Source organism: Paraburkholderia aspalathi, assembly GCF_905220735.1.
Classification (GTDB): Bacteria; Pseudomonadota; Gammaproteobacteria; order Burkholderiales; family Burkholderiaceae; genus Paraburkholderia; species Paraburkholderia aspalathi.
On the sequence record NZ_CAJNBA010000002.1, the window covers coordinates 633,864 to 1,556,609 of the forward strand.

A 922,746-nucleotide genomic window follows, 5' to 3' on the forward strand; every position below is an offset into this window, starting at 1 on the left:
GATGGCGTGCCCTCGCTGCGCGACGCGCTAGAGATGCTGCGCGCGCAGGTTGCACGCACGCCTGCGCCGCAATGGGTGCGTGTTATCGGTGGATGGAACGAATTCCAGTTCGCGGAGAAGCGGGGCCCGACGCTTGAGGAGATCAACGCGATCGCGCCGGACACGCCCGTCTTCATCCTGCATCTCTACGACAGCGCGCTGCTGAACGCTGCCGCGCTGCGTGCGGTCGGCTATGACCGCGATACGCCGAATCCGCCGGGCGGCGAAATCCAGCACGACCGCCGCGGCAATCCGACCGGCATGCTGATCGCGCGTCCGAATGCGGGTCTGCTGTACGCGACGCTCGCAAAAGGACCGAAGCTGCCGCTCGACGACCAGTTGAATTCGTCGCGCCAGTTCATGCGCGAGCTCAACCGCCTGGGCGTGACGAGCGCGATCGACGCAGGCGGTGGCTACCAGTCTTATCCCGACGACTACGCCGTCATCATGGAACTCGCGAAGCGTAACGAGCTGACCGTGCGAATTGCGTACAACCTGTTCACGCAGAACGCGAAGCAGGAAATCGAAGATTTCGCGAGATGGGTCAAAGTCACCAAACCCGGTGACGGCGACGATTTCCTGAAGATGAATGGCGCCGGCGAAATGCTCGTGTTCTCCGGCGCGGACTTCGAAGATTTTCTGGAGCCGCGTCCGGACCTGCCGGACGTGATGGAAAGCGAACTCGAAGCCGTCGTGCGGCTGCTCGTGCAAAACCGCTGGCCGTTCCGGCTGCATGCCACTTACGACGAATCGATCGAACGCTTCCTCAACGTGTTCGAGCGTGTCAACCAGGACACGCCGTTCAACGGCCTGCGCTGGTTCTTCGACCACTGCGAAACCATTTCGGCGCGCAACATCGACCGCATTGCCGCGCTGGGCGGCGGCATTGCCGTCCAGCACCGGATGGCCTATCAGGGCGAATACTTCATTTCCCGCTACGGCGCCGAAGCCGCGGCGCATACGCCGCCTGTGCGCAAGATGCTCGCGGCCGGGTTGCCGGTCGGCGCGGGGACGGACGCAACGCGCGTCGCGAGCTTCAATCCGTTCGTGTCGCTGTACTGGCTTGTTTCGGGGCGCACGGTGGGCGGCACGCTGATGTACGCCGCGCAGGACCGGCTGGATCGCATGGAGGCGCTGCGCCGTTATACGGTGGGTAGCGCATGGTTCTCGAACGAAGAGACGAAGAAGGGCGCGCTCGTGCCTGGCCAGCTAGCCGATTTCGCGGTGTTGAGCGACGACTACTTCACGATGGAAGAAGACGGCATCAAGCATCTGAGCTCGGTGCTGACGGCGGTCAATGGGCGGATTGTCTACGCGGCCGAAGAGTTCGAAACGTTCGACCCGCCTGCGCTGCCCGTTAGCCCCACGTGGTCGCCCGTCGCGGAGTACGGCGGCTATGCGCGCTATCGTCCTGCGGTGCCGCTGGTGCAGTCGTGCAATGACGCATGCGTGAACCTGTGCGGTGTGCATCGTCACGCGCATGCGTGGGCATGGCGCAGCAACGTACCCGCAGGCGACGCGAACGCGTTCTGGGGCGCGCTCGGTTGCAGTTGTTTCGCGTTCTAGGAGCAGGCAGGCGATGAAGCGTTTTCTCACTTTCGATGTGGCGCTGCTGTTTCTGCGCGTCACCGCGAGCGTGCTCGTGCTGCTCGTGCATGGACTGCCGAAGGCAATCCACTACACGAGTCAGCTCGAGGCGATCGAAGACCCGTTTCATCTCGGCAAGACGCTGACATTAGGCTGTGCGATCTTCGCGGAGGTCGTGTGCCCGCTGCTGATGATCGCGGGCATCGCGACGCGGCTTGCCGCGCTGCCGATTATGGTGGTCTGCGTGGTCGCGCTGGGTTTCGTGCATCGCGAATGGACGTTGGGCGAGGCGCAATTCGCGTGGATGTTGCTGATCATGTTCGGAACCATCGCGATCGGCGGTGCGGGACGCTACCGGATTGCGCTGCCGCGGTTCGTGCAACGGCAAGCCTGAGCGCACGGCGCGTGAGGATCGAATCATGCCATATCTGATCTCGCTGGGAGCTGGCCTCGTGGTCGGTCTCCTGTACTACCTTGTGCGGGTGCAATCGCCCGCGCCGCCGCTCATCGCGCTTGCCGGGCTGCTCGGTATTGTGATTGGCGAGCATGCGATTCCGTTTGTGCAGGCGCGCATACGCACGCCCGATGCACAAACCCAAAGCGCGCCGCCCGTTGCCGGCACCAAACCGACACCGTTATGCAAAGAGGATCAGTAGACGCGGTGGCGTGGTTCGCTGCGCAACCCGGTCAGGTGCCCGGCGAAGACACGTGTCTTGCCTTGATAGCGGGCTATGTCGACACGCTCGGCTTCGTCGCGCTGTTCGGCCTTTTCACCGCGCACGTGACCGGCAACTTCCTTCTGATCGGCGCGGCGCTTGCGCACGGGGGGCATGGCCTGCTGATCAAGTGGCTCGCTTTTCCAGCCTTCGTCGCCGGAATCGTGTTCGCTCGCATGCTTGACAACAGGCTGCTGCATCGCGAACCGTCAGTACGCGCACACGCGTTGTACGTGTTGCAGGCGGTGCTGCTGGCGGGCTATATGACGATGGGCCTGCTGGCTATGCCTGTCACCGATGCCGATGCGCCGCTCACCATCGCCTGCGGCCTGCTCGGCGCGGCGGCGATGGGCGTGCAGAATGCGCATGGGCGGTTGACGACGCGCGCCGTGGTCGCGAACACGGTGATGACAGGCAACGTTACGCAGGCCGTGATCGACGGATTTGATCTGCTGTTTTCATCCAACGACCTGGCCGCGCGGCAGGCGGCGCGCAGCCGGTTGTTGCGCATACTGCCGCCCGTCGCCGGTTTTGCAGTGGGCGCGTGCGCGGGCGCGGCGGGCTTTCTGCTCGCGTCATTCTGGGCGCTGCTGTTGCCGCTCGCCGCGTTGTGCGTGCTCGCCGTGCTGGTGCGCAGGACGGGCACGCCACAGGTCGGAACCTGATTGTGCCGCGCAACGCTGCGGCATCCATTACCAGCCAGGAGTGTTTTCTATGAGTACCGTCAAGATGGTTCGAGTGTTGCGGGCCGCTGTCGTTTCGATTGTGTCGATAACGGCGCTCGGCATGGCGCTGGGCGCCTCGCCGGTTTTCGCCGAGGCCGATCATCAGAACGTAGGCAAGAGCCTGCCGGTCGTGTCGGTCGGTCCGCAGTACGACACGACGCACGTTTATGTGGCGACCCAGGACATCGACGCGTTCGTCGACAGTTTTGTCGCGACCTTCGGCGGCACGGCTTCGCCGCGCGCCGTGTTCACGGTTACGCCGACGCCGAGCAAAACGGCTTCGCAATACGTGCGGACGCCGGTGGGCATGCTGTCGGTCTTCGCATTCCAGACGCCAATACCGTATCCGTTCGGCAGCGAACGCACGGGCTACCTGGTTACCGATATGGACAAGGCCGTTCGTGCCGCGCGCGCCGCGGGCGCGGACGTGATCGTGGATACGTTCGACGATCCGATCGGCAAGGACGCGGTGATCCAATGGCCCGGCGGCCTGAACATGCAGTTGTACTGGCATACGAAGGCGCCTTCGTACGGTCCGCTCGAGACGGTGCCCGACAATCGCGTCTATGTGTCCGCGCAATCCGCGGATAACTTCATCAAGCGCTTTGTACGCTTTTCGCACGGCAAGGTCGTGTCCGACAACCGTCACGCGGACGGCGGCGAAATCGGCCGATCCGGCGAGACGATCCGGCGCGTGCGCATCACATCCGGCTTCGGCACCATGCTCGTGTTCGCGACCGACGGCAAGCTGCCTTATCCGTTCGGCCGCGAAGTCACCGGCTATCTGGTCGCCGATCTCGACGCGACGCTCACGAAGGCGCAGGGCGTCGGCGTGAAGGTGCTGTCGCCGGCGAACAGGACAGTTGAAGGGCGCACGGCAATGGTCGAATTTCCCGGCGGCTACGTCGCCGAGATTCACGAGCTGGCGAAATGATGCAGCTTCGCTCGCTGAAGCGCGCGACGTCGAAGGCGGCTGCCTGCGCGGCGCTCGCGGTGTGCGGATGGGCAGACGGCGTGGACGCGTTCGCCGCCGACAACGCGGCGGATGCGGTTGCCGGCGTGGCCGCTGCGCCTCAATGCACCGTGAAGCGGCCGTCGCCGCTGTCATTCAACCACTGGCAGGAAGACTGGTCGGTGCTGGCCAATCCGTGCGTGCCGCGCGAGCCGTTCGATGCGCTCAAGTACATCTCGCCCGGCAGCGATCCGTCGACCTATCTGTCGCTCGGCGCGACCCTGCGTGAACGCTTCGAACTGAACAACACGCCACTCTTCGGACTCGGCGCCGCGCGACCCGACAGCTACGTGATCGAGCGCGCCGAAGTGCATGCCGATGCACGCATCGGCCAGCATGTGCAGGCGTTTTTCCAGCTCGAGGATGCGCGGCCCTTCGGCAAGGATGCCGTTTCGCCCGTCGACAAGAATCAGCTCGACATCGAGCAGGCGTTCGTCGCGTTCGTCTATGGCGTAGGCGGAGGCACGTTCAAGGCGCGCGTCGGGCGGCAGGAGATGGCGTTCGACTTGCAGCGGTTCGTCTCGGTGCGTGACGGGCCGAACGTGCGTCAGGCGTTCGACGCGCTGTGGGCCGATTATGAAATCGACAAGTGGCGCTTCATCGGCTATATGACGCAGCCTGTGCAGAATCGCGACGTCACGGCTTTCGACGACGTGTCGAACCGGCATCTCACGTTCAGCGGCGTGCGCGTGGAACGTGCGAACACGGGGCCAGGCGATCTGTCAGCGTACTGGTCGCGCTACAACCGCGACAACGCACGCTTTCTCGATGCGGCAGGCACCGAGCATCGCGATGTATTCGACGTGCGTTACGCGGGCAAGGTCGCGTCGTTCGATTGGGATGGCGAATCGATGGTGCAGACAGGGCACGTCGGCAAGGACACCATCGGCGCGTGGGCGTTCGGCTTGCTGGGCGGCTATACGCTCGCAACGGTGGCGGGGTCGCCGCGTTTCGGTTTGCAGGTCGACGGCGCATCGGGCGACCGGCATCCGGGCGATGGACGCGTCGAAACCTTCAATCCGTTGTTTCCGAACGGCTACTACTTCACGCTGGCGGGATACACCGGCTACAGCAATCTGATTCATGTGAAGCCGTCGATCACCTTCAAGGTATCGCCAAAGCTCACGTTACTGACGGCACTCGGTTTCCAGTGGCGCGCGACGACGGGCGATGCGATCTACGGTCAGGGGATGGCCGTGGTGCCCGGCACGGCGGGAAAGGGAACCCGCTGGACGGGTATGTATGCGCAGATTCGCGCGGACTGGCTCGTCAGCCCGAATGTCGCGCTCGCGCTGGAAGCAGTGCATTTCGAAGTCGGCGATTCGATCCGCGCGTTGGGGGCGCGCAACGCGGACTACGTGGGCGTCGAAGCGAAGTTCGGATGGTGACCGATGACAGGAGGGGGCCCGCTCAACGCTTCGAGCGGATCTGAATCTTCAGAAGCCTTCTTCCAGAGAGACCGCTTCGAGGACCGTGGCCAGAATCATCGCTTCGATGTTGAGTGGTGTAGGTTGAACCCGCTTGGGTCGATACACGGCATGGCCTCTCTTGATGGCCTGGCCACTCAGGGCGCAAACTCCGGCTTTCTTCGCGACGCAACGCCGCCAATGCTGCTCGCCGTAGCAGCAGGACGTCGCGTCGCTCCACGCAACCGTTGCCGAGCTCCGTCCACGGCGCTCCAGCACCCGGATGACGCATTCGCGGAAGTCGCTTTCGCCGCCCTGCGGGCGGAGGCAACTGGACACAACCGGTGCCTGTGTTTCGCCTTCGTTCGAGAGAAGCGCCATGGTTGACTGCCACGTTCTGTCTGTTTCAATGGGAGCTTGCATGATACGGTTCCTCGATTCACGTTAGAGCTAACCCTCGACCTTGACTGGATGATAGGTAGCAGACTGGCGGGCCGCTATTACATGATTGTGGAGGGCGTCCCTCGTTCGCCCTCCAGCACCGTGCTCCGCTCAGCGACTGGTCGCTCCACTGATCTCGACATCCGGACACGCGGCGTCATCGCTCGGGACTGGCAGGACGACGCTAAAGGTCGATCCGTAGCCCTGATTATTGGCGGCAGTAAGAGAACCCTCATGCGCTTCGATAATGGAACGCGACACCGCAAGCCCGATGCCCATGCCCTTGCTCTTGGTCGTGACGAATGCGTCGAATATGCTGTCGTCGCCCACGATGCCCGAACCGTTATCGATCACCTTGAGAAGCACGGATCCGTCGTGAAGCGCCCTTGCGGTAATGAGAATCCTGGGCGTGCGCCCGGAGTTTTCCGTGGCCTCTATGCCGTTCGTGATCAGATTTAGCAGGACCTGCTGAATCTGTATCTGGTCGACGAACACCGGCGGCAGGCCATCGGGCAAATCGAGGTCGATGTCGGCGGTATGTCTGGTTTCGTCTTGCCGTAGCAGCCGCACGGATTCGAGGACCATGTCTTTCACGTTACGCTTGCACTTCTGGAATGATTGGCTCTTGAACAGTGCGCGGATGCTTTTCATCGTCTCATCGGCGGAATGGGCATCTCGAACGACGCTTTCCGCGGACGTCCTGGCCTCACTTAAATTGGGCGGGGATGCTGCGAGCCACCGATTGCAAGCCTGCGCATTGGCGATAACGGACGTGAGAGGCTGATTAAGCTCATGCGCAATAGAGGCGGAGAGTTCTGCGACGGTGGCAATCTGGGTTGCCCGTGCAAGTTCAGCCTGAGTGTGCCTGAGCCGGTCCTCTGCACGCTTGCGTTCGTCAATGTCAAGACTGAGGCCATACCATTGAACAATGTTGCCGTCGACGTCCCTCATGGCTTCGCCAATGTGCTGGTACCACCGGTAAATCCCGTCGTTTCGGCGAAGCCGCGCAGCGTGGCAGTACGCCTCGCCAGTCTCGACCGAGTGTGTCCACGCTTGAACCATGGTGTCCAGGTCGTCAGGATGGCAGGTCTTCTGATAGCCGCCGCCCGCGAGCTGCGAAAGATCCATGCCAACGAATTCGACGATTTTTCGATTGATGTAGGTGAGCCCCCCTTGTGGGTCGTTGCTCCAGAGCATGGCGGGGATAGTCTCGATCAGTTCGTGTAGCTGGTGCTCCCGCTGTTCGAGCACAGCTTCCGTTTGCTTGAGATCGTCGATGTCTGTACATACGCCGAACCAGTGCAGGATCTGTCCGCTTTTGTCGCGAAACGGTTCGCCGCGAGCGAGATACCAGCGCAGTGCGCCATCGGCGCCTGCAATCTGGTACGTGTCCTGATACGACACACCTTCGTGGACAGCTTGCCGCCAGCGCGAGCGGACACGAAGACGGTCCGCTTCCGGGATGCGGCGAAGTAACATTTCGCCGTCGAATTCTTCCTCGCTCGCGCCCATGAAGGCGAGCATTTGGCGGCTCCATCTGTCGACTTTGCCTTCCGGTGTGGCTCGCCAGATCATCGCGGGCAATACGTCGACGAGTCTTCGCAAATTGATCTCTTCCGTGCGAAGAACCTCCTGAGCTAGCTGCCGCTCGTGGATATCCGTCGAAAGTCCATACCAGTTCACGATATCGCCGTTGGCATTCCGCATGGGCGTGCCTTTGCATTGAAACCAGCGATACGTGTTGTCAGCCGCGCGGAACCGATGGACCGAGTCGTAAGGTCTCCCGCTAGCGCGGGAATCTTGCCAGGCCTCAAGGGTTGAGGCTGCGTCATCCGGGTGCACCAGGTGAAGCCAGCCGCGCGTTTTCAGATCCTCAAACCGTAGGCCGGTGTAGTCCTCAGCGCGTTTGTTCACATATTCCAGGCGGCCATGAGCGTCCGTCCGCCAGAGCAGGCTGGGAACATTCTCGATCAGCCAGTTCAGTTGCGCTTCCCGCTTGCGGATCAATTCTCTCGACTCGCTTGCCGTTAGCGCCTGTCGAACCTCGAGATCGACATCGTCATCCTTCGAGTGGGCCGTCGAGTCTGGCGGTTGGGTGTAGCGGATGTGCCGCGGGCGTCGGGAGACCAGCTCGGCACAAAGCCATGCCGCGCCGATCGCGAGGGCGCAACGGCCGATCGAGCCGGAGGACAGAGGAGGGTGACCGGCGGTCAACATCGTGCCGGCGATCCCGAGCGAGACGAAACCCGCGGCGAGACGCCCAAAGCTGCGGTCGAAAAAGTGCGCGACCAGAACAACCATGACGAGGCCGAAGCAGCCGGTGACCGGTTCGAGTAAGCCTGCCATTGCTGACGTGCCCGCGATGGCGACGCTGAGGGCGGCAAGCCGGGACGAGCGTGGTATCAACACGGTAAGCATGTCAACCTCGGAGTTCGTCGACGTATTGAATAGTGCTACTCCACATTTTCACATCAATGGCGGGATTTTCCAGCGAAAAGCTCATTAGCTCGCCAGGCGAGCGGAGAGGGTTGACGGTTACTTCATCTCGTACCGCGAGGTCTGATCGTGCGTGCTGTTGTGGCGCGAATCGATTACGAGGCAATGGTGGAGATAGGTCATACCATTGCAGATGGGTGACTTTTCGGGAACTGCCGGTCAGGCAAGCTCAGGAAAAAGATCAGGGGAAAAAAGATCAATTTAGAACTTTGCGTCGGATTGCACCATTACATATTCATGTCGCTAACTCATGTTGCCAACTTCAGCATGCAGCTAGTCTGAACCCACAAGGCCGAGGTCCCGTGCACGCGCAACGGCTTGAGCGCGCTTGTCGACGCCGAGCTTCACGAAGACGCTTTTCAGATGAGATTTGACGGTTTCGGCGCCAATTCCGAGCACATTCGCGATTTCCTTGTTCGACTGTCCGCGCGCAATCAGGTCGACGATTTCACGTTCCCTTGAACTCAGCGACCCGCGCTCGGTATCGCGTCGACGGTGGCCGCCTGGCTGATAGAGAATCCGCGCGCCGTCGAGCAGATGATCGACGTAGGCAATCAGCTCGTTCGAGTGCTCCTTCTGCTCCGCGTCTTCACGAACGGCGTCCAGCAGCAATCCGATGTTCGGCCCTACGTCGAGAATGGACTGGTACACGCCTGCGGGCGCGGCGACCTTCAGGACTTCGCGAAAGATCGCGGTCGCACGGGTGCGTTCGTTCGCGGCCAGCCAGACCAGCGCAAGCATGGTTCGCAGGCGTAGCGCCTCGAAATCCGCATGGCGTCGTTCGGCGCTCCGCAGCGCGGCACCCAGCACCGTGGTGGCCTCTTCGGTCCGCTGTTGGGCCGTAGCAACAGCGGCCGCTGCGAATGCGCGATAGTTCTCGATCTCGAGCGAGATGGAACGCGAAGGGTGGGCGTTGGGGGCCGCCATCTGATCGAGTTGCGCGACGCACGCAGCCGCTTCGACCATCCTGCCTTCCGCAAGATAAAGCCGTGTGCGTTCAACCAGGGCGGCGGCGGTCATGCGGTCCCATTGCCGTTCGCAACTCAACGCCTGGCCCCGGTCGAGCAATGCGTACGCCTGCGTCACGTCCGAACGCGCGACGGCGATCCGGATGAGGAGGCGGTAGGCAATCAACACGCTATCGAGCAGGACCGCAACGTCAATGACCGGCATTAACCCGGCAACCAGCGTTTCAGCTTTGTCCAGCCGGCCCTGTTCGTACCAGATCTGGCCGATCATCGGTGCGCATAGCGCCACCGAGATCGAATCGGGACCGGCATGCCTTTCGGCCAGTTGCATCGATTCCGTGAAATACCGTTCGGCAAGCCCGAAGTGCAACTGTTGCATCTCCGCGTGTCCCAGCAGGCATTGCCGGTAGACCGAAGAGTACAGATTGCGCTGATTTTCTTCGGCTGAATAGGACATCCACGGCGTTGCGTAAAGCGCTTCGAGATTGCCGGCTTTCCAATGGGCGAAGCGCACGACGTTGGACGCCACATTAGTGGTCCAGATATCGGTGGTCGGCCGCTCGATGCATGGTTCAGCGATAACGAGTGCGCGCTCGGGATCGTCCTGCAGACCCGCGACGACCGAGCGGATCGCCTGGCATTCGCGCCGGATGTCTTTGGCTTCGGCGCCCGTGTCGGACGCGAGACCATGTTCGACTACATCCAGCATCGCGAGCGCCTCTTCGAAATGCATGGCGAGCGCCATGCCCCAGGCGATCGCCAGCGTAACCTTCACCTGTGCACCGGCCAGACCGGCGGGAAAGCGGCGCTGCAAGTCGAGCAGCGTGAGCAGGTCGCCTTTCTTGACCAGCGCCATCGCGCACCGCTCCATCAGACGAATCGCGTTATCCGTGTTGCCCGCGGCGATCGCGTGTCTGACTGCCTCCGTCCACAACTCCTGATCGGCATACCACGCACACGCACGGCAATGCAGTTCCGCCACCTCGTCGGCGTGCAGTGCCTCGAGTTGGGCCCGCAAGTATTCGCCCATCAGAGGGTGATAACGGAACCATTGCCCATTGTCGTCGAGCGCCTGCAACAGCAACTGCGCCCCGGCGATTTCGTCCAGCATCGGCTGGCTCGTGCGCAGGCCCGTCACCGCCTCGCAGAGCGGCGCACTCAACCGGTCGAGTATCGACGTGCGCAGCATGAACCCGACCATGTCGGGGGACAGGCGCTCGAACATGTACTCGATATAGGCGGCGAACGGCCGCGACCTACCGGAAGGCGCATCACGCTCCCGAACCGTCTCGCCATCCTTGCGCGATAGCATGGACATCTGGATGCGCAGCGCCGCAGCCCAGCCCTCCGTGCCCGCAAAGAGCGTCTGGATGGTCGAAGCGTTCAGCTCTCCGGGCAACGTGCGTTCGACAAAGCGCCTCGTTTCGTCGAAGTCGAAACGCAACACCGACCCGTCGATTTCCAGCAGATCGTCTCCTGCTCTCAGCCTCGCGAGCGGCAGCGGCGGATCGGTGCGGCTGCAGAGGACCACATGCACATGAGGCGGCGCCTTTTCGATCAGGAACGACATTGCATCGTGTACGGCCGGCAGGCGGACCTGGTGATAGTCGTCAAGAAACAGGACGACCTCGTCGTCGACTTCGACAAGCTCGTTGACCAGTGTGGAAACGACGGCGTGCAACGGGACGAATGCGGCGTCGGCAGTCAGGCTGATCGCCGCGGCGCCGACCTTATCGCAGGCATGCCGCAACGCGTGCGCCAGATAGTTGAGGAAGCGCGCGGGTTCATCGTCTTCCGTGTCGAGCGACAGCCACGCCACTAATGCACCGTTCGCGCGCAACCGGTCGAGCCAACTGAGCGCCAGCGAAGTTTTGCCGAATCCGGCGGGCGCCTTGATCACGGTAAGACGTTTGTTCGCGGCGCGCTCGGCGAGGCCGGCGAGCCGCGGACGCGCGATGAGATCGACCGGCACGCGCGGCGGAACGACCTTCGTTGCGAGGAAAAGGTGCAGTCCGCTCGCGGACGTCTCTCCAGTCACACGCATGTTTCAGTCACCCATTGTTTTAAGCCAGCCAATTGTTGGGAGGCGCGCTTGCCACCCCTCATTTGTAGAAGCACTCCCCCGGGCCGGGGGAGGGTGTGACTCTCCCCAATCTGGGGGATGGCAGGTCGCGCCGCGCCAGGCGACCATACGTGCACATCCGCGCCTCGCCAGGACCGACTCATTTTTCGCCCCATGATACGCCGCGTCGAATCCCATTGCGCCGGCGCTCCTTGTCCTTCGAAATCGTGCGTCCGTTATTGATGGGTGTCTATCCGTGTTAGCCAATGTTCCAAGAATCAGCGATTACTTGCGGGAAAAAACTGTTTCGATCGCAGCTGATCTGACGCATGTCGTCGAACGCACGCTGGCGATACTGACGCAGATGGACGGATACAGGTTGCTCGCACCGGCGGCGCAGCGGGACCTTCGCGAATCGGTCGCGCTGTCGGCCAAAGTCTGGTTCGAGACGCTGTTGTCGGGTGAACTCCCCTCGGCGCAGGACATGGACGTGTTTCGGGAAATCAGCCAGCGACGTGAACATCAACGCGTGCCGCTGCAGAGCCATCTGCAGGCGTTGCGCCTCGGGTTGCGGGAAATCTGGAGCATCTACATTGCGCTCGGCGAGCTGGACGAGCGTATTGCCAAAGAACTTCTGGCCGACGTCTCGCTGTATCTGCTGGATCACTTCGATTTCGTTGCACAGACTATTGTGCGGACCTATCTGGGTGAGCAATACCGGCAACCGCGGTGGGCGGAACTGGCTGTTGCAATCGAGGAAGGTGCGCGCCGTTCCGAAAGCGTGCGGCATCATCTCGCCGCACTCCTCGAGCAATTATTGGCCGAGCCGGACTTGCTCTCGACGCTCGAAGTCGAGCAGGTCCGGGAGCACCGCGGCACCGAAGGGGCCGGCGCGCAAGTGATGAAGTTCTTCGGCCTCGACGTGGACATCGACGACGGCGCGGAATTATCGAAGGCCTTGCGCGACGCGCAGGAGAGGCTCGCGCAGGCGTCGCGGCTCGCGGCCGTGGCTGAACTCTCCGCTTCCATTGCCCACGAACTCAACCAGCCGCTCCAGGCCATCGTGGCGCATGGGCAGGCCTGCGTGCGATGGCTCGCTGCAACGCCGCCCAGGCTCGACGAAGCCCGCTACTCGGCCGAGCAGGTTGTGCGCGACGCGAATGCCGCGGCAGATGTGGTAAGCCGCATTCGCGCTCTTTTCAGGCATACGGCTCCGCAAAAGGTTGATCTCGATGTCAACAAGCTGATTCTTCAGGTATGCACGCTGATGGCCGACGACATCCAGCACAACGCGGTTTCGCTCGAGACAATTCTCGGCGAGGACGTGTCGAAGATCAGCGCGGATGCGGTTCAGATTCAACAGGTGATCGTCAACCTCGTGCGCAACGCGATCGAAGCGTTAGCGGCAACGGAGGAGCGACCGAGGCTGCTGGTGATCCGCTCACGTCGCGATGCCGGCAATGTGGTGGTCGATGTGGAGGATCACGGTGCGGGGCAGGTGAACTTCGAGAGGATCTTCGAGCCGTTTTTTACCACGAAGAAAACAGGCATGGGCATGGGCCTGGCGATCTGCAAGTCGATCGTGGAAGCACACGCGGGCCGGATTGGGGCCGTGCGCAACGTGTCCCGAGGCGTGACCTTCAGCTTTAGCCTTCCGATAGAGAGATCGAACGCAAGCTCAAGTTGACGATAGACGAGGGTATCCTCAGCAGCCTCTGGCAACGTGCTGTGTCTACACATCTTCCCAGCCTACTGCTTCATATCGGGCCGTGATATTACATATTTATGTAATGCAGAACACGGCTGCCTATTCTTCCGGACGACGATTCCGGCGGCTATAATTTTTTGTCGGCAGGACCACGTAAGAACAACATTCAACGAGATTATCGTGGACCGTCCGTGCCGACGTCACGCTGGGTTTTCACCCGGCAACGGAGAAGGCGCATGAAATCCGCAAGTGAGGTGGTGTATGTGGTCGACGACGATAGGCGGGTGCGTGAAGCACTCACCTCGCTGCTGCGTGCAAACGGAAGAGATGCCCGCGCATTCGATTCCGGCGCGGAGTTTCTGAAAACACCGCGTCAGAATACTGTTTCATGTCTGATTCTGGATTTGCGAATGCCTGGCATGGGTGGGCTGGAAGTTCAGAAGCTCGTCAGGGACTCGCAGATTCCCGTCATTTTCATTACTGGAAAGGGTGATGTGCCTTCCACGGTGCTCGCCATGAAGGGCGGCGCGGTTGATTTCCTCACCAAGCCCCTCGATGAAGATGAGTTGATGCGCGTGGTTGCTGCGGCGCTCGCAAGGGCGCACGTTCTTCGCAAGGAGGCGGACGATGCGGCGCTGCTCCATGCGCTTTATCAAACGCTGACGCCGCGTGAGCAGGAGCTCCTGCCGCTGCTCGCCAGTGGTCTGCTCAACAAGCAGGCGGCGGCAGTACTTGGGATTACCGAATACACGGTGCAGGTTCATCGCGGCCACATCATGAGAAAGATGCGAGCGGATTCGTTTGCCACGCTGGTCAGGCAGGCGGGCAAACTGCAGCTCGAGACGTCGCCCATAACCACTTTCTGCGCCTGACGCCAACGCCAATTCGGTGTTGGACTCGATGACCGGAGAAAAAAAATGTCCACGCCTCCGGTTCGAACCGTGGCCGTGATTGATGATGACCGACGCGTTCTGACGTCTCTGGCGAACCTGCTGGCCTCCGGCGGGTACGGAACACGGGCGTACGAATCCGCTCTGGATTTTTTTGCCGATGGCTACGCGGGTCTGGTATGCGTTATTACCGATCTGGGAATGCGGCCCATTGACGGCATTCAGGTGCTCGATAGAACGGTTCATTCAGGCGCCGCCACGCCGGTCATCATTATCACGGGCAAACCGAGCCAGCATACGGAAGACTACTATCTGCGCAGAGGCGCATTAGGTTTCTTCCGCAAGCCTGTTGATGGAAACGCGTTGCTGGACATGCTGGATAGCATTACCTGATAACGGCGCTCAGGCCTCCCCAACCAGCTCGCGATGCAAGGCCATGAATTCCAGAGCAAGCTTATGCCGTGGATCGAGGTGAACCATCGGCTTGGCGTGCTGATGCGATTCGCGAATCCTCACAGAAGAAGACAGTCGAGACTCCAGCACCGGCAAGCCCTCGCTCACCAGTTCCTCAACCAGCTGAAGGGGCAGGCTCGCGCGCGGCTGAAACTGGTTGATCACAATCCCCTCGACTTCCAGATCGGAATTATGGTCCTGCTGAATTTCCTTAACGTTGTCGAGCAGCGTATAGAGCGCGCGACGAGAAAAATCGTCACAGTCGAACGGGATCAGGCAGCGTTCGACCGCAATCAATGCGGAGCGGGTATAGAAATTCAGGGCCGGCGGCGTGTCGATATAAATCGCGTCGTACGCATCATCCAGTTCGTTCAGCGCGTCGCGTAGCTTGTAGATTTTGTAGCGCGATTCGAGCTTGCCGTGCAATGCGTCAAGCTCCGGATGAGAGGGCATCACGTCGAGATTCTCGAACGGCGTGGGATGGATGAAGGTCGAGACCGGTGTGGGCTTGAAGCTGAAACTCAGGGCCGTTTCGAAGAAGTCCGCCACGCTCGGTTTGAGGCCGCTCGCCTGCTCGCCGAGAAGGTATTGGCTGGAATTGCCCTGAGGATCGAGATCGATGACCAGGGTGCGCATGCCCTCGCTGGCGCTGATCGCCGCCAGGTTGCATACGATGGTCGATTTACCCACGCCACCCTTCTGATTGAAGACGACACGCCGCATCTGGTTTGCCCCTTTTTGCGAGAACTAGCGAAAACTTGCGAAAGGCACAGCTTACCCTGGCGGAACCCCCGTTAGCCCCTGCCTCAACGGCCTTACCGCGCCGCGGCCCTTGCTGCGCGGCTACTTCCTGACAGTTCCCCTGTTCGGGGGATGGCTCCCCCTTGGCAAACACCCGATGATGACTTCACTCGGGATGCCACCGTGCGCGACAAGCACCGACTGACTTGTGTCAGCCCGACCCATTTCTCGACTTGAGGAGACGTAGATGCAGGACGCCGTGCAGGGATCGATGCCATCCCCTTATGCCTACCCGCTGCTGATCAAGCAACTGCTGCATACGCCGTTCGTTCAGGCGCCGGATCAGGAGATCGTGTACCGCGGCCAGCTGCGGATGACCTATACCACGCTGAGAGAACGCATTGCGCGACTGGCCAATGGCCTTCACGAGCTCGGCGTACGGCACGGCAGCACCGTGGCCGTCATGGACTGGGACAGCCACCGCTATCTGGAATCGTATTTTGCGGTGCCGATGATGGGCGCCGTGCTTCAGACGGTCAACGTGAGGTTGTCGGAGGCGGAGATCGCCTACACGATCAACCACGCCGGCGCAGAGGTGCTGTTCGTCCACACGGATTTCCTGCCCGTGGTCGAAGCAATCAAGGATCAGCTCGAAACAGTCCGCACCTTCGTGTGGATCGACGAGCCGGGCAGTGAAGCGAGCGCGCACACCATTGCATTCGCCACCGAATACGAGGCGATGCTTGAAGCGAGCGCGACGAGCTACGACTTCCCCGACTTCGACGAGAACACCCGGGCCACCACCTTCTACACGACGGGAACCACTGGCCTGCCCAAAGGCGTGTACTTCTCGCATCGCCAACTGGTTCTGCACACCATCACCTTGATGGGGGCGCTGTCGAGCCCGGTATCGGGACAACGCTTTCATCGCGGCGACGTCTATATGCCGCTCACGCCGATGTTCCATGTGCACGCATGGGGCATGCCCTACATCGCGACGGTGATGGGCGTGAAGCAGGTCTATCCGGGCCGTTATGTGCCCGATCGTCTCGTGCAACTGATTCGCGAAGAAGGCGTCACGTTTTCGCACTGCGTCAGCACGATCCTGCACATGCTGCTCTCGTGCGATGACGCGAAGCACGCGGACTTCAGCAAATGGAAGGTCATCATCGGCGGCGGCGCGTTGCCGCACGGTCTCGCGCGCGCCGCGCTCGACCGTGGCATCGACGTCTTTACCGGCTATGGCATGTCCGAGACCGGTCCCGTGTTGAGCCTCGCGCAACTTCCGCCTAACACCGGGCCGCTCGATCTTGAAGAAGAGGTACGCCTGCGTTGCAAGACCGGTTTCCCCGTTCCGCTCGTCGACTTGCGCATCGTCAACGAGGACATGGAAGACATCGTGCACGACGGCCGGGCCTACGGCGAGATCGTCGTGCGTGCGCCGTGGCTGACGCAGGGCTATCTGAACAATCCGGATGCATCCGTGCAGCTCTGGACAGGCGGATACCTGCATACGCAGGACATCGCGAACATCGACGCGACCGGCAACATCCAGATCACGGACCGTATCAAGGACGTCATCAAATCGGGCGGCGAGTGGATCTCTTCGCTCGAAATCGAAAGCCTGATTTCGCTGCACCCGGATGTCTCGGAAGTCGCGGTGATCGGGATCAAGGACGAGAAATGGGGCGAACGGCCAGTTGCGCTTGTGGTTCTGAAGGCGGGCGCTGCAGTTACCGAAGACGACGTCAAAGCACACGTCATGGGATTCACCAAAACCGGACGGATCTCGAAGTACGCGGTGCCGCAGATCGTCAAGTTCGTCGACGCGCTGCAGAAGACGAGCGTCGGCAAGATGAACAAGAAGTGGTTGCGCGAACAGTTCGCCTGACCCGTCGCAAGGAGCAAACACGATGAGCATCAAAGGATATAGCGTCGCCACGATTGACGACTTCGTTGGCCGCGAATTGGGCGTGTCGGATTGGGTTGTCGTCGATCAGGCACGTATCGACGCCTTCGCGGCCTGCACGGGCGACAGGCAGTGGATTCACGTGGATCCTGAGCGCGCGAAACGCGAAAGCCCGTTCGGCGGCACGATCGCACACGGCTATCTGACGCTGTCGCTACTGGCGTCGCTCGCGATCGAGATCGGACTCATTCCTGAGGACGCATCGGCTGGACTGAACTACGGGCTGGACAAGGTGCGCTTCATGACACCGGTGAAAGCGGGCGGGCGAGTGCGAAACCGCGTGACGCTGATTTCGGTGGAAAAGAAGGGCGGCGGCCGGATCATCGTGAAGACGATGAACGAATTGCAGATCGAGGGCGAGGAGAAGCCGGCGCTCATTGCCGAGACATTGGCGATGCTGGTCTCGCAAGCGTAAGCAGCGCTGTCGACGAAACGGATAGAGATGTTTGAGGAGCAGCAACATGGCGGCAAATGACGACAGCAAGGCACGCAGCGAGCAGACGAACGACCTTGCGGCGTCTGCCGCGGAAGGCATGCTCGGACCGAATCCGTTCGTGGGATTGCGGCCGCAAGACATTATGGCAACCGCGCAGCAGATCGGCACCCAGGCGCTGCGGCAACCCAGCTTGCTCATGGAGCAGGAGGCGGCGCTCGTCCGCGACCTGATCGCCGTGCTTGGTGGCAGCGCGGACAGTACGCCGCCTCAGGGCGACAAGCGCTTCACCGACCCGGCGTGGCAGACCAATTCGCTTTACCGCATGACGCTGCAAGCTTACGTGGCGTGGCGCAGTGCATTGACAGGGTTTGTCGACCGCTCCGCGCTTGACGCGAAGAGCAAGGAACGCGCGCAGTTCGTGCTGTCGCTCTTCACCGACGCGCTCTCGCCGACGAACACGCTGCTCGGCAATCCGGCTGCGCTGAAGAAAATCATCGATTCGGGCGGCGCCAGCCTGCTTGGCGGCATGCGCAATCTCGTGACGGACATGGTGCAGAACCAGGGGATGCCCGCGCAAGTCGACCGGTCGGCGTTCAAGGTGGGCGGAAATCTCGCCACGTCGCCGGGCTCGGTGGTCTTTCGCAATGAGGTGCTCGAGCTGATCCAGTACGCGCCGGCCACCGACCATGTGTATGCCCGCCCGCAGCTGATCGTGCCGCCTCAGATCAACAAGTTCTACGTGTTCGACCTCTCCGAAGGCAAGAGCATCGTCGACTATCTGGTGAAGAGCGAGTTCCAGGTGTTCATGGTGAGCTGGCGCAATCCCACCGCCGCACAGAGTCACTGGGACCTCGACACCTATGTGACGGCGCTGCTCGAAGCGATCACAGCCGTGCGCGACATTACCGGCAGTGACGACGTCAACCTGCACGGCGCCTGCTCGGGTGCGATGACGATTTCGGCGCTCCTCGGCCACCTCGCAAGCCGGGGCGACACGAGCGTCAATGCCGCCACGCTGATGGTCGCGGTGCTGGACAACACGGCTGACTCGCAGCTCGGTCTCTTTGCAACGCCGGAAGCCATTGCGGCCGCGAAGCAGAACAGCACGTCGAAGGGTGTGCTCGCCGGCGAAGAAATGGGCCGCGTGTTCGCATGGATGCGGCCCAACGATCTCGTCTGGAACTACTGGGTCAATAACTATCTGCTCGGCAAAGCGCCGCCCGCTTTCGACATCCTGTATTGGAACAACGACGCGACCCGGCTGCCCGCGGCGATGCATGGGCAACTGCTCGATATCTTCACGGGCAATCTGTTCAGCAAGCCGCGCGCGCTGACGGTGCTGGGTACGCCGATCGATCTCTCGGAAGTGAGGTGCGACAAATACGTCGTCGCGGGCATGACCGATCACATCACGCCGTGGAAGGGCGTGTACAACACGGCGCGAACGTTCGGCGGCAAGACGCGCTTCGTGCTGAGTTCGAGCGGTCATATCCAGAGCCTGATCAACCCGCCAGGCAATCCGAAAGCGAAGTTCTTTCTCAACAGCGATTTGGCCGCCACTGCCGACGCATGGCTTGCCAATGCCCAGGCTGAAAAGGACTCGTGGTGGGCGGACTGGCGCACGTGGCTCGCGGATCACTCCGGCGAACGGCGTGCCGCTCCGGCGACAGTAGGCAACAAGCAGCACCCCGCGGGCGTGAAGGCGCCGGGAACGTATGTCATGGAAGCCTGAGGTACATGCCCTGGTGCACGCATTGACCGCACCGTAGTCAACATTTTCTTAACGTAGTTTCAATGGAGTATTGATGATGGATTCAACCAATTTCAACAACATTTTCGCCGAGTATAAAAAGGTCGCTGGCCAGTTCAAGCTGCCTGGCATCGACGTGGGCGCACTGCTCGAGGCGCGTCGCAAGGACGTCGAGGCGATCGTCGAAGCCAACACGACCGCGCTGGCAGGCGTGCAGTCGCTCGCCCAGAAGCAGTCGGAGATTCTCCGCACGACGCTGACCGAAGTGCAGTCGCTCGTCAGCCGCGTTGCCCAGTCGGGCGGCCAGCCGGCGGCCAACACGGGTGAAGTGGTGCAGCAGGCGTTGAACAAGGCGCTGGTGGACATGCAGGAACTCGCGGACACTGCGTACCGTGCGCAGGCCGACAGCGTCGCCGTGGTCACCAAGCGCGTCGCCGAGCACGTCGAGGAACTGAAAACGCTCCTTCAGCCGAAGAAGTAATGCCGAAGAAGTCATACGACACTGCCCATGCGGCATGCCGACGCGTCGAATGAAGCGTCCTTTCAGAAGATGATCCGGAAACAAAAAATGCACACGAACCCCGAGTCTCTTTGCAGCATGGAAATCCAGATGATCGATCTGGACGGTCAGACACTGCGTGTCGCAACCTGGCGCGGCAGCGATGCGTCGCCGCCGCTCCTTATCTTCAACGGCATCGGCGCCAATCTCGAACTGGTAGAGCCGTTTGTCACGGCGCTCGAAGACGTGAGCGTCATCATCTTCGACGTTCCCGGCGTCGGCGGTTCGCCCGCGCCGGTCGTGCCGTATCGCTTTTCGACGTTGTCCGTCTTGGCGGACAAGCTGCTGACGCGGCTCGGCTACGAGGGTGCCGTCGACGTGCTCGGCGTTTCGTGGGGCGGCGCGCTGGCGCAGCAGTTCGCGCATCTGTACCCGGAGCGCTGCCGCAGGCTCATTCTCGCGGCAACCTCACCCGGCGTCATCATGGTGCCGGGCAAACTATCGGTCTTGTCGAAGCTGATCGGGCCGCGCCGCTATACCGATCCCACCTACCTGCAACAGGTGGGCGCGGATATATACGGGGGCGCTTACCGGCGCGATCCGTCCTTGCTGAAGGCGCATAGCCGGCACATTCAGCCGCCGCGCGGCCGCGGCTACCTCTATCAGCTACTGGCGGCTACGGGCTGGAGCAGTCTGCTATGGCTCGGTGCATTGCGCCAGACGACCCTGGTCATGCACGGCAACGACGACCCGATCGTGCCGCTCACCAACGCTAAGATTCTCGCGGCCCGTATCCCCGATGCGACGCTCTATGTGATCGACGACGGTCACCTGTTTCTCATCTCGCGCGCGACTGAAGTCGCGCCGGTGGTGCGCAGGTTTCTCCGGCAGGAGGCGAGTTGAGTTTCTCTGCGCACGGTAGCGATGGCGAGCGGGCGGCCATTGCTCATGCACACGAAGACCGCAAGACAAGCGGCTTGACGCGCATGCGGCGAACGGCGACCTGCCTGCTCGTCTGCATGATTGCGTTGCTGTTCGCGTGTGTTGCCTGGCAGGCGGAGCATGCATGGCTTGCGTGGCCGCGAGCGTTTGCGGAGGCCGGCACGGTCGGCGCGATCGCGGATTGGTACGCGGTCGTCGCGCTGTTCCGTCGTCCTTTAGGGCTGCGGATTCCGCATACGGCGATCATTCCGCAAAACCAGCAGCGCATTGCTGAAAGCCTCGGCAAGTTCGTCGAGGAAAATTTTCTGACGCCGGAACTCATCGTCGACAGGCTTAGCTGCCACGATGCCGCGCAGGCGCTCGCCCGTTGGCTGGAGCAGCCGGCGAACAGCCGCGGGGTGGCCGATATCGTTGCGGATGCCGTGGCAGGATTGCTCGATGGCATTGACGAAGCGGATGCGCAGTGGTTTTTCGACCGTCTGGTGATACCGCAGTTGCGTACGTTCGATGTATCCCGAGTAGCCGGCGACGTCATCAAAGTACTGACTGAAAGCGAGCGGCATCAGCCGTGGCTGGTTCGCGGACTTGAAGTGCTGGAGAAATGGCTCACGGCGAACGTCGGCATGATCAAGGCCAAATTCAGCGAGGCCTCGAGATACACGCCCGCGCAGCTTGACACGTATATCGTCAGTAAATTTATCGAGGGCATCGTTGCGCTCCTCCGTGAAGTGGCGGCGAATCCGGATCACGAACTGCGCCACCAATTCGATGAGGCCCTGGAGGGCCTGAGCGTGCAGTTGCAAACATCGGCCGTGCATCGACGTTTCGGCAAGTCGCTGATGCGTGACTGCATCCGTTATTTCAGGCATGCAGACCACCATCGCGTGCTGCTGGAGCGTTTGCGCATGCGTGTGATCGCCGATCTCAGTCACGAGCAATCGGCTGTGCGCGACGCCATGACGAGCATGCTGGCTTCGCTCGGCAAGCGGATCAGCCGTGAACCCGCGGTTCAACACAAACTGAACGCGTGGTGGCTCGCGCTTGCGCGCGAACTCGTCGTGCGCTATGGGCGCCAGCTCTCCGTGCTGATCACCGAGGTCGTCAAAGGCTGGAATGCGGATGAAGTGAGCCGGAAGATCGAGGCGGAAATCGGCCGTGATCTACAGTACGTGCGGATCAACGGCACATTCGTGGGCGGCATGGTCGGTGTGCTGATTCATGCCGCCACACTTGTCGTCATGCGTTAAGACGTAAGTGCGCTAGCCGGTCGCGACCAGACCCAGTGCCTGCGCGCGCGCAACGGCGTGTGCGCGCTTGTCGACATCCAGTTTCACGAAGACGTTCTTGACATGAGTCTTGACGGTTTCAGGCGCAATCCCCAAGGTGCGCGCGATCTCCTTGTTCGACTGCCCTTGAGCAATCAGCTCGACGATGCTGCGCTCCCGCGCGCTCAACGGCTCGCGCTCCATGTCGCGCCTCGGCGTGACGGGCTCGTACAGCGCTCGCCAGCCGTCCAGCAGGCGATCGATGTAAGCGACGATGTCTTTCGTCTGCGGGGTGGAGCGCGTGTCGTCGCGAACCGCCTGTAGGAGCGGCCCGATTTCGGGCCCCTGGTCGAGAATCGAGCGGTAGATACCGCTATTGGCGCTCAGGACTTCGCGAAAGATTTCGACGGCGCGGGTCTGGTTGTTCGCGCGCAACCAGATCAGCGCGATCACGGTGCGCAAACGCAGCGCGAGATAGTCGCCGTGCCGGCTTTCGACGCCCTGCAAAGCGGATGTCAACGCCTCAAGGGCTTCTTCGGTCTGGTTCCTGGCCATCGCCACCCAGGCCGCCGCGATCGCGCGGTAGGTTTCAATCTCCGGCGAAACGGCATGCTCAGCGGGGCAATGGGCGTCTGCCAACTGGTCCAGTTGCACGACACAGGCCGACGCTTCCGTCACTCTGCCTTCAGCCAGATAGAGCCGTCCGCGCTCGACGAGAACGCCGGCAATCAGCCGGTCCCAGCGGCGTGCGTAACCGAGAGTTTGCGCCTGATCTAGCAGCGCATAGGCCCGCTCGGCGTCGGAACGCGCGATAGCGATCCGGACCAGCACGCGGTAAGCGATCAAGGTGCTATCGAGCAGGACCGCCAGGTCGATCACCGGCATGAGATCGACCAGTAACGCCTCCGCCTCATCGAGCCGTCCCTGCTCGTACCAGATCTGCGCAATCATGGGCGCGCACAACGCGGCCGAGATGGATTTCGGACCGGCATGGCGCTCGGCGAGCTGGATCGACTCGGTGAAATAGCGCTCGGCGAGCGTGAAGTGCATCTGCTGCATCTCCGCATGGCCGAGCAGGCATAGCCGGTAGACCGAGGCGAACACGTTGCGCTGGTCTTCCTCGAGCGAATAGGGGATCCACGGTGTTGCGTACAGCGCTTGCAGATTGCCTGCTTTCCAGTGCGCGAAGCGCACGACGTTGGAGACGACGTTGGTGGTCCAACTATCTGTCGACGACCGTTCAAGGCACGCCTGCGCGATCGCCAGCGCGCGCGGCGCGTCGTCCTGCAGCGCGGCCACCACCGAGCGGATCGCCTGGCACTCCCAGCGGATGTTGTCGGCGGCGTCGCTCGAACTGGTACCCGTGTCACGCTCGATCTCATCGAGTATCGCGAGCGCTTCGTCAAAACGCATCGCCAGCGCCATCCCCCATGCAATCGCGAGCGTGATCGTGACCTGCCCGCGCATCAGATGCGCCGGGAACTGCCGTTGCCAGCCGAGCAGCGTGAGCAGGTCGCCCTTCGTGACGAGCGCCATTGCGCAGTGAGCCATCAGGGAGACAGCGTCTTCCGTATCGCCCGCGGCGATCGCGTGCTTGACGGCGTCTGTCCAGCGCGACTCTTTGGCGTACCACTGGCACGCACGACGATGCAGGCTTACCACCTGATCGGGATTCTGGGTTTCGAGCCGCTTATGCAGGTACTCGCCCATGAGATGGTGATAGCGGAACCAGCGTCCGTCGATATCGAGCGGTTCGAGCAGCAACTGGCGTGCGGAGATCGCATCGAGCATGCCTTGTGCCGCCGCCATGCCGGTTACCGCTTCGCATAACGGTGCGGTCAGACGGTCGAGTATCGACGTGCGCTGCATGAACTCGACCATCTCGGCCGGCAAACGCTTGAGCATGTCTTCAAGGTACGCAGCGAACGGCCGGGACGCGCCGGACGGCGCGCTCACGTCCCAATCCGGTTTGCCTTCGTCACGCGATAGCACTGAGGCCGAAATGCGCAGCGCCGCCGCCCAGCCTTCCGTGCTCGCGAACAACGACTTGACGCGGGCAGCGCGCAGCTCGCCTGGGCATTCATGTTCGACAAAGCTGCGCGTTTCGTCGAAGTTGAAACGCAGTGTCGACGCGTCGATTTCCAGAAGCTCATTGCCCGCTCTCAGGTTGGCGAGCGGCAGCGGTGGATCGGTGCGCGTGCAGACCACGACATGCACGTTCGAGGGTGCATTCACGATGAAGTACGACATGGCGTCGTGAATGGCGGGCAGGCTGATCAGGTGATAGTCGTCGACGAACAGATAGACCTCGTCGTCGACGTCGACGAGTTCGTTGATCAGCGTCGATACCACTGAATGCGCCGGTACGAGTGACGCCTCGGTAGTCAGGCTGACCGCGGACATGCCGACGCTTGTACAGGCGTTGCGCAATGCCTGCGCCAGATGATGGAAGAAGCGCGCGGGTTCGTCGTCTTCCGTGTCGAGCGAGAGCCACGCGACATAGGCGCCGCTTGCATTCAGCCCGTTGAGCCAGGTAAGCGCCAGCGATGTCTTGCCAAAACCGGCGGGTGCCTTGATGACCGTGAGCCTTTTGTATTCCGCTTTCCCGGCAAGAGAGACGAGGCGTGGCCGATCTATCAATCCGGCGGGCAGGCGCGGCGGAAACACCTTGGTTGCGAGAAAGAGAGGCGGCCTGATCGGGGACGGCGCTTCTATCACGTGCATTAGTTGCTCCGGGCGTTCGGGTTGACCCTGGCTGCCATTCCCCCTCCATGCAATCGCGTTCCCCTGTACGGGGGATGTTGCATAGCGTCGCGCCGGGACACCATGGATTCCATAGAAATCATACGCCCAACCACCTCGCAGGAGGAGACATGTCAACCGCAACGAATCACATTGCAGCGCACAAACTCGGTCCGCTCGGCGCGCAGCCCGAACTCTCCGAGATGAACCAGATGGTCCAGCAGAGCGTGCATCGCTACGCAGAAGAGGTCATGCGTCCGATCGGCGTCAAGCTCGATCGCATGACACCCGAGGAGGTGATCGCCAAGGGCTCGCCCTATTGGGAGGCGCGCGAGAAGTTCGTCGGGCTCGGTTTCGGGGTTGATGGGCTGCTCGAACTCGAACCCGCCGAACGGGCGACGACGATGAGCATCCTGTTCGAAGAACTCGGCTGGGGCGATTCGGGACTCGCGATCACCTACGGTGCAGGCTTGCTGCCCGCACTGATGAGCGCCGTGTCCGGCAACCCGTTTTGCCGTGCGCTCGCACCGGACGAGAAGCTCGGCTGCTGGGCCATCACGGAACCCGATCACGGCTCCGACATGCTCGACGCCAACGGCATGATCTTTCATCCGCAGGGCTCGTACGGCCGCCCTAACTGCGTGGCGACGCTGCGCGGCGACGAGGTGATCATCAACGGGCAGAAGTCGGCGTGGGTGTCGAACGGTATCGCCGCCGACGTGTGCATTCTCTATTGCGCGGCGGACAGCGGCAACGGCGCCGACACGAAACGCGGCGCGGTGGTGATCGTGCCGCTCGACGCCAAAGGCGTCTCGCGCGGCAAGCCACTTGACAAGATCGGCCAGCGCGCGCTCAACCAGGGCGAACTGTTCTTTGAGAACGTTACGTTGTCGAAGGAGCATCTCCTCGCCGGTCCCGACCAGTACGTCGACGCGGTCTATGCGATTCACACGTTCGCCAACGCGATCATGGCCAACGTGTTTGCCGGCACTGCGCGCGCCGCGTTCGAGCTCGCACTCGCTTACGCGCATGAACGCAAGCAGGGTGGCCTGCCGATCATCCGCCATCAGTCGGTCGCGTCGCGGCTCTTTCATATGTTTCGCAAGGTCGAGGCCGCCCGTGCGCTCGCGCAGCGTGTTGTGCACTACAACTTCACCGCTGCGCAGCCTTCGCTGCACGCGGCGATGACGGCGAAGGTCACCGCGACCCAGACCGCGTTCGAAGTGGCCAACGACGCGCTGCAGATCTTCTGCGGCAATGGGCTCACCCGCGAGTATCCGATCGAAAAGATCTGGCGCGACGCACGCGCTTCGATGATCGAAGACGGCTGCAACGAAGTGCTGGCGATCAAGGGTGGCTACTACCTGATCGACCCCGAGCTGCTTTGAACGGCACGACGCGTCCACGCAATCCTATGACAACCTGAAGGAGACGACGAAATGGCAACGACATACGAAGTGGTCCTCTATGGAGCGAGTGGCTACACCGGGAAGCTCACGGCATGGAAGCTCGCTGAACGCGGCATTCCGTTCATTGCCGCCGGGCGCAGCAAGGAGCGGCTCGAAGAAGAACTCGCGAAGGTGCCCGAACTCGCGGGACACGACTATCAGTGCGTGGCGGTTCGGCACGAGACAGGCGCGCTCACCGAATTCTTCAAGGGCAAGAAGGTGGTGATCAATATCGTCGGGCCGTTCATGCAGCTCGGGCGCCCGGTGGTCGAGGCGAGTCTCGCGGCCGGTTGCAACTACTTCGACACCACCGGCGAAACCGACTGGATGTCGCTGTTGAAGCGCACGTATGGCGAGTCCTTCGCGGCCCGCGGTCTGGCGCTGTGCCCCGGCAATTCGTACATGTGGGCCGAAGGCAATCTCGCGGCGGAGATCGCCCTGGAAACTCCCGGAATCGACACGCTCGACGTGCTCTATCTCGGCGACTCGGAAGTGAGCGTCGCCTCGACGATGTCGTTTCTGCGGATGTGCACGCAGCCGCAGTACTACCTGCGCAACAAGCAACTGGTGCAGTGGCCGTGGGCCACGCCGTATCAGGTTCACGTGCCGGGTGAACACATGCTGCTGAATGCGTTGCCATGGAGCGGTGGCGGCGAGCCGGTCTGGTACCAGGATGACCCGCGCGTGCGCAACTGCCAGACGCTCGTGTCGTTCAGAAATCAGGAACGCTTTCTCGCGGTGGTCGGCCTGCTGAAGAAATTCGAGGAACAGTGCCGCCACCTCGATCCCGCCAAACAGGAAGAGGTCACCAACGAGTGGGGCAAGGCCGTGACGCAGGTCGAGCCTCCGCGCGAAAACCCGGACGTGAATCGCTGCACGTTGTCGTGCCAGGGGCGCGGCAATACGAATTCCGTCAGCGTGATTCTGCGCGGCAACTCGCCTTATGCGCAAACCGGCGTGCTCGGAGCCGAGGCAGCGCGACGCGTGCTGCGCGGGCAATTGCACGCAGTGGGTTTCGTTTCGCCGGCGCAGGCGTTCGGCGCGCGCAACCTGGTCGCGGCGCAGGCCGAGGAAGGTTACCTCGCCTATGAGGTCAAGAGCGTTTGACGACGAATCGGAATGCTCGCGCCGGCGGCTTGCGGCGCGTTCCCCCTCGCGGTGGAGATCGATATGGGTAACGAAGTGTATATCGCGGGCGTCGGCATGACGCCCTTCGGCAAGCATCTGGAAACCAGCGTGAAGCAGCTCACGCGCGCGGCAGTGGAAGACGCGCTCGCGGATGCAGGCTGTGACAAGGCGCAGTTGCAGGGCGCGTTTTTCGGCAACTCCACGCAGGGGCACATGGAAGGCCAGCACATGATTCGCGGCCAGCTTGCGCTGCGGGCGATGGGCATCGACAAGGTCGCGGTGATCAACGTCGAGAACGCCTGTGCGAGCGCGAGCACCGCGTTTCACCTCGCGGTCAACTACGTGAAAGCCGGTGCCGCCGACATCGTGCTCGCAGTGGGCGCCGAGAAGATGTTTTCCACGGACAAGGCGCGCACCTTCAGCGCCTTCGACGGTGCGTGGGATGTGCATGACACGGAGAACGGCAAGCGCCGGTTGCTCGAGATGGGCGAGGGCATCGAGCCGCCAGAGGGCAGCGTCTCGACGAAACCGTACAGCGTGTTCATGAATATCTACGCGTCGATGGGCCGGATGCACATGCGCGAATACGGCACTACCCAGCGGCAGTTTGCCGCCGTGTCGGCCAAGAACCACGGACATTCGGTTCACAACCCGCTCGCGCAGTACCGGCAGGCTTACTCGATCGACGAGATTCTCGGCGCACCGCCGATCACCTATCCGCTCACCCTGCCGATGTGTTCGCCCGTCAGCGATGGCGCGGCCGCGGCGATCGTGTGCAGCGAGGCCGGCCTCGCGCTGTTAGGTGGGCGGCGCTCGCGCGCCATTCGTGTGCTGGCGACCGTGCTCCAAACGGGCAGCGACCGGCCGGCCACGTCGCTCGACCGGCATCTGGTCCGGCAGGGCTCATTGCGCGCGTATGAGCAGGCGGGCGTCGCGCCGCAGGATGTCTCGGTCGCCGAGGTCCACGACGCGACGGCGATCGGCGAAATCATCCAGTCCGAAGTGCTCGGATTGTGCGAGCCGGGCATGGGCGGGGTGGCCGCCGAACGAGGCGAAACGACGATAGGCGGACGGATTCCGATCAATCCGTCGGGCGGCCTCGAATCGAAGGGGCATCCGATCGGCGCGACAGGACTCGGCCAGATTTACGAACTGGTGACCCAGTTACGCGGTGAGACGGGCGCTCGCCAGGTGGAGGGCGCGCGCATCGCGATCGCGGAGAACGGCGGCGGACTGTGCGGCGTGGAAGAGGCCGTTGCCAGCATCACGATTCTCGGACGCTGAGGCTGCATCGTGAGGCCGCATTGTGAAACCGCGACAGATTCCGCGCACGCGCAAGACCGAACCGCATCTGCAAGGAGAGAGGGCGCCATGAGCACCACACCCGAAACCACGTTGGCCGCGTTGCTCGCCAACCGTGTCGAGACCATGCCGGATCTCGACGTGTTGACCGTCGAAGGCGCCGGCGTGCGGCCCGACGAGGTGCGCACTTACCGGCACCTATGGGAGAACGGCCAGCGGCTCGCACAGGTGTTGATCGAGCAGGGCCTGCAACCCGGTGAGCATTTCGCGCTGCTGATGGCCAATCACGCGGAATTTATCGACGCAATGGTCGCGGCCTCGATTTCGGGCACGGTGTTCGTGCCGATCGATCCGCGCGCACGCGGCGAGAAGCTCGCCTTCATGCTCGACAGCCCGGGCTGCCGCGGCGTTATCGCCGCTGACTACGCGCTCGACAACCTGCTTGCCGTGCGCGCTTCCCTCCCCAAACTGTCCTGGGTGATCGGGCTCGAAACGGACGAGGGCGCGAAGCCGCTCGCCGATTTCCCCGGCGTGTTGTCGTACCACGCGTTGCTGCCGGAGCGGGTGCCCGAATTGCCGATCGTGGCCCGCGATCCCGACAGCGCGATGCAGTTGATTTTCACGTCCGGCACCACCGGCGATCCGAAGGGCATCGTCATGACGCATCGTCGCTACTGCGGCACCTCGGCGGCAGTGTCGGCGCTGTTTGGCTATGTGCCCGGCGACCGGCCGTATTCGGGCCTGTCGCTTACGCACGCCAACGCGCAGATCGTGACGCTGGGCGCTTCGCTCACCGCCGGCATGCGCGCCGTGCTGTCGCGCCGCTTTACGAAGTCGCGTCTGTGGGACATCACCCGTAACTACCGCTGTACGACGTTCACGCTGCTCGGTGGCATGACCACGGCGGTCTATAGCGAGCCGAACAAGCCCGATGACGCGGACAACCCCGTGCGCTTCGTGATATCCGCGGGGATGCCGGCGGCGATCTGGAAGGACTTCGAAAAACGCTTCGGTATCCAGATCGTCGAATTCTACGGCGCGGCGGAAGGCGGGATTACGGTCAGGCCGCTCGGCGTCGGCCCGGTGGGCAGTATCGGCAAGCCGGCGCCGATTCTCAGGCATCGCATTGTCGACGACGACGGCAACGACTGCGCGCCCGGTGTGCCCGGCGAACTGCTGTTCCGTCCGGCCGACGGCTCGCCGTTCAAGGTCGAATACTTCGGCAATCCGGAAGCGTCGGCGAAGAAGTGCAGGGACGGCTGGCTGTACATGGGGGACGTCGTACGCGAAGACGAGAACGGTTGGCTCTTCTTCGAATACCGCAAAGGCGGCGGCATTCGCCACAACGGCGAGTTCATCAATCCGGCGCCGATCGAGAAAGTGATCGCTGAATCCGGTCTGGTCGAAGACGTCTACGTGTACGGCGTGAAGGCCGCGTCGGGCGCGCCCGGCGAAAAGGATGTGGTCGCGGCGGTGGTGCCCAAGGACGCAGCCCGTTTCGACCCGCAGCAGATATTCCGCGCATGCCGCGCGAAGCTGGAAGCGAGTTCGGTCGTCTCCTGGTTGCAGGTGGTGCCGGAGATCCCGAAGACAGCGTCGGAAAAACCGCTTGAACGCTATCTGGTCGACATGTTCGACGGCCAGCGTAACAGCGTGTTCGCCGAGACGCCGTGACGGTGCGCGGCAAACCCTAAGCAATTTTCAAATGGAGTAGGCAATGAAAGTACTTGTTCCTGTCAAGCGCGTCGTCGACGCGAATGTGAGGGTCCGCGTCAAGGCCGACGGCAGCGCCGTCGACATCGCCAACGTGAAGCTCTCGATGAACCCCTTCGACGAAATCAGTGTTGAAGAGGCCGTGCGCCTCAAGGAAGCCGGCGTGGTGAGCGAAGTGATCGCGGTTTCGTGTGGCGTGCAGGCGTGCCAGGAAACGCTGCGCACCGCGCTGGCGACGGGCGCCGATCGCGCCATCCTCGTCGACACCGACGTGGAGTTACAGCCGCTTGCGGTCGCGAAGCTGCTGAAGGCGCTAGTGGATAAGGAGCAACCGCAACTGGTGCTGCTCGGCAAGCAGGCGATCGACGATGACTCGAACCAGGTCGGCCAGATGCTCGCGGCGCTGCTCGGCTGGCCGCAGGCGACGTTCGCTTCGAAGGTCGCGATCGAAGCGGGCAAGGCCACGGTCACGCGCGAGATCGACGGCGGCCTCGAAACGATCGAAGTCGATCTGCCGGCAGTCATTACCGCCGATCTCCGCTTGAACACGCCGCGCTACGCCACGCTGCCCAACATCATGAAGGCGAAGAAGAAGCCGCTCGATGTGGTGACGCCGGACGCGCTCGGTGTCGACGTCAAGCCGCGACTCACTACGCTCGGGCTCGCCGAGCCCGCCAAACGCGAGGCAGGCATTCGCGTCGCCGATGCAGCCGAACTGGTCGACAAGCTGCACAACGTCGCCCACGTCATCTAACACAAGGGGAGAAAAATGCCCGTACTCGTTATTGCTGAGCACGACAATCAGACGCTCAAGACAGCGACCCTGAACGCCGTTACCGCCGCCGCCCGACTCGGCGACGATATTCATGTTCTCGTGGCCGGCTCGCAAAGCGCGGCAGTCGCCGAACAGGCGGCCCGCATTGCCGGCGTCACGCGAGTTCGTTTCGCCGACGCCGCGCACTACGGCCATGCGCTGGCCGAGAATCTGGCGGCGCTCGTCGTGAAGATCGCGGCTGACTATAGCCACGTGATCGCACCCGCTACCACGACCGCGAAGAACGTGATGCCGCGTGTCGCTGCGTTGCTCGACGTGGCGCAGATCTCCGAGATCAGCGCCGTCGAATCCGCCGATACGTTCGTACGCCCCATCTACGCGGGCAACGTGCTGGCAAAGGTGCGAAGCGCCGACCCGATCAAGGTGATTACCGTTCGCACAACGGCCTTCGCGGCCGCGCCCGCCGAAGGGGGTGCCGCCGCGATCGACGCGTTGGAGCCGGCTGCCGAGGTTCCAGGCTCGCGCTTCGTGAGCCACCAGCTCACCCGCTCGGAACGCCCGGAATTGACGTCCGCGCAGCGCGTGATCTCCGGCGGCCGCGGCATGGGGTCCGGCGAAAACTTCGCGCTGATCGATGACATTGCTAACAAGCTTAACGCGGCGGTCGGCGCATCGCGCGCCGCGGTCGATGCCGGCTTCGCGCCCAACGATTATCAGGTGGGTCAGACCGGCAAGGTCATCGCCCCGCAGCTGTATATCGCGGTCGGGATTTCCGGCGCGATCCAGCATCTGGCCGGGATGAAGGACTCGAAGGTGATCGTCGCGATCAATAAGGACGAGGAGGCGCCGATTTTTCAGGTCGCCGATTACTGGATCGTGGGCGACCTCTTCAAGGTGTTGCCGGAGTTGTCCCGCGAACTGGACAAATTACAACGGGCTTAATGCGGGAGCACATGATGAGCACTTATATTGCGCCGCTGCGCGACATGCGTTTCGTGATGACGGAACTGGCGGAACTCGGCGAGTTGTCTTCGCTGCCGGGCTACGAGGAGGCGACCCCGGAACTCGCCGAGGCGGTACTCGAGGAGGCCGCAAGACTTGCGACTGAAGTGCTTGCGCCGCTCAACAAACCGGGCGACGAACAGGGCGCGCGGCTGACGCCTGACGGCGTGGTGGCCGCCGACGGTTTCTCTGCTGCCTACGGGCAGTTCGTTGCCGGCGGTTGGAGCGGCCTGAGCGGCGACCCCGAGTTCGGTGGCCAGGGCCTGCCCGAACTCCTGCAGGCGGCAACCGTGGAGATGTGGAACTCGTCGAACATGGCGTTTGCGCTGTGTCCTCTGTTGACCGCCGGCGCCACCGAAGCGTTGCGGCAACATGGTTCGGACGAGTTGAAAGCACGCTATCTGCCGAAGATGGTTAGCGGCGAGTGGACCGGCACGATGAACCTGACCGAGCCGCAAGCCGGTTCGGACCTCGCCGCCGTGCGCACCAAGGCCGTACCTGACGGCGATCACTACCGCCTCTCCGGCCAGAAGATTTTCATCACGTGGGGTGATCACGACATGACGGATAACGTGATTCACCTCGTGCTGGCGCGCACGCCCGACGCGCCCGAAGGCGTGCGCGGCATCTCGCTGTTCCTCGTGCCGAAATTCCTGCTCAACGCCGATGGATCGCCGGGTGCGCGCAACGACGTGCACTGCGTGTCTCTCGAACACAAACTCGGCATTCACGCGAGTCCGACCTGTGTGATGAGCTTCGGCGATCAGGGCGGGGCGATTGGCTATCTGGTGGGGCAGGAGAGCAAAGGCCTCGCGCATATGTTCACGATGATGAACGAGGCGCGCCAGAAGGTGGGTATCCAAGGACTCGCGATCGCGGAACGCGCTTATCAGCAGGCCCGCGAATATGCGAAGGAACGCGTTCAGGGACGTCTCGCATCGAGCAAATCGGGTGGCGCGGTGGCCATCATTCATCACCCGGATGTGCGGCGCATGTTGATGACGATGAAGTCCCAGATCGAAGCGATGCGTGCCTTCGCATACGTGATGGCGGCGGACATGGACCGCGCGCACCGTGACCCGGATGCCGCTGAGCGAGCACGTCGCCAGGTGCGTGTCGATCTTCTGATCCCCGTGTTGAAGGCATGGTGCACGGAGCTGGGCGTCGAGATCGCATCGACGGGCGTGCAGGTGCATGGCGGGATGGGTTACATCGAAGAGACGGGCGCATGCCAGTTCCTGCGTGACGCACGGATCGCGCCGATCTATGAAGGCACCACAGGCATTCAGGCGGCGGACCTTGCCGGTCGCAAGCTCGCGTCAGATCAGGGCGCAGGGATGGCTGAGCTTGTTGCGGAGATACGTGAGGCCGCGCTGGAACTCACGCGCAGCACGGATACGGAAGTGGCCTCTGTGGGCACGGCGCTCGCGGCCGGTGTGCAGGCGCTTGAAGACGCCACCGCCTGGATGCTGCAAGCCCTGGCGACTCAGCCCGATGCCGCGCTTGCCAGTTCCGTCGATTACCTGATGCTCGCCGGCTACGTGTGCGGCGGCTGGCAGATGGGGCGCGCAGCGCTCGTTGCGTCGGCGAAAAGCGCAGCGAATGAGGACCCTGACTTTCATCGCACCAAGCTCACCACCGCGCGCTTCTACGCCGACAAGATCCTGCCCAAAGCGAATGCGCTTCTGGAGACGATCCGCAGTGGGGCGTCGGGCGGGTCGAACCTCCCAATCGAGCAGTTCTGAGCGGCGCTGCAAGAGGTGCTGCGAGAGCCGGTGTCGATGAAAAACTATTGATACGCAATACGAAATAAAGTGGAGGGGATATGTTTAAAAAACTTGCATGCCTTGCGTTAATACCAGGCGCGATATGTACCAGCAACGCGATGGCGCAGAGCGCCGGCAGTCTCATCACCAGCGCGGGTGGCGTTTGGCTCGACTTTGCCCCGTCGTCCGCCACCTCGCTGCAGAGCAGTTCGGCTTTGGGCACCTTTACGTCAACGGGCACGGGTGGTCAGATACATAACACGTTCACCCTGGAGCTCTCGAACACGTATTTCGTCACGGACAACATTGCCGTTGACCTGGCAGCGGGCATACCACCCAAGCTCCAGCTCTTTGCGCAGGGCAACGCCGCACCATTCGGCGCCGGCGGGCCCAAGCTCAATCTGGGGAATCTGCAGCCGCTTGCTACCACGCGGTCGTGGTCGCCCATTCTGTTCCTGAAGTATTTCTTCTTCGACGCGCAGGCGAAGCTGCGTCCGTTCGTCGGCGTCGGCGTGAACTACACCTGGTTCTCGCATACCAATCTCAACTCGACATTCGGCGGCGCGTTGCAGCAGATTGCGGGGCCGGGGGGGCAGGTGACGGCATCGCTCAGTCCGTCGTGGAATCCCGCGTTCGTCGCGGGTGCGTCTTACAACATCAGCAAGAACTGGTACGCGACCGCGTCGGTGACCTATCTGTCTCTCAAGACAAATGCTACGGTCAATGCCGTGGCTGCCAACGGTCAGACGGTGTTGTCGAACAAGACGCGCATTACGGCGGATCCGGTGATCGTGTTTCTTGGACTGGGATACCGGTTTTAGCGGGCTTAGCGGGCAGATGTTCTGGTTGCGGCCGCCCTGCGCGGTCTTCGGGACGAGCGCGGACAGGTGCGCTTTTGCCAGAACCGGTTTGGTTCCGGTCGAGCCCGCGTCGGAGATGAATTGAAGTCACGGAAGAGGGCGCTGCGGCGCCCTTTTTTCGTGTGCCGGGCATGCTCAAAAGCCTGGGCATTTCGCTGCGTCGGGCAGTGCTTCCAGCGTCCTGAGCGATTCCACGTTGTCATCGATACTGTATGAATGTACAGTATCGTGCGTGGACGGCACAGTGAGTGCAAGTTCATTGGGCGTGAACGGGCGCGGGATGCGGGGGTGTGCTGAATCTCGCCTCGCCCCATCGAGTCGTGAAAAATTTTCCGATGCGTGAGCTAGCCCGCATCGATGCGAGGAGTTTCATCGAAATGTCTGCGTCACCCATTCAGGCGCGCCATGCCTGAGCAACTCTGGCTGCCCGGACTCGAGGCGCCGCCTGTGCCGACCGACGGCCTGTTCTTCGCCGTCTTTCCGGATATGCGCACGGCAACTGGAATCGCGAAGCTGGCACAACAGCTTTGCTCAGAGACACGCTCGAAGAGCAAACCGCTCGCGGCCAACCGCTTGCACGTCACGTTGCTACATCTCGGGAATTTCGCGGGCGGCTTGCCACCGGCACGAGTGGATGCAGCTATGAACGCGGCCGCATCGATCAGCATGGAGCCCTTTAGTGTCGAGTTCGACAGTGCGGTCAGTTTTGCAATTAAGCCGCGGCCGGGGCCGCTGGTGTTGGGTGGGGGCGAGGGCGTTATTGGACTCCACGCGCTTCACGATGCACTTGGACTGGCATTGCAGAACGCTGGATTTGGGGATCGTGCGGTCTCGCCGAATACGCCGTACACCCCGCACGTGACCCTTGCTTACGGCATGCCCCCGATCGCGACACGTCCTGTCGAAGCCGTCAGTTGGAACGTGCGTGAGTTTGCGCTGGTGCACAGCCTGCTCGGCCGTACCCGGCATGTCGTTCTGGCGCGTTGGGCATTGGCAGCCGGGTGAATGTACGGGTTCGCGTCGGCCTTCGGGATGCGTGACGATGCAGGAGCGGCTCGTTCACGATGAATCGCGGAGACGTTGCGCCGGACTAGAACCGCACGCCGGTTGCGCAGCCGCCGGCAAAGCCGCCGCCGCTTCCACCTGCGCCTCCGCAGAACACGCCGCAGCCTGATAGCGTGACCGCCATGGCAATAGCGATCATTGTCGTGCGTAGATATCGTGTGAAGGCATGCTTTCGAAGCCGCGCTGTCAATGCGCTCAGGCGCGGATCGCAGCGTGCGGCGCAAGTGGGAAGTGCTGGATCGAAGTGATGGTCGGTGATTCCGGATTGCATAACGTAAGTAGACTCCATGAACGCGGCAATGGCAGGGCCGAGTGGCCGTTTTTGCGGTGCAGGCCGAAAGATATTCGTAAGTTTTTCGGTGCGAAGCAGCGGCGCCGGCAACCCTCCACCCTAATTCACACCATGCGCCCCTCAAATACGCAGAATCTGAAAACCAGGGGGATTCGTCGGTCAGACAGTCAAAACCGTCGCGCGCTCCCTGATAGAATGCTTGGGCCGCAACGTAGTGGACTGCAGATGAAATTGCTTGATGCGTTAGTCGAACAGCGTATTGCCGCCGCAGCCGCGCGCGGTGAGTTCGATGATTTGCCGGGCGCGGGCGCGCCGCTGCCTTTCGAGGACGATGCACTGGTCCCGGAGGAAGTGCGCGTCGCCAACCGAATTTTGAAGAATGCGGGCTTCGTGCCGCCGGCTGTCGAGCAGCTGCGCGCCTTGCGCGACCTGCAGGCGGAGCTCAATGCTGTGAGTGACCAGACCACCCGCTGCCGTCTCCAGGCGCGCATGCTGGCGCTCGATATGGCGCTTGAATCGCTGCGCGGCGGCCCGCTGGTCCTGCCGCGCGAGTATTGCCGCCGCATTGCCGAGCGGCTCTCGGAGCACGTCGGCAACCTCACTATGGCCGATGCGGGTTCGCAGTGAGCGAGCCGCTTGCCCGCTGCGCCTCGCGAGATCCGGGGTCTGTCGAGTCCCGCGAATCGGCTGAGGCGGCAACACTGCCGGCTGGCCACGCCGGGGCCGTTGATTCCGATGCGCCAGCGCCCGCGGCGGCCGCCACGATGCTGATCGATACCCCCACATCTTGCGAATCACCCGCACCGTCTGTGTCGGAGCGTGATCGTCGCTTCATGGCGCTCGCCCAGGCCGCTGCCGAAGAGGCTCGCGCGGCGGGCGAAGTGCCGGTCGGCGCGGTGCTCGTGCGGGGCGACGAAGTCATCGCCAAAGGATTCAATCATCCGATCGGTGCGCACGACCCGTCGGCGCATGCGGAAATGATCGCCTTGCGCGCAGCCGCGCAAGCTGTCGAAAACTATCGTCTGCCGGGCTGCGAGCTCTATGTGACGTTGGAGCCTTGCCTGATGTGCGCCGGTGCGATCATGCACGCGCGGATCGCACGCGTTGTGTTCGGGGCGCGCGATCCGAAAACCGGCGCGTGCGGCAGTGTCGTCGACGCATTTGCGAATCCGCAGTTGAACCACCACACCACGGTGACTGGCGGCGTGCTCGAAACCGAATGCGGTGCAGCGCTGAAATCGTTCTTCGCCGAGCGGCGGCGCGCAAGCCGGGAAGCACGCGCGGCGGCACGGGGCGAAGCGCACGTCGTTGCAAGCGGCGAAGCACGCCCGGACGCGCACACCGAAACGCACACCACAGCATGCAGCGAAGCACACGCTGAAGCCCATCCAGACGCAGGCATCGACGCACGCGCCGAAGCAGGCAACGAACCGGGGCCGCCTGAGCCGCTTTAAAACAACAACGTCCAACAGGTCTTGCCAATGACCGTCCATCGCACCATTGAGTTGATCGCGCCGTCCGGATATCCGCATGATGCCGAGGTGTTGCATCGCGCGTTGCACCGACTGCATGCGCAGGGGCATCGCGTCGAAGGTGTGGAGGCGACGAAGCGCCGTTACCAGCGCTTCGCCGGCACCGACGGCGAGCGTGCCGCCGATCTGAACCGGCTGGCGGACCCCTCGCGTGCGTTGCCCGACATCGTGCTCGCCGTGCGTGGCGGCTATGGCGCAGCGCGCATCCTTCATGGACTCGACTACGAAGGGCTGCAACGGCGGCTGACCGATCAGCCGGTCGCGCTGGTGGGGCATAGCGATTTCACCGCGGTGCAGCTTGCTTTGCTGGCACGCGCCGGTTTGAAAACTTTCGGCGGCCCGATGCTGATGAGCGACTTCGGTGCGGAAGATCTGAGCGAGTTCACCATGCAGCACTTCTGGTCCGCGCTTACCCGGCCGACCATGACGGTGACGAGCAATGTGCCGCAAGCACAGACTGCCGATGTGACGGGCATGTTGTGGGGCGGCAATCTGGCGGTGGTGACATCTCTGATCGGCACACCGTACATGCCGCCGGTGCAGGGCGGCATTCTGTTCCTCGAAGACATCAACGAGCAGCCGTTCCGGCTCGAGCGGATGCTTTATCAATTGCATCTCTCGGGCATCCTCGCGCAACAGCAGGCGCTTGTGCTCGGCGATTTCTCCGGCGGCAAATCGTACGAGTACGACAATGGCTACGATCTGCACGCAATGATCGAGCAGGTGCGCTCGGTAATCGGGATTCCGGTCATTACCGGTCTGCAATTCGGCCATGTTCCCAACATGCTGACGCTGCCTGTCGGCGCGGACGCGCACCTCGTCGCCAATGCGCATGGGTTCAAACTGTCACTATCGGGCTATCCGACCCTTGCCTGAAACGGCGCGGAGTAGGGAAGCGGGCGTTTGCCCGCTTTCTTTTTGAGCCTACAACGCAACTAACGGTCAATTATTCAGGGCGACTCTCAACAGAACGGCCCCATGGAGGTCCCTCACTTTGTTGACAAAAACCGTCTCCAATAGACGACCATCCCATACATTAATTAAACTGGTAGTGAAGCTGAGTAAGGCCTGTGCGGGCTATTCGCCAGGCCACGCGATGGTCCGGGCGTCCAGATTGTCGAAATTCAAGACAAAAATTGTTGACAATCTTTATGTCCATCCTATGATGACAACCATACCGAGACGCACATCATGTCCGACACAGATTCCGCCGCCGCGAATGGTCCGAAAGCCGAAACGATCGCCGAGCGCATCCGCGCCGCGATCCTCGAGCATCGGTTAGCGCCTGGCGCCAAGCTGACAGAAGCGCAGTTATGCGAAGTATTCGGCGTGAAGCGCGGCCCGATCCGGCAGGCGCTCGCGCAACTGGCCACCGACCACCTCGTCGACCTCGAACCGAATCGAGGTGCGTTTGTTGCCAGCCCGTCGCTGCAGGAAGTGCATGAAGTGTTCGAAATGCGCCGGATCATCGAACTGGCCGTGGTTGAAAAGATTTGCGGCGGTCATGGCCTGCGCCGTTTGAAGAGCATCGGCAGCATGATCGGCCGTGAACGCAAAGCGTTCGAAACACGTGATTTTCCGGCGTGGATTCGCCTCTCGGGCGAGTTCCATACCGAATTGGCCGGGCTCACCGGCAACGCTGTGCTGTGCGACTGCCTGAACGGACTGGTGGCGCGCTCCACGCTGATTTCGGCACTGTACGAGTCGCTCGGACGCAGCCCTTGCTCGTTCGAAGATCATGAAGCGATTCTCGCCGCGCTCGACGCCGGCGATGCCAAAGAGGCGGCGGCATTGATGTCGCGCCATTTGCAAAGCGTCGAGTTGAAGATGCTGGAGCGCCCCGCACGTGGCGCGGCCGATCTGCATGAAGTGTTTGGCGCCCTTGGCGGCGCGTCGAAGGAAGCAGCTAGACCCAAGTCCGCGCCAGGCTGAGGCAAGCGGCCGGTGTGCGCCCGTTGCTGGTGCGCGCCGCACTGAATTGAACTGAACCGAATCAGGCGTTGCAAGGCGGCTTTGCGTGAGCGCTGCCGGCTTGCGCACGCGTGGCCGTCACGGGATGACAGCCTTGGAGTAGTAACGCATCGCCGGGAATTCGCGGCGACAGGCGGTGCGATAACCACAAGTACATCAAGTACGGAGACATCCGCGGCACGGTTAATCAGTTGGCTCGAAGCTCCCGTTTTCCAATCGGGGAGAAAAGGGTCGCTGGCATGGCCGATGCAACGTCCTTCGATTCGCTATCGATGGTCCCTATCCCAAGGAGGAATCATGGCTCAGTTCAGTGCAGCGCCCGGCAATCCCGCAATCCCCACTTACGCAGACGGCGGCGCACCCAGCGATCCGTCGATGCCAGCAGGCTACAGCGAGAGGCTGTACAACGAGGATCTGGCGCCGCTGCGTCATCAGACCTGGGGTGCGTACAACATCTTCGCGTTCTGGATGTCGGACGTGCACAGCGTAGGCGGCTATGTGTTCGCGGGCAGTCTGTTCGCGCTTGGGCTGACGAGCTGGCAGGTGCTGATCGCGCTGCTGGTCGGCATTACGATTGTCAACCTGCTCTGCAACCTGATTGCCAAACCGAGTCAGGCGAACGGCGTGCCTTATCCGGTGGCCTGCCGCGCAACGTTCGGCGTGCTTGGCGCGAATATTCCTGCGGTGATTCGCGGCTTGATTGCGGTGGCATGGTACGGAATCCAAACTTATTTGGCTTCGAGCGCACTGGTAATTGTGGTGCTGAAATTCGTCCCGCAACTGTTGCCGTACGCGGATCTGCATCACCATGGTTTCATGGGCCTTTCCACCTTGGGCTGGGCCGGTTTCATGTTGCTGTGGGTTCTTCAGGCACTGGTGTTCTGGCACGGCATGGAGACCATCAAGAAGTTCATCGACTTCGCAGGTCCCGCGGTCTATGTGGTGATGTTCATTCTCGCGGGCTACATGGTGTATCGCGCAGGATGGCGAAACATCGGCATCAACCTGGGCGGTGTCAAATATCATGGAATGGAAGTGGTGCCGGTGATGATCACGGCAACCTCGCTGGTGGTCTCGTACTTCTCCGGACCGATGCTGAATTTCGGCGACTTCTCCCGCTATGCCAAGAGTTTTCGCAGCGTGCGCCGCGGTAATTTCTGGGGCTTGCCGGTCAACTTCCTCGCCTTCTCGCTGGTGACGGTGGTTACAACCGCGGCGACGCTGCCGGTGTTTGGCCAACTGATCACGGACCCGGTCGAAACGGTGGGTCGTATCGACTATCCGACCGCGGTGATTCTCGGTGCATTGACCTTCACGATTGCGACCATCGGCATTAACATCGTTGCTAACTTCGTGTCGCCGGCCTTCGACTTCTCGAATGTCGCGCCGCGTTTGATCAGCTGGCGTGCGGGCGGCATGCTCGCGGCGGTGGCGTCGATTTTCATCACGCCGTGGAACCTGTTTAACAATCCGGCCGTGATTCACTATACGCTCGACGTACTGGGCAGCTTCATTGGACCGCTGTATGGTGTCCTGATCGTCGATTATTTCCTCGTGAAGCGTCAAAAGATCGTACTCGATGATCTTTACTCGGTCTCGCCGAGCGGTTCGTACTGGTACAAAAACGGTGTCAACTACCGCGCGGTGGCCGCCTTGTTGCCGGCTGCGGTCATCGCCGTGATCTGCGTGATGGTGCCGACGCTCGACGGGCTGGCCAATTTCTCGTGGTTCATCGGAGCTGGATTGGGTGCTGTGTTCTATCGCATGCTGGCTCGCTGAGTCAGTGCCGCAACAGGAGTCGCTATGCGCATCAAACTGATCAATCCGAATACGACGCAACGCATGACCGAAGCGATGGGCCGCTGCGCGCGTGATGTCGCCGCACCCGGCACCGAAGTGATTGCGGTCAATCCGACAATGGGGCCGCCATCAATCGAAGGTTACTACGACGAGGCTCTGGCGACCCCTGGTTTGCTGGCCGAGGTCATCGCCGGCGAACGTGAGGGTTGCGACGGGTATGTGATCGCCTGCTTCGGCGACCCCGGTTTATACGCGGCACGCGAGTTGGCGCGCGGTCCGGTGATCGGCATCGCCGAAGCGGCGATGCACGCCGCAAGCGTGCTGGCGCCCGGGTTTTCGGTGGTGACCACGCTGGCGCGCACGTGCGGCATGGCGTGGCATCTCGCCGAGCGCTACGGCATGAAGCGCTTTTGCCGCAACGTCCGCGCGACCGACGTCGCGGTGCTCGATCTCGACAAGCCAGGCTCGGCGGCGCGCCGCATCATCCTCGACGAGTGCCGGCGCGCGCTGGAGGAGGACGGCTCGGACGCAATCGTGCTCGGTTGCGCCGGCATGGCCGAATTGTGCGCGGAGATCGAAGATGCGCTGGGCGCGCCGGTGATCGAGGGCGTGACCGCGGCGGTCAAATGGACCGAGGCGCTGGTCGCGCTGCGGCTTTCGACAGCCAAGCGGGGCGACTATGCGCGGCCGCTGGCCAAGCGTTACGACGGCGCACTGGAAGCCTTCAGTCCGACCGATGCGGACCCAAATCCGCAGCCACCGCGCGGTTCGGCCGCAAGCGCCACGGAAAGTGCAAATTCGGGTGGTTTACTGCGGGTAAACACCACGGAACGCCCGGTGGGGCCGGCTTCGCACATACATCCAGTCTGACACGCACTATCTGCCCGGGTGTATGGGCGCACCCGGGTGTTTTCGCTACACTGGTCCCACTCGGCGCTGGTACCCGAAGGCTATTTTATTGTTGCTTCTGGTGCCGCTTTTTCAGGGTTGTTTCCGCCCGCGCCGGCCTGCTTGCGAAGCAACAACAGCAGGCAAACGCACGCAAACCCTCGTGCATGTCACGCGAGTGCCGCGCGAATTTTACGGTCCGTCTCCACGCTTTCGTCAAACCATGCCACTCGACTCGAACTATCCACGCGATCTGATCGGCTACGGCCGCCACCCGGTGCAGGCGAACTGGCCGGGTCGAGCGCGCGTCGCGGTGCAATTCGTCCTGAACTACGAAGAGGGCGGCGAAAACTGCGTGCTGCACGGCGATCCGGGCTCGGAGCAGTTTCTGTCGGAGATCGTCGGCGCGGCCTCGTATCCGTCCCGTCACATGAGCATGGAGTCGATCTACGAATACGGCTCGCGGGCAGGCGTGTGGCGCATCCTGCGCGAATTCGAAAAGCGCGGCCTGCCGCTCACGGTGTTCGGCGTCGGCATGGCGATCGAACGGCATCCTGACCTGGGCCGCGCTTTCGTCGAGCTCGGTCACGAGATCGCTTGTCACGGCTATCGCTGGATCCACTATCAGGACGTGTCGCCGGAAAAAGAGGCGGAGCACATGCGCCTCGGCATGGAAGCGATCGAGCGCATCACCGGCGAGCGGCCGCTTGGCTGGTACACCGGCCGCGACAGTCCCAACACGCGCCGGCTGGTCGCCGAATACGGCGGCTTCCTGTACGACTCGGATTACTACGGCGACGATCTGCCGTTCTGGATGGACGTCGACGTGACGGGGGGCGCCAAGACCCCGCAACTGATCGTGCCGTACACGCTCGACACCAACGACATGCGCTTTGCAAGCCCGCAAGGCTTCAACACCGCGGACCATTTCTTCACGTACCTGCGCGACGCATTCGACGTGCTGTACGAAGAAGGCGACGAAGCACCGAAGATGCTGTCGATCGGCATGCACTGCCGTCTGCTCGGCCGCCCGGGTCGCTTCCGCGCGCTGCAACGTTTCCTCGACCATATCGAACAGCATGATCGCGTGTGGGTGACGCGGCGCGTCGATATCGCGCGTCACTGGCGCGAACATCACCCTTACCAACAAAACAACCGCGGGGCAGCGGCATGAAGGCGATGCAATACACTCTGGATCAACTCAACAGCACCTCGACCGACGCGTTCGTCGCAGCGCTGTCGGGCATTTTCGAGCACTCGCCGTGGGTGGCGGAAATTGCCGCGCTCCAGCGGCCGTTTGTCAGCATCGACGAACTGCATAGCAAGATGTCGAACATCGTCGAGACGGCCGGTGAAGAGAAGCAACTGGCGTTGATCAATGCCCACCCGGAGCTCGCCGGCAAGGCTGCGGTGCGCGGCGAACTGACGGCCGAATCCACGCGTGAGCAGAGCGGCGCGGGCCTTGCCCAGTGCACGCAGGAAGAATTCGACAGGCTGCTGGCATTGAACAGCGCCTATCGCGAGAAGTTCGGCTTTCCGTTCATCCTCGCGGTGCGCGGTTACGACCGCCACGGCATCATCGCGAACTTCGAGGCGCGCGTGAACAACAGCCGCGCCGACGAATTGCGCGCGAGCCTCGATCAGATCTACCGCATCGCACGTTTCCGGCTCGACGACCTGATCGACGCGTAAGGTTTCAACTACGCGTCGCGGACCTCGAACCGAAACGTTTTTTCAGTACCAACAAACATTAAGGAAGACAAAGATGGCACTCCCGATTCTCGACCCCAACGCACCGGAATTCACGCGCCGCTATGTGAACCTGGCGGACCCGCGTCTGGGCGCGCAGGCGCTCGAGGCCAGCGACGATTTCTTCGCACCGAAGGAACGCATGCTGAATCCGGAACCGGCCGTCTTCATTCCGGGCAAGTACGACGACAACGGCAAGTGGATGGACGGCTGGGAAACGCGCCGCAAGCGCGCCAACGGTTACGACTGGTGCGTCGTGAAGCTCGCGCGTCCGGGCGTGATCAAGGGTCTCGACCTCGACACCAGCCACTTCACGGGCAACTTCCCGCCGGCGGCTTCGGTTGAGGCTGCGCGCGTCGTGGACGGCGTGCCGAACCAGTCCACGCAATGGACCGAAATCGTCCCGTCCACCACGCTGCAAGGCAACAGCCACCACTATCACGAAGTCAGCGACGCGAACGCTTATACACACCTGCGCGTGAACATCTACCCGGACGGCGGTATTGCGCGTCTGCGTGTGTATGGCCAGCCGCAAGTCGACTGGGCAGGCGCGAGCCGCACGGAGCAGTTCGATCTGGCCGCGATGGAAAACGGCGCGTATCTGGTCGCGGCGAACAACCAGCACTTCGGCGCTGCATCGACGATTCTGATGCCGGGCCGTGGCGTGAACATGGGCGACGGCTGGGAAACGCGCCGCCGCCGTGAACCGGGCAACGACTGGGCGATCGTCGCGCTGGCGCAACCGGGCGTGATCAAAAAGATCGAAGTCGATACGGCTCACTTCAAGGGCAACTATCCGGACCGTTGCTCGATCCAGGCCGCATATGTGACGGGCGGTACGGACAGCTCGCTGATTACACAAGCCATGTTCTGGCCGGTGCTGCTGGGCGAGCAGAAGCTGAAGATGGACAACCAGCACTATTTCGAAAGCGAAATCGCTGCATTGGGTCCAGTCACGCACGTGCGCTTCAACATCATTCCGGACGGCGGCGTGTCGCGTCTGCGTCTGTGGGGCACGCTCGCATCATGAAAACGCTGGCGATCGAACCGTTGACGAAGGAAGCGTTCGCCGCATTCGGCGACGTGATCGAACTCGAAGGCGCGAAGCAGATTCCGATCAACCTCGGCACCACGATCCGCTATCACGATCTCGCGAAGGTGGACGTGGCCGACGAGAACGGCCGCACGCTGGTGAACCTGTTTCGGGGTCAGCCGCGCACGTTGCCGTTCGAAGTGAAGATGCTCGAACGTCATCCGCTGGGCAGCCAGGCCTTCGTGCCGCTGAACGACAAGCCGTATCTGGTCGTCGTGGCGCCGGCTGGCGAGTTGGACCCGAAGCAGATTCGTGCGTTCGTGACGAGCGGCTGGCAGGGTGTGAACTACGCGAAGGGTGTCTGGCACCATCCATTGATCGCATTGGGCGACGTGAGCGACTTTATCGTCGTCGATCGTGGCGGAGATGGACTGAACCTGAACGAACAGGATCTGGCCGAGTCGCTCTGGCTTACCGAAGATGCGTTGAGTGCGGTGACCGTTTGAGGTCGTTGCCTTAGCGTCGTACGTTGAGTAAGTTGGTTATAAAAAAGCCCACAGCGCGCATGCTGTGGGCTTTTTTCATTTGCGGACTATCGCACTGCGGGGCGCAATCTCGTACATCGAGTCTCATGAGTCCGCGTCCGGCATGCGTTGTTCAGCCAGAATATCTTCGAGCGTTCGCCCGTGACCGTGGGCGACGAACTTGAGGTCATAGCCGGCCGCTTCGAGCAGGCGCACCAGCACCGACACGCTCATATCGTTTTTTGGCCAGCGTTTCCATACGCGCGACGGTGGTACGAGCGACGCCCGCGCGGCGCGCCAGTTCCTCTTGAGAACGATCAACAAAAAAGCGGGCTTCCCGCTCACGCGAAAAGCCCGCTTCATGTTCTGCCAAGGTTTTGCAAAGCCGGGTGCAACACCCGGCCAGCGCCTTACTTCACCGCACCGCCTTCGAACCACGCGGCGATCTTCATCCGCTCGTCGTCGGTCATGTGCGTGACGTTGCCCAGCGGCATCGCCTTCAAGGTCACGGCCTGCTGGTAGATCCGCTGCGCGTTCTGCGAGATCTCGTCCGGCGTATCCAGCAACACGCCAGCTGGGGCGCTGCCCATCATCGTCGGATGGGCGGAGTGGCATGCCACGCAGCGTTGTTGCAGCACCGGCGCGATATCGGCCACCTTGATGCTCGGCGCATTCGCAGCTTGTGCTTGCGGCACGACCGGCTTGGGCATCGTCGAGAAGAGGGCGGCGAACATCAGCACGATACCCACCAGCGGCAAGTACCACAGCACCTGGCCACGGTGACGCATCACGAAGAACTGGCGAATCAGCGCGCCGGCCAGCATGATCATCAGCAACACGATCCAGTTGTACTGATTCGTGTACGTCATCGCGTAGTGATTCGACAGCATCGCGAACACCACCGGCAGCGTGAAATACGTGTTATGCACCGAACGTTGCTTGCCGCGCTTGCCGTAGATCGGGTTCGGCGTTTCGCCCTTGAGCATCGCGGCAACCATCTTGCGCTGACCCGGGATGATCACGAAGAACACGTTCGCCGACATGATCGTTGCCAGCATCGCGCCCATGATCAGGTAAGCCGCACGGCCCGCGAAGATATGGCACGCCAGGTACGCCGCGATCACCACATAAATGCCGACGCAGATGCCGAGCACTTTGTCTTTGTTATCGAGCAGGCGGCACAGCGAGTCATACACGATCCAGCCTGCAGCGAGGAAGCCGAGTGCCGAAGCAACCGCGACCACCGGGCCCATGTCGAGCACGTTCTTGTCGATCAGGTACGTGGACGGGGAGAGCAGATACAGCACCGTGAAGAGGCTCGCGCCCGACAGCCACGTGGTGTACGACGGCCACTTGGACCAGTGCAGGTCGTCCGGCATTTCCGGCGGTGCGACGGTGTACTTCTGCATGTTGTAGAAGCCGCCGCCGTGCACGTGCCACAGCTCGCCGAACACGCCGCGCTTGCGCTGATTCGGGTCCGTAGGCGGTTTCAGGCTGTTGTCGAGCGCGACGAAATAGAACGATTCGCCGATCCACGCGATGGCGACGATGACGTGGAACCAGCGCAATGCCAGGTTCAGCCAGTCGGTGATAAAGCCTTCCATGAAACTCCTCCACTTCTGATTCGTTGTACGCGCAACGACGCTTGTGCCCTGGTTACGCCTTCGGTGACCCGGCTGACGGGTCGTCGGCATGCACGGTGTCGCTGCGCAGACTGCGGGGTGAGAGACGCGGTGCGCTCAGTTCGCACAGCGCCGTTTTTTATTGGAACTTCGGGTCGAGTCGCTCGCGTTCGATTGCGCTTCGCGGGTGTCTCCAAAGATCCGCACAGTGCAATCGGGCGCGCTCGCAAATACCGCGCGACTTCAACCTCGTCTTCCTCCAACGCCTATCGATACGCTCAGTTCAGCTCAGCTGCCCCGATAGGTGCTGTACGACCACGGCGACACCAGTAGCGGCACGTGATAGTGCGCACCGGCATCGGCCACGCCGAAGCGCAACACGACGCGATCGACAAAACGCGGCTCCGGCACCTTCGTGCCGATCGATGCAAAGTAGTCGCCGGCGCCGAACACGAGTTCGTATTCGCCCGGGACCAATGCGTCGCCTTCGAGCAGCGGCTGGTCGCAGCGGCCGTCGTCATTGGTGGTGGTGGTTTTGAGCGCGCGGCGGGTGTCGCCGGAGAGCGCGAAGAGTTCGACCTTGATGCCCGCGCCGGGACGGCCGTTCGCGGTGTCGAGCACGTGGGTAGTGAGCTTTCCCATTCGCAATTTTCCTTATGTGAATGCGAGGTTTCGGCGGCGGCCCGATCCAGAATACGTTGCGGCGGATCGAGGCTCCACGTCAGTGGCTACATACCCGTCGGCGAATTGAAGCGAGCGCCGTGGCAGCCATTGTAAAAAGGATGTTCACGTCAGCGCGCGCGAGATAGGAAAGATAATACCTGGCGCATGACAGACAGCCTGTTGAAAGCCAATTTGAGTCGATTTGTTCGACTATTGCCATGCATTTCATCCACCGGCGGATCGTACCGGCGCCAAAAAAGGCCCACTATATCGGCTGCGTGAGGTTGGGTATCGCACCGGCGTGAGTTGTCAGCATTATTTTGACCGTCGAAGGTTACACCTGTGCGCCGCAGCAAACACAAGCGAAGCGCGGCACACCCCGAAGACGGCGGAAACACGCTGGGTAACCGGGCCAACGGCGTTCGACGGGACGCGGCGGCACGGTTGGCGTGCCGTCACATCGCGTTCGAACGGCTTTGCACGGAAGCAATGACGCGGAGAAACGAATGACGATGGAGCAGGCGGCTATCAAGCCGAAGAAAACGATGTTGGTGAAGCACGCGGACGTGCTGGTCACGATGGACGGCGCCCGGCGCGAACTGCGCGACGGCGGCATGTATATCGAGGACAACCGAATCGTCGCGGTCGGACCGACGGCGGAATTGCCGCAAACGGCCGACGAAGTGCTGGACATGCGCGGCCACCTGGTGATTCCAGGGCTGGTGAACACGCACCACCATATGTATCAGAGCCTGACGCGCGCGATTCCGGCCGCGCAGAACGCCGAGCTATTCGGCTGGCTGACCAACCTTTACAAGGTGTGGGCGAACCTCAGACCGGAGATGATCGAAGTCTCGACCTTGACGGCGATGGCCGAGCTGTTGCTGTCCGGTTGCACGACCTCGAGCGATCATTTGTATATCTACCCGAACGGCAGCCGCCTCGACGACAGCATCGTCGCGGCGCAACGGATCGGCATGCGTTTTCATGCGGCACGCGGCAGCATGAGTGTGGGGCAGAAGGACGGCGGTTTGCCGCCGGATTCGGTGGTCGAGCGTGAAGCGGACATCCTGAAGGACACGCAGCGGCTGATCGAGACGTACAACGACGAGGGGCGCTACGCGATGTTGCGGGTCGTGGTCGCGCCGTGCTCGCCGTTCTCGGTGAGTCGCGATCTGATGCGCGAATCGGCGGTGATGGCGCGGCATTACGGTGTGTCGCTGCATACGCACCTGGCGGAGAACGTCAACGACATCGCGTATAGCCGCGAGAAGTTCGGCATGACGCCGGCCGAGTATGCGGAAGACCTCGGCTGGGTCGGCCACGACGTATGGCATGCGCACTGTGTGCAACTCGACGATGCGGGCATCGAGCTGTTTGCTCGTACAGGTACCGGCGTTGCACATTGCCCGTGCTCGAATATGCGGTTGGCGTCGGGAATTGCGCCGGTCAAGCGGATGCGCCTCGCCGGTGTGCCGGTGGGTCTGGGCGTCGACGGTTCGGCCTCGAACGACGGCGCGCATATGGTCGCCGAAGTGCGCCAGGCGCTGTTGTTGCAGCGAGTCGGCTTCGGACCGGACGCGATGACCGCGCGTGAAGCGTTGGAGATTGCGACGCTAGGCGGCGCGAAGGTGCTGAACCGCGACGACATCGGCGCACTGGCGCCGGGCATGGCAGCGGATTTCGTGTCCTTCGATCTGCGTCAGCCGCTGTTTGCGGGCGCGTTGCACGATCCGGTCGCAGCACTGGTGTTCTGCGCGCCGTCGCAGGTGAGCCATAGCGTGATCGGCGGCAAGGTGGTGGTGAAGAATGGTCAGTTGACGACGCTGGAACTCGGACCGGTCATCGAGCAGCACAACCGGTTGGCGAAGACGCTTTACGAAGCGGCCGCCTGATGACGGAGTAAGGGCGAAGTAGAAGAAGCAGCTCTATCGGCATCCGCAAAGATGCCGATAGAGCGCGGAAAAAAGATCAAGGCTTGTCGATCAACGTCTTGGTGGCCTCGGCAACCAGACTGCGCAGCCAGCGCACTTCGTCGGAGTAATGCACGCGTTCGTGCCACAGCTGGTAGTACTGCATCGGCGGGAAATCGAGCGGTGCGGGCACCACGGTCAGCGGCAGGAACTTGGCGTAGTAGTCGGCAAACAGGCGCGTCGTCGTGAAGATCAGATCGGACTTGATCAGCACGTAAGGCGCCAGATTGAAGTACGGCAACGTGACGACCACGTGACGCTTTAACCGCTCGCGCGCGAGATGCACGTCGATCGCGCCGCGTTGGCCCACCGAGTAAGGAGTAGGCGCAAGATGCGGCGCATTCAGGTACTGGTCGAGCGTCAAGCCGCCGCGTTTGGCGAACGGATGCGCATTGCTCATCAGGCAGACGATCTGATCGACGAACAGGTTCGACAGGTGCAATTGCTCCGGCGGTTCCGGCCAGTTGCCGACCACGATGTCGAGCTTGCCGTCCTCGAGCGCGAGTTCGTAGTCGAACGCCGGCCCGAGCGAGTGAAACTCGAGGGTCGCATTCGGCGCGGCCTGACGAAAGCGTTCCACCACCGTCGGCACGAACAGCACGTTCAGGTAGTCCGGGCAGCCGATCCGGTAGCAACGAATGGACGTGGCGGGATCGAAGTTGTGCTGCTGGAACTTGATGCGTTCGATTTCGCGCAGCGCGTTTTGCACCGGTTCGAGGAGGCGCAGGCCGTACTCGGTCGGCACCATGCCGGATTTGCCGCGCACCAGCAGCGGGTCGCCGGTGATGTCGCGCAAACGGCGCAGGGCCGCGCTGATGGCGGGTTGCGATTGATTCAGTTTGACGGCTGCGCGCGTGACGCTGCGTTCCATCAACAGGGTGTGCAAGACGCGTAATAGATACGTATCGATCGCCTCGCGTTGCTGACTCATGACTTCTCCGAAATATATGTTCTGGCTGATCGAGCGGGCGTGGGTGTATATGGCTTTTAATATGAACACAAAGCCACGTCAAGAGTGGGATACCCGCAGAGCACGCTGCGACGGGGGTTTGCGGGGAATTTTGACGGCTCGACTGAGCCGGTCGATTTAGGTATTGTCATCCGGTTGTGGTGACGGATCGTCTGCTGACAGGGCGGGCGGACGCGCTGCAACCGGCGGTCTCTGACGTACTACGGAATCACATGAGCGACTCTTCTTATAGCGACGGCGCCGCCGCGCAGCCGGCAAACAGGCCGGAACAGGCGGCGCCCCGGTTGATGCTTCAGGGCATCACCAAACAGTACCCGGCCGTACGCGCCAACGACGACGTCACGTTGATCGTCGCGCCGGGCGAAATCCATGCCGTGCTCGGCGAAAACGGCGCCGGCAAAAGCACGTTGATGAAAATCATCTACGGTGCGGTGCGGCCCGACGCCGGCGAGATCCAATGGGAAGGCCAGCCGGTCGAGATCGCGAGCCCAGCGGCGGCGCGCAAGCTCGGCATCGGCATGGTGTTCCAGCATTTTTCGCTGTTCGAGACGCTCACGGTCGGCGAAAACATCGCGCTCGCGCTCGACGAACCCTTCGATCTGAAAACGCTCTCTAAACGGATCCGCGAAGTCTCCGCCGACTACGGTCTCGACATCGACCCGCAACGTCATGTGCATAGCCTGACGGTGGGCGAGCGGCAGCGCGTCGAGATTGTGCGCTGCCTGCTGCAGAATCCGCGTCTCCTGATCATGGACGAACCGACTTCGGTGCTCACGCCGCAAGCGGTCCGCAAGCTCTTCGAGACGCTGCGGCGTCTCGCGGCGGAAGGTTGCAGCATCCTCTATATCAGCCACAAGCTCGACGAAATCCAGGAGCTGTGCGACACCGCCACGGTGATGCGCGGCGGCCGCGTGACCGGTCACGTGAAGCCGAAAGAAGAAACGCATGCGTCGCTCGCGCAGTTGATGGTCGGCCATTCGCTGCCGGATTACACGCGCCGTGAACACACGCCGGGTGCGGTGCTGCTCGACGTGAAGCAGTTGTCGGTGGAAAGCGACGATCCGTTCGGCACGTCGCTCAATAACGTGTCGTTCGGCGTGCATGCGGGTGAGATCTTCGGCATTGCGGGTGTGTCGGGCAACGGCCAGGCCGAATTGCTGTCGGCGCTCTCCGGCGAAAAGCGCGGCGTGCGCGCCGATGCGGTCACGATCTGCGGCAAGGCGGCAGGGCGCCTCGGCGCAGGCGGCCGGCGTGCGCTTGGTTTTGGTTTCGTGCCGGAAGAGCGTCTCGGCCGCGGCGCAGTGCCGGCGATGACCTTGTCGGAAAACGCGCTGCTCACGGCGCATCGTCAGCAGATGGTGAATTCTGGCTGGATCAAGGCGGGCGCGATGCGCGCCTTCGCCAAGCGTTGTATCGAAGCCTTCGACGTGCGTTGCGGCGGCTCGGAAGCGTTGGCACAAAGCCTCTCCGGCGGCAATCTGCAGAAATACATCATGGGCCGCGAGATTCTGCAGGCGCCCAAGGTGCTGGTGGTCGCACAGCCGACCTGGGGTGTCGACGTTGGCGCGGCGGCGTTCATTCGTCAGCAGTTGCTCGACTTGTCAGCCCGCGGCGTGGCGATTCTGGTGATCTCCGAAGAACTGGAGGAGTTGTTCGACATCTGCGATCGCATCGCGGTGCTGGCCGGTGGCAGACTCTCGCCGGTGCGTGCCACGGGGGCGACCAATGCCGAGGAAATCGGCCGCTGGATGGCGGGCCTGTTCGGCGACCGCGAGGGCGCGGCGCCGTCGGCGGAACAGCCGGCGCATGCCTGAACGGATCGATGCGCGATCGGATAGCTGATCGACGCTAAAGCTCCATAAGCACCAGAACCAGATACAAGCACTCACATAAGCACACGCCCCCATGATTCTTCCGTATCGACTCGAAGCACGCACGACGCCCTCGCGCACGATGCAGATCGCCGTGCCGCTGATCGCCGCGTTGCTCACGCTCGTGATCGGCTTCCTGATCTTCAGCCTGGTCGGCCGTGATCCGCTCGCAGCCATGCACGCGTTTTTCATCGAACCGCTCTCCAGCGTGAACGGCTGGTCCGAACTGCTGCTGAAGGCTTCGCCGTTGTGCCTCATCGGCCTCGGCCTCGCGATCGGTTATCGCGCCAACGTCTGGAACATCGGCGCTGAAGGGCAGATGCTGCTCGGCGGCATTGCCGCCAGCGGCGTCGCGATCTATTTCGATCAGGCCACCGGCTGGTGGATTCTGCCAACCATGATGATCGCCGGCGTGCTCGGCGGCATGGTGTGGGCCGCGATTCCCGCGCTCCTGAAAAGCCGCTTCAATACCAACGAGATTCTCGTCAGCCTGATGCTCACGTATGTGGCCACGCAGCTGCTGATCTATCTGGTGAGCGGCCCGTGGCGCGATCCGCAAGGCATGAACTTCCCGCTTTCGGAGATGTTCAGCGGCGACGCGCTGTACCCGACCTTTTCCGGCGACTGGCACTGGAAATGGCTGCGCGGCACGCGGCTGAACGCATCCGTGTTCATCACCTTGATTGCAATTCCGTGTGTGTGGCTTTTCATGCGCAAGAGTTTCGCGGGCTACCGGATGAACGTCGGCGGTCTCGCGCCGCTTGCCGCGCGCTACGCCGGGTTCTCCGACAAGAAAACCATCTGGACGTCGTTGCTGATCAGCGGCGGTCTGGCGGGCCTCGCCGGCATGGGCGAGATCGCCGGTCCGATTGGTCAGTTGCAGGCGACATGGTCGCCGGGCTACGGCTTTACCGCGATCATCGTCGTGTTCGTCGGACGGCTGCATCCGGTCGGCATCGTGCTCGCGAGCTTGCTGATGGCGCTGCTGTACCTCGGCGGCGAAGCGGTGCAGACCTCGATGCAATTGCCGCAGGCGCTCTCCGGCGTGTTCCAGGGGCTGCTGCTGTTCTGCCTGCTGGGCGCCGACCTGTTCGTGAACTACCGCGTGCGCCGGCGCTCCGCCGCCGCGCAGGCCCACTGATTTTCCCGGCGGATCTCCATGGATATTCAACAAGCCAGCGCGCTCACCTCGAGCGCCGTCACCGCCGCAATCCCGCTGATGTTCGCGGGCGCGGGCGAACTCGTCACCGAGAAATCGGGCGTTCTCAATCTCGGCGTTGAAGGCATGATGCTGATGGGCGCCGTGACCGGCTACGCGGTCACCGCCATTACCGGCAACCCGTGGCTCGGCGTGGTCGCCGCGATCGGCGCGGGTCTCGCGATGTCGCTGCTGTTCGCGTTCCTCACGCTGACCATGCTCGCCAACCAGGTCGCCACCGGCCTGTCGCTGACGATCTTCGGCATCGGCCTGTCGGCCTATGTCGGCAAGCCGTACACGTCGGCCGCGGTGCGTGCCACGATCGACACGTGGACCATTCCGGGTCTCTCGAAGATCCCGGTGCTCGGACCGGCGCTCTTCAGCCTCACGCCGCTCGATTACCTTGCATTTCTGATGTTCGCGGTGATCTGGTGGTTTCTGTACCGTACGCGTGCGGGCCTCGTGCTGCGTTCGGTCGGCGAATCGCCGCAAGTGGCGCACTCGGTCGGCTTTCCGGTGGTCGGTGTGCGTTACGGCGCGGTGGCTTTCGGCGGCGGCATGGCGGGTCTCGCCGGCGGCTATTACTCGATCGTCAACCTGCACTTGTGGCAGGAGCAGCTTACGTCGGGCCGCGGCTGGATCGCGCTCGCGCTGGTGGTGTTCGCGACATGGCGCCCGGGGCGTCTGCTGATCGGCGCGTTGCTGTTCGGCGCCGTGACGGGTCTGCAGTTTTACGCTCAGGCCATCGGCGTGCCGGTGCCCACGCAGTTTCTGGCGATGCTGCCGTACGTCGCGACCGTCGTCGTGCTTGTGCTGATTTCGCGCAACCCGAACACAATTCGTCTGAATGCGCCCGCGTCGCTTGGCAAGCCGTTTTTCTCGGCGGGATGACACGCTTGTCGCTTCAAATGACCGACCACACGTTTCAAATCAATCGACAAACACGACAGGAGAAAACATGAAGAGAAGAAATCTGCTGACCGCCTTCGCATGGGGTGCGGCTTCCCTGGCGCTTGCAGCGCCGCTCGCGCAAACCGCGCAGGCGGCCGACGCACCGGGCGTCGCGTTCGTCTACCTCGGCAATCCGGGCGATGCCGGCTGGACCTTCGCGCACGATCAGGGCTCGAAGGAAGCCGAAGCGAAATTCGGCAACAAGATCAAGATCACCCGCATCGAGAACGTGCCGGAATCGGCCGACTCGGAACGGGTGTTCCGCGATCTGGCGAACAAGGGCAACAAGATCATCATCGGTTCGAGCTTTGGCTACCAGGACTTCGAACTGAAGGTCGCAAAGGACTTCCCGGATACGGTGTTCCTGCACGCAACCGGCTACAAGAAGGCGCCGAACTTCGGCACCTATGACGTGCGCATGTACCAGGGCGCCTACCTGGCAGGCGTCGCTGCGGGTTATGTGACGAAGACCAACACGCTGGGCTTTGTCGCATCGGTGCCGATTCCTGAAGTGATCCGCAACATCAACGCGTACACGCTCGGCGCGCGTTCGGTGAATCCGAAGATCCACACCAAGGTCATCTGGATCAACAGCTGGTTCGATCCGGGCAAGGAAAAGCAGGCTGCTGAAACGCTGATCGGCCAGGGCGCCGACGTGCTGCTGCAAAACACCGATTCGAGCGCGACGCTCGCGACCGCATCGGAAAAGCACGTGCATGCGTTCGGCTGGGATTCGGACATGAAGAAGTTTGGTCCTGATGCGCACCTCGGTTCGGTGGTCGCGCACTGGGGCGTGTATTACAACGCGGCTATTCAGCAGGTGCTGGACGGCAAGTGGAAGAACGATCCGGTGTGGTGGGGCATTCCGCAGAAGGCCGTCAATCTTGAAGACCTGAATACGTCGGCGATTCCGGCTGATGGGCAGAAGCAGGTGGCGGCGAAGCGCGACGACCTGGCTGGCGGCAAGTGGGACGTCTTCACCGGTCCAATCAAGGATCAGTCCGGCGCGGTGAAGGTGCCGGCAGGCAAGACGCTGACCGATCCGGAACTGCAACGCTTGAACTGGTATGTGGAAGGCGTAGACGGTTCGCTGCCGAAGTAATCCGGCTCGCGCGATCGTCTAGAACGAATCGCGTAAGGATCGACCGGGTCGCGAATGACCGGGTAACAATTGACCAGGCGGCGGTCTCAGCAACCGCTGCTTTAAGACGCTGCGTCCAGTACGGACGCAGCTTTTTTTTTGCTTCGGATTATGTGTTGAAGATGTTTCGGGCGAAGCGCTAGTCGATGCGCAGACCGACCTTGATGGTCACCTGCCAGTAGGCGACCTTGTCGTTCTCGATCTGGCCCCGCGTTTCCGTCACTTCGAACCAGTGCAGATTGCGCAGCGTCTTCGACGCTTTTTTAATCGCGGTGCTGATTGCGTCGTCGATCGATTTGGTCGATGAGCCGGTCAGTTCGATTTGTTTGTAAACATGTTCTGACATGAACTTCCTCCTTTGACCTTCGTTGGTGTGCAAAAAAAGTATAGGCAATGGATTGCTGTCGACGTCCTCCATGTCTGCCCCTGTGCCGCACATGAGCGGGTCATTCCGCACATCGCGTGCCCGATATGCCGCGGTGAGGCGAGGCCGTTATGATGTTCGCGCAACTCAATCTGAAACCTGACGAGGCTTGAAAGTGGAAATTGGTTTTTGCGGTCCTGGTCTGATGGGCGCGCCGATGATCCGGCATCTGCTGCGCGCGGGGCATACGGTGCATGTCTGGAATCGCACACGAGCCAAGGCGGAAGCGTTGCTGGCGGACGGCGCCAAGGTGGTCGATACGCCGCGCGAACTGGCCTCGCGGTGCGAAGCGGTGCTGTTGTGCGTCGCGGATGCGGCGGCGGTTGAAGAAACGGTGTTCGGTGCCGAGGGACTGTTGAGCGCGGATGCCACCGTGCCGAGATGCGTGCGCTGGATCGTCGATCACTCGAGCATTCCGCCGGCCGCGACGCGTATGTTCGCGCAGCGCGCGGCCGCGGACGGTCCGATTGCTGCTACGGGCGAGGGTGGACAAAAGCGCAAGCCAGAGGGCACGGGCACTGCAAGCGTCGGCTGGATCGACGCGCCGGTATCCGGTGGCGTAGCGGGCGCGACGGCGGGCACGCTGGCGATCATGGCGGGCGGCGCCGCAGCGGACGTCGAGGCGGTCACGCCGTTCCTTGGCGCGTATTCATCCCGTGTCACGCACATGGGCGACGTTGGGGCGGGGCAAACCACCAAGCTGTGCAATCAGACCATCGTCACCGCGACCCTGGCAGCGATCGCCGAGGCCGTGAGCCTTGCGCAGCGCAGCGGCATCGACGCCTCAAAACTGACGGAAGGTCTCGCTGGCGGTTGGGCCGATTCAGTGCTGCTGCAGATTTTCGTGCCGCGCATGACACAAAGCGGCCTCGCGCCGATCGGCGCATTCCGTACGTTCCAGAAGGACATCGACACGGTCGCCGCGACGGCGTACGAGACCGGCACGCCGATGCCGGTTTCGTCGACGGTCCAGCAACTGCTGCGGCTCGGCGCGGCGATGGGGCTGGGCGAGGCCGATCTGTCGGCCTTCATCGACGTTTTGCAGACGCCGCGCGGCGGCTAGAAGGCAGGCGGGGAGGCGCAAATCGGGCGCAAACGGGGCGCAAACCGACCGTAAAAGCGGCGTCGAAACGCGCGAGCACGGCGCTCGCGTGGGTTGAATTCGCGATAACCTGCTAAAATATTGGGTTGTTCGCCGATATCACCTTAAAGGACGCGCCGTGCTGTCTACCGCCAATATCACCATGCAATTCGGGCCAAAGCCCCTCTTCGAGAACATCTCGGTCAAATTCGGGGAAGGGAACCGCTACGGCCTGATCGGTGCGAACGGCTGCGGCAAGTCTACCTTCATGAAGATCCTGGGTAGTGATCTGGAACCGAGCTCCGGCAACGTGATGCTCGAACCGAACGTGCGCCTCGGCAAGCTGCGCCAGGATCAGTTCGCGTACGAAGACGTGCGCGTGCTCGACGTCGTGATGATGGGCCACACGGAAATGTGGGCTGCCATGACCGAGCGCGACGCGATCTACGCAAACCCCGACGCCACCGACGACGACTACATGCACGCCGCCGAACTCGAAGCGAAGTTCGCTGAGTACGACGGTTACACCGCCGAAGCGCGCGCGGGCGAGTTGCTGCTCGGCATCGGCATCGCGATCGAAGACCACAATGGCCCGATGAGCAACGTCGCACCGGGCTGGAAACTGCGCGTGCTGCTCGCGCAGGCGCTGTTCTCGAAGCCGGACGTGCTGCTGCTGGACGAACCGACCAACAACCTGGACATCAACTCGATCCGTTGGCTGGAAGACGTGCTCAACCAGTACAACTCGACGATGATCATCATCTCGCACGATCGTCACTTTTTGAACCAGGTCTGCACGCACATGGCCGACATGGACTTCGGCACGCTGAAGGTCTATCCCGGTAACTACGACGACTACATGCTGGCCAGCACGCAGGCGCGCGAGCGTCAGCAGAACGCCAACGCCAAGGCGAAGGAACGCGTCGCCGACCTGCAGGACTTCGTGCGCCGCTTCTCGGCGAACAAGTCGAAGGCACGTCAGGCCACCAGCCGTCTGAAGATGATCGACAAGATCAAGATCGAGGAATTCAAGCCGTCGTCGCGCCAGAACCCGTTCATCCGCTTCGAGTACGAGAAGAAGCTGCACAACATCGCGGTGGTGGCGGACAAGATCTCGAAGAAGTACGAGCGTCAGATTTTCAACGACTTCAGTGTCAGCGTGCAGCCGGGCGAGCGTATCGCGATCATCGGCGAGAACGGCGCGGGTAAGACCACGCTGTTGCGTTCGCTGCTCGGCAAGCTCACGCTCGATCACGGTACCGTGAAGTGGGCGGAAAACGCGAACGTCGGCTACATGCCGCAGGATACGTATGAAGAGTTTCCGACCGACGTCACGCTGATGGACTGGATCGACGGCTACCGCCAGGAAGGCGACGACGAGCAGATGGTGCGCGGCACGCTCGGCCGTCTGCTGTTCAATGCCGACGACATCCGCAAGTCGGTCAAGGTGCTCTCTGGTGGTGAGAAGGGCCGCATGATCTGGGGCAAGTTGATGCTGGGCCGTCACAACGTGTTGCTGATGGACGAGCCGACCAACCACATGGACATGGAGTCGATCGAATCGCTGCAGATCGCGCTCGACAAGTACGAAGGCACGCTGATTTTCGTCTCGCACGACCGTGAGTTCGTGAGCGGTCTTGCGAACCGGATCATCGAAGTGCGTACCGATGGCACGCTGAACGACTTCGGTGGCAACTATGAAGACTTCCTATTGAGTCAGGGCGTGCAGTAAGCGCTTTCTGCTTTACGGTGTAGTGCAAGAAAAAGCCCGCTTCGAAAGAAGCGGGCTTTTTTCATGGCGGGCGTTCTGCACGCGGGTCCTGGTTGCTCCGTGCGCGCGAATCAATCTCACCTTGAAGTGACCAACGTCAACCAACCGGTCTCAAAATCAAACGGGCAAACAACCTCTTTGACCCAAAGCAACGCACGCCACGCCCGACGATCGATGATCACCGCTTCGATAGTCCACCCATCGGGTCGTCAATGCACACCTCTCACTCTTTCCCGCCACTTGTTATCCGCGGCCGCTCGCTGCTTCCAATCGTGCAAGGCGGCATGGGCGTCGGCATCTCGGCCCACCGCCTCGCCGGCAGCGTCGCCCGCGAAGGCGCACTCGGCACCATCGCCAGCATCGACCTGCGCCATCATCATCCCGATCTGATCGAACGCTGCCGGCAATCTCCCGACCGGGCTATGCTCGAACAGGCGAACCTCACCGCGCTGGCGCGTGAAATCCACGCCGCCAAAGCGCTCAGCGAAGGCCGCGGCATGATCGCCGTCAACGTGATGAAAGCGGTCAACGCGCAAGCGGAGTACGTGCGCGTTGCCTGCGAAAGCGGCGCCGATGCCATTGTCATGGGCGCCGGCTTACCGCTCGATTTGCCGGACATGACCCAGGGCCACGACATCGCGCTGATTCCCATTCTGTCGGATAGTCGTGGCGTCGCGCTGGTGCTGAAGAAGTGGATGAAAAAGGGTCGTCTGCCGGACGCCGTCGTGATCGAACATCCGGCCCACGCAGGCGGCCATCTCGGCGTGAGCAATCTCTCTGACATGCACGACCAACGCTTCGAATTCTTGCGTGTGCTTGAGGAACTTGATGCGGTATTCACGTCGCTTGGTTTGCGTCGGGAAGACGTGCCCTTGATCGTCGCGGGCGGCATTAATAGTCACGAAGCTGTGCGCGAGTTGCTGAGCGCCGGTGCCAGTGGCGTGCAGCTCGGCACGCCGTTCGCCGTCACCGAAGAAGGTGATGCGCATCCGAACTTCAAACGCGTACTGGCCGAAGCGACACCCGACGACATTGTCGAATTCGTCAGCGTGACGGGGTTGCCTGCGCGCGCTGTTAAAACACCATGGCTGATGCGTTATCTGCGTCACGAGACGAAGATCCGCGAGAAGATCGGCGCGCTCAAACACACCTGTCCGACCGCGCTCGAATGCCTCAGCGTTTGTGGCTGGCGCGACGGTGTCGAAAAGTTCGGCCACTTCTGTATCGACACGCGACTCGCCGCGGCATTGCGCGGTGACGTGGCTAACGGCCTGTTCTTTCGCGGCCGCGAAGCCTTGCCGTTCGGCACGGCCATCCGCAGCGTCCACGACCTGATCGAACTGCTCCTGACCGGTGCGACGCGACCCGCTGTCGCAGGTCGTTGGGCGTTCTCGCTGGGTTGATACGGGTCAACGTGAAACCTGACAAGAACTTCGACAATCCCCGCACGCAAACAACACTCGGGGAAGCACATGAAGTACTTGCTCAGGAACAGAATCAAGGCCGCTGCTGTCGCGACGTGCCTGCTAGGCGCGGGCGCGCTGGCCTTACCGGCACAGGCTGCCGGCGACGACCCGATGAGCGGCATTCACGCCGGCGACGTACTGGTGCGTCTGCGCGCAATCAGCATCATGCCGAACGTGGGGACCAGCCAGTCGCTGTCGGCGCTTAATGTAGACGTCAACAATGCCATCGTGCCGGAGCTGGATCTGACCTACATGATCCGCGACTACCTCGGCGTCGAGCTGATTCTCGGCACGTCGCGTCATCAGTTGACGTCGGGTCTCGGCAATCTCGGCGGCGTGAACGTGTTGCCGCCCACGCTGCTGCTGCAATATCACTTCAACCACGCGGGGCGCATCCGTCCGTACGTTGGGGCGGGTCTGAACTACACGTTGTTCTATAACAACGGCCTGAACGCAGGCGGTCAGCCGATTTCGATCACCAACCACAGCTTCGGCCCCGCGTTGCAGGCAGGTGTGGACGTGCAGGTGACCAGGTCGCTGTTCGTCAATGCGGACATCAAGAAGATCTGGATGCACACCGATGCAACGCTCGGCGGTCAATCGCTCGGGCGGCTGAATATCGACCCGGTGGTGGTCGGTTTGGGAGTCGGTATGCGGTTCTGATTGCCGCGCTCGAGAAGCCGCGTTCGTCACGCAAAAAACGCCGGAATGTCCGGCGTTTTTTATTGCAATTGCTATGTCAATCGGGAGACGGGTTTTCCGGCAGGAGGGCCGATGCGGTTGGCCACAGTGCTGCAAGATGCTATAGCTTGTCGTTCTTGAAACGCATGGCGGTGCCGTCCTGCTCGATGCGTACCCACACCGCGCGTTTTTCCTCGTCGCTCAGGAACACCCAGTTGGACACTTCGGTGGCGGTGCGGCCGCAGCCTTTGCAGACCTCGTCGAAAAGCGTGGAACAGACACCGATGCACGGGCTGTCGGGAAGATCGTGGAGATTCGAAGCCATCGGAAACCTTGGGGCGGAGAAGCGAAGTTCCGCTATGTTATCCGATGCGGCGGCCACGCCCCCGAAGCGGCCAGGAACCCTGCACGATTGGCAGCATCCGGCGGTGTTCTGGCTTGAATCCGGCAGCTTCAAAACCATCAACGCCTAACCCCCGACCTTCCTCAGCGCGCGATGCTGTACCCGACCCGTGCCATCCAGTGCTGCCGATTGTTGTAATCGAGCAGATCCTCGCCGTAGCCGTTGAAGTATCCGACCCAGATATACCCGCCCCACTTGCTGCCGAGCAGCTTGGCGAGAGGATAGGTGAATTGCGAATCAACACTGCCGTACCAGTGCTTGGTACCTTTGCGCAGCGTGGTTGCGAGTTGCCAGCCGTCCGGGCTGCCGTATTTGACCAACAGGTCGACGTAGCCGCGATAGTCGGCGATATCGGGGTTGTTGCTCGTGCCAAGGTAGTAATAGATTTTTGGCGAGACGGTCAGATGGTTGCCCGTCAGATCGCCGAATTCCCATGTCGGGCGGATAAAGGGCATGTTGATGCTGCGCGAGTCGGTACCCGCCTTGCCGTTCGATTCATGCGCGATACCTGCTGCAAAACCCATGCGCGTGAAAAACGGGCTGTGCCAACCGGTGTCCGGCACGTAGTAGAACAACTGCGGGGAGTAGGTCGTATCGCGGAACGGCCGTGAGTCGGCGGACAGATCCCAGATCGAGGTCTGCGTGTAGGCGAAGTACAGGTTGTCGAGGAACGCCTTCGAGCGCAGATCGTCGGGCATCAGGATGCGGTATTTGAAGCTCAGTTGCAGCCGGGCGTTCGTATCGCCATTGTGGCCGAAGGCGATGTACATCGGCTCGTAGTAGGAGACGTGCGCGAGCACGCCACGTCCGGTGGTGGAGAGCGAGTCGCCGGGCGGCGACATCGCGTCGCCTGTCGGGCCGCCCACGGCCGCGGCCGCTTCGGCCGCCTGGGCAGGCGTGCTCGCTTCGCTTTCCGCGCGTTCTGCTTGGGCGATGGCGTCCTGCTGCGGGCCACGATTGATCGCGACGAGCGCCGGCGACGCGTCGAAGCCCACTGGATCGATACGCACTTCGCCGCGTGCCGACTGCGGCCAGGGTGCCGAGAAACGCACTTTGCGGAATTGACCTGGCCGCAGATGCAGCGTGTCGGGCACGCCAGGTTCGCGCTGCAGGTCGAGCGGCTGCGGCGACTCCTCGGCACCGGTCAAGGTGACGCGGATCGTCGGCGGGACGGTGACGGTGAGGGCGCGGGAGTCGTCGGCGGAATAGAGCAGCGTGATTTGCAATGGCTCGTTGGCAGCGGCGACGCGCGCCGGCTGCAGCATCGCGACCGTCGCGCGGGCCTCGCCGCAGAAGGCGCCGATGGTGACGATGGCGAGGAGGGTGGACAGCAAGACGGTGCGTGAATTGCGCTGGACGGCGCGCTGACTTTGAAGTGACGTATCGGGGGCGAGGCGGGCAAGCGAAGCGAAAAAGCGCATGGGCTGTCGTCCAGAGAACAGGGGAGCGTGAGCGAGGCGGCAAGACGGCGGGGCGGCACCGCGGTAAGACAGCGGCATCGCAGGTCATCAGGAATTTCTAAGAGAATACTTACAAACCGGCTTCATTCGCAAACACAATGCGGGGAGTAGCCGGCCCACCACTTCATCCGCCGAATGCCAACTGCCATAGCAGCGCCATATTCAGCAGGATGATGAACGCCGCCAACAGCCAGGCCAGCCGGTCTGCCGTCCGGCAGACGCCGACGGCGGTTCGGTCGCAACGCGGACGGATTCGTGTTGATCGACACCTGGAGATTTGAGACTGCGCTCGTGCGCAAGTGATGTGCCCGCAGCGAACCCGGCACGCGACGCAGCGAGGCCAGGGAGCCAAGGCCCGGTATGTCCGCGTGGTTCCCGCCGTACCGTCTACAAGGCTCTCCGCGGTATTGTGCACCGTGGCGCGACGGGTGGCTTACGCTCGCATCGAGGTTAGCTGTAAGGCATAAGATTCGCGGGAAACGACCTCTGGCTGCCGCCTTGATGCGAACCCGATGGGGCGCGGCGGCCGTAACTTGACAACGAGATAACACCAAGGCCGTCACTGGTGTTTTTTTCGGGTAGACACGCGCCGATAACCCGCTAAAATTGCGCCCATTTTGTAGCGGCGCGGCTTACGCTGTACCGTTTGCGCGACAGCCCAGCATTTTTTTTGGTGCGCGCAATAATTAATGGTAGTTTTCGGATTTTTCAGGGGAGCCGCGTGCGGTGTGCCGCGGCGTGGTTGAAGACAGCCGGATCGGGCCGGCCAGGATCGGAGAACGGGATGAAAAGACGGGTAGTGGGACAAGTGGCGGCACTGGTTCTGTGCGCAACACCGTGGTTGACGGCTGCTGCGAAAGACACGCAGCTCAACGTGTATAACTGGTCCGATTACATCGCCAAGGACACCATTCCGAACTTCACCAAGCAGTCCGGTGTCCAGGTCAAATACGACAACTACGACAGCGACGACACGCTGCAAGCCAAGCTCCTTACCGGCAGTTCCGGTTACGACATCGTCGTGCCGACCAGCAACTACGCCGGCAAGCAAATCGCCGCGGGCATCTTCGCGCCGCTCGACAAATCGAAGCTGCCGAACCTGAAGTACCTCGATCCCTCGCTGATGGCCCTCGTGGCCGGCGCCGATCCGGGCAACAAGTACACGGTACCCTGGGCATACGGCACGACCGGCCTCGGCTACAACGTCACCAAGGCGCAGCAGATCCTCGGCAAGAACGTGCCGCTCGACAGCTGGGACGTCCTCTTCAAGCCGGAAAACATTTCGAAGCTGAAGACCTGCGGCGTGTCCGTGCTCGACGCACCGGACCAGATGTTCGCCGCTGCGCTGCACTACATCGGCAAGGATCCGATGAGCACGAACCCGGCCGACTACCGCGCCGCGCTCGAGATGATGAAGAAGATCCGTCCGTACATCACGCAGTTCAACTCGTCGGGCTACATCAATGACCTGGTCGGCGGCGACGTGTGCTTCGCGTACGGCTGGTCGGGCGACGTCGTGATCGCCAAGCATCGCGCGATCGAGGCGAAGAAAGCCTTCAAGATCGAGTACTACATTCCGAAGGGCGGCGCCCCGGTGTGGTTCGACGTGATGGCGATTCCGAAGGACGCGAAGAACAAGGAAGCCGCGCTCGAGTGGATCAACTACATCGAAACGCCACAGGTTCATGCCGCGATCACCAACGCCGTCTACTATCCGAGCGCCAACCTCGAAGCGCGCAAGTATGTGGACAAGGACGTGGCGAACGATCCGGCCGTGTACCCCTCGCCTGAAGTCATCAAGACGCTGTTCCTGCTGAAGCCGCTGCCGCCGGAAATCCAGCGTCTGCAAACGCGGCTGTGGACTGAATTCAAGTCCGGCCGCTGATTCGCCGTCAGAGTGAGCGGGTAAGTATCATCAAGAAGCCCTCGGTGTCCACCGGGGGCTTTGTTCGTCAAACGCCGGAGTAAAGCATTGTGATGAGTAGTGACCAGTCGGGCGCGATGGCAGGGACCGCCGTGCCGTCCCCGGGCCTGAACGCCGAAGCAGGCGATGCCGCAGAGAATTTCGTCCAGATCGTCGACATCGTGAAGAAGTTCGGCGAGACCGCGGCGGTCAAAGGGGTCAACCTGTCGGTGAAAAAGGGCGAACTGTTCGCGCTGCTCGGCAGTTCCGGTTGTGGCAAATCCACTTTGTTACGCATGCTGGCCGGCCTCGAATCGATCACGTCGGGCAAGATCCTGATCGATGGCGAAGACCTTGCGCAATTGCCGCCTTATCGCCGGCCGGTCAACATGATGTTCCAGTCATACGCGCTGTTTCCTCACATGACGGTCGAGGCCAACGTCGCCTTCGGCCTGAAACAGGAAGGCGTGCCGAAGTCTGAGCTGAAAGACCGCGTGCAGACCGCGCTCGATCTCGTGCAGATGGGCCGTTTTGCGAAGCGCAAGCCGCATCAGCTCTCCGGCGGTCAGCAGCAGCGTGTGGCGCTCGCGCGCTCGCTCGTCAAACGGCCGAAGCTGCTGCTGCTCGACGAACCGATGTCCGCGCTCGACAAGCAGATCCGTCAGCGCACGCAGATCGAACTGGTCAACATTCTCGACAAGGTCGGTGTGACCTGCATGATGGTGACGCACGACCAGGAAGAGGCGATGACGATGGCGGACCGTCTTGCCGTGATGAGCGAAGGCGAGATCGTCCAGCTCGGCACACCGCATGAAGTGTACGAATATCCGAATAGCCGTTTTTCAGCCGAGTTCATCGGTTCGACCAATCTGTTCGACGGCAACGTCGTCGAAGACGAACCCGATCACGTATTCATCGAAACGCCCGACTTGCCGGTCCGTCTTTACGTGAGCCATGGCATCACCGGGCCGCTCGGCATGCCGGTGACGATTTCCGTGCGGCCCGAGCGCATCGCGCTCACACGCAAACCGCCTGAGGGTGCGTACAACTGGGGCAAGGGCGTAGTCACGAATATCGCCTACATGGGCGGCTATTCGCTGTACCACGTGAAACTCGACGCCGGCAAAACGGTGATCGCCAACGTGACGAGCCTTGCCTTGACCGAGATCGATCCGCCCACCTGGGGCGACGAGGTGTATGTGCGCTGGAGCGCATCGGCTGGCGTGGTGCTGACGTCATGAAACGCTCGATCAGTTCTCTGGCGTCGTGGCCGGCGCGCCGTTTCAACCTGACTGCACGCACCGCAGTGGTGGCCGGACCGTTCATCTGGCTGCTGCTGTTTTTCCTCGTGCCGTTCCTGCTGGTCGTGAAGATCAGCTTTGCCGATTTGCAGCTTGGCATTCCGCCTTATACCGAACTCGCCAAGTACACCGACGGTGTGGTTCACGTCGCGCTGGACCTGTCGCACTATGCGTTTCTGCTGACCGACAGCCTTTATTTCGCGACCTATGTGAATTCGGTGGTGGTGGCGGCGATATCCACGTTGCTGTGTTTGCTGATCGGTTATCCGATGGCGTATTACATTGCCCGATCGAATCCGGCGAGTCGGAATCTGCTGATGATGGCGGTGATGCTGCCGTTCTGGACGTCGTTTCTGATTCGCGTGTATGCATGGATCGGGATCCTGAAGAACAACGGCCTGCTGAACAACTTCCTGATGTCGACCGGGCTGATCCATACGCCGATCGAGTTGTATCACACGAACACCGCGGTTTATATCGGCATGGTGTATTCGTACCTGCCGTTTCTCGTGATGCCGTTGTACGCGCATCTGGTGAAGATGGACATGACCTTGCTGGAAGCCGCCTACGACCTCGGTGCGAAGCCGTGGCGGGCGTTCTGGCAGATCACCTTGCCGTTGTCGAAGAACGGCATTATTGCCGGGTGTTTGCTGGTGTTCATTCCGGCGGTAGGCGAGTACGTGATTCCGGAATTGCTGGGCGGCGCGAACACGTTGATGATTGGCCGCGTAATGTGGAATGAGTTTTTTGACAATGCCGATTGGCCGATGGCGTCTGCCGTGACGTGCGCGATGGTGTTGTTGTTATTGGTGCCGATGGCGTTTTTCCAGTACGCGCAGGCGAAGGCGATGGAGGAAAGACGCTGATGAAGCCGAACCGGATTTTTCAGTTCATTGCTTTGGGGATCGGCTTTCTCTTCCTCTACGTTCCGATCGTGAGTCTGGTTGTGTATTCGTTCAACGAATCGCAACTGGTCACGGTGTGGACGCGGTTTTCGACGCGCTGGTATGCGGCGTTGTTGCAGGACGACGAGTTGATCGCGGCGGCGTGGTTGTCGTTGCGGGTGGCGTTGCTGACAGCGTTTGCTTCGGTGATTATCGGCACGTGGGCTGGGTTTGTGTTGGCCCGGATGGGGCGGTTTCGCGGTTTTACCCTTTACACCGGGATGATCAATGCGCCGCTGGTGATTCCCGAGGTGATTCAGGGGATTTCGCTGCTGCTGCTGTTCATCGAAATGGCCAAGTGGTTGGGGTGGCCTGCTGGGCGCGGTATTTTCACGATCTGGATCGGGCACGTGATGTTGTGTATTTCGTATGTGGCCATCATTGTGCAGTCGCGGGTGAAGGAGTTGAATCCTTCGCTTGAGGAAGCTGCGCTGGATCTTGGGGCTACGCCGCTGAAGGTGTTTTTCTTCATTACGTTGCCGTTGATTTCGCAGGCGCTTATTTCTGGGTGGTTGTTGTCGTTTACGTTGTCTATCGACGATCTGGTTTTGTCGGCGTTTTTGTCGGGGCCTGGGTCGACGACGCTGCCGCTGGTTGTTTTTTCTCGTGTTCGGCTTGGGTTGAATCCTGAGATGAATGCGTTGGCTACCTTGTTTATTGCTGTGGTTACTGTTGGGGTTGTTTTGGGGAATTATTTTATGCAGCGGGCGGAGAGGAAGAGGGCAGTGATGGCCGTATAGGGGTTTTTCTTGCGTAGCGCTTGTTTGGCCGTGTTCTTAGGGCTTTGGCCTTTCCTTGTTTTGTTAGTGGTCTATTAGCGTTCCCCCTGTGCGGGGGGCACCTACTTTTCTTTGCCGCCGCAAAGAAAAGTAGGCAAAAGAAAGCGGCTAGAAGCCTCTGCTAAGTGGGCACCGTGGTTTGCCTGGGGTAGTGGTGCGACTGGAATCTGTGCTCGTGCCGCTGCTTAGGCTTGTGACAAGGGCGTCATACTTCCGGCGGCGCTGCGCGCGCCGAAGAGCAGTTCATAAAACCACCCGCTGCGTTTTGGCATTCACGGACCTCAACCAAAGCCCGTGGTTTCCCCTGCAGACCCGTCCGCGACGCACGCAGTGCGGAGTGGGAGCTGATGACTCCTTTGTCACTAACGCTGAATGTGAGAGAACACGGATTCCAGTCGCACCACTACCCGCAGCAGACCACGGTGCCCGCTTAGCAGGGGCTTCTAGCCGCTTTCTTTGCTTATCTTTCTTTGCGGCGGCAAAGAAAGTAAGTGCCGCCCCGCACAGGGGCAACGCTAATAGACCACTAACAAATCAAGGAAAGGCCAAAGCCCCAGGAACACTGACAAAAGCGCCGCGCAGGCAAAAAAATCAAACCTTGTAGCCAACCCGAACCCCACCCCAATGCCGCCCGCCCACAAACACGGGCGCCGACGCATCTTTCATCAAAACAAACTGCCCACCGCCCATATCGCGCCGATACGTTTGCAGCAAAAATTTCTTAACATGCGAAGCAGCCGCAATCCCAGTCCGATCATCGAACATCCGCCGATTCCGGCAATTCGCCATATTCCAGACCACATCCTCACGCTGCGGCAAGGAAAACTTCAGATTATGCGTAGGCAGATACCCACGCACATCGACAGCAGCACAAAACGCCACGCGTGGATCCAACCCGAGTAGCGGCTCCTGAATAGCCGGCAAAACCCGATCGGTAAAAGCAGTAAACCGCGTAATGAACTGAGCCGGATTGCTCCCGGCAACAGGCACGTAGTGCTGATCGAACAGATCCTCAATCGACACTTCGCCCCGCGCGACAGCCGCTTCGAATACCTTGCTCACCTCGGCTGCAGCCCGCTGCACGGCTTCGATAAACCGCGTATCAGTCGTCTCGACCCCCGTGGCCGCGGTCAACTCGATCAACGTCTCGGACACGCTGAGCAGATTCCCCAGCCGGTCCTTCGCCTGGACGAAGTTCTCGCTCGAATCTTCGACGCCGCTCGCCATCTCCAGAACCTGCGCTTCGAGTCCGTTGCATTGCGTTTCAATCTCGCCGGTCAACGTGGCGATCTGTCCAGCCTCGTCGTTGAGCTGCGTAATCGCATCGCCCGTCGCATGTACGACGTCGCCGATCTTGCGAGTGCCTTCGCGGACTCGATGGGCGCGCGCCGTGTTCACCGAGCCCTCGCTGATCAACTGCTCGGTCTGCTGGGTGAGTTGCGCGAGCGTCGTCTCGATCTGGCCGGTCGCCTGTGCGGTCTTCGCCGAGAGGTTCTTCACCTCAGCGGCCACGACCGCGAAACTCTTGCCGGAGTCGCCGGCGCGCGCGGCCTCAATTGCGGCATTCAGCGCCAGCAAATGCGTCTGGCGGGCGATCAGCGAAATCTCCTCGGAGACGCGGCTCACATGGGCCAATGCGCTGCGCAGCGCGCCAATCTGGCTCTCGATCACCGTTACGCCCTCCACCAGCCCGTGGATATCGGCGAGCGACGCCTCGAGCGTCTGTTGCGACGCTTGTACGCCCGTTGCGGCTTCGGCCGACACGTTGCGCATTTCGCGCGCAGCGGCGGCGATGCGGTGGTTGCCCGCCAGCGTGACGGCAGCAGATTCGCGCAGCGCGCGGCATACCTGTGCCTGGCGCTGCACGCGCGCAGCCACTTCTTCAACGTGGCCCGATACGTCGCAGATTTCTATGCCCAGTTTGCCGGCATGGGCGGCAATGTCGCCGACCACGGTCTGCGAATGGGCAGCCCGGCGGAAGCTGAAGCGCGTCATGGTCGTGTTCTCCTTGATGGCGCGGTTTGCTGAGTCGATTCGCGCGCTCATCCAGCCCGGATGCCGCGTCTTCCCGAGGTATTGACGGCAAACTTTCAAACAACTTGATACGGGGTATCCCGCGGTCGTTATGATGTGGGCTCCGGCAGGGCGCTGGCACGGCCCGGTGCGCAGCACGCGGGCGACGCCCGGCCTGACCGAGGCCTGGCCCCGCAAGTGGCTGTGCCTGCCATTTCTCACAGCCCTTCCACTCACCAGCGGACCATGATCGACTCCTTCGCACGCGTCTCAGGCTGGCAGCAGCTTTACCACCTGTGGGAGCTAATCGTGATGCTCTGCAAGTTTCTTTGGGGACTGTTGCGGCTGCTCGGAGGTGGTTGAGAGCGCAACGTCGGGTTTCGGCGATGCGTCAACAGCGCGGCGATGCGCGCTGGCTGCGGATCGGTGAATGCGTGAATCGGCGGGAGCGCCAGACGATGCGGCGATACGACCGCCGCATCGTGCGGGCAGGAAGGGTCAGACCGGCGCGCTGCGCACGCCTTCAACTGCTGGAGCAGTAGCGCCGCTCGTGCCGAGAAACGCGCGCAGATCGGTCATTACGCGCTCAGGGGCTTCTTCCATCGGAATGTGGCCGAGTCCCGGGTACATCACCGATTTCGCGCCTGGAATGCGGCTTGAAAATTCGGTCGCGTGCGCAGGCGGAATCCAGCGATCCTTTGCCCCCCACAGTACCAGCGACGGCACCTTCAGCGTCTTCAGCACGTCGGTATCGACGTCCTTGAAGTCGAGCGTCGGCACCATCTTGCCGATCGCCGTGCGCGTGCCTTCGCCGTGGAAGAACTCGACGTATCGCCGCAGCGTCACCGCGTCGATCTTGTGCGGATCGCCGTACACGTTGCGCACCGCGCTTTTGATAATGACTTCCGGCAGCCACCACGGCGAACTGACCCGCACCAGCGCGCTATTGAAGAGGCCGATGTAAATCGGCAGCTTCATCGGGAAACCGGCCGAGTCGATCAGGACGAGCTTTTCGACGGCATCGCGATGGCGCACTGCGTAATCCCACGAAATCAGGCCGCCGAGCGAGTTGCCGATCAGCGTCGCGCGCGAGATGCCAAGTGCCTGCATGAACGTGTCGATAAATCGCCGGTAGGTCGGCAGGTTCATCGTTTCGATTTCGCCGGCGTTCGTGCGTAGCGGTCCGGTTACGCCGAACGGCGGCAGATCGAGACGGATCACGCGATGCTCGTGCTTGAGTTCGTCGGCGACGCGATTCCACGTGTGCAACGAAGACGCGAAGCCGTGAATCATCACGATCGTGTCGCCGCTGCCTTCGTCGACATAGTGCACGTCGGCACCCATGATCTTGACGAACTTGGAGCCGCTTTGCGTGTAGCGTCGTTGCAATTCGGTGCGCGGTACGCTGGTGATGCCGAGGCGCGCAGCGAGCGAGCGCGGGCGCAGCGGTGCGGTGGGTGCGGGCGTTGCGGATTCGATGCTTGCCATGGTGGTTGTCTCCCTTTAGTTTGAATTCGAATGCCTCCGCCTCGCCATCGTGAGCGGCCCGTCAGCTGCGCATGCCGCATCAAGCCGTATCAACGCACATCAACGCGCGAAGCGATAATCCTGCGGCCGCACGCGCCGCGTGCGTTTGCGAAAGCTGAATGTGAAGCCCGGCCACAGCGCGGTGACCTTGCCGCTTTTCGTCTGATACCAGCTATGGCAGCCGCTGACCCACACGGAGTGCTGCATCTCCTTCTGCAGACGCGCATTGAAATCGCGCTGCACGTCGGGCAGCAGCGTCATCGTGCGTGCCTTGCGTCGGCGCAATACGCGCAGGCAATCAGCGATGTACTGCACTTGCGACTCGATCATGTAGATCATCGAGTTGTGGCCGAGCCCGGTGTTCGGGCCGACGATCATGAAGAAGTTCGGGAAGTTGGCGATGCTGGTGCCGAGGTAGGCCTCCGGTCCATCGCGCAGCCACATCGCGCCGAGGTCGGCGCCCTCGAGACCGGTCACCTCGAACGGTGCGCCCACGTCGTTGACCTGGAAGCCCGTGCCGCAGATGATCGCGTCGGCCTGGTGATGCGCGCCGTCTTCAGTGACGATGCCATCGGCGACGATTTCGCGGATGCCGGTCGTCACCACGTCGACGTTGGGCTGGCTGAGCGCGGGATAGTAATCGCTCGACAGCAGCACGCGTTTGCAGCCAAGCCGGTAGTTCGGCGTCAGCTTCGCGCGCAGCGCCGGGTCCTTGACGCGCCGTTCCAGGTAGCTCAAGCCGAACTTCATCGGCAGCTTCATCAGTTTCGGATTGACGACGAACGCAATCGCGCGCGATTCGAGCTGCCAGTAGATCGCGTTGCGCACAAAGCGCTGCGTGAACGGCAGATGGCGGAACAGCCAATGCGTGCGCGGGCCGACCGGCTTGTTGGGCTTGGGCATGATCCACGGTGCGGTGCGCTGGAACAGTTCGAGTTGCGCGACACGTGGCTGGATCTGCGGCACGAACTGGATCGCGCTGGCGCCGGTGCCGATCACGGCCACGCGCTTGCCTTCGAGCGGATAGTCGTGGTCCCAGCGCGCGGAATGAAACAGCTTGCCTTCAAAGCGCTCGAGCCCGGCGATCTGCGGCATAGCCGGCCGCGATAGGGGACCGCTCGCGGCGATCACGACGTCGACCTCGATGCTTTCGCGCGTACCGTTCGAATCGATCTCGACTCGCCATGTCTGCCGCGCTTCGTCGAAGCGCGCCGAGGCCACGCGCGCATTGCAACGCACGTAACGATCGACACCGTATTTGCGCGCGCAATGTTTGAGGTAGGCGAAGATCTCCGCCTGGCTGCCGAACGCACGCGACCACGCCGGATTCGGCTCGAACGAAAACGAATACAGATGCGACGGCACATCGCAGGCCGCGCCCGGATAGGTGTTGTCGCGCCACGTGCCGCCAACATCGCCGGCCGCCTCGTAAATCGTGAATGACGTGATGCCCATCTGCTGAAGGCGGATCGCCATGCCGATGCCCGCAAACCCGCTGCCGACAATAGCGATGCGTGGCGTGGCGGGTTGGGCAACTGAAGCAGGCGTCACGGCGGGTCTCCGGAGGTGGGCAAAATTCGGATGTCTACATATGTCTACAGACGTATAACGCGCAGGGTAGACAACTGTACACTTCGCGTCAAGATCGTTTAGAGTACGACTATTAAACGCGCGAGCCGCGCCCCGACTTAAAGCTCATGAAACTCTCACCCGAAGCGGCGCTCGCCGCCGACCATGGCGCCGTTGCAGGGCAGGACCTTCCGCCCGGCAAGCGCAAACTGATCGAGGCCGCGTTGCGTCTGACCGCGGGCGGGCGCAGCTTTGCAAGCTTGGGTCTGCGCGAACTGGCGCGCGAGGCAGGGTTGAATCCCAACACGTTCTATCGTCATTTCGACACGCTCGACGACCTGGCGCGCGAGGCGGTTGAATCGGTGAGCCGCCGCTTGCGGCCGATGCTGCGGCGCGAGCGTTGGCTGGCGGCGCACGATGAACCGCAGAGCGTGCCGCGTCGCGCGTGCATGGCGTTCTTCGCGTTTGCATTGGAGAATCGCGAGGCATTTCTGAGCGCGCTGGCCGAGTATCACGGCACGTCGCGGGCGCTGCGTGAAGCGGTGCGGGCAAACCTCCACGAGGTGTCGGCGGAAATGGCGGACGACGTCGTGCAACTGGAACTGATGCCGACGCTTGCCCGCGCAACTGTCGACGAAGTCTGCACGCAGATCGTGCTGCAGCTGTTTCATCTTTCGGCGGAGTACATCGACGGGGATGCCGCCCGCCGGGACGCGCTGGTCGCGTATGCGGAGCGTTTCATCGTCCGGCTGTTCGCAGGGTCGATGCTGCTGGCGCAGCATGAGCCGGTTAGGGCGCCCGCATGAATTAAGGGAATCGACATGAAAAAACAGGCTCCGTACGGAGCCTGTTTTCATTGCAGCTTGATCGCTTGGCGTTCGACTGACTGCATCTCACGCAGCGCGGTGTTTCTCAAGTATCGCTCCAGCCGCCGGAATCGTCGTTGCTGCCCATGTCGACACCACCGCCGTTGTTGTCGTTCCAGTCGTTCGAACCCTGGCCGAAGTCGAGACCGCCGCCATTGCCACCGTCACCGCCGCGGCGACGCGTTTCGTCATCGACAATCACGTCGCGCTCCACAACGCGTTCACGCCCGGAATTCAGCGCCTCGCCAAGCAGCACGCCGGTCAGCAGACCGCCCATGCCGCCGCCGAAACCGCCGCCACCTTGTTGCACGATGACCTGCGGCTGCTGCTGATACGGTCCTTGCTGCGGGTATGGCTGCGGCGGGTTGCCGAAACGCTCGGCTTCCTGCGCATACGGCGACTGATGCGTGCCGGCGGCCGGTGCGGCATACGGATCGGGGCGCCCCTCGGCGCGAGCGCGCAGGCTGCCGATACGCTGCTCCAGTTCGTCGAGCTGATACGGCGGCACCGGATTCTTGCTGTTCGACAGCGTTTCGACGAGACCGCGCAACTGGTCTTCGGTCGATTCGACTTCCTTCTCCAGCGCCTCATGACCTTGCACGGTGGAGAGCTTCACGTCGAGCTTCAACGAGCGCACGGCGTTGAGCATTTCGGTTGCGCGCTTGAGCTGCACGCGACGATCGTCGTCGGCGCGCGAATCGTCTTGCGTGCGGGCGCGGCGCAAGGTCCAGCGCAACACCAGCGCGATCACGCCGATCAGGAGAATGATGCCGAGCCACATGCCGATGCCGGGACCATGCCGTTGCGGCGCTTGTTGCACCATCGCCGATTGCTGTTGCACGGCCGGCGAATTCTGCTGCACGAACGGGTTGGCCGCGCGGCTCGTGGTGTTGCCGCCGGCGCCGCCGGCACGTTCCGCGTCCTTGCGGATACGCGCTTCGGTTTGCGCGAAACGGGTCGGGTCGGTGAAGCGGATTTGCGGATCGAGCGTCTTGGCCTGTTGGATCTGGGCGAGGGCGTCGCCGTAACGGCCTTCGCGATCAAGCACCTGGCCGTACAGGTAGCGCGCGCGGGCATTGTTCGGATGCGCCTGCAGCACTTCGCTCAAACCGGCATCGGCCTGCTGCCAGTTGCCTTGCGACATGGCGGATTCGATCTGCTGGACCGTCGGCACGGCGAACGCCGCAGCCGACACGAACAGCAGTGAGGCGAATGCGCTTGCGAGAAATTTTTTCATTTACGGACCGGGTGCGATGCACCCGTCTCCTTCAGTCGATTCCGGCGGCGCTCGTAACGGCCGCCGGTATGCACTGCTGACGCAATTACTGAGCCGGCGTGTTGATCTGCTTCTTCAATGCTTCGAGACGATCTTCGACGGACGGGCCGCGGTTCAGGTCCGCGAGCTTGTCGTCGAGCGCCTTGCCGGTCTTTACGTCGGCCGAATTCAGGCGCGCGTCGGAACGGGCGTTCGACAACGCAACCTTGTCTTCCAGCTTCTGGAAATCCTCGGACAGATTCTTGCCGCCGATACCGCCCAACGCAGTAGCGGCAACATCTTTGGCCTGAGCGATCTGTTGCTTGGCTTGCAGAATGTTCGAGCGCGCGTTCAGGTCGTTACGACGGCCACGCATGTCGTCGATCTGACTCTTCAACTGGGCAACCGACGGCTCCAGTGTGGTCAATTCCTTGGCCAGCGCATCGCGTTCAGCTTCGGCCGTGGCTTGCGCGCCCAGGGCTTCGCGTGCGAGCGTTTCGTCGCCCGATTGCAGCGCGCGCTTCGCGCCGTCTTCGTACTTCTTCGCCTTATCGGCGGCGACATCGCGCTTGCTTTGCTGCGTGGCGACCTGTGCCTGAATCTCGATCAGCGAGTTCTCGGCTTTAGCGATGCTCTCGTCGAGTTCGCGCACGATCTGGCGCGAATCGCGCGACGGGTCCTGCACGGAATCGGCTGCGTCGTTCAGGAGACCTTTAAGCGTGCGCGAAATGCTGTCAAAAAGCGACATGAAAACCTCCAAAGAATGAAATCGGCGCTGAATAATTCCCACGCGCTTTAACTGCTTTCAAATGCTACTTTACGCCGCTGCGCGAGAAGCTGCGCAACGTTCGGACCGGAGTTCGGGGCACACTCGCCAATTGCAATAGCGGCGCCACAAATTTACGTTTTGAAAACAAATGGCCAACGGCCTCAGTGGTTAAAACGTGGGTTGGCTTATTCAGCCGTTCGCGGATATTACACCACGCATTCTCTTAAAACCGCCTTAAAGGGCGCGATGACATAATCGCTAACTTTGTGCGCTGCGAGCACCCGTTCGACGGGCATCTGCGCGGCGCGCATCGGCATGGCGAGTGTCCGCGCGGCGGGTGTCGCGGATGTGAACAGCGTCGTGTGTGGACGGCGTGCTTGCGTTTCAACACCGCTTCAACTGCGCTTCGATGCGCGTTGGGTTAGGGCGCTTGACCGTGACACTTCCGATTCAGGCGAAGCGGCCGCCTTCCGTGCTCGGATCGCTTTGCGGATCGTCTTCGTCGCGCTTCGCGTCGAGGCGCGGGCGTTTAAGCACGTTGCGCAAAGGCGTATCCACGTCGTTGGGTTTCTGCGCCGAACCGGCAATGGACGCCGCTTCGGCAGCGGCGACGCGCGCCACGGCTTCGGCTGCCGCAGCCGCTTCCAGTTCCTCGGCGGTGGCGGTGAGGGCGGCCAGTACGCCGGCCGGCAGCAACGGCGCCGGGCCCGCGCCGGCGGCTGTGCCCAACAAATCATCCGCGTTCGATGCGGCCGCGCTTTCCGCCGGCGCAGCGGATTCGTTGTCACCGTGAGTCTGCAAGACCTCGGGGAGCGCCGCCCGTGCGTTGCGCGTGCCGCGCGCGACCCGCTGCAACGCGGCGTCGAGCGCGTCCGGTGCGCGCGGCGCACGCAGCCGATCGACGATGCTGGCCGCTTTCACCTGTTCGCTGGTCGCGCCGAAGCTCAGCACCGCGCGGCGCATCAGTTCGCTGACGCTAATGCCCAGATTTTCGGCGGTGGCGGCGATCGCGCGTTTCTGCGCGGTCGTGACGAATACGACGATGCGTTCGCTGGGCTTGTTCATGGTCGGCTCGCATACTTGTTGGCATTGGCGAATCAAGGCGTGAATCTGGCGTACGCCGTCGCGCGTATCGGTTACGACTCCCGCGCCGAGTCCATCATATGACGAGTTGCACCGATGCGGAACGGGCGCGACATGAAAATCGCGTGACATCAACGGCTTGTAGCGTTTGCGGCGGGCTTGTCCACAGGCCTTTCAACATTTTCTGTTGATAACCCTGGCAGGCGGCGCGGAGCACTTGCGCGACTGCCGTGATCTACCTGTATAACGAAGCACGAAGGGAATTCTTACAAAAAAACTGTCTTGGACGGCGCTTGATTTCTTTAAAATGCGCTGTTACGTTGCGCCGGACGCTGTCACAGGCGTGCCGTGCGGTCGCCCGGGGGCATAGGGCCGCGCGGTGTTTTGCGCCTCACGCGTTCAGTTGCACGCCCACTATTCCAGTCATGCCAATCATCAAACGACCGCATTCTTCAAATTCTCCGGCTGGTGAAGACCGGGACGCCTACCACCGCACCCCAGGACGCAACGCTGCTTCGCGCGACGCCGAGCCTGGCCGCCGTTCGATTGGCGCGAGCATCACCATCTGGTTTGTCAGTCTGCTGGCAACCATCGCCGTGGTGGGTGCGCTGATCGTCGGTTACGCGCTCGTGGTGATGGGGCCACAACTGCCGTCGCTCGACGCGCTGACCGACTATCGCCCGAAAGTGCCGCTGCGCGTGTACACCGCGGATCACGTGCTGATCGGCGAGTTCGGCGAAGAGCGGCGCAGCATCGTGCGCTTCCAGGATATTCCGGACCAGATGAAGAAAGCGGTGCTCGCGATCGAAGACTATCGTTTCTACGAGCACGGCGGCGTCGACTTCGTGGGCATTCTGCGCGCGGGCATTTCCGACATCACGCACGGCGGCGCCTCGCAGGGTGCGAGCACGATCACCATGCAGGTGGCGCGCAACTTCTTCCTCTCGAGCGAGAAGACCTACACGCGCAAGATTTACGAAATGATGCTGGCGTACAAGATCGAGCGCGCGCTGACCAAGGATCAGATCCTCGAGGTCTACATGAACCAGATTTATCTGGGCGAGCGCTCGTACGGTTTTGCCGCGGCCGCGCGCGTGTACTTCGGCAAGGATCTGAAAGACATCACGCTGGCTGAAGCCGCGATGCTGGCCGGCTTGCCGAAGGCGCCTTCCGCGTATAACCCGGTGGTCAATCCGAAGCGCGCGAAGATCCGTCAGGAATACATTCTGAAGCGCATGCTCGAGCTGAAATACATCAGTCAGGATCAGTACGACCAGGCCGTCAAGGAAGAGATTCACACCAAGAATCCGGGCAACGAATACAGCGTGCACGCTGAGTACATCGCCGAAATGGTTCGTCAGATGATGTACGCGCAGTACAAGGACGAAACCTATACGCGCGGCCTGAACGTCACCACCACGATCGATTCCGCCGACCAGGACGCCGCCTATCGCGCGGTGCGCAAGGGCGTGATGGATTACGAGCGGCGCCACGGCTACCGCGGACCGGAAGGCTTCGTGCAACTGCCCGCACCGGGCGACGACCGCGATCAGACCATCGACGACGCGCTCACCGATCACCCCGACAATGGCGAAATCATCGCCGCCGTGGTGACGGACGCGAATCCGAAGCAGGTGAAGGCGCAACTGGTCGACGGCACCGAAGTGACGATCAGCGGCGACGGCCTGCGCTTTGCAGCCGGTGCGCTCTCCGCGCGCGCGGCGGCCGCCACGAAGATCAAGCCGGGTTCGATCGTGCGCCTCGTTGCCGACGACAAGGGCAACTGGCAGATCACGCAGCTTCCGCAAGTGGAAGGCGCGCTGGTCTCGCTCACGCCGCAGGACGGTGCGATTCGTGCGCTGGTGGGCGGCTTCGACTTCAACAAGAACAAGTTCAACCACGTCACGCAGGCGTGGCGTCAGCCGGGTTCGAGCTTCAAGCCGTTCATCTATTCGGCCGCGCTCGACAAGGGTCTCGGACCGGCTACGATCATTAACGACGCGCCGCTGTACTTCCCGCCGAGCACGCCGGGCGGTGACGCGTGGGAACCGAAGGACGACGACCAGCCGGACGGTCCGATGCCAATGCGCCTCGCGCTGCAGAAATCGAAGAACCTGGTGTCGATCCGTATCCTGTCGTTCATCGGCACCAAGTACGCACAAGATTTTGTCACGCAGCGTTTTGGTTTCGACGCCGACAAGACCCCGCCGTATCTGCCGATGGCGCTCGGCGCCGGCCTCGTCACACCGCTGCAATCGGCGGGCGCTTACTCGGTGTTCGCGAACGGTGGCTACCGCATCAATCCGTATCTGATCAACGAGGTGACGGACGCGCGCGGCGTGCCGCTTTCGAAGGCGCAGCCGTTGACCGCAGGGCAGGATGCGCCGCGCACGCTCGAGCCGCGTAACGCATACATCATGAACAGCCTGCTGCATTCGGTGGCCACGGCCGGCACGGGGGCGGGCACTAACGCGCTGCATCGTTCGGACCTGCAGGGCAAGACGGGTACGACCAACGACGCCAAGGACGGCTGGTTCGCCGGTTATCAGCAATCGCTGGTGGCGGTGGCGTGGATGGGTTACGACCAGCCGAAGAGTCTTGGCAGCCGCGAGTTCGGTGCGCAGCTCGCGTTGCCGATCTGGGTCGAGTACATGCAGCGCGCGCTGCGTGGCGTGCCGCAAAGCGAGCCGGCGCAGCCGGACGGCGTGACCGCGGTCGACGGCGAACTGTTCTATACGGATATGACACCGGGCAATGGTTTCGTGGCCAGCATCGGTCTGGATTCGGCGAATCCGACCGCCGGTGTGAGCGACGCGGTGGGCGGCGTAGGGCCGGCGGGTATGACGCCACCGGCGGTGCCGCCGCCGAACGTCTCGTCGAATGAGAAGAAGCAGATCATGGATTTGTTCGAGACGAACAAGCCTTGATGTCTGCCAGCGCTCCAAAGGGGACCTCCTTCGGGGTTCGCTTAGGGGCGTAGCGAGTGTGTGCGGCTAGCCTGTGGCCGCACGCGTAAGTTTTTGAAAGGGCGGGGGAAACCACGCGCTGACGCGGATTTCTATCGCGCTACGCGGGCCTCGCCGAGCAGATTTTGTGCCCGCCTTCTGCAGTGTGTTTTAATCACGCCTGCGGTGCTTTTTTATTGGGTCCTATACGGACGCTCGATTCCTAAGCGGTTTCGGCCTCCACCACTGCTGCATCTCGCCGCGAGCGAGGCGCACGTCTTCGAAAGTCCCGCCGCGCAAGACCCGTTTGACGCGCGCGCATGCCACTTCGTCTGTGGGCAACTGTCAGGTTGCCGCGGCCGGCGTGTTTGTCATACAGCATCCACCGGGTCGTTGCCTCGTGAAAAGTCGAATACTCATCTGTCTGATGACAGGTCTGCTGCGCGCGTTTGCTTTCCTGCCATACGGCGTTGTCGCGCGCATCGGCACCGGCATCGGTGCGTTGCTGTACCGGATTCCCAGCGCGCGCCGGCGCGTCGTGCATACCAATCTGAAGCTGTGCTTTCCCGACATGAGCGACGACGCACGCGAGCGTCTCGCGCGTGCGCATTTCTGTCATGTGATCCGTAGTTATGTCGAGCGCGGTCCCCAATGGTTCGGCAATGCGCAGGCGTTGGCGCGCCTGGTCGAAGTGGAGAGCGCGATCGATCTGACCGATATGGAGGGGCAGCCGACGATTTTTGTCGGCTTCCATTTTGTCGGTATCGAGGCGGGGTGCATGATGTATTCGACGCGACATCCCGTTGCGTCTTTGTACACGCCGATGTCGAATTTGTTGCTTGATGCGATGGCCAAGCGGCAGCGTGGGCGTTTTGGTACGGAGATGATTCCGCGTAGCGATAGCGTGCGGCGCGCTTTGCGGGTTCTGCGGGATGGCAAGCCTGTCATGCTGGCTGCTGATATGGATTTTGGGTTGCGGGATTCGGTGTTTGTGCCGTTTTTTGGTGTGCCTGCTTGTACGCTTACTTCCGTTTCGCGGATGGCTAAGGCTGGGAATGCTCGGGTTGTGCCGTTTGTGACTGAGGTTTTGCCCGATTATCGGGGCTATAAGTTGACTATCTTCGAAGCGTTAAAGGATTTTCCTTCGGAGGATGTTGCTGTTGATGCTCGGAGGATCACGGAGTTTCTTGAGACGCAGGTGCGTCGGATTCCTGATCAGTATTATTGGGTGCATAAGAGGTTTAAGCATCGGCCTGCTGGGGAGGCTGGGGTTTATTGATTTTTTTTGCCTTTGGCGGCGGCATTGGCCGTGTTCTTGGGGCTTTGGCTTTTCCTTGATCCGGGTTTGGTGCCTTTCCTTGTTTTGTTAGTGGTCTATTAGCGTTGCCCCTGTGCGGGGCGGCACTTACTTTCTTTGCCGCCGCAAAGAAAGATAAGCAAAGAAAGCGGCTAGAAGCCCCTGCTAAGCGGGGCCCGCAGCCCACACAGGGTAGTGGTGCATCTGGAATCTGTGTTCGTGCCCGTGCATAAGCTTGTGACAAGGGCGTCATACTTCCGGCGGCGCTGCGCGCGCCGAAGAGTAATTCCTAAAACCGCTCCCGCTGTATGGGCCGGCACCCTAAAGATCTACGTCTGATTTCGTTGCGTGCTCAAGCACTTACGCCGGATGTCCTGGTGTTATCAACATGTCTTTCAACAAAATCTGTGGATAAGGTCTCTTTCCGAAAACGGACGCCAGCGCGTGGCGCGTAGTCGATTATCCTCTGCATCAGCCTGCACCCCACGCAACAAACCGATCTGCATCAAGCACTTAAGCGCGTAGCCCCGTAGTTATCAACAGCCCTGTCAACATAAACTGGGGATAACGTTTTGGCATGGTGAGGCATCCCAACGGCTTTAACCAAAGTCAAGAGGCACGTTCAGCATCGCCTGGTTCATTCCGCACCGTGACCAAAAATCACAGCGCGTTCAACGCGTTAGCCCGCTTGTCAGATAGTTTTCAACAGCCTCTTCAACATAAACTGGGGATAAGTCCGCAGCCATAACTACGGAATCCCAGGTTTAGTTCGATGCGCCTACGTTGGCCGTGGAAACCTCCGGCATCGCCGAGGCCGCCGTGGCCGTAGATGCAGACGCAGACGTAGACTGTCTCGCCTCCAATGGCGGATTCCCCATCGCCTGGAACAGGGCCGCCGTGTCCGTTAGCCGTGCGCTGGTGTAGCGGATCTCGTCGAGCTGCGCGTTGCGGAACTGTTGCTCGCTCGAGCGCGTCGATGCGATCGGCAACGCCCCCAGTCGGTAGCGTCCCGATGTTTCGTCGAAAATTCCTTGCGCCGAGCGCGCTGCAATGTTCGCGGCGTCGAGAGCTTGTGCGTCGTGCTGGAGTGCAGCGAGCGTGTCGGCGACGTTCTGGAATGCGGTCAGTACGGTCTGCTTATATTGCGAAACCGTGGCGTCGTACGTGTCGACGGCCGCGCGGCGCTGTGCGAACAAGGCGCCGCCATGGAACAGCGGTTGTGACAAAGACGCGCCAATGCTCCATATCGCCCCCGCGCCGGATAGCGCCACCGGCCAGCTAAAGCCGCCTTGTCCCATCGATGCACTCAGCGAGAGACTCGGGAACATCTGCGCCGTCGCCACGCCGACGTCGGCCGCCGCGGCCTTCAGGGCGGCGTCCGCAGCCTGGATGTCGGGGCGGGTGCGCAGCAGCTCGGAGGGCACTACGACGGGCACCTGTTCAGGCACGTGTAGTTGCGCAAGCTCGAGGTCGTCCGGCGCGGCGTCCGGTGTGCGGCCGAGTAGGACGGCCAAGGCATGACGCGTCGTCAGCCATTGCTGCTTCAAGCTCGGCAAACTTGCTGACAGACTCGCGGCACTTTGTTGTGCGCTCAACTGGTCGGCGTGTGAGACCGCGCCCAGGGCGTAGCGCCGCTGCGTGTCGCGGGCCTGATCGTTGGCAAGCGTCACGAGGCGCTCGGTTGTGTCGATCTGCGCGCGCAATGCGGCGCTCGTGATTGCCGCCGTTACGATGTTGGCGGCTAGCGCGCGGCGTGCGGCGTCGAACTGATAGGCCTGCACGTTCACGCGGGCGGCGAGGGCGGCGTCGGCGAGACGCGCGGCGCCGAACAGGTCGAACGTGTAGTGCGCCTGTAACTGGCCAACGAAGATGTTGTACAGGAACGTGTTCGGTCCGGCTTCGGGGATCGCCAGCGCTCGGTTGCGAGTGGCCTGGCCGCCCAGGTCGATGGTCGGCAGCATCGAGCTGCCGATCTGCGCGCGCAGTTGCTCGCGCGCGGCAGCGAGGCTCTTGTCCGTCGCGGCGAGCGTCGGGCTGTTGCGCAAGCCTTCGTCGACCAGCGCGTTCAGCGCCTCCGATTGATACAGCTTCCACCATTCGGGCACGGGCTTCGCGCCGACCACGAATTGCTGGGTGACGCCTTGTGCCGGCACGGTTTGCGTCGGTTGCGCTTCGGCGCCGTAGTGAGCCGGTTGCGGCATGGCAGGCGGCTCGCCGTTCGGGCCGAACGAGCAGGCGGCCAGCGTCAGCGTGGCGCCGGCGAGAAGTGTGAGACGAAGATGTCGACGGAATGCAAGGATAGCCATGATCTCAGTTCCCCGAATGCGTCGTGGCGGACGGCGCCGGCGGCTCGCGCTCGTCGTTGCGTACTCTGAACGACATCGCGTACAGGGCCGGCAGATAGAACAGCGTGAGGATGGTCGCGCTTGTAATGCCGCCCATCAGTGCGGTTGCCATCGGGCCGAAGAAGTTGGAGCGCAACAGCGGAATCAACGCGAGGACGGCAGCGGCCGCGGTCAGTGTGATTGGCCGGAAGCGTCGCACCGTCGCGCCGACGATCGCGTCGAAGCGCTTATGCCCCGCAGCAATGTCCTGCTCAATCTGATCGACCAGAATCACCGAGTTGCGCATGATGATGCCGAACATGGCGATCACCCCCAGCATCGCGACGAAGCCGAACGGCTGGCCGAACAACAGCAGCGTCAACACCACGCCGATCAGGCCGAGCGGCGCGGTCAGCACCACCATCAGCACGCGCGCGAAACTCTGCAACTGGACCATCAGGAGCACCAGTACGGCGATGATCATGATCGGCATCTGGGCGTTGATCGACGTCTGCCCCTTGCCGCTTTCCTCGACCGAGCCGCCGATCTCGATCCGGTAGCCGACCGGCAGCGTGCTGCGAATCTGGCCGAGGGCTTTGTCGACGGCATGCGTGACATCGATCCCTTGCGCGCCGGGCGCGACATCGGACTGCACGGTGATGGTAGGTTGCCGGTCGCGTTCCCAGATCACACCGTATTCGAGGTCATTGCGCAAATGACCGAGCGTGCCGAGCGGCACCGGGCCGTTCGGCGTCGGCATAGCCAGCGTGACGAGCTTCGCGGGGTCGACGCGCTCCGCTTTGGGGGCGCGCAGATCGACGCTGATCAGCTTGTCGCGCTCGCGATACTGCGTGACGGTATAGCCGGACAGCGTCATCGCGAGGAAGCTCGAGATGTCTTCGGAGGTCACGCCGAGTTCGCGTGCCTTCTTCTGATCGACTTCAAAGCGCACCGAGCGCTCGGCGGGCTCGTCCCAGTCGAACTGGACGTTGCGGGTGCCGCCGTCGGCGCGCATGGTCGCGGCGACGCGCTCCGCGATCGAGCGCACGGTAGCGATATCGTCGCCGCTCACGCGGAACTGCACAGGGTAGCCGACCGGCGGCCCATTCTCGAGGCGCGACAGACGTGTGCGGATCGCCGGAAAGTTGTTGCGCAATTCCGGTTCGAGCCATTGCGCAAGCTTCTCGCGATCTTTCACGGATTTCGCCGTGATCACGAACTGCGCGAAATTCGGCTGCGGCAATTGCTGATCGAGCGGCAGATAGAAACGCGGCGCACCGGTGCCGACGAAGTTCACCGTATGATCGATTTCCGGACGGCCCACGAGGACTTTCTCCAGCCGCTCCGCTTGCCGTAACGTCGCTTCGAACGACGCGCCTTCGGGCAAACGCACATCCACCAGCAACTCGGGACGGTCGGAGCTCGGGAAGAACTGCTGCGGCACCAGCGTGAAGCCTGCCATGGCCAGAATGAACAGCACGACGGTGATCGCCAGCACGACGAAGCGCCGCTCGATGCACCAGCCGATCCAGCCACGCAGACGCTTGTAAAACCGCGTGTCGTAGATATCGTGTTCGTGATCTTCCGCTTCGTGTGCCTGCCGTTTGCGCTCAGGCAGCATGTGATAGCCGAGCAACGGAATCAGCACAACGGCGGCCAGCCACGACGCAATCAGCGCGATCGCCGACACTTCGAAAATCGAGCGCGTGTATTCGCCGGTGCTCGACTTGGCGAGAGCAATCGGCAGGAAGCCGGAGACGGTCACGAGCGTCCCGGTCAGCATCGGGAAAGCGGTGCTCGTGTATGCATAGGCAGCAGCGCGCGTGCGGCTCCAGCCTTGCTCCAGCTTCACCGACATCATCTCGACGGCGATGATCGCGTCGTCGACCAATAGCCCCAAAGCGAGCACCAGCGTGCCCAACGACACCTTGTGCAGGCCGATATCGAACAGATACATGCACAGAGCCGTGACGGCGAGCACGACAGGTATCGAGATTACGACCACCATGCCGGTGCGCACGCCCAGCGACAGCAGACTGACCACCAGCACGATCGCAATCGCCTCGGCGACGGCTTCGAGAAAATCATCGACCGAATGCGCCACCGCGTTCGGCATGCTCGACACTTCGACCAGGTGCAAACCGGCGGGCAGGGAGGCCCGCAGCGTGACCATCTGCTGATCGAGCGCCTTGCCCAGACGAATCACATCGCCGCCCGGCTGCATCGTTACGCCGATGCCGAGCACTTCCTTGCCGCCGGCGCGCATCTGCGTGGCGACCGGATCGTCGTAGCCGCGCTTGATGGTCGCGATGTCGCCGAGACGGAACGAGCGGTTATTGATGCGGATCAGCGTGTCGGCGAGTGCATTGACGTCCTTGAACTGGCCGGTGGGGCGTACGAACACGCGGTCGTCGGTGGTGGTCAGCGTGCCTGCCGGCGAAACGCTGTTCTGCGAATTGATGGCCTGGCCGAGTTGCTGCGGCGAGATGCCGAGGCGCGTGAGCTGCGTGTTGGCGATCTCGATATAGATGTGCTGGTCCGGATCGCCGAAATAATCGACTTTGCCGACGCCCGGTACACGCAGCAGCACCGTGCGCAACTGGTCCGCGTAATCGTGCAGTTGTGCGGCGGAAAAGCCGTCGCCTTCGAGCGTCCAGATGTTGGTGTAGACGTCGCCGAATTCGTCGTTGAAGAACGGGCCCTGAATGCCTGGCGGCAAGGTCGCCGCGATATCGCCGACCTTCTTGCGCACCTGATACCAGGTCTCCGGCACGTCCTTGACCGGCGCCGAGTCTTTCATTGAGAAGAACATCAGCGATTCGCCGGGGCGCGAGTAGCTGCGCACGAAATCGATGGCAGGCGTTTCCTGCAATTTGCGGCCGATACGGTCGGTGACCTGTTCCTGCACCTGACGCGCGGTTGCGCCGGGCCAGAAGGTGCGGATCACCATCACGCGAAACGTGAAGGGCGGGTCTTCGGATTGCGCGAGACGTGTATAGGCGAGAACGCCGAATGCGGTAGCGAGCGCGATCAGGAAAACGACCAGCGCCTGATGGCGCAGCGCCCATGCGGACAGGTTGAAGCGTCCTTCTTCATGCGTGGTGCTCATGAAGCGAAGTCCTCGGGATGCAGCGGCGGGATCACGTGGACTTTTTCGCCGGCGGTCACGGTATGCACGCCTTGCAGTACGACGCGTTCACCCTCCTTAAGCCCCTGACCGATCACGATCGTGCGCTCGTTGTAGCGCGTGACCGTTACGCGGCGCAGTTCCAATGCGTTGTCTGCGGCACGCACGACCCACACGGCCGGCTGCGTGCCGTCGTGGAACAGGGCGGTGGCGGGCACGGTGAAGGAACCGGTCTGGCTCGCCGAGGTGTTGGCAGCTGCGTTGGCCGATGCGTTGGCCGATGAGTCCGAGGGCGACGGCGCGGCGAGCGCGATATCAGCGGTCATGCCGAGGCGTACGTCCGGGCCGGGATTGTCGAGCGTGAGCTTGGCGCGGTAGGTGCGGCTTTGCGGATCGGCGGCGGGCGACAGTTCGCGCACGCGCGCCTTGAAGCTGCGGCCCGGCAGCGCGGCCAGCGTGACCTGCGCGGTCTGCCCGACCGAGAGCGCGGCGAGCGCGCTTTCCGGCACGTCGCAGACGACGTCGATATCGCCGCTCCATGCGAGGTTATAGACAGCTTGCCCGGCGGACACATTCTGGCCGGTGTCGGCCTGTTCGGCGGTGATCACGCCGGCGTGATCGGCACTGAGCGTGGTGTACTGCAACTGGTCTTTCGACAGCGCCGCCTGCTGCGCGGCCTGGTCGCGCTGCGCGGCGGCTGAGGCGTACGCGTTGGTGGTCTGTTCGAGCTGCGCGGGCGCGATCAGGTTTTCTTTCGCCTGTGCCTGGTCGCGATCGAGTTGCTGCTTCGCATACACGAGACTGTGTTGCGCGGCTTCGAGTTGAGCCTGCGCGCTGGCGGCGTTCTTTTGCGCATCCGCCGGATCGAGCCGGGCGACGATCTGCCCGTTCTTCACGACGTCGCCTAAGCGTACGCGCCGCTCGATGATCTTGCCGCCGACGCGAAACGACAGCGGAGTGGAGTAACGCGCCTGCACTTCGCCGGGCAACGATGCCGCGGCTGCCGCGCTGCCGTCCGCATGCACGGCGACGGCGACTACCGGACGCGGCGCGGGCGCAGCCGCTTCCTTCTTCGAGCACGCGGCGAGCGTGACCATACCGGCGAGCGCGAGGGCAAATGCTGCGCGGCGCAAGCGCGCGGAACGGGCATACCGATGAGATTGCTGGCGCATCGCAGACGATGCGGGAGGACCGGGACGCTTCACAATTACCCCAACTGGAGACAGCGAACGAACACGGCAAGCCGCAGCGGCTCGCCAGCGAAGACACGAGGGCCGAAACATGCAATTGGCATACGCGTCTGACTTCGAATGATTGGTCGCATTCTAATACACACCTGTATTTGAATGTTGATGTGAATTGGAATTCTTTTCGGTGCTAGACTTGCGCCCATGAAACGGCAACGACTTACTCGCGAGCAGAGCAAAGACCAGACGCGCCTGCGTCTGCTCGATGCTGCGCAAGCAATTTTTATGAAGAAAGGCTTTGTCGCGGCGAGTGTCGAAGACATCGCCGGGGCGGCGGGATATACGCGCGGCGCGTTCTATTCGAACTTCCGCAGCAAGAACGAGTTGTTTCTCGAGTTACTGCGGCGCGACCACGAGGCCATGCAAGCGGGCTTGCAGACCATCTTCGAAAACGCGGCCACGCGCGAGGAGATGGAAGAGCGCGTGCTGCGCTACTACAGCAACCTGCATCGTGAGAACAAGTGCTTCCTGCTGTGGGTGGAAGCGAAGCTGCTCGCCGTGCGAGACGGCCGCTTCCGGACACGCTTTAACGCGTTCCTGCACGAGAAGCTTGAACAGTTGAGCGCGTACATCCGCGAGTTTTCGACGCGAGTCGGCACGCCGCTGCCGCTACCGGCGGAGACGTTGGCGATGGGTTTGATGGGCTTGTGCGACGGCGTGCAGTTCTTCTACACGGTCGACCCGCAGAACGTGTCGTCGGAGATGGCTGAAACGGTGCTAGCGGGATTTTTCGCGCGCGTGGTGTTCGGGCGCGATCCGTAATACGAATGCGGGCGTGATACCCGCGCAATACGACGAATGCCGACGGATCAGCTCGCCGGCAACTGCGCGCAGGCGTCCGCCACCGGCGTGGCGCAGACGAACGAATACTGCCCGCTGTAGCGCAGGACTTCTTCACCGACGTGCAGGGCAACCTTGAGTTCCGGGCACCGCTCGTAAGCGATGAAGGCCGAACAGGCCGCGGCGGACCAGCAAACCAGTGAAAACGCGATTTTTTCGAGAAGCTGAAAACGATGTGGCATAGCGATTGATTTCCTTTCGGCCGCTATCTTACCAGCATCTAAGGGTTTATACCTATCTAATATCCGCAATAAGCCTCGCAATAGTGTCGCGAGCGCCTCAGAAACCTGACCGGATTGTCATGTTCAGGTCAGGGTTGGGACATGATCGGGTCGATACAATCGAATCGTTGGGCAAATCCGCGCGCGCCTTGTCGCGCGGGTCGACACAGGCGGCAGCGTTGCGCCGGCCCGGCTTTACCGAGGCAGGAGTCGTCCCATGAATCAATTGCAGTCGATGCGCGTATTCGTCAAGGTTGCCGACCTTGGCAGTTTCGTCCGCGCGGCCGGCGCGCTGGATCTTTCCACTGCCGTCGTCACGCGCCACGTCGCAGATCTGGAAGCGCGCCTTGGTACCCGGCTGCTCAATCGCACGACGCGCCGTCTTTCGCTGACCGAATCCGGCACCACCTATCTGGAGCGCGTGCGCCATATTCTCGACGACCTGGAGGGCGTCGAGCAGATGGTGGTGGCGCGCAATCACGAACCGGTCGGGACCCTGCGCATCGTTGCGCCAGTGGTGTTCGGGCTGCATAGCCTCGCGCCGGTGGTGCAGTCTTATGCGGAGCGTTATCCGGAAGTCATGCCTGATGTCACGCTGGCGGATCGCCACGTCGATCTGGTGGAAGAGGGGTTCGACGTCGGCATTATGGTCGCGCGGCAGATGCGCAGCGCGAGCATCGTCACGCGGCGATTGACCACCGGCTATATGACGGTGTGCGCGACGCCCGCTTATCTTGAGCAGCACGGTACTCCGACCCGTCCTGAGGATCTGTTGAAGCATCCGTGTCTGAGCCGGCCTTCGGAGCAGGGCGGCGATGAAAAGGTGTTTACCGGACCGCAGGGTGAAGTCCGTGTGAGACCCACCAACGCGATTGCCGCGAACAACACTGAGATGCTGAGGCAGTTCGCTTTGCTGGGAATGGGCGTAGCTATTTTGCCGAGCTACCTGATCGGCCGCGATCTGGCGTCCGGGCGCCTGGTCCCGTTGCTCGGCGATTACCGCCTGCCGCAGATCGAAATCACGATCGCGTATCCAAGCCGCCTTCATTTGCCGGCGAAAGTGCGCACGTTTATCGATCATCTCGTCGCGCATTTCCAGCGCACCGACGAACACGTGCGCGATCCACGGGCCAGGATGCCGCGGCGCGCCGTGGCCGGCTCGCCGGTTTATGCCGACGACCTGCCGGTGTCCGCCTTGCCGGGCGAGACGACACGGCCGACGCTCCCGGTTTCACGCGCGCGGATCGTAGCGTCGTCGTCGCTTTGACGGGTGCGAGGTAAACCTAGATCCACACGTCGTTTGCCGCGGTGCGTTCATTGCTTTCTTCGCCGGTGTTCTTCACGCCGCGTGGTTCGATCAATAGCAGCTTGACCTCGCGTTCGGCATACGGTTTGTGCTCCGTGCCTTTGGGCACCACGAACATTTCTCCCGCCGAGAGCAGCACGGAGCCATCGCGCATGTCGATGCGCAACTGTCCGTCGAGCACGATAAACGTTTCGTCCGTGTCGGCGTGTTCGTGCCAGATGAAGTCGCCTTCGATGCGTACCAGCTTGAACTGGTAGTCGTTCATTTCAGCGACCACGCGTGCTTGCCACTGGTCGCTGAAGAGCTCCAGCTTCTCAGCGAAATTGATGGCGCGGTGAGGCCGTTGAATCGTTTGATGGGTGGACATCGCGGTGCTCCCTCCTGAGGGGTAGGTGTGTCAGGCAGGAGCGTAGGGCGGGAGGCGCTAGCGGGTCTTGTACGTTTGTGCGCGGGGGCGCTGGGCTGCGGGCGATGGACGGTGGGATATCCGTCGAGCTACCGTTAACGCGCACCGCGTGTCGAAGGCCCCAGCATCTTGAGCCAATGCGCCGGCGCAACGCCCCACGCGCGCTTGAAGTGCCGCGTCATATGGCTCTGATCGGTAAAGCCGGCCGCCGCCGATGCGTCGGCGAGCGACACGCCCTGAATCGCGAGTCGGCGCACAAGATCGAGCCGGCGCATGGTCAGATAGCGATGCGGACTCGTGCCGAACAGCGCACGAAAATCCCGCGACAAACTCCAGCGGTCGCGGCCGGCGGCTGCCGCCAGTTCGTCGAGTGTCACGGCGCTATCGAGCGAACCAAGCATGTACTCGCGTGCCCGTTCAGCCGCGAGGTAATCCACCGGACGGCGCGTCGCCGCACCGCCTGCCACGGCGTCGAGCGCGATGGCCAGTTCGTAGAGCGCGTCGTCCTGTTCGAGCGAATCGATCGCGCGATCCATCGTGCGCAGCAGGCTCTCGGTTGCCGCAAACAGACGCGGGTCGCTCGAGAGTCCGCCTTCAATGAACGGCAGCGGCTTGCCGCCGAGCGCCTGCTGGAACAGCGCCGGGTCGACATAGATCATGCGGTAGTGAAAGCCGTCACGCGTGCCGGCCTGGCCGTCGTGCGGTTCGTCGGGATGCAGCACCATCGTGCCGCCAGGCAAGCTGTTACGCATGCTGCCGCGGTAGCGGAAGCTCTGCACGCCTGCCAGCGTGCGGCCGATTGCATAGGTATCGTGCCGGTGCATCGCATAGCCGGCATGATGAAAGAAGGCTTCGATTCGCTCGATGCCGCTCGTGCCGCCCGAATGCGGCGAGCGATGAATCCAGTCGGCAGCGGGCTTCGGAGCGGACGAAAGCGAACCCAGTGTCAAGACCTGCTTTCCGCTCATGCCCCCAGACCTGGCCCGTAGTTGCCGCCGACGAGGCGCGTGACCGACGCCACGTCGGCATAGTCCTGCTCCGGCAAACCGTCGAGCATCGACACGACTTCGTTGCTCGCGCCGGCTTCGCGCGCGGCGTCGACTAGCGCGTCCTTGTAGGTCGGGAAACGGACTTCGCGCAGAACGTCGGCGATCTGCAGATCAATCGATTCGCCGGGGATAGCCGATGCGGTCATGCGCGCTCCAAAGGTGCTGTTTTCAGGTCTGCAGATGCTCGTTCTGGCCGGTGAAGCTTCGCTCCAGATGCCGTGATTTGGGCAGTGCGATGTGTTGCCATTGTTGCGGACGATTGTCGTCCGTGGCAGCGACGTCCGGCGCCGCGGGAGCGACCGGTGCGGCGTTGGCGCGTTCGGCAAGGCTATTGGCGGCTGTGCTGTCTGGCGCGGTATGAACCGGCGCGGCAAAACACGAGGCTGACAGCGTCACCATGGTCAACAGTGTCGAGGTTTTCATCGCCCGACCTCCTAAGCTCATGCGGCGCTGACAGTTGAGCAAGCGTTGTGCCGTCCCCGCGTCGTAAGGACGGCGCAACCTACACGCGGCGTTGATACAGGCGGGCGACGTGCATCTACCATCTTAGATGGCAAACGGCTGCGACGCGCGCCCAAAAGAGACAAAACCTAATTGTAGATTTCACATGATGGCAGGAAAAAGGCAGCGCAGTCGCGAACGGTCGTGCTGCGTTTATGTTGCGGTGCGGTAACGGCTGATGCCCGGGTCGCGTGCGAACCTCAATCTGCCTGATAACAGTCTGGGCCAACAACGGTTCAGAGACCGCTAAGAACGGGCTTCTAGCGCAGCACGTCGAATTGTGTCCACGGCCACGACGGCCGGTCGCGCATATAGCCGTTGAGCCAGTTCCACTGCGGATGCCGCTTCATGAACGCCTGGGCGTCGAACGGCCGGCCGCACGGGTGGCCCCAGCGGGCGGTGAACGCCATCTTGCGCGCCATCTCGCTGTCGACCACCTTGCCGTCGTTGGCGCCCCACGGATTGAACGGCCCTTGATCGGAACCGCCGAAGCGCGCGTCGTCCAGTTCCAGATGCCCGCAGATGGTGCGCGAGCACGGGTTGTCGTTGCGGTCGAGATAGACGTCGTGATGGTCGGCGATCATCTCCTTCGCGAGTTCGACGTCGATCTTGCCGTGATGCATTTCTTCGAGCTGCATGAAGCGCAAGCGGCGCGCGCCGTTCTTGCGCACGTCCGTATAGTCCTCGCCTTCGCCGATGCATTCCTGGTTGCGGATCTTCAGATCGGTCGCGGTGTTGTAACCGCTATAGAAGCCGTCTTTCGTACTCTCGAAGCCGGAATAGTGCAGCCCCAGTTCGTAGCGCGCGATCTCGCCGGTCTTGGTGTCGCCGAGCAGCCAGCTGTTCGCATAGCCACCGTTGTTGGCGACCGCGAACATCTCGCACCATTCGCCGATGTTGTTGGCGTACTGCGACGCGCGCCGCGAGCGATAGAACTCCGGCGCACCCGCTGCGTTGTAGCCGACAAAGTTGGAGATGGTGGTTTCGGTGACCATCAGGCCGGCCTCGGTGACCCAGAAATCGGTGAGGCTGGAGATACAGCCCGGCAGGCCCTGCATCAGGATGCGGTTGCCGCGATCGGGCACGATGTCGAACACGACGTTGAACGCGTCGCCCGCGGCGTAGCGGTCCCACGAGTTGTGCGCCATCACGATGCGGCCGTCGCGGGTGGCGTTGCCAGTGGCGATGAACGCGCTGCAGTGATGGCCGCGGCGTCCGCGCCACGGTTTCATGCCGAGCTGCGGTTTCTGGGCCGCCGCGTGGCTCGGCCACCAGCTTTGCAGCAGATCCATGTAGCCATTCCAGGCCAGCACTTCGGCGAAAGGCAACTTCGCGCCGTCGGCGATGCCCTGGATTTCGTCGGCGAATTCAGTGTCGAGTTTGTTGGCGAACTGGGACACGGCGGCGTCGGTGAAGGTATCGAAGTCTTCGCCGGTATCCCATTTCGCGAGGTAGCGGGCGGTGCGGATCGCGTTCTGGATTTCGGTGGCGAGCAACTGGCCGTGCTGCTCGCCGCGATCGTACGGCTCGCCTTCGATATGCAGAAAAATCCAGCCGGCCTGATCACGGCGGACGGCATCGAGGGACGGTTCGCTCATCTTCGCTCCGATCGAAGGGCGGGCGTCTCGGTGCGCCCGTCTTGGCGTAACGCGCGCTGCTCGCAAGCGCGGCAGCGGTTTCCTCATTGTAGAGAATCTGCCGCGCGTTGCACGATGAGGGTGCGTTAGGCCTCAGCGCGTCGGATTCATGCGGAAGTACGCATCGAGCAGCGAAGTCTTGTACACCACCCCCGCCAGCTTCGGATCCGCGGTGCTTTCAACCACCGGCAATCGCTCTCCTTGAAACGCCATGAAGTGCTGCAACGCAACGCCGAGCGGCATATCCGGCGTGAGCACATCGAAGTGCGGCTGCAGATAATCCGCGGCGGTCTTTGCGGAGGTGTCGCGCTTGTCGAGTAGATCGGAGGTAATGTCCTTGAGCGCGACCACGCCGAGAAACGCTCCGGACTCGTTGGCGACGTACAGATACTTCACCGGATATTCGAGGAACACGCGCGTCATATCCTGCACGGTCGCGTTGGGCGGCACGACGGTTTCGGCGGGACGGATCAGCTCGCGCATCTGCGTCGCGCGCAGACGGGTGCGTTCCTGTTCCTCCTGATTGCGACGCAGCGTGATTTCGTACATCGACGTTTTGCCGATCGCGCGCGACACGAAATACGCGACCACGCAGGACAGCATCAGCGGCAACACCACCTGATAGCTGAGCGTCATTTCGAAGATCATCAGGATCGCCATCAGCGGTGCTTGTGTGGCGCCGGCCAGAAATGCACCCATGCCGACCATCGCATAAGCGAACGGCGCCGAGGTGCCGTGTGGCCACAACGCGTGCATGCCCAGACCGAACAGCGAACCGACCACCGCGCCGACGAAGAGCGTCGGCGTGAATACCCCGCCGATCGCGCCTGAACCCACAGTCGCCGATGTCGCGACGATCTTGAACACCAGCACGAGGACGAGCGCGCTCCACGTCCACGGCGAATGCAGGATGGAATTGACGACGGAGTAGCCGTTGCCCCACACCTCAGGCGTCCAGACCGACAGAATGCCGACGATCAGGCCACCCAGCGCCAGCCGGATGGGCAACGGCACGGGCAGTTTGCGAAAGTTTGCTTTCGAGAAGTCCATCAGCCGAAGAAACTGCGGCGCGGCCGCACCGCACAGCAGTCCAAGCCCAACGAACAACAGGACTTCAGCGCCCGCCACGGGCGGAAACACCGGCATTTCGTACGGCGGCTTGTAGCCGGTGAACTCACGCATCGTGATGTTGGCGACCACCGCCGAGACCACGACGGGGCCGAAGCTTTCCATCACGATCGAGCCGAGCACGATTTCAGTGACGAAAAATGCGCCGGCAATCGGCGCGCTGTACGCGGAGGTAATCCCGGCCGCCGCGCCGCAGGCGACGAGCAGACGCAGACGCGGCGGGTCCAGATGCACCCAGCGGCCGATCAACGACGCGGCCAGCGCCGCCAGTTGCACCATCGGACCTTCGCGGCCGATCGAGCCACCGCTCGAAATCGTGAATAGCGACGACACGCTGCGCCAGAAACTCAGCTTGACCGGTACCACGCCGTCTCCGATCGCCACCGCTTCCATGTAGTCGATGTGATTGCACTTGTCGACGTGTCGTTGCGCGATCAACAGAAACAAGCCTGCGATCAGGCCGCCCGCGGCGGGCAGCCACACGCGCACCGTCCACGGTAAGCTGCGCGCCATTTCGACGAAACTGCCGGATTTGCCGACCGTCGCCAGTTGCAGCAACGCGATACCTTCGCGAAAGGCAATCGTCGCGAACGCGCCCGCGACGCCGACCACCACCGACCAGACCAGCATCGTGTGGGCGTCGGAGAGACGGAACAGGGTCTGGGCGCGGGTGCGCAGCTTCAGCAGGAATGAAAGCACGTCGGCAGGAGTGGGCGTGATGGGTGGATGGGATGCGCGTACGGTAACAGCATTGCGCCCGCTGGCGGAAGCGGGCGCAATGCAGAGGGTTCGCGAAGGAGTGCGGCGTGGATCAAGTCGCCGCCTTGTCGAGTTCCGGGTAGTGCCGGAAGATGCAGGCTTCGTTATGCGCGATGCGCCGGTCGGACTGCAGATAAGCGGCGATGTTCGGCCGCTCGATCACCGCGTCGTGCAAGGCCGCGAGACGCGGATAGTGTTCGCCAAAACGCTTGAGCGCGCGCGGAAACGCGTACAGCAGGCCGTCGATCAGCTGGAACATTGACAGGTCGACGTAAGTGAGCGCGTCGCCCACCATGAACGAGTCGCCGGCCGGGTTCTGTTTCAGCACGCGCTCGAAGTACTTCATGAACTTCGGAATCCGGTGGTCGATGAAGTCGTGCGCGCGCACTTTGGCGGCGTCTTTCTGGTCTTCGTAATACAAGGCGCTGGCGAGCGGATGATGCGTATCGTGCGCTTCGGTCACCATGTCGGCGATCGTCAGTTGCAGTCCGTTGGCCACGTAGCGCAGGCTTTCGGCCGATGGCGCGAGTTTGAGCTTCGGGCCAAGGTAGAACAGGATGTTGGCGGTCTGCGCGATCACCAGATCGCCGTCCTTGAGAAACGGCGGGGCGAACGGTGGATAGGGCTCGTCCTTGCTTTTCATGATCGCCATCATCGCGTTCGTGCCGAGGCCATCGGACGATTCGCCGCGCGCCACTTCCACGTAGTCTGCGCCGGCTTCTTCCAGGGCCAGCCGCACGAATTCGCCGCGGCCTTGCAGGCCATCCCAATAGTAAAGTTCCAGGCTCATCGATCAGTCCTCATTCCAGTTGCATGAACAGGTGTGCGCGAACGGATAACGTTAGCAACCAGTATGCCGCGCATGAGTGACAGATGGTTCTCCTGAACGCACAAAACCCCGCACGCGGCGGGGTTGACGGGGAGGCGGGAGCGTCTTAGCCGAACAGGTGCTGGACGGTCCATGTGATACCCAGTCCGCCGGCAATCAACCACACGTACAGGATGAAGCCGGTGGTCAATGCGCGTGGGCCGGCCTGACGGATTTGCGCGATACGGGTTTCGATACCGAGCGCGGTCATGGCCATGGTGAGCGCGAAGGTGTCGAGCATGTTCAGCGTGCTGGTCGTGCTTTCCGGCAGGACGTGCAGCGAGTTGATCACGACGAAGGCGAGGAAACCGAGCGCGAACCAGGGAATCGCCAGCTTGCGCGGGGCGTGTTGCTTGCCGTCTTCGGCCGTTGCGGAGGCGGCCGCGTTGCGCGCCGAGCGGTTCACCCACATGCCGACGACCAGCAGCACCGGCACCAGCAGCATTACGCGGGTCATCTTGACGATGGTGGCGATGTGGGTCGCTTCCGGGCTCACGTTGCTGGCCGCGCCGACCACCTGCGCCACTTCGTGAATGGTGCCGCCGAAGAACAGGCCGGCGCCAACCGTGTCGAGATGCAGCCAACCTGCCTTGAACAGCACGGGGTAAAGGAACATCGAGAGGGTGCCGAACAGCACCACGCTGCCTACCGCCATCGCGCTCTTATGCGGCTTGGATTGCAACGTCGACTCGAACGCGAGCACAGCCGCCGCGCCGCAGATCGCGCTGCCCGCCGCCGTCAGCAGCGCGGTGTCGCGGTCGAGCTTCATGATCTTCATGCCGGCCCACGTGCCGATTACCAGCGTGCTCACGACGATCAGCACCGATTCAGCGAGACCGGGCAAGCCGACCTGGGCGATTTCCTGCAGGCTGACCCGCAGCCCGAAAAACGCCACGGCGATGCGCAAGAGTTTGCGCGCCGAGAAGTTGACGCCGGCCGCCCAGCTTTCGGGCATGCCGTCGCGCAGCGCGTTGCCGTAAATGGCGCCGGCTACGATGCCGACGATCAGCGGGCTCAGACCCAGGCCGGCGATGGCCGGGATCGACGCGATGCGGGTCACGGCCGCGGCGAACAGCGCAACGAACAGAATGCCGTTGAGTTGGCCGCGGGTCGATGACCCGGCGGGGGCGGCGGAAGCGGTGAGGTGAGCGGTGGACATGGCGTAGCGCCTTCCTATGACTGTCGTGATTCGATAGGCTCAATCCTAAATTAGATATATCGATATGAAAAATCGTGATTTAGAATGTGAAGTATCAGTTCAACGGATATTTATCCTGCCATGACCCCGGATCAACTTATAACGTTCGCCGCTGTCGCCGAGCATCGCAATATCAGCCGGGCGGCTGTGGCGTTGCATCTGTCGCAGCCGGCCGTATCGGGACAATTGCGCCAGTTGCAGGACGAATTCGGCGAGCCGCTTTATCTGCGCGACGGGCGTGGCGTGCGCCTGACGCCCGCCGGCGAGCAACTCGCCAGCTATGCGACGCGGCTGCGCGATACGTGGCGGCAGGCGCATGCGTATCGCGACGCGCTGCGCGGCCTCGAGCAGGGCACCTTGCGCATCGGCGCAAGCACCACGCCGGCGAGCTATCTGCTGCCGTACCTGATCGCCGATTTTCATCGCCACTATCCCGACGTGACGCTGCATACCGCCGACGGCAACACCACGGAGATCGTCGGCGCGCTGGGCTCAGTGGATATCGCGATGATCGAAGGTCCTGTTGGCTCGGATCTACCGCCGGACACCGCGGTGCACGCGTGGCGCGAGGATGAGATCGTCGCGATCATGCCGCGCACGCATCCACTGGCGGTGGCGCAGACGGGTGGCACGGGTACGGGTACCGCTGGCGCGGCAGGTGGAGTGGATGGGGGCGGAGCGTCGGGAGCGGTGGAAAGCGGAGCGGCTGTCAACGGCGGACGGGTGGATCTGGCGGCCTTTGGCGCGCATCCGCTAGTGCTGCGCGAAGCCGGGTCGGGCGTGCGGCAGATCGTCGAGCGGGCCTTTGCCCGGGCGGGCGTGCCGATGCGGGTGGCGCTGGAGATTGCCGGGGTCGAAGGCGTCAAGGAGGCGGTGCGGGCAGGCATGGGTATCGGTTTCGTTTCGGCGATGTCGATGCGACACGAGGACGGCGCGCTGTGTCTGTTCTCGTTGAGCCCGGAGCCGCTGACGCGGCGGCTGTCGATTCTGGTGCCACATGCGAGTGCGCCGTCGCGGGTGGTCGAGCAGTTCCTCGCGCTGTGCCTTGCTGATGGACCCTGATGGAGGTTTCCTGGGGATTTCCACTATGGTGCATGACACCTCGCCCGGCGCACTATTCGGGCATCGCAAGCGCCTCGGCGCTTTTTTTCGAAACGTGTTTGGAACCGGTTCCAAATGCCGATCGTGAGACAGATTTGAGTAATTTCGACATGACTGACGTAGTGGACGTGGTGATCGTCGCAAGCGCATTCGGGATGGACGCGGTTCGCACGCACGGTCATCTGAAGTGGGCCGACGCGAGCAAGCGAGCCGGCGCCACCGGCTTCGAAGTGCGTCGCGAACTCTTCGCCGACGAAGCAGACGCCGCGCCGCAGGCTTTACGCGCGCTCGGCAAGGAAATTGCGGCCCTCGGGTTGTGGTCGGTCTACTCGACGCCCGCGTCGCTGTACACGCCGGATGGCGGGCTCGACGCCGACGCACTGCGCGTCTCGATTGAAGAAGCGATCGCGCTGGGCGCGCGCTTCGTGAAGCTGCAACTTGGCGGGTTTGGCGCCGAGGCTAACGCCGCAGTGATTGCCGATTACATGCGCTGCGCGGACGTGCGGCTCGTCGTCGAAAACGGTCAACTGGCGGAAGGCGGTTCGCTTGGGCAATTCACGGACTTGTTCGAAGCGTTGGAGCGTGAAGGCCACGCCGGCCTGCTCGGCATGACCTTCGACATCGGCAACTGGGCCTGGCGCGATGTCGCGCCGCTCGATGCCGCCGGGTCGCTGGCTGCGCACGTCGAATACATCCATTGCAAGACGACGGTGGGCGAGGGCGCACGACGCTTTCCCGTCGCGCCGGCCGCCGGTGACACGCAGTTCGCCGCGGTGCTCGACAAGCTGCCGCGCCACGTGCCGCGCGGCATTGAATTTCCGTTCGATGCGAACCGTATCGATGCGGACGCGGCGCACTACGTCGCATGGTTGGCCGCCGCGTAAGCGGCGCGTAGGACCTGAGAGAGCGGTACCCAATAAATGCCTGGCAGAAAGCGTGTGCGGAGCAGTGCACGCGGCACGGGCGGAAGCGTGCAGAGAAGCGCAAGCAAGGCGGCGCACGTGCAGTACGCGCAAGAAAACCGGCAGCAAACAGGAACACGCAGGAGCGAAGCATGAGCAACACAAACGCAGCACTCGATGTCATCACCTACGGCGAAGCGATGGCCATGTTCGTGGCCGCCGAAACCGGCGCACTAGCCGGTGTCGGGCAATTCACCAAGCGCGTCGCGGGCGCCGATCTGAATGTGGCGATCGGCCTGTCGCGATTGGGGTTCAAGGTGGGTTGGATGAGCCGCGTCGGCAACGATTCGTTCGGCCAATACGTGCGCGACACGCTGACGAAAGAAGGCATCGACCAGCGCTGCGTGACCACCGACGAGCGCTACCCGACCGGTTTCCAGCTGAAGTCGAAGAACGACGACGGCAGCGATCCGGCCATCGAATACTTCCGCAAAGGGTCCGCGGCGAGCCATCTGTCGTTGGCTGACTATGTGGCCGATTACGTGCTGCCCGCGCGTCACTTGCATCTGACGGGCGTGGCGCCGGCCATCTCAGCCAGCTCGTGCGAACTCGCATTCCATCTGGCGCGTGAAATGCGTGCCGCAGGCAAGACGATCTCGTTCGACCCGAATCTGCGCCCGACGCTGTGGCCCTCGCGCGCCGCGATGGTCGAAGGTTTGAATGCGCTCGCCGCACTGGCTGACTGGGTGCTGCCCGGTATCGGCGAAGGCGAGATTCTGACCGGCTACACGCAGCCGGACGACATCGCCAGGTTCTATCTCGACCAGGGCGCGCGTGGCGTGATTATCAAGCTCGGCGCAGAAGGCGCGTACTTCCGCACCGCCGACGATGCCGCCGTGATCGCCGGGCAGCCGGTCGTGAACGTAGTGGATACGGTGGGTGCGGGCGACGGTTTCGCCGTCGGTGTGGTCAGTGCGCTGCTCGAAGGCAAGACACTGCCGCAAGCGGTCGCACGCGGCAACCGTATCGGCGCCCTGGCGATTCAGGTGATCGGCGATTCGGAAGGCCTGCCGAGCCGCGCCGAACTCGACGCGCTCGAACGCGCCGACGTGCCGCACATCGCAACCGCGGCTTGAGCGTCTGAGCCTCGCATAACGAGCGTTCAATCGTTCAGCACTAGCTGGCTCGATAACAGCAAGAGCGCCCGAACAGCGCCCCGTGACCGTCCATCATTGCTTCGGGAAGCCGTTAGCAACTTTCTTGCATGGGATCAGAGTAAGCGTTAAAGCGCCAACTCTGGTCGACCGCAACTGCATGGGATCAGAGTAAGCGCTAAAGCGCTAACTCTGATCGACAAAGGAGACTTCCATGACTTCATCGCTTGCGATTCGCCGCTGGTGGACGATCATGCCGATCGTATTCATCACGTACAGCCTCGCTTATCTCGACCGCGCGAACTTCGGTTTCGCATCGGCCGCCGGCATCAACCAGGATCTCGGCATCAGTAAGGGCTTGTCGTCGCTGATCGGCGCGTTGTTCTTCCTCGGTTATTTCTTCTTCCAGATTCCCGGCGCGATTTACGCGGAACGCCGTAGCGTGAAAAAGCTCGTGTTCTGGAGCCTGATCCTGTGGGGCGGGTGCGCGGCGCTGACCGGCATGGTCAGCAATATCCCCTCGCTGATGGTGATCCGCTTCGTGCTCGGCGTGGTCGAGGCCGCGGTGATGCCGGCGATGCTGATTTTCATCAGCAACTGGTTCACGAAGAGCGAGCGCTCCCGCGCCAACACCTTCCTGATTCTCGGCAATCCCGTTACGGTGCTGTGGATGTCGGTGGTCTCCGGCTATCTGGTGCATTCGTTCGGCTGGCGTCACATGTTCATCGCCGAAGGCGCGCCGGCGATTCTCTGGGCGGTGTGCTGGTGGTTCATCGTGCAGGACAAGCCGCAGCAGGTATCGTGGCTCACGCAGCAACAGAAGGACGATCTCGCCGAAACCCTGCGCGCCGAACAGGCCGCCATCAAACCGATGCGCAATTACAGCGAAGCGTTCCGCACGCCCGCCGTGATCAAGCTGTGCGCGCAATATTTCTGCTGGAGCATCGGCGTGTATGGTTTCGTGCTGTGGCTGCCGTCGATCCTGAAGAACGGTTCGACGCTCGGCATGGTCGAAACCGGCTGGCTCTCGGCGCTGCCGTATCTGGCTGCAACGATCGCCATGCTTGCGGCTTCGTGGGCATCGGATAAACTCAACCGCCGTAAAGTGTTCGTGTGGCCGTTCCTGCTGGTCGGCGCGATCGCGTTCGCCGCGTCGTACGCGCTCGGCTCCACGCACTTCTGGATCTCGTACGCGTTGCTGGTGATTGCCGGCGGCGCAATGTATGCGCCGTATGGGCCGTTCTTTGCGATCGTGCCGGAACTGCTGCCGAAAAATGTCGCGGGCGGCGCGATGGCGCTGATCAATAGCATGGGCGCGCTCGGTTCGTTCGTCGGTTCGTACGTGGTCGGCTATCTGAACGGCGCGACCGGTTCACCCGCGGCATCCTATGCGTTCATGAGCGTGGCCCTGATCGCCGCGGTGATTCTGACGTTGATCGTCAAGCCGCAGGCGCAAGCACAGCCGCAAACCAAGGGCGCCACGCTCGCTACACCGTTGCAAGGAAAATAAGCTGATGAAGAAGATCGTCGCCTGGAAGTCGCTGCCTGAGGATGTGCTCGCGTATCTGCAAGAGCATGCGGAAGTCGTGCAGGTCGACCCTGCGCAGCACGACACGTTCGTCGCCGCATTGAAGGACGCGGACGGCGGCATCGGTTCGAGCGTGAAAATCACGCCGGCGATGCTCGAAGGCGCAAGCCGGCTGAAGGCGCTGTCGACCATCTCGGTGGGCTTCGACCAGTTCGATGTTGCCGACCTCACGCGCCGCGGCATCGTGCTCGCGCACACGCCGGACGTGTTGACCGAGTCCACGGCGGATACGGTGTTCTCGCTGATCCTCGCGTCGGCGCGGCGCGTGGTCGAACTCGCGGATTGGGTGAAGGCGGGCGAGTGGAAGCAAAGCATCGGACCCGCGCATTTCGGTGTCGACGTGCAGGGCAAGACGCTTGGCATCGTTGGGCTGGGCCGGATCGGCGGCGCGGTTGCGCGGCGCGCGGCGCTCGGTTTCAACATGAAGGTGCTGTACACGAATCGCAGTGCGAACGCGCAGGCGGAACAGGCATACGGCGCGCGCCGCGTCGAGTTGGCGGAGTTGCTCGCCACCGCTGACTTCGTCTGCCTGCAAGTGCCGCTCACGCCCGAGACGAAGCACATGATCGGCGCGGCCGAATTCAAGTCGATGAAGAAGAGCGCGATTCTGATCAACGCATCGCGCGGCGCCACGGTCGATGAACAGGCGCTGATCGAAGCTCTGCAAAACGCCACGATTCACGGTGCGGGTCTGGACGTGTTCGAGACCGAGCCGCTGCCGGCTGATTCGCCGCTGCTGAAAATGGCCAACGTGGTCGCGTTGCCGCACATCGGCTCGGCGACGCACGAGACCCGCCATGCGATGGCGCTTAACGCAGCGGAAAACCTCGTCGCCGCGCTCGATGGGACACTCGCGACCAACATTGTCAACCGTGAAGTGCTGAAGAAATGAGCACGACGCCGCTTGCCGCCCCGCGCCGCGCGACGATTACGGACGTCGCGCGCGAAGCCGGCACGGGCAAGACCAGCATCTCGCGCTATCTGAATGGCGAGATGAGCGTGCTGTCGCCGGAATTGCGCTCGCGCATCGAGGCGGCTATCGAGCGTCTCAACTATCAGCCGAACCAGATGGCGCGCGGCCTCAAGCGTGGCCGCAATCGCCTGATCGGCATGCTGCTCGCCGACCTGACCAACCCGTATTCCGTCGAAGTGCTTCAAGGGGTGGAAGCCGCTTGCCATGCGCTTGGGCTGATGCCGCTGATCTGCCACGCGGCCAACGAAGTCGAAATGGAGCGGCGCTATCTGCAACTGCTGACCACGTATCGCGTGGAAGGCGTGATCGTCAACGCACTCGGCGTGCGCGAGGAAACCCTGCGGCCGGTGGGCGGCGGCGGGATTCCGGCGGTGCTGGTCGACCGTTCGGTGGATGGGCTCGTCGCCGACATGGTTGGGCTGGACAACCGGGCGGCGGCCGAGCTCGGCACGCGGCATCTGCTCGACAATGGGTTCGACGATATCTGGTTTGTCGTCCAGCCTTTCGAGCAAGTCAGTTCACGGCAACTGCGCGAGGCGGCGTTTCGCGAGGTGATAAGCGGCGTGGGCGGCGCGCGTGGGCATACGCTGGTGCTGAATCTTGCGGAGCCGGCAGCCGTCGAGCGCGCTCTTGCCGAACTGGACCGCGCAATTGACGCGGATGGCGGCCCTGGCGATGCCGTGGCCAGCGTGACAGGTAACGCGACAAGCAGCGTCACAGTTCGCACCGGTGGCAAAGCCAGCCGCATCGCCTTGTTCGCGGCCAACGCGCCCGTCGCGCTGTGCCTCGCTCTCCATTTGAAAGCGCGCTACGGCGCGGATTGGCAGGCGCGCGTCGCGCTGCTGTCGATCGACGATCCCGAATGGGCCGAATTGACGGGCATCACAGCGATCCGCCAGCCGACCTACGAGATCGGCTATCGCGCGGTCGAGTTCCTCCACGAGCGCATCGAAGGGGTTCAGGCCACCGTGCGCGACTGCCTCCTGCCAGGCGAATTGATCGTCCGCGCCTCAACTTTGCGCTGACTTCGCGCTGATCTGCGATCATTCGGGCTGCGGCGCGCAGCGGGTGCGCGCCGGTTATCGCAAGGAAACCCATGGTTGTTGCACCGCTTACCCTCTCGAGCCTCGCCGTCGCGACGCTGTTCATCGCCGCTTTACCGTTCCTGATCTACCGCCGTTTGCGTCGGCCGCTCGCGCTGAACCCCCGCGACGCGATCACCGGCATCGCCGTGTTCGCGCTGTTCGCGATGGTGATCGAGCGCGCGCTGAACGACTACGTGCTGCATCGGAACGAAGCGACCGCCACCTTCCTGTCCAATCCGGTGGCCTTCGTGGTGTATGGCGCGCTGGCGGCGGGTATCTGCGAGGAAGTGGGGCGGTTCATCGGGATGCGGCTGCTGCTCAAGCGCGCGGCAGCGAAGTCCGCTGCGGGCACGGGCGACGGCACGGCGCTGACCTATGGCCTCGGCCACGGCGGCGCTGAAGCGTGGCTGGTTGGCGTGCTGGTGCAGATTCAATGGATCCTGTTCGCCATCTTCGAAAACCGCGGCGAGCTGGACGGCTACCTGAGCAATCTGCCGACCGACTCGGTGATGCGCATCCACCTGATTCTCGCTGGCCTGACGCCGCAGACGGCCGGCATTTTCGCGCTCGAACGGGTGGCCGCGCTGGTCTTCCAGATCGGCTTGTCGGTGCTGATGTGGCGTGGGTTGCGGGCTGGCTGGCGCGGCATCCTGCCGCTCGCGATTGTGTTGCACGCGCTGGTCGACGTGCCGGCTGCGTTGTTCCAGGCGCAGCTCGTGCCGCTCGCTGCCGTGGACGGCGTGTATGCGGTGGGGGCGGTGATCGTCGCGGGCTTGTTGTTCAGAGCGTTCCGTCGCCCGACGCTTGCCGCGTGAGTCGTTTGTGAACCGCCTGTTACACCGGCCATCCGTGATTCTCTAACTTTCGGCGTACCCTTGCGGTACGCAGTTCAGGCTCATCCTCTCGGCACACTTCATGGAAGAAGCTTACCAATACGACTGCGCGAATCCCGAGTTCGAGGAATTGGCACGCGTTATCAGCGATCTGTTCCCCGAGCAGACGCAGTTCATCCAGCGTGCGGGCGAAGACGGTACGCCGACGCTGGCGATTCACTGGGTTGCCATGCGTTTCGGTTCGACCGCGCGCCGGATTGTGATGACCGTGGTGATCGCGCCGACGGCGTTGGCGCGTTATCGTGCCTTGCCGGCGCGGCTGCGAGGCAGGAGTTTCGCTGTGCTGCGGGCATATGTCGAAGCGAGTATTGGCTCGCTTGAAGAACAGTACGCGAACGGCGAGGCGGTGCCGCGCGATGTGACGGTGGATCTCGGCGACGAGTTTGCCTGAAGCGATTGGCTCGAGACGGCCGGGCCATTGGGTAGAAGGCGGCCTTTTCGCGCCCAGCCGGCCACGATTCAGCGGCAGTGAATCATAGGCTGTGACTCATAGGCTGTGACTCAGTCCGCGAGCCGATAAACCTTCGCGAAGCGGGCGGCCTGCACCACGCCGTAGTCGCCGGGGGCGTACTGCATGATCCAGTCGCCGGCCGCGCCGTGCAGCACGTCGCCGCCACTCGCCGAGCGGGCCAGTGAAAACGCTTCATTCATCTGCTTGGCCAGCACGACAGCGGGACGGTTACGGTATGCGCCCGCTTCGCCGTGAGCGAGGGCGGCGTCTTCCGGCAGGTATTTGGCATCGAAACGTTCACGTGAGACGACCCAGCGGTCGCCGGTCGATCCGGTGATCAGCGCGTCGCCGCGGGCATAGCGGTTCGGGCCTTCCAGGCTCATCAGTTCGCCTTCGGCAGCAGCGAATTCAACGCGCACGGTTTCGTTTTTGACGACGCGCTGGGCGTCGGCATCTTGACTCAGATCGAGATTTTTGAGTTCGGTCATGAAGCGAGTGGATGTGGAGAGATGAACAGCCTGGCCAAGACCTTGCGTCCCGACGCTGCGTACTCGCAATCATGCCAGATGCATTTGAAGATCGGGTTCTTTTGCCAAAGGCAATAGAACTGCGCGCAGCGCGGAAACCCGCGTCGCGCGCCATCAGCCGTGTGACGTAACTAGTCTCTTACGGCTTCAGAGTCGCGTCACTCGGCAGCGGCCGGTGCCTTCTTGGCGCCGCCCTTGCCTTGGTGACGATGGCCGCCTTCAGGACCGCCCTGATGGAACGTCACGTCGGCAAGTTTCTTCTGCTCAGGCGAGAAGCTGCTGTACAGCGGATCGAACGCATCGACCAGTTTCTTCATGCCGTCCGCATGCGCTTGCGCGATCGTGGCGTATTGCTTCATGTCGTCGATCGCCGACAGATTCGTGTTGGCCTTGCGCTGCTGGAACAACTGCCCCATCGTCTCGCCATTGCCGCGCATGACATCGGCGAACGCGTTCCATTGCGATTCCTGCGCCGACGTGATCTTCAACTGCGTGTGCAGGTAGGCGATACGGTCTTCGACATTGCGCTCGTGGCCTGCTTTGGCGGCCGGCGCCGAAGCCGGGGTGCCCGTCGGTGCCGAGGCCGGTGCGGAAGTTTGTGCGAATGCGCCGCTCATGGCGACTGCGGTGGCCAGCATTACGAGTGCTTTTTTCATCGAAACTCCTGATGTCTGTTCGAATTATGACAAGGCGAGCATGGCGAGCGGCCCAACGCGCGTTCGCATAGCGACGCAAGGCGACCGGCTGCCCACTTCGCCGTCGCCGCTATTAGTATCACGATATCCCTACAATGCGGCTGCAGTGCGACAAACGCTTACAACCGAAACGAACAGGAAATAGCGGGTGGACAAATTCGTCAGCATGGAAATCTTCGTTGCGGTGGTCGAGGCGGGCAGTCTCACGGCGGCCGCCGAGCGTTTTGACATTTCGTCGGCGATGGTGGGCAAGCACATCCGCTCGCTTGAAACGCGGCTCGCGACGCGGCTTCTGACGCGTACCACGCGCCGTCAGAGCCTGACCGAAATCGGCCGTCAATACTACGAGCAGTGCCGGCGCATTCTGGCCGACGTCAAGGCGGCGGAGTCGCTCGCCGAGGCCATGGCGGCCGCGCCGCGCGGGGTGCTGAAAGTGACGGTGCCGCTGACCTACGGCGTCGAGGTCTTTGCCCCGGCGATGACCGACTACCTGAGTGCGTGGCCGGACGTGAGCCTCGAACTGGATCTGTCGAATCGTGTGATTGACCTAGTGGAAGAGGGCTTCGATGCGTCGGTGCGCATCGGCCGCTTGCCGGATTCCAGTTTCGTCGCGCGGCCGTTGAAGCCTTACCGGATGCGCGCGTGCGCGTCGCCGGCCTATCTGGCGCGGGCCGGCACACCGCGCACGCCGGCCGATCTCGTGCAGCACGAATGCCTCGGCTTTCTGCACTGGGGCCGTGAGGGATTGTGGCGGCTCGGCGGCGAGGACGCGGACGAAAACCAGCTGCGCGCCGGACGGTTTCGGGCGAACAACGGCCAGGCGCTCAAGGTTGCGGCATTGCGTGGCTTCGGGCTGGTGTTGCAGCCGGAGGCGCTGCTCGCGAGGGAGATCGCCAGCGGCGAACTGGTGTCGGTGCTGGAGGACTATCTACCGGAGGGCGCGCCCGTCCATCTGCTTTACTCACGCGACCGCCGCGCCACGCCCAAGCTCACCAGCTTCATCGATTTCGTGATCGAGCGGTTTGGGGCGTGATCTTGCCGCTTGCCGGGTTTCGTTTCCCGTTTCGCGCTCGTTGTTAGCCGTTCATCATTGCGTCACGCATGGCTCGGGGTTCCTCTGCCTGCCGCCCGATGCCCAGGACGCGCGATAATCCTTCACAACCGACCAACTTCCTTCGCCCCCGATGAGACCTCCGCGCCTCGACCAACTCGACGATCTCGACCGCAACCTCGTTGCGCTGCTGCAAGCCAACGCCCGTGAGAGCGTCGCCAACCTCGCGCGTCAACTGGATGTGGCGCGTACCACTGTGATCGCCCGGATCGCCAGGCTCGAGCGCAGCAACGTGATTGGCGGCTATAGCGTGAGGCTCGGCCAGGACGTACTCGACTCGAGCATCCAGGCGTACGTCGGCATCATCATCGCGCCGAAGTACGGGCCGGCCGTGCAGAAACGTCTCGGCAAGATGCCCGAGGTACAACTGCTATGCGCGGTGAGCGGCGAGTTCGACTACGTCGCGTGGCTGCGCGCCGATTCGCCCGACCGCCTCAACGATCTGCTCGACGAGATCGGCGGCCTGGAAGGGGTGGAGCGAACCACCACGTCGATCATTCTTGCGCGCAAGATCGACCGCGGCATGGTGTGATCCTACGGCCAGATTTTTACGCCGTTTTGACATGTTTTCGACATATCGACTAATCACGTCGTCATAACGTCGAAATTCATGGTCATAGCGCAGCACTTTGCGCGTATGAACTGTTTTTGCTTCTCCCTAAACTGTGTCTCAAGGGTTCAGCCCGCCGGGCGCAGCGCCTTAGCGCAGCGCACTTCCCAAGCTGGAGACAGCATACACAGAACAAGGAGAAGCGCATGAAAGTAGCCATCGTTGGCGCAGGTTTGATCGGTCACACCATCGCCCATATGTTGCGTGAGACTGGCGACTACGACGTCGTCGCATTCGACCGCGATCAGCATGCGCTCGATAAGCTCGCCGCCCAGGGTATCCCGACCCGCCGCGTCGATTCCGCCGATGCCGCCGCACTGCGCGCCGCCATTCAGGGCTTCGATGCGCTCATCAACGCACTGCCGTATTACCTGGCGGTGAACGTGGCCTCGGCCGCCAAGGGCGCGGGCGTCCATTACTTCGATCTGACCGAAGACGTGCGCGCCACCAGCGCGATTCGTGCAATCGCCGACGACGCCGATCACGCCTTCATGCCGCAATGCGGTCTCGCACCGGGTTTCATCGGCATCGCCGCGCATGAACTGGCGAACCGTTTCACCGAAATCCGCGACGTGAAAATGCGCGTCGGCGCGCTCCCGGAGTTCCCGACCAACGCGCTGAAGTACAACCTGACGTGGAGCGTCGACGGTCTGATCAACGAGTACTGCCAGCCGTGCGAAGCGATTCGCGACAGCCGGACGCAGTGGGTGCAGCCGCTGGAAGGCCTCGAGCACTTCTCTCTCGACGGTACCGAATACGAAGCCTTCAATACGTCCGGCGGGCTGGGTACGCTATGCGAAACGCTGGCGGGCCGCGTCGAATCGCTGGACTACAAGTCGGTGCGTTATCCGGGCCACCGCAACCTGATGCAGTTCCTGCTGGAAGACCTGCGTCTTTCGAGCGACCGCGATACGCTCAAGACCATCATGCGCCGCTCGGTGCCCGCGACCGCGCAGGACGTCGTGCTGGTGTTCATCACGGTGAGCGGTATGCGTGACGGTCAACTGGTGCAGGAAGTCTTCACCCGCAAGATCTTCGCGAAGACGGTGTGCGGCGTGCCGATGAGCGCCATTCAGATCACCACGGCCGGCGCGATGTGCGCGGTGCTCGATCTGTTCCGTGAGCAGAAACTGCCGCAAAGCGGTTTCGTGCGTCAGGAACAGGTGTCGCTGCGCGACTTCCTCGCGAATCGCTTTGGCCAGTTGTACGAAGGGCAGTCGCTGGATGCGATGGCAACGGTGTAAGCCGCGGCTCTCGCACTGAGGTTGCAAAAGAGGCTCAATACCGAGGGCCGTGCGACGACGCGGTAGTGATTGCCGCGAGCAACGAAGCAGGTCTCGTAGAAGGCCGCTTGATGAACGCCCCGCTATGCGGGGCGTTTTTCGTTTGAAACGCCGGTGCTATGCAGGCAGTTGCACTGGTTGTGACATGGGCTGCTACACAGGCAGCGGCGGCAGCATCGCCGGCGGCGCAGGCGGCTCGCCCACGAGGCGTGCGAGCAACGCTTCGTAATCCGCGCGGGTTGGGGCGGTGTTGTCGAACATCAACAGGTCTTCGCAAAGATCGCCGCTCGGCACGAAGCGGCGCTGCCGATACTCGTCCCAATGCGCGAGTTTGTAGGCATCGTTCGGATTGCCGCGCGCGAGGATGCGCTGGTGCGCCATTTCTTCGGACACATAGACCCAGACGACCCGCAGTGTCACGTCCGCGCCGATACCAAGCCAGGCGCGATCGAAGAGGCGCCGCTCGCGCACTTCGCGCGAGAGCGGCCCGACCACCAACGCGCTGATGCCGAGTTCGAGATTGTCGCGGGCGGTATCGAGCAGGCCGCGATACTCGGGATCGCGCAGGTGTTGCAGAAAAAGCGGGCTGTCGCGGTCGTTCGGATCGCCGGTCAGCATGGCCATGGCGGCCGCGCTGTATCCGCCGAACAGCGTATCTTTGTCGAGCAGGCAGAAGGGTGTCGCGCTTGCCTGCATCAGCGGGCCGATCAGCTTCTTCGCCAGGGTGGTTTTGCCGGTGCCGGCGTGACCGCAGAAGAAAACCAGGTGGGTCACGAAGACGTGTCCTCGGGTGCCGCGGCCGGGGTGCCGGCGTGCTGCGGGTCACGCGCGAATTTGCCGCTGGCCTCCAGCCACATCACATTGATGATGCCGAAGCCCAATGCCACGCCGATGCCGAGAATCCAGGTGAAATACCACATCGCGGTCTCCTTGATCGTGTGTCCGGTGAGGCACTACGCATAGCCGGTACAGAGAAGCAAACATGCGGGCAGATAAAGGTAGCATGCGGCGGATCCGAGGGTAAATCCGCAGCGCGCGGCACCCACAGCGCAGCACTTTGCAGCGATCATGAAGAAGAACGCAGCAGCGCGCAAGAGGGCGCAAAGACAGTTGGCCGTTCGGCCAGGATCGCGCAATGCGCCTATAACAAGAGCAACACCACCAACAACACGGGAGACCCAGCATGCCGATGCGTCCGCACTTCCACTGCAAAGCCGCGCTGCTTGCGCTGGCTATCGCGTCGCTCGCCGGTTGCGCCTCGACACCTGCCGAGCCCGTCCCGTTCAAGGAGGTGCCGCAGGCGCGCATCGTCCAGCCCGGTTATACGGAGCCCGGAACCGGGCTGGTCGCCGTGGACGTGCGGCGCGAACGTTCCCGCGACGTTATCGTCCGGTTTCGCGATGCGCTGGTGTATATCGACGGCGAGCAGGTCACCGATCTGATGAACGGCGAACATGTGGTTTTCTATCTGAGCCCGGGGGTGCATCGCATCGGCGTCTCCACGCAATTCGATCCGGTCGTGGAAATGCGCTTTACGGTGACGGCGGATACACGCTATACAAACCGCGCCTCGGTCACCTTCGACGACGATCACGGCATCGCTTTGCGCCGGGTTGCGCAATAACGCAGGGCCGGGGCTGACAACGGCGGGATTGCGGCGGGGGCGTATCGACCGGCGTCGAACCGTACCCACTGCCGCACACAAGCTTTAACGATGTTTCCAGTCTGATCATTTAACAATTGGATACATGACAGTCACGCAGAGCCCTTAACATGTCGGCTGTCGTGTATTCGTTCACACAGATTCGCCACCGGGCTCACGCATAGTGCGAAGCCGGCCGGTCTGTTCCGTTTTCAAGGTAGTCCAACATGCTAATCAATTGCGCCGCCTATCAGGACGGCCGGAAGCTGGCCGATATCGATATCGATAGCATCAGCGACTATGTGGCGCGGCCCGAGTGCTTCGTCTGGGTTGCGCTGAAAGACCCGGAGCCGGAAGAACTGGCTGTGATGCAGCACGAGTTCGGTCTGCACGAACTTGCGATCGAAGATGCGCAAAACGGCCATCAGCGTCCGAAAATCGAGGAGTACGGCGAGTCGCTATTCGCCGTCATACATACGGTGGAAATGGACGAAGCGGGTGAACTGCTGATCGGCGAGGTCGACGTATTCGTGGGACACAACTATGTGCTGTCGGTGCGCCGCGGTACGCGCACCGGGTTCCAGAATGTTCGCGCCCGTTGCGAGCGCGAGCCGGAATTGCTCAAGGAGGGCTCGGCATTCGTGCTGTATGCGCTAATGGACGACATCGTCGATCGTTATTTTCCGATCCTCGAGACGATGAACAACGAGATCGAAGCACTCGAGGACCGCATTTTCGAGCGCAACAATTCGGTGGCATCACGGGCAATCATTGAGGATCTGTATTCGCTGAAACGCCGGCTCGTGATCCTGCAGCATCACATCGCGCCGCTTCAGGAGGCGGTCGGCAAATTGACGGGCGGCCGGATTCCGAGCGTCTGCGGCGGCATGCAAGCCTATTTCCGTGACGTCTACGACCATCTCGATCGGATCGTCAGGATCATCGATGGCCGGCGCGAACTGGTTGTGACCGCGGTGCAGGTCAATCTGGGGATGATCTCGCTGGTCGAAAACGAGGTGACCAAGCGGCTCGGCTCGTTTGCCGCATTGTTCGCCGTGCCGACCATGATCGCCGGTATCTACGGGATGAACTTCGAGACCATCCCGGAGTTGCATTACAAGTTCGGCTATCCAATCTGTCTTGCCGTGATGGTGATCGTGGATCTGATCCTGTACTGGCGCTTTCGCAAGTCCGGCTGGCTCTGACGCGCCGCCAGCCCATCGCCCCGCGTGGTTTCCCGCTTGCACCGTGCGCAATAAAAGTCCAGCATAGGCGGCCCGCCGGCCGCTAAGCTTGCAGCTGGCGGTGAATCCGCCATGCACAGACTGAGCGAGGAACCGTTGCCAGAACACAGCCTGCCGGTGCGCCTGTTCGCCGCACCGCGCCGACGCCATCGAGCGCATCGCATCGACGCATTTTCTGCGAGCCGACGCACCGCAACACTGCGAATCGTTGACACTGCGGAAATGGCACGCTGAGAATAGGCCTCGCAAACGTTTGCGCACTACTAAAAATACGGCTCGCCGCGAGCCCAACAAACCCTGGAGATTGGCATGAGCCATCGCATTCGCCGCCGCATGCTGGCGGCCGCTGTTCTCGTCACCGCTACCGCCGCTTTTCCGTTTTCCTCTGCTTACGCGCAATCCACGCCCGCTCATAAGCCGAAGGTCGCGCTGGTGATGAAGTCGCTCGCCAACGAGTTCTTCCTGACCATGGAAACCGGCGCGAAGGACTATCAGAAACACAATGCCTCGCAGTTCGACCTGATCACCAACGGCATCAAGGACGAAACCGACACGGCGAACCAGATCCGCATCGTCGAACAGATGATCGTCTCGAAGGTCGATGCGATCGTGCTGGCACCGGCTGATTCGAAGGCGCTGGTGCCGGTCGTCAAGAAGGCCATCGACGCGGGCATCATCGTCGTGAATATCGACAACCGGCTCGACCCGGACGTGCTCAAGTCGAAAGACCTGAACGTGCCGTTCGTCGGTCCGGATAACCGCAAGGGCGCGCAGAAGGTCGGCGACTATCTGGCCAAAAAGCTGAAGGCGGGCGATGAAGTCGGCATTATCGAAGGCGTGTCGACCACCACCAACGCGCAGCAGCGCACCGCGGGCTTCAAGGACGCCATGCAGACCGTCGGCGCAAAGGTCGTGTCGGTGCAGTCGGGCGAATGGGAAATCGACAAGGGCAACGCGGTGGCGTCGGCCATGCTCAATGAGTATCCGAACCTGAAGGCGCTTCTCGCCGGCAACGACAACATGGCGATCGGCGCGGTCTCGGCCGTGCGCGCGGCCGGCAAACAGGGCAAGGTGCTGGTGGTCGGCTACGACAACATCAACGCGATCAAGCCGATGCTCAAGGACGGTCGCGTGCTCGCCACCGCCGACCAGTACGCCGCCAAGCAGGCCGTGTTCGGTATCGACACCGCGCTGAAGGCGATCAGCGAGCACAAGAAGCAGTCGCAGCTGTCCGGCGTGGTGGAAACGCCGTGCGACCTCGTGACCAGGTAAGCGTCGGGCAGTAGGTGCCGAAATACGCACCGCAAGAAGCACCACAAGAAGCGCCGCAACACGCCGAAGCACGCCGAAGCACGCGGGTTCGCGCTTACGCCGCTGCATGCGGAATGCATGACAAAAGGCGCGCGAACCCGCGTCAATTCAATAAACGCTCAAGAAACCTCCTGCGCCGCCGTTAAATCCAGAGGTAAGCGACAAGGCCACCGGCACGCGGCTTGTCGGATCAGTGCGATTAAAGCAAGTATTCATGGGTGTGGTCTGTCTTCGAGGAAGACGTCCGGTGGGTCGCCAGATGGCGTGGCCGGCGGGAACAACAGGCAGGAGAGCAACAGGTTATGGCGACGATCAAGGATGTAGCGGCCGTGGCAGGCGTGTCGTTCACGACGGTATCGCACGTGGTGAACAACTCACGGCCGGTGTCGGCCGACGTGCGCGCGAAGGTCGAACACGCGATCCGTCAGCTTCACTATGTACCGTCGGCGGTGGCTCGCTCGCTCAAGGCGCGGGCGACGGCGACGATCGGTCTGGTGGTGCCGAACAGTACGAACCCGTATTTCGCGGAGATGGCGCGTGGTATCGAGGATGGTTGCTCGCGCAACGGTTACTGCCTGTTCTTCTGCAATTCCGACGACGATCCGGCCAAGCAGCGTAACTATCTGCGTGTTCTGCAGGAAAAGCGTATCGACGGACTGATCGTCGCCTCCGCGGGCGACGACGCGGTGCTGGCGCAGGCGCTTGCCGACGCCCGCGAGCCGCTGGTCGTCGTGGACCGCAATATCGAGGGCGTGAACGCGGACCTGGTGCAGATCGACCACGAGAAGGGCGGCTATCTTGCGACGCGTCATCTGCTCGAGCTGGGACACGTGCGGATCGGCTGCATCACCGGGCCTGTCAAGACGGCCGTGAGCGCCATGCGGGTACACGGTTTCATCCGCGCCATGACCGAACGCGGTATCGAGATTCCGGCCGGGGCCATTGTCGAAAGCGATTTTTCGGGAATGGGCGGTCATCGCGCGGCGGGACAACTGTTCGACACCGTGAAGCCGTCGGCGATTTTTGCCGGCAACGACATGATGGGCATCGGTGCGTTGCGCGCCGCGGCGGAGCGCAATATCAGCGTGCCGCGCGATTGCTCGATCATCGGATTCGACGATATCGAACTGGGACGATTCACCTATCCGGCGCTCTCGACAGTCGGGCAGTCAGTCCGCGCGCTCGGCGATATGGCCGCGCAGACGCTGATCGAACGCATTGCCGGTACCTCGTCGGGCAGTCCGCGAGCGCTGGGTCGCCGGCGTGTCGTGTCGCCGCGCCTGATCGTGCGCGAATCGACCGCAACATGGGCCGGCTTGGCGAGACGCGATATGGCGGCCTGATATCGCTTGTCGTGTTCCCGGGCGTGAGCCGGAAGGCTTCGCGGCCGGTCTTCCATGCGGCTTTTTGCGGGCTGCTGAATCGCGCGCGAGAGTTGAGCGCCGACCCGGACTTAAGCGCTTCCCACCCGTCTTCGAGCGCGCCATTGCGCGCCCAAGGTCCCGGATCGAAAGTCCCGCTTTAAACCCCGTCTGAATCCGTTTCGCCTATCCGCGTTCGGCGCTTTCGCGCCGTGTGAATGCAATTCCCCGAATGCCCAAAACGCCGTGCGAGCGCCGCACAGACACGGCCTGTCAGTGTTTTGTAATTTCTTCCAATTGTTTACAACGTCTTTCTTCATACCATATAAATCCTTCAAGTATGCCGATCAGGTGCCGTAAACAAAACTATTAGAGCGCCGCCTCAGATCAGCGCCATGTACGCAGAGCCACACGCTACCCCGCGCTGCGCACGCAGCCTCTTATTTGTTAAGTACAGGAACGAGCATGTTGAACAAAGGCATCACGATCAAGGCGCGGATTGGCCTCACGATGGCTTTCCTCGCCGCGCTGCTGGTCGCCATCGGCGTTTTCGGTTTGTTCGGCATGAGCCGTTCGAACGACGCTTACAAGGATACGTTCGCCAACGCAATGCCGAGCGCGGTCAATATCGGCAACGCCGAGTTGTTTGCCGCGCGCGAGCGGCTGGCGCTCGACCGGGCCGCGTTCATGATGGGCACGCCGGAGGTGGCCTCGACGATCGAACGTGCGCGTGCGATGCGCGCGGCGTCCGACATGTGGTGGAAAAAATATATGGACCTGCCGCGCGACACCGGTGAAGACCGTCTCGCGCAGGACGTGATCGCCAGGCGCGATGCACTGCATCAGCAATTGGAGTCGTTTTCGGCAATCATTACGGCGAACGACCAGGGCAAGGTTGTCGACGGCGCCAAGCGCCTGCAGATGGCATACAACGACCTCTCCACGGCGGACGACGCGCTGCGCAAGTTCCAGTTCGAATCGGCCAAGCAAGGTTACGACTCCGCGCAAAGCAGTTTCGAAGTGTTCCGTATGGTGAGCGTTGGCGCACTGCTCGTCGGCGTGCTCGCCGCCGTGCTGTCCTACCTGACGCTCAGCCGCGCGATTGCTCGCCCGCTCGAGGCCGCCCTCGGTCATTTCGACGCGATCTCCGCCGGCGATCTGCGCCGCCCGGTCGTGGTCACCTCGCGCGACGAAATGGGGCAACTGCTGGAAGGTATCGCCAAGATGCAGCGCAGTCTCACCGAAACGGTGCGTACGGTGCGCAGCGGCAGTGAATCGATTGCGACGGCCACGCGTGAGATCGCGGCCGGCAATATCGACCTGTCCTCGCGAACGGAAGAGCAGGCGTCGGCGTTGCAGGAAACCGCGTCGAGCATGGAAGAGCTGACCGGCACGGTCAAGCAGAACGCCGACAACGCCCGCCAGGCGAGCTCGCTGGCGGCCAATGCGTCCGAGATTGCCAACAAGGGCAGCGCGGTGGTCGGCCAGGTGGTCGGCACGATGGGCGACATCAATCAGAGCTCGGCGAAGATTGCCGACATCATCTCGATCATCGAAGGGATTGCGTTCCAGACCAACATCCTGGCCCTGAATGCGGCCGTGGAAGCGGCGCGGGCCGGCGAAGAAGGGCGCGGGTTCGCGGTGGTGGCAGGCGAAGTGCGCAGCCTCGCGCAGCGCTCGTCGGCGGCGGCGAAGGAAATCAAGGAACTGATCGACACCTCGGTGGAGCGCGTGCAGTCCGGCTCGGCGCTGGTCGACGAAGCGGGCCGCACCATGACCGAGATCATCGGTGCGGTGCAGCGCGTGACCGACATCATGGGCGAGATCGCGGCGGCCTCGGAAGAGCAAAGCGGCGGCATCGACCAGGTCGCGCGCGCGGTCACGCAGATGGACGAGGTGACGCAGCAGAACGCCGCGCTGGTCGAAGAAGCCGCTGCGGCAGCGTCTTCGCTCGAAGATCAGGCCGGCAAACTGCGTTCGGCGGTCGCGGTGTTCCAACTCGAAGAAAGCGGTTTCAAGGCGCCGGTGAGCGCGGCGCCGAAGCGCGCGGCCGCGCCGGTTCGCCCGGCGGCGGCACGTAAAGTGCCACATGCGGTGCCACATGCGGTGTCACACGCCGTGTCACATTCCGCTACACAAGCCACCCCGGCAGCGAGGACGTCTGCTGCGTCCGCAGCGACACAGGCACCGGCTGCCGCCGCGCCGACGAAGGCACCCGCCCGGGCAGTGGCGAGCGCCGGAAGCGATCAGGATTGGGAAACTTTCTGATCGTTGCAACATTCGTTCCCGATGATGCATCAGACGGAACGGCGCTTGTGCGGATCGACCGCATGACGATAAAGACCGCGATTGCGCATGCAACCGCGGTCTTTTTTCATGGTCTGCGCACTAAGTAACGTTCACATGCGTTGTCGACACCCTGGTAAGCGTCATGATCCGGTACATTGACGGGCGCGACTACCGCTTGTATCGGCAAATCGCCGCCAAAGGCAGTCAACGCGCGGACCGTGAGCCCGCTTTTCCCAACTGCTGCAACTCAGCGCGGCAACCCAACGCTCAACGCGCCAGCCATAAAGGACCGACATGACGCAATACGACCTCGCGCACCGCCTCGTCGAAGCCCGCCGGCAGCATCGCCCGATCGATGCGCCCCCACTCGACAGCCTGCCGCCTGACGCAGCAACCGCGTACGCGATCCAGCAGGCCGTGATCGTGGGCCTCGGCGACTCGACCGGTGCGTGGAAGATCGGCGCCAGAGCGCCGGGCGGGGCCGCCGCGGGTGCGCCGATTCCGGCTTCGCTGGTGCTGCCGTCGCCCGCGCGGGTGGCCCATACCGGCTTTTTCCGGGTGTTGGTGGAGCTGGAGGTCGCCTTCCGTTTCGCCGAGGCGATCGAACCGCGCGGCCGGGCTTATGCGCGCGATGAGGTGCTGTCGAAGGTCGGCATGGTGCTGCCGACCATCGAGATCGTCGATAGCCGCTTTGCCGAGTGGCCCAATGTCGCGCCGCTCGCACAACTGGCCGACGCACAGAACAACGGCGCCTTGATCACCGGTCGTCCGGTTGCCTACGCGGGTCTTGCGCGCAGCTTCGATTTCGTATCGCCGGAGCTCGAGCTGAGTTTCGACGGCAACTCGCTGGTGCCCGAAGCCACGGGTAATCCGGCCGGCGATCCGCGTGAACTGCTGGTGTGGTTCGTCAACCATTGCGCCGCCATGGGCATCACCATCGAGCCGGAATGGACGATCACCACCGGTTCGTACGTCGGTGCGCACAATGTGGACAAGCCGGGCATCGTGCGCGGCCACATCGACGGCCTTGGGGAAGTGGAGATTGAACTGACCTGAGCGAGTCATCGTGTACTTGTAACGGCGCGCGTATGAGGGTCCGCTTGTAACCGCAGATTACGAAGCATCACGCAAACGGCTGCCCGCGGGCGGCCGTTTTACATTTGCCGGCGCATCTGCACTGCGCGCTTAGCCGTATACACCTATGAAGTGGCCCGATGCGCTGCCGTGATCCAGTTATACACGCGACTAACCATGTCGCCGACGCGGTTAATACGCGAGGCATGCATGGGCAGCGAGCAGCGGCAACACACCGCCCTTCATGCGAAATAGTGCGGAACAATACAGCCGTCGCGTTGACGAACCGCTTGACGCTGCGTCGGTGAAGCGCGTCGCAGGTGATCACGGCGAACGAACATGTAACACTGCGCATGTCGCTGTAGACCAAACAGCGAAGCCGCGCGTTGATGAAAAAAGGTCCCGGGCACAGAAAACGCATGACGTCCGTGCTCGATGCACGAAAGTGTGCGCATGCAGACAGGCTGTCCGGTAGAGCAGTGGGATCGTTCGATGAACGAGACGATTCGTGTAACGGAGCATGGCGAACCGTGCTGGTCAGTGCTGGTCAGTATGACGAGCAGAGGGCGCAGGAGAGGCAGTAACGTGAGCCGGCAATCGCTGCACATTCGCTGTGATGTGAGCGGAAGATTGTAGGTGAGCGAATCTGTGTTTCCAAGTGAGGAATGTTGGGAGGCGGGTACGGCGCGATTTTCGCAACGTAGTTCGTGAAAAAAAATTTAAAAGGGTTTAGGATGAATTCGAGCGATGTCGTTTCCGAATAGCGCGCCGCGCACGACATCGGTCTAGACTTCGGCGAGGAGGTAGCATGGATATCTACAGCAGTTTCGCGACCCGCTTCGAGAAAACGCGAGAAGATGAACTCTCGCTCGAGGAGTATCTCGCGCTCTGCAAAGACAATCCCGCCGCGTACGCTACGGCTGGCGAACGCATGTTGACGGCAATCGGTGAACCAGAACAGATCGACACTCGCAACGATCCGCGCATGTCGCGTATCTTCGCGAACAAGGTCATCAAGGTATACCCCGCATTCCGTGAGTTCTACGGAATGGAAGAGGTGATCGAGCAGGTGGTCGCCTACTTCCGGCACTCGGCCCAGGGGCTCGAAGAAAAGAAACAGATTCTGTATCTGTTGGGACCGGTCGGCGGCGGTAAATCGTCGATCGCGGAACGTCTGAAGCAACTCATGGAACGCGTGCCGTTCTACTCGATCAAGGGCTCGCCCGTGAACGAGTCGCCTCTCGGTCTGTTCGATTACGACGAGGACGGTCCGATCCTCGAAGAGCAATACGGTATTCCACGCCGCTACCTGAAAAACATTCTGAGCCCGTGGGCGGTGAAACGCCTGCACGAATACAACGGCGACATCCGCAAATTCCGCGTGGTGCGACGCTACCCATCGATCCTTCGTCAGATCGGTATCGCCAAGACGGAGCCTGGTGACGAAAACAATCAGGATATTTCGTCGCTGGTCGGCAAGGTCGATATCCGCAAACTCGAACAGTACGCGCAGGACGATGCGGACGCATATAGCTACTCTGGTGGCCTGTGCCTTGCGAACCAGGGCTTGCTCGAGTTCGTCGAAATGTTCAAGGCGCCGATCAAGGTCTTGCACCCGCTGCTTACCGCGACTCAGGAAGGCAACTTCAAGGGCACGGAAGGCTTCGGTGCAATCCCGTTCGATGGCGTGATCCTCGCCCACTCGAACGAGTCGGAATGGAAGGCGTTCCGCAATAACCGCAACAACGAAGCACTGCTCGACCGGATCTTCGTCGTGAAGGTGCCGTACTGCCTGCGCTATGGCGAAGAGGTCAAGATCTACGAGAAGCTGCTGCGCAATTCGTCGCTGGCCAGTGCGATATGCGCGCCAGGTACGTTGAAGATGATGGCGCAGATGTCGGTGCTCACGCGCTTGCAGGAGCCGGAAAATTCCAGCCTGTTCTCGAAGATGCAGGTGTACGACGGCGAGAATCTCAAGGACACCGATCCGAAGGCGAAGTCGTATCAGGAGTACCGCGATTTCGCGGGCGTGGATGAAGGGATGACCGGTGTGTCGACCCGCTTCGCGTTCAAGATCCTGTCACGCGTGTTCAACTTCGATTCGACGGAAGTCGCGGCGAACCCGGTGCATCTGATGTACGTGCTCGAACAGCAGATCGAGCGCGAGCAGTTCCCACCGGAAACCGAGCAGAAGTATCTGTCGTTCATCAAGGACGTGCTGGCGTCGCGCTATGCCGAGTTTATCGGTAAGGAGATTCAGACCGCGTATCTGGAGTCGTATTCCGAGTATGGTCAGAATATTTTCGATCGCTACGTGACGTATGCGGACTTCTGGATTCAGGATCAGGAGTTCCGCGACCACGACACCGGCGAGAGTTTCGACCGCGCGGCGCTGAACGCCGAACTGGAGAAGATCGAGAAACCTGCGGGCATCAGCAACCCGAAGGACTTCCGCAACGAGATCGTGAACTTCGTGCTGCGTGCGCGGGCTGCGAATGCGGGGAAGAATCCCGCGTGGATCAGCTACGAGAAGCTGCGCGTCGTGATCGAAAAGAAGATGTTCTCGAACACGGAGGAGCTCTTGCCGGTGATCTCGTTCAACGCCAAGGGTTCGGCGGAAGAGCAGCGCAAGCACGAAGACTTCGTCAACCGCATGGTGACGAAGGGCTATACGCCGAAGCAGGTGCGCTTGCTGTGTGATTGGTATCTGCGCGTGCGCAAGTCGTCATGATACGCACTGCGTGCCGCCCGCGCGGTCTGACCGCGCGGGCACCTTGCGAGCCGCAAGTTGCATGGACATAGCGTTGCGTTTGCCGACATGCCTATTGCAACGTACGTCTCGCGCAGCGGAAATTGCGACTGCATAGGACCGGAGTAAGCGCTAAAGCGCCAACTCCGGTCGATACTGGAGACCGGGCGTGCTTCATCAAATCATCGACCGCAGGTTAGCTGGTAAGAACAAGAGCATTGCAAACCGCGAGCGTTTTTTGCGCCGCGTTAAAAACTACATTCGTCGCGCCGTCTCGGAAGCGGTTCGCGATCGCAGCATCAAGGATATTCAGAACACCCAGAGCATCACCATCCCACGCAAGGACATTGCGGAACCGTCGTTCCGGCATGGCCCCGGCGGCAAGCGGGAAATGGTGCATCCGGGCAATTCCGACTACATCCGCGGCGACAAGATCCAGCGCCCGCAAGGGGGCGGCGGCGGAGGCGGGGGCAACCAGGCGAGCAACGAGGGCGAGGGTCAGGACGACTTCGTGTTCGAGCTGAGCCGCGAAGAATTCATGCAGTATTTCTTCGACGACCTTGAACTGCCGCGTCTCGTCAAAACCCATCTGATGGCCGTGCCCACGTGGAAAAGCATCCGCGCCGGCTGGGCGGCCGAAGGCACACCCAACAATATCGACGTGGTCCGTTCGCTGCGCAGCGCGCTCGGCCGCCGGATTGCGCTTGGTGCGCCGCTCGTCAATCAGTTGCATGAGATGGAACGGCAACTCGAAGTGATGAAGGCCGATCCGGACGACCGTCGCGACGAGATCAAACTGCTCGAAGAGGAAATCCATCATTTGCGCGGGCGCATCTGGCGCATTCCGTTTATCGATCCGTTCGATCTGCGCTACGTGAACCGGGTCAAGCAGCCTACGCCGTCCAGCCAGGCGGTGATGTTCTGTCTGATGGATGTGTCCGGTTCCATGGACGAGCAGCGCAAGGATCTCGCCAAGCGCTTTTTCATCCTGCTGTATCTGTTCCTCAAGCGTAACTACGAAAAGATCGAAGTGGTGTTCATTCGCCACCACACCCGCGCCGAAGAGGTCGACGAAGACACGTTCTTTCATTCGACGGAAAGCGGCGGCACAGTGGTGTCGAGCGCGCTGGAGCTGATGCAGAAGGTGATGGACGAGCGCTATTCACCGACTGAATGGAATATTTACGGCGCTCAGGCGTCTGACGGCGACAATTGGACCGACGATTCGCCCAAGTGCCGCAAGATACTTTCGGATGACATCCTGGAGAAGGTGCGCTATTTTGCGTATATCCAGGTTACGCCGGAAGAGCAGAACTTGTGGCTCGAATATGCACAGTTGGCGCTGAGCCAGCCGCACATGGCGATGAAGAAGGTCGAGACCGCGGCTGACATTTATCCGGTGTTTCGGGAGTTGTTTGAAAAGCAGGTGGCGTCTTCATGACGGCAAAGCACCTGCCCAACGAAGCGCGCGGCGATCAGCCGGCGCGCGGGAAAGGCGTGCCGCAGCAGCAACAGTCGGGGCATGCCGAGGCGAAGGCGGACGATACGGGAGCCGCCGCAGCCGGAGCAGTCGACGCCGCTGCAGCACGGGGACACACCGGAACGCCCACTGAGGGGCAAAGGGAAGTCCGTATGAACGTAGCCGATAGACGGCCTCTGCCGTGCCCGTCCGACTGGACCTTCGAATTGATCGAAGAGTACGACTCGCATATTGCCCGTGTTGCAGAGCAATATGAACTCGACGTGTATCCGATCCAGCTCGAACTCATCAGCGCCGAACAGATGATGGACGCTTACGCGTCCGTCGGCATGCCGGTGAACTACCGTCACTGGTCGTTCGGCAAACACTTTCTCTCTACCGAAAAAAGCTACCGTCGCGGGCAGATGGGGCTCGCGTACGAGATCGTCATCAATTCGAACCCTTGTATCGCGTATCTGATGGAAGAGAACACGATGACGATGCAGGCGCTCGTCATCGCGCACGCGGCCTATGGCCACAATTCTTTCTTCAAGGGCAACTATCTGTTCAGGCTGTGGACGGATGCACACGCGATCATCGATTACCTCGTCTACGCGAAGAATTACATCGCGGAGTGCGAAGAGCGCTTCGGGCTCGACCGGGTGGAGGAGCTGCTCGACTCGTGCCATGCGTTGATGAATTACGGCGTGGACCGTTACAAACGTCCGCAGAAACTGTCGCTGGAAAAGGAGTTTGCGGCGCGTCGCGAACGTGAGGCTTATCTGCAATCGCAGGTCAACGAACTGTGGCGCACCTTGCCGACCCGGCATACGCCGTTGCCGGAGGAAATCGAGGAGCGTTATCCGCCCGAGCCGCAGGAAAACCTGCTGTATTTCGCGGAGAAGAACGCACCGCTGCTCGAGCCGTGGGAGCGGGAAGTGATCCGCATCGTGCGCAAGGTCGGCCAGTATTTCTATCCGCAGCGGCAAACCCAGGTCATGAACGAAGGCTGGGCGACGTTCTGGCACTACACCTTGCTCAATACGATGTATGCCCAGGGCAAGCTGGAAGACGGCTTCATGATGGAGTTTCTCCATTCGCACAGCAATGTGGTCTACCAGCCGCCGGTCACGAAACCGTACTACAGCGGCATCAACCCGTATGCGCTCGGCTTTTCGATGATGAGCGACATCCGCCGGATCTGCGAATCGCCAACCGAGGAGGACCGCAAATGGTTCCCCGAACTGGCCGGCAGTCCGTGGCTGCAGGCGATGCACTACGCGATGCGCAACTTCAAGGACGAGAGTTTCGTCGCGCAGTATCTGTCTCCGCATCTGATCCGCGAGATGCGTCTGTTCTCGGTGCTCGACGACGACATGCGCGATGCGCTCGAAGTGTCCGCGATTCACGACGACAGTGGCTATCAGTACGTGCGTCAGGCGTTGTCGCGGCAGTACGACATGCACCATCGGGAGCCGAATATTCAGGTTTGGGCGGTGAATACGCGTGGCGACCGGAGCCTGACGCTGCGGCATTTCATGAGCGACAACCGGCATCTGTCCGGCGATAGCGATGAAGTTCTCAAGCACATGGCGCGCTTGTGGCAGTTCGACGTCTACCTGGAAAGCGTCGATGAGAATGGCACGGTGAGGAAGCGGTATGAGTGCAAGTATGTGCCGCCGGCGATAAGGGTTTGAGTTCGCTCGGCCTTATTGCGTAGAGGCTGTTTTCTGATCTGTCCGAAGCCCCTGTTTGTCTATGACGAACAGGGGCTTTTGTCATTCGGAGTCTGGCGGGTTGGCTCACCTCCATTTTTCAGTAATTTGTGAAAAAGTACTGAAAAACCCACAATCCGTTCCGGAAGGCAGAATTCTCGCGATGCCCAAGGAGACCGATATCAACCTCGTATCGGTCTCCTCCCTGAGGCGCTCACTAAGCAGCACTCGAAGAGCTTGCAACGAGCCTCTCGGGATAGTCCCTAACAAACCCCCATCTCTCCCTTGCAATTCTGTAAAATTCGCGCACGCGCGCTATAGGTGCCAGCGCGGCACCTCGATGCGCGTGTTGTGAAAGCGGCGCCACGACCGCTACCTCCGTTTAAAGACAAGGAAAGACAACAGCATGACCGACCTGACCGACCAAACCGTGGCCACCACTTACGACGCACACGACACCCGGCGCCGCATCTTCGCGATCGTTGGCGCTTCATCGGGCAATCTAGTCGAGTGGTTCGACTTCTACGTGTACTCGTTCTGCGCGCTGTATTTCGCGCCGGCTTTCTTCCCGAGCGGCAACACCACCACGCAGTTGCTCAACACCGCCGGCGTCTTCGCCGCGGGCTTCCTGATGCGCCCGATCGGCGGCTGGTTCTTCGGCCGGCTTGCGGACAAGCACGGCCGCAAGACCGCGATGATGGTGTCGGTGTTCATGATGTGCGGCGGCTCGCTCGTCATCGCCGTGTTGCCCACGTATGCGCAGATCGGCGCCTTGGCGCCGGCGCTGCTGCTGGTCGCGCGGCTGTTCCAGGGCCTGTCGGTGGGCGGTGAGTACGGCACCAGCGCCACCTATATGAGTGAAGTCGCGCTCAAGGGCCGTCGCGGGTTCTTCGCGTCGTTCCAGTACGTCACGCTGATCGGCGGCCAGTTGTGCGCGCTGCTGGTGCTGGTGATCCTGCAACAAACCCTCTCCACCGAAGAACTGAAAGCGTGGGGCTGGCGTGTGCCGTTCGTGATCGGTGCGTTAGCGGCGTTGGTCGCGCTGTATCTGCGTAAATCGCTCGAAGAAACGACCACGGCCGAAACGCGTCAACGCAAGGAAGCCGGCACGCTGCGTGGCTTGTGGCAGCACAAGGGTGCATTCGCGACGGTGCTCGGCTTCACGGCTGGCGGTTCGCTGATTTTTTACACGTTCACGACTTACATGCAGAAGTACCTGGTCAACACGGCCGGTATGCACGCCAAGACGGCCAGCAACGTGATGACCGCGGCGCTGTTCGTCTACATGATCATGCAGCCGGCGTTCGGCGCGTTGTCGGATCGCATCGGCCGCCGTCGTTCGATGCTGTTCTTCGGCTTCTTCGCGACTATTGGCACGGTGCCGCTGCTGCATGCGTTGAAAGACGTGACGAGCCCGTATGTGGCCTTCGCCCTTGTCGTCGTGGCGCTGGCGATCGTCAGCTTCTATACGTCGATCAGCGGCCTGATCAAGGCTGAAATGTTCCCGCCGGAAGTGCGCGCGCTGGGCGTAGGGTTGTCGTATGCCGTGGCCAATGCGATCTTCGGCGGCTCGGCGGAATACGTCGCGCTGTGGCTGAAATCGGTGGGCAGCGAGACGACGTTCTACTGGTATGTGACCGCGCTGTGCGCGATTGCGGGTCTCGTGTCGCTGCGCATGCGCGATCCTTCGAAAGAAGGCTATCTGCGCAACGAGCCTTGAGCTTGAGTTCAGGCGATAAGCTCGAACAGCGCGCATGAGCGCTCTTTGAAAACGGCGGCCTGGGGCAACCCGGCCGCCGTTTTTTTATCCCGCCGGCAAGCACGGCAAGCACAGCGCGAGTTCACGCTCACGCCACCACGATCTCCGTTCCCAGCGCATGAAGCAGGTCGCGTAGCGACTCGGCTTGCGCCATCTTCGCATCGCTGCGCAGATGAATCTGCACGGCGCGCCCCGCAATCCCATCGACGGGATGCGCAAGCCACAATTCCACGGCAAGCCCCAATCCTTCCGGCTGATTGACGACGACCGGCTCGATCACACGTGGCTTGAAACAGGCACTGTCGGACATGGTGGATAACCTCCGGGCTGATGACGGTTCGAGGCCCATCCTAATCAGCCGCGCGTGCAAGCCCAAGCGACAAATACGCGTTTGCTAATGAGTGGATGCTTAGCAGAAAACGCGCTTATTACAGGAGCATTTCTTGGTTCGGAGCGCGCGGCGTCGCTGCTAATGTGACGCCCATGCGTGGCCATCGGTTGCACCTCGCGGTTGCGACGGATTGACGAAGGATATCGCCGACACGCATCCGTTTTTAGAAACATCGCACGCATATTGAACAAGCATCACGCACAAACCAAGAGATCCATAAAAATGAAATCGAAAATACTCGCTGCCTGGTTAATGACACTGGCGGGACTCTCGCTGACGGCGCCGGGGCTCGCCTATGCCGACCGTCTCGACGACATCAGGAAGGCCGGCGTACTGCGCGTCGCGACCTTCGACAGCAATCCGCCGTTCGGTTACGTCGACGCAACCAGCAACCAGATTGTCGGTCTCGACGTCGACTACGCGAAGGCGCTCGCCGACAAGCTCGGCGTGAAACTCGAACTGCAACCCACCAATCCGGCCAACCGCATTCCGTTCCTGACGTCGAAAAAAGTGGACTTGGTGCTCGCCAACTTCACGATCACCGACGAGCGCGCCAAACAGGTCGATTTCAGCATTCCGTATTTCTCGTCGGGCCAGCAGTTCCTGGCGAAGAAGGGCGTGCTGAAGTCGACGGATCAGATCAATAGCCTGCGGGTGGGCGCGGACAAGGGCACCACCAACGAGATCACGCTCCGCGAGAAATTCCCGCAAGCCACGATCGTCGCGTACGACGACACGCCGTTCGCGTTCGCGGCTTTGCGCGCGGGCAACGTGCAGGCGATCACGCAGGATGGTCCGAAGCTGGTCGGCCTGCTCGCGAACGTGCCGGACAAGCAGAACTACGAGATTCCGGCGTTCACGATTTCGAACGACTACATGGGTGTCGGCATCCCGAAGGGCGAGACGCGTCTGGTCGGCTTCGTGAACGACACGCTGAAGGAGCTGGAAGCCGACGGCTCGGCCGCGAAGATCTACAACCGCTGGTTCGGTCCGCAAACGAAGACCCCGCTCGCACGCATCTTCAAGATCGGCGACAAGACCTGATCGTCGTGTCGCTGTAGCACCCAGGCACCCGGCAATGAACGGGCACGTTGGCAACGTGCCCGTCGGCATTTTCGAAAGAAGCAGGTTTCAGGAAGCAGGTTCAAAGATGCAAGCGTGGCTCGCTCCGAAGTATCTGATGTGGCTGTGGCAAGGCTTTGGTGTCACCGTCGGTCTCGCGTTGACGGTGGCGCTCGCGGCCACGGTGTCCGGCTTCGTGCTGGCGATCGCGCGTCATGCGCGGTATGGCTGGCTGCGTCGCGCAACGGCCACGTATGTGCTGGTGTTTCGCAACACGCCGTTGCTGGTGCAACTGTTCTTCTGGTACTTCGGCGCGGCCACGCTGATGCCTGACGCGTTGATGCAATGGTTGAATACGCCGCATGGCGTGCACCTCGGCGTGTACGCGTTGCGCTGGCCATCGTTCGAGTTTGTCGCCGGATGGCTCGGGCTTACGTGCTATACGGCGGCTTTCATCGCCGAAGAGTTCCAGGCGGGCTTGCGCGGCGTGCCGGATGGTCAGCATGCCGCGGCCGCGGCGCTTGGTCTCACGCCATTGCAGGCGTTCCGCTACGTCGTTTTGCCGCAAGCGGTGCGCATTTCGCTGCCGCCGCTTTTCGGTCAATACATGAACCTCGTGAAAAATTCATCGCTGACCATGGCAATCGGTCTGGCCGAACTGTCGTACGCGTCGCGTCAGGTCGAGACAGAGAGCTTCAAGACTTTCGAGGCGTTCGGTGTAGCTACCGTGTTGTATATTGCCGCCATCGCGTTGATCGAAGCCGTCTCGCATACGGTGGCGCATGCGCGCGACCGCTCATTCGCGAGGCGCTGAACATGACATGGACACTGTTCGCCCACAACCTGCCGTATCTGCTGGTCGGCGCATTTCCACAAGGACCGCTCGGCGGCGCAGCGCTCACGCTGGTACTCGCGTTGTGTTCGGCGCTTGCATCGGCCGTGCTCGGCGTCGCGGGTGGGATTGCGCTGGCGTTGGCGGGGCGCATCGCCCGTGTGCCGTTGCTGCTCGTGATCGGCTTCTTCCGCGCGATTCCAGTGCTGATGCTGATTTTCTGGACGTATTTCCTGTTGCCGATGGTTTTCCATGTCGATGTGCCGGGACTCGCGACGGTCGTCTGCGCGCTTTCGCTGATCGGCGGCGCGTACCTCGCGCACTCGGTGCACGCGGGCATTCGTGCGGTCGGCGAGGGTCAGTGGCAAGCCGGGCTCTCGCTCGGTCTCACGCGGATGCAAACACTGCGCTACGTGTCGCTGCCGCAGGCGATGCGCATCATGGCGCCGTCGTTCGTGAATCAATGGGTATCGCTGGTGAAGGACACCTCGCTTGCGTATATCGTCGGCGTCGGCGAGTTGTCGTTCGTCGCGACGCAGGTCAGCAACCGGCTAATGGTGTATCCCGCGCAGATCTTTTTGTTCGTCGGCTTCATCTATCTGGTGTTGTGCACGGCGCTTGACCGCATCGCGACTTATGCGTTGACGCGGCGCAAGCGCATCGTGCTGCCGCGCGCACCGGCCGCTACCCAGGCATTGTCCGGCGACTGACCCGCTAGCCGCTTCCAGCTACGGCTGGGTCAGATCATTTCGGATCGATCGGTCACGAGGTCCGTGACGAGCTCTGTCACCGCGGCGGCCGGCTCGGCAATGACAGCCGGCGCTGCCGCGACCACCGCGGCCACCGCCGCGCGCTGCCGTATGCTTACGGCCGCACGTGAGAGGATGAGCAGGTGGTAATAGAGCCGCGTGCTCAAACCATAGTTGTAGGCGAAGAGATGCGTGAAGGCGATCTTCAATCCCGGCATTGCCTGGCGATTCTTCGCATGAACCGAGACGACGATCGGCGCGAGACGGCGCAACGCCAGCTTGCGTGACGGCTCCAGTTGCGCAGGCAGTTTCAGCGCCTTGACGAACGCATACGCACTCACGGTCGCGGCAACCGTCGTGCCGCGCGTGCTGTGCGAGATCGAGGTCGCGGTCTTCCGATACACCGACACGTATTCGTGCAGATAGAACACCTCGCGCGCGGCGAGACAGAGCTCGGTGCCGAACACGAAATCGCAGCACATGCCGTACTGGTCGCTATAGCCGATCCGTTTGACGAGATCCGCGTTCGCCATCCAGCCGTTGTTCGGGAACATCTGGATCAGCCCGGTTCTACCCGGCAAAGTCTGCAAGCCTTCAGCTTCCCGAGTGCGTCGAAACGCGGTATTCAGGCGTGCACTGCCTTCAAAGTCGATGGCGCCGGTGTGGTCGGCCTCATACTGATCGGCAAAGGCCACTTCGAGCTGTGGATGAAGCTTCCATAGTGACACCAGCTTTTCGACGCCGTCGGTGGTGAGCAGGTCGTCGTCGTGAATCAGCAGGATCTTGTCGCCGCGTGCGCGCGCGAACAGGCTCGCGACGTTGCGCGCCTGGCCGAGTGCCGGCTGGTTCTTCACATAGCGGATGCGCGCCTCGTTTGCGTAGCGCTGCGCGATCAACTGCTTGGTGCGTTCGTCCTTTGAATCGTCGCCGATCACAATCTCCAGATTGCCATACGTCTGCGCGAGGCACGAATCGATGCACTCGACGATCAACTCAGGCCGATTGCAGGTGGGCAGGCAAATGGAAACCTTGGGAGAGGAGCGGGATGGGCGGGACGTAGGAGTGGAGAAGGTGAACACGGGCGTCTCCGTTCTTATCTGTTAAGGGGCGGCAGCCGGTTCGCTTTGCGCACACATTGCTGCATGCAGCAAAATAGTCCATTGCAGGGAAAAAATAATCCGTAATAAATCGGAAGAAATGTCCGCGCTGTGAAAGCGGTTCGAAGGGGAGAATTTATGCGGCTTTGATGCAAAAAACGCAGCAAAGCCGCTTGGGCTAGGCGTTGGACTAGCGGTTAATAATTTAACTGACTGACGGTTCGCCCTCGCCGGGTTTTTTTCCTGGGCGGTCCGCCGGCGACTGATCGCGCCCTTCGTCGTGGCGTTCGGGCAGCTTGCTCTTTTCGTTGTCGCTATGGGTGGCGGGCTGCGGATGTTCGATGTCGGCAGGTTTGGCGCCTTTGTGTTCTTTGGTTTCGCTCATTGCATGCTCCTGGTGTGAGAACACCTACAGAACAGCAAGGCATGGACCCGATAAACATTCACACTTACAAACAACACCTTGACCGCGCCCCATATTCAGCGCACCGTGAAGAAGGAAAACACCACGGGAGCGTGAAATGTCCCTCAACTTCCCGAACCCAAGCCGCAGCTATGACGCCTTCCGTCATTGTGTCAATTTCTGGGGCTATGACAATGCGCGCGAAATCGCCTTCACTGTCAATAATTCGGTCATTTCGAATCTGAGCCCGAGCGCAGGCTCCGACGAGCCGGCAGTACTGGCAGCCTTCGACCGTCATCGCGAGCAAATCCTCACGCTCGCTCGCGGTCTGTATGTCGGCGGTCCGCAAAACCGCTACACGATTTCTTGATACAGCGAGCGCGGCGCGGTAGGTCCAACCGGACCTGCCGTGCGCCGCCTTGTTCCACAGCCGAAGCAGCGTGGCGCCCACCGGCGCCTCGTCGTGCTTTGTCGCGGGAGTTCCAGCATGGATGATGACCAGGTCAATCTAGAAGAAATTGCCGACAGCAAACGCCGGCGCGAAGCAGAGCGCCTTGCCGAAAGCGAAAAAACGGCCGCACCCACGGCAAACGAGCCTCAGCAGGCGCAGGGAATTGAAACCGCGCCGAAGCAATGGGTCAAGCACGTGACGAAGTGGCTCGGTGCGAAACGCACGCTGATGGAAACGCGCCGACCCTTGATACTCAAAAAGAAACCCATCGCTCTGTAGGCATTCGGAACGAAAATAACCGGCGTCGAGCCGGTTTTTCTATTTGTGCCGTGTGCGTTGAAGCCGTTGACGCTCACGGCCGAAGCGAAGCGGGCGCTTTACCCGATTCCGCGCGTCCTGAGCGCGGTTCATAATCGCCGTTGCAGCGGAACGCGTGCTTGCGCCGTTTCCGCAGATCAATGCGTAGCCGCGCCGCTGGCGCGTCCGGAACCCAGCAAGGAGCCACCGATGCTTAAGGGTGACCCAAAAGCGAATCAACTGTTAGCGGTGTTGCCCGAATTGGAGTGGGCGCGCATCGAGCCGCATCTGGTCGAAGTCGATTTGCCCTTAGGTGAGGTGATCTACGAATCCGGCGGTCAGCTCGAACACGTCTTTTTCCCCACTACGTCGATTATTTCGTTGCTCTATGTGATGGAAGACGGCGCCTCGGCGGAAATCGCCATCGTGGGACATGAAGGCATTGTCGGCGTGTCGCTGTTCATGGGCGGCGAGACCACGCCGAGCCGCGCGATCGTGCAAAGCGCGGGCCGCGCCTGGCGCTTGAATGCGCGCATGCTGAAAGACGAATTCAATCGCGGCGGCCCCATGCAGCGCCTTCTATTGCGCTATACGCAGGCGCTCATTACCCAGATGGCGCAGACCGCGGTATGCAACCGCCATCATTCGATCGATCAACAATTGTGCCGCTGGCTGCTGCTTAGCATCGACCGCTTGCCGTCGAACGAATTACGTATGACTCAGGAGCTCATTGCCAATATGCTCGGCGTGCGTCGCTCGGGTGTTACCGCGGCGGCGCTGAAACTGCAGAACGCCGGCTTGATCCGCTATAGCCACGGCCATATCACTGTGCTGGACCGGCCCGGTCTGGAAGTCCACGTGTGTGAATGCTACGCGGTGGTCAAGCGCGAATTCGACCGGCTGTTGCCGGCATTGCAGGCGATCTAGCGAACGCTCTCTGGCGAAGCGAGGGCGAGCACGGCTGGCTGATCCGGTTCGCCGTCCAGCGCGCTAGCGTGCCGTTGTCCTTGCTGCAGACGCTGCGTCCGGTGATGCCTTGCGCTCGATCTCTTCGAATACGTCCATTAACCTGCCGATACGTTGGGCACTGCCAGCCGGCAGACGTCCTTCAGGCGGAGACAAGGCGAGAATCCGGCGTCGCCAGTAGGGCAGGCCCAAGGGCGGAGCAGTCATGAGAAAGGGAATAATCTGTTCGAGATGAGCGAGCTCGCTCTCAAATGGGTAGTTCGACATAGTTTTTCCGTACGGGCAGTGAGTGCCTTCACATAGCCTGCGCGCATCGTGAGATTGTGTCTGCACGCTACCGTACAAGATGCGAAGTCGCGCTTTCCACGCCGATATACTCCACGCCGATAAACGCACGGATGCCGCTCGATGGCTGTCGGCGAGACGTCACGCTCGCCAGGCCGTCACTCAAGCGGCCGTTTCGCGTGTCGGGCCGCCAGTCAGCGAAACGATGAAGTCGAAGAATGCCCGCACCTTGGCCGGCGGATGATGACGCGAAGGATAGAGCGCATATAGCGGATAAACCTCGTCGCTCCAGTCGGGAAACAGTTCGACCAGTTTGCCGTTGGCGAACAATGACTCGGCGCCGAACGCGAGAATCTGCGCGACGCCCTGGCCGGCAGCGCATACGCTATGCAAGGTGCCGACGTCGTTCACGGTCAGGCGGCCTTGCGGCGTAATCGTCGTCTTCTTGCGTCCGCGATGAAACTCCCAACTGAACGGGTAACCCGTTAGCGGATCACGAAACTTGATGCATGCGTGCTTGCCGCTTTCGAGTTCGGCCGGGCTTGCCGGATGACCGTGTTTCTTCAGATACGAGGGCGCGGCGACGGTCAGAACCCGTGTGTCGAGCAGCTTGCGCGCAATGAGCGACGAAACCGGCGGGTCGCCGAAACGGATCGCAAGATCGAAACCGTCGGCCACCATATCGCCTAACTGGTCTCGTGTGATCAACTCGAGATGCAGATCGGCATGCTTGTCGACGAAGCCGCCGAGCCTCGGCCCCAGCACGAGACGCGAAAAGAACGGGTCCATGTTCACACGCAAACGTCCACGAACCGCCGTGGCGCCCTGCGCCGCGGAAGCCGCTGCTTCTTCGAGTCCGCCGAGCAGCGGCACGATCTGTTCGTAGAAACGCCGGCCTTCGTCAGTCAGCGTAACCGAGCGGGTGGTGCGGTCGAATAGCCGGATGCCGAGGCGTGCTTCGAGCCGTGCAACCGAACGGCTGACGCCGGATTGCGACATGTCGAGTGCTTCGCCTGCCGCCGCAAAACTGCCGCAGTCGACAATCGCCGTCAGCACGCCCATGCCGTTCAGCATGCGCTCGTCAAATGGCATGTGATATTCCCTTGTTACGTATTAATGCATGACATGCTATCGCGAAATAGTGTTTGAATTCACGCGACGACGCCGGGAAACGCCACCTGTCCGGGTCAATCAATGACACGGCGTCATGAGTGGAATGACAGCCGCGCTATCGCGTCAGGCACTCGTTTGGCGCTAATCTGCACGGGTTCGCCTGCCGCACGATGGAACGCGGTTCTCACCATGCGTCAGGCATAGATGACTGATCAACGGAGTACACCATCATGTCGCGAGTTTTTATCACCGGTTCCGCCGACGGTCTTGGCCAGATGGCCGCGCGTCTGCTCGTCGACGCCGGTCATCAAGTGGTTGTGCATGCACGCAATGCGGCGCGTGCCGAGGAAGCGTTGAAGGCCGTACCGGAGGCGGAAACTGCTTTAACAGGCGATCTGTCGAGCATTGCAGCGACAATCGCGCTGGCGGAGCAGGTCAACACACTCGGCCGCTTCGACGCGGTGATCCATAACGCGGCGGTCGGTTACCAGGAGCCGCGCCGGATTGCCACCGTGGACGGCCTGCCGCACGTGTTCGCGGTCAACACGCTGGCCCCCTACATCTTGACCGCGCTGATCAGGAAGCCGAAGCGGCTCGTGTATCTCAGCTCAGGCCTGCATCGAAGCGGCGACGCGAGCCTCGACGATCTGGCATGGGACCGGCGGCCATGGCGGGGCACAGCGGCCTATTCCGATTCGAAACTGCATGACGCGCTGCTGGCGTTTGCGATCGCGCGCCGCTGGCCAGCGGTATTGTCGAACGCACTGGAACCCGGTTGGGTGGCGACGAAAATGGGCGGAGCAGGCGCGCCGGACGATCTGCAAGCGGCGCCGAAAACCCAGGTGTGGCTCGCTGCCAGCGATGAACCGTCGGCCACCGTCAGCGGCGCGTACTTCTATCATAAGAAGCCGCGCGAGACGCATCCGGCGGTCCACGACGTCGCGGTGCAAGAGCGCTTGCTCGAAGCATGCGAGGGATTTTCCGGCATCCGTTTGCCGGACTGAGATTCAACGCCCCGCGCCCTGGGTCGCCTGGCGACGCACGTCGCGCGTGACGGGCGCTTCGTCGAGATGCCGAAACACCCATGCGGACACCAGCGTGATGACGCCCACGCACACGAAGCTCAGGCGGAACCCGAGCGCCGCCGATCCCCATTGTGCCGAGAAGAGATTTACCAGGCCGCCGCCGATCGAGACACCCAAGCCGATCGCCAGCATCTGCACCATCGAAAAAAGGCTGTTGCCGCTGCCGGCATCTTCATGCGAGAGGCCTTTGAGCGTGACGCTGTTCATCGCCGCGAATTGCATGGAGTTGGCGCCGCCGAACACCGCCAGAATCACGATCTCGACGATGAGCGGCGTACCCCGCGTAATCAATGCAAACGCAACGATCGCCGACCCCACGATGATCGTGTTGACGAGCAGGAACGTGTCATAGCCATAGCGGCGCACGAGCGGCGCAATCCAGCGTTTGGTGAGGGTGCCGACAAGTGCGGCAGGCAGCATCATCAGGCCGGAATGCAGCGGCGTGTAGCCGAGTTGCAATTGCAGCAGCAACGGCACGAGAAACGGTACGGCGCTCGAGCCGATGCGGCACACCAGGTTGCCGATCAGACCGACGCTGAAGTTCGGTTCGCTAAAGAGCGAGAGTTTGAAGAGCGGATTGTCGCGGCGCTTTGCGTGCGGAATGTAGGCGAGCGCGCTGACCACCGCGAGCGCGAAGAGACCCGCCGACCATGCCGCGCGATGCGTCGCGACCGGCGCCTCGACGGCGAGCGAAAACGCGATCATGCACAGGGACAGCAGCCCGCAACCGACAAAGTCGAACGGCGGCGCCTGGGTTTCGCCATGCGCCGGCAAAAACCGCTGCACTGCGTAGAGACCGATCGCGCCGATCGGCACGTTGATCAGAAAGATCCAGTGCCACGTGATGGCCTCGACGAACCAGCCGCCGAGCGTCGGACCGGCGATTGGGCCCAACTGGCCGGCAATCGAAATGAACGCGAGCGCCGATACGTATTGCTCGCTCGAGACGCTGCGCAGGACTGCGAGCCTTCCGATTGGCAGAAGCATCGAGCCGCCCAGTCCTTGCAGGACCCGCGCCATCACCAGTTGGCCGAGCGTATGCGCGCTCGCGCAGCAGATCGATCCGAGCACGAATATCAGAATCGCCACGAAATAGACGCGCCGCGTGCCGAAGCGGTCGGCGAGCCAGCCCGATGCGGGGGTGAGCATCGCCATGGTCAGCGTGTAGGCAACCACGATCGGCTGCATCGCGAGGGGCGCGACGTGCAGGCTGTTCGCAATCGACGGCAACGCGGTGTTGACGATGGTCGTGTCGAGCGACTGCATGAAAAAGCCGGCGGCGACAATCCAGAGCAGTGCGGTCTGGGCGGAATCCTTGTTCATGTTCAATTGAGCTGCGGGGGCGGCGGGGCGGATGGACCGGCGGGCCGAGCTCGGAGCGATCGTTGGGGGGATTCCGTCATGATATTGACATCCTCGTCAATCGGGAACCCCACTAGGCTTGTTGACTGTTATCGACTTTGCCGATGACCAGGGCCACAATGACGCATGCTCAATCCCATCTGGCTCAAGACCTTCGCGACAGTCGCGGCCTGCCATAGCTTTACCGAGGCGGGGCGGCAGCTCGATCTCACGCAGTCGAGCGTTAGCGAACATATCCGCCGGCTCGAACAGAGCGTCGGGCGGCGCCTGTTCGTGCGCGACACCCATTCGCTCGCGATGACCCCGGACGGCGAGGCCATGCTCGCCCATGCTACCGTGATCCTGCAGGCGCTCGCGCGGGCCGAATCGCAGTTTCGCGCGCCGCGCCTGAAAGGGCGCGTGCGGCTCGGTTCATCGGACGACGTCGCGCTCGGGCCCCTGCCCACGGTGCTGGCGGCGTTTCGCGACGCGCATCCCGACGTCGAATTGGAAATTACGATCGGTATGACGGGCAAGCTCTATGAATTGCTGGACGCCGGTTCGATCGATCTGCTGGTCGGCAAGCGGCGTCTGGGCGACCGGCGCGGCGTGCCGCTTTTCACGGGGCGGCTGGAGTGGCTGGCGCGCACCGGCACGCTGGTCGATCTCAGCCAACCGTTGCCGCTGATTCTGGTCGCCGAGCCGAGTGTGACGAGGGCGGTGGTGCTCGACGCGCTCGCCGAAGCCGGCTTTAGCTGGCAGGTGGTGTGTACGAGCAGTAGTCATTCGGGCTGCATTGCGGCCGCGCGCGGTGGGCTCGGCATCACGGTTCGTCCGCAGTATCTGGCCGCGCGAGGCCTGACGCCGCCGCTTAACGCGGCCAGTCTGCCGACGCTGCCCTCGGTGGAATTTATCGCGCTGGCCGCCAAGCGGCTAAGCCGTCCGGCGGGCACGTTGCTGCAATTGCTGCACGACAGCGATTTGCGCGGCTCGTGGATTGGTGAGTGAAACCGTGCGGGAGTGGCTAGCCTGACTTGAAGCAGTGTCCGCACTCAAGCGGGCAAGGCCGCTGCCAACGCGTCGAACTCCGCACCCCACGCCGTGCGCCATGCGTGGCGTGTCGCTTCGTCTATCCATGCGCCGTCGATGCCGTTCAGCATGAACTGCCGCAACTCGGCAATGCTGAAGCCGAAGTGGCTATACATCAATTGCCATGCTTCGCTTGGCGTCACTTTGTGCAGCGTCGGGTCGTCGGTGTTCGGGTGAATTTTCAGGCCCAGATCCGGCATGCGTCGCATTGGATGCTGTTCGGCCCAGACTTCCGGGGCGAGTGTGCGCAAATAGTAGGAGTTGGTCGGCACCACGGTGAACACGATGCCCCGTTCCGCGTATTGGGCCGCCAACTGCGGGTTATCGACGATCGTATAGCCGTGATCGATCCGGTCGCAATGCAGCAGGTCCACGGCCGTCTCGACATTGCGCCACGGCATGCCGAATTCGCCTGCATGCGCGGTGGTTTTGAAGCCGGCGTTGCGCGCATTGCGGTACGCCTTCCAGAACAACTCAGGCGGCCGGTTGTTTTCGCGGTAGTCGATACCGAGGCCCGCCACTTCGTCCGCGCGATGCGCGCACATCCAGTCGACCAGTGCGACCGCTTCGTCGGGATCGGCTTCGCGGTCGATGCTCGGGATCAGTCGTGCGCTGATGCCGAAGTCGCGCGCGGCGTCGCGAATCGCGGTGACGATGGCTGCTTGCGCATCCGCATAGGGAATCTTCGAGACCCGCACCGTGCCGGTAGGATTCCAGAAGAATTCGCTATGACGCACCTGGTGCGCGGCGGCGTCAGCGAGATATTCGTAGGCGATGCGATGCAGATCGTCCGCATGTGTGAGCAGATGCTCGTCGAGTGCGCGCAGCACACGCAGCACGCCGACGGGTTTTTCGCCGCGCGTATAGAACGCGTCGATTTCGTCGCGATCGATCGGCGCGTTGCTCTTTTCGGCGAGCGCGATAAAGGTCTCGTGACGCACCGCGCCCAGCAGGTGGCAATGCAATTCGACCTTCGGCAGGGCCGTGAAGAAGGCGCGATGGGCTTCGGTGAGCGTAATGCCAAGGCGCGATGCGGGCACGTTGCCCAATGTCTCTTTCATGTCGGTATGGTTTTCGGTAGTGCGTAAAACTCGACGCTGATTCAGTTTAGTGCGAATGCAGGATAACAATGTGCGGCAAAGTCGGGTGACCGGGGTGCTCGGGTGCAAATTTCAATGCGGCTTCACCACGGTATAGAAGTAATAACCGAGCGGTACAGCCAACACATAGAGACCCCACGGTACTTCACGGAAACGTCCGGCGAGCAGCTTGACGAGCACGTAGCAGAGCAGGCCGCCCGCAATGCCGGTGCCGAAACTGTTCGACATCAGCGTGAGCAGCACCATCGAAAGAACGGGCAGCGAGTCGCTGAAGTCGTCGAAATGCGTATGGCGAATCGTGCTGAACATCGACAGTCCGATCAGGATCAACGCGGGTGCGGTGGCTTCTTTCGGAATGGCCAGCGCGACCGGTACGAACAGCAGCATCAGCGCGAACATCGCGGCGGCCGCGAGCGAAGAAAGGCCCGTACGTCCACCCGCTTCAACACCTGCTGCGGATTCCACCAGCGCCGTGAGCGCCGGAATGCCGAACACCGGACCGAGCGTCGCCGCAATCGAATCGACGAGAAACGGGCGGTTGATGTTTGGCAGATTCGCGTTTTCGTCGAGCAGATCCGCTTTGGCGCCGACCGCGAGCGTGGTGCCGAGCGTCGAGAAAAACTCGGCCGCGAAGAACACGAACAGATACGGAATCGCGGCCACGCTCAAGGCGCTCGCAATGTCGAGCTTGAACGCAATCGGCGCGATGCTATGCGGCCACGACAGAAACGACGCAGGCATATGCGTGACGCCGAGCGGCACACCGGCGGCGGCCGCAATCAGGATCGCCCACAAGATCGCGCCGGGCACGCGGCGGCCTTGCAGCACGACAGCCGCGCCAAGGCCGATCAAGGCGACCAGGGTGCCGGGCCGCGAGAAATCGCCGAGCGCAAGCGCATTGGTTTTCGCGTTGGCGATCACCATCCCGGCATTGCGGAAACCGAGCACCGCGATGAACAAACCGATCGAGGCGCCGAGCCCCAGCTTGATTTGCGCCGGTATCAGCCGCACCACGAGACTGCGCGCGCCCACCAGCGTCAGGATCAGGAACAGCACGCCCGACACGAAGGCGATGCCCAAGCCCGTTTGCCACGCGACATGCTCGCCTGCGAGCGTAATGCCGAGAATCACCGAGCCGCCGATGCCGGGCCCCACCAGAAACGGCAGATTCGCATACAGCGCCATCAGCACCGTACTCAGCACGAACACCAGAATCGTTGCGGTCGTCGCCGCGCCACGATCCATGCCGCCCGCTGACAGCAGCGACGGAATCACTACCAGCAGATAGGCGGCCGCGAGAAACGACGTGATGCCGGCGATCGTTTCGATACGCACGCTGGTCTTGCGTTCGGCGAGCGCGAAACGCTGTTCGAGCCAGCCGCCACGCGCCGTGGTTGCCGGGTTGTTTGCTGTCGGCATTGAAGATTCGTTATTGATCAATTGATTCATCCTGTAACCAGCCATTTATACTGCTGCGCATTGCGTCGATGCATTGCTCTCCATGACCGACCGTTCGTCCCTCTTGCCCGCGCTCACGCTGCGGCAAATTCAGTACTTCGTGACGCTTGCGCATGCACGCAGTTTCACGCAGGCCGCGCAGTCGCTCGCCTTGACGCAGCCTGCGCTGACCGCGGCGATCCGGCAGATCGAGTTCCTGCTCGGCGGCCCGTTGTTCGCGCGCTCCGCGCATCGGCTGACGCTCACGCATGCGGGCGCCAGCGTGTTGCCGCTCGCGGAGCGTCTGCTCAATCAGGCGCGCGGCACCTTCGACGATATGGCGAGCACCTTCGCCGAACGCGTGCAGACGGTGCGCATCGGGCTGATTCCGTCGGCTGCGGCGCGCCTGTTGCCCGCGCTCACCTTGTTGCGCGCAAAGCAGGCGTCGCTGCGTTTTACGCTGAACGATATGCCGAACACCGCCTTGATCGATGCCGTGCGGCAAGGGGCAGTCGATTTCGGCGTGGGTGTGCACGAGCCCGATGCGGCCGCGGCGGACAACGACGGCGAAGCCGCGTTGCGCTACCAGGACCTGTTCGAGGATCAGATCGTAGTGGTGGTGCGGCGCGACGATCCGCTCGCGCAGAAAAAGACCCTTGCGTGGGCGAAGCTGGTGGGCCGCGATCTCGCGGTGTTCGTGCGCGGCAGTGTCAGCGACGCGTTGCAACGCACCGGCGGGGCCGAAGGTCTGCAACTGACGGTCGCCTACCGCGTCGAGTACACCGAGCCCTTGTACGAACTCGTGCGCAACCGTCTGGCGATTGCGGTGCTGCCCAGTCTCTACACCATGCATCTGCACGACACGGAACTGGTCGCGTTGCGCCTCGACAAGCCGCGCGTCACCCGTTCGATCGCACTGATTTCGCTGGCCGGCGACGATCGCGGCCCGCACGTGCGTGCGTGCCGCGAATGGCTCGCCGCGCATATCTGATGCAACGCAGACGGTATGCATGACCGTTGCCGAGCCTTTCACGGGTTCGCGGGCTCGCCGGATCACGGCAGCGTGGCGAGCCGTGCGCGCAAGGCGGCATAAAAACCGTCCGCGTCGACTTCGGTGATCCAGGTCGCGTTCGGCTTGCGGCCGCTATGTCCGCTCCAGTCGACCACGGTTTCACCGAGCGTCCATTCGCCGACTGTCTCGATCATCACGTTGACCTCGCGTCCCTTGAACAGGGACGGCTCGATCAGGTAGCCCGTCGCGCAGGGGTCGTACATGGGCGCTTCTTCAATGCCCCGGCGTCCCTTCTGATAAGTGACTTCCGCGGCCATGATATCGGCAGCCATCGCGCCGCAGCGATTACCGAGCGCGCGAATCGGCGCGATCCGGGCCGGCGTGATCGGCGCTTTCACGGCGACGTCGCGCGGCAGCACGACGATCGGCACACCGCTCGCAAACACGACTTGCGCGGCCTGCGGGTCGACGTAGATGTTGAACTCGGCCGCGGGCGTGATGTTGCCGCGCTCAAAGAAGGCGCCGCCCATCAGCACGATTTCGCGGATGCCGTTGCGGATCTCCGGCACTTCGGTGAACGCGGTGGCGAGGTTGGTCAACGGCCCGAGCGCGCACAGCGTCACGCTACGCGGCGGCGCCGCGCGCAAGGTGTCGATCAGAAAAGCCACCGCGTGCTGCGACGCGAGAGGCGCGAGCGGTTCATGCAGCGGCACGCCCTCGAGACCGGTCTTGCCATGCACGTTGGCGGCCGTGATCAGTTCGCGCGTGAGCGGGCGCGGGCAGCCGGCGTAGACCGGCAGCGATTGCGTGCGCTCGGCCCAGTCGCGCACGATACGAGCGTTGCGTTCGGTGAGGTTGAGCGGCACGTTGCCCGCGACTGTCGTGATCGCGCGCACGTCGAGCCGGTCGCTCGCGCCGAGCGCGAACAGGATCGCAATCGCGTCGTCCTGACCGGGATCGCAATCGATGATCACGCTGCGGCGCGCGCCGCTTTGCAAAGCGGAGGCGTTTGAAGAGGCCGTGCCACTGGCCGCGTCAGCCGCTCCGGGGCCACTTGCAGCGGCGGCCAGCATCGGCCACGCCGAGGCGCCCGCAGCCAGTCCCACGGCCGTGCGCAAAAACGCGCGACGGTTCTGCGTTGGATCGAAGGCGTTCATCATTGTCAGAACACGTGGCGCATGCCGACCGTCGTGATCATCTGACGGATGCCGGTGGATCGCGCATAGGCAAAAATCTGCGCGTGTTGCGCGTCGCCAGCAGCTTGCTGCGCGATCACCGTCAGCGCGACGTCGGTGCGTTTCGACAGGAAATAATCGGCTTGCAGATTGACCTGATGCCATTTGGGGCTCGTGTTGATCACATCGTATTTGCCGTCAGTGAAGGCATACGCTGCGCCGAGAACGAGCGCGGGCGTCACGTGGTAATTCAGGTTCAGGTTGTAGTTCTGCAAACGCAGATGCGAACCGTCGAGATAATCGTAGCGGACATCGGTGAAAAGCGCTGCAAATTGCGCGGGGCCGACCGTATAGAAGCCGCCGGTGCCGAAGATGCGCTGCTTGCTCGCGTACGCAGCCGGATGCAGCGCGCTCTTCGCGAAGATCAGCAGCGACGACGCGTAGTCGTTCGAAATCGCGCCGTCCGGATTGGTCGCGCTAAACGGGTTGTTGTACTGCGCGTAGACCACGCTCCACTTCAGCGGGCCATTCTCGTAACCGGCACCGAAGCTGTACGCATTGTTGTTGGCGAAACCGGTGGCGTTGCTGAAGCCGTATTCGGCCGTGGCCTTCAATCCACGATAGTCGGGCGTCACGTACTTCACCGCATTCTGCACGCGGATGTCGTTATAGCCGTTGTCGTTGTCGCCGATGTTCACGCCGTTGCTCGCGATGATCACCGGGCCGACGTAGTCGTGCACCGTGTCGTACTGACGGCCGAAGGTCAAGGTACCGTACTTCTTGCTGGCGAGCCCGACGAACGCCTGCCGGCCGAATTCGCGGCCGTTTTGCGACGCGGTGCCGGTCATCACGTTAAAGCCGTTTTCCAGCTGGAAGATCGCGGTCGTGCCGCCGCCCAGATCTTCGACGCCCTTCAAACCCCAGCGCGGGTTCTGGTTGGTCCCCGAGAGTGCCTGCCACGCGTTCTTGCCGCCCTGATTCGTCGCATAGCCGACGCCCGCCGAAATCAGGCCATACAGCGTCACGCTGCTTTGCGCATGGGCGGCGCTGGAGAGCGCGCCGACGATCGCGAGAGGGGCGAACTTGAGTAGTTTCATCGTGGTCCAGTAGCGGGAAAGGAGAGCGCCGAGCGGAGGGCGCATTCGAACTGGGCTCGACTATACGAAGCCGTCGGCTATAAAAATAATGTTGTTTTCTTATAGTTCTATAAATTTAATCTATTCAACGAGCCCCCCGGTGGCCGCCGGAGGGCCGATGCCTGCTGAGCCCAAGCGTCCTTATCGCCTGTAATGGCATCGTTGCCGGGCCTCGGGCGATTCTGTATGGTGGATCATCGATCTACCCCATGAGACTCCGAATGACGTCCGCAACAGACCCGCTTTTGCAACCGCTTTCGCAACCGATTCGCTCCGATGTCCTGATTGTCGGCGCCGGGCCCGTCGGCCTTTTCGCCGCTTTCGAAGCCGGTGTAATCGGCCTGTCGTGCCAGATCGTCGATGGGCTCGACAAGGTGGGCGGGCAGTGCATCGAGCTCTATCCGGACAAGCCGATCTACGACATTCCCGCGATTCCCTCGTGTACCGCGCGCGAACTGGTCGAGCGTTTGATGGCGCAATGCAAACCGTTCGATGTGCCCATCCATCTTGAGCAAAAGGTCGAGTCGGTCGAGCAGCGCGACGACGGGCGCTGGACCGTGCGCACTGACCATGGCCTCGTATTCGACGTAGCCGCAATTCTGCTTGCCGCCGGCAACGGTGCGTTCGTGCCACAAAGACTGGCGCTGGCCGAAGCCGTGCCGCTGGAATCGCGTCACGTGCACTACAGCGTGCAACGTCTCGCCGATTTCGCTGGCAAGACAGTCGTGGTGGCCGGCGGCGGCGATTCCGCGCTCGACTGGGCGCTGGCACTGCGCAAGGTCGCGCGGCGCGTGACGTTGGTGCATCGTCGCAACGGCTTCAGTGCAGCCGATTCAAGCGTCGAGTCGATGCGGCGCGCAGTCGAGGCAGGGGAGATGGACTTCATCGTCGGCGCGATTTCGGGGCTCAACGTCGAGGGCGATACGCTGAAATCGATCGCGCTGCGGCATATCGAAGGCGAAACGCAGCTCGACACCGAGCACCTCGTCGTGCTGTACGGCCTGGTTGCCGATCTCGGACCGATCGCGCAGTGGAATCTGTCGATTCACGGCGGCCGCGTCGACGTGGATACCTCGAACTACGAGAGCTCGCGGCCCGGCATCTTCGCGGTCGGCGACATCGCCAACTATCCGAACAAGCAGAAGCTGATTCTGTCCGGTTTTCACGAGGCGTCGCTGGCGCTGCGCAAGGCGTACACGTACGCTTTTCCGGAGAAGAAACGGGTGCACGTCCATTCCAGTTACGACGCGAAGCTGGCGGAAAAGGTCGGCGCGGCGGGCTGACCGGGCTACACCGTCGGGTTACCGCGGGCGGCGGTGTTCCGCGGTCCGTCCCACGAACAGCGGCCCGCGCGGCAGATTTGCCTGGACATTCCTCGTATTTGTCCGCGAATTTACAATTCTGATTTTCACAAATTCGCACTTTACAGTATCTGACTGTGCAGATATATTCCTTTTCAACCATCGAGGAACTGCACATGGAGCACTACACCCCGGAGAGTTTCGGTTTGACAAACAGCGTGGGATTCGCCATCAACAAGGCGCGCAACGTGTTGATTACGGAAATGGACGCCGCGCTCAAGGATCTGGATATCACCAGCCAGCAAATGGGCATCCTGCTGTCGTTGCGTCAGGACATTGCGGCCACGCCGTTCGAGTTGTCCAAACATCTCGGTATCGACACGGGTTTGATGACACGCATGCTCGACAAGCTCGAGACCAAAGGTCTGCTCGAGCGCTCGCGCAGCATCGAGGACCGGCGCGTCGTCAATCTGAAGTTGACGAAGGCAGGGGAGGTCGTTGCGGCGCGTCTGCCGCAGATTGCGCCGACGGTGCTGAACGCGCGTTTGAGGAAATTCACCAAAACCGAATTTGAGGAATTGCGCCGCCTGCTGAACAAGTTTCTCGAAGACTAGCAAGCACGAGGCAAACAGCGCTGCGAACGATTGCAGCCATTTTTTTACCCTAATATCTGACAGGTCAGCAAATGATATTGCAGCTAAATAGGCAGGCAGCCAGGTCACGCATCGCGAAGGCGGGCGTGACGGCAATCTTCGCGGCCACGCTGTCGGCTTGCGTGAACTATGCCGGCATCTCGAGCGACAAACAGATGGCGCAGCCGCAGACCTACGCGACGCAACAAAGCCTCCCCGCGGATCACGGCCATTGGCCCGCCGCCGATTGGGCCGATCAGTTCGGCGACGCGCAACTGAAGGCCTTGCTTGTGGAAGCGCTGAAGGGCAATCCGTCGATTGAACAGGCCCGGGCACGCGTTGCCGCGGCCGCTGCGTATAGCGACACGGCAAAGGCCAGCACGATGCCGAAAGTCGGCGCCACCTATTCGTTCACGCGCCAGCAGTATTCGGGCACGGCGCTGGTGCCGCCGCCTTATGGCGGTTCATGGCAATCGGAGAACCAGGGCCTGTTATCCGCTTCCTATGATCTCGACTTGTGGGGCAAGAATCGCGAGGCGCTCAAGGCCTCGCTGTCTCAACTGCAGGCGAGCGAGGCGGATGCCGAAGTCGTCAGATTGTCGCTGACGTCCGCAACGGCACGGGCCTATAACCAGCTCGCCCGTCTGTACGCGTTACGCGACATCGCGCAGCAGGAGGTCACGCAACGCGAGCAGATCGACCGCATCACCGCCGGCCGCATTGCAACAGGGCTCGACACCCAGGTCGAGCGCAAGACGGCGCAAGCGAACCTCGCCACGAGTCGCGCGACGTTGGCGTCGCTCGACGGCAGCATCCTCACCACCCGTTATCAACTGGCCGCCTTGCTTGGCGCCGGCCCGGACCGTGGCCTCGCGATTGCGCGCCCAACGCTCGGAATCGGTGACGAAGTAAGTCTGCCGGACAACCTGCCTGCCGACCTGGTGAGCCGTCGTCCGGATATGGTCGCCGCCAGATGGCGCGTCGACGCGCTCACGCATGACGTGAAGGAAGCCAAGGCTGAGTTCTACCCCGACATCAATCTGAGCGCTGCGATTGGTCTCGACGCCTTCGGCTTCGGACGCTTCCTGACCGCAGCGAGCCGCACGGCATCGGCGGGTCCTGCGATCCATCTGCCGATCTTCGACGGCGGTCAGTTGCGCGCGCAACTGAAGGGCCGGTATGCCGACTTCGACTATGCCGTCGCGACGTATAACCAGACGCTCGTCACCGCGCTCTCAGAAGTCGCGACGCAACTCGCGCAAATCCGTTCGACCGATGAGCAACTGGGCGACGCGCAAGCCGCCCAGGAAGCCGCCCGCGGCGCCGATCAATTGGCGCTCACGCAGTACAAGGCCGGTCTTACGAATCAGCTGACGGTACTGAATGCCGACACCACGGCGCTCGCTGCCGACCAGCAGGTCGCGAATCTGAAGATGAACCGTCGCGATCAGCAGATTGCGCTGGCTGCTGCACTGGGCGGCGGCTATACCGACAACGCCGATTCGAGTGCACAGGGCAGCGTGGCCGCGTCGGCAACCCCGGCCAGTTCGGCCACTTCGGCCACTTCGGCAGTACAAACCAACCCCGTCGTCGCCACCCGCTAAGACGCCATCGCGACGCTTTCACTTTCTGTCAGGACCCACAAAATGAGCGATACGATCACCACCAACCGCGAGACGGCGGACGCGGACCAGCCCCAGCAGGTGCGGGCGCCTGCGAAGCGCAAGCTGCTGCTTGCCTTGCTGGCCGCCACCGTCGTGTTGGCCGGCGCGGGTTACGGCGCCTACTACATCACGAACGGCCAGTACCATCAGTCGACCGACGATGCCTACGTCAACGGCAATCTTGTCCAGCTGACGCCGCAAGTGAGCGGCACCGTGGTGGCAGTGAATGCCGACGACACGCAGATCGTCAAGCAGGGCGCACCGGTTGTGACACTCGACAACGCCGATGCGAAAGTCGCGCTGTCGAACGCCGAAGCGACGCTCGGCCAGACCGTGAGACAGGTCAGCGGTCTCTACGTGAACAACGATTTCTACGCCGCGACCGTCGCGCAACGTCAGTCCGATCTCGCGCGCGCCGAAGACGACCTCAAGCGCCGCCAGGCCGTTGCCGAAACGGGCGCGGTATCCGGTGAGGACATCGCCCATGCGCGCGACGCCGTGAGCTCCGCACAAGCCGCGCTCGACGCCGCTCGTCAGCAGGCCGCAGCTAACCACGCGCTGACCGACCGCACGTCGGTCGAACTGCATCCGAACGTGCAGGCCGCCGCCTCGAAAGTGCGCGACGCGTACCTGAGTTACGCGCGCAACACGTTGCCCGCGCCGGTCACGGGCTATGTGGCGCGCCGCTCGGTGCAGGTCGGTCAACGCGTGGCGCCGGGCACGCCGTTGATGGCGATCGTGCCGCTCGGCGGTGTGTGGGTCGATGCGAACTTCAAGGAAGGCCAGTTGAAACACATGCGCATTGGCCAGCCAGTCACGCTGACCGCCGATGTATATGGGTCAAGCGTCAAGTATCACGGCCACGTGGTCGGTTTCTCGGCGGGTACGGGCGCCGCATTCGCCGTGTTGCCCGCGCAGAACGCGACCGGCAACTGGATCAAAGTCGTCCAGCGTCTCCCGGCGCGAATCCAGCTCGACCAGAACGAACTCAACGCGCATCCGCTGCGGATCGGCCTGTCGATGCAAGTGGATGTCGAAACGCGTGACGAGTCGGGCACCCAACTGGGCGCGGCAATCAACACCACGTATCGCACGGACGTGTTCGCCCAGTACGGCGCCGACGCCGACGCCGAGATCGCCAGGATCATCGCGCAGAACATGCCATCGGCACGTGCTGTAGCGGCAAGCGCGACACCAAAGAACGCAGCACGGATAGCAGGTTGAACGGGCGATCTCCTGACGCCCGTTTTTTTAACCAATTAGCTGACAAGTCAGACATTAGCCTTCTTCGATAGGTGACGAAATGAATGGATCGCCCAACGCCGCAGCGCTCCCGCCTCTGACCGGCGGCAAGCTCGTGCTGGCGACGCTTGCCGTGGCATTGGCCACGTTTATGAACGTGCTTGATTCATCGATCGCGAACGTCGCGATTCCGACCATTGCGGGCAATCTTGGTGTGTCGGTGGACGAGGGGACGTGGGTGATCACGCTGTTCGCCGCGGCCAACGCGATTGCGATTCCGTTAACGGGCTGGCTCACGCAGCGCGTCGGGCAAATCAAACTGTTCGTGTGGGCAATTCTGTTGTTCGTCCTCTCGTCATGGTTGTGCGGCATAGCGCCGACGCTGCCGGTACTGCTCGCGGCGCGGATCGTGCAGGGTGCGGTGGCGGGGCCGTTGATTCCGCTGTCGCAAGCGATTCTGCTCGGCTCGTATCCGCGGGAAAAGAGCTCGCACGCTTTGGCGTTGTGGGCCATGACGGCGACGGTCGGCCCCATCGCCGGTCCGGCGCTCGGCGGCTGGATTACCGATAGCTACTCGTGGTCATGGATCTTCTACATCAATATTCCGGTAGGCCTCTTTGCAGCAGGCGTGACCTGGGCGATCTACCGCACGCGCGAAACCCCGACCAAGCGCTTGCCGATCGACAAGATAGGGCTGCTCTCGCTGATCGCATGGGTGGGCTCGCTGCAGATCATGCTCGACAAGGGCAAGGACCTTGACTGGTTCAATTCGCCCGTGATTGTCGCGCTGACCGTATTCGCGGCGATCAGTTTTCTGTTCTTTCTGATCTGGGAGTTGACCGAAAAGAATCCGATCATCGACTTGCGATTGTTTGGAGGGCGTAATTTTCTGGGCGGCACAATTGCGATTTCGGTGGCGTACGCGGTGTTCTTCTCCAACCTTGTTCTGTTGCCGCAGTGGATGCAGGAGTATCTGAGCTACCGGTCGGTGGACGCCGGTCTGGCTACCGCGCCGCTTGGCGTTTTTGCTGTAATTCTTGCTCCGGTAATGGCGAAGATCATGCCGAAGTCGGATGCGCGCGTGTTGGCAACGTTGGCGTTTCTCGGGTTCGCCGGCGTGTTTTTCATGCGCTCGCATTACACGACGGGCGTGGATACGTGGACCTTGGTTTTACCGACTCTGCTGCAAGGTATTCCGACCGCATTGTTCTTTGTGCCGCTGACGGCGATCATTCTTTCCGGCCTCACCCCCGACAAGATTCCGGCCGCCGCGGGATTGTCGAACTTTGCGCGGGTGTTTGCGGGAGCAGCGGGAACGTCGCTTGCTACTACGGGTTGGAATGACCGCACGATCTTGCATCATGCGCAGCTGGCCGAGCAGACAAGTGTGAACAATCCGACGTTCACTTCCGCGCTGGACGCCGCGCAAGCGGCGCTGGGCGGAAGCGCTTCTCAGGCGATGGCGTTCTTCGAACAGTCGATGAACGCACAGGCTGCGATGCTCGGTCTGAACGATATTTTCTGGCTTTCCGCCGTGATTTTCGTGGTGATCATTCCGTTGATCTGGTTGACGAAGCCGGACAAGGCCAGCGCGGCAGCGGCGGCTGGCGCTGGGGGGCATTGAGGGTCGAGTTCCGCGGCGTGGTCGTCGTTTGATTCAGCCCACTAACGTTGGTCAACGACGTTGGACAATGACTGGGCTATAACCCAAACATGGAGGTGAGCCAGTGTATGCTGCGTGAACATACAAATAGACGCTTTTCACCATGAACAAGACCGACGTCCAACCCGCAGGAGACAACGGCGAGACCGCTGACGAGCCGCCCGTGCTTCGTGCGAACGCGCCGGCTGAGGTCGATTACTGGTCGCTGGTCCAATCGATCGAAGACTACGCAATCTTCCTGCTGGATCCGAAGGGATATATCGTCAGCTGGAATGCCGGCGCGCAAAAACTGAAGGGCTACGCGGCGCACGAAATCATCGGCGAACACTTCTCGCGTTTCTACCCTGCCGAAGCCGTGGCGCGCGGCTGGCCCGCTTACGAGTTGCAGCAAGCCGCGCTGACTGGCCGCTTCGAGGACGAAGGCTGGCGGGTTCGCAAAGACGGTACGACCTTCTGGTGCAACGTGGTCATTACGGCGGTGCGCAACGAGTCGGGTGTGCTGACCGGCTTCGCCAAGATTACCCGTGATCTGACCACCCAGCGCGCGTTTGTGGAGGCGTTGCGACAGAGCGAGGAGCGCTTCCGTCTGTTGGTCGACAACGTGAAAGACTACGCGATTTTCATGCTCGATCCGGACGGCTATGTGGTGAGCTGGAACGCAGGCGCCGCGCGCATCAAAGGCTATACGCGCGACGAAATCATCGGCCAGCATTTCTCGAACTTCTACACGCGCGAAGAAGCCGCGGCTGGCAAACCCGCGCGCGAACTGGCGATCGCGAGGCAACTCGGTCAGGTCGAAGACGAAGGCTGGCGCGTGCGCAAGGACGGCACGACCTTCTGGGCCAACGTCAACATCACCGCGGTGTATGACGAATCGAACCGGCTGCGTGGTTTCGCGAAAGTCACGCGCGATCTGACCGAGCGCCGTGAGCGCGAAGAACTGGCGCGCTCCAGCGAGCGCATGCGCAAGTTTCTCGCGACCCTCGCGCACGAGTTGCGCAATCCGCTTGCACCGGTGCGCAATGCGATTGGCGTGATGCAACTCGAAGCGGGCGTGAGTCCAACGCTGGCACGCTCACGCGATCTGATCGACCGGCAGGTCACGCACCTCACACGTCTCGTCGACGATCTGCTCGACGTCGGCCGCATCATGTCGGACAAGGTCGAGTTGCGCCTCGCGCGCGTCGATCTGGCCGAAGTGGTCGCGCGTGCGATCGAAGCGGCACGACCGTTTACCGACTCACGGGAGCAGAGTGTGGGGACGCATATGCCGGTCGAGCCGCTGATCGTGCACGGTGACACGACGCGGCTCGTACAGGTGCTGCAAAACCTGCTGCATAACGCATCGAAGTTTTCGCCGCCGGGCAGCCGCATCGAGATCTTCGGACGGGTCGATCATCAGATGGCTGTGCTGGAGGTGCGCGATCATGGCCGCGGCATTCCGGCACGTTCGCTCGATGCGATCTTCGAGCTGTTCGCGCAGGAAAAGGAAGGGCAAAGCCTCGGCGAAGGTGGCCTCGGCATCGGCCTCACACTGTGCAAATCGCTGATCGAATTGCATGGTGGAAGCATCATCGCGAGCAGTGAGGGCGCGGGGTGCGGCAGCTCGTTCACGCTCAGTTTGCCGTTTGCCGCAGCGCCGCCCGCAGAGCAGGCCGATCAGGCCGACATGGCGGGAAACACGGTGTCACCGTTGCGTATTCTGCTGGTGGACGACAATCGCGACTCCGCCGACAGCCTCGCCATGCTGCTCGAACTCAAAGGCCACGAGGTCCGCATTGCCTATGACGGCCCGCAGGCGATCGCTGTTGCGCCGCGCCTCGTGCCTCACCTTGCCTTGATCGACCTTGCGATGCCAAAAATGGATGGTTACGCGACGCTCGAGGCGTTGCGCGCAATGCCCGCGCTCTCCGACACGGTCTTCGCCGCCATGACCGGCTTCGGTCACGCAAGCGATCGCGAACGGACCCAATCGGCTGGATTTCACGCCCACCTCGTCAAGCCGGTGGAACTCGCGTTATTCGAGGCGGTGCTGGAGCAGGCGGAAACGCGGCGCCGGCCGCGCGGTCCCGGCTAGCCGTCAATGCGCGCTTCCCTCATACGAGTGCGCGGTGCGCTGTCCTTAGCGCGCTATAAGCCCTGAAATATTGCGGCGTGTCCCAGGTGTCAGACGCCTGCGGCACGCCGCTTGCTGTCGGTCTGCACGCGCTGCGGCTAGCAAAAGTCCGTGCGCACAGATCGAACAGATTCAGGGAGACGCGATGCTCGATACGCGTGATCGTACGGCCGGCATGAGTGCGCGGCAGCCGGAAAAAATCAGCAGAACCCGCACTCGTGATCCTCATGCGGTACTCGCCGGGGAGGACGCTGCGCGTTCTGCCGAGCCGCTCGACCATTTTCTGCATGACAGGCAATTCGATGCGAGCGACCCTGCCGCACTGGGCGATGTTTTGCGCGCATTGATCCGGCGAGGCTACGACCGTTTGCCCTTCGCACCGTTGCCAGGACACGGGCAGACTCTCATGCGCTGGCGTACCCTGGCTGCGGTTGCGACGTGCGATCTCGGTCTGGTCAAACTGTTCGAAGGGCATACCGATGCGCTGGCGATTCTCGCCGAGTTGCACGGACCCGCGCCGCTTCTGGGCAGCCGCTGGGGGGTGTGGGCCGCGGAGCCGCCTGACGCGCGCGTGAAGGCCAGCAATCGCGAGGCTCGTACAGACGACGCCGGGCAACTGTATCTGAGTGGCACAAAAGCCTGGTGTTCGGGCGCGGGTGTAGTCAGTCACGCGCTCGTCACCGTTTGGCTCGACGATGAACCCGTGCTGGCGGCCGTCGCGATGGATCACGAGTCGATTTCGATCGACACATCGAAGTGGCAGGCGATCGGCATGCAGGCAACCGCTAGCGCTGACGTCACCTTCGATCAGACACCGGCCACACGCGTGGGCGCGGCCCATGCATACGTGCGCCGGCCGGGCTTCTGGCACGGCGGCGCCGGCATTGCCGCGTGCTGGTACGGCGCCGCCACGCAGATCGGCCGGACGTTGCGCGAAGCGTCCACGCAGCGTGTCGACGCACATCGGCTCGCCCACCTCGGCGCGGTCGATGTCGCGTTGGCCGGCGCCGCAGCGGTGCTGCGCGAAACTGCCGCCCATATCGACGCGAACCCACAAGCCGACTCGCAGCGTGAGGTCATGCGCGCACGCCTCGTCGTTGAAGAAGCGGCGACAGCTGTGATGTGTCACGCCACGCGCACGCTCGGCGCGGGTCCGTTGTGCCGCGATGCGCGCTTCGCCCGCGCGCTGGCGGACCTGCCGGTGTTCCTGAGGCAGAGCCACGCCGAACGCGATCTTGCCGCGCTCGGCGAGTTGACCGCCAAGACAAAACTCGACGCCAACGCTGCAGACGGAGGTGCGCCGTGGACGCTCTGACGCGATGCATGGAGGGCCGCTGACATGACCTCTACGGTGTACTTCGACGAACTCTACAAAGGCAGCGACGACCCGTGGAAGTTGCGCCAGGGCTGGTACGAGCGCCGCAAGCGTTCGCTCACGCTAGCGCTGTTGCCGCGTCCGCGTTATCGCAACGCGTTCGAGCCGGGCTGTGCGAACGGGGAACTGACGGCCGAACTCGCGACCCGCTGTGATGGGCTGCTCGCCGCCGATCTGCACGAAACAGCGGTGCGTCTTGCACGCGAACGTGTTGCCGGTATGCGGCAGGTTCGCGTCGAACAGTGCACGGTTCCGCACGAATGGCCGACCGCAACGGCGCCGTTCGACCTGATCGTCATCAGCGAATTTGCCTATTACCTTGATGCCGCGGACCTTGAAATGCTGGCCGCGCGCATCGCTGCATCGCTCACGCCGGACGGCACGCTGCTCGCTTGCCACTGGCGCCGTCCGTTTACTGAGGCGCTGGAGAATGCCGATACCGCGCACGCGTTGTTCGATGCGCGTTGTGGTCTATCACGTCTCGCGCATCACGACGAAGCCGATCTGTTGATCGACGTCTGGTCGCGCGACGCACGTTCGGTTGCACAGCGCGAGGGGCTTCTATGATCGGCGTAATCGTTCCGGCGCATAACGAAGAGGCGTTGCTGGCGCCTTGTCTTGCCGCGTTGATCGAAGCAGCGCGACACGCGGATCTGGCTGACGAGGTCGTGCGGCTTGTCGTCGTGCTCGACGCTTGCAGTGATTTTTCGGAGGCGATCGTGCGTGCTTACGGCGTCGAGACGTTGACGCTAAAGGCGCGCAATGTCGGTATCGCGCGTGCGGCGGGCGCCGACTACCTGCTGGCGGACGGCGCTCGCTGGCTTGCCTTCACCGATGCCGACAGCCGAGTGTCGCCAGGCTGGCTGGTTGCGCAGTTGTCGCTCGGCACGGACGCGGTGTGCGGCTCGATTGCCGTCGACGACTGGACCGCTCATCCGCACAGCGTGCGCGAATATTTTCGCAAGACCTATGTGGACGCGGACGGTCACCGCCATGTGCACGGCGCCAATCTCGGCGTCTCAGCCGAGGCGTATCGACGAGCCGGTGGCTTTCCACCGCTCACGTGCCGCGAAGACGTCGCGCTCGTCGACCGGTTGATCGAGACGGGGGCCAGCATCGCATGGAGCGCCGCACCGCGCGTGATCACGAGCGCGCGCACGGTGACGCGCGCACGCGACGGTTTCGGCGACACGCTCCTCACATGGGCGACTGGGATTGGATAAACGCGAGCAGGCGTTAGCCTCGACCGCCTCGCGAGATCTCTTCACCCGCGCGATGCGGCATGCGCAGCGTGACCGGAATCGACGCGAATGAGCACAGGCCTACCACCAGAAACGCGGGCCAGAAATCCGACCACATGATGCCCGGATGTCCGTGCAGCACGCGTGAAATCTGCAGCACGATACCGCCCACCGTCACGCCCAGGCCGAGCGACATCTGCTGCACGACGCTGCCGAGACTCGTGGCGCGCCCCACGTCACGGCTGGCGATTTCCGCGTAAGTCAGCGAGTTGAGACTCGTGAATTGCAGCGCGGGGAAGAAGCCGCCCAGCAACACCACGAACCAGATGATCCAGGTCGGCGTGCCGGGGAAAAACAGTCCGCACGCCGCGATCGCAATGCCTGACAGCGCCGCGTTGACCACCAGCACCGAACGGAAGCCGAAGCGATGCAGCACGCGCGAGGCGAACGTGCGCATGAACATGCCGCCGAACGCGGACGCACAGGTAATCAGGCCGGACTCGAACGCGCTCATGCCGTGCCCTTCCTGCAGCATCAGCGGCAGTAGAAAGGGCAGCGCACCGAGGCCGATGCGAAACAGCGAGCCGCCGAGCACGCTCGCCTGGAAAGTCGGCACCTTGAAGAAGCGCAGATCGAGCAAGGGCATTTTGACGCGCTGGGCGTACGCGACGTAGACCACCAGCAGAGCCGCGCCGCTCGCACACATGCCGAACGCGTCCCGATTCGACATGAGTTCGCCGCCGACCAGCGACAGTCCAAGCAGAAGCAGCACCGCGCCGGCCGCCGACAGAAAAAAACCGATCCAATCGAGCGGTCCTGGATCCGGTTCACGCGTGTTGGCGATATACCGGTTGGTCAGATAGATGCCGAGAATGCCGATCGGCACATTGATGAAGAAGATCAGGCGCCAGTGCAGATAGGTGGTGATGAAGCCGCCGAGCAGCGGTCCAGCCGCCGGTCCGAGCAGCGCCGGGACGCTCAGATAGTTCATCGCGCGGATGAAGTCAGACTTGTGCACCACCCGAAAGATGATGATCCGCCCGACCGGCACCATCATCGCGCCGCCGACGCCTTGCACGAAACGGGCGAGGGTGAAGGTGGGCAGCGAGTTCGACGCGGCGCACAGGAGTGAGCCGGTCACGAAGATGCCGATCGCGGTGCGGAAAATCGTGCGCGCACCAAAACGGTCCGCGAGCCAGCCGCACACCGGGATAAACACGCCGAGACCGAGCACATAGCTCGTCACCGCGATTTTCAGTGTGACCGGATCGCGCCCGAAGTCGCGCGCCATGACCGGCAAGGCGGTGACGATCACATTCGCATCGACGCTTTCCATGAACATCGCACATGCGACGATAAGGGGCGCAATCAGGGCTTTCTGAACGACGGTCATGGAGGGGCGGGCGATCTGCGGCGGAAGGCCGCAGGCAAAGGCGACATTATTGCACCTGTACGGTGCGGATGGTTAATAGTGGAGCGCCTGATGCCGACCCTTTTCGAGATTGCGAGGATCGCGGATGTGACCGTCGCACAACATGCCTGCGAGATTATTGATATTTGTTGCGGTGCGGCACGAGAGGACTATAATCGGGTTATTGCCTAGGTATAAACCCTATACAGGAGTCCACCATGAACACCGCTTCCAACGCCGCTGTCCGCACTGCACCCGCCGCTAACACGTTTCTGGGCAAGCTCCGCGCACTGGCTCTGCATGCGCTGAACCTGCATTTGCAAAACTGCGCTGTGATCGCTGAAGCGCATCGCCGCCCGCAGTAAGCATCGTGACGCGCCAGTGTCAGCACGGGCGCTTGCATAGCCGGACTGCCGCCAGGTCACCGACCGTGGCAAGCAACCGGCGGTTTTGATCGTAACCGTATCGTTTAGCGGCTCGGGATCTCGAACACCAGACAGGTCGTCGTGGCATGCGCGTAGAGCGTGCCGTCGGGGCCGACGAGGCGAGCTTCCGCCGTGGCCAGTTGCCGTCCGCAATGAATCACCTTGCCTTCGGCGCGCACGCGTTGCACGCGCGGCGTGACGGCTTTCACGTAATTCACGCTCAGCTCGGCGGTGGTGTAGCCGCGGCCCGGCGCCATCATCGTATGCACCGAGCAGCCTAGCGCCGAATCGAGCAGGGTGGCGATCCAGCCGCCGTGCACGGTGCCCAGTGGATTCAGATGCTGCTCGAGCGGGGTACCCTGAAAGACCGCTTGCCCGGCACTGACTTCGACGATCGTAAAGTCGAGCGTGCGGGCAATCGCGGCGTAGGGCAGTTCCGCGTTCATCATCGCCTGCATGACTTCCAGACCGGTCTTGCCCGCCACCTGTTCGGGGCTTGCGACGCCGGGGCCCGGGCCGGCGTTAAGCGTCGCCAATACTTCCTGCTCGCGTGCGAGCCAGCGTTCCAGCTGTTGTTCGTTCGTCAATCCATGTCTCCTGTCCTGAGGGAAGCGTGCTTCGGAATCGATGCATCGTCATCGATTAGAGCACCAAACCGCTTCAGGACGCTGGAGGGCTACCTCTGGATTGCCGGCACGCGCCGAGCCCGTGCGTTACTTCCTGATACGCGACGCAACCACGCGCTGCATTCTGGTCGCTCGCGCGGACAACGCGCTCATCAGAAGCGCCATCGATACCAACCCGACCAGATACACACCGGCCATCACCCAATCCTGATCTGCCATCATCGTTCTCCTTCAGTTGCCACCATTTCCGCCGCGAAAACCAACATTGCGCCGTGCTATTGATCTCGATTACGGCACGCGACGTGAAAATCTTGATGGAGCGAATCAGCCTTTAAAACGGTGCGCGATCGAGCGATATCGACGCCGCGTCGAATCTTTGTCTCGCGATCTTCCATAAGCGTTTAAAATCCACCCCCTTGTCGAGCACAGCGGTCCTCATCAGCACGCCAAGCCAATCGGCAATATCGACCGTTTTATCGGCCATATCGCTCTGCCACGCTCCGTCATGCAGTGAAGTGCGTTCCGCCTCAATGACCGGCCCAGGTTAAAACCCGACGAATTCACTGGCATTGGCTGACACTGTCAACCTTTTCAACACTTTGCCGTTATCCATTTGTAATCGCCAAAGTAAGGCGACGCCGTGACAGACGACCCGTCGCCACGACAGCTCTCGAAGGTCCGCATTGACCATGTTCCACCGATATAACTATAAATTCGACCAGCCAGGCGCGATGTTCGACCGTATATCGAAGACGCTTGGCAAGCGGAGCATTCTCTCGCCCGTGCTCGCACTCGTTATTTGCGGGCTGCTGCTGCTCGTCTTGCAACATCTTTCACAAGCGGTCGACTATCGTTCGATCATGCGCCAGCTGCGTCACCTGACGGCAGGTGAGTGGGCCGCGGCGCTCGGCGCGACCACGCTCAGCTATATCGCGCTAATCGGGCGGGACGCAGTCGGTTTGCGCTACCTCGGTGTGGCGGTGCCGCGCGCGGCATTGTGGATTGGCGCAACCGCCGGCTCCGCGCTCGGCAATGCGACCGGTTTCGGGGCGCTGACGGGCGGCGCCGTGCGCGTGCGCGTCTACGGGGTGTCGAACGTCACGCCCGCACAGATCGGCCGCATGACCGTGTTCACGAGTGTGTCGCTGGCGCTCGCACTGGTGCTGATGACGGCGCTCGGCGTGGTGTGCCTCGCCGACTCGTTGGCGACGATGCTGCATCTGCCGCCGCTCACGCTGCGCTGGAGCGGCGCGGCGTTGCTCATCGTGCTCGGACTCGGGGCCGCGGCCTGCCGCCGCGACACGCGCCCGATCCGCACGCGCTGGCAGTGGCTGTCGTTCGATATCCCGGCGCGCCGTGATCTGCTCGCACAAGTGGCGCTCGCCGTACTCGACGTGGTGGCCGCGGGTCTCGCGCTGTGGGCGCTGCTGCCGCACGCGGACGTCAGCTTTGTGACCTTCATCACCGTCTATGCCGCCGCGATGCTGCTCGGCATGATCGGTCACACGCCTGGCGGTGTCGGCGTGTTCGAAGCCGCGATGGTGTTCACGCTGAACGGCAGCGTGCAAACGCATCAGATGGTCGCCGCGCTGCTCGCTTATCGCGCGATTTACTTCGGCGTGCCGCTGATCGTTTCGGCCGCGCTGCTCGCCGGCTTCGAAGGCCGTGCGCTGAAAAGCCGCCTGCCGCTGCGGCATGCGGCAGGTGCGTACAAACTCGCGCCGCTGTTCCTGAGCCTGGTGACTTTCGTCGTGGGCGGCATGCTGGTGATTTCCAGCGCGACCCCCGCGTTCTGGCAGCGCATCCGGATTCTGCGCGACGTGCTGCCGCTGTGGGTGCTCGAAAGCTCGCAGATGCTGTGCAGCGTGCTCGGCGTGCTGCTGTTGTTCGTCGCGCGCGGTTTGCTGCGGCGTCTGGATGCCGCGTGGTGGATGACCTTGCTGCTGGCGGTGCTGAGCCTCGCGCTCTCGCTCACCAAAGGTCTCGCGTTCGTGGAAGCGAGCGTGCTTGGCATGCTGATCGCGCTGCTGCTGTCCACGCGCCGCCGTTTCAACCGTCATTCGTCGCTGTTTGCCGAGCGCTTTACGGCGGGCTGGCTGGTGTCGGTGGCGATGGTGCTCGCGCTTGCCGTGTGGGTGATGCTGTTTGCGTTCCGCGACGTGCCGTACACGCGCGACCTGTGGTGGCAATTCGCTTTCGACGAACGTGCACCGCGTGCGTTGCGCGCGACCCTGGCCGCCAGCCTGTTCGCCGCCACTTTTTCCTTCTGGCAGTTGCTGCGCCCCGCGGCAGGCCGTTTCGTCATGCCCGCTCCGCAGGATCTGCAGGACGCGGCGCGCATCGTGCGCGCCCAGGAGCGCAGCGACGCCGGTCTCGCGCTGATGGGAGACAAGAGCTTCCTCTTTTCCGAATCGCGCGAAGCCTTCCTGATGTACGCAAAAAATGGCCGCACGTGGGCCGCGCTTCACGATCCGGTTGGACCGCGCGAGGAATGGGCCGGCCTGATCAGCAAGTTCGTCGCGCTCGCGCATGCACACGGCGGCCGCGCCGCGTTCTATCAGGTACGCGCCAATGCCTTGCCGCTCTATCTCGACGCCGGCCTCACGCTGATGAAGCTCGGCGAAGAAGCCCACGTGGTGCTCGACGATTTCGATCTGAAGGGCTCGCATCGCGCTCATCTGCGTTATGCGCTCAAGCGTGGCGAACGTGACGGCTTTACCGTCGAAGTGATCGATCAGGCCGATGTGCCGGCGTCGCTCGAGACGTTGCGCGAGATTTCCGACGGCTGGCTCGATAGCCGTGACGCGCGCGAAAAGAGTTTCTCGGTGGCGGCGTTTACCGACGAATACCTCGCCGCGCAATCCGTGATGCTGGTGCGCCAGAACGGCGAGCCGGCCGCTTTCGTGACCTTCATGACGACCGACATGAACACCGAAGCGACGGTCGGCGTGATGCGGCACGTGGAAAGCGCGTCGCCGTATGCGATGGAATATCTGTTCACCCAGCTCGCGCTGCATCTGAAGCAGGCGGGGTTCCGCTCGCTCAGTCTCGGCATTGCGCCGCTCTCCGGCATGCAGCCGACACCGCTCGCGTCGCGCTGGCATCGGCTGGCGGGCATCGTGTGGCGCTTCGGCGGCCGCTTCTATAACTTCCGCGGTCTGCGCGCTTTCAAGAGCAAGTTCCAGCCGCATTGGGAGCCGCGCTATCTCGCGGCGTCAGGTTCGGTGGGCGTGTTCTTCACGCTCGCGGACCTGTCATTGCTGGCAGGAGGCCGGCGTTCATGACATTGCATCCGTTTTTCAGGCTCGCCGTTGCGGCGGGCCTCGTTGTTGGCACCACGGCTGCTTTGGCGGCAACCACCACCGTGTCCGGCGGCCGTTATGGCGACGTGACGGTGACGCAGCCGGCCGGTCCCTTGCGTGGTTTCGTGGTGCTTTATTCCGCAGCCAGCGGCTGGAGTGCCGCCGACCAGCAAACCGCCGATGCGCTTGCCAAGGCCGGGGCGTTGACCGTCGGCGTGGATACGGCGCGCTATGCGGCCAATCTGAGCGAGAAGAAGGAAGCCTGCCATCAACTGGTAGGCGACGCCGAAGCCTTGAGCCATCAACTCGAACGGCAATCGCAATCGAGCCGCTATTTCGCGCCAATCGTCGCGGGTACGGGGCAGGGCGCGACGCTGGCGATGCATGTGCTCGAACAGGCGCCGTCGAATACGGTTGCCGGCGCGGTCTCGGTCGATGCGGAGCGCACGCTGGATTCGCGCTTCCAACCGTGCCCGCCGGACCCGACGATCATCCGCGACAAGGTGCCGGGCTTCGTCGAAAAGGCGACCCCTGGCAACGGCGATCGCACGCGGCTTGTTGCCATGGTCGCGCCGCATTTGCAGACAGCGTCGACGAACGATGACGACGTCTCCGATCTGCCGCTGATTGAATTGCCCGCTGCGCATCCGAACGGCCTCATGGCGATCGTGATTTCCGGCGACGGCGGCTGGCGCGATCTCGACAAGACCATCTCGCTCGCCTTGCAGAAAGACGGTGTGTCGGTGATCGGCATCGACAGCCTGCGTTACTTCTGGAGCGAAAAGACCCCGGCGCAGACGAGCCGCGATCTGGCGCGCGTGATGCAGACCTATGGCACGCGCTGGCATGCGGAGCATATTGCGCTCGTCGGCTATTCGTTCGGCGCTGACGTGATGCCGTTCGCCTATAACCGCCTGCCCGAAGCGTTGCGCGCGAAAGTGTCGCTGATTGCGTTGTTAGGCTTCGCGCCCGACGCCGATTTCCAGATTCGCGTGGGCGGTTGGCTCGGTATGCCGGCGAGCGACAAAGCCTTGAAGGTGCAGCCGGAATTTGCACACGTACCGCCCACGATCGTGCAGTGCTTCTACGGTGAAGACGAGAAGGACACCTTGTGTCCGGCGTTGGCCAACACCGGCGTCGAGGTGATTCGTACCTCGGGCGACCATCACTTCGGCCGCGACTACAATGCGCTGGAGCGACGCATTCTGGACGCTTTCAGGAAGCAAAGCGGCGTGCGTAATTAAGGATGCTGCGCGGCGCGGCCGCCCTCGCGCGGCCTCTAGTCCACGCTGCCCGATGTAACGAACAGGGATTGACAAAGCCCGTCAAGTCAACGAAGATCGAACGCATGAACTGCCTCGACATCCGTATTGCGCTGATTATTAGCACCATTCATCGAATGGTGGGTTAGCGCGCGTCTGATACGCAGTGACAAAAACCCGCCCCACGAGGCGGGTTTTTTTATGTCCGCTTTCTGCCTGCCTCCTGGTGATCTCTTTGATGATTTGTCCTTGCCGCACAGGAGCATGCCTTGCCGTTACACGAACTCAAACAGGTCGCCGAAGCCGCTGATAGCGTTGCCTTGCGCCACGACTACCTGAAGAAAACCCTGACCGCACGCGTCTACGACGTGGCCCGCGAGACCGAACTCGAACGCGCGCCGAATCTGTCGGCACGGCTGCGCAATCCGGTTTATCTGAAGCGTGAGGACAACCAGCCGGTGTTCTCATTCAAGGTGCGCGGCGCGTACAACAAGATGGCGCATATTCCGGCGGACGCGCTGGAGCGGGGTGTCATTACCGCGTCGGCGGGCAATCACGCGCAGGGTGTGGCGTTGTCGGCGGCCCGCATGGGCGTGAAGGCGATCATCGTGGTGCCCGTCACGACCCCGCAGGTGAAGGTCGATGCGGTACGCGCGCATGGCGGCGCGACGGTCGAAGTCGTGCAGTTTGGCGAGTCCTATAGCGATGCGTACGGACATGCCGTGAAGCTGCAGGAAGAACGCGGCCTGACGTTCGTCCACCCGTTCGACGATCCGTACGTGATCGCCGGCCAGGGCACGGTCGCGATGGAAATTCTCAGCCAGCACCAGGGTCCGATCCACGCGATCTTCGTGCCGATCGGCGGTGGTGGACTCGCCGCGGGCGTGGCCGCGTACGTGAAATCGGTGCGCCCGGAGATCAAGGTGATCGGCGTGCAGACCGACGACTCGTGCGCGATGGCCGCCTCCTTAAAAGCCGGCGAACGGGTGACGTTGAATGAAGTGGGTTTGTTCTCGGACGGTACGGCAGTGAAACTGGTAGGCGAGGAAACCTTCCGCCTGTGCCGCGAATATCTCGACGACGTGCTGCTCGTGAACACCGATGCGCTGTGCGCCGCGATCAAGGACGTGTTCCAGGACACCCGCAGCGTGCTGGAGCCGGCCGGCGCACTTGCCGTGGCCGGTGCCAAACAGTATGCCGAGCGCGAAGGCATCGAGGACCAGACGCTGATTGCGATCACGTCCGGCGCGAACATGAACTTCGACCGCATGCGTTTCGTGGCCGAGCGCGCTGAGGTGGGCGAAGCACGTGAAGCGGTGTTCGCCGTGACGATCCCGGAAGAGCGCGGCAGTTTCCGCCGCTTCTGCGAACTGGTGGGCACGCGCAGCGTCACCGAGTTCAACTACCGGATTGCGGACGCGAATTCGGCCCATATCTTCGTCGGCGTGCAGATCCGCAATCGCAGCGAATCGGCGCAGATCGCGGGTGCATTTGAAGCGCATGGTTTTGCCACCGTCGATCTGACTTTCGATGAACTGTCGAAGCAGCACATCCGCTATATGGTCGGCGGCCGCTCGCCGCTGGCGCATGACGAACGTCTGTTCCGTTTCGAGTTTCCGGAGCGTCCGGGCGCGTTGATGAAGTTTCTGTCGTCGATGGCGCCGAACTGGAATATCAGCCTGTTCCACTATCGCAACCAGGGTGCGGACTACAGTTCGATTCTGGTCGGCATTCAGGTGCCGGAGAGCGAGAACAGCGAGTTCGAACACTTTCTCACGACGCTTGGTTATCCGTACTGGGAAGAGACGCAGAACCCGGTGTACCGCTTGTTCCTCGCATAGAAAGGCGAATTGCAGCGTGGCAGGAGACGGCGCCTGGCAAAAGACAACAGGCGCCGCTGCTCCGCTTATGAGCGAGCGTGCTTACCCTGCCAGACTTTGCCGAAATGCACGGACATATACACACCTAAGACCAGCGCGCCTGCAAATACCGCGAGGCAGTTTGCATTCACACCGATCGTGACAGGCTGCCGCGTAAGCAGATAGAGGCCGGCCAGCAGATTGAAATATCCCCACAGTACGTTGACCAGTGGCGACGAATCGCCGACCCCCCGCGGTTTCGCGAAAGGTGTCGGAAACGGCTCGCCGCGCAGGCCGCTCGCGAGGTGCGGGACGCAATTGCACAGAAACGCGCCAGAGAAAAACAGGGCGAGATAGCTCATGGAATGGTTTGTCTGGTTAGCGAAAAACGTGATCGGGCGGCAAGGGCTGCGCCGCAATTATGCGAGGATATCCTCGCATAAGATAGTAGAGGATGCCCTCGCATAAGTCAAACCCGACCAGACCGGACTGCGAATGGTGAACAACGGCGCACGCGGGGTGCTGCGTCAGTAATCTTGGCCGTCGCTAGCCGCGGGGTTAACATGCACGCTGAAATTCACCTCACAATGCGAAGCGACGCTCGCAAAAAACAGCAGTTAAAACTCTCCGATATGGCAACGACACTTTCCAGCGGCGCGCAGGAGCCGAAACGACAACGGGGGCATCTGCGGGTCGCGGCAATCATGGAAGCGGGCGTCGCGGTGTTCACCGAGAAGGGCTATGACGCGGCCACCATGACTGAGATCGCCGCGCGCTCGAACACCGCGATTGGCTCGCTGTACCGGTTTTTCCCGTCCAAAGAATCGTTGGCGGATGCATTGCTTTCGCGCTATGTGGAGGACACGACGAGCAGCTTTACCGCGCTCGCCGATCAGGCGTCGGCAATGACGCCGGGCCAGCTCGCCGATGCATTCGTCGATTTCATGCTGTCGCTGCAATCGCAGCGCAGTCTGGCTGTCGCACTTGTCGATTCGCGCGGTGGCAGCGACGAGCGGCGCGCGCGTTTTCGCGAAACGACGCGCGGCAGCATCGCCACGATTTTGCGTAACGCGATTCCGCATCTGACGAAGGCGCAGTCCGAGACAAAGGCGGTGGTGCTGCTGCATGTGCTCAAGGCAGTCGCCGGGGCCAACGACGAGAAGCCCGCAGTGCGGCGAAGGTTGCTTGCCGAGATCCGGAAATTGGCCAGGGTTTACCTCGAGGCTACGCAAAGCGACGCGGACGATCAGTTATCGGCCGAGTAAGCGCAACAGCCGTCTGGGCAACGGGATGGCGCATTTGCGCGTCTCCCGCCTGCTCAAACCGGCACCTCGGTTATCTCAAAACTAGATACTGCATATCCTCCATATCGCGTTGCGCGATACAGCGCATGATCGTCAAACTGCGTGCATATCAAACGCCGCATTCAGGAGACAACTCATGCGCACCCAAGTTGGCATCATCGGTGCCGGGCCTGCAGGCCTGCTTCTTTCCCATCTTCTTCACTTGCGCGGCATCGACTCAGTCGTGCTCGAATCGCGCACTCGCGAACAGATCGAATCGACCATCCGCGCCGGCGTCCTCGAACAGGGCACGATGGACCTGCTCACCGAAGCAGGTGTCGGCGCGCGCATGAAGGCCGAAGGGGCACTGCACCACGGATTTGAACTGGCTTTCGAAGGCAAGCGGCGCCGTATTGATCTGACCGGGCTCACCGGCCGTTCGATCACGGTCTACGCGCAGCACGAAGTCATCAAGGATCTGGTCGCCGCGCGTCTGGCTGCAGACGGGGCCTTGCGTTTCGGCGTGACAGAGACGTCGCTGCATGGCATCGATACCGATCAGCCGTCGATCCGCTATCGCCACGAAGGCGAAGCGTGCGAATTGCAGTGCGACTTCGTGATCGGCTGCGACGGCTCGCAAGGTGTGTCGCGTGCATCGATTCCGCAGGCCTTGCGCAAAGATTTCGAACGCGTCTATCCGTTCGGCTGGTTCGGCATTCTGTGCGAAGGGCCGCCGTCGTCGGAAGAATTGATCTACGCGCGGCACGATCGCGGTTTTGCGTTGGTCAGCACGCGCTCGGCGAACGTGCAGCGCATGTATTTCCAATGCGATCCCAAGGATTCCGTCGACAACTGGTCCGACGATCGCATCTGGGCCGAACTGCACGCGCGCGTCGATTCGCACGACGGCCAGCACATCGTGGACGGCAAGATCTTCCAGAAGAACATTGTCGGCATGCGCAGTTTCGTGTCGGCGACGATGCAGCATGGCCGGCTCTTTCTCGCTGGCGACGCCGCGCATATCGTGCCGCCCACCGGCGCGAAGGGTATGAATCTCGCCGTTGCCGATGTGCGTGTGCTGACCCAGGCGCTGAACGCGTTCTACGTCGAAAATCGCACCGATCTGCTCGACAGTTACAGTGCAACCGCGCTCAAGCGCATCTGGCGCGCGGAGCATTTCTCGTACTGGATGACGAGCATGATGCACCGCATTGAAGGTGCATCGCCGTTCGAACAGCAGTTGCAGGTGGCCGAACTCGAATACGTGACCACGTCGCGTGCGGCGGCTACCGCGATGGCGGAGAACTACGTGGGTATCGCCGTCGTATAAGAGGGATGGAGATCTGCGCGCGCAGCTTTGTATTGCCAGCGTTTATAGAATGCGCGCTGCAAATCTTTGCTCAGACGAACCCCCGCCGAACCCCGCGCACGCCGGCAAACCCTTGATGGGCAGGCTCCCGCCATTGTCGTGTCAAAAGCAACACTGAATTCAGGAATGGAGGATTTATCCGCGCCTGATTGACCCCTAGACTCCTTCCACCGACTGCACGACATGTGACATCTGCAGTGCGTGTAAGACACTCTCTAGAGGTGGTTTCATGAAATCGCTCATCAAAGCTGTTGCTATTGCAGTTGTTCTCGGCGCCCCGATCGCTTCGTTTGCGCAATCGAATCAACCGGCCTCGCAAAACGCGCAGGGTACGCAAGCGCAGGTTTCCACGCAGCAGGGTGCTGCTCAAGCCGACACTAGCGGTTATGGTTCGGCCAGTCGCGGCACGTGGCAAGCAGGTCGCGGCGGTGAAACGACGGTAAGTTCGTATTCGCCGCCGATCTATAACGCGCGGTAAGGGCGTAACGAAAGCGCACAACGAAATACGCGGATCATTGCGACGCTGTTAGGTTCGTTCAAAATCTGCGAGTTGAAAATAAGAGGCCGGTCATTGGAACAAGTCCAATGACCGGCCTTTTTTCATGGCCGTCACACGGTTATGGCGTGCGCAACAAGGTCATCTCGTTGCGCAGCAGGGCATGAAGGTCTTCATCGGTGGGCCGCGTACCCCAGTGCCGCGCGCCGGCCACTGACGCAATCGCGATCCACGAATGAGGGGGAAACCATTCGCGGAGCACGGCGCCGTCCTGACGCAAACACAATTGGCCGGTTTGTTCGCTGTATTCGGCGGAGATGAGCGTGCCGTCGATTTGTGCGCTTACACGCCGTGGATCGCTGCGTTGCAAATCGTCGCTCCTAAAAAGGTGTGGCGCGAATGCCTGCGCGTGCCGGTGTCAGTGACGCTGCTCCGGCCCATGCATTAGTGGTCGCCCCGACCGTGGTCATCGCCATGGCCGTGCCAATCGCCATGGTCGCCGTCGTGCCCGTGCCCGTGCCAGTCGCCGTGCGGGCCGTCGCGATAGCCGCGCGCGTCATGCCACTCGCGCTCGTGATGGCGTTCTTCCCACTCTCGGCGTTCCCAGTAGCGGTGGCCGTCGTAATAGCGCTCGCCGTACCAGCCCGGACTGACTACGACCACTGGCGGAGGGGGCGCGTAGACAGGCGGAGGCGGCGCATAGACCGGCTCAGGCGCATAGGCCACGCCCGGAATGCCGATGTTGACCCCGACATCGACGTGCGCCAGCGCGACAGAAGATGCACCGATCCCCAGACCTGCAACGATCGCCATGGACAGCCAGCGGTTTCGTGAATTGCTCATGTTTTATTCTCGGGTTTTACGATTGAGAGTGGAGTGCGCCGTTCGGGCAGCGCTTAGTAATTAGTAATGGTCGTGATCGTGGTAGTGGTCATGGTCATGGTCGTGATAGCCGCCCTCCGGCACGACGATGCAACCGCCCAATGCACTCCCGAGGGTGACAGCCAACAGCACCAGCGCGAAAATTCGTTTCATGACGTTGCCTTCCTTTTACGTTTGATCGAACTCTACTGAGCGACTGGATTACCGGTGTGTTCGTGTGTAACAGGACGTGTCGATTCATTCGCGTGCCAGCCACGCATGTGACACGGTATGGGGACGCGTTGCAGCGCTGCGATTAGTCGGTCCGCCAGGAAGAAATCGGTGGGCAACCCGTTGAGCGCGCTATGAAAAACGTCGGGCCTTCATGCATCCGCGGTGCTCGGGCAGGTTGAAACACATGCATATGAACAACTGGAGCGAGCAGAGCGTGGCAGCTCTGCACACGTATGCTTGACGGATACATTCAGTTGCAGACTAGGGATGTGAGCGGATCTGATGTGTTGTGATTTGCACTTTCTCGATGGTCGCTGATGTGTTTCCGCCTCATGCGCGTGAAGGAAATGGTCAAACGCGGCATCAGCTTTTCTTAAGGTTTGATCCGTAGCATCCTGCGTCAGTGCGCCCAGAATGCGTGTATCTTCGGTGCAAATAAGCTTTTTCCATCCAATGGCTTCACTGCCACTAACACATTCTCATGACCATGCGAACGGACCCGGCTAGTTTCTCGCGCTATGCATCAGGCTATGACGGTGTAGCCAGGTTTCTTCACTGGCTGGTGGTTTTATTGATCGCCGCGCAGTTCGTGATCGGTTGGACCATGCCGGATATTCATAAGGACACGAAGCCCGATGGTCTGATCGCGTGGCATCTCGGCGTGGGTGCAACGCTGATTGCCGCCGTGGTGGTGAGAATCGTCTGGCGTCTCACACACACGCCCGCGCCTGCATCGCTGTCACCTTTCTTCCGCGTCGTTTCACACATCACGCACGGTCTTCTTTATCTTGCGCTGGTGGCTGTGCCTTTGCTGGGATGGGCCAACGCGTCTTCGCGTGGATGGTCCGTCAAGCTGCTCGGCATATTGCCGTATCCCAGCATCTCGGCGGTCGGCTCGCCAGTGGGGCATGAAATGGGCGACATTCATGGCTATCTGGCCTGGGTGTTGTTCGCGCTGATTGCACTGCATATCGTGGCGGCGCTGTTTCATCGTTTCGTGCTCAAGGATCAGACATTGCAGCGGATGCTGCCGTGATTCGTTAGTGTGCGTTAGCGGTTTGTCGTTCGCGTGTGAGCCGTGTTCCGTCCGCGGCTAGCTGGGTCCACCAATATCCTCCCCGGTGCCTGGATCGTGGCGGTTTCGACGTCATTGCATCGGCGCGCGATCGCCACTCCCGAGTGCGTGATAAGCACATAAAAAACAAGTCTTTTACGCGCGCCGCTAACACTGGTTAGATCGGAGGACCGACTGTTTGTCAGTCATTCAGGTCCAACCGCATCTCTTGCCGGTCAGCCATGAGCACACTTACCGAAGCATTCAACCCGGATTCCGCGGGGCGGCCATCCGTCGTGCGCTCGGCAGCGCCTTCTGTGCATCTTCCTCCCGCATGGCCCGCGCCGTTGTTCCCATCGCGGCGTGACGGCCGCTCGCTCGACGCGAGCGTTCGTGCTGCAATTCACGCGGCGTTCACCGCCAACCCGTGCCTGAAAAGTTGGCCCGCGCACGCAATCGACGCGTTATGCGACGCCGGCCAATTGCGCACCTGGACTAACGGCGAGTTGATCTTCGCGCGCGATGAAGCCTGCGACGACATCCAGGTCGTCCTTTCCGGCGCGATCGAGATGAGCTGGACCAACTCGGCCGGCGTGCGTGCGGTAGCGGTGTACATGTGGCCGAACGAAGTCATTAACTTCATTCCGGTGATGGACCGGCGCGGCTCGATGCACGACCAGCGCGCGCACGGCTCGACGACGTTGTTCCACATTCCCGGCAGCGCACTATTCGAACTGTTCGCTCGCGAGCCCGCGTTGTTGCGCAACGTGCTCGATCTGATCTGCCTGCGAAGCCGGGCGCTGCATAGCCGGATGGGCAAGACGGCGCTGGCCGGATTTCGCGCGCGTCTGGCGGATCAATTACTCGGGCTTGCCGAATGGCACGGCAAGAAAACCGAGCGGGGCGTGGAGCTGACGATCAAGCTCTCGCAGGAGGATCTCGCGGCGTTATTGGCGGCTTCCCGGCAAAGCATCAATAAGGAACTGCGTTGGCTGGTGCAGCAGGGCATCGTGGACGTGCGCTATAGCCGGATCACCGTGATCGATATGGACGCATTGCGGGAAGTAAGCGACGCCGCGTGAGAAAACTGATAACGATATAAAAAGCGCTTCTATCAAGTGTCCAAAGCGCGATAGATTCGCGGCGCTCACCCTGCCGATAATGGTTCATCGATTCAGCAGGCCGAGCCGCCCAGATGTTGATTCAAGCGGTGCGCTGACCTGTCTCGTCCTTAAACCCAGGAGTTGCATCGCATGTCGAATCTCAGTCTCGCGACGTCCAACGCATTGGACATTCATCCTGTCACCGGCCGCATCGGCGCGGAAATTCGCGGCGTGCGCCTGTCGGGGCAGCTCGAATCGGCAACGGTCGAAGCGATTCGCGCCGCGCTGGTACGCCACAAGGTGATCTTCTTCCGCGGCCAGACGCATCTGCAGGATGCCGATCAGGAAGCCTTCGCCAAGCTGCTTGGTGAACCGGTCTCGCATCCCACGGTGCCGGTGGTGGACGGCAGCGACTATCTGCTCGAACTCGATTCTCATCGCGGCGGCCGCGCGAACTCGTGGCATACGGATGTGACTTTCGTCGATGCATATCCGCAAGCGTCGATCCTGCGCGGTGTGACGATTCCTGAAGTGGGCGGCGACACCGTCTGGGCCAACACCGCCACCGCCTACGACGATCTGCCGCCACCGCTCAAAGCGCTCGCCGAGCAACTGTGGGCCGTGCACAGCAATGAATACGACTACGCGAGCTACGGCAACGTCGGCGAACGCGGGCGAGATGCCGAGGCGCTCAAACGCTACCGCGAAGTATTCGTGTCGACACGCTATGAGACCGAGCATCCGGTCGTGCGCGTGCATCCGGAATCCGGCGAAAAGACGCTGATTCTCGGTCATTTCGTGAAGAGCTTTGTCGGCCTCACGCCGAGCGCATCGGCGCATGTGCTGGAACTGCTGCAGGCTTACGTGACGCGTCTCGAGAACATCGTGCGCTGGCGCTGGCAGGCGGGCGATGTCGCGATCTGGGACAACCGCGCGACCCAGCACTACGCCGTCAACGATTACGGCGATGCTCATCGCGTGGTGCGTCGCGTGACGCTGAAGGGTGACGTGCCGGTGAGCGTCGATGGTCGCCGCAGTTTTACGCGTAGCGTCGAACCGAATCCGGCTGCGAAGGCTGCCTGAACGTCGCGGACCGCTTATGAATGCGCCCCGCAAAGTTTCATCGAAATTTTGCGGGGCGTCTCCGTTTTTCAGCCCAGCCCTTCAACGGGTACACGTTCCGGCGCAGTTGCTTCACGATACCCGAGCCGCGTCGAGATCGCGAGCCCCGATTCCTTGAGTAGCGCAACGTAGTGCGATTTCGTGTCGGCGCCGCAGCGCATCGTCGGAAACGAAATCGACAGGCCGGCGATCACGCGGCCAAAGCGGTCGAACACCGGCACCGCGAGACACTGCAGTCCTTCCTCCTGTTCCTCGTTGTCCTCGCCGTAGCCTTGCTCGCGCACGCGCGGCAGGATGCTCAACACGGCGTCGGCACAGGCGAGCGACTTTTGCGTCGACTTGCGAAATTCCACATGCGAGAGGACTTCGCGCGCTTCGGCCGGGTCCATCCACGCAAGCAGCACCTTGCCGATTGCCGTGCTGTGCAGGGGATTACGGCGGCCAATGCGCGACTGCATGCGCAGCCCGTAATCGGCGTCGATCTTATGGATGTAGATGATGGCGTCTTCGTCGAACGCGCCGAGGTGGACCGCCTCGCGCGTCACCTGTCCGATGCGGCGCATCTCGACGTCTGCCTCGCGCACCAGATCGACGCTTTCCAGCGCCTTCGCGCCGAGTTCGAACAGGCGGATCGTCAAGCGGTAGCGCTCGGTTTCGATTTCCTGCGTCACATAGCCGAGCGCTTTCAGCGTCTGGATCACGCGGTGCACGGTGGTCTTCGACATGCCGAGCCGCTGCGACAATTCGCTGATGCCGATCTGTCCGCTGTCGCCGATCGCGCCAAGAATCGCGAAGACCCTGCCGATCGACGAGGCCGATTCGCCTCGCTCGTTAGCCATGCCGCCCGCGCTATCCGCTTCCGGCATGTTTGCGTCGTCATCGTCTTTGCGCTGCTTGCCCATTGCTGCCATGTCCGTCATTCCCTGTTGATGCCAAACCGATCAAAGTCCGCTCACTGCCGGATGCCGATCGCCTTCAGTGCCGAGAGCATACCGCGTCGCGCGAGCCGCGTGACCTCTGCAGCCATCACGCTAGCGCGCGAGCCAGCCGCCGTCCACTGCAAGCGTATGACCGTGCACATAGTCCGACGCGGACGACGCGAGGAACACGACCGGTCCCGCAAGATCCGCCGGCGTGCCCCAGCGGCCCGCCGGAATACGTCCGACGATTTCATCGTTACGCTGCGCGTCTCCGCGTAGCGCCGCCGTGTTCGCGGTGGCCATGTAGCCAGGTGCGATCGCGTTCACGTTGATGCCCTGCGCGGCCCACTCGTTCGTGAGCAGCCGCGTGAGACCGAGCACGCCGCTTTTCGACGCCGTGTACGACGCCACGCGGATGCCGCCCTGGAACGACAGCATCGACGCGACGTTGATGATCTTGCCGCCGCTTGCCTGCTTCACGAACTGCCGCGCCACGGCCTGCGAAAGAAAGAAGACGCTCTTCAGGTTGACGTCCATGACGGCGTCCCAGTCGTCTTCGCTAAAGTCGAGCGCGTCCTCGCGGCGGATGATGCCCGCGTTGTTCACGAGCACGTCGACGCGGCCGAACGCTTCGACTGCGGCGCGCACGATGTCGTCGACCGGAGCGATCGAGGCGAGGTCGGCGCGCACATCCGCGAAGCGGCGTCCCGTTGCTGCGACGTGGGCGGCCGTATCGCTGGCGTCCGCGCGGCTCACGCCGACGATGTCGCAGCCAGCCGTGGCGAGCGCGATGGCCATGCCGGCACCGAGGCCCGCATTGCTGCCGGTGACTATGGCGACCTTACCGGTCAGATCGAAGCTGTTCACTATGCGTAGGTCCTCGGCGGCGTTGGAGTTTCTGTTGTCCAGAGTGGAAACATGCGTGCCGTCAGCGCAGATCGCGCACCGCAATGTGATCCATGTCGCTGAACACCTGGTTCTCGCCGACCATGCCCCAGATGAATGTGTAGGCGCGTGTGCCGACGCCCGAGTGAATCGACCAGCTCGGCGAGATCACGGCCTGCTCGTTATGCACGAGAATGTGCCGCGTTTGGTTCGGTTCGCCCATCATGTGGAAGACGGCTGCGTCATCGGCCACGTTGAAATAGAAGTACACCTCCATGCGACGCTCGTGCGTGTGGCACGGCATCGTGTTCCAGAGGTTGCCCGGTTCGAGCTTCGTCATGCCCATCGAGAGCTGGCAGGTGGGCAGCACCTCGGGAACGATGAACTTGTAGATGGTGCGGCGATTGCTCGTGGCGGGGTCGCCGAGCGTTTCGGGCGACGCTTGTGCGAGCGAGATCGTGCGGGTGGGATGCGACTCGTGCGCGGGCGCGCAATTCAGGTAGAACTTCGCGGGGCGCGCCGCATCGTCGCTGCCGAACGCAACGGCCTGTTTGCCCTTGCCGATGTAGATCGCCTCTTCGTTGCGCACCGTAAAGCGCGTGCCGTCCACGTCGACCCAGCCATCGCCGCCGATATTGATCGCGCCGAGCTCGCGGCGCTCCAGCAGGTAGCCGACGCCAATTGCCTTGCCGAGCGAACCAGGCACCTCGACCGCGCGCGTAGCCGGCCACACGCCGCCCACGATGATGCGATCGATATGGCTGTACGTGAGCCGCAGCGCGTCGCGTTCGAATACGTCTTCGACGAGGAACTGCTTGCGCAGCCCGGCGGTATCCAGCGTCTTCGCGTGCTCGCTGTTGATGCTCTGTCTCACTTCCATTGCTCTTGTCTCCGATCGGATGGGGTGTCTAGCCGAGCCGTTTTACGACGGCGTTCTGTTCTCGACTGTAGCGCAGAATTTTAAATATGGAACAGCGGTCCGAAAATACTGCACTGCCACATCAAGCGTGGCAAGCATTCTGAATGACACGCGGGTAAACGATGATCAGGAAGTCTATCAAAAACGGAACGTTGTTCCTATCGCGGTGCTATATTGCGCCGAAAGGGGAGACGCCCGGCGCAAGAACGGGACATGAATCGGGTAATCCACCCGGCAACTGGACGCAAAGTCCATGGAGGAGGCATGAAGCTCAAGAAGGCCATCGACCGCATTCCAGGCGGCCTGATGCTGGTGCCGCTGCTGCTCGGCGCCTGTGTCCACACGTTTGCGCCGGGCGGAGGGAAATACCTCGGGTCGTTCACCAATGGCTTGATTACCGGCACCGTGCCGATTCTGGCGGTGTGGTTCTTCTGCATGGGCGCGACGATCGACCTGCGGGCAACCGGCGTCGTGCTGCGCAAGTCGGGCACGCTGCTCGTGACCAAAATGGTGGTGGCGTGGATTGCGACGATCGTTGCTTCGCACTTCATTCCGATCGACGGCGTCAAGGCGGGCCTGTTCGCGGGCCTCTCGGTGCTCGCGATCACGACGTCGATGGACATGACCAATGGCGGTCTCTATGCAGCCGTGATGCAGCAATACGGCAGCAAGGAGGAGGCGGGCGCGTTCGTCCTGATGTCGATCGAATCGGGACCGCTCGTCAGCATGATCATTCTCGGCGCGACGGGTGTCGCGTTTTTCGAACCGAGGCTGTTCGTCGGCGCGGTGCTGCCGTTCCTGATCGGCTTCGCGTTGGGTAACCTGGACAGCGAGCTGCGCGAGTTCTTCGGCCGCTGCGTGCATCCGCTGATTCCGTTTTTCGGCTTCGCGCTCGGTAACGGTATCGACCTGAATGTGATCGTCACGAGCGGCTTGCCAGGCATCGTGCTGGGCCTCGGGGTGATCGTCGTGACGGGCATTCCGCTGATCCTCGCGGACCGCTGGATCGCGGGCGGCAATGGGGCGGCGGGGTTGGCGGCTTCGTCGACAGCGGGGGCCGCGGTGGCGAATCCGGCGATCATCGGCGAGATGATTCCGCGCTTCAAGCCGCTGGTGCCGGCGGCGACGGCGATGGTCGCGACGGCGTGTCTCGTGACCGCGATTCTGGTGCCGATTCTGACCGCACTATGGGTGCGCCGGCATCATGCACGCGATGCGCTGCGTGAGGAGTTTGCGGCAGCGACCACGCCGCCGCAGCCACTCAATGAGCGGGACGTGCACGTTTGAAGGAGTAGGGCGGGCGGCTGGTTTGCGCCCGAACGCGACGAAGTACAGCGAGTCACATGACGTGGAGGCGGGGCTTCACCGCCCCAGCTTCCTCTCCAGCATCGCCTTAACCTCCGCCCACTCTTCATCGATGATGCTAAAGCGCACCGAATTGCGCTTGCGTCCATCCGGCATGATCCGCTCGTGCCGGACAATCCCTTCCTGTTTCGCGCCGATCCGCAGAATCGCCGCTCGTGATTTTTCGTTGAGCTCGTCAGTCGTGAACTGCACGCGCACGCACTGCATTGCTTCGAACGCATGACTCAGCAGTAGGTACTTCGCCTCCGTGTTCACCGGTGAGCGCTGCACCGATTCTCCCAGCCACGTGTGGCCGATTTCCAGCTTCCGGTTCACCCGGTCGATTTTCCAGAACCGCGTGCTGCCGACAATCGCCCCGGTATCGCGCCTGACGATCACAAACGGCATCACGGTGCCGGCTGCCCGCCCGTCGAGCGCGGTTGCGATATAGCTGCCGATGGTTTCAGGTCCCGGCACCACGGTCAGCTTCATATTCCACAATTGCCCATCCGCGGCGGCGTCGAGCAGCGCCTGGGCGTGTTCCGGCAGAAGTGGCCTGAGTTCGACGGCCTGTCCGATTAGTATGGGTTGCATGACGTGAGGAATGTGAGGAACGTGAGCGAGAAGTTGCAATAAACAAAAAAGTCCGCGAACGAGCGCTCGCGGACCTGGCACAGCAATCAATCAGGCGGGCGAAGTCAGAAACCTCGCCCTGAACCGAAAACCTGACGACGGTCTTCGGCGTCTTAAGCCGCAGTCACCGAAACCGACTTGGTAACCAGATAGGCTTCCATCGCTTCCGGGCCGCCTTCAGAGCCGTAGCCCGAATCCTTCACGCCGCCAAACGGCATTTCCGGCCAGGGCGTAGCAGGCTGGTTGATCCACAGCATGCCGACTTCCATCTGTTGCGACAGCAGATGCACGTTGCGGAACGACTTCGTGAACGCATAACCGGCGAGGCCAAACGGCAGACGGTTCGCTTCGGCGATCGCTTCTTCGAGCGTGTCGAAACCGCGGATCGCGGCGATCGGGCCGAACGGCTCGTTGTTGAACACGTCCGAGTCGAGCGACACGTTGGTCAGCACGGTCGGCGCGAAGAAGTTGCCTTCCGAGCCCACGCGCTCACCGCCCGTCTCGACCTTCGCGCCGGTCTTGCGCGCGTCGTCGAGCACCTTGCTCATCGCGGTGAGACGGCGCGCATTGGCGAGCGGTCCGATGGTTGTGCCTTCCGCCAGACCGTCGCCGAGTTTGAGGCCTTCAGCATGCTTGACGAGCGCCGCGGCGAATTCTTCACGGATGCTGTTGTGCACCAGAAAGCGCGTCGGCGAGATGCAGACCTGGCCGGCATTGCGGAACTTCGCAGCGCCTGCGGCCTTGATGGCCAGCGCCACGTCGGCGTCTTCGGCCACGATGACAGGCGCATGACCGCCCAGCTCCATCGTCGCGCGCTTCATGTGGGAGCCCGCCAGCGCGGCCAGTTGTTTGCCGACCGGCGTCGAGCCGGTGAACGTGACCTTGCGGATCACCGGATGCGGGATCAGGTAGCTGGAAATCTCCGCGGGGTCGCCAAACACGAGGCCGACCGTACCGGCCGGCACACCGGCTTCAACGAACGCCTGCAGCAGTGCCGCCGGCGACGCCGGGGTTTCTTCCGGCGCCTTGACGAGGAACGAGCAGCCGCTCGCGAGCGCCGCGCTCAGCTTGCGCACGACCTGGTTGACCGGGAAATTCCACGGCGTAAAGGCCGCCACCGGGCCGATCGGTTCCTTCAGCACGGTTTGCTGCACTGCGAGATTGCGCGGCGGCACGACCCGGCCGTAGACGCGGCGGCCTTCGTCGGCGAACCATTCGATGATGTCCGCGGCGGACAGCATTTCGACGCGCGCCTCGGCAAACGGCTTGCCCTGTTCCTGCACCATCAGGCGGGCGATGTCGGAAGCACGTTCGCGCACGAGCGCCGCGGCCTTGCGCATGGTGGTGGCGCGTTCGTTGGCCGGAATCTTGCGCCAGGCTTCGAAACCGCGTTGTGCGGCGGCTAGCGCGCGATCCAGATCAGGGATGCTGGCGTGAGCCACCTTGCCGATGGGCTTGCCGGTGGCAGGGTTGATGACGTCGAGGGTTTTGCCGCTGGCTGCGTCGCACCATTCGCCATTGATCAGAAGACGGGTGTCGGTATAGCTCGAGGTGGCCATGCTGGGTTCCTGTAAGTGGGGAGAACGATAGGTCGCGCGGCCGTGATGCATTGGGCTGACGCTGCGCGGCCAAGGATGGACTGCCGATAGCAGTCATCTTATCTGATTGCGCGCAATCGCATCGGCGCAGAGCCCACGGGCGACGGGCGGCACGGGCTTTGCTACTCCGATTGCCGCGGTGGACAAACGGGTAGCTGAGGGTTACGTGAGCGGCGCCGCGCAAACAGGCGTAAAGTCAAGCAGCAGTAGCAAGAACCGGCGCAAGCTGGTGAATGCAACCCAATCAACCAAGGTGCAAACGAGGAATCGACATGCCAACCGGTACAGTGAAGTGGTTCAATGACGCAAAGGGCTTTGGCTTTATCACACCGGACGACGGTGGCGAGGATCTGTTTGCCCATTTCTCGGAAATTCGCAGCGAAGGGTTCAAATCGCTGCAGGAAAACCAGAAGGTCAGCTTTGAAATCAAGCAGGGACCGAAGGGCAAGCAGGCGGCGGACATCAAGCCGGTGTAACAGCAGTGACCGGTCCGCGCGCGCAGGCGGGCGGACCGGGAGTGGTTTTTCGCGACCAGGCGCGATTTGCTCGCGCTTCTAACGCACGACGCGAGTCGGGTTACGCGTAGGCGTTTCGCGTCTCACCCATCCCATCGAGCAATTCGTTTCGCACGCCGGCGAGCGCCGTGTCGCGCCGGTCACGCGGATGCGCTGCGGCAACGTCGATGTCGCGCACCAGCCGGGCGCCGCGCTGACCCGCCGTGTTGAGCAGCAGGACGCGATCGGACAGATACAGCGCCTCATCCAGATCATGCGTGACGATCAGCGCCGCGGTGCCGTGCGCGCGCGTCAGAGACAGCAAGAGGTCCTGCAGACGCATGCGGGTCATCGCGTCGACGGCGCTAAACGGCTCGTCGAGCAGCAACAGGTCGGGCTGGGAGAAGAGGCCGCGCGCGAGCGCCACGCGTTGCGCCATGCCGCCCGAAAGCTGCTTGGGCAACGCCGCGCCGGTGCCGGCCAGACCGACCTCATCGAGCAGTTGGTCCACACGCGGGTCCGCACCTCGCCGTGGACCGGCGGAAAAGGCGATGTTGTCGGCCACGCTCAGCCACGGCAGCAGCCGCGGCTCCTGAAAGATCACGCCGAGGCGCGGCGAAGGGCCGTGTTGCGCCAGCCCGTCGAGCAAAATCTCTCCCTCGAAGTCACGATCGAGGCCGGCCAGCACGCGCAGCAACGTGCTCTTGCCACAGCCGCTCGGGCCGACCAGGCTCACGATCTCTCCACGCCGGATACCGAACGTCACGCGTTCGAGCACCGCGCGCGCTTCGTAGCGCTTGCTCACGGCACGAACCTGGAGCAGCGGCGCCTGACTTGAAAGATCTGCCGCGTTCAACGCGCACCTCGCGAGGAAGATGGTTCGTCCGCGGTATCGCGCCATGACAGCACGCGCGCTTCGATCGTTTTAAGAATGCTGTCGCTGAGCTTGCCGAGCAGTGCGAGCAACAGAATTGCGCCAAACACGAGATCGGGCCGGCCGGTTTCGCGGCCATCGCTCAGCAGATAACCGAGGCCGCGGGTGGCGGCAATCAGTTCGGCGGCGACCATGAACATCCACGCGAGACTCAAGCCCGTGCGCAGTCCGGTGAAGATCTGCGGCAATGACGCGGGCAACAGGATGCGCGTGAATAGCGCCCGCGGACTCAACCGGTTGACTTCGCCGAGTTCGATCAGTTTTCTGTCGACGCCACGAATGCCCGCCACGACGCTCAACTGCACCGGAAAAAATGCGCCGATGGCAACGAGCGTGATTTTCGGCGCTTCGTCGATGCCCATCCACAGCAGCAGAATCGGCACCCAGGCGAGCGACGGAATCGCGCGCAGTGCCTGAAACGCAGGGTCGAGAAGGGCGTCGAGGCGGCGGCTCAAACCCATTGCGCCACCGAACAGAAGGGCGAGTGCGGAGCCGATGCCGAAACCCGCGAGTACGCGCATCGAGCTGGCGCCGATGTGGCGGGCCAGACGCTCACCGCCTAGTTGCCACAGCGTTTCAGCAATCGTGCTTGGTGCCGGCACGAGGTGCGCCGGCAACACCGACGCACGCACCAGCACTTCGATCGCGGCAAGAAAGGCGAGCGGCAGGATCAATCCGGCAATACGCCAGCGCTTGAGCGGGTCGCGCGGTCGCGGCGCGACCCGCGTCGCATCGGCGGCTTGCGGCGCGCGATGCCTCGCGTGTTCATCCGTTGTGTGCGGTCGGTGCTGAAGTCCGAGCGATTCGTCAGTAGCCATGGGAGTCGGTCGGTGGGTCCTCGAGAGCAATGGGCGCGTCGGCTCACTGGCCGCTGTTCGCGGCGATAACAGGCTGCGCCGTCTTCACGTCGATCAAGGCGTCGATGACCTGATTCAGATCTGTGCCCGGTTTCACCAGTTGCTCCTGCGTGAGAATCGGCGCGGCCGCCTTGAGCGCGGCAAGTTGCTGAGTGCCCGGCTGCGGATGACTGAAATCGTTGCGGCTCAGTTGCAGTTTGGCGACCGGCAGTGACAGCTTCGATTCTTCCGAGATGATCTTCGCAGTTTCGTCCGGATGCGCGGCAATCCACAGACGCGCTTTCTCGTACACCTTGAGCACCTGCGCGAGCGTCTCGGGATGATCGCGAATGAAATCCTCGCGGGCGTCGAGCAAGCCCCACGTATTGAAGTCGACGTTGCGATACAGCAGCTTCGCGCCGTCGTCGATTTGCGCGGCGGCCATGTGCGGATCGAGGCCGGCCCAGGCGTCCACCTGGCCGTTGGCGAGTGCGGTGCGCCCGTCCGGATGCTGAAGGTTGACGATCTCCACGTCGTCGCGCGAGAGGCCCGCGGTGTGCAGCGCGCGTAGTGTGAAGAGGAACGGGTCCGTGCCCTTGGTGGCGGCGATCTTCTTGCCCTTCAGGTCCGCGAGGGTTTTGATCGGCGAGTCCTTGCGCACCACGAGAGCGGTCCATTCCGGGCGCGAGAAAACGTACACTGCGCGAATCGGGTTGCCGTTGGCTTTGGCGAGCACGGCGGCCAGACCCGCCGTCGAACCAATGTCGATCGCACCGCTGTTCAGATACTCGAGCGCGCGATTGCTGCCGAGGCTCAGCACCCATTTGACCTCGGTGTGCTGCGGCGCGAGTTCCTGCTCGAGCCAGCCGTTGCGCTTGATGACGAGGCTTTCCGGTGAATAGTAAGCGTAGTCGAGTTTCAGTTCGGCCGGCGGCGCGGCGCGTGCGATACCCGGTGCAAGGAGGGCGAGCGTGGCCGTTGCCGCGATCAGCAACGCGCTCAGGCCGGCTTGCAGACGTCGCGCATGCCGCGGGTGTAAGGAAATCGAAGAAAGCGAAAAGCGCGCCGTGCCCCGCGGGATTTTCATTGACTGGTCCTGTGATGGTCGTTTAGTTGTGACCGATCAATGTAGTCAATGCGCATGCCGAACTGAACGAATAAAAACTCACAATCAAAGCAGGTTGGACGCTATGGCGGACGTGGCCAGGCGGGCCGGGAGTATTTTCCTTAAGGTTTCCTTCAGCTTTGCTCCGTAGTATCTCCGCGACCACCCGTATCCCCGCGGGCAATAGTTCCGATAGTTTTCCGACAGAAAACTGAAAGCGCCGATCTAAGGCTTGCTGGAGCATTCATGAAAACCCTCTTCTTGCAAGCGCCGTCGTATGACGGCTTCGATGGTGGCGCGGGATCGCGCTACCAGGCCAAGCGTGAAGTACGCTCGTTCTGGTATCCGACGTGGCTCGCGCAGCCCGCCGCGCTCGTGCCCGATAGCCGCGTACTCGATGCCCCCGCCGACGGCTTGTCCGTCGAAGCGTCGCTCGACATAGCACAGCAATATGACCTGGTGGTGATCCACACCAGCACACCGTCTTTCCCCACCGACGCACTGTTCGCCGAAGACCTGAAGAAGCGCAAGCCTTCGGTGCTGATCGGCATGGTCGGCGCGAAGGTCGCGGTCGATCCGCACAATTCGCTGACCGCGAGCGAGGCGATCGATTTCGTCTGCCGTGAAGAATTTGACTTCACCTGCCAGGAAGTTGCCGAAGGCAAGCCGTTCGCCGGCATCAAAGGTCTGAGCTATCGCGCGGCCGACGGTTCGATCGAGCACAACGAAGCGCGCCCTATCCTGGAGAACATGGACGAGTTGCCGTTCGTGGCGCCCGTCTACAAGCGCGATCTGAAGATCGACAACTATTTCATCGGCTATCTGAAGCACCCGTACGTGTCGATTTACACGGGCCGCGGCTGCCGTTCGAAATGCACGTTCTGCCTGTGGCCGCAAACGGTGGGCGGGCATCGCTACCGCACGCGTTCGACCGAGAACGTGCTCGAAGAAGTGAAGTGGATTCGCGACAACATGCCTGAAGTCAAGGAGATCATGTTCGACGACGACACCTTCACCGACTTCAAGCCGCGCGTCGAGGAGATCGCCCGCGGTCTCGGCAAACTGGGTGTGACGTGGTCGTGCAATGCGAAGGCGAACGTGCCGTACGCGACGTTGAAGATCATGAAGGAAAACGGCCTGCGCCTGCTGCTGGTGGGCTATGAATCGGGCGACGACCAGATTCTCCTGAACATCAAGAAGGGTCTGCGCACCGACATTGCGCGCCGCTTCAGCGAAGATTGCCGCAAGCTCGGCATCAAGATTCACGGCACCTTTATTCTCGGCCTGCCTGGCGAAACGCAGGACACGATCCAGAAGACCATCGAGTACGCGAAGGAAATCAATCCGCATACGATTCAGGTGTCGCTCGCGGCTCCCTATCCCGGCACGACGCTCTACAACCAGGCGGTCGAAAACGGCTGGCTGGAAGAGAACAAGGTCATCAACCTCGTCAGCAAGTCAGGGGTGCAGCTCGCCGCGATCGGCTATCCGCATCTGTCGCGTGACGAGATTTACCACCAGCTCGAAAACTTCTATAAGCGCTTCTATTTCCGTCCGTCGAAGATCTGGGAAATTCTGCGCGAGATGCTCACGAGCTGGGACATGATGAAACGGCGCCTGCGTGAAGGCGTCGAATTCTTCCGCTTCCTGCGCGCCCACGAGGCGTGAACGCCGTGCATCTGCTCGCCGTCACGCTGGCCTATGCGTGTGCGGCGGGGGCGGTTTTCGGCATCGCCTACACGGTGTTGGCGGGCGCCCTGATCGGCCGGTTCTTCGCGCGAGCGGTGTCCGAGCCGACCAGCTTTCCGCCGGTCACGATCGTCAAGCCGCTGCACGGCAACGAGTGGGCGTTACTCACCAATCTCTCGAGCTTCTGTCAGCAGGACTATCCGGGCCCGGTGCAATTCCTGTTCGGCGTGCACGATTCGGCCGACCCCGCATTGCAGGCCGTCGACGATCTGCGGCGGCTGCATCCGGAAGCAGACATCACCGTGGTCGCCGACGCACGTCTGTACGGCCCGAACCGCAAGATCAGCAACATCCTCAACATGCTGCCGCAGGCCCGGCACGACGTGCTGGTATTCGCCGACAGCGACGTGAGCGTCGGGCCGGACTATCTGCGCAATGTAGTCGGCGAATTGCAGAAGCCTGGCGTCGGTCTCGTCACCTGCGTGTATCGCGGCGCGCCGGATCCCGGGTTCTGGCCGAGATTGTCGGCCAAGGCGACCAACTATCAGTTCCTGCCCGGCGTGGTGACGGGGCTTGCGCTCGGTCTCGCGCGCCCCTGCTTTGGACAGAGCATCGCGATGCGGCGCGATACGCTGGAAAAAATTGGTGGCTTCACGCCATTCGTGCAGCACCTGGCCGAGGATCATGCGATCGGCGAGGCCGTGCGCATGATCGGCGAGAAAGTGGTGATTCCGCCGTTCACGATCTCGCATGCCTGCGTTGAAAACAGCGCGACGAAATTGATCGCGCATGAACTGCGCTGGAGCCGCACGATCCGCAGCATCGATCCGCTCGGCCACCTCGGCTCGGTGCTGATTTTCCCGCTAGCCTTTGCGCTGCTCGCCACCGCGTTCTCGGATGGCGCATGGTGGGCGTGGTCGCTGGCGCTGGTCGCCGTCTGCGTCCGACTCGTATTGAAACGGGTGTCCGATCGTGCGCTGCAGCAGGCGCATCGCGACCTGTGGCTGTTGCCGTTATGGGATATCGTATCGTTTTCGATTTTCGTGGCGAGCTTCTGGTCCTCGCGCGTGATCTGGCGCGGTTTCAGTTTCAAGGTGGATGGCGACGGCCTGCTGTCGGCGGCGCAGGACGGAATGACGGATGAACAGCAGGCTGGGTAAGCAATGATGCGCGGGTATCCGGAAGGGCGTAATGAGGACGATGCAGCGTGCCTGAAGCACGTGCAAAGGGTGGCCGCATGATGAGGCATCTCGGCCGCTTCGCCGCGCTTGCCGGCTTGCTGGTGTCGCTGTGGCTGGTCTGGCAGGACAATCCCGGCGCCGTGCTTGGCGCATTGCGCGCGGCGGGCGCCGGCCTCGTTCTCGCGGCGCTCGCGCACGTGCTGCCGATGATCGCCAATGCCTGCGACTGGCGCTCGCTGATTCGCGGCGCGAACCGGCCCAGTATTGCCAATATGCTGCATCTGGTCTGGGTGCGCGAATCCGTCAATTGCATGTTGCCGGTGGCGCGTATCGGCGGCGAGGTGGTGTCGTTCCGGATGCTCAAGCGTTGGGGCGTACGGCCGTCTACGGCGGTCGGCAGCATCATCGTCGATATGCAGCTCACGGTGATCAGCCAGTTGCTGTTCACGATGGTCGGCATCGGTTTTCTGTTCGCGCATGCGCAGTCCGACACGCTGCGGCTCGCCGGACAACTGGCGTGGGGCGTAGTGGTGCTCACGCCGCTGCTGGTGCTGTTCGCACTCGTGCAGCATGCCAGCCCGTTCGAGCGCATCACGCGCGTGCTCAATCGTATGACAAGCGGCAAGCTCGCCGCGCTCGTCGGACAATCCGCTCAGATCGACCAGGCCATCAAGCTGATCTGGCGCCGGCGCGGCGTGGTGCTGCGCTATCTGTTCTTCTGGCAGCCGCTGCAGTGCTTCCTGACCTCGCTCGAAATCTGGCTCGCGCTGTACTTTCTCGGCGTGCACGTCACGCTGGTCGAGGCGGTGGTGATCGAATCGCTGATCCAGGCGATCAGCAGTGCGGCGTTCTTTGTGCCCGGCGGTCTGGGCGTGCAGGAGGGCGGTTTCATTCTGATCGGCGGCGCGTTCGGCCTCGATCCTTCCATCTGCCTTGCGCTTGCCGGCGCGCGGCGCATTCGCGATCTGCTGATCTTCGTACCCGGACTCATTGCGTGGCAATTTGCCGAGTCGGCCAATCGCGAGCCGAAGCGGGCGGAATCCGCGGGGCGGGCGGTCGTGGGCGAAGCCAGCCAGCGTTAGTACACCACCGTCATTACTCCACGCCCGCATAAGCAGGAAACGACACTTCCACGGCGAGGCCGTGCTCGCCGACCCCTGCGCCGAGATGCAGGCTCGCACCGAAATGCTCCGCGATTCGCGCGACGATCGAGAGGCCAAGTCCGCTACCCGTGGCCTGATTGCCGGTAGCGCGGAAAAACCGGTTCGTGAGGCGTGCGAGATCGCTGGGCGCGACACCAGGGCCGTCGTCGCGCACGGTGAGCTGCACCCGGCCGGCGTCATACCGCACGGCGACTTCGATGCTGCCGCCGGTGCGTCCATACTTGATCGCGTTATCGAGCAGATTGTCGAGCAGGATGCCCATCAAGACGGGCTCCGCATTGATCTCGGCGCGCATGTCGCCGGTGAGCGTTACGCGAATGTCCTTTTGCTGCGCATTGGGCTCGTTGGCGAGCAGTGCGTCTTTCGCCACGGCCGCGGGCCTGAGTGGCGACGTGGCGAGCGTTTCGTGCGCATCCAGGCGCGCAAGCAGCAGCAACTGCTCCGCGAGCCGCGCGCTGCGATCGACGCCTTGCACCACGCGTTCCATCGCCACCCGCTGCAGCGCCGTGTCCGGTTCGGCCAGTGCGACTTGCGCCTGCACCTTGATGGCAGCAAGCGGCGTTTTCAGTTCATGCGCCGCGTCGGCGGTAAACGCGCGCTCGCGTTCGATAGAGTGCCGCAAGCGCGATAGCACCAGATTGATCGCGTCGACGAGCGGGCGCACCTCGGTCGGCGCGCGGCCAATATCGACAGGTTCCAGCCGGTTGATATCGCGCGCGCGAATGGCGCCGGAGAGGACCTTGAGCGGCACTAGGCTCCAGCCGATGCTGAACCACACCAGCAGCGCCAGCACCGGCAGCGCGATCAGCGTAGGGCGGGCGATCCGGCTCGCGACGCCGCTCACCAGATCGCTGCGGGTATTGGCCGGTTCGAACACGCGCACCGTGTGGCCGAGCGCAGTATCGCGCAAGGTGAACGTGTGCCACATCTGACCACCCAGCGTCATGTTTTGCGCGCCGCTTGCGGGCGGCACGGGCAAATCCCAGGCTTGCAGCACGCGCAGTTGCGGGCTGCCCGCCAGCACGTCGCCGTTCGCGCTGCGCACCTGAAATAGCGCGTCGCGCGGCAAGGAATCGTCGTCGTCGCTATTGTTCGCGCCGGGTTCGCCGCCTTTTTCTTCTTCGCGCACGTCGATGCGGGCATTGGCCAGCGTGGTCAGATTGCGCTCGTCGAGCAGCGCGAGGATTTGCGCGAGTTCCGCAAGACGTGCTTCTTCCCATTCGCCAACTTCGCGCGTGGCCTGACGATAGCTCGAGATCAGCGCGATGCCCCAGATCAGCACGATGCTGGTCAGCACCAGCATCATCAGACGGCGGCGTATCGATGCCGACATTACGCTTTCTCCACCACGTAGCCGATATTACGCACGGTTCTGATCAGCTTGGCGCCGAGCTTTTTGCGCAGGTTGGACACATGAACCTCGATCGCATTGCTCTCGATTTCTTCCTGCCATCCATACAAACTCTCTTCGAGGCGCGAGCGCGACTGGGGAATGCCCTGATTGGTCAGCAGCTGCATCAGGATGGCCCATTCGCGCGAGGTGAGGGGCACGCGCGTATTGCCGATTTCGACGGTTTGCGCGGTGGGATTGACCGTCAGATCCTGATAGCGGATCACCTCGACGCTGCGCCCCTGCGCGCGGCGCAGCAGGGCCCGGCAACGGGCGATCAGTTCGGTCAGGTCGAAGGGTTTGCCGAGGTAGTCGTCGGCGCCCGCTTCGAGGCCGCCGACGCGATCCACCACCGTGCCCTTGGCGGTTAGCACGAGCACGGGCACGTCCTTGCCGGCGTCGCGCAGCCGCTTCAGCAATTCCATACCCGACACCCTGGGCAAGCCGAGATCGAGCAGGACGAGCGCATAGGCGGTGGTGTCAAGGGCGAGACCGGCCTTGTGGCCGTCGCGAGCCCAGTCGACCGTGAAACCGGCTTGACGCAGTCCCGCTTCAATACCGCAGCCGATCAGGTCGTCGTCTTCTACGAGGAGTACGCGCATGGGGAGAGATTCCGTTTGATGTCTATTGCATAGCGGCGACGGTTTTTAAGCAAGCGCCGAGTCACACATCCGAAGTGTAGCGATCATGTTCGTTGGACGCTTTATACCTCTTTCTTCCTTAAGGTTTCCTTCAGCTTGAATCGCTACTATCGCCCCTCAGCAGGTTACTGTCGCGTGGCCGACATGGGCGCGCGAAACTACGTCATGTTGTCAGATCATCGCAACTTAATCGTAAGCACATCGATGGAATGTACGGTTGGCGCTTCTGTCGGCGCGTTTTACCGGTGCGTGTGCCGGCGAATCGCGCCACTGCATGATGCCGTGCGTTCCTACAGGTCACGAGACCACGCCATGAAGCCAGTCACCACCGACATGCTGCGAGCCCATCTAATGGCGGCTTCGCTCACGGCCATGGTTACCGAAGTGCTCGCCTTGCTAGCACTGCTGGTTCTGCCGATTTCGCAGCAGGTTTTCAGTTCCACGGGGTTTCAGACTCTTGCTCTGGCGCTGATCGTGAGCGGCGTCATCGTGATGCGCCAATTCGCGCAGGCCGCTTTCAATCTCGCCATTCAGGGCCATTACGCCACGCCTGCCGGCCGCCCCATGTTGATTGAAGCGGACTGCCCGCGGCGCTGGTTCGTCGTTCTTCATCTACGCTTTACCGGCAAACCATTCATGCTCGCCGGGCACTGAAGGCAACAGGCGATGGCGGCGCACGCATTGACAGCATGCCAATGGATCCTGTTATCCGGCTGCGTCTCGGCCTCGCTCTATGCGATGCTGGCCGCGGTGGCGATGCCGTTCTTCGCGGTGCGCCGCGGGGCGCGCGCGAGGGCCGCTAGCGTCCCGGCTGCCGTTCGGGCTTCGGATTCCCTACCTCCTTTCACGAATGTCGGCGTCAGCGTGCTCAAGCCGCTGTGCGGCGCCGAGCCGCGTCTCTACGAAAATCTCAGAACCTTCTGCGACCAGCGCCACGGGCATTTCCAGCTCGTACTAGGGGTCTCGTCGCCGGACGACCCCGCCATCGCCGTGGTGCGCCGTTTGCAGGCCGCCTATCCGATGCACGACATCGAGCTCGCGGTCGATACGCGCGTGCACGGCAGCAATCTCAAGGTCAGCAATCTGATCAATATGGCCGAGCGGGCGCGCCATGACGTGATTGTGATCGCGGATAGCGACATCGCTGTCGAAGCCGACTATCTCGACACCGTGGCGGCGCCGCTCGCCGATCCGCGCGTGGGCGTGGTGACCTGCCTCTACGTGGCGCAAGGTGTGGGCGGTTTCTGGCCGCGGGTCGGCGCGCTCTTCATCAACGAGTGGTTCGCGCCGTCGGTGCGGGTTGCGCATGCGGCCGGCTCGCGCCGCTTCGGTTTCGGCGCGACACTGGCCTTACGCCGCGCGACGCTCGAGCGCATTGGCGGTTTCGACGCGCTGAAGAACTGCCTCGCGGATGACTACTGGCTTGCCGAGCACGTGCGCGCGCTCGGCCTTAGCACGGTGCTTTCGCGCGTGATGGTGGCCACCGATGTTATCGAGCCGACTTTTTCCGCCTTGTGGCAGCGTGAGACGCGTTGGCTGCGCACGATCCGCTCGGTGAACCCGCTTGGCTTTGCATTTCTGTTCATCACGTTTCCGACGCCGTGGCTCCTGGCCGGCGCGTGGCTCACCGGCAGTCTCGCGAGCGGACCATCCGGCGGCGTGCATTTGTGGGCGGCGCTGGTGAGCGGCGCCGGCACGGCGGCCGGTTTTGTCGCGCGCATGCTGCTGCATTTGCGTTCCGCGCGTCACGAACGTACTTTCTGGCACGACTTGCCGCTCGTGCCGTTGCGCGATACCTTGCTGGCATTGCAATGGCTCGCGGGCGCGTTCGGCTCGCATGTGGTGTGGCGCGGCGCACGCGTTCCCGTTGAGGCCTCCGCGTCGACGACGCGCGCGAAGGCAATGGGTGTGATGGATGTCATGGAGACTTCGGATGGTGGTTGAGCCGCGCGGCCTGATCGTTACTGCCGACGATTTCGGCCTGCATTCACGGGTAAATCTGGCGGTCGAGCAGGCGCACCGGCACGGCGTGCTGACGGCCGCGAGCCTGATGATCGGCGCGCCTGCCGCGGCCGATGCGGTGGCGCGTGCCCGCGAACTCCCGGGGCTGCGGGTCGGTCTGCATCTGGTGCTGGCCGACGGCGACGCGGTCACGCCGCGCGCAGGGATTGCTGCATTGCTCGACGAGCATGGCCGCTTTGGCGACAACATGGTGCGGGACGGGGTGCGGTTTTTCTTTTTGCCGCACGTTCGCAAACAGCTGGCGCGAGAGATTCGCGCGCAGTTCGACGCTTTTGCGCGGACGGGGTTGACGCTCGATCACGTCAACACGCACAAGCATTTTCATTTGCATCCGACGGTGCTCGAGTTGATTCTGGAGATTGGCCGCGAGTACGGGATGCGGGCGATGCGTTTGCCGTTCGAGGTTGGTGCGCCGCTGTGGTTGCGGCCGTGGATTTCATGGGTGCGGGCGAGGTTGAACCGGGCCGGAATCGTGCACAACGATTATGTGGTTGGAATTGCCAATAGTGGGCGTATGGATGAGGAGGTGTGGCTTGCTGCGCTTGCCGATTTGCCTCGTGGGGTGGGGGAGATTTATTGTCATCCGGCGTTTGCGGGGGATCGGGTTTTGAGTCATGGGATGAGGGATTATCGGCACGTCGATGAGTTGCAGGCGCTTTTGTCGCCTCGGGTTGCTGAGGCGATTCGGGGGGTGGGGGTTCGGGTTGGTGGGTTTGGAGATGTGCTCAGCAGTTGATTTTTTTGTTGCCTGCGCGGCGCTTGTTTGTCAGTGTTCTTGGGGCTTTGGCGTTTCCTTGTTCTGGCTTTGGTGCCTTTCCTTGTTTTGTTAGTGGTCTATTAGCGTTGCCCCTGTGCGGGGCGGCACCTACTTCTCTTTGCTGCTGCAAAGAGAAGTAGGCAAGAGAAAGCAGCTCAAACCGCTAATGCTAAGTGGGAACCGTGGTTTGCCTGGGGTAGTGGTGCGACTGGAATCCGTGCTCTCGCGCATTCGGCGTTAGTGACAAAGGAGTCATCAGCTCCCACTCCGCACTGCGTGCGTCGCGGACGGGTCTGCATGGGAAACCAAGGGGTTTGTTTGAGTGCAGCGGGGGTCTTCGGCTTCGCCTCGGCGAGGCGTTGACGTTAAAACGTAGCGATCGGTTTTATGAGCGGCTCTTCGGCGCGCGCAGCGCCGCCGGACGTATGACGCCCTTGTCACAAGCACGTGCATGGGCACGAACACAGATTCCAGATGCACCACTACCCTGAGCGAGCTGCGGGACCCGCTTAGCAGGGGCTTCTAGCCGCTTTCTTTTGCCTACTTTTCTTTGCGGCGGCAAAGAAAAGTAGGTGCCCCCCGCACAGGGGGAACGCTAAAAGACCACTAACAATGCAAGGAAAGGCACCAAGGCCAGAGCCACGAACAACAAGCGCCGCGCAGGCAAAACCCCAGCCCATTAAATGGGCCCTTCCTTCATCAACAACTTCAACAAAACCGGCAACAAAACCAACACCAACGGCAACTGCACAATCAACCCAGAAATAATAGCAACCGCCAAAGGCTGCTGCATAGCAGCCCCTTGCCCAAGGGCAAAAGCAAGCGGCAGCAGCGCCAAAATAGCCGCAATAGTGGTCATGGCAATCGGCCGCAACCGATTCCTCCCAGCCGCGATCAGCGCCTCCTCAACCCCAATACCTTCATCCCGCACCAACCCCTGCAACTCCGATACATAAAAAATCGCCACCTCGGTCACGATACCGATAATCATCGTCATCCCCATCATCGCGGAGATGTTCAACTCGATACCGGTAATCCACAACCCGATAAACACAGCGCCCGCCGCGAGCAACGGCATCGCCATCACCGCCAGCGCAATCCGGAAACGCTCGTACAGAAACAGCAGCAATCCAAACACCAGCGCAATCGCAGCACCGAACACGCTCAACAAACCCCTGAAAGCAATCTGCTGTTGCTGGTACAAGCCGCCCAGTTCGTAATACACGCCGGTCGGCAACAAGCTCTTGTCACTCAGGGTCTTCTGCACATCCGCGATCGTCGAGCCCAGATCGCGGCCGTCGATGCGCGCCGTCACCGCCACCATCCGCTTGAGATTGTCTCGGCTGATCTCCGGTTGGCCCGTCACCGGCACCTGATCGGCAACACGGTTCAACGCGAACAGATGGCCGTCCGGTGCGCGAATCTGCAGCAGTCCCAGTTGCGTATCGGTGAGCTTCAGTGCGCCCGCCACGCGCACCCGCACGCCCACCGTCTTCGGTCCGGTCTGGAATTGCGTCGCAACGTTGCCTTCCACCATGTCGGACACGGCCTGCGCAATCGACTGCGGGTCCATGCCCTCGGCGGCCGCGGCCTCCGGGCGGATGTGCAATTCGAGCGCGTCGCCCGCCGGATTGATGCCGTCGTTCACGTCCACCACGCCCTGAATCTTGCCGATCTGCGCGGCGACCTTGCGTGCGGTGGTGTCGAGTGTGTTCTGGTCGTCGGAATAGATTTTTATCTGCACCGGCTGGGGCACCGCGGTCAGGTCGCCGATCAGGTCTTCCATCAGTTGCGCGAGTTCGATGTTCACGCCGGGCACTTGCGTTTCGATTTTGGAGCGGATTTCTTCCATCACCGTTTCGATCGGCTCGCGGCCAGTCGATTTCAACCGCACGAAGAAGTCGCCCTTGTTGGGCTCGTTCAGGTCGCCACCGAGGCCGGCGCCGGTGCGGCGCGAGTAAGTTGCAACGTTCGGATTCGCGCGGATGATGCCCTCGATCTGCTTCATCAAGCGGTCGGTTTCCGTGACGGACGTGCCCGGCTCAGTGTGATAGTCGAGCACGAAGCCGCCTTCGTCCATGCTCGGCATGAAGCCGCTGCCCACGCGTGTGAACGCGAACGCGGCCACGACGATCAGCGGCACCAGGCCGAGCAGCACGAGAACCGGGCGTGCCGTGACGCGCTCGATCACAAAGCCGTAGCGGCGGTTCATCCACGAAGCGAAGCGGGTTTCCTTGTGTTCCTCGGCATCCTTCGGCTTCAGCCAGCGGTCGCACAGTATCGGCACCGCGAGCCACGTGACGAGAAACGAAATGAACAGGGCACTTGCCATCGTCACCGAGAGCGCTTTGAAAAACGCACCCGTCACGCCCGACAAAAACGCGAGCGGCACGAATATGATCAGCGTCGCCGCCGACGAGCCGGCAAGCGGCCGCGTGAATTCAAGCGCCGCCGCCATCACGCGGCCATGGAACTTGTGCGCACCGCCTTCGCGCATGCGTCGCACGATGTGTTCGATCATCACGATGGCGTCGTCGATCACGAGGCCGACCGCAGCCGCCATGCCGCCGAGCGTCATGATGTTGAAGCCCATGCCGAACACGTCGAGCAGCAGGATCGTCGCGGCCATCACGACCGGCACCAGCGCGACCGCGATCGCGGTGATCTTCCAGTTGCGCAGAAAGGCAAACAGCGTGAAGGCGGCCAGCACCACGCCGATCATGATCGCGTCGCGCACGCTGGTCGCCGAAGCGATCACCAGTTCGCTCTGGTCGTACCAGTTCGAGAGATGCACGCCCGCCGGCATCTGATGCTGGAAGTCAGCGAGCTTCGCGCGGATCGCCTTGGCCATCGCCACGCTGTTCGCGCCAGGTTGCTGATAGACGTTGAGCAGCACGGCGTCCTGGCCGTCGGCAGTGACGCGCATCCATTGCGGCACGACGCCCTGGCGAACCGTTGCGATGTCGCCGAGGCGGATCTGGGTCGCACCGTTGGCCGACACCACCACGTTGCGCAGTTCGTCGAGTTGCGTGATCGTGGTGTTGGCAATCACGAGGTACAGCTTGTAATGATCCTCGATGCGCCCCGTGGCCATCAGCACGTTGCTCGCGCCGATCGCTTTCGATACATCCGGGAGCGAGATCTTGTAGGCGGCAAGGCGCGCCGGATCGATCGCGACTTCGAATTCGTCCTGCGCGCCACCCGTCACTTCGACGCGCGCCACGCCCTCTACTGACGACAGCAACGGGCGCATCTGGAACTGCGCGAGATCGCGCAGCGCCGACAGCGATTGCTGGTTCGATGTCAAGCTATACGCGAGCACCGGGAACACGGTCGGGTCCATGCGCCGGACCTGCATCGAGGTCCCTTGCGGCAGCGTCGCGAGGATCTCGCTGATGGCCGACTGCGCCTGTAACGTGGCCTGCGCCATGTCGGTGCCCCAGTCGAAATTGATCGAGATTTCCGCGGCGCCGCGGCTCGTGGTCGATTCGACATCGCGAACGTTCGGCACGCGTCGCAGCGCTTCTTCGACGGGCATCGTGACGAGTGTGGCCATCTGTTCAGCGGGGCGGTCGCCCGCGTCGAGCGAGACGACGGCGCGTGGAAACGCGACGTTCGGGAACAGCGAGATCGGCAGGCGGAACGCGGTGAGTGCGCCCGCGATCGCCAGCAGCGCGATCACGAACAGCAGCGAGCGCCGGTGCTTCTGCATCCATTGACCGAAATTCATCGCGGCGCGCCTCCGCCAGCCCGCACCGCCATGCCGTCCTTCAATTCATAGTTGCCGCTGACGACGAGGCCTTCAGCAGCGTCGATCGGGCCGTCCACGCCGTAGCGGTCGCCGTTCTCGACCTGCGTGACCACGGCCACGCGGCGTGCCTTGTTTTGCGGCGTGATCTGGAACACGTACGCGCCTTTGTCGTCTTTCAGCACGGCGGCACGCGGCACGACCCAATGCGTGCCGCTGCGCGTCGCGATATCGGCGCTGACACGCGTACCTGGAATGAATGCGCTCTGTCCGAGCGGGACGTTCGCGCCGACGTTGACGAGCTGGCTTTGCTGATCGATCGATGCCCCGACCAGCACAACGTGGCCGTCCGCTGCGGCCTTGGCGAGCGAGGTGGACAGGCCGTGCAGCGTGACCGTGTCGCCGGCATGGATAGCAGGGATGTCCGACGGTTCGACGCCAAGCATCACATTCGCGCGGGCATCCTTGCCGTTACCGCCTGCCAGCTGCAGGATCGCCGCGCCGGGCTGCACCTGATCGCCCTGTGCCGCCGTTATCTGCAAAACCACGCCGTCGATCGGCGCCGTGACGATCTTGTTGCCGCTCGCGACGCCCGTCTGGCTTTGCGCCGCGAGCGCCTGCTGCGCGTCCTCGGCGGCCTTGCGGGCCGTGGCGAGTTGCGATTGCGTGGCGAGCCCTTTATCGTACAGCGATTGCGTGCGCGCCAGTTCGCCTTGCGCCAGTGTCACCGCGCTCTTCGCCTGAGTGGCGGCCAGTACTGCGGCAGGGTCGGCCTGCACGACGAAAAGCGGCGTGCCGCGCGTCACGCTCTGTCCGGCTTGCACGCGCATCTGCACGATACGCGCGAGGTAAGGCAGGTTAACCGTGGTCAGATTCGACGCGGACGCGGCCACGATGCCATACGCGCGGACCGGTTGCGCGATGACGGCGCGCTGCACCCGTACGGTTTGCACGGATACGACGGCCTGGTCGGCCGCATCGTCGCCAGCGGACGCGCTAGCCGCATCGGCCGCATGCACGCCGATGCTCATCAGTGCAGCGCAGGCGAGAGAAATCGCATACGCGGCGATGCGCGGCCGCCGCGCTGCTAGTGGGCTATTTCGCATGAGTTTCGGTGAAGGTCTGAGCGGAGGTAAAGGCGTCGGGGATCGCGCTGCCGAGCAACGCCTGCAAGCCGACGCGTTGTTCGGCGAGCGATTCGCGCAGCGTGGCGACGTCGACACGTTTGGTGAGCGCGGCGCTTTCTGCATCGGTGTAGGCACCGAGCACGAGATCGTGCTGCGCGTAGGCAGCGGCCGCGTGCTGCGCGGTGAGATCGACGTCGGGCAGCGCGGCTTCGGTCTGCTGCAACTGCCGCGTGAGAATTACGCTGTCCGCGCGTAGATGGGCCACATCGGCATACGCCTGGTTCAGGCGCGACTGATACTCGTCGCGCAGGCGCTGACGCGTCGCTTTTTCGATCGCGACGTTGCCTTGATTGCGGTTGAAGATCGGCAAACTCAGATTGATCTGGAAGCCGCTGGTGTAGATGTTCGAGGTGTCGCGCGCACGCACGAAACCCACGGAAAGGCTCGGAAACTGGCTGAGAATTGCCGCGCGGTATTTCTGCTCCTGCGCTTCATAGCCTGCCTGCAGCGCGATCAGATCGGGGCGGCGTTGCGCGAGTTTGGCCAGCGCTGCGTCGAGCGTCGCGTCGGACAGTTCGGTCGCGTCTTCGCTGCTGGTGAGTGACAACTGCACCTCCGGCGAAAGGCCGAGTAGCGCGTTCAGATCGTGATGCGTCTGTTCCGCGGCGCGTTCGGCGTCTGTGTATTGCTTGCGTGCGTCGCTGTAGGCGGTGAGTGCGGCTGTCAGCGTGTCGTCGGTGAGATTGCCGTCGCGGTGTGCTTCGGCCATGCGCTCATAGCGCGTGCGCGCGAGGTCGCGCTCCTGTTGCAGCAGCGGCAACGTGTCCTGCTGGAAGCGCGTCTTGATGAACAATTGCCGCGCCTGGGCGACGATCTGCCATTCCTGCCACAGCAGCCCGAGGTCTGTTTTGGCGACCGTCGCGTCGGCGGATTGTTTGTTCGCGCTGCGTAGCACGATCGCCATCACGTCGATGCTCAAACCATAATTGAACGCGCGCGTGGCGCCGGCCGCGCCCGGGTAATCGCTCGATACGCTCAGTTGCGGGTCGGGCAGCAATCCGGCTGAATAGGCCTGCGCTCGGGCAATGCCGAGATCGTCGCGGGCCAGCTTCAGGTCGGGATTGTTCGCCACTGCGAGCATCGCGACTTCGTCGATGTCGAGCCCATCGGACGGATCGAAGCGATGCGTGGCCAGTTCAGGCAGCGGCATGGTGGACGGATCGATCTGGATGCGTTCGAGCGAACGGGCCGAGGTCGACGTATCCTGCGCTGCGAGCGGCTCGCGGTGATACCACGTGCAGCCGCCGAGCAGCATCGCGCAGATCGGCACGAGCACGCGCAACCGCGCCGCTGTAGCGGTGTTGAAAACGGGCAAAATCCGGCTCCTGAACAAAAGGTGAGACGGCCGCGAACGGCTGTCGCCAAACAGGTGCCGATTCTGCTGACGGGGTGCTTAAGGAACGCTTAACGGACATTAAGCCTCGCCTAAGCGTCCCCTAAGCGTTTCCTAAGGGACGCATAAGGAAGCGTTAAGCTAACGGGCCGGACAATGCGGGCAAACTGGAGAGAGGAGAGGCCATGCGTCTGCTACTGGTCGAAGACGACGACATGATTGCTGAGACGGTTCTGGGCGCGATGCGCCGCTCGGGCTACGCAATCGACTGGGCTGAAGACGGCCGCGCGGCGGAACTGTCGCTGGGCAACGGCGTGTATGACCTCGTGCTGCTCGATCTCGGCCTGCCGAAGAAGGACGGCATCGACGTGCTCAATGCGTACCGCAAGAACGGAGGCGCCGCGCCGGTGATCATCCTGACCGCGCGCGACGCGGTCGATGAGCGGATTCGCGGCCTCGATGCGGGCGCCGACGATTACCTGATCAAACCATTCGACCTCGACGAGCTGGCCGCGCGCGTGCGCGCGCTCTTGCGGCGGCGCACTGGCCAGAAGCAGCCCGTCTATGCGCACGGCGATCTCACACTCGATCCCGCGGCGCACGAAGTCACCAAAGGCGGCGAATTGCTGCCGCTCGTGCCGCGCGAGTTCGCCTTGCTGCAGGCATTGATCGAAGAGCCTACGCGCGTGTTCACCAAACCTGAACTGGAAGAGAAGCTCTACGGCTGGGGCGAGGAGGTGGGCAGCAACACCATCGAAGTGCACGTGCACAGCTTGCGGCGCAAGATCGGCGCGGAGCAGGTGGTGACCGTGCGCGGCGTGGGCTACCGTCTGAAGAGGTGCTGATGACGTCGATTCGCCGCTGGCTGCTGGGCTGGCTGATTTTCGGTCTGGCCGCGGCCTCGGGCGCGGCCGGCTTCGGCATTTTTCACACCGCACGCGAAGAAGCGGGCGAACTGTTCGACTACGAACTGCGTACCGTGGCGCTGTCGTTGCCGTCGAATCTGGCCGGCGCTGGCGACGGCGAACATCGCAATCCCGACCTGGGCGACCTGGCTGACGACCGCGTCGTGATCGAAATCTGGGACCGCTCCGGCAATCTCATCTATCACTCGAGGCAGGCGCCGGTATTCTCGCGTTTGCCTGCCGGTTTCAGCACGGTCGAGCGCGGCGAGAATCACTGGCGCACGTTCGGGGTGGAACAGCGCGACCGTTATGTCCAGGTTGCACAGCCGATCTCCGTGCGCGAAGACCTCGCGTTGAAACTGGCGCTGCATACGCTCTGGCCGCTCGGCGTGCTCGTGCCGGTGACGATCGTGCTGGTGTTGCTGGTGGTGGCAAGGGGGTTGGCGCCGATCGGCGGCCTGACGCGCGCACTGACGACCCGTTCGCTCGATTCGCTGGAGCCATTGCATCTGGACGGCAGCGTGCCGGTCGAAATCAAGCCGCTGGTACAAGCGCTCAACGATCTTCTGCAACGTCTGAACGTTGCATCGCAGGCGCAGCGCACGTTTATCGCCGACGCCGCACATGAGCTGCGCTCGCCGCTTGCGGCGCTGAAGCTGCAATTGCAGGCGGCTTCCCGTGACGGCTCGCTAAAGGGCGAGGGGCAAACGCTGGAGCGCGTCGAGGGACGGGTCAACCGGATCATTCACCTGGTGCAGCAGTTGTTGACGCTGGCGCGTGAGGATGCGCATCCGGTGACGTCGATGGTGCCGGTGAGTCTGCGCCGGATCGGCGAGCAGGTCGTCGGCGATTTTTCGCTGCTCGCGGAGACGAGGGAGATCGATCTCGGGCTTGAGTGTGAAGACGCGCGCGCGAACTACGATGTCTACACGGTGCTGGCTGAACCGCACGGGATGAGTGTCCTGTTGGGGAACCTGATCAACAATGCGATCCGGCATACGCCGCGGGGTGGGCGTGTCGACGTGATTCTGAAACGGTCGGGCGAGCGCGTGGGGTTCAATGTCGTGGACAGCGGGTCCGGGATCCCGGAGGCTGAGATCGAGCGGGTTTTCGACCGCTTCTATCGCGGGGAGGAAGCCCAGGGAGACGGCAGCGGACTTGGGCTGGCGATTGTGGCCCGGATCGCCGCACGGCATCAACTGCAGCTTTCCCTGCGCAACAATGCCGGCCGGCCCGGCTTGTGCGTGTCGGTTTTTGGCCTGACGGCGGTTGAGGTGACGGTGCCTGTGGCGGTCAAAAGCTAATTTTTTCCTCTGTTTTTACCTTGGCGGCAAAAAACAAGATCTTCAACTCCATCCTTCGAAAAGCGCAATGAAATACGGGCTTTATTCGCGCTCAATGAAATGCGAACGCGGCAAGCGGGGCGGAAAGTATCGAGTTTAATCGTGCCATAGCAGAAGGTTCGCCACTGCTGGCGCGCGGCGTCTCACCGCCTCTCACGAGCATGTTTCAACACGCTGCTACAATCCTGTCTTTCTCGATTGATTGTGCGCTATGGGTTTCGAACAACTTGCTGAATTAAAGAAGCAACTGGCCGCGGCACGCGCCGAAGCTGCGCCTGCGGCCAAGCCGGTCGCCAAGCCCGGTGCGAAGCCCGCGCGCAAGCCGTCGCCGCCGCGTCGTGCCGCGCCTGGTCACAAGCCAGCGACAGACGCCAAGCCGGCGGCTGACGCCAGGCCTGCGGCCGACGCGAAGCCGGTGGACCCGGTGGTGAAATCGATCGGGAGACTGCAAAAGCGCTTCCCGAATGTTTTCCCGAAGAATCCGGCGCCCAAGCTGCCGCTGAAGGTTGGCATCTTCGAGGACCTCGTGGTTCATGCGAAGGAGCTGTCGCTGAGCGAAGCCGAGTTGCGCGACGCGATCAAAACCTGGTGCCGTGGCAGCCGCTACTGGAAATGCCTGGTTGAAGGCGCCGCGCGCGTCGATCTGACGGGTGGCGAAGCAGGCAAGGTGACGGCGCAGGAAGCGGCCGGCGCGCAGCGTCTGCAGGCGCATCGTGCGGGCAGGGGCGCGGCGAAAGCAGCGGCTTCGTCGGCTGATTCGTCCGCCAATGCTTCTGCTGCGTCGGCCACTCCGCAAGCCGAGGCAGAGAGCCAGCCGCAAGTCGCTTCGACGGACACCCCCGACGCTGAATCGGCTACACCGCCGGCAGCACCGTCGGCCACCGCCGAAGCGTAAAGCGTAAAGAAAAGGCCCGCCGCCCGGTTAAAGGCGGCTGCCTTGCGCCGCCAGTCGGACCCTCACGAAGCCGACGTGCTCGCGCAGCACATAGAACGCGTCGGCGTATGCGAGCGGCATACGCAAGCGGCTCAGCGAGGCCTCGATATGATCGAGCTCCGCGAACAGCTGCTTGCGTTCCTCCTCGGTCGAATCGGCCAGTGCGCCACGTTCGATCGCAATCAGCGCCCCGTAATAGCGATAGATACGCGAGCGCACGCGCCACCGGTACAGCGCCGGGATCAGGCGCATCGCCGGAAACAACAACACCGCCATCGGCAGCAGCAGAACGAGCGTGCGATCGCCGATGCTCGCGAGCCAGAACGGCAGCGTGCGGTATAGAAAACTCTTGCCGGTCTTGTAGTAGCGCTGCGCGTCTTCGCTGATCTGATATTCATGGGCGACCGGACTCGGAAACTCCCCCGCGCGCTGCAACAGCCCCGGCATGCCGTGCACCTCCTGGGCGGCCTCGATCAATAAGTCAGAAATCGCCGGATGCAGACCGGTCCGGGCCACGAGCTCGACCGTCGGGCTGATCAGATGGATGGTGTCGGGCGGAATTCTGCGCCTGAGATCCAGCACGCCGGGCGGCAGGTCGATCTCGTCGAGGTAGGGAAAGAGACGCGTATAGGCGCTCGCTTCATCGAAATCCATCACCGAGATGCCGGGCACTTTCAGGAGCCGCAGCATCAGGCCGCGCGTCGCGGAGTCGCCGTTGAGGATCGCCGCGTCGACATCGCCGGCCACGAGTTGCGTGGCGGCCTGCATGCCGTCGCTCGGCACCAGCACCGTGTTGCCGCCTGGTTGGATGCCGTTTGCTTCCAGCAGCTTGAGCGAGAGGAGGCGCGTGCCGCTGCCTTCGCGGCCGATTGCAATCCGTTTGCCCTCCAGTTCTGAAAGCTCGCTGATACCCGAGCCGCGATAGAACACCACCACCGGAATATAGAAAACGCTGCCGAGCGACATCAGCGACGAAGTATCGAGCCCATCGGCCACACCGCCTTGCACGAGCGCGAGATCGACGTGCTGCTTCGGGTCCAGCAGACGGCTCAGATTCTGCACCGAGCCATCGGACTCCAGCACCTTCAGCGTGATGCCGTTGCGGGCGAGAATCTTCTTGTACTGATTCGCGGTGACGAGGAACGAGCTATCGTGCGGACCCGCGCTGATGGTGATGGTCTTCGGCGGCGCCGGATCGACCACCCAGACGATGAGCGTGATGATCAGCACGATCAGCGCGGCCACGATGATGTAAGGCAAGGTGTGATCGCGCCACTCGGCGTGCGACTGATCGCCGGGAAAATGCGGGGGACGCGGGCGATACGCTTTCATGGGCACTCCGTGCCGGTAGCCGGGATGAGGCATTGTCCACTGTCTGCTGCGTATCGGCCAAATGTTCGGCATAACCGGCGCCTTGGCGGCCAGGACACGCGTTAGGCCATGGCATAATCTGCGACAGCTTCTTATCGTGTCGCCGGGCGCATGTTGAGTCGTTTCCATCGGAAGATCGGCAGTTGGCTGGGATTGTTTGCGATCCTGATGGCTACGCTCGCGCCAACGATCTCCCATTCGCTCGCCGCACGCAATGGCGGTGAAGCCGGAATGGGAGGCGAGCATTGCTCGATGCCGTCGATGGCTTCCATGCCGGACACGGGCGCGATGTCGTCGATGCCCTCCATGCCCTCCATGCACGATCAGGCCTCGGACGACTCCGGCAGCAAGCACGCTCAACACGCAGCCATGTCCGACGGCGACGCCTGCGGCTATTGCAGTCTGCTCGCTCACATGCCGGCGGTGCCCAGCGTCGAGGCGCTGTTTTTCGTCACCGTCCGTGCTGTCCAGCACACCGTCGCGACCCGCTTCGAACGCGTTCGCCGCGTCGAGCCGCTCACCTTCGCGCAGCCCCGCGCCCCTCCGTTCGCATCCTGATTCGAGTCATACCGTTGCGATGCCATGAGCGCATCGCGATGCCGCCGCACGTCCGTTAGTTGACGCGCGCGCCGGCACTGTCACGACCCATGAACAGGATGAACCATGCAAACCCAGGCAACGCGCAGCGCGCTACCGCTGCGCGCGGCGTCGCTCGTTGCGGCGACCGCCAGCGTATTTCTCTTCGCTCCTTCCTTCGCCAGTGCTCACGCGATTGCGGGTAATCGCATCTTTCCGTCGACAATGGCCGTCGACGATCCCGGTGTCGGCGACGAAGCCAACCTCGAGTACGGCCATCAGCGCGTACCCGGCGACGCCGGCGATCAAAGCATCAATACCTTCGACTTCGAGTACGACAAGCTGATCACACCGCGGCTGGCGGTCTCGGTGGACGGCACCTACGCGATGCAGAACAATCCCAAAGCGCGTGGCTTCGACAACTTCGGTGTCGGTCTGAAGTACTTGCTCTACGTCAACGATGAACACGAGTTCATGACCTCGGTCGGTGTGAACGCTGAACTCGGCGGCACGGGAAGCCGAGCGATTGCGGACAACTTTTCAACGATCTCGCCGACGATATACGCCGGCAAGGGCATGGGCGATCTTCCCGCATCGCTGGCGTATTTGCGGCCGATCGCGATCACGGGTGAAGCCGGCCCGGCGCTGACAACCGGAGCGGGGCAGCCGAACGCCTTCAACTATGGCTTCACGGTGCAATACAGCTTGCCGTATCTGCAGCAGCACGTGCACGACATCGGCTTGCCGCAGCCGTTGGCGAACGTGATTCCGCTGGTGGAAGTTCCGCTCTCGAGAAGCCAGGGGCAGACAACCGGCACGGTCAATCCGGGCTTCATCTGGATCAACCGCTATGGCCAGTTCGGCGTTGAAGCGCAAATCCCGATCAACCGCGCTAGCGGCTCGCATGTGGGCATTCTGGTTCAGGCGCATATTTTCTTCGACGATGTCGCGCCCACTACTATCGGCAAGCCTCTCTTCCAGTAACAGTAACGTATGAACACCGTAACGCAGGAGCAAGCGATGAAAAACGATCGACATGACTGGCTGCGCGCCGCAGCGAAGGTGCCCTTGCTGATTGCCGGGCTCGCGTTCGCGAGTGCCGCTTTCGCCCATGTATTTCCGCAGAAGCAGGAGCCGGGTGCCGGCGCGACGGTGGCGTCGCCCGCTCAGGTCCGCGTGATATTCGACGGGCCGCTCGAGCCGTCATTCAGTTCGCTGACGGTGACCGACGCAAGCGGCAAGCAGGTCAACACGGAGAAGTCCGCAGTCGACGCCCATCAGGCGGCGGCGATCGCTGTGCCGCTACCGACGCTCGCGGCAGGTCACTACACCGTGCACTGGGTGGCCGTGGCTTCCGACGGGCATCGTACGCATGGCGACTACGCATTCGACGTGAAGTAGCACTGAAACCGTGCCGCGCTGCGTCATCGCAATGGTGGCGCGGCGTGTCCGATTTCGCCCGGGATCGGATGCGCTTGAAAAGTACTATCATCGAATGCAGGCGTTAAGCGCCTGGCTGTGCAACGCAGCCGGCCTTGGCCTCCCGGGAGAGAACCCATGGTGGAGTTTGTGAAGGCGCTCCTCGGCGAGGAAAACGGCCATCAGCGCCGCCAGATCGCATGGCTGTACGCGTTACTACTGACTTTCAATATCGCGGCTTGGGTGGCGGCCTTCGTGGCGTTCCGCGGCTATCCGCTGCTGATGGGCTCCTGCCTGCTGGCTTATTCGTTTGGTCTGAGGCATGCGGTGGATGCGGATCATATCGCGGCCATCGACAACGTCACGCGCAAACTGATGCAGTCCGGCCAGCGTCCGGTGACGGTCGGACTGATGTTCTCGCTCGGCCACGCCTCCATCGTCGTTCTCGCAACCATCGGCATTGCGGCGACCGCCATGGCGTTGCAAAGCCGTATAAGTGGCTTCAAGGAAACGGGTGCGATGATCGGCACGCTAGTGTCGACGTTCTTTCTGTTTGCCATTGCACTTCTGAATCTGATCGTGCTGCGTTCGGTGCTGCGCGCTTTTCGGCGCGTGCGCCGAGGTGAGCCTTATGTCGATGAAGATCTCGACATGCTGCTTGCGAATCGCGGCTTGCTCGCGCGTATTTTCCGGCCGTTGTTCCGTCTGATCAGCAGGAGCTGGCACATGTACCCGCTCGGCTTTCTGTTCGGGCTGGGTTTCGATACCGCAACCGAAGTCGGGCTGCTCGGCATATCCGCTGCCGGCGCCGCACAGGGCATGTCGATCTGGTCGATCCTGGTGTTTCCGGTGCTGTTCATGGCAGGCATGACGCTGATCGATACGACCGACAGCATCCTGATGCTGGGCGCCTATGGATGGGCCTTCGTGAAGCCGGTTCGCAAGCTCTACTACAACGTCACCATCACGACGATCTCGGTGCTTGTCGCGCTTCTTGTCGGCGGCATAGAAGGCCTCGGATTACTGGCGGACAAGCTGCATCTGAATGGCGGATTCTGGCAGATGGTGGGCAGTCTGAATGAGAACTTCGGCATGATCGGCTACGCGATCATTGGCGTATTTCTGGCGAGCTGGTTATTGTCGGTCGCGGTTTACAAATGGATGCGATTCGAGGAACTCGAGATCCACTCGTGAGCGTGGCGGCATATCAACGGTCGCGACTGATGACGCTTACGCGGCATTGAGCTAAACCCTTAAGGGCTATCGTCAGAGAATTACAAAAGGCACGCCTGTCGAGTCCTTAGCGGTTCAATACGTTGCGCGATGTTTAGTGAGTTAGTTACGGAAATTGGGTTATTTCGTATCGCTGAACTATACTCAAAAAAGTTTTTCGGGCTCATCACGGTGGGCACCTATCCCCAACAATACATGCAGCAAATCCGATCCTTTTAACCGCATCGCGCGGAATACTTATCGATCGATTGCTGGACACGTGACTGCCGTGCGGCACTCGCCACGTATCTTTGCCTGACCTGAAAAGAACGTGGTTCGCAGTGGAGACACTCATCATGGCAGAAGCAGACAACGTCCCCTATGGGCGCAAGACTCAGCACGCGCCGGCTCTCAAGGAAGTGCACATCATCTGGATTACCGCGGGCCTCGGCTGCGACGGTGATTCGGTATCAATTACCGCGGCGACTCAGCCGAGCATCGAGGATGTAATTCTTGGTGCTATTCCCGGTCTACCAAAGGTGCATTTGCATAACCCCGTATTGGCGTATGAAAACGGCGACGAGTTTCTCAAGCCGTTTCATCAGGCCGCGCGTGGCGAGCTTGAGAACTTCGTGCTGGTAATGGAAGGATCGATTCCAAACGAACGTATCAATCGTGAAGGATATTGGGCCGCACTGGGCACCGACCCCGATACGCAGGAACCGATCACGATTCCGCAATGGCTCGACCGGCTTGCGCCGCGTGCTCTGGCGGTGGTCGGCGCGGGCACCTGCGCGACCTACGGCGGCATTCACGCGATGGAAGGCAATCCGACCGGCTGCATGGGCCTCGCCGACTATCTCGGCTGGGACTGGAAGTCGAAAGCGGGCCTGCCGATCGTCAACGTGCCGGGTTGTCCGGTGCAGCCGGACAACTTCATGGAGACGTTGCTCTATCTGCTCTACCAACTGGCGGGTCTCGCGCCGATGATTCCGCTCGACGAAGCGCTGCGGCCGAGGTGGTTGTTTACACGCACGGTTCACGACGGTTGCGATCGCGCGGGCTCCTACGAGCAGGCGATCTTCGCCACCGAATACGGCAGCCCGAATTGCATCGTCAAGCTGGGTTGCTGGGGGCCGGTCGTGCAGTGCAACGTGCCCAAGCGCGGCTGGATGGCCGGCATTGGCGGCTGTCCGAATGTAGGGGGGATTTGCATTGGCTGCACGATGCCAGGCTTTCCCGACAAGTTCATGCCGTTCATGGATGAGCCGCCGGGAGCGGTGCTGTCGTCGAATCTCATCAAGAGTTATGGGCCGCTGATTCGCAGTCTGCGCAAGCTGACCAGGAACACGCTCAACGACGAGCCGAAATGGCGTCACAACGGTTCGAAACTCACTACCGGCTATCGTCGCTGATCTGGCGGCGTAGTTGGCGGAATTCGACTTGTCAGCAGGGAGAAGGTCATGGCCGTTAGTACCGCACCTGAAGCGACCACCAGTACCCAGGCAGCGCCGGGCAAGCTGGTCGAGATGAACTGGGATCCGATTACGCGGATCGTCGGCAGTCTGGGGATTTACACCAAAATCGATTTTGCGAACCGCCGCGTGGCGGAGTGCTACAGCACGTCGTCGATCTTTCGTGGCTACAGCATTTTCATGAAGGGCAAAGACCCGCGCGACGCACACTTCATCACGAGCCGCATCTGCGGAATCTGCGGTGACAACCACGCGACCTGTTCGGTGTACGCGCAGAACATGGCCTACGGTGTGAAGCCGCCGGCGATTGCCGAATGGATCGTCAATCTGGGCGAAGCGGCCGAATACATGTTCGACCACAACATCTTCCAGGACAACCTCGTAGGCGTGGATTTCTGCGAGAGGATGGTCAAGGAAACCAATCCCGGCGTGTGGGACAAGGCACAGAAAACACCTGCGCCGCACGCGGACAAGCACGGCTATAAAACCATCGCGGACATCATGACCGCGCTCAATCCGTTCACTGGCGAGTTCTATCGCGAGACCTTGATGGTCAGCCGCTATACACGCGAGATGTTCTGCCTGATGGAAGGACGTCACGTGCATCCGTCGACGCTTTATCCCGGTGGTGTGGGGACGGTGCCGACCATTCAGCTGTTCACGGACTACATCACGCGCTTGATGAAGTACGTCGAGTTCATGAAGAAAGTCGTGCCGTTGCATGACGATCTGTTCGACTTCTTCTATGAAGCGCTGCCGGGTTACGAAGAAGTCGGCCGCCGTCGCATTCTGCTCGGTTGCTGGGGGTCGTTCCAGGACCCGAATGTGTGCGACTACAACTACAACACGATGACGCAATGGGGCCGTGGCATGTTCGTCACCCCGGGCGTGGTGGTGGACGGCGAACTGGTGACGACCGATCTCGTCGATATCAACCTGAACATCCGCATCCTGCTGGGCAGTTCCTATTACGACGACTGGGATCACGAAGAGACCTTCGTCAAGAACGATCCGCTCGGCAATCCGGTGGACCGTAAGCATCCGTGGAATCAGACCACGCTGCCGCATCCGCAGAAGCGCAAATTCGACGGCAACTACACGTGGGTGATGTCGCCGCGCTGGCTCGACAAGCGCACCGGCGATCACCTTGCGCTCGACACCGGCGGTGGACCGATCGCGCGCTTGTGGGCCACCGCGTTGGCGGGTCTGGTCGATATCGGCTACATCAAGGCGACGGGTCACAGCGTGAAGATCTATTTGCCGAAAACCGCGCTCAAGCCCGAAGTCGAGTTCGAATGGAAGATTCCGAAGTGGAGCAATGCGATCGAACGCGATCGCGCCCGCACGTATTTCCAGGCGTATTCGGCGGCTGCGGCCTTGTACTTTGCCGAGCAGGCGCTGGCCGAATTGCACGCGGGACGCACTCGCACGTTCAGCGACTTCACGGTGCCGGAAGAGGGCATTGGCTGCGGTTTCCATGAAGCAGTGCGCGGCGTGCTCTCGCATCACCTCGTGATCCGCGACGGCAAGATCGCCAACTATCATCCGTATCCGCCCACACCGTGGAACGCCAATCCGCGCGATATCTACGGTACGCCTGGGCCCTATGAAGACGCGGTGCAGAACACGCCGATCTTCGAAGAGAACGGGCCGGACAAGTTCAAGGGCATCGACATCATGCGCGCGGTGCGCAGCTTCGACCCGTGCCTGCCGTGCGGCGTGCATATGTACGTCGGCAACGGCAAGACGATCGATACGTCGCACTCGCCGACCTTTGGCGTGATGCAGGGAGCGCACACGTGAGCAACGAGAGCGCGGTCGTCGCCCAGCAACGCCGCATCGACGAACTGATTGCGGCGCTCGAGGCGCTTGAGGATCCGCGCGCGCGTGAGCCGGCGAAAGAACTGCTGCAGGTCGTTCTCGATCTGCATACGAACGGGCTCGCACGGCTGATGGAGATCGTGTCCGAGGCGGGCGTGATGGACGACGCCATGATCGAAGCGTTCGAGCGCGACGCCGGTGTGTCCGCGTTGCTGCTGTTGCACGGCTTGCATCCGCAGGATCTGCCGACGCGCGTGTCGCGTGCAGTCGAGAAGATGCGGCCGTTGCTTGGCGTACAGGGCATCCAGATCGAGTTGCTCGACGCCGCGGAGGAGGCCGTGCGTGTGCGCGTGGCCGGCCGTCTGCAGGGCAAGCACAACTCAGTGGGCGAATTGCAGCAGGAAATCGAACGCGCGATTTTCGAAGCGGCGCCGGAAGCGATGCGTGTTGAGATTGCAGGTCTGACGGACGTCAATGTGCACGAGCTGCGCTTTGTGCCGCATCACACCGAGGCGGCGGATGACGTAGCAAAGGACGTGACAAATCAGGTAGCAAATGAGGTAGCAAGCCGGACCGAGGCCGGCGCGCAATGACGCCCGCCGCTCCGACACGCGGCTGGGTCGCGCGGCTGCGCCAATTCGTGCGCAAAGCCGACGAGATCCAGTGCGAGTTGTGCGGCCTGCCGCTACTGCCCGATCATCCGCATCTGTTCGAAACCGCCAAACGACAGCTCTTTTGCTGTTGCCGCGCGTGCGCGCTGCTGTTCGGCAGTCAGCAGAATGCGCGCTATCGTCCGGTGCCGCGCGACGCGCACTATCTCAACGGTTTTCGCATGAGCGATGCGCAATGGGACGCGCTGGCGATTCCTATCGATATCGCGTTCTTCTTTCATGACAGCGCGGCGCAACGCGTCGTGGCGCTGTATCCTGGACCCGCCGGCGGCACGCAATCGTTACTGGAACTGCGGGCGTGGGACGAACTGGTCGCGGAAAACCCGTTGCTCGCGCAACTGCAACCCGACGTCGAAGCGCTGCTGGTCAACCGCAGCGAAGGCGCGCGCGATTACTACCGTGTGCCGATTGACCAGTGCTACGCGCTAACCGGCGTGATTCGCGCGCGGTGGCGCGGACTGTCCGGCGGCAGGGAGGCGTGGGATTCGATTCATCGTTTCTTCGCCGCACTGAAGGCCCATGGCCGCGTGCCGGAGGGCCTGCTCCATGCCTGATCTCGGGTTCACTGTCGAGTCGGCGGAAGTCGTGCCGTTCGCCGCAGCGCCGCTGCTGACGTTCAGGCTGCGTATCGCCAATACCCCGGCGCTGGAAGAGATCGCCAGCATCACGTTGCAATGCCAGATCCAGATCGAAGCAACGCAGCGCCGCTACGCGCCCGCCGAGCAGTACGGACTCGAAGATCTGTTCGGCTCGCCGCCGCGTTGGGGCGAGACGCTGCGCACGCTGCTATGGGCGCATACGTCGATAGTCGCGCCACCGTTTACCGGCGAATGCACGCTCGATTTGCCGGTGCCATGCAGCTACGACTTCAATGTGGCCGCAACCAAATATTTTCACGGCCTTGAAGAAGGCGAGATTCCACTGATGCTGCAATTCAGCGGCACGGTGTTCTATCGCGAAGACGACGGCGCGTTGCAGGCCGCGCCGATTCCATGGCACAAGGAAGCGGCGTACCGGCTACCCGTCGCGCTATGGCGCGACATGATGACCCGCTACTACCCGAACGGCGCCTGGCTGTGTTTGCATCGGGACGTCTTCGATCGCCTCTCGCATTACAAAAGCAGGCGGGGTCTCACGAGCTGGGAGCAGGCGGTGTCGAGCCTGCTCGACGGCGTCGAGGAGGACATATCGTGAATGCGGTCGAGAGCGTGGTTCAGGCGGTGCTGTACGAAGGCTACATGCTGTATCCATACCGGCCGACTTCGGTAAAGAACCGGCAACGCTGGACCTTCGGCGGCGTGTATCCGCGCGCCTATGCCGAGGCGTCGGGTAGCGATCCGTGGGTGACGCAAACTGAGTGTCTGCTGCGCGGCGACGAGCACACCCGCGTGGCCGTGCGGCCCGGTTTTCTGCAGGTGATCGAGCGGATGGTGCTCGACGTGGACGAGGGGTCCGCCGCGCGGCCGGAGTCAGGCGAGCCGGCCTGGCGCACTGTGCCCGTGCTCGATGTCGACGAGCGGCGCTACACCCCATGGCAGGAAGCGGCCGAGCGGCACATCGCCATGCCGGTTCTGATGATGGGCGAATTGCTTGACGCACCGCTGCGGATCGCCTTTTCGTTCGATGCCGCCAGCGATCTCGAACCGCTCGCTGACAGGCAAGGCACGCTGCGTGGCGCTCTGCGCCGTATCCGCACTTCGCTGCAAGGCCATGTCGAATTGAGCGCCGCGAGTGTAGCCGCCGGCGTTTATCGTTTGACGGTGCGTATCGTCAACGAGACCCCGCTCGACAATGCCCACGAATTGAAGCGCGATGCGGCTTCCCTATACGCGCTGGTGTCCTGTCATACGGTACTGACCGTCGAGGGCGGCACGTGGATTTCTTCCATCGATCCGCCCACGGAGCTGGCCGCGGCGGCTGCCGCGAGCCGCAATATCGGCGTGTGGCCCGTTCTCGTGGGTGACGAACAACAACCCGACACGATGCTCGCTTCGCCGATCATTCTGTACGACTTCCCGCAGATTGCACCTGAAAGTGCCGGCGATCTATTCGACTCCACGGAGATCGACGAAATCCTCACGCTGCGCATTCTCACCATGACCGACGACGAAAAGCGCGAAATGATCGCCACAGACGAGCGTGCGCGTGCCTTGTTGGCACGTACCGAAAGTCTCGGTGCCGAGCAGATGGAAAAATTGCATGGCACGTTACGGCAGGTGCGCGTACTCGACGGGGCGAGTGTCGGCGGATTCTCACCGCTGGAAACACCCGCCATGCCGGTCTCACCATGGGCGGAACTCGACGCGCGGCCGCATCTGGCTTGCGTGCGGGTGGCGGGCGTCGAGATCCGGATCGGCGATCAGGTGCGTTTGCGTCCACGCGGTCGCGCGGACATCTTCGATATCGCACTGAGCGGCATGGTTGCCACGATCGAATCGATCGAGCGCGATTTCGACGATCACGTGCACGTTGCCGTGACGGTCGACGACGATCCCGGCAAAGACTTCGGCCTGCAGCGCATGCCCGGCCATCGCTTCTTCTTCGGCCCGGACGAGATCGAGCCCCTGGTCAGTGGCGCCGGCCCGTCCAGGCCATTCGGCTCGTTCAGTCAACCGAGTCGTAAAGGAGGGCACGCATGAGCGCGATTCTGGTGGCGGGCATCGGCAATGTGTTTCTCGGCGACGATGGTTTCGGCGTCGAAGTGGTGCGCCGACTGCGGGAGAAACTGGCGGCCGGGGAATTGCCGGCGTTCGCTGATGGCGTGAGCGTGGCGGACTTCGGCATTCGCGGCATCGATCTCTGCTATGCGCTGCTCGACGGCGTGGACAGCGCGATTCTGATCGACACGACGCAGCGCGGCGGCGCGCCGGGCACGCTGTATGTGATCGAGCCGTCCGTGGAAAATGCCGCCGGCGATGAGCCGGGCGATCCGTATGCGGCGCCGATTCTGATGTCGCCGCACGAAATGGATCCGGCCAAAGTGCTGCAAACGGTGCGGATGCTGGGCGGTGGCTGCGAGGACATTGTCGTGCTCGGGTGCGAGCCGCAAGACTTCGGGTTCGAGCACGGCGAGGAAGGCAGGATGGGGTTGAGCGGCACGGTGGCGGCGGTCGTCGAGCAGGCGGTCGAACTGGCTGTGACGCTTGTGATGGCAAGGATGGAACGGTTGCCCGCGCGAGCCGCCTGAGCGCTCGGGCTGCGGGCGGCTAAGCGGTGGGCCGTCACGGATACGGTGTGAAATAACTGAAGTGGGAGGCGTCATGAAAGGCTTTCTGAAGTACCTCTTGTTGCCGGCGTTGGTGCTGGGCGTGATGGCGAATATGAAGGACATCAAGCGCTATATCCGTATCCGCAACATGTAGGCGACAACAGTCAGGGAGGTGGCCATGAGCACGCATTCACAGCCTGCAGGACAGTCTTCACCTCCACTCCCGATGGTTCACGGACCGGTCGGTGAGGAAATCCGTGTGCGCGGACTGGTGCAAGGCGTCGGCTTTCGCCCGACCGTATGGCGGCTCGCGCATGCGTGCGGTGTGGTCGGCGACGTGCGCAACGATAGCGACGGCGTGCTGATTCATGCGTGGGGCGATGCGTGGATGCTGCAGCGTTTCATCGAAAGCCTGAGCGTGGAGTGTCCGCCGCTCGCACGCATCGACGCCATCGAGCGGCATCAACTGAGTGAAGCGGCCGAGGCCAGCGATTTCCGTATCCTGGCGAGCGAGACCGGCCATGTGCAGACCGGGATCACGCCTGACGCAGTGATCTGCGCGGACTGTGCCGCTGAGATCGCCGACCCGGCGAATCGCCGTTACCGTTATCCGTTTACGAACTGCACGCATTGCGGACCACGTCTTTCGATCGTCCAGGCCATTCCCTACGATCGCGCCAACACAACCATGGCTGCTTTCGACCTCTGTGATGCGTGCCGCGCCGAGTACGAGAATCCCGCCGACCGACGCTTTCACGCGCAACCGGTTGCGTGTCCTGTATGCGGCCCGCGTGTCTGGCTGGAAACCCGGCACGGCGCACGGGCTGATGGTGACGATCCCTGTCGTGCGGCAAGCCTGCTGTTGCGGCATGGTTCGATCGTCGCGATCAAAGGCCTGGGTGGTTTTCAGCTTGCCTGCGACGCCTGCGATGAAGCCGCGGTCGCCCGTTTGCGTCAATTGAAACGGCGCGAGCGCAAACCGTTTGCACTGATGGCGCGCGACCTGCAGGCCGTACGCCGCTATTGCAAACCCGACGAGACAGAGCTCGCGCTGCTGCAGAGCGCGGCAGGACCCATCGTCATCCTGCGCGCCGACGGCGCGGAGTGCGTCGCATCTGGCGTCGCGCCGGGTGTGGGCACGCTCGGTTTCATGCTGCCGTCCACGCCGTTGCATCGGTTGCTGATGGAGTCGATCGACACGGCACTCGTGGTGACGAGCGGCAACACGAGCGACGAACCGCCGTGTATCGACAACGTGGATGCCCGAGCGCGTCTCGGCCGTATTGCCGATGTTTTCCTGATGCACGATCGCGATATCGCACGCCGGGTCGACGATTCGGTGACCCGCGTGGTGCACGGCGAACCGCGTGTGCTGCGTCGCGCGCGTGGCTATGCGCCTGCTCCGTTGCGGTTGCCGGCGGACTTCGCCGAAACGCCGGCGGTGCTGGCAATGGGCGGCGAACTCAAGAACACCTTCTGCCTTGCGGGCAATGCGCAGGCAATCGTCTCGCATCATCTCGGCGATCTGGAAGACGCGCTGACCTATGCGGACTATCGTCGCTCGGTGGCGCAGTATCTGCGCCTGTTCGAACATGAACCGCAGGCGGTGGCGCTCGACTTTCATCCCGAGTACCTGTCGCGCAAGATCGGCTATGACCTCGCACAAACATGGCAGGTCCCGGCGGTCGAAGTGCAACACCATCACGCGCATCTCGCCGCGTGCATGGCGGAAAACGGCGTGGCGCTCGATGCGCTGCCGATGCTCGGCGTCGCGCTCGACGGTCTCGGTTATGGCGACGACGGCACGCTGTGGGGCGGAGAGTTCATGCTGACGGATTATCGCGGCTTCACGCGTCTCGGGAGATTCAAACCGGTTGCGATGCCCGGCGGCACACGTGCCGTAGACGAACCGTGGCGCAACGCTTACGCGCATCTGCTGGCGGCTTTCGATTGGCGCGGCTTCACGCGGCAATACGCGGGACTCGACATACAGCAGTTCCTCAGCAGCCGTCCGCGCGACGCGCTCGATACGATGATCGCGAAACGCGTCAATAGTCCGCTGGCAAGCTCTGTGGGGCGTCTGTTCGACGCCGTGGCGGCGACACTCGGCGTGTGCCGGGAGCGCGTGCTTTACGAAGGGCAGGCGGCTATCGAGCTCGAGGCGCTGGTCGATCTGCACGCGCTGCGAAACGACAGCGACGCCCACGCTTACCCATTTGAAATCATCAGCACCATGCCGGACGGTCTGCGGTGCATCGAGCCGCAGCCGATGTGGGAGACCTTGCTGGACGACCTGTTGCGCGGCACATCCGTGCCGGTGGTCGCAGCGCGGTTTCACAAGGGGTTGGCCATTGCGATCGTCCGAATGGTCGAATGCCTGGCCGACCTGCTGACAGGACCCGTCGATGCACGCAGTGTGGCGCTGTCCGGCGGTGTTTTCCAGAATCGCATCCTGTTCGAACAGGTAGCCGGGCGGCTCGGTGCAGCCGGTTTTCGGGTGCTGACGCACCGGCAGGTGCCGGCTAACGACGGTGGGTTGTCGCTGGGGCAGGCGGTCGTGGCGGCGGCCAAGGGGCGCGACGGGTTCTGATCGTGGCGCTGAGGCGGCGGTGTAGCGGTAGTAACGCGGAAGTAGCAGTGCAGAAGTAGCGGCGCACAAGCGGGTTAAAGGGAGAACACCATGTGTTTGGGCATCCCGGGACAGATCGTCGAAGTGACCGATGCGGCGAACGATCTCGCGCTCGTCAACGTCGGCGGTGTGCGGCGCGTGATCAACATTGCCTTCGTGATCGGCGAGGGACGGACGGCGAACTCGTGCGTCGGCGAATGGGTGCTGGTGCACGTGGGCTTCGCGATGAGCCGGCTCGATGAGCAGGAAGCGGCGCGCACGCTCGCGTTATTGCACGAACTGGGCGTCGCGCAGGGCGAGATGGACGACATGGCCAAGGTGGGCGAACTGCAGGACGAGCTGCGCGAAGAATTGCGCAGCGCGCCTTAAGCGTCCGATCGGAAGCCAACGGAGACCGGCATGCCCGAACATGAATCCCTGCAGGCGTTGTATCCGTTCCTGCACGGCGCACGCCAGGACGCGGACAAGCTCGACGCGGCGTTGCTCGAGTCAGTGCGTCTGAAGGCGCAGGACAGCGTCGACACCAAACAACGCTTCTTCGACGAAAACGGCCCGGCAGTAGTGCGGATCGCTCGCGCGATTGCGGAGATGTACCGCCGCGACGGCAGGCTCTTCACCATGGGCAACGGCGGTTCGAGCTGCGACGCCTCGCATATTGCCGTCGAATTTCTGCATCCGGTGACCACGGGTCGCCCGGCACTCACCGCCATCAACCTCGTAGCTGACACGGCCATGATGACCGCTGTCGGCAACGATGTCGGTTTCAGCCATATTTTCGTGCGGCAACTGGTGGCGCAAGGCCGGAGTGGCGACGCGCTGATCGGCGTGTCGACCAGCGGAAATTCCGAAAACCTGCTGACTGCCTTTGCGAAAGCGAAGGAGATGGGCCTGCTGACCATCGGTCTGTCAGGCCACGACGGCGGACGCATGGCTGCCAGTGCGGCGGTCGATCACTGTCTCGTGGTGAAAAGCGACAGTATTCATCGCGTGCAGGAGACTCACGTCGCGATTTATCACATTCTGTGGGACCTCGTGCATACGCTGCTCGCCGACGACCGCGGCGGCCTCGCCGGTTCGGCTGGACTGGCCAGCTCGGCGGAGGGAGGTGCGCCATGAAATATGTCGATGAGTTTCGCGACCCACACAAGGCGAAAACGCTGGAGAAGGAGATCCGCGCACTGGTGTCCCGCATTGAGCGCGCCAAACAACGGCCGCTGCAGATCATGGAAGTGTGTGGCGGCCATACCCATACGATTTTCCGCTACGGTATTCAGCAAATGCTGCCCGATGCGGTGGAGTTCGTGCATGGTCCCGGTTGCCCGGTGTGTGTGCTGCCGATGGGCCGCGTCGACGATTGCGTTGCGTTGGCCGAGCGTCCGGAAGTGATCTTTACGACCTTCGGCGATGCGATGCGTGTGCCGGGTTCGAAGAAGAGCCTGCTGAAAGCGAAAGCCGACGGCGCGGACGTGCGGATGGTCTATTCGCCGCTCGACGCTTTGAAGATCGCGCAACAAAACCCGGACCGGGAGGTGATTTTCTTCGGCCTGGGCTTCGAGACGACCATGCCCAGCACCGCGATGACGGTCCTGCAGGCTCACGCGCAAGAGGTCCACAATTTCTCGCTGTTCTGCAATCACATCACGATCATTCCGACCATCAAGGCGATTCTCGATTCGCCCGACTTGCATCTCGATGGCTTTCTTGGCCCGGGGCACGTCAGCATGGTGATCGGCACACGGCCCTATGATTTCATCGCGCGGCACTATCGCAAGCCGATTACGGTGGCGGGATTCGAACCGCTCGATATATTGCAGTCGATGTGGATGGTGTTGCGGCAGATCGAAGCAGGGCGCTGCGAGGTGGAGAACCAGTATGGCCGGATCGTGACCGAGGACGGCAATGCGCAGGCTTTGTCGGCGGTGATGCGCGTGTTCGAGACGCGCGAGTTCTTCGAATGGCGTGGACTGGGTTCGATCGATCACTCGGGCGTCAGGGTTCGTGAGACGTTTGCCCGTTTCGACGCGGAGCGCAAGTTCGACGTGCCGAACCTGAAGATCGCCGATCCGAAAGCATGTCAATGTGGAGAGGTGTTGAAGGGCGTGATCAAACCGCATCAATGCAAGGTGTTCGGCACCGCCTGCACACCGGAGTCGCCGCTCGGTTCGCTGATGGTGTCGAGCGAGGGCGCCTGCGCGGCTTACTACACCTATGGGCGTATCGATACGTCGCGGATCGAAGAGCGGCGCGTTGCGCGGCAAAGTGCAAAATCAGCCGACGCGATGGCGCCGGCATGTCTTGGCGCAAGCGGCGTAGCCGTTGTACCTGATGTGCCTGACACGCCTGCGCTGATTGACGATGCGATCGCTACGACGGCCACGCGAGGCCATTCATGAACGACCGCGTGCCCGACCCTCTACAGCCCACGGCGCCTCGCCGCGTCGCGCACATACGCGACGCCTCCGTCAATCTCGCACATGGCGGCGGTGGCCGCGCGATGCGGGATCTGATCGAAGACGTATTCGTCTCGACCTTCGACAATCCCACGCTCGCGGCGCTGGAAGATCAGGCCGTCTTCACACTCGCCGATCTTGCTACGCATGGAGACCGTCTCGCGTTTACGACCGATAGCTACGTAGTCGATCCGCTGTTCTTTCCAGGTGGCGACATCGGTACGCTGGCTGTATCGGGAACGGTCAACGATCTTGCCGTATGCGGAGCGACACCGTTATATCTCTCGTGCGCGGTGGTGATCGAAGAAGGTCTTGCCGTCGATATCTTGCGGCGTGTTGCCGCGAGCATGCAGCGAGTCGCGCTCGAAGCGGGCGTCGCGATCGTGACAGGTGACACGAAGGTGGTCGAACGTGGTTGCGCGGACAAGCTCTTTATCAACACCGCCGGCATCGGCGTGGTGCGCCACGACGTGTCGATTTCAGCCCGCAACGCGCGCCCCGGCGACGTCGTGATCGTCAACGGTTATCTCGGCGATCATGGCGCGGCGATTCTGGTCGCACGTCAGCAGCTTGCCCTGGAAGCCGATGTGGAAAGCGATTGTTGTCCCCTCAACGGCCTGATCGCCGCGATGCTTGATGCGTGCCCGCAGATTCATTGTTTGCGCGATGCGACGCGTGGCGGCGTCGCGACGGTGTTGAACGAGTTCGCACAGAGTTCGAACGTGACGATACGGCTGCGCGAAGCGGACCTGCCGTTGCGGGAGGAGGTCAAAGGCGCGTGCGAGATTCTCGGCCTCGATCCGCTGTATCTGGCTAACGAAGGCAAGCTGGTGGCCCTCGTGCCCGCCGATGCAGCCGGGCGGGTGCTTGCTGCCATGCGCGCGCATCCGGCGGGGCGTGAGGCAGCGGCAATCGGTGCGGTGGAGGTCGGAGAGACGGGCGCGGGTGGTCTTGTCGTCATGCAGACCGCGTTCGGTGGACAACGCATCGTCGACATGCTGGTGGGCGAGCAACTGCCGCGCATCTGCTGACCGCTGGAGGAGCGCGCCATGCATGAGTTGAGCATTGCCAACAGCGTCGTCGAGATTTGTGCGGAACAGGCCAACGGCGCGCGCGTGCGAAGGGTGACGCTGGAGATCGGGCGATTGTCGGCGGTGATGCCGGACGCGATCCGGTTTTGCTTCGACGTCTGCGCGAAAGATACAGCCGTGGAGGGCGCGACCCTGGAGATCATCGAAATGCCTGGGCAGGCCCGTTGCCTTGCGTGCGGCGAGACGCTCGACATCGATGTGCCGTTTGGGCAGTGCGAATGCGGGAGCGACAACCTCGAACTGATTTCGGGGCAGCAGTTGAAGATCCGGCAGATGGAGGTGGTGTGATGTGTACGACATGCGGATGCTCGAATACGCAGGGCGCGGCGGTGACGGATCTGGATGCGGAGGAGGCGGTGCAGGCGCAGGTGGACGCGCAATCGCAATCGCAAGCTACGCGAGAAGGCGCTGCAGCAGGCACGCGTGAACCGTCGTATCGACGAGTGACTGAACATGAGCAGGGGCATGCACACCTGCATCCGCAGAGCCACTCGCACGTGCGCGGCCAGCCACATTCACACGACTCGCAGTATCCGCACCATCACGAGCATGAGCATTCGCACGACGGTGTCCACGCGCATTCCCATCCCCATGAGCATTCACATGACGGCGACCACTCGCACGATCACACCCATATGTATGATCACCCGCACAACCACGGGAGCGAGCATGTCACGTCAATCACCTTGGAGCAGGACATTCTGGCGAAGAACCAGTTGCTGGCCGAACGTAATCGCGGCTGGCTGGCGGGGCGATCGATTCTCGCGCTGAATCTGATGAGTTCACCGGGCGCGGGCAAGACTACCTTGCTCGAGCGCACGATCCGCGATCTTGGCGAGACGTTGCCGCTCACGGTGATTGAAGGCGACCAGGCGACGCTTAACGACGCCGAGCGAATTCGCGCCACCGGGGCACGTGTGGTTCAGATCAACACCGGCACGGGATGTCATCTGGATGCGGAGATGGCGTCGCGGGCGCTGACGCAGCTCGATCCGCCGATGCATTCGGTTGTGGTGATCGAGAATGTCGGCAACCTGGTGTGTCCCGCGTTGTTCGATCTTGGCGAGGGGGCCAAGGTGTTGATTCTTTCCGTCACGGAAGGTGAGGATAAGCCGATCAAGTATCCGCATATGTTTCGGGCTTGTTCGTTGCTGTTGCTGAATAAGATCGATCTGTTGCCGTATTTGCGGTTTGATGTCGAGAAGTGTATTGGCTATGCGAGGAGGGTCAATCCTGGGATCGAGATTTTGCGGGTGTCGGCGCAGAGTGGTGAAGGGATGGACGCATGGTATGGGTGGGTTTGCGCGAAGCGGTAGGGGTTTGTTTGTGCCTGCGTGGCGCTTGTTTGGCCGTGTTCCTGGGGCTTTGGCCTTTCCTTGTTCTGGCTTTGGTGCCTTTCCTTGTTTTGTTAGTGGTCTATTAGCGTTCCCCCTGTGCGGGGGGGCACCTACTTTTCTTTGCCGCCGCAAAGAAAAGTAGGCAAAAGAAAGCGGCTAGAAGCCCCTGCTAAGTGGGCACCGTGGTTTGCCTGGGGTAGTGGTGCGACTGGAATCTGTGTTCGTGCCGCTGCTTGGGCTTGTGACAAGGGCGTCATACTTCCGGCGGCGCTGCGCGCGCCGAAGAGCCGTTCATAAAACCACCCGCTACGTTTTGACGCTCCCGCCTCGCCACCGGGCCGTGGCTCGTCATTGCATCGCCCCCGCAGCCGTGACCGTGACCGTGACCGTGATTGCGGGGCACCGACAAATCATTTGAAGTGGGGGTTCCCGGGCGAATGCAGAGGCGCCTCGCCGAGGCGAAGCCGACGGCCCCACAGACCTCAACCGAAGCCCGTGGTTTCCCATGCAGACCCGTCCGCGACGCACGCAGTGCGGAGTGGGAGCTGATGACTCCTTTGTCACTAACGCCGAATGTGAGAGAACACAGATTCCAGTCGCACCACTACCCGCAGCAGACCACGGTGCCCACTTAGCATTAGCGGTTTGAGCCGCTTTCTTTGCTTATCTTTCTTTGCGGCGGCAAAGAAAGTAAGTGCCGCCCCGCACAGGGGCAACACTAATAGACCACTAACAAATCAAGGAAAGGCACCAAGGCCAGAACAAGGAAAGCCCAAAGCCCCAGGAACACGGACAAACAACCGCCGCGCAGGCAAAAAGAGAAATTCAAAACTTATGCCGAAGACCAACCCTCACAACAGCCTGTTTATCATCAGCCGCCGCCGAAGGCCCATTAACAGCAGCCACGGCCTGCCTGCCAGTCGAGTCCACCCCGGAGGCCTTCTGATAAACCCCAATCAGATACACATCAGTACGTTTCGACACGAAGTAGTCGACCCCTGAAGCGACCTGCTGATAGGTCGCCCCTGTCATGCCTTTGACCGAACTCCCTTTCGTATAGTCATACGCAACCCCACACAGCAAATCAGCCGTGATCTGATACTTGAAGTTCACTTCCGCATTATTCAACGTGGCATTGCCACTCAGCCCGGCAGGATTCGGCCCCGACGACAGATCCCCAAGATCACGAAAACTCGTATTCGAATACGTCGCGCCAAACGTCGCCGCACCAAAAAGATACGACGCCCCAGCCCCAATCACGTGCAGCGATTTCGCCGACGCATACCCGGAATACACAGGCGACACCATATTGCTGCCAGGCACGCCATTCACAGTAGCCGCGGGACTACCGGTACTGCCAAAGAAGGATGTATTCGGGTTGGCGACATCGAGATAACCCACACCGAGCGCCAACGGCCCATTCACATACCCTGCCGACACTGACCAGATCCGGTTGCGCGAGAAATTGCCCGCGACGCCGCCCAGGCTAACCATACCTTCCACCGTCAAGCCACCATACGTATTGCTGGTGAACTTGATCGCATTGTTGGTGGAGTTCGTGTTGTTGATGTTGTCGAGATCGCCAGGATGCGCCGCCATATAGCCACCCCATTGATCGCCGACCTCGAAGGGCCCCAGGATATCGACGTTCGTGTCGTACTGGCGGCCGAGCGTGACCGTGCCAAATGGACCCGACAAGCCCACCCACGCTTTCTTGCCGAACAGCAGCCCGCCTTGGCCGAGTTTGCCGGTGCTGGCGTCGAAGCCGTTCTCCAGCATGAAGATCGCTTTCATGCCGCCGCCGAGATCCTCCGCGCCGCGCATGCCCCAGCGGCTTTGCTGCATCACGCCGCTCAGCAGACGAACCGCGCTATGACCCGAGACGCTGCCGTTGGCATTGGCCGTCGCTGCATTGCTCGTATAACTCAAACCTTCATCGATAATGCCCTATAGCGTGACGGCACTCTGTGCATGCACCACGGCCGGAAGGAGTGCGGCGAGGCTTACTGCCAGTAGCGTTTTTTTCATGTGGTTTGACGCTCGTTTAGAGGAAGTGCGAAAAGTGACGGACGTGTTCGCTCCCGCGAGCCACGCGTTGCTTGTCTGCAAGCAGCCGGCGGCGAAACCGGCTAATGGAAGAACCTCGGAATTAGCGGTGTCTAACGGCGCCCGCTGATCAGCGGTGGCCGTATTGTGCGGCGGGCCGCGGCGGTCTCATAGGCATGGCCGAACTGGAGCAGACTCCATTCGTCGCGAAAGCGTCCGGCGATCTGCAAGCCGATCGGCAAGCCGGACGCGCTAAAGCCGCATGGCATAGCGAGCACCGGCGATTCAGTGGAAGACAGATACCAGCAGATGCGCATCCAGTCGATGTACGAGTCGTAGTGCGTACCCATGAATTCAGTGGGCCAGCGCAGATCGGCGTCGAAGGGCAGCATCTGTGTGGCGGGCAGCACGTAGTACGCGTGGTTGTCCATGAAGCGGCGCATGCGTTCGAACAAGGCCGTCTTGCGCGCGAACATATCGCCCAAGTCCGCTGCGGATAGCGAGCGATGCAGACGGCACTCCGCTTCGATTTCCGGCTTCAATTGTGCGCGTGCCCCGGCATCGAGCCGATCAACCAGGCTGCCGATCATCCACGCGCGCTCGATGCGGAACACGTCCTCGGCGTCACCGAGATCGGGGTCGGCGAATTCGACCTCGCAACCCATCGACTCGAACACCGCCGCCTGGGCCTGTACGGCCCGCTGAATCTCGGGGTCGACAGCAAGACCGGCAAGCTGGATCGACATGGCGACGCGTGTGCCACGAAAATCGCGTTGCAACGGTTGCGCGAAGCGCGATCCTGGTTCGGTGATTTCGGTCGCGGTTTCGCCTGAGGGGCCGGAGATCGCGCTGAGCAGCAAGGCGGTATCGGCGACATCGCGCGCCATCGGCCCATCTACGCCGAGTGTCGCCCAGCCGTTCGGATCCGGCGCGCGCGGCACGCGTCCAGGCGACGGACGCAAACCCACCACCGCATTCCACGCGGCCGGATTGCGCAGCGAACCGCCCATGTCGCTGCCGCACGCTAGCGGATTCATCCCGCACGCAACGGATGCCGCCGCGCCGCCGCTGCTCCCGCCGGCGGACTTGTTCAGGTCCCACGGATTGCGCGTCACGCCAAACACGTCGTTGAACGTGTGCGAGCCGGAACCGAACTCAGGGGTGTTCGATTTGCCGATCATCAGCGCACCTGCAGCGTCACAGCGGCGAGCGATCAGTGCGCTGTGCTTGGGTACGTGATGTTCGAAGGCCTTTGAGCCGAACGTGGTGCGCACGCCGCGCGTCGCGGTCAGGTCCTTCTGCGAAACGGGCAGTCCATGCAAGGGACCTTGCCAGACGCCGCGCGCCCATTGCGCATCGATTTCGGCGGCACGGTTGCGCAAGGCAGATTCATCCGCGATCGTCACCAGTGCGTTGACTTGCGGGTTGACGGCCTCGATGCGTGAGAGGTGAGCGTTCAGAATGTCGACGGCGCTCACTTCTTTCTTGCGCTGCAGTTCGAGCAAGGTAAGGGCGGACAGGTCACAAAGATCGCTGCTCACAGCGAGCCGTGTATTGGCGTGAAGAGTATCTGACATGAGAATTTCGCGGTGTTGAAGAACGAATGATGTGTGTGACGGCCTAGATGTCCTGACGCGTGCGGTCGACCACGAACAGGAGCGCGATCAGCGAGAGCACCCCGCAAACGATCACGTACCAGGCGGGCGCGGCCGGATTTCCGGTTGCCTGAATCAGCCAGGTCACGATGAATTGCGCAAAGCCGCCGAAGATCGACACGCCCGCTGCATAGGCAAGGGAAAGTCCCGTTGCACGTGTGCTGCGCGGGAACATCTCCGGCAGCATTGAACCGGTCGCACCGGCGTTGATGGAATGCAGCGCTGCGAGTGCGCAGACCACCAGATATAAAGTGCTCACCGAAGGCGAGTGCTGGATCAGATAAAAACCCGGCAGAATGAGCACGGTCAGCAGCACGCGCGAGATGAAGGTAACGCGTTTGCGGCCGAACGTATCGGACCAGATGCCGCCCACCGGCGACATCACCAGCATGACCGCGCCGGCGAGAATCCCGCACCAGAGGGCGGTATCCATTGGCAGATGCAGCACCTTGATCGCATACGTCGACATGTAATAGATCACGATGAAATGCGCTGACGTACCGCCGACCACAAGAAAGAGAGCCACCAGCACGAGGCGCCAGTCGCGCTGCAGAACAGTCTTCAGCACGCCGGCAGAATCGGGCGCTGAGTTGGCCGGCGCATCCGCTTCGCCGCCCAGCCGTGAACGCAGATAAAGGCCGAGCGGCGCGATCAGCACGCCTGCGAGAAATGGAATACGCCATCCCCAGGTTTCGAGCGAAGCCTTGTCGAGGTAGTGCGACAGTAGAAAGCCCACCAGCGAGCCGGCCAGCGCTGCCGCGCCCTGGCTCGCAAACTGCCAGCTCGTGATGTAGCCACGCCGCGAAGAAGACGCGCGTTCCGCGAGCAGCGTGGTCGCGACGCCGACTTCGCCGCCGGCGGAAAAGCCTTGCAGCAAGCGCGCAGCGACGATCGCGAGCGGTGCGGCGATGCCGATTTGCGCGTAGGTGGGCATCACGCCGATCAGGCCTGTGCCCACCGCCATTGTCACGAGCGTGAGATTCATCGCGGCGATACGGCCGAAGCGGTCCGCCAGCACCCCGAACAGCACGCCACCGAGCGGACGCGCGATAAAGCCGATACCGAACGTGCCGACCGAGAGCAGAAGTTGCTGTTGCGACGAAGCGAGCGGGAAGAACAGCTTGCCGAGCAGCACGGCAAAGAAGCTGTAGACGGTGAGGTCGAAGAATTCAAACGCGTTGCCGATCGTCGTCGCGACGATCAGCCCACGCGTCGATGGACTATGCCTCGCGCTTTGACTGACATCGTTGAGCGATGAACTGAGTGACGGTGACTTCATGAACGGGATCCCTCTGGAGGTGAATCAAACCGTGATGCTTCGATATCGTTTCGAGCGCCTTCAATGACGGCGACAGGAAAAGTCTAGGGAGTCAAAAAAGCATTCTGGATTTGCTTTTTCTTATTGTGATAACGCTGGGTTATCGCGCCCGGCCGGGCCGGGTTCGGGCGAGGGGCAGGGCTTATGCGGGCCGCACGGCTATGGGTATTTGGGAGCATGGCCAGGGGTTTTCCTGCGGTGTACCATCGATTCAAGCCATCAGCCGCCGGTTGATGCCGAGCGTGACTCCTCTTTCTCCAACGGTTCATCCGACCGCTCTAACCCGTGAAATACAACCAGTTGCGCGCTCTAGTGGCGATTGCCCAGCACGGCAGCATTCGCGCTGCGGCCAAAACGGTGTGTCTGTCCCAGCCCGCGTTGACCAAGGCGATTCGTGAGCTTGAACAGGAGTTGGGCGTGCCGCTGGTGTCGCGCAGCGCGCGTGGCGCGCAACTCACGCAGTTCGGCCAGGCGGTGTGTGCACGCGCGAGGCTCATCCTGGCCGAGATGCAGCACGCGAAAGACGACGTGGTCCATCTATCCGGCCAGGCGGGCGGCACAGTGTCATGTGCGGTCACGCCGCTGGTGTCGCTGAAGTTTCTGTCGCGCGCCATTCACTCGTTCCGGCAGCGCATGCCGAAGACGCGGCTCTCGGTTCAGGAAGGCTTTCTGACGGCAGCATTGGCACGGCTGCGCGATGGCTCGCTCGACTTCGTGATCGCGATCGTCGACGAAAAGAAGCTCGCGCCGGAATTCATGTTCCGCTCGTTGCTCGAAGGCGAGTTGATCATTTCCGCACGCAAAGGGCACCCATTGGCTAATGCTGAATCGATTGCGGATCTGGAAGGCGCGGAATGGATGCTGAACACAACGCCCGAAAGCATCGGCCAGTCGTTACAGGATTTTTTCGTGCAGCATGGGGCGAGCGTGCCGAACGTGGTGGTGGAGTGCAGCTCGTTCAGTGCGAGTTTTTCGCTATCGGTGAATAGCAATCTGCTGTCGTGCTGTCCGAAGAGCTTTCTGGAAGCAGACTGGATTCGCGAGCGGCTCGTTTCAGTGCCGGTGCGTGAACCATTGCCGCGCGTGTCAGTAGGCATCATCTCGCGGCGTGACGCATTGAATACCTCGGCCTGCGATTATTTGATCGACTGTTTCGTTGAGGCGGTCGCGGCGGTGCCGCAGTTTCAGTTCGACACCGATAGCGCGGGCGTGGTTTAAGGGGCCACGCGTCGCTGCTGGTTTCAATTGCGCCCGTCGTGCGTCAATGCGATGCCGAGCGCTTGATGCGGTGGAAATTGCGATCGAAATAGATCAAGCCATCGCCATCCGTGCGCACGCTGATGCAGGTGGTTTTGACAAACATGACCGAGTGCGAACCCACTTCCTTCAGATCGACGATCTCGCCCTGCAGACTCGCGAGTGCGTCGCGCAAAACCGGCACGCCGTGCGTGCCGTCGTCCCAGATCGGCCAGCCAAAGCGTTCCTCCATCGGCACCTGCGTCATGCCGGCGAAGTGACGCGCGAGCAGTTCATGCTCACCGGGCAGTACGTTGATGCAAACATGCCGGTTGCGTTCGAAGGTGGCGTGCATCGCGCTCGAGCGGTTCAGGCAAACGAGCAGCGTGGGCGGCGTATCGGTCACTGAGCACACGGCGCTCGCGGTGACGCCGCAGCGTCCATGCGGACCGGCGGTCGTGATGACGTTCACGGCCGCGGACAGATGCGCCATGGCCTGACGGAATTGCTGCCGGGCTGCGAGCTCGGGGTCGGCGGCGGGAGTCGCTTGCGTTACTTGTGAGGTCGGCGTCATGTTCTGGGTTCCTGGGGGCGCGGTAGGGATCTGGATTCAAGCGTAATCAATCCTCGCGCGGAAAAAAATCAGCGCGAGCGGTGCGCGTAGAGGCCTCTTTCCCAGTCCGTCTAAAGGTTTCCCCAATGCCTGTCTGTACGGTGCAGCGTATGAGCGTCTTTTATCTCCGCTACAGGGTAATTATCGCTTTGCAGCGCTTTTTCCACTGGTTATCATGAACCCGCAAGACGCTTCGAATTGCACCCATCCCGAACCGTTCCACAGACGCCATGTCCCAGCAGCCTCAGTCCGCTCCGTCCCTCGCACCGATCGTCTATATCGTCGACGACGACAACGGCATGCGTACCTCGCTCGCCTGGCTGCTCGAGTCGGTCGGCGTGAAGTCGGCGGGCTTCGCCAACGCCAGTGAATTTTTGAGCGCGTTTGATCCGAGCGTGCCCGCGTGCCTCGTGCTCGATGTGCGCATGCCGGAGCAAAGCGGCTTCGACGTGCAAGCCGAGTTGAACCGTCGAGGTGCGACGCTGCCGATCATTTTCGTCAGCGGTCATGGCGACATTCCGATGTCGGTGCGGGCTTTGCAGAATGGCGCAATTGACTTCGTCGAGAAGCCATATAACTCGCAGCAGATGCTCGATCGCGTGCAGCGTGCGTTGAAACTCGCGTCGCAACGTCATGCTGCCGATCAGAAGCAGCGCGAGTTACGCAAGCGCCTGGCGTCGCTAACGGCCCGCGAGAAAGAAGTGCTGCGCGGCGTGATCGACGGTAAGGGCAGCAAGCGTATCGCCTCCGATCTGTCCATCAGTGTGAAGACCGTCGACGTGCATCGCGCAAGCATCAAAGACAAACTTGGCGCGGCGTCTATCGCGATGCTGGTGCGCGACGTAATGGCGGTGTGGGATCAGGAGGCGGCCGCGTCGAGCACTAACGCATGAACAGGCCGCCGTTCACATCCCAGCATGCGCCGTTTGCAAAGTAAGCGTTCTCAGCAGCCAGCATGACCGCGACATCGGCGACATAGTCCGCTGAGCCCAGACGTCCCGCCGGAATGTTGGCGATCACCGCCTTCAGTTTGTCGGCCGCGACGCTCTCGTGCACGATCGGCAGATCCATCGGCCCAGGCGAAATTGCATTGACGGTCACGCCCGCTGCGCCGAGGTCACGTGCGAACACCTTGGTCAATGTAATGACACCGCCTTTTGCTGCCGCATAGTGCGCGCCGGTGGCCGATCCGCCGTTTTGTCCCGCCAGCGAGGCGATATTGACGATGCGGCCTGCGCCGACGTCGGCGAAATGCTGGCCGAACACCTGACAGCCGAACAGCACGCTGCGCAGGTTTACGTTGATCACCTGATCGAACTGCTCGGCGGTGATCTCCATCACGGATACGACTTTGGATGCACCCGCGTTGTTGATCAATGCGTCGATGCGGCCCCAGCGTTGCAGGATCGCATCGCGTGCGGACTCGAATGCGCTCTTCGAGGTGACGTCGAGATTCAGCGCGAAGGCGCTCGAGCCGTCTGCGCTCAGATCGCGGGCAAGGGCCTGTGCGGCATCGAACGCAATGTCGCCGATGGCGACCGCATAACCCGCTGCATGAAAGCGTGTGGCAATCGCGGCGCCAAGACCACGCGCGGCGCCGGTGACGAGTACGACTCTTTTCTGCATTGCTTTTTACTCCGAGATAAGAGCGGCTTCAAATCGCGCCGCAATCGCGCACACCTGCTCATCCGCCCCTTTGCGTCCGACGATCTGCAAGCCGGCCTTGAGCGGCGAACCATCGATAGGCAAGGGCAAGCTCAGTGCCGGATGGCCACTCAGATTGAACGGCCGGATCAACGACGACATGGCGATGACGGAGGTGCCGCCGCGTGCCTCGGCGAGCGTGATCGGCAGCGCGGGAAGTGTGGGCAGAATCAACACATCGACGCTCTCAAGCGCGTGATCGACGGCGGCTGTGAATTGCCGACGCACCGACTCTGCCGCCTCGCATTGCGCCGCGGTTGTATTCGCAGCGGCGCGCAGCCGTGCGTCGAGATCGGCGCCGAGCTTGCCGCTTGCCACGAGGTGACCGAACGCATGAAAGGTTTCTACGTTGATGATCGCGAGGCCCGCTTCGAAGGCGGCGGCAAGCCCTGCGAGTTCCAGCGTGAGAGCGGTGCAATCGGCCTGGTCCGTGGCGCGCGTGACGGCTTTAAGGATTTCCGGCGCTGCGTCGACCTGCACGATACCAACGTTCCATGCGCCGCTTCGTGCCGCCTGGGCCGCATGTGTGTCGAAATCGGCGGTGATCGCCTGCATCGCGGCGACGATCATTTGCATCTCGCGCGCGAACGGCCCGACGCAATCGAGCGTCGATTCACGCGGTGCGACGCCGCGCCGCGAGACGCGTCCAAAAGTCGGCTTCAAACCGATTACGCCGCAACACGCGGCGGGGCCGCGAATCGAACCACCGGTGTCCGTGCCAAGCGCGGCATCGGCAAGCTTCAAACCAACGGCCGCCGCCGATCCACTCGACGAGCCGCCGGGAATACGCGAGGCGTCCTGGGGATTTTGCGGCGTGCCGGTGTAATCGTTGATACCCGTCATGCCGAAAGCGAGCTCGTGCATATTCGCCTTGCCGACGATGTGCCAGCCGGCATCGAGCAAGCGCTCCACGACTTCCGCGTGCTGCTGCGCGGGTGGTGCGTCGGCCAACGCACGGCTCGCCGCCGTGGTCGCATAGCCGGCGATATCGATCGTGTCCTTGATGGCGATGCTGGGGCCTGTGCCGCCTAACGACAAAGTCTGGATAAACTCATTCATGGGTTCGGTTTCCTTGCGTTGACTTGCCAGGGCGCATCGAAAAGGCGTTCGGTGCGAAAGTGCGTGATGAGCCAATCGTGGCCATTGTCGGCGGGTGCGAAATCCACGTCGAGGCGTGCCGAGATCAACTCAGCTTGCACGTCGACATAGCCGGACGCTTGCAGCATGATCCAACGGCCTTTCGCGGTTGCGCCTTGAACCTCGATAGTTTCCGACGTGAGGAAATGCACATTGACCGAGAAATGCGGTGACGGCGGTAAGTAGCGAGTGAGCATCGCGAGAATTTCCGCGTGACCGGTGAGGTGGCCGAACTTGCTCGCGTACTGCGGGCCGATGCCTTCCCAGATCGCGTTGGCAGCGAAGAGGGCCGCGAGCGTCTCGCCCTCGAGCGCACCCGAGGGCACGTCGCAGAGCGCCATATAGCGCGCCATCGTGCGGCGCACCGCCGATTCGGCTTCGAGCGCGGCAAGCCGTTCGGTCAACCTGACAAGCGTATCCGGGTTCTCGTTCATCGCATCGTGCTCCGGCGCGTTCAAGCCGCGTTGGCGTGTTGCGGCGGCACTTGCAGCGCGCGGCCAACGCGCGCTTCGATCTTGCCGTACCGCCACAGGTTGTATTCGCCGACCGGCGTGGTGCGATACAGATTGCACACCGCCACGGCGGTATCGAAGTCGCGCACGTCGGCCATGATGTAGAAGGTCCACGGCGAGTTGTCGGCGTTGCCGACGGTGAGGCGGTCGTCGTCCATGATGCCGAGCACGCTGACGCCGTCCATCGATTCGACGGCAGCCAGCATCTTGCCGTAAGCCTGCCAGACTTCGCCGATTTTCTCGCGCGGCAAGTCGAAGAAATTCTGCGTCACGCCGCAGCAGAACAGAACGCGCAAGGGCAGGTTCGGGTTATCGGACATTGTGTGGTTCTCCATGAAATCGTTTGAACGGCAAAATCAAAAAATAGCTTACAGATAGCCCGGAATCGGCGGCACGCCGACGAACACCGCACCGGCGCCGTCGAAGTTGCCCTCGCCGAGGAACGCGTGCTGGGTGACCACCATTGCGTCGCGCACCAGGCGCTGCAGCGGATGCGAGCGATAGATCGCCATCGTGCCACCGAGCCGGTAGGCGCGCTGTACGACGTCGGCGCCTTCGCGGGCGATCTGCGTCGCGGCGAGCCGCAGCAGGCTGGTCTGCTCGGGTGTAACGGGGTTGCCGGCGAGGATCGATTGCCAGACGTCGTCGGTGGTGTCGTAGAAGAATGCGCGGGCCGAACGCAATTGGGCTTCGGCTTTCGCCAGTTCGATCCGGTAGTACGCGCGGTCGGCGAGTTGTGGCGCGCCGGTTGTCGTCTTGCGGCCGCCGGCCATCTGGTTGGCAACATCGAGCGCCGCACGTGCGAGGCCGAGGTTGACCACGGCCAGCACTTGCGCCGCGTAGGCGATGGTCGGATAGCGATACAGCGGTTCGTCCACGCACGGTTCGCCGCCGCGCACGAAGGTCCAGTCGTCGGTGACGAACTGATCGGTGACGCGCAGGTCGTGACTGCCGGTGCCTTGCATGCCAACCACATCCCAGTTCTCGACGATCTCGACCTGATGCGGACGGAACACGGCGGTGCGCGGTTTGCCGGGCGTGCCCGCGCTTGGGCCGGCCGCGCCAATCCCTACGCCGAGCCAATCCGCGCCCTTGCAGCCGCTCGCGAATTTCCACGTACCGTTCACACGCCAGCCGCCATCGGCGGGCTGAGCGGCTTGTACCGGGAAGAGACCGCCTGCGAACACCTGATCGGGACCGTCGGCGTAGATCTGCGCCTGAGTGGCCAGCGGCAAGGCTGCGAGATACACGTTCGCCGAGCCGAAGCTCGCGACCCAGGCGGCTGAGCCGTCCGCTACCGCGATACGTTCGATCATGTCAAGAAACGCAGTAGGTGCGAGCGCATCGCCGCCGAAACGCTTAGGCGTTGCGGCGCGATACACACCCGCGCGTTTGAGTTTGGCGATGACATCGCGCGGCACATGCGAGAGGCGATCGAACTCTTCACGCCGTGCGGCGATTTCGACGATGACGTCGGCGAGCGGCAAACGCGCTGCATCGCGGCTGGCTTCTGCGACGGCGGCAACAGTGTCGATGGCGGTGTCTGACATGGCGGGGGCATCTCCTTGATTCGTTATCGGCTGGAACACGAGGCACGTTTCGGTCGCGGGCAAAGACGCCGACGACGGCGCGTGCAGGGTGAAGCCAGTCTAGAAATGCAAAAAGAACGCTTCAATTGGGACGCAAGACGTGTTTTTAGGTACGGCGCCGGGGGTATCTAAAGAAATCTTCAGACGCGAATCATGCCGACTGGTGTTATGTTCCTCCACGTACGCGATCGAACTTTTGTGCAGCCTCGCCCGATGAATTTCCCCGCCGAAGAAGATTTCCACCGCCTGCTCGACGCGCTGACGCTGTGCGTGCTGCTGCACGACGCCGAAACGAAGGCGATCGTGTGGGCCAATCGGGCAGCTTGCGAGGCGCTCGGTTTCACGCTTGAGGAAATGCTGCCGCTCAAGGCGAAAGACATGACCCGGCCGGTACCGAAGTATCGGCGCGAGATCGGCGTCGGGGCCATGGACCGTGCGATCACGGAAGGTCCGCAGGTCTACGAGTGGTGTTACCGTTCGCGCACGGGCGCCGACATGCTGTCCGAAGCCATTGCAACCTACGTGCCTTTGCAGGAGCGTGCGGTGGTGATGGTGCAGTTTCGCGACATCAGCGTCGAGGACACGCTCAAGCAAACGCTGCGGCGCTATGAGTCGCGGCTGCGCGAGTTCATGCAGGATCTGGGTGAGGGCGTGGCCGTACTGACGCCCGCGGGCGAAGTGGAGTTCGTCAGCGAATCCGGACGGCGTGTGCTGGGTCTGGAAGAGGGCGCGCCGATGGGCGACGTGCTCGACTATTGCAGCGAGCCGGATCGCGACCGGCTGCTCGAACAGCTCGCCACCGCACCGCGCATCCAGCCTTCGCCACCGCAGCGTTATCGCATCACGCGCCGCGACGGCACGCCGGGCTGGTTGCGCATCACCTGCCGACGAATCGAGATCGAAGACGACCTCAACGGCCGCCTCCTGCACTTTCGCGACATCACGGACGAAGTGGCTATCGAAGAGGCGCGCCGTAACGAGGCACGGCTGCTGGAATACGCGGGGCGCTACAACGCGATGGGCGAAATGGCGACCGCCATCGCGCACGAGTTGAGTCAGCCGCTCGCCGCGGTGCGCAATTTCATCGAGGGCGCGATTCTGCGGCTCGGCCAACCCGGTCCCATCGACGATGCATTGTGGGGCCTGCGCAGCGCTGATCGCCAGGCCGAGCACGCGGCGGTGATCATCAAGAGCGTGCGCGATTACATTGTCAAGCGGGAGCCGAGCGAGACCCAGGCGGACTTGCGAGACGTCGTCGCGGACGTCGCATACTTCATCGAATTGCGCGCGAGAGACGCAGGCGTTGCGGTCACGATCGAGCAGGCACCGGAAGCCTTGCCGGTGTATTGCGAGCGCGTGCTGATTGGCCAGGTGGTGCTGAATCTGGCCTTCAACGCGATCGAGGCGCTGACTGAATGCCTGAATGCCGCTGCGCGGCGCGGTGAATTGCGCCTCGTCACCAGCCTGCGCGGAAAATACGCGCTCGTACAGGTCATCGACAACGGCCCAGGCGTGCCCGCCGAAGCGCACGGCCGCCTGTTCGACGGGTTTTCTTCGTCGAAGGCGGGCGGCAACGGCATCGGTTTGTCGCTGTGCAAAAACATCGTCACGCGGCATGGCGGCGAAATCTGGGCCAAACCGGCACGGCAAGGCGGCCTTCAATGCAGCTTTACGCTGCCGATTGTGGCCGTTCCCGCCGGCTGATCGCATTTCAGTCATGCGCCGTATTGATGTTCTTCGGAATGGTCACGAGTGTGATCGCGGTGATGAGGCCGAAGCCGATCAGCATCAACGCGACTGGCCAGGGCGCATGGAACTTCGAATACAGCGCGATAGCGACGAGAGGTGCGAGTCCGCCGGAAAACACCGAGGCAATTTCATGGCCTAGCGCCATGCCCGAATAGCGGACCTCGGTGGGAAAGAGTTCACCCATCAGCGCGGGCTGTGTACCGATCATCGCGGCGTGGCAGAAGGGCAAACCTAATGCGAGCGAGAGGAACACCAGCAACGGTTCATGCGTATCGATCAGCCAGAACGCGGGAAACGCGATCACGACGAGGCCGAGCGCGCCGATCATATACACCGGCCGCCGGCCGATCACATCCGATAGCCGCCCCCACAGCACGATCGTGGCGAGTTCGAGCAACATCGCGAGCATCACGCCGCCGAGCATCACCGAGACCGGCACACCGATCGTCTTGCCGTACACCAGCACGAACGAAAGGAAGATATACGTGCCGCCGTTTTCGGCGATACGCAGCCCCATGGCCTGCAATACCTGCTTCGGGTGATTGCGCAGCACGGTCAGCACCGGCATGTGCTTCGGTTTGGCCGCGGTAAAGTCGCGGCTCTCGGGCAGGCTTCGGCGAATATAGACACCTACGCCGAAGATCAGCACGCTAGCGAGAAACGGCAGGCGCCAGCCCCACGACATGAAGCTCTCTACTGGCAGCCGCTGCACCAGATAGAACGCGGCCGCCGACAGCACGAAGCCTCCCGCCACGCCCAACTGACTGAACGATGCGTAGTAGCCACGGCGATTCGCCGGTGCGCTCTCGCTGATGAGCAGCACGCCACCGCCCCATTCGCCGCCGGATGCGATGCCTTGCACGACCCGCAAACAGATGAGCGCGATAGGCGCGAGGAAACCGATCTGCGAGAACGTCGGCAACAGGCCAATGCCGAAGGTCGCGACGCCCATCATCATCAGCGTCACGACGAGCGCGCGTTTGCGGCCATGCCGGTCGCCGATGTGCCCGAACACGATGCCGCCTAGCGGCCGCGCCAGGAAGCCGATCGCGAAGCCCGCAAACGCGGCGAGGGTGCCCATCAGCGGGTCGCCGTGCAGCGGGAAGAACAACGGCCCGAAGATCAGGGCCGCGGCCGTGCCGTACAGAAAAAAGTCATACCACTCGAGCGCGTTGCCGATCACGGAGGCGACGATGATCCGCCGCAGTGTCCGCGAGGTCGCAGGCGCCGCTGGCGTGGCGGCTGATACGGCCGAGGGAGAAAGCGTGTCGTTTGGCATCGTCGTGCTCGCTGGTTCGCTTGTGGGGGAAGGGACGCTAGCGCCCGAGTGACTTCGCGGTCTGGCCGCCGATACCGAAGTCGGTATTCGGAATGTCCTTGATCATCACGCGGGTGGCGTCGAGCGGCGAGTCGAGCACAGAAGCACTTGTCTCACTGAGCGTGGCGATCAGCGCGGTCTTTTGCGCGGGCGTGCGGCCCGCAATCAGGATCGCGACGATCACGAGCAGCGATGCGCGGCTGCCTGCACGATCCGCTGCGCTCGAGCCGCCAATGCCGAAATCGTGTGGCGGCAATTCGCTCAGCAGAACTCGCACCGATTCGGCGGGTGCGCTGATCGCGTCGACAGTGGCCTGAGTGAGACCGGCAATCAGTTGCGCTTTACGCGCTTCTGCGTGGCCGGCCGGTAGATAAACCTCTAGTGTGGGCATTGTTTTGCTTCGCTTGCGTTTCGAGAGTTCACAGCAGGAACCCGATCGCGCTGAGCGCCTCGGTCGAATCGATCAGGCGGATCACCTTCTGCACGATGCGTGGCTCGCCGCTCGCGAAACTGATGCGATGCGTGAGATCCGCCGCGAACAGGGTCGACTTGCCGCGTTTGTACGCGACGATGACCTGCGCCGAGCTCACCTCGACCTCGTCGCTCGCATCGCTCGACAGCGTGAAACGCGAGACCGTGCGCACGGTGCGGGCGGCGTCGCTCGCCGAGGCCGAATAGCCGGACGTCATGCGTTGCACGCGCTTTTCGCGCATGTCCTGATCGTCGTATGCGTAGTTCAGCGTGGCGGCGAAATCGGTGGTGTCGTGATCGATCGGCACCACGTAGAAGCCTGCCGGGTCCCACAGCGAAAGCCACGCGTGATAGTCCTTGCGGTCCAGCAGTTCGGCTTCCCGCCAGATCAGTTCGATCGCGCCGGCAAAGGTCTTCTGCGAGAACAGCGTGTTCCTGTCATCCATCATGCTTGCTCCATCATCGTGCGCCATTGCGCGTACGCTTCCCGCATCCCGGTTTCGTCGGTAGCGTGGGCGGTCTTTTCGCCGTTCGGCGCGGTGCTCTCGCGATTCAGGCCGCGGTTCACGAGGATCGGCAGATCGGGGCCGGCATGCGAGCCGCGCTGCACGCGTTCCCATGCTTCGGCGTCGTCCGGGCTGCCGAAACCGAATGGGCCCTGGAAGTGCTCGTGAATACGCAGACGCACGCGGTTCGCTTCGTCGGGGCCGCCGTCCATGGCAAGGGCGACGTGACGGATTTCCGTCTCGTTTGCGGAGATGGGCCGCAGCACGCGGAAAAACGCCATCGAGAGTGCAAGGTTCGGAAACAGATTCAGGTTGAACCCGACGCCCATCAGCGAGCGCACGATGCGGCGCACCTCGTCGGGCGTATGCTTTTCGCCAAGCGTGGCGGCGAGTTCCTGGAAGCGTTCGGGAATGGGCGCGCCGTCATCCTTGTCGAGATCGACGAGTTCCGGCACCAGCACGGCGAGGCTATGGCCGTTGCCGAGTGAGCGGCAGAAGGCTTCGTCGCTTGTCATGAAGCTCGTGATCGCCGCGGCGGTTTCGTCGTCGATCGATTTCATCCACGACTTGTGGACGACCGGGAAGTGATACAGGTCGGTGGTGTTTTCGAGCTGGATCTTCCAGTTACCGTTAAAGCGGAAGCGATGTTCGCCGTTGGCTTTGATAGGATAGCCCGCGCCTTGCTTCATGAAGAGGTCGATCCACGGCTTGGCGCCGCCGAGGAAATCTTCGAGCGGCTCGATCTCCTGATTAAAGCTCGCGAAAATCAGACCTTGATAGATCCCCACGCGCAAGCTGGCGAGCGGCAACTCGGTCTTGTCGATCACGCCTTCATAGCCGTCGCCATAGGGCAGTGCGCGCAATGCGCCGTCGAGGCCATACGTCCAGCTGTGATACGGGCACGTGAAGCCTTTCGCATTGCCCTTGTGCTGTTCGCAGACCGTCGCGCCGCGATGGCGGCAGCGGTTCTGCAGCACGTTGACGGCGCCGCTCTTGTCGCGCACCACGATCACCGGCTGACGGCCGATCGTGGTGGTGCGGAAGTCGCCCGGATTCGGCAGTTCGCTTTCGTGCGCGACCCAGATCCACGTCTTGTAGAAAATGCGCTCGAGTTCGGTTTCGAAGACCGCCGGGTCGTAGTACAGCGAGGGGGCGACGCGGTCGGACTGCGCGCGCTGATACAAGGCGCTCGCGTCGACGGTCTGATATGAGGAATCGCTCATCGTGGTGTAGGTGGGGTGGTCGATGGAGCAAAGTCTCGCTGAGCGACTGATATGCGTCAAATTGATCTAAAATAAAATATAAAATCAATCTCATGGATATCTTGATGAATTCGCTAGACCACGTCGACCTCAATCTGCTGCGCGTTTTCCAGGCGATCGTCGAGGAGCGCAGCCTCACGCGGGCCGGTCAGCGGCTTGCACTTTCACAGCCGGCGATCAGTTACTCGCTGGGGCGTTTGCGAACCCTGTTCGACGATCCGCTGTTTATTCGCACGCGAGCCGGCATGCAGCCCACGCCGATCGCGCTCGAACTGTCGGGCATCGTCGCGCGGGCGCTGGATACGGTGCGTGAAGCACTGCGCTATGCGGAGCACTTCGATCCCGCGGTGAGCACGCGCACGTTCCGCTTATCGCTGTCCGATGCGGGCGAGTTGGCGTACTTGCCGCCGATTTGCGAGGCGTTGCATCGGCAGGCGCCGCGCGTGAAGTTGCGCATCGAGCCGCTACCGGTGGAAGAAATCGAAGATGCGTTGCGCGCCAGCCGGCTCGATTTTGCAATCGGCAATCTGCCGACCTTGACCGCGCGCACGCGTCATCAGGCGCTGTTCGAAGAGACTTACGTTTGCATGACACGCAAACGGCGCGGCCTGCCACGCACGAAAGAACTGGCCATGAAGACGTTTCTGGACGCGTCGCACGTGCAGATCACGTCGGTCGAGCACAGCCACTATGCACTCGACGATGCGTTTCGTGCCCAAGGTGTGGGCCGGCATATTGCGTTGGAGCTACCGCATTTCGTGGCCTTGCCGAGCGTGCTGGCCGTGACCGATCTGTTCGCGACGCTGCCGCGGCGTCTCGCGCAGATTTTCAATCGTGATGGCGGGTTTCAGCTTTACGAGTTGCCGGTTACGTTGCCGATGGCGGCCGTCACGATGCATTGGCACGAGCATTTCGATCAGGACGAGGGCAACGTGTGGTTGCGCAATCTGATGGGCGATATCGTGCGGCGGTTTGATGAGCGGTGAGACGGAGCGCATTTGCTGCTTTTTCAGTTACTGCGGTAGCGCGGACAGGGCGATTTCGCCGGCGCTGTTCAGCTGCTCGACTTGCCAGCACGTGTCGATTAGCTTGCGTGTTCGATCCGGCGAAAGAATGCCTTCGGTCAGATCCGAGAATTTCTTCTCGAGTTGCTGATCGGTCATCGGCACTTCGGTGCTGCCGATCGCGTGCTGGATGAATTTATGCACCTTGCGCCCGTCTTTTAGCGTGATGGTCATGTCAACCTGCTCCGGTTTGACCGCCGGGTCGATGATGGTATTTACCTTCTCTCGCAGTGCCACCGTCATCGGGTCACGTACTTTCGCGTCGCTGAACTGCTTTTCACCCGCTGCTCCGTCGATCACGGCAATCGCCACTGCGTGATAGATGCTGAACTTGCCCTCGAGGCCGATCTGCGGGGTCTTCTTGCCGGTTAGTTCGATGACGAGAGGATTCACGCGCAAATCGATACGGTCGATCTGCTCAGCTTTCAGATGGTATTGATTGCGAAGCTGGATTGCTGCGTCGATCGCCGGGTGGATCACGATGCCGCACGCAAAAGGCTTGTAAGTGTTTAACGTCGACTCGTAATGGGAGCCTAAGCCCTCGGTGATTTCGCGGTAGTCCTGTTTGGTGCTGATAGTGTTCGCCCATCCCCGTTTCGCTTCGATCATGCCGTCCGAACTGGTGTAATCCTTGCCTGCCAGCAACGCGGCGAAAATACCATCGGCGGCCGCGCGCCCTGGGTTGAAGCTCTTGTTCATCGAGCCGAAAGATTCCCGCAGCCCGACCGGCTGCGACGCGGCGAGGCCTAGTGCCCAGATCATTTGTTGAACGCTCAAGCCCATGAGTTTGCCGGTCGCCGCCGCCGCACCGAATACACCGCACGTGCCCGTGATATGCCAGCCGACATCGTAGTGGTTCGGATATACGGCATTGCCAATGCGCAATTCCGTTTCCACGCCGAGCACGAGCGCATTCAGAAAGTCTTTGCCCGACACCGGACGATACTGTGAGTACGCCAGAATGGCGGATACGACTGGACCGGCCGGATGAATAATCGTCTTCAGATGGGTATCGTCGTAATCGAAAATGTGACTGCTGACGCCGTTGATAAACGCCGCGTTCATGATGTCGAAGCGCTCGGTACGGCCAAGCAGGTTTGCCTGCGGCGGCCCGGAAAACGGTGTGAGCGCCGCCACCGCGCGATCCACGGTTTCGTCATGCGAACCACCGACAGCGACTCCGACCCAATTCATCAATGTCCGCACGCCCTCCTTACGGACCTGAGCGGGCAGGTCCTGATAACCAGTCTTGACAATAAACTCAGCGAGGATACGCGTGACTTTCGGCGGGTGTGCGGCGTCGCCGTTGGTGGGCGCAGGCACGGGGGGCGCACTGGCTGCGTCTGGCGCTTGAGCGAATACCACCTTGCTGGCGGCCGCCGATGCCAAGGCGCCCACAGCACCTGTTTTCAGAAAATGACGCCGGTCGATCGTAGACATGAAAATTGTCTCCTTCAGGTTCGATATTCGATAGCCTGGACGGCAGTTTTCACCTTCAAGGCTTGTTGGATGTTGGATGAGCTCGCGCAAGGACACGTCATGTCGTGATCAACGGCCTGAGTTCGCGAATGTCCTTAAGCGTCTCCAGGTGGTTAATTCTCTCGATCAGCCTGGCGGTTTTCGCCGCGCCGAGCACGGGCGCCATCAGATCGCGCGCTTTCGCGTTGACGGCCTCGGTGGACAGCGGGTTCTCCTTCGTGCCGGGCGGAAAGCGCGTGAAGTGGTCTACGGTGCGGCCATCCGTCAGCGTGACTTCTACTTTGGCGCCGCGCGGCGCGGCGGGGTCCATCAACGACTGGTCAGGTTGCACGGTGACTTTCGCGCGCTGCGCGACGATCACTGGATCGTGCATCAACGCGACATCGTGACTGTCGCGAAACGACACCGCGCCTTTGACCAGTGCGAGCGCCACCAGGTGCTGACAGTTGACGTCGGGCATCGCACTGTCGCCGACGATGCCTTCCGCGTCCGACGGAATCCGGACGACGATGCTGCGCACGTTGTCCGGCGTCAGGCCGTACTGCTTGCGCAAGCTCAGCAACGCGTCGAGGGGCGACTGGATTGGATAACCGACCGAGTAAGTCTTGATGGCCGTTTCGGTCACGTAGAAGCGGGTGCCGAGTCCGTCGAGCATGGCTTGCGGGTTCGGCTTCGTCGATAGCGCGATGAACAGGTTGTGCGTGCCATCAAGCACATCGTAGACGCCGGTCATACCCGACCGAACCATGCCGACTGCCGTCACGCCGTTGCGCGCACCCATGCCGGCAAAATCGAAGGCCTTTTCGATGTGGTCCTTGTCCTTGACCCAGCTCCAGAGTCCCGACACCTGTTGCGCCGAGTAGGAAAGCGCATAGCGCATCTGGGTTTCGTCGAGCCTCGCCATCGATGCCGCTGCACCGAGCGAGCCGAACGTCGAAGCGGTGCCCTCGGCACTCCGATGCGAACCTCTCACGAGATCGGGCCCGAGTGCCATCAACAGCCGACAGGCGAGATCGTATCCGAGTGCGACAGCCCGGATCATTGCCTCGCCGCTTTGTGCCTGATGTTCGCCGACCGCGAGTGCCGCCGGCACCACTGAACTGCCGGGATGCGCCTTTGTCACCGGCTCGAAGTCATCGGTTTCGTCGGAGTGTGCGCACATGGCGTTGGCCAGCGCTGCGTTGACGGTTGTCGTGCGAAACGACGAGCCGATCACCGATGCCTGCGGCTTGCCGCCCAATTCGTGCACGTAGTTCGAGGCCATCATGCCGGGCCGCATCCGCGCGCCCGAAACCATTGCGCCGAACGTATCGAGGATGCGCTGCTTGCACGCGACCATCGCCGCCTCGGGCAGCGGCGTATCGCGCGCCGACACCATGTAACGCGCGAGCTGGCCGGTGATATCGGCGCCTTTCGCGCCCTCATTGCCGTCCTCGTTTGCCGCGCTGGCGACGCGCAGCGGCATGATCGATAGCGCCGCCAGCGCGCCCGCCGATCGCAGTAGCCGGCGACGTGCCGATATGAAGTCTCCGTCCATGAACATGGCGTCTCCGTGGCTTTTTATGGCATTGTGTCGAGACCTTAGTGTCGACACTTTTGGCGGTCTAGTCAAATATTACGCTGGATTTTGGCAAAACGTACGCCAACTGTGCTCACTTTGATGGAGATGAGAAAGACCTGCCGTCCTTGAGGCAGGGGGGCGAGTCGGCACCGTTTGGTAGAGTTGGTTTGGTGGCGCGGCAGCCATCCCGATCGAATGAGGAGTTGTGATGAGCCAGAATGTCGACAGAAGCAGGATCGAAGAGGGCACCGAATCGCCGCCGGTCACGGAGATCGTCGACTGGGTGGCGCGCGGAATCATCGAGGGGCGACTGTTGCCCGGCGACGATCTGAACTCTGTCGATCTCGCGAAACGGTTCAACGTCAGTCGCACACCGGTGCGCGAGGCGCTGTTCGTCTTGAGCCGCGAAGGACTGGTCGACTGGTCGCCGCGCCACCGCCCGCGCGTGTCGGCAGTCAAGCTGAAGGACGTGCGCGAGATCTATCAATTGCGTGCGATTCTTTACGCACAGGTGTCGGCCGCGATTGTCGAACACGCGACCGACGCCGACATCCAATCGCTCTGGGACGCTCATCGCCGTCTCGCCGAAGTTGCCACGCGAGGCGATGTAGACGACTATTTCTGGGCGAACGTCGCGTTTCGCGACGAGGAACTCCGGGTGTGCGGTAACGGCATTTTCAAGGAAGTGCTGGACTCGATGCGCATGCGCACCAACCGGTTGCGTCGTTTGAGTACGTCGTTGCCGGGACGTTTGCAGCGCTCATGCGCCGATCATCAGCGACTTTGCGAGGCGTATTCGGAGCGCGATGGGGTGCTTGCAGCAGCGCTGAACCGGTCGATCGTGTTGAGCGCGCTCCAGGCAATCGAGCAGGCATGGGATCACGTGCCTGAAAGCGGCAATATCGCGACTCCGTAGACCGTATTAAAGCTGTCGCCGTTACGTGCGCATCACGACAGCCGCAGCCGCCTCACGTCCTGCTGGGGAGGCGCGCCGAACAGACGGCTGTACTCGCGGCTGAACTGCGAGGCGCTTTCGTAGCCGACCTGGATCGCGGCACTACCCGCGTCGATGCCAAGGTTGAGCATCAACTGCCGCGCCTCTTGCAGGCGCAACTGCTTCTGATATTGCAGAGGACTTGTTCCGGTGATGTTGCGGAAATGCTGACGGAACGTTGAAGGACTCATGTGCGCGTGCGCGGCCAGGTCATCCACCCGGAGTCCCTTCGAGAAATTCTGCTTGAGCCATCTCACGGCCCTGGCGATCTGTTGGCTCGGCGATCCGTTGGCCGCAAGGTGCTGTAACTGCGGACTGTGCGGGCCAGCGAGAAGCCGCACGATGACTTCCTGCTGAAAGAGCGGCGCCAATTGCGGAGCCAATGCCGGTTGGTCCAGCAATTCGATTAGCCGGATCAGGACGCCGATCAGGGCATCGTCAAGGGTTTCGATCGTGATGGGCGTGAAGGCAGGCGTTCGAGGTGGAGCCGGCAACTGCATCTCCGCAGCTGTCTTCACGATGTCACGGCTGTCTAGTGTCAGCATGAGGCCCAGCATCGGTTCCTCAATACTCGCGCGCGTGACGTGCGAGATCACAGGCAGGTCGATGCTTGCCAGCATCGATTGGCCGGGACCGTAGTTCACCACTTCTTTTCCTACCAACGCCTGCTTATGGCCCTGGGCAACGACGCCCAGCCCGAGGCTAAAGATGCAGTGCAACGGCTCGGTTGGCCCCTTCCGGCGATGAAGGGAAAGGGCTGGTATGGCTGTGGTGTAGTCGCCGTCAGACTGGGCAAAGCGGGCGATGGCTCGCGCGAGGCCGTGCGTGCGTGTGGCAGTCGTACTCATTGGCTCGGAAACCCGGTATTTCATGCGTAATCTCTAATGCCAGGACGGCGGAAACACTTTACTCCGGCAGAAGACCATTCGCGTGGTTTTAAGCACGCCTCGTCAGTTTAGGCAAGAAGTTCGGCGCTTTCGGCAACCGCCCCGGTGCCAATCGCGCGACACTGGAGCCAGTTAATTCACATCCGATGCTCGAATTTTGGGGCGTCAAGAACACAGAGGAACCACTGATGAACAGCAAGAAAGTGTGGCTGATTACCGGCGCCGGCCGCGGCATGGGCGTGGATATCGCCAAGGCAGCCTTGGCGGCTGGCCACGATGTTGTGGCGACCGGCCGCGATCCTGAAAAGGTCAGGAACGCCATCGGCGATCACGACAATCTTCTGGTCGTTCAGTTGGACGTGACCAGCCCCACGGATGCCGAGGCCGCCGTCGAAACTACCGTCCAAAGCTTTGGTCGCATTGACGTGCTGGTCAACAACGCGGGCAACTTCTATGGGGGCTTCTTCGAGGAGCTTAGCCCCGCCCAGGTGCGTAGCCAGCTCGAAACGCTTCTGTTCGGCCCGATGAATGTTGCCCGGGCTGTATTGCCGGTAATGCGCAAGCAGCGCTCGGGCCTGTTAGTCACAATCTCATCGACGGCTGGCATTACTGCTGGTGTGTTTTGCAGTGCATATGCCGCTGCAAAGTTTGGCGTCGAAGGATGGATGGAGTCGCTTGCCCAGGAAATTGCTCCCTTTGGCATTCGCACCATGCTGGTAGAACCAGGTTTTTTCCGAACAGATCTTCTCAGCGCAGACTCAACGACCTACGCCGAACTCTCCATTGATGACTATGCGTCCCGCACTCAGGAGACCATGACTGCATGGAAAGGCATGAACGGCAAGCAGGGTGGCGATCCGGCCAAACTTGCCGCCGCGCTAGTGGAGTTGACGGCACAGGAAGAGCCGCCCGCTCGCTTCGCCGCTGGCGCGGATGCAGTTGAGGCTTTTGAATCCAAAGCGAACACCTTGCTCGCTCAGGCGAATGCCCACCGCGAGTTGTCTTCGTCCCTTTCATACGCCGCTGAATAAAGACGGGCGCCGCCGGACAAGTGGCGACGCCCGCAAGTCGATTTAATAGGACACTCCAAGAAGCAACGGCTGGGTTTTCTACGGAACCGCAGTCAGAATTCGCCTCGCTTTTGTCGGATATCTCTCTAGATGCAGCCTATGATCGTTGTCTCGACTGTGTTACCTCGATCGAGTCACCGACGATATTGCCTTTCATTCCCGAATAGACGGCCGTGTTGGTGGCCTTCCGTCTTTTTATCCACCAGAACCGCGAGAGTCCGAACAGCGTGCAGTCATCGCCGCATGCGCGACACTGGCGCGAGCGGCCGTTTGTTAAGCACTGGATTCAGGCGCCTCAGCACCGCGCGGCCCGCCGCCGGTGCGTCTGCCGAAATCGTGCGACGAGTGCAACAGATGGGGACCCGTCGCGACACGCTGAGGGAGCGACCATGCGCGCACTCGACATCATGACGCCGTCCGTCGTCACAGCCACACCGGACATGACAATCCACGACGCGGCACGACTGTTCGTCGATAATCGTATCAGCGGCATGCCGGTCGTCGACGCGAACGGACAGGTCGTCGGCATCGTCAGCCAGGGCGATCTGCTGCATCGCGTGGAGACTGGCACCTGCCACGGAAAGCGCTCGTGGTGGCTTGAACTCCTGTCGTCGTCGCCCCGCGGGGAGGCTGCGAGGTATGTGAAGGAGCACGGACATGTCGTCGGCGACGTGATGTGCGACCGGGTGATTTCGATTCCCGAGGACATGCCGTTCCAGCAGATCGCGGACCTCATGGAGCGCCGGCATCTCAAACGCGTGCCGGTACTGAAGGACGGCAAGCTGGTCGGAATCGTGAGCCGCTCGAACCTGATTCGCGCACTCGCGAGCGTCGCACCGGCCGTGGACTCGGCTTCGCACGACGATGCGAGCCTGCGCGAGGCAATAGTCATGGAAATGCACGGGCAGCGCTGGGGGTTGCCGAAACAAGGCGTGCTCGTCACGGACGGCGTCGCGCATCTGTGGGGCGTGATCGAGTCCGAGGAGGAAAAGCGCGCGATCCGGATCGCGGCCGAGGGCGTGCCCGGCGTCAAGCGCGTAGAGAGTCACCTGGTGTTTCCGAGCGTGATGCCGTCGCTATAGCGCAGCACCGATCAAGAGGCGCTTGGAGCCCGCTTCAAGCGTCCTTCCGCGCCTTCAACCCCGCTTGAACAACTCCCGCGCCAGCGAACAGAGCAACGTGGTTGTCGGCGACTCATCCTGCAATCGTCGGCTCATGATGATCGGCGACGAGATATTGGCCGCCGGAACCGGCCGGTACACCACGCCATGTGCGCGCAAACCTTCGACGCTTTCTGGCACGAGACACACGCCAACCTGCGCCGCAACCAGCCCCAGTGCGGTTTGCAACTCCCTTACTTCATGAACCGCTTTCGGCTCCAACGCATGGTCGTGCATTGCCGATAGCTGCTGGTCCGCATAGCTCGGCCGTGGTGTGCTCGGATAGACGATCAGCGTTTCCTCAGCAAGCGCGGCAAGCGTCAGCGCCTTCTTCTGCCGCGCGAGCGGGTGATTTTGCGGCAATGCGGCAATCATCCGTTCTTCGACGAGCACTTCACGCGCCAGTTGCGCATCGTCGAAGCGCAAGCGGCCGAAACCCACGTCGATACGGCCGCCTTTGAGGGCACCGAGTTGCTCGATCGTGAACATTTCGATCAACGACAACTCGATATGCGGCGCCGCCTCGCGAAATGCGCGGATCACCGCGGGCAGCGCGCCATAGAGCGTGGACGGCACGAAGCCGATCACGATGCGCTCGGCCAGTTGCGCGAGGCGTCGCGTGAGCGGGGCGAGTTCGTCGGCATCGTCGACCAGACGCTTGGCCTGCGCATAGAAAATGCGGCCTGCTTCGGTCAGCCGCAGCGGCCGCGAGCCGCGCTCGAATAGCGCGAGGCCGACGCTTTCCTCGATCTGCTGGATCTGGCGGCTAAGCGGCGGCTGCGTCATATGCAGGCGATTGGCAGCCCGCGTGATGTTCATTTCTTCGGCGACCGCGATGAAATAGCGGAGTTGGCGAAGTTCCATGCATACCCCTAAGGTATGGAAGTAGTCGGAATCGGTGTTGGACTGCTTCGCGGGTTGTTTCTACTATGGGGCTCTCATGAAAGCAGTTCAGGAGAGCACCGAATGATAGCAACACCCGTGAAGATCGAGAGCGTGGAGACGATTCTCGTCGACGTACCGACGATTCGTCCGCACCGGCTTTCGGTTGCAACGATGAATTGCCAGACGCTCGTGCTGGTGCGCATCCGCTGCGCCGACGGCGTGGTCGGCGTGGGCGAGGGCACGACCATTGGCGGTCTCGCATACGGCGAGGAAAGCCCGGAAAGCATCAAGGTCAACATCGATACGTACTTCGCGCCGCTGCTCAAAGGCATGGACGCAACCCGTCCGGGCGCAGCGATGGCGAAGCTGCGCACGCTGTTTCAGGGCAACCGCTTTGCGAAATCCGCGGTTGAAACCGCTTTGTTCGATGCCCAGGCGCAGCGTCTCGGCGTGCCGCTGTCGGAGCTGTTCGGCGGCCGTGTATGCGATGCGGTGGATGTGGCGTGGACCCTCGCAAGCGGCGATACCACCCGCGATATCGACGAAGCCGAGCGCGTTTTCGAAACGAAGCGGCATCGCGTGTTCAAGCTGAAGATCGGCGCGCGTGCGTTGGCCGATGACGTCGCGCACGTCGTGGCAATTCAGAAAGCACTGGAAGGCCGCGGTGAAGTGCGTGTCGATGTGAACCAGGCATGGACCGAATCCGAGGCGATCTGGGCCGGCAAGCGCTTCGCCGATGCAGGCGTTGCGCTGATCGAGCAACCGATTGCCGCGGAGAACCGTGCGGGCCTCAAACGCCTGACGGATCTCGCTCAGGTGCCGATCATGGCGGACGAGGCATTGCACGGCCCGGCGGACGCATTCGCCATCGCCAGTGTGCGTGCGGCCGACGTATTCGCTATCAAGATCGCGCAATCGGGCGGCCTGACTGGCGCCGCGCAGGTGGCGGCGATTGCGCTCGCCGCGAACATCGACCTGTACGGCGGCACGATGCTCGAAGGCGCGGTGGGCACGATCGCCTCGGCGCAACTCTTCAGCACCTTCGCCGAGCTGAAGTGGGGCACTGAACTCTTCGGGCCGCTGCTGCTGACCGAAGAGATTCTCACCGAGCCGCTGCGCTACGAAAACTTTGCGTTGCATCTTCCACAAGGACCCGGTCTCGGCATCACGCTCGACTGGGACAAGATCGACCGCCTCCGGCGCGATACGCGCAAAGGCGCAAGCGTTACCACGAACTGACGGTTCATCCGCTAACCGCCGAGAACATTAAACGAAGGAGATACCCCATGAACAAGCAAGCTATCGACGCACTGCTGCAGAAATTCAACGACAGCGCCACCAGCGAAGGCAATCCGCGCACAAAGCAGATCGTCCAACGCATCATTCAGGATCTGTTCTATACGATCGAAGATCTCGACGTGCAGCCGGCCGAGTTCTGGACCGCGCTGAATTATCTCGGCGACGCAGGCAAGAGCGGCGAGCTCGGTCTGCTGGCCGCGGGCCTCGGCTTCGAGCATTTTCTAGATCTGCGTATGGACGAAGCGGAAGCCAAGGCCGGTATTGAAGGCGGCACGCCGCGCACTATCGAAGGACCGCTGTATGTGGCGGGCGCACCGGTGTCCGACGGCCATGCACGGCTCGATGACGGCACCGATCCAGGTCAGACGCTGGTGATGCGTGGCCGCGTGTTTGCCGAAGACGGCAAGCCGCTCGCCAACGCGCTGGTTGAAGTGTGGCACGCGAATCATCTCGGCAACTACTCGTACTTCGACAAGTCGCAGCCGGCGTTCAATCTGCGCCGCTCGATTCGTACGGATGCCGAAGGCAAATATAGCTTCCGCAGTGTGGTGCCGGTCGGTTACTCGGTGCCGCCGCAAGGGCAGACGCAGTTGTTGCTCGATCAGCTGGGCCGTCATGGGCATCGTCCGGCGCATATCCACTTCTTCGTGTCGGCGCCGGGCTGCCGCAAGCTGACCACGCAGATCAACATCGACGGCGATCCGTATCTGTGGGACGACTTTGCGTTCGCCACGCGCGACGGCCTCGTGCCGGCGGTCAAGCAGGCTGAGGGCGCGGAAGGCAAGCCTTATGGCGTGGAAGGCCAGTTTGCGCTGATCGACTTCGACTTCACGCTGTTCAAGGAGCGCGACAACCTGCCAGGCGCTGAAATTGACCGGCTGCGCGCCGAAGCCTGAGGCTGCAACTGCGGCTGTGGCGCTCTAACGCGCCGATGACTGAAAACGCATACACGTACCGCATGAATCAATCGACCCTGGCTGCGCGGCCGAGTATTCCGTGTAGTCGGGGTTTTTCATTACCGATCAGAGAAGGAGAGCCAGCATGCTGTTTCACGTTGAAATGACCGTCAACCTGCCGCTCGATATGGACGCCGAGCGCGCCGCGCGCTTGAAAGCCGATGAGAAAGCCATGTCGCAGAAGCTGCAGGAAGAAGGCGTATGGCGGCACTTGTGGCGCATCGCCGGGCGCTACGCCAACATCAGCGTGTTCGATGTGGAAAGCCCCGCGCAACTGCATGACGTGCTGAGCCAGTTACCGTTGTTCCCGTATATGAATATCGAAGTGCGCGCACTGTGCCGGCATGCATCGTCGATTCGCGACGACGACCGGTAAGGGCAGAAGGAAGAAGGTGCTGCGAATGCAGCACCTGGTTTGCATCAAAGAGTCTTAAAGATCGAGCACCAGCAGCGGTGACGTGGCGCGCGAGACGCAGCAGCAGATCACTTTGCCGCTAGCCCTTTCAGCTTTGCTCAGGCAATGGTCGCGATGCTCGGGCGTGCCGCTCACCACATCGACCATGCAGGTCCCGCATACGCCTTCGCCGCATGAGGTATCGACTTCGATACCGATCGACGCCAGCGCCGCGACGATGGTCGTATTTTTATCGACATGAATCGTAGCCCCGCTGCTGGCGATCTGCACATCGAATGCATCGAGCGCGTTCGCTTCGCTGCTAGCCGCAGAAGCGGGCTCGGCGGCGAAGCGTTCAAGGTGAATCGCCTCCGAAGCCACGCGCGTTTCACCGATCGCCACCACGCGCTCCATGAAGGGGCCCGGGCCGCAGGTATAAATGTGCGAACCTTCGCCCGCGCTTGCCACGCAGTCGGCCAGCACCGCATCGAGCTGTTCTGGTTCGACGCCGAAGTGAGGCCGTACGAAATCACTGAACGGTGCGCGTGAGAGTAATGGCAAGAACGCCGCATGCTCCGCGCTGCGCGCGAAATAATGCAACACGAAGCGCTCGTTCTGCTTGAGCAGGCGATAGGCCATGCTCAGTAGCGGCGTGACGCCAATGCCTGCAGCTATCAGAATGTGCTCGCTCGCACCGGACGCAAGCTGGAACAGATTGCGTGGCGCACCGATCGTCAATTCGCAACCGACCGTCACGTCGTCATGCAGCGAGCGCGAACCGCCGCGCGACGCGTCTTCACGTTTGACGGCAAACAGGTGCGCTTCACGATGATCCGGGTCGCCGCACAGGGAATATTGCCGCGTGATGCCTGAGGGCACGGTGACGTCGATATGGGCGCCGGGTTCGTAGCGGTCGAACGGTTGTCCGTCCAGACGCGAGACACTGAACGAGCGCACGCCGTGCGCTTCGTCACGCACGCTGTCGACGCGTACGCTGAAGGTGGTTCTTTCCATGATCTTGCTGGCCAAAGGACAGAGAGGGGCAGAGCGGACGCCGCATGCAATGCGCAGCGGCCGGTTGTGCGTCAAGGATAAGAAGCCAACGACAATCAGGCAAATCGATTAAAAATCGGTTATGAAATAAGCTGTGTTGATAATATCGTGTCGGCCATGCATCCTCGTCATGCTTCGACACCCGCCAGATGCCGGACCAGCGCCTTTTCCGGCCGTTTCAGCGCATTCAGGTCGCGCATGCAGATCAGCAACTGACGGGTGGCCCAACTGTCCGTCAGTTCGATCGTGCGAATGCCCGGCGTGCCGCGATAGCGTTTCGCGGCGGTGGCCGGCACGATGGCGATGCCCGCGCCCTGTTCGACCATGCAGCAGATGCTATCGAAGGTTCGCATATGCGCGCGGACGCTGAGAGGCTGTCCGGATAGCAGGGCGCGTTCGCCGAGATAGGCGTGCAACGCGCTGCCCGTACTCAAGCCGATGAATTCACGGTCGGCCACTTCCGCAAGCATCACGCGGCGACGCGCGCCCAGCGGGTCGTCGCGGCTGGTAACCAGCACGAGTTTGTCGACGGCGAAGGGCACCGTTTGCAACGCGCCGTGTTCGACGGCATCCGAGATGATGCCGATCTCCGCCGCGCCGGTCAGCACCGCTTTCACGGTTTCGCTGCTTTGCCGTTCCTTCAGATCGATCTGCACGTTGGGGTGATCGCGCAAAAAGAGCCCAACCGGGGCAGGCAAAAACTCGGTGATCGCGGCGGTATTGGTCCACAAGCGGATGAGGGCTTTGCTGCCGGCCTGAAGTTCGCCGAGCTCGCCTTGCATCAGGTCGATCTGGCTGAGCACGAGTCGCGCATGATGCGCTAGCGTATCGCCCGTTGCGGTGGACTCCACGCCGCGTCGGCCCCGCTCCAGCAAGGGCACGCCCAACGCGTCTTCCATGCCGCGCAAACGCGCGCTGGCCGACGGCAGCGACATGTTCGCGCGCGCCGCGCCGTGCGTGATGCTGCCGGTGTCGAGAATGTTCAGGAAAAGGCGGAGATCGATCAGGTCGAAGCGCATGGGGTCGGATTTGAGTTGGTGTCTTAACCGCGGCTGCAGTTGCGGGTGCGATTTCAGCCTTAGCCCTAGCCTAAGTCACAGTACGTATCTTACGCATTGTGGAGCGCGCTGCGGCAATCGAAAATCGCGGACATGACATCCAGAACCTCATCCCCATGACCTCTTCTTTTGCGCTGCATGCAAGCGTGATTGCCGCGACCTTCGTGCTCGCCGGCTTCGTCAAGGGCGTGACCGGCATGGGTCTGCCGACCGTCGCGATGGGCGTGCTCGGCACGCTGATGCTGCCGGCGCAGGCGGCCGCGATGCTGTTGCTGCCGTCGTTCGTCACGAACGTCTGGCAGTTGTTCGCGGGGCCCAGCGTGCGGGAATTGCTCAGACGTTTGTGGCCGATGATGGTGGGCATCGTCGCGGGCACGCTCGCGGCTGCATCGTTCATTGCCGGCGGCGGTGGCGAATGGGCCGTGGCCGGCTTGGGCGCCGCGTTGACGCTCTATGCCGCGGCCGGGCTGATGGCGTGGCGCTTCTCGGTGCCGGCACGCCACGAGCGCTGGCTGTCGCCGGCGGTCGGCGTGGTCACCGGCGCGATCACCGGAGGGACCGGCGTGTTCGTCGTGCCGGCGGTGCCTTATCTTCAGGGCTTAACGTTAAAAAAAGAGGATCTGGTCCAGGCGCTCGGCCTGTCGTTCACCGTTTCCACCATCGCGCTCGCGATCGGACTGACAAGGGAGCATGCATTTGCGGTCGACGACCTCGGCACGTCGCTTTGCGCCGTAGCACCTGCCTTGCTCGGCATGTGGATCGGCCAGCGGGTGCGCGGCCACATTAGTCCGGCGACCTTCCGCCGCTGGTTTTTCATTTGTCTGCTCGGCTTGGGTATTCAGTTACTGGCGCGCGTATTCGTTTGATCAGGAAGTGGGAAGCGTGAAGCAGGAGGGCTGGATTGTGTGGTCGACTATTCTGGATACGTTAGGCGCGTTGGCTGTACTGGCAAGTGTGGCAGTGCAGATCGCGTTCATCCGCAAATGCGGAAATCGGTGAGCCGTCAGGTTCATCTTCGGTTAGCGCGGCGCAAGCCGTTCAGGTAGCGCGTAGCGTTGCATCGTGCGTTCCATGCCATCGAGAAACGCCTGCTCCGCGGCGTTCATCTTGCGTGCGCGCAGCCACAGCAGATCGATATCGACGTCGACCAGACCCTCTTCGGGTGGCAGACGCCACAAGCGTTGCTGTGCGAGATCGTCGCGCACGATGTGCTCGGGCAGACAGCCGATGCCATAGCCCGCGAAGATCAGCCGCCGCACTTCATCAAGGCTCGGCGAGGCCGCCACGATGCGCCCGGTAAAGCCGCGCTGATCGCGAAACACGGTGAGCGGCGACAAGCTGTCGCCAATCTGGTCGCTGGTGAACGATACGAAGTTTTCCGCCAGCAATTGATCGATCGACAATGCATGCCGCCCGAACAGCCGATGATGCCGTCCGCAGAAAAGCGCATACCGTTGCCGCAGAAAGCAGCGCTGTTCGAGTTTATCGACGGGCGTGCGGCACAAGCCGAGCCCGGCCGTGGCCGTTTTTTGCAGCAACGACGAGATGATGTCCGACGAGCGCATCACTTCGATCTGCAAATCCACGCGCGGATAGCTCTTGTGGAATTCCGCGAGGAATTCGTCATAGACGCCGGAGTCGATCCGGCTCACCGATAGAAGCCGGATCGACCCGGTGATGTCGTCGCTGCGGTCGTCGAGTTCGGTTTCCAGCCGCGACATATGGCCGTAAATATCGCTGGCGATGCGATACACCTCCTCGCCGGCGCGAGTCGGTTCGAAGTGCGGGCCGCGACGCTGGATCAGATTGCGCCCCAGCGTGTCTTCGAGCCGTTTAAGCGCCTGGCTAACTGCAGGTTGCGTCAGATGCAAACGGGCCGCGGCACGGCTGACGCTGCGCTCCTGCATGATCACGAGGAAGGTGCGCAACAGGTTCCAGTCGAGCCGGTCATTCAAAAAACGCGTGACGTCCGCGCGCAACTGAGTCATGGAATCACCTTCGACATTAGCCAGATTTATAGCCGGGATAATAAACCGAAATTTGACTAATATTTTATGGCTGGCGATAAAACACCTCACAAGATGGCCTGATATCAGGCATCGCGACAGAGGAGCCGCCATGAACGCTTCACCCCAAGCCACCCGTCAGCCCGTGCGAGCGGCCAGCGCCGCTTTCATCGGCACGATGATCGAGTGGTATGACTTCTACATCTACGCCACGGCCGCCGCGCTGGTGTTCGGCGAGTTGTACTTCCCCTCGCATGATCCGTTTGTCAGCACGATGGCGTCGTTCGCGACCTTCGCGGTCGGCTTCTTCGCGCGGCCGTTGGGCGGCGTGATCTTCGGTCATCTGGGCGATCGTATCGGCCGAAAAAAGGCGCTGATGACCACGCTGATGATGATGGGTGTCGCCACCGTGTGCGTCGGCTTGCTGCCGGCTTATACGAAGGTCGGCGTGCTCGCGCCTGTGCTGCTGGTGTTGCTGCGCGTGGTGCAAGGCGTGGCGGTGGGTGGCGAGTGGGGCGGCGCCGTGCTGATGGCCGGCGAACATGCGCCGAAAGGGCGGCGCACGTTCTTTGCTTCGTTCGCGCAACTGGGCAGCCCCGCCGGGCTGATTCTTTCGCTGATCGCATTTCGCGCGGTCACGTCGATGTCGCACGACGATTTCATCGCGTATGGCTGGCGTCTGCCGTTTCTGGCGAGCGCGGTGTTGCTCGTGGTCGGCATTTTCATTCGCCTCGGTGTGAACGAGTCGCCGGAATTCCAGCGCGAGAAAGAAGCGAAGCGTACGGTCGAGTTGCCGATTGCCGAAGTGTTCCGTTCTTCCGGCGCGCTGGTTGCACTGTGCATCGGCGCGAACACGATCGGCATTGCGGGCGTGTACTTCACCAACACTTTCATGATTTCGTACACCACGCAAAACATCGGCGTGTCGAAATCGTTGATTCTCGATTGCCTGTTCGCGGTCGCAATCATCCAGTTTCTGTCGCAACCGCTCGCCGCATGGCTCGCTGAAAAGATCGGTGGTGCGCGCTTCCTCAAGCTGGCCGCGTTCGCCGCGATGCTCTCGCCGTATCCGATGTTCACGCTCGTGCAGAGCGGCAGCCGGCTGTCGATGATTGTCGGCATCGCGCTTGCCGTGGTGTGCATGGCGAGTTTCTATTCGGTGATCGCGGGCTTTGTCAGCGGTGTATTCCCGGTGCGGGTGCGTTATTCGGCGATCTCGCTGTCGTACCAGGTGTGCGGTGCGATTGCAGGTGGTTTGACGCCGCTGGCGGGGACATGGCTCGCGCACAAATTCACCGGGCAATGGTGGCCGCTTGCCGTGTTTTACACGTGCCTCGCAGGCATCTCGTTGTCGTGCATCGTCGCACTGGATGCGCTGAAACACCGTCGTGCCGACGCACCCGAAGCACTGCCGGCACGCTGAATCAAATGAAATCAAAGACGTTGCCGGCGCGTGCGATGATGGCCGCACCGGCCTACGCCTGAAGCAAAGGAACTGGACTATGCAGACGTTTTTTCATCCGGCGCAGTTGAAGCATCATCCGCGCAGCTATCTGTCGCGTGGCCAGATGCGCACGCCGCAGGAAGTGCCCGAACGTGCGTTGCGACTCGTCGAGGCCGTGAAGAAGCTCGGTTTCGACGTGCAGGAACCGGCGGATTTCGGCGCCGCGCCGCTCGCCGCGGTGCATGGCATGAACTATCTGCGCTTCCTGGAAGAAGCGCACCGCGAATGGAAAAAGATTCCCGCGGAGTGGGGCGACGAAGTGATGTCGAACGTGTATATCCGCGAGAACAATCCGCTGCGCGGCGTGCTGGCGCAAGCGGCACGCTATCTCGCCGACGGCAGTTGTCCGGTTGGCGCGGATACCTACGAATCCGCTTACTGGTCGGCGCAGAGCGCGCTGGCCGGCGCGCAGGCGCTTCTCGACGGTGCGGGTGAAGCGTACGCGTTATGCCGCCCGCCGGGTCATCACGCGCGGGCCGAAGCGGCGGGCGGTTTCTGCTATCTGAACAATGCAGCGGTTGCAGCGCAGGCGCTGCGGCAAAAGTACGGGCGCGTCGCGATTCTCGATACTGACATGCACCATGGCCAGGGCATTCAGGAGATTTTCTACGGCCGTGACGACGTGTTGTACGTGTCGATCCATGGCGATCCGACGAATTTCTATCCCGTGGTAGCCGGTTTCGAAGACGAACGCGGCGCGGAGAAAGGTGAGGGCTATAACGTCAATCTGCCGATGCCACATGGTTCGTCGGAAGCTGTGTTCTTCGAGCAACTCGACGCGGCACTCCGTGTTCTCGCGCGCTTTCAACCGGATGTGCTGGTCGTTGCACTGGGCTTCGACATCTACAAGGAAGACCCGCAATCGATGGTGGCGGTGACGACCGAAGGCTTCGGCCAACTCGGTGGCCAAATCGGTGCGCTGAAACTGCCCACGTTGATCGTGCAGGAAGGCGGGTATCACATCGAAACGCTCGATGTGAACGCGCAGTCGTTCTTCGGCGGGTTTGCGTCGAAGCGATGAAGTCAGGCGGGGGGGCGCGCCGGCGCTCGCCGCGCCTTTGTTTGACCTTCCCCCACGCGTTCCGCCCCCAACGTCTTTCCGATTGTTCGGCTCATCCGACGTATCTATTCGTTTCCAGCCGCTTTATCCATGCGGCCAGTGTGCCTACATTGTGTCCAGTGACAGCGCCACTGCATGTCTCGCTTCATCGGCGTCAGCCCGCGAATCTTCGCGACAGCGACGCCGGCGCGAACTCCATCCAAAGGAAACGATCATGAGCAAACTCACAGGTAAGGTTGCGGTTGTAACGGGCGCATCGAAAGGCATCGGCGCCGGGATTGCCAAGGCACTCGCTGCGCAAGGCGCGTCGGTGGTGGTGAACTATGCGTCCAGTAAGGCCGGCGCGGACGATGTGGTTGCCGCAATCACCGCGGCGGGCGGCAAGGCAGTGGCCGTTGGCGGCGATGTGTCCAAGGCCGCGGACGCGAAAGGCATCATCGATTCGGCAGTCGAAACGTATGGCCGCCTCGACATTCTCGTCAATAATTCCGGCGTGTATGAGATGGCGCCGATCGAAGACATCACCGAAGCGCACTTCCATAGGCACTTCGACGTGAACGTGCTGGGTCTGCTCCTGGTCACGCAAGCGGCGGTGAAGCATCTGGGCGAAGGCGGCAGCATTGTGAACGTCAGCTCGGTTGTCAGCCGCATCACGCCGCCGGGCAGCTCGGTCTATACCGCCACCAAGGGCGCGGTGGACGCCATCACCGGCGTGCTCGCACGTGAACTCGGCCCGCGCAAGATTCGCGTCAACTCCGTGAATCCCGGCATGGTGGAAACGGAAGGCACGCATACCGCCGGCTTCATCGGCTCGGACTTCGAGACCTGGGCGCTCAGCACAACACCGCTTGGCCGTATTGGTCAGCCTGACGATATCGCCGACGTCACCGTGTTCCTTGCGTCCGATGACTCGCGCTGGATGACCGGCGAAAGCCTGATTGCTAGCGGCGGTATGCGGTAACAGGTTTGGCTGGCAGCGCGTTGTGATGGGTTCGTGTGGCAATGCCATGCATTGCCACGATACGCGCCCGCTGCGCCAGGACTGGATGAAAACGCCACCGGGCAATCGTTGCCCGGCGGCTTATTGTTTTATTGAGCCGTCACAGTAGCGGCGCTTGTCAGCTCCACCGCAAACAACGCGTCCAGCAGATTCGACCCCGGCCGTTCAGCCAACCGCGTGAGCGATTCGATCATCTGCACCTGGCAATCCTGAAGCGGAATCATCCTGATCCGCCGCGACTCCTTGAATTCGGCGCGCGCGATCACGCCCACCCCCATGCCTTGCGCGACCGCTTCCTCCAGCGCTTCGCGCCCATCCACGTACATCACCGGTTCAACCTGCAACGACTCGCGCACCAACTCGATTTCCAGCAACTGCTGCGTGACTGATTGCCGCTCGCGAAAAATCATCGGCTGTTGCACCAGTTCCGCGTAACTCAGCTTGCGTTTCTTCGCGACCGGATAGCTCGCCGGCACCATGGCCACCAGCGGATCGCGTCGCAGCACGCGTGACTCGAGCCGGCTATGCACTTGTGGAGCGGCGGTAATGGCGGCGTCGACCGCGCTCGACAACACGCGCTGCATGCAATCCGCGGCATTGGCGATCGAGAGCGTTACGACGATCCCCGGATGAAGCTTGCGAAACGCGCCGATCAGCGCGACGGCCAGATCGGGCGCGTCCGCCGCCAGCGAGAGCGAGCCGGACTCGAGCCCACCCGCGGATTCGAGCAGTTGCCGCGCGTCGCGCTCGCAACTGAGCATCTGCCGCGTCACGGTGAAAAGACGCAGACCGAGCTCGGTGGTTTCGACCCCGCGCGGGCCGCGCTCGAACAATTTGACACCGTAATCCTGCTCGAGCCGCTTCACGTGATCCGACACCGCCGGCTGCGTGAGCGACAGCGCCTGCGCCGCTTTGGAAAACCCGCCGTATTCCGCGACCGCATGAAAGGCCCGCAATTGCGCGTATTGCACGTCTGCCTCGCCGAGAGATAAGTTTTTGCGATACCTGCATCGATTATATCGATTTTACCGATGGACAGCCTTTCTGTACCGTGTCATGACCGCAACAGCGATATCGGAGATTCCGACCATGGAAAGCGTCATCGACAGCGCCCCGACAGTGTCCGCACTGCCTTCAACCGTGATGTGCGCCGCGCCGGCCCAGGGCGAGCCGTATCTGTTGACGCCGGGACCGCTGACCACGGCGTTCTCGACCAAGGAAGCGATGCTGCGCGACTGGGGTTCGTGGGACGGCGACTTCCGCGCAATGACCGCCCAACTGCGTCGCAGCCTGCTGGAGATTGCCGGCGACACTGCCGGCGAGTACGACTGCGTGCCGCTTCAGGGCAGCGGCAGCTATTGCGTCGAAGCCATGCTCGGCAGCCTGATTCCACGCGACGGCCATGCATTGGTGCTGGCCAACGGCGCCTACGGCAAGCGCATCGCAACCACCCTCGGTTATCTCGGGCGTGCCTGCACGATGCTCGACAAGGGCGACTACCTGCCGCCGCGCGGCGCCGAAGTCGAAAGCATGCTGGACGCCGATCCGCGCATCACGCACGTGGTCGCGGTGCATTGTGAAACGAGCTCCGGGATTCTCAACCCGATCGAAGAAATCGCCGCTGCCACCGCCAAGAAGGGCCGCAAGCTGCTGATCGATTCGATGAGTGCATTCGGCGCGGTGCCGCTCGATGTGCGTCAGATTCCGTGCGAGGCCTTTGTCTCGTCGGCGAATAAATGCATCGAGGGCGTGCCCGGCTTCGGGTTTGTGATCGCTCGCAAGAGTGCGTTGCAGGAGGCCAAGGGCCGCAGCCATTCGCTCTCGCTCGACGTGTACGACCAGTGGGATGTGATGAACCGCACGGGCCAATGGCGCTTCACGCCGCCGACGCACACCGTGGCAGCGTTTATCGAAGCCCTGCGTCTGCACAAGCTCGAGGGCGGCCAGGCCGGACGCCTCGCGCGCTACTCGAACAATCGCGACGTGCTGGTCGCGGGCATGCAGGAACTCGGCTTCGAGCCGCTGCTGAACGCGCGTTGGCGCTCGCCGATCATCGTGACGTTTTTTGCGCCGGCGCATCCGTCGTTCAAGTTCGAACACTTCTATGAATTGATGAAGAAGCAAGGTTTCATCATCTATCCGGGCAAGCTGACAGTGGTGGACAGCTTCCGCATCGGCTGCATCGGCCAGGTGGATGAGCGCGTGATGCACCGCGTGGTGCGAGCCTGCGAGCAGTCGCTGCAAGCGATGGGTGTCGCGCATGCCGCGCCGCCGCCGGCCGCGCTCGAAGAGCGCAAGACCCTGGCCGAAGCGGCTTGAGTACGGAATACAAATGCGCGGCACGTCGCGCGAGCCTTACAACCTCCAGAGAACCGAAGTAAATGAAACACGTAAAAGCAGTGATTTTCGACTGGGCCGGCACGGTGGTCGATTATGGTTCGTTGGCCCCGATGGGCGCTTTTGTCGAGACGTTCGAGCAGTTCGGCGTATCGATCACGATCGACGAAGCACGCGGCCCGATGGGCATGGCCAAGCGCCCGCATATCGCGGCGCTGATGGCGTTGCCGCGTGTGTCGCAAGCATGGGCCGACAAGTATGGGCACAAGCCGGGCGAAGCGGACATCGACGCCGTGTACGACGTCTTCGTGCCGAAGAACATCGCGGTGGCCGCGAGCTACAGTTCGGTGATTCCGGGCGTGGCGGAAGTGGCGAGCGCGCTGCGCAGCGACGACATCAGGATCGGTACGACCACCGGCTATACGCGCGAAATCATGGCCGAGATCGTGCCGGGCGCGGCGGCTCAGGGTTTTTCGCCGGACAGTATCGTGTGTACGGGTGACACGCCGGAAGGGCGTCCGTCGCCGTACATGATCTACAAGACGTTGCCGGAACTCGGCGTGTGGCGCGCGAAGGATGCGATCAAGGTCGACGACACTGAAGTTGGCATCGAGGAAGGGATCAACGGCGGCACGTGGGCGGTGGGTGTTGCCGTGAGCGGCAATGCTTTCGGCATGGCCGAGGATGATGTCAAGGCGCTGGCGCCGGATGAATTTGCATGGCGGCGCAAGGTGGCGATTCAGAAGTTGCAGGCCGCTGGTGCGCATTATGTGATCGATAGCGTGGCGGATCTGATGCCGGTGGTGCGTGACATCGATGCGCGGTTGGCGCGAGGTGAGCGGCCTTAAAAAGCGACAAACCCGGCAAGAGCCGGGTTTGTTGTATCTGGAGCAGGTATTAGTCGGTACGAAGGCCGCCGCGCTGTCTGATCTGCTTCTGCGTCATGGGCCTCCCTGCGATCGTATAGTCGTGATCGAGAGAAATGGTGATCTTGCCGTACCTGTGGTCGACGCTGAGCATGACCTGCTGCCCGGGGCGGAAGCCGATGCGTTCGAGCAACGCGTCAGTGACGAGCATCCACGGAAAGGCGACGCGCCTCGCCTGTTGCTGAGGGCTGTCTGTGGCAGGTGCCCGTTCAAGTGTTGCAGAAATGTTCGTTGGTGGTTCGGCGCGGGTGCGGCGTGGTTTAAGATTGATGTTAGCCATGGTCAACTCCCTTTTTGAGTTGGTTGTGGTCAGCGGGCCGTGAGTGTTGGTAGCACTCATGGCCCGCGCTTCGTTTACCTTCTGCGTTTGCCTCTCGGTTCGGTACATGCACCTTGTTGCTTCACGTCAGGCACGGTCGCGGCGCGGACGTTATGTCATGACTTCGTGTTCGATAGCCCGCTCGATGAGCTGGTTGAGACTGATCCCTTCGGCCGCAGCAGTTTCGACCGCGCGCGCATGAAGCTCGGGGTTGATGCGTGCATTGAAGCGGCCGGAGAAGTGGCGAAACGGATCGATGCCGTTCTCCTTGCAAACCTCAAGGAAAGCCGCCAGGGACCTGGAGCCCTCGGCCTTGAGAGTGGGGATATCGCTGGCGTAGAAGTCAGCACCGCCGTTCAGGCCGAGGAATTCGCCGCGCAGCATATCAGTGTCGGGGTCATACGTGACGACTGCGCGATGGTTGTCGATGGTAAGGATGTTCATGGTTTGACTCCGTTCGATTCGAGCCATTTGCGGATGCTGGCGACCGCGCCCTTGTCGGTGGTGGGGCGCGGGTGCGGGCGGTGATAGACCTGCACTTGGCCGAACAGCACAACAGCGATTCTGGAGCCCTCGCGCTCGGGGATCTTTGCGCCGAGCTCGAGGAAGAGCGCTTCGATGTCGGACCATCGCACATTGGCCGAAACGGGGCGTGCGAAGATCAGTTCAAGGGTTCGGGAATGGGCTCGCTTCATGAGGGAAAATGGTACCACAAATTGGTACTGTGGTGTGGCTATCTGAACCAGTTGGCCTCAGCGTTTGTGAACAGAGCATACAGATCAAACGCCTCGAAGGATTTACGACGATGGCCGGGGTCTACGCTGCTGTGTGAGAGCAGGGCAGGTGGTTAGCACGCACAGAAGATTTATTTTGTCTGCGTCCCTGCCGAAGATATGCTCGATTCGTTCTAATAGAACAATCCCCCATTCACACCGTTCGTGGAGCGCCATCCGATGACCTGCATCGCGCAGATTTCCGACATCCACGTCCGGCCGAAGGGTTCGTTGTATCAGGACCTGGTTGACTCGAACGCCATGCTCGCGCAGGCGATTACCGCGCTGAACGAGGTGAGACCGGCGCCTGATCTAGTCATCATTACGGGCGATCTTGTCGACGAAGGCAGGCCCGCTGAATACGCGATGGTGCGCGAACTGCTCGGCGCGCTGACGCTTCCTTACATCGTAATGCCCGGTAATCACGACAACCGTGATCATCTGCGCGAAGCGTTCGCGGATCATCCATGGCTGCCTCGCAGCGGTCCGCTGCATTTCACACGCGACGTCGGCACGGTGCGCTTGATCGCGCTGGATACCTCTGTGCCTGACAAGCATCACGGCGAACTGAACCGCGACGATCTGGCGTGGCTCGATGCGCAACTGGACGCTTGCCAGGACCGCACGGCCGTGATCGCCATGCATCATCCACCATTCATTACCGGCATACCGTATCTCGATCTTTATGGACTGCGCGATGCGGAACCGTTCGCCGCCATGATCGCTTCGCACCCGCACGTCGATCGTGTGATCGCGGGACATGTGCATCGGTCGATGCAGACGAGGCTCGGCCCTGTGCCGGTGCTGACCTGTCCGAGCACGACGACGCAGATTGCTTTGCGTGTGGAGGCCGATGCGCAACCGGCGTCGTATCTCGAGCCGCCTGCTTTCATGCTGCATCGCTGGGTGCAGGGCAAGCCGGCCGTTTCGCATCTGAGCTATATCGGCCGGTTCGAGGGGCCGTTGCCGTTTGCGTGAAAGCGTAGCGCGGACCGTCTGTTGGTCGTGGTCGTCAAGGAGGGTCGCTTCGGCCGCGGCGCAGAGGATCGGGATTAAGCGAGGACGGGTTGCAATCGTCTGTGGAATGAACCCGTTGCCCGCCGCTCAAGTTTCGAATTCAGATGCCGTTGACACGAGCTAGTCACTTCCGGGAACCAGCCGTGCAACTCGCTTACAGTAACGACCGTCTGTCCAGCAGGATGTTGGTTGATCCGTCCGCCGCTGGCGAACCCGAGGTGGAATCGTCAGTCATCGAGTGGCTGTTGCACGACGATCAGGTGATGCGCGAGTGCTTCACGCACGCGGCGGAAATTCTGAAGAGCGTGACCGGCGCGGCGATCACCGCGATCACGCTGCTCGACGAGGAGCATCAGCACTACCGGGCCGAAATCGGCATGGCGATGCCGCTCGTGACCCGCGCGCGCTCGCTGGCCGACTATGCAGTGCGCGACGCGGACCTGTTCGTCATCGAGGATGCCCACGACGACACCCGTTTCGGCGAATGCATGCTGGTGCAACGCCATCCCTTCGTGCGCTTTTACGCGGCGATTGCACTGCGCGCGCCGAACGGCGAGATCGTCGGCGCGCTCTGCGCGATGGACCCGGCGCCCGGCCGCCTCGATGCGTCGCAACGTGGCGTGTTTTACCACCTGCGCGCGATGATCGAAAACGATCTGAAAATGCGCACGGCCACCGCAATCGATCCGCTCACCCAGTTGTACAACCGCCGCTTCCTGCTGGAAAGCATCGCGCGCAAATGGAAAGACGCACGCGAGGGCGACGTAATGGGCTCGGTGGTGGTCGACGTCGACTGGTTCAAGCAGTACAACGACACCTACGGCCACCAGGCGGGCGACCATTGTTTGCGCAAGGTAGCTTCGGTGATGCAGGCGGCGGCCGACGGCGATCGCATCATTGCCGGCCGCATGGGTGGCGAAGAGTTCGGACTGCTGGTGCTGCGAGCGGAGCCAGTGGCGCTCGAAGACACGCTCGAAGCGCTGCGGCAGGGCGTCGAGGATCTGGCGATCGAGCATCGCGCCTCGCCGTTCGGCATGGTGACGGTAAGCGTCGGCGCCTCGCTGACGCGTATGACCGAGGGCTCGCGGCTGGCGCATCGCGAAGGCTTCGCGAGCGCGGACCGGGCGCTGTATCGCTCGAAACACGAAGGCAGGAATCTGGTGACGATGGCCTAGGACAGGCCGCCTCGCTATAGCGCTGCCGTTATCAGCTTCAACCCCGCAGGCAGCGATTCGCCGAACACCCGGCCTTCGTCGGCGTCATCGAGTTCCACGGTCTCGCCGACCATCGTGATCCACGCGCGCGGCGCATTGGCCGCTTCGAGTTTGCGCACCACGGCATGGCGCACGTCTTCCGGCAGGTCGCGCGAGCGGTCGCCGGTCATGCGGGCGATCTGCACGGCGGCGAACGCTGCGGGGTCGACCTTCTTCCAGTCGAGCGCGAGGATCGTGTTCAGCCAAAGCGCCGCGACGTCCGGCGGCACGACGCTATGCGCGCTGCCGTAGAACGGCCGCCGCGCACCGATGCGGCCGACCGCCCACCAGCTCTGATGATTTTCCGCGGGCTTCTTCAAGCGCGTGAGCACGGACTCGCCGAGCTCGATCTTGCGTTCGACCGGAATACGTTCGAGCGACGCGCTCAGCCGGACCATGTCGGTGAAGCCGGTTTTCGACACGTCGAAGGGCAACTTGTGACGCGATTGCGCGGCCGTTTGCAGATAGGCCATCGCGTCGAGCACGCGCAGTTGCGCGCTTTCATCGAGGCCTCCCGCAGCGCGGCGCCATAGCGTCCACCATTCCGACCAGACCTGGCTTTCGTTGACGTACTGGATGCCGTCGTCGAAGAGCGACCAGAGTTGCTCCACGCGCCATTCGTCGAGCGGATAGCCGAAGCCAGGCCGCACGCAATAGCCTGCGAGATTCAGCCACAGGCGTTCGTGATCCGCCGAACGCCGCCGGCGTCGCGCGCGTTCCCACAGCGCGCCGAACAGTTCGCGCAGCAGCGCGCTGTTCCACCCATCGCGCGGGCCGAGCAGCTGTTCGAGTTGCGAGCGCAGGCGTTTGATTTCTTTCGGGTCGACCTTTTGCGCGCGCGTGCCGAAGCAGCGGTCGATATGGTCGATTGCCTGGTCGAGCGCGGGGTGCCGGGCTTGTGCTGGATCCGCCGCCAGGTTCACCTGGGCATCTTCGCGGCGCAACTGGAATTCGAGCAGCCAGCGCTGCACCGGATTGTCGAGCTCGATGCAGTGCACTTCTAGCGTGCCGACTTCGGTCAGCGACGTTGCGATCTGTACGGCGGTTTCGCCGCGCGTCGTGCTCGCGCCGCGCGGTTGCACGATCGTCGCAATAGGTGGCAGCCGAACAAAATCGCCTTGCGTAAGGTCGGCCATCTCGCCAGGTTGGTAGATCGTATCCGCGCTTGAAGAGGCAAGGTGAAAACGCACAGGGTGGCCGAGGCGCAGCGCGAACGTACGGTCTTCGATCCGGATCTCGTGACCCTCTTCGGTGCCACGCGGCAGCAGACAGATGCCGCATTGTGCCGCTTCGGCATTGCGTGCGCCGTCACTCGTTTCGTCCAGCACGAGGAAATAACTGCGCGCCGAGCCGCCACCGATTTTCGGCGCCTGGCCCGCGCGGGCGAGGGCATAAGCGACCGCGCCGCGCGCCACGGCGACGTCGGGATTGTCGTTGTGCAGAACGTTGAGCGCTTCGCCGCGCCACGTGCCCAAAGTGCTGGACAGGCGTTGCGCCAGCGCTTCAGCGCGGAATACGCCGCCGTTCAGTAACAGCGTGTCGGGCACCGGCAAAGGCTCGTCCTGAGCTTCACCCGCATCGGAAGGAAGCGCGGAGGAATCAGTAGCCGAACCCAGCGCCTTACGCGACTGCGCCGCGAAGCGGTTGAGAAACGCCGCGATATGACGCGTGACCGCGGCATCGGTGGCATAGGGCAGGCCGAACTCGACGATCGCGCCGCGCGGCCTGCCGGGCCGTTCGTTCGATGCCACCGCCGGAAAGAAGCCGTCGACGATGATCTGCTCGACTTCCTCTCGTGTGACCTGCACCGTGCGTGCGCCTCCGATCAACTTCGAGCCCGCGCCGAGCAGCGTGATCGAAGCCGACTCCGGCGCGTCTGGACCGAGCAGTTGTTCCTTCGCGCCGCGGCAACGCTCGACCAGTTGTGAGAGGCTCGCCGCCGACAGACGCGTGCGCTCGTTGCCCGCTTGAGGCAAACGTGCCTCGACGCGATGCGCGAGTGCGAGATCCATGTTGTCGCCGCCGAGCATCAGATGGTTGCCCACGCCGATACGCGTGAGCTCCGGCTCGCCGTCACGCATGCGGACTTCGATCAGCGTGAGGTCGGTGGTGCCGCCGCCGACGTCGCAGATCAGGACGAGTCGCGTGTCCGACAGTTCGGTCGCAAGGCTGTCGCGATGATGAAACAGCCAGTCGTAGAACGCGGCCTGCGGTTCTTCGAGCAGCCTTAATGTCGGTAAACCCGCCATGCGCGCTGCTTCCACCGTCAGCGCTCGCGCGCCTTCGTCGAAAGAAGCGGGCACCGTCAGCACAACGTCTTGCGCTTCGAGCGGCGCGTCGGGAAAGCGTTGATTCCAGGCCGCCCGCACGTGTGCCAGATAGCTCGCGCTGGCTTCGACCGGTGAGACCTTGCGGACATCGTCCGCGGCGCCCCACGGCAGGATCGGCGCGACCCGGTCCACGGACGCGTGCGACAGCCAGCTTTTCGCACTCGCCACCAGCCGTCCTGGCACCTGGCCACCGAGTGCACGCGCGAGCCTGCCGATTACTACGGGTGGATACTGCTGACTTTCGCCAGCACGATCGACCGCGTTGTCAGGCGCGCGCCACGGCAACTGCAGATCGCCCGCACTCAGCTCGCCCGGCGCCGCGTGATACCGCACCGAAGGCAGCAGCGGCCGCGCCGCGACTTCGCCGAGACTCACCAGTTGATCGATCTCGAAGACGCGAATTTCCTGCGAGCCCACCGCGGCATACGCCAGCACCGTGTTGCTGGTGCCGAGATCGATGCCGACGCTGTAGCGCTTCTGCTTCACTTCAGTCATGCATTGGCGTTGCCGCGCACGTCGAACTCGACCTTCCAGCGTTCGTCGGTGCCGCGCGGCACGGCTTCGAGTTCGAGCGTGCCGGCTTCCGTCACGCGCGCATGCAGTTTCACTGGCACGACTTCACCAGCGGTGCGGCCGGCGGACGGCAGCGTTGCCTGGATTTCCTCCAGTTCCTGCAACTCCTCGGGACCCCAGAAGTCGAGCAGCGTGCCGACCTGATCCTGGCGACGCACCGACGAGCCGAAGAAGCGGAAGTGCACCGGCTCGCCGACGACCAGCCCGAACTCCTGCGCCGGCAATTCGGCGTCCGTGCCTTCCTCCATGCCAAACGGCGCGACGCACAGCGCCTGCACCGGCGGCTCGAGACCGGGGACGGCGGGCATCGCCGATTCGATCGCGATGTAGTACGCGCGTGCGGTGCCGCCACGAATACGCACGCCCTGGCCGCGTCGCACATAACCGTAATAAGCCGCGCCGCGCGCGACGGCGAGATCGAGATCCGCGCCTTCGAGCAGGCGTGCTTGCGGCGCACCTTCGGCACCGAGCCAGCCGTTGAGCGTGCCCATGATCCGCTCGACCAGCAGCGGCGACTTGAACACACCGCCGTTGAAGAGCACGGCAGTGGGGTGCAGGAACGTCGCGCCTTCCGTCGTGGCGATATCGCGCAAGCCTTCGAGTTCGGCCAGCGCGCCCACCTGCCTGCCAAGGAAGGCCGCCAGATGCCGCGTGATGCCCGCGTCCTGCGCATAGGGCAGACCGAGTTGCGTCAGACCGGCACGCGCGCGGCTTACCGGACGCGCAGCGCTATCCACCTGCGGGAAGAAGCCTTCGAGAATCGTCTGGGTCAACTCCGCACGCGTGAGTTCGGTGCGGATCGAACCACCGATCAACCTCGAACCGCGGCTCGGCACGACGAGCGGCACGGTATCGGTCAACGGGTCGCTGAGCAGCGTTTCCTTCGCCGAGCGGCAGGCATAGGTGAGGGCGCGCAGTTGCCACGCGTCGGCCTGAGTACCCTGCGCCGCAAGTTTGCGCGCGACCACGTGGGCAAGCGCCAGGTCCATGTTGTCGCCGCCGAGCAGAATGTGTTCGCCGACCGCGACGCGATGCAGTTCGAGATTGCCTTCGCGCTCGATCACCGCGATCAGCGAGAGGTCAGTCGTGCCGCCGCCCACGTCAACCACGAGAATGATGTCGCCGACCTTGACCTGCTTGCGCCACTGGCCGCCGCTCTTCTGAATCCAGCTATACAGCGCGGCTTGCGGTTCTTCGAGCAGTGTCATGCGTCCGTAGCCGGCGGCTTCCGCTGCTTCGGCGGTCAACTCGCGTGCTGCCGGATCGAACGACGCGGGAATCGTCACCGTAATGTCCTGCTGGCTGAACGGCGCGTCCGGATGCGCGTGGTCCCACGCTTCGCGCAGGTGCGTCAGATAGCGCACCGAGCTTTCGAGCGGCGACACGCGCGCGACTTCCGGCGGCGCGTCGTTCGGCAGAATCGCCGCACGACGATCGACGCCCGGATGGCACAACCAGCTCTTGGCGCTCGACACGAGCCGGATCGGCGTGGCCGCGCCGCGGCTGCGAGCGAACTCGCCGACCGCGAATTCGCGCTGGCCGGTCCACGGCAGGTACAGATCGCCCGAGGCGAGTTCGTCCGGATGCGGCAGGTAGAGGAACGAGGGCAGCAGATCGAGGTTGTCGATCGCGCCTGGGCCCGTGAGTTGCGCGACCGGCAGCACGCCTTGAGTGGTCTTTTCACCATCGCTCGCCGTGGTGTCCACGTAGGACAGCGCGCAGTGCGTGGTGCCCAGGTCGATACCGATTGAGAAGCGTGCGTCGCTCATAGCTCCACCTCGGCCGGTGCGATCACCTTGGCGTTGTGGCTGTCGGTCAGCTTCGGCAGACGCACTTCGTCGACACGCCAGCCGCGGTGGCTGATGCTGCCGTTGAACGGCGCCTTGCCGACCACGTTGCCGGTCAGGCGAATCGAGGTGGCGTCGAAACCTTCGGCCAGCGTCACGCGACTGCCTTCGGCTTCGTCGCGCACCGGACGGATCGTGAAATGCTCGCGCAGCGTCGTGCGGCAGCCGTCGTGCACGAGGCGGGCGGCGGCGCCGATGTCGGCGTCGCTATAGGTCTTGATGTCTTCTTCGACGAAATCGATGAAGCGCGCGTCGCGTTGCAGCAGACCGAGCAGTTGGAGTGCGGCGTCCGGGCTTGCTTCTTTCAGCGTGGGGGCCGGTTGCGGGGCGGGGGCCGGTGCCGCGGCGGGAGCGGGCGTGGGTGCGGGTGCTGCGCTCGCCGCAGCGGCGCCGCTGTTACGCAGACGCAGCACGCCGGCGGCGAATTCACCATCGCCGAGGATGCTGAAAAATGTACTGACGGCAAGTGAAATCCTGCCGAGGAAAGACGGGTTCGAATCGGTCATGAATGCTCCTGAGGGGCTCTGTTAAAGGACGAGCTGTCCTGGCTGCGCCGCACCCGACGAGCCCGACGTGCCTGATTGGCGTGCTGGGCGGCCGTCGTCATGCGTCATGGCGAGGGTCGGCGGCAAGCCTGCCGCCGAGGTCTGATTCATCCGGATTCGCGGCGCGTTTTGCGCGCGCAAAACCAGTATTTTGCCTTGTCGCGGGCCCGACGCGGGCAAAGGCGGGAATTCTAGCGGCTAATGGGTGGAGATTGGCGGGTGGTGGAGGCGCTCTTCCGGATGTGCACGGCGGCCCGTTTCACGCGGCGTGCGGCCCGAATTCGGCCACCACCTGATCGATAAACGCGCGCAGTTTCGGGGTGGCGCGGCTGGCCGGAAACACCAGATGCATAGGGCGTGCGGGCGCTTCGTAGTCGTTCAGCAGACGTACCAGCCTGCCCGCGGCAAGTTCGTCCTTCACCGCCACTTCGGGCGCGAGGATCACGCCGCCGCCATTGAGGGCCGCGGCCAGCAGCGCTTTCACGTCGTTGGCCTGAAAGCGGCCCGAGATCGGCACCACATGTTCGCCCTCGGCATCAGTGAAACGCCATGCGGTGTCAACCGGCAGGCTCGTATAGACGAAGCTCAGGCACTCGTGCTGCGCCAGCGCTTGCGGCGTCTGCGGCTCGCCGCGCTCGGCCACGTAGCCGGGCGACGCGCAGGCAACCAGCCGGTACGGCATCAACTGCCGCGCGATCAACGACGAATCCGACAGCGAGCCGAGACGGATCGCGGCTTCATAGCCTTCGTCGATCAGATCGACGAAGCGGTCGGTCAGCGCCAACTCGACCCGTACCTCGGGATTGGCCTTCAGGTAACGCGTGATCATCGGCGCGAGACAGCAGACGCCGAAAGTCACCGGCGCCGTGATGCGCAAACGCCCGCGCGGCGAGGCAGACAGCTCCTGCGCAACGGATTCAGCCGCGTCGGCATCCGCCAGCAGCGCCTTGCAACGCTCGTAGAAAATCTGGCCGATCTCCGTGAGGCTCTGGCGGCGCGTGGTCCGGTTAAGCAAACGCGCGCCCACGCGCTCCTCCAGCGTGCTGACATGCTTGCCGGCCATCTGCGCGGAGATACCGAAGGCGAGCGCGGCCGCGGCGAACGAGCCGCTGTCGGCCGTTTTCACGAACACGGCCATGCTGGTCAAACGATCCATGATTCACCACTACTGGTTTCGACAGCCATCAAACTATGCCCGTTTATCCGGTTGAAGTTTTGAATCATAGTGCTTCTCACCGCTGGGCGGGCGCTCAGCCGGGCGATCTGCGGATAAACAGGAGTGTGAAACATGAAGATAGGCATTCTCGGCGCCGGTTTTCTCGGCCGCGCGATGGCGATCGTCGCGAAGAACCATGGTCACGAAGTGATGATCAGTAATTCCCGTGATCCGCGAACCTTGATCAGCACGGCCGCAGTGCTTGGCTGTGCGCTCGGCACGGCTGAAGAGGCGGCGAAGTTCGGTGACGTGGTGGTGGTGACCGTGCCCTTCAGCAACATTGGCGCGCTGCCGGTTGCGGCACTCGACGGCAAGATTGTGATCGACACGTGCAACTACTATCCCGACCGCGACGGCCACATCGAGGCGCTCGACAGTCGCTCGACGACCACCAGTCAGATGCTGGCCGCCGCGTTGCCGGGTGCGAAAGTGGTCAAGGCCTTCAACGCGATTCTGGCGAGGGACCTCGAAACGGACGGCAAGCCTGCCGATGCGTCGAATCGCCGGGCTTTGCCGTTCGCCAGCGATGACGAGCAGGCCAAACACGTTGTGCGCGAGCTTCTCGATCAGTTCGGCTTCGATCCAGTCGATGCCGGCGCGCTCACCGACAGTTGGCGTTTCGAGCGTGCGAAGCCGGTCTATTGCATTCCACTGGATCGCGCGGGCATCGTCGAAGGATTGGCGGCGGCGCAGCGGGACGTCGAGTTGCCGCATGGATCGTGGCGGCATTGAGTAGCGCGTGGCGATGTGTTCCCAAAATTAAATCGATGTGCGACTATGCCCTCCATGGAATCCCGTAACGTACTGTTCAACTTTCACCACCATCACGGCCGCATGCTGTTGCGCCGTGGTTCGTTACGTCCATAGCAGGGAATCGGGACTTCACTGATCCCGTTCATGCACCAACGACCAAGGCGCCCAAGGGCGCCTTTTTTTATTTCTACGCACAAGAGACCAGATATGACCATGATCCGTGGAACCCGTTTTATCGTCGGAACCGAAGCCGCACAGATTCGTGCACTCGAAAATCGCTTCCGGAGCTACCTTCATTGAAGCCGGGGCAGAGGAGGCGATCGTTCCCGCGCTGTGGGGACAAGACACCTTTATCCAGAAAGCCGGTGGCAGTGAGGTCATTGGGCAGATGTGGGCTTTCCCGGACAAGAAAGGCAGACCCTGCTGTCTGATCCCGGAAGCGACCGCGCTCTTCCAGGAGCGCTGCAAGGAATTACTGGGACTGCAGACGGAGCGCATGCTGTTCTATGTCGCGCGGTGCTATCGGTATGAGCGGCCTCAGGCAGGCCGATACCGCGAATTCTCGCAACTCGGCTTCGAATATCTTTGCCCCGATCCGCAACGGGCCAACCTGCGCAGCCAGGAGATAGTCGCGGGTTTTCTGGATTCGATCGGACTGCGTTACGAAATCGACAGTTCGGCGCGGCGCGGTCTTAGCTATTACCTGAACGGCATGGGCTTCGAGATGCGCTGCACCGAACTCGGCGCGCAACAGCAGATCGTCGGTGGTGGGGCGTATCGGGAAGGCGCGGGTTTCGGCATCGGCGCAGAACGGTTGCTGCTTGCGATGGTGGCTCAAGGGCTAGCGTAGAAGGCCGTGTAGAGATTGATCAACACGAGCCGATCTGTTGACTGAAGCGCCATGCGCTTCAGTCAACCGGATGTGGCTGCGAATTTAAGCGATGCCGGCGCCAAGAGCCGGGAACACATCGGTGAACAGCAACGTGATCAGCTGTTGTCCCGCAGGGGTGGACCAGTCCTGCGCGATTTCCGCCATGAGCGTGTTGGTGGCGGTGAGCACCACGCCCGCATCGTGCATCCGTTGACGCGAAAACTCTTCGGAAAGATCGCTAGGCGATCCTGAAGCATCCATCACTGCCTGCACGCCAAAGCCTTCGAGCGCAGCGTCGATTGCGGGGAAGATCAGGCAAACGTCGGTGGTCACGCCGGCCATGATCAGGTTCTTGCGTCCCGTGGCGAGCACCGCATCGCGGAAGTCGGGATAGGCCCATGCGTTGACGACGCCGGGGCGCTTGATTCGCGCCGCGTGCGCTTCGGGCAGAATCGCGGCGATTTCCGGAAGAATCGGCCCTTGGGCACGGTCTTCCTGACTGGACGTGATCACGACCGGCAGATTGAGAATCTTCGCCATCTTGGCCAGCGCAATCGACTGTTTCGCAGCGAGTTCGCGGTCGATGTTCTTGATCAGTTGCATCGTGCCGACCTGATGATCGATCAGCAGCAAGGCGGTGTTGTCGGCAGTGAATCGTTCAACCTTCATGATGTAGCTCCTAAGTAGTGATGGGGCGCGTGCCCCAGGTTCGTGGAGGCTTGTTAGAGCCTTCCCATCTCGCCACGGTGGTAAGCGGCGGTTGCCGCGATCAGGCTCTCCTCGCTCGCAAAAGCCATAGGTCCGTTTGAAAGCACAGGCTGGTGCAGCGGTTCGCCGATGAACACGGCGACCCTCGCGCCGCCAGCAATGGCTGCTAGCTTGTGCGTCGTCGTGTCGGCCGCGGCCGGCAGGATCGGGGCACCGAGGTCGTCGAGGCCGAAGCCTTCGCCATCGAGTTCCGCGCGGCCGTGGATCGGCATGAAGAAGGCGCGCTCGCCCGCGGCCACCGGCAGCGCCAGCTCAGCGCCGGCCTCCAGCGTGATGTCCAGCAAGGTGACCTGCGTCGGCGGTGTCAGCGGGGAGCGCACGCCGTCAAAACTGCCCAATGGAACGCGGACCCGAACACCGGGGCGCTCCACCACCGGCACGTCCTCAGGGGCGAGGCTCAGCGCGAACGGCGCCGCATCCTGCTTTGCCTGCGGGAGATTGACGAAGATTTGCAGCAGGTGAGTGGTACTCCCCAGCACTGCGGGATTTTCTTCATGGACCACACCCCGTCCTGCAGCAGTCCAATGCAGGCCGCCCGGTTCGATCAGCGTGCTGTTACCGAGCGAATCGCGGTTGGCAATGCCTGTCTCCGAGTCGAGGAACAGGTAGGTCACCGCGGAGAAGCCGGCGTGCGGATGCGGCGGGAAGGTGGGCGCACTCATCCAGGCGTGGTCGATACCCATGAAGGGATCGAGTTGCGAGGGATCGGAACCATGCAGGCGGTACGCGCGGAAATGGCTTCCCCGATTGGCGCGCTGCATGCGGGCGATGGCGGTTGACATGGCCCGGTCCTCAGACGTTACCGGCCGCACTCGGCGCGAAGTGATCGACGCTTGCGCCGAACAGGGCGACGTGGGTGAAAAGCTGACGCATCTTGTGCTCCTCAGTGGTGATGTGTTCATCAGATGTGGTCATCATCCGGAAAACCGTAGGTGGGATAAAGATGGCAAAATGGAAATCATTGAGCCATTTTTGGAGCAGTGAGGTGGAGTTTCTGAACGACATGGCGCTGTTCGTCGAGGTGGTCAAGGCGAAGAGCTTTCGCCGCGCGGCCGAGGCAATCGGGGTGCCCAACTCGACGCTGTCGCGCCGGATCAGTGCACTGGAGAAGGCAATCGGATTGCGCCTTCTGCATCGGACTACGCGCAAGATCGAGCCGACCGAAGCCGGTCAGCTCTACTTCGAACGCGCGAGGCGCATCGTGGAAGAGGCGCGGCTTGCGCACGAGCAGCTCGGTGAGATGCTGGCGCAGCCAGTTGGCGTGTTACACGCGTCGTTGCCGGTCGATTTCGCGAATATTTTTCTCGCGCCTTTGCTCGCGGAATTCGCCCGGCGCTATCCGGGCATCAGCTTCGAGTTTGACCTCACGCCGCGTCGCGTCGATCTGGTCACCGAGCCCGTCGATGTCGCGATTCGCATGGGCGAGCCGCCGAGCTCGAATCTGATCGCGCGACAGCTCGCTCGTTTGCCGCGGTATCTCTATGCATCGCCGCGCTATGTCGAACTTTATGGTGAGCCAGGTGAGCCGGCCGATCTCTTGCGGCACGAGTGCTTGCGTCTCAAGCCGGCGGAAGTCGCCGGATGGAGTCTTCATCGGGGAAAGGAAACGGTCGAGATTGCAGTAGGCGGCCGGTTTTTGCTTAACAGCGTCGGCATGATCCGGCGACTGGCGACGCTCGATCTCGGCATTGCCGTGCTGCCTGAAGAAATCGCGGCCGATGATGTCGCCGCCGGGCTGTTGCATCGGGTGATGCCAGCGTGGCAAGCGCCGTCTGTTCCCGTCTACGCCATCACCGAGACGCGGTTGCTGCCCGCGAAGACACAACGTTTTATCGAGTTCTTGCGTGAGCATCTGGGGGCGTGAATCGGCCGGAGCATGGCCGGCCACATCCCCAACGTTCGCTCTAACTCATCGCATCGAGCAATCCATACCACGCAACCCCCGCGCTGATATAAAAACGCTGAAGCGCATGCAGCGGGATCCGCCGGATCGATGTCGGCGGCAACGGCAGTCCACGCGCCGCGCCTGCCAGATGCGCGGCGAGGTGCTTGCCGAGCGTCGTGGCCATCGCGATCCCGCGGCCGTTGTAGCCTAACGCGATCGTCAATCCCGCTGCGGGCAGATGAACATGCGGCAGGAAATCCCGCGTGATGGCGATGCGTCCGGCCCAGCGATACTCGTACTCGACGTCCACCAGTTGCGGGTACAACAATCTGGCGGCGCGTTCGAGGTGCGCCCAGTCCGCCGCGCCGCGTGGCTCGCGAAAAGGTCCGCGGCCGCCGATCAACAGGCGGCCTTCGCTATCGCGCCGGAAGTACAGCAGCAAGCGCCGCGAATCGGACGCCACTTCGCGGCCAGGCAGTATGCTTGCGCTGATGCTTGCGGCGAGCGGCTTCGTCGCCACGATGAAGCTGTTCGCCGCGATCACCGACTGCGCGATCCCCGGCCACAGCGAATCGCTGTATCCATTGGTTGCAAGCAGGACCTGACGCGCGTCGATGGCCGGTCCGTGAGCCGTGTGAATGCGCCATCCATCGGCGCGCTGTTCGAGACGGCTCGCGACCGTCGTGCCGTGAATCGCCACGCCACGCGCGAGGGCAGCGCGCGCAAGTCCACGCGCGTAGCTGAGCGGTTGCACGCTGCCCGCGCGGCGGTCCACCCATCCCCCGACAAACGCCTCCGTGCCGAGCCGCTGCGCAATCTGCGCGCGATCAAGTAACTCGACGCGCGCGCCGCGCGATTCCCACTGGCGCGCCCGCGCATGCAGCGTATCGAGCAGCCTGGTCGAATGTGTCGGCTGAATCCAGCCCGCGCGTGTCGCATCGCATGCGATGCCGTGGCGCTCGATCAGATCGAACACCGTGTCGGCTGCGCCGCCCGCCATCCTGACAAGCGCGTCGCCATCCTCCGGGCCAAACCGGCGCAAGAGTTCGTCGGGGTCGTACTTGAGACCCGGGATCACCTGTCCGCCATTGCGTCCCGATGCGCCCCAGCCCGGCTCGTTCGCATCGATCACGCAGACGTCCACACCGAGTTCGCTCAAATGCAGCGCCGTGGATAAGCCCGTGTAACCCGCGCCCACAATTGCCACCTGAACACGCTTCGATACATCGAGCGGCGGCGTGCGCACCGTGGCCTCAGCGGTGGTAGCCCAGAGCGACGGCGGCAACGGCTGACCGGCTTCTACTGACTTCATTGCGCGATTCCGTTCGACGTGGGCATGAGCATGCGGCGCAGAAAATCGCGCGTGCGTGGATGAGTCGGCCGCTCGAGCAGATCGGCTGCCGCGCCTTCCTCGCAAATGGTGCCGTCGTACAGAAAGCACACACGATCGGCCACTTCGCGCGCGAAGCCCATCTCATGCGTGACGACGATCATCGTCATGCCGTCGTTCGCGAGTTGCCGCATTACGCCGAGCACTTCGCCGACGAGTTCCGGATCGAGCGCGGAAGTTGGTTCGTCGAACAGAATCGCTTTCGGCTCCATCGCCAGTGCACGCGCGATGGCGACGCGCTGTTGCTGGCCACCCGAGAGTTCCGCTGGATACGCGTCCATCCGGTGCGCGAGGCCAACCTTGTCGAGCAAATGCCGCGCTTTCTCGCGCGCCGCATCACCCGCTTCCTTTTTCACATAGAGCGGCCCTTCGCAGACGTTCTCCAGCGCCGTGCGATGCGGAAACAGATTGAAGCGCTGAAACACCATGCCGACCTGCGTGCGCAACTCATGGATGTGCTTCGACCTGGCGTCGACGCGCGCGCCTTCAACGGTGATCGTGCCTGCGTCATAGGTTTCGAGACCGTTGATGCAGCGCAGGAGCGTCGACTTGCCCGAGCCCGACGGTCCAATCAGACAGACGACCTGGCCGGCCTCGACGTTGAGGCTGACGCCCTTGAGCACTTCCTGATCGTGGAAGCGTTTGTGAATGGATTGAACTTCGATCATCGCTTTCCCTTCTGACCGAGACGGCGCTCAAGGCGCCGCAAGCCGTAGACGAGCGGCAGGCTGAGTGCGAGATAGAGCAGCGCGACGAGCGTGAATACCGTCATGTTCTGGAACGTCGACGACGCAATCAGCTGGCCGGCGCGCGTCATTTCCGCGACGGTAATGGTCGAGGCCAGCGACGAGTCCTTCAGCATCATCACGAGCGTGTTGCCATACGGCGGCAGGGCGATTCGAAACGCTTGCGGCAGGATCACGCGGCGCATGATCAGCGGGCTACGCATGCCGATGGATTGCGCGGCTTCGATCTGGCCGTGGTCGATTGCCTGAATGCCGGCGCGGAAGTTTTCCGCCTGATACGCCGAGTAGGCAACGCCTAGCCCAATGAAACCCGCCTGGAACGCGCTCAACTGCACGCCGAGATCGGGCAGCACGAAGTAGATGTAGAACAGCTGCACGATGATCGGCAGGCCGCGAATCACGTTGATGAACGTGGCCGCTGCGTTCGAGAGCACCTTGTTCGACGACACGCGCATCAGCGCCAGCACGAGGCCGAGGAGCGTACTGAGAACGAACGCGCAGAAGGTAATCTCGACGGTGACGACCGCGCCTTTCAGCAGGATCGGCAGGAAGTCGAGCGCATTCTGGATGAACATGACGTGATCTCCTCAGGCAGCGAGCCGCGTCATTCCACCTGCCACTTCTTGATGATCTGCGTGAGCGTGCCGTCTGCCTTGATCTTGCGGATGCCGGCGTTCAGCTTCTCCAGCGTCGCGTTATCGCCCTTGCGCACCACGAAGCACAGTTGGCCCTTCACGCTCGGCTGATAACCGTCGACGAGCCGCAACTGCGGGTTCGGGTTCTTCTGCAACTGGTACGCGATGATCGGATGGTCGCCGAAGCCCGCCTTGATGCGGCCGAGCGCGACGTCGCGCATGATGTCGGCGACCGAGTCGTACGTGCGCACTTCCTTGAAGATGCCTTTCTTGTTCAGCGCGTCGACGAAGGCGGTGCCCACTTGCGCGCCGACCACTTCGCCCTTGAGATCGTCCATCGACGTGTACTTGCCCTTGTCGTCGGCGCGCACGATCAGACCTTCGCCATACGAATAGACCGTGTCGGAGAAGTCGACGACCTGCTCGCGGGCCGGCGTCTTCAGCATGGCGGCGGAGATCACGTCGATCTTCTTCGTGGTGAGCGACGGGATCAGCGCGGAGAAGGTGGTCTGTTCCACCTTCACGTCGAAACCGGCGGCCTTGCCGGTTGCGGTGATCGCATCGACCAGCAGACCCTGGATCGAGTTGCTTTTCACGTCGAGGAAGGTGAACGGCACGCCGGTGGCCGTCGCGCCGACCGTGTACTCAGGCTCGGCGGCCGCCATGGCCGGCGTTGCTGCGAGGACCAACAGCGCGACGGCTGCGCCGGCGATGCGCTTGACTAACTGGATCATGAGATTCTCCACGACGGTGACGGACTACGATTGAGGAATCGGTGACTGGTTTGACTTCATCATATTCGAGTCAAAAATATCGAATAACATTATTTGCGTATCGATATTCGATATGCTAACGTCAATGCATCACGATCACCATTGGGTATTTCCATGAGCGGCAAAGGAGTGGAGCAGGCAAGCGAGAGCGAAGCGCCGGGCGAAGTGCCGGACGCGCTCTTCAATCAATCGCTGGAAAAAGGCATCGCAGTGCTGCGCGCATTCAGCGCGCAACGCCGGACCATGAGCCTGCCGGAAGTGGCGGAGGCGACTTCGATCACGAAGAGTTCGGCGCAGCGGATGATTTACACGCTGGAGAAGCTCGGTTACGTGCGCAAACATCCCCGCACGAAGCGCTATCAGCTGACCCCGCGTGTCGTGCAGATTGGCTTCAACTATCTCGCGGCGGATACGCTCATCGACGTGGCCAACCCGTTCCTTTCCGAGCTCACGAACGTGACGGGCGAGACGACCAGCTTGACCGAGCCGGACGGCGCCGAGATGCTGTACGTCGCGCGTTTTGTCTGCATGAAGTTCGTGCCGATTCACATGCCGATAGGCAGCCGCATTCCGATGTACTGCACGGCATCAGGCCGCGCCTATCTGAGCGCGCTGCCGGACGACGAAGTGCGCACGCTGCTCGAGGCGAACGACCGTGTCGCGCATACGCAGTACACGGTGACGGACATCGGCGAGATCGAAGCGCTGCTCGGGGAAGCGCGCCGCAGGGGTTATACGTCGAACCGTGAGGAACTGTTCATCGGTGACATGACGATTGCGGCGCCGGTGCTGGATGGTGAAAGAAGACCCGTGGCGTCGGTGCACGTGGTCGCGCCGACCAGTCGCTGGACGCTAGCCGATGCCGAGCAGCGCCTCGCACCCGCGGTGATCGATTGCGCGCGTGGCATCAGCAATTCGATCAGGACGCTGGGTTGACCTATCCGTGCAGTTCGCCCACAAGGCGGGATAGGCGTGCAATACGATGGCGATACATCGGCGCCTGCGGGGAATTTTTCAGATGTTCGACGCGGTCGCGCCAGTAGGTCGGCGGAAAAGGTTTTTGCGGCGCGCATGCCACTACGCGTTCAAGATGAACGAGTTCGCTTTCGAAAAGATGGTGGTGCATTGTTCGATTTCCCCGTGGATGGCCAGTCTGGTCCGTTCGCGACGTCGCTAACTATCTGACACCGCTCAGGGCTTCTAAAGCAGATTCTCGTCCGCGCGGTGGACTGCGCGGTAATGCAATGCAACGCAACGCAAAAAGACCGCTTACCTGGCTATCCGGAAAAACCTGGGGGGTGGCCGGGTGCGTGAGTGCCGCAACGTGCTTCACGCAGGATCGGTCGATGTGCCGCGATTGACGCGGACAAATTAAAAGGGCGGGCCGCCGCTGCTTGTCCCCGCAAAGGGAGGCAACGACGGCCGAACCTCGGAGCGGCCCGCCTGATGCATAGCCAGGCGGATTCCACCATGTCGGTTTTACGCATTGCAACGATCTTCTCTACGGAAGTATTCGGTTGCCGCGGGCCGACACACAACAGTTACAGCTACAACAACAGCACAGCCCTCTCTCAAACTGCCGCCAGCGACTTGGTATCGTTGGCGTTGATCGCGCGTCAAACATGGTTCGGATCACTAACCGCAGGGTCGTGACGATTCACGGCGATCCCTCGATCAGCAACGTCGGCGATCCGCAAACAAACAGGACGTCGCCAGACGTCGGTGCGTCGAACACATTGCAGCGCGCGATCTTTTTTGGTCCCTCAGGCTTCCCGGCTTGTCTGGCAGGTTTATTGCACGTTCTGGGTACTACTGCAGCCTTGGTGGTCGTTTTTATCGGTCGGTGGCGGCCATCAACCGTATATAAGCAATCAATGTGCCATGCTGCGAAGCCGCATGGCAACGGGAATGTCGAAACGTTTCAGTCGCGGCATTGGACAGTCTCGTCCATGCGCACGCCTGGAAGTGGACGATTTCGTCCAATCGGCAAATCGTGGCGCATCGAAGGACTAATTCGTCCGTATGACGACGAACCCGGCGAGTCGGCAGGAAGGCGTGTGGGGGAGAGGCTGATTGAGGCGAGGACATCCGGCGCGGCGCGGCAATGGCGCGCCGCGCCGGATGGACAGACAGGCAGGGAAGGCAGTGCTGCTTACGACTGGAGGCTGACCTTGCTATAGGTCAACCGGCTGGGGCGCACCTGCATACGCACCAATGACACGAGGAAGCTGAACCCGGCCTGATTCGGATCGATCACCGGCACATAGGCGCCCAGTTCCTTGGTGAGCAACTGGGAGACGCGGCTCGCGACGTCCACGAAACCTGTACACCCGAGCAGAATGGACTGCGCGCCGTCCTTCTTGATCGCCTTCAGTGCCGCTTCGAAGGTGCGAATGACCACCACATCGACGTCGTCGAGTTGCGCGACGGGGCAATTGATCGCACGGATCGACGCGAACGAGTCCTGGATGCCATAGGTCTGCGGATGACCGCGCTGCATCGCGAGCGTGCTTTGCAGGATCGTGACGATCGAGAAGCGCTGGCTAAGCGCGAGCGCTGTGAAGGCCGTAGCGGGAAAGCCGCCGATGATCGGAATGTCGATCACCTCGCGCGCGGCTTCAACGCCGCACATATCGAAGTCGGTCAGCCAGATACCATCGAAACCGTCGTTTGCGATTGCTTGCGCAAGTTCGACCACCGGCATGCCGTTCTGCAGCCAGTTCGTGCGGTTCTCGATATCGGGGTGCCCCTGCGTGATGTTGCGGATCTCGACCTTGACGTCCGGCGGCACGACCGGAGCGATCGCCTTCAGGATGCGTTCGTTGTATTGCGACGTGGCGACGGGCACGAGCACACAGATGCGCAGAGTGGGATTCAAAGGCGTGTTCAAGACAGGTTTCCCCTGGTCGTGGAGGGGAGCGATTCCAGCGGCACATACGGCCCGAGATAGCCGAGCGAGTTCAGCAGCTGCATGAAGCTGTCGAGAATCAGACCGGGCTTGCGCAGTTCGGCTTCGGCACGCCAGGCAATCAGCGTGACGGGGCGCTTGCCGATTGCCGGGTTCAGCGAACCGTCATCCTGCACGAGGTCGCCGTTGCTGTAGATCGACTGGCCTTCGCCGCCGACGAAATAGGCGACGCTGTCCGGCGACAGCACGATCGGCTGCGGACTCGCGCTGTCCCACGCGAGCAGCGACTCGTTCTGGTACATCACCGTGTAGGTATGCTGGCCGGCCTGAATGCGAATCTTGCCGACGTCGAAGCCGCCGCTCGTGTCGACTTCGGCCGAGACCAGCTCGCCCGGCTCCGAGATAGCGCGCGCGGCGAGCCCGCAGCGTTCGTCGAGATAGCCGATCATCTGCTGGGCGCTGCCGATCTGGCCGGCCTGCACCGCGCGCCCGAGGTCCAGCGCGCGTTTCAACGTGCCGCGAATGGGCGTCGCGCGGCCGATATCGGCCGGCGTCATGACCCACATCGCGAGGCCGCCGAACTGGCCGAACTCGGGATCGGCGACGACCGGACGCATCATCTGCTCGACGATCGCCGACACGTCGCGTTGATGAGTCGGACCGCCGTGGTTGCTGTCGCGCGGCGTCACGTCGAGTTCGACGCACAGGCCGCCCTGGCTCACGAGGAACGCCGGGCGCGGATCGATTTCGGCGGCCGCGAAGGTGAGCATCGGCAGCGAGGGAACGGCGCGGCCGGCTCCGTCAGCGTCGATGACCGCGAGGCCGAGCTTTGCCGCCACGAGCGCCGCCACCGTGAAGCCCAGCGCGCCGCTTTCCGGCGGCATCACATAGGCGAGCCTGGTGGACTGCGATGCGAGCCGGGCCTGGACATTCTGCACAGCCGTCACCGGCCCGAGCGGGTAGATGGCTGAATTGATCGCTTCGGGCGCACCGAGATAGGCGACCATGACCGCCGCGCCTTCGGTGGCTTCTTCGACGGACACAACCTTGATCGTGTCGGTCGAGTAGTAATCGCCGGGGACAAAATGCGCAGCCAGATGCCGCGCGGATTCGATTGTGCCGCCGCCACCGCTGCCAAAGAACGCGGCCCCTAGCAGCAGCGGTTCCAGGTCTTCCTTGCGTAACTCATAGGCCATTTGTTATTCCTTTCGTATAGACGTCGATAGAAACTTCGCGCTGGAGTTCGGCGAGCAAACTCATGGCGCTGGTGACACGCGTGGTTGAATCAGTCGTCAGCGAACGCAAACCGCGCTCGAGGATGTCGATTGCTTCGGCGATGCGGCCGGTGGCGCGCAACAGATCAGCGAGATAACGCGCGGCGTCCACGCGCGCCGGCACCGAACCAAACGCAAGCGCGGTGGACAACGCGGTACGCAGACCCAGTTCCGCCGCGTTCACCTCGCCGAGTGCCCACTGCGCCCGCGCCCGGGTAACCAGCAATTCGCCCAGGTAGACACGTTCCTGACGCGCGAGGGTCTCGTCGATCGCGGCGGCGAGCATCGTCTCGCAGGTTTTCGCGCGGCCGGCGCGCAGCAGCAGCTCGCCGTGCTGCCATGCCATGAAGGAATAGAACAGCGCACCGCCGTTGCAAACGACGTGATTATCGTAGCCGTCGAGCATGACAGTTTCCGCTTCATCGGAATGGCCGAGCGCACTGAGGTGGCAGGCGCGAAGGACCTGCCCGACGCCCCGGTAGAACGCGAAGCCGTTCGCGATCGAGACCGACTCGAGTTCGCTCGCGAGGTGCCCCAGTCGGTCCATGTCTTCGAACAGGCAGGCGAGCCAGGAGGCGCCCTGAAGGTTGACGGCATGAGCGAACGCGTGCGCGCCTGGCTCGGAGGCGCGCAGGATCAACATTTCCATGGCGCGCCGCGCCTGTCCGAAGGCGCCGATCTGGTAGGCCGCGAGTCCTTCGAAAGTCAACGCGAGACTGGCGAGATCGATCCCTTGCGAGCCGGTACGGGTGTCGTCGCGCGCCACGCCAAGCAGGTTGCCGCGCGCGAGACAGGCGAGGGCTTCTTCGCTGTCGCCGAGCCAGAAGAGAGTGTTCGTCATTGCGACGTGAGCTTCGTCGAGCGACACCCGGTCACCGCCGTTCTGCGCGCGCTCCAGCATGTTCTGCGCGGTTGCGCGCGCCTGCTTGAGTTGCAGCGTCGTCAGCTGCGTGGTCCAGACGCCGAACTGGATCGCGGCGATTTCGGCGGGGGTACAGACGCCTTCGCCGACGGCCAGCGCGGCGGCGTAGCAAGCGGTGGCCTCCGCGTACAGCCAGCCGTGCACGCTACGCAGGCTCATGCCGAGCAAGCGGTAGGCGTCGAACTGAAGACGGCTCGCGGCCTCCTGTTCGTGCGGCGTTTGCAGCAGGTCGAGGCAGCGGCGCAACGGCGGAATGGCTTCGGCGAACTTCGATTCCTCGATCAGCGCGCTCGCATGTTCGAGACACTTGCGCGCTTCACGGTGATGTTCCTCGCGCGACTTCAGACGCCGCTCGATTGTCTTGCGGCCTACGCCCAACAGGGTGGCTGCCGCACTCTTGTTGCGCCCGGTCCGCTCGAGCGCGCGGTCGATCAAAAGGTCTTCGGCGGCGGCGAGTTTGTCGCGCCCTTCGAGTTGCAGCAGCATGTCGGCGAGGCTGGCGCGCGACACCGGTCCGCCGGTTTCGTTGGCGAGAAACGGCTCGAGCGAGTCGACGTCGATGTTCGTGTTCTCGGCGAGCACGCTCAACTGGCTGATCAGGTTGCGCAATTGCCGGATGTGGCCCGGCCATGCGTGCTGGGCAAGCCGGCGAACGGCGGCCGGCGAAAACTCCAGACGACGCGTGTGCTGCGACGCGAAGTGGGTGACAAGCGCGGGGATGTCCTCGACGCGCTGTTCGAGTCCGGGCACGGCCAGCACGAAGACCGCGAGCCGGTAGAAAAGGTCCTCGCGGAAGAGCCCTTCGCGTGCGAGTTCGCGCAGGTCGCGGTGAGTCGAGGCAACCACGCGTCCTGCGAAATGCAGACTGGTTGACGAACCAATCGGACGGAAAGTTCGCGTTTCAAGTACGCGCAGCAGTTTGGGTTGCAGCGCGAGCGGCAGTTCGCCGATTTCATCGAGCAGCAGCGTGCCCTTGCCGACCTGCTGGAAAAGTCCCTGGCGGTTTTCGCCCGCGCCGGTGAAGGCGCCTTTAACGTGGCCGAACAATTCGGCTTCGACGAGGTTCTCTGGAATCGCGCCGCAGTTGACGTCGACGAAGGGTTGATCCTGACGCAGGCTGTGTGCGTGCACACGGCGAGCGACCAGTTCCTTGCCTGAACCAGTCGGCCCAAAAATGAGCAAGGGATGATCGGTGGGGGCAACCCGATCGATCATGCGGACCAGTTGGCGAAACGCTGGCGCGCCGCCTACGAAGGCGCCGGAATCAGCCTTGTCGTGAGCGAACGGAACGTCAGGGGTGTAACTCATTACAAAATACGCTCCACTTGATCCGCGTGTTGCGCAACGCGGAAATTACCGTCGAAAAGACGGGGCGGACGGTCATGCAAATCGGTCTGGCGTCTGGCCAGTTTGTCCAATTGCGTGGTCGAATCCGTCCACCGTAATAAAGAGACAGAGTATGACGGCTTGTTGCCGATGTTGTCTTTTCGAAAATAACCCTCGCAACAACGCGATTGCGGATTGCATTGCAGTGTGCTGCGAGGGTGGGCAAGCGGATGGGTACTCTACGGCGGCAGTGGCCGTAGAAATGAAAGTATCAGCGGGGAATGTAAATATCAGCGGGGAATGAAACGTGTCCCGGGTGCCGTGCCGGGCTCATCGAATGAAAGGTGAGTGTGAAGATTGGAGGCTGCGTTTACAGCCAGCGCCAGATGCCCGCGGCCCACCCCGTGAGCGGCATATGAGCCCAGGTCGCGACGAGCCACATAACGAAACCGCCCAACAATGCATGCAAGCCGAAGCCGCCCAGCCGCGCACGGCCAGCGGCGATCGCCGCGAACGGCAGGTAGCTCGTCTTCGACTCCCACTCAGGCCAGAGATCGGGCTGAAGCTGCTCTTTCTTCCGGTCCTGCAAGGCGGCGCCGACGAGCGCGAGAACGACGATCGCCGTCGCAACGATGTTGCTCTTGGCCACCGGAAACACAGCGATGTGACACAGCCCCCACAGTACGAACGACCACATCATCGGGTGGCGAGTCACTGCGTACACGCCGAGCGCCGCTGCCGGGAATGCAGCGGGCCGGCCACCGGTGGGCAGCGCCGGGTTGCGAATCAGAGAGCCCATCAGGAGGATCGATGCTATCAGCATGACCACGGTTGCAACCGCCCAGATCCCGTCTCCTGCCTGCCATAGTGGTGCCGTCAAAGGCGCCTTCAGGTAGGCGGCGATCAACCAACCAAGCGTCGCGAACGCCACCAGCGAATAGACGCCCAGGAACCCCGTTTCGCCAATCGTGCTGACCAGCCGCCTGCGCAGCGGATGGGATAAAACAAAGTGACTCCCCACGAAGGCGACTGCCGCCGCCGCAACTGCGCTGGTGCTTCCCATTGGCCCGGCTCCTCACGTTATATCGCTGGCTGACCGTACTGCGCGTGTTCGATTTCCAGTACCGAAGATTACTCCTTTGCGCTTTCCCTTCTTGTGGCTGCATGTGGCAACATCGCGGAGATCTCTAAATCACGTCCGGCCTTACGCAGGCCCACACACTTCAGGAGAGCCCATGTTCGACCACGTCAAATTCGGAGTGAGCGACTATGCAGCGAGCAAAGCGTTCTTCCTCAAGGCACTCGAACCGATCGGCGTAGCGGTTGTCGGGGAGGGGCCGCCGACGTACGGCGTCGAGCTTAGCCCGCCGGGCAAGGCTTCTTTGTGCCTGTACCAAACTGATGAGAAGCCGGCGCATCTTCACCTGGCGTTTACGGCCGACAATCGCCAGCAAGTCGAAGCTTTCTATCGCGCGGCGCTGGAAGCGGGTGCCAAAGACAATGGTGCGCCGGGTCTGCGCCCGCATTACCACGCGAACTACTATGCAGCTTTTGTGATTGGTCCGGACGGGCACAACATCGAACTGGTTTGCCACCAGCCCGAGGCCTAAGCCTTCCATCGAGCGGACTCGCGAGGCCAGGCGCGCGTCCGCTTCGGGCCTCGCTGCGAACGGTCAGGTTGATGGCTGTTCAGATCGACTTGACCTCGCCGCCATCCATCCTCAGCGTCGAGCCTGTCATCCAGTGTGCGGCGGGCGACACGATGAACGCCATCAGCTCGGCGATCTCTTCGGGGGTGCCATACCGAGCGATTCCCGCTTCGACAGGAAAGCGCGCCGTCGCTTCTTCGACCGTCATGTTGTGGAGCGGCGCCCAATGCTCCAGGTAGGATTGCCGCCGGCCGGTCATCACCGGGCCGGGCAGCACGCTGTTGACCTGCACGCCGTCTGCAATCCCACGGTCCGAAAAAGCCTTCGCCAGCGCCACAATCGCCGCGTTGATCGTGCCGACGGCGGCGTAGGGTGCTTTGGGAAACAGCGCCGAGTTACCCGACATCAGCACAACCGATCCTGAGGTTTTCTTCAACGACGGCCATGCCGCGATCGTCAAGCGCCGCGCGCCGTGCAGCTTCAACGCGAAGCCGCGGTCCCATTGATCGTCGCTCATTTCGAAGACATCAATCTGCGGTACCGCGCCCGCGATGTTGAGTAATGCGTCGATCTGGCCGAACGCCGACAGCGTCTGATCCACCACCTTCTGTGCGGCTTCCGGATCTGACAGATCGAGGTCGATTGGAAGCGCTTTTGCGCCGGCCTTTCTGACTTCGTCAGCGGTCTGGGCGAGGTTCTCACGATTGCGCGCAACCACCACCACCGACGCAAAGTCTCGCGCCAATCTGATCGCGGCTGAACGGCCGATACCCTGGCTCGCACCTGTAACGATTGCTACTTTGTTCGACATTTCCTTTCTCCTTCATTCCTGAACTGAACTGGACCCGATGAGTCGCTAAACCAGCGACTCAATGGACAACCACCACGCTGCGTTCGTCTGTCAGCGAATCAGAAAACCGGAAATAGCCGCGGCGATCTCTGCCGCATGCGTTTCCAGCGCGAAGTGGCCGGTATCGAAAAAGCGCACCTCGGCATTCGGGATGTCGCGCTTGAACGCCTCGGCGCCGGGCGGCAGGAAAAACGGATCGTTCTTTCCCCACACAGCGAGGAACGGGGGCTGGTGGCTGCGGAAGTACTGCTGGAATGCGGGATACAACGCGACATTGTTCCGGTAGTCGCCAAACAGATCGAGCTGGATCTCGTGCGCGCCCGGGCGGCTCAGATAGAACTCATCAAGCGAGTAGCCGTCTGGCGATACGGACGCCGTGTCTTGCACGCCATGCCTGTACTGCCACATGGTCGCGTCGTGCGTCAGCATCGCGCGAAGCGCCTCGCGATTGGCTTGTGACGGATCCTGCCAGTAAGCGCGAATCGGATTCCAGCCTTCGCTCAGGCCTTCTTCATACGCGTTACCGTTCTGCGAGATGATCGCCGCGATCCGCTCGGGATGCCTGAGTGCAAGCCGGAAGCCGGTCGGCGCGCCGTAGTCGAATACGTACATGGCAAAGCGGTCGAAACCGATCTGCTCGGTGAAGCGTTCGATCACGGTGGCGATGTTGTCGAACGTGTACGTGAAGGCATCGCGGCTCGGCATGTCCGACTGGCCGAAACCAGGCAGATCGGGCGCGACGATATGGAAGTGCTCAGCCAGTAACGGGATCAGGTCCCGAAACATGTGGCTCGAGCTCGGAAAACCGTGGAGGAGGAGCAGTTTCGGCGCGGTCGGGCGACCCGCTTCGCGATAGAACACCTTGATGTGGTCGACGTCAGCGTAACGATAGGAAATGGCGGACATGAGTTGACTCCCGGTTGGGTAGAGGCGCGTTCGAAATGGCAGGCGAGAAGAACGCCTGTCGGCATGACAGGTTTGAGTAATCCCTAGCGTGCCGAGACGGCTTGAACTGCTTCGACGATCATGTCGGTGACGACGTCAGGGGCTGTGACGATAGGCGTGTGATCGACCTGGTGTGAATGCACGCGCGCCTTCATGCGCTGTGCCATGAAATGTTGCGTGTCGGGACTGATCATCCGATCCTGCTCCGCGCTCAGGAACCAGCTCGGCCGGTCGGTCCAGAGTGGGCGCCCGACCGGCTCGCCAATGCACGAGACTGAAATGGGACGTTGAACCGCACCGAGCACCGTCAATTCCTGCACCGTGGCGTTCTGCGCGAACGCTGCTACGAATGCCTCTTCGGGCAGCCAGATCAGGCCATGCTGATCCGGTGACAGTTTGGGCGCCAGCGGATGCACTTCGCCGCCGCGGTAGAACACATCGCCCACCGTTTCGCCTTCGGCTGGCGCAAGCGCGGCGACGTAGACCAACGCTTTCACGTTGTCGGCGCGCGTCGAGCCGATGACTGCGCCGGCGTACGCATGCCCGGCAAGAACAACCGGGCCTTCAATGCGCTCCAGCGTTCTGTTGAGGGCGGCCACGTCGTCATGCAAAGAGGTCAGCGGCAACGGCGCCGCAACAGCGTTGATGCCGTGTGCCTTCAGGCGTTCGACGACCTTGCTCCAGCTTGATCCATCTGCCCACGCGCCGTGCACAAGCACCGCGCTCACATTGCCAATAGACATTTCTCGCTCCTTTGAAGGAATGGGGTGCTACTTGTGATGCACGTTCATCGCGTCGAGTTGTGCGTTGTGTAACCTATAAAACGTACTTTTACAGGTTACAAACTGGGTGTGTAACTTGTCAAGTGCATTTTTAGTAGTTACACTGCATCCATCGTCACTTCATATTCGTCATGAGAAATGGACTACCGTCAGATGCCCGCGATCCTCGTGGCCGATGCGCCCGGTCTGGATTTCCTGAACTCGATCGCGACGCCGGTGGATGAGCCGGTCGACTGGATCGGCGATGGAGAAGATCTGCTCGCCTGGCTGGAGCAGACCGGGTTCGTGCCGCCCGCGGCGCTCACGGATATACGGACCCGCTCGACGCCGGCCGAACTCGACGACGTTGCGGCACGTGCGCGCGAATTGCGCGAGTGGTTCAGGGGATTTGTGCGAAAGAGGAAAGGGCGGCCGCTTGCTGCCAAAGATTTACGCGAGATCGAACCCTTGAATCGACTGCTCGAGCGCGACCAGCAGCATGGCGAAATCGTTCCGAACACCTCGGGCGGCGCGGCAGGCTTTGAGCTTCGGGCGAAGCGGCGCTGGCAGTCGGCGGAGTCGTTACTGATGCCCATCGCCGAGGCGTTGGCGAAGCTGGTGTGTGAAGAGGACTTCACGTACGTGAAAGCGTGCGAAGGCCCCAAATGCACGTTGCTGTTTGCGGATCACACGCGTGGGCACGCGCGCCGGTGGTGCAGCATGGCGATCTGCGGCAACCGGGCGAAAGTCGCGGCTCACCGCAAGCGGATCAAGGAGCAGGAGAACAGCTAGCTTTCGCGGCCAAAGCCGCATCACACAGCAACGCACGTCGGGTCAATGTCTGAGTCGACGCCGCCTCGGCCGATTCGGGTCGCGTATGAACCTTTTGATGGAACACCGCTTCGTTCTCCGCGCAAGTCAAATGAATCCGCCGGCTGCGCGCAGTCACCATGCCGGCGGCGCGACAGTCGGTGAATCAGGCGGGAGATCGGGGTGACGGCTACGTAGGCTCGCTCTCGTACCCGCAAACAGGCAATGCAGCGAAGCGTAGCAGGGAAGGTTGCCGCCAGTTGGTTTCCGGAAGAACGAATTACTCGCGTATGTGCAGTGGCCCACACTTCTCCGTGGCTTGCCGGGCGGCACGATGCTTGCTGAAATAGTCGCGGGTGTTTTTCTTTGCGCGAAGTCGGCGCTCGGTGCAAGCGAAGGAAACTGACGCAGCATCGTGGTCAATTCCGGACTCAGACAACGCCAGTTCCGGGCTTGATTGCGGCAGAATAATCAGCTCGACCCGATTAAGATTAATTATTCCATTCGCATACTCTGACGGAAAGGCCGCGCAAGTTTGCACTGTTCATGCAAAGACCCCGGTACTATATGGTTCAGCGGGAATCGGCCCGGGAGCCAGCGTGAGAGAAGCCGGCGTGTAAGCCGGTGTGAAACGCGCCGCATATTCCACGTATAAACATGAACAATTTTATTCGACCCCCTGTTTCCTATCCGGCATCCGTCGTTTTCGTGGACGACAGCGACAGCTACCTCGATGCATTGCGCCGATTCTTTCCGGATGTTTCAACCAATCTGTTTTTCACTCGGCCCCAAACTGCACTTGCTTTCATCCGCAAACATGCTCGCGAGCATTCGCTGGTGTTTGCGCCGGCGTCGGCCGGTTTGAGCGAGGTCGGTCTGGAACGGTTCGTCGAAACCTCGGCCGAGCGGGACGTCCTGGCCCGGAATGCCCGATTTTCGGAGGTGGCCGCGGTTGTTGTGGATTACGACATGCCCGGACTCAGCGGCGTCGAATTCCTTTCGTCCATATCCAATTTGCGTTGTGCGAAGGTGCTCCTGACCGGCGTTGCGGATGAGACCGTCGCGGTAAAAGCCTTCAATGCCGGCATCGTCGATCTGTATCTGAGAAAGACGGACGCGGATTCGGCTAACCGACTGGTTCATTTTTTGAAAGATGCCAGAAACCGGCATTGTTCGGAGGCAGGCTGGTTGGGGCTGGGCGAAAACGGCCTGACCTATTGCGATCCGCGAACGAGCAAGGCCATCGACGCGGTGGTTGCCGCCGAAAACATCGTCGAGTATTACTGGCGTCCGGAGCAGAATGCCATCCTGATGTTCGACCGGGCGGGCAACCCGAGTGTTTTCCTTGCCTGGGCTGAGAACGACTGGATCGCCCAGGCGGAAATTGTGGCGGATGAGAGCGGGCCGGCGGATCTGTTGCGGCGGATGGCGGTACGCGAGTCGATGCCGATTTTCTGGCCGTACCTGGCCTATCGTCCCGGTACGAACTACAAAACGGTCACGCCGCAATCCATCCCGGGTTGGGACGACGCTTTCTATTGCTGGAGCCGAATCGATTCTGCCGACGTGGGTCTGAGCACGCAGACATTTTCGCAATGGCGCAGCGGCCGGATGCAGCAGACCCACTCATGAAGGATCGGCCCCTTCGCATAGTCCGCTATGAACCTGCCGGAATAGACCGACGTTTTCCGCCCCATTGAGCCACATGTACGCCATTCCGACCGCCTTTGTCTCTGCGCTGTTCGTGGTGTTCGGACTCTATGTACTCATCACACAAGGCGTGACGCGGCTGTCCGCGCCATTCCTTCTGATGTGCGCGGCGACATTTGCATGGCAGGGCACATGGACCTTGCTGTTCCAGACGGAAGATCCCCACATTGCGAGCGTGCTGGTCCGGGTCGGTTATCTCTTCATTCTCTTTCTGCCCACCACGTTCTATCACTTCGTCACCGAGGTGGCGGCGAGGCGCCGCGAGCGGCCCATCTTGCTCGCGTCTTACGGCATGTGTGTTGTCCTCGCCGTGCTGCTGCCCGGCAACGAAGTAGTCTCCGGCTACCGGCACTTTTTCTTTGGCTACTATCCGAGCGCCGGGACGCTGCATCCTTTGCACGTCTTGCAGACCGTGTTGCTCGCCGCCCGCAGCGGACAGCTTCTGCTGGCCGCGCGCAAGCAGGCCGGCAGTGAAGCGCGCCGGCGTCTCGATCTCTGCTTTGCAAGCCTCTGCCTATACTCGTTCGCGGCAGTCGACTATGCGGTCAACTACGGTTACCCGTTCTATCCGCCGGGTGTGCTGTTCATTGCGCTCAGCCTGGGCCTTCTCGCGATCACGATCGTTCGTTATCACCTGATTCACCCCTATGCGATCGCAGCGACAATCGCGCACGAAATCGCGACGCCGCTCGCGACGATCGCCATGCACGCCGACGAAATCGCCAGCGTATGGGCGCATGTGTTCAAAGGTTACAAGCTGGCGGTCACGCATGGGCTGTACGACGATCAGGAGGGGCATTCCGGGCAGTCCGAGCGCATCAGCCACCTCGCCACGGCGATCAGAAGGGAGGTGTCGGGCACCAGCGCGATGGTCGAGATGGCGCTCGCATCGTTCACCCTGGATCGCCTGGACCGCACTCGCTTCAGTCCTCATTCCATGCAGCAATGTGTGACGTCGGCGCTGGAACGCTATCCGTTCCGTAGCGACGAACGCGTACGCGTCACCGTGGCGCCGATCGACCCGGCGCTATGCTTTTCGGGTTCGGACACGCTGGCGGTTTTTGTGCTGTTCAATCTGCTGAAAAACGCGTTGCACGCGATTCATGTGAGCGGCGAGGGCGAGATCGCAATCAGCGCGGTTCAGGAAAACGGCTTCTGCGTACTGCGATTCCGCGACACGGGGCCGGGCATCGCGCCCGACGTGCTGCCGCATATCTTCGACGCCTTCTTCTCGACCAAGCGGCATGGAAGCGGCGCGGGAATGGGGCTCGCCTTCTGCCGCCGCGCGGCGGAATTGCTGGGCGGCACGATCGAATGCATGTCGACGCGCGGTTCACACACCACCTTCACCGTGCGCTTACCGGTACCGGGGTCGCCGGCGGACCGTGCACTGAGTAAAGCGCCGGCGCGCTCCTTGCGCCGGCGTCCGCAGTGAAGATTAAGGGTGGAATTAGCGGTGAAACTTAAAGATCAAACTCAGCGGAAAAACTGAACGGCGAAAGTCCGCCGCTGAGATCAGGCGGCCAGTGCCGTCATCGGCAGCTCATATTCCTTGACCCGTTCGACGATTCCTTCCGGAAAGCGCCTGATCTTCCGGTCCCGCCCGGCGTACAGGATCTGCTGGTAACCCTGTGAAACCTGGCGCCCATCCACGCAGAAGCGAAACAGCAGGTAGGCGGAGCATTGCTTGACCTGCACCGTGTTCAGATAGCAATCCACGTGCTGGAAGGGGAAGGTCTCGTGGACGTACTCCTGGTGCGCGCGTTTGGTCACGAACATGCCGTCCGATCCCAGCAGGTCATTGTGGATGCACTCATGAAACCACCGCTCGCGGCAAACACCTTGCCACTCGAAGTAGCGTGAGAAGTACGTATTCATGAACGCGTTCGAGTCCTTTAGATAAATATCGAACGTGTGGTGGAAGGTTTTGAGCGAGCCCGTGGCGATCGGGTCTTCCGAAAGAAGGGCGGATCCTCGGTTGAGGGCGGTAGGGATATTGTCACGCATCAACATACGATTTTCCTTTCGCAGGAACGGCTGCTTGCGGCAACCACGCATGCCTCCCTGTACGGCAGGCACATCCCATTCTGTTGGGGATGTGGGTCGTGTGGCTATTGGCTGACAAACATGTGACGAAGAAAACTGACAAAAGCCCTTGCCGTCGGCGCGGACTACGCCGCAACACTCGCTTGCAACCACCTAAGAAGCGGTTTCAATTTCTCGCGATATTCATTGCGCGGCGGATGCACCAGATAATATCCAGCCCCGGTCTCCACCACGCGCTTGAACGGCGTCACCAGTGAGCCGCTGGTGAGATTCTCTCCGACCAGGTTCAGATCCCCCAGCGCCACCCCCAAGCCGCGTGCCGCGGCGCTGAATGCGAGATCCAGCGTGTCGAACACCTGCTCCCGATACGTATGCGCGGCAAGGTTGCCTTCCTGCTGCAGCCACAGAATCCAGCCGCGCCGGCCGAAGCTGGAATGCAGCAACGTGTGGTGTTTCAGATCTTCGGGTTCCACGAGCGGCGGTGTGCCGTTAGCGATCTGCGGCGAGCAGACCGGCGTCAATCTCTCGCGCATCAGACAGGTGGCTTCCAATCCTTCCCAATTGCCGGTTCCGAACAGGATCGCCGCGTCGAGCGTGCCTTCGCCGAAATTGGTCGGCAGGAACCATGCGGTGTCGATATTCAACTGCGTGCCGGGCACTTCAGCGTAGAAGTCGGTGAGGCGCGGCAGCAGCCAGCGCGCCGCCAGTGTGGGCGTGACACGCAGGGTAATGGTCTGGCCGCCTGAGTTGGTGATGTGCATCGAGCGGCGCGCGGTTGCCAGCAACTCTTCGACGATCGGCACCAAGCGTTGGCACTCCGCAGTCTGCACGACCATGCGGGTGTGCCTGACGAACAGCGCGCAACCGAAATACTCCTCAATCTGCTGGATATGCCGGCTCACCGCGCTCTGGCTGAGAAACAGCTGCTGCGATGCAGCCGTGAAGTTGCCGCAACGGGCGACCACCAGCAGGGTTTGCAGCACGTTGAAGGGAGGATAGCGTTCGATCTTCATTTATGCACAACTCGCATGGTAACCATGAGATTTTACCGTTTGTGGCCGGAAAATTGGCGTTCTTAAATCCCTTCAACAAGTCCGGATTTCCATGCCCGAAGTAGCCTCGCAGTGAGTGCCGGGGTGCCGCCGCTGAGCATCGGGTTTGCCTTACCCAGCGGGCAGAAACACCGGATCGACGCCGTGTCGAACAATGCGTTTAAGGGAGTTTTAGTTTGGTCCGATCTACCGTCACGTTGCCCCTGCAACAGGGCATGCGAGCGTCGCAAAGCCATGCAGACAGTGCAAGTGCGTCTGAGGAGTCGGGCAACGGTTCTCAAATGGGATATGTGGAGCGCCAGCTGGTTCAGACCGCACCGCGCTGGCCGGAAGGACACCGTTCCTGCGTCGCGCTCGCGTTCGATCTCGACGGCCCGACCGGCGACGCGATGCTCAACGGCTCAATCTGGACCAACCCTTCGTATTTCACCCTGGGCAGTTATGGCCCGTGGCGCGCGCTTGGCCGTCTGCTCGATGTGCTCAACGAGCGGCGCGTACCGGCAACCTTCTTCGTGCCCGCCTGGGTTGTTGAAAACTGGCCGGATCAATGTGCGGCGATCATCGCGGGCGGCCATGAGATCGCTTACCACGGCTACCGGCACGAGGCTTTCTGGACTCTGGATCGCGACGGCCAACGCGCCGTGATGGAACGCTCCGCGGAAGTCTTCACCAAGTATCTCGGCATGCAGCCGGTTGGTTTTCGCACGCCATCGGGCGACTGGGGTCCGGACACGATTCGCGTGCTGATGGAAGCCGGCGTGCGCTATTCGAGTTCGATGCGGGGCGACGATCGTCCTTATCTGCTGCATGCCGAGGGCATCGCCGAGCCGATGGTCGAAATTCCGGGCCGCTGGGAGCTCGACGATTATGCGTCGCTGGCCTATCACCGCAACCCGGATTTTCCGGCGAGCCTCGACCGCATTGCCAGCTATGACACGACGCTCGACAACTGGCGTCGCGAATTCGACGGCTCACATCGTGACGGACTTTGCCTGACCACGCTGTTTCATCCGAAGGTGTCCGGCAAACCCGGCCGGATTGCGCTGCTGGAAAGACTGATCGATCACATGCACGCACAAGGCGACGTATGGTTCGCCACATGCCGCGACGTCGCGCAATGGTGGCTCGATAACAATGCCTCGGGACACGCGCAGGAGTTCAGCGCATGAATGCACTTCACTGGCCGCACAACGCGCGCTGCGCGGTGGTCGTCACGGTCGACTTCAACGACGAACACGGCATCCTGACTCAGGAGCCGCGTATCGCCGGCCGCGAGAAATCTCTGTCGGTCTGGCGCTATGGTGCGAAACGAGGCGTGGATCGCGTGCTCGATGCGTTCGATGAGTTCGATGTCCGCTCGAGCTGGTTCTTGCCGGGACGCGTTGCCCAAACTCACACGGATTTGCTGCGCCGTATCGACACGCAGCAACACGAAATCGGCACGAGTGGATTTCGTTGCGAGAACTTCGACACCCTCACGTTCGATGAGCAACGACAGGCGTTCCTGGCAGGTCAGCAAGCGCTCGTCGACACACTCGGTCGGCGCGTGCAGGGTTTTCGTTCTTTCTACGGCAATTGGGCGCCGGGCTTCGCGGACTTTCTTCGCAGCGAAGGGGTCACGTGGTCGTCTTCATGGCGCGGCGACGATCTGCCGTATTTTCATCTGCCGGACGCAAACCTGGGGACTGTGGTGGTTGCGGACACGCCACCGCTGGTCGAACTGCCGCTTCACTATGAACTCGAAGACGAGCCGTACTTCGTCTACAACCTGTCGCCAGCAGTACCGGTCGGACAGCCACGGATTCCCTCGTATCGGGAAGTGCTGGTGAACTGGAAGCAGGATTTCGCGGCGTTCCGCCGCTTCGGTCTGTGCTTCGTGCTGAGGCTGCATCCGGAGCTCATCGGTACAGCGGGACGTATCGACGTGTTGCGCGAGTTGCTAGCGGAGATGCGTTCGCATGATGACGTGTGGTTCGCGACGGGCGCGGAAGTAGCGGCCTGGTGGCGGCAGAACGTCGATGGCAACGAGCCCGGTCATCCGGTCGAGGTTTTTGCACGGCATCGCGAGGCTGCACGATGAGCGCGCGTGATCTGTCGCTGTCGGAGCAACTGGCGGCATTCGTCGCCGGCGTACCCGACGACGCGCTGCCTGCTGCCGTCGTCCATAAGGCCAAGCGGCACATCCTCGACACACTCGGCGCGTCGCTCGCCGGTGCCGCGGCCGTGGAGTCGCGCAGCGCGCGGGCGGTCATGTCCGGCGACGGGCCAGGCGTCGCGCAGGTCTGGGGCACGCGGCAGTCGCTCGGCCCGCGCAGCGCGGCCTTCGTCAACGGTATCGCCGCGCACGCATTGGAACTCGACGACTCGGGCGGCTGCGATCATTCCGGCGCGGTCGTGCTGCCTGCCGCATTCGCGGCACTTGCGTGCTCACCGCGACCAGTCTCGGGGCGTGAATTTCTCGCTGCAGTCGTGCTCGGCTATGACGTCGGCAGGCGAGTACTCGAAGCGTGCGGCGGATATTCGCCGCACAACGCACGCGGCTGGCATTCGACGATGACCTGCGGCGTGTTCGGCGCGGCGGCGGCAAGCGCGCGCCTCCTCGGACTCGACGCCGTGCAAACCGGCGCGGCGTTCGGCCATGCGGGCAGCTTCAGCGGCGGCCTATGGGGCTTCATTCACGACGCGTCGCAAACGAAACGTATGCATACCGGCCGCGCGGCTGAAGGTGGATTGCTGGCGGCATTGCTGGCGAGGGAAAACGTCAGCGGCCCGACGCAGGTGTTCGCGGACGTATGGGGCGGCTTCTTCAACGCGTTCGCTCCCGACACGCAGAAGCCCGAAGCCTTGCTGCACGAACTGGGCGACACGTGGAAGATCATGCGTTGCTCGATCAAGCCGCACGCGTCGTGCCGCAGCACGCATGCAGCAGTCGATGCCACGCTCGATCTGCTGCGTGACATCAGATTCGATCCGAACAGGCTCTCGAACGTGCACGTCCGATTGAGCGCATTCGTCGAAGGCATGTGCGGTGGCCGCGATTTGCGCAACCTGGCCTCATCGCAGATGAGTTTGCCGTATGCGGTTGCTTCGGTGCTGGTCTATGGCCATGCGAGGATTGGCGCTTATCTCGAGGCTGCGCGAACCGATCTGCGGGTGGCCGCGATGATGGAGCGCATCACGCTCGAGGTCGATCTGACGATGTCCGATCTGGACGAGCCCGTCGTCACGCTCACGATCGCCGATGAGATGCCGCGCTCGCGGCAGGTGCTCACGCCGCTCGGCGATCCGCGCAATCCATTGTCGGATGCAGACTTGCTGTCGAAGTACCACGCCCTGGCCACGATGGCGCTCGACGACTCATCGGCGAACGCGCTTGCCGACGCCGTACTCGATCTCGACAATCTCGCCGACGCGCGAACGCTTCTAGCGTGGCTTGGCGGCGATGCCGATGCCAAACCCGCGCTGCGATAGCACGACAGGCCGCGACGGAAGCTCAATCGTTTTGATGACAAGCGTTCAATTCTTTAAAGGTATGTCCTCCATGTCCAAGCTGAACCCGCTGCGCGTTGCGTCCCGTTTGATGGCAGTCTGCCTGTCGACCTTTCTCTTCGGCGCTGCAGCCCATGCGCAAGCGTTGCCTGATTCGATCGCCAAGGCCAAGGTCATCAAGGTCGCGGTCAACTCGATCTACCCGCCGATGGAATACAAAGACCCGGAGAGCGGCGAATTGACCGGTTTCGATATCGACCTCGGCAATGCGATTGCAAAGCAACTCGGCGTCAAGCTGGACTGGCAGGAGTCAGCGTTTGAACAATTGCTGCCCTCGCTCGCTACCGGGCGTGTGGACATGGTGTTGAGCGGATTGAGCGATGTGCCGGGGCGCCGTGATACAGCGGACTTTCTCGACTATCTGAATTCAGGCGCGCAGTTCTACATCCTGACGGGCGCGCATGGCGGCGAGATCCGGCAGTCGGCGGATCTGTGCGGGAAGTCGGTCGGCACGAGCCGCAGCACGTCGTTCCCGGCGGACACCGCAGCATGGAGTACGAAGAACTGCGTCGGCAAGACGCCGATCACGGTAGTGGGTACGGAAGACACGTCATCCGCGCGTATGCAGTTGAAGCAGGGGCGAATCGTGGCAGGCGTGCAGGGCAGCGAAACCCTGCCGTACGCAATGAAGCTCGAACCGAACACCTACAGGCCCATTGGTGAACCGTTCGCGGCTTCGCCTGAAGGTATTGCCTTTGCGAAATCCAACCCGAAGCTGCGCGATGCGGTGCGGGCCGCGCTCGACAAGCTGGTCGCGAACGGCACATACAGTGCGATCGTGGCGAAGTGGGGCCTGCAATCGAGCGCGGTTCAGCAGGTGACGATGAACGGCGCGAAGGACCATTGAAGCAGATGGGTCACTCGACGTATTCGCTCAGCCACGTGGCGAATGCGGACACGAGCGGCGTATCGGACAACTCCTGCCGGGACACGAGGTAATACGCGTGTCTCGACGGCACGGTGATGTTGAACGGCCGGATCAGCGTGCCGTCCATCAGGTCGTCCCGCACCGAGAAACTGTCGCCGAGCGCCACACCCTGACCGTGAATCGCCGCTTCGATACCGATATGCGCATTGCCGATTTCCAGAATCCTGATGCCCTCGAGTTTGTCGGCCGATGCATGCGCGAGCCATCGCATCCACGACCCCGAGTGCTCGCAAAACAGCGCTTTGCCCGCGAGATCCTCGGTCTTGCGGATCGCGTTGGGACCGTTCATCAAGGCGGGACTGACCACCGGAAACAGCGCGGGATGCGTAATCAGCGTGACGTGACGATCGCGCCAGCGGCCTTCTCCGTAGCGCACGCATACGTCGACATCGGGCGAATACACCTCGCGGTCGTCGTTGGAGGGGATCACTTTCAGATTGACCGCCGGGTACTGGTCGAGAAACTCGCCGATGTGCCGGGCCATCCAGCGCGACGTGAACAGCAGCGGCGTGGACACGACGAGATCGCCCGCCATCTCTGGTGAGTCCAGCTTGACCACGGCGTTGGCGATCATGTCGAACGCGTTTTTGACGGGCTGCAGCAAAGCTTCGCCTTCGCGCGTCAGCTTCACGCGCGCCTTTGATCTGACGAACAGCGTAACGCCCAGTGATTCTTCGAGAATGCGGATCTGATGGCTGACCGCGCTGGCGGTCACGTGCAACTCCTGCGCGGCGCCGGCCACGCTCGAGCGCCGTGCCGCGGCTTCGAACGCACGGAGGGGATTGAGCGGTGGCAGACGGTTTCGCATGTGGCGGGAAGAGATGCTGAGAAAAATTTCATTTGAACGGAATTTAATTCTCGCTACAAGAAGAAAAACTGGATACGTACAGTGGAGTCAACTTAACTGAGGGCTGGCAGCGATGAATATTTCTGAACCGATCGAGCGTTTGTGGGGTGGGCGTTTCAAGTCGGGGCCGTCGGCGGCGCTCAAGGCGTTGTCGCGTTCGGACCCGAGCTTCTTCCGGCTCGCGCCTTACGATCTGGCCGGTTCTCGCGCTCATGCACAGGAGTTGCGCCGCGCGCAGATCCTGACCGAGGATGAACTGCAGCAACTGCTCGGAGAAATGGACAAGCTGCAAGCGCAGTACCTCGCAGGCGAGATCGGACCGTCGCAGGATGACGAGGACGTGCACACGTTCCTCGAACGCGAATTGACGCAGCGTTTGGGCGCCACCGGCGGCAAGCTGCGCGCGGGCCGCTCGCGCAACGACCAGGCGGCCAACGACCTGCGCCTGTTCCTGCGCGACAAGGCTCGCACGCTGACGCACGCGGTGATCGATTTGCAGAACGCACTGATCGAACAGGCCGATGCGCACACCCGCAGCGTGACGGCGGGCTTTACCCATCTGCAGCCGGCGCAGCCGGTCGTGTTCGCGCATCATTTGCTGGCGCACGCGCAGTCGATTTACCGCGACGTCGATCGTCTGGTGGACTGGGACCGGCGCAGCGCGCGCTCGCCGCTGGGCGCGGCAGCGCTGGCGGGCTCGGCGATCTGCCTCAGCCCGGAGTTGTCAGCCACTGAGCTCGGTTATGACGCGCCGTGTGAGAACTCGATCGACGCGGTCGCTTCACGCGATCACGTCGCGGAATTCGTGTTCATCGCGAGCATGCTGTCGGTGAATCTGTCGCGGCTGTCGGAAGAAGTGATCCTGTGGACGACGCGCCAGTTCGGCTGGGTCGTGCTGGACGATGGCTACGCGACGGGCAGCTCGATCATGCCGCAGAAGAAGAACTCGGATATCGCGGAGCTTACGCGCGGCAAGGCGGGGCGATTGATCGGCAATCTTGGCGGCCTGCTGGCGACGCTGAAGTCGCTGCCGCTCGCCTACAACCGCGATCTGGCGGAAGACAAGATCGCCGCGTTCGACAGCATCGACACGTTGGAGTTGGTATTGCCGGCAATGGCTGGCATGATCCGCACGATGCAGGTGAACGTGGACGAGATGCGCCGCCAGGCGCCGCTGGGTTTCACGCTCGCCACGGAGGTGGCCGACTGGCTCGCGCTGCGCGGTATTCCGTTCAGTGAGGCACACGAGATCACGGGCGCGCTGGTGCGGGCGTGTGAAGAGCAGGGCATCGAGCTGGGTGAAGTATCCGTGGCGACGTTGGCGCAGGTGGATGCGCGGCTGGAAGCGTCGGTGCTGGAGCACGTGACGCTCGAAGCGGCGGTGGCCGCGCGCAGCGGCTACGGCGGCACGGCGCCGGCTCGCGTGGAAGAGCAGATCACCCGGCTGCGTGCGGCGATCGACCGGCAGGCCGCGTGGGCAGCGGACTACAGGGGGCCATCATGGTAAGCGTTTCCAACGATCGGGCGGCACTGCCCGCGGAGGCTCAGAAGCAGATGACAGAGATGAGTGAAGACGTCACCGACATTTCGGATCTGGTCCATGTGCGGCGCCGCTACTGGGGCCGTTATGTGGCCTCTGCGGCGATCATCGCGTTGATTGGGTACGTGGTGTTAGCGTTCGCGCATGGGCAGATCGAATGGCGTTACGTCGCGCGCTTCCTGACGGCGCGTTCGATCCTGAACGGCCTCGTCAACACGATCGTGATGACGGTGCTGGCGATGGTGCTGGGCGTGGTGCTCGGCGTGATCACCGCGATCATGCGGCTGTCACCCAATCCGGTTTTGCAAGCGGTCGCGCAAGGCTATGTGTGGCTGTTTCGCGGCACGCCGGTGATCCTGCAATTGCTGCTGTGGTTCAACCTCGCGCTGGTGTTTCCGTCGATGGGGATTCCGGGCCTGTTCGAATTTCGCACGGTGGACGTCATGACGCCGTTCCTCGCGGCGTTGCTGGGTCTGGGGATCAACCAGGGGGCGTACACGTCGGAAGTGGTGCGCGCGGGGCTGCTGTCGGTGGACACGGGCCAGTATGAAGCGGCCAAGTCGATCGGCATGCCGCGGCTGCAGGCGCTGCGCCGGATCATTCTGCCGCAGGCGATGCGGGTGATTGTGCCGCCGATTGGCAACGAGCTGGTGGGGATGGTGAAGCTGACCTCGCTCGCGAGCGTGATCCAGTATGCGGAGATGCTGCACAACGCCGAGAACATCTACTACGCGAATGCACGGGTGATCGAGCTGTTGATGGTGGCCGGGGTCTGGTACCTGGTGGTGGTGACGGTGCTGTCGTTCGCGCAGTCGCGGGTGGAGCGGCACTACGCCCGCGGGGCGGGACGTGCATCGGGCCGGCAATGAAGACGCCGGCGACGACAGGACAAGGAGCCGAAATGAATTCAATCGTTCGCGCGGTCGACGTGCGCAAATCATATGGCGAGTTCAAGGCCTTGCAGGGCATCACGCTGGATGTGGCCAAAGGCGAGGTGCTGTGCGTGATCGGGCCGTCGGGCTCGGGCAAAAGCACGTTCCTGCGCTGCATCAACCAGTTGGAGAAGATCAACGAAGGGGCGCTGTGGGTGAACGGCGAACTGGCGGGCTACCGGCGCGTGGGCAACCGGCTGCACGAACTGTCGGAGCGGCAGGTGGCGCGTCAGCGTCTCTCGACCGGCATGGTGTTCCAGAAATTCCACCTGTTCCCACACAAAACGGTGCTGGAGAACGTGACCGAAGGTCCGGTGCAGGTGCTCAAACGGCGTCGCGCGGAAGCGGAAGAAGAGGCGCGTTCGTTGTTGAAGCGCGTAGGGCTCGCTCATAAGTGTGATGCGTTTCCGGTGGAACTGTCCGGCGGACAGCAGCAACGGGTGGCGATTGCACGTGCACTGGCGATGCATCCGCAACTGATGCTGTTCGACGAGCCGACCTCGGCGTTGGATCCCGAACTCGTGGGCGAAGTGCTGGCGGTGATGCGGGACCTCGCGCGAAGCGGCATGACGATGATCGTGGTGACGCATGAACTGGGCTTTGCACGCGAGGTAGCCAACCGCGTGGTCTTCATGGATCAGGGGCAGGTGGTGGAAACCGGCACACCTGATCAGGTGCTCGGGCAGCCAAAACATAAACGTACGCAGGATTTCATCTCGGCCGTGCTGTCCTGATCACAACCGCGGGTTCCAACTGGGACCCGCTTTTCAGATTCTTCTAACAAGCGAGTTTCTATGAACGCGTCCCTTCGTTTGCGTGAATGGTTCACCCTGGTTGTTGGCGTCGTGGCGCTGCATGCGCCGCTGCTTCATGCACAAACCGCTTCGTCGATTGGCAAGAGCACGCTCGTCGCGGCGATCGTGCCGAACTATCCGCCGTTCGAATACAAGGACCCCGCTACCGACAAGCTGATGGGCTTCGACGTCGATCTCGGCGAAGCGCTTGCCGCGAAGCTCGGCGTCAAGCTCGAATGGCAGGAAACCAACTTCGACCAGATGATGAGCGCGCTGACGACGAAGCGCGTCGACGTGATCCTGTCGGGCATGACCGATCTGCCCGAGCGCCGCGGGGCGGTGAACTTCCTCGACTACATCACGACCGGTCCGCAGTTCTATACGGTGAAGGCGCGTGCGGGTGAATTCGCGACGATGGATGCGTTGTGCGGGAAGACTGTCGGAACGAGCCGCCGTACATCGTTTGTGAACGATACGACGAAGTGGAGCAATGAGCATTGCGTGAAGGCAGGTAAGCCGCCCATCAAGGTGGTCGGTACGGATGGCTCGTCGGACGCGCGCATGCAGTTGCGCCAGAACCGGATCGATGTGGCAGTTCAGGGCGGTGAGACTTTGCCGTACCAGAACTCGATTGAGCAGAACGCGTACGCGCCGATCGGCCAGCCATTCCTGTCGCAGTACACCGCGATCGGCATGTCGAAGGACAACGCGGCGCTCAATACGGCGTTGACCAATGCGTTCAATCAATTGATCGCTGACGGCACCTATCAGAAGATCCTGGCGAAATGGGGTTTGCAGCAACACGCTGTGCCGAAGGCGCTTGTTAACGCTGGGACTTGATACGGTCGGCCGCTAGCCTCGCCCAGGCTGTCATCAGGCTCGACAGATGGTTGGCCCACGCCGCTGGCTTCCCGAGCCAGCGGCCCATGGTAGTGGGCTTGAGCGCTTCGAAGCCGCCGTGCGTTTTCAGCTCCGAGCCATCGCCTTGCCGACATGCTCCGCAAACGCTTTCACCTTCGCCGAATGCCGGCGCTCCAGCGGGCTCACCAGATGGATCGGGATGGGGATCGTGTCCCAGTCCGGCAACATCCGCTGCACTTCGCCACTGGCTAGCTCGTCGTCGAACAGCCATGTCGGCGAATAGCCAATCCCCATACCCGCGAGCACCGAGGCCCGCATGACCTCGCTGCTGTTGGTTTGCAGATTGCCTTCGACCCGCACGATGCGCGTGGTTCCCACCGGATCCGTCGCGCCGGGCCCCGCCGTAAAACGCCACGCGTTGCGCATCGCCAGTTCGGTGTAGACGATGCAGTTGTGCTCGACCAGGTCGTCGGGAACGCGTGGCGCTTTCGTTCCTTTGGGCAGTGAGCGCACATAGCTGCGATGCGCCATCAGCATCCGCTGTGCCGTTCCCACGCGACGCGCGATCAGGCTGCTGTCCGGCAGATCGCCGAGCCGCACCGCGACGTCGATCCCCTGTTCCACAAGGTCGACAAAACCATCGCTCAGGCGCAGGTCGATCTTCACGCCCCGATGCTCTGCCAGAAACGACTGAACCAATGGCATGAGCTTGAGGCGCCCGAAGCCGACTGACGCCGCGATTCGCAGCCAACCCGTCAGTTGCTGTTCGCCGCGCCGCAGCGCGCCTTCGGCCTCCGCGATCTCCGCGACGAGGCGCCGCGCCTGCTCGAAATAGTGTTCACCTTCTTCCGTTAGCGCGAGCGAACGCGTGGTTCGCGTCAGCAGCCGTGCGCCCAACTCGCGCTCGAGTGCCGCGACCTGTTTGCTCACTGCGCTTTGCGTCGTGTCGGCCTCGTGCGCGACCGCGGAAAAGCTGCCGGCCTCCACCACGCGCACGAACGTCTTCATTGCCTGCAGCTTATCCATTTTGCTCAATATATTCCTATGCGGAATCAGTCATATGAGCATACACCATCTATATCCCCAATCTGGAATCAGTCAAAGTGCAGTCATCGCAAACGCGATTCGATGCAACCCAATCCAAGGAGTACGGACATGAACTCACCCGTCGTTCTTATCACTGGCGCGCTGACCGGTATCGGCCGCGCTACCGCTCTTGCTTTTGCTCGCGAAGGAAACCGCGTGGTCGTCAGCGGTCGTCGCGAAGAGGCAGGTCAGGCGCTTGCCGCCGAATTGCGCGCGCTCGGTGCTGAAGCTGAATTCCTGCGCGCCGATGTGCGCTTCGAAGCCGAAGTGCGCAGCGTAGTCGAGCAAACCGTGGCGCGTTTCGGGCGCCTCGACGTGGCGGTCAACAACGCAGGCACGGAAGGTCAACTGGCGCCGATCGTCGAGCAGACAGCAACCAACTACGAAGACACGTTCTCGGTCAACGTGCTCGGCACGCTGCTGTCGCTCAAGCACGAAATGCGCGTGATGCTGGAGCAGGGCGCGGGTTCGATCATCAACCTCTCCTCGATCGCGGGCCAGGTGGGCATTGCGGGCGCGTCGGTTTACGCGGCCAGCAAACATGCGGTCGAAGGCCTCACGAAGAGCGCGGCACTCGAAGGCGCTGCCGCAGGCGTGCGCGTCAACGCCGTGGCGCCGGGGCCTGTCGCCACCGAAATGCTCGACCGTTTTGCCGGCGGCAGCGAGGAGGGCAAGGCCGGTTTCCTCGCGACGATACCGGCGCGACGCGCCGCGACTCCGGACGAGATTGCCCAGACCATCGTCTTCCTTGCGAGCGACAAGGCGCGCTACCTCACCGGACAGAACATTGCAGTCGACGGCGCCTATACCGCGCAATAACGCACAGGTTTTCCCACCCAGCTTCATTCATCTTTTTTACTCAGGAGTATCACCATGACCACCATCAACGTCCCGACACGCGACGAAGTTTCCCCGGCTAACCAGGCTATCTTCGACAAGCTCAAGAGCAGTCTCGGCACTGTGCCTAACCTGTACGCGACGCTGGCCCATTCGGAGCATGCGCTCGGCAGCTACCTCGCGTTCCAGAACGCGAAGAGCAGTATCACCGGCAAGGCGCGCGAAATCGTGAACCTCGTCGTGAGCCAGGTCAACGGCTGTGAGTACTGTCTGGCAGCACACACGATGATCGGCAAGATGAACGGCTTCACCGACGAACAGATTCTCGAAATCCGCAGTGGCAAGGCAAGTTTCGACGCGAAGTTCGACGCGCTCGCGCGCCTGGTGAAGAGCATCACGGTCAACCGCGGACACGCCGATCAGGCGCTTGTGGATGCGTTCTTCGCTGCGGGCTGGACCAAGGCCAATCTGGTCGACACGATCGTCGTGATCGGCGACAAAACCGTCACTAACTACCTGCACTCAACGACTCATGTGCCGGTGGATTTCCCTGCTGCGCCGCAACTTACTGCATGATGGTTGCAGCCGGGCAAGGCACGGTGTTCATGAGATGCCCGCATTGCCCGGCTGACTGGAGCGTTACCTGTATCTATCCAGTCAGCGGTCCCGGCAAGTCAGCCAGGTGCCTGACTACAATGAAGAGCCTTGAAAGCAATCCCGATGAACTGCAAGCGATCAATTAAGCACGGAGAAGACGATGATAGAACGACACATGGTGACGACAGCGTTTGACCTTCCGGGCCACAGGATAGAGCGCTCATTCGGCGTCACTCGCGGGATCATCGTTCGGTCCCGGTCCATCGTTGGCGCACTTGGCGCATCGCTGCAGACAATTTTCGGAGGCAACATCACGCTTTACACGTCGCTGTGTGAGCGAGCGCGGCAGGATGCATACGACCGCATGATTGCCCAGGCCGCGGACCTGGGCGCAAACGGCATCATCGGTATGCGGTACGACGCAACCGAGATAGCGAGGGGCATTACGGAGGTGCTGTGTTACGGGACGGCGGTCCGCGCGACGTTGCTGGCTTGAAGAGCCTGTGCCGATCAGCGCTGAGAACATGACCACATGGTCATGTAATGCTTTGCGAGTGAAATGGGTTTGTATGCCTGCATGAATCGTGGCACGATGGTTTTTTGACCGGGCGTGATTCTGGGCGATCCGCGCCAGTAGTGGCGAATCGCACATGTGTCGAATATAACTATGCATCGCAGGCGTTTTGTATTGGCTGCACTGAGTGCGGCAGGCGTGACGCTCCGTGCGCATGCAGCATCCGTAGACCCATTCGCTATCGTATACCCGCACTACCGCCCCGAAGATTGGGCACGTGCGATCTTCCCCCTGGCGGTGCTCGACCTCGCAATGAAAGCGGCCGGCGCCGATTACGTGGCGCGGCAGGCTGACGTCCTGATGGAACGGGGGCGTGCGCTGGCAGAACTGGCGGGCGGGAGCAACGCCATCAATCTGCTCTGGACGAGTACGGACGCCGAGGCGGAACGCGGCTTGAACGTGGTACGGATTCCTATCAATCGCGGGCTGATCGGCCACCGGATTTTTGTCATACGAAAAGATCGTCAGGCTGATTTCGACAGGGTGAGGAACCTGGACGATCTGAAGGCATTGACGGGCGGTCAGGGGCTTGGCTGGATCGATACAAAGATCATGAGAGCAGCCGGTCTGAACATAGAGACGGTTCCCTATGAGACGGTGTTCGACATGGTCCAGGGTGGCCGGCTGGACTATTTTCCGCGCGGTGCTATTGAAGCTTTCGCGGAACTGGACGAGCCGCGGCACAGAGATCGGGATCTGGTTGTCGAGAAGCACCTGCTTCTGAAATACCGGTCGGACTTTATTTTCTACGTCTCCACGAAGCACGCAAGCCTCGCCCAGACCATTAACAGGGGGCTGGAGAAGGCCTATCTCGACGGATCGTTCATGCGGCTGTTCAACTCGCATCCCTACATTCAGGACGGGCTGCTGCGTTCCAACCTCGCGAGCCGCAAGGTCTTCGTTCTCGACAATCCGTATCTTTCCGAAGAAGATCGCCGGATCCCGGGCAAGTACTGGATGAGCTAATGTCGTGCGGGCTTGGAGGCGTGCTTTGCTTCAAGCATCATCGTGTCGCCGGCCATCTTAAGAAAACTATCAACGATTGGATTGGTGTACTGCAGCTGCGGACATACGGTGAACCCCCGAAACATGACGTCCGGTGAAAACGGCCGAAACTGGATCTTCGTGGGATTGGCATCGATAGTCGCGAGCGGATTCACGATGCCGATTCCCAGCCCGCGCGACACCATCGCGCAAATCGTCGCGCCGTATGGCGTTTCGATAGTCGGCACCTGATTGACTTCCGCCTGACGCAACACGCGATCCAGCGACGACCGCGTGTCGTCCGCATACGAAGCCAGAATCAACCTTTCGTTACGCAGATCGCGTGCATGGATACGTTTGCGCGCGGTCAGCGGATGCCCGGCCGGTAGCGCACACACGCCGGGGAGCCGGTATAACTCGGCGCTCGTCACACCGAACGCCTCGGGCGTAGTCGTAGCAAAGCCAATATCGCAATAGGCCGACGACGCCCAACGCTGGATCGTGCCTTCACTGCGCATTTCCAGCGATATCGCGATGCGTGGATAGACGGCGAGAAAACGCTCGATCACCATCGGGATGAACGACAACGCAAGCACCGGCGCCGCGACAAGCCTTAGACGGCCACTGCCGAACTGGCGGATTTCACGCGCGGAATGCGCCAGTTTCTCGATACCCACAAAACTCCGGTCCACTTCGCGATAAAACGCGCTCCCCGCATCCGTGGCCTGAATCCGTCCGCCGTTGCGCGTGAACAGCGCCAATCCCGTCGAAGCTTCCAGTTCCGCAATCAACCGGCTGACGCTTGGCTGCGACGTGCCAAGCTCCTCGGCGGCGGCGGTCATCGAGCCGCGCAACATGACCAGCCTGAACGCATCGATCTGCCGCTGATTCATCGTTTTGCCTCGTCTGCCTTCGTTAATCCGGCTCCCAGCTTGCCATATCAAATTTGAATGGCGGACGTTTTTGGTCGTATTTGACCGGATGGTCGACGAAATCCTAGACTGGCTTGCATCTTCTTACCGGCCATAGACGATGCGCTCCGATGCCCTGCTGCTTCACGACGATTTTCGCGTGGCCCCGTACTGGTGGGACGCCGCGCCGCCCGAAACGGCCCGTGACGCGTTGCCGTCCGGCGTCGACGTGGTGATCGTCGGCAGCGGCTATTGCGGCTTGTCGGCGGCTGTGGAAGCGGCGCGCCTCGGCGCCAGCGTCGCCGTGCTCGACGCTGCGGAGATCGGGGCGGGCGGCAGCACGCGCAGCGGCGGCATGGTGTCGAGCGGACAGAAACTCGCGCTGACCAATGCGATTCGTGGCGTATCGGCAGAGCGGCTGGGACGGCTGATGCGCGAGTCGATGGCGAGCTTCGATTACCTGAAGCGCCTTGTCGCCGAGGAGTCGCTCGACGCCGATCTGCAGATCACCGGCCGTTTCTTCGGCGCATTCACGCCGCGCCACTTCGATCGCTTGCGGCGCCAGGGCGATCTGTTGCGCGAGAAGACCGGCGTGACGGTGCACGTCGTGCCGCGCGCGGAGCAGCACACGGTGATCGGCTCCGACTACTACTACGGCGGGATTCTCGTCGATGAATACGGCGGTCTGCATACGGCGAAATATCATCGCGCGCTGCGCGATCTCGCACGGCGTTGCGGTGCGACTTTGCATTCACATGCGGGCGTGGAACGAATCGAACGCAATGGCGCGGGTTTTCGGGTTCACGCAACGCGAGGCAAAATCGACACGAAGCATGTGCTGGTCGCGACCAACGGCTACACCGGACGGCTGCTGCCGTTCTTCGCGCGGCGAGTGCTGCCGGTCGCGAGTTACCAGATCGCCACGGAGCCGCTGCCGCCCGGACTGATGGCCGTGCTGAATCCGGGGCGGCGCATGATCAGCGATTCGAAACGCAATCTGTTCTACACGAGGCCGTCGCCCGACGGCACGCGAATGCTGTTCGGCTCGCGCCCCGCTATCCGCGAGGTGAGCGAACGTGAAGCGGCGAGGATGCTGCACGCGAAGATGATCGAGTTGTGGCCCGCATTGCGCGACGTGCGCATCACGCACGCGTGGAAGGGCTACGTCGCGATGACGGGCGACAAGCTCGCGCATATCGGTGAACAGGACGGCATTCACTACGCGCTCGGCTGCAACGGCAACGGTGTCGCGCTGATGAGCTATCTGGGCTCGCGAGTCGCGAGATCCATGCTCGGACTCGATGCACAGGCGGGCGCGTTCGGTGAGGGCACGTTTCCGGTCAGCCCGGCCGGCATGGCGAGCCGCCTGAGCGTGCCGGTCGGCACGGCGCTCTACGCGTTCGACGATTTCTGGAGCGGCCGCGCGCGCGCCGCGCTTTCTTGACAGACTTCCCATCGCAGGTCCTTTCGACGGAGCAAACATCATGCGTTTTCGCCATCTTCTCAGCCTCTTTGCGGTTGTCGTGCCTTTATCGCTCGCGTTGCACGGCAACGCCCGTGCCGACGACATCGGCACGCTGACGCCCGGCAAGCTGGTCGCCGGCGTGGATGCGAACAACAAGCCGTATTCGTATATCGACAACGGCAAGATGACGGGCTTCGACGTCGAACTGCTGCGCGCCGTCGCGGCGAAGCTCGGTCTGAGCGCCGAGTTCCGCGCGCAGGATTTCAGCGGACTGCTGCCGAGCGTCGCGAACCAGCAGATCGATCTGGCCGCCGGGTCGATTTCGATCACGAAGGAACGCCTGAAGATGGTCGATTTCTCAGAGGGCTATCTGACGGGTCTTCTGAGCGTAGCAACCTTGCCCGACAGCACGATCACGAGCGATCCGTCATCGGTGAAGGGCAAACGGATCGGCGTCGTGCAGGGCACCATTGAGGACACGTATTCGGACAGCTACCTGCCGGGTGCGCAGATCGTGCGCTTTCCGAACCTGAACGCGGGATTCCTCGCGATGCGCTCGAAATACATCGATGGCTACTTCGTGGATAAAACGCTCGTGGAGGGCTTGCAGGGCAAGTATCCGCAAATGAACATCGCGGACAAGCTCGACATCTCCGCCGTCAACCTGCCTGCCGGTTTCCCGGTGCACAAGGGCAACGCCAAGCTCGAGGCGGCGCTGAACAAGTGCATCGGCGAACTGGTCGCGGACGGAACCTGGCTGAAGCTGTATCTGCAGTTCCACCCGGGTTATTCGAAGCCCGCGAGCCTGCCGCCGTACGCGATGAAGACCGATAACTGATTGAGTTCGGCCGACTGCGGACCGGCGGCTGAACCCGCCGCCGACGCTCAACAGGGAGCGCACCATGAATGCTTTCTTGCAGAACTTTCTCGACTGGCCGTTGCTGATCTCGTCGATACCGTCGTTGCTGTGCACGGGCCTCGTCAACACACTGGTGCTATCGGTGTTTTCGACTGTGCTGGGGATTGTCGCGGGCATGATGCTCGCGTTGATGACGGTGTCGCATACGCGCTGGTTGATGCTGCCCGCACAGGTGTTTATCGACGTGTTTCGCGGGCTGCCGGCCGCGCTCGTGATCCTGCTGGTCGGCCAGGGACTCGCGCCCGTGGGGCTTGCGATCTTCGGACCCAATCCGTATCCGCTTGCGATCGTCGCACTTGGGCTGATCTCATCCGCGTATATCGCGGAGATTTTTCGTTCCGGCATTCAAAGCGTGGGGCGCGGACAACTGTCCGCGTGTCAGGCGCTCGGCATGACATACTGGAGCAGCATGCGCCACGTGATCGTGCCGCAAGGCGTGCGGCGCATCTTGCCAGCGCTTGCGAACCAGTTCATTTCGATCGTCAAGGATTCGAGTCTGGTCTATTTTCTCGGCCTGCTGACTTCGCAACGCGATCTGTTTACGATCGGCCAGAACACGTCGGTGAATACCGCGAACCTGTCGCCGCTGGTGGCCGCGGGTGCGGTGTATCTGCTTGTGACCGTGCCACTCACGCACGCGATCAATCACATCGACCGCTGGACCAACCGTCATGCGAATCCGGCGCGCGGTAGTTCCAGCACACGATTGTCACGCCGGCAGCGCAGGGCGCAGGCTTCGGCCAGTTCGACTGTGCCGGTCAGGGCCGGCATCGCCGATCAACACAACTAGTCTTCACAGGCAGGACACCAGCCACAATGGGACCCAAAGTAGAAACGGTCGCTGACGACACCACCTTGCCCGCGCAAGTCGATGTCGTCGTCATCGGCGGCGGGATTATCGGCGTGAGCACGGCCCTTTATCTGAGCGAGAAGGGCTTGCAGGTCGCGCTATGTGAGAAAGGCCATATTGCGGGCGAGCAATCGAGTCGCAACTGGGGTTGGGTGCGCGTCACGCATCGCGACATGCGCGAGTTCGCGTTGAGCATCGAAAGCCTGAAGCTGTGGCGGAAAATGGATGCGACGCTCGGCATCGACACAGGCTTCAATCAATGCGGCATCCTCTACATGACCGATGAAGACGCCGTGATGGACAGTCATCACGTATGGCTCGACAAGGCGCGCCACGTAGCAGGCGACAAGTTCGACACTCGCGTGGTGGATGGGAGTGCCGTTGCCGAACTGTTGCCCGGCGCGACGAAAGCGTTCAAAGGCGGACTCTACACATCCGGCGACGGCCGCGCCGAACCGCAAAAAGCCGCGCCGGCGATCGCGAATGCGTTGCGCAAACGCGGCGTCAAGATTCTGACGCCATGCGCCGCCCGTGGCATCGAAACAAGCGCAGGGCGCGTCAGTGCGGTCGTCACTGAGCACGGCACGATCCGTTGCAACAGTGTGGTCGTCGCGGGTGGCGCGTGGTCGCGGTTGTTCTGCGGCAATCTGGATGTCGACGTACCGCAACTGCTGGTAAAAGCCTCCGTGCTTCGCACCGAGCCGCTCGACGGTGGCCCGACCTGTAGCGCGAGTAACAAGAAATTCGCGTTTCGCAAGCGCGCCGACGGCGGCTATACGGTCGCTTTTGGCTTCCGCACCTATAGCGATCTCACGCCCGATTCCTTTCGTCTGTTCTTCAAATATGTCGAAGCGTTGAAGAGCCAGCTGGGCGCTTTGCGCATCGGCATCGGTGCTCGTTTCTTCGATGAATTGCGCCGTCCGCGTCATTGGGCGCTTGACCGTCCCACAGCGTTCGAAGCGGTCCGCACGCTCGATCCCGAACCGATCACCAAGTACACCGACGCCGGTTTGCGCGAGTTCATCAAGGTCTTCCCGCATCTGGCGCACGCGCGAATCGCGCAGCGCTGGGCGGGCTACATGGACGTGACGCCGGACGCGATTCCAGTGATCTCCGGTGTCGATACCGTGCCGGGCCTCTTTATCGGCACGGGGTTTTCGGGGCATGGATTCGGCATCGGCCCGGCGGCCGGAAAGCTGATGGCGGATCTGGTGACGAACGACACACCGCTTGTCGACCCGCATGCGTTCCGCCTCAACCGGTTCAGCGACGGAACGAAGATTGTGATCGACGCGGGCTTCTAAGGTGGTCTTTCTACGCTTTCAAAGGAGCTATCCGTGCAAAGAGTGGCGATTATTTGCCGAGCCACTTCGTGCTCATTTGCGCATACTCGCCATTCGCCTGGCTCAGATGCAGCCACTGGTCGACAAAGTGTTTGAACACGTCGTCGCCGTTCGGCAGCAGGTAGCCCATCTCGGCATATTGCAGCGGCTTGTCGGGATTGACGGCACATAACTCGGGATGCGCCTTGCTCTGCACGATTGCCTCCGCAGCTTCGGTAACGAAGACATCCGCGTGGCCCTTGATGATCTCATCGAAGATCGTGAGGTTGTCCGAGTGCATGGTCAACTGGGCGTGGCTCAGTTTGGTCCTGGCGAACTTCTCGTTGCTGCCACCCGGATTCGCGATCACGCGGACGGACGGTTGGTCGATCGCTTCGATGGACTGATATTTGGCGACGTTTTCGCAGCGTGTAAGCGGCGTTTTGCCGTTGACCATATACGGCGTGCTGAAGTACGCCTGTTTCTGCCGCTCAAGCGAAACTGAAATGCCGCCTGCCGCGATGTCGCATTTACCTGCGACGAAATCAGGAAGCAGGTTCGCCCAGGTGGTCTTGACGAATTGTGGTTTCGCGTTGAGGGCCGTGGCAAGCGATCCCATCAGATCAACGTCAAGTCCTTCGAATTCACCCGATGCGCGCTGGAAGCTGAACGGCTTGTAATCGCCCGGCGTGCACACCCGCAGAATGCCGCTCTGCGTGACACGCGCGAGCGTAGACGGCGGCGGCGTCTGTGCAAATGCAAAAGACTGCGCGAGTAGCAAAGTCAACGCGACAACGAATTTCATAGTCCAACTCCGTCAAGAATCAATTGAAAAGTTCAGAAGGATTATCACAGCCAGAATTTCCAGAAAAAATATCCGGTCATCACAAAGCTGAAGATCAGAATCAACACACGCAGCAGGTTTGCGTCGATGCGCTGGGCAACACGCGCGCCCCACAGGCCGCCGATCAGGGTTATCCCGAGGCAGAATTTATTCTTATCGGAGCGCTTCCGCTGCATCAAAAAAAGGAAATCTTTTGGATCGTCAGCATCACGAGAGTTTTTTACTTTTGACAAACGCCCAGTCGTCCAAGCCGTGGTGGCGGACAGTCGGGATGCTCTATCAACGACAATGTTCCGCATGTCTCGCCTGTGCGTGGCGCGACTTGCTTGCCATAACGTCATGTCATGGGCACCACAACAATTGCGGCGTTGTCGCCATTAAATAGACTCACTATATTGGGCTCAATGCGCATTACATTTACGATCTCTTTCGCTTAACCCTTTCGAGGACAAAGTCGTGATCAAGAAGCCCATGTTGCGCCCGCTTGCGGCGGTTCTGATTCTTGGTGTCGCGGGTCTGGTGCCTGCGTGTCTCACGCCTGCTTTTGCTGCGGGGAAGATTACCTTTGTTTCTCAAGGCGGCACGTATCAGGAAGCGCAGACCAAGGCGATCCTCGATCCTGCGGCGAAACTGCTGAACATTACCGTGAACCAGGACAGCATCCCGGACGCGTGGCCGCAGATCAAGGCGCAGGCCGCAACCGGCAAGCCGATCTGGGACGTGGTCGATACGCCGACGTCCAACTGCCTGCGCGGCGGCCACGAAGGCCTGCTGGAGAAGCTGGATTTCTCGAAGATCCCGAATGGGGCTGCGATGCCCGAGAAATATCGCACGCCGTATTCAGTCGCCTATGAGTTCTATTCGACGGTCATCGGCTACAACAAGAAGTCGTTGAAGAAAGTGCCGCAGAGCTGGGCCGATTTCTGGAATGTGAAGGGATTCCCCGGCACGCGTGCGTTGCGCAACGATCCGCAGACGGTGCTCGAAGCCGCGCTTCTGGCCGACGGCGTGCCGCGCGACAAGCTTTATCCGCTCGACGTCGATCGTGCGTTTAAAAAGCTTCAACAGATCAAGCCGGACGTGACCGTCTGGTGGACCTCAGGCGGGCAGTCGGCACAATTGCTGCACGACGGCGAAGTCGACATGACGATGATCTGGAACGGCCGCGCAAGCGCCGTGCGTAAAGACAACCCCGATATCGACTTCACGTTCAACGACGGCATTCTGCAGAACACCCAGTTATGCGTGCTGAAGAACGCGCCGAACCTGGCCGACGCGATCAAATTCGTCAACGCCGCTGTCTCGCCCGAATTGCAGGCGAATCTGCCGCTGTATATCGACTATGGCCCGGGCAATCCGGCGGCCTTCAAGACCGGCAAGATCGACGCGAAACGCGCGAGCGAGCTGCCGAGCTCACCGGACAACGCGGCGAAGCAGGCGCTCATGTCGGAGGAGTGGTGGGCCTCGGACGCCGGCATTCAGGCGAAGGCGCGCTGGCTCAAGTTCATGCAGTAAGGCGCGGGCTGACGTCGACGCGCGGGCTCAAGGCTCGCGCGCACGTTTTGCTCACCCGTTCCGCACGTTTCAACGCCCGCGTAATCATCGAATGTGATCGACTATCTGATTCTCGGTGGCGGTTCGGCGGGCTGCGTGCTCGCCGCGCGCCTGTCCGAAGACGCCGGCAAGACCGTCTGCCTCGTCGAGGCCGGCCGCAATATCTCGCAGACGGACATGCCGGCTGCCGTGCGCAGCCGGTATCCTGGTCGCGCCTATCTCGACACGGCGAACATCTGGCAGCGCCTGAAGGCGCGCATGAGCATGTCGGCAACGACACGACGCTACGAACAGGCGCGCCTGCTCGGCGGTGGTTCGGCAATCAATGCGTTGATGGCGAATCGCGGCGCGCCCGCCGATTACGACGAATGGCACGCGCTTGGCGCGCACGGGTGGAACTGGAACGCCTGCCTGCCGTACTTCCGCAAACTCGAATCCGATTGCGACTTCGACGGCGAACTGCACGGCAAGAGCGGCCCGGTTCGCATTCAGCGCACGAACTGGGCACGCATTTCGCCCTTCGTGCGCGCGGTGCTCGCCACGCTCGCAGCGCGCGGCCACGTGCGGCGTGACGATCAGAACGGCGGGTGGGAGGACGGTACGTTCATCGGATCGATCGCGGTGAGCGAGGCCGGCGAGCGGATCCCGACGTCGGTCTGTTATCTCGACGATGCCGTGCGTGCCCGTCCGAACCTCCAAATCCGAACCGGAATGCTCGTCGAGCGCGTGCTGTTCGATGGCACGCGCGCAGTCGGTGCGCGCATCGTCGGCAGCGAGGGTGGCGAGGGTGGCGAGGGTGGCGAGGGCAGGGATGGCGCCAGCGACGAATTGCGCGCCGCGTATGTAATCGTCTGCGCCGGCGCGATCCACAGTCCCGCGCTGCTGATGCGAAGCGGCATCGGCCCGGCCGCTGAACTCGCCGCGCTCGGTATCGAAGTGCGCGCGGACCGGGCTGGCGTCGGCGGCAATCTGATGGAGCATCCGTCGATCGCTGTTTCCGCAGTTTTGCCGCGGGCCGCCCGCACGCCGTTTCCCGACGAGCATCACGAGCAGGCCATCGTGCGCTTTTCGTCAGGCATGCACGGCACCGTGCCCGGCGACATGCACGGTGCGATCCTGTCGCGTTCGGGCTGGCATTCGGTGGGCCACCGGCTCGGTACGATCTTTTTCTGGGTGAACAAGTCCTACTCGCGCGGCCGGGTGACGCTCATGTCGGCGAGTCCGCATAGCGAGCCTGCTGTCGATTTCAACATGCTGTCCGATGCTCGCGATCTCGAACGTCTGAAGGGCGCGCTGCGCTTCGGCGCTGAAACGCTGGCCGATCCGCTAATGGCGAAGCATCGCTCGACGCTTCTACCTTCGAGCTATTCGCCGCGTGTCGCGAGTGTGGCCGTGCCGGGTGCGTGGAATGCGTTGCAACGCGGCACGCTGAGCGCGCTATTGGATATCGCGGGTCCGTTTCGCGCGTGGCTGGTGCGACGCGTGGTCACTCAGGGCGTGACGCTGAACGACCTGCTCGCGGACGACCGTGCCTTGACGCAATTCGTCACGCGCTCGGTTGGCTGCACCTGGCATCCGTCGGGAACCTGCCGGATTGGCGCCGTCGACGATCCGCTCGCTGTGTGCGATGCGCGTGGCGCCGTGTATGGCGTGAACGGGCTTTATGTGTGTGATGCGTCGCTGATGCCGTCAATACCGTGCGCCAACACGAATATCCCGACCATCATGATCGCGGAGCGCATCGCGGATATGCTGCGTGGCCGCGCCTAGGGACTTGCTGGGTCGAGAAAGGGAAGGTGGCCCGTCGAGCGCCGCAGCCCTCAGTCCCCATACCCCACGATGCCTTTCACCTCGAGAAACGCCTCAAGCCCCCACTCGGCGTATTCGCGCCCATTGCCTGACTGCTTGTAGCCGCCGAAAGGCGAGCCGGCATCCCACGACGGGTAGTTCAGGTACACGCTGCCCGCCCGCAACCTGAACGCTACGCGCCGCGCACGCTCGTGATCGGCGGATTGCACATAGGCTGCGAGGCCGAAGGGACTTTCGTTCGCAATCGCGATCGCATCATCTTCGTCGCGATACGGCATGATCGCGAGCACGGGCCCGAAGATCTCTTCGCGCGCGATCGTCATAGACGGACGCACGTTCGCGAACACAGTCGGTTGCACGTAATAGCCGCGTTCGAGACCGTGCGGACGACCGAGGCCACCGGTCACGACTTGCGCGCCCTCGTCGATGCCGGCCGCGATCAAGCGTTCCACGCGCTCGAACTGCACGCTGCTGACAACCGGCCCCATCGTCGTGCGCTCGTGGTCTGCGGGGCCGACGCGATGTGCTTCCGCCGCCCGCCGGGCAATCGCCACCGCCTCGTCATGGCGCGCCTCCGGCACCAGCATGCGCGTCGGTGCATTGCACGACTGGCCGCTGTTGTTGAAGCACGAGTTGACGCCCGCCGTCACGGCGGCTTCAAAGTCGACGTCGTCCAGCAGAATGTTGGCCGACTTGCCACCCAGCTCCTGATGTACGCGCTTGACGGTCGGCGCCGCGAGCTTCGCGATCTCGATGCCCGCGCGCGTCGAGCCGGTGAACGACACCATGTCGACATCGGGATGCGCTGCAAGCGCCGCACCAACGGTCGGTCCATCGCCGTTCACGAGATTGAAGACTCCCGGCGGCACGCCCGCGGCGTCAAGAATCTCCGCGAACAACAGGGCGTTAAGCGGCGTCACTTCGCTGGGTTTCAGCACCATCGTGCAGCCGGCCGCAATCGCGGGCGCAGCCTTGCAGACGATCTGATTGATCGGCCAGTTCCACGGCGTGATGAGCGCGACGACACCCACCGGTTCGTGATTGACGAGCGTGGTGCCTTTTTTGCGTTGCCACGCGAACGTTTCGCACGTGCGGATCAATTCGTCTAGATGCCGCCGTCCGATTCCCGCCTGCCATGCGTGCGCCATCGCGCGCGGGGCGCCCAGTTCGCGCGAGATCGTGTCGCCCATCTCGTCGTGACGTTCAAGAAAAACCTCGAGAATGCGGCGGATCAGCGCGAGGCGCTCGGCGGGCGTGGTCTGCGAGAACGACGTGAACGCGCGTTTTGCCGCAGCAACCGCGCGATCGATGTCGGCGGGTGTGCCCATTGCCACTTCAGCGAACGCTTCTTCGGTGCAGGGATCGACGACGGGCAGGCGTGCCGTGCCCGACGGCTCGACCCACGCGCCGTCGATATAGAACTTCAGTGCATTGATCATGTGATAGGTGTGTAGGTGGAGGTCAGGCGCGCGCCGCGCCGGAGCGCCGGCTTATCACGACGATCATCACGAGGCACAGCGTCAGCGCCGTGAGCATGGTGCTAATCGCGGCGATGGTCGGATCGATCTCGTCGCGCAGCGTGACGAACATGCGGCGCGTCAGCGTCTGGTTCGAGCCGCCCGACACGAAGAGTGCGACCACTGTTTCGTCGAGCGCCTGAATGAACACGAACACGGCGCCCGAGATCACACTCGCCTTGATCTGCGGCAGCGTCACCGTCATGAAGCTGCGAAAGCGATTCATGCCGAGGCTGCGGGCGACCATCTCCTGGGTGCGGTCGAAGGTGCGAAGATCGGCGCCGACCGAGATCAGCACATACGGCAGCCCGAGCATCGTATCCGCGAGAATCAGCCCGCCGAGCGTATTCACGTAGCCGGCCTGCGAGTAGACGAAAAACACGCCCACCGCGACGATGATGATCGGCACCATCAACGGCAGCATCAGCAGCGTGCGCAGATAGCGCATGATCCAATGGGTGCCGTTCTGGATTGCATAGGCGGCACACACGCCGAGCGGTGTGGCGAGCAGTGCGGCGCAGATCGAGGCGGTCAGGGTGGTGCGCGCGGCGTCGATCCACGCGGGGTTGTCGAAGAAGGAGTGATACCAGCGCAGCGAATAGGCGGGCGGGGGGAAGGTCATGAAGCGCGTGTCCGAGAACGACAGCGGTACGACGATCAGCACCGGCACCATGAGGAACAGGAGGATCAGCACGACCGCCGCGCCAAGGACGATCCGTCCGAACGAGAGCTTTGTCATTTCGCGCCCAGGGTCTTTTCGAGTGGCACCACGCGGCTCGCGGCGTAGAAAATCGCGAACACGCAGATTAGCAGCACGACGCTCACCGCGCTCGCCGCGCCCCAGCTGTTATAGATCTCGACGTTGCGGCTCACCACCATCGACACCATGATCGACTTGCCGCCGCCCATCAACTCGGGTGTGATGTAGAAGCCGAGGCACAGCACGAACACGAGGGTGACGCCGGCGAACACACCGCTCATTGAAAGCGGCAGGAACACGCGCATGAACACATGCAGCGGCGAGCCGCCCAGACTCGCGCCCGCCTGCGAGAGATTCGGCGGAATCTTCTGCATGGCCGAATAGAGCGGCAGCACCATGAACGGCAACAGGATATGAACCATCGCGATGATCGTGCCGAACTGGTTATAGGCGAGCTGCACCGGCCGCTCGATCAGGCCCGAGGCGATCAAGGCCTTGTTGACGAGGCCCGTGCGCTGCAGCAACACGAGCCACGCGTAAGTGCGCACGAGCACGCTCGTCCAGAACGGCAGGATGACCATGCCGAGCACAAGCGCACTCAGCTTCGGCGACACTGAAGCCGCGAAGTAGGCCACCGGATAGCCGAGCACAAGCGTGATGACGGTCACGATGATGCTCAGTTTGAATGTGAGCAGGAAGGTTTCGAGGTAGGCGCCCGAGAACATGCGCCGGTAGTTCTCAAGCGTGAAGCCGTCGTGATAGATCGACTGCCACGACAGCCAGGCGAGCGGCACGACGAGCAGCACGACGATCACAAGGAGCGCCGGTGCCATCAGAAGAAGCATCGTGCGATCTTCGCGCCGCTGGTAGCGCACGGCGGGATCGGACTCGGTGGCCTGCATTAATGAGTGTCCTTGGAGCATCCGTTTGGCGGTCGTCATCATGCACCTACGGCGTCGAGAAACTGATACCACGCGGCGACGAGCCTCACACCCGGCGCGCGCAGCGAATGAAAAGGCACGGGCCGCAAACCAGGCGCGCCGAGCAGCGAAAGCTCGGGCGTCTCGCCGAGGGCGAGCGCGGCGGCATGCTGTCCGAGCAGGCTGGCCATCGCGACACCTGCTCCGTTATACCCCAGACAGAAGGTCGTGGCATCGTCGCTGCGCCCGACATGCGGCAGCGAATTGAACGTCATGCCGACGTAGCCCGACCAGCGATACGCCACGGGTACATCCGCGAGATCGGGAAAGAGCGCGACCATCGCCCGCTGCAGCCCATCGAAGCCGGTCGTCTGGCCTTCCTTGCCGAACGCGTCGCGGCCGCCGAACAGCATGCGGCCGTCCACCTTGCGGAACCACTTCATCATGCGGCGCGTTTCCGTGTAACTGCGGCGTTCGACCATCAGGCGCGCGTCGAGATCGGCGGGCAGGCGCTCGGTGGCGATCATTGCGCTGCGGAACGGCACGAGTTCGCGTTGATACGGCGAGGTGGCCGGCGTGAGATCCGAATAGGCATTGGTCGCGACGATCACCTGCTTCGCACGCACCGTACCGCCTGGCGTGCGCAACGTCACGTGCGTATCGCCGGGCGCGCGATGCATCTGCAGTACCGGCGTCGATTCGTAAATCGGCACGCCGCGCAGCGTCATGCCGCGCGCGAGTCCGCGCAAGTATTCGAGCGGCAGGATCGTGCCGGCATCCTTGCTCAGCACGCCGCCAACAAAACCCTTCGACCCCGTCTCGCGCTCGACTTCGGCGCGCAACTGCACGCTCATCGATGTATCACCGAGCGTCGCGCGTACCCAGTCGGCTTCGGCGCAGATCGCCGCGAGCGCGCGCTCGGTGTGCGCGCAGCGCAGGCTGCCCGTGTGCTCGAAGCGGGCCTGCGTGAGCCCGAACTCGTCGACCAGCGATTCGACCACCCGCACGCCTTCATGCGCGAGCCGATGCATACGCTTCGCGGTATCGAGGCCATGCAACTGGTCGATCGTGGGAAACGACAGCCTGAATTTCGACGACACCACGCCGCCATTGCGCCCGCTCGCCCCCCAGCCGACCACGTTCGCGTCGAGTACTGCGCAACCGACGCCACGTTTTTGCAGCGCATAGGCTGCGGCGAGGCCCGAGTAGCCGGCGCCGATCACTGCGACTTCGACGTCGAGATCGCGCGCGAGCGGCGCGCCGGTGCTGACCGCCGCGCCCCCATCGGGCGATGCCGCAGCAAGCGCTTGCCAGAGCGAGTCGGGCAGGGGCGAGGGGCGTGCCTTCGGCGCGAGCATCGGCTCAGGCGGCGAGGCGCGCTTCGGCTTCGACGGCGTCCGCGAGCTCGGCGAGCGTCGGGAACGTGAACGTCGGCGTCGTGACAGCCTCAGGCACCGGCGTGGCGCCGAAGCCCTTCTTGCCCTGACGGCGCTCGATCCAGCAAGTGGCATAGCCGAGTTCCGTGGCGACGCCGATGTCGTGGTACTGGCTTTGCGCGGTGTGCAGGATTTCGCCGAACTTGTAGCCGAATGCAGCCTGACGGCCGCGGTTGTATGCGAAGAATTGCGGATCAGGTTTGGCAACGCCGGTTTCGTCACAGCAGACCGTGTCGTCGAACGGGTCGCCAAGCGTGTGTGCGTAGGCCGACAGTGCGACGCGGTCCGCATTGGTCATGGCAACCAGGCGGAAGTGTTTGCGCAGACGCTTGAGCGCGGCGACCGAATCGGCGAAGGCGGGCCATTCGAGCACGTCGCGCTGGAACGCGGCGGCCGATTGCGCGTCGTCGGGCAAACCGAGTTCCTTCGCCAGCGACAGGTAGACGTTGGCCATTTCATGGCTCGAGCGACCCGGATGGGTCGCACGGCCGCGCATGTACGGCTCGAAGATCTGGTCGTCGGTCAGGTCCTTCGCGGCCGGCCCGCCGAGGCGCCGCACGGAGGCGAGCACGCCGCGCTCGAAGTCGATGAGTGTGCCGACGACGTCGAACGTCAGGACCTTGAAATCGGTGAGCTTCATGAAATCATCCTTTTGCAGTTTGCTGTAAAAACGGGAGAGGGAGTGCCCCAAGCGCGGGCGGATAAAAAATGAGAGGAGTCAGGCGGGCACGACGATGGTGTCCTGCGGATCGAGAACGACGCTCATCGGCGCGCCCGGTTCCGGAATGCGCCGGCGCGCGTCGTGGCCGCCGGGCTGCCTGAGGCTGATGGCGGTGCCGTCGGCGAGCGTTGCGAACACGCGCAGGCTTTCGCCCTGGTACAGCACTTCGGTAACGTGGCACGACAGACGATTCACGCCGTCGCGCCGCTCGCCGTTGTCGATCACGAGTTTTTCGGTTTGCACCGCGAGCAGCAGCTTGTCGCCGCGCGGCAGCGGGTGCGCGGTGCGCAGAACCGTATCGCCGAGACGCACGGCATCGTCGCCGGCGCGCGTCACGGCGAGCAGCGTCGCCTCACCGATGAAGCTCGCCACGAACGCGTCGCACGGGCGGTCGTAGAGCCGCTCAGGCGTGTCGATCTGCACGAGCCGGCCGTTCTTCAGCACGGCCACGCGGTCGCTCATGGTGAGCGCCTCGCGCTGATCGTGCGTCACATAAACGATCGTCGCGCCGAGCTTGCGATGCAACCGCCGTAGCTCGATCTGCATGGTTTCGCGCAGTTGCTTGTCGAGCGCGGAGAGCGGCTCGTCCATCAGGATCAGTTGTGGCTCGAAGACCATCGCGCGGGCGAGCGCCACTCGCTGCCGCTGGCCGCCGGACAGTTGGCCGATGCCGCGCTTTTCGTAGCCCGAGAGTTCGACCATGGCGAGCGCATCGGCGACCTTCTTCGCCCACGTCGCTTTGGGCTGACGGCGCGCGCGCAACGGAAACGCCACGTTCTCGCCGACGCTCATGTGCGGAAAAAGCGCGTAGTTCTGAAAGACGATGCCGATGTCGCGTTTGTGCGGCGGCGCAAATGTAATGTCGCGCTCACCGACCCAGACCGCACCCGAACTCGGCTGCACGAAGCCGCCGAGAATGCCGAGCAGGGTGGTCTTGCCTGACCCCGAAGGACCGAGCAGCGAGACGAATTCGCCCGGGGCAATGTCGAGCGACACGTCGTCGAGAGCCACGACCGGGCCATAACGTTTCGCTGCCGATCGGATCGAAACACCTGTTTTCGCTCGTGCGTCCATTGCGTCCTGTCTCGCTGTAGAGAGGCCTGCGTTAGGGAAAATATAGGCCGCGTCATTATTGACGGCAATTCCCAAATTGTTGGATAAGGCATAACATCAGATCATGCCTAACCTTCGCAAAAAACTGCCGAGCGCCAATGCGCTGTTCGTGTTCGAAGCTGCCGCGCGCTGCGGCAACTTCACGCGCGCGGCGCAGGAGTTATATGTGAGTCAGCCCGCGGTGAGCCGCATGCTGGCGCGCATGGAAGACCATCTCGGCGTGCGCCTTTTCGAGCGCGTGCGGGGTGGGATCGAGCTGACCGAGAACGGCAAGATCCTCTACCGGAAGATCTCGGAAGGCTTCAATGGCATAGAAGGCGCGATACGGGAGATCGAGGCGCGTGCGACGGGCGTCGAGTCCGTCACGCTCTCGGTGTCCACCGCGTTTACTACGCACTGGCTGATGCCGCGCATGAGCCGGCTGAACCAGGCGTTTCCGAATGTCGATTTGCGGTTTCAGCTGATCTCGGGGCGTATCGGTGGGCCGCTCGTCGATGTCGATCTCGGCATGCGCTTCTTGCGTGAGGACGAAATTGGCGAGAACAGTGTGCTGGTGATGCCGGAGACGCTACTGCCGGTGTGCAACCGGCGTTATCACGAGACGGCCGCGACGCAGACGGGCCGTGAGCACGGCGACACGGTGATCGTGATGGACGACGGCGAGCGCGGCTGGCATGAGCGCTTCGCCACGTTCGCGGCACACGGGCGGCACGTGGCGAGCATGCTGAGCTTCAACGACTACGCGATCGTCGTGCAGGCGGCGCTGCTGGGGCAGGGCGTCGCGCTTGGCTGGCTCAATGTCGTGTCGCATTGGCTTCTCGAGGGCGCGCTGCTCCCGTCCGAGGAGGAATTGATCGTGACGAACCGGCGCTGCTGTCTGGTGTGGCCGGAGAATCGGCCGTTGCGGCCGGTTGCAGCGGATGTGCGCGACTGGATCATCGAGGAGACGCGTGCCGATGTGCGGGCCGTCGACCGCAATTATCCGAAGCTGGGACTGCGGCGTTTGCTGGCAGAGGCGGGGCTCGTGATCGGGCCGGGCCAGGATGATGGGCGAAGGGTTAAGGCAGCCACGCCTTGATTGCGCGGCAGGAGGTCCGCCCCTCGTTGTTCCAGCCGGCCCTGATTTCCAGGCCCGCACTCCCCGACACAATCAGGCCAGATCGCGTCCGCCGGTTTCTTCGAGCATCGTCACGGCGCAGAGCGAAATGATGACGCACGCAATCATGTACCAGGCCGGCGCCATCGTATTGCCCGTCACCTTGATAAGCCACGCGACGACGAGCTGCGCCGTGCCGCCGAACACCGACACCGCCACGGCATACGCGCTTGCCAGATAGCCTGCGCGCACATGTTTCGGGAAGTTTTCCGGCATGAGCGCATACGCGGGCGCCGAACCCATCGTGTAGAAGAACATCAGAAGGACGATCAGGCCGGTGACGACCGGCAGCGTCGGAAACTGGTTCATCAGCCAGAACGCGGGATACAGCAGCGCGATCAGCACTACGCGTCCCAGCACGGTCAGCGGCTTTCTACGGCCCATGCGGTCCGACAGCGCGCCCCAGATCGGGCACATGAGCAGCGAGACACAGGCGGCGCCAATCGAGACCAGCATCGACAGCTTGGGCGGCATCTTCAGATACTGAATCGAGTAGGTGGGGATGTAGTACATCAGCACGTAGGTCGCGACTGTCATGCCCATGATCGCGAAGACCGTCAAAAACCATTTGCGCACGAGGGCCGGTTCGAAGCGCGAGTGCTCCGTTTTGACGGGCTCATCGTCCACGATATGCCGGCGCAGATACACGCCCACGGGCATGATCAGCGTGCCGGCCAGAAACGGAACGCGCCATCCCCAATCGAGCAGCTGCGGACCGGTCAAATGATAGGTGAGCAACGCAGCCATACCCGAGCCGAGCAGGGCGGCCGCGCCCTGGCTCGCCAGCTGCCAGCTTGCGCGAAAGCCACGCCCTTTTGCAGAACCTGTTTCCAGCAGGGTCGCGGTGGCCGCGCCAAACTCGCCGCCCTGCGCAAAACCCTGCACGAGGCGCGCCACCACGATCAACGCGGGCGCAGCAATGCCGATGGTTTCGTAGGTCGGCGCGAGACCGATCGCTGCGGAGCCGACTGCCATCAGGAAGATCGTCAGCGTGAGCGCGGCCCGGCGCCCGCGCTTGTCCGCGTAATGGCCGAGCACGAAGCCGCCGACCGGCCTCGCCACGAAGCCGATCGCGAACGCCGATAACGCCAGCAACGTCGACACGACGGGATCCTGCGACGGAAAGAACAGCTTTGCGATGGTCAGCGCGAAAAAGCTGTAGACCGTGAAATCGAAGAACTCGAGCAGATTGCCGACGACGGCCGCCACGACAATGCGGGTCTGCGAAACCGCAATCGTGCCGGACGACGTCAGAGGCTGGGTTGACATGGTTTAGGTCCTCACCGTAGGTGTATTTATGATGGATCCGTCTGCGCTTTCTGATGGGCGCTTAGACTTTCGACGCAAGAAACCGCTCGACCAGCCGCGTCCAGAATGCGGCGCCGACGGTCAGGTTGTCGTCGTTGAAGTCGTACTTCGCGTTGTGCAGCATGGGCGTGTCCTTGCCGTTGCCCACGCGCAGGAAGCAGCCCGGCTTCTTTTGCAGGTAATAGGCGAAGTCCTCGCTGCCCGCGATCGGACCAAAGCCGTCGACCACGCGTTCGTCGCCCACCAGTTCGCGTGCGACCTGTAACGCGAATTCAGTCTCCTGCGTGCTGTTGACGAGCACCGGGTAGCCCGGCACATAGTCGATCTCGACGCTGGCGCCGTGCGCTTGCACATGCGCATTGGCGAGCGCGCGGATGCGTGTTTCGAGCAGCTTGCGCACTTCGGGATCGAACGAGCGCACGCTCAGTTGAAGACGCGCCGTTTCGGGGATCACATTGGGTGCGTGTCCCGCATTGAACGCACCGATCGTGACCACGGCGGGCTGCATCGGATCGATGTTGCGCGACACGACGGTTTGCAGCGCCGTCACGAGTCCTGCGCCGATCACGAGCGGATCGGTGGCGAGATGGGGGCGGGCAGCGTGACCGCCGCGGCCGTGGATCGTGATGTCGACGGTATCGCATGCGGCCATGAACGGACCGCTGCGGAACATGAACGTGCCCGCCGGTGCGCCCGGATGATTGTGCAGGCCGAAGATGGCCTCGCAGGGGAAGCGCTCGAACAGACCGTCGGCGATCATGCGTTGCGCGCCGCTATCCGAGCCGACTTCCTCAGCGGGCTGGAAGACTAAATGGACGGTTCCGTCAAAGCGGCGCGTGCGTGCCAGATGCCGCGCTGCACCAAGGACCATCGCCGTGTGACCGTCGTGACCGCATGCGTGCATTTTGCCCGGGTGAACGCTGGAATAGGGCAGGCCCGTGGCCTCAGTGATAGGCAGGGCGTCCATATCGGCACGTACCGCAACGGCCCGCGACCCCGTTCCCGACTTCAGCGACGCAACCATGCCCGTTCCGCCCAGACCGCGCGTGACTTCGTAACCCCAACTTTCGAGCGCTTCGGCGACAAGATCCGATGTCTGGAACTCCTGGTAAGCCAGTTCAGGATGCTGGTGCAAACGGTGGCGGATGCCGCGCAATTCATCGTTCAGATCGCTGGTTTCATCGAGCGTGCAAAAGTGCTGGGTATTGGGCATTTGGATTGACGTGCATATAGAAAGCGAAGCGTCAGTATTTCGCTGCAAAAACGTGCGATCAATGACGTCTTTCGGTCGATAATGTTGACTTGAATGTCAACAGTCGAGAAAGCATGTCAACCGACACCGATATCCCTCAAACAGGCGCCCTCAATCCGCGCAGCCTGCGCTATCTGCATGAAATCGCCGTGCATGGTGGCGTGCGGGCGGCGGCGGACGCGCTCGGCATCAATGCGTCGGTGATCAGCCGGCAGGTGACGCAGTTGGAGCGCGCGCACGGCGTGGCGCTGCTCGAGCGGCAGGGCCGACGCGTGACGCTCACGGAAATCGGCCTGAGTCTCGTCGATCACTTTCGTGAAAGCCGGCGCCGCGACGCAGAGATGCTGGTGCAACTGGAGGACTATCGGGGGCTGCGGCGCGGACGGATCGGCATCGGGTGCGGCGAAGGGTTTGTCGGCAATCTGATGGCGATCGTGCTCGAGCGGTTTAGCGCACAGTTTCCGGATATCGTCGTCGATCTGCATACCGGCGCGACGTCCGAAATCATCGCGATGGTTCGCAACGACGAGGTCGATCTTGGCCTATGCGCGGGCGGGGCGAGGGACCCGGCGATACGCTCGCGCACGTTTCGCGCCGCGCCGTTCTGCGCGTTCGTGAGTCCGCGGCATCCGCTGGCGGGACTGCAGCGTATCCGCTTCGAGCAGCTTGCCGATGCCCGCCTGATTTTTATGCCACCGCGTTTCGGCGTTCAGCAGTATGTCGACTCGATCATTCGCGCGGAGCGGCTCAGCCTGACGCCGGCTTACCGGTGCGATATGTTTGCCGCGGCGCAGGCGATTGCGGCAGCGGGCCTTGGGGTCGCGTTCATGTCGACTGATGCCGCGCGGCAATATCTCGATGCGGGCAAGCTCGTTGCGCTGGAGATCGATCATCCGATTGCACGCGACTTCAGCAGCCAGGTGATACGCCGGGTTGGCCGGCGTTTGTCGCCGGCGGCGGAGTTTTTGTGGAAGCAGTTGGTGGGGGCGATGCAGAGGGGGTGGGCGGCGGCTGGGAAAGATTAATGCTATGGACACACGTGTCATGGCTTCTCCACCCGAATTTTGCTTCAAGATATCCATCTGACTCGTTTGTCAGTGGATTCGTGTTTATCGGTGCGGTTGCGTTGCTCAGTGCGGAGTCTTACATTTTCGTACTGAGTAACGCCAAACTTAGCGATGGGTCGCGCAGGCCATCCAGATGCTTTCCCAATCCTTGCGTCGCTTCACTTGTAAAAACCTTCGAAGGCGATCAGATGCAACCTTCCGACTACGCACATGAAGACATAGGCAATCTGGTGCTGCTCGAGCATATCAACCTCACGATACCGGACCAGAGTCTCGCGACTGCGTTCTATGTCAGCGGACTTGGACTCACGCGAGATCCTTATCTGATGACCGGCCTGAACAATATGTGGATCAACATCGGTCGTTCACAGATTCACTTGCCGCACGGCGACGCGCAGCGACTGCGCGGACACGTGGCACTGATCGTGGGCAAGCGCGAATCGCTGGTCGCACGGCTGCGCGCAGTTCGGCCCGTACTCGATCGAACCGCGTTCGGATGGACGGAGCGGGCAGACCGTGTAGAGATCACCTGTCCGTGGGGAAACCGCTACGACTGCCTTGATCCGAATCCCGATCAGTCGAACGCTCCGTGGTCGCGCATCGATCTCGGCATTGCTTATGTGCAACTTGATGTGCCGCTCGGTTGCGCGGGGTCGATTGCCGCTTTTTACCGCGAGGTATTCAATGCGTCCGTCGAGGTCCGCGACCACAACGGTTCGCAGCAGACGGCAATTGCGGTCGGGACGCATCAGCAGCTTATCTATTCAGAAACGCCAGCTGCCAACCTGGAATACGATGGACATCATATCCAGATCTATGTCGCAAACTTCTCCGAGCCCTACGCACGACTCGCTGCGCGCGGGCTGGTTTATGACGAGGAGCCTCATCAATATCGCTTCGCCGACGTCATCGATCCCGTGAGCGGCGCGCATTGCTTCAAGCTCGAGCATGAGGTACGTAGTCTGCGTCATCCGCTCTATGCGCGACCTCTGGTGAATCGAAATCCGGATCAAAGTAACAGGAACTACCGCATGGGTGGCGACGCGCGCAGAGGCGTGTTCTAGTCGGCGCGACCAGCTTCGTCGGTGCGACCAGCGAAACGTCGCGCGACCAACGCATTAATGACAAGCGACGCATCGAGACGATCAACGTGGATGAACGAGCGTGACGTCGACCCCAAGTGGTTTAATTGGCTCTGATCCAAATAGGCTCAGCGAATCAGGTGCAGTGTTCGACCGAACAATCTGGTGATCGGTGATGAGCAAACGGAAAGGCGTGGACGAGAGTGTTCTCAGCCGTTGATAATTTTACATAATATAAATTATCAACAATTAAGTTGTAGAGGCTAAGTTGTAATGTCCGCTTTTAGCCAAGTTCAAATGTCCGCTTCGAGGCGGCATAAGCTTACCCGGCGTCGATCCTCCGGCGCCGGAGGCTGCGATGGCTGCGACGGACAGGAGTGCTCCGGAGCAAAAGTGTGAGGTTCAGCCGCGTTTACATTCCACGGTCATAGATTTGCTACGTCGATATTCCAACCACATGCATTTGCGTCGGCAATAAGTCGCACATCCCAACCGTAGGCATTTGTTCATTGTTGGGAAACCGAGTTGCCTCGTGCTTTGCTACCGCGGCCTAATTGGCCCAGTACACACAGAGCATGGTGCCGTGCACTACACTTTTCGCACCAGGCACGAGGAGCTATCCTTTATGAGCACCGACTCCATCGTTCGGCAACGAGAAATAGCTCTCGAAGTCGAGCGCATCAAATCCCAAGTCGACGGCACCCGCGAAATTTACCGTCAAGTATGCGGACTGCTGTTCTTTCGCTTTGGAATCACACCAACCGCAAATGGCCTTTACCAGCTCGTGCGAAAAGGAACGATGGGAACGCCAGGCGCGGTCCTTAAGGAGTTCTGGCAGGATATTCAGGCAAAAGCGCGTATTCGAGTCGACCGCGCCGACCTTCGCCCCGAATTGGTTGAACTCGCGGCGGACATGGTTGGTACGCTGTGGGAGCGCGCTCTCGCCGATGCAGACACTGGCCTTGATCTCGAGCGGTCGCAACTACGTACTGTCCGCGCTCGGGCCGAAGCCGACGTGATGCAGGCCCGCGAGGAGGTTCTGCGTAAGCAGGCGGAGGTCGTGCGCGTGGAGACCCAGCTTGGCGATTCGCAGGCCGAGATCCGCATGGTGGGGAGCCGGCTTGCGGCCGCGCTCGAGGGCAAAAGGAACCATGAGCAGGAAGTGGCCGAGCTACGCGAGGAGATTCGCCTGCGCAACGAAGCGCTCGATCGGGCCCGGACTGATTTCGCGACCGAGCTCGCGGCCTCGCGCGAGCAGGCTCAGCAAGCAGCCGCACGCTATGAAGAGGCTTCTCGCCGCTCGATGCTCGAGATCGACCGTGCACGCACGGCAAGCGCAGCACTGCAGTGCACTCTCGACGAGCTTCGCCAGCGCAGTGCCGAAACCGAAGCCGGGCTGCGCGAAGAGGTTGATCGTGCACTGCGGGACGTTTCGCATGAGCGCCACCGGGTTGGCGTTCTCGAGGGGAAACTCGCTCTGCGAGTGTTCAACGAGTCGAGGATGAAGCCGCTGCGGCGACGAATGAACAAGAATCAGTCCCTGCCCTCTATTCTTCCTTCCTCTCGCAAGAGCTTGAAGCGCCGCGCCCTTCGGCGCGGTATAGCACCCCGCGTTGATAGTTGCTAACGCAGCCTGTATCATTTTTTATCGGCCATCAAGTCGGAGGCCGCTGCCTCAAGACCGAGTGATCTTCAGGAAAACGTCGTCGCAAACATATGGCCATCGGTGTGCAGTCACGACGAGTCGAGCTTGGAAAATCTGCACGAGGCGAGCGCTGTCATGGTCTGCGCGGCGCATGTTTGGCTGCGATGTCCTCGCTGCATTTCTATAGATCGGAAAGATTGACAACGAGCGGTTAAAAAAGCGTATTCTTATAGGGGCGCGAATCACGCGACCCGCCAAGCTGATTTACTGCCTGAAATCATGCTCGTTCGCCCACTTGAATTACTCAGCCTTCCGGAACACCTCAACGGAAGCGTCAGTACAAACCGCATGCCACGGGAACGCGCGGACCTAGGATTGCCTCTCCCGTATGGCCACATCAGTAACGATCTTGAAGCGATAAGTCAGTGGCTCGACACCTACGCCATCAACGAATCGACGTTCAAGAATTATCGTAGGGAAGCGGAACGGCTGCTCATGTGGGCAGTGATAGAACTGCAAAAACCCGTTTCTTCTCTTGTTTCCGATGATTTGAGATGCTTCTCAGCATTTCTCCTAGATCCTCAACCTGCGAGCCGCTGGATATCGGCTGATGGAAAGCATTCCCGCACGGATCCTCGCTGGCGTCCTTTCTGCGGACCGCTCTCTGCTTCCAGCGTGCGCCTGGCGATAGTAACGTTGGGTTCGATGTTCCGGTGGCTTGTCGACATTCGTTACCTGCGCAGTGATCCAACCGATAGGTTGGCGTCGACGCTGCGAACCCCGGTACGAAATACAGTGGACTATTTTTCGCAAGATCTGTTGCAAGAACTGAGAAATTTCATTGTGCAGCTACCTCAAGATTCGCATCAACAGCGAGCTTACTATCGGCGTTGCCGATGGCTGACAACTCTGTTTTATGCACAAGGTATGCGCCTCTCAGAAGTAGCGGATGGAAATATGGGGCAGTTTTTTTGCCGTGTGGGCGAAGATGGCGTGTCACGGTGGTGGCTAAGGGTACGGACTAAAGAGGGGCGCGGCCGTGTCGTTCCTGCTATTCCGGAGCTGATCGAGGAACTCAGCTCATACCGCAAGGCCAACGGGCTGTCGTCCCTACCCACTGAATCTGACGAAACACCGTTGGTAATTCCATTCAGGGGCGTTGCGCGGCGCATGGATCGTAAAACGCTCCACAATGCGGTTAAGGGAATTTTTATTAATGCAGCCTCTTGGCTCCGGTCAAGAGGCTGCAACTTTTCTCAGTACGCCGATCAGTTGGAGCATGCCTCGGCGCGATGGCTGCGACACACGACCGGTTCACATATGATTGACAATGGCGTCTCACTCGGGGTGGTCCGCGATCATCTCGGCCATGCTTCGCTTGCAACGACCTTCTACCTCTATGTTTATCCGAAGGATCCGCACCTCGACGTCAGCGACGATTATCGTTATCACGACACCGTCACTGCCCAAAATTCAATGTGGAGAGTGCGCGAGCCTGAAAAAAAAAGGCGAAAATGATTGATTCCGTCACGTCGATTGTAAAAAAATGATTCGCAGTTAGAATGCCATATCGGTCGCAGACACGCACACCGTACAAAACGGTGATAACTTTGCATATGTAAAATTAATAAGGATTACTTTTTTATTGTAGCCGTCATGCGGTAACCAAGAGCGTTCGCGCGGATGCCCTTCAGCTCCAGAGTTCCTCGTTCCACCTAGCAGTCTCGTAGCCGTGCCGGGCCAATAGATCAAACACCGCTTCGTCTAGTCTGTCCAGCGTTGTAGGTGCAGATGCTGCTTGACTCGTGCGTTCCTTGCTGAGCCACCTTTGTTCCTGCAAGAGCGTCGCGCTTGGTCGCTCCTTCCATTTTTCGAGGGCGGTTCCGACGTCATCCCCAAGGCGCAGATAAAAGCCTGCCCCTGCGTTTTCCTGGAGGAAATTAGCGAAGCATCGTACCCGAAGTGCTCGGGTCTGCTCCAACGCAATGTCTGCGATCCGCCTGAAGCGGAGTGGATTCAACGGATGTGGAATCCGTTTTTGAAGAAACGCCGCGCCTGCATCCGAAACAATCAGCCGGTTGATGCCCTCGTCCCCAGTGTTCTTAAGCTGTTGCCTGCCGACGTCGAAAAGAGGTTCAATGCCGAGATTGTCGTAAATTCCACCATCGTAAAGATGCAAACGTTCGTGTGGCACCTCGTAGGGCTTTTCTCCATCTCTTGAATCCCAATGCTCGCGTTTCATCCATCGGAAATCCCTCGGCCGGATGGCGAGCGGCCCGATTAAACCCGGGAATGCGGCCGAAACAGCAAGTGCAGATGCGAGACTCAGGTGCGAAACGGACGCATAGCCGGATTGATAGTCTCCCATCCTGCCTCCTTTGAATCGAAACCGTACTCCTGTCTCGCCAGTAGTCCCATTGATTGACCAGACCGGGGTGCGCTTCAGCGTGCTGATTGGTGCGTCGATTTTCCAAACCGACCTGATAGCCTGCTCGATGATGTTGGCGCGCGACATCAAGTATCGCCAGTTCAACGGACTAGCCACCAGGCGGACAAGCGACGAAGTTTGCAGCGAGGTCGTCGTCAGAACCTTCCTGATTTCGCCAAACACCTGATTCCGATAGCCCTCGGAGGTCGGCCATTCGTACTCTGACCGACTCATCACAAGCCCGACGAAAAGGCTGCCGCCGGAAACCGACGATATGTGACTTACATACTCAAGCCGCCCCTGCTCCGCGAGATACCGCAATACACCAGCATGAAACGCGGCGGCCCTGACACCCCCTCCTGATAATGCAAGACCAAGCCTGGTCTGCCCTTTCGCGCCCGTAGTCAATGTTTCTCCGGTTTCGCCAAAATCGTTGCGTCAGTATCGCCTGCGATAAGCATTACGCTGGGCAATCCATCGTTTGCCATGACGGTCGCCAAATGGTCGAGCAGTTTGTAATCGTCTGTGCTCGGCCGACTGGACACGTGGTCGGGATGGGAATGCCATTCGCCCACGTAATCAACAATGTTCGCAGTTCTACGGCGACACTCCTCAAGCGCCTCCTTCAGTCCGACGGTGCCCCGCACGAAGCTGCCCCGCTCCTCGATGCTATCTAGCGGCGCCGGCAGCGCATCAACGAGGAAGCAGGTATCGACCTGCAGATCCCAGTATCCCAGCAGAATGCCACCCGTCTCGTTGGGTAGTCGCGCAGTTCGCATTTGGCGCAATTTGGCGAGCAGCCCTTCGTCCCACGCGATACGCCATCCACCGCTATCGCTGTAGAGCGGCTTTGCAACTGGAATCTCGGTTGCGGCAAGGTGACCTGTCAAATCATCGAGACTCCAGGCACACATCCGGGCATCGGTTATCCGTACGTGCAGGCGCAATCGACGAGCGAGAGTCGCCGCATGCAGTGTCACGAGTTCGTTCGAGATTACCGCCGAAATGTCCCGGCAGCCGCCTCCTACCCACAGTTGGCCATAGTGACCGGCGAGGTGCTGCGCACCCCAATCGCTCATCAGCACGGCGCGATAGTACTGCGACTCCAGCGAGGAGAGCCGTACGTTGCGTCCGCTGTCTTCTAACAGTAGAACCGACCCGAGACCTGACGGCGTCAGGAACGTTGAGGCAGAGCGCGGTGTCTCGTCATTACTGGCGAGGTCCCGTGGCGCATTGAGTGAAGTCGTAGCATCAACCAGCAGGGTTACCGACTTGATTGCAGCGTCAACGCGAACGTCTGGTGCGGTCACTTTCGCGTGTATGGCGGCCGCACCATCCACACCGGGGGAAAAATTCCTCTGCATCACGTCCGCTACTGTGGCAACTTTTGACCGTCCAACGTGCTCATACCGCCCGAGGTGCCGCACGATATTGTGCGCTCTCAGTACGTCGTCATCTACCAGTGTCCATCTACCCCAGCCAGCCCGCGACCACATGTCCGCCATTGCGCTACCCAAGGCGCCGACGCCCGCAATGAGACCGTCGAAGTCGGCGTCATCCTCCCCCACCCCCGACATGGCGCGCGCGTCTGCCTTGGTCGGCGCGATGCGAACGTCCAGCGGTCCGACAACGAGGTCACGCCATGCCTCGCCCACCGGCTCAGCTGTACCTGCCGCCGATGCGAGCCGCGCCGTTGCGTCGACGTAGGCTTTACCGTCCTTTCCGTCAATGAGTGCGCCGCAGGCGACACCCAACCGCGCGAGACTGGCCTGGACCACAACCCCTTGCAGATCAATACGCTCGGGTTCAGCATCGGCCGACGCGATTACGGGCATACGGATAACGATGACGGTACCCACTCCCCCGGTTTTCATTTCCAGACCCGAGGTGGTTGTGTGGTCCTGGATTGCGCGCCTCAGTTCGCTTATTACGCTGGAGCCGCGCGCCACCAATTGATCCTCTAGCGCTCCCAGACTGGAAGGATAGTCGTTAGTGGGCTTGTGAACGACGGGTGCGATCGCCACCGGCAAAACATCCGTGAAGGTGTTCCCAGGTTGTCCAGCGCTCTGTCTCGGCAGGAATTGCCCGATGATGACTTCGGTGTTTTCCGATCCCGATGGGATCGCATGAAGGAACAGTGCCTCATCCGGCGAAAACGACCGCTGGCAAAACTCCGGCGGTAGCACGACTTGCCAGGGACTAACGAAGTACATCCGCTCCAACGGCTGGTCGTTGCGATGCAGTGTGCCGAGTGATGTTTCCCTGAGCCACCATGCGACACGGGCGAGGTGCCGTTCGGGCGTCCACGCGCGCTCAACCGTGCTCCACGGCTCGAAGTATAGACACAAGGAGCGCGGCTCGCCAGGGCCAACATGGTTCTGATGCAGTGTGCCCGGGAAATCTGTCCGCAACGCGCGGACGTCGTACGGCATTTCCCCTCCCTTCTGATGCATCAGAAGGAGGCGCTCTCGGTTCCTGATGCCAACGGGACTGCGCGACGGAACAGTCCCGTCGCTGCAGTCGACCTCAATCCCCTCGATGATGCGCACGCTCTTTCCATTCTGCTCAGACACAAACGCACGCAGCGCGACGACGTCGAAGGCATGGCTCTTCTCACATGCGGCAAGAAGCCGCCGGGCACCTTCAGTATGAAGCTGCCCGGCGTCAGTGCCGGGAAGCAACGTGCCGAAGTCAGCGAAAGCGGTCTCCATCTAACCGGCCCGGGGTGCAGCCACAGCCGTCGCAATTGCTGCAGCGGACGCTTTTGCAACGTTACACGTAATGCCATAGGTGTCGATCCTGAATTCGATCGGCTCAGGCTTGAATCCGTTGGGTTCTTCCATGGTCACAAGGAACTTCGCCCCACCGACCTTGCGAAGGTATGTCTCGTAACACTTCTTCGCTTGGATATGCGGTGGCTGCGACTGCTCCCGCCCCTCTCGCGTGTCGTGGATCGGACAACTTGAGCTGACGATGTACGCACCCGACTTGCCTTGGAGCAACAACTCCTTTACACCCGGCCTGGGTACAGTCTCGAAGTCCCCTTTGTCACTACTTAACGCGTAGGCGCTGCAGTGGTGCGGAATATTGAAGAGGTCCCACTCGAGCCGGTCCATGTTGCAGTGAAATTTCGTAGTTGCAACGATGTCTTCGAGCACATTCCACGTCGAGTCGCCCACTGCGAGATAGTCGTACCGCTCGCCGCCCTTGACGAAACGGACATTAAAAATCAGTGACGCTTCGTTGCGCAGGTCATCACCCTCATCGACATGCTTGATGAAGGGCGAGTGGCAGAAGAACTCGACGCCGTCCAGCTCCAGGGTGTACTCCGGTACGAGTTGCCCCGCGTCCGTAATCAGATGCTTGCGAGACTCGAGCGTGAGGCCGTTTTCTTCCAGCCATCCCTTGAGCTTCTCAGGCTTCGAAAACACGCGAATACCTTTGCCTTCACGAATGCGATGTCGCGCCTCCTGCCTCCAGATGACGAATTCGGAAGATTGATTGTCGTTGGTGCCGCACTCGAGAATCATCGCTGCGGGCACCCAGAGCGTATCAATCTTGATCCGATTGCCGCCCTGGTACTTCGCAGCGTGGCGAAGTTCAAAGAACTCCGTGCTGTTTTCGAGATGGTCCTTGTCGCCGTGAGTGAGCGCGACCACGTTGAAGTAATCGCGGCCTGCCTCTTTCAGTTCATCGAGAAGGCGCTTCTTGAGGTTGATTTCAGGCCCTTCGCCGCTTTCCGTCTTCGAGAGATGACGGAAATCGAACAGCAGGCGCTTACCGTTCTCCAGAATAATCTGGCTGGCATCACCGTTCCCCACCGGATAGAACAATACACGCTGTGCCACTGGTAACTCCTGTGCATGGTTGCTGGGCTGCACCGGTACACGATCCAGTGGGTAAACCACATTTTCGAAAAGATCCTTCCGGAAGACGACGTATCCGACGATGATATGGCCCTTATAGCAACCAGACATTCGCGGAGAACTGGTCTTCGGGGTTCATCAGCCCCACTTTTACGTGGGTACTCGTGTGGATGAACCGACCATTTCCGTAAGATACATCTAACGGCAAGGGTGTGCAACTGGTGACAACGGATTCGTTCGGATGTATCTTACGGTAGATAATGACTAGAATTCCGCCAACCCAAAGCACTGTGGAGATGCTGCCATGTCCCTTGGGGCAAAATTGAATACATTACGTCTGCGAAAAGCCGAATCGTTGCAGGCAACAGCGGACGCGGTCGGGATAACAAAGACCCATATATGGGAGCTCGAAAAAGGCAAGAGCTCCAACCCGACTGCCGAGCTGCTTGGCAGGTTAGCAGCGCATTTTCAGGTAACCGTCGATTTCCTTCTCGACGCCGGCCGGGACACACCATCGGAAAAGGACGAAGCAGCCGTGTTTTTCAGGGATCTCCTGGACCTCTCGGAGCGAGACCGGGCTACAGTCAAGCAAATGATCAAGCACTTCAAAGACAACAAAGACCAACGATGACCTCGCCCGTGACGCTAGATTTGATAGAGCTCGACGGCAAAGCGACCCCCGATGCTCTCGCCGATGAAATCTTTCGGCAGAATCCAGCGGTACCATTCCCTGTACCTCTCGAAGAGTTCTCGCGACTCGCAGGCATAGAGTCAATCAGCGAGCTTGATAGCGATGGATTCGCTGGGATGCTCGTCACCAACGCGGAAAAATCCCGGGGCGCAATCTTCGTGCGGGCAGGAACCGATCCTCGCCGACGCAGATTTACGATTGGCCACGAATTGGGACATTTTCTTCTTCCCTGGCACAAGCAGGAGCGGTTCGAATGTAAGCCTGCCGACGTCACCATCTCCTCATCGGCCTTGGGGCAAAGCTCAAAGTTACCCGGCATAGAGATCGAGGCAAATACCTTCGCTTCGGAGCTGCTTATGCCTCGGCGAGAGTTCAAGCGGACGATGAATGCATACGGCGAACCCGAGCTTGAGCACGTCGCAGACTTGAGTTCAAAATTTGACGTTAGCGTCGAGGCGACCATCTGGAGATACAAATCACTGTCGGACTACCCGGTCGCGTTTGTCTTTGCACACAACAATGTGGTGCGCTACTGGACCAAGGGACCTGAATTCCCTTATTCACTTTGCGTTCGGAAAGGCCAGTCGCTTCCGCGCGAGAGCGCTGCTTCAGCCGGAGAGCTTCTGTGGGACTGCGTTCCTTCGCATCTCTGGCTCGAAGAGAAGCGACAGCTAGTCTTGCCCGAAACAATCCTCGAGCAAACCCTCCATCAGGTTGGCGGCTATAGCGTCACGCTTCTATATATCGACGAGCTCCCAGATACCGACGAATAGCGCTTCTCGTTTTCTGGATGAATCTTACGAGATAAAGCGTGCCAGTTACGGCAAGCGCCGCTGCATCCGCCCCTCCCCCAACGACCTCGAGCCATAACCTAAACGGGGAGATCGTCCGAGAAAGAATGCGTCCGATCTTCGTTCGAAATGAGCCGCTCCGAAATGTGCGAAAGCCATACCATGCGGCCATGAGAGCAAGCGGCCAGCCGGCGCGATAGAACACAATCTCGACCAGTTGCTGTTCGGTCGTAGCGTTGCTTTATCACCCACCCGTTTTTTCGGGGCCAGGCTTTCTCGCCGTAGCGGCATGTCACGGGTTTTGCGTGGAGCGCGCTTCGTCCCGTTCCGTTGGTGTGGCGATATCCACGATGTCCGTATCGGCAAGGCACGCCGTATCTAGGTACCCTTGGAGTGTGGAAACAACGGATTCGCGCGTGTCGTCGTCTGGACGGGGAAATGTTGATGCGCTATAGGCGTGCAGTATAGTGATAAACATGACAACGCATTTCGTATATTTGCTTTGCAGAGCATCAAGGTTGGTTGGCACTTTGTTGGTCTCCACATCAATACTGTGGTGATTTCTCACTGCCATAGCGCCGCAGTTGATGGACGTCGGCGACCTCCCAACGAATGTCTTCGCGTGATCGTACACATACTCGACGCATTTCTTCGCACCGAGGGTCATCGACATCAGGTTGCTCCACGCTAAACGCGGATCCAGCACCTGCGGCTCGTTATACATCATGTCCGAGTACGCGACATCGCCGAGCACGTCCACATTTGGTTTCGGGCTCACCGTTGGCTCGGTCTTGATGACTTTTAGCGGCCCGAGGGTATCGTTGATGACATAGCCGTTTTTAAACCCGTCTGACTCAAATTCTTCCGTCGTATGTTTGAAGTTCTCTATTCGAGAGGCAAGCTCCGTTTTTTCCACATTGCCGCCAAGAATTGCACCGGCGGTGTTGGCCGTTGCGACATGCTGTCGTGCTAGGTATTCGATCATCTCGCGCGCGCTTGCCGAGCGCGCCGTCTGCTCGCTTTCGAGCTTGGCCTCGCGGGCTTGAGCATCGGCGTGGAGGTTAGTCAGATAATCGCCGAGAATGCCTGTACACAAGAAACTGACGAGCACTACCATGAGCGGGTGACGCAGCCAATGGTCGATTCGCTCGGGCCAGCTGCGAGACCGGTTTCTATCTACCTGGAGATGAGAAAGCGTCGGCCTGCGGTCTCTGGCAGATGGCTTCTGCGTCGCATCTCGTCTCACTGTCATTGGAGCTCAGCTAGCAACGTGGATGAACACCGTGGGCCGTGGCGAGACACGGACCTGATTTTATTACCTCGAACGTAGCTGACGAACAGACGGACAGCGGCCACCGTGTGAGACGTCTTGTCGGGCGATCGCTCATTCAATCTAGTAACTCGCCGGTGTCCTGTCCAGAAAAAACGGTGCGCCTAGCAACCGGCGAGGTCCGACGCTTCTCGACCGAGTGTCCATTGGCCCCAAGCGCGATGTCGCCGTGCATGGGGGCAGAGGGGAGCCTGTCAACCGTGGCACCTTGAACCGCCAGCCACGGCACCGGCGCGGCAAGCCTATGCTGTCGGTTAAACTGGAACTCGGCCGGTCGATGTATTACGCATAAAATTGCCCGACGATTTCGGCCGGGTATCTTTAGAGGGCGGCCCAGTGCGTCAGGGCCAGTGCAACCGGCTTCAGACGGCCTGAACAGGAGGGTGCGCTATGTAGACACGCTTCCTTTTTACCAGATTCTGATCTTTGTAGCCGTACCTCGCGGCGGATTACGCTTCAAGAAAACCAGAGTAGACGTGCCTCTCAAGACCGGTTTGCCCTCTGCCCCAAAAGCTTTCCCGGAACAGGCCACAGAAGCGCCGCCATTTACCTGAACGTCGCATGAGATCGCTCCTCAAGGTTAGAAGTTGAGCAAGCGTGGCACTACCAACACTGGAAGGCTCGCAGCAGCGGTGTCATACACACCGTAGCCTGTCAGGCTCACCTCGCGGCCCTTCCGAAATGGTTCTCCAGCGTTCGCGAGTAGGCTTTCTTTGTCGATTCGCCCATGACGCGGTGCAGAAGATCCCTCCCTTTCTGTTCAATTCGTTCGAGATCAGCCACGCTCAGGATTGTGATGCCTTGCTTAAGCGAGTTTACGAGTCGGTCGGTGTCAACGTCCGTCTTGTTTGGCAGCTCGACCATTCCCGCGGAGATTGCTGTCATCGGCATGCGATAGACGAACTCGGGCTTATCCCGGTGCGATCCCCACAGACTGTGCGCTATCTCATTGCGCTCCCGTGCGTAAGAAAGCACTTCGTTCATTAGCGCGTCAAAATCGTCACGAATTGATGCATCGAGAACCTCCTTGCCGATTCTTCTGACTGCCTGCACCCTGCTGTTGTTGTTGTTGAACGAGTCGAGTACTGCCAGCGCAGCCCGATGGTCGCCGTGCATCATCAAACCTAGCAGGGCCGTGATGGAGCTTTCGATCAACGACCAGCTTGTGAAGATGCGGCCAAGCACTGCCGCATGGTCAGGATGCTCGACCAACGCAAGTTCGCTAAACGAGATCCCGTCGACTTCAATTCCAGCAGGCATAGAATTTATCCAAAAAACAATGGCCCTCGCAAGTTGCCGAGTGCGTGACTGGTGGGTGTTTTCCTGTTTGACCCGCGCGACCGGCGCGAGCGCTTTTCCGTTCAGTTTCGGAGCACGTCTATTGCACAGTTCAACGCTTGCCGCAGCTGATCGGTGTGACCTCCACCTGGGTAATCGACATCTTGCTTCTTGCACGCTTCTTGAACCCGGTCCAACGCCTCTTTAGGATCGTTTCTCATCAGGAGCGTCGTGGCATAGCCAAAGTACTCCCATTCATGGACTGTAGCGCGACGCCCGTATTCGTCTAGCTGATCGAACAGTTGCGTCATTAGCTCGGAAACGATTTTGCCCTGATGAAACGGTGGCAGGTCATCGAACTCGATACCGACGGCCAACCCGCTTGATGCTGCTTGATAATCCAAATACCTATGCATTGTTCTATTTCCCCGTGTTTTCCTACGGTTCCGGATCTACAAGCGTCGAGATAGCACCAAGCGCACGGTCCCCAACTACGACCGTGCAGTGCGTGTATCCCGAGTCGATGAAAGCGTAAAGTCGGTGCCGACCGTCGACGATTGAAACACGGCCTTGATTAAAGCTTAGGTAAGGTGCCTCGATCGGCTCGCCGTTTCGAATCTGAGGGAGCCAATGATGATACTTCCCTGGCTTAAACGTGCCATCCGTCCTCTCTGCGTGCTCAAAAGCCCAAACGACGTCGCCCTTCAGCGCATAGCTTAGCCAGTCAAGATTCACCCTAAGAACATGCGGCGCAACCGAAGTGTTTTCAATGAAAGTGAAATTTTCGTATATACGAGGCGGCTTACTTTCAGGGATAAAATCCTCTAGTGAAAATGTTTTCATGGTTTCCGTTTTAGATGCCCAAGCGCTTCGCGCTCTCGATGGCACGCTCCGCAACTCGGTCGGCTACCTCGTTCGCGAAGCGTTCAGCGTCAGTGTTCACTTGCTCGTTGCCGAGGAAGCTGGCGACATACCCTGCCGCCGCGCCTTCCTCGGTCTCCGATGCGATCAGCGCGATCGAGGAGCCGTGGGTCGAATGGCCGGTTTGCATGTCCCAAAATACGTCGAGCGCTTTAAGCTTATCGGCAGCTTCCCGCAGGATCGACATGGCCGGTTCGTTATCTACAATGTTCACTATGTTTTCCGCTGCGTTCAGAGCGGCTGAAACTGGCACTCGGTGTCCAGCACCACGCGACCATCGTCCAGATGGATGATGCGGCGAAACGGCTCTTCCGCGTCGTCCCGCAACACCACACCTTCTATCGCCCGCGAGGCGTCGTGATGAAAACAGACAGCTACTCGCTTGCCGGCCAGCGCTCCTTGTTTCGGGAAATCAGTTGCCGTAATGTTTGCTTTGACGCCCATTTTCGTATCTATCCCTTAGCTGCGTTCGCCGGTCCACCGGCTTTTCCGTCTTCTTTCTCGCCCACATCGCGCATGACCCTATCCGAGGCCCATGAACTGGGCTACGTTATCGCCCGACAATAGAACGCTACGCCCGTCCCCGCAGAACGGCCTCCAAGAGTTTCTTCTCGAGGCATGCAACCTGAATTCCAGGACGATCAGGACCCGATGCATCGAGGTAGTGGCAACTCGGCTGTGAGTCCACTTGCTTAAACGGACAGTTGTACCGATCCGGACAAGTGCGGCTCGGCATAGCGTTGGGTGGAAGTTTCGGCATATGTTTCCTCGTTGCTCGGCACCATTGCTCTTCCTAGTTGTTTGAATCCCAAATTCCGATCACGTGGCGGGACTGGAAAGAGACTGAAAATCCCGTGGTCATATCCGGCGTGCATAGCGGGTTGTTATAGAGCCTTCCGTGGTACTCGCCATCTTCGACTCGGTCCGTCGTTACCCACATGCGCTCAACCTTGATCTCTTCGGCTCCGAATTCGTCGACGGTACGAATGCGAAAGATCAGCTTCACCGTGTCACCCGGAACGAGAGATTCGCGTCGTTCACCTTCAGGCAACCAGAATGTCGCTGGATGCGCTTGAGCGATCAGTTCCACGTCGTCTAGCTCCCAGCCGTCCCGCGCAATTGCCGCAAGTGCCATACGATAACTCCTGTTTTCCTTCTCACGCGGCCTGGACCGCTTTTCCTAGTTTCGAGGGATGGATGCCGCCAACGCTTCCCTCACGGATCTGAGTTCGACAAGGAGACGTTCGGTCGCATCCATCATCGCTGAGTGCGACTCCGGTGTTACCTTTCGAATCGTTTCCTTTCCCGCTCGATTCACGAGGCCGACGTGAATTTCTCCCTTGACACCTTCGGGCGTTTGATCCAGCCCGTGTGCGAATGCGTTGCGGTAACCCTTAAATTCCTCGACACGCTTCAACAACCCTGGCAATTTAGCCGCAGCAAGGTGATCCCGAAATGCCGGGACAGTCGCGCGGGCAATCTCGATCTTACTTTGAAACGTAAGTCCGTCCCGCCTCAGAATTAAGCGGACAAAGTCGCTGCGCGTCGCATCGTTAGCATAGTGGTCGGCCAAGATCGTGACGATCTCATCCTCAAGCCAGATCGCGTAGTGCGTTAGCTCGCCGGTCACCACAGCATCGAAGTCTTCCCTCAAGAGCGTCTTATAGTCCATTCGCTTTTCCCTTTCGTTTATCGGACTTCAGCCCAGCTAAGTTAGCCGTGCCTCAGATGGGGTCTGGCGAAATCTTCCAACGCTTGGATCGCAGTCAGTATGTCTGTCGTCAATTTGTTATCTGCCGAGTTGCGAGTTCCGAAAACTTCCGATCTGATCTTTTTCGAGAACTCACGGTCAACTTTAAAATTCTCGCCTTCACTTACGCAGTTGTCGACATAACTTTCGATCGCCGCGTAGAGGATGGACACGCAACACGACAACCGCTGTGTCGCTTCGCGCGCATGCGTTCCCCAAATTGCTTCCACTTCAAGGCCGCGAGTATCGAACTCTTTCAAAGATGTGGCGACATGCGACCAACGATGTTTGAATACATGGTTCCACGCATTCACTTCGTCATTCGTGGACGGATTGATGCCGCCCTGCTTATATCCTGCCGGGAATTCCGCTGCGACCACGAGCGGGGCGCGACAGTTGAACAGCGCCTCACGAAGTGAATAGGACGCGCGCATCAGCGCTAGTGCAGCCTCGAATTTGGTTCTTCCGCCAAGCTCGCGAAGCCAGTTATTCAGCCCCTTTCGAGCGACGAGCGCCGTGACAACCCCCGCTACCGCGAGCGCCACATCCTTGACCATGCCCACGACTAGGCCAATCTCAGCTAGCGCCATGACAACTCATCCATGGTCTCTTCTCCGATTCAATGTGCGTACTACGCCCCCGAAAACTGGATCTCGGGCTGGTGGACGATCACAATGGTCTGGCGATCGTTCTCGATGCGGGCTTGCATCCCACCGCTTTCGCGCGCAGCCTGAAAGACATGCGCGTTAATATAGTTGTCGAACCTAAACGCCAACAGGCGCTTCTCGACGGACTCAACCGTGCAGTTCATGAACCCTTCAGCGGTCTCTGCTACGTTTGCTCGTGCTGCCAAATCATGAATGTCGGTCGACATAGAATTCGTTCCTTTTCCGTTATCGGCTCACCTGGACGTATTCACCGTGCGTAGTGAACATGTGACCGTTCGAGGCATCAACACGTATCGCGCGGTTCCCGAGTTCGTCCTGTATCTCCAATGCGCCATCCTTCAATCGGGCGGATGTTTGTTCAGTCTCCGTCGGCATGAGGAGCTTGGGCGACTTGATAACGAAGAAGTCTCCGTGACGCTCGATGACTTCCGTGTCGGGACCACGACCATGTACTTTCTTCCACGTACCGATGAACTGGCTTCCCGTGTCTTGAGCGACGGCTGCGACTGACACCATCAGCGCGAAGGCGCCTAATAACTTTGTGAGAATAGTCACTGCAAAATTCTCCCTTTTTTCTGTTCCTCGACCCAGCTACCAGCGGGGCGGCACGGCGCAGTGCTTTTCCGCCCTGTTAGCGCGTGGCCCGATATCCGGGGACTTCGCTTCGCGTAAAATCCTCTAGGGCGCGCTTAACCGTTTCTTGTCGCAGCTTATCGAACTGATCCGTTCCCAACGTTCTTCTGATGGCAGTCATCAAGCTCGCCACGGCAAGATCATCCGTAAGCTTCTCGCCGTTCCATACGCCAAGACCCGCAAGCTCGCAGAATCGGCGGTACATACGCTGAATTAATTCAGCCCTGTTAGGCACGTTTGCCGCAAATTCACTGCCCGTCTGCCACGCATCACTGCCCATTTCGAACATTGCATCTTCGAACCTCTTGAGCGCAGCGTCGGTCTCTACTGTGCTCCATAGCACCCACTCCGAGCGAAGGTTCGATAGCTTGGCCGAGTATGCCATTGCCTCTTTACACGGCCCAAGCCTGAATATTTCTACCAACGACGTGCGGTACAGTTTGGCATAGGCCTCGCAAAATTCGACATATTTGTCGAACGACAAAGTTGCCATATGCGACCCAGCAGAATCGAATGCACGCTGCAACACATCGCGTTTTCGTTCTTCCTCTCGTTGCAATGCATCTCTCTGGCGCTCTTCGGCCCGGTTTGCGCTCGAGACCAACCAAGCAGCAGATCCGGCAATGATCGCGCCCACGATTGAGCCAAGGCCGCCAAACAAGGCCGGAACGTATGTACTGATCGCCGTCGTTGCGGAGCCACACGCAACGACGGCGCTAGCTGCAACCACCGCAGACGCTGCCATTTAACCCCCGATCCAACGTTGTTAATTGCTCTCGCGATCCGGTTGCGTCAGGCTTGGAAGAAATCCCGCTGTCGCGTGGTACGCGTCGCCCGTGTTCGCCTTTCCTAGCTTTGATCAATCTTCGGTAACTCGTCGCTTCGAAGAGCGATATCGCGGCGGTGCTGATTCATCGACAAGACCCTTGCGCGCTCTCGGACGGAGTGGAAAACGCGTCCACATTCCTCATCTGTTTTGCACCCGATGAGCAGGCTTTTCGCGTTGTCCACGATGTCTTGCATCTCGATACGACCTTCCTCTCGTAAAGCTTCCTTTTCTCGGAATTTGTAGAGCGAGATAAGTCCCGTGGCGCCAGCGCTGACAAAAGAGAGGACGGCCAACACCACCTTGCCATACGTGGCAAACGTACTGTCGCTGATGAAACTTGCAAGGGCGCCTGAAACCAGCGATGCGAGGAACGCCGCGCCCGCACATACGTGCCACATCCAATAGTGAAACGTCGAAGCGGATTTGTATTCAGCAAGCTCTTCTTGTTCGAGCCTTGAAATGAGGTCCGACAAGAGTTTTTTATGCTCACCCGGCGCCGATTCATCCATCGCAGCTTTCCTTTTTTTTGCGACCGCCGCCGCTTTTCCGATCAATTAAATGGGTTCAACGAGCGGATAACTTCGCCAACCACTTCCGTGCCGAACTCCGCATACTCTTTCGGCCACTTGAGGAGGCAGCGCGCAGCAAAGTCATCGTCACGGCGAGTGTTCAGCTTGCCACGCTTGCTGTTCGCCAAGATCGGCCGCAAGCACGCTTTCGTTGCGTCATCCATCGTTGCACCTTTCGTTGGCCGCCCCGTTTTTCCGTCTTTCTCAGCTAGATTCAGCGGATTCGCTTTTGCTGGCGACAGCTTTGTCATTGGTCTCCGTCTCGCTCGCAAAACCATCTGCCCATTGGATGGCCAATGCGATTACTGCGATGAAGGACATGATCCCGATGACGACTCCAACAATGCTGAAAAACATGCCGATACTGAAGTGCTGAGCGGTCAGATAGTCGCCCGCGCACATCAGAACGACCGTTGCAACTAGCCCCCCCACCGTCACCGTGACATAGCGTCGAAATGAATTGCGCTTTTCGTGCTCGACGGGGCTGGGTGCCGTTAGCGCTCGTTGATCGCCGGGTGCTGCGGCATCAACGCTCTTAGGGCGGTCGACCTCACCCACTTTTCCGACTAAGGTTGGTAACGCAATCAAAAAGAAGGAGAAAAACAGCAGGATCAATCCCGCGCTGCCGGATTCGATTTGCCCAGACAGCAGGCTACTGGAGACGTTGATCTTGCCGGTCGCCTGGATGCCCTTCAGGAGCAACAGTACGCCGCCGACTCCAAACCCGATGCCAGCCAATTGTGCAATCAGCGCCCGCAATTCTTTTGGATTCCACACTTGTTAGATTTTCCTGTTGAGTTTTTGTTTTCCGCTGTTCAAGCGTCGGTTAGAGTCGGTAGAGGAACGTCCCCACCTGACAGTAATGGTTCCACGCCTGTCTAGCTTTCTCGTTCAATGCTCCGACGCACGATTGGAATTCGGTAATTTCCCCCGCCGAGGGCAACCTGCCCTCTTCGAGGTCCCCGTGCCATGCCGTCGTAACTTTCATCACTTCGGCCACCACCGCACGATATTCGCTCAGCGCAGTGTCCAGATCCGCCTGTGAGAAAACGCTCATCGCTTTTCCGTTGTAGCTACTGGTACTCAGGGACCGACGCGAATTCAGCCGGGGTCATGGTATCAAACTCGATGACTGCCTCCAGACGCATACCGGCCTTCGGCTCGCCATGCAGTGCAGCCAGGGCAACGGCACTTTCCCCAGCTTTCACGACAAGCGTTTCGTCGCCAACGGTCACGCGCACAATCAGGATCATTTCTGCCGGTGTTGCAAAGCGGCGTACTGCTGCTTGATGGTGCGATGCAGGCCTGCGTCACCGAGCGCTTTCCATGATTCATCAAACTGTTCAACGTTGTTCACGTATCTCTCCGTTTTCCTTTGCCCGGCTACGACGTAGGCTTGTCCTTTGCATCCGTAGGTGCCTTGAGCGCGTCCGGTCCAACCTTTTCGAGGATGACCTTGTCGGCTAGGCTCAAGCTAACTGGAACTGGGTTCGTTGCCTTCGCCTCGCCGAGAACCTTTTCTATCTGCTCCAGCGCTCTTTGGAGTACGGCATCCTTCTGCGACTTGCTAAGGTCATGGCGAGCCAGCTGAATCCGAATAATGTCCAGCCACTTGCTTGCCACATATACTGCCTGCAATGGATCCATATCGTTTCCTTGTGCCCGGCGCCAGCCGGCGTTTTCCGATCAATATCGCTGTTTTAAGACGTAGTCGGGACCGTGGCGGAATATGTCGTCTTGAAATGCCTTTGGGTTCGATGCGCATGAATTGGCCGCAAACTCACGGCGCGCCTTCAACATCGAGTAAGGTTCATCAGGAGCCCCCTTCGGTTGATAGGCAATGTATGCGCCTTCAGCGAACCCGACACAGCTTACGAGCGCTATGTCGTTGCTACTCATGCGGGATATTGGCTTCGGAGAAACAGCAGGTGTCGCCAAGCAAAATTGCGACATCGCCTTCTCTTCCTGCTTAAGTCTTTCGAGCGGGATTGGTTTCTTTGACACGAATTGTAGGGTGTCGATCAGCGCGTTGACCATACTCCGACAATAGAGATCGACAGACGTCCGCTCAGCGGCGTTTCCGGCCGTGCCGACCGTCGACAGCATGGCAAACACCAATGCCCATCGTTTCCCTGTTCTCATCGTTTTTTCCGATGGCTATCGCCCTCGCCTTCAATCGGCCTGGAGGACGTAGGCCGACTCGCTGTCCGGCCCCCAATTGATAATAAGAAGACGCCCCGTCGTTACCTCAAGGGACTTATTCCACACATCCAACAGTCCAGAAGAGTAGTGGAACGGGCTCTTGTTCTTGGTCCCGACGAGGAATGCGACAGGCATCGATCGTATGTTTCGCGGGTTGCTACAACGAATTACTTCGATGTTTGCCGGGTCCGCATCTCCGGCGAAGTTGCTTCGTAAGCGGTCGCCGGGATACGCACATACTGGGTACGCCCAGCCGTCGGGTACGGATGGCCCTGCTAGTTTCAGATAGCCGGCGGACAGTCCGCCGTTCACGTCTGCGGCGCTACGGAAGAACTTAATCTCCACTGACTCGGCCTGAAGCGATTGCTTGCGCGATTGATTGACCACTTTGTAAGTACCGCTCAAATCTCTTTCGTCAGTCTGGCTTGATGGCGCATTCGTTATGCATCCCCCCAGCAGCACTGCCGTGATAACTGAGCTGACGAATGTAAGTACTAAATTTTTCTGTCTCATTTTCATTCTTTCAGCGCTCTGAAGTGCGAGTTTCGTGTCCGCCGGCGCCGCCGGCTTTTCCTAGCTATGACAGTCGCTCCCCGTTTGCTCATCCGAAATGGCGCTTCCGATGGCAGTTTGGGCAAAGCGCAATTGCGTTTTCGACAGTATCCTCGCCGTTCTCGGCCAACGGCTGGACATGGTGAACCTCGAGATACGGAGAGCCATCCGACTTGCGCATGAAGGGTGACGGCTCCTCACAATCTTCGCAGTAGCCATTGGCGCGTTCGAGTGCAATAGCGACCACATAGGGGTTCCGCACGAACGCCGTGGACGTCACCTCGATCTGCTCCGGCCTCGGAGACCACGCCCGCATGCGCACCTCCCGATCCTCGGGCGACAGTGTCGCAGCGCGGCGAACCTGCCGCTCGAAATCCTCGTTCACTGCCGACTGGCGCGTCATTGATTTCTGATCCGAAGCCTCCCACAGCGTGCCCACCGTGTTGCCTTGCGGCGGCACCTTGCCGCCGAGAAACTGCTTGATCTCCGCGTCGATCGGCGAAAGCTCGATGAATTCTCGGACCTTGAAGATGGTCCTATCACCCTCGGAACGCCTTCCGGTGATGACCCCACCGAAAAGTTGTCGCGGATAACCATCTCGCCGCGCAGGATTGGGGAGAAGTACGAACATCGCGTCGCCCTCTAATACGCGATCAGGAGCCACGATCCACATGCCGGTTTCATTGCTCCCGACGAAGTCTCGGTTCCACTGGTCGTGGTCACGCTCCCTATTGCTGCCGGTAACCACAAATCCCCGCGGGCAGTTCGCATAGGCCTGATGGTTTCGGTAATCGTGTATCGTTCTAATCATTGCAGTCCCCCGTGTGACCGTCATAGCGTGCATTTGTGGCCGCCGCGCGCGTTTCCGCCCCACGTTAGTCTGTTCGCCTGGTTATGGGAAGTGCGTGAATCTGCATTGAACGTGGAATCCGCACATAACGATAGTTAACGGCATCCACGCATCAATCTTTATCAAGAGGCCTGTCTAATGCCGCGATAGCTTCCCATCGTTCCCGCCGAGTCACCTCCAGATACGGGGCAACGTGGTCCAGATGGGAATGCCCAAGCAGCAACTGCACCGTGTCAAGCGAGTGGCCCTGCGCAACCAGGCGGCTCGCAAACGTCCTTCGACCACTGTGACTGCTATAGCCGACCCCGAGACCAGCCGAACGGTACAGACCTGTGACATAGCTTCGTAGGCTGTCGGCCGCCAGATATTCGGCCGTCTCGCCGTCGAAGTTGACTTGGCGCTTAACGCTAAGCTCGAAAGGGCCACCTTTCTGCGTGAGAATCAGCCGCGTGCGAGGGATGAGGCCGCGATACTCGTGCCGCTCAAGAGCCGCACCGGCGCCGCGTTGGTAGCGCCATTCGACATAGCGGTCGAAAGCATCGATTGTGCGTGTGTGTGACAGGTAGATACAGCGAGGACGACAGCCCTTGGTGATCGAGCCTCGCAAGCTGACCTCCTCACGACGCACTCCCGATTTGGCAAGGACATCACCGACTTCAATACGTGCAATCTCGGTGATTCGCATCCCACAAGTGACACCCAGCAACAGGATCAACGTATCGCGCTCCGGAAACCGGCTTGTCGCCTGAGTAACTCGCGGGAGGTGGCGAAGTTTGGCGGGGGTAAGGACTTCGGCGCGTTTGGGTTCAATGTTTCCTTTCTCGGAATACGCTCGAAAATCGAGCCTGTTACGAGAGAAAACCGTTGGACGCTCCTTTCCAGTATATCGCCCGATGTGCCTCACTTCCTCGGAAAACCCGGTGGCACAGCGGCGGGCGCCGCATGGCTTCGGTCCAGCGACGTAACGGGGTGAAGTCAGGATGCTGATCGCTTCTTCGTCGCGACCTTGGGTGTAGCGCGGCGAGGCTTGCTGGTCTCGAGAGAGGATAGCGGGCGCTTCCGCGTCGCCGCCTGGTTTGCGACGGTGGTCGCGAGTTGCAATCTCAGCGCGTCGAGTTCCCTGACGTATGCCACATTCGAGCTGCGAAGCGCTTCCAGATTTCCCTCCACGACGCCTGCGCGATGACGCGCGTCGCCAAGCTGAACCTGCAGCGCCTGGATTTCCTGCCGGTGCCGGGCCTCGCCCTGCTCCGCCCTGCGCGCGGCCGCTTCAAGCTCCTTCTGGGACCGTGCGTTCATGCCCCGCTCACGCTCGATCTCAAGGAGCGCCCGCTTCTCGGCTGCCCGCAAACGCTCTTCCGCGAGCTCGGCGCTGCTCCGCAGTTTGTCGAGTTCACCCGAAAAATCGGCCCTCGCCTGCACCAGTGCCCGGTCACGCGCACCGATCTCGTCCTGCTGTCGCGCGACTTCAGTCTCACGCGCCTGACGCATCGCCTCCCCGGCGGCCTGCGCCTGTTCAAGCTCCTGAATGCGCACCTGTGCTGCCAGCAACGCGCCGGTGCGCTGCTCGAGCGCCGTTTCGGTCCGCACAAGCTCGGCCTGCAGTGATGCTACCTCGTTGCGCGCGTTGGTCTTCTCTGCCTCGGCGTCAATCCGCAGAGCCTCGAGCGCCGCCTGCGCCGATGTGGTGGACTTCGCCCACAGCGTCGCGACCAGTTCTCCTGCAGCCGCCTGCAACTCCACCGGCAGATCGGGATGCCCGATCCGCACCCTGCTCTTCTCGCGCAACTCGACCCAGAACTCGCCGAGCACCTGAGTCGGCGTGCTCATGCTGCCGCGCTTCACCAGCTGATACAGCCGGTTCGCGGTCGGCGTGATCCCGAAGCGGAAGAACAGCAGCGCGCAGACTTCACGGTACAACTCGCGAGTCTTCGGGAATGCGGCCTTCAGCCGGTCGATTTCGGCGGCAAGGCGGGCTTCATCGGGCAGGACGTCGGACATGGGTGCGGTTTCGGTTAAATTCAATAAATAATATAACGTAAACCGTCAAATATCCAATTCATATAACAGATAATTTTGACATTATGGCTATAATGTCGATATTCTGTACGCTGTTGCCGGCAGCAAACGCACGACACCCCGATCGACGTCGAAACACTCCATGACTGCCCTGCTGCTGCCTCCGCAGCCCATCGAAAGCCTGACCATCCCGCCCGAACTGGACGGCAGCGAGGGCAAAAATCGCGCAAGGAGCGGCATCGCCCAGATTGCGGCCCGCAATGATCTCGACGCGATCCGTGCGTGGCTCGCCCGCTTCGTCGATACGAAAACGACGTTCGACAACTACCGCAAGGAAGCCGAACGCCTGCTGCTGTGGTCCGTGATCCAGGCGGGCAAGCCCCTCTCCTCCCTCACGCACGAGGACCTGCTGGTCTATCAGCACTTTCTCGCCGATCCGCAACCGGCCGAGCGATGGACTGCCAACGGCGGTCGCAAGCATCCGCGCAACGACACGCGCTGGAGGCCGTTCTATGGCCCGCTTTCCGTGTCGAGCCAGCGGCAGGCCATGGTGATTCTCAATGTGATGTTTGCGTGGCTGGTGCAGGCGGGTTATCTTGCCGGCAATCCGCTCTCTCTGTCGCGGCAGCGCGCGGGACGCACCAGGCCGCGCATCACGCGCTATCTGTCACCCGAGCTATGGCTCGAGGTCACAACCTATATTCGCGGTTTGCCCAACGAGACTGACCGCGAGCGCGAACACTACACACGCGTGCGCTGGTTGTTCACCCTGTTCTATCTGGGTGGGCTACGGATTACAGAGGTCGGTGAAAACACGATGGGCCGCTTTTTCTGCCGGCGCGACGCGAACGGCGAAGATCGGTGGTGGCTGGAAGTGCTGGGCAAAGGCGGCAACGAGCGGCTGGTGCCGGCTACGGCAGAAATGATGGCGGAGCTCAGTGCGTACCGGCGTGAACGGGGACTGCCGGCGCTTCCATCTCAGGGCGAAGACACGCCCCTGGTACTACCGATCGGACAGTCGCTCAAACCGCTGACACGCGCTGCGCTGCACCGTATCGTGAAGAAGGTTTTCAGCGGTGCGGCCGACGCGCTGCGCGCTCGCGGCGAAACTCATGCGCCACAAGCCAATCAACTGGAGCAGGCGTCAGCGCATTGGCTGAGGCATAGCGCAGGGTCTCATATGGCCGACCAGCAGGTCGACTTGCGGCTTGTGCGTGACAACCTCGGACACGCGTCACTCACGACCACCAGTCAGTATCTTCACGTGGACGACGATCGTCGTCATCGCGAAACAGATGAAAAGCACCGCATTGACTGGTAGTCCAGACTGCTGAAGTCCGGCCAGAGCAGCCATTGGGACGGACTGGGTTCTAAGTCCGCAATGGGGAGGACTGGTTACGGAGACAGCCTCAAGCAGGCGGGCGGCAGCTTCCCGCATCTGTGAACTCACACTCCCAACCCACTTCGGCCGCTGGACGCCTCATCGCGTGAACGGAGGCTTTCAGCTGCCTGACAGTCGTTGGTGCCCCAGCGGATTGTGGCTCGCTCTCCGGCTTTGCAGATGGTGCGCAAACAGAGGGCAACATCAACCAAACAGTGCAGCGCAAGTTTGCTACAGACGACTGCTTCTGGTTGTGATCCTCCAGCTTTTCATTGGACTCCGCCCGGGGCCGTCGCGGCCGCGATGGCCCAATGGCCTTAAGCGGTCTGAGATGGCCGTTGGCGTGGCGCGAACGCCGCTCCCACTGCATCCCTCGTACCACTCCCGTTGGCACCGCGGCGGTTGGGGCGTATTCTTACGAATGCATGCTGCAGCCGCGATTGGTAATCGCGGACATGCCGAGTTGTCGATCGGGTCGCCAAGCGGACCTTGCCTGGATTTTGTAGACGAATGCAGGGTCCAACCTGGCGGCGGAGCGCAGGCCGAGGACAGCGTGCGGCAGATGAGGGCCTACCTATGGTTCCGGCGCCGATGGATAGCGGACTCCAGATTTTGTGTGACGATGGCGAGCGCGTCTTCTGTCGAGAGCGGCGCGCAAGCGGGGCCGGCGGCGACAGCGTCCTGCTTGCGCGGCCTGCCGCCGAACATCCACCACCTGCCAGCCTTGATCGCCTCAGTTACGAGTTTGGCCTGAGGGACGAACTCGATGGTGCCTGGGCGGTGCTGCCGCTGGAGTTGGTACGCGAACGGGGCCGTACTTTTCTGGTACTCGAGGACCCCGGCGGTGAGCCGCTTGCTCAGCTGCTCGGCGCGCCCATGGAGACGGGGGTCTTTTTGCAGCTCGCCGTGCGCATCGCCGCAGCGCTGGGCAAGCTCCACCAGAGCGGCCTCGTTCATAAGGATCTCAAACCAACCCATATCCTGGTGAACTGCGCCGACGGACTTGCGCGGCTCACCGGCTTCGGTCTCGCCTCCCGGCTGCCGCGCGAGCGACAGGCGCCCGAGCCGCCCGAGACCCTCGCCGGCACGCTTGCGTACATGGCGCCCGAGCAAACCGGCCGGATGAATCGCTCGATTGATTCGCGCAGCGACCTCTACGCGTTCGGCGTCACCCTCTATCAGATGCTGACGGGCGTGCTGCCGTTTACCGCCACCGATCCCATGGAATGGGTGCACTGCCATATCGCCAGAGGGCCGGTGCCGCCCAGCGCGCGGGTGGAGACCGTCCCCGCCGTGATCTCCGATATCGTCATGAAGCTGCTCGCCAAGACGGCCGAGGAACGTTACCAGACTGCCGCAGGTGTCGAGCGTGATCTGAGGCGGTGCCTGGCCGACTGGGAGCGTCGCCACGTCAGGACCTTCCCACTGGGCGAACACGACGCGCCTGACCACCTGCTGATTCCCGAGAAGCTGTACGGGCGGGAGCGCGAGGTCGACACCTTAGTCGCCGCATTCGACCGGATCGTCGCGAGTGGCGTGCCGGAACTGGCGCTCGTCTCCGGTTATTCGGGGATCGGAAAATCTTCGGTCGTCAATGAACTGCACAAGGTGCTGGTGCCTCCGCGGGGACTCTTCGCGTCCGGCAAATTCGATCAATACAAGCGCGATATCCCCTATGCGACACTAGTGCAGGCATTTCAAAGCTTGGTGCGGCCGCTGCTTGGCAAGCACGACTCGGAATTGGCCAGCTGGCGCAACGCGTTGCTGGAGGCGCTGGATGTCAACGCGCGGCTCATGAGCGACCTCATCCCCGAACTGAAGCTCATCATCGGTGAGCCGCCAGCGGTCCCGGAACTCGAGCCACAGCAGGCGCAACGCCGATTTATGCAGGTGTTCCGGCGCTTCATCGGCGTGTTTGCCCGCGCCGAACATCCGCTGGCGCTCTTTCTCGATGATCTGCAGTGGCTCGACGCCGCGACGCTCGACCTGCTCGAAGATCTGTTGACCCTCCCGGATCTGCGGTACCTGATGCTGGTCGGCGCGTACCGCGATAACGAGGTCGATGCCACGCACCCGCTGATGGGCAAGCTTCGGGCCGTCAGGAGCGCGGGCGCCAAGGTCAATGAGATCACACTGGCGCCCCTCTCTCGCGTGCATGTCAGGCAGTTGATCGAGGAGGCGCTTCACTGCGAACCGGAGCGCATTGAGCCGTTGGCTCAGCTGGTGCATGACAAAACCGCGGGCAATCCGTTCTTCGTTATCCAGTTTCTGCACGCGCTCGTCGAAGAAAATCTGCTCACCTTCGATCATGAAGCGGGACAGTGGCGCTGGGACCCCGAGCGCACTCACGCCAAGGGGTACACCGACAACGTCGTGGACCTGATGGTCGGCAAGCTGAGCCGCCTCCCGACTGAGACGCAGCAGGCGTTGCAGCAGCTTGCCTGTCTCGGGAACGTCGCCGGCATCGCAACCCTGTCAACGGTTCTCGGCATTCCGGAGGCGCAGGTCCACACGGCGTTGTGGGAGGCGATTCGTCAGGAGCTGGTTGAGCGGCTGGATGGCTCTTACCGGTTTGGTCACGACAGGGTTCATGAAGCCGCTTATTCACTGATCCCACAAGTCTCGCGCACCGAGGCCCATCTGCGGATCGGGCGGCTGCTCGCCGAACAGACGCCCCCGGGACAGCGCGAAGAGGCGATCTTCGAGATCGTGGGTCAGTTGAATCGCGGCGCGGCCTTGATAAATTCACGCGACGAGCGGGAGCAATTGGCCGGGTTCAACCTGCTCGCCGGCCAGCGTGCCAAGGCGTCATCAGCCTATGCTTCCGCGCTTACCTATCTCGTCGCCGGTGCGCAACTGTTAGACGACGATCGCTGGGAGCGCCGGCACGAACTGATCTTGGCGCTCGAGCTGAACCGCGCTGCGTGCGAATTTTTGACCGGCCAGTCATTGGTCGCAGATGAGCGCCTGACGTTGCTGTCAAAACGGGCCACGACAACAGTCGAAAAAGCCAGCGTCGCGTGCCTGCACACGGATGTCTGCACGACACTCGACCAGAGCGGCCGCGCCGTCGCTGTGTGTCTCGATTACCTGCTGCACGTCGGCATCGAGTGGTCATCCCACCCGAAGGACGAGGAGGTGCGAGACGAATACGAGCGAATCGGCATACTGCTTGCGGACAGGACCATCGAAGAACTCATCGATTTGCCGCTCATGGAGGATGAGGCGTCCCTCGCTACCGCCGAGGTTCTAAGCAAGCTCTTCGCACCGGCCTTGCAGACAGATGGGAACCTGGTTGCCCTGATGAGCTGCAAGTCCGTCAATTTGAGCATGGAGCGCGGTAACTGCGATGCGTCATGTTTCGCCTATGTCCTGCTTAGCAGGGTCGCGGGACCGCGTTTCGGTGACTACCAGCTCGGATTCCGCTTCGGCCAGCTCGGCTACGAACTCGTCGAACAACGCGGACTCAAGCGCTTCGAAGCGAAGACCTATGTGTGCTTCTCGATCTTTGTCGTCCGCTGGATGAAACACGTGCGGAATTGCCGCGATCTGCTGCGCCGCGCCTTTGCAGCAGCGAACCGGCTTGGGGACATCCCGTATGGCGGTTACGCGCGCAACAGCCTCAACTCGGACCTGCTCTTCGCCGGTGAGCCGCTGCCCGAGGTACAAGTCGAAGCCGAATACGGACTTGCCTACGTTGAGAAAGTACGCTTCGGTCTGGTCATTGATTTCATTGCTACGCAACTCGCGATGATCCGGATGCTGCGCGGCCTGACACCGACATTCGGCTGCTTCGACGACGGGCAGTTCAATGAGCTGAGTTTCGAGGACCGCTTGTCCAGCAATCCCGCTCTGGCGGTCCCTGCGTGTTGCTACTGGATCCGGAAATTGCAGGCACGCTATTTTGCCGGCGACTATGCGGCCGCCCTGGATGCCGTAGCGAAGGCCCAACCGCTGCTTTGGACCTCATCCTCGTTCTACGAGGAGGCCGAATATCACTTCTTCGCTGCGCTGACCCGGGCCTCCTTGTGCGACTTTGCTCTCGTCGGCGAACAGTCGCACCAGCTGCACGCCATGGCTGCACATCGCCAGCAGCTACGGATCTGGGCGGAGAACTGCCCAGAGAATTTCGCGGACCGCGTCGCGCTGGTCGGTGCCGAGATTGCCCGTCTCGAAGGCCGCGTGCTCGATGCCGAAGCGCTCTACGAAGAAGCCATCCGCCTCTCCGAGGAAAACAGCTTTGTCCACAATGAAGCGCTTGCCAACGAACTCGCGTCGCGGTTTTACGCGGCGCGCGGCTTTAAGAAGATTGCCCGCGGATATTTGCAGGACGCCCGCTACGGATACCTACGCTGGCGCGCCGACGGTAAGGTGCGACAACTCGAGGAAACGTATCCGTACCTGAGGACTCAGGAGCCCACGCCTCTACCGACCACCACGATCGCGACACCGGTCGAACATCTGGACCTCGCGACCGTGATCAAGGTGTCGCAGGCCGCTTCGGGCGACATCGTGCTGGAAAAACTGATCGATATGGTCATGCGCACGGCCATCGAACAGGCCGGCGCCGACCGGGGTCTGCTGATTCTGGCACATGGCGACGAACCCCGGATATCAGCGGAGGCAACGACCGGCGGCAATGCGACCCAGTTGCAGCTACGCGATGTTCCATTGAGCGCGGCGATGCTTCCGGAGTCGATCCTCTACCATGTCCTGCGCACCCGCGAGAGTGTCTTCCTCGACGACGCCGCGGCTGAGCCCACGTTTGCCGCGGATCCTTACATCCGTGAGCATCGCCCACGCTCGATTCTTTGCGTACCATTGATGAATCAGGGCAAGCTTACTGGCGCGCTCTACCTCGAAAACAGCCTGACTGCCCGCGTGTTCAGCCCGGGCCGGATTGCCGTATTGAAGCTGGTGGCCTCGCAAGCGGCCATCTCGCTGGAGAATGCCCGCCTGTACGGCGACCTTGCGGAACGCGAAGCGAAGATCCGACGGCTCGTCGACGCCAACATCATCGGGGTCATTGTCTGGAATGCCAGCGGTGACATTCTAGAGGCCAACGACGCGTTTCTGCGCATGGTGGGATACGAGCGCGACGATCTCGTCTCGGGGCGCGTGCGCTGGAGGGACCTGACGCCGCTCGAATGGCGTCAAAGCAGCGAGCGCGCCCTGGTCGAGGCGGTTCAGACGGGGCACGCCCAGCCCTATGAGAAGGAGTACATCAAAAAGGACGGCACCCGTGTGCCCGTTATACTCGGTCTGGCCACTTTCGAAGCAAGCCGCAAGGAGGGCGTCGCCTTCGTGCTCGATCTGACCGAGCGCAAGCAGGCGGAGGAAGAAGCCCGTCAGAGCGAGCGGCGCTTCCGCAACGTGCAGGCGGAGTTGGCACATGCAAACCGTGTCGCGACAATGGGCCAGCTCGCGGCCTCGATCGCCCATGAGGTCAACCAGCCGATCACCGCAACTGTCGCATATTGCCAAGCAGCGCTGCGATGGCTAAACACCCAGCCTCCTGATGTCGGCGAAGTCCGGCAGGCGCTAGGCCATGCCGTCAGCGACGGCATTCGAGCCAGCAACGTGATCGGCCGGATCCGTGAACTCATCAAAAAGGCGCCGCCCCGGAGGGAACGGGTGGACATCAACGCTGCGATCCGCGAGGTGATCGAGCTCACTCAAGGCGAAGTCTTGAAGAGCGGTGCCTCCGTGCAGACGCAACTCGTGGACGGTTTGCCCTTCATCGAAGGGGACCGTGTCGAACTGCAACAGGTCATCCTCAATCTGATCATCAACGCGCTCGAAGCGATGAATGACGTCAGCGACGACGCTCGAGAACTGCTTATCTGCACAGCGAGAGCCGACTCTGGCTGCGTACTCGTGAAAGTGCATGATTCGGGGCCGGGATTTGCTCCGCAGAGGGCCGAGCACATTTTCGCCCCCTTCTACACGACGAAACCCACGGGGTTGGGGATGGGTCTGTCGATCTGCCGCTCAATCATCGACGCGCATGGCGGCCGATTATGGGCGAGCGCGAACCTGCCCCGCGGCGCAGTCGTTCAATTCACCGTGCCCGTCCATCCAACCGTTTCGTTGTGACTGCCACGTTGGTATATTCAGAACGCGCTCCAGATGGTGGGCCAATACCTGAAGACTCATTTCGGTGCTCAACCGTCCGAGCGTTCGGGTCAGGAAGTGTGTGGCGCCCATCCATTGCTTGAGCGTACCGAAGATATGTTCAACGGTACTCCTACAAATGGTCATTGCATCTGGCTTCCGGTCGAGCCGACGTTGCATGGCTTCCAGTATATGTTCGTGCTCCCATCGTCGGATGCGGCGATAGTCGCTGGGCGAACAGCGTTCCTTGAAATGGAAATGCGGGCAAGCGCTGGGCCACTACACGCGCAGATTCATCTCATGCTCAACGGTCGTTCAGAACAGTCCTTTTGAAACGGCCTCTAAAGCAAGAACTTTTCGAGTCTGGAAAAAACCTGCTATGGAGTGCTAACCCGATCTTCCATCTATATTCGACCACGGTTCGGTGACAAGGTGCTTTACCTTTATGCTCGCCGAACTGCATCTTGTGTTGCAGCAGCTACACGCAAAAGTATCTCCACCAATTTCATCTAAAATGGCATGATGCCCGAAAGAGTGTATTAAGATTCGCGAATTTATCGAGGCTCTCATGGATTTGGACAAAGTAGACCGCGCAATACTTGCCGCTCTTCAGTCAGATGGTCGTGCGACAACTGCCAGCCTGGCAGCGGCGGTGAATCTAAGTGAAACGCCGTGCGCGCGCAGACTCAAGCGGCTGGAGTCGGAACACTATATCGACCACTATCGCGCAGTGCTGTGCCGGCACGCACTTGAGCTAGGTGTACTGGCGTTTGCATATATACGCTTTGGCGTCCATACCCGGGATCTCTCGGATAAGTTTGAGCGGGAAATTCAAGCCATCCCGCGCATCGTATCCTGTCATAACGTGTCAGGGACAGCCGATTACCTCCTGCAAGTCGTTGCTCGCGACATGGACGACTATGGCCTTTTCATGCGTGATGTTCTGCGTACGCTTCCGGGTGTCACATCTGTCGAGTCGATGTTTTCGATGCGTGAGGTTAAGCGCGATAGTGGGCTTCCGCTGCTGTAAGAAGTAGTCGGCATGCGGAATCCAGCGATACTGTCTAGCCGGCGGGCAATCCCATCCGGCTCCAAGTTTGCCCATGTTCCACCGGCCCCATCCGCTCGACTCCATCTCATCGACTAGCCTCCCGATGTGGCCCACCATCGCTTCTTTCGCGATGCGCTCAGGACGAGCCGTGACAATGCGCCACTTCGTAGTTCCAGGTTGGAGCACTGTCTCGAACTGGGTTGCGGGGATACCATGAGGGCGAGATATAGCCGCTTTGTCCAAGAAAGATCGCGACCGAGGGTAAGCCTTCAGTCAGAAACGGAACATGCTCATTCTCCGAAGCCAGATGAAACAGCAACGTGCCGTGCAGCGTTTCATCAACAACCAATTCAAAGACGGTATGTGTGATGGCAAAGTCGTCTGGCGTCGCCGTCACCAACGTCCCGGAAGCGCTCTCCTTGATCAGTTTGACTACCTCTTCACGCGAACTTGGCGCCAACCCTGTTCTCGTATACAGCGTGGGTTCGCTCACAATTAGTTAGCCTCGGAGACAAGCAAGTTCGGCGGCGCTTTAACGACTGCGGCGTCCTCGAAAGGTGGCGCGGGTCCGCGGTCGGCGAGCGGATGTAGTGCACCGGCGAGGGCCTTACCCTTCTACAGGCGTAATGTCGTGCCATACCTTGGCAACGATCACGAAACGTCCATCAGAATAGGCCCAGTTTAGATGGTCAATGAAGACCTTGTCGTGAATGCGCAGTCGCACTTTGGTGACGGCTGTGTCAGCCGACAGGAAGTCCGCCGAAATCAGCTCGTCGTCTCGTGCTTTCCCCACGCTCATGGGCGAAGTACGCTTCGCAATCACTTCGCGGTAGCCTGCGATAGGCACGATCGTCAACGCGCCATCATCCGTATCGAACAGACTACAGCTCGGGTGAAAGACCTTGTCAAATTTTTCCAGATTACATTCGTGCAATGCTTGAAAATACAGATCATTGGCTTCGAGGAGCGCCGGCGTTTTCTCTATAGACATCCTGGTTCACCAGTTTGGTTGAGGTGGGTTGAAAAACTCTATACTTTGAAATTGTCGACGGACGGCAGCACGTCATGTGCGTAATCTCGCGTCTTCCATTCTGGCTCCGGAGGTCGATTGTCGTGCCTGGACGAGAATTAGTCAGACTGTTTTATTATCTCCATTTTCGCGATATAACGATTACAGTTTTTATATATCGACCTGCATTCAACGCGCACGACCAGTTCTGCTCCGGTTTATCTTGCACAGCCGTAGCCATAACGGCCGCGACGAGCGCTAACGCGATCGAGGCATACCACAGCATCGTGTACCCGCCCGTTTCGTCAAAAACGATTCCTCCGGCCAACGCGCCTAGCGCACCTCCAATTGCGTGCCCTGCAGACAGCACCCCCATCGACAACCCAAGGATCCGAACCCCGGTACTTCGAGCCAGAATCGCCGCGGTGACCGGTACAGTCGAGTAGTCAAAGATTCCGAATAGCACGGCAAATAGCATCAACCGCGGATAGCTGAAGTCGACAAACATCAGCAGTAGAAAACACAGTACCCTCGCCACGTAGATACCACCGAGCAAAACGGGCCGGTTGACACGATCGGATAGCCACCCCGCGCCGATCATCCCAATGAGGTTAACGCCAGAGAGAACGCCGTACGCGGTTGCGCTCGGAACCGGTCCAAACCCGCACAATGCAGCAAACGGAAGAAAGTGAGTCTCGACGACTCCGCTTGTTGTAAATCCGCATATCAAACTCCAAAACAGGAGGTGAAACGTCTTGCTTCCTGCCATCAACCTCAGTCGGTCTGCAATGCTATCTCGATGGATCGCGGTGTCTTTCGAGCTTGCTGTATTAGAAACCACACGATGAGTTCCAGGACGTACCAGCAGCAAAACTAATGGGGATAAAACGAGACTTGTCATGCCCAGCGCCGCAAAGCCAAGCCGCCAAGAACCCGCGGCAATGGCCGCGGCCAGAAACGGGAGCAGTGCTACCTGCCCGGCAGTTGAACCCGAGGTTCCGATCCCGATGGCCAATCCCCGCGATTCAGTAAAGCGTGTCGCGATGGTGGTTGCCACCACGTGCTGGGCAATAATTCCAAAACCCAGCCCCCCGATTAGACTGAAACCAACGACGAGCAACCAGCTCTGGCTCGCATTAGAGATCAGCGCAACCAACGACATGCCCAATCCAAGTATCAGAAGCCCCGACGACAAAAGTCGCCGTGGACCATATCGATCGATCGCGTTGCCTGCAAATGGAGCAACAACGGCCATCATCAGCAGCGCCGCTGCAGCAATCGACGAAGTGAACGAACGGCTCCAGCCGAACTCGGTTTTCCAGATCGGCATCGAAATAGATAGTGCGCCTCGAGAGGAAAACGACACCGCAAGCGCAGTGAATCCAATAAGCACTACCAGCCAATTTTGCGAGAGTCGTAGTCTGAGGGCCATCGTGTGTTAGACGCTTGCGATGTGGTGAACAATGTAACGAGTTTTTCCAAGCCGTCGCCGTTAGCGGTCTACGGTACAGAGGCGCTAGACGCGGAACGTAATCCACTCCCCGCACGAACGGCTCTATTCTCCCGAAACCGCGTGAGGTGTTTCCGGCAAAATTCCGTGTCCGTATTTGAAATTTTGGGGGAAATCGCTACCGCTCGTCGTGCAGGACAACGCTCCGTCAAGTTGCTTATCCGGCCTCGTAACAGGGCGCAATTCGCGTGCGCAGCACTTCACATCTTGTCAGGGCGGTAATCTGGAGGCCGTCGTCTGACGGAGCGGGTGCGTGCGCGTCCATTCAGCCACCGAAGAGTCTTGACGCCGTCCGGACGATTTCCTCGACGAACACCTTGACCATTGGATGGTTGCGTTCACCGCGACGATAGGCGACGTAGATTTTGCGCCAGAACCTCTGGCGTTAGCTTGACCCACGCCACACCCGCTGGCGAGCGCATTACCCTGAGTCCAGGGATGATCGACACCGAACAGCCAGCCGCCACCATCGCTTCGATCATCTCGGATCCACGGCATTTGGCGTTGGTCCGAGGCTCGTATCCGGCGCGGCGGCATAAATCGGTGACCAAGGCGCCGAAGGTGCTCCATGTCGATTCGACCGCCCAAGCTTCGTGCCGGAGATCGGCTACGCTCAGCGACGGCCTTTTGCTCAGTGGATGGTCAGTCGCGACCGCCACGTACAACACATCCTCGGCCAGCGGCACAACCTCGACTTTTCCCCAATTGTCGCCCGCCACGATTAAAAGATCGTCGGCTCCAGTTCTTCAAGTGCGATCTCCAGACGCGGAAACGCCTGCCGCAGTTCCTTGACAGTATCAGAGAGTACAACCGAAGCGATCGACTCAAACGCAGCGACGCGCAACTCTCCTGCTATCTCCTGCCGTAGCTCTGCCAGTTCCGAACGAGCCTCGTCCAGCACAGCCATCACCCGTTCAGCCTACCCCACCAGCGCGTGGCCGGCGGCGGTGAGCTTAACCCTGCGGCCAATGCGTTCCGTAAGTTTTACGCCGACCTCATCTTCCAGTTGTGCGATTTGCTGTGAAATCGCCGAGGGCGTCAGGAACAGAGCTTCAGCGGCGGCCGCCATCGTGCCGGACCTCGCCAGCTCCAGCAGCGCCCGCAGTCGCCCGACTTCCAAGTGCGTGTCTCGAACCAGATCGACTGAACAAAATGACTAATTTATTACGTAAAAAACAATAAGTATACGTGACCATACTTCCTGCCTACGATTGATTGCAAAGACCGCCAGAGAACAGTCGGGAAATTGCCCTTCGCGTCCCGCCAACTGCGTCGCTTGCGATCAATTTCATGGAGATTATTATGTTTGGATTCCTTCTCGCACGGGTTCACTGCTGGTTCGAACGCGCCGAACAACGCCGCAATGATGAGTATCTCGCGGGCGCACGAGACCTCGCCGAGCTCGAACGCCGTATGCGCTCGACGGAACAATGCCGCTAGCGGAGGGCAGACTTTCGGAGTCAACCGACAGACGGCACGCCGTATCCGCCGAATATTGGACCGAGAGTGCGGCGAGCTCCCAGTCGTTGGCGCATAACGAACGAGTTGGTATCCATGTGCGAACGTCGACGGTCAATCGCGTTGAACGAAGGAGTCAATCCGATATTTTCGGTGGAACAGATATTGCAGGATACGCAACATTGACTCCAACTTTTGACATTGAGGAAATAAAGCCGTTGAGGCGAACTTGCGTCGCCGATGGATTTCCTTGCGCAGTCTGTCCTGGCTAACGCTGCCGTGACTCGCGCCCCTTGTCGGTTGGGGTTTCATAGGTGACGGCAGGTGGATACGGTTGGCGTCGTTCATCTTTTTTATACATGAGTACACCTGGATAATACGAAATGCCGTTTGTCACGATAGAAGGTCAGTCGCTGCATTACCAAGTGCGAGGCACCGGATTTCCCGTGCTGCTGGGGCATAGCTACTTGTGGGACTCGTCGATGTGGGCGCCTCAAATAAATGAGTTGTCCCGCCATTACCAGATTATCGCGCCGGACCTCTGGGGACACGGACAGTCGGGAAGGCTGCCCGCTAACACGCGTACCCTTGGCGATCTCGCTTCTCATGCGAATATGCTGCTCGATGCCCTCGGTATCGAGCAGTGCGCAGTGGTGGGTTTATCTGCAGGCGGCATGTGGGGTGCCGAACTTGCATTGCGCGAGCCCGAGCGTGTTCGCGCTCTTGTCATGATGGACACCGATCTGGGCGCTGAACCTGACGTGACTCGCGGACGCTATTTCCAGATGCTTGACACAATCGAGACGCTGGGCAAGATACCGCCTCCAATGCTCGACGCCATCGTGCCATTGTTTTTCAAGCCCGATGGGGAGCTAGACAGCGAGGTTCCAGCATTGTTTCGAAACGCGCTGGCATCCATGTCTGCTTCACAGTTGCAGCAGTCGATTATCCCGCTGGGGCGGATCATCTTTGGGCGGCCGGATTCGGTTGCGCGATTGGCAGCTATGAACGGTAGGAATACGCTCCTGATGTGCGGCGAGCTCGATTCCGTTCGTACGCCCGCGGAAATGGTCAGAATGGCAGACGTAATCGGCTGTGAACACATTCTTGTGCCCGGAGCAGGCCATATATCGAACCTCGAAAATTCGTCCTTCGTAACGGGCACTTTGCGCAGATGGCTCGGCGAGCGCGTGTTGACGCGTGCTTGATGAACGCGGCCGCCATATGGCCGACAGCTAGTTAAATCGCCGGCTAGCGTTATATTTATCACCGTATCTGACGTCCAAACCATGGTCGGAACGCTCACGTTGGCGTGCTTCCGTCTTGCGATAGGGGTACGTGCGCGGATTGAGGATGTAATCGTTGACACCAACGCCCGAGGCCCCGGTATCGGGGCGGCTCAATTGTCTCAAACCGCAGCGAGGCCACCGTCGATCAAATAGATAGCGAACGAAAAGGTGATAACGGACAGCGCAGTAGCGAAGCGAGAACCGCACCAGCGGCAGCTTCCTCTGAGAAGCCTAAAGCGAATGGCGAAGCCTACTCATACCATCGCATGATCCGGCGATACCACGGACCGATGGTGCATGCCCCGAGCAACGGTGTTAAATACAAGCGCATTACAAGTGCCGGCAATCGGCGGTCTTCCGAAAGTGTCATTCAAAGCGTCCTCGCTATCGTGATCTGGTGATCACGGTGACCCGGTGATCCCGTGCTGCAACCCGCGCGGACCTATTTCCCGGCAACGTGAGGATAACGAACATCCGAGCCGGGCAACGATTGTCACTTCGAGCACTCCGCCGGCGATGCCGCGTTTATGGATTTACCTCAACGAATGGAGATTGGCAATGAAGATCCTGTTGGTTTTGACTTCGCACAATGTGCTTGGAGATACCGGCAAGCCGACCGGCTTCTGGCTTGAAGAGTTCACCGCCCCCTACTATGCGTTCACGGATGCCGGTGCAGAGGTCACCGTGACCTCGCCCAAGGGTGGACATCCACCGATCGATCCCAGAAGCGACGATCCGGACAATCAGACCGACACGATGCTGCGCTTCAAGAAAGATCCTGCGACCCAGAAGGTGTTGGCCAATAGCGTCAAGCTCGCCGACGTCAAGGCGGCGGACTACGACACGATCTTCTATGCCGGTGGTCACGGCCCGATGTGGGATCTGACCAATGACAGGAACTCGATCGCCCTGATCGAGGATTTCTACAACTCGGGCAAACCGGTCGCCGCCGTCTGTCATGGCCCTTGTGTGCTGCTCAAGGCGACCTACGAGGGACAGCCTCTCGTCAAGGGAAAGCGCGTCACCTGCTTTACCAATGATGAAGAAGAGGCTGTCGGCCTCACGAAGGTCATGCCCTTTCTCGTCGAGGATGAGCTTAAACGTCTGGGCGGCCACTTTGAAAAGGTGGAGAACTGGGCCGTGCTCACCATTGTCGACGGGCGGTTGATCACCGGCCAGAACCCGGCCTCATCTGGTCCGACTGCCAGGGAACTGCTCAAAGTCATGCTCTTATGAGGCCGCTGCGCGAATATCACCTTGCCTGCCTCACGCGCAGGGCGACCCGCATCGGCCAAGACTTCGTTGATGCTGGGAATCGCGCGGAAGTGTGCACCGATAGCTGCGTTGTGATCATGGCAGCTATGAGCGCAAATTGATGGCCGATGCCGTGACGAAGCCGGCGTCCACGGCTCCCGTGCAGTGACCCATGAGCGTAGGGTGTTGCGAGGTAAATCCCAAATGGACAACGAGTCAGTATCGCCGGGCAGCACGTTCGTCTGCGAGCCACTAGACGACGCGCAGGAGGACGCGCAGGAGGGCGACCTGACCGACGATCCGAGTGTGCGCGACCATCCGCGTTTCCAGCAGATGTATCCGGTCCTGACCCAGGTCGAGGTCGACAGGCTGCGGCGTTTTGGTAGTCGTTGCCACTACGCCGTGGGCGAATTGCTCTATCGCGCCGGAAGCATCAGCCCGGGCGTGTTCGTCCTGCTTTCAGGTAAGGTTCGCATCGTTGGACGCGACGGACTGGGCCGCGAGCGCGTGGTGCGGACCCATACGGGGTATGGCGAGTTCACCTCCGATGTCGCACAGCTCTCACGCAAGCCCGCCTTGGTCGATGCGCACATCGTAGAGGATGTCGAAGCGCTGTTGCTGCGGCCCGACGGACTCACCGCGATGATGATGAGCGAAGCCGAACTCGGCGAAAAAATCATGCGTGCGTTGATCCTGAGGCGTGCCTTGATCATCGAGCGCGGGCAAGGCGTCGTTTTCGTCGGACCGCCCGGTAACGCGCGGCTCGTCGCCTTGCAGGATTTTCTTCTCCGCAATGGCTATCCGCAGACGACGATCGATGCGGACAGCGATGCCGAAGCCATCGCACTGCTCAAGCGGCTGACGACGCAACCCGACGATTTCCCGCTCGTGCTGTGCCCCAACGGCACGATGCTGAGAAACCCCGACGAGGGCCAACTGGCGTCATGCCTGGGACTCGTTCCCGAGTTCGATCCAACTCACGTCTACGATGTGGCGATCGTCGGCGCCGGACCGGCGGGGCTCGCGACGGCTGTCTATGCCGCATCCGAAGGACTATCGGTGGCGGCTTTCGACGGCCGGGCGCCTGGCGGTCAGGCAGGTACGAGTTCGCGCATCGAAAATTACCTGGGGTTTCCCACCGGAATCTCCGGACATGCGCTGGCGAGCCGCGCGTTCGCCCAGGCGCAAAAGTTCGGCGCGCATGTCGGTATTCCATGTGAAATCAAGAGGCTGTACTGCGACCGGCACCCACTCGTCCTGGAGCTTGCCGACGCGCGGCGCATCACCGCCCGTACCGTCGTGATCGCGAGCGGAGCGGAGTACCGGCGCCTCGGTGTCGAAGGGCTCGCGCGTTTCGAATCCCGAGGCGTCTATTCCTGGGCCTCGCCGATCGAGGCGAAGCTGTGCCGCAAAGAACCGGTGCTGCTCGTGGGCGGTGGCAACTCCGCGGGACAGGCCGTCGTGTTTCTCGCATCGCACGCGGAGCACGTCCATATGTTTATCCGCGGCTCGAGCCTCGAAAAGAGTATGTCGCGCTATCTGATCGAGCGTGTTGCCGCGCTGGAGAACGTGACGGTTCATAGGCGCACTGAACTGACAGCGCTTGAAGGAGGCGAACGCCTCGAGCGCGTGCGTTTCTGCGGTGCGGGCGGCATCGAGGGGACGATCACAGCACATCATCTGTTCGTGTTCGTGGGCGCAGAACCGAATTCAAGCTGGTTGAAGACATGCGGGGTGTCGTTGGACGACAAGGGGTTCGTCTTGACGGGCACCGACCTTCCCGAAGCGGGCCTTGCGGCGTCACCATTGCGGACGAGCGTCGAGGGCGTGTTCGCAATCGGTGACGTTCGCTCAGGATCGACCAAGCGTGTCGCGGCCGCCGTAGGTGAAGGCGCGGCTGTGGTGTATCAGATTCATAGTTACCTTGCCGCGTCGCACAGCTAGAGCCGCGCGAATGCACCTTGTTGGGACAGAGCCAAAGCTTCAGTCGGAGCTTCGCCGCAGCTGCGCTCACAAGAGGTGCGCGGTTCGCGGTGATACGTCAAGCGTCCTAAACTGGCAACGGAGGAAGTCATGAAAGCATTGGTATTCCATGGTCCGGGCCAGAAGGCGCTCGAAAACAAGCCGGAACCGACAATCGCGAAGCCGACGGATGCGATTGTGCGCATCACGAAGACGACGATCTGTGGCACAGACCTGCACATTCTGAAAGGTGACGTCCCGAAGGTCCGACCTGGCACGACGCTGGGTCATGAGGGCGTCGGCGTCATCGAAGCCGTCGGCAACGCCGTGTCCAACTTCATGGTTGGCGACTTGGTACTGATCTCATGCATCAGCTCTTGCGGAAAGTGTGAATTCTGCCGACGGCAGATGTATTCGCATTGCACGACAGGCGGGTGGCTTCTTGGGCATCTCATTGACGGTACGCAGGCCGAGAAGGTCCTCATCCCACATGCCGACTCAAGCCTTTATCACATGCCCGCCGGCGCCGATGAGGAGGCGCTCGTGATGCTCAGCGATATCCTGCCGACGGGCTTTGAATGCGGGATACTCAATGGCAAGCTCAAGCCGGGTCAGAGCGTTGCCATCGTGGGGGCGGGGCCAGTCGGTCTTGCCGCACTGATGACTGCTCAGTTCTACGCGCCCGCCCAGATCATCGTCATCGATCTCGACGACAACCGGCTGGAGGTCGCGAAGCAGTTCGGCGCGACAGACCTCGTCAACAGCGGCGCAGGAGGTTCCGTCGAACAGGTCTTGGCGCTGACAGTCAACCGCGGTGTGGATGTGTCCATCGAGGCAGTCGGTCTTCCGGCGACATTTGCCATCTGCGAGTCCATTGTCGGCGCGGGCGGAACGATAGCGAACATAGGCGTTCATGGCACCAAGGTAGACCTGCACCTGGAGCGGCTCTGGTCGCACAACATCACGCTGACAACCGGCCTGGTCAATACGTACACCACGCCCATGCTGCTTTCAACCGTGGAGTCGAAACGCCTTGAACCGAAGAAGCTGGTCACGCACCGCTTCACGCTGGACCAGATTATGGATGCCTACGCCACGTTCTCCGATGCGGCGCATTCGCGGGCCTTGAAAGTTGTCATCTCGAACCAGGGCGGGTAGATGAAAAGCGGCCCGGACAGGCAGCCCCGGCTACGCCTGCTATCGGGACTGGAGATCTTGATCGTGCAATTAAATCAGACCATATGATCAGTTTTGCGGGGCCGAGGCGTGCGCGAATAGCGACGCTGGAAAGCCGCTTCGAAGCGGCATAACAGGCTTCACGGGCCGCTCACAAAGTAAAGCAGTCGCAAGATTGTCCACGCGGTGGTGTTGTCGAGCGGCTCCTCATGGCCGAGGGTGTGTAAAAACGCGCGTGAAACGAGTCTGATCGCGTCGCCGATCCGACAGAAACCGTAACTCCGGCGAAGTTCAGGCTCCGCTCGCCGCCTGGTTGCGTGGATCGTGGGCAGAATCGTGATAATCGAGGCCGAGCGGCCCAATCGCCATGACCTGCGTGACGTACTCGCCGGATTTGGCCCAGTGAAAGTGCCACGTCTCCCCGGGTAGAACAATGACACTGCCCGGTGGATACGCCTCGACCTTGCTCCCGTCGAATTGCTCGCCGAGCCCGATATAAAACACGCCCGACATCACCGTGTAGATGCGGTCCTCCGGGTGCTTGTGGGGCATCAGCTTGACACCCCCGGGCACTTTCACGCGGATCACATATGGGCCGGCCTCCGAGGGTTCGCCGATGAGGACGGCGAGACGGGCCGAAGGTGGAAAGGCGGGAAACGACTTCCACTCAATGTCCTCAGACAGAATGGTTTTGAAGGTGGACTCGCCCGGTTGATGTGTACGAACCATTGCAATGCTCCATTGACAGTCCAGATAAACAATGAGGCTTTTACTCCGAGAATCCGCCTGACCCGCCGAAGCAACATTCCGGTTCAGGCGCTACATCCGTAAAGGCCTCTCAAAAAAACTCCTTCGACGGCAACTACAGTGCTCTTATCATCAAGCACTGTAGATTCTCGCTCCGGTTACGCAAATATCGCCCCGTAAAAAGAGTTATTCCTGACACGCCACAATTCACTCCAGACCATCAGTTTCCGGAAGTAGCGGGACGCCCCGGTGCCGAGAACTTCCAGACTCTCGTCATTTGCTCGTTCATGACGAAAGTGGTAGCTTGGTTTTACGCGAAAGCCTGCGGGTTCGTCGGCTTCGAAGTGGAGATAATCGAGCAGGCTCCAGTACGTGCGTCGCGGAAGTTGTGAGCGACAAGGCGGCTGCCTTCCCGAAACAAAATCGGCGCGAACCGTCTACTATGTCGAGGACGACATGCCAAGAAGATACGACACTGTTACGCTCGAAGACGCCAAGCGGATGCTGTTCGCCGCGGAGGCAAAGGCTGCGAGCCTAGGAATCGCCTACAACATCGCTGTGGTCGACGCTGGTGGACATCTGGTCGCTTTCTTGCGCCAGGACGGCGCGCTCATCGGCAGTATCTCCCTCGCCATCAATAAGGCAGTGACGGCAAGAATTTTTGAAAAAACCACCGCAGATCTGGCCGAGCTCGCTCAGGCGGGCATGCCGCTCTTCGGCATCCAGGAAAGTGGTGTCGGTCAGGTCGTCATCTTCGGCGGCGGCATCCCGATCGTCATCAACGGCAACATTGTCGGTGCGGTCGGAACGAGCGCAGGGACCGTCGAGCAGGACATCGCAGTTGCAGAGGCTGCGTTGGCTGCGATCGAGGGCTGAACAACAACTCCGGTGCAATGCATGCGACCTGGCACACGGCGCCCTCTCGCGGAGCCGATCACGGTTGAGATATATCGTCCACTTTCGCGAATGAAAGGAACACGGAAACTATGAGCCATTCATTAATCGCGGGGTACACGCTCGTAATACTCGACACACTACTTTGGCGATTCGGGTTTCCCGAGAACGAAAACGCCCGCCTCGCCATTCGATTGTCTACTTTCGCTCTGCTGACCTTCGTGCTCTTCAATGCGGGCCTTAGCCCCGTTGCGCAGGCACCGGATGTGCCTTCATCCGCTCAGCATGTCACGGAACAGGTTCTTGAGATAATCTGGTGGCTCAATGGGGCGCGCCTGTTGTCACTTACGCTCGACGCAGTCCTGCTACCGAAACGGTGGCGGAAACAGCGTCTCTTTCAGGACGTGTTCGGAGCGGTGGTTTTTCTCACCGCGGTTGTCGCAGCCCTCGCCTTCGTATTGGACCTACCGATACGGGGTGTGGTCGCGACTTCAGGGGCGTTGGCTATCGTTCTCGGCCTTGCAATCCAGAGCACATTGAGTGACGTCTTTGCCGGCATTGTCATTAATACGACTGAGCCATATCAGATAGGCGACTGGATCGCTATCGACGGTGACGAAGGCAAAGTACTTGAGATGAACTGGCGGGCGACACATCTTTTGACGGCACAAGGCAATGTGGTCATCGTGCCAAACGCCCTGGCCGCAAAGACAATAATCTTGAACCAAAGCCGGCCACCCTCGTCGTACGCCGTCAGTGTCCTGCTGGAGATATCGCCTGAAGAGCGCCCTAGAATTGTTCTCGCAGCACTCGACAACGCGCTGGCCGCAACGCGCTTCATTTTGCAGACACCGGCCGCTTACGCTCAGGTCAAAAAGACAGGTGTTAATTCGATTCAGTATGAAGTAATGGTCTATGTCGACGATATCGAACGGAAACGCCCGGTCTCTAACGATCTTTACGACCTTTGCCATCGGCATCTAGCCGCAGCAGGTATCGACCTGCATCCGCTAGGTGTGACGGGGTCGCCCCCTAATTCGATTGATTCCAGGGAACGGCTCCTTCGCAACGTCGACCTTTTCACCGCGCTTGAAGACAATGAAATCAAGCAACTGGCAGAGCGGCTCACACGGCGCGAGCTCGACCGTGGGCAAGCACTCATGACTCCGGATACCGTGCCAAATACATTGAGCATCGTCGACTCTGGCGTGCTTTCTGTGACAGCTGACGATACCTCCGGCCACGTCGAAGTGGCACGTCTCGGCCCCGGTGACGCCGTTGGCGAAGCCGGACTGCTCGCGGGCCTGTCGACAACAGTCCAGATTACCGCCCTCACAAGATGTGCCGCATATCAACTTCAAAAAGACGACCTTACGCCAATCCTCCAGAACAACCCCGAGGTCGCAAAACGAATGTGCCGAATGTTGTCGCGCCAGGATGCGACGTTGGGCGAACGGACTTCCGGGGTCCAGCAGATCCCTACTTCTGAACACTCCATGTTTCAATGGCTGCTCGACCAAATGCGAAAACTCCACTCGCTGACATGAGACATCTCGGTTTGCGTTGTACCGCCGCGGTGCCTAATCAGGTGTTGTACTGAAAATCACTTTCACTACATATGAAAACGCAACGTGAAAATACATCACGTGACGACACAATCCTCCGCATTGATTCCAGAACAAAAAATGGTAGCTCTTCAGCGTTGAGCAAAGGTGTTGTCAGACAGGGCGCCGAGCCCCGCGCATACGCTCGCATGGTTAGGACAATACCAAGGTGTGATGGCGCGGCCCGTCATCTGGAAGAAAATGAACAACAGTTATCGCAAGTGCCGATGACAGGAAGCCCGAGGAGGGTCTCCTCCTCGTGCTCTGAGTCCTCCTGTCCTGCAGGCCCGCGCAAGTCGATTTCCTGTCAATGCAAGAATCAAAAAGATCTGGTCTTGGTAACTACTTCCACTTCGAGCATTCGTGCCGGTGATGTCCCGTTTGGGCAAATGTGTCAATGAATGGAGATTGGCAATGAAGATCCTGTTGGTTTTGACTTCGCACAATGTGCTTGGAGATACCGGCAAGCCGACCGGCTTCTGGCTTGAAGAGTTCACCGCCCCCTACTATGCGTTCACGGATGCCGGTGCAGAGGTCACCGTGACCTCGCCCAAGGGTGGACATCCACCGATCGATCCCAGAAGCGACGATCCGGACAATCAGACCGACACGATGCTGCGCTTCAAGAAAGATCCTGCGACCCAGAAGGTGTTGGCCAATAGCGTCAAGCTCGCCGACGTCGAGGCGGCGGACTACGACACGATCTTCTATGCCGGTGGTCACGGCCCGATGTGGGATCTGACCAATGACAGGAACTCGATCGCCCTGATCGAGGATTTCTACAACTCGGGCAAACCGGTCGCCGCCGTCTGTCATGGCCCTTGTGTGCTGCTCAAGGCGACCTACGAGGGACAGCCTCTCGTCAAGGGAAAGCGCGTCACCTGCTTTACCAATGATGAAGAAGAGGCTGTCGGCCTCACGAAGGTCATGCCCTTTCTCGTCGAGGATGAGCTTAAACGTCTAGGCGGCCACTTTGAAAAGGTGGAGAACTGGGCCGTGCTCACCATTGTCGACGGGCGGTTGATCACCGGCCAGAACCCGGCCTCATCTGGTCCGACTGCCAGGGAACTGCTCAAGGTTCTCCAGGCGTAGTTCCAATCCAGCGCGGGCAATAAAGCCTGTGCACGAATTCCGGAAATAGGAGCTAACGATGAACCCGTCGACGAATCGAGTACAGATCAAAATTGTCCAAAAGTCCCCGACCTATTGGCGTGTCACGATCGACAACCCACCGATCAACGTTATGGGCCCGCCAATGGTCGGCCAGTTCCACGAACTCATCAACGCGCTCGAGGCCGACGAGCAGGTCAGGGTTGTGGTCTTCGACAGCGCGGTGGACAACTACTTTCTGAATCACGCAGACTTTGACGCCGGGCTCGAGGACCTGACCGCCATGCCGCCGGGCCCCACAGGCTTGCCGCAGTGGCCGGACTTCCTCGTGCGACTGACACGCGTGCCGGTTGTCTCCATCGCACTTATTCGCGGGCGGGCGACCGGCAATGGCAGCGAGATCACACTCGCCTGCGACATGAGTTTCGCCAGTCGGGAGAAAGCCATCATCTCGCAATGGGAGGTGGGTGTGGGGATGGTCGCCGGTGGCGGCCCGATGGCCCGGCTGCCCCAGCTCATTGGCCGTAGCCGTGCTCTGGAGGTGCTCCTGAGTTCGGAAGACATCCGTGGCGATCAGGCCGAGGCCTACGGCTACGTGAACCGCGCACTGCCCGATGCCGAGCTAGATGCATTCGTGGACGCGCTGGCAACGCGGATTGCCGGGTTTGACAAATGGGCCATAGCCAACACCAAACGCCTCGTCAACACCAGCCTGCCGCCGGACGTCGAGCTCGGCGCCGGGTGGGACGCTTGCATGGCGTCGCTCGGGCGGTCCGCTGCGCAGGAGAATATTAAAGCTCTGCTCGCGCGCGGGTTTCACAAGCCGGGGGATGTCGAAAATCGGCTCGGGTACTACATTGGCCAGCTTGCTTCTGCGGCCCCCAACCCGAAGCAGTGAGCCGAGTTTTGTAAAGCGCACGTTTATGCCTCTGCTCTGACAACCCCACCCTGGCGCCAGATTCATGCGAAGCCGCAGGAGGAGAATGAGCGATGAGCAACGAGTCAATACCGGACGGCGCCAAGCCGTCCCCGCAGCCGGCAGGAGGGGCGCGGAGCGCCGACGACGACCCGGTCCCCGGCGACCCGTTCGTGCACGACGATCCTCGCTACCCTCAGATGTCCGGTCCTCATGGAGACTGAACTCGGCAGGGTGCGACGCTACGGCAGAGGGAGCGGGCGTGGTAGCGCAGATTCAAGGTTTCCTGAAATGTGCTTATTGAATGCACTCGCCGGGTGCTACATCATCGAGAGCAATCTGCGAAGTCTCAACATCGCTTTGTTTACTCAAAGAGAAATATAAGTTGCCTGAACATGAACATTCCCGCCAGCGTTCGCACCATATACTTCCTCGATTGACCTAATGCGATGTCGGCATAGTGCCGTCAGCAACAAGCGGAGATAGCAATGCAAAGTTCTGTCGAACTCATGGAGACTTTCTGGAAGGAAGTCTGGCAAACGCCCGATAACGTCGACGCAGTCGACAAGTTTGTCGCAGACGATTTTGTTCTCACAACCGGTGGGCGAGACATCATGGGTCGCGCCGCATTCAAGCGATGGATCCGGGAATTCCAGGCGCAAATAAGCGAACTTAAGTTCGACATTGTCCATACATTCCAGTCCGCGGACGGCACGCTAGTGTCCGCACGCTTCAAGATTACCGGCCTGAACAATGGCCTGTTGGGCTTTCCCGCGGACCAACGCCCGATCGAATTCACCGGCAATGCGATCTGGCATGTCGGCCCGCAAGGACGCTTCGTACGGAACTGGGTGGAGCGCTCAGCCTTCGAGATGTTCCGCGATCTGCAAGGCGAGTCGCACATGTATGACCCGTTCTCGGTTGCGCGACAATAAGGGGGACACCATGTCATTTTTTAAAACAGCGGACGACGTATCGCTGTTCTATAACGATTGGGGTACGGGAAGACCAGTCGTATTGATACACGGCTGGCCGCTCAACGCGGATTTCTGGGAGCCGCAATCCACCTATCTCGCGGCGAACGGCTATCGTGTCATTACCTACGACCGTCGCGGATTCGGCCGCTCCGATCAACCTTGGTCCGGTTACGACTACGATACGCTCACCGACGATCTCCACGCGTTGATGACGCATCTTGACCTTCATGCTGCGACGCTGGTCGGCTTTTCAATGGGCGGCGGTGAGGTCGCGCGATACCTGTCGCGCTATGGTGCTGCGCGGGTAGCCCAGGCCGTTTTGATATCGGCTGTCACGCCTTTGCTGAAGAAGAAGGACGACTATCCGGATGGCATCGATCAGTCCGTTTTTGACGGTTTGATAAAGGGAATCGAGAACGATCGTGCTGGCTTTCTCTCAGACTTTCGTAATGGCTTTTTCAACGGCAGTTCGCCTGATCGGGAGGTGTCGCGCGGTGTACTCGACTGGTACCTGATTGTCGCCGGTCAGGCATCGTTGCGGGCGACTGTGGCCTGCGCGCGTGCCTGGTCGGATACGGACTTCCGCGCGGACATGAGCGCGATGACGGTGCCCACACTCATCATGCACGGCAGCGCCGATGTCAACGTACCGCCTAAGATCACGGCGCACGTTGCAGCAAGGATGATTCCAACGTCCCGCTACATCGAATACGCGGGGAGCGGTCACGCCATAGGAATCACGGATCGCAATGAGGTGAACCGGGATCTTCTCGCGTTCCTTCAGGAAATACAGCACTAAATGCAGGCAACCGAATAACGGTCTTCTCGTTCGATTCGCGGTGCTCACTGGGTTCCGGACCACTCGCACCGCGTTCGTGAAAACGCGCTACGTTGGGGACGTATGTCCGTCAGAGCATCGCTTTGGATGATAGTTCACCTGCCAGAAGGAAGATGCAAGCAATGTTCAATCACGTAGTGGTTGGTTCCAACAACCTCGAAAAGCAACTCGATTCTACGACGCCGTGCTGGGCACGCTCGGCGTGAGCGAAGGTCACAACAGTGATAGCGAACGTTGCCGTCGTTATGTTTATCGTACCGGCACGGGGGCCTTCTTCGTCGCCTAGTCTCTCGATGGTTAGCTTGTTTGCCCGGCAAACGGTGGCATGATTGCCTCGACGAATATCCCACCTGTGCGTGGCCAGCGGGGGTCAGCCTGACCCTGTGGCCGATGCGTTCCGTAAGCTTACGCCCGCCCCATCTTGCAGTTATGCGATCTGCTGTGAAACCACCGAGGGCGTCAGGAATAGAACCAGAGCGGCAGCCGCCACCGTGCCAGACCTCGCCAACTCCAGGAGCGCCCGCAGTCGCCCGATTTCCAAAGTACCTACCTCGCAATTGGTCAATTGAACAAAATGGCTAACATATTAGATAACAAACGATAAGTATACTTAAGCATAATTGCTGCCTAGGATTGCATCGCAGGACGGCACCGGAGAGTAGGTGGAAGACGAGTTTTACCGTCACATCCGGTCATCTGCCTCGCTTGCGAGCAACTACTTGGAGATTATTATGTTTGGCTTCCTTCTCACACGGATTCTCGGCTGGTTCGAAAACGCCGAGCAACGTCGCAATGATGCGTACCTTGCGAGCGCGCGAGACCTGGCCGAACTCGAACGCCGCATGCGCTCAATGGAAAGATCCGATTGATGGAGGCTAAGTTTTCCGGTCATACGACCCACCTTCAACACCGAAATGAGCATCCTGCATGTGTCCACCCTATTCGATCCTATCGGGTCCACGCCGGGACGGAACATATAGCAAACTTCTATGTTTATCGCGAGGGAAAGCTATGTGCGTTCACTAAACCGAAACGCCACCAATTCGAGGCGGGCGTAACAAGAGTCGCCCTGGTGGCATCCATAACTCTTGTGATAGAACGCATTTTTCTACGATAAAGATATGTCTGCGCTCCGGATGGCTCCATCGGTGTCCGAACTCGCTGCCGTTGTCGAGCTCCACGGCACGTTCCGCATCCCGAGCAATGGTGAGCGACGCGACGGGTTCGAACTTCAATCTCCGCAACTGCCACGATCCGCGATGCGGGGGGCCGCGATGATGGCGGGGGGTTACATTCAAAACCTCCAAGACGCCTTCCGGCAGATCCGTGGCCGCGATGGCATCACGTAGCAATAAGGTGCTGCCCATTACGTTCGGTGCATGCTTCAGGACATCGATTCAGCTAACCGAGGAGTCTCGATGCGGTCCGGACGATTTCGTCGACGAACACATTGACCGCTGGGTGGTTACGCTCGCCGCGGCGATAAGCGACGTAGATTTTGCGGCGAACCTCCGGCGTCAGCTTGACCCATGTCACGCCGGCCGGCGAGCGCAGTACCCTTAGGCCGGGAATGATCGACACCGAGCAGCCAGAAGCCACCATCGCTTCGATCATCTCCGCTCCACGGCATTTCGCGTTTGTCCGTGGCTCGTATCCGGCACGGTGGCATAAATCGATGATGGAAGCTCCGAAGGTACTCCACGTCGATTCGATCGCCCATGTTTCGTGCCGAAGGTCGGCCACGCTCAGCGACGACCTTTTGCTCAGCGGATGGTCAGTCGCGACTGCCACGTACAGCACATCTTCTGCCAGTGGCACGACCTCGATCTTTTCCCGATTGTCGCCGGCAACGAGTGAAAGATCGTCAATCAAGCCGATATCCGCTCGCCACGACCGCAATGCGGCAACTCCGTCAATCGGCTCCAATTCTTCAATTTTGATCTCGAGGCGCGGATACGCGTCCCGCAATTCCTTGACCGTGTCCGGGAGTACAACTGCAGCGATCGACTGAAACGCGGCCACGCGCAACTCTCCTGCTATCACACGTCGTAGCTCTGCCAGTTCCGAGCGGGCCTCGTCCAGCACAGTCATCACCCGTTCGGCGTATCTCACCAATGCATGGCCGGCGGCGGTAAGCCTGACCCTGCGGCCGATGCGCTCCGTAAGCTTAACGCCCGCCTCATCTTCCAATTGTGCGATCTGCTGTGAAACCGCCGAGGGCGTCAGAAATAGAGCCTCTGCGGCTGCCGCCATCGTGCCGCACCTCTCCAGTTCCAGCAGCGCTCGCAGTCGCCCGACGTCCAAAGTGGGTACCTCGAAATTGGTCAATTGAACAAAATGGCTAACGTATTAGATAGCAAACGATAAGCACCGTACCGCGCACGCTGCAGACCGAAAAATTCCCGGCATCGTCGAGGATTTCCGGGTCGACGCCGCACACGCAAAACGCACCGGCTTTGATGGCGTCGAGCTTCACGCAGCAAATGGCTACCCTTCGATCAGTTCTGCATGACGGACCGAACCCGCGGACCGACCATTACGGCGGTTCGATCGAGAATCGCGCGGCCTGTTCACGTATGTCACCAAGCAACTCAACGTGCGAAACATCGCTTTCATTTTTGCGCGCGAGGCGCTGGATCGCGGTGACGATCACATTGGCCGTGACGCGCGGCGCATCTTAAACGGATGCCTACATTCTCAACGAAGGCTGGCCAAAGAGAGTGCGGAACTGGCCATCGAACGTGGCGAGCCGGACGCGGCGGCGTTTGGGCGCCCTTTTATCGCCAACCCCGATCTGGCGGGACACCTTCGACGCGGTTCGTCGCTCAATGCGGTCGTTCCGGAAACGATCGACACAGATTACGAAACCGACGGCAATGACCACCGGTTGCTCGATGAAGCTGTCTAAAGCCGACGCGTACTGACAGGCGTCGCAGCGACCGGCCTACCTGCACGGTATGTTCTTCGCCACGGGCATTTGTCGATGGCTTGCGCTCTGTTCGGTCAGGTTGTCGGTAATCAGTCTTTGCGCACGATGGTCTCCGGCTAGCGAAGCGTCCGTGCGACGGGATAAGGGCACCGCCAGCGCCGCAGTCATATCGGTATGGATCCTGTACCCTCGCCCACCCAAGGACCGCCGCCGATTTGCTTTCGTCTGAGTGCTTCCGGCCGGTTAAAGACGGGTGACATCGACTACAGCATCGGCAAATGCCTTTGGCGCTTCTTGCGGTAGGTTATGTCCGATGCCGCCACCGATGTTCCGGTGCGCATACTTGCCGGCAAACTTCTTCGCATACACAGCCGGCTCAGGATGCGGCGCCCCGTTGCCGTCGCCCTCCATGGTGATCGTCGGAACAGAAATGGTCGGCGCGTTCGCGAGGCGCGCTTCGAGCTCGTCGTATTGCGGTTCGCCCTTGACCAGGCCCAAGCGCCAGCGGTAGTTGTGAATCACCACCGCAACATGATCCGGATTGTTGAACGACTCCGCCGAACGGTCGAACGTCGCGTCGTCGAAATTCCATTTCGGCGACGCGGTATGCCAGATCAGCTTGTTGAAGTCGTGACGGTTGGCTTCATACCCCGCATAGCCACGCTCCGTGGCGAAATAGAACTGATACCACCACGCCAGTTCCGCCTTCGGCAGCAACGGCGTCCTGTTCGCCTCCTGGCTGCCGATCAGATAACCGCTGACAGACACTATCGCCTTGCATCGCTCCGGCCATAGTGCCGCAATGATATCCACCGTGCGCGCACCCCAGTCGAAGCCACCAAAGACCGCCTTGTCGATTTTCAATGCGTCCATCAGCGCGATGATGTCGACGGCAATCACAGCCTGCTGACCGTTGCGAGGTGTATCCGCCGACAGGAACCGTGTCGAACCATAGCCCCGCAGATACGGCGCGATGACCCGATAACCGGCGGCCGCAAGCAACGGCATGACTTCGGCAAAGCTATAGATATCGTAGGGCCAGCCGTGCAGCAGGATCACAACCGGTCCGTTCCGCGGCCCCGCTTCTGCATAACCCATGTTGAGCGTTCCGATGTCGACCTGCCGAATGGTGTCGAACGAAACGACACGTGTTGCCGCTTTCGTATTGGGTGACGTGCCGCTCGACTGCGCCTGCGCAAATCCGCTCAACCCCAGCTCCATCAAACTGATACCAGCAACTGTCGTCTCAAGCAGACGACGACGTCGAGTATTGATCTGGTCCGGCATCGCTGATTCTCCTCAAAAATAGCCACACAAGCGCAACTGGCTACACGCGTTGCCGCGCTTTGCCCGGAGTGCTGGCGTCAGCCAAGAGTGCTGCATAGGCACGTGAGCTGTTGGGTCTGAGCCCGGTCTCAGTGCGTCAGACTGTAGGCGACCCACGACGGCATCACTCACCTCTTTGCGTTTAGCGCAGTTGTCGGAAGCTCACGCGAACTTCTTCCGTGAACTCCTGCGGCTGTTCCCAGGCCGCAAAGTGCCCGCCCTTGGGGAGGCGATTATAGTGAATCAGCTTTGGATAAGCTTTTTCCGCCCAGCTTTGCGGGGCGGCGTAAATCTCATCTGGAAAGACACTGACGGCAACCGGGATTGCCACGTGCTTGGGAGCAAAGAAGTTGAGCTTGTTTTCCCAATACAGACGTGCCGAAGAGACTGCCGTGTTCGTGAGCCAATATAACGTGACGTTGTCGAGGACGTCGTCGCGCGAAATCCCTTCGGCCTGCCCGTCAAACACCCGGGCAATCAGTGCCTGGCTGGCGGCGTCGTGGTCCAGCATCCACGCGGCGAGGCCGACAGGTGAATCTTCAATCCCGTACAGCGTCTGCGGTCGGTTCGCCATTTCCAATGCATAGCCAAGGCCGTGCTTATAGAAATAGTCGAGTTGATCGAAGGCGTGCTTCTCGTCCGGTGAGAGGCCCGCTGGCGCCGGCTCGCCCAGTTTGAGTGCCTGTGCGATGTCGTCCGGTACCGTAGCCGGCATGTTGGTGTGGATGCCCAGCAATCCCGGTGGCGCCAGCAGGGCCATCTGCTCCGTAACAGCATTCCCCCAATCGCCGCCTTGCGCGACGTATCGCGTGTATCCAAGGCGCTCCATCAGCACAACCCAAGCGCGTGCGATGCGCTGAGGATCCCAGCCGGTCGATGTCGGTTTGCCCGAGAACCCGTAGCCCGGCAGCGACGGAATCACGACGTCGAAAGCGTCCGATGCATTTCCGCCATGGGCCGCCGGATTGGTCAACGGGCCTATGATCTTCAACTGCTCGATGATCGAACCGGGCCACCCATGCGTGACGATCATCGGCAACGCATTCTCATTTTTCGAACGAACGTGGATGAAATGAATGTCGAGCCCGTCGATCTCGGTGACGAATTGCGGCAGCGCATTCAGTCGTGCTTCAACTTTGCGCCAGTTGTAACCGGTCGCCCAATAACGTGCGAGTTTCTGTACGGTCGCGAGCTGCACGCCTTGCGACGCGTCGGTTACCGTTTCCCGCTCAGGCCACCTCGTTGCCTTGATGCGCCTTTTCAAATCGATGAGTTGCGCTTCCGGCGCGTCAATGCGAAGTCGCCGAATGGCGGTCTTTTCACCGCCGCTTGATTGCGCGATTTCAGTACTGGCTTGATTCGCTTCCGCGGAAGCGGTTCGACTGAATGAAACCGCAACGGCGGTGGCCGCTGCCACACCAAGAAAACGACGGCGCGCTGCGGTTTTGGAAGGAACATCTTTAGGCATACAGATTCCTGTTATCAACGATAGGTTGGAACAATTTATGTGCGCGAAAACCTTTCGTAACTTCTCCTGCTAGCACAACACCCGTGCCGATGAAAAAATTTAAACTTTTATATACGGATTCAGAAACATATATATCGGTCTTGGCTATTCTCATACTTGACAGATTTCGCTATCCCCCTCACGTCAAGTGCTGCTCCAAGACGCCAGGCTCGTGCCGGTCACTGCGCTGCCGGGCAGGCCTTGCACCTTCTGGAAGGCGCGCCATCTATTCACGGTGCACGCTAGTTTCCGTCATTCGCGTCGCCGCGACAAAAGCGATCGCATCGCGATGATGTATTGAAAACCTATTGGACTCTAAGTACGTAATTTCGCCGCTTGGTCGACGCAGTGAAAGTTTGCCCGCTCGCGACTTCCCGAACAGAAACATTCCGGCGACGGCTACCCCGGCTTTGCCGGGTGAATTGCCTTCAAGACCTCGCTGGTGAACCTGGGGTCGCCAAGTTCGATATCACCGGACAGTCGCACGGTAATCTCCTGCAGCAGCCAACCATTGCCGTCCGGATCGCTGAACGAAGCGTACGACGCATAACTTTGTCGTAGCGGATTCAGGCCGTTAACTACGGATTTGCCGTCAGCATGATGGAATACACCACCCGTGTCATGGAATGGCTCGCTAATCTCGACGCCACGACGAACCAGATCGTTGCGGGCTGCCTCAATGTCAGAGACGATAAGGTAGAGCCCCTGGACTGAACCGGGCGCGGCCCGCGTTATGTTCTTGCCGAACATGACCGAGCACCCGGAGCCGGGCGGCGTGAACTGGATCACGCGGTAGTCGTCTCCTGGATTGAAGTCGATATCAAGCCGCCAACCCAACTCGCTATAGAAGCGCTTGGCGCGATCGACGTCCGTGACAGGGATCACGACGATCTCGAGCTTCATGTCAAACGTGCCCGCTCCCGAGGTCTCAACTGGAATGTTGCTCATGCCTGACTCCTTAGAGGCGTTGACTGTCGGTTTCCCGTCCACTGCGTCGGGGATCTCAAAGCACACAATAGGCGAAAACACGATGTGGCAATACAACGCGCGAAGACACAATCTTTCAGATTGATGCCTATATCAACACAGCAGGGTAGCCGCTATTGCACTCGTGGTTTTTTGCAAACCTTGACGTTTGCGTGACGTGATCGAGATGACGCCAACCCGGGCTGATTTCACTCCTCGCACAACAAGCGTCGATCGGCCTGGCCGGTGAGTTGAAAAGAAGTGGCTGCCGAAGAATGGCAATCGGCAAGCTCCTTCTGAACCCGTTTATAGCCAATACCAATGATCTAATACTTAATACCAACGTGTTGTCGACGGGCCAGGTAATGATGTGTAGTCTTCATGCAGAGCGTGAGCCGGATGCCGACCATTGCCTCTTGCTGAGGGGCGCCATGTCGGCCGGACGATCCTGTCGGGACCCAATTTTTCGTTCCAAATGGATTCGCAAAATCTAGATCATATTGGCTTGCTATTGACTGGGAGAACCCATCATGAAACCAGTGCGGCTAATGGCAATGCTGACGGCCTTCGGGTTCCTTGCCTGCGTCATTTCTAATGCTGCGGGCCAACCGACGGGCGCTGCCATTGGTCAAATGGTGCAATCGGGAACAAGTGCGAATCAGGAGTTCAAAATTACACGCGTTAGCCCGGAATACTGGCGCGTTACTATTGACCATCCCCCGTTTAATATCTTCGGCCCGGAATCCATCCCGATGCTCAATAGCGTCATCACGCAGATAGAGAGCGATCCCCACCTGAAGGTAGTCGTATTCGACAGTGCGGTACCCGGATTTTTTCTAACTCACTACGATTTCGCCCCGCCACTCGAAGCTACTACGAGCTTGCCCGCCGGCCCTACCGGCCTGCCGCCCCTGCCCGACATGCTTGTCCGCTTGAGCCGCTCTTCCGTAGTGACGATTGCCATGATACGCGGCCGCGCTACTGGCGTCGGCAGTGAACTCGCTCTCGCGTGCGACATGCGTTTTGCGAGCCGCGAAAAAGCGGAGCTGTCGCAGTTCGAAATTGGCGCCGGCTTTACGCCGGGTGGCGGCCCGATGTCACGACTTCCGCGCCTAATGGGCCGAGGCCGCGCCCTGGAAATTCTGCTAGGCGGCAATGACATTAACGGTGACGTTGCCGAGCGCTACGGCTATGTCAATCGCGCCCTGCCGGATGCTCTACTGGACAAGTTCGTGGACAAGTTGGCGCGCCGGATTGCTTCCTTCGACAAACAGTCCCTTGCCGATATCAAGCACTTGGTCAATGCTTCCACTCTACCTTCCGACCAGGAACTCGGTGCGGAATGGACTGCGTTCATCACCTCGGTTCAGCGTCCGGCGGCACAGCGCAATATCAAGAAATTGATGGAACTCGGGCTGCAAAAAAATCTCGACGTGGAAACGGATCTGGCCAGATACACGGGCATAGTCAATCGGTCGGATAAATAGAACGGCAGACACGGTCACCGCACGTCATTGCAAAACAGGATAAAAATCTTACTGTATTGAGCTTTGTGAGAGCACTTCATTCTATAGAATTCAGTACAGAAGCCTTCGTTTTAAAGGAATGCTCAGTACGACCGTGAGGATGATGATGGCAAAAGCTTATTGGGTAGTGTCATATCGCAAGGTGATGGAGCCGGAGAAACTTGCCGAGTATTCGAAATTGGCCACGTCGGCCATTGCAAATGGCGGCGGCCGCATTCTGGCTCGCGGCGTGGCAGCATTTGCTCACGGGGCAGGCGTGGTTGAACGCACCGTTCTGACGGAATTCGACGGTCTTCAGCAAGCAATGTCCACGTTCGAAAGCGAAGAGTATCAGGCTGCGTTGAAGGTTCTCGATAACGCCGTGGAGCGAGATTTCCGGATCGTCCAAGGCTCGGAATAGCACCGCTTTGCAACGGTGCGCTCGCATCCATCTCCGTCGTCGCGTCGCTGACTGAGTCAAAACAGCAAACCCCTCGCACTATTCGCCGTTCTTTCCGGCAGGGGCCGAATGAGGTCCAACGCTCCCCCTCCGTCATTCGCGAGACGGCGAACCCATGGATGGGTTTCGTTGAGTGCACGGCTAGGTGAGAAAAATCTGACTAGGGATCGCGCACCATCGCGAGCGCGATTCGCGCAAACTATCTTCAAACGTCGGTGACCCGAGTCGCTTTTGCAAGCTCGGAACAAATCATTTTCCACCATGTCAGTTTGCGCCGCCAATGCTCGAGATTAAAGTGACGATGCCAGGCGGCGGCCGGCCTGACACACGCAACCTGAGACGCACAAGGCTCACTCGCTTTTCCGTCATTGTTATTTTGGCAAATTCGCGGCTCTCTTGCAGCACCACACGGAGTACTCATGAAATCCTCACTTATCTCGGCATCACTCTGTATCGCCTCTGCGACGTCCGCGGTTGCACACGCACAGGAGCCGCAACCGCCCATGGCCCACTACTCGCTCCCGCTCGAGGTAGCACTCGACGCTGCCAAAGAAGCCATCCGGGTTTGTGAGGCGAAGCATTTTTGGGTGACGGCTACCGTAGTCGATATGGATGGCATACCACAGGTCGTCCTGCGCGGCGATCGGAGCACGGTGCATACTGGCGAATCCAGCTTCCGCAAAGCCTTCACGGTCGTGACACTGGGACCGGAATTTGGATTTGACAGGTCGAGCGGATTTTTCGAGCTGATGAAAACAAGCCCATTCGCACCCCAGCTTGCAACCGTACACAATGTCATGGCGCTTCCTGGTGCAGTGGCATTCAAGATAAATGGAGAAATGGTCGGTGCGCTGGGAATTGGTGGGGCACCCGGTGGGGATAAAGACGAAATCTGCGCGGAAGCCGGCGTCGCCAAAGTGTCCGAGCGTCTGCGCGTAAAATAGGCAACAGCCACTCTTGCCATCTCCCCCTGCTCAAAGTAGTGTGTGTCCAGTAGCAGCATTTTCGTGCTGCCGGACGTGATGGTTCGCGACGACACCGCGGCAAGCTGGTTAGAAATAAAATCTGGCAGAACGGCATGATCGCTCTGCCAGATTTCACCATCATTGATCACGCGATACGTAAAAGGCGCAGCACACTTTTCAAGACAGCCAACCTGGAGAGTCGCCCTACTAGTGCGCGATCGCGCATGACGGAGTTGCTTCCAGAAGAACTACAGTGTCGCCGTTGATGCTGGCTTCTGCTGTGCCCATCTGCCGAGAATGGCACAAGCAATGAGTAGCGCACCAGTTACGAAGAACACATATCGCATTCCAAAATGAACGCCGATCACACCACCGATAAGCGGACCGATGACCTGGCCCGCGTATTGAGCGGACTGCAGATAACCCAGCATTTTCCCGGATTTCTGCTCGTTCACCGTACCGCGGACAAGTTTTGCGATCGACGGCAACAAGCCCGCAAGTGTCATTCCCATCAGTCCGCGCAGCGCTGCTAACTGCCACCATTCTTTGACAAAGGCTTGCGGAATCATCACTACAGCGGTGGCGACAAGACAGCCAATAATCACATTCCATCCACCTATGCGGTCCGCTAGTGCGCCAAGGCGGGCAGCCATGATCATGCTGCCAAACGCGGAACACGCCATCACGATGCCGGCGACCGTCGCGAGCCTGTTATGCGCGACGCCCAACTGCGCGATGTAGACTGTAATGATTGGCTCAATCGACATATTCGAAAGCAGTACCATCATTGCCGTAATCAGCAGCGCCGCAAGCACTGCGTAATTGTGATTCGTATTCTGCGCGCTCGATTGCACCTGCTTCGTTTTCGTTTCGGGCCGTTTGCTAAAATCTTCCCGAACAAGGGTTATCGTCAGCACGGCGGCGAGGGCGATCATGCCACCACCGGCGAAAAAAGATCCCCGAATGCCGATCAGGTTTGGCAGCACGCCGCCAATCAGCGGCCCTACCAGGTTTCCAGCAAGCACGCCCGTGGAGAGCACACCAAGCGCCCACCCCGCACGCTCGGGTGGCACCTGAGTGCCAATCATCACGATAGCGGCCGACGCGTATCCTCCGATCAGCCCGGCCGCAAATCTCAGCGCTACGAGCTCATACACGTTATGTGCCAAACCTATAGTTGACATCACAACTGCCATACCGACTGCGGCACGAATAAGCATTGGCTTCCGTCCATACCGGTCGGCTAACTGGCCCCAGATTGGAGCAGTGACAGCGGTTCCCAGGAAAGTTACGCCGAACGCCACCCCTGACCACTGCACAACGGCAGCGGTCGAAGTTACGCCGAGCTGTTGAACATAGAGAGGAAGAAATGGAAGTAGCATGCTCAGGCTCACCAGCGTCGTGAATGACCCGAATACACAGATGGCAAGATTCCTTCGCCAATACTGCGCGTTGCGCGCGGCATATGTTGCTCTTTCCGCGCCCTGCCCTGATCCAGGGAATGCGTTGGTGCTGTTTTCCATTTCGTGCCTACCTACTTGATTTAAGTCGGAACTTATTATAGATCGCACACTTAGCGAAAATGAGGCGAGTTTATTTACACCACGGAAAATGTATCTTGACTGATGAAGCAATAAATTAATCGCCGACAGGTACCGCCTGCCAGCTGGGGGCAGCCCGAAATCGAAGAGAACGATCCGATTAATTCCATCGAAAGCGGAATCAATGATGTTTGCGACGTCGACCTCGCTCGTGCAGTGCAAGGGCGGAAAACCGTCTGATTGTCTTTTTGCCACAGCGCGATAATCTTGATGTATTGCGTATAAGTCATCCCTAACTCCTCAAGGATCGACTTGTACGGCTTTCCAAAAGCAAGATCGGCGCAGTACACGGCGAAGCACAAAAAGTTCAGACCAGTTGATGTATGCTGGGTCCGCACTGGTGCTAGTGTTCATCTGAGCCGCGGCCTGAAACCCGCGCCCAATTGAGACATCACAGCGCACACGTCTCTGACTCGACCCGACATGTCAAGGTCGAAGCCATCGGCGTACACGCCGGAGTCGAGAGCCAGATCACCTATGCGATATCGTCAGGTGTTCTAACTCGATGGGAGTCGTCCACCCCTTTTTTCTTTCGCCAGAAGTCAGAGTGCAGTGAGATCCATACCGCTACTTACAGGGTGGTCAATGACTCAAGGTCCATTGCGCTCTTCGCCGAGACTCCGCCTTCGCCGTCACTCTCTACGACGCCAAAGAGATGCTGAGCCATGAAGTCGACAAACGCTCTCACTTTAGGTGCGAGATGGCGGCTCGACGGCCATACCGCCCGGACCTCTTCAGAGTGAACCATGAAGTTATCCAGAACTTTCACCAAAGATCCGTCGGCGATCTGACGCCGAACCGCGAAGTCCGGCAAGCACGATATGCCGGCCCCGCATTCGACAAACTGGATCAGCGCCTCCAGTTTGCTTGCCACTGCTGCAACGGGCACTCCAAACTCGCCCGACCCCGCGATGAGAGGCCAGGTTTGGAGCTTACCGGTTGAGGGACATTTATAATGCATGCATACGTGATCAAGCAAATCTGCCGGTTTTTCCGGCACCCCCGCAACCGCGAAATAGGACGGCTTTCCAACTACGATGAGCCTATACGATCCCAAATACTTCGAAACCAATCTTGAGTCGGCGCCTTGCCCCGCTCGTATGACGACATCGTAACCGCCCTCGATTATGTCCACGACGCAGTCGTTGAAATCGAGGTCCAACTCGATCTCCGGAAACCGGTTCATGAAGTATTTAAGAAGGGGAACAAACGGCGTGCCTGGCAAAGACATACTTACTTTCAGCCTACCGCTCGGCTCTCGCCCTCTCTGTGCAAACTTGAGTTCGATCGACTCCAGTTCGACGACAATCTTCCGGCAGCTTTCCAGGAGAAGCTCGCCTTCCTGAGTCAAAGCGACATTGCGAGTACTGCGATGAAATAGGCGTACCGACATACGGTCCTCAAGCCGTGCGATAGCTTTTCCGATGGCAGAGGATGAGAGGCCGAGCTTACGCGCGGCAAGGGTAAAACTCCCTGTTTCCGCCGCATGCACGAAAGCACTCAATGCGCTAAGGCTGTCCACTAAAGTCTTACCCCACCATAATTCATTGATCGTTCATATTCAGGCATCGATTGTAACGCGATATCTGAGGACACTGCAGCGCCGCCGAACGCAATATGTCTGCCAATCATAAGGCGAACTACGTTCAGGAATTCTCTCTTAGGAGCTGACCATTGCTTCTCGACGAGACCTTCAGACGAGAACTTCCTGTTCGCATTTACACAAGCTTATATCTGCGGAAACTCCGACGTTCAAAGCGACGCTAGTGATGAGCGGCGGACAAGGAATACGTGCGCCCCCACCTCCGCTCACCTGAAAGGCAATCATAAATTGTGTCGACGCTGGAAAACGGTACTTTGAGAGATCAAATACCAACGTTCTAGGCATGTTCCGCCCGAAATAGCGTAGATCCAGCGTACCGAGCAGCTCGTGTTCCGAGCTGTATGCATATCCAGTTGCGGCGACCGGGTAAGGAGAATCTGCCTGCATCGTCACCGACAGAGCGAGGTCGGTTATATGACGATTTCCGTAATGCTTCGACGGAAAGAAAACAGGGCCGCCGAAATCGACATTCCAGTCCGCAAGACAAATGAGACAACTTTCGAACGCGGCCCAAAACGTTTCATTGCACTCCACAGCGTGGATAAAGGTGGGATCGCTTTCGACAAGGCGCGTCTGTATACCTCGCGATAATGATCCGTCTTGACCTTGTATTGGGAAAAAGATGGGTGGAAACCGAACGTGTTCGATGTCGCTCATAAAGACCTGGTAAGATGCTAAATGCAAATAGAATCGACCCGAATTTCCGGTTTACCGGATAGAACGCCCTCTACCAAATCGGCTCTTCTCGTTGCCTCGCACGCAAACAGCGTCCTTAAATGTTAATGATTGCCTGATCGACCGTCTGTTGAGTCTTAATTGTTTGGGCGTTGGCTTGATAGTTCCGTTGGGCGGTAATGAGATCGACGAGTTGGGTCGTCAGCTCCACATTGGACTGCTCAAGGGTGCTTCCTAACAGCGTGCCGTGATCGGTCGTGCCAGGCGCGTCAATCTGTGCCTGACCAGAATCCTGAGTCTGTTCATACAAGTTATTACCGAGATCAACAAGCCCATTCGGATTTTTGAATGAAGCCAGTGCAACCTGAGCCACCGTCTGCACAACGCCGTTCGAATAAATGCCGCTAATCTTGCCATCCGCTCCCACAGAAAATTGCTTGAGCGTTCCAGCAGCACACCCATCTGCAGTGGCATTCGTCGGCGTGTCCGGCGTTCCATACTGCGTTCCGTACTGCGTAGTTCCACCAAGGTCCACATTAATGACTTGCGGCGAAACGCTACCGTCGCTGGGCAACATATTGAACGAGAAGCTGCTGGCGCCTGTGAGAGTTCCTGATGAATTGAAATTGACCGTACCAAGCATGGTAAAGCTGCTTCCAGCCCCCGTACCGACAGGCGTTGCCGCATCGGACATGCCGATGTACGCGTCCCATTGGCCGGCTGCGGCATCCTTAACGAGGTAGATATTCGCGGTGTGTTCTTGGCCTTGGGAATCGTAAACGGTAACCCCGGTCGTGGTGTTATAGCTTAGAGGCTTTGTCGGATCGAATGGGGTCACAGTGGGAGCCGTGTCGGTCGGGCTCAGATTAAACGACACCTGAGCGTTCGCCGTGGGCTGCGGCGGCACGTTAGCAACGCCGCCAAGCGAGAGCGGAGCCGTCTTTGACGTATCGATGACACCGTTCGCATCGGCTAGATATCCCATCAACGGTTGATTCTCCGCGTTGACGATGACGTTGGTATTTGACGTATGGAACTCTCCGTCGCGAGAATAAGCTAGCGAGCCGTGATTCAAAATCTGAAAGAAACCGTTACCATCGATCGCCATGTCCAGAGGCTGGCTCGTCGCAGTGAGGCTTCCACTCGAGAAGTCCTGCTGGACCGTCGCCATCGTCACGCCAATGCCAATCTGATTGTTGGAGACACCATATATGGAATTGGCATACAGATCCGCGAACTCCGCTCGGCCCTCTTTGAATCCAACGGTATTCGAATTCGCGATGTTGTTGCCGATCACGTCGAGGTCATTTGACGCCGCCTGCAAACCACTCAACCCAGTTTGATATCCCATGTCAATCCTCGCGCTCAGTTGGCTATTCGTATAGGTCAATGAAGCAATTGTCCCGATTTTCACGGCTAATTTAGGTATGCTTTCGGAACATGTGGCGCGATTCTACAGGCGCGCGTCGTCGGCCATTTGATCTTTACTTTCCAAACACTGAGGAAGTTTTGTCGTCAAAGTGAGTCAGGACGAACGAAAGCGGAATACGAGCTATCGAACCGATTTCAACGGTCAAGCCGCATGGTTTTAGACGCATACGATCACTTAGCGGAGATGGCCATCGCGCCGTCGCCCAGCAGACGCTCGGTGAAGATCTGTTGTTTTGGGCAGTACCAAGAAGATGGTCGCGGGCGTATTGCACTGACATGTGTCGTCTCACTCACCACAGCCAGAAGAATAGTTGCAAGTGGCGCGAAGCAAGGAGTGCTACGAGGAAATAAGATCGATTCTATGCACAGTGACCTTGTCACACGGTGAATCTGGCAGAATTCGGCGCACAGCGTTAGTGCGCCGAAAACCGATGTCCACCGGCGGCCACACCGGCGACGATCACGTTAACTGCTGACCTGCAAAGCGCTGCAATTGCCGGATACTTTCATTCAACTCGCTCACCAGTTGAGAGAAAAGTTCCGCTGCCGGCAAGAACCTTGCGAGCGCCGCTACCTGACCAGCCCATTGCGCGCCGTAACCGAATTCGCCCTTCGCTTTGGCTGCGGCATGCAGGGCTTTCCCTGCATCATAGGCAATAGGATACGCGGGTGGTTGAGGCGATCGCGGGTCGTTGCCGAGGTCGGTGAAACGGTTGCTAATACTTCTCGCAAGCCGGCCGGAGATTGCCGCCGTGAGGGTCGTGTGTCGAGCAGATTCACTGAGAATTGCGCGGCGATACCCTTCGTCGATCGATGTTTCGGGGCACGCAACAAAAGCCGTTCCGAGCTGCGCGGCCTGAGCGCCGAGCGCCAGCGCCGCTGCGACGCCTGCGCCGTCCATGATCCCGCCGGCCGCGATCACCGGCAACTGGAATTCTTCAGCCAGCAGCCGGGTAAGCGCAAACGTACCTAACTGATCATCCGGCGCCCCCGGATCAAAGACGCCTCGATGACCGCCGGCCTCAATGCCTTGCGCAACAATGGCGTCGACGCCTGCCGCCGCAACCTCTGCAGCCTCCTTAAGGTTTGTCGCAGAGGCCATGAGCTTAATCCCCGCCTTTTTTAGAGCATCGATAGTGGCAGACGACGGCAACCCGAAGTGGAAACTGACCACCGCCGGTTTCTCCTCGAGTAAAACCTCGAGCATCGCCGGGTCCGCAAGGAAACTGATATAGATCTCCGATAGCAAGGCAGGCGGCAGCGTACCAAATTTTTCGAACTCCGGAGAAAGCCAGTCTAGCCAGCGCTGCTCAACCATTCGGTCAGCCGTCGCAGGGTCATGACAGAAGACGTTGATGTTAAACGGCCTAGCCGTCAATGCGCGTGTTTCCCTAATCACCTTGCGGGCGCCTTCCGAGTTCATGGCGCCGACACCCAATGAACCCAGGCCACCTGCGTTAGATACTGCTGCGGCCAGCGCAGGAGTACTCACGCCGGCCATCGGCGCGAGAATGATTGGAACCTCGATACCAATCAAGCGCAACAACGCGTGATCATCAATCCGATTAGGCATGTTTCGTCCTCTTCAAATGCAATTAACTACACATGCCGGCAGCTTCACCTGCATTGGGGCAGAGATGCCATGACAACGCTAGTCGAAGATCGGCGGTGCTAACTCGAGCCTATCTGGAAGGCAGTCGACGTCTGGCGGACTGCCTATTCACCCAACTTCTCCATCAAAAAGTCCACAAAGCTTCGCACGCGGGACGAAAGATGTCGGCCATGGGGATACAGCAAGATAAACGGTCGCGAGCATCCGCCATATGGAGTCAGCACTTCACTGAGCGTTCCGTCAGCGAGGTCCTGTTGGACAATGAACCTATAGGTCTGGAATATTCCAGCACCGTGGCGCGCCAATGTCACGCCCCCGAGCGCATCGCCTGACGATCCGTATCCGCCGCGCGTGGTGATTTCAATGGTGTCCCCGTCCTGATTAAATTGCCAGGGAATATTGCGGCCAGTGCTAGGCAGTTCGAACTGAACGCATTCGTGGTTTAACAAATCGTCAGGTGTCTCAAGCTTTCCAGCAGCTATCAGATACGCGGGTGACGCCACGACGACCAACTCCGAGTCCTCAAGTTTTCGCGCAATCAGGCCCGAATCGCGTGGAGCTCGTCCCCTGATCGCCAAGTCGAAGCCTTCATCTGCAAAGTCGATGTTGCGATTACTCAGGTGCATTTCCAATGTCACCTCGGGATATCGGGCGCGGAACTCCGATATGAGGGGCAGGACGCGATAGTGACCATACGGCGTTGGCATGCTAAGTCTGAGGACACCGGCCGGCGTAGTCTGCTGGCCGGTCGCTTCACGCTCCGCGTCGGCCAACTGACTCAGTGCTGACCGACACTGTTCGAAGTATCTCCTTCCCAGATCCGTCAAGCGGATTTGCCGGGTTGTACGGACAAACAATTGCGCACCGAGGCGCTTTTCAAGCCGCGCAACTGACCGGCTGACTGCCGCAGGAGTTACGCCAGCAGCATTGGCCGCGACAGTGAAGCTCTCCAATTCAGCCGCGAGGCAGAAAAGTTCGATACTGCCCAGAAGAAGATCCTCAAATTGACGCTGCATAGCCTCTCAAAGACATAGATTGACGGCGCGCGTGGCACGGCAATGAATCGTGGCCGCTCACAAGAATCAAGGCCAATTGCCGGCCCGGAAAAAATTTCTGCAGCTCCCTGCAGAAACGCCGGGAGGCGCGCGGCTGCAGTACTTGCTGTGACCCCGACGCGCAGCCATCCTGTCCTATTTTGCAGATTCATTGCGGAGCGCGCTTCTTCGGCAAATGACAGCAGATGTTGCGCGTACTCAGTATTCTTCGTCTGCGGGGAGTCAGCGTCATCTGCTTACCACTCCCCGAAAAGAGCTGGACCTGCAACTCCTCCTCAAGCTGCCGATCTCGCGTAGAAACGTTCGACTGTACGCGTGCCAGACTCCGCGCTGCCCGATTGACGCTTTGTTCCGTCGCAACAGCACTAAATATTTTTAGCGATGAAGAATCCATGTCGCTCCCAGTCAGATTCTCGATCAAGGATACGTCTGACAGGAACGTTCATCCTGGGCGAACGTGATGCCACCATTCCCAGATGATGCACTTAACAGCGGCGAGCCTTCTTTGTTCAGGCAGCCAAACGCGCGAGAGTCTGCTTGACCTGTGCCGCAGGCATGAAACCCGAGCCGATACGCCCAATCCTTCCGTTCGACTCAACCAACAGCGTCGGGAAGCTCGCGACACCCAAATTCCGAGTCAGCGCGAAATCGGCGCGAGTCGCCTCGATGACTTCTGACGAGGTCCAGCGTGAGAAGAAAGCCTCTGCATTGGTGTCAAACCCGGCAGAGCGCAGCGCCGCGGCACCGACTTCCGCCAATACCCTGCCATCGGTCGTGTCGAGTCCGTCAACATAGAACGCTCGCTGGAAAGCACGGAAGACACTCAACAAGTTCACCGCAGGATCCATCACGCGCGCGGTCACTACCGCGCGGCAGATCGGCTCAGTGTCGTATACGAAATTTTCCCGTGCGAGCAGTGCGTCGCGGTTAAACTCTACACCGCTCGCCTGCTCGACGCGTGCCCAGTGCGTCAGACGAAACCGCTTTCCTGCATCGTCCAGAACCTGCGTTGAGCCTGCGCCCATCCCTCCAAGCACGATCCGAACTTCGATCTCGGGCGCGCTCTCGATAACTGAGCTCATCTCCTTGCCGAAGCCGTAGCACCAAGAGCACATTGGATCACCCACAAATATCAATTTCATCGTTTTTCCAGTTCGTACAAGTCGTGTACGGACTATAAGACGTCGCCGAGACATCGCAAACGCAGCGTGCATCAATTCAGTTTTTACACCGCGTAATTAACGCTGAGCCGGTGTGGCGGCACAATCCCCCAGCCTGACCAATCTGGCGACAATGCAGGTCGTCGCGACGACCTCGCAGTGATACATCAAGTGAATCCAGTCGATTTCGATGTGGTTTCCCACCTGTCGATTTCATCGTTAAGAGCGGTCAACCTTTTCCGAACGATGGCTAACGCGTCATCACCCAGGACAAGATGAACGGGCGGATTCTCTTGGTCGACGATATTCAACAGAACCTGCGCCGCCTTCGCAGGATCGCCGGGCTGTCTTCCGTCTTTCGCCCTGCGTGCCCGGCGGATCGGATCGAACACCGAGTTGTAGTCACTGATAGAGCGCTCAGAGCGCACCATCGACCGGCCGGCCCAATCCGTTCGAAATGCGCCAGGCGCGACGGCCGTTACCTTGATCCCAAAGCCGCGGACCTCTTTCTCTAACGCTTCCGAGATGCCCTCGAGTGCGTGCTTACTGCCGCAGTAATAGGTGATACCGGGAAACGTCACCAGCCCCGCCATCGACGTGATATTGATGATGTGACCCGTGCGTCGCACCCGCATTGACGGAAGGACCGCCTTGATCATAGCCACAGCACCAAACACGTTGACATTGAACTGCCGCAGCAGATCATCAAGCGGCGACTCTTCGAGAGTTCCCTCGTAACCGTATCCCGCGTTGTTCACGAGGACGTCGACCGGTCCGACACGCTCCGTCTCTTTCCTAATGATTTCATCGATGGTCTCGAATTCCGTTACATCGAGTATTGCTCCGTGAGCATGATGCGTGTGTAAGCTCTCGAATTCCGCCTTCGCTGACTCACTTCTGACCGTACCTATCACCGTACTTCCAGCAGCTAATGCCTCCACTGCAAACGCTCGGCCGAAGCCGGAACTGACACCGGTGATCAGGAATACCCGCTCGGCGGCTTTGCTCATGGTACTGGGCTCCCGGAATAGTCGAACTGGGCGCACCCCAGCCGCGCACACTATGAACAGGCTAGGGAAGCAGGCTCGCAAGCTCACATCGACCGGTCACGCTCCAGGATAGAAGTTCATGCTCCAGCCGCGATGTTCGTACTCTACTTGCACAATGGAAAATATTGGTGCTGGACATCGGTCAACGATCTTTTTCCAGTGGGGAAAGAATCTCTACAATCCTGCGCGGCACGCCGCCGGCTAGGTCGGCAGGTAACAAGGCACACTAAGGACCATCAAACTTACTACCGGCAACGTTGCCAGAAAACAATCTGGTGTCTACATAACGGCATCGTCTCCGGTAAAGAGAGTGTTGACCCAACGCGCATTGCTCTATTTCCACTCCTATATGACTATCCCCGCTTGGACGAGTGCGCATACAGGCGAGAGAAGCTCGTTCATCGACGCAGGGCGGACGATGCAACTGGTAATTGGAGTACCAAAATGGACAAGACATTGATACAGAGCGAAAGTGCACCGATTCTGGAGACAATCGCTGGCGCACTGATCCTTGCTGTAGGAATGGGCTTCGGCCGATTTTCATTCACTGGCATGTATCCACTGATGGTGAAGGAGGCCGTTATAAGCGTTGCAGGCGGCTCTTTTGCCGCCTCTGCAAACTATGCTGGCTATCTGATTGGCGCATTGATTGCCAGTCGTGTCGACCATCGACATTCCGCACGTCTTTGTCAGTTGTCGATGCTCGGAACGCTGACGTGCCTCCTCCTGCTCTCTCTCCACCTTGGTACCGGATTTGTCGTTGCCGACAGATTTGTCGCAGGTGCGATGAGCGCTGTTTCCATGGTTGCTGCTTCCATCTGGTTATTCCATGTGGTGGGCTACCATCATGGCGCTCCTGTCCTGTATGCAGGTGTCGGACTGGGCATTGTTGTTTCGGCCGAGTTGATCGCGCTTGGTGGAACCACGGGTTTGAGCAGCACGGGGCTCTGGGTACTTCTTGCGGTCGCCGCGGCGATTCTCTGCTCGGTTGCGTGGTCGAAAGTGACTGGCAAGACGCGCATTCACGCCGAAGAACATTGCGCAAGCGCTGGATCGACTGCGACATCACGATCCACCATCGGCCCCTGGATCTTGATCCTCATTTATGGACTCGCTGGCTTCGGTTATATCGTGACCGCGACCTATCTTCCCCTTCTCGTCAGGAGCGCTCTTCCGCACACCGATCCGGTTCATGTCTGGGCAGTATTTGGCTTGGGAGCTGCCCCGTCGTGTTTCCTCTGGCATTGGCTCCATAACAAGCTGGGAACGCGCGTGGCCATGTCGATAAACCTTATCGTGCAAGCGGTCGGTGTGGTCCTTCCTGTGGTAGATCCGACCGCGCTGGCATTCCTCGGCAGCGCGGTTCTCGTGGGAGGTACCTTTATGGGAACGGTGACCATTCTGATGTCAGCGGCCAAACGAGTCGCGCATCACGTCAGATTCAATCTTATGGGTACTCTGACCACGGCCTTTGGTACCGGACAAATTCTTGGCCCGTTGGTGGCAAATCAGCTTTTTGCCCACACGCAGTCTTTCAATCAGCCTCTCATGGTCGCGGGCGCGGCGCTGGTTATCGCAGCGTTGGCATGCTTCGTCCAATCCACACAAAACGTGAATCGTGACCGCCGACGCGCATGATCAAGCCGTCGGCCCTATCGGAAAAATGACTAGAACTTTACTTCAAGTCCAGTCCGTCGGAGGCGTCATACGCGCCCGCCGTCTGGTCCTCCGTTTCCGGTACCCCTCTAATCGCTTCATCGTGGGTACTCAAGACCGCGCTCATCCATTCACGCAAGAATTCGATCCACGTCTTGATCTTGGCGTCGAGGTAATGCCTTGACGCATAGACGGCGAAGACGTTCAGCGTTTGAAGATGATATTCCGGCAAAACTCGCACAAGCGCACCTGAGCGAAACGGAGACCTGATAGCGAAGGTAGGTAACGCGCCGATTCCCATGCCTTCCTGCACGGCAGCGGCCATTGCGTCGGGCACATTCACCTTGAACCGACCTTCCGGCAGCCTGAATTCACGCCGCCCGTTTGCGCTTTCAAGCAGCCAGCGATCCGGTGGGAACACCGGAATCGCAACTTGCAAACAGGTGTGATGCGATAGATCTTCGACCGTCTCAGGCGTGCCGTGAATCTCGAGATACGCCGGCGATGCGCACAGGACACCGTACAGCTTGCCCAACTGATGCGAGATATATGCTGAATCGGGGAGCGAATCCGACACGACGCGCAACGCCACATCGTAGCCATCCTCGATCAGATCAGGGACGTTTTGAGAGAGCGTCAGGTCCACGGTGACGGCTGGATAGCGTTCCTGGTAGGCTGCGATTGCGGGGATCAAATAGGTTTGACCCAGACTCGACATGGCGTGAACCCGAAGCGTTCCCACAGGCTTCGCATGGGCATCCGACGCCTCCGCCTCCGCCTCCTCAACCTCAGCCATGATCCGGTAGCACCGTTGAAGGTAGCGCTCACCGGCCTCCGTCAGCGCGATGCGACGCGTCGTGCGGTTCAACAAACGCGTACGCAGATGAGACTCGAGTTCGGATATGGAGCGAGAAACATAGCCTGTCGTCGTATCCATCTGAAGTGCCGCCGCCGTAAAGCTGTTTGCCTCAACCACTTCGACAAAGATCTTCATATTGCGAAAGGTGTCCACGCGCGCCCCCACCGACCATATTGAAAATAGTTGAAAACGATGAGGGGCAGTGAGCCTCTGATCAGAAATCAACTCCACCAGTAAGTTGCCGGCAACGGGCACATTTCAGCTTCAAAACGTGGTGACGTGCCATAGCTGGTACCAAATGGTGCCTCATTTCAGCGAGGCACGCGTCGTCCGCCACGTTCATCCTCTTTGAATCGAGTTGATCCGGTCTGCCGGATCCCTTGGGACCGCCACGTAAAGCGAGTTTGAATTCCTCCCCTGTCCCGAGCGGCCAACAATCCGATCTCGCGCTTTCCGCCTCCGACGCACTGGCGAGCGCGCTACAAGGTGTCTCTGCAAGCCTCGCAGCGGAATTTTGATTTGTTCTCAAAGCGCAAGACTGTTTGTCCAGTGAGGGTATTCGAAACTTGGGTCAATACGCCTACATTTGCCTCTGTCGGAGCCGTCAGCCCGATTGGTGATTGAAGCCGAACAAACTAATTTTCGAGGTTAAGCATGAGCACGTCACAAAAGGTTGCTGTCGTTACCGGCGCGTCGCAGGGCATTGGCGCCGAAATCGTGAAGGCGTTTCGAAAGCTGGACTACCGCGTTGTCGCAACCGCGCGTTCGATCAAGCCATCGGACGACACGAACGTTTTGGCAGTGGCTGGCGATATCGGTGATCCGGCGACCGCCCAACGTGTTATCTCCGAAGGTGTCGCAAAGTTTGGCCGCGTTGACACGCTGGTGAACAACGCGGGCATCTTCATCGCGAAGCCCTTCACCCAATACACCGCCGAAGACTACGCCGCGGTGATGAATGTGAATATGGCGGGTTTCTATTACATCACGCAACTCGCCATCGCCGAAATGGAAAAACGCTCGAGCGGCCACGTGGTTAGCGTGACGACTAGTCTTGTCGACCATGCAATCGACGGTGTGCCTTCCGTACTGGCGTCCCTGACGAAGGGCGGCCTGAACGCCGCGACGAAGTCGCTGGCGATTGAGTACGCGAAGAAAGGCATTCGAGTGAATGCCGTGTCGCCGGGGATCATCAAGTCGCCGATGCACGCGCCGCAAACCCACACAGCGCTGGGCGGCCTCCATCCGATGGGCCACATGGGCGAGATGAGCGATATCGCCAACGCAATTCTGTTCCTGGATTCCGCACCGTTCATTACGGGTGAAATCCTGCACGTCGACGGCGGCCAGAGCGCTGGTCACTAAGCAGCAAGATTTCCCAGGTGCCGCTAGCCGGTGCCTTTTTCCATTCCTAGAAAACAGGATGACGCTATGCCTATCGTCACGATCCAGGTCACCCGCGAAGGGACCAAGCCCGGCAACGATTCAGTCACAGCCGAAGAAAAGGCTCAGATCATCAAAGGCGTGAGTGACTTGCTGCTCAACGTCCTGAATAAGCCTCTCGAGGCGACGTTTGTTGTGATCGAAGAGGTCGAGACGGAGAACTGGGGTTGGGGTGGTCTTCCGACCGATGAATATCGAAAGCTGCGCGGGTTTAAGTAGATGACGTGTTAACAAGCGGACCTGCTCCTGGCTATCGGGCAGGCCAGCATCGTATGGTGATCGGGGGCCAACTCGCCTGCCGACGCCAACCCAACGCTTCCCTGTGGCATTGCAATGGAGCAAGACGAGGCACGGACAGCAACCGGACGTGTCCGACTCTTGCCTCCATGTATCAGATGTTGTTACCGGGATTACGTTTCTTCCAGCCAGAAAACTACGTACTCTCGTGCAAAGACTCAAGGAAGTATCATGGATATGTCAACCGTCTTCGCCCATGAAAGTTCAGCCACTAGCGCCGTTCGTTTCGGTTTGCACCCAGGATACAAACGTGTGTTTCGGCAGCACGAATTGACGGTAGGTCTCATCCTGCCGCTCGAAACATATCCGGATTCTCCGCAACCGACCATGCGCGACCACATCGCGATGGCACAGCGGGCAGAAGATCTTGGGGTTGCCGCCTTGTGGGCACGCGACATTCCATTTTATGACCCTGCCTACGGCGACGTTGGCCAGATCTTCGACCCGCTCATTTATCTCACCCATCTGGCCGCAGCCACACGCCGCATCACGCTCGGCACGGCAGGCATTGTTCTACCGATGCGCGAACCTCTACTGCTGGCAAAGCAGCTCAACTCGCTAGACCATTTGACAGACGGACGGTTGGTAGTCGGCATGTCCTCCGGTGACCGCGCCTCCGAGTATCCGGTCTTCGGAATCGATTTCGAGGCTCGAGGCGATAGGTTCAGAGAGGCATTTAGTGTCTACCGGAACGTTAGCGAACGTGCATTCCCGCGCTTTACGTCGCCTCACTTCGGCCAGTCCACGGGCTTCCTGGACATGCTTCCGAAACCGCCACACGGCCGCACGCCGGCGATTGCAGTCGGGCGCTCGCAGCAGACTCTGTCATGGATCGCAGAGAACATGGACGGCTTACTCGGTTTCGTACCCGATCCTGAAGAGCTACGCGGCTTTGCCAAGGAGTGGCAAGACCTCATACAGCACGCGTTCGGTGGCGGCACATTTAAACCGCTCGGTTTCGGCGGTTTTCTTTCTCTTCATCCCACGCCCACCTACCGCTTCAAGCGGATTAAAGGCGGATTCGCGATGGGTAGTCGTGCGCTGCGCGATTTTCTTGAGCAGGCCAGAGACGCAGGAGTCAACCACGTTGCGCTGAATCTCAAGGTCACACCTCGCCCATACGCGGAAGTCCTTGAGGAGCTTGGCACTATTGTCCTGCCGACTTTTTCGGGCCAATAGCGCGAAGCGCTCGACAAAGCGAGTGTCGAAAGTTTCCGCCACGCGGCATAAAGACGGTCTCCGGGCGCCATCCCCTCAAACCACTCTATCGAATAGATGGGCATCAAACTAAATCATGAGGACATGAAATCATGAAGATTTTCAGCATAGAGTCCATTCCACTGCGAATTCCCTTTACTGCGGGTGGCCGGTCGGAAGCGGCGGCGTGGGGTGGAGCGGGTCTACAAACTGTCGACTCGCTGATCGTCAAGCTTACGACCGATACCGGCGTGGTCGGTTGGGGTGAAACGTTCGGCTTCACCGCCATTCCAGCTGTCAAATTGGTGATCGATACCATCCTCGCTCCAGAGTTGATCGGGCGGGATGTCACGCAGCTTGAAAAGCTGATGCTCGACATGCAGAAGAAGTTTCATATCTTCGGACGCAGCGGTGCCTTTATCTACGGGCTCTCCGCCATCGATATTGCGCTCTGGGACATCGCGGGCAAGGTAGCAAACAAGCCGGTCTATCAGCTCCTCGGCGGCAGTGACGCGCTCTCGCTGCCCTGCTACGCAAGTCTCATCCGTTACTCGGACCCCGCACTTGTGCGGGAAAACGTCGGCCGTGCGCTGAACAGCGGTTTCCGCCATCTCAAGCTGCACGAGATCGATATCGACTGCGTACGTGCCGCTCGCGAAGCCGCGGGCGACAACATTGAGATCACGCTGGACGTCAATTGCCCGTGGTCCGTGCGCGACGCGCTCGACATGACCAGCAAGCTGCGCCCCTTCAACCTGCGCTGGCTGGAAGAGCCCGTGTGGCCACCTGAAAACTACTCGGGGCTCGCGCGCGTCAGGCAGGAAGGCGGCATTCCCGTTGCCGCCGGCGAGAATGCATCGACCTTGATGGATTTCCAGCACCTGCTCGAAGCCCGCGCTGTTGATTTCATTCAACCGAGCCCAGCAAAGATGGGCGGCCTGACCGAGTTGAAGAAAGTATTTGCGCTGGCGAACGCCCACAACGTCACCGTCATGGTTCACACCTTCTATGACGGCCCAGGCCTGCTTGCCAGCGTACATGCGAGCGCCGCACTTGGCGGCCCCGGCGCGCTGATCGAATGGCGTTACTTCGATCTTGAGGCACAACTCTACGGCGACGCGATTATCCCCAACCAGGGTGCAATCACTGTCCCTCAGGGCCCTGGCCTGGGCCTTGAACCCGATGCGGACGTCATTCGCCGATATCGACTGGCGTAAGTAACGAGGAACTCGTGAGCGCCGTCGAGAAGCTGTACAACCGTACCAATCGACTGACAAAGCGCAAGCCTCAACCATCCGACGGGCACCTAGCTGCCCGCAAGGAGTGTCAGTGCCATGCTGGATCGAATTGTAGGGCCCATCTTGCCGGTCGCCTTTGTCATCGCGCTCGGGTTTGCTGCAGGTAAACGCGGCAAGCTCAACCATGCGGACAGTCTTCTGATCAGCCGGCTCGTTCTCAACTGGATCTTCCCCGCTCTTTTGCTGGTCGGCATGGCCAGCACGCCACGCTCTCAATTGTTCGACTTCCGCTTTGTCATCGCGACCTTCATTGGATTGATGGGGATGTACGCGCTCGCGTTCGGTATCGGATGGTTTCGCTATCACGAACTTAAGGCGGCGACCCTCAAAGGATTCGTGTGCGGCTACCCCGACGGCGCGTTTATGGGTATCCCCATTCTGCAGGCCATGTTCGGGCCCGGCAGCCTGTATTCGGTTCTGGTGCTGAACCTCATCGCGAGCCTTATTATGATTCCGACAACGACAATGCTTATCACGGTAGCGAGCGGTGAAGGCAGTGGAACCGAGGCGCTTGTTGCAAGCATTTCAACTGCCGTGCGGCGGCCGCTGATGTGGGCTCCAGCAATCGGTATCCTTTGCTCCTTGTTCGCGATCAAGCTTCCGCCCGTGCTGGCTGACTCGCTGAACCTTCTTGGCAAGGCAACACCCGGTGTTTCGCTGATGTGCCTCGGACTGATTATGTCGTCCGTGAAATTGAAGATGTCGAGCGAGGTGTGGATGAATCTTGGCCTGAAATTGCTTTTTCACCCTGCGCTGATGGTCGCCGCGACGATTGTCCTTTCCGTCAAAGGTCTCTACGCGCAACAGATGATTCTGCTTTGCGCACTCCCGTCTGCCACCATACCGGCAATGTTTGCCAACGAAGCGGGCACATATCGCAGTGAGGCGGCCACTTCAATTTTGCTTAGCACGGTGGTGTCAGTTGTCACGTTTTCGTTCGCCATCTATCTGATTAACGGTGGTCTTGCCGCAGCATGAAGTGTTTTGCTTGCCGGGTCGACGATGGTAAATGACCCAGTTGCTTCCATGCGCGCTATAAACTCAGGCGGTGGTCGACGGTTCGCTACCGTGAGGATCCATTCGGCTCGGCATGGCCTTAACTTCGTTGAAGGCGCCGCCGCCCCGTTGAGCAAAAAAAGCTCATGCAAAAATCGACAAATGTTCACATTCGTGCCGGAAGAAATTCGCGATGCGAATAGAACAGACAGATCTCGACGTTACCATCGGACGTACAGCAGTTCGGCAACACACACGTCAGATATCCGTCTGCGATGCAGAACCCGTGTCCGGATGCTGGCGTCGCGCTTGGCGATCGCCTTCGAGATCAAGCCATTGGTGACGCCCAACGATGCGGCGGCCTTGCTAAAGCGTTGATGGCGTGCAGCCGCAACGAAAGCCCGCAACATATTCGAATGGGCCTGGCGCGTTAGCCTTTGTCCTCCTGGCATACCAATCAGGACCGGCAAGCGGATTACGTTCATTCGCCGGCACAGATTAACGCGTCTGAATGTGATGGGTGCTCATGAACTGCCGAATCAACATCGCAATCTGACCGGCCTTCTCATCGAGCGCGAAGTGTCCGGCATCGAGAACGTGAACCTCCGATTTGGGAAGATCACGCCGATAGGCCTCAGCCTCGGCTACTTCAAACGAGGGGTCGTAACGCCCCCATACAACCAATGTCGGCGGCTGTGTCTGACGCAACCACGTCTGCCACTTGGGATATGACGCAACATTCGTCCGATAGTCGTAGAACAGGTCACTCTGGATTTCTCGCTCGCCCGGTCGACTCAGGAACGCATATTCGTCGGTCCACAAATCGGGGTCATATAGCTCGACATTGGGACTGGATCCGAGATGGCGCAGCTTGGCAGCATTGAACGACATCAGGTTTTCCACCAGCGCCGCTTCGTTTGCGCTGCGGTCGGCCCAGAACATGCGACGCTTTTCCCAGAGTGGCCCAAGGCCGTCTTCATGTGCGACCGCATTCTGAATCACCAGTGCCGTCACGCGCTCAGGATGGGCCATGGCCAGCCGAAACCCTACTGGACCGCCATAGTCCTGCATGAATATGACATACCGGTCAATGCCGACAGCTTGTGTAAACTTGTCGATCACCGCAGTCAGGTGATCGAATGTATAAGCGAAGTCCGTCGGCGCCGGTGCGTCGCTATGGCCAAAGCCCGGATAATCCGGCGCGATCAGATGATAACGATCCGCAAGCCTTGCAAACAGCGGTTCGAACATCCTGGATGAAGACGGAAATCCATGCAGCAAGAGCAGTGTCGGCGCATCCGGACGGCCGACCTCCCGATAGAAGATCGATATACCGTCGACCATGACCGTTCGATATCGAACACGCTGCACCGTCGCGTCGGCGGGACTACTTGAAGAAGCAAAAGAATCCGCGACCGATAACAACAATGCGAACGGGCAAAGAGTAGCAGTAAGTATCTTGAACATATACCCACTCGATTCGCATGGTGAGCCAGTTGCCAGATTGGCAGCTGCGTTCGCCGTAAGGCCTCTCTTCCTAACTATATAGGTCTTCGTCGCGACGAGCCAGTTTCGGATCGCCTTACATTCCAATCCACTGCGAGGCCTTAAACCTGCGTCGTCAGCGCAGGCAGCTTCTTGAAACGATAGTTGCCACCCGGCGCATGTCAAGGTGGTTCGAGTCTCGCTCGCGCGGCTAAAGCAATATAAAAATACGGGGCGCGAGGACAGCTACGCAGACTACTGAATCCAGACTGCGCGGGTAAAACTCTGCGTACATCATCATTTGCCGCGGGACGTGCCACGCAGTTGCCTCGTATCTTTGCTCGGCGATATACCAAAAAAACGATTGTATTCTCGACTAAACTGCGATGGGCTGTCATAGCCGACTTCAAATCCCACGGCTGCCACATCTTTCGTGCTTGCGATAATTCGGGTTCGCGCTTCATGCAAACGGACTTGCTTCTGAAACTGCAACGGGCTCATTGAAGTCATGGCCCTGAAGTGCCGATGAAAAGTGGCGATGCTCATCATGGCCACGGTCGCCAGATCCTCAACGCGAAGCGGGTCGGCATAGTGAGTCCTGATCTCCCGGATTGCGCGACTGATCTGCGAAACGCGGCTGTCGGCGGTGCCGATTTGCCGGACAATGTCGCCTTGGGCGCCGGCGAGAAGCCGCCATAGTATTTCCCGTTCGAGCATCGGACGAAGAAACTTCGCATCTTCGGGGCGATCGAGCAAGCGCAGGAGCCGCGCGATCGGGTCAAGGAGCTCGTATGGGGCCGGGCTGATTGCCGGACCTGCCTGGTGATCCATGCCGCTGCTTGCGCCATCTATGTCGAGCATTAATGCCGCAATCGACGCCGGGTCGAGCGCCCACACGAAGGCAAGGTACGGCGTTTCAATACTCGCCTCGACCACCTGACCCACTACGGGTAGTTCCACCGGGACCACGAGGTAGTCGCCAGCGCCGTACTCCAACACCTTGTTTCCTATCACCGTGCGCTTGACGCCTTGGACAACCAAGGCAAAAGCAGCCTCGTGGATGCCGCTAGTGGCTGCCGTCGGCGTGCTCTGGGCGATCAGCCGGACACTTTTGAGTGGTGAGGGCATGCCGACCGGGCCTGCATGCTGAGAGATTAAAGCTTGGATAGTAGCGAGAGGCTCCATAATTTTTCCGACTTTACAGTTTTCTTCCGGTCAACGCGCTCAATCCGATCGAAAGTGAGCGGAATGTGCAAGACATTGACCATATCAATCTACCGAACAATACGCGTTCGGTGGTCTCATGGGCAATTCCAAACAGACTGACGGATGCGAGAATGCAAAAAACATGGTTCATTACCGGCGCTGGTCGAGGGCTCGGCCTCGAGATTACACAAGCGGCCCTCCAAGCCGGTGATCGCGTGGTAGCCACCAGCCGACGCCGCGAAGCGCTAACGGCTGTCCTGGGTCAGGACAGCCAACACATGATGACAGTCGCACTGGACGTGAGCGATGCTGGTCAGGCACGAGCGGCAGTCGATCTGGCAATAACGCGATTCGGCGGAATCGATGTGTTGGTGAATAACGCCGGATATGGTCATATGGGATTTTTCGAAGAGTTGACCATCGACGATACGCGCGCCCAATTCGAAACGAATGTATTCGGCGCGTTCAATGTCACGTGGGCGACGCTGCCGGTGATGCGATCCGCGCGCAAGGGTCGGATCTTCAACGTCTCTTCACTCGGCGGACTCCTGGGTGGACAGATGGGCTCGATTTACTGCGCAAGCAAATTTGCCCTGGAGGGCTTCTCCGAGGCACTCGACAAGGAAGTGTCGCCCTTTGGCATCTCTGTGATCATCGTCGAACCCGGCCCCTTCCGTACCGACTTCCTGGCACCCGAGTCGCTGCAATTTGGGCAAAACCCGATCAGCGACTATGACGAACGACGTGCCGATCTGACGACCGGCATGGCGCAACGCAACGGCAAACAACCAGGCGATCCAGCGAGGCTTGCAAGCGCATTGATCAGCCTTGCCAGCGAAGCCGCGCCGCCGAAGCGTTTCCTTGCAGGCTCGATCGCCGTCGAGGCAGCCGACGCGAAACTCGTCGGCATGCGCGACGAGTTGGCTAGCTGGCGACATCTTTCGACAAGCACCGACGGAGATTTCTCCAGCAGCGATGTTGTCGGTTTGCTCGCTCAAATCAAGTAAAGAAACGGCACGCGGAATCCCGGGCGATTGGGACGGTTCCACTGGACCAGGGCCCCAACGTCCACCAAGCTGACGGTCATTGAGGAGCGCTCAGGCTCCCAACTCGATCCGTACACATGGAGATCGCCGTATCAGCGCTACCACCAATAAGAATTGGGTGCAGCCCCTCGCCGGAGCAATCCAGCCTGGTGCACGGCCATGGCGAGTCCAAGTCGCATCTCTTGCCGGGTGCCGGTATTTCGGTGCCGTTTTGGTCTTCACGGCTCAGGCAGCCTTCACGTTGCCGCTCGACGCATGAACTTTCGACGTCTTTCCCACCCGAGCGGCCTTTGCTTTGACCTCAATGTCCGCTGTCGTCGGACCATGCTCCAACATTAATGCGCGGATCTGATCGACAGCGACCTGCGCCTTCTTTGCAAGCGTCACTTCGGCTTGTCCCTGAATTTGTTTCGGTTTCGCCTGAATTTGTTCCAGTGTCACTATCGGCAGGTATCCACATCGTCAACTTAGTTGCCCCGACAACCACAACAGAACTCGAAAATCTCACCAATGGAAGACGGCACCCCGAGTTAGCCTGGCAATGCTGCAATGAGTTAGGACAAAGAGCCATCGCAGTGCAGCCGCGGGATATCACATTAGGTCGATCACGCGTATTTCTGTAGCAGGTTATATAACCCGGTCGCAACGGCCTGCGTTGGCAGGACACAAAAGTGCCGGCGGCGTTCGGAGACTGATAGCGTCGGCCTTTCGCGTCGTGGCCAACCCGTCGCATCGCGGCGGCGCGACAATAAATATTGCGGACAAGTGCATGTTTTTTGTTCAGATCAGCACATCACCATTGTTCAGAAGAATTGATTTACGGCGGGGCAAGCAATAGCCAAACCGGCGAGAACCGTGGAAAATAATTTTTGAATGGAATTCGTAGCGGACAAGGGAGTTCATCGTGGATCTCACCGGATATGAGTTGGAGCCGCTGCACGACGACGGCGACTTCTCTCTGTATCGTGCCCGGAGACCCTGCCATTCCGTCTCGGTGCTCGCGCTGGTCGCCACGCGTACGGCCCCCCAAAGCATTACACGCCTCGAGCACGAGTACGGCCTAGCCCCGATGCTCGACGCCAGCTGGGCTGCTCGGCCTCTTGCGCTTGACCGGCGCAGAGAGCCGCCGATGCTCGTTCTCGACGACGACGGTGGCGAGCCCCTGCATCGCGCACTCGGCCGCCCACTGGAGCTCACACGGTTTTTACGCATCGCCGTCAATCTGGCGAGAACGGTCGGCCGAGTTCATCGGTGCGGACTCGTCCACAAAGACATCAAGCCGGCGAACGTACTCGTCGACGGCAACGGCAACGTGCGGCTTACCGGCTTCGGCATCGCCTCGCAACTGCCGCACGAACATCAGCCGCCCGCGCCGCCGGAGATCGTTGCCGGGACTTTCGCGTATATGGCGCCCGAGCAGACAGGGCGCATGAACCGCTCGATTGACACGCGCAGCGATCTCTACTCCCTCGGCGTCACACTGTACGAGATGCTCACCGGCTCGCTGCCGTTCACGGCGTCGGACGCAATGGAATGGATTCATTGTCACATCGCTCGCAGGCCGACGCCGCCGCGCGAGCGCGTCGACGATATTCCGGAGGTGGTCGAGGGCATCGTTCTGAAACTGCTCGCCAAGGCCGCCGAGAACCGTTACCAGACCGCAGCTGGTGTCGAGGCCGATCTCCGGTTGTGCCTCCTGGCATGGGAGGCGCACCATCGCGTCGACCCGTTTCCGCTCGGCACGCACGATGCTTCCGACCGGCTGCTGATCCCCGAAAAGCTGTACGGACGCGAGGCCCAGATCGAAGCACTTGTTGGAGCGTTCGATCGTATCGTGGCCGGCGCCGGGGCTGAACTCGTGCTGATCGCCGGCTATGCCGGTATCGGCAAATCGTCGGTCGTCAACGAGTTGCACAGGATACTGGTGCCGCCACGAGGCCTGTTCGCGTCCGGCAAATTCGACCAGTACAAACGTGACATCCCTTATGTGCCATTTGCACAGGCCTTTCAGACGCTCGTGCGCAACCTGCTGAGCAAGAGCGACCTCGAGGTGGAGCCGTGGCGGCACGCGCTTATCGAGGCGCTCGGGCCCAACGGGCAGTTGATTGTGAACCTGATCCCCGAGCTTGCGCTCATTATTGGCGAGCAACCGCCCGCGCCGACTCTCCCGCCGCAGGACGCTCAAAACCGATTCCAGATCGTATTTCGGCGCTTTCTCGGCGTATTCGCGCGACCAGAGCATCCGCTCGCGTTGTTTATCGACGATCTGCAATGGGTCGATAAGGCGACCCTCGACCTGCTCGCGCACCTCGCCACGCATCCGGACGTGAAGCACGTTCTGCTGGTCGGTGCGTACCGGGACAACGAGGTGGACGCGTCGCACCCCTTTGCACGCACGCTCGAGTCGATCAGCCGTGCAGAAGGCAAAGTGCAGCAGATAGACCTCGCGCCACTGGTGCCGGATAGCGTTACGCAACTCGTAGCTGATTCGCTTCACTGCGATAGCGCGACGGCCCGGCCGCTCGCGCGACTGGTGCATGAAAAGACGGGCGGCAATCCGTTCTTTACGATCCAGTTTCTGACGACGCTCGCCGATGGAGACCTGCTTACATTCGACCATCGCGCTGCGACGTGGTGCTGGGATCTGCCACGCATTCACGCCAAGGGCTTTACCGAGAACGTCGCCGATCTGATGGCGGCGAAGCTGAGCCGGTTGCCTCGTCTGACGCAAGATGCGTTGGGGCAGCTAGCGTGCCTCGGCAACGTCGCCGAAGTCACCGCACTGACGTGGGTTCAGGGTGGATCTGAAGAGACGATGCACGCGAACCTGTGGGAAGCCGTGCGGACGGGCCTCGTACTTCGCGTGGCCAACACCTATGAATTCGCACACGATCGCGTGCAGGAGGCCGCTTATGCGCTGATCCCGGCCGACAAACGCGCCGCCGCTCATCTGCGGATCGGTCGGGCGCTGGTGTCGCGGACCGCGCCAGAAGCACTTGAAGAGGCCATCTTCGACATTGTCAACCATCTCAATCGTGGCGCAGCGCTCATCGCGACGGAGACGGAGCGTAAGCAGGTCGTTGCGTTGAACCTCATCGCGGGCCTGCGCGCGATGAGTTCGACGGCCTACGCGGCCGCGCGCAGTTATCTGGCGCAGGGCGTAGCGCTACTGTCGCCCGACGCGTGGACCCAGCGCTACGACAGCACGTTCGAGCTCTATCTCGCGTTCTCGGAATGCGAATATCTGGCCGGCGATTTTGCGCAAGCCGACTCGCTGGCCGATATGATGCTCGCTAAGGCTCGCTCTAATCTCGACCGTGCGCAGGTCTTCAGCCTGCGGATGGAGTTGTATCAGCTTGCCGGAAGATATGACGAGGGCTTTGCTGTCGCGCTCACTGCGCTTCGCGATTTCGGCATCATATTTCCTGATACCGATCAGGATATCCGGGCGGCCGTCGACGACGGATTGCGGGACATTCGCGTCAATCAAGCCGGGCGTCCCATTGGCGAACTTGTCGAGGCGCCGGTAGCGACGGATCCTGCGACCCACGCGATCATCAACCTTCTCATTCAGGCGATGCCCTGCGCCTTTGCCGCGCGGCCGGCATTCTACCCGCTTTTTACCCTCAAGGCGGTCAACCTCTCCTTGCAGCACGGCAATACGGATAACTCCAGTTTTGCGTATGGGAATTACGCGTTAATGCTGGTCTCCCGTATCGGCGATATCCCCACTGCGGTGCAATTTTCAGAAATGTCGCTAAAGCTGAACGAAAAGTTTGGTAATCGGCGCCTGTATGGAAAGCTGCTGCACCTGTACGGCGCCCATGTCAATTTCTGGCGGTGCCACGTTGCGACTAATCTCCCGGTTCTCGAGCGGGCGACCGCTGCCTGCCTGGAAGTGGGCGACCTCGTTTTTGCAGGCAACCTCGCATTCAACGCAGTTTGGCAGACGATCGAGACGGGGGGCGCCCTCGAGGACGTGCACACGCTATCCGAAAGGTACGCTGCACTCGCACGGGAGAGCCATAACGACGCGGTCTACGAGTTGATCCGGCTTGAGCAGCAATTCGTCGTCTGCCTCCGCGGCAAGACGACCGCAACGTTGGAGCTGAACGACGATGCGTTCGACGAAGCCGCCTGCTTCGAGGCAATCATCAAAGCAAATTTCGGCTGCGCTATCGGTGTCTATCGCATCATCAAGGTCATGCTTGCCTTCCTTGACGGCCGCTATGCCGATGCGTTGGACGCAGCCGACCTGGCAGAGCCAGTCCTCAGTTCCGTCATGGCACTGTCAATTGAACCAACCTATCACTTCTTTCACGTGCTTACCTTGACGGCACTCTATCCAGAGGCATCCGAAGAGCGGCAGCAAGCCTACGGGCGAATTCTCGTTGCGAAACTCATGAAGTTCGAAATGTGGGCCAAGCACTGCCCAGAGAACTATCAGAACCGCTACGCGCTTGTCTGCGCGGAGCTCGCGCGTCTGAAGGGCCGCGATCTCGACGCCATACACCTCTATGAACAGGCGGTTCACTCCGCTCATGAAAATGGCTTTCCACACTACGAAGGCATCGCCAACGAACTCGCCGGTCGCTTCTATATGGGCATAGGTCTTACGACGAGCGCCGATGCGTATTTGCGTAACGCGCGTCATTGCTTCGCCTATTGGGGCGCAGAGGGCAAAGTCGCGCAACTCGATGAGCAATTCCCCCGCCTCGCCAGTCAGGACGGGAACAAACCTACGTCGACACTCAGCTTCGACTGGCGGCAGTTCGACGCCGTGACGCTGCTCAAGGCGTCTCAAGCCGTTTCCAGCGAAATCGAGCTGGCCGGTCTGATCGAGCGCCTGATGACGATAGCGCTGCAGACCGCAGGCGCCGATCGGGGCCTGCTAATCGTGCCGCAGCGGCCAGACGGCTACCGGATCGAGGCAGAGGCGCGCATCAACGGCAACGGGATCGAGTTGACTCGGGAACCGGTTGCCGATTCTGCGGTGCCCGCCGCCCTTCTGCGTTACGTGATGCACACGCAAAAAAGTGTCATCATCGATGATGCCCTGGCATCCAGTCAGTTCCCTGAAGATGACTATCTGTCGCGCGGAGCGGCCCGGTCTGTGTTCTGCCTGCCTCTCGTCAGACAGGGCAAACTCGGCGGCCTGCTCTATCTCGAGAACACGGCTACTTCGCATGTTTTCACGAGCCGCCGCTCCGCGCTACTCGATTTGCTGGCGTCACAGGCGGCCATTTCGCTGGAGAACACTCGTCTCTATGCCGATCTTCAGGAGCGCGAAGCAAAGGTTCGGCGCTTAGTGGATTCCAACATCATCGGGATCCACATTTGGGACTTTGAAGGCAACGTCACCGATGCCAATGATGCCTTTCTTCGCATTGTGGACTACAGCCGGGACGATCTCCTCTCAGGGCTTATCCGGTGGTCCGATCTGACGCCACCAGAGTGGCGCAACCGCGACGAACTGGCAAAAGCCGAACTGGAGGCCACCGGAAGCGCCAAACCGTTTGAAAAAGAATACTTCCGCAAGGATGGCAGCCGGGTGCCGGTTCTGGTCGGCGCGGCCGCGTTTGGTGAACGCCAGGACGAGGGCGTAGCCTTCATACTCGACCTGACCGACCAGAAACGAGCGCAACAGGAAGTACGCGATAGCGAACGACGCTATCTCGAACTCCAGAGGGAACTTGCGCATTCAAACCGCGTCGCGACAATGGGCCAGCTCTCAGCTTCGATTGCTCACGAAGTGAAACAGCCCATCACCGCGACGGCGGCCTACGCCAGTGCGGCCTTACGCTGGCTGACGGCCCGACCGCCCAATCTCGATGAAGTGGGTCAAGCACTCAACCGGATTGTTGCGGATAGCGGCCGCGCCAATAACATTGTCGACCGAACCCGCGCCTTCTTCAAAAAGGAACCGTTGCGAAAAGACGGCCTCGAAATAAATGAAACGATTCTTGAGTTGATCGCGTTCATGCGCGGTGAAGCGAACAAGTCTGGTGTCGAGCTCACTGTACAGCTTGTCGACGGGCTGCCGCAAATACAGGGCGATCGGGTGCAACTCCAGCAAGTGCTGCTCAATTTGATGATCAACGCCATTGAAGCAATGAGCGCAATGAATGTAGGCGAGCGAACGCTTTTGATCCAAACCAGCAAGGTCGACGCCAAAGAACTCTGCGTTACCGTGCAGGATTCTGGCCCCGGCCTCGCCCCCGAGCATCTTGAAGGCGTCTTTGACGCATTTTTTACGACCAAACCCGATGGCTTGGGCATGGGGCTGCCGATCTGCCGCTCGATTGTCGAAAGTCATGGAGGCAAGTTGTGGGTGACGTCGAACTCGTCGAGGGGCGCCACCTTTCAGTTTACGCTGCCATTGCAAGATAACTCTTTGCACTCGGACAAGGGTTAAGCGGCTGCGACATACGCTGGCAAAACTCTCGTCCCGTCGTAGGCACTGCGCCGGACCGGCGTTCTAAAGAACTCGGCGCAGAAATCGACGAACGTTCTGAGCCTCGCAGGAAGTAGTTCCCGATGCGAATAAAAAAGACATATTTCAACGTTGCTGTCCGATGTCGTGCACTCCGGCAAGATGTGCACCAGATGTCCCATGTCGATATCCTCGCGAACCATTGTTTCGGGTAACGTCGCGATTCCGGTGCCCGTCAGCGCCGCCGCCCGCAGCAGGACTTCGTTACCGTCCATCGACGACACTGGGGACACGCTCACTCTGCGGCCTCTCTCAAGCAGATCGATGAATTCCGCGCTCTTCTTCCTCGACTCAGGATCGACCAACAGAAAGTGATCGGAGAGCTTCGAGGCGGTTTCGGGCGTGCCGTATTGCTCCAGATAGGCGGGGGAAGCGACGAGGATGCGCGGCGACCTGGACAGCGTCCGACGAATCACCGCGGATTGTTCAACGAGATGAGGGGGAAGAATCGCTATGTCGAAACGACCGTCATACAGATTCGCCGCGCCGTCCTGAACGGAAACAACAAGGCTCACATTAGGCGCAATGGCGTGATAACCCCGCACCAATCGGGAGAATGTTTCGCTCACGACCATGGGGTGCACGACAAGTCGGAGCCTGCCGCCCTCTACTTCATGCTCCTGCGAAATGCGACGATTTGCTTCATCGAGTTCTTCAAGTAAACGGCAGCAAATCAGATAGTACGGCTGGGCGGCTTCTGTCAAAGAAACCGACCTTGTTGTCCTAAGCAAAACCCGTGTCTGGATGCACCCTTCGAGCTTGGCGACCGCTTTCGATATCGAGCCCGTGGTTACATTCAAGGATTCCGCAGCCTTGCTGAAGCTTTGATACCGTGCAGCCGCAACAAAGGCCCGCAACATGTAAAGCTGATCCATCTCGCACCTCACTGGTAAATTCACAGAGAAAATATCCAGCCGCTCAGAACTGTTAAAGATGAAAAAATCCTAGCGCCCCGACTGCGCGTGTATCCCAAGTCGCGTATTCGCGATAGCTCGCGCGTTCTCTGAGGCGGTGCCAGAATAGCTGAGAGTTGTTTGACCTTCGGCCGACGATTGAAGGGTAAGCGGGAACGCCGCTCGATTCCATCGTCCCATATGGTGTTATGGGTTGTGCAGTCGCATGTCTGTCTAATACGTTTGGATGCTTTGCATAGTCTTCGGCCTGGTTGTCCCTTTGCCGGCCATACCCATGCCTCGAATCACTTCGGCTGTATCGCGCCAATTAGCGCGAGCAGTCGCGCGTCGTCCAATGGCTTTGAGAAGAATCCAGCGGCTCCGGCAGCACGGGACCTATCGAGAAGATCTTGCGTTGCGTACGCGGTAATGAGAATGACAGGAACTGGTCGCTCCCACTGCTTGATCGATTCAAGCAGCGCAAACCCGTCCACTCTAGGCATGTGAATGTCCGCGACAATGAGGCTTAGTTTCAATCGGCGCGTATCACTTAACAGATCGGTCGCGGACGGATAGGTGACAACCTGCCAGTTTGCCGAACGCAGCAGACAGGCCGTTGCCAACCGGACGGATTCGTCGTCGTCCACAACACCAATAACTGCAGCAGAGCGTTTTGATCTCATCTCATGTCAGCAGATCATCGAAAGGATACAGAAAGGGCTGAATCCTCCAGACAAACTACAGTGCTATGGACGACGCGGCAATAATACTTTCGAATGATTTCAGTGACAGTTCGTATGAGCTGAACTCGAACCCGGCGTTGAAGATGACGGCCATCGCGCAACGCGCTGCCCTTGCCTGGGCTTGAAAGCCGTTGCGCAATACCGTGCGGGCACTCGCATAACACAGAATAATCAAACGCTTGCCAGCGCCTTAGTGGACAGACAGCACCTGCTGCAACTTCCTGACAACATCCGGCACCGACCGGGCATTCAGCTTGTGCATGGCTTGAGCCCGATGGATCTTGACGGTCACCTCACTCAGACGAAGGTGATCAGCGATCTGCTTATTCAGGAGTCCGTCGGCCACCAACCTGATGACTTCCCGCTCCCGAGCGGTCAGGGAGTCGTATGTTTGACGGATGTCTGCAACAATCCTTTGCTGTCGCTTCGACTCGGCATCTCTTTTCAGGGCTGCTGCGATCGTATCGATCAGATCCTGATCTTTGAACGGTTTTGTCATGAAATCGAAAGCGCCCGCCTTCATTGCCTTGACGGACATCTCGATGTCACCGTGCCCGGTCAGAAATATGACCGGAAATCGAACGCTTTCTCTAAATGGCTCTTGTTGCAGAGTCAACCCGCTCGCCCCCCGCAGGCGAACATCAAGAATGAGACAACTCGGCACGTCCGGCATCTCCGCGGCGAGAAAATCGTCGGCCGATTCGAATGCCTGCACGTGAATGCCGACGGACATGAGCAGAGAAGTCAGTGCGCCTCGAACGGACTCATCGTCGTCGACTACATACACAAGTCTGTCCGGCAACGATTCACTGCCCGTCTTGACGTTGTCGTGTTTCATCGGTTGATCTTCGAGAAAGGCTCGTTGCAGAATGCTGCCGCCGGTACCTTTCGTATATTAAGCAATGCTCGCGCTTATAGCTACAAACTACGCACTACTTTTCCTATTTCCCCCATGCGCTTACTGCGTATCTTGCATAGTAGCGGCCCAAGCGCTAAAGCAAAGTCACTGTTTCTCCTGTCGAATCGAACGGGCACAAACGCGCTCCGACCGGATCAACGCACTCTATGACTGACGCAAGAATCATAGCTTTGGCGTTCACCGGCGCGGGTTTCGAATGGCGTGGAAGAAAAATGCGATCGCCCCGTTTGATGCGTGCCCCGCTCATGGCACAAACCCCTGAAACCTTTGCATTCGTGACCCGCCAGATCTGGGTGCCGTAGAAGCAGCTTGTCGCATCCCGCCATGCAATTGTGACCGTCGAGGAACTTGTCCGCTCAATCAGACTGACCACCAGATGCAGTGAGGGCCCGGTACTGAAACCCGCATCCTGGCCGAAAGGCGCGCAGCGTCTTGCTGAGAGCGGCATTTCATTGTTGGCATCCGTGCGTTGTGATACGCATGAGAGAAGTCGTATCGTCTGGACCCACGGATCGATTTGGCTAGCGAGCATAGATTTGCTCCTCACGAAAGGTAAAGTTACGCTTTCGCTGCGCCAACTCGAAGTTGGCGCGGACACCTTGAGTGCGCCGAGCTGACGCACCGCCCCGCCTGCGATCGAGGCTGGCTGTTGCTTTGTTACCCTAAGATAGCCAAACTCGGGATTCGTCACTAGTCATTCGAGTGGATGTGCTTTTCATCTCATCGTCCACCCTCGTTATACCTTGGGATAAGCAAGCCCAGAAATACTGCATGCTTTCATGGAGCAATCAGGATGGCGTATGACGCTTTGCACGGTTGAACTTTCCCGCCGGGGCTTACAGCAGGCAAACACGACTCAGGTCCACTGTCCGCCGATACACATTTTTGTTGAGCCACGGGACGAACGTGTACTCGTCATAAGCGTTACTGCCGAGAAAAATCCAGTTGTGCAATACGTAGGACATATCCACCTCCTTAAACAACCACGCCGACACCCAACCTGATCTCTGCACGATCAGAACCGGGGACGCTACCGCTGTCGCGATTGCTTCTCTCGCGAGGATGCAACGCCGAATGCGATCACACACGCGGCCTTGCTCAAGCATTCGATTGTTGAGAACACTGCAATCGCGAAAGATTGATTAAATTCCATCGGCAGTGCGGGGGCGATGGCCAATATGCTCGCGCCGCAGATAAAGGCAAAGGTCTTTCGGGCAAAGCGTGCTTTGGCGAAAGCGGCGAGGCCTGTGCCGACGACCACGAGCTTCGACAGGAGCAAGGCGAGCAGCCCGGCGCGTGCGTCGGACACGCTCAGTTCCAAAGGCGCTTCAGCTAACGACCACCCGCAGACAACAAGTACGAGTACCTTGAATACTCGTTCGGAGAGTGCATTCACTGGGTTCGCATCGGTTTTAGTCCAGCGCGGTGCTGAAAGGAGCGCATCGCCGTGCGGACTGGTCACCGAATCTGCCATTTCCCTTACATTCACGACTCGCCCTCCTCGTCGGCTGTGCGCGAAACAGTCGCACTCGCCATGAGATGAGGGTAGACGCCGCAGCCACTCAAAACCATTGTACGAACGGGTGCAATTGCCTCTGAAAAAGCGTGTGGAACTCATACGGCCGTATATGCCGTTGGAAAAAATGATCGGTATCGAGGGTGTCGATGCAAGTGGACCGTTCATGCACTCTAGGAGGGGGCATCCCGGAGTCGCCTCTTCGCCTGTACCGTGGTATAGGTCAAGCAACCGAAGCGCCGTTGCCCGGTGTCCCTTGGATGCAGGGTCTGCCGACGCGATTCGAAGTACGATTCTTTACGCCTGCTCAAACGATTTTTGACTGAAGGCCGAAACCATTCCAACTGAGCAAGGACATCTATTTCGACCGTGCACTCTGGCGATGCGTCCTTCAGGCATTCGTCTCAACAAACGGAGACTGACAATCAAGATTTTGATAACTTTGACTTCGCACAACATACCGGGAAACACCGGCATACCAACCGGCTTCTGGCTCGAAAAGTTAACGGCCCCTACTTCGCGTTCACGGACGGCGGGGCAGACGTCGCCGTGGTGTCGGTCAAGGGCGGTCAACCACCGATCGATCCCCAAAGCGACGAGCCCCGCAGCCAGACCGATTTGATGGGGCGCCTCAAACAAGACCCTACAGCCCGGGAGATCCTCGCCAATGCTGTCAAGCTCAACGCCGAAGCTTCCCAGTTCCAGGCAGAGCGCGCGCGTTTCGAGCAGCGCTGCATGGTGCGTCCAAGATGGCCCGCCGGATCCGGTTGACTGAGGGAATGCTAGTGTGACCGTGGTTTCCGTACCATGCCCCTGTCAGAAAGTCAGGCCCGTCTCGTGTGCCACCACCATAAAACGGGGGGCACGACGGCCGCCGCGGGACGCAAGCAGGGTGACACCAGGTTTTATGTCAAAAAACGCGCAACGATATTCGGTAAGGCGGCTTTAAGCTCATCAGCGTCCCAGGCGTTCGTGTCGTTGAGAACGAGCGTTTTCAAGCCCTTCAGCACTTCCACGTCCTGAATAGGGGTATGCGAAGGCTCGAGCGTGCGTAGTGTAGTGAGGCCCTTCAAGGCTTTGATGTGCCGGATCCCAGTATGGCCAAGATAAAGTGTCTCCAGTTCGTCCAAATCCTTCAGCGCATCGATGTTTTCGACGTTGGTGCTGTGGAGAACAAGTACTTGCAGTCGAAGTAGGCCCTTCAAGGCACCAATGTTGGCGACCTTGATGCGATCGAGAATGAGCACTCGTAATTGAATCAGGTCCTTCAGCGCGTCGATGCTCTCGACATTGGTTTTCTGTCTTGTCGCCGAGACGTCCGCCGCTTGCCCCCTGCCGACGTCAGTTTTAGCATAACGAAATGAAAAAACACATCCACGCAGATCCAGACAAGCAAGCGTGCGGCCGGTTCGTGGTGAGAGCACTTTCACGGAGAGCGACACTACGCTCCCCCTCCTGCTAAGCCGCGTCCGCCAGCATCGACTGACGGCAGTTGTCCGCGGCACACCTGCACGCATATTGGGCCCGAGCTTCTTCATCCGAAGGATCGTCAATGGCCAGCAAATATTCAATGAACAGTTCTTCGCCTGCGTCGATCGGCCGGAGTGTGTGAATGAAAATCCGATTGCCGTCTTCGATGGTTTCGCAGTTAGGCGCGCATGCGTGGTTGAGCCAACGTGCGCTGTTGCCGCCGCGGCTACCGTCAATGACGCGCCCGTCCGACAGGCCGAAGAAGAACGTATGTCCCGCGACACCTTCACGCCGGTGCCGGTGAACGGCAACCCGCCACGGCATGATTTCACCCTTGTACTCAAGCACGCGCTCGCCCGCCGCGAGCGCATGGATGGCGAACACGCCTTTGCCGTGAACTAACGACCGCCGAACGATCACGCGCCGCATATTCTTTCCTTTCCCGATGTCAGCGCGAGTATACGAGCACCAAATTTCCGCATCCAGTGTGATGGGATGCGCCGCGCTTGCCACGTTCGGGTATCGGCGTTGTATCGAAGCTGGAGAGACGAAATATTTGATTCGCAGGCAGCCCGGAATGACCGACCGATCGGTCCGCGAAGATATCCAGCTTCAAAATAGCTGGGCGCCCAGTTCCCGCAGGCTGCCCCACTTCACGGTGCAGACAAATGTCCTGCCCGTCGTATCGAGCGATTCGATCATCGCGCGCTGCCCACGCGCTTCCGCGATAACGCGCACGATGCGCGTCCGGTAGCGCAACAGCGCACCGATGGGTGGGCACAAGGTATTCCGCCGAATCCGCGATTGTTTCTTTTCCATAACCCTGGCGGCATAGATGCGCAGCAAGTTGCAGGGGCTCCGTGGATCGACGACATCGCCGTACCTGACGTTATCAGGCCGACAAAGGCTGTTCCAGGCCTTCGTCGGAGCGGTCCAGCCGTGGTGCGCCAACTGCTGGCGCGGCCTTCACGCAAATCGCGACCGCCGGCATGTCTGCGACTGGCGGCTGTCGCCCGCTGTCAGGCTCCGTTCACGGCATCCTTGAACGCCTTGCCCGCCGTGAACTTGACGGTCTTCGCGGCAGGAATCTGGATTTCGGCGCCGGTCGCCGGATTGCGGCCGACCCGCGCGGCGCGCGCGCCCGTCGAAAACGACCCGAAGCCGATCAGCTGGACACTATCGCCCTTCGTCACGGCGCCGGTGATCGCGGCGATCACCGCATCGATCGCCTCGCCCGTTGCCACCTTGCTTGCGCCGGTCGTCGCTGCGACCGCATCCACCAGTTCCTGTTTGTTCATTGCTAATTCCTCTTTGTGGTTGTGTTGTCGCCACCCTACCCGATCGGCACACCTTCACGCAATCACCACCAGTAGGTGAACCCATTCCGCGGCGACCGGACCAACTGCAGGTACACCGACCACACCACCCGCTAGCTGCGAAGCGGTCGGATGCGTGCGAATTCGCCTCGCAGGCTAAGAATTTACGGGGGCACATCATATTCAACCTGATGACTCCACATATCAGGATTGCGTTTAATGACAAACAGCGAGATCCACACCCGCTTGTCACGATGCTTCCGGGGTCGAAGGGTCAATTTCTATGGTGATAAGTCGTCACTCAATTGCGTTCAATGGCGAATCGGCGCGGTGATAACCCGCGTCATCGCCGCAAAGCTCTGAGAGACTCTCTCTTGCGCATGGATAGCAGCAAGGTAGCCCTTCCCACAAGCGCCGCTTGCTGGATCCCCGGCTGCCCGGTTTTCGGCCTTGCCGGACGTTCGTGTATCGCGGCAGAAATGGCCGTTTAGCGTACTCAATGGGTGCTGCCTCCGCCTCTAAAGAGGCGGTCAGCGGGCACACACGCTGACGATATTTGGGGCCCACCAAGAGAGAGGTGAGAGTTGCGATATATATTTCATCTATCGCAATTCCCACATTTGAGGCGTGCAATGTCCAAAGCACGGCGAACCGACCGCAAAGATAGGGCCGCAGCGGGCATAGCTGCCCTTGTGGCTGGATATCAGGCGATGGAAGGTATCGATAAAATCGGCCGGATCGTGATGGCACTGGACGCGACACGTGCTGCCGCGTCGGCGATTCTCAACGGACTGGAAGGCCTGGGCGGTGGCATCACGCAGCAGGCCAAGGCCGAGCTGACTCGCCAGGTGCGCCAGCGAATCAGCGAGCAGGAAGATCGTGTCCTTCAAGGGCTCGTCGATGCGTCGCCGGTCAGGCTGCTGACGTCTACGCGCGCCGAGATGGAGGCGAAGGCAGTCGCAGCGGTACTTGACGGAACCCCGTGGTTGACGGCTCAGACGGTCGGCAAACAGCAGAATCCGGATGCCACAAATCCGCATGCGGTGACGAGCCGTTGGAAGAAGGAGGGCAAGGTTTTTTCCATCGAGCGGGCTGGCCAGACCTTATACCCGATGTACATCTTTGACGAATTCGGAAACCCGATCCCAGAAGTCGCAGAGGTCCTGAAGGTTTTCCACGGCTACACGCCGTTCCGGATTGCGTCGTGGTTCGAATCGACGAACAGCATGCTCCGCGGCAAGCGTCCTCGTGAGGTCCTGGCAACGGCCCCCTCAGCAGTGTTCGAGGCGGCGCGGGATCATGCGGTAGGAGCAGTGCATGGGTAGTTCGAAATTTCTGGGGCGCCCTCCTCCCACGTCCTCATTCACTCTTTCAACCGTTTCGGCCCTGAAGTGGTATCGGGTTCGCCCGATCGACTCCATGACTGGGGATTACGCGCCGGACACCGCCGCGTGCGACGGCAGCGCAACTCATATATCAATCACGAGCCCCGGATCAAACGCTGGGTTTTCCCACTTCAGGTCGGCCGGTGCGCCGGCCATGTTCAGGTTCTTCGCGTACCCCCGCGGATTGGCGATCACTCGGGCGTCGCCAACCAGGTAATCGAACGAATCGTGCACATGACCGTGAATCCACACATCGGCCAGGTCCAGGATATGACGGAGGTCGCTGACAAAACCCGCATTGGCCGGATTGCTGCCATACCGCGAATGAACAGACGGTGGCGCCACACCATGATGGGTAACGACAACCGTGCGTCCCTCGAACGGTGTCATGAGTTGCTGCTCCAGCCAGGCGCAGGACTTTACATGTTCAGCACGCGCATGTTCAGGCGTGAAGAATCCGCCCTCGGCCGTACGGATCACGGTATGGTCGTACATGAAGCGGCGGGCATTTTCCATGCTGAGCTCGCGCGTTCGATACAGGTCGTAGTCGGTCCAAAGGCAGCAGCCGAGAAAGCGCACACAACCGATGATGACCTCGTCGCGCTCCAGATACCTGACCTGGGTTCCCGAGGCGAGATCACGTATCGCATCGGGCAATTGGTCGTAACGCTGACCGTACGCTTCGTGATTGCCGTGCACGTAGATCACCGGGACCGGCCAGTCGGCAAACAGCGGCACCACGCGATCATGCGAAGCGATATCACCGGCAAGCACCAATACATCTGCGGCCGCGCGGTGCACCGGCAGATAGGCTGGAAATCGCCGCTGCAACTTTTCGACATGCAGGTCTGACGCAATCTGGATGCGCATGGTTAGCTAGAGAGTTTCTGTTCCGGGATCAGCCCACTACTTTCAGCAGCCGCTACAGGGTCTGCGCACCGCGCCGCGCGGCGCGCTCCCGATAAATCCGCTTGCCCCGCGAGGCTTTGTCCGTCAGCGCGGATGGCACCGAAAACTGCCGACCCGCCGAGGTGATGAATTGCGTCACTTGCATCAGGTGACCCTCGGTCGGACCGGCTTCCGTCGCCCCGATCCGAATCTCCGTGACCGTCTCAAATGAGAACCGGCCAGAGGTACCGCGTGGCGCCACGTGCAGCACCGCGGCACCCCGAAGCACGTGTCCGCCCGACACGAACTGGGCGAGTGACTCTGCGCTCCATAAGAGATCTATCATCACAACCCGCGGTAGCCCACGGTCCCCAGTCTTTGAGAACTGAAGGATCAGCGCATCGCTCCCTGTCAACATTTCGGCGACGGACCACACCGTCGCGCCCTCCCCGGCAAGCGCTGACTGAAGCGGCAACCGGTTTCCTTCGCAAGTCAAAAACATAAAATCCCGATTCCTATCTCTTGCGGAGCATGCATCGTCGATTGAGAGCGCTCCCGTGGCAACACAGGGTCTGCAAGACGTGCCTCGTGCTGATCGTGAATTAGCGACCGTTCGCTGTCCATGTAGTCAAGGCGTGCAAAAATAATAGCAAATGAACACTATAGATTGTAGCCCTTTAGTGTTCAGAGTGAGTTCATCAGGTCCTTTATTGGGAGGACTTGCATGCGCTCCGACGCCACTTTCGGCAAGGCTTTGAAGCAACTCAGGACGATCACTAACGTTACACAGGAGGATTTTGGGCTTGTGTCGAGCCGTACCTACATCAGCACGGTCGAACGGGGTCTGAAATCACCGACACTGGGAAAGATCGAGCAGCTCGCGGAAGTATTGGGTGTCCATCCGCTCACCCTGCTGGCAGTCGCGTACATGGACAGATTCACGCCCAGGGAGGTCGAACGAACCACCACCCTGCTGCATGACCGACTTCTGGCAATCGTCAGCGAGAAGTAGCCGTGGCTCGCTTGAGCCCTCGCCGGACAACGCATACGACATCCATACTGGCTTCCAGGAACCCAATGCGCGCCAGTGCAGCAGCAGTCATTGGCCGCTGCACGATCCTCAAATAGACGACACCCTCTACCTTCTTCCACTCCCGGCGGCAGATGTCGCCCCCTTACGTTCATCAACACCCCTGCGCGCGGTGGCCTGACACCGGACGGGAGAACGATAGCTGTGGCTGCGGCTCGCGTATCATTTTTGCGTTTTCGCCGCTCCCCCTGGTTTGCCGCGCTAAGGACAGTTGTGCTATGAAAAACGCAAGCCCTTTACAGACCGCTGGCAGCATTTTCGAGATTTGAGCTGGATCGGCACCCCTCCCTATCTATTCTGGTAGAAGGTGCAGCCCTTTCGGCCTGGCTCACTTTTCAGGGGCGTGCCGATGCTGGAAAGCAATTTGATCCGACTGGCAGCCGTAGTCGGTGCTGCTGTGTGGCCTGTACGCCTTATGGTTTCGCGAGCGGAGCGCGGCAAGCCCAATGCTGCTGTCCAAGCGTTACGCCAACGCGTCACCGAGCACGAAGATAGTGTCCTGCAAGGACTCGTCGATGCGTTGCCAGTCAGGCTGCTGACACCTTCGCGAACAGAGATGGAGGCCAGGGCGGTCGCAGCGGCGCTTGACGGAACCACTTGGTTGGCGGCTCAGACGATCGGCAAACTGCAGAATCCGGATGCCACGAATCCGCATGCGGTGACAAGCTGGCGGAAGGAGGAAGGCAAGATTTTTTCCATCAAACGGGCCGGTCAGACTTGATATTCGAGGTACATCTTTGACGACCTCGGGAGACCGATCCCAGCAATCGCCGAGATCCTGCAGGTTTCTCAGGGCGTCAGGCCGTTCCGGATTGCTTCGTGGTTCGCGTCGACAAACAGCGAGCACCATGGCAAGCGTCTCCTCGAGGTCCTGAAACGGATCCCGCTGCGATGCTGGAGGCCAAGCTGGAGCACTGCATGGGTAGTTCGCCCTCCTCCCACGTTGCTATTCGAGCGAGGCCGGCTTGCCGGCGCAACGGCTGAATTGAACCAGTAGCAGCAAATATCTGCGTCAATCCGCCCCGATCATCGAAAGCGTCTCATTGATTCTGGATATGGTGGCGATCGACGTGGCGTTACCCGACCGCGGAAAGAACGAGTCGACCAGAATATCCGCTGGCAGGACAATGACGCCATGTTGAATTCCGTCGGACACACACCCTGCCAGCACGGCCAGATCGTCTGGCGAACAGATGAAATCCGGGCGACGCAGGTACCCATCAGCAATATACTGCGTCGACAGATCGTAGATCCCCCGAAATGCCGCCACTACAAATGCTCGACATGCGACACGCAGGCGCGAGTTTCCAATCATGGCAGGCGCAAACGCGTAATCACGAAGTACGATGCCCTGCAACGGGGCATTCCAGGAGAGAAAATATGGCTCCTCAAATGACCTGCGCAGCATGATGAGCGCCAGGCGTTCGGTTCGCCAACCGGACAAGGCGGCCATATCCTGACCGTCGAATTCAAGGTAACCGGGTGCGCCAGTTGCTGGCGCCCGCTCTGAGACGAGGCGGGTCAGTAGTCTTATGGTGGCCAGATAGGCCATTCGCACTGCACCCCACGACAATAATTCCCGTTTGATTGGAACTTCGCATCTCCGCGGACGCGCCAATCGAATATCCCATGATCGAAGCGTCACGGCCTGCCCATCGGTCAAGGCGTACATACGGGGATACGGCGTAATCAGGCGGATGGCACCGGCAAGTGTGCGAGCTTTGATCGTCGAGAAGCAGGTATGTCGACGCTTCCTGTTTGGTACATCGAGAAATAGCAGTTGCGGAGCGGCATAAAACAGCCAGTGCTGCAGCGGAGCGAATACCGCGTCCACAGCCTCGGACTGCCGAAAAAACTCTGTCTGCTCACGCAGGTTACATCGAGTGCCGGAGAAAGGCACCCCGCAATCCGCGCAGATGTAGGGGTTCGAAAATAGTCGTTTGGTGACCCGATACAAGCCGGGCACCGCGCCACAGTTCACGCAGCGATCTTGTAGCGGGCAGCCGTGCAGTGGGCATGCCGCCAATGCCGAAAGCTGGAACCAGATCGAGTGGAATCCACGGCACATACACACCGGACAGAAACGCAATTGTGCGCTCCAGATTACGGATCTAAGTCCACTCAGCGAACTCAGCAGTCGCGGCTCCGGAGAACACCATTGCCATCCAAGCTCTCCCCATGCCCCGTCGGACGGCCGATCCATGCCATAGAGGTCAAAGTCGTGGAGTGAGCCAGACGTTCTACCTAACAGTGACAAGACGTGCTTCAGCGGGAGCATGTTCCATGACGCGAGGCGCAGCAGGACCCCCAGGGTTGACTCGGATGCGAACGGTTGGCAAGCGGTGCCAACCAGCGTACCTGACTTCATGCTCGCCCCAAGCAATGTCGTGACATGACCTTTTCATCCCGCCCCCAATCTCCGGGGCTGGCGCGCTCGCCCACCGCCTCAGCAGTGATGTCGTACAGGCACGCGTAACCGGTCATCCGCAAGTATTTCGCGGCGCGCAACCGCCGTCGCGTAACGAGCGGTGCAACACGATCTCTGGACGTCGTACAGGCTCCCACGCAGCTCAAGGTTACATTTTGAACACTATAGATTGTAGCTCGATCGTGTTCATCCGATGACATTGTTCCTTTTTGAACATGAGCCGAACGTATGCTGTCACGTCATGGCCTCGCGCGGGCGCTGAGGGCCGCCCGAAGGACGCGCGGAGTGTCTCAGGAGCAACTGGATGTGACGAGCAGGACATACATGAGCCAGCTCGAGCGTGGTCGCCAAACGCCCACCCTGGAAAAACTTGACGCGATTGCTACCGCCATTGGGATTCATCCGCTCAGCCTGGTGATATACGCATACTCGTGCGGTCAGACCGACAGTGAAACTGCCGAGGTCCAGAAGCGTGTCGGGGATGAATTGGCCCGACTCCGGATGTACGACTCAGAAGTGTCATGACCAACAGGCATGTCGCCGCGGGAGAGCATCATGCTGCTCGCAGCTCTGGATCTACCCTTCAGTGATGATTTCCACGATACCGAACGTTTTATAGCGCGGATTGAATCCGAAGTCGCGTCGAAGGAATTTGACGTCCTCGTGCTGCCGGCGCAGCCATACGCACGGTCGCCCGGTATGCATCATTCACAGATGCAGCGGGAAAGTCAGACCCATGTACTCGTCAACTGGATCTGCGCAATCAGCCGTCAAAAGCGTGCGCTGGTTGTATGCGGCACCAGTGAGTGGACGAAGGAGCCCGCACTGTATAGGACAGCGCTAGCGTCCTACGACGGTCGCCTTGTTGCGCGGCACGTCATGTGGCCTGACAAGGTCGCCTTCCACCGAACGCGGTCGTTTAGCGACTTTTCTACCCCTGTTTGCACGCCCATGTGCACGGCCGCCATCCTGCTCGACGCAGATCTGGTGGGCCCGCTATCGCTCGCTGCGTTATGCCAGAACGACGTATCCATCTGCCTTGTATCCAGCCTTTGGTCAAACAGCCCGCTGGTGGACATTGCAGGGGACGTGGCGGCAAGGTTTGGGCTGTTCGTGGTGCTCGCCGGTTGCACGCCCCGCCAACCTGAGGAGCCCAACAACGGTGGCAGCGTGATCGTTTCGCCGATGGGCAACGTGATTGCAGGGAGGCCCGGTGATTGCAGGCTGCTGCTAGTGGAGGTGCCTGACGTTCACGGGTGGACGAACACCAGTGAACGCGACAGTCACAGGTTGCCCACAATAGCGCTGACCCAGGCAGACGACTGGCCTTTCATCCGGCGCAACAACCTTCGGGAAAGGGACGGTTTTTATTGCCCGTGAAGCTCGCAGCGATCTAGTTAGCGCCGGGACGTTTCTCCGCCGCCACGCGGCGCTCGACCAGCAAATCACGGTGTATCAGTTCCATGGCCCACGCCGACGGGAACCGGGACGAACAGAACCGCCCAGAAGACATCTTTTCGACGGGCTGGAAAACAACTTCGGAGGTATTTCCGAGCCGGTATGACTGCGCCATGCGGCGCCCCCAAAGTGCATCACGGCGCACCAGTTCAAAGGCATCTGACAATCGGAGCGGTGATGGATCGAACCGTTCCAGTGGCATGTTTTCGATGGGGGGAAAAGCGATCGCGCCGATGGAGGGCTCCCAAACCCGCTTGATGTGCCAACATGCCAGAGTCGGGCCATATTTCACAACGCGGTCCGCAATCGGACATCCCGATTTCACCCACCAGTAGTAAGCAGCAAAGCGACCAAGTACCATGGCCCGAACCGATTCCGCCTGTAAATTCTGGCTGTCGAATGGCTGAAACCATGATGCCTCCCGAAAAAGGTCTGGAATGCCGTCGATCGCCGCGGAGAGCCCCCATGTGCCCGCCGATTCGGCGTCGTATCGCATCAGCATGAAGGCAAGAACCTCGGGCGGCCATGCATCACTGCGGGGCACATTTCTACTATCAAAAAGCTCGGGGCGGTCGCCGGCATGCAGACACTGCGGATAACGATGCATGAGCCATTTCTTCAACCTCCAGACTGTTTCGCTGTAAATCAGATACCATTCCCGGCCCTGGAGGCGATTCCCGCGTTGAACGGGCCATACGAGCCAGGTTAGTGCTGGCTTGCCCGGTGTGTTCCTCTGATACGCAGCCTGGATGTCGGCCACGATCTGCCAACCCATGAGACCATCCGGCCACCAGAGATTGACGGATTCATACGGAAACCTGCGGCCCAGGAATTTCAAGGAATCGAGTCCTGCGTGCAGGCGCAGCAATGCCCGCTCGCTTGAAGCAAAGGTAGTACGCAAACGCCCCCCGTTCTCCCGAAACCGGATATGGTCGCCGACTGCCAGAGGCTTTCCCGACAGGCTGTTGCGGCAATGGTGGCATACGAAATTGCAGACTGCAGCGGTCGACAGGGTGTACGTCCCAAGGGGCTGGTGGCAGGTTGGACAGGCATCACGCAATGGGCCGCCATGAAGGGGGCACACAGCCATCCCCATGAACTGATGCCAGGTGCTGTGGTACATTCCACTGACGCACTCGTCGCAGGTTCGCAGTCGGCTGGAAAAGAAGAACGGACGGCTCCATCGCGGCCAGTCATCAGCGACGGTCGGCGTCGGCTCAAGGCTCCAGCCCATGTGGAAAAAAATGCGCTCGAGCATCTCGTTGTCCTGCGCCAAAATCCCTTTGCTGTAACTCGATTTAGACAACCCGGCCAAATGCTGGAACTTCGTCCCGGACATCTGATTCAGCCACACGGTCCGCGCGACCATGCTGAACGGCGATTCGTGGGGTAGCGGAGGCAGATGCCGTCCGACGTACGTGCCTGTTTGGCTCATGGCCGCCACCTCTACCCCAGACCTGCTGAACTTACGCCCGGCAGATAAGCGATCCCGATGCCCATGACGATCCTGACGGCCTCTGCCCAACTATCGGGTGGTATTTCAAATTCGGGTGAGTCAAGGGATGCCGCCATTGCAAGAACCTGCCGCACCACGTCGAACAGGTCGCGCACCGGGAACCTGCCCGTCGGGACCTGGCTCACAACCCCGGCGTGCAAGGCTGGCGCCTGAGATGTCAACCGAAACCCACCGCGGTAGGCCAGGGGCAGCAAGGCCTCGGTCCACGTAGTCGGATTAGGGTGGCCGACAAGCAGTGTGTCGATTTCGGCCAGGACAGCGGTGTAGTCCTCGATTCCCTCCAGAAAACGAAGATAATGGACAGAGCCAAAAACTGATCGGAGCTCGGTCACGTGAAGTGACCCGGCCAGTTGGGACATTCGGGTCACGAACGGATCGAGCAGTGCGCCGCTGATAGTGAAAGGTCGGATCCCGTGTAACCGCAGTCCGTCATGCAGGTCAAGCAATGTCTCGCACACGACCTCGTTTACGTACTCCGCGTTGTGGAGGATCACAACCGATAGAGGAGCACCCGAGATCAGCGCTTTCTCCTCCTGCAGGTTCAGCAGGCGCTGAAGCTGTGCTATGCGGCTGCCCCCGACTACCGAATGCCCAGCTGACACCAGCAGGCTGGACAGCACTGCGCTTGGTGTCGTCAATGCGTGTCGCGACAGGACGTGTTCAATCACGGCCAGGCGAGGAAATTCCTGGGACAGGTACCCACGCATCATCTTGAGCACCCCTCGGCGCCCCATTCCCGGGTCACCCAGCACGCAGAATCCCGCAATGCCGTCCAGCATGCGCCGCTTGCCCGCATGGTATGCCTCCACGCCCGGAGGTGTCCGTATGTTTGGCTCGCCAAACAGGGGATGGGTCAAGACCCTTTCCTCAGGGCTCCTGTCTTCAGTCCAAACGGCCGGCCCGGGTGCTTCCGGGGTTCCGGAAATCGGGTTACGTCCGGTATCCCGGACAGCGGCTCCGGGGTGATCATTCATGCTCCCCTCCCCGTCTCCCTGAAGATGTACTGCCCGAGGGAGACCACGATCCGAGCGCCGATTCCCGGGGTCCCGATCCTCGCACCACGACCAGCGCAGTCGTTTTCGGCGTGTTCCACGCGCGAAGCGCCGGTTCCTGCTCGCGGCTGGGGGACGTTGACGCAGCATCAACGGTCGGGCTAGGCATGGCCACCTGCATGGCCACACGGTCCGCGTGCAACGCGCGATCCTGATTCGCGCGCGCTTGCCCGAGCGCATCGGGATCGGGTTTCTGCTTGCGCTTGCCTTTCCTGTCCGTCCGTACCTTGGCCGCGGCGGCTTCCTGTATGATCAGGGCCCTCTGTCGGCTCCCGCTGCGACGCAGGTTGATCGCATCACGCACGCTGATGAGCATGTCCTGCTGGCGGTCCGGAACAAGTCTGCCGAGCGATTTCCCCCCGACGATGCCGGCGTCGCAAAGCCGCACGTCATAGCGTCTGATGCGGCCTTCGACTTGCACCAGTTGCCCCCTGGAACGCAGGAGCTCAGTTTCCTGTTCAAGCGCCCCACCGACATATCGACGGCGAAGCTCCTGAACATACGGACGAACGCCTTTCTTCAGATTGCCCCGCACGGGCCGGATAAAGAAGTAATCCAGCAGACGACTGTTTTCAACGGTCTCACGCGGTAACGGGGCGACAATCAGCCCGGCACCAGACTGTCGCAGTACATTGGTCAGCGCAGAGACGGGCGAAGAAAAATTTAACCGTTCGGTAGGCGACGTATTGTGATCCCGGCATGATTCGTCCAGGGCAAGCCGCAGGTTGCCCAGGCCCACGGTGGACTCGGGACTCGTGGCCTTGCCAGTCAGCCGGGCAATATTGCCAATGACACGTTCGACGACGGCGCGCGTCACCCAGGTGTAGGTTGGACCAAAGTTGACTGCCGCGCCAAACTGATAGACCGCCGCGCGAATAAAGGCATCAGACAGATTGGCCCAGGCATTGTCGACTCTCAATACGTCGATTCTTGTCCCTCGCAACGCGGGAACCAGTTCACCCGCAAAGCAGGGCCCCGGATCCATCGGACCGCCGCCGGCGAAGTCGGAACGCCGGTATTGTTCCGGATGCACAAACCGGTCGAGACACTCAAGGGCACTGTCGGTGCTGGGCGTGATCTCCAACGTCGGAAAGCCCGACAGTACGCTGGAAAACAGCTCGTCTACTAAAACAGCGTAGTACCACTTTGGTAGGGGAATTTCAAAACTGTCGCCATATCGATTCGGATAACTGATCTTTGACAACTTGTCGGTCCGCCAGTAATCGAGCTGGGCGAACGATCCGGGCCGCAGAGGCCGGATGATCCGGCGCAGTCCACGTCCGGTATGCTTCGCCCGCTTTTCTGACGATTCACCGTGATAGATTCGGGTAAATCTCAGCAGATGCTGGTCCGCCAGGCGCCGCACGTGCCGGGCAACGGCGTCCCGCCCCCGATCTGCATTCGTCAGCGGATAGTCCTCGGGACCCACTCCCAACTGGCCCAGGTACTGGATAACGCGATGGTGAATGTCGTCGATGTCCAGGTCGCGCCCTTCCTGCGGCGCGTCGCCCCCCAGCACAAAGGTGCGGATGAACGCGTCCAGTCCCTCGACCCGGGCGAGCAGCCGGGTCCACTGGTGACTGCCTGCACCGGCCGCCACCTCTTTGCTGTCGGTAGCCCTGGCTTTCGCACTTCCCAGACGTTTGCCGCGAATCAGCGCGTAGTACCCATGGATGCCGCCCGGGCACGGTGTCACGCATCGCAACACGAGGCGCCGCACTTCACCCTCCGATACCGAGTGCGCCTCGCAAATCGCTTGATAGGTCCTGCCTCGCCGGTAGTCATCGACAATAGTCTTGCACTTGTTGTACCGCGGCCGGTCTGCGTCAGGGACCTCACGGTGCTCAGGCGTCGGCCATTTGGTCCTCACATACGCGCCCGGAATCAGACGGCGCGGCGGTAGCGGTTCAAGCGCGTCCCCCTCAGGCGTATCCGGTTCGGGCAATGATCCTGGCCGCCCTCTCGCATCCGTGGTCAACGTGCCGGGCAAAGCCGGCCTGCTGGTCGTTGAGTGACCTTCACCTGTCCCGATCACCGACTGGGGTGACAACAACTGGGTTTCCAGGTCTGCGCTCAACGTGCCGTCCGCGAGCAGTAGCGCCAGCGCCGCGCGCAGTAAGGCCGGATCGTGATCCGGTATCGACTCGATTTCCTCGACAGTGGTCGTGGCCTGCACGGCAAACTTCTTCAGGAGCGCGTGGCAGGTCGCCGAGTGATCATAATCCCGCGCCGCAGTGATGGCCCCCGACAGCATCAGGGCGTTATCGAACAGGTATCGGGACTTCCCGATATCCTCGCCAGTGATCAGCCGCCCACGGGTACCCTCAGGAATCGGCGCACACCAATCCGCGGGCGGAACGTTGCGGCGGCAGTACCACAATTCCCTATGGCCATCCGCAAACCGCACGGCGACGTCGGCCGCCGATTCCGGATCATCGCTGCTGGCTGTTGCCGCCGAACCGTCGTACGAGACTACATCTGGTCGTAATTCAAGCATGACGACACTTGCGAACAGGACGTCGCTTTCAATAAGGAGGAGGCTGTTCAGTTTGTTCGAATGGAAATACCAGTAATTCGCGCTCGAATCGCGATCTTCCCGCAGCGGGCGGGCCACACTGTCGCCCGTCCGGACAAAGCCGGCGGGCAGTATGCGCAGGCGAGGCATTTCTGCTCCTGAACAGGTCTGCGCAGAGAAAACAGGTCTCTTGACTTTTCTGCAGAAAAGTCGAGAATAGTTCTGAACGCAGACGAGAGGCCACGGATGTTCAGATCCGCAAACGGCCGATGGGTTACGTTGTGCTGGCTGATGCTCTCCTTCGAGTAGCGGCCGATAAAAACCGGCTCTTTACGAGCCGGTTTTTTGTTGGCGATTTCTAAAAATAGAATGGTCGCCATCAATTTTCAACGAGCTTTTCAAAAATCCCGTGAATGCCGGGGCTTAATTCACAATACAGTGATAATGTCGCTTACGCGGTGTCGAGGGGAAACTGGTATCCACTACTCCGCTTGCTTTCTCTCTTGCTTAAAGCCCCAGCAACACTCCAACCATATATATTTGCGAGTCTGAAAGCGCCTTCATCCCAACTACATATATTTTCTCCACCGGAAAAAACGTACATCCCAACCGCATGGATTTGCACCTTTCCCCGAGTAGATCGCAGTCAGGAAGCAGAAATTGTGAGGTAGAAATCTGAACGGTTTATTTGCCCTGCTTGCCGCAAAGTCCTGACGTAGCTAGTCCAGTACGCACACACATTTGGTCCGGAGCACTACAGGATCACCATGACGATGTGTGAGCTGGACAGGTTCAAGGTCATCCAGGCGGTGGCGGACGATCTGCTCAAACCGTGGCGCGCTGCACAGCGGCTCGGCCTGACGACGCGACAGATACGACGGCTGGTCGCGCGCCTGCGTGAAGATGGCCCGGCGGGTCTGGTGTCCGGCCGATGCGCGAAGCCGAGCAACAACCGGCTCGATGCCGGCACCGCGGCTCGCGCGCTGGCGATCATTCGCGAGCGCTATGCCGATTTTGGCCCGACGCTGGCGTGCGAGAAGCTGCGTGAATGCCATGGGCTGCGGCTGGCCAAGGAAACCGTCAGGCGACTCATGACCGATGCCGGCCTGTGGATTCCGAGGCGTCAGCGGCCGCCGAAGATCCATCAGTTGCGCAGTCGTCGGGCCTGCGTGGGCGAGCTGGTGCAGATCGATGGCAGCGATCACCGGTGGTTTGAGGAACGCGCGCCGGCGTGCACGCTGCTGGTGTTCATCGACGATGTGACCAGCCGGCTGATGGTGCTGCATTTCACGGCGACCGAGTCGACCTTCAGTTACTTCGAGGCGACGCGCGGGTATCTGGAGCGCTACGGCAAGCCGGTCGCGCTGTACAGCGACAAGGCGAGCGTGTTCCGGCCGACGCACACGCAGACCGGTGAGCGCGGCGTCACGCACTTTGGCCGTGCGATGTACGAGCTGAACATTGACACGTGGTGCGCGAACAGCAGATCCGCCAAGGGGCGCGTCGAACGCGCCCACCTGACGCTGCAGGACCGGCTGGTGAAGGAACTGCGGCTGCGCGGCACCAGTACCACTGACGCCGCGAACGCATATGCGCCCGCCTTCATCGCGTCGTATAACGCGCACTTTGCGCCCCCCCCCGAAGAGCGCGTTCGACGCGCACCGGCCATTGCGTGACGATGAGGATCTGGACGCGATCCTGACCTGGCGCGAACTGCCGCGCGTGACGAAGTCGCTGACGGTACAGTACGACCGGGTGATGTACCTGCTGGAGGACACACCGGCGAACCGCAAACTCATCCACCGGTATATCGACGTCTGGGAGTATCCGGACGGCCGCATCGAGGTGAGGGCGAACGGCACTGCCCTTCCCTGCGTGCCGTACGACCGGCTCGCGGAAATCGATCAGGGCGCGGTCGTTGAACATAAGCGCCTGGATCACGCGCTGCAGGTCGCGCAGGCGATCCAGGCGCAACGCGACAACCGGCGCGCATCGGGTTCGCCGTCACGCACGAATCGTGGCGAGGCGGCTCAGCACGGCCAGCGCCCGCCGGGCACTAAGAAGCAGCGCGAGTTCACGCAGGCCGATGTTGATGGCGTGATTGTGCAGCTGGCGCAACGCAATCAGCCAAAGCAGCCGCGCAAACCTGGCCGTCGGTCTGCAGGATCCGGCTGAACGGACTGACACGCCCTGCCCGTTCACACGCTGTCCTTCAACGCTGCGTGAGATTGAAACCGTTAAAGACAGAGTCAAACCCAACGTCAAAACCCGACATTTCTACTTTGCTGCCGCTACGACACTTCAGAATGGCCTCGACATTGGCTGTATCTTTCTCTTCTTATTTGCGCCAACGGGACCGTCGGAGGCATCTCCCTTTGGTAAGGGGGGCTCAGCATATCGAGATGGATAACCACATCCACGCCGATGCGGATAATGCCATCGTTCGGCTGCCTCGTAACAAGATCGCTTTCCACGGGAGTGGCGCTGCCCTCTCCTACCTGGACAACTGGCCGCTCACGCTGCGTCCGCCAGCATCGACTGACGGCGGCCCGATGCCGCACACCGGCAGGCGTACTGGGTCCGAGCCTCTTCACTCGCAGGATCGTCAATCGCCAGCAGATATTCAATGAACAGTTCTTCCCCGGGCTCGATTGCCCGCAGCGTATCAATGAATATGCGTCCCTCGTCCTTGATGGTCTCGCAGTTGGGCGCGCAAGCGTGATTGAGCCAGCGCGCGCTATTGCCGTCACGGCTGCCGTCGATCACACGCCCATCCGACAACCCGAAAAGAAACGTATGTCCTTCGACGCCTTCACGCTGGTGACGACGCACCGCATTTCGCCATGAAGTGACTTCACCTTTGTATTCAAGCACGCGCTCGCCGGCGGTAGGCGACTAGCCTGTAACCCCTTTGGCGCTTGGCTCTCTGGCAATTGCTACGGTGGCGGGGTGGACAAATATTTTTTCGAAACAGCCGCTTCCGCACGATTGGACGACGGAGCGCATCAGGTCATCCTGGCAAGATTGCCTTGCTTCGCCATCACCTTCTTATTGCGACAGAACCGGCCGTGACGGTGTTGCCGCAGCAGTTGCGCCAGCAAACGCACCGTCTCCTGCTGGGCCTCCTGCGGCAGGTGCGTCCACTGTGGCATCTTCGGAAAAGGATGAAACAGGTCGAGTTGAGCGCCCGGTTGCGGGCTGGTCTGGCGTCGCATCAGCACCTCCTGTACGGAGCAAAGGATGGTGCTCGGCTTGAACCATATCGCTCTGCCCGGCAGCAGGCGCCTGCGCCAGTAGGTACTCCAGTTCCCTCAATGCTCGAGAGCTGACGGCGGGAGACGTTGCCAAAGTAATGCGACAGCAGGCAGCATGACTGCCCCGGACGTTCCACTTAAAAATCTCAGAAGACTGTCCGAACGGGTGAGGCCACCTCTATCCTCCTGCTCTGTTCCTCGGACGCGGCGGCGGATTCGCCAACGAGATCCGATAACTGCGCCCATTTACCCGACAAAGCCACGTCAGTGAATGCAAAGGATGCGTTGTCCACCCCAAAGCACGCTAATTCACAGCTAAGAATCAACATATATAGTTGCTCTGGTGTGCTACAGACAACCTGATAGTGGAGATTATTAAGATGATCGGAAATGCGAAGACGTTATTGAAGTACGTGGTAAAGCCTGCTTGTACCGTGTGCGCTATTATTGGATTTACTTGCGCGCAAGCGGCTACTTGCCCAGACATCGCGAAGCTTTCCACTACCACCTCCCAGGGCCACTCAATGATTTCCGGTGTCAACGCCGACGGCTTTGCTTGGATGGGGCCTGGTAGGAAAATCCCTACGGCATTTGAGGGGGCTTTTTTAGTATCAACCAAAAACGCTGCTGAAAGGGCCTTCGGGTTGTCCACTCCATATTGTGTGTATGGCACGGCGGGTGTGCAAAACAAGACGGTCCTTACACCAAAGGATAACGTTGTTGCTCTTCCCCAGGGACCACAGTGGACTTCCGGTACAGAGCCTTTAGCTCTTGCGGTAGGTACAAAATATTGTGCGTCGACGAATCCAGCCGACTGTAATGCAATTATGCAGATTTACGTTCCTATTCCTGACAACAAAACTTCACAAAGAGCCTTGGATGACGCTCGCGTCTCTCCATTTTGACGGTCAATTGGTTGTATATGAACGCGTCCCGATTGCGCTAGTGTTTTGTGTGTTTCGACATCGACAGAATGGGTTGCAGCTGTATATCGGGCCTTGTTGCAGCCGATACTGCGGCTGCGGGCCCCGATGAAATCCGCTGACTCACACCTCATTGCCAGAACGAGCTCGAAGCTCGGCAACCAGTTCAGGTTTAGTGAGTCCCGTTCCGACCTGTCTTGTCATCTCACGCGGTTGCCAACGAAACTTTTGGCGTGGGTCAAAAATAGCTGTTTTTGCGTTACACAGGCGAGCGGAATTGTTCCACTCTAAAAATGCAGGCTTCGTTAGGATTACGTGTTAATCTGGTGAAGCCAGTGAGCTCGGCGCTTTAGCCTTTATGCGGCTGAAGCGACCCGAGTCCGAGCAGAGTGAGCCAGTGATGATGTGCGTGACCGGTCAGGTTCTGTCGCATTAACGCGCCGATGTAAAATGCGGCTTTTTTGAACCATGCCGCGATATCGACGCCAAAGTTGCCATGCGTCGCAATTCGATAGTCGCCGCATGTGTTGAGGTTTCCTGCCATTAGCCGCATCCTGAAAGTTGAACGTACCCTGATCGATCGGGCTTTCGGCGTTTCTAATCCGTCGCTCAGTAGGGCGAGGACAATGCGTGCGCCAGTGCACGGGACGCTCGCCAAGCGGCGCGGTCAATGTACACATGCTCACGAATCTGCTTGCGCAGGAATACGTCGTTGTCGCCAGCCACCGCAATGATTGGCCCTGAGATCGTGCTTACCTGATTTGCCGCCCCCAATCCAAGGGCCTGCTCCGGAATGGGGCTGATATTCAACTTCTGTCCGTTTGGGCGAGGCATTGGCAACGGAATCGCACTAGCTTTGATTGCCGCTGGCAACGCCGGAAACGGATCGATGCCTGTGATGCGGCCTGCTTCCACGAATTCAAATTAAACGCGGCGAACTGGAGACGAGTGGGTCAGTTGACATGACCTGAGGGGCTGACGGAAATCCGATCGACGCGACGATCCCTGACGTGCCGTCTTGACGATTTCGAAGACTCGCCGCGCCGCCATATTTACTCGCGATCGCCTTGACGATCGACAGTCCAAGGCCGCTGCCCTCGATTTGCGTGCTCGCTCGAAAGAAGCGGTCGAACACCCGTGGCAGCAGTTCTTCCGCAATACCGGGCCCGGTGTCGGTCACCTCGATCCACACCATGTCGTCGCGCACCCGTACGCTCAGATCAACCTTGCCGCCTTCCGGCGTGTAGCGGATCGCGTTACCGACAAGATTGCGGACGGCAATGCCGACATCGGCTTCGACCGCGCGGACAAACGCGCCCGCCATTTCGTCGGCGCCGATATCGATGCCGCGCTTCATCGCGATCGGCAATACTTCGGCCACCGCGCCGACGACCACGGCGGGCACATCGACGCGCGTCAACGTCTCGGCTTGCACCGCCGCATCGGCACGCGCGAGCCTGAGCAATTGCGTGATCAGACCGCCACTTCGGGTGATGCCGCTGCGCAATTCGAGAAATCGCTGCTGGTTGCCCGCCACGATAAGCGGCTGCAGATTGTCCGCCTGCAATTGAAGCGCGGTGAGCGGCGTGCGTAGCTCGTGCGCCGCGTCGGAAATAAACTTGCGTTCCGACTCGATCGACTGTGCGAGCCGATTGATCATCCGATTGATCGAGTCGATGAAAGGACGTATTTCGATCGGCACGCCCGCCGTCGACAACTGCTGAAAATGACTGACGTCGATGCCCTGCACTTGCGCACCCAAACGATTCAACTTGCGCAACGAGCGGCGCACGACAAGCAGCACGGCAATCCACACCAGCGGCACGAGTACGATCATCGGCCAGAGCGTATTGACCGCGCTTTCTTCCGCAAGCTCGTGCCGCACCGCCGAGCGTTGCGCGACCTGAATCACCATAGACGGCTCACGCAGCGTGTAGATGCGCCACTCCTCGCCGCTAACGGCTGTCGTCATGAAACCCGCTGGCGCCTCGCGCGGCAGCGCCAGAGAAGGTTCAGTCGACCGGTAAGGCGTGGCCTGATCGTCCTTCCAGATCGTAATGACAATGTCGCGTTCCGGTTGCGAGCCGCGCGCGGGAATGGTGGGCAGCGAATCAGCGAAACCGCCGCGCATACGGCCGGCGACCTGTTCGAGCCGAAGGTCCAGCAACGCGCTCATGCCCGCTTTCGACAACTGAAACGAACTGACGCCCTGCACCACACCGACGATGCTGACCAGCACGCAAAGAGCGAAGACAAGCTGGTTTCGTAGAGACTTGATCATAGAGACGCGGAAAAGTGTTTCGTCCAACGAGCGATTCGGGGACGCCGGAACACCCAGGGCAACGCAAGAGACGGCTGAGACAGTTTTTTTGTGAAGCGATTCTGCACGCCCGACCAGGCGCTTTCTCGCGTCGAAACGACGCCGTGGACTCCACTGTAATCCACTGTATAAACGAGAATTTGCAAAGGATGAGATGCCGTCTGGACGTGATTCAGCAGGTGGCGCGTGGTCCTGCACTAGCGCCAATAGGCATATCCATACCCATAGTTCCGGTATCCCCAGTTCGGGTGTCCGTAATAACCAACCACCACGGGCGGCACATACACGGGAGGTGGCGGCGCGTAATACACGGGCGCAGGCGGCGGTGCATAGATCGGTACGGGCGCGACAGGCACCGCCGCCACTATTGGCATGATCGGCATCGCCGGCACCCCGATGCCGACACCGACGAACACATGCGCCTGAGCAACACTCACGAGGCCGACGCTTAATGCGGCGGCGACTACCACCTGGCGAATCCCTTTCATGTTTTTCTCCTTGACCTTCGGCGCAGCGAATTGGCTGCATCGGTTGACGTGCATTCTGGTCGTTGAGAGTTAGGAAAGAATGAGCGACCGTGGTTTTATGAAACAGACGCTTAATCACACCGTGGATCATTTGCAGCGTGCCGCGCACGCTCCTCATTTCCGCCTAATTCACGGCGCCTACGATCCGTTCGTCGATGCACAGGTTCAGATTCGAACCCCCAGTCAGACGCGAAAAGCGCGTTCGGCACGCATCGGACTGAAGCGACGATACGGACCGCCGGCCCGACATGCGTCGCACCACTCAAGGAGCACATCATGTTTGCCGCACTTTTCGAAAAACTGGGGGCGTTGTTCTCGCCTTCTCGCCATGACGAACGCCATGCGTATCCGACGTCGTTGTTTCCGCCTTCTCACTTCGAACAACGCGAAGCGTATCTGGCGTCATCATCCGATCTCGTGGATCTCGAGCGCCGCATGCGTCATCTCGATAGGGGCTTCTATCCGTTCAGTCTGCATTCGAGCGTTATGCCGCGCGACAACGAACTGTGAACGATCAACGGATAAGGAGAACCGACATGCGTCACTATCAATGCGACAGTCCCGAAGCCGCGGCACGTATCGTCGCGGCCTGCTTGCTTTCTGACGGACACGTAGGAGCGGACGAGATTGAAGCGCTCGATCGCCATGGCATCGAACAGCGATTGTCGTTGCGCCCGCGTCAGTTCCTGGCCATCGTGCAGACGCTGTGCGAAGACCTGACTTCCACCGCCTATCTGAATTGGGGCGACGCGTGCAGCCTCGATCCCGTCATCGTCAGCCAACTCGCGGCCGACGTGCAGGACTCGCAAATCCGGCGCGACGTCATCTGGCTATGCAAGGAAGCCATTCATGCGGACAGGCATATCTCCGAGGGAGAAGCCAGATTTCTTTACCTGTTGCGCGCTGCGTGGAATTTGCCGGAGCACGCCGATCGTGCCCGTCCACGCGATCTGATCAGACTCGCGCGCGGGCATCGAGTGCAGTGACTGAAGGGCCGGCCGTGTCACCTTCCAGGCGAATCGCCTTTACCCCGGACGGGATGACGAAAACGCGTTCCGGCCTGAAGCCGCTCCCCGCCACCCCGGCTTAGCCACCCATTCGAATCCGCCAGGCCGCGCGCTCGAAAACGCGTGGCCTCGTGGGCCTCCAGCCCTATAATCTGCACCATAGCTGCCAGGATGGCTCGACGTCAGCGTCACAACCCGCGCAATCGAACGAGGCCGGCTCAACATGGGTCACTATGTCTTTTCCGCCGTTGTGCTTGTGCTCATTCTTGCGAGTGCAGCGCTTGGATCGCATGTGCGTGCACGCCTCGCCGATCACCATTTCCAGGAAGACTCGCTTGCCGCGATGCGCATTGCCGTTGGTCTGGTGGCGACGCTTTCGGCCTTAGTGCTTAGCCTGCTGATTTCTTCCGGAAAGTCTTCGCTCGACCTGGTCAACAGCGCGCTCCAACACAATAGTGTCGCCATGATCCAACTGGATCGAACTTTGTCCCAGTTTGGCCCATCGGCCGATGGTCTACGCGCCGACATAAAAAACGACTATGCCCAATGGATCTCCTTCCTGTTTTCCAACAAAACGGGAACGACTGCAGAGGCAGAATCGCGGAAAATCCTCAGTGGTACCTATGACATCCAGGGACGCATTTTCGCCTTGCAGACCGCCGGCCTCTCGCAGGACAAACTCCGTGAACATGCGATGCAACTCTGGGACGACATATTCGCGGGTCGATGGCTCGCACTCGAACACAGAAGAGGCTCGATTCCCCCTCCCCTCATTGCAGTGCTGGTTGGCTGGCTGACCGTCATATTTGGCATATTCGGCTTCAGTGCGCCAAGAAACTGGAGCATGTGCGTCGTATTTCTTCTTTGCGCAGTATCGGCCACGACAGCTGTGTATGTTGTTCTCGATCTCGACACGCCATTTCAGGGCATGGTGAATGCGTCGAACACGCCCATGATGGATGCGCTCAAGTTCATGGGGAGATGACTTGAAGCACCTCTCTCGCCATGTCCCTCACGCTTCCGTGACGAAACTGCGGTGGCATCGATGACGCCCGTCGGCACATTTGCTCAGACCTGCCGGACGCCCCTGTTCGTACTCGGGCTCGAACTGGCGGCGTGGAAGCCTTCCAGAGCGCGCGCGACATTCGGGACCGAAGCGATGCTCTCTGTCGCGCTTGCTGTCAGAGACGTGGGTGGGCCGCGATTAGCGGCTTCGCTGTCATGCAAACGAGTTTTGCCGGCTCCGTAGAGCAAGACCGCGCACCGCAGATGGGCACGGCGATCGGTGCCGCGCTGGGCACCGTAGTGGGCCCCTGGATCGGTGACCATCCGTGGTTGTCGTGCCCGCGTTAGGGGTCGGTGGTGTCACGGTGTACCGAGCCAACGGGTCCAACGCGGCCTACGCCTGGATTCTGGGCGGCGTGACGGCGCTGATGGTGACATACGAAGCGCATAGCCTCGCGTCCATCCGGGCGACCGCATCATTTGCGGCGCTGCGGATCACCGAGGTCGCGGTTGGGACACTTGCTTGCCTGCTGGTGGCGAGCGTGTTTCATTTCGGACCGAAGTGCTACTGAAAGAACAGGGCGCCCTTACACGCTTCAAACGCTCGCGCGGCGGTTTTGACACCGCCACTGGAATCAGTGCGCCCGACCCGCATGCTGCTGGTCCTGCAGGCCGCACTGTCGAGTCCCATCCTCGGATCCCTCACTTACGTGATGCATCAGCCGGGTTTCGCGCAAGCAATGGTCACGGCGATCGCGGTGCTGATTGTGCCGCCGGGGCTCGCCGCAGACAGCACCCGGCAGCAGGTCATGGAAAAGATGGTGCAGCGCGTGGCCGGCTGCTTGCTGGCCGGTATGCTCGGTGTAGCGCTACTCCCGCTGATGCAGGGGCAAGCCATGCTCTGCATGCTCGCGTTGCCCATCGACGGGTGGACAGGATCATCATCGGTCGGCCGCCCCGTTACCCGCGCTGATGCGGCTATCCGGCATTCTCGCCGGAATCGTTGTCTTGGCGGCGGTGATGCTCGCGACCGGCAACCTGCACAGCCCTTCATAGGATGGACACCCCACCTGCTCGATGGGAAACGCTAAAGCAGTACTCAATCGTTCATCCGCCCATCGACGAAGCCGCCGCACGGCGTGTGCTCTGGCGGTCTGTGATAGAACATCCGCGAAGCCAACGTTTCTTTCGTATGGAAGGCCTGCGGACACTCTTTCTTCAACCTTTGTATGGTTCGATTGATCTCGCTCATTCCGCGGCTCGTAGCATCGATCAAATTGGCTCGCTGAAACAGGTCTAGCATCATGTACTCTCCGCAACGGTTGTGAATGGTTCGAGAGTTCAATGTACTGTCCTTGAATTAGATTTCAATTATCCTCAGCTCGACGTCAAAGGGGTACGCGAGAAAAACAGCGGCTGGCCAGCCTATGACGACGCCAAAAGCATCCGCCGCAGGCCGGCCTGCGTAGCATCAGGCTAATTCAATGCTAACTGTGCGTGTTCATGATGGCCTCATCGAATTGGAGGACACGAACATCATGAAGCTCTTAAGAATCACACGCATCGCCTTGCCCCTGGGCTTGATCACCGTTGCGCTCACCGGCTGCGCGGTCATTCCGCCGACTGGCCCGTCCGTCGTCGCATTGCCGCCAAGTGGCAAACCGATAGGCATGTTCCAGCAGGAAGACTACGCATGCAGGGACTACGCCTTCCGCTCGGACAATCGCGCCACACCGGCTCACAGTGAAATACCGAACGGCGTCGGCAGCACTGCGATCGGAACCGTGGGTGGAGCGGCAGCTGGCGCGCTGCTCGGCGCCGCGGCGGGAGATGCGGGCGTCGGCGCAGCGATCGGTGCGGGCGTGGGTCTGCTGTTTGGCGGCGCCGCCGGTGCAAACGGCGCGCAAGCCACCTCGGCCGGTCTGCAGGCGCAATACAACGCAGCCTACGCGCAATGCATGGCCTCAAAGGGCAACAGTATTTCTCAACCGGCCGTCTATACGACGGTTCCGGCCGCGTACGCACCAAGCGCCATCGTTTACGGCTACCCGTGACGCTTCGGCTGCGGGTCTTTTCGATTTCCCCAGTTCATTTTCTTCTTGCCCTGCCGCGTGATGATGCGGCTAGGGATCACGAACAGCGAAAGCCCGCTGTCGTGGCTTAGTTACCCGTCTACGAGGTACTCAGAATGTTCACGAAGATTCTCGTCGCAATCAGTGCAAGTTCCGCCGACACCGTCCTGACGTCTGCCATTGAAGCCGCGCGAAAGTACAACGCAAACATTGTCGCACTCCATGTAGTCGACCCAACGCCCTGTTATCTGGGCGCCGCCGACTGTAACTATGGCCTGATCGTGGAGGCGATAACGGAACATGGTCGCAAAGTGGCCACGCATGTCAGGAAAGTGCTGGACAATCAGACTTGCACAGCGGAAGTCCGCATGGTTACGCTGCCGGCGTCCGGAATGACAATTGGTCGCGCGATCGCTATTGTTGCCGATGAGACGGGTGCTGACCTGATTCTTCTCGGCGAACGGAGTTCGTCCCCGTGGCGCTGGTTAGGTGAAGACGTGGCATCGGAGGTCGTACGCTGTTCCGGCACCCCAATCCAGGTCGCGGCCGAGAGGAGCAACCCGAGATCGGCGCATCGTGCCGGTGCACGTTGGGCTGATGCGTTTACCGTGCGCATGTGAAAATCCCCGCGTCTTCGCAAGGGCCGGCCGCTGAGCGTCTCTTCACGGCCAACAAACAGCGAGCTGACCGCTGGTCGCGGCTCGCTTCGACCATTCTTTACTTGACCAACGCGGAATTTTTACCCACAATCTTTCCCGTGGAAACATAAGACTCATTAACTTGACCGCCCCCCTACACCATCCCGCCATGAAAAACGGACCGTCTACAGCCCGCAAGACTCCTGTGCCGCCAAAGACAAAAACCCGAAAAAATATCGCCGAGCCCGTGCAAGACAAGCCCTATCATCATGGGTCGCTTCCGCACGCGCTGCTGGAGGCGGCCGAAACCGTCTTACGCCGCGACGGTATAGGCAGCTTAACGTTGCGCGCCATTGCCCGTGAGGCGGGCGTCTCGCATACAGCGCCCCAGCACCATTTCGGCGACACTGCAGGCGTGCTCAGCGAACTTGCCGCCAGCGGCCATCGGCGGCTGGCCGCGACCATGGCAGTCAAAGCGGCGGGCATCCCATCCGGGCCGGCCAGTCGAAAGGCCATTGCACGCGGCTACGTCAGCTTCGCGGTAGATAACCCCGATCTGCTTCGCCTGATGTTTCGCAGCGAGATGCTCGACAATACGCGGGCGTCGCTCGTCGACGCAAGACAGCTATCCGCACGTGCGTTGATGGGTGCCTTCGACGAGCAGCCCAAGCCTACGCCGGGCAAATCCGCGACGTTCGGCCGGTTGGATGCCGCGCAGGCTATTGCGATGACTGCGGGCTGGGCGTATGTTCACGGCCTTGCATCGCTGCTCATCGACGGTCGACTCAAAGCGTTGGCCGCGTCCGCCGAAGGTATCAGCAATACCGAAGAACTCGTGGATGCCGCGATTGAGCACATGCAACTCATTCATGACGCCAGTCTCAAGCTTAAGGCCAGGCAAGCCGCCAGCAAGCGACCGAAACCCGAGGCAGAGACGAGCGATTCGCCCTGAAAGACCGCTATTTTGAGTTTTTAGGCGGCGGCACAACACCGGCCGGTGTTCAATGCCGCCACTGCCTGGCAACCCTCCGCCTTGCAGGGTGTCGCGCACGGCGGCACCCACTTGCCTGCTCCAGGTAGGCAAACACCGCAGAATCAGGTTGGATCGCGCATCGACCTGCGCTAATTTTCACCTCATTTCCTTCGGAGAACATAGGTGATGCGGATCGACGATTCGCATCACCTAACCGAAAGGAAGTCCATCATGTTCTCATTCTTCAACCAACCCGCACGTTCAACTGCCAACGGCGCAGGCCAGGTTTCCGTCAGTGAAATGGCGACGCAATCGACAACACTCGACGCAGGCGATGAAAAGAAGGCCGCTGACCAGCCGGCAACTTATGAAGAAATGTTTCCCTACTTGATGGTTGCGATGGTGACAGCCATCTGAGACCCGCCGTGCGGCAACAAGCGGCACTATGTACCGCCGCCTGCCGCTGAACCAAGACGCACTGCTTCGCCGCGATGGTTGACCTGACCCGCTCGTGGCGAACCCTTAATCACCACGGCCAGTTTCCTGATCGCCCCGAACAAGGCCGCCTGATGCGCCACTCAGCCGACAGCCGAATCGCAGGAGCAACGCCCGCACTGTGGCCTGGCACCGCATCACAATTGCCGAGGGGACAAAGATGAGAATTCTGTTAATCGAAGACGATCTGCAGATTGGTCAAAGCCTGCTGCGCGCGCTCAAGGATGCCGACTTCAGCGTCGACTGGGTGAGAGACGGCTTCGCCGGACGCACCGCCCTCACTGGCACGGAGTACACCGTCGTATTGCTCGATCTGGGCTTGCCCGGCATGGACGGCATCGAACTCCTGAAGACGGCGCGCGCATCGGGTAACGCCGTGCCGGTGTTAATACTGACTGCCCGAGACGATCTCGACTCGCGCGTTCAGGGCCTCGACGTCGGCGCCGACGACTACCTTATCAAGCCCTTCGACGTGCCCGAACTGCTCGCGCGCATCCGCGCGGTGATCCGCCGCAAAGCCGGTTACGCGTCCTCGCGCCTGGGCGACGAGTCCCTATGCCTCGATCTCGGCAAACGCACGCTGACCTGCAAGGGTTCGAAAACCGTGCTGTCCGCGCGCGAATTCGCACTGATGCTGGCGTTCCTCGAGCGGCCCGGCACGATCCTCTCGCGCGAGCAACTGGAAGACCGTTTATACGGCTGGGGTAAGGAAGTGGAAAGCAATGCGGTGGATGTGCTGATTCATTCGGTACGCAAGAAATTCGGCCAGACGGTGATTCGCAATGTGCGCGGGCTCGGGTGGACCGTGATGCTTCCCGATGCCCCCGCGGGACAGACGCCGTGAGACTGCGCGTATATGACGCCCCGCGACAGCGGGGCAATCGTCAGAAGCGGTGAATCACACCTGCAGCAACCGCGACCATGCTGCGTGAGGACGATGGCGTCGAGTTAAATCCGTCGCCGATGGAGGGAGTCGCTGAAATGATGGAAGCTCCATTCGGCCCCAGCGTCTGTCCGCCAGCTCGTTGATAGGCCTGTACCATATAAAGCCCCGTCCGCTTGGAGAGGCTATAGAACTCCGATAGCGAGGCTTGCTGATACTGCGCACCGTCCGTAATTCCATTGGCCTTGCTTGCACGCGTATAGCTGTAGCCGGCGGCGAAGTTCCACACCGCTGCCACTCTGACGTGAACCACCGCGCCAAACGTATTCCATACGGCAGTCGATTTGAAAGAAGAACCTGCTCCGGGGCTATATTGAACGTTTGAATACGACGCCGAAAGATCAAGATCAGGACTGAAAGCGTATCCCGCCGTCACCGCAAACCGGTTTTGTGCTGCGGCAGTCTGGTATCCGTTTGTGACAGACGAGATGCCTTGCTGGCCGTTATTTGTGGCAGTGGAGTTTGCGTTCCATGCTCCTCCTCCCGGGGTAGCATTGTTGAAGCGTTCGAAGCCTGCCCCAATTCCGAATGGACCCATCTGATACTTCGCGCCGGCGCTCCAACTTGAACCGGTATTCAGACTTCCCGGCGTACCACCAAGCGCGTAGGAAGCACTGGCCGTTAATCCATCGATCGTTGGCGTAGTATACGATACGGTGTTGTTCGTCTTGTAATCCGTATCGAAGTTATCGAGGTCACCAGGATGAGCACCGGAGAACCCGGTCAGCCAGGTCGTCGGCGAATACGACGAAGTCATCCAGTAGTACGACATATATTGGCGACCGAGCGTCAAGCTACCGTATGCTTTGTCCTGCAACCCAACCCATGCCTGCTGGGCGAACATCGCCCCCGGAAACTGCGCACTGCCATTTGCAGAATTGAAACGCGACATGAGGTTAAAAATGGCGGACAGCCCGCCGCCGAGATCCTCACTCCCTTTCATGCCGAACTTGCTGCCCTCCCAGATTCCAGGCGAGAGTTGTACGTTGTGCGCGCCGTTGCTCGTGGAACCCAGTGTCGTCTGGCTGTTTGAGTAAGCAATGCCGTTATCGATCACACCATAGAGCGTCACACTGCTTTGTGCATGAGCGATGCTCGGCAGTGCGGTGACGCAAACTGCCGACAAGCCAGCGAACAGCCTGTTCTTTATTTTCACAACGATCTCCTCAGTACTTGTTGACTCGGTCGGGTCGACGACCGAGCCGCTTTCCACAAATTCGATCTGCAATCGCCCGTCTTTACGTTAGCGCTAACAAATCAGGTTAAAATTGTTGGGCTGGCCGAATGCCGTTCTGCTGCAAGGTTGATTGCCCTTTCATTAGCACGCGCCCTTCTCGATCTCTTCCAGACTCAACCCAGCCGTTTCGCGCAAACAATAGATCGCAAACAGCGTCGCGCCAAAGCAGCAGACTGAAAAGGTCCCAAACGCGGACTCAACACCCATCTCGAGTAGAACCGGGAACGTCGACGCGACAATGAAGTTCATCACGAACATCGAAAAAGCCGCAGCCGACATCGTGCGAGCACGAATGCGCATCGGAAGCAGTTCCGGCATCATCACCCAAACCAGTGGTCCCCAGCTGAAAGAAAACGCGGCCTTGAATACCGCCAGCGCACCTACCGCCACCACGCTGCCCATTGCAGTAGCCGGTCCGCCGAAGTGGAACACGCAGCCAAGCGTCGCCATGCTCAAACCCATCACGACAGAACCGCCGATCAGAAGCGGACGCCGTCCGATGCGGTCGACCACACGTGCGGCGAAGATCGTCATGATGATCGACAGTACACCGAGGCCCACGCTGTTCAGCAATGCGGTCGATTCGCCGAATCCCGCCGCGCGCAGAATGGTCGGCGCGTAGTACACGATCGTGTTGATGCCCAGTGCCTGTTGCAGCACCGCGAGACCGAATACAGCGATGACGGTAGGACGTAAGGCCCTGGATTTCAGCACATCGACGAGACGCACTTTCGACCCCACCTTGTTGGTCCCCTCGATTTCCCGCAGAGCCTCGGCTGCATCCTCGGGCGTATTGGTGATCTCGAGCACGCGACGCGCTTCCTGCACGCGCCCCTGGCGCACGAGCCAGCGCGGCGAATCCGGCTGGAAGATCATGCCGATCGTCAGAAAGATTGAAGGCACCGCCGCGAGACCGAGCATCCAGCGCCATTGGCCGTGCGCGGACAGCAGGTAGCAGACGACATATGAAATCAGAATGCCGGTTGCAATCGCCAATTGGTTTAGGGATGACAGGCCGCCCCGAGTATGCTTCGGCGAAATCTCAGCCAGGTAAAGCGGCACCTGCACCGTAGACACACCGATCGTGATGCCGATCAGCACACGAGCCACGATCAGGCTCAGCGGATTCGGCGCAAGCGCGGACAGTATCGACGTTACGATAAACATACTGCCCGCAGCGATCAGCATCTTGCGTGGGCCGAAGCGTTCTGCGAAACGCCCCGTGCCGAAGGCCCCCACCATCGCTCCGAGCAACAGCCCACCCACCACCATCCCTTGCAACTGCGCACTCAGTACCATGTCCTTGCGGATAAAGAGCAGTGCTCCTGCAATGACACCACTGTCATAGCCGAAAAGAATGCCGCCAAGCGCGCCAAAAAGGTAGGCGATTCGCGCGCGACTGCGCGACCTGGTTGGAAAATACGTCAGCGTGTCAGTTCCCATCTGTTGTCTCATCCATGTTTTCGTTTCATTTGCGTGGCCCGGATCATATGCCGGACTCCAGCGTCAGTTTGCGATGCAGGTCGTGTCCAATCCTAACCTCCGCGATTTCCTCCTAAAAAAGCAGGCAAGCAACACGCGCGAAGCGCCCCGTTCGCCTGCGGTCCTTCATCCGACTACCGACACTTGCGCCAGGCCCGCGTCGACAATCATATTCTGGCCAGTAACGGCCGCAGCCTGGTCCGACGCAAGGAATAGCACCATATCGGCGATGTGCTTCGCCTCGACCGGAAATTTCAGGCACTGCAGTTCGATGAATTGATGCGCATCGCCGGAATCAAACCACAGCGTCTTTTGCCGGTCCGTCAGGATGGGGCCCGGCAGCACTGCATTCACGCGAATGTTGTCGCCACCCAGCTCACGCGCCAGCGTGCGGGAGATACCGCTGATCGCCGCCTTCGCGGCGGTATAGGCGATGAGGTTGGGACGGCCGCGCAGCCACGAGATCGAGCCCATGTTGATGATCGCGCCGCCGCCTTCGCGCGCCATCGCCGGCGCGACGCGCTGCGCTGCGAAGACGTGATGCGTGAGATTCGTGCGGATCATGTCTTCCCAGCGTTCGGGCGTCAGATCCTGTAATGGGCACCGATCATCCCGCCCCGCGTTGTTGACGAGCACGCGAATTGGTCCAAGCGCCGCTGCGGCCGCATCGAGTGTCGCCCGATACGCGTCGACGTCGCGAATGTCACAGCGTGCGAACCACGGACGTGACTCGGCCGGGTAACTCTCGCATAACGCATGGCCGTCGGCTTCGTTAAGATCGCAAAACGCAACGCGTGCGCGTTGTGCGACGAACGCCTCGACCAGCGTCGCGCCGATTCCCGATGCACCGCCCGACACGAACACGACGGTGTTCTCCAGCGAAGAATAGATTGCGCTCATCAGTAGGCCACCTTTAGCGGTGCGTGGTCGGCACAGCCCTTCATGCGGGCGAGTACCGCTTTCGCCTGCTGCATCATGAAAACGAGATCGGAGCCGACGGCGACGTAGTCATAACCCATCTCGACGAAACTCTTGACCATCTCGGGCGAAGGCCCGAGCGTGCCAATCGGCATACCAACCGCGCGGGCGCGTTGCGCCGCCGAGCGCATCAGCGTCTGTACGCGCTCATCCTGCAGGTTGCCCATACAACCTAGCGCCGCCGACAGATCGCCCGGACCGATGAACAGCGCATCGACGCCCTCGACTGCAGCGATCTCTTCGAGACGATCGATGGCCTCAGGTGTTTCCAGCTGCACAATGCACGTAGTCAGATCGTTCGCGAGCTTGCCGTAATCACTGAATGTACCGTAGCGGCTCGCGCGATGAACGCCCGCGAAACCGCGCTGCCCGAGCGGAGGATATTTTGCCGATGCCACGATCCGACGTGCCTGTTCGGCGCTTTGCACGTACGGAAACATCAGTGTTCGCGCGCCGAGATCGAGCGCCCGCTTCACGAGGGCAGGATCGTCACTGGTCGATACGCGCACAATCGGCGTTGCAGGCGTGCAATCGACGGCCTGAAGCATCTGCCAGGTGTCGCGAAAGTCGATTGGCCCGTGCTCCATATCGATTAGCAGCCAGTCAAATCCGCCATGCCCAAGCGCTTCCGCGTTACTCGGTGTTCCGGCCATCAGCCACGTGCCAAGCGGCGGAGCGGGCTGGTCGAGCAACGTGCGAAACGCGTTTGTGTCAGGCTGGTGCTTGCTCATCAGGAAACCTCTGCTATCAGTAGATCGGTGGCTCTACTGGCTCGTGCCAGCCCGCCAGAAAGTCGAAATCGCATCCTTCGTTCGCCTGTGTGACGTGCTCGAGAAAGAGCTTCGTGTAACCGCGCGGCGGTTTTTTCACATCCGGCTTCCATTGCGAGCGGCGCTGCTCCAACTCCTCGTCGGACAGTTGCACGTCAAGACGCCCCGCCGCCACGTCCAGGTCAATGACATCGCCCGTGCGGATCAATGCCAGCGGACCACCCGCGGCTGACTCCGGCGCCACATGCAGCACACAGGTGCCGTAATGTGTGCCGCTCATACGCGCATCCGAGATGCGCACCATGTCGCGTACGCCCTTCTCCAACAGCTTTTTCGGAATCGGCAGATTGCCCCACTCAGGCATACCCGGGCCGCCGAGCGGGCCGCCATTGCGCAAAACGAGCACCGTGTTCTCATCGACATCGAGCTCGGGATCGTTGATGCGCGCGTTCAGGTCGACCATCGAATCGAATACCAGCGCGCGGCCGCTGTGCTTGCTGAACTTCCCGCTCGCACCACTCGGCTTGATCACGGCGCCCGCCGGCGCGAGATTGCCGCGTAACACGGCAAGCGCACCGGCTTCGCTGACGGGCCGCGCAAGCGGCCGCACGACTTCGTCGTCCTCGCATTGCGCGCCTTCGAGGTTGTCACCGAGCGTGCGACCGTTCACCGTCATGCTATTGAGTGACAGACGGTCGTGGACGCGTCGCAGCAGTGCCGGAAGGCCACCGGCATAGTAGAAGTCTTCCATCAGGTTCGAACCGGACGGCAGCACATTGGCCAGCACCGGCACCCCCTTCCCCAGCCGCTGGATATCGTCGAGCGTGAGCGATACATTGCCCCGGCCGGCGATGGCGATCAGATGGATCGCCGCGTTCGTCGAGCCGCCAATTGCCATATAGGCGGCAACGCCGTTGAGCACCGACTTTTCGTTGAAGAATGAAGATGGCTTCAGGTCCTCCCACACCATCTCGACGATGCGGGCACCACTTTCGGACGCCATCCGTGTATGCGCCGAGTCCATCGCAGGAATGCTGGCGGCATTGGGCAGCGTGAGACCCATTGCCTCGGCAATCAGTGTCATTGTGCTCGCTGTACCCATCGTGTTGCAGGTTCCGGGCGTTCGCGACATGTGCGATTCGAGCACAATCCACTCCTTGCCGCTCAGATGCCCGGCCTGCTTTTCATCCCAGAACTTGCGCGTATGGGTTCCCGCGCCGACCTTCTCACCCCGGTAGCGGTCATTGAGCATCGGCCCTGCCGGCACAAAGATGCAAGGCAGGTTGGCGCTGAACGCGCCCATCAGCAGACCCGGTACCGTCTTGTCGCAGCCACCCAGCAGCACGGCACCGTCGATGGGCAGCGAACGCAGTAGCTCCTCCACTTCCATCGCGAGGAAATTTCGGTAGAGCATCGTAGTCGGTTTGACCAGCACCTCGCCAAGCGACATAGCCGGCAATTCGAACGGCATGCCACCCGCCTGCAGGATGCCGCGCTTCACTGCTTCCGCACGCTCACGCAAATGCGCGTGGCATGGCGAGAGATCGCTCCATGTGTTGACGATCGCAATGACCGGGCGCGACATGAATTCCTCGCGCCGCAAGCCCATTTGCTGCAACCGCTGCCGGTGCGCAAACGAGCGCGTGTTATCGGGTGCCAACCAACGCTGGCTGCGGAGATCTTCGAGACGCTTCTTCACTTTTGACCTGGCTTCGATTGAGAAAAGATGCAGCTAACCTGGCGGAATTTAAGAAGAGACATAGTTAGCGCTAACTTTTTCCAGTATCTGTTAGCGCTCCCATCAAGTCAAACGAAGATCATTAAGGATTTGCCCTAGTCAGGTGGCGTATCTGCGCAAACAGTTCAGGCCGTGACGGAAACATTCAGTGCGAAAGCGCATGAACCCGGTCGGAACGGCCCCAACACGCTCACACGGCCATGTCCATGTCTATCTGGATCAGGTCGCCGCGATATAGCACTTCCGCGTAATAGATAACGACGCCTTGCGCGTCGTTGATGATCCGCTGGATGCGGGCGACCGGCGCATCGACAGGGATGCGCAGCAGATGGGCGGTCGCGGCGTCGGCGGTCGCGATCTTCAGCGTCTGTCGCGCACGCGCCATCGGCCGGGGATCGAACTCCATCAAGATCGGAATCACAGTCTCGTTGCGAAAGCGCTCGGGTGCCCGCGCGAATAGCCGCTCGTCGAGATAGAGCGCGATCACGCAATAGGGCGCGTTGCCGGTCGAATGCACGCGCTTCATGTACGTGTAGGCGGCGGCGAGTTCGCCGTCTGCGGCAGTGATGGGAGGCACCCGAGTGTTCTCTTCGATGGTCAATAGCTCAGGTGTGGTCGCGCGGTACGTGTCCGCGAGTTCGTCGAGGCTGGTGACGACATGGACCGGTTTGTGCACTGCCGCCGGCGCGTTCACGAACGTACCGCGGCCTCGCATTGGGATCAGGAGGCCCTCGGTCGTCAGCGTCTGCACCGCCTGGCGCGCAGTTACACGCGCCACCCCGAATTCGTCGGCGATCTGCTCCAGGGTCGGCACAGCTTCGCCGTTGCGCCAGACACCGCGCGTGATTCGATCCCGCAGATCACCGGCGATCTGCACGTAAAGAGGAATGGGACTGGACGACGAGGCACGCATGGTTCGCATGAGACTGGTGGACAGAAGCGTTGCACGCGATGGGCGATTCGCACCATCACGCACGCATGCTGTTGAGTTTGGAATACCCGTATAGTACTATAAACCATACTTTATTACTTTACTACCCTGCATGGGGATCCGCGCACCCGCCGACGGACTGTGAGATACACGCCATGACCGATCTTGAACCCGACCATCCCCCTCTGACCCGCACCACCATCGCGCGTATCGAGACCTATGTTCTGCGCTGCCCGATCGATACCCCAGTGAGAACCTCCTTTGGCGTCATGCACGAGCGGCCCGCGCTGTTCGTTAAAGTCGTCGACCGTGACGGCGCAACGGGCTGGGGCGAGGTGTGGTGCAACTTCCCGTCATGCGGCGCCGAGCATCGTGCGGCCCTCATCGAAACCTTGTTCGCGCCGCTGCTGCAAGGCCAACATGTCACTCATCCGGGCGCGATCTTCGAGCAGCTGACGAAGGACACTGCTGTCCTCGCGCTGCAATCGGGCGAGCCGGGCCCCATTGCCCAGGCGATCGCCGGTATTGATCTTGCCCTTTGGGACCTGCAGGCACGGCGCGCCAACCTTCCTCTTTGGCAGTTGCTCGGCGGCAGTGGCGATGAGATCGCCATTTATGCGAGCGGCCTCAATCCGACGGGTGTGGCAACGCTCGTCGCCGATCGACTCGAACAAGGTTTTGAGGCCTTCAAGCTGAAAGTCGGCTTCGGGCGCGAACGCGATGCAGCAAATCTGGCGGCGCTGCGCGAAATCATCGGGCCACAGCGCCGCCTGATGGTCGACGCCAACCAGGCGTGGGATATCGACACCGCGCTCGCCATGACTGAAGTGCTCGAGCGGCACGATCCCGACTGGCTCGAAGAGCCGTTGCGTTGCGATCGCCCCATTGCTGAGTGGCAGATGTTGAGCGCGCGCAGTTCGGTGCCGATTGCCGCCGGCGAGAACATGGCGGACCAGGCCGAGTTCGTAGAGGCGATAGTCAGCGGCGCCTTCGGCGTGATCCAGCCCGATGCTGCCAAATGGGGTGGCATTTCGGGCACGTTGGCGATTGCGCAAGCCGTCCAGCAAGCGGGACTCACCTACTGTCCGCACTATCTGGGAGCCGGCGTCGGTTTGCTCGCATCGGCGCACCTGCTCGCCGCGGCGGGAAACAGCAACGGCCGCGGCATGCTCGAAGTGGACGCCAACCCGAACCCTCTGCGCTCGCTCCTTTGCGGGCCGATCGAGATGCCTGTGAACGGCCGGGTTCGTCTTGGTCATGCGCCGGGTATCGGTGTCACCCCTGACATTGAAGCGCTGGCTCGCCAGATAGCCGCACGGCCATGAGCTTGCGGGCACAGGCCACACTGCTCGACTTTCTCCTCACCTCTATTTTCAATCGATGAACGCTACCGTACCGTCCTATCCCGATACACACCTGTATATCAACCAGACCTGGCGCGCCACCGCACACACGCAGCCGGTCATCGATCCTTCCAGCGAGGTCCAGATCGGCCTGGTATCGCTCGCCTCAGAAGCCGATCTCGCTGAAGCCGTCAAGGCGGCCCAGAGCGGTTTCGAAATCTGGCGCAGGGTACCCGCCTTCGAGCGCAGCAAACTGATGCGCCGTGCTGCGCAACTGATTCGAGAACGCGCCGACGACATCGCCCGCACCATGACGATGGAGCAAGGGAAGCCGCTCGCTGAGTCGCGAATCGAAACGCTCGCCTCAGCCGAAGTCGTCGAGTGGTTTGCCGAAGAAGCGCGGCGCACCTACGGCCGCGTCATTCCTGCGCGCGTCGACGGCGTCCGGCAAATCGTCACGCGCGAACCGGTGGGACCTGTCGCGGCTTTCACACCGTGGAATTTCCCGATCAATCAGGCTGTACGCAAGATCTCCGCCGCCCTCGCAACCGGATGCTCCGTTATCCTGAAGGGTCCGGAAGAGACTCCAGCCAGTTGTGCGGCCCTCGTACGCGCATTCGCCGACGCTGGCCTGCCGGCCGGTGTGTTGAATCTCGTTTTCGGCGTGCCCGCCGAAGTGTCCGCCTTTCTGATTGCACATCCCGTCATCCGCAAGATCTCCTTTACCGGCTCGACGGCGGTGGGCAAGCTCCTTGCCGCGCAGGCCGGCAAACATATGAAGCGCATGACGATGGAGCTCGGCGGCCATGCGCCCGCCCTTGTTTTCGCGGATGCCGACGTGCCTCGGGCAGCGCGCTTACTCGCCGCCGCCAAGTTCCGCAACGCGGGGCAAGTCTGCGTTTCGCCCACGCGCTTTCTCGTGGAAGAAGCGGCATTCGATGAATTCGTCGAGCACTTTGTCAGCGAAACGCGCGACATCATGGTCGGCAATGGGCTGGGCGAGGGTGTGCGGATGGGTCCGCTCGTCAACGAGCGGCGCCTTCAGGCGATGCAGGAACTCGTGGCCGACGCCGTCGGCCACGGTGCCAAAGTCCTGACGGGCGGTACGCGCATTGGCAGCAAAGGCTACTTCTTCGCGCCCACCGTGCTCGCGAATGTCGCCTCGTCCTCTCGCATCATGCACGAAGAGCCGTTCGGCCCCATTGCGCCTGTCTCAACCTTCAGGACCTTCGACGAGGCCGTGGCCGAGGCAAACCGCCTACCGTTCGGCTTAGCCGCCTATGCCTACACGCGTTCGAGCGAGAAGCTTGCTGCGGTGGGGGAGTTGATCGAAAGCGGCATGGTATCGATCAACCATCACGGGCTTGGACTGCCCGAAGCGCCCTTCGGCGGAATCAAGGATTCCGGATACGGTTCGGAAGGAGGGACGGAGGCACTCGAGGCGTATCTGAACACAAAGTTCGTGTCCGAGCATCGCTAATCGCACAGACGCTGGATGACATGGCCCCGCAAACATGGACCGCCGCCCCTCTGCGGCGCCCCACATCTATCGTCAGGGAAGGACCCCGGTTGCCGATGTTACGAACTCACGTGCTTTCCCGTTCGACGATCTCATAGGGCAAATCGCTAAGTTGCTCGGGTTCATCAGCCGAGGTGCCGCTGCCCGCCTCCCCTAGCGCCTGGAGGATGCGCAGCGCGGCGATGCGGCCGATGTCGTAACGCGGTGGACGGACCGTCGTCAGCGAAGGCACCAGTTTGTCCGAAATAGAAAGGTCACCAAAGCCCATGATCGCGCATGTCTCGGGAATGGGTATGCGTTGATGAATACCATGCAGCAATGCGCCGGCCGCCAGATTGTCGTTGGCGAAGATGATGGCGTCAGCGGGACGACGGCCACGGGTCAAAGATTCGAAGGCAATCATCCCGGCATCGAGCGGGCTCTTGACGGTCGGACGGTATTCGAGCGGTGTGAGCCCCAGCTCTTCCATCATTGCCGTGTATCCCTCAGCACGACGATCGGCCCCAACATCATGCTGATGCGTCGGATGGACAAAAACGATTCGGCGATACCCTCGACCATGAAGGTACTGTACACAGTCGCGGCCAACGTTGACGTTGGAAAAGCCGACCGCAATCTGATTGGCCTTGGGCTTGTTGCTCCACGTATGCACGATAGGCACGCCCGCGGAGGCAAGCAGTTCACCTGTCTTGCGCGTATGCCGCTGACTGGTCAGGATGATCGCCGCGGGCGACCAGCCAAGAAATGCGCGCACGGCCGCCTCTTCCTCCTCCGCGGAATAGTCGCTTGTGGCAAGGAGCAGTTGGTAGCCGTTGGAGCGCAAGGTATCAGTCACGCCTTGAACGGTTTCCGCGTATACACCGCCCGCGATATGAGGAATGACCATCCCGATCGATTTACCGCGCGCTGAAGCAAGCGAGCCGGCAAAGACGTTACGCACGTAGCCGGTTTTCTCGATGGCTGCCGCAATGCGCTCCTGCAAGTCCGGTCCCACCATATCGCGGCTATTGAAATAACGGGAGACTGTCATGTGAGACACGCCTGCGAGTGCGGCAACGTCGTGCAACCTGACCCGACCTGCGCCGCGTCGTTTGCGGAGTGGCTGTGACATACAGAATTGTTCCTCAGAGAATGCCGGTTGGCCGATATCAATGGCTCGAGATACTAGCGTATGATAGCGCTACCAAAAAATGGCTGCGTATTCCCTCGGCGAAACATCATGAACGGCAGGGAATGCGCTCAGCGCCGGGAGCCCACGTTTATACCTGACCGGCTCGCAAACGTGCAATACGCGCGGAGGCCGAGGCCGTGCTGTGCCCCCCATGATTCCGAGGCTTTAGAAGAAAGCATGAAACGTTTCGAATGCGTTTTGGAAAGGCAGGCAGCGGTCGGTGAATGTCCACGCTGGGACGAAAGGCTTCAGCGACTTTGGTGGGTGGATATCTTCGCGCCGGCGCTGCATTGTTACGATCCTGAGAGCGGCGAAGACATGTCGATCGAGATGCCGGAACACATCGGCAGCTTTGCACTGACCGAAGATGGCGGCTTCGTAGCCGCGATGCGAAGCGATATCTGGCTACTCGATTGCGCCGGCCGGCCCCTGCGGCAACTGTGTCCCAATCCTGGCGATGCGAAGACGACCCGTTTCAACGATGGCCGTTGCGATGCTCACGGTCGATTCTGGGTTGGCACCATCGACGAAACACGAGTCAGCAACGCCGCCGCACTGTATCGACTGGACGGCGAGCAGTTGGTCCGGATAGACGACGGCTTGCTGAATTCCAACGGCCTGGCGTTCAGTCCAGACGGACGCTGGCTCTATCACTCCGATACGCCACGCTTTTCCATCTATCGCCGATCGTACGATGCGACTACCGGTATTGCTGGCGAGCGGGAGCCATGGGTCAATTTCGGTCCGTCCGAAACGGGCCAGCGTCGTCCCGATGGAGCCGCAGTCGACGCTGAAGGCTACTATTGGTCCGCGCTATACGATGCCGGTCGTGTTGTGCGGATTTCGCCTGCCGGCAAAATCGTTGCCGAGTATGAGCTTGCCGCGCGGTGCCCGACCATGTGTGCGTTCGGTGGCCCGGACCTACGTACTTTGTACGTTACGACGGCGCGACACGGGCGATCGGCAGCCGAGCTCGAAGCGCTACCGCTGTCAGGCGGCGTGTTTGCAATGAAAACGGACGTGCCTGGAATGATCGAACCGCGCTGCACCCTGCGCACGACCTGATTGTCCACACACCGCTTTTGGCCTGCTTGCCAGAATTAACCTGTCCCTACGAACCAATCTAAATCGTCAGTTCCGGTAGATCTTAATCGGCCGGTACGACGGGGACCAAGCTCTGGTCTGCAGTATCGCTATATCGCGTGGATAGAGGAAAGACGAAAGCCAGATGATCAGAAGCATCCGGCCTCCGAAGGCTATACCCGCTTTTTCAGCAAGTCGCTGAGGTCGATACCGTTCTTGGCTTCAGTCATTAAGTGATCCGGCGTCGGGCCCTTACGAGCGAGATCGACGAGAGCCTGATTCAGATCCACATACGGCCGCACACGGTGTTCGTATGCAGCAAACGCCTCCGCCGGCTCATCCCAGTGCCGAACCAGTTCGCAAGCCAGCACGAAAGCACCGACGAGCCCGAGGCTCGTACCTTGCCCCGAGAAAGGGGATGCGCAGTGTGCCGCGTCACCGGCAAGCACGACACGGCCTTTAGACCATGACGGCATGCGGATCTGCGCGAGCTCGTTGTAATAGAACTGATCGGTCGTCTTCATTGCGTCGATGAAGCGGGGAAAGTCGCCCTTCAGGTGAGCGCACTGGCCGGCCACAAGCTGCTTTTGCGCATTCGTATCGCTGCGGGACATTGCAGATCCCGGAACCGCGAAGCCAACGCCAATCCGGAGTTCGCTCTTGTCGTGGCTGGGATAGATCACGTAGCCGACGCCCTCCTCCCGGTGGCCAAGTTGCCAATCGATCAGATTGATCAGGTTCGGCGTCGAGAAAAGGGCGAGAACTACGCCCAATGGGTGAACAACCATGGATTCATCGTCGAAACACTGCTTGCGGACATTCGAGTAGATGCCGTCGGCGCCGATCAGGAGATCGAATTTCCGGTTAACGCCGCTCGCGAACGTCGCCGCCACGCCGTCGCCCTGATCGTCGATTGCGCGGATGCTGTCGCCGTAGACGAATTCCACGCGTTCGCTCATCGCGCCCATCAGAAGCTCGCACAGGTCATCGCGGAAAATTTCGATGTCATCGCTGTCGAGCCGGCCAGCACTGAAGGTGCGCTTTTCGGTACGTTGAGTCTCGCTGCCATCGGCATCGAGCATCGACATGCCCTTCAGCCGCGTTCGCAGCCCCCGGGCGTCCTCGAGCAATCCCATCTCCTCGACGACATCGAGCGCGATGCCCCGAATGTCGACGGCTTGCCCGCCCCGGCGAAATGCCGGGGCCTGCTCGATCAGCGTCGCGGCAAACCCCGCGCGATTCAGCCAGTATGCCAGTGCCAATCCCGTGACGCCTGCACCGGAAATCAATACGTTTCCATTCATCATAGGCACCGTCGTTATCTGTCATGCAGGATTAATATGAGTTGAACGCTTGTTTTGAAACTCGCGTTCGCTGGCGCTAGCATAGGCAAAATATACGCTGAATCACCTAACCGAAAGAGGCGCTTGCGTGACGGGTGGGCAGCTTTGCGGCTCGTGCGGGTCTGCCGGCAGATCCGGCCGATACATCGTCACTGCCTCTTCCCAGCGACTCACGACAGGCTAAATTGAACGAATCAACAACACGCACAAACGGCGATGCCTCATGCACGCCCTGAGCCAGTAGAAAATAGCAAAGATACGGAAAAATCTGCTCGCTCAGTATTTGACTGCACTCCACCGGCAGCATCGCGGTGATGTTATCTATCGCCATGACGTCGATGCCCTCGGGAGTTCGAAACACGGGTTGCTCAAAGTTAGTCGGCGCCGAATAAATCGGGATCGGGTTGTCTGGATGCGTCGGCTCGCAGCTCACATCGCCAATCAGGCCGATACGGGTGTCCGCGTTGATCATGTCCTTCGACAAAAATATCGGCGTATCTTGGGATAGCTTGATGCAGTTGAATACGATGTCGTACTGATGCAGCAACGCCCTTCGCTGAATCTGGTCACTAGTAATCTTCGGCGACCGATCGAATCCAAGCCCAACCTCGTCGAGCAGATGCGCGACCCCGCTGCCCGACTTTCCACGATGTCCGATGACCAGGATCCTGGGAATTGGCACATGCGCGGTGACCAGTGAACGCGCGTACGCGACCAGTTCGGCACAACTGGCGAACTGCAACGGCACGCGATACGCTCCTGTGCGTTCACATTGTCTCTGCTTCCAGATGTCCAGACAGGCCGTTGCGGCACACAATCCAGCCAGGTAGCCGGCGCCGCCTGTAACGAGCTGTGCGCCTGAGGGGTCCTTGATCTGCTCCAGATCGTAAAGAAACCCACCGCCGCTCTTGAATCGCTCGAGCAAATCGACTGAACCTGTTTGTCTCTCGTAGGCATGCGCAAAGTAGAAGTGTCGATGCCTCAGCGGAAAGGACGCCTCCGGAAGCTCCTTAAGACCTAGAATTAACGTGTCCCTACTGGCGAATCTCCAGCTACCCTTCTCGACAAGAATGCAGCCTTGCTTCCGATACGCCGAGTCGCTAAAAATTCGGTCCCGCGACGCTTCAACACACACACGATAGCCATTTTTGACCAGTATTCGCGCGTGAGCGGGGATCAATGGGGTTCGCCGTTCGTTCAGCTTGGTTTCGGCGCGTAGCCACAGGGTATGCATCATTTTCTCTCCTGGATGCAGGATGAACTGCGTCGATCAGCGTGCCTGAAGTCAAGACGTCAGTGATTCTTCACGCACAGGTTCTTCAATCAGATCTTCAAAGAAGCGCCGTTCAAACCCGCGGAACCTGGCATAGTCCCGGCAAAGCTCCTCGCGACTGTCCGCCAGGAACATGACATAGCCAGGGTGACCCAGTGAATACTGGGTTCTTTCGAGATTCCCACCCGCCTGGATTGCGAGTTTGATGCTCATCAAACTTGGGATCTCGAAGAATCCATTCAAACCGATCTCGGATCTGATCCGACCACTGACGTCGGCGGACATATAGACGAAGCGCGCAAACCTGGACGGGGCGTCTGAATAGAGTGTTGTCCTGCTGGAAAAAAGATGCGGGGCGATCAGGCTATCTGCAAGGACAGAGATCTGGCTGTATCCATGGCACTCTTCAACAATCGAGAAGTCCAGTCCGCCGGCCAACCTCGCCCCTGTCTCGATCAGACGCGGCCCATCCGCAGTGAGCATGACTTCGGAATGAGCCGGACCATTTCGTATCTGCAGCGCGTCGAGAACTTCCCCGACGTAGCTCGAAACAGTGGCGAATTCCGGCGACTGTCGGCTCACGGAATCGGAGTACTCGTCAATCAGAAAGGTATTCTCATGGTGATTCACATCCAGCCAGACATCGGTGACGAAATGTGTTCCCTCAACCGATACCGTGTTGACAACATAGTGTCGTCCCTCAAGAAATTCCTGAATCACGTATTCGTCGTTCACTTTTCCTGTGCAGTTGATCTTGTTGATATTCTTTTCGAAGACACTCACAATCTCTCGCTCGTTCTCACAGATTCCCACGCCGTCCGAATAGCCGCCAAGACTTGGCTTCATGACGACCCGCGTAAAGTCATTGCTGCGATACCAGGAGAGTAATCCGTCTATCCTGTTCGACACGAACTGTTCCGAGCTGGCGACGCCCTCATGCCTGAGCGCTTCGATCATGTGATATTTGTGTCGATGGAACCGCCAGCTACCCGCCGGATTCCTGGGAACGTCGAAACACTGGGCTATCTTGTTCGCAGCCACTACGCCCGTATCTCCTGCCGCCAGTACGGCTTTCACGCTGTACCTGTTCAACTTGGCGACGAGATCGGTGATGGCCCAGTCATCGTCGGAGGGAAGCCGGAACTCTGTTGTAAAACAGCTGGAGTTGCCGGGCTTCTTGCGCGACAAATCGCCAACATCGACGTGGATGCATTGATAGCCCCGCCCCTGCAACGTTGGGGCGATATAGTAGCCCTTGGAATCGGCGCCAACGATAACAACTGCTTGCCTTTGCTGTTTCATGTTATGTGCTCCCCAGAATCTGAATGGAATGCAGTGCGGGAAAATTGCTCATGCCGCACACTTCCGGATGACCACCACCACCTGCCCGGGTTCAGTTGCCGTCTCTGTTGGCAACGTCGCGAGGAGATGCTTGAGACGCCATCGCAGAAAGTGTGTCGTGGCTAACTGATCCATGTGAGGGCGAAAGTCTTTCAACCACTCGTTGACGTCCCATCGCGCAATGCCCAACTCGTAACTGACATCGGCAGACGCAGCCTCGAAGTCGATCAGATCCAGAATCTCGCCAGCAGAAAGACCTTCGCGGTGAAAATAACCCAAACTTTGAACCAATGCATTCGACCACTGGCAGAGCGTATAAGTCGTTCGCTGTGACGCTATGGTCTGATCGCACCAGGGCTCACAAATAACGACTCCATGGCGTGCCACGCGCGCCGCCTCTCGCATGGCTCCCTGGGGGTTTGGAACGTGATGAAGCGAATTGGCAATCAGCACCCAATCGAAATGGCAATCGTCGAATGGCAGATGTCGCATGTCGCAGACCATCGCGCCCACCCCGGCACTTTGCAGCGACACCACTGAAGGTTCGTGCGTATCGACACCATATGTGTCGACGTGATGGCTGCGCTTTAGCGCCACGAGTTTGTGCCCGTCGCCGCATCCCATTTCCAGCAAGGAGGCGGGGAACGGCTCCAATCGTGACAAGCGCTCCATCAATCGCCGGTCACCAACACTTAAGCGAGGATCACACATGCTGAACGGCCTCCTTCATCGATTCCAGGAATATGCGGCCGCGCTCGGTGAATTCGGCATGGGATCGAAGAATCGCATCACCCTGCATGAACCTTGCAGCGTAGGCCGCTTGTCGCGTGTGGAAAGAGAGCGGGAGCGCGCCAATGGGCAGATGTGCAGCTGTTTCGGCCGACCTGCCACGCTCGTGCGCGTAGCCCTCGAGTTCTGGTGCGCTTCGATACGCATAAAGCAGGCGAAAGAACACAAAATGCGCGTGCAGTACACCCTTGACCGGTCTCAATGTCTGTCGCGCTGGCGACGGTGCCAGCGCCGAACCGTTCGTCACCAGTGGATCAAACGTCATCAACAGATTCAAATAAAGATGCGACGCTTCATGAACCAGCCGGTCGAAATAGAAAAGCCGCTGATGCTGCTCGCTGGCGTGTTGTAGCGGTCGAACGAGAATCATGCCGAAGCTCGACAAGCTCGATGCCGCTTCCGCCGAAAACGACGGCGGCATCAACTGAACGACCGACACAATACTGTCAAGTTCGTCTGCAAGATCGGGATAGCGGGCCGCAATGAGCGTCTTCGTTGCGGCACAATGCCGTCCGGCCGTCTGCGCGACTGAGGGGTCAACCGCGGAGAAATCACCGCCGGTCTGTGTTCGACGCTCCACCCCGCTACTGGAGAAGTCGGCACGATTTACATCGGACTCGGCAGCGTTGTGGCGCGCGCGAGTGAAAGAGAGCGTGATGTCGTCGACACCTTGCCGGATTTCAAACTCATCGCAATATGGCGCATGGAGACAGTCACGCAATGCCTTGCAGCGTTGAACGACAGCAAGCGCGTCTGATCGAGCCATGCTCTCCAGCAGGCTGAAATACGCGAAGTACGGCTCCGGCGCATATCTTCGCGACGGATCAAGCGCCTCAACCAGGGCGCGCTCTTGCGTGAGCGGTTCTGGAATGACGCGTTCAATCTCCTGCAGCACTTTGAAAAGCGAGTCCTTCAGCCTTCTCTGCAGTTCTATCCGGAGCGCTCTGCCTGATCCAGGGCGCGGAAGCGCCAACTCTCGCCACTCGGAATGATCTTGCAACGTTTCAGAAATGGTTTTCATAAGAATGGATGGCTCCGCGACTGGAGCGCGGAGACACGTCAATTGCCTTGAAACCGACAAAACCATGACGTGCTCCGCTGTTGGACCTCAGGCCAGATACTGCAAGGTTGGAACGAGATCCGATCCGTCCGTGACGATGTCCGCAGGCACCTTGAATCCTTCCTCATGCGTGGTAATGAGGGCGTTGATACCTTGAGACGTGGATGTATCCAGCTTGTTGGTCGTAGACATGAGTCACTCCTATTTCAAACAGACAGTTGGGAATCGAAAGCAACGCATCGTTTGGTATCTAAAGCGAGCTTCCGGAATAGAGTGTCCTTCACGTTTCTGAGGTGTGAATTAGGGCAAGCCACGACCCAAACCGAGTCCGTGGATCGCTATCTCTAGCGCCTAATTTCTGGTTAACTTTCCTCGCCTATTCTTCGTTCCAATGGACCAGCAAACCGAGTCAAGGTACGTCATAGATTCGCGCGACAGTGCCGAGTATCGGGGCACTTAAGCAAGAGAGGAGAAGACGATGAGTGTGATAACCGAAGAACGCCTGAGCATCCTGAGCGAAATCGCGACCGATTGCTTCGATGTCGATACGTACGCATTAAACCCTGAGCTGCCGGACTTACGCGTTCCGGTGAGACCGGTCGATATCGTCCGCGCACTCGAAACCGCCTACGACATGGGTCTGATCGCGGGATATCATTTGATGCGCTCTGGGCGGACGCGTTACTGACATCGAGCGAAGGAGCCTCCCCATGAATACGCCGCTAAGATTCGCAGTACTCGCGATTACCTTGGCGTGTGCCACCCTATCGACCACCGCGCACGCGCGAACCGCGAGCTATCCGCATGAACCGGCGTGCATGGAGCCGCCCGCGACGTCCTCGATCTATGCAGGTCATCACGAACAGATCGCGGACACTTCACGTGGCCCACTCGCCTATTACCGATTCGGTCATGGCAGCCCGCTCCTACTCGTCACCGGCTATCGCGCGACAATGTCCGAATGGGACGCAACGTTCCTCGCCGAACTCGCGAAACATCATGACGTCATCGTCTTCGACAACCGCGGCATCGGGCGTTCGATGCCCAATGCCGCGAGTTTCACGATCGACGACATGGCAAGCGATACCGCCGCGTTGATCGACACGCTGGCCTTGAAGCACGCGACGGTGGTCGGATGGTCGATGGGCGGCTCAATCGTGCAGCAACTCGCGATCGACAAGCCTCAGGCAATCGGCAAAATGGTATTGATGAGTGCTTTGGCGCCAGGCCGAACCGGCATCCCGGTGCCTGCGGACGTCATGGCGAAACTGGCGGGCGGCCCTGGCGTCACGTTCAACGACGTCATGGCCGTTCTGTTCCCAGCATCAAGCGTGAAAGACGCCGAGCGGTGTTTCGCCAAGGATATGTTCAAGCCCTCCGGCTACCCGTCGCCCGCCATTTCCGGCGTGGTCACGGATGGTCAAACCGTCGCGCTGGAAGCGTGGGAAACGGATGATAAGGCCCCCGACGCGCTACGCTCGGTGCGTATCGATACGCTGGTGCTGTCGGGCGACGACGATGCCGTCGTCGTCAAAGAGAACGCCGCAGCGCTCACGCGCTTATTGCCCCATGCCCATCTGCTGCTGGTTAAGCAAGCAGGACACGCGATGATGTATCAATACCCGGTCGCGCTGGCGCGTGCGATCGGCTCATTTGCGCGTCACTGAAGTGCCGCAATTGAAGCCTCGAAAGGGGCGAATGAACATCGACGCGTACCCGGTCGCCATACCTCGAAATCATCTGACGAATAAATTTTCCCATTGGAAAGATGTTGACGCGACGAAGAATCCCACTTAATATTTCCGCTGGAAAGATTGCCGCTCACCTCAACGCTGCCGGCCCATTTGGCCCTTAAACAGCTGATGCCGGGTCGCGGCTCTTTTATCCGATGGAACAAGGCGATCCTGAAGAAGACTGGGCTCATACGCCTTGAATACAGCAGTCTGGTCGGCCAGGGCGAATCGCATGCCGCCACGAAGAAGCGGTGCCGGATTGCCTTGTTCTGCTCGCATGTGGAGATTTCTTTACCCGCGCAGCTTCCGTCTTCCTGATCCTCAACTGGCATGAAGACATTGCCAGCGACCCTTAAAAAGTTGGTCAAATGCACGCGTTACACGCCCTATTTCAGAGGTCGCCGGAGGTTGCGCTTTTCCTCTCGCTCGCGATCGGATATTACGTCGGTCGCATCAATTTCGGCTCTTTCCAGCTAGGCGGCGTGGGAGGAACGCTGCTCGCGGCCGTGCTCATCAGTCAAGCCGGTGTCACCATCGACAGCGGGGTCAAGGCGCTGATGCTGAGCGTATTTATCTATGCGGTTGGGTATTCATCCGGCCCGCAGTTTTTTGCGTCATTCAATCGCAAGACGCTCCGCGAATTCGCGCTGGCTGCTTTTCTTGCCGCGTCGGCACTCTTTACCGTGGTTGCCTGCGCAAAGCTATTCCACCTCAATAAAGGCCTCGCCGCGGGTCTGGCGGCGGGTGCGTTGACACAGTCAGCTATTGTCGGCACGGCCGGAGACGCAATCGCGAGGCTTGGGCTGCCCCCGACAGAAGTAAAGTTTCTGCAATCGGAAGTGGCGATCGCCTTTGCCGTGACCTACGTGCCTGGCTTGCTAAGCGCGATACTTGTCTGTGTGAATATCGTGCCGCGATTTATGCGCGAAGGTCTGCATGACGCGGCGATCAAAGTCGAGAATGCGGCTGACGGCGGCATGCGGCTGCGGCCCGGCCGGAGCGCATCAATGCCAGGACTCGTCGGCCGGGCGTACCGCGCGGGGCCAGCTGCAGGCCGAACGATCGCGGAAATCGAAGTAAGCCAAAAGGATTTGATCAATATCGAGCGTATTCGTCGGGAAGACAGACTAATCGATCCGGCGGCGGACGTGGTGCTGCAGAAGGACGACATCGTTCTGATTGTGGGCCTGCGCAAGTGGGTGGTAGTTGCCGCGGCACTGCTTGGAGAAGAGGTCGCGGAAGCCGAGGGCATATCTGTCGAGATGGAGAGTCGGCAAGCGGTTTTTGCCAGAAAAGGCATGAACCATGTGACGATTTCGAAGGCCCGCAATTCACTCGATCGGGCGCTGCGTCGTGGTGTGTTTATCCTCGGCATAACGCGGGCTGAGCGGCCACTGCCTCTCCTTTGGGAAACCGAGTTGCAGCATGGTGACGTCATTACGTTCTATGGAACGCCTGAAAACACCAAACGAGCGGTCGAGGTAGCGGGTTATGACTTGCCCTGCTCGGATAAAACCGACTTCGTTTATCTGGGACTAGGTCTGGTTTCTGGTCTGCTACTAGGGCTTGTCGTAACTTATGTCGGCGGTTTCGCGTTGACGCTCGGTGCAGGTGGGGGCTGCCTCCTGATGGGGCTGGTGTTTGGCTGGGTGCGCGGCAAATATCCGAAGTATGGGGCAATGCCTTCGGCTGCCGCACAACTGTTAAAGGATTTCGGCTTGTCCGCATTCGTTGCCGCGGTCGGTCTCAATTCCGGAATGCAGGCGCTCTTAACGATCCGGCAAAGCGGGATAACCATTTTATTACTCGGTATCTTTGTCGCGCTCTTTCCGTTGCTCCTTACCATGCTATTCGGCCGCTACGTATTGCGCTACAACAACTCAGCTTTGCTCGCCGGTGCATTGGCCGGCTCACGTGCTGCCAATCCGGCATTCGGTCAGCTGTTGGAAAAGTCTGAAAGCGCGGTGCCGACCGTGCCCTTTGCAGTCACGTATGCAATCGCGAGCGTGCTGTTGGCGTTACTTGGACCTCTGCTCATTGAGCTCGTTTGAGGGTGACTGCATTTCGACAGTCCCTGGTTGTCTTATCCGGTAGAACGAGACGATCTCGGATAGCGAAGCAATCAAACTAAAAAATCGTCTTACAAAATGAACGGGGCTATTAATCCCCATGGCGTTCGGAACTCGATAACGGGAACGCCTCGGGCACAACATCGAGAGAAAGATGAGAATATTACTGGCTGAAAGTGACCTGCATACGGGTCAAAGTCTTTTTTGCGCTTTGAGAGATGCGGAATACACCGTCGACTGGGTACGGGACGGCCGTGCCGCCAGCCTTGCAATCGCAGCAAGCTATTACGCGGTCGTGCTCCTTAATCTGAGTCTTCCGCGCATTGGCGGCATAGCGTTGTTGAAGGCATCACGTGCTGCGGGCAACAAGGTTCCCGTCCTGCTCCTTAGCGCACACGATGATCCGGAAACGCATGCACGCGGTCTAGATACCGGCGCCGACGATTGCATACTCAAACCATTCGTTATTCGTGAGTTACTTGCACGCATTCGCGCAGTTCTGCGGCGCACGACAGGCTATGCGACCTCGAGAATCGGCGACGAATTTCTTGGTCTCGATCTTGAAAGGCGCACCCTTCTCCTGAATGGTGTCGAGTCGCAGCTGTCGGCGCGTGAATTCACGTTGATGCATGCCTTGCTTGAACGTCGGGGCGCGGTACTCTCGCGTAGCCAACTTGAAGAGCGACTGTATGGTTGGGGCAGAGAGATTGAAAGCAACGCGGTCGATGTATTGATCCATGCAATCCGAAAGAAATACGGGCAATCCTTGATCCGGAACGTCCGGGGCCTTGGCTGGTCGATAACGTCGGAGAATCGGTAATCAGCGCGCGCGACACCGGTGCCTTAGCCTGCCTGTCTTCGTGCATCGTGATCTGCTGCGTCTGCTGCGTCTGCTGCGTCTGCTGCGTCTGCTGTGTCTGCTGTGTCTGCTGTGTCTGCTGTGTCTGCTGTGTCTGCTGTGTCTGCTGTGTCTGCTGTGTCTGCTGTGTCTGCTGTGTCTGCTGTGTCTGCCATTATTCGGCCAGTTCCCTGAAGTGCGCATTGCACGGTGTCAGTCCAAGACTTGCAATCGCGGCGCGGTCCACTTTCCCTTGCTCAGTAAGAGGCAGGCGATCAACAACGCAGATACGCACTGCATTGCCGATGAACACGCCGAACGTGGCTTCGAGCGCGCGCACACATTGCACGACGCCCACCCGTTTTCCGTCCCACGGCTCGACCGCGGCGATCCATCCGTGCTCGCTAGCATCAGTGTTCGCCGCGAAAGCCGCTGCATAGCGAACGTCGGAAAGCTCGCACAGAACTTCTTCAATCGGAGTGGGACCGATCGCACGTCCGTCAACCTCGGCGACATCCGTTGCGCGACCGAGAACATGCAGGTTGCCGGCTTCGTCGAGGAAGCCGATATCGCCCGTCAGGCAGTAACCGTCCTGAAACTTCTCAGCCGATTCGACTGCCTGGTTGTAATAGCCCTGCGCCACCGCGCGGGACCTTACCTCGATTTTTCCATGCTGCCCGGTCCGCGCGAGCGTTCCATTGGCGAGACGAAAGCGCACCTCGACGCCCGGCCGAACGCGGCCAGCACTGGCTAGCAGTTCAGGGGCCGTCACATAGCTGGCCGCAGGCAGCACGCTGACGAGACCCGCCTCGCTCGCTCCATACATATGGGTGAGAACAGGCCCCAGACGCGCGATCGCGCGTCGCCGCAGGATCGCGGGCGATGATCCGCCGATGTGCGCGAGGGACCGAAGTGAGGACAGGTCACGTCGGCGGACATCCGGATGATCCATGACTTCGAAAAGCTGCGGCTCGACCAGAAACATATCGGTGATACGTTCCGCTTCAATCGTCGCGAGCGTCTGCGCGGCGTCGTAGCGGCGCTCCAGCACAATCGTGCCGCCGCCGATGAGGGTCCTGTCGACCAGCACTTGGGAAAGATACGCGAGCGGGCCATTGATGAGTTGACGCCTGCCTCTCGCATCCGCCTCACCGACCATAGCGGAATAGGCCGCAAATGAACGATGACTGCCTTTAGGCACGCCCGTCGTGCCCCCTGACGAGACAATCACAGCACGATCGTCAGCCACCGCGCGGCTATGCATCGGTAGATCGGACTGCGCCTGTGCGAGCTTGTCGAGTCGGGCAGATTCAGAGCCGGTGCCGACGTAAACGACGCGCGTGTTCACCGCGTCGGGGACGAGTTGCGCGGTCGGCTCGAAGACGACCAGCAGCGTAGGCTGGATCCGCTCAAGCAGCACAGTACGGCGATCGGCGTCCGCGAGCGCAGGCAGGAACATCGTCCCTGCGCCCAGGAGGTTCGCTGCATAGCGAATCGCGAGTGCGTCAGGGCAGTTCGAGGCAAACTGCGCGACAAGCGAGTCTCGACCGATGCCGAGCGCCTCAAGCGTACGCGCATAGCGAAAGATTGCGCGACGTAGCGCATCGCCCGTTACGTTGCTCTTTTGATAGCGCAACACCCCCTGATCGGTTCGCGTCTTCAATTGATCGAGTAATGCGTCGATGTAAGACCGATAGGCTACGTGTCCGTTGTCTTCCATGACGACCTCTTGGGTAGTGGGATAGGGTTCAGAGCTGCAGGGGTAGGAGCGTCGGCTGCCCGCGAACAACGCGGCCCGACACTTGAATTACACCTGACGCATCATGCGCTCGAAAAATGAGCGAAGAATTAGCGAATCCGTAGCAGGAGTGAGCTGATCTATCTCAGCTCATGAACGCGAACCTCGCGCCGCGTCTTGATGGCGAGCGCGCGATATCCGCGCCCGCCTCAATCACCTACCCCCTCAGAACAGATGATTGACGCGCAAAATCCCTTCGTTCGAGCGATACCCGCTTCCAAACTGGCCGCCGTATTCCAGCTTGATCTCGGTGTTTTTCGAAACGCTGAGGTTCATGTCCAGCTTCACCTTCGCCAGCGCCGACGGAGCCGATGAGACAGCGGTGAAAGGCGCGACGCCCGGCGCACTGCCGACGAACTGTGCGTCTGTTGCCCAATGGTTCCGGTCGTGGAAAACCGCGCCCGCCGCGACGTCCGGACGCAGCACCATGCCATTGGAAAAGGCCCATCGTCCGCCCAGTTCGAACATCGGCGAGGCCGAAAGCGTCGTGCCGCTCGAACTGTTGACAGCGAGATCCAGCGCGCCCGCACCCTGCTCGGTGTAGCTGCCCGTATGGAAATGGACGAGATGAACGTCCAGGTACGGCTTCATGTACCAGTCATTCATCGGAATCGTATAGGCAATGCGCGAGTGCAGTCCGGCCTCGTAGGTATTGAAGTCACCTTTCGCCTGAACTGCAGAACCCGGTAACGTGACGTTGCGCGTGGAGTCGTCCCAACCATAGGCCGCATCGGCACCGCCGGAGATCGTCCAGCGGCCGATTTCCTTCTTCAGGACGATACCCAACTGCGGACCGTGTGCGTTGACGTCGCCCACGCCGTCCGAGCCGTCCAGAGTCGTCGTGCCGTATCCCACGCTGCCGCCGATGAACCAGCCATCGCCCAAGCCGTGCTGGCCGCCGAATTGCATGGCATAGGTGTTGGCGTTGTAGCCGAGGCCGTCCGAGCCATCCGCGCTCGTATGGTTATCGATGACGCGCCCCCATCCGCAGTCGTGCTCGTGCATCATCGTATCTGCGGTCCCATCAAAGGTCGGGCAGCTATACATGCGCTCGACAAACGCATGGCTTGCCACGAGACCTGCATTGCCTACGGCCTGCTGTGTTTCATTGCCCAGCCTGTTGAGCGCAGCGTTATAAGCGGCGTGGTTCTGAACGCCATTCGCCAACTGCGCGAACAGGGTGCCCAGCGCATTGGCGCCTGCACCCGAATCGAAGTTCGCCTGCAGGTGGTTCGCCACCGACTGTGCACTCGCGCTCAGACCTGCCGCGCTCCCGGCGAAGTTCGCGTGCGGCGTGACATACAGCGACTCACCCGCGTCTTGCGAATTTGGCGTGTTGCGAGCCGCCAGCGTATAGTTGACGAGATACGGATTGCTCGCCTGCAGTTGCGACGCGTCGAGTACGCCGTGTACGTCCATCACGTCGAGCGTGCTGTTGGTCAGGCGCGTCGGACGCATGACCACCTCGCCCGCGAGCGTCGCGTTACCTGTGATGGTCACGCGGTCACTCGTTCCCGCGACATGGTCGCTGTCGATCATGAGCTGCCCGCTTTGCTGCTGCACGACGTTGCCGTTGATCTGCAAGGACGAGATCGCCGAACCGCCAACTTCAAGCGTGCCGCCGTTGATCAACGTGCTATGGGATCCACCGAGGTCGAGCGACGTCGCGCTCAGCGTCGAGGAAGGCTTTCCGTTGATCGTGCTGCCATCGGCAAGCGTGGTATTGCCGTAAAAGCTGGATCCCGCCTCGTTGGTAATCGCCACAGGTGTCGCCGATGCCACGACGATTCCGTTGGTGCTCGGCGTGTTCTTGTTCGTGAGCGTGCCGTTGTCGATCGTGCCGGAGTTGTCGATCGTGTTCGTCCCCGCGCCGTCAACGAAGATGCCGCCCGCCGAGTTGGCCCACGACTCGACAGAGCTGCCACTTCCAATGTTGATCGACGTATTGTTTGAGCCGTTTCCGCGACTTTGTACATAGATGCCATACGCACCCTGGCCTGAAGTCCGAACGATGGAGCCCCCGCCCAGCGCGACGCTGACGTTCCCCGTACAGGGCTGCGAACTACTGCACTTGGCCGGGCTCGCTCCTGCGAACGCATAACCTGAGTTATTCGCGCCTGCGATAACACCACCGCCTCCGCCCACCGCTTGCGCGAGAATCGCATGGGCACCGTCCCCGGTCGTGACGATGCTGCTGTTGCTTCCGATATTGACCGAAACATTGCCACCCTGGCCGCTCTCGGCGGTCGGCGTCGCTTGCAACCCGGAAGCCAGATTGACGTTTTGCATACTGCCGATCACGCCGCCGCCGCCGCCCACGCTTTGCGCGAAAACACCGACGGCGCCCGCACCGCTTGTCGAGATCCAGGACGTGTTGTTCATGTTTACGGTGACGGCGCCACCGTCACCAGATTGCTTCGTACCGCCAAACAGCGTCGCGAGAGAGCTGCCCGGCGTCGCGCCAACGAACAAACCTCCGCCTCCACCCACGCTTTGCGCCAGAATGCCGTACGCACCGGCTCCCGTTGTCAGGACATACGAGTCGCTCGAATGCGGCGCTGCGCCGAGCGTCACGTCAACCTCACCGCCGTTGCCGCTCGCGCCATCTTTGTCGCCGATTTGAAGCGGTACGATTGTTGTCTGCTGGACGCCGCCAGTGGTCGAGTTGGTCGCGCTGGTGGTCGTGAGCGTGCCGCCGCCTCCACCAATGCTCTGTGCCACGATGCCAATCGCATCCGCGCCGCTCGTGGTGACGCTGCCGGGCGCATTCTGGCCCATGGTGACCTGCACCGTATTGCCTGCTCCGCCGGCACCGCCGCTTCCGCCGAGTGTCACACTGATTTTCGGGTTGTTTCCACTATCCGATGCACCCACGTCGCTGGACAGCACCTGGGCCGTTCCGCCGCCGCCGCCAACGCTCTGAGCGAGAATGCCGAACGATTCGTTTGCGGAGGTGGCAACCACACCATCATTGGTCACCGTGACGGTGCTGCCGTTGCCGCCCGCGCCGCCCGATCCGCCAACGGTCACGTTGAAATTCTTCAGCGCGCCGTCCTGAGAGCCGGTGACGGCGCCCTTACCGCCACCACCGCCGACGCTTTGCGCATCGATCGCATACGATGAAACACCGTTCGTCACGATAGAGCCGCTGTTGGCGACGGTGACCGAGTTACCGTCGCCGCCGCTTACGCCGTTGCCGCCAAGCGTGAGTCCCGCGCTAGTGTTGCTGCTGTCTCCGGTGTCTCCACCGTTAGCGCTGCCAGAAAAGGTCGTCGCGCCGCCCACGCCACCGCCGCCGCCAATGCTCTGTGCAAAGATGGCGTCGGACTTAACGCCGTCCGTCTCGATGGCGTTCGTATTGGCGACGCTGACGCTTCCGCCTATCCCGCCAGTGCCGCCCTTTCCGCCAATCGTCGCCTGCAGCGTGAGACTACCGGCCGAGCCGGCGTCGTCATCGTCATCACTATCACGCACCGCTTGAACACCGCTCGAATCACCGCCGGTGATCGCCGAGTTCAACTGCGAGATGTTTTTAATGCCTTTCAGCACGTCGTTACTGATCTGGTACACGCCATCCGCAACCTTGGTCGCGCCGCCCGAGCCGAAGCCCAACCCGTTGGCAAGCGCATTCGTCATGTTGTTGATCACCGTTTCGGGGTTTTGCGCGCCGCCGGTCGTGGAGGCGCCCTTGCCCGCTTTGCCGCCGCCGCCGCCGATGCTTTGCGCCATGATGGCATCGGCGTCCGCGCCCTTCGTCAGCAAGGCTGCGCTATTGTCGACCGTCACCTGCCCACCGGTCCCGCCCTTGCCGGCGTTGCCGCCCACGGTTACAGCCAGCTTCAGCGTATTGTTGCTGCCATTTGCCGCGCCCGTACCGCCGCCTGACGCGCCGCCGCCACCGCCGATGCTTTGCGCGAGGATGGCATTTGCACCGTCGCCCGCGGTAACTATGTTGGTGCCGGTACCGTTGCCGTTGTTATTGACGTTGACGGAACCTCCGCTGCCGCCCGTGCCACCGGAGCCCCCGACAGTAATCGACGTGCTGAAGCTTTGAGTCCCGCCGCTAGTGGACGCCGTCGAGTCGCCGGTGCCGCCTACGCCACCGCCGCCACCCACGCTCTGCGCAAGGACGCCGTATGCGTCAGCACCCATCGTCGCAACCAGGCCTCCGCTTCCGTTGACGGTGACCGCGCCGCCGCTGCCGCCCGCTCCGCCCTTGCCACCAACGCTCGAACTGGCCGAGATGCTGGTGCCGTCTTTTGACGCCTTCGCATACGACGATGCAGTCGAGTCGCCGCCGTTGCCACCGCCGCCGGCAATGTTCTGCGCGATGATGCCGATCGCGCCATCTCCGGCGGTCGTGACGAGGCCCGCGTTATTGACTGTGACCGGGCTTTTGGTCTGGTCTCCACCTGCGCCCGCGCCGCCGCCAATGGCGACGCTGACCGAGGTCGTCGGAAATTCAGGATCGCCACTCAAAGCGACGGCGCTTGCCAGCGCTGAACCGCCTTGACCGCCCCCGCCACCGATGCTCTGGGCCTTGATGCCGTAAGCATCGGCGCCGTATGTCGAGACCTGATCATTGTTTGTCACCGTCACCGCGCCGCCGGATTGCCCGGAGCCTGCGGAGCCGCCAAGCGCGAAAGACGTGGAGACCTGAACGCCCGCATTGAGCGCAACGGCAGTGCCGCCGTTGCCGCCGCCGCCGCCGATGCTCTGTGCCTCGATGCCGCCTGACTGCTGACCGAAGGTCGTGACAAGACCGTCGTTCTGTACGGTGACAGTCGAGCCGCTACCGCCGCCCTTGGCGTCGCCACCGATCGCAAGGGTAGGCGCGACGATGCCTGCCGCGAAAGCATTGCCGCCGTTACCACCCGCATCACCGATGCTTTGCGCGACAATGGCCGCCGCGGAGTCGCCTCGAGTGATGATGGTGTCGTTGAGAACCGCCGAGCTGGAGTCGCTGCCTGAGAGGCCCACCGTGACGGCTTGTGCGTCGCCGCCGGCACCGCCATTGCCACCGAATGCCAGGTTGCCGAGTGAGGCGGCGTTCCCGCCACTTCCGCCACCGCCGCCTACACTCTGCGCAAGAATGCCATCAGCGCCCGTACCGGTTGTGGTGATGCTGCCGCCACTGCCCGATACGTAGACCTCACCGCCCGCACCGCCATTGCTGGCTGCGCCGCCGCGCGAATAAAAGATGCCACTCGCGTCGCCACCCTTACCGCCCATGCCACCGACGCTTTGTGCCAGCACGCCATCCGCGAAACTGCCACTCGTGCTCACTGCGCCATTGATAACCGCGGTTGCGGTACTGCCTGCGCCGCCCTGACCCGCGTCACCGGCGTTGGTACCAATCGCTGCGCCTTTGCCGCCCGCCCCGCCCACCCCGCCATTCGAGCGAACCAGCACCGCTGGAGCCACCGTGGATGAAGTGGTAGGTGTATCGTCGCCTTGAGTGATGACAATGCCGTTGCTCTCGATGGTGACCGATGCCGATCCCGCCTGCCCCCCGGTATTGCCTGTGCCACCTCCCGCATAATTGCTGCCCGCCGCCCACGCACCCGCCCCCCCTGCGCCGCCATAGCTGATCGCTGAGACCCCTACCGTCGCTTGATGCGGCGCGCCGGTCACGGACGTCGCGGCACCCGCGACGCCCGTGGGCGATTGCCCGACGTCGACGATTGCATTGCCGCCGACGCCACCCAGGCCTCCATTGCCGCCCGTTGTCGTGGTGCCAGATGCATCACCGCCGGCGCCACCGTCTCCGCCGACTGAAACTGCGCTCAAAACATTTACTCCGCCAGTAACAGATCCTCCGGACTGAAGCGTCAACGTAGCGTTACCGCCTTGACCGCCGTTGCCACCGTTACCGCCGGTACCACTGTCACCTCCGTTTCCCGTATTTCCGTCGCCACCCTGGCCGCCAGCACTTCGCACCAGCGCGCCGTTGGACGGTACGACACCCAGATAGAGACGTGTCGCTGCGCTGACGTTGCCCGATATAGTCAGGGTGCTCTGCGGAGCCGACCCGCCGCCCCCGCCGGCGCCACCGCTTGCTCCCGACGAATATTGACCCAAACCGCCCTGGCCGCCGGTGCCACCTTGCGCAAGGACGTCAATGCCATCCCCGGCCGAGGACTGAATGGTGCCCGTCACGCTAGCCTCTACGGGCGAACTGGACGAGCCGCCATCGCCCCCATTGCTGCCTGCCGCCGACAGGACGCCTGCGTTATCGTCCGCGCCCTTCACGCCGGTGCCGCCGAAGGCTCCAATGATCGCACCGGTCGCGACCGTCGAGATCACTCCGCCAATCGCAACGCTCACCGGCCCGCTACCTCCAGCGTTTCCGGACTTCGACGGATAGTAGCCAAGGCTGCCGTCGTCGCCGTACAGCGTCGATCCGCCTTGAGAGAGCACGGTCAGCCCTGGTGAAGAGGCGTCCGTGGAAGAAACAGAACCGTTCATCGTCACCTGAATCTGCCCACCGCCACCTCCCGCGCCGCCCTTTCCAACCGTTCCAATCTTGGCGCCTTGCCCGCCGCCACCGGCGCCGCCCTGTGAGATGAATTGCAGAATGCCGCCCGGGTTCGCCCCGGACGCGTTGACGCTTGCCCCGACGGCGGCAGTGATACTGCTTCCCGCCGCGCCTGCGCCGCCGTCGCTGCCGTCTGTGTTGCCTGGGCCTCCCGCTCCGCCATACGTCTCCAGTTGCATTGCGCCCCACGTGGGTGTCGCAGTCAAAGTCTGTGGCGAAGTAACCGATACAACGATTGGGGAAGGTGACTGTCCGGTTTGACTATTGCCTCCGCCGCTACCGCACAGGATGACCTGGTATGGCGTGCCGCTGGCTGGGCTGCAAGCGGCCGCTGAGTTGGCAGATGCGCCTTGTGCAAAGGCGGGGACAGCGAACAGGCCAGCACTAGCGCCGGCGATGGAAAGAAGCGCGAACGACTGAAGGATTGACGCCGTACACGCCCGCATTGGAAACGGAACGATGTTGCTGCTGGAGGAAAAGAATCTGGAGCTCAACATGAGATGTCCTGTCAAATCGGAAAGAATGTGTTGGCGTACGTACAGGCGACACGATTCCGTCGAAATTCAATTCGACATCGCATCGCATTCCTAAGGTGTTGAATACCGGCGGAGCTTTCGTTAATGCCTTTGATGACTTTGTCTGGTCAGACCGCAATCTTCCTTTGACCAATCGTCATCGGCGCGACCCGCTACCTGGCGCCGTGTTGGAGCGAATCTCTTCGGAGCATCATTCCGATCCGCATGGAAAATGCGGACGGGTCCTGATCGGACCTCGATGCAATGCGGCTTGCCGAGCGCAACGATTGTTTCTACCCGCGGACCTTGCGTCCACGTCCGCTCAACGGCGTGCAGCGCGAAATAAGCTTTACAGTGGAAAGATGATGACAGCAAGCAACCGCGTCGTCAATATCTTTCCACTGTAAATTTTTGAGTGTGTCCTGAACATGCCGGATTCATGACTCAAACCACCAGCGCGCGCCGAAGCTCCAGGTAGTCGGGCAACACGGTCGAAGGCAAATCTTCGCCGGTTAACGCTGGCCTAATTCTGGAACTCTAGGATACACAGGACTGCCGGCTCAGACGCGCATTCGTCGGTCTTTCATCTCGTCAGTCGCAAGCCTCGCGACGGGCTCGACCTATTCCTTTCTTGGAGTGTTTTATGAAATCCGCCAAAATTCTCATGGTTTTGATTTGCTTAGCCGCTGCTCAAGCAGCGTGCGCACAGGAGAAAAAAGTAAGCCCCGCGAAAATGAGCTGTGCCGACTATGTTGCAGTCGACGAAGCATATCGACCGGCCCTGGTTTACTGGGTTGCCGGCGTCGACAAACTCGGCGTCAAGGAAACAGACACGCTGGTAGTCGATACTGCGCATCCTGTGGGAGAAACCGTAATGGAAGCCTGCACCGTGGACCCGCACGCTTCGTTCGTGTCGAAAGTCAGATCCTTGGTCAAAACGAAGAAACTTTCCCTGTTTGAGCATTCATAATGTGTTCCCAAGTCGGTCACAATTGACGAGATGCGTGCGAGCGTCCTGATCACCGCTTCCAGACCGACGGGGCCTCGCGCGTACAGAATTCAGTCCGCATCGAAAGCGCTGCGTCTGTATAGCGTCAGACGTCGCCCCAGTTTCGGACTGAAGACGTCATAACGGTGCGCGCCGCGATGACGCGTCAGCGTGAGTGGCTCGAAGCTTCGCAAAACGTCGACCATGTGTACCACCTGCCCGAGGATTTCATGGTCCAGGACGAACGTGAGTTGACGATTTTAATTCGCGCTAACGCGAAGTGACGACTTTACTTCGCCCGTTAGCGAAGCAATGTTGTCACTTCGATGGCTAAAGCGTTGCCCCGCGAGCACGGTCCAGTGGCAATATACTTTCGTTTTACGGTAGGAGCTCCCCTAATCGCCACTATGTCTCGGTCGAATCGGCTATCCGAGTCCGTTAGGGCCAGCAGGCGATCCTCTCAAATCCGATTTTTCATGCCCTGCAAGTTGCGAGATCGAGCCAACAGCCGTAAGGCGCCCCGCTCCACAACGCCTCGCCGAGCTTTGCCGCGATAACGGGTGTTATCGCGGCTGGCACCGGACATTTGAACCTAGCCCAAACGTCGCGCGAACGACAAATTTAACTATGTAAAATTGAATCCCCTAACCTCACCATGCTGTACTGGTCTTCAGAAACCTGTCGCTGGTAACTGCATTCGTGGGGAGCCACTCTTCAAAAACCCACGCCATCGGATTTCGCTCGCCTACAATGCGTATCCGAACAATCGTTCTATCCGACCCAACGGCACAGCCGCCGCCACTAATCTGAACCGCGTCAGCATCACGATGTCCGCTCTGCCCTCGCAGCACTTCATGCCAGACCTCGACATCACGGTCAAAAAAGCGAGTGTCGTCTGTCTGCTTGCCACGACCCCGTCGTAGCGGCCGCGAATCTCGCACGGATATGGCGGGGGCACCCGCGCAGCCGCGCTTCTTCCGTTGCCAGGCAATGTCGGCGAGTAGCTTCGCCAGTGGAGCGCGCAAACACAATTCGGAGATCGCGTTGCTCAACGATCTACGGTTTTTGGGCCTGGATTCGGCCGAGTGCCGGGCGCGAGCAGCGCTCGCGGCATAATGCGGAAGGAGGACGCGAATCAATGCCCCCGACCTCATCAAGCCGCCAGCACCTCGACGATTTTGCGCCGGAACGCGTTGCCTTCGCCGTTGAATAGATGACAGTGATCCGGTGTGGCACCAAGCTTCTGCGTCTCACCCTTGCTATGACGTTCGAGCGGCGGAATGCGTGCAATCAGCCCTTCCGGCGAGACACTCGACTCCGCATAGAGATACGCCGCATCGCCAAGAGATTCGACCGCCATGGTGCTCGCCGAAATGCCGTCCTCGGTCATGCCCACATGCAAATGCTCGGGGCGAATCCCCACCGTCACCTTGTCGCCCTGCTTCGCCGCTTCCGGTTCCACCGACACGCGCTGCGTCTCACCGGTTTCATAGCGCACCGTGACACCGTCGTGCGTAACCGACTGCACAACACCTTCCATGAAGTTCATCTTCGGCGAGCCGATAAAACCCGCCACAAAACGGTTGACCGGCGCGTGATACAGCATAGTCGGACTGCCGACCTGTTCGATGTTCCCCGCCGACAGCACCACGATCTTGTCGGCCAGCGTCATGGCCTCGACCTGATCGTGTGTCACGTAGATCATGGTGGTTTTCAGTTCGTCGTGCAGGCGGGAGAACTCGAGGCGCATCTTCACACGCAATGCGGCATCCAGATTCGACAGTGGCTCGTCAAACAGGAACACCTTCGGCTTGCGCGTGATAGCGCGGCCAATCGCCACCCGTTGCCGTTGACCGCCCGACAACTGTTTCGGCTTGCGATCCAGCAGATGGTCAATGTGTAGAATTTTCGCTGCGTTGCGCACCGCCGCGTCGATCTCTGGCTTCTTGGTGCCGGCGAGCTTCAGCCCGAAGGCCATGTTGTCGTACAGCGTCATGTGCGGGTAGAGCGCGTACGACTGAAACACCATCGCGATGCCACGCTTGGCCGGCGGAATGTCGTTCACGCGCGTACCGTCAATGTTCAGGTCGCCGCTCGTGATGTCTTCGAGGCCGGCGATCATGCGCATCAGCGTCGACTTCCCGCAACCGCTGGGACCAACGAACACGACAAACTCGCCGTCCGCGATGTCGAGATTGATGTCCCGCATCACTTCGTTATCTTCATAGGCTTTTCTGATACCGCGCAGAGTCAAGCTTGCCATGATGTGTCTCCGTGTATTGCTCGTAATACTTTGGTCCAGTTTGAAAGTGTTTGCCAGGAGTGTCTGATTTCACCTTCTCTCATTCGCGCTGCCCCGGCAGGTCGTCTCAATGCAGTCTTGACGGTGTCTTAATATGACTCCGCGCTCACGCGCTGTGTCCACTGCCCTACCAGCGCAGGTAGCTGCGTCATATCGTTAAACACCCGCGGGGCGCCGGCCGCCCACAGCGTTGCTCACCGTATCGGTCACTTAACCGCCCCGAATGTAAGGCCACGCACCAGTTGCTTCTGCGACAGCCAGCCGACGATCAGGATCGGCGCCACCGCCAGCAGCGAAGCGGCAGAAAGCTTGGCCCAGAACAAGCCTTCCGGACTTGAATACGATGCGATGAACACCGTCAGCGGCGCCGCGTTCGAACTGGACAGGTTGATGCTCCAGAACGCTTCATTCCACGACAGGATCACCAGCAGCAGTGCAGTGGACGCCAAACCCGGCAAGGACATCGGCATCAGCAGATAGATGATTTCCTGCCAGGTCGCGGCACCGTCGATGCGCCCCGCTTCCAGAATGTCGCGCGGAATTTCGGCGAAGTACGTGAAGGTCATCCACACCGCAATTGGCAAGTTGATCAGCGCGTAGATGATGATCAATCCCGACACGGAATCGAGCAGCCCGGTGTTTTTCCACAACAGATAGATCGGCACCAGCACGCCAACCGACGGCATCATCTTGGTCGACAGCATCCACAGGAGCAAACTCTGGGTGCGGCGAGTCGGAAAGAATGCCATCGCGTAAGCGCACGGCACGGCGAGCAGCAGACACACCACCGTGACACCCGCCGAGATCAGCACCGAATTCCACGCGAACGAGAAATAGTTGCTGCGGGCGAATACCTCGCGAAAACTGTCAAGCGTCGGAATGAAGAACAGCGACGACGCATAAGCCTGCTGCTCGGTCTTGAATGCGGTAATCGTCATCCAGAAGATCGGAAAAAAAAGAAGCAGTGCGATCAGCCACGCGAGCACACCGGGAATCGCTCGCTTGAAGGCGGCCCACGGCGCGTTCGTCGACGAGACACCCGACGATGCGACTGGAGAAGCGGCAACGTGGCTCATTTTTCGTACTCCCCTTTCAGGTTCTTCGCGAGCATGCGAACAAGGAAGAACGACACGATATTCGCCAGCACCACGGCGAGAATCCCGCCTGCCGAGGCCAGCCCCACGTCGAACTGTTGCAGGCCGAGTGCATAGATCAGGTAAGACAAAGTGGTGGTCGCCGTGCCGGGGCCACCGCCCGTGGTCGTGTAGATTTCCGCGAAGATCGACAACAGGAAAATTGTTTCCATCATCACCACCACCGCAATCGCCCGTCTCAAGTGGGGCAAGGTGATGTAGAAGAACATCGAGAAGGCGCCTGCGCCGTCGATCTTCGCCGCTTCCTTCTGTTCCTGATCGAGCGACTGGATTGCGGTGAACAGGATCAGGAAGGCGAACGGCAGCCACTGCCAGGAGACGATCATGATGACCGCAGTGAGCGGATAGTCGGCGAACCAGTCGATCGGCTGCATGCCGATCGCGCGCATCCCCTGCGCAATCAGACCGTAGACCGGGTGCAGGATCATGTTCTTCCAGATCAGGGCACTGACGGTCGGCATCACGAAGAACGGCGCGATCGCCAGCAGCCGCGCCACGCCCTGGCCGTAGAACTTACGGTCGAATAGCACCGACATCAGGACGCCACCCACCACCGTAATCACCAGCGTAGCGATAATCAGTTCGAGCGTATGGCCGATAGACGGTCCGAACGACGGATCGGTGGCGAGATACTTGTAGTTATCGATTCCCGCAAACCCCTTCTCGTCTGGGTTGAGCAGGTTGTAATGCGTGAACGAAAACCAGATCGTCATGGCCAGAGGGATCGCCATCCACAACACCAGTACGACGGTGGACGGTGTTACCAGCCAACGTGCGGACGACGCGCCTTTCTGGTCAAACCCACCGGCGGCCGCCACTGGCGGTTGTGCAGAAGAAGCAGCTTGCAGCATGATCGTCTCACTTTCAGGGTTAGCAGCGGCGCTGGACGTGCCAGCGCCCCCCAACTTCATAAGTGGGTGGATCTACTTCAGATATCCAGCCTGGCGTACTGCGCGCTCCGTGGCTGCTTGACCAGCCTGAAGTGCCTGATCCACGGACACCTGTCCGGCCAGTGCGCCCGCGATGCTCTGCCCGACAATTGTGCCGAACGACTGGAACTCAGGTATCGCGACGAATTGGACGCCCGTGTACGGAACGGGTTTTGCGGTCGGATGGGTGGGATCGGCAGTTTCGATCGCTTTGCGCACGAATTCAGCGAACGGCGCAGCTTTCGTGTACTCGGATATCTGATAGGTCGAAACCCGAGTACCAGGGGGCAACGAAGCCCAACCGAGATCCGATCCGACCAACTTTATATATTCCTTCGAAGTCGCCCATTCCACGAACTTCTTCGCGGCGTCCTGCGAACGCGATGTCTTGGGAACCGCGAACGCCCATGACCAAAGCCAATGCGATCCGTTGGGTGTCGCCTGCACAGGCGCCGGCGCAAAACCTACCTTGTCGGACACAGACGATTCCTTGGGGTTGTAGAGAATGCCTGCTGCAGTGGTAGCATCCACCCACATCGCGCACTTTCCGCTCGTCATCAGCGAAAGATTCTCGTTAAATCCGTTCGAACTAGCTCCGGGGGCACCGTCACGTTTGAGCAGGTTCACGTAAAACGTGATCGCATTCTTCCACTCCGGCGACGTGATTTGCGGCTGCCATTTTTCGTCGAACCAGCGGCCGCCGTATGTGTTGACGAGCGTGCCGACATAGGCCATGTTCTCGCCCCATCCCGCCTTGCCACGCAGGCAGATGCCATAGACACCGTTGGCCTTGTCGGTCAGCTTGTCGGCTAACTGTGAAATCTGCTCGTAGGTAGGCTGGGCCGGCATCGTCAGGCCTTTCGCCGCAAACAGGTCCTTGCGGTAAAACGTCATTGAACTCTCTGCGTTGAACGGCACCGCATACAGCGTCCCGTTATAAGACAAACCATCGCGGACAGTCTTGAACAGATCATTGACGTCGTAATCCGCCGGCAAATTGTTCAGTGGAACGAGCCAGCCGCGCTTCGCCCAAAGGGGCGCTTCATACAAACCAATCATGAGCACATCGAACTGGCCGCTGTTAGTCGTAATGTCCGTCGTCAATCTCTGGCGCAGTACGTTCTCCTCGAGAATCAGCCAGTTAAGCTTGATATCCGGGTTCGCCTTCTCGAACGCTGCCGAAAGCTTCTTCAGCTCGAGTTGATCGTTATTGTTGGGAACCCCAATCGTCAGCGTTGTTGCATTCGCTCCGCTTACGCCAAGCATGCCGCAGACGGCCGCTACTACGGCCAATCTTTTGCAGACCGCAGGCAGAACGCGGCGATTGATGTAAGATTTCGCATTCATTTTCGTCTCCTCAGTTTCCATCAAGCATGGACTTCGTACCGGGACTTCCATTGAACGGAGACCCGGCTGCAGGACCACAATACCCATGAAATAGAAGCCGTAAGCACACACTTCCTCATTCCATCAGGATTTTCCTTTCATAACTCCCTTCGAACTAACAGCTTATTACCCTGCGTCTTCCACGATACGGCGCTTTGCAATACCTGATTCGAGCGCCGTACGAGATCGCTGTCCGGTCCGCCACGCGCTGCTTCCTACAGCTCACGTAATGGTGTATCCACCATCAATAAGGAGATTCGCACCATTGATCATTGCCGCCTCGCCGCTCGCCAGATACAGAATGGCGGAAGCGATTTCACTCGGCTTAGCAAAGCGGCGGGTCGGGATCATCGCACGTGCACGATCACCCGTTTCCCCCGCCCACCCGGTCAACCCGAGTTCCGTTTCAACCACCGTCGGTGAAATCGCGTTGACCGTGACACCTTTCGGCGCCCATTCGAGAGCCATGCAATTTGTCAGCCCGATCACCCCGGCCTTGCTTGCGCAATAGGCAAGATGCCCGTCGATGCCAATCACGGCAGCCTGCGACGCCAGATTGATGATCCTTCCGTGCCTACGCGCAAGCATCCCCGGTGCGAACGCGCGGGCCACCAGAAATGTCCCGGTGAGGTTAACGGCAATCGTCTTGTCCCAGGTCGCTAGCGGAAAGTCTTCGGCGGACGCCAGCGGACCAATACCTGCGTTGTTGACCAGTACGTCCACCCGGCCGAATCGTGCGATAACTTCCTTTGCTACCCGCGCGACCGAATCGGCAGCGCTTACGTCGACGGTCCAGCCCTGATGCGTCGACCCCAGCGCCGATGCGACCTCGAAGACGGCCGGAGAGATATCCATTAGTGCCACGGAAGCACCAGCTTGCGCAAATAGTTCCGCCGTCGTTCGACCGATACCGGCCGCCGCGCCCGTAATGGCGACGACGGTATCAGCGAAACGGTAAGCCGTGTTCGAACTAGTAGTCACAGCATTCTCCTGAGCCTTTGGTTAAGAAATGGCTAGATAAGTAGAATCGAGCTGCGTCGTCCCGGCGCGCCTTGCCTCTAACTCATCCAGTTCCCCCCATCGACGTTGAGCGTCTGGGCGGTGATGTAATCAGCGTCTGCGGAAGCGAGAAAGACCGCCGCGCCGGTCAGCTCGTCCGGTCGGCCCATGCGACCTAGCGGGACTGACTCGCCTACCAGACGCTTCTTCTCGCCGATCGGGCGGTTCTCGTAACGCGCAAAGAGAGCATCAACGTCTTTCCACATTGGCGTGTCGATGACACCCGGCGCGATGCCATTGACATTGATACGATGCGGCGCAAGGGCGAGCGCAGCCGACTGCGTGTAGCTGATGACGGCCGCCTTGCTCGCGCAATAGTGCGACACCAGCGCTTCGCCCCGGCGTCCCGCCTGAGACGCCATGTTGATGATCTTGCCGCCGCCGCCCTGATCCACCATCTGCTGGGCGACCCGCTGCATCAGGAAGAACACCCCTTTAACGTTCACCGCGAAAATCCGGTCGAAGATTTCCCATGACTCGTCCAGCAACGGACGCATATCGAATACCGCCGCGTTATTGAAAAGAATGTCGACGCGTCCGAACTGGTCGAGCGTAGACCGTACAATGCCCTCAATGCCGTCGCGCCCTGTTACATCCGCCTGGAGCAGCAGCAGATGGCTTTTCTGAGCATGTGCGTAAGTGGCTTCCATCTCCCATTTCGGCTTGACATCAACGACAACGACCTTGGCTCCCTCATTCAGATATCGACGAACAACCGACTCGCCGATGCCCGTTGCTCCACCTGTCACGATGGCAATCTTGTCTTTCAGCTGCATCCTGCATCTCCTCAAATGGAAAACGTCCTTCTCGACGCTCGCTCGGCCATCCGATAAGGAATACTACTTAGATTGAACAGATAAAATCACATCTTCTCGACCGATTGCTAGCTCTCTTCCGTTGAGCAGGTACCTCGTTGTCCCAGTAAGACACTCGCTGAAGCAGGCCCCCAGGTTCCCGCTGCGCAAGGCTTCGGAGTTCCCCCGCTACGAACCAGGCATTCACGAGTGGGGCAACCTGCTTCCATGCTGTTCCCTGCTCACCTCGCCGCACGAAAAGCGACAACCGACCATGACAGAGCAAAAGGTTTCTGGTTTCATTACGATTTTCAGTCCGGTCTGAGCGAGGTGCGTGTCATGCTGCGCACGCAGCGGCGTACACACCAATGACTTCGCGAATCTTGCTCTGGATGAGGCTCATCGGAGACGCATCAATAAGCCCGCGCCTGAATTGCCAATATTGTTCAGGCAGGTAGCGGCTGAGCAGGTTCTCCGAAATGGTGACACCGGCCAGATTGCTGACCAGCTTCTGCGCCGCCGCGTCGACTTCCGGGTCGGCCCAGTAATATCTGACGCGGTCGCTATAGCTGTAGGTCCTCAGCAGCCGCTTTTGCTGCTCGTCGCCGTGGTAATACTTCTCCCAGTTACCGGGTTTGGAAAGCATGACCTTCTCGACTATTTCGCGTAGGTTCGACCTTGCCCCTGGGGCAACGAGTTCGGCCTCGATGTCGGAAAGTGCATAGAGTGCTTCGCGCAGGGCAAACGTGACTCCGGGCCCCACTTTCAGAATTGCAAAGCCATCCCTCACCAGCGCGGCGAGGGACTCTGGCTTCTGATAGTCAGTGGAGTGAGCTTCGAAGACGATGCCGGGTAACTGTTCTAGAACATTGGAAAGCTTCGTGGCAAGCTCGGGCTTGTAATCTATTACCTTCATATGATCGAACTCGACGCCCGGTTGAACGACGAGGGCGATCACACGTTGCCACGCAGCGTCAAGACCTCGATCGCGCCAAGCGTTGCGGTGAACCGCGATAGTATCCAGTGCGGCGTCCGGATTGGTCACTTCAACGGTATCCAGTTCTTCGGCGGCGCCACCCGGGACCGGAACCTCCGTACCAATGATGTACACCGGCTTTTCACTTTTGCCTTCGCGCGCGGCAGCTGCTTCACCAATTGCACACAGGCGGGAGGCTCTCTGCGCAACAATGTCGTCTGTGAGATGCTCCGGATCGCCAGCACAACTCATACTGGCATCCAAGTGAATTTTCGTGAACCCCGCCGCCACGTAGGCATCGATGAGAGCCTCCGCGCGTTGCATGGCTTCCTCCGCCGGCAGGCTGCGCCATGCATTGGGTCCGAGATGATCGCCTCCGAGGATCAACCTCTCGCGAGGCAGCCCAACGCGATCTGCAATAAGGTGGACAAAGCGCACGAAATCCACCGGCTTCATACCCGTGTAACCACCAAACTGATCGACCTGGTTCGACGTCGATTCGACCAGCAGGGGCGTATCGTCGTCGAGGGCCTGTTTCATTGCAGCGCCGAGCACCCATGGATGCGCCGAGCAGATCGAATAGATGCCCTTGAGCTTCTGCGCTGCCCGCTCGTCTCCCGACAGGCGCGATACAACATTAACCATGATCTTGCTCCGAAGTTTTCGCGATGAACTCGTCGAGTTGAACCAGCGTCGCCGTGCCCTCCATCGGGCCGCGGAATGTCACGGCTCGCGCGCCGGCCGCGCAAGCGTAGGTCAGCGCTTTCTCGATCCCGAAACCCTGAGCGCGACAGGCAATGTACGTTCCGCCGAAGCAGTCGCCTGCACCCGTCGGATCGACCTCCTGGACCGGCAACGCTGGGAGGTTCAGCCCGGTCGCCGTCCCGTCGTAGTAACTGCACCCGTCTTTTCCACGCTTGACCACGACTTCACGCACGCCACGCTTCAAAAGCTCTTCGATGGCGCCTTCCTCGCTGTCTGCACTGGCGAGCAGCATCACCTCGTGGCCACTCGGCAGGAAGACATCCGTGTAGTCCAGAATGAAGTCGAGCGCCTCGCGCATCTCGGGGATGCGCAGCATCTCCTTCCGGATGTTCGGGTCAAAGCTCACCGTGCCACCATGCCCCTTAACAGCTTCGATGACCTTCTTCATTGCTTCGATGATGCGGAAAGAAAACAGCGACGAACCCATCACATGAAAGTGACGGCATTCCTTGAGCAGATCGTCACGGATGTTGCCGACGGAAAGGTGTCCGGAGGCACTGTTCGAGATGTTGTAGATAAAGTCCCGATCACCGTCCTCACGGTAGGTGACAAATGCACTGCCCGTTGTTGCAGTCTTGATGACTGAGATCCCCGATACATCAACGCCGTCAGCACGGAGGCGTTCGACATTGAGTGCACCGAAGTCGTCATCGCCGATACAACCAATCATGGCGCAGCGGCTACCTGCTTTCGCGACCTGGTCAATGAAGATGGCGGGCGCACCGCTCGCGTACGGACCGATTAGCGTGCCCGGCTTGCGGAATGACTGCCCACGCTCGGTGGCCATGATTTCGACGAGGATTTCGCCCATCGTCAGGATGTAGCCAGCTTTGCCGGCCTTATGCAGTTCAGTATTAGCCATGGCGCTTCTTCGTTTGAACATCGATGCAGACGGCGACGAGAATAACGACGCCCTTTACGATCAGTTGCGAAACGTTCCTGATCGCTTCGACAGGGCCGAACGATTTGGCAATCGACCGCAACTCTATGAAAGGGGCGCCGACGTGTTCGGCGCGGCGGCGAAAGTCCTGGCAGCTGTCAGGGCAACTGCAAGGGTCGGGGGCATCAACTTCATTTGTCTCTTCCTCTGATACAGCTAAGTAGTGGATTTACGGAACTCAAGGATTCCGCTTTCCCTTCTGTGCAACTGAAGTCCTTTACGAGGCATCAGTTCCATTGTCGGCGGATCGATTCCGTCATCAATAAGTAGCGCGTCCACATCAGCAACGTTCGCGAAAACTTCACCATCGCGCTCATTTAGCTGCGGCTGGTACGCAACGACGATCGTTCTCGCAGCCGCTCGCCGCGCTGCCTCAAGCACGCGAGCCACTGCAGGATCTGCGCAAAGCAGGTTGCCGTCCCGGTCGAGTCCCGAGGCCTCCAGGAAACACAGGTCAATTGACCGTCGCGTCACCGAGGCTTCTGCGTCAGGGCCTGTCATGACCGCGGCGTTCTCTTCGAGCTGGCCACCCGTCAACAGTAGCTCGCAATGCAAAAAGCGCTGTGCCGTTTGCGCCATCCCAATGTCCTGCATGAGTAAGGCAAGATTTGACCGATCAGACAGGAACGGCAGGATTTTGTGAACAATCTCGCCGGCGCCCATCATTAGCGACTCGTGATCGTCAACGGCCTCGGCGGCAAAACGGGCGATCGTGGTTTCAGACGCCTTGCGCGCTGCTCCATCCGCCTCAGGTACCAAGACATTGTCCCCAAGCTTCTGCGCGAGATAGCGGGCCTTCCCGAACGACCGGACGAGGTAACGCTGCTGCTCAAGATAAGTCAGGTCCGTGCGTATAGTCACGCTCGACACGTCGAACGCCTGGCTGAGATCCTCGACAGAAACCTCTCCGCGCTTGCGGACCATTTCGACGATTTGCAGCCGCCGCCTCAGGGAACTCTTGTTTGACAGCATGTCTCCGATCTCGAAAGAAAACGCTTTTATTTCGAAAGAGTCTAGTTTCGAATCGAAAGAAGTTAAAGCGTTTTTTTGGATTCGGACGGTAAGTGTTTTTACCTAGTCACGCCGTGGCAACAGGCGATAGAAGTCCCCTAGCTGAGGAAGATCGAGGCCGGCCTACCCAGGGGGACCGGGACGGCCGGCCTCCAGTTCGATCACTCGTGCCGCCATCGGCATCGCCGGCGGCCATGGAAGCATGGCAGACATCCCTCAAGACGGGAGGCGCGTACGATTCGGTCCATCGGATCCGTGGGACGGACGATACGTATCGCTGGTTTCAATGCAAGGCCACCGCCACGCGGAACGAGAATCGATAAGCACCTAGGTCGCCGGATGCGTCAGGTCACGCTTGCGAATCAGGCTCACCTGACCATTGCGCTCGAGAATGGCCGACTCCACGTCTTCGAGGTCCTTGACATGCAGTTCCTGTCGCGCCGTCTCGAGAATGTCTGATCGTGTGATAAGTGCTGCGGACATCTGACGGTTGTCAAATTGGCCATCGCCATAGACTTCTCTTTCCGCCCCGACCGCCAGCGACTCTAACCAGCGAGAACGGACGCAGGCCCACGCTAGTGCGCGATGCACGAGCACGATAACCAGCGACGCAACGAACGTTGGGATCGCCGGCGACGCACCGATTACCACACGGCTCAACGTGGCCCCCAGGAGAATCGCGACCACATAGTCGAAAGGAGAGCGTTGACCGAAAGAGCGTCGACCCGATATCCGGATAAAAATCAGCGCGGCAAAGAATACGACGATAGCCCGCATCGCCGTCTGCAGTGAGTCAAGGTCCTTACCTTCACCGAACAGGGTTATTAGCACGTCCATTCCTATCTCCCATTCCGCTACCCGACCGACGGCCGAACCTTCCTGACCAGTTAGGCCGCGGGACCAAGGTAACCCGGCAGCCCTAACGCTGTCTTGCTCTTCGCCAGTTTCACGGCCTTCGTTACCAGCGACGCGAACGCCTCCTCGTCGTTCGGTCGAGGCAGACTGCAGCGAAAAAAGTCAGCCCATCGGAATTCTTCCAGAGGTACGCTCGTCTTTTCATAGCCGCCGGCGTCACGGACCGATGCCGCGAGGCTGCGAAACTCGTCGTCGGCCAGCTCCCAGATATGCCGCGGCAACTCGGAAAACGGTCTACGCCTTCCCTCAGCGTCGTACGGGTATGTCCAACGGTTGTTTTCCATAGTCAGCCAGAAGTCACCCAGCGAGAGCGAGGACAGGTCCCTAACCAGCACAACGGGGACAGACTTGACACCTGCATGCCAAAGCGCAGTGGCCACATGGTGGTGGTCAATTGCGAATGGAGTGCCGTTGGGTCCGTACACAACTGGTATCGGCTTTTCTGCAATGGCCATTTCCAGCTCGTGACCGCGCAACGCTTCGTATTGCTTGATTTTTTCACGTATTTCCCGCACACCATGCGTCATCTGCGTCGGGCGCAACTGGTCGATTTTTAGCGCATTCATGATTGTCTCCACCTCGCGTCCGAGCGGCGTCAGGCGGTCGTCGGCAATGGGACAGTCCGAACAGGTGCCCGCCTGAGAGCATGAAGCACGGAATATGCCGCGGCGTCACAAAAGCGGATAGGGTCCGGCGCTTCGCTACAGGACACCTGTCAGGTGTTTTAGGACGGACGCCTCGCAGTCAGGCGCTACACTCCGGTGGTCGTTGTACGGCAAGGCAATCGGCGGCTATCGGGCCACCGTTCCAGGCACATCACGAGTCGTCAGGGCGAAGCCTTATCGTACCGTCGCAACATGCGAATTCACCTTGAGCGGAGGCGCCTGGTCGTCGAACGGCGCCTGCGGCACAAAGCTTTCAACCACTTTCGTCCGGCAAATAAGGCAGTAGGTCGACCCGCCGTACCCCCTCCAGCGGCCGTATCGTCGTACCTGGCCATAAGATGCCCGTGTCCAAGTCCGCCGTGACCCTGCCGGCTTGAATCAGCCGTGCTATCGCACCCCGAGTCAGTGCTGGGTCGCCGGCGACCGAATTGAGGATCTGCCCGTACATCATCTGACCGTGCCCGTACAGCAATCTTTCCACTTCACAAATTTGGCTTGCACAATTCATGAGGCGGGTCGAGACCATCGCCCGTGACAGATCTAACCAGTTGTGAAACCTGATCTCCCGCGGGCTTATGTCCTTGAGGGTTCTCAGAAAAAAACTGCACCACATTTTCTGGCGGCAATTGTCAGAGCAGCCTGGTGGGTTGAAGGCTTGCTGGGACGCGTCTCAGAGACTTGCCACCACTGCTCCTCCGCGTTGCGAAAGGTAACAACGAAATCTACTTCGACTGCATCACTGTCGCTCACACCCGCGCTCCTGAGGTACTGCCTGACTTTCGCGGGATCGAATTGGTAAAACTCAACCTTCGGGTCGGCCTCGAGTTCCGCGAGAGCAAAAATCAAACGCAGATCGCAGTCGAATACCGCGCGAGTTCCAATCTTCGTCAACTGGCCGATCCATATGCTTTCCTTTTTTTTCCCTCTGGCCTTCATTGCGGCTTCGACCGAAACACGCTCACCGATCGGCCGATATAGATTCGATGCCTCAAAAAAATGTGTCATGGACATCTCCGTTCAACACGGACAGGAAAGGACGTTTCCACAAATGATTCGTCTACACAGTGTTGGCGGATTATAGATGCTCGCGGACGTCATTGCTCCACGGGGTCTTCTTCAATAAGGTGCCATGTGCTCCAGGCCTCAGCAGATTGCCCGAAGGGCCGTCCCACATCTTCGTTGACCAACCGATTTCGTTTGAACGCAGTTTTCCGTTTGCTTTTTTGCCTGTTTCCAATAAATGAAGAGTTCCAAGCTAGTCCAGATTGGGGAACGAACGACTGCGGCATCTGGAAACGGAAAAGTTATGAAAAAAAAGACGGCACCCCCGGCGGGTGGGAACGCGCATGGCTCAATTCAAGGAAGTCTTCCGTTCGGGTGTTTCAGCAAGATACAGATGTCGTGTTTTGGGGCTGATGCCATGCTCGGCGTTTCCGGTCTGATTGCGGGAGCCCGCCATGCGTGCAGCCGAACTGGTGACACTGAACATGCGCGAACTCGACCGTTTGAAGGTGATTCAGGCGATTGTGGAGCTGGGGCCTCAGCCTGGTCGCGCGGCCGAACGTCTGGGCCTGACCGTGCGTCAGGTTGAGCGCCTGGTGATCCGCTACCCAGGAATCCGGTGCGGCGGGACTGGCCTCGCACAAACGTGGCCGTTCCGGCAACCGGAAGCTGGACGAAGGACTGGCTCAGCGCGCGCTGGCGATCATCCGTGAACGCTACGCCGACTTCGGGCCGACACTCGCGTGCGAGAAGCTGCACGAATGCCACGGGATCACGCTGTCGAAGGAAACGGTGCGGCACCTGATGACCGATGCCAGGCTGTGAATTCCGCGCCGGCAGCGCCCGCCAAAGATCCATCAGTTGCGCAGTCGTCGGGCCTGCGTGCGCGAGCTGGTGCAGATCGACGGCAGCAATCACCGCTGGTTCGAGGCACGGGCGCCGCAATTACACGCTGCTGGTGTATGTCGACGATGCAACCAGCCGACTGACGGCGCTGCACTTCACGGTCACCGAATCGACCTTCAGCTACCGCGCATCTGGCGCAACGCACTCAACCAAAGCAACAGCACAAACCTGCGCCATCAGTCTGCAGGAACTCACTGAACGGCCGTAAGCGCCCTGCCCGTTCACGCGCTGTCCTTCAACGCTACATGAGATTCAAACCGTTAAAGACAGCGTCAAAACAGGAACCATTCATCGCAGCTTCAGAAGTTCTCTGCCGCTCAACCCGCGTCACGAATAACCTCCTTAATCCAGGTTGTGAAAGCATCCATCGTGACCTGGGTCCGTGTCGGCAGATGGCGGTCTCTCGGATAGAGAATCGACACTTCGGGCGCTGCCGTCTCCCACGACGTCAGGATCCGCTCCAGCTTGCCTTCGCGTAGTGCGGGTGCCGCAATGAAGGAGAGGCTCTGCACGATACCCATGCCGGCGATCGCCAGTTGCAGCCGGGCATCGGAATCCCCAATCGACGCGATACTGCGAGGAAATAGTTCCTCCCGCCTCCCTTTCCTGTCGAACTCCCACTCGAGCCGTGCGCCTGGTTGCGGTAACAGGAAGTCGATCAGATGGTGTTCTGCGAGGTCTTCCGGACACTTCGGCCTTCCCATTTTCCGCAGATACTCGGGAGACGCGACCGTGACGCGTCGTGGACGCCCCAATGGCCGCAGCACCAGATCCTGATCCTCAAGTCCGCCAATGCGTACCGCGAAATCGATCCCGTCGCGTACAAAATCGCTGCGCCGGTCATTCATCACCAGTTCGATGTGGATCTGCGGATGCTGTTCAAACCACTGAGGAAGGCGGGGTATGAGAATCGACCGGGCAATCGAGATGTTCGCGCTGACCCGGACCCGCCCCGCAAGCGCTTCTTGAGAGCAAGTCAGTGAAGCCTCGACTTCGTCCAGTTCGCCGAGCACCCGGCGACAGACCTCGTAATAGCGCGTACCGGCCTCGGTAGGGGCAACTGCACGCGTCGTGCGGGCCAATAGTCGCAAGCCAAGGATTTCCTCAAGGCGAGCCATCCGTTCCGTTGCATTCGAAGACGACATGTCCATTGATCGGGCTGCCTTACCGAAAGAGCCCGTTTCCACAATGCGAACAAAAAGGCGCATGGCCGCCAACTGATCAACACGCATCGCATTACTCGCTCAGACCGAAAAGAGTCTTCGTATCTTACGCTCTGGGCGACTTACCGTTGAATCCGTATTGTGTGACCTGTTCTCAACATAAACGGAATTTGCTGTCATGAACTACTGCACATTCGGCCGCTCCGGGCTGCGTATTTCCCGTCTCACACTTGGTGCCATGACGTTCGGCGCAGGTGACGGTATCTGGGCATCGATTGCCGGCTTGAATCGTGAGCAGGCAGCACGTCTTGTGGGTCTTGCCGTGGATCAGGGGGTGAATCTGATTGATACTGCCGATGCCTATTCGCAGGGTCAGTCCGAGGTAGTGGTCGGCCAGGTACTGGCCGATCTTGGCCTCGACGAAACGCGCATGCTCATCGCGACCAAGGTGCGTCTGCGCACAGGCCCCGGCCCCAATCAGGTGGGCCTTGGCCGCTCACATATCATCCGCACCGTCGAAACGAGCCTGAAGCGCATCGGCCGCGACCACATCGATCTGTTGCAACTGCACGATCGTGATGCACTCACACCGCTCGATGAAACATTGCGTGCGCTCGACGATCTGGTTGCACAGGGCAAGGTCCGGCACATCGGCGTATGCAACTTCAGCGCTTCTGAACTCGAACAGGCGCACTCAATCACGTCGCAGGCGCATTGGGCGCAGATAACCAGTAACCAGGTGCACTACTCGCTGGCCGCACGCGACATCGAGCACGAAATTGCGCCCGTCGCACGGCGGCACGATGCGGCATTGATGGTTTGGAGTCCACTTTCAGGCGGTTATCTGAGCGGCAAATACACCGCTCAGAACGGCCAATCTGAAAAGGGGCGACGCACCAATCTCAACTTTCCACCAATCGACCCGAAAAAGGTTGATCCCATCGTTGAAGAACTACGCGCCGTCGCAAATGCATTGAACACCACGCCAGCACAGGTCGCGCTCGCGTGGTTACTCGGGCGCGACGAAGTGGCAACCGTGATGATCGGGGCGAGTTCCGAAGAGCAGCTTGGCGCCAATCTGCAAGCAGCAGAACTCCTGCTCCCGCCAGAGTACCGTGACCGGCTCGATCACGTCTCCCAACCGGACGTACCGTATCCGCACTGGATGCAGCGCTTTCATGACAAGGACCGTATCTGATCCCACGGGAAGCCGGATTCGTGACCGGGATCTGCGCCCGGTCACGCTCGAGGAGAATCTCATGCAGATGACAAACAAGTTGCGCTGCTCAGCGCGGCTGCTCGGCATGCTCGCCGCGCTAGCCAGTCCTTTGTGCTGGAGCGATGTTTCGACCGCCCAGACGGTTGCCGCACCACAAGTCGGCTCAGCCACGGCGACACCCGATAACGCGGTGCTGCTCACGGTCTTCTTGCGACATGACCAATCCCGTCCACTGAGTGAGCTGAATGCACAGCTCGCGAAACAGGGTTTCTACAAGGCATTCCCCCCGCCTGGCGTCGAGGTGGTCAGTTGGACCGTCGTAATGGGAATCGGACAGATCGTCACGCTTCGTCTGCCGGCCTCTCGGGTCCGCGAGGTCAATCGCGTCCTTGAAGATAGCGCCTGGGGCGTATATCACACCGATTTCTATCCCACCTACGACTACAAGGCCGTCGGCCTGGCCGAACACGACAAGGCCAGGTGACGGGGCGCTGCACGCATGCGCCGACTGGCGGACAGCGTCTGCGACAAAACCGCCATTTGCGTGTTCTGGACGACAAGGAGAGTTGTCGTGCGAATAGCAGACATCGCTGGCATCAAGAAATGGAACTGTCCTTGTTACACAACGTGGGATGCGCAACGACGCTACGGTGTAGCAACTATCTCGAAGCGGGAAAAATATCAGGAGCGGTGAGTCTTGGCCGTGAACCGACCGATCGCATGCGGAGCCGCGTTGATGAAGGCGTCAATTGTTACATCGAGAACCGTTTGGCTTAGCTCGTGGTCCGTTGACGTGCCAAAGGCGCAACGCCGAATTCCATGATAGAAAATCCCACCGTGAAAGGACCATACATAGTCAAGTTCGTCTTCTGTAATGGGAATGTCGACCGCAGACGCCATCCTGTACTCGGCGCGTAATTCCTCGCACAGCGGCATCAGAATGCGCTGCTCAAGGATACGAAAGTACCTGCGATTGATTTCCACACCCGAAAGACCCGCGAAGACATAAAGTCTCATCCAATCTCGATTGAAGACCACCTTCAGGTACGAGTTATAAAATCGGACAAGCCGTTCCCGAAGTGGAAGTGAACGGTCACGGATCAGCTTGGGCCATTGGCTGTCCCAGCGTTGGGTGAACACGGCGTTGAACACGGCGTCGATCAGATCGTCTTTCGATTCGAAGTAACGAAACATGAGCGGCTGCGTGACTCCAATCTGTTTCGCCAGGTCATGGGTCGAACCAGCAAAGCCATGCTCGGAAAAGAAATTGATGCTCTCCCGGATTATCTGCGCCCTCCTCTCGTCGGGCGATTGCCGGCGCCGCTTTTCTGGCACCGCAGCGGCAACAGCGCTGGTGCGGGTCGATTTCGCTCTGCCGTTCACGTTACTTTGCGTCCTCTCGAAAGTCGGTTGCCATGTTTTGGGCTGTCTCGTGACCTGGATCTTGGGCGATGGCCATCTGCTACGTTGTCAACAAAGTAACTGGCTGCCGACGCGCTGCGATAGGCCCGGATGCGTTTTTCAAAGCCACTGGCCGTAGCCCGGATTGTGCTGCCAGTTCATGGCGAACAAGCCACTGCACTGAAACCCAAGTAGCTCCCATGTGGTGGAGCGTCGATGCCGCGTCGGAAAGTATTATATCGACAATGCGTACAGTAGGACCGGTATTGGGCGATCCCCTGTTGTACCAGGCAGTCGACGCGGCTCAGCCAGACGACCAATCCGGCTTTCCAGCCACTACGCAGTATCCGCGATGAACCCGTCGTCACTCGCCGATGACCGTTTCCAATCTCCGTCGTCGAAAAAATAGACTGCCTCCGCCTGGCCGCGCAGCCGGATCGCCTCATCAAGCCAGCGACGCGATCCTGCAGAAATCCTTCGCCACGCGCCACACATTGCGACCCAGTTAAAGTTCATCTCCGCCTCCTGCCCTGTTTGCTCCTCGGAGGGTGACTTTTCCTGACATACGCGATGCTCTGGAGAATCATCACGTTTCATTTTCTATGATAGTTATTGATTGATAATTTATACGTCATGGATGCATGAAGTCAAGACTCCCCGCTTAGGGGTTTCCCCATCAGGATATGATCTGGGTTTACTGCATCCCGAGCCACGGCATGCCGGCGATACACAGCAACGATTCAACGGAAAGCACAGATGAAGTCCGATCCGGTCAATATGGAAGTGGAGTCCGAACGGCGCCCAGCTACTGCCTATGAGGTCGCTGAACTCGCGGGCGTATCCCAGTCCGCGGTATCTCGTGTCTTTACTCCTGGTGCCAGCGTGTCGGCGACCATGCGCGCGAAAGTCCTGGATGCGGCACAGCAACTTGGCTATCGCCCCAACCTGGTTGCCCGCTCGCTAATTACCAGACGCTCGAGTCTCATTGGCGTCGCGGTACCTGGTACCGCCAACCCTTTCTACCAGGCAGCCCTTGACGCGCTTTCCACCTCTTTTGCCAGAATCGGCTACCGGGTATTGCTATTCACCTCCGATCCAATGGCCGGCTCCGACCCGATCCTTGACGAGGTGCTGCGCTACCGGGTAGATGCGCTCGTTCTCATATCGACAAGCCTTTCATCCCATTTCGCGGACGAGTGCCTGCAACTGGGTCTTCCGGTGGTCATGCTAAACCGCAAGACCGACAGCGATTCTGTTTCCAGTGTTACTGGCGATAACCGGCGAGGAGCAAAGGAGCTTGCCGCCTTCCTGCTCGCCGGCAAACATCGGCGTTTCGCGTACGTCGCCGGACTTGAACATTCATCAACCAGCCGGGACCGGGAGGCGGGATTCCTGGAAGGTCTCGCCGAACGCAAGGTCCGCCATGTTGAACGCGTGGTCGGAAACTATTCCACTGCTGGCACAGAGTCGGCCGTACGCACGCTACTGTCGTCCGCGACACCTCCAGACGCCATTTTCTGCGCGAACGATTACATGGCACTTGTGGCTATCAATCTTGCCCGGGCGGAATTCGGACTCCAGGTCGGTACCGACCTCTCCATCGTCGGGTTTGACGACATTGAGATGGCGCGATGGCCCATCTTCGGGCTGACCACCTACTCGCAACCCGTCGAGCTAATGGTCCGGCGAGTCATCCAGGTTGTGGAGCGTCAGCTTTCCACCGCGGCGGCGCCCGCCGTGCAGCACATCGTCGACGGAGAATTGATCGTGCGTGGATCCGCGCGCATACCACAGACCGGCGTCGTGCGGTCCGCAGACCATTGGATCTGGCGCTCGCGGAAGCGCTCCGATGCATCACGGTGAGCGCCATCGAGGCTCGCATCAAATCACAAATTATCGACCGATAACTTGAACTTCCACTAAGAGAGCGCTATTCTTGGAGTGCGTTTGCATTCGCATGCAAACGCTATTGCATTCGAATGCAAATTTCTGACCTAAACATGAAGGAGAGCTCCAAATGGCCCAATGGCTCAAGCGCGGCGCAGAAGCCGAAGTGATCAAGTCCGCGGCGAAAGAAGTGCGCGATACCGTGGAAGCAACACTCGCGGACATCGAGACGCGTGGGGATGAGGCGGTGCGCGAACTGTCGATCCGGTTCGACAAGCTGGATCGCGAGGACTACCGGCTGTCGCAGCGTGAAATCGACGATTGCCTTTCCCAGTTGACCAACCGCGACATCGCGGACATCGAATTCGCGCAGAGGCAGGTGGAAAATTTCGCACGACACCAACGGGAATCAATCCTCGACATCGAAGTAGAAACGCTTCCCGGCGTAATCCTCGGGCACAAGAACATTCCAATCAACGCCGCAGGATGTTATGTGCCGGGCGGTAAATACCCGCTACTGGCTTCCGCGCACATGTCGGTCATCACCGCTCGTGTCGCCGGTGTGCCACGCATCATTACCTGCGCACCGCCCTTCCACGGCAAGCCAGCCCCCGCCATCGTCGCTGCACAGCATATGGCCGGTGCGAACGAGATCTATTGCCTCGGGGGCATCCAGGCGATCGGCGCCATGGCAATCGGCACAGAGAAGATTGCACCGGTAGACATTCTGGTCGGCCCGGGTAACGCCTTCGTCGCAGAAGCCAAGCGGCAGCTTTTCGGTCGCGTTGGCATCGACCTCTTCGCAGGTCCGACAGAGACACTCGTGATCGCGGACGAATCGGTCGACGCTGAGATGTGCGCGACCGATCTGCTCGGACAGGCAGAACACGGTCCGGACTCACCCGCCGTATTACTGACAACCTCCGAAAAGCTCGCGCGTGAGACACTGACGGAAATCGAGCGGCTGCTTAAAATCCTCCCGACCGCCGACATTGCCCGCAAATCGTGGGATAAATACGGCGAAGTCATTGTTGCGGACAGCGACGAGGAGATGGTCAAGATCGCCAACGACATCGCCTCCGAACATGTTCAGGTGCTGACCCGCGACGTTGACTATTTCCTGAAAAATATGACCAACTACGGTGCGCTCTTTCTCGGCCCGCGCACGAACGTTGCGTTCGGCGACAAGGCCATCGGCACGAACCATACGCTACCCACGAAGAAGGCGGCGCGCTATACCGGTGGGCTTTGGGTGGGCAAATTCCTGAAGACCTGCACGTATCAGAAGGTAATCACCGACGAAGCGTCTGCGTTGATCGGTGAATACTGTTCCCGCCTGTGCGCGCTAGAAGGGTTCGCCGGTCATGGCGAACAGGCTAATCTGCGGGTGCGCCGTTACGGACACAAGGAGGTGCCGTACGGCGGAGCCGCGGTCTGAAAAACTTTCAGACCGCCTGGTTGTGCTACGCGTAAGGAGCCACTCGCAGGTGGCTCCTTACATCGCGTACCGAACAAGCCAGAGCGACTATTTCACCTTTGGCACTATCGGCAAGAGCACGTAGTTCTCACGTCCACCACCCAGGTGCAGTGTCGTTGTGCCACCGAACACGTCGGCAGGCCGGTCACGAGGATCATCGTGGAGAAACGGGCCACAACCGGTAAACTCATTCTTCATGTTCGACAACTTGCCACCGCTCCCGCCTGGGTAGACGTAATCCTTGCCGCGCACGCTCAGGGCGATACGCGCTCCCGGCGGCACAACGATTGACGTCGGCCACAGCTCAATATCGAGTTCGTAGATCTGGCCAGGCGTGAGTGGTTGAATCTCATCGTGAGTGTGATACGGCCGGAAAGGCAGCGATTTATCCGGGTCGAGCTTCCGGTGGGACGCGCGCAGCCACCCCTGTGCGATCGGCGTATGAGGGTCCAAGGCCCCGACGAATACCACCTCATTGAAGTCGGCAGAAAATACACGCAAGACCAGAAACAGATCCGCGTCCTTTGTCGTAGACGACACATGAAGTCGCGCTGCGATAGGCCCGGTCACCTCCACCTCCTCCTCAACCGGTGGCGTAACAAATGTGAGGCCGTCACCCAGCGCGTCGAATGGCAGTCTCGCAACCTGTTGCTGCTGCAAGGTATCCAGCACGTGACCCTCAGCGTGAAGGTGGTAACGAGTCCACTGCGTGTGCGGGATCGGCCAGTTCTCCTCAAAGCGCTCGACGAATGTCTCCCCCGGATGGCGAACCTGTAAGCGTACCTTCGGTTCCTGATCCCAGCCGTTGCTCTCGCCCTTCAGGAAGTAATCGAAAAACCGCTTCTGGATGGCGATGCCGTAGTCGGTGTAGTAGTGCGTCCAGTGCTCGATACCGTGAACCTCGAGCCACTTCTGCTTCGAGGCCGCGAGCATGTAACCCTCGAAATTGCCGCGTGGATGGAGTCCCTGCCCGCCCCAGTTAGCAGCCGACAGCACGGGCACTTCGATATCGTTCCAGTCGGGCGTGCGGCACGTGTGAAATTCGTCGATCAATGGATGCTTGATAATCTCGTCCCACATGTCGATCTTGTTGCTACCGAGTTCTTCCTCGGTCAGCGTCGCGGGGCCCGACACCCATTCGCCATTCAAGCGGCTACGATGCCCGCGCTTGCCGAGACCGTGTTGCACGGTCTTCACCTGCATGTCGTACCAGTTCTGAGCGAACGTGCAGTAGATCCCACCGTGGAAAAACATCTCCCGGTAGTAATCCTGGAAGCCTTCCCAAACACAGATCGCAGCGAGGTGCTTCGGCTTTTCCGCAGCAACCTGCCACTGATTGTTTGCATAGTACGAGATACCGCTTAATCCGACCTTTCCATTACACCAGGGTTGGACACCCGCCCAGTCGATGCAACGCGCGAAGTCCTTGATCTCCTGAGCCGACCATGTCTCAAGGTAGCCCGGCGAGCGACCCGCACCGCGGCTGTCGACGCGGACGCAGATGTAATCGTGCGGCACCCATTTCTCCGGGTCCGCCACCTCCCAGCTCTGATACGCGTTGGAGGAGCCAGCTGCCACGTCGGGATGTTCGTCCACCATCCGATCCCACGCCGTCTTGTAGCCGTCTTCGAAATGCAACAGCTTTCCATAGGGTCCATGCGACATCAGGACCGGAAAACGGCCCTCTTTGGCCGGCCGGAATATGTCCGCCCTCAGGACAGTGCCATCGTTCATTCTGATCGGCACATCCCATTCGATAATCATACCCAGCCGGGTCTCGGTCCTCAGCGCCCGTGATTCGCCAGCCGGCGCATGATCGGGCTCAAGTCTCGTTGAAGTCATTTCGTTTCTTCCTCTTTCAGGTGAATCCTGGGGTCCAGGGCGCGACAGCCCCTCTATCTCGACCGCGTTCAATGGGCGATACCGTTGACCGCTTGTCCCGGTGTATCTGATAGCGTTTCAATGCCGGTTTCGCCTCGTTCAGAGGCGTCAGCGGGAGCCAGCACGGCAAACAGAATGCCGATCAGAAGACCACAACCGGCGAGAAACAGAAACGCGGGAAGAACCGCATCTGTTGTTGCGCGCGGTGTGATGACGTTGCCCGTTCCCGCAATAACGGCGAGGCACAACGGGCCGAGAATCTTGCCAATGCCGTTGGCGGCCTGGCCTACGCCGATGGCGCGAGCTGCAAGCCGTGTGGGGAATATTTCCGCCGAATAAGGGCCGATCACGCACCAGCCACCGTCGAAAAATAGAGCACCAACCGCAACCATGGCCACAAAGAACGGAAATCCCGCGACGGTATGCTGGGCGCCCAGCCCGGCGACACCAAGCGAGAGCGCGATGCCAAAGCCGAAAAGAGCGCAAACCCTCCTACGCGTCATCCACCTGGGTAGCAAGGAAAGAAGCAGCCGGCCAGCAATTCCCGCGAGCGCTACGAAGATGAAGTATCTGGCGGCTTCTGCAGGCGATATCTTTAGCAGCAACGCGACGATCGTTGGCCCCCAGAGATAGACTCCGTAGCCAGCCGTACTCAGTGCGGCCCATGTCACGATCACCAGTAGTGTGCGACCGGGAAACAACAGTAGCTCGCTGATCCGCCCATTGGGCGCAGGCGCATTTGTAACGCTCGTCGCTGTAGTCATCGTGGGTAGGTCATCAGCATCCACGCCGAGCAGAAGCGCGAATACGTTGCGTGCCTCGCTAAACCGCCCTTTGCTGATCAGCCACTGTCCTGATTCGGGGACGAACAGCGTAGCGAACAACGTCACGAGCAGCGGTGCAAAACCCAGGGCTGCGACGCCTCGCCAACCGAATGCGTGCAGAAGGGTCGCGGCGGAAATCGACGCAATCAGCGATCCGACAGAAGCGGCGATGAACGGAAAACCTGTCAACCGCGTGCGATAGCTCGCAGGTGTGTGCTCGACGAGAAGAACTGTCTGTGTCGTCGCTGCGCCTGCAAGCCCGCAGCCGACGAGAAAGCGCAACGCGGCGAACCCCAACCACGCCCCTTCCGGTAGGAATGCAACCGCGCCTGCACCGAATCCGCAGATCGTTGTACTGATCAACAACACGCGCTTTCGGCCAAACGCATCCGCCAGAGAGCCACTGAATAGCGAACCCACGATCGCACCGGCCCCAGCGCTAAGGAGAATCAGCGACGATTCTCCATACGTCAGGTGCCATCCTGGACCGAGAACAGCGAGCAGGAAGCCGACGAGGTAAAAGTCAAAGAAGTCGAGTGTAAAGCCGAGGCAAAACACGGAGAATGCGCCGAAGTAGCGCTTTGTGGGTCGCGAACTCGCGTATAGATTCAGCAAGTCCCGCCGCTGCGTGAAGGGTTGCATGAGCTGTCTCCATCTGTAATTTAGTCTGTGTAGCGATATCGTCGCTGCTAGCGGTTACGGCATGCAGCGCGCCATCTGCTGCTTCCATCACTGCGCAGTCCAGCCTCCGTCTATCCTCAGACTTGTTCCTGTCACCATCGCAGCTGCGGGTGACGCCAGGTAACAAACGGCCGCCGCGACATCCTCCGCCGGTAACAGCCGCCCCATTGGCAATCGCTCCATGACCCAGCTATGAAACCTGGCGTCCTCGAAGAAGGACTTCGTCATCGGAGTCTCGACGAATGTTGGAGCTACCGTATTCACGCAGATGCGGTATGCGGCGAGCTCCAGCGCCATCGCCTTGGTAAGCCCCTCGATCGCATGCTTTGTCATGCAGTACACCGACCGACGGGTGGCACCCACATGCCCCATCTGCGACGACATGTTGATAATCGAGCCTCTGCCCGTACTGCTCGCAATCATCTTGCGAGCACACGACTGCGCTACCGTAAACATTGATCGCACGTTGAGCGTCAGCATGGTGTCGAGCTGCTCCAAAGTAACGTCAACGAATTCGGTCGGGAAATTCGTTCCCGCGTTGTTCACGAGGACATCCAGCCGATCCATGCGGTCGACCATCGCAGAAAACGCGTCGACATCTGTGACATCGCATACGAGTGCAGACGCCTGACCGCCGGCATCGTGGATTTTCGTCACCACCTCGTCAAGTTCGCTCGCACTGCGACTTAGTGCGTAGACTTTGGCGCCACGTTGTGCGAGCGCGCCTGCGATTTCCGCACCGAGCCCTCTTCCGGCTCCCGTCACGAGAGCCGCCAGACCATCAAGGTCTGAAGACGATTTCTGCGACCGCATCATTGTTCCCGTGGAGTTATCTTCGGCATCCCGCTCTTCCGATGTACCGTTCAAGGGACTACTTGATGGCGAGCGGATTGAGAGGCGAGCCAACTGCTTTCGTAATCGGCAATGGCGGCGCGGTGAACATGAACTCGTACACGCCATCTTTCGCACAGTCCTCCGCGAGTTCCTTCACGTAGAAAATCTCCCCCATGCTGATCCCAATCATCGGGATCACGACCCAATGCCACGGCTGCGTGCAGTCGTCTGTTTCATTCGGGCGCACTTCACATCCCCATGTGTCAGTGCAGATTGCCGCGATCTGTTTGTCGTGCACCCAGTTCGCCGTCTCAAAGGCGAGACCTGGAGCCGAACCACCTGCGTATCCGCCCCAGTCCCCCTCGTGAAGACAACGCTCCATATGGCCCGTCCGTACGATCACAAAGTCGCCTCGACGCACGGTCACACCCTGAGCTCGCTGTGTCGCCTCGAGATCCTCGATCGAGATTGCATCGCCGTCCCGCAGCGAATGGACACCCAGATAGCGCGCAACGTCGAGCAACACACCGCGGCCTACCATCTTCGCCTTCGTCTTCTCAATGCCGTTCTTCTGCGCGCCATCGCTATCCACAAGTCGTGCGTCGTAGCCGTTCCACATCTTGTCGTCGAAGAAAATGTGACTCAGGGCGTCCCACTGTGTGCCGCACTGCAATGGCAGCGACACGGCGTCATCCGCATATCTAAGACCGCCCGCGTCCTGGTTTCCGGCAACCGCGTCGGTCCCAGTGGCGAGCATGGTGTGGATCGGGTTAAAGCGATTGCCCCAATGCCCCTTCTGCGGACCGTCGCGATCGAAATTCAAACCGAGGGAGAACACCTTGCCTTTGCGGACAAGCTCCGCAGCGGCCTGGATGTCTTCTTCCGCGACGTAGTTGAGGGTTCCAATTTCGTCGTCGGGCCCCCACTTACCCCAGTTCTTGCACCGCTCGGCGGTGCTACGCACGTGGTCCAGAGTGAATTTGTTTGCGTCGTAACGATGTACCATTTTCCGTCTCCTTGTTTATTATTTGATAAATTATAAGTCGCCAAGGCAAATGTCAAGAGACTCATCTGTCGTCAGCCAATTTTTTTGCAGAACCTGGGGTACTTCCTGATCTACCGTACAGCGATGAATACAGCATCCCCTGGCGTCGCTGCGGCCGCATCATGGGGCCGCCGGGCCGGCCGAGCGATAGCGGCACACGGCACACTCAACCGGTCAGACGCCTCGTCACACCGCTTTACGTTTGGATGAGCTTGTCAGGTGTGATTGGCAGATCGCGTACACGTACGCCGATTGCGTCGAATACAGCATTCGCTACGGCCGCTGCGACGCCTGTCGCGCCGAGTTCACCGATCCCCTTGGCACCAAGCGGACCGGAGTTCGCGTCGAATTCGTCGATAAACGCCACGTCTATGTCAGGTGGGATGTCCGCGTTCACCGGGATGGGAACGCCCGCAAGATCTTTTGCAAGCCAGCGCCCGAGTGTCGGCTCGTAGTGGCTGGCCTCCATGGCGGCCATACCCCAGCCCCAGACAATGCCGCCGATCATTTGTGATCGGGACGTCATGGAGTTGATGATTCGGCCCGCGCTATAGACTCCTGTTGCCCGGCGAAGTCGCAGCAGTCCCAGCTCGGGATCAACAGCGACTTCCACAAAGACAACCCCGAAAGATCGCGTTGGGAATCCCGGAGAACCCATATCGACCGGCGCGTTGCCAGGCAAATCAAATGCGCCCTCCGATGCGAGTTCGGCCACACCCGCTTCGCCCAGAATGTCCCGGATAGTGCGCGACGTACTGCCGTAAGCGATATGTCCGCCCTCCAGCGAAACCTGGTCCGCGGGCCAACCGGCGAGCCTCGCCAGTTTGGACCGAACATCCTGTGCGGCCTTTTGTACTGCGGCACCCGTGCTTATTGTGGTGCTCGATCCGTAGGTGGGCCCGGCATACGGCAGGTTCGTGTCGCCCGATAGCGCCGTCACCTGCGCCGGGTCCAGCCCGAGCACATCGGCAACGATCTGAGGAAACACCGTGGCAGGCCCCGTGCCAATGTCGCAGAAGCTTGATTCAAGTTGAGCCGTCCCGTCCGCGCGTAGCCTCACCTTCGCGGTCGAGTGAAACCGTGCCTGCCCCTGGCTGCAATCCGCCATCCCGCATCCGATCCGCCAATGACCGTCAAGCGTTCCGCCTTTCGGGCGCTCGCGCCACCCGAAGCGTCTTGCACCTTCGTCGTAGGCTTCCCGAAGCTTTTTCGACGACCACGGCTTTCCGCTCTCGGGGTCCAGCTCCGTGTAGTTAGCCAGGCGCAGATCGAGAGGATCGACGTTTAGCGATCTCGCCAGTTCATCCATGGCCGAGCCCAGTGCCCAGGACCCCGGACCATCCCAGGGTGAACGCATGAAGGTCGGCAATACAACGTGACCACGGCGGATTCGGTGGGTAGCAGAAATGTTCTCGCAGGCGTAGAAGGACTTCGCGGGTACCGCACCAAATTCCACATAGTCGTCGGTCATACCTGTGACATTTACGGCCTCATGGCTAACACCGAGAAGCCTACCCTGCGAATCCGAACCAAGACGTACTTCATGGGTCATCTGGGGTTGATAGCCGACCATGCCGTACTGCTGCTGGCGGGTCAGCACCATCTTGACCGGCCGACCCGCGACGCGGGCAGCCATGCTGACCAGGATTTCATGAGGCCATACAAAGGCCTTGGTGCCAAAGCCTCCGCCCGTGTGCGGGGCGACAACGCGAACTTTAGAATGATCGATTCCGAATGCCGCCGCCAGTGTGTTCTGCACTGCTGGAAGATGCTGCACCGCATCGTACACAGTCAGCCTCCCGCCCTCCCAAACCGCGAGAATGGCGCACGGCTCCATCGGATTGCCATGACGAGAGGGTTGCGTATATTCGCCGCCTGCGCGGAATGCAGCACCCGCAATCGCCCCAGCGGCATCGCCCTTGTGGAATTCGAGTGCATTCGCTTTCGAATAATTACCCTTATCTGGAGCAACGTCTGCGGCAGGCGCGGTGTCAGGTACGACAAACGGGCGCCTTTCATAGCGCACGCGGACGACAGCTGCGCCCGCTTCGGCTGCCTGCAAACTCTCAGCCAACACCATGGCAACCGGCTGTCCCTCGTAGACGATGTCGTCCGATTGCATGGGCATGAATCGCGTCGCAAGCGGCGGCACACTGATTTCGTCCAGCTTCCGATGCACGCGCGGCATGTCGGACGCCTTCAACACTCTGACCACGCCGACTCGTGCCAGAGCGGCCTTCGTCTCGATCGAGACGACACGTCCTGCTGGAATCGTCGCATTGACGAACACCGCATAGAGTTGCGACGGGAGGTTCCGGTCGCCCGCATAGAGCGCGGAACCTGTGACCTTGATGGGGCCGTCATGCCGGGGGATGGATTGACCCAGATTGCTCATCATGTCCTCGCTGCCGTATCGATGGTGCGCAATACTGCGTTGCGTGCGATAACAACCTTATAGCCGTTGCGCGAGAGTGGGCGCGCATCGGCAAGACCTGCGTCGACGGCTGCATTTATGCCTGCGGAGCCCAGACGCTGACCAACCAGCCTGCGCTCAGTTTCGTCCAACCTCCATGGCCGCATCGCCACCGAACCCAGCGCGATCCGTGCGTTCGTGATGACGTCACCGTCAAGGTCGAGCGCCACGGCTGTCGACACAGTCGCGTACTCGTAGCTTTCGCGCTCGCGAATCTTCAGATAGGCGGACTTTGGCCAGGCTCTCGGCAGTTCAACCGCCGTAATCAACTCCCCGCCCACGAGTCGGTGATGCGCCGCCGGGTTCTCGCCCGGCAGCACGTGGAAGTCGCGGGCTGGAATTCGCCGGCCTCCCCCGGGACGGTCGGTTATGAATACCGCGTCGAGGGCCGCAAGCGAGACCGCTGGGTCGGATGGTTGTACGGCCACACAGTCCTCGGTCCAGCCGAAAATGGCGTGCTTCTCGTTGAAACCGTGCAGCGCAGCACAGCCCGAACCCGCAACGCGTTTATTACAGGGTGTCGGCTCGTCCGCGCGGAAATATGGGCATCGCACACGTTGCAGCGGATTTCCACCTATCGTCGCCAGATTCCGGATTTGCGCCGATGCAGCCTTCAATATCGACTGCGAGAGGACAGGATAGTCACGCATGACCTGCGGATGCAGGGCGATATCGTTCAGCTTGCTCAACGCACCGATAGTCAGCCCGCCGGACGATGTCTGACGGATCTCCGACAAGCCCTCAATTCGACCGATATCAATGATCTTCGTTGGCCGCTCGATCCCAATGCGCATCCAGTTCAACAGCTCGGTGCCACCTGCAAGGAACGCTGAGCCGCTGGAATGGGCAAGTGCGAGTGCTTCACCTGTCGATGACACCCGTTCATATTCAAACGGCTCCATGGACGCCTCCGTGCATTTCGACCGAAGCAGTCTGGACTGCCTCGGCGATTTGAGGGTAGGCCGAACATCGACAGATGTTTCCGCTCATCCATTCCCGGATTTCCGCATTGGACTTGGTGTGCCCCTCTTCAATGCAGCCGACCGCGGACATGATCTGCCCCGACGTGCAGAACCCGCACTGGAAAGCATCGCATTTTATGAAAGCACGCTGCACCGGATGCAACGAATCGCCAGCCGCGAGTCCCTCGACCGTCGTCACGCGCCGGCTCTCCAGGGTGGCCGCGAGAACGAAACAGGAGTTGACTCGTCTTCCGTCCAGCATAACCGTACAGGCGCCGCACTCCCCGCGGTTGCAACCTTTCTTGGCACCGGTGAGGTGCAACTGCTCCCGCAGTAGATCGAGCAACGTCACGTCGGAGCGCACCTCTACACGATGCGCGACGCCATTGATCGTGACCGATATTCGAACAAGATTGTTTGCACGCGGAGCGTGAGACCTGCCCTGCGCCGACGTAGGAACGGGTGCAGCCTGGACGCCATTCAGCGCCACTGACGTCGCGGCGGCGAGAGTTGACCGGAATAGACCGCGGCGAGTCATCGCCACGCCGCCCCCTCCTTGGTGTGCATCGCCGTCGGCCAGATCTGATTTTGCTTCCTGATCGTCTTTCATTTGTATTCCTCAATATCTGCATAACATCACGAACACAAAGCATGCTTCGATTTCATGGAAGACAACCACTCAAGAACCCGTCGAGACGCTTTAGACCCGAGGACCTGGTTTATTGTGCGTGCACGACACCGAAGGCTCGATAGCGTTTATGTCATTTTTTAAATGACGATTTGTCATCAATATCGACTGCGAGTTGCTTGTTCCCCGTCTAAGTGCCTCGTACAACCCCAACTCCACGCACGACCAGGGCGATCCGTTTGCTCCATCGAGCCGTCATTTAATTATTAAACGATAATTATAAGAAATGCAAGCGGCGACTGACACCTTTACCAAGGTCGAAACAGCGGTACAGTCAGACGGTTTCAGACATACGTTGGATCACCCCGCGCACGACTGTTTCCAGCGGAACGCTGCCTTTGACTGTACTCGCCGGGCGTTCGAATTCGATCCACCCTTCGTTGAAACCATCCAGCATCTGGATACGCGGCAGTGGATTTTTCATTCCTTGCGACGCGAACAGACGCTCCCACGTGTCTCGAGCCACAGGCTCCATCCGAACATCTCGACCTAGTAACCGGGAAAACACTTCAGCGACTTCGTTAGGCGTTGTCCGACGCGGTCCCTCGACTTCTATGATCCGGTGCTCAGTCCAATTTTGGCGGAGCAGGCTCGCCGCCATCCGGCCTACATCGGCGGTTGCTACCATAGGAACAGGCCTGTCCGACGGATAAAGGAAACTGGGAATTACACCGGACGCGAGCGCCGGCTCCAGGTCGAATGCCGTGTTTTCCATGAACCATCCCGCGCGGAGGCACGCGACTGGCATAGGCAGCAAGCCGAATGCTCGCTCCATCATTCCTGATTGCTGCAGCAGGTTGGGCTGCGTTGCCTGGGCACCGATCGTGGACAGACAAACTACACGCTTGGGCATTGACGCGGTCAGGGCGTCACTCAACGCGGCGATTGCGGCCTTAGACTCAGGAAACCCGGGCGCGGGATCAAAATTCGGGGGGAGCGAAATGAAGACCGCGTCGGCTCCGTCAAAAGCACGTGCCAAGGCGACTGCGTCGTTCATTTCGGCTATTGCCACCTCACATCCCTGGTTTGCCCAGCCCTCTCCTTTGACAGGATCCCGAACGACTCCACGCACGTTCAGTCCTGCCGCAAGCAGAACACGTGCAACGACCCCTCCTACTTGCCCGGTAATTCCGGTAACCGCAAACATTGGCCCCTCCTGATTCGCATCATTCAATGCGGCAATTTTGTGCGTCGACACGTCCTTTCGCGATAACATCAGTGTCATTTGATAAATGCTGCGGAGGCATTGATGGCCGGCTTCGACGAACGAATTCTGAACGGGATGAGTGTTCTGTCCGCGATAGTCGACACCGGTAGTTTCGCTGGTGCGGGTGACATGCTCGACATGTCTCAGTCCGGTGTCAGCCGCTGCATAGCACGGCTTGAAGCGCGCCTCGGGGTCCGTCTCCTGGATCGCACGACGCGCTCTGTCACGCTGACGGATGAGGGCCGTCGCCTCTGCGAACAAGTGATACCACTGCTCGCGGCGCTTGAAGAGGCCGCGACGTCCGCTACCGAAGGAGCGACCGCCGTACGCGGTCGCCTGAGGGTCAATGTCGATCCATTTTTTTCCCGCCTGCTCCTTGCTCCGAAGCTAGGGTCATTTATCGATCAGTATCCGGAGCTCCGACTGGAATTGGTCACAAGAGATCAGCTCGGCGATATGATCGCCGACGGCTTTGACCTCGCGGTCCGATTTGGTGAACCTCGACCTTCCAGTCTTGTGGCACGAAAGCTCCTCGATACGCGCATCCTGACGGTTGCAGCGCCCGCTTATCTCAAGCGCAAGGGCCGCCCCGAGCAACCCTCCGAGCTCGAAAATGATACTCATCAATGCATCAGGTTTCGGGATCCCGAAACAGGGCGCCCCTTCGACTGGGAATTTCACCGCGGACGCAAAAAAATTTCCGTTGAGGTGGCTGGGCGACTCACGGTCAACGATGTCGGCACCATGCATAGCGTCTGCGTGGCCGGGCACGCCATTGCTCAGGTGATGGAGCTCGGTGTAGAACAACTACTCGCGGATGGCCGGCTCGTGGAGCTGTTCCCCGACTGGCCTGACGATCGATTCCCTCTCTACGCACTCTATCCTTCCCGCCACCATGTTCCGGCAAAGGTGCGCATGTTTCTCGATTTCATTGTGTCGCTCAGCGCAGCGCCAGAAAAAACGCTTGATAGGCGACCCAAGGCTAGTCGTCCCTAACGACAAGATCGTTCACCATCTTTGAGCTCGAAAGCTTGTCCCGTGTGGATGAGCGGTTCACCCGTCCGGCCGTGACCCCGCGCTGACGATTTCGCATCTCCCTGCCGTTGAAAACCGGCGCATTTCCGAGGCTTTCACGAGGCCAGTCCCCTATCGCGGTAGACAGTCGCTTCCGGCTCCCAGCTGAACCGTCGTCCGCCGCGACCTCAAGACATATCGGGGACGTCATACCCCCAGCCCGTCTCCCAACGACGCGGATACCTGCCGAACATTTTGCCAGCAGCGCTGGCCGCAGAATTTAGCTGCGACGCGTTTCGGTTGCGCGATTCATTTCTTCCTGCCAGCTTCCCGGCGATTCATTTCATGACAATCCGGCATCGATGAGATGACCGCGATGCTATTTCAGTTTCATCTCCTTTTGTCCAGAATCCATTCCGAACCATACGTTCTTCTCTTAACCCAAACCGAAGGAGATTTGCCATGAACTTCCGTCAACTCACCCTGGCCGTCGCAACTGCCCTTGCCTTTCCAATCGCGAGCCATGCCCAGGAAACCGCTTCCCCCGTAACCCGTGCCCAGGTGCGCGCCGAACTCGTGCAGATCGAAAAGGCCGGCTACCTCCCGGGTAAGAACGATCCCCACTACCCGGACGACATTCAGGCTGCCGAGGCCGAGATCAGCGCACAGCGCGACACCGATGCCAACGTCGAAAGCAGTTTCGGTGGCGTACAGGACGGCTCCGTGGCATCGGGCAGCCGCACTGTCGCCAAAGGGCTCAGTTCTCTCTTTGCGCATCACTGAACGACATGCCGTCCGGCCCGCAAATCTGCACTCTGCCTCGCCGGACGGTCGCCTTCAGGCTGGACTTTCACTCGTCCGAATTACCTGTAGCCAATCGCCCGCGCGCTTTACTACGGACCCAATGCCAGCATGCGTAGCCTCGCCACTGTCACACACTCTCAAGTCTATTGAATCAAATCGTTATTTTTAATGACATTTTGTCATATGACTTCTGACGTGGCGGATATTCATTTACCAGGTCGTTCAACTTAAGCTCCAAGACGCTTCATCAGAAGGCAGCGATGCATTGAATCAGCGCTCTGCCGGGTTACTCGCCGTCAACCAATTGTCTGGATGCCAGATTGAACGGTATTCGAGCGGTTTTCGTCGTTTCCTGAAGTTCGGCGAGGTCCCCTTCCTTCGCCGCTGATCTCCGAAGGCAGGCTATGTCCGCCGCCCCGACAGTTTCAATATCGTTTAAAGGACTAAATCAAATGTACGCAATTACAGGAATTACAGGAAAAGTCGGCGGTGTCGTCGCTCAATCGCTTTTGAAGGCAGGACTACCTGTTCGTGCCGTTGTCCGCGACGTCGCGAAGGGTCAATCATGGGCAGAGCTCGGTTGCGAGATCGCTCTTGCGGAAATCGGCGACGCCGAAGCGCTTACGAAGGCTTTCGAGGGCACAGACGGCGTGTTCCTGATGACACCTCCGAATTACGATCCCCAACCAGGCTTCCCGCAAACGCAGGCTAACGCTGTTGCAGTCAAGAAAGCGCTGCTGGCTGCGCAGCCAAAACAGGTAGTGTTCCTTTCGACAGTTGGTGCGCATGTCGCGGAGCCCAACCTGCTCAATAACTCCAGGATGACCGAGGAGATGCTTCGCACGCTGGACCTCCCAGTGTGCATGCTTCGTGCGGCCTGGTTCATGGAAAACGCAGCGTGGGATGTAGACGCCGCGCGCACCGGGGCAATTCATTGCTTCCTGCAACCGCTAGACCATCCCATCCCGATGGTGGCCGCTGATGACATCGGACGCAACGCAGCAGAAATCCTTCGTGACGCATGGACCGGCGTGCGAATTGTCGAACTGGAGGGGCCTGCACGCTATAGCGCAAACGACATCGCGTCCGGATTCAGCGCCGCCCTGGGCCATCCTGTGCGCATGGTTCCGGTGCCGCGCGATACATGGGAAACACTGTTTCGGTCACAAGGCATGCAGTATCCAATGCCCCGTATCCGCATGATCGATGGCTTCAACGAGGGTTGGATTGACTTCCAGGGCGGTATTGGCATTGAGCACCGTAAAGCTCAAATTCCGCTTGATGATGTTCTGAAGACGCTGGTTGCGTAACTGGGCAAAGATACGCCGACTGAAAATCGGTTTCTGTTTCCAGCTACATACCTGCCCGAACAAATGACAAAACGGCATTGATGAGATGAGAGCAGTGGGAACAGATCTATCAATTGAGGAGTCGCCTGCTTCCTCGACTCACCACATCGGCTTTGCGATGACTGCGCTTATGGCGCTCGCATGCGGACTTATCGCAGCCAGCAGTTACCTCGCACAACCGCTTATCGTCTTCATCGCGCCCAAGGTCGGACTGCCGCTTTGGGGCGCGAGTCTGGTCATCACACTCAGCCAGGCGGGCTACTGCGTCGGACTAGTCATTCTCGCCCCCCTCGGAGATCTCGTGGAGAATCGACGACTCGTTTTGTTGACACTCACCGGACTCTGCGTCGCGTTGACTGTGATGGCAGGCGCAACCAATGCTGTTCTGCTCCTGGTCGCCGCGTTTTCTCTTGGTGTCGGCACCACCGCCGTACAGATGCTTATCCCTTTGGCGGCGCGCATGACTGACGATGCGTCCCGAGGTCGAGTAGTTGGCAAGATCACTGGCGGACTACTCGCGGGCATCATGCTTGCGCGACCTATTGCGAGCATCGCTGAAAACGTCTTGGGGTGGCGCGGTCTATATATTCTCGACGCCGTCATTCTCGTCGCGCTCACGCTTCTTCTCAGTCGCCAGCTTCCGGTTAGACAACCGGAAGCAAGGCACGGCTACAAGGCGTTGATCGGATCTTTACTTTCGCTAGCGCGGGCGCACCGATCCCTGCGGCAACTTTCAACGGCCCAGGCATGCCTATTCGCGTCATTTAGCCTCTTCTGGGGTACTGCGCCGATCATCCTCATGCACCGATTCGGGTTCAATTCGATGGCTGTGGCATTGTTCGCGCTCGTCGGGGCAGCTGGCGCACTGTCGGCACCTCTCGCTGGCTACGCAGCCGACCATGGGTTCGGGCGGATTGGTCGCATCGCTGGGATTTCGCTTGTCGTCTGCGGGTTCGCGATGGTAGGGGCACTGGACTCGGTGACAGGATGGGTCATAGGAGCACTGATGATCGACGCAGGTGTACAGGTGTCTCACGTCATTTCACAGCGAGCCATACTAGCGCTGGATCAATCAGCCAGCAGTCGCCTGAATAGTCTTTACATTGCCATCTTCTTTCTTGGCGGCGCATTGGGCTCTGCTCTGATCTCCCCCCTGCTGCTGATCGATTGGCGGTGCATCGCAGCGGCAGGCGCGCTGACTGCCTCATTAGCAGCGGTATTTTCTCCAGACAGGGAGTTATAGAGAATCCTTCAACATCGACTTCATCATTTGCTTCGATAGAGACGGGGCGATCCGCGTCTGCATCGTCGGAGTCGGAGTCGGAGTCGGAGTCGGAGTCGGCACGCGACTCATAACAGAATTGGAGTTTCAGTTGTGTATGTAGAATGACATGTGTGCTTTCCTCCGTACCGTTCGTCCATCAATACACGGAGCGGGTGCAGCGCACCCGCATCGCCGTAGCCTCGCCGCCACTTCTCGTTCAAAATACGCTGTCGTCTACGTGGATCGAACCATGCGCAGAGGAAAACTCGACTTGAATGTTCTGGAGACGTACGCGACGGTCTGCCTTTCCGGCAGCCTCAAAAGTGCGGCGGAACACCTTCATCTGACGCAGTCGGCAGTCAGCATGCAGATCAAGCGGCTCGAAGACGCTGTCCAGCAGCGGTTGCTGGAGCGGAACAATCAGAGCCTCCGCGTCACGCCGGCTGGCGAGCGAATGTTGATTCACGCGCGTGCCCTACTCCGGCTTGAGAACACGTTGGTCAATGCGTTCGCGAGCGATCCTATTGCTGGTGAGGTGAGAATAGGCGTACCGGCGGACTATGCACCTGCGCTCCTGTCTGCGGCGTTGCCGTACCTGCACGGCAATTTCCCAGCGGTAGTGCCTTCAGTTGAATGTGACCTGAGCCGGAAGCTGCGCCGAAAGATCGAGAATGATGAGCTTGACCTCGCCATTCTGACCCAGGATGTAGACATCGACTCCGGCTTGCCCCTTTGGGAGGAGCGCCTCGTCTGGGCCGAGCCCTTGCCGGTCGAGCCTATTACCGGCGGCTATACGCCGATCGGACTACTGGACGTCGATTGTGTGCTGCGAGACATGACCCTACGTCTCGCAGCTCAGCACGCTCCATTACACAGAATCGCCTTCCGTTCAGGAAATCTGGCAAGCATTGTCTCGGCCGTTGAGAACGGATTTTGCGCGTCCCTCATCCCCCAGAGCTCGCTGAGCCTGACAACCAACGTGGCGAACAGACTTAAGATCACGCCGGTCAACGATCGCCTCCGGATCCGCCTCGCAGTCTCTAGCGGAGGAAAGCCGGGAATGGAGGCGATTGCGGCCTTTCTGCAAACGCAGCTGATTATTTCGGCCCGGCGTACCGAAGGAAGCCCTTGACCGGAATTTTCAGGTGTTCGGGCATACGCGCAGGCACGTCGTTGCTTACCTCGTTCGGCAAGTGCCAGAATTACTGACTCGCGCCGACCCACGTGTTCACCCGCTCTCCGTGCGCGGCGATCCACGAAGCAGCGGCATCCTCGGGCTTAGCGCCGTTCTCCGTGGCGAGCATAATGCTGTCGAGTTCGCCGGGCTTCCACTGGAACTTCTTCAGGAATGCAACCACCGAAGGCGCTTTCGAGTCGAGGCTCGGGTTAACTACGCTATCGTAATGATCTCCGTCGCCGAAAGCACTCTTCGGATCCTGGAGGAACTTCAGCTTCCATTTCGCGAACATCCAATGCGGTATCCATCCCGTCACGACGACAGGTTTGTGTGAGTTGATGGATCGGGAGAGTTCCGCGACCATTGCCGGTCCCGAGCTGGGAAGCAATTGGTAATCCAGGTTGTAGACCTTGATCGCGTCCGCAGCCTTTTTCATGATGCCCGCACCCGCATCGATCCCGACGATGCGCCCAGAAAAGTCCGCCTTATGCGCCTGCAGGTCGGCAATGCTGTCGATGGAGACATAGTCGGGTACGACGAGCCCTATCTTTGCTCCAAGATAGTTGGCGCCAAGGTCGTGGACCTGATCCTTGTATCGTTCCCAGTAAGCGGCGTGTGAGTTGGGCAAAGCCGCCGCGAGAATGATATCGAGGTCACCTCGCGCGACGCCGCCCCACATGATGCCAGGTGCTGCGGGAATAAGCTTGACGGGATATCCGAGGCGCTTCTCGATGACTTGTGCCGCCACCGTTGCAGACGCGACGCTGTCATCCCAGCCTTGCACATAGCCAAGGTTCAGCGTCGGCTTTGAGTCCGCCATCGAGTTTCCGGTGATGAGACCGGTGAGCGCAAATGCGCCGGCCAGAACAAGCTTCTTGAGATGTTTCATTTGGTTCTCCTTTCCCTGGATATGTGGAGTGGTATTTCCGACTAGTGCGCAACATTGTGGCGGTCTCGTCTCGATCAATTTGATCCCTCATCGCCTGGAACCGATCGAAGTGAAGCTCACGAGTGAAATTCCAGAGCAACGGGACTCAGCGGTTTCTTTCCGAGTACCAGGTCGCTGGCGCGTTCGGCCAGCATGATCGTCGCGGCGTTGATATTGGCGCTTGGCACGGACGGCATGACGGAAGCGTCAATGACTCGAAGTCCGTCCACTCCCGACACCTTGAGATCAGCGTCTACGACCGTCATTGGGTCGTTTCCTGATCCCATGCGGCACGTGCCACATGGGTGGTAGGCGCTGGCGGCATCTTCGCGGATGAACTCATCAAGGCGTTCGACGTCAGTTATGTCGACTCCTGGCATGTCTTCCCGAAAGTGATAGCGTCGGAACGCTGGTTGGCTGGAAAACAGAAGCCCCAGACGTACTGCCTCACGCATGACACGCCAGTCTTCTTCAGTGGCAAGATAATTCGGGTCGATCAGAACAGGATCATCAGCCCTGCCACTTCTGAGGCGTACCTGTCCTCGACTCGTCGGACGCATCGGGCCAACGCCGATGCGATACCCATTTGTATGCCTGGTTGGCGTCCAGTCCTTGTTGAAGAACACAGGAAAAAAATGGAACTGGATGTCTGGATGCGGAATGTCCGGTGCGCTTTTCAGAAACGCACCGACGTGGCATTGATTCACCGCCGCGACGCCTGTTTTGCAACCAAACCACTGAACTCCGGCGATCAGCATTCTGTGCAGTTGAAGTTCCCGGTTCAACGATACCGGCTCACGAGTCTCGATCTGAATGTGGCACTCAAGATGGTCCTGAAGGTTTGACCCGACGCCGCGAAGATTCACGCGTGAGTCGACGCCGTGTTCGCTGAGATGCTCCCCGGGTCCAATCCCGGACAGCATCAGCAGTTGTGGGGAGCCAAAAACGCCAGCACTAAGCAAGGTTTCCTTACGTGCCACAACGTTCACGAGCTCACCATGCCGCTTCACGTTGAATCCGGTGGCTCTATTCCCGACGAAGTTGATTCTGCGCAGGGTACTGTCGGTCCAGACAGTCAACCGGTCGTCATCGGGCCGGCTATGCAGGTACCCATACGAGGCGCTATTTCGAATACCTCTGTCAACGCTCATTTCAAAACGCGACACGCCTTCCTGCTGATATCCGTTAACGTCTTCGGTCAGCGGATAGCCTGCCTGCTGTCCAGCAGCCAGGAAGGCCTGGTTCAGAGGGCTCAGGCGCTCCTGGCGCTGTGCGCGAATAAATCCCTCCGCACCGCGGTACTCGCTTTCGACCTCACTTCGCTCGATCTTGCGGAAATACGGGAGACAGTTTTCCCATCCCCAGCCTGATGCACCTTCCTTTACCCATCGCTCGTAATCCAGTGGATGACCTCGTAGCCACGTCATACCGTTGATCGATGAGGACCCCCCTAGTACGCGTCCGCGGGGCTGTGTTATCCGGCGGTCATTCAAATGATGTTGCGGCTCAGTCTGGAACCAATAGTTATACTTCGAGGTCGGCCGAAAAATCGATCGCAGCCCGGCAGGCATCCGAATGATCCAGGAGTTATCGCTCGGACCCGCTTCGATGAGCAGAACCGTGTGGCCGGCGTCAGCCAGTCTGCGAGCCAAAACGCAGCCAGCCGAGCCTGCGCCTCCGATAACATAGTCGAATATCACCGTCTGGCTCATGCGCTCACCCGCGAAGCACCGTTGCCGCTCGTGGGCACATCGGCGTGATAGCAGTATCTAGTTTCGATCTCGGCGTCGATTTTCCACGTTGCCTCGGCACCCGTGGCTATTGACACAAAATCACCCGCTTCGATATCAACAACCGTCCCATCTGGGAAAGTTAGACGTGCCCTCCCCCTCACAACGTAAAACGAAGCGCCAGGGAAATATCGATGGACATAGCTGTCGTCATTGCATACCCACGTTGACCACTCAATCGTTTTTCTTTCAATATCTTTAGTAGCACGAATGTTGTAAATCGGCGCAGTGCTGAAAAAATACTTCTTGGTGGACATGACCTGAGACCGGGATCGAGAAAAAGTGGAAATCGACGATTGCCCGCTTATCTTCAAAGATAGTCGAGCTCAAACGGACAGTCAGAAAGAGCGACTGGGCCGGTTGATGTAATCAAGGCGGGTTGTTCGAGCTTGACACCATCTGGACCTCCGACCGCGCCAATATAGCTTTCAACACAAACGGTCATTCCCTCCACGAATTCGCCAGGGTACTGCCACGCCGGAGCATCCTGTCGGAAATAGACGAGTGGGTATTCCACGCCAAAACCGATTCCGTGAACCATCTCCGCGTAACGGTTGGGGACGTAGAGATCCGGCATCTGCCACGACGCCTGGATGTATTCTTCGAAAGTTAAGCCTGGGCGCAGCAAGGACAGATTGTGTTGCAACTGCTCGTAAGCGAGAGCGTAGTTAGTCCGCTGCTCGGGTGTCGGACGACAATCTCCAATAACGAACGAGCGAGTCTGGTCAGTGAAGATACCGTTTGGACCCACCAGATCGCTGTCAAACACCAGCATTTCCCCTGCTTCAATGATCTTGGCGGACGCTTCCGTGAACCACGGATTGGTGTGATGGCCAGACGCGAGGCATCGTGTCTCCTGATGTTCACCACCATGTTCGATGTTGTACTGATTCAGCAGAGAGAGGAGATAGTTTTCCGACACTCCTGGTCTGGCATGCTGACGCATGAAGGTAATGGCATCGGTGCAAACTTGCATCGAGCCACGAATGATCTCAATCTCTTCGGTTGATTTGACAGATCTTGCGAGTTCGAGAGGACCTTTGGCGTCGACCACATGTACGCCTAGCCGGTCGAGCGCTCGCAATGGCAAGAGATCGGCCCGGTCCAGACCGAGCGTGGCATCCTGTCCGCAGACTTCCCGCAGGAGGTCAGCTATCTCGGACGCCCATAGGGTTGCGTGTTCAGCGGCCCGGCTTCCGGAGCCGAAGTAATCCCATGATTTCGCGGGTCTCGTTTCACTGATCAATGTGTTGCTGTCGGAAAGATGCATCGCGCCACCGTAATCGAACAGAACAACGGGGCCAGAGACCGGAACGAACACGTAGCGGACCATATGGTGCGAACTCCACACCTGCATGTTGCGACTGCCGGTCGCGTATCGAAGGTTCAACGGGTCAAACAGAATGGCGGCGTCGACACCTGCTTCCGCGAGCATCAAGCGCGTTCGCTCGAGCCGATAAGCGCTCACCCTGTCGTAACCGATTGCCTCCATTTCCTTCCTCATCAAGACTCAAACGTCACTGGTGAGTTTGAAGATACCCGGTCGAATTTCAGTCGGCAAACGAAAGTATCTGACGCGGTACTTCAAATTTTTTGAATCACGCGTCGGGAGCAATCTATGGGCCGTGACGGGACGCTGCGTCGCAGACGGGGATCAAATATCGGCTGAATGGCGCGTTAGGGCAGATGGTCCGGCTGGCCGATTTCCCGCTATCTGCCTTTCAAAGGCGATGTCGAAAAGTACCGCCGCTCACCCATTACGCTCACTAATGCTGAAAGCGCGGACGAATATGTCCTGCCACGTCGAACAAAGACCTGAGCGCGTGCGGACTGCAGAATCGGGTTCGAGCTCGGCAGCGCAAAAAGGCTAGCCTGGTTCAATTCAGGCTGAACCGATATCTTCGGCAAGAAGGTCACAGCGTTGTGCGTGGCGACAATCGCTTTAAGCGCACGCACCGAATTTGCCACAAAGCGCGCCTCCACCTCTATCCTTTCAAGAGTCATCCTGTTTAATGGTCGCTCCGCTAGGAGGCCAATAGCACAGCCGATGATAAGGCGAGCGCTCGTTGAGGCTCGCCGGTCACCGGATTTGGCATACACCTTCTTCCGCTTAAACCTCTACCCTTTGCGCCACGACGCCATGGCCTGAAAAACGCCATCACGCCTGACCAGCGCATGAAAGAGCGCGGCTGCGATATGAAGAACGATCAGCGCAAAGAAGCACAGCGCAAGAAATCTGTGCGCATTCCAGAGCAGCGTGTGCAGTTCGTTGCTGTGAGGCAAAAATGACGGCAGTCGAATGCCGGCCACCACGACGGGATAATCGGCTGCTGACAGCATGCCCCAGCCGAGTAGGGGAAGTGCAAACATCAACGCATAGAACGCTACATGCGAAAGATAAGCCGCAAGCTTCATCGGCTCAGGCATATCTGATGGTAGTGGCGGCGCACCTCGCACAAGTCTTACTATCAGGCGGATCAGCGCGAGCACGAGAATCAGCATGCCCAACGGTTTGTGAATCGAAACCAGCGTGAGATAGTCGGGCCGAACGGTCGACACCATGCCGACGCCGATAAACAGCATCGACAGAATGCATATCGCCATGATCCAGTGCAAAGCGCGCTGTATTGGCGTGAAGCGCTTGTGGCTCGATGTCATGGTTTGACCCCTGCGGTTGGCGTGTGCGGATAGTCTTTGTCCTCGGCGGTCCGACGGTTGAACGATACCGAGTAGGCCGCCGAGCGCGCAGCGGGGAACGGATCGTCAGAAACACGAATGCCCGAAGGAAGCACTGTCGGATCGAAGTTGAGATCACGGCACGGCCCATTGGCTTCGGGTTCGATGGCGTTGACCACCAGTGTGCCGGCCTCCACTTTGCGGCGATCATCAGGCCAGGCTTTGCTCGGATCGGCAGTCGAGTCACCCGGATTGGCGACGGTGACGATCATCGTCCAGCGTTGCGGAGCGCTACTCACCCGCTGCGTAATGTCCGAAGCAAGGAAGTCAGGGCTGCGCTGTTTAAGATCGTCCGGAGAGACAGGCTCCGGCTTCGCTTCCGGTACAAAGGACCAGCGCACGACCTGATCCTGTCCTTCAGCGTTCGTGAAGATAAAGCTGTTGAGGCTGTTATACCGCTCTTGCGCATAAGACGCCGTCCAGGGTGCGCTGGTTGCCCACGCACCGAATCTCGCAAACTCAGGGTGGGCGGCAATGAAGTTCTTCATCGCATCGGGGTCGTCTGTTCGCGCCGAAGCTTGCAACAGGGCATAGAAGCCCTGGGGCGTCGCAACGGGGAAGAAAGGTGCATCGATCATCGCCGAGCGCCATTCGTTTCCATCCTGTGTGACCACACGCAGGCTGAGGCCGCGAACGCGCACGGTAGCGTCTGTGGCTTTGGCATCCGGCGTGGCCAGATTGAACCGTCCTGTGACCGGATACGAGCCCGGCGCAAACATCTGTGCCTTTGACAGCGCTGCTGCGCCTCCATTCGACTCGAATGTGCCGGTAAAACAGATGCCTTTAGCGTGGTTACGCCGGAAACCCAAAGCGGGTCCGCCTGGAGGCGCCAGGCCATTGACGATTTTTGCGGGGGTCAGGCGATCTGGCGAAAGCCAGCCTGCGGTGTAGGCGAAGGCAAGCACTACCACGGCAACGACAAGTGCGATCAGGGCCAGCGAACGCGTAACGGAAACGTTGGAGCTCGGTCTGTCGGTCATGGGACTCTCGATCAAGAGTGCAGGTAGCGAAAATCTAGCAGCATTATGAAACTCGTGCCAGGAAGATGCGCGTTGAACCGGCACTCGTCTCGCTTCCCCCGCCACCCCGCCACCCGCCATCCCGGCAAATCAGCCGAGACGCTTCGTACATTGACTAAGGGAAATCCTTCCCATCCAGTCAATTGACAATTCCCCATTGTGGGAATATAAATTCCATCCATGCGATCCCATTCGTGACGCGAAGCACGGCTTTGCGCATGCGATCGTGTCTCACGCGCTTCGGTCTCGAAAACCGTAATCGCATCTTCGGCAAAGTTTGCCGATAGAGAAAGCGCCGGCGACCAACCGCGCACCAAGGAAACGCGAAAAGGCTGGAGGTCGCCGAACGTTAGGTGGAAATGCTTTCCAGACCGGTTCACATCAGTTAGTACTATAAAATATACATTGGAGACAGGCATGAATCGGATCACGGCGATCTCAGGCGTTCTCGTAGCTGCGCTCGCTTCAACGTGGTGCAGCGCGGCCCGCGCCCAGAGTGTCACGCTATACGGAATCATCGATACGGGCATTGAATACGTGAATCACGCGAGCCCGACGGGCGGTTCGCTCGTGCGAATGCCGAGCACCACCGGCGAGCTACCCTCGCGGTGGGGTCTGAAAGGCTCAGAGCCGCTTGGCGAAGGCTACAACGCGGTGTTCACACTCGAAAGCGGTTTTGCAACCGGCACAGGCAGCCTCAATCAGGGTGGCCGCTTGTTCGGCAGACAAGCCTTTGTCGGGATCGACGGTCCGCTCGGTGCGTTGACCTTCGGTCGGCAGTATTCAATGCTGTTCTGGTCGCTGCAGCCCGCCGATATCGTCGGCACCAACATCTATGGACTGGCCTCGCTCGATGCATGGATTGCAAATCCTCGCAGCGACAATACGGTCGTCTATCAGAAGCACGTCGGAGGCCTGACGGTCGGCGCAAGCTACTCGTTCGGTCGGGACGCGTCACCGGCAAACGGATTCAATACGCCCGGAGAGGGAACCTGCGCAGGTAATATTCCCGGCAATGCCGCGGCATGCCGGGAATGGTCGCTTCTGCTGAAATACGACGCCAGAAGCTGGGGCGCCGCCGCGAGCTACGATCGTCAGAATGGTGGTCCGGGTGCCGCGGCTAGCCTCTTCAACGGCCTGACACCCGTTGCTCTGACCAGCAGTGGCAATCGGGACGCACGTCTGGTGCTGGACGGGTATGCGAAGGTGGGCAAGTTCACCTTCGGGGCAGTATGGCTGAATCGTCATGTGAACTCGGCCTCAACGACAACACCCACCATCACGTCGAATCAATATGCGCTGGAGGCGGACTATCAGATGTCGCCGGCGCTGTTTTTCGACATGCTGCTGCAGCGGGTTATCGATCGCCAGCAAGATACGCGAGCAAGCATGGAAGTGGCCCGCGCCACCTACCTTTTGTCGCCGCGCACGGCAGTGTATGCGCAACTTGGTTTTCTGCAGAACAGCGCCAAGGCCGCTTATTCCGTAAGCGGCGGCGGAGCGTCCACGCCAGGCAAAGGGATGAGTCAGGTGGGCAGCATGCTTGGCATCCGGCACTCGTTCTAGCCGCTCCCCGATGAACGGCCGCCTGCTCGGTTGTTTCGAGGCTGGCCGTTCTGAAGCAAGCCTTCCGGCTACTCCGGAATGCTGGCCAGTTCGGGATCGATCTCGGCTAGCAGCCTCACATCTTCCTCGGGATGCTTGATCAGAAACTCCGGCAGATTCGCAACCCAATGCTGATTTGCAAACGGCGGGTTCCAGATTCTCGGTTGCCAGCGATCGTCCAGACAGTCGGTATCGGCCGAATACTCCGCCTCACCGCCTGCGGGATTGTTGATGTAAGCGTATATCGTCGAAGAAAGCCGGTGTCGCCCCAGCCCCAGGTTGCTTGTCCAGCCCGTGCGTTGCATATGATTCGCACCCGCCACAAGCTCATCCAGATTTTCGACGCCGAACGAGATATGGACAAATCGGGCGCGCGTGTCTTTTAGCCAGAACAGGTTGTGATGATCGGACCGCCCGTCGGCTCGAAGAAATATGCCGCGATCGCGTGAAACATCCGTTATGCGGAACTTAAGTCGATCCCGATAGAACCGGGCCGCCTTCTCGTATTCCGGGCAGGCAAAGACGACATGATGGATGAGCTGAGGCGCCGCGCGCTTGAACCATTTACGGTGGCGATTCCAGCGTAGCGAGCGGCCAGGCGAGTTGACCAGCTCTTCGTCCGAGATCAGCGGTTGGCGTTCGAAGAGACCAAACCCGATTGACAAGCCCGCATCGTCGACACAATAGATTCGCCCGTAAGCGTCTTTTTCGACGGCCCGATCACGACGCAGATCAGCCTCGATCGCGTCGAGGCTTGCCTGACTATCGACTCCCCAGATAACCTGCCGGACACCCGGCCCAGAGCCGAAAGACGGCGGCAGCGCGGAATCTGTACTCTGCCGCAGAACTACGTTCGAACCTTCGCGTAGTCTGTACTCTACGGCATCGGTATCTTCTCTCACCAGGCCAAAATCATCGAAGAACTGTGTGCAGCGCGCCATATCGTCGACGCCGAACACCACTGTTTGCACACCCAATATAGCCATTTGTGTCTCCATTCAAGAACGCGAAAAAAGCCGCTTATTCCAATTCTCCGAAGCGGCCACGCTGTCACAAAGACAGCTTCAAACGGAGATTTCTTCGAGAATGCGGCCCTTGGTTTCGATTGCGGCAACGGCAACCGTCAGGCCACCGATCAATCCCATCACGGCAAGGAAGAGAAACACCGCACCAACGCCGATGTGGCTAAGGAGTGCCCCAATCACCAGCGGACTCACCACCTGAGCGATACGCAGCCAGGCCATGGCCGCGCCTGCACCTAGCGCCCGCATGCGGGTCGGATAAATTTCAGTGGCATAGGTATGGATACTGCCGAGCCCAATGGCGAGCAGGTAGTTGCTCACCGTCAGCAACGACACCACTGCGAGCATCGGCACCTGCCCGGCCAACCCCAGCACGATCAGCGGCACGGCGCTGCCGAACAACGACAACATGAAAGTGCGGCGACGGCCGATGCTGTCGATCACGAGAACGCTCGTAATGGCACCAGACAGGCCCGCGATGCCCAGCACACTGCTGAGCAGGAACGTGTTGGTGAGGGTGACGTGATAAACGGTCTTGTAGATCGTCGGCAGCCAGGTGATCAGCGCATTGCCACATGCGGAAATGCAGAACATCAGGACCCAGATGCAGACGGTACGAACCGCGTAGCCGTTGCGGAACAGATCCACAAAGCGGCCATGCCGCCGCATTGGATGAAGTGTGAGTGGGCCGACCGCCGGAAGGGTTCGCGTGCCCTGCTTCGATATAGCCGTCTCGATACGCTCCGTGGCAGCGGTGGCTTCATCGATCCTGCCTCGCAACGCGAGCCATCGCGGCGATTCCGGGACCACGCCGCCAATCACAAAGACCAGCAAGCCCGGCAGCGCGCCCAGGTAAAACATCGATTTCCAGCCAAACTGCGGAATCAGCCAGACTGCAGCGAATGACGTCAGAAAAAGACCGGCGGCGAATATGCTCTGTAACGAACTGATAACGCGGCCACGAAAACGGGCCGGCGTTAGTTCGTTGACCAGGGTGGCGGCAACCGGCACTTCGCCGCCGAGCCCCAGCCCCTGGATCAGACGCAGGATAACGAAGGTCATGTAGCTGCCGGCGAACGCGGTCGCCAGGCTAAGAACAGCCATGATACCCAGCGCGAGACGCAGTACACGAAGGCGCCCGAAGCGTTCCGACAACCAGCTCAAGCCGATCGCTCCGACGATCTGCCCAAGATACCCGATGGAAAAAACCAGCCCGACCTGACCCGGGGAAAAGTGCCAGAGCTCGATCAGTACAGGCAGCACGAGCGCAATGGCCAGCGAGTCGAACGCATCGAGCAGATGCGCGATACCGACCACGGCAACCAGGCGAACATGCCAGGAAGAGAACGGCAGTCGCTCGATACGTGCGGTGATTTCCGCCGCAGCGGCCGCATGATTGGCATCGGCCGCTGTTGCCGGCGAATGGGTTGCATGCTCCTCAGTGGGAACAATTGCTTTTACCGTCAACACGTCAAGTCTCCTGATATCGTCTGCCCGTCGACGAGGGCAGTTATTATTGAACGTCGATTCCGACGGTGAATGAATCTAAGCTTGTTCCACCATGCGGCCGATGGCTGGCCAGGGATCGACGGAAATCTCTTCGAACGGCGCCCGATCCACCGCCGTCATGCTGCTGACGATTGCGCGCTCGACCGCCGGGCGTTTTCGCGTGCGCTCGTACCATGCCGCCACATGAGGATAGGAATGCAACATCGGCGCGAGGCGCAACATGTCCAGACGGATCACATAGGGTATGACCGCGATATCCGCGAGCGAGAATTCGTCGCCGGCCAGAAAGTCATGATCGAGCGTTGCACGTTCGATCCACTGCAATAGCTTGATGAAATGCCCGACTGCTTCGACACAGAATTTCGAGTCCAGTCCTTGAGCTATCACATCGCGCTTGTAGTCCGAACGCTTCTGATTCGGTGCGCCCGATAGATAGCTTTCGCGATTGACCGGATCCATTTTCTGGAAGCGTGTCCGGAATGCGATAGCAAAAGTCAGCACCGTGCAGGCGTTGTGCACGTACTCGTCGATGAACTTGTTGAACAGCCGCACGGTAACGCGACCCATCGGGTCTTTGGGCATCAACCGCACGTCAGGAAAACAGTCCTCGAGATAGTAGAGAATGACTGACGATTCGATGACAGGCTGTCCGTCATGGATCAACGTCGGCACCACACCGTTCGGATTGAGCTTGAGATAAGCCTCGTCGAACTGGTCGCCGCGTAGGGTCATCTGATGACTTTCCCAATCCAGGTCCTTTTCTGCCAGTTCGATCCTGACTTTCTGCGCGCAGACGGAGTTCACCGTGTGATAAAGCTCAAGCATTGACTTTCTCTCCTATCCGCTGAACACTGTCAATGATTTAATTCCCATTTATGGGAAATGTCAATATGCTTCGACTACGGGTACCACCAATCTCGTCCTCACTACAATCGCGGATTGGGCATAATTCTCCGCTGCGATGCTCCAATCCCCCGAGTACGATTACCCGTCACAACCAGGAAAAGAACCACCCCGGATATGCCAGCTCGAAAAACTGAAAAGACTCGACGCCCGCAAGGCCGCCCGTCCACTGCTGGCGCCGTCGGCAAGGAAGCCATCCTGGCCGCGGTGCAGGAGACACTAAAAACCGTACCGCCTGGAGAGATCACGTTCCAGCAGGTGGCGCTGCTGGCAGGCATCGACAAGAAGTTGATCCGCTACTACTTCGGTCAGATGCCGGATCTTCTCAAGGTGGTCGCCATCCAGATCACGGAGGAACTGCGCAACCGCTTCATCGCCTCCAACGTCCACGACGGTTCCGTCAGAGATCGTCTGCGTCTGCGCATCTCGATCTTTTTGGACTTTTTCGGGAGCAACCCGCACTACCATCGTCTGGTGGTCGACTACCTCTTCAACACGATCGGCCCCGAACGCGATGCCGCGCTCGAGAGGTTCCGGCATTCCATCGGCGAATTGCAGACGCTCCTGAGCGGTGAACACGCTACCGGACAGGCCTATCCACTGGATGCGCGATTCATTCACGTTTCGATTGCCGCGCTTTGCGAATTCATGTTCAGCGCGAAACCTGTCTTCACTGCATTGTTCGGAAACGAAGTCGACTCCCCTGCATTCAAGGAACGATTTTGCGACTTCGTCACCGATCTGGTGATGGGCTCCGCCGCAATCAACGTAGCGGCGAGCGACAAAAGCGTGGACAAGCCATCGGCAGCCGCGCGAACGCCGCGCAAGCGATAACCGGTGAACGTGCGCCCGTCACCGTTCTCCGACACGCTCTAGATCGGCTCCGCGAGGCGCCGTTCGTGCGGCCGCGGCTGCGGGTCCTGAAAGGCAGCACGCATTCGCTCATTGCGCAGTTCGCAAAGGACGGGGTCGTCGAGATTGCCGTCCTGTCCGATCTGGTGCGAGATGTCCTGCACGAATTTGCAACGCTCATAGCGGCGTTCCATGAATCTCGCGAGTGTTTTCTCCACGCCCTCACCCTCCGCGATCAGCTCCGCCAACACGACCGCGTCCTCGATCGCCATGGTCGCTCCTTGCGACACGTGTGGACCGGAGGCATGCGCGGCATCGCCGATTAGCAACACACTGCCTCGATACCAGGGCGATGGAATGATGACCTCCTCGATCGGGCCATAGATGACGCGTGCCGGGTCTTCGATCTGTTCGCGGATCTGTGTGACGAGAGGCGCAGTAAATGATTGCAGGCGTTCGCGCAGCAGACGTGGAAGCTGATCGGCGTCGAAGCGCGGATTGCCGGGTTCATTGGTGACCAGCAGGAGATACATCTGGTCCTTGGAGACCGGCATGATCCCCGCTTTGACCCCCACGCCGAAATACATGATCTGATGGTCGATCTCAGCAGGCCGGGTAGTCGTAAAACGCCAGACACCGTGGCCCGTGTATTGAGGGTCGAACTGACTGCCGAATAGCAACGTCCGGATCCGCGAGCGGATACCGTCTGCCCCGACGACGAGATCGTATCTTTCCCGCGAGCCATCGGTCAGTGTCACGTCCACCTCATCGCCGACCTGTTCAAGCGCCTGCACGCTCAACCCCAGCCGAATCCTCGCGCCAAGAGCGGTAGCCGTCTCCGTCAGGATGCGGTGCAGCGCCGTGCGCGGCAAACCGTTGACGGCAGGAATATCCGGACTTGCGATCCGCAGCAGCTTCATCCTGGCAATGAACCCGCCGTCACTGTCGTTCATCACGTAGTAGTCGATCTGAAGCCCTTCGGCGAGACAACGCTCCATCAGGCCAAGACCGTTCAACGCACGTAGCGCATTACCGGGCTGGATGATGCCGACACCGTAGACATTGTGTTCAGACTTGATCTCGACGATTTCAGCCTGAATCCCCCGGCGCCCCAATGCGACGGCCAGTGACAGACCGCCGATGCCTCCACCTACAATCAGCACCCGCCTAATCGGCTTCATCATATTTCCTTTCATAGTGTTCAACTGCTGAGGATCTTCATTCATAAATTTGCGAATCATGCAGGCAGTGCGGCTGTAAATCACCAGCAGGTGGTCCGTACCGACGACCGCTGTCTTTGCGTCATCCGACCGCGGTCATCGCGTCGCCCGCGATCGTCACCGGCGCGGCGTCGATCAGGACAAAAGCGATGACACATGGCGCATCACCTCGATTGACCCAGTTGTGAATCGTGCCGCGCTGCACGAGCACATCTCCAGCGCGCAGCACCACGGCCTCATGATCGATTTCCATCGTGATCTCACCGGCGAGCACGATGGCGTAGTCGATCGAATCAGTTCGATGATTGCGCGGCGCGACACCCGGCGCGTATTCGATGACACGGAAGACCGAGCGCCCCTTCATTGCAGTACCAACGATCTGTTTCGCCCCGTCGTTGGGGTCGTCGTTATCGGCCGGCAACGCCGCCGACCAGATATTGCAGACCGTGGCGCCTGGACGGAAGCTGACAACATCCTTGGACGGTTCGTCGATCAGGATCGTGGCCTCGCCGTTCGGCTTGTGTCCGGTGACTACCCTTCGAATCTGCATTGCCTGCTCCTCTCAATCGTTAGTGCTGGGGATATGGGGAAGCGTCAGATAGGACGCACGGGTCCCGCCGGTCAGAATGCGACTGCTGCCCTGGAAGGTGGCGCCGCCGCGGTCGGATGCATGCTTGTGCAGGATCCGGCCCGGAATGTCGGGGAACTCGAAATCCTTGCCCATAATGGTCAACACCAATCGATAGCCCTTCGGAAAAACCATCGACGTTGGCCAGATCTCGACGTCCACTTCATAGAACTCACCCGGCACCAACGGTTCGACCCGGTCATGAGTGTGGAAGGGACGTAGCGCATTGCTCCGCTGTGGATCGAGCCTGCGATGCGATACGCGCAGCCAGCCGCGCGACACGGGAGACGCTTCGTGCGCACCATTAATGACGAGCTCCTTGCCGGCCGCATCGATGATACGCAAGACGGCAAACAGGTCCATGTCCTCCGTCGATGAAGACACCCAGAGATGGGCCGTGATGAAGCCGGTAAATTCGGTATCGACTGCGAAGGGTGCTGTCGTGAAGCTCACCCCGTCTCCCATGGCGTCGAAGATCGCGCTGCACTCCTCTGCGGGACAATCGGTGGAGAGCATGCCCGACGCGACGTCGAGGTAGTGGCGTGTGGGTTGCGTCTCCGGCAGCGGGAACGACGCCGCTGTGCGCACCCGATCGCCTCGAGGATCGCGCACAACGAGCCGCACTTCAGGCTCTTTCTGCCAGCCGTTCTGCTCATCGCGCAGAAAATGATTGAAGAAGCGCTTCTGCATGGCGACGTATTCGGGAAGATAGAACCCCTCCCAGTGCTTGCCGACGTGCAGGGAGAGCCACTTCTGCTGCGAACCCGTTCCGAGAAAACCCTCGATGTTTCCGCGCAGATGCATGCCGGGCCCGCCCCAATTGCCGGCCGACAGCACCGGCACCTCGATACGATCGAGCACCGGCGTTCGTTCACGCCACCACGCGCTATCCAGCGAGTGCCGCAGGATATCGGCGACGTAGTCAGTGCGATTGGCGATGAGTTCCTGTTCACTCAATGCTTCTTCGCCGGTGACACGCTTGCCGGTTTCCCGCTCCCGATGCGGTGAGGCGCCATTGCCGTGCTGCACGGCGAGACATTGCTTCGGCCACCAGTAATTAGCGAAACCGCTGCTCAGGATGCCGCCGTGATGCGTGCTGTCGCGGTAGTAGTCGGTATAACCCTCCCAAGGGCAGATCGCTGCCAGATGAGGTGGTCTCAGCGTCGCGACGCGCCACTGCGTCACGGCGTAGTAGGAAATACCCAGCAAGCCGATCTTGCCGTTCGACCAGGGTTGCCGGGCCGCCCATTCGATGGCGTCGTAGTAGTCCACGATCTCGCGCGGCGAGCGAGGATCCAGGTAGCCGGGCGACTTGCCGCTTCCCCTCGAATCGATCTGGATGATCACAAAACCATCAGGAACCCAACGCTCAGGATCGGCCGTTTCCCAGCGAAGATATTTGCCCGTGGAGCCGTTGCTGCAAAGGTCCGGATACACGCTGACTAGCTGATCCCATTGCGTCTTGAAGCCGTCCTCGAAATGGAGATCCTTGCCGTATACGCCCTGCGCCATGATCACAGGAAAGTTGCCTTCTGCGTCCGGACGGAATACGTTCGCACGCAGAACGAGCCCATCGCTTACGGGAATCGGAACGTCCTGTTCGAATATCATGCCGTAGGAGTCTTTATGATCCAGATCGCTTCGTTCCAATCCTGTTTCTTCAGTCATCCTCATCCTTATCTCCACTTCTTTGCACTGAACCGATGCCTTCATCGGTCGCTGTTCTGAACAGCCCGGAACACGTAACCCATCCAGACCGTGGACGACACCGATCGCCCATGCTTTCGTGCAATATATTCCCCATAATGGGAATATGTCAAGACGGTACTCGCTCCTTCGCTGGCTGTCCTCCCTCACGGAACAACAGCCTCGACGGCGAAGAGAAATCCGGCCTCCATGGAAGCCTTAGGATTTCAGTTGAAATATTCCTTATTTTGGGAATAAACTGACGGCAGCACGATTCGCTGACAACAGAACTGGAGAACTTGGAATGTCTGATCGACCCGTTTTACTTGGGATCTCGGGAAGTCTGCGTAAGGCCTCGCACTGCACGGCGATCCTGAAGAACATCGTCGATGCCGCTGAGAGCCGCGCGACGCTCGAAATTTTTCCGCTCGACGCTGTGCCCTTGTACAACCAGGATCTCGATAACGAATCGCCTCCCGAGTCGGTGACTGCCCTGCGGCAGGCAATCGAACGCGCGGCAGGTCTGGTGATCGTCACGCCGGAATACAACTACGGCATGTCCGGTGTTCTGAAGAACGCGCTGGACTGGGCATCCAGACCCTACGGAAAATCAAAGCTGAAGGGGAAAGCCGTGCTGACGCTCTCGGCATCGCCGGCCTTTACGGGAGGGGTGAGAGCGCAGGCGCAACTCAACGAAACGCTGCTCTCGAACGCTGCTTTACTCGTATTGCGTCCGCAGATTGTCATCGGCATGGTGCATGAAAAAATACGGGACGGTCGGGTTGTCGATCAGGAGACCGCAAGATTTATTTCTGAAGGATTGAACGATCTGCTCCGCGATATCGCCAGCAAAGCAACAGTCGCTGATCAGGAAGCCTGAACCATGGCAACCGGGATAACCCCGGCAGAGTCGTCGTCTCAATCGACGCAACGGAGATAACATGAAACTTCTGTCTTACGAGTTCGAAGGTGCTTCCCGTCTAGGGGCGCTCGTCGATGATGGTGTCGTCGACATCGGCAGGCGGCTGGGTGTGAACAGCCTGCGCCACCTGCTCGAAGCCGGGAAACTCGGCGCGGCGACTGAACTCGTTGGAGCACAGCCCGACCACGTCCTGGGCGACGTGGCCTTCCTGCCGCTCATCCCGGACCCGGCCCATTTTTATTGCGTCGGCGTCAACTATGCGGATCATTTGAAGGAGGTCCAGGATGCCGGCATCGTACGCCCGAAACCGAAGCACCCGTCGCTGTTTCCCCGCTTTCCGGAATCGCTGGTCGCGCATGACCGGCCTCTGCAAATACCGAAGGTATCGGACGAATTCGACTACGAAGCAGAACTGGCTGTGGTCATTGGAAAAGGCGGGCGCTATATCGATGAAGCCGACGCGTTGAATCATGTCGCCGGATATACCTGCTTCAACGACGGCAGCGTGCGCGACTGGCAATATCATTCGAGCCAGGTGACCTCGGGCAAGAATTTCTGGCAAACCGGTGGGCTCGGTCCGTGGCTTGTCACGGCAGACGAGATCCCCGATCCGGGTTGCCTCGACATCAAGCTTTTGCTCAATGGCAAGACGCTTCAGGACAGCAATACCCGCCACCTGATCTTCAATGTCGCGCAAATCATTGCTTATGCTTCGGCACTCATCCCGTTGAAACCAGGCGACGTCATTGCCACCGGTACACCCTCGGGTGTGGGTTTCTCCCGCACGCCGCCGATTTTTATGAAAGCCGGCGACATCTGCGAGGTCCAGATCGAGAAAATCGGTACCTTGCGGAATACGGTCGAGAAGGCAGTCGGCTAATCCGTTCGCCGCACAGGCTGCCTGCCGGCAGCGGCGGCAGTGCATGCTTCCCTGCGGCAGCGCACACTTCGGCGTCGTTCGCATCGCGCGCAAGCGGCGCCAGAGTTCCAGCTTTATGTAATAGCCACCCTGCGCCGTACTCACTACTATCAAAGGATATTGAACAACGCTGACGGTGCCCCGCGACGCCCATCCAGCTTCGCGACCCCAAACATCCGGACCGACACAATCCTTTGAGCCGGCATGAACCAAAACACCCTCCCTCGCCAAGGCCCCATAGACGAAGTGGACACCGTCTCATTGGCAGCCTCACTGCTATTCACGCACGGGCAGACCACGGAAAGGACGGTCGTCGCGGCGCAGCAGTTCGGGCGCACTCTTGGCGTACCGGTCAGGGTGTTGCCACACTGGGACGAACTCGTGGTCGAGCTTGACCACACCTCCTTCTCGGAAATTGTCCCGGCCGCGCCGCTAGGCGTCGATATGGGCAAGGTACTCGCCGTCCAGACAATCGTGCATCAGGTGTGCGACGGCGCCATGTCGACCACAGACGCCCGCCCGGCGCTCGTAGCGGCAGAGCGCATGCCACCCGTCGCGGTACTCCGCTTTGCTCTCTTCGCGGCCATCGGCGCTGCGTCGCTCGGCGTGATCTACGGCGTGTACGATGCGGCGAGCCTGGCGCTGATCGCCCTGAGCGCAGGCGCGGGGGCCCTGATCCGTCGCTGGCAGGCAAAGCTTGGCAGCGACCCTTTCCTCGAACCGCTGACCGCGGCCACGCTCGCCGGTGTGATCGGCGCCCTCGCGGGTCGCTTCCACCTGTCAGACGCGCAATCGCTCGTCGCGTTTTGCCCCTGCATGGTGCTGGTTCCCGGCCCGCATATCCTCAACGGTGCGATCGATCTTGCACGCACCCGGATCACCCTGGGTGTCGCGCGGCTGACCTATGCCGGTCTCATCGTGCTGATGATCTGTACGGGCCTGCTGATCGGGACGGCCGCCAGCGGCGGCGCGCTTCAGGCCGGGATGTCCGCGGCCGCGCCCGCGCCCTTCGCGGCCGATGTCCTCGCCGCAGGATGCGCGGTCGCGAGCTTCGGGACTTTCTTTTCGATGCCGTGGCGCCTGCTGCCGCTGCCAATCGCCGTCGGCATGCTGGCGCACGCCGCGCGCTGGGCGCTCGTCTCGATCCTGAGCGCCAACGCTGCGATAGCGGCGTTCTTCGCCTGCCTTCTGGTGGGCCTGATCGTCGCGCCGCTGGTCGATCGCCTGCGCCTGCCGTTCGCCGCCGTCGGCTTCTCCGCGGTCGTCTCGATGATGCCGGGCTTCTACCTGTTCCGTGCCGCAAGCACGCTGCTTGAGTTGGTCGCCATCGGACCGCGTGCGTCGGCCGACCTTGTCCCGGCCCTCGTTGCGAACGGCGCCACGGCGTTCCTGATTATCCTGGCGATGACCGTGGGACTGGTTCTGCCTCGCATGCTGTATGCGCGGTTCGCGACGGCGCGCTCGGCGTTTTGAAGGACCTTCAGACCCAAACCACGGCGAATGCTTGTTGCCTGATCCGAAAAGCAGGCAGCTTCCGGGCGACAACCATGCGACTGTCCCTTTCGCTCGGAGCAACAACCGTCACGAAGTTCTCGCACAACCTACGGTAGTCTGTCGGGAATGGTTCAGCAGCGGCGGGGCTGCGCATCGACTCCGCCAGTACGACAACGGTTATCGACACCTGATGGAGGGTACTTACTGTGGCTACGAACAATGGCGGTACGCTGTATGTCCTGCAGGCACGTCCACCGGCAATCATCGCTCTGTCGCCGGACGGTTCACACGAGGTCGTTCTCGCGAACCTCACGCGCACGCCCGACGGCATCAAGGTCGATGCTGAAAGCCAGATGGTCTACTGGACCAACATGGGAACCGGCATCCATCTGGTCGACGGCGATCCGGCTTCAGGCGCCGTTCCCCCGAACGACGGCACGATCGAAAGCGCGAAGCTCGACGGAACCGGGCATCGGGTGCTGGTGCCTTCCGGTAAGGCCGGAACGCCCAAGGAAATCGTGCTGGATAAGGAAGGTGGTCACCTGTACTGGTGCGATCGCGAAGGCATGCGAGTCATGCGCGCGCGGCTGGACGGCTCGGAGGTCACGGAACTCGTCCGCACCGGGAATTTCCCGGAAGATACGCGCGACGCGAAGCGCCATTGCGTAGGCATCGTCCTGGATAAGGCAAACGGGCATGTCTACTGGACACAAAAGGGAGCACCGGATGCCGGCGAGGGCCGCATCTTCAGGGCGGGCCTTGAGCTGCCGCCTGGCGCGACACCCGATCGGCGCCCGGATATCGAATGTTTGCTGGCCGATCTGCCCGAGCCCATCGATCTCGATATCGATCAGCGCGACACCATGCTTTACTGGACGGATCGTGGCGACGATACGCATGACGGCAATACCCTGAATCGCGCAAGAATCACAGCGTCCGGACTGGTTGATCGCCAGGTGCTCGCCCGCGAGCTGAAAGAAGGGATTGGCGTGTCTCTGGACTCCCGCGGGCGCCGTGCATTCGTGACCGATCTGGGCGGCAATGTGCGCGAGTTGGACATCGATATGAACGAGGAGGCGCATTTCACTACCGTTGCTCATCTGGGTGTGCTGACCGGTATCGACTACGCGGAAGACATCTGAGTCGGATCCCGCAGAACCGCCCGGCTCAACGCGCCTGACGGGTCGGCCTGAACAGGATTTCGTTCAGGCCGGCATCGCCCGGTTGGCCCATCGCGAAGACCACCACGCGGGCGAACGATTCCGCGGGCATTGTCACCCACTGTAGCCACCCATGGCACACCGACAAAGTGGCTACCTAAAAATAGAAAAAATCGGTCATTTAATAACACCAGTCGAACGCCTAATCTTCACTCATCGGCCCACGAAGTGGGTCCAACACCAAGGAGTGAATCATGGAACAACGTCTCGACTTCTATAAAGCCAACCCCGCTGCCATCAAGGCGATGCTCGGCGTCGAAGAACGCATCGGCAAATCGGCCCTCGAAAAATCGCTCACCGAACTGGTCCGTCTGCGCGCCTCGCAAATCAACGGCTGCGCGTTCTGCGTCGACATGCACACCACCGACGCCCGCAAAGGCGGTGAGTCCGAACGGCGTCTCGCCACCGTCGTGGTGTGGCGTGAAACGCCCTTCTTCACCGACCGTGAACGCGCGGCGCTCGAATGGACCGAAGCGCTCACGCTGGTGTCGCAAGAACACGTACCCGACGCCGTGTGGCAAGCCGTTCGCCCGCACTTCAGCGACGAGGAACTGGTCGACCTGACGCTGCTCGTGTCCGCCATCAACGCATGGAACCGTTTTTCGATCGCGTTTCGCAAGATCCCGGCCTAAGCGCGCCGCCGCCCTATCCCAGCGCCCCCTTTCTGCATAACCCGGAAGGAAACAAGTCATGAAAATCATGCACGTCGACGCGAGCGCCAAACGCGAGCGATCCAACTCGCGCGCGTTGAGCCAGCATTTTCTGGAGCGCCTGCGTGAAGAAGGTCTGGATATCGAGGTCGACTACCTCGACGTCACAGTCGATACGCCGCCGCATGTGAACGAAGCATTCGCCATCGCGACCTACACGCCGTCGCATGAGCGCACGCCTGCCATGAAAGCACGGCGAAGCCGGAGCCAGCCTCAGCATTGGAACAGGACAGCGATGTCCTGGCACTCAGCCAGGAGTAGCCGCATGAAAATTCGTACGCTGACGGCGACAGTAGCGCTCGCCGGTCTTTCCCTCGCGGGACTCTCGCAAACCGTCTTCGCCGCGGATACGGCCGCAGGACGCGAGACGATTACGCCCGCGTTCACTGAGGCGATCGCCAACGTTCCGGGTAAAACGATGACGGCGCTTGTCGTCGACTACCCACCGGGCGGCAAGTCGCTACCGCATCGGCATGGGCAGGCGTTTGTGGTCGGCTACGTGCTGTCAGGTGCGATCCGCAGTCGTATCAACAATGGCGAGGAGCACGTGTTTCATGCGGGCGAATCCTGGACCGAGAAGCCCGGCGCGCATCACACGGTCAGCGAAAACGCGAGCGATACCGAACCCGCGAAGCTGCTGGCCATTTTTGTGGCGGACACAAAGGATAAAAAGCTGGTGACGTTCGACAAGCAATAAACGCGTAACGTGAGCTGCAGCCGCGCCCGCCTAGAACTTCGGATGACACTCAAAATTCACTGACGACGCGTGCGCGGTCATCATCTCCACGCCGCTCACCGTTTCAGTCGTGACACTGCTCTGCATGCCGCGACGCTCGCAGTAGTCGCGCGCCTCGCTTATCGCGTGTTCATGCGCGCGAGCCCAGGCCATCTTCCCGCCGGTCGCGCTCGCCGCTACCGTGTAAGTGCCGGGTTTGTCGGTCGTGACGACATCGGTCGTCGATGCGCAGCCCACGAGGCTCGCGCACGCGACCACTGCCGCGATGAGCGCCCGCCCCCGGTTCGACAACAAGCTTCCCCTCTGCGGCATTTCGGACGCTCGCTCCTGATCGAGCACGGAATCTGACATATGGTTGAACATATTCGCCCACATTTTTTAACCATTTTTCCAATCTCGAAATTATGCGCAATCAGGCGCGTCAGATCAGCCTCGTCACCCGAAAACACTGTTGCACACGCCTGAACAATCGCCCGTAGTCCACGCCAGGAAGGGACTCCGCAAGTCCACGGCATAACGGATCAACATCGCGTCCCCGCGGGCCTAAACCCTGTTTTTGCGCCTCTTCCGTTTCATGCAATTTCTGCACTCTCTTCATACGAACAATGCACTGGCTTTATTCCGCCAGTTGACCGAAATTAGCACGGTCATTCCATTTTGTGGCGCGCAGGATTCGGGTCGCAGAACCCTACCCGCGATAACCCCGCAGCAAGACTGTGCAATCGAGTCCGCAGCAGGCGGATATAAAAAGAGGAGACATGCATGCGTTTTATCAACCACGGCGTTTGCGGAGCCACGCTGATTCTTGCCGCTGGTGGCGCCGCGGCCGCCGAGTCGAGCGTGACCTTGTACGGCGTCGTCGACGCGAACATCCAGTATCTCGACAACGGCGGCGTGCATTCGTATGCCGAAAAGAGCGGCGGCTCGACGGGCTCCCTGTTCGGGCTGAAGGGCACGGAAGACCTTGGTGGCGGCCTGAAGGCGCAGTTCAACGTCGAAACCGGCTTTAACGTGAACAACGGCGGCTTGTTCGCCGACACCTCGGCGCTCTTCTATCGTCAGGCATGGGTCGGCCTGAGCCACGACCAATACGGTTCGTTGACCATGGGACGGCAGTACGAGCCGAGTTTCCGGGTCATCTATCCGTCCGACCCGTTTCGCGCAAACGAAGTGTTGTCGCCGTTCTCGGCCAACGTCCTCGCAGTCGACCGCAACACGCTGTCAACGCAATACGATTCCGGCCGCGCCAGCAATTCGATCATGTATCAATCGCCGGATATGAAAGGCCTGAAGTTGTACGGCATGTATGCGTTCTCCGCCACGGTGAGCCAGCCTATACCGGCCACGACCGGCAACATGCTGAACGTCGCGGCCACTTACTCGGGCTACGGTTTCTACGCGGGTCTTGCCTATGTGAACCAGCATCCGGGCCAGGAAACCATCGCCGGTCTGCCGACGTCGCTGAGCCTGCTGGGCACCGAGCACTTCATCGGCGCGCTCGCCTACCGGATCGGCATCGTGAACTTACAGTTCAACTATTCCTACAACCGCGCGCAGGACCCGGCGCCTGGGTCGCTGGCCGCGCACCTGGGCACCGGCCATTCGCTGAGCATTGCAGAGCTGGGCGCAACAATTCAGGCAACCCCGGCCGATACGATCACGATTGCCGGCGTTCAGCGCAGCGTGCGCGGCGCGCATGACAATACGTCGAGCATCGAAGTGGGCGCCGACCATTCGCTCTCCCAACGTACGAGTTTCTACGTGCGGGCGGGCTACATGAAGAACAACGGCACCGCCACGGTGAGCTGGCCGGGCGTGACCGTGACCGCCCCCGGGACCAAGCAGATTCTTGCAACGGTGGGTATAACGCATCGGTTCTAAGGCGAAACGCTGCCGCCGGGCGACGCAAAAGCCTCGCCTGGCGGCAGGTGCTCCCGAAGGCAAAACACTTTCGGAATCGCGCTCCACCGACTAGTCTGTATGCACATCAAGCAAACAGACCGGACGCTGAACCGGAGGAGACGTCGTTGGATATCGAAGCACGCACCATAACCCGCGTGACGGTTCGGCTCGTACCGTTCCTGATCGTCTGCTATTTCATTGCCTATCTCGACCGGGTCAACGTCGGTTTTGCTGCACTGCAGATGAACAAGGCGCTCGGCCTGTCTGCCAGCGCGTTCGGCTTCGGCGCCGGCATTTTCTTCATCGCGTATTTTTTCTTCGAAGTCCCGTCCAATCTTCTGCTCGAGAAATTCGGTGCGCGACGCTGGATCGCCCGGATCATGTTCACGTGGGGGATCCTTGCCGGCGCGATGGCCTATATCCCGGACATCGCACGCTTCACCGGCCTCTCGCCCGCGCACGTGTTTTATGGCTTGCGCATTCTGCTGGGCGTGGCCGAAGCGGGCTTCTTCCCCGGCATCATCTTTCTGCTGACGCTATGGTTTCCCGCCGCCTATCGCGCCCGCGTGGTCGGCTATTTCATGGCGGCGATTCCTTTGTCCACGGTAATCGGCGGCCCGATTTCCGGCGCCCTGCTCTCGATGGATGGACGCGGTGGACTAGCCGGCTGGCAGTGGGTCTATCTGATCGAGGCGCTGCCCGCGCTGGTGCTCTCGTTCTGCGTGCTGTTCTATTTGACCGACAAACCGGCGGACGCCACCTGGCTTGCCAATGACGAACGTGACTGGCTGGTCGCCCGTCAGGCTCAGGAACGCGAGCATCGTGAGGCCGTGCGCACGTTCAGCGTGAAGGAAGCGCTGTTCAATCCGCGCGTGCTCGCCGTCGCGCTGATCTATTTCGGTGCGAACGCAACCAACTACGGCCTCAGTTTCTTTCTGCCGCAGATCGTCAAGTCCTTCGGTCTCACCAATCTGCAGACCGGTTTCGTGACGTCCTTGCCTTACATCGTCGGCGTGGTCAGCATGATCTATTGGGGACGCCATTCGGACCGCAAGCTCGAACGCAAATGGCACGTGGCGATTGCGTTGCTGGTCGCGGCCGGCGGCATTGCGGCGGCGGCCGGGCTCGACAATCCGGTGCAGAAGATGATCGCGCTTTCGATTGCCGGCTTCGGCATCTTCGGCTGCCTGCCGGTGATCTGGACCTTGCCGGCCGCGTTCCTCTCGGGCGCGGCGGCGGCGGGCGGTATCGCCGCGGTCAATTCTCTCGGCAATCTGGCGGGATTTTTCGGCCCTTACGCGATGGGCTGGATCAAGGACAGCACCGGCGGCTTCGGCGCCGGTCTGCTGTGTCTGTCGGGCGCGGGACTCGTCGGGGTAGCTGCCGTGCTTCTGCTGCATCATGACACCTCGCTCGAGGCATCGTGCAGTCTTCCGGACTCCGGCGCGGCAGGCAGGGAGAAAGTTGCCAGGCCGTCCTAGCTGCGTCTGCGAAGCGCCGATTTGGCTACGCGGCCCGGCTTGGTCGAACCTCAGGGCGATGCGCTTCCCGGCGCGCTCGCCGGCACGTTCGGGAATGAGTTTGCCGCGCCGCCGCCTGCGTCAGGTGGCAGGACGTCGTCCGGCGTGGGCGTCGGCGCCAAAGCCGGCTCACCGTTGCCATGCACCTCACCGTCGACCGCCCGGTTGGCAGGCGCAACCGCCGACGCCGGTGCTTGAAGGAGCGGCGGCTGTGGCGGCAGCGTGCGCGGTTCGACATCAGCGGCGGCGGTGGACGCGGTGGATGCCGCGGCTGCCGATGCAGCGGACGTCGGTGCAGTCGCAACAGCAGGCGCATGGCGCGTCGTATTGCGCGTCACAACCGGCGCCTCAGTCTTCGCGGGCGACGCTGCAAACAGATGCTGGAACCACTCGCGCAGTCTGCCTGAGCGTTCCGCAAACCAGCCCGGCTCCTCGTCGGTCGCGAACTTGACGCGGCTGTCCACCAGCTTCGAGCGTTGCGCGCGCTGGAAGAAGTCGCCGACGATCGGCAACGCGCTGTGCGCCCCCTGGCCCCAATAGTCGCTGCGCAAGGTCACCCGGCTGTCGTTGAAGCCGACCCACGCCCCGGCCACAAGCTGCGGCTGAATCAGGATGAACCAGCCGTCCGCGTTGCCCTGCGTGGTACCCGTCTTACCCGCGACATCGCCACGCACGCCGAAGCGGCTGCGAATGCTCGAACCCGTGCCGCGGCTCACCACATCGCGCATCACATCGACGAGCGTGCGGGCGGCGCCGGCCGGCAACTCCTGTTTCGGCGATGCCGGCTCGAACTCGGCGAGCACTTCGCCGTTACGGTCTTCGATGCGCGTGACCATCACCGGCTCCACGTAACCGCCGAGGTTGGCGATCGTGCCGTAGGCTGAGACCATCTCTTTCAGTGTCACCGGGCTCGTGCCGAGCGCGAGCGACGGCACCGGGTCGAGTTCGCTGTCGCGCACGCCCATGGCGCGCGCCAGCTTCGCGACTTTGTTCGGACCGACCGTTTCCATCAACTGGGCGGTGATCCGGTTGCGGGAATAAGCGAGACCGTCGCGCAGGCTAATCGCCCGGTCGCTCGGCTCGTCCTCGTCGCTCGGACGCCATACTTCGCCGCCGGCCAGCGGAATCTCAACGGGCTTGTCGATAAATGTATCGCTGGGTTTAGCGCCGTCTTCGAAGGCCGCAGCGTAGACAAATGGCTTGAAGGTCGAACCCGGCTGGCGCCGCGCCTGCTGGACGTGGTCGAACGGGTCCTGGCTGAAGTCGCGGCTGCCGACCCACGCCTTGATCTGGCCGTTGCGCGGGTCCATGGCGAGGAAGTCCGCCTGCACGCGGGTCTTGGACTCGCACACGCTCTTCACCAGGTCGCGGTCGGAGGAGACGCGCTTCATCGCGTCGTCATCCGTCAGGCCGGCGTCTTTTGCGGCGCGATAGTCGGGCGTTTCGCGCAGGAAAGTCTGCAGCAGGTCGCGGCCGTTCGCACAACCCGCACGCGTGCCCCACGCCGAATTCGCGATGCCCTGCAACTGGTTGCCCTGCAAGGTCACGGCTTGAGTGGCCATGGTCTGCAGGCGTGAATCGATGGTGGTACGCACCACCAGGCCATCGGAATAGATGTTGTAGTCGTTGCGATCGGCCCATGCCGCGAGCCACTTGCGCAGTTGCTGCGCGAAGTGCGGCGCGGGCCCGGGCGGCTCGGTTTGCCGCTCGAAATCGATGCGCAAGGAACGGCGCGAAAGCGTTGCGTAGGCCGCGGGCGTGAGCTTGCCGTACTTGACCATTTGCGCCAGCACCGTGTTGCGCCGTTGCAAGGCGCGCTCCGGGTTGATTACCGGGTTGTAGTAGCTATTACCCTTGAGCATGCCGGTAAGCGTCGCGCTTTCCAGCACATTCAGGTCGCCGGCCGATTTGTCGAAATAGGTTCGCGCCGCCATCTCGATGCCGTACGCGTTGTAGAGGAACGGCACCGTATTGAGGTAGGTCTCGAGGATCTCGTCCTTGGTGTAGAGCGCCTCGATCTTGAAGGCCGTAATGGCCTCCTTGATCTTGCGGGTCAGCGTGGGGGCGCGACCGATCTCGTCGGGATACAGGTTGCGGGCGAGTTGCTGGGTGATGGTCGAGCCACCCTGCCGGTCACCGGAAAACGTGTGCAGAGCGGCGGACGCCGTGCGGCGCCAATCGAGCCCGAAATGCTGGTAGAAGCGGTGGTCTTCCGTGGCGATCAGCGCATTCACCACATTCGGCGAGATGTCCTTGAGCTTCACCCACTCGCGGTTCGAGGGCTTGAATTCGGCCAGCAGTTTGCCGTCCGCCGAGAGAATCTGCGCCGGCTGCTCGATTTTCGCCTTGCGGATGTCGCCGATGCTGGGCGTGAACGGAATCAGGATCAGCACATACAGAACCAGCAGCACCGGGCTCGCGGCACAGGCCCATGCCACGCCGCGCAGCGTGGGATGGCGCAGATGCCAGAGGCCCCGCACGATGGGCTGGTTCGCCCGGGTTAGCCCTCTTTCAAGGGTCTGTAGGAATGAGGTGATCAGGCGCTTCACACTTGCTACCGTCTGCTGGGAAAGGCTGAATCCTACCAAGATGCGGGGCGATGGCCGATTTTTGGGCTGCAAATGGACAAACCCAGGCGCCGCGCACAGGCAGAAACCCAAGCCCACTATAATGTCGGCAATTCTGACAAGAGGTGCTTCATGATCATCAAACCGCGCGTGCGTGGCTTCATCTGTGTATCGACCCATCCGGTTGGCTGCGAAGCCAACGTCAAAGAACAGATCGAATACGTCAAGGCACGCGGCCCCATCGCCAATGGCCCGAAAAAAGTGCTCGTGATCGGCGCCTCCACGGGCTACGGCCTCGCCGCCCGCATCAGCGCCGCATTCGGCTCGGACGCGGCCACGCTCGGCGTGTTCTTCGAGCGCGCCGGCAGTGAAACCAAAGCCGGCACCGCAGGCTGGTACAACACCGCCGCCTTCGAGAAATTCGCCACGGAAAAGGGCCTGTACGCGACCAGCATCAACGGCGACGCTTTCTCCGACGAAGTCAAGCAACGCACCATCGAAGTCATCAAGCGCGATCTCGGCCAGGTCGACCTGGTCGTCTACAGTCTCGCCGCGCCCAAGCGCACGCATCCGAAAACCGGCGAAGTGTTCACCTCGACCCTGAAGCCGGTCGGCAAGGCCGTCAACCTGCGCGGCATCGACACCGACAAGGAAGTCATCAAGGAAACCGTCCTCGAACCCGCTACTCAAGCCGAAATCGACAATACGGTCGCGGTGATGGGCGGCGAAGACTGGCAGATGTGGATCGACGCCCTCCTCGAGGCCAACGTGCTCGCCGACGGCGCGAAGACGACCGCGTTCACCTACCTCGGCGAAAAGATCACGCACGATATCTACTGGAACGGCTCGATCGGCGCGGCCAAGAAAGATCTCGATGAGAAGGTGCTCGGCATCCGCGAGAAACTCGCGGCCAAGGGCGGCGATGCGCGCGTTTCGGTTCTCAAGGCGGTCGTGACGCAGGCGAGCTCCGCGATCCCGATGATGCCGCTGTACCTGTCGCTGCTCTTCAAGGTGATGAAGGCGAAAGGCACGCACGAAGGCTGCATCGAGCAGGTCTACGGTCTCTACAAGGACAGCATGTACGGCGCGACGCCGCACATCGACGAAGAAGGCCGTCTGCGCGCGGACTACAAGGAGCTCGATCCCGAAGTGCAAGCGCGCGTCCAGGAACTCTGGACCCAGGTGACCAACGACAATATTTACGAGCTCACCGACTTCAGCGGCTACAAGACCGACTTCCTGCGTCTGTTCGGATTCGAGATCGCCGGCGTGGACTATGAAGCCGACGTCAATCCGGATGTGCAGATTCCGGGGCTCGTGCAGATGTGATGTTCGTTTGCGGGGTCTTTACGGCCCCGCAAGCAGTGCGTTTTCTGTATGAGCAGTAGACGCGTTCAAGATGGCGTCGTGGCTGAGCTCATCCGGCGTATCAGCAGGGAAACGCCCCCTGAAGCGTGCGCAGAATGGCGAGCCCGATCGGGAAGTCGTCCGAGATGCTTGGATGGTTGGTGAAAAACTGATCGAGTAACGGGTAGACGTTCTGATTGCCGATAGCAAGGTTTTGCGGCGGGCAGAACAGCGGCGGACGCTTCTTCGACACCAGGTCCCCGTTCGCCCACCCCAGCGCATTGATTGTGCCGGTGATGTACGCCGCGTAGACCGAGTTGTTGTCGGTATGAGCCCAGAGCTTGTATTGCGCGGCCGTCATCTCGGCGCTTGCGTTGAGAGTAAAACAGGCCGTCAGCAAAGCCAGTGCAAATTTCGATACCCGCATCATTAAACCTTCAATCTGTGTCGCAAAAGCGGCCATTGTAGGCGACTCGGATCGTGGCGCGCAGAAGCACTCGACACTTAGGTTTTTGTAAGTACTGCGCAGGCTTTTTTGTAAGCGTCGCGTGCGAATTGACCCCGTGATGCCAGGGCCGCCGCCATTACCTGAGAACGAACTGCTCACGGTGTGCCGTTGCGGCAGTACTCCAGATAGCCAGGACGCGTGGCAAGACGCTCCATATAAGCCGTCAGCGCAGGAAAATCGGCATGCTGCAATGGCGTCTCAAGCCAACGGTTGATCGAAAGCGCGATCGGAATGTCCGCAAGCGAAAACGCCGAACCAGCGATGAAGCCGCCGGTCGTTCCCAGTTGCCTGTCGACGATTGCAATATGCCGCGCCCAGTTCGCACACGACAGGTCGATCTGCTGACGATCCTGGTGAGCCGGCGAGTGCCGGACCAGCGCAAGAAACGCGTAGCTCCACGCCCGGTTCAGCTCGCTCGCCTGCCAGTCGATCCATTGATCGCACCTGGCGCGCTCGCAAGGATCGCTCGGATACAGAAACTCGCCGTCATAGCGGCCGGCCAGGTAACGGATGATCGAGTTGGATTCCCACAGCACAAACTCACCGTCCTTGATCACCGGAACCATGGCATTAGGATTCAAAGCGACAAATTCGGGCACATCAGTCGCCTTGAATCCGGAACCCCAGTCCTCCCGTTCAAACGGCAGGCCGAGTTCGGCGCACGTCCACAATACTTTGCGGACGTTGATGGATGAAGCTTTGCCTAGTATCTGAAGCATAGGATCGGGGCCGCTCGTTCAGTCGCTATGGATAAATTCACCGGGAATCCGGCTCGAATCGATAGCGTATCGATAGCGCGATAAAGCGAACATAGACACTTCGCACATTGCGCACTGGGCCAGCTTGCGTCACGACAGAGGGTCGTTCAAACCGACTCAAAACCCGTCAGCACATTCACCGCGTTGACCCCGATCGCCGCGACCGCGTAACCGCCTTCCATCACGAACAGCGTCGGTTTCCCCAATCGTCCGATCGCCTCGCCAATGCGCAGATAGTCAGCGCTGCGCAGCTTGAACCGCGAAATCGGGTCTTCCTCGAAAGTATCGACACCGAGCGACACCACCAGCGCATCAGGCGCGTAATCAGCAACACGCGCACAAGCCGCGTCGAGCGCCACCGCATAGTCCGCCCATGCCGTACCCGGTTGCAGCGGGAAGTTCGCGTTGTAGCCGAGACCCGCACCCGCGCCGGTTTCGTCCGCGTGCCCGAGAAAGAACGGATACTCGGTGCGCGGATCGCCATGCAGCGACGCGAACAATACGTCCGAACGATGATAGAAAATGCTCTGCGTGCCGTTACCGTGGTGATAGTCGACATCGAGAACCGCCACGCGTTTCGCGCCCGCGTCGAGGAATGACTGTGCCGCCACCGCCGCGTTGTTGATGTAGCAGTAACCGCCCATATAGTCCGCTGCGGCATGATGCCCAGGCGGTCGGCACAACGAGAACGCACCGCGTGCCCCTTCCCTCACATGGCGCGCGCCGGTCAGCGCGACATTCACTGCATCGCTCACTGCCGCCCACGTGCCCGCGGTAATCGGCACACCTGCATCCATCGAGTAATAACCGAGCTTACCGTCGATATCTTCCGGCACGCGGTCCTGGCGCAAGCCACGTACCGGCCAGATGAGCGGCAGCGCGTCGTGCTTGCGGCCGAGCGCACTCCATTGGTCCCATGCGCTGGCAAGAAACGCAACGAAGCCCTTGTCGTGAATACGGTGCACGGGATCGAGTCCGAACGATGCGGGCGCAATCACGTCGCCGAGCTTCGTTTCTCGCACCCGCTCCAGGATGAAATCCGCACGGCTCGGCATCTCGAAGCAAGGCTTCATTTCGCCGTCGATCAATTCGGCATGGCCATGGTGCAGCCGGTGCCGATCGCTATACACAGTCAACATGCAATGTCTCCTCAGGATGCTTGTTGCTCGACTCCGTCGCTTAATACGTCGCTTGATGCGCTGAGGCCAGCCACGTTCGTGGATACGACACTCAAACTCCCCCTTCCTGGGTACGGTGCTCGCCATCGCTTGTCGCGAGGATGCCGTAGCAGGCCGGACGCCGGTCGCGAAACACGCCCCACGCATGACGAGCCGCGGCGACCACATCCAGATCGAAACGATGCAGCAGGATCGCGGGCTCGTCGCGCCCAGCTTTCTGCGCCTGCTCGCCGTACTGATCGGCGATAAACGACGAGCCGTAATAGCGCTGCGGAAAGTCTCGGCCCTGCTCGCGGCCGGTGCGGTTCGCGGCGATTAGCGGCACGAGGTTCGCGCCAGCGTGGCCCTGCATCACACGTTGCCAGTGTGCGCTGCTGTCGAGCGCGGCGTCTTGCGGTTCGCTGCCGATCGCAGTCGGACAGAACAGCAATTCAGCGCCGAGAAGCGCCATTGCGCGGGCCGTTTCCGGAAACCACTGGTCCCAGCAGATGCCGACGCCGAGCGTGCCGTAACGCGTCGGCCAGACGCGAAAGCCCGTGTCGCCGGGCGTGAAGTAGTACTTCTCGCTGTAGCCTGGACCATCGGGGATATGGGTTTTGCGGTAGCGGCCGAGCACGCTGCCATCGGCATCGATCATCGCCACTGTGTTGTAGAAGACATTGCTGGCCCGCTCGAAGAAGCTGATCGGCAGCACCACGTTCAACTCAGCCGCGACGCGGCTAAAGCGCGTGATGGCGGGATGGCCATCGAACGGCAGCGCGTGGCGGAAGTGCTTTGAATCCTGTTCGGTGCAGAAGTACGGCAGCTCGAAAAGCTCGGGCAGCAGGATCACCTGCGCGCCCTGCGCCGCCGCTTCGCGCACCAGGCGCTCGGCTTGCGCGAGATTTGCTTCGCGATCCCATCCCGGTACGGCCAACTGGATTGCCGCCACGCTGACTGCTCGCATCTCGTGTCTCCTCTGTTTTCGTCTGGGAAAATTCTGCCCGAGGAACGCGGCTGGGCGATAACGGGGAAACGGTCATCGAGGGGATAAATGTGGCCAATCTGGCCGGGCCGACGTGACATTGGAACTGGATTCGACGAAAGAACGTAGTCGCGCCGCTGACACCGTGCGCTCAAAAGGACTCAGGGCAGAAAACCGCAAGCTACGCGCAGCGATAGTCGCTCGGACAACGGCCGGTCCAGCGGCGAAACGCGTGCCGGAATCCGGCCGTTTCGCTATAGCCGAGCCGCTCGGCGATATCCGACATCGACAGCCGCGTACGCACCAGGTAGTCGAGCGCGAGATCGTGGCGCACGCGGTCGAGCAGCGCCTGGAAGGCCGAGCCGCTGCCCGCAAGACGCCGTCTGAGCGTGCGCTCCGACACGCACAGCGCATCGGCGAGCGAGCGCAGCGAACCATAGCGGCGTGGGTCGGAATACAGCAGGCGCAGGCTGCGCGCGGTGACGTCGTTGCCCGCCGCGGTGGCCCATTCGCGCTCGAGTTGCGCGCATTGCTGACGCGACATCAGATAGCTCACCGGCTCGGCGAGGGGCAACGGTTCGTCGAGCCAGCTGGCCGGAAAAATCAGCGCGTTTTCGGCAGCGTCGAAGGTGGCGCGTTGGCCGATCCGCTCTTCGTAGGCGTCCGCGTGAGCCGGTGCGCCGAACGTCACCTCGAGCGCGGATGGCGCGCGCCGCGCTGACAGCACGTCGCAGACCACCGCCCACATCGACGCGAGACACATGTCCGTATTGATCACGGCGAGATCCGGCCGGTAGCGGTAATCGGCCGCGACGATGGCCGCGACATCTGCGTTGCGGCGCAGCGATACCTTGAAGTAGCTTCCAAGCAGTAGGGGAAAGTCCTGGGCGCACTGCAGCGCGTCGCCAAGCGTGGGACTCACCAGCATCGCGTAACCGAGGATGCCGTAGCTCGAGATATGCATGGCGCGGCCGATATCGAGGCCGATGCGCGTATCGCCGCGAGCCTGCAACGCGTTGGCGAACACGATCAGTTCCTGCGCGTGCGTGACGAGCCCGGACGGCTGACGCAAATCGCCCTCGCTAACGCCGCTTCCCGCCAGCAACACCTCAGCGCCAATCCCCTGCCGCTCCAGCAAGGAGACGGCGGCGGCAATCGTATGCAAGGTCGCAACGCATTGGGCCGGCGACGGGCGTGGCGAGCACGGTGCATCGGTCATGGGTGATTCTCAGGTTCCCTCGATCAACCGATGATATTTGATCAAATTTCCCAAAAGGGAAAATCCGTGCGATGATTTGATCAAATCCCATGATGCAAAATACCCAGCTTTTCCGAACAGGCTCGTTCGCGCAAGGTTTGCAGCCGCGCTTCGCGCCGTCTTCATCAACCGACTGGAGTCAACCTTGCAAAGCGACCTACGCGACGACCTGCGTGAATTCCTGGAACATCACCGCATCCATGAAGTGGAGTGCGTGATACCGGACATGACAGGCGTCGCGCGCGGCAAGATCGTGCCGAAGAACCTGTTTCTCTCGGAAGGCAAGATGCACATGTCGAACGCGCTGCTGATGATCACCGTCAACGGCGAGTTCGCGGATTTCGAGCGCTTTGTCGGGCCGAGCGATCCCGACATGGTCTGCATCCCCGATCCCAACACGGTGCGGCTCGTACCGTGGGCGATCGAACAGGTCGCGGTCGTGATCCACGATTGTGTCGGACTCGACGGCAAACCGATCGGCATTTCACCGCGCGCGGTGTTGCGGCGTGTGCTGAAGCTCTATGAGGAAAGAGGCTGGCGCCCGGTGGTCGCGCCGGAGATGGAGTTCTACCTGATCGCGCAGAACAAGAATCCGCATGAACCGCTGCGCCCGCCGCTCGGTCGCGCAGGGCGCAGCGAAGCCGGCCGCCAGTCGTTCTCGATCGACGCCGTCAACGAATTCGATCCGTTCTTCCAGGACCTGTCGCGCTTCTGCGAGACCACGCATCTCGGCGTCGAGACGCTCGTGCATGAAGTCGGCGCGGGGCAAATGGAGATCAATTTTTCGCACGGCGACGCGCTCGATCTCGCCGACCGCGTGTTCCTGTTCAAGCGCGCGGTGCGTGAAACTGCCTTCCGTCACGGCATTTTCGCGACTTTCATGGCCAAGCCGATGGAACATGAACCCGGCAGCGCGATGCATATTCATCAGAGCATCGTCGACAGTCAAACCGGCGAGAACATCTTTTCGCTTCCCGATGGAACAGCGAGCCCGCTGTTTTTCAACTACATCGGCGGCTTGCAGAAGTACATGCCGCAAGCCATGCCGATGTTCGCGCCTTACGTGAACTCCTACCGGCGTCTGTCGCGCTTCACCGCCGCGCCGATCAACGTGCGCTGGGGTTACGACAACCGCACCTGCGGCATCCGCGTGCCGAACTCCGGACCGGACGGCCGGCGGCTCGAAAACCGCGTGCCGGGCGTCGACGTCAATCCGTATCTGGCAATGGCGGCCACCCTCGCCTGCGGCTATCTCGGCATGGTGGAGCAGCAGGAAGCGTCGGCGCCGATGATCGAAAGCGCCTACGACCTTGAATACGAATTGCCGCGCGGCCTCGAAGATGCGCTCAAGGCGCTCCTGAAGTGCACCGAACTCGCGGACGTGCTCGGCGACAAGTTCGTGCAGGCCTATTGCGCGGTGAAGGAAAAGGAGTTCGAGACCTTCTCGCAAGGCATTACCGCGTGGGAGCGCGAGCATCTGCAACTGCTCGTGTGAGTGCGGGCGGCTTATGGAAACGTCATCGGAGAAGCTGGATTTGAATACTCGCCAAGGTATCAACTGGGAGCGCGCACAGGCGCTCGTCGAACGCGAACGCCGCGCGTTTGCCGACGCCATGCCGACATCGCGCGCGCTGTCCGAACGCGCCGCGCGCCACCTGTTGTTCGGCGTGCCGCTGCACTGGATGAACGACTGGTCGACGCCCTTCTCGCTCTATGTCGAAGAAGCACGCGGCGCCGCGTTTACCGACGTGGACGGTCATCATTACGCGGACTTCTGCCTCGGCGACACCGGCGCGATGTTCGGCCACTCGCCGGCGCCCGTGGCCCGCGCGTTGGCAGCCCAGGCCGAGCGCGGTTTGACGACCATGCTGCCGGGCGAGGATGCCGCGTGGGTCGGAGAAGAACTCGCGCGCCGTTTCGGCCTACCCTACTGGCAGTTCGCGATGACCGCGAGCGACGCCAACCGCTTTGCGTTGCGCTGGGCGCGCGCGGCGACCGGGCGCAAACAGATCCTGATCTTCAACGGCTGCTATCACGGCACCGTGGACGACGTGTTCGTCGATCTCGTCGACGGCCAGCCACAACAGCGCGACAGCCTGATCGGGCAGGTGCACGACCTGCTCGGCACCACGCACGTGATCGAATTCAACGACCTCGCCGCGCTGGAAAACGCTCTGAAAGACGGCGAAGTGGCCTGCGTGCTGGCTGAACCCGCGATGACCAACATCGGCATGGTGCTGCCCGAGCCTGACTACTGGCGGCAAGCGCAAGCGCTCATACGCCGCTACGGCACGCTGCTCGCGATCGACGAAACCCACACCATCAGTTGCGGACCCGGCGGTTATACGAGAGCGTACGGCCTCGAACCCGATCTGTTCATCCTCGGCAAACCGGTGGGCGGCGGCTTTCCGTGCGCGGTGTATGGGTTCAGCGCGGAGCTTGCAGCCCGCGCGCAGCACGCCAAGCGCAGCGCACCGCCCGGCCACTCCGGTATCGGCACCACTCTGACGGCGAACATGCTAGCAATGAGCGCGATCCGCGCGACGCTCGCCGAGGTCATGACCGACGCCGCCTACGATCACATGTTCGCGCTCGCCGAGCGAATCGAGACCGGTCTGAAGGATGCGATCGCACGCCACGGCCTCGCGTGGTGCGTGACACGCGTCGGCGCCCGCACCGAATTCCAGTTCACGCCGACGCTGCCGCGCAACGGTGACGAAGCCGGCCGCCAGCTTGACCCGGAACTGGAGCACATCGTGCACCTGTACCTGCTCAATCGCGGCGTGCTGATCACGCCGTTTCACAACATGATCCTGGTATGCCCCGACACGTCGGCGGCCGACGTCGACAGACTGGTTTCCACATTCGACGCCTGCCTTGCGGAACTGATCTGTCGAGCTTTATGAAAACTTCGCGCCATCACACGCTGCAGGACCAGACCTACGAAACGCTACGGCAGTGGCTGACGATCGGGCGCTTCGTGCCGGGCGAGCGCATCAAGATCCGTCACGTCGCCGCCGAACTCGGCGTGGGCGAAATGCCGGTGCGCTCCGCCTTACAGCGCCTCGCCGCCGAATCGGCGCTGGTGAACGTGCCCAATTGCGGCGTGACGGTGCCACGTCTGTCGAAAGAACAATTCGACGACGTGCTGCGCGTGCGCCTGATTCTCGAAGGCCAGGCCGCCGAACTGGGCGTGCCGCATCTCAGCGAGCACGATCTGGAAACGCTGGAAAAACTGAATGAGCAGATGGTGCAGGCCTTGCGGATCGCCGACGCCAAGGGCTATCTCGACGCCAACGAGGCGTTTCACCTGATTCTGTACCGCGCGGCCGGCTCGCCGCTTTTGCTCGAATTGATCGAAACGGTGTGGCTACAGGTTGGGCCGATTTCGAATCTGTTGTTTGGCGACGCGCAGTTCGCCGCCACGCTCAACGACGCCCACGACGATTTGCTGACCGCCGCGAAGGCGCGCGACGCGGCCGGCGTGCGACGCGCGATCGAGGACGATCTGAGTCATGCGGCGAGTTGTTTGCGGGCGCAGTGTTTGTAACGGTTGGCGCAGGAATCACGCTTTCAACGTCGCCTGTTCCAGAATCATGTCGTAAAGCGCCTGCGCCGCCGGCGACAACTGAGCGGTCTTACGCGCCACGAGAACAAGCGTGCGCGAAACCACCGGATGCGTGAGCTCAACCGTGCGAACCGTCGGATACGCGCCCTTCTGAATGGCGAGCGCCGGCACGACGGCCGCCCCCACACCCTGAGCGACCAGCCCCACGGCAGTCGAACTGCGCTGCACTTCGTAAAACGAGCGCAGCGCCAGTTCGCTCTTTTCCAGCGCGACATCGAGCAATGCGCGATTGCCGCTGACCTCGCCGGCAAAAATCAGCGGATACGGTTGCAATTGCTGCCAGGCGATGCGCCGCCGTTTCGCCAGCGGATGATCTTCATGGCAGATCAGCACGTAGCGGTCTTCCGTCAACGGCACGCTGGCAAGATCGGGATGATGCTCGCCGGCGATATTGATGCCGAACTCCACCTCCCGGCGCAGCACCGCCTCCTCCACCGCAGACGACGCGTGATCGAGAATCTTGATGCGGTTATGCGGATAACGAGCGGCATACGCCTGCAGAATGCGCGGCAGATACTGCACGCCCACGGTCGGCACGCAGGCGATCGACACATCGCCGCGACGGGCCACGCCCGTCTCACGAATTTCCACCAGCGCATCGGCAAGCTCGCCCAACAAGCGGCGCGCTTGCGGCAGAAAACTGCGCCCTATTTCCGTCAGTGCCATGGAACGCGTGGTCCGCTCGATCAGCGTGACGCCGAGATACGTTTCGAGCTTACGTAGACGCTGCGTAATGGCCGTTTGCGTGACGTGCAGCGAATCGGCGGCGCCTTGAAAGCTGCCGCGATCCGCGATCGCGACGAACGCCTGTACGCCGAGCGTGTCGATTTTCATTAGAAAAATGAAGGAATTGGAATGATAAATTCATTTTACTCCGCCTTCGCCGCCGCACAGAATGAGCGCATTGGATCGATTTGACATCACACCCTGTGGGTGGATGTCAGCGAAAACGGTCCGGAAATCGGTGCAATTGGGCGCAATCGGGACAAAGGAGCGAGAGATGACTTCATCGACGAACTGGCAGGCAAAACAGTACGTGTTATTCGAAAACGAGCGCACGCGTCCGGTCAGGGATCTGCTGGCTGCGGTGCCGGCAACGGATGTGCGAGTGGCGGTGGACATCGGCTGCGGGCCTGGCAATTCCACCGAAGCGCTGGCGGCCCGCCTGCCCGGCGCGAAGGTCAGCGGCATGGACAGTTCCGCCGACATGATCGCGGCGGCCGTCAAGCGCCTCCCGCAATTCCAGTTCGAGGTGAGCGACATCGAAACGTGGGATGCGCCAGGCCCTTACGACCTGATCCTCGCCAACGCCGTGCTGCAGTGGGTGCCGAATCACGAGCAACTGTTTCCATCGCTGGTAAAAAAACTTGCGCCGGGCGGCAACCTGGCCGTGCAGATGCCGGACAACCTCGACGAACCCGCGCACCGTCTGCTGCGCGAAATCGCGGCGGACGGCCTCTGGGCGAACAAGCTGAGGGGGGTGGAACGCACCATGCGCTATGGCGCCGACTGGTACTACGCGTTACTCAAACCACTGTGCGCGCGGGTCGACGTGTGGCGCACCGTCTACCATCACCCGCTCGCGGGCGGCGCGGACGCGGTGGTCGAGTGGTTCAAGGGCAGCGCGCTGAGGCCGTTCCTCGCCGAACTCGACGACAGCGAACAAGGCGTCTTCCTCGCGCGCTACCGTGATGCGATCGCGCGAGCTTATCCGGCCCAGGCTGACGGCACCGTGCTGCTGCCCTTCCCACGGCTGTTTATCGTCGCTACGCGCTAGCGGAGTCAGGCCGCCTGCGGGTTACCCCGTGGTGTTTGTGGTGCCGGAGTCGCCAGGGTCAGTCAGGCATTGCCGCTCGTGAATTCTGCGTGATATTGTGTAACGTAAGCGGAGGGCGGCTTGCCGCCCTAATCGGAACGCAAATTTCAGCAGCGAGCGTCGCCATGAGTGATGTACGCCATCATCTGAGTCCACGGGACCGTTTGGAGCTGTTGTGCTGGCTCACCTGCGGCTGCCTGGGCGCTTATTACCTGAATGAGGACTGGCCTGACGCGGCGTTTCACGTGCAGGCCGCTCATAAGTGGCTCGACTACCGGTCCCGGGAAGCAGACTGGTTGAGTATCGCCAGGTTGTCGGCAACCGCACTGGAGATTGCGCAGCGGCACGCGAAATTTGTCGAGGCCGACTGGGCGCGGGATGCGGTCGAAGAAATTCTCGATACAGACGAACTCGACCCGCAGGCGCGACTGGTGAAGCAGGTGCTGGCGGATTGCCAGAACGCGCTTTCGGACAAGCGCCTCGCCGATTAATTTTTTCCCGCGCGGCATGTTGCGTGAGTCGGGATGCGGCGTTGGCTCCGTTGATCGGTTTGCCAGCGCCGCGTTGGCAGATTAAAAATTGTGCCGCAAGCCCACGATCACGGAGAGTTGCTTGTCCGTGTCCGAATTGACGATATTCGGAATCTGCGCCAGATTTTCCGTCTGCCCCGTCGACGGATTGATCCCCAGCCCTCCGCCGGAAGATTTCTGCCCGATCGCTACCGCATAAACCGCCGTCCGCTTCGACAGGCTATACACCGCGCCAAGGTTGATCTGGTGCACGCGGGTCGAAGCGCTGCTGCTCGGTTTGGCGTCGTTGAAAATATAGGCCAGACCAAGCTGCAAATCCGGCGCGACCATATAGGTCGTGTTCAACTCGGCAATGTCGAAAGAAATATCTTTCCCCGCGGGCGTTGCCGCACTCGCGAAATACTGGCTCTGTGATAGGCGCGTATGCGTATAGGTGAGCGCCACGCCCGCCTTGCCGAACGCGTACGAACCCCCTGCTCCGAAAATCCTCACCTTGCTCGCCTGTTGCAGCAAACAATACGACGCGTCGGCGCTCGCGCAACTGAAGTCGCCGATATACCCGGTAGTGCCGCCCAAGGCTGCCTGCAACGGCTGGTTCAACTCGAGATATCCCGCGCTCAACGACAACGGCCCCTGCGCGTAATTCGCCGCCAATGCCCAGCCCTTGTTCTGCGAGAAATTCCCCGCCACGCCACCCAGGCTGAACAAGCCGCCCACCGTCAAACCACCGAAGCTCGGGCTGATGTATTTGATCGAGTTGTTGAAGTTGAACGCTTCGTTGAGGTTGTCGACGTCGCCGAAATGCGAGCCGTACAGCGTCGCCCAGTTATTGCTCGATGCGTACGCCCCCATGTAGTCGGAGAACGGATCGTATTGACGGCCGAACGTCAGCGCGCCGTACGTACCGTTGTTCAAACCGACCCATGCGTTGCGGTTGAACAGCGTATTCGATTGCAGCATCGCACCGTTGCCGATCAGAAAGCTGTTCTCCAACGTGAAGTTCACCGTGGTGCCGCCACCGATATCTTCAGCGCCCGTCAAACCCCAACGCGACGGCACCAGATTGCCGCCCGCCAGCTGATAATTCGCGCGGCCGTTGGTGCTGCCGTCGGCGAGCGTCGTCTGCTGGTTGGTGGTGTACACGACGCCGGCGTCGACCGTGCCATAAAGCGTCACCGAAGATTGCGCATGTGCGCCCATCGCGAGGCCGCACGCGGCCAGCGCAAGCGCCGAGCGCTTGACGAATGTGTCTGCCATATTTTTTTAGCCGGAAGTTGAGTGGTGAAATCAGCAAGAACAAACTGGACGCCTCAAACGAACGACACCATTCCGCCGCCGTTCAGGAATGAACGGCAACAGTCGATCGTTAGAACGTGGCGAGCTAGCGCGCGCTGGGTGTCTTGCGGGCTGTTCGATTACTGCCCGAAGCGCGCGTAGATATCCGGTCGCTTCTTGCGCAAGATGAGACCGATCACGACGCCGGAGAGCGCCACCGCGAATACGATCCAGGGGAAGGACTTGACGATCGGGCTATCGGAGCCGCTGAGCGCGTCGAGATTGCGCACCAGAATCACGCCGATATACAGCAGGCCGATGCCACCGACGAGAGGCGCGACGAACGAGTGCCATACGCGCGTGTCCTTGCGCGTCTTGCGGAAGAACGCGATGACGGAGAAACTCGTCACCGCTTGCAACATCACAATACCAATCGTGCCGAGCGCCGAACTCCAGCTGAACACGATGTTGAACGCATCGCTGCCTGCCGCGATGAAGAGCCCGAGCAGAACGCACACGGAGAGCGTTTGCAGATAGCTCGCCACATACGGCGAACGGTACTTTTCGTGCACGCGGTTGAGCGCTTGCGGCAGGATGCCCTCCAGGCTCAGCGCGTGGATATACCGCACCAGTGTGTTATGAAACGACAACAGGCTCGCGAAGATACTGCTGAGCAACAGGAAGCTCATCACCGTCGTCACCGCACCACCCAGGTACTTGCCGGATTGAATGAACCAGAAGTCGCCCGGCTGCTTCGTCGCAACCGCGACCACGTCGTTGAGTCCATACGCGCAAACAATCGTCCACGTGACGAAAGCGAAGAACACGAGAATCAGCATCACCGACACGTACGTCGCGCGTGGCACAGTCACTTTCGGGTCCCGGCATTCCTTGCCGTAAATCGCCGTCGCTTCGAAACCGATAAACGACGCAAAGGCAAACATCACCGCAATGCCCAGGTGGCCGCTGAACACATGCTCCGGCGTGAACGGCGCGAGCGTGAGGCCGTTCGGGCCACCACCATGCACGACAATCGCAATCGCAAGCAGCAACAGGATGCCCAGTTCCAGACACATCAGCACGCCGAGCAGCCGGCTATTCAGATCGATACCGCGGATGCCGGTGAATTGCACCACCGCCACGCAGATCAGCGAATAGCCGTACCAGGGCATCGCCGTGTGCAGAAGTGGAGAAAGAATCACCGTGCAGAAAAATCCAAACAGCCCGTATAGCGCGATCTGGATGAAGGTGTACGACATCAGCGCGACGAGTGCGCCGGCCATGCCCAATGGCCGTCCAAGTCCGGCGGTGATGTACGCGTAAAACGCACCGGCGCGCACCACATGCCGGCTCATCGACGCGAAGCCCACGCTAAAGATCAGCAGCACGGCGCCGGCAATCACGAACGCGCCCGGAATGCCGGCGCCATTGCCCAGACTGATCGCGGGCGGCACCGCGCCGAGCATGCCGGTAAGCGGCGCGGCCGCGGAAATCACTAGAAACACGATCTGCCACAGGCCCAGCGTATTGCCCTTCAGTTCCACGGGATTCTCCGCGTCGACCAGACGGGTCGGAGAGTAGGGTTCATTCATCGCTGCCTCTATTTTGTTGGCTAGTCTGGAACTCGCCTAAACCCTGGAAATACTGGTCCAGACGCTCGCTTGACCGACGTTCGACGTTTCGGTGTGAGCGCATGGTAGGTAGCTAAAAAATAAAGCGACTTCGCGAACTGCGCCAAATTTTCGATAAATTGCGCCAATGCTCGCGAGCGTCTCATGCACTGCGGTTCGCAGTGAATAGTTAGGAAAGGGAAGTTTTTTCGTGTGAGGATTGCGCCTTCAAGTTCTTTCAGAATGAAAGCAATTGCAGCGCCATCACCATCTATCGTTTTTTCCAGTTGCGCGTGGCGCGCCACAACACAGTTGCGTCGGCATAACCCACGGCGCGAGCGATAGCCGCATTGGTGAGCCCTTCACGTTCAAGCAGTCCTTCCACACTACGCTGCCGTTCTTCGCGCACGATCTGCCGCACGGAAGTCCCCGCCTCGGCCAGGTGCCGCTGCAGCGAGCGATGCGAGAGACCGAGATCTTTCGCGATGTCGGCAACGATCAGCTTTTCGTGCGCGAGCCGCCGCGTCACCAGATCGCGTACCTGGTCGGCGATGCTGTGGGGCACCGCATCGCGCGCAATCAGATCGGTGGCGTGGCGCTCCATCATGCGCGCCATTTGCGTGTCGGCGCTTTTGAGCGGCGCATCGAGATCCGATGGACGCAGGATCACACCATTGAAAGGCTGCTGAAAGCGCACCGGTACGCGGAAAATGCGTGCATACGGTTTGAGGTCAGCTGGCGCGGCATGTTCGAAATGCACTTCCGCCGGATTCCACGCCGCGCCGCGCACGGCCCGGATCATATGGCACATTGTCGAAAGGCTGTATTCCGCGTCCTGCCGGCGCGGCCAGATCTGCGGATTGGCGATCTGATAGGTCCATACCGGCCACTCGCCATCGCGCAGCAACTCGCAGGTCGTGGTGTTCTGCCACGACGCGAGCGCGAGCGAGAACTTGCGCACTGCCGCATTCAAGGTTGGCGACGATAGAAACACGAGACCTGCCGGCCCGAGCTCCGTCACCTGCAATTCGCTGCCGAGACGCAAGCCGAGCGACGGCTCGCCGAGTACCTCGGCCGCGCGCTCGAAGGCCGCCACGTAGCGCGTCAGCGGCAGGATTTCGTAGGGATTCGACAGGAGCTTGCGGCTCATGCCGAACGCTTCGAGCAGCGCGTCGCAATTGGCGCCTGATGCATCGAGTGCGCGCACAACCGGCCCCATGACCGCCGCGCGGATCATCGGGAAACTACCGTTGAGCGTGACTTTTTTCATGCTGAGCGTCTCCTCTCAAGTCTTCGCTGGTGTGCTGCAGTGTTCTTCCTCGTGGCGCACTTTATCGTTCATTTGGCGCGATAAGCAAGCGCGAAAATATTATTGGGTTCCTACGATTTGCCATCGACTCAGCGTTTGGCACGTTTCACGCAGCCTCGCACGCAGTCCGGTCCAGCACACTCCTTACGGGAACCTTATGAACACGAATGCCACGAAAACCGCACACGCCCCCGTTCATCCGCTCGATCCGCTGAGTCCGGACGAAATGCAGCTTGCCTGCGATCTCGTGAAGGCCGCCGAAAATCTCGACGGGCATGTGCGCTTTCCGATGGTCGAATTGCGCGAGCCGCCGAAGGCCGATGTGATCGCATTCAAGACCGGCGAATATTTTTCACGCACGGCGTTCGTCCTCGCAATCGATCGCACGAATGGCACGACCACCGAATTCCATGTGGACCTGAGAGAGAAAAAAATCGCCTCGCGCAACGTGCTGCCGTTCGATCAGGCGCCCTATGGCCAGCCGCCGATCATGATCGAAGACTTCATGAACGCCGAGCAGATCGTCAAGAGCGACGACGCCTGGCGCGTTGCGGTGATGAAGCGCGGCCTGGCCGAGAAGGATCTGGAGCGCGTCCAGGTCGATCCGTTTTCCGCCGGCTGCTTCGACCGCGAGAACGAGAACGGCCGGCGCCTCGTGCGTTGCGTCAGCTACTACCGCGAGACCGTGACCGACAACGGCTACGCCCATCCGATCGAGGGCGTGGTGGCGGTGGTCGATCTGCTCGAGAAAAAAGTGATCGAACTGGTGGACGATGGTCGCATCATTCCGATTCCGCGCGCGAAGCACAACTACGATACGCCGAGCCTCGGCGAGCCGCGCAACACGCTCAAACCGCTGTCGATCAGCCAACCCGGGGGGCCGAGCTTCAAGATCGACGGCTGGCACGTAAGCTGGCAGAACTGGAGCTTCCGCGTCGGCTTCACGCCGCGCGAAGGCCTGGTGCTGCATCAACTGTCATGGGACGACGGCAAGAACGCGCGGCCGATCATCTACCGTGCGAGCGTGACGGAGATGTGTGTGCCCTACTCCGACCCGAGCACGAACCACTACTGGAAGAGCGCATTCGATGCCGGCGAATACGGCCTCGGCAAACTGGCGAATCAGCTTGAACTCGGTTGCGATTGCCTCGGCACAATCCGCTATTTCGACATTCCGTCCGCCGACGATTTCGGCAATGCGTTCGTGATGAAGAACGCCGTGTGCATGCACGAAGAGGACTACGGCACCCTGTGGAAGCACTACGAGTTCCGCACTGGCGTCTTCGAAATGCGTCGCTCGCGACGCCTCGTGATCTCCTTCTTCGCGACGGTCGGCAACTATGACTACGGCTTTTACTGGTACCTGTATCAAGACGGCACCATCCAGCTCGAATGCAAGCTGACCGGCATCGTCCAAACCTCGGCGGTGGCTGACGGCGACACGTATCCGTGGGGCGGCATGATCACCGAGAACCTCGGCGGCCCGACCCATCAGCACTTCTTCAATGCACGGATGCACATGATGGTGGACGGCGAACGCAACACCGTGACCGAACACGAATTCGTGCCGCGTCCGATGGGCGAAACGAATCCGTACGGCAACGTCTTCGACACCACCAAACAGGTGTTCAAGACCGAGAGCGAAGCCGCGCGCCTCGCGAACGGCCGCACCGGACGTTACTGGAAGGTGACCAACCCGAACGTGACGAACGCCGTCGGCGCGAATCCTGGCTACAAGCTGATCGTGAACGACTCCCCGCTGATGCTCGCCGACGAACGCTCGAAGGTCCGCCAACGCGGCGGCTTTGCGACACGTCACGTGTGGGTCACGCCATTCGATCCGGCCGAGCGCTACGCGAGCGGCGACTATCCGAACCAGCACGCGGGCGGTGACGGCTTGCCGCGCTATATCGAGGCGAACCGCAACATCGAGAATGAGGACATTGTCTTGTGGCACAGCTTCGGCCACACGCACGTATGCAAACCCGAGGACTTCCCCGTGATGCCCGTGGAATACGCCGGCTTCATGCTCAAGCCGAACAACTTCTTCTCCGCGAATCCGACGATGGACTTACCGTCCGAGCGGGATCAGAACAGCGTTGAGGATGGCAAGTCTGCGGATCATGGCTGCTGCAAGCGGTGATTCGATGACGCGTGACGCGCGGCGTGCTGCTGCGGGCGTGGCCGACGCGAGATACGTGCGGCCCGCGACTGCGTGCAGGGTAGTACGTCGGCTGACTTCGAGCGGAGGCGACGTGGCAGGCATGCTGAGGGCGGGTGCAGGCGGTGCGATACGCGGGCGGATTGCGTCCACGAGGGGCACGGTGCGCGGGTTAATTGCGAGCGTAAGCGGCACGGCCTGTGTGTTGCTCGTGGGCGGTGCCGCGACACTGGTGACTCAAACCGGTCTTGGTCAACGAGCCAACGCGTTGTGGATGAGCGTATTGGCGTTAGCAACGATGACGATCGTGCCGTTGTTGATGTCACGCGTATCCCGGCCGCACACGACGTTTGCGACGGCGGTGACGCTGATTGCCGCGATGAGTGCGATGGGGATCATGCCCGCGTATGTGGGCGGATTGGAGCATTCAGTCACGATAGCTGGGTTGTTTGTGGCGGTAGGTAGCGCATTGCTGTTGTGCGGGTGGCATCTAGTTGATGCGCCCGTGTCGCCTCCTAAGGATTTCGATCGGAATCAATACGCGAATCAAAACACGGCCCAGTCGACCGAAGCCATCTGCGCAACCGGTGCAACGGTACTGCTCGCAGTATTTTCGGGCTTATCGAGCGGCAGTCTCGCGCGTTTCCAGTTGTTTGCGATTTGCGGCATGAGTGGCGCACAACCGGCTTGGCAGGTCTTGCTTTCGGTGGGTGCGGTTTGCGCACTGGCGTTCATCGCCGACCGTTCCGGCAACAACAAACGAATGTTGATCGTGCTGTACGTGCTACGAGCGGCGCTAATTGGAGCCCTCGCAGCCGTGGACAGTCCAACCCTAGCACTACTCGCAGCAAAGATATTTCTGATTCTCGACTGCCTGACGATTCCGGCGCTGATGAAACTGCGAAGAAATTCGTGCAGCGCGTTGAGCGCAAGTTGTCCCGGCGCAGCCCACCACATCGGGATGGTATTGGGCGCAACGTTATCGACAACACCCTACTTTTTCGGCGAAGGATTCATCGTGCTGTACGCACTAAGCGCGATCACGAACCTGCTATGCGCCGGCACATTAGCAACCAACTGGTTCGAAAGAAAGGCGCGCCACGAGCATCTAAACCATGACCACCGCCTGGCAGACTCTTCCGACGAGCACAAAGTGCGAGTCGGGAAGTATGACTCCCTTGTCACGAACGTTGAATGTGAGAGAACACAGATTCCAGATGCACCACTACCCGTAGCAGACCACGGTGCCCACTTAGCATTAGCGGTTTGAGCCGCTTTCTTTTGCCTACTTTTCTTTGCGGCGGCAAAGAAAAGTAGGTGCTGCCCCGCACAGGGGCAACGCTAATAGACCACTAACAAAACAAGGAAAGGCACCACCGCAGGCAAACAGCAAAAGCGCCAACCAAACAACACCACCACCCTCACCCCGTCGGAGACAAAACGATGCCCGAACAGAAAATCCCAGCAAAGCTGCCAACCACAATGTTCATCAACGGCGAAAAAACCCCAAGCGCCGCAGGCAAAACCTTCCCCATCTACAACCCCGCAACAGGCGAAGAACTCGCCCACCTCCCAGACGCATCAGAAACCGACATCGACCACGCGGTCAAAACCTCAAGAGCAGCCTTCGAGTCAGACACCTGGCGCAGAATGCCGCCAGCCACCCGTGAACGTCTGCTGCTAAAACTAGCCGACCTGTTAGAACAACACATCGACGAACTAGCCACATTAGAGACCCTGAACCAGGGAAAACTAATAGCCTTCTCCAAGATGCTGGAAGTCTCAGGCAGCGTCCAATGGCTCCGCTACATGGCCGGCTGGGCCACCAAAATCGAAGGCACCACCTTCGACCTGTCGATCCCCTTCCCACCCGGCACCCGCTACAACGCCTCAACAAAACGCATCCCAGCGGGCGTAGTCGCCGCAATCGTGCCGTGGAATTTCCCGCTCCTGATGGCGGTCTGGAAGATCGCCCCAGCCCTCGCATGCGGCTGCACCGTCGTGCTGAAACCGGCTGAAGAAACGCCTCTAACAGCGATCCGCCTGGCCGAACTGGCTCACGAAGCCGGCTTCCCTCCAGGCGTATTCAACGTCGTCACAGGCCGCGGCGAAACCGCCGGCGCAGCGCTAGTCAAGCATCCCCTGGTGAACAAGGTCACCTTCACGGGATCGACCGAAGTCGGCCGCATCATCGGCCGCCAATGCGCTAGCGATCTGAAGCGCGCATCGCTGGAACTGGGCGGCAAGAGCCCCGTGATCGTGCTGGACGACTGCGACCCGAAGAAAGCGATCGAAGGCGCGGCCGGCGCGATTTTCTTCAATCACGGACAGGTCTGCACCGCGGGTTCCCGCCTGTACGTTGCACGCTCGATTTACGACGAAGTGGTGCAAGGTATCGCCGCCGTCGCCGATGGCATCGCCTTGGGTTCCGGTTTCGATCCCGCAACACAGATGGGCCCGATGGTTTCCGCACGGCACCGCGACAAGGTCATGGGAATGATCGCCCAAGGCCGCCAGGAAGGCGGCGAAATCCTGTCACGTGACGCGGCCGTTGATGCGGACGGCTTCTTTGTCCGCCCGACGGTCATTGCCAATCGCACATGCAAGCCGCTTTCCGTCGTCAGGGAGGAAGTATTCGGACCGGTGCTGGTGGCGATGCCTTATGACGATATTGATGAGGTCCTGGTTCAGGCCAATGACTCGGAATACGGTCTTGGCGCGAGTGTGTGGACGAATCAACTCGACAAGGCATTGAGGCTGGTCGACGGCATCGAGGCGGGAACCGTTTGGGTCAACACGCACAATATGGTCGATCCGGCGATGCCGTTTGGCGGGTTCAAGGCATCCGGAATCGGACGCGAGCACGGCAAGGCCATCGTGGATGCGTATACCGAGAGCAAGTCGGTCTGCATCGCGTATTGACCAGTCGGTCTCCGCACGTCTTGCGGCACCAACGCATCGCCGCCACAAGACGTGCACGCTTCTAGCGCCTCGAGGGCAACACAGTAAAATAGCGGGCACCCGCGCCGCCGCGCGTCAGCCTACCCTTGGGTGCCCCACCTTGAAACGCAAAATGCCCGCGCTGAACGCGCTGAAAGCCTTCGAAGTCGCCGGCCGCACGGGCAGCTTCACGCGCGCAGCGGAGCTGCTGAACGTGACGCAAAGCGCGGTCAGCCGGCAAGTCCGCCAACTGGAAGCTCAGCTCGGCGAGACCTTGCTTCAGCGTCACCATCACCACCTCGAGCTCTCGGCCGCCGGCCGCATCCTCCTGCAAGCACTGCAACAGTCATTTGACCGCATCGAACTCACGGTCCGCAGCCTGCAGGAGAAAACCCACCGCAACCGTCTGCGTATCAACGCGCCGCCCACCTTCACGAGCCGCTGGCTGATGCCGCGCCTCGGACGTCTGCGTGACGCGCATCCGCATCTCGAACTCAGCCTGTCGACCCGCGTCGACGACAATCTCGCCGAATCGGGCGTGCTCGACTGCGCCATCCGTTTCGGCAACGGCGAGTGGGAAGGTTTCGACAACCGTCTGCTGATGAACGAACGGCATATCGCCGTCTGCGCGCCCGCCTTGCTCGCGCGCCAGGCCGGCCGCGCGGCCATCGATCTGAATCAGTTCACGCTGCTGCACGTGCTCGCGAGCACCGATCAGCGCTATCTGACCTGGCAGCACTGGTTGAAAGCCGCGGGCATCGAAAACGTCGACACCCGCGGCGGCTACGAATTCGATCTGCTCGATCACGCGATCCGGGCCGCGATCGACGGGCTCGGCGTGACCATCGCCGATCGTCATATGATCGGGCGTGAGCTGGCTGACGGGCAGTTGGTACAAGTGCTCAATGTGCACGTCGACGGCCACCAGTCGTACTGGCTCGTCACGCGCGCGGAACAGGACGAGCTACCGCACGTCGCACTCTTCCGCGACTGGCTGCAGCAGGAAATCTGGCTGACCGAACGTGCACTCGATTCGTCGGAGTCGGCGCAATTAGGCGAAGCGGGTTGAGGCGGACGAACTCAGGCGGCCGCAGCCAGCTCCGCCGCTTCGGGTTTAAAAGCAGCTTCGACGGCCGCATCCATGAGGATCATCTCGGCGCCCTTCTCCGCGACCATCATCGTTGGCGCGTTGATGTTGCCCGATGTGATGTTCGGGAAGATCGACGCGTCGACCACGCGCAAGCCGGTAACGCCGTGCACCCGCAAGCGCGCATCGACCACTGAGGTGCGCGGGTCGTCGCCCATCGCGCACGAACCGCACAAGTGATAGATCGAACCCGATTGCTCGCGGAAATACTGCAGGAAGCCTTCGCGCGTATTCACCTGCGGCCCCGGCGAGATTTCCTCGACCGTGATCTCCTTCAAAGCCGGCGATGCCATCACCTTGCGCACCAGTTCGCAACCCTGGATCACTTCGTCGATGTCTTTCTCCGTGGTCAACGCGTTGATGCGGATTTTCGCGGCGTCTTCCGCACGGTTCGACGCGATCTCGATCGAACCGCGGCTCGTCGGCCGGCACGGGTTGAATGCCAGCAGGAAGCCCGAATACGGCTCGGGTTCCAGATTCGCCTTGTTGCTCTTCGGAATCCGGTACGACAGCGGATTGAAGTACAACTGCAGATTCGGCTGCGCTTCGTGGTCGTTGCCCTTGAAGAACCCGCCCGACTGGTTCACGCTCATCGCGAGCGGCCCCTTGCGCGTCAGCAGATACTGCAGACCGAGCTTGAGCTTGCCGAGCAACGGGCGCAATTCGTCGTTCAACGTCTTAACGTTCGCGCGATAGTAGAAACTCACGCACAGATGGTCCTGCAGATTTTGCCCCACGGCAGGCAGTTCCTTGACCATCGCAATACGATGTTTCGCGAGCAATGCGCTATCGCCTACGCCGGAGAGTTGCAACAGTTTGGGCGAATCCACCGCGCCCGCCGACAGAATCACCTCGCGATTCGCCATGAACTGCCGCGTCGCGCCGTTCTGCGTCACGCTCACACCAATGGCCCGTTGGTTACCGTCGAATAGCACGCGGCTCGCGAGCACGTCACGCTCGACCGTCAGGTTCTTACGCGTCAGCACCGGATGCAAATACTCGAAGCTGCTCGACGAACGCTGCCCTTTGCGCGTATTCACGTCGTAGATACCCGCGCCTTCGAATCGTTCGCCGTTGAAGTCGTCGCTGCGCTTATAGCCGGCCTGGTCGCAGCCTTGCAGGAACACGTGGCAGATCGGATGGACGGCATCCTTCATCGGCGAGATACGGATCGGGCCGTCCGCGCCGTGATACTCCGTGTTGCCGAGCGGATGCGACTCGAGCTTGCGGAAATACGGCAGCACGTCGCGAAACGCCCAGCCCGGGTTGCCCGCCGCGGCCCAGTCGTCGAAATCATGCGGCTGGCCGCGCACGTAAATCATCGCGTTGATCGAGCCGGAACCACCTTGCACCTTGCCGCGCGGGCAATAGATCGGCCGGTTGTCGAGTTCCTTTTCGGGCTCGCTGTAGTACATCCAGTTATAGGTTTCGTTGTAGTACGTCTTGGTGAAACCCACCGGGATCTTGAACCAGAACGAGCTGTCCTTGCCGCCCGCTTCGAGTAGCAGCACCGAATATTGGCCCGACGCCGAAAGGCGATTGGCGAGAATGCAGCCCGCCGAACCCGCGCCGACGATGATGTAATCGTAGTTCATGCTCTATGTCGCCAAGCGGCGCCCAATCCATTGAATGCGTAAAACAGCTGAATCCGCCAGGCTCAACCCTTGGCCGGCGCGAGATCCTTCACGTCGGCAGGAAGTGCTGCCATCTGCAGATGCAGACGCTCGCCGGTGTACGGCGTGTGCTGCCGAACGACGTCCATGTTCAACTCCACGCCCAGACCCGGTTCCTGCGAAGGAATGATGTAGCCGTCTTCCCATTGAATAGGCTTCTTCAACACTTCGGCGTGGAAGCCGTCCCACGTGCCGATGCTTTCCTGAATCAGGAAGTTCGGCGTGCAGGCTGCAAGCTGAATGCTGGCGGCTGCGCCGATCGGACCGTTGTACAGATGCGGTGCGATCTGCGCGTAATACACCTCGGCGATCGCCGCGACTTTCTTCGCTTCGAGCAGGCCGCCCACACGCGCGACGTTCAGTTGCAGAATGGACGCCGCGCCCGCTTCGAGCAGCTTGAAAAACTCGTACTTGGTGGTCAGGCGCTCGCCCGCGGCAATCGGAATGCTTGTGTGCTGCGCGACTTGCGCCATCGCGCCTTCCTGTCCTGGCGGCACCGGTTCTTCGAACCACAACGGATCGTATTTCTCGAGGCGCTTGGCAAGCCGGATTGCCGACGACGGCACCATCTGCCCATGCGTACCGAACAGCAGATCGGCCTTGCTGCCGACAGCCTCGCGCACACGGCGGCAGAAGGTCTCGCAACGGTCGAGCACTTCCATCGACAGTTGATGACCTGAATAAGCCGTGTACGGCCCCGCCGGATCGAACTTCACCGCAGTGAAACCACGCTTGACGTTTTCAACGGCACATTCGGCAGCGAGATCGGGATCGTCGTAGTCGTATTCACCGCGGCTGTTCTTCGGATACAGGTAGGTGTACGAGCGCAGACGCTGATTCACCATGCCGCCGAGCAGTTCGTACACCGGCTTGTTCGCCGCCTTGCCGATGATGTCCCAGCACGCCATTTCCAGCCCGCTGACCACGCCCATCATCGTCAGATCGGGGCGTTGCGTGAAGCCGCTCGAATACGCTTCGCGCCAGAGCCGCTCGATATGGTGCGGGTCCTTATCGAGCAGATAACGGCCGAATACATCGTCGATGATGTGGGTCATCGCTTTCGGATGGAACGTCGCCGAATAGATTTCGCCGACGCCTTCAATACCGCAATCGGTCTTGAGCTTGACGAAGATCCAGTACATGCCGCCCACATGCGGCGGCGGTACGGCGACGATATGCGTTTCGAGCGAGACGACTTTCATTTACGCAACCCCTTTTTTGCTAAGCATGTTTCTCAGCGCGAGGCCGGCAAAGCCGCCGAGCGCCGCCATTCCGGCCACATAGCCGAAGTAAAGCTGGTAACCGAAGACGCCCGGGAAGTTCTGCGTCAGATAACCGTTGATCAACGGCAGGAACACGTCGGGCGAATAGCCGAGTACGGAGATCAGGCCGATAGCGAGGCCCATCGTTTCGACCGGGATATTGCAGCGATCCAGCAGCGACCAGTACAGCCCGCGAATCGCGTAAGTCAGAATGCCGATGAACAGCACGAGGAACACCAGCAGCACATGGCTCGAGATACGCGGCGCCGCCATCAGACCAAGCAGCGACAGTGCGGCGAGAAAGAGCGCGATCACCAGCACAGAGACTTTCGAATAACGGTCGCCAAGAAATCCCCCGCCGATGCCGCCGATCGGTCGCATCCACAGCTTGAGCGTCGTGATCGTGCCGGCCATCACCACCGTCAAGCCGATTTCGCCTTCGTGCAGATACGCGGAAAAGCTGTAAGTCGCCCAGAACACCTGGTAACCACAGAACACAATAGCCGCGACCAGCCACAACTCAGGAATCGACGCGAGCGTTTTCAGATCGACCAGCACGTTGCTGCGTTTCTTCGTGGCGCGGTTGGCCGCCGCGTCTTTAGCGCCTTGCGGATCTTTAACCAGCGCAAGCACCACGCCCAGTGCGATGCACAGAAACGCGTACATGTAGACGACCAGCTTGAAGCCAGCCGTCACCGGTTCGCCTTTGGTCTGCGTGAACCAGGCGAACAGCGTGATCGCGATGGTCGCGAGCATGGCTTCGATCAGGCCACGTCCACCATCGAGCAAACCGAAGAAACGGCCCTGCTCGTGCGTGCCGGCGATCATCGTCACGCGCTTGATCACGGCAGCCCAGAAGGTCAACCCGGTCGACAATCCCCAGCCACCGAAAATCAGCATCAGCATCTGGAACGACGGCGCGGTCGAATACCACAGGCCGAGCACGCCAGTTGCGATCAGCGAAAAGCAGATCAGCAGACGCGGCGCGATCCGGTCGGCGAGCCAGCCACTCGGCAGGTAACTCAGCAGGAAGATCGTGCCGAGCGACGAATACAGATAGCCGAGCTGACTATCGGTGATGTGAAACACTTCGAGCATCGTCGGCTGATAGACCTGCCGCAGATACAGAATCGGGTAAATCGCGCCGGCCGCCACGACCAGCAACATGAGCTGGATGTAGCGTTGAGCCTTGTTGGCTTGCAATGCGGTTTCCGCGGCGCTCGAGGCGAGCGAAGCGGTGGTTTGAACGGGTTGAGATGACACGTGAGCGCTCCTGGAAGACGCAGCGCCGGTTCTCCGGGCCGCCGGGTCTTCAAATATTTTTATAAGTGCAGCGGATTGCTGCGTTTCTGCGGGTTTCAAAACAACGCGTGCCGTCTACTCCGAATCGCGCGGCACGCGCCGGTTTCAGCTTTTCAGCTTTAGTACTTCATAACCACGAGACGGGTCTGCGTGAATTCGAGCATGCCGTGCTTGCCGTCGTCGCCGCCGAGACCCGAGCGTTTCCAGCCCGCGTGGAAACCTTGATACGGATCGGCGGGCGTGCGGTTCACATACAACTCGCCTGCCTCGATGCCGTTGGCAATCTTCATCGCACTGCGATAGTTCTCGGTATAGAGCACCGACGACAATCCAAACTGATGGTCGTTGGCCATCTCCAGGGCTTCGTCGAGCGTGCGGTATTTGACGACCGGCATGATCGGACCGAAGGTTTCTTCCTGGATGATTTCCATGTCCTGACGGCAGTTCGACAACAACGTGGCCGGATAGAAAAAGCCCTTGCCTTGCGGCAGCTTGCCGCCGGTTTCGAGCGTGGCGCCCGCAGCGATCGCGCGTTCGACCATCCCGTGAATCGACTGGCGCGACGCGTCGTTGACAAGCGGCCCCATCAGCGAAGGCTGTTCGGCACGATCGCCGCTTTCCACCGCGCTCATGTGCTTCTTCAGCAGCGCGACGAAACGGTCGTGGACGCTTTCCTGCACGTAGACGCGTTCGATCGCCGTGCAAAGCTGCCCGCAGTGCGTGGTTTTGGATGCGACCAGGTCGCGCGCGGCCTTCTCGAGATCGGCATCCGCCTCGATGATGGCGGGCGTCTTGCCGCCGAGTTCGAGCGACGGCTTGGCGATGTTCGCCTTGCAGTATTCAAGCACCTTGCGCCCCGCGCCAACGCTGCCGGTCAGCGTGATCATGCCGACCTTCGGATGCGTGCAAAGCGCCTCGGCGGTTGCGTGATTCATCGCGAGAATGTTCACAACGCCGGCCGGCAGCCCTGCTTTCTCTACTGCCCTGGCGATCTCGAACGCGGAGGTCGGCGTGTTGTTGCTGGGGCGCACCACCACGGTATTGCCGGCGATCAACGCGGGCGCCACCTTGCGCATGAACGTATAGACCGGGTAGTTGAACGGGATCAGGCATGCGACCACGCCGATCGGCTCGCGATGCAGCACGAGGTTTTCGTCGGGCGTGTCGCTCGGAATCACCTCGCCTTCGATGCGGCGCGCCCATTCGGCGTGGTAGCGGGTGATCTGGCCGGCGTAGATCGCTTCGTTGGTGGCGTCCGCGACGCTCTTGCCCGACTCCAGCGCGAGCGCCGCGCCGATGGCGGGCGCGCATTCGGTGAGCGCGTCGGCGAGCTTGTGCAGATAGACCGCGCGCTCGGCCGAAGGCAGCTTGCGCCAGCCCTTCTGCGCGGCGGCTGCGGCGTCGACCGCGGCGATCGCCTCGGCTTCGGTAACGCCCGTGACGTGGGCAATCACGGCTTCGGTGGCGGGGTTGGTGACGGCGATGAGCTCGTCGCTTGCCGCGTCGATAAAGCAGCCGTTAGCAAAATTCCGATCGAGTCGCATCTCGTCTCCTGAAAACCTGGTGCGGTGGCGCATTGCCTTCGGCTATCGCCTTCATGCCAAAGGTGCATGGACGGAATTTTTCTCTGGGGCACGGCGCACCACAAGCGAATAATTCGCGGGACAAACATTCGAAAAAATCACGTTTATCCAGGGATGTGCCTCATACGCGAATCCCATCTCGAATAGCAGAATCCGGGCTTTGCCAAAAGCAGCGGCCTTTACAGGCGGTCGCACCCCGTTTCGCCCCCTGAGGTCACTCATTACCAAAGTCTGGAGCTCACAATGAAAAAGAATGTCATCGCCACCGCCGCCTTCACGGCACTCACCTCGCTGGCGGCCCCGTCCGTCTTCGCGCAAAGCAGCGTGACCCTGTACGGCGTGCTCGATGAAGGCATCGACTACACCAACAACGCCGGGCGCGGCGCGGTCTGGGAAATGGCGAGCGGCTATGCGCAAGGCAGCCGCTGGGGCATGAAGGGATCGGAAGATCTGGGCGGCGGCATGAAGGCCGTGTTCCAACTGGAAAACGGCTTCGACGTGAGTTCGGGGCGGCTCGGCCAGGGCGGCCGCATGTTCGGCCGCCAGGCCTATGTGGGCTTGAGCGACAACCGCTTCGGCACGGTCACGCTCGGGCGCCAGTACGACTCGGTGGTCGACTACCTTGCGCAGACCACCGCCAACGGCAACTGGGCCGGCTACCTGTTTGCGCACCCGTACGACAACGACAACACGGACAACTCGTTCCGTCTCGGCAATAGCGTGAAGTACGCGAGCCCGGAGATCGCGGGTTTCCAGTTCGGCGGCGTGTACAGCTTCAGCAACGACACGAACTTCGCGAACAACCGTGCTTATAGCTTCGGTGGCCAGTACGCGAACGGCGGCCTGCTGATTGCGGCTGCGTACCTGCAGGCGAACAATCCGGGCGCGGGTTCCACCGGCGCGATCACCGCGAACGACGCGAGCTTTATCGCCGGGCGCATGCGGGTATTTGGCGCCGGCATCAACTACACGTTCGGTTCGGCGACCGCCGGTTTTGCTTACACCAACTCCAACTATAAGGACCCGACCGGCAACGGCTATATCGGCATCCCGCTGGCGGCATCGGGTGTCAGCCTGAATACGCTGAAGTACCAGAACTTCGAAGTGAACGGCAAATACCAGTTCACGCCGGCCTTCTTTATCGGCGCGCAGTATGTGTACACGATGGAGAACTACGATGCGTCGACGGGCAGCGTGAAGCCGAAGATTCACTCAATCGGTTTGATGGCGGATTACAACCTGTCCAAACGCACGGACGTGTACGTGCAGGGCGAGTACCAGAAGGTCGCGGGCGACTCCACCCACTCGATTCTCGACAACGCGTTCATTCCGGGCGTGCAGGCGCCGTCGTCGACGGGTAATCAGGTGGCCGTGCGACTCGCGCTGCGGCACAAGTTCTGAGGATCGGGGGATTCGTGCGCTGGAGCCGCGCCGTGAGCGGCTCCAGGCCATAGGTGTTCAATTTTTCGCGATGTTCACGTTCCGTATACATTCTGATTTTCTGAACGCCCCTGGGTTGCTTCGCCGGCGTTCAATTTTGCAGGCTGTTCACGTTACGTATACACTCATAAAAATTGAACAAGGGTGGACCATGCCACGCAAATCCCCGCCGCCGTTCGTGCCCGATCCGACGGTTCAAGCCGCAGCAGCAGCGTTTTCCGCTGCGACAGGCGTGTCCACCCGAATCCTCCGGCCGCCACATCGCGCTCACTATGCAGCGAAGATACAGTTCCAGGCATCGCCGGACAGGACCTGGTCGCGACCGGTGCTGCTGATGGACAACGTCGACCGTTTCGCCACGCTGGCTGCGCTCAAATCCACGGCCCATATCCATGCCGACGATCCGTTCGTGCTCGTCGCGCCCTACCTGTCGCCCAATCTGCTTCGACATTGCCGGGAGTTAGGCCTTGATGCGCTGGATATGTCCGGTAACGCCGTCATGCAAAGCGACGGCAACCTGATCATGATCTCCGGTGAGAAGCGCACCGGCATGGCAAGCCGTATCAAAGACCGCGCCTGGACCACCAAAGGGATGAAGGTGGTACTGGCCCTGCTTTGCGACCGGTTGCTCATCAATGCGGGCCAACGCCCCATCGCACAGCGGGCGGGTGTCAGTCTCGGCACCGCACAGTCGACGTTTCGAGACCTCCTCGAGCGAGGCGACATCGTCCAACGCAAAGATAGTTACGTCTTTGCAGACGCCGCTCGACTGCTCGACGAATGGGCCGCACTGTACCCTTCCCGCCTTCGCAACCAGTTGCTGGTCAACCGCTACCGCGCCGAAGATACGGCATGGTGGCGCAGCATCGATCCGACCAGTGAGCAATGCCAGTTCGGCGGTGAAGTGGCCGCGGCGCTCCTCACCGGCTATCTCAAGCCGGCGACCGTGACGCTTTATTGTGAACAGGCAATACCGCGTAAATGGCTGATCGACGCCCGCCTGCGCCTCGATCCGGACGGCGAGGTGGAAGTCCTGAACATGCCGATCCCGCTTGCAAGGACGCCGAACCTGCCGCCATCTGTCGTGCATCCTGTGCTGATCTATGCCGACCTGATCGCAACAGGTGATTCCCGCAACATCGAAACGGCACGGATGCTACGTGAGCAATACCTCTCCACTTGATATTCCCGACCGCAGACCACTGCCGGCGCTCGTTGTCGAACTGTTAAGGCATGTCGCTGAAACAGCCCATGCCTCGAACGTCGAGTGGTTCGTTGGCGGCGCGACCGCGCGCGACATCATGCTGACCCACGTACACGGCATCGAGGCAACGCGTGCAACCGCCGACGTCGATATCGGCGTAAGCGTGGAAAGCTGGACGGGCCATGCAGCACTCAAGGCTGCACTGATCGCCGGCGGTGCTTTCGAGCAGCGCAGCGAGGCGCACCGGTTGTACTATCGCGCCCCCGGCAGCGGCGAGTTGATGTGGCTCGACATTGTTCCTTTCGGCGGCGTGGAGCGCGATGCACGCAATGCAAGTCATACAGGCAATGCCGCAACAAAAGAGATCGCCTGGCCACCGGATCACGCGATCAGGATGAACGTGGCCGGTTTCGCCGAAGCGCTGACCGGTGCCATCACGGTCCGGGTGGCAACAGACCTGACTGTGCCCGTCGCATCGCTGCCGGGCCAGGCGATGCTGAAAATCGTCGCCTGGCGTGACCGTCACGCATCCGACAGAAAAGATGCGACGGATTTGCTGTTCCTACTTGGTCACTATGCTGCGGCAGGTAATCACGCGCGTCTTTACGACGAGAATTACGAACTCGTCGAACACTATGATCATCACTTGGAGCTCGCCGGCGCCGCGCTGCTTGGACGCGACACAGCAGCGATCGCCTCGGCGGAGACCACCGGATTGATCACGCAAGTGCTGGCGTTCGACGAGGACTATCCGCGCATTCTCGACCACATGATGGGGCGCCGTGCGCAGCTTTTCGAACCGACGCCCGCCTTCATCGAGTCTGCATTCAATGCGTTTCGCGAGGGTTTCCGCAATTCCGGCTGACCTGCGGAAAACGTCGGCCCATAGTCGCGCCTCAATCCCCCTCCACCGCCGCCTTCAACCTCAGCAACGCGTGATCCCACTGCTGCGAGATCGCTTCAAGCGCGCGTCGCGCTTCGTCGAGGTGCGCCGGTTCGAACGCCCATAGGCGTTCACGGCCTACCTTGACGTCGCGCACGAGGCCCGCATTGGCGAGCACCTGCAAATGCTGCGTGACCGACTGCCGCGTAATCTCCGTGCCGGCGGTCAACTGCGCAATCGACATCGCACTGCCCGCGCACAACACGGCGATCAGACGCAGCCGCGTTTCGTCGCCGAGCGCCGCAAAAATCTGCGCGGAACTTCGCAGCATGGCCGCCTTCACTCGCGCATTGCCCACTGCCGGCTTATCCCTTGGCGACATGCTTTTCGATATTGATCAACTGCTCTTCCCACCCGCCGCTATTCATGCGAAACGCTTCCTCGCGGCGTGCAGCGGGAATTCGATCGAAGCCTGATTCGACCACCCGCAGCAACGTGCCCGAGTCGACCTCGCTCAGCTCGAATACGACCAGTGTGGTGGGCTCGGGCGAGTAGTCGACCGACACATCGACCGCAGCCGGATGCCAGCGAAACGACAGAAGATGTTCCGGCTCGACGCGCTCGACCAGTACATCCATGACGAGATGCCCATAGCCCGGATAGGTGATGTTGCCTTGGATGGATTGACCGGCGATAAACTGTTTGCCGCTGAAATCCACACGAAACCATTTGCCGAATTCCTCTGCATTGGACACCGCGCGCCACACTCGTGAGCGCGGCGCCTTCAGCAGAATCTGTTTTTCGATGCGGTCAGTCGACGCATTATTGGGTGTGTCAGATGAGATTGTCATACGCAGCCTCCTGACTGCATATTAGGCTCGCAACTGGCAACATGCAAGTATTTGCCTGCGTATTTTCAGGCAGCGCCCTGCTTTCTACTGAAGGACGGCGAAACAGATCGCCACAGGCGCTTGCTTATCCCGCCGACGTCTTCTGCACAAACGCGCTCACCACACCCTCAAGTTCCTTGGTGATCGAAGTCATTACGCCCGCAATCACGGCGAACTCCCGGCCTGTCACATTCGAGCGGCTCGCCACGATCTGACCGTTGAACGAGACAATATGCGCTTCCTTTGCGATCGCTTTGATCCGCTCGATGAGGTCCTGCTGACCTTTCTTCTGCGCCCGCGCAATGCGCCGGCTTTCCTGCTCGTAGACAGCGGTCACGGCGTGCAGATGCGTCAGCAACGGATCGACGGAACCGATTAACGCGTTCAGTGCTTCATTGGCGCGCGGCGAGCCGCGTTCGATCGCCTCCAGTGCTACCGAGGCCAGCGAGATAAAGTCTGTGATCTTCTTCGCCACGTTCCCGCTGCCGTGAAAAGCTTCGTGCAACGCCGGCGAGAACAGTCCGGGCAAGCCGTCGCGGCCTTGCACCAGCGCTGTATGGCTGTCGGAAAACGTACGCAAGGTCTCCTGCGCAATCGCCAACGCACCGTCGAACTGTTGAAACGCCAACATCGACTGCAACGCGATGCGCTGCGACAGCATCCGTTGACGCCCTGCCAGGTTGATCAACGAGCTCAATACCTCGCTGGAGACGTCCGCTTCGGACTGTGGTGCCTGAACCCGATCTTTCGTGATGCTCATGTCTTCTGCTTATGATTCGATTGACCCTTTCGCTCCGCCCGGCATCCTCGCTGCGTGAGCGCCATCGCGCAGACACGCAGCATCGCTCGCGGATGCCGAATTCCATCACTCCGTTGCGTGCGCATGCATCACATTGGTATGCATCGACCACGCCATCCACGGACGGCGCAGCGCGACGATCGCGAGGAATGCGCAAGCCGCCAGCGCGCCGAAGGTCGCGAAGCCCATCTGATAGCTGCCCGTGCTTTCCTTCGCGATACCCATCACGACCGGCAGATAGAATCCACCGATGCCGCCCGCGGCGCCGACGATGCCCGACATCAAACCGGTACGGCCGGCCCAGCGATGCGGCACCAGTTGGAAGGTCGCGCCATTACCCAGACCGAAGGCCACGTACAGGCACAGCAGCAGCACAATCCCGCCCAGCATCGACGGCATAGCGGCAGCAAAAACGAAGTCGCACAGCGAAATGACCGCGAGCAGGAAGGTCAGCGCGCGCACGCCCGACACTTTGTCGGCGATCAGGCCGCCGAGCGGCCGCACGATCGCGCCGGTTGCGGCAAGCAGCGCCATGAACAGGCCCGCGTCGATCTTCGACAGCTGATACAGGTTGGTCAGCAGCAGCGAAACATACGACGACATGCCGACAAAACCGCCGAATGTGATGCTGTACACCAGCATGATCGCCCACGTGTCGCGCTCGGACAGCACCGAGCGATAGCGCTTGGGCAGCACAGCAATTGCAAGCAGCGCGCCGATCACCGGCAACAGCAGCACACCGGTCTTGCCCGAGCCGAACATGCCCGCTTCGACCAGCAGCACGAGCACGATCAAGCCAACGAGCGTCACCGCGAAGCTGCCGAACGCGCGCAGCACGCTGCCGGATTTGATACCGGAATCGTTGGCCCAGAAGTACAGCGTGATCGCGGCAATCCCGAGCAACGGCAGTGCGCCTGCGGTCGCCATTTGCCAGCCGTAGTGCGTTGCCAGTTGCGGGAACAGGAAGCCGTCGAGCACAGCGCCGATGTTGCCGGCGGCGGCCAGACCCAGCACCAGACCCTGCACCTTCGGCGGATAGTTGCTGCCGGCCATCGGCAGCGCCACCGCGAAGCTCGCGCCACCGACGCCGAGGAACACGCCGAGCACCAGTAGCAAGGTGTACGACGGCACGAACGGCAACAACGGCAGCACGATCGTCGGCACCGCGGACAGCAATACGCCCATCAGCGCGATACGTTTGCCATGCGCGGATTGATAGAGATTGCCGAGCGTCACGCGCAGGATCGCTGCCGACAGCACCGGCACGGCGACCAGCAAACCTTGCTGCGCAGGCGTCATTGCAACGCTCTTGCTAATAAACGGCGCGAGCGGCCCGTATAGCACCCAGACCGTGAAGCCGGTGTCGAAATAGAGGAAACACGCCACCAGCGCGCGCCAATCTCCCCTCTTTAGAGAGCTCATCAGGTTTTTCATTAGACATCCTCACATTGACTGGTTGTTCGCTTATCTGGTACACGGCTTTGAGGCGCCGCGCACCGGAATGGTCACGATGTTGAATACCGGTCCTGGCACGCAATCTCCATGCCATCCGGGTCCTTCTTTCAAGCTTGACTGCGTACTCTCTGAAACCGTGATGCCGCGTCTGAGCCGGCCGCTTTAAAAATCAATAAACGTCGCGTACGTAGCGCTTTTCCTGCGCTAAACAGCTCACATACTCAGCGGCTTTTTCTTCGCTCATGCCGCCGTGTTGAGCGACCACATGCTTGAGCGTCGCATCGACATCTCTGGCCATTCGGCTTGCGTCGCCGCAGACATAAAAATGCGCACCTTCTTCGAGCCATGCCCACAGTTGCGCACCCTGCTCGCGCATGCGGTCCTGCACGTAAACCTTCTCCGTTTGATCGCGCGAGAAAGCGACATCGAGGCGGGTCAGCAGACCGCTGTCGCGCATCGCTTCCAGTTCGTCGCGATAGTAGAAATCCGTCGCCGCATGTTGTTCGCCGAAGAACAGCCAGTTGCGACCCTTATCGCCGCGTGCGCGCCGCTCGTGCAGAAAGCCGCGAAACGGTGCGACGCCAGTGCCGGGACCGACCATGATGATCGGCGTGTCCGAAACATGAGGAGGCCGAAAGTGTGCGGATTTCTGCACGAATACCGGCACATTCACATCGCCGGCGCGGTCGGCTAGAAACGTCGACGAGACGCCCTTGCGATTGCGGCGGCCATTGCTGTAGCGAACCGCGGCAACCGTCAGATGAACTTCGCCAGGATGTGCTTTCGGGCTCGATGCAATCGAATACAACCGTGGCTGCAGGCGCTTGAGCATGCCGGTCAATTCCGTGGCAGTCAGGTCCACGGGAAATTCGTGGAGCACGTCGGCGAGTTGCTGGCCCCACAGCCAGTGTTTGAGATCGGCTTTGCGTGCGGGCGTCAACAGATCGCGCAATGCGCCGTTGCTGCTTCGCGCAGCGATGAATGCCAGTGCGTCGGGGCTGGGACGCGCGATTTCGTAGTGCTTGCCGAGTGCGTCGGCGAGGCGCATGTCGCCCACACCGGATACGTTCACGGCCGCGTCGGCACTCAAACCGCTCAGGTCGATCAATTCGTCGACCAGTTCGGGACAATTGCTCGGCCATACACCCAGCGCATCGCCGGCTTCGTATTCGAGGCCCGAGTCTCCGGTGCTCAACGAAAAGTAGCGCGTGTCCTTCGCGGCGCCCTGCTTGTTCAGTTGCAGGTTCCTGACGAGACGCGATGCGGCCGGGCGCGTCCGGGTCGGCACGGCGCCGGGCACCACGGCGGTAATCATGCCGCCAGGAGGCACTGCATGCAGCGCCGCATCTGCTTCCTTGATGCGCACGATGATGCTTTCGAGCCACGCGTCGGCATTCTCCTGATACTCGCTGTCGCAGTCGACGCGATCCATCAGACGCTGCGCGCCTTGCGCGGCGAGACGTTCATCCAGACGGCGGCCGTGGCCGCAGAATTGATCGTAGTTGCGATCGCCCAGCGCGAGCACGGCGTAGCGCAGGCCTTCGAGACGCGGTGCTGCATCGCCGATCAGTTCGCTCCAGAAACTCTGCGCGTTATCGGGTGGATCGCCGTCGCCGAAAGTGCTCGACATCAGCAGCACGTATTGCGCTTTCGCGAGCGCCGAGGCCTGATAGTCCGCCATGCATGACGTGCGGATTTCAAAGCCGGACTCCATCAGACGTGTGGCATAACGTTCGGTCAGCGATTCGGTGTTGCCGGTTTGCGAGGCCCACAGCAAAGTGACTTTGGGTCGCACGCGCAAGATACGCACACCGGACGCATGTGCCTCGTCTGAGTGCAAGGTGGCAAGCGCGGATGCTGACACGGTCGCCTGGGTTCCACTGCGGCTATATAGTCCGGCCAGCAAACCATCCACGTACAGGCGGCTCACCGAATCAAACGGTGCATTGGCTGGCAGAACCGGCACGCCGTCGATGCCCGGCCCTTCCGTCGAACGCAGGCCGCCGACGAAACCGGCCAGATACATCCGCTCGGCATCGGTCAACGACGGTGCGGGTGTCGGCGGAAGCTGCAACAGACGAGTGAGGGCATCGATACGGGGCATGTCCAGATCCTCGACGTTCGCCGATATAGCGCTTGCCGGCGCAGTGTCGGCTGTAACCATGGGCGCGTCGCTCAGCGTCTCGTCGTCCGCATTCGAAACCGGCTCACGGGCGTCGATCGCGACCGGGCTGAGCGCGACTGCGCAGAATTTGAGTTCGGGCTGCTGCGAGACCGGATCGATGGCGTCGCTCGTCACTGCGTTGATGCACAGGTCGTCGCCGAAAACGTCGTTCCAGTGCATCGGCGCGAAGCAGTTCCCCGCTTGCACACGCTCCGTAACGACCGCCGGCAACACGGCACGTCCGCGGCGCGAACGGATTTCAACCGGATCTTTTGCCTTGATGCCAAGCGTGGCCGCGTCTTCGGGATGAATCTCGACGAACGGTCCCGGGTTCAGCTTGTTAAGCATCGCGACCTTGCCGGTCTTGGTCATGGTGTGCCATTGATGCTGCAAGCGGCCCGTATTCAACACGATCGGAAATTCCCGATCGGGCAGCTCGGCCGGGGCGGCAAACGCGCGGGCGAAGAACATAGCTTTGCCGCTCGCCGTCGGAAACACGAGCCGCGGAAGGCTGCCGTTGGGCAGTTGCTTCAGCGCCTGGCTGACGCCGTCGTTGATGTAGCGAACTGGATTGCGGTCGGCGGCATCGTCAGCGGCGAGCGGCCATTGCAACGGCGTTTCCTTCAGACGGCGATGGCTCGCGCCGCGCAGGTCGTAGCCGGTTTTCGGATTCGATGCGCGCGTAATTTCCGCGAAAACTTCTTCGGCGCTTGCGTAGGTAAACGCTTCGGCGAAACCCATTTCACACGCGACACGCGCGATGATCTGCCAATCCGGCAACGCAACGCCCGGCGGTTCGATGCCCTTCTGCATCAGCGTCAGGTTGCGCTCGGAGTTGATCATCACGCCTTCGGCTTCCGCCCACAGCGCGCCGGGCAACAGCACGTCGGCGTAACGATTGGTCTCGGTGTCGAGGAAGGCATCCTGTGAAATCACGAGTTCGGCCGCACGCAATCCGGCGATGGCATTCTGGCGATTCGCAACGCTCGCCACCGGATTCGTGCAGATGATCCAGCACGCCTTGATCTGGCCCGCGGCCATGCGGGTGAACATATCGATCGTGCCGCCACCGACTTCCGTCTTCAGCGTGCCCTTCGGAATGCCCCACAGGTCTTCGATAAACACGCGGTCTTCTTCGACGAGCACCGAACGCTGTCCCGGCAAACCTGGACCCATGTAGCCCATTTCACGACCGCCCATCGCATTGGGCTGCCCCGTCAGCGAAAACGGACCGCTGCCGCGGCGGCAGATCTTGCCCGTCGCCAGATGCAGATTGCAGATCGCATTCGTATGCCATGTGCCATGCGTGCTTTGATTCAGGCCCATGGTCCAGCAGCTGATCCACTCCGGCGCGGCGCCGATCATCTGCGCGGCCTGGTGGATATCTTCTACAGAAAGGCCTGTAATCGCGGACACATTCTCTGGTGTGTAGTCCGCGAGAAAGGCGGGCATTCCGTCCCAGCCTTCCGTGAAGTCCGCAATAAAGGCCGCATCCGTATGGCCGTTTTCGTGCAGCAGATGCAGCAAGCCGTTCAGCAACGCCAGATCGGTGCCCGGCTTGATCTGCAGGAAGAGATCCGCCTTGTCAGCCGTCGTATTGCGACGCGGATCGACCACGATCAGTTTCGCACCCGCCTTCACGCGATCCATCATGCGCAGGAACAGAATCGGATGACAGTCGGCCATATTCGCGCCGATCACGAAGAACAGGTCGGCGTGGTCGATGTCTTCGTACGATCCCGGCGGGCCGTCCGCGCCGAGCGAAAGCTTGTAGCCGCTGCCCGCGCTCGCCATGCACAGACGTGAATTCGATTCGACGTTGTTGGTGCCGACAAAACCCTTGGCGAGTTTGTTGACGAGGTACTGCGCCTCAATCGACATCTGCCCCGAGACGTAAAACGACAGCGCGTCCGGTCCGTGTTCGTCGAGCAGGCCGCGCAAACGCGCCGCCGTGGTGCTGATCGCCTGCGCCATCGGTAGCGGCGTCGGATCCTGGTCGCGCGCATGACGCACGAACGCGCCCTCCAGACGGCCCGACTTGCGCAACGCGACGTGCGCCGACTGGCCCTTCGTGCAGAGCCGCCCGAAGTTAGCCGGATGCTCTTTATCGCCGGAGATCTTGACGACCTGCCCGTCCTCGACGTGCAGCACCATTCCGCAGCCAACGCCGCAGTAGGGGCACACGGTTTTTACGCTAGAGGAAGACATGGAGCGCGACGTCGTTCGAATAGACACAAAGAGAAATCAGCAACTCAGGCCGCGACCCACACCTGCCCGTCTTCCACCCGCGCGGCGAACGCGCTAACGGAATACGCCGGCGTTTCGAGGCACTCGCCGGTACGCAGATCGAAGTGATGCTTGTAAATCGGCGAAGCAACCACGAGGCGCTCGCCGAGACTGCCGATCAATCCGCGCGAGAGCACCGCGGCTTGCGAGCCCGGATCGTAGTTTTCGATCGCATACACAGCGCTGTCCGCGTCGCCGTTGCCCACATGAAATACCGCCACCTGCTCGCCGTTGACGAGCGCGCAGACGCCCGTATTGGGGACGATGTCGTCGAGCGGGCAAATCGGCGTCCAGGCGAGCGGCAGGCGGTCAAGGTTCATGGCGGAAGTCCTCGGTGAATAGCGCAAAAAAATTAGACGGTCTCGACAACCACGGGAATCGACGTGAGCTTCGACAGCCGCTCGGTCACCGTCGCGGGCCGGATCTGGCCGCGTTCCTCGACGAAGGTGACGTTGCTGTCGGGCTCGCCACTGTTGACGAAGTGACGGAAGCGCTTACGCGTTTCCGGATCGGTGACGGCCCGCTTCCATTCGCATTCGTAGGTGTCGACCACGTGCTGCATTTCCACCTCGAGCTCCGCGACTACGCCCAAACGATCGTTGACGACCACGTCGATCAGATAGTCCAAGCCCCCTTCAAGGTTGTCGCGCCACACGCTGGTGCGTTGCAGACGGTCTGCCGTGCGCACGTAGAACATCAGGAAGCGGTCGATGTAGCGCACCAGCGTGTCCTTATCGAGGTCCGAGGCGAGCAGTTCGGCATGGCGCGGTTTCATCCCGCCGTTGCCGCAGACGTAGAGATTCCAGCCCTTTTCGGTGGCGATGATGCCGACGTCCTTGCCCTGCGCCTCCGCGCATTCGCGAGTGCAGCCGGATACGCCAAACTTGATCTTGTGCGGCGTGCGCAGGCCTTTGTAGCGGTTCTCGAGCTCGACCGCGAGGCCCACCGAATCGCCGACGCCGTAACGGCACCACGTCGAACCGACGCACGACTTCACCGTGCGCAGCGATTTGCCGTAGGCATGACCGGATTCGAAGCCTGCGGCGATCAGTTCTTCCCAGATGAACGGCAGTTGCTCGACGCGCGCACCGAACAGATCGACTCGCTGACCGCCGGTGATCTTGGTGTAAAGGCCGTATTTCTTTGCCACCTGACCGACGGCGATCAAACCATCCGGCGTCACTTCTCCGCCCGCCATGCGCGGCACGACCGAATAGGTACCGTCACGCTGGATGTTGGCGAGGTAGTAATCGTTGGTGTCCTGCAGCGCCGCGTGCTCCTTCTTCAGCACGAATTCGTTCCAGCACGACGCGAGAATGCTCGCCACCGCCGGTTTGCAGATATCGCAACCGAGGCCGTGACCATGCTTCGACAGCAATTCACCGAAGCTGCGCACACCCTCCACGCGCACGAGGTGATACAGCTCCTGGCGCGAATACGGGAAGTGCTCGCACACGTGGTTATTGACCGCGAGGCCCTGCTTTTTCATCTCGGCCTTCATCACCTGGGTGACGAGCGGTACGCAGCCGCCGCACGACGTGCCGGCCTGGGTCGCGCACTTCAACGCGCCGATGTCGGTCGCGCCCGCGCACACGGCGGCGCACAGGTCGCCCTTCGAGACGTTGTTGCACGAACAGATTTGCGCGCCGGCGGGCAATGCCTCGACGCCGAGCGCCGGTTTCGCTTGACCGTCGGACGAAGGCAGGATCAGGAATTCGGGCGACGCCGGCAACTCGATCCGGTTCAGCATCATCTGCAGCAGCGTGCCGTATTCGCTCGCATCGCCGACCATCACGCCGCCGAGCAGATACTTGCCGCATTCGGACACCACCAGCTTCTTGTAGATCTGCTTGCGTTCGTCGCTGAACTGATAGGCGCGGCTGCCCGGCGTGTTGCCATGCGCATCGCCGATACTCGCGACGTCCACGCCCATCAGTTTCAACTTGGTGCTCATGTCGGCGCCGGCGAATTCCGCCGAGTCGCCGTGCAGTTGCTTCGCCACCGCGCGCGCCATCTCATAGCCGGGCGCAACGAGGCCGAACAGCTTGCCTTCCCACAGCGCGCACTCGCCGATCGCGTAGATGTGCGGGTCGCTGGTGCGGCACGCGTTGTCGATCACGATGCCGCCGCGTTCGCCTAGCGCGAGCCCGCTTTGGCGCGCGAGATCGTCACGCGGACGAATGCCCGCTGAGAACACGATCATGTCGGTGTCGAGGTGACTGCCGTCGGCGAATTGCATGCGATGCGTGCCCGACTCGCCATCGACAATCGCCGAGGTGTTCTTCTGCGTGTGCACCGTCACGCCGAGTTCCTCGATCTTCGCGCGCAGCACACGGCCGCCGCCTTCATCGACCTGCACCGCCATCAGGCGCGGCGCGAACTCGACCACGTGCGTTTCCAGCCCCATGTCACGCAACGCCTTCGCGCATTCGAGACCGAGCAGGCCGCCGCCGACCACCGTACCGGTCTTCGAACGGGCGCCGCATTCCTGCATCGCTTCGAGGTCGTCAATGGTGCGGTAGACAAAGCAGTCGGCGCGCTCCCGCCCTTGCACGGGCGGCACAAATGGATAGGAACCCGTAGCGAACACCAGCTTGTCGTACGGCAGAGTCTCGCCGGTCGATACCGTTACGGTGCGGGCGTCGCGATCGATCGCCACGGCTTTTGCATTGAGCTTCAGCAAAACGTTCTGGCGCTCGAAGAAACCCGGTTCGACCAGCGACAGATCATCCGCCGTTTTACCCGCGAAGAATTCGGACAGGTGCACGCGGTCGTACGCAGGGCGTGATTCCTCGCACAGCACGGTGATGTCGAGGCCATGCGCCGCATCTTGTGCGAGGCATTCAACCAGTTTGTGGCCGACCATCCCGTGACCGATAACGATGATTTTCATGACCGCGGCTTCCTCAATGTGCTGGGCTCGAATCGCTGCCGGCTGGCTGCTGCGCGAAAGCGATTCCGGAAATAAAAACGGCGTCCCGCGAACCCAGTCGATGACTGAGTTCGGGGGACGCCGTTGTCCTGACCTGTGCTGCGGCGAGTACTTTGTTGTTGCACTCGCGACGGATCCACGTTGATCCGCTGGCAGGGCTTAATGCAAAGCTTGTGCCAATCGAGAGAAATTCCCGCTGTGGCGCCGTGGGACGGGGCCTTGCGGCATATGACACGGGTCTGCTGTCAGCAGGATGTGGGCACGTCTTGATGCAGCGAGGCACAGGGATGGTGCGACGCAGCACCGTGTACGTGCGGGCAGCGTTTCGCGGCACTGGGCGAGACTTACCGCGCACGATCTGACCGATCGGTACGGAAATGTACCTACCCAGGTTGTAGATCAGCAGTGTATGACGGCCGCGATAGACCGGCGGCGGCAAAGCCCATCCGGGTGTTCTTGCAGATCAGACGCAGGACCTTGGACACGGCGTGAATGCGGCTGCCCGCGGCGCTATCCCGTGCGATTCGCGCTTCCTCGTCGTCCCCGGGTGGTAACTCATTCGTACGAAAGCCGCGCCAAATACCTTGCTGGAATGAGCGAAAAAACAGAATAAAGGGCTTCGATTCTATCGGGACCCCAAATTGCTCAATACAAGGTACGCAACCTGGAGAAGCCGGATGTCCATTGATGATGCCGCCCGCCTCCTGATCGCCGACGACGATCCGGATCTGTTGGCCGCCTACGTACTCTATTTCAGCGCACACGGTTTCGACATCCGGACCGCGCGCAACGGCCTCGACGCGCTCGCGCAGTATTGCGCGTGGCATCCGGGCGCCGCGCTGCTCGACGTCGAAATGCCGCGTCTCGATGGCCGCGCGGTCGCCCGGCGCATCCGCCATGAAGCCGACACGCCGGCGCCCATGCTGGTCGCCGTGACCGGCCTCGCGCGCGACGAGGACAGGCGCGAGTCGCTACGCTCCGGATTCAATCATCACTTCGTCAAACCCGTGCCGATGCCGGTAATCCTCGCGGCGCTGACCGGGCGCGGCCGGCATTAATCGCCAAAGCCCAATTCAGCGTCGACCGTTTGACCGACGCGCAGCCACGCCCCAGCCCCGCGCGCGACGAGCGCATTGTTGCCGAACGTCACCGCCCCATCCCGCTGCGGATTCGCCCGGTAGACGCTCATCGTATCCGTAGGTTCGTTCGGCCAATCGGGATCCGGCGCGCCCTTTGCCTGATCGACGGTCGGCATCGGACAGCGCGCACACGGCTTGACCAGTTTCAGTTCCACGGCCTCCTCCGCCGCACCGCCGACACTCAGACTCTCCACATAGTCCTCTTCGTACGCTTCGAGCCCTGTCAGCACGACGTTCGGGCGAAACCGGTCAATCGGAATGGACGGCGCGCCCTTGCTGTTCAGGCGCACGTTCAGATCGTCGAGCGAGGCCTGGCCGATCACCAGCAGCGGAAAACCATCGGCGAAATACGTGGTGGCCCCGGGGACGCTAGCGGTGTAGTCCGGATCGACCTGCCGTTCGCGTTCGGGATCGAAGCGCAGAAGCCGCGACGGCACGCCGAGAAACGCCGAAAACCATGCTGCGCTCTCTTCTCCGGTGTCGAGTCCGTAAGCCGCGTCGCGCCAGACCACGGTTTGCACCTTGTGCGGAGCGCTGAGCCCGGCGGCGTCGAGCGGCGTGCGCAACTCACTCATACCCGGCGCGCGGATCACGAGCTCATGTTCGCCGAGCTCGACCCTGATCAGCGCCATGCGGGGATACGCGCGCTGCGTGAGCATCGCGCCGCTCGGGTCGGTCACCATCCAGTATCGATCGTATTCGAGGCCGGTGGCGAGCAGGCGCGCCTCGTTCAACGCAATGCCGGCGCAGGATTTGATCGGATAGACGAAAAGCTCGCTGATGGTAGGCATAGTGTGGGTGGTGTGGGAAACACGCGCTTTTTGTGTTGAACTCCGATTGTAAAGCGCTGGCGCGTGCTGCCGGACATTGGTCGCGCCGAACTTGAGCGGCCTATCGAGCTTTCTCTTGAGCGGCCCGCCCCGAAACGCCTGCTGAGCAAGAGTTTGCGCCGCGCGATCGCGAATCCGGCGGGAGTTGCCATGCGGCCTGAAACCGGCCGGGCGATGCGGTCGTTTCTTCCGGCCACGCTTGGACGTAAAATCCCCAATCGAACCGCTCGGGCAACGACAGAGCCGGCGCCGGGCACACTCCGGTGCGTTACAGGATTGAACTTGTAGAAGCATCCCTACCATAAACGAAACAGGAAATTCATTATGCTGAGCAAACCCGTGTTGACCGTTGCCGAAACGACCCGAATTCTCGAAGCCGCCCGCGCGGAGGCCGAGAAGAACCAGTGGGCCGTGGCCATCGTGGTGGTCGACGACGGCGGCCATCAACTCGGCATGCTGCGTCTGGACGGCAGCGCGCCGGCCAGTTCGTACATCGCGACGGAAAAAGCCCGCACTTCGGCGATCGGCCGCCGCGAAACCAAGGTATACGAAGACATGATCAACAACGGCCGCACGGCATTCCTGAGCGCGCCGCTGCAAGGCACGCTGGAAGGCGGCGTGCCGGTGATCGTCGAGGGCCAGGTGGTCGGCGCGGTCGGCGTGTCGGGCGTCAAGTCGGATCAGGACGCGCAGATCGCCAAGGCCGGTATTCAGGCAATCGCCGCTTAAGTCCGGAGCCATTCGGAATCCGTTCAAAGCGGCGGCAATAAAAACGAAACACAACACGGACCGATGCCCCCTCATCGGTCCCATTCAAGGATGGAGCAGTCGATGACTCAGATGAACACGCGCGGTGGACTGCAAGTCGCCGCCAACCTCGACCAGTTCGTCGAAACCGAAGCCCTGCCCGGCACCGGAATCGACAGCGCCGCATTCTGGTCAGGTTTCGACGCACTCGTGCATGAGCTGGCGCCGAAAAACCGTGCGCTGCTGGCCGAGCGCGACCGCCTGCAAACCGAACTCGATACATGGCATCGCGCCAATCCGGGTCCGGTGCGCGATCTGCGCGCGTACCGTGCCTTCCTCGAAGGCATCGGCTACATCGTGCCGTCGCCGGCGAGCGTCAAAGCCACGACCGACCAAGTGGACACCGAAATCGCCGAACAGGCCGGCCCGCAGCTCGTCGTGCCGCTGTCGAATCAGCGCTATGCGCTGAACGCGGCCAACGCCCGCTGGGGCAGCCTGTACGACGCGCTGTACGGCACCGATGCGATCCCCGAGACCAACGGCGCCGAAAAGCAAAAGGCCTTTAACCCGGTGCGCGGCGCCGCGGTGATCGCTTATGCCCGCAAGTTTCTCGACCAGGCCGCCCCGCTCGCGAACGGCTCGCACGTCGACGCCACGCTGTATAGCGTCGAAGGCGGCAAGCTCGTCGTCACGCTGAAGAGCGGCAAGACCGAACTGAAAACGCCGGCGCAGTTCATCGGCTATCAGGGCGACGCGAGCGCACCGTCCGCCGTGCTGCTGAAGCACAACGGCCTGCACTTCGAAATCCAGATCGACGCGAACGATTCGATCGGCAAGACCGATTCGGCGCACGTGAAGGATGTGCTGGTCGAAGCCGCGGTGAGCACGATCATCGACTGCGAAGACTCCGTTGCAGCCGTGGATGCGGACGACAAGGTCCAGCTCTATCGCAACTGGCTCGGCCTGATGAACGGCACCCTGACGGAAGAAGTCACGAAGGGCGGCAAGACCTTCACGCGCAGTCTGAACGCCGATCGCGTGTACACCGCCGCGAACGGCACAGCGCCGGTCGTGCTGCATGGCCGCTCGCTGCTGTTCATCCGCAATGTCGGCCATTTGATGACGAATCCGGCCGTGCTGACGAAAGACGGCAAGGAAATTCCGGAAGGCATTCTCGATGGCGTCATCACCACGTTGTGCGCGCTGCACGACCGCAAGCACCAGCTGAATTCGCGCACCGGTTCGATCTATATCGTGAAGCCGAAAATGCACGGCCCGGCCGAAGTCGCGTTCGCGAGCGAACTGTTCGCGCGCGTCGAAGACCTGCTGAAGCTGCCGCGCAACACGATCAAGATGGGCATCATGGACGAGGAGCGCCGCACGAGCGTCAACCTGCTCGCCTGTATCGGCGAAGCGTCCGAACGTGTCGCGTTCATCAACACGGGTTTCCTCGACCGCACCGGCGACGAAATGCATACGGCGATGGAAGCCGGCCCGATGATGCGCAAGGGCGACATGAAGTCGAGCGCATGGATTGCCGCGTACGAGCGCAGCAACGTGCTGGTCGGTTTGAGCGCGGGCCTGCGTGGCCGCTCGCAGATCGGCAAGGGCATGTGGGCGATGCCGGACCTGATGCACGCCATGCTCGAACAGAAGATCGCGCATCCGAAGGCCGGTGCGAACACCGCATGGGTGCCCTCCCCGACCGCCGCGACGCTGCATGCGCTGCACTATCACCAGGTCGACGTACAGGCGGTTCAGCAGGAGCTCGAACGCACCGACTACTCGAAGGTTCGCGACGAACTGCTCGACGGCCTGCTGACGATTCCAGTCGTTGCCGAAGCGAAGTGGAATGCGGATGAGATCCGCAGCGAAGTTGAGAACAACGCTCAGGGCATTCTCGGCTACGTGGTGCGCTGGGTCGATCAGGGTGTGGGCTGCTCGAAGGTGCCGGACATTCACAACGTCGGTCTGATGGAAGACCGTGCCACGCTGCGTATCTCCAGCCAGCACATTGCGAACTGGCTGCATCACGGCGTGGTCACGCGCGAGCTGGTCGAAGAGACCTTCAAGCGCATGGCGAAGGTGGTCGACGAGCAGAACGCGGGCGATCCGCACTACCAGCCGATGGCGCCGGGCTTCGACACGCTGGCGTTCAAGGCTGCGCAGGCGCTGGTGTTCGAAGGACGTGAACAGCCGAGCGGTTACACGGAACCGTTGCTGCACAAGTTCCGGCTGGAAGTGAAGAAGGCGCAGTAAAGGCCTTTTGCGCATGACCTGGGTACCAGCCGCAAATCCGGCCAGATAAGCCGGCCAGATAAGCAGCCCAGATAGAAAGACGGGCGCCGCATCATGCGGCGCCCGTTTTAATTTGCGCGATAGTGCTGCGCGTTGCTTCTGCGTGAAGAGTTTCCTACACCGAGTTTCCTACACCTTAAGCTGCTTCAGCCGTGTACTGCGCCGGCACGCCGGCCGACATATTCGCCTGCATATAGGTTTGCAAATACGCTTCGAATTCCGCCTTCACTTCCGGATGGCGCAGCGCGAATTCCACGGTCGCCTTCAGATAGCCCAGCTTGCTGCCGCAATCGAAGCGTGTGCCGAAGTAGCGGTACGCAAGCACCTGCTCTTCGGTCAGCAGCGATTGCACCGCGTCGGTCAATTGCAGCTCACCGCCCGCGCCCGGCTTGAGCGCGCGGATATGCTTGAAGATGGTCGGCATCAGCACATAGCGGCCCACCACGCCGAGGTTCGACGGCGCCTTGTCCGGCGCCGGCTTTTCGACGATGCCCGACAGCTTGATCACATTGTCTTCCCACTCGCGGCCATCCACGACGCCGTACGAACGGCTGTCTTCGCGTGCTATGGTTTCGACGCCGATCACCGAGCTGTGATAGTGGTTGAAGGTGTCGACAAGCTGGCTCATCACCGGCTTCGAACTGTGCAGCAAGTCGTCCGCCAGAATCACGGCGAACGGGCTGTCGCCCACCAGTTTCTCGGCGCACAGCACCGCGTGGCCCAGACCGAGGGCTTCGGCCTGACGCACATAGAAGCAGTCGACGTTAGCTGGCTTGATGCTGCGCACGAGGTCGAGCAGCTTCTGCTTGTTGCGTGCCTCGAGTTCGGCTTCGATCTCGTAGGACTTGTCGAAGTGATCTTCGATAGCGCGCTTGCTGCGGCCCGTCACGAAGATCATCTCGGTGATGCCGGCGGCAATCGCCTCTTCAACCGCGTATTGAATCAGCGGCTTGTCGACGATCGGCAGCATTTCCTTGGGGCTTGCTTTGGTAGCCGGCAAAAAGCGTGTCCCGAGGCCCGCTACGGGAAACACGGCTTTGGTGACTTTCAGCATGGTAGGCATTCCCACATCGGTTAGAAATTAGTGTGTTCGCGGGCCTCGCGGCCACTCGATGTCGCAGAAAAGACTAACAAAAAAATTAATCCATTTCGTGCGTTAATTTTTCTCGATCCAAATAAATAAATCGATTGGCTTTCGATATTCCGGATCGTGGCATGCATCAGGAAACAATTACGTATCGGTGTCGAATTATTTTCTGAAATTCCGAAAATTTTACGTATCCGGCGAAGCGGATCACGGGCCATCTCAAGCTCGTCCGGGGGCGCATCGTGGATGCACGAAAGCGCCCCCCGCGCACCGCTCATTCGTTCTCGTCGATCTGGGGCAGCTTGCCCGGGTTCATCCGAAAACGGCGGATCGGCTCGTTGCGCAGCGCCTCGCGGTAGGCGGAGGCGGCGACAAGGATCAGCAGCACGGCAATGCCGGCGAGTAAATGCAGGTTCATGACTTCACCTCTGGTCAAGAGAATCCGTGCTTTAAATTAGCACAACAAAAGCGGTAAATAATTCGATGTAGCAAGTACTTATGCGGAATTACACTTCGTCACAAAATCGCCATTTAATTCGATTTGCCACGCAATTTTTTATCGTTTTTTTACCTCCGCTGTGCACTAGCATGTGATGCACCGCGGGCGCGCACGGCGTGCCCGCGGAATAAGCTTTTTTCTTCCTCAGATTAAGGACCGCGTATGAGCGACTCAGCACTGGATGCCGCCGGCTCATCCCTGCCCCTTTCCCCGTCACGAAAGGCCGCCGCGCCGCGCGCGCAGAGCGAAGCGCGCGCCGAGAGCGCCGGCAAGGAATATGTAATCGACGCCATGCGGGGCTTCGCCGCGCTTCTGGTCGCCTATTTTCATTGCCGCCAGGTCGAATGGGTGGGCATGCAAACCTTTCACCAAAGCGTCGGCCATTCTTTCAGTCTGAGTACGATCGCCGCCTACCTGACCTTCCCGATTACGTGGGGCTCGGCCGGCGTGCCGATTTTCTTCGTGATCAGCGGTTACTGCATTCATCGCGGCGGCGCGCTACGTCTGGCAAAAAATCCCGACTACCGGCTCGACACCGGCAATTTCTGGATCCGCCGTTTCGCGCGTATTTATCCGGTATTGCTTGCAGCGCTCGTGCTGACCTTTGCACTCGACTGGGTCAGCCTGCAGTTACCGCCGGTCAACCACAAGATCCGCGAGATCGGTCTGCAGGCCTTCCTCGTCAACCTGTTTTCGCTGCAAGGGGTGGCCGGCAAGACGTTTGGGTCGAACGGCGCGCTCTGGACGCTATCGCTCGAAGTACAGTTCTACGCGATCTATCCGCTGCTGTTCGCGCTGCGCCGGCGCCTGGGCATGACTTCCGTGCTGGCGATCGTCGCGGTGATCAATGTGGTGTCCGCCTATGCGCTCGAGCGCCACGATTTGCAGTTCTTCACGTCCTACTGGTTTTCGTGGACGCTCGGCGCGTGGATCGCCGACGCGAAGGCCCGTAGCACGCCGGAGGCGCGTTCGTCGGTCTGGCTCTACGTGCTCGCCGCGGCGTTCATCGCGCTCGGCTGCGCGGCGTTTCATTTCGGCCAGTACGGGGCATTCCAACTGTGGGCGGTCGGCTTTGCCTTCTACCTGTACAAGGCGCTGGAGCGCCCTAATGCTGATAAGGCCGATACCCCAGGCGTGCGCCTCCTGTCACGGTTCGGCGATTTCAGCTTCTCGCTGTATCTGATCCATCTGCCCATCTTCGTGCTGCTGTCGTCGATCCTGTTCCGTTCGTCGCTGCAGATGTCGATCTGGCCGTCGTTCGGCTACATGCTGGTGGCCGTGCCGGTGGCCTACGTGTTCTACCGGCTGGTCGAACTGCCGGCGATGAAGTGGTCCGCGAGTTTCAAACCGAAGAACGTAGTGAAGCCAGCCTGAGAGCGATGTAAGAGAAAGGTCGGAGAAACACACTGTTCAGTTCAGAAACAGGTTTCTCCTTCGACAATGTGAAGAAGCCGTGCCGCCGGGACCACGTTGTATAACCCGGTTGCATAGCCGGTCGGTTGCATAGCCTGTGTGTCGCGCGAAAAAAACGGAGCGGAAGTCCTCAGGACTTTCGCTCCGCTGCGCTAACGACAAAGACTGGCCGAGTCCCTGCCTACCCCCGCGTTAAATCACTTCGCACGTTCATCTGCTCAAGAAGCGCCCGCACAAGCCCCTCAACGCCCCGCCACGCGCTTCAGAATCCGTTCGACACCTTCCACATACGTTGCCGTCCCGAACCGGCTCAGCGCCGTCTGATAGCCGTTTCTGACCAGCTTGTTGCGCAGGTCGTCGTTCGAGCGCAGCTCGGCGAGCGTGTCGGCGAGGCCATGCGCGTCGCCGGGGGTGCATAGCACGCCATTCTCGTAATCGTCGATGATCTCCAGCACGCCGCCTGCGCGTGCCGCCACTACTGGCCGCTGCGCCAGCATCCCCTCGACGATCACGCGACCGAACGGCTCCGGCGTGATCGACGTATGGACCACGGCATCGACCGCGCACATGCAGGCCGGAATGTCGTGCTGGAAGCCGAGGAAATGCACCCGGCCACCCAGGTTGTGCGCGGCGACGAACGCATGCAGCTCGATCTCGTACGCGTCCTCGCCGAACAGCGGCGCACCCACCAGCACGGCATGCATCTGCGGATTGAGGACCATCGCTTCAAGCAGCACGTGTTGGCCCTTCCAGCGCGCGAGGCGGCTGAACGAACCGACCAGAAACGCATCCTGCGGCAGGTTCAGACGCTGGCGCAGCGTCGCTTGCGGGACCGTGCGCAACGCGTCGAACGGCGTCGCGGAAATACCGTTGAACACCACGTCGATACGCTTTTTGTCAAAGTGCGTGAGTTCAGCGAAGGCGTGAGCGGAAGCCGCCGAATTGGCGATCACGTGCGTGAGGCCGAGGCGCGCGCACCACTTGATGATCGCCAGTTGCTTGCCGCCGAAATGCTCGGAACTCACGATATCGCGCAGGTGCCAGACCACCGGCCGTCTGGCCAGCTTGCCGGCAATCGCGCCGATCACCATCGCGCGCTGGGTGTTCGCGTAGATCACCTCGGCGTCGCGCGCGCGTTTCGCGGTGGCGCGCACGAGCGACGTCAGGCCCTTGAGTGCCTGCCCCTTCGGCAACGAGCCGCCCTGCTTGCGAACGTTGCGCAATGCGCCGGCTTCCAGCACGTTGACCGTCACGCCGGCCTTGGCCAGAGCGGTGCGGAACGGACCGTCGTCAAACAGCACGACTTCGATGCGCGAGCGCAAGGCTTTAACGATTTCCAGCAGCGATAACTCGGCGCCGCCGAGCACGCCACTCTGATCGACCGCGAGAATGCGCGGCGCGGTGGCGCCCGGCTCTGCTTTATAAGGGACGTACGTCGGCAACGTCGCCGAGCGCAATGCCGGCACCGAAGCCCGCACGTGGGCGAAGAAACGTTCGCGGAAATTCGCGGCCGAGAACTGCTCGGCATTCGCGCGGCAATCCGCCGGCGAAAAACGCTTCACGTGGCCGTCGAAACGCTCGACCGCCGCAATGATCGACTCGACGTTCTGCTCGTCGAAGAACATGCCCGTGGGTTTCGACTCGGACAGATCGCGCACGGTTTCAAGCGCCCCACCCTTGCCGTAGGCGATCACCGGCGTGCCGCACGCCTGCGCTTCGACCACCGAAATGCCGAAGTCTTCTTCCGCGGCGAACACGAACGCCTTCGCGCGGCTCATCTTTTCCTTGAGCACCTTGAACGGCTGGTAGCCCATGATCTCGACATTCGGCGCTGCCTTCGCGCGGATCTTCTGCATATCGGGGCCGTCGCCGATCACCACGAGCTTGCGCTCCGGCATCTGCGCGAACGCTTCGACGATCAGATCGATCTTCTTGTACGGCACCATCCGCGAGGCGGTCAGATAGAAATCATCCTTGTCGGTGCACAGCGCAAACGCTTCGACATCGACGGGCGGAAAGATCACCTGCGCTTCGCGTTGATAAACCTTCCTGATCCGTCGCGCGATGAAATCGGAGTTCGCAACAAAGCCATCCACCGAATTCGACGTGCGGATATCCCAGTTGCGGATGTAGTGCAGAATCAGCCGCGCCATCGCGGACTTCGGCCCGGCAGTCAGCTTCGACTGCTGCAGGTACTGATGCTGCAGATCCCATGCGTAGCGAATCGGCGAATGCACGTAGCTGATATGCACCTGATCGGGGCCGGTCAGAACGCCCTTCGCCACCGCGTGACTGCTGGAAATCACCACGTCGTAGGCCGACACGTCGAGCTGCTCGATTGCGAGCGGCATCAATGGCAGATACGTGCGGTATTTGGTCCGTGCAAGCGGCAGTTTCTGGATAAATGAGGTCGTGACCGGCTTGCCGCGCAGGAAGCTGCGATCGTCGAGAAAATCGACGAGGCTGAACAGGTCCGCGTCCGGAAAGCACGCAACGATCTGCTCGAGCACCTTCTCGGCGCCCGCATAGGTAACGAGCCAGTCGTGCACGATCGCGACACGCACCGTCTTGTCGCTACGCAACGCCGAGCGGCGCGACGGCGCCTGAGCACCGGGAACGGTGGTGAGTTCAGCCAGTGCGCTGCGCGTCGCGGGTTGCAGCACGGCTTCTTCAAGGACTTCGTGGTTCATGCGCTTTTCCTCGGATTCAGTCGCAACAGCAGTGAACGCGCAAGATCGCGCAAAGCGGGTGTCATCGTGATCGACCAGGCGACGTTCGCGCCAACCATCAACAGGCCGGCGACGATCGCCAGGGCGAGACTCGGCAGGAAGCTGGCAAGCCACAGGCTGGCCAGCAGAAAGGCGAGGTGGGCGAGCATGTCGAGCGCGATCTGGCGGGCGCGAATCGCCGACAGGCGCAGCAGCACGACGTAATCGAAGAGCGCCCGGCCGGCTACGGCCATCGCCGCGCCCGTCAAGCCGAAATGGGTAATGCCGAGCCACAATGCCCCTGCAAACAGGGGCAATTCAAAGAGGCCGACGCGCGCGGCGGTGGCCGGGTTGACCTGCGACTGGATCAGAATCCGCGTCACGTTCGCCTGGCCGACGAGCCACACGGCGACGATCATGATCCGGCCCACTGGCGCTGCCACGGTGGCGATCTCATTGCCGACCCACAGATGCAGAAACGGCTCGAGTACCAGCATCGCGACCAGGGCGACCGGCGTGAACACGCCATTCAGGAATTCGAGCGACTGCTGGGTAATGGTGTCCGCATCCGCGCGGCCCACGGCCGACAGGCGCGGAAACAGCGTGCGCACCAGCGCGGTCGGCACGATATTCAGACGCGTCACGAGATTCTGCGGCACCGTGTAGTACGTCACGAAGCGTGCACCGAGGCTCGTGCCGAGCATCACGCGGTCGAGCGATTCGGCGATCATGTTGGTGACGCTCGCAATCAGCATCCAGCCGCCGAAGTTGAAGAGTCCCTTCGCCACGCCGAGTTGCGGCGGCAGAATGCTGCGGATGTCCAGCACTTTCAGCGCGGAGCGGCCCAGCAGAATCGCCGCGAGAATCCGCGCGAACACCGCGGCGGCGAGCACGTTCTGCAAGGTCGCCCCCAGCCACAGCGCGGCGCCGAGCGGCAGCAGCTGAAACAGGAAGGTGCCGATCGTCTGATTGGTGTTGTAGACACCAAAGCGTTCCGCGCCGTTGATCGCCCCGGCGAACACCCACGACACGTTGGCAATCGGAATCGCCACCGCGAGCCACGGCAGCGCCATATAGACCTCATGCTGCAACTCGGGCGACACCTTGGTGAAGTACGCGGTGTACAGAAACGCGCCGAAATAGATGATCAGGCCGCCGATCACACCGGTCGCGAGATTGAGCCACGTCGCGCTCCAGAACACGCGCGCGCTTTCGCCCTTGTCGCCCGAGGCGCGCGCCTTCGAGATGTGGTTCTGCGCGGCCATGCTCATGCCGAGATCGAGAATCCCGAAGTAGCCGATCAGGGTCCACACGAGACTGATCACGCCGTAGCGCTCGACACCGAGCAGCTTGATATACGACGGCACGGTCACGAGCGAGACGAAAGTCGGCAGCACCAGCCCGAAGAAGTTGATCGCTACGTTCTTGAGAATGCCTTTGTCCATCGGATGCCTTGGGTTTGACTACATTTGCCTGGTATTGCGAAGAAAGCGGTCATGCCATACGTCGTGTCATGGTTTCCAGCGATACATCATTACTTTGCCGCGGGCGTCTTCTTCGACGAACACGAGGTACTCGCCATTGCTGCGCTTCGCGGCGCTGATGCCGTTGGGCACATCCACCCAACCCGACGCGCTGCCCACTTCCGGGCCCGGACGGATCACGCCGATCTCCTTGCCGCTATCCTTGTCCCACACGTGCACCGCACCGACCGGCTCCACACCGAAGATGTATTGCCCTTCAACGGTGAGGCCGATGATCGTGGCGATGGGTTTGGTCTGCGTGGTCCACGGCAGCGTGATCGAATAGCGCTGCACCGGATTGCCGCTCGACCATTTGTCGTAGCGCACCAGCACGCGGCCCACTTCCTTCCAGAAGCCGCGATCCACCGGCGTATCGGGCGTATAGCCGGTCACGTACATCGTGTCGGTCTCGGGCTCATAGATCGCGCGATGCAGTTCGGTGAACGGCTGCGGCACCGGGTACTGCGTCAGGTTCGAATACGAGTAGATGGGGTTGCCCTTCCCATCGAGTCCACCGAAACGGAAGCGATAAATGCCCTTGTTATCGCGGGTGCGCCAGATGTCGCCGGCGCTGTCGACCCACCAGCCCCAGCCGCCCGCGAGCTTCGTGCCGCTTGTGTTGAGCGTGAATTCGTCCGTGTTGAACTTGCCGTCGCCGTTCACATCGCGCCAGATCCAGTCGCCGCCCGGCGGCGCATTCGGCACCTTGGCGACCGCGCGCTCACGCCCGGCGATGAAGCCCGAAGGAATCGCTGTTTCGCCGTCGTGCTGCGGGTCGAAGCGATAGATCTTCAGGTGATCCGCGTACATGTCGGTTAAGTACAGGAACGTGCGGCCCTTGAGCTTGCGAGCGATCGGCAAGCCGGGATATTGGTCGGTGTGAAAGACCGGGTCGTCGGGATACTTGAAGCGGTTCGACAGAAAGCCCGCGTATTTCCAGTCCTGCCCCGCAGGCTTCGAGAGATCGAGTTCGAAGCGCTTGTTGCCCGTATAGACGCTGTCCGGACGCGACGGATCGATCCACGCGCCGTCGACGAATAACAATCCTTGCACCTGCCAGTTCCGTTTGCCGTCCGGCGCGTAACTCTCGAGCGTGGCGCCGAGGCCCGCGCCGATCGGGTCGTAACGCGGACCGATGCCGTTGGTCGACACATAGACGTTGCCGCGTGCATCCACGCCCACACCGGTCAAACCATTGAAGCGCTGCGGCCCCGGCTTGCCGGGTGTGCCGCTGAAAATGCCGCCGCGTTCACCGAGCGAGCCCGACTCCGCATAACGGCCGTTGTTCTTGCTGAAAAACAGCACCTGTTGGCGCGGGCCGTTGTCCGCGATCAGAACGCGGCCTTGTGCATCCAAAGCGATATCGACCGCCACCGTATCGGCGGGCAACGTGAACGTTTCGTCGATGCGCTTGCCCGCGGCGGTGTAGTGCTCCACCTGCGGCGTCTTATCGTTGCGCGTGCCGGTCAACACCCAGAGCGTGCCGTCGGGGGCCAGCGCGATACGACCCGGCTCGTGCACGGTCCAGGTTGTTTTCTGCTGCATCGATTCCGCGTCATACACTTCGATGCGATCGCGCGCGGTGTTCGCCGCGTAAAGCGTCGTGTCATTCGCTGCCAAACCGCCGATTTCGGCACTCGTGCCGGTCGGCACTTCGTTCATCATCAGAAAGCCCGCTGCCAGTTGCGCATGCGGGTCAGCGCTTTTCGCGGCCGGCTGGAACGGCGCGGCGCGCTTCGGATCGGCGATCTGCCTGCGCGAAATGCCGAACCATTGCTTACCCTTCTCCGGCCACACGCCCTGCTCGACCAGACGTCCTTTCTCGTTGCCAACCTGGATCGCCACAAAGGCGTACTTCCGATTCACCGCGATCGCGCTGCCGCCAGCGTTGCCCCAACCATGCGTGCCGCCCGCGAAGCCGAGCATCTTGCCGTTCTGGTAGACACTCGCTTCGGCGCCGCTTTCGTCCCACGGCGCGTTCGTATAGATCTTGCCGTCGGGCGCGACCGCGATGGCGGTGATGTTGATCTGCGTCCACGTGCCATCGCCGAAACCGAAGGTATTGCCGATCCAGGAATTTTTCGCGTTCAAGACGGTTTCCGCGGATGCCGTGAAGCTGACCGATGCCGCCGTCATTCCGGCCGCATAGGCAAACACAGCAAACCAGGTTTTGAACGTGAAACGGGCCAAAGTTATTCCTCCAATCAGGGCCGTGCCGCGATGGGGTAAAAGCCCGCGCGGATGCAAAATCCAATGAGATGACAGCTGGGGCCGCTAGAAGCGACGCAAGAACACGAGACTGATTCCCGCAAGACACGACGTATAAGAAGGGGCGTTGAGCGCAGATTCGCCGCAGCCCGAACCCGGTCGAATACGAGCGCTCGGCGCGTGACGCACGCGCCATCCCCGGCCCCCGTCCACACGGCTCACATTACGCGGAAAGAATGCCGCGACGAAAATCGAAAATAATTCAAAAATATTCGACGCTTTAAGCGTCGTGAAAGAAAATGATTTAAAAATCGATTAAATGAAAATGGCCGTGCACGGCGGGGTCCCGCGGCGCCTTGGCGCCCCATCCTTACCGATGCCGCCTGACTCCGGCTGCACTTCTTACGGATTACGACAGCCACAAGACACAAGCATAAAAATCTATTGCGAATGGATAACGAAACACCCTGTTGCAATCTGATTCATTTATCCATTTCATTCCCGTTTTTTCATCAATTTATTTTCCCTAGAATCGAATGCACTTCCGTTGCGATGCGAAGCGAGCGCGCTCTTGCCCTCAAGCCCTGTTCCTGACTTGAGACGACTCGCGCGATCCTTCGCCCGGCCCATCCGCTTCACACCATGGACGGTTCATGACTGCTAGCGCACTGCCCTTAGCGCCTTCTCACTCTCGCCGCATCCTGCAGCTCGACGGCTTGCGCGCCATCGCCGTGCTCGCGGTATTCGCCCAGCACGCCTTGAAAGCGCCGCTGTGGATGGGCGTCGATCTGTTTTTTGTTTTGAGCGGTTTCCTGATTACCGGCATCCTGCTCGAGCGCAAGGCGCGCCAGCAGTCGTATTTCGGCTATTTCTATGCACGCCGGGCGCGGCGCATCCTGCCGCCTTATCTGCTGCTGATGGTGGTGTCGTCGATTCTGTTCGGCATCGGCTGGGCGCAGCACTGGCAGTGGTATGCGTTCTTCGCGACCAATATTGGCGACGCGCTCAATCAAAGCGGTCACGACAGCCTGAATGTGCTGTGGTCGCTGGCGGTCGAAGAGCAGTTCTATATTTTCTGGCCGTTCGTGATCCTGTTGCTGCCCGAGCGCGTGCTCGGCTACGTGGCGGCTGCGTTGATCGTGCTGGTGCCGGTGCTGCGCGCGGTCGCCACGCCCTGGTTCGATTCGTTCTGGCCGATCTACTACCTGACGCCGTTCCGCATGGACCTGCTGGCCGCCGGCGCATTGCTCGCCGTCGCCGTACGGCGCGACCGCAACGCACTCGAGCCGTTCAAGGGCCTCGCCGTGCTCGGCTTTTTCGCCGCGCTCGCCGTGCTGGCGTGGCTGCATCTGCACTATCCGCGGTTCCGGGCGGCCAATACGCCGCTATCGAATGCCGCGCTCTACAGCGTTTCATTGGTGCTTTGTACTTCGGTCGTGGTCATCGCCCTGCAAAGCAAGGGCATCGTCAAGCGGCTGCTGTGCAACCCCGTGCTGGTCTATATCGGCACGATCAGCTACACGATCTATCTGATTCACCTGAGCGTGCTGTACACGCTGTGGCCCCTGCATCTGAACCGCTATCTGACGGCGGCGCTGGCACTCGCGATCACCCTCGCCTACGCCAGCATCACGTGGTTCGCGTTCGAAAAACGTTTGATTTTCGGCTCGGCAGGCAAAGCGCATGCACCCGCCGGCAGCGTGTCGGGGGGCGCATCGCGAGCGCCGCAAAGCCGCGCATGAGGCGCCGCGCGTGGCTCGCTGCGGGCGTGTCGGCCGCAGCGTCAGTGCTGGTTTCGCTGACACTGGATGCGCACGCCAGCGGACCTGCATCGCAGGTGCTGGTGGACGCCTACGGCGATTCGACCACGCTCGGCATTACGTGCAGCGAGGGCCACTGCGGACCGCAGCCACAAAACGCCGTGTCGTATCTGCAGGACGAGTTACAAGCCAGGTACGGTCAAAAGGTGCGCGTCACGAATTACGGCGTGGGCGGCACGATGGCGAGCCAGTTGCGCGACGGCACCGGCAACCGCCGCGCCGGCCCGACCGCCGGCCTGCCGTGGCAGGAACGGCTCGCCGCTTCGTCCGCGCAGATCGTGTTGATCAACTACGGCATTAATGAAGTGATGCAGAACCAGACGCCCGAGCAGTTTTACGCAGCGGAAACGACGCTCGTGAAAACCGCCCGCGCGCTCGGCAAGGAGCCGGTTCTACAGACCTCGAACCCGATGCCCGACAACCACCTGAACGCGCGGCTCGCCGCGATGGTCGCGATGACGCGCCGGGTGGCCGCCGAACAGCAGGTGCCGCTCGTCGATCAGTTCGCGTACGTCAGCAATCTGCCGGACTGGAAGACGCTGATGTCCGACGGCGCGCATCCCAAGCCAGGTTTGTACCGGCTCAAGGCGGAACAGGATTTTCAGGTCGTCGATCCGCTAGTGCGGCGACTGCTGGACGGCACGCTTTGAAGCTCCTTTTTCAAGTGCACTTCTCTTTCTCTTTTACCAATATCGAAGGCAAGCTATGAGCCAACCACGCAAAGCGATCATCACCGGCGTTTCCGGACAGGACGGCGCCTATCTGACCAAACTGTTGCTCGACAAGGGCTACCACGTGACCGGCACCTACCGGCGCACGAGTTCGGTCAACTTCTGGCGCATTCGTGAGCTCGGCGTGCTCGATCATCCGAATCTGCGTCTGGTCGAACACGACCTGACCGATCTGGGCTCGACGCTGCGCCTGCTCGAAGGCGCGCAGGCCGACGAGCTGTACAACCTCGCCGCGCAGAGCTTCGTGGGGGTCTCGTTCGACCAGCCCGTGACGACCGCCGAAGTGACCGGCATCGGCGCGTTGAATCTGCTCGAAGGCATCCGCATTCTGAATCCGAAGACCCGTTACTACCAGGCGTCGACCTCGGAAATGTTCGGTCTCGTGCAGGCAGTGCCGCAACGCGAGGACACGCCGTTCTATCCGCGCAGCCCGTATGGTGTGGCCAAGCTGTTCGCGCACTGGTCGACCATCAACTATCGCGAGTCATACAACCTGTTTGCAAGCAGCGGGATTCTGTTCAATCACGAATCGCCGCTACGTGGCCGCGAATTCGTCACGCGCAAGATCACGGACACCGTCGCGAAGATCAAGCTCGGCAAACAGGACGTGCTGGAACTCGGCAACCTGAGCGCCAAGCGCGACTGGGGCTTCGCGCTCGAATACGTGGAAGGCATGTGGCGCATGCTACAAGCCGATGAACCCGATACCTTCGTGCTCGCCACCGGCCGCACCGAGACGGTTCGCGACTTCGTGCGCATGGCGTTCGCCGCAGCGGGTTATCAGATTGAATGGTCGGGCAAGGAAGAGCGTGAGACGGGTATCGACGTGGCAACCGGCAAGACGCTGGTGCGCGTGAATCCGAAGTTCTATCGCCCGGCGGAAGTGGATCTGCTGATCGGCTGCGCGGACAAGGCGCACGAGAAGCTCGGCTGGAAGCCGGAAACCACGCTTGAACAGCTGTGCCACATGATGGTTCATGCGGACTTGGGCCGCAACGAGCATCACGAGACGTTCTAATACTGTCCTGAGTGACGGCTGCGCGAGCGGCCGTCACTCCATGAAAAAAGGCCTGGTCGCAATGATTCAGGCCTTTTTTCTATTGCGTCATGAAACCTTCAATGCACGCCACCCGCCGCGATCGCCTCGCTATACACCGACGCCACACGCTTCGCGATCACCGAATTATCGAAGTTCTCGCGCGCATAGCGGCGGCAGGCATCGGCATCCGGCAACTTCAGTGAGCCGTTCAACGCGCCTGCCAGGCCTTCCGCAATCGCCTTCGCACCCGTTTCCGGCAACACCAGATTCGGCGACAGACCCGCCACCGCTTCCGGCAAACCGCCCACCGGCGTCACCAGCACGGGCGTGCCGGAAGCCAGCGATTCAACGGTAATCAGCCCGAACCCTTCGAGCGCCACAGTCGGCACCACGCTGATATTCGCCGCACGGTACAACGCGGCCAGATGCTGATCGGGCACGAAGCCCAGCAGCTTCACGTTGTCCTCGAGGCCCGCTTCGGTGATACGCGCCTGCAATTCGCCTTCGAGCCGCCCCTTGCCCGCGATCAGCAACAGCACATCGGGCTCAGTGCGCTTGAGCAGCTTCACCGCATCGATCAGATCCTCAAGACCCATGCGGCGCACCAGACGCCGCACGGCCAGCACGATCGGCCGGTCCTGCGGCAGTTGCAGCTTCAGACGCGCTTCGGCCGGCGTGATCGGCAGATTGAACTGCTCGACATCCACGCAGCCCGGCACCACGCGCACGCGGTCCGGCGCGATGCGATAGCGCGAAGTCAGAATCTTGCCGAACGCTTCCGACAACACGATCAGCCGCGACGAGCGCGCATACACCGATTGCTCCAGATAGCGCTTGGCGCGCTGGCCGAGCGAATCGGCGCCTTCGACGTGACTCTCGTCGGCCCACGGTCCCTGGAAATGCGACACCTGCGGAATGCCGCGCGTCACGTCGAGACCCGGAAACGTGTACAGCGCGAAGTGCGACGAAATCACATCGGGACGCGAAGTGCTGATCTCCTGGCGCAGCGCGCGGCGTGCCGCCATCAAGCGCAGCGGCAGCGACTGCGCGGCGGAGCCGAAACCGTTGATCGCGCCACCGGTGTCCGCGGCTACTTTGGGTGAGCCGGCCACCACGCCGCGCACCGCGACGCCCGCGCCCGGCAATGCGCCGACCAGCGAGTAATACATGCGGTCGAGACCGCCCGCGCGTTCCGGAAACCAGTGCATCCCGATCTGCAGCGATTTGATTGATCTTGAGGTCATAGTTGTTGTCCCTGAGCGTTCTGAGCGTTGTGGTGGATTGTCTGCCCGGCCAGCGTGTTGAGCGTCAGCGCGTCGGTCTTGGCGACCACTGCGGCTTCCGCTTCGCTGCGTCGGCGGTCCTTCTGCTGCCCCGCCAGTTGCCGGTACAGCGCGATGTATTGCTCGGCCATCCGCGCCCAGCCAAAGCCGGTCGCAAGTTCGTTGGCGGCGACGCCCATCGCGCGGCGCGCATCGTCGTTGTCGGCAAGACGTGCGACAGCGCCCGCCAATGCCTTGGGATCGTCCGGGTCGTCGAGCACGATGCCGCATTCCGGCGTGATGATTTCCGCACCGCCCGCCGTGCGCGCCGTGACCACCGGCAGACCCGCGGCCATCGCTTCGAGCAGCGACAGGCTCATCGCCTCATAGCGAGACGGAAACACGAACGCGTCGACCGAATGCATCAGCACCGGCATTTCTTTGACCAGCCCGAGAAAATGCACGCGATGCGCAATGCCGAGCGCCTTCGCCTGTTCCGGATACGGGCTGCCCGGCAGAAAACCGGCCACTGCGATCTGCACGTGTTCGGGCAGATGCTTGAGCGCCTGCAACACCGTGCCGAGGTTCTTGCGCGGCGTGCGCAAGTCGCCGACGAACAGCAGCAGGAACGCGTCCGCCGGCAAGCCGAACTTCGCGCGGTCGCCCGTGGCGGCCGCGAAGCCTTGCGTATCGACGCCGTTGTAGATCACGTCGACCCGGTTATGAGGCGTCAAGCCGATCGCGCGAATTTCATCGGCGACCTTTTGCGACACCGCCGTGATCACCTTCGAGCGCCGGTAAGCCCAGCGTTCGAGCAGTGCGTTGCAGCGCGTATAGACCGACTGATACGCGGACCACACGCCCTTCGTGAGCCCGAACGGGTAGTACTTGCTGCCGAACCAGCCGCTATGCACGAAGTGCGAGGTGTTGACATCGGCAGGCGCCCACGTAATGAAGCCGTTCACGTGCAGCACGTCGAATTCGCGGCGATGCGAGCGCAGCCACATCGCGCTTTTGAAGGCGAACACCTGCTGGCGCAGCAGATTGGTGGGCCACCAGCGGCCGATCTTCATCGGCACCCAGCGTACATTCGGATGCGCGAGCAAATCCGGCGCAACGTGCGACGCAACCAGCGTCACACCGATGTTTTCCTCGAGGGCGGCGCGCGCAATCTCGTGGTTGACGCGCCCCTGGCCGTCGTTATGGCGCACGACGTGCGTGACAATGGCGACTCTCAATCAGTGCCTCCGTGGAAAAGTAGCGTGCGTCTGCGGTTCATCTTTTCGTAGTGCACCGCGGATAGGATCGAAAAAACACTCATGAAAAGCAGCAGGCCGCCGGTGCCGACCAGCGAATTGGTGAACACCAGCATCGCGAAAGTCGCGAGACTGAGACTCAGGCAGGCGGACACGAATTTGTCGTTGCGCAGCTTGAACGACGCGAGCGCCGCGCGCACCACCAGCCACACGATGCCGGACATGTAGAGCAAGGTGCCGGGCCAGCCCAGCACGAACGGAATGTTCATCACGCCGCTGTCGAAGTTGCCGTACTGGCCGAGTTGGCCGCCGTCGTTCGAGAGCTTGGTCGAGGTACCGGTCGCGCCCATGCCTTCGCCGGAGACGTCGGTAAAGGCCGTCTTCGCGAAGGTCGCGTAGAACTCGTTACGCGCGGCGTAACTCTGGTCGTCGCTCAGGTTGACGAGCGTGTTCAGGCGCGCCTGCATCCGCTCGGCCACCGGGCCGACCGTAAGCAGCGGCACGCAAAGACCGGCAAGCAGCACCGCACTCGCCACGATCCGCACGCGCACCTTGTTGTTCGCCTTGACCAGTTGGATCAGGAGCGCGATCACCCAGCCGCCCCACGTCGAGCGCACGAGGCTCAGCGCGAAAGCGAAGAAGCCCAGCGCCGCCGCAACCCAGCGCACGCGGTGCGTCGCCGCCATCACGTAGACCATCGCGCCCATCATCGCGAATGCGAACGGTCCCGACGAGTTCATCGTGCTGAACACGCGCACGCCCATCGGCACAGGATCGCCCTGCGAATTCATCTGCGAGCCGAGCATCCACAGCGCGTCCCACGGCGGCATGATGAAGAACTGGATCAGGCCGTAGCCGCCCATCACCAGCATGCCCCAGATGAAGGTACTCACGATCGTGTCGCGATACTTCGGGTACTGGCGCGTGTGCGCCATGATGTGAAAGCCGATCAGGATCGGATAGAGCCAGTTCGCGAGGTCATAGGTCGCGGCGAGCGGCCCGCTCGACATCACACCGATCATGAACGCGTAGGCGAGCCCCATCAGAACCAGCAGCACCGGCAAGCCGCGCCGCTGCGAAAGCAGCTTGTAGTAACGCAGCAGCGAGAGCGCACTGATCATCGTCACCGCGAGCGGCGCGACCTGGATCAGGCTGGTCGGCGTGAACGAGCCTTTGGACCAGTCGGCAAGTCGCCGCACCTCCGGGCTCAGGAACCACAGCCACCACATGAAACCGATGTAGCGCGCCGGGCTCTTGAAGTAGAGCCACAGGCCCGTCAGGATCGCGAGCACCGGGAAGCCGAGCGTGAGCACCGTGCCCTGATGCGCGATGATCAACATCACGGTGATCAGCCACAGTAAGGCCTCCGGCAGCCACTCCTTGCGAGCGCCGGACAGTACCCGCTCCGCGTTATCGCCGCCTCGCGCAATCGTCGACATCGTTTAGAGGCCTCCGCGTGATTCGCGCGGGCCAGGGCGTTGGCCTTGCCCCTGGCTGCCCGCGCGAACTCGCGCCGGTTGGTTCACCGCGGTACGCGGCGCCTTTGCCACGGCATCGGCGTCGGCCGCAGCGGCCACAACACGTCCGCGCGACGCTGCGCGCGCCCGCAGCATCTCCTGCGTGATTCTCACGTGCTGCATCGCATAGTTCTGCGTGGTCAGATCGCGCGACAGCAAACCGGCGGCGGCCGCCTGTGCCTGGTGCAACGCGTCCGCGGGAGAAGCCGCCAGCTGGTCCACCGCCTCACGCAACGCTTGGGGATTGAACGGCGGGATGTAAGCCGCCTCGCCCGCCGGAAAGTAATCCTGCAACGCGCCGACGTTGGTGACCACCATCGGCTTGCCGACCGCCGCCGCCTCCAGCATCACGGTGATCCCTGAGGCGTGCGAATTCGGCCGCAGCGGCACGACGATCACGTCGGCCCAGTCGTAGAGTTCGTGCTGCTTCTTGATCCCGGAGAACAACGCGATCTCCACATTCGGCGCGCGCAGCGAGGCGGGAATCCGCCGGCGTGTCGCGAGCTTCACCGTATAGCGCGCATCGTTGCCGAAGGCCTTGATGAGCGTTTCCCAATCGCGGTCGCGATCGTTGCCGATCGCCGCGATGCGGATCGGCGTATGCGGCGTCCATTCGGTCGGCGCCTTCACGGGAAAGTCCTGCGTGTTCAGGCCGTACAGGAGCGGCTTCGCGTCGCGATTGAAAAAGCGCTGGCACAGCTCGGCGTTTTCGCTGGCGAGCGTCGTCAGCTGGTCGGCGCGCGTCATCAGCTTGCGATAGAGCCAGCTGCGCAGAATTCCATAGGAAGGCCATTTATCGAGCAGCCACACGCTTTGCGCCAGCAGCAAGGGGCTGGCATTAGCGCCCGCCTTGCGGCCGCTCAGCAGCAACATCAGCGCGGCGGACAGCCATTCCTGCTCGGTATGCGTCCAGATGACGTCCGAGCGCAGCATCTCGTCGCGGTTGCGCCACGTATGGATGAAGTCGAACCCGAGCGCCGCCTTCAGCGCGCGGCGCAGCAAACGCACCGGTTTGCTTTCGCGCGCGTCCTGCGAATAGGTCAGCCTGAACGCATCGGATTCGGCGTGGTGATACCCGTACAGGCAGCCGATGTTGTCGCCCGGCCGGTAAAAGCGCGGGTCAGCGCCATAAAACAGATGAACGTGAACTTTCGTACTCATGCAGACACTCCGCTCTGCCGGTGGAAAGGGGCATCGGCCTGCGCGAGCAGGCGCCAGTGCCGATGCACGAACGTGCAGGACGTTGGGGACACGTGAGCGCTCGCGGGCTTCACGCGGTCCGCGACAACGCGCGGCGGGCCTCATGCGCGCCGGTGCGCACCGCACGCCAGCGCGACAACCTCAGGCTCGCCTGCTTCGAAACCAGGGCAAGCGCGGCGTGCGTGAGGCCCGGATAAACGCGCGTGCCCACCAGCGTCCACCACCACCACGCGGTTTCGCGGCGCAGCGGCGGTAACTGGTCGCGCAGGATCAGGTGGAAGTTGAAGGCGGCGTTACGCAACGCCGCCATGGTTTGCGCGTCGCGCCGGTCGTCGTCGAAACGCTCGGCCGGGAAATGGTCGACGGCCACGCGCGGGTCGTACATCAGCTTCCAGCCGGCGTTCTTCACGGCGAGGCTGAAGGCCATGTCGTTATGAACCTGGGCACCCGCACCGCGCAGGCGCTGATCGAAGCGGATCGTGCGGACCGCGTCGCGCCGGTAGCTCATGTTGGCGCCCTTCAGGATGTCGACTTCGCGTGCGCCGCCCACACCCAGGTGGTGATTGCCGATGATCTTGCCGTGCGCCGTGACCTTGCCGACCAGCGGCCGCTCGCCGTCGAGCACGCGGCCTTTTTCGTGCACCCAGTCGCGGCCGCCCAGCGCACCGAGGCGCGTATCGCTTTCGAACGCGGCAGCAATCCGCTGGACCCAGTCGACGTGCGGCGCGGCGTCGTCGTCGGTAATCGCGATCACGTCGCCTTTGGCCGCATCCAGTCCGCGATTCAAAGCCGCGACCTGGCCCGGCACCTCCACCAGCGCGACGGACAACGGCAAGCTGCCGGGCACGGCCGGATCGCGGAGGCAGGTGTGGGTCGCTTCGTCGTCGGCGCGCGCGACCACCACCACTTCGTCCGGCGCGCGCGACTGCCGTTGCAACGCCGCGAGGCAGCGCGCCAGGTCGGCCGGGCGGCGGTAGGTCGGAACCAGTACGGTGACTTTCATCGTGATGTCCTTTTCTATCGTGTTTGCGCTGGCATCAGCACACTGGGCTCAGCCTCATGGCTCAGGTGCTCAGATATTCCTGGACCGCCGCATAGCCACGGTCGTAGCCGCCGCGCGAGCGCGCCGGCATACCGTTGAAGATGCCGCCCTGCACGTGCACGCCGGCGGCGCGCAGGCGCTTCAACGCCTCGGCAATCTCGCCTTCGTTATGCACGCCCGAACGCATCACGAAGAAGGTCGAACCGGCATAGGCGCCGATGATCGATGCATCGGTCACGGCCAGCACCGGCGGCGTGTCGATGAGAATCACGTCGTAACGCTTGGCAAGGCCCTCCAGGTATTGCGGAAGACGCGGCGACATCAGCAATTCCGACGGATTCGGCGGACGGCGGCCGCACGAGATGAAGCTCAGGCCTTCGACGTTCGAGGCGCGGATCGCTTCTTCGAGCGAGATCTGCCCGCTCAGTAATTCCGACAGGCCGTTGTCCTGCGCACCGCCCACATAACGTTCGAGCGCACCGCGACGCATATCGCCGTCGATCATCAAGACGCGTTTGCCCGAATTCGCGAGCAGCACCGCCAGATTGACCGTCAGGAAGCTCTTGCCGACGCCGGCCATGGGGCCGGTCAGCATGACGATGCGATTCTTCGCGTCCATCATCGTGAACTGCATGGACGTGCGCAGGCTGCGCAGGCTTTCGATCGTGACGTCCTTCGGCCGCGCATCCGCCAGCACCGAGCGCAGGCGTTCGCCGCCGCGCTGGAAGCTGCTTTCGAGCAGAGCCTGTTCGGCGCTCAAGGGCACGAGACCGTACACCGGCAGATGGAATGCGCGCTCGATATGGTCAGGGTCGTCGATGCCCTTGAACATATTGCGGCGCAGGAACACGAAGCCGGTGCCGCAGATCAGGCCCAGAATCACGGCTGCCGAGAGAATCAGCACCTTCTTCGGCTTGACCGGCGCGCCCGGGCGCATCGCCTGGTCGACGATGTGCACGTTGCCGCCGGTACCGGCCTTCTGCACCGACAATTCCTGCACGCGGTTGAGCAGCAGCACGTAGATGTCTTCCGCCACCTTCGCATCGCGTTGCAACTGCACGGCCTTCACTTCGGTTGCCGGCAGATCGCGGAAGCGGTCAGCGTATTTGGCGCGTTGCGCCTCCAGTTCGGCCATCTGCTGGCGCGCGGCCACGAGCATCGGATGGTCGTCGCCGTAACGCTCGGTCAGTTGCGCCATCTGCAGACGCAAACCGGCGATCTGCTGCTCGTACTGCACGCTGCCTTCGAGGTAGACCTTGGCTTCATCGCTCGCATTGATCGAGCCGGATTGACGCTGGTAAGCGGTCAACGCGGCTTCGGCGCGTTCGAGATCGGCCTTCAGGCGCGGCTCTTCGCTCTTCAGGAAGTCGAGCATCTTGCTCGCGTCGACCTGCTTGTTCGACACGTGCTGACGGACATACGACTGCGCGAGCGCATTGGCCACCAGCGCGGCGTGCTCAGGACTCTTGTCTTCCAGCGAGATCTGGATCACGCCGGTCTGCTTGCCCTGCTCCTGCACGGTGATCGCCGACTGGAACGCGGTGATCGCGTCGAGGTCGTTAAAACGCGTCACGGTGAACTCTTCACCCGGCCGGGCCACCAGCTTGTTGACGAGGATCGTCACGCCGCCGCCCTGCTCCTGCTGGCCCACCTGGCCGCGCAGCAGCAGCGTGCCGTTCTTTGCGTAGAGCTCGTAGTGCTGTTCGTCGAACACCTTCATCGTCAGCTTCTCGCCTTCGAGCGCGGGCACGACGTCGAGCGTGTCGATGTCGGCCTCTTCACCGCCCCAGGCATATGAAGCCAGACCCAGCCACGGCGCCGCCGGCTGGCCGGGCGTCGCCAGGTGCGCGGCAATGCTGCCGAGCAGCGGAATCGTCTTCGGCACGACGCTGAAGTTGAGCTTCAGTTGCTGGACCACCGGGCCGACTACGCCACGGCTCTTGATGATTTCGATTTCGGCATCGGTCGGCAACGAGGTCGAGCCGGTGGTGATGGCCGCGCCCGTTTGCGTCTGCGTGAGCGCCTGCGAGGTGTTGTCGGACTGCTCGACCCGCACATGCGCATCGGCCGAATAGATCGGCTTGGCGAGGAAACAGTAAGCGGCGGCCAGCGCGACGATCGCCGCGGCGATCGTGATCAGCCACCAGATGTCGTCGAGGATCACCTGCACCAGTTGCCCGAGGACGACGTCCTCTTCTTCGGTCTTGATTGGACCGGCCATGTGTGGAGAGATTTGGTTGCTCACAATTCGATCCCGTTTCGGTTGCTTCGGCGTGGGCTTCAGCGGGTGCTCTGGCATGGGCTTGCGCGTTTGCCTCGGCGTTTGCTTCGGTCCCGCGCCCTTTGAGAGTGGCGCGGGCCTGTCGACGGCTCAGACAGTAGTTATCTCGTCAACTGCTTCAGGTAGAACAACGTCTGTACGCTCGGCAGGACTTGCTGCAACACACGGTTGAACGTGGTCGAAGCGGCGGTGCCCACATACACGACATCCATCGGCTGCAACTGGAACTGGGACGACAGCATGATCGCGTCGGGCTGCGTCATGTCGAGGCGGTACACGTCCGGCGTGGTCGGATGCTCGCGCATGCCGCGCATCACGAAGATCTGGCGCGGATTGGCGTCCGTGTCGAGAATGCCGCCCGCCTGGGTCAGCGCGTCGGCGATCGTCAGGCGGCCCTTCACCATCGGCAGCTGGATCGGCGTCTTCACTTCGCCCATCACGAAGATGCGGCTGTCGTTGTGATCCGGCACGTTGATCACGTCGCCGTTTTGCAGCATGACGTTCTGCGTGGTGTCGCCCTGGTCGAGCATGCGGTTGGCGTCGAGCACGTACAGCTTGTTGTTGCGCGTGAGACGCACGCGCTGGATGTCGGCGTCGCTGTTGGTGCCGCCCGAGCGCGTGATCGCGTCGACCAGCGTGAGCGGCACGTCGCTGATGGCGAGCGGGCCCGGCGTCTTCACGTCGCCGGTCACCTGCACTTTCTGGCCGCGGTACGACAGCACGCGCACGTCGACCTGCGGATTGCGGATGTAGCGCACGAGGCCGGAGCTCAACTGATCGCGCACTTCGCCCACGGTTTTGCCCGCGGCCTTGATGCGGCCGACGAACGGGAAAAAGATCGTGCCGTCGGGGGCAATCGTCTGGCCGTACGGATCGGCCTGGCCCGGCAGCGCGGCGGTATACGGCTGCTGCAAGGCGCCGCCGATCGACTGCGTGGTATTGCCGCCCGCGGACAGCGTGCTGCCCTGCGGGGTGGTCAATTCCGGGTGGTCCCACACGGTGATGCCGAGAATGTCCTGCGGCGAGAGCCGGTACACGTACTGCGACGGATCGCTGTAGTGCGAAGTCGGCAGCGCCTGTTGCGCGGCAGTGGCTTGCGCCTGAGCTTGCGCCGCCACCAGCGGGCCGTCGATCAGATGCACCGGATAGGTTTCGTTAGCTTGCTGACTCTGGTGCTGGCCGTCGTCTTTCAGACGGGACGTGTCGAGATAATTGCCAGGTGCGGTAGCGCAGGCCGACAGAAAGGACGTCAGCAAAAGCGTGGCGGCGAGTTTCGAATTGACGTTCGCGAATGTGTGTGCAGTGCGTTTTTTCATCAGCATATTTTCTTCAGCCATCCCATGACCAGGTGTTCGATGAGCACGAGACTCTCCCTATAGTCGGCTTCCTTGCCGCCGTGCGGATCGGCGACGTCGGAATCGTCTTCCCACTTGCCGAGCGGATAGACCTTGCCGCGCGAAGCCGGATCGAGCGCTTCAACCGCGCTCACCTGCGAGCGCTCGCTGACGAGTACGAGATCGGCTGCGCGCACGAGCTGGCGGTCGAGGCGCCGCGAATAGTGGATGCCGGAGGCGACGCCCTGCTCGGCGAGCAGGCGCCGCATCACCGGGTCCATGGCGTGGCCGTTGGTGGCGCGGAGACCCGCCGAATGAAACGCGATCGGCGCTGAGGACGGCCGCGACGGCGCGCGCTGCCGGGCCTTGAACAGCATCTCGGCTGCGGGCGAACGGCACACGTTGGCGTGGCAGACGATCAGAACGTTGGCGAACATGGCGGGCTCCTTAGTGAGGCTTGGGCGGTGCGGCGGCTTATTGGCCAACTCATTGGCCAACTTACTGGCCGGCCTCGACCGTATCGGCCGCGTCTACCGTGACCGGCAGGCCGTTCGCGCCGACTTTCGCCGGCGCATTGCGCAGCGCGTGCTGACGGCCGATCGCGTGATACTCGATACCGAGTTCGAGCAGCGCGTCCGGCTCGTACAGATTGCGGCCGTCGAAAATCAGCGGCGTGGTGAGACTCTCCTTGAGCAAACCGAAGTCCGGACTCTTGAAGACCTTCCATTCGGTGAGGATCACCAGTGCATCGGCACCCTCGGCCGCTTCCATCTCTTCATTCACGAACGACAGGCGCGCATGCTGTTGCGGCACGTCCTTCAGATCGAGTGCGAACACACGCTTCGATTCGTCGATCGCGACCGGATCGTAGGCCTTCACGCGGGCGCCGCGGCGCAGCAGTTCGGCGATCAGCGGGCGGCTCGGCGCTTCGCGCATGTCGTCGGTATTCGGCTTGAACGCGAGGCCCCACACGCCGAAGGTGCGATCCGACAGGTCTTCGCCCAGACGGTCGACGATCTTCTGCGCAAGGATCTTTTTCTGCGTGTCGTTGACGGCTTCCACCGCTTCGAGAATGCGCAGATTGGCCTTGTGGTCGGCCGCCGTGCGAATCAGCGCCTGCACGTCTTTCGGGAAGCACGAGCCGCCGTAACCGCAACCGGCATACAGGAAGTCATAGCCGATGCGCGGATCGGAACCGATGCCGCGGCGCACCGCTTCGATATCCGCGCCGACGCGGTCGGCCAGATTCGCGAGTTCGTTCATGTACGAGATACGCGTGGCGAGCATCGCGTTAGCCGCGTACTTGGTGAACTCGGCCGAACGCACGTCCATGTACAGCGTGCGTTCGCGATTGCGGTTGAACGGCGCATAGAGGCGCTTCATCAGCTCGCGTGCTTTTTCGCCGGGCACGTCTTCATCGCAGCCGAGCACGATACGGTCGGGGCGCGTGAAATCTTCCACGGCCGCGCCTTCTTTCAGGAATTCCGGATTCGACACCACGGAGAACATGTGGCTCGCGTTGCGCGCGGCCAGTTCCTCGGCGATCACGTCGCGCACGCGCGAAGCCGTGCCGACCGGCACCGTCGATTTGTCGACGATCACCTTGAAGCCCGTCATATGGCGGCCGATATTGCGCGCAGCGGCCAGCACGTATTGCAGGTCGGCGGAACCGTCTTCGTCGGAGGGCGTGCCCACCGCGATGAACTGGATGTCGCCGTGCGCGACCGCGGCCTCGATGTCGGTCGAAAACTTGAGGCGGCCGGCCTTGCGATTGCGCGCAATGATTTCCTGCAGACCCGGTTCATGGATCGGCACGCCGCCGTTGTTGAGCACGTCGATCTTGCGTTGATCGACGTCGAGACAGAACACGTCGTGGCCGATGTCGGCGAGACATGCGCCCGTTACGAGGCCTACGTAGCCACTACCGATGATCGTCAGGTTCATGTATTACACCTCGGAAAATGGAGTTGATTCGGGAGAGCGGCCGCGCGTTGCACGGCTGCGCCTCAATATGCGTTGCTGCCCACAAAGCCCTTCCACAGCGTCAGCACGACGATCTTGATGTCGAGCCAGAAGGTCCAGTGCTGCATGTAGTACAGATCGAGCTTGACGCGGCCCATCATCTTTTCGATGCGATCGGTTTCGCCGCGATAGCCGTTGATCTGCGCCCACCCGGTGATGCCCGGCTTGATCCGGTAACGGTGCATGTAGCCCTTCACCAGATCCTTGTAGATGTCGTCGTGTTCGAGCGCATGCGGACGCGGACCCACGACCGACATCTCGCCGCGCAGCACGTTGATGAACTGCGGCAATTCGTCGAGGCTAGTGCGCCGCAGGAACGCGCCGACCGCGGTGATGCGCGGATCGCGCCGGGTCGCCTGAGTGATCTTGCCGGCCTCTTCCTTGTGCATCTTCATCGAGCGAAACTTGTAGATCTCGAACTGGTTGCCGTCGATGCCCTTGCGCTTCTGGCGGAAGAACACTGGGCCTGGCGAGCTCACCTTCACCATCACCGCGATCACCAGCATCACCGGCGACAGCGCTGTCAATGCCGCCAGCGCGAACAGCCGGTCGAAGATGCGCTTGGGCAGCACGCGCAGATCGGTGATCGGCGAGGCGGCCAGGTTGATCGCCGGCACACCGAGCAGGTCCACCATCGGCTGATTGAAGAGCGTGAGGCTGCGAACGTCCGGAATGAAGCGGATGTTCACGAAGTCATTCTTCAGGTCCATCACGAAGCGATGGATCGCCTTCTCCTTCGAGATCGGCAGCGCGAGCCACAGTTCGCGAATCGCCCGCTGACGCACTAGTTGAAGCATCCGCGAGTAGTCGCGCTCGACCGGCACGCCTTCGATCGCATCGCTCGCATCCGGATCTTCATACGGGTTGATCGTGCCCTCCTCGTCGAACAGCACGACGGGGCTAAAGCCAGCTTCCGGGCGGCTGCGCATCTGTTCGATCAGGAAGCGCCCATACGGCGCGCCGCCGACGATCGCCACCGCGCGCTGATTGAAGCCTTCGCGGCGCAGTCCGCGCAGGATCGAATAGACGATCACCTTGGTGACGATCAGCAGCACGATCGTGGCGATCGCCCAGTAAAACAGCCACAGACGCGACAGGCTGTCCGAACGGTGCAGGCTGAAGCTGATCAGGATGCCGGTGATCTCCACCATCACCCAGCCGCCCGCAACGCGGCACAGCAGGTCGTACAGCGGCTTGCCGCGCCACGACTGATAGATCCCGAGCGCAGGGAAGAACACCACCACGAGCAGGCAGTCGAACGCGAGCGACACGCTTTGGACGTCGTCCAGCCACACCAATTTCCCGCTGTGCACGGCCGTCGCGATAGCCGCGCCGAGCGCGACCATGGCGATGTCGATGATTCTCGATAGAACGCTCAGCATGAGCTGCCCCTCAGTTCGTCAGTCAAGTGCCATCCGTTGGTTGGTTGAATTCCCGTCACACTCATCACGTCCTGCCACCGGGAGCGCAACGCCGGTATTCGCGCCCGCAGATCGATGCGCGGCGCGAAACTGATTGACCCGGTGTTAATTACCCTGCCGCTTTCCGGATTAAAAAAATTCCTGAACGGACGATCCGGAAAACAGGTGTCGAAATGAGTGAATACCCTTGTACAGGTATAGATAAAGCGGTATTAAAATTCGGACTGCAAGACAGCAAAATATCTCAAAATGTATCGGTCATTTTTTCGATATTTTTTCGGAATTTTGCGCGGCAATTGTTACCGATTTCGCGTTTGAGAGGCCGGTTTCTTGCCTTCCTGGAAGCGGATGTGAGCCAGGCTGTCCGTTTTCCTACGAAGCTTACGCCCCGCCTTTCGTCCCCATTCTGCGTCATTCCGCCGGATAAAAAAATCACCTGTTATTTTTTTCGGGTAATTTTTCTTTTTTAAAAATTGGCCGGACATTTTTTCTTCACGAAACAGCCAATTTTATTAGACGGTTTATATAGTTTCTATTTAACGCGCTTTTATTCATTCTTTACTTCGTGATAAAACTCGACGCATTCACCCAGCCTCGAGGAGTCCATCATGACAGCTCCGGTTACGGCCACACCTGCCGACACCCGGTCCACGCAAGCTATGCACCTAAACGTCAAGCTCAAAGTTCATCCCGTGATTCTGGCGGGCGGCTCCGGTACACGCTTGTGGCCGATGTCGCGCGAGCAGCATCCGAAACAGCTGATTGGCCTGCTCGGCGACGACTCGCTGCTGCAGTCGACCACGCGCCGGCTCGACGGGCTCGAAACGGGCCATCCGCTTGCGGAGCAACTCGTCGTGGTGGCCAATGAAGAACAGCGCTTCACCACAGCCGAGCAATTGCGGACGAGCGGCAAGCCGACCCGGCTGATTCTCGAGCCCGCCGGGCGCGATACGGCGCCGGCGCTGACGGTGGCGGCCTTTTCGATCGCCGCGCAGGACGAGGACGGCATCATGGTCGTGATGCCCGCCGATCACGCGGTAACCGACAGCGCCGGTTTTCATGCAGCGGTGGCGGCCGGCGTGCAGCATGCGGCAGCCGGCCATATCGTGACGATGGGCATCGTGCCGACGCGTGCGGAAACGGGTTATGGCTACATCCGCATTGGCGCGGCGCTTGGCATGCCTAATGACGCTCGCGCAACGGACGGCGATGCGGCCGGCAAGGTCGGCGCGCACAAGCTCGATCGCTTCGTCGAAAAACCGCATCTGGAACTGGCGCAGCGGTATATCGATTCGCAGGAATACTGGTGGAACAGCGGCATTTTCATCATGCGCGCCTCGACCTGGCTGAAGGCGATCCGCCACTTCCAGCCGGCGATTTACGAAGCCTGCGATGCGGCCTTCGCAGGCGGCAAAGCGGACGGCGATTTCTTCCGCCTGCAACGCGACGCGTTCTGCGCCTCGCCGTCGAATTCGATCGACTATGCGGTGATGGAGCAACTGGGTAACGATCAGACCGCCGCATCCGGCGTGGTTGTGCCGCTGCAAGCGGGCTGGTCGGACGTGGGTTCGTGGGACGCGATCTGGGACATCTCGGAGAAAGACGCCGATCGGAACGTGGGGCGCGGCCGCGTGATGTTCGAAGGGGCAAGCTCGACCTTCGCGCATTCGGAAGGACGCCTGATCGCCTGCGTCGGCACGCAGGACCTCGTGGTGGTCGAAACGGCCGATGCGATTCTGGTCGCGGACAAATCGCGCGTGCAGGACGTCAAGAAAATCGTCGGACGGATTCGCAACGATGGCGGACTGGAAGCGACCAACCATCGCAAGGTGCATCGCCCGTGGGGCAACTACGATTCCGTCGATACCGGCGAGCGCTTCCAGGTCAAACGCATCGTCGTGAAACCGGGTGCGCGACTCTCTCTGCAAATGCATCATCACCGCGCGGAACACTGGATCGTCGTGCGCGGCACCGCACTCGTCACGCGGGGTGAAGAGCGCTTTATCGTCTCCGAAAACGAATCAGCTTATATTCCGCTGGGCGTCACTCACCGTCTCGAGAATCCGGGCAAGATGCCGCTCGAAATGATCGAGGTGCAGTCGGGCTCATATCTCGGCGAAGACGATATCGTGCGCTTCGACGATACGTATGGACGTCAATGATTCACAACGAATGAAGCGGGAACCTGCGGCTGTTGCTCCTGACGGCCGCGGGGGTATTGCCGTATCGCTAACCGCCGTGCTCACCCCGCATGGGAGATGAGTTCTGGATAGGACGGAAAACGATCTGATGCACTGCTTTCGGTTGCGGTTGCAGGTGCGGCCGGTTCGCTGGGATAACGGCGCAGCGGTCCACGGAATGCATTGAGCGGACCGTGCAAAGGCCCACCGTGATTCACCGCGACCGGCTCCGGCACATGACGCATGGCCGGCAACGGACGCGCCGCTGCAGCAGCCGCCGCAGTGGTATTCACTGCAGGTGCGGCCTCGGCTGCAGCCTGCGTACGGCATTCACGGTCGATCCACTGCCGCGCCCATTCGAGCGCGTATTCCTCCGCCGCGTCGGCCTCGGCAAAGCGCGGGCCCACGAGGCCGGAACGCTCGACGCGTTTGCCGTCCTTCATGATCTCCGCCCACGCGCGATACATGGCGTTGGGCACCTGCTCCGCCGCAACGTAGATCACATAGCCACGCCGGTCGGCGACCTGCGTGCCGCGTGGCGCGAGGCTCATCGACAGCGAGCTGCGCTGCTGATCTTCAAGCTGTTGCGTGCGGCGTGCCGACGTGATGGCCGAATCCAGGCTGTGCATTGCCGCGCCCACCGCCCGCGCTTCTTCCATGCTTTGCAAACCGGCGCGCATGGCGGGCCGGTGCGCAGGTGGCGCGGATGTCGAGCTGGCCGAAGGTGTACGCGATACCGGCGGCGCGTTTGTCATACCCGTCGTCATGCCCGACAACTGGCGCGTGATATCGGCGAACGGATCCGCCGAACGCCAGTTGCTCAGGCTGCTCGATACGCCGGGCGCCTGCCACGATTCGGGGCTCTTCCACGACACACCACGCAGACCTTCGTCGCGCACACTAGGGGTTTCGGCTACCGGTGCTGCCGGTTTGGCCGCGACAGGCGGCGCCGGTTGCGGGACGTACGCGAAGGTACGTCCGGTTTTGGACAACAGCCGAACCATCTCGAGCAGCGTGCCGTTCAACTGCCATTCTTCAAAACGGCGCCGGCATGTAGGACCTGACGGATAGCGTCCCGGCAGTTTCGACCAGGGTTCGCCAGTTGTCAGGATCCACAGAACGGCATTCGCCACGATACGCGGTTCGGCGCGGGGCCGGCCGCGTCGGTTCAGACGGACGGCCGGCTCATCAGAGACAAGCGCTGCCAGCAGCGCCCATTCGTCATTGCTTAGCTCATCGAAAAACATTGGGTTTTCTCCACGCAGCCTGGCCGGGCCGCGGCTTTGGGCGGCCACGGATTCAACTTTCACGATCCGTGTGCAGCCCGCGGTTGCACAAATATGTTTTGTACGTTCTGTTTGCGGGTCAATAGCGCACTGGGTTAGTGCGGTTTGTCCCTATTGCGAAGCACAAAACGTGGTCTCACTCGTGCATGGGAGAATTTGTGCACGAAGCATACCACCACCAGGGTTTGCGTGAATATGATTGAGACAAGTGTTACGGATGGAAACAATCTTGTCCTTTTTGCTGCGTCATTTCTCGTATTGCCGTAACAGAACTGCCGTCGGTTCCGGCGCCGAAAGACGCTGTTGCACAGCACAACAGCGCGGCAACGATGGCGAATTGCGTTTACGAAATTTATATTTGAGCCACAACGCATTTCGATGCATTTTGATGGCATTTCCGCCTGGCTGCGGGATGCCTGGGCGCAGTGTTTTGGTAGCACCTGAGTGACATCGAGGTGCGATTGCCGTCGAAGCGAACACAGCGCTTCTTCATGCCGTTCGCATTCCTCTCGACGCCGCGCGAGCGCGGCGGTTTGGTTTGCTTCTAACGCACGGGGTTCGCCGCGCCCTCACCCACCACAGTCATCCATGGGCGTACGCGCCAGCGCGTCACGAGCCCCGCGAGCACATACGGATCGGCTCTGGCAAAGGCTTCGGCGGCTTCGGGCGTGTCACCTTTGAAGAGCAACACGGCCGTGTCCACAGGCTCGGTCAAGGCTCCGCCCAGTTGCAATTCACCGCGCTCGGTGGCCGCCCAGGCGAGCGCCAGATGGGCGTCGCGATACGTGCCACGCCTCTCGAGGTAGTCCGGCACGAGGTCATACATCAACAGGTAGTGCATGGCGAGCCTCCTTTGGCTTGCGTGACTGGGACGACGGGCGGCGCATCTGCGCGGGAATTCCGTCAAGATTACCCCGGCGATCTTCAACGGGATTTTCTGCCGATTTCCTATTCATTTGCACCTGCAGCAATGCAAAATGGATGTTTAGAATTTGATCGCCCATATGGAATGACGACGGCCTAATTCATTTGCATACGCCTTACCAATTAATCCGGATTGCATAACATATTCTTGCACTGCCGTGATTCGGCCGTTTTATCGCCCGGGAGCGCCGCCAACCCCGCTCCGTAGGGGAAAACCAGCGTGCTCGCGTGTCAACCGGAATGGCATTCCGTCCGTTCTGGCAGACAGCATTTGCCATAATGGACGTGCCGAGGGGTCCTGGACGCCGTTGACGCCCACGCGCATGAACGACCAAAAACGTTTTCACCACCGATGGAGTGTCACATGAAAATCCAATCCGCTATCGCTGCGCTGGTGCTGGGTACTGTCCTCGTTTCGCCGGTGTTCGCGCAGAACAGCCAGCAAACGAAAATGGCCGACTGCAACAAGCAGGCTGCCGACAAGAAAGGCGACGACCGCAAGGCTTTCATGAAGACCTGCCTGTCCGCGAAGCCGGCTGCCGCAGCGCCAATGAGCCAGCAGGACAAGATGAAGGCGTGTAACACGCAAGCCGCCGGCAAGAAAGGCGACGACCGTAAAGCCTTCATGAAGACCTGCCTGTCGTCCGCACCGGCTAACTAAACACGAGGCAATCGGCGCGGGCCTCACGCCACGCGCCTGGCCACGTATTGCTCGAACAGGGCCGCGCCGTTTTCCGGCGCGGCCTTGGCCTTCCTTCTGTCCCGACGCCTGCGCTCTCTCGCCGCTGATCTCCAGGCGGCCGCCCTCGCGCTACCTCTCCCTTCGCAGCCCATCCGCGCGAACGCGCCGTTTTTCTTCTATGATGGCTGCGGAGACGGCCCACCCCCATACACAACATTAGACGGGCCGCCATCTTGTCGTTGGTGCTGCAGAGCATCGATCGGAGGCAAGGATGGTATCGAAGCATAAAAACCGCTGGTTGAGGCGGTGGTTGGTCGTCATCATTTTCTGGGCCGTGCCCGTGGCGATCGTTGCAGTCAGCGAGATCCGGGAGGAAATGGCGTATAACGCCGTCGACCTCGACCGTGCGCTGACCACCTGGAATTTCACCGACGCACAACGCGCCGCCGGCGCGCCCGCGCGCTGCCACGGCAAGCCCGACGAGGCGCAAGCCGCCGGCTGTCCGGCCGATGTCCTGGCGGCCAATGCGCCCCGCCAGCAGGACGCCCGCAACGAATACAGCGTGCGCCGTTCCACGCTCATGGGTTACCTCTGGCATGCGTTCGTCGGCTACTGGATCGTGCCGGCCGTCACGCTGTTCCTGATCGGCGTATTGATCGGCATGATTCGCCGCGTGCTGCGGCGCCCGCCGGTCAAAAGTCCGGCAAACCATGGGTGAGGAAGCGGGTGCGAATGCAGCGTCGAGGCAACACTTTCAATTCGATTTCAATGCGAATCCTGGACGCGGAAAATCGGTAAAAACCGGTCTTCGATACGGTTTCAACCCGGCCGCCGATAAGCCGGTCCCTGGGCGATTCGATTCGCCGGAAGCCCATTCGAAGGCGCTGTCCGAGCGTCTTTCAACGCCCTCCCGCCACCGGTCAAAATTACAGCAGCGCGCCTGGCGATGGCTCGCAAACCCCCGCCCCGCAAGGCTTTTCGCCGAACGACGAAGTACGCTCTTCAGGCTTGCGTGTGATATAACTTAAAAGCAGCCCGGCAACACCATATGAGGTTGCGCCCAGGAACCATGATGGAGAAAAACGATGCAAAGACGAAACTTCATGCTGAAGACTACCGCTGCGCTCGCTTTCGGAGGCCTTGCACTTGCTGGTTGTACGACTAACAGCGGCAACCCCAACACCCCCTCCACAGATGCCTCCAAACGCCAGTCGATCGACGCCAGTGTCGACGGCACCATGTCGCGCCTGTTCACGACCGTGAAGGGTTCGCGCGAACTCGTATCCAAGGCGCGCGGCGTCCTGGTGTTCCCGTCGGTACTGCAGGTGGGCTTCATCGTCGGCGGCCAGTATGGCGAAGGTGCGCTGCGCGTAGGCGGCGGCACGGTCGGCTACTACAGCACGGTTTCCGGCTCGTTCGGTCTGCAGGCGGGCGCGCAATCGAAGGCCATCATCTTCCTGTTCATGACGCAGGACTCGCTCGACTCATTCCGCAATGCCGACGGCTGGTCCGCGGGCGGCGACGCCTCCGTCGCGTTGGTGAAGATGGGCGCCAACGGCGCGATCGACACGACCACGGCAACGGCCCCGGTCGAAGTATTCATTTTGACCAATGCCGGCCTGATGGCCGATGTCTCGCTGCAGGGCACCAAGGTAACGCGCCTGAAGATCTAGGCGCGCGGTCCTGCGCTGTCCCGCGCGGTCCGGTTGCCGACCCCAGGCACAGCGGCAATAAAAAAACGGCGATGCGTAGTGCACATCGCCGTTTTTTTCATACCGCCGCGCGGGCCGGTTTTACGCCGCTCAACTCCCCGACGTATCAATCACCTTGAAGCGCGAACGCTTCTGCGCGCGAATCACCGACTGATACGCATCCACATACTGCTGCGCCATCCGGTGCGACGTGAAGCGCTCTTCGAAGCGTTGCCGCACGCCCGCCCGCGGCATCTTATGCAGGCGATTGACCGCAGCCACCGCGCCGATCTCATCTTCGACGATAAAGCCCGTCACGCCGTCGTCGAGCACTTCCGGCACCGACCCGCGGTTAAACGCAATCACCGGCGTGCCGCACGCCATCGCTTCGATCATGACGAGGCCAAACGGCTCCGGCCAGTCGATCGGGAAAAGCAGCGCATGCGCGCCGGATAGAAACTCGGCCTTCTGGTTATCCGCGATCTCACCGATGAATTCGACATGCGGCAAGTCCAGCAACGGCCGGATTTCGCGCTCGAAGTATTCGCGGTCGGCAGAGTCCACTTTCGCGGCAATGCGAATCTGCATGCCGCAGCGTCCGGCAATCCGGATCGCGGTATCGACACGCTTTTCCGGCGAGATACGGCCGAGAAACGCGAGGTACTTCTGCTCGACCGGCTGCGGCGTGTAGAGCTGCTCCGGTAGACCGTGATAGACGGTGGTAAGCCACTTGGCCTGCGGCAAGGGATGACGCTGCGCATTCGAAATCGAGATCACAGGCGCAGTGTTGAAGGTGTCGAACACCGGCTGTTGCTCGGGCAAATCGAGCCGGCCGTGCATCGTCGTGACGAAGGGTGTCTCCTGGCGCTTGAAGACCGAAAACGAGTAATAGTCGAGGTGAAAATGCAGCACGTCGAAGTTTTCGGCCTGGCGGCGCACCAGTTCCATCAACAGCATATGGGGCGCAATGCGGTCGCGGATACCCGGGTCCAGACGCAGCGCGCGCGGCCAGACGGCTTCGAGCTTCGCGCTCGTAACGGAGTCCCCGCTCGCGAACAGCGTCACGTCATGGCCGAGATCGACCAGCGCCTCGGTGATATAGGACACGACGCGCTCCGTTCCGCCGTATAGCTTCGGCGGCACCGATTCGGTCAGAGGGGCGATCTGCGCAATCTTCATATTTTGTCTCCGTGAACTGACGGCTCGCGCCAATGGCGGTGCACGTCAGCGGCGCTGCCTATGACAGCGCCGGTCCTTCTCCATCAATGCAGTGGACGCCGGGCGTCCGCCTGCACCATCCGCATCACACCATTATTCATCAGGGTGGAACAAAAAGCCCCTGGCCTTGCAATTCCTGCGCGCTGTTACATTCAGCTTACATCCGATGGCGTGCCTATTATCCGCTCAGGCACGTAGCTTAGACACATTGCCTGGGTAGTTCGCTTGCCTGTTGCCCTTGGCCGGATCGCCTGGCCACGGCTATCGCGCCGGCCATTTCCACGGCGGCAGGTCGCGATCGTCCGCGTCGGTGATGCGCGTGGCGCCGAAGTGCTTCTCGAGCACGATCGACTGGCTGCCGTCCTCCCGCTCGAGCGCCGCGATCAGCCGCGCCGCGTGCGACACCACCAGCACCTGCGAATGCGCGGAAGCACGCGCGATCAGGCGCGCCAGCGCCGGCAGCAGGTCCGGATGCAAGCTCGTCTCCGGTTCGTTCAGCACCAGCAACGCCGGCGGACGCGGTGTGAGCAACGCGGCCACCAGCAACAGATAACGCAAGGTGCCGTCCGACAACTCCGCGCCCTTCAGCGGCCGCAGCAGCCCGTGCTGCTGCATCGATACTTCGAAGCGGCCGTCCTCCGACGAGGCGACGTCGAGGCGCGAACCGGGGAAGGCGTCGTCGATGGCGGCATCGAGCGCAACCAGGTCGCCGATCTCGCGAATGGTTTGCAAGGCCGCGGCGAGGTCCGCGCCGTCGTTCGAGAGCACCGGGGTGTGCGTGCCGATCTGCGGCAAACGCACGGCCGCTTCGGCATCCGTGCGGAAGTGGTCGTAAAAGCGCCACGAACGAATCTGCTCGCGCACCGTGATCATCTCGGGAGCGGTCCGTGGGTCGGAGAACTCCGTCATCATGCTGTCGAAGCTCGCGACAGGTTGAGGGATGGTTTGCCACTCCCCCTGCTCGTCGCGCGTACGTAGCGCTGCGCCATGCCGGTCGACCAGCAAGGCCGACGGCCGCAGCACCGGGCCGCTCCAGATGCACTCGCGTTTGATGGTGGGGTCGAGCGGGAAGCGGGTAGCCCTGTCGAGCGGCGGCAAGCCGAGATCGATCGCATAGCCGAACTCGTCGCCGGAAAATCCAAGCCGCAGGCTCACCGGGTCTTTGCGGCGCGTGCCCTCGACGGGCAATTCCCCAGCCAGCATCGCGCGCGAGAAACGTTCGGGTCCAGCCCACAAGGTGGATTGCAAACCACCCTCACGCGCAAGTGAAGTAATCACGCCGCCGCGCGCCGTCTCGGCCAGCAAACGCAACGAGCGATAGACGCTCGACTTGCCGCTGCCATTCGCACCCGTGATGACATTCAACTGCCCGAGCGGCACGATCAACTCGCGCAGCGACCGATACCCCGCGATGGCCAACGTCCTCAGCATGCGGCCACCTTTCGATCAAACGCGCGCTTTGGCGCGTTCACCAAAACAACTCCGTGCAAACACGCCATCACTTATGCCCACCGCCCTTGCCCGGCGTCTGCACGGGCACACTGCGCAAATCTTTCAGGAAGGTATCGCGCCACACGCCAAGATCGTTCTTGCGCAGCGCCGCCATATTGATCTCGTGACGCCGCTGGCGTGCATCGAGCGGCATTTGCAGCGCGCGCTGCAAGGCCTCACACATGCCGATTGCATCGTGCGGGTTGACCAGCAGCGCGCCGGTCAACTCCGCCGCCGCACCGGCGAAAATCGACAGCACCAGTACGCCCGGATCCTCCGGATTCTGCGCGGCGACATATTCCTTCGCGACGAGATTCATGCCGTCATGCAAGGGCGTAACAAAGCCGATCTGCGACTCGCGAAACAGCGACATCAGTTTCCAGCGGTCGTACTGCTGATTCAGATAACGGATCGGCGTGTAATCGAGGCCCGAATAACGGCCGTTGATGCGCCCTGCTTCGTATTCGAGATCCTGGCGGATCTTCTGATAGGTGGCGACGTCCGAACGGGTCGGCGGCGCGATCTGCACGAGCGTCACGTTGCCGCGCCATTCGGGCGAGCGCTCCAGCAGTTGCTCGAAAGCGCGAAAACGTTCAACGAGGCCTTTCGAATAATCGAGCCGGTCGACGCTCATGATCAGCTTGCGGCCCTCCAGACTCTGTTTCAGGTCGAGCACGTGCTGGCGGCTTTCGTAGCGCTGCGCCTGTTCGGCGATTTCGTCGGGGAACACGCCGATCCGATAGACACCCGTGCGCAGCTTGCGGCCGAAAGCTTCGACGCGATTGCCTTCGCTGACGGTGCCGCGCGCGTGGCGCGTCACGTAGTCGTGGAACGCAAGTTCGTCAGTGGCGGTCTGGAAGCCCAGCAGGTCGTAGCACGAGAGCGATTTCACCAGCTCTTCGTGCGGTGGAATGTTGAGCAGAATCTGCGGCGCGGGAAACGGAATGTGCAGAAAGAAGCCGATGCGGTTCGTGATGCCTTCGGAGCGCAGCGCTTCGGCAAACGGGATCAGATGGTAGTCGTGAATCCAGATCACATCGTCGGGTTCGAGCAGCTTGATCAGCTTGTGCGCAAGCCATGCGTTGACGCGCCGGTAGCCCGCGTATTCTTCGCGCTCGTAGCGTGCGAGGTCGTTGCGGTAGTGGAACACCGGCCACAGCGTCGCGTTCGAGAAGCCGCGGTAGTACTGGTCGTAATCCTTGCGCGTGAGTCCGACGGTCGCAAAGGTTACCGCGCCGTCCTGCTCCAGCGTCGGACCGGCGTTGGCCACGGTCTCGCTCACCACGTCGCCGCTCCAGCCGAACCACACACCGCCCGCGTCCTTCAGCGCGCCGAACACGCCGACCGCGAGGCCGCCCGCCGACCCCTTGGTTTCCGTCGGCGTAGCGACACGATTCGACACGACGATCAGTCGGCCCATGTTGGTAGTCCTCCTTGGTTCGCACGGCGCGGCGTTCGCGCTTCAGCGGCTTGTGACGCCTCGAGCGTTGCAACACTTCGATGACGTCAAGCGGCCGAACAACACGCGATACCGCGCCAGGTTCGTGAGTCAGATGGACGGTTCGACCACATCGGCGTCCGATCAGTTGCACTCATCTGATCTGCGCGGCACGCGGCGCTACACCTTTTCCTTGACGTGCTGCAACGGATCGCTCGCCTGATGACGACCGGCGCGGCTTGCCACGGGATCGGCCTCGGTGTGGGCGGCAGTGCTGCCGGCGGGCGTCTGCGTGCTGCGCGGCACCCAGTCGGGCGCCTCGCTCTTGCCGGTTTCGAGTTCGGCCGACACGTCGGCGCGCGCCCGCGGCAGATACTGCGGATAGCGCTGCTGGATGAAGTCGAGCAGCCCCTCGCGCACGCGGCAGCGCAGGTCCCAGTTAAGACCGGAATCGAGCGAGCTGACCAGCGCGCGCAACTGCATCGCGCGCTCGGTGCCGTCGGTAACCTGCAACACCTGCACGCGGCGATCCCACTCGGGCGCAGCTTCGACGATGCGCGCGAGCTCTTCGCGCAACGGCGCAAGCGGCATCCGGTAGTCGACGTACAGGAACACGGTGCCGATGATCTGCGAACTGCTGCGCGTCCAGTTGGCGAACGGGTTTTCGATGAACCATTGCAGCGGTACGATCAACCTGCGCTGGTCCCACAAGCGCACCGAGACATACGTGCCGGTGATTTCCTCGATACGCCCCCACTCGCCCTGAATCACGACGACATCGTCGAGCCGGATCGGTTGCGAGAGCGCGATCTGCAAACCGGCGATCAGATTGCCGAGCACCGGCCGCGCCGCAATACCGGCGACCAGACCGGCCACGCCGGCCGACGCCAGCAGGCTCGCGCCGATCTGCCGAACGTTCGGAAACGTCATCAGCGCGCCACCCACGCCGACGATCACGATCACCAGCATCACCGAGCGCGCCAGCACGCGCGCCTGCGTATGGATGCGGCGCGCCTGCAGGTTGTCGGCGGTATCGAGCGGATGGGCCTGGATGATCGCCTCGCCGATCGCCGCCGCCGAACGTACCGACAGCCACGTGATCGCGCCGATCAGCGCAATCGCGGCGGCGTCGCGCAGCGGCGTGATGAAGGTGAGCGTGTCAGGCGCTTCCCACCACACTGCCTCCAGCATCAGGATCACGAGCACGAAGAGCGAGGGCTTGTCGATATAGCGCAGCACGACGCTCGTGAGTGGGTACGGTCGCGCAATCCGCGTGATGATGCGTGCGCCGATTCGATGGATGCCCAGCGCCAGCACGATCGCGATGGCCGAGACGATCAACGCGCCGAGCCACGTATGCAACGGGGCTTCGGCGATACGGCTGAAGTCGTCGGGAGTTGGCATGGAGGGCGTGTTCCTCTTGGTTGGAAGGTGAACGGAATCGCAAGCCCGAAGTGCGACGGTGGCGTTGCGTGGGGCGGGCGCTACGCGGGCGAAGCCGTCGGGCCATCCATCGGCCGGCCAGGCGGCAAAGTGCCGAGGGAGCGGGCATGAGCGCGAATGCCACGCCCCGCTGATGACGCTAACGTTGACGAGCGCTGAAACAGCGGCGCGCCGGCCGGGGTTCGATGCTTCCGGCGCGGCCTTCCTGAAGACATCTTAGGGCGTTCGTCCGCCAAGACCAGGGAAAGGTGCTCAGGCCGGCAGCATTCTGAATGCGGCCGGGTTTGAGCCAAAATCAACTACGCGATCAGCTACCGCTCTTGCAAGGAAATGCCTTGCCGAGCCCGAGCGAGATCGCCGTGCTGGCGTTGTAGCCCGCCACGATCGGATTCTCGGCGATGTACTTGCGTACCGCGTCGGTGAGTTGCGCCGAGCGCGCGTCCGGCGGCAGGCAGTAGTACTGGCCGACGCGCGGCCCGGTGGTGCCGCCGATTGCGTCGATCGTATTGAAGATGCCGTCGGCAGCTCCCTCGATATACGCGGCACACGCACTACGCGATGCCACATCGGTTTTCGTGCACAGCTTGTTGAGGTCGCCTCCCGTAAACGCGGCTGCCGATAACGGTACGGCAAGCGCGCTGGCGAAAATCAAAGCCCGCAGCATGGTGTTCCTTTCCAGGGTCGTTTATCAGGCGGTCTTGCGCCGCATCGAACCGGCGCGCCTCGCAACGCGCCAAGTCGTCATTCTGCACTGTTTTGCGAAGCGGCAGGCATGCCAACAGGTGCTATCTTCAGGCAAATTTTTGGTCCGGGGAACCGGCGGCAGGCTATTCAGCAGCCGGTCCTCCGGATTTTCTCGCAGTTCACTTCTGTTGCATCTGCTGCAGGCGCGCGGTGAGGCCTTCAACCACGTCCGGTTCCTTGTAGGTCTTCGCGAAATCGAGCGCGGTCAGGCCGATCTGGTTCTTCACCGTGAGGTCCGCGCCGTTATCGAGCAGGAGCTTCACCGTCGACACATGACCGCCGCGCGCGGCCATCATCAGCGGCGTGGTGCCGTTCGGCGAACCGGCATCGACGTAGGCCGAATGGTCGAGCAGCACCTTGACGATATCGTCGTGGCCGTTCGCAGCCGCGTAGTGCAGCGGCGCCCAGCCCTTCTTGTTGACTTCGGCGTCCTTCGCGATCAACAGGTTGACGAAGTTGAGGTCGCCGGCCAAGGCGGCCATCATCATCGCGTTCTCGCCGGCCTTGTCCTCGATCTCGATGTTGGTCTTCGGATTGGCGAGCAGCGCGGCGCCCACCTTGTCCGATTTCTCACGCGCGGCGAGCACTAGCAGCGGGATGCCCTGGTTGTCGACGCTGTTCGGGTCCATGCCCTTGGCGAGCAGCTTGTTGACGCCATCGACGTCGTCGAATTTCACCGACTTGATGAGCGAGTCGATCGGCGCGGCCTGAACGGGCGCCGCGACCAGCGAGCTCAGCGCGGCGCAGACGAGCGTAGCGGCCAGCGCGAGGCGCGAGGCGCTGCGGCGTGCCGAACCGAGGGCCGTTTGCGCTGCTGAAGTCTCTTGAAGCGCTGCCGTCGAAGTCGAATAATTTGTCATATTTTACTTTAGGAAACGTCCCTATCCATTTGATATTTATTGGCTTTACCGATCACACACCAGCCGGCGCGGGAATCTTGAAGAGCCGGAAGAAGTTTTGTGTCGTCGCGGCGGCCAGCGCCGTGTCCGCCATCTCGCGCTGTTGCGCGATGAAGCGTCCGACATAACTTACGTACGCAGGTTCATTAGGCTTGCCGCGATACGGCACGGGCGCGAGGTACGGCGAGTCCGTTTCGATCAGCAAACGCTCGAGCGGCACACGGCGCGCGACGTCCTGCACGTCGGTCGCGCTCTTGAACGTGACGATGCCCGACAGCGAAATGTAAAAATTCTGCGCCAACGCCTGCTCGGCAACCGCCCACGGCTCGGTGAAGCAATGCATCACGCCGCCCGGCTCGCTCGCGCGCTCCTCGGCCATGATGCGCAGCGTGTCTTCCGACGACGAGCGGGTGTGGATGATCAGCGGTTTCTTCGTGGCGTGTGCCGCGCGGATATGGGTGCGAAAGCGCTCGCGCTGCCATTCCATATCGGCGATCGTGCGGCCTTCCAGACGGTAGTAGTCGAGTCCGGTCTCACCGATCGCGACCACCTTCGGATGTTCGGCCAGCTCAATCAGTTCGGCGAGACTCGGTTCGCGCATGTCCTCGTGATCGGGATGCACTCCAACTGACGCGTAGACGTTCTCGTACTGGTCGGCGATCGCCAGCACGGACGGCAGGGTCTCCAGGTCGACCGATACGCACAGCGCATGCGTGACCGAATGGCTGCGCATATTCTCGAGCACCTGCGGCAGGCGGTCGGCGAGTCCTTCGAAGTTGATATGGCAGTGTGAATCGACAAACATGATGATGTCCTGCTGATAAGTAGCTGGGTGTGAACCAGGCTGTAAATCGTGGCCGTAAATCAGGCCGCGGCCGGCTCGAGCCGCTTGCCGAGAATCACCAGATCGCGCTCTACGCCGTCCAGCACCGCGACGCGCGGCAGCGACCCCCATGTGTCGAAACCGAAGCCGCGGAACAGGCGCAGGCTCGCGTCATTGTGGCCAAAGATAAAGCCCAGCACGGTGTCGATGCCGAGCGTCGGCGCCACTGCCAGCGAGGCGGCCAGCAGTTGTTTGCCGAGCCCCTTGCCACGCGCGCTTTCGTCCAGGTAGATGCTGACTTCGGCGGTGCGCAGATAGGCCGGGCGGCCGTAGAAATCCGAGAAGCTCAACCACGCGATCACGCGGCCGGACTGCTGCGGATCTTCCACCACCCACAGCGGACGCTTGTGCGGCCCGTGCGCATGAAACCACGCCAGACGGCTTTCGACGCTGACCGGTTCGAGATCGGCAGTGACTTGCCGCGACGGCACGGTCGAGTTGTAGATGGCGACGATCGCGGGCAGATCGTCGAAAGTGGCATCGCGGTAGGAAAGGCTCATGGTGCTTTGACGTGAGATGGAAGGCAAATCAGCGGACGGATGCACAGGTCGGCGCGGCGGGTTAAGGCACGCCAGCCTTGCACACACCGTCGGCCACCCAAGTTGATTTATGCAAACAGCTCGCGGTAGCCGATAAACAGTTCTTCGAACACCAGCCGCGCGTTCAGCGGATGGTTCTCGACAGCGCGCTGGCGCGTCACGGTGCGCATGAAGCGCGCGAATGCGCTGGCATCGGCTTGCGACGCACAGCGCGACAAGGCAGTCGACGCCTGCGGAAAATAACGCGGTGCGCCGGCCGTGCGCTGCGCCAGCAAATCGTACATCCAGCGTTGCAGCCAGCCGAGCACGAGTGGTACCGGCAGCTTCTGCAGCGCCTCGCCGCAGGCGAAGGCGTCGCAATCGGCGCCGGCGGCCAGTTGCTTCAAGGTCCAGTCGCGCAGCGTGCGGTTCTCGTCACTCGCGAGAGCGAGGGCCGTGAGCGGCGCACCGCCGGCTTCGGCGAGCAGCACTGGCGCTTCGGCGACGCCTTGCGCGGCGAGCCACTTCGTGGCGACTTCCGGCGCGGGCATCGTCATCGGCCATTGGCGGCAACGGCTGATGATGGTGGGCAGCAGGCGGTCGACGCGCGCCGACACCATCAAAAACACCACGCCGGCCGGCGGCTCTTCGAGCGTTTTCAGCAGTGCGTTGGCCGCGGCGATGTTCAGCCCCTCGGCGGGATACAGCACGACCACACGCGCACCGCCACGGTGCGACCCGACGCCGACGAAATCGAGCAAGCCACGAATCTGCTCGATCTTGATCTCCTTGCTGGGCGCGCGCGTTTTCTTGCCTTCATCGCCGTCGGCCTTTTCGGCTTTTTCGTCCGCGGCGCCGGCGAGTCCGGCTTCGGCGGCCAGCGCTTCGGGCACGATGATCCGGTAGTCAGGGTGATTGCCCTGCGTGAACCAGTTGCAGGCGACGCAGGCGCCGCATGGCTCGCCGTTGGCCTGCTGGGCCTCGCACAACAGCCCCTGCGCGAGATGCTGCGCGAAGCGCAGCTTGCCGATCCCCGCCTGGCCATGCAGCAGCAAGGCATGCGGCCAGTGCCCACGCAACTGCTGCAGGCGGCTCCAGTCATCGGCTTGCCACGGATAAATCATTGTTTCTCTTTTAAATCAATCGGTTGACGACATTTTATGAGACATAACATGAACTTCACCATCCGTCATAACTCAGGATTATATTCTTTTAAAATCAAAGAACTGCGATCAATTCTTCAAGCTGCTTCTGAATTCGCGCGATGGTCTGCGAAGAGTCAATGATAGCGAACCGGTACGGCGCCTCTTCCGCGCGGCGCAGATATTCGGCACGGGTGCGGTTGAAAAATGCCTCCGACTCGCTTTCGAAGCGATCCGGATCGCGCGCGGCGCTGCGCCGTTCGCTGGCCACCTCCGGCGTCAGATCGAACAGCACCGTCAGGTCCGGCTGAAAACCGCCCTGCACCCAGCGCTCCAACGTTTCCAGCTTGTCGCGCGGCAGGCCGCGGCCGCCGCCCTGGTAGGCGAAGGTCGCATCCGTGAAGCGGTCGGACAACACCCAGTCGCCGCGCGCAAGCGCCGGCTCGATCACCTCGGCCAGATGCTGGCGGCGCAGCGCGAACATCAGCAATGCCTCGGTTTCGAGGTCCATCTTCTGATGCAGCACGATTTCGCGGATCTGTTCGCCGAGCGACGTACCGCCAGGCTCGCGCGTCATGACGACCGAGCGGCCGGTGCTCGCGACTTTCTCTTCGAGGCGTTCGCGAAACCAGCCCAGATGGGTGGTCTTGCCGGCACCATCGATGCCCTCAAACGTGATGAATTTGCCCCGCGCCATCATTGCCCTCGAATGTATTTGTCCACGGCCTTGTTGTGATCGCCGAGGGTGTCAGAAAAGATACTGCTGCCGTCACCGCGCGAAACGAAGTACAGCGCGGTGGATTGCGCCGGGTTCATCGCCGCCTGCAGCGATGCGACACCGGGCAGCGAGATAGGCGTTGGCGGAAGCCCCATCCGGGTGTAGGTATTGTAGGGAGTGTCGGTCTGCAGGTCTTTCTTCCTGATGCGGCCGGCGTAGCTGTCGCCCATGCCGTAGATCACCGTGGGGTCGGTTTGCAGCGGCATGCCCACGCGCAGACGGTTCGCGAACACGGCCGCGACCATCGGCCGGTCCGATTTCCTGCCGGTTTCCTTTTCGATGATCGACGCCATCGTCAACGCATCATACGGCGTCTTGTACGGCAGGTTCGGCGCACGCGCGGTCCACGCCTCGTCCAGACGCAGCCGCATCAGACGATACGCGCGGCGATAGATGTCCAGATCGCTGGTGTTCTTGTCGAACAGATAGGTGTCCGGGAAAAATAGCCCCTCGCCGTTGCCGATCGGAGCTTCCGGCGCGTTGATCGCGTTCATCAGATCGGTGTCGCTCATGCCGATCGTGTCGTGCTTGAGCGCCGGATTGGCGTCCAGCTCGGCGCGCATGCGCTTGAAGGTCCACCCTTCGATGATAGTCGCCACGTATTCGTTGACGTCGCCGCGGGCGATTTTTTGCAGCACTTCGTACGGCGTGATGCCCGTCTTGAACTCGTAGTTGCCCGATTTCAGGTCGCTTTGCAGACCGAGCAGCCGCGTCATGATAACGAACAGCTCCGGCTCGACCGGCACGCCGCCGCGGTTGAGCTGCAGCGTGACGCTGCGCAAGCTGCTGTGCGGCTTGACGGTGACATCGAGTTGCGCGGGGGTCAAATCGAGTGGGCTGGTGGCCCAGTGATATCCGCCTGCGATTGCGGCTGCGGCCAGCACAATGACGATTGAGCCGGCGACGAAACATTTCTTCAGAAGGGACATGCGAAACGTGGCTGGGTTGGACCTCATATAATACTTGTTTGCCTCAGCTAAAGTCAGAATTGACTGTTCCCGGAATCCATGAACACACCGCTCGCTACCGCTTCAGGCACGCCTTCAGTTGCGCCCGCAGTTGCTCACACGGGTACCGCTGCCACGGCACAGGCTTCCGCACCCGTCGGACTTCCTGTCTTGCCGCGCCCCGCTGCTGACGAATTCGACGCTGTCATCGGGCAAGGCGCCTACATGCCGCTGACGCAGTTCGGCGTGATCGACGCAACCGGTGACGACGCAGCGAGCTTCCTGCACGGCCAGTTGACCAACGACACCCAGCATCTCGACGCCGCCAATGCGCGCCTCGCGGGCTATTGCTCGGCCAAGGGCCGGCTGCTGGCGTCGTTCCTGACGTGGCGCACCGGCGAGACAATCCGTCTGCTGGTGTCGAAGGACGTGCAGGCCGCCGTGCAGAAACGGCTGTCCATGTTCGTTCTGCGCGCCAAGGCCAAGCTGGTTGATGCGAGCGGCGAACTGGCGGTGGTGGGTCTGGCGGGCGACGTGCGCAAAGCGCTTTCCGGTGTGTTCGACGCGTTGCCCGACGGCGTGCACGTCCAGGTGGACGGCACGGCGGGGTCGTTGATTCGCGTTCCGGATGCGCTCGGCCGGTTGCGCTATCTGTGGGTTGGCCCGAAGGCCGCGGTCGAGGCGCGCCTGCCCTTGCTCGACGAAAAGCTCAAGCGCGTGTCGCCGGCGGTATGGGATTGGCTCGACATTCGCGCGGGCGAACCGCGCATCACGCAACCGGTGGTCGAGCAGTTCGTGCCGCAGATGGTCAACTTCGACGTGCTCGGCGCGGTCAATTTCCGCAAAGGCTGCTATCCGGGTCAGGAAGTGGTGGCGCGCAGCCAGTATCGCGGCACGATCAAGCGGCGCACGTCGCTTGCGAACGTGACGGGCGAACTGGAGACGGTCAAGGCCGGCGCCGAACTGTTCCACTCGGCCGATCCCGGCCAGCCGTGCGGTATGGTGGTGAATGCGGCGTCGGCGCCGGAAGGTGGTGTCGATGTGCTGGTGGAGATCAAGCTGGCGGCGCTCGAAGGCGGCACGGTGCATCTGGGCGCGGCGGAGGGTCCGGTGCTGACATTCCTCGCGTTGCCGTATGGGTTGCCGACTGAGGTTTAAACGCCCCAACCCGAGCGGCGCAATCGAGCGCCGCTTTTTTATGGCATCTGTCTCTGTTCCTCCACCGTCCCCACCGGGAGACTCCACCCGATGTGCCTGATCGTTTTCGACTGGCGGCCCGATGCGGTCGACGGACCGCTCTTCACGCTCACCGCGAATCGCGACGAATTTTTTCGCCGCACGGCCGAACCGATCGGCTGGTGGCATGACGCACCGACCGTGCTGGCCGGACGCGATCTGGTGGGCGGCGGCACGTGGCTCGGCATGTCGCGCGATGGCCGCTTCGCCGCGCTGACCAATTACCGCGCGCCGCACGAAATGCGCGCCGATGCGCCGACCCGCGGCACGCTTGTCAGCGACTGGCTCAGTGCCTCGGCAAAAGACTCGCACAACGGCACGCACGAAACGCCGCTCGACTATCTGCAACACGTCGCGCAAACCGGCGATATCTACAACGGCTTCAATCTGCTCGTCGGTGACTGGACGCGCCGCGAACTCGGCTGGTACTGCAACCGGTCGAACACCGCGCCCACACTGCTCGAGTCCGGCACGCACGGTATCTCGAACGCGGTGCTCGATACCGCCTGGCCGAAGCTGGTTAAAAAGCGTGCGGAACTGGGTGCCATGCTTGCGCGTGATGCGATGCCGCCGCTCGAACGCCTGATCGATCTGATGCGCGATCCGCACCTCGCACGCGATGATGAATTGCCGTCCACCGGTATTCCGCTCGAACGGGAGCGGGCGTTGTCGGCGGCGTTTATCGAAACGCCGGAGTACGGCACGCGCGGCACGACCGCGGTGCGCGTGGTGGCGCATGGCGAAGTGATCAGCGTGGCGGCCGCCGAACGCAGCGACGATAACGGCTCGCATCGGATTGTGCGGCCCGGAGACTTCGAACGAAGCTTTGCGTTCAACGTTGAACGCGAGATCGCCTGAGGCGCTACCAGCAGCGGCGATTACTCCACGCCAAACGCCACCCGCAATGCCGCGGCGGCATCCGCATGCGCCTCTGCGACCTCGGCTACGTAGCCACCCATCTTGAAGAACTCGTGAATCATGCCCGGGTAACGTTTCAGCGTGACCCGGTTGCCCGCTGCGCGCAGTTTCTCCGCATACGCATCGCCTTCGTCGCTTAAAGGATCGTATTCGGCGGTCGCGATCCATGCCGGCGCAAGGCCGCCGAAATCAGGTGCGCCGCGCGTGCCGTCGAGCGGCGCGAAACGCCAGTCGTCGCGGTCGCTTTTATCGCGCACGTATTGGTCGAAGAACCATTGAATCGTGTCGCCCGAGAGCAAGAAGCCATTGGCGAGGCGCGAGTGCGAATCGGTTTGCTGATAACCCGTGGTACCCGGATAGATCAGCAATTGCAGCGCAAGCTTGATGCCCGCGTCGCGTGCCAGCACTGCGCACACCGTTGCCAGCGTTCCACCCGCGCTATCGCCACCCACGGCTAGCCGCTCCGCATCGATGCCGTACTCCGCTGCATGCGCGTGCAGCCAGGTCAACGCATCGAATGCGTCTTCAACGGCGGTGGGAAATTTGTACTCGGGCGCGAGCCGGTAATCGACCGACAACACCGTGCACTTGCCGTCGCGCGCGAGCATCCGGCACAGCGCATCGTGCGTATCGACACTGCCAACCGTGAAACCGCCACCGTGGTAATACACCAGCGCCGGCGCAGGCTCGGCCCAACTCGGCTCGACCGGCTGATAAAGCCGTGCGCGAATCGTCGCGCCGTCGCGCGTCGGCACGCGCAGATCTTCGATCGCGAACATCGGCGCACTCGCAATCTCCAGAATCGGCGCGCTTTTTTCGTAGGTCGCGCGCGCCTGTTGTGGAGTCAACTCGTGAAGCTGCGGGCGTTTCGCGCGCGCGATCATGTCGAGCACCTGCTCGATTTTCGGGTTCAGCGGCATTGGGCGTCGGGTGGCGCGTGGGCGGCGAAGGTTAGTGGATCAAAAGTGAGGAAGCAGCACCTAGCCTGCGTTCTTCACTTCGGGCTTCAGCGACATCGGATCAGTCGGGTTACGCAACTGCTCGATGTCCTCATGACGCAGCTTCACCGTCGCCATGATGCCCGGATGCGTGACGATGTAGAAACGCCGCGCAGCGATCGCTTCGAACGTGATCTCAGCGACGTCGGCTGCGGTCAGCTTGCCCGATTGCACCGCGCGCTGCAGTTGCTTGCCGGCGGCGATCTGCGAGCGGGTCGGCCTGCTATCGTTGCGCAAATCCGCCGGCCGCGCGCGTTCCGCATCGGCGATGCCGGTCGGCACGAAGGCCGGGCACAACAATGAACAGCCGACTGTGCCGCCCTCCGTACTCCCGGCTTGCGCCAACTGCAGGTCGTGATAAAGCGTCTCCGTCAACGACACGACGGCATGCTTCGAGGCGTTGTAGATACCCATCGCGGGCGGCGACAACAAGCCCGCCACCGACGCCGTGTTGACGATATGCGCGGGTTCGTTCTGCCGCAACATGATCGGCGTGAAGGCGCGCACGCCGTGCGCGACACCCATCACGTTGACGTTGAACACCCACGCCCAGTCGTTCGCCGTGCTTTCCCAGAGGAAGCCGCCCGAGCCCACGCCCGCATTGTTAAACAGCAGATGGACTTTACCGAAGGCATCGAGCGCCGCTTGCGCGAGCGCTTCGACCTGGGCGGCGTCGGACACGTCGGTCGGCACGCCAATCGCCTCCGCACCGCCGGCGCGCAATGCGTCGACGGTTTGCGCGAGCGCCTCGGGATTCACGTCGGCGAGCACGAGCTTCATGCCGAGCGACGCGCCCTTCTCCGCGAACGCCCGGCCGAAACCGCTTGCCGCACCGGTGATCACCGCCACCTTGCCTTCAAATTCGAACATCCTTCCTCTCCTGGATTTAGCGGTCGGGGATTATCGGCTGGACGCCATCGACATCTCCCGCATGCGCGGCTCGACGACCGCCGAGCTTAGATCAGCTTGACGAGCTGCTTGCCGAAGTTTTTGCCCTTCAGAAGACCGATAAACGCCTCGGGCGCCGCATCGAGCCCTTGCGCGATGGTCTCGCGATATTGCAGTTTCTTCTGCGCGACCAGCGTGCCGAGCTGCTTGAGCGCTTCCGGCCACACATCCATATGCTCGCTGACGATGAAGCCCTGTACCAGCAGCCGCTGCGTGAGCATCAGCGACGGATGCTTGAGCGGCATCGGCTGGCCATCGTAGCCCGCAATAAACCCGCACAACGCGATGCGGCCGAACGCATTCATGCGCGCAAGCGTCACGTCGAGCACTTCGCCGCCAACGTTCTCGAAGTAGCCATCTACGCCGTCCGGCGTCACCGCTTTCAGCTCCTGATACAGATTGCCGGCCTTGTAGTCGACGCAGGCGTCGAAGCCGAGTGTCTCGACCACATAGCGGCACTTATCCGCGCCGCCCGCGATACCGACCGCACGCGCGCCGGCCAGCTTCGCCAGTTGCCCGACTACGCTGCCCACGGCGCCACTCGCCGCGCTGACCACCACCGTGTCACCCGCCTTCGGCACGATAATTTTGTTCAGGCCGTACCAGGCAGTGACGCCGGGCATGCCGACCGGGCCGAGATAGGCCGACAACGGCACATGCGTATCGTCGACCTTCTGCACGCCCGCACCGTTCGAGGTGCCGTACTCCTGCCAGCCGAACATCGCGACGACCTTATCGCCGACCGCGAACTTCGGATTCTTCGACTCCACCACTTCGCCCACCGTGCCGCCGATCATCACTTCGTTCAGCGGCTGCGGCGCTGCGTACGACTTGCTGTCGTTCATCCGACCGCGCATATACGGGTCGAGCGACAGGAAGTGATTGCGCACGCGGAATTCGCCTTCGGCAAGCGGCGCCAGCGGCGTTTCGACGAGCTTGAAGTTATCGGGCGTAACAGCGCCTTGCGGACGCGAAGCCAGCACGAGTTGACGGTTGATCTGGGGCATGACGATCGTCTCCATGAGTTACCGATGTGATCGGCGAATAGTTCGAACCAACAGCGTCTGCAAAAGAGGAGTCAGCGCGCGGCGCTCGACACGCACGCTATTCGTCCGGTGATTAACCGTCGCTTGGACCGGGTTTCGCCGAAGGGTCGCTGCGCAGACGCTGTTGCGTCACGTCACGGCCCACGGCGAGGCGCCGCATGTATTTAAACGTGCCGAGTGCTTTGGCGACGAAGTGGCCTTCGCTGTCGCGGATCTCGCCTTCGCAATAGGCCATGGTGGTCGAGCGGTGCAGCACGCGGCCGGTGGCGCGCAATTCGCCGCGGCCCGGTTGCATGAAGTTGACTTTCATCTCGACGGTGACCACGCCGACGCCGTCGCCGGCCAGACTGCGCGCGGCCATCGCGAGCGCGACGTCGGCGAGCGTCATGGTCACACCGCCATGCGCGACGTCCCACGTGTTCATGTGATCGGGTTGCAGCGGCAACACGACTTCGCTGGCGCCGTCCGCCGCCGACAACAACTGCGCGCCGAGCCGGTCGACGAACGGGCTTTCGGGCAGCGTCGCGCTGCTCGCTTTGGATGAGGATGAGTCGGTCATTGCGGATTTCAGATTTCGTAGTCGACACATTCACGCGATTCGCGCACCGCACCGGTGAAGCCCTTCAGCGCCTGGTGCTTCGGATGGACCTGATAAGCGTCGAGCGCGGCCTTGTCGGCGAAGTCCGACACCATCACGATGTCGTAGGTTGATTCGAGGCCCGGTGCCGCGATGCCGACTTCGAGCTTGAGCATGCCTGGAACAATGTCGCGGCAGCCTTCAAGTTTTTCTTTCAGCTTCAGGACGTTTTCAGCACGCGGCGCACCTTCGGCGTGTTCTTTGAGTTTCCACATCACAATATGACGGATCACGGAATCACCTTCTTCGATTCAATTCGTGGGGCCAGGACTTGGCACAGCAGGAAATCATAACCGCTACGGCGTTTGCGCATGCGCCACCCTTCGCCCCGCCAGACGCCCTAACCTGCGCACCGCGTCATCGGCCTGATCGAGATCCGTACTCGGGCAACTCAGGCGAATGAAATGATCGAAGCGCCCTGCGTTCGAAAACACCGTGCCCGGCATCACGCGAATGCCTTCGTCCAGAGCCGCATCGAAAAAAGCAGCCGATGACACGTCACGCGGCAGCTCGATCCAGAAAAACATGCCCCCGCCCGGCGGCGTAAAGCGCGTGCCCTCGGGAAACGAAGCGGCGATTGCTGCGGCCATCCGTTCGCGCTGAATCCGCAGACGGTCGCGCAAACGCCGCAGATGCCGTTCATACGCATTCGTTTCCAGAAATTCGGCGAGCACGACTTGCGACAACTGCTCGTTATGGCGCGACTGCGCGAACTTGAGCATGCCGATGCGCGGATGCCAGCGTCCGCCGTTGATCCAGCCGACCCGCATGCCAGGTGCGAGCGTCTTGTTGAACGACGTGCAATGGATCACCGTGCCGTCGGTGTCCCAGGCCTTCAGCGATCTGGGCGGCTGCGCGGCGTCGGAGAGTTCGCGGTAGGGATCGTCTTCGATCAGCGGAATGCCTGCTCGCGCGCAGAGTTCGACGAGCTGTGCTTTGTGCGTGTCGGGCATCACGCTGCCGAGCGGGTTCTGCAGATTCGGCACGACCACGACCGCCTTGATGTCGGGATGCGTTTGCAGTGCGAACGCCAGTGCTTCGATGGCAATGCCGGTGGTTGGACTGGCCGGAATTTCGAGCGCACGCAGGCCGAGGCTTTCAAGCACCTGCAGCAAGCCGAAGAAGCACGGCGATTCCACCGCGACCGTGTCGCCCGGCTGCGTGACCGCGCGCAAGGCCAGGTTCACGGCCTCGATGCCGCCGTGGGTCATGATCACGTCGTCCATGCCGATCTGGATGCCGGCGTCGAGCGCACGGCGCGCGATGATGGCGCGCAGCTCGGGATCGCCCTGATCGGGTCCGGCCGCGGTCAGCAAGGTCGGCCGTCGGCGCAAAGCGCGCAGCGCGGCTTTCTGCAAGGCGTCGGTGGGATAAAGATCGGGCGATGCGGTGGCACCGCCGAGATTCAGCGCGTCGGGATAGCGCTGGAATTTCGACACGATCGCCGAAATCGCCGAATGGATGCCGACGAACTGCGCGGCGCCGGGCACGACGGCAAGGTCGGGCTCGGTTGCCGCGGGCAGCGCCGCCGTTTGACGGGCGCGCACGAAATAACCGGCACGCGGCCGGGCGTCGATCAGCGCCGCGCGTTCCAGGGTTCGATAGCTCTCGGTCGCGGTTGCGAGGCTCACGCCGTGCCGCTGCATGAAGGCACGCATCGACGGCATGCGGTCGCCGGGACGCAGCACGCCGTTATCGATCGCGCGGCGGTATTGGTCGGCCAGTTGGCGGTAGAGGGGGCGGCCATCCGGGGGGCGGCCGTCGGCGGGCGACGCTTCCGTGCACGTTGCCGCTTGTGCGTCGGGTATCGAGGTAGAAGTGCTCATGAGCCGATGGTGCGGATAGTTAGGGCGTGGCGACAGATACACATCCGCGAGATTCCAACCGATACAGCATGTTTAAATCTCGCCTTGTACCGGTTCACATTGTCCATTATTGCGCCTGTTTTCACCTGGACGGACTCAATAAGCTGTGTGGCATGAAAACGGTTTAAAGGAATCGGTCATGCCCCTCACTCAACCTCGCACCGGTTTACCTCACGATGCCACCACCTCGCGCGTTGCCGGCGGTCAGATGGCCGTGCACGATCTGCGCGCACGAACCTCGATCGTGGCCGTCGAAGGCGATCTGCAACTAGCCTTTCGCGATCACTCTCTCGCGTGGCTCGGAGACGCCGTGCCCGTCACGTCGGTCACGCTGCACGAAGGCGAACGCTATGTTGTGCCACAGCGCGGCATCATGTCGATCAGCACAGCGCATGCAAAATCCGCCGTGTTCGTCGTCGAGCCATGGCGCGCTGAACACGAATGGCACCGCTCCATCAGTCAAGCCGTGCGCAAGCTGACGAGCCTCGTGAAAACGCGGCTGCAGCGCGCCACCTGACACGTCGCTACCGGCGCACAACGGCCCGCTACAATGCATGACCCAAGCCGCTTCCTTCGAGGTGCCGGTCATGCCCTTCTTCCGCGTACTGCTGTCCCGCCCCGATGCCCGTTATGCCCGTTACGCCCGTCTGGGCGCGATCCTCGCCGTCATCACGCTGGCGCTCAACGGCTGCGCCGGTCTGTTCGGCGGCGACCCTTTGCGCGTGAGCGTCGCCGGCATCGAACCGGTCGACGGTCAGGGTCTGGAGATGCGCTTCAACGTCAAACTACGCGTACAGAATCCCAATGAATCCGCTGTCAACTTCGACGGCGTGTCGCTTGCGCTCGAACTGAACGGCAAGCCGTTCGCCAGCGGCGTCAGCGATCAGAGCGGCACCGTGCCGCGCTTCGGCGAAACGGTCGTCAACGTACCGCTGACGGTGCCCGCCTTCGCCGCGGTTCGTCAGGTGTTCGCCTTGGCGGGCGCCGTGCAGGCGGACTCCGCGCAGTCGGGACAGATTCCGTACATCCTGCGCGGCAAGCTCGCCGGCGGCCTGACAGGCACGACACGCTTCGTCGATCAAGGTACGTTAAGCCTGCCGACGCTCGGTACTGCTTTGCCCTGATGCGGCTCGGTCCGTGCCGCCAGTCGATGCCGGTGATTCTTGCCTGCGGCCGAGGCGAGCCAAACCTACCCGGATAAAAAAAATGGGTGCCGTAGATTCAATGCCTGCACGTCACATCGCACCGAACCACACGACACCCGCTTTTAATCAAACCCGCTCTCGCGCCTGATCACACCACTTCGAACAGGCCCGCCGCACCCTGGCCGCCGCCGATACACATCGTCACGACGACCAGCTTCGCCCCGCGTCGCTTGCCTTCGATCAGCGCATGGCCGGTCAACCGCGCGCCCGACACGCCATACGGATGGCCCACAGCGATCGCGCCGCCGTTCACGTTCAGACGGTCTTGCGGAATACCGAGCTTGTCGGCGCAATACAGCACCTGCACCGCGAATGCTTCGTTCAGCTCCCACAGGTCGATGTCTTCGACTTTCAGGCCCGCCTGCTTGAGCAGCTTCGGCACCGCGAACACCGGGCCGATGCCCATCTCGTCCGGCTCGCAACCGGCCACCGCGAAGCCGCGGAAAATGCCGAGCGGCTGCAGACCTTCGCGCTCCGCGACTTTTGCGTTCATCACGACGCAAGCCGACGCGCCGTCCGAGAACTGGCTCGCGTTGCCCGCGGTAATCACGCCGCCCGGCATCGCGGTACGAATCTTCGAGACGCCTTCGAGCGTCGTGTCGGCACGAATTCCTTCGTCGGCGCTGACGGTGACTTCCTTCGTGAAGAGGCGCCCGCTCGCTTTGTCGGCGACGCCGGCCAGTACCGTCAGCGGCACGATCTCGTCCTTGAACTTGCCGGCTTCGAGCGCGGCTGCGGCGCGCTGTTGCGAGCGCACGCCGTATTCGTCCTGACGCTCCTTCGAGATCGAGTAGCGCTTCGCGACGTTCTCGGCGGTCTGCAACATCGACCAGTAGATTTCCGGCTTGTTCTGGCTGAGCCAGCCTTCGGTCACCATGTGGCGGTTCATCTCATTCTGCACGCATGAGATCGACTCCACGCCACCCGCGACGAACACATCGCCCTCACCGGCAATCACGCGTTGCGCCGCCAGTGCGATGGTTTGCAAACCCGACGAACAGAAACGGTTCACCGTCATGCCCGGCACGCTAACCGGCAAACCGGCGCGCAGTGCGATCTGGCGCGCGATGTTCATGCCCGTCGCGCCTTCCGGATTCGCGCAGCCCATGATCACGTCTTCAATGCGCGCCGGGTCCAGCTTCGCGCGCTCGACAGCGGCCTGCGTCACATGCCCGCCGAGCGTCGCGCCGTGCGTCATGTTGAAACCGCCGCGCCATGATTTGGCGAGGCCCGTACGGGCGGTCGATACGATTACGGCGTCAGTCATACATCTCTCCTGTGTCGACCCGAGTTGGCGCTTCAGCGCTTACTCGGGTCCCATGCAAAGCTCTTACTCGGGTCCCATGCCAGTTGGCTGGTCCTTCCAGATGGTGATGGCGGGCGCGCTGGCAGATCGCTCAGTCGCCCCACTTCATTCATTTCACTCATTTCGCCTGAGCGGCGGCGCTTCAGCCGTTGAACCCACGGCCCTTCGCCGCGAGCTCCGCAATGCTCGGCGCCAGTTGCCACGCATCGCCATTCGGGCGCGACGCATAGCGGCGAATCGCGCGCTCGACGTTGTACAGGCCGACCGTATCCGCGTACAGCATCGGACCGCCGCGATAGAGCGGGAAGCCGTAGCCAGTCAGATAGACCATGTCGATATCCGACGCCTTCGACGCAATGCCTTCCTCGAGAATCTTCGCGCCTTCATTAACGAGCGCGAAAACAAGACGCTCGACGATTTCCTCGTCGCTGATCTTGCGGCGCTCGGCGTTGGCTTCCTTCGAGAACGACGTGATCATCTCGTCGACCACTTTCGACGGATACGCAGTGCGGTCACCCGCCTTGTAGTCGTACCAGCCGCCACCGGTCTTCTGCCCGAAACGCCCTGTCTCGCACAGACGATCGGCGATCTTCGAGTAGTGCATGTCAGGATGTTCCTGATAGCGGCGTTTGCGGATCGCCCAGCCGATGTCGTTACCGGCCAGGTCGCTCATGCGGAACGGGCCCATCGCGAAGCCGAACTTCTCGATCGCCTTGTCCACTTGCGCGGGCAATGCGCCTTCTTCGAGCATGAAGAGCGCCTGACGGACGTACTGTTCGATCATCCGGTTGCCGATGAAACCATCGCACACGCCCGAGACCACCGCGGTCTTCTTGATCTTCTTGGCGAGCTTCATGACGGTGGCGAGCACGTCTTTCGCCGTGTCCTTGCCGCGCACCACTTCGAGCAGCTTCATCACGTTGGCGGGACTGAAGAAGTGCATGCCAACCACGTCCTGCGGACGCTTGGTGAAAGCGGCGATCTTGTCGACATCCAGCGTCGACGTGTTCGAGGCCAGGATTGCGCCGGGCTTCGCCACTTCGTCGAGACGCTTGAACACCTGCTCCTTGACGCCGAGTTCTTCGAACACCGCTTCGACGATCAGGTCGGCGTTTTTCAGGTCGTCGTAGGAGAGCGTCGGCGTGATCAAGGCCATGCGCTGTTCCAGCACTTCAGGCTTGAGCTTGCCCTTCTTGACGGTGGCTTCGTAGTTCTTGCGGATCGTGGCGAGGCCGCGATCGAGCGCTTCCTGCTTGGTTTCCAGCAGCGTGACCGGAACGCCCGCGTTGATGAAGTTCATCGCAATGCCGCCGCCCATCGTGCCGGCGCCGATCACGGCCACCTGCTTGATGTCGCGCACCGGCGTGTCCGACGGCACGTCAGGGATCTTGCTCGCAGCGCGTTCGCCGAAGAACGCATGACGCAGCGCATGGCTTTCCGGCGTCTGCACAAGCGCGATAAAGCATTCGCGTTCGAACGCGAGGCCCTTGTCGAAACCGATCTGAACGCCCGCTTCCACCGCATCGATGCACTTCAGCGGCGCCGGGAAATTCTTCGCCATCGCCCCGACCGTATTGCGCGTGAACTGGATGAAACCGGCGGCATTCGGATGTTCGATCTTGCGGTCACGCACCTTCGGATGCGGGCCCGTTTTCGCCCCGACCTTGCGGGCAAACGCGAGCGCGGCTTCGGCCAGATCGCCTTCCACGACTTCATCGAACAGGCCTGAATCGGCGAGCTTTTCCGACAGTACCGGCGCGCCGGAGACGATCATGTTGAGCGCGGCTTCGAGGCCGATTGCGCGCGGCAGACGCTGCGTGCCGCCCGCGCCCGGCAGGATGCCGAGTTTGACTTCCGGCAGCGCGATCTGCGCGCCGGGTGCGGCGATGCGGTAGTGCGCGCCGAGCGCCAGTTCCAGCCCGCCGCCCATGGCGACGCTATGAATCGCGGCGATGACCGGCTTGGCGCTGCCCTCGACGGCCTTGATAACCGTATGGAGGGTCGGTTCCTGAGTCGCCTTCGGCGTATTGAATTCGGTGATGTCGGCGCCGCCCGAGAAGGCCTTGCCGGCGCCCGTCAGCACGATCGCCTTGATGGCCGGATCGTTCTGCGCGCGCTCGATCCCTTCCACGATGCCGGCTCGAGTCGAGAGGCCGAGCCCGTTTACGGGAGGATTGTTCAGCGTGATGACGGCCACGCCGTCATGAGTTGTGTAGTCCACTGCCATCTGCCTGCCTCCGTGCGATGAGGCGGCGCATGACGCGCCGCCTGTCCGGTTGATCGAGTCGGCTCATTGTCCGACTTTAGCTCCGATTTCCCCGGGGTCAGCAGGCAGAATACACAAAAAAGCACGCTCGTTCAATTTATCGTTAGACGGGGTTTCCCCTGGCAAGCGGAGTCAGGGGGCAATCCTTCTCGTCTTCGAGCGCGGACGGCAGGATGTGGTCGCGGAAAATGTCGCGCAGTTTGAGTTTCTGCAGCTTGCCGGTGGCCGTATGCGGGAGTTCGTCGACAAAGACGACGTCGTCGGGAATCCACCATTTGGCAACTTTGCCGTCGTAGAACGCGAGCAGTTCCTCGCGTGTCACCTCGAAACCCGCACGCTTGACAATCACCAGCAACGGCCGTTCGGTCCATTTTGGATGCGAGCAGGCGATGCACGCGGCTTCGGCCACCGCCGGGTGCGCGATCGCGACGTTTTCGATGTCGATCGAACTGATCCACTCGCCGCCCGACTTGATCACGTCTTTCGAGCGATCCGTGATGTGCAGGAAACTATCGCGGTCGATGGTGGCGACGTCGCCAGTCGGGAACCAGCCGTCCACCAGCGGCGAATCGTCCTTGCGGAAATACCGGTCGATCACCCACGGGCCGCGTACGTGCAGATCGCCGAACGCCACACCGTCCCACGGCAGATCGCGCCCGTCTTCGCCGACGATCTTCATATCGACGCCATACAGCACATGACCCTGCTTTTCGAGCAATTTGCGCTGCTCTGCCAGGGGTCGCTGACTCTGTTCCCACGTCAGTTTCGACAAGGTGCCGAGCGGCGACATTTCCGTCATACCCCATGCATGGATCACCTGTATGCCGTATTCGTCTTCGAAAGCTCGCAGCATGGCTGGCGGACAGGCCGAGCCGCCAATCACCGTGCGATTCAGCGAAGAAAAACGCACCTTGGCTTCGCGCAGATAGTTGAGCAAGCCGAGCCACACGGTCGGCACGCCGGCCGAATACGTGACGCGTTCGTTTTCCATCAATTCATACAGCGATTTACCGTCGAGATCCTTGCCGGGAAAGACCAGCTTCGCGCCTGTCAGCGGCGCGGAATGCGGAATGCCCCAGGCGTTCACATGGAACATCGGCACGACCGGCAGCACGGAGTCGCGCGCGGACAGGCTCATCGCGTCGGGCAGCGATGCACCGAACGCGTGCAGGACTGTCGAACGGTGCGAATACAGCGCGCCTTTCGGGTTGCCGGTGGTGCCGGATGTATAGCAAAGATAGGAGGCCTGCCGTTCGTCGATAGCCGGCCAGTCGTAATTCCCGTCCTGCGCTTCCACCAAGGTTTCGTAGCTCAGCACCGGCGTTTGCATCGTCGGTAGATGCGCTTCGTCGGCCAGTGCGATCCAGCCGCGCACTTTCGGGCACTGCGGTGCCAACGCATCGACGAGCGGTGCGAACGTGGTGTCGAACAGTACGTAGGCGTCGTCGGCGTGGTTGATGATGTAAGCGATCTGATCGGGGAAGAGCCGCGGATTGATCGTGTGACACACGGCGCCGAATCCTGTCGTGCCGTAATACGCCTCCAGATGCCGGTAGCCGTTCCAGGCCAGCGTGGCCACCCGCTCGCCGGGTTCGACGCCAAGCGCGATCAGCGCCTGCGCCAGCTGCTTCGCGCGCTTTTCGCAGTCGCGGTAGGTGTAGCGATGCACGTCGCCTTCGATGCGCCGCGACACGATCTCGGTGTCGCCGAAATGCCGCGCGGCATGCGCGAGCAACGAGGACACGGTGAGCGGCACGTCCATCATCTGGCCAAGCAGCGGCGTCGTCATAAAGAGAGGTCTCCTCGCCTTGTTTGCGTCGTTTGGGTGTAGCTCGGGGGCCGCGCGCGACGCTTCGGTGGGTCCGCAAGAGACGCTCCGGCCGGTCGCGCGACGTGCTCTGAAGCGGCGCGGAAGCGCTCCGGCAGGAGACGTCCGGCACGCAGGCGCGTGTCCGGCCAAACCTCGGACTGACAGCCGGCCAGCACCGCCGCGGGCGCGGACTTACAATATCGGTTAATCCAGAGGCGCTCAACATGTCGTTTTCCCCAAGCATTGCAGGGTTATCCGGGCCTTTAGCGGCTCTTTCCGACGCACTGATCACCTCGCCCGAAAGCGCATTCGCGCGGCTCGGCAGCGTGTTTCTGACGCGGCTGCCGGCTGCGCCGCTGAGTGCGCCGTACGTGGTCGGGTTCTCCGCAGAGACCGCCGCGTTGCTCGGTTTAGAGCCCGGGCTCCAGAATGATCCGGGCTTCGCCGAACTGTTCTCTGGCAACGCCACGCGTGAATGGCCTTCCGAAGCGCTGCCGTATGCGTCGGTGTATTCAGGGCATCAGTTCGGCGTGTGGGCGGGCCAGCTCGGCGACGGCCGCGCGCTCGGTCTCGGCGAAGTCGAACACAATGGCCGGCGCTTCGAGCTGCAGCTCAAAGGCGCGGGCCGCACGCCCTATTCGCGCATGGGCGACGGCCGCGCGGTGCTGCGTTCGTCGATCCGCGAATATCTGTGCTCGGAAGCCATGCATCACCTCGGCATTCCGACCACGCGCGCGCTGTGCGTAATCGGCTCTGACCAGCCGGTGCGCCGCGAGGAAGTCGAGACCGCGGCGGTCGTCACGCGCGTCGCGCCGAGTTTCGTGCGCTTTGGGCACTTCGAGCATTTCTATTCGAACGACCGCGTCGATGCACTGCGCGCGCTCGCCGATCACGTGATCGAGCGGTTCTATCCGCATTGCCGCGAAACCGACGATCCGTATCTCGCGCTGCTGAATGAAGCCGTGAATTCGACCGCCGATCTGATGGTCGAGTGGCAAGCCGTGGGCTTCTGCCACGGCGTGATGAATACCGACAACATGTCGATTCTCGGTCTCACGATCGACTACGGCCCGTTCGGTTTCATGGACGGCTTCGACGCCGGCTACATCTGCAATCACTCGGATTCGCAAGGCCGCTACGCGTACAAGATGCAGCCGCAGATTGCGTACTGGAACCTGTTTTGCCTCGCACAAGGGCTGCTGCCGCTGTTGGGCGTCCAGCATGAAGAAAGCGTGCGCGGCGAGAAGGCGATCGAAGACGCGCAGCGCGTGCTCGGCGGCTTCAAGGAGCGGTTCGCGCCGGCGCTGGAAAAACGCATGCGCGCCAAGCTCGGCCTCGAAAGCGAGCGCGATGGTGACGACACCCTGATCAACCGTCTATTCGAAGTGATGCACGCCAACCGTGCGGATTTCACGCTCACCTTCCGCAATCTGGCGCGTATTTCGAAGCACGATGCGAGCGGCGACGCGCCGGTGCGCGACCTGTTCCTCGACCGCGCCGCATTCGACGCGTGGGTGAACGACTACCGCGCGCGACTGTCCGAAGAAACACGCGACGACGCCGCGCGCGCCATTGCAATGAACCGTGTGAACCCCAAATTCGTACTTCGTAATCATCTGGCAGAAACGGCGATCCGCCGGGCGAAAGAGAAGGACTTCTCCGAAGTGGAACGCCTGGCAGCCGTCCTGCGCCGCCCGTTCGACGAGCAACCGGAAAACGAGGCGTATGCGGGGCTGCCGCCGGATTGGGCCAGCTCGCTGGAAGTGAGTTGCTCTTCGTGACGAGCCCCCAAAACAATCTTGAGACAGGAACCCCGACCATGAACAAGCCCGACGACCTCAACACTGGCGCCCCCGCCGTGCAGAAAGACGACGCCGACTGGCGCAATCAGCTCTCCGACATCGAATACCAGGTGACGCGCCACGCGGCCACCGAGCGCCCCTTCACCGGCCGCTATCACGATCACTGGGACCGCGGCATCTATGACTGCGTCTGTTGCGGCACGCCGCTGTTCGAATCGGACACCAAGTTCGACACCGGCTGCGGCTGGCCGAGCTATTTCAAGCCGATCAACGGCGAAGTGATCGCCGAGAAAACCGACCGCACGCACGGCATGCTGCGCATCGAAGTGCAGTGCAAGAACTGCGGCGCGCATCTGGGCCATGTGTTCGAAGACGGACCGGCGCCGACCGGTCTGCGTTACTGCATCAATTCGGCTGCGTTACAATTCGAGCCCAAGTAACGCAGCGCGGCGTCCGGCGCCCGTTGAATGATGTGCGGCCAGCGTCTGTCGTCAGGCACGCGCCGGCCGCGACACCCTTCATCCGGCTTGCAATCCGGTCACCCCAGCGGTCAGCCGGCGGTCGACCCGGCACGGCAATCATGCTACGAACAGCGCAATGCGCCGTTCCCGGCTGCCGCGGCGGGTTTTAAGCAGCATCCCTGCCACCGACGCCCCGCGCCGCGTCCCCAATTCTCCGACTCTCCAACCCACTCTCCGAATTCCCGACCAGATAATGAAATTCCTGTTCGATCTGTTCCCGATCATCCTGTTCTTCGTCGCCTTCAAGATCTGGGGCATTTTCACGGCGACGGCAGTGGCGATCGTCGCCACGCTGGTGCAGATCGCGTGGGTGGCATTCCGCCACCGCAAGGTCGATCCGATGCTGTGGGTGAGCCTCGGCGTTGTCACCGTGTTCGGCGGCGCGACGCTCGTGCTGCACAACGACACGTTTATCAAATGGAAGCCGACCGTGCTGTACTGGGCGTTTTCGGTCGCGCTGATCATCTCGCAACTGGCCTTCAACAAGAACCTGATCGAAGCGATGATGGGCAAGCAGATCACACTGCCGCACGCGATCTGGGGCAAGCTGAACATCGTCTGGGCGATTTTCTTCGTGCTGCTGGGGCTGGTGAATCTGTTCGTCGCGTACAACTACACGACTGACCAGTGGGTCAATTTCAAGCTGTTCGGCGCCACCGGATGCCTGGTGGTATTCATCGTCGGACAGAGTTTGTGGCTGTCGAAGTATATGAAGGAAGAATGACATGACGAGCGATGTGTTCATGCACGCCACGACCGCCGAGCGCGCCGCGCTGATCGAGGCGCGTCTTACCGCGGCGCTCGCGCCGGTCGCCTCGATCCGGATCACGGATGACAGCGCGCAGCACGCGGGCCACGCCGGCGCGTCCGCCGGCGGTCATTTCTCTGTCACGATCGTGGCTGCCGCATTCGCCGGGAAAGCCCGCGTGGCGCGGCATCGCATGGTGTATGATGCGCTGGCCGATGCCATGCAGCGCGGCATTCACGCCCTTGCAATCACGGCGTATACGCCCGAAGAATTTGCTTTGTTGCCCCGCTAGGAAACCTTTCGATGACCTTGAAGAAAACCCGCCTTTGGGTATTGCTGGCTGCATTTGCGGCCGCACCTGCATTCGCACAGAACATCGCCGTCGTGAACGGCACGCCGATTCCGAAAGCACGCGCTGACGCGCTGATCGATCAACTGGTTCATCAAGGCCAGCAAAACACGCCGCAACTGCAAATGGCCGTGCGCGAAGAGCTGGTGAACCGTGAGATCCTGATGCAGGAAGCGCTGCGCCGTGGCCTGCCGAATCGTCCGGACATCAAGGCGCAAATCGCCGTCGCGCAACAAACCGTCGTGCTGCGCGCGCTGATCGAAGACTTCGTGAAGAACAACACGCCGACTGACGCGGAAGTCACCGCGCGTTACAACGCGCTGATCAAGGACGCGGGCGGCAAGGAATATCACCTGCACCACATCCTGGTCGACAATGAACAGCAAGCGAAGGATCTGATCGCCAAGATCAAGGCCGGCGCAAGCTTCGAAGACCTCGCCAAGCAATTCTCGAAGGACCCGGGATCGGGCAAGAACGGCGGCGACCTGGACTGGTCGGACCCGAAGGCCTATGTACCTGAATTCGCGGACGCAGCCACGCATCTGCAGAAAGGCCAGATGACCGACACGCCGGTGCACACACAATTCGGCTGGCACATCATCCGTGTCGACGACGTGCGCAACATCACGCCGCCGCCGCTGGAACAAGTGCGTCCGCAAATCGTGCAGCAGATCCAGCAGGAAAAGCTGCAGGCGTTCGAAGAAGGTCTGCGTAAGAACGCGAAGATTCAGTAAGCGGTTTTTGCGCTGCTGCGTTGGAATAAAAAAACCGCCCTCGGGCGGTTTTTTTGTTTCTGCGGGTTCTGCTTTACTTCCCTTCTGCTACAGCGAGGGAGCCGCCGCGACGAGCGGCGGTCCCCGTCGCATCATCAACCCAGCCAGCGGCGTGCGTTCTGGAACACGCGCAGCCACGGGCTCGCGTCCGTGCTGCCCTCACCCCAACCTTCCGGATGCCAGCTCATCTGCACCGCGCGATGCACGCGCTCGGTGTGCGGCATTAGCACGCTGAAGCGGCCATCAGGCGTCGTGACCGACGTGATGCCGTCCGGCGAACCGTTCGGGTTGAACGGATACTGCTCCGTTGCCTGCCCACGGTGATCGACGTAACGCATCGCCACCGCTACCTTCGACGCATCGCCTTGCTGCGAGAAGTCCGCGTAACCCTCGCCGTGCGCAATCGCCACCGGAATGCGCGAGCCTTCCATGCCGGAGAAGAAGATCGACGGCGAAGCCTGCACCTCGACCAGCGAGAAGCGCGCTTCGAATTTCTCCGACTTGTTACGGGTGAACTTCGGCCAGGCTTCCGCGCCCGGAATCATCGAAGCGAGGCTGCTCATCATCTGGCAGCCGTTGCAGATGCCCAGCGCGAACGTGTCTTCGCGACCGAAGAACGCAGCGAACATATCGGCGAGTTGCGAGTTGAAGCGAATTGCCTTCGCCCAGCCTTCACCGGCGCCCAGCGTGTCGCCGTATGAGAAGCCGCCGCACGCCACCGCACCTGCGAAATCCGCCAGGTTGGCGCGGCCGGCCAGCAGGTCGCTCATGTGCACGTCGTGCGCGTCGAAGCCAGCGCGGTCGAATGCATAAGCCGTTTCGAGGTGCGAGTTCACGCCTTGCTCACGCAGGATCGCGACACGCGGACGTGCGCCCTTGCCGATGAACGGCGCGGCGACGTCTTCAGAAGGATCGAACGTGAGGACCGGCGAGATGCCCGGATCGGCGGCATCGGAGAGCGCGTCGTATTCGGCATCGGCACACGCCGGGTTGTCGCGCAGCCGCGAAATACGCCAGCTCACTTCGCTCCACGCACGATGCAACTCGGTACGCGGCGCGTCGTAGATCTTCTTCGCGTCGCGATAGATTTCGATCGTGTCACGATCGTTGATCTTGCCGATCACGTGCGAGCATGCCGACAGACCGTGTTCGCGCAACGCGCCCAGCACCGCGTCGCGGTCCGCTGCGCGCACCTGAATCACGGCGCCGAGTTCCTCGGTGAAGAGCGCGCGGATCGTGCGGTCTTCACGACGGCCGCTGGTCTGCTTTGCCCAGTCTTTCGCGTCGCCGTAATCGGATTCGTGGTTCGGATCGAGCACCAGCATGTCGACGTTGAGCGACACGCCCACGTGACCCGCAAACGCCATTTCGCAAACCGTCGCCCACAGGCCGCCGTCCGAGCGGTCGTGGTACGCGAGCAGCTTGCCGTCGCTATTGAGTGACTGGATCGCGGTGAAGAAACGCTTCAGATCTTCCGGATCGTCGACGTCCGGCACCGTGTCGCCAACCTGCTGCGTGACTTGCGCGAGGATACTGCCGCCCAGACGATGCTTGGCGCGGCCAAGGTCGATCGCGATCAGCACGGAGTCGCCCGCGTCGCTTGCGCTGCGCAGTTGCGGCGTGAGGTGCTTACGCACATCCTCGACCGGCGCGAATGCCGAGATGATTAGCGAGACCGGCGCGACGACTTCCTTCGCCACGCCACGGTCTTCCCACTTGGTGCGCATGGACAGCGAATCCTTACCCACCGGAATGCTGATGCCGAGCGCCGGGCACAGCTCCATGCCAATGGCCTTGACCGTGTCGTACAGCGCGGCGTCTTCGCCTGCTGCGCCGCATGCGGCCATCCAGTTGGCCGACAGCTTGAGCTTATCGAGCGATGCGATCGGCGCCGCCGCGATGTTGGTGACCGCCTCGCCGACCGCCATACGGCCCGACGCCGGTGCGTTGATCACGGCGAGCGGCGTACGCTCGGCCATGGTCATCGCTTCGCCACGGAAGCCCGCGTAGTCCATCGTCGTAATCGCGACGTCGGCTACCGGCACTTGCCACGGGCCGACCATCTGGTCGCGCGCGGTCGTGCCGCCCACCGAGCGGTCGCCGATCGTGATCAGGAACGACTTGCTGGCAACCGTCGGATGACGCAGCACGCTGACCGCCACTTCCGACAACGCGATGCCGGTGACATCCACCGGTTCGAGCTTCTGCTCGACACGCTTCACGTCGCGATGCATGCGCGGCGCCTTGCCGAGCAGCACTTCCATCGGCATGTCGACCGGCTCGTGCGCGGTGTCGCTGTTCGATTCGGAGTCGATCACCTTCAACTGACGTTCGGCCGTAGCCGTGCCGACCACCGCGAACGGGCAGCGCTCGCGCTCGCACATGGCCTGGAAGGCCGGCAGATCAGCCGGCGCAATCGCCAGAACGTAACGCTCCTGTGCTTCGTTCGACCAGATTTCGCGCGGCGACAAACCGCTCTCTTCCAGCTGGATCTTGCGCAGATCGAAGATCGCGCCCTTGCTGGCGCCGTCCACCACCTCCGGGAAGGCGTTCGACAAACCGCCCGCACCCACGTCGTGAATGCTCAGAATCGGGTTCTTCTCGCCGAGCTGCCAGCACGCGTTGATCACTTCCTGCGCACGGCGCTCGATTTCCGGGTTACCGCGCTGGACCGAGTCGAAGTCGAGTTCGGCCGTGTTGGTGCCGGTCGCCATCGAGCTGGCGGCGCCGCCGCCCATGCCGATGCGCATACCCGGGCCGCCGATCTGGATCAGGAGCGAGCCTTCCGGCAGATCGTGCTTATGCGTGTGCTGATCCGAAATATTGCCGATGCCGCCGGCGATCATGATCGGCTTGTGATAACCGCGCACCAGGCCCGCGACGTTCTGTTCGTAGGCGCGGAAATAGCCGCCCAGGTTCGGTCGGCCGAATTCGTTGTTGAACGCGGCGCCGCCGAGCGGGCCGTCGATCATGATTTGCAGCGGCGACGCGATGCGGTCAGGACGGCCATACGCTTCGTGCTTGTCGTCCGGGTTCCGGTGCGCCAACGGCTGCGCGGCGTCACGGGCGTTTTCCCATGCTTCGACGCCATCCGGCAACTCCAGATTCGACACCGTGAAGCCCGCCAGACCCGCCTTCGGACGCGCGCCGCGGCCCGTCGCGCCTTCGTCGCGGATTTCACCGCCCGCGCCGGTCGAGGCGCCCGGGAACGGCGAGATCGCGGTCGGGTGGTTGTGCGTTTCCACCTTCATCAACGTGTGCGTCAGTTCGACGTTACGGCGATAGTGTTCGGGCAGCGCGCCGGGTTCAGCCGGCGTGCGCGGGAACCAGCGCTCAGCCACGCCGCCCGCCATGATCGCCGAGTTGTCCGAATACGCGACGATCGTGCCCTGCGGGTTCAGCTTTTCCGTGTTGCGGATCATGTTGAACAGCGAGATGTCCTGCTTCTCGCCGTCGATCGTCCAGTCCGCGTTGAAGATCTTGTGACGGCAGTGTTCGCTGTTGGCCTGCGCGAACATCATCAGCTCGACGTCGGTCGGGTTGCGGCCGAGTTTCGTGAAAGCGTCGACCAGATAGTCGATTTCGTCGTCCGCGAGCGCAAGGCCCAGTTCCGTGTTCGCCACTTCCAGCGCGCCACGGCCGTTGCTCAACACGTCGACGGTTTGCAGCGGCTTGGCCGGCAGTTCGTCGAACAGATGCAGCGCGTGGTCACGCGAGGGCGCCACGCTTTCGGTCATGCGGTCGTGCAGCGCTGCGGCGACGGCCGCGCGGGCTTCGTCGGAGAGCGCCTTCTTGCCGCCCAGCAGACCGCTTTTCAGCGTGACCGTGTATTCGACGCCGCGCTCGATACGGCGCACCTGCGTGAGACCGCAGAGGTGGGCAATATCGGTTGCCTTGCTGGCCCACGGCGACACCGTGCCGAAGCGCGGCACCACGAGGAAGGTTTCGGCCGCGCCGCGCTCTTTGGTTTCTTCGAGCGGATCGCCGTAATGCATCAGCGCTTCGATCTTCGCGTTGTCTTCCGCTGACAGCGGATTTTGCGCATTGACGAAGTGCAAATACTGCCCGCGCACGCCGGTGATGTTGGCGTCGATGCGCGTAAGCGTCTCGAGCAGGCGGGTTTGACGGAAATCGGAAAGGGCCGAAGCGCCGGGGAAACACGAGAAGTGGGCCATGGACTTGACGTTGCGTCGCTAATGATGCCGATGAGTCGCGCGTGAAGGCGACGTGAGGCGGAAAGGAAGTCCGAGATTATACCCCGGGAACGGCCCTCCAACGGGCGTCGCACCAGGGTTTTGGCGGGGTTTGCGTGGCCGGTCTGCCGTTTTGACTGCTATCATTCGCCCTTTCACCAGATCGGCGCGAGCAGCCTGAGCAATCCCGGGCAGTGCGCCGCATGCCACGCTTAACGGGAACGCGGCGTTTCGGCGTCCCGTCGGCAAATCGAATCAGATCATGGATGTCATCGTCATTGGCGGCGGGATTGTGGGCGTCGCCACCGCTTATCAGCTGCGCGCGGCCGGTCACCGGGTATGCGTCGTCGAGCGCCACGCAACGGTCGCGCAAGGCGCGACCTATGGGCACGGCGGCACCGTGCTGCCGACCCCGCTCGACGTCTGGTTCGGCCCGACTTTCATGGCGAGCCGTCAGGCCGCCAAAAACGGCGTGATCAGCAAGACCGGCTTTAACGGGCCGGTGCGCCAGTTCGTCAAGCAGCTGGCCGCGTTGCAGGAGCCGGAGGCGTTCAACCGCCAGTACGCGCGGCTGCGTCCGTTGATCGAAGCATCGCGCGAGGCGATGGCCGACGTCGAAGCGCGCTTCGGGCTGGAATTCGAACAGGCGAGCGGCCTGCTCTATCTGGTGCGTTCCCCGCAGGAATGGCAGCAGACCCAGACCGCGCTCGAGCTGCTGCGCCAATACGAAGTCCCGCACCATGTGCTCACGCCGGCCGAATGCGCCGCGTTCGAGCATTCCGTGCGGACCGAGCCGGAATTCGCCGGCGGCGTGCTGTTCGACCACGAGCGCACGGCCAATTGCCCGCTTTTCGCGAAACTGATCAAGCAGACCCTCGATACACAAGGCGGCGTGCAATTCATGCTGGGCTGCGAAGTCTCGGCGATCCGCCTCGAGGGTCAGCGCCCGGCGGTAGAACTGGCGCCGCGGCCCGGCATGGCATCGCGTTCACGCGAAGTCGACGTGATCAACGCCGATGCGATCGTCGTTGCTGCCGGTTACGGCAGTCTGCCGCTGCTCGAACGCCTGGGACTGCGGCTGCCGCTGCATCCGCTCCGCCTGCATAACCTGGTGGCGCCGATTGCGCATGAGGAATGCGCACCGCATGTCGCGATTGTCGACGCGGTCAAGCGGATTACCGTCAGCCGCATGAATCATCGCCTGCGGATTGCAGGCGGCGCGGTTTTGCAGAGCGCCGGGCAGATCGACAAACCGCTCGGCGAAACATTGACGAAGGAAGCGCTGGCGCTGCTGGGCCAGGCGACCCACGACTGGATTCCGGGGGCCGCCCGGATCTCCGCGGCTCTACCGTGGGAAGGCGTCAAACTGCTGTCACCGGACGGTTTGCCGGTCATCGGCAATGCGCTTCATCCGCGCCTGTTTGTGAACGCCGGCCACGGCCCGGCCGGTTGGGGCCTGGCATGCGGGGCGGGTAAGCTGATCGCCGACCTGATCTCGGACAAGACCCCCGACGTCCCCGCGGACACGCTGGCGGCGCTGCGCGCGGACCGATTCCAGTAATTGGCGCGGCGGGAGCGTATCGGCACTACCATAGTGGCTCCCAACGCTTCCTCACCTTGCCCAAGGTGAACTCCAAGCCTCGCCATGACAGTGCCCGAATCCACGCTCCCGACGCTAATCAGCCCGCATAACCGGGCGTTGCCGCTGCTCTCGCTCACCGACCTGCGCATCCTTGAAACCCAGGCCGCGGCGGCACTGCCTCAGCACACCCTGATGTCTCGCGCCGGCAAAGCAGCTGCGAGCTACCTGCAAGAGTTGATCACCCGCGACACCTCGATCGAAAAATCGAAGCACAAGGTATGGGTCGTAGCCGGCCCGGGCAACAACGGCGGCGACGCATTGATCGTGGCCGCGGAACTGCACCGGGCAGGTATCGCCGTAGATTTTTGCATGCCGCTTGAAGTCAAGCCGGACGACGCCCGCTGGGCGCTCGACACCGCCCGTGCCGCAGGCGTGGCCATCACATCGACGCCGCCGGCTTCGCTGGAAAGCTATACGTGGCTGGTGGACGGCATGTTCGGCATCGGCCTGACCCGTCCTCTGGAAGGCGTCTTTGCTGCCATCGCCCGCCAGCTTTCACAACGCACGAAAGCAAAGTCCAGACGAGGGGGCGTCCTGGCGCTCGATACGCCAAGCGGCCTCGACAGCGACACCGGGACGATTGTCGGTGAGAAACAGGACCAAAGCGACAGCCAGAACGGCGGCGCAGCAGTCCACGCCACCCATACGATCACCTTCATCGGCGCAAAGCCCGGCCTCTTCACGGCGCAGGGCCGGGATCTTGCCGGTACGGTAACGGTGGCGCCAATCGGCATCGACAGCAGCACTCGCACGGCCGTGCAACTCAACGCGCCGGCCCTGTTCGCCGACTTCCTGCCGCCGCGCGACTTCGCCACCAACAAGGGCACCTTCGGCAGCCTCGCCGTGGTCGGCGGCGACACCGGTATGTGCGGCGCGCCGATCCTCGCCTCGCGCGCGGCGCTCTATACCGGTGCCGGCAAAGTGCATGTTGCCTTGCTCGGCGACGGTGCCCCGCCCTACGATCCGCCACATCCCGAACTGATGCTGCATGCAGTCGACGATCTGCCGCTCGACAAAATGGACGCCCTCGCCGTCGGCTGCGGCATGGGTCAGCGCGACATCGCCACACGTGTCATGCACGACGTGCTGACGCTCGACGTACCCAAACTGTTCGACGCCGACGCGCTCAATCTGATTTCGACAGCCCCATCGCTCGCGGCCGAAGTCACCGCGCGCGGCGTACAAGGCGATCCTTGCGTGCTCACGCCGCATCCGTTGGAAGCCGCGCGCCTGCTCGGCACGGATGCGCGAGGCGTGCAACGCGACCGCCTCGCCGCAGCGCGGGCGCTGGCTGCGCGCTTCGCCGCAGTGGTCGTGCTGAAAGGCACGGGCACGGTCATCGCCGCGCCGGACGGCCGCGTCGCGATCAATCCGACCGGCAATGCCGCACTCGCGACAGGCGGCACCGGCGACGTGCTCGGCGGCATCATCGGCGCACTGCTCGCCCAGCATCTGCCGCGTTACGAAGCCGCGCTGGCAGGCGTCTACCTGCACGGCCTCGCCGCCGACACGCTGAGCGCGCAAGGCCACGGCCCAGCCGGATTGACAGCGGGTGAACTCGCCCCAATGGTGCGGACTTTGCTCAACCGTATGTTCTATCCGGCAACGGGCGGATGAGTCAGCGGGTGAATGAAGCGCCCCATGCAGCACGTCAAACGGGATGTCCTGAACGTGACGCCTCATCCCACAGTTTGCATGGAACGCCCAAACGGCTGCCACCCGTCACACAAGGCCGTTATACTGATTGACTGCGCCGCCCGTCGGATTCATCGCGGGTTACGGCGAAATTTCGGTGGGCCGTTCGATCTCCGGGCGGACTCGCGAAGTTTCCCCGCAACCCACTACGAACCCCACCGCGCGGCATCGCTCTAACAGCATCGTTGCATCATCCTCGGCAGCGCTTCACGCGCGTGCCATTCTTCGTGCCCCTTCGTTAGACGGACGCTATGACGCAGAACTCGCTCCCCTCCTGGTCCTCGCTGCAAACGCATTACGAGAAGATTCGCGATGCGCACATGCGCGACTGGTTCGCCCCTGAGAACGATCCCGCCCCTACCCGTGCTGAGCGCTTTGCGTTCGCGGGCGGCGGTCTCGCGGCCGATTTTTCGAAGAACCGCATCTCCGACGAAACCCTGAAACTGCTGGTGCAACTCGCGCGCGAAGCCGGCGTCGAGAAACGCCGCGACGCGATGTTCGCGGGCGAAGTCGTCAACCCGACCGAAGGCCGCGCCGCGTTGCACACCGCGCTGCGCGCCACTGATCCGAAAGCACCGTTCCATGCGGAAATCCAGGCGGAGCGCGCCAAGATGGCCGCGTTCGCCGACAAGGTCCGCAGCGGCGAGTGGACCGGCTATACCGGCAAACGGATTCGCTACGTCGTGAACATCGGCATCGGCGGCTCGGACCTCGGGCCCAAGATGGTCGTGCACGCGCTGCATCATCTGGCCACGCCGGAGATCACTACGCACTTCGTGTCGAACGTGGACGGCGCGGATCTGTACAACGTGATGCAGCAGATCAATCCCGAAGAGACGCTCGCGATCATCGTCTCCAAGACTTTCACGACGCTCGAAACGATGACCAATGCGCGCTCGCTGCGCGACTGGTTCATCGAAAAAGGTTGCCCGGAGAGTGCGCTGGCGAAGCACTTCGTCGGCGTGTCGGCCAATCCTTCTGAGGTGGTCAAGTTCGGCATCGCGAAAGAGAACGTGTTCGAGATGTGGGACTGGGTCGGCGGGCGTTATTCGCTGTGGTCGGCAGTGGGTCTGTCGATCATGATCGCGATCGGCCCGAAACAGTTCGACGAATTGCTGGCCGGCGCCGACGAGATGGACCAGCATTTCCGCGACGCGCCGCTCGAAAAAAATCTGCCGGTGCTGCTCGGCATGATCGGCATCTGGTATCGCAACTTCTTCGGTTCGCAAAGCTATCTGGTCGCGCCGTATTCGGAAGCACTGCATTTCCTACCGTCGTATCTGCAGCAGCTCGAAATGGAGAGCAACGGCAAGTCGGCGCGCCTGGATGGCGTGATGGTCGACTATCCGACCGCCGCCGTGACCTGGGGCGAACCAGGCACGAACGGTCAGCATGCGTTCTTCCAGATGCTGCATCAAGGCCCGACGATCGTGCCGATCGACTTCATCGCCGTGTTGACGCCGGAGCATCCGCTCGTCAGCCATCATCCGAAGCTGCTGGCGAACTGTTTCGCGCAAAGCGAAGCGTTGATGCTCGGCCGCACGCTCGAAGAAGCGAAGAAGGTGGCCGGCGCGGACAAGCCGGAACTGGCGCCGCATCTGGTGTTTCCGGGCAACCGTCCGACGAGCACATTGCTGGTCGATGCACTCACCGCGCGTTCGCTTGGCGCATTGATCGCGCTGTACGAGCACAAGGTGCTGGTGCAGGCATCGGTATGGGACATCAATCCGTTCGATCAATGGGGCGTCGAGTTGGGCAAGATCCTCGGCAAGGTGGTCGAGGCGGATCTGACGTCGGCAAGCGTCGATGAGAAGAAGCATGACTCGTCGACGTCGGCGTTGATCGCGCGGGCGCGTGCTGCGTTGAAGCGATGAACGTGAGCGGCGCGCTTGCTCGTGCCGCATGCGCTGATTGCTCACGCGCGCGTGGTTAGCGGCGTTGCGTTGTCGAGTTGCGTGAGATGAAAAGCAAAGCGGGCCCTTGTGGCCCGCTTTGCTTTATACGAACGAGTGGTGCTTGGTTGGCACGCTTCTCAGGCCAGACGTCCCGCTTCGATGGTCACCGTCGTATCGCAGCGGCGCGCCAGTTCGATGTCGTGCGTGACGAGGATCAAGGTGGCGCCATTCGCGCGGTTCATCTCGAACATCAGATCGATCACCGCGTGACCGGTGGCTGCATCGAGACTGCCGGTCGGCTCGTCGGCGAACAGAATCGCCGGATGCGTGACAAAGGCTCGCGCGAGCGCGACCCGTTGCTGTTCGCCGCCCGACAGCAGCTTCGGATAATGCGCAGTGCGTTTGGCGAGTCCCACCTGCTCCAGCAGTCCGCGCGCACGCGCCGCGGCCTCGCGCGTACCAATGCCGCCTTGCAGTTCGAGCGGAAGCGTGACATTTTCGAGCGCCGTCAAATGCGGCATCAGTTGAAACGACTGGAACACGAAACCGACCGAGCCGCTCCTCAACGCGGCGCGCTCGTCTTCGTCCAATTCGGTGAGCTCGCGGCCGAGCAGCCGAACCGAGCCCGAGCTTGCGCTGTCCAATCCTGCGAGCAAGCCGAGCAGCGTAGACTTGCCCGACCCGGATGCACCGACGATCGCCACACTGCTGCCGGCATCGATAGCAAGATCGATGTCCTCGAGAATCGTCAGCTCGCCTGTTGCATCCTTAACCTTCTTGCACAAACCCCGCACTTCAATGACTGGATCAGTTTTGTTTAGCATGGTGAAGCGTAGGTTGAAAGTGCGCGCCGTAGCGACGGCGCTGACTACTGCATTCGGCCCGGCCGTGCTGGCCGCAACCCTGTTTTCGTTGCCCTTCACAGCCCATGCGGCCAACCCGCCCGAACAGGCCAAGCCGGTGATCGTCGTGCTAGGCGACAGCATCTCGGCCGAATACGGCTTGCCCCGCGACACTGGCTGGGTTGCCTTGATGCGCCAGCGCCTCACCGATGAGCGAATCGATTATAGCGTCGCCAATGCAAGCATCAGCGGCGACACCACCAGCGGTGGCCGGGCGCGCTTGCCGGCGCTTCTGCAGCGGCTCAAGCCGAGTATCGTGATCGTCGAGCTCGGCGCCAACGATGCGTTGCGCGGCGTGCCGCTCTCCACCACCGAAGACAACCTGCGCACGATCATCGAGCAGGCTCAACAAGGCCACGCGAAGGTCGTGCTGGTCGGCATGTACGTACCACCCAATTACGGCCCCGACTACACGCAAAAGTTCCACGGCCTGTACGGCGAACTCTCGAAGCAATTGCGCGTGCCGCTGGTGCCCTTCTTGCTGGCCGGCATCGCCGACAAACCGGAAATGTTTCAGGCGGATCAGATCCATCCTACGCAGCAGGCACAGCCAGTGCTACTCAACAACGTGTGGCCGGCTATCAAGCCACTCCTTCGCACAAGTTCGCCGCACTGAAAAGCTCGCTAACAACTTGTTTCCGGTAATTGGGGAGCGCGGATCGGCAAGATCGCTCCAACTTTCGTAATCCCGCGCAACCCGGCTCGATTCTGAGCGACTTCTGAGGAGATAACGTGAAATATTTACCGTTAATCGCTTTGACCGTGGCAATTTCTGCATGCGCCGCTCAACCGCCGGCAGGTGTCCAATCCGTGGGCCAAAGCCAGCAGCCGCCGAAGGCCGTCGCTGCGTGCATCGCGCACAAATGGGCCGATAGTTCACAACAGCAAGTCGTGTCGCAAGACGTCATGGCTAACGATCAGGCAATGGATGTCTATGTGCCGGGTCAGCAGCCGCCTAACGGCGCAGCCGCCGTCGTACGGCCCTCCTACAGCGGTCCGGGCTCGTGGGTCGGCTTCCGCGCCAATGGCGCTGCGGGCAGCGACGCCACCAGTTCGATCAGCGCCTGCCTCTAGGCGGCTGACGGCATAACAAGCCGCGCTCCCAGGCAGACCGTTTGACGCGCTTGCACGTGTCAAATGAAAAAGCCCCGCAATTGCGGGGCTTTTTTGTGGCTGCGCGCTTTACCTGCTTGCGCGCTCGCGCTAGTGGTAGTGCTTATTCGCCGCTCGCCTGCGCATTGCTGCTGTCGAGCGAGCCGTAGAACTTCACCTTCGAACGGGCACGCAGCGATTCGACGTAAGCCTCAGCGTCGGATTGCGCATCGACTTGCGCAATCTGCTGCTGCGCAGCAGCCAGACGCTGCGGATCGATAGGTGCGCTTGCAACGACCGCGTTCACGCGATAGATCGCATAACCGTCGCCGCCGAGGTCCACACCGACGTACGCAGGTAACTTTTGCGCGTCTGCCTTGTAGATTGCACTCAATGCAACCGGCGGCACACCTTGCGCGTCGTTGCGCGACACCTTCAGCGGCGACGAGAAGCCCGTCGTGGCCTTCGACTTATCGAGCTCCGCCAGCTTCGCGATGCCTTCCTTGTGAGCGGCCTCGTTCGACTGAGCCGCGATCACTTTCTGACGCACCGCGTCCTTGACGGCGTCGAGCGCCGGCACGGCTGCAGCTTTGTAATCCGTCACGCGCGCCGCGATCAGCGCGTTGCCGCCGACATCGATCGCTTGCGTGTTGTTGCGCGCGGTGACCGCATCGCTCGCGAACACCGCAGCGAGGAACTTCGCGTTGTTCAGCGGGCTGTCAGGCGGCAGCTTCGGATCCGGCTGCGGCGTGACCGTGGCCGTTTGCAGTTGCAGCTTGTACTTGTCGGCAGCCGGCTGCAGGCTCTTCGCCTTCTCGTAAACGATCGACGTGAAGCCTTCCGAGTCGTCGCTGAATGCCTTACTCGCCAGCTGCGTTTTCAGGTCTTTTGCGATCTGATCTTTCACTTCGTCGAACGGCTTGGTGACGGCCGGCTTCACGTCCGTGACCTTGACGATGTGATAGCCGAAATCGGTCTGCACGATGCCGCTGACTTCGTCTTTCTTGAGAGCGAACACGGCGTCGTCGAACGCCTGGCCGCCAGCGATCATGCCACGACCGAAGTAACCCAGATCACCGCCCTTCGAGGCCGAACCCGGATCCTGCGAATTCTGCTGCGCGATCTGCGCGAACTGATCCGGATGCGCCTTGACCTGTGCGAGCACCTCGTCGGCCTTCTGCTTTGCCTTGGCCTTGTCAGCTGCGCTTGCATCTTTTGGCGCGGCGATCAGGATGTGGCTCGCGCGCACCTGGCCGTCCGTACGGTAATGCGCGATGTTGTCGTCGTAGTACTTTTTCAGATCAGCATCGCTCGGCTGCACGGCGGCAGACAACGTTGCCGGCGACATCACAAGGTACTGGATCGTTGCCGTGGCGGGCGTGGCGAAGTCGTTGCGATGCGCGTCGTAATACGCCTGAAGTTGCGCGTCCGTGGGCTGCACCTTCGCTGCATAGTCGCGCGGATGGAACGCAATACCCTGCACTTCGCGCTGCTGTTCGGCGAGCTCAGTGAGATGCTGTGCGAGCGTCTTCGACGTGAAGGCGCTGCCTTGAATGCTTGCCGGCAACTGCTGCGTGGCAATGCTGTAACGCACACGTTCGTCGTACTGATCGGGCGTCATGCCTTGCATCGCAAGCAGCTGCTTGTAACGGTCGACGTCGATCGAGCCGTCAGGATTCTTCAGCGACGAGATCACCGGATCGTTCAGCAGCACACGGCGCACGGCGTCGTCAGATGCGGTCAGATGCAGGCGCTGTGTTTCGTCGGCCAGCACGCGCTGCTCGATCAGACCGTCGAGCATTTCGCTACGACGCGCAGGCGTATCAAACGACTTCATGTCGAACTGCGCACCGAGCATTTGACGGGCACGGTCGAGCTGCTGACGCATCGCGTCGTCATACTCTGCGCGAGTAATCTTGTGGCCGTTGACGCTGGCGACGTTTGCACTTTCGTCAAAGAAGCCGCGGAAGCCTTGAATACCCACAAAACCCAACCCCGGCACAATGACGAGGATGAGCATGAACATCATCAGGCGTTTGTGATTGCGGAAAAAATCGAGCATGCGTGAGGGAGTGCCAAAAACAGAACGCCCGATCTTACAACAGCGGGCAATAAAAAAGGCGAACCGGAGTTCGCCTTTCGTGGATACTGGCGGAGTGGACGGGACTCGAACCCGCGACCCCCGGCGTGACAGGCCGGTATTCTAACCGACTGAACTACCACTCCTTATACTGCACTTGTACTAAACAGAACCACTATGCCAAATCTGAAACTGGTGGGTGCTGAGAGGCTCGAACTCCCGACCTACGCCTTGTAAGGGCGCCGCTCTACCAACTGAGCTAAGCACCCGTTTCGCGATTCAGCGTGCTCCTGCTTTTGCTGCCTGATTGATCAACTTGCGTATCAACTAGTGCGACGCCAAGTCACACAGATCACGCACGATTCGTTGCACTTCTTTCTAACGAACCTGCAATTCCTCAAGCAGCAAGCCCATTAGTTTAGCGCATCCTTCAGAGCTTTGCCAGGCCTAAATTTAGGGACCTTCGCTGCCTTGATCTTGATGGCGGCGCCGGTGCGCGGATTGCGCCCCGTACGCGCGGTACGCTTGCCCACGGCAAAGGTACCGAATCCCACCAGCGTCACCGAACCGCCCTTCTTCAACGTACCTTTGACCCCACCGATCACCGCGTCGAGTGCACGACCTGCCGCCGCCTTCGAAATATCGGCTTGCTGTGCAATGTGATCGATCAATTCCGTTTTATTCATTCCAACCCCCGAGAATGTTTGTGGCAATCGTGACGGCGCTCTGTAGCGCCTGGCATCACGCGGCCGGCGGGTAACGCCGAGCCGACTCATTAGAATTGGCCGAAACCCTTGTGTCAAGCGGGGTTGAGCCTGATTTAAGCGCTTCTGGAGAGCGCCCTCTGTCACCAAATCTTGCGATAGATCGATGCGCGCACAACCAGTCGCAGGCTTAGGAGGTTCTTTACTCAAAAAGTGGGATTGCGCGCGTTCCGGACATGATTTCATGTATCTCGCAGGCAATAAAAAACCCGCGACCGAGGCCGCGGGTTTTCGTACAGCAAACAGCTTTCGCTACTGACCAGCTTAGTGCTTCACGACTTCCGTTGCACCGGCGTCTTTGCCCGGCTCAGCCGCCGCGACAGGCGCAGCAGGCTTGGGCTCTTCGTCCGGCAACGCCTGCGGCACACGTTCGAGCGCCAGTTCCAGAACCCTGTCGATCCAGCGGACCGGCATGATTTCGATGGCGTTCTTCACGTTATCCGGAATCTCCGTCAAGTCCTTGACGTTTTCTTCCGGAATCAGCACCAGCTTGATACCGCCGCGATGCGCCGCCAGCAGTTTTTCCTTCAGGCCACCGATCGGCAGGACTTCGCCACGCAACGTGATTTCGCCCGTCATCGCGACATCGGCACGAACCGGAATACCGGTCAACACCGACACCAGCGCGGTCGTCATCGCGATGCCAGCCGACGGACCGTCCTTCGGCGTCGCGCCTTCCGGCACGTGAATGTGAATATCCTGCTTCTCGAACGCTTCGTCCTTGATACCCAGACGGCGCGAACGCGAGCGGACCACCGAGCGCGCAGCTTCGACCGATTCCTTCATCACGTCGCCGAGCGAACCCGTGCGGATCACATTGCCCTTACCCGGCATCACCGCGGCTTCGATGGTCAGCAGATCGCCGCCCACTTCCGTCCACGCAAGACCCGTGACCTGGCCAACCTGATTTTCCTTCGCAGCCAGACCGAAGTCGTACTTGCGCACGCCGAGGAACGTGTCGATATTGCTACCGTCGACCGTCACTGCGCCTTCCGCCTTCTTCAGCAGAAGCATCTTCACGACCTTGCGGCAGATCTTCGAAATTTCACGCTCGAGCGAACGGACGCCCGCTTCACGCGTGTAGTAACGAATGATGTCGCGGATCGCGGTTTCCGTCACATCGACCTCGCCATCCTTGAGGCCGTTGTTCTTCTTCTGCTTGGGCAAAAGATAACGTTGCGCGATGCTGACCTTCTCGTCTTCCGTGTAACCCGACAGACGGATCACTTCCATCCGGTCGAGCAGCGGCGGCGGAATGTTCAGCGAGTTCGACGTTGCCACGAACATCACGTCCGACAGATCGAAGTCGACTTCGACGTAGTGATCGGCGAACGTATGGTTCTGTTCCGGATCGAGCACTTCCAGCAAAGCTGAGGACGGATCGCCGCGGAAATCCTGGCCCATCTTGTCGACTTCGTCGAGCAGGAAGAGCGGATTGCGCACGCCGACCTTGGTCAGGCTTTGCAGAATCTTGCCGGGCATCGAACCGATATACGTACGACGATGACCGCGAATCTCGGCTTCGTCGCGCACGCCGCCGAGCGCCATACGCACGAACTTGCGGTTCGTAGCGCGAGCGATCGACTGACCCAGCGACGTCTTACCGACACCCGGAGGCCCAACGAGGCACAGGATCGGCGCTTTGACCTTGTCGACACGTTGCTGGACCGCGAGATACTCGAGAATGCGTTCCTTCACTTTCTCGAGACCGAAGTGGTCTTCGTCGAGCACGCGTTCCGCATTCGAGAGGTCGTTGTTGACCTTGCTCTTCTTGCGCCACGGCAAGCCGATCAGCGTATCGATGTAGTTACGCACGACGGTCGCTTCAGCCGACATCGGCGACATCAGCTTGAGCTTCTTCAGCTCGGCGTCGGCCTTCTTCTTGGCTTCCTTCGGCATGCGGGCAGCCGTGATGCGCTTCTCGAGTTCCTCGAGATCCGCACCTTCTTCGCCTTCGCCCAGTTCCTTCTGGATCGCCTTGACCTGTTCGTTCAGGTAGTACTCGCGCTGGCTCTTCTCCATCTGGCGTTTCACACGCCCACGGATGCGCTTTTCGACCTGCAGGATGTCGATCTCGGCTTCGAGTTGCGCGAGCAGATGCTCGAGGCGCTCGATGACCGGGAACATTTCGAGAATGTGCTGCTTCTGGTCGAGCTTGAGCGGCAGATGCGCCGCGATCGTGTCGGCCAGGCGGCCAGCCTCGTCGATGCCCGACAGCGACGTCAGGATCTCCGGCGGGATCTTCTTGTTCAGCTTCACATACTGGTCGAACTGCGACACGATCGCGCGGCGCAGCGCTTCAGTTTCAGCGCTGTCGGCGTGGTCGGGTTCGAGCGGCATGACTTCGCACGAGAACTGCGTTTCCTGTTCTTCGATGGAAAGCGTTTTCGCGCGCTGCAAGCCTTCGACGAGCACCTTAACGGTGCCATCGGGCAGCTTCAGCATTTGCAGGATGTTGGCGATACACCCTACTTCGTACATGTCCTTTTCGGTCGGCTCATCTTTCGCAGCCGTTTTCTGGGCGACGAGCATGATGTGCTTGCCGCCTTCCATCGCTGCTTCGAGAGCCTTGATCGACTTCGGGCGGCCTACGAAGAGCGGAATCACCATGTGCGGGAAGACGACTACGTCACGCAGCGGGAGCAGCGGGAGCGTAATGCGTTCCGGCGGAAGGAGTTGGGTTCCTGACATTTCATTTCCCCATGAGTGGAATCAGTTCGTTCGATAGGTGAGGCCAGCAGAAAAGATTGCAAGCCTCCGCGTGTGGGAAAAGTTCAGTGACTCCGAAGGTTCAGTGACTCCATAGTGAAAACAACCATCCTGACCACACGATAAACGAAAAAAGCCGTTCACGTTGCCATGAACGGCTTTTTTTGCAGAACCCGAAAGCCGATCAGTTCGAACCCGCCACTTTGGGCGCGTCTTCGTAGATCAGTAGGGGTTTCCCGTCGCCGTCAATCACGTTGTCGTCGATGATGACCTTGCTAACACCTTTCATCTGCGGCAAATCGTACATGACATCAAGCAACGCCTGTTCCAGGATGGAGCGCAGGCCGCGAGCGCCCGTCTTGCGACGGATCGCCTTGCGTGCAACAGCCTGCAACGCAGCCGGGCGAATTTCGAGCTCGACGCGTTCCATATTGAACAGCTTGTGGTATTGCTTCACCAGAGCATTCTTCGGTTCGACGAGGATCTTCATCAAAGCCACTTCGTCGAGCTTGCCAAGCGTAGCCACCACCGGCAGACGGCCGATCAGTTCAGGGATCAGGCCGAACTTGATCAGATCTTCCGGCTCCACTTCGCGCAGCACTTCGCCGGCGTCGCGGTCCTGCTTGCTCTTCACGCTTGCGCCGAAGCCGATACCGGTTTTCTCGGTACGGTCGACGATGACTTTCTCGAGGCCGTCGAATGCGCCACCGCAAATGAACAGAATATTGGTGGTGTCGACCTGGATGAAGTCCTGATTCGGATGCTTACGGCCACCTTGCGGCGGCACCGACGCCATCGTGCCTTCAACCAGTTTCAGCAGGGCCTGTTGCACGCCTTCGCCCGACACGTCGCGGGTGATCGACGGGTTGTCGGACTTGCGGCTGATCTTGTCGATTTCGTCGATGTAGACAATGCCGCGCTGGGCCTTGTCGACTTCGTAATTGCAGTTCTGCAGCAACTTCTGAATGATGTTCTCGACGTCTTCGCCGACATAGCCGGCTTCCGTCAGCGTCGTTGCATCGGCAATGACGAACGGGACGTTCAGAAGGCGCGCGAGCGTCTGTGCGAGCAAGGTCTTGCCGGAACCGGTCGGGCCGATCAGCAGAATGTTGCTCTTGGACAGCTCGATTTCGTCCTTCTTGTCGAGGTGCTTGAGGCGCTTGTAGTGGTTGTACACCGCGACCGCGAGAATCTTCTTCGCGCGTTCCTGACCGATCACGTACTGGTCGAGGATTTCACGGATTTCCTGCGGACTCGGCAGATCGGACTTGGACAAGCCCGCCTCGATGCCCGCACCTGCAGCCTCATCGCGGATGATTTCGTTGCACAGGTCGATACATTCATCACAGATGAACACCGACGGGCCGGCAATCAGTTTTTTGACTTCATGCTGGCTCTTGCCGCAGAACGAGCAATACAACAGCTTTTCGCTGTTAGAACCTTTCTTGTCCGCCATAGATGTGTGAGCCTCCGGACACTCGATTACATGATACGCCGTTTGCCCCGGCCTCGCAGTTTGGGCGCGGCAGGGCTTGAGCCAAGGTGACGGCGTTTGCCGCAGGCACTCGGACGAGTCTTGATTATTTCACAACCGATCCGACGACGGCCTCGCCCCATTTTGGGGCAAGACCGCACCGGCGTTTCAAGAACACTTCAAGGACGCTTGTGCGCCACCTGATCAACCAGACCGTAAGCTTGCGCGTCATCGCCGGACATGAAATTGTCGCGGTCGGTGTCGCGTGCAATACGCTCGACCGGCTGGCCGGTGTGGTGCGCGAGCAGGTGATTCAGACGTTCCTTCAGGTACAGAATTTCACGCGCCTGGATTTCGATGTCCGACGCCTGGCCGCGCGCCCCGCCCAGCGGCTGGTGAATCATCACCCGTGAATTCGGCAGCGCAAAACGCTTGCCCTTCGCGCCCGCCGCCAGCAGGAACGCGCCCATACTGGCCGCGAGACCCATGCACAACGTGGACACGTCCGGCTTGATGAACTGCATCGTGTCGTAGATCGCCATCCCGGCCGAAACCGAACCGCCCGGGCTGTTGATGTAGAAGCTGATGTCCTTGTCCGGGTTTTCACTTTCAAGGAACAACATCTGCGCGACGACGAGGTTGGCCGTCTGGTCGTTCACTTCGCCGACCAGGAACACGATGCGTTCCTTCAGCAGACGCGAATAGATGTCATACGAGCGCTCGCCCCGGCCGCTCGTTTCCACGACGATCGGCACCAGTCCGAGCGCCTGCGCTTCGAGATCCCGGGACGACTGGGAGGTCAACGTGTCCAGCATTTGGGCGCGAAAGGTCATGCAATGGATCCTTGTCTGGAAATATTCTAAATATTAGATGCTAGACAGGTGTGGTCGACGAGCCCGTATTCAAGTGCCCGATCAGTGCGAGCGCGGCGTGCGACGCAGCGTGAAACACGCCATGCAAAACGCACCGCACTTTCACAGCACAAAAAAACGGCGTGCGGGCCGTCGCTCCGACAGCCGGCACGCCGTTGCAGCGACGCTTACGCTTGCGCCGTTGCGCTTGCCAGTTCTTCGAAGCTTACTTCCTTGTCCGTCACCTTGGCCTTGCTGAGGACGAAATCGACGACGTTGGCTTCAACGACGTACGCTTCCATTTCTGCAAGACGTTGCTGATTGGAATAATACCAGCGGACGACTTCCTTCGGGTCTTCGTAGCTTTTCGCGAATTCGTCGACTTCGGCACGAATCTGCTCCGGCTTGGCTTGCAGTTCGTTGGCCTTGACCAGTTCGGCCAGCACGAGGCCCAGCTTCACGCGACGCTCAGCCTGTTCCTTGAACATTTCAGCCGGGATCGGTGCGTCGGCGGCGTTCGGCACGCCACGTTGCTCGAGATCCTGACGCGCCATGCCGACGAGGCGTTCCTGATCTTGCGCGATCAAGGCGCTCGGCACGTCGAGTTCCGAAATCTTCAAGAGCGCGTCCATCACCTGATTCTTGACGATGGCTTGCGTGCGGCGCTTCGCTTCGCGTTCGAGATTGTCTTTGATTTCAGCGCGCATCTTGACCAGATCGCCGTCTTCGATACCGAGCGACTTGGCGAATTCGGCGTCGATTTCCGGCAGATGCGGCCACTCGATCTTCTTCATCGTGATCGTGAATTGCGCAGTCTTACCAGCGACATCCTTGCCGTGATAGTCAGCCGGGAAAGCCAGGTCGAATTCCTTCGATGCGCCGACCGCGAGGCCCAGCGCTGCCTTTTCGAATTCCGGCAGCATGCGGCCTTCGCCCAGCACGAAAGCGAAATCTTCAGCGCTGCCGCCCTGGAACACTTCACCGTCGATCTTGCCGACGAAGTCGACCGTCACGCGATCGCCGTCTTTAGCCGCCGTGTCCGCGCCGCCGTCGCCGTGCTCGCCGGCTTCGCCGCGAGCGTGGAAGTGCACGCGCTGCTTGCGCAGGATGTCCAGCGTACGGTCGATTTCCGCTTCGCTGATGGTGGTCGTGGTGCGTTCGATTTCAGCCGTGGCGACGTCGCCCAGCTTCACTTCCGGATACACCTCGAACGTCGCGTCGAACGCGTAATCGCCTTCAGCAGCGTCGGCCTTCGGCGCGAAGCTCGGCTGACCGGCAACGCGCAGATTTTCGGCGCGGCTGATGTCGAAAAATTCCTTGCCGACCTTGTCGCTCAGCACTTCAGCTTCAACCTGGCCCGAATACTGTTGCGTCACCATCTTGAGCGGCACCTTGCCCGGGCGGAAACCCGGCATGCGCACGTTCTTTGCCAGTTGGCGGATACGCGAGTCCACTTCCTTCTGCACGGCGTCCTTCGGCAGGGAAATCGTTACGCGGCGTTCGAGCTTGCCGAGGTTTTCAACAACGTTAGCCATGGCTTCAATCGTCCTAAAATTATTCGAGCGAATCAGTTATCTTCTCCGTGCCGCTTTTCGATGTCGCCAATGTCGCATTTGCGTCGTCTGGCATCGATTGCGCGCCTGCGCCGCGGGCTTGCAGGCCGCCGGCAGCACGGTTGGGTCCAAAGAGCCGAATATTTTAGCAAACTATTTGCGCGCTTAGCCGGGATTCGATGATTGCGCGCACTTTTATCGGTGTTCGAGCCGTTTTCCGCGCTGTTTTTCGCCTGTTTGCAGGTTGCCTGGCGGCGGTTCGCTGAACGCTTCACGCCCATCCCCTGCCAGTTTTCAGCTCGCTTACGGCGTCTTAACGCCCCCTTTCCCTGCCACGCTTGCGTCGGAAGCGCCCGCATGACCGATATGCCTCGCGCCCGCCGCCCGCGTTCATACGGATGGATCCCGCGCGCGCCTCCACGGACAATCCCGGCTATGCCATTCGACATATTCAGTCGGCGCGCCCATGCTGATAAGCTTACGGACGCGCTCGGGGCTGCGCACGCATCTGGTCAATTCACCCGCCCTCGCAACGACTCCAACCATTCAGAGACACCATGCCGAATTTGCCGTCCTCGCCTGTCGTCGTCATCGCCCCCGATTCCTTCAAAGGTTCGCTCAGCGCGGAACAGGTCGCCCAGGCGATTGCGTCCGGCATCCAGCGCGCCCGGCCGGACGCCGGCGTGCGCATCTGTCCAATGGCCGACGGTGGCGAAGGCACACTCGACGCCATGCTCACGAGCGGCGGCGAACGCCGCAAGCTGAGCGTGCGCGGCGCGGCCGGTCCGATGCGCGAGGCACTCACGGGCCTGCTGGCAGACGGCAGTGCGATCATCGAAACTGCGGAAATCGTCGGCATTACCGATCCGGTCGGCATGGGTGTACCGGTCGAGGCGCGCAGCACGCGCGGCATGGGCGAAGCGATTCGCGCGCTGCTCGATGCAGGCGTGCGGCGCTTTTTCGTCGCGCTCGGCGGCAGCAGCACGAACGACGGTGGCGCCGGCCTGCTGGCCGGCCTCGGGCTGAAACTTTTCGACGCACAAGACAAAGAACTCGACGCCACACCCGAACAACTCGCGCGCGTGGCGCGTCTCGACGTGTCGCAACTTGATGCGCGCCTCGCGGACACACAATTCGTCGGCATGTCGGACGTGGATAATCCCCTGACCGGCGATCACGGCGCAACCGCGGTGTTCGGTCCGCAAAAGGGCGTGAAGCCGGAACAGGTTGCTGCGATCGACGCCGCCCTCGCCCGCTTCGCCGATCTGCTCGAGGCAGCGCTCGGGCGCACAGCCCGCGACCAACCCGGCGCGGGTGCGGCCGGCGGTCTCGGCTTTGCGCTGCACATGCTCGGCGCGCAGTTCGAGCCGGGTGCGGAAACCGTCGCGCGCCAGATCGGTCTGGACGCGGCGCTCGAGGGCGCGAACTGGCTGATCACCGGCGAAGGCCGCTCGGACGTGCAAACGCTGCACGGCAAGGCGCCGTTCATTGCTTGCCGTCATGCGCAGGCGGCGGGCGTACCGGCCACGCTGCTCTCAGGCGCGGTCGACTCCGCGGCGCTACCGCGTCTCGCCGAATACTTCAGTGGCTGCTTCTCTCCGGCCCCGGGGCCGATCACGCTCGAGGTTGCGATTCGCGACGCGGCGCGTCTGCTGGCGGACGCGGCCGAACAGTTGACGCGTCTGAAATACGGCGCGCGTTGACCGGCGGAACGGTTGCGGCAACAATCACAGCGCCACGACCGCACCCACTCACCACGGGAAGACAATGAAGGCATCCGCCAGAACCGGACTCGAACAGTTCCTCACGTACCGTCTGCACGTCCTGAACAAACTCGCCGAGCGTGGCATCAGCGAGCGCTATCAGGACAAATTGGGCGTGACATTACCTGAAGCAAGAGTGGTGGCGTCGGTGGGCTCGTTTGGACCGTTTTCGATCATGGAACTGGCGCGGCACGCTAACCTCGATAAGAGTCAGGCGAGCCGTGCGGCTGAGGCATTGATCAAACAAGGACTCGTCAAGCGCGAGCCGAGCGCCGAAGACGGGCGCGTCGTGCTGGTGTCGCTGACCCCTGAAGGCCGCGCGCTCTATCGCAAGGTGATGCCGATCGCGCGCAAGTGGAACGGGGATATGTTCGACTGCCTCGACGAACAGGAAAAACTCGCGTTCGGCGCAGCGCTGGACAAGATCATCAACACGATGTCGGAGCGCGAGGAGTAAGCAACGGCGTGCGCAGGCGCGGGGCGCCCGTGACGGGCAATCCTCTGGCGCCGCGATCGCTCTGTTCGGCGCGATTGCCACGCTACAGCGCAGCCCCTCGGCACGTTCCAATTGCACGGCTTCCTGCAATCCTCTACGCCGAAGTCCGCTCGCGCCGAAGTCACTTCGTTTCGGTGCTTTGACCGTCAACGCTGGCGCTGCCTGCGTCCTTAGTTGTAGCGCTCGCCGCACCCGACTCGCCGCCGAGACCATCGTCGGCCACTCCACCGCCGCCGTCGGCCACGCCGTGAGCCTGAGCCGCAGCCTGCCCCTGAGCGCCACGCGCAAGCCGCCAGGCAATCGCGCCGAGCGAGCCGACGGCCAACAACAAAGCGGCCCACAACATGTAGCGCCGCATTGCATCGGGGTCTTTGCCCGATGACTGCGCATCAGCCTCCGGCCCAACGGGCAATTCCTCACCCACCCGCGCCATCACTGCAACCGACGAAGCGCCCATCAGCAGATCCGCCCGGCTCACCGCCGACGACACCGCAGCCGCATTCCCCACCGCCAACGTAAACGGCGCCGCGCCGCGCGCGACAAAGGTGAGCGTCGCCGGACGCCAGCCCTCGGCGACTGTCAACGCCCCGCTTCCCAAACCGCCATTGCGCGTGTCGACCACCACGCGCCAGTGGCGATCCGTGTCGGGCTCCATTTCAAGCGATGGATTGCTCTGTTCCACCGTGCCGTTATGCAAGCGGAACAGCGTTGCGCTCGATACCTCTCGCCACGCCGTCTCCAGACCCGAGCGCGAATAGACGACGGCCGGCGCCACCGTATTCGGCTGCGGGAGATTCAGACGCAAACGATCGACGGGATACGGCCCACCGCTCTCGAAGAAATACTCACCGGCTTTCGGCCCCGGATGGGCGACGATCCCTTCGCGCCATTGCCGTTGCATATCCGCGCGCTGCGCCGCGCCGGCGCTGGACACCTGCACCTGAGCGTCGATCGATTCGACATACGGCGCGCCGTCGAGCCAGTGCAAACGCAGATAACGCGCGCGCATCCCGTTGAGCTCGATGCGATCCTGGCTCAGCGTGCTGCCGTTGTAGCTGACCTTGAGCAGTTGTGCCTCGCCCGCGGGTTGCCAGTTGCGCAGATCGTCACTCGACTCGACACTGACACGCCCCTGGTAATTGTCGTCACGCACATGCACGACCAAGGCATCGACCCGCGCTTCGCCTCGCACTTCGCGCGCGACGTCAATCAGATCGGTGTCATGTTGCGAGCGATCAGGCGGCGCCGAGGTTGCCCGCAGCGAGCCGTCGGCGGCAATCGTCACGCCGAGTGGCGCACCGGTGCCGCCGGAAGCGGCGGGCGGCAAGGGAAACCAGTGCACCGTTCGCAATGTGGCCGGCGCGCGGGCTGACTCGCGTGGCGCGTCAAGCGAATACGGCACAGGTTCGCCGGCGCCATTGAATACGCGCACATCACCGAGATCGTTGCGCTGACTGGCAGCGTAAACGGCCGCCGGCAGCGGCACGCTGTAATAGGCGGCGCCGCTTTCGAGTTCGAGCGCAAAACGCTGGGCAAAACGGTCGGCCGCAACGGCCGCCGTCGATACCCACACAGACGAGATCGCGAGACACCACCCCGTCGCTATCAGGACACGCTTCATTGCTCAGATTCCAGAACGGCCGCCTTGGGCGGCAACGGCGAGAAGTAGCCTATCAGCAGCAGCATCAGGCCGATACCGATGAACGACACGATCCGTTCGATACCCGTCACGTGTGACAAATCGAACAGGAACAGCTTGACGACGGTCGCCGCCAGCAGGCCGCCGCCGATGAACCAGAATATCCGGCTGGCCCGGCGCGTTGCCCAAATCATCATAGCCAACGCGCAGACCGTCCAGAACACCGATACCGAGGCCTGCACGAGCATCGAATGTGACATCTCGTCGAGCTGATACGGCACGCCGATCCAATGATGCAGCGTGCGCAGCAGCATCGCATTGAGCCAGATGAATCCGGTCACGCCGACCGTCACCTGCAAGGGCACACGGTATTCGCCGACCGGCACACCCAGCCGGCTGATGCGCACGAGCCACAACGCCGCCAGCGCAAAAATCACCGCCTGCACCAGGTCGAGCGGATTGAGCAGCGGCAGCTGCGCCCACGCGCCGCCGTCCTGTGTCAGGTTCGCGTAGAACGTCCACACCCACATCACCAGAACGAGCGGCGTCGATGCAATCGCGCACAAGCGCACGATGCTGTCGCGACGCGCGAGCCACAGCCCGGCAAATGCAAACGCGCTCCAGCCGACCAGAAACACCTGCTGAAAATTGAACGACGCCAGCACTGCATCGACATCGTACGCCGCATGGAAATGATGATGCAGCGTGCGCAGCAGCAACGCGTTGAACCATAGGAACAGCGTCGCGAGCACCGCATAGTCGAAGGCCCGCGGATGCCAGTGCACACCGAGTGCGCGCAACCGCCGCAGCCACACGGCGCAGGCGATGAACGCGAGGATCTGCGCGACATCCAGTGGATTGAGAATCGGCAGCCAGAAGAGCGGCGCGGCGCTGCCGTCGCTCGTCACGCTCGCGATGCTCCAGGCCCACAGCAAGGCGGCGAGCGGCGCCGCGGCCCACACCTGATAGGCCATTACGAAACGCGCGACCGGCCAGCGCAAACGATGCCCGACGCCCGCCACCAACAGCAGCAGAATGCCGAAGCCATAAGCCCACGCGCTCCAGCTCCATGCGCCTTCCGGCACGTAGGCGCGCAGGCCCCAATAGCCTTCGAGCGCGACGAGCGCGCCGGCGGTCCAGAACATCAGCGTATGAAGCGGCGCAAGCACACGATCGCCGACATCGCGTTGCTGACGCCACAGCAGCAAGTAGGTGGACGCGGCGGCGACCGCGCAAACCAGCCAACCGTAACCGCTGACCGGCGCCATGCTCAACACGAACAGGCCCAAGGTCAGCAGAGCGAGAACCGGCACGAGCGCGAGCGCCGGAAGTTCGACGAGCGGCCAACGCAGCTTGCGGCGCGTGCCGTGCGCGAGCCACGCTGTCAAAACGGCGAACAACGCGACGACGGCAGTCTCGAAGCGATCGCGGTCATACGCAAGATGGGTCTGCGCATACGTGTTAATTTCGCTGAGACCACCCAATATCCACCACGACAGCCCCCACACGCCGGCGACAAGGCCAATCTGAGGCATCCACGCGTGCCACGCGCCCGCCTCGCTGCGCCCATGCAGCCGCCATCCCGTGAAGATGCCCGCGACCGCGATCAGCACGCTCGCGATGTACGCACCGTTGAGCACCGGCCAGGCATGCGCGGCATCGATCTGCGCAAGCGTGCCGACCACATACGCACCCGCCGCGGCCAGTTGCATCAGCAAGCCGAAGCCGAAAGCGATCAGGCGCCGCTGACGCACAGCGAGCCAGGTGATCGCGGCGCCTTCGATTGCCCAGGTCGCGCTCGTGGTCGGTCCGGTGAAAGCGAGCGGGACGGCGAGCGTTGCAAAGATCACGGCCAGCGCGAGCATGGCTTCGAACATCATGCCGAGGTGCGCGCGCCGCCGCGCGAGCCACCCCGCGATCGCGAGGTAGAACGCGGCCAGCGCCACCGCGCTCCACGCGAGACCGAATTCGGTGCCTTTCATCAGCGCCGCTTGCAGACCGATCGCAACGAGTGGCGTGCCGAACACCAGCGTGCCGTCGACGTAATGCTTGAGCGCGACCTCGCGGCGCACCGCGTAGAGCAGCGCGATGCCGACATACATCAGGAAGAACAGGATCAGGAACGGCTCGGTGCTGGCAAGCAGCTCGGGCCGGTAGGCCGTCACGCCCCACGCGGCGCCGATCGAAAACGTGAACACGAAGCCGAGCAGATTGAGAGGCCGCCACGCCTTGAACCACGCGATCGCGAAGATGCCCGCGTTGAGCAGCGCGTAGTAGCTGAACAACATCACGTGACTGCCACCGCCCGTCGAGAGGAGCACCGGCGCGAGGAAGCCGCCCGCGCTGCCCATGAAGGCCAGCGACGAAGCGTTCTGCCGCACTGCCAGAAACGCGCTCAAGCCGCAAATCGCGATCATCAGCGGCAAGGCGGCGCCCGCCGGCAGCAGATGGTAGAGCCTGGTTGCAGCGAACACGGTCAGATAGAGCGCGCCGACGCCACCGCCCTGCAGAATCAGCCCGTAGGCGCCGCGGCGCTCGCCGATGCGCCAGCCGAGTCCGATCAGCACGGTTGCGGCAAGCGCGACGCCGGCAAGGCGGAATTCGATCGGCAGCAGGCTGTTGTCGGCTGCGTATTTGAGCAGGAACGCAATGCCGAAGAACAGCACGATGATGCCGACCCGCACGACCGTGTTGCCGCCGAATAGCCAGTCGCGGCCACTTTTGAAGAGGCGTTCGGCGAGATTGGGACCGCGCGGCGGAGACGGTGGTGCGGGCGGGGTTTGCGCTGGCAGTTGTTCGGTGGAAAGCGCGGGCCCGGCGGATGGCGACAGCGTCATCGGGCTGGTTGGCTGAGCACTCAGCGTGCTTGATGCACCTGAAGCGCTCGATGCAGGCGTGCCGGTCGACACGGGTGGCGTGACCGCAGTGGCGCTCGTCGTCGGGCGCACAGCGGCTGGCTGCGCCGGCATTGCCTCAGACTCGGGATGCGACCTCTGCCCCACCACGGGCGGCATCGCGTACGGACGCGGCACAACGTTGGCCGGACGCAGTTTGAGCGCCGCAGGATCGCCATCCACGCTTTCAGTCGCCGATACGCCTGTAACGCTGGCCCGCAATTCGTGGATCTCGCCGCGCAGCGCGACGATCTCGCGCTCGAGTTGCTCGACGCGCTCGGCCAATGTGCCGGATGGGCTGCCGGGTTGGCTCAAGCTATAGGCCGCAGCCGGCTTGGATGTGGGTTCGTTCGCGACACCCGGACGCTTCTTTTGCAACAGCCGCGCAATCGCAACGCCGGCCACCCCACCCACCAATGCACCGAAGCCGATCGAGAAATCGTTCGACACGGCGGCGATTATCCCGACCACCACGCCGATCACGGCAAATATCACGCTCATCGCATCCCTCTTTTATTGTCTTCTGTTGCGAGATCCATTTGTCGCCCGGATTAATCCGAGAATATCGCGTCAGCAATACAGCGAAAATCGGCGCGCAGAATACCACGTAAAGCACGCTTTTGAGCCATCGGGCGAGCGCTGTCGGATCGTGACGCTTATTTGCTGATGCATATCGGTTTTTCCCAACTTTGCGCGCTTATTTCCAGAGATTAATCCGCCGGCGGGTGGGCATGAGCGCATCGCGTGCATTTAACAATTTACGCAATATGGATGACAACGGATACCACCCAATCTCGGGCGCAGTTCGACGGGCACACCAATTACCTGGACGAATCCAGCAGCGGTGTCCGACTCCATATTGCTCAATAGACTGACCGCGCTGAAAACCATCGTCCCGCAGCGAACACGGCAGCCCCGCCGAGACAGCCGCGTTCGCGGCAACCCGTCAACCATGTCAAAATTCGGGATCGGCCGCCAGGCCTTCAGTCACCCCCATTTCATCCAGGGAAGCTTCAGTGGACATCAACAAACAGGTAGCGGCCCTCACCGCTTCAGAACTTCAAACCGCCGGCGCGAGCCAGGCGACGGCGATCGCCGTCAGTGTCGTGCTGCGTCATCTGCGCTCGCCCGAGCTGGCGAAACTGTTGTCGTCGGCGTTCGAAAACCACCAGGCCGTCATGCTGCAAACGCCGTGGCCCGATCCGATGCTACAGGCGTTCGAATCGACCCGCCGCTTTCTCGAAGGCGCCGTGCAAGCCGAGTTGCCAGGCACGCAAGCCGAACCGCAACCGCCAGCACCGGACGCCTGAGCGCTGCCGGGCCCACCAGGCCTGGCACCAGGTCGCAAGAAAAACAAAAAACCCCGTCAGTCCAAAGACTTAACGGGGTTCTCTGCTACATATTTGTTGGTGCGAGGGAGGGGACTCGAACCCCTACACCCTTGCGGGCGTCAGGACCTAAACCTGGTGCGTCTACCAATTTCGCCACCCTCGCAGCCGGGCAAAGCGCTGTGCGTTGTGCCCGATGTCCTGCATGCCCACGGCCGCGTTAAAACCCGCGCCCGAAAGCGTAAGCGCGAGATTCTAACCGATTGATTCGCAGTTGTCTGCATTTGCTCGTGCATCGGCCCATTGGGCGTCGATGCTACAATTTTTCGCTAAACGCACGCACGACGTGCCCTTGTTCGCCCGCCCTTCCCCACATTCCTATCCCGTGAATTTCGACGAATACTGCCAGCAAAAAGCGGCGCCGCCCGGATCGAGCACTTACTATGCGCTTCGGCGGGCGCCCGCGGCAAGCCAACCGCTCCTGACCGCGCTGTTCGCGCTGCGTCGCGAGTTCGAGGAAACCGTTAAGGAAACCAGCGATCCGGCCATCGGCCGCACCAAACTCGCGTGGTGGCAAAACGAACTCGCCGCGCTGGCTTCGGGCTCACCGTCACATCCGGTTTCCAAGGCGCTGGCGGCTTATCTGCCCAACGTAGAAACCGAATATCCCGAGTTGCAGGCATTGCTCGCCGGTTTCGAAATGGACCTCGACCAGGCGCGCTATCTCGACTACCCGAATCTGAGGCGCTATGTGCAAGGCGTCGGCGGCACCTTCGCGTCGCTGGTCGCGCGTGCTTCGGCGAAAGACAGCGCGCAGGCATCGACCTGGTCCGCGGCGCTCGGCGAGGCGCTGCAGCTTGCGCAGTTCGTCGCCGAAACCGGCAATGACGCGCGCCACGGCCGCATCTATATTCCGATCGACGAAATGCAGCGCTTTAACGTCACCGCTGCGGATCTGATCAACAGGAAATATTCCGACGCGTTTACCGAGCTGATGCGCTTCGAGACCAAGCGTGCGCGCGACGCGTTGCAAGCAGCGCTCGCCGCCATGCCCGCAAATGAGCGCCGCTCGCAGCGCACGCTCGTGGCGCAGGCAGCGCTCGCCCTGGCGCTGCTGGATGAAATCGAACGCGACGGCTATCACGTGCTGCATCAGCGCATTGCGTTGACGCCGATCCGCAAACTCTGGATCGCGTGGCGCGCGAGGTAGGCGAGCGACACAACGGCCGTTGGCTCATGCTGATGAGGCAACGCTGTCCATCGTCAGACGCGTAGCAACGGCAGCGGTTCGAACCGCTGCTGCAGGATCGCGGACGCGTCGAGCCCCCACCACGGCCCGAGCACGGTCGCGTAGAGTTGCTGAAAATCGACGCCGACCGGCAAGTTGCCATTGCCATCGAGCCGCGCGAGCACCGGCGGCACGCCGTACAAACCGCCCCGCACTCGCCCGCCCATGACGAAATGCGGCGCCACGGTGCCGTGATCGGTGCCGTTGCTCTGATTCTCACGCGGGCGCCGGCCGAACTCGGCATAGGTCATCACCAGCGTCTCGTTCCAGCGGCCGAGTTCCACCAGCGCCGATTTCATCGACGCAAACCCATCGGCCAGTTGTTTGAGCAGCGCCGCCTGTTGACCCGGCTGATTCTGGTGCGTATCGAAACCGTTCAGCGTCAAACGGATCACCGCCACACCCTGCCCGCTCTTCGGCTGTCCTTGCGGAGTATTCCCGGCCGCGAGCACCTGCATCGCCGTCTTGATCGAACCGCCGAATGCGCCGCCGGGAAACACCGTCTTCAATTGCGCCTGACCTTGTGTGGGACGCAGACGATCGGCGGCTTTCACGATGTCATTCTCGACGTCGAGAATGTGCGCCAATTCCGGATTGCGCTCGTGCAGCGACACCGGCGTGACGAGGCGCGAAGCCTTGACGAACTGTGCAGGATTGACCAGCGCGATCGCGCGTGCGCCGTTGGCAAGCGGTCCCATTTCGGCGCTACCGATCACCACGCCGTCGGCGGCAAAACCGGCGGGCACCGGCGTCTGCGCGAACGCGCGTGTGAGCCAGCCCTCCCGCAGATATTGATCCGAACGCGAGGCGGTGTCCCAGATCTCGATCGAGCGGAAATGCGACAGGTTCGGTTGCGCGTAGCTGACGCCCTGCACGATCGCCAGTTGCTGGCTCTGCCAAAGTGGCATCAGCGGCTGCAACGACGGATGCAGCGCGGTGCGCTCGTCGAGCTGGATCGCCTGCTCACGTTTGATGCCGATGTTTTTACGCAGCTGATAGTAAGTGGGATCGGCAAACGGAATCACGGTATTCAAACCGTCGTTGCCGCCCTTCAGTTCGACGAGGATCAGCAGGTTGCCGTAGCCTCGATTCGCTGAGCCGCCCACTTCTGCCGCCTGCGCACCGAACGCGCGTGGCAACCAGAGCGTTGCGCTGGCGGCTGCGCCCATCGAGAGAAAGCTGCGTCTTTTCATCCTGCACCTCGTTCGATTGTCATGGCGCGTGTCTTGCCGCCTTCGACGGATCGTTTATTTGCGCTGCTCATCGGCGTTATACGGTTGAGCGGCTCAATTCCGTCGCCCGTCCGCGCTGCTCACTTTCTCACTTCAGCTGATAAGCCGGGTCCATCAGCAGCGCCTCCAGATAAGCGCTGGCGGTCGAATCGGTTTCGATCGCGTCGACTGGCGTGAGCGGCAAGACCGCGTGCTGCAACTGAAGCTCCGCCGACAGCCCCGGCTTCGCCGTCGGCGCGGTGTTGTAATGCGCAAGCCACGTGTCGATATCAAAGCGTACGCCACCCTGGCTGACCGGGCCGACTCGCGCCATCGCGCGCTGCATCGGCTGACTCGCCGGCATATTGCCAGGTGCGCCACTCGCCGCGATCTTTGCGCCCACCGGATTGTTCACGCGCTGCGGACGGGCGGTTTCAGTCGCGCGAAACAGTTGCTCGACGAATTGCTTGCGCGCCAGCAGCGTCGAGCTATTGATCCATATCGTACCGCCCGGCCATCCTTTGACGTTGGGCGGGTAGAACAGGTTCTCGCCAAGCGTGCGGATCTGTGCGGCGAATGGCGCCGTGTTGTCGTAGCCAATGTCGAACGCACGCAGTGTCCCGACCACGAATTCAACCGGCGATTTCACTAGCACGCCGCGATCGCCGTCGTCCCAGAACGCGTCGCTCATGAAAAGGCCGCGCAGCGCGACCTTGATATCGTAATGACTCGCGCGGAACTGGGCAGCGATCGGCGCGATGCGAGCGGGGTCCGGTGTGTCGGAGACGAACTCGCGCCACAGTTTGGTCGTGACGAAGGTCGCGGTTTCCGGTCGCGCAAGAAGGATGTCGAGCACCTGATCGCCGTCGAACGGACCCGTTTGACCGAGCACGGTCTTGTCGCCATCGTCGTGCAGGTTGGCGCGCCACACGTAAGCCTGGGTGTCGGGGTCGAGACTCCACCCCGTGTAGGCACGCGCGGCTTCCGATACGTCACGTTGTGTGTAGTGCCCTTCGCCGAGCGTGAACAGCTCCATCACTTCACGCGCGAAGTTTTCGTTGGGCTTGCCCTTGCGATTGCTGGCACCGTCGAGGTATTGCAGCATCGCCGGATCTTTCGCGACGTCGTGCAACAACTCGCCGAAGTTGCCCAGCGCGTCGCGGCGCAACAGCATGTTCTGCTGCGCCATCTGCTGCGGATACTGGACCTTGTCCTGGCCGGAGGTGAAGTGGTTGTGCCAGAAGAGCGTCATGCGCTCGGTCAACGGCGACGGCGTGCCCAGCATCTCGCGCACCCACCACGCACGTAATAGTTCGTAACGTTGGCCGCGCAGCCGCTGCTCGTCGCGGCGTTGATCGTCCGTCCATGTCTTGCGAATGTCGCGCGTCGGGATGGGTTCGAGCACCCAGTCCGGCAGCGGCGTGACAGATTCGGTTCGGGCTGTTGCGAGCACCTTGTCCACTGCCTGCTCGCGCGTGAGGCCGACGTATTGCGCGACCTCGCCGCTATCGGGCGCAAAGCCGACGCGCGTCAGGAAAAAGCGGGCATCGTCGGCGTCGAGGGTGTCCTGGTCGGCCACGGAAACGGCTGACGCGGCAGACGGCGCGCGATGCTTGTTGTGGGGAGCATGAGAGATAGAGGCGCCCTGCTGCACGGCCGGCGCCGGTGCACACCACGTCACGGCCACTAACGCCGTGGCCATGACTGCCAGCCAGCGCCCATCTTTACCGCCTGTCAGCACTTTCATCATCGGTCATCCGGTTGCGGGGCATCACGGAAAGGCATTCGCGCATGGAAAAACGCTCTATGCACGCGCTGTGCTCTGGCGACTCAACGGCAGATGGAACGGGAAAGTTGACGGGGGAAGTGCAACGAAATCTTTCACGCGCAGAGGAGCGGCGACCAGCGTGCCCAGGAGCAGGCACGAAAATAGCTACCTCTTATAGAGCTCGCGGACAGCGTCTTCGATGTGCTGCCGTAACAGGCGCCGCTCGTCGGGCGTCATATGGCCATCACGACGGCGTTGATCGAGATCAGGGGGAACTGCAGTGCGCAACATCACGTCTGACGCAGGGCGGTCGTTAGTGACGCTGGGGTTGTGGCGGCCCGCTTTGGAATTAGGCGGCTTGGGGCCGCGCTCGCTCGCAGCTCTGTCGGCCGAAGGCTGGGCGTGGGCGAGCGTTGGTCCTAGTGTGCCTGCAAGCGTACCGGCAATCGCCAGTGCAATTACGCTCAGGCGCACATTCGGCCAAACCCCTCCCTTCATGTTGTTCCCTTCGTGGCGCGGCAACCGGCTACCTCAAATGCGTATACAAACCCCGGTAGCGAGCCGGGTGCGAGAGTTTTAGTCGTGTGAAGTATCCACCGAACAGCCGCATTCAGTAAAGGAGTCTACCTGCCCATGCTTTACGTCGTGCCACAGTGCGGGTAAATTTTGTAACTGACTGTAACCCGATAAATGATGCAACCGCGCGCTACTTTCTAATCGCGCTAAGATGCCGACCATGGAAACCAAAAACCCTTCGAAAATCCTCGTCGTCGACGACGATCCGCGCCTGCGCGATCTGCTGCGCCGCTACCTCGGTGAACAGGGCTTCAATGTCTACGTTGCCGAGAACGCGCCGTCCATGAACAAGCTCTGGGTGCGTGAGCGCTTCGACTTGCTGGTGCTCGATCTGATGCTGCCAGGCGAAGACGGCCTGTCGATCTGTCGCCGCCTGCGCGGCAGCAACGACCGCACGCCGATCATCATGCTGACGGCCAAGGGTGAAGACGTCGATCGTATCGTCGGCCTCGAAATGGGCGCCGACGACTACCTGCCCAAGCCGTTCAACCCGCGCGAACTGGTCGCGCGGATCCACGCGGTGCTGCGCCGGCAATCGCCGTCGGAGCTGCCGGGTGCGCCGTCCGAAACCACCGAGGTGTTCGAGTTCGGCGAGTTCGCGCTGAATCTCGCCACCCGCACGCTCACCAAGGCCGGCCAGGAAATACCGCTCACCACCGGCGAGTTCTCGGTGCTGAAGGTGTTTGCGCGCCATCCGCGTCAGCCGCTGTCGCGTGAAAAGCTGATGGAACTGGCACGCGGCCGTGAATACGAAGTGTTCGACCGCAGTCTCGACGTGCAGATTTCGCGTCTGCGCAAGCTGATCGAACCGGATCCGGGCAGCCCGCGTTTCATCCAAACCGTCTGGGGTCTCGGCTACGTGTTCATTCCGGACGGTGCAGCCTGAGTTTGCTCTCACACCCCAGTGTCGACCAGAGTTGGCGCTTCAGCGCCTTATCTCTGGTCCCATGCAAAGCGGTCGACCAGAGTTGGCGCTTTAGCGCCTTATCTCTGGTCCCATGCAAAGCGGTCGACCAGAGTTCGCGCGTCAGCGCGACTACTCCGGTCCCATACAAGCTAGTTCCAGATAAGAAGGGCCCATGCGGATCGACCGGCGCCTCCTGACGCTCGCGTTCGGCGGCCTTTTCTGGCGGACCTTTCTGTTGATCGCGCTGTTGATCGCAGTCAGTCTCGCCGCGTGGTTCCAGAGCTTTCGGGTGATCGAACGCGAGCCGCGCGCGCAGCGCGTGGCGTTGCAGTTGGTCGCCATCGTCAAGCTCACGCGCACCGCACTCCTCTATTCCGATCCTGACCTGCGGCGCGCCTTGCTGCAGGATCTGGAGAGCAATGAAGGGGTGCGCGTGTACCCGCGCGAAACCACCGACAAGTACAAGCTCCAACCCGACGAGTCGCTGAACCGGCTGATCGAACACGACATTCGCGGCCGCCTCGGCGACGACACGGTCATTGCACAGAGCGTGAATGACATCCCCGGCGTCTGGATCAGCTTCAAGATCGACGACGACGATTACTGGGTGGCGCTCGACCGCGATCAACTCGACAACGCGACGGGCCTGCAATGGGCCGGCTGGGGCGTGTTCGCGCTGGCGCTATCACTATTCGGCGCGGCCTTCATCACCAGTCTCGTGAACCGCCCGTTCGCCCGGCTCGCCATGGCTGCTCGCAAGGTCGGCTCGGGCCAGTCGCCAGAGCCCTTGCCCGAGCGCGGCATGGGCGTGGCCGCCGAGACCAATCGCAGTTTCAACCAGATGGTGCAGGACCTCGAACAGCTCGAGGCCGACCGCGCGCTGATGCTCGCCGGTATCTCGCACGATCTGCGCACGCCGCTCGCACGGCTGCGGCTCGAAACCGAAATGAGCCCGTCCGACCAGATCACCAAAGACGCGATGGTCGACGACATCGAGCAGATGGACATGATCATCGGCCGGTTCCTCGATTACGCGCGTCCGGTGCAGCGGGTGCCGGAGCCCGTCGACCTGTCGGTGATTGCAGGCGAGCTTGCCGCGCGGATGCAAAGCGAGGACAGCATGCGGCTGATCACGCGTCTCGCGCCCTCGGCGGTGATCGAGGCCGATGAGACCGACATGCGGCGCGTGGTGGGCAATCTGCTGGAAAACGCGCGCAAGTACGGTTTGAGCGACGGCGACGGCATACCGCACGTGATTCTGGAAACCCGGGTATCGCACTCGCGGGTCGAGTTGTCCGTGGTCGACGAAGGGCCAGGAATTCCTGAAGACCAATTGGCGCTTGTCACGCGACCGTTCTATCGCGTGAATTCCGCGCGCACCCAGGCGAACGGCACGGGCCTCGGCATGGCCATCGTGCAGCGGCTGGTAGGCCGTTATCGCGGCGCGCTGCGTCTGCGCAACCGCACACCAGGTCCGGGCCTCGAGGTCACAATCGAGTTTCCGCTCGCAAAAGGCGCCTGACCGGCTGGGCGTCGCGCAGCCCGTGAGGCGGTCGACCGCGTTGAGTCATATCGCTCCAAGGCGCTAGCCAAACACTATTGAGCGCATAACCTCATAGGGCCATACTCGAAAACGTGCAACGTGCCTGTTACGACGAGCTGACAGCGTCGAACATGCTGCTTTCCCATCTCACGAAGGAGCTCTTGCATGAAAACCGTTGGCGATAAAGTCGAAGCGTTCACCGTCACTGCGGCCAAGCCGGGCTTCAACAATCATGAAGAAAATGGCGTGTCCGCGTTCGAAGAGATCACGGAGCAGTCGTTTCCGGGCAAGTGGAAAATCATCTACTTCTATCCGAAAGACTTCACGTTCGTGTGCCCGACCGAAATCGTCGAGTTCGACAAGCTGGTCAAGGACTTCGAAGAGCGCGATGCCGTACTGCTCGGCGGCAGTGTGGACAATGAATTCGTCAAGCTGGCCTGGCGCCGCGAGCTAAAGGAGCTGAGCAGGCTAAACCACTATTCGTTTGGTGACGTGAAGGGTGAGTTGATCGACCAGCTCGGTGTGCGCGACCAGGAAGCCGGCGTGGCGCTGCGCGCAACGTTCATCGTCGATCCGGACAATACGATTCAACACGTTTCCGTGAACAACCTGAATGTCGGCCGCAACCCGACAGAAGTGCTGCGTATTCTCGACGCTCTTCAAACGAACGAAGAGTGCCCGTGCAATCGCCCGATCGGCGGTGCAACGCTGTAAAGCCGCGTATTGCTGCTGAAGATGGACAGGTTTTTTTCGCGCGCAGCGGGATTAAGTTTTTTCGCTGCGCGCTCATGGTTTTTGTGGATGCACCGCAAACACCAAAACCAAAATCCAATATCAATTCTTGATTAACAAAACCACCGCCTGCGCTTCAATGCCCTCGCCTCGTCCGAGGTAGCCCAGCTTCTCATTAGTCTTGGCTTTAACATTAACCCGCTCGACCGGCAGGTTAAGATCCGCAGCGATATTAGCCCGCATCCCTTCGATATGCGGCGCCAGCTTGGGCGCCTGAGCAACCACGCTGCTATCCACATTGGCAATGGAAAACCCGGCAGCTTTAACGCGCGCAAAACACTCCCGCAATAAAACCCGGCTATCCGCACCAGCGAACTTCGCATCCGTATCGGAGAAATGCCGCCCAATATCGCCCATCGCGGCCGCGCCGAAAATAGCATCGGTAATCGCATGCAACAGTACATCCGCATCCGAATGCCCGAGCAGCCCGCGCTCATAAGGAATCGTCACGCCGCCGATAATCAGCGGACGTCCCGGCACCAGCGCATGCACGTCATAACCCTGCCCAATTCTGAAATCCATATGCGTCAAGTCCTCAAGCCCATTGATTAAAATCTGATTTATCCATTCAGGAAGCCGAAGACGGTCGGCACAAAATCGCCTCGGCCAGATCGAAGTCTTCCGGATAAGTGACCTTGAAGTTGCGCAAACTCCCCTGCACCAGGCGGGGCGCGTGCCCCAGCCACTCGATCGCGCTTGCTTCGTCGGTCAAATCGTGGCCGTCCGCTTGCGCGCGCAAAATCGCCTCGCGCAACATGCCGATGCGGAACATCTGCGGCGTTTGCGCTTGCCACAGGCCATCGCGCGCCTCGGTGCGGGCAATCCGCCCGTCCGACGAGGCTGGGTCGATCCGCTTCAAGGTGTCCGCCACCGGCAAGGCCATGATGCCGCCCACCGGGTCGTCCTTCAGCGCGCCGATCAGCGTGCGGATCAAGCCAGGCGTGATGCCCGGCCGGGCGGCGTCGTGCACCAGCACCCAGTCGTCGTCGCGCGCGCCGAATTCGGCCAGCGCGTGCAGCCCGTTCAGCACCGACGCCTGGCGCGACGCCCCGCCGGCGCGGCGCACGGCGAAACGCAAGCCGCTGAAGCGGCGGGCGTCGAAGTGCTGGTCGTCGGGGGCAATCACGACAAGGGTTTGCGCAAACTCGCTGCAGGCGTCGAAAGCCGCCAGCGAGTAATGCAACATGTCGCGACCGGCGACAGTGCGATATTGTTTGGGCATCGCGGCGCCGGAACGGCTGCCGGTGCCAGCGCACGGAATCAGGGCAAATAGACGGGAAGTCACGAGTGCGGATGCCGCGAGGTCGAAGTAAAGGACGGATTTTATAATAGGTCCTTCGCATCTACGCCCCGACACGCGTAAACTTGCCGATCACGTGTGAGCCCGAGGCCGCTTTTTCTCTTCTATGCCAGACATCGCCGCATCATCGCAGTACTCCCCGCCCGTCGCGCTCGTCAAAGCCGGCCAGCGTTTCGCCTTCGACGGCACGCACGGCTCGTCCGACGCGCTGCTGATCGCCCGCTACCATCTCGCCTACCGCGAGAAGGTGCCGCTGCTGGCGGTCGTCTGCGAAAGCGCCGTCGACGCGCAGCGGCTGGCGCAGGAAATCAGCTTTTTTGCGCCCGAGGCACGCGTGCGTTTGCTGCCCGACTGGGAAACGCTGCCTTACGATACCTTTTCGCCCCACCAGGACCTGGTCTCCGAGCGCCTCGCCACGCTGCACGATCTGGGCGAAGGCCGCTGCGACATCCTGCTGGTGCCGGCCACCACCGCTTTGTACCGGATGCCGCCCGCCTCGTTCATGGCGGGCTACACGTTCTCCTTCTCGCAAGGTGAACGCCTCGACGAGGCCAAGCTCAAAGCGCAGTTGACGCTCGCCGGCTACGAGCACGTGAGCCAGGTGGTGCGTCCGGGCGAATACTGCGTGCGCGGCTCGCTGCTGGACCTCTACCCGATGGGCTCGCCCCTGCCGTACCGGATCGACCTGTTCGACGACCAGGTCGATTCGATCCGCGCGTTCGACCCGGACACCCAGCGCAGCCTCTATCCGGTAAAGGACGTGCGTCTGTTGCCCGGCCGCGAATTCCCCTTCGACGAAGCAGCGCGCACGGCTTTCCGCAGCCGCTGGCGCGAGACCTTCGAGGGCGATCCGAGCCGCGCGTCGATTTACAAGGACATCGGCAACGGCGTGCCGTCGGCGGGCATCGAATATTATTTGCCGCTCTTCTTCGAAGAAACGGCGACGCTGTTCCACTACCTGCCCGAAGGCGCGCAGCTGGCATTCGTCGGCGATCTGGACGCGGCGATCCGGCGCTTCACCAACGACACCAAACAGCGCTACAACTTCCTGTCGCACGATCGCGACCGGCCGATTCTGGAGCCGCAGCGTCTGTTCCTCTCGGACGAGGATTTCTTTGCGTTCGCCAAGCCGTTCGCGCGGCTCGCCTTGCCCGCCAACGCGGGCGGCGGCTGGTCGACCCCGCTGCCGGATCTGGCGATCGACCGTCACGCGGAAGATCCGGTCTCGGCCTTGCGCACCTATCTCGAGACCACGCCGAACCGCGTGCTGTTCGCGACGGAATCGGCGGGCCGTCGTGAAACGCTCTTGCAGTTGCTGGCCGACAATCACCTCAGGCCCGTATCGAGCGACAGCTTCCAGGACTGGCTCACGAGCGACGAACGTTTTTCGCTAGGCGTCGCGCCTTTGGCGAACGGCTTTGCGGTGCCCGTCGACGGCATCGCGATCATCACCGAGACCGAACTTTACGGCCCGCTCGCGCGCCGCACCGGGCGCCGCCGTCAGGAGCAGGCGAGCAACGTCGATTCGATGGTGCGGGATCTGTCCGAGCTGAAGCTCGGCGATCCGGTCGTGCATTCGCAGCACGGCATCGGCCGCTATATGGGCCTCGTCACGATGGATCTCGGCGAAGGCGAAACCGAGTTCCTGCATCTCGAATACGCAGGCGACAGCAAGCTTTACGTGCCGGTCGCGCAATTGCACGTGATCTCGCGTTACAGCGGCGCAGATCCGGAAAGCGCGCCCTTGCATTCGCTCGGCTCAGGCCAGTGGGAAAAGGCCAAGCGAAGAGCCGCGCAGCAGATCCGCGACACCGCGGCCGAGTTGCTGAACCTGTACGCTCGCCGCGCCCTGCGCGAAGGCCATGCATTCGCGCTCGAACCGAGAGACTATGTGAAGTTTGCCGAAAGCTTCGGCTTCGAAGAAACGCCGGACCAGGCCGCGGCGATTGCTGCCGTGATCGGCGACATGACGAGCGGCAAACCGATGGACCGCCTCGTGTGCGGCGACGTCGGCTTCGGCAAGACCGAGGTGGCCTTGCGCGCGGCATTCATCGCGGTGATGGGCGGCAAACAGGTTGCGCTGCTCTCGCCCACCACGCTGCTCGCCGAACAGCACACGCAAACCTTTAGCGATCGCTTCTCCGACTGGCCGGTGCGGATCGCCGAATTGTCGCGCTTCAAGTCGACCAAGGAAGTCAACGCGGCGATCCAGCAGATCAACGAAGGCACGGTCGATATCGTGATCGGCACGCACAAGCTGCTGTCGTCGGATGTGCAGTTCAAGCGGCTGGGGCTCGTGATCATCGACGAGGAACACCGTTTCGGCGTGCGTCAGAAAGAGGCTTTGAAAGCGTTGCGCGCCGAAGTCGATGTGCTGACGCTCACCGCAACGCCGATCCCGCGTACGCTCGGCATGGCGCTCGAAGGCCTGCGCGATTTCTCCGTGATTGCCACCGCGCCGCAAAAGCGCCTCGCGATCAAAACCTTCGTGCGTCGCGAAGAAGACAGCGTGATTCGCGAAGCGATGTTGCGCGAGTTGAAGCGTGGCGGTCAGGTGTACTTCCTGCACAACGAAGTCGAAACGATCGAGAATCGCCGGCAGATGCTGGAAGCACTCGTGCCGGAAGCACGTATCGCCGTTGCGCACGGACAGATGCATGAGCGCGAACTCGAACGCGTGATGCGTGACTTCGTTGCGCAACGCGCGAACGTTCTGCTGTGCACGACGATTATCGAAACCGGTATCGACGTGCCGAGCGCCAACACGATTCTGATTCACCGCGCCGACAAGTTCGGTCTCGCGCAATTGCATCAGCTGCGTGGCCGCGTGGGCCGCTCGCATCACCAGGCGTATTCGTATCTGCTGGTGCATGACCCGCAAGGACTGACCAAGCAGGCGCAGCGCCGTCTCGAAGCGATCCAGCAGATGGAGGAACTCGGTTCGGGCTTCTATCTCGCGATGCACGACCTCGAAATTCGCGGGACGGGTGAAGTGCTCGGCGACAAGCAATCGGGCGAGATTCAGGAGATCGGATTCCAGCTTTACACCGACATGCTGAACGACGCCGTGAAGGCGCTCAAGGAAGGCAAGGAACCGGACCTTACGGCACCGCTCGCGGCGACCACCGAGATCAATCTGCACGCCCCCGCGATTCTGCCGGCGGACTATTGCGGCGACGTGCAGGAACGCCTGTCGCTTTACAAGCGCCTCGCTAATTGCGAACACAACGATTCCATCGACGGCATTCAGGAGGAGTTGATCGACCGCTTCGGCAAGTTGCCGCCACAAGCGCATGCGCTTGTCGAGACGCATCGCCTGCGGCTGGCGGCGAAACCCTTGGGCATTTCGAAGATCGATGCAGGCGAAACGGTGATCGGCTTGCAGTTCATCCCCAATCCGCCGATCGACGCGATGCGGATCATCGAGATGGTGCAGAAACACAAACACATCAAGCTCGCGGGCCAGGACAAGCTGCGCATTGAAACGCGCAGCCCGGATCTGGCCGTGCGTGTAGCGACGGTGAAAGAAACCTTGCGCGCACTCGGCACGCCCAGCCGCGGCACAGCGGCCACGGCTGCCGCGCGCTAAGGCTGCGCACCGTTGCGTACCCGCACGCCGGTGTCGCGGCAACACCGGTGTCAACACCGGCGCCGCCAACGGAACCAACGGCGGCACCATTAAAAAAACGGGGTACGTCTAGCCGTTTTTTTGTTTATGCTGCGGTGCGCAAATGCGCGCCGCAGCATACGGGTGCGTTTTTTTTGGGTATGATCGAAAGACTCAAATGCCGGAGTCTTGTTATGTCTCACGTCGCTGAAACAGCGCAGTCCTCGCAAACGCCCGCCTCTGAATCGAATTCCTCGTTGCCTGCCTCGCTTCCGTGGGTGACCCGTCTCGTGTCGATGGACACGGTGAGCCGCAATCCGAATCTCGGCCTGATCGAAACCGTACGCGACGAATTGCGCGCAGTCGGCATCGAAGCCACGCTCACCCACGACGAAAGCGGCAAATGGGCGAATCTGTTCGCAACGATTCCCGCACACGACGGCGAGACCAACGGCGGCGTGGTGCTGTCGGGCCATACAGATGTTGTGCCCGTAGACGGTCAGCAATGGGACAGCGATCCGTTCAAACCGGAAATTCGCGGCGATAAGCTGTACGGCCGCGGCACCTGCGACATGAAAGGCTTCATCGGCGCGGCGCTCGCACTCGTGCCCGAGATGCAGCGCACCAGGCTCGCGAGGCCGATTCACTTCGCGTTGTCGTTTGACGAGGAAGTGGGCTGTGCCGGCGCGCCGCTCCTGATTGCCGATCTGATGAAGCGTGGCGTGAAGCCGGACGGTTGCATCGTCGGCGAGCCGACCAGCATGCGCCCGATCGTGGCGCACAAAGGCATCAACGCGTATCAGTGCTGCGTGCGCGGCCAGGCCGCGCATTCGTCGCTCACACCGAAGGGCTTGAACGCGATCGAATACGCCGCGCGCCTGATCTGCTACATCCGGGATATGGCCGATCAATTCCGCGCACAAGGCCCGTTCGACGAACTATACGACGTGCCCTTCACCACCGCGCAAACCAGCACGATCATCGGCGGCAACGCGATCAATACCGTGCCCGCCGAATGCAAGTTCCAGTTCGAATTCCGCAATCTGCCCACGCTCGATCCCGAACCGATCTTCGAGCGCATCGATCAATACGCACGCGAAACGCTGCTGCCGAACATGTTGCGCGAGCATCCATCTGCCGCCATCGAGATCACAAAGATTGCCGCGGCGCCCGGCCTCGATTCGTCTGAACAAGCCGCGATCACGCAACTCGTGCGCGCGCTGACCGCTGACCAGGACAAGCGCAAGGTCGCGTACGGCACTGAGGCGGGACTGTTCTCGCTGGCGGGCATTCCGAGCATTGTGTGCGGTCCCGGCGACATCCAGCAGGCGCACAAAGCCAACGAATTCGTCGCGCTGGATCAGCTCGTGGCATGCGAGCGCTTCCTGCAAAAATTCATCCACAGCATGTCGGTGGAAGCGCACGCGCACTGAAACTGAGCGCGGTAAAAACGGTCTTAGCCATATCGAGGAAAAACACGCCCACGCCATGTCAACCGCCACACCGCAGCACACCGACCACACGATCAACGGCGAGCCGATCCCCACTCTCGACAACATCGCCACACAGCATTTTGCGTTGACGCCGTGGGTAACGCGAACGCCGGTGTTCGACCGGCTCGATTTTCCGTCGCTGGAAGGCACGGTGGTGAACTTCAAGTTCGAGTTGCTGCAGGCGGGTGGCAGCTTCAAGGCGCGCGGCGCGTTCACTAACCTGCTCGCGCTCGACGAAGCGCAACGCAGTGCGGGCGTCACCTGTGTGTCGGGCGGCAATCATGCGGTGGCGGTCGCGTACGCCGCCATGCGTCTCGGCGTTAGCGCGAAGGTCGTGCTGTTTCGCGCGGCCAATCCGGCACGCGTCGCCTTGTGCCGGCAGTATCACGCCGACATCGTCTTCGCGGAAAACCTCGCCGAAGCCTTCGAGCTTGTGCGCCGTATCGAGGCGGAGGAAGGCCGTTATTTCGTGCATCCGTTCAACGGCTATCGCACCGTGCTCGGCTCAGCCACGCTCGGCTATGAATGGGCCACGCAAACGCCCGACCTCGAAGCGGTGATCGTGCCGATCGGCGGTGGCGGTCTCGCTGCCGGCGTGGCCACCGCCATGCGGCTCGCGAATCCGCGGATGCACCTGTACGGTGTCGAACCGGAAGGTTCGGATGTGATGGGCAAAAGCTTTGCCGCCAATCACACGGTCAAGATGGGCCATATGCACACCATCGCCGATTCATTGGCATCGCCGCATACTGAGGAATACAGCTACGAGTTGTGCCGTCGCCATATCGACCAGCTCGTCACCGTATCCGACGACCAGTTGCGCGCGGCGATGCTGACCTTGTTCGGACAACTGAAGCTAGCAGTCGAGCCGGCCTGCGCCGCCGCTACGGCGGCACTGCTCGGACCGCTGCGCGAAACGCTGCAAGGCAAACGCGTGGGCGTGCTGCTGTGCGGCACCAATACCGATCCGGTCAGTTTTGCTGCGCATATCGAACGGGCGCGTCATAGCCAGTCACAGTTTCCAGAATAAACGCAATCCTTCCTTTCCGTGCCAAAAGACTAGCCTATCCTTCTCAGATTGGTATGATTCGATAATCGACTTCTGGGAGGAACGTATATGAGCATGATCAAGGAATTCAAGGAATTTGCCCTCAAAGGCAACGTAATGGATCTCGCCGTCGGGGTGATTATCGGCGGCGCATTTTCCACCATCGTCAATTCAATTGTTAAAGACCTGATCATGCCGGTTGTCGGCGTTGCCACTGGCGGCCTCGATTTCTCCAACAAGTTCGTTCGCCTCGGCGATATTCCCGCCAGCTTCAAAGGCAGTCCCGAGTCGTACAAAGACTTGCAGACGGCAGGCGTGGCAGTGTTCGGTTATGGCTCGTTTATCACCGTGGCCATCAACTTCGTGATCCTCGCGTTCATCATTTTCCTGATGGTCAAGTTCATCAATAATCTGCGCAAGCCGGCTGAAGCCGCGCCGGCAGAACCAGCGCCAACGCCGGAAGAAGTCGTGCTGCTGCGTGAAATCCGCGATTCGCTGAAGAGCTCGTCGCCGCGTTGAGCCGCTGGAGTTAAGTCACCCAAGTTGGATCAACCTGAACCACGTTAAACGTTCGCGTCGACACATTAAGCGGCGCAAATAAATAAGGCCTGTCGCGAGGAAATCGCTACAGGCCTTTTTCATACCGCGTGCAGATTACGCCACCTGCGTCGAGTCGACGTGGCGAATACACTAAGCGTTCTTTTCGTCCCCTTCGTTCTTTTCTGCCTTCTGATTCACCGCGCTTTCGATCATCGTCTCGAGCTGTCCGAAATTGACAGGCTTGGTCAGATGCGAAGTAAAGCCGGCGCTCAGGCAACGGCGCACATCGTCGTCAGTACCGAAGCCGGTCAACGCGACTGCCGGCGCATCCGAACGCTCGCGGAACGCTTTGACGAAATCGAGGCCCGTGCCATCGGGCAAGCCCACGTCGCTGATCACCAGATCGAACGTCTGCGACTGGGTGGCGGCGAGCGCATCGTCCACACGGCCCACCATGGTCACGTCGTGACCCAGGCTGCGAATCAGCTGCGCCATCACCTCGGCGGTATCCACGTGGTCTTCGATCAGCAGAATAGTCAGCTGGCCGTGATGACGCACCTCATCCGGCGCTGCAACGGGCGTGAGCTCCTCAGGCGCGGCGGCGGTCGGCAGCGTGATCGTGAAAGTCGCACCGCAATGCGCACCCGGGCTCTGTGCGACCACCGTGCCGCCGTGCACGTCGGTCAGGGCCTTCGTGATCGCGAGACCGAGACCCAGTCCGCCGAATTGCCGCGTCATGTTCTGGTTGCCCTGCTCGAACGCGTTGAACAGTTTGCCGATCTGCTCGGGCTCGATGCCGATGCCCGTATCCTCGACCGAGATCTGCACATGCATGCGTTCATCGTGCGTGCGCACGTAGATATGGCCGCCGTCCGGCGTGAACTTGGCGGCGTTGCGAATCAGGTTCCACAGCATCTGTTGCAGCCGCGCGCGGTCGGCGAGCACGTAATGGTGCTGCGCATTCGTGCAGACGTGCACATCCTGCTGCTTGACCTGGATCTCGCTGCGAAACAGTTCGAGCACGCTGTCGATCACTTCGTGCACGTCGACGGTTTCAAGCGACAAACGCAGCTTGCCGTTCGCCACGCGCGTGAGATCGAGCAGGTCGTCAATCAGGCGCGCTTCGAGTTCGACATTGCGGCGAATCATGCGCACGCTCGCACGTGCCTGATCGGGCAGACCCGGGATCATCTCCAGCACGCTAGCCCCTGCCAGAACAGGCGTGAGCGGTGTGCGCAATTCATGCGACAGCATGGCGAGGAAACGGTCTTTCGCGCGATTGGCTTCTTCGGCGATCTGGCGGGCGGCCTGCTCCGAGGCGAGCAGCCGTTCGCGTTCCTCGATCGCCTCGCGCTGCGGATGAATGTCCGTGCAACTGCCGAACCACTTGCTGACGTTGCCTTCGGCGTCGCGCATGGCGACCGCGCGGATGTCGAACCAGCGATAGGCGCCGTCGTGGCGCCGAATCCGCAGTTCGTGCCGATAGTCACCGGCGCCGCCCGTCACCGCCTTGAGCCAGGTGCGGCGAATCTCTTCGCGATCGTCGGGATGCACCGCTTCGAGCCACGCGAGACCATGCGAACTGCTTTCCGCCAGCCCAGTGTAGTCGAACCACTGCTTCGAGAGGAAATCGCAATCGCCCGCGGCGTTGCAGGTCAGCACGAGGTGCGGCAACGCCTCTGACAAGGTTCGGTAATGCTGTTCGCGATCGCGCAGCAGCAAGGCTTCGTCCGAGGCCTTCTGCAAACGCACCTGGGAAAGCACCCGCTCCACCGCCTCGGGCAGGTAATCGAGGTAGTCGCCGGATTTCGGCACAACGTCGGATACGCCCGCGCGCAAGGCTTCGATCACACGCGATTCGTCAGTAAAACCGGTCACGAGGATGGCGGGGATCCGCACGCCTTCCGCACGCAGGCGGCGAAAGAAATCGAGGCCGGTCTCCGGCCCGCTGAGCTGGTAGTCGAGCACGAGCAGGTCGGGCGCACCCGCGGCGAGACGCGCGCGGGCCGCTTCGACCTGCGCGCAGATGGCAACCCGGCAGCCGGCGCGTTCGAGCGACTTGCGCGCGAGCCGCAGGATGCCTTCGTCGTCATCGACGACCAGCACATACGCGGCAGGCTGCGTGGACACGTCTTCGGTCATGCGGAGTCTTCTCTGGCTAGGTCTGGTGTGGCTATCTTGTCATGGGTCGCTTTGGGAGCGCCTTCATGTGAATCTTCTGTCACGGCGCGGCCAGCCGGTGGCCCGAGGGCAGTTTAACCACCTGCAGGAAGAAGCCGAGACGGCGCACCGCTTCGATGAACGCATCATATTCGACCGGCTTGGTGATATAGACGTTGCAGCCGAGTTCGTAACAGCGCGCGATTTCGCGCGGATCGTCGGTCGTGGTCAGCACGATCACCGGCACCGCGGCTGTCTGTGGCGAATCCTTCAGACGCCGCAGCACCTCGAAGCCATCCACGCGCGGCATTTTCAGATCGAGCAGCACGACGAAATTCGTCAGATCTTCGCGAGGTGGGTAAGGACTGGCAGCGGGGTCCGCCGGCGCCGGCCCAAAGAAATAATCAATGGCCTGCTGGCCGTCGCGAAAGCGCACGAAACCATTCGAAATACCGGCGCGGCGCAGATTGCGCTCGACCAGCGTGGCGTGGCCGTCGTCATCTTCGATCAGCACGATACTGACCGTTTCCCCGTGACTCATATGCCCTCCGTACTGACAATCCGTTTTTGCATCATGCTTTTAACTATCCCCACCGTTTTCTCTCGCGCCGGTCGCGGTTCAATTGCGCGCAGGCTGTTCTGGTAACACGACAAAAAAAGTCGATCCCGCACCTTCGGCCGACTCGACCCAAACGCGGCCGCCATGCCGTTCTACCATACGCCGCACCACCGCGAGGCCGATGCCGTCTCCGTTCGCGACGTCGCCATGCAGGCGCTGAAACGCCCTGAATACCTTCGACATATACGCCGCCGGAATCCCGAGTCCGTTGTCTCGTACATAATAGGTGCGCGTGCGCAACGCGCGCGGCTCGGTTTCGTCGACCGGTTCCGGCTCCAGCGCGCCGATCTCGATGCGCCCGTTGCGCGCCGGGTCGAGATAATTGAGCGCGTTACCGATCAGGTTGCCGAAAATCTGCTCGATCGCACCCGGGTCGCCCCATGCAGGCGGCAACTCGCGCACGGTCACCACCGTACCGCGCTGGCTGATGGCGCCTTGCAATGCATCGACCACTTTGCCCACCACCCGCCCGACGCTCACCCGCTGCCACTGATATTCGAGCCGCCCGGCGCGTGAAATCCGCAACAGCGCGTCGATGATCGCCGCCGCCCGCGTCACCGCGGTGCGTAGATATTGCAGAGACTCGCGCACGTCGCCGTCAAGAATATGCGTCATACGCCGATGTTCGGCTTCCGGCAGTTTGGCCGCCTCGACGAGGCTGTCGAGATCGTCGCACGACACCTGCAATTCTTTCGAAAATCCTTGCAGATTCACCAGCGGCGAGCGCAAATCGTGCGACACGCTGTAGATGAACATTTCGTTGTCTTGCGTCTCCTGACGCAGCTCCTCGTTGACGCCTGCCAGTTCCCGCGCGCGCGCCTCGAGCCGCACTTTCAGCTTGGCCTGCTCGCCTTCGGCCTCGCGCAGGCGTTCACCCGTCTGATGCAGCACGGCGTCGAGCGCGGCAATTTCGTCGCTGCCGGAGAGCGGCGCCGCAAGCTGCCGCCCACTGCCCAGGCGCTCGGCATTGCCGGTCAATACCTCCAGCCGCCGGCCAATACTGCGCGCGAACACGACCGCAGTGGCCGCCCAGATCAGCATCGAGCCCAACACCGCGGCGATCAGCGCATATTGCTGGCGTTCGCGGCGCCGTGCCAGGGCCGCGCCGCGCTCGGTGTCGAGCCGCGAAGCCTCGTTGCCGAACTCGGTAAGCTGATCGCGAAACAGTGCGATCTGCTGGGGCAGCGCACCCGTGTCCTGCGCGGCAAACGAATTCAGGTTGTGTCCGGCACGCAGCGCCTGCGAGATCTCAGTGGCCTGCATGCGATACGCGTCGATCGCCTGTTGCATCTTGCGCACACGCGCGACCTGTTGCGGCGTATCGGCCACCAGCGTTTCCAGATTCGACAGGCGGTCGCCGAGATCGACCCATACAGTATGGCGGTCGACAAACGACGGATCGCCGACGACCATACCCGTGCGGACCCGCGCGGCCTGACGCAGCAGCGGATCGACAATGGCCGACGACTGATAAAGGATCTGCTTGCTGTTGCTGACCCACCGCGCGGCCTGCGCTGTTTGCTCCTGGGTATCGAAGACGACGCCCAGAAGCGCCAGCTCGACCGCGCTCGGCACTGCAATCAGCAGCAGACCCTTGGTGAATAGTTTCATGTTCGCCCGAAGGGTCGTTCAAGCCACGGCAGTACGCACGGACCATGCGCCTCGCCTCGGCATGCGGGCGGGCCGTTGCGGTGCAGGACTGGCCAGCACGCCGCGGTGCAGCCGGACGGGCCATTATCGACGTGAATGTGAGATATTTCAACGTAGCGGCTAGATGCGCTCGCCCACATAAAAATGACTTTTTTATTGATACGAGTTGTTTTTTCGGCGGCGCGTGCGTCTATGATGGAGACAGATGTGCTGGGAAGCGAAAGCGCGCGGCGAGGCGGTTCGGCATGATTCGTGCGGGAGGCGGTGAGAACGGCGTAGAAGCCGAATCATCGTGAATCCGGCCTTGTCGTATGCTATAAAAGATCGACGTGCGGCGCGCGAAGCCGGGAGTTGTCGCATGAGGACGCTGCGTTTCTTGCAATTCTTTTTCAGGCGAATTTTTATGTCCTTCCCGAAAAAGCGTAGACGCGCGAAGGTGGACGGCGATGAGTCGTTCCTCGCGGTACTACGGCATTTCAAGCCGTTCGGTCAGCTCGACACCAAAATTGCGCGCGCTCGCGCACAGGACGAGCCGGTGCTCTATGCGCATGTGCTGCCCGGCCTCGACGTTCTTCTGTGCAGCGTCCGCGGCGCCCAGCCGCCCTATCCCGCGCCCGCCGAATTGCGGCGGCGTTGTATCGAATCCATTACCAATGCATTGGAACAGCCGCTCGATGGTCTCGAGAACGGCGGGTATTGGTATGAAGCCGACGGATTCGGGTTCCTGGTCTTTGCCAGCCGGGCCCGCGGCAAGATTCTGACGGAGTTTGGCGCCACCCGCGTTGGCGGCGCCCGGCGCGGGGTTCGCAGGCAGGACGCGGCGGGAGATGCTGCTCCGCGCTCGCTACGGTAATTCTTTTCTTTCCTTTGCCTGTTGCGACTGATTAGTGTTCGCCCCGTATTGGGGGAACGCTAATCAGCCACAAGAAAATAAAGGCAAGGCCGGACCCGAAGAACCAACTCCACCAGTCCGCCGACGCAGCAGAAAACATTAACTCCCCTTGTATTCAGCTCCCGTGGGCGGCGACATGACCGCAGGCTTCCTGTCGCCCGCAGCCGGTGAGGAAGCGCCTGCGGAAGACTTGTTCACCGGCGCGCCGTCAAGGGAAATGGCCGGCTTGGGCTGTTGTTTCATACCCGGCGCCGGCGCGGTCGGCGCCTGACGAACCTGCGCCAGCAACTCCCCGCACGGCAGCGGTTTGTTATTGCTGGGCGCCAGCAGCGGAATCAGCGCCGCAAACGGATTGATCAACCCGAGCCCGATTACGGCGCCCCCCCGCAGCGCCAGCGCGGTGGCATTCACGCCGACGTGCGGATCCTTGAACGTCCCCTTCACATACAGCGGCGAGCGCAGCGAAAACACCCGGAAACCCTTGGTATGCGGATGCACGCCAAGATCCATCGATTCGTCGCGCAGGTTCACGTTGCCGTCGATATTGATGACCGCGTCGTCCGTGTCGAGCGCGAACACACGCGAATCCAGCACACCGTTCGTCGCGACAAAATCCGCCGCCGCGCAGTTGATCTTCACGTCGCGATTGCCGAACAGCTTTTCATAGACCACGTTCGCCACGTTCAGACCCGCGGCTTCCATCAGCAGGCGGCTTACCGTGCCGTCGGTGATCAAGGCTTTCACCTCGCCGTTCGACGTCGCCGCCAATGCCGCCGGCGAATTGCCGGTCGCGGTGAGCGCGGCGTCGCCGTTGATTTCGCCGAGCGCGTTCTGCATCGTCTTGAAGTCCGGGAACAGCTGCTTGAGCTTCAGATGCCGCGCTGAGGTCGCGAAGCGGCCCTTTAGCGGCGTCGTGCTGCCGTCCAGATGAATATCCGATGACAGCGAGCCACCCGCCACGCCGAACTTCAGCGGTTCGAGCGACAGCACGCCGTCAGTCATCACGACGTGCGTGTACAGGTCAGTAATCGGCAGATTGGCGTCCTTGACGATGCGGCGCCCCGTGAACTTTACGTCGGCGTCGATCGCCTTCCAGCGATCGGTGCGGAATTCTTCGACCGGCAGGACCTTGTTGGCGGGCTGCGCGGTCGCATCGCCGCGTTTGGCCTTGCTGGCCTTCGAATCCGCGCCGATGACCGGCGCCAGATCGGCGAATTGCAGCAGATGCGACACCAGTTCGCCCTGCAACAGCGGACGCGGCTCACGCGCCGTGTAGGTCAGCGAGCCATTCAGATCGCTGCCACCCACCCGGCCTGTAAAATTTTCATACTTGAAGACGTTGGCGCCGGGCTTGAACTGGCCGACCAGGCGCCCTTCGGTGGCATACGGCGGCGTGTCGGGCAAGGTCACGCCCGTCAGCGAATACAGCCGCGCCAAGCTGTTGCCTTGCAGCCAGAGACGCAGATCGACCGCGGCAAGATGCGCCGGATCGGTGATCGTGCCCACGAGGCCGACGCGCAGATCGCCGGCCTTCACGTCGGCCTGGACCGGGAACGGCCGGTTCGCGTCCTGCAACGCCAGCACGCCGCCCACCTTGCCGCTGCCGGAAACCGGCGTCTTGTTGTAGGTGCCCTTGACGGTCCAACCGATCGCGTACGGCGGGATCGTCGGCTTTGCGCCGGTTGCCGCGCCTGCCTCGCTGGCGTTCGGCGCCGAGGCTACGGCGGCGCCGCTTGCGCCCTCGCTCGCTCCGCCGGCAATCAGCGCGCCCGACGCGCCAGTGGCCGCTGTCGCGCCCGACGCGTTGATATCGGTCGACGAAGCACCGGAAGCCGCCGCCGCTTCCGATGCAGCCTGCGCGTTAGCCTGCGCCGTCAGCTTGCTCGCACCCGCTTTACCGACCGCCTCCGCCGATGCGCTGCGCGACGCCGTCTCCTGCTGCTTCATCACCTCGCCGATCGGAATCGGCTGGCCGAGTGTATCGATGGCCATCTGCATCTCGACCTTCTGCTGCTGATCCGAGAGCGCGATATTGCCTTTGGCAAAGGCGATGTCGTGCAGATCGAGCTTCCATTCGGAAGGGCCGCTGGAAGACGCCAGTTTGAAGGTCCAGTTGCTGCGCCCGTCGAGCAGTCGTTCGAGGTCGACGGAAGGATTCACCAGGTTGATCGCGGGAATCACGATGTCATGCGCGAGCAGCGGCAGCACCTTGACCTGGAAGTCGATTTCGTCCAGCGTCGCGAAGTGCGGCTGTTTGGCCCAGTCGGGATTGCCTACCGTGATATTGGCCGCTGAGAAACGCGGCCAGGGCACCCAGCCCCGCCAGCCGGTTTCGCCGACCGGATGCTGCCAGCCTACTTTCAGATCGCCGTTGATCGCGAACGGCCGGCCGATCGCCTGCGTAACCTTGTCGTCGATGTAGGGGCGCGCCCGGTTCCAGTCAAAGGTCAGGATGAAGATTGCCAGGGCGACAATCAGAATGACGATGATCGCCAGCAACCATGCGATGATTTTTCCTATCCGTCTTCCAATCGTGCTCGACACTGCCATTGAAAAGCTCCGTCTTTTTTCTTCGTTGTGCATGGGGACCAGCACGTATCGTGCCCGGTGGTATTGTCTAATAGGGGTCGTTTTATCATGCCGCACAGCGCCGGCACAGGTCTCCCGGCCATGGAAACGTAAGGAAATGTCATGGCGGCCTCCGAATCCACGAAAAAATCCACCACGATCCAACTCATGTCAGATGTTCCCTTCGTCTCCGCTGAAGGCATCGCCCGGCGCGATGCATTGCGCGGACAAACGCTGCTGCAGCCGACGACCTTCGCCCTTTGCGCCGGCGACCGCGTCGCGGTCACCGGGCCGTCAGGTTCGGGCAAGAGCGTGTTTCTGCGCGCCCTCGCCCTGCTCGATCCGCTCGATGCGGGACGCATCATGTGGCACGGCGCGGCGGTCGAGCGCGCCGCCATTCCGCGTTACCGGCGCAACGTCGCGTATATCCGGCAGCGACCCGCGCTGCTCGACGGCAGCGTCGAAGACAACCTGCGTTACCCGTTCGAATTGCGGACCTATCGCGACGTGCGCTTCGATCGCGCGCGTGCTGCAGGCCTCGCCGCTCAGGCCGGCCGCGGCGACGATTTTCTCGACAAGCGCGCGAGCGAGTTGTCCGGCGGAGAAGCGCAGATCACCGCGCTGATTCGCGTTCTGCAACTCGCGCCTGAAGTGCTGCTGCTCGATGAACCCACCGCTTCGCTCGATCCGGAGTCGTCGCACGCGATCGAGGCTTTGGTGCACGCGTGGTTCGCGGCCGAACCCGGCCGGCATGCGTCGATGTGGGTGTCGCACGATCCCGCGCAAGCCGCGCGCATGAGCGAGCGGCACCTCACGATGCGCGCCGGCGTGCTCGACGAATCCCCCGTGACGCCCGCGCACCAGGAGCTCGGCCAATGACATTGCAAAATCTGAGTCTCTGGGACGTCGCGATCGCCGCATTGCTGATCGTGGTGAACGGTGCCGTGTCGGTGGCGCTCAAGCTCGATCTCGAACGCAAGCTCGCGTGGGCGGCGGTACGCACCGTCGTGCAATTGCTGGCGATCGGCTATGTGCTCGGCTGGGTGTTTCGCTATGACCACTGGTTCGTGGTGCTGCCCTTGATGGTCTTGATGACACTGATCGCCGGCTTCGCGGGCGCACAGCGCGGCAGCCGCACCTACGCCGGGCAACGTGCGGACAGCGTGCTGTCGATCTGGGTCAGTTCCTGGTTGGTGGCCGCGGTCGGACTCTTCGTCGTGATCCGCATTCACCCATGGTACGAGCCGCAGTACGCGATTCCGATTCTCGGCATGATCCTCGGCAATACGCTCACCGGCGTGTCGCTCGGCATCGAACGGATGACCGAGGAACTGACCGCGCGGCGCGACCGTGTGGATATGGCGCTCGCACTCGGCGCGACCCGTTGGGAAGCGGCGCAGGCGCCGGCGCGCCAGGCGGTACGCGCGGGCATGATGCCCACCTTGAATCAGATGGCCGTGGTCGGCGTGGTGAGTTTGCCCGGCATGATGACCGGGCAGGTGCTGGCCGGTCAGTCGCCGTTGCAGGCAGTGCGTTATCAGATCGTGATCATGTTCCTGATCGCCGCGGCCTCAGCCCTGGGGACGGTGGGCGCGGTGCTGCTCACGTATCGGCGGCTCTTCTCGGCGGAGCACCGGTTTCTGTCGGCTCGGCTGGTAGAGCGGCCCGCGGCGCAGCGTTGATGGGGCAAACAGTACACGGGGCGACGCGGCTGGCGTCGCCCGTTCGCGGGTTGCCTCATCGGCCGCGCGCGTGAGGTCTGCGCTCATCGCGCAGACCTCACGCGTGGCCTTCAGCGTTTCGCGGTGACCGCCACTTCGGTGCCGTCACTAAGCGTCAGCGTTTTCGTGCTGCCGTTGGTCGGCATCGTAAAACGCAGAATCTGGCTGACTGCCACGCTGTTCGGACACTTGAGCGTTTTGCCGCCGCTCGTCACCGTCTTGACGCCATGCGGGGTCTGCGCCTGGAAGCTCAATTGCACTGACGCGGTGCCGTCACTGCCGACGACCGGCGCAAAACGGATCTGCGTCTGGCGAATCATCGCGCCGTTGGTATCGGTTGGCAGCGACGAGTAATTCGGGCAGCTATCCGTCGCGGGCACGGGGCCGCCTGGGGGCACCGTCTTCCACGTGAAGTCGTCTGATTCGCCGGAGCGGATCGTACGCGTTTCCTGTGAATTGCCGAACTGCTTCGACGTGACACGGACCGTATAGCGGATCGGACCGTCGAGGGCGGACTGCGACGTCACTGTGATCGGCGTGGCTGCGTGAGCTGTCGTCACGAGCATGCCGGGCGCGAGCGCGCATGCGAGAGAAGCAACAACTGAAACGGCGGAGAGTTTGAAGCTGGAGCTCATACTGTCACCTCGTTGTTGTGCCGCTGCGCGCCCGCTCAAGCGCTACTGCCAATGCACCGCCTGACTGGAGCCTGATTCACGCCGAGTTAATACCTGGTAGCACCTGGTTAACACCCAGCTGAGGCCCTGCCAGACGAGCTGCGAGACGCGCAACTGTTTTAGCATGATGCCCCACCAGTCTACCGCCAAGCGGCGCCGTGCGCGCTTCATACGAATCGGGTGTTACCCCGCTTGCGTTGAGGCGTTTTCTGCGGGTGCGACGTGACAGGAACGCCAACCCCAGCTCTGGCTAGAAGCCCGTCAGCACCAGCTTGCCGATCGCGCGCCCCTCTTCGAGCAGTCGATGCGCACGGCGCAGATTGTCGGCGTTGATCGTGCCGAGATTCTGGCCGACCGTCGTGCGCAACGTGCCCGCATCGACGAGACGCGCCACCTCGGTGAGCAGCTTGTGCTGCTCGATCATGTCCGGCGTGCCGAACATCGAACGCGTGAACATGAACTCCCAGTGGAACGCAGCGCTTTTCGCCTTCAGCAGTTCGACAGGCACCGGCTGGCTGTTTTCGACGATCGTGCAGATGCCGCCCTGCGGCTTGACCACTTCGGCGGCTGCTGGGAAATTACTGTCGGTATCGTTGAAGATCAGCACGTAATCGACCTGGTCGATGCCGAGCTTTTTCAACTGCGCGGGCATATGGTCGAAGTGATCGACGATATGATCCGCGCCCAACTCCGTCGCCCACTTCGCCGATTCAGGGCGCGAGGCAGTCGCGATCACTTTGAGTTTCGCGAGTTGCTTGGCCAGCTGAATGCCGATCGAACCCACCCCGCCCGCCCCGCCGATGATCAGCACCGTGCGGCCTTCATCCGCGCCTTGCGGTGACACGCCGAGGCGGTCGAAGAGTGCTTCCCACGCCGTGATCGCGGTCAACGGCAAAGCGGCCGCGTGTGTGAAATCGAGCGACGCCGGCTTGCGCCCGGCAATGCGTTCGTCGACCAGATGGAACTCGCTATTCGCGCCCGGCCGGGTGATGCTGCCCGCATAGAAAACCGGGTCGCCAACTTTGAACAGCGTGACGTCGGGGCCAACCGCCACCACCGTGCCGGCGGCGTCCCAGCCGAGCACCCGCGGCGCTTTCTCGACGGTGTCTTTCGGGGCGCGCACCTTGGTGTCGACCGGATTGACCGAGATGGCTTCCACCTTCACCAGCAGGTCACGGCCGGCGGCTTCGGGTTTGGGAATTTCGACATCGACCAGCGACTCGGCATGATCGATCGGCAAGTAACGATGGAGACCTACAGCTTTCATCACAGCTCCTGTTTTTTCTGATGAGGTTGAGAAACCGGCGATCGGTGCCGACAGCGCCTCGCGCCGTGCAGGGCTATTCGATCGCATTGCCGTCATCCTAAGGCGGTTCTTATTCTCATAAAAGCATCATAATGACTGAAACATCTTTTTGAATTTCAGAAAAATGGACCATCCTGCCGACCCCGTGGAACCCGCCGTCAAGCCCTCGTCCGGCGAACGGGAACGACTCGATCTGCTAGACGTCGCCCTGTTCGTGCGGGCCGCCCTGCTCGCCAACGTGTCGGCGGCCGGCCGCGAATTCGGCCTGTCGGCAGCGGTGGCGAGTTCGCGCATCGCGCAGCTCGAAAGGCTCCTCGGCGCGCGGATGCTGCATCGGACCACCCGTCGGATCAGTCTCACGCAGGACGGCGAAGTGTTCATGACACGCGCTCAGGCGCTGCTCGACGCAGCCGATGCCGCGCGCGCCTCGGTGGGCCGCGCGCAGGCCGAGCCGCAGGGGCGCTTGCGGGTGTCGATGCCATCGTCGTTCGGGCGGCAGCACGTATCGCCAGTAATCAGCGAATTTCTGCGCCGCTATCCCGGCGTGAGCGTCGATCTGCGTCTGACGGATCAGATGGTCGATCTGGTCGATGCGGGTATCGACGTGGCGATCCGTGTCGGCGTGCTCAAGGATTCGTCGCTGGTGGCGCGGCGCCTCGCCGTCAACCGCCGCGTGCTATGCGCGGCGCCCGCTTACCTCGCCGCGCGTGGGGCGCCGCACCATCCTTCGGACCTCGCCCAGCACGAATGCATCATCCTGTCAGACCAGCGCGACTGGGCATTCGTGACGCCCGCCGGACCGCTTACGGTGCGCGTGAGCGGACGCCTCGTCGTCGACAACGGCGAAGTCATTCGCGACGCCCTGCTGGCCGGTTTCGGCGTCGCACTCAAGTCGACCTGGGATGTGGCGCCGTATCTGCGCAGCGGCGAACTGGTCAGCGTGCTCGACACCTATCCGCTCGCGGAGCAAGTGGCGATCTGGGCGGTCTATCCGAGCCGTGCGTTCGTGCCGCCGAAAACGCTCGCGTTCATCGAGTTCCTTGTCGCGCATTTTGGCGATCCGCCTTATTGGGATGTCGAGCCGGGGTGAGCCAAACGCCGAAGCGGCACGGCGCGACGTTTTCCGCGGATCAGCGCTTGCTGGGCCTGCCACCACTTGCTTTGCCATCGGAGTTGACGTCCACGTGCGCATCGTTTTGCGTCTTTTGCTGATACTCGTCACCGCCGCGGCGGTCCGTGTCCTTCAGTCCGCGCTCGATGTCGCGATGCGCCTGCTTGCCGACACGACGCGGAGCGTCTTCATGTTGCGATTCCGGGTCCTGATCGGTTTCATGCGGCAGCGGCGCCGACGCTTCCTCGCGTGAACGCGGAGTCATCTTTGCATGCGGGTCGGCCTGCTTCTCGCCGTCGGACGATTGCGCTGAGGTCTTCATGGTTTGCTCCTTTTTCAGGTTGAATCAGGTCGGCTGGGGCGCGGTCACTCCGCTTCATCCAGACGCTTTCTCATCGCTGCGGTGATGCGTTGACGTGTCTTTGCGTAGTCCGCCCACGGGTCGCGCTCGAGGTCTGCGAGACGCTCATGTACGTTTTCGATGGTCCATTGATCGCCGCTCGTGGTGGTGGCGACTTCATCCCACGAGAGCGGCACTGAAACGCCCAGCCCCGGTCGGGCGCGTGCCGAGAATGCGGCCACCGTACTCGAGCCGCGGTTGTTGCGGAGGTAATCGACAAAGATCTTCTGCTTGCGATTCTGGGCGCCCATCTTCGCGCTGAAGTACTTGGGCAACGTCGTCGCCATATGCTGCGCGACGGCTTGTGAAAACGTCTTCACTTCGTCCCAGCCGGCATGCTTCGCGAGCGGCACCACGACATGGAACCCCTTGCCGCCGCTCGTCTTGCAAAACGAAGTCAGCCCGAGTTCTTCGAGCAGCGAGCGCGTCAGTTGCGCGGCCTCGATCATCCGCTCCCAACCGAGCGATGCGTCCGGGTCGAGATCGAACACCATGCGATCGGGTTTTTCGATGTTCGACACCACAGCATTCCATGTGTGAAATTCGATCGTACCCATCTGGGCGGCGCCGACCAGCGCCTTGAGCGTATCGACGGTAATCAGCGGTGGATGACCAGGATCGAGTCCGGGATGCTGCGTGACGTTAGGAATCGACAGCTTCTGGCTATGCTTCTGGAAAAACAGCTCGCCGCCGATCTCCTCGGGCGCGCGCACCAGCGAGACCGGCCGGTCTTGCAGATGCGGCAGCATCCAGTCGGCGACCGATTCGTAGTAGCGCACGAGATCGATTTTGCGGGTGCCGGTGCTTTTGTCGATGACGCGGTCGGGATGGGATACGCGGACGCCGGCGACTGAGGCCGGTGTTGCAGCGGTTTTTGATTTCGCTGCCGTGGTTTTTGTTGCGGGCGTCTTCACTGCACCTTTTTTAGCGGACTCGGATGCGGCACTCGCAGCGTTCTTTTTCGTCGCGCGCTTCTTCGCCACGGTGTCGGATGCGGTATCGGTTTGCTCCTGCACATCGGCTCCTTTACGGGATGCTTCCCTGACGATCTGCCGCGCCGGGTTGTCATTGCGCAGACTCACGAACGACGCCTGCCGCACGATGCCCTCGCTCGTCCATTCAGCGAAATTGCATTCGCAGACAAGCACCGGTTCGACCCAATGCACCGGCGTTCGGCTGCGCTCGCGCGGTGTGCTGGCGAACGGCATGCGGCTGGTGGCGTGCGCGTCGAGTTCCTTCTTGAGCGAGCGCAGCAACGCCGCATCGAAACCCGTGCCGACACGACCGGCGTATTGCAGTTTGCCTTTCTCGCCGTAGACGCCAAGCAACAACGCACCGAAGGCCGCACGGCTACCCGCCGGCTCCGAATAGCCGCCGATCACGAATTCCTGGCGGCGTCGGCATTTCAATTTGATCCATGCGGACGAACGCCCCGAGGTATAGCCGCTATCGCGCCGTTTGCCGATGATGCCTTCGAGCGCCATGTCGCACGCGCTCTTCAGCAGATCGTCGGCGCTGAACGCGAAGTCGTTCGAGAAGCGCAGTACGCTGTCATCGTGCCCATCCCCCCCTTCCAACAACGCGCGCAGAATCGCGCGGCGTTGCTCGAGTGGCACGTCTCGCAGGTCGTAGCCGTTCAGGAACGGCACGTCGAACAGATAGATGACGATGTCCTGCGGGCGGTCCGCGTCGAATGCGTTTTGCAGCGCCTGAAAACTCGGTACGCCGTTGTCGTCTAGCACCACCGCTTCGCCGTCGAGCCAGGCGCTTTCGATGTCGAGTCGTTCGAACGCCTTCACCTGCTTGCCGAACTTCGCGGTCCAGTCGTTGCCTGCACGCGTGAACACCTTGAGCGTACGGGTCTTTGCGTTTCGATCGATGCGGGTCAACACACGATAGCCGTCGAACTTGATTTCGTATGCCCATTCATCACCGGGTGGCGCGGCGTCGACGAGCGTAGCCAGTTGCGGCTTGAAGGTGGCGGGCAACGCGGCCTTGACCGCGCCTTCAATCGAGGGCGATGCGGCCAGCTCGCGCAGTGACTGTGTGCTGCGGGTCGACACGATGTCGGTTTTTTTCGGGTCGGGACGGCTTGAAGAGCTGGCTTTCGCGCGGTTCCTGCCAGTGATGTTCGAGTTCGATGCTGTTTCTTTGGCACTGGCGACGTTTGCAGTCCTGGCGGCCTTGATTGCAGTCCTCGCTCCGGTCTTGCTTGCGCTCTGGCGTGTGGGCTCGCTCGCAGCCGTTTTTGTCGCGGTTCTCGTGGCCTTTGCGCGCTTGCCCGCCGACCCACTGCCCTCCAGTACGCTGCCAGGGCACTCCTTCAGGACGTCGTAGTCGTTCTGATCGCGTGCTTCCGCGTCGCGCTCCTTGATCAGCAGCCACTGCTCCTTGTCGCCACTGCCGCGCATATGGCTGCGCACCAGCGTCCAGCCACCGTGCAGCTTTTCACCAAAAAGCCGGAATTTAAGCTTGCCCGCCTTGTACGATTCCTCCGCCTCCGCCGCGCCGCCGACAGGGTCCCACGTCCCGCGATCCCACACGATCACGGTTCCCGCGCCGTAGTTGCCAGGCGGGATCTCACCTTCGAAAGAGCCGTATTCGACAGGATGATCTTCGACATGCACCGCGAGCCGCTTCACCGACGGGTCGAGGCTCGGCCCCTTGGGCACCGCCCACGACAATAACGTGCCGTTCAGTTCGAGGCGGAAGTCGTAATGCAAGCGCCGCGCGTCGTGCTCCTGAATCACGTATGACAGCGCCTCGTTCGAGATGCGCGCGGCGCTCTTGCGGCCGGCTTTCTTCCGCGCAGCCGTGCCCGATGGCTCCGGCGTTTCGCCGAAGCGGCGCTTGCGGCTGTAGAGATCGAGCCTGTCGTTCATGGAGATGAACTCGTCGTGGATCGAGCTGGTGCGGTGTTATCGATCAAGCGAGCGATCAGGCGGCCGCACGCCGTTTGCGTGCAGCCGGGGCTGACTTGGCGCTGGCGCCACTGGTCTTGCCACCGCTGCGGCCCGTGGCCGCCGAGCGCACTGCACGCGGCTTCTTGCGGGCTGGCGCGGCTGCTTCGGCTTCGGCATCGTCGCCCTCCTCGTCATCGTCCGCGGCATGCTTGCGCGCGCCCGCCGCCGGCTTGCCTTTGCCGCGACCGAGGCTGCGCTTGAGCAGATCGGACAGATCGAGGATGTCGGCAGATTGACGCGATTCGCGCGGCGCCTCGACCTCGGTGATTTCCTCGGTCTTACCCGCGCGAATCTTTCGGTCGACCAGCGCCATGATGTCATCGTGGAAGGTGTCGTGATACTGCGACGGATCCCACTTGTCACTCATGTCGTTGATCAGCTTTTTCGCCATGTCGAGTTCGCGCGTGGTCACGCCGGCCGCCTTCATTCCTTCCGGCGGCAATTTGAATTCGTCGAAGTCGCGCACCTCGACGGCCCAGCGCAACGTGTTCAACGCCAGCATCGGCCCGACCGGAATAAGTGCCGCGAGATGCTGCTTGTTGTGCAGCACGACACTCGCCACGCCGATCTTGCCCGACGCTTTCATCGCTTCGCGCAGCAGCGCGTACACCTTTTCGCCCTTGCGGTCAGGCGTCAGGAAGTATGGCGTGTCGAGATAGAGAAACGAAATGTCGGGTGCGTCGATGAAGGCGAGGATATCGACCGTCTGGGTCGACTCGGGATTGGCCGCCCGAATCTCGTCGTCGGAGAGGACGACGTACTTGTCCTTTTCGTACTCGAAACCGCGCACGATGTTCTCGCGCGCCACCTCCTTGCCGGTGCGCTTGTTGATCTGCTTATAGCCGATCGGATCGATCGAGCGCTTGTCCAGCAGATTGAAGCCGACTTTCTCTGACTGCGTCGCCGGATACAACTGCACCGGAACGTGGACGAGGCCAAAGCTGATTGCGCCCTTCCAGATCATGTGTGCCATCGTGCGCTCCCCAAGGCCTGAGACCTTTGGTGAAGCAGCAAGCGTGCCACGGTTTTGCGCGCTTTCGCTCGCGCGGCACGGCGGTGGCTGCCACGGTTCTGGGCGCTATTGCCGCCTTGGCGCCGTGCAGGTTGCCGCCGGCATCGGCTGTAAGTCTTGCGTCATGTCGGCAAAAGATACGGCGCTTGTCGGCTCGTCTAACGGTGCTCGGCAAGCGCCGATCTTCAACCACCGCTTGCCGGTTCAAGTTCGATCGGGACCGCAGCGAAGCCGCGAAACCGCACCCGTCCGCCGCGCGTTGGCCCGCCGTCGAGCCGATACGCCGGGAAGCGCTGCACGAAGCGCCCAATGGCGATACGCGCTTCGAGTCGCGCGAGCGACAACCCCGCGCATTGGTGAATGCCGAAGCCGAACGCCAGATGCCGGTTCGGATCACGGCGGATGTCGAAGCGATCCGGCTCCGCGAACTGCTCGGGGTCGCGATTGGCCGCGCCGATGCACAGCGTGACGGGCGTACCGCGCGCCACCGCGACGCCGCCGATCTCCGTGTCGACGGTGGCCATCCGGTTACCCAGTTGATTCGAGCTCTCGAACCGCAAACACTCTTCGACCGCCGACTCTATCAGCGACGGTTCGCGCAGCAACGCGGCGCGCTGCTCCGGCCAGCCGGTGAGCGTAACGAGACCGTTGCCGATCAGATTCGTGGTGGTCTCATGACCGGCGTTCAGGATGAAGATGCAGTTTTGCAGCAGTTCCGCTTCCGACAATTGCTCGCCGCCCTGTTCGCCTTGTTCGCCCTGAATCAGGCGTGTCAGCACGTCATGTTGCGGATCGCCAGGCTCGCGCCTGCGCCGTGCCACCAGATCGCGCAGATAGTCGACAAACTCGCTGACCGCACGGTTGCCCCGTTCGAGCTGCGCCTCGCTCAGCGACGGCTCCAGCGCGCCGAGTATCGCCAGCGACCAGTCGCGCAACGGCTCGCGCTCAGCGTGCGGCACATCCAGCAGATTGCCGATGATCTCGACCGGAATCGTCGACGCGAACTCGCCGATCAGATCGATCCGGCCACGCGCGGCGGCTGCATCGAGCAAACCATCGACGAGGCGGATCAGCCCCGGCTCCATGGCCGCGATCGCGCGCGCCGTCAGCGCGCCGGCGATCAGTTTGCGCACCCGCGTGTGACGCGGCGGATCGTTGAAGACGAGACTGGTGGTGTGGTGGGTGTAGAGCGGCGAGTCGCCGTACTTCGGTTTGAATTCGACGGTCTTGTCGGAACTGAATGTTTTCGGGTCGCGGTAGACCGCCTGCACGTCGCGAAAACGCGTCAGAAACAGCGAGCCGTCCGGCATGCGTTTGATCGGTTCATGGGTGCGCAGCGCGTGGTAGACCGGGTATGGGTCGGCATAGAACGCGGGGCTCAGTTGCCGCAGATCGAAATCGCGTGCGAGGGCGGACGCGTCGCTGACTGTCGCAGGGGGCATTGCTTGTCTCCGTGGTAGTGCGCCTCGTCATGGGTGCCGATACCTTGCCGAGGCTTGCCACGTGCGGGTGTGCTGCGCGCCTTTTGGGCGCGACGGGCTTGGCGGGTTCGATAGGCTGCGAGGCGTCGTTCGAAGCGCCAGTATGACGCGGGCGCCTGATCGTTGCACGGTGGATTGCCCAGATGGTTACGCGATGTGCCAGGCGATGGGCCTCCTGGCCGGTCGTTTGTTTGTCTATTGGCCAATTGCCGCCCGTCGGCTCGAGTGCCGCCCGCGGATACCTGTCGCCCTTTGTCGGCTGCCCCTGCGGGCCGCACGCCGCCGAACCGTTACAATGACGGAATTTTCCGCGCGCCTCGCGCGGCCGCCCTTTTCCGCTTCAATGCGTCGTCCATGAACCTCGTCATCCAAAGCACCGCGCCTCTTTCCGCCGACCACCACAAAACGCTCGTCGCGCTTGCGCGCGGCTCACGCGCCGCTGTCATCGACGCGAACGCGATTCGTATCGCCGACGCGAACGTTGCGCAGCGCGGCGACCTTGAGGTCTATTGCAGCACGCATCAACTGGACTACGCGTTTGTCGAACCCGGCCGCCAGTTGCGTGACTTCGGCCTCGTCGCAATGGATATGGATTCGACGCTGATCACGATCGAATGCATCGACGAAATCGCCGACTTCTGCGGATTGAAAGCGGAAGTCGCCGCGATCACAGAAGCGTCGATGCGCGGCGAAATCAAGGACTTCAATGAGAGCCTGACTCGCCGCGTGGCACTGCTCAAGGGGCTCGACGCCGGCGCGCTCGAACGCGTTTATGAAGAGCGGCTGCAACTCTCGCCGGGCGCCGAACGAATGCTGGCCGGCGCGAAAGCGGCCGGATTGAAAACGCTGCTGGTGTCGGGCGGATTCACGTTCTTTACCGAAAAACTGAAAGCCAGGCTCGGCCTCGATTTCACGCACGCGAACACGCTCGAAATCGTGGATGGAAAGTTGACCGGCGAGGTAATCGGCGAGATCGTCAACGCCGACGTGAAAGCACGCACGTTGCGCGAGACATGCGCCCAACTGGGCATCGAGTCAACCCGCGCGATTGCGATGGGCGATGGGTCGAACGATCTGAAAATGATGGCGGCTGCCGGACTTTCGGTAGCGTTCCGTGCGAAGCCGGTAGTGCGCGAAGCAGCCAGTGTGGCGTTCAACCACGTTGGGCTGGATGGTTTGCTGCGCCTGTTTTGAAGCCGGGTTTGCGCTGGCCGATGCGATGGCGGCCAGCGCTGACAAGAGCATTATTTGTTGAGATAGCTGATCAGGAACACACCTAACACGCTGACCGCAACGGTGCCGTTCACAACGTTAGCCCACTTCACAACACGAGCGAAATTTTCGTCGGATTCCAGAAACGTGAATAGTTTGTGCATGAGTGCCTCCTTAAGCTGATTAGTATAATTGCTGCGTTATCTAAAAAAACTAAATCAGGCGCACGTGTAGGATTGCAAACAGAACTGCGGCGACGGCCGTTGCAAAAATAGAGGCGCCAATTGCTACGGGCGATAACAAACCGGCAACGTCCGGTGTCCGCCGATTGTGAGCTTGCGTGCCCGCCCGGTCATGATGCGCATTGACCAGCGCCGACATGACGATAGTGGAACAGGAAAACGCCACGATGCAGAGTCCGGCGATGGCGAAGGCCAGGATCGGCACCACGCCACTTCCCCGCTCCAGCGCGGTCACCGCCTCATAAACCGCGGCCGCGCACAGCCCGATCGCACACCAGAACAGTTGGCCGTCTTTCACTGATGCGGCGATCAACGCCTTCGCGACGCGCCAGCCGTGCGTGGGTGCGACGAGCGCTAGCGTAAAGATCGGGCCGACAATCGGCACGCCAAGATTCAGTAACATCCAGAAAAATAGATTCATCGAAACTCACCATAGTGCGGCAACCGTTAGTAAAGTGCGCACCATCGTAGCGTCGGGATCCGGCGTCGACCACTCGTCCGAATGGTTAGGCTTACTGGCCATCTTGACAAAACAAAAAGCCCATCGTGAACACGTCACAATGGGCTTTCTCAACCTTCTGCAATCGCCGGCAATCAGCAGCCAGCGCTCAGACGCTCAACTCAGCGCCGTCAGACACTGTTCGATATCCGCGCGCAAATCGGCTTCTTCTTCCAGGCCGATATAGAACCGTACCAGCGTGCCGCGATACGGCCATTGACCTTCCGTGCGCATCGAGGCGACGTCGTACGGCATCGCGAGACTGTGCGCACCGCCCCAGCTCCAGCCGAGCGAAAACAGCTCGAGCGACTCGCAGAACGTGTCGATTTGCGCCGCGCTGTAACGTGCGTCGAACACCACTGAGAACAGTCCGCCGGCGCCGGTAAAGTCGCGCTTGAAAAACTCATGCCCCGGACAGTCGGGCAACGCCGGGTGCAGGACCGCGGCAATTTCCGGACGCGTCTTCAGCCAGTGGGCGAGGCTGAGCGCTGCACGGTCATGCTGTTCGAAACGCAAGCGCATGCTCGGCAGACTGCGCAGAATCAGCGAACAGTCATCCACTGACACACCGATACCCGTGCGCATGCGCGCGGCCTTCAGCTTCAGATGCAAGTCGCGATCGACTGTGATCGTCGCGCCCATCAGCACGTCGCCGCCGCCTGACTGGTACTTGGTCAAGGCCTGCACCGAGATGTCGACGCCGTGGTCGAACGGCCGGAAACCGAGCCCCGCCGACCAGGTATTGTCGATCGCCGTGACGACGTTGCGCGCACGCGCCGCCGCGGCGATGGCGGGCACGTCGGGCACTTCCATCGTGACCGAGCCGGGCGCTTCGAGCCAGATCAAACGCGTATTCGGCTGGATCAGATCCGCGATACCCGCGCCGATCATCGGATCGTAATAGCGCGCGGTGATGCCGAAATCGCGCGCCAGCCAGTCGCCGTGATCGCGGTTCGGCGAGTAGACGTTATCGGGAATCAGCACATCGTCGCCAGTCTTCAAGAGGCCGAAGTACACGTTCGAAATCGACGACAAACCCGACGGCTGCAGCAACGCGTGATTGCCGCCTTCGATGGTGGCAAGCCGCTGCGCCAGCGCGAGCGAAGTCGGCGTGGCGTGCAGGCCATAGCGCCATTGCGCGTCGTTTTTCCAGTCGAGCGCGCGCATCGTCGCGAGATCGGGGAACACGACGGTCGAAGCGCGCGTCACCGGCGTCGAGAAGGATTCGAAGCCCGGCGTAAGCTGGTCTTCGTGACGCACGATGCTAGTTTGCAGGCCGCGTTTGAGTTTGGATTGGGTCATGGTGTAGGTAGATCTTATTCGCCGATTTGCAGGTTGCTCACCCCGCCAACGGCGTGACCACCGCCTGTCGCCGAGGCAGGCGCTGCTGCGCTGCCGGCGGACGCAGCTTTGTTAGCGGCAGCACCGGCGCTCGCTGAAGCAGCCGGCACAGCCTGCCCCGCTGCCAGCGGCTTCAGATCGAATGGCTGCGGGTCGGAATCGTCGACGTTCATCCGGTCGCCCGCCACCGAGCCGTCGGCGGCAAACTTGCCCACCCAGTTGCCGGTAATATGCGTGCCGTCGTTCGACTCCTCGACTTCGAGCGTATCGCCGTCGCGGTCACCCGCGATCAGGATCACCTCGCCGGTGTCGGTGTACTGATACTCGCCGTGCACGCCGGCCGGATCGTCGGTTTTCGCGCCGAGACGCAGCACGATCTGACGCGAACCCAGCATGCCGGCGTAACGCGGAAACTTCGCGAATTCGGGGCTCGGCTTGAGCGGCAACTGAATCGGCGGGGGCGCCGCCAGTTCCTTCACCGCGTCGCTTTCCGCCCATGCCTGCGCGGGCAGCACAGCCCCGGCGCCGACACACAGCAATGCGGCCGCGCTCACTAAACCCCGAAGGAAGTGCCCCTGGAGGACTGCCCAACCGCGCCGGCGCGTCACACCCTTCATCGCTTTGGATTCCTGCATCCGTTCTTTCCTTGTTGCCTGATACTGCTCGATACTCGTTTGCTAGCCGCTTGCTACCGGGCTCAGTTCGGCGGGGCCAGCGCGACGCCTCGCGTGGCGTCACGTTGCCCCGCCTCAGCTTCAGATCCGTTCGAAGATCGCCGCGATGCCCTGCCCGCCGCCGATACACATCGTCACCAGCGCATAGCGGCCGCCAATGCGCTGCAACTCATACAACGCCTTGACGGTAATCAGAGCGCCGGTTGCGCCGATCGGGTGACCGAGCGAAATGCCCGAACCGTTCGGATTGACCTTGGCCGGATCAAGACCGAGCTCCTTGCTGACAGCGCACGCCTGAGCGGCAAACGCTTCGTTCGCTTCGATCACATCGAGATCGGCGACCGTCAGGCCGGCGCGTTCGAGCGCCTTGCGCGTCGCCGGCACCGGGCCGATGCCCATGTAGGCCGGATCGACGCCTGCATGCGCGTACGAAACCAGCCGCGCCAAGGGCTTGATGCCGCGCTTTTCGGCGACGCTGCGTTCCATCAGCACGACCGCCGCGGCGGCGTCGTTGATACCCGAGGCGTTGCCGGCCGTCACCGTGCCGTTTTCCTTGGCGAACACCGGCTTCAACTTGGAGAAGTCTTCGGCCGTTGCGTTCATACGCGTGTGTTCATCCGTATCGAACACGACGTCGCCCTTCTTCGACGGGATCGTGATCGGCAGAATCTGGTCCTTGAAGTAGCCGCTCGTGATCGCGTTGGCCGCACGGCGATGCGATTCGAGCGCGAGCGCATCCTGCGTTTCGCGAGAGATGTCGTACTTGCGGGCGACGTTCTCAGCGGTCACGCCCATATGGATGGACTGGAACGGGTCGTTCAGCGCGCCGACCATCATGTCGACGAGGCGCGCATCGCCCATGCGCTGACCAAAGCGCGCAGCCGGCATGGAATACGGCGCACGGCTCATGTTTTCCGCGCCGCCGCCGATCGCGATGTCGGCGTCGCCGAGCAGCACGCTTTGCGCGGCCGAGACGATGGCCTGCAGGCCCGAGCCGCACAGGCGGTTGACGGTCAACGCGGGCGCATGTTGCGCAACGCCGCCGTTGATCGCGGCCACGCGGGCCAGATACATGTCTTTCGGTTCGGTATGCACGACGTTGCCGAACACCACGTGACCGACTTCGTCGCCCGACACGTTCGCACGCGCCAGCACTTCACGCACGACGCGTGCGCCGAGATCGGTCGGCGGAAAATCCTTCAGACTGCCGCCAAAACCGCCGATCGCCGTACGCACCCCGCTTACCACCACCACGTCTCGTTGCATCGCTCGCTCCTGTTTAGTGTCTCAAGATAATCGTGTCCTGGCAGGCTGCGGCGCGCGCCTCAGAGCGCGTTACTGTCAGCCGGCCAGGATGTGTTCGACCGTCGCGCGCGAAGGGATCGGCGCGACCGCGCCGTAACCTTGCGTGGACAGTGCCGCGGCGACGTTCGCATAACGCGCCGCCTGAAAGGGATCGTCACCCGCGACGATGCGCGCGATGAATGCGCCGCCGAAGCAATCCCCCGCGCCAGTCGCATCGACCGCGTTGACGACGTGGCCCGGCACGACGCGCCGCTCATCCGGCGTGGCGATATACGAACCTTCCTTGCCGAGCTTGAGCGCCACGACACGCGGACCGTGCGACAGCAGAAAGTCGACGATCTCGTCACGGCCGGTCAAGCCGGTGAGCTCGGTTACGTCGTCCCAGCTCGGCAGACAAATGTCGGTGCCACGAATGGCTTCGAGCATCACCGCGCGCGCTCTTGCGAGCGGCCACAGCTTCAAACGCAGATTGGTGTCGAAACTCACGCGTACGCCGTTCGCGCGCGCATGTTCGATCGCCGCCAACGCGGCGTCGCAGGCGCTTAAGCTGATCGCGAGGCTGATGCCGGACAAGTGGATGACTTTGGCCGCAGCGATCGCATCGAGCGGCAAATCGTGCGGCGCGTAGCGGCTCGCAGCCGAACCCGCACGCAGATAGTCGAACGCGTGACCTGCGGGACCGTGCGAGACGAAATAGACGCCGGTGGGCGCGTGCGGATCGACGCGCACGAGCGACGTCTCAACCTGTTCGCGTTCCCACAGATCGATCAGCAGACGCCCGAAATGGTCGCTGCCCACGGCCGACACAAAACCCGTCTTCGCGCCCTGCCTTGCTGCCGCAATACAGAAGTTCGACGTATCGCCGCCGAAGCCTTGCAGATAGTTCGGCTGATCTTTAGCCGACTGGTTGAACTCGATCATCGCCTCGCCGAGCGCGAGGATCTCCGGACGCGGAGGCCGGGTTGCCGGCGTGCCGGCGGTGCTCACCGTCATTGCTTAGACCTCGCCCCACAGATCGTGACCGTCGGCGCCGGTGATCTTTACCGAGACAAAATCGCCGACCTTATAACGCTTGGACGCCTTGGTGGCCGGTGCGATGTACACGACGCCGTCGATCTCGGGCGCATCCGCCGCGGTACGGCCGATGCCGCCGTCGGCATTGATCTCGTCGACGAGTACTTTCAGCGTCTTGCCAACCTTCTTCGCAATCCGTTTGGCCGACACTTCTTCGGCCACTTCCATGAAACGCGCGCGGCGTTCTTCACGCACTTCGTCGGGCAACGCACCGTCGAGTTCGTTGGCGCTCGCGCCTTCGACCGGCGAATAAGCAAAGCAGCCGACCCGATCCAGCTCCGCCTCGCGAATAAAATCGAGCAGCGTCTGGAATTGCTCTTCAGTCTCGCCCGGGAAGCCCGCGATAAACGTGCTGCGGATCGTCAGATCGGGGCACATTTCGCGCCACGCCTTCACGCGTTCCATCACTTTCTCGGCGTTGGCCGGACGCTTCATGCGCTTCAACACTTCCGGATGCGCGTGCTGGAACGGCACATCCAGATACGGCAGCACGTGGCCTTTGAACGGACCTTCGGCCATCATCGGAATGACTTCGTCGACGCTCGGATACGGATACACGTAATGCAAACGGACCCATGCGCCGTATTGCGCCGCGAGTTCGCCGAGCGCGCCGACCAGATCGGTCATGCGCGTCTTGATCGGCTTGCCGTTCCAGAAGCCGGTGCGGTATTTCACGTCGACGCCGTATGCGCTCGTGTCCTGCGAAATCACGAGCAGTTCTTTCACGCCGGATTTGAAGAGGTTCTCCGCCTCGAGCATCACGTCGGCGACCGGGCGCGACACGAGGTCGCCGCGCATCGACGGGATGATGCAGAACGTGCAGCGGTGGTTGCAGCCTTCGGAAATCTTGAGGTAGGCGTAGTGACGCGGCGTGAGCTTCACGCCGGCAGCCGGCACCAGATCGATGAACGGATCGTGCGGCTTCGGCAGATGATTGTGCACCGCCTGCATCACTTCGCCCAGCGCGTGCGGACCGGTCACGGCCAGCACCTTCGGATGCACTTCTTCGATCAGATTCGAGCCGCTCGCGCTCTGCTTGGCGCCGAGACAGCCCGTGACGATCACCTTGCCGTTTTCGCTGAGCGCTTCGCCGATCGCGTCGAGGCTTTCCTGCACCGCTTCGTCGATGAAGCCGCACGTGTTGACGACGACGAGGTCCGCGCCGTCGTACGTGCCGGAGATCTCGTAGCCCTCGGCGCGCAGCTGCGTGATGATCTGCTCGGAATCGACAAGCGCTTTAGGACAGCCGAGGCTGACGAAACCGACCTTCGGAGTCGAAGGGGTCGGCACGGCGGGGGAAATGGTCTGCGACATAGGATGGGTCCGGCGTATAGCGGTGACGATGGCGACAAATGGGGACGGTGCGGCAAGGCCAAGGGCCAATGGTCAGTCAGACCACGGCCCGGACAGCGTCCCGCGCACGCAACCCTTTATTGTACCGCGCCGGCGACCGTGCAGTCGGCCACGTAGCGGGGCGTTGCCGGATCGGCCGCGTATTGGTGCGCCGGCATCGGGATCAAGCCATGGAGTGCCTGGGCGCGTTCGATTACGTCAAGAATGTCGCGCGAATCATGCAGGCGCCGGATGGCTGTATGCAGCTCGGCAGCCTGTGGCCACGTCCGTTTGAGATAGCTGAGCCACATTTTGACGCGCCCGTGTTCATGGCGGGCCGCGACGCGGGCCTGCAACTTTTTCAGATAATCGGCAAGCAAGCCGAGCACGGCCGGCCATTCCTCGCCGGAAGCCGTCTGCTCCATCAGCCCGCGTATGCGCAATGCCAGGAAAGGATCCGATACGGCGCCCCGCCCGATCATTACATCCGCGCAACCGCTAACGGCCCGGCACCGCTCCCAGTCGGCAACCGTCCAGACTTCTCCGTTGGCGGTGACCGGCACGTCCACGGCGTCGTCGATACGCGCGATCCACTCCCAGTGGGCCGGCGGCCGGTAGCCGTGGTCGCGCGTTCTGGCATGCACGACGAGCGAGGCCGCGCCGCCTTCCGCCAGCGCCGTGGCGCAGTCGATCGCAAGCGATGTATCGGACACGCCGAGCCGCATTTTTGCCGTCACGGCAATGCCGCCAGGCACGGCGGCGCGAACGGCAGAAACAATCCGGTTCAGTTGTTCAGGATGCGCGAGCAGCATCGCGCCGCCACCGTGCCGGTTGACGACTTTGGCTGGACAGCCGAAGTTCAGATCGAGTCCATGCGGCGACAGGCTGGCGGCCTGGGCCGCATTCAGTGCCATCCATTCAGGATCGCTACCAAGAAGTTGGATCACCATCGGCGTGCCGCCGGGTGTGCGTCCTCCGTGGAGGACTTCGGGTGTATCCCGCTCGTAGACACGCTCGGGAAGCACCGAACCCGTCACCCGGACGAATTCGGAGACACACCCGTCGAATCCTCCCGTGCTGGTCAGCACGTCGCGCAATACGTAGTCCGCGAGCCCTTCCATGGGCGCAAGAAACAGCTGGCTCATGTGGGAACGACGCCTAAGCTGCTTCTGCGAATCGTACGGTCAGCCAAAGCTGACAAATCCGGCCTTCGGAATCGAAAGCGTGGGGATGGTAGGGAAACGGGTCTGTGACATAGGTGGGGCTGGGATACAGCGGTGGCGACGGCGACAAATGGGACGCTGCGCCGCGGCCTGAGGGGTAACGGGATCAAAAAGATCACGAAGACCACACCCTGCAACAGCACCAGCGCACGCAACCCGTAATTGTACCGCGCCCGTCCGCTTGCGCCCGGCACGCAGGCCGCCGTGGCCCACCCGCCGCCTCATCGAGCGACGGGCACACCACTCCTGCACCGTTGTTTGGCCATGGGGCCGACGCGTAAAGACCCAGTCGCCGCGTCGGCGTCGCGCCGTTACTTCTTCTCCGGCTCCGGATTGGTTTGCGGCGTAGCCGGCGTGGCCGGTCCGCCTGCCGCATTCACCGGTCCACCTGGCGTGAACGGGAAGGTCGCGAACATCGATTTCGCCTGATTCTGCATCTGCTCCTGCATCTGCACGAACATGTTCTTCGACTGTTCGATGTAGCTGGTCATCATGCCCTGCATCATGGGCGCCTGCATGTTCATGAATTGCGACCAGACTTCGGGGTTCATCGCCTTGCCTTCGTACAGATTCTTCGACTGGTCGGCGAGCTTCGCCTGAATGTCGATGAAGGCCTGGATGTTCTTCTCCAGATACGTGCCCATCATGCCCTGCATGGCATGGCCGTAGAAACGGATGATCTGCGACAGCATCGAAGACGAGAACATCGGCAGGCCGCCGCTCTCCTCTTCGAGAATGATCTGCAACAGGATGGCGCGCGTCAGGTCCTCGTTGCTCTTCGCATCGATGACCTTGAAATCCTCCTGATCCAGCACGAGCTGCTTAACGTCCGTCAGCGTGATGTACGTGCTTGTCTCGGTATCGTAGAGCCGGCGATTCGGATACTTCTTGATCAGTCGTTCGGCTGTTTTCTTTGTAGTAGTGGTCATGTAACGCCTTTGAGCGCGAGTTGAGCGCGGAAACGGCGTCATGCCGGCGCACAATCGGGCAATTGTGCAACCGGGACGCCGCCGGAACCATCTGAGTCGAAGCGCGCTGCCTTGTGAGCGGCGCGCCGGTGACTCAGCCCATATGCAAACCACCGTTCAGCGAAAAATCCGCGCCCGTGGAGAAACCCGATTCGTCCGAGGCGAGCCATGCCACGATCGAGCCGATTTCCTGCGGCTGACCGAGACGGCGCACCGGGATCGTCGCAACGATCTTTTCCAGCACGTCCGGGCGGATCGACTTGACCATATCGGTGCCGATGTAGCCAGGCGACACGGTGTTGACCGTCACGCCCTTGGTGGCCACTTCCTGCGCCAGCGACATCGTGAAGCCGTGAATACCGGCCTTCGCGGTCGAGTAGTTGGTCTGGCCGAACTGCCCCTTCTGGCCGTTCACCGACGAAATGTTAATGACTCGCCCGAAGCCGCGCTCGACCATCCCGTCGATCACCTGCTTCGTGACGTTGAAGAGGCTGGTCAGGTTGGTGTCGATCACCGCCGTCCAGTCTTCGTGCGTCATCTTGCGGAACACGACGTCGCGCGTGATACCGGCGTTGTTCACCAGCACGTCGATCTCACCGACTTCGGCCTTGACCTTGTCGAACGCCGCCTTGGTGGATTCCCAATCGCCGACATTGCCTTCGGACGCAATGAAATCGTAGCCGAGTGCCTTCTGCTCTTCGAGCCACTTCACGCGGCGCGGCGAGTTCGGGCCGCAGCCGGCGACCACCTTGAAGCCCTCTTTGTGCAGACGCTGGCAAATGCTTGTGCCGATGCCACCCATCCCGCCCGTTACGTACGCAATTCGCTGTGTCATAAACTACACTCCGTTTTTCGTTTTCGAGGTGCCGACCGGCTACCTCTTCCCTCGCCTGTGCTTCATCTCCGCTGCCGCCGGGCGACCGGCCGACGAGGCCATTGCTCACCGCGCGCTACCTGCTGCAATGTGGCGCGCGGCAACCCTGCTTACCGCCTGCTAAAACCTGTCCGAGCCTGCCTTGAGACCTCAAGACCTGAAGGTCTATCAAGCGCGTTCGAGCGCCAGCGCCACGCCCATGCCGCCGCCGATACACAGCGACGCCAGACCCTTCTTCGCATCGCGCTTCTGCATTTCATGGATCAGCGTGACGAGAATCCGGGCGCCGGACGCACCGATCGGATGGCCGATCGCGATCGCGCCACCGTTCACGTTGATCTTCGACGTGTCCCAGCCCATTTGCTGATTCACGGCGCACGCCTGTGCGGCAAACGCTTCGTTGATTTCCATCAGGTCCAGATCGGCCGGCGTCCAGCCCGCGCGTTCGAGACAACGGCGCGAGGCCGGCACCGGGCCCATGCCCATCACCTTCGGATCCAGACCCGAGGTGGCGTACGCCTTGATGCGCGCGAGCGGCGTGAGGCCGAGCGCCTCGGCCTTCTTCGCCGACATCACCAGCACCGCCGCCGCGCCGTCGTTCAGACCCGACGCATTGGCCGCTGTCACTGAGCCTTCCTTCGAGAATGCCGGCTTCAGACCCGCCAGCGATTCAGCCGTCACGCCGTGACGTACGAATTCGTCGGTTGCGAAACGCAGCGGCTCACCCTTGCGTTGCGGAATTTCGACCGGCACGATTTCGTCGTTGAAACGGCCCGCCTTCTGCGCGGCTTCCGCCTTGTTCTGCGACAGCGCCGCGAACGCATCCTGCTGCTCGCGCGTGATGCCGTATTCCTTGGCGACGTTTTCTGCCGTCACGCCCATGTGATACTGGTTATAGACGTCCCATAGGCCGTCGACGATCATCGAGTCGATCAGCTTGGCGTCGCCCATGCGGAAACCGTCGCGCGAGCCCGGCAGCACGTGCGGCGCGGCGCTCATGTTTTCCTGACCACCGGCGATCACGATGTCCGCATCACCCGCGATGATCGCGTTGGCCGCCAGCATCACGGACTTCAGGCCCGAGCCGCACACCACGTTGATCGTCATGCCGGGCACCGCGGTGGGCAGCCCTGCCTTGATCAGCGACTGACGCGCCGGGTTCTGACCCGAGCCTGCCGTCAGCACCTGCCCCAGAATGACTTCGCTGACCTGCTCAGGCTTCAGACCAGACCGTTCGAGCACAGCGCGAATCACGGTAGCGCCGAGTTCGGGCGCGGCGATCTTCGCCAGCGACCCACCGAATTTGCCAACTGCCGTACGGGCGGCCGATACGATCACAACATCAGTCATTTCCATATCCTCCGGGACATCGGCTAAATACGCCGCTGCCCGTCAAGTTAAAAATCTTGTTGCCAATGCGCCCTTGCGTCTATCAGGACGCGCACTCATACCGCCACACCACCGCGCCCTCAGGCGCGCTGAAGCCTACTCCCGTTGCCGCACATAACGCCCTGGCGCCGGTTCGATCACCGGGAATTCGGCGGAGCCGGCCGTGGCGCGCGGCTTCACTTTCTTGCCACCATACTGATCGAGCCACGTGGTCCATTCGGGCCACCAACTGCCGGGCACTTCGGTCGCCTGGTCGAGCCATTCGTCCGGGCTTTCCGGCAACGTCTTGACGTCGCCTTCCAGCGCCCAGTAGTTGCGCTTTTTCTTCGCCGGCGGATTGATCACGCCAGCGATATGACCCGACGCGCCGAGCACGAACTTCAGCGGCCCGGAGAGCAGCGGCACCGACGCATAGGCGGTTTGCCACGGCACGATATGGTCTTCGCGTGAACCGTAGATGAAGGTGGGCACGTCGATCTTCGAGAGGTCGACCGGCTCGCCGCAGGTGGTCACCGCACCCGGCTCGCGCAGACGATTCTCGAGATACGTGTTGCGCAGATACCAGACATACATCGGGCCCGGCAGGCTCGTCGAATCGCTGTTCCAGTACAGCAGATCGAACGGCACTGGCGTGCGCCCTTTGAGGTAATTGTCGACAACGTAGTTCCACACCAGATCGTTCGGCCGCAGGAACGAGAAGGTGTTAGCGAATTCGATGCCGCGCATCAAGCCGGGCTTGCCGCCGTTCTTGCCGCCGATGGTCTGTTCGCGCATTTGCACATGCGCCTCGTCGACGAATACGTCGAGCACGCCCGTGTCCGAGAAATCGAGCATCGCGGTAAGCAAGGTCATCGACGCGGCGGGATGCTCACCGCGCGCGGCCGCCACTGCAAGCGCCGTGGCGAGCATGGTGCCGCCCACACAGAAACCCAGCGTGTTGATCTGCTCGCGGCCGCTGATCTTGCTGACCGTTTCGATCGCCTTGAGAACGCCTTCGCTGACGTAGTCGTCCCACGTCTTGCCTGCGATCGATGCGTCCGCGTTGCGCCACGAAATCAGGAACACCTGATGACCCGAATCGAGTCCGTGCGCGACCAGCGAATTCTCCGGCTGCAGATCGAGAATGTAGAACTTGTTGATGCACGGCGGCACGATCAGCAGCGGTCGCTCACGCACGGTGGCCGTGCGCGGCTTGTACTGAATCAACTGAATGAGGTCGTTCTCGAACACCACTGAGCCTTCGGTGTTCGCGAGATTTTCGCCGACCACGAAACGCGATTCGTCCGTTTGCGAAATCTTGCCGCGCTGCATATCGCCCAGCAGATTCATCACGCCCTGGCGCAAGCTCTCGCCCTTGCTATCGAGCAAGGTCTTTTGCGCTTCCGGATTCAACGCGAAGAAGTTGCTCGGCGATGCGGCTGCGGTCCATTGCTGAACCGCGAACCGAACGCGCTCGCGCATCTTCGGTTCCGTTTCGAGTGCGTCGACCATTTCCTGCAGATAACGCGCGTTCAACAGATACCACGCAGCGGTAAATGCATAGGCCGGCGTCGCGCTCCACGCGTCGGAACTGAAACGGCGGTCCTTGAGTTCGGGGGCTTTCGTCGTGGAGGTGGCCGCCTGCTGGATCAACTCCATCGCCTCACGCGAATAATCGGCTTGCAGCTTTTGCAAACGCTCCGATGGAATCGCGGCGCTCGGGACATTGAGTCCGGCGAATGAAGGCATTGACGGCAGGGATCCCGCAGCCAGTTTGCTGAAATCAGGCATGCCGGGGAACGACGGTATCTGCGGCAAGCCCATTGGCGGCATCTGGGGCACCTGCGGCATCTGAAAAGGTATGCCGCTGCCACCAGGCGGCGTGCCCAGCGAACGCCATGCGTTCATCCAGGCGTCCAGTAACTGCTGCATGCCTGCGGCTGGTGATGCGCCGCTCGTACCGGCCTGCTGCGTGTGCTCCGTCGAGGAGTCCGTGCTGGGAGAAGCTGAGGAATGTGATGCTGCCATACCTGCTTTTGACCGGTGAGTCCTTGCGGACGGGTTGAGAGGCAGGTTCATGCGCACGTGGGCGATTGCTCGCGACCTCGTCACGCCCTGTCCCATGTACGAGGAGCTGTGAGGAACATTCTTGCTCCCCATCGCAAGGCATGTCAATGCTTGTTCCCGATTTTGCCGCAGTGCGATAGTTTTTTAATTATCGTTTTCCCTGTATAGCAGATCGCGCTTTTGGAACATGGGTTGATAAGTGCTCGCATAAGCAAAAAAAGCTCCCCTATTGCATGGGCTTGTGCATATTTATGCGTATTTATCCGTTCACTCGCGCGCACTTTGAGCGGCAGATTAACGTGCGCGCGACAAATTCCGGCAGCGCAGCAAAAGCACACAACGTATCTCCGAATAAACCCTCATACGGATGCTTGCGGGAATCCGTCGCGCCGGTCGAGGCAAGCGCGAGAAGCGCCACGGCCGCACGATGGCGCTGATAAATCGAAGCGTCATGCGATGCGGCCGTGTGTGGATGATTGAATGCAGGACTAACGCGTAACCTGATCGTCCAGCCAGATCAGCGCAGCCATACGCCCGGTCTCGCGATCACGGCGATAGGAATAGAAACGTTCGCGTTGCGTGACCGTACACAGATCGCCGCCGACAATGCGCGTCACACCAATCCGTTGCAAGCGCAAACGCGCGAGCGCCGCGAGATCGGCGAGATATTTGCCGGGATTTTGCGGATGCGTAATGAATGCATTCGCGGTGGCTTCGCGTTGTGCGCCGTCCACGCCATTCATGAAGGCGTCACGCACATCTGCACCCACCTCGAATGCGTCCGGTCCGATCGCCGGACCCAGGTAGGCATGCAACGATGCGGCCTCCACGCCGGCGAGGCCGGCGACACGCTGTGCAGTCTGCTCGACGATGCCCGCTGCCAGACCACGCCAGCCGGCATGGGCCGCGCCGACCGCGCGTCCTGCTTCGTCGCACAACAGCACCGGCATGCAATCGGCGACCATCACGACACACACCGTGCCGGGCCGATCGGTGACGCTGGCGTCCGCTCGTGTCGGCGTACCGCTTGCCTGAGTCTGCGCAAGCGCATCTTCCGCGCGCACGATGCCGGCGCCGTGAATCTGTTCGAGCCACGCAGCCTCGCTTACACCCGCCAGACTCAGCAAGCGTGCGCGATTGCTTGCGACCGCGGCGGGATCGTCACCGCTTTTCATCCCCAGGTTCAGGCCGCCGGGTTGGTCAGCGCCATCCTGCCAGCGGCCAAACGGCGGCTCGCTCACACCGCCGTTGCGGGTGGTGACGAGCGCACGCACACGCGGCGATACGTTCCATGCGGGTTGCACAACATCGGCAAAGCTCAGCTCGGGCAAACTCATGCGTGACCGTCCTCGTCGTGTTCGTCGTCGTGATCCTGGTCTTCGTCGTGCTCGCCGTCGCCGTCTTCATCGATATCGTCGTCAAGCGAGGCGTCGTAGTCGTCTTCCTCGTAGTACGTCTCGTCGAACTCGCCCGCATCGTCACGCCCCAGGCCAAGCGCCGCCGACAGCACCTGCATGTCTTCCGGTGCATCGGCGCGCCATTGCATGGTCCGGCCGGTTTTCGGGTGAATCAGACCGAGGCGCCATGCATGCAGCGCCTGACGCGCGAAACCGTCCGGCAGCGGCGTCACCGAGCGCTTGCCGCGTGCACGTCCATAAACCGGATCGCCGAGCAGCGGATGGCCGATATGCGCGCAATGCACGCGAATCTGATGGGTGCGGCCGGTTTCCAGATCGCAATGAATCGCGGTGACCGGCTGACGCTGCCAGATCGCCGTGTCCACGCGCCGGAAATGCGTGCGCGCCGCTTTGCCCGATGCGCTCGTCACCACCGCCATGCGCGTGCGTTCGCGCGGATCGCGGCCGATCGGCGCGTCGATCGTGCCCTCTTCGGGCATGTTGCCCCATACCAGCGCAAGGTAACGGCGCTTCACCGTGCGTGCCTGCAGCTGGCGCACCAGATCCGTCTGCGCCTCGAGCGTGCGCGCCACCACCATCAGACCGGACGTTTCCTTGTCGAGCCGATGCACGATACCGGCGCGCGGCAAGCCGGCTGCGGCATCGCCATAGCGGTACAGCAAACCGTTGAGGACGGTGCCGCTCCAGTTGCCGGCCGCCGGATGCACGACCATGCCGGCCGGCTTGTTGATGACCACCAGCGTGTCGTCCTCGTAGACGATCTCGAGCGGCACCGGCTCGGGCGTGAACGCGAGCTGCTCAGGCAGCAGATCGGGCACGAGCTCGATGGTCGCCCCAAGCGGCACCGGCTGACGGATTTTGGCCGGTTTGCCGTCGATGCGCACCCGCTCCGACTCGATCCAGCTTTGCAGCCGGTTACGTGAAAACTCCGGAAAGATTCGGGCAAGCACCTTGTCGAGGCGTTCGCCGGCCAGTTCGTCGGGCACGACGACGCTGCGCGGCGACTCGTCCGCCACGGGGCTCGCCACGGTTGGCACCCTGTCCGGGCCGGCGGCCGCGAGGGCGTCGCTGCCGAGATCGTCGTCGAATGAATCGACGCCCAACGCGTCGGAGGGGTCAGCGCTTACGCTATAATCTTTGTTGCTATTCCCGGCACCGGTTGCGGCGCCTGGAGTATTTGAGCGGGTCATTGAGTCTGGGTCACCTGGACGTAAAGCTAGACTGGAAAATGCGAGCCTTGAACACCATCACTAAAGCGGCGATCAATTTGGCGGTCATCAAGAAGATGGCCCGGAAAGTGGCCGGATACATTGCGTGCGCCGCAGCCGTCGCCGTTGTTGCGGCTTGCCACGGCCTGCCGGAAAAGACCGACGAGACGGCTGCGTGGAACAACAACAAATTATATACGGAGGCGAACGACGCTCTGACCGGTGGTGATTTCGGCAAGTGCGCCAAGTATTTCGAGATGCTCGAAGGCCGCGACCCGTTCGGCCACTTTGCCCAGCAAGCGCAGATCAACGTCGCGTATTGCAACTGGAAAGATAACGAAAACGCCGCCGCCGACCAGGCGATCGACCGCTTCATCCAGCTGCACCCGGATCACCCGGACATCGCGTACGCGTACTACCTGAAGGGCATGATCCACTTCAACGACGACCTCGGTCTGTTCGGCCGCTTCTCCGGCCAGGACATGAGCGAGCGCGATCCGAAGTCGCTGCGCGAGTCGTATGACGCGTTCAAGGTCGTGGTCGACAAGTACCCGAACAGCAAGTATGCGCCGGACGCCGCGCAACGCATGCGCTATATCGTGAACGCGCTGGCGTCGCACGAAGTCCACGCGGCGGATTATTACTACCGTCGTGGCGCGTATGTCGCCGCGATCAACCGCGCACAGCTGGCGTTGAAGGAATACAAGAACGCTCCGGCTATCGAAGACGCACTGCACATCATGATGCTGTCGTACGAGAAGCTGAACCAGCCGCAACTGGCTGACGACACGAAGCGCATTCTGGCCGGCACCTTCCCTGACAGCCCGTATATCACGGGTCACGCAAGGCCCGGTAAGGAAAAGTCGTGGTGGCAGTTCTAAGCCTCGACCAGCTGCCTTAAACAAAACGCCACGACTTCGGTCGTGGCGTTTTTGTTTGCGCAGTCGCCGCCCAGCCTATGAAGCACCAGCCTGCAACCAGCGCCCTCAGTCCCGCTCGAACAAGGCAATCGACTCCACGTGCGAGGTGTGCGGGAACATGTTCACCACGCCCGCGCCCACCAGTCGATAACCGGCCTCATGCACCAGCAGACCCGCATCGCGAGCGAGCGTGGCCGGCGCGCACGACACATAGACAATACGCTTGGGCAACGGCCCATTGCCGCTCTGCGCGATCTCCGCGAGCGCCTTGGCGACAGCCAGCGCACCTTCGCGCGGCGGGTCGATCAGAATTTTGTCGAAATGGCCGAGCGCACGCATGTCGTCGGCGGTGACTTCGAACAGGTTGCGGCAAGCAAACGACGTATGGCCCGCCACACCGTTCAGCTCGGCATTGGCAAGCGCTCGCGAAGTCAGCACTTCGCTGCCTTCGATCCCCATCACTTCTTTCGAAATCCGGGCGAGCGGCAGCGTGAAGTTGCCGATTCCGCAGAACAGGTCGAGCACCCGGTCCGTGCTGGACGGGGCCAGCAGACGCAGCGCACGGCTCACCAGCACGCGATTGATGGCGTGATTCACCTGGGTGAAATCGGTCGGCTTGAACGGCATCCGGATGTTGTATTCCGGCAGCGTGTAGTCGAGCTGCGCGTCGAGCGGATAGAACGGCGCAACCGTGTCAGGACCGCCCGGCTGCAACCACCACTGGATCTTGTGTTCGTCGGCGAAATCGCGCAGCACCTGCTCGTCGGCGGCGGTGATCGGCGCGAGATTGCGCAGCACCAGCGCGGTGACCGACGAGCCGACCGCGAGCTCGATCTGCGGCATACGATCGTAGATCGACAACTTGCGGACCATGAAACGCAGCGGCATCAGCATCGCCGAAATGTGCGGCGGCAGTATCTCGCAGGTCTTCATGTCCGAGATGTAGCTGCTCTTCTTCTCGTAGAAGCCGATGCGCATGCCGCCCTTTTCCGGCAGATAGCGCACCGCCAGACGCGCGCGGTAGCGGTATCCCCAGGCCGGACCGTGAATCGGCCGGAACACGGTCTCCGGGCGCAGCTTCGCCAGATGCTGGAAATTGTCTTCGAGCACGCGCTGCTTGACGGCGATCTGGGCGCGGATGTCGAGATGCTGCATCGAACAGCCGCCGCAGATATCGAAGTAGCTGCATTTCGGCTTGGTGCGAAGCACGCTTTCGCGGAACACCTGGACGACCTCAGCCTGCTCGAATTTCGGCTTGCTGCGATGCGTCGAGTAGCTGACACGCTCGCCGGGCAACGCGCCTTCGACAAAAATCACCTTGCCGGGCGTGCCGTCTTCACTCTCGATGCGGCCCACGCCGCGCGCTTCCATGTCGAGCGAAACGATTTCGATGATCGGCTCATTGCCGGTAATGACGTGCGCTTTCGCCGGAGCGGGCGCCTTCTGGCGCTTCGGCGAGCGGCGTTGGGGGGCAGTTCGGGACACCTGCGACTTCCTGACAAACTTGGGGGAAAGGCGAGATTGTAGACGAAGCGCCGCGCACACCGATCGCTTCGATCACGATCAGCATACGGCGAACCCTGGCGCTCGCGCCCGACTTCGCGCTGCGGCGGCTGCCAACAGACGCCCAACCGCGTTAGTGTGCGGCGAACGGCTTCGTTACAACAAGACTGATAAGCAAGGCCGCTTACTGATCGAATGCGGCCAGATACTCGGCCCATTGCGGCGCCACTTCCAGCGCCAGCGCATTTTTGACGAGGTTGATCTCGTCAGCATACTCTTCGGCCGAAAACGCGCCGCGGATCAGCTGGAAGCGGCAATACAGCAGGTATGTATTGACGACGTCGGTCTCGCAATAGTTGCGGATTTCCTCGATGCGGCCTTCCTGGTAAGCGTTCCACACCTGACTGCCATCCATGCCCATCTTGCCGGGGAAGCCGCACATCTTCGCGAGCGCGTCGAGCGGCGCATTGGCGCGCGCCTGATACATCGCCAGCACGTCCATCAGATCGGTGTGACGCGAGTGATAGCGGCTGATGTAGTTGTTCCACTTGAACTCGCGGTCGTCCTCGCCGAGGTCCCAGAAACGGGAGGCGGGAATGCCGTTGACCAGCGCGCGGTAGTTCAGGACCGGCAGGTCGAACCCACCGCCGTTCCAGGACACGAGCTGTGGCGTGTATTTTTCGATCACGCGATAAAACGACTGCACGAGCGCGGCTTCGCCGTCTTCCAGCGTGCCGAGCGAGCGCACGCGGAAACCGTTGTTGTCGCGGAACACGCAGGAAATCGCGGCGATCCGCTGCAGGTGGTGCGGCAGGAAATCGCTGCCGGTCTTTTCGCGGCGCGCGGCAAAAGCGTGCTCGGCGACTTCGGCGTCACTCAGCGTGGCAGGCAGATCTTCGAGGCGGCGAATGCCGGCGACATCGGGAATCGTCTCGATGTCGAAAACAAGAATCGGTGTCATCAGGTTATAGAACGGCGTCCTTCCGAACACCGTTGGAGGCAAAGAAGCGCTTCAGCCGCACCAGCGCTTCCTGTTGGATCTGGCGCACACGCTCGCGCGTGAGGCCCATTTCGTCGGCCAGTTCTTCGAGCGTGGCGGGCTCGATGTGATTCAGCCCGAAGCGGCGCTCGATCACATGACGATGCTTGTCCGACAGCCGCGCGAGCCATGCCCGTGTAAGCGTTTCCAGCTCGCGGTGCTGCACTTCGGCATCCGGCGACTGGCTCTGGTCGTCGGACAGCAGGTCGAGCAGGCTGCTCGCCGGGTCAAGATCGAGCGGCGCGTCCAGCGACGCGGTGTGCTCGTTCAACGCGAGAATGTCGGTAACTTCGTCTGTGGTCTTGCCGGTCAGATAGGCAATGTCGTCGATGCTCGCGTCGCGGCGTTCGGCGGCTTCGCCGGAATTCATCGAATTCTTTTCCAGATGGCGCTTCGCGCGCAGCACCTGATTGAGCTCACGGATCACGTGCACCGGCAAACGCACCGTGCGCGCCTGGTTCATGATCGCGCGCTCGATGCTTTGGCGAATCCACCATGTGGCATAGGTTGAGAAACGGAAGCCGCGCGTGGGATCGAATTTCTCGATGGCGTGCATGAGGCCGAGATTGCCCTCTTCGATCAGATCGAGCAGCGGCACGCCGCGGTTCAGATACCCCTTCGCGATGCTGACCACGAGCCGCAAATTGCGCTCGATCATCACTTGCCGCGCTTCGAACTCGCCCGCCTTCGCCAGACGCGAATACTTCTGTTCTTCCTCGACCGTCAGGAGCGGCTTGACGCTGATGCGGTTCAGGTAGTGCTGAATCGTGTCGGCCGTCAGCTCGGCTTGCAGAAGCGCGCGGAAGTCGTCTGCGTCGGCAGGGACTTCGCGGGCCTCGCTGGGTTCTTCCGCGCCGCCCTGACGTTCGTCGAGATCGCGCTCCTCTGCGATCTCTTCTTCAACTTCCGAAGCGCCGCTTTCCTCCACCGAAGCGGGCGTGACGCGGCTAATCGTCTCAGACTCGGCTTGCGGCAGGCGGCGCTTCGATTTCGGCATGGTCGTATCGCTTATTGCGGCGGCAAATACTTCAGTGGGTCGACAGGTTTACCCTGGCGGCGAACTTCGAAATGCAACATCACGCGGTCGGAATCGCTATTGCCCATCTCGGCGATCTTCTGCCCTTTGGTTACCGCATCTCCCTCTTTTACCATCAAAGCGCGGTTGTGTGCATACGCCGTGAGATAAGTTGCATCATGCTTGATGATAATGAGATTGCCGTAACCACGCAGCCCATTTCCGGCATAAACCACGCGCCCATCCGCAGAAGCCTTAACCGGGTCGCCAGCCGCGCCGCCGATATTAATACCCTTGTTGGTCGAATCGTTGAACGTGCCGAGCATCGGTCCACGCACCGGCCATGAGAACGCCACGTTGCCGGACGCGCCGGCGCTCGAATCGCTCGCTGCGCCCGGGTTGGCCGGCGGCGTCAGCGAGGCGTTGTTCGCACCCGAACCATAGATCGGCGGCGCCGCGACGCCTGCCGTCGGCGGCGTACTGCCGAGCGGTGCGCTCTGCACAGCGCCACCACCGCCAATCGGCGCCGTCGACACGCCCGGCGTCAGCGCGGCGGTGTTCGCACCTGGCGGCACGACGCGCAGCAACTGATCGACTTCGATCTGATTCGGGTTAGTGAGATTGTTCCACGTCGAAATGTCGCGGTAGTTCTGGCCGTTCTCCAACGCGATCCGATACAGCGTATCGCCCGGCTTCACGCGGTAGTAGCCCGGCGGCGGCGGTCCGAGCGGCACGGCCGGCTGTTGCGCGGCTTGCGTGCCGAGCGCACCGCTGCCGGAACGGTCGACGACCGGCGCCTGATCGAGGCGGGTCGCACAGGCCGACATCAACAGGGACAAGGCGAGCACGCACACGCTACGCTGGGTTACGGTCATAGGGATAGTCAGTCTGGTTCTTTGCATCGCGCGCAACATACTCATCGGTGTCAAATCACTCCGGATTTTAAGGGTACAAAGAAAACGCGATCAAGCCGCGACTCGCGCCACTGCGCGGGTCCGAGGCGTTCGACCAGAGTCAGCACCTGGTTCTGGCCTTCCTGCGAGCCGACCGGCGCGACCAGACGGCCGCCGATCGCGAGTTGTTCAAGTAATGCTTGCGGTACGTCGAGTCCTGCTGCGGCGATCACAATGGCGTCGAACGGCGCCGCCGACGGCAACCCCAGGCGACCGTCGCCGTAGTGCAGCCGGATGTTCGGAATGCGCAGCGGACGCAAGTTTGTCTTCGCGCGTTCGGACAGCGGCTTGATGCGTTCGATCGAGTAAACATCGCGCGCGACCTGGCTCAGCACCGCCGCCTGATAGCCGCAACCGGTGCCGATTTCGAGCACGTTGTTCAACGCGCGGCCGGCGGCCGCCAGTTCGATCATCCGCGCGACCACGGAGGGCTTGGAGATCGTCTGGTGATGGCCGATCGGCAGCGCGGCATCTTCGTAGGCCTGAGCGGCGAGGCCCGGGTCGACGAACATGTGGCGCGGCACCACCGACATCGCGTTCAACACGCGCTGATCGGTTACGCCATTCGCACGCAGGCGTTCGACCATCCGTTCGCGAACCCGTTCCGAAGTCAATGCCAAAGCGCCGTTCAATGCGACGTTCGGCACGGAGGCGCGCTCGTTGAGTTTGGCGGCGGGTTTGTTCACCGGCGCCGGTTTTGGCGCGGCGCGCGCAGGCGAGCTTTGTCCGACCGCTGTTGCGTGTGGTTTGGCTTGTGGCTTGACCTGGGCGCTGACAGGCGGTTTCAGCGTCGAGTTCACCGACGCCTTGATCGGCGCCTTCGCCTGCGGCTTGGCTTGCGATGTCGCTTGTGGTTGGGTCTGCGCTCTCGCCGGCGACTTCGCCTGGGTCTTCCCCGCAGAGCCAAGCGGCGAGTTCTTCGCCGGTTGCTGGCGTGCGTTCAGCGCCGCGCTCGCGGCAAGTGCCGCTGCGCGCACTTCGCCCGGACGTCCTTCGGGCCGGCGCGGCTCGCGCACCAGGTCCTCGAGACCGAGCGGAAAGCGCTTTGCGCGCTCGCTCGTCATGAAGCGCCGCTACCGGCGCGCGCCCAGTCGCGCGCTGCGGGCAGCATTTGCGTGTGGGTCAGGTCGAGCTGCAACGGCGTGATCGACACCTGGCCGTTGGCGACAGCGTGGAAATCGGTGCCTTCGCTGGCGTCACGCGCGCTGCCCGACGGGCCGATCCAGTAGATCGGTTCGCCGCGCGGGTTGGTCTGGCGGATCACCGGCTGCGACGGATGCCGCTTGCCAAGACGCGTGATATGCCAGCCGTCGAGTTGCTCATACGGCAGGTTCGGAATATTGACGTTCAGGAGCGGATGCCCCGGCAACGGCTGCTTGAGGTAGTGCGCGACGATCTCGGCGGCCACGCGCGCAGCGTCTTCGAGATGCACCCAGTCTTTGTCGACCAGCGAGAAAGCGATGGCCGGCACGCCGAACATGATGCCTTCGGTGGCGGCGGCGACGGTGCCCGAATAGAGCGTGTCCTCGCCCATGTTCTGGCCGTTGTTGATGCCCGAGACAACCAGGTCTGGCGTGTGGTCCAGCATGCCGGTCAGCGCGATGTGCACTGAGTCGGTTGGCGTGCCGTTCACGTAGTAGAAACCGTTCGCCGAGCGCAGCACCGAAAGCGGACGCGACAGCGTCAAGGAATTGGACGCGCCGCTGCAGTTCTGCTCGGGGGCCATCACGGTAACGTCCGCGATCGGCTTGAGCGCTTCGTAAAGCGCGGCAAGGCCGGGCGCCAGATAACCGTCGTCATTGCTGAGTAGGATTCGCATGCGGCGATTGTAACCGAGGAAAGAAGGCACGCGAACGACACGGCAGGCCGTGCGCGTATCCCATGCAAAGCGCACGCGCCGGGCCGCGCGCCGATGGGTATCGATCGCGCACGAACCGGCTTCGAACAATAAAAACGCACGGTCGTGCGGATTGTTTTACACTCAGAATAGTTGCGAACCCCTGATCGATATGGAGACACGATGCGCGCGATTCGCTGTAATCAATATGGACCGCCGGAGAGCCTGGTCGTCGAAAATCTGCCTGACCTCGAGCCGCCGCCCGGCCACGTCGTGATCGACGTCAAGGCCGCGGCCGTCAACTTTCCCGATGTGCTGATCATCGAGAACAAATACCAGTTCAAACCGCCCGTGCCCTTTACGCCCGGCTCGGAAGTCGCGGGTGTCGTGCGCGCGGTCGGCGCCGGTGTGACGCAGTTCAAGCCGGGCTCGCGGGTGGTCGCGTTCACCGGCTCGGGCGGCTTTGCCGAGCAGGCGCTGGCGCCGGTCGCGGCGTGCGTGCCGCTGGCGGACGGCGTCGACTTCGAACTGGCCGCCGCGTTCACGCTCGCCTATGGCACATCGCATCACGCGGTGGTCGATCGCGGCCAGTTGAAGGCCGGCGAGACGATGCTGGTGTTGGGCGCGGCGGGCGGCGTCGGACTCGCCGCAGTCGAAATCGGCAAGGCGCTCGGCGCGCGCGTGATCGCGGCGGCGTCGACCGACGAGAAGCTCGCCACGTGCGTGAAGCACGGCGCGGACGCCACCATCAACTACAGCACCGAAGACTTGCGCGAACGCATCAAGGCGCTGACCGACGGCAAGGGTCCGGACGTGATCTACGATCCGGTCGGCGGTGTGTATGCGGAACCGGCGTTTCGCAGCATCGGCTGGCGCGGGCGTTATCTGGTGGTCGGCTTTGCGAACGGCGAAATCCCGAAGTTACCGCTCAACCTGACACTGCTCAAAGGCGCGAGTCTGGTCGGCGTGTTCTGGGGCGACTTTGCGAAACGCGAGCCGCAACACAATCACGCCGCGTTCGAGCAAATGACCGGATGGATCGGCGCGGGCAAGCTCAAGCCCTACGTATCGGAACGTTATTCGCTCGAAGACACCGGTCGCGCGTTGCGCGATATGGCGGAGCGCCGGGTGATCGGGAAGATCGTGATTACGCCTTAGGCGCCATGCTCTGACGCAGCCGCTCTTTCGAGCGGCAAGAAAACGGAAAACGGCGGGCGGCTTAAAACCGCACGCCGTTTTTGTTGAGCCTTCAGGAATGTGGGGCTACAGCTTTTCGGTATCGCCCGACTTCGGCTGCCACTTCATCAGCCGCCGCTCGCCAATCCCGACGATGGCGTCGAGAATCAGCGCGAACGCGGTCAACACCAGAATCCCGGCGAACACCGTATTGATATCAAAAGTGCCTTCGGCTTGCAGAATCAGGTAGCCGACGCCGCGCGCCGAGCCAAGATATTCCCCCACCACCGAACCGACGAACGCCAGGCCCACCGACGTGTGCAGGCTCGAAAACACCCAGCTCATCGCACTTGGCAGGTAGACAAAACGCAGCAACTGTTTGCGATTCGCGCCGAGCATGCGCGCGTTGGCAAGCACGACCGGGCTCACTTCCTTCACGCCCTGGTAGACGTTGAAGAACACGATAAAGAACACCAGCGTGACGCCCAGCGCCACTTTCGACCAGATGCCGAGGCCAAACCACACGCCGAAGATCGGCGCGAGAATCACGCGCGGCATCGAGTTGGCGGCCTTGATGTACGGATCGAATAGCGCGCTCGCGAGCGGCGACAGCGCAAGCCACAGACCGACGCCGAGCCCGAGCGCGGTGCCTAGCACAAACGCGAGCACCGTTTCAACCAGCGTGATCCACAGGTGCAGATAGATTTCGCCGCCCGTGAACCACTCCCAGATGCGCTGCAGCACCTTCTGCGGCTCGCCGAAGAAGAACGCGGCCTTGTTTGGGTCGTCGAAATAGAACGCCGGCAGCAAGGTCGGACTGGTCAGCACGTACCAGAGCACGAAGCACAGCACGAGCAGCAGCCACTGCCAGATCACCAGGTTCGCCCGGTTCGGGCGCAACGTCTTCCACATGACTCGGTTTGCCTTAGACGATTGATCGACGCCAATACAGGACGCAACAAACAGGACTTAACTACGGATATCCGTACGTGCCGCCACTTCGCAGCAACTACACAACGCAACGACACGACGCAACTACGCACCCCGCTTAAACGGCCGTGAGTTGCTGCTGATAACCCTTGAGCACTTCATCGCGCAGCACGCTCCAGATCTGTGCATGCAACTCGACGAAACGCGGATGCGCACGAATTTCGGCGACGTCGCGCGGACGCGGCAGGTCGATTGTGAATTCACCGATCGGATGCGTGCCCGGCCCCGCCGACAGCACCACCACGCGGTCGGACATCGAGATCGCTTCGTCGAGATCGTGCGTGATGAACAGCACCGCTTTGCGCTTGGCCGCCCACAGGTCGAGTAACTCGTTTTCCATCAACTGACGCGTCTGGATATCGAGCGCGGAAAACGGCTCGTCCATCAGGATGATGTCCGGATCGAGGATCAGCGTCTGCGCCATCGCGACGCGCTTGCGCATGCCGCCCGACAGTTGATGCGGATAGCGGTCGCCGAAACCGCCGAGGCCCACGCGTTTCAACCACTCGTCGGCTTTGCTGCGCGCTTCGGCCGGCGGCACGCCGTGAAATGAGAGCCCCGCCATCACGTTGTCGATAGCCGAGCGCCACGGCATCAGCGCGTCGGCCTGGAACATATAACCGGCGCGCCGGTTGATGCCCTTGAGCGGTTCGCCGAACACACTGACCGTTCCCGACGACGGCTCCAGCAAACCCGCGCCGACGTTCAGCAAAGTGGATTTGCCGCAACCGGTCGGGCCGACCACCGAGACGAATTCGCCCGGCGCGATGCGCAAGGTCGTGTCCTTGACCGCTGTATAGCGCTGCGCGCGGTTGTCGCGCGCAGCAAAGGTGCAGGTGATGTTGTCGAGCGCCAGGGCGGCAACGGTCATCGTTCGACTCGCTTCGAAGATCGATTTCGGTTTGTCACGTCGTCATGACGACGGTGGTCGAGGCGAATGCGGCACGTGCTGTCTTTCGCCCCATGTTGACTGACGGTACTCAGGCCTTGACCGTGGTCAGCGCTTTCTTGACGAAGTCGTTGGTCCACGTCTTCGACAGATCGATCGGCTTACCCTGCACGTTCGGATCGAACGCCTGCAGGGTTTTCAGCGACGTGGCCGGGCCATCGGCGGGCATCAGACCGTCCGGCGACATGGCCTCCTTCACGTGCTGCCACGCGTCCAGATACACCGCGCGGTCGCCGAGCAGATAGCCTTCCGGCACGGTATTGATCAGTTCGCTGCCGGTCGCCGTCTGCAGCCATTTGAGTGCGCGAACCATCGCATTGGTCAGCGCCTGCGTGGTGTTCGGATTCTTCGTGATGAAGCTCTGTGACGCGTACAGACAACCGGCCGGCATGTCGCCGCCGAACACGCTGCGCGTATCGGCCAACGTGCGTGTATCCGACACAACGCGAATCTCGCCGGTGCGTTCGAGCTTGGTCATCACCGGGTCGAGGTTGGCGATCGCATCGATCTGGCCCGACTGCAGCGCGGCAATCGCGCCAGCCCCTGCGCCCACCCCGATGAACGAGACGTCTTTCGCGGTCAACCCCGCTTTCGCCAGCACGAAACTCGCCATGATGGAGGTCGACGAACCCGGCGCGGTCACGCCGATTTTCTTGCCTTTCAGATCGGCGATCGACTTGTAGTTCGGCATCGCCTTCTTCGACACAGCTAGCACGATCTGCGGGGCGCGCCCTTGCAGCACGAATTCGCGGAACGACTGCTTTTGTGCCTGCAACAGCAAGGTGTGTTCGAACGCGCCGGAGACCACATCCGCACTGCCGCCCACGGCTGCCTTCAGCGCTTGCGAGCCGCCGGCGAAATCCGAGATTTCGACCTCGAGCCCTTCGTCCTTGAAGTAATTGCGGCGCTCGGCAATCGTGAGCGGCAAGTAATAGAACAGGTTCTTGCCGCCGACGGCGATCGCCACCTTGGTGGTTTCGGGCTTGCCCTGTGCGAAAGCGAACGGCATGGCGGCGAACGTGGCGCCCGCGAGCGCCGCGCTACCGGCGAGGAAGGTTCTGCGTTGCATGGTCTCTAGTCTCCGAACTTTTGTTGTCTTTTTGCCGCGCGCTCACTCACACAATCTGTTGCGCATGCAACCTTGCAATGTGGTCAGAATCATAACCCAGTGATTGAAGGACTTCATCGGTATGTTCACCCAGTTCCGGGCCTAACCAGCGTGTCTCGCCGGGGGTTTCCGAGAGTTTCGGCGTCACCGACGGCAGCGTGATCTCCTGACCGTCCTGCCATTTGAAGCGCTGGATCATCTGGCGCGCCATGTATTGCGGATCGGTGAACATGTCCGCGACGCTGTAAATCCTGCCGACCGGCACGTCGGCGGCGTTCAGCACGGCGAGCGCTTCGTCGATGGTGCGCGTGGCGAGCCACGCGGCGATCGCGCCGTCGATTTCCTGGGTACGCGGCACGCGACCGTCGTTGTGCGCGAGAGCCGGATCGTTCGCCAGATCTTCGCGTTCAATAGCGATCATCAGGCGCTTGAAGATCGGGTCGCTATTGCCGCCGATCACAATGCTGCCGTCGCGGCACGGATAGGTGTTCGACGGCACGATCCCCGGCAGCGATGCGCCGGTGCGCTCGCGCACCATGCCGTACACGCCGTACTCCGGCACCACGCTCTCCATCATGTTGAAGACCGCTTCGTACAGTGCGACGTCGACCACCTGCCCTTTGCCGCCATTCACCTGCTTGTGATGCAGCGCCATCAACGCGCCGATCACGCCGTGCAGCGCGGCAATCGAATCGCCGATCGAAATGCCGATGCGCGGCGGCGGCAAATCCGGATAGCCAGTGATGTGGCGCAAGCCGCCCATGGATTCGGCGATCGCGCCGAATCCGGGCCGGTCGCGATAGGGCCCGGTCTGGCCGTAGCCGGACAGACGCACCATCACGAGCCCGGGGTTCTCCGCCGACAGAACGTCATAACCGAGGCCGAGCTTCTCCAGCAGACCCGGCCGGAAATTCTCGACGACGATGTCAGCTTCTTTCGCCAGACGCCGCACGATTTCCTTGCCCTCTTCGGCTTTCAGATTGATCGTGACGGATTTCTTGTTGCGCGCCTGAACGGCCCACCAAAGCGACGTGCCGCCGACTTCCGGATAAAGCTTGCGCCATTTGCGCAACGGGTCGCCGCCTTTAGGATCTTCGATCTTGATGACGTCGGCGCCGAACTCGCCGAGAAAGCGCGCGGCGAACGGGCCGGCGATCAGCGTGCCGAGCTCGAGTACCTTGACGCCGGCGAGCGGGCCTTTCGGCGTGGCGGTGGCGTTGGGATCGGGATTGACGCTCATGTGTCTCCTCTGTGTTCTGTGCTTGCCTTGGCGCGGCGCGGCTGGAAGCGTTGCGGAGCGGTCCCGCCCGGCGCGCTCAGGAATTGCAGGCGCCGCGGCATGGCGCTGCCGGTCACGTCGTGCTACATCGAGCGGCGGTCGAGCATCGCGCGGGCGATCGTGCCGGCGTCGACATACTCGAGTTCGCCGCCCACCGGTACGCCGCGCGCGAGGCGCGTCACGGCAAGACCGCGCGCCTTGAGCGTCTGCCCGAGGTAATGCGCGGTGGCCTCGCCTTCGTTCGTGAAATTGGTTGCGAGCACGACTTCCTTGACGATGCCATCCGACGCGCGCTTGACCAGGCGGTCGAAATGGATCTCCTTCGGGCCGATGCCGTCGAGCGGACTGAGCCGCCCCATCAGCACGAAATAGAGGCCGCGATAGGTCATCGTCTGTTCGAGCATGATCTGGTCGGCGGGCGTCTCGACGACGCACAACAACGCGGGATCGCGCTCCTCATCGAGGCAGACCTCGCAGATCTGCGCTTCGGTAAATGTGTTGCACTTCTCGCAGTGCTGCAGATGCTCAGTCGCGAACAGCAACGAACGGCCGAGTTTTTCGGCGCCGTCACGATCGTGCTGCATCAGGTGATACGCCATGCGTTGAGCGGATTTGGGCCCGACACCGGGGAGCACGCGCAGCGCTTCGACGAGCGCCGACAAGGCGGAAGGTTGTTTCATGCGGATCGGCGGTGTCGAAGTGGGTGTTGCCCGGTATGGCCCGGTGTGCGGGTGGCGATGCGGTTGTTTCTGGTTGCTGCTATCAGCTCGACGACCGAGCTGAACTGCTCCGATGCAGACTTGCGCGCACCGGGAGCTGCGAACTGAGCAGGTATTTGAACGAGCCCGGCTCGCGTATTCAACTCATGCCGCGCTCAAAGCCGCGGCATGAGCCCCTTCTTGCAGCGACGCCGCTCAGAACGGCAGCTTGAAGCCCGGCGGCAGCGGCAGACCCGAGGTCATACCGCCCATCTTTTCCTGGGCGGTGGCTTCGGCCTTGCGCACGGCGTCGTTGAACGCAGCGGCGACCAGGTCTTCCAGCATGTCCTTGTCGTCGGCGAGCAGGCTCGGATCGATCGATACGCGGCGCACGTCGTTCTTGCAGGTCATCGTCACCTTGACGAGACCGGCGCCCGACTGTCCTTCGACTTCGATCAATGCAAGCTGCTCCTGCATCTTCTTCATGTTTTCCTGCATTTGCTGGGCCTGCTTCATCAGCCCGGCGAGTTGGCCTTTCATCATGGACATGCTCCTTCTTGAAAGCGTGAAATCCGAAAAATCGGGTGCGCCGCACGGCGCGGCGAATCAGTGAGCGGACGGCGCGCCGTTCGGGCCGGCGTCCTGCGTAATCGGGCGGATCGAACCGGGCACGATGCTCGCGCCGAACTCGCGGATCAGCGACTGCACGAATGGATCGGCGCCGATTTCGCGCTCAGCTTCCTGCTGACGCTGGGCGCGCATGGCGGCGTCGTGCGCGGCTGCGGTGCGGCGTGCCGGGCCGACTTCGACCAGGACGTCGACGTTCTGGCCGAGCTTTTCCGCGAGCGCGACTTTCAGTTTAGCGACCTGCGAGGCTTCCGCGTACTGCGGCACCGGCACGTTCAGTTTCAGCGTGCTGCCTTCGAGCGCCATCAGTTCGCTGTTGAACGCGAGCTGGTACGAGATGCCCTTGAGCGGCAGGTCGACGGCGAGCGCGGGCCAGTCGCCCTGGAAACCCAGCGGATCGAGCGGCACGGCGGGAGGCAACGGGCGCTTGTCGACCACAGGTGCGGGGGCCGATGCAGGCGTGGCGTTCACGCGGACGTCGTCGGGTCCGCTGTCGAACACCGGCATGTAGTTGTCGTCCGGCAGGCCGTAATAGCCTTCGTCCGCTGCCGTGAGCGGCATGTATTCATCGGGCGGCATGTCGTCCCACGGTGCGCTCGACGAGCCGTTCTGCTCCTGGGCTTGCAGCGACGGCGCACGTGCGGCCGGAGCGGCGTCCTGTTGCGGCGCGCGGCGCGGGGCGCCCGGTGTCGGCACATTGACGACCACGCGGGGTGCGGCGGGCTTCGGCGTGGCTGGAGCTGCTGCGGGCTTGGCGGCGGAGGCTGCTGCTGTAGCGCGGCCACGGTCGGATGACACTTTCAGGCCCGCGCTGCGCAATACGTTGAGCGCGTCGCTCGCGCCGCCTGCGCGGCGCGGCGGGATGTCGGCTACGGGCTGCGATTCTTGCGATGCTCTCGCGGGGGCGGCCTCTTCTGCCCGTGCGGACGCAGCGGCGGCTGGGGCAGTGAGCGGAGACGCGGGCGCCGATTCCTGAGACGCGGCGGCAGCGGGTGCTTCGTTCCAGGCTGGCTCGGTGGGCGCGTCGTCCCACGGTGCCAAGGCCGGTGCAGTTGCTGGTTTCGTTGCTGCGGTCGATTCGGCCACTTCGGTCGCCGTCACAGCCGCTACTTTTGTTGCTGCGATCATTTCCGTCGCTTCGGCCGCCGGTGCCGGGGACATCGCTTCGGGCATCGGTGCCGCTTGGGGCAAGCTCGTGTCCGTAGGTGCAGGTGCCGAATCGCTCAAAACCGGTTCGGCGGACGCTTCTTCCTGCCACGGCGCTAAAGCCGGCGCGGCGGTAACGTCAGGCGCCGTGCTCGCTTCGCTAGAAGCTGGCGAGGACGCAGACTTGGAAACAATCGGCGCTTCACCAATAGCTGGTTTCGGCGCGTCAACACTTTCAGCAGGCTCCGCCGACGCTACGTGCTGCGAATCCGGCATCGCAGGCTTCGCTTCCGCCACGGGATTTGCCGAACGCACCGGCACGGCGGCGGCCGCGTCAACCGCACGCGACGACGCCACCGCCTGTTGCGCAGTGACTGCCGGCGAGCCGGTGCGTTTAGCGCCACCCGCCCCCGCCGGCCCTGCCGCTCGCGCCGCAGCCGCGCCGCCCCCGCCACCGGTGGGCGCCGGCTCGAACGCCAGCATGCGCAACAGCGTCATCGTGAACCCGGCGTATTCGTCAGGCGCGAGACCCAGTTCGCTTCTGCCGATGGTCGCAATCTGATAGAACAGTTGCACCTGCTCGGGGCTCAGCGCTTCCGCAAAACGACGCAGATCACCCGCTTCCGGCCACTCGTCCAACACCGACGACGGCGCAAACTGCGCCCACGCGATTCGATGCAACAGGCTCGCCAGGTCCTGCAACGCCGTCGAAAACGACAGGCTGCGCAACGCCATCTCGTCCGCGACCGACAGCACGGCGGCGCCGTCACCATCGGCAAGCGCGTCGAGCAGGCGAATCAGATAGCTTTGATCGAGCGCGCCGAGCATGCCGCGCACCGCTTCTTCATTCACCTGATTGGCCGAATAGGCGATCGCCTGATCGGTCAGCGAGAGCGCGTCGCGCATCGAGCCGTCGGCCGCGCGCGCGAGCAGGCGCAATGCCTGGGCGTCGAACGGCACCTTCTCTTCGCCGAGAATGTGCTCGAGATGCGACACGATGTGTCCGGCCGGCATCTGCTTCAGATTGAACTGCAGACAGCGCGACAGCACCGTGACCGGAATTTTCTGCGGATCGGTGGTAGCAAGAATGAATTTGACGTGCGAAGGCGGCTCTTCCAGCGTCTTCAACATCGCGTTGAAAGCGTGGTTGGTCAGCATGTGCACTTCGTCGATCATGTAGACCTTGAAGCGCGCGTCGACCGGCGCGTAAACCGCACGCTCCAGCAGCGCCGCCATTTCGTCGACACCGCGGTTACTCGCCGCGTCCATCTCGACATAATCGACAAAGCGGCCTTCATCGATCTCGCGGCACGCGCGGCACACGCCGCACGGCGTGGAGGTCACGCCGGTTTCGCAATTCAGCGCCTTGGCAAAGATGCGCGACAGCGTGGTTTTACCGACGCCGCGAGTGCCCGTAAACAGATAGGCATGATGCAGACGGCCACCGTCGAGCGCGTGCGTGAGCGCGCGCACCACGTGCTCCTGTCCGACGAGCGAAGCGAAATCCTTCGGCCGCCATTTGCGTGCGAGAACTTGATAGGTCATCCGGAAATTGTATCAGTAACGATGGCGCGCAAAACCGAATCGAGACGGCGTGCGAACGCGTGTTGCCGCTTCATTGAAACAGGCTAACGGACCGATAGAAAAAAATAGATGAAGCGCGCGAAAAATGCCACTGCGGCGTCTGGGTAACAGCGCTTGGGGTAAACAGAAAATGGGAGGTAAGGCGGAAAAATACAGAAAAAAGGAAGGTGACGAGCCTGACCCTCGGCACTGGTGGAAAACGGCTGTGGCTGCTTCGTTCCCGACCTGACCAGGTTGACCATCCCTCCATGCGAGGAGGCCCGTCACGAAACATTCTATCACCGCTTGGCCCGTCGCGCGACTGTTAATACGACCAAACCGACATCGACGCGCCGAATCACGCGCTTCGTACCATATAGACACTACCCTCGAATGACGCGTCCGGGTCACTTGAGTTTGCGCCGCCCGCCACCAGATAAGCTGCGTCGCGGTTATCAGAACGTAGCGGTGCTTCACCGGCAGCCGTTGGCCCCACTGCCCTTGATGAGTACTATCACCACCGGCAACGCATAGCGAATTAAGCTAAACTCCGGTACGGATGACCCGCAGACGCGAGCTTTCCGCGCATTCCAGAATGGGTTTTTCGACCATTTCAGGCGTGCGCAGGTAAGACTCCGATTGCGGCAAAGCGAACGGAAGTTTCCTTAGATTTTGACGTATCGTGGCGAGCAATTCAGGCGGGCCTCGAACCGATAGAGGTATTCATACAATGAGCGAATCAATCAAGCATATTAGCGACGCATCGTTCGAACAGGACGTCGTGAAATCCGATAAACCCGTGCTGCTCGATTTCTGGGCTGAATGGTGCGGTCCGTGCAAGATGATCGCGCCGATCCTCGACGAAGTCGCGAAGGATTACGCCGATCGCCTGCAAATCGCCAAGATCAATGTCGACGAACATCAATCGACGCCGGTCAAGTTCGGCGTGCGTGGCATCCCCACGCTGATCCTCTTCAAGAACGGCGCTGTCGCCGCGCAGAAGGTCGGCGCATTGTCGAAGTCGCAACTCACCGCGTTCCTCGACGGCAACCTGTAAAACTGCCGCATCGGCGCGCGTGAGGCCCTCGGGACCTTCAGGCGCGCTGCTATAGGCGTGTTGTCCAGTGACAACACGCCTAATAAGAAAGATGCCAAACCGTCGTACTGACGGAATTTGGCGTGTGCTATGCTAGAATCCGCAAAACGTCGAAAAGACGTGTAAGTCCTTGAGCGGTTCCGCTCACTCTCCTCCCAGATTTCATTTCGTCGCACCTTCTCCTGCGGGTTCTCCGTATGCATTTATCCGAGCTTAAGACTCTGCACGTGTCCGAATTGATCGAGATGGCCAATGGCCTCGAGATCGAAAGTGCAAACCGCCTGCGCAAGCAGGAATTGATGTTTGCCATTCTAAAAAAACGAGCCAAAACGGGCGACACGATCTTCGGCGACGGCACGCTCGAAGTGCTGCCGGACGGCTTCGGCTTCCTGCGTTCGCCGGAAACCTCGTATCTCGCCAGCACGGACGATATTTACATCAGCCCGTCGCAAATCCGCCGCTTCAACCTGCACACGGGCGATACGATCGAAGGCGAAGTGCGCACGCCGAAAGACGGCGAACGCTATTTCGCGCTGGTCAAGGTGGACAAGGTCAACGGCCAGCCGCCGGAAGCCTCGAAGCACAAGATCATGTTCGAAAACCTGACGCCGCTGCACCCGAACAAGGTGCTGCTGCTCGAACGTGAAATGCGTGGCGAAGAAAACGTCACGGGCCGAATCATCGACATGATCGCGCCGATCGGCAAGGGCCAGCGCGGCCTGCTGGTTGCGTCGCCGAAGTCCGGTAAGACGGTGATGCTGCAGCACATCGCGCACGCCATCAAGCAAAACCACCCTGACGTCGTGCTGTTCGTGCTGTTGATCGACGAACGCCCGGAAGAAGTGACCGAAATGCAGCGTTCGGTGGCCGGCGAAGTGATCGCCTCCACGTTCGACGAACCGGCTGCGCGTCACGTGCAAGTCGCCGAAATGGTGATCGAAAAAGCCAAGCGCCTCGTCGAAATGAAGAACGACGTGGTGATTCTGCTCGACTCGATCACGCGTCTCGCGCGTGCGTACAACACCGTCGTGCCGGCCTCGGGCAAGGTGCTGACGGGTGGTGTCGACGCGAACGCGCTGCAACGTCCGAAGCGCTTCTTCGGCGCGGCGCGCAATATCGAGGAAGGCGGATCGCTGACCATCATCGGTACGGCGCTGATCGAAACCGGCAGCCGCATGGACGACGTGATCTACGAAGAGTTCAAGGGCACCGGCAACATGGAAGTGCACCTGGAGCGTCGCCTGGCTGAAAAGCGCGTCTATCCGTCGATCAACCTGAACAAGTCCGGCACGCGCCGTGAAGAACTGCTGATCAAGCCCGAAGTCCTGCAAAAGATCTGGGTGCTGCGCAAGTTCATTCACGATATGGACGAAGTCGAGTCGATGGAATTCCTGCTCGACAAGATTCGCCAGACGAAGAGCAACTCCGAGTTCTTCGACATGATGCGCCGTGGCGGCGGCAGCTAAGGCTTAAGCCTTAAGGCTGCACCAGAAGCAACCGACCGCACCGCATAAGAAAGCCGCTCGCCGCAAACGAGCGGCTTTTTTTCGTCCGCAGCACCTGCAATGACACACAGGCACCGCGCCCATTCAAATGCTGGTGCCCCCGCCAACCTGAACGTGAACGTACACGTTGTATTATAATGCGGTCAATCCATCCAACCCACCAACTCCCATGTCAAAGGACTCGCCCACCCTGCTGACCGTGCGAGACGCCGCGGAGCGCCTCGGCGTCACACCACGCACGCTGAAATACTACGAGGAGCGCGGCCTCGTTTCGCCTGGTCGAAGCGAAGGCCGTTACCGGCTGTACGACGAGGAAGACCTCAAGCGCTTCGGCCGCATTTTGCGTTTGCGCTCACTCGGTTTCTCGCTACATGGCGTCACCGAGATGCTCAAACGTCCGCTCGAAGCAGTCGACGGCGGCCACCGTTACTCGCAGGAATCGCTGCAGCAGATTCGTGACGCCCTCGCGCAACAGGTCAGCGCCCTCGACACGCGCATTGAAGCGATGCGCCGCGAACTCAAGGAAGCACAGAAGCTGCGGACCGAGTTGGCGCCCGACCTCGATTATCTCGAGCGCCGCCTCGCAGGAGAAAACGCCGACGTTCTGCTCGAGCAACGGCGCAACGCGCGCGCCGCGGCGGCGGCGGGTCCGTCCGCGAAACGCCGTAAGACGCAGGACGAAGCAGCACCCGATGCCGCAGAGCCTGACAAATCCGCATGAGCGCCACGTCTTCTCGCGTACCATTGTTTAGCGCCGCAAAACTGCGCGGCGATTTTTTCCCGTGGGTACTGGCCGTCGTCACCGGCCTCGACTATTTCGACAACGCGATCTTTTCGTTTTTCACCAGCTACATCGCGGGCGGCATCAATGCGTCGCCAGATGAACTGGTGTGGGCGTCGAGCGCCTATGCGGTGGCGGCCGTGCTCGGCATCATGCAGCAGCAATGGTGGGTCGAGCGCTTCGGTTACCGGCGCTACGTGGCCGGCTGCATGCTGCTCTATTCAGTGGGCGCGATCGCCGCCACGCTGTGCGAGTCATCGATAGAACTCGCCTTCGCGCGCGGCTTTCAGGGCTACTTCATTGGCCCGATGATGGGCACCTGCCGCATCCTGATCCAGATGAGCTTTACGCCGCGGCAGCGACCTGCGGCGACGCGCGCTTTTCTCGTGCTGATCGTGTTGAGCAGTGCGCTTGCGCCGCTGATCGGCGGTCAACTGGTCGCGCATTTCGACTGGCGTGCGCTGTTCGCCTGCACCGCGCCGGTGGGTGTGCTGTTTGCCATCCTTGCCCTGCTCGCCCTGCCCGACACCGGCAACCGCCTCCCGGAAGAGCGCGGCGAGGCGCACTTCTGGCCTTACCTGATCTTCGCGTTCGCGCAAGGCGCGCTGCAAATCGTCATGCAACAAGTGCGGTTCCAGCTGTTCAGCGCCTCGCCCGGGCTGATTCTGCTGACGGTCGCGGGCATCGTCGCGCTCGGCTGGTTCGCCTACCAGCAATGGCACCATCCGGCGCCGCTGATGCGTCTGCACGCGCTGCGCGAAAAGGTGTTTCAGGTCGGGCTCGTGCTGTACATGTTCTACTACTACATCTCGACGGTGTTCAGCTATCTGACGTCGCGCTTTCTCGAGAGCGGCCTCGGCTATCCGGTCGAGAATGCCGGGCGGCTGGTCGGCGTGACGTCGCTGATTTCGGCGAGCGCGCTGTTCGTCTACCTGCGCTACGCGAAGCTCCTGCCGCGCAAGAAGTGGATCATCGTGCCGGGCTTCGCGGTGGCCGCATTCGCCGCGGCATGGATGACGCGCATGTCGCCGGGCGTGGGCGAAGCCGCGCTGATCGTGCCGATGCTGCTGCGCGGCTTGCTGTTACTGTTCATTGTGCTGCCGGTCGCCAATCTGACGTTTAGAATCTTCGCCATTGAAGAATTCACGCACGGCTACCGGCTGAAAAACATCGTGCGGCAACTGACGATCTCATTCGCGACGGCCTCGGTGATCATCGTCGAACAACATCGGCAGGCGCTGCATCAAGCGCGCCTTGCGGAGTTCGTGAATCCGTACAATCCGTTGTTCCAGAATTCGCTCGCGGCGCTGACCCGCGGCTTGAGCGCAGCCGGCCGCTCGGCGTCCGAGGCGCATTCGCTTGCGATAGTGGAAATCAGCCGGACGGTTGCGCAGCAGGCCAGTTTTCTGGCGTCGCTGGACGGCTTCTACTTTCTGGTTGGCATCGCGATATGCGGCGGCCTGTTCGCCGCGTGGCAAAAACAGATCGACTAAGGGTTTCATCAGGCCATGCTCTCGAAACTCACCCAATGGTTCGGCACGCGCCGCCGCGACCGCGCGCTGCGCGACTACGCGATCGACGACGCGCTTTGGCAGGCCACGCTCGACGGCCTGCCGTTCCTCGCCCACCTCGAGGCGCCGGATCGCGTGCGTCTGCGCGAGCTGACCAGTCTGTTCATCGCGCAAAAAGAATTTTCGACCGCGCACGAACTCGAACTAACCGACGCCATGACCGTGGCGATCGCCGCACAAGCGTGTTTGCCAGTGCTGAATCTGAGCCTCGATCTGTATCGTGGATGGGTCGGCGTGATCGTCTATCCGGGCGAGTTCGTGATCCGCAAGACGGTCGAGGACGAAGACGGCGTAGTTCACGAGGTCGAACAGGACGCGAGCGGCGAAGCGTGGGAAGGCGGCCCCGTCATTCTCTCGTGGGAAGACGCGCAGATGACGGACGGTTCGGACGCCTACAACGTCGTGATTCACGAATTCGCGCACAAGATTGACATGCTGACCGGCGAGGCGGACGGCCACCCACCACTTATGCGCCGCTGGCACGCGCCGCTCGACACGCAAGCGTGGGCGGACGTTTTCGATCATGCCTACGACCACTTCTGCGCCAAAGTCGACGCCGTGCCGGAGCGCCGCTGGGCACGTTTCGAGCGCGATTCGCTGATCGATCCGTATGCGGCAGACCATCCGTCGGAATTTTTTGCCGTTTGCAGCGAGGCGCTGTTCGTCCAGCCGCAGGCCTTCGAGGCGGAGTATCCCGAGCTATACCGCTTGCTGGCGCGGTATTACAGGCAGGATCCGGCGCGGATCGGGCTGGAATTCGCTCCGACCTGAAGCCGCCGCCGCGCAAGCGCCCGCCGGATAAGGGCTGCCGCGCCGCCGACCCACCCGATACGAACCCGCGCGGCGGCGCCCAAAACGTGGTGAAAACGAGGCAAGCGGCTGCCAAAAAGCTGGCAGAAAGGTCGTCAAGCGACTGATTTTCTGGCATAATCGCCGTTTTTCGACCATAGGCAAGTGGCTCGCGCCTAGATGCTGTCCGCATTCGTAGCGGCTGCTCGCGGGTTGGCTACCGCCAGATTAAAGGAAAGACCATGAAAGAAGGCATTCACCCGGATTACCGCGAAGTCCTGTTCATCGACATGTCGATCGACTTCAAGTTTGTGACGCGCTCGACCATCCAGACGCGTGAAACCGCCGAATTCAACGGCAAGACTTACCCGCTCGCCAAGATCGAAATATCGTCGGAATCGCATCCGTTCTACACCGGCCAACAAAAGATCATGGACACGGCAGGCCGCGTCGAGAAGTTCAACAAGAAGTTCGGTTCGCGCGCTACCGGCAAGGCAGCAGCGAAGTAATACCCGCCTCGTCGCCGGCCTTGGCCCGCAACGAAGCAGCAGCAAAAAAGGGCAGCGCGAGCTGCCCTTTTTTGTCTCCGCTTGTTCGTAGCGCCTGTTTGTCTCGCTTCTTTGTCCTCTTACCCCGGACGTCTCGTCGCACCTCGTCGCCCACCGCGGCGCCGTGTTACAGGCACCCCAATGACGTTGCGAGCCATTACCAGCCGTGACGCGCATCGCACGGCACGACTACAATGCCGGATGCTCCAAATTGGCCATTCCCGCCGGACAATCCATCCGGTCCCGGCTGCACCGCTTATCCGATATCCACACACCGCATGAGACCTGCCGTTCGCCTCACTGCCTCCGCGACCAGTGCTTTGCCGCGCTGGCTGCTGCTGACCATCTGTATCGTCTACGCATTTTTCGGCCTGTTCGGCCGGGATCCGTGGAAGAACGAGGACGCAGCCGGCTTTGGCGTCATGTGGACGATGGCCAACGGCAGCGCGCACGACTGGCTGCTGCCGAATCTGGTCGGCAAATACATGACGGAAGACGGCCCGCTCGGCTACTGGCTCGGCGCCAGCGCGATCCGCGCGCTCGCGCCGTGGGTCGATGCGAGCAACGCGTCACGCGTCTTCACGGGCCTGCTGTTTTGCGCCGGCTGTGGGTTCGTCTGGTATGCGGCCTACCTGCTCGGCCGACGTGCCGAAGTGCAGCCGTTCAAATATGCATTCGGCGGCGAGCCGGAGCCGCGCGATTACGGGCGCACCCTCGCCGACGGCGCGTTGCTGATCCTGCTCGCCTGCTTCGGTCTTGCCGAACGTGGTCACGAAACCACGCCGCAGCTCGCGCAGTTCTTCGGCATCGCCATGCTCGTGTACGGGCTCGTGCGGATGATCGACAAGCCCATTCAGGGCGCGCTGATCTGGGGCCTGGCGCTCGGCCTCGTCACCCTGGCAAGCAGCCCGGTGCTGGTCGGCGCGCTGTTGCTCGGGACCCTGGCAATGGCGCTGATCGTGCGCGAAGCGCGTACGCGCTGGCTGCTGCTGGCCGGTTTGCCGGTGGCGCTCGCGCTGTCAGTCTCGTGGCCGATCGCCGCACTCGCCGCCTTTCCCGACGACGCCGTCTGGTACCTGAATCAATGGGTGCACGTCAGCCTGTCGTCGTTCGCCGGGCCACCCGGCTCGGTAGCCGCCTACGCGCTCAAGAACCTGCCGCTCTTCACCTGGCCCGCCTGGCCGCTGGCGCTGTGGGCGTGGTTCAGCTGGTCGGGCCTGCGGCGCGCGCCGCACGTGGCGATGCCGCTGTCGGTGATCGGGCCGCTGCTCGTGCTGGTCGTGTTGCAGAGCCATCAGTCGAACCGGCTTTACATGCTGCTGTTGCCGCCGCTCGCGGTGCTGGCCACCTTCGCACTGCCCACGCTCAAACGCGGCGCGATCAATGCGATCGACTGGTTCGCGCTACTGAGCTTCACAATCCTCGGCAGCTTCGTCTGGCTGGTCTATGCGGCCGGGCTAACCGGATTCCCGCATCCGCTCGCACGCAATCTCGCGCGTCTCGCGCCGGGTTTCGCGCCGCAGTTCAAGGTTCTGTCGTTCGTGTGCGCGGTCGCCGTGACGATCTGCTGGTTCGTCCTGGTGCAATGGCGTCTGGCCCGTCATCCGAAAGTGCTGTGGCGCAGCGTGGTGCTCTCGAGCGCCGGCACGACGCTGATGTGGGTGCTGCTGATGACGCTGTGGCTGCCGGTTGTCAACTACAGCCGGACCTATAAGGACGTCGCCGAGCAGATCGCGAGCCATCTGCCGGAGGACTACACCTGCATCTCGCCGGTGCGCCTCGGTAATGCGCAGATCGCAACCTTCGCCTATTTCGGCGATATGCATTTCTCATTCAACCAGGATTGCGATGTGATCCTGCGTCAGGACACCCAGGACTTCGGCGACCCGAGCGCGATGTCGGACTTCGTGTGGAAGCTGGTGTGGGAAGGCCGCCGCGTGGCCGACCGCGACGAACGCTTCCGCCTGTACGTGCGGATCGACCGTCCGAAGCCGCCGGTCGTCAAACGCCGCAACTGGCATAAGAAGCCGGACTGAGCATGTTCGCCGACGTACGGAAAATCGCCGGGCTCGCATGGCCCGTGCTGATTGGCCAACTGGCGATCATCGCGTTCGGCGTGATCGACACGGCGATGGTCGGGCGCTATTCGGCCGTCGATCTCGCCGCGCTCGGCCTCGGTTCATCGATCTACATTTCCGTCTACATCGGTCTGACCGGCATCCTCACCGCGCTGCAACCGATCACCGCGCAACTCTATGGCGCGCGCCGCTATACGGAGATCGGCGAGGAAGCGCGCCAGGCCTTGTGGCTCGCGCTCGCGTTGACCGTGATCGGCTTTCTGATTCTCTATTTTCCGGGATGCGTGCTGCAGCTCGCGCGCGTGCCCGCAGCGCTGCACGAGCGCACGGTCGCCTACCTGCAGATTCTGGCGTTTGGCTTGCCGGCCGGCCTTGCCTTTCGCGTCTATAGCTCGATCACCAATGCCGTCGGCAAACCGCGGCTGGTGATGATCCTGCAGATCGGCGCACTACTGCTCAAGGTGCCGCTCAACACATGGTTCATCTTCGGCGGACTCGGTGTGCCGGCGCTCGGCGGACCGGGTTGCGCGCTTGCCAGCACCACGATCAACTGGGGGCTGGCCGTAGTGGGGATGCTGCTGTTGACGCGCGTCGACGTGTTCAAGCCGTTCGCGATCTTTGCGCACTTCTGCTGGCCCGTCTGGCGCCGGCAGGCGGCACAGTTGCGCCTCGGCATTCCGATGGGTCTGTCGTACCTGATCGAGGTCACCTCCTACACGTTCATGGCGCTCTTTATTGCGCGCTTCGGCACGACGACGCTCGCCGGCCACCAGATCGCCGGCAACATCGGTGCGGTGCTCTATATGACGCCGCTGGCGATCGGGATTGCCTCGTCGACGCTGGTCGCCCAGGCGCTCGGCGCGCATCGCCCGGAAGCGGCGCGCACGCTGTCGCGGCACGGCATCATGATGGCGGTGGCGATCGCCTTCTGTTACGGCGCGATCGTGCTGGTGCTGCGGCCGTACGTGATCGAAGGCTATACGCCGAACGCGCAGGTCGCGGCGGCGGCGATGCCGCTGGTGTTGATCGTCGTGTGCTATCACGTGTTCGATGCGTTGCAGATCACCACCGCATTCGTGCTGCGCGCGTACAAGGTGGCGGTCGTGCCGACCGTCATCTATGCGGTTGCGCTGTGGGGCGTGGGGCTCGGCGGCGGGTATCTGCTTGGCTTCAATGTCACGGGTTTCACGCCGGAGTGGCTGACCGGCGCGCGCGGTTTCTGGGTCGCCAATACGGTGAGCCTGGCGATTGCCGGGATCGGTTTGCTGTTGTACTGGCGTGGCGTAAGCAAGCGGTATTTGCGCGCTGAGGCGGTGGTCAGGGTGGATTCGGCGGCTTGAGGGGCTTGTTGGGCTCAATCGGCTTGCTGGGGTTGCCGGGTCCACCAGGTTGTCGGGAATGGTTGACCGGATTGTGGCAGCTGCGGCGCAATACCGAAGGAAAAGGCCCCAGCCATGCTAGCCAGGTTTTCAGGTTATACCGCCACCGCCACGTCGGAGTGGCACACAATAGCTGACCGTTAGTTGCATCTTGAGCCCTATAAAAAGCGGCCACCCCCGGCAGCCGCCCTTCTCTCCTGTCTCAAGCCGCTTGTGCTTCCTCCGACGCCTGATCCCGCCGCTCGAAAATCTCCCTTGCTGCGAACAGCGCGTTCAGCGCCGCCGGGAAGCCCGCATAGAGCGCCATCTGCATGAACACTTCGACGATCTCCTCGCGCGTGCAGCCGACGTTCAACGCCGCCTCGATATGCACCTTCAACTGCGGTTGCGCGCAGCCGAGCGTCGCCAGCGAGGCAATCGTCGCGATTTCTCGCGCCCGCAGATCGAGTTGCGGCCGGCTGTAAATATCGCCGAAGCCGAATTCGATCAGCAGCCGTCCAAAATCCGGCGCGATCGGCGCAAGCGCGGCGATCACCTGCTCGCCGGTCGAGCCGTCGATTTCCTTCAGTTTGTCCCAGCCTCGGGTGTAGCGATCGTTTTGTGCGTGTTCCATGGTGAGTCCTCGTCCAAATGCGAAAGTGATTGGGTTTCGTCGATCTGTCGTGTCGGCGTGCTCGCGGCGGGCGTCCGCCCAGCGGTCTCGTAATAGGCGATTTTGTCGATGATCGCGCCGAGATTGCTCTGCAACTCGGCGATCCGCGCCAAAACGGCATCCCGATGCGCCACCAGCAAGTCGCGGCGCTCACCCACCGTAGACTGACCTTCTGCCCGCAGCGCCGCGAACGCCTGCATCCCGGCGATCGGCATGCCGGTCGCCTTCAGACGCATCACGAACTGCAGCCAGTCGAGATCGGCCGGCGAATACAGGCGATGCCCCGCCTGCGTACGCCCGACCGCTCGAATCAGGCCGGCCTGCTCGTAATAGCGCAACGTGTGAGTAGAGACGCCGATCGTTGCGGCGACCTCGCCGATGGTGAGTGCTTTTGACATTTTCGACATGACGGAACTCAGGTTAGGACTTCGAGTGCACTCTAAGTCAAGTAGAAGGCGCTGTCATTTATCTGCCTTGTCGTTATTTACGGAGGATCGATAAACTCATAACTGCTTAATCGCTAGGCAAAAGCTTCAAATATTGTCCAGCCTGATTTACTTGTCATGAATCGATCGGTATAAATCGTCGGCGTTTGCAAATAAGGGCGCGCAATTTGTTCTATGCTTAAGCGCAGCGCCTGCTGACAAGGTGCGTCGTCCCGAGTTTTCCCTTTGCGGCTAACTTTTTTTGCCCTCAATGGAGTGCTTGCCATGCTAAAGAAGCTTTTGATGCTTTGCGTTGCTTTGGCTTTGTCGCTGTCGGCCGGATTTGCGGCAGCCGTCGAAGTAAATTCCGCCGATCAGGCGGCGCTCGAATCGGTCAAGGGTATCGGGCCGGTGCATGCGAAAGCGATCATCGACGAACGCACCAAAAACGGCCCGTTCAAGGATGCCGATGATCTCGCCACCCGCGTCAAAGGCATCGGCACCAAATCGGTGACCAATCTCGAAGCAGCCGGTCTGACCATCAACGGCTCGTCCACGCCGCCTACGGGCGCCAAAGCTGCCTCGAAGTCCAGCAGCACCGCCAGCACCAAGGCGGCGCCGGCAGCCGCTCCTGCGGCGACCACCGCGGCGACGACAACAGCACCAGCGGCGCCTGCCGAAGCATCCGGCACCAAAGCATCGAAGTCGAAGAAGAAGAGCAAGGCCGCGGCATCCGACGCAGCGGCAGCTTCCGCGCCGGCCACAGCGGCCGCCGCGAGCGCGCCGGCCGACGCATCCGGCACCAAGGCTTCGAAGAAGAAGGCGAAGAAGAGCAAGGCTGCATCGGCTGCGGCAGCCTCTGGCGGGGCGTAAATCGGGTTGAGTACCGGCCGTATGGCGGCTGCGCCGGTCACGTGCGATACGCGCGTGATGCACACATAAGCGCGGCCCCGCTCCCGGCTACCTTCCTTCCACCGGCGCCGCGCGACCGTGCGGCGTTTTCACCCGCTGACTCGTCAAACACGGGTCGGCATTCAAGAGAGACCGTCATGAGCCTACTCGACACTATCGGTTCCCTGGTTGGCAAATCGCCTGAAGGCGGTGGCCAGCAAGCCCTCATTTCAGCCGCGCTGGAATTCGTCAACAACCAGCCGGGCGGCCTGAACGGCCTGATCAGCAGCTTCAAGGAAAAGGGGCTCGGCGACGTCGTGTCGTCGTGGGTCAGCAACGGCGAGAACCAGGCGATCTCGCCCGACGCCCTGCACAGCGTGCTTGGGTCGGACGTCGTCACCAACCTCGCAGCGAAGGCCGGCGTGCAACCGGATCAGGTCACCGGTCTGCTCTCGCAGATTCTGCCGCACGTTGTCAACGCGGCCACGCCCGACGGCGAAGTCCCCGCCGAAGGCAAACTGAATTCGACGACCGTGCTGGGCGCGCTCGGCGGCCTGTCGGCGCTGTTCGGCAAGGGCAACGCGTAAGTAAGCTCGTCACCCGTCACCGCCCTGTAGCAGACGCAAGCAGGCGAAAAAAAGCGGCAACGAAGTCACCTTCGTTGCCGCTTTTTAACATTGGCTGGAACGACCCAACCGCTGCCGTTCCATGCTCAACCTCACGCGTTTCGCTTAGTGCACGACGCGGTCGAACACCAGCTTGCCGTCTTCCACTTCGACCGGAATCACATCCTTCGGACCGAACTTGCCGGCGAGTATCAGCTTGGCGACCGGGTTCTCGATCTCCTGCTGGATTGCGCGCTTCAGCGGCCGCGCCCCGAACAGCGGATCGTAGCCGACCTTGCCGACGTGCTCGAGCGCCGCGTCCGACACCACCAATTGCATGTCGAGCTTGGCAAGCCGTTCGTGCAGACGTTGCAGCTGAATCCGCGCGATCGACTGGATGTTCGAACGGTCGAGCGCATGGAACACCACGACGTCGTCGATCCGGTTCAGGAACTCGGGCCGGAAGTGCAGCTTCACTTCTTCCCAGACCGCATCCTTCACCGCTTCCTGCGGCTCGCCGACCATCGCCTGGATCACCTGCGAACCGAGGTTCGACGTCATCACGATCACCGTGTTCTTGAAGTCCACGGTACGGCCCTGGCCATCGGTCATGCGGCCGTCGTCGAGCACTTGCAGCAGGACGTTGAACACGTCCGGATGCGCCTTCTCGATTTCGTCGAGCAGGATCACGCTGTACGGCTTGCGGCGCACGGCTTCGGTCAGGTAACCGCCTTCCTCGTAGCCGACGTAGCCCGGCGGCGCGCCAATCAAACGCGCGACGCTATGCTTCTCCATGAATTCGCTCATGTCGATACGGATCAGATGATCTTCCGAATCGAACAGGAACGACGCCAGCGCCTTGCACAGTTCGGTCTTGCCCACGCCGGTCGGCCCGAGGAACAGGAACGAGCCATACGGCCGGTTCGGATCCGCAAGACCCGCGCGTGAACGGCGAATCGCGTCGGCCACCGCGGTGATCGCTTCGTCCTGACCGACCACGCGGTCGTGCAGTTTCTCTTCGATCTGCAGCAGTTTTTCGCGCTCGCCCTGCATCATGCGCGACACCGGAATGCCGGTGGAACGTGAGACGACTTCAGCGATTTCTTCCGCGCCGACCTGCGTGCGCAACAGACGCGGCCGCGTCGGATTGTTCTGCTCCTTCGCTTCGGCCTGAGTCACTTCCTTCAACTGCGCTTCAAGACCAGGCAGCTTGCCGTACTGCAACTCGGCGACCTTCTCCAGCTTGCCTTCACGCTGCAAGCGAACGATTTCCGCGCGCGTTTTTTCGATGTCTTCCTTCAACTGCGCGCTGCCCTGCACAGCCGCTTTTTCCGCGGTCCAGATTTCTTCGAGGTCCGAATATTCACGATCCAGCCGCTCGATTTCTTCTTCGATCAGTTGCAGACGCTTTTGCGACGCTTCGTCCTTTTCCTTCTTGACGGCTTCGCGCTCGATCTTCAATTGGATCAAACGACGGTCGAGCCGATCCATTTCTTCCGGCTTCGAGTCGATTTCCATCTTGATCTTCGAAGCGGCTTCGTCGATCAGGTCGATGGCCTTGTCCGGCAAAAAGCGATCCGTGATGTAGCGATGTGACAGTTCGGCTGCCGCGACGATCGCCGGGTCGGTAATGTCGACGCCATGATGCAGCTCGTACTTTTCCTGCAAACCGCGCAGGATCGCGATGGTGGCTTCAACCGACGGTTCGTCGACCAGCACCTTCTGGAAGCGGCGCTCGAGCGCGGCATCTTTTTCGATGTACTTGCGATATTCATCGAGCGTGGTGGCGCCGACGCAATGCAGTTCGCCGCGCGAGAGCGCCGGCTTGAGCATGTTGCCCGCGTCCATTGCGCCTTCGGCCTTGCCCGCACCGACCATCGTGTGAATTTCGTCGATGAAGACGATGGTCTGGCCTTCGTCCTTGGCGATGTCGCTCAGCACGGCCTTCAGGCGTTCTTCGAACTCGCCGCGGTATTTCGCGCCGGCCAGCAACGCTGCCATGTCCAACGACAGCACGCGCTTGCCTTTGAGCGTTTCCGGCACTTCACCGTTGACGATACGCTGCGCGAGACCTTCCACGATTGCGGTCTTGCCCACGCCCGGCTCGCCGATCAGCACCGGGTTGTTCTTGGTGCGGCGTTGCAGGATCTGGATCGAACGGCGAATTTCGTCGTCACGGCCGATCACGGGGTCGAGCTTGCCGGCCCGCGCACGCTCGGTCAGGTCGACGGTGTACTTTTTCAGCGCTTCACGCTGGCTTTCGGCGTCCTGGCTATGCACTTGCGAACCGCCGCGCACCGCCGCGATCGCGCTTTCCAGCGACTTGCGCGACAAGCCGTGCTGACGCGCGAGACGGCCGGCCTCGCCCTTATCGTCCGCAACCGCGAGCAGGAACATCTCGCTCGCGATGAATGTGTCGTTGAGTTTTTGTGCTTCCTTGTCCGCCTGGTTCAGCAAGCCGGTCAGTTCGCGGCCGATCTGCACGTTGCCATCGGTGCCCTGCACTTGCGGCAGGCGCGTAATGGCATCGTTCAGCGCAGTTTGCAGCGCCTGAACATGCACGCCGGCACGCGAGAGCAGCGAACGCGCCGACCCATCCTGCTGGGCGACGAGCGCCGAGAGGACATGAACCGGTTCGATGTATTGATTGTCGTGACCGACGGCCAGACTCTGCGCGTCGGCCAGTGCTTCCTGGAATTTAGTAGTAAGTTTGTCGATTCTCATCAAGAGACCTCCAATTTCAATTACCACCAAATTGAGGCGTTTTACGCAGGTTTCAAGCGTTTTTTTGCAATCAGCAACAACTATTTAACATTTGACGCGCGAGAACTTGCCCGCAGGTTTCAGGAAGCCGGCGTGGCGCCGCCAGTGGAAGCAACCGGCACGATCGGAATGACGGTGCTCAAACCCAGCAGCGCAGCCAGCGGGCCGTGCGGCTCTGCAACCTCGCCGATGGTGTGACGATCGAGTTCGGCCAGGAACGCGTTGCGCGCCGCCTCGAGCGCGCCGCGCAGACGGCAGTGCGATGTAATGACACAGGCCCGGCGCTCGCTTTGCTGCTCCGGGAAGCAGCCGACCAGCGCAAAGTCGCTTTCCGTGGCCCGCACGATTTCGCCCACCGTCAACGCGCTGGTTTGTTCGGCCAGCCGCAGGCCGCCGTTACGCCCGCGCACCGTCTCGACCCAGCCGAGTTCGCCGAGTTGCTGCACCACCTTCATCAAATGGTTCTTGGAGATCCCGTACGCGTCCGAGATGTCCTGAATGGTCGATAAGCCTTCACCGCGGACGGTGAGGTACAGCAGGACGCGTAGTGAGTAATCCGTATAGTCGGTCAGTCTCATAAGTGCAGGTGCCACGATGAGCGCAAGCCGCGATCCGGGGGATAACCGCGTCGATGCAAGGGTTGCCGGGGGCCGTCGCTTCGCCATAAGATGCTGGCGCTACGCATGTTTTCTTATTTTGCGCTGACAGTCGGTGTTTGTCTTTCGGCAGTAATGGTAACGTTTCCCGCACGGGCCATTCATACGAAAAGCGGGGCATTCGTGGCCTACTTCCTTTTGTTTGGACACAGTTTGAGGTCATTCCTGACGGTCTGTGGCGCCATGTGGCGATTCAGAATGAATAACGACTTTATCTGGAATTTGCATGAATCCGTCTTTTCCCGCCGCACCGGTTGTCGAGCGCGCCGCCGAGCCTACTGAGGCGAATATTCGCGAGCTCGTCTACGGTTTTTACGACCGGGTGCGCGCCGATCCGCTGCTGGGCCCCGTGTTCGAGGCGACGCTGGCGGGCCGCTGGGACGACCACCTGCCCAAGATGTGCACCTTCTGGGGCAGTCTGGTGCTGGGCGCAAAGCAATACCGCGGCAATGTGCAGCAGGCGCATCAGCCGCTCGAGGGCGTCGAGCCGCAGCATTTCAGCCGCTGGCTGTATCTGTTCCTGGATACGGTGGAGTCGCGTTATCAGCCGGCTGCCGCGGTCCGCCTCATGGAGCCGGCGCTGCGTATCGCGCAGAGTTTGCAGCTGAGCCGCTTCGGCTGGGATTACAAGATTCCGGCGGAGCAGCAGGCGTTGCTGGAGCGGGTCGCGCCAAAGCGGCGGCGGGACGATGACTCGGACGAAGCGCATGCGCCGGGCACCTCGGCGCGGCGACCGGGTGAGCCGTTTCCGACTAGGATCATCGGCAAGGGGAAGACTGACTGACCGGGCGCCCGCCTAATCCTCTTCCTCGTTACCCGGTTCGATGCCCCAACGGGCCAGCGCCGCATCGTCGGCGACGCGGGCATCCACCCAGCGCTCGCCCTCTTCGGTTTTCTCTTTCTTCCAGAACGGCGCCTGGGTCTTCAGATAGTCCATCACGAACTCACACGACGCGAAGGCGTCGCCCCGATGCGCGGCGGTGGTCGCCACCAGCACGATCTGGTCGAGCGGATAAAGCTTGCCGACCCGATGCACGATCAGCACCTCGATCCCCGGCCAACGCTCGCGCGCGCTCACGACGATCGTTTCCAGCGATTTCTCCGTCATGCCCGGATAGTGCTCGAGCTCCATCGTTTCGACCGTACTGCCGTCGTTCAGGTCGCGCACGGTGCCGACAAAACAGGCCACCGCGCCGATCTTCGGATTGCGCGCGCGCAACGCGGCGACCTCCGCGGTGAGGTCGAAGTCTTCCGTCTGGACACGAACGGGCATCTCTGGCTCCTGGGCGGCTTGGCGAGGTTTAGCGTGACTTGGCAGGTTTTTTAGCGGCGATCCAGCGCGTTTCAACCGCCGGTGACGGGCGGAAAGAACGCGACCTCGCAGCCTTCGGTGACGCGTGTGCCGGCATCGGTCATCACGTGATTGCAGGCCATGCGCAGCGCGCGGCCTTCGGCAAGGGTATCGGCCCAGATGCCGCCGCGCACGCGCAACCAGGCACGCACGTCGCCGACGGTCGCGATGCCGTCTGGCAGATCGACCGTTTCGTCGGCGGTTTCGAGCGCTTCGCGCACGCTTGCAAAATATCGGAGTTGAATCTTCATCGGGAAACCGCCGGCTGTGGCGGGCCTCAGTTCAGCAATTCGGAAAAAGGGATGAAACGCACGGTCTCGCCGGCGCTGATCGCGTGGTTCGGCGGATTGTCGATCAGGCCGTCGCCCCACACGGTCGACGTCAGTACGGCTGAGCTCTGATTCGGAAACAGATCGAGGCCGCCGGCCGGATTGATGCGCGCACGCAGGAATTCGTTGCGGCGGTCGGCCTTCTTCTGCGTGAAATCCGCGCGCAAAGACAGCGCGCGCGGCTCAACTGTCTGCATGCCGGCCAGAAGCAGGACGAACGGGCGAACGAACAGTAAAAAGGTCGCGAAGCTGGAAACCGGATTGCCCGGCAGGCCAATGAAAAAGGTTTCGGCTGGAGCTGTCGCAGCCGCGTCTGCCTGCTGCGCGGCACGGCGCACCGCGCCGAAGGCGAGCGGCTTGCCCGGTTTCATCGCGATCTGCCACATCGACAGGCGTCCCTCCGCCTCGACCGCCGGCTTGACGTGATCTTCCTCGCCGACCGACACGCCGCCGCAAGTAAGGATCAGATCGTGCGCTTGCGCGGCTTCACGTAACGTCGCGCGAGTCGCGTCGAGTTTATCGGGGACGATGCCGTAGTCGGTTACCTCACAGCCGAGCTTTTCCAGCAGGCCGCGCAGCGTGAAACGGTTCGAGTTGTAGATCGCGCCGGGTTTCAGCGGTTCTCCGGGCATGGTCAGTTCGTCGCCGGTGAAGAACACGGCGACTTTTACGCGGCGGCGCACCTGGAGTTCGGCGCAGCCGACTGAGGCTGCGAGTCCTAATGCTTGCGGTGTCAGGCGAGTGCCGGCTGGAAGGATGATCGAACCGCTGCGGATGTCCGCGCCTTGGGCCGTGATCCATTCGCCGGGTGCCGGGTTGTGGAGGATCGTGACTTCGTTGCCGGCGGCCTCGGTTTGCTCCTGCATCACGATGGCGTCGGCGCCTGGCGGCACCGTAGCGCCGGTGAAGATGCGGGCTGCCGTGCCGGGTTTTAACGGCTCGGGTGCGTGGCCAGCTGGAATGCGTTGCGAAACTGGCAGGCGGCGGTCGCCATCGGTTGCCAGATCTTCTGTGCGGATCGCGTAGCCGTCCATTGAACTGGTGTTCATGGGGGGGACGTCGAGCGGCGAAATAACGTCTGCCGATAGCACGCGGTTGAGGGCGTCTAGCGTGGGGATCGATTCCGTACCGGGGATTGGGCTCGCTGCGCTGAGCAAGGTCGCCAACGCTTCGGCAGTGGAGAGCATCGGGGCGCGGGGCGTTGGGGTGGACATCTTCTGGTCTCGAAGCCGCTGGTTAAAGGAATATTGTAGCGGTCGAGCGTGGGGGCCGGTGGCGGGTGGGTGTTATGGTGGTTTTTTTGCCTGCTCGGCGGTTGTTTGTCCGTGTTCCTGGGGCTTTGGGCTTTCCTTGTTCTGGCTTTGGTGCCTTTCCTTGATTTTTTAGTGGTCTATTAGTGTTGCCCCTGTGCGGGGCGGCACTTACTTTCTTTGCCGCCGCAAAGAAAGATAAGCAAAGAAAGCGGCTCAAACCGCTAATGCTAAGTGGGCACCGTGGTCTGCCACGGGTAGTGGTGCATCTGGAATCTGTGTTCGTGCACCTGCATGCGCTTGTGACAAGGGCGTCATACTTCCGGCGGCGCTGCGCGCGCCGACGAGTATTTCTTTAAACCAATCTCCCCATCGCCCCCCGGCATCGAGCGTGACACCGTCGCGCTCGATGCTCGCGGTGTTATTCGCTCGTGTTTGCGACGATGTAGTCCTTCACGCGCTGCGCGTCCGCCGGGAGTACTTCGAATCGCTGCGGCAGCGATTCCAGGCCCGAGAATGCGGCGGGGCGCTCCGGTTCGCGTAGCAGCGCTTCGCGGATCGTTTCGCCGAACTTGATCGGTTGCGCCGTCTCCAGCACGATCATCGGGATGCCGGCCTGCAAATGCTCGCGTGCCACCTTCAGGCCGTCTGCCGTGTGCGTGTCGATCATCGTGTCGTAACGCTCGAAGACGTCGCGGATCGCGTCCACGCGGTCCTCGTGGCTGCTGCGGCCCGATACGAAACCGAATTCCTTCACTCGCGCAAAATCACCGCTTGCCGCCAGGTCGAAACCGCCCTTCTCTTCGACGTCGCGGAATAGTTGCAGCACGCGCGCCGGGTCGCGGCCCAGCAGGTCGAACACGAAACGCTCGAAGTTCGATGCCTTCGAAATGTCCATGCTCGGGCTGCTCGTGTGGTACGTCTCTGCTGCCTTGCGCACGCGGTAAATGCCCGTGCGGAAGAACTCGTCCAGTACGTCGTTTTCGTTCGTCGCGACCACCAGCTTCTCGATCGGCAAACCCATCATGCGCGCGATGTGGCCCGCACATACGTTGCCGAAATTGCCCGACGGCACCGTGAACGAGACGCGCTCGTCGTTCGACTTCGTCGCGGCAAAGTAGCCCTTGAAGTAGTACACGACCTGCGCCACGACGCGCGCCCAGTTGATCGAGTTGACCGTGCCGATCTTGTACTTCGCCTTGAACGCGTGGTCGTTCGAAACCGCCTTCACGATGTCCTGGGCGTCGTCGAACACGCCTTCGACCGCGATGTTGAAAATGTTCGGGTCCTGCAGGCTGTACATCTGTGCAGTCTGGAACGCGCTCATCTTCTTGTGCGGCGAGAGCATGAAGACGCTGATGCCTTTCTTGCCGCGCATCGCGTATTCCGCTGCGCTGCCGGTGTCGCCCGAGGTTGCGCCCAAGATGTTCAGCGTCTCGCCGTGTCTGGCCAGCGCGTACTCAAACAGGTTGCCGATCAGTTGCATCGCCATGTCCTTGAACGCGAGCGTCGGACCGTTCGACAGTTCCAGTAGCGACAGCGGCGCGCCGTTCTCGACGCCCAGCGTCTTCAACGGCGTGATTTGCGCGGCGCTTTCGTCGTCGCGCACGTGGCAATACGTCTCGGCCGTGTAGGTCTTGCGCGTCAGCGCGCGCAGGTCTTCGGCGGGGATGTCGTCGCTGAATTTCGACAGGATTTCGAACGCGAGATCCGCGTACGGCAGCGTGCGCCAGCGCGCCAGTTCGTCAGCCGTGACGCGCGGATATTCCGCCGGCAGATACAGGCCGCCGTCTTTCGCAAGACCGCCCAGCAGAATGTCGGAAAACGTATGGCGCTCGCCGGCTCCGGCGCCGCGCGTAGAGAGGTAGTTCATATTCGGCCTAGTTCAGCGCTTCCATGCGCAGCTTCGTGACTTGCGAGACAACGGTCTTCAGCGCTTCGATCGTCTTGATCGCCGCGTTGACGTTCTTTTCAACCGTTTCGTGCGTAATCAGGATGATGTCGGTTTCGCCCTTGCCGTTCGCGTCGACCTGCTCCGATTCCTTCTGCAGCAGCGCGTCGATCGAAATGCCCCGATCCGCGAGGATGCGCGTGATGTCGGCCAGCACGCCCGTCACGTCAGCCACGCGCAGGCGCAGGTAGTAGCCGCTCGTCACTTCGTCGATCGGCAGGATCGGCGTGCTCGACAGGCTGTCCGGCTGGAACGCCAGATGCGGCACGCGATGCTCCGGGTCCGCCGTATGCAGACGCGTCACGTCGACCAGATCGGCCACCACGGCGGAAGCCGTCGGCTCCGCGCCCGCGCCCTTGCCGTAGTAAAGCGTGGAGCCCACCGCGTCGCCGTGCACGACGACCGCGTTCATCGCCCCTTCCACGTTCGCCAGCAGGCGTTTTTCCGGAATCAGCGTGGGATGCACGCGCAATTCGATGCCCTTGTCCGTACGGCGCGAGATGCCAAGCAGCTTGATGCGGTAGCCAAGTTCTTCAGCGTATTTGATGTCGATTGCAGCCAGCTTGCTGATGCCTTCGACGTACGCCTTGTCGAACTGCACCGGCACGCCGAACGCGATCGCGCTCATGATCGTCGCCTTGTGGGCGGCGTCCACGCCTTCGATGTCGAAAGTCGGATCGGCTTCGGCGTAACCCAGCTCCTGGGCGGCCTTCAAGGCGGTCGCGAAGTCGAGCCCGCGGTCGCGCATCTCCGAGAGGATGTAGTTCGTCGTGCCGTTGATGATGCCGGCGATGTACTGGATGCGATTGGCCGTGAGCCCTTCGCGCAGCGCCTTGATGATCGGAATGCCACCCGCCACCGCCGCCTCGAACGCCACCATCACGCCGTTGGCGCGCGCCGCTTCGAAAATCTCCGTACCGTGCACGGCGAGCAGCGCCTTGTTGGCGGTGACCACATGCTTGCGGTTCTTGATCGCGCGTAGGACGAGGTCGCGCGCAACGCCCGTGCCGCCGATCATTTCCGCCACGATATCGATCGACGGATCGTCCACCAGCGCGTTGAAGTCATCGGTCAGCGCCACGGTGCCGGCTTCGCTGCCGAGTGCCGCAGTCGCCTTGGCGGGATTGCGCACGGCAATGCGCGCAATCTCAATGCCGCGGCCCGCGCGGCGTTTGATTTCTTCCTGATTGCGGCGCAGTACCGTGAAGGTGCCGCTGCCTACCGTGCCGAAGCCCAGCAGTCCAACTTTGATCGGTTCCATGCAGCGTGTGTTTTCGAGTAAGGGATTAAAAGGAAACTGGGGCTGACAGCGGCGCGCGCCGGGCGCGCCGTCCATCTCAAGCCGTGTGGCGTTTGCGGTAGCCGTCGAGGAAGCGCGCGATCCGGTTGATCGAATCCGCGAGGTCGTCCACGTTCGGCAGGAACACGACGCGGAAGTGATCCGGCGTCTTCCAGTTGAAACCGGTGCCTTGAACCAGCAGCACGCGCTCTTCCAGCAGGAGGTCGAGGATGAACTGCTGGTCGTCCTGGATCGGATAAATCTTCGGATCGAGGCGCGGGAACATATACAGCGCAGCCTCGGGCTTCACGCAACTCACGCCGGGGATGGCCGTCAGCATGTCATACGCGAGTTCGCGCTGTTTGTACAGGCGCCCGCTCGGCACGATCAGGTCGTTGATGCTCTGATAGCCGCCGAGCGCGGTCTGGATCGCGTACTGGCCGGGCACGTTCGGACACAGCCGCATCGAGGCCAGAATGCCGAGCCCTTCGAAGTAGTCTTTGCCATTGCGGCGATTCTCGCCGGTCAGGCCCGAAATGAACATCCAGCCTGCGCGGTAGCCGCACGAACGGTAACTCTTCGAGAGGCTGTTAAATGTGACAGTGAGCACGTCTTCTGAGAGCGCGGCCACTGACGTGTGCTTCTTGCCGTCGTAGACGATCTTGTCGTAGACCTCGTCGGCAAAGATCACGAGGCCATGCTGGCGGGCGATCTCGATCAGGCCGAGCAGTAGTTCGTCCGAGTACAGCGCGCCGGTGGGGTTGTTCGGATTGATGACGACGAGCGCACGCGTATTCGGCGTGATTTTCGCGCGAATGTCGTCCAGATCGGGCATCCAGCTATTCGATTCGTCACAGATGTAATGCACCGGCGTGCCGCCCGAAAGGCTGACGCCCGCGGTCCACAACGGGTAGTCCGGCGCGGGCAGCAAGACTTCGTCGCCGTCGTTCAGGAGGCCCTGCAGCGCCATCACAATCAGCTCGGAGGCACCGTTGCCGATGTAAATGTCGTCCAGTTCGACGCCGTGCACGCCCTTTTGCTGCGTGTAATGCATGATCGCCTTGCGCGCGGCGAACACACCCTTGGAATCCGAGTAGCCGGACGAGCCCGGCAGATTCAGGATCATGTCCTGGATGATTTCATCCGGCGCGTCAAAGCCGAACGGCGCGAGATTGCCGATGTTCAGCTTGATGATGCGGTGGCCCTCTTCTTCGAGGCGCTTCGCATGTTCGAGGACGGGCCCGCGAATGTCGTAGCAGACATTCAACAACTTGTTGGATTTGAGAATCGGTTTCACGGCGGGCACTTCATCCTGTTGATGGGCTTGGGCGAACAAGCGGGGGCGGAAAAACCGGGACCCGGGCAAGTCCGCCGATACGGGGAATTATGACGCGGCACGCTCGCCAGAGACGAGAAAAGCAGACGAAATGCAGGCAAAACCAGGGCAGGTAGCCGATGGGCCGCGCCCGTCCTCTCAGGGCGGCTTATGACAGCACATGAGGGGGCACTCGAGCGAGGGGCGCCGCAAGGCGGCTAAAAAGTTATAATTTAGCGGATTTTGGCCGACTTCCGCAATGCACCAACCGCAACGGCAAGGCTTTTCGGCCGCTTCTGTGTCACTCGCTGTGCCACTCGCGTGTCCCACTCGCGTCAAACCGCCCTGCTTCCGTTCTGCCAGGTCAGGCCGCCAACACGCATGATGTCTCACGACGACTTCGGAAAACGAATTTGAAATTACATCAGGATTCCAGCGGCGCCCTCAATACTGTCACCGGTTACGGCGCCGGCTATGTCGAAATCAATCTGGTGCGCCACGCCGGCAGCATTCTCCTGCTGCCGGAAGCCCCGGTTATCCCCTGGCCCGTCTCCTCGTTCGAAGACCTGAGCGCCGAGCACTTCGCCATGCTGGTGGACGCCGCGCCCGAAGTGGTCATATTCGGCAGCGGTGAGCGCCTGCGCTTTCCCCATCCGCGCCTGACCGCCGCGCTCACCGCCAAACGCATCGGCGTCGAAACGATGGACTTCAAGGCCGCCTGCCGCACCTACAACATTCTGATGGCCGAGGGCCGCAAGGTCGCGGCCGCGTTGCTGATCGAAGGCTAGAGGCGGCGGGCAGCGAGCGTTTGCCTGACGTGCCGACAGCGGCCGCGAGGCATGGCAGCCGCCGCGTGCGCATCGCCGGACCGGCCGCGCGCCCTCGCCGCGCCACGGCCGATAACGTACACTGCGCGCCATTGGCGCCATGCTGGCGATCGCCATTTTCAGATAACACTGCCTCGCTGCCCACGCGGCGTCGCCAACAAGGTTGAAATTCATGAACGATACGCCGACGAGGCTACCGCTCAACCGCACCACGATCCTGCTGCTGGTGCTGGCCCTCGCCGTAATCTGGTTCGTGCCGCTCGGCTGGCGGCATCTGCTGCCGAGCGACGAAGGCCGCTACGCCGAAATGGCGCGCGAAATGTTCGTCACCGGCGACTGGATCACCCCGCGCTACAACGGCTACAAGTATTTTGAGAAGCCACCGCTGCAAACCTGGCTCAACGCGCTCACGTTCGCGTGGTTCGGCATCGGCGAATGGCAGGCGCGCCTCTACACCGCGCTGACGGGCTTTGCCGGCGTGCTGTTGATCGGTTTCACCGGTGCGCGCGTGTTCAATGCGGCGACCGGCGTGTTCGCGGCGATCGTGCTGGCCACGTCGCCGTACTGGAACCTGATGGGCCACTTCAACACGCTCGACATGGGCCTGTCGTTCTGGATGGAACTGACGCTCTGCGCGCTGCTGCTCGCGCAGCGCGCCAACCTGCCGACGGCCAACGTGCGGGCATGGATGTGGGTGTGCTGGGGGGCGATGGCGCTGGCGGTACTGTCCAAGGGCCTCGTCGGCGTGATCCTGCCAGGTGCGGTGCTGGTGCTGTACACCCTCGTCGCACGCGACTGGGCCGTATGGAAGCGCCTGCATCTGATCGGCGGCCTGATCGTGTTCTTCGCGATCGTCACGCCATGGTTCGTGCTGGTGCAGCAACGCAACCCGGAATTCCTGAACTTCTTCTTCATCGTTCAACAATTCAAGCGCTATCTGACGCCTGAACAGAACCGCCCGGGGCCGTTCTACTATTTCGTGCCGGTGCTGCTGGTCGGCTTCCTGCCGTGGTTGTCGGTGACCTTCCAGAGCGTGCGCCATGCGTGGCGCCTGCCGCGCCAGCCGAACGGCTTCGCGCCGGTCACGCTGATGCTGGTGTGGACCGCGTTCATCTTTCTGTTCTTCAGCGCATCCCACTCCAAGCTGCTCTCATACACGCTGCCGATCGCGCCGTCGATTGCCCTGGTGATCGGCATGTACCTGCCGCTCGTCACCCGTGACCAGTTGCGCCGCCATCTGGCCGGCTATGCGCTATTTCTCGTCGTGGCCGCGTTTGCCGCGCTGTTCATGGCGCGCTTCGGCAACGCGCGCAACCCGACCGAGCTGTACGTCGAATACCGCACCTGGGTGCTGGCCGCCCTCGGCGCCGCCTTCGTGGTCACGCTGTTCGCGCTGTGGCTGAACCGCCGCAGCCGCGTTGGCACGCTTGGCGCCGTCGCGAGTTTTGGCGCGGCGTGGCTGCTGCTCGGCACGATCGCAGGCACGGGTCACGACGTGTTCGGCCGCCTGAGTTCCGGCGCGCCGCTCGCGCCCGCGATCAAGGCCGAGATCGCGAAGTTGCCGGCCGATACGCCGTTCTACTCGGTCGGCGTGCTCGACCATACGATGCCGTTCTACGTCGACCACACGATGATCATGGTCGAACATCCAGACGAACTGGCGTTCGGCATATCCGTCGAACCGCAGAAATGGGTGCCGACGGTCGACGCGTGGGTCGAGCGCTGGAAGGCCGATCGCTATGCGCTCGCGCTGATCCCGCCGTCAACTTACGACAAGCTGCTCAAAGAAGGCCTGCCGATGCAGGTGATCGCGCGCGACTCCCGCCGGGTGGTGGTGACGAAGCCCGCGGCGGCGCCCACGCCCGCATCCGGCGCAGCCACGCAGACCACACCGGCGCCCGACACCCCCGCGCCAGTGGAAAAACCACAACAATGACCCCATCTCAGGAACTGACCGTTCGATGAACCCGATTTCGCTCTTTTGTATCCTCGCTGGCGTCACGTTGAACGCCGGTGCGCAGTTGCTGCTCAAAGCCGGAACGAATGCCGTTGGACACTTCGAATTCACCCGTGCGAACATCCTGCCCATCGCCTTTCGCCTCGCGACCCAACCGCCGATCATCGGCGGGCTGGCCTGTTATGTGATCAGCGTGGGCGTATGGGTGATCGGACTCTCGCGGGTGGACGTGTCGATCGCCTATCCGATGCTGTCGCTCGGATACGTCGTCAACGCGTTCGCGGCGTGGTATCTATTCGGCGAAGTGATGTCGGTGCAGAAGCTGGTGGGGATCGGCGTCATCCTGATCGGCGTGGTCGTCCTGGCGCGCAGCTAGGCGGCACGGCCCCGGCAGCGCTGTGCCGGGCACGATTTATTACCGTTTATTGCGCTGCACCGATGCACGCGCCGCGAAAATGCCGGCGGAAAAAGATGCGGTAAGCCGGGCACCGCCGCCGGCTAAGTAAAACGTAAGCTTGGCCGCGGTAAGCTTGGCGGTTGCGCCCTTTTTAGTCGTGGCCTTGGGTTTGCGCGTAGTTTGTGATCTACTTCGCGCCCTTCGGGTTGCGCCCCTTTCAATCGAGCGAAGCATTCATGAGCCAGTCAACAGTCCCGTTTTTGCCGTTTGTCAAACCTGAGATCGATGAAGAAACGATTCAGGGCGTCGCCGACGTGCTCCGCTCCGGTTGGATCACCACCGGCCCGCAGAACCAGAAGTTCGAAGCGGCGTTGTCCGAGTTCTGCGGCGGCCGTCCGGTGCGCACGTTCAATTCCGGCACCGCGACGCTCGAAATCGGCCTGCGCATCGCCGGTGTGGGCGAAGGCGACGAAGTCATCACCACCCCCGCCTCGTGGGTTGCGACCAGCAATGTGGTCTACGAAGTCGGCGCGACGCCGGTGTTCGTCGACATCGATCCGGTGACTCGCAACATCGACCTGGATCTGTTGGAAAAGGCCATCACGCCGCGCACCAAGGCGATCATTCCGGTGTACCTGTCGGGCCTGCCGGTCGACATGGACCGGCTGTACGAGATTGCCCGCGCCCACAAGCTGCGCGTGATCGAAGACGCCGCGCAGGCGTTCGGCTCGACGTGGAAAGGCGAGCGCATCGGCAAGCTCGGCGATATCGTCTCGTTCAGCTTTCACGCGAACAAGAATCTGACCTCGATCGAAGGCGGCGCACTGGTGCTGAACAATGAGGAAGAAGCCATCCTCGCGCAGAAGTACCGCCTGCAAGGGATCACCCGCACCGGCTTTGACTGCATGGACTGCGACCTGCTGGGCGGCAAGTACAACCTGACGGACGTTGCCGCGCGTGTCGGCCTTGGCCAGATGCCGCATCTCGAACGCTTCATTGCGCAGCGCAAGAAACTGGCGCGCGCGTACTTCGCGGGCTTCGAAGGCGGCGCGGCGGCCAAACTGGGCGTCGGCCTGCCGCTGGCGGATTTTGAAAACAGCAACTGGCACATGTTCCTGATCACGCTGCCGCTCGAAAAACTCTCGATCGACCGCGCCGGCTTCATGGGTCAGTTGAAGGAACGCGGCATCGGTTCGGGCGTGCACTACCCGGCGATCCATCTGTTCTCGCTGTATCGCGCAAAGGGCTTCAAGGAGGGCATGTTCCCGCACGCGGAGCGCTATGGCGCCAGCACGGTCACGCTGCCGCTGTTCACGCTGATGAATGAGGGCGACGTGGAGCGGGTCTGCCGCGCGGTCAATGAAATTTGCGAACAATACGGAAAATAAGCGGAAATGATTTATTCGGAACATCGCGCCGTCGCACCGGAAGTGTCGATCATCATCCCGGTGTACAACGAGGAAGCCGGGCTGGCCGCGCTGTTCGCGCGCCTCTACCCGGCGCTCGACGCGCTCGGCACCGGTTATGAAGTGATCTTCATCAACGACGGCAGCCGCGACAAATCCCCCGCGCTGCTCGCCGATCAGTTCCGCGCCCGGCCCGACACGACCCGTGTGATTCTGCTGAACGGCAACTACGGCCAGCACATGGCGATTCTGGCGGGCTTCGAACAATCGCGCGGCGAGATCGTGATCACGCTCGACGCCGACCTGCAGAATCCGCCGGAAGAAATCAGCAAGCTGGTCAACAAGATGCGCGAAGGCTACGACTACGTCGGCACGATCCGTCTGCAACGCCAGGACAGCTTGTGGCGCCGCAAGGCGTCGCGCGCAATGAACCGTCTGCGCGAGCGCATCACCCGCATCAAGATGACCGACCAGGGCTGCATGCTGCGCGCGTACAGCCGGCACATCATCGACACGATCAATCGCTGCGGTGAAATCAACACCTTCATTCCGGCACTCGCGTACACGTTCTCGCAGAATCCGGTCGAGATCGAAGTCGCGCACGAAGAGCGTTTTGCCGGCGAGTCGAAGTACTCACTGTATTCGCTGATCCGTTTGAATTTCGACCTCGTCACCGGTTTCTCGGTAGTGCCGCTGCAATGGCTATCGTTCATTGGCGTGATCCTGTCGCTTGGATCCGCGGCGCTGTTCGTGCTGCTGCTGATTCGGCGCTTTATCATCGGCGCGGAAGTGCAAGGTGTGTTCACGCTGTTCGCTGTCATCTTCTTCCTGCTTGGCGTGATCATCTTCGCGTTGGGCCTGCTGGGTGAATACATCGGCCGGATTTATCAGCAGGTGCGCGCGCGTCCGCGTTATCTGGTGCAGACGATTCTCGAGCAGCGCGACGGCACCACCGTCACCGAAGCGCCGCGTCAGGCGGTTGTGCAAGCCGTGCAGGCCGCGCCGCTGATCGATCAGGACCCAAATCCATGAAGCCGCGCGCCGTCGTTTTCGCGTATCACAACGTCGGCGTGCGCTGCCTGCAGGTGCTGCTCGCGCGTGGCGTCGACGTGGCGCTGGTCGTCACGCATGAGGACAGCCCGACCGAAAACATCTGGTTCGGCAGTGTCGCCTCGGTTGCGGCCGAGCACGGCATTCCCGTCGTCACGCCGGCCGATCCGAAGAGCCCGGAACTGCGCAGCGCGGTGAGCGCCGCGCGCCCGGACTTCATCTTCTCGTTCTACTACCGCCACATGTTGCCGGTCGACCTGCTGGCGCTCGCCGCTCGGGGCGCTTACAACATGCACGGCTCGCTTCTGCCGAAGTACCGCGGCCGCGTGCCGACCAACTGGGCGGTGATCCACGGCGAAACCGAAACCGGCGCGACGCTGCACGAAATGGCCGCCAAGCCCGACGCGGGCGCGATCATCGCGCAAACGCCGGTGCCGATCCTGCCCGACGACACCGCCGCGCAAGTGTTCGACAAAGTCACGGTGGCTGCGGAACAAACGTTGTGGCGCGTGCTCCCGGCGCTGCTTGCGGGCGAAGCGCCACATCTGCCGAACGATCTGGCGCACGGCAGCTACTATGGCGGGCGCAAGCCTGAGGACGGCCGGATCGACTGGACGCAAGCCGCGCAGCAGGTCTACAACCTGATCCGCGCGGTCGCGCCGCCCTATCCCGGCGCGTTTACGGATCTCGAAGGCCACCGTTTCATCATCGCCCGTGCGCGTCTGGCTCAGCCCGGCGCGCTTCGCTCGGATTTGCCCCCGGGCCTGCACGTAAGCGATAATGCCGTTTTTGCGATATGCGGCGACGGTCGCTCGATCGCCATCCACGAATTGCGGCACCTGCACGACGGCAGCGAAACCGTCGTTACCCCGTCCGAATTCGCCCGGCTCATCCAAACTCCCCTCGAAACTCCCCGTTACTCATGAAAAAAGTCCTGATTCTGGGTGTGAACGGCTTCATTGGCCATCACCTGTCCAAACGCATTCTCGAAACGACCGATTGGGAAGTCTTCGGGATGGACATGCAGACCGAACGTCTGGGTGACCTGATCAACCATGAGCGGATGCACTTCTTCGAAGGCGACATCACGATCAACAAGGAGTGGGTGGAATATCACATCAAGAAGTGCGATGTGATCCTGCCGCTGGTCGCGATCGCCACGCCCGCCACGTACGTGAAGCAACCGCTGCGCGTGTTCGAACTCGACTTCGAAGCGAACCTGCCGATCGTGCGTTCGGCCGTCAAGTACGGTAAGCACCTCGTGTTCCCGTCGACCTCCGAGGTCTACGGCATGTGCACGGACGAGCAGTTCGATCCGGAAGAGTCGCAACTGTCGTACGGCCCGATCAACAAGCCGCGCTGGATCTACGCGTGCTCGAAGCAGTTGATGGACCGCGTGATCTGGGGTTACGGCATGGAAGGCCTGAACTTCACGCTGTTCCGTCCGTTCAACTGGATCGGCCCGGGCCTCGATTCGATCTACACGCCGAAGGAAGGCAGCTCGCGCGTGGTCACGCAGTTCCTCGGCCACATTGTGCGCGGCGAGAACATCAGCCTCGTGGACGGCGGCGCACAAAAGCGTGCGTTCACGGACATCGACGACGGCATCGGCGCACTGATGAAGATCATCGAAAACAAGGACGGCGTCGCCACGGGCAAGATCTACAACATCGGCAACCCGACCAACAACTTCTCGGTGCGCGAGCTCGCGCACAAGATGCTGACGCTGGCCGCCGAATTCCCGGAATACGCCGAACTGGCCAAGAAGGTGCAGCTGGTCGAAACGTCCTCGGGCGCCTACTACGGTGCGGGCTACCAGGACGTGCAGAACCGCGTGCCGAAGATCGACAACACGATGCAGGAACTCGGCTGGGCGCCGAAGTCGACCTTCGACGAAGCGCTGCGCAAGATTTTCGAAGCGTATCGTGGCCACGTCGCCGAAGCGCGCGCCCTCGTCGAACAACAATAAGGCCTGATCCTTGGCTCGTATCGTCCTGAAGATCGACGTCGACACGCTGCGCGGCACCCGCGAAGGCGTGCCGAATCTCGCGCGCATCTTCGACCGCTTCAAGGCGCGCGCCACTTTCCTCTTCAGCCTCGGGCCCGACCACACCGGTTGGGCGATGCGCCGCGTGTTGCGGCCGGGCTTTCTGAAGAAGGTGTCGCGTACCTCGGTGGTCGAACATTACGGCATCAGGCAATTGATGTACGGCGTGCTGCTGCCGGGTCCGGATATCGGCGTGAAAACTGCCGCGGAAATGCGCGCGATTCACGAGGCCGGTTTCGAATGCGGCATCCACACCTGGGACCACGTGTACTGGCAGGACAACGTGCGTTCGCAAGATCAGGAGTGGACCGAGAAGCAGATGCAGAAGAGCTTCAACCGCTTCGTCGCGATCTTCGGCGCGCCGCCCGTCACTCACGGTGCGGCGGGCTGGCAGATGAACGGACATGCGTTCGAGCAGATCGACGCGTGGGGCATGCACTACGCGTCCGACGGGCGCGGCCACTCGCCGTATCTGCCGGTGGTCGACGGCCGGCAACTGTCGCACGTACAGATGCCCACCACGCTGCCCACGCTCGACGAAGTACTGGGTGTGGATGGGGTCGACGAGCACACCGTCGCCGCATGGATGTTGAAGCACACCGAAAACAATCCGCACGATCAGGTGTTTACGCTGCACGCGGAGCTCGAAGGACAAAAGCTCGCGCCGATTTTCGAACAGCTGCTGGAAGGCTGGCGGGCGCAAGGTCATACCTTCGCGACCATGGGTGATTACTACGCCACGCTAGACCGCAGCACGCTGCCATCGTACCCTGTTACGTGGGGCGAAATTCCAGGTCGCTCCGGCGAGTTGATTGTCCAGCCCTGACTGGCCAATCTCTCGCCGGCGCTGACGACCAGGCCGCGCGAGCGACCACCACACGCGCCAGTCGCCCTCCCCGAAAGCCTCGATGCCAGGCCGACGCCGCAGCAGTTGCAAGTGCAAATGCTGCGGCGTCGGCCATAACAACCGGAGAACCTCGTGCCCATCGCAGTCGACCAACCCATCCCCGACTTTACCGCCCCCGCTACCGGTGGCGAGATCACGCTGTCCAAGCTGCGGGGCAAGAAGGTGGTGCTGTATTTCTACCCGAAGGACAACACGCCGGGCTGCACGACCGAAGGTCTGCAATTCCGCGATCTCTATCCGAAGTTCAAGAAGGCCGGCGCGGAAATTCTCGGCGTGTCACGCGACAGCCTGCGCTCCCATGACAATTTCAAGGCAAAGCTCGAACTGCCGTTTCCGTTGATCTCGGACCCCGAAGAAACCTTGTGTGCGCTCTTCGGCGTCATGAAATTGAAGAAAATGTATGGCAAAGAAGTGCGTGGGATCGAACGCTCCACGTTCCTGATCGACGCCGAAGGCGTGCTGCGCCAGGAGTGGCGTGGCGTGAAAGTGCCAGGGCATGTCGATGACATTCTGGAGGCTGTACAAGCGCTTTGAGGCGCGTTATATTGGGTTCCAATGAGTGCCTGTCCACCCCACACTTTTCGTCGCTGCGCCGGACTTGACGGCCGTTTTATCGGCTCCGTCGAAGTCATGAGGCGCAACGCGATAACCGAAGGCGAGCCGCTTGTCCCGTACGCCGGGGCGGCGGCTTTTTTAATTGCGCTAAGCCGTGCGTTCACTCGGCCACGCGCTTCCGTTAAGGAGCCGATCGAAAACCAGGCGAACCGGCATCTCTAGACCGAATGCGCGCCTCCGGGCGCAAACTGCGTGCGCACTCACTGGCACCGGCAGAATGCGACAGGCGGCGCACGAAATGTGACCCGATTAATTCGAGGGAAACCATGCCTTTGCCTACCCCCCCCAGCAAGCTCGGCAATCTCCTGCCGCCTGACGAATACAAGGCCAAAGCCGCCACGCCGGCGCGCTCCGCCGCGAAGAAACAGGCAGTCGGAGGGGAATCAGCAGAGTCGGCCGATTACGGCCGCGCAAACGTCGCCACACCGATGGCGCATGCCGCCAATGCCGCAACCACGTTGCGGCCCGTGCCGGCATCGTCGGCCTCCCCTGCTGCGTCCGCACCCGCCGAGCAAGCTGCACCGGCGCGTGGACGCAAATCGAAGCAGACCGCCGCATTGCTGCAACCGGTTCCCGCTGCCCGTCCGCAAGCCGAGCCGGCAGTCGTTCCTACGCCTGCGGCCAAATCGCAGCCGGTCGTCGCGCGCGCGCCAAGCGCGAAAGACCCGGCCGCCAGCACGCCCGCAGCCGTGGCACCCAGCACGCGCGGCACCAGCAAGAAGCGCGGCGCGTCCACCGACCCGCTCGAAATGCAGAAGCTTTTCGTGCTCGACACGAACGTGCTGATGCACGATCCAAGCTGCCTGTTCCGTTTCGAGGAACACGACGTCTATCTGCCGATGATGACGTTGGAAGAACTCGACAACCACAAGAAGGGCATGTCCGAAGTCGCGCGTAACGCTCGCCAGGTGAGCCGCACGCTGGACGCGTTGGTGGCGAACGCCGGCAACATCTCGGACGGCATTTCGCTGGCGCGTCTCGGCAGCCGTGAGGCGTCCGGACGCCTGTACTTCCAGACCAAGCTCAACGCCATCGAGCCGGTCGAAGGCCTGCCGGATGGCAAGGCCGACAACCAGATTCTCGGCGTGGTGCGGGCGTTGCAGCGCGACCGGATGGATCGCCAGGTCGTGCTGGTGTCGAAAGACATCAACATGCGGATCAAGGCGCATGCACTCGGCCTGCCCGCGGAAGACTACTTCAACGACCAGGTGCTCGAAGACAGCGATCTGCTGTACTCGGGCATCCGCGCGCTGCCCCAGGATTTCTGGACCAAGCACGCGAAGGGCATGGAGAGCTGGCAGGACACGAAAACCGGCACGACGTATTACCGCGTGACGGGACCGCTCTGCGCCTCGATGCTGGTCAACGAGTTCGTCTATCTGGAGCCGCAGAACGGCGAGCCGACATTTCATGCGCTGGTGCGCGAGCTGAACGGCAAGACGGCGCTGCTGCAGACCTTGCGCGACTACGGCCATCACAAGAACAACGTGTGGGGCATCACGGCGCGCAATCGTGAGCAGAACTTCGCGCTGAACCTGTTGATGAATCCGGAGATCGACTTCGTTACGCTGCTGGGTCAGGCCGGTACCGGCAAGACACTGGTCGCGCTCGCGGCTGGTCTTGCCCAGGTGCTCGACGACAAGCGCTACAACGAGATCATCGTGACGCGCGCCACGGTGCCGGTCGGTGAAGACATCGGCTTCCTGCCGGGTACGGAAGAGGAAAAAATGCAGCCGTGGATGGGTGCATTCGACGACAACCTCGAAGTCCTGCAGAAAACCGACGACGCCGCCGGCGAATGGGGCCGCGCCGCGACTCAGGAACTGATCCGCTCGCGCCTGAAGGTCAAGAGCATGAACTTCATGCGCGGCCGTACGTTCGTGGACAAGTATCTGATCATCGACGAGGCGCAAAACCTGACGCCGAAGCAGATGAAGACGCTGGTCACGCGAGCGGGTCCGGGCACGAAGATCATCTGTCTCGGCAATATCGCGCAGATCGATACGCCGTACCTGACGGAAGGCAGTTCGGGCCTGACGTACGTGGTCGACCGCTTCAAGGGCTGGGCGCACAGCGGGCATGTGACGCTGGCGCGCGGCGAGCGTTCGCGCCTGGCGGATTACGCGTCGGAGATCCTTTAAGTTTCAATGCTTTAGCTTCGGCTAGAAGCCGCGTCCGGGTCAGCCCGGACGCGGCTTTTTTATTGGGCACGCGTTCCCGCTGGGCAACACTTAGCGCGCAAACTTCAAGTAAGTTATCAAGAATTCTTGCCTGAGCCAGGTTCGGCGGGCTACCATCCCGACATCGTCCGCCATTAAACGAGCGTTTACCGCTCCCTTCGTCTTCATGCGCCGACTCGCCTTTTCGCTGCTGACCGTTTTGCTGCTCGCCGCTTGCGCCGGCGCGCCGCAAAAGACGTCGCGCGGGCCGGGTTCGTCGGTTGTGGTCACGAACGGCGCTTATCATGCGCCGCCGCCGGGTTTCCCGAATTTTGTCGACCACAGCATCGGGCGCGAGGAAATCTCGATCCAGGCGATGAGTCTTGTTGGCATTCCATACCGCTGGGGTGGTAATACGCCCGATAGCGGCTTTGATTGCAGCGGATTGGTTCGCTATGTGGTATCGCGCGCCGCTTCAGTGAATCTGCCTCGGACTACCGCGGATATGAGCGGCCGCGGCGAATCCATCGAACCGGATGAAATTGCGCCGGGCGATCTGATTTTCTTCAACACCACCGGACGCGCGCATTCGCACGTCGGCATTTATGTGGGCAAGCTGCGCTTCGTGAACGCGCCGTCGACAGGTGGCACCGTGCGGCTCGACTACCTGACCAATCCCTATTGGGCCAAGCGCTTCGACGGTATTCGTCGGGTCGCAGCACCGACTGCGACACCGGCGCCGTTCGATACGCCGAGCTATCAGGCTGCGGCGCCTCAACCCGAGCGTGTTGCGCCGGTGGCTCAGGCTCAGGCACCGGCTTATGCGGGTGTCGCGGTGGCGGCGCAAGCGTCGAGCTACTCGGCGAATTCTGCGGCGACGCGGCCTTCGGGGTATGCGGGAGCCCCTGTTGCGGCGGAAGCTTCGAGTTATACCGCGGACCCTGTGGCGCCACAGCAAACGGCGCGTGTCGCGGCGACCACTCGTCCGCCGCTGACTGCAAGCGGTCAACCTACGGTGGCCGCGGCACCACAAGCTGATCCGTTCGAACCCCCGCCGCCTGGTATGAGCGCCGCGCAGGTGCAAGCGCGTGCGGCAGGCGCGGTGTCTCCGGGGTCTGTGTCGGCCGCTCAGGCGAATACGTATGACGCTGCTGCCGGCTCAGCGAATCAACAGACGGCGGTTGCGCGTACTGAACCGCCAACGGTTACAGCTCGTACGCCTGATCCGATCGACGCCGCTGCCGATGCGTTCGAGCCGCCTCCTCCCGCTTCCGTCGCCGTGCGCCAGGCTCGGCAAGCGCAGCAAGCCGATGGGAATGCGGGCGTGCAGATCATGCGCGCCTCGACAGCAGCGCGTGGCATCCCTGCCCCGACGCAAACCACCGACGACCCGATCGCGCGCTTCGCCAACGGCAGTTACTAACGTTTCAGTCAGTGGCGCGTGACGCACGGCTCGTCACTCATAGCGATGACCGTGCCGCCGGAATTCAGTCTCCCGGTAGCGCGCACACTCCTCACCTCGACTCTGCCCATCCCCGCTGCGCTGCCGATCTGCTATCGTCATCGATATTCTTCCGACAGCAGGTGATAACGATGGATCTCGGGCTGAATGACAAGGTGGTGTTAATCACGGGCGGCAGCAAAGGGATCGGGTTCGCCTGCGCCCGGGCGTTCGCCCTCGAGGGCGCAAAAGTCGCGATCGTTTCGCGCGACCCCGCCAACCTCGCGCGCGCTTACGAACAGTTAAAGCAAGAGGGTCTGCACGTGCATCGCACCCGTGCCGACCTGCACGAACCGCACAGTGCTGCGGACATCGTCGAGGAAGTCAGCACCGCCGTCGGACCCATCGACATCTTGATCAACAGCGCCGGCGCAGCCCGCCGCTATGATCCAGAAACGCTGGACGCCGACGCGTTCCGCGCGACCATGGAAGCCAAGTATTTCCCCTACATCTACCCGCAGCAGGAAGTGCTGCGGCGCATGGCCGAGCGCGTCAAGGCCGGCGACGGCGCCGCACCCGGCACGATCGTCAACATCATCGGCATGGGCGGCAAAATCGCTAGCGATATCCATATCGCCGGCGGTGCCGCCAATGCCGCGCTGATGCTGGCCACCGTCGGCCTCGCCCACTACTACGCGCGCTACGGCATCCGCATCAACGCGATCAATCCGGGTTCGACGCTGACCGAGCGCGTCGAGGAAGCGGTCAAGCTGGAAGCCTCGCAGCAAGGCATCGAAAACGCGGACGCGCTGGCGCGCGGGCAGGCCAAGGTGCCGCTCGGACGCTATGCAAAACCGGAGGAAATCGCTGACGTCGCGCTGTTTCTGGCGAGCCGCCGCGCGAGCTATGTGACGGGCGCAATCGTCCCGATGGATGGAGGCAGCACACCGCTGATCTGAGCGGCGCGCTTTATTTGCAGCTTTAGGGGTGTGAGGCCCGGTGCTTTTGGCGCCGGGCTCCGAGACAGAGCTTTGAAGCCTGAAAACGCGCGGACGGCCTTTGTCGTCCGCACTGCATTTACAGGAAGCGATGGCCGAGCCACCAGGCAGCCGCGGAGAGCGCTGCGGAAGCCGGAATCGTCAGAATCCACGCCCAGACTATGTTGCCCGCTACTCCCCAACGCACCGCACTCAACTTCTGCGTCGCGCCGACACCGACGATCGCGCCGGTAATCGTATGCGTGGTGGACACCGGAATGCCGAGCCACGACGCGGTGAAGAGCGTAATCGCCCCACCCGCCTCGGCGCAAAAACCGCCGACCGGCTTCAGCTTGGTGATCTTCTGGCCCATCGTGCGGACAATCCGCCAGCCGCCGAACAACGTACCAACGCCCATCGAGAGATAGCAGCCACCGATCACCCACAGCGGCGGTGCATCGGCGATCGATGAGGCGTAGCCGGTCGCGATCAGCAGCATCCAGATAATGCCGATGGTCTTCTGTGCGTCGTTACCACCGTGGCCGAGGCTGTACAAGCCTGCGGACACCAGTTGCAGACGCCGGAAGCGCCGGTCGACCTTGCTCGGTGGCGTGCGGAAATAGATCCACGACACCGCCAGCATGAAGAACGAGCCGAGCACGAAACCGAGCAGCGGCGAGATGAAAATGAAGGCAACCGTCTTCATCAACCCGTCGATATTGAGCGAACCCCAGCCCGACTTGGCGAGCGCCGCGCCCACCAGGCCGCCGATCAGCGCATGCGACGAGCTGGACGGAATACCGTAATGCCACGTGATGATGTTCCAGCCGATCGCCCCGACCAGCGCGCCGAAAATGACGTAGTGGTCGACGATATTCGGATCGATCGTGCCCTTGCCGACCGTCTGCGCCACCTTCAGGTGGAACACGAAATAGGCGATAACGTTGAATGCCGCCGCGAAAGCCACGGCCTGCTGCGGCTTCAGCACACCGGTCGACACGACCGTGGCGATCGAATTCGCCGCGTCGTGGAAGCCGTTCATGAAGTCGAAAATCAGCGCGACGGCAACCAGGCCGGCAACGACCCAGATAGCGAGTTGTATCGATTGCATTATGCGTTTTCCAGCACGATGCCTTCGATGATGTTCGCCACGTCCTCACACTTGTCGGTGATCGTTTCGAGCAGTTCGTAAATGGCCTTCAGCTTGATCAGCGTCTTGACGTTGTCTTCTTCGCGGAAAAGCTTCGACATCGCCGAGCGCAGCACGCGGTCGGCTTCCGATTCCAGACGGTCGATGTCCTCGCACGCCTTCAGGATCTGGCTCGCCTGCTTCATGTCCGACAGCAGGCTGACGGCGAACTGCACACGCTCGGAGGTAGCCGTGCAGATATGCGCCAACTGGCTCGCTTCGGAGGTCACCGCCTGCACGTCGTACAGCGAGATAGCGGTGGCGACGTCCTCCATCAGATCGAGGATGTCGTCCATCGTGGTGATCAGCTTGTGGATCTCGTCGCGGTCGAGCGGCGTGATGAAGGTCTTGTGCAGCAGGTCGATGGTTTCGTGCGTGAGCTTGTCAGCGGCCTTTTCGGCCTTCTGCACGTTTTGCTTGTGGGTCTCGGCGTCCTGCAGGTTGTCGATCAGCAGTTCGAGTTCGCGGCTTGCTGAGACGATGCACGTTGCGTGCGCATTGAAAATTTCAAAGAACTTGCCCTCGGTGGGCATGAATCGACCGAACATTGGGATCCCGAAAATTGGTCACATTATGGCTGACATAAAACCGCCACATTGTACCGTTCCGGGATCGATGCCGCACTTTTGAAAGCACCGTTACAACAGTCCCAACAGTTATCTCCGCAGTTGTGTCTCTACTCGCTGTAGAAATTCTGCGCACCGGCAAAATTGTCGAACTTCGTGAATTGGCCGTGGAACGTGAGCCGAACAGGGCCGATCGGACCATTCCGCTGTTTGCCGATGATAATCTCCGCGGTGCCCTTGTCGGGGCTGTCCGGGTTGTAGACCTCATCGCGGTAAATGAACAGAATGACGTCCGCATCCTGCTCGATAGCGCCGGATTCACGCAAGTCAGACATGATCGGCCGCTTGTTCGGCCGCTGTTCGAGACCCCGGTTGAGCTGCGACAAGGCGATCACGGGTACGTCGAGTTCTTTAGCGAGACTCTTCAGCGAACGCGAGATTTCCGAAATTTCGGTCGCACGGTTTTCGCCCGACGACGAACCGCTCATCAGCTGCAAATAGTCGATGATGATCAGGCCCAGCTTGCCGCACTGGCGCGACAGCCGGCGCGCGCGCGAGCGCAGTTCCATCGGGTTCAAACCACCGGTTTCGTCGATGAAAATCTGCGCCTCGCTCATTTTCTGCACCGCGTGCGTGAGCTTCGGCCAATCCTCGTCAGTCAGACGCCCAGTCCGCATACGGTGCTGGTCGAGCCGGCCGACCGAGCCCAGCATACGCATGGTGAGCTGCGAGCCCGGCATTTCCATGGAGAACACGGCGACCGGCAGGCCATACTCGACCGCCACATACTCGCCGACGTTCATCGAAAACGCCGTTTTACCCATCGACGGGCGCCCTGCCACGATGATCAGCTCACCGCCGTGCATGCCCGAAGTCATGCGATCCAGATCGACGAAGCCAGTCGGCGTGCCCGTCACATCGCTCGGATTCGCGGTGTGATACAGCGTGTCGATACGTTCCACCACCTCGGTCAGGAGCGGCCCGATCTCCAGGAAGCCCTGCGTACCACGCGCGCCGTCTTCAGCAATCGAAAACACCTTCGATTCGGCTTCGTCCAGCAACTGGCGGACTTCCTTACCCTGCGGGTTGAAAGCGTCGGCGGAAATTTCGTCGGCCACGGATACGAGACGGCGCAGCACCGCGCGATCGCGCACGATTTCCGCATAGCGGCGGATATTGGCCGCGCTCGGCGTGTTCTGCGCCAGCGCGTTCAGGTACGCCAGACCGCCGACCTCTTCCGCCTTGCCCGAGGTGCCGAGCGCCTCGTACACGGTAATCACGTCGGCCGGACGCGTCGCCGCGATCAGCTTGCCGATGTGCTCGAAAATGATGCGGTGGTCGTATCGGTAAAAATCGCTCTGCGACAGGAAGTCGGCGATGCGGTCCCATGCCGCGTTGTCGAGCAGCAGGCCGCCCAGCACCGACTGCTCGGCTTCGATCGAATGCGGCGGGACTTTCAGCGACTCGATTTGGGGATCTTTGGACGGTGCGTTCATGGAGAGGAATTATCGGGTAAATGCGCGCGGAGGGAAATCAAAACCGATACTTCGATACATCGGAAACGGGCAACAAAAAAGGCAGGGGCCGGTCACCCGGCCCCTGCCTTTTGCCAGCAACAACCTGGCAGATGCTAACTGATGCTTAGACGTGTTCGCCGATCACAGCCACGTTGACATCGACGAGAACGTCGGTGTGCAGCGAGATCTGAACAGCGTGGTCGCCAACCAGCTTCAGCGGGCCTTCCGGCAGACGCACTTGCGCCTTTTCCACTGCGAAGCCTTGCTTAACCAGTGCGTCAGCGATGTCCGCATTCGTCACCGAACCGAACAGACGGCCGTCGACGCCAGCCTTCTGATTGATCTGAACCGTCGAGCCTGCCAGCTTTTCGCCTTGAGCTTGAGCGGCAGCCAGCTTTTCAGCGGCGATCTTTTCCAGTTCTGCACGGCGAACTTCGAATTCAGCCAGGGCTTCCTTCGTTGCGCGGCGAGCTTGCTTGTTCGGGATCAGGAAGTTACGTGCGTAACCGTCCTTGACCTTCACGATATCGCCCAGGTTGCCCAGATTGACGACTTTTTCCAGAAGAATAATTTGCATTCGGATACTCCTTATCGCGTCGTCGGGTTAGGCCTTGTGCTGGTCGGTGTACGGCACCAGCGCGAGGAAACGTGCGCGCTTGATTGCCGTGTCCAGCTGGCGTTGATAGTGCGACTTCGTACCCGTGAGACGCGCCGGCGTGATCTTGCCGTTTTCGCCGATGAAGTCCTTCAGCGTTTCGAGGTCCTTGTAGTCGATGTGATCGACGCCAGCGGCCGTGAAACGGCAGAACTTCTTGCGCTTGAAGAGCGGATTTTGTTGCTGACGACGCTTGTCGAATTTCTTACCAGTCGGGCGGGGCATGTTCAGTCCTTTCCAATGTCCTGCAATTCTGTGATGTGAAATACCAGAGTTCTTGCGTTGCGGTGCTTTTTCGCCAGAAAGCCTGTGAAGAGCGTTTCTACGCCCATCTGACAGCCTTCCAGCTTACCGCTCGCCTCACCTGCGGCTACCGCCTGCATGGTCAGTTCGACTTGCCGGGCAATACCGGCTTCGACGACTTCCGTGCGGTGGTGCAACGTGCAGCCTGCAATCGGAACGCCGGCGGGGGTGTACCGCACCGGTTCGCGTTCAACGACGCTGGCCGTAAGTTGCAGCCGATTCATGTAGCCTTTGGCGAGAGCGACGCTTTCGTCTGGTAGCTTAAATAGTGTGTCTTAAGCCTGCGCTTCGGACGGTTGCGTAGCAGCCGACTTCTTGGCTTCTTCGCGCTGCACTTCCTTCATCATCGGCGACGGACCGGTTTCGGCCTTCTTCATCTTGACGATCAGGTGACGCAGAACCGCGTCATTGAACTTGAATGCGTGTTCCAGCTCGTCGAGCGTGGTTTGGTCGCATTCGATGTTCATGCAGACGTAGTGAGCCTTCGCGAGTTTCTCGATCATGTAGGCCAGTTGGCGACGGCCCCAGTCTTCGATACGGTGGATCTGGCCACCGTGCGAGGTGATCGTGCTCTTGTAACGCTCGATCATGGCGGGCACTTGCTCGCTCTGATCGGGGTGCACAATAAAGACGATTTCATAATGACGCATACACACTCCTTGTGGACTTGTGGATTAGAGCCACCCGGGCGTCTGAACCGGTGTGGCAAGTGAGAAGCCAAAGAGTGTAACCCGATTAGGGCCGGGTTGCAAGATATCCCGTTAATCCGGCGCCCGAATCGGGTGTGTTTTCAAGGGTTTAGGACGAAGCGGATAAACGCGAACATACGGGACACAAGGCCGCCGCGCATGCGCGCCCGGAAAAATCCCCCCGGATCGCGCACGCGACACCCGCTCAACCGCCTTCGGTCTGCTCGCTGCCGCCCGCCAGACGGGCTTTCAGCGCCTTTTCGAGCCCACTGAGCGCGTCCGGCGCGGCGTCGGTGACCGCCCACCAGGTCATCCCCTGCGCGTTCCAGTGCGCAAGCGAGTAACCCTCGCGGGTCTGCGCCATCGAAAGCCCGGCCGCGGCTTCTGGTCCAGCATCGGCGGAGCGCACTTCCGGAAACACGTAGACGTCGATGATGTGCTTCTGATAGCGGTACACCAGCACCGCCACCCGCTGATGCGCGATGTAATCCAGACGGCCGCCTTCAAGCGGAAAACCGCTCGCCGCGAGGTCCTCGACCGGCGGCGAATAGTCGATCCGGCCGTTGAACCACGGCTTGACCGTGTGCCGGTCAGTCGAAATGACGTCGATGTCGTGGCCGGACATTTGCGCCCGCACATGGCTTTCGACCAGTTCATCGGAGAACCCGCCACCTTGCGCGGGACGATGCTGGCTCATGGTCACGCCCACCGCCACCGCACCAAGCGCGACCACCAGCGCGACGAGCCAGCCCTGCCCGATCATTGCCCCTGAGCCTGAGCCTACGCCGCCGCCCGGCCGCCCCATCGCACCTTGCGGACGCAGCCAGCCATTCAGCCAGTTCCCCAACCAGCTTCGCTTCGGCCTCGGCTGTGCCGTGGCCCGCGGGGCTTCGATAGGCTCGTCAGCGGCCACGTCACCCTCCGGGAGGGCAGCAAGAATCCGCGCCCGCAGGGCATCCGGCGCCCGGTAATAAGGCTGTGCGCGCAGCGAGGCGCTCAACGTATGCAGGTTTTCGCTTTCGCGCCGGCAGGCGTCGCAGCTCTCGATATGCTGCTGGACGCGCTGTGCATCCGGCGCGGGCAATTCGTGGTCGGCGTTCGCATCGAGGAGCGGCCGCGCTTCGTTACAGTCCATCTGGCGTCTCCTGGGCTAAGCCGGCAGCACTCGCGCCGGGGTTGTTGGATGGACGGCCGTTGGAGGCCGCCCGGAGTGGTGTGACAGAAGCCGTGGGCGCCGCAGAGGTACCCGACGGTGTTGCTCGCGGCGGACTTCCACCTCCCGGAAGGCCACCACCCTGCTTCGCCATCAGCAGCGTGGCCAGCTTGCGCCTGCCCCGCGCGAGTCGCGACATCACCGTGCCGATCGGCACATCGGCGACCATCGCGATCTCCCGGTAACCCATTTCTTCAAGCTCCCGCAGGATCAGCACCTCCCGATACTCGACCGGCAACTGCGCCAGCGCCTCGTGCACGAGCTTCGTGTCTTCGTCGCGGATCAGGAGCGTCTGCGGATCCGCGCCGCCCGTGCTCCAGCCATCGAAGGTCGCCTCGTCCATGGTGTCGTCGAACTCGACCACCTCATGCGACGACGCCCGCCGCCGCCATTCCGTGTACCAGGTGCGGCGCACGATCGCCAGCAGCCATGGCCGCGCAGAGTCGCCACGGAACGTGTCGAAGAAACGAAACGCGCGCATGAATGCTTCCTGCACGACGTCGTCGGCATCGTTGGCGTTACCGCACAGCCAGCGCGCAAGGTTGTACGCGGCGTCGAGATGCGGGAGCGCCAGTTCCTGAAAACGGCGGTTCCTCGCTGCATCGGCGTCGTGCGCGCGGGCGGCATTTGAATCGGGTTGACCCACCTCGGCCCTCCGGGCATTGCGGCTAAGCTATTGACTTGTCATCCAACATGACCGGCTGCATACCAAGTTTATTCCCGGCTTCGCGTGAAATCCGCGAAAAATTACCGTCAGCCCGCACTCAATAAGTCGGACGATTCCAGTAATCCTCGCTGGCATACACCTCTTTCAGGTAGTCGATGAAGTAGCGCACCTTGGCCGGCACGTAACGCTGCTGCGGATAGACCGCCAGAATGTCGTAGTCGGGCAGCGCGTATTCATCCAGCACGGTTTCCAGCTCACCGCGCGCCAGTTGCTGCTGGATTTCCCACGTGGAGCGCCAGCCGAGCCCGAGCCCTTCTGACACCCAGCGATGCAGCAGCTCGCCGTCGTTGCAATCGAGCGTGCCGCCTACCCGCACCGTCGCCAGTTTGCCGTTGCGGCGGAAGTACCAGCCGCGGTTCTGCCCGCCTTGCAAGTTGAACGCGAGGCAATTGTGCTGGGGCAGATCTTCAAGTGTTTTGGGTTTGCCGTATTTCTTGAAATATTCCGGCGTACCGCACACCACGCGCCGGTTCGACGCCAGTTTCACCGCGACGAAATTCGGATCCACCGCGCCGCCGATTCGGATCGACAGGTCGTACCCCTCGCGCACCAGGTCCACGACCCGGTCGGTCAGGTTGAACGACACCTGCAATTCGGGCTTGTCGGCGAGAAAAGCCGGCGCAAGCGGCGCAACGTGTTTGCGTCCGAACGCGGCCGGCGCCGACACGATCAGATGACCGTTCACCGCGCGCCGTCCGGCGCTCAGTTCGTTTTCCGCCTGGTCCCATTCAGTGAGCAGGCCGCGGCAGCGCTCGAGAAACGCCGCGCCTTCTTCGCTGACCACAAGACGGCGCGTCGAGCGGTACATCAGCTTCACGCCGAGGCGCTTTTCGAGCGCGTCGATGCGGCGCCCGAGAATCACCGGCGACACCCCCTCCTCCAGCGCGGCGGCCGCGAGACTGCCCGCATCGGCGACGCGCACGAAAGTTTCGATTTGTTTGAAGCGGTCCATTTTTTGTCCCTCCCCTGTCTCCTACCGTCAGGCCCATTCCATACTTTTTGTTTCGAAATAAGCGACCCGGACTGATCTTATCAAACCTTTAGGTGAAGCCTACAGTTCGATCAACACCTTTGGTTTGCATATCCGTCAGCGAATTCGTCAGCCAACCTATTCGCCCACCCCAGACATTCAGGAGACATTCATGGCCAAGATGAGAGCCGTCGACGCAGCCGTGCTGGTGCTCGAAAAAGAAGGCATCAACACCGCATTCGGCGTTCCGGGCGCAGCAATCAACCCGTTCTACTCGGCCATGCGCAAAGCAGGCAGCATCAGCCATGTGCTGGCGCGTCACGTCGAAGGTGCGTCGCACATGGCCGAAGGCTATACGCGCGCCCAGCCGGGCAACATCGGTGTGTGTATCGGCACCTCGGGCCCCGCCGGCACCGACATGATCACCGGTTTGTACTCCGCTCAGGCCGACTCGATTCCTATTCTGGCTATCACGGGCCAGGCGCCGCGTGCGCGTCTGTACAAGGAAGACTTCCAGGCCGTCGATATCGAATCGATCGCCAAGCCCGTCACCAAGTGGGCCGTCACCGTGCGCGAACCGGCGCTGGTGCCGCGCGTGTTCCAGCAGGCCTTCCACCTGATGCGCTCGGGCCGTCCGGGTCCGGTGCTGGTCGACCTGCCGATCGACGTGCAGCTCGCCGAAATCGAATTCGACATCGACACGTACGAGCCGCTGCCGGTCTACAAGCCGAAAGCGACCCGCAAACAGATCGAAGCCGCGTTGAAGCTTTTGAATGACGCTGAAAAACCGTTGATCGTCTCGGGTGGCGGCGTGCTGAACGCAGCCGCTGAAGACCTGCTGGTCGAATTCGCCGAAACCGTCGGCGTGCCGGTGATCCCGACGCTGATGTCGTGGGGCGCGATTCCCGACGACCATCCACTGATGGCCGGCATGGTCGGCTTGCAAACCTCGCACCGCTACGGCAACGCGACGATGCTCGCCTCCGACTTCGTGCTCGGCATCGGCAACCGCTGGGCGAATCGTCACACGGGCAGCGTCGAGGTTTACACCAAGGGCCGTAAGTTCGTGCACGTGGACATCGAGCCGACGCAGATCGGCCGCGTGTTCGGCCCGGACCTCGGCATTGTGTCGGACGCGAAGTTCGCGCTCGAACTGTTCGTTGAAGTGGCGAAGGAATGGAAGGCTGCCGGCAAGCTGAAGGACCGCAGCGCATGGGTCGCCGATTGCCAGCAACGCAAGCGGACGATGCATCGCAAGACGCACTTCGACAACGTGCCGATGAAGCCGCAGCGCGTGTACGAAGAAATGAACCAGGTGTTCGGCCGCGATACCTGCTACGTGAGCACGATCGGTTTGTCGCAGATCGCCGGCGCGCAATTCCTGCACGTCTACAAGGCGCGTAACTGGATCAACTGCGGCCAGGCAGGCCCGCTCGGCTGGACGATCCCGGCAGCGCTCGGCGTGCGTGCAGCAGACCCGCAACGTCCGATCGTCGCGCTCTCGGGCGACTACGACTTCCAGTTCATGATCGAAGAGCTGGCAGCCGGCGCGCAATTCAAGCTGCCGTACGTGCACGTGGTGGTGAACAACTCGTACCTCGGTTTGATCCGCCAGGCGCAGCGCGCGTTCGATATGGACTTCTGCGTGCAACTCGGCTTCGAGAACATCAACTCGCCGGAAACGAACGGCTACGGCGTGGACCACGTCGCGGTTGCCGAAGGCCTGGGTTGCAAGGCGATCCGCGTGTTCAAACCGGAAGAACTCAAGCCGGCCCTGCTGAAAGCGCAATCGATGCTCTCCGAGTTCAACGTGCCGGTGATTGTCGAAGTGATCCTCGAACGTGTGACCAACATTTCGATGGGCACCGAAATCGACGCGATCAACGAGTTCGAAGAACTGGCCGAGAAGCGCGAAGATGCGCCGACGGCAATCAGCATGCTCGACTGAGCTTTGTGACTTTGCAGTAGATGAGCGCGATTCAGTGGCGTAGCCATTCAACGCCACTGAATCGCCTCATGAAGTTATTCCACTGACCGACCAGCGAGACAAAAAGCACCATGCCGAAATTTGCAGCGAATCTCACCATGCTGTTCAATGAAGTCCCGTTCCTCGAACGCTTTGCGGCAGCGTCGGACGCGGGCTTCAACGCCGTCGAATTCCTGTTTCCGTATCCGTATCAGATCGCCGAATTGAGCGAGCGTCTGCAGCAGAACCGTTTGAAACTCGTGTTGCACAACCTGCCCGCGGGCAACTGGGAAGCGGGTGAACGCGGCATCGCATGCCTGCCGGATCGTGTGGGCGAGTTTCAGGAAGGTGTCGGCCGCGCGATCGAATATGCGAGCGCCCTGAAGGTGCCGCAACTGAATTGCCTCGTCGGCATTCCGACTGCAGGCGTCGATGCGGACAAGGCGCGCGCGACGATCGTCGACAATCTGCGCTTCGCCGCGGGCGAACTGAAAAAAGCCGGCATCAAGCTGCTGGTCGAGCCGTGCAATTCGTACGACATCCCTGGCTTCGCGTTGAACCGTTCGGGCGAAGGCCTCGACGTGATTCGCGCGGTGGGCTCGGACAATCTGTTCCTGCAATACGACATCTATCACATGCAACGGATGGAGGGCGAACTCGCGGCAACGATCAAGAAGAATCTGCCGCAGATCGCGCACATCCAGCTCGCCGACAACCCGGGGCGCAACGAACCGGGCACCGGTGAAATCAACTACCCGTTCCTGTTCGACCTGCTCGACTCGCTCGGCTACGAAGGCTACGTCGGTTGCGAATACAAGCCGCGCACGACCACCGCCGCCGGCCTCGGCTGGGTACAGAGCGTGGCCGGGCAAACCCGCGGCGCAGCCCACGCCGCTGCCTGATCGACTCATCGATCGGCTAGGCACATCATCCCAAACAACACTGGAGATTTAGACACATGGCAAAGATCGGTTTCATCGGCCTCGGCATCATGGGCGCGCACATGGCGCGCAACCTCATCAAGGGCGGTCATTCGCTGTTCGTGAATGGCGCTTATCCGGTGCCGGAAGATCTGAGCAAGACGACCACCGTGGTCGCCAACTCGACCGCTGTCGCCCAAGCTGCCGACATCGTCATCATCATGGTGCCGGACACGCCTGACGTCGCTAACGTGCTGTTCGCGGACGACGGCGTCGCCGCGGGCCTCACGCAGGGCAAGCTGGTGATCGACATGAGCTCGATCTCGCCGCTCGACACGCAAGCCTTTGCGAAGAAGATCAACGCGCTGGGCGTCGACTACCTGGATGCGCCGGTCTCGGGTGGCGAAGTCGGCGCGCGTGAAGCATCGCTGACGATCATGGTCGGCGGTCCGGAAAAAGCCTTTGCTCTCGCCAAGCCGCTGTTCGAACTGATGGGCAAGAATATCTCGCTCATCGGCGACAACGGCGCGGGTCAAACGTGCAAGGTCGCGAACCAGATCATCGTCGCGCTGAACATCGAAGCGGTGGCTGAAGCCCTGCTGTTCGCGTCGCGCTCGGGTGCCGATCCGGAACGTGTGCGCAAGGCATTGATGGGCGGCTTCGCTTCGTCGCGCATTCTCGAAGTGCATGGCGAGCGTATGACCAAGCGCAAGTTCGATCCGGGTTTCCGCATCGAATTGCATCAGAAGGATCTGAACCTCGCCCTCGACGGCGCACGCAAGCTCGGCATCGCCCTGCCGCACACGGCAAGCGCGCAGCAACTGTTCAGCGTATGCGCGGCGAATGGCGGCAAGGCATGGGATCACTCGGCCATGGTGCGCGCGCTCGAAATCATGGCGAACTACGAAGTCGCGCAAGCGCCGGGTAGCGAAGCCAAGGCAGCTTAAGCAACAACAAGGTTGCCGTGACGGTTGCGATTTCAACGTGACCGACGTGGCAACCGCAGGTGGGGCGCCCGGTTCGTCGTGCGGCATGCATGGCGAAACGGGCAAATCGTGCCGCTCTGGGCTGAGAGCGGCAAGTGGGGTCCGCAGCGGCACCCGGCGGCGCCGGGGAAGCCTTGGTCGGTCAGACGTCGTCGTCGGGTGTCCGGCTGTCGGATTTCAAATTTATGCGTTTTCCGCCAATCTCTCGCAGCGGCTGCATCATGCATGCCGCCTGCCAGTACCTCTCAATGCAGGTCTCCTCGCACGTGTGCTCGCAAGTCCGCTTGCATTTGCTTGCAACTCCGCGCCCGCGGCACGACCTTTTTTGACACATCCCTCCCCGCTTTTCTCCTACACTCGTTGAGTCTGGTTGCTGGCGTATCAGCGTTCACATGCGGCTCGCCGATTATCGCGGCACATGTGCTCAGTTTTATTCGCCCGATTCGCAACCAGAGTTCAACCCGTGAGCGGAATGTGCTTGCGCCGGTAACCCCTCTGCAAAGGATTCAGCATGAGCATTTTTGGTGACATCGTAAACAAGCTCTTCGGCAAAGCGAAGCCCGACCAGCCTGCGCCTGCGGTTGAGCCGACACCGGATCCGGCAGCGGCACAAGCTGCCGCACCAGACGCTGCGCCGGCACCGCCGCCGCTGACTGACGTCGACGTCGCGGTCGTCATGGACCAGTTCGTGAGTGAGAGCGGGCAAACGTTGAACTGGCGCACGTCGATCGTCGACACGCTGAAAGCGCTCGGCGTCGACAGCAGCCTCGAGCATCGTAAGCAACTCGCCCAGGAACTGAAATACAGCGGCGACACGAACGATTCGGCAAGCATGAACATCTGGCTGCACAAACAGGTGATGCTAGCGCTGGCGGCGAACGGCGGGAAGTTGCCTCCGGATCTGGCGTCCTAAATGCTTGCCTGCGCCGCCTGTTTCCGGCGATAGCGATCAACGTTAAGCTGTAACGACAACGCGGCGCTCCGGTCAATGACCTGGGCGCCGCGTTGTCATTCAAGCTTCATGTGCGGGACACGGTTCTGACTTCGAACCGGGCCGCGCGCGTTAAATCAATCAGTACGTATCGAAAGTCTTCTGCAACGCAACCGGCCCTGTGCCGCCCGCGGCCAATGCCAGCATCAGCAGCACGCGTGCCTTGTACGGATTCAGCGAACCGGCGCTGACGAAACCAAGTGCATCGTCGGCGGCCGCGCCGTTGCGCATCACATGCCCTGAACCCAAGCGCGACGCACGCACCACCACGACGCCTTGCGAAGCGGCATCGGCCAGCGCCTGCTGCACCGAGGCGTGAATCGAGCCGTTACCCGTGCCCGCCACGACGATACCGCGCACACCCGCAGCAACCAACGCGTCCACGGCAATGCGCGAAACGCCCGCGTAGCTCACGACGATCTCCACATGCGGCCACTTCGCGCCGATCACGAATTCGGTTGCGAGCGTATGCGGACGCACCACGCTGCGCTGGAATTCGACGCGACCGTCCTGCACCCAGCCGAGCGCGCCGATATCCGGAGACTGGAAGGCATCGACTGCATACGTGCTCGTCTTGACCACGTCGCGTGCGCTGTGAATCTTGTTGTTGAACGCCACCAGCACGCCCTGCCCGCGCGAACCCGCGTGCGCCGCAACCGTCACGGCGTTCAGCAGATTCAGCGGACCATCGGCGGACAGCGCCGACGCCGGGCGCATGGCGGCGGTCAGCACGACCGGCTTGTCCGACTTGATCGTCAGATGAAGCAGATAGGCGGTTTCTTCGAGTGTATCGGTGCCATGTGTGACCACCACGCCGTCGACGTCATCGTCGGCGAGCAGCGTGTTGATACGTTGTGCGAGCGTGGTCCACAATGACATTTCCATGTCTTTACTGTCGACGCTGGCAATCTGCTCGGGCGCGATGCGCGCCACCGTGGACAAGGCCGGCACCACGGCCAGCAATTGCTCGACGCCGACCACGCCGGCCTGGTAGCCCGATGTATTAGTGGCGTCCGCGGCCGCGCCGGCGATCGTGCCGCCGGTCGCCAGCACGGCGATGCGCGGCAGCAGCGGCGTAGCGCCTTCGTCTGAAGGCGTGGCGGAGGAAGAAGTCAAAGTATTCATGGCGGCGATTGTAAGCGATGCGCCGCGCGCCGCCATGCGTGAAAAAACGGATACCCGTTCGTTTCGGAGCTGGATGAGGCCGGCGCTCCGTGCGCCACGCGTTTTCGCGGCGTTTACATCAAGGCCGGCCGCAGCCCGCTTGAAGATCACACTTTTGGCGCCGCAATGAATTCACGCGGCGCCGCGCACGCCCTGCGCCGAATCGTGACGATCCGGCGCATCCCTCAAACCGCTTCGCGCAACTGTGCGGCGATTTCCGCTTCATTCAACTGCGGCGCGAACATTTCGATCAGCCGGTACGCGTACGCGCGCAGGAACGCGCCCTTGCGCAGGCCGACCCGCGTCGTGCTGGCCTCGAACAGATGCTGCGTATCCAGCGCGACCAGTTCTGTGTCGCGCTTCGGATCGTAGGCCATCGCGGCAACCACGCCGATGCCCATGCCGAGTTCGACGTACGTCTTGATCACGTCGGCATCGATGGCGGTCAACACCACGTCGGGCAACGCACCCGCTTTCGCGAACGCCTGGTCGATGTGTGAGCGGCCCGTGAAGTCCTGGTCGTACGTGACGATCGGGAATTCGGCAATCTCGTCGAGCGTCAGATTTTCGCGGCCCACCAGCGGATGCCCCTTCGGCACGACCACGACGTGATGCCACGAATAGCACGGGAACGTGACGATATCGGGGAAGCGGTCGAGCGCTTCCGTCGAAATGCCGATGTCCGCTTCGCCGTTGATGATCATCTGCGCAATCTGCTGCGGGCTGCCCTGGCGCAGCGCCAGATGCACCTTCGGGAACACCTCGGTGAATTGACGGATCACCTTCGGCAGCGCGTAACGCGCCTGGGTGTGAGTCGTCGCCACGACCAGGTGGCCGCTGTCCTGATCGGCATATTGACGCGCGACGCGGCGCAGATTCTCCGCATCGAGCAACATCCGCTCGATCAACTGATGCACAGCCTTGCCCGGCTCGGTGAGGCCCGTCAGACGCTTGCCGCGCCGGATGAAAATATCGACGCCGAGTTCGTCTTCCAGATCCTTGATCTGTTTCGACACACCCGACTGCGACGTGTACAACACGTTCGCCACCTCAGTCAGATTCATGTTCTGACGCACGGCCTCGCGCACAAAGCGCAATTGCTGAAAGTTCATCTGTATGTCTCCGGTTGAGCCAGAGTTGAGTTATTAGAGTTTGATTGAAACGCCGAGTGTTGTTGCGCTGCCGGTGTTGCTGCCTGTGTTGATGCTCGTGGCGCCGCCTATTGCGCCGGAAATACGCGCAAGGCGCGCGGCACTGCCGTCACGCCGTCGCCGATCGACAGTTGCAGATCGCGCCACGATTCGCGATCGAGTTCCGCCTCGAGCACATTGCCTTCGCGGCCCGCCAGTTCCACACGCACCGAGCCGCCGAGCGTCACCACGCGCCGCACGTCGACCACAATGCCTTCGCGATGGCCGGACGCTTGCGGATACAACTGCAGATCGTGCGGACGTACATAGGCGAACGCCGGTCCGCTGAAACCGGCCGTGATCGCGACCGGCAACGCCGCGCCGTCGACCACGAAGCCGCTTGCATCCACGTTGCCGTGCAGACGGTTCGCCGCGCCGAGAAACTCGTAGACGAACGAAGTTTGCGGATGGTCGTACACGTCCTGCGGACTGCCCACCTGCTCCACATGCCCGCGATTCAACACGACGATACGGTCGGCCACTTCGAGCGCCTCTTCCTGATCGTGCGTGACAAAGATCGTCGAGATATGCAGATCATCATGCAAACGACGCAGCCAGCTGCGCAGTTCCTTGCGCACCTTCGCGTCCAGCGCGCCGAACGGTTCGTCGAGCAGCAGCACTTTCGGTTCGACAGCCAGCGCACGCGCCAACGCAATCCGCTGGCGCTGGCCACCCGACAGTTCCGACGGGTAGCGTTGCGCGAGCCAGTCGAGTTGCACGAGCTTCAGCAGTTCATGCACCTTCTCGCGAATCACCGCTTCCGAAGGCCGTTCCTTGCGCGGCTTCACGCGCAAGCCGAAAGCCACGTTCTCGAACACCGTCATATGACGGAACAGCGCGTAATGCTGGAACACGAAGCCGACTTCACGCTCGCGCGCACCAACCGTCGCCACGTCCTGGCCTTGCAGCACGACCTGGCCGGCATCCGCGTATTCGAGACCGGCAATCACACGCAGCAAGGTGGTCTTGCCACAGCCCGAAGGCCCAAGCAGCGCAACCAGTTCGCCCGGGGGAAAATCGAGCGAAACGTTATCGAGCGCGACGAAATCGCCAAAGCGCTTTTGCAGGTTACGAACGGTGATACCCATTACAGCTCTCCTTGCTTGAGCGCGTGTTGATGCGATGCATGCGTTGCATTGACGGACTGTGAAGCAGACTGTGAAGCGGACGGCGGCGTGACCGGCCCTGCATACGCCGGCACATCGCGCGCGGCCGACAGTTCCGCCGACATATGGCGCTCGGCGAGCAGCTTCAGGCCGAGCGTGACGAGTGCGAGCAAGGCCAGCACCGACGCCACGGCGAAGGCAGCCGAGAAGTTGTATTCGTTATAGAGAATTTCGACGTGCAGCGGCATCGTGTCGGTCTGGCCGCGAATGTGGCCGGACACCACCGACACCGCGCCGAACTCGCCCATCGCCCGCGCGTTACACAGGATCACGCCGTACAGCAGGCCCCATTTGACGTTCGGCAGCGTAACGCGCCGGAAGATCTGCCAACCCGATGCGCCGAGTACATGCGCGGCCTCTTCTTCGTCGTTGCCTTGCGCCTGCATCAGCGGAATCAGTTCACGCGCGACGAACGGGAACGTGACGAAGATCGTCGCCAGCACGATGCCCGGCACCGCGAAGATGATCTGCACGTTATGGTCCTGCAGCCACGGGCCGAACCAGCCTTGCGCACCGAACATCAGCACGTAGATCAAACCGGAGATCACCGGCGAGACCGAGAACGGCAGATCGATCAACGTGGTCAACAATGCCTTGCCACGGAACTCGAACTTGGCGATACACCATGACGCCGCGAGGCCGAACACGAGATTCAGCGGCACCGCAATCGCGGCTGTGATCACGGTGAGTTTGATGGCCGACAACGCGTCCGGATCGACCAGCGATTCCAGATAGAAGCCAATGCCCTTGCTCAAGGCCTGATAGAACACGGCGACGAGCGGCACGACGAGGAACAGCGCGAGAAACAGCAACGCGATGCCGGTCAGAATCCAGCGCACGACGGGGGGTTCAGTAACCGGATCGGGCCGGCGCGCGATATTGAGCGGCGCGCGCGGCGCCACGGCGACAGTCGCGGCATCCGCGCCATTCAGAGAGTTGCGGCTCATTGCACACCTCCGCCGACACCGATCGCCGCCACACTCGCGGCGGCAGGCGCCGGGCCTGCGCCGCCACGGCCCGTGCGGCGCTGCAGATACCACTGCAGCGTATTGATCAACAAGAGCATCAGGAACGACACCACCAGCATCACGACCGCAATCGCGGTGGCGCCGGCATAATCGTATTGTTCGAGTTTGGTAATGATCAGCAGCGAGGTGATTTCCGATTTCATCGGCACGTTACCGGCGATGAAAATCACCGAGCCGTATTCGCCGAGCGCCCGCGCGAACGCCAGCGCGAAACCCGTGAGCAAAGCCGGGAACACCGCGGGCAACACCACGCGCCGAAACGTCAGCCAACGCGACGCGCCGAGGCACGCAGCCGCCTCTTCCTGTTCACGCTCGAACTCTTCGAGCACCGGCTGCACGGTCCGCACCACGAACGGCAAACCGATAAACGTCAGCGCGATCAGCACGCCGGCCGGCGTGAAAGCGATCTTGATGCCGAGCGGTTCGAGAAACTGTCCGATCCAGCCGTTGCCCGCATACACCGCCGCGAGCGAAATACCGGCCACGGAAGTCGGCAAAGCGAACGGCAGATCGACCACCGCGTCGACGATACGCTTGAACGGGAACGTATAACGCACCAGCACCCACGCGACCAGAAAGCCGAACACCGCGTTGATCAGCGCGCCGCCAAGGGCCGAGAAAAACGTCAGGCGATACGACGCGAGCACGCGCGGCGAGCTGACCGCGCGCACGAACTGAGGCCAGTCGAGCGTCGCGGTCTTGAGAAAGGTCGCCGCAAGCGGAATCAGCACCACGAGGCTCAGATAAGCCACCGTGATGCCGAGTGTCAGGCCAAAACCGGGCAACGCGCTCGGTTTTCGGAAGGTCAACGTCGTCATGCTCAGTACTCTTTCAGGGTTGAGGCCGGCGGCTCTTTTTCCGGCCGACTGGCTGGCCAAAAAGCGCGCCTCGCGGGCGCGCTTTCTGGCGAAGTGTGACTACGCGTTCAACTGCGGCGTCTAACTGCGCATCTCGTCCGGTTGACTACCCGTTACTGCGGCGAGTAGATCGAATCGAACACACCGCCGTCGGCAAAGTGCGTCTTCTGCGCGTTCGCCCAGCCGCCGAACGAATCGTCCACCGTGTACAACTTCAGCTTCGGAAACTTCGACGTCAGCTCGGCCGGCACCTTGTTCGAACGCGGACGGTAGAAGTTCTTCGCGGCGATTTCCTGACCTTCCTCGCTGTACAGGAAGTTCAGATACGCTTCCGCCACCTTGCGTGTGCCGTGCTTGTCGACCACCTTGTCCACCACCGCAACCGGCGGCTCGGCCAGAATGCTCACCGACGGCACGACGATTTCAAACTTCTCCGGACCGAATTCCTTCAGCGAGAGGAACGCCTCGTTTTCCCACGCAATCAGCACGTCGCCGATACCGCGTTGCACGAAGCTGGTGGTCGCGCCACGCGCGCCCGAATCCAGCACGCCGGCATTCTTATAGAGCTTGCCGACGAATTCCTTCGCCTTCTGGTCGTTGCCGCCCGGCTGATGTTCAGCATAGGCCCACGCGGCCAGGTAGTTCCAACGCGCGCCTCCCGAGGTCTTCGGATTCGGCGTGACGATCGACACACCCGGTTTGATCAGATCATCCCAATCCTTGATGTGCTTCGGGTTGCCCTTGCGCACCAGAAACACGATCGTCGACGTGTACGGCGAGGCGTTGTCCGGCAAACGCTTTTGCCAGCCCTTGTCGAGCAGACCCTTGTTGGCCAGCGCGTCGATGTCATAGGCAAGCGCCAGGGTCACGACGTCCGCCTGCAAACCGTCCAGCACCGAGCGTGCTTGCGCACCCGAGCCGCCGTGCGACTGCTTGAAGGTGACCGTCTCGCCCGTTTTCGCCTTCCATTCCTTGCCGAATGCCTGGTTGACGTCCTGGTACAACTCACGTGTCGGGTCGTACGACACGTTCAGCAGCGTCGTGTCGGCTGCATGTGCCGGCGCCGTGACGCCAACCGCGGCGATCGTACCGACTGCGCCGAATGCGAGCGCCGCGATAAGTTTTCTGGTCTTGCCTGCCAGCCCCGTGCCCTGATGGTTCATGCCAACTTTCTCCGCGTTGTAGTCCGCTGAAACAGCGTGTGGTGTTGTTTTGCGTCGCGGTCACGTGCACATGAGCGCCAACTCGAAGGGCAGTCTATCGAAGAGCTTTCATCATTAAAAATAATGTTTCTTCATTCTTTAATACGCAAAAGTGGTAATGACGGCCGGATAAGGCGTTGCGGCACGAAAACGGGTGTTGGAGCGTCTATTTACGACGCTGGAACGCCACCCCAAGCCACGAACTTAAAGTAAAGCTTGAATTGCGCGGAATACTGTATAAAAATACAGGCACCTGTTCATACATACAGTGGCGCCATGACCAAACTCACCGCACGACAGCAGCAGGTTTTCGATCTGATCCGCCGGGCCATCGAACGCACCGGCTTTCCGCCCACCCGCGCGGAGATCGCCGCCGAGCTGGGTTTCAGCTCGGCCAATTCGGCAGAAGAGCATCTGCGCGCCCTCGCCCGCAAGGGCGTGATCGAACTGGCAGCCGGCGCATCGCGCGGCATTCGCCTGCTGGGCGGATCCGAAGATTCGCCGTACCAGTTCACGCTGCCGCACGCCAGCATCATGCAACTGTCGTTGCCGCTGATCGGCCGCGTTGCAGCGGGTAGCCCGATCCTCGCGCAGGAACATATCTCGCAGCACTACGCGTGCGACCCGGCGCTGTTCTCGAGCAAGCCGGACTACCTGCTGAAGGTGCGTGGGCTGTCCATGCGCGACGCAGGCATCTTCGACGGCGACCTGCTCGCGGTGCAGAAGAAAAGCGAAGCCAAAGACGGCCAGATCATCATCGCGCGGCTTGGCGACGACGTGACGGTCAAGCGCTTGAAGCGCCGCCCGAACGGTATCGAGCTGATTGCCGAGAACCCCGATTACGACAACATCTTCGTTGAAACCGGCAGCGCGGAATTTGCGCTCGAGGGCATCGCCGTCGGGCTGATCCGCCCGGGCGAGTTCTAACTGCCCACTTGTACGCCAAACCCAAAGCTGCCCCAACGTTGAATCGCCTGGAGAGACTCATGGAACGCCTTGCCCGCCTGCTGCCTTTTCGCCAGTTCGGTCGTTTGCGTCATCTGCGCAAGCTGGTGCCGTGTTCGCTGATCGAGGCGTCCCCGGCCAGTTCTCCATCGCTATCGCTGTTCGACGCGCCCGTCGGCGTACCGGGCTTGCCGTCCTCGTTGCCGGCTTTTGCTCGCGTGTCGTTGAATTCGGGGCTGAATACGGCTGAACCCGCGCGTCGTGCGCCGGTGCGCGTGTATCACGGACCGTCGCGGCTGATCATGGTCGGCACGGTAGACGCCGTGTGCCGCATGATCGATCGTTGCATCGCAGATGAAGCCAACGTGCACGGCGCGGTGTTCGAGTCATAAGCTGCATTGCGCGCGCACCGCATTCCATTGCGGCTGTACGACGCGCGACACCCGGCGTAAGGTCGTTCATCTAGCCGCGCCCTCTCGGATATCGCATCGCCTGGGATCGTTTTTGCGTGGCCGCGGTCCACGTTAGATCACACCTGATGGAGAGTCCCACTCGATGGCAGTTTCAACACGCACGAAACGCAGCGCCGCCCGGCCACTGATCGTCACCTTGATTGTGATTGTGGTGATTGCCGCGTTGGGGTTCTGTTACGCGTCGCCTTACATGGCGCTGAATACCCTCAAACGCGCGGCGGATGCGCGTGATGCACAAACCGTCAATGAATACGTCGATTTTCCCGCGTTGCGCGAGAGCCTGAAGCAGCAGGTCACCGGCCTGTTGACGCGCCGGCTCGACGGCCAAGGCAACGGCAATCCGCTCGCGGCGATTGGCGCGATGATCGGCGTGGCCTTGATCGGCCCGCTGGTCGACGCTTATGCAACACCCGACGGCGTCGCGGCATTGCTGAATGGGATGCCGCCGCGCGGCAACCCGGGTGAGCGCCCTCCTGTTCCGGCTGGCGCCGGAAATCCGCCGGCCGCACCGGCGGCGGCGCCCGAACCGGCGCCCCCTGCTGCGGGCAATAACGGAAACAGCGCCACGCCACCCCAACCGCCGCAAACCACGGCGGGCTACCGCGGCCTTAATGAGTTCGTCGTCAGCTATCAGCATGGTGCTGGTGACGCGCGTTACTCGGCGATCTTGCGGCGCGAAGGTTTGTTCACATGGAAGCTGGCTGCGGTCAATCTGAACGAGTGATCACCCAGCGGTCGCTATCGATTTGAGCGTATGAGCGAATCGCGGTTTGGCCGAAGCGATCGCCGCGAACGCGGCGACCGTTCGGTCACGTGGCTCACTAAGATCATTCAACTCATTCAGCCCGGTCCACGTGCTTTGCCCCGCCTTGTGTCAGGCCGCCGCTGCTTGCTGCTGCTCCTGCGCGGAAGAGCACGCCACCAGAATGCTGCAAGAGACCCGGTCGAGCAGCGGAGTATTGCCCGCGCCCATCCACCATCGTGACAGGCCGGTGCGGCAACGATGGCCGACCACCACGAGGTCGACATGCAATTCGTTAGCGAGATTGGCGATCTCGTCGATCGGATGGCCGAATGCAAAATGCCCTTGCGCGGTCACGCCGCGTTCGGTGAGCCAGTCCACCCCTTCCTGCAGGATGTCGCGTGCTGTTTTTTCGAAGCTGCCGCATGCCACATCGGTCAGCAGGCCCGCGCTTTGCGCAATGCTCGAGCGCATGTCGACCACTGATAGTAAGTGCGTTTCCGCTTTCAGATCCAACGCCAGGTCGGCGCCGCAACGTAACGCTTTGCGGCCTTCGCGCGAGCCGTCGTAGCACAGCAGGATTTTCTGGTAGCTCGCCATGATTTTTCTCCCATCCGCGAGGAACGCGGTCTGAATGAATCATGGTGCGCCGCAATTCAGGTTGCAAGGGATGGAAAACGCTAAGTGCGCCCTAAATAGGTGCGTGCTGGATTTGTGGCGGGTTTGGGTCACCCTTGAGCCTTTGCCGCAGCGCAAGAAACGCCGTCCGGCGCGTCCCGTGACGACCAACACCTCACTGCCGATGCCATAGAATGAGCGGCCTTGCCGGCCATTTGCGTCTTTTCCCGGAGCCTCGATCGATCCATGTCTGCAGCCGCCATTGAATTCCATCAGGTTAAAAAAAGCTACGGCGATAAGACGGTCGTCGACGGACTGTCGTTTCATGTCAACGCCGGCGAATGTTTCGGTCTGCTCGGCCCGAATGGCGCGGGCAAGACCACCACGTTGCGCATGCTGCTCGGCATCGCTGCACCGGATGCCGGCACGATCCGCCTGTGCGGCGAACCGATTCCCGGCCGCGCGCGCGTGGCCCGGGCGCGTGTCGGCGTCGTGCCTCAGTTCGACAATCTCGATCCCGATTTCACGGTCCGCGAAAACCTGCTGGTGTTCGGCCGTTACTTCGGTCTGAGCGCCGCGCAATGCCGCGCGATGGTGCCGTCGCTGCTCGAATTCGCGCGTCTCGAGAGCAAGGCGGATGCACGTGTGAGCGAACTGTCTGGCGGCATGAAGCGGCGCCTGACGCTGGCTCGCGCGCTCGTCAACGACCCCGACGTGCTGATCATGGACGAGCCGACCACCGGCCTCGATCCGCAAGCTCGCCATCTGATCTGGGAACGGCTGCGCTCGCTGCTCGCACGCGGCAAGACCATTCTGTTGACCACGCACTTCATGGAAGAGGCTGAACGGCTGTGCCATCGCCTGTGCGTGATCGAGGAAGGCCGCAAGATCGCCGAAGGCGCGCCGCGTGCATTGATCGCTTCGGAGATCGGCTGTGATGTGATCGAAATCTTCGGACCCGATCCGGTTGCGTTGCGCGACGAACTGGCGCCGCTTGTCGAGCGCACCGAGATCAGTGGCGAGACGCTCTTCTGCTATGTGAACGATGCGCAACCCGTGCATGCCCGCCTCAAGCAACGCGCCGATCTACGCTACCTGCATCGCCCGGCGAATCTGGAAGATGTGTTCCTGCGTCTGACCGGGCGCGAGATGCAGGACTGACGCGACTCGACATCAGCTCAGCTCGCAATCGTCTACAGCTATAACGACACGGCAAGAGACACGCAATGGACGCACGCACTTACGAACCGCACGGCGAGACACCGCCGAAGCAGGAGACCTTCGCCGCTTTCCCGGCCAACGCCGTCAACTGGATTGCGGTGTGGCGCCGCAACTATCTGGTCTGGCGCAAGCTCGCGATTGCTTCGATGTTCGGCAATCTTGCCGATCCGATGATCTATCTGTTCGGCCTGGGTTTCGGGCTTGGGCTGATGGTCGGGCATGTCGACGGCGTGTCGTATATCGCGTTTCTTGCTGCCGGCACGGTGGCATCGAGCGTGATGATGTCGGCGAGTTTCGAGTCGATGTATTCGGGCTTTTCGCGCATGCACGTGCAGCGCACGTGGGAGGCGATCATGCATACGCCGCTCACGCTCGGCGACATTGTGCTTGGCGAAGTGATGTGGGCGGGCAGTAAGTCGATGCTATCGGGCGCGGCGATCATGCTGGTCGCGGGGGGTCTCGGCTACGCGAGTTTTCCGTCGATGTTGCTGGCGTTGCCGGTGATTGTGCTCACGGGGCTCGCGTTCGCGAGTGTGGCGATGGTGGTGACGGCGCTGGCTCCCTCGTATGACTTTTTTATGTTTTATCAGACGTTGGTGTTGACGCCGATGTTGCTGTTGTCTGGGGTGTTTTTTCCTGTTTCACAGTTGCCTGCTGCGGCGCGGGTAGTGACTGGGCTTTTGCCGTTGGCGCATGCTGTTGATCTGATTCGGCCGGCTATGCTGGGGCGGCCTTTTGATGGTGTGGTTTTGCATGTTGCCGTGCTGGTGGTTTATGCGGTGGGGGGGTTTGTTGTTTCGGCGGTTTTGTTTCGGCGGAGGATGATGAAGTAAGGTTTGGGGCCTGCGGCCGGGTTTTTGCCTGCGCGGCGCTTTTTGTCTGTGTTCTGGCTTTTGTGCCTTTCCTTGATTTGTTAGTGGTCTATTAGTGTTGCCCCTGTGCGGGGCGGCACTTACTTTCTTTGCCGCCGCAAAGAAAGATAAGCAAAGAAAGCGGCTAGAAGCCCCTGCTAAGTGGGCACCGTGGTCTGCTGCGGGTAGTGGTGCGACTGGAATCCGTGTTCTCGCACATTCCGCGCTAGTGACAAAGGAGTCATCAGCTCCCACTCCGCACTACGTGCGTCGCGGACGGGTCTGCATGGGAAACCGCGGGCTTCGGTTTTGGTTTGTGGGGCTGTCGGCAGCGCCTCTGCACTCGGCCGGGAACCCCTACTTAAAATCATATGTCGGTGTGCCGCAATCGCGGGCACGATCACTATCGCAGTCACAGCCACAGTTGCGGTTGCAATCACAGTGGCTGTGCAATGACGAGCCGCGGCTCGATGGCAACGCATGAGCGCCAAAACGCAGCGATCGGTTTTATGAACGGCTCTTCGGCGCGCGCAGCGCCGCCGGAAGTATGACGCCCTTGTCACAAGCCTAAGCAGCGGCACGAACACAGATTCCAGTCGCACCACTACCCCAGGCAAACCACGGTGCCCACTTAGCAGGGGCTTCTAGCCGCTTTCTTTGCTTATCTTTCTTTGCGGCGGCAAAGAAAGTAAGTGCCGCCCCGCACAGGGGCAACACTAATAGACCACTAACAAATCAAGGAAAGGCCAAAGCCCTAAGAACACTGACAAAAGCGCCACGCAGGCAAAAAACCTCAAACCTTAATCCTCATCATCCGTCCAAGGAATATCAACATCAGAAATAAAAGCCACCGTCGCAAACGGCCCCCCATCCTGACGCCCGATCTTCCCATCAGCCCGTTGCCATTCAACCCTGAACACCGTCGCCGGATCATCGGCGATCAACCGCACCGTCCGAATCTCATCCGGGTCCTGCTCCTCAACAGGACCATCAAGCGACACTTGCAATTCCTGCGGCCACAACCCATCAGTCGGATCGTAAATCCTGTCGCCGTCCGGGATCAGCGTGAATGCCTCTACGCCAATCGTCGCCGATGCCTCGACGATCATCTTGCCCAACGCGCGCAGCAACGCCGTCGCCCGTGCCGAGTTGGCCTGGCGAATTGCAAGATCCCCGCGCGTCAGCGCCTGCTCAAGTTTTGGGTTTGTTTTTTGTTGCGCCATTCGATGTCCTGAGTCCTATCGCTCTGTTGTGGGCGGCACGCCCATTCATCGCGCGCCGTGCTCCATTTTTCGGGCTGAATCCTACCACTGGTATGGGCTACAGCACCGCCAGCCGTGCAGTAGAGGCCGACCAGCCCGCCCCGTCCCCACAGTTTAGGTCGTGATTCGCCGTCCGGCAGGGAGATTTGCCTTTCAACGCGCTTCGCCGCGCTTTCGACCTGGCTTTGGCACTGCAGCATTCGTGGGCCTGGCGCCGCCGATTTCTGCGATCAGGTGGTCGCGGAACGCCTTCACCGACGGCGGCAACTCCCGTCCGGCCATCGTCTGCACCTGAATGCTGCGCTGGCGCAACTGCGGATGCGTCAGCGGCATCGCGACGAAGCCGTCGCCGGCGTAACGGTCGCGCACCGACAGCAGCCCCGTGAACATGATTGCGCCGGACTTCTGCGCGTAACGGTACATCGCGCCGCTATTGTTGCAGGTGAGATCGGGCTCGAGCAGCACGCCTTCAAGCGCGCAGGTGATGTCGATCAGCTGCCGGATCGTCGTGCCAGGCTCCGGCAGTACCAATGGATAGCGCTGCAGGTCGGCGAGCGACACCTTCGCGCGCCCGGCCAGCGGATGATCGGCGCGCAGCAACGCCAGCACCGGCGCGCGCTCGGTGTGTTCAACCTTGACGCCCTTTTCCGGCGCGAGACTGAACGTCAGCGCGAGATCGGCATCGCCATCGCGCACCCGGCGAGTGGCCTCGCCCGGTGGCATCACGGAGAGCGTGAAGTCGATCCCCGGGTAGTGGCGACGGAACGCCGCCATCGCGCTGGGCAGGAAATCCGCGGCAAAGCCCTCCGAACTGGCGACCTTGATCATGCTGCCATGCAAGGCCTCGAGGCCGCCGATCTCCTTCATCACATGCTCCGCCTCGAGCAGGCTGCGCTGTGCATAGGCGAGCAGACGCTCGCCCGCTTCGGAGAGCGACATGCCGCGTGGCCGCCGCTCGAACAGCGCGACGCCGAGGTCGCTTTCGAGCCGCGCGATCTGCCGGCTGATCGCCGACACGGCCACATGCAGCCGCGCGGACGCGTCGCTAATCGAGCCGGTGCGCGCCACTTCGACGAAATAGCGCAATGCGATGCCGTGTAATGAAAGTGCCATGAGCGACGCCTTTTGCAAGCGGATGTGGCCGTGTGCCGGGGTATCGAGCTTTGCCTTTTCGGCAACGCAAGCTTCGAAAGACGATCATTGTGACAAAAATATCGGCCTCCTAGAATCGTTTCGAAGTTGATGGCCGCGAACCGGACGTGCCACGCCCGGCGCCGCGTCGCCACTATCCCCGCACCCCGCATCGGAGACAGATATGAGCCGCAACCAGGCCATCGAACACGCAACGCATCATTTCGAATCAGGCGCTTTCCTCGAGAACCTCAACCGGCGCGTCGGATTTCGCACGGAAAGCCAGGAAAACGATCGCGCGGCTACGTTGCTGTCGTATCTGACCGATGAGATCACGCCCGAAGTCGAAGGGCTCGGCTTCAGCACACGCATCGTCGATAACCCGGCGGAAGGATTCGGGCCGTTCCTGTTCGCCAATCGTCACGAAGACGACAGTCTGCCCACCGTACTGATCTACGGCCACGGCGACGTCGTGCGCGGCTACGACAGTCAATGGCGCGCGCCGCTGACACCTTGGGCCGTGACGATCGAAGGCGAACGCTGGTATGGCCGCGGCACCGCCGACAACAAAGGCCAGCACACCATCAATCTCGCCGCGCTGGCGAGCGTGCTGGCCGCGCGCGACGGCAAGCTCGGCTTCAACGCAAAGCTGCTGATCGAGATGGGCGAGGAAACCGGCTCGCCGGGGCTCGACGCGATCTGCCACAAACATAAAGAAGAACTGGCCGCGGACGTGCTGATAGCCTCCGATGGCCCGCGTCTCGCCGCGCGCCGCCCCACCGTGTTCCTCGGTTCGCGCGGCTCGGTGAACTTCAAGCTCTCGCTAAATCTACGCGACGGCGCGCATCACTCGGGCAACTGGGGCGGTTTGTTGCGCAACCCGGCCACCGTGCTGGCGAACGTACTTGCAAGCCTCGTCGATGCGCGTGGCGTAATCGCTGTCGACGGCTTGCGTCCGCCGCCGATTCCGGAAGCGGTGCGTCGCGCATTGGCGGATATCACGGTAGGTGGCGGTCCGAACGATCCGGCCGTCGACGATAACTGGGGCGAGCCCGGTCTCACGCCGCCAGAACGTGTGTTCGGCTGGAACAGCTTCGAAGTGCTGGCGTTCAAGGCCGGCAATCCCGAGAACCCGGTCAATGCCATCCCGTCATCAGCGTTCGCGCATTGCCAGTTGCGCTTCGTGGTCGGCACCGACTGGGAAAACCTGGAACAGCACCTGCGCAAGCATCTGGACGCGAATGGCTTCTCGTTCGTCGAGATCAGCGTCGAGCGTGGTGCGCCGGCCACGCGTCTGAATCCCGACGATCCGTGGGTCACGTGGGCCATCGCTTCGCTCGAACAGACCACCGGCAAGAAGACGGCCGTGCTGCCGAACCTCGGCGGCACGCTGCCCAACGAGGTGTTCGCCGACACGCTCGGACTGCCGACCATCTGGGTGCCGCATTCGTACCCGGCCTGCTCGCAGCACGCGCCGAACGAGCATCTGCTCGGACCGGTGGTGCGCGAGGGTCTGCAGATCATGGCTGGGCTCTTCTGGGATCTCGGCGAGAACTCGCCGCATTCAACCGCAACGACCCCACAAGCCGCGGCCTGAGCGATCAACGCAGTACGCCTGCCGCCAACCCGCAGTTAACTGTTAGCCGCATCCGCCACGAGACACGCCACGATGAGCACGTCCACCTTGCAAGCCAGCGCCGCGCGGCCGTCCGCCGCAAAGGTCCATCGCATCATTCTCGCGGCGTCGATCGGCAATGCGCTTGAATGGTTCGACCTCGTCGTCTATGGATTTTTCGCGGTGACGATCGCGAAGCTGTTTTTCCCGGCGAGCACCGAAGCAATTTCGTTGATGCTCACGCTCGGCACCTTCGGCATCTCGTACATGATCCGGCCGCTCGGCGGACTCGTGCTCGGCTCGCTCGCGGATCGCGCGGGGCGCAAGGTGTCGCTGCTGCTGTCGATCGGCTTGATGATGATCGGCACGTTGACGATCGCCGTGATGCCGCCGTACGCCGCAATCGGTTTGTGGGCGCCGGCCGGCATCATGCTCTCGAGGCTCGTTCAGGGCTTCTCGGCGGGCGGCGAGTTCGGCGCTTCCACCGCGTTTCTGGTCGAGCATGCACCCGAGCGGCGCGGCTTCATGGGTAGCTGGCAGTTCGCCAGCCAGGGCATGGCGACGCTGCTCGCCTCCGGCTTCGGCGCGTTGCTGACAAGCCAGCTCACATCTGCGCAACTCGAATCGTGGGGCTGGCGTATTCCGTTTCTGTTCGGCCTCGCGATCGGCCCGGTCGGCTTCTATATTCGCCGCTACGTGGACGAAGGCGCCGAGTTCAACACGGAGCCGAAAACCCGCACGCCGCTGCGCGATCTGTTCGGCACGCAGAAGGTCCGCATGCTGCTCGCGGTCGGTTCGCTGGTCATTTCGACCGCGGCCAACTACATGATTCTGTACATGCCGACCTATGCGATCAAGCAACTGCATTTGCCCGCTTCGACCGGCTTCTCAGCGACGCTCGCAACGGGAATCGTGCTGACGGTGCTCACACCGTTCGCCGGCCACCTGTCCGATAGCCTGGGACGCATCCGTATCATGGCAGTCGCCGCGACGTTGATGCTGCTGACGGTCTATCCGGCCTTCGTGTATATGAATGCGCATCCGTCGTTCGCCACGATGCTGCTGGCGTTGATCTGGATCGGCGTATTGAAGGCGACGTACTTCGGCGCACTGCCCGCGCTGATGTCGGAGATTTTCCCGACGCAGACACGCGCAACCGGTCTCGCGGTCAGCTATAACATCGGCGTGACGGTGTTCGGCGGCTTTGCGCCCTTCGTGATCACGTGGCTGATCGACGCGAGCGGCAACAAGCTCGCGCCCGGCTTCTATCTGATGTTCTGCGCGGTGGTGAGTTTGCTGGCGCTCAATGCAGTGCGCTCGACGCTGAAGATTCGTTGAGCGAGCTTGGGTGAGCCTTGGGCGACGTTGATTGAGTTCGAGGCAAGCAAGGCGGATCGACTCGCCTTGCCGCCCCAGCAGCTACATCAAGGCGCCGGATTAGGCTGCAATTCATGCAGCTTATCGATCTCCGCGAGCACTTCCGGCGAAAGTTTCACCTCGGCGCTGGCGATGTTTTCCTTCAACTGATCGAGCGACGTGGCGCCGATCAGATTGCTCGTCAGGAACGGCCGGCTATTGACGAAGGCCAGCGCGAACTGCGCGGGCGACAAACCGTGACGCTTCGCCAGTTCCACATAGCGCGTGGTTGCCTGAATCGCCTGCGGCTTGCTGTAGCGTTGAAAGCGCTCGAACAGCGTGATACGGGCGCCGTCCGGACGCGCGCCGCCTTCATACTTGCCCGACAACCAGCCGAAGGCCAGCGGCGAATACGCAAGCAGACCAATGTTGTCGCGATGCGCGTATTCGGACAGACCCACTTCGTACGTGCGGTTCAACAGGCTATACGGATTCTGGATACTGACGATGCGCGGCAAGCCGAGCTTTTCCGCCGCGCGCAAAAACTGCGCGACGCCCCAGGGCGTTTCGTTCGACACGCCGATATGGCGAATCTTGCCTGCCTTGACGAATTCGGCGAGCACCGACAGCGTTTCTTCGATCGGCACCGTATATTCGTCATCGACCCACGGATAAGCCGGACGGCCGAACGTCATCGTGCTGCGATCCGGCCAGTGCAACTGATACAGATCGACGTAGTCCGTTTGCAGACGCTTCAGACTATCGTTGAGCGCTTCGGTCAGGTTCTTGCGGTCGAACTGGTTGCCCTCGCCGCGAATATGACGCGGATTGTGCGGCTGACGCGCCGGGCCGGCGATTTTGGTGGCCAGCACGATCTTCTCGCGCGCGCTGCGATGCTGTGCGATCCACGTGCCGATATAGCGCTCGGTCGAGCCTTGCGTCTCGGGGCGTGGCGGCACCGGGTACATTTCCGCGGCGTCGATCAGATTGACGCCATGATCGAGCGCGTAATCGATCTGCGCGTGCGCTTCCTGCTCGGTATTCTGCTCGCCCCATGTCATGGTGCCGAGACCGATCAGGCTAACCTTCACATCCGAGTCGCCGAGTCTGCGGTATTCCATCGAACCTGTCCTGTTGATTGTGAAAACGGAAAACGGTGACGTTACCATGCCGGCGCAATGCCTGCAGCGCAGCTAAAATGCTGCTTCAGCGGGCGCTCGCACCACCTCGCTCAATGAACTTTCCGTCGACCCACTTGCGATGAATCCCGAACACCTCGAACTGCTGGTCACGCGCGTGATGCCTTACGGAAAATACAAAGGCCGACTGATCGCGGACCTACCCGGCCACTATCTGAACTGGTTTGCGAGCCAGGGCTTTCCGACGGGCGAAATCGGCCGTCTGCTGGCATTGATGCACGAGATCGATCACAACGGTCTGTCGTCGCTGATCGAGCCGTTACGCAAGCGCTGAGAGCGACACCTTCGGCAAATGCCAGCCATAGGTCACTGCCAGTACGCGCAAGACGAAGCACGCCGCGCCGCCTGCTAAAGCCGCGACGCCCGGCGACAAGCCGGCTCGCCGCGCGACCACCACAACGAATGCGCCGGCAAAAGCAGCGGTCGCATAGATGTCGGCATGCAGCACCAGCGGCACGCGCGCCATCAGCACGTCGCGGATCACGCCGCCGCCCACACCGGTGACGGTGCCCATCAGCATCGCGATAAACGGACGGATTCCGAACAGCAGCGCTTTCTCTACGCCCGCGACAGCAAAGAGCGCGAGACCGGCGGCGTCGAGCACGGTAATCAGCGCGACAGGAAACTGCTGCACTGTCGAATGGAAAATGAACGTGAGCAGACCGGTGACGAACGTCAAGGCCGGATAACGCCAGTCGCGTATCGCGTTAGGCGGTGAGTCGCCGATCAACAAGTCGCGGATCACCCCGCCGCCGAGCGCCGCGACAAACGAGATCACCATCACGCCCAGCAGATCGAGACCGCCGCGCATCGCGCTCACCGCGCCCTCGATTGCGAAAACAACCGTGCCGGCCAGATCGGCCGCGAGAACGAGCGTTTCGACTTTCGGCTTTATTTTTTGTATCGACAATGTCGGCATCGACGCATCACCCTTTCTGTCTACGAGTAGGCGAAAAGGTATAGCGAAATGCGCCGCGCCGGGTGGAAAATTTGCGCGGCGGAATACAGGCGCACGCCTCGCGCCGACTATTTCGCGAGACGAGGTCTGCCGAGCCCGCTTTCTTCCCTCGGCAGGCAACCCATGGCGCTCAGATGCATCAGCAGACGGCCGACTGCCTCTTCGATCGACATCCGATCGGTTTCGATCATGACATCGGGGTCGAGCGGCACATCGTACGGTCCTGAAACACCCGTGAAATTGGGTATTTCACCGCGCCGCGCACGCACGTAGAGGCCTTTGACATCGCGCGCTTCGCACACGGTCAGCGGCGCATTCACGAACACTTCGACGAAACCAGCGCCGACGATCTCGCGAGCCATCCGCCGATTCTCATGCTCGGGCGAAATCACCGCGGCAATCGCGATGAATCCCTGTTGCATGACCAGCGCCGCGACGTGCGCGATCCGCCGCAGATTTTCGGCGCGGTCTTCGGGAGTGAAGCCGAGGCCTGCGGTCAGGCCGCGCCGCAGCACGTCGCCGTCGAGCACGATCGAGGCGTGTCCGGCTTCCTTGAGACGTTGATGCAAGGCGTCGGCCACGGTCGATTTACCGGCGCCGGACAAGCCGGTCATCCAGATGACGGCTCCACGCGTTGCGCTCACGATTTCCGCTCCGTCCCGTTGGCCGCTGTCCCGGCATCTGCAAGAAGCGCCCGCCCCTGCCCGCTGACGCTGCCGGCGGGCACCAACTCTGGCCCCAGACCGTCGAACAAGGGTTGCAGCAACGCCTGCTGCGGCTGCCAGCGCTGCAGCGACGTCCTGTAGAGCGGACGGCGCACCTGTGCCGCGCTCGCCGTGTTCACCTGCCGCGTAGTCTCGTGAAACGCCAGGCAGCGCTCGTCCCAGTCGAGCCCGCAATGCGCGAGCAGGCGACGGACATTCCCTTCGAAATCTTCGATCAATTCTTCGTATTTGACTTCGATCATCGTGCCCTCGGGTAACACGCGTTGCCAATGGGCCATCAACGCGCCGTACGCACGATAGTAGCGGCCCAGTTCACCAAGATCGTAGCTGAACGGCACGTCATGAAAAATTCGAGAAAAAATCGACAGACAAGTTTGCAATGGCGAGCGGCTGCTATGAATGAAGCGCGCATTCGGCAACGCCAGATGAATCAGCCCGACGTTGATGAAATTGAACGGGTATTTGTCGGTGAAGCGTGCGTAGCCTTGCGTTGCGTTTTGCATTTCCGGCAGTGACGTCCGCATGCGGCGCAAATAGTCGGCGCCGAGCGTGCGCAATTGCGCTGGGCCGACGCCCTGCAAGGCTTCGATATCGATACGCAAGGGATCGTCGAAATCGCGGCCGATGCAGTTCACCAACGCCTCGCCGAATTCCGTGCGCTCACCCGCGCCGAAAACCTGCGGATGACTCGCGAGAATCTGTTCGATCAGTGTCGACCCCGAGCGTGGCATGCCGACGATAAAGATCGGTGCGTCCGACGCATCGCCCTGACCGCGCCTCGCCGCCAGCACCTCTGAAGTCAGGAGTTCCGGCAAATGCGCGAACAGACCGAGCGACGCGGCTTCGTCATAACGCACGCCGGTGCGGTACAGCGCGTTGCCCTTCAGGAAGTGTTCGAACGACGCATCGTTGCGCCCCAAATCAGACAGCGCCTGACCATACGCGAAGTGGATCTCCGCCTGATTGGCGGGTGTCAACGAGGCGGCATCGCCGACGAGTTGCTCCAGCGCGGCGAACACCGGATCGTCGGCGCCAAGGCGCCTCGACTGCACGAAGTTGCGGTAGTACAGCGGCACCCGCGGAGCGGCCTCGATCGCGCGGCGATAGGCTTCGTGAGACTCGTCGAAACGACCGAGAGACTGCAGGCAGTTGCCCATGTTGTTGTACGAACCATCGGCTTTGGGATTCAGCCGGACTGCTTCGCGATACGCGTCTACCGCCTGCTCGAGTCGATGCATCTGTTCGAGCGACCAGCCGAGGCCGTGACGTAAATCGGTGTTGCGCGGATCGAGCCCGATCCCTTCGTGATAGCGAACGACGGCTTCGGGAAAGCGGTTCAGCGCAGCGAGCGTCGCGGCGAGACGCTCAAGCACGACGACATCAGCGGGATCGAGCGAGCGCGCTGCGTCGAAACATTGGAGTGCGGCCTCAAGATCGCCGCGAGCGGCACAGGTGTCGCCTTCGGCGCGCCATGCTGATGCGGTCGCAGGCTGTGGATCGTGCTTCATTGACGGCCAGGTTCTTGCAGGCTTCGCATCAGGCGGCCCGGGCAATGTGGAGTGCGTTCTTCTTCGTCCAGCGTCAACACCAGCATCAGTCTGGATTCAAAGGGAAATTGTCTGACGGGAAAGTATCAGGCGCGCCCTACAGTTACGTTGCGAAAATTTAACCAACTGTTACAGCACGATGAATCCGTCATAGTCTGGAAGGATCGCGTAAAGGGCGACCGCTATGGCGTTGGATTGCGGCGCATGCGTCGCGGAAGCCCGGCGATAAATGCGGGCAGTAATTTGCGGACACAAATCCTGCTGAACTCCCGGGCGCGCCGTTTTTCTCATTCACATACGTGGGAGAAAATCGTGAGCAGGCTTATTGCATCAATCGCGATGTTAGCTGTGGCGGCAAGTCTCACCGGGTGCGTGGTCGCGCCAGGATACGACTATACCTATGCGCAGCCCTATTACCCCGGCTACGGTTATGCCTACGGGCCGGCGTATGGACCGGCTTACGGTGCGGTCGACATCTGGGGTGGTTGGGGTGGCTCGTGCTGTTACTACCACGGGCATGGCGGAGGCTGGCATGGTGGGGGTTGGCACGGCGGCGGCGGCTGGCATGGCGGCGGGGGCTCCCACGGCGGCAGCGGAGGCAGTTCGTGGAGCAGCGGCGGCCATAGTGGGGGGCATGGGCATTGATGCGGTGGGCGGCAGTTGACCTGCCCTCGCCTTGCCCAATCTGCGGACCGAACGGGAGATTTTATGCCTTGCGGTAAAATCGGGTTTTGATTGATGCCGTCCGTCCGCCCCATGTCTTCAGCTCAAACTCCCAGTCCACGCCGCGTTTCCGTCGCGCCCATGATGGACTGGACCGATCGCCACTGCCGCTCGCTGCATCGCGTGATATCGCGTCATACGTGGCTTTACACCGAAATGGTCACCACCGGCGCGTTGCTGCACGGCGATGTGCCGCGCCATCTGGCGTTTACGCCCGAAGAAGCGCCGGTCGCCTTGCAACTCGGTGGCAGTGAGCCTGACGACCTTGCGCGCTCGGCCAAGCTCGGTGAGCAATGGGGCTATGACGAGATCAATCTGAATTGCGGCTGTCCGTCCGAGCGCGTGCAGCGCGGTGCGTTCGGCGCTTGCCTGATGAACGAGCCGAAACTCGTCGCCGATTGCGTGAAGGCGATGCGCGATGCGGTCTCCGTGCCGGTGACAGTCAAGCACCGGATTGGCGTCGATGAGGTCGAGGACTATGGCTTCGTGCGCGACTTCGTCGGCACGATCGCGGATGCCGGTTGCAACGTATTCGTCGTGCACGCGCGCAATGCGATTCTCAAGGGCCTGAGCCCGAAAGAGAACCGCGAGATTCCGCCGCTCAAGTACGACTACGCGTATCAGTTGAAGCGCGACTTCCCGCATCTGGAGATCATCATCAATGGCGGCATCAAAACGCTTGATGAGGTAGAGACGCATCTTCAGCATATCGATGGCGTGATGCTTGGGCGTGAGGCATATCACAATCCTTATGTACTCGCAGATGTAGATGCACGCTTCTATGGTTCGACAGATGCACCGCTCACGCGCGAGCAGATCGAGGCAAAGCTGATCGAATATTGCGCGGCTGAAATGGCACGCGGCACGTACCTTGGTTCCATCACGCGTCACGCGCTTGGCCTCTATCGTGGTGAAGCCGGGGCACGTGGATGGCGTCGCGTGTTGTCCGATAGCAAGCGTCTTGCGGCGCGCGATCTGACCATCTTCGATGAGGCAAGACAGCATCTGCGTGAGCCCGTCGAAATTTTTGAATAAAGGACTAGGCAAACGGGATTCTTGTTCGTATAATCTCGTTTCTTCATCGACGAGCCAAGTTTCTCAGCAATGAGTTGCCGGCAAGTCAAGCAGATGTCAGTGGTGGCTGTAGCTCAGTTGGTAGAGTCCAGGATTGTGATTCCTGTTGTCGTGGGTTCGAGCCCCATCAGCCACCCCAAAGAATTCAAGCAGTAAAAAGTTTGACCAAACGGCGTTGTGAGAAATCACAACGCCGTTTTTGTTTTACCTCGCGCTTTGCGACGCCGCGAGGGTTTCAATTGGGAAAGAGAAGCGGATCAAACCAGCCGCACTTCCAGGCGCCTGCCAAGAACGGCGAATGCAGACTCGACCATCTCGATCTTCGATGAATGGCTGAAATTCAAAAGACGATCGACCTGCACCTGGTTGACCTTCAATCGACGCGCCAACTCCGCCTTACGCACGTTCTGTTGCAGCATTTCGTTTGCAAGCAGGACCTTCGAGGTCACGAGAGCAGGAAGCGTTACGACTCGCTGGCCACGCTTTGCCTTCGACGGCAAAGGAATGAACCGCTTTTCCGAAAAGTAGATCTCAAGTGCGGCCTCCAGTGCGTCGAGGGCCTGCACGTCTGCATCATCTTCGTTCTCTCCAACGGTGATCGCTTCAGGCACGTCCGGAAACGTGACGAGGAGCGTGCCATTAGAATCCGGCGTCAGCTCGATGGGGTACGACAACATTACGGTTCTCCAGTGGGACTGCTTCAAGAAAAACACAAAGCCTGCGATTATCGGGAGAGGCCGTCCGCCTCTCCTGCTCATTTAATACCAAGCTGCCTCTTGATCGCCGCGACGAGATGGGTGCCCATTTCCTTGGCGCCGTGATCCGGGAAGATGGTTGTCTTGCCGTTGAGCGTGACCCGGTAGTGACTTGAGCCGCTCCTGTGCTTTTCAAAAGTCGCACCTTGTTTCTTCAGCCACTTCCTAAACTCGCTGTACTTCATGTTCCTCCTCTTGTTGAGCAAGACGAGGAAGAATACAACACAAATGTTGTATCAAAAAACTAAAAAACACAACATCTAAGTTGTATCTTTTTGGGACGTAAGCAGGGCACGAAAGGGAACATCGGGCTTGCGCAATAACTGCAAGCGGCATCGGCGTGCGCTGCGGCCATGATGCAGCGGCGTGATACGAATCAGCGCATTTAATGGCCGGGCGGCAGGCATCCCAAGCGTCGAATCCAAGCGCGGTTGGCTAGTAAACACCACCAATAATCCGCCCTCCCAACCGGGTCTTTGCCCGCCGAAAACGCTTGACAGACGGGGTCGGACCACCGCTGACGCCTGTCCCACAGCCCTCCGCTCGATTATTTCAATACCGAGAATAGTAATTTCAGATTATCGGTACAAATTTTCAATAGTAGGGGTATACACTGCCTTCCATCGACGTTGCAGACACACCTCACCGGCTCCTGCGACGCCTTCCTGAATGAAATCGAAACTTATCGGAGTCACACCATGAAGACCAAGCTCATCGCCGCCCTGTTGGTTGCTGTTTCTGCCTCGATCGCTGCTCCCGCATTCGCTAGCGGCTACGGCCCGGCACCGTTCTACCGTCCGTCGGTCGGCGCACCGGCTTCGCAACAAGGTCAGAACGCGCAAACCGTTGCAGCTGAACGCGCTAATGCCGATTCGAATGCATACGGTGGCGTGAACACCGTGTCGTCGCAATCGGGTACGCGTGCACCGGCTGAATCGGGCCCGCAATCGGTTTTCTTCGGCCACTAATCGGTCGCCGTTGAAGGTTGCCGTTCACAAGACGGCAGCCGAACTGGGCGCCGCGCATGCAGCAATGCATGCCGGCGCCCAGTTCCGTTTACGAGGCGGCCCCTCCCGCGGCGTCAAGGCACGCCCCTTTCGTCATCACGCCTCGCGCACCTCCTCTTTCGGCGCTTCAGAAAAACGAATCCGGTTACCAAACGGATCAATCGTCTCCAGCTCTTTGCCCCACGGCACCTCCTCAATACCCGGTTTCCCGTACTTGTAATCTTTGCGCTGAAGTTCGGCATGCAACGCATCGATGTCCTGCACCCGCACGAAAATCGTCGAGCCTGGCGTCGCGTCGCCGTGATGCTCGCTCAAATGCAAAATCAGGTCGGATCGGCGCACCTGCATGTAGAGCGGAAAATTGGCCTCGAAGCGGTGTTCCCAGTCGATGGTGAAGCCGAGAAAGTCCACGTAAAACTCTCTGGCTTTCTCTTCAGAAAAGATGCGGATGATCGGAATGGCAGGCGACAGGTGCACAGCGGTCTCCAGCAAGTCGAAAGATCGTCAGCTTAATCGAATGCGCTCGCCGGCTTACGTGCTTGTGGCTATGCGGCAAGCCCGGCATCGATCGTTTCGCGCGCCGCCTTGAAGCCCGCGAGAGCCGCGGCATGCTCGGTGGACCACAGCGTGTCGATGTGCACAAGCCGCCAGTCAACTACCACCGCATCGTTGCGCAACACCCGGAAATGCGCTTTGACGCCGGTGAGCACCTGTTCAACCGCGACTTCAATCTCGTAGTCCTGATAGCGCTCCTGGTAGTCGCCCATGTCGAGGCCCTTCGGCTCCATGATCGCCTCCTTGGTGTCTTGCGTGCCCTTGAATGTTGGCGGCCATACTTTTCCACCGGGCCGTCGTTACGGCTCGGAGCATGCACCGGCCCGCCCTCGCCTGACGATCAGTCGCAATCGCCAGAAAGGTACTGCCGGCCGCTACAGGTGATTTCGACTTCGCCGCCGCTTGCTTCTGCAGCGAGCCCGTTTGTCAGCAACTCCGCCGTGACGGATTGCTCAAACTTCGGCATGGGCTGTCCGACGCCGACATCATTCAGGCGCCGCAACGCTTCAACCGCTTCCGGACTTAATGACTTCGACATGGCCGTCTCCGTCGTGGTGCTCAATTCATCCTAGCAAGTTTCGCGGATGCACGCAGGGGCGCGTCGAGGCATACGGGTTGCGTGCCGTACAGATGTGTCGCGTCAGCAAACCGGCAAGCGGTATCGGAAAGGAGGACGAGATGGAGCGAAACAGAAACAGAATGGCGGCGCTGACGGCGGGCGTCGCGCTCGCGATGTTTGGCGCAGTCGGCACGGCGGCGTTCGCACAAACGCCGAACCCGGCGCCAAAAACACCAGCGGCGTCGCAGAACGGCGGCGCCTCGATGGTCAAGCCGCCCGAGGCGGCCCCCGATTCAGGCGGTTCGAGCAATCCGGACAATATGCCCATCAAGCGTCCGCGCCAGGCGACCAACGACAGGATGATGCACGAGCCGCCCGCCAGCGGCGCCAACGCAAAATAACGTCGGCGCGCATGACGGTACGAGCAGCGCGGCTAGTGCATTCGCGCGCTTACAGACGCGCGATCGACACCTCCGTCGACTTCACCAGCGCGACCACTTCCGAGCCGACCTTCAGGTCGAGTTCGTCGACCGAACGCGTGGTGATCACCGAGGTGACGATACCGAACGGCGTCTCCACATCGACCTCGGACACCACCGACCCGCGGATGATTTCCTTGACCTTGCCTTTGAACTGATTGCGTACGTTGATTGCGGAAATGGTCATATCGAGTGACTCCAGAAAAGCGATTGAAAACAGTCAGTCAAGGGATGTCAGACGGCCCAGCGGACGTCTGTCGGCCGCGTGAGGCGGCCCTCGTCACGTGCGTCGTAAGCGCGATGGGACAGCGCGTCGTCATTCGGCGCCGTCTTCAGTACGCGTTGCAACACATGTTCTTCCAGCGCGGCAAAACCGGCCGACGCACGCGCCCGTGGGCGCGCCAGCGGCACCGGCTGATCGAGCGCGATGCGTCCTTCTTCGATCAGCAGAATCCGATCGCCGAGCGCGACAGCTTCGTGCACGTCGTGCGTCACCAGCAGCGCGGTAAATTGATGTTCGCGCCACAGGCGTTCGATCAGCGCGTGCATTTCGATGCGCGTCAACGCGTCGAGCGCGCCGAGCGGTTCGTCCAGCAGCAGCAATTGCGGCCGATGCACCAGCGCACGCGCGAGCGCCACACGCTGACGCTGGCCGCCTGAGAGCTGCGCGGGCCAGTCGTTGGCGCGTTCCAGCAAGCCGACTTCGTCGAGCACGGCGCGCGCATCTTCACGAGCGCTGCGGCCGAGGCCGAGCATCACGTTTTGTAGCACGCTCTTCCAGGGCAGAAGCCGCGCGTCCTGGAACATGATGCGCGTGTCGAGCGGCTGGCCGTCTTCGGCGCGCTTTTCGAGCACGCCCGTCGTCGCCTTCTCCAAACCCGCCACCAGGCGCAACAAAGTCGATTTCCCGCAGCCGCTGCGGCCGACGATCGCCACGAAACTGCCGCGCTCGATCGACAAATCAAAATCGGACAGCACCGTGCGCTCGCCGTACTGCTTGCCGACGCCGCGCAATTCGACCGAAAAATCGCCAGAGCGGCTGGCGTCGTTGCGCGCCGATGCACCGGTCGCCGCAGGCACGGCATCAGCGCGCTGGCGATCGTGCGCCGGGTCCGCACGGTCGAAGCCGGCAGCCTCGTCCGCGTTGTGATCGACAGTACGCGGTTGCGCCAGTTCGGCTTCGAGATCGCTGCCCGCGATGCCGCCGAACGAAGCCGACAATGTCGTTGCGCTCATGTTTTCGCTCCTCGTTGATAGGCAGGATGCCAACGCAGCGATACACGCTCGAGAGTCTTGGCCAGCACATCGGCAAGTTTGCCGAGCGCCGCATACAGCAGGATGCCCACCACCACCACATCGGTTTGCAGGAATTCGCGGGCGTTCATCGTCATGTAGCCGATGCCCGACTGCGCGGAAATGGTTTCAGCGACGATCAGCGTGACCCACATCAGCCCGAACGCAAACCGCACGCCGACCAGAATCGAGGGCAACGCCCCCGGCAAAATCACATGCCGGTACAGCGCGAAGCCCTTCACGCCGTAGCTGCGCGCCATCTCGATCAGGTTGGCATCCACCGAACGGATGCCGTGAAACGTGTTCACGTAGACCGGAAAAAACACCCCCAGCGCGACGAGAAACACCTTCGCCTCTTCTTCGATACCGAACCACAGGATCACCAGCGGGATCATCGCCAGCGCGGGAATGTTGCGGACCATCTGCACCGTCGAATCGAGCGCGATTTCAGCGGGTTTGAAGAGACCCGTCGCGAGGCCGAGCACGAGTCCAATGCCGCCGCCGATCGTAAAGCCCGACACCGCGCGCCACGTGCTGACCTTCACGTCCGCCCACATTTCGCCGGACTGGATCAGCGACCACGCTGCCTTCACGACGGCAAGCGGTTCGGGCAGCACACGCGTCGAGAGAATGCCGCTGCGCGCGGCGAATTCCCACGCCAACAGAATCGCCAGCGGCACGAGCCACGGCGCGAGAGGCGCGCCGATGCGCCGCAATGCGCCGACGAGGCCCGCGCCGAAAGCCGCGCCCGAGCCTGCCTGTGTGCCTCGTTCCGCACTCACAGTGGATTGCGCCATGATGATTGTCCTCGTTGCTTATCGATGGGCGTCATTGCCGAACCGGGCGCAAGCGCTCAGCTCGAACTTGCCGCCTTCGGCAGATAGTTGTTGCCGACGATCTCGCCGAACGGTCCCGACAGCGGACCGCCGGCGACCTTGCTTTGATGACCCGGCAGCAGCGGGAACACCAGTTCAGCGAACCGATACGACTCTTCGAGATGCGGATAGCCGGACAGGATGAACGTGTCGACACCGAGCGCCGCGTACTCGTTCATCAGCGCGGCCACCTGCTCGGGATTGCCGACCAGCGCCGTCCCCGCACCACCGCGCACGAGACCGACACCCGCCCACAGATGCGGATACACCTCGAGTTCCGCGCGGCTGCCGCGCTTGCCGCCGTGCAACGCGGCCATGCGGCGCTGTCCTTCGGAATCCATCTTCGAGAACGAAGCCTGCGCACGGGAAATGGTTTCGTCATCGAGCTTGCTGATCAGCTTGTCGGCGGCAGCCCACGCTTCTTCTTCGGTCTCGCGCACGATGACGTGAAACCGAATGCCGAACTTGATCTTGCGGCCACGCGCTTCGGCGCGGGCGCGAATGTCGGCGATCTTCTTCGCGACGGCCGCGGGCGGCTCGCCCCACGTCAGATACGTGTCGATGTGATCGCCCGCAATGTCGTGCGCAGCCGCCGACGAACCGCCGAACCACAGCGGCGGATGCGGGTGCTGCACGGGCGGATACAACGCCTTGCCGCCCTTCGAGGTCAGATGCTTGCCGTTGAAATCGATCGCTTCGTTGGTATGCGCGGCGGTCAGCAGCTTGCGCCAGATATGCAGGAACTCGTCGGTGATTTCATAGCGCGTGTCGTGATCGACGAACACACCGTCGCCTTCCAGTTCAGCCGAATCGCCACCGGTCACGACGTTGATCAGGAGACGCCCATTCGACAGGCGGTCGAAAGTCGCCGCCATGCGCGCCGCCAGACCCGGCGATGAGATGCCCGGACGGATCGCCACCAGAAACTTCAGACGTTTGGTCGCGGCGATCAGGCTCGACGCGACGACCCATGCGTCTTCACACGAACGGCCGGTCGGCAGCAGCACGCCCTCGTAGCCGAGCGTGTCGGCGGCGACGGCGATCTGCTGGAAATAGTCGTAATCCGCTGCGCGTGCGCCTTGGGACGTACCGAGATAGCGGCTATCGCCGTGAGTCGGAATGAACCAGAACACATTCATTTGCTGCTCCTGCTTGTTCGAAACTGGATTGAATGGAAACGGTGCGTCGAGTGAACGCGCGTACGCCGGCCGCGCGCATCCCTCCGGCACAAGAGCCGGAGACGCAGGCGCAAAAAAGGAACGGAAAAACTGCGGCGAAAAGCGGACTAGTTCCGACAGCGCATCCGCAAGCGCGTGTGTGCCATGGAGCGGCTGAAGATCGGCATCAGGCAGGACATCGCGACGGCTTCCCTCGACCAGACGTGCGCGTGATGCGCTCGATTAAATGGGCGACGGCGGCAAACACCGTCTGCATGGAGAAACAGTCTATGGATCGAGGCGCGGCTTTTGAACGATTTTTTTTAGCTTAGGTTTTCCACTTTCGTGATTAGCCCGACGCTAAAGCATACGGATGTTGCGCCTTACCTACGCTGGAAGCGGGGTACCCCTATATATAATGGCGCCACGTTTCCAATAATCCGGTGCAGGCCGCGTGAACCACGCAGCCTGATCTCTCGCGGTGCAATGCATGCAAAAACTCATCCTGCCGTTCGTCGCCGGTTTTCTGGCTTCCCTGTTTTTTCATGAATCGACTCTGGCGCTGCTGCACGCAGCCGGTCTGATCGACCCAACCGGTTTTTCAACCGCGCCGTTTTTGCCGCTCGGGCTGCCGGAGTTTATTGCCAATGCGATCTGGAGCGCATTCTGGGCTGTGCTCATGGCGTGGCTGTTGCGCGTTGCACCGGGGCGCCGCGCGCCGTGGGTGCCCGCCTTCGTGTTCGGTGGTCTCGCGTTGACGGCGGCGAGCGTGTTTGTGGTCGATCCGTTGCGCGGCATCTGGCCGAGCGGCAACATGCTGCCGCGCCTCGCGGTGGGTTTCGCGGCGAACGCGATGTGGGGCTGGGGCGCGCTGGTGTTCATGCGCGCATTCATGGCGAGCGAAGACGAAGACTGAGGGTCTTACTGGTGCCTGCTTAACCGCGCAGATCGTGCAACGGGTGTTCGTTTGCCGGCCACGGGCTTTCGAACATCTTCGCCACATCGGCGGCGCTCACGTCTTCGATGCGTGCAAAACGCCAGCGCGGCGCGTTGTCCTTGTCGATAATGCGTGCGCGAATCCCTTCAATCGTGTCGCCATGCGCGAAGCACGTGCGCGTCAGATCGAGATCGCCGCGCAGCACGTCGGCCATCGAACCCTCCGCGCGCGTCACCACTTCCAGCGACACAGCCATCGACAACGGCGAACGTTCGCGTAACACGGCAATCGTCTGCTCAGCCCAATCGGCAGAATCGCCGCCGTGCTCGCGTTCCTGCTCCAGCGACGCGAGAATCCGCGTCATGTCGGGTAACGCGAAATGCCGATCGATCAACGCGCGCGTGCTCGCGAGCGGTGAAGCGTCGGGCTCCGGCGCGACCTGATGCCTGGCGGCCTCACGCTCGATACACGCCACCACGTCTGCACCTCGTTCAAACGGCTCGCTGCGCAATGTATCGACTAGCGCGGGCAATGCCGCGTCGTCGATATAGGCGTCGGCGAGACCTGCGTAGAGGGCGTCTGCTGCGCCGATCGTCTCCCCTGTGACCGCCAGATATCGGCCGAGCGCGCCCGGCGTGCGCGCCAGAAACCAGCTCGCGCCGACATCGGGAAAGAGGCCAATGCGGGTCTCCGGCATCGCCATCTTCGTCGAGTTTGTCACCACCCGCAGGCCGCCGGTACGATGCGCGCCCTGCGAAATCCCCATGCCGCCGCCCATCACGACACCGTTCGTCAAGGCGATATACGGCTTCGGGTACGTGAAAATCGCGTGATTGAGCCGGTATTCCTCGGTGAAAAACGTATCGCGCGCATCATGCTCGCCGCGCTGCGCCGACTCGTACAGAAAGCGCACATCGCCGCCCGCGCAAAACGCGCGCGGATGCTGGCTGCGCACTACTACGGCAAGCACGTCGGGATTTTCGCGCCACTGCTCGAGCGCCGCGTGCATCGCGAGAATCATGCCGGTAGACAGCGCGTTGAGCGCCTTCGGTCTTTCCAGTTCGATGAAGCCGATGCCGTTGGCTACGTAAGTCGCGACTTCGTCGCTGACGGCGGGCGAGGCGGAAATAGACATGGAGAGCTTGGCGCGATGGCGCGAAATGAACCGGAACTGAACGTTATCACGCGCTCGCGGCTTTGGGCTTGGTGGCGGGTTTGACGCCCGTCTCAGCGGGCGATTCTGCGTGCGCTTCGGAGTGCGATTGCGCTGGCGCTTCAGCGGACTTTTTCTTGCCGGCACGCGTGGATTTTGCGGCGCCTTGCGGTTGCCCGGCGGGTTGCGTACCTAGCCAGGTATCAAGCGCGACGCCCACCACCGTATCCAGCGGCGCGCTCGGAAACACGGGGCATGTGAGGTTGAGCGCGACGATGCCATGCAGGGTCGCCCAGAACGCCTCCGCCCACACGGCCACGTCCATCGATGCAGACAAGCGCCCTGCTGCTTTCAACTCTTCGAGCGCGCGCAGCATGATGTGTAACGCGGCATCGCCGGGGTCGTCGTCTGATTTCGCGGGCGCGAGGTTCGCTTTTCCTGAGGCGGTTGTTCCTGCTGCGGCTGTCCCAGCGACCGTAGCCTCCGCCGTTTCGTTCGCGGCACCAGCGCCTGCATCCACGACCGCTGCCAGCGCCCCATCCACACCCTTGCGAGCCGCACCAGCCGCCCCGCCCAGCGCCGCGCCCGTGTAGCTCGGGTCTTCCATGAAGATCAGCCGGTAGGTTTCCGGATGCGCAACACCGAATGCCACATACGCACGCCCGAGCGCCTTCAGGCGTTCAGCCGGATCGGCGATCTGCGCGAGCGGCACGAAGGTAGCCAGCAATTGCGCATAACCTTCAGCACACAAGGCCTGCGCAATTTCATCGCGGCTCGCGAAGTGAAGGTACAGCGTGGCGGGTGAATACTCGATGGCGTCGGCAATCTTGCGCATCGAAAGCGCAGCAAAGCCTTCGCGCATCACGATGCGCCGCGCTGCATCGAGGATGCGTTCGCGCAGCGCCTGTTTCTGACGGCTTTTTCGTTCGACGATTCCCATGCCGCGCATTTTCGGCTTGACAAACTGAAAAGTCAAATTAAACTGAACACCGTTTATTGAACAGTGTTTATTAAATTCTCATCGGTCAGACAAGCTCATCCAGGCGCGATGCGGCGCCGTCTTCAGGAGTCGTTCATGCAAGCTACAGGGAAAGTGGGTTTATTCGGTGCTGCCGGCGCCGCCGGTCAAATCACCGGGGCGGCGCTGAGCGCGGCGGGCCGGGATTATCGGGTAGTCGGCCGCTCGCGCGCGCCGCTCGAGGCGGCCTTCGGCCACGACCCGCATGCGGAAATCGTCACGTGGAATCCGGACGACCCGGCTTCGATCAGCGCCGCTGCGGCCGGTTTGCAGACGGTGATCTACCTGGTGGGCGTGCCCTACGATCAGTTCGCCTCCCATCCGCCGCTCATGCAAAAAACCCTCGACGGCGTGACGGCGGCAGGCGTCGAACGCTTCATTTTGATCGGCACTGTGTATCCGTACGGCCGCGCGCGCAGCAATCCGATTAACGAAGATCATCCGCGTGAGCCCCATACGTTCAAAGGCAAGATGCGGCTCGAGCAGGAAAAACTGGTGCTGGCGGCACACGGACGCGCGAGCGGGTCGACCAGTTTGTCGACCCTGGTGCTGCGCCTGCCGGATTTCTACGGCCACTGCATCGAACGCAGCCTGATCAACGGCATATTCGAGGGCGCGGCGCACGGCAAGCGCGCGCAGGTAATCGGGCCGGTCGATGTGCCGCACGAATTCATCTACCTGCCGGATATCGGCCCGGTGGTCGAGAAACTCACACGTACGCCGGAAGCGTACGGCCGCTGGTGGCATCTGGCCGGCACGGGCACGATCACGCAGCGCGAAGTGGCGAGACAGGCCTATGCGCTGGCGGGCCGCGAGCCGAAACTGATGGTGGCCGGCAAGACGCTGCTGCGCGTGTTCGGCCTCTTCAATCCGATCATGCGAGAACTGGTGGAGATGAACTACCTGATGACCGAGCCGGTTGTGCTCGACGACTCGGCACTGACACAGTTGATCGGCCCGATCGCCAAAACCTCGTACAAAGACGGTATCCGGCAAGCGTTCGCCGCCGCGCGCGCAGCGGCATCGGTGAATACGGACACGCACCGGGACGCCGCGAAAACCGCCTGATTGTCGTTGTGGACGGCTTTCGCAAGCGAGCGGATGTGAAGCGCGTGATTCGTGCGTGTGCGAACGAACAGGATCAGCCCGCCATATTGCCGGGCGGAAAGTGGCCGCTCTTGAGCAGGACAGGCGTGCCATTGCTGATCTGCAAATGTTCGCGCGCAACCGCCTCGATGCGCGGACGCCCGGCGTCGAACGCGCGCATCCAGCCGTCGAGATCCTCGGTGTACGCGCCGAAGTGGTCTTCGAGCGCCTCGACGGAGATCGCGCACGGCACCGGTTCGCCGTCCACAAGCGCGCGAAAGACCACCGTCAGATTGGAGTCGCGGTAAGCGGGCGCGTCCGCGGGAAACCGAATTTCCATGGTCGCCTCATCAGGAGGATCCGGCAGGAAATGGACACCGGGGAGAACCGGCCGCCCCCGGATATGCCCGATATGGTACTCGCGCGACTGGACCGCGGTCCACCCTCCAGCGCCTGCCCGATCAACGGCGCGCGCCCCATGCCCGTAAGCTACGGATGCAAATCGACACACCGGATTGCACTTGTGCCGACTACCCCTGTCGAACTGGTTCACCGGCACGATCCGTGCTGACGCAATGACGCCATTTCGAGGTCAACGAGCACAGTATGGGAAAATATTTTCTGCAGAACCACGAACTGCCTGAGCCGGATGCGCCAAACACCTGGTTTGCCTATGCCGAAAGCCACGGCATCGACATTCCTAAAGCCATTAGCATCTGGGAAGACGCAGCGACCGAAAGCGGCTCGGAAAGCCGCCAAATGGTCCGCGCGGCAGGCATCACGATCGAAACGCCTTAACCTTGTGGGCACACCGCCGGTGTGCGTGGCGAGTCTCGATACCTATTTGAAAGGAAACATCACGATGCATTTCATGACGCAACTGCGCCGCTCCGGCCGCTTCCGACCCAGCAGCGCCGCGCTTGCTCTCGTGCGCAGGGCTTCCCTGTCTGCCGCGCTGCCCGCCGCTGTGCTGCTCGGCGCGGGTCTCACCGGCTGCGCATCGTCGAACACCACCTCGCTGATCAATCTGCCGAACGGCCAGACCGGCTTTGCGGTGAACTGCAGCGGCGCCGACGCCGCGTCCAGTTGGGCTTCCTGCTACGTGCAGGCCGGCAAGGCATGTGGCGCAACCGGCTACGACATCGTGTCGAAAGACAACGACGAAGGCGGCACCGCGGGCGGCAGCGTCACGAACGTCGTCTCGGCCAACGTGAAAAACCGTTCGATGATCGTGCGCTGCAAGTAACGCTCAGTGGGCGCTCAGTGCGCCTGCATCTTCGAGAACATATTGAGCACGGCGACCCCGGCAATGATCAGCCCGAGTCCGATGATGGCCGGCACGTCCGGCACTTGCCGGTACATCACGACCGCGACCAGCGTGATCAGCACGATGCCGGCGCCTGACCACACGGCGTAGACGATGCCCACCGGAATAGTCTTCAGCGTGAGCGACAGGCAATAGAACGCGATGCCGTAGCCGACCACCACGACCGCTGCGGGGAGCAGCCGCGAAAAACCTTCCGAGGCCCGCATCGCGGAAGTCGCGATGACTTCGGCAACGATCGCAATAGCGAGCAATGCATAAGGAGGCATCCGCATCGCCTCAGGCCTTTGCAAGCGCGAGCTTGCTGTAGTCGTGGCCGAGGTGCGCGCACAGCGCTTCCACCACCAGCTCATGATCGGCGCGTTGCGGCAAACCGGACACCGTGATCGAGCCGATCACACCGGCGCCCGCCACCGTCAATGGAAACGCGCCCCCATGGGACGCATATTCCGTGACCGGCAAGCCGTGCTTGTCGGCGAGCGTGCTGCCCGCCTGTTGCATCTTCAAACCGATCGCGTACGAGCTGCGGCGGAAATGCGCAACCGTGTTGCCCTTGCGACGCGCCCAGTCGACGTTGTCCGGCGTCGCGCCTGCGAGCAAGCTGAAGAACAGCGGTTGACCGAATGTGCGCACGTCGATAGCCGCTGCAATGCCGCGTGCTTTCGCGACTTCGTGCAGATAGGCGCCGATCTGCCATGCGCGGTCGGTATCGAATTGCGGGAACACCAGCGCTTGTTCCTGAGCGGCAATCACCTGTAGATCGTGAGCGATATCCATGGAGTTCTGAACAAGGTAAGAAGTGAAGCGCAGGCCGTTGCACATGCATCCCGGCGCGCGAAGAGAACCTGGATTCTAGCGCAGCGCGCTACGCGGGCCTTCCGGCATACGACGCCGGCAATTCATGCCGCGACTTTGGAGGCTGCTGCGCTTTGGCGTTCCGCTTTAAGGTCCACACCCCAGCGATGCGTATTGAAGTCGCTCCTTAACTAGCTATTGCGTTGGTCTCCGCTTTGTTCTATAATCTTTTCTTCGACGGACGCGGGGTGGAGCAGTCTGGCAGCTCGTCGGGCTCATAACCCGAAGGTCGTAGGTTCAAATCCTACCCCCGCAACCAAGTAGCACTAAATTGGTTCGAAGACGTCGAAAAAACTTCAAAGGCTTGCCCAACCGGCAGGCCTTTTTTGTTTTCTGCCTCCTGCTTTCCGCTTCGAGATTGCGCGCGCTCACACGCCCGCTCGTGCTTTGCACTCGTTGATCCGGACTCCAAACATATCCGCATTTTTCCTCTGCGGTATTCGCAATACCGTCGCGTCTACCCGCGCCTGATCAGCGAAGTCTCCCCACCCCTCACCGACTGGCGCGCACCGCCATGGTCGGCTCCCGAGAAAGCTCGCCCCAGTGATAAACTCCCATCACCCTTTCTCGTCCCCTTCCTATGAAATTCTGTTCTGTCTGCGGCCACGGCGTCAGCCTGAGCATTCCGCCGGGTGACAACCGCGAGCGCTTCGTGTGTGGAAGTTGCGGCACGGTGCATTATCAGAATCCGCGCAACGTGGTCGGCACCGTCCCGGTCTGGGACGACAAAGTGCTGCTGTGCCGTCGCGCGATCGAACCGCGCTACGGCTACTGGACGCTGCCGGCAGGCTTCATGGAAATGGGTGAAACCACCGCCGAAGCGGCTTCGCGCGAAACGCTGGAAGAAGCCGGCGCGCGCGTCGAGGTGCAGAGCCTGTTCTCGCTGCTGAACGTGCCGCACGTGCATCAGGTGCATCTGTTCTATATGGCGCGCCTGCTCGACCTCGACATCGAAGCCGGCGAGGAAAGCCTCGAAGTGAAACTCTTCGAGGAACACGAGATTCCGTGGGACGAGATCGCCTTCCCCACCGTCGGCCAGACCTTGCGCTTCTTTTTCGCCGACCGTGCGGCCGGTAGTTACGGCCTGCACACGGGCGACATCTTCCGCTCGCTGCGCGAAGGTTGAGCGGCGCGCATGGTTCCCTGGCTCGGACCTGACGATCCGTTTCCCTCCGTCGAGCGCGCGCTCGGCGCGGCAAGCGGCGCACCCGGCCTGCTCGCCGCCAGCGGCGACCTGCTGCCGTCGCGGCTGATCGACGCCTATCGGCGCGGCATCTTCCCATGGTATTCGGACGGTCAGCCGGTCTTGTGGTGGAGTCCCGATCCGCGCATGATCCTGCGCCCTGCCGAGTTCAAACTCTCGCCGTCGCTGCGTAAAACGCTCAAGCGCGTGCTGCGCGAGGACGCGTGGGAAATCCGCGTCGACCATGATTTTGCCGCCGTGATGCGCGCCTGTGCGCAGGCGCCGCGGCGCGGCCAGCGCGGCACGTGGATCACCGCGGACGTGGTCGAAGCGTATTCGTCTCTGCACCGGGTAGGCGATGCGCACAGCATCGAGACCTGGTTCGAAGGCAAGCGCGTAGGCGGTTTATACGGGGTTTCGTTCGGCCGGATGTTCTTCGGCGAATCGATGTTCGCCGAGGTCACCGATGCGTCGAAAATGGCGCTGGCCGCGCTTGTCGGACACTTGCGCTGTCACGAAATAGAAATGATAGACTGCCAGCAGAACACGTCGCATCTGGCGTCGCTGGGCGGTCGCGAGATAGCGCGCAAAGCGTTCATCGCGCATGTTCGCGCGTCTGTCGACGCACCGCCGATTCCCTGGCGTTTCGACAAGACCGTCTTGCGCGATGTCGTCGCGCCGGCGGCGTAGGAAGAATCAGGCCGAATCCGGATCCGTCGCCTACCGAGCCGCGGGTCACGAGCCGCGGGTTTCAAACCGCAAGGCGCCGGGTTTGCAATACCAGAGACGCTTCGACGAGAGCTGCCAACGTGACTCATCCCAACGAGCTGCCTCTTTCTCCCCTTTCAGCGCTGCAATTTTATGCAACGGCGCCCTATCCCTGCAGTTATCTGGATGGACGCATCGCGCGTTCGCAAGTCGCCACGCCCAGTCACCTGATCAACTCCGACGTCTATACCGACCTCGTCAAAGCCGGCTTCCGTCGTTCGGGCGTGTTCACTTACCGCCCGTATTGCGATGGCTGCCGCGCCTGCGTGCCGGTGCGCGTGCCAGTCGATCATTTCGAGGCGAACCGCACGCAACGCCGGGTCTGGAAGAAGCACGGCGAGCTGATCGCAACGGTCGCCCCGCTGCACTACGACGAAGAGCACTACGCGCTCTATATGCGCTATCAGTCGGCACGGCATGCCGGCGGCGGCATGGACCGCGACAGCCGCGACCAGTACGAACAGTTCCTGCTGCAGAGCCGGATCAACTCGAGGCTAGTGGAATTCCGCGAGCCGCTGCCGGACCATCCGTCGGCGCCGGGCATTCTGCGCATGATCAGCATGATCGACATCCTCGGCGACGGGCTCTCGTCGGTGTACACGTTCTTCGAGCCGGGTCTGCCGCACACCAGCTTCGGCACCTACAACATCTATTGGCAGATCGAGCAGGCGCGGAGCCTCAAGCTGCCCTACGTCTACCTCGGCTACTGGATTCGCGAGAGTCCGAAGATGGCCTACAAGGCGAATTTCCGGCCGCTCGAAGGTTTGATCGATGGTGTCTGGAAGGTGCTCGATCCAGCCAGCATCGATCTGCCGCCGGTCGATCTGGCGATTCAGGGCAGGCGCGGGCCGCTGCGGCCTTAACCTGGCAATAACGTAGCCATAACGTGCACAACCTGGCCACGTCAGTCCCTCCCCGTTAGTCTCATTAACGCCCTAAAGCCGGTAAAATGGCGGGTTCCCATTTTCCGGCCGCCCGGCTTCGTCCCGTGTTCAGTTCCCTCTACCCGCTCGTACGCGCCCAACTCTTTCGCATGGACGCGGAAGACGCTCACCACCTGACTTTGCGTGCGCTCGGCGCCGCGGGCCGCACCGGCCTCGCAAGCGCGCTCGCGCCACGCGTGCCGGATTCGCCGCGCACCGTAATGGGGCTGACGTTCAAGAACCCGGTCGGACTTGCCGCGGGTCTCGACAAGGACGGCGCGTGCATCGACGGTCTGGCGGCGCTCGGCTTCGGCTTCATCGAAGTGGGCACGGTCACGCCGCGCGCCCAGCCGGGTAATCCGCGCCCACGCATGTTCCGCCTGCCCGAAGCGAATGCCGTGATCAACCGGATGGGCTTCAACAACGCGGGTGTCGACCAGTTCGTCAAGAACGTGCAGGCCGCGCGCTATCGCGGCATCCTCGGACTGAACATCGGCAAGAACGCCGACACGCCGATCGAGCGCGCCGCCGAGGACTATCTGTACTGTCTCGAACGCGTTTACCCGTTCGCGAGCTACGTGACGGTCAACATCTCGTCGCCGAATACGAAGAATCTGCGCCAGTTGCAAGGCGCGGGCGAACTCGACGCGCTGCTCGCGGCGCTCAAGGACAAGCAGCAGCGTCTCGCCGACATGCACGGCAAGCTGGTGCCGCTCGCCCTGAAGATCGCGCCGGACCTCGACGACGAACAGATCAAATCGATCGCCGATACGCTGTTGCGCCACAAGTTCGAGGGCGTGATCGCCACCAACACCACGCTGTCGCGCACCGCCGTCACTGGCATGCAATACGGCGACGAAGCCGGCGGCCTCTCAGGCAAGCCCGTGTTCGACGCATCGAACGAAGTGATCCGCAAGCTGCGCGCCGAAGTCGGCGAAACGGTGCCGATCATCGGCGTGGGCGGGATTTTCTCGGGCGAAGATGCGCGCGCCAAGCTCGCGGCAGGCGCTTCGCTGGTGCAGCTCTATACCGGCTTCATCTACCGCGGACCCGCGCTGGTGGCCGAATGCGCGCAGGCGCTGCGCTAAGCCGCCCCCGCCCCGTCTCCGTAATATAGACATAAACAAACGGTATTTAGGTTTCGATAGTCTGCTTTGTTATGCTTTCGTCTGTTAAAACGCCAGACGAACAAAAAGGAACTCGATGAAATTTGGCTTGCTGAAAAAGATGCTCGTCGCCGGCCTGATCGGCGCGTCGTTTACTGCGATCACCGCGCATGCGGACGACCTGCTTGACCAGGTTAAACAGCGCGGCACGCTGCGCATCGGCCTGGAAGGCACCTTCCCGCCGTTCAATTCGAAAGCGCCGTCGGGCGAACTGGTGGGCTATGACGTCGACATCGCCAAGACCGTTGCCGCCAAGCTTGGCGTGAAGCCGGAATTCGTCACGACCGAGTGGAGCGGCATCATCGCCGGTCTGCAGGCAAACAAGTTCGATGTGATCGTCAACCAGGTCGGCATTACGGACGCACGCAAGCAGGCGCTCGACTTCTCGCCGGCGTACACGTACTCGGCCGCACAACTGATCCAGCGTAAAGACGACACGCGCCAGTTCAAATCGCTCGACGATCTGAAGGGCAAGAAGCTCGGCGTCGGTCTGGGCACGAACTACATGGACATGGCGAAGTCGGTGCCGGGCATCGACGTGAAGACGTATCCGGGCGCGCCTGAATACCTGCGCGATCTGGCCTCCGGCCGTCTGGACGCGGCGCTGAACGACCGCCTGATGCTTGCGTATCTGATGAAGAACTCGCAACTGCCGCTGCGCACGGGTGCAACGGTCGGCGCGGGCAACCCGTCGGGCATCCCGTTCAGAAAGGGCAACCCGAAATTCGCCAAGGCGATCGACGACGCGATGACCCAGCTCGAAGCCGACGGCACGTTCTCGAAGATTTCGGACAAATGGTTCGGCATCGACGTCAGCAAGCCGATCAAGTAACGCACGCTGGATGAAACGAAGGGCGGCATCGTCGCCGATGCCGCCCTTCGCTTTTGTCTATCATGTGCGCCCATGCGTACTCTGCGCGCCAACCTTACCCACCGCTCATGTCCACCACTTCCCTGCTCGTCCAATCGCTTCCTGTGCTCGCACAGGGCGCCGTCCTGACGGTCAAGTTCGCGGTTCTGTCGATGATCTTCGGCCTGATTGCCGGCGCCGTGCTCGCGGTGATGGGCGTCAGCCACAACCGCGCGCTGAACTGGATCGCGCGTGTGTATGTCAGCGTGTTCCGCGGTACGCCGCTGCTGGTACAGATCTTCGTGATCTATTACGGCTTGCCGAGCCTCGGCATTTCGCTCGACCCCACGCCTGCGGGCGTCATCGCGTTGTCGGCGAACGTGGCGGCGTATCTGTCGGAGAGCATGCGCGGCGCGATTCTCGGCATTCCCAACGGCCAGTGGCTGGCCGCCTATAGCCTCGGGCTCTCACGCCGCCAGACGCTGCGCTACGTGATCGCGCCGCAGGCCTTGCGCATCGCCGTGCCGAGTCTGTCGAACAGTTTGATCAGCCTGATCAAGGATACGTCGCTGGTGTCGGTGATCACCGTGACCGAGTTGCTGCGCAGCGCGCAGGAGATCATCGCGTCGACTTATCAGCCGCTGCCGCTGTACCTCGCGGCCGCCGCGGTCTACTGGGTGCTGTGCCAGGTGCTCGAGTGGGTGCAGCACTGGTACGAAAAGCGCCTGGCGCTGCCGTCACGTCACTGAAGTGAACTGAACCCAGCTGAACCCGTAACGATGCCGCGCGGGCCTACCGGCTGGCGGCTAGCGACGCCGCATCCAGCGGTGCGCCGAAGCGCTCGAAGCGCGGTTTGTAGTAGTCGTCCGGGTCGAGCGAATACGCGACATGACGCGTGCGGCCCATCAGTTCCTTGCGCGGAAAGAAGCCGAAGTAACGCGAGTCGGCACTGTTGTCGCGATTGTCGCCGAGCATCAGATACTCGCCTTGCGGCACGACCACAGGGCCGAACGAATTGCGCGGACTCGGCGCGTCAGGCGCGAGCCGCACCGTGTGCGTCACGCCGTCGAAGCGTTCAGTCAGATAGTCGCCGGGAGATGTCGCATCGCCCGGCAGCGGCTTGAGTTTCAGCGGCTGATAATCAGCCCGCACACCGTTCACGTACAGCACGTTTTCGCGCATCGCGACGCTGTCGCCGGGCAAGCCGATCAGACGCTTGACGATCAATTCATGCGCGGCCGAAGAATCGATCGTGACGATGTCGCCGCGCTGCGGATCGTGCAGATGCGCGATCGTGATATGGGTGAGCGGCACGCGCAGATCGTAGGCCATCTTGTCGACGAAAATCCGGTCGCCTTCGCGAATCGTCGGCAACATCGAGCCGCTCGGCACGACGTTCCAGTCGGCCACTGCGCTGCGGAACAGCACCATCAGGAACAGAAAGGCGACGAGGCTCTTGTTGTCGCGCCACAGTTTTCCAAGCATGCGCATCGCAGGCGGCTCCAGTGGAAGGTGATCGAAAGCTGTGGGTACGCGGCCCTTTTTTGTCGAGTCCACGTGCCCGCGCAAATCGTACCACCGCCGCGGAAAGCAACGCAGCGACGGACTCTCACTCCCCGGCGAACTTGAGCCCCAACGCGGCGCGCGCCGCATCGGCCATTTCGATCATCTGCAGCGACTTGCTGTGCGGCATCAGCGGGCTCTCAATCTGCCCCGCCCGAATCAGTTCGCAGAAATGCGCGGTCTCGTAGTTCAGACCGCCGCCTTCGAACGGCTCGTCGAGCTCGACCACACGACCGTCGCCGTAGCGGATCGTCGCACGCGACGGATTCCACCAGGGTTCATGAATCGTGACATGGCCGCTCGTGGCCATCAGCAACGCGTCGCCCTTGCCGTGCAGATCAAGTCCGCAGAACAACTGGGAGATACCGCGTTCATGCTGGCTGTTCAGGCTCGCGAATGTGTCGACGCCGGTCGAACCGAGCCGCCCGAGCGTCTGCACCTCACGCGGGGCACCGAGCCAGTCGACCGCGAGAAACATCTCGTAGACGCCGATATCGAGCAGCGCGCCGCCCGCATGCTCGAACGACAGCGACGGATGATCGTCCGGCACGCCCGGCACCGAACAGCCGGCGCGCACGAGACCCACCTCGCCGATCGGTTCGACATCCAGATGCGCGCGCAACTTTCTGTAGAGCGGATAAAACGGCGGCTTCATGGCTTCCATGAAAAGCCGTTGCTCGGCGCGCGCGACCTCGAGCACACGCTCGAGTTGCGGCTTGTTGATGGTGGCGGGTTTTTCGCACAGCACGTGCAGACCGGCTTTAAGCGCGGCGATCGCGTAATCCGCGTGACTGTCCTGGACCGTGGCGATATAAAGCGCGTCGATACCGCTCGCGAGCAGCGCGTCGAAACTCGCGCACACGTCGCCGCCGAATTCCGCGGCGAAGGCCATGGCCGGTTCGGCGCGGCGTGACCACAGTGCGCTCAGCGACGCCTGCGGCACATGAGTGAGCCCTTGAGCGAAGCGACGGGCAATGCGGCCCGTCCCGACGATCCCCCAGCGAATCGTGCCGCCCGCGGGGGTTTCCTGCGTTGCAATTGTCATCGTTCCTTCGAGTCCGTGCAGTTCAGAACAGGCGCTATTGTGACGCAAGCCACGCGCGCATGCGCGGGCATGCTGTCGCGCCGTTCGTTATGCAAGGTCCCCTCGCAGGAAAGCACCTCCGTCGCCGCCGTAGCGGCCGTGCTCAGCGCACCGGGGGTTCCGACGTAAAGCTGCTGCCGATCTCTTCCGCGGTGTAGTCGATCATCGCCAACGAGGCGATTTCGGCTTCCTTCGGATCGCGCCGTTCGATCGCTTCGACCACGCGCTGATGCGTGCTCACGGCCTTCTCCCACATCCCGTCCTTCTGATTGACGATCGGGTTGACGGTCGACAGCGCGCCGCGAATGATGGCCGCCATCTGCTTGAAGAACTGATTGCCGCTCGCCACCACGATGCGCGCATGGAACAGCTCGTCGGCGGCCTGATAGCCGGATTCGCCCGGCCGGATCGCGCGGAACGCGTCGAAGGCCTCGCGAATCGCCGCGATGTCGGCCGCACTACCCCGCGCGGCCGCCTGCGCCGAGGCGCGCGGTTCGATCAGGATGCGGAACTCGATCACGTCGCGCAAAAACAGCGGATCGGGCTTCGCGCGAAAACGCCAGTTCACGACGTCCTCGTCGATCATTCGCCAATCGCTCATCGGCCGGATGCGCGTGCCGATCTTCGGCCGCACGTCCAGCATGTCGCGCGCGAGCAGCATCGACAGCGCCTCGCGCATGACGGTGCGGCTGACGTCGAACTCCTTGGACAGCACATCCTGCGGTGGCAGGATGGCGCCATACTTCTCTTCCACGATGCCGGTCACGAGTCCATCCATGACCTTGCTGACCAGCGATCGATCCTTGTTTGCCTGTTCCATTTTGATACTCTCCCCGAAGCGGTGTTTGCCCCCGCGTAGCCTGTTGATCAAGCAGCCCTCATGTGTCGTTTTATGTAGGTGTAATTGTTCTTTTACGATACGTTGCTAGCTTCGAAACGGTTGCGCCAGTTGGGAAACGTCCTGAGAGGGTTATCCCTCTGAAGAATTGTTTCGTTCATGTAACGCCGCATGTTTTGACGGGCCAAAAGCTTGCGTATCAAGCGTGCCTGCGTTGCAAAATTTGCATAGTGCGAAGACGCACGTAGTGAATCGATTTGTCTGATCCGCAACACGAGGTGGGGAATGGGCCGGCGGCCAACCGGCTCGCCGGCCGACTTCTGTGGGTTACTAGCTGGAAATGCCCGGGCCTGCTTTGCCGGTCTCCTGGCCGCGGCCATACTGATCATCGAAACGCACGATGTCGTCCTCGCCGAGATAGCCGCCTGATTGCACCTCGATGATTTCCAGCGGCGTCTTGCCCGGATTCTCGAGCCGGTGCGTGACGCCGAGCGGAATATAGGTCGATTGATTCTCCGAGAGCAGAAAGGATTCCTCGCCGCGCGTGACACGCGCCGTGCCGCGCACCACCACCCAGTGCTCGGCGCGATGAAAGTGCATCTGCAATGAGAGCCGGCCACCCGGTTGCACCACAATGCGCTTCACCTGAAAGCGTTCGCCGCGGTCGATCGAATCATAAAAGCCCCAGGGCCGCTGGACCTTGCGGTGCTCATGGACTTCCGCACCATGCTCCGCTTTCAGACGGCCGACAATTGCGCGCACCTCCTGCACGCGTTCCTTCGCGGCGACCAGCACCGCATCCGCCGTTTCAACCACCACGACGCCTGTCACGCCAACGCATGCGACCAGTCGGCCGTCCGAATGCGCGAAGCTGTCGGTCGAGCCTTCGAACACCACCCGGCCGCGGCCGACGTTGCCATCGGAGTCCTTCTCGGACAACTGCCAGACCGCATCCCATGCACCGACGTCGGACCAGCCGGCGACCAGGGGCACGACTACACCGGTCAGCCGCATGTCAGAACCAAGATGCTCCATCACTGCGTAATCGATCGAATCGGAGGGACATGCATCGAAAGCAGCGCGATCAAGATGAAGTGCGCCGGCGCCGTCAAGCGACGCCCGCGCAAACGACTCCGCGCATGTCGAGGCGATCAAGGGACAGCAACGCGCGATCGCAGCTAGCCACACCGAAGCACGCACAATGAAAATGCCGCTGTTCCACCAGTACTCGCCGCTGGCGACATATCGCTCGGCCAGTTCTCGATCCGGTTTCTCGACGAAGCCATCGATCGCACGCGCCCCCTGCCGCCCGACCGGCACGCCGGTGCGGATGTAGCCGTAGCCCGTTTCCGGCCGCTCGGGCGGCACGCCGAGTGTCACAATCGCGCCCTGCGCGGCATGAAACACAGCCTGCGCGAGAGCAGCGACGAACGCGGCGTTATCAGCAATCATGTGGTCGGCCGGCATCACGATGAGCACGGGGTCCGGGCCGTCCGGCATATCGGCTTGCGCGGCGAGCGCGGCGAGCGTCAGCGCGGGCGCGGTATTACGCGGCGAAGGTTCAAGCAGGAGGCGAGGCCCACCGTCGCACCGCTCGAGCCGTTCGACGGTCGCGAGGCGCAGTTCGGCGCCGCACACGACAATGGGCGCCGCCCGCTCGAAACGCGGTGCACCGTGCGTGTTGGGCTCCCACGCAAACAGACGGTCTAGCCGATGCACTGTCGATTCGAGCAGCGACTCGTCACCGAACAGGCTGATCAGTTGTTTGGGGCTTTGCTCGCGCGACAGCGGCCATAGCCGCGTGCCCGAGCCACCCGCGAGAATCACCGGCTGGACGGTGCAATACGCCAGCGCCTCGTGTGCCAGCGCCTGCTGCGTGACCGGCAATGCAAAATCGTTCATTCAAATCTCTCCCAATGCAGAAGACTCCGGGCCCCTCGCAACGAGGATTGAACCCGGCACAGCAAGCATTACATGTTGATTGGAGCATGCATCAGCGGCCTATATCTGTTCGCACCCCAACACTGCCACGCTGGCGTGCTAAGCGTTCATCGACTGGAACGCCCTGAAGGATTTTTGACGCAACTTTCACTCATCCATGGATTACGCTCAGACATTGAAATTAATCAATATTCCTAACTGACTGAACAGGCCGTGAACGGATGGTATCCAGACGGCACGCCGGATGCGAGCCAACCCAGCGAAGTTACAGTTTCTCGAACGTACAAACGTCCGGCAATATGCCACGCTGGCGCCGCCCGCAGGCCAGCGGCGCACGATCGCTACGCGCCCTGCATGTCAAACCGACGGATAGCACTCCGTAGTCGAGGAACGGCCCTTCTACCTTGCGAAAGCCGAACTGTTCGTAGAAGGCACACAGGCTGACTGGTGCATTCACTCGTACAACGGTTCCCGGCCAGCGCTCCGCCGTCGCCCGTAGAACCCGCTCGATCAACACCTCAGCCGTGCCGTCGCCGCGCCTCGCCGGACTTGTCAGCACCTTATCAAGCACCACCTGCGGGTACTCTGTATCGCCAGGCCGGACCCGTGCGTATGCAATGATGGGCATCGGGCGAGATATATCTTCGGCCGCAAAAATATGGAGTGCGCATTCGTCGCGCCCATCGGCATCGAGACACAAATGTGACTGTTCGATAACGAATACCGCGCTACGTGCACGCATGATCAGATACAACTCACGTACCGTGCACTGTTCGAATTCGAGCGTTTTCCAGTTGATCACGATTTCCCCAGCGATTCGACAGAAGCTGGCCGTTGCCATGCACGCAAGGTACGCCGGCCAACCTGTCAAACTCGGTGCGCAAGCGCACCGTCGCGAGCGCAACGTGAGCTCGTATGTCAGAGCAACAGAGTTGATCAAGGTTGCATCGGCAACCCGCACGATCGGCCTCACGCCGCGCAGTAAACAGTGCATCAGCGCCACCGACTGTCTCAGACAGTTCTTCGACTTGACCTACGCATGCTGCTTCGGCCCGCGCACGCATGGCGTCACAATTGCGACACTTCGCGATCCAGCCAACGCACGGACCTGGTCGCAAGTGTTCCGTCTGCAGAATCAAGGCCCTATTGAACGCCACCACACCCGCCTCACGGCGACGCTCGGAGCGACCGCTGGCGGCTGGCGGCTGGCGGCTGGCAACTAATCGCCGAAGCAACGCGCGTTATGTGTCCGGGAACGATCCCACGGGCGCCGTTTAAAGCGGACGATACAGAAGCCGCACCCGAACGCGAGGTGGGCGGAATCAATACTGACGCACCGTTTTTCCACCGCTGACGCTATCCGCTGGACCGCCCAACTGGCCCGGAACGCGCATAAAACCTCGCTCTATACGTTTCTTTCCGGCCACCCCGAAAAGGTTGCGTCGACATCGAATAGCTCGCCAAAAATCGCTTCCGTGCGTCAGCCCACTCAACCCGTGGAACACATCTGAATCATTTCTGAACCATCCTGGACGACCGGGCTTGATGCCCGTCCAGCTAGCGTCCAGGCGTTGATTCGCGCCGCGCCGCCACCTGTCTGACACGTGCTATCCCAATCCGATCAATGACTTGGGCCAGGAAAATACCTCCGGCGAGGAACCGGGCAGGCGGGGGCCTGGTGCAGAACTGAAACAAAAACGCATATTTTGCAGCGCGACACGTCATTGTTTGCTTCGCTGCGCCGCACCAGTGCTCGATTCCGACCTCACTGGCACAATCCTCGCTAAATGAGAAGCGCAACACGAGCGCCAGCGTACACAACCCAAAACAACGTCGGCGCACAAAGGCCATACGGGGCCCGCACTGCGTATCCATAGCCGCTCGCCAGGCGGCAGCACGACACGGACGCAGCGACGGGTAGAAAATCAGGGGGCTGCCTCACGCGGCTCCGCGCGAGGACCAATCATGCTCACACTTCAATCCGATCTGCACGGCAATCATTTGCTTGGCGCACTGCCCTCCTACGAGTGGCAAGCAATGGCCCCTCATCTCGAACTCGTTCATCTGCGCACTGAGCAACTCCTGTGCGACTCCGGGCAACGTATCCATCACGTCTATTTTCCGACCACCGCGATCATCTCGATGTTGTCGACAATGGAAGACGGTAGCTCGGTCGAAATTGCTGCGGTTGGACGAGAAGGTATGACAGGCGTTCCGGTATTGACGGGTGGCGAAACCATGCCTAACCGCGTGCAGGTGCAAAGTGCCGGTTTCGCTTACCGTATGACAGCGCAAGCGCTCCGCCAGCATTTCACACGCTCCGACCTGGTGCGCCGTCTGATGATGCTCTACATGCATGCGCTGTTGACCCAGGTGGCACAGACAGCCGCGTGCAATCGCCATCATTCGCTGAACAAGCAGTTGTGCCGCTGGCTGCTGATCGAGATCGATCGCGTCGCCTCAAACGAGTTGACCGTCACGCAGCAATTGATCGCGGATATGCTTGGCGTACGCCGTGAGGGCATCACCGAAGCAGCGGGCAAGCTGCATGACGAAGGCCTGATTCATCACAGCCGCGGCCATATCAAAGTGCTCGACCGCAAGGCGCTGGAATCGCGCGCATGCGAATGTTATGGGCTCGTGAAGCGCGAGTTCGACCGGCTGCTGCCGCGCCTGCAACAAGCCGAGACGGCGAGCTAGGCGGTAAAGTTCGTCTTTCGTCAGGCGCCGCAGCGAAGCCGACATCATGCCTGTCGAATATTGACTTCAATATCCTTGCTTCGCAGGGGGACGCCCCTGTCCCCGGACGCAGCCATCAGGCGAGTACCCGTTGCAGGAATGAACGTGTGACTGCCTACTGGCCGCGTTCTTTGACCTCCGTTAGCCGGAAGTACGCGGTCCAGCCCCGTAGCACCGGATTCAGCGTTGCGATCGCGTCGCCGCGCCTCACGGCAGCGGTCACGACCTCGGAATCTGAATTTTCCGCCTCACCTGTTTTATTAAATTCACACCACCCCTTCCGATAACCAAACGCACAAACGACAACACCCACCCCTTGCTCGGAATTCTTATCTCCCTCAATATTATTCTTCCGACGATATTAAGCCTTAAGACAATACTCAGGTTCTTGTAAATCAGAACATTAAACACCAATGAAGAAACATGCCCATTTGACATAAATTTATTATATTTTTCAAAAAACGCCAGACTTGGCTCACTATTAGTCGCCCCCGATATTCTATTGGCACCCCCACTCAAAGAATATTCCACCAGCGGATCGTGCAAATATATGAATACGCAGCCAGCCATTTCAGCGTTAATGGCAAAATCCCAATCTTGATGACGACGCAAAGATGCATCGAAGCTAATTAACGGATATTGATGACGCCACATCATGATAGAAGAAGTTTGAATATACCCTCCCTCCAATAAAATGAAATCAAGCATCGATTGACCATGATATGGAGACCGGTTGCCCACCGTGCGCCGGTTTCCGTCGGTTAGCATCACGTTACTGAACAACACCTTCGCTTCATTCTCAGGAGGCTTGGGGCCGAACGCCGCGATGCATCGTTCAAGCTTGTTCGGAAGCCATCGGTCATCCGCGTCTACAAAAGCAATCAGATCACCGGTAGCTTCCTCAATGCCTCTGTTTCGACACCACGCCGCCCCACGATTCACGGTCTCGCGAATCAAACGCAATGCAATCTCATCTCCACAATGACTCGGCAACTCGAACTGCAACCCCGATGCATCATCTATAACAATAATTTCTCGCGGAACAACTGTCTGGCTAGATATTGATTCTATAGCCACCCAAAGCAAATCAGGGCTATTGTAGTGCGGAATTATCACACTAACACCATAGACATCATCACAATCACGCCCCATCCCACACCTCGAATCTAAATTTCGAAAAAATCCTCACACAAATAAAAAATATCCGGTTTCACCTGGCAGGCAGATTAATTACACTTGCCATTCCAATATTTTACGAATTACAAAATAAATGCTGTCAAATCGCTTTCCAATACTGAGTTTCGACCCCGTTCTTCTCGAACAACATGGTGCTGACATAGTTCAATGTCGGATTAAGCCCTCGTGCGCGGGTGCATCGACCAGCTCATCATCTGCCTGCTGAACAGGTCGATGGCGACGACCAGATACGTCAAGAATGAAGTGCTCTTAGGGAAAGCCAGCGTTCGGTCGCCGCCACGTAGGTGATGTAGCCCGTCTATCGCGATGAAGTTGCGCGCCAGCAGATTCGGCGCGACCGGCAAGCCATGATTCGAGTTCGTTGTCGCAACGTACTTGCGCTCGTTCGAGCGACGCAAGCCGTGCAGCGCCGTCGCGGCAACTGGCGGCGCGATACGCTGTGACGAATCGTAAAACGGTCTCCCCGCAACGTTCCGTGGGTTGCCCAACAATCCCGCGTAAATTGCGATCGACGGGTCGCGGTTGAAGACTGATCAACATCAGGGGGCACGCCGCCCGCTGATGTTGATCCTGTAGAATCAGGAAGCCCCAGCGCCAGTCGAATCCAGGCTCTCAATGTCCTCTTCTCTCCTTACACCGCCCTCTGCGCAAGAAGTGCATGTCTGGCAGTGGGATCTCGATGTCTGCAGTGGTGATGTTGACCAGTACTGGGAAATGCTATCGGCGCAAGAGCGCGAGCGCGCCGACAAATTCCGCTTCGAACGGCATCGCCGTCGCTTCGTGGCAGGACGCGGCGAACTCAGGCGGCTCCTCAGCCGCTATCTCGGGCTATCACCGCGGGAGGTCGCCCTAGCTTATGGTTCGGATGGCAAACCTTTCTGCACGAGCCAGCCTCCTGGGTGGAGGATCTGCTTCAACCTCAGTCACAGCGAGAACGCAGCAGCTCTCGCAATCTCGAGCGGTTTCGAGGTCGGCATCGACGTAGAACAACTCCGCCCAATCGAGGAGAGTATGCCGCTCGACGTATTCTCCACCCGGGAGCGCGCGGAGTTCACCGCGTTGCCCGATACAGAACGGCAAAATGTCTTCTTTGAAAGCTGGGCGCGCAAAGAGGCCTGCTTGAAAGCTCTCGGCACCGGCTTTATCCTGCCACCGGCCCATTTCGAGTTCGATCTTTCCATCCGTGGCGACACGACGCCTCGCTTCGTCGGCGGCGAGGCGGAGGAAGCGACGCATTGGCGCATTTGCACCCTGTCATCCAGTCCGACTTGCGCAGGAGCGGTAGCGGCCCGACGCACGGACTGGTCGATTGTCGAAATGAATTGACGGACGGCATCTTCGTCAGAGAAACGGCCCGCCCTGCGAAGGCGCCTCAATAACCTGCACTGGCGCGCATAGTTAGAGCCGTATACGCCACAGCGCGCCACGACGCATCTACTTGCGCCATATCGAGCGGCTTAGCTCCATTCTTCTTCCGAAACGTGACGCGAATATCGCGTGCGGTCTGTCTTCCCGCCACATTCCAGGTTTAAGCGAAAGTGCCCGACACGCTCTGGGCGCGCGAACTCTTCGGGGCGATGTGTTGTTGCATCGTCCGTGTGTGCGACGGCGTACGGATAGGCAAGCCGCGGAAGATTAACTTCCACTTACAGCAAATTTCGCGTTTTGAGACGCGGATCTGGCACGGATGGCCTCGTGCTGCTTGCGCCTCCTGTGACTGGCCGCCGCTAAGTACGCTCGCTGCGCGCTTAACGCCAGGCGTAGCTCAGTACAAGGCCTTCACCTAAATTATTGGAGATCGGCAAATGTCACACAGAGATGGATATTTAGGCGACTTGCCGAGCGGGCCGGATCATGTACCTGGTGTGGCAGAGCGCTTCGATGCCGGATGTGCGGCGTTTGGCAATCATCTTGCTGCGATCGACGCGACGGGTGAAGAAAGTTATGCCGCGCTCGGCGAACGTTCGGCCCGTCTTGCTACCGTCCTGTACCGTATGGGACTGGAGCGAGGCGACCGCTGCGCCATCATGGTTCCGCGCAGTCGGGACACGCTGGCTTTGATCCTGGCGATCCTGCGTCTGGGAGCCGTCTATGTGCCGCTGGATCCGGCCTATCCCCGGGCGCAGCTCGATTTCATCGTTGCCGATTGCTTGCCCAAGCTCATCGTCGCAGAAGAGGCTGCTCTCGCCAGCGTTGGCGACCTGAATGGGGCGTTGGTCGATCTGGCGGATCTCGTGGCATCGTCGGAGGCTGCCGATCCCGCTGTGCTCCAGGCTTCCGGTGGCAACGACCCTGCCTACATCATGTACACCTCCGGCTCGACCGGCAAACCCAAGGGCGTGATCGTGCCGCACCGCGCGATTCTGCGCCTGGTGCATGGCCAAACCTTCGCTGACCTGTCGTCGCAGACGCGGTTCCTCAACCTCGCACCGCTCGCGTTCGATGCAAGTACGCTGGAGATCTGGGGGCCGCTACTGAACGGTGGCTGTGCCGCTATCATCAACGAGGTTCAACCCTCGCTTGACACCGTCGCCTCCGAGATTGCGCGACTCGGCGTGACGAGCGCCTGGTTCACGGCCGGCCTCTTCAACGCGCTCGCCGACTATCGGCTGGAAGCCTTTCTTCCGCTCAAGGAGGTGCTGACTGGCGGGGATGTGCTGTCGCCCGTCCACGTACGCAAAGTCATGGAGGCCCATCCCGGGCTGCAGATCGTCAACGGCTATGGTCCGACCGAGAACACGACCTTTTCCTGCTGCTACCGCATTCCGCGCGGCGGCGAGGCCCTGGCAAATGGCGACGCCATTCCCATCGGCGACGCCATCGCGGGCACGCTCGTCTACATTCTGGACGACAAGTTCGTTCCAGTCGGCGAGGGAGAAGTGGGTGAGCTCGTCGTGGGCGGTGAAGGCGTTGCGCTCGGCTACCTCAACCGTCCCGAACTGACGGCGGAGAAGTTCGTCGACGACGTCTTCACCCCCGGCGCCAAGCTCTACCGCACCGGTGACCTGGTCCGCCGTCGCCCGGACGGAGCCATTGATTTCCTGGGTCGCAACGATCGGCAAATCAAGATCGCCGGCAAACGCATCGAACTCGATGAAATCGAACATGCCCTACGTGCGGCTCCCGGCGCAGCCGATGCGGTCGCGGTAGCGTTTGAGAGCCGCAGGGGAAAGTCCATCGCCGGCTTCGTAAAGGCCGATGTGGCGACCGCCGCTGTCTTGCTGGACGGAATACGCGCTTATCTCAAGGCTGCTTTGCCCGACTACATGATGCCGGCGGAGTTGCGAATCCTATCGGCCTTTCCTCTGACACCGAATGGCAAGGTCGACCGCAAAGCCCTGCTTGCGGGGCTCGATACACCCGCCGCGGCACCGGCCGCACCCGAGCCGATAGACGACGACATCGCCGCAAAGCTGGCGGCTGTGTTCGAGGGGCTCCTCGGCAACCCTGTCGATCGCCGGTCGAATTTCTTTGACCTTGGATTGCGCTCGCTGGATCTGATGAAGGCGCACGCCATCATCATGCGCGACGTGGCGGCCAAGGTTGCGCTGGTAGATCTGTTTCGCCATCCTAATGTCGAGGCGCTGGCCACGCATCTGCGTGCCACGCTCGGGGTGGTGAAGGATGAGGCAATCCGGCTGCGCCGGGACACGCAAGGCGGGGCCGTTGCAGTCATCGGCATGTCCGGACGGTTTCCAGGTGCGCGCAATGTCTCCGAGCTTTGGGCCAACATCCTCGCGGGGCGCGACTGCATTACGCATTTCGACGTGACGGAACTGGAAGACAGCTTCGACGAGAACGCTCGCCGCGAAGAACGTTATGTCAAGGCGAAGCCGATACTCTCTGACGTCGACCGCTTTGATGCCGGTTTTTTTGGGATGCTAGCGCGCGAAGCGGCACTGACCGACCCGCAGCAGCGCCTTTTCCTCCAGATCGCCTGGGAGGCGTTCGAAGACGCCGGATATGATCCGGCGACGATCGCCGGCGCCGTCGGGGTATTCGCCGGCACCTCGATGAATACCTACTTCCTCAAGCATGTCCTGTCCGATCGTGGCGTCATCGACGAGTTCACGAGCCAGTTTCAGATCGGCGAGTATCAAAAGCTGGTGGGGGCCGGTGATTTCGTCGCTACCCGCACCGCCTACAAGCTCGGCCTCACGGGGCCGGCCATATCGGTACAGACGGCATGCTCTACCTCGATGACCGCGATTGGCCTGGCCGTAGAGAACCTGCGATCGGGACGCTGTGACATGGCGCTGGCCGGCGGTGTGTCGGTCACCTTCCCGCAGAAGCGCGGCTACTTCTATGAGGAAGGCGGAATGGGTGCGCCCGATGGGGTTTGCCGCCCGTTTGATGCTGGGGCCAGCGGCACGGTGTTCGGTAGCGGCGCCGGCGTTGTCTTGCTGAAACGTCTCGAGGACGCCATCGCCGACGAGGATCCGATCTATGCCGTGATCCGTGGTGTTGGCATCAACAACGACGGTTCCGACAAGGTCGGCTTCACCGCTCCCAGCGTCGATGCGCAGGCTCGCGCCATTGCCATCGCGCACGCCGAGGCCGGCATCGATCCCGCCTCCATTGGCTATGTCGAAGCCCATGGTACGGCGACGCCGCTTGGAGACCCCATTGAATTCGCAGGCCTGGTGCAGGCATTCCGCCTGGGCGGCGTCGAGGGCGGTCAATTCTGTGCCCTCGGCTCGGCGAAGGCCAATGTCGGACACCTTGATGCGGCTGCCGGCGTGACGGGTTTCATCGCGGCGGCGCTCGCCTTGCGCGACCGTGTCTTGCCGCCGCTCCTGCATTTCCGTTCGCCCAATCCGGCCATCGACTCGGCTAACAGCCCCTTCTTTTTCAACGCGGCTGCGAGTCCCTGGGCCGATGGCCCGGCACCGCGTCGCGCTGGCGTGAGTTCCTTCGGCGTCGGCGGTACGAACGTCCATGTGGTGTTGGAGGAAGCGCCCTGCCGCGCCAACGCCGCCTGTGAGTCGCAAGAAGCGCCGCAAGAGGGACTGCAGATATTGCCGCTCTCGGCGAGGAGCGCGGCAGCGCTCGAACGCACCAAGGCCTATCTCGCCAGCCATCTGGCAGCCCATTCCGGTCTCTCGCTCGCAGACGTGGCCGCGACGCTGCAAACGGGCCGCCGCTCCTTCACCCACCGCGCCGTGGTCATCGCCGAGAGTCTCGATCAGGCTCAGGCGAAGCTCCAAAAGGGGGCCATCGAAGCCCAGGCCCCTCAGGCCGCGCCCGCGGTGGTCTTTATGTTTCCCGGCCAGGGCGCCCAGTATCCGGGCATGGGCGAAGCGCTCTATCGCACCGAGCCGGTGTATCGCCAGTGGATCGATAAGGGCGCCGAAGCGCTGGCTCCGCATGTCGGACTCGATATCCGGACCCTGCTGTTCAGCGATGCCCCGGAAGGCGACGACACGCCGCACCCCATCCGTTCGACGATCTACGCGCAGCCGGCCCTGTTCCTGGTCGAATATGCGCTGGCGCAACTGTGGATCTCACGCGGCATCAAGCCGACGGCGATGATCGGCCACAGCGTCGGCGAACTGGTCGCAGCCTGCGTGGCCGAGGCGATCGCTTTCGAGGATGCGCTGTACCTGATCGCCCGGCGTGGCGCGCTCATGCAGTCGGCCGAACCGGGCGCGATGCTGGTCGTGCGTCTGTCGGAGGCCGATCTCGTGCCCATCCTGCCCGACGATGTCGACCTCGCCGCAGTCAATGCGCCGTCGCTCAGCGTAGTGGCGGGCCCCTTCGCTGCCATCGAGGCTTTCGAGGCCACGCTGAAGGCAAGGGATATCGAGCATCGACGTCTGCATACCTCGCATGCCTTCCACTCGCGCATGATGTCCGGCGTCGTTGAAGATCTTGCCAGGCTTGCGGACACCCTTTCTTTCGCCAGGCCGAAGATCCCGTACGTGTCCACCGTGACCGGCGAGTGGGCGGCGATGGATCAGCCGGTGCCCGGACGTTACTGGGCCAGTCATTGCCGCAACGTGGTGCGCTTCAGTGACGCGCTGGCCACGGTGACAGCGCAGGACAAGCCCCTACTCCTCGAAATCGGCCCTGGCCGGACGCTGTCGACGTTTGCCATGCAGGGATTGCCCAAGGACCGATATGTGGGCGCGATTGCCTCCCTGCCTGATTTCGCAATGCGCGACCGGGAACTTTCCGTCCTGGCCGAAGCGACCGGGCGGTTGTGGCTGAACGGTGTTACGCCGAACTGGAAAACCGTCCAGGCCGAAGCCGCCCACCGTGTTTCGCTACCGACCTATCCGTTCGAACCGGAACGGCATTGGATTGACGCACCTGCAACTGCCTCTTCAAGCCACCCGACGACGGCCACGGCGGCGATTGCCGCTCCAGTCTCGTCCGACGCCATAACCAACATTGCCCAGACCGCCATGACCCAAGCCGTCCAAATCGACCGCAAACCGCGTCTCATTGCCGAACTGGCGTCACTTCTCGCCGAGATGTCCGGCGAAGCGCCGGATACGTCCAATCCGGACGTGACCTTCTGGGATCTCGGTTACGACTCTCTGTTCATGGGACAAGTCTCCCGGCAGCTTCGCCGCCGCTACGACGTCACGATCAGCTTCCGGCAGATCATGAGCGACTACCCGACGCTGCCCGCCCTGGCGCAGTTCCTCGATGGCGCTTTGCCGCCTGATCCTGAACCGCAAATCGCGCCTGCCGCGGCCGAGGCTTCGCCAGTTGCCGTTGCCGCATCAGCCGCTCCCATCGCGGCTGCGCCGGTCGCCGTCGCGGGACAGGCCGCTCCCATCATGGCCGCTGTCGCGGCCACGGGTGACATCCAATCGGTATTCCGCGACCAGCTCGCTGCGATGCAGTCCCTGATGTCGCGTCAGCTCGAGGTGCTCCAGGGCGCGCCGCTAACGCTCCAGCAGCCTGCAGCGGCAATTCAGGCCCCCGCTCCGAGCGCCGCGCTCGCGTCGACCGCGTCGGCCGCACTGGCCGCACCGGCCGCGGCTTCCGCGCAGCCCACCGGCCCCGAGATCAAGTTCGAGGAGAACCGGCCGACGCGCTTTAACGCGTACAAGCCTGGCGCTACGAGCTCGGCGCAGATCACCGATGCCCAGACGGCGTTCATCGCCGATCTGTCGGCTCGCTACTCGGCGAGGACTGCCACCTCCAAATCTCGTACGCAATCCTACCGTTCTGTGCTTGCCGATCCGCGTACCGCCAGCGGCTTCCGCGAGGAATGGAAGGAGCTTGTCTATCCCATCGTCGCCCAGCGCTCCAAGGGCTCGAAGATCTGGGATGTCGACGGCAATGAATATATCGATGTAGTCAACGGCTACGGTCAGACCGCGTTTGGCCATACGCCGGATTTCGTCGTGGAAGCGGTTAACGCGCAGATGGCGGAAGGCTTTGCCATCGGGCCGCAGTCCCCGCTTGCGGGCGAGGTCGCCCAAATGTTTGCCGAAATGACCGGGCATGAGCGCGTCACCTTCTGCAATACCGGTTCGGAAGCCGTGATGGCAGCGATGCGTCTCGCGCGCACTGTGACAGGCAAGGAGAAGGTCGTCTGCTTCGACGGCGACTACCACGGCCAGTTCGACGAAGTCCTCGTCAAGCCCGGGAGCGAGGCGGGCGTCCCGCGTGCTTTCCCGCTCGCGCCCGGCATCCCGCAGAGCTCCGTGGGCAACATGGTCGTGCTGCCCTACGCCAGGTCCGAAAGCCTCGAGTGGATCAAAGCCAATATCGACGATATCGCCGCTGTCCTGATCGAGCCTGTGCAGTCGCGCCATCCGAATCTGCGACCGAAGGAATTCGTGCAGCAATTGCGCGAAGTCACCGCGGCCAACGAATCCGCCCTTATCGTCGACGAGGTCGTGACGGGCTTTCGCGTCCATCCGGCCGGCATGCAAGGCTATTGGGGTATCAAGGGCGACATGGCGACCTACGGCAAGGTGGTCGGCGGCGGCCTGCCCGTCGGCGTGCTCGCCGGCACCGCGCAGTTCATGGATGCGCTCGACGGCGGCCAGTGGCAATTCGGCGACGCCTCGGTTCCCGAAGTCCCGCCGACCTTCTTCGCCGGCACTTTCGTGCGCCATCCCGTAGTGTTGGCCGCGATGAAAGCTGTCCTCCTGCACCTCAAGGAGGCCGGCCCGGCGCTGCAGGAATCGCTTGGCGCCCGTATGAACGGCCTCGTACAACGCATCAATGCCCACCTGGAGCAAGTCGGCATCGCCACGCGGGCGGAATCCTTCTCGAGCTGGTTCTATATCAGTTTTGCAGGCGAAGACCGCCTGGGCAGTCTGTTCTATGCCTATATGCGCTACCTCGGCGTCCACATCATGGAAGGCTTCCCATGCTTCCTGACGACCAGCCATTCGGATGAGGACATCCGCAAGATCGGCGATGCCTTCGTCGAAAGTATTTCCGCACTCCAAAGCGTAGGTATTCTCGGCGGCACGAAGGACGCCCTCGCTTTGACATCGCCGGCCGGACATCAGCCACTCGTGGAGTCTCCGCTCACCGAGCCTCAGAAAGAAATCTGGATGTCGGCTCAACTGGGCAATGAAGCATCGCTCGCGTTCAATGAGTCCTTCACCCTGGAGCTCACGGGCCACCTGAACGAGGCCGCTTTCGAACGCGCCTTCGCGGCGACGATTGCCCGCCACGATGCGTTGCGCGCTCGCTTCTCACGCGTCGGCGACAAGATGTTCGCGGATGCTGCGACGACCGTTCCGCTGGAAAAGATCGACCTTTCCGGCCACCCCGATGCGACCGGAGAACTTCAGACCTTCATCGATGCGGAAGCGCGTGAGGTCTTCGATCTCACTCGTGCTCCGCTGGTGAGCGCCGCGCTGGTGCGTCTGGAAGCCCAGAAGTGGGCCTTCGTCTTCACCGCGCATCACATCGTTTGCGACGGATGGTCGATCAACATCATCCTGCGCGACCTGGGGGCCCTCTACGCGGCCGGGATTTCGGGCAAGGAGCCCGAGCTCGACGAGGTGCAGAGTTTTCTCGCTTTCGCCAAGGCGCAGGATGAGGCCGGTGTCGACAAGGAGACGCGCGACTTCTGGCTGAATCTCCATCGCGACCCCGCGCCGCAGCTCGACTTGCCCGGCGACCGCTCGCGCCCGGAGTTCAAGAGCTTCCGCGGCGCCTCGACGACACGCCAGCTGGGTGCCAATCTTCTCAAGCAGGTAAAAGCCGCTTCGTCGAAGCAGGGCTGCTCGCTGTTTGCCACCCTGTTGGGCGCCTTCCAGGTGTTGTTTGGCCGTCTATCCGGTAATGACGATGTCGTCGTCGCCGCACCGATGGCTGGCCAGTCTCAAGCCGGCGAGGCACTTCTGGTCGGGCACTGCGTCAATTTCCTGCCATTGCGCGTCAGGTTCGACTGCAACAAGCCATTCGCCGCGCACATGAAGGCAGTGCGTGATCACGTCTTCGACGCTGGAGACCGGCAGAACTACACCTATGGCGCGCTGGTTCGCGATCTCGGTATCAAGCGTGATTTCAATCGACTGCCGCTGACTGATCTGCAGTTCAATCTGGAGAAGGTCGACGAACTGCTCGACATGGCCGGCGTGGCCACGCACTTTACGCCGAACGCGAAGGCCTACAGCAACTTCGATCTGTTCCTGAACGTGATCGAATCGCCCCAGGGTCTTCGTCTGGATTGCGACTTCAACACCGACGTCTATAACGAGTCGACGGTCGGGCGTTGGCTCGGCTACTACGAAACCTTGCTCGCGGCGATCGCCCACGATGCCACAACGCCGGTTGCGGCACTGCCTCTGTTGAGCGAAACCGAGATTCACCACCTTCGCGACGAGCTGAATGCGTCCCAGCGTGACTACGATCTCTCGCAGACGGTTCCGGCGATGATCGCCGCGCAGGCCCGCCAAACCCCCGATACGACGGCCGTGTCGGATGAGGCGGAGAGCCTCGCCTATCGCGAGCTCGATGCACGCGCCAGCCAGATCGCCCGCAGGCTCGTGGCAGCGGGTATAGCGCCGCGCGGACGCGTCGCCATCGCGATGGACCGCACTGCGATGACCGTGGCTGCCATGATTGGCGTGTGGCGCGCCGGTTGCGCGTATGTGCCCCTCGACATGACGATGCCCCCTGCGCGCCTGCGCCAGATCCTCGATGGTGCTGACATCGCCGCCATCCTCAGCGATGCGGGAAGCCGGACGGTGCTGGAACCGGGTGAACATCGCGTGCTGGAACTGGAGGCTCTCCTTGAGGAGTACGACGACGATGAGGACAGCGGCGACGAGGCCGTGACTTTGCCCGTCGTGTCGGATGCCGATTCGGCCTACGTAATCTTCACTTCGGGCTCGACGGGCCAGCCCAAGGGTGTGGAGATCGGCCATCGCGCGCTGAGCAACTTCCTGTTGTCGATGGCACAAGCGCCGGGCTTTACGGCGAGAGACCGCGTCGTCGCGGTCACCACGTTCTCCTTCGATATTTCCGGCCTCGAGCTGTTCCTGCCGCTCATCGTCGGTGGGCAGACCTTCATCGCAGGCCATGCAGAGGTGCGCACCGGCTACGAGTTGGTGACCCGGCTGAAGGACGAGGCCGCCACCGTTCTCCAGGCCACGCCATCGCTATGGCGCATGCTGCTCGAGGCCGGCTTCAAGGCACCGAAGGGCTTCAAGATCCTTTGCGGCGGTGAGCCGTTGCCGCGCGATCTCGCCGACGATCTGCTGGCGACCGGCGCTCAGGTGTGGAACCTCTACGGCCCGACGGAAACAACGATCTGGTCTTCTGCCTTGCGTGTTGTTGCGAACGGGCCCGTGGTCATCGGCGCCCCCATCGCCAATACGGACCTGCATGTGCTGACCGACGACCTGCATCTGGCGCCCGAAGGTGTCAGCGGCGAACTGTGGATTGGCGGCGAAGGCCTGGCAAAGGGCTATTTCAACCGTCCCGATCTCACCGATGCCGCTTTCAGGCCGGTTGCCATCGAGGGTGCTGCGCCGCGCCGGCTCTACCGCACCGGCGATCTTGCCAAGCGGCTTGCCGATGGCTCGCTGCTACACCTCGGCCGTCGCGACCAGCAGATCAAACTGCGCGGCTTCCGCATCGAGATCGAGGATATCGAGGCTGCCTTGCGTAAGGCGCCCGGCGTTGCTGCGGCAGCCGTCGCCTTGCATACCGTCAACGACAGTCCTCGCCTCGTGGGCTATATCGTTGAGACTGCCTTTGACAAGACCGACCAGGGAGCGATCGCGGCGCATGTTGCCGGGCAATTGCCGGCCTATATGGTGCCGACCCTGTGGATGACGCTCGACGCGCTGCCGCAGACCAGCAATGGCAAGCTCGACCGTAAAGCCCTGCCCGTGCCGACACCGGACATGGTGGCCACACCTGTCCGTCAGCCGCACGCCGCTCTCACGGTGGTTCCGCAGGCCTCCATGCCGGCCGGATCAGTGGCCACGCCGATCGAACTACCGGCCGTGCCGGCCGAAGCAGCAACCGTGACGCCGACTCAGGCCACCATCGCGGCGATCTGGGGGGAAGTGCTCGGCTTGCAGCATATCGGCATCGACCAGCAGTTCTTCAGCCTCGGCGCAGACAGCCTCCAGCTGTTCCGCATCGTTGCACGAATGAACGAGCGCGGACTGGGTGTGGATGCCCGTCAACTCATGAAGAACGTTACGATCGCCGAATTGGCGGTGAGCCTTGACGGCACGCAGGAGAACGAACTGATGGAGGCTCCTGCCGTAGCCCGGCCATCGATCCTCAACTTCAAACGCAGAATTGCCGAAGGAGCCTGAGCGATGAACGGGATAGCCTTGAATATCGCCCCGACTCACGAGATCGAAGCCGGCTACGCCCTGTTCCCGGCGACCGCCTGCCAGGTACGGTTCTGGCATGAGCAGAAGGCATCGCCAAAGGCCTCCGCCCTCAACATCGCCTTCCGGCTGCAATTGTCGGGTCCGCTCGATGCCGCGAGCATCGAACAGGTGCTCTGCGAACTGGTCGCGCGACACGAGATATTGCGGACCCGCTTCGTGATGACGGGTGCGGGGCTACGCCAGCAAGTCTGGAGCCATGCTCCTTTTCGGCTCGAAGTGGTCGACCTCACCGGTTTGGAGGAAAAGGCCGGCGTAGCCGAGGCCGAGCGTGTCGGTGGTGAGCAGGCTCGCACGCCCTTCGAATTGTCGTCCCCCTCCTTCTTCCGGGCCGTATGGTTGCCCAGGTCGACCACGCAGGGTGAATTGCAACTGACCTTCCATTCGCTTGTCATGGACGGCTGGTCCTTCGCAATCCTCGTGCGTGAACTGGTGGAAGGACTCGCCGCATTGCATGCCGGCCATGATCCCGAATTCCCCGATGTCGACCTTCACCATGGCGACTACGCGCTGTGGAAGGAAGAGTTCCTTGCCAGCGGTGCGCTCGATCGCGCGCGCACCCATTGGCGCCAGGAGCTTCAGGATTTCAGCCGCTTCGATGTTCCCGGCGATCGTCCCCGGTCGCAGGATCGACGCTTCCAGGGCGTCATTCGCTCCATTCTGTTGCCCAGCGCGCTTAGCGACCGCCTGATTGCGGCTGCCAAGGCCCAAGGCGTCACCCTGTTCAGCGTTGCGGCCGCCGGCCTCGCGATGGCGCTGCAAACGGCAACCGGCCAGATCCGTGTAGCCATGGGCACCCAGATGTCGGTGCGGGATCAGCAGGAACTCGAGGGGGTGGTCGGACCGCTCATCAACACGGTGATACTTCGCCTCGACGTTCCTCGAAACAGCACCATTGCCTCTGTCACAGCGCAGTGCGGTGCAAAGCTCAGCGACGCCATCGAACATCTCCACTTGCCGTTCGAAGAGATGATGGAGATGGCGGGCGAGGTCTCCGATGTAGATCGCCCGTCGCTATGCTCGGTCAATTTCGCCCTGCAGCAAAGCTTCGTCGGCGGGGGCGATGAGGTTCGCCGGCAGGATTTCGCCGCGACGACCTCGCCTTCCTTCAACGCAGGCGCACTCTACGACCTCAACTTCTTTATGGTGCGGCGCCCGCAAGGCTGGCGCATCTCCTGTGAAGGCGACACGGACCTTTACGACGTCGAGACGATCGACCGGCATCTGGCCAAGTGGCGCGAAATGCTGGAAGCCGTTGAAATCGAGGCGAACCTGCCGCTGGCGCCTGCTGCCGGGAGAGCGACGGCGAACGTGGCGGGAGGCGTCGGTGCTAGTGGTTTCATGAGTCAGGCCGAGCTGGAGGCGAAAGCGCGCAATATCGTGCGATTCAACGAGGATGCGCCTGGAACGCCCATCATCGCGCTCAACAACGTGGCGGTACTCTTCGGACTGGCTCAGCAAATCGGCTCCGATCGGCCGATCGTCGACATCTCTATGGTGCCGGAAGGAGCCCCGCGCGAGTTCCCGCCGCGTGCTTTCCAGGATATCTCCGCGGACGCCGTGCGGCTGATCAGGCTGGCCCGGCCAAGAGGCCCCTATATCCTCATGGGGCACTGCGTGCTGGGCGCGATGGCGCTGGAGGCGGCACATCAGCTACGGCGCGAAGGCGAAACGGTGGAGCTCGTCATCCTCAACGATTCCTGGTGCCCCGGTTATCGCGAGTTGATGCCTTGGTACGACCGGCAGTTGCGCAAGATGCAGGTGCGTGCGGACAACATCCCGCGCGACTTCCGCAAGGCAATGCGGGGCGAGACATCCATGGTCTCCTTCCTCAAGCAGTATCGGATCGTTCGCTGGCTCGGTATTGCAGACCTTGCTCTCAAACTCGGCCTGATCAGGGGCGATGCTTCCGAGCATATGGTTTCCGAGAATCGCTGGTACATCGAATATCTGCTGGCTCAGCAGGCGCGGTACCGTCCGGCTCCCTATGACGGCGACGTCCAGATCTTCCGCAGCGGCCAGGTGCTCAACGGACGCCTGTTCGCCTGGGACCTGGGATGGCATCAGGCGATAACGGGCAAACTGGTTGTCACCGAGATTCCGGGCATGCACGACCAGATTTTCCGCTCGGCCGGCGCCGCTGTCATCGGCAAGCAACTGCGTGAGCGTCTGGCCGGAATCGAAGCTAACGGGGTTGAAACCAGCCCTGACGAGCAGGACGGTCCGACAACATTCCTGAGCCGTGCCGAGGCTTAGATCCGCGATGCACACCATACATTTCGGACCTGATTGGATAAGGCGGTTGGACTATGTCGCGTTTGCGTAGAGTGTTACTTCCCTGGAATCGACACGGACACGTCCCTTTCCCTAGGCTCCTAACAGCGACGAGGCATCCGCATGATCTCTGGAGCACCTTCTTCCTGGGCTCTTGCCGCTTCCAGTCTTGTCGCGCTCGTGGCCGCGGCGGTGATTGGCGTCAGCTGGTATGCAGGGCTTGTCGACCCGAAGGAAATGATCCGTGCCGTGATGTTCCTCGACACAGACAGGCCCCGGTTGGAGGGGCCCTATGCCGTCGGCTTCGCCAGTGTTGATGTGAAAACGGGGAGCGACGGCCCTTCGCTTCCGGTCGATATCTGGTACCCCGCGCAGGCGCCCGGCGATGGCTTTGGGCGCTCAATTCTGCAGTGGATCGCAGCAATCGGACATCCTACCTCGCCGCCGTTCACGCCAAATGGAAAGCTGTCCGAGGCCCGTGCTAAATATCCCCTCATCATTTACTTTCCATCATGGTTCAGTGTTCGCCAACAGAGCACATTTACGCCCGCAAACCTGGCGAGCCATGGTTTCGTCGTCGCTACGGTGGACGACATCGTGCACGCCCCTCGTCTTCCCGGACGAGAGGGCGAAGCTCAGGCATCGGAGATACCCGGCGATTCGATGGAAAGCTTCGAGGCTTATCGCCCCGTCGCAGCCCTCCGGGCTGAACTGGCGGCGAAATCGGGCTCTGCCATCATCGACGCATTTCAGAGTATTCCGGTGTTTGGACAACGTGTGGATATGGCGAAGGTCGGCGCCGTCGGATTCTCGTTCGGAGGCGCGACGGCAGCGCAGATGAGTAGCGACGATCGACGCATCAGGGCCGTCGTGAATTTTGACGGCTCCTTGTATGGCCGCCCTGAACGCGGCAATGTCGAGGTGCCTTACATGATGTTCTTTAGTGGTTGGACCTATCCGACTTGCGAGGAACTCATGCATAGTGACTTCGCCACGCGGATCAACTCGGTGCTGACGGTCGAGTCAGTTGCGCACCAGATTCGCCAAGCCACGCTCCCGAACAACTGGACCTTCACGGTAAAGGGTACGGTACATGACGATTTCGCGGACAAGCTCGCGAAGCCCTCATGGAAGGCCGCATTCGACAAATCTGCAATCAACAGGGCGAAGACCTGGTCCGAGATCAATCGCTACGTTGTTGCATTCTTCACCCGTTTTTTGCTAGGCGAGAATCAGCCTTTGTTGACGGAGCCAGCCCCGTTCGCAGAAATACGGCCCTTCATGGAGAACCAGGCGCCGCCACAAGACCGGGCATCGGCCACTGGTTCCACACAATCCCGCTGTCCTTAGATCACAACGCGTTTTTGCGCGTCTGGTCGACCAGAGTTGATCTATTCGACGCCGACTCCGGCCATGGCTTTGCCACGCCGGTATATTGAGGCGACATCCTCTGCTCGTTCGAAACCAACGAAACGCGACAATGCCTTGAGATAGGATGGACTTAAGGGCAGGAAGCGTCCGAACATCTGGTCGAGTTGTGCGAGGTGGGTCCGGAACGCCCCGATATCGTATCGATACAACAGCCGCATGTATGACGAGAGGCGTTGCTTGAGCATTTCCTGATCGTCCTCTGAAAGCATGTCTAAAGAATGCCGGTGTCCCTCAGTGATCCTGAAGAAGTTCTCCATATATTGTTCTGTGAGGTCTATGGCGTTGTAGCGCGCTCCCCGGAGCCCAAGACGGCGGTGTCGTTGCTGCCTCCACGCGAAGAGCGGGTCTGCGCTCTCGACCGTCAAAACCTTTGCGCCTTTTCTCGCGAGCTTTAGTAGAAAGTCCTGGTCCTCATCTACCTTGAGATTCTCGTCGAAGCCGGCCACATCCGCGATCCATCGTCTTCTGAATACGCTCTGACCTAAATGTATTAGAGGTCCCTTGGCGAGAATTTCCAGTTCGGTTGGCTGTGAAGAAAACGCTGAGCACTCGGCGAGGCGGACCCTTCGCGCAGCATCGAGTTCGACGACGACCTCTTCCCATCGCGACATCACATAGGCGACACTCGGATCAGCAGTCCGGCAGGCGATCGACTGAAGCTGCAGTTTTGTAGGAGCCAGGAAATCGTCGGCATCCAGAAACTGAATCCAATCTGCTGTCGTCGATTGCCATCCCAGGTTTCGGGCAGCACTAACCCCCTTGTTGGGCTGCGTGAGAATCGTCCACCGATGGCGGCAACCCACGAGGTGTTCCCGAGCCTTCGAGACGGTATCGTCCGATGAGCCGTCGTCGACGATCAGGATTTCAACCTCGTCATGCGTCTGTGACATTACAGTTTGCAACGTAGTGTCGACATACGCAGAGGCGTTGTAGCAAGGAATGACGATGGCGATTTGCAACGATGCCCCCACTGATGGATAACTTACGATCTCATCGCACCAAGATTTGCTCGAGAGTGCGAAGTGTCAGTTCGCGGTCCTCAAAAGTAACGATCCACCGGCAGAGCCGGTGGCTTTCGATGGCTGGCGTCTCAGAGGGGCCTGTTCGCCATCGGTAAAAGGCTCCAATATCGACCGACGGTGGCCCGGGTGAGAAGCGGTACAAAACATGGGGAAAAGCCGACTCCTGGAAACGTCAAACCGTGTTAGTCCCCCAGCAGAGCTGGGGGGATTTCCCGCGATAAAAAAAGATTGCCGACATTGCCACCCATGTCGAATATCTTTTTTATGCAAGGGATCCGGTCGCGGAGATAATTCGACAAGCCAAGCCACGTTATCCATCTGGTGTAGAGTGTTGCCGATCTCCGCCCTGGCGAATGTTCGGCGTCGCTCATGCCACGCTACTTCGATAAGGATGCCGGCATTGCCAGGGCCGATCGCGCGCTTGCAGCGAAGCTGGGTTGCAGAAAGCCGATGACCTCGGCATCCGTGATCGGTTTGAGATGCAATCCGAATGCGGCATTCAGGGAAGTGAAGGTGCTGTGCCCAAAGGGTATTCCAGACCACGCCGCAGTGACCGTCGGCAACGACAGCGTTGTGCGGATCGTCGCCGGATGTATTGGTGACGGCGCAGCCAGGCGACAGATGCAATGTCTTGTAAAGCGGACGACCTTGGCCGTCACGTTCGCCCCACAGGCTCCTGAACAAGGCGCGATCGTCGAGAAAGTAGACATGGCGATCCGCCGCGGCCAGTTTGCGCAAGCCATTGTCAAAGAGATCGAGGCCGGCGTCGATATTGGCCATCTCTCTGGCCGATTGCCAATTGTCGAACTTATCGAGCGAGCGCTCGAAGCATGGCGGCATTGCGAACTGTCCAGGTTCCGCGCGTCGCGGCCCCACCTGTCCTGTAATCTCACACACACCACGCGCCGTGGCCAGCACGAGCGAGTGGCTCAGCCAATCCTGTCAATCAGTTCTCTCCAGCTGGCCAGGATGGGTTCACGGGCAAATTTACGGAGATGCGTGTGGGCCTGGGAAATTCGGCGGCTTCGCTCCTCGCCCGACATTACGGCTAGCGACCTCATACCAGTCACGATGGATTTCCGATCAAGCGGATCGGCGTCCAGCATGGCTTTGCCCCCGATTTCCGTCAATATGCTGGAACTGGATACGAGGCACGGCAAGTCGTGCTCTATCGCCTCGATAACTGGCATCCCGAACCCTTCCAAAAGACTCATGAGCACGAACCCGGATGCGTTACGGTAGAGCCAACGAAGCTCATCGTCACTCGTGTAACCCGGTAACACGACACCCGGAGTCTGCTTCGCGAGTTCGACAGCGGTACTGGCGCCAGGCTCGCCCCCACCGACAATGACATACTGCCACCCTTTCTCCGCAAGCCCGCTTGCCGCGAATGCCTCGATACAACAGGCTTGATTCTTACGGTCACCGATACTCCCCACCGTCAGGAGGAAAGGGCGCGAAATGCCATCCACCGGACACCCCTCACCTTCCTTCGCGCCCAATCGCGTCGGAATGTAGATGACATTGGAGGAGGCATATTCGTTACCGTACAGCCTGTGAAATTCCCGCTGAGACGTCTTGCTGACAAATACCATGTGGGGCTTGATTCGCTGGATCTGATCATAGGCCCGGAGATACAACTCATCCACGCCCGGTGCGAAGTATTGGGGATGCGTGATCGGACCGACATCATGGCAGAGCACAATATCGCGTGCCTCTAACCGATGACGCACAACGCTGACTGGGTCGAGATGCAGCGTAGGACGAGGGTCGCGGATGACCGGGAAAAGCGAAATCAGCCATGACCAATATACTCTCGCCATTGTTTCGTTGTGAGTCAGGCGACCCGCGACACGGCGCACGAAATCACTGCGCGGAAATCCGTGAAGTCGCCCATAGCGGACCCTGGCAACTCGACTGCCGAGCGACGAAATAATATCGTTTCCCAAAAAAAATTTCCCGGTACGATCATTGAGTGCCAGCGAGAAATCAACATCAACAGACATCGCGTATCCCCTGTATCTTTTTCCAGATTAGCGGGTCACAGCTTTCACAGTCTCGAACAGGTTGCGCGCCGCCCGTTTCCAGGTGAAGCCGCCAGCCTGCCGACGTCCGGCGGATATCAGCGATTGCCGCGTTGCCTCGTCGTCGAGCGCCGTTAGAATATTCAGACGCCACGCGTCCGGACTGAAAGGGTCCGCATAGAGCGCGGCCTCGCCGCAAACCTCCGGAAGCGCGCCAAACGGCGCGGCTATCACCGGACAGCCCAGTGCCATCGCCTCCAATGGCGGCAAACCAAACCCTTCCGTTAGCGAAGGAAAGGCAAGCGCGCCGGCATTGGCCATCAGCCCCACGAGCTCCGGATCGGTAATCCGGCCTGCGAATCGCACATTGGGAGGCACGACATGCCCGAGATTTTCGAAATCGGCTTGCGTGGCACCACCGAATAGCACGAGCTCGACGCCATTCAGTTCCGCACCGGCGAACGCCTTGAACAGGACGCCGATGTTCTTGTGCTTCTGGGTGTTCGCGAGCGCGAGCACATAGCGCCGCGGTTTGAGGCTCAATGCCGCAAGCTGCCCTTCGTCGGGTTGAACCTGCAGAACATGATCGCAACCGTTGTAGACGACGACGATCTTGTCGGCACTGGCAACGCCATAGCGTACGAGTTCTCTTTTGGAGAATTCCGAAACGGTAAAGATGATCTTGTGCCGCTTGCCAATGAAAAAAAAGAGAAACTTGTACCACAAGCGAAAACCCAGGGAATAGGATTCGGGTGCAGAATACACTTGGGCGTCGTGGATCATCGTCGCCGAATCGCGATGCAACAGCGGGCCGAGATTGCAGAGGTTGAGAATAAAGTCCTTTCTGCGAGCCAAGGGAAAATAGCATTGTTCCCACGCGATTCTGTGTATCCTGCGAACCCAGGGATTCTCGCGAACGCACGAAATATTGCGGTAAGGCGGGACCTCGACGCTGTCTCTGACTACGACGGCATAATCAACGTCGTTACCGGCTTGCCCGGCAATCAAGGCATCAGTTGCGGCGACGAGTTGCTCGGCAACCCTGTGCACGCCCGTCGGCGCTGCCCCGAAGAACTTGCCGTTGAACGCTATCGTCTTCGATGCGATCGTTTTCATAACTTTCCCGCACGCTCACGCGTGAATATTCTTCGCACAAAGTCCCAGAAGCCAATCAGATTGCCGCTCAAACGGTCCAGACGATCGCCTCAAAGCGCCGGCGCGATACTGCGCACGATGTCGCTGGCGACGTTACGCAGGACAACGCAGTTTTCTCTGACAGGTAGGGTATCGGTGTATCAAACACGGCACTGCTGCCTAACGCACGCAAGCGCACGCAAGCGCACGCAAACACGCGCATACCGGGTAAGCCCGCGCGCTACCGGTTTCCAGGGGCAATCATGCGCTTGCCCAAAACTTGACCGGACAGCTCCAGCCGATACGCCGGCCTTCCGCAGTCTCGTGGCAAGTTGATCGCCGGAACTGATGCCGATACCTTGTCTGGTCAGCGCTTACCGATGAACGCCCTCAAAGAAAAGGCCCTCGTCTCCACGAGGGCCTTGGGAATCAGCCTGCAGGGCCGACGCGACGACGCCAATTTTCAATTGGTTAAGCGACCGGCTTGAGACTAACCGCCTCTTTGCAAAGCCGACTTGATAGCTCGCCCGGCGGCATGCGCCGTCGAAAACGCCATGGCCTTGGCTCGATCCCGCACCGCGCTTCGTCCAGGCGGACTGGGATTGATTCCAAGCTTCCTGAGGTAATAGTTGGCGCGATAGATATCCCTTCGCACAGAGTCAATAAACTGGAAGTTTACGCTCAAAGTCACCGAGATATTGTCATCGTTCTTCAACCAGTGGGGGCAGTTGACAGGAACGTGAACGCCATTTCCCGGGACCAATCTGTACAGCCGCGCTCGGTCCTGCAGTTCGGGTCTATAGTTTGCCGCGTTGTTGTCGTTCGTCCAGAACCGCTCAATTTCCACCTCTGGAAGAACCTGCCGATCTTCCCGGTCAAAGACGTACAAATCCTTTCCCCCATGGATTTGAAGAATAAAATTGCATTCGCGATCTATGTGATATGCCGTCACCCGCTTCGGTGACGTGATGAAAATGATGATCTCCTCATTTCTGATCTTGGATTCGATGCCGCCGCCAACCATATCCTTGACCTCTGCAATCGCATGCCTGTACAGCTCGGTGTAGGCAGGATCTCTTTGCGCGTCTCTGAGGATGAACCAGGCGTTTGAATCTTCCAGCTGCCTTAGTGCATTCAGCGGTGAGAACGCACGATTCGTATCTCTCCATTTTTGACCAGGTGCGACGTCACCCATGTCGTAGTAGAGATCAGATGGGCGCGTTCTCAGGGTTCGCTCCGCCAAATCTATCAATTGAGGGACTTCAAAGCGTGGATGAGATGCCAGGCGGTGGGAAACCTCGAAGCTCTTCCGGTCGAAACGCTCTCGAAACACTGAAGAATCTGCGTCGATCCACTTGTCTGGCAATGTCACTTCGGGGACCGCGGAATCCGTGGAGATGTCCATGCGATCGCTCCTTATAGTCTGATAACCGTTGGGAAAACGAGATCCGTTAGTGCCAAAGCCGAACGCCACCCAATTGCGTGGAATCTGCAGAAATCGTACACCGGAGGCCAAGCCGATCAAACCCAGCTTTCAGGGGTTCGGTGCGCTAGCGCACCTTCTGGTTGGTTCAGTCCATCGAATCAGACGAGAAAATGACGACTGCAATGCCAGATCAACGGCCCCGATTCAGATTGCGAACGATACGCCTGCGGACGGGAACAACAACCCTCATCACCGATGATTTCGCATTGTCGGTCCCGGCGTTCGCACCGGGCGGCTGAGGATTTACTCCGAGTTTGCGCAGGATGTGATTGGCGGCCAGGATGCGGCCACGGGCCCGGCTCGCGTCGGTCTCATAGACGAACGCATAGGAAACGCTGCGTTCCGCGCCGGTTTGAACCCAATGGGGCGCGTCCTGCGGCTGGTGAAAACCACTACCGGGCACAAGGTCGAAGACATGTTCGAGGCTCTTGTCTCGCGTGGCCAGATCCACCTGGCCGATCTCGACTATGCCCTGCACGTAGAAATCCTCGAGTTCGTCTTCCCGAACGGCACTGGGACGATAGACATGGTAGTGCTTGTCGCCCTCGATCTGGAAGAAGTGATTGATTTCCGGATCGAAATGGAACGGCGTGGTCGAGGAGGCGGAGCTGACGAAGATGGCCGATTCGAGCCGCACGACCTTTTCACCATTGAGACCGCCGCGTAGTTCGATCACTTTTTCGAACAGCTTGTCCAATAGTTCTCGAAAGCCGGCGTCATAATTCTCGGGCCGCTTCAAAAGCACGCGCGTCGGCCCCGTGGCAAGCTGAGCAAGCGCCTCATCCGGCTTCGACGTTTTTGATTTGACATCGAAGAATCGGGTCCCTGGCGTGGAAGCCGAATTGGAAACGTAATAATCCGCAGGTTTCCCACCATACTTCTTCGCCAACTCCGCTAGTGCCACCGGCTGGAACATCGACAGCTGATGCAGACAGTGCTTGAAACTGAACGGTGTATTGTTGAATGCGGTCTTGTAGACGGCTTGATCAACGGTCAGCAGAGCGTCGGCAGAAGGGATCATTGTTGTAAATCCAAAGGGTTAGACAACGTCGCAAGCGCGGCAGAACCCGATGTCCAAGGCCTCTCTCGTCAGCACTTGACTAGCCGCAAGCCATTCCAGCCAGCATATGAGAGGGCATGCTATTGGTGTAGCAGACGCAGCACTGCTGGCTACCGCACGCAAAACATGCCTCGATAGATTTAACCTTTAAACCCCGTCTCTCCGTACGCGGACACACAAACGCTCTCGCCTGCCTCGGTCAGAATGTGCAAGTCGCGCACTGGAGTACCCCATGACCGCAAAACCCAGTCTCACACGCAGCGCCACGCTCAACTTCGTGGGCGGGATCCTGCCTATGTTCGTTGCGCTCGTGACGACGCCGATTTATCTCCACCACATCGGTGCGGCGCGCTACGGGGTACTCGCCATCGTCTGGATGGTGCAGGGTTATTTCGGCTTTCTCGATCTGGGGCTGTCTTCGGCGACGTCCAACCGCATCGCGCAACTCGGCGATGCGCCACACCGCGAGCGCGAAGCAGTCCTGTGGACAGCGATGATCCTCAACGCAGCACTGGGTCTCGTGGGCGGCGTAGCACTGTATGCGCTCATGCACGCGCTGCTCGCGTACTTCGACATGGGGGAGGCCCTGCGCGTCGAGTTGTTGCCCGCATTGCCCTACGTAGCCTGTCTCGTGCCGCTCTCGAATCTCATTTCCGTGTTCAACGGCGCACTCGTGGGGCGCGAGCGCTTTGGCACGCTCAACGCGGTAACACTCCCGGTCACGCTGATGTATCAGCTTGTGCCGCTCGGGGCGGCGCTCGTCTTCGGGCCGAATCTGCGCTTTCTGGTGTTCGGCACGCTAGTGGCCGGGGTAGCGGCGCTGACGGTGACGGCATTCGCGGTCTGGCGCGTCTTTCCGTTGCGCCTCGCCAGCGGCCCACGCCGAGAACTGGTCGGCCAACTGTTTTCCTACGGCGCGTGGATCAGCGTGACGAGCCTGGCGCAGCCGCTGCTGGAGACCGCCGACCGCCTCATGATCGGCCACGCGCTCGGGCCGCAGGCAGTCACCTACTATCAGGTGCCCTTCAATCTCGCCGCGCGCGCGCGACTTTTTCCATCCGTCATCGCCCGGACGCTATTTCCGCGCCTCTCGGCACTCGACGCCGCGAGCGGCGTGGCGCTCTCCTCCAGCGTGATACGCGGCCTCGCCGCCGCACTCACGCCGATGATGGTGTTCGGCATATTCCTTATGCATCCCTTTCTCTCACTGTGGGTGGGCCAGGAATTCGCCTCACGTGCCGCGTCGGTTGGTGAGACGATTCTCGTTGGCATCTGGATCAACTCCCTCGCATGGATCGCTGCCTGCCACCTGCAGGCAACGGGCAGGCCAGGCATCGTCGCGCGTTTGCAGGCTTATGAAATGTTGCCGTTCCTTGCCTTGCTGTGGTGGATGCTGCAACACTTTGGCGTGCTGGGCGCAGCGCTCGCGTGGAGCGCGCGCAACCTGCTCGACGGCGTGCTGTTGCTCCATGCCGCGCGTCTGGATGCGCGGCCAACACGCATGCTGGCCGTGCCGGCGCTGATCGTCACAGCAGCGTATGTCGGCACACTCGTCTTCGCTCCACTCACATGGCCAAGCATCGTGGTGTGGCTCGGTATGACAGCCGTCTCGCTCGCATGGAGCGCACGCACCGAACCTCGGTTCTACGCACGTGTGCTCGAGCTGGTCGCGTCGATGCGCAACTACACGCGACGGTGGGCGCAAAGCCAATGATCACGCGGCATGGCAACGGGCACTCCCTCCCCGCGCGATGTCTGAATGACCGCGCCGACACAGAGCGTCCGCTCCGGTCGGGATTGTCGAACACGCAGACTGCGAGCCAGACATGAGCAAGCTCCACTCCCTTACCGTGCTGCGCGCAATTGCGGCCACGACGGTCATCTTTTTTCACATCCTTGCGCCGACCGGACACACGTTCGGCGAATTCGGCGTGGACATTTTCTTCGTGCTCAGCGGATTTGTGATCGCACTCGTGCTGGATAGCCCCGGTATGACCGTAGGGCGCTTTCTCGCAGACCGCATTGCCCGAATCGTGCCGCTCTACTGGCTGCTGACATTCAGCGTATTAGCCGGCACCCTCATCGCCCCGTCTTTGTTCAATTCAACGACGGCCAACTTCGGAAACCTGCTCAAGTCGCTGCTTTTCATTCCCTACCGCAAGGAAAGCGGCGAAATTTTCCCGATGTTGTTCGTCGGCTGGACGCTGAACTACGAAATGATGTTTTACGTGGTTGCGGCAGTGTCGCTGATACTGATGCGCCGCCATCGACTGCTATTCGCGTCGGCATTGATCTTCGCAATCTTTTGCGCATTAAAGGCCTCAGGCTCGCACGGCGCGATTGCCACGTTCTACTCCTATCAGCGCGTATTTGAGTTCCCGCTCGGCTTCGCGAGTTATTGGCTCTGGAGGCTCGGGGTCCGGATCATACCGGTCCTTGCGGGCTGTATCGTGGCAGGCGCCTACGCATGGATGGCATTCGTGGACTGGCACGCAATGGCGAATATCCCGTTGCTGTATTACGGCATTCCGGCGTTCCTGATGGTCATTGGCAGTCTGAGTCTCGAATCGAAGATGGGGTCGGGCCTGTTGACACGTGGCGCGATATTCGTTGGCAATGCCAGTTATGCCGTCTACCTGAGCCATCCATACTGCGTCGAAGCAGCGCGCAAACTGCTGCCGAGGGCTATCAATGATTTTGACGTCACTGCGCCCATCGGCGTGGCGGCCATCATTGTCCTGGCGACAGCGGTGGGCGGCATACTCTACTGGTTCGTCGACCGACCGCTGCACAAGAACGCGCGCCGGCTATTGCAGCGGCTAGCGAAGATACCGTTGCGTGGAACAGGCCACGCAGGACTGAACCAGCCGGTCATGGCCACTCATGAAGCCCGGGCCCGCAACGTGCCCGTCAAACAGGACGCGAGCTGACTGGCGAACCTTGGCGAGAGGTTGGCACTGACGGCAATCAAAGGTGATCGGAGCCGGCGCGAACCGGCCTCACCTCAGTTGGCGACTCCGGCTATGCCGCCCTGTTCGAGATCGAAGCTGCTCATGCGTGGCAGGAGCACTCAGATTTGCCCCCCGCCCTCGATGTCCTGCATGAGCCACCTAACGACGTAGCGCGAACCATCGGACGTCAAGTGATCCCGGTCCGCGTACATAAACGCCCCGCCCTGCCGTGCGTAGCAATTCTGCGCGTCGCACAGAAGCGGAACCGGATTGAACACCTTCACGTCGGGAAACCTGGCCAGCACCGCTCGGATGCGCGTTTGCACGGCCCTCAGCCGCTTCTCCACTTTTGCGCGTGGGACCGCGCAGGGCGAGCGCACGGAAAATTGCACGGGGCGGCGTACGCAGGCGCTGGGATCGAAATCCAGCTCCGGCGTGTCGAGCACGAACACCACGTGCTTACCCGCAGCGGTAAGCCGGCCCAAGGTGCGTTCAAGACCGGCGAGATAGACGTCCAGGTTGCTCTCTTCGTCACGCTGGCCCAGCGTCGGATTCGCCCGACCGCCGCCCGCAGCCACGAGACGGATATAGCCACCCTGACCGTAGTCGAAGCCGCCCGTGATCGACGAAATGGCGTAGCTCGACAGCACCACCGAACGGATGTCGGACGATTTCACGACGTAATCGAGCACGCCGCCGAACAGCGCCGCGCAATGCTTGACGTGCTCGCCAAGGTAAATGTCAACGCCGGAAAACGGCGGACAGTTGCCGCTACCGACCGCAAACAGCCCAATCCCGTTGGATGCCAATGCCGGCCGCAGCCCTTCGTACAAGTGATTGGCGTGACTGTCGCCGAGCAGCGCCACCTCGGGACGTTCGTTGGGCGCGGGAATGACGCAGAATTCCGAACCCGGGAAGGTCTTCTTGCATGTGTCAGTGAGTACCCAGTGTTGCTGATGCGCGCCGAAGCTCGCGTCGGGAAAACGGTCCGGCAAGCCGTTATCGCTCGAAATCGCGTAGCTGGACAGGCCAACGCCCGTCATCATCGCGACTAGCACGCTCGCAGCACGCACAGGGTGGCACCGCACCGTGCGGCTGAAGCGCGCGGGCGTCTCGATAAAGCTGAGTGTGATGGAAGACAACGCAAAAGCGACGACGATGGCGGCGACCAACATCGTCGCCGTTGGCGTGCCGCCACTCAAAAGATGCAGAAAGACCAGTATCGGCCAATGCCAGAGATAAAGCGGGTAGCTGATGAGTCCGATGTAGACCAACGGCTTAAGGGCAAGCACCCGGCGGTTGAACCAGGCCGCCGGGCCTGCGGAAATGATGAGCGTGGCGCCGCCGGCGGGTAGTGCCGCCCGCCAGCCCGGAAACACAATCTTCGGATCGAACAACGCAAGGCTGACGGCAATGAGGGCGACGCCTGCAAACGAGGCGAAATCGCGCAGCGTCAAGCGCCATGCCAACGCCGTATCCCTTGCAAGCGCGGTGCGGCGTTCGCCGGAATGAAACTCCACCCATGCAAGCGCGGAGCCAAACAGCAATTCCCAGAAACGCGTGACCGGCAGATAAAATGCCGCGATGGCGTGCGTACCGCTCAGGAAGATGCTGCTGGCAAGTGACAGCACGATGCCCGCGGCGATCGCAATTGTCGCCACGCGCCGACTCACGAATCGCCAGAGCAGAAAGAGCGCGATCGGCCAGACGATGTAGTACTGCTCCTCCACGCCGAGCGACCACAGATGCAGGAGCGCGCTTGTCGATGCCCCCTGCGAAAAGTAGTCTCGCGTCATATAAAAGTAGATGTTCGCGACGAACGCGACGCTCGCAAGTGCATCCGATGCGAGCTGCTTGAGTTCACCCGACGCCATCAGCACGATGCCAGCCGCGAGACTGGTGACCATCACGGTGATGAGAGCCGGGTAGATGCGCTTGATACGCCGCGCGTAGAAGTCAATGAGGCTGAAGCGTCCCTGATCGAGCGTCTCGATGATGTGCTGCGAAATCAGGTAGCCGGAGATCGCAAAGAATATATCCACGCCGGCGAAGCCACCCGCCAGTGTCCCAGGGAACGCATGGAAAATGACCACTGAAATAACCGCGGCCGCGCGCAATCCATCAATGTCCGGCCGATAAGCCTGTACAGGCTTGCGCGATGTGACGCTCATCGATGTCTCCCCTCGAATGTCCGTGTGGCTGCGAGCCTGGCCAACGGCTAATCCGCTCGATGACGACGCGCGACGCAGCGCGCCGTTCAGGCTGCTGGTACATGGTATCGGCTCGCCATACGCGCACTGCTACCTACCCCACGCAAGCGCATACATCCCAAACGCTCTCGCACCCTGTGTGGCGCACCGCACATACGGGATACGATTCGCGAGCGCTCGATATGCGTGTATTTGCGTGTGCGGTAGGCAGCAGTGCTGCGTCTGCCAGACCAATACCATGCCTTCTACATGGTGGCTGGAATTGCTTGCGGCATCCGCAACTTTCAGCCCGAGGCCAGACAACGGCAGTTGGCCCCAGCATAGACACTGAGGACGGAAACACTGAGGATGGAAACCGTGAAAATAAGCCACGACAGAGGCCCCTCTGCCGGCAAGCAATCAAAAGTTTGCCTGATCTTCGCCACGCGGGGCCGCGCCGAGCTCCTTAAGCATGTCATCGCCTTCGTCGATCTGCAGACTGTCAAGCCGGATCTGATCATCGTCTCTTGCGTATCGGATGAGGATATTGGCGACCTTCCAAGCCAACCTGGCATGCTCGTCATCAAGGGGAAGCCTGGCAGTTCCGCGCAACGCAATACCGCATTGAACCATGTGCCGGAAGACTTCGACGTCGTGATCTTTCTGGACGATGATTTCCTGATGCACAGCACCTGGATTTCGGAAATCCTCAAGGTCCTGGATAGCGATCCCTCTATCGCCTGTGTTACCGGAACGGTACTCGCAGATGGCATCCATGGGCCGGGTTATTCGTTCGAAGAAGGACGAGCTATCCTGGCCGGGACGCGTGAAACCCCGGAAAGATTGATTGCAACTCCGGCCGGTGCTCCCTACGGGTGCAATATGGCGTTTCGAGCCCGCAGCATTGCAGGCCTCCGCTTTGATGAGCGCCTTGTTCTCTATGGCTGGCAGGAGGATCGTGATTTCGGAGGCCAGATATGGAATCTCGGCCGTCGTGTCGTTCGCGTTAATACCGCACTCGGAGTGCACCTGGGAGCCAAGCGTGGGAGGGTGTCTGGGCGCAAGCTAGGCTATTCACAGGTCATCAATCCACTCTATCTGGTGAGAAAGAAAACGATGCCTTTGCGCGTTGCGCTCGACCACGTTCTGCGAAATGTTGCCAGCAATATTGTACGAAGTATTGCACCGGAGCCTTGGGTCGATCGTCGCGGTCGTCTGAGCGGCAATCTGATCGGCCTCTGGGACTTCGTACGAGGAAGGCTGACACCTGAACGAGCGGCAAAGTTATGAAAACTATCGAACATAAGACGATAGCGTTAGATTGCAAGCCGGCATTCTTCCTGTACCAGCCGCGGATCGTCGAGTGATTGTTGAGTGCGCCGCACAAGCCGCCGCGCGGGGTTAAAAGGCCAGGCGCACTCTCCCACGCGGCTCTTCGCCAGAACCCTACCCGCGGCGTTTCGGCTGCGTCACAAATTCAACAGGCTCTACGTCGACAGGTTCTACTACGTTACGACTGGGCCAGACATAGGCAGAAGAGGCAACCCGTCCCTGACGCCTGAATACGCGTCTTGACGCAAGCGGCGAGAGTGCCCCCGCTGCGGCCGCAAACAGGTAGAAACACGAACCCAGCTCAAACACCCCAGCCGAAGTCGAAGCGACGATCAATGCCGAGATCATGCTATGCCGAGCCGCGTAGCAGACGGCGCGTTCCGTGATTGGGTAATGGGCTGGCATCGGCGAGAGCAGAGACTTGCCAACGAACATCCCATAGCAGACCGCACCCACGATACCCAGACTCCCCAGCAGTACCACCAGGAAGCTCGATGCGCGAATGCTGCCCAATCCGACGCCTATCCCATAGGTATCGAAGAAATTGGTCATGCCCTGAGTGTTCCAACTCATTCGTTCAACGCCGGATGAGCTACCAGCTTTGCTCAATATCGCCGCGTCGACGAATTGCCCGAGCGTATCCACCACTCCCGGCAGGAAGAGTATGACGTAGAGCACACCCAGCACGCCCATGCAAGCAGAGATGATCCACATGCGATGCTTGCGCACAGCAGCGTCACGCGCGACAAGATGCGGCCTGCTGAACACCAATACGACCAGATACCCAGCCATCCCGACATAGGCGCTTCCCGAAGTGGACAGCAGCATCAGTGCACCCGTCGCGACAGCAAGTGCGCCGGCCAGTTTCGGACGCCACCCGACCAGCCATAGATTCAGGCAAAAGACAAAGAGCGGCAGCGTGAAGGTTGAGAACGCGGAAGTCTCGCTGAACGTGCCGCTGATGCGCACCAGTCCACCCAATTCCTCGCCGCTCAGATCGGCGAACTGTGCTGTCTTGACGAGCGAAAGAACATCAATGCCGACAATGTGCGAAACGGCATCGATCACGCCTGCGAGCACGTCGAGCAGAGTGAGCAGGAAGATCGCGTTCGCGAAGGTCCTGTACGCGCCACGACATTTCAGAAATGCATACATGCAGCAATACACCACGACATCGCCAATGCAATACACCACCTGAGACAGATTGCCCGAGACTGGGCGGAGCGGCTGTAGCAGTATCAAGTCGGTACTGCGATCGACGGGAAACACGAACGTCGTACCGAGTAACAGGCGCGGCAGCAGGATGGCGCCCACACTTGCCCACAGGCAGTTGCAGAGCAGCCAGAAACCCGGCTTGTCCATCGAGAACGCATCGCCAAGCTTCTTCCCGCCGACAAGATTGAAAGCCCTCAAGGCGAAGAATGCGAGAAAGAGTTGTGGCGGCAAGATGCCGATACCGCCCAATCCCAACGCGAGCGCACAACCGAACAGCGAGTAGACAGCCATTCCGTAAATCACGGCGCGATGCGACGTGTAGAGCGCCACCATTCCGGTGACGAACACAATGATCCCGAATATCGTCAGTTCCACTTGCTTGAACCCCTATCCGTCCGCCGCACGCTCATGCGCGAACGATCTTGTTGCTGCGCCGTCTCATGCGGAGCGTCGGTACTGGAGCGCCGGCGGTGTATCGGCAAACCCTTTGTTGTCATGCATCGCGCGTTCCACGACATCCATGAATTCGTGTTTGAAACGTTCCGCCGTAAAGCGCAAGGCATTGCGGCGGCAGACTTCCCCACGAAACAGCGGGCGCGCTTCGAAACGCTCCACCGCATCGACGATGGACGCCACATTCTGCTCATCGAAGAAAAGCCCCGTGCCGCGCTCCGGATCCGCCGAATCGACGACGATCTCCCGCACACCTCCACGGCCCAACGCGATGACCGGGGTGCCGCAGGCCTGTGCTTCGACTACCGAAATGCCGAAGTCCTCTTCCGCGGCGAAGACGAAGGCGCGCGCGCGTTGCATGTAGTCCACCAGCACCGCATCGGGCTGATAACCGAGCAGCGTTACGTTAGGCGTCGCGCATGCTTTGGCGCGCGCGAAATCGGGGCCGTCACCGATCACCACGAGACGCCGCGAGGGCATCGCCGCAAAAGCCTCGACGATGAGCGGAATCCGCTTGTAAGGCACCATGCGCGAGGCAATCAGATAGAAGTCCTCATGCTGCGTGCCAAGCTCGAACCGCTCGACATCGACAGGTGGATAGACAACGGTGGCGTCACTACCATAGGCCTTCCGGATGCGTCTTCCGACGAAGGCCGAATTGGCGACGAAAGCGTCCACACCATGTGCGGTGCGATGGTCCCAGATACGCATGTAATGAAGCAGCAGACGCACGATCCAGCTCTTCATGCCGTGCTGCATGCCGGCTTCGGCCAGATATTGATGCTGGAGATCCCACGCATAGCGAATCGGCGAATGCACATAGCTCACGTGCACCTGATGCGGCCCGGTCAGCACGCCTTTGGCCACAGCATGGCTCGACGAAATCACGAGATCGTAGGCCGATAGATCGAACTGCTCGATCGCCAGCGGCATAAGCGGAAGGTAGCTGCGGAACGATTTGCGCGCCCGCGGCAAATGTTGAATGAACGAAGTATGGGCGCGTTTTCCGCCCAGCACGCCCCGCTGCGACTCCGGAAAGAAATCGACGATACTGTAGAGATCGGCATGGGGAAACAATTGAAGAATCTGTTCCACCACCTTTTCCGAACCCGCATACGCAGCGAGCCAGTCATGCACGAGGGCTACCCGGCCGAAGCGACGTGTGTCGTTTGCAAGGGTTGCGGCAAGCGTTACATTAGCCACGGCGATATCTCCTCGATCAGCTTGACTGCGGTGGCACGCCAGGTCAGTTCCGCAGTACGCGCACGGCCCCGCTCGCGCAGACTCGCACGCAGCGCGGCGTCGCTGGTGATCTGTTCAAGCAGGTGCGCTAGTTCCGCGGGATCATCCGGCGAGGTGTAGAGCACGGCATCGCCACACGCTTCCAGCACGGCCGGCAACCTCGAAGCAATGACAGGACAGCCGAGAGCCAGCGCCTCGACCGGCGGCAGCCCGAAGCCCTCATAACGTGACGGATACACGAAACACGCCGCGCGCCGGTACAGCGCCGCCAACTCGCCGTCGCTCACGTAACCGAGGTGTTTCACGAACGCGGGCAACGCATCCCGGCCCGCTCCGTACACCCTCGAATCCCCGCCGCCCACCACCACGATGTCGAACTGCGCATCGTTGATGAGGTGCGCGGCCTCGGCCACGAGACGGAAATTTTTGTGCCGGTTGAGGCTTCCCACCGCCAGCACGAATGGACGTCCGTTCAGCGTGGACTCCACTGCGCCTTGATCCTGTTGCACACGCAACATGTGCTCTCCGCTCTCCGGCACGACACCAATCTTGCCGGCAGGAATCCGGTAAGCGTCGCACAACTCGCGCCGCGAGAATTCCGACACGGTGAGCACGCGCTGCGATACCCGGCCGATGCGTGGTGCCATCAGGCGGTACCAGGCGACAAAGGAACGGCTGTAACTGTCGGGCACGCGTGCGGGCGCCGCGTCGTGCAGCACCGTCACCTGACGGCCGTACATCAGCGGCCCGGAGTTGCAGAGATTGAGCAACAGGCGGCCCGATGCCGCCTGTGGTAACGCGAGTTGTTCCCAGCGCAGGCCGCCGCCTTTTCCGCTCCCCCGCAGCCCGACGTGCCGAAACGGATTGACCATGCCGGCCAGTGCTTCGGGTACGACGATTTCGGTCCTCAGTCCGGCGACGAGCGGATCGTCCAGTTCGATCAACTGATCGAGCGCTCGAATGGTCTCGAATGCGAAGCGATCGACGCCCGTCGCGCGGCGCCCCAGAAAACGGCCATTGATTACCAGATTCGGAGTATGCAGGGGTTTCATCGGCGGGTTCCGGGGCATCGCTCAAGGTACGTCGTTACGCGTGCGCAAAGTCACCGCGGCACACAACCAGATTCGACAGACCGCGTCATACAGGTCATATGGCCCAGAGTGTGACCGACCCGCAGCCAGAAAAATGTTCGCCGTCGCTCATGCAACGCCAGTTTTCACACCGGGCCCCGTTCGCCGGCAATCGCATAGGTGAACCGGAACGCCCGCGCGTACAAAAACGCAGCCCGCCGCGGCGGGCCGGGCGGGCCAGGATATCCCTTTGCCTCGGAGACCCACACCTTCGCGCAGCATGTCACGTCCTATCCGTTCGCCGTCGCACACACGAAGGACGCAACAACGTATCAAGATGATCTTTGAATGCGTCTCCAACAGAGGCCAAACCATCGAGATGCCGGCATCGCGCAACGCGCACGGAGCCGGCAGCCCTCTCACACAAGGAATCCGCCGTGAAGCATCCCGTAGCAACCACCCGTGTCCTGCCCGCCAACACAGCCGTCTCGTCCGGTTCGCGATCCGCGAACCGGACGAAAACATACCGGTGGTTCGGCACACGCGCCGCCGAAAGCGTCGCAGCAGGCATCTGCGTGCTCGCGTGCGTATCGACGGTGCAAGCCAGCGATGCTGTGCGAGCCATGCCTGCCGACACCTTCATCGAGACACTCGCTGTCATTACCCACGTCAACTATACCGATGGCGCCTATGTCAACGTACGTAACGTCGCCGACGATCTGGCATGGCTCGGCATCCATCACGTGCGCGACTATGCGCCCGGCAGCAGTCCGCCGTTTTCAAGCTATGTCTATCTCGCGCAACACGGCGTCAAATTCAACTTCCTGACGGGCTCGAACTTTGCGGAGTCAATCGGACAGGCTGCGAAATTGAACGTCACAGTGCCTGGCAGTGTCACGGCCATCGAAGGTTTCAACGAGATCAACAACTGGCCGATCCCCTATCACGGCCTCACGGGCACCGCTGCCGGGCTCGCCGTGCAGCGCGAGATCTACGCACGTGTACACGCCACGCCGGAACTCAAGGGCGTGCACGTCTACGATCTCACCGGCTACGACGAGAAGTCAGTCGAGACGCGCGCAGATTCCGCCGATTACGCGAATCAGCATGTCTACCCACAAAACGGCGAACAACCAACCTATAACGCGAACGGCGACAGGTGGATGGGCGCGGCCATTGATGCCGTCAAGAAGTTTCAGCTGCCGCTCGTCATCACCGAATTCGGCTACTTCTCGATGCCTCAGGCAGGCTGGTACATGCTCGGCGTCGACGAGCCGACCCAGGCCAAGGGTGTTCTCAACGGCTACATGGACGCGGCGGCGGCGGGCGTAAAACGGACCTTTGTCTACGAACTGCTCGACCAGAAACCCGATCCGCAGAACAAGAGCGGCGAAATGCACTACGGACTCTTTCGCAACGACAATAGTCCCAAACAGGTGGCCCACGCGATTCGCAATCTCACGTCGATACTGAACGCTGGCACGACACTGCGCGCGAACGGCACAACCGGCGCGGTGCGTGGCACCCTCGCTTATAGACTCTCCGAAATGCCGGTATCGGCGAACAGTTTGCTGCTGCGGAAAAAGGACGGTCGCTTCGTACTGGCGCTATGGAACGAAACGCCGATCTGGGACCGGGCGGCGGGGACACCGCTCACCAGCCCGCCTGCCTCTGTCGAACTTGACTTCGGCGTGAAAGCGAGCCGTGTTGACCTGTACGATCCGCTCGTTTCGGCGGCGCCGCTCGCCAGCCATCGCGATTTGCGCCAACTCACCGTGAACGTACCTGACCACGTCATTCTGCTCGAAGTCACACTCGCGGACACGCCGGGAACCTGAACGCGTTCGCCAGCGCCTGACCGCTATCCCGAGGCTGCCGATTCGAGCGACGAGCCACGGGTGTACGGGCGTATCGCCCCGTACGGCGTCCGTCCGCGAATCAGCTGCACTAGTTGCTGAATCGCGTACCGACACACATACTGCGCGCTCGCGTCCCTTGCAATGTCAGGCCTCAGTCCCCTTGGCGGGTACTCCGGTGGTGTAGCTGGAATATCCGTAGGCGGCGTACGCTTTCCCGTAGCGACCTGGTCTCGACATCGCGTCGTTGAAAATGACACCGCGAATCGGCACACCGATCTGCTCGAACCTGCGCGTCGACTCGCGCAGTTCCTCCACCGTTGTCACGCCGTGTCGTGCAATCACGAACACCATTCCCGCAATCGAAGCCACAATGCCTGAATCGGCAACCGGCAGAATAGGCGGCGCGTCGATCAGGACCACGTCGTATTCGCTGTCTACCTGCTGGGCGAACGCGAGGAAGTTCCGATGCTTGAGAATTTCGCTTGCGTTCTGTATGTATCCTCCGTTCGCGATGAAATCGACACCTGGCAGAATGCCGCGGTGTACAGCATCTTCGAACGTCTTGTCACGCGTCACGATATTGGTAATGCCAGGGCTGCATGGAACTCCAAGATATTGGTGCAACGTGCCCCTTCTCAGATCAGCATCGACCAGCAGCACACGTTGCCCCGACGCCCCGATCAACGCCGCGAGATTAACCGAGACGAATGACTTGCCCACGATGGGCGTCGGCCCGGCGAGCAAGACAATCCGGTTAGGTGCGTCGACGAGAGCAAACTCAAGCGCGCTTCTGAAGCTTCGCAGACTTTCGATCGCTGCATCGCCCGCCGCTGCGTGCGCCAGCACAAGATTTGAATCGGTGTTGCGTAGAAGACTACGGGCCAGCGTTTCCTGTACTCTGCTGCGAGGAATCGTCGCGTACACGGACAGCCCGGTGCCGGTTTCAATTTCGTTCTGAATGGTGACGCCGTCAAAGAGCCTTCGCTTGAGCAATACCAACACGACGCTCGCGAACAGGCCCGCCATCAAGGCTCCGATAATCGCAAGCACGCGTTTCGGCCGAATCGGACTATCCGGCACGATAGCGGTATCTACCAATCGCACATTCGACACCTTCCCCGCTTTGAGAAGACGCAGTTGCTCACGGGTGTTCAAGAGGTTCGTGTAGATGGAGGTATCCACCTGAACCTCTCTCTGCAGCCGCAGCAGGCTCTGCTCCATCGGCGGCAGTTGCTTGGTCACGGAAGCAATGCCTCCAACCTCCCTCTGAGCCTCGCTTAATTGGTCGTTGACGGCGATCACTGCCGGGTTTTCCGATGTGTACCGCGCGAGAAGCAACGCTCGCTGCTGCTCAAGGTCGGCGACCTTGCTTTTCGCCTGGGTCGACCGTTGCAGAAGCGCGGCTGCTTCCGCGCTAAGATCCACTGTCCCGTTCTTCGCCCGAAATGCGTTGAACTCGCTTTCCGCGACCTCCAGTTTGGACTTCAGTTCAGGCAATTGAGCATCGAGAAATGTGATCGACTTCTGTGCCTCTTCCTGAGTACGCAAGACATTTTGCCGAACATACGCCGCACCGATCGCATCGAGAATAGCGCTGATCTTTTTCGGATCGGTGCCCTCCAGAGCTACGCCGATCACATCAGATTCCTTACCTTTCTCCGAAATCAACAAGCCCGATTGCACACGCTGAATCGCAGCAAGCTCCGAAGTCCGAACAAGTTCAAAACCGACGCCCGGCTTTCCGACGATCTGGTCCACGAGGAGATCAACTGGCCCTTCGGCCGTTTCAGCGTGCAACAGTTCACCGACGCGCCCGGGCAACTCGATGCTTTTGTACTTCAGCAAATAGTTGCCGTTCTTGTGCAGTGTCAGGATAAATGTCACGCCTTGCAGTGCATCGGGCACATCGAATTTCGAAACGCTGATCCGCTCATAACCCCATGCATAGCCGCCCATGCCGGAGTGGGCCAGATCACTCAGGTGGCCAGCAATCCACCGGCCGACTACCGGAAAATACCGCGGCGTCGCGCTGAGGCTGAGTTGCGCACTGGTCACGGCTCCCGCGATCACCAGTCTGGAGCGCAACACCTCGATCTCGGCCGAAGCAGCCGTCTTGACAGCGAACATCGACTTCACGTCACCCAAGGCGTCCTTGGCAGCATTCGGATTCTCCTGAACCTGGATCAGAATATCGGCCTGATACACCGGCGCCGCGAGCAGTGCATAAGCCGCACCCATAAAAAGAAAGCACGCGGTGATCAGCGCGATCATGCCGCGGTTCTGATACAGGACGTCCAGAAAGACACCAAGATGGTCCGCCTGTTCGGGGACTACATCTATGGTATTAATTGACGGGTCATGGTAATTCATGTGCCTTCTCCCCTATTCCCAAACGTTCCGGCAACGCCTGCTTTCGCCATCGCTCTGCCGGATGCACTGCCGCCAGGCCAAACAGATTTTTGGTTCATTAGTAACCGATGGCCCGGCCAGCAGCTGCCGCCTGTGTACTTGGCACAATCAAACCGATCACGCGGCTCCACCTGACAAGTGCAGATGCATCGACAAACACCACGTCATTTGGCTTTAGCTCAAAGCCATCCGCAGTTGCCATCGCAGCCGGAGACCCGGCATTCAGGTGAAAGACCACCGGCTTACCCACGTCGCGCCCGCGCACGACGAAGACCTGCGACGCATCTCCCGAGGTTTGACTGATGCCGCCGGCGTCACCTAGCGCTTCGTTCAAACTCATGCGGCCGTTGTTGAACGTCAAACTCCCCGGACGTTGGACTTCGCCAAAAACGTACACTTTCGTGTCGGTCTGCGCGAAGACGCGCACCATATCGCCTCTGCGCAGTTCGATGTTGTCGGGGTTCACGCCCTTTGCAATCATGCCGGGGATATCAACATTCACGGTCTTGTCGCCACGCGTAATTGCGACCATCGACCTGTCCGCGGTAGGCGTAAATCCTCCGGCACGATTGATGGCTTCGGGCAAGGTCATCGGCATGTCGTTGAGAACCTGCACGCCGGGATTCCTGATTGCGCCGTCCAGATAGATCCGCTTGCTTCGATAAGTCTCAATCCGCAACGTCACCTGAGGTTGGCGCACGTAACGGCTGAGCTTTTGGGCCAGCAGATCACGCGCCTCCATTTCGGTGAGCCCTGCCACCTTGAGCGGACCGATATAGGCATACTGGATCATGCCACCCGAGTCGACTGTATAGCCCGAGGTCATCGAACCTGCGCTGTTCGCTTCAGGTCCAGCGGACGGCGAGGAGCCCGGCATATTCAGCTCAGGGTGATCCCATACGACAATGCTCAATATGTCGCCGGCCCCTAACGTGTATGGCGCTGGCTTCGCGAACAATTGCGTGACTTCGTCAGGCACCGCCTTCGAGCGTTCGGCGCGTTCCTTTTCAACCAGATCGTCGGTGATTTCGATCAGGCTGCCCGTGGGGACCGCATCCACACCCTTACCCGGGTGAGCGTCTGCCGTCGCGCGCACGCTGCTGCTGGCGAGACCGCTGCCCCCCTCCGCTTGTCCCGGACCAGACGTTCCGGATGGGGGACTGAATGACATCCCCGGTGACCATGCGCACCCTGCCAGGCATACCGCCAGCGCAGCGCCGGTGACTGCAGTCCTGACCTGTTGTCGGCAGCTTGCAGCACGAGTTCGCCTGAATGAATCGTGCACCGGGTCTGCTCGCTCTTCAACCAATACGTTTGACTCTTGCGCGTTCGTGGTCCTTTCCGAACCCAACTTGTTGCGTAACATCATCGCTACTCCCTCTGTCGCGCGTCCAACCTGATGCCCCCGTTGCAACGCGCACATCACTATGTAGAATTTTTTCTTACTTTTTGCTGGCGATACCCAGCCGCCCCACGCCGCCCGGCCTTATAGCCTTCGATCAACCCGTCACCTCCGATTCAGTACGCGCCACTCCCCTTGAAGACCACCTTGAAAGTCCTAAAAAGAATGGCGACGTCCCGGAGCAACGACCAGTTCTTCACATAGGCGACATCCAGGGACACCCGCGTCGCGTAGTCCGTCGTACTGCGGCCGCTGACCTGCCACAGGCCTGTTATGCCGGGTTTGGCCATCAGGTAGTACATGACGTTTGTTCCATAGCGCTCCAGTTCCTGGTCGATGATAGGGCGCGGTCCGACCAGGCTCATATCGCCGCGCATCACGTTCCATAACTGCGGCAACTCATCCAGACTGGTACGGCGTAGAAACCGGCCGATACGGGTGACCCGCACGTCGTTCTTGAGCTTGAAATCACGTTCCCACTCGGCACGCGCCAGCGGATCGTTTTCAATCAAGGTCTTGAGCACCTGGTCTGCGTTCACAACCATCGAACGGAACTTTAGGCAACGAAATTTTTTCCCTTTATGCCCCACACGGACGTGTCCGAACACGGCCGGGCCTCCATCGCTTAACACGACCGCCGCGAGCAAAACGAGGACCGGCAGCAGCGCGACTATCAACAACGCACTGACCACGACGTCAAAGCTGCGCTTGACGACCTTTCGTACGGCTCCAGCGCTGTCCAGGCCATATTCGCGGGGCGTCGTATCGATTTCGGCATCGAAGCCCGAAGTGCCGGCGAGCCGAAGTCCCGCGAAACGGGCAAGTTTGAATTCGCCGAAGATGAGCGTATGCGAGCCGAGCAGGGATATGCCGGTCGTGAGCGTCCAATAGAGGAACCACTGCAACGGCAACTGGTTCTCACGATGAATTGCATAGAGCAACCCAAGGCCGCAGAGCTGGACAGCGAGCCACGCGAATGCAGTGCGGCTCGCAAGGCCGAACACCGCCCGCGTACGCCGCGCAGGGTAGGTTCCGCAAGCCGGAAACACGGACAGAGCAAGGGCAGCAACGAACGCGACGAGCGACGGATCAAGCTCGTGTGGATGACCCACTTGCGGCAGGTTCAAGTGCAACGCGCCAAACGCACCCAGTACGATCAGTGCGATGTCGGTCAATCGATGGACTAGTACTGACATTTCTGTTACCCCAGACCTTAACGTTCCCCGCGACGATCACTCCCGACTCATCGCCGCCCACGGCTGCCTGATTTCCGTCGAACCGGCCGTAGGACCAGCAACGGAAATCTCGCCTCCCGCATCGCTAGCGGCGGGACGCACTCTGTCGTCCGCGCCGATATATCTCTTCGACCGCCACCGTGTCGATCGCGAACGGCAGCCTGCCCAGGGTTTCGACTCGTCTACGCGCGCCCAGCGCGGAGGGAGTCTGCACCTTGGTCCGATGTGCATTTCGTGTCGCTTCACGTCACGGTCTTATCCACTTGATAAGCAGTACTTCAGTCCACAGCAATACGCTACGCCCTCGACCGGATACATTCCGTGCGGCATCACACCAATCAGGTTGTTTAGACGAAGTTCGCATTTTGGATGAGTAACATCATGAAAGCCGGCGGGCGACTTAAATCCAAAGCGCCGTGGCAGAAGCCTGGCGCTCGCCCAAAAAAAGGCGATGCGGGTAAACTATCCCTTAGTATTATTTTTATTAGTCATGCGAATTAATATTGTTTATATATAGCGAAAACACATTTCCCACTTCGCACCGTCGATTCTCTATATTTAGCGAGATCTCATAGAAATGCGCCGACGTCCGTTCGAAAACGCACAGCTAGCGCCTTTGCCACTTTCTTGCTAATCGCACGGCGCCCCGCGAGAATATCGCTGACCACCGTTGGCGAGGCGATATCCGCCAGGTCCTTTTGCTTGAGACCATGCGTTTCCAGCAGGTGGCGTAGCACTTCACGTGGTTCTGCACTGGGGAGAACCACATGACGAGTTTCCCAGCAGTCGATCAGAGCGGACAGAACGCCGAGCAGATCCACCAGCGGATTGCCCGTGTCACCCTGGGGATATTTCGTCAGGGCATTCGCGAGTTGCGTCATCTCCTCGTATTCCTGCTCGGTACGAATGGGTTTGATAGACACCTTGCTCTGCAACGCAGCCCAAGCTTCTGCGATGTCAGGGACCTGGCCCAAAAGGCGATCGGCATTCATATTCTTTGAATTCTCCTTTTGAGAAGATCGTATTCTTTCGGTGTTGGGTAATCCAGCCATGCCGTAACGCGACTCCCCCGCAGTGATGCCGTGCCGCTCTGTCATAACTCCATCTCCGCAAGTAACGGCAATTGCTATTGCTCATCTCTCAATTTATTTAGTAAGACGAATTTTTAACAATTCAAAATCACTTTTATCAATCCAACCCGTTTGGCGTGATCGGCGCACAGTGCTTGAAGATGTCGAGCCGATCGGATGGATCGGCATTTCGATATTTCTCGACTATCTGTTTGCGCACGCCTTCTGCTTCTGCTGACGCCATGAGCCAGTCGGCGGCAATCGTCACTTTCACGATGTCGCCCTACGCGCAGCAGTCCAACTCCACGAAACCGAGTTTAAAAGGAGTGTCGTCAGCAGTGCGTGCGCGCGGCCACACTCCGCAATCGAGAAACGGCCAAAAGTGCGTGCTCGTCGATCAGCCGCCAAGGTCTGACACTGTTCGCAGCCCCGGATAGCACGCCATGGTCACAGTCGAGCGAAACCAGCGCAGCATGTGGGCCGCAACCAGAACGTCAAATAACGGGGGCAACAAACGGATCGGGGGGCCTGCGCGCACAAGAGAGCACGGGCCGACGACCGGGAAGGTAGGCAGCGCCAGGCGGCGGAGACATTGGGGTTGCGCGCTCGCGCCACCAGGCGAATATGTAGTGAGCCCGAACGCTCGGAGGGGGGAGCCGGATCACGGCACCGAGGCAGCAACAGCCGCCGGAGACATAAAACAAGGCATCGCACCGCGCTCGACGCCGTGCGATGCCTTGAATACGCAGCGTTAACTGAGGGCGTAGCGAATCGCCTCTACGCCTGTATCAGTGCCGAGCAGACACAGATTCGCTCCGCGTTCTGCGAACAGGCCAACGGTCACGACGCCCGGCCATGCATTGATCTGTGCTTCGAGTGCACGCGGATCGGCGATCTTCAGACCTTTGATGTCGAGGATCTCGTTGCCGTTGTCCGTGATAAACGGTGCACCGTCCTTCGTCACGCGCAGGACCGGCACGCCGCCGAGCGCCGTCACGCGGCGGCCGATCGCGGTACGCGCCATCGGCACGACTTCGATCGGCAGTGGGAAGTTGCCGAGCGTGTCGACCAGCTTGCTCGCATCGACGATGCAGACGAATACGTCCGACACCGACGCGACGATCTTTTCGCGCGTCAGCGCGCCGCCGCCGCCCTTGATCATCGCGCCGCTGCGGTCGATCTCGTCGGCACCGTCGACATACACCGGCAACGTTTCGATCTCGTTCAGATCGAGCACCTTGAAGCCGTGCGATTGCAAACGTGCGGTAGTGGCGAGCGAGCTCGACACCGCGCCACGATAGCGGGTCTTGCTGGCGGCCAGCGCGTCGATGAAACAGTTCGCGGTGGAGCCGGTGCCGACGCCGATCACGGAGCCTTCCGGCACGTTGGCGTTCACATAGTCGGCGGCGGCCTGGCCGACCAGTTGCTTGAGTTCGTCTTGGGTCATGGGGAATGCAGGCGAGCAGTAAAAACGACAAGTTTACCGGAGTTTACTTCTTCACCGAGCGCTGACGCACCGCTTCGAACAGACAAACACCGCTCGCCACGGACACGTTCAGGCTTTCGACCGTACCCGCCATCGGAATCTGCATGACCACGTCGCAGGTATCGCGTGTGAGGCGGCGCATGCCCTCGCCTTCGGCGCCCATCACCAGTGCGACCGGGCCGTCGAGTTCGGTCTCGTAGAGGCTCTTGGTGGCCTCGCCGGCGGTACCGACCACCCACACGCCCGCGTCCTTCAACTCACGCAGCGCACGCGCCAGATTCGTGACGGTGATGTACGGCACGGTGTCGGCCGCGCCGCTCGCCACCTTCGCAGCGGTCGCGTTCAAGCCCACCGCGCGGTCACGCGGCGCGATCACCGCGTGCGCGCCGGCCGCATCGGCCACGCGCAGGCAGGCGCCGAGGTTGTGCGGATCGGTCACGCCGTCCAGCACGAGAATCAACGGCGAACCGTTGATGCCGTCGAGCAGTTCGGCCAGATTCTGCGCAAGCGGCATATCACCCGCACGCGCCACCACGCCCTGGTGCCGCTCGGTATGCGAGAGGCCCCACAGACGCGTTTCGTCGGCGGCGATCAGACGCACGCCGGCTTCTTTCGCCGCGTGCAGGAACTCGGTCATGCGACGGTCTTTGCGCGTGGCGTCGTAGTAAACCTCTTCGACCGTCGACGCATCGTGCCGCATACGTGCGGTCACTGCGTGGAAACCGTATAGAACCTTGAGACGTGACATGACTGACAAACCTTTGATTGAGCGCGCCCTGACAGCGCGCTGCTGTGATGAATGCGAACCTGCTTACTGTGTTGCCTGAGTAGCGTGTCTCGCTACCTGACTTGATTGCGATGAAACGAAGACCGCGCGCAACCGGTACGTTTCTACGTACCCGATGCGCGCGGTTCAAGCCGTCAAACGACTTCAGCGCTTCTTGCGGGCCTGCGGTTTCGAGGCCGACTTGGCCGGCGCGCCGCCGTGTTTCTTCGCTGCACCGCGTGCCGCGCGCGCTTCCTTGACGGCTGCGGTTTGCGCCGGCGCTGCCTTCTTGCGCCGGCCACCCGGCGCTGCCGCGCCGCCTGCACCGCTATCCACCGGCGGCAACGACCGCACGCGGGCGCCGCCGCTTTCGCCGGATGTCTTGTCGGCAAGAGCCGGACGACTCGCCGGCGGCTTGATCGGCGTATCGCGCACGAGGCGGAAGTCGATCTTGCGCGCATCGAGATCGACGCGGCTCACCTGCACCCGCACCCGATCCGACAGGCGATAACGAATCCCGGTACGCTCGCCGCGCAACTCGTTCTTGATCTCGTCGTACTGGAAGTAGTCCGAGCCCAGTTCGGTAACGTGCACGAGGCCTTCAATGAAGAGCGAATCGAGTTGCACGAAAATGCCGAACGACGTTACGCCGTTCACCATGCCGCCGTACTCTTCGCCGAGCTTGTCGCGCATGAAGTAGCACTTGAGCCAGGCTTCCACGTCGCGCGATGCTTCATCCGCGCGGCGTTCGTTCGCCGAGCAATGCAGACCGAGTTCTTCCCAGATCGCCACGTCTTTCGACTTGTTGCGAACGCCGTGTTTTTCCTCGTCGGCCTGCTGCATCGCGCGGGCGCGCGGCGACAGCGCCGTGTTCAACTCGACGCCTTGCGGCGGCTCCGGCTGATACTTGCGGCCTTGCAGAATCGCGTAGATCGCGCGGTGCGTGAGCAGGTCGGGATAGCGGCGAATCGGGCTCGTGAAGTGCGCATACGCCTCGTACGCGAGACCGAAGTGACCGATGTTGTCCGGACTGTAGACAGCCTGTTGCATCGAACGCAGCAGCATGGTCTGCAACATCTGTGCGTCCGGCCGTTCGCGGATCTGCGCCATCAGCGCGGCGTAATCGCTGGCGTGCGGCTTGTCGCCGCCAGCGAGCGAAAGGCCCATGCCGCGCAGGAAGGTGCGCAGATTCTCAAGCTTCTCGGCGGTCGGCCCGGCGTGCACGCGGAACAGACCCGGGTGCTTGTTGCGCTTGAGGAAGTCGGCCGCGCAGACGTTCGCCGCCAGCATGCATTCCTCGATTAGCTTGTGTGCGTCGTTGCGGGTGCGCGGAATGATCTGTTCGATCTTGCCCTGCGCATTGCAGACGATGTACGTCTCGGTCGTATCGAAGTCGATCGCACCGCGCTTCTGGCGCGCGGCGAACAGCGACTTGTAGACGCCATACAGATTCTGCAGTTGCGGCAGCAAGGCGGCGCGACGCGCGGCCTCCGGGCCCTTGGTGTTTTTCAGCACCGCGGCCACTTCCGTATAGGTCAGCCGCGCCGCCGAGTGCATCACGCCCGGATAGAACTGGTACGCCTTCACTTCGCCGCGCGCGGTGACGATCATGTCGCACACCAGCACGCAACGGTCGACGTTCGGGTTCAGCGAGCACAAACCGTTCGACAGCTTTTCCGGCAGCATCGGAATCACGCGGCGCGGGAAGTACACCGAGGTGCTGCGTTCCAGCGCGTCGGCGTCGAGACCGCTTTTCGGATGCACATAGTGCGAGACGTCCGCGATCGCGACGATCAGGCGGAAGCCTTCGCCACGGCCGACCTGAACCGGCTCGCAATAGACTGCGTCGTCGAAGTCGCGGGCATCTTCACCGTCGATCGTGACGAGCGGCACGTCGCGCAGATCGATGCGATGACGCGCGTCGACCGGACGGACTTCGTCGGGCAGCCGCGCGGCTTCGTCGAGCGCCGACTGGCTGAATTCGTGCGGCACGCCGTACTTGCGCACCGCGATTTCGATTTCCATGCCGGGGTCGTCGATATCGCCGAGCACTTCCACCACGCGGCCGAGCGGCTGCGAATGACGGCTCGGGAAATCGGTGAGCTCGACCACCACCACCTGGCCGACCTTGGCCTTCTTGGTGTTCTGCGCGATCAGGATGTCATGGCCGATGCGCTTGTCTTCAGGTGCGACGATCAGCGCCCCGTTCTCGTTGAGCAGGCGGCCGATCACGCGCTTGTTGGCGCGGTCCGTGACTTCGACGATATGCCCTTCCGGCCTGCCGCGGCGGTCATAGCCGACAATGCGCGCGAGCACGCGATCGTTGTGCATGACCTTCTGCATTTCGCCGGTGGGCAGGAACAGATCGTCCTGACCGTCGTCGCGAATGAGAAAACCGTAGCCGTCACGATGGCCCTGGACGCGGCCCGCGACGAAGTTCGACGGATGGGTCAGCTGATAGAGATTGCGCTGATCGAGCCGAATCTGGCCGTCGCGCTCCATGGCGCCTAAGCGCTTGAAAAATCCTTCGCGCTCCTGGCGCTTGATCGACAGGGCTTCGGCGATGTCGTTCGCGGCAAGCGGCGCTTCACTCGTGCGCAGGACGCCCAGGATTTCTTCGCGGCTCGGGATCGGATACGGGAATTTGCTCAAGGGCTTGTCGATGATTTTTTCTCGTTGCATGGACGTCGGTCGGCGATGTGGCTGGGCTTAAGAGGCGCTTGGGTTGCGCTTAAGTTGCACTTGCGATTGCACTGGAATGACTGCTCGGGTCCGGCTCGTTCAAGTCTGAGTCCGACGGGCGTGTGCACCGTGCCAACGAACTACTGCGAGGCATTCTAACACCCGTCTTGTGCGCCAAGCGGCCCGTCAATAGTCGCTGTGAGGCGCACGCAGGCTCGCTGCGGCGATGTTTAAGCGAGTTTTGAGAAACGCTTGACAGCCCTGAATCTGTCGCTATAATGGCGTTCTTTGCTGTTCATCACCTGCCCAGGTGGCGAAATTGGTAGACGCACTAGGTTCAGGTCCTAGCGGTGGCAACACTGTGGAGGTTCGAGTCCTCTCTTGGGCACCAGATTCAAAAGTAAAGCCGCCTGATGTTTCGCATCGGCGGCTTTACTTTTTGTGTGAGGCTATGTGGTCCGATTCCGGTTTTTCGGTCGGATCATGTGGTTGGCAGGACGGTTGCGTCAACGTGAGTTGGCGGTGATTGCGCAGTGAAGTTCTGCTTCGCTGCGCGACACAACCGGGCGGTCGATGAAGCGATAGTCAGTTTGTATGTAGGGATTGACACGCTGCATCAGCGCGCTAAAATAGCTTTCTAGCTTGAAGACGTGCCCAGGTGGCGGAATTGGTAGACGCACTAGGTTCAGGTCCTAGCGGTGGCAACACCGTGGAGGTTCGAGTCCTCTCCTGGGCACCAACAGTTGTTCCGGCTTAGTTCAAACTCAAGCCGAAGAAGTCCGAGAAACCCCGTAAGATCAAAGTCTTACGGGGTTTTTTGTTTTCTACAGATCCCTTGCGTTCCACTGACATCAACGATTTTTGCGTATGCACGGAATCGAAGCGCCCGTCTCGCAGCTTTCGCGCACTCGATTTAGTAGTCGTGCCGATGTGGAACCAGCATTGATGCTCGACCACACACGTACGCTCTCCGCGGCAGTCTCCTCCTTTAAGGCATCGGCGATTGATTGAAATGCGTCAATCCTGGTAACCGCCCGGCCGTCAGACGGTGCAAGTCACCCGTTTGTGGCGGTACGTTGCGGCGGCATCGTGTAGAAGGCATGCATGGCGTGCCAGATACGGTGGCGGTTGATGCCAAGCACCGCAACGTGGGCGACGCCCTTGATCTCACAGAACTGTTTGTCTTTGTTCGGCAGTTGCGAGAAGAAATCGAGTAATTCAGCATCCGTCGCGTTGCCATCGTGTTCGGCTCTCGTCATGCAAACGGAACACTGAAGCTTTTTGGGGTCGACCATCGGCATGTGGATCGCCATGTCGACATAGGTTCCGTTCGGCGTCCGGTTCACCAGCTTCAGCTCGTAGTCACCCAAGGCTTTCGGTATTGCCGGGTCGACTGTCGACGGATCATCGCGCGAAAAAATGGCGTCGAAGCTCGCTTGCGAGGTCGGCCGGAAGTTGCTGGCCGTAAGCTTCGCAATGTTCGCACGCCGCTTCATGATCTCGGGCGCGCCCTCGCCGGTATAGGTGAACGCATCGAGCACCATGCGGTCGACCCGCTCCGGCTCTTCCATTGCAAAGACACCGAGACGGATCGAGCCAGACGACTGGCCGTAGAACATGACCTTCTTCTGTCCGGTAACTTGCTCGACAACCGGCAGCGCGGCTTTCAAATCATCGACGCCAGATCTGATATCTGAGTTCGATTCGGTCTTGGAGGAGCGGCCATAATTCTCGTGATCCATGGTCCAGACGTCAAAGCCGTATCTTGCAAACTCGTCCATGAACGAGTAGTTCGGCAATCCGGGGACCTGCAGGTCGAAACCGCCCCGCCCCGAGAACGACGAGCCATGCACCAGGAACAATACCGGCTTCGGGCCCGCATCTGCGTTTGCGCCGTCCGCGAGGCGCTTGCGGTACAGGTATAGTTTCACCGCGCCTTTTTGCGCCCAGTGATCTTCGGCAATGATCTGCATGGTGGCAGCGCTGGCGCTTACCGGCATCACAGTCGTCGTGATCAACGTCACTGCTGCGCCTTGCAAAAAACGACGTCGCTGCAAGGCGTTCTGCTTTTCGGTCACATTGTTCATATCATTCATTCTGATTTCCCATGACTGTCCAACAATATTGAAGGTTCTCTGGTATTGCCGATTGATGGAATGAGCAATCAACTGCCAAGTCGAACCGACACACTCACAAAGCAGGACACACAGCGCTCCGATCCATCACGCCAACGCCGGCCCGTCGATCAGGCTGCCGCTCAGGTCAATTTCCCCGGGAGTGGCTTCGCCCTATTCCCGCGCGACACCTGCCGCTAGGTAGTGACCTGACGAATCACATTTCGGATCATGCCGATCCGATCGATTTCGGTTTCCATCACATCGCCAGGTTTGAGGAACTCCGGCGGGTTACGAGCGGCGCCGATGCCTGATGGTGTCCCCGTTGCAATGATGTCGCCGGGCTCGAGCGTCAGACCCAGAGACAGCTCTTCGATGATGCGCGGCACCTTGAAATACATCTGGCTGGTATTGATTTGCTGCTTCACCACACCGTTCACGCGCGTCGTCAGTTGCAAGTTGGTGTAGTCGATGTCGCTGGCGGGAATGATCCAGGGGCCAATCGGGCCGTGACCGTCCAGGCTCTTGCCCTTGAACCATTGGCCGCCATGATCGACCTGCATGTCCCGCGCAGTCGTGTCGTTGATTACGGCATAGCCGAACACATACTGCATCGCGTCGGCTTCCGCGATGTTATGGCCACGCTTGCCAATAATGACCGCCAATTCGCCCTCCCAATCGATCTTCACGGACACCGATGGATTAAAGGGGATGGGGTCAAAGGGACCGTTGATGGTATGCGTGCCCTTGGTAAAGAACACCGGGTGCTTCGGCAGAGCTGCCTGCTTCGCGGTCAGACTCTCGCCAAAATGCTCCAGATAGTTCCAGCCGACAGCGTAGACGTTGCGGGCAGGCACCGGGATCGGCGCGAGTAGCCGCACGCCGTCAAGTGACGCATGCGCTCGCCCGGAGGCCGCGCATCGACGCGCCTGCGCGACGGCATCGGGCCCGGCGGCTATCAACGAGACCATGCTCGCCGGGTCGAAGGCCAGCGTCATACCTAACTCACGAGCAGTCGCGCCAACGTCGATTACCATGCCCTGCGCCGTCACCACTCCAAGGCGCGGCGCTTCTGCGGCAGCATGTTGATAGGTCACCAGCCGCAACGCATCGCCAGCCAGTCCCGAGTCTGCGGGAACCTTGATTGCTGCAGGAGTCGCTCCAGCCCAAGTGGTTACCGCCGAACTGAGGGCGAACCCCGTGCCTATTTTAAGGAGAGTGCGACGCGATTTGTCCAAGATCGTTCCTTTGGAGTAGTAGGCCTGAATAACAGTGCGTGGCAAGCCTGGCAACGTAGGGTCAACGCGGTCAGCTTCCAGCTAGTTCGCCTGTGAAACAGCGTCGAATCCATTCGCTTTCAATGACGCCTGCACTGCCGGTCCGGTGAGATAAGAGAGCAGCTTTTTTGCCAACGCCGGTGACCCGCTGTTGGCGCCGATACCCACTGCGTAGGTCGTCTTGAGCTGCAGGTCCTCTGGAATAGGCCCGACGAGTGTGACGCCATGAACGGGCTTGATTTCGCTGATCTGCCCCAGTCCGACGGATACTTCGCCCCGCGCCATGGCCTCCATAGCCGTTTGTCCTTCGGCGTAGTACTTGATCTTGGCGTCTACCCGGTCACCGATCCCAAGGCGGTCAATCAGTTTGGCGAGATAGATGCCCGACGTCGCTCCAGTTGCCGGGTCGGCCATACCGATCGATGGAGCGTCGAGCAAGACCTGCGCGAACGCCTGGTCATCCCCGATCGAGGGCACAGCGGTGCCGGTCTTGACCGCCATACCGAGTCGCACGCGAGCGAGGTCTTTTTCCGACCCCTCCAGCACCAGATGACGCTCGACCAGATTGGCGAGCGGCGTGGGAGGAACAATGACGAGATCGAAAGCTTCGCCCGACACTGCCCGATCGTGCACCTGGCCTGCGGTGCCATAGATCAATCGGACATGGTCGCCACTCGCCGCAAAGTATTGCTCTGGCAGTTTCTCAAGAGCGCCCTTCAGCGCGGCCGCCGAAAAAACTACCAGATCCGCTGCGTGAGCCGGCTGAACCCCCGCGAGCAGCACGCCGATCAAAAATCCCGCTTTGACTTTCACGAGAACTGTCCTCACGATTAGCCTCATTGAGTACTGTAGACGCCGATGCAACCACCGCACGGACCACCTGTCTTAGGAAGCGGTACAAACACGTGTCCATTCACGTCGCTCGTGGCAACCGAGTGGGCATTACCGCCCGTCGGGATGCTCTGCAAGAGCGTGTTGGTCCTGGCGTCGATCACGCCCAGAACCGGACCATTCGGCATCTGCCGGCCGCTAATGTAGTACTGCCCGTTTTTGGCGCTATAAGCCACTTCGTCAGCTGCGCCCATATCGGGGACCGAGGCGACAACTGCCCCGCTATCTCCGTTGACGATCAGCGTAACCGGCTTGAGCGTCGATTTCTTGCCGCCGGCGTTGCAACCGATCACCAGATTCTTTCCCGGCCCGCGTGCCAGCCCGGCAGGTGTGCAGTCGGAAACCTTCAAGACATTCGTGACTTCGCCCTTGAGCGGATCGATCATGGCGATTCCGCCCGTTGACTTGTCGCCCTTGATCTCTGGAACCGTCATCAGGAAGATGCTTTTCGGTGCGTAATAGATCGGCTGCTCGATTCCGTCGGTCGCGTCATTGAAGACGATCTTTTTGAGGATCTTATGTCCCGGCCTGGTCGAGATCAACGTCACGAAAGGAGGATCATCCGCATCGTTGGTGACGATAAAGATATGGTGCCTGGGATCGTATGCCATCTCGTCAGCGCGGTTTTTCCCGCCCGTCTTGATTGTATCGACGATTGTCTGGGACTTGAGGTCGATGACCTTGACCGAGCTGTCCCCATCGCCGGCCCAGGCTTCTTTGCCAATGACCAGGACGCCGTTAGGCCCCGCCGTATCGTTGTCCTTGTCGAAGCCGACAAAACCGGGGATCTGGCCGACTACCTTGTCTGTGGCTCCGTCAACAATATCAACGGCCTTGTTGCTTCGGTCGGCCAGGTAATACCGATTTGTCTTCTGGTCGACATAACTGATGTCGAACGAATCCAGGGGTGCGCCCGGAACCTGCACTTTGGAAATCATCTTGAGTTCAGCGGCGCCGACATGGCCGGTCAGGACACAGGAAAACACGCTGCCGAGCAGCGCGAGCGACTTTAGCTTGTATGACATCGTCTCGATCCTTTTTGTGTTACTGCCATTACTTGTTTCAGATTTAACAGCCGATTTTTTTTGCACGAGTGGTGCCCTGCGGCGGCATCGAAAGAACCCGCTTCCTTCGCGCGTTGCCTGCAAGGTGTTCGTGAATCTCAGGCTCCATTTGCCAGCCGGATAATTTTTCAAGACAGGCGTTCCGTCTGAGACGCCGCGGCAGTGACTATCAAAACGCTCGCGGCTTCTGCATGCGTCGTCAGAACTTGTGGGTAATGCCCATCATAAAAGCGACCTGATTTGGCGTGCTTGAGCTGGATTCGAGGTCACCCACCGAACCGCCGGCGGCCACGACGCTATTGCCGTCTGCGCTGAAGGTGGTGCCGTGTGCATGCGAGTAACCGCCGATTGCGTAGACGGTCGTACGCTTGGACAAGGAGTACTCCGTGCCTGCCGCAACAGTGTTGTACGTAGCCGAAGAAGCGCCGCTTGATCTCGTATAGGTGTAGCCGACGTTCACCGCAAGCGCTGACGTCACCTGGTAGTCGAGAGATGTGGCTCCGGTATTGAAGGTTTCGGTACGGTTGAATGCCGCGAAGCTTGTATAGGGTTTCCACTGCGCATTGCTGTACCGCACGTTAACGGTAAATAGACCGATAGCATACTGAGCTGCAACGTGGGTGATCAGCCGTGAACCTACAAACGCGACGCTGCCAAAGAGCGGCGTGACGGAGTTGTTCTGAGTCTGATCGGCCGTGCCCAAACCGCCGGGCCCGTCGTTCTTGGTGAAGATATAACCGACGGCTAGTCCCAGGCCGCCGTTGGTGTACGACGCAGCAGCCGAGGAAAGTTCCTGCGAAGATATGTTGCCCGCCACGCCGCCCAAGCCGTACATCAATTCATACTGCAGGCCGCCATAAGTCGGGCTCGTGTACTTGATTGAATTGTCAACCCGGAAGGTATTGTCGTTGTTGTCGGCATCTCCCGGGGTCGTAAACGCGGGACCATAACCGTCGGCCGTAAAGGGTTGAACCAGATCAACCGTCGGATCCAGTTGGCGACCGATCGTGATCGTGCCCAGGGTAGTGCTCGACAGACCCACCCATGCGTTCTTTCCAAACTCGCGGCCACCCTGCCTCAACTTGCCGGTGTTGATGTCAAAGCCGTTTTCCAGGTTGAAAATCGCCTGAAAACCGCCACCCAGGTCCTCCTTGCCTTTAATGCCCCACTGGTTGGTGGCCAGGTCAGCACCCTGCATCGTAACCAGGGAGGCGTGACCCACATTGTTGTAGTACGCCAAGGCGTCATCAATCTCGCCGTAAAGCGTGACACTGCTTTGGGCTTGGGCGATAGAAGCCGTGGACAGCATGGTCAGGGTAAAACACGAAATTGCGAGACGTCTCATAAAATCTCCAAGATATTATGGGTATAAGAATCCATAAATCCAGTCAGTTAGTAGACCGATTTAATTTGTGAGGAAGTGCCAACGCAAGACGCTGCGGCGCCCGGTGGAACGGATCGGCAGACCAAGCGATTCAAGCAGTGGAAAGCAAGGGATTCGGCTACGTCGATACGCTCTCACGCGCAGTCACGCAGTCATTCAAGGGCCTCCGTTGTCACTGTAATTGTCATCAACAATTACGCAAACAGCGTGCCAGTCTGTGCGACCACTAAGCGATTGATTTAAGGTGCGTTTGCCGTTTGTTCATTCGGCCTGATTGCGGAAAACCAGAAAAACGGCCATTTGATGGCTGGAAATATGGTCAAGGTCTTCCTGCCCCTGATCCAGGCCGTTTCATTTGAACTCCTCGGTACTGATGCCCAAGCGACGCATCTTGTCGTACAGAGTTTTTTTGGGTACGCCCAAACGCTCGCACGCGACAGCCGCGCGGCCCGAACATCCGCGCAACGCCTCTTCGATCAATTGGCGCTCGAACAGATTAAGTTTGGTCTCAAGCGAGGGTTTCCCGGTATTGTCGTCGCTGCTGGCTGGGTCTACTCGCGTCGGCATACCTAACGTAAAGCGCTCAGCGACGTTACGTAGTTCCCTTACGTTTCCCCCCCATGGTCTCGACATCAGATCGTGCCTTTGCGCTGGCGAGATTTCCGGTATCGGCCTGTTGTATTCAGCCGCAGCCCGTACGACAAAGTGCTCGAACAGGAGGGGGATATCCTCGCGGCGTTCCCGCAGCGGAGGAATCTCAAGCACCATGACGCCTAGCCGGTAATACAAGTCATCGCGAAAGTGGTTTGTTGAAGACAGCGCCAACAGATCCGCCTTGGATCCCGCGACGATCCGGCAATCCATCTCAAGCAGATCGTTGGAGCCGACACGCTCGAACTTTTTCTCCTGCAGCAAGCGCAACAGTTTTACCTGCAGCGACATCTGCATTGTTTCAATCTCGTCGAGAAACAGCGTGCCTCCTCGGGCATACTCAATCTTCCCGATACGCCGCTTGATCGCGCCGGTGAAAGAACCAGCCTCATGGCCAAACACTTCACTTTCGAACAATAGCTCGGGAATACCCGCACAATTGATCGCCGCGAAATTCTTCGCCTTTCGATGCCCGTAATCATGCAGTGAACGGGCGACCAACTCCTTGCCCGTTCCCGTTTCGCCGAGGATCAGTGCATTTGCGTCGGCGTCGGCCAGTTCCAGGATCATTCGGCGCAGGCGTTCGATCGCTGGAGAACGTCCGAGAATCCTTGCTTCTATATTGTCCCGATGCGCAAGTGCCTGACGAACGGTTGCGAGTTCAAGCGTCAGGCGACGTTTTTCGAGCGCGCGCTGCGATACGTCGACGAGTTGTTCCGACGAGTACGGTTTCTCGACAAAGTCATAAGCACCGCGGCGCATCGCGTCGACCGCCATCGGGATGTCACCGTGACCAGTCACGAGGATGACCGGCAGCGATGCGTCAGTTCCAACCGTATGCTCCAATAATGCGAGGCCGCTCATGCCAGGCAACCGGAGATCGCTGACCAGAATGCCGGGGAAGCCAAACTCTATATAACGCAGGGCATGTTCGGCCCGCTCGAAGGACTGGACCTCCAGGCCGCTCAAACGAAGTGCTTGTGTGCCGCCAAGGCGCACCGCCGCGTCATCTTCCACAAATAGCACTTTTAGATTATTAGACATTGTCTTCTCACAGTGTGGCCCGTTTTAGCCTGACGGTGAATTCAGTGCCGTCTGGTCTGTTTTTGGCGACCAGGGTGCCTCCGAACTCCTGGATGATGCCGATCGAAATCGTCAAACCCAATCCCAACCCTTCGCCCTTGTCTTTAGTCGTAAAAAACGGCTCGAACAAGTGATTTCGAACCTCGTCCGATATGCCCGTGCCGGTATCGCGCACGCCAATCGAAACGTGATCCGCTTCGTCACAGACGATAATTGTCAGCACGCGCGCTCGAGCCAGGCCGTCGATGCCGATTTCGGCCATCGCATCCAGTGCATTACTAATCAAATTGATAAATACCTGCTCAAGACGGTTAGGTTCCGCGATCGCGTATACACTTTCTTCCGGCTCTTCGCGCACTAACTCGACATTGCCGCTGCGAATCCGGGCATCAAGCAGGAAGATGGCGTTGGAAATGGCTGAGCCGATCAGGACCCGTTCGAGGTAAGTGGGCGATTTGCGCGCAAAGCGTTTGAGCTGGCTGGTGATTTTTCCCATGCGTTCGGTCATGTCGCAAATGACTCGCAGGTTTTGACACGCCTCGTCGAATTCAAACCGCTGCATGAACATCAACGCATTCGAAGACAACGTCCGTAGCGCTGCCAAAGGCTGGTTCAGTTCATGTGTGATGCTTGCGGACATCTGCCCGAGCGCTGCCATTTTTCCGGCCTGGACCAACTCCTGCAATGTCGATTTGAGTACGGTTTCTGCACGCCGGCGCTCCGAAATCTCAAGCTCCAACGTCTTGTTCATTCGATTCAACGCGTCGGTTCGGCGCGCTACCTTGCGTTCAAGTTCCTCATTCATGTGGCGCAGGTTTTCCTTGGCCGCAAGTTCCTGCGCGACGATCCGCCGCCGCTGCAAAAGATACAAAATGAAAACCATCACCAACGTCATCCCCAACCCGACCCCAAGGGCGACGTTCACTGCTGATACTTCTGCGGGCGTGATGTCCGACAGCGTGCTTATCGTCCAGCTTGTATCAGGCACCGCGCGGCTCAGCAGCAAAAAACGGGATGTTAGAAAAGCCGGGGCGTGTGGGCCCAAATTGGCCTTAGGCGCGAACCTGGCTATATTGGCCGTGTCCCCTGCCGGCTCTTGCATGATCAAGCCGACCGGTTCCAGTGCGCCCGGCGCATCATATTGATGGTTGGCAATGATCGCCGCGCGCGCTTGCGCCGATAAGACGCCGAGTGACTTGAATCTCCAGCGGTCCTGAGTCGATAGAAAAATAACGCCGTGAATATCGCTGATCGTTGCCGTATCGCCCGCACGTTGCCAAATTTGCTCGATCTTGCTGAGGTTGATCTTGACGGTCGCGATTCCAACGACTTTTCCGCTGGCGTAGATTCGCTCGGCATAGAAGTAGCCAGCTTCCTTGCTTGCGGCCCCTAAGCCGTAGAACGTGCCACTGCCCGTCGAGAGCGCTTCCTGAAAATAAGGTCTGTAGCCGTAGTTAATTCCGACGAAACTGTAGGGCTGGTCCCAGTTACTCGACGCCAGCGTGTTGCCCTGTACATCCATGATGTACAGCGTATCCGAGTGCGCCCCCCGATTGACCGCGGCTAAATATTGGTCGACCCGCCCGGTGAGCGCGGCATCGTTAGGCTCGAGCAACAGTTGCACCACTTCGGGATTGAGGTTCACGAGTGACGGCAAGTAGGCATAGCGTGCCAATTCGCTCTTTAGTGCAGTGTCGTAGATATCGATGCGATGGACCGCCGCTCGGCGAATAGTCTCGATGCCGAGTTGCTCGGCATATTGATAGGACCAGTAGATGCCCGCAACAATGAGCAGCACGACTCCTGCATATCTCTTCAACCATTGCTGAGCATGCACGTGCTGGCAGAGCCAGTTGCGCACTGGCCGATCGCGTACTTCCAGCCTGGGATTAACGCCACCGCGTGGCATAGGCAGCTCTCGCTGATGCGGCGACGCAACAATGCGGCAAGCCGGATCGCTCGCTCTCCGGGCGACCGGCACGGGGCATCGCCCACTTGGTGATATAAGCAATGGCGCGGAGAACCGCCCGCGCACGCATATCAACCGCCGCGGCATTCACCGCGACAGCGCTTTAACTTGATCAGGCGCGAGACTTCGCGGTGAATAGGTTCTGGGTTGTTGGCGGCGCGTTCGCCATGTGTGCAAGAGGCGTCGCCAAATACGGAATGCGCAAGACGCGCGCTGCCAGCATGGTCGCTTCACCATGCCATTGCGCCGACCGCGACCCGATGACTGCATCGCCGGTGCCGGCATGATTGAGTGTGAAAGTCAGAACCGCGCCGGCCCGATCGATCGGGACCGGGTGCGGCAAAGATGTGTTATCCAAGTCGTCTCCTGCTATATGATTATTTTATAGTTATTGTATACAGGGTATTCACCGAATAACAGAATGTCAATGGCCGCTGCAACGAAAGGCACGCCGGCGGGAGAAACCGTCGAAGGGCTGGACCAAGTGCTCGATGCCATCGGCCGCAAATATCACGCGCGGATGCGCACGGTCGATGCATCCAGCGACTCGCTCAGCGACGCCCTGGCGGTGCCTGCTGAGCGGGAAGCGATCGTGGAAGGCGTGCTCCCGCCGGGAAGTCGGCTCTCGGAGGTGCAGTTGGCGAAGCAGTCGGCTCTTCACATACTTACGCCAACCATTCGAGTCCTTTCCTGGCGCCTCCCTCTTCAAGTGAAACAAAGCACCCCGTTAAGCCTTAGCGCTTCACGGGGGTTTTTTGTTGCCCATAATTCCCTTGCGTTCCGCTAACAAACGACGCTCAGATCTGCGCTCTCCCCCCGTCGACGAAGAGTTCGATGCCCGTGACGAAACTCGAATCGTCTGAAGCGAGAAACAAAGCCGCTTTGGCAACTTCGTCGGCTTGCCCCATGCGTCCCATCGGGATGGTAGATAAAATCCTCGCAATAGCGTCCGCAGGCTGCTGACCAATGATCGGCGTATCAATTGGCCCCGGACTCAGTACGTTTGAACGGATGCCACGGTCCTTCAACTCCACAGTCCATCCTCGTACGAAATTGCGGATAGCGGCCTTGGTCGCGCCGTATACCCAGAAGGCATGCGTCCCCTTGGCGCTCGCGACGGAGCCCGTGAGAATGATCGATGCACCGTTGTTCAAGAGCGGCAGAGCCTTTTGGACGGTGAAGAGCACGCCCTTCACGTTGGTATTGAACAGTTTGTCGAAATGCGCTTCAGTAATATCGTCCAACGTGGCGAACTCAGCGATGCCAGCGTTGGCGAAGACAATGTCGATTCTTCGCCCTGTCGCGTTGACGCTCTCATAAAGACGATCAAGATCATCCAGATTGGCGACGTCTCCACGGATGCCGGTCACATTACCCCCGATGGCCCTCACGGCTTCGTCAAGCTCCCTCTGGCGACGGCCGGTGATGAAGACGTAGGCGCCCTCGGCGACAAAGAGCTTCGCGGCGGCGAGGCCTATCCCTGACGAGCCGCCGGTGATGACAGCCACCTTTCCCTGCAACTTATCCATAGCAACTACTCCGTTGATTGCGAATACCGGTTGGCACCTCTGGGCTGACGGCCAGTTGCCAAAAAATCACCGGACGTCGTGTCGGTCACATCGTCAAAATGACTTTGCCAAACGGCCGATCCTCTATCAGGTGACGCAAGGCTTCACGCGCTTCAGCGAGGGGGTAGACCCGCTCGACGATCGGCTTGACTGACCCGCTTACGACTAACGGAATGATGTGCTGCCACGCAGCGGCGATCGTGGCCGGTGACTGGGCGAACAGGGAGAAGCCGGCCATCCGCGCGCGCTTCCAGATCAGGTCCGTGACATCGATCGTGGTTTTGCGGCCAGCGGAGTAGCCCAACGTGATCAGGACACCGCCGTGCCCCAGGCTGCTCAACGCCTCACTCGTCACAGCGCCGCCAATGCTCTCGATGACGATATCGACGCCCTTGCCGGCCGTTATTCGACGAACGCCGTCAGCGAGACCTTCCTCGGTGAGGTCAATCACGTCCTCGAAGCCAAGCTCGCGCGCTCTTGCGGCTTTCGCCGCGCTGCCAGCCGTGGAGATCACCTTGCCGGCGCCCTGCGCCCGTGCGAGCTGATAGGTCGCGTTGCCGACCGACCCGCCGATTCCCGGCGCCAGCACCGTCATGCCCGGCTTGAACCCGGCGTCGGTGAGGCTGATCTGCGCGGTCAGATAAGCCACCGGAATGCTGGCCGCGACGACGTCGCCTATCGCGTCAGACAACGCCAGATGTTCCGGTCTCACCAGCAGCCATTCCTGCCATGTGCCATTCTCGCCAACGCCGTAGGGCCCGGTGAACATCACGCGGCTTCCCGTCGCGAACCCGGAGTCGCCTGCGTCCTCGATGACACCGGCGCCCTCATTGCCGAGCACCAGCGGCGCCTTGGCTCGAGGGTGTCCACCCGACAGGAGCGTGTAGTCGAGGGGAGTGACACCCGCAGCCGTCACACGAACCAGCACCCTGCCCTTCGCCGGTTGCGGCTTGGGCAATTCAATCTGCCGCAACCCGTCATAGCCCGAAAAGGTTTCCGCTTCGATCACACGCATGGGTATATCCTATAAAGTAACAGACCTGTAACTTTCATACTAGGTACCGATCTGTTACTTTGTCAATCAGAAAATCTGAATCAAAGGAGGTTGCGGATATGAAGGCAGGAGCCCGACCCCGGCGGGGAGCCCCGCCCAAGGGCGAAGTGAGCGCGCGAGAGAAGATCCTCGCGACGGCAAGCGATCTGTTCTACCGCGAGGGCATACGTGCCATCGGCGTCGACACGGTCGTCGAGCAATCCGGGGTGTCGAAGACGAGCCTCTATCGCGTATTCGACTCCAAGGACGCTTTGATCTGCGCTTTCGCCGCCGAGAAAGATCGGTTGTTCTGGGCGTGGTGGGATGACGTTGAAAAGAAGCACGCCGATGACCCGCGCGCTTTGTTGGAGGCACTGCTATCTGGAATCGCGAAACGGATTGCGCACCCCGCCTTTCGTGGCTGCCCCTTTCTTAATCTGATGGCGGAGTTTCCCGACGACAAGCATCCTGGCCGGGTTATCGCTCGAGACAACAAAGAGGAAATGCAGACGAGGCTCGCAGCGATCGTCGCCAAAATGCGTGTTAGTAATCCCAACCGCACCGCGTCTCAGATAGCGCTGGTCATCAACGGCGCATACGTCACTGGTTCGATAGCGGAGTCGGGCAATCTGAAGGGCGACCTCATTGATGCCGCCACGAAGCTGTTGGCCTAGTCGAACGCGATTACTTGCTGGAATCGGTTCTTGCCTCGAATGCGTGGACGACGGCCGCCATGTCGGATTGCCCGTGCCCCAACGCCAAGGTCTCGCCGAATAGCGCGTAGCAGACATCCAATAGCGGTGACGCAACTCCGCCTGCTCTGGCTGCATCCGCAATCAAGCGATTGTTCTCCAGCACATTGACGATCGACGCCTGCACCTCTTCGAAATCGCGTGTCACCAGCTTGTGTATTTTTACGCGCGAGATGCCGCTCGCCATCTGACCAGCGTCGACGATAGTGCGGAACTGCTGCATGTCGAGGCCATATCGTTCGGCAAAATGCGCCGCTTCCGCAAGGCCGGCGACCGTGGTCATTAGAAACAGGTTGACCGCGAGCTTCATGAGAAGCCCGTTCGGAACCGGGCCGCACATCATCGTCTGCTGGCACATTGGCTCGAGCAGAGGGCGGACGCTTTCGATGGCCGCGTCTTCGCCTGCCAGCATCGCCAGGAGCTGCCCCGCTTCGGCGGGCTTGCGCGAGCCCGAGACGGGCGCTTCCACGTAGCTGCCGCCGGCTTTGCGAATGTCGGTGTCGAGTCCGCGCGAGTAGTCGGGCGAGGTCGTCCCCATATGGACGATCGTGTGGTGCGCAACGTTCGCGCCGAACTGCGACGTGCCGCGACCGAGGACGGCGTCGATTGCGTCGCCATCGACCAGCATCAGGAATACCACGCGGCTTCGTTTAAATATTTCGGCAGGACTCGTCGCGACGGTTGCGCCCGCGGCTCGCAAAGATTCGCATCTGTCAGCAGAGCGATTCCAGACAATGAGTTGTGTTCCTGCGCGGGCCAGATTGAGCGCCATGGGCTGTCCCATGATGCCTAAGCCAATGAAACCGATGTCCATGAATATCCCGCCTTCCGGTATCAAGACGAATGGTGTGTCCGGCGCGGCACAACCATGTTCACGACATGCACGAGCACGGCCTCGTCGTCCTGGTTCAGCGTGGTCGTTCGGAGCTTGATCAGGCCCTGCTCCGGACGAGACTTTGACGGTCGCACCTCGATCACCTCGCACTCGACCCGCAACTCGTCACCGGGGCGCACGGGACGGGGCCAGCGGCACTCGTCGAGGCCGGCGCCAATGAAGCCGCCAGCCGGCTTGAGTTCGGTCTCGATCATCAACCGCATCGTCACGGCGGCGGTGTGCCAACCGCTGGCGGCCAGACCACCGAAAATCGAGTGGCGCGCCGCCGCCTCATCGAGATGGAAGGGCTGCGGATCGAACTCGGCAGCGAACGCGAGCACCCGCTCCTTGTCGATGCGCAGCCGCCCAGAGCCGAACGTCTGCCCCACTGCAAAATCTTCCAGATAGCGCTGCTTGTTCAACTGATCCATGACCCGCTCACAATAAAGTGACTGACCTGTAACTAATTTTTATATTACGGACAGGTCTGTTACTTTGTCAAGCGAGAAATCGGAACGAGGAGCATGCAGGCATGTCCTCCCCTGCTATGCCCAAAACGCATGCCGCCCTTGCTTATAAGGTCTTTGTCGCACCCGTCACGGAAACCTACAATCGTTGCAGCACCATAGATCGAACGTTTGTACTGCAAATCTATTTTCTGATTCTGTGACGCGGTGAATCGCTCACGCATACCCTGGGAAATCAAATGTCTGAATTAGCCAAAAAAGTGGCACTCGTTACCGGTGGCTCACGCGGCATCGGTGCGGCAATCGCAAAACGTCTGGCCGCGGATGGAGCGAGTGTGGCCTTTACATACTCGAAGAACGCAAGCGCGGCATCGGCGGTGGTCAAAGAGATCGAACTCAATGGCGGAAAGGCTATTGCAATCCAGGCGGACGCTGCCGATGTCAAAGCTGTCGAAGCCGCGGTCGAAAAAACTTTTGCGACGTTCGGCCGGCTGGATGTGCTGGTGAACAATGCCGGCACGGCCATTCCGAAACCGTTCGAAGACACGACGCTGGAGGAGATGGATAGAGTAATCGACATCAACATCCGCGGCGTATTCGCTACCACCAAGGCTGCGCTGAAGCGTCTGAATGATGGTGGCCGCATCATCATGATCGGTTCGGCGGTGGGCGAGCGTGCTATTGCGCCAGGGCTCGTGCCCTACGCAGCCACGAAAGCGGCCGTCAGGATGTTCACCCAGGCGCTGTCCAGAGAGTTGGGAGGCCGGGGGATTACGGTCAACAACGTCCAGCCAGGACCGATCGATACAGACCTGAATCCCGCCTCAGGCGACTGGGCGGTGCCGCAGAAGGCCGCCACAGCGCTCGATCGCTATGGTCGCGCTGAGGAGATCGCCGCGATGGTGGCGTTCGTTGCCGGGCCTGAGGCCTCGTACGTTACCGGGACGAATCTTACGGTTGATGGTGGGATGAATGCCTGAGCCCGTGGGCATGTTCGGCGTATGGATCTGAAGAAAGTCAACGTTCCTGCGGACGCAACGGAGAGTTGATGAGCTAACGCAGTTGGCTCTCCGTTAAAGATCCCGCAAATGGAGAGACTCGAAATCCTTTTTGCTGGAAGAGGAGGAACTGAAGCCGTCATCGCCCCCACTACAAGGACAAACGAAAATGCGTATGACCGAGCGTCGCTGGTTCGTGGCAGCTACGCTACGGATGCTTGTTTTTCGGCCGCTATCGATCTGCAGCGGGCGAGTAGATGGTCGATTCTGGAAAGAAACAAACTCAATATCGGCGAAGTGTTGGCCTTGCTATAGCCGATGACCAGGTCGATAGTCGGCGGTTCAACATCAAGTGGACGGCTTGTCACCGACGCGGGAAGGAAATTCCTGGCGTAACACGGAAGCAACGCGAGACCGCGTGTCGATGCCACCATTGACACCGCCATCGCGAGGTTATCCACTTCGTAGCTTGCACGAATGTCCAGACCTGATTGCAGGACAAACTCGTCGATGACGGTCCGCACAGTAGGGGCAGTGTGCGAAACGGTGATGAACGTCTCGCCAACGAACTGCTGAAGAGCGATCTTTTCGCAAGCCGCGAGAGGGTGATCACTTGGCAAAACCACCACCAATGGCTCCTTGACAACAAGCCGGTACTCCAGGTCCGGCACGTTCGGCTCCGGCCGCATGAATGCGAGGTCGAGCTCGCCTTTCACCAGGGCATCGCGAAGCGACGGCGAGTATTGGCTGGAGACCGTAACCTCAATTTTCGGGAGTTCGTCGCGGAGAACCCGCATCGCCTCCGGCAACCACTCGATCTCCTGCCCAGTAAGGAATCCAAGCGCGAATACGGGCTTTAAACGATGCGCCGCCCGTCGAGCCGCTTCAATGGCGGATTGCGCTTGCGCTAACGTTCCACGAGCGTGCTCGAGGAACGCCTGGCCTGCCGCTGTCAATTCAACTCCGCGGGCGCCGCGTATCAGCAAATCAACGCCCACCTCCTCTTCAAGATCGCGGATCTGACGGCTGAGGGAGGGCTGGGCCGTATGCAGCCGCTGTTCGGCCGCCGTCGTGAAGCTACCCGTCTCCGCAACAGCGACAAAGTAGCGAAGATGTCGAAGCTCCATTGCTCTCTCCCCATGCCTGCCGAATATGGCTCCAGATATACAAAGTCTTATTCCGGGCCGCCGAAACATTCTACGCTTAAGCCTAATTTGAGTTTCAACCCGGAAATGACCGCAAATTAGGCCGGGTGACGCCATGCGAACCGAGCCGCAACGGCTAACCCATACCTCCAAGGACTTAACGTGACGAATCGTGTTGTTTTAATTACCGGCGCCCTGACGGGAATCGGCCGAGCCGCGGCGTTCGCCTTTGCGAACGACGGGGCACGGGTGGTGGTTTCTGGTCGCAGGGCGGCCGAGGGCAAAACGTTGGAAGAGGAATTGCGCCGCCTCGGTGCCGAGGCCGAGTTCGTCATTGCTGACGTACGTCGCGAGGAAGAAGTGAGCGCCCTCGTGGACAAGGCGGTGACGCGCTTCGGCCGGCTCGACGTCGTCGTCAACAATGCGGGCGTCGAGGGCAAGCCTGGCCCCGTTACCGATGTATCTGCCGACGCTTACACAGCCTTGTTCGACACCAACGTGCTGGGAACGCTGTGGGGGCTTAAACATGCTTTACGCGTCATGCAGCCGCAGGGCAGCGGGAACGTCATCAACATCTCATCGACGCTCGGAGAGCGCGGCGGCGCCAATCTCTCGCTCTACGCGGGCAGTAAGCACGCTGTCGAAGGGATCACGAAGTCCGCGGCGATCGAGGCCGCTGCTTACGGTGTCCGCGTGAATGCGGTGGCGCCTGGACCGACCGAGACAGCAATGCTGGACCGCCTCACTGGCTCAACCGACAAGCGCGCGGCGTTCTACTCCGCGGTACCGCTCAAACGCGGCGCCACGCCTGAGGAAATCGCCGATGCCGTCGTCTTTGTCGCATCAGACAAGGCAGCCTTTATCACCGGACAAATCATCAGAGTAAACGGCGGCAAGACGGCGAGTTGAAGATAGTCGATTCGATTTTGACGCGCCTGGAAAGCGCCGCTGGCCACGTTATTTACAGGAACCTGTATGTCAAAGCTTTTCTCACCGATCCGCATCGGCGCAATCGAATTGTCGCACCGTGTGGTGCTCGCGCCGCTCACGAGAATGCGGGCGGACGTCCCCGGTAACGTGCCGGGCGACCTGATGGTCACATACTACGAACAGCGTGCATCTCAAGGAGGGCTTCTGATAGCGGAGGCTACTTTCATCACGCCAGCCGGGAATGGGGGTTATGGATCACCTGGAATCTATACCGACGAACAGGTGGCAGGATGGCAGAGAATTGTCGACGCAGTGCACGCGAAGGGTGGACGGATCTTCCTGCAACTTTGGCACGTTGGGCGACAATCGCATGTCGACCTTCAGCCAAACGGCCAGGCGCCGATTGCGCCGTCCGTAACCAATGCCGAAGTTCGGGCGCTTCTAGCGAGTGGCCCCAGTGCCGCGTCTGCCCCGAGAGCAATCGAACTCTCCGAAATACCAGGACTTGTTGACGACTATCGCCAAGCGGCCCGACGAGCGAAGGAGGCCGGTTTCGACGGTGTGGAACTACACGCCGCGAATGGCTATCTCATCGACCAGTTTCTTCAGGACAACTCCAATCTACGTACAGATGCATACGGTGGCTCTGTAGAGAATCGCGCCCGCTTCCTCCTCGAAGTTGTCGACGCCGTGGCAAGCGTCTGGGGCGCTGATCGCGTCGGTGTTCGCATTGGACCAAGCAATAAGTTCGGTGGCATGGGCGACAGCTCGCCAGCAGTGACTTTCCCCTACGTTGCCCGAGCGCTATCGGCATACGGTTTGGCTTATCTTCATGTCATCGCACCGCGGGTCACGGGAAACGTCTCAGACGATTCGCAGAGCCCCGTGGCGGCCGGGCAACTCCGACCTCTATTCGGTGGTCCGGTGATCGCCGCTGGTGGGTTTGACGCAACCGGTGCTGAAGCAATCATCAGAGCGGCCGACGCGGACCTTGTCGCGTTCGGCAGGCACTTCCTCGCAAATCCGGATCTTCCGGAGCGGATGAAGCGCGATCTCCTCCTCAATCCCTACGACCGCGACACGTTTTACTACGGTGGGAAAAAAGGATACGCCGATTACCCTATATACGAGGCCAAAGATTGACCAAGGAGACCAGATGCGCCGGCTTTCGTAAGCTCGCAGCCAGCGAGGCCGACGCACCTGGATCAGAAACTCGAGAGCGACCCGAGCGTGACATTGGCCAGAGCACCTGGAACTAGAGAATGATCTTCGATCACCGTACTTACACCATCAAGCCGAACCGGCTCGCCCGATTTCTGGAGACCTACGAGCGCCTGGCGTTGCCGCTTCAGCGAAAATATCTTGGTGAACCCTATGGTTTCTTTGTGACCCATATCGGACCGCTTAGCCGGGTTGTTCATCTCTGGCAATACGATAGTTTGGCGGATCGCGAGCAACGCCGCGACGCCATGGAAGCAGATCCGGACTGGCAAGCATACCGGCGCGTCGCGCTGGAAGAAGACACACTTGTCGATATGGAAAATCTGATCGTTAAGCCTGTTCCCTTCTTCCAACCGCGCGCAGTCACAACGGATTAACAAAATGCCAATCGAAACGCCCCTCCTGTACGAATCCAAAGGTTCACCAAATGCTCGCCGTGTTCGTGTCTTTATCGCCGAGAAGGGTATTGAAATTGCACGAAGAGCGATTGATCTTGGTAGCAGGGAGCAATTTTCAGACGCCTTCAAGGCCGTGAATCCACGAATGCAGGTTCCTGCGCTGCAACTCGCCGATGGAACAGTTATCACGGAAGTGCTTGCTATCTGGCGCTATCTTGAGGAAGCCTATCCACACAAGCCGCTTCTTGGTACGACATCCAAGGACAAGGCACTCGTCACCATGTGGGAGCGACGCGCGGAGCTGGATGGCTTCGCCCCGGTCATGGAAGCGGTCCGAAATGCTCTGCCCGGATTGAAGGGACGAGCATTGTCGGGGCCGCACGATTACGAGCAGATTCCTGCATTGGTAGAGCGTAGCAAGCAGCGCGTGTCGAACTTCTTCGCAGATTTCAATGCACGACTCGAAAGTGCCCCGTTTGTCGCTGGTGACGAATTCTCAGCTGCAGACATTGCGACCCTCGTTACCGTCGATTTCGCGGCAAATGCTTTGAAAATGCCAATTCCCGAATCTCACCAATCGTTTAGGCGCTGGTACGAAAGCATCTCGTCCCGGCCAGCTTCGAGTGCATGATCGCGACATCGGGAAGGCTACTCGACCGTAGAAAAATCTTTTTACTTTGTCAGTGTTGGGTAAGTCCTGCTGGGCAAGTATGGGATTGCTGAACGCGGCCCGCTGGCCGCGTCTCGCCTAAGCGTGTTCTATTAGTCAGTCCGACGACCTTAGGCCAATGCTGCTTCGACTTGATGCGGACTGAAGGTTGACCGGGTCCCGTGCCGGCCGAAATCGTCGCCGCTTCCTCAAACAATCAACAGGAAATCTCTATGCGTTTGAAGGTCACTCCAAACGTCAGCGCCAGATACTGGGCGGCGATCATGCTTGCGAGCATCTGCGGAACGAACCTGGGTGACATCATTCCCGACGTCCTCAAGCTGGCACCGGCCAAAGGCCTGATCGTGCTAGCGCTTTTGTTTGCAATATTGGTGCTTGTTGAGCGTGCAAGCGCCAAAGGCAGCGAAGCCTTTTACTGGATCGCCATACTCCTTGTGCGAGCGGCAGCAACCAATATTGCGGACTATTCGATAGACCACGCGCATCTCACCTACTTCGACGTTGTTACCACCTTGGTGATCATCTTCATCGGAATTGTGATGCTACGACGTCGATCGACACTCGAACAAACAAAGGGCGCATTGCAAACAGACGGCTTTTATTGGCTGACCATGCTGATCGCGGGAACCCTTGGAACAGTAACTGCGGACGCAATTGGCCACTCCTTCAATTCAGTCAGGATTGGCGTCCCGATATCCGCGTCAATCGCAACGCTAGCACTGCTTCTGATCTTGATTGCGAGAGCACGCCTAATGAAGTTCGGCGCCACAAGCTACTGGGTGGCTGTCGCCGCCATCAGATGGTGGGGCACCAATGTCGGCGACATGTCGGCATTTTTTCTTTCGCTGATTCCAAGTGCTGCAATAAGCGGGTTTGCGCTCTCGGCCCTGTTGTCAGCTTCGGCCATCATTTCTTCGTCCGCGACCAGGCGCCAGCTCGAAGAGCATTCGTAACACGTCCGCCATCGTCAGGATCGGCAGTGGGTGCCAGGATTGCACACGCCAAAATTACACTTGGGAGCTTACTTTAAAGATGGAAACAGTCTCGTCGAGGCGCGTCGCCTGTTCGTCGAGCGATTGCGCAGCGGCCGCCGCCTCTTCGACCAGCGCCGCATTCTGCTGTGTAACCTGATCGATCTGACCGATGGCAACGTTAACTTCCTCGATGCCATGACCCTGCAAATCCGACGCCGCAGCGATCTCCTCGACTATGCCTGCGACCCGGCGTATCGCCTGCTGCACCTCTGCGGTAGCGCGCCCCGCCTCTTGCGCCTGTTGCGAGCCCGATTGAATCGTTGCTACTGATTGCTCGATTAGATCCTTAATCTCCTTCGCAGCAGACGAAGAACGTTGCGCAAGACTGCGCACCTCCGCCGCGACAACCGCGAAGCCCCGCCCTTGTTCGCCCGCACGCGCCGCCTCAACCGCCGCATTCAGCGCGAGAATGTTGGTCTGGAAGGCGACGCCTTCGATCATCGATATGATTTCCGCGATCCGTGAGGAGCTCGACGCGATTTCGTTCATCGTGTCGACCATCCGTTCAACCGCCCTATTTCCTTCATCAGAAATTCGCGTCGTGCTGATAGCAAGCGCGTTGGCCTGCCGCGCGGCGTCGGCGTTTTGCTGCACTGTTGCCGTGAGCTCGCCGAGGTTGCTGGCCGTCTGTTGCAGCGACGCGGCCTGCTGTTCAGTACGCGAAGACAAATCGAGGTTGCCGGCGGCAATCTGCTTCGACGCCACACCGACCGCATCGCTCGATGAACGCACCTCGGCGACAACGCCGGCCATCTGCTCAAGCAGGCTGTTCAATGCCGTTGCCGTGTGACCGATCTCGTCCATTCGCACAACGCTTGCGCGCTGCGAAAGATCCAGTGACTGGCTGACCCGCTGAAGCGTTTCCTGCATCTGACGCATACCCAGGCTGATAAGCGCATAGAGGCGGCTCCCCAGCACCCCGGTCACCACGAGTGCCGCGCCTGCAACGGCGAGCATCAGGCCGAATGCAAATCGGTACGCATTCGCGTTTTCTTCGCGCACGAGGTTACCGCGAGCGATGTCCTCGCTCAGATGCTCGTGCAACCCATCGTTCAGCGCCAGCGCAGCGTTATGAACGGCGCCGCCGTCGTGAAGCATTGCGAGGGCGCCATCGCGCTCGCCCACCTGCATCTTCTCGAAGAACGCTTGACGGGCGTCGCGATACGCGGTCATGCGGGTACGATCCGCTTCGAACAGTTTTCGATCGGCGTCGTCGGAGACTTCGTGAGCCAGCGCGCGAGCAATCACGTCGTCAAACTGACGGTCTGATTCGGCAATTTCCCGTTTCATGCCCGAGCGGCTGGCATCGTCGACGCCGTCGACCACATAGCGGTAAACGGCAAGCCGCATTGCGGCAACGTTATCAAGCGCGGCCGATATCGATTTCAGGCTCGGCACCGTGCGCGTCTCCAGCCCTTCGATACGCTGGTAGGATGCGCGAAGTTGCATTAATCCGTAGCCGCCAACCACCGCCAGCGCGAGCAACGCGCCACCGAGTGTCATAGCGAGCCAGCGAACAATCGTCATGTTTTTCATTATCTTTGCGTTTCCTGCGATTGCGCGCGGTGGATCCCGAGAGCATCCGTGTATAA

Annotated in this window: 819 protein-coding genes, 7 tRNA genes, 1 other RNA gene and 10 pseudogenes (1 of these 837 cut by a window edge); 384 read left to right on the top strand and 453 right to left on the bottom strand. The window is 61.1% G+C overall.

Annotated elements, in window-relative coordinates:
* The 6 genes in view from KHO30_RS13610 to KHO30_RS13635 are tightly spaced (at most 49 nt apart) and all read left to right on the top strand, a layout consistent with a single transcriptional unit that may run on beyond the window.
* On the top strand, positions 1-1,605 hold the 3' portion of the coding sequence (locus KHO30_RS13610) for an amidohydrolase (RefSeq protein ID WP_200652267.1). The gene continues 273 nt to the left of window position 1, outside the view; only the last 1,605 of its 1,878 coding nucleotides appear in the window; its start codon lies beyond the left edge, outside the window; it ends in the stop codon at positions 1,603-1,605.
* Between the two features lie 13 nt (positions 1,606-1,618).
* On the top strand, positions 1,619-2,020 hold the full coding sequence (locus KHO30_RS13615; protein WP_200619104.1) for a DoxX family protein: 402 nt from the start codon (positions 1,619-1,621) through the stop codon (positions 2,018-2,020).
* A 25-nt stretch (positions 2,021-2,045) separates the two neighbouring features.
* Positions 2,046-2,282, top strand: a complete 237-nt coding sequence (locus KHO30_RS13620; protein ID WP_200619105.1) for a DUF1427 family protein — start codon at positions 2,046-2,048, stop codon at positions 2,280-2,282.
* A complete protein-coding gene (locus KHO30_RS13625; RefSeq protein ID WP_093639893.1) occupies positions 2,264-3,007 on the top strand; it encodes a YoaK family protein in 744 nt (247 codons plus the stop codon). Before KHO30_RS13620 ends, KHO30_RS13625 begins: the two co-directional genes overlap by 19 nt.
* Before the next feature lie 49 nt (positions 3,008-3,056).
* Complete coding sequence (locus KHO30_RS13630) at positions 3,057-4,001, top strand: glyoxalase (RefSeq protein ID WP_211701282.1); 945 nt, start codon at positions 3,057-3,059, stop codon at positions 3,999-4,001.
* Positions 4,001-5,467, top strand: a complete 1,467-nt coding sequence (locus KHO30_RS13635) for an alginate export family protein (protein ID WP_408285755.1) — start codon at positions 4,001-4,003, stop codon at positions 5,465-5,467. The genes KHO30_RS13630 and KHO30_RS13635 overlap by 1 nt, the downstream gene beginning before the upstream one ends.
* A gap of 48 nt (positions 5,468-5,515) precedes the next feature.
* Here the strand turns inward: KHO30_RS13635 and KHO30_RS13640 are convergent, their stop codons facing one another.
* The 3 genes from KHO30_RS13640 to KHO30_RS13650 all read right to left on the bottom strand — a co-directional run bounded on the left by KHO30_RS13640 (position 5,516) and on the right by KHO30_RS13650 (position 11,434).
* Complete coding sequence (locus KHO30_RS13640) at positions 5,516-5,908, bottom strand: DUF3331 domain-containing protein (RefSeq protein WP_093639885.1); 393 nt, start codon at positions 5,906-5,908, stop codon at positions 5,516-5,518.
* 129 nt (positions 5,909-6,037) lie between these two features.
* A complete protein-coding gene (locus KHO30_RS13645) occupies positions 6,038-8,344 on the bottom strand; it encodes a PAS domain-containing sensor histidine kinase (RefSeq protein WP_211701284.1) in 2,307 nt (768 codons plus the stop codon).
* A gap of 351 nt (positions 8,345-8,695) precedes the next feature.
* Positions 8,696-11,434 (bottom strand): winged helix-turn-helix domain-containing protein, encoded by a 2,739-nt coding sequence (locus tag KHO30_RS13650; RefSeq protein ID WP_211701285.1) that lies wholly within the window; start codon positions 11,432-11,434, stop codon positions 8,696-8,698.
* 307 nt (positions 11,435-11,741) lie between these two features.
* Between KHO30_RS13650 and KHO30_RS13655 the strand changes: the two genes are divergently transcribed.
* The 3 genes from KHO30_RS13655 (at position 11,742) to KHO30_RS13665 (ending at position 14,443) form a co-directional block, all read left to right on the top strand.
* Positions 11,742-13,139 (top strand): sensor histidine kinase, encoded by a 1,398-nt coding sequence (locus KHO30_RS13655; RefSeq protein WP_244864029.1) that lies wholly within the window; start codon positions 11,742-11,744, stop codon positions 13,137-13,139.
* A 257-nt stretch (positions 13,140-13,396) separates the two neighbouring features.
* A complete protein-coding gene (locus KHO30_RS13660) occupies positions 13,397-14,032 on the top strand; it encodes a response regulator transcription factor (RefSeq protein WP_200654261.1) in 636 nt (211 codons plus the stop codon).
* 45 nt (positions 14,033-14,077) lie between these two features.
* Entirely contained in the window at positions 14,078-14,443 is a 366-nt protein-coding gene (locus KHO30_RS13665) for a response regulator (RefSeq protein WP_093639870.1), read from the top strand.
* Positions 14,444-14,452: 9 nt separating this feature from the next.
* Here KHO30_RS13665 and KHO30_RS13670 read toward each other — a convergent pair whose 3' ends face one another.
* Positions 14,453-15,226, bottom strand: a complete 774-nt coding sequence (locus tag KHO30_RS13670; RefSeq protein WP_093639868.1) for a ParA family protein — start codon at positions 15,224-15,226, stop codon at positions 14,453-14,455.
* 265 nt (positions 15,227-15,491) lie between these two features.
* On the opposite strand from KHO30_RS13670, the gene KHO30_RS13675 reads away from it, so the two are divergent.
* From KHO30_RS13675 to KHO30_RS13700, 6 genes are all read left to right on the top strand, one after another.
* The gene (locus tag KHO30_RS13675; protein ID WP_093639865.1) at positions 15,492-17,135 is read left to right on the top strand and encodes a fatty acid--CoA ligase; all 1,644 of its coding nucleotides are present in this window, start codon (positions 15,492-15,494) and stop codon (positions 17,133-17,135) included.
* A 22-nt stretch (positions 17,136-17,157) separates the two neighbouring features.
* Positions 17,158-17,628: a MaoC family dehydratase gene (locus KHO30_RS13680; RefSeq protein ID WP_054035292.1), complete on the top strand. Its 471-nt coding sequence runs from the start codon at positions 17,158-17,160 to the stop codon at positions 17,626-17,628.
* Positions 17,629-17,674: 46 nt separating this feature from the next.
* Positions 17,675-19,381, top strand: a complete 1,707-nt coding sequence (locus KHO30_RS13685) for an alpha/beta fold hydrolase (RefSeq protein ID WP_211701287.1) — start codon at positions 17,675-17,677, stop codon at positions 19,379-19,381.
* Between the two features lie 76 nt (positions 19,382-19,457).
* Positions 19,458-19,880, top strand: a complete 423-nt coding sequence (locus KHO30_RS13690) for a phasin family protein (protein ID WP_211701817.1) — start codon at positions 19,458-19,460, stop codon at positions 19,878-19,880.
* Positions 19,881-19,967: 87 nt separating this feature from the next.
* Positions 19,968-20,801, top strand: a complete 834-nt coding sequence (gene phaZ, locus KHO30_RS13695) for a poly(3-hydroxyalkanoate) depolymerase (protein ID WP_201126879.1) — start codon at positions 19,968-19,970, stop codon at positions 20,799-20,801.
* On the top strand, positions 20,798-22,087 hold the full coding sequence (locus KHO30_RS13700; protein WP_211701288.1) for a DUF445 domain-containing protein: 1,290 nt from the start codon (positions 20,798-20,800) through the stop codon (positions 22,085-22,087). Before phaZ ends, KHO30_RS13700 begins: the two co-directional genes overlap by 4 nt.
* A 12-nt stretch (positions 22,088-22,099) precedes the next feature.
* Here KHO30_RS13700 and KHO30_RS13705 read toward each other — a convergent pair whose 3' ends face one another.
* Positions 22,100-24,829, bottom strand: a complete 2,730-nt coding sequence (locus KHO30_RS13705) for a winged helix-turn-helix domain-containing protein (protein ID WP_211701289.1) — start codon at positions 24,827-24,829, stop codon at positions 22,100-22,102.
* A 149-nt stretch (positions 24,830-24,978) separates the two neighbouring features.
* Between KHO30_RS13705 and KHO30_RS13710 the strand changes: the two genes are divergently transcribed.
* The 19 genes from KHO30_RS13710 to KHO30_RS13800 all read left to right on the top strand — a co-directional run bounded on the left by KHO30_RS13710 (position 24,979) and on the right by KHO30_RS13800 (position 45,677).
* Complete coding sequence (locus tag KHO30_RS13710) at positions 24,979-26,235, top strand: acyl-CoA dehydrogenase family protein (RefSeq protein WP_200654255.1); 1,257 nt, start codon at positions 24,979-24,981, stop codon at positions 26,233-26,235.
* Between the two features lie 51 nt (positions 26,236-26,286).
* Positions 26,287-27,402 carry a saccharopine dehydrogenase family protein gene (locus tag KHO30_RS13715; RefSeq protein ID WP_211701290.1) on the top strand — a complete coding sequence of 372 codons (1,116 nt, stop codon included), beginning with the start codon at positions 26,287-26,289 and terminating at the stop codon, positions 27,400-27,402.
* Between the two features lie 63 nt (positions 27,403-27,465).
* Entirely contained in the window at positions 27,466-28,707 is a 1,242-nt protein-coding gene (locus KHO30_RS13720; RefSeq protein WP_211701291.1) for a thiolase family protein, read from the top strand.
* Positions 28,708-28,794: 87 nt separating this feature from the next.
* Positions 28,795-30,399 (top strand): AMP-binding protein, encoded by a 1,605-nt coding sequence (locus KHO30_RS13725; RefSeq protein ID WP_211701292.1) that lies wholly within the window; start codon positions 28,795-28,797, stop codon positions 30,397-30,399.
* Positions 30,400-30,442: 43 nt separating this feature from the next.
* Positions 30,443-31,192 (top strand): electron transfer flavoprotein subunit beta/FixA family protein, encoded by a 750-nt coding sequence (locus KHO30_RS13730; RefSeq protein WP_211701293.1) that lies wholly within the window; start codon positions 30,443-30,445, stop codon positions 31,190-31,192.
* Between the two features lie 15 nt (positions 31,193-31,207).
* Positions 31,208-32,155, top strand: a complete 948-nt coding sequence (locus KHO30_RS13735; protein WP_211701294.1) for an electron transfer flavoprotein subunit alpha/FixB family protein — start codon at positions 31,208-31,210, stop codon at positions 32,153-32,155.
* A 14-nt stretch (positions 32,156-32,169) separates the two neighbouring features.
* Positions 32,170-33,960, top strand: coding sequence for an acyl-CoA dehydrogenase C-terminal domain-containing protein (locus KHO30_RS13740; RefSeq protein ID WP_211701295.1), 1,791 nt, complete (start codon positions 32,170-32,172; stop codon positions 33,958-33,960).
* 80 nt (positions 33,961-34,040) lie between these two features.
* Complete coding sequence (locus KHO30_RS13745; protein ID WP_093639839.1) at positions 34,041-34,802, top strand: OmpW/AlkL family protein; 762 nt, start codon at positions 34,041-34,043, stop codon at positions 34,800-34,802.
* Positions 34,803-35,246: 444 nt separating this feature from the next.
* Complete coding sequence (locus KHO30_RS13750) at positions 35,247-35,846, top strand: 2'-5' RNA ligase family protein (protein WP_093639837.1); 600 nt, start codon at positions 35,247-35,249, stop codon at positions 35,844-35,846.
* Positions 35,847-36,423: 577 nt separating this feature from the next.
* Complete coding sequence (locus tag KHO30_RS13755) at positions 36,424-36,825, top strand: DnaJ family domain-containing protein (protein WP_211701818.1); 402 nt, start codon at positions 36,424-36,426, stop codon at positions 36,823-36,825.
* A gap of 137 nt (positions 36,826-36,962) precedes the next feature.
* On the top strand, positions 36,963-37,652 hold the full coding sequence (gene tadA, locus KHO30_RS13760) for a tRNA adenosine(34) deaminase TadA (RefSeq protein ID WP_244864030.1): 690 nt from the start codon (positions 36,963-36,965) through the stop codon (positions 37,650-37,652).
* A 27-nt stretch (positions 37,653-37,679) separates the two neighbouring features.
* Entirely contained in the window at positions 37,680-38,606 is a 927-nt protein-coding gene (gene ldcA / locus KHO30_RS13765; protein WP_093639831.1) for a muramoyltetrapeptide carboxypeptidase, read from the top strand.
* A gap of 315 nt (positions 38,607-38,921) precedes the next feature.
* Complete coding sequence (locus KHO30_RS13770) at positions 38,922-39,662, top strand: GntR family transcriptional regulator (protein ID WP_054035315.1); 741 nt, start codon at positions 38,922-38,924, stop codon at positions 39,660-39,662.
* Positions 39,663-39,998: 336 nt separating this feature from the next.
* Positions 39,999-41,480: an NCS1 family nucleobase:cation symporter-1 gene (locus KHO30_RS13775; RefSeq protein WP_211701296.1), complete on the top strand. Its 1,482-nt coding sequence runs from the start codon at positions 39,999-40,001 to the stop codon at positions 41,478-41,480.
* A 24-nt stretch (positions 41,481-41,504) separates the two neighbouring features.
* Complete coding sequence (locus tag KHO30_RS13780; RefSeq protein ID WP_093639826.1) at positions 41,505-42,371, top strand: aspartate/glutamate racemase family protein; 867 nt, start codon at positions 41,505-41,507, stop codon at positions 42,369-42,371.
* 241 nt (positions 42,372-42,612) lie between these two features.
* The gene (puuE, locus tag KHO30_RS13785; protein WP_093639823.1) at positions 42,613-43,563 is read left to right on the top strand and encodes an allantoinase PuuE; all 951 of its coding nucleotides are present in this window, start codon (positions 42,613-42,615) and stop codon (positions 43,561-43,563) included.
* Positions 43,560-44,081 (top strand): 2-oxo-4-hydroxy-4-carboxy-5-ureidoimidazoline decarboxylase, encoded by a 522-nt coding sequence (gene uraD / locus KHO30_RS13790; RefSeq protein WP_093639820.1) that lies wholly within the window; start codon positions 43,560-43,562, stop codon positions 44,079-44,081. Before puuE ends, uraD begins: the two co-directional genes overlap by 4 nt.
* A gap of 73 nt (positions 44,082-44,154) precedes the next feature.
* On the top strand, positions 44,155-45,168 hold the full coding sequence (gene alc / locus KHO30_RS13795; RefSeq protein ID WP_093639817.1) for an allantoicase: 1,014 nt from the start codon (positions 44,155-44,157) through the stop codon (positions 45,166-45,168).
* Positions 45,165-45,677: an ureidoglycolate lyase gene (locus KHO30_RS13800; RefSeq protein WP_211701297.1), complete on the top strand. Its 513-nt coding sequence runs from the start codon at positions 45,165-45,167 to the stop codon at positions 45,675-45,677. Before alc ends, KHO30_RS13800 begins: the two co-directional genes overlap by 4 nt.
* A gap of 123 nt (positions 45,678-45,800) precedes the next feature.
* Here KHO30_RS13800 and KHO30_RS13805 read toward each other — a convergent pair.
* The 3 genes and pseudogenes from KHO30_RS13805 to uraH form a co-directional block, all read right to left on the bottom strand.
* A pseudogene (locus KHO30_RS13805) lies at positions 45,801-46,068 on the bottom strand (helix-turn-helix transcriptional regulator).
* 37 nt (positions 46,069-46,105) lie between these two features.
* Positions 46,106-47,299, bottom strand: a complete 1,194-nt coding sequence (locus KHO30_RS13810) for a urate hydroxylase PuuD (RefSeq protein ID WP_211701298.1) — start codon at positions 47,297-47,299, stop codon at positions 46,106-46,108.
* A gap of 306 nt (positions 47,300-47,605) precedes the next feature.
* A complete protein-coding gene (uraH, locus tag KHO30_RS13815) occupies positions 47,606-47,959 on the bottom strand; it encodes a hydroxyisourate hydrolase (protein WP_074283346.1) in 354 nt (117 codons plus the stop codon).
* Between the two features lie 527 nt (positions 47,960-48,486).
* On the opposite strand from uraH, the gene KHO30_RS13820 reads away from it, so the two are divergent.
* Positions 48,487-49,875: an 8-oxoguanine deaminase gene (locus KHO30_RS13820; RefSeq protein WP_211701299.1), complete on the top strand. Its 1,389-nt coding sequence runs from the start codon at positions 48,487-48,489 to the stop codon at positions 49,873-49,875.
* A 76-nt stretch (positions 49,876-49,951) separates the two neighbouring features.
* Here KHO30_RS13820 and KHO30_RS13825 read toward each other — a convergent pair whose 3' ends face one another.
* Complete coding sequence (locus KHO30_RS13825; protein ID WP_012433318.1) at positions 49,952-50,884, bottom strand: LysR substrate-binding domain-containing protein; 933 nt, start codon at positions 50,882-50,884, stop codon at positions 49,952-49,954.
* 251 nt (positions 50,885-51,135) lie between these two features.
* Here KHO30_RS13825 and KHO30_RS13830 point away from each other — a divergent pair, with 251 nt between their 5' ends.
* From KHO30_RS13830 to KHO30_RS13845, 4 genes are all read left to right on the top strand, one after another.
* Positions 51,136-52,737, top strand: a complete 1,602-nt coding sequence (locus KHO30_RS13830; RefSeq protein WP_211701300.1) for an ABC transporter ATP-binding protein — start codon at positions 51,136-51,138, stop codon at positions 52,735-52,737.
* 91 nt (positions 52,738-52,828) lie between these two features.
* The gene (locus KHO30_RS13835; protein WP_093639802.1) at positions 52,829-53,935 is read left to right on the top strand and encodes an ABC transporter permease; all 1,107 of its coding nucleotides are present in this window, start codon (positions 52,829-52,831) and stop codon (positions 53,933-53,935) included.
* An 18-nt stretch (positions 53,936-53,953) separates the two neighbouring features.
* The gene (locus KHO30_RS13840) at positions 53,954-54,883 is read left to right on the top strand and encodes an ABC transporter permease (protein ID WP_200566083.1); all 930 of its coding nucleotides are present in this window, start codon (positions 53,954-53,956) and stop codon (positions 54,881-54,883) included.
* A gap of 67 nt (positions 54,884-54,950) precedes the next feature.
* Entirely contained in the window at positions 54,951-56,045 is a 1,095-nt protein-coding gene (locus KHO30_RS13845) for a BMP family ABC transporter substrate-binding protein (protein WP_211701301.1), read from the top strand.
* A gap of 178 nt (positions 56,046-56,223) precedes the next feature.
* On the opposite strand, the gene KHO30_RS13850 is transcribed toward KHO30_RS13845, so the two are convergent.
* Positions 56,224-56,430 (bottom strand): dodecin, encoded by a 207-nt coding sequence (locus KHO30_RS13850; protein WP_054035325.1) that lies wholly within the window; start codon positions 56,428-56,430, stop codon positions 56,224-56,226.
* A 193-nt stretch (positions 56,431-56,623) separates the two neighbouring features.
* On the opposite strand from KHO30_RS13850, the gene KHO30_RS13855 reads away from it, so the two are divergent.
* From KHO30_RS13855 to KHO30_RS13870, 4 genes are all read left to right on the top strand, one after another.
* Positions 56,624-57,571, top strand: a complete 948-nt coding sequence (locus KHO30_RS13855; RefSeq protein ID WP_200621826.1) for an NAD(P)-dependent oxidoreductase — start codon at positions 56,624-56,626, stop codon at positions 57,569-57,571.
* A gap of 157 nt (positions 57,572-57,728) precedes the next feature.
* Complete coding sequence (locus KHO30_RS13860; RefSeq protein ID WP_093639789.1) at positions 57,729-59,321, top strand: ABC-F family ATPase; 1,593 nt, start codon at positions 57,729-57,731, stop codon at positions 59,319-59,321.
* Positions 59,322-59,572: 251 nt separating this feature from the next.
* On the top strand, positions 59,573-60,763 hold the full coding sequence (locus KHO30_RS13865; protein ID WP_211701302.1) for an NAD(P)H-dependent flavin oxidoreductase: 1,191 nt from the start codon (positions 59,573-59,575) through the stop codon (positions 60,761-60,763).
* 69 nt (positions 60,764-60,832) lie between these two features.
* On the top strand, positions 60,833-61,489 hold the full coding sequence (locus KHO30_RS13870; protein WP_211701303.1) for an OmpW/AlkL family protein: 657 nt from the start codon (positions 60,833-60,835) through the stop codon (positions 61,487-61,489).
* A gap of 139 nt (positions 61,490-61,628) precedes the next feature.
* Here the strand turns inward: KHO30_RS13870 and KHO30_RS13875 are convergent, their stop codons facing one another.
* Complete coding sequence (locus tag KHO30_RS13875; protein WP_028199276.1) at positions 61,629-61,832, bottom strand: DUF1289 domain-containing protein; 204 nt, start codon at positions 61,830-61,832, stop codon at positions 61,629-61,631.
* Positions 61,833-61,993: 161 nt separating this feature from the next.
* Positions 61,994-63,331, bottom strand: coding sequence for a phospholipase A (locus tag KHO30_RS13880; protein ID WP_211701304.1), 1,338 nt, complete (start codon positions 63,329-63,331; stop codon positions 61,994-61,996).
* Between the two features lie 823 nt (positions 63,332-64,154).
* Here KHO30_RS13880 and KHO30_RS13885 point away from each other — a divergent pair.
* From KHO30_RS13885 to KHO30_RS13900, 4 genes are all read left to right on the top strand, one after another.
* Positions 64,155-65,255 carry a polyamine ABC transporter substrate-binding protein gene (locus KHO30_RS13885; RefSeq protein WP_093647677.1) on the top strand — a complete coding sequence of 367 codons (1,101 nt, stop codon included), beginning with the start codon at positions 64,155-64,157 and terminating at the stop codon, positions 65,253-65,255.
* A gap of 92 nt (positions 65,256-65,347) precedes the next feature.
* A complete protein-coding gene (locus KHO30_RS13890) occupies positions 65,348-66,514 on the top strand; it encodes an ABC transporter ATP-binding protein (RefSeq protein ID WP_211701305.1) in 1,167 nt (388 codons plus the stop codon).
* A complete protein-coding gene (locus KHO30_RS13895; protein ID WP_093647680.1) occupies positions 66,511-67,440 on the top strand; it encodes an ABC transporter permease subunit in 930 nt (309 codons plus the stop codon). Before KHO30_RS13890 ends, KHO30_RS13895 begins: the two co-directional genes overlap by 4 nt.
* Entirely contained in the window at positions 67,440-68,258 is an 819-nt protein-coding gene (locus KHO30_RS13900) for an ABC transporter permease subunit (RefSeq protein WP_093647682.1), read from the top strand. The genes KHO30_RS13895 and KHO30_RS13900 overlap by 1 nt, the downstream gene beginning before the upstream one ends.
* 630 nt (positions 68,259-68,888) lie before the next feature.
* On the opposite strand, the gene KHO30_RS13905 is transcribed toward KHO30_RS13900, so the two are convergent.
* The 3 genes from KHO30_RS13905 to KHO30_RS13915 all read right to left on the bottom strand — a co-directional run bounded on the left by KHO30_RS13905 (position 68,889) and on the right by KHO30_RS13915 (position 73,388).
* Positions 68,889-70,292 (bottom strand): methyl-accepting chemotaxis protein, encoded by a 1,404-nt coding sequence (locus tag KHO30_RS13905; protein WP_200621347.1) that lies wholly within the window; start codon positions 70,290-70,292, stop codon positions 68,889-68,891.
* Positions 70,293-70,808: 516 nt separating this feature from the next.
* Positions 70,809-71,798: an alpha/beta fold hydrolase gene (locus KHO30_RS13910; RefSeq protein WP_211701306.1), complete on the bottom strand. Its 990-nt coding sequence runs from the start codon at positions 71,796-71,798 to the stop codon at positions 70,809-70,811.
* A gap of 99 nt (positions 71,799-71,897) precedes the next feature.
* On the bottom strand, positions 71,898-73,388 hold the full coding sequence (locus KHO30_RS13915) for a flavin-containing monooxygenase (RefSeq protein WP_211701307.1): 1,491 nt from the start codon (positions 73,386-73,388) through the stop codon (positions 71,898-71,900).
* 146 nt (positions 73,389-73,534) lie between these two features.
* Between KHO30_RS13915 and KHO30_RS13920 the strand changes: the two genes are divergently transcribed.
* Positions 73,535-74,212, top strand: coding sequence for a TetR family transcriptional regulator (locus tag KHO30_RS13920; protein ID WP_211701308.1), 678 nt, complete (start codon positions 73,535-73,537; stop codon positions 74,210-74,212).
* Between the two features lie 106 nt (positions 74,213-74,318).
* On the opposite strand, the gene KHO30_RS13925 is transcribed toward KHO30_RS13920, so the two are convergent.
* The 3 genes from KHO30_RS13925 to KHO30_RS13935 all read right to left on the bottom strand — a co-directional run bounded on the left by KHO30_RS13925 (position 74,319) and on the right by KHO30_RS13935 (position 77,361).
* On the bottom strand, positions 74,319-75,509 hold the full coding sequence (locus tag KHO30_RS13925; RefSeq protein ID WP_211701309.1) for a tetratricopeptide repeat protein: 1,191 nt from the start codon (positions 75,507-75,509) through the stop codon (positions 74,319-74,321).
* 85 nt (positions 75,510-75,594) lie between these two features.
* Entirely contained in the window at positions 75,595-76,275 is a 681-nt protein-coding gene (locus tag KHO30_RS13930; RefSeq protein ID WP_093645018.1) for a PspA/IM30 family protein, read from the bottom strand.
* Positions 76,276-76,746: 471 nt separating this feature from the next.
* Positions 76,747-77,361, bottom strand: coding sequence for a hypothetical protein (locus tag KHO30_RS13935; protein ID WP_211701310.1), 615 nt, complete (start codon positions 77,359-77,361; stop codon positions 76,747-76,749).
* Between the two features lie 443 nt (positions 77,362-77,804).
* Between KHO30_RS13935 and KHO30_RS13940 the strand changes: the two genes are divergently transcribed.
* Complete coding sequence (locus KHO30_RS13940) at positions 77,805-80,306, top strand: penicillin-binding protein 1A (protein ID WP_200621343.1); 2,502 nt, start codon at positions 77,805-77,807, stop codon at positions 80,304-80,306.
* A 418-nt stretch (positions 80,307-80,724) separates the two neighbouring features.
* On the top strand, positions 80,725-81,603 hold the full coding sequence (locus KHO30_RS13945) for a lipid A biosynthesis lauroyl acyltransferase (RefSeq protein WP_093645042.1): 879 nt from the start codon (positions 80,725-80,727) through the stop codon (positions 81,601-81,603).
* Positions 81,604-82,385: 782 nt separating this feature from the next.
* On the opposite strand, the gene KHO30_RS13950 is transcribed toward KHO30_RS13945, so the two are convergent.
* The 3 genes from KHO30_RS13950 to KHO30_RS13960 are packed head-to-tail and all read right to left on the bottom strand — an operon-like array spanning position 82,386 to position 88,244.
* Entirely contained in the window at positions 82,386-83,927 is a 1,542-nt protein-coding gene (locus KHO30_RS13950; protein ID WP_211701311.1) for an efflux transporter outer membrane subunit, read from the bottom strand.
* Between the two features lie 4 nt (positions 83,928-83,931).
* Entirely contained in the window at positions 83,932-87,054 is a 3,123-nt protein-coding gene (locus KHO30_RS13955; RefSeq protein WP_211701312.1) for an efflux RND transporter permease subunit, read from the bottom strand.
* Positions 87,051-88,244: an efflux RND transporter periplasmic adaptor subunit gene (locus tag KHO30_RS13960; protein WP_211701313.1), complete on the bottom strand. Its 1,194-nt coding sequence runs from the start codon at positions 88,242-88,244 to the stop codon at positions 87,051-87,053. Before KHO30_RS13960 ends, KHO30_RS13955 begins: the two co-directional genes overlap by 4 nt.
* Before the next feature lie 219 nt (positions 88,245-88,463).
* Between KHO30_RS13960 and KHO30_RS13965 the strand changes: the two genes are divergently transcribed.
* Positions 88,464-89,081, top strand: coding sequence for a TetR/AcrR family transcriptional regulator (locus KHO30_RS13965; protein WP_211701314.1), 618 nt, complete (start codon positions 88,464-88,466; stop codon positions 89,079-89,081).
* 47 nt (positions 89,082-89,128) lie between these two features.
* On the opposite strand, the gene KHO30_RS13970 is transcribed toward KHO30_RS13965, so the two are convergent.
* Positions 89,129-89,341 (bottom strand): hypothetical protein, encoded by a 213-nt coding sequence (locus tag KHO30_RS13970; RefSeq protein WP_211701315.1) that lies wholly within the window; start codon positions 89,339-89,341, stop codon positions 89,129-89,131.
* 256 nt (positions 89,342-89,597) lie between these two features.
* Here KHO30_RS13970 and KHO30_RS13975 point away from each other — a divergent pair, with 256 nt between their 5' ends.
* Positions 89,598-90,647, top strand: a complete 1,050-nt coding sequence (locus KHO30_RS13975; protein ID WP_093645004.1) for a LysR family transcriptional regulator — start codon at positions 89,598-89,600, stop codon at positions 90,645-90,647.
* A 16-nt stretch (positions 90,648-90,663) separates the two neighbouring features.
* Here KHO30_RS13975 and KHO30_RS13980 read toward each other — a convergent pair whose 3' ends face one another.
* The 8 genes from KHO30_RS13980 to KHO30_RS14015 form a co-directional block, all read right to left on the bottom strand.
* Positions 90,664-91,053, bottom strand: a complete 390-nt coding sequence (locus KHO30_RS13980; RefSeq protein WP_200621338.1) for a cupin domain-containing protein — start codon at positions 91,051-91,053, stop codon at positions 90,664-90,666.
* Between the two features lie 134 nt (positions 91,054-91,187).
* Positions 91,188-92,060 (bottom strand): AraC family transcriptional regulator, encoded by an 873-nt coding sequence (locus KHO30_RS13985; RefSeq protein ID WP_093645000.1) that lies wholly within the window; start codon positions 92,058-92,060, stop codon positions 91,188-91,190.
* On the bottom strand, positions 92,057-92,287 hold the full coding sequence (locus KHO30_RS13990; RefSeq protein ID WP_093644998.1) for a DUF2795 domain-containing protein: 231 nt from the start codon (positions 92,285-92,287) through the stop codon (positions 92,057-92,059). The genes KHO30_RS13985 and KHO30_RS13990 overlap by 4 nt, the downstream gene beginning before the upstream one ends.
* A 22-nt stretch (positions 92,288-92,309) precedes the next feature.
* A complete protein-coding gene (locus KHO30_RS13995) occupies positions 92,310-92,564 on the bottom strand; it encodes a hypothetical protein (protein ID WP_054039558.1) in 255 nt (84 codons plus the stop codon).
* A 338-nt stretch (positions 92,565-92,902) separates the two neighbouring features.
* Positions 92,903-94,240 (bottom strand): C45 family autoproteolytic acyltransferase/hydrolase, encoded by a 1,338-nt coding sequence (locus tag KHO30_RS14000; RefSeq protein ID WP_093644996.1) that lies wholly within the window; start codon positions 94,238-94,240, stop codon positions 92,903-92,905.
* Positions 94,241-94,372: 132 nt separating this feature from the next.
* A complete protein-coding gene (locus tag KHO30_RS14005) occupies positions 94,373-96,106 on the bottom strand; it encodes a ClcB-like voltage-gated chloride channel protein (protein ID WP_093644994.1) in 1,734 nt (577 codons plus the stop codon).
* A 112-nt stretch (positions 96,107-96,218) separates the two neighbouring features.
* On the bottom strand, positions 96,219-96,956 hold the full coding sequence (locus tag KHO30_RS14010; RefSeq protein WP_200652136.1) for a glutathione S-transferase: 738 nt from the start codon (positions 96,954-96,956) through the stop codon (positions 96,219-96,221).
* Positions 96,957-97,101: 145 nt separating this feature from the next.
* Positions 97,102-98,193: a YeiH family protein gene (locus tag KHO30_RS14015; protein ID WP_093644989.1), complete on the bottom strand. Its 1,092-nt coding sequence runs from the start codon at positions 98,191-98,193 to the stop codon at positions 97,102-97,104.
* A gap of 120 nt (positions 98,194-98,313) precedes the next feature.
* Between KHO30_RS14015 and KHO30_RS14020 the strand changes: the two genes are divergently transcribed.
* The 8 genes from KHO30_RS14020 (at position 98,314) to KHO30_RS14055 (ending at position 106,319) form a co-directional block, all read left to right on the top strand.
* A complete protein-coding gene (locus KHO30_RS14020) occupies positions 98,314-99,294 on the top strand; it encodes a LysR family transcriptional regulator (protein ID WP_093644987.1) in 981 nt (326 codons plus the stop codon).
* Positions 99,295-99,443: 149 nt separating this feature from the next.
* A complete protein-coding gene (locus tag KHO30_RS14025; RefSeq protein ID WP_200652135.1) occupies positions 99,444-100,217 on the top strand; it encodes a sugar phosphate isomerase/epimerase family protein in 774 nt (257 codons plus the stop codon).
* Between the two features lie 170 nt (positions 100,218-100,387).
* Positions 100,388-101,371, top strand: a complete 984-nt coding sequence (locus KHO30_RS14030; protein ID WP_200652134.1) for a sugar kinase — start codon at positions 100,388-100,390, stop codon at positions 101,369-101,371.
* 232 nt (positions 101,372-101,603) lie between these two features.
* Positions 101,604-102,899, top strand: a complete 1,296-nt coding sequence (locus KHO30_RS14035) for an MFS transporter (RefSeq protein ID WP_200652133.1) — start codon at positions 101,604-101,606, stop codon at positions 102,897-102,899.
* 4 nt (positions 102,900-102,903) lie between these two features.
* Complete coding sequence (locus KHO30_RS14040) at positions 102,904-103,869, top strand: 2-hydroxyacid dehydrogenase (protein ID WP_211701316.1); 966 nt, start codon at positions 102,904-102,906, stop codon at positions 103,867-103,869.
* Positions 103,866-104,975 (top strand): LacI family DNA-binding transcriptional regulator, encoded by a 1,110-nt coding sequence (locus tag KHO30_RS14045; RefSeq protein WP_211701317.1) that lies wholly within the window; start codon positions 103,866-103,868, stop codon positions 104,973-104,975. Before KHO30_RS14040 ends, KHO30_RS14045 begins: the two co-directional genes overlap by 4 nt.
* Before the next feature lie 71 nt (positions 104,976-105,046).
* Positions 105,047-105,850, top strand: a complete 804-nt coding sequence (locus tag KHO30_RS14050) for a YhfC family intramembrane metalloprotease (RefSeq protein WP_211701318.1) — start codon at positions 105,047-105,049, stop codon at positions 105,848-105,850.
* Between the two features lie 100 nt (positions 105,851-105,950).
* The gene (locus KHO30_RS14055; protein ID WP_172314765.1) at positions 105,951-106,319 is read left to right on the top strand and encodes a DUF3022 domain-containing protein; all 369 of its coding nucleotides are present in this window, start codon (positions 105,951-105,953) and stop codon (positions 106,317-106,319) included.
* 110 nt (positions 106,320-106,429) lie between these two features.
* Here the strand turns inward: KHO30_RS14055 and KHO30_RS14060 are convergent, their stop codons facing one another.
* Positions 106,430-106,867: a PGDYG domain-containing protein gene (locus KHO30_RS14060; protein ID WP_211701319.1), complete on the bottom strand. Its 438-nt coding sequence runs from the start codon at positions 106,865-106,867 to the stop codon at positions 106,430-106,432.
* Positions 106,868-107,045: 178 nt separating this feature from the next.
* Positions 107,046-107,562, bottom strand: a pseudogene (locus KHO30_RS14065) (Spy/CpxP family protein refolding chaperone).
* 187 nt (positions 107,563-107,749) lie between these two features.
* Here KHO30_RS14065 and KHO30_RS14070 point away from each other — a divergent pair.
* The 3 genes from KHO30_RS14070 to KHO30_RS14080 all read left to right on the top strand — a co-directional run bounded on the left by KHO30_RS14070 (position 107,750) and on the right by KHO30_RS14080 (position 110,566).
* A complete protein-coding gene (locus KHO30_RS14070) occupies positions 107,750-108,634 on the top strand; it encodes a LysR substrate-binding domain-containing protein (RefSeq protein ID WP_200621325.1) in 885 nt (294 codons plus the stop codon).
* Positions 108,635-108,785: 151 nt separating this feature from the next.
* Entirely contained in the window at positions 108,786-109,244 is a 459-nt protein-coding gene (locus KHO30_RS14075) for an Lrp/AsnC family transcriptional regulator (protein ID WP_054039581.1), read from the top strand.
* Between the two features lie 224 nt (positions 109,245-109,468).
* Positions 109,469-110,566 (top strand): saccharopine dehydrogenase family protein, encoded by a 1,098-nt coding sequence (locus KHO30_RS14080; RefSeq protein ID WP_093644967.1) that lies wholly within the window; start codon positions 109,469-109,471, stop codon positions 110,564-110,566.
* A 192-nt stretch (positions 110,567-110,758) separates the two neighbouring features.
* Here KHO30_RS14080 and KHO30_RS14085 read toward each other — a convergent pair whose 3' ends face one another.
* Complete coding sequence (locus tag KHO30_RS14085; protein ID WP_200652129.1) at positions 110,759-111,379, bottom strand: P-loop nucleotide/nucleoside kinase family protein; 621 nt, start codon at positions 111,377-111,379, stop codon at positions 110,759-110,761.
* Positions 111,376-111,525, bottom strand: coding sequence for a cytochrome bd-I oxidase subunit CydX (cydX, locus tag KHO30_RS14090; protein ID WP_093645038.1), 150 nt, complete (start codon positions 111,523-111,525; stop codon positions 111,376-111,378). Before cydX ends, KHO30_RS14085 begins: the two co-directional genes overlap by 4 nt.
* A 263-nt stretch (positions 111,526-111,788) precedes the next feature.
* Between cydX and KHO30_RS14095 the strand changes: the two genes are divergently transcribed.
* From KHO30_RS14095 to KHO30_RS14140, 10 genes are all read left to right on the top strand, one after another.
* On the top strand, positions 111,789-112,229 hold the full coding sequence (locus KHO30_RS14095) for a hypothetical protein (RefSeq protein ID WP_211701320.1): 441 nt from the start codon (positions 111,789-111,791) through the stop codon (positions 112,227-112,229).
* A 245-nt stretch (positions 112,230-112,474) separates the two neighbouring features.
* Entirely contained in the window at positions 112,475-113,452 is a 978-nt protein-coding gene (gene corA / locus KHO30_RS14100; protein ID WP_093644961.1) for a magnesium/cobalt transporter CorA, read from the top strand.
* A gap of 348 nt (positions 113,453-113,800) precedes the next feature.
* Positions 113,801-114,763, top strand: coding sequence for a sugar ABC transporter substrate-binding protein (locus KHO30_RS14105; RefSeq protein WP_200622667.1), 963 nt, complete (start codon positions 113,801-113,803; stop codon positions 114,761-114,763).
* Positions 114,764-115,104: 341 nt separating this feature from the next.
* Positions 115,105-116,145, top strand: a complete 1,041-nt coding sequence (locus KHO30_RS14110; RefSeq protein ID WP_093644957.1) for a LacI family DNA-binding transcriptional regulator — start codon at positions 115,105-115,107, stop codon at positions 116,143-116,145.
* Between the two features lie 483 nt (positions 116,146-116,628).
* A complete protein-coding gene (locus KHO30_RS14115) occupies positions 116,629-118,431 on the top strand; it encodes a methyl-accepting chemotaxis protein (protein ID WP_211701321.1) in 1,803 nt (600 codons plus the stop codon).
* A 315-nt stretch (positions 118,432-118,746) separates the two neighbouring features.
* Positions 118,747-119,508 (top strand): hydratase, encoded by a 762-nt coding sequence (locus tag KHO30_RS14120; protein WP_093644953.1) that lies wholly within the window; start codon positions 118,747-118,749, stop codon positions 119,506-119,508.
* Positions 119,509-120,334: 826 nt separating this feature from the next.
* Positions 120,335-122,257, top strand: a complete 1,923-nt coding sequence (locus KHO30_RS14125) for a PrkA family serine protein kinase (protein ID WP_054039598.1) — start codon at positions 120,335-120,337, stop codon at positions 122,255-122,257.
* A gap of 187 nt (positions 122,258-122,444) precedes the next feature.
* On the top strand, positions 122,445-123,716 hold the full coding sequence (locus KHO30_RS14130; RefSeq protein ID WP_054039600.1) for a YeaH/YhbH family protein: 1,272 nt from the start codon (positions 122,445-122,447) through the stop codon (positions 123,714-123,716).
* Positions 123,713-125,431, top strand: a complete 1,719-nt coding sequence (locus KHO30_RS14135; protein WP_211701322.1) for a SpoVR family protein — start codon at positions 123,713-123,715, stop codon at positions 125,429-125,431. The genes KHO30_RS14130 and KHO30_RS14135 overlap by 4 nt, the downstream gene beginning before the upstream one ends.
* Positions 125,432-125,855: 424 nt before the next feature.
* Positions 125,856-127,169 carry an MFS family transporter gene (locus tag KHO30_RS14140; RefSeq protein WP_200652126.1) on the top strand — a complete coding sequence of 438 codons (1,314 nt, stop codon included), beginning with the start codon at positions 125,856-125,858 and terminating at the stop codon, positions 127,167-127,169.
* 127 nt (positions 127,170-127,296) lie between these two features.
* On the opposite strand, the gene KHO30_RS14145 is transcribed toward KHO30_RS14140, so the two are convergent.
* Positions 127,297-127,518, bottom strand: coding sequence for a hypothetical protein (locus KHO30_RS14145; RefSeq protein ID WP_054039606.1), 222 nt, complete (start codon positions 127,516-127,518; stop codon positions 127,297-127,299).
* Between the two features lie 303 nt (positions 127,519-127,821).
* On the opposite strand from KHO30_RS14145, the gene KHO30_RS14150 reads away from it, so the two are divergent.
* The 3 genes from KHO30_RS14150 (at position 127,822) to KHO30_RS14160 (ending at position 130,203) form a co-directional block, all read left to right on the top strand.
* A complete protein-coding gene (locus KHO30_RS14150) occupies positions 127,822-128,643 on the top strand; it encodes an ABC transporter substrate-binding protein (protein ID WP_211701323.1) in 822 nt (273 codons plus the stop codon).
* A 106-nt stretch (positions 128,644-128,749) separates the two neighbouring features.
* Positions 128,750-129,475: an amino acid ABC transporter permease gene (locus KHO30_RS14155; RefSeq protein ID WP_200621716.1), complete on the top strand. Its 726-nt coding sequence runs from the start codon at positions 128,750-128,752 to the stop codon at positions 129,473-129,475.
* 2 nt (positions 129,476-129,477) lie between these two features.
* Positions 129,478-130,203 (top strand): amino acid ABC transporter permease, encoded by a 726-nt coding sequence (locus KHO30_RS14160; protein WP_093644941.1) that lies wholly within the window; start codon positions 129,478-129,480, stop codon positions 130,201-130,203.
* A gap of 29 nt (positions 130,204-130,232) precedes the next feature.
* Here the strand turns inward: KHO30_RS14160 and KHO30_RS14165 are convergent, their stop codons facing one another.
* Together KHO30_RS14165 and KHO30_RS14170 are read right to left on the bottom strand one after the other, a co-directional pair.
* A complete protein-coding gene (locus tag KHO30_RS14165; RefSeq protein WP_211701324.1) occupies positions 130,233-131,321 on the bottom strand; it encodes a glycosyltransferase family 2 protein in 1,089 nt (362 codons plus the stop codon).
* A gap of 223 nt (positions 131,322-131,544) precedes the next feature.
* A complete protein-coding gene (locus KHO30_RS14170; RefSeq protein WP_093644937.1) occupies positions 131,545-131,724 on the bottom strand; it encodes a hypothetical protein in 180 nt (59 codons plus the stop codon).
* Positions 131,725-131,860: 136 nt separating this feature from the next.
* Here KHO30_RS14170 and KHO30_RS14175 point away from each other — a divergent pair, with 136 nt between their 5' ends.
* The 3 genes from KHO30_RS14175 to KHO30_RS14185 all read left to right on the top strand — a co-directional run bounded on the left by KHO30_RS14175 (position 131,861) and on the right by KHO30_RS14185 (position 133,417).
* Positions 131,861-132,112 (top strand): DUF1488 family protein, encoded by a 252-nt coding sequence (locus KHO30_RS14175; RefSeq protein ID WP_093644935.1) that lies wholly within the window; start codon positions 131,861-131,863, stop codon positions 132,110-132,112.
* 117 nt (positions 132,113-132,229) lie between these two features.
* A complete protein-coding gene (locus KHO30_RS14180; RefSeq protein ID WP_211701325.1) occupies positions 132,230-132,472 on the top strand; it encodes a hypothetical protein in 243 nt (80 codons plus the stop codon).
* Positions 132,473-132,700: 228 nt separating this feature from the next.
* Complete coding sequence (locus tag KHO30_RS14185; RefSeq protein ID WP_093645034.1) at positions 132,701-133,417, top strand: Crp/Fnr family transcriptional regulator; 717 nt, start codon at positions 132,701-132,703, stop codon at positions 133,415-133,417.
* Between the two features lie 486 nt (positions 133,418-133,903).
* Here the strand turns inward: KHO30_RS14185 and KHO30_RS14190 are convergent, their stop codons facing one another.
* Positions 133,904-134,833, bottom strand: coding sequence for a LysR family transcriptional regulator (locus tag KHO30_RS14190; protein WP_093644929.1), 930 nt, complete (start codon positions 134,831-134,833; stop codon positions 133,904-133,906).
* Positions 134,834-135,084: 251 nt separating this feature from the next.
* On the opposite strand from KHO30_RS14190, the gene KHO30_RS14195 reads away from it, so the two are divergent.
* On the top strand, positions 135,085-135,858 hold the full coding sequence (locus tag KHO30_RS14195) for an SDR family NAD(P)-dependent oxidoreductase (RefSeq protein WP_211701326.1): 774 nt from the start codon (positions 135,085-135,087) through the stop codon (positions 135,856-135,858).
* Between the two features lie 3 nt (positions 135,859-135,861).
* Here the strand turns inward: KHO30_RS14195 and KHO30_RS14200 are convergent, their stop codons facing one another.
* On the bottom strand, positions 135,862-137,262 hold the full coding sequence (locus KHO30_RS14200; protein WP_211701327.1) for a DHA2 family efflux MFS transporter permease subunit: 1,401 nt from the start codon (positions 137,260-137,262) through the stop codon (positions 135,862-135,864).
* A 165-nt stretch (positions 137,263-137,427) separates the two neighbouring features.
* On the opposite strand from KHO30_RS14200, the gene KHO30_RS14205 reads away from it, so the two are divergent.
* Complete coding sequence (locus KHO30_RS14205; RefSeq protein ID WP_093644923.1) at positions 137,428-138,288, top strand: LysR family transcriptional regulator; 861 nt, start codon at positions 137,428-137,430, stop codon at positions 138,286-138,288.
* Positions 138,289-138,332: 44 nt separating this feature from the next.
* Here the strand turns inward: KHO30_RS14205 and add are convergent, their stop codons facing one another.
* Together add and KHO30_RS14215 are read right to left on the bottom strand one after the other, a co-directional pair.
* Complete coding sequence (gene add, locus KHO30_RS14210; RefSeq protein WP_211701328.1) at positions 138,333-139,430, bottom strand: adenosine deaminase; 1,098 nt, start codon at positions 139,428-139,430, stop codon at positions 138,333-138,335.
* Between the two features lie 111 nt (positions 139,431-139,541).
* On the bottom strand, positions 139,542-140,888 hold the full coding sequence (locus KHO30_RS14215) for an NCS2 family permease (RefSeq protein ID WP_211701329.1): 1,347 nt from the start codon (positions 140,886-140,888) through the stop codon (positions 139,542-139,544).
* A gap of 82 nt (positions 140,889-140,970) precedes the next feature.
* Here KHO30_RS14215 and KHO30_RS14220 point away from each other — a divergent pair, with 82 nt between their 5' ends.
* Positions 140,971-141,897 carry a LysR family transcriptional regulator gene (locus KHO30_RS14220; RefSeq protein ID WP_054039623.1) on the top strand — a complete coding sequence of 309 codons (927 nt, stop codon included), beginning with the start codon at positions 140,971-140,973 and terminating at the stop codon, positions 141,895-141,897.
* Between the two features lie 62 nt (positions 141,898-141,959).
* On the opposite strand, the gene KHO30_RS14225 is transcribed toward KHO30_RS14220, so the two are convergent.
* The gene (locus tag KHO30_RS14225; RefSeq protein WP_244864031.1) at positions 141,960-143,078 is read right to left on the bottom strand and encodes a nucleoside hydrolase; all 1,119 of its coding nucleotides are present in this window, start codon (positions 143,076-143,078) and stop codon (positions 141,960-141,962) included.
* Positions 143,079-143,080: 2 nt separating this feature from the next.
* Complete coding sequence (locus tag KHO30_RS14230) at positions 143,081-144,190, bottom strand: porin (protein ID WP_211701330.1); 1,110 nt, start codon at positions 144,188-144,190, stop codon at positions 143,081-143,083.
* 260 nt (positions 144,191-144,450) lie between these two features.
* Here KHO30_RS14230 and KHO30_RS14235 point away from each other — a divergent pair, with 260 nt between their 5' ends.
* From KHO30_RS14235 to KHO30_RS14275, 9 genes are all read left to right on the top strand, one after another.
* Positions 144,451-145,512: an NAD(P)/FAD-dependent oxidoreductase gene (locus KHO30_RS14235; RefSeq protein ID WP_211701331.1), complete on the top strand. Its 1,062-nt coding sequence runs from the start codon at positions 144,451-144,453 to the stop codon at positions 145,510-145,512.
* A gap of 194 nt (positions 145,513-145,706) precedes the next feature.
* A complete protein-coding gene (locus KHO30_RS14240) occupies positions 145,707-146,144 on the top strand; it encodes a MarR family winged helix-turn-helix transcriptional regulator (protein ID WP_211701332.1) in 438 nt (145 codons plus the stop codon).
* A 71-nt stretch (positions 146,145-146,215) separates the two neighbouring features.
* Complete coding sequence (locus KHO30_RS14245; protein WP_211701333.1) at positions 146,216-147,766, top strand: efflux transporter outer membrane subunit; 1,551 nt, start codon at positions 146,216-146,218, stop codon at positions 147,764-147,766.
* Positions 147,767-147,808: 42 nt separating this feature from the next.
* Positions 147,809-149,050, top strand: a complete 1,242-nt coding sequence (locus KHO30_RS14250) for an HlyD/EmrA/EmrK family protein (RefSeq protein WP_211701334.1) — start codon at positions 147,809-147,811, stop codon at positions 149,048-149,050.
* Between the two features lie 79 nt (positions 149,051-149,129).
* Positions 149,130-150,692: a DHA2 family efflux MFS transporter permease subunit gene (locus tag KHO30_RS14255; RefSeq protein WP_093644909.1), complete on the top strand. Its 1,563-nt coding sequence runs from the start codon at positions 149,130-149,132 to the stop codon at positions 150,690-150,692.
* Positions 150,693-150,834: 142 nt separating this feature from the next.
* Complete coding sequence (locus KHO30_RS14260; protein ID WP_211701335.1) at positions 150,835-152,808, top strand: PAS domain-containing hybrid sensor histidine kinase/response regulator; 1,974 nt, start codon at positions 150,835-150,837, stop codon at positions 152,806-152,808.
* A 184-nt stretch (positions 152,809-152,992) separates the two neighbouring features.
* Complete coding sequence (locus KHO30_RS14265) at positions 152,993-154,162, top strand: acyl-CoA dehydrogenase (RefSeq protein ID WP_211701336.1); 1,170 nt, start codon at positions 152,993-152,995, stop codon at positions 154,160-154,162.
* Positions 154,163-154,186: 24 nt separating this feature from the next.
* A complete protein-coding gene (locus tag KHO30_RS14270; RefSeq protein ID WP_200619402.1) occupies positions 154,187-154,789 on the top strand; it encodes a class I SAM-dependent methyltransferase in 603 nt (200 codons plus the stop codon).
* Positions 154,786-155,445: a glycosyltransferase family 2 protein gene (locus tag KHO30_RS14275; RefSeq protein ID WP_211701337.1), complete on the top strand. Its 660-nt coding sequence runs from the start codon at positions 154,786-154,788 to the stop codon at positions 155,443-155,445. Before KHO30_RS14270 ends, KHO30_RS14275 begins: the two co-directional genes overlap by 4 nt.
* 13 nt (positions 155,446-155,458) lie before the next feature.
* On the opposite strand, the gene KHO30_RS14280 is transcribed toward KHO30_RS14275, so the two are convergent.
* On the bottom strand, positions 155,459-156,856 hold the full coding sequence (locus KHO30_RS14280) for an MFS transporter (protein WP_093644899.1): 1,398 nt from the start codon (positions 156,854-156,856) through the stop codon (positions 155,459-155,461).
* A gap of 236 nt (positions 156,857-157,092) precedes the next feature.
* Between KHO30_RS14280 and KHO30_RS14285 the strand changes: the two genes are divergently transcribed.
* The gene (locus tag KHO30_RS14285) at positions 157,093-157,239 is read left to right on the top strand and encodes a hypothetical protein (protein WP_167378516.1); all 147 of its coding nucleotides are present in this window, start codon (positions 157,093-157,095) and stop codon (positions 157,237-157,239) included.
* Between the two features lie 104 nt (positions 157,240-157,343).
* Here KHO30_RS14285 and KHO30_RS14290 read toward each other — a convergent pair whose 3' ends face one another.
* The 3 genes from KHO30_RS14290 to KHO30_RS14295 all read right to left on the bottom strand — a co-directional run bounded on the left by KHO30_RS14290 (position 157,344) and on the right by KHO30_RS14295 (position 158,409).
* The gene (locus KHO30_RS14290; protein ID WP_200652108.1) at positions 157,344-157,886 is read right to left on the bottom strand and encodes a PaaI family thioesterase; all 543 of its coding nucleotides are present in this window, start codon (positions 157,884-157,886) and stop codon (positions 157,344-157,346) included.
* Between the two features lie 126 nt (positions 157,887-158,012).
* Positions 158,013-158,147 (bottom strand): hypothetical protein, encoded by a 135-nt coding sequence (locus tag KHO30_RS39540; RefSeq protein WP_266226320.1) that lies wholly within the window; start codon positions 158,145-158,147, stop codon positions 158,013-158,015.
* 109 nt (positions 158,148-158,256) lie between these two features.
* Positions 158,257-158,409, bottom strand: coding sequence for a hypothetical protein (locus tag KHO30_RS14295; RefSeq protein ID WP_200652107.1), 153 nt, complete (start codon positions 158,407-158,409; stop codon positions 158,257-158,259).
* 247 nt (positions 158,410-158,656) lie between these two features.
* On the opposite strand from KHO30_RS14295, the gene mprF reads away from it, so the two are divergent.
* The 3 genes from mprF to ilvA all read left to right on the top strand — a co-directional run bounded on the left by mprF (position 158,657) and on the right by ilvA (position 164,330).
* A complete protein-coding gene (gene mprF, locus KHO30_RS14300) occupies positions 158,657-161,209 on the top strand; it encodes a bifunctional lysylphosphatidylglycerol flippase/synthetase MprF (protein ID WP_244864083.1) in 2,553 nt (850 codons plus the stop codon).
* Positions 161,206-162,471 (top strand): virulence factor family protein, encoded by a 1,266-nt coding sequence (locus KHO30_RS14305; RefSeq protein WP_211701339.1) that lies wholly within the window; start codon positions 161,206-161,208, stop codon positions 162,469-162,471. The genes mprF and KHO30_RS14305 overlap by 4 nt, the downstream gene beginning before the upstream one ends.
* A gap of 287 nt (positions 162,472-162,758) precedes the next feature.
* Positions 162,759-164,330 carry a threonine ammonia-lyase, biosynthetic gene (gene ilvA / locus KHO30_RS14310; RefSeq protein ID WP_211701340.1) on the top strand — a complete coding sequence of 524 codons (1,572 nt, stop codon included), beginning with the start codon at positions 162,759-162,761 and terminating at the stop codon, positions 164,328-164,330.
* Positions 164,331-164,395: 65 nt separating this feature from the next.
* Here the strand turns inward: ilvA and KHO30_RS14315 are convergent, their stop codons facing one another.
* On the bottom strand, positions 164,396-164,710 hold the full coding sequence (locus tag KHO30_RS14315; protein ID WP_200619395.1) for a hypothetical protein: 315 nt from the start codon (positions 164,708-164,710) through the stop codon (positions 164,396-164,398).
* A gap of 270 nt (positions 164,711-164,980) precedes the next feature.
* On the opposite strand from KHO30_RS14315, the gene KHO30_RS14320 reads away from it, so the two are divergent.
* The 3 genes from KHO30_RS14320 (at position 164,981) to KHO30_RS14330 (ending at position 167,478) form a co-directional block, all read left to right on the top strand.
* The gene (locus tag KHO30_RS14320) at positions 164,981-165,613 is read left to right on the top strand and encodes a TetR/AcrR family transcriptional regulator (protein WP_211701341.1); all 633 of its coding nucleotides are present in this window, start codon (positions 164,981-164,983) and stop codon (positions 165,611-165,613) included.
* A 175-nt stretch (positions 165,614-165,788) separates the two neighbouring features.
* Complete coding sequence (locus KHO30_RS14325) at positions 165,789-166,961, top strand: 4-hydroxybenzoate 3-monooxygenase (protein WP_093642964.1); 1,173 nt, start codon at positions 165,789-165,791, stop codon at positions 166,959-166,961.
* 268 nt (positions 166,962-167,229) lie between these two features.
* Positions 167,230-167,478: a hypothetical protein gene (locus KHO30_RS14330; protein WP_093642961.1), complete on the top strand. Its 249-nt coding sequence runs from the start codon at positions 167,230-167,232 to the stop codon at positions 167,476-167,478.
* A 139-nt stretch (positions 167,479-167,617) separates the two neighbouring features.
* Here the strand turns inward: KHO30_RS14330 and KHO30_RS14335 are convergent, their stop codons facing one another.
* The 3 genes from KHO30_RS14335 to KHO30_RS39545 form a co-directional block, all read right to left on the bottom strand.
* A complete protein-coding gene (locus KHO30_RS14335; protein ID WP_093642958.1) occupies positions 167,618-167,866 on the bottom strand; it encodes a hypothetical protein in 249 nt (82 codons plus the stop codon).
* Between the two features lie 74 nt (positions 167,867-167,940).
* A complete protein-coding gene (locus KHO30_RS14340; RefSeq protein ID WP_093642955.1) occupies positions 167,941-168,339 on the bottom strand; it encodes a hypothetical protein in 399 nt (132 codons plus the stop codon).
* 60 nt (positions 168,340-168,399) lie between these two features.
* On the bottom strand, positions 168,400-168,531 hold the full coding sequence (locus KHO30_RS39545) for a hypothetical protein (protein WP_266226325.1): 132 nt from the start codon (positions 168,529-168,531) through the stop codon (positions 168,400-168,402).
* 541 nt (positions 168,532-169,072) lie between these two features.
* Here KHO30_RS39545 and KHO30_RS14345 point away from each other — a divergent pair.
* The 3 genes from KHO30_RS14345 (at position 169,073) to KHO30_RS14355 (ending at position 171,831) form a co-directional block, all read left to right on the top strand.
* On the top strand, positions 169,073-169,627 hold the full coding sequence (locus tag KHO30_RS14345) for a cytochrome b (protein ID WP_234486674.1): 555 nt from the start codon (positions 169,073-169,075) through the stop codon (positions 169,625-169,627).
* 260 nt (positions 169,628-169,887) lie between these two features.
* A complete protein-coding gene (locus KHO30_RS14350; protein ID WP_211701342.1) occupies positions 169,888-170,727 on the top strand; it encodes a Crp/Fnr family transcriptional regulator in 840 nt (279 codons plus the stop codon).
* Positions 170,728-170,898: 171 nt separating this feature from the next.
* Positions 170,899-171,831 carry a TauD/TfdA dioxygenase family protein gene (locus KHO30_RS14355; RefSeq protein ID WP_093642949.1) on the top strand — a complete coding sequence of 311 codons (933 nt, stop codon included), beginning with the start codon at positions 170,899-170,901 and terminating at the stop codon, positions 171,829-171,831.
* 68 nt (positions 171,832-171,899) lie between these two features.
* On the opposite strand, the gene kdgR is transcribed toward KHO30_RS14355, so the two are convergent.
* From kdgR to kduI, 3 genes are all read right to left on the bottom strand, one after another.
* The gene (kdgR, locus tag KHO30_RS14360) at positions 171,900-172,781 is read right to left on the bottom strand and encodes a DNA-binding transcriptional regulator KdgR (protein WP_211701343.1); all 882 of its coding nucleotides are present in this window, start codon (positions 172,779-172,781) and stop codon (positions 171,900-171,902) included.
* Positions 172,782-172,901: 120 nt separating this feature from the next.
* Complete coding sequence (kduD, locus tag KHO30_RS14365) at positions 172,902-173,657, bottom strand: 2-dehydro-3-deoxy-D-gluconate 5-dehydrogenase KduD (RefSeq protein ID WP_280531440.1); 756 nt, start codon at positions 173,655-173,657, stop codon at positions 172,902-172,904.
* 61 nt (positions 173,658-173,718) lie between these two features.
* Complete coding sequence (kduI, locus tag KHO30_RS14370; protein WP_211701344.1) at positions 173,719-174,555, bottom strand: 5-dehydro-4-deoxy-D-glucuronate isomerase; 837 nt, start codon at positions 174,553-174,555, stop codon at positions 173,719-173,721.
* A gap of 303 nt (positions 174,556-174,858) precedes the next feature.
* On the opposite strand from kduI, the gene kdgT reads away from it, so the two are divergent.
* Complete coding sequence (gene kdgT / locus KHO30_RS14375; RefSeq protein WP_093642943.1) at positions 174,859-175,881, top strand: 2-keto-3-deoxygluconate transporter; 1,023 nt, start codon at positions 174,859-174,861, stop codon at positions 175,879-175,881.
* A 75-nt stretch (positions 175,882-175,956) separates the two neighbouring features.
* On the opposite strand, the gene KHO30_RS14380 is transcribed toward kdgT, so the two are convergent.
* Positions 175,957-176,532 (bottom strand): GNAT family N-acetyltransferase, encoded by a 576-nt coding sequence (locus KHO30_RS14380; protein ID WP_211701345.1) that lies wholly within the window; start codon positions 176,530-176,532, stop codon positions 175,957-175,959.
* 152 nt (positions 176,533-176,684) lie between these two features.
* Complete coding sequence (locus KHO30_RS14385) at positions 176,685-178,130, bottom strand: NAD-dependent succinate-semialdehyde dehydrogenase (RefSeq protein ID WP_093642937.1); 1,446 nt, start codon at positions 178,128-178,130, stop codon at positions 176,685-176,687.
* A 311-nt stretch (positions 178,131-178,441) separates the two neighbouring features.
* On the opposite strand from KHO30_RS14385, the gene KHO30_RS14390 reads away from it, so the two are divergent.
* Positions 178,442-178,645 (top strand): cold-shock protein, encoded by a 204-nt coding sequence (locus KHO30_RS14390; RefSeq protein ID WP_007181784.1) that lies wholly within the window; start codon positions 178,442-178,444, stop codon positions 178,643-178,645.
* Positions 178,646-178,745: 100 nt separating this feature from the next.
* On the opposite strand, the gene KHO30_RS14395 is transcribed toward KHO30_RS14390, so the two are convergent.
* From KHO30_RS14395 to KHO30_RS14405, 3 genes are read right to left on the bottom strand one after another with little or no spacing between them, the layout of a single operon-like run.
* Positions 178,746-179,468, bottom strand: coding sequence for an ABC transporter ATP-binding protein (locus tag KHO30_RS14395; RefSeq protein ID WP_408374737.1), 723 nt, complete (start codon positions 179,466-179,468; stop codon positions 178,746-178,748).
* 47 nt (positions 179,469-179,515) lie between these two features.
* Complete coding sequence (locus KHO30_RS14400) at positions 179,516-180,415, bottom strand: ABC transporter permease (RefSeq protein WP_211701347.1); 900 nt, start codon at positions 180,413-180,415, stop codon at positions 179,516-179,518.
* Positions 180,416-180,458: 43 nt separating this feature from the next.
* Positions 180,459-181,520, bottom strand: a complete 1,062-nt coding sequence (locus KHO30_RS14405) for an aliphatic sulfonate ABC transporter substrate-binding protein (protein WP_211701348.1) — start codon at positions 181,518-181,520, stop codon at positions 180,459-180,461.
* 264 nt (positions 181,521-181,784) lie between these two features.
* On the opposite strand from KHO30_RS14405, the gene hpnJ reads away from it, so the two are divergent.
* From hpnJ to KHO30_RS14420, 3 genes are all read left to right on the top strand, one after another.
* The gene (hpnJ, locus tag KHO30_RS14410; RefSeq protein ID WP_093642926.1) at positions 181,785-183,206 is read left to right on the top strand and encodes a hopanoid biosynthesis associated radical SAM protein HpnJ; all 1,422 of its coding nucleotides are present in this window, start codon (positions 181,785-181,787) and stop codon (positions 183,204-183,206) included.
* Positions 183,203-184,387, top strand: a complete 1,185-nt coding sequence (gene hpnI, locus KHO30_RS14415) for a bacteriohopanetetrol glucosamine biosynthesis glycosyltransferase HpnI (RefSeq protein ID WP_211701349.1) — start codon at positions 183,203-183,205, stop codon at positions 184,385-184,387. Before hpnJ ends, hpnI (KHO30_RS14415) begins: the two co-directional genes overlap by 4 nt.
* A gap of 77 nt (positions 184,388-184,464) precedes the next feature.
* Positions 184,465-185,490: a flippase-like domain-containing protein gene (locus tag KHO30_RS14420; RefSeq protein ID WP_211701821.1), complete on the top strand. Its 1,026-nt coding sequence runs from the start codon at positions 184,465-184,467 to the stop codon at positions 185,488-185,490.
* Between the two features lie 13 nt (positions 185,491-185,503).
* On the opposite strand, the gene KHO30_RS14425 is transcribed toward KHO30_RS14420, so the two are convergent.
* Both KHO30_RS14425 and KHO30_RS14430 read right to left on the bottom strand, forming a co-directional pair.
* Positions 185,504-186,904, bottom strand: a complete 1,401-nt coding sequence (locus tag KHO30_RS14425) for an ATP-binding protein (RefSeq protein WP_093642919.1) — start codon at positions 186,902-186,904, stop codon at positions 185,504-185,506.
* A complete protein-coding gene (locus tag KHO30_RS14430; protein WP_093642916.1) occupies positions 186,904-187,563 on the bottom strand; it encodes a response regulator in 660 nt (219 codons plus the stop codon). The genes KHO30_RS14425 and KHO30_RS14430 overlap by 1 nt, the downstream gene beginning before the upstream one ends.
* Before the next feature lie 351 nt (positions 187,564-187,914).
* Here KHO30_RS14430 and KHO30_RS14435 point away from each other — a divergent pair, with 351 nt between their 5' ends.
* The 3 genes from KHO30_RS14435 to hpnK are packed head-to-tail and all read left to right on the top strand — an operon-like array spanning position 187,915 to position 190,360.
* A complete protein-coding gene (locus tag KHO30_RS14435; RefSeq protein ID WP_200619385.1) occupies positions 187,915-188,256 on the top strand; it encodes a hypothetical protein in 342 nt (113 codons plus the stop codon).
* 12 nt (positions 188,257-188,268) lie between these two features.
* Positions 188,269-189,546, top strand: a complete 1,278-nt coding sequence (gene hpnI / locus KHO30_RS14440) for a bacteriohopanetetrol glucosamine biosynthesis glycosyltransferase HpnI (RefSeq protein ID WP_211701350.1) — start codon at positions 188,269-188,271, stop codon at positions 189,544-189,546.
* The gene (gene hpnK, locus KHO30_RS14445; protein ID WP_093642907.1) at positions 189,536-190,360 is read left to right on the top strand and encodes a hopanoid biosynthesis-associated protein HpnK; all 825 of its coding nucleotides are present in this window, start codon (positions 189,536-189,538) and stop codon (positions 190,358-190,360) included. The genes hpnI (KHO30_RS14440) and hpnK overlap by 11 nt, the downstream gene beginning before the upstream one ends.
* Positions 190,361-191,060: 700 nt before the next feature.
* Here hpnK and KHO30_RS14450 read toward each other — a convergent pair.
* From KHO30_RS14450 to KHO30_RS14460, 3 genes are read right to left on the bottom strand one after another with little or no spacing between them, the layout of a single operon-like run.
* Positions 191,061-194,111 (bottom strand): efflux RND transporter permease subunit, encoded by a 3,051-nt coding sequence (locus tag KHO30_RS14450; protein WP_211701351.1) that lies wholly within the window; start codon positions 194,109-194,111, stop codon positions 191,061-191,063.
* Entirely contained in the window at positions 194,108-195,235 is a 1,128-nt protein-coding gene (locus KHO30_RS14455) for an efflux RND transporter periplasmic adaptor subunit (protein ID WP_211701352.1), read from the bottom strand. The genes KHO30_RS14450 and KHO30_RS14455 overlap by 4 nt, the downstream gene beginning before the upstream one ends.
* Positions 195,225-196,631 carry a TolC family protein gene (locus tag KHO30_RS14460; RefSeq protein ID WP_211701353.1) on the bottom strand — a complete coding sequence of 469 codons (1,407 nt, stop codon included), beginning with the start codon at positions 196,629-196,631 and terminating at the stop codon, positions 195,225-195,227. The genes KHO30_RS14455 and KHO30_RS14460 overlap by 11 nt, the downstream gene beginning before the upstream one ends.
* 203 nt (positions 196,632-196,834) lie before the next feature.
* On the opposite strand from KHO30_RS14460, the gene KHO30_RS14465 reads away from it, so the two are divergent.
* From KHO30_RS14465 to KHO30_RS14475, 3 genes are all read left to right on the top strand, one after another.
* Positions 196,835-197,494, top strand: a complete 660-nt coding sequence (locus KHO30_RS14465) for a response regulator (protein ID WP_093642898.1) — start codon at positions 196,835-196,837, stop codon at positions 197,492-197,494.
* A complete protein-coding gene (locus KHO30_RS14470; RefSeq protein WP_211701354.1) occupies positions 197,494-198,858 on the top strand; it encodes a sensor histidine kinase in 1,365 nt (454 codons plus the stop codon). Before KHO30_RS14465 ends, KHO30_RS14470 begins: the two co-directional genes overlap by 1 nt.
* A gap of 250 nt (positions 198,859-199,108) precedes the next feature.
* The gene (locus KHO30_RS14475) at positions 199,109-199,792 is read left to right on the top strand and encodes a ProQ/FinO family protein (RefSeq protein ID WP_200619380.1); all 684 of its coding nucleotides are present in this window, start codon (positions 199,109-199,111) and stop codon (positions 199,790-199,792) included.
* 27 nt (positions 199,793-199,819) lie between these two features.
* Here the strand turns inward: KHO30_RS14475 and KHO30_RS14480 are convergent, their stop codons facing one another.
* Positions 199,820-201,163 (bottom strand): TAXI family TRAP transporter solute-binding subunit, encoded by a 1,344-nt coding sequence (locus KHO30_RS14480; protein ID WP_200619379.1) that lies wholly within the window; start codon positions 201,161-201,163, stop codon positions 199,820-199,822.
* Positions 201,164-201,313: 150 nt separating this feature from the next.
* Between KHO30_RS14480 and KHO30_RS14485 the strand changes: the two genes are divergently transcribed.
* The 19 genes from KHO30_RS14485 to hypB all read left to right on the top strand — a co-directional run bounded on the left by KHO30_RS14485 (position 201,314) and on the right by hypB (position 219,070).
* The gene (locus KHO30_RS14485) at positions 201,314-201,760 is read left to right on the top strand and encodes a DUF2946 domain-containing protein (protein WP_211701355.1); all 447 of its coding nucleotides are present in this window, start codon (positions 201,314-201,316) and stop codon (positions 201,758-201,760) included.
* A 105-nt stretch (positions 201,761-201,865) separates the two neighbouring features.
* Entirely contained in the window at positions 201,866-202,762 is an 897-nt protein-coding gene (locus KHO30_RS14490) for a hypothetical protein (protein ID WP_211701356.1), read from the top strand.
* Positions 202,763-202,798: 36 nt separating this feature from the next.
* Entirely contained in the window at positions 202,799-203,179 is a 381-nt protein-coding gene (locus KHO30_RS14495; RefSeq protein WP_093642880.1) for a copper resistance CopC family protein, read from the top strand.
* 156 nt (positions 203,180-203,335) lie between these two features.
* The gene (locus tag KHO30_RS14500) at positions 203,336-204,391 is read left to right on the top strand and encodes a HoxN/HupN/NixA family nickel/cobalt transporter (protein WP_211701357.1); all 1,056 of its coding nucleotides are present in this window, start codon (positions 203,336-203,338) and stop codon (positions 204,389-204,391) included.
* 374 nt (positions 204,392-204,765) lie between these two features.
* The gene (locus tag KHO30_RS14505) at positions 204,766-205,824 is read left to right on the top strand and encodes an NADH-quinone oxidoreductase subunit B family protein (protein WP_054043013.1); all 1,059 of its coding nucleotides are present in this window, start codon (positions 204,766-204,768) and stop codon (positions 205,822-205,824) included.
* A 48-nt stretch (positions 205,825-205,872) separates the two neighbouring features.
* Positions 205,873-207,687 carry a nickel-dependent hydrogenase large subunit gene (locus tag KHO30_RS14510; protein WP_211701358.1) on the top strand — a complete coding sequence of 605 codons (1,815 nt, stop codon included), beginning with the start codon at positions 205,873-205,875 and terminating at the stop codon, positions 207,685-207,687.
* The gene (locus KHO30_RS14515; RefSeq protein ID WP_211701359.1) at positions 207,684-208,298 is read left to right on the top strand and encodes a NifU family protein; all 615 of its coding nucleotides are present in this window, start codon (positions 207,684-207,686) and stop codon (positions 208,296-208,298) included. The genes KHO30_RS14510 and KHO30_RS14515 overlap by 4 nt, the downstream gene beginning before the upstream one ends.
* Positions 208,295-208,930 (top strand): DUF5947 family protein, encoded by a 636-nt coding sequence (locus KHO30_RS14520; protein ID WP_211701360.1) that lies wholly within the window; start codon positions 208,295-208,297, stop codon positions 208,928-208,930. The genes KHO30_RS14515 and KHO30_RS14520 overlap by 4 nt, the downstream gene beginning before the upstream one ends.
* Positions 208,923-209,570, top strand: a complete 648-nt coding sequence (locus tag KHO30_RS14525) for a DUF6084 family protein (protein ID WP_211701361.1) — start codon at positions 208,923-208,925, stop codon at positions 209,568-209,570. Before KHO30_RS14520 ends, KHO30_RS14525 begins: the two co-directional genes overlap by 8 nt.
* The gene (locus KHO30_RS14530; protein ID WP_211701362.1) at positions 209,567-211,015 is read left to right on the top strand and encodes a hypothetical protein; all 1,449 of its coding nucleotides are present in this window, start codon (positions 209,567-209,569) and stop codon (positions 211,013-211,015) included. Before KHO30_RS14525 ends, KHO30_RS14530 begins: the two co-directional genes overlap by 4 nt.
* Positions 211,012-211,563, top strand: coding sequence for a hydrogenase maturation protease (locus KHO30_RS14535; protein WP_211701363.1), 552 nt, complete (start codon positions 211,012-211,014; stop codon positions 211,561-211,563). The genes KHO30_RS14530 and KHO30_RS14535 overlap by 4 nt, the downstream gene beginning before the upstream one ends.
* A 73-nt stretch (positions 211,564-211,636) precedes the next feature.
* Positions 211,637-211,738, top strand: coding sequence for a DUF6893 family small protein (locus tag KHO30_RS39735; protein WP_372341842.1), 102 nt, complete (start codon positions 211,637-211,639; stop codon positions 211,736-211,738).
* A gap of 24 nt (positions 211,739-211,762) precedes the next feature.
* Positions 211,763-214,174 carry a carbamoyltransferase HypF gene (gene hypF / locus KHO30_RS14540; RefSeq protein WP_244864032.1) on the top strand — a complete coding sequence of 804 codons (2,412 nt, stop codon included), beginning with the start codon at positions 211,763-211,765 and terminating at the stop codon, positions 214,172-214,174.
* 90 nt (positions 214,175-214,264) lie between these two features.
* Entirely contained in the window at positions 214,265-214,582 is a 318-nt protein-coding gene (locus KHO30_RS14545) for a HypC/HybG/HupF family hydrogenase formation chaperone (RefSeq protein ID WP_093642850.1), read from the top strand.
* A 30-nt stretch (positions 214,583-214,612) separates the two neighbouring features.
* Positions 214,613-215,329 (top strand): D-sedoheptulose-7-phosphate isomerase, encoded by a 717-nt coding sequence (locus tag KHO30_RS14550; protein WP_211701364.1) that lies wholly within the window; start codon positions 214,613-214,615, stop codon positions 215,327-215,329.
* Entirely contained in the window at positions 215,326-216,606 is a 1,281-nt protein-coding gene (gene hypD, locus KHO30_RS14555) for a hydrogenase formation protein HypD (protein WP_211701365.1), read from the top strand. Before KHO30_RS14550 ends, hypD begins: the two co-directional genes overlap by 4 nt.
* Positions 216,603-217,694: a hydrogenase expression/formation protein HypE gene (gene hypE, locus KHO30_RS14560; protein ID WP_211701366.1), complete on the top strand. Its 1,092-nt coding sequence runs from the start codon at positions 216,603-216,605 to the stop codon at positions 217,692-217,694. Before hypD ends, hypE begins: the two co-directional genes overlap by 4 nt.
* An 18-nt stretch (positions 217,695-217,712) precedes the next feature.
* Entirely contained in the window at positions 217,713-218,042 is a 330-nt protein-coding gene (hypA, locus tag KHO30_RS14565; protein WP_097392783.1) for a hydrogenase maturation nickel metallochaperone HypA, read from the top strand.
* Positions 218,042-219,070: a hydrogenase nickel incorporation protein HypB gene (gene hypB / locus KHO30_RS14570; RefSeq protein ID WP_211701367.1), complete on the top strand. Its 1,029-nt coding sequence runs from the start codon at positions 218,042-218,044 to the stop codon at positions 219,068-219,070. The genes hypA and hypB overlap by 1 nt, the downstream gene beginning before the upstream one ends.
* Before the next feature lie 846 nt (positions 219,071-219,916).
* Here the strand turns inward: hypB and KHO30_RS14575 are convergent.
* The 3 genes and pseudogenes from KHO30_RS14575 to KHO30_RS14585 form a co-directional block, all read right to left on the bottom strand.
* Positions 219,917-221,119 (bottom strand): annotated as a pseudogene (locus tag KHO30_RS14575) (porin).
* Between the two features lie 131 nt (positions 221,120-221,250).
* Entirely contained in the window at positions 221,251-222,714 is a 1,464-nt protein-coding gene (locus tag KHO30_RS14580) for an amidase family protein (RefSeq protein ID WP_211701368.1), read from the bottom strand.
* 43 nt (positions 222,715-222,757) lie between these two features.
* Positions 222,758-224,071: an MFS transporter gene (locus KHO30_RS14585; protein ID WP_211701369.1), complete on the bottom strand. Its 1,314-nt coding sequence runs from the start codon at positions 224,069-224,071 to the stop codon at positions 222,758-222,760.
* A gap of 324 nt (positions 224,072-224,395) precedes the next feature.
* Between KHO30_RS14585 and KHO30_RS14590 the strand changes: the two genes are divergently transcribed.
* Positions 224,396-225,328 (top strand): LysR substrate-binding domain-containing protein, encoded by a 933-nt coding sequence (locus KHO30_RS14590; RefSeq protein ID WP_211701370.1) that lies wholly within the window; start codon positions 224,396-224,398, stop codon positions 225,326-225,328.
* Between the two features lie 43 nt (positions 225,329-225,371).
* On the opposite strand, the gene hpaC is transcribed toward KHO30_RS14590, so the two are convergent.
* Positions 225,372-225,920, bottom strand: a complete 549-nt coding sequence (hpaC, locus tag KHO30_RS14595) for a 4-hydroxyphenylacetate 3-monooxygenase, reductase component (RefSeq protein ID WP_175052509.1) — start codon at positions 225,918-225,920, stop codon at positions 225,372-225,374.
* 269 nt (positions 225,921-226,189) lie between these two features.
* On the opposite strand from hpaC, the gene KHO30_RS14600 reads away from it, so the two are divergent.
* Entirely contained in the window at positions 226,190-226,852 is a 663-nt protein-coding gene (locus KHO30_RS14600; RefSeq protein WP_200619366.1) for a response regulator transcription factor, read from the top strand.
* Here KHO30_RS14600 and KHO30_RS14605 read toward each other — a convergent pair.
* The 5 genes from KHO30_RS14605 to KHO30_RS14625 are packed head-to-tail and all read right to left on the bottom strand — an operon-like array spanning position 226,842 to position 230,862.
* On the bottom strand, positions 226,842-227,585 hold the full coding sequence (locus tag KHO30_RS14605) for an SDR family NAD(P)-dependent oxidoreductase (protein WP_211701371.1): 744 nt from the start codon (positions 227,583-227,585) through the stop codon (positions 226,842-226,844). The two genes, KHO30_RS14600 and KHO30_RS14605, sit on opposite strands and share 11 nt — an antisense overlap.
* Before the next feature lie 6 nt (positions 227,586-227,591).
* Positions 227,592-228,722: an amidase gene (locus KHO30_RS14610; RefSeq protein WP_211701372.1), complete on the bottom strand. Its 1,131-nt coding sequence runs from the start codon at positions 228,720-228,722 to the stop codon at positions 227,592-227,594.
* A complete protein-coding gene (locus tag KHO30_RS14615; RefSeq protein ID WP_211701373.1) occupies positions 228,719-229,234 on the bottom strand; it encodes a nuclear transport factor 2 family protein in 516 nt (171 codons plus the stop codon). Before KHO30_RS14615 ends, KHO30_RS14610 begins: the two co-directional genes overlap by 4 nt.
* A 20-nt stretch (positions 229,235-229,254) precedes the next feature.
* Positions 229,255-229,632: a hypothetical protein gene (locus tag KHO30_RS14620; protein WP_054041509.1), complete on the bottom strand. Its 378-nt coding sequence runs from the start codon at positions 229,630-229,632 to the stop codon at positions 229,255-229,257.
* A gap of 48 nt (positions 229,633-229,680) precedes the next feature.
* Positions 229,681-230,862: an acyl-CoA dehydrogenase family protein gene (locus KHO30_RS14625; RefSeq protein WP_211701374.1), complete on the bottom strand. Its 1,182-nt coding sequence runs from the start codon at positions 230,860-230,862 to the stop codon at positions 229,681-229,683.
* 252 nt (positions 230,863-231,114) lie between these two features.
* Here KHO30_RS14625 and KHO30_RS14630 point away from each other — a divergent pair, with 252 nt between their 5' ends.
* A complete protein-coding gene (locus KHO30_RS14630; protein WP_200619360.1) occupies positions 231,115-232,605 on the top strand; it encodes a PAS domain-containing sensor histidine kinase in 1,491 nt (496 codons plus the stop codon).
* 7 nt (positions 232,606-232,612) lie between these two features.
* Here the strand turns inward: KHO30_RS14630 and KHO30_RS14635 are convergent, their stop codons facing one another.
* Genes KHO30_RS14635 through KHO30_RS14650 form a run of 4 tightly spaced genes read right to left on the bottom strand, consistent with a single transcriptional unit; the run spans position 232,613 to position 236,168 of the window.
* Positions 232,613-233,929 carry an MFS transporter gene (locus KHO30_RS14635; RefSeq protein WP_093642810.1) on the bottom strand — a complete coding sequence of 439 codons (1,317 nt, stop codon included), beginning with the start codon at positions 233,927-233,929 and terminating at the stop codon, positions 232,613-232,615.
* A gap of 37 nt (positions 233,930-233,966) precedes the next feature.
* Positions 233,967-234,359 carry a tautomerase family protein gene (locus KHO30_RS14640; protein ID WP_211701375.1) on the bottom strand — a complete coding sequence of 131 codons (393 nt, stop codon included), beginning with the start codon at positions 234,357-234,359 and terminating at the stop codon, positions 233,967-233,969.
* Between the two features lie 28 nt (positions 234,360-234,387).
* Positions 234,388-234,888, bottom strand: coding sequence for an aromatic-ring-hydroxylating dioxygenase subunit beta (locus tag KHO30_RS14645; protein WP_200651641.1), 501 nt, complete (start codon positions 234,886-234,888; stop codon positions 234,388-234,390).
* The gene (locus tag KHO30_RS14650) at positions 234,885-236,168 is read right to left on the bottom strand and encodes an aromatic ring-hydroxylating oxygenase subunit alpha (RefSeq protein WP_093642801.1); all 1,284 of its coding nucleotides are present in this window, start codon (positions 236,166-236,168) and stop codon (positions 234,885-234,887) included. Before KHO30_RS14650 ends, KHO30_RS14645 begins: the two co-directional genes overlap by 4 nt.
* 104 nt (positions 236,169-236,272) lie before the next feature.
* Between KHO30_RS14650 and KHO30_RS14655 the strand changes: the two genes are divergently transcribed.
* Positions 236,273-237,193 (top strand): LysR family transcriptional regulator, encoded by a 921-nt coding sequence (locus tag KHO30_RS14655; protein WP_093642798.1) that lies wholly within the window; start codon positions 236,273-236,275, stop codon positions 237,191-237,193.
* Between the two features lie 27 nt (positions 237,194-237,220).
* Here the strand turns inward: KHO30_RS14655 and KHO30_RS14660 are convergent, their stop codons facing one another.
* Complete coding sequence (locus KHO30_RS14660; protein ID WP_211701376.1) at positions 237,221-238,711, bottom strand: MmgE/PrpD family protein; 1,491 nt, start codon at positions 238,709-238,711, stop codon at positions 237,221-237,223.
* 97 nt (positions 238,712-238,808) lie between these two features.
* Positions 238,809-240,293 (bottom strand): MmgE/PrpD family protein, encoded by a 1,485-nt coding sequence (locus KHO30_RS14665; protein ID WP_211701377.1) that lies wholly within the window; start codon positions 240,291-240,293, stop codon positions 238,809-238,811.
* 226 nt (positions 240,294-240,519) lie between these two features.
* Here KHO30_RS14665 and KHO30_RS14670 point away from each other — a divergent pair, with 226 nt between their 5' ends.
* Positions 240,520-241,227, top strand: coding sequence for a GntR family transcriptional regulator (locus tag KHO30_RS14670; protein WP_211701378.1), 708 nt, complete (start codon positions 240,520-240,522; stop codon positions 241,225-241,227).
* A 32-nt stretch (positions 241,228-241,259) separates the two neighbouring features.
* Here the strand turns inward: KHO30_RS14670 and KHO30_RS14675 are convergent, their stop codons facing one another.
* On the bottom strand, positions 241,260-242,177 hold the full coding sequence (locus KHO30_RS14675) for an AraC family transcriptional regulator (protein ID WP_211701379.1): 918 nt from the start codon (positions 242,175-242,177) through the stop codon (positions 241,260-241,262).
* A gap of 203 nt (positions 242,178-242,380) precedes the next feature.
* On the opposite strand from KHO30_RS14675, the gene KHO30_RS14680 reads away from it, so the two are divergent.
* Both KHO30_RS14680 and KHO30_RS14685 read left to right on the top strand, forming a co-directional pair.
* The gene (locus KHO30_RS14680) at positions 242,381-243,223 is read left to right on the top strand and encodes an SDR family oxidoreductase (protein ID WP_211701380.1); all 843 of its coding nucleotides are present in this window, start codon (positions 242,381-242,383) and stop codon (positions 243,221-243,223) included.
* Between the two features lie 428 nt (positions 243,224-243,651).
* Positions 243,652-244,344 (top strand): CBS domain-containing protein, encoded by a 693-nt coding sequence (locus KHO30_RS14685; protein WP_211701381.1) that lies wholly within the window; start codon positions 243,652-243,654, stop codon positions 244,342-244,344.
* Between the two features lie 54 nt (positions 244,345-244,398).
* On the opposite strand, the gene KHO30_RS14690 is transcribed toward KHO30_RS14685, so the two are convergent.
* A complete protein-coding gene (locus KHO30_RS14690) occupies positions 244,399-245,286 on the bottom strand; it encodes a LysR family transcriptional regulator (protein ID WP_093642783.1) in 888 nt (295 codons plus the stop codon).
* A 102-nt stretch (positions 245,287-245,388) separates the two neighbouring features.
* Here KHO30_RS14690 and catB2 point away from each other — a divergent pair, with 102 nt between their 5' ends.
* The 3 genes from catB2 to catC all read left to right on the top strand — a co-directional run bounded on the left by catB2 (position 245,389) and on the right by catC (position 247,938).
* Positions 245,389-246,546, top strand: coding sequence for a muconate cycloisomerase CatB2 (gene catB2 / locus KHO30_RS14695; RefSeq protein ID WP_211701382.1), 1,158 nt, complete (start codon positions 245,389-245,391; stop codon positions 246,544-246,546).
* Positions 246,547-246,593: 47 nt separating this feature from the next.
* Positions 246,594-247,502: a catechol 1,2-dioxygenase gene (catA, locus tag KHO30_RS14700; RefSeq protein ID WP_175052487.1), complete on the top strand. Its 909-nt coding sequence runs from the start codon at positions 246,594-246,596 to the stop codon at positions 247,500-247,502.
* 145 nt (positions 247,503-247,647) lie between these two features.
* A complete protein-coding gene (gene catC / locus KHO30_RS14705) occupies positions 247,648-247,938 on the top strand; it encodes a muconolactone Delta-isomerase (RefSeq protein WP_211701383.1) in 291 nt (96 codons plus the stop codon).
* Positions 247,939-247,992: 54 nt separating this feature from the next.
* Here the strand turns inward: catC and KHO30_RS14710 are convergent, their stop codons facing one another.
* Both KHO30_RS14710 and KHO30_RS14715 read right to left on the bottom strand, forming a co-directional pair.
* Positions 247,993-248,970, bottom strand: coding sequence for a PDR/VanB family oxidoreductase (locus tag KHO30_RS14710; protein WP_211701384.1), 978 nt, complete (start codon positions 248,968-248,970; stop codon positions 247,993-247,995).
* A 167-nt stretch (positions 248,971-249,137) separates the two neighbouring features.
* Positions 249,138-250,028, bottom strand: coding sequence for a LysR family transcriptional regulator (locus KHO30_RS14715; protein ID WP_211701385.1), 891 nt, complete (start codon positions 250,026-250,028; stop codon positions 249,138-249,140).
* Positions 250,029-250,183: 155 nt separating this feature from the next.
* On the opposite strand from KHO30_RS14715, the gene KHO30_RS14720 reads away from it, so the two are divergent.
* A complete protein-coding gene (locus tag KHO30_RS14720) occupies positions 250,184-250,933 on the top strand; it encodes a sulfite exporter TauE/SafE family protein (protein WP_211701386.1) in 750 nt (249 codons plus the stop codon).
* A gap of 153 nt (positions 250,934-251,086) precedes the next feature.
* Here the strand turns inward: KHO30_RS14720 and KHO30_RS14725 are convergent, their stop codons facing one another.
* Positions 251,087-252,046, bottom strand: a complete 960-nt coding sequence (locus KHO30_RS14725; protein WP_200651728.1) for a LysR family transcriptional regulator — start codon at positions 252,044-252,046, stop codon at positions 251,087-251,089.
* A gap of 139 nt (positions 252,047-252,185) precedes the next feature.
* Here KHO30_RS14725 and KHO30_RS14730 point away from each other — a divergent pair, with 139 nt between their 5' ends.
* From KHO30_RS14730 to KHO30_RS14740, 3 genes are all read left to right on the top strand, one after another.
* Positions 252,186-253,496, top strand: a complete 1,311-nt coding sequence (locus KHO30_RS14730; RefSeq protein WP_211701387.1) for an MFS transporter — start codon at positions 252,186-252,188, stop codon at positions 253,494-253,496.
* Between the two features lie 79 nt (positions 253,497-253,575).
* Positions 253,576-254,598, top strand: a complete 1,023-nt coding sequence (locus KHO30_RS14735; protein WP_211701388.1) for a histone deacetylase family protein — start codon at positions 253,576-253,578, stop codon at positions 254,596-254,598.
* A gap of 253 nt (positions 254,599-254,851) precedes the next feature.
* Positions 254,852-255,598 (top strand): glucose 1-dehydrogenase, encoded by a 747-nt coding sequence (locus KHO30_RS14740; RefSeq protein WP_211701389.1) that lies wholly within the window; start codon positions 254,852-254,854, stop codon positions 255,596-255,598.
* A 128-nt stretch (positions 255,599-255,726) separates the two neighbouring features.
* On the opposite strand, the gene KHO30_RS14745 is transcribed toward KHO30_RS14740, so the two are convergent.
* Entirely contained in the window at positions 255,727-256,608 is an 882-nt protein-coding gene (locus KHO30_RS14745; RefSeq protein WP_211701390.1) for a LysR substrate-binding domain-containing protein, read from the bottom strand.
* A 172-nt stretch (positions 256,609-256,780) separates the two neighbouring features.
* Here KHO30_RS14745 and KHO30_RS14750 point away from each other — a divergent pair, with 172 nt between their 5' ends.
* Positions 256,781-257,956 (top strand): 2-aminoethylphosphonate--pyruvate transaminase, encoded by a 1,176-nt coding sequence (locus tag KHO30_RS14750; protein ID WP_425312908.1) that lies wholly within the window; start codon positions 256,781-256,783, stop codon positions 257,954-257,956.
* A 62-nt stretch (positions 257,957-258,018) separates the two neighbouring features.
* Positions 258,019-258,822 (top strand): phosphonoacetaldehyde hydrolase, encoded by an 804-nt coding sequence (gene phnX / locus KHO30_RS14755; RefSeq protein WP_054041481.1) that lies wholly within the window; start codon positions 258,019-258,021, stop codon positions 258,820-258,822.
* Positions 258,823-258,871: 49 nt separating this feature from the next.
* Here phnX and KHO30_RS14760 read toward each other — a convergent pair whose 3' ends face one another.
* The 3 genes from KHO30_RS14760 to KHO30_RS14770 all read right to left on the bottom strand — a co-directional run bounded on the left by KHO30_RS14760 (position 258,872) and on the right by KHO30_RS14770 (position 259,914).
* Positions 258,872-259,180 (bottom strand): hypothetical protein, encoded by a 309-nt coding sequence (locus tag KHO30_RS14760; protein ID WP_211701392.1) that lies wholly within the window; start codon positions 259,178-259,180, stop codon positions 258,872-258,874.
* A gap of 150 nt (positions 259,181-259,330) precedes the next feature.
* The gene (locus KHO30_RS14765; RefSeq protein ID WP_200622173.1) at positions 259,331-259,663 is read right to left on the bottom strand and encodes a type II toxin-antitoxin system HicB family antitoxin; all 333 of its coding nucleotides are present in this window, start codon (positions 259,661-259,663) and stop codon (positions 259,331-259,333) included.
* Positions 259,660-259,914 carry a type II toxin-antitoxin system HicA family toxin gene (locus KHO30_RS14770; RefSeq protein WP_200651665.1) on the bottom strand — a complete coding sequence of 85 codons (255 nt, stop codon included), beginning with the start codon at positions 259,912-259,914 and terminating at the stop codon, positions 259,660-259,662. The genes KHO30_RS14765 and KHO30_RS14770 overlap by 4 nt, the downstream gene beginning before the upstream one ends.
* 258 nt (positions 259,915-260,172) lie before the next feature.
* Here KHO30_RS14770 and KHO30_RS14775 point away from each other — a divergent pair, with 258 nt between their 5' ends.
* A complete protein-coding gene (locus tag KHO30_RS14775) occupies positions 260,173-260,970 on the top strand; it encodes a phosphodiesterase (protein WP_211701393.1) in 798 nt (265 codons plus the stop codon).
* 182 nt (positions 260,971-261,152) lie between these two features.
* Positions 261,153-262,184, top strand: a complete 1,032-nt coding sequence (locus tag KHO30_RS14780; protein ID WP_244864033.1) for a sensor domain-containing diguanylate cyclase — start codon at positions 261,153-261,155, stop codon at positions 262,182-262,184.
* Between the two features lie 14 nt (positions 262,185-262,198).
* Here KHO30_RS14780 and KHO30_RS14785 read toward each other — a convergent pair whose 3' ends face one another.
* From KHO30_RS14785 to KHO30_RS14800, 4 genes are all read right to left on the bottom strand, one after another.
* Positions 262,199-265,087, bottom strand: a complete 2,889-nt coding sequence (locus tag KHO30_RS14785; protein ID WP_211701394.1) for an Hsp70 family protein — start codon at positions 265,085-265,087, stop codon at positions 262,199-262,201.
* On the bottom strand, positions 265,084-266,934 hold the full coding sequence (locus KHO30_RS14790) for an Hsp70 family protein (protein ID WP_211701395.1): 1,851 nt from the start codon (positions 266,932-266,934) through the stop codon (positions 265,084-265,086). The genes KHO30_RS14785 and KHO30_RS14790 overlap by 4 nt, the downstream gene beginning before the upstream one ends.
* Positions 266,931-267,518, bottom strand: a complete 588-nt coding sequence (locus tag KHO30_RS14795) for a DUF2760 domain-containing protein (protein WP_211701396.1) — start codon at positions 267,516-267,518, stop codon at positions 266,931-266,933. Before KHO30_RS14795 ends, KHO30_RS14790 begins: the two co-directional genes overlap by 4 nt.
* A gap of 298 nt (positions 267,519-267,816) precedes the next feature.
* Positions 267,817-268,713 carry a LysR family transcriptional regulator gene (locus KHO30_RS14800; protein ID WP_211701397.1) on the bottom strand — a complete coding sequence of 299 codons (897 nt, stop codon included), beginning with the start codon at positions 268,711-268,713 and terminating at the stop codon, positions 267,817-267,819.
* Between the two features lie 132 nt (positions 268,714-268,845).
* On the opposite strand from KHO30_RS14800, the gene KHO30_RS14805 reads away from it, so the two are divergent.
* Both KHO30_RS14805 and KHO30_RS14810 read left to right on the top strand, forming a co-directional pair.
* Complete coding sequence (locus tag KHO30_RS14805; protein ID WP_200651671.1) at positions 268,846-269,505, top strand: NADPH-dependent F420 reductase; 660 nt, start codon at positions 268,846-268,848, stop codon at positions 269,503-269,505.
* 283 nt (positions 269,506-269,788) lie between these two features.
* Entirely contained in the window at positions 269,789-270,376 is a 588-nt protein-coding gene (locus tag KHO30_RS14810) for a HisS family protein (protein ID WP_244864034.1), read from the top strand.
* A gap of 84 nt (positions 270,377-270,460) precedes the next feature.
* Here KHO30_RS14810 and KHO30_RS14815 read toward each other — a convergent pair whose 3' ends face one another.
* Genes KHO30_RS14815 through KHO30_RS14825 form a run of 3 tightly spaced genes read right to left on the bottom strand, consistent with a single transcriptional unit; the run spans position 270,461 to position 272,170 of the window.
* Complete coding sequence (locus KHO30_RS14815) at positions 270,461-271,066, bottom strand: isochorismatase family protein (protein ID WP_211701399.1); 606 nt, start codon at positions 271,064-271,066, stop codon at positions 270,461-270,463.
* A 53-nt stretch (positions 271,067-271,119) separates the two neighbouring features.
* Entirely contained in the window at positions 271,120-271,947 is an 828-nt protein-coding gene (locus KHO30_RS14820; RefSeq protein ID WP_211701400.1) for a pirin family protein, read from the bottom strand.
* 10 nt (positions 271,948-271,957) lie between these two features.
* Positions 271,958-272,170: a hypothetical protein gene (locus KHO30_RS14825; protein WP_200619966.1), complete on the bottom strand. Its 213-nt coding sequence runs from the start codon at positions 272,168-272,170 to the stop codon at positions 271,958-271,960.
* Between KHO30_RS14825 and KHO30_RS14830 the strand changes: the two genes are divergently transcribed.
* Positions 272,151-273,029 carry a LysR family transcriptional regulator gene (locus tag KHO30_RS14830; RefSeq protein WP_200619967.1) on the top strand — a complete coding sequence of 293 codons (879 nt, stop codon included), beginning with the start codon at positions 272,151-272,153 and terminating at the stop codon, positions 273,027-273,029. The genes KHO30_RS14825 and KHO30_RS14830 overlap by 20 nt on opposite strands.
* Positions 273,030-273,069: 40 nt before the next feature.
* Here the strand turns inward: KHO30_RS14830 and KHO30_RS14835 are convergent, their stop codons facing one another.
* The 4 genes from KHO30_RS14835 to KHO30_RS14850 are packed head-to-tail and all read right to left on the bottom strand — an operon-like array spanning position 273,070 to position 276,555.
* Positions 273,070-274,362 carry an NAD(P)/FAD-dependent oxidoreductase gene (locus KHO30_RS14835; RefSeq protein ID WP_211701401.1) on the bottom strand — a complete coding sequence of 431 codons (1,293 nt, stop codon included), beginning with the start codon at positions 274,360-274,362 and terminating at the stop codon, positions 273,070-273,072.
* Complete coding sequence (locus KHO30_RS14840) at positions 274,359-275,108, bottom strand: amino acid ABC transporter ATP-binding protein (protein WP_211701402.1); 750 nt, start codon at positions 275,106-275,108, stop codon at positions 274,359-274,361. The genes KHO30_RS14835 and KHO30_RS14840 overlap by 4 nt, the downstream gene beginning before the upstream one ends.
* On the bottom strand, positions 275,105-275,761 hold the full coding sequence (locus tag KHO30_RS14845; protein WP_093642700.1) for an amino acid ABC transporter permease: 657 nt from the start codon (positions 275,759-275,761) through the stop codon (positions 275,105-275,107). The genes KHO30_RS14840 and KHO30_RS14845 overlap by 4 nt, the downstream gene beginning before the upstream one ends.
* Positions 275,762-275,790: 29 nt before the next feature.
* On the bottom strand, positions 275,791-276,555 hold the full coding sequence (locus KHO30_RS14850) for a substrate-binding periplasmic protein (protein ID WP_054041519.1): 765 nt from the start codon (positions 276,553-276,555) through the stop codon (positions 275,791-275,793).
* A gap of 153 nt (positions 276,556-276,708) precedes the next feature.
* Between KHO30_RS14850 and KHO30_RS14855 the strand changes: the two genes are divergently transcribed.
* Positions 276,709-277,530: an IclR family transcriptional regulator gene (locus KHO30_RS14855; protein WP_093642697.1), complete on the top strand. Its 822-nt coding sequence runs from the start codon at positions 276,709-276,711 to the stop codon at positions 277,528-277,530.
* Between the two features lie 1,216 nt (positions 277,531-278,746).
* Here KHO30_RS14855 and KHO30_RS14860 read toward each other — a convergent pair.
* The 4 genes from KHO30_RS14860 to KHO30_RS14875 form a co-directional block, all read right to left on the bottom strand.
* Complete coding sequence (locus tag KHO30_RS14860) at positions 278,747-279,472, bottom strand: aspartate/glutamate racemase family protein (RefSeq protein WP_211701824.1); 726 nt, start codon at positions 279,470-279,472, stop codon at positions 278,747-278,749.
* Between the two features lie 8 nt (positions 279,473-279,480).
* Complete coding sequence (locus KHO30_RS14865; protein WP_211701403.1) at positions 279,481-280,698, bottom strand: DUF917 domain-containing protein; 1,218 nt, start codon at positions 280,696-280,698, stop codon at positions 279,481-279,483.
* Entirely contained in the window at positions 280,688-283,006 is a 2,319-nt protein-coding gene (locus KHO30_RS14870; protein ID WP_211701404.1) for a sigma-54 interaction domain-containing protein, read from the bottom strand. The genes KHO30_RS14865 and KHO30_RS14870 overlap by 11 nt, the downstream gene beginning before the upstream one ends.
* A 388-nt stretch (positions 283,007-283,394) precedes the next feature.
* Positions 283,395-284,087, bottom strand: coding sequence for an NnrU family protein (locus KHO30_RS14875; protein ID WP_211701405.1), 693 nt, complete (start codon positions 284,085-284,087; stop codon positions 283,395-283,397).
* Positions 284,088-284,259: 172 nt separating this feature from the next.
* Between KHO30_RS14875 and KHO30_RS14880 the strand changes: the two genes are divergently transcribed.
* Positions 284,260-284,634 (top strand): VOC family protein, encoded by a 375-nt coding sequence (locus KHO30_RS14880; RefSeq protein ID WP_211701406.1) that lies wholly within the window; start codon positions 284,260-284,262, stop codon positions 284,632-284,634.
* Positions 284,635-284,713: 79 nt separating this feature from the next.
* Here the strand turns inward: KHO30_RS14880 and KHO30_RS14885 are convergent, their stop codons facing one another.
* From KHO30_RS14885 to KHO30_RS14895, 3 genes are all read right to left on the bottom strand, one after another.
* The gene (locus KHO30_RS14885) at positions 284,714-285,484 is read right to left on the bottom strand and encodes an SDR family oxidoreductase (RefSeq protein WP_211701407.1); all 771 of its coding nucleotides are present in this window, start codon (positions 285,482-285,484) and stop codon (positions 284,714-284,716) included.
* A 90-nt stretch (positions 285,485-285,574) separates the two neighbouring features.
* Positions 285,575-286,429 carry an alpha/beta fold hydrolase gene (locus tag KHO30_RS14890; protein WP_200619974.1) on the bottom strand — a complete coding sequence of 285 codons (855 nt, stop codon included), beginning with the start codon at positions 286,427-286,429 and terminating at the stop codon, positions 285,575-285,577.
* An 83-nt stretch (positions 286,430-286,512) separates the two neighbouring features.
* Positions 286,513-287,211, bottom strand: a complete 699-nt coding sequence (locus KHO30_RS14895) for an alpha/beta fold hydrolase (protein WP_211701408.1) — start codon at positions 287,209-287,211, stop codon at positions 286,513-286,515.
* A gap of 177 nt (positions 287,212-287,388) precedes the next feature.
* Here KHO30_RS14895 and KHO30_RS14900 point away from each other — a divergent pair, with 177 nt between their 5' ends.
* The 3 genes from KHO30_RS14900 (at position 287,389) to KHO30_RS39550 (ending at position 291,184) form a co-directional block, all read left to right on the top strand.
* Positions 287,389-288,021, top strand: a complete 633-nt coding sequence (locus KHO30_RS14900) for a CGNR zinc finger domain-containing protein (protein ID WP_211701409.1) — start codon at positions 287,389-287,391, stop codon at positions 288,019-288,021.
* Between the two features lie 675 nt (positions 288,022-288,696).
* Positions 288,697-289,671, top strand: a complete 975-nt coding sequence (locus KHO30_RS14905) for a response regulator (RefSeq protein WP_093642667.1) — start codon at positions 288,697-288,699, stop codon at positions 289,669-289,671.
* Positions 289,672-289,744: 73 nt separating this feature from the next.
* The gene (locus KHO30_RS39550) at positions 289,745-291,184 is read left to right on the top strand and encodes a sensor histidine kinase (RefSeq protein WP_200651690.1); all 1,440 of its coding nucleotides are present in this window, start codon (positions 289,745-289,747) and stop codon (positions 291,182-291,184) included.
* Positions 291,185-291,264: 80 nt separating this feature from the next.
* On the opposite strand, the gene KHO30_RS14915 is transcribed toward KHO30_RS39550, so the two are convergent.
* Entirely contained in the window at positions 291,265-291,762 is a 498-nt protein-coding gene (locus KHO30_RS14915; protein WP_054041457.1) for an acyl-CoA thioesterase, read from the bottom strand.
* A 158-nt stretch (positions 291,763-291,920) separates the two neighbouring features.
* Complete coding sequence (locus KHO30_RS14920; protein WP_211701410.1) at positions 291,921-292,808, bottom strand: LysR substrate-binding domain-containing protein; 888 nt, start codon at positions 292,806-292,808, stop codon at positions 291,921-291,923.
* A 215-nt stretch (positions 292,809-293,023) separates the two neighbouring features.
* Between KHO30_RS14920 and KHO30_RS14925 the strand changes: the two genes are divergently transcribed.
* The 4 genes from KHO30_RS14925 (at position 293,024) to KHO30_RS14940 (ending at position 297,243) form a co-directional block, all read left to right on the top strand.
* Positions 293,024-294,016 carry a polysaccharide deacetylase family protein gene (locus KHO30_RS14925; RefSeq protein ID WP_234487662.1) on the top strand — a complete coding sequence of 331 codons (993 nt, stop codon included), beginning with the start codon at positions 293,024-293,026 and terminating at the stop codon, positions 294,014-294,016.
* A complete protein-coding gene (locus KHO30_RS14930; protein WP_211701411.1) occupies positions 294,013-294,927 on the top strand; it encodes a polysaccharide deacetylase family protein in 915 nt (304 codons plus the stop codon). The genes KHO30_RS14925 and KHO30_RS14930 overlap by 4 nt, the downstream gene beginning before the upstream one ends.
* Entirely contained in the window at positions 294,924-296,318 is a 1,395-nt protein-coding gene (locus tag KHO30_RS14935) for an MmgE/PrpD family protein (protein WP_211701412.1), read from the top strand. The genes KHO30_RS14930 and KHO30_RS14935 overlap by 4 nt, the downstream gene beginning before the upstream one ends.
* A 70-nt stretch (positions 296,319-296,388) precedes the next feature.
* Entirely contained in the window at positions 296,389-297,243 is an 855-nt protein-coding gene (locus KHO30_RS14940; RefSeq protein ID WP_234486785.1) for an ABC transporter substrate-binding protein, read from the top strand.
* A 10-nt stretch (positions 297,244-297,253) separates the two neighbouring features.
* Here KHO30_RS14940 and KHO30_RS14945 read toward each other — a convergent pair whose 3' ends face one another.
* A complete protein-coding gene (locus KHO30_RS14945; RefSeq protein WP_093642647.1) occupies positions 297,254-298,132 on the bottom strand; it encodes a LysR substrate-binding domain-containing protein in 879 nt (292 codons plus the stop codon).
* A 112-nt stretch (positions 298,133-298,244) separates the two neighbouring features.
* On the opposite strand from KHO30_RS14945, the gene argH reads away from it, so the two are divergent.
* The 4 genes from argH to KHO30_RS14965 are packed head-to-tail and all read left to right on the top strand — an operon-like array spanning position 298,245 to position 302,277.
* A complete protein-coding gene (gene argH / locus KHO30_RS14950) occupies positions 298,245-299,678 on the top strand; it encodes an argininosuccinate lyase (RefSeq protein WP_211701413.1) in 1,434 nt (477 codons plus the stop codon).
* Between the two features lie 47 nt (positions 299,679-299,725).
* Positions 299,726-300,580, top strand: a complete 855-nt coding sequence (locus tag KHO30_RS14955; RefSeq protein WP_211701825.1) for an amino acid ABC transporter permease — start codon at positions 299,726-299,728, stop codon at positions 300,578-300,580.
* A gap of 32 nt (positions 300,581-300,612) precedes the next feature.
* The gene (locus tag KHO30_RS14960; protein WP_211701414.1) at positions 300,613-301,377 is read left to right on the top strand and encodes an amino acid ABC transporter ATP-binding protein; all 765 of its coding nucleotides are present in this window, start codon (positions 300,613-300,615) and stop codon (positions 301,375-301,377) included.
* A 60-nt stretch (positions 301,378-301,437) separates the two neighbouring features.
* Positions 301,438-302,277 carry an ABC transporter substrate-binding protein gene (locus tag KHO30_RS14965; protein ID WP_211701415.1) on the top strand — a complete coding sequence of 280 codons (840 nt, stop codon included), beginning with the start codon at positions 301,438-301,440 and terminating at the stop codon, positions 302,275-302,277.
* A 126-nt stretch (positions 302,278-302,403) separates the two neighbouring features.
* Here KHO30_RS14965 and KHO30_RS14970 read toward each other — a convergent pair whose 3' ends face one another.
* On the bottom strand, positions 302,404-303,324 hold the full coding sequence (locus tag KHO30_RS14970; protein WP_093642639.1) for a LysR family transcriptional regulator: 921 nt from the start codon (positions 303,322-303,324) through the stop codon (positions 302,404-302,406).
* Between the two features lie 129 nt (positions 303,325-303,453).
* Here KHO30_RS14970 and KHO30_RS14975 point away from each other — a divergent pair, with 129 nt between their 5' ends.
* The 4 genes from KHO30_RS14975 (at position 303,454) to KHO30_RS14990 (ending at position 306,358) form a co-directional block, all read left to right on the top strand.
* Positions 303,454-304,203, top strand: coding sequence for an SDR family NAD(P)-dependent oxidoreductase (locus KHO30_RS14975; RefSeq protein ID WP_093642637.1), 750 nt, complete (start codon positions 303,454-303,456; stop codon positions 304,201-304,203).
* Between the two features lie 54 nt (positions 304,204-304,257).
* Complete coding sequence (locus tag KHO30_RS14980; protein ID WP_200651703.1) at positions 304,258-304,797, top strand: carboxymuconolactone decarboxylase family protein; 540 nt, start codon at positions 304,258-304,260, stop codon at positions 304,795-304,797.
* Between the two features lie 181 nt (positions 304,798-304,978).
* Positions 304,979-305,314 carry a YbjQ family protein gene (locus KHO30_RS14985; RefSeq protein WP_093642632.1) on the top strand — a complete coding sequence of 112 codons (336 nt, stop codon included), beginning with the start codon at positions 304,979-304,981 and terminating at the stop codon, positions 305,312-305,314.
* A gap of 192 nt (positions 305,315-305,506) precedes the next feature.
* Positions 305,507-306,358: a hypothetical protein gene (locus tag KHO30_RS14990; RefSeq protein WP_341865795.1), complete on the top strand. Its 852-nt coding sequence runs from the start codon at positions 305,507-305,509 to the stop codon at positions 306,356-306,358.
* Here KHO30_RS14990 and KHO30_RS14995 read toward each other — a convergent pair.
* Positions 306,355-307,269 (bottom strand): LysR substrate-binding domain-containing protein, encoded by a 915-nt coding sequence (locus KHO30_RS14995; RefSeq protein ID WP_093642628.1) that lies wholly within the window; start codon positions 307,267-307,269, stop codon positions 306,355-306,357. The two genes, KHO30_RS14990 and KHO30_RS14995, sit on opposite strands and share 4 nt — an antisense overlap.
* Positions 307,270-307,408: 139 nt before the next feature.
* Here KHO30_RS14995 and KHO30_RS15000 point away from each other — a divergent pair, with 139 nt between their 5' ends.
* From KHO30_RS15000 to KHO30_RS15015, 4 genes are all read left to right on the top strand, one after another.
* The gene (locus tag KHO30_RS15000; protein WP_211701416.1) at positions 307,409-308,731 is read left to right on the top strand and encodes an NAD(P)/FAD-dependent oxidoreductase; all 1,323 of its coding nucleotides are present in this window, start codon (positions 307,409-307,411) and stop codon (positions 308,729-308,731) included.
* Positions 308,732-308,771: 40 nt separating this feature from the next.
* Complete coding sequence (locus KHO30_RS15005) at positions 308,772-309,590, top strand: ABC transporter substrate-binding protein (protein ID WP_200619988.1); 819 nt, start codon at positions 308,772-308,774, stop codon at positions 309,588-309,590.
* A gap of 64 nt (positions 309,591-309,654) precedes the next feature.
* Positions 309,655-310,461, top strand: a complete 807-nt coding sequence (locus KHO30_RS15010; RefSeq protein ID WP_211701417.1) for an amino acid ABC transporter permease — start codon at positions 309,655-309,657, stop codon at positions 310,459-310,461.
* A gap of 26 nt (positions 310,462-310,487) precedes the next feature.
* Entirely contained in the window at positions 310,488-311,825 is a 1,338-nt protein-coding gene (locus tag KHO30_RS15015; protein ID WP_211701418.1) for an NAD(P)/FAD-dependent oxidoreductase, read from the top strand.
* Between the two features lie 49 nt (positions 311,826-311,874).
* Here KHO30_RS15015 and KHO30_RS15020 read toward each other — a convergent pair whose 3' ends face one another.
* Both KHO30_RS15020 and KHO30_RS15025 read right to left on the bottom strand, forming a co-directional pair.
* Positions 311,875-312,648 (bottom strand): transporter substrate-binding domain-containing protein, encoded by a 774-nt coding sequence (locus KHO30_RS15020; protein WP_211701419.1) that lies wholly within the window; start codon positions 312,646-312,648, stop codon positions 311,875-311,877.
* A gap of 44 nt (positions 312,649-312,692) precedes the next feature.
* The gene (locus KHO30_RS15025; RefSeq protein WP_211701420.1) at positions 312,693-312,986 is read right to left on the bottom strand and encodes a sulfite exporter TauE/SafE family protein; all 294 of its coding nucleotides are present in this window, start codon (positions 312,984-312,986) and stop codon (positions 312,693-312,695) included.
* 157 nt (positions 312,987-313,143) lie between these two features.
* Here KHO30_RS15025 and KHO30_RS15030 point away from each other — a divergent pair, with 157 nt between their 5' ends.
* Both KHO30_RS15030 and KHO30_RS15035 read left to right on the top strand, forming a co-directional pair.
* Positions 313,144-314,202: an ABC transporter substrate-binding protein gene (locus KHO30_RS15030; RefSeq protein ID WP_093642607.1), complete on the top strand. Its 1,059-nt coding sequence runs from the start codon at positions 313,144-313,146 to the stop codon at positions 314,200-314,202.
* Positions 314,203-314,295: 93 nt separating this feature from the next.
* A pseudogene (locus KHO30_RS15035) lies at positions 314,296-316,008 on the top strand (GMC family oxidoreductase); the annotation flags it as partial.
* Positions 316,009-316,061: 53 nt separating this feature from the next.
* Here KHO30_RS15035 and KHO30_RS15040 read toward each other — a convergent pair.
* The 6 genes from KHO30_RS15040 to KHO30_RS15065 all read right to left on the bottom strand — a co-directional run bounded on the left by KHO30_RS15040 (position 316,062) and on the right by KHO30_RS15065 (position 322,418).
* Positions 316,062-317,489: an aldehyde dehydrogenase family protein gene (locus KHO30_RS15040; protein WP_211701422.1), complete on the bottom strand. Its 1,428-nt coding sequence runs from the start codon at positions 317,487-317,489 to the stop codon at positions 316,062-316,064.
* A 22-nt stretch (positions 317,490-317,511) separates the two neighbouring features.
* Complete coding sequence (locus tag KHO30_RS15045) at positions 317,512-318,306, bottom strand: ABC transporter permease (protein WP_211701423.1); 795 nt, start codon at positions 318,304-318,306, stop codon at positions 317,512-317,514.
* Complete coding sequence (locus tag KHO30_RS15050; protein WP_244864035.1) at positions 318,303-319,169, bottom strand: ABC transporter permease; 867 nt, start codon at positions 319,167-319,169, stop codon at positions 318,303-318,305. The genes KHO30_RS15045 and KHO30_RS15050 overlap by 4 nt, the downstream gene beginning before the upstream one ends.
* Before the next feature lie 38 nt (positions 319,170-319,207).
* A complete protein-coding gene (locus KHO30_RS15055) occupies positions 319,208-320,545 on the bottom strand; it encodes an NAD(P)/FAD-dependent oxidoreductase (RefSeq protein WP_211701425.1) in 1,338 nt (445 codons plus the stop codon).
* Positions 320,546-320,549: 4 nt separating this feature from the next.
* Positions 320,550-321,263 carry an HAD-IA family hydrolase gene (locus KHO30_RS15060; RefSeq protein WP_054042905.1) on the bottom strand — a complete coding sequence of 238 codons (714 nt, stop codon included), beginning with the start codon at positions 321,261-321,263 and terminating at the stop codon, positions 320,550-320,552.
* A gap of 78 nt (positions 321,264-321,341) precedes the next feature.
* A complete protein-coding gene (locus KHO30_RS15065; protein ID WP_211701426.1) occupies positions 321,342-322,418 on the bottom strand; it encodes an ABC transporter ATP-binding protein in 1,077 nt (358 codons plus the stop codon).
* Positions 322,419-322,521: 103 nt separating this feature from the next.
* Between KHO30_RS15065 and KHO30_RS15070 the strand changes: the two genes are divergently transcribed.
* A complete protein-coding gene (locus KHO30_RS15070) occupies positions 322,522-323,535 on the top strand; it encodes a LysR family transcriptional regulator (protein WP_200651722.1) in 1,014 nt (337 codons plus the stop codon).
* Positions 323,536-323,607: 72 nt separating this feature from the next.
* Here KHO30_RS15070 and KHO30_RS15075 read toward each other — a convergent pair whose 3' ends face one another.
* On the bottom strand, positions 323,608-324,882 hold the full coding sequence (locus tag KHO30_RS15075; RefSeq protein ID WP_093642582.1) for an MFS transporter: 1,275 nt from the start codon (positions 324,880-324,882) through the stop codon (positions 323,608-323,610).
* Positions 324,883-324,943: 61 nt separating this feature from the next.
* Positions 324,944-326,134 carry a M20 aminoacylase family protein gene (locus tag KHO30_RS15080; RefSeq protein WP_211701427.1) on the bottom strand — a complete coding sequence of 397 codons (1,191 nt, stop codon included), beginning with the start codon at positions 326,132-326,134 and terminating at the stop codon, positions 324,944-324,946.
* Between the two features lie 113 nt (positions 326,135-326,247).
* Between KHO30_RS15080 and KHO30_RS15085 the strand changes: the two genes are divergently transcribed.
* The 4 genes from KHO30_RS15085 to KHO30_RS15100 all read left to right on the top strand — a co-directional run bounded on the left by KHO30_RS15085 (position 326,248) and on the right by KHO30_RS15100 (position 331,485).
* Positions 326,248-327,198: a LysR family transcriptional regulator gene (locus KHO30_RS15085; RefSeq protein ID WP_200620000.1), complete on the top strand. Its 951-nt coding sequence runs from the start codon at positions 326,248-326,250 to the stop codon at positions 327,196-327,198.
* Positions 327,141-328,304 carry a VOC family protein gene (locus tag KHO30_RS15090; RefSeq protein ID WP_244864036.1) on the top strand — a complete coding sequence of 388 codons (1,164 nt, stop codon included), beginning with the start codon at positions 327,141-327,143 and terminating at the stop codon, positions 328,302-328,304. The genes KHO30_RS15085 and KHO30_RS15090 overlap by 58 nt, the downstream gene beginning before the upstream one ends.
* 643 nt (positions 328,305-328,947) lie before the next feature.
* Positions 328,948-329,949, top strand: a complete 1,002-nt coding sequence (locus KHO30_RS15095) for a DNA-binding protein (RefSeq protein ID WP_211701428.1) — start codon at positions 328,948-328,950, stop codon at positions 329,947-329,949.
* Positions 329,950-330,342: 393 nt separating this feature from the next.
* The gene (locus KHO30_RS15100) at positions 330,343-331,485 is read left to right on the top strand and encodes a tyrosine-type recombinase/integrase (protein WP_211701429.1); all 1,143 of its coding nucleotides are present in this window, start codon (positions 330,343-330,345) and stop codon (positions 331,483-331,485) included.
* 172 nt (positions 331,486-331,657) lie between these two features.
* Here the strand turns inward: KHO30_RS15100 and KHO30_RS15105 are convergent, their stop codons facing one another.
* From KHO30_RS15105 to KHO30_RS15115, 3 genes are read right to left on the bottom strand one after another with little or no spacing between them, the layout of a single operon-like run.
* Positions 331,658-332,803, bottom strand: a complete 1,146-nt coding sequence (locus tag KHO30_RS15105) for a patatin-like phospholipase family protein (RefSeq protein ID WP_211701430.1) — start codon at positions 332,801-332,803, stop codon at positions 331,658-331,660.
* Positions 332,800-335,106, bottom strand: coding sequence for an anti-phage 6A-MBL system cap2_3 protein (locus KHO30_RS15110; protein WP_211701431.1), 2,307 nt, complete (start codon positions 335,104-335,106; stop codon positions 332,800-332,802). Before KHO30_RS15110 ends, KHO30_RS15105 begins: the two co-directional genes overlap by 4 nt.
* Positions 335,107-336,243 (bottom strand): anti-phage 6A-MBL system MBL-fold protein, encoded by a 1,137-nt coding sequence (locus KHO30_RS15115; RefSeq protein WP_211701432.1) that lies wholly within the window; start codon positions 336,241-336,243, stop codon positions 335,107-335,109. It lies immediately after the preceding gene.
* A gap of 322 nt (positions 336,244-336,565) precedes the next feature.
* Between KHO30_RS15115 and KHO30_RS15120 the strand changes: the two genes are divergently transcribed.
* Positions 336,566-336,892 (top strand): helix-turn-helix domain-containing protein, encoded by a 327-nt coding sequence (locus KHO30_RS15120; RefSeq protein WP_211701433.1) that lies wholly within the window; start codon positions 336,566-336,568, stop codon positions 336,890-336,892.
* Positions 336,889-337,725: an ImmA/IrrE family metallo-endopeptidase gene (locus tag KHO30_RS15125; protein ID WP_211701434.1), complete on the top strand. Its 837-nt coding sequence runs from the start codon at positions 336,889-336,891 to the stop codon at positions 337,723-337,725. Before KHO30_RS15120 ends, KHO30_RS15125 begins: the two co-directional genes overlap by 4 nt.
* Positions 337,726-338,035: 310 nt before the next feature.
* Here KHO30_RS15125 and KHO30_RS15130 read toward each other — a convergent pair whose 3' ends face one another.
* From KHO30_RS15130 to KHO30_RS15235, 22 genes are all read right to left on the bottom strand, one after another.
* The gene (locus KHO30_RS15130) at positions 338,036-338,860 is read right to left on the bottom strand and encodes a hypothetical protein (RefSeq protein ID WP_211701435.1); all 825 of its coding nucleotides are present in this window, start codon (positions 338,858-338,860) and stop codon (positions 338,036-338,038) included.
* Between the two features lie 873 nt (positions 338,861-339,733).
* The gene (locus KHO30_RS15135; RefSeq protein WP_211701436.1) at positions 339,734-340,333 is read right to left on the bottom strand and encodes a hypothetical protein; all 600 of its coding nucleotides are present in this window, start codon (positions 340,331-340,333) and stop codon (positions 339,734-339,736) included.
* Positions 340,334-340,434: 101 nt separating this feature from the next.
* Positions 340,435-340,755 (bottom strand): hypothetical protein, encoded by a 321-nt coding sequence (locus tag KHO30_RS15140; RefSeq protein ID WP_211701437.1) that lies wholly within the window; start codon positions 340,753-340,755, stop codon positions 340,435-340,437.
* Positions 340,756-341,204: 449 nt separating this feature from the next.
* The gene (locus KHO30_RS15145; RefSeq protein WP_211701438.1) at positions 341,205-341,459 is read right to left on the bottom strand and encodes a hypothetical protein; all 255 of its coding nucleotides are present in this window, start codon (positions 341,457-341,459) and stop codon (positions 341,205-341,207) included.
* 44 nt (positions 341,460-341,503) lie between these two features.
* On the bottom strand, positions 341,504-341,716 hold the full coding sequence (locus KHO30_RS15150) for a hypothetical protein (protein ID WP_211701439.1): 213 nt from the start codon (positions 341,714-341,716) through the stop codon (positions 341,504-341,506).
* Between the two features lie 349 nt (positions 341,717-342,065).
* Complete coding sequence (locus KHO30_RS15155; protein WP_211701440.1) at positions 342,066-342,407, bottom strand: DUF2314 domain-containing protein; 342 nt, start codon at positions 342,405-342,407, stop codon at positions 342,066-342,068.
* A 45-nt stretch (positions 342,408-342,452) separates the two neighbouring features.
* Positions 342,453-342,944, bottom strand: coding sequence for a hypothetical protein (locus KHO30_RS15160; protein WP_211701441.1), 492 nt, complete (start codon positions 342,942-342,944; stop codon positions 342,453-342,455).
* Between the two features lie 41 nt (positions 342,945-342,985).
* Positions 342,986-343,612: a hypothetical protein gene (locus tag KHO30_RS15165; protein WP_211701442.1), complete on the bottom strand. Its 627-nt coding sequence runs from the start codon at positions 343,610-343,612 to the stop codon at positions 342,986-342,988.
* A 41-nt stretch (positions 343,613-343,653) separates the two neighbouring features.
* Positions 343,654-343,896 carry a hypothetical protein gene (locus KHO30_RS15170; protein ID WP_211701443.1) on the bottom strand — a complete coding sequence of 81 codons (243 nt, stop codon included), beginning with the start codon at positions 343,894-343,896 and terminating at the stop codon, positions 343,654-343,656.
* 19 nt (positions 343,897-343,915) lie between these two features.
* Positions 343,916-344,245, bottom strand: coding sequence for a hypothetical protein (locus KHO30_RS15175; protein WP_211701444.1), 330 nt, complete (start codon positions 344,243-344,245; stop codon positions 343,916-343,918).
* A gap of 76 nt (positions 344,246-344,321) precedes the next feature.
* A complete protein-coding gene (locus KHO30_RS15180; protein ID WP_211701445.1) occupies positions 344,322-345,068 on the bottom strand; it encodes a hypothetical protein in 747 nt (248 codons plus the stop codon).
* A 104-nt stretch (positions 345,069-345,172) separates the two neighbouring features.
* On the bottom strand, positions 345,173-345,661 hold the full coding sequence (locus tag KHO30_RS15185) for a hypothetical protein (RefSeq protein ID WP_211701446.1): 489 nt from the start codon (positions 345,659-345,661) through the stop codon (positions 345,173-345,175).
* A gap of 41 nt (positions 345,662-345,702) precedes the next feature.
* Entirely contained in the window at positions 345,703-345,972 is a 270-nt protein-coding gene (locus KHO30_RS15190; protein WP_211701447.1) for a hypothetical protein, read from the bottom strand.
* Positions 345,926-346,498 (bottom strand): hypothetical protein, encoded by a 573-nt coding sequence (locus KHO30_RS15195; protein ID WP_211701448.1) that lies wholly within the window; start codon positions 346,496-346,498, stop codon positions 345,926-345,928. The genes KHO30_RS15190 and KHO30_RS15195 overlap by 47 nt, the downstream gene beginning before the upstream one ends.
* Positions 346,499-346,547: 49 nt before the next feature.
* Positions 346,548-346,778 carry a hypothetical protein gene (locus KHO30_RS15200; protein WP_211701449.1) on the bottom strand — a complete coding sequence of 77 codons (231 nt, stop codon included), beginning with the start codon at positions 346,776-346,778 and terminating at the stop codon, positions 346,548-346,550.
* A gap of 16 nt (positions 346,779-346,794) precedes the next feature.
* Positions 346,795-346,974, bottom strand: coding sequence for a hypothetical protein (locus tag KHO30_RS15205; RefSeq protein WP_211701450.1), 180 nt, complete (start codon positions 346,972-346,974; stop codon positions 346,795-346,797).
* Positions 346,975-347,104: 130 nt separating this feature from the next.
* Positions 347,105-347,368, bottom strand: a complete 264-nt coding sequence (locus KHO30_RS15210) for a hypothetical protein (protein WP_211701451.1) — start codon at positions 347,366-347,368, stop codon at positions 347,105-347,107.
* A 39-nt stretch (positions 347,369-347,407) separates the two neighbouring features.
* The gene (locus KHO30_RS15215) at positions 347,408-347,863 is read right to left on the bottom strand and encodes a hypothetical protein (protein ID WP_211701452.1); all 456 of its coding nucleotides are present in this window, start codon (positions 347,861-347,863) and stop codon (positions 347,408-347,410) included.
* Between the two features lie 30 nt (positions 347,864-347,893).
* On the bottom strand, positions 347,894-348,436 hold the full coding sequence (locus KHO30_RS15220; RefSeq protein WP_211701453.1) for a hypothetical protein: 543 nt from the start codon (positions 348,434-348,436) through the stop codon (positions 347,894-347,896).
* An 88-nt stretch (positions 348,437-348,524) separates the two neighbouring features.
* Positions 348,525-349,148, bottom strand: a complete 624-nt coding sequence (locus KHO30_RS15225; protein WP_211701454.1) for an HNH endonuclease — start codon at positions 349,146-349,148, stop codon at positions 348,525-348,527.
* A 289-nt stretch (positions 349,149-349,437) separates the two neighbouring features.
* Entirely contained in the window at positions 349,438-350,136 is a 699-nt protein-coding gene (locus KHO30_RS15230; protein ID WP_211701826.1) for a tyrosine-type recombinase/integrase, read from the bottom strand.
* Between the two features lie 164 nt (positions 350,137-350,300).
* Entirely contained in the window at positions 350,301-351,326 is a 1,026-nt protein-coding gene (locus KHO30_RS15235; protein WP_211701455.1) for a DNA-binding protein, read from the bottom strand.
* 160 nt (positions 351,327-351,486) lie between these two features.
* Between KHO30_RS15235 and KHO30_RS15240 the strand changes: the two genes are divergently transcribed.
* Positions 351,487-352,665, top strand: a complete 1,179-nt coding sequence (locus tag KHO30_RS15240) for a tyrosine-type recombinase/integrase (protein WP_211701456.1) — start codon at positions 351,487-351,489, stop codon at positions 352,663-352,665.
* A 651-nt stretch (positions 352,666-353,316) separates the two neighbouring features.
* On the top strand, positions 353,317-358,821 hold the full coding sequence (locus KHO30_RS15245; protein WP_211701457.1) for a trifunctional serine/threonine-protein kinase/ATP-binding protein/sensor histidine kinase: 5,505 nt from the start codon (positions 353,317-353,319) through the stop codon (positions 358,819-358,821).
* On the opposite strand, the pseudogene KHO30_RS15250 reads toward KHO30_RS15245, so the two are convergent.
* A pseudogene (locus KHO30_RS15250) lies at positions 358,744-359,118 on the bottom strand (hypothetical protein); the annotation flags it as partial. The gene KHO30_RS15245 and the pseudogene KHO30_RS15250 sit on opposite strands and share 78 nt — an antisense overlap.
* Positions 359,119-359,407: 289 nt before the next feature.
* Between KHO30_RS15250 and KHO30_RS15255 the strand changes: the two are divergent.
* The gene (locus KHO30_RS15255) at positions 359,408-359,869 is read left to right on the top strand and encodes an Lrp/AsnC family transcriptional regulator (protein WP_211701458.1); all 462 of its coding nucleotides are present in this window, start codon (positions 359,408-359,410) and stop codon (positions 359,867-359,869) included.
* A gap of 157 nt (positions 359,870-360,026) precedes the next feature.
* Here the strand turns inward: KHO30_RS15255 and KHO30_RS15260 are convergent, their stop codons facing one another.
* The 6 genes from KHO30_RS15260 to KHO30_RS39250 all read right to left on the bottom strand — a co-directional run bounded on the left by KHO30_RS15260 (position 360,027) and on the right by KHO30_RS39250 (position 363,529).
* On the bottom strand, positions 360,027-360,383 hold the full coding sequence (locus tag KHO30_RS15260; protein WP_211701459.1) for an FMN-binding negative transcriptional regulator: 357 nt from the start codon (positions 360,381-360,383) through the stop codon (positions 360,027-360,029).
* Between the two features lie 114 nt (positions 360,384-360,497).
* On the bottom strand, positions 360,498-360,881 hold the full coding sequence (locus tag KHO30_RS15265) for a nuclear transport factor 2 family protein (RefSeq protein ID WP_211701460.1): 384 nt from the start codon (positions 360,879-360,881) through the stop codon (positions 360,498-360,500).
* A gap of 154 nt (positions 360,882-361,035) precedes the next feature.
* A complete protein-coding gene (locus KHO30_RS15270; RefSeq protein ID WP_211701461.1) occupies positions 361,036-362,331 on the bottom strand; it encodes an MFS transporter in 1,296 nt (431 codons plus the stop codon).
* Between the two features lie 416 nt (positions 362,332-362,747).
* Entirely contained in the window at positions 362,748-363,128 is a 381-nt protein-coding gene (locus tag KHO30_RS15275) for a LysR substrate-binding domain-containing protein (protein WP_280531441.1), read from the bottom strand.
* Between the two features lie 2 nt (positions 363,129-363,130).
* Entirely contained in the window at positions 363,131-363,316 is a 186-nt protein-coding gene (locus KHO30_RS39555) for a LysR substrate-binding domain-containing protein (protein WP_280531442.1), read from the bottom strand.
* 12 nt (positions 363,317-363,328) lie between these two features.
* Positions 363,329-363,529: a helix-turn-helix domain-containing protein gene (locus KHO30_RS39250; protein WP_244864039.1), complete on the bottom strand. Its 201-nt coding sequence runs from the start codon at positions 363,527-363,529 to the stop codon at positions 363,329-363,331.
* 182 nt (positions 363,530-363,711) lie between these two features.
* Between KHO30_RS39250 and KHO30_RS15280 the strand changes: the two genes are divergently transcribed.
* The 5 genes from KHO30_RS15280 to KHO30_RS15300 all read left to right on the top strand — a co-directional run bounded on the left by KHO30_RS15280 (position 363,712) and on the right by KHO30_RS15300 (position 369,530).
* On the top strand, positions 363,712-363,849 hold the full coding sequence (locus KHO30_RS15280; RefSeq protein WP_244864040.1) for a DUF3563 family protein: 138 nt from the start codon (positions 363,712-363,714) through the stop codon (positions 363,847-363,849).
* A 401-nt stretch (positions 363,850-364,250) separates the two neighbouring features.
* A complete protein-coding gene (locus KHO30_RS15285; protein WP_211701463.1) occupies positions 364,251-365,075 on the top strand; it encodes an alpha/beta fold hydrolase in 825 nt (274 codons plus the stop codon).
* Positions 365,076-365,714: 639 nt separating this feature from the next.
* Positions 365,715-366,392, top strand: a complete 678-nt coding sequence (locus KHO30_RS15290; RefSeq protein ID WP_211701464.1) for a type 1 glutamine amidotransferase domain-containing protein — start codon at positions 365,715-365,717, stop codon at positions 366,390-366,392.
* Positions 366,393-366,614: 222 nt separating this feature from the next.
* The gene (locus tag KHO30_RS15295) at positions 366,615-368,354 is read left to right on the top strand and encodes an FAD-dependent oxidoreductase (RefSeq protein ID WP_211701465.1); all 1,740 of its coding nucleotides are present in this window, start codon (positions 366,615-366,617) and stop codon (positions 368,352-368,354) included.
* A gap of 129 nt (positions 368,355-368,483) precedes the next feature.
* Positions 368,484-369,530 (top strand): zinc-dependent alcohol dehydrogenase family protein, encoded by a 1,047-nt coding sequence (locus tag KHO30_RS15300; protein WP_211701466.1) that lies wholly within the window; start codon positions 368,484-368,486, stop codon positions 369,528-369,530.
* Between the two features lie 309 nt (positions 369,531-369,839).
* On the opposite strand, the gene KHO30_RS15305 is transcribed toward KHO30_RS15300, so the two are convergent.
* Positions 369,840-370,277: a cupin domain-containing protein gene (locus KHO30_RS15305; protein WP_211701467.1), complete on the bottom strand. Its 438-nt coding sequence runs from the start codon at positions 370,275-370,277 to the stop codon at positions 369,840-369,842.
* A gap of 390 nt (positions 370,278-370,667) precedes the next feature.
* Here KHO30_RS15305 and KHO30_RS15310 point away from each other — a divergent pair, with 390 nt between their 5' ends.
* The 6 genes from KHO30_RS15310 to KHO30_RS15335 all read left to right on the top strand — a co-directional run bounded on the left by KHO30_RS15310 (position 370,668) and on the right by KHO30_RS15335 (position 376,595).
* On the top strand, positions 370,668-371,171 hold the full coding sequence (locus tag KHO30_RS15310; RefSeq protein WP_244864041.1) for a GlcG/HbpS family heme-binding protein: 504 nt from the start codon (positions 370,668-370,670) through the stop codon (positions 371,169-371,171).
* A 110-nt stretch (positions 371,172-371,281) separates the two neighbouring features.
* Positions 371,282-372,736: a mechanosensitive ion channel family protein gene (locus tag KHO30_RS15315; RefSeq protein WP_211701468.1), complete on the top strand. Its 1,455-nt coding sequence runs from the start codon at positions 371,282-371,284 to the stop codon at positions 372,734-372,736.
* 471 nt (positions 372,737-373,207) lie between these two features.
* Entirely contained in the window at positions 373,208-373,885 is a 678-nt protein-coding gene (locus KHO30_RS15320; protein ID WP_211701469.1) for a type 1 glutamine amidotransferase domain-containing protein, read from the top strand.
* A 58-nt stretch (positions 373,886-373,943) separates the two neighbouring features.
* Positions 373,944-374,801 (top strand): enoyl-CoA hydratase/isomerase family protein, encoded by an 858-nt coding sequence (locus KHO30_RS15325; protein WP_211701470.1) that lies wholly within the window; start codon positions 373,944-373,946, stop codon positions 374,799-374,801.
* A 506-nt stretch (positions 374,802-375,307) separates the two neighbouring features.
* Positions 375,308-375,754 carry an ester cyclase gene (locus KHO30_RS15330; RefSeq protein ID WP_211701471.1) on the top strand — a complete coding sequence of 149 codons (447 nt, stop codon included), beginning with the start codon at positions 375,308-375,310 and terminating at the stop codon, positions 375,752-375,754.
* A gap of 10 nt (positions 375,755-375,764) precedes the next feature.
* Entirely contained in the window at positions 375,765-376,595 is an 831-nt protein-coding gene (locus tag KHO30_RS15335; RefSeq protein WP_211701828.1) for an alpha/beta fold hydrolase, read from the top strand.
* Between the two features lie 466 nt (positions 376,596-377,061).
* Here KHO30_RS15335 and KHO30_RS39740 read toward each other — a convergent pair whose 3' ends face one another.
* Complete coding sequence (locus KHO30_RS39740; protein ID WP_244864085.1) at positions 377,062-377,124, bottom strand: hypothetical protein; 63 nt, start codon at positions 377,122-377,124, stop codon at positions 377,062-377,064.
* Positions 377,125-377,296: 172 nt separating this feature from the next.
* Here KHO30_RS39740 and KHO30_RS15345 point away from each other — a divergent pair, with 172 nt between their 5' ends.
* Entirely contained in the window at positions 377,297-377,503 is a 207-nt protein-coding gene (locus KHO30_RS15345; protein WP_244864042.1) for a DUF3563 family protein, read from the top strand.
* 532 nt (positions 377,504-378,035) lie between these two features.
* Here KHO30_RS15345 and KHO30_RS15350 read toward each other — a convergent pair.
* Entirely contained in the window at positions 378,036-378,962 is a 927-nt protein-coding gene (locus tag KHO30_RS15350; RefSeq protein ID WP_342345962.1) for a LysR family transcriptional regulator, read from the bottom strand.
* Between the two features lie 268 nt (positions 378,963-379,230).
* Here KHO30_RS15350 and KHO30_RS39265 point away from each other — a divergent pair, with 268 nt between their 5' ends.
* Positions 379,231-379,542, top strand: a complete 312-nt coding sequence (locus KHO30_RS39265; protein ID WP_244864044.1) for a beta/alpha barrel domain-containing protein — start codon at positions 379,231-379,233, stop codon at positions 379,540-379,542.
* Between the two features lie 264 nt (positions 379,543-379,806).
* Here KHO30_RS39265 and KHO30_RS15360 read toward each other — a convergent pair whose 3' ends face one another.
* From KHO30_RS15360 to KHO30_RS15370, 3 genes are all read right to left on the bottom strand, one after another.
* Positions 379,807-380,850, bottom strand: a complete 1,044-nt coding sequence (locus KHO30_RS15360) for an alpha/beta fold hydrolase (RefSeq protein WP_211701472.1) — start codon at positions 380,848-380,850, stop codon at positions 379,807-379,809.
* 181 nt (positions 380,851-381,031) lie between these two features.
* Positions 381,032-382,357: an epoxide hydrolase family protein gene (locus tag KHO30_RS15365; protein WP_211701473.1), complete on the bottom strand. Its 1,326-nt coding sequence runs from the start codon at positions 382,355-382,357 to the stop codon at positions 381,032-381,034.
* Positions 382,358-382,795: 438 nt separating this feature from the next.
* Entirely contained in the window at positions 382,796-383,344 is a 549-nt protein-coding gene (locus KHO30_RS15370) for a VOC family protein (protein WP_211701474.1), read from the bottom strand.
* 650 nt (positions 383,345-383,994) lie between these two features.
* On the opposite strand from KHO30_RS15370, the gene KHO30_RS15375 reads away from it, so the two are divergent.
* The 3 genes from KHO30_RS15375 (at position 383,995) to KHO30_RS15385 (ending at position 386,271) form a co-directional block, all read left to right on the top strand.
* Positions 383,995-384,849 (top strand): enoyl-CoA hydratase/isomerase family protein, encoded by an 855-nt coding sequence (locus KHO30_RS15375; protein WP_211701831.1) that lies wholly within the window; start codon positions 383,995-383,997, stop codon positions 384,847-384,849.
* A gap of 139 nt (positions 384,850-384,988) precedes the next feature.
* Positions 384,989-385,288, top strand: coding sequence for a DUF1330 domain-containing protein (locus KHO30_RS15380; protein WP_342345967.1), 300 nt, complete (start codon positions 384,989-384,991; stop codon positions 385,286-385,288).
* Between the two features lie 458 nt (positions 385,289-385,746).
* Positions 385,747-386,271: a GlcG/HbpS family heme-binding protein gene (locus KHO30_RS15385; protein WP_211701475.1), complete on the top strand. Its 525-nt coding sequence runs from the start codon at positions 385,747-385,749 to the stop codon at positions 386,269-386,271.
* Positions 386,272-386,540: 269 nt separating this feature from the next.
* On the opposite strand, the gene KHO30_RS15390 is transcribed toward KHO30_RS15385, so the two are convergent.
* The 10 genes and pseudogenes from KHO30_RS15390 to KHO30_RS15430 form a co-directional block, all read right to left on the bottom strand.
* Positions 386,541-387,815: an MFS transporter gene (locus KHO30_RS15390; protein ID WP_211701476.1), complete on the bottom strand. Its 1,275-nt coding sequence runs from the start codon at positions 387,813-387,815 to the stop codon at positions 386,541-386,543.
* Between the two features lie 248 nt (positions 387,816-388,063).
* Positions 388,064-388,231: pseudogene (locus KHO30_RS39270) on the bottom strand (MarR family transcriptional regulator); the annotation flags it as partial.
* A 233-nt stretch (positions 388,232-388,464) separates the two neighbouring features.
* The gene (locus KHO30_RS15395) at positions 388,465-389,397 is read right to left on the bottom strand and encodes a LysR family transcriptional regulator (RefSeq protein WP_244864045.1); all 933 of its coding nucleotides are present in this window, start codon (positions 389,395-389,397) and stop codon (positions 388,465-388,467) included.
* 189 nt (positions 389,398-389,586) lie between these two features.
* Complete coding sequence (locus KHO30_RS15400) at positions 389,587-390,153, bottom strand: hypothetical protein (RefSeq protein WP_211701478.1); 567 nt, start codon at positions 390,151-390,153, stop codon at positions 389,587-389,589.
* A gap of 115 nt (positions 390,154-390,268) precedes the next feature.
* Positions 390,269-391,522 (bottom strand): flagellar hook protein FlgE, encoded by a 1,254-nt coding sequence (gene flgE / locus KHO30_RS15405; RefSeq protein ID WP_211701479.1) that lies wholly within the window; start codon positions 391,520-391,522, stop codon positions 390,269-390,271.
* A 540-nt stretch (positions 391,523-392,062) separates the two neighbouring features.
* Complete coding sequence (locus KHO30_RS15410) at positions 392,063-393,175, bottom strand: NAD(P)H-dependent flavin oxidoreductase (RefSeq protein ID WP_211701480.1); 1,113 nt, start codon at positions 393,173-393,175, stop codon at positions 392,063-392,065.
* 143 nt (positions 393,176-393,318) lie between these two features.
* Entirely contained in the window at positions 393,319-394,230 is a 912-nt protein-coding gene (locus KHO30_RS15415; protein ID WP_211701481.1) for a LysR family transcriptional regulator, read from the bottom strand.
* Between the two features lie 187 nt (positions 394,231-394,417).
* Positions 394,418-394,663, bottom strand: a complete 246-nt coding sequence (locus tag KHO30_RS39745) for a LysR family transcriptional regulator (RefSeq protein WP_211701482.1) — start codon at positions 394,661-394,663, stop codon at positions 394,418-394,420.
* A gap of 115 nt (positions 394,664-394,778) precedes the next feature.
* Positions 394,779-395,411, bottom strand: a complete 633-nt coding sequence (locus KHO30_RS15425) for a DsbA family protein (protein ID WP_211701483.1) — start codon at positions 395,409-395,411, stop codon at positions 394,779-394,781.
* A gap of 185 nt (positions 395,412-395,596) precedes the next feature.
* Positions 395,597-396,439 carry an oxidoreductase gene (locus tag KHO30_RS15430; RefSeq protein WP_211701484.1) on the bottom strand — a complete coding sequence of 281 codons (843 nt, stop codon included), beginning with the start codon at positions 396,437-396,439 and terminating at the stop codon, positions 395,597-395,599.
* A gap of 483 nt (positions 396,440-396,922) precedes the next feature.
* On the opposite strand from KHO30_RS15430, the gene KHO30_RS15435 reads away from it, so the two are divergent.
* Positions 396,923-398,116 carry a YbfB/YjiJ family MFS transporter gene (locus tag KHO30_RS15435; protein WP_211701485.1) on the top strand — a complete coding sequence of 398 codons (1,194 nt, stop codon included), beginning with the start codon at positions 396,923-396,925 and terminating at the stop codon, positions 398,114-398,116.
* Positions 398,117-398,153: 37 nt separating this feature from the next.
* Here KHO30_RS15435 and KHO30_RS15440 read toward each other — a convergent pair whose 3' ends face one another.
* Positions 398,154-399,146, bottom strand: a complete 993-nt coding sequence (locus tag KHO30_RS15440) for a LysR family transcriptional regulator (RefSeq protein WP_211701486.1) — start codon at positions 399,144-399,146, stop codon at positions 398,154-398,156.
* Between the two features lie 501 nt (positions 399,147-399,647).
* Here KHO30_RS15440 and KHO30_RS15445 point away from each other — a divergent pair.
* The 5 genes from KHO30_RS15445 (at position 399,648) to KHO30_RS15465 (ending at position 404,206) form a co-directional block, all read left to right on the top strand.
* Positions 399,648-400,358, top strand: a complete 711-nt coding sequence (locus KHO30_RS15445; protein ID WP_211701487.1) for an SDR family NAD(P)-dependent oxidoreductase — start codon at positions 399,648-399,650, stop codon at positions 400,356-400,358.
* 66 nt (positions 400,359-400,424) lie between these two features.
* Complete coding sequence (locus tag KHO30_RS15450; RefSeq protein WP_211701488.1) at positions 400,425-400,655, top strand: tautomerase family protein; 231 nt, start codon at positions 400,425-400,427, stop codon at positions 400,653-400,655.
* Between the two features lie 249 nt (positions 400,656-400,904).
* On the top strand, positions 400,905-401,912 hold the full coding sequence (locus KHO30_RS15455; protein ID WP_211701489.1) for an LLM class oxidoreductase: 1,008 nt from the start codon (positions 400,905-400,907) through the stop codon (positions 401,910-401,912).
* A 131-nt stretch (positions 401,913-402,043) separates the two neighbouring features.
* Entirely contained in the window at positions 402,044-403,147 is a 1,104-nt protein-coding gene (locus KHO30_RS15460) for a mandelate racemase/muconate lactonizing enzyme family protein (RefSeq protein ID WP_211701490.1), read from the top strand.
* A gap of 117 nt (positions 403,148-403,264) precedes the next feature.
* The gene (locus tag KHO30_RS15465; RefSeq protein ID WP_211701491.1) at positions 403,265-404,206 is read left to right on the top strand and encodes an AEC family transporter; all 942 of its coding nucleotides are present in this window, start codon (positions 403,265-403,267) and stop codon (positions 404,204-404,206) included.
* A 239-nt stretch (positions 404,207-404,445) separates the two neighbouring features.
* Here the strand turns inward: KHO30_RS15465 and KHO30_RS15470 are convergent, their stop codons facing one another.
* The 3 genes from KHO30_RS15470 to KHO30_RS15480 all read right to left on the bottom strand — a co-directional run bounded on the left by KHO30_RS15470 (position 404,446) and on the right by KHO30_RS15480 (position 406,837).
* Entirely contained in the window at positions 404,446-404,709 is a 264-nt protein-coding gene (locus KHO30_RS15470) for a LysR family transcriptional regulator (protein WP_342345963.1), read from the bottom strand.
* Positions 404,710-404,722: 13 nt separating this feature from the next.
* A complete protein-coding gene (locus KHO30_RS15475; protein WP_244864047.1) occupies positions 404,723-405,568 on the bottom strand; it encodes an alpha/beta fold hydrolase in 846 nt (281 codons plus the stop codon).
* A 438-nt stretch (positions 405,569-406,006) separates the two neighbouring features.
* A complete protein-coding gene (locus tag KHO30_RS15480; protein WP_211701493.1) occupies positions 406,007-406,837 on the bottom strand; it encodes an AraC family transcriptional regulator in 831 nt (276 codons plus the stop codon).
* A gap of 122 nt (positions 406,838-406,959) precedes the next feature.
* On the opposite strand from KHO30_RS15480, the gene KHO30_RS15485 reads away from it, so the two are divergent.
* The gene (locus KHO30_RS15485) at positions 406,960-407,922 is read left to right on the top strand and encodes an oxidoreductase (RefSeq protein ID WP_244864048.1); all 963 of its coding nucleotides are present in this window, start codon (positions 406,960-406,962) and stop codon (positions 407,920-407,922) included.
* A gap of 264 nt (positions 407,923-408,186) precedes the next feature.
* Here KHO30_RS15485 and KHO30_RS39280 read toward each other — a convergent pair whose 3' ends face one another.
* Positions 408,187-408,402 (bottom strand): H-NS histone family protein, encoded by a 216-nt coding sequence (locus KHO30_RS39280; protein ID WP_244864050.1) that lies wholly within the window; start codon positions 408,400-408,402, stop codon positions 408,187-408,189.
* Between the two features lie 463 nt (positions 408,403-408,865).
* On the opposite strand from KHO30_RS39280, the gene KHO30_RS15495 reads away from it, so the two are divergent.
* Entirely contained in the window at positions 408,866-414,376 is a 5,511-nt protein-coding gene (locus KHO30_RS15495; protein WP_211701494.1) for a trifunctional serine/threonine-protein kinase/ATP-binding protein/sensor histidine kinase, read from the top strand.
* Here KHO30_RS15495 and KHO30_RS15500 read toward each other — a convergent pair.
* The 6 genes from KHO30_RS15500 to KHO30_RS15520 form a co-directional block, all read right to left on the bottom strand.
* Entirely contained in the window at positions 414,373-415,329 is a 957-nt protein-coding gene (locus KHO30_RS15500) for a LysR family transcriptional regulator (protein WP_211701495.1), read from the bottom strand. The genes KHO30_RS15495 and KHO30_RS15500 overlap by 4 nt on opposite strands.
* Before the next feature lie 323 nt (positions 415,330-415,652).
* A complete protein-coding gene (locus tag KHO30_RS15505; protein WP_211701496.1) occupies positions 415,653-416,030 on the bottom strand; it encodes a response regulator in 378 nt (125 codons plus the stop codon).
* Between the two features lie 250 nt (positions 416,031-416,280).
* Complete coding sequence (locus tag KHO30_RS15510; protein WP_211701497.1) at positions 416,281-416,928, bottom strand: response regulator transcription factor; 648 nt, start codon at positions 416,926-416,928, stop codon at positions 416,281-416,283.
* 154 nt (positions 416,929-417,082) lie between these two features.
* Complete coding sequence (locus KHO30_RS15515; RefSeq protein ID WP_211701498.1) at positions 417,083-417,541, bottom strand: DUF3331 domain-containing protein; 459 nt, start codon at positions 417,539-417,541, stop codon at positions 417,083-417,085.
* Positions 417,542-417,845: 304 nt separating this feature from the next.
* Complete coding sequence (locus KHO30_RS39560) at positions 417,846-417,974, bottom strand: hypothetical protein (RefSeq protein WP_280531443.1); 129 nt, start codon at positions 417,972-417,974, stop codon at positions 417,846-417,848.
* 65 nt (positions 417,975-418,039) lie between these two features.
* Positions 418,040-418,498 (bottom strand): hypothetical protein, encoded by a 459-nt coding sequence (locus KHO30_RS15520; protein WP_211701499.1) that lies wholly within the window; start codon positions 418,496-418,498, stop codon positions 418,040-418,042.
* Positions 418,499-418,894: 396 nt separating this feature from the next.
* Between KHO30_RS15520 and KHO30_RS15525 the strand changes: the two genes are divergently transcribed.
* Positions 418,895-419,296, top strand: coding sequence for a type 1 glutamine amidotransferase family protein (locus tag KHO30_RS15525; RefSeq protein WP_211701500.1), 402 nt, complete (start codon positions 418,895-418,897; stop codon positions 419,294-419,296).
* A gap of 134 nt (positions 419,297-419,430) precedes the next feature.
* Here KHO30_RS15525 and KHO30_RS15530 read toward each other — a convergent pair whose 3' ends face one another.
* From KHO30_RS15530 to KHO30_RS15545, 4 genes are all read right to left on the bottom strand, one after another.
* Positions 419,431-419,967: a leucine-rich repeat domain-containing protein gene (locus tag KHO30_RS15530; RefSeq protein ID WP_211701501.1), complete on the bottom strand. Its 537-nt coding sequence runs from the start codon at positions 419,965-419,967 to the stop codon at positions 419,431-419,433.
* Positions 419,968-419,983: 16 nt separating this feature from the next.
* Complete coding sequence (locus tag KHO30_RS15535; RefSeq protein WP_200659624.1) at positions 419,984-420,424, bottom strand: SET domain-containing protein; 441 nt, start codon at positions 420,422-420,424, stop codon at positions 419,984-419,986.
* Between the two features lie 183 nt (positions 420,425-420,607).
* Positions 420,608-420,841: a hypothetical protein gene (locus KHO30_RS15540; protein WP_342345964.1), complete on the bottom strand. Its 234-nt coding sequence runs from the start codon at positions 420,839-420,841 to the stop codon at positions 420,608-420,610.
* Positions 420,842-421,014: 173 nt separating this feature from the next.
* Entirely contained in the window at positions 421,015-421,293 is a 279-nt protein-coding gene (locus KHO30_RS15545; protein ID WP_200659500.1) for an HU family DNA-binding protein, read from the bottom strand.
* Positions 421,294-422,021: 728 nt separating this feature from the next.
* Here KHO30_RS15545 and KHO30_RS15550 point away from each other — a divergent pair.
* Positions 422,022-422,636: a hypothetical protein gene (locus tag KHO30_RS15550; protein WP_211701502.1), complete on the top strand. Its 615-nt coding sequence runs from the start codon at positions 422,022-422,024 to the stop codon at positions 422,634-422,636.
* Positions 422,637-422,780: 144 nt separating this feature from the next.
* Here KHO30_RS15550 and KHO30_RS15555 read toward each other — a convergent pair whose 3' ends face one another.
* On the bottom strand, positions 422,781-423,566 hold the full coding sequence (locus tag KHO30_RS15555) for a metallophosphoesterase (protein WP_200659502.1): 786 nt from the start codon (positions 423,564-423,566) through the stop codon (positions 422,781-422,783).
* A gap of 52 nt (positions 423,567-423,618) precedes the next feature.
* Positions 423,619-423,930 (bottom strand): hypothetical protein, encoded by a 312-nt coding sequence (locus tag KHO30_RS15560; protein WP_211701503.1) that lies wholly within the window; start codon positions 423,928-423,930, stop codon positions 423,619-423,621.
* A 378-nt stretch (positions 423,931-424,308) separates the two neighbouring features.
* Here KHO30_RS15560 and KHO30_RS15565 point away from each other — a divergent pair, with 378 nt between their 5' ends.
* A complete protein-coding gene (locus KHO30_RS15565) occupies positions 424,309-424,596 on the top strand; it encodes a helix-turn-helix domain-containing protein (RefSeq protein WP_211701504.1) in 288 nt (95 codons plus the stop codon).
* A 427-nt stretch (positions 424,597-425,023) separates the two neighbouring features.
* Complete coding sequence (locus KHO30_RS15570) at positions 425,024-425,395, top strand: hypothetical protein (RefSeq protein WP_211701505.1); 372 nt, start codon at positions 425,024-425,026, stop codon at positions 425,393-425,395.
* A 291-nt stretch (positions 425,396-425,686) separates the two neighbouring features.
* Here KHO30_RS15570 and KHO30_RS15575 read toward each other — a convergent pair whose 3' ends face one another.
* The gene (locus KHO30_RS15575) at positions 425,687-426,763 is read right to left on the bottom strand and encodes a TniQ family protein (RefSeq protein ID WP_244864051.1); all 1,077 of its coding nucleotides are present in this window, start codon (positions 426,761-426,763) and stop codon (positions 425,687-425,689) included.
* Between the two features lie 567 nt (positions 426,764-427,330).
* Here KHO30_RS15575 and KHO30_RS15580 point away from each other — a divergent pair.
* Together KHO30_RS15580 and KHO30_RS15585 are read left to right on the top strand one after the other, a co-directional pair.
* Positions 427,331-427,627, top strand: a complete 297-nt coding sequence (locus KHO30_RS15580; RefSeq protein WP_200659509.1) for a helix-turn-helix domain-containing protein — start codon at positions 427,331-427,333, stop codon at positions 427,625-427,627.
* A gap of 30 nt (positions 427,628-427,657) precedes the next feature.
* Complete coding sequence (locus tag KHO30_RS15585) at positions 427,658-428,482, top strand: carbon-nitrogen hydrolase family protein (RefSeq protein ID WP_211701507.1); 825 nt, start codon at positions 427,658-427,660, stop codon at positions 428,480-428,482.
* A gap of 13 nt (positions 428,483-428,495) precedes the next feature.
* Here KHO30_RS15585 and KHO30_RS15590 read toward each other — a convergent pair whose 3' ends face one another.
* The 3 genes from KHO30_RS15590 to KHO30_RS15600 form a co-directional block, all read right to left on the bottom strand.
* Complete coding sequence (locus KHO30_RS15590; protein ID WP_211701508.1) at positions 428,496-429,995, bottom strand: hypothetical protein; 1,500 nt, start codon at positions 429,993-429,995, stop codon at positions 428,496-428,498.
* Positions 429,996-430,006: 11 nt separating this feature from the next.
* On the bottom strand, positions 430,007-430,933 hold the full coding sequence (locus KHO30_RS15595; RefSeq protein WP_211701509.1) for a hypothetical protein: 927 nt from the start codon (positions 430,931-430,933) through the stop codon (positions 430,007-430,009).
* A gap of 109 nt (positions 430,934-431,042) precedes the next feature.
* On the bottom strand, positions 431,043-433,793 hold the full coding sequence (locus tag KHO30_RS15600; RefSeq protein ID WP_211701510.1) for a hypothetical protein: 2,751 nt from the start codon (positions 433,791-433,793) through the stop codon (positions 431,043-431,045).
* A gap of 617 nt (positions 433,794-434,410) precedes the next feature.
* On the opposite strand from KHO30_RS15600, the pseudogene KHO30_RS15605 reads away from it, so the two are divergent.
* Positions 434,411-435,818: pseudogene (locus KHO30_RS15605) on the top strand (ISNCY family transposase).
* Positions 435,819-436,157: 339 nt separating this feature from the next.
* On the opposite strand, the gene KHO30_RS15610 reads toward KHO30_RS15605, so the two are convergent.
* Both KHO30_RS15610 and KHO30_RS15615 read right to left on the bottom strand, forming a co-directional pair.
* Entirely contained in the window at positions 436,158-436,517 is a 360-nt protein-coding gene (locus KHO30_RS15610) for an SET domain-containing protein (RefSeq protein WP_211701511.1), read from the bottom strand.
* Positions 436,518-436,648: 131 nt separating this feature from the next.
* A complete protein-coding gene (locus KHO30_RS15615; protein WP_211701512.1) occupies positions 436,649-436,858 on the bottom strand; it encodes a hypothetical protein in 210 nt (69 codons plus the stop codon).
* A 419-nt stretch (positions 436,859-437,277) separates the two neighbouring features.
* Here KHO30_RS15615 and KHO30_RS15620 point away from each other — a divergent pair, with 419 nt between their 5' ends.
* A complete protein-coding gene (locus KHO30_RS15620) occupies positions 437,278-437,802 on the top strand; it encodes a hypothetical protein (RefSeq protein ID WP_211701513.1) in 525 nt (174 codons plus the stop codon).
* 367 nt (positions 437,803-438,169) lie between these two features.
* On the opposite strand, the gene KHO30_RS15625 is transcribed toward KHO30_RS15620, so the two are convergent.
* From KHO30_RS15625 to KHO30_RS15640, 4 genes are all read right to left on the bottom strand, one after another.
* Positions 438,170-438,364, bottom strand: coding sequence for a hypothetical protein (locus KHO30_RS15625; protein WP_211701514.1), 195 nt, complete (start codon positions 438,362-438,364; stop codon positions 438,170-438,172).
* A gap of 65 nt (positions 438,365-438,429) precedes the next feature.
* Positions 438,430-438,630 carry a hypothetical protein gene (locus KHO30_RS15630; protein ID WP_211701515.1) on the bottom strand — a complete coding sequence of 67 codons (201 nt, stop codon included), beginning with the start codon at positions 438,628-438,630 and terminating at the stop codon, positions 438,430-438,432.
* 109 nt (positions 438,631-438,739) lie between these two features.
* Positions 438,740-440,101, bottom strand: coding sequence for an ATP-binding protein (locus tag KHO30_RS15635; RefSeq protein WP_211701516.1), 1,362 nt, complete (start codon positions 440,099-440,101; stop codon positions 438,740-438,742).
* 236 nt (positions 440,102-440,337) lie between these two features.
* Positions 440,338-440,628 carry a hypothetical protein gene (locus tag KHO30_RS15640; protein ID WP_211701517.1) on the bottom strand — a complete coding sequence of 97 codons (291 nt, stop codon included), beginning with the start codon at positions 440,626-440,628 and terminating at the stop codon, positions 440,338-440,340.
* 315 nt (positions 440,629-440,943) lie between these two features.
* Here KHO30_RS15640 and KHO30_RS15645 point away from each other — a divergent pair, with 315 nt between their 5' ends.
* The 5 genes from KHO30_RS15645 (at position 440,944) to KHO30_RS39290 (ending at position 443,770) form a co-directional block, all read left to right on the top strand.
* The gene (locus tag KHO30_RS15645) at positions 440,944-441,177 is read left to right on the top strand and encodes a DUF3563 family protein (RefSeq protein ID WP_211701518.1); all 234 of its coding nucleotides are present in this window, start codon (positions 440,944-440,946) and stop codon (positions 441,175-441,177) included.
* 26 nt (positions 441,178-441,203) lie between these two features.
* A complete protein-coding gene (locus KHO30_RS15650) occupies positions 441,204-441,653 on the top strand; it encodes a tellurite resistance TerB family protein (protein WP_211701519.1) in 450 nt (149 codons plus the stop codon).
* Between the two features lie 244 nt (positions 441,654-441,897).
* Positions 441,898-442,659 carry a bestrophin-like domain gene (locus tag KHO30_RS15655; protein ID WP_211701520.1) on the top strand — a complete coding sequence of 254 codons (762 nt, stop codon included), beginning with the start codon at positions 441,898-441,900 and terminating at the stop codon, positions 442,657-442,659.
* A gap of 346 nt (positions 442,660-443,005) precedes the next feature.
* Positions 443,006-443,251, top strand: a complete 246-nt coding sequence (locus KHO30_RS39285; RefSeq protein ID WP_244864052.1) for a hypothetical protein — start codon at positions 443,006-443,008, stop codon at positions 443,249-443,251.
* Between the two features lie 81 nt (positions 443,252-443,332).
* Complete coding sequence (locus KHO30_RS39290) at positions 443,333-443,770, top strand: hypothetical protein (protein WP_244864053.1); 438 nt, start codon at positions 443,333-443,335, stop codon at positions 443,768-443,770.
* Positions 443,771-443,778: 8 nt separating this feature from the next.
* Here the strand turns inward: KHO30_RS39290 and KHO30_RS15665 are convergent, their stop codons facing one another.
* Positions 443,779-443,931 carry a hypothetical protein gene (locus KHO30_RS15665; RefSeq protein ID WP_211701521.1) on the bottom strand — a complete coding sequence of 51 codons (153 nt, stop codon included), beginning with the start codon at positions 443,929-443,931 and terminating at the stop codon, positions 443,779-443,781.
* A gap of 286 nt (positions 443,932-444,217) precedes the next feature.
* On the opposite strand from KHO30_RS15665, the gene KHO30_RS15670 reads away from it, so the two are divergent.
* From KHO30_RS15670 to KHO30_RS15690, 5 genes are all read left to right on the top strand, one after another.
* Positions 444,218-444,733: a glycine zipper family protein gene (locus tag KHO30_RS15670; protein WP_211701522.1), complete on the top strand. Its 516-nt coding sequence runs from the start codon at positions 444,218-444,220 to the stop codon at positions 444,731-444,733.
* A gap of 134 nt (positions 444,734-444,867) precedes the next feature.
* A complete protein-coding gene (locus KHO30_RS15675) occupies positions 444,868-445,371 on the top strand; it encodes a universal stress protein (protein ID WP_211701523.1) in 504 nt (167 codons plus the stop codon).
* Positions 445,372-445,558: 187 nt separating this feature from the next.
* Positions 445,559-446,341 (top strand): TetR/AcrR family transcriptional regulator, encoded by a 783-nt coding sequence (locus KHO30_RS15680; RefSeq protein WP_211701524.1) that lies wholly within the window; start codon positions 445,559-445,561, stop codon positions 446,339-446,341.
* 252 nt (positions 446,342-446,593) lie between these two features.
* Positions 446,594-446,779, top strand: a complete 186-nt coding sequence (locus KHO30_RS15685; RefSeq protein WP_211701525.1) for a hypothetical protein — start codon at positions 446,594-446,596, stop codon at positions 446,777-446,779.
* 238 nt (positions 446,780-447,017) lie between these two features.
* The gene (locus tag KHO30_RS15690; protein ID WP_211701526.1) at positions 447,018-447,701 is read left to right on the top strand and encodes a response regulator transcription factor; all 684 of its coding nucleotides are present in this window, start codon (positions 447,018-447,020) and stop codon (positions 447,699-447,701) included.
* 40 nt (positions 447,702-447,741) lie between these two features.
* Here KHO30_RS15690 and KHO30_RS15695 read toward each other — a convergent pair whose 3' ends face one another.
* The 6 genes from KHO30_RS15695 to KHO30_RS15720 form a co-directional block, all read right to left on the bottom strand.
* Positions 447,742-448,950, bottom strand: a complete 1,209-nt coding sequence (locus tag KHO30_RS15695; protein WP_211701835.1) for a porin — start codon at positions 448,948-448,950, stop codon at positions 447,742-447,744.
* Positions 448,951-449,118: 168 nt separating this feature from the next.
* Positions 449,119-450,480 carry a sugar porter family MFS transporter gene (locus KHO30_RS15700; protein ID WP_211701527.1) on the bottom strand — a complete coding sequence of 454 codons (1,362 nt, stop codon included), beginning with the start codon at positions 450,478-450,480 and terminating at the stop codon, positions 449,119-449,121.
* A 165-nt stretch (positions 450,481-450,645) separates the two neighbouring features.
* Positions 450,646-451,419 carry an SDR family NAD(P)-dependent oxidoreductase gene (locus KHO30_RS15705; RefSeq protein ID WP_211701528.1) on the bottom strand — a complete coding sequence of 258 codons (774 nt, stop codon included), beginning with the start codon at positions 451,417-451,419 and terminating at the stop codon, positions 450,646-450,648.
* Positions 451,419-452,228: an HpcH/HpaI aldolase family protein gene (locus KHO30_RS15710; protein ID WP_211701529.1), complete on the bottom strand. Its 810-nt coding sequence runs from the start codon at positions 452,226-452,228 to the stop codon at positions 451,419-451,421. The genes KHO30_RS15705 and KHO30_RS15710 overlap by 1 nt, the downstream gene beginning before the upstream one ends.
* Before the next feature lie 16 nt (positions 452,229-452,244).
* A complete protein-coding gene (araD, locus tag KHO30_RS15715) occupies positions 452,245-453,984 on the bottom strand; it encodes an L-arabinonate dehydratase (protein WP_211701836.1) in 1,740 nt (579 codons plus the stop codon).
* Positions 453,985-454,195: 211 nt separating this feature from the next.
* The gene (locus KHO30_RS15720; protein ID WP_244864055.1) at positions 454,196-454,927 is read right to left on the bottom strand and encodes a GntR family transcriptional regulator; all 732 of its coding nucleotides are present in this window, start codon (positions 454,925-454,927) and stop codon (positions 454,196-454,198) included.
* 29 nt (positions 454,928-454,956) lie between these two features.
* Here KHO30_RS15720 and KHO30_RS15725 point away from each other — a divergent pair, with 29 nt between their 5' ends.
* Positions 454,957-456,261, top strand: a complete 1,305-nt coding sequence (locus KHO30_RS15725) for a mandelate racemase/muconate lactonizing enzyme family protein (protein WP_244864056.1) — start codon at positions 454,957-454,959, stop codon at positions 456,259-456,261.
* A 55-nt stretch (positions 456,262-456,316) separates the two neighbouring features.
* Complete coding sequence (locus KHO30_RS15730; RefSeq protein ID WP_211701530.1) at positions 456,317-457,759, top strand: NAD-dependent succinate-semialdehyde dehydrogenase; 1,443 nt, start codon at positions 456,317-456,319, stop codon at positions 457,757-457,759.
* 106 nt (positions 457,760-457,865) lie between these two features.
* Here the strand turns inward: KHO30_RS15730 and KHO30_RS15735 are convergent, their stop codons facing one another.
* Complete coding sequence (locus tag KHO30_RS15735) at positions 457,866-458,909, bottom strand: LacI family DNA-binding transcriptional regulator (RefSeq protein WP_211701531.1); 1,044 nt, start codon at positions 458,907-458,909, stop codon at positions 457,866-457,868.
* A gap of 171 nt (positions 458,910-459,080) precedes the next feature.
* Between KHO30_RS15735 and KHO30_RS15740 the strand changes: the two genes are divergently transcribed.
* The gene (locus tag KHO30_RS15740) at positions 459,081-460,034 is read left to right on the top strand and encodes an SMP-30/gluconolactonase/LRE family protein (RefSeq protein WP_244864058.1); all 954 of its coding nucleotides are present in this window, start codon (positions 459,081-459,083) and stop codon (positions 460,032-460,034) included.
* Between the two features lie 191 nt (positions 460,035-460,225).
* Here the strand turns inward: KHO30_RS15740 and KHO30_RS15745 are convergent, their stop codons facing one another.
* The 6 genes from KHO30_RS15745 to KHO30_RS15770 all read right to left on the bottom strand — a co-directional run bounded on the left by KHO30_RS15745 (position 460,226) and on the right by KHO30_RS15770 (position 466,050).
* A complete protein-coding gene (locus KHO30_RS15745; protein ID WP_211701532.1) occupies positions 460,226-461,359 on the bottom strand; it encodes an FAD-dependent monooxygenase in 1,134 nt (377 codons plus the stop codon).
* A 103-nt stretch (positions 461,360-461,462) separates the two neighbouring features.
* Positions 461,463-462,632 carry a Rossmann-fold NAD(P)-binding domain-containing protein gene (locus tag KHO30_RS15750; RefSeq protein WP_211701533.1) on the bottom strand — a complete coding sequence of 390 codons (1,170 nt, stop codon included), beginning with the start codon at positions 462,630-462,632 and terminating at the stop codon, positions 461,463-461,465.
* 48 nt (positions 462,633-462,680) lie between these two features.
* Complete coding sequence (locus KHO30_RS15755) at positions 462,681-463,970, bottom strand: ATP-grasp domain-containing protein (RefSeq protein WP_211701534.1); 1,290 nt, start codon at positions 463,968-463,970, stop codon at positions 462,681-462,683.
* A 48-nt stretch (positions 463,971-464,018) separates the two neighbouring features.
* Positions 464,019-464,720, bottom strand: coding sequence for a class I SAM-dependent methyltransferase (locus tag KHO30_RS15760; protein ID WP_211701535.1), 702 nt, complete (start codon positions 464,718-464,720; stop codon positions 464,019-464,021).
* Positions 464,713-465,819 (bottom strand): aKG-HExxH-type peptide beta-hydroxylase, encoded by a 1,107-nt coding sequence (locus tag KHO30_RS15765; RefSeq protein WP_211701536.1) that lies wholly within the window; start codon positions 465,817-465,819, stop codon positions 464,713-464,715. The genes KHO30_RS15760 and KHO30_RS15765 overlap by 8 nt, the downstream gene beginning before the upstream one ends.
* Before the next feature lie 87 nt (positions 465,820-465,906).
* Entirely contained in the window at positions 465,907-466,050 is a 144-nt protein-coding gene (locus KHO30_RS15770; RefSeq protein ID WP_211701537.1) for a hypothetical protein, read from the bottom strand.
* A gap of 286 nt (positions 466,051-466,336) precedes the next feature.
* Between KHO30_RS15770 and KHO30_RS15775 the strand changes: the two genes are divergently transcribed.
* Positions 466,337-466,546, top strand: a complete 210-nt coding sequence (locus KHO30_RS15775; protein WP_211701538.1) for a hypothetical protein — start codon at positions 466,337-466,339, stop codon at positions 466,544-466,546.
* A 22-nt stretch (positions 466,547-466,568) separates the two neighbouring features.
* Positions 466,569-467,525: an alpha/beta fold hydrolase gene (locus KHO30_RS15780; RefSeq protein WP_211701539.1), complete on the top strand. Its 957-nt coding sequence runs from the start codon at positions 466,569-466,571 to the stop codon at positions 467,523-467,525.
* Here the strand turns inward: KHO30_RS15780 and KHO30_RS15785 are convergent.
* Positions 467,519-467,965: a hypothetical protein gene (locus KHO30_RS15785; protein WP_211701540.1), complete on the bottom strand. Its 447-nt coding sequence runs from the start codon at positions 467,963-467,965 to the stop codon at positions 467,519-467,521. The two genes, KHO30_RS15780 and KHO30_RS15785, sit on opposite strands and share 7 nt — an antisense overlap.
* On the opposite strand from KHO30_RS15785, the gene aspT reads away from it, so the two are divergent.
* Positions 467,960-469,642: an aspartate-alanine antiporter gene (gene aspT, locus KHO30_RS15790; RefSeq protein ID WP_211701541.1), complete on the top strand. Its 1,683-nt coding sequence runs from the start codon at positions 467,960-467,962 to the stop codon at positions 469,640-469,642. The genes KHO30_RS15785 and aspT overlap by 6 nt on opposite strands.
* A gap of 172 nt (positions 469,643-469,814) precedes the next feature.
* Positions 469,815-470,480, top strand: coding sequence for a response regulator transcription factor (locus tag KHO30_RS15795; protein ID WP_211701542.1), 666 nt, complete (start codon positions 469,815-469,817; stop codon positions 470,478-470,480).
* Positions 470,481-470,673: 193 nt separating this feature from the next.
* Here the strand turns inward: KHO30_RS15795 and KHO30_RS15800 are convergent, their stop codons facing one another.
* Positions 470,674-472,218: a class I adenylate-forming enzyme family protein gene (locus KHO30_RS15800; RefSeq protein ID WP_211701543.1), complete on the bottom strand. Its 1,545-nt coding sequence runs from the start codon at positions 472,216-472,218 to the stop codon at positions 470,674-470,676.
* Positions 472,219-472,461: 243 nt separating this feature from the next.
* Positions 472,462-479,013 carry an autotransporter outer membrane beta-barrel domain-containing protein gene (locus tag KHO30_RS15805; RefSeq protein WP_211701544.1) on the bottom strand — a complete coding sequence of 2,184 codons (6,552 nt, stop codon included), beginning with the start codon at positions 479,011-479,013 and terminating at the stop codon, positions 472,462-472,464.
* Positions 479,014-479,992: 979 nt separating this feature from the next.
* On the opposite strand from KHO30_RS15805, the gene KHO30_RS15810 reads away from it, so the two are divergent.
* Entirely contained in the window at positions 479,993-480,319 is a 327-nt protein-coding gene (locus KHO30_RS15810; protein WP_211701545.1) for an HdeA/HdeB family chaperone, read from the top strand.
* A 1,171-nt stretch (positions 480,320-481,490) separates the two neighbouring features.
* Here the strand turns inward: KHO30_RS15810 and KHO30_RS15815 are convergent.
* The 8 genes and pseudogenes from KHO30_RS15815 to KHO30_RS15850 form a co-directional block, all read right to left on the bottom strand.
* Positions 481,491-482,600 carry an ABC transporter ATP-binding protein gene (locus KHO30_RS15815; protein ID WP_211701546.1) on the bottom strand — a complete coding sequence of 370 codons (1,110 nt, stop codon included), beginning with the start codon at positions 482,598-482,600 and terminating at the stop codon, positions 481,491-481,493.
* 245 nt (positions 482,601-482,845) lie between these two features.
* A complete protein-coding gene (locus tag KHO30_RS15820) occupies positions 482,846-483,715 on the bottom strand; it encodes a carbohydrate ABC transporter permease (RefSeq protein ID WP_211701547.1) in 870 nt (289 codons plus the stop codon).
* On the bottom strand, positions 483,712-484,644 hold the full coding sequence (locus tag KHO30_RS15825) for a carbohydrate ABC transporter permease (protein ID WP_211701548.1): 933 nt from the start codon (positions 484,642-484,644) through the stop codon (positions 483,712-483,714). The genes KHO30_RS15820 and KHO30_RS15825 overlap by 4 nt, the downstream gene beginning before the upstream one ends.
* Before the next feature lie 72 nt (positions 484,645-484,716).
* Positions 484,717-485,970: pseudogene (locus KHO30_RS15830) on the bottom strand (ABC transporter substrate-binding protein); the annotation flags it as partial.
* 360 nt (positions 485,971-486,330) lie between these two features.
* On the bottom strand, positions 486,331-487,089 hold the full coding sequence (locus KHO30_RS15835) for a GolD/DthD family dehydrogenase (RefSeq protein WP_211701549.1): 759 nt from the start codon (positions 487,087-487,089) through the stop codon (positions 486,331-486,333).
* A 77-nt stretch (positions 487,090-487,166) separates the two neighbouring features.
* Positions 487,167-487,943 carry an L-iditol 2-dehydrogenase gene (locus tag KHO30_RS15840; RefSeq protein WP_211701550.1) on the bottom strand — a complete coding sequence of 259 codons (777 nt, stop codon included), beginning with the start codon at positions 487,941-487,943 and terminating at the stop codon, positions 487,167-487,169.
* 355 nt (positions 487,944-488,298) lie between these two features.
* Positions 488,299-489,582 carry a D-tagatose-bisphosphate aldolase, class II, non-catalytic subunit gene (locus KHO30_RS15845; RefSeq protein WP_211701551.1) on the bottom strand — a complete coding sequence of 428 codons (1,284 nt, stop codon included), beginning with the start codon at positions 489,580-489,582 and terminating at the stop codon, positions 488,299-488,301.
* Positions 489,575-490,564 (bottom strand): tagatose kinase, encoded by a 990-nt coding sequence (locus KHO30_RS15850; protein WP_211701841.1) that lies wholly within the window; start codon positions 490,562-490,564, stop codon positions 489,575-489,577. Before KHO30_RS15850 ends, KHO30_RS15845 begins: the two co-directional genes overlap by 8 nt.
* 13 nt (positions 490,565-490,577) lie before the next feature.
* Here KHO30_RS15850 and KHO30_RS15855 point away from each other — a divergent pair, with 13 nt between their 5' ends.
* On the top strand, positions 490,578-490,793 hold the full coding sequence (locus KHO30_RS15855) for a hypothetical protein (protein ID WP_211701552.1): 216 nt from the start codon (positions 490,578-490,580) through the stop codon (positions 490,791-490,793).
* Between the two features lie 5 nt (positions 490,794-490,798).
* Here KHO30_RS15855 and KHO30_RS15860 read toward each other — a convergent pair whose 3' ends face one another.
* Positions 490,799-491,614, bottom strand: a complete 816-nt coding sequence (locus KHO30_RS15860; RefSeq protein WP_211701553.1) for a DeoR/GlpR family DNA-binding transcription regulator — start codon at positions 491,612-491,614, stop codon at positions 490,799-490,801.
* 113 nt (positions 491,615-491,727) lie between these two features.
* Between KHO30_RS15860 and KHO30_RS39750 the strand changes: the two genes are divergently transcribed.
* Positions 491,728-491,976 (top strand): PAS domain-containing protein, encoded by a 249-nt coding sequence (locus KHO30_RS39750; RefSeq protein WP_408283454.1) that lies wholly within the window; start codon positions 491,728-491,730, stop codon positions 491,974-491,976.
* 4 nt (positions 491,977-491,980) lie between these two features.
* Here the strand turns inward: KHO30_RS39750 and KHO30_RS15870 are convergent, their stop codons facing one another.
* The 3 genes from KHO30_RS15870 to KHO30_RS15880 form a co-directional block, all read right to left on the bottom strand.
* The gene (locus KHO30_RS15870; protein WP_211701555.1) at positions 491,981-492,490 is read right to left on the bottom strand and encodes a DUF421 domain-containing protein; all 510 of its coding nucleotides are present in this window, start codon (positions 492,488-492,490) and stop codon (positions 491,981-491,983) included.
* A gap of 50 nt (positions 492,491-492,540) precedes the next feature.
* A complete protein-coding gene (locus KHO30_RS15875; RefSeq protein WP_211701556.1) occupies positions 492,541-493,134 on the bottom strand; it encodes a ParB-like protein in 594 nt (197 codons plus the stop codon).
* A gap of 690 nt (positions 493,135-493,824) precedes the next feature.
* On the bottom strand, positions 493,825-494,238 hold the full coding sequence (locus tag KHO30_RS15880; RefSeq protein ID WP_211701557.1) for a hypothetical protein: 414 nt from the start codon (positions 494,236-494,238) through the stop codon (positions 493,825-493,827).
* Between the two features lie 452 nt (positions 494,239-494,690).
* Here KHO30_RS15880 and KHO30_RS15885 point away from each other — a divergent pair.
* Positions 494,691-495,265, top strand: a pseudogene (locus tag KHO30_RS15885) (helix-turn-helix domain-containing protein); the annotation flags it as partial.
* A gap of 193 nt (positions 495,266-495,458) precedes the next feature.
* Here KHO30_RS15885 and KHO30_RS15890 read toward each other — a convergent pair.
* Positions 495,459-496,373, bottom strand: a complete 915-nt coding sequence (locus KHO30_RS15890) for a LysR family transcriptional regulator (RefSeq protein WP_211701558.1) — start codon at positions 496,371-496,373, stop codon at positions 495,459-495,461.
* 109 nt (positions 496,374-496,482) lie between these two features.
* On the opposite strand from KHO30_RS15890, the gene KHO30_RS15895 reads away from it, so the two are divergent.
* On the top strand, positions 496,483-497,502 hold the full coding sequence (locus KHO30_RS15895) for an aldo/keto reductase (RefSeq protein WP_211701559.1): 1,020 nt from the start codon (positions 496,483-496,485) through the stop codon (positions 497,500-497,502).
* A 67-nt stretch (positions 497,503-497,569) separates the two neighbouring features.
* Positions 497,570-498,007: a hypothetical protein gene (locus tag KHO30_RS15900; protein WP_372341848.1), complete on the top strand. Its 438-nt coding sequence runs from the start codon at positions 497,570-497,572 to the stop codon at positions 498,005-498,007.
* 197 nt (positions 498,008-498,204) lie between these two features.
* Here KHO30_RS15900 and KHO30_RS15905 read toward each other — a convergent pair whose 3' ends face one another.
* Positions 498,205-498,906, bottom strand: a complete 702-nt coding sequence (locus KHO30_RS15905; RefSeq protein ID WP_200620005.1) for a TetR/AcrR family transcriptional regulator — start codon at positions 498,904-498,906, stop codon at positions 498,205-498,207.
* A gap of 354 nt (positions 498,907-499,260) precedes the next feature.
* The gene (locus tag KHO30_RS15910) at positions 499,261-499,521 is read right to left on the bottom strand and encodes a hypothetical protein (RefSeq protein WP_143131662.1); all 261 of its coding nucleotides are present in this window, start codon (positions 499,519-499,521) and stop codon (positions 499,261-499,263) included.
* A gap of 159 nt (positions 499,522-499,680) precedes the next feature.
* Here KHO30_RS15910 and KHO30_RS15915 point away from each other — a divergent pair, with 159 nt between their 5' ends.
* Together KHO30_RS15915 and hisD are read left to right on the top strand one after the other, a co-directional pair.
* On the top strand, positions 499,681-500,787 hold the full coding sequence (locus KHO30_RS15915; protein WP_211701561.1) for a LacI family DNA-binding transcriptional regulator: 1,107 nt from the start codon (positions 499,681-499,683) through the stop codon (positions 500,785-500,787).
* 154 nt (positions 500,788-500,941) lie between these two features.
* Positions 500,942-502,249, top strand: coding sequence for a histidinol dehydrogenase (gene hisD, locus KHO30_RS15920; RefSeq protein WP_093633667.1), 1,308 nt, complete (start codon positions 500,942-500,944; stop codon positions 502,247-502,249).
* Positions 502,250-502,336: 87 nt separating this feature from the next.
* Here hisD and KHO30_RS15925 read toward each other — a convergent pair whose 3' ends face one another.
* The 8 genes from KHO30_RS15925 to KHO30_RS15960 form a co-directional block, all read right to left on the bottom strand.
* Positions 502,337-504,130, bottom strand: a complete 1,794-nt coding sequence (locus KHO30_RS15925; RefSeq protein ID WP_244864060.1) for a CocE/NonD family hydrolase — start codon at positions 504,128-504,130, stop codon at positions 502,337-502,339.
* 68 nt (positions 504,131-504,198) lie between these two features.
* On the bottom strand, positions 504,199-505,635 hold the full coding sequence (locus KHO30_RS15930; protein ID WP_200620007.1) for an MFS transporter: 1,437 nt from the start codon (positions 505,633-505,635) through the stop codon (positions 504,199-504,201).
* An 87-nt stretch (positions 505,636-505,722) separates the two neighbouring features.
* The gene (locus KHO30_RS15935) at positions 505,723-506,541 is read right to left on the bottom strand and encodes an SDR family NAD(P)-dependent oxidoreductase (RefSeq protein ID WP_244179278.1); all 819 of its coding nucleotides are present in this window, start codon (positions 506,539-506,541) and stop codon (positions 505,723-505,725) included.
* Between the two features lie 4 nt (positions 506,542-506,545).
* Entirely contained in the window at positions 506,546-507,514 is a 969-nt protein-coding gene (locus KHO30_RS15940; protein ID WP_093633670.1) for a cyclase family protein, read from the bottom strand.
* Between the two features lie 235 nt (positions 507,515-507,749).
* Positions 507,750-509,951 carry a xanthine dehydrogenase family protein molybdopterin-binding subunit gene (locus tag KHO30_RS15945; RefSeq protein ID WP_234488217.1) on the bottom strand — a complete coding sequence of 734 codons (2,202 nt, stop codon included), beginning with the start codon at positions 509,949-509,951 and terminating at the stop codon, positions 507,750-507,752.
* Positions 509,948-510,928, bottom strand: coding sequence for an FAD binding domain-containing protein (locus KHO30_RS15950; protein WP_211701562.1), 981 nt, complete (start codon positions 510,926-510,928; stop codon positions 509,948-509,950). Before KHO30_RS15950 ends, KHO30_RS15945 begins: the two co-directional genes overlap by 4 nt.
* Positions 510,915-511,598, bottom strand: coding sequence for a (2Fe-2S)-binding protein (locus tag KHO30_RS15955; protein WP_244864061.1), 684 nt, complete (start codon positions 511,596-511,598; stop codon positions 510,915-510,917). The genes KHO30_RS15950 and KHO30_RS15955 overlap by 14 nt, the downstream gene beginning before the upstream one ends.
* Positions 511,599-511,950: 352 nt before the next feature.
* The gene (locus tag KHO30_RS15960) at positions 511,951-512,823 is read right to left on the bottom strand and encodes an NmrA family NAD(P)-binding protein (protein ID WP_211701843.1); all 873 of its coding nucleotides are present in this window, start codon (positions 512,821-512,823) and stop codon (positions 511,951-511,953) included.
* Between the two features lie 102 nt (positions 512,824-512,925).
* On the opposite strand from KHO30_RS15960, the gene KHO30_RS15965 reads away from it, so the two are divergent.
* From KHO30_RS15965 to KHO30_RS15985, 5 genes are all read left to right on the top strand, one after another.
* Positions 512,926-513,879, top strand: a complete 954-nt coding sequence (locus tag KHO30_RS15965) for a LysR family transcriptional regulator (RefSeq protein ID WP_093633673.1) — start codon at positions 512,926-512,928, stop codon at positions 513,877-513,879.
* A 480-nt stretch (positions 513,880-514,359) separates the two neighbouring features.
* A complete protein-coding gene (locus tag KHO30_RS15970; protein ID WP_211701563.1) occupies positions 514,360-514,680 on the top strand; it encodes a DUF4148 domain-containing protein in 321 nt (106 codons plus the stop codon).
* A 473-nt stretch (positions 514,681-515,153) separates the two neighbouring features.
* Positions 515,154-516,011, top strand: a complete 858-nt coding sequence (locus KHO30_RS15975) for an NmrA family NAD(P)-binding protein (protein ID WP_093633675.1) — start codon at positions 515,154-515,156, stop codon at positions 516,009-516,011.
* Positions 516,012-516,096: 85 nt separating this feature from the next.
* Positions 516,097-517,293 (top strand): MFS transporter, encoded by a 1,197-nt coding sequence (locus KHO30_RS15980; protein WP_211701564.1) that lies wholly within the window; start codon positions 516,097-516,099, stop codon positions 517,291-517,293.
* A gap of 271 nt (positions 517,294-517,564) precedes the next feature.
* Positions 517,565-518,446: a LysR family transcriptional regulator gene (locus tag KHO30_RS15985; protein WP_200622722.1), complete on the top strand. Its 882-nt coding sequence runs from the start codon at positions 517,565-517,567 to the stop codon at positions 518,444-518,446.
* A 70-nt stretch (positions 518,447-518,516) separates the two neighbouring features.
* On the opposite strand, the gene KHO30_RS15990 is transcribed toward KHO30_RS15985, so the two are convergent.
* From KHO30_RS15990 to KHO30_RS16020, 7 genes are all read right to left on the bottom strand, one after another.
* A complete protein-coding gene (locus KHO30_RS15990; protein WP_093633678.1) occupies positions 518,517-519,380 on the bottom strand; it encodes a glycine betaine ABC transporter substrate-binding protein in 864 nt (287 codons plus the stop codon).
* 116 nt (positions 519,381-519,496) lie between these two features.
* The gene (locus KHO30_RS15995) at positions 519,497-521,131 is read right to left on the bottom strand and encodes a choline dehydrogenase (RefSeq protein ID WP_211701565.1); all 1,635 of its coding nucleotides are present in this window, start codon (positions 521,129-521,131) and stop codon (positions 519,497-519,499) included.
* Complete coding sequence (locus tag KHO30_RS16000) at positions 521,128-521,466, bottom strand: cupin domain-containing protein (protein ID WP_211701566.1); 339 nt, start codon at positions 521,464-521,466, stop codon at positions 521,128-521,130. Before KHO30_RS16000 ends, KHO30_RS15995 begins: the two co-directional genes overlap by 4 nt.
* Positions 521,467-521,519: 53 nt before the next feature.
* Entirely contained in the window at positions 521,520-522,713 is a 1,194-nt protein-coding gene (locus KHO30_RS16005; RefSeq protein ID WP_211701567.1) for a M24 family metallopeptidase, read from the bottom strand.
* A gap of 206 nt (positions 522,714-522,919) precedes the next feature.
* Complete coding sequence (locus KHO30_RS39755) at positions 522,920-523,213, bottom strand: LysR substrate-binding domain-containing protein (protein WP_093633682.1); 294 nt, start codon at positions 523,211-523,213, stop codon at positions 522,920-522,922.
* 114 nt (positions 523,214-523,327) lie between these two features.
* Positions 523,328-523,867 (bottom strand): cytochrome b, encoded by a 540-nt coding sequence (locus KHO30_RS16015; protein WP_093633683.1) that lies wholly within the window; start codon positions 523,865-523,867, stop codon positions 523,328-523,330.
* Positions 523,864-524,925 carry a catalase family peroxidase gene (locus KHO30_RS16020; protein ID WP_211701568.1) on the bottom strand — a complete coding sequence of 354 codons (1,062 nt, stop codon included), beginning with the start codon at positions 524,923-524,925 and terminating at the stop codon, positions 523,864-523,866. The genes KHO30_RS16015 and KHO30_RS16020 overlap by 4 nt, the downstream gene beginning before the upstream one ends.
* A 456-nt stretch (positions 524,926-525,381) precedes the next feature.
* On the opposite strand from KHO30_RS16020, the gene KHO30_RS16025 reads away from it, so the two are divergent.
* A complete protein-coding gene (locus KHO30_RS16025; RefSeq protein WP_211701569.1) occupies positions 525,382-526,530 on the top strand; it encodes a porin in 1,149 nt (382 codons plus the stop codon).
* 68 nt (positions 526,531-526,598) lie between these two features.
* Here the strand turns inward: KHO30_RS16025 and KHO30_RS16030 are convergent, their stop codons facing one another.
* The 3 genes from KHO30_RS16030 to KHO30_RS16040 all read right to left on the bottom strand — a co-directional run bounded on the left by KHO30_RS16030 (position 526,599) and on the right by KHO30_RS16040 (position 529,925).
* A complete protein-coding gene (locus KHO30_RS16030; RefSeq protein WP_200619455.1) occupies positions 526,599-527,555 on the bottom strand; it encodes a VOC family protein in 957 nt (318 codons plus the stop codon).
* 78 nt (positions 527,556-527,633) lie between these two features.
* Positions 527,634-529,061: an MFS transporter gene (locus KHO30_RS16035; protein ID WP_211701570.1), complete on the bottom strand. Its 1,428-nt coding sequence runs from the start codon at positions 529,059-529,061 to the stop codon at positions 527,634-527,636.
* A gap of 75 nt (positions 529,062-529,136) precedes the next feature.
* Positions 529,137-529,925, bottom strand: a complete 789-nt coding sequence (locus KHO30_RS16040) for a glutathione S-transferase family protein (protein WP_211701571.1) — start codon at positions 529,923-529,925, stop codon at positions 529,137-529,139.
* Positions 529,926-530,039: 114 nt separating this feature from the next.
* On the opposite strand from KHO30_RS16040, the gene KHO30_RS16045 reads away from it, so the two are divergent.
* The gene (locus KHO30_RS16045; protein ID WP_211701572.1) at positions 530,040-530,837 is read left to right on the top strand and encodes a TetR/AcrR family transcriptional regulator; all 798 of its coding nucleotides are present in this window, start codon (positions 530,040-530,042) and stop codon (positions 530,835-530,837) included.
* 38 nt (positions 530,838-530,875) lie between these two features.
* Here the strand turns inward: KHO30_RS16045 and KHO30_RS16050 are convergent, their stop codons facing one another.
* From KHO30_RS16050 to KHO30_RS16060, 3 genes are all read right to left on the bottom strand, one after another.
* Positions 530,876-532,039, bottom strand: coding sequence for an FAD-dependent monooxygenase (locus KHO30_RS16050; RefSeq protein ID WP_211701573.1), 1,164 nt, complete (start codon positions 532,037-532,039; stop codon positions 530,876-530,878).
* A 118-nt stretch (positions 532,040-532,157) separates the two neighbouring features.
* A complete protein-coding gene (locus KHO30_RS16055) occupies positions 532,158-532,625 on the bottom strand; it encodes a cupin domain-containing protein (RefSeq protein ID WP_211701574.1) in 468 nt (155 codons plus the stop codon).
* Between the two features lie 12 nt (positions 532,626-532,637).
* On the bottom strand, positions 532,638-534,371 hold the full coding sequence (locus tag KHO30_RS16060; RefSeq protein ID WP_342345968.1) for a CocE/NonD family hydrolase: 1,734 nt from the start codon (positions 534,369-534,371) through the stop codon (positions 532,638-532,640).
* Positions 534,372-534,693: 322 nt separating this feature from the next.
* Between KHO30_RS16060 and KHO30_RS16065 the strand changes: the two genes are divergently transcribed.
* The 4 genes from KHO30_RS16065 (at position 534,694) to KHO30_RS16080 (ending at position 538,866) form a co-directional block, all read left to right on the top strand.
* Positions 534,694-535,269, top strand: a complete 576-nt coding sequence (locus KHO30_RS16065; protein WP_093633692.1) for an NADPH-dependent FMN reductase — start codon at positions 534,694-534,696, stop codon at positions 535,267-535,269.
* A gap of 61 nt (positions 535,270-535,330) precedes the next feature.
* Positions 535,331-536,191, top strand: coding sequence for a fumarylacetoacetate hydrolase family protein (locus KHO30_RS16070; protein ID WP_093633693.1), 861 nt, complete (start codon positions 535,331-535,333; stop codon positions 536,189-536,191).
* A gap of 243 nt (positions 536,192-536,434) precedes the next feature.
* The gene (locus tag KHO30_RS16075; protein WP_200619450.1) at positions 536,435-537,703 is read left to right on the top strand and encodes a threonine/serine exporter family protein; all 1,269 of its coding nucleotides are present in this window, start codon (positions 536,435-536,437) and stop codon (positions 537,701-537,703) included.
* A gap of 227 nt (positions 537,704-537,930) precedes the next feature.
* A complete protein-coding gene (locus tag KHO30_RS16080) occupies positions 537,931-538,866 on the top strand; it encodes a hypothetical protein (RefSeq protein ID WP_200650988.1) in 936 nt (311 codons plus the stop codon).
* 25 nt (positions 538,867-538,891) lie between these two features.
* On the opposite strand, the gene KHO30_RS16085 is transcribed toward KHO30_RS16080, so the two are convergent.
* Entirely contained in the window at positions 538,892-539,002 is a 111-nt protein-coding gene (locus KHO30_RS16085; protein ID WP_372342267.1) for an alcohol dehydrogenase, read from the bottom strand.
* Positions 539,003-539,138: 136 nt separating this feature from the next.
* On the opposite strand from KHO30_RS16085, the gene KHO30_RS16090 reads away from it, so the two are divergent.
* The 3 genes and pseudogenes from KHO30_RS16090 to KHO30_RS16100 all read left to right on the top strand — a co-directional run bounded on the left by KHO30_RS16090 (position 539,139) and on the right by KHO30_RS16100 (position 540,351).
* Positions 539,139-539,576: a carboxymuconolactone decarboxylase family protein gene (locus tag KHO30_RS16090; RefSeq protein WP_093633696.1), complete on the top strand. Its 438-nt coding sequence runs from the start codon at positions 539,139-539,141 to the stop codon at positions 539,574-539,576.
* A 67-nt stretch (positions 539,577-539,643) separates the two neighbouring features.
* Positions 539,644-539,814 (top strand): annotated as a pseudogene (locus KHO30_RS16095) (NAD(P)H dehydrogenase); the annotation flags it as partial.
* 105 nt (positions 539,815-539,919) lie between these two features.
* Positions 539,920-540,351, top strand: coding sequence for a cupin domain-containing protein (locus KHO30_RS16100; RefSeq protein WP_200619457.1), 432 nt, complete (start codon positions 539,920-539,922; stop codon positions 540,349-540,351).
* 30 nt (positions 540,352-540,381) lie between these two features.
* Here the strand turns inward: KHO30_RS16100 and KHO30_RS16105 are convergent, their stop codons facing one another.
* Positions 540,382-540,702 carry a hypothetical protein gene (locus tag KHO30_RS16105; protein WP_244864063.1) on the bottom strand — a complete coding sequence of 107 codons (321 nt, stop codon included), beginning with the start codon at positions 540,700-540,702 and terminating at the stop codon, positions 540,382-540,384.
* A 450-nt stretch (positions 540,703-541,152) separates the two neighbouring features.
* On the opposite strand from KHO30_RS16105, the gene KHO30_RS16110 reads away from it, so the two are divergent.
* Positions 541,153-542,271: a porin gene (locus tag KHO30_RS16110; protein WP_211701576.1), complete on the top strand. Its 1,119-nt coding sequence runs from the start codon at positions 541,153-541,155 to the stop codon at positions 542,269-542,271.
* A 146-nt stretch (positions 542,272-542,417) separates the two neighbouring features.
* Positions 542,418-543,773 carry an MFS transporter gene (locus KHO30_RS16115; protein ID WP_093633699.1) on the top strand — a complete coding sequence of 452 codons (1,356 nt, stop codon included), beginning with the start codon at positions 542,418-542,420 and terminating at the stop codon, positions 543,771-543,773.
* 50 nt (positions 543,774-543,823) lie between these two features.
* On the opposite strand, the gene KHO30_RS16120 is transcribed toward KHO30_RS16115, so the two are convergent.
* Positions 543,824-546,361 carry a penicillin-binding protein 1A gene (locus KHO30_RS16120; RefSeq protein WP_211701577.1) on the bottom strand — a complete coding sequence of 846 codons (2,538 nt, stop codon included), beginning with the start codon at positions 546,359-546,361 and terminating at the stop codon, positions 543,824-543,826.
* 150 nt (positions 546,362-546,511) lie between these two features.
* On the opposite strand from KHO30_RS16120, the gene fabV reads away from it, so the two are divergent.
* Positions 546,512-547,708, top strand: a complete 1,197-nt coding sequence (gene fabV / locus KHO30_RS16125; protein WP_211701578.1) for an enoyl-ACP reductase FabV — start codon at positions 546,512-546,514, stop codon at positions 547,706-547,708.
* A 100-nt stretch (positions 547,709-547,808) separates the two neighbouring features.
* Here the strand turns inward: fabV and KHO30_RS16130 are convergent, their stop codons facing one another.
* The 5 genes from KHO30_RS16130 to KHO30_RS16150 all read right to left on the bottom strand — a co-directional run bounded on the left by KHO30_RS16130 (position 547,809) and on the right by KHO30_RS16150 (position 552,353).
* Complete coding sequence (locus KHO30_RS16130; protein ID WP_234486684.1) at positions 547,809-548,189, bottom strand: hypothetical protein; 381 nt, start codon at positions 548,187-548,189, stop codon at positions 547,809-547,811.
* A gap of 140 nt (positions 548,190-548,329) precedes the next feature.
* Positions 548,330-548,953: a glutathione S-transferase family protein gene (locus KHO30_RS16135; RefSeq protein WP_093633702.1), complete on the bottom strand. Its 624-nt coding sequence runs from the start codon at positions 548,951-548,953 to the stop codon at positions 548,330-548,332.
* 146 nt (positions 548,954-549,099) lie between these two features.
* Complete coding sequence (locus KHO30_RS16140; RefSeq protein WP_211701579.1) at positions 549,100-550,131, bottom strand: histone deacetylase family protein; 1,032 nt, start codon at positions 550,129-550,131, stop codon at positions 549,100-549,102.
* A gap of 91 nt (positions 550,132-550,222) precedes the next feature.
* On the bottom strand, positions 550,223-551,116 hold the full coding sequence (aguB, locus tag KHO30_RS16145; protein ID WP_211701580.1) for an N-carbamoylputrescine amidase: 894 nt from the start codon (positions 551,114-551,116) through the stop codon (positions 550,223-550,225).
* Positions 551,117-551,315: 199 nt separating this feature from the next.
* Entirely contained in the window at positions 551,316-552,353 is a 1,038-nt protein-coding gene (locus tag KHO30_RS16150) for an AraC family transcriptional regulator (protein ID WP_200650995.1), read from the bottom strand.
* A gap of 184 nt (positions 552,354-552,537) precedes the next feature.
* Between KHO30_RS16150 and KHO30_RS16155 the strand changes: the two genes are divergently transcribed.
* The 3 genes from KHO30_RS16155 to KHO30_RS16165 are packed head-to-tail and all read left to right on the top strand — an operon-like array spanning position 552,538 to position 555,942.
* Positions 552,538-553,887, top strand: a complete 1,350-nt coding sequence (locus KHO30_RS16155; RefSeq protein ID WP_211701581.1) for a glutamine synthetase family protein — start codon at positions 552,538-552,540, stop codon at positions 553,885-553,887.
* Positions 553,888-553,900: 13 nt separating this feature from the next.
* Complete coding sequence (locus tag KHO30_RS16160; protein ID WP_425312904.1) at positions 553,901-555,298, top strand: aspartate aminotransferase family protein; 1,398 nt, start codon at positions 553,901-553,903, stop codon at positions 555,296-555,298.
* Positions 555,295-555,942: a GntR family transcriptional regulator gene (locus KHO30_RS16165; protein ID WP_093633707.1), complete on the top strand. Its 648-nt coding sequence runs from the start codon at positions 555,295-555,297 to the stop codon at positions 555,940-555,942. The genes KHO30_RS16160 and KHO30_RS16165 overlap by 4 nt, the downstream gene beginning before the upstream one ends.
* 15 nt (positions 555,943-555,957) lie before the next feature.
* On the opposite strand, the gene KHO30_RS16170 is transcribed toward KHO30_RS16165, so the two are convergent.
* Positions 555,958-556,854 carry a LysR family transcriptional regulator gene (locus tag KHO30_RS16170; RefSeq protein ID WP_211701583.1) on the bottom strand — a complete coding sequence of 299 codons (897 nt, stop codon included), beginning with the start codon at positions 556,852-556,854 and terminating at the stop codon, positions 555,958-555,960.
* 166 nt (positions 556,855-557,020) lie between these two features.
* On the opposite strand from KHO30_RS16170, the gene tam reads away from it, so the two are divergent.
* Positions 557,021-557,797, top strand: a complete 777-nt coding sequence (tam, locus tag KHO30_RS16175; RefSeq protein WP_211701584.1) for a trans-aconitate 2-methyltransferase — start codon at positions 557,021-557,023, stop codon at positions 557,795-557,797.
* A gap of 164 nt (positions 557,798-557,961) precedes the next feature.
* Positions 557,962-558,327, top strand: a complete 366-nt coding sequence (locus KHO30_RS16180) for a hypothetical protein (RefSeq protein WP_054037539.1) — start codon at positions 557,962-557,964, stop codon at positions 558,325-558,327.
* An 81-nt stretch (positions 558,328-558,408) separates the two neighbouring features.
* Here KHO30_RS16180 and KHO30_RS16185 read toward each other — a convergent pair whose 3' ends face one another.
* The 3 genes from KHO30_RS16185 to KHO30_RS16195 form a co-directional block, all read right to left on the bottom strand.
* Positions 558,409-559,623: a porin gene (locus tag KHO30_RS16185; RefSeq protein WP_211701585.1), complete on the bottom strand. Its 1,215-nt coding sequence runs from the start codon at positions 559,621-559,623 to the stop codon at positions 558,409-558,411.
* A 158-nt stretch (positions 559,624-559,781) separates the two neighbouring features.
* Positions 559,782-561,233 (bottom strand): APC family permease, encoded by a 1,452-nt coding sequence (locus tag KHO30_RS16190; protein ID WP_211701586.1) that lies wholly within the window; start codon positions 561,231-561,233, stop codon positions 559,782-559,784.
* Positions 561,234-561,522: 289 nt separating this feature from the next.
* Positions 561,523-562,521 carry an AraC family transcriptional regulator gene (locus KHO30_RS16195; RefSeq protein ID WP_211701587.1) on the bottom strand — a complete coding sequence of 333 codons (999 nt, stop codon included), beginning with the start codon at positions 562,519-562,521 and terminating at the stop codon, positions 561,523-561,525.
* A gap of 196 nt (positions 562,522-562,717) precedes the next feature.
* On the opposite strand from KHO30_RS16195, the gene KHO30_RS16200 reads away from it, so the two are divergent.
* The 4 genes from KHO30_RS16200 to KHO30_RS16215 all read left to right on the top strand — a co-directional run bounded on the left by KHO30_RS16200 (position 562,718) and on the right by KHO30_RS16215 (position 568,730).
* Positions 562,718-564,703 (top strand): primary-amine oxidase, encoded by a 1,986-nt coding sequence (locus KHO30_RS16200; RefSeq protein ID WP_211701588.1) that lies wholly within the window; start codon positions 562,718-562,720, stop codon positions 564,701-564,703.
* 181 nt (positions 564,704-564,884) lie between these two features.
* Complete coding sequence (locus KHO30_RS16205) at positions 564,885-565,991, top strand: hypothetical protein (RefSeq protein WP_211701589.1); 1,107 nt, start codon at positions 564,885-564,887, stop codon at positions 565,989-565,991.
* Positions 565,992-566,164: 173 nt separating this feature from the next.
* A complete protein-coding gene (styD, locus tag KHO30_RS16210) occupies positions 566,165-567,643 on the top strand; it encodes a phenylacetaldehyde dehydrogenase StyD (protein ID WP_211701590.1) in 1,479 nt (492 codons plus the stop codon).
* Positions 567,644-567,794: 151 nt separating this feature from the next.
* Positions 567,795-568,730: a LysR substrate-binding domain-containing protein gene (locus KHO30_RS16215; protein ID WP_093633716.1), complete on the top strand. Its 936-nt coding sequence runs from the start codon at positions 567,795-567,797 to the stop codon at positions 568,728-568,730.
* 11 nt (positions 568,731-568,741) lie between these two features.
* On the opposite strand, the gene KHO30_RS16220 is transcribed toward KHO30_RS16215, so the two are convergent.
* From KHO30_RS16220 to aldA, 4 genes are all read right to left on the bottom strand, one after another.
* Entirely contained in the window at positions 568,742-570,403 is a 1,662-nt protein-coding gene (locus KHO30_RS16220) for a GMC family oxidoreductase (RefSeq protein ID WP_211701591.1), read from the bottom strand.
* Positions 570,404-570,465: 62 nt separating this feature from the next.
* Complete coding sequence (locus KHO30_RS16225; RefSeq protein ID WP_211701592.1) at positions 570,466-571,683, bottom strand: mandelate racemase/muconate lactonizing enzyme family protein; 1,218 nt, start codon at positions 571,681-571,683, stop codon at positions 570,466-570,468.
* Positions 571,684-573,006 carry an MFS transporter gene (locus KHO30_RS16230; protein ID WP_200651008.1) on the bottom strand — a complete coding sequence of 441 codons (1,323 nt, stop codon included), beginning with the start codon at positions 573,004-573,006 and terminating at the stop codon, positions 571,684-571,686.
* Positions 573,007-573,164: 158 nt separating this feature from the next.
* Positions 573,165-574,589, bottom strand: a complete 1,425-nt coding sequence (gene aldA, locus KHO30_RS16235; RefSeq protein WP_093633720.1) for an aldehyde dehydrogenase — start codon at positions 574,587-574,589, stop codon at positions 573,165-573,167.
* A 282-nt stretch (positions 574,590-574,871) separates the two neighbouring features.
* On the opposite strand from aldA, the gene KHO30_RS16240 reads away from it, so the two are divergent.
* The 3 genes from KHO30_RS16240 (at position 574,872) to KHO30_RS16250 (ending at position 578,137) form a co-directional block, all read left to right on the top strand.
* Positions 574,872-576,029 carry a porin gene (locus KHO30_RS16240; protein ID WP_211701593.1) on the top strand — a complete coding sequence of 386 codons (1,158 nt, stop codon included), beginning with the start codon at positions 574,872-574,874 and terminating at the stop codon, positions 576,027-576,029.
* A gap of 190 nt (positions 576,030-576,219) precedes the next feature.
* On the top strand, positions 576,220-577,251 hold the full coding sequence (locus KHO30_RS16245; protein ID WP_211701594.1) for a type IV toxin-antitoxin system AbiEi family antitoxin: 1,032 nt from the start codon (positions 576,220-576,222) through the stop codon (positions 577,249-577,251).
* Positions 577,229-578,137 (top strand): nucleotidyl transferase AbiEii/AbiGii toxin family protein, encoded by a 909-nt coding sequence (locus KHO30_RS16250; RefSeq protein ID WP_093633723.1) that lies wholly within the window; start codon positions 577,229-577,231, stop codon positions 578,135-578,137. The genes KHO30_RS16245 and KHO30_RS16250 overlap by 23 nt, the downstream gene beginning before the upstream one ends.
* A gap of 31 nt (positions 578,138-578,168) precedes the next feature.
* On the opposite strand, the gene KHO30_RS16255 is transcribed toward KHO30_RS16250, so the two are convergent.
* The 7 genes from KHO30_RS16255 to nirB all read right to left on the bottom strand — a co-directional run bounded on the left by KHO30_RS16255 (position 578,169) and on the right by nirB (position 588,642).
* Positions 578,169-578,537, bottom strand: coding sequence for an ArsR/SmtB family transcription factor (locus KHO30_RS16255; RefSeq protein WP_093633724.1), 369 nt, complete (start codon positions 578,535-578,537; stop codon positions 578,169-578,171).
* A complete protein-coding gene (locus KHO30_RS16260) occupies positions 578,521-579,006 on the bottom strand; it encodes an SRPBCC family protein (protein WP_211701595.1) in 486 nt (161 codons plus the stop codon). The genes KHO30_RS16255 and KHO30_RS16260 overlap by 17 nt, the downstream gene beginning before the upstream one ends.
* A gap of 124 nt (positions 579,007-579,130) precedes the next feature.
* Complete coding sequence (locus tag KHO30_RS16265; protein WP_211701596.1) at positions 579,131-579,805, bottom strand: type IV pili methyl-accepting chemotaxis transducer N-terminal domain-containing protein; 675 nt, start codon at positions 579,803-579,805, stop codon at positions 579,131-579,133.
* Positions 579,806-579,910: 105 nt separating this feature from the next.
* Positions 579,911-581,278, bottom strand: a complete 1,368-nt coding sequence (locus tag KHO30_RS16270) for an MFS transporter (protein WP_211701597.1) — start codon at positions 581,276-581,278, stop codon at positions 579,911-579,913.
* Between the two features lie 190 nt (positions 581,279-581,468).
* Positions 581,469-585,671: a bifunctional nitrate reductase/sulfite reductase flavoprotein subunit alpha gene (locus KHO30_RS16275; protein WP_211701598.1), complete on the bottom strand. Its 4,203-nt coding sequence runs from the start codon at positions 585,669-585,671 to the stop codon at positions 581,469-581,471.
* Positions 585,672-585,715: 44 nt separating this feature from the next.
* The gene (gene nirD / locus KHO30_RS16280; protein WP_200619421.1) at positions 585,716-586,069 is read right to left on the bottom strand and encodes a nitrite reductase small subunit NirD; all 354 of its coding nucleotides are present in this window, start codon (positions 586,067-586,069) and stop codon (positions 585,716-585,718) included.
* Positions 586,070-586,101: 32 nt separating this feature from the next.
* A complete protein-coding gene (gene nirB, locus KHO30_RS16285) occupies positions 586,102-588,642 on the bottom strand; it encodes a nitrite reductase large subunit NirB (protein ID WP_200651016.1) in 2,541 nt (846 codons plus the stop codon).
* Positions 588,643-589,358: 716 nt separating this feature from the next.
* Between nirB and KHO30_RS16290 the strand changes: the two genes are divergently transcribed.
* Positions 589,359-589,739 carry a response regulator gene (locus KHO30_RS16290; RefSeq protein WP_200651017.1) on the top strand — a complete coding sequence of 127 codons (381 nt, stop codon included), beginning with the start codon at positions 589,359-589,361 and terminating at the stop codon, positions 589,737-589,739.
* Here KHO30_RS16290 and KHO30_RS16295 read toward each other — a convergent pair.
* Entirely contained in the window at positions 589,736-590,611 is an 876-nt protein-coding gene (locus KHO30_RS16295) for an MOSC domain-containing protein (protein ID WP_200651018.1), read from the bottom strand. The two genes, KHO30_RS16290 and KHO30_RS16295, sit on opposite strands and share 4 nt — an antisense overlap.
* 363 nt (positions 590,612-590,974) lie before the next feature.
* Here KHO30_RS16295 and KHO30_RS16300 point away from each other — a divergent pair, with 363 nt between their 5' ends.
* Positions 590,975-591,379, top strand: a complete 405-nt coding sequence (locus tag KHO30_RS16300) for a heme-binding protein (RefSeq protein WP_093633733.1) — start codon at positions 590,975-590,977, stop codon at positions 591,377-591,379.
* A gap of 102 nt (positions 591,380-591,481) precedes the next feature.
* Positions 591,482-593,656 (top strand): malate synthase G, encoded by a 2,175-nt coding sequence (locus KHO30_RS16305; protein WP_200651019.1) that lies wholly within the window; start codon positions 591,482-591,484, stop codon positions 593,654-593,656.
* Between the two features lie 175 nt (positions 593,657-593,831).
* On the opposite strand, the gene galU is transcribed toward KHO30_RS16305, so the two are convergent.
* Both galU and KHO30_RS16315 read right to left on the bottom strand, forming a co-directional pair.
* The gene (gene galU / locus KHO30_RS16310) at positions 593,832-594,749 is read right to left on the bottom strand and encodes a UTP--glucose-1-phosphate uridylyltransferase GalU (RefSeq protein ID WP_093634048.1); all 918 of its coding nucleotides are present in this window, start codon (positions 594,747-594,749) and stop codon (positions 593,832-593,834) included.
* A 307-nt stretch (positions 594,750-595,056) separates the two neighbouring features.
* Entirely contained in the window at positions 595,057-595,200 is a 144-nt protein-coding gene (locus KHO30_RS16315; protein ID WP_167378338.1) for a hypothetical protein, read from the bottom strand.
* Between the two features lie 243 nt (positions 595,201-595,443).
* On the opposite strand from KHO30_RS16315, the gene KHO30_RS16320 reads away from it, so the two are divergent.
* Complete coding sequence (locus tag KHO30_RS16320) at positions 595,444-596,655, top strand: acyltransferase family protein (RefSeq protein ID WP_211701599.1); 1,212 nt, start codon at positions 595,444-595,446, stop codon at positions 596,653-596,655.
* A gap of 281 nt (positions 596,656-596,936) precedes the next feature.
* On the opposite strand, the gene KHO30_RS16325 is transcribed toward KHO30_RS16320, so the two are convergent.
* The 3 genes from KHO30_RS16325 to KHO30_RS16335 form a co-directional block, all read right to left on the bottom strand.
* On the bottom strand, positions 596,937-599,384 hold the full coding sequence (locus KHO30_RS16325; RefSeq protein WP_211701600.1) for a glycosyltransferase family 4 protein: 2,448 nt from the start codon (positions 599,382-599,384) through the stop codon (positions 596,937-596,939).
* Positions 599,381-600,847, bottom strand: coding sequence for a flippase (locus KHO30_RS16330; RefSeq protein WP_200651022.1), 1,467 nt, complete (start codon positions 600,845-600,847; stop codon positions 599,381-599,383). Before KHO30_RS16330 ends, KHO30_RS16325 begins: the two co-directional genes overlap by 4 nt.
* A 66-nt stretch (positions 600,848-600,913) precedes the next feature.
* Positions 600,914-603,115, bottom strand: a complete 2,202-nt coding sequence (locus KHO30_RS16335; protein WP_211701601.1) for an NHL repeat-containing protein — start codon at positions 603,113-603,115, stop codon at positions 600,914-600,916.
* Positions 603,116-603,786: 671 nt separating this feature from the next.
* Here KHO30_RS16335 and KHO30_RS16340 point away from each other — a divergent pair.
* The 3 genes from KHO30_RS16340 to gmd are packed head-to-tail and all read left to right on the top strand — an operon-like array spanning position 603,787 to position 606,702.
* Positions 603,787-604,875 carry an acyltransferase family protein gene (locus tag KHO30_RS16340; RefSeq protein ID WP_200619415.1) on the top strand — a complete coding sequence of 363 codons (1,089 nt, stop codon included), beginning with the start codon at positions 603,787-603,789 and terminating at the stop codon, positions 604,873-604,875.
* The gene (locus tag KHO30_RS16345; RefSeq protein WP_093633740.1) at positions 604,872-605,603 is read left to right on the top strand and encodes an SGNH/GDSL hydrolase family protein; all 732 of its coding nucleotides are present in this window, start codon (positions 604,872-604,874) and stop codon (positions 605,601-605,603) included. The genes KHO30_RS16340 and KHO30_RS16345 overlap by 4 nt, the downstream gene beginning before the upstream one ends.
* Positions 605,604-605,658: 55 nt before the next feature.
* Positions 605,659-606,702 (top strand): GDP-mannose 4,6-dehydratase, encoded by a 1,044-nt coding sequence (gene gmd, locus KHO30_RS16350; protein ID WP_093633741.1) that lies wholly within the window; start codon positions 605,659-605,661, stop codon positions 606,700-606,702.
* Between the two features lie 98 nt (positions 606,703-606,800).
* Here the strand turns inward: gmd and KHO30_RS16355 are convergent, their stop codons facing one another.
* From KHO30_RS16355 to KHO30_RS16400, 10 genes are all read right to left on the bottom strand, one after another.
* A complete protein-coding gene (locus KHO30_RS16355; protein ID WP_054037586.1) occupies positions 606,801-607,967 on the bottom strand; it encodes a glycosyltransferase family 4 protein in 1,167 nt (388 codons plus the stop codon).
* Complete coding sequence (locus tag KHO30_RS16360) at positions 607,964-609,223, bottom strand: glycosyltransferase family 4 protein (protein ID WP_211701602.1); 1,260 nt, start codon at positions 609,221-609,223, stop codon at positions 607,964-607,966. Before KHO30_RS16360 ends, KHO30_RS16355 begins: the two co-directional genes overlap by 4 nt.
* Positions 609,220-610,680, bottom strand: coding sequence for a glucose-6-phosphate isomerase (locus KHO30_RS16365; RefSeq protein WP_093633743.1), 1,461 nt, complete (start codon positions 610,678-610,680; stop codon positions 609,220-609,222). The genes KHO30_RS16360 and KHO30_RS16365 overlap by 4 nt, the downstream gene beginning before the upstream one ends.
* 3 nt (positions 610,681-610,683) lie before the next feature.
* Positions 610,684-611,919 (bottom strand): glycosyltransferase, encoded by a 1,236-nt coding sequence (locus KHO30_RS16370; protein ID WP_200651026.1) that lies wholly within the window; start codon positions 611,917-611,919, stop codon positions 610,684-610,686.
* Positions 611,920-612,028: 109 nt separating this feature from the next.
* A complete protein-coding gene (locus KHO30_RS16375; protein ID WP_200619411.1) occupies positions 612,029-612,961 on the bottom strand; it encodes a glycosyltransferase family 2 protein in 933 nt (310 codons plus the stop codon).
* A gap of 61 nt (positions 612,962-613,022) precedes the next feature.
* Complete coding sequence (locus tag KHO30_RS16380; protein ID WP_211701846.1) at positions 613,023-615,221, bottom strand: polysaccharide biosynthesis tyrosine autokinase; 2,199 nt, start codon at positions 615,219-615,221, stop codon at positions 613,023-613,025.
* 161 nt (positions 615,222-615,382) lie between these two features.
* A complete protein-coding gene (locus KHO30_RS16385; RefSeq protein ID WP_093633747.1) occupies positions 615,383-616,603 on the bottom strand; it encodes a polysaccharide biosynthesis/export family protein in 1,221 nt (406 codons plus the stop codon).
* Entirely contained in the window at positions 616,597-617,052 is a 456-nt protein-coding gene (locus KHO30_RS16390) for an arsenate reductase/protein-tyrosine-phosphatase family protein (RefSeq protein WP_093633748.1), read from the bottom strand. Before KHO30_RS16390 ends, KHO30_RS16385 begins: the two co-directional genes overlap by 7 nt.
* A gap of 61 nt (positions 617,053-617,113) precedes the next feature.
* A complete protein-coding gene (locus KHO30_RS16395) occupies positions 617,114-618,559 on the bottom strand; it encodes a UDP-glucose dehydrogenase family protein (RefSeq protein ID WP_211701603.1) in 1,446 nt (481 codons plus the stop codon).
* Between the two features lie 62 nt (positions 618,560-618,621).
* Positions 618,622-620,019 carry an undecaprenyl-phosphate glucose phosphotransferase gene (locus KHO30_RS16400; RefSeq protein ID WP_093633750.1) on the bottom strand — a complete coding sequence of 466 codons (1,398 nt, stop codon included), beginning with the start codon at positions 620,017-620,019 and terminating at the stop codon, positions 618,622-618,624.
* Positions 620,020-620,666: 647 nt separating this feature from the next.
* Here KHO30_RS16400 and KHO30_RS16405 point away from each other — a divergent pair.
* Positions 620,667-622,220, top strand: coding sequence for a mannose-1-phosphate guanylyltransferase/mannose-6-phosphate isomerase (locus KHO30_RS16405; protein ID WP_280531444.1), 1,554 nt, complete (start codon positions 620,667-620,669; stop codon positions 622,218-622,220).
* 80 nt (positions 622,221-622,300) lie between these two features.
* Here KHO30_RS16405 and KHO30_RS16410 read toward each other — a convergent pair whose 3' ends face one another.
* Positions 622,301-623,485, bottom strand: coding sequence for a transposase (locus KHO30_RS16410; RefSeq protein ID WP_200619959.1), 1,185 nt, complete (start codon positions 623,483-623,485; stop codon positions 622,301-622,303).
* 583 nt (positions 623,486-624,068) lie between these two features.
* A complete protein-coding gene (locus tag KHO30_RS16415; RefSeq protein WP_093633753.1) occupies positions 624,069-624,365 on the bottom strand; it encodes a YciI-like protein in 297 nt (98 codons plus the stop codon).
* Positions 624,366-624,812: 447 nt separating this feature from the next.
* Between KHO30_RS16415 and KHO30_RS16420 the strand changes: the two genes are divergently transcribed.
* From KHO30_RS16420 to KHO30_RS16430, 3 genes are all read left to right on the top strand, one after another.
* Positions 624,813-625,109: a PsiF family protein gene (locus tag KHO30_RS16420; RefSeq protein WP_093633754.1), complete on the top strand. Its 297-nt coding sequence runs from the start codon at positions 624,813-624,815 to the stop codon at positions 625,107-625,109.
* A gap of 292 nt (positions 625,110-625,401) precedes the next feature.
* Positions 625,402-625,848, top strand: a complete 447-nt coding sequence (locus KHO30_RS16425) for a hypothetical protein (RefSeq protein ID WP_093633755.1) — start codon at positions 625,402-625,404, stop codon at positions 625,846-625,848.
* A gap of 367 nt (positions 625,849-626,215) precedes the next feature.
* Positions 626,216-626,803 carry a BPSL1445 family SYLF domain-containing lipoprotein gene (locus KHO30_RS16430; protein ID WP_093633756.1) on the top strand — a complete coding sequence of 196 codons (588 nt, stop codon included), beginning with the start codon at positions 626,216-626,218 and terminating at the stop codon, positions 626,801-626,803.
* A 129-nt stretch (positions 626,804-626,932) separates the two neighbouring features.
* On the opposite strand, the gene KHO30_RS16435 is transcribed toward KHO30_RS16430, so the two are convergent.
* The 11 genes from KHO30_RS16435 to mltG form a co-directional block, all read right to left on the bottom strand.
* Positions 626,933-628,000, bottom strand: coding sequence for a glycosyltransferase family 4 protein (locus KHO30_RS16435; protein WP_093633757.1), 1,068 nt, complete (start codon positions 627,998-628,000; stop codon positions 626,933-626,935).
* Between the two features lie 300 nt (positions 628,001-628,300).
* The gene (locus KHO30_RS16440; protein WP_211701604.1) at positions 628,301-629,470 is read right to left on the bottom strand and encodes an AAA family ATPase; all 1,170 of its coding nucleotides are present in this window, start codon (positions 629,468-629,470) and stop codon (positions 628,301-628,303) included.
* Between the two features lie 67 nt (positions 629,471-629,537).
* Complete coding sequence (gene otsA, locus KHO30_RS16445) at positions 629,538-630,950, bottom strand: alpha,alpha-trehalose-phosphate synthase (UDP-forming) (RefSeq protein WP_211701605.1); 1,413 nt, start codon at positions 630,948-630,950, stop codon at positions 629,538-629,540.
* A 198-nt stretch (positions 630,951-631,148) separates the two neighbouring features.
* A complete protein-coding gene (locus tag KHO30_RS16450) occupies positions 631,149-632,372 on the bottom strand; it encodes a mechanosensitive ion channel family protein (protein WP_200619957.1) in 1,224 nt (407 codons plus the stop codon).
* Positions 632,373-632,718: 346 nt separating this feature from the next.
* Positions 632,719-633,075 carry a Rap1a/Tai family immunity protein gene (locus tag KHO30_RS16455; RefSeq protein ID WP_054042704.1) on the bottom strand — a complete coding sequence of 119 codons (357 nt, stop codon included), beginning with the start codon at positions 633,073-633,075 and terminating at the stop codon, positions 632,719-632,721.
* Between the two features lie 199 nt (positions 633,076-633,274).
* Positions 633,275-634,015 (bottom strand): ankyrin repeat domain-containing protein, encoded by a 741-nt coding sequence (locus KHO30_RS16460; RefSeq protein WP_093633762.1) that lies wholly within the window; start codon positions 634,013-634,015, stop codon positions 633,275-633,277.
* Between the two features lie 52 nt (positions 634,016-634,067).
* On the bottom strand, positions 634,068-634,859 hold the full coding sequence (locus KHO30_RS16465; protein WP_093633763.1) for a TatD family hydrolase: 792 nt from the start codon (positions 634,857-634,859) through the stop codon (positions 634,068-634,070).
* 59 nt (positions 634,860-634,918) lie between these two features.
* Positions 634,919-635,437: a GNAT family N-acetyltransferase gene (locus KHO30_RS16470; protein ID WP_093633764.1), complete on the bottom strand. Its 519-nt coding sequence runs from the start codon at positions 635,435-635,437 to the stop codon at positions 634,919-634,921.
* Between the two features lie 107 nt (positions 635,438-635,544).
* Entirely contained in the window at positions 635,545-636,579 is a 1,035-nt protein-coding gene (locus KHO30_RS16475; protein ID WP_211701606.1) for a DNA polymerase III subunit delta', read from the bottom strand.
* Between the two features lie 94 nt (positions 636,580-636,673).
* The gene (gene tmk, locus KHO30_RS16480; RefSeq protein WP_093633766.1) at positions 636,674-637,294 is read right to left on the bottom strand and encodes a dTMP kinase; all 621 of its coding nucleotides are present in this window, start codon (positions 637,292-637,294) and stop codon (positions 636,674-636,676) included.
* Positions 637,294-638,304 carry an endolytic transglycosylase MltG gene (mltG, locus tag KHO30_RS16485; RefSeq protein ID WP_211701607.1) on the bottom strand — a complete coding sequence of 337 codons (1,011 nt, stop codon included), beginning with the start codon at positions 638,302-638,304 and terminating at the stop codon, positions 637,294-637,296. The genes tmk and mltG overlap by 1 nt, the downstream gene beginning before the upstream one ends.
* Positions 638,305-638,382: 78 nt before the next feature.
* On the opposite strand from mltG, the gene ygfZ reads away from it, so the two are divergent.
* The gene (ygfZ, locus tag KHO30_RS16490; RefSeq protein ID WP_211701608.1) at positions 638,383-639,480 is read left to right on the top strand and encodes a CAF17-like 4Fe-4S cluster assembly/insertion protein YgfZ; all 1,098 of its coding nucleotides are present in this window, start codon (positions 638,383-638,385) and stop codon (positions 639,478-639,480) included.
* A gap of 90 nt (positions 639,481-639,570) precedes the next feature.
* On the top strand, positions 639,571-640,416 hold the full coding sequence (locus tag KHO30_RS16495; RefSeq protein ID WP_200619952.1) for an NRDE family protein: 846 nt from the start codon (positions 639,571-639,573) through the stop codon (positions 640,414-640,416).
* A 20-nt stretch (positions 640,417-640,436) separates the two neighbouring features.
* Here KHO30_RS16495 and KHO30_RS16500 read toward each other — a convergent pair whose 3' ends face one another.
* The 6 genes from KHO30_RS16500 to KHO30_RS16525 all read right to left on the bottom strand — a co-directional run bounded on the left by KHO30_RS16500 (position 640,437) and on the right by KHO30_RS16525 (position 645,931).
* Positions 640,437-641,396 carry an alpha/beta hydrolase gene (locus tag KHO30_RS16500; protein ID WP_200651037.1) on the bottom strand — a complete coding sequence of 320 codons (960 nt, stop codon included), beginning with the start codon at positions 641,394-641,396 and terminating at the stop codon, positions 640,437-640,439.
* A 60-nt stretch (positions 641,397-641,456) separates the two neighbouring features.
* Entirely contained in the window at positions 641,457-642,344 is an 888-nt protein-coding gene (locus tag KHO30_RS16505) for an SDR family oxidoreductase (protein ID WP_200619950.1), read from the bottom strand.
* A gap of 86 nt (positions 642,345-642,430) precedes the next feature.
* On the bottom strand, positions 642,431-643,429 hold the full coding sequence (locus KHO30_RS16510) for an NADP-dependent oxidoreductase (protein WP_200619949.1): 999 nt from the start codon (positions 643,427-643,429) through the stop codon (positions 642,431-642,433).
* 112 nt (positions 643,430-643,541) lie between these two features.
* On the bottom strand, positions 643,542-644,027 hold the full coding sequence (locus KHO30_RS16515) for a PaaI family thioesterase (protein WP_054042689.1): 486 nt from the start codon (positions 644,025-644,027) through the stop codon (positions 643,542-643,544).
* Between the two features lie 8 nt (positions 644,028-644,035).
* Entirely contained in the window at positions 644,036-644,338 is a 303-nt protein-coding gene (locus KHO30_RS16520; protein ID WP_200651038.1) for a Dabb family protein, read from the bottom strand.
* A 63-nt stretch (positions 644,339-644,401) separates the two neighbouring features.
* Positions 644,402-645,931 (bottom strand): aminotransferase-like domain-containing protein, encoded by a 1,530-nt coding sequence (locus tag KHO30_RS16525; RefSeq protein WP_244864064.1) that lies wholly within the window; start codon positions 645,929-645,931, stop codon positions 644,402-644,404.
* A gap of 178 nt (positions 645,932-646,109) precedes the next feature.
* Here KHO30_RS16525 and KHO30_RS16530 point away from each other — a divergent pair, with 178 nt between their 5' ends.
* Both KHO30_RS16530 and KHO30_RS16535 read left to right on the top strand, forming a co-directional pair.
* A complete protein-coding gene (locus KHO30_RS16530; protein WP_200651040.1) occupies positions 646,110-646,487 on the top strand; it encodes a hypothetical protein in 378 nt (125 codons plus the stop codon).
* Positions 646,488-646,557: 70 nt separating this feature from the next.
* Positions 646,558-647,094, top strand: coding sequence for an LEA/WHy family protein (locus KHO30_RS16535; RefSeq protein WP_211701848.1), 537 nt, complete (start codon positions 646,558-646,560; stop codon positions 647,092-647,094).
* A 169-nt stretch (positions 647,095-647,263) separates the two neighbouring features.
* On the opposite strand, the gene KHO30_RS16540 is transcribed toward KHO30_RS16535, so the two are convergent.
* The 3 genes from KHO30_RS16540 to KHO30_RS16550 form a co-directional block, all read right to left on the bottom strand.
* The gene (locus KHO30_RS16540; RefSeq protein ID WP_093633775.1) at positions 647,264-648,442 is read right to left on the bottom strand and encodes an acetyl-CoA C-acyltransferase; all 1,179 of its coding nucleotides are present in this window, start codon (positions 648,440-648,442) and stop codon (positions 647,264-647,266) included.
* 181 nt (positions 648,443-648,623) lie between these two features.
* Positions 648,624-650,708, bottom strand: coding sequence for a 3-hydroxyacyl-CoA dehydrogenase NAD-binding domain-containing protein (locus KHO30_RS16545; RefSeq protein ID WP_211701610.1), 2,085 nt, complete (start codon positions 650,706-650,708; stop codon positions 648,624-648,626).
* A gap of 142 nt (positions 650,709-650,850) precedes the next feature.
* A complete protein-coding gene (locus tag KHO30_RS16550; RefSeq protein WP_211701611.1) occupies positions 650,851-652,536 on the bottom strand; it encodes a 3-(methylthio)propionyl-CoA ligase in 1,686 nt (561 codons plus the stop codon).
* A 245-nt stretch (positions 652,537-652,781) separates the two neighbouring features.
* On the opposite strand from KHO30_RS16550, the gene KHO30_RS16555 reads away from it, so the two are divergent.
* From KHO30_RS16555 to KHO30_RS16575, 5 genes are all read left to right on the top strand, one after another.
* Positions 652,782-654,338 (top strand): protein adenylyltransferase SelO, encoded by a 1,557-nt coding sequence (locus KHO30_RS16555; protein WP_211701612.1) that lies wholly within the window; start codon positions 652,782-652,784, stop codon positions 654,336-654,338.
* Positions 654,339-654,376: 38 nt separating this feature from the next.
* On the top strand, positions 654,377-654,799 hold the full coding sequence (gene msrB / locus KHO30_RS16560) for a peptide-methionine (R)-S-oxide reductase MsrB (RefSeq protein WP_211701613.1): 423 nt from the start codon (positions 654,377-654,379) through the stop codon (positions 654,797-654,799).
* Positions 654,800-655,073: 274 nt separating this feature from the next.
* Positions 655,074-655,604 carry a septation protein A gene (locus KHO30_RS16565; protein ID WP_154559244.1) on the top strand — a complete coding sequence of 177 codons (531 nt, stop codon included), beginning with the start codon at positions 655,074-655,076 and terminating at the stop codon, positions 655,602-655,604.
* Position 655,605: 1 nt separating this feature from the next.
* Positions 655,606-655,920: a BolA family protein gene (locus tag KHO30_RS16570; RefSeq protein WP_054042675.1), complete on the top strand. Its 315-nt coding sequence runs from the start codon at positions 655,606-655,608 to the stop codon at positions 655,918-655,920.
* 11 nt (positions 655,921-655,931) lie between these two features.
* Complete coding sequence (locus KHO30_RS16575) at positions 655,932-656,711, top strand: peptidylprolyl isomerase (RefSeq protein WP_054042673.1); 780 nt, start codon at positions 655,932-655,934, stop codon at positions 656,709-656,711.
* A gap of 134 nt (positions 656,712-656,845) precedes the next feature.
* Here KHO30_RS16575 and purL read toward each other — a convergent pair whose 3' ends face one another.
* Complete coding sequence (purL, locus tag KHO30_RS16580) at positions 656,846-660,925, bottom strand: phosphoribosylformylglycinamidine synthase (protein WP_211701614.1); 4,080 nt, start codon at positions 660,923-660,925, stop codon at positions 656,846-656,848.
* Between the two features lie 280 nt (positions 660,926-661,205).
* On the opposite strand from purL, the gene KHO30_RS16585 reads away from it, so the two are divergent.
* The 3 genes from KHO30_RS16585 to pgi all read left to right on the top strand — a co-directional run bounded on the left by KHO30_RS16585 (position 661,206) and on the right by pgi (position 666,154).
* The gene (locus KHO30_RS16585) at positions 661,206-662,504 is read left to right on the top strand and encodes an FAD-dependent oxidoreductase (protein ID WP_211701615.1); all 1,299 of its coding nucleotides are present in this window, start codon (positions 661,206-661,208) and stop codon (positions 662,502-662,504) included.
* Positions 662,505-662,588: 84 nt separating this feature from the next.
* A complete protein-coding gene (locus tag KHO30_RS16590; RefSeq protein WP_211701616.1) occupies positions 662,589-664,202 on the top strand; it encodes an NAD(P)H-hydrate dehydratase in 1,614 nt (537 codons plus the stop codon).
* Between the two features lie 329 nt (positions 664,203-664,531).
* The gene (gene pgi, locus KHO30_RS16595; protein ID WP_211701617.1) at positions 664,532-666,154 is read left to right on the top strand and encodes a glucose-6-phosphate isomerase; all 1,623 of its coding nucleotides are present in this window, start codon (positions 664,532-664,534) and stop codon (positions 666,152-666,154) included.
* Between the two features lie 158 nt (positions 666,155-666,312).
* Here the strand turns inward: pgi and KHO30_RS16600 are convergent, their stop codons facing one another.
* Positions 666,313-666,999, bottom strand: coding sequence for an ABC transporter ATP-binding protein (locus tag KHO30_RS16600; protein WP_093633784.1), 687 nt, complete (start codon positions 666,997-666,999; stop codon positions 666,313-666,315).
* Here KHO30_RS16600 and KHO30_RS16605 point away from each other — a divergent pair.
* Positions 666,998-667,693 (top strand): arylesterase, encoded by a 696-nt coding sequence (locus KHO30_RS16605; protein WP_093633785.1) that lies wholly within the window; start codon positions 666,998-667,000, stop codon positions 667,691-667,693. The genes KHO30_RS16600 and KHO30_RS16605 overlap by 2 nt on opposite strands.
* A 116-nt stretch (positions 667,694-667,809) precedes the next feature.
* The gene (locus tag KHO30_RS16610) at positions 667,810-668,151 is read left to right on the top strand and encodes a hypothetical protein (protein ID WP_200619936.1); all 342 of its coding nucleotides are present in this window, start codon (positions 667,810-667,812) and stop codon (positions 668,149-668,151) included.
* A gap of 142 nt (positions 668,152-668,293) precedes the next feature.
* Here the strand turns inward: KHO30_RS16610 and KHO30_RS16615 are convergent, their stop codons facing one another.
* From KHO30_RS16615 to tig, 8 genes are all read right to left on the bottom strand, one after another.
* Complete coding sequence (locus KHO30_RS16615; protein ID WP_211701618.1) at positions 668,294-670,231, bottom strand: SurA N-terminal domain-containing protein; 1,938 nt, start codon at positions 670,229-670,231, stop codon at positions 668,294-668,296.
* 87 nt (positions 670,232-670,318) lie between these two features.
* Positions 670,319-670,395 (bottom strand) — tRNA-Asp (locus KHO30_RS16620).
* 47 nt (positions 670,396-670,442) lie between these two features.
* Positions 670,443-670,518: transfer RNA gene (locus KHO30_RS16625), tRNA-Val, on the bottom strand.
* Between the two features lie 144 nt (positions 670,519-670,662).
* The gene (locus KHO30_RS16630; RefSeq protein ID WP_342345965.1) at positions 670,663-671,199 is read right to left on the bottom strand and encodes an HU family DNA-binding protein; all 537 of its coding nucleotides are present in this window, start codon (positions 671,197-671,199) and stop codon (positions 670,663-670,665) included.
* A 78-nt stretch (positions 671,200-671,277) separates the two neighbouring features.
* On the bottom strand, positions 671,278-673,704 hold the full coding sequence (lon, locus tag KHO30_RS16635) for an endopeptidase La (protein ID WP_054039529.1): 2,427 nt from the start codon (positions 673,702-673,704) through the stop codon (positions 671,278-671,280).
* 202 nt (positions 673,705-673,906) lie between these two features.
* A complete protein-coding gene (clpX, locus tag KHO30_RS16640) occupies positions 673,907-675,178 on the bottom strand; it encodes an ATP-dependent Clp protease ATP-binding subunit ClpX (RefSeq protein WP_007182009.1) in 1,272 nt (423 codons plus the stop codon).
* Positions 675,179-675,375: 197 nt separating this feature from the next.
* Positions 675,376-676,029, bottom strand: coding sequence for an ATP-dependent Clp endopeptidase proteolytic subunit ClpP (clpP, locus tag KHO30_RS16645; protein WP_007182010.1), 654 nt, complete (start codon positions 676,027-676,029; stop codon positions 675,376-675,378).
* Positions 676,030-676,235: 206 nt separating this feature from the next.
* A complete protein-coding gene (gene tig, locus KHO30_RS16650) occupies positions 676,236-677,582 on the bottom strand; it encodes a trigger factor (protein ID WP_054039527.1) in 1,347 nt (448 codons plus the stop codon).
* Between the two features lie 575 nt (positions 677,583-678,157).
* On the opposite strand from tig, the gene KHO30_RS16655 reads away from it, so the two are divergent.
* Together KHO30_RS16655 and KHO30_RS16660 are read left to right on the top strand one after the other, a co-directional pair.
* Positions 678,158-679,303: a glycerate kinase gene (locus KHO30_RS16655; RefSeq protein WP_211701619.1), complete on the top strand. Its 1,146-nt coding sequence runs from the start codon at positions 678,158-678,160 to the stop codon at positions 679,301-679,303.
* A gap of 64 nt (positions 679,304-679,367) precedes the next feature.
* Positions 679,368-679,820 (top strand): MarR family winged helix-turn-helix transcriptional regulator, encoded by a 453-nt coding sequence (locus tag KHO30_RS16660; protein WP_093632688.1) that lies wholly within the window; start codon positions 679,368-679,370, stop codon positions 679,818-679,820.
* 160 nt (positions 679,821-679,980) lie between these two features.
* Here KHO30_RS16660 and KHO30_RS16665 read toward each other — a convergent pair whose 3' ends face one another.
* Together KHO30_RS16665 and KHO30_RS16670 are read right to left on the bottom strand one after the other, a co-directional pair.
* A complete protein-coding gene (locus KHO30_RS16665) occupies positions 679,981-681,480 on the bottom strand; it encodes a DUF3999 domain-containing protein (RefSeq protein ID WP_211701620.1) in 1,500 nt (499 codons plus the stop codon).
* Positions 681,477-684,893: a DUF2339 domain-containing protein gene (locus KHO30_RS16670; protein WP_211701621.1), complete on the bottom strand. Its 3,417-nt coding sequence runs from the start codon at positions 684,891-684,893 to the stop codon at positions 681,477-681,479. Before KHO30_RS16670 ends, KHO30_RS16665 begins: the two co-directional genes overlap by 4 nt.
* A 515-nt stretch (positions 684,894-685,408) precedes the next feature.
* Here KHO30_RS16670 and KHO30_RS16675 point away from each other — a divergent pair.
* Positions 685,409-685,702 carry a hypothetical protein gene (locus KHO30_RS16675; RefSeq protein WP_093632685.1) on the top strand — a complete coding sequence of 98 codons (294 nt, stop codon included), beginning with the start codon at positions 685,409-685,411 and terminating at the stop codon, positions 685,700-685,702.
* A gap of 97 nt (positions 685,703-685,799) precedes the next feature.
* Here the strand turns inward: KHO30_RS16675 and KHO30_RS16680 are convergent.
* Positions 685,800-685,886: transfer RNA gene (locus tag KHO30_RS16680), tRNA-Leu, on the bottom strand.
* Between the two features lie 219 nt (positions 685,887-686,105).
* On the opposite strand from KHO30_RS16680, the gene KHO30_RS16685 reads away from it, so the two are divergent.
* Positions 686,106-686,930, top strand: coding sequence for a squalene/phytoene synthase family protein (locus tag KHO30_RS16685; RefSeq protein WP_093632684.1), 825 nt, complete (start codon positions 686,106-686,108; stop codon positions 686,928-686,930).
* Between the two features lie 53 nt (positions 686,931-686,983).
* Here KHO30_RS16685 and KHO30_RS16690 read toward each other — a convergent pair whose 3' ends face one another.
* From KHO30_RS16690 to KHO30_RS39300, 3 genes are all read right to left on the bottom strand, one after another.
* The gene (locus KHO30_RS16690; RefSeq protein WP_093632683.1) at positions 686,984-688,201 is read right to left on the bottom strand and encodes a DUF1501 domain-containing protein; all 1,218 of its coding nucleotides are present in this window, start codon (positions 688,199-688,201) and stop codon (positions 686,984-686,986) included.
* Between the two features lie 127 nt (positions 688,202-688,328).
* Positions 688,329-689,969 carry a DUF1800 domain-containing protein gene (locus KHO30_RS16695; protein ID WP_244864065.1) on the bottom strand — a complete coding sequence of 547 codons (1,641 nt, stop codon included), beginning with the start codon at positions 689,967-689,969 and terminating at the stop codon, positions 688,329-688,331.
* A gap of 183 nt (positions 689,970-690,152) precedes the next feature.
* Positions 690,153-690,485, bottom strand: coding sequence for a hypothetical protein (locus KHO30_RS39300; RefSeq protein ID WP_093632682.1), 333 nt, complete (start codon positions 690,483-690,485; stop codon positions 690,153-690,155).
* 229 nt (positions 690,486-690,714) lie between these two features.
* On the opposite strand from KHO30_RS39300, the gene ompR reads away from it, so the two are divergent.
* From ompR to KHO30_RS16710, 3 genes are all read left to right on the top strand, one after another.
* Positions 690,715-691,449, top strand: coding sequence for an osmolarity response regulator transcription factor OmpR (gene ompR / locus KHO30_RS16700; protein WP_006048917.1), 735 nt, complete (start codon positions 690,715-690,717; stop codon positions 691,447-691,449).
* Positions 691,450-691,642: 193 nt separating this feature from the next.
* The gene (locus KHO30_RS16705) at positions 691,643-692,992 is read left to right on the top strand and encodes an ATP-binding protein (protein ID WP_093632681.1); all 1,350 of its coding nucleotides are present in this window, start codon (positions 691,643-691,645) and stop codon (positions 692,990-692,992) included.
* A 186-nt stretch (positions 692,993-693,178) separates the two neighbouring features.
* Positions 693,179-693,727, top strand: a complete 549-nt coding sequence (locus KHO30_RS16710; protein ID WP_093632680.1) for a peroxiredoxin — start codon at positions 693,179-693,181, stop codon at positions 693,725-693,727.
* 120 nt (positions 693,728-693,847) lie between these two features.
* Here the strand turns inward: KHO30_RS16710 and ispF are convergent, their stop codons facing one another.
* Together ispF and ispD are read right to left on the bottom strand one after the other, a co-directional pair.
* On the bottom strand, positions 693,848-694,327 hold the full coding sequence (ispF, locus tag KHO30_RS16715; RefSeq protein ID WP_093632679.1) for a 2-C-methyl-D-erythritol 2,4-cyclodiphosphate synthase: 480 nt from the start codon (positions 694,325-694,327) through the stop codon (positions 693,848-693,850).
* Positions 694,328-694,373: 46 nt separating this feature from the next.
* Positions 694,374-695,090, bottom strand: coding sequence for a 2-C-methyl-D-erythritol 4-phosphate cytidylyltransferase (gene ispD / locus KHO30_RS16720; RefSeq protein ID WP_093632678.1), 717 nt, complete (start codon positions 695,088-695,090; stop codon positions 694,374-694,376).
* 121 nt (positions 695,091-695,211) lie between these two features.
* Here ispD and mfd point away from each other — a divergent pair, with 121 nt between their 5' ends.
* The 4 genes from mfd (at position 695,212) to mscL (ending at position 701,772) form a co-directional block, all read left to right on the top strand.
* A complete protein-coding gene (mfd, locus tag KHO30_RS16725; protein WP_211701622.1) occupies positions 695,212-698,694 on the top strand; it encodes a transcription-repair coupling factor in 3,483 nt (1,160 codons plus the stop codon).
* Between the two features lie 212 nt (positions 698,695-698,906).
* Entirely contained in the window at positions 698,907-700,145 is a 1,239-nt protein-coding gene (gene argE, locus KHO30_RS16730) for an acetylornithine deacetylase (RefSeq protein ID WP_211701623.1), read from the top strand.
* 55 nt (positions 700,146-700,200) lie between these two features.
* On the top strand, positions 700,201-701,235 hold the full coding sequence (locus KHO30_RS16735; protein WP_200654585.1) for a pyridoxal-phosphate dependent enzyme: 1,035 nt from the start codon (positions 700,201-700,203) through the stop codon (positions 701,233-701,235).
* Between the two features lie 87 nt (positions 701,236-701,322).
* Positions 701,323-701,772 carry a large conductance mechanosensitive channel protein MscL gene (gene mscL, locus KHO30_RS16740; protein ID WP_054039506.1) on the top strand — a complete coding sequence of 150 codons (450 nt, stop codon included), beginning with the start codon at positions 701,323-701,325 and terminating at the stop codon, positions 701,770-701,772.
* Between the two features lie 171 nt (positions 701,773-701,943).
* On the opposite strand, the gene KHO30_RS16745 is transcribed toward mscL, so the two are convergent.
* The 3 genes from KHO30_RS16745 to KHO30_RS16755 all read right to left on the bottom strand — a co-directional run bounded on the left by KHO30_RS16745 (position 701,944) and on the right by KHO30_RS16755 (position 706,183).
* Positions 701,944-703,935 carry a hybrid sensor histidine kinase/response regulator gene (locus KHO30_RS16745; protein WP_200621594.1) on the bottom strand — a complete coding sequence of 664 codons (1,992 nt, stop codon included), beginning with the start codon at positions 703,933-703,935 and terminating at the stop codon, positions 701,944-701,946.
* Between the two features lie 79 nt (positions 703,936-704,014).
* On the bottom strand, positions 704,015-704,494 hold the full coding sequence (locus KHO30_RS16750; protein WP_211701624.1) for a response regulator: 480 nt from the start codon (positions 704,492-704,494) through the stop codon (positions 704,015-704,017).
* A 78-nt stretch (positions 704,495-704,572) separates the two neighbouring features.
* Positions 704,573-706,183: a sensor histidine kinase gene (locus tag KHO30_RS16755; RefSeq protein WP_211701625.1), complete on the bottom strand. Its 1,611-nt coding sequence runs from the start codon at positions 706,181-706,183 to the stop codon at positions 704,573-704,575.
* Positions 706,184-706,580: 397 nt separating this feature from the next.
* On the opposite strand from KHO30_RS16755, the gene KHO30_RS16760 reads away from it, so the two are divergent.
* Complete coding sequence (locus KHO30_RS16760) at positions 706,581-707,075, top strand: hypothetical protein (protein ID WP_028196609.1); 495 nt, start codon at positions 706,581-706,583, stop codon at positions 707,073-707,075.
* A gap of 138 nt (positions 707,076-707,213) precedes the next feature.
* Here the strand turns inward: KHO30_RS16760 and KHO30_RS16765 are convergent, their stop codons facing one another.
* Positions 707,214-709,664: an AsmA family protein gene (locus KHO30_RS16765; RefSeq protein ID WP_211701626.1), complete on the bottom strand. Its 2,451-nt coding sequence runs from the start codon at positions 709,662-709,664 to the stop codon at positions 707,214-707,216.
* Between the two features lie 186 nt (positions 709,665-709,850).
* On the opposite strand from KHO30_RS16765, the gene KHO30_RS16770 reads away from it, so the two are divergent.
* Positions 709,851-710,561, top strand: a complete 711-nt coding sequence (locus KHO30_RS16770) for an ABC transporter ATP-binding protein (RefSeq protein WP_200621597.1) — start codon at positions 709,851-709,853, stop codon at positions 710,559-710,561.
* On the top strand, positions 710,558-711,364 hold the full coding sequence (locus tag KHO30_RS16775) for an ABC transporter permease (RefSeq protein ID WP_093632671.1): 807 nt from the start codon (positions 710,558-710,560) through the stop codon (positions 711,362-711,364). Before KHO30_RS16770 ends, KHO30_RS16775 begins: the two co-directional genes overlap by 4 nt.
* A gap of 110 nt (positions 711,365-711,474) precedes the next feature.
* Here KHO30_RS16775 and KHO30_RS16780 read toward each other — a convergent pair whose 3' ends face one another.
* Positions 711,475-712,038, bottom strand: coding sequence for a DUF6013 family protein (locus KHO30_RS16780; RefSeq protein ID WP_093632670.1), 564 nt, complete (start codon positions 712,036-712,038; stop codon positions 711,475-711,477).
* A 289-nt stretch (positions 712,039-712,327) separates the two neighbouring features.
* Positions 712,328-713,344, bottom strand: coding sequence for a zinc-binding alcohol dehydrogenase family protein (locus KHO30_RS16785; RefSeq protein ID WP_200621599.1), 1,017 nt, complete (start codon positions 713,342-713,344; stop codon positions 712,328-712,330).
* A 163-nt stretch (positions 713,345-713,507) separates the two neighbouring features.
* On the opposite strand from KHO30_RS16785, the gene KHO30_RS16790 reads away from it, so the two are divergent.
* Positions 713,508-714,473, top strand: coding sequence for a LysR family transcriptional regulator (locus KHO30_RS16790; RefSeq protein WP_211701627.1), 966 nt, complete (start codon positions 713,508-713,510; stop codon positions 714,471-714,473).
* A gap of 40 nt (positions 714,474-714,513) precedes the next feature.
* On the opposite strand, the gene KHO30_RS16795 is transcribed toward KHO30_RS16790, so the two are convergent.
* The 4 genes from KHO30_RS16795 to KHO30_RS16810 all read right to left on the bottom strand — a co-directional run bounded on the left by KHO30_RS16795 (position 714,514) and on the right by KHO30_RS16810 (position 720,311).
* The gene (locus tag KHO30_RS16795) at positions 714,514-714,816 is read right to left on the bottom strand and encodes a hypothetical protein (RefSeq protein ID WP_093632667.1); all 303 of its coding nucleotides are present in this window, start codon (positions 714,814-714,816) and stop codon (positions 714,514-714,516) included.
* Between the two features lie 44 nt (positions 714,817-714,860).
* A complete protein-coding gene (ligD, locus tag KHO30_RS16800; protein WP_211701628.1) occupies positions 714,861-717,776 on the bottom strand; it encodes a DNA ligase D in 2,916 nt (971 codons plus the stop codon).
* Positions 717,777-717,831: 55 nt separating this feature from the next.
* Positions 717,832-718,830: a non-homologous end joining protein Ku gene (gene ku, locus KHO30_RS16805; protein ID WP_093632665.1), complete on the bottom strand. Its 999-nt coding sequence runs from the start codon at positions 718,828-718,830 to the stop codon at positions 717,832-717,834.
* 224 nt (positions 718,831-719,054) lie between these two features.
* Entirely contained in the window at positions 719,055-720,311 is a 1,257-nt protein-coding gene (locus KHO30_RS16810; protein ID WP_211701629.1) for a cytochrome P450, read from the bottom strand.
* Between the two features lie 393 nt (positions 720,312-720,704).
* Here KHO30_RS16810 and serB point away from each other — a divergent pair, with 393 nt between their 5' ends.
* On the top strand, positions 720,705-721,544 hold the full coding sequence (serB, locus tag KHO30_RS16815) for a phosphoserine phosphatase SerB (RefSeq protein ID WP_211701630.1): 840 nt from the start codon (positions 720,705-720,707) through the stop codon (positions 721,542-721,544).
* Between the two features lie 50 nt (positions 721,545-721,594).
* Here serB and KHO30_RS39565 read toward each other — a convergent pair whose 3' ends face one another.
* The 14 genes from KHO30_RS39565 to KHO30_RS16880 form a co-directional block, all read right to left on the bottom strand.
* Positions 721,595-721,726 carry a hypothetical protein gene (locus KHO30_RS39565; RefSeq protein ID WP_266210658.1) on the bottom strand — a complete coding sequence of 44 codons (132 nt, stop codon included), beginning with the start codon at positions 721,724-721,726 and terminating at the stop codon, positions 721,595-721,597.
* Between the two features lie 49 nt (positions 721,727-721,775).
* Positions 721,776-722,225, bottom strand: coding sequence for a hypothetical protein (locus KHO30_RS16820; protein ID WP_200621604.1), 450 nt, complete (start codon positions 722,223-722,225; stop codon positions 721,776-721,778).
* A gap of 195 nt (positions 722,226-722,420) precedes the next feature.
* Positions 722,421-723,605: a cystathionine beta-lyase gene (locus KHO30_RS16825; protein ID WP_211701631.1), complete on the bottom strand. Its 1,185-nt coding sequence runs from the start codon at positions 723,603-723,605 to the stop codon at positions 722,421-722,423.
* 14 nt (positions 723,606-723,619) lie between these two features.
* Positions 723,620-724,279, bottom strand: coding sequence for a hypothetical protein (locus KHO30_RS16830; protein ID WP_211701632.1), 660 nt, complete (start codon positions 724,277-724,279; stop codon positions 723,620-723,622).
* A gap of 120 nt (positions 724,280-724,399) precedes the next feature.
* Positions 724,400-725,584: a beta-ketothiolase BktB gene (bktB, locus tag KHO30_RS16835; RefSeq protein ID WP_211701633.1), complete on the bottom strand. Its 1,185-nt coding sequence runs from the start codon at positions 725,582-725,584 to the stop codon at positions 724,400-724,402.
* A 75-nt stretch (positions 725,585-725,659) separates the two neighbouring features.
* Complete coding sequence (locus KHO30_RS16840; protein ID WP_211701634.1) at positions 725,660-726,616, bottom strand: sugar kinase; 957 nt, start codon at positions 726,614-726,616, stop codon at positions 725,660-725,662.
* Between the two features lie 3 nt (positions 726,617-726,619).
* Complete coding sequence (gene rimO, locus KHO30_RS16845; RefSeq protein WP_054039491.1) at positions 726,620-728,011, bottom strand: 30S ribosomal protein S12 methylthiotransferase RimO; 1,392 nt, start codon at positions 728,009-728,011, stop codon at positions 726,620-726,622.
* A gap of 116 nt (positions 728,012-728,127) precedes the next feature.
* A complete protein-coding gene (locus tag KHO30_RS16850) occupies positions 728,128-729,174 on the bottom strand; it encodes a tRNA dihydrouridine synthase (RefSeq protein ID WP_211701635.1) in 1,047 nt (348 codons plus the stop codon).
* 389 nt (positions 729,175-729,563) lie between these two features.
* Entirely contained in the window at positions 729,564-730,181 is a 618-nt protein-coding gene (gene phaR / locus KHO30_RS16855; protein WP_054039487.1) for a polyhydroxyalkanoate synthesis repressor PhaR, read from the bottom strand.
* Between the two features lie 133 nt (positions 730,182-730,314).
* Positions 730,315-731,055 carry a 3-ketoacyl-ACP reductase gene (locus KHO30_RS16860; RefSeq protein WP_054039485.1) on the bottom strand — a complete coding sequence of 247 codons (741 nt, stop codon included), beginning with the start codon at positions 731,053-731,055 and terminating at the stop codon, positions 730,315-730,317.
* 207 nt (positions 731,056-731,262) lie between these two features.
* The gene (locus tag KHO30_RS16865) at positions 731,263-732,444 is read right to left on the bottom strand and encodes an acetyl-CoA C-acetyltransferase (protein ID WP_200564516.1); all 1,182 of its coding nucleotides are present in this window, start codon (positions 732,442-732,444) and stop codon (positions 731,263-731,265) included.
* A gap of 135 nt (positions 732,445-732,579) precedes the next feature.
* Entirely contained in the window at positions 732,580-734,394 is a 1,815-nt protein-coding gene (phaC, locus tag KHO30_RS16870) for a class I poly(R)-hydroxyalkanoic acid synthase (protein WP_167378282.1), read from the bottom strand.
* Positions 734,395-735,017: 623 nt separating this feature from the next.
* Positions 735,018-735,866: a peptidoglycan editing factor PgeF gene (pgeF, locus tag KHO30_RS16875; protein WP_211701636.1), complete on the bottom strand. Its 849-nt coding sequence runs from the start codon at positions 735,864-735,866 to the stop codon at positions 735,018-735,020.
* Positions 735,863-737,137 (bottom strand): RluA family pseudouridine synthase, encoded by a 1,275-nt coding sequence (locus KHO30_RS16880; RefSeq protein WP_211701637.1) that lies wholly within the window; start codon positions 737,135-737,137, stop codon positions 735,863-735,865. Before KHO30_RS16880 ends, pgeF begins: the two co-directional genes overlap by 4 nt.
* Positions 737,138-737,232: 95 nt before the next feature.
* On the opposite strand from KHO30_RS16880, the gene KHO30_RS16885 reads away from it, so the two are divergent.
* Positions 737,233-738,036 carry an outer membrane protein assembly factor BamD gene (locus KHO30_RS16885; protein ID WP_372341849.1) on the top strand — a complete coding sequence of 268 codons (804 nt, stop codon included), beginning with the start codon at positions 737,233-737,235 and terminating at the stop codon, positions 738,034-738,036.
* Positions 738,037-738,141: 105 nt separating this feature from the next.
* Here the strand turns inward: KHO30_RS16885 and rlmD are convergent, their stop codons facing one another.
* The 6 genes from rlmD to surE form a co-directional block, all read right to left on the bottom strand.
* Positions 738,142-739,560 (bottom strand): 23S rRNA (uracil(1939)-C(5))-methyltransferase RlmD, encoded by a 1,419-nt coding sequence (gene rlmD / locus KHO30_RS16890; protein WP_211701638.1) that lies wholly within the window; start codon positions 739,558-739,560, stop codon positions 738,142-738,144.
* A 202-nt stretch (positions 739,561-739,762) separates the two neighbouring features.
* Positions 739,763-740,539 (bottom strand): 3'-5' exonuclease, encoded by a 777-nt coding sequence (locus KHO30_RS16895; protein WP_200619927.1) that lies wholly within the window; start codon positions 740,537-740,539, stop codon positions 739,763-739,765.
* 4 nt (positions 740,540-740,543) lie between these two features.
* Positions 740,544-741,614 (bottom strand): RNA polymerase sigma factor RpoS, encoded by a 1,071-nt coding sequence (gene rpoS, locus KHO30_RS16900; RefSeq protein ID WP_054039479.1) that lies wholly within the window; start codon positions 741,612-741,614, stop codon positions 740,544-740,546.
* 11 nt (positions 741,615-741,625) lie between these two features.
* On the bottom strand, positions 741,626-742,552 hold the full coding sequence (locus KHO30_RS16905; protein ID WP_093632652.1) for a peptidoglycan DD-metalloendopeptidase family protein: 927 nt from the start codon (positions 742,550-742,552) through the stop codon (positions 741,626-741,628).
* A 5-nt stretch (positions 742,553-742,557) separates the two neighbouring features.
* Positions 742,558-743,649, bottom strand: coding sequence for a protein-L-isoaspartate(D-aspartate) O-methyltransferase (locus tag KHO30_RS16910; protein ID WP_211701639.1), 1,092 nt, complete (start codon positions 743,647-743,649; stop codon positions 742,558-742,560).
* Complete coding sequence (gene surE / locus KHO30_RS16915) at positions 743,646-744,404, bottom strand: 5'/3'-nucleotidase SurE (RefSeq protein ID WP_054039538.1); 759 nt, start codon at positions 744,402-744,404, stop codon at positions 743,646-743,648. The genes KHO30_RS16910 and surE overlap by 4 nt, the downstream gene beginning before the upstream one ends.
* A gap of 201 nt (positions 744,405-744,605) precedes the next feature.
* On the opposite strand from surE, the gene KHO30_RS16920 reads away from it, so the two are divergent.
* Entirely contained in the window at positions 744,606-745,580 is a 975-nt protein-coding gene (locus KHO30_RS16920) for an NADPH:quinone oxidoreductase family protein (protein ID WP_211701640.1), read from the top strand.
* Between the two features lie 105 nt (positions 745,581-745,685).
* On the opposite strand, the gene KHO30_RS16925 is transcribed toward KHO30_RS16920, so the two are convergent.
* The 8 genes from KHO30_RS16925 to ffs all read right to left on the bottom strand — a co-directional run bounded on the left by KHO30_RS16925 (position 745,686) and on the right by ffs (position 754,244).
* Positions 745,686-746,510: an ABC transporter permease gene (locus KHO30_RS16925; RefSeq protein ID WP_093632649.1), complete on the bottom strand. Its 825-nt coding sequence runs from the start codon at positions 746,508-746,510 to the stop codon at positions 745,686-745,688.
* A 136-nt stretch (positions 746,511-746,646) separates the two neighbouring features.
* On the bottom strand, positions 746,647-747,459 hold the full coding sequence (locus KHO30_RS16930; RefSeq protein WP_093632648.1) for an ABC transporter ATP-binding protein: 813 nt from the start codon (positions 747,457-747,459) through the stop codon (positions 746,647-746,649).
* A 109-nt stretch (positions 747,460-747,568) separates the two neighbouring features.
* A complete protein-coding gene (locus KHO30_RS16935; RefSeq protein WP_211701641.1) occupies positions 747,569-748,606 on the bottom strand; it encodes an ABC transporter substrate-binding protein in 1,038 nt (345 codons plus the stop codon).
* Between the two features lie 46 nt (positions 748,607-748,652).
* Positions 748,653-749,885: a CaiB/BaiF CoA transferase family protein gene (locus tag KHO30_RS16940; protein WP_093632646.1), complete on the bottom strand. Its 1,233-nt coding sequence runs from the start codon at positions 749,883-749,885 to the stop codon at positions 748,653-748,655.
* Between the two features lie 122 nt (positions 749,886-750,007).
* Positions 750,008-750,604 (bottom strand): recombination mediator RecR, encoded by a 597-nt coding sequence (gene recR / locus KHO30_RS16945; protein WP_063496327.1) that lies wholly within the window; start codon positions 750,602-750,604, stop codon positions 750,008-750,010.
* A 234-nt stretch (positions 750,605-750,838) separates the two neighbouring features.
* Positions 750,839-751,165, bottom strand: a complete 327-nt coding sequence (locus KHO30_RS16950) for a YbaB/EbfC family nucleoid-associated protein (RefSeq protein WP_007182071.1) — start codon at positions 751,163-751,165, stop codon at positions 750,839-750,841.
* A gap of 63 nt (positions 751,166-751,228) precedes the next feature.
* A complete protein-coding gene (gene dnaX, locus KHO30_RS16955; RefSeq protein ID WP_211701642.1) occupies positions 751,229-753,940 on the bottom strand; it encodes a DNA polymerase III subunit gamma/tau in 2,712 nt (903 codons plus the stop codon).
* Between the two features lie 205 nt (positions 753,941-754,145).
* Positions 754,146-754,244: signal recognition particle sRNA small type (ffs, locus tag KHO30_RS16960), an RNA gene on the bottom strand.
* 444 nt (positions 754,245-754,688) lie between these two features.
* Between ffs and trxA the strand changes: the two genes are divergently transcribed.
* From trxA to KHO30_RS17000, 8 genes are all read left to right on the top strand, one after another.
* The gene (gene trxA, locus KHO30_RS16965) at positions 754,689-755,015 is read left to right on the top strand and encodes a thioredoxin TrxA (protein ID WP_054039468.1); all 327 of its coding nucleotides are present in this window, start codon (positions 754,689-754,691) and stop codon (positions 755,013-755,015) included.
* Between the two features lie 236 nt (positions 755,016-755,251).
* Positions 755,252-756,520 carry a transcription termination factor Rho gene (gene rho / locus KHO30_RS16970; RefSeq protein WP_006048863.1) on the top strand — a complete coding sequence of 423 codons (1,269 nt, stop codon included), beginning with the start codon at positions 755,252-755,254 and terminating at the stop codon, positions 756,518-756,520.
* Positions 756,521-756,728: 208 nt separating this feature from the next.
* Positions 756,729-757,280: a MerR family transcriptional regulator gene (locus KHO30_RS16975; RefSeq protein ID WP_211701643.1), complete on the top strand. Its 552-nt coding sequence runs from the start codon at positions 756,729-756,731 to the stop codon at positions 757,278-757,280.
* Positions 757,277-758,833, top strand: coding sequence for an MFS transporter (locus tag KHO30_RS16980; RefSeq protein WP_211701644.1), 1,557 nt, complete (start codon positions 757,277-757,279; stop codon positions 758,831-758,833). Before KHO30_RS16975 ends, KHO30_RS16980 begins: the two co-directional genes overlap by 4 nt.
* Before the next feature lie 15 nt (positions 758,834-758,848).
* The gene (locus KHO30_RS16985; RefSeq protein ID WP_200651751.1) at positions 758,849-759,682 is read left to right on the top strand and encodes a M90 family metallopeptidase; all 834 of its coding nucleotides are present in this window, start codon (positions 758,849-758,851) and stop codon (positions 759,680-759,682) included.
* Between the two features lie 260 nt (positions 759,683-759,942).
* A complete protein-coding gene (locus tag KHO30_RS16990) occupies positions 759,943-760,209 on the top strand; it encodes a type B 50S ribosomal protein L31 (RefSeq protein ID WP_054039460.1) in 267 nt (88 codons plus the stop codon).
* A 317-nt stretch (positions 760,210-760,526) separates the two neighbouring features.
* A complete protein-coding gene (locus KHO30_RS16995) occupies positions 760,527-762,284 on the top strand; it encodes an ArnT family glycosyltransferase (protein WP_200651752.1) in 1,758 nt (585 codons plus the stop codon).
* Between the two features lie 2 nt (positions 762,285-762,286).
* Complete coding sequence (locus tag KHO30_RS17000) at positions 762,287-763,666, top strand: MATE family efflux transporter (protein WP_211701645.1); 1,380 nt, start codon at positions 762,287-762,289, stop codon at positions 763,664-763,666.
* A 241-nt stretch (positions 763,667-763,907) separates the two neighbouring features.
* On the opposite strand, the gene KHO30_RS17005 is transcribed toward KHO30_RS17000, so the two are convergent.
* Both KHO30_RS17005 and KHO30_RS17010 read right to left on the bottom strand, forming a co-directional pair.
* Positions 763,908-764,318 (bottom strand): carboxymuconolactone decarboxylase family protein, encoded by a 411-nt coding sequence (locus tag KHO30_RS17005; RefSeq protein WP_093632639.1) that lies wholly within the window; start codon positions 764,316-764,318, stop codon positions 763,908-763,910.
* Positions 764,270-764,764 carry a MerR family transcriptional regulator gene (locus KHO30_RS17010; RefSeq protein ID WP_211701646.1) on the bottom strand — a complete coding sequence of 165 codons (495 nt, stop codon included), beginning with the start codon at positions 764,762-764,764 and terminating at the stop codon, positions 764,270-764,272. Before KHO30_RS17010 ends, KHO30_RS17005 begins: the two co-directional genes overlap by 49 nt.
* Before the next feature lie 303 nt (positions 764,765-765,067).
* On the opposite strand from KHO30_RS17010, the gene KHO30_RS17015 reads away from it, so the two are divergent.
* Both KHO30_RS17015 and KHO30_RS17020 read left to right on the top strand, forming a co-directional pair.
* Positions 765,068-765,655, top strand: coding sequence for a ComEA family DNA-binding protein (locus KHO30_RS17015; protein ID WP_200619915.1), 588 nt, complete (start codon positions 765,068-765,070; stop codon positions 765,653-765,655).
* A 176-nt stretch (positions 765,656-765,831) separates the two neighbouring features.
* Positions 765,832-766,260, top strand: coding sequence for a YidB family protein (locus KHO30_RS17020; protein WP_054039452.1), 429 nt, complete (start codon positions 765,832-765,834; stop codon positions 766,258-766,260).
* A 144-nt stretch (positions 766,261-766,404) separates the two neighbouring features.
* Here the strand turns inward: KHO30_RS17020 and clpB are convergent, their stop codons facing one another.
* Both clpB and KHO30_RS17030 read right to left on the bottom strand, forming a co-directional pair.
* On the bottom strand, positions 766,405-769,002 hold the full coding sequence (clpB, locus tag KHO30_RS17025) for an ATP-dependent chaperone ClpB (RefSeq protein WP_093632636.1): 2,598 nt from the start codon (positions 769,000-769,002) through the stop codon (positions 766,405-766,407).
* A gap of 119 nt (positions 769,003-769,121) precedes the next feature.
* Positions 769,122-769,619, bottom strand: coding sequence for an Rrf2 family transcriptional regulator (locus KHO30_RS17030; protein WP_093632635.1), 498 nt, complete (start codon positions 769,617-769,619; stop codon positions 769,122-769,124).
* Between the two features lie 304 nt (positions 769,620-769,923).
* Here KHO30_RS17030 and KHO30_RS17035 point away from each other — a divergent pair, with 304 nt between their 5' ends.
* Complete coding sequence (locus KHO30_RS17035) at positions 769,924-770,481, top strand: group III truncated hemoglobin (RefSeq protein WP_200651753.1); 558 nt, start codon at positions 769,924-769,926, stop codon at positions 770,479-770,481.
* A gap of 12 nt (positions 770,482-770,493) precedes the next feature.
* Here KHO30_RS17035 and moaE read toward each other — a convergent pair whose 3' ends face one another.
* From moaE to KHO30_RS17065, 6 genes are all read right to left on the bottom strand, one after another.
* Positions 770,494-770,970, bottom strand: coding sequence for a molybdopterin synthase catalytic subunit MoaE (gene moaE, locus KHO30_RS17040; RefSeq protein ID WP_200619914.1), 477 nt, complete (start codon positions 770,968-770,970; stop codon positions 770,494-770,496).
* A 71-nt stretch (positions 770,971-771,041) separates the two neighbouring features.
* Positions 771,042-771,299, bottom strand: a complete 258-nt coding sequence (gene moaD / locus KHO30_RS17045) for a molybdopterin converting factor subunit 1 (protein ID WP_054039444.1) — start codon at positions 771,297-771,299, stop codon at positions 771,042-771,044.
* Between the two features lie 26 nt (positions 771,300-771,325).
* A complete protein-coding gene (locus KHO30_RS17050; protein WP_211701850.1) occupies positions 771,326-772,564 on the bottom strand; it encodes a molybdopterin molybdotransferase MoeA in 1,239 nt (412 codons plus the stop codon).
* A 484-nt stretch (positions 772,565-773,048) separates the two neighbouring features.
* Positions 773,049-774,500 (bottom strand): threonine synthase, encoded by a 1,452-nt coding sequence (gene thrC / locus KHO30_RS17055; protein ID WP_200564503.1) that lies wholly within the window; start codon positions 774,498-774,500, stop codon positions 773,049-773,051.
* Positions 774,501-774,507: 7 nt separating this feature from the next.
* On the bottom strand, positions 774,508-775,839 hold the full coding sequence (locus KHO30_RS17060; protein WP_211701647.1) for a homoserine dehydrogenase: 1,332 nt from the start codon (positions 775,837-775,839) through the stop codon (positions 774,508-774,510).
* Between the two features lie 76 nt (positions 775,840-775,915).
* A complete protein-coding gene (locus tag KHO30_RS17065) occupies positions 775,916-777,163 on the bottom strand; it encodes a pyridoxal phosphate-dependent aminotransferase (protein ID WP_093632628.1) in 1,248 nt (415 codons plus the stop codon).
* 422 nt (positions 777,164-777,585) lie between these two features.
* Between KHO30_RS17065 and KHO30_RS17070 the strand changes: the two genes are divergently transcribed.
* From KHO30_RS17070 to KHO30_RS17125, 12 genes are all read left to right on the top strand, one after another.
* A complete protein-coding gene (locus KHO30_RS17070; protein WP_093632627.1) occupies positions 777,586-777,960 on the top strand; it encodes an Mth938-like domain-containing protein in 375 nt (124 codons plus the stop codon).
* Positions 777,961-778,171: 211 nt separating this feature from the next.
* The gene (locus KHO30_RS17075) at positions 778,172-779,935 is read left to right on the top strand and encodes a glycosyltransferase family 39 protein (RefSeq protein ID WP_211701648.1); all 1,764 of its coding nucleotides are present in this window, start codon (positions 778,172-778,174) and stop codon (positions 779,933-779,935) included.
* A 25-nt stretch (positions 779,936-779,960) separates the two neighbouring features.
* Complete coding sequence (locus KHO30_RS17080; protein ID WP_054034531.1) at positions 779,961-780,332, top strand: SMR family transporter; 372 nt, start codon at positions 779,961-779,963, stop codon at positions 780,330-780,332.
* Positions 780,333-780,589: 257 nt separating this feature from the next.
* Entirely contained in the window at positions 780,590-781,741 is a 1,152-nt protein-coding gene (locus KHO30_RS17085; protein ID WP_211701649.1) for a DegT/DnrJ/EryC1/StrS family aminotransferase, read from the top strand.
* Between the two features lie 6 nt (positions 781,742-781,747).
* A complete protein-coding gene (locus tag KHO30_RS17090) occupies positions 781,748-782,791 on the top strand; it encodes a glycosyltransferase (RefSeq protein WP_211701650.1) in 1,044 nt (347 codons plus the stop codon).
* A complete protein-coding gene (locus tag KHO30_RS17095) occupies positions 782,788-783,735 on the top strand; it encodes a formyltransferase (protein ID WP_200619911.1) in 948 nt (315 codons plus the stop codon). The genes KHO30_RS17090 and KHO30_RS17095 overlap by 4 nt, the downstream gene beginning before the upstream one ends.
* A complete protein-coding gene (locus KHO30_RS17100) occupies positions 783,732-784,778 on the top strand; it encodes a bifunctional UDP-4-keto-pentose/UDP-xylose synthase (RefSeq protein WP_093632622.1) in 1,047 nt (348 codons plus the stop codon). The genes KHO30_RS17095 and KHO30_RS17100 overlap by 4 nt, the downstream gene beginning before the upstream one ends.
* 10 nt (positions 784,779-784,788) lie before the next feature.
* On the top strand, positions 784,789-785,682 hold the full coding sequence (locus KHO30_RS17105) for a polysaccharide deacetylase family protein (RefSeq protein WP_211701651.1): 894 nt from the start codon (positions 784,789-784,791) through the stop codon (positions 785,680-785,682).
* Positions 785,683-785,835: 153 nt separating this feature from the next.
* Positions 785,836-786,297: a peroxiredoxin gene (locus tag KHO30_RS17110; RefSeq protein WP_054034536.1), complete on the top strand. Its 462-nt coding sequence runs from the start codon at positions 785,836-785,838 to the stop codon at positions 786,295-786,297.
* A 347-nt stretch (positions 786,298-786,644) separates the two neighbouring features.
* A complete protein-coding gene (locus KHO30_RS17115) occupies positions 786,645-788,519 on the top strand; it encodes a PhoH family protein (RefSeq protein ID WP_211701652.1) in 1,875 nt (624 codons plus the stop codon).
* 205 nt (positions 788,520-788,724) lie between these two features.
* Positions 788,725-789,960: a C40 family peptidase gene (locus KHO30_RS17120; RefSeq protein WP_211701653.1), complete on the top strand. Its 1,236-nt coding sequence runs from the start codon at positions 788,725-788,727 to the stop codon at positions 789,958-789,960.
* A 170-nt stretch (positions 789,961-790,130) separates the two neighbouring features.
* Positions 790,131-790,937, top strand: a complete 807-nt coding sequence (locus KHO30_RS17125) for an SDR family oxidoreductase (protein WP_211701654.1) — start codon at positions 790,131-790,133, stop codon at positions 790,935-790,937.
* A 118-nt stretch (positions 790,938-791,055) separates the two neighbouring features.
* Here the strand turns inward: KHO30_RS17125 and KHO30_RS17130 are convergent, their stop codons facing one another.
* The 10 genes from KHO30_RS17130 to KHO30_RS17175 all read right to left on the bottom strand — a co-directional run bounded on the left by KHO30_RS17130 (position 791,056) and on the right by KHO30_RS17175 (position 798,766).
* A complete protein-coding gene (locus KHO30_RS17130) occupies positions 791,056-792,066 on the bottom strand; it encodes an inorganic phosphate transporter (protein WP_200619907.1) in 1,011 nt (336 codons plus the stop codon).
* Positions 792,066-792,692, bottom strand: coding sequence for a DUF47 domain-containing protein (locus KHO30_RS17135; RefSeq protein WP_012432805.1), 627 nt, complete (start codon positions 792,690-792,692; stop codon positions 792,066-792,068). Before KHO30_RS17135 ends, KHO30_RS17130 begins: the two co-directional genes overlap by 1 nt.
* A 128-nt stretch (positions 792,693-792,820) precedes the next feature.
* Positions 792,821-794,206 carry a replicative DNA helicase gene (locus KHO30_RS17140; protein WP_063495982.1) on the bottom strand — a complete coding sequence of 462 codons (1,386 nt, stop codon included), beginning with the start codon at positions 794,204-794,206 and terminating at the stop codon, positions 792,821-792,823.
* Between the two features lie 145 nt (positions 794,207-794,351).
* Complete coding sequence (gene rplI / locus KHO30_RS17145) at positions 794,352-794,804, bottom strand: 50S ribosomal protein L9 (RefSeq protein ID WP_054034563.1); 453 nt, start codon at positions 794,802-794,804, stop codon at positions 794,352-794,354.
* 27 nt (positions 794,805-794,831) lie between these two features.
* On the bottom strand, positions 794,832-795,107 hold the full coding sequence (gene rpsR, locus KHO30_RS17150) for a 30S ribosomal protein S18 (RefSeq protein ID WP_007182109.1): 276 nt from the start codon (positions 795,105-795,107) through the stop codon (positions 794,832-794,834).
* A 2-nt stretch (positions 795,108-795,109) separates the two neighbouring features.
* The gene (gene priB / locus KHO30_RS17155) at positions 795,110-795,409 is read right to left on the bottom strand and encodes a primosomal replication protein N (protein ID WP_028196682.1); all 300 of its coding nucleotides are present in this window, start codon (positions 795,407-795,409) and stop codon (positions 795,110-795,112) included.
* A gap of 51 nt (positions 795,410-795,460) precedes the next feature.
* Positions 795,461-795,835, bottom strand: a complete 375-nt coding sequence (rpsF, locus tag KHO30_RS17160) for a 30S ribosomal protein S6 (protein WP_006048823.1) — start codon at positions 795,833-795,835, stop codon at positions 795,461-795,463.
* Positions 795,836-796,079: 244 nt separating this feature from the next.
* Complete coding sequence (locus KHO30_RS17165) at positions 796,080-797,009, bottom strand: anti-sigma factor family protein (RefSeq protein ID WP_211701655.1); 930 nt, start codon at positions 797,007-797,009, stop codon at positions 796,080-796,082.
* A complete protein-coding gene (locus KHO30_RS17170; RefSeq protein WP_200619905.1) occupies positions 796,999-797,733 on the bottom strand; it encodes an RNA polymerase sigma factor in 735 nt (244 codons plus the stop codon). Before KHO30_RS17170 ends, KHO30_RS17165 begins: the two co-directional genes overlap by 11 nt.
* A gap of 118 nt (positions 797,734-797,851) precedes the next feature.
* Positions 797,852-798,766 (bottom strand): LysR family transcriptional regulator, encoded by a 915-nt coding sequence (locus KHO30_RS17175; protein WP_093632614.1) that lies wholly within the window; start codon positions 798,764-798,766, stop codon positions 797,852-797,854.
* Positions 798,767-798,956: 190 nt separating this feature from the next.
* Between KHO30_RS17175 and gcl the strand changes: the two genes are divergently transcribed.
* The 4 genes from gcl (at position 798,957) to KHO30_RS17195 (ending at position 803,569) form a co-directional block, all read left to right on the top strand.
* On the top strand, positions 798,957-800,732 hold the full coding sequence (gcl, locus tag KHO30_RS17180; RefSeq protein ID WP_093632613.1) for a glyoxylate carboligase: 1,776 nt from the start codon (positions 798,957-798,959) through the stop codon (positions 800,730-800,732).
* 110 nt (positions 800,733-800,842) lie between these two features.
* Positions 800,843-801,652, top strand: a complete 810-nt coding sequence (gene hyi / locus KHO30_RS17185) for a hydroxypyruvate isomerase (RefSeq protein WP_211701656.1) — start codon at positions 800,843-800,845, stop codon at positions 801,650-801,652.
* Between the two features lie 56 nt (positions 801,653-801,708).
* Positions 801,709-802,617 carry a 2-hydroxy-3-oxopropionate reductase gene (locus KHO30_RS17190; protein ID WP_054034569.1) on the top strand — a complete coding sequence of 303 codons (909 nt, stop codon included), beginning with the start codon at positions 801,709-801,711 and terminating at the stop codon, positions 802,615-802,617.
* 550 nt (positions 802,618-803,167) lie between these two features.
* On the top strand, positions 803,168-803,569 hold the full coding sequence (locus KHO30_RS17195) for a DUF3597 domain-containing protein (RefSeq protein WP_093632610.1): 402 nt from the start codon (positions 803,168-803,170) through the stop codon (positions 803,567-803,569).
* A gap of 159 nt (positions 803,570-803,728) precedes the next feature.
* Here the strand turns inward: KHO30_RS17195 and KHO30_RS17200 are convergent, their stop codons facing one another.
* The 6 genes from KHO30_RS17200 to KHO30_RS17225 all read right to left on the bottom strand — a co-directional run bounded on the left by KHO30_RS17200 (position 803,729) and on the right by KHO30_RS17225 (position 810,215).
* Complete coding sequence (locus KHO30_RS17200) at positions 803,729-804,772, bottom strand: asparaginase (protein ID WP_211701657.1); 1,044 nt, start codon at positions 804,770-804,772, stop codon at positions 803,729-803,731.
* Positions 804,773-804,996: 224 nt separating this feature from the next.
* A complete protein-coding gene (locus KHO30_RS17205; protein ID WP_093632609.1) occupies positions 804,997-805,923 on the bottom strand; it encodes a CysB family HTH-type transcriptional regulator in 927 nt (308 codons plus the stop codon).
* A gap of 107 nt (positions 805,924-806,030) precedes the next feature.
* Positions 806,031-807,089, bottom strand: coding sequence for a sulfate/molybdate ABC transporter ATP-binding protein (locus KHO30_RS17210; RefSeq protein ID WP_054034571.1), 1,059 nt, complete (start codon positions 807,087-807,089; stop codon positions 806,031-806,033).
* Positions 807,089-808,114 carry a sulfate ABC transporter permease subunit CysW gene (gene cysW / locus KHO30_RS17215; protein ID WP_211701658.1) on the bottom strand — a complete coding sequence of 342 codons (1,026 nt, stop codon included), beginning with the start codon at positions 808,112-808,114 and terminating at the stop codon, positions 807,089-807,091. The genes KHO30_RS17210 and cysW overlap by 1 nt, the downstream gene beginning before the upstream one ends.
* On the bottom strand, positions 808,111-809,013 hold the full coding sequence (gene cysT / locus KHO30_RS17220; RefSeq protein WP_093632607.1) for a sulfate ABC transporter permease subunit CysT: 903 nt from the start codon (positions 809,011-809,013) through the stop codon (positions 808,111-808,113). The genes cysW and cysT overlap by 4 nt, the downstream gene beginning before the upstream one ends.
* Before the next feature lie 152 nt (positions 809,014-809,165).
* Positions 809,166-810,215 (bottom strand): sulfate ABC transporter substrate-binding protein, encoded by a 1,050-nt coding sequence (locus tag KHO30_RS17225; protein WP_093632606.1) that lies wholly within the window; start codon positions 810,213-810,215, stop codon positions 809,166-809,168.
* 315 nt (positions 810,216-810,530) lie between these two features.
* On the opposite strand from KHO30_RS17225, the gene lexA reads away from it, so the two are divergent.
* The 3 genes from lexA (at position 810,531) to KHO30_RS17240 (ending at position 812,396) form a co-directional block, all read left to right on the top strand.
* Positions 810,531-811,181 (top strand): transcriptional repressor LexA, encoded by a 651-nt coding sequence (gene lexA / locus KHO30_RS17230; protein ID WP_054034573.1) that lies wholly within the window; start codon positions 810,531-810,533, stop codon positions 811,179-811,181.
* A gap of 59 nt (positions 811,182-811,240) precedes the next feature.
* Positions 811,241-811,591 (top strand): hypothetical protein, encoded by a 351-nt coding sequence (locus KHO30_RS17235; RefSeq protein ID WP_093632605.1) that lies wholly within the window; start codon positions 811,241-811,243, stop codon positions 811,589-811,591.
* A gap of 163 nt (positions 811,592-811,754) precedes the next feature.
* Entirely contained in the window at positions 811,755-812,396 is a 642-nt protein-coding gene (locus KHO30_RS17240; RefSeq protein ID WP_211701659.1) for a DUF2939 domain-containing protein, read from the top strand.
* Positions 812,397-812,546: 150 nt separating this feature from the next.
* Here KHO30_RS17240 and KHO30_RS17245 read toward each other — a convergent pair whose 3' ends face one another.
* Complete coding sequence (locus KHO30_RS17245) at positions 812,547-813,014, bottom strand: universal stress protein (RefSeq protein WP_054034575.1); 468 nt, start codon at positions 813,012-813,014, stop codon at positions 812,547-812,549.
* A gap of 264 nt (positions 813,015-813,278) precedes the next feature.
* On the opposite strand from KHO30_RS17245, the gene nodI reads away from it, so the two are divergent.
* Together nodI and KHO30_RS17255 are read left to right on the top strand one after the other, a co-directional pair.
* A complete protein-coding gene (nodI, locus tag KHO30_RS17250) occupies positions 813,279-814,193 on the top strand; it encodes a nodulation factor ABC transporter ATP-binding protein NodI (RefSeq protein ID WP_093632603.1) in 915 nt (304 codons plus the stop codon).
* A 65-nt stretch (positions 814,194-814,258) separates the two neighbouring features.
* On the top strand, positions 814,259-815,086 hold the full coding sequence (locus KHO30_RS17255; protein WP_211701660.1) for an ABC transporter permease: 828 nt from the start codon (positions 814,259-814,261) through the stop codon (positions 815,084-815,086).
* 818 nt (positions 815,087-815,904) lie between these two features.
* Here the strand turns inward: KHO30_RS17255 and KHO30_RS17260 are convergent.
* Together KHO30_RS17260 and KHO30_RS17265 are read right to left on the bottom strand one after the other, a co-directional pair.
* A complete protein-coding gene (locus tag KHO30_RS17260; RefSeq protein ID WP_093632601.1) occupies positions 815,905-816,327 on the bottom strand; it encodes a hypothetical protein in 423 nt (140 codons plus the stop codon).
* Positions 816,328-816,519: 192 nt separating this feature from the next.
* A complete protein-coding gene (locus KHO30_RS17265; protein ID WP_093632600.1) occupies positions 816,520-817,479 on the bottom strand; it encodes a LysR family transcriptional regulator in 960 nt (319 codons plus the stop codon).
* Positions 817,480-817,681: 202 nt separating this feature from the next.
* Between KHO30_RS17265 and KHO30_RS17270 the strand changes: the two genes are divergently transcribed.
* Positions 817,682-819,094 (top strand): M20 family metallopeptidase, encoded by a 1,413-nt coding sequence (locus KHO30_RS17270; protein ID WP_093632599.1) that lies wholly within the window; start codon positions 817,682-817,684, stop codon positions 819,092-819,094.
* A 72-nt stretch (positions 819,095-819,166) separates the two neighbouring features.
* Positions 819,167-820,450, top strand: a complete 1,284-nt coding sequence (locus KHO30_RS17275) for an MFS transporter (protein WP_211701661.1) — start codon at positions 819,167-819,169, stop codon at positions 820,448-820,450.
* Between the two features lie 86 nt (positions 820,451-820,536).
* Here the strand turns inward: KHO30_RS17275 and KHO30_RS17280 are convergent, their stop codons facing one another.
* Complete coding sequence (locus tag KHO30_RS17280) at positions 820,537-821,589, bottom strand: NADP(H)-dependent aldo-keto reductase (RefSeq protein ID WP_093632597.1); 1,053 nt, start codon at positions 821,587-821,589, stop codon at positions 820,537-820,539.
* A gap of 139 nt (positions 821,590-821,728) precedes the next feature.
* Between KHO30_RS17280 and KHO30_RS17285 the strand changes: the two genes are divergently transcribed.
* Complete coding sequence (locus KHO30_RS17285) at positions 821,729-821,941, top strand: DUF3820 family protein (protein ID WP_093632596.1); 213 nt, start codon at positions 821,729-821,731, stop codon at positions 821,939-821,941.
* On the opposite strand, the gene KHO30_RS17290 is transcribed toward KHO30_RS17285, so the two are convergent.
* From KHO30_RS17290 to KHO30_RS17300, 3 genes are all read right to left on the bottom strand, one after another.
* On the bottom strand, positions 821,927-822,586 hold the full coding sequence (locus tag KHO30_RS17290) for a trimeric intracellular cation channel family protein (RefSeq protein WP_211701662.1): 660 nt from the start codon (positions 822,584-822,586) through the stop codon (positions 821,927-821,929). The two genes, KHO30_RS17285 and KHO30_RS17290, sit on opposite strands and share 15 nt — an antisense overlap.
* 107 nt (positions 822,587-822,693) lie before the next feature.
* Positions 822,694-823,269, bottom strand: coding sequence for an adenylyl-sulfate kinase (gene cysC, locus KHO30_RS17295; RefSeq protein WP_211701663.1), 576 nt, complete (start codon positions 823,267-823,269; stop codon positions 822,694-822,696).
* A complete protein-coding gene (locus KHO30_RS17300; protein WP_211701664.1) occupies positions 823,266-824,858 on the bottom strand; it encodes a tetratricopeptide repeat-containing sulfotransferase family protein in 1,593 nt (530 codons plus the stop codon). The genes cysC and KHO30_RS17300 overlap by 4 nt, the downstream gene beginning before the upstream one ends.
* 351 nt (positions 824,859-825,209) lie before the next feature.
* Here KHO30_RS17300 and KHO30_RS17305 point away from each other — a divergent pair, with 351 nt between their 5' ends.
* The 3 genes from KHO30_RS17305 (at position 825,210) to KHO30_RS17315 (ending at position 826,833) form a co-directional block, all read left to right on the top strand.
* Positions 825,210-825,542: a hypothetical protein gene (locus KHO30_RS17305; RefSeq protein ID WP_211701665.1), complete on the top strand. Its 333-nt coding sequence runs from the start codon at positions 825,210-825,212 to the stop codon at positions 825,540-825,542.
* Positions 825,543-825,653: 111 nt separating this feature from the next.
* Entirely contained in the window at positions 825,654-826,655 is a 1,002-nt protein-coding gene (dusA, locus tag KHO30_RS17310) for a tRNA dihydrouridine(20/20a) synthase DusA (protein WP_200653640.1), read from the top strand.
* Between the two features lie 102 nt (positions 826,656-826,757).
* Positions 826,758-826,833: transfer RNA gene (locus KHO30_RS17315), tRNA-His, on the top strand.
* 118 nt (positions 826,834-826,951) lie between these two features.
* On the opposite strand, the gene KHO30_RS17320 is transcribed toward KHO30_RS17315, so the two are convergent.
* Together KHO30_RS17320 and KHO30_RS17325 are read right to left on the bottom strand one after the other, a co-directional pair.
* Entirely contained in the window at positions 826,952-827,371 is a 420-nt protein-coding gene (locus tag KHO30_RS17320; protein WP_211701666.1) for a type II toxin-antitoxin system HicB family antitoxin, read from the bottom strand.
* Positions 827,372-827,448: 77 nt separating this feature from the next.
* Positions 827,449-827,634, bottom strand: coding sequence for a type II toxin-antitoxin system HicA family toxin (locus tag KHO30_RS17325; RefSeq protein WP_054034691.1), 186 nt, complete (start codon positions 827,632-827,634; stop codon positions 827,449-827,451).
* 513 nt (positions 827,635-828,147) lie between these two features.
* Between KHO30_RS17325 and KHO30_RS17330 the strand changes: the two genes are divergently transcribed.
* Complete coding sequence (locus KHO30_RS17330; RefSeq protein ID WP_093632578.1) at positions 828,148-828,417, top strand: hypothetical protein; 270 nt, start codon at positions 828,148-828,150, stop codon at positions 828,415-828,417.
* A gap of 135 nt (positions 828,418-828,552) precedes the next feature.
* Here KHO30_RS17330 and KHO30_RS17335 read toward each other — a convergent pair whose 3' ends face one another.
* The 3 genes from KHO30_RS17335 to KHO30_RS17345 form a co-directional block, all read right to left on the bottom strand.
* Positions 828,553-828,933, bottom strand: a complete 381-nt coding sequence (locus KHO30_RS17335; RefSeq protein ID WP_211701851.1) for a glyoxalase superfamily protein — start codon at positions 828,931-828,933, stop codon at positions 828,553-828,555.
* A 68-nt stretch (positions 828,934-829,001) separates the two neighbouring features.
* Positions 829,002-829,244: a DUF6566 family protein gene (locus tag KHO30_RS17340; RefSeq protein ID WP_200620439.1), complete on the bottom strand. Its 243-nt coding sequence runs from the start codon at positions 829,242-829,244 to the stop codon at positions 829,002-829,004.
* 107 nt (positions 829,245-829,351) lie between these two features.
* Complete coding sequence (locus KHO30_RS17345; RefSeq protein WP_054034588.1) at positions 829,352-829,549, bottom strand: hypothetical protein; 198 nt, start codon at positions 829,547-829,549, stop codon at positions 829,352-829,354.
* A gap of 140 nt (positions 829,550-829,689) precedes the next feature.
* Here KHO30_RS17345 and KHO30_RS17350 point away from each other — a divergent pair, with 140 nt between their 5' ends.
* Positions 829,690-829,971 (top strand): hypothetical protein, encoded by a 282-nt coding sequence (locus tag KHO30_RS17350; RefSeq protein ID WP_211701667.1) that lies wholly within the window; start codon positions 829,690-829,692, stop codon positions 829,969-829,971.
* A gap of 49 nt (positions 829,972-830,020) precedes the next feature.
* Here KHO30_RS17350 and KHO30_RS17355 read toward each other — a convergent pair whose 3' ends face one another.
* From KHO30_RS17355 to ssuD, 4 genes are read right to left on the bottom strand one after another with little or no spacing between them, the layout of a single operon-like run.
* The gene (locus KHO30_RS17355) at positions 830,021-830,236 is read right to left on the bottom strand and encodes a TOBE domain-containing protein (protein WP_054034589.1); all 216 of its coding nucleotides are present in this window, start codon (positions 830,234-830,236) and stop codon (positions 830,021-830,023) included.
* A 47-nt stretch (positions 830,237-830,283) separates the two neighbouring features.
* Positions 830,284-831,285: an ATP-binding cassette domain-containing protein gene (locus KHO30_RS17360; RefSeq protein ID WP_093632573.1), complete on the bottom strand. Its 1,002-nt coding sequence runs from the start codon at positions 831,283-831,285 to the stop codon at positions 830,284-830,286.
* Complete coding sequence (gene ssuC, locus KHO30_RS17365) at positions 831,282-832,139, bottom strand: aliphatic sulfonate ABC transporter permease SsuC (RefSeq protein ID WP_054034591.1); 858 nt, start codon at positions 832,137-832,139, stop codon at positions 831,282-831,284. Before ssuC ends, KHO30_RS17360 begins: the two co-directional genes overlap by 4 nt.
* Before the next feature lie 56 nt (positions 832,140-832,195).
* Positions 832,196-833,356 carry an FMNH2-dependent alkanesulfonate monooxygenase gene (gene ssuD, locus KHO30_RS17370; RefSeq protein ID WP_211701668.1) on the bottom strand — a complete coding sequence of 387 codons (1,161 nt, stop codon included), beginning with the start codon at positions 833,354-833,356 and terminating at the stop codon, positions 832,196-832,198.
* Between the two features lie 508 nt (positions 833,357-833,864).
* Here ssuD and KHO30_RS17375 point away from each other — a divergent pair.
* The gene (locus tag KHO30_RS17375) at positions 833,865-834,290 is read left to right on the top strand and encodes a hypothetical protein (RefSeq protein WP_097392287.1); all 426 of its coding nucleotides are present in this window, start codon (positions 833,865-833,867) and stop codon (positions 834,288-834,290) included.
* Positions 834,291-834,309: 19 nt separating this feature from the next.
* Here the strand turns inward: KHO30_RS17375 and KHO30_RS17380 are convergent, their stop codons facing one another.
* Complete coding sequence (locus KHO30_RS17380; RefSeq protein ID WP_200620436.1) at positions 834,310-835,446, bottom strand: enoyl-CoA hydratase/isomerase family protein; 1,137 nt, start codon at positions 835,444-835,446, stop codon at positions 834,310-834,312.
* Positions 835,447-835,492: 46 nt separating this feature from the next.
* On the bottom strand, positions 835,493-836,404 hold the full coding sequence (locus tag KHO30_RS17385; protein ID WP_211701669.1) for a TetR/AcrR family transcriptional regulator: 912 nt from the start codon (positions 836,402-836,404) through the stop codon (positions 835,493-835,495).
* 135 nt (positions 836,405-836,539) lie between these two features.
* Here KHO30_RS17385 and KHO30_RS17390 point away from each other — a divergent pair, with 135 nt between their 5' ends.
* Positions 836,540-837,550 (top strand): NAD-dependent epimerase/dehydratase family protein, encoded by a 1,011-nt coding sequence (locus tag KHO30_RS17390; RefSeq protein WP_211701670.1) that lies wholly within the window; start codon positions 836,540-836,542, stop codon positions 837,548-837,550.
* A 73-nt stretch (positions 837,551-837,623) separates the two neighbouring features.
* Here KHO30_RS17390 and KHO30_RS17395 read toward each other — a convergent pair whose 3' ends face one another.
* Positions 837,624-837,908, bottom strand: a complete 285-nt coding sequence (locus KHO30_RS17395) for a DUF1488 family protein (protein ID WP_200620433.1) — start codon at positions 837,906-837,908, stop codon at positions 837,624-837,626.
* 266 nt (positions 837,909-838,174) lie between these two features.
* On the opposite strand from KHO30_RS17395, the gene KHO30_RS17400 reads away from it, so the two are divergent.
* Together KHO30_RS17400 and KHO30_RS17405 are read left to right on the top strand one after the other, a co-directional pair.
* Positions 838,175-838,366, top strand: a complete 192-nt coding sequence (locus KHO30_RS17400) for a hypothetical protein (protein ID WP_211701671.1) — start codon at positions 838,175-838,177, stop codon at positions 838,364-838,366.
* Between the two features lie 64 nt (positions 838,367-838,430).
* Positions 838,431-838,814: a hypothetical protein gene (locus KHO30_RS17405; RefSeq protein ID WP_200620432.1), complete on the top strand. Its 384-nt coding sequence runs from the start codon at positions 838,431-838,433 to the stop codon at positions 838,812-838,814.
* Positions 838,815-838,828: 14 nt separating this feature from the next.
* Here the strand turns inward: KHO30_RS17405 and KHO30_RS17410 are convergent, their stop codons facing one another.
* Positions 838,829-839,161: a DMT family transporter gene (locus tag KHO30_RS17410; RefSeq protein WP_372450030.1), complete on the bottom strand. Its 333-nt coding sequence runs from the start codon at positions 839,159-839,161 to the stop codon at positions 838,829-838,831.
* 10 nt (positions 839,162-839,171) lie between these two features.
* On the bottom strand, positions 839,172-839,669 hold the full coding sequence (locus KHO30_RS17415; RefSeq protein WP_211701672.1) for a heme-degrading domain-containing protein: 498 nt from the start codon (positions 839,667-839,669) through the stop codon (positions 839,172-839,174).
* Between the two features lie 260 nt (positions 839,670-839,929).
* Between KHO30_RS17415 and KHO30_RS17420 the strand changes: the two genes are divergently transcribed.
* The 7 genes from KHO30_RS17420 to KHO30_RS17450 all read left to right on the top strand — a co-directional run bounded on the left by KHO30_RS17420 (position 839,930) and on the right by KHO30_RS17450 (position 845,386).
* Positions 839,930-840,006, top strand: a tRNA-Met gene (locus KHO30_RS17420).
* 321 nt (positions 840,007-840,327) lie between these two features.
* Positions 840,328-840,873, top strand: a complete 546-nt coding sequence (locus KHO30_RS17425; protein ID WP_093632565.1) for an NUDIX hydrolase — start codon at positions 840,328-840,330, stop codon at positions 840,871-840,873.
* 9 nt (positions 840,874-840,882) lie between these two features.
* The gene (aat, locus tag KHO30_RS17430) at positions 840,883-841,620 is read left to right on the top strand and encodes a leucyl/phenylalanyl-tRNA--protein transferase (RefSeq protein ID WP_054034598.1); all 738 of its coding nucleotides are present in this window, start codon (positions 840,883-840,885) and stop codon (positions 841,618-841,620) included.
* 119 nt (positions 841,621-841,739) lie between these two features.
* Positions 841,740-842,561, top strand: a complete 822-nt coding sequence (locus KHO30_RS17435) for an arginyltransferase (RefSeq protein ID WP_200653635.1) — start codon at positions 841,740-841,742, stop codon at positions 842,559-842,561.
* A 170-nt stretch (positions 842,562-842,731) separates the two neighbouring features.
* Positions 842,732-843,709 (top strand): quinone-dependent dihydroorotate dehydrogenase, encoded by a 978-nt coding sequence (locus KHO30_RS17440; RefSeq protein WP_234486872.1) that lies wholly within the window; start codon positions 842,732-842,734, stop codon positions 843,707-843,709.
* A gap of 115 nt (positions 843,710-843,824) precedes the next feature.
* The gene (locus tag KHO30_RS17445; RefSeq protein ID WP_211701673.1) at positions 843,825-844,619 is read left to right on the top strand and encodes a cystine ABC transporter substrate-binding protein; all 795 of its coding nucleotides are present in this window, start codon (positions 843,825-843,827) and stop codon (positions 844,617-844,619) included.
* A 107-nt stretch (positions 844,620-844,726) separates the two neighbouring features.
* Positions 844,727-845,386, top strand: coding sequence for an amino acid ABC transporter permease (locus KHO30_RS17450; protein WP_054034600.1), 660 nt, complete (start codon positions 844,727-844,729; stop codon positions 845,384-845,386).
* Between the two features lie 43 nt (positions 845,387-845,429).
* On the opposite strand, the gene lepB is transcribed toward KHO30_RS17450, so the two are convergent.
* The 5 genes from lepB to KHO30_RS17475 form a co-directional block, all read right to left on the bottom strand.
* Positions 845,430-846,128, bottom strand: a complete 699-nt coding sequence (gene lepB / locus KHO30_RS17455; RefSeq protein ID WP_211701674.1) for a signal peptidase I — start codon at positions 846,126-846,128, stop codon at positions 845,430-845,432.
* A gap of 118 nt (positions 846,129-846,246) precedes the next feature.
* A complete protein-coding gene (locus KHO30_RS17460) occupies positions 846,247-847,245 on the bottom strand; it encodes a Gfo/Idh/MocA family protein (RefSeq protein WP_211701675.1) in 999 nt (332 codons plus the stop codon).
* 142 nt (positions 847,246-847,387) lie between these two features.
* Positions 847,388-848,104: a FadR/GntR family transcriptional regulator gene (locus KHO30_RS17465; protein ID WP_093632559.1), complete on the bottom strand. Its 717-nt coding sequence runs from the start codon at positions 848,102-848,104 to the stop codon at positions 847,388-847,390.
* 348 nt (positions 848,105-848,452) lie between these two features.
* The gene (locus KHO30_RS17470) at positions 848,453-850,024 is read right to left on the bottom strand and encodes a mannose-1-phosphate guanylyltransferase/mannose-6-phosphate isomerase (protein ID WP_211701676.1); all 1,572 of its coding nucleotides are present in this window, start codon (positions 850,022-850,024) and stop codon (positions 848,453-848,455) included.
* 304 nt (positions 850,025-850,328) lie between these two features.
* Positions 850,329-850,862, bottom strand: a complete 534-nt coding sequence (locus KHO30_RS17475; RefSeq protein ID WP_200620444.1) for a GNAT family N-acetyltransferase — start codon at positions 850,860-850,862, stop codon at positions 850,329-850,331.
* Positions 850,863-852,028: 1,166 nt separating this feature from the next.
* Here KHO30_RS17475 and KHO30_RS17480 point away from each other — a divergent pair.
* Positions 852,029-852,763 carry a Crp/Fnr family transcriptional regulator gene (locus tag KHO30_RS17480; RefSeq protein ID WP_200620428.1) on the top strand — a complete coding sequence of 245 codons (735 nt, stop codon included), beginning with the start codon at positions 852,029-852,031 and terminating at the stop codon, positions 852,761-852,763.
* Between the two features lie 154 nt (positions 852,764-852,917).
* Here KHO30_RS17480 and KHO30_RS39760 read toward each other — a convergent pair whose 3' ends face one another.
* Positions 852,918-853,115, bottom strand: coding sequence for a group II intron maturase-specific domain-containing protein (locus KHO30_RS39760; RefSeq protein ID WP_408287719.1), 198 nt, complete (start codon positions 853,113-853,115; stop codon positions 852,918-852,920).
* The gene (locus KHO30_RS17490; protein ID WP_211701677.1) at positions 853,022-853,954 is read right to left on the bottom strand and encodes a glycosyltransferase family 2 protein; all 933 of its coding nucleotides are present in this window, start codon (positions 853,952-853,954) and stop codon (positions 853,022-853,024) included. The genes KHO30_RS39760 and KHO30_RS17490 overlap by 94 nt, the downstream gene beginning before the upstream one ends.
* A 660-nt stretch (positions 853,955-854,614) precedes the next feature.
* On the opposite strand from KHO30_RS17490, the gene KHO30_RS17495 reads away from it, so the two are divergent.
* From KHO30_RS17495 to KHO30_RS17510, 4 genes are all read left to right on the top strand, one after another.
* A complete protein-coding gene (locus KHO30_RS17495; RefSeq protein WP_200620424.1) occupies positions 854,615-855,325 on the top strand; it encodes a 4'-phosphopantetheinyl transferase family protein in 711 nt (236 codons plus the stop codon).
* Positions 855,326-855,804: 479 nt separating this feature from the next.
* Entirely contained in the window at positions 855,805-865,761 is a 9,957-nt protein-coding gene (locus KHO30_RS17500; protein ID WP_211701678.1) for a non-ribosomal peptide synthetase/type I polyketide synthase, read from the top strand.
* 3 nt (positions 865,762-865,764) lie between these two features.
* On the top strand, positions 865,765-868,095 hold the full coding sequence (locus KHO30_RS17505; RefSeq protein ID WP_211701679.1) for a condensation domain-containing protein: 2,331 nt from the start codon (positions 865,765-865,767) through the stop codon (positions 868,093-868,095).
* Between the two features lie 141 nt (positions 868,096-868,236).
* A complete protein-coding gene (locus KHO30_RS17510; protein WP_211701680.1) occupies positions 868,237-869,463 on the top strand; it encodes an alpha/beta hydrolase family protein in 1,227 nt (408 codons plus the stop codon).
* Between the two features lie 41 nt (positions 869,464-869,504).
* Here KHO30_RS17510 and KHO30_RS17515 read toward each other — a convergent pair whose 3' ends face one another.
* The 6 genes from KHO30_RS17515 to KHO30_RS17540 form a co-directional block, all read right to left on the bottom strand.
* Entirely contained in the window at positions 869,505-870,503 is a 999-nt protein-coding gene (locus KHO30_RS17515; protein ID WP_211701681.1) for a glycosyltransferase family 2 protein, read from the bottom strand.
* 66 nt (positions 870,504-870,569) lie between these two features.
* Entirely contained in the window at positions 870,570-871,406 is an 837-nt protein-coding gene (locus KHO30_RS39305) for a hypothetical protein (RefSeq protein WP_244864066.1), read from the bottom strand.
* 89 nt (positions 871,407-871,495) lie between these two features.
* Positions 871,496-872,572 carry a glycosyltransferase gene (locus tag KHO30_RS17525; RefSeq protein WP_200620420.1) on the bottom strand — a complete coding sequence of 359 codons (1,077 nt, stop codon included), beginning with the start codon at positions 872,570-872,572 and terminating at the stop codon, positions 871,496-871,498.
* 27 nt (positions 872,573-872,599) lie between these two features.
* Positions 872,600-873,706 carry a glycosyltransferase family 4 protein gene (locus tag KHO30_RS17530; protein WP_093632546.1) on the bottom strand — a complete coding sequence of 369 codons (1,107 nt, stop codon included), beginning with the start codon at positions 873,704-873,706 and terminating at the stop codon, positions 872,600-872,602.
* A 508-nt stretch (positions 873,707-874,214) separates the two neighbouring features.
* The gene (locus KHO30_RS17535) at positions 874,215-875,129 is read right to left on the bottom strand and encodes a transcriptional regulator (RefSeq protein WP_093632545.1); all 915 of its coding nucleotides are present in this window, start codon (positions 875,127-875,129) and stop codon (positions 874,215-874,217) included.
* Between the two features lie 211 nt (positions 875,130-875,340).
* Entirely contained in the window at positions 875,341-876,231 is an 891-nt protein-coding gene (locus KHO30_RS17540) for a hypothetical protein (RefSeq protein ID WP_093632544.1), read from the bottom strand.
* 271 nt (positions 876,232-876,502) lie between these two features.
* Between KHO30_RS17540 and KHO30_RS17545 the strand changes: the two genes are divergently transcribed.
* The gene (locus KHO30_RS17545) at positions 876,503-877,984 is read left to right on the top strand and encodes a flippase (RefSeq protein ID WP_211701682.1); all 1,482 of its coding nucleotides are present in this window, start codon (positions 876,503-876,505) and stop codon (positions 877,982-877,984) included.
* 112 nt (positions 877,985-878,096) lie between these two features.
* Positions 878,097-879,200, top strand: coding sequence for an acyltransferase family protein (locus KHO30_RS17550; protein WP_093632542.1), 1,104 nt, complete (start codon positions 878,097-878,099; stop codon positions 879,198-879,200).
* Positions 879,201-879,340: 140 nt separating this feature from the next.
* Here the strand turns inward: KHO30_RS17550 and KHO30_RS17555 are convergent, their stop codons facing one another.
* Entirely contained in the window at positions 879,341-881,392 is a 2,052-nt protein-coding gene (locus KHO30_RS17555; RefSeq protein ID WP_211701683.1) for an acyltransferase family protein, read from the bottom strand.
* A gap of 387 nt (positions 881,393-881,779) precedes the next feature.
* Here KHO30_RS17555 and KHO30_RS17560 point away from each other — a divergent pair, with 387 nt between their 5' ends.
* Positions 881,780-882,700: a glycosyltransferase family 2 protein gene (locus tag KHO30_RS17560; protein WP_093632540.1), complete on the top strand. Its 921-nt coding sequence runs from the start codon at positions 881,780-881,782 to the stop codon at positions 882,698-882,700.
* A 156-nt stretch (positions 882,701-882,856) separates the two neighbouring features.
* Here the strand turns inward: KHO30_RS17560 and KHO30_RS17565 are convergent, their stop codons facing one another.
* The 3 genes from KHO30_RS17565 to KHO30_RS17575 form a co-directional block, all read right to left on the bottom strand.
* On the bottom strand, positions 882,857-884,332 hold the full coding sequence (locus tag KHO30_RS17565; RefSeq protein ID WP_244179211.1) for a hypothetical protein: 1,476 nt from the start codon (positions 884,330-884,332) through the stop codon (positions 882,857-882,859).
* 63 nt (positions 884,333-884,395) lie between these two features.
* Positions 884,396-885,613 (bottom strand): glycosyltransferase family 4 protein, encoded by a 1,218-nt coding sequence (locus tag KHO30_RS17570; RefSeq protein ID WP_093632539.1) that lies wholly within the window; start codon positions 885,611-885,613, stop codon positions 884,396-884,398.
* Entirely contained in the window at positions 885,601-886,704 is a 1,104-nt protein-coding gene (locus KHO30_RS17575) for a glycosyltransferase family 4 protein (RefSeq protein ID WP_054034696.1), read from the bottom strand. Before KHO30_RS17575 ends, KHO30_RS17570 begins: the two co-directional genes overlap by 13 nt.
* 455 nt (positions 886,705-887,159) lie before the next feature.
* On the opposite strand from KHO30_RS17575, the gene KHO30_RS17580 reads away from it, so the two are divergent.
* Complete coding sequence (locus tag KHO30_RS17580) at positions 887,160-888,560, top strand: calcium-binding protein (RefSeq protein WP_093632538.1); 1,401 nt, start codon at positions 887,160-887,162, stop codon at positions 888,558-888,560.
* A 165-nt stretch (positions 888,561-888,725) separates the two neighbouring features.
* Here the strand turns inward: KHO30_RS17580 and KHO30_RS17585 are convergent, their stop codons facing one another.
* From KHO30_RS17585 to rnr, 8 genes are all read right to left on the bottom strand, one after another.
* Positions 888,726-890,951, bottom strand: coding sequence for a GNVR domain-containing protein (locus tag KHO30_RS17585; protein WP_093632537.1), 2,226 nt, complete (start codon positions 890,949-890,951; stop codon positions 888,726-888,728).
* Between the two features lie 97 nt (positions 890,952-891,048).
* Positions 891,049-892,359 carry a polysaccharide biosynthesis/export family protein gene (locus KHO30_RS17590; RefSeq protein ID WP_244864067.1) on the bottom strand — a complete coding sequence of 437 codons (1,311 nt, stop codon included), beginning with the start codon at positions 892,357-892,359 and terminating at the stop codon, positions 891,049-891,051.
* A gap of 149 nt (positions 892,360-892,508) precedes the next feature.
* Positions 892,509-893,588, bottom strand: a complete 1,080-nt coding sequence (locus tag KHO30_RS17595; protein ID WP_211701684.1) for a sugar transferase — start codon at positions 893,586-893,588, stop codon at positions 892,509-892,511.
* Positions 893,589-894,196: 608 nt separating this feature from the next.
* Entirely contained in the window at positions 894,197-894,619 is a 423-nt protein-coding gene (locus KHO30_RS17600; RefSeq protein ID WP_093632535.1) for a helix-turn-helix domain-containing protein, read from the bottom strand.
* A gap of 196 nt (positions 894,620-894,815) precedes the next feature.
* Positions 894,816-894,971 (bottom strand): hypothetical protein, encoded by a 156-nt coding sequence (locus tag KHO30_RS17605; RefSeq protein WP_167378278.1) that lies wholly within the window; start codon positions 894,969-894,971, stop codon positions 894,816-894,818.
* Positions 894,972-895,448: 477 nt separating this feature from the next.
* Complete coding sequence (gene rpiA, locus KHO30_RS17610; protein ID WP_211701685.1) at positions 895,449-896,144, bottom strand: ribose-5-phosphate isomerase RpiA; 696 nt, start codon at positions 896,142-896,144, stop codon at positions 895,449-895,451.
* A 43-nt stretch (positions 896,145-896,187) separates the two neighbouring features.
* A complete protein-coding gene (rlmB, locus tag KHO30_RS17615; protein WP_063496380.1) occupies positions 896,188-896,931 on the bottom strand; it encodes a 23S rRNA (guanosine(2251)-2'-O)-methyltransferase RlmB in 744 nt (247 codons plus the stop codon).
* Positions 896,932-897,114: 183 nt separating this feature from the next.
* The gene (rnr, locus tag KHO30_RS17620; RefSeq protein ID WP_093632533.1) at positions 897,115-899,631 is read right to left on the bottom strand and encodes a ribonuclease R; all 2,517 of its coding nucleotides are present in this window, start codon (positions 899,629-899,631) and stop codon (positions 897,115-897,117) included.
* Between the two features lie 304 nt (positions 899,632-899,935).
* Between rnr and KHO30_RS17625 the strand changes: the two genes are divergently transcribed.
* Positions 899,936-900,022 (top strand) — tRNA-Leu (locus tag KHO30_RS17625).
* A gap of 261 nt (positions 900,023-900,283) precedes the next feature.
* A tRNA-Leu gene (locus KHO30_RS17630) sits at positions 900,284-900,370 on the top strand.
* Positions 900,371-900,686: 316 nt separating this feature from the next.
* Here KHO30_RS17630 and KHO30_RS17635 read toward each other — a convergent pair.
* The 8 genes from KHO30_RS17635 to KHO30_RS17670 all read right to left on the bottom strand — a co-directional run bounded on the left by KHO30_RS17635 (position 900,687) and on the right by KHO30_RS17670 (position 910,422).
* Positions 900,687-901,604, bottom strand: a complete 918-nt coding sequence (locus KHO30_RS17635) for an alpha/beta fold hydrolase (RefSeq protein WP_211701686.1) — start codon at positions 901,602-901,604, stop codon at positions 900,687-900,689.
* Positions 901,605-901,942: 338 nt separating this feature from the next.
* Positions 901,943-902,983 carry a fumarylacetoacetate hydrolase family protein gene (locus KHO30_RS17640; RefSeq protein WP_211701687.1) on the bottom strand — a complete coding sequence of 347 codons (1,041 nt, stop codon included), beginning with the start codon at positions 902,981-902,983 and terminating at the stop codon, positions 901,943-901,945.
* Positions 902,984-903,064: 81 nt separating this feature from the next.
* Positions 903,065-903,835: a molybdate ABC transporter substrate-binding protein gene (locus KHO30_RS17645; RefSeq protein ID WP_211701688.1), complete on the bottom strand. Its 771-nt coding sequence runs from the start codon at positions 903,833-903,835 to the stop codon at positions 903,065-903,067.
* Between the two features lie 23 nt (positions 903,836-903,858).
* Positions 903,859-905,109: a YncE family protein gene (locus KHO30_RS17650; protein ID WP_211701689.1), complete on the bottom strand. Its 1,251-nt coding sequence runs from the start codon at positions 905,107-905,109 to the stop codon at positions 903,859-903,861.
* 67 nt (positions 905,110-905,176) lie between these two features.
* Positions 905,177-906,322: a porin gene (locus KHO30_RS17655; RefSeq protein ID WP_093632528.1), complete on the bottom strand. Its 1,146-nt coding sequence runs from the start codon at positions 906,320-906,322 to the stop codon at positions 905,177-905,179.
* 390 nt (positions 906,323-906,712) lie between these two features.
* On the bottom strand, positions 906,713-908,056 hold the full coding sequence (locus KHO30_RS17660; protein ID WP_093632527.1) for a sigma-54-dependent transcriptional regulator: 1,344 nt from the start codon (positions 908,054-908,056) through the stop codon (positions 906,713-906,715).
* A 7-nt stretch (positions 908,057-908,063) separates the two neighbouring features.
* Complete coding sequence (locus KHO30_RS17665) at positions 908,064-909,893, bottom strand: ATP-binding protein (protein ID WP_167378276.1); 1,830 nt, start codon at positions 909,891-909,893, stop codon at positions 908,064-908,066.
* Between the two features lie 283 nt (positions 909,894-910,176).
* Positions 910,177-910,422, bottom strand: a complete 246-nt coding sequence (locus KHO30_RS17670; protein WP_211701690.1) for a hypothetical protein — start codon at positions 910,420-910,422, stop codon at positions 910,177-910,179.
* 69 nt (positions 910,423-910,491) lie between these two features.
* On the opposite strand from KHO30_RS17670, the gene KHO30_RS39310 reads away from it, so the two are divergent.
* The gene (locus tag KHO30_RS39310) at positions 910,492-910,851 is read left to right on the top strand and encodes a hypothetical protein (RefSeq protein ID WP_244864068.1); all 360 of its coding nucleotides are present in this window, start codon (positions 910,492-910,494) and stop codon (positions 910,849-910,851) included.
* 10 nt (positions 910,852-910,861) lie between these two features.
* On the opposite strand, the gene KHO30_RS17680 is transcribed toward KHO30_RS39310, so the two are convergent.
* Complete coding sequence (locus KHO30_RS17680; RefSeq protein ID WP_200622691.1) at positions 910,862-911,593, bottom strand: SDR family oxidoreductase; 732 nt, start codon at positions 911,591-911,593, stop codon at positions 910,862-910,864.
* Between the two features lie 85 nt (positions 911,594-911,678).
* On the bottom strand, positions 911,679-912,647 hold the full coding sequence (locus KHO30_RS17685; RefSeq protein ID WP_211701691.1) for a quinone oxidoreductase family protein: 969 nt from the start codon (positions 912,645-912,647) through the stop codon (positions 911,679-911,681).
* Positions 912,648-912,745: 98 nt separating this feature from the next.
* Between KHO30_RS17685 and KHO30_RS17690 the strand changes: the two genes are divergently transcribed.
* Positions 912,746-913,339 (top strand): TetR/AcrR family transcriptional regulator, encoded by a 594-nt coding sequence (locus KHO30_RS17690; RefSeq protein ID WP_200622693.1) that lies wholly within the window; start codon positions 912,746-912,748, stop codon positions 913,337-913,339.
* Positions 913,340-913,349: 10 nt separating this feature from the next.
* Here KHO30_RS17690 and KHO30_RS17695 read toward each other — a convergent pair whose 3' ends face one another.
* Together KHO30_RS17695 and KHO30_RS17700 are read right to left on the bottom strand one after the other, a co-directional pair.
* Positions 913,350-914,231 carry an NAD(P)-dependent oxidoreductase gene (locus KHO30_RS17695; RefSeq protein WP_211701692.1) on the bottom strand — a complete coding sequence of 294 codons (882 nt, stop codon included), beginning with the start codon at positions 914,229-914,231 and terminating at the stop codon, positions 913,350-913,352.
* Between the two features lie 20 nt (positions 914,232-914,251).
* On the bottom strand, positions 914,252-914,722 hold the full coding sequence (locus tag KHO30_RS17700; RefSeq protein ID WP_372342007.1) for a MaoC family dehydratase: 471 nt from the start codon (positions 914,720-914,722) through the stop codon (positions 914,252-914,254).
* Positions 914,723-914,997: 275 nt separating this feature from the next.
* On the opposite strand from KHO30_RS17700, the gene KHO30_RS17705 reads away from it, so the two are divergent.
* Positions 914,998-915,738 (top strand): SDR family NAD(P)-dependent oxidoreductase, encoded by a 741-nt coding sequence (locus KHO30_RS17705; RefSeq protein WP_093632519.1) that lies wholly within the window; start codon positions 914,998-915,000, stop codon positions 915,736-915,738.
* 221 nt (positions 915,739-915,959) lie between these two features.
* Here the strand turns inward: KHO30_RS17705 and KHO30_RS17710 are convergent, their stop codons facing one another.
* A complete protein-coding gene (locus KHO30_RS17710; protein ID WP_200654904.1) occupies positions 915,960-916,883 on the bottom strand; it encodes a LysR family transcriptional regulator in 924 nt (307 codons plus the stop codon).
* Between the two features lie 180 nt (positions 916,884-917,063).
* On the opposite strand from KHO30_RS17710, the gene KHO30_RS17715 reads away from it, so the two are divergent.
* The 5 genes from KHO30_RS17715 (at position 917,064) to KHO30_RS17735 (ending at position 921,073) form a co-directional block, all read left to right on the top strand.
* Positions 917,064-917,810, top strand: coding sequence for an SDR family NAD(P)-dependent oxidoreductase (locus tag KHO30_RS17715; protein WP_211701693.1), 747 nt, complete (start codon positions 917,064-917,066; stop codon positions 917,808-917,810).
* Between the two features lie 66 nt (positions 917,811-917,876).
* A complete protein-coding gene (locus KHO30_RS17720) occupies positions 917,877-918,974 on the top strand; it encodes an alkene reductase (RefSeq protein ID WP_211701694.1) in 1,098 nt (365 codons plus the stop codon).
* A gap of 119 nt (positions 918,975-919,093) precedes the next feature.
* Complete coding sequence (locus KHO30_RS17725; protein ID WP_200622383.1) at positions 919,094-919,429, top strand: NIPSNAP family protein; 336 nt, start codon at positions 919,094-919,096, stop codon at positions 919,427-919,429.
* Between the two features lie 4 nt (positions 919,430-919,433).
* Positions 919,434-920,081: a glutathione S-transferase family protein gene (locus KHO30_RS17730; protein ID WP_211701695.1), complete on the top strand. Its 648-nt coding sequence runs from the start codon at positions 919,434-919,436 to the stop codon at positions 920,079-920,081.
* A gap of 251 nt (positions 920,082-920,332) precedes the next feature.
* The gene (locus KHO30_RS17735) at positions 920,333-921,073 is read left to right on the top strand and encodes a COG4705 family protein (protein ID WP_211701696.1); all 741 of its coding nucleotides are present in this window, start codon (positions 920,333-920,335) and stop codon (positions 921,071-921,073) included.
* 54 nt (positions 921,074-921,127) lie between these two features.
* Here KHO30_RS17735 and KHO30_RS17740 read toward each other — a convergent pair whose 3' ends face one another.
* Entirely contained in the window at positions 921,128-922,690 is a 1,563-nt protein-coding gene (locus KHO30_RS17740; protein WP_244864069.1) for a methyl-accepting chemotaxis protein, read from the bottom strand.
* Positions 922,691-922,746 lie beyond the last annotated feature (56 nt).

What these genes read in the sequence shown, in the direction of transcription:
- KHO30_RS13615 (WP_200619104.1), top strand. Translation starts at nt 1,619, where the DNA reads ATGAAGCGTTTTCTCACTTTCGATGTGGCGCTGCTGTTTCTGCGCGTC.
- KHO30_RS13620 (WP_200619105.1), top strand. Translation starts at nt 2,046, where the DNA reads ATGCCATATCTGATCTCGCTGGGAGCTGGCCTCGTGGTCGGTCTCCTG.
- KHO30_RS13625 (WP_093639893.1), top strand. Translation starts at nt 2,264, where the DNA reads ATGCAAAGAGGATCAGTAGACGCGGTGGCGTGGTTCGCTGCGCAACCC.
- KHO30_RS13630 (WP_211701282.1), top strand. Translation starts at nt 3,057, where the DNA reads ATGAGTACCGTCAAGATGGTTCGAGTGTTGCGGGCCGCTGTCGTTTCG.
- KHO30_RS13635 (WP_408285755.1), top strand. Translation starts at nt 4,001, where the DNA reads ATGCAGCTTCGCTCGCTGAAGCGCGCGACGTCGAAGGCGGCTGCCTGC.
- KHO30_RS13640 (WP_093639885.1), bottom strand. Translation starts at nt 5,908, where the DNA reads ATGCAAGCTCCCATTGAAACAGACAGAACGTGGCAGTCAACCATGGCG.
- KHO30_RS13645 (WP_211701284.1), bottom strand. Translation starts at nt 8,344, where the DNA reads ATGCTTACCGTGTTGATACCACGCTCGTCCCGGCTTGCCGCCCTCAGC.
- KHO30_RS13650 (WP_211701285.1), bottom strand. Translation starts at nt 11,434, where the DNA reads ATGCGTGTGACTGGAGAGACGTCCGCGAGCGGACTGCACCTTTTCCTC.
- KHO30_RS13660 (WP_200654261.1), top strand. Translation starts at nt 13,397, where the DNA reads ATGAAATCCGCAAGTGAGGTGGTGTATGTGGTCGACGACGATAGGCGG.
- KHO30_RS13665 (WP_093639870.1), top strand. Translation starts at nt 14,078, where the DNA reads ATGTCCACGCCTCCGGTTCGAACCGTGGCCGTGATTGATGATGACCGA.
- KHO30_RS13670 (WP_093639868.1), bottom strand. Translation starts at nt 15,226, where the DNA reads ATGCGGCGTGTCGTCTTCAATCAGAAGGGTGGCGTGGGTAAATCGACC.
- KHO30_RS13675 (WP_093639865.1), top strand. Translation starts at nt 15,492, where the DNA reads ATGCAGGACGCCGTGCAGGGATCGATGCCATCCCCTTATGCCTACCCG.
- KHO30_RS13680 (WP_054035292.1), top strand. Translation starts at nt 17,158, where the DNA reads ATGAGCATCAAAGGATATAGCGTCGCCACGATTGACGACTTCGTTGGC.
- KHO30_RS13685 (WP_211701287.1), top strand. Translation starts at nt 17,675, where the DNA reads ATGGCGGCAAATGACGACAGCAAGGCACGCAGCGAGCAGACGAACGAC.
- KHO30_RS13690 (WP_211701817.1), top strand. Translation starts at nt 19,458, where the DNA reads ATGGATTCAACCAATTTCAACAACATTTTCGCCGAGTATAAAAAGGTC.
- phaZ (WP_201126879.1), top strand. Translation starts at nt 19,968, where the DNA reads ATGCACACGAACCCCGAGTCTCTTTGCAGCATGGAAATCCAGATGATC.
- KHO30_RS13705 (WP_211701289.1), bottom strand. Translation starts at nt 24,829, where the DNA reads ATGCACGTGATAGAAGCGCCGTCCCCGATCAGGCCGCCTCTCTTTCTC.
- KHO30_RS13710 (WP_200654255.1), top strand. Translation starts at nt 24,979, where the DNA reads ATGTCAACCGCAACGAATCACATTGCAGCGCACAAACTCGGTCCGCTC.
- KHO30_RS13715 (WP_211701290.1), top strand. Translation starts at nt 26,287, where the DNA reads ATGGCAACGACATACGAAGTGGTCCTCTATGGAGCGAGTGGCTACACC.
- KHO30_RS13720 (WP_211701291.1), top strand. Translation starts at nt 27,466, where the DNA reads ATGGGTAACGAAGTGTATATCGCGGGCGTCGGCATGACGCCCTTCGGC.
- KHO30_RS13725 (WP_211701292.1), top strand. Translation starts at nt 28,795, where the DNA reads ATGAGCACCACACCCGAAACCACGTTGGCCGCGTTGCTCGCCAACCGT.
- KHO30_RS13730 (WP_211701293.1), top strand. Translation starts at nt 30,443, where the DNA reads ATGAAAGTACTTGTTCCTGTCAAGCGCGTCGTCGACGCGAATGTGAGG.
- KHO30_RS13735 (WP_211701294.1), top strand. Translation starts at nt 31,208, where the DNA reads ATGCCCGTACTCGTTATTGCTGAGCACGACAATCAGACGCTCAAGACA.
- KHO30_RS13740 (WP_211701295.1), top strand. Translation starts at nt 32,170, where the DNA reads ATGAGCACTTATATTGCGCCGCTGCGCGACATGCGTTTCGTGATGACG.
- KHO30_RS13745 (WP_093639839.1), top strand. Translation starts at nt 34,041, where the DNA reads ATGTTTAAAAAACTTGCATGCCTTGCGTTAATACCAGGCGCGATATGT.
- KHO30_RS13750 (WP_093639837.1), top strand. Translation starts at nt 35,247, where the DNA reads ATGCCTGAGCAACTCTGGCTGCCCGGACTCGAGGCGCCGCCTGTGCCG.
- KHO30_RS13755 (WP_211701818.1), top strand. Translation starts at nt 36,424, where the DNA reads ATGAAATTGCTTGATGCGTTAGTCGAACAGCGTATTGCCGCCGCAGCC.
- tadA (WP_244864030.1), top strand. Translation starts at nt 36,963, where the DNA reads ATGCTGATCGATACCCCCACATCTTGCGAATCACCCGCACCGTCTGTG.
- ldcA (WP_093639831.1), top strand. Translation starts at nt 37,680, where the DNA reads ATGACCGTCCATCGCACCATTGAGTTGATCGCGCCGTCCGGATATCCG.
- KHO30_RS13770 (WP_054035315.1), top strand. Translation starts at nt 38,922, where the DNA reads ATGTCCGACACAGATTCCGCCGCCGCGAATGGTCCGAAAGCCGAAACG.
- KHO30_RS13775 (WP_211701296.1), top strand. Translation starts at nt 39,999, where the DNA reads ATGGCTCAGTTCAGTGCAGCGCCCGGCAATCCCGCAATCCCCACTTAC.
- KHO30_RS13780 (WP_093639826.1), top strand. Translation starts at nt 41,505, where the DNA reads ATGCGCATCAAACTGATCAATCCGAATACGACGCAACGCATGACCGAA.
- puuE (WP_093639823.1), top strand. Translation starts at nt 42,613, where the DNA reads ATGCCACTCGACTCGAACTATCCACGCGATCTGATCGGCTACGGCCGC.
- uraD (WP_093639820.1), top strand. Translation starts at nt 43,560, where the DNA reads ATGAAGGCGATGCAATACACTCTGGATCAACTCAACAGCACCTCGACC.
- alc (WP_093639817.1), top strand. Translation starts at nt 44,155, where the DNA reads ATGGCACTCCCGATTCTCGACCCCAACGCACCGGAATTCACGCGCCGC.
- KHO30_RS13800 (WP_211701297.1), top strand. Translation starts at nt 45,165, where the DNA reads ATGAAAACGCTGGCGATCGAACCGTTGACGAAGGAAGCGTTCGCCGCA.
- KHO30_RS13810 (WP_211701298.1), bottom strand. Translation starts at nt 47,299, where the DNA reads ATGGAAGGCTTTATCACCGACTGGCTGAACCTGGCATTGCGCTGGTTC.
- uraH (WP_074283346.1), bottom strand. Translation starts at nt 47,959, where the DNA reads ATGGGAAAGCTCACTACCCACGTGCTCGACACCGCGAACGGCCGTCCC.
- KHO30_RS13820 (WP_211701299.1), top strand. Translation starts at nt 48,487, where the DNA reads ATGACGATGGAGCAGGCGGCTATCAAGCCGAAGAAAACGATGTTGGTG.
- KHO30_RS13825 (WP_012433318.1), bottom strand. Translation starts at nt 50,884, where the DNA reads ATGAGTCAGCAACGCGAGGCGATCGATACGTATCTATTACGCGTCTTG.
- KHO30_RS13830 (WP_211701300.1), top strand. Translation starts at nt 51,136, where the DNA reads ATGAGCGACTCTTCTTATAGCGACGGCGCCGCCGCGCAGCCGGCAAAC.
- KHO30_RS13835 (WP_093639802.1), top strand. Translation starts at nt 52,829, where the DNA reads ATGATTCTTCCGTATCGACTCGAAGCACGCACGACGCCCTCGCGCACG.
- KHO30_RS13840 (WP_200566083.1), top strand. Translation starts at nt 53,954, where the DNA reads ATGGATATTCAACAAGCCAGCGCGCTCACCTCGAGCGCCGTCACCGCC.
- KHO30_RS13845 (WP_211701301.1), top strand. Translation starts at nt 54,951, where the DNA reads ATGAAGAGAAGAAATCTGCTGACCGCCTTCGCATGGGGTGCGGCTTCC.
- KHO30_RS13850 (WP_054035325.1), bottom strand. Translation starts at nt 56,430, where the DNA reads ATGTCAGAACATGTTTACAAACAAATCGAACTGACCGGCTCATCGACC.
- KHO30_RS13865 (WP_211701302.1), top strand. Translation starts at nt 59,573, where the DNA reads ATGCACACCTCTCACTCTTTCCCGCCACTTGTTATCCGCGGCCGCTCG.
- KHO30_RS13870 (WP_211701303.1), top strand. Translation starts at nt 60,833, where the DNA reads ATGAAGTACTTGCTCAGGAACAGAATCAAGGCCGCTGCTGTCGCGACG.
- KHO30_RS13875 (WP_028199276.1), bottom strand. Translation starts at nt 61,832, where the DNA reads ATGGCTTCGAATCTCCACGATCTTCCCGACAGCCCGTGCATCGGTGTC.
- KHO30_RS13880 (WP_211701304.1), bottom strand. Translation starts at nt 63,331, where the DNA reads ATGCGCTTTTTCGCTTCGCTTGCCCGCCTCGCCCCCGATACGTCACTT.
- KHO30_RS13885 (WP_093647677.1), top strand. Translation starts at nt 64,155, where the DNA reads ATGAAAAGACGGGTAGTGGGACAAGTGGCGGCACTGGTTCTGTGCGCA.
- KHO30_RS13890 (WP_211701305.1), top strand. Translation starts at nt 65,348, where the DNA reads ATGAGTAGTGACCAGTCGGGCGCGATGGCAGGGACCGCCGTGCCGTCC.
- KHO30_RS13895 (WP_093647680.1), top strand. Translation starts at nt 66,511, where the DNA reads ATGAAACGCTCGATCAGTTCTCTGGCGTCGTGGCCGGCGCGCCGTTTC.
- KHO30_RS13900 (WP_093647682.1), top strand. Translation starts at nt 67,440, where the DNA reads ATGAAGCCGAACCGGATTTTTCAGTTCATTGCTTTGGGGATCGGCTTT.
- KHO30_RS13905 (WP_200621347.1), bottom strand. Translation starts at nt 70,292, where the DNA reads ATGACGCGCTTCAGCTTCCGCCGGGCTGCCCATTCGCAGACCGTGGTC.
- KHO30_RS13910 (WP_211701306.1), bottom strand. Translation starts at nt 71,798, where the DNA reads ATGGCAAGCATCGAATCCGCAACGCCCGCACCCACCGCACCGCTGCGC.
- KHO30_RS13920 (WP_211701308.1), top strand. Translation starts at nt 73,535, where the DNA reads ATGAAACTCTCACCCGAAGCGGCGCTCGCCGCCGACCATGGCGCCGTT.
- KHO30_RS13925 (WP_211701309.1), bottom strand. Translation starts at nt 75,509, where the DNA reads ATGAAAAAATTTCTCGCAAGCGCATTCGCCTCACTGCTGTTCGTGTCG.
- KHO30_RS13930 (WP_093645018.1), bottom strand. Translation starts at nt 76,275, where the DNA reads ATGTCGCTTTTTGACAGCATTTCGCGCACGCTTAAAGGTCTCCTGAAC.
- KHO30_RS13935 (WP_211701310.1), bottom strand. Translation starts at nt 77,361, where the DNA reads ATGAACAAGCCCAGCGAACGCATCGTCGTATTCGTCACGACCGCGCAG.
- KHO30_RS13940 (WP_200621343.1), top strand. Translation starts at nt 77,805, where the DNA reads ATGCCAATCATCAAACGACCGCATTCTTCAAATTCTCCGGCTGGTGAA.
- KHO30_RS13950 (WP_211701311.1), bottom strand. Translation starts at nt 83,927, where the DNA reads ATGGCTATCCTTGCATTCCGTCGACATCTTCGTCTCACACTTCTCGCC.
- KHO30_RS13955 (WP_211701312.1), bottom strand. Translation starts at nt 87,054, where the DNA reads ATGAGCACCACGCATGAAGAAGGACGCTTCAACCTGTCCGCATGGGCG.
- KHO30_RS13960 (WP_211701313.1), bottom strand. Translation starts at nt 88,244, where the DNA reads ATGCGCCAGCAATCTCATCGGTATGCCCGTTCCGCGCGCTTGCGCCGC.
- KHO30_RS13965 (WP_211701314.1), top strand. Translation starts at nt 88,464, where the DNA reads ATGAAACGGCAACGACTTACTCGCGAGCAGAGCAAAGACCAGACGCGC.
- KHO30_RS13970 (WP_211701315.1), bottom strand. Translation starts at nt 89,341, where the DNA reads ATGCCACATCGTTTTCAGCTTCTCGAAAAAATCGCGTTTTCACTGGTT.
- KHO30_RS13975 (WP_093645004.1), top strand. Translation starts at nt 89,598, where the DNA reads ATGAATCAATTGCAGTCGATGCGCGTATTCGTCAAGGTTGCCGACCTT.
- KHO30_RS13980 (WP_200621338.1), bottom strand. Translation starts at nt 91,053, where the DNA reads ATGTCCACCCATCAAACGATTCAACGGCCTCACCGCGCCATCAATTTC.
- KHO30_RS13985 (WP_093645000.1), bottom strand. Translation starts at nt 92,060, where the DNA reads ATGAGCGGAAAGCAGGTCTTGACACTGGGTTCGCTTTCGTCCGCTCCG.
- KHO30_RS13990 (WP_093644998.1), bottom strand. Translation starts at nt 92,287, where the DNA reads ATGACCGCATCGGCTATCCCCGGCGAATCGATTGATCTGCAGATCGCC.
- KHO30_RS13995 (WP_054039558.1), bottom strand. Translation starts at nt 92,564, where the DNA reads ATGAAAACCTCGACACTGTTGACCATGGTGACGCTGTCAGCCTCGTGT.
- KHO30_RS14000 (WP_093644996.1), bottom strand. Translation starts at nt 94,240, where the DNA reads ATGAGCGAACCGTCCCTCGATGCCGTCCGCCGTGATCAGGCCGGCTGG.
- KHO30_RS14010 (WP_200652136.1), bottom strand. Translation starts at nt 96,956, where the DNA reads ATGAGCCTGGAACTTTACTATTGGGATGGCCTGCAAGGCCGCGGCGAA.
- KHO30_RS14015 (WP_093644989.1), bottom strand. Translation starts at nt 98,193, where the DNA reads ATGTCCACCGCTCACCTCACCGCTTCCGCCGCCCCCGCCGGGTCATCG.
- KHO30_RS14020 (WP_093644987.1), top strand. Translation starts at nt 98,314, where the DNA reads ATGACCCCGGATCAACTTATAACGTTCGCCGCTGTCGCCGAGCATCGC.
- KHO30_RS14025 (WP_200652135.1), top strand. Translation starts at nt 99,444, where the DNA reads ATGACTGACGTAGTGGACGTGGTGATCGTCGCAAGCGCATTCGGGATG.
- KHO30_RS14030 (WP_200652134.1), top strand. Translation starts at nt 100,388, where the DNA reads ATGAGCAACACAAACGCAGCACTCGATGTCATCACCTACGGCGAAGCG.
- KHO30_RS14035 (WP_200652133.1), top strand. Translation starts at nt 101,604, where the DNA reads ATGACTTCATCGCTTGCGATTCGCCGCTGGTGGACGATCATGCCGATC.
- KHO30_RS14040 (WP_211701316.1), top strand. Translation starts at nt 102,904, where the DNA reads ATGAAGAAGATCGTCGCCTGGAAGTCGCTGCCTGAGGATGTGCTCGCG.
- KHO30_RS14045 (WP_211701317.1), top strand. Translation starts at nt 103,866, where the DNA reads ATGAGCACGACGCCGCTTGCCGCCCCGCGCCGCGCGACGATTACGGAC.
- KHO30_RS14050 (WP_211701318.1), top strand. Translation starts at nt 105,047, where the DNA reads ATGGTTGTTGCACCGCTTACCCTCTCGAGCCTCGCCGTCGCGACGCTG.
- KHO30_RS14055 (WP_172314765.1), top strand. Translation starts at nt 105,951, where the DNA reads ATGGAAGAAGCTTACCAATACGACTGCGCGAATCCCGAGTTCGAGGAA.
- KHO30_RS14060 (WP_211701319.1), bottom strand. Translation starts at nt 106,867, where the DNA reads ATGACCGAACTCAAAAATCTCGATCTGAGTCAAGATGCCGACGCCCAG.
- KHO30_RS14075 (WP_054039581.1), top strand. Translation starts at nt 108,786, where the DNA reads ATGAGACCTCCGCGCCTCGACCAACTCGACGATCTCGACCGCAACCTC.
- KHO30_RS14080 (WP_093644967.1), top strand. Translation starts at nt 109,469, where the DNA reads ATGAAAGTAGCCATCGTTGGCGCAGGTTTGATCGGTCACACCATCGCC.
- cydX (WP_093645038.1), bottom strand. Translation starts at nt 111,525, where the DNA reads ATGTGGTATTTCACCTGGATTCTCGGCATCGGCGTGGCATTGGGCTTC.
- KHO30_RS14095 (WP_211701320.1), top strand. Translation starts at nt 111,789, where the DNA reads ATGCCGATGCGTCCGCACTTCCACTGCAAAGCCGCGCTGCTTGCGCTG.
- corA (WP_093644961.1), top strand. Translation starts at nt 112,475, where the DNA reads ATGCTAATCAATTGCGCCGCCTATCAGGACGGCCGGAAGCTGGCCGAT.
- KHO30_RS14105 (WP_200622667.1), top strand. Translation starts at nt 113,801, where the DNA reads ATGAGCCATCGCATTCGCCGCCGCATGCTGGCGGCCGCTGTTCTCGTC.
- KHO30_RS14110 (WP_093644957.1), top strand. Translation starts at nt 115,105, where the DNA reads ATGGCGACGATCAAGGATGTAGCGGCCGTGGCAGGCGTGTCGTTCACG.
- KHO30_RS14115 (WP_211701321.1), top strand. Translation starts at nt 116,629, where the DNA reads ATGTTGAACAAAGGCATCACGATCAAGGCGCGGATTGGCCTCACGATG.
- KHO30_RS14120 (WP_093644953.1), top strand. Translation starts at nt 118,747, where the DNA reads ATGACGCAATACGACCTCGCGCACCGCCTCGTCGAAGCCCGCCGGCAG.
- KHO30_RS14125 (WP_054039598.1), top strand. Translation starts at nt 120,335, where the DNA reads ATGGATATCTACAGCAGTTTCGCGACCCGCTTCGAGAAAACGCGAGAA.
- KHO30_RS14135 (WP_211701322.1), top strand. Translation starts at nt 123,713, where the DNA reads ATGACGGCAAAGCACCTGCCCAACGAAGCGCGCGGCGATCAGCCGGCG.
- KHO30_RS14140 (WP_200652126.1), top strand. Translation starts at nt 125,856, where the DNA reads ATGACCGACCTGACCGACCAAACCGTGGCCACCACTTACGACGCACAC.
- KHO30_RS14145 (WP_054039606.1), bottom strand. Translation starts at nt 127,518, where the DNA reads ATGTCCGACAGTGCCTGTTTCAAGCCACGTGTGATCGAGCCGGTCGTC.
- KHO30_RS14150 (WP_211701323.1), top strand. Translation starts at nt 127,822, where the DNA reads ATGAAATCGAAAATACTCGCTGCCTGGTTAATGACACTGGCGGGACTC.
- KHO30_RS14155 (WP_200621716.1), top strand. Translation starts at nt 128,750, where the DNA reads ATGCAAGCGTGGCTCGCTCCGAAGTATCTGATGTGGCTGTGGCAAGGC.
- KHO30_RS14160 (WP_093644941.1), top strand. Translation starts at nt 129,478, where the DNA reads ATGACATGGACACTGTTCGCCCACAACCTGCCGTATCTGCTGGTCGGC.
- KHO30_RS14170 (WP_093644937.1), bottom strand. Translation starts at nt 131,724, where the DNA reads ATGAGCGAAACCAAAGAACACAAAGGCGCCAAACCTGCCGACATCGAA.
- KHO30_RS14175 (WP_093644935.1), top strand. Translation starts at nt 131,861, where the DNA reads ATGTCCCTCAACTTCCCGAACCCAAGCCGCAGCTATGACGCCTTCCGT.
- KHO30_RS14180 (WP_211701325.1), top strand. Translation starts at nt 132,230, where the DNA reads ATGGATGATGACCAGGTCAATCTAGAAGAAATTGCCGACAGCAAACGC.
- KHO30_RS14185 (WP_093645034.1), top strand. Translation starts at nt 132,701, where the DNA reads ATGCTTAAGGGTGACCCAAAAGCGAATCAACTGTTAGCGGTGTTGCCC.
- KHO30_RS14190 (WP_093644929.1), bottom strand. Translation starts at nt 134,833, where the DNA reads ATGCCATTTGACGAGCGCATGCTGAACGGCATGGGCGTGCTGACGGCG.
- KHO30_RS14195 (WP_211701326.1), top strand. Translation starts at nt 135,085, where the DNA reads ATGTCGCGAGTTTTTATCACCGGTTCCGCCGACGGTCTTGGCCAGATG.
- KHO30_RS14200 (WP_211701327.1), bottom strand. Translation starts at nt 137,262, where the DNA reads ATGAACAAGGATTCCGCCCAGACCGCACTGCTCTGGATTGTCGCCGCC.
- KHO30_RS14205 (WP_093644923.1), top strand. Translation starts at nt 137,428, where the DNA reads ATGCTCAATCCCATCTGGCTCAAGACCTTCGCGACAGTCGCGGCCTGC.
- add (WP_211701328.1), bottom strand. Translation starts at nt 139,430, where the DNA reads ATGAAAGAGACATTGGGCAACGTGCCCGCATCGCGCCTTGGCATTACG.
- KHO30_RS14215 (WP_211701329.1), bottom strand. Translation starts at nt 140,888, where the DNA reads ATGCCGACAGCAAACAACCCGGCAACCACGGCGCGTGGCGGCTGGCTC.
- KHO30_RS14220 (WP_054039623.1), top strand. Translation starts at nt 140,971, where the DNA reads ATGACCGACCGTTCGTCCCTCTTGCCCGCGCTCACGCTGCGGCAAATT.
- KHO30_RS14225 (WP_244864031.1), bottom strand. Translation starts at nt 143,078, where the DNA reads ATGATGAACGCCTTCGATCCAACGCAGAACCGTCGCGCGTTTTTGCGC.
- KHO30_RS14230 (WP_211701330.1), bottom strand. Translation starts at nt 144,190, where the DNA reads ATGAAACTACTCAAGTTCGCCCCTCTCGCGATCGTCGGCGCGCTCTCC.
- KHO30_RS14235 (WP_211701331.1), top strand. Translation starts at nt 144,451, where the DNA reads ATGACGTCCGCAACAGACCCGCTTTTGCAACCGCTTTCGCAACCGATT.
- KHO30_RS14240 (WP_211701332.1), top strand. Translation starts at nt 145,707, where the DNA reads ATGGAGCACTACACCCCGGAGAGTTTCGGTTTGACAAACAGCGTGGGA.
- KHO30_RS14245 (WP_211701333.1), top strand. Translation starts at nt 146,216, where the DNA reads ATGATATTGCAGCTAAATAGGCAGGCAGCCAGGTCACGCATCGCGAAG.
- KHO30_RS14250 (WP_211701334.1), top strand. Translation starts at nt 147,809, where the DNA reads ATGAGCGATACGATCACCACCAACCGCGAGACGGCGGACGCGGACCAG.
- KHO30_RS14255 (WP_093644909.1), top strand. Translation starts at nt 149,130, where the DNA reads ATGAATGGATCGCCCAACGCCGCAGCGCTCCCGCCTCTGACCGGCGGC.
- KHO30_RS14260 (WP_211701335.1), top strand. Translation starts at nt 150,835, where the DNA reads ATGAACAAGACCGACGTCCAACCCGCAGGAGACAACGGCGAGACCGCT.
- KHO30_RS14265 (WP_211701336.1), top strand. Translation starts at nt 152,993, where the DNA reads ATGCTCGATACGCGTGATCGTACGGCCGGCATGAGTGCGCGGCAGCCG.
- KHO30_RS14270 (WP_200619402.1), top strand. Translation starts at nt 154,187, where the DNA reads ATGACCTCTACGGTGTACTTCGACGAACTCTACAAAGGCAGCGACGAC.
- KHO30_RS14275 (WP_211701337.1), top strand. Translation starts at nt 154,786, where the DNA reads ATGATCGGCGTAATCGTTCCGGCGCATAACGAAGAGGCGTTGCTGGCG.
- KHO30_RS14280 (WP_093644899.1), bottom strand. Translation starts at nt 156,856, where the DNA reads ATGACCGTCGTTCAGAAAGCCCTGATTGCGCCCCTTATCGTCGCATGT.
- KHO30_RS14285 (WP_167378516.1), top strand. Translation starts at nt 157,093, where the DNA reads ATGAACACCGCTTCCAACGCCGCTGTCCGCACTGCACCCGCCGCTAAC.
- KHO30_RS39540 (WP_266226320.1), bottom strand. Translation starts at nt 158,147, where the DNA reads ATGATGGCAGATCAGGATTGGGTGATGGCCGGTGTGTATCTGGTCGGG.
- KHO30_RS14295 (WP_200652107.1), bottom strand. Translation starts at nt 158,409, where the DNA reads ATGGCCGATAAAACGGTCGATATTGCCGATTGGCTTGGCGTGCTGATG.
- mprF (WP_244864083.1), top strand. Translation starts at nt 158,657, where the DNA reads ATGTTCGACCGTATATCGAAGACGCTTGGCAAGCGGAGCATTCTCTCG.
- KHO30_RS14305 (WP_211701339.1), top strand. Translation starts at nt 161,206, where the DNA reads ATGACATTGCATCCGTTTTTCAGGCTCGCCGTTGCGGCGGGCCTCGTT.
- KHO30_RS14315 (WP_200619395.1), bottom strand. Translation starts at nt 164,710, where the DNA reads ATGAGCTATCTCGCCCTGTTTTTCTCTGGCGCGTTTCTGTGCAATTGC.
- KHO30_RS14320 (WP_211701341.1), top strand. Translation starts at nt 164,981, where the DNA reads ATGGCAACGACACTTTCCAGCGGCGCGCAGGAGCCGAAACGACAACGG.
- KHO30_RS14325 (WP_093642964.1), top strand. Translation starts at nt 165,789, where the DNA reads ATGCGCACCCAAGTTGGCATCATCGGTGCCGGGCCTGCAGGCCTGCTT.
- KHO30_RS14330 (WP_093642961.1), top strand. Translation starts at nt 167,230, where the DNA reads ATGAAATCGCTCATCAAAGCTGTTGCTATTGCAGTTGTTCTCGGCGCC.
- KHO30_RS14340 (WP_093642955.1), bottom strand. Translation starts at nt 168,339, where the DNA reads ATGAGCAATTCACGAAACCGCTGGCTGTCCATGGCGATCGTTGCAGGT.
- KHO30_RS39545 (WP_266226325.1), bottom strand. Translation starts at nt 168,531, where the DNA reads ATGAAACGAATTTTCGCGCTGGTGCTGTTGGCTGTCACCCTCGGGAGT.
- KHO30_RS14345 (WP_234486674.1), top strand. Translation starts at nt 169,073, where the DNA reads ATGACCATGCGAACGGACCCGGCTAGTTTCTCGCGCTATGCATCAGGC.
- KHO30_RS14350 (WP_211701342.1), top strand. Translation starts at nt 169,888, where the DNA reads ATGAGCACACTTACCGAAGCATTCAACCCGGATTCCGCGGGGCGGCCA.
- KHO30_RS14355 (WP_093642949.1), top strand. Translation starts at nt 170,899, where the DNA reads ATGTCGAATCTCAGTCTCGCGACGTCCAACGCATTGGACATTCATCCT.
- kdgR (WP_211701343.1), bottom strand. Translation starts at nt 172,781, where the DNA reads ATGGCAGCAATGGGCAAGCAGCGCAAAGACGATGACGACGCAAACATG.
- kduI (WP_211701344.1), bottom strand. Translation starts at nt 174,555, where the DNA reads ATGGAAGTGAGACAGAGCATCAACAGCGAGCACGCGAAGACGCTGGAT.
- kdgT (WP_093642943.1), top strand. Translation starts at nt 174,859, where the DNA reads ATGAAGCTCAAGAAGGCCATCGACCGCATTCCAGGCGGCCTGATGCTG.
- KHO30_RS14380 (WP_211701345.1), bottom strand. Translation starts at nt 176,532, where the DNA reads ATGCAACCCATACTAATCGGACAGGCCGTCGAACTCAGGCCACTTCTG.
- KHO30_RS14385 (WP_093642937.1), bottom strand. Translation starts at nt 178,130, where the DNA reads ATGGCCACCTCGAGCTATACCGACACCCGTCTTCTGATCAATGGCGAA.
- KHO30_RS14390 (WP_007181784.1), top strand. Translation starts at nt 178,442, where the DNA reads ATGCCAACCGGTACAGTGAAGTGGTTCAATGACGCAAAGGGCTTTGGC.
- KHO30_RS14400 (WP_211701347.1), bottom strand. Translation starts at nt 180,415, where the DNA reads ATGGCTACTGACGAATCGCTCGGACTTCAGCACCGACCGCACACAACG.
- KHO30_RS14405 (WP_211701348.1), bottom strand. Translation starts at nt 181,520, where the DNA reads ATGAAAATCCCGCGGGGCACGGCGCGCTTTTCGCTTTCTTCGATTTCC.
- hpnJ (WP_093642926.1), top strand. Translation starts at nt 181,785, where the DNA reads ATGAAAACCCTCTTCTTGCAAGCGCCGTCGTATGACGGCTTCGATGGT.
- KHO30_RS14420 (WP_211701821.1), top strand. Translation starts at nt 184,465, where the DNA reads ATGATGAGGCATCTCGGCCGCTTCGCCGCGCTTGCCGGCTTGCTGGTG.
- KHO30_RS14425 (WP_093642919.1), bottom strand. Translation starts at nt 186,904, where the DNA reads ATGTCGGCATCGATACGCCGCCGTCTGATGATGCTGGTGCTGACCAGC.
- KHO30_RS14430 (WP_093642916.1), bottom strand. Translation starts at nt 187,563, where the DNA reads ATGCGCGTACTCCTCGTAGAAGACGACGACCTGATCGGCTGCGGTATT.
- KHO30_RS14435 (WP_200619385.1), top strand. Translation starts at nt 187,915, where the DNA reads ATGAAGCCAGTCACCACCGACATGCTGCGAGCCCATCTAATGGCGGCT.
- hpnI (WP_211701350.1), top strand. Translation starts at nt 188,269, where the DNA reads ATGGCGGCGCACGCATTGACAGCATGCCAATGGATCCTGTTATCCGGC.
- hpnK (WP_093642907.1), top strand. Translation starts at nt 189,536, where the DNA reads ATGGTGGTTGAGCCGCGCGGCCTGATCGTTACTGCCGACGATTTCGGC.
- KHO30_RS14450 (WP_211701351.1), bottom strand. Translation starts at nt 194,111, where the DNA reads ATGAATTTCGGTCAATGGATGCAGAAGCACCGGCGCTCGCTGCTGTTC.
- KHO30_RS14455 (WP_211701352.1), bottom strand. Translation starts at nt 195,235, where the DNA reads ATGCGAAATAGCCCACTAGCAGCGCGGCGGCCGCGCATCGCCGCGTAT.
- KHO30_RS14465 (WP_093642898.1), top strand. Translation starts at nt 196,835, where the DNA reads ATGCGTCTGCTACTGGTCGAAGACGACGACATGATTGCTGAGACGGTT.
- KHO30_RS14470 (WP_211701354.1), top strand. Translation starts at nt 197,494, where the DNA reads ATGACGTCGATTCGCCGCTGGCTGCTGGGCTGGCTGATTTTCGGTCTG.
- KHO30_RS14475 (WP_200619380.1), top strand. Translation starts at nt 199,109, where the DNA reads ATGGGTTTCGAACAACTTGCTGAATTAAAGAAGCAACTGGCCGCGGCA.
- KHO30_RS14480 (WP_200619379.1), bottom strand. Translation starts at nt 201,163, where the DNA reads ATGAAAGCGTATCGCCCGCGTCCCCCGCATTTTCCCGGCGATCAGTCG.
- KHO30_RS14485 (WP_211701355.1), top strand. Translation starts at nt 201,314, where the DNA reads ATGTTGAGTCGTTTCCATCGGAAGATCGGCAGTTGGCTGGGATTGTTT.
- KHO30_RS14490 (WP_211701356.1), top strand. Translation starts at nt 201,866, where the DNA reads ATGCAAACCCAGGCAACGCGCAGCGCGCTACCGCTGCGCGCGGCGTCG.
- KHO30_RS14495 (WP_093642880.1), top strand. Translation starts at nt 202,799, where the DNA reads ATGAAAAACGATCGACATGACTGGCTGCGCGCCGCAGCGAAGGTGCCC.
- KHO30_RS14500 (WP_211701357.1), top strand. Translation starts at nt 203,336, where the DNA reads ATGGTGGAGTTTGTGAAGGCGCTCCTCGGCGAGGAAAACGGCCATCAG.
- KHO30_RS14505 (WP_054043013.1), top strand. Translation starts at nt 204,766, where the DNA reads ATGGCAGAAGCAGACAACGTCCCCTATGGGCGCAAGACTCAGCACGCG.
- KHO30_RS14510 (WP_211701358.1), top strand. Translation starts at nt 205,873, where the DNA reads ATGGCCGTTAGTACCGCACCTGAAGCGACCACCAGTACCCAGGCAGCG.
- KHO30_RS14520 (WP_211701360.1), top strand. Translation starts at nt 208,295, where the DNA reads ATGACGCCCGCCGCTCCGACACGCGGCTGGGTCGCGCGGCTGCGCCAA.
- KHO30_RS14525 (WP_211701361.1), top strand. Translation starts at nt 208,923, where the DNA reads ATGCCTGATCTCGGGTTCACTGTCGAGTCGGCGGAAGTCGTGCCGTTC.
- KHO30_RS14535 (WP_211701363.1), top strand. Translation starts at nt 211,012, where the DNA reads ATGAGCGCGATTCTGGTGGCGGGCATCGGCAATGTGTTTCTCGGCGAC.
- KHO30_RS39735 (WP_372341842.1), top strand. Translation starts at nt 211,637, where the DNA reads ATGAAAGGCTTTCTGAAGTACCTCTTGTTGCCGGCGTTGGTGCTGGGC.
- hypF (WP_244864032.1), top strand. Translation starts at nt 211,763, where the DNA reads ATGAGCACGCATTCACAGCCTGCAGGACAGTCTTCACCTCCACTCCCG.
- KHO30_RS14545 (WP_093642850.1), top strand. Translation starts at nt 214,265, where the DNA reads ATGTGTTTGGGCATCCCGGGACAGATCGTCGAAGTGACCGATGCGGCG.
- KHO30_RS14550 (WP_211701364.1), top strand. Translation starts at nt 214,613, where the DNA reads ATGCCCGAACATGAATCCCTGCAGGCGTTGTATCCGTTCCTGCACGGC.
- hypD (WP_211701365.1), top strand. Translation starts at nt 215,326, where the DNA reads ATGAAATATGTCGATGAGTTTCGCGACCCACACAAGGCGAAAACGCTG.
- hypE (WP_211701366.1), top strand. Translation starts at nt 216,603, where the DNA reads ATGAACGACCGCGTGCCCGACCCTCTACAGCCCACGGCGCCTCGCCGC.
- hypA (WP_097392783.1), top strand. Translation starts at nt 217,713, where the DNA reads ATGCATGAGTTGAGCATTGCCAACAGCGTCGTCGAGATTTGTGCGGAA.
- hypB (WP_211701367.1), top strand. Translation starts at nt 218,042, where the DNA reads ATGTGTACGACATGCGGATGCTCGAATACGCAGGGCGCGGCGGTGACG.
- KHO30_RS14580 (WP_211701368.1), bottom strand. Translation starts at nt 222,714, where the DNA reads ATGTCAGATACTCTTCACGCCAATACACGGCTCGCTGTGAGCAGCGAT.
- KHO30_RS14585 (WP_211701369.1), bottom strand. Translation starts at nt 224,071, where the DNA reads ATGAAGTCACCGTCACTCAGTTCATCGCTCAACGATGTCAGTCAAAGC.
- hpaC (WP_175052509.1), bottom strand. Translation starts at nt 225,920, where the DNA reads ATGACGCCGACCTCACAAGTAACGCAAGCGACTCCCGCCGCCGACCCC.
- KHO30_RS14600 (WP_200619366.1), top strand. Translation starts at nt 226,190, where the DNA reads ATGTCCCAGCAGCCTCAGTCCGCTCCGTCCCTCGCACCGATCGTCTAT.
- KHO30_RS14605 (WP_211701371.1), bottom strand. Translation starts at nt 227,585, where the DNA reads ATGCAGAAAAGAGTCGTACTCGTCACCGGCGCCGCGCGTGGTCTTGGC.
- KHO30_RS14610 (WP_211701372.1), bottom strand. Translation starts at nt 228,722, where the DNA reads ATGAATGAGTTTATCCAGACTTTGTCGTTAGGCGGCACAGGCCCCAGC.
- KHO30_RS14615 (WP_211701373.1), bottom strand. Translation starts at nt 229,234, where the DNA reads ATGAACGAGAACCCGGATACGCTTGTCAGGTTGACCGAACGGCTTGCC.
- KHO30_RS14620 (WP_054041509.1), bottom strand. Translation starts at nt 229,632, where the DNA reads ATGTCCGATAACCCGAACCTGCCCTTGCGCGTTCTGTTCTGCTGCGGC.
- KHO30_RS14625 (WP_211701374.1), bottom strand. Translation starts at nt 230,862, where the DNA reads ATGTCAGACACCGCCATCGACACTGTTGCCGCCGTCGCAGAAGCCAGC.
- KHO30_RS14630 (WP_200619360.1), top strand. Translation starts at nt 231,115, where the DNA reads ATGAATTTCCCCGCCGAAGAAGATTTCCACCGCCTGCTCGACGCGCTG.
- KHO30_RS14635 (WP_093642810.1), bottom strand. Translation starts at nt 233,929, where the DNA reads ATGCCAAACGACACGCTTTCTCCCTCGGCCGTATCAGCCGCCACGCCA.
- KHO30_RS14640 (WP_211701375.1), bottom strand. Translation starts at nt 234,359, where the DNA reads ATGCCCACACTAGAGGTTTATCTACCGGCCGGCCACGCAGAAGCGCGT.
- KHO30_RS14645 (WP_200651641.1), bottom strand. Translation starts at nt 234,888, where the DNA reads ATGATGGATGACAGGAACACGCTGTTCTCGCAGAAGACCTTTGCCGGC.
- KHO30_RS14650 (WP_093642801.1), bottom strand. Translation starts at nt 236,168, where the DNA reads ATGAGCGATTCCTCATATCAGACCGTCGACGCGAGCGCCTTGTATCAG.
- KHO30_RS14655 (WP_093642798.1), top strand. Translation starts at nt 236,273, where the DNA reads ATGAATTCGCTAGACCACGTCGACCTCAATCTGCTGCGCGTTTTCCAG.
- KHO30_RS14660 (WP_211701376.1), bottom strand. Translation starts at nt 238,711, where the DNA reads ATGTCTACGATCGACCGGCGTCATTTTCTGAAAACAGGTGCTGTGGGC.
- KHO30_RS14665 (WP_211701377.1), bottom strand. Translation starts at nt 240,293, where the DNA reads ATGTTCATGGACGGAGACTTCATATCGGCACGTCGCCGGCTACTGCGA.
- KHO30_RS14670 (WP_211701378.1), top strand. Translation starts at nt 240,520, where the DNA reads ATGAGCCAGAATGTCGACAGAAGCAGGATCGAAGAGGGCACCGAATCG.
- KHO30_RS14675 (WP_211701379.1), bottom strand. Translation starts at nt 242,177, where the DNA reads ATGAAATACCGGGTTTCCGAGCCAATGAGTACGACTGCCACACGCACG.
- KHO30_RS14680 (WP_211701380.1), top strand. Translation starts at nt 242,381, where the DNA reads ATGAACAGCAAGAAAGTGTGGCTGATTACCGGCGCCGGCCGCGGCATG.
- KHO30_RS14685 (WP_211701381.1), top strand. Translation starts at nt 243,652, where the DNA reads ATGCGCGCACTCGACATCATGACGCCGTCCGTCGTCACAGCCACACCG.
- KHO30_RS14690 (WP_093642783.1), bottom strand. Translation starts at nt 245,286, where the DNA reads ATGGAACTTCGCCAACTCCGCTATTTCATCGCGGTCGCCGAAGAAATG.
- catB2 (WP_211701382.1), top strand. Translation starts at nt 245,389, where the DNA reads ATGATAGCAACACCCGTGAAGATCGAGAGCGTGGAGACGATTCTCGTC.
- catA (WP_175052487.1), top strand. Translation starts at nt 246,594, where the DNA reads ATGAACAAGCAAGCTATCGACGCACTGCTGCAGAAATTCAACGACAGC.
- catC (WP_211701383.1), top strand. Translation starts at nt 247,648, where the DNA reads ATGCTGTTTCACGTTGAAATGACCGTCAACCTGCCGCTCGATATGGAC.
- KHO30_RS14710 (WP_211701384.1), bottom strand. Translation starts at nt 248,970, where the DNA reads ATGGAAAGAACCACCTTCAGCGTACGCGTCGACAGCGTGCGTGACGAA.
- KHO30_RS14715 (WP_211701385.1), bottom strand. Translation starts at nt 250,028, where the DNA reads ATGCGCTTCGACCTGATCGATCTCCGCCTTTTCCTGAACATTCTCGAC.
- KHO30_RS14720 (WP_211701386.1), top strand. Translation starts at nt 250,184, where the DNA reads ATGACCTCTTCTTTTGCGCTGCATGCAAGCGTGATTGCCGCGACCTTC.
- KHO30_RS14730 (WP_211701387.1), top strand. Translation starts at nt 252,186, where the DNA reads ATGAACGCTTCACCCCAAGCCACCCGTCAGCCCGTGCGAGCGGCCAGC.
- KHO30_RS14735 (WP_211701388.1), top strand. Translation starts at nt 253,576, where the DNA reads ATGCAGACGTTTTTTCATCCGGCGCAGTTGAAGCATCATCCGCGCAGC.
- KHO30_RS14740 (WP_211701389.1), top strand. Translation starts at nt 254,852, where the DNA reads ATGAGCAAACTCACAGGTAAGGTTGCGGTTGTAACGGGCGCATCGAAA.
- KHO30_RS14750 (WP_425312908.1), top strand. Translation starts at nt 256,781, where the DNA reads ATGTGCGCCGCGCCGGCCCAGGGCGAGCCGTATCTGTTGACGCCGGGA.
- phnX (WP_054041481.1), top strand. Translation starts at nt 258,019, where the DNA reads ATGAAACACGTAAAAGCAGTGATTTTCGACTGGGCCGGCACGGTGGTC.
- KHO30_RS14760 (WP_211701392.1), bottom strand. Translation starts at nt 259,180, where the DNA reads ATGGCTAACATCAATCTTAAACCACGCCGCACCCGCGCCGAACCACCA.
- KHO30_RS14765 (WP_200622173.1), bottom strand. Translation starts at nt 259,663, where the DNA reads ATGAACATCCTTACCATCGACAACCATCGCGCAGTCGTCACGTATGAC.
- KHO30_RS14770 (WP_200651665.1), bottom strand. Translation starts at nt 259,914, where the DNA reads ATGAAGCGAGCCCATTCCCGAACCCTTGAACTGATCTTCGCACGCCCC.
- KHO30_RS14775 (WP_211701393.1), top strand. Translation starts at nt 260,173, where the DNA reads ATGACCTGCATCGCGCAGATTTCCGACATCCACGTCCGGCCGAAGGGT.
- KHO30_RS14785 (WP_211701394.1), bottom strand. Translation starts at nt 265,087, where the DNA reads ATGACTGAAGTGAAGCAGAAGCGCTACAGCGTCGGCATCGATCTCGGC.
- KHO30_RS14790 (WP_211701395.1), bottom strand. Translation starts at nt 266,934, where the DNA reads ATGAGCGACGCACGCTTCTCAATCGGTATCGACCTGGGCACCACGCAC.
- KHO30_RS14795 (WP_211701396.1), bottom strand. Translation starts at nt 267,518, where the DNA reads ATGACCGATTCGAACCCGTCTTTCCTCGGCAGGATTTCACTTGCCGTC.
- KHO30_RS14800 (WP_211701397.1), bottom strand. Translation starts at nt 268,713, where the DNA reads ATGGATCGTTTGACCAGCATGGCCGTGTTCGTGAAAACGGCCGACAGC.
- KHO30_RS14805 (WP_200651671.1), top strand. Translation starts at nt 268,846, where the DNA reads ATGAAGATAGGCATTCTCGGCGCCGGTTTTCTCGGCCGCGCGATGGCG.
- KHO30_RS14815 (WP_211701399.1), bottom strand. Translation starts at nt 271,066, where the DNA reads ATGAAGGTTGAACGATTCACTGCCGACAACACCGCCTTGCTGCTGATC.
- KHO30_RS14820 (WP_211701400.1), bottom strand. Translation starts at nt 271,947, where the DNA reads ATGTCAACCGCCATCGCCCGCATGCAGCGCGCCAATCGGGGAAGCCAT.
- KHO30_RS14825 (WP_200619966.1), bottom strand. Translation starts at nt 272,170, where the DNA reads ATGTCGTTCAGAAACTCCACCTCACTGCTCCAAAAATGGCTCAATGAT.
- KHO30_RS14835 (WP_211701401.1), bottom strand. Translation starts at nt 274,362, where the DNA reads ATGAAGTCAGTAGAAGCCGGTCAGCCGTTGCCGCCGTCGCTCTGGGCT.
- KHO30_RS14840 (WP_211701402.1), bottom strand. Translation starts at nt 275,108, where the DNA reads ATGATCGAAGTTCAATCCATTCACAAACGCTTCCACGATCAGGAAGTG.
- KHO30_RS14845 (WP_093642700.1), bottom strand. Translation starts at nt 275,761, where the DNA reads ATGTTCATCCAGAATGCGCTCGACTTCCTGCCGATCCTGCTGAAAGGC.
- KHO30_RS14850 (WP_054041519.1), bottom strand. Translation starts at nt 276,555, where the DNA reads ATGATCCAGTTAGTCAAGCGCATCGCCGGCGCAGCCGTCGCGCTGTTG.
- KHO30_RS14855 (WP_093642697.1), top strand. Translation starts at nt 276,709, where the DNA reads ATGAGCGGCAAAGGAGTGGAGCAGGCAAGCGAGAGCGAAGCGCCGGGC.
- KHO30_RS14865 (WP_211701403.1), bottom strand. Translation starts at nt 280,698, where the DNA reads ATGGCCTATGAGTTACGCAAGGAAGACCTGGAACCGCTGCTGCTAGGG.
- KHO30_RS14870 (WP_211701404.1), bottom strand. Translation starts at nt 283,006, where the DNA reads ATGAGTTACACCCCTGACGTTCCGTTCGCTCACGACAAGGCTGATTCC.
- KHO30_RS14875 (WP_211701405.1), bottom strand. Translation starts at nt 284,087, where the DNA reads ATGGGAAGCACCAGCGCAGTTGCGGCGGCGGCAGTCGCCTTCGTGGGG.
- KHO30_RS14880 (WP_211701406.1), top strand. Translation starts at nt 284,260, where the DNA reads ATGTTCGACCACGTCAAATTCGGAGTGAGCGACTATGCAGCGAGCAAA.
- KHO30_RS14885 (WP_211701407.1), bottom strand. Translation starts at nt 285,484, where the DNA reads ATGTCGAACAAAGTAGCAATCGTTACAGGTGCGAGCCAGGGTATCGGC.
- KHO30_RS14890 (WP_200619974.1), bottom strand. Translation starts at nt 286,429, where the DNA reads ATGTCCGCCATTTCCTATCGTTACGCTGACGTCGACCACATCAAGGTG.
- KHO30_RS14895 (WP_211701408.1), bottom strand. Translation starts at nt 287,211, where the DNA reads ATGTCTATTGGCAATGTGAGCGCGGTGCTTGTGCACGGCGCGTGGGCA.
- KHO30_RS14900 (WP_211701409.1), top strand. Translation starts at nt 287,389, where the DNA reads ATGGACTACCGTCAGATGCCCGCGATCCTCGTGGCCGATGCGCCCGGT.
- KHO30_RS14905 (WP_093642667.1), top strand. Translation starts at nt 288,697, where the DNA reads ATGAACAATTTTATTCGACCCCCTGTTTCCTATCCGGCATCCGTCGTT.
- KHO30_RS39550 (WP_200651690.1), top strand. Translation starts at nt 289,745, where the DNA reads ATGTACGCCATTCCGACCGCCTTTGTCTCTGCGCTGTTCGTGGTGTTC.
- KHO30_RS14915 (WP_054041457.1), bottom strand. Translation starts at nt 291,762, where the DNA reads ATGTTGATGCGTGACAATATCCCTACCGCCCTCAACCGAGGATCCGCC.
- KHO30_RS14920 (WP_211701410.1), bottom strand. Translation starts at nt 292,808, where the DNA reads ATGAAGATCGAACGCTATCCTCCCTTCAACGTGCTGCAAACCCTGCTG.
- KHO30_RS14930 (WP_211701411.1), top strand. Translation starts at nt 294,013, where the DNA reads ATGAATGCACTTCACTGGCCGCACAACGCGCGCTGCGCGGTGGTCGTC.
- KHO30_RS14935 (WP_211701412.1), top strand. Translation starts at nt 294,924, where the DNA reads ATGAGCGCGCGTGATCTGTCGCTGTCGGAGCAACTGGCGGCATTCGTC.
- KHO30_RS14940 (WP_234486785.1), top strand. Translation starts at nt 296,389, where the DNA reads ATGTCCAAGCTGAACCCGCTGCGCGTTGCGTCCCGTTTGATGGCAGTC.
- KHO30_RS14945 (WP_093642647.1), bottom strand. Translation starts at nt 298,132, where the DNA reads ATGCGAAACCGTCTGCCACCGCTCAATCCCCTCCGTGCGTTCGAAGCC.
- argH (WP_211701413.1), top strand. Translation starts at nt 298,245, where the DNA reads ATGAATATTTCTGAACCGATCGAGCGTTTGTGGGGTGGGCGTTTCAAG.
- KHO30_RS14955 (WP_211701825.1), top strand. Translation starts at nt 299,726, where the DNA reads ATGACAGAGATGAGTGAAGACGTCACCGACATTTCGGATCTGGTCCAT.
- KHO30_RS14960 (WP_211701414.1), top strand. Translation starts at nt 300,613, where the DNA reads ATGAATTCAATCGTTCGCGCGGTCGACGTGCGCAAATCATATGGCGAG.
- KHO30_RS14965 (WP_211701415.1), top strand. Translation starts at nt 301,438, where the DNA reads ATGAACGCGTCCCTTCGTTTGCGTGAATGGTTCACCCTGGTTGTTGGC.
- KHO30_RS14970 (WP_093642639.1), bottom strand. Translation starts at nt 303,324, where the DNA reads ATGGATAAGCTGCAGGCAATGAAGACGTTCGTGCGCGTGGTGGAGGCC.
- KHO30_RS14975 (WP_093642637.1), top strand. Translation starts at nt 303,454, where the DNA reads ATGAACTCACCCGTCGTTCTTATCACTGGCGCGCTGACCGGTATCGGC.
- KHO30_RS14980 (WP_200651703.1), top strand. Translation starts at nt 304,258, where the DNA reads ATGACCACCATCAACGTCCCGACACGCGACGAAGTTTCCCCGGCTAAC.
- KHO30_RS14985 (WP_093642632.1), top strand. Translation starts at nt 304,979, where the DNA reads ATGATAGAACGACACATGGTGACGACAGCGTTTGACCTTCCGGGCCAC.
- KHO30_RS14995 (WP_093642628.1), bottom strand. Translation starts at nt 307,269, where the DNA reads ATGAATCAGCGGCAGATCGATGCGTTCAGGCTGGTCATGTTGCGCGGC.
- KHO30_RS15000 (WP_211701416.1), top strand. Translation starts at nt 307,409, where the DNA reads ATGCGCTCCGATGCCCTGCTGCTTCACGACGATTTTCGCGTGGCCCCG.
- KHO30_RS15005 (WP_200619988.1), top strand. Translation starts at nt 308,772, where the DNA reads ATGCGTTTTCGCCATCTTCTCAGCCTCTTTGCGGTTGTCGTGCCTTTA.
- KHO30_RS15010 (WP_211701417.1), top strand. Translation starts at nt 309,655, where the DNA reads ATGAATGCTTTCTTGCAGAACTTTCTCGACTGGCCGTTGCTGATCTCG.
- KHO30_RS15015 (WP_211701418.1), top strand. Translation starts at nt 310,488, where the DNA reads ATGGGACCCAAAGTAGAAACGGTCGCTGACGACACCACCTTGCCCGCG.
- KHO30_RS15020 (WP_211701419.1), bottom strand. Translation starts at nt 312,648, where the DNA reads ATGAAATTCGTTGTCGCGTTGACTTTGCTACTCGCGCAGTCTTTTGCA.
- KHO30_RS15025 (WP_211701420.1), bottom strand. Translation starts at nt 312,986, where the DNA reads ATGCGGAACATTGTCGTTGATAGAGCATCCCGACTGTCCGCCACCACG.
- KHO30_RS15040 (WP_211701422.1), bottom strand. Translation starts at nt 317,489, where the DNA reads ATGATCAATGCACTGAAGTTCTATATCGACGGCGCGTGGGTCGAGCCG.
- KHO30_RS15045 (WP_211701423.1), bottom strand. Translation starts at nt 318,306, where the DNA reads ATGACAAAGCTCTCGTTCGGACGGATCGTCCTTGGCGCGGCGGTCGTG.
- KHO30_RS15050 (WP_244864035.1), bottom strand. Translation starts at nt 319,169, where the DNA reads ATGCAGGCCACCGAGTCCGATCCCGCCGTGCGCTACCAGCGGCGCGAA.
- KHO30_RS15055 (WP_211701425.1), bottom strand. Translation starts at nt 320,545, where the DNA reads ATGCTCGCGCCGAAGGCACGCCCCTCGCCCCTGCCCGACTCGCTCTGG.
- KHO30_RS15060 (WP_054042905.1), bottom strand. Translation starts at nt 321,263, where the DNA reads ATGAAGCTCACCGATTTCAAGGTCCTGACGTTCGACGTCGTCGGCACA.
- KHO30_RS15065 (WP_211701426.1), bottom strand. Translation starts at nt 322,418, where the DNA reads ATGGACGCACGAGCGAAAACAGGTGTTTCGATCCGATCGGCAGCGAAA.
- KHO30_RS15070 (WP_200651722.1), top strand. Translation starts at nt 322,522, where the DNA reads ATGCCTAACCTTCGCAAAAAACTGCCGAGCGCCAATGCGCTGTTCGTG.
- KHO30_RS15075 (WP_093642582.1), bottom strand. Translation starts at nt 324,882, where the DNA reads ATGTCAACCCAGCCTCTGACGTCGTCCGGCACGATTGCGGTTTCGCAG.
- KHO30_RS15080 (WP_211701427.1), bottom strand. Translation starts at nt 326,134, where the DNA reads ATGCCCAATACCCAGCACTTTTGCACGCTCGATGAAACCAGCGATCTG.
- KHO30_RS15085 (WP_200620000.1), top strand. Translation starts at nt 326,248, where the DNA reads ATGTCAACCGACACCGATATCCCTCAAACAGGCGCCCTCAATCCGCGC.
- KHO30_RS15095 (WP_211701428.1), top strand. Translation starts at nt 328,948, where the DNA reads ATGAGCACCGACTCCATCGTTCGGCAACGAGAAATAGCTCTCGAAGTC.
- KHO30_RS15110 (WP_211701431.1), bottom strand. Translation starts at nt 335,106, where the DNA reads ATGGAGACCGCTTTCGCTGACTTCGGCACGTTGCTTCCCGGCACTGAC.
- KHO30_RS15120 (WP_211701433.1), top strand. Translation starts at nt 336,566, where the DNA reads ATGTCCCTTGGGGCAAAATTGAATACATTACGTCTGCGAAAAGCCGAA.
- KHO30_RS15125 (WP_211701434.1), top strand. Translation starts at nt 336,889, where the DNA reads ATGACCTCGCCCGTGACGCTAGATTTGATAGAGCTCGACGGCAAAGCG.
- KHO30_RS15130 (WP_211701435.1), bottom strand. Translation starts at nt 338,860, where the DNA reads ATGGTAGTGCTCGTCAGTTTCTTGTGTACAGGCATTCTCGGCGATTAT.
- KHO30_RS15135 (WP_211701436.1), bottom strand. Translation starts at nt 340,333, where the DNA reads ATGCCTGCTGGAATTGAAGTCGACGGGATCTCGTTTAGCGAACTTGCG.
- KHO30_RS15145 (WP_211701438.1), bottom strand. Translation starts at nt 341,459, where the DNA reads ATGTCGATCCTGCGGGAAGCTGCCGATAAGCTTAAAGCGCTCGACGTA.
- KHO30_RS15150 (WP_211701439.1), bottom strand. Translation starts at nt 341,716, where the DNA reads ATGGGCGTCAAAGCAAACATTACGGCAACTGATTTCCCGAAACAAGGA.
- KHO30_RS15155 (WP_211701440.1), bottom strand. Translation starts at nt 342,407, where the DNA reads ATGGCACTTGCGGCAATTGCGCGGGACGGCTGGGAGCTAGACGACGTG.
- KHO30_RS15160 (WP_211701441.1), bottom strand. Translation starts at nt 342,944, where the DNA reads ATGGACTATAAGACGCTCTTGAGGGAAGACTTCGATGCTGTGGTGACC.
- KHO30_RS15165 (WP_211701442.1), bottom strand. Translation starts at nt 343,612, where the DNA reads ATGGCGCTAGCTGAGATTGGCCTAGTCGTGGGCATGGTCAAGGATGTG.
- KHO30_RS15170 (WP_211701443.1), bottom strand. Translation starts at nt 343,896, where the DNA reads ATGTCGACCGACATTCATGATTTGGCAGCACGAGCAAACGTAGCAGAG.
- KHO30_RS15180 (WP_211701445.1), bottom strand. Translation starts at nt 345,068, where the DNA reads ATGGCAGCGTCTGCGGTGGTTGCAGCTAGCGCCGTCGTTGCGTGTGGC.
- KHO30_RS15185 (WP_211701446.1), bottom strand. Translation starts at nt 345,661, where the DNA reads ATGGATGAATCGGCGCCGGGTGAGCATAAAAAACTCTTGTCGGACCTC.
- KHO30_RS15190 (WP_211701447.1), bottom strand. Translation starts at nt 345,972, where the DNA reads ATGACAAAGCTGTCGCCAGCAAAAGCGAATCCGCTGAATCTAGCTGAG.
- KHO30_RS15200 (WP_211701449.1), bottom strand. Translation starts at nt 346,778, where the DNA reads ATGAGCGTTTTCTCACAGGCGGATCTGGACACTGCGCTGAGCGAATAT.
- KHO30_RS15205 (WP_211701450.1), bottom strand. Translation starts at nt 346,974, where the DNA reads ATGATCCTGATTGTGCGCGTGACCGTTGGCGACGAAACGCTTGTCGTG.
- KHO30_RS15210 (WP_211701451.1), bottom strand. Translation starts at nt 347,368, where the DNA reads ATGGATCCATTGCAGGCAGTATATGTGGCAAGCAAGTGGCTGGACATT.
- KHO30_RS15215 (WP_211701452.1), bottom strand. Translation starts at nt 347,863, where the DNA reads ATGAGAACAGGGAAACGATGGGCATTGGTGTTTGCCATGCTGTCGACG.
- KHO30_RS15220 (WP_211701453.1), bottom strand. Translation starts at nt 348,436, where the DNA reads ATGAGACAGAAAAATTTAGTACTTACATTCGTCAGCTCAGTTATCACG.
- KHO30_RS15225 (WP_211701454.1), bottom strand. Translation starts at nt 349,148, where the DNA reads ATGTGGATCGTGGCTCCTGATCGCGTATTAGAGGGCGACGCGATGTTC.
- KHO30_RS15235 (WP_211701455.1), bottom strand. Translation starts at nt 351,326, where the DNA reads ATGTCCGACGTCCTGCCCGATGAAGCCCGCCTTGCCGCCGAAATCGAC.
- KHO30_RS15240 (WP_211701456.1), top strand. Translation starts at nt 351,487, where the DNA reads ATGACTGCCCTGCTGCTGCCTCCGCAGCCCATCGAAAGCCTGACCATC.
- KHO30_RS15245 (WP_211701457.1), top strand. Translation starts at nt 353,317, where the DNA reads ATGGATAGCGGACTCCAGATTTTGTGTGACGATGGCGAGCGCGTCTTC.
- KHO30_RS15255 (WP_211701458.1), top strand. Translation starts at nt 359,408, where the DNA reads ATGGATTTGGACAAAGTAGACCGCGCAATACTTGCCGCTCTTCAGTCA.
- KHO30_RS15265 (WP_211701460.1), bottom strand. Translation starts at nt 360,881, where the DNA reads ATGTCTATAGAGAAAACGCCGGCGCTCCTCGAAGCCAATGATCTGTAT.
- KHO30_RS15270 (WP_211701461.1), bottom strand. Translation starts at nt 362,331, where the DNA reads ATGGCCCTCAGACTACGACTCTCGCAAAATTGGCTGGTAGTGCTTATT.
- KHO30_RS39555 (WP_280531442.1), bottom strand. Translation starts at nt 363,316, where the DNA reads ATGGCTGTGCTGGACGAGGCTCGTTCGGAACTGGCAGAGCTACGGCAG.
- KHO30_RS15280 (WP_244864040.1), top strand. Translation starts at nt 363,712, where the DNA reads ATGTTTGGATTCCTTCTCGCACGGGTTCACTGCTGGTTCGAACGCGCC.
- KHO30_RS15285 (WP_211701463.1), top strand. Translation starts at nt 364,251, where the DNA reads ATGCCGTTTGTCACGATAGAAGGTCAGTCGCTGCATTACCAAGTGCGA.
- KHO30_RS15290 (WP_211701464.1), top strand. Translation starts at nt 365,715, where the DNA reads ATGAAGATCCTGTTGGTTTTGACTTCGCACAATGTGCTTGGAGATACC.
- KHO30_RS15295 (WP_211701465.1), top strand. Translation starts at nt 366,615, where the DNA reads ATGGACAACGAGTCAGTATCGCCGGGCAGCACGTTCGTCTGCGAGCCA.
- KHO30_RS15300 (WP_211701466.1), top strand. Translation starts at nt 368,484, where the DNA reads ATGAAAGCATTGGTATTCCATGGTCCGGGCCAGAAGGCGCTCGAAAAC.
- KHO30_RS15305 (WP_211701467.1), bottom strand. Translation starts at nt 370,277, where the DNA reads ATGGTTCGTACACATCAACCGGGCGAGTCCACCTTCAAAACCATTCTG.
- KHO30_RS15315 (WP_211701468.1), top strand. Translation starts at nt 371,282, where the DNA reads ATGAGCCATTCATTAATCGCGGGGTACACGCTCGTAATACTCGACACA.
- KHO30_RS15320 (WP_211701469.1), top strand. Translation starts at nt 373,208, where the DNA reads ATGAAGATCCTGTTGGTTTTGACTTCGCACAATGTGCTTGGAGATACC.
- KHO30_RS15325 (WP_211701470.1), top strand. Translation starts at nt 373,944, where the DNA reads ATGAACCCGTCGACGAATCGAGTACAGATCAAAATTGTCCAAAAGTCC.
- KHO30_RS15330 (WP_211701471.1), top strand. Translation starts at nt 375,308, where the DNA reads ATGCAAAGTTCTGTCGAACTCATGGAGACTTTCTGGAAGGAAGTCTGG.
- KHO30_RS15335 (WP_211701828.1), top strand. Translation starts at nt 375,765, where the DNA reads ATGTCATTTTTTAAAACAGCGGACGACGTATCGCTGTTCTATAACGAT.
- KHO30_RS15360 (WP_211701472.1), bottom strand. Translation starts at nt 380,850, where the DNA reads ATGCCGGACCAGATCAATACTCGACGTCGTCGTCTGCTTGAGACGACA.
- KHO30_RS15365 (WP_211701473.1), bottom strand. Translation starts at nt 382,357, where the DNA reads ATGCCTAAAGATGTTCCTTCCAAAACCGCAGCGCGCCGTCGTTTTCTT.
- KHO30_RS15370 (WP_211701474.1), bottom strand. Translation starts at nt 383,344, where the DNA reads ATGAGCAACATTCCAGTTGAGACCTCGGGAGCGGGCACGTTTGACATG.
- KHO30_RS15375 (WP_211701831.1), top strand. Translation starts at nt 383,995, where the DNA reads ATGGTGCAATCGGGAACAAGTGCGAATCAGGAGTTCAAAATTACACGC.
- KHO30_RS15380 (WP_342345967.1), top strand. Translation starts at nt 384,989, where the DNA reads ATGATGATGGCAAAAGCTTATTGGGTAGTGTCATATCGCAAGGTGATG.
- KHO30_RS15385 (WP_211701475.1), top strand. Translation starts at nt 385,747, where the DNA reads ATGAAATCCTCACTTATCTCGGCATCACTCTGTATCGCCTCTGCGACG.
- KHO30_RS15390 (WP_211701476.1), bottom strand. Translation starts at nt 387,815, where the DNA reads ATGGAAAACAGCACCAACGCATTCCCTGGATCAGGGCAGGGCGCGGAA.
- KHO30_RS15400 (WP_211701478.1), bottom strand. Translation starts at nt 390,153, where the DNA reads ATGAGCGACATCGAACACGTTCGGTTTCCACCCATCTTTTTCCCAATA.
- flgE (WP_211701479.1), bottom strand. Translation starts at nt 391,522, where the DNA reads ATGGGATATCAAACTGGGTTGAGTGGTTTGCAGGCGGCGTCAAATGAC.
- KHO30_RS15410 (WP_211701480.1), bottom strand. Translation starts at nt 393,175, where the DNA reads ATGCCTAATCGGATTGATGATCACGCGTTGTTGCGCTTGATTGGTATC.
- KHO30_RS15415 (WP_211701481.1), bottom strand. Translation starts at nt 394,230, where the DNA reads ATGCAGCGTCAATTTGAGGATCTTCTTCTGGGCAGTATCGAACTTTTC.
- KHO30_RS39745 (WP_211701482.1), bottom strand. Translation starts at nt 394,663, where the DNA reads ATGGATTCTTCATCGCTAAAAATATTTAGTGCTGTTGCGACGGAACAA.
- KHO30_RS15425 (WP_211701483.1), bottom strand. Translation starts at nt 395,411, where the DNA reads ATGAAATTGATATTTGTGGGTGATCCAATGTGCTCTTGGTGCTACGGC.
- KHO30_RS15430 (WP_211701484.1), bottom strand. Translation starts at nt 396,439, where the DNA reads ATGAGCAAAGCCGCCGAGCGGGTATTCCTGATCACCGGTGTCAGTTCC.
- KHO30_RS15435 (WP_211701485.1), top strand. Translation starts at nt 396,923, where the DNA reads ATGGACAAGACATTGATACAGAGCGAAAGTGCACCGATTCTGGAGACA.
- KHO30_RS15445 (WP_211701487.1), top strand. Translation starts at nt 399,648, where the DNA reads ATGAGCACGTCACAAAAGGTTGCTGTCGTTACCGGCGCGTCGCAGGGC.
- KHO30_RS15450 (WP_211701488.1), top strand. Translation starts at nt 400,425, where the DNA reads ATGCCTATCGTCACGATCCAGGTCACCCGCGAAGGGACCAAGCCCGGC.
- KHO30_RS15455 (WP_211701489.1), top strand. Translation starts at nt 400,905, where the DNA reads ATGGATATGTCAACCGTCTTCGCCCATGAAAGTTCAGCCACTAGCGCC.
- KHO30_RS15460 (WP_211701490.1), top strand. Translation starts at nt 402,044, where the DNA reads ATGAAGATTTTCAGCATAGAGTCCATTCCACTGCGAATTCCCTTTACT.
- KHO30_RS15465 (WP_211701491.1), top strand. Translation starts at nt 403,265, where the DNA reads ATGCTGGATCGAATTGTAGGGCCCATCTTGCCGGTCGCCTTTGTCATC.
- KHO30_RS15470 (WP_342345963.1), bottom strand. Translation starts at nt 404,709, where the DNA reads ATGAACGTAATCCGCTTGCCGGTCCTGATTGGTATGCCAGGAGGACAA.
- KHO30_RS15475 (WP_244864047.1), bottom strand. Translation starts at nt 405,568, where the DNA reads ATGGTCGACGGTATATCGATCTTCTATCGGGAGGTCGGCCGTCCGGAT.
- KHO30_RS15480 (WP_211701493.1), bottom strand. Translation starts at nt 406,837, where the DNA reads ATGCCCTCACCACTCAAAAGTGTCCGGCTGATCGCCCAGAGCACGCCG.
- KHO30_RS15500 (WP_211701495.1), bottom strand. Translation starts at nt 415,329, where the DNA reads ATGGATCAGCTTTACATGTTGCGGGCCTTTGTTGCGGCTGCACGGTAT.
- KHO30_RS15505 (WP_211701496.1), bottom strand. Translation starts at nt 416,030, where the DNA reads ATGAGATCAAAACGCTCTGCTGCAGTTATTGGTGTTGTGGACGACGAC.
- KHO30_RS15510 (WP_211701497.1), bottom strand. Translation starts at nt 416,928, where the DNA reads ATGAAACACGACAACGTCAAGACGGGCAGTGAATCGTTGCCGGACAGA.
- KHO30_RS15515 (WP_211701498.1), bottom strand. Translation starts at nt 417,541, where the DNA reads ATGCTCGCTAGCCAAATCGATCCGTGGGTCCAGACGATACGACTTCTC.
- KHO30_RS39560 (WP_280531443.1), bottom strand. Translation starts at nt 417,974, where the DNA reads ATGTCCTACGTATTGCACAACTGGATTTTTCTCGGCAGTAACGCTTAT.
- KHO30_RS15535 (WP_200659624.1), bottom strand. Translation starts at nt 420,424, where the DNA reads ATGCGGCGCGTGATCGTTCGGCGGTCGTTAGTTCACGGCAAAGGCGTG.
- KHO30_RS15545 (WP_200659500.1), bottom strand. Translation starts at nt 421,293, where the DNA reads ATGAACAAACAGGAACTGGTGGATGCGGTCGCAGCGACGACCGGCGCA.
- KHO30_RS15550 (WP_211701502.1), top strand. Translation starts at nt 422,022, where the DNA reads ATGGAAGGTATCGATAAAATCGGCCGGATCGTGATGGCACTGGACGCG.
- KHO30_RS15555 (WP_200659502.1), bottom strand. Translation starts at nt 423,566, where the DNA reads ATGCGCATCCAGATTGCGTCAGACCTGCATGTCGAAAAGTTGCAGCGG.
- KHO30_RS15560 (WP_211701503.1), bottom strand. Translation starts at nt 423,930, where the DNA reads ATGATAGATCTCTTATGGAGCGCAGAGTCACTCGCCCAGTTCGTGTCG.
- KHO30_RS15565 (WP_211701504.1), top strand. Translation starts at nt 424,309, where the DNA reads ATGCGCTCCGACGCCACTTTCGGCAAGGCTTTGAAGCAACTCAGGACG.
- KHO30_RS15570 (WP_211701505.1), top strand. Translation starts at nt 425,024, where the DNA reads ATGCTGGAAAGCAATTTGATCCGACTGGCAGCCGTAGTCGGTGCTGCT.
- KHO30_RS15580 (WP_200659509.1), top strand. Translation starts at nt 427,331, where the DNA reads ATGCTGTCACGTCATGGCCTCGCGCGGGCGCTGAGGGCCGCCCGAAGG.
- KHO30_RS15585 (WP_211701507.1), top strand. Translation starts at nt 427,658, where the DNA reads ATGCTGCTCGCAGCTCTGGATCTACCCTTCAGTGATGATTTCCACGAT.
- KHO30_RS15590 (WP_211701508.1), bottom strand. Translation starts at nt 429,995, where the DNA reads ATGAGCCAAACAGGCACGTACGTCGGACGGCATCTGCCTCCGCTACCC.
- KHO30_RS15600 (WP_211701510.1), bottom strand. Translation starts at nt 433,793, where the DNA reads ATGCCTCGCCTGCGCATACTGCCCGCCGGCTTTGTCCGGACGGGCGAC.
- KHO30_RS15615 (WP_211701512.1), bottom strand. Translation starts at nt 436,858, where the DNA reads ATGCGACGCCAGACCAGCCCGCAACCGGGCGCTCAACTCGACCTGTTT.
- KHO30_RS15620 (WP_211701513.1), top strand. Translation starts at nt 437,278, where the DNA reads ATGATCGGAAATGCGAAGACGTTATTGAAGTACGTGGTAAAGCCTGCT.
- KHO30_RS15625 (WP_211701514.1), bottom strand. Translation starts at nt 438,364, where the DNA reads ATGGCAGGAAACCTCAACACATGCGGCGACTATCGAATTGCGACGCAT.
- KHO30_RS15635 (WP_211701516.1), bottom strand. Translation starts at nt 440,101, where the DNA reads ATGATCAAGTCTCTACGAAACCAGCTTGTCTTCGCTCTTTGCGTGCTG.
- KHO30_RS15640 (WP_211701517.1), bottom strand. Translation starts at nt 440,628, where the DNA reads ATGAAAGGGATTCGCCAGGTGGTAGTCGCCGCCGCATTAAGCGTCGGC.
- KHO30_RS15645 (WP_211701518.1), top strand. Translation starts at nt 440,944, where the DNA reads ATGTTTGCCGCACTTTTCGAAAAACTGGGGGCGTTGTTCTCGCCTTCT.
- KHO30_RS15650 (WP_211701519.1), top strand. Translation starts at nt 441,204, where the DNA reads ATGCGTCACTATCAATGCGACAGTCCCGAAGCCGCGGCACGTATCGTC.
- KHO30_RS15655 (WP_211701520.1), top strand. Translation starts at nt 441,898, where the DNA reads ATGGGTCACTATGTCTTTTCCGCCGTTGTGCTTGTGCTCATTCTTGCG.
- KHO30_RS39290 (WP_244864053.1), top strand. Translation starts at nt 443,333, where the DNA reads ATGCTGCTGGTCCTGCAGGCCGCACTGTCGAGTCCCATCCTCGGATCC.
- KHO30_RS15665 (WP_211701521.1), bottom strand. Translation starts at nt 443,931, where the DNA reads ATGAGCGAGATCAATCGAACCATACAAAGGTTGAAGAAAGAGTGTCCG.
- KHO30_RS15670 (WP_211701522.1), top strand. Translation starts at nt 444,218, where the DNA reads ATGAAGCTCTTAAGAATCACACGCATCGCCTTGCCCCTGGGCTTGATC.
- KHO30_RS15675 (WP_211701523.1), top strand. Translation starts at nt 444,868, where the DNA reads ATGTTCACGAAGATTCTCGTCGCAATCAGTGCAAGTTCCGCCGACACC.
- KHO30_RS15680 (WP_211701524.1), top strand. Translation starts at nt 445,559, where the DNA reads ATGAAAAACGGACCGTCTACAGCCCGCAAGACTCCTGTGCCGCCAAAG.
- KHO30_RS15685 (WP_211701525.1), top strand. Translation starts at nt 446,594, where the DNA reads ATGTTCTCATTCTTCAACCAACCCGCACGTTCAACTGCCAACGGCGCA.
- KHO30_RS15690 (WP_211701526.1), top strand. Translation starts at nt 447,018, where the DNA reads ATGAGAATTCTGTTAATCGAAGACGATCTGCAGATTGGTCAAAGCCTG.
- KHO30_RS15700 (WP_211701527.1), bottom strand. Translation starts at nt 450,480, where the DNA reads ATGGGAACTGACACGCTGACGTATTTTCCAACCAGGTCGCGCAGTCGC.
- KHO30_RS15705 (WP_211701528.1), bottom strand. Translation starts at nt 451,419, where the DNA reads ATGAGCGCAATCTATTCTTCGCTGGAGAACACCGTCGTGTTCGTGTCG.
- KHO30_RS15710 (WP_211701529.1), bottom strand. Translation starts at nt 452,228, where the DNA reads ATGAGCAAGCACCAGCCTGACACAAACGCGTTTCGCACGTTGCTCGAC.
- KHO30_RS15720 (WP_244864055.1), bottom strand. Translation starts at nt 454,927, where the DNA reads ATGCGAACCATGCGTGCCTCGTCGTCCAGTCCCATTCCTCTTTACGTG.
- KHO30_RS15725 (WP_244864056.1), top strand. Translation starts at nt 454,957, where the DNA reads ATGGGCGATTCGCACCATCACGCACGCATGCTGTTGAGTTTGGAATAC.
- KHO30_RS15730 (WP_211701530.1), top strand. Translation starts at nt 456,317, where the DNA reads ATGAACGCTACCGTACCGTCCTATCCCGATACACACCTGTATATCAAC.
- KHO30_RS15735 (WP_211701531.1), bottom strand. Translation starts at nt 458,909, where the DNA reads ATGTCACAGCCACTCCGCAAACGACGCGGCGCAGGTCGGGTCAGGTTG.
- KHO30_RS15745 (WP_211701532.1), bottom strand. Translation starts at nt 461,359, where the DNA reads ATGATGAATGGAAACGTATTGATTTCCGGTGCAGGCGTCACGGGATTG.
- KHO30_RS15750 (WP_211701533.1), bottom strand. Translation starts at nt 462,632, where the DNA reads ATGATGCATACCCTGTGGCTACGCGCCGAAACCAAGCTGAACGAACGG.
- KHO30_RS15755 (WP_211701534.1), bottom strand. Translation starts at nt 463,970, where the DNA reads ATGAAACAGCAAAGGCAAGCAGTTGTTATCGTTGGCGCCGATTCCAAG.
- KHO30_RS15760 (WP_211701535.1), bottom strand. Translation starts at nt 464,720, where the DNA reads ATGTGTGATCCTCGCTTAAGTGTTGGTGACCGGCGATTGATGGAGCGC.
- KHO30_RS15765 (WP_211701536.1), bottom strand. Translation starts at nt 465,819, where the DNA reads ATGAAAACCATTTCTGAAACGTTGCAAGATCATTCCGAGTGGCGAGAG.
- KHO30_RS15770 (WP_211701537.1), bottom strand. Translation starts at nt 466,050, where the DNA reads ATGTCTACGACCAACAAGCTGGATACATCCACGTCTCAAGGTATCAAC.
- KHO30_RS15775 (WP_211701538.1), top strand. Translation starts at nt 466,337, where the DNA reads ATGAGTGTGATAACCGAAGAACGCCTGAGCATCCTGAGCGAAATCGCG.
- KHO30_RS15780 (WP_211701539.1), top strand. Translation starts at nt 466,569, where the DNA reads ATGAATACGCCGCTAAGATTCGCAGTACTCGCGATTACCTTGGCGTGT.
- aspT (WP_211701541.1), top strand. Translation starts at nt 467,960, where the DNA reads ATGCACGCGTTACACGCCCTATTTCAGAGGTCGCCGGAGGTTGCGCTT.
- KHO30_RS15795 (WP_211701542.1), top strand. Translation starts at nt 469,815, where the DNA reads ATGAGAATATTACTGGCTGAAAGTGACCTGCATACGGGTCAAAGTCTT.
- KHO30_RS15800 (WP_211701543.1), bottom strand. Translation starts at nt 472,218, where the DNA reads ATGGAAGACAACGGACACGTAGCCTATCGGTCTTACATCGACGCATTA.
- KHO30_RS15805 (WP_211701544.1), bottom strand. Translation starts at nt 479,013, where the DNA reads ATGCAACTGGAGACGTATGGCGGAGCGGGAGGCCCAGGCAACACAGAC.
- KHO30_RS15810 (WP_211701545.1), top strand. Translation starts at nt 479,993, where the DNA reads ATGAAATCCGCCAAAATTCTCATGGTTTTGATTTGCTTAGCCGCTGCT.
- KHO30_RS15815 (WP_211701546.1), bottom strand. Translation starts at nt 482,600, where the DNA reads ATGGCAAGCTTGACTCTGCGCGGTATCAGAAAAGCCTATGAAGATAAC.
- KHO30_RS15820 (WP_211701547.1), bottom strand. Translation starts at nt 483,715, where the DNA reads ATGAGCCACGTTGCCGCTTCTCCAGTCGCATCGTCGGGTGTCTCGTCG.
- KHO30_RS15825 (WP_211701548.1), bottom strand. Translation starts at nt 484,644, where the DNA reads ATGCTGCAAGCTGCTTCTTCTGCACAACCGCCAGTGGCGGCCGCCGGT.
- KHO30_RS15840 (WP_211701550.1), bottom strand. Translation starts at nt 487,943, where the DNA reads ATGCAGCTGAAAGACAAGATTGCCATCGTGACAGGTGGAGCAACGGGC.
- KHO30_RS15845 (WP_211701551.1), bottom strand. Translation starts at nt 489,582, where the DNA reads ATGGTTAATGTTGTATCGCGCCTGTCGGGAGACGAGCGGGCAGCGCAG.
- KHO30_RS15850 (WP_211701841.1), bottom strand. Translation starts at nt 490,564, where the DNA reads ATGGCTAATACTGAACTGCATAAGGCCGGCAAAGCTGGCTACATCCTG.
- KHO30_RS15860 (WP_211701553.1), bottom strand. Translation starts at nt 491,614, where the DNA reads ATGCTGTCAAACAAGAGTTCCCTGAGGCGGCGGCTGCAAATCGTCGAA.
- KHO30_RS15870 (WP_211701555.1), bottom strand. Translation starts at nt 492,490, where the DNA reads ATGGACGTGCTAATAACCCTGTTCGGTGAAGGTAAGGACCTTGACTCA.
- KHO30_RS15875 (WP_211701556.1), bottom strand. Translation starts at nt 493,134, where the DNA reads ATGAATGCGCTAAAAATCGACCAGTTGCGCCCGACGCAGATGACGCAT.
- KHO30_RS15880 (WP_211701557.1), bottom strand. Translation starts at nt 494,238, where the DNA reads ATGACACATTTTTTTGAGGCATCGAATCTATATCGGCCGATCGGTGAG.
- KHO30_RS15890 (WP_211701558.1), bottom strand. Translation starts at nt 496,373, where the DNA reads ATGCGTGTTGATCAGTTGGCGGCCATGCGCCTTTTTGTTCGCATTGTG.
- KHO30_RS15895 (WP_211701559.1), top strand. Translation starts at nt 496,483, where the DNA reads ATGAACTACTGCACATTCGGCCGCTCCGGGCTGCGTATTTCCCGTCTC.
- KHO30_RS15900 (WP_372341848.1), top strand. Translation starts at nt 497,570, where the DNA reads ATGACAAACAAGTTGCGCTGCTCAGCGCGGCTGCTCGGCATGCTCGCC.
- KHO30_RS15910 (WP_143131662.1), bottom strand. Translation starts at nt 499,521, where the DNA reads ATGAAACGTGATGATTCTCCAGAGCATCGCGTATGTCAGGAAAAGTCA.
- KHO30_RS15915 (WP_211701561.1), top strand. Translation starts at nt 499,681, where the DNA reads ATGAAGTCCGATCCGGTCAATATGGAAGTGGAGTCCGAACGGCGCCCA.
- hisD (WP_093633667.1), top strand. Translation starts at nt 500,942, where the DNA reads ATGGCCCAATGGCTCAAGCGCGGCGCAGAAGCCGAAGTGATCAAGTCC.
- KHO30_RS15925 (WP_244864060.1), bottom strand. Translation starts at nt 504,130, where the DNA reads ATGACTTCAACGAGACTTGAGCCCGATCATGCGCCGGCTGGCGAATCA.
- KHO30_RS15930 (WP_200620007.1), bottom strand. Translation starts at nt 505,635, where the DNA reads ATGCAACCCTTCACGCAGCGGCGGGACTTGCTGAATCTATACGCGAGT.
- KHO30_RS15940 (WP_093633670.1), bottom strand. Translation starts at nt 507,514, where the DNA reads ATGGTACATCGTTACGACGCAAACAAATTCACTCTGGACCACGTGCGT.
- KHO30_RS15945 (WP_234488217.1), bottom strand. Translation starts at nt 509,951, where the DNA reads ATGATGAGCAATCTGGGTCAATCCATCCCCCGGCATGACGGCCCCATC.
- KHO30_RS15950 (WP_211701562.1), bottom strand. Translation starts at nt 510,928, where the DNA reads ATGGAGCCGTTTGAATATGAACGGGTGTCATCGACAGGTGAAGCACTC.
- KHO30_RS15955 (WP_244864061.1), bottom strand. Translation starts at nt 511,598, where the DNA reads ATGAAAGACGATCAGGAAGCAAAATCAGATCTGGCCGACGGCGATGCA.
- KHO30_RS15960 (WP_211701843.1), bottom strand. Translation starts at nt 512,823, where the DNA reads ATGTTTGCGGTTACCGGAATTACCGGGCAAGTAGGAGGGGTCGTTGCA.
- KHO30_RS15965 (WP_093633673.1), top strand. Translation starts at nt 512,926, where the DNA reads ATGGCCGGCTTCGACGAACGAATTCTGAACGGGATGAGTGTTCTGTCC.
- KHO30_RS15970 (WP_211701563.1), top strand. Translation starts at nt 514,360, where the DNA reads ATGAACTTCCGTCAACTCACCCTGGCCGTCGCAACTGCCCTTGCCTTT.
- KHO30_RS15975 (WP_093633675.1), top strand. Translation starts at nt 515,154, where the DNA reads ATGTACGCAATTACAGGAATTACAGGAAAAGTCGGCGGTGTCGTCGCT.
- KHO30_RS15980 (WP_211701564.1), top strand. Translation starts at nt 516,097, where the DNA reads ATGAGAGCAGTGGGAACAGATCTATCAATTGAGGAGTCGCCTGCTTCC.
- KHO30_RS15985 (WP_200622722.1), top strand. Translation starts at nt 517,565, where the DNA reads ATGCGCAGAGGAAAACTCGACTTGAATGTTCTGGAGACGTACGCGACG.
- KHO30_RS15990 (WP_093633678.1), bottom strand. Translation starts at nt 519,380, where the DNA reads ATGAAACATCTCAAGAAGCTTGTTCTGGCCGGCGCATTTGCGCTCACC.
- KHO30_RS15995 (WP_211701565.1), bottom strand. Translation starts at nt 521,131, where the DNA reads ATGAGCCAGACGGTGATATTCGACTATGTTATCGGAGGCGCAGGCTCG.
- KHO30_RS16000 (WP_211701566.1), bottom strand. Translation starts at nt 521,466, where the DNA reads ATGTCCACCAAGAAGTATTTTTTCAGCACTGCGCCGATTTACAACATT.
- KHO30_RS16005 (WP_211701567.1), bottom strand. Translation starts at nt 522,713, where the DNA reads ATGAGGAAGGAAATGGAGGCAATCGGTTACGACAGGGTGAGCGCTTAT.
- KHO30_RS39755 (WP_093633682.1), bottom strand. Translation starts at nt 523,213, where the DNA reads ATGACTCTTGAAAGGATAGAGGTGGAGGCGCGCTTTGTGGCAAATTCG.
- KHO30_RS16015 (WP_093633683.1), bottom strand. Translation starts at nt 523,867, where the DNA reads ATGACATCGAGCCACAAGCGCTTCACGCCAATACAGCGCGCTTTGCAC.
- KHO30_RS16020 (WP_211701568.1), bottom strand. Translation starts at nt 524,925, where the DNA reads ATGACCGACAGACCGAGCTCCAACGTTTCCGTTACGCGTTCGCTGGCC.
- KHO30_RS16025 (WP_211701569.1), top strand. Translation starts at nt 525,382, where the DNA reads ATGAATCGGATCACGGCGATCTCAGGCGTTCTCGTAGCTGCGCTCGCT.
- KHO30_RS16030 (WP_200619455.1), bottom strand. Translation starts at nt 527,555, where the DNA reads ATGGCTATATTGGGTGTGCAAACAGTGGTGTTCGGCGTCGACGATATG.
- KHO30_RS16040 (WP_211701571.1), bottom strand. Translation starts at nt 529,925, where the DNA reads ATGCTTGAGCTTTATCACACGGTGAACTCCGTCTGCGCGCAGAAAGTC.
- KHO30_RS16050 (WP_211701573.1), bottom strand. Translation starts at nt 532,039, where the DNA reads ATGATGAAGCCGATTAGGCGGGTGCTGATTGTAGGTGGAGGCATCGGC.
- KHO30_RS16055 (WP_211701574.1), bottom strand. Translation starts at nt 532,625, where the DNA reads ATGCAGATTCGAAGGGTAGTCACCGGACACAAGCCGAACGGCGAGGCC.
- KHO30_RS16060 (WP_342345968.1), bottom strand. Translation starts at nt 534,371, where the DNA reads ATGACTGAAGAAACAGGATTGGAACGAAGCGATCTGGATCATAAAGAC.
- KHO30_RS16065 (WP_093633692.1), top strand. Translation starts at nt 534,694, where the DNA reads ATGTCTGATCGACCCGTTTTACTTGGGATCTCGGGAAGTCTGCGTAAG.
- KHO30_RS16070 (WP_093633693.1), top strand. Translation starts at nt 535,331, where the DNA reads ATGAAACTTCTGTCTTACGAGTTCGAAGGTGCTTCCCGTCTAGGGGCG.
- KHO30_RS16075 (WP_200619450.1), top strand. Translation starts at nt 536,435, where the DNA reads ATGAACCAAAACACCCTCCCTCGCCAAGGCCCCATAGACGAAGTGGAC.
- KHO30_RS16090 (WP_093633696.1), top strand. Translation starts at nt 539,139, where the DNA reads ATGGAACAACGTCTCGACTTCTATAAAGCCAACCCCGCTGCCATCAAG.
- KHO30_RS16100 (WP_200619457.1), top strand. Translation starts at nt 539,920, where the DNA reads ATGAAAATTCGTACGCTGACGGCGACAGTAGCGCTCGCCGGTCTTTCC.
- KHO30_RS16105 (WP_244864063.1), bottom strand. Translation starts at nt 540,702, where the DNA reads ATGCCGCAGAGGGGAAGCTTGTTGTCGAACCGGGGGCGGGCGCTCATC.
- KHO30_RS16110 (WP_211701576.1), top strand. Translation starts at nt 541,153, where the DNA reads ATGCGTTTTATCAACCACGGCGTTTGCGGAGCCACGCTGATTCTTGCC.
- fabV (WP_211701578.1), top strand. Translation starts at nt 546,512, where the DNA reads ATGATCATCAAACCGCGCGTGCGTGGCTTCATCTGTGTATCGACCCAT.
- KHO30_RS16130 (WP_234486684.1), bottom strand. Translation starts at nt 548,189, where the DNA reads ATGGCCGCTTTTGCGACACAGATTGAAGGTTTAATGATGCGGGTATCG.
- KHO30_RS16135 (WP_093633702.1), bottom strand. Translation starts at nt 548,953, where the DNA reads ATGCTTCAGATACTAGGCAAAGCTTCATCCATCAACGTCCGCAAAGTA.
- KHO30_RS16140 (WP_211701579.1), bottom strand. Translation starts at nt 550,131, where the DNA reads ATGTTGACTGTGTATAGCGATCGGCACCGGCTGCACCATGGCCATGCC.
- aguB (WP_211701580.1), bottom strand. Translation starts at nt 551,116, where the DNA reads ATGCGAGCAGTCAGCGTGGCGGCAATCCAGTTGGCCGTACCGGGATGG.
- KHO30_RS16150 (WP_200650995.1), bottom strand. Translation starts at nt 552,353, where the DNA reads ATGACCGATGCACCGTGCTCGCCACGCCCGTCGCCGGCCCAATGCGTT.
- KHO30_RS16160 (WP_425312904.1), top strand. Translation starts at nt 553,901, where the DNA reads ATGGAAACGTCATCGGAGAAGCTGGATTTGAATACTCGCCAAGGTATC.
- KHO30_RS16165 (WP_093633707.1), top strand. Translation starts at nt 555,295, where the DNA reads ATGAAAACTTCGCGCCATCACACGCTGCAGGACCAGACCTACGAAACG.
- KHO30_RS16170 (WP_211701583.1), bottom strand. Translation starts at nt 556,854, where the DNA reads ATGAAAATCGACACGCTCGGCGTACAGGCGTTCGTCGCGATCGCGGAT.
- tam (WP_211701584.1), top strand. Translation starts at nt 557,021, where the DNA reads ATGACTTCATCGACGAACTGGCAGGCAAAACAGTACGTGTTATTCGAA.
- KHO30_RS16180 (WP_054037539.1), top strand. Translation starts at nt 557,962, where the DNA reads ATGAGTGATGTACGCCATCATCTGAGTCCACGGGACCGTTTGGAGCTG.
- KHO30_RS16185 (WP_211701585.1), bottom strand. Translation starts at nt 559,623, where the DNA reads ATGGCAGACACATTCGTCAAGCGCTCGGCGCTTGCGCTGGCCGCGTGC.
- KHO30_RS16190 (WP_211701586.1), bottom strand. Translation starts at nt 561,233, where the DNA reads ATGAATGAACCCTACTCTCCGACCCGTCTGGTCGACGCGGAGAATCCC.
- KHO30_RS16195 (WP_211701587.1), bottom strand. Translation starts at nt 562,521, where the DNA reads ATGAAAAAAGTCACGCTCAACGGTAGTTTCCCGATGATCCGCGCGGCG.
- KHO30_RS16200 (WP_211701588.1), top strand. Translation starts at nt 562,718, where the DNA reads ATGAACACGAATGCCACGAAAACCGCACACGCCCCCGTTCATCCGCTC.
- styD (WP_211701590.1), top strand. Translation starts at nt 566,165, where the DNA reads ATGCCCGAACAGAAAATCCCAGCAAAGCTGCCAACCACAATGTTCATC.
- KHO30_RS16215 (WP_093633716.1), top strand. Translation starts at nt 567,795, where the DNA reads ATGCCCGCGCTGAACGCGCTGAAAGCCTTCGAAGTCGCCGGCCGCACG.
- KHO30_RS16220 (WP_211701591.1), bottom strand. Translation starts at nt 570,403, where the DNA reads ATGAACTACGATTACATCATCGTCGGCGCGGGTTCGGCGGGCTGCATT.
- KHO30_RS16225 (WP_211701592.1), bottom strand. Translation starts at nt 571,683, where the DNA reads ATGAAAGTCGTCTCGCTCGAAACGCATATCGTCGCCGTACCGCCGCCG.
- aldA (WP_093633720.1), bottom strand. Translation starts at nt 574,589, where the DNA reads ATGCGACTCGATCGGAATTTTGCTAACGGCTGCTTTATCGACGCGGCA.
- KHO30_RS16240 (WP_211701593.1), top strand. Translation starts at nt 574,872, where the DNA reads ATGAAAAAGAATGTCATCGCCACCGCCGCCTTCACGGCACTCACCTCG.
- KHO30_RS16245 (WP_211701594.1), top strand. Translation starts at nt 576,220, where the DNA reads ATGCCACGCAAATCCCCGCCGCCGTTCGTGCCCGATCCGACGGTTCAA.
- KHO30_RS16255 (WP_093633724.1), bottom strand. Translation starts at nt 578,537, where the DNA reads ATGTCGCCAAGGGATAAGCCGGCAGTGGGCAATGCGCGAGTGAAGGCG.
- KHO30_RS16260 (WP_211701595.1), bottom strand. Translation starts at nt 579,006, where the DNA reads ATGACAATCTCATCTGACACACCCAATAATGCGTCGACTGACCGCATC.
- KHO30_RS16265 (WP_211701596.1), bottom strand. Translation starts at nt 579,805, where the DNA reads ATGAGCATCACGAAAGATCGGGTTCAGGCACCACAGTCCGAAGCGGAC.
- KHO30_RS16270 (WP_211701597.1), bottom strand. Translation starts at nt 581,278, where the DNA reads ATGAAAAACCTGATGAGCTCTCTAAAGAGGGGAGATTGGCGCGCGCTG.
- KHO30_RS16275 (WP_211701598.1), bottom strand. Translation starts at nt 585,671, where the DNA reads ATGTCTTCCTCTAGCGTAAAAACCGTGTGCCCCTACTGCGGCGTTGGC.
- nirD (WP_200619421.1), bottom strand. Translation starts at nt 586,069, where the DNA reads ATGAACCTTGACCGCCTGCCGCTCGCCTGGACGCCGATTTGCCCGCTC.
- nirB (WP_200651016.1), bottom strand. Translation starts at nt 588,642, where the DNA reads ATGAAAATCATCGTTATCGGTCACGGGATGGTCGGCCACAAACTGGTT.
- KHO30_RS16290 (WP_200651017.1), top strand. Translation starts at nt 589,359, where the DNA reads ATGTCCATTGATGATGCCGCCCGCCTCCTGATCGCCGACGACGATCCG.
- KHO30_RS16295 (WP_200651018.1), bottom strand. Translation starts at nt 590,611, where the DNA reads ATGCCTACCATCAGCGAGCTTTTCGTCTATCCGATCAAATCCTGCGCC.
- KHO30_RS16300 (WP_093633733.1), top strand. Translation starts at nt 590,975, where the DNA reads ATGCTGAGCAAACCCGTGTTGACCGTTGCCGAAACGACCCGAATTCTC.
- KHO30_RS16305 (WP_200651019.1), top strand. Translation starts at nt 591,482, where the DNA reads ATGACTCAGATGAACACGCGCGGTGGACTGCAAGTCGCCGCCAACCTC.
- galU (WP_093634048.1), bottom strand. Translation starts at nt 594,749, where the DNA reads ATGCTGAAAGTCACCAAAGCCGTGTTTCCCGTAGCGGGCCTCGGGACA.
- KHO30_RS16315 (WP_167378338.1), bottom strand. Translation starts at nt 595,200, where the DNA reads ATGAACCTGCATTTACTCGCCGGCATTGCCGTGCTGCTGATCCTTGTC.
- KHO30_RS16320 (WP_211701599.1), top strand. Translation starts at nt 595,444, where the DNA reads ATGAGCGACTCAGCACTGGATGCCGCCGGCTCATCCCTGCCCCTTTCC.
- KHO30_RS16325 (WP_211701600.1), bottom strand. Translation starts at nt 599,384, where the DNA reads ATGAACCACGAAGTCCTTGAAGAAGCCGTGCTGCAACCCGCGACGCGC.
- KHO30_RS16330 (WP_200651022.1), bottom strand. Translation starts at nt 600,847, where the DNA reads ATGGACAAAGGCATTCTCAAGAACGTAGCGATCAACTTCTTCGGGCTG.
- KHO30_RS16340 (WP_200619415.1), top strand. Translation starts at nt 603,787, where the DNA reads ATGACTGCTAGCGCACTGCCCTTAGCGCCTTCTCACTCTCGCCGCATC.
- KHO30_RS16345 (WP_093633740.1), top strand. Translation starts at nt 604,872, where the DNA reads ATGAGGCGCCGCGCGTGGCTCGCTGCGGGCGTGTCGGCCGCAGCGTCA.
- gmd (WP_093633741.1), top strand. Translation starts at nt 605,659, where the DNA reads ATGAGCCAACCACGCAAAGCGATCATCACCGGCGTTTCCGGACAGGAC.
- KHO30_RS16355 (WP_054037586.1), bottom strand. Translation starts at nt 607,967, where the DNA reads ATGACCTCAAGATCAATCAAATCGCTGCAGATCGGGATGCACTGGTTT.
- KHO30_RS16365 (WP_093633743.1), bottom strand. Translation starts at nt 610,680, where the DNA reads ATGTCGACGATTGCGCGAGGCGGCGATAACGCGGAGCGGGTACTGTCC.
- KHO30_RS16370 (WP_200651026.1), bottom strand. Translation starts at nt 611,919, where the DNA reads ATGAGTACGAAAGTTCACGTTCATCTGTTTTATGGCGCTGACCCGCGC.
- KHO30_RS16375 (WP_200619411.1), bottom strand. Translation starts at nt 612,961, where the DNA reads ATGAAAGTCACCGTACTGGTTCCGACCTACCGCCGCCCGGCCGACCTG.
- KHO30_RS16380 (WP_211701846.1), bottom strand. Translation starts at nt 615,221, where the DNA reads ATGGCCGGTCCAATCAAGACCGAAGAAGAGGACGTCGTCCTCGGGCAA.
- KHO30_RS16385 (WP_093633747.1), bottom strand. Translation starts at nt 616,603, where the DNA reads ATGCTGATGAAAAAACGCACTGCACACACATTCGCGAACGTCAATTCG.
- KHO30_RS16390 (WP_093633748.1), bottom strand. Translation starts at nt 617,052, where the DNA reads ATGTTCGCCAACGTTCTGATCGTCTGCCACGCCAACGTGTGCCGTTCG.
- KHO30_RS16395 (WP_211701603.1), bottom strand. Translation starts at nt 618,559, where the DNA reads ATGAACCTGACGATCATCGGTAGTGGCTACGTAGGCCTCGTAACGGGC.
- KHO30_RS16400 (WP_093633750.1), bottom strand. Translation starts at nt 620,019, where the DNA reads ATGCTGAGCGTTCTATCGAGAATCATCGACATCGCCATGGTCGCGCTC.
- KHO30_RS16405 (WP_280531444.1), top strand. Translation starts at nt 620,667, where the DNA reads ATGACAGCTCCGGTTACGGCCACACCTGCCGACACCCGGTCCACGCAA.
- KHO30_RS16410 (WP_200619959.1), bottom strand. Translation starts at nt 623,485, where the DNA reads ATGTTTTTCGATGAGCTAAGCAATGACGAATGGGCGCTGCTGGCAGCG.
- KHO30_RS16415 (WP_093633753.1), bottom strand. Translation starts at nt 624,365, where the DNA reads ATGCACTACCTGTTGATGTATGACCTCGTGCCGGACTACCTCGAGAGG.
- KHO30_RS16420 (WP_093633754.1), top strand. Translation starts at nt 624,813, where the DNA reads ATGAAAATCCAATCCGCTATCGCTGCGCTGGTGCTGGGTACTGTCCTC.
- KHO30_RS16425 (WP_093633755.1), top strand. Translation starts at nt 625,402, where the DNA reads ATGGTATCGAAGCATAAAAACCGCTGGTTGAGGCGGTGGTTGGTCGTC.
- KHO30_RS16430 (WP_093633756.1), top strand. Translation starts at nt 626,216, where the DNA reads ATGCAAAGACGAAACTTCATGCTGAAGACTACCGCTGCGCTCGCTTTC.
- KHO30_RS16435 (WP_093633757.1), bottom strand. Translation starts at nt 628,000, where the DNA reads ATGAAGATTGCGCAGATCGCCCCTCTGACCGAATCGGTGCCGCCGAAG.
- KHO30_RS16440 (WP_211701604.1), bottom strand. Translation starts at nt 629,470, where the DNA reads ATGCTGAGGACGTTGGCCATCGCGGGGTATCGGTCGCTGCGCGAGTTG.
- otsA (WP_211701605.1), bottom strand. Translation starts at nt 630,950, where the DNA reads ATGGGCCGACTGATCGTCGTGTCGAATCGTGTCGCTACGCCGACGGAA.
- KHO30_RS16450 (WP_200619957.1), bottom strand. Translation starts at nt 632,372, where the DNA reads ATGCCAACTCCCGACGACTTCAGCCGTATCGCCGAAGCCCCGTTGCAT.
- KHO30_RS16455 (WP_054042704.1), bottom strand. Translation starts at nt 633,075, where the DNA reads ATGCTGCGGGCTTTGATTTTCGCCAGCGCGCTTGCCGTACCGTTATCG.
- KHO30_RS16460 (WP_093633762.1), bottom strand. Translation starts at nt 634,015, where the DNA reads ATGACAAATTATTCGACTTCGACGGCAGCGCTTCAAGAGACTTCAGCA.
- KHO30_RS16465 (WP_093633763.1), bottom strand. Translation starts at nt 634,859, where the DNA reads ATGTTTGTCGATTCACACTGCCATATCAACTTCGAAGGACTCGCCGAC.
- KHO30_RS16470 (WP_093633764.1), bottom strand. Translation starts at nt 635,437, where the DNA reads ATGAGCCTTTCCTACCGCGATGCCACTTTCGACGATCTGCCCGCGATC.
- KHO30_RS16475 (WP_211701606.1), bottom strand. Translation starts at nt 636,579, where the DNA reads ATGATTTATCCGTGGCAAGCCGATGACTGGAGCCGCCTGCAGCAGTTG.
- tmk (WP_093633766.1), bottom strand. Translation starts at nt 637,294, where the DNA reads ATGGCGCGGGGCAAATTCATCACGTTTGAGGGCATCGATGGTGCCGGC.
- mltG (WP_211701607.1), bottom strand. Translation starts at nt 638,304, where the DNA reads ATGTCCCTTCTGAAGAAATGTTTCGTCGCCGGCTCAATCGTCATTGTG.
- ygfZ (WP_211701608.1), top strand. Translation starts at nt 638,383, where the DNA reads ATGAACACACCGCTCGCTACCGCTTCAGGCACGCCTTCAGTTGCGCCC.
- KHO30_RS16495 (WP_200619952.1), top strand. Translation starts at nt 639,571, where the DNA reads ATGTGCCTGATCGTTTTCGACTGGCGGCCCGATGCGGTCGACGGACCG.
- KHO30_RS16500 (WP_200651037.1), bottom strand. Translation starts at nt 641,396, where the DNA reads ATGCCGCTGAACCCGAAAATCGAGCAGGTGCTCGACATGATCGCGCGC.
- KHO30_RS16505 (WP_200619950.1), bottom strand. Translation starts at nt 642,344, where the DNA reads ATGTTCGAATTTGAAGGCAAGGTGGCGGTGATCACCGGTGCGGCAAGC.
- KHO30_RS16510 (WP_200619949.1), bottom strand. Translation starts at nt 643,429, where the DNA reads ATGCCCCAGATCAACCGTCAACTCGTGCTGGCTTCGCGTCCGCAAGGC.
- KHO30_RS16515 (WP_054042689.1), bottom strand. Translation starts at nt 644,027, where the DNA reads ATGACCGACTCATCCTCATCCAAAGCGAGCAGCGCGACGCTGCCCGAA.
- KHO30_RS16525 (WP_244864064.1), bottom strand. Translation starts at nt 645,931, where the DNA reads ATGAGCACTTCTACCTCGATACCCGACGCACAAGCGGCAACGTGCACG.
- KHO30_RS16530 (WP_200651040.1), top strand. Translation starts at nt 646,110, where the DNA reads ATGCCCCTCACTCAACCTCGCACCGGTTTACCTCACGATGCCACCACC.
- KHO30_RS16535 (WP_211701848.1), top strand. Translation starts at nt 646,558, where the DNA reads ATGCCCTTCTTCCGCGTACTGCTGTCCCGCCCCGATGCCCGTTATGCC.
- KHO30_RS16540 (WP_093633775.1), bottom strand. Translation starts at nt 648,442, where the DNA reads ATGACTGACGCCGTAATCGTATCGACCGCCCGTACGGGCCTCGCCAAA.
- KHO30_RS16545 (WP_211701610.1), bottom strand. Translation starts at nt 650,708, where the DNA reads ATGGCAGTGGACTACACAACTCATGACGGCGTGGCCGTCATCACGCTG.
- KHO30_RS16550 (WP_211701611.1), bottom strand. Translation starts at nt 652,536, where the DNA reads ATGACGACGCCGCTGCTTGGCCAGATGATGGACGTGCCGCTCACCGTG.
- KHO30_RS16555 (WP_211701612.1), top strand. Translation starts at nt 652,782, where the DNA reads ATGTCGTTTTCCCCAAGCATTGCAGGGTTATCCGGGCCTTTAGCGGCT.
- msrB (WP_211701613.1), top strand. Translation starts at nt 654,377, where the DNA reads ATGAACAAGCCCGACGACCTCAACACTGGCGCCCCCGCCGTGCAGAAA.
- KHO30_RS16565 (WP_154559244.1), top strand. Translation starts at nt 655,074, where the DNA reads ATGAAATTCCTGTTCGATCTGTTCCCGATCATCCTGTTCTTCGTCGCC.
- KHO30_RS16570 (WP_054042675.1), top strand. Translation starts at nt 655,606, where the DNA reads ATGACGAGCGATGTGTTCATGCACGCCACGACCGCCGAGCGCGCCGCG.
- KHO30_RS16575 (WP_054042673.1), top strand. Translation starts at nt 655,932, where the DNA reads ATGACCTTGAAGAAAACCCGCCTTTGGGTATTGCTGGCTGCATTTGCG.
- purL (WP_211701614.1), bottom strand. Translation starts at nt 660,925, where the DNA reads ATGGCCCACTTCTCGTGTTTCCCCGGCGCTTCGGCCCTTTCCGATTTC.
- KHO30_RS16585 (WP_211701615.1), top strand. Translation starts at nt 661,206, where the DNA reads ATGGATGTCATCGTCATTGGCGGCGGGATTGTGGGCGTCGCCACCGCT.
- KHO30_RS16590 (WP_211701616.1), top strand. Translation starts at nt 662,589, where the DNA reads ATGACAGTGCCCGAATCCACGCTCCCGACGCTAATCAGCCCGCATAAC.
- pgi (WP_211701617.1), top strand. Translation starts at nt 664,532, where the DNA reads ATGACGCAGAACTCGCTCCCCTCCTGGTCCTCGCTGCAAACGCATTAC.
- KHO30_RS16605 (WP_093633785.1), top strand. Translation starts at nt 666,998, where the DNA reads ATGGTGAAGCGTAGGTTGAAAGTGCGCGCCGTAGCGACGGCGCTGACT.
- KHO30_RS16600 (WP_093633784.1), bottom strand. Translation starts at nt 666,999, where the DNA reads ATGCTAAACAAAACTGATCCAGTCATTGAAGTGCGGGGTTTGTGCAAG.
- KHO30_RS16615 (WP_211701618.1), bottom strand. Translation starts at nt 670,231, where the DNA reads ATGCTCGATTTTTTCCGCAATCACAAACGCCTGATGATGTTCATGCTC.
- KHO30_RS16630 (WP_342345965.1), bottom strand. Translation starts at nt 671,199, where the DNA reads ATGAAATCATGTCCGGAACGCGCGCAATCCCACTTTTTGAGTAAAGAA.
- lon (WP_054039529.1), bottom strand. Translation starts at nt 673,704, where the DNA reads ATGTCAGGAACCCAACTCCTTCCGCCGGAACGCATTACGCTCCCGCTG.
- clpX (WP_007182009.1), bottom strand. Translation starts at nt 675,178, where the DNA reads ATGGCGGACAAGAAAGGTTCTAACAGCGAAAAGCTGTTGTATTGCTCG.
- clpP (WP_007182010.1), bottom strand. Translation starts at nt 676,029, where the DNA reads ATGACCTTTCGCGCCCAAATGCTGGACACGTTGACCTCCCAGTCGTCC.
- tig (WP_054039527.1), bottom strand. Translation starts at nt 677,582, where the DNA reads ATGGCTAACGTTGTTGAAAACCTCGGCAAGCTCGAACGCCGCGTAACG.
- KHO30_RS16655 (WP_211701619.1), top strand. Translation starts at nt 678,158, where the DNA reads ATGCCGAATTTGCCGTCCTCGCCTGTCGTCGTCATCGCCCCCGATTCC.
- KHO30_RS16660 (WP_093632688.1), top strand. Translation starts at nt 679,368, where the DNA reads ATGAAGGCATCCGCCAGAACCGGACTCGAACAGTTCCTCACGTACCGT.
- KHO30_RS16665 (WP_211701620.1), bottom strand. Translation starts at nt 681,480, where the DNA reads ATGAAGCGTGTCCTGATAGCGACGGGGTGGTGTCTCGCGATCTCGTCT.
- KHO30_RS16670 (WP_211701621.1), bottom strand. Translation starts at nt 684,893, where the DNA reads ATGAGCGTGATATTTGCCGTGATCGGCGTGGTGGTCGGGATAATCGCC.
- KHO30_RS16690 (WP_093632683.1), bottom strand. Translation starts at nt 688,201, where the DNA reads ATGAAAAGACGCAGCTTTCTCTCGATGGGCGCAGCCGCCAGCGCAACG.
- KHO30_RS16695 (WP_244864065.1), bottom strand. Translation starts at nt 689,969, where the DNA reads ATGATGAAAGTGCTGACAGGCGGTAAAGATGGGCGCTGGCTGGCAGTC.
- KHO30_RS39300 (WP_093632682.1), bottom strand. Translation starts at nt 690,485, where the DNA reads ATGAAGGGAGGGGTTTGGCCGAATGTGCGCCTGAGCGTAATTGCACTG.
- ompR (WP_006048917.1), top strand. Translation starts at nt 690,715, where the DNA reads ATGCCGACCATGGAAACCAAAAACCCTTCGAAAATCCTCGTCGTCGAC.
- KHO30_RS16705 (WP_093632681.1), top strand. Translation starts at nt 691,643, where the DNA reads ATGCGGATCGACCGGCGCCTCCTGACGCTCGCGTTCGGCGGCCTTTTC.
- KHO30_RS16710 (WP_093632680.1), top strand. Translation starts at nt 693,179, where the DNA reads ATGAAAACCGTTGGCGATAAAGTCGAAGCGTTCACCGTCACTGCGGCC.
- ispF (WP_093632679.1), bottom strand. Translation starts at nt 694,327, where the DNA reads ATGGATTTCAGAATTGGGCAGGGTTATGACGTGCATGCGCTGGTGCCG.
- mfd (WP_211701622.1), top strand. Translation starts at nt 695,212, where the DNA reads ATGCCAGACATCGCCGCATCATCGCAGTACTCCCCGCCCGTCGCGCTC.
- argE (WP_211701623.1), top strand. Translation starts at nt 698,907, where the DNA reads ATGTCTCACGTCGCTGAAACAGCGCAGTCCTCGCAAACGCCCGCCTCT.
- KHO30_RS16735 (WP_200654585.1), top strand. Translation starts at nt 700,201, where the DNA reads ATGTCAACCGCCACACCGCAGCACACCGACCACACGATCAACGGCGAG.
- mscL (WP_054039506.1), top strand. Translation starts at nt 701,323, where the DNA reads ATGAGCATGATCAAGGAATTCAAGGAATTTGCCCTCAAAGGCAACGTA.
- KHO30_RS16745 (WP_200621594.1), bottom strand. Translation starts at nt 703,935, where the DNA reads ATGACCGAAGACGTGTCCACGCAGCCTGCCGCGTATGTGCTGGTCGTC.
- KHO30_RS16750 (WP_211701624.1), bottom strand. Translation starts at nt 704,494, where the DNA reads ATGAGTCACGGGGAAACGGTCAGTATCGTGCTGATCGAAGATGACGAC.
- KHO30_RS16755 (WP_211701625.1), bottom strand. Translation starts at nt 706,183, where the DNA reads ATGAAACTATTCACCAAGGGTCTGCTGCTGATTGCAGTGCCGAGCGCG.
- KHO30_RS16760 (WP_028196609.1), top strand. Translation starts at nt 706,581, where the DNA reads ATGAGGACGCTGCGTTTCTTGCAATTCTTTTTCAGGCGAATTTTTATG.
- KHO30_RS16765 (WP_211701626.1), bottom strand. Translation starts at nt 709,664, where the DNA reads ATGGCAGTGTCGAGCACGATTGGAAGACGGATAGGAAAAATCATCGCA.
- KHO30_RS16770 (WP_200621597.1), top strand. Translation starts at nt 709,851, where the DNA reads ATGTCAGATGTTCCCTTCGTCTCCGCTGAAGGCATCGCCCGGCGCGAT.
- KHO30_RS16775 (WP_093632671.1), top strand. Translation starts at nt 710,558, where the DNA reads ATGACATTGCAAAATCTGAGTCTCTGGGACGTCGCGATCGCCGCATTG.
- KHO30_RS16780 (WP_093632670.1), bottom strand. Translation starts at nt 712,038, where the DNA reads ATGAGCTCCAGCTTCAAACTCTCCGCCGTTTCAGTTGTTGCTTCTCTC.
- KHO30_RS16785 (WP_200621599.1), bottom strand. Translation starts at nt 713,344, where the DNA reads ATGAAAGCTGTAGGTCTCCATCGTTACTTGCCGATCGATCATGCCGAG.
- KHO30_RS16790 (WP_211701627.1), top strand. Translation starts at nt 713,508, where the DNA reads ATGGACCATCCTGCCGACCCCGTGGAACCCGCCGTCAAGCCCTCGTCC.
- KHO30_RS16795 (WP_093632667.1), bottom strand. Translation starts at nt 714,816, where the DNA reads ATGAAGACCTCAGCGCAATCGTCCGACGGCGAGAAGCAGGCCGACCCG.
- ligD (WP_211701628.1), bottom strand. Translation starts at nt 717,776, where the DNA reads ATGAACGACAGGCTCGATCTCTACAGCCGCAAGCGCCGCTTCGGCGAA.
- ku (WP_093632665.1), bottom strand. Translation starts at nt 718,830, where the DNA reads ATGGCACACATGATCTGGAAGGGCGCAATCAGCTTTGGCCTCGTCCAC.
- KHO30_RS16810 (WP_211701629.1), bottom strand. Translation starts at nt 720,311, where the DNA reads ATGCCCCCTGCGACAGTCAGCGACGCGTCCGCCCTCGCACGCGATTTC.
- serB (WP_211701630.1), top strand. Translation starts at nt 720,705, where the DNA reads ATGAACCTCGTCATCCAAAGCACCGCGCCTCTTTCCGCCGACCACCAC.
- KHO30_RS39565 (WP_266210658.1), bottom strand. Translation starts at nt 721,726, where the DNA reads ATGCACAAACTATTCACGTTTCTGGAATCCGACGAAAATTTCGCTCGT.
- KHO30_RS16820 (WP_200621604.1), bottom strand. Translation starts at nt 722,225, where the DNA reads ATGAATCTATTTTTCTGGATGTTACTGAATCTTGGCGTGCCGATTGTC.
- KHO30_RS16825 (WP_211701631.1), bottom strand. Translation starts at nt 723,605, where the DNA reads ATGACCCAATCCAAACTCAAACGCGGCCTGCAAACTAGCATCGTGCGT.
- KHO30_RS16830 (WP_211701632.1), bottom strand. Translation starts at nt 724,279, where the DNA reads ATGCAGGAATCCAAAGCGATGAAGGGTGTGACGCGCCGGCGCGGTTGG.
- bktB (WP_211701633.1), bottom strand. Translation starts at nt 725,584, where the DNA reads ATGCAACGAGACGTGGTGGTGGTAAGCGGGGTGCGTACGGCGATCGGC.
- KHO30_RS16840 (WP_211701634.1), bottom strand. Translation starts at nt 726,616, where the DNA reads ATGACGGTGAGCACCGCCGGCACGCCGGCAACCCGGCCTCCGCGTCCG.
- rimO (WP_054039491.1), bottom strand. Translation starts at nt 728,011, where the DNA reads ATGTCGCAGACCATTTCCCCCGCCGTGCCGACCCCTTCGACTCCGAAG.
- KHO30_RS16850 (WP_211701635.1), bottom strand. Translation starts at nt 729,174, where the DNA reads ATGAGCCAGCTGTTTCTTGCGCCCATGGAAGGGCTCGCGGACTACGTA.
- phaR (WP_054039487.1), bottom strand. Translation starts at nt 730,181, where the DNA reads ATGACCACTACTACAAAGAAAACAGCCGAACGACTGATCAAGAAGTAT.
- KHO30_RS16860 (WP_054039485.1), bottom strand. Translation starts at nt 731,055, where the DNA reads ATGACACAGCGAATTGCGTACGTAACGGGCGGGATGGGTGGCATCGGC.
- KHO30_RS16865 (WP_200564516.1), bottom strand. Translation starts at nt 732,444, where the DNA reads ATGACTGATGTTGTGATCGTATCGGCCGCCCGTACGGCAGTTGGCAAA.
- phaC (WP_167378282.1), bottom strand. Translation starts at nt 734,394, where the DNA reads ATGCAGCAGTTACTGGACGCCTGGATGAACGCATGGCGTTCGCTGGGC.
- pgeF (WP_211701636.1), bottom strand. Translation starts at nt 735,866, where the DNA reads ATGAGTTTGCCCGAGCTGAGCTTTGCCGATGTTGTGCAACCCGCATGG.
- KHO30_RS16880 (WP_211701637.1), bottom strand. Translation starts at nt 737,137, where the DNA reads ATGACCCGCTCAAATACTCCAGGCGCCGCAACCGGTGCCGGGAATAGC.
- KHO30_RS16885 (WP_372341849.1), top strand. Translation starts at nt 737,233, where the DNA reads ATGGCCCGGAAAGTGGCCGGATACATTGCGTGCGCCGCAGCCGTCGCC.
- KHO30_RS16895 (WP_200619927.1), bottom strand. Translation starts at nt 740,539, where the DNA reads ATGACACCGATTCTTGTTTTCGACATCGAGACGATTCCCGATGTCGCC.
- rpoS (WP_054039479.1), bottom strand. Translation starts at nt 741,614, where the DNA reads ATGCCGAAATCGAAGCGCCGCCTGCCGCAAGCCGAGTCTGAGACGATT.
- KHO30_RS16905 (WP_093632652.1), bottom strand. Translation starts at nt 742,552, where the DNA reads ATGAGTATGTTGCGCGCGATGCAAAGAACCAGACTGACTATCCCTATG.
- KHO30_RS16910 (WP_211701639.1), bottom strand. Translation starts at nt 743,649, where the DNA reads ATGACGAGCGAGCGCGCAAAGCGCTTTCCGCTCGGTCTCGAGGACCTG.
- surE (WP_054039538.1), bottom strand. Translation starts at nt 744,404, where the DNA reads ATGCGAATCCTACTCAGCAATGACGACGGTTATCTGGCGCCCGGCCTT.
- KHO30_RS16920 (WP_211701640.1), top strand. Translation starts at nt 744,606, where the DNA reads ATGCGCGCGATTCGCTGTAATCAATATGGACCGCCGGAGAGCCTGGTC.
- KHO30_RS16925 (WP_093632649.1), bottom strand. Translation starts at nt 746,510, where the DNA reads ATGTGGAAGACGTTGCGCCCGAACCGGGCGAACCTGGTGATCTGGCAG.
- KHO30_RS16930 (WP_093632648.1), bottom strand. Translation starts at nt 747,459, where the DNA reads ATGACCGTTGCCGCCCTGGCGCTCGACAACATCACCTGCACCTTTGCT.
- KHO30_RS16935 (WP_211701641.1), bottom strand. Translation starts at nt 748,606, where the DNA reads ATGCAACGCAGAACCTTCCTCGCCGGTAGCGCGGCGCTCGCGGGCGCC.
- KHO30_RS16940 (WP_093632646.1), bottom strand. Translation starts at nt 749,885, where the DNA reads ATGAGCGTCAATCCCGATCCCAACGCCACCGCCACGCCGAAAGGCCCG.
- recR (WP_063496327.1), bottom strand. Translation starts at nt 750,604, where the DNA reads ATGAAACAACCTTCCGCCTTGTCGGCGCTCGTCGAAGCGCTGCGCGTG.
- KHO30_RS16950 (WP_007182071.1), bottom strand. Translation starts at nt 751,165, where the DNA reads ATGATGAAAGGCCAACTCGCCGGGCTGATGAAGCAGGCCCAGCAAATG.
- dnaX (WP_211701642.1), bottom strand. Translation starts at nt 753,940, where the DNA reads ATGACCTATCAAGTTCTCGCACGCAAATGGCGGCCGAAGGATTTCGCT.
- trxA (WP_054039468.1), top strand. Translation starts at nt 754,689, where the DNA reads ATGAGCGAATCAATCAAGCATATTAGCGACGCATCGTTCGAACAGGAC.
- rho (WP_006048863.1), top strand. Translation starts at nt 755,252, where the DNA reads ATGCATTTATCCGAGCTTAAGACTCTGCACGTGTCCGAATTGATCGAG.
- KHO30_RS16975 (WP_211701643.1), top strand. Translation starts at nt 756,729, where the DNA reads ATGTCAAAGGACTCGCCCACCCTGCTGACCGTGCGAGACGCCGCGGAG.
- KHO30_RS16980 (WP_211701644.1), top strand. Translation starts at nt 757,277, where the DNA reads ATGAGCGCCACGTCTTCTCGCGTACCATTGTTTAGCGCCGCAAAACTG.
- KHO30_RS16985 (WP_200651751.1), top strand. Translation starts at nt 758,849, where the DNA reads ATGCTCTCGAAACTCACCCAATGGTTCGGCACGCGCCGCCGCGACCGC.
- KHO30_RS16990 (WP_054039460.1), top strand. Translation starts at nt 759,943, where the DNA reads ATGAAAGAAGGCATTCACCCGGATTACCGCGAAGTCCTGTTCATCGAC.
- KHO30_RS16995 (WP_200651752.1), top strand. Translation starts at nt 760,527, where the DNA reads ATGAGACCTGCCGTTCGCCTCACTGCCTCCGCGACCAGTGCTTTGCCG.
- KHO30_RS17000 (WP_211701645.1), top strand. Translation starts at nt 762,287, where the DNA reads ATGTTCGCCGACGTACGGAAAATCGCCGGGCTCGCATGGCCCGTGCTG.
- KHO30_RS17005 (WP_093632639.1), bottom strand. Translation starts at nt 764,318, where the DNA reads ATGGAACACGCACAAAACGATCGCTACACCCGAGGCTGGGACAAACTG.
- KHO30_RS17010 (WP_211701646.1), bottom strand. Translation starts at nt 764,764, where the DNA reads ATGTCGAAAATGTCAAAAGCACTCACCATCGGCGAGGTCGCCGCAACG.
- KHO30_RS17015 (WP_200619915.1), top strand. Translation starts at nt 765,068, where the DNA reads ATGCTAAAGAAGCTTTTGATGCTTTGCGTTGCTTTGGCTTTGTCGCTG.
- KHO30_RS17020 (WP_054039452.1), top strand. Translation starts at nt 765,832, where the DNA reads ATGAGCCTACTCGACACTATCGGTTCCCTGGTTGGCAAATCGCCTGAA.
- clpB (WP_093632636.1), bottom strand. Translation starts at nt 769,002, where the DNA reads ATGAGAATCGACAAACTTACTACTAAATTCCAGGAAGCACTGGCCGAC.
- KHO30_RS17030 (WP_093632635.1), bottom strand. Translation starts at nt 769,619, where the DNA reads ATGAGACTGACCGACTATACGGATTACTCACTACGCGTCCTGCTGTAC.
- KHO30_RS17035 (WP_200651753.1), top strand. Translation starts at nt 769,924, where the DNA reads ATGAATCCGTCTTTTCCCGCCGCACCGGTTGTCGAGCGCGCCGCCGAG.
- moaE (WP_200619914.1), bottom strand. Translation starts at nt 770,970, where the DNA reads ATGCCCGTTCGTGTCCAGACGGAAGACTTCGACCTCACCGCGGAGGTC.
- moaD (WP_054039444.1), bottom strand. Translation starts at nt 771,299, where the DNA reads ATGAAGATTCAACTCCGATATTTTGCAAGCGTGCGCGAAGCGCTCGAA.
- KHO30_RS17050 (WP_211701850.1), bottom strand. Translation starts at nt 772,564, where the DNA reads ATGCTCTCCACTGCCGAAGCGTTGGCGACCTTGCTCAGCGCAGCGAGC.
- thrC (WP_200564503.1), bottom strand. Translation starts at nt 774,500, where the DNA reads ATGAACTACCTCTCTACGCGCGGCGCCGGAGCCGGCGAGCGCCATACG.
- KHO30_RS17060 (WP_211701647.1), bottom strand. Translation starts at nt 775,839, where the DNA reads ATGGAACCGATCAAAGTTGGACTGCTGGGCTTCGGCACGGTAGGCAGC.
- KHO30_RS17075 (WP_211701648.1), top strand. Translation starts at nt 778,172, where the DNA reads ATGAACGATACGCCGACGAGGCTACCGCTCAACCGCACCACGATCCTG.
- KHO30_RS17080 (WP_054034531.1), top strand. Translation starts at nt 779,961, where the DNA reads ATGAACCCGATTTCGCTCTTTTGTATCCTCGCTGGCGTCACGTTGAAC.
- KHO30_RS17085 (WP_211701649.1), top strand. Translation starts at nt 780,590, where the DNA reads ATGAGCCAGTCAACAGTCCCGTTTTTGCCGTTTGTCAAACCTGAGATC.
- KHO30_RS17090 (WP_211701650.1), top strand. Translation starts at nt 781,748, where the DNA reads ATGATTTATTCGGAACATCGCGCCGTCGCACCGGAAGTGTCGATCATC.
- KHO30_RS17095 (WP_200619911.1), top strand. Translation starts at nt 782,788, where the DNA reads ATGAAGCCGCGCGCCGTCGTTTTCGCGTATCACAACGTCGGCGTGCGC.
- KHO30_RS17100 (WP_093632622.1), top strand. Translation starts at nt 783,732, where the DNA reads ATGAAAAAAGTCCTGATTCTGGGTGTGAACGGCTTCATTGGCCATCAC.
- KHO30_RS17115 (WP_211701652.1), top strand. Translation starts at nt 786,645, where the DNA reads ATGCCTTTGCCTACCCCCCCCAGCAAGCTCGGCAATCTCCTGCCGCCT.
- KHO30_RS17120 (WP_211701653.1), top strand. Translation starts at nt 788,725, where the DNA reads ATGCGCCGACTCGCCTTTTCGCTGCTGACCGTTTTGCTGCTCGCCGCT.
- KHO30_RS17125 (WP_211701654.1), top strand. Translation starts at nt 790,131, where the DNA reads ATGGATCTCGGGCTGAATGACAAGGTGGTGTTAATCACGGGCGGCAGC.
- KHO30_RS17130 (WP_200619907.1), bottom strand. Translation starts at nt 792,066, where the DNA reads ATGCAATCGATACAACTCGCTATCTGGGTCGTTGCCGGCCTGGTTGCC.
- KHO30_RS17135 (WP_012432805.1), bottom strand. Translation starts at nt 792,692, where the DNA reads ATGTTCGGTCGATTCATGCCCACCGAGGGCAAGTTCTTTGAAATTTTC.
- KHO30_RS17140 (WP_063495982.1), bottom strand. Translation starts at nt 794,206, where the DNA reads ATGAACGCACCGTCCAAAGATCCCCAAATCGAGTCGCTGAAAGTCCCG.
- rplI (WP_054034563.1), bottom strand. Translation starts at nt 794,804, where the DNA reads ATGCAAATTATTCTTCTGGAAAAAGTCGTCAATCTGGGCAACCTGGGC.
- rpsR (WP_007182109.1), bottom strand. Translation starts at nt 795,107, where the DNA reads ATGCCCCGCCCGACTGGTAAGAAATTCGACAAGCGTCGTCAGCAACAA.
- priB (WP_028196682.1), bottom strand. Translation starts at nt 795,409, where the DNA reads ATGAATCGGCTGCAACTTACGGCCAGCGTCGTTGAACGCGAACCGGTG.
- rpsF (WP_006048823.1), bottom strand. Translation starts at nt 795,835, where the DNA reads ATGCGTCATTATGAAATCGTCTTTATTGTGCACCCCGATCAGAGCGAG.
- KHO30_RS17165 (WP_211701655.1), bottom strand. Translation starts at nt 797,009, where the DNA reads ATGGACTGTAACGAAGCGCGGCCGCTCCTCGATGCGAACGCCGACCAC.
- KHO30_RS17175 (WP_093632614.1), bottom strand. Translation starts at nt 798,766, where the DNA reads ATGGACCGCTTCAAACAAATCGAAACTTTCGTGCGCGTCGCCGATGCG.
- gcl (WP_093632613.1), top strand. Translation starts at nt 798,957, where the DNA reads ATGGCCAAGATGAGAGCCGTCGACGCAGCCGTGCTGGTGCTCGAAAAA.
- hyi (WP_211701656.1), top strand. Translation starts at nt 800,843, where the DNA reads ATGCCGAAATTTGCAGCGAATCTCACCATGCTGTTCAATGAAGTCCCG.
- KHO30_RS17190 (WP_054034569.1), top strand. Translation starts at nt 801,709, where the DNA reads ATGGCAAAGATCGGTTTCATCGGCCTCGGCATCATGGGCGCGCACATG.
- KHO30_RS17195 (WP_093632610.1), top strand. Translation starts at nt 803,168, where the DNA reads ATGAGCATTTTTGGTGACATCGTAAACAAGCTCTTCGGCAAAGCGAAG.
- KHO30_RS17200 (WP_211701657.1), bottom strand. Translation starts at nt 804,772, where the DNA reads ATGAATACTTTGACTTCTTCCTCCGCCACGCCTTCAGACGAAGGCGCT.
- KHO30_RS17205 (WP_093632609.1), bottom strand. Translation starts at nt 805,923, where the DNA reads ATGAACTTTCAGCAATTGCGCTTTGTGCGCGAGGCCGTGCGTCAGAAC.
- KHO30_RS17210 (WP_054034571.1), bottom strand. Translation starts at nt 807,089, where the DNA reads ATGGGTATCACCGTTCGTAACCTGCAAAAGCGCTTTGGCGATTTCGTC.
- cysW (WP_211701658.1), bottom strand. Translation starts at nt 808,114, where the DNA reads ATGAGCCGCAACTCTCTGAATGGCGCGGATGCCGCGACTGTCGCCGTG.
- cysT (WP_093632607.1), bottom strand. Translation starts at nt 809,013, where the DNA reads ATGACGACGTTGACCTTCCGAAAACCGAGCGCGTTGCCCGGTTTTGGC.
- KHO30_RS17225 (WP_093632606.1), bottom strand. Translation starts at nt 810,215, where the DNA reads ATGAACCATCAGGGCACGGGGCTGGCAGGCAAGACCAGAAAACTTATC.
- lexA (WP_054034573.1), top strand. Translation starts at nt 810,531, where the DNA reads ATGACCAAACTCACCGCACGACAGCAGCAGGTTTTCGATCTGATCCGC.
- KHO30_RS17235 (WP_093632605.1), top strand. Translation starts at nt 811,241, where the DNA reads ATGGAACGCCTTGCCCGCCTGCTGCCTTTTCGCCAGTTCGGTCGTTTG.
- KHO30_RS17240 (WP_211701659.1), top strand. Translation starts at nt 811,755, where the DNA reads ATGGCAGTTTCAACACGCACGAAACGCAGCGCCGCCCGGCCACTGATC.
- KHO30_RS17245 (WP_054034575.1), bottom strand. Translation starts at nt 813,014, where the DNA reads ATGGCGAGCTACCAGAAAATCCTGCTGTGCTACGACGGCTCGCGCGAA.
- nodI (WP_093632603.1), top strand. Translation starts at nt 813,279, where the DNA reads ATGTCTGCAGCCGCCATTGAATTCCATCAGGTTAAAAAAAGCTACGGC.
- KHO30_RS17255 (WP_211701660.1), top strand. Translation starts at nt 814,259, where the DNA reads ATGGACGCACGCACTTACGAACCGCACGGCGAGACACCGCCGAAGCAG.
- KHO30_RS17260 (WP_093632601.1), bottom strand. Translation starts at nt 816,327, where the DNA reads ATGGCGCAACAAAAAACAAACCCAAAACTTGAGCAGGCGCTGACGCGC.
- KHO30_RS17265 (WP_093632600.1), bottom strand. Translation starts at nt 817,479, where the DNA reads ATGGCACTTTCATTACACGGCATCGCATTGCGCTATTTCGTCGAAGTG.
- KHO30_RS17270 (WP_093632599.1), top strand. Translation starts at nt 817,682, where the DNA reads ATGAGCCGCAACCAGGCCATCGAACACGCAACGCATCATTTCGAATCA.
- KHO30_RS17275 (WP_211701661.1), top strand. Translation starts at nt 819,167, where the DNA reads ATGAGCACGTCCACCTTGCAAGCCAGCGCCGCGCGGCCGTCCGCCGCA.
- KHO30_RS17280 (WP_093632597.1), bottom strand. Translation starts at nt 821,589, where the DNA reads ATGGAATACCGCAGACTCGGCGACTCGGATGTGAAGGTTAGCCTGATC.
- KHO30_RS17285 (WP_093632596.1), top strand. Translation starts at nt 821,729, where the DNA reads ATGAATCCCGAACACCTCGAACTGCTGGTCACGCGCGTGATGCCTTAC.
- KHO30_RS17290 (WP_211701662.1), bottom strand. Translation starts at nt 822,586, where the DNA reads ATGCCGACATTGTCGATACAAAAAATAAAGCCGAAAGTCGAAACGCTC.
- KHO30_RS17300 (WP_211701664.1), bottom strand. Translation starts at nt 824,858, where the DNA reads ATGAAGCACGATCCACAGCCTGCGACCGCATCAGCATGGCGCGCCGAA.
- dusA (WP_200653640.1), top strand. Translation starts at nt 825,654, where the DNA reads ATGTCTTCAGCTCAAACTCCCAGTCCACGCCGCGTTTCCGTCGCGCCC.
- KHO30_RS17320 (WP_211701666.1), bottom strand. Translation starts at nt 827,371, where the DNA reads ATGTTGTCGTACCCCATCGAGCTGACGCCGGATTCTAATGGCACGCTC.
- KHO30_RS17325 (WP_054034691.1), bottom strand. Translation starts at nt 827,634, where the DNA reads ATGAAGTACAGCGAGTTTAGGAAGTGGCTGAAGAAACAAGGTGCGACT.
- KHO30_RS17330 (WP_093632578.1), top strand. Translation starts at nt 828,148, where the DNA reads ATGAAGACCAAGCTCATCGCCGCCCTGTTGGTTGCTGTTTCTGCCTCG.
- KHO30_RS17340 (WP_200620439.1), bottom strand. Translation starts at nt 829,244, where the DNA reads ATGGAGCCGAAGGGCCTCGACATGGGCGACTACCAGGAGCGCTATCAG.
- KHO30_RS17345 (WP_054034588.1), bottom strand. Translation starts at nt 829,549, where the DNA reads ATGTCGAAGTCATTAAGTCCGGAAGCGGTTGAAGCGTTGCGGCGCCTG.
- KHO30_RS17350 (WP_211701667.1), top strand. Translation starts at nt 829,690, where the DNA reads ATGGAGCGAAACAGAAACAGAATGGCGGCGCTGACGGCGGGCGTCGCG.
- KHO30_RS17355 (WP_054034589.1), bottom strand. Translation starts at nt 830,236, where the DNA reads ATGACCATTTCCGCAATCAACGTACGCAATCAGTTCAAAGGCAAGGTC.
- KHO30_RS17360 (WP_093632573.1), bottom strand. Translation starts at nt 831,285, where the DNA reads ATGAGCGCAACGACATTGTCGGCTTCGTTCGGCGGCATCGCGGGCAGC.
- ssuC (WP_054034591.1), bottom strand. Translation starts at nt 832,139, where the DNA reads ATGGCGCAATCCACTGTGAGTGCGGAACGAGGCACACAGGCAGGCTCG.
- ssuD (WP_211701668.1), bottom strand. Translation starts at nt 833,356, where the DNA reads ATGAATGTGTTCTGGTTCATTCCGACTCACGGCGATAGCCGCTATCTC.
- KHO30_RS17375 (WP_097392287.1), top strand. Translation starts at nt 833,865, where the DNA reads ATGCAAAAACTCATCCTGCCGTTCGTCGCCGGTTTTCTGGCTTCCCTG.
- KHO30_RS17380 (WP_200620436.1), bottom strand. Translation starts at nt 835,446, where the DNA reads ATGTCTATTTCCGCCTCGCCCGCCGTCAGCGACGAAGTCGCGACTTAC.
- KHO30_RS17385 (WP_211701669.1), bottom strand. Translation starts at nt 836,404, where the DNA reads ATGGGAATCGTCGAACGAAAAAGCCGTCAGAAACAGGCGCTGCGCGAA.
- KHO30_RS17390 (WP_211701670.1), top strand. Translation starts at nt 836,540, where the DNA reads ATGCAAGCTACAGGGAAAGTGGGTTTATTCGGTGCTGCCGGCGCCGCC.
- KHO30_RS17395 (WP_200620433.1), bottom strand. Translation starts at nt 837,908, where the DNA reads ATGGAAATTCGGTTTCCCGCGGACGCGCCCGCTTACCGCGACTCCAAT.
- KHO30_RS17400 (WP_211701671.1), top strand. Translation starts at nt 838,175, where the DNA reads ATGGGAAAATATTTTCTGCAGAACCACGAACTGCCTGAGCCGGATGCG.
- KHO30_RS17405 (WP_200620432.1), top strand. Translation starts at nt 838,431, where the DNA reads ATGCATTTCATGACGCAACTGCGCCGCTCCGGCCGCTTCCGACCCAGC.
- KHO30_RS17410 (WP_372450030.1), bottom strand. Translation starts at nt 839,161, where the DNA reads ATGCCTCCTTATGCATTGCTCGCTATTGCGATCGTTGCCGAAGTCATC.
- KHO30_RS17415 (WP_211701672.1), bottom strand. Translation starts at nt 839,669, where the DNA reads ATGGATATCGCTCACGATCTACAGGTGATTGCCGCTCAGGAACAAGCG.
- KHO30_RS17425 (WP_093632565.1), top strand. Translation starts at nt 840,328, where the DNA reads ATGAAATTCTGTTCTGTCTGCGGCCACGGCGTCAGCCTGAGCATTCCG.
- aat (WP_054034598.1), top strand. Translation starts at nt 840,883, where the DNA reads ATGGTTCCCTGGCTCGGACCTGACGATCCGTTTCCCTCCGTCGAGCGC.
- KHO30_RS17440 (WP_234486872.1), top strand. Translation starts at nt 842,732, where the DNA reads ATGGACGCGGAAGACGCTCACCACCTGACTTTGCGTGCGCTCGGCGCC.
- KHO30_RS17445 (WP_211701673.1), top strand. Translation starts at nt 843,825, where the DNA reads ATGAAATTTGGCTTGCTGAAAAAGATGCTCGTCGCCGGCCTGATCGGC.
- KHO30_RS17450 (WP_054034600.1), top strand. Translation starts at nt 844,727, where the DNA reads ATGTCCACCACTTCCCTGCTCGTCCAATCGCTTCCTGTGCTCGCACAG.
- lepB (WP_211701674.1), bottom strand. Translation starts at nt 846,128, where the DNA reads ATGCGCATGCTTGGAAAACTGTGGCGCGACAACAAGAGCCTCGTCGCC.
- KHO30_RS17460 (WP_211701675.1), bottom strand. Translation starts at nt 847,245, where the DNA reads ATGACAATTGCAACGCAGGAAACCCCCGCGGGCGGCACGATTCGCTGG.
- KHO30_RS17465 (WP_093632559.1), bottom strand. Translation starts at nt 848,104, where the DNA reads ATGGAACAGGCAAACAAGGATCGATCGCTGGTCAGCAAGGTCATGGAT.
- KHO30_RS17470 (WP_211701676.1), bottom strand. Translation starts at nt 850,024, where the DNA reads ATGAACGATTTTGCATTGCCGGTCACGCAGCAGGCGCTGGCACACGAG.
- KHO30_RS17480 (WP_200620428.1), top strand. Translation starts at nt 852,029, where the DNA reads ATGCTCACACTTCAATCCGATCTGCACGGCAATCATTTGCTTGGCGCA.
- KHO30_RS17490 (WP_211701677.1), bottom strand. Translation starts at nt 853,954, where the DNA reads ATGGGGCGTGATTGTGATGATGTCTATGGTGTTAGTGTGATAATTCCG.
- KHO30_RS17495 (WP_200620424.1), top strand. Translation starts at nt 854,615, where the DNA reads ATGTCCTCTTCTCTCCTTACACCGCCCTCTGCGCAAGAAGTGCATGTC.
- KHO30_RS17500 (WP_211701678.1), top strand. Translation starts at nt 855,805, where the DNA reads ATGTCACACAGAGATGGATATTTAGGCGACTTGCCGAGCGGGCCGGAT.
- KHO30_RS17505 (WP_211701679.1), top strand. Translation starts at nt 865,765, where the DNA reads ATGAACGGGATAGCCTTGAATATCGCCCCGACTCACGAGATCGAAGCC.
- KHO30_RS17510 (WP_211701680.1), top strand. Translation starts at nt 868,237, where the DNA reads ATGATCTCTGGAGCACCTTCTTCCTGGGCTCTTGCCGCTTCCAGTCTT.
- KHO30_RS39305 (WP_244864066.1), bottom strand. Translation starts at nt 871,406, where the DNA reads ATGCCGCCATGCTTCGAGCGCTCGCTCGATAAGTTCGACAATTGGCAA.
- KHO30_RS17525 (WP_200620420.1), bottom strand. Translation starts at nt 872,572, where the DNA reads ATGTCTGTTGATGTTGATTTCTCGCTGGCACTCAATGATCGTACCGGG.
- KHO30_RS17530 (WP_093632546.1), bottom strand. Translation starts at nt 873,706, where the DNA reads ATGAAAACGATCGCATCGAAGACGATAGCGTTCAACGGCAAGTTCTTC.
- KHO30_RS17535 (WP_093632545.1), bottom strand. Translation starts at nt 875,129, where the DNA reads ATGGACATCTCCACGGATTCCGCGGTCCCCGAAGTGACATTGCCAGAC.
- KHO30_RS17540 (WP_093632544.1), bottom strand. Translation starts at nt 876,231, where the DNA reads ATGATCCCTTCTGCCGACGCTCTGCTGACCGTTGATCAAGCCGTCTAC.
- KHO30_RS17545 (WP_211701682.1), top strand. Translation starts at nt 876,503, where the DNA reads ATGACCGCAAAACCCAGTCTCACACGCAGCGCCACGCTCAACTTCGTG.
- KHO30_RS17550 (WP_093632542.1), top strand. Translation starts at nt 878,097, where the DNA reads ATGAGCAAGCTCCACTCCCTTACCGTGCTGCGCGCAATTGCGGCCACG.
- KHO30_RS17555 (WP_211701683.1), bottom strand. Translation starts at nt 881,392, where the DNA reads ATGAGCGTCACATCGCGCAAGCCTGTACAGGCTTATCGGCCGGACATT.
- KHO30_RS17560 (WP_093632540.1), top strand. Translation starts at nt 881,780, where the DNA reads ATGGAAACCGTGAAAATAAGCCACGACAGAGGCCCCTCTGCCGGCAAG.
- KHO30_RS17575 (WP_054034696.1), bottom strand. Translation starts at nt 886,704, where the DNA reads ATGAAACCCCTGCATACTCCGAATCTGGTAATCAATGGCCGTTTTCTG.
- KHO30_RS17585 (WP_093632537.1), bottom strand. Translation starts at nt 890,951, where the DNA reads ATGAATTACCATGACCCGTCAATTAATACCATAGATGTAGTCCCCGAA.
- KHO30_RS17590 (WP_244864067.1), bottom strand. Translation starts at nt 892,359, where the DNA reads ATGATGTTACGCAACAAGTTGGGTTCGGAAAGGACCACGAACGCGCAA.
- KHO30_RS17595 (WP_211701684.1), bottom strand. Translation starts at nt 893,588, where the DNA reads ATGTCAGTACTAGTCCATCGATTGACCGACATCGCACTGATCGTACTG.
- KHO30_RS17600 (WP_093632535.1), bottom strand. Translation starts at nt 894,619, where the DNA reads ATGAATGCCGATCGCCTTTTGGGCCAGGTCCCTGACATCGCAGAAGCT.
- rpiA (WP_211701685.1), bottom strand. Translation starts at nt 896,144, where the DNA reads ATGACCCAAGACGAACTCAAGCAACTGGTCGGCCAGGCCGCCGCCGAC.
- rlmB (WP_063496380.1), bottom strand. Translation starts at nt 896,931, where the DNA reads ATGTCACGTCTCAAGGTTCTATACGGTTTCCACGCAGTGACCGCACGT.
- rnr (WP_093632533.1), bottom strand. Translation starts at nt 899,631, where the DNA reads ATGCAACGAGAAAAAATCATCGACAAGCCCTTGAGCAAATTCCCGTAT.
- KHO30_RS17635 (WP_211701686.1), bottom strand. Translation starts at nt 901,604, where the DNA reads ATGCAGATCATTGCCGAAGATCACTGGGCGCAAAAAGGCGCGGTGAAA.
- KHO30_RS17655 (WP_093632528.1), bottom strand. Translation starts at nt 906,322, where the DNA reads ATGAGACGTCTCGCAATTTCGTGTTTTACCCTGACCATGCTGTCCACG.
- KHO30_RS17660 (WP_093632527.1), bottom strand. Translation starts at nt 908,056, where the DNA reads ATGTCTAATAATCTAAAAGTGCTATTTGTGGAAGATGACGCGGCGGTG.
- KHO30_RS39310 (WP_244864068.1), top strand. Translation starts at nt 910,492, where the DNA reads ATGGCCGCTGCAACGAAAGGCACGCCGGCGGGAGAAACCGTCGAAGGG.
- KHO30_RS17680 (WP_200622691.1), bottom strand. Translation starts at nt 911,593, where the DNA reads ATGGATAAGTTGCAGGGAAAGGTGGCTGTCATCACCGGCGGCTCGTCA.
- KHO30_RS17685 (WP_211701691.1), bottom strand. Translation starts at nt 912,647, where the DNA reads ATGCGTGTGATCGAAGCGGAAACCTTTTCGGGCTATGACGGGTTGCGG.
- KHO30_RS17690 (WP_200622693.1), top strand. Translation starts at nt 912,746, where the DNA reads ATGAAGGCAGGAGCCCGACCCCGGCGGGGAGCCCCGCCCAAGGGCGAA.
- KHO30_RS17695 (WP_211701692.1), bottom strand. Translation starts at nt 914,231, where the DNA reads ATGGACATCGGTTTCATTGGCTTAGGCATCATGGGACAGCCCATGGCG.
- KHO30_RS17700 (WP_372342007.1), bottom strand. Translation starts at nt 914,722, where the DNA reads ATGGATCAGTTGAACAAGCAGCGCTATCTGGAAGATTTTGCAGTGGGG.
- KHO30_RS17705 (WP_093632519.1), top strand. Translation starts at nt 914,998, where the DNA reads ATGTCTGAATTAGCCAAAAAAGTGGCACTCGTTACCGGTGGCTCACGC.
- KHO30_RS17710 (WP_200654904.1), bottom strand. Translation starts at nt 916,883, where the DNA reads ATGGAGCTTCGACATCTTCGCTACTTTGTCGCTGTTGCGGAGACGGGT.
- KHO30_RS17720 (WP_211701694.1), top strand. Translation starts at nt 917,877, where the DNA reads ATGTCAAAGCTTTTCTCACCGATCCGCATCGGCGCAATCGAATTGTCG.
- KHO30_RS17725 (WP_200622383.1), top strand. Translation starts at nt 919,094, where the DNA reads ATGATCTTCGATCACCGTACTTACACCATCAAGCCGAACCGGCTCGCC.
- KHO30_RS17730 (WP_211701695.1), top strand. Translation starts at nt 919,434, where the DNA reads ATGCCAATCGAAACGCCCCTCCTGTACGAATCCAAAGGTTCACCAAAT.
- KHO30_RS17735 (WP_211701696.1), top strand. Translation starts at nt 920,333, where the DNA reads ATGCGTTTGAAGGTCACTCCAAACGTCAGCGCCAGATACTGGGCGGCG.
- KHO30_RS17740 (WP_244864069.1), bottom strand. Translation starts at nt 922,690, where the DNA reads ATGAAAAACATGACGATTGTTCGCTGGCTCGCTATGACACTCGGTGGC.